Raw genomic sequence first — 922746 nt, forward strand, 5'->3', positions numbered from 1 at the left:
TTACCGAATATGATAAGCAAGGTAATCAGGTGGATGGATTCGACCCTGCGTGGGATGTTGTATTGCCTGAGTCCGATCTTAGCTGGAACTGGGAAGTCATCCCATCGTCTGAATCAGCAGTAGGAACTTCTCAAGTCAACCAAGTTGGCGTTTCCATTTTGTCTTGAAGAATCAATAATCTTTGAGAAACTCTTGAAATTTTCTTTTGATAAATGAATCGATTTGTTTGAAAGCAAATTAAATCAAAGTCTGATTGGAAATATCAGGGTTTTGTATTCTTCAAAATAAAAATAATTGATTAGTCTTTTCACTTATTGGGCTTAAACTGGCTCTTGATTTATATCAACTAATAATAATTTTTTAATACAGTGAGAGAGAGGATTCAGTGGAAAAAACTTCATGGCTTAATCTGCCTAGTTTGTCGTTTCCTGTTAAGACCTTGTTTACAGGGTATTTAATGGTGACTGGCTTGGGATTGTTGATGGCGGGCGCACAAATTATGCTAACGCATGGCATGGCAGACGGTAAGTTTGGTTTGTCGGTTAATGATATTGTTTATAGTTATTATGGTAATCGAACAGGAACGACCCTAGAGGCGAAGCTTAATGGTTCGATGAAAGTAAATGCGCCACCGCAAGCGAGATTTACCTTAATACAATGGGCTCGAGATGGCGCGCCGAAATCTGAGTGGGAGCCAAAGATTCAACCCATTGTTGATAAGTACTGCGCTAAATGTCATGGCAAGCTTGCCGGAATTCCTGATATCCCAAAGTATGATGTAATTAAAATATTTGCCAAAGTGGATCATGGTGCATCTGAGACTTCTATGGTTCGTGTAGCTCATATCCATCTGTTCGGAATTTCCTTTATCTTCTTTTTTGTGGGATTGATCTTTTCCATGACGGTGGGTTGGAATCGTTGGGTAAAAGGAACGCTCATTTTTATTCCGTTTGCTTTCTTGGTGGTGGATGTGGCGTCTTGGTGGTTAACTAAGTGGAACCCTGAGTTTGCATGGCTGGTTATTATTGGAGGGTTTGGTTATAGCCTGGCATCCAGTATTATGATTTTCACATCACTGTATCAGATGTGGATTATGCCTTGGCGAGGGAAGTCTTCTGATGAGAATACTTGGCATGTTGATGCTGCGTAATAAGGCTACATAAGGTTTGTTAGCCCTGTCTATCATGCTTTATTAAAATCTACCATGCTGTGGGGGTATGTGAAAATACCCAGCCTGGCAGATTTTAATTTTCTAACTACTCATGCTGAAATCAAAAAAAGCTTAAGAAGTAATTTTGATTTTGGAATGAGATTGGAAAGTAAGCTATAAAAAAGCCCGCATAAGCGGGCTTTTTTTGTTCGTAAGCAGTTTTTTAAAGTGCTTCTGGCCCGGTTTCACCAGTACGAATACGAATAGTTTGTTCGATTGGAGTAACGAAGATTTTTCCATCACCGATTTTACCGGTTTGTGCAGTGGTGGTAATTGCTTCAATCACTTGATCTACTTTATCGCTAGCTACAGCAATCTCTAGTTTCAATTTAGGTAGAAAGTCGACAACATATTCTGCACCTCTGTACATTTCTGTATGGCCTTTTTGACGACCATAACCTTTGACGTCAATGACTGTCATACCGTGTACGCCAATATCGTGTAGTGCTTCACGGACATCGTCAAGTTTGAAAGGTTTGATAATCGCAGTCACCATTTTCATTGTTCAGAATCCTTTTGAGTAAATTTCGGTTTCAATACTATTGTCATATTTTCTTAAAAAATAGATTTTGAATAGTTTGCCAGATGTTGTCCCATTTTAACAGGCGTATTTTCGGGAATTTTGCCCAAATCAGGCATTTGGCCTTCTGGCGTTAACAAAACGACAGTTGAACCCATGTTGAATCGACCGATTTCTTCACCTTTTGCAAAAGAGATAAGTTTATCCGAATAATCCCAATGCTCAATTGTTGGGCGATAGTCAGGTGTAATTTTCCCCTGCCAAACCGTTTCCATGCTGCCCACGAAAATTGCACCGACCATAATCAAACAAAATGGACCGTGTCCATTTTCAAAACGCAGTACTAAGCGTTCGTTTCTGGCAAATAATCCTTCTACCGTACGAACAGTGGATGGATTAACTGCAAATAAATCGCCTGGTACATAAGTCATAGATTGTAGAGTGGCGTTAGTTGGGCAGTGGATACGGTGGTAATCTTTAGGTGAAAGATAGATGACAGCAGAATCGCCGTTTTGGAATTGTTTGGCATATTCTATGTCGCCACCAACTAAAGCTTCTAACGTGTATTCATGGCATTTTGCTTGCACCAAACGGTTACCGTTAACTGGCATGGATTGGCTAACGAGGCCGTCGACTGGGCTACACCAAGCATCGGCGGTCGTATCTATTGGGCGAGCGCTTGGTTTGAGTGCACGGGTAAAGAAAGCATTAAAGTTAGCATAGTAGTCCAAGTCTTCATACTCGGCTTCTTCGACATTAATGTTGAATGCCTTAATCATTAGTTTAGTGATGTTGGTTTTGATCCAAGGCTGTTCAATTTGCATAAACCAATGCATGGCTTTGGAGGCTAAATGTTGCGGCAAAATATATTGCGGTGAGACTTTAATAAAATCGATTAAACTCATTTGTTATCTTTGCTTTATGTGGCTAGGTTGTTGAGAAAGTAAACTGATTTTAATGTATAATTCGCGCGTTTAACAGCTATAGATTTCAGGGGAAAACAAAATGTCGCAAGTTAAAAAAGTGGTTTTAGCTTATTCAGGTGGTTTGGATACGTCAATTATCGCTAAGTGGTTACAAGATGAGTATCAGTGTGAAGTTGTTACTTTTACCGCTGATATTGGGCAAGGAGAGGAGGTTGAGCCTGCTCGTGCCAAAGCTGAAGCGATGGGTATCAAAGAAATCTACATTGAAGATTTGCGTGAAGAATTCGCAAGTGATTTTGTTTTCCCAATGATGCGTGCCAATGCCATTTATGAAGGTGAGTACCGTTTAGGAACTTCGATTGCACGTCCTTTGATTTCAAAACGTTTGGTAGAAATTGCTCAGGAAACAGGTGCGGATGCCATCTCTCATGGTGCAACGGGTAAAGGAAACGACCAAGTACGTTTTGAGCTAAATGCTTATGCATTAATGCCGGATGTTAAGGTCATCGCACCTTGGCGTGAATGGGATTTGTTATCTCGCGAAAAGTTGATGGCTTACGCTGAGAAACACAACATTTCGATTGAAAAGAAAAAAGGCAAGAAGTCTCCTTATTCAATGGATGCAAACCTACTTCATATTTCTTATGAAGGTGGCATCATCGAAAACCCTGAAAATGAACCAGAAGAAGATATGTGGTTGTGGACGGTTTCGCCAGAAAGTGCGCCTGATGAACCAACTTATCTGAATATCGAATTCGAAAAAGGTGACATCGTCGCAATCAATGGTGAAAAAATGTCACCAGCAACGGTAATGGAATATTTGAACAAAGTTGGTGGTGAAAACGGTATCGGTCGCGATGACATCGTTGAAAACCGTTTTGTTGGTATGAAAGCACGTGGTTGCTATGAAACACCAGCTGGAACCATTATGTTGAAAGCACACCGAGCAATGGAGTCTTTGACACTGGATCGTAATGCCGCGCATTTGAAAGATGAATTGATGCCTAAATATGCAGAGATGATTTATAACGGTTTCTGGTTTGCACCAGAGCGTGAAATGCTACAAGCATTGATCGATCAGTCGCAAACTTATGTGACTGGTGAAGTGCGTTTGAAGCTTTATAAAGGTAATGTGATTATCGTCGGACGCAGCTCTGAATACAGCTTGTTTGATGAAGCGATTGCGACCTTTGAAGAAGATGGTGGTGCTTATAACCATAAAGACGCAGAAGGCTTTATTAAGCTGAATGCACTACGTTTGAAAACGGCTGCCAAAAGACGTTCAAAATAATTGTAATGATTGCGAAACCGCTCAGTTAAATCCGACAGGGTTTTGAGCGGTTTTTTTGTATAAACTTTTCGGATTTTGATGATGCGCACACCTAGCTTTGAAGACTTACTGAAACACCCCATTCTGTTTTTGGGGTTTGGGCTGGGATCAGGTCTTTCGCCCAAAGCGCCCGGAACCGTTGGCACTCTGTTTGGCGGGGTGATTTTTTTACCGCTATTGCTGTGGAATCCTCCTTTAGCATGGGTTTTGACGCTTGTAGGTCTAGTCTTCGGTAGTCGTATTTGCGGCCAATCAGCGGATTGGTCAGGCGTGCATGACCACGGTGGTATTGTATGGGATGAGTTTGTTGCGATCTGGTTGGTTTTGCTGTGTTTGCCTCAACAAACATGGTTCTATTGGCTGTTTGCGTTTGTCGCGTTTCGTTTTTTCGATATTATCAAGCCTTGGCCTATCGGCTGGGTGGACAAACGTGTGCAAGGCGGCTTTGGCATTATGCTGGATGACATAATTGCTGCTTGTTACAGCATAATGATTATTTGGGGTGCTTCCGCTAGTTTTTTGTAGGCGGATAAGAGATAATTCTGAAAATATGAAAAAAGAAAATATAAGACAATTCTAGGTTGGAGAAGTAAAAATGTTCATTTCGTGTGAAGATGCAAAAAAACTCATTAAAGAAAAAAATGCACAATTTGTTGATGTAAGAACGCCAGAAGAATTTTCAATGAGCAAATTACCTGGTGCGGTAAACATTCCTTTACAAGATATTGATCAAGTCGGTAACAGTATGTTGGATAAAGATATGCCTGTTGTTGTTTTTTGTCGTTCTGGTCAACGTTCTCACATGGCAATGCAAATTTTATTGTCATTAGGCTTTGACGAAGTCTATAACATGGGCCCTTACCAAGCTTGGTATCAATGTCCTGATCTTTAAGCAAAGCGTTAGCCACAGAACTTTAAAGTTTATTGTGCTATTGTTTACCAATTAGAAAAGTACCTTAGGGTACTTTTTTTTTGAACGACCTAATCATTTCGGAGAAGAGTATGAAAATCGCGCTTCATTGGCAGATTCTAATTGCGCTGATATTGGCGGCCTTGTTGGGAAGTTGGGCCGGCACAGATAAAGCTGTGTTTGGTGTGCAATGGCTGTCAGTATTCACTTTTATTGGAACGCTATTTTTAAATGCACTGAAAATGATCGTGGTGCCTTTGGTGGTTTCAGCTATTATTTCCGGGGTGGCAAACGTAGGTAGTCAAGGTGGTTTTGGGCGCTTGGGGATGAAAACTATTGGTTATTATCTTATGACCTCGACAATCGCAATTGTAGTGGGGTTGACACTGGTAAATTTGATTCATCCAGGTGTGTCAGATAATGGCGTACCGGTTTTGCATGCAAGTGCTGAAGTCACACAAGCAGTGCAAGGAAAAACTGCCGGAGATATTGTTGAAGTCTTTCTTCGAATGATTCCTGTCAATGTTGTTGATGCTGCGGCAACAGGCCAGATGCTAGGGCTTATATTCTTTAGTCTTTTGTTTGGGTATTTTATGACCAAAATCCAGCCGGATTTCAAAACAACACTCTCGCGTTTTTGGAGTGGAATATTTGAAGTTATGATGTTGATGACCGGGTGGGTGATGAAGTTTGCTCCAATTGGTGTGTTTGGTTTGGTTGCCGCATCTATTGCCAAAACCGGGTTCGATCAATTTGAAAACTTGGCGATGTTCTTTATGACAGTAACTTTAGCACTGGCAACTCATTTGCTGATTGTGATGCCAATTTTGCTTAGAACATTGGGTAAAGTATCCAACCCTTGGCTGCATTTTCAGGCGATGGCGCCCGTGCTACTAACGGCATTTTCAACAAGCTCTTCTTCTTCGACTCTGCCGGTCACGATTGCATCTGTTGAAAAAAGAGCAGGGGTATCCAACCGAATTTCGAGTTTTGTATTGCCACTAGGCGCTACCGTTAATATGGATGGTACTGCGCTTTATGAATGTGTTGCCGCTATCTTTATCGCACAAATGTTTGGTATTCCATTGGATTGGTCTACTCAGTTACTGATAGTTGTGGTTGCTTTGACAACGTCTATCGGCGTGGCAGGTATTCCTTCTGCGAGCTTGGTAGCGATCAGTATTATTCTGGTTGCAGTTGGCTTGCCGGCTGAAGCTATTGGTTTATTGTTGGTGGTTGATCGCCTATTGGATATGATGCGCACTGCGGTGAATGTATTTAGTGATTCTGTTGGTGCGGTTATTATTGCCCGTTCAGAAGGTGAGACAGACGTTTTAACTGAAAAACGTTTTTGATTGTTATAAATTGATTCGTTGGTACTCTGCTGAAAATCTACCAGGCTGGGTACCCGCGCGCTATTTTTAATGCAATTCAAGCTTAAAAACCTTAGAATAGAGCGCTAATTAAAATTAAAAACGTCCTTCCAATAAAGTTAAACGCTTGCTGAAGAAAAAGATGGTTTAAGCCGTGTTTTTAAGCACTTTAAGTAGTTGGAAATTGTTAAATACGTCGTCACAAGATTAAATACAGATAGTATTAGAGCGCAGAATGAATTTACACGAATACCAAGCAAAATCCCTGTTTTCCGATTACAAGATTCCTATCCCTCAAGGCGTCATGATTTCAAGTATGTCACAGCTTGATGCCGCTTTAACAGAAATTGAAGGCGATAAATGGGTTGTTAAAGCTCAGATTCATGCGGGTGCTAGAGGTAAGGCTGGCGGTGTCAAACTGGTTTCCTCTCGTGATGAGGCTCATCAAGTTGCAGAACAGTTACTTGGCAGTTCTTTAGCAACGATTCAAACAGCAGGTAAAGCACTTCCTATTCACTCGCTATTGATTGAGCAAACGCTAAATATTCAAACTGAATTGTATTTAAGTTTGCTGGTGGATCGTGTTACCAAAACCCACACATTTATTATCTCTGAAGCGGGCGGTATGGATATTGAAGCCGTTGCAGAAGCGACGCCAGACAAAATCCTAACCGTACATGTTGATCCTACTGTCGGACTTATGCCTTACCAATGCCGAGAAATCGGTTTTGCTTTAGAGTTGAAAGGCACAGCGTTTAAACAGTTAATGGGTGTGATGCAAGGTCTGTATCGTTTAGCGCTGGATAAAGATATTTCTTTATTGGAAATCAATCCATTGATTGTTACAGCTGATAATGAATTGATTGCATTGGATGCAAAAATCAATATTGATTCTAATGCGCTTTATCGCCAGCCAGCGTTGGTGGCAATGCGTGATGCAACGCAAGAAGATGAACGCGAAGCTAAAGCAGCCGACCATCAGTTGAACTATATTGCACTGGATGGTGACATCGGTTGTATGGTTAATGGCGCAGGCTTGGCAATGGCTACGATGGACTTAATTAAGCTTAATGGCGGTGAGCCAGCTAACTTCCTAGATGTGGGGGGCGGTGCTACACCGGAGCGAGTATCTGAAGCATTTAAATTGATTTTATCTTCTCCAGATGTGAAATCGATTTTGGTTAATATTTTTGGTGGTATCGTCCGTTGTGACCTGATTGCAGACGGTATTATTCAAGCAGTGCAGGAAGTAGGTTTGACCATTCCTGTGGTTGTGCGTTTGGAAGGAACAAATGTGGAGCTGGGGAAAGAAAAATTGGCACAAAGCGGTTTGGCGATTATCACAGCGGATGGTTTGGCAGATGCCGCACAAAAAGTTGTTGCTGTAGCGAATGAGAGCACAACCAATGGAGGTGCTATCTAATGAGTATTTTGATTGATAGCAACACCAAGGTGATTTGCCAGGGCTTTACTGGAAAACAAGGCTCTTTCCATTCTGAGCAAGCCATAGCTTACGGAACCAAAATGGTAGGCGGTGTAACACCAGGAAAAGGTGGTACCATGCACCTTGATCTACCCGTTTTTAATACGGTCAAAGAAGCGGTAGAGCAAACGGGGGCTGAAGCCTCAATGATTTACGTGCCACCAGCTTTTGCTGCCGACTCTATTATCGAAGCTATCAACGCTGGAATTAAAGTGATTACCTGTATTACCGAAGGGATTCCGGTTAACGATATGCTAAAAGTTCGTGCCGTATTGGATAAATCGGATGCTTATTTAATTGGGCCGAATTGTCCAGGGTTAATTACACCGGGCAATGATGGTGATGGTTGTAAAATTGGTATTATGCCAGGCCACATTCACCAACCAGGTAAGATTGGTATTGTGTCTCGTTCTGGAACTTTGACTTATGAAGCAGTGCATCAAACTACGCAGAACGGTTTAGGTCAATCAACTTGTGTTGGTATTGGCGGAGACCCGATTCAAGGTATGAACTTTATTGATTGTTTACGTTTGTTTGAGCAAGATCCACAAACCGAAGGAATTATTTTGGTAGGGGAAATTGGTGGTCAGGCAGAGGAAGATGCAGCGCAATTTATTCAGCAACATGTGACTAAGCCTGTTGTTGCTTATATTGCCGGCGTTACCGCACCCGCTGGCAAACGTATGGGACATGCCGGCGCTATTGTTAGCGGTGGTAAAGGGACGGCTGAAGCTAAGTTTGCCGCATTGGAAGCAGCAGGTGTGACGGTAGTGCGATCGCCAGCGGATTTGGGTGTTGCCATCCAGAAACGTTTAGCTTAATAATAAATATGAAAAAACATTGAGGTTAATGGGACAAGGTTATGTCTGAACAAATAAAAATTGTCATGGCTCAAATTAACCCCGTAGTAGGGGATATCAATGGCAATGTTCAGCTAATCATTGACTCAGCCCATCAAGCCAAACAACAAGAGGGTGCTGATATTGTTGTTTTTCCTGAAATGACGATTACAGGTTACCCACCAGAAGATTTACTTTTCCGAGAAGAACTTTACGTCCAAGTCGACCAGGCGCTTTCACTCATATGCAATACTGTCAAAGACGTTGCTGTGGTGATTGGTTATCCCATGATGGATGATTTGGGTGAACGCTTTAATATGGCTGCCTGGATTGAAGGCGGGCAAATTCAAGCCAGTTATATCAAACAAAACCTGCCAAATTACAGTGTATTTGATGAAAAACGCTATTTTGAATCGGGTGATCAACCTTGTGTGGTTAACTTCAAAGGCGTTTCATTTGGTTTGCTCGTTTGTGAAGATATTTGGAAAATCTCACCAGCCAGTCAGGCTGTTGCAGCCGGTGCTCAGGCCTTACTGATTTTAAATTCTTCTCCCTTTTTCGCTGAAAAACATCAAGACAGAATCGATGTCGTTAAACGTCGTATTTCGGAAGTTTCTGTGCCTGTTATTTACGTCAATCAGATTGGTGGGCAAGATGAACTAGTGTTTGATGGTGGTTCTTTTGCCACCTGTTCTGAAGGTGAGGTTCAAGTTCAAGCGCCAGAGTTTAAAGAATGCTTAATGCCTGTCACCTTGTTAAAGCAAGGTAACTCAGTAGCCATTATGCCAGGCGAACAAGCCGAACTCTATGAAGATGAAGCTCGTGTGTACCAAGCGTTGGTGATGGGTGTTAAAGACTATATTCAAAAAAATGGTTTTAACGGTGCGTTATTAGGTTTGTCTGGAGGCATTGATTCTGCATTAACTTTGGCGATAGCTGTCGATGCACTGGGGGCAGATAAAGTTGAAGCGGTGATGATGCCGTTCCGTTATACCGCGGACATTAGTATTGAAGATGCTAAACTAGAAGCGGATATTTTGGGTGTCCATTACCATTCCATTCCAATTGAGACTATGTATGCAGCTTTTGAATCGGCATTAGTGCCTAGGTTTGAAGGTTATGAACACGATTTAACAGAAGAAAACCTGCAAGCGCGTATTCGAGGCACTTTGTTGATGGCAATTTCCAACAAAGTTGGTAAACTAGTTTTAGCAACCAGTAATAAATCGGAAGTGGCTGTGGGGTATTCCACGCTTTATGGTGATATGGTTGGTGGATTTTCGCCTCTAAAGGATGTGCCTAAAACTTTGGTGTATCGTTTGGCGAAATATCGAAATAGCTTATCTGTTGTGATTCCTGAAAGAGTGATTATTCGTCCGCCGTCGGCAGAGTTGCGACCAGACCAGAAAGACCAAGACACATTACCAGATTATGATGTACTTGATGTTGTTATTGAGAACTATGTAAAATGCGATAAATCACCTAAAAAAATTGCGGAAGAATTTGGCTTTGATCAACAGCAAGTTGAATCCGTGGTGAAGATGATTGATAGAAGCGAATACAAAAGGCGCCAAGCTGCACCGGGTATTAAGATTACCAAAAGAGCATTTGGCAGAGATCGACGTTATCCAATTACTAATAAGTATCGGGAGTAAAACGAGTTATGGTTGATCAAATGGTTTCTAAGAGTTTTATTCAACTTCCTGAAGATCCGCTATGCCCGACTGACCCTTCCGACTCCCTTTCTCTTGAACAAATTGAGCTTTTACTTCAGCTTCAGCGAGATGTATTAGAAGACATTGTCTTTTCTACAGATGCCAATGGTGTAGTTGAAAAAATCTGTTATTTAGCAGAAGAATTATTACCAAACTCTGTTGCTTCAGTCATGTTGCTAAAAGATAACAAGCTAGATGTTTATTGTGCTCCAAGTATTTCAAAAGAAGGTATTGAGCGTTTAAATGGATTGCAGCCAGGTCCCAATGCTGGCTCTTGCGGTAATGTTTGTTTTAAGAAAACCCCCGCTTTTGTCTCCGATACGTTTACCGATGACCGTTGGAAGGACCTTATGCCAATTGCTGAGGACTTTAACTTGAGGGCTTGTTGGTCTGTGCCTGTTAGGACGGAGGTTGATGAACTGGTAGGGACTTTTGCTCTAACCAGCTTTGAAACACGTGCACCTTCACTATTTCATCGTCGCCTTTTGGATACCTGCGGTTTCTTGATTGGTATTGTTCTTAAACGTGAAAAGTTAGAAAAGCGTTTGGTTGATGCTGCCTATTATGATTCACTTACGCAATTGTCAAATCGTAAAAAACTGCAACTCGATTTACAGGGCTATATCGAAGAAGGTCGAGAGTTTGTTCTTGCTTTTATAGGGTTGGATAGATTCAAGTCTGTGAATGATACCTATGGTCACGAGACAGGGGATTATGTTTTATCCCAAGTGGCAAAACGATTATCTTCAGGCTGTGGCATTGCATTGGGTGTGTATCGCATTACTGGGGATGAGTTTGCTGTTGTTATTGAAAGCCCTCAATTTACGGATGCGTTTATTGCTTTGGCAGCGCAAATAGAAACGGTTTTGGCCCCTTCATTTAGTTTTAATGATGCTGAATTCTTTATTCGTGCTTGTGTTGGTTTTACCTATCCACTGGACGAGCTTGATTCGGTTGCAGAACTGATGAAGCGTGCTGACACGGCTATGTATGCTGCCAAAGCATCGAATGAGCAAAATTTTGCGGTGTTTTCACCAGCAATGGCCGACAAGGTGCAAGAAGAATTGCAACTTGAAAGAGACTTACATCATGCGATAAATAATCAGGAGTTTGAAGTCTTTTATCAGCCAATTATGGACGCTGATGGCAAGGTCGTTCATTCATTAGAGGCATTGATTCGTTGGCATCATCCCGAAAAAGGTATGATTTCGCCGTTAGTTTTTATTCCGCTTGCAGAGGAAGCAGGACTCATTCCTAAAGTTTCAACTTTTGTGGTTGGGCAGGTCATATCTTTTCTTAATGAATTGAAAGTCGCTAATATACCTTTGTGTCGTGTGTCAATTAACTTATCAGGACGAGAATTTAATCCTAAACATATCAATGAGTTGATGTCTGTTATTGAAGAGCATGACTTAATGCATTGTTTTGAGTTTGAATTATTAGAAAGCTATTTAATGGAAAATGCGGAAGAGGTTATTTCATTATTGAACTCAATTAGAAAACGCGGCATTAGTATTGCGATTGATGATTTTGGTACGGGTTATTCATCATTGAGTTATCTGAAAAAATTTCCGGTAGATAAAATTAAAATCGACCAGTCTTTGATTAAGGATGTTGTATTTGATGCCAATGATTTGGCAATCACAAAGGCGGTTGTTGCCATGGCAAGAAGTCTAAATTTGAAAGTAGTTGCTGAGGGGGTTGAGACAGGCTCACATAGCGAGTTGCTTTCTGAGTTGGGAGTGGATTATTTACAAGGCTTTGTTTTCTCTAAGCCTGTAACATCGGCCGAAGTAACCACTTATATTGAAAAAAGCTTTAGTTAAGAAAAATATAATGAATCATTCAGAAGGTTGGGAAGGGTTCTTAGCTTCTGATTTTTTATTGAATTCAATGACTTTCTGAACGTCATTAGCATTACCTTTCATACCAAGCTTTTGGTAGCTGTCACGCATTAACTCCAGAGCATCTAAATTCACAACAGAACGCGGATAGTGTTTAATGACTTCTTTAGCGCGGTTTGCAGCGGCAAGGTAGGCTTTGCGTTTGAAATAGTATTCAGCAACCTGATATTCATGACGCGCCAACCGGTTACGTAAAATAATAAGGCGTTTGCGTGAAGCTTCTGCATACTTACTGGCAGGAAAGCGAGTAACCAGAGTTAAATAATCATTATAGGCATCTTTAGTGGAAGCCATATCTCGATAAGCCGGATCAGTTAACCAACTGTCAAACCAGCTTTTATTAATAGAATCTGCGGCTAGTGCTTTCAAATATAAGGCATAAGGAATGGCGCGATGCTTAGGATAAAGTCGAATAAACTCTGCAAGCTCACGTTTGGCCGATTCAGGTTCATCATATTTGTAGTAAGCATAAGCTAACTCTAGGTAAGATTGTTCTGCATATTTACCATAAGGAAAGTAAGACTGAAGTTTTTCATAGTACTTAATTGCAGTTTCCCATTGTTCACTGCTATAAGCTTCTTTTGCGTGGTCGTAGAACTCTTTAACAGTCCATTTTGACTCGTCTTTTTCAATCAAAGAAGAACAGCCAGCTAAAACAAAAACAGAAAGTAATAAAAGAAAGGTTAAGAGTGATTTCAGCGGTTTAGGACAACGCATCGATAATGAGTTCATTTAGTCTAGTTGGTTAGAATTCGGTTAGAATATACAAAGTGCGAATTATAGCACATGCCGAAATTTCTAAACTATTATTCGGCTCTTCTCAATAAGTTTGTCATACATTGAAAGTTTAATCAGCTAAGGAGCAATTTTGACGCATCAGGAACTGACTACCATTATTCCGTTAGATAAAATTTCAGCTAGGCTAGATGCTGTATTAGCGGAGATTTACTCAGATTATTCTCGTAATAGAATCCAAGATTGGATCAAAGCGGGTAATGTGACTTTGGATGGTGTTGTTCAACGCAAACCTAATTTTAAAGTATTAGGCGGCGAGAAAGTTGTTTTACAGGCAGAGTTGGCTGATGACGTTGTTTATGAAGCACAGGAAATAGAATTGGATATCGTTTATGAAGATGAACATATTCTTGTCATTAACAAGCCAGTTGGTTTGGTCGTTCACCCTGGTGCAGGCAATCCTGATGGTACCCTGTTAAACGGTCTGTTATTTTATTCGGAAAAATTACGTGAAGTACCAAGAGCAGGTATCGTACATCGTTTAGATAAAGACACTTCTGGCCTTATGGTTGTGGCTAAAACTGTGCCGGCACAAACGCATTTGGTAGAGCAGTTGCAGCGCCATGCGGTGGAACGTGTTTATGATGCTGTTGTGGTTGGAAAAATGATTTCAGGTGGTTCGGTTAAGAAAAATATTGGTCGCCACCCAACAGATCGTAAACGTATGGCGGCTTTGAAGATTGGCGGGAAACCCGCAGTTTCTCATTATCGTGTTCTTGAGCGTTTTCGTGAGCACACACATGTGCGTGTTCAATTAGAAACGGGTCGCACGCATCAAATTCGTGTACATATGTCTTCTATAGATTATCCATTGGTGGGTGATCCAGTTTATGGCGGTAGACTTCGTATTCCTAAGAAGATGATGCCGGAATTTGTAGATTACATTAGAGAGTTTAAACGACAAGCATTGCATGCGGGTTCGTTAAGCTTAACGCATCCAGTCACGGGTAAAACCATGAAGTGGAAAGCGCCTATGCCGGATGATATGTTGGAATTGATTGATATGCTTCGAGATGATATGGACGATTTCCAAGCACAATATAATGGTTATGATGATTATGATTATGACCATGACAACGGTGTGGAAGTAGAGTGGGTGACGGATGCCGATATCTCAGATTGATGACTTAACATTAATCCGGCCGGATTGGCCTGTATCATCAAAAGTAAAGGCTTTTACGACAACCCGACAATCCGGTATAAGCAAAGGTGTTTACGATTCTTTTAATCTCGCCACTCATGTGAAAGATGATTCTAATGCAGTTGTTTCTAATCGCAAAAAGTTGCAACAGTCTTTACAGCTACCTACTGAACCTTTTTGGCTCAACCAACAACATACCAGTCAAGCAGTAGCCTTTTCTCCGGCATTAAATGTGCCGGTTGCAGATGCAGCTTGGACCCAAACCCCAGGGCAAGTTTTAACCGTCATGACAGCGGATTGCTTGCCTATTATCCTTGTCGATAACGCAGAAACCATGGTAGCTGTGATCCATGCCGGTTGGCGTGGGTTAGCGGACGGTATTATCGAAAACATTTTAAAGCAGTTGCCAATAACGGCTGACCAATTACAGGCTTGGATAGGCCCTGCAATATCTCAGCAGTATTTTGAGGTGGGTGGTGAAGTGTTGGATGCGTTTGTCGAGAAACGTGTGCAATTGCTTGATTGCTTTAAGCAGTCCGAGGCAGATGCAACAAAGTATTTTGCTGACCTACCCAGCCTGGCAGATTTTATCTTAAAAGAAAGCGGAGTGAATCGCGTGACCTTAAGTAGTTTGTGTAGTTACGCACAACCAGAACTTTTTTATTCTTATCGTAGAGACGGTGAAACAGGTCGTATGGCAACCTTGATTTGGTTGGATGCTAATAATTAGTTCTACAGAAAACCGCTATTAATAAAGCCTTCACATTGCTCAATATCTTCTGGTAACCCCTGAATAATTAAATCATCATCAACGCGTATTTTTGTTTTTGGATCAGGGTCATCACCGCGAACATGACCACGTTTAACAGATTTTACGATGACATTAAATTGTTCTGTATACAGTTCTTCCAGCGTTTTACCAACGGCATAAGAGGATTCATTGATGTGGACAGGCTGGATGATTTGCCCACTTTGCGATTGATCAAAGGGGATGATGTCTGTGTCACCAGGATATAGACCATCTAACAAGCCATAACGGTTTTTACGCGCTTCTCGCGTTTGTCTGATTACTTGACTAGGCGGATGCCCCAGCATCAGCAATAAATGAGACGCGAACATAATGCTTGATTCAAAAGTGTCTGGTATAACTTCGGTGGCACCCTCAGCAAGCAACTCCTGTAAATTGGTATCGTCTTGTGTTCTGACCAATACTGGTAGCTCAGGCGCAACACGTTTAAGGGTTTTTAAAGTTTTAAGTACCGAGTGATAGTCATGGAAACTGATAATCGCAACTTTAGCATTGTGAATATTAGTTGCTTTCAACACACTTTCTTTTGCAGAATCGCCAAAATAAACGGGTTCACCACTTTGTGCAGCTTCTTGTACACGACGTATGTCCATATCTAATGCTACGAAGGCTTGGTGGGACTTTTCTAAAAATTTGGCAGTTGTTTGTCCGACACGACCAAACCCTAAAATCACCACATGATCTTTTAAGAACTTGGAGTCTTCTTCAATGGTTTTTTCGATTTCCACAAAGTTCGAGGTGTAGCTTTCTTTGCAAATGGTTTTGGCAATGCTACCGTTGAATTTGATAATGAAAGGAGAAGCTATCATGCTGAGTACAGCAGAGGTTAAGATGAGCTGACTCAGTTCCAAGCTCAGCAAATTGTTGGAGAGGGCGAGAGTAATCAGAACTAGGCCGAATTCACCGACTTGACCAAGCGAAAGCGCCGTTCTTAGAGCAACCCCTTCCGGGTGTTTTGAAACTTTCATGATAAAGAAAATCGAAGCAATTTTTAGCAGGATAATGCCTAGGGTAATCAACAGAACGGACATGAAGTGATCTATCACCAATTGCGGAGAGATAATCATCCCAACCGTGATAAAAAACAACCCTAATAAAATATCTTGAAACGGACGAATATCCGCTTCAACTTGGTGTTTATATTCCGTTTCACCTAACATCATCCCCGCCATAAAAGCACCAAGCGTCATGGATATACCCATTTCTTCAGTAAAGGCTGCGGCAGCCAAAACCATGGTGAGAACCGTAAGTGTGAAAAGTTCTTGCGACTTGGATGAGGCAACTTCCTGAAAAATCGGTCGCAAGACATAACGTCCAGCCAACAAAATTACAGCGACGACAACCAAACCTTTTAATAAAGCCAAGCCTAATTCAGCCGCCAAGCCATCTCCCGTAGCGCTAGCCAATGCAGGAATAAGGATTAGGAGTGGAATCGCCATGATATCCTGGAAAATCAGAATACCGACAGCTGCTCGGCCATGACGTGTTTGAATTTCTGATTGTTCGGTGAGTTGCTTAATCACAATCGCAGTGGAGGATAGCGCAAAGGCGCTTGCAATGACAAAGCTGGTTTCAAAGTTAAGCCCAAAACCAAATTTAGAAACTAGGTAGACCACCAACCCCGTTATGAAAACCTGCACCGAACCCAAGCCAAACACGGCTTTACGCATAGCAATCATTTGTGAAAGTGAAAATTCAAGCCCTATGGCAAACAGGAGGAAGACGATGCCAAACTCAGCGAGGAATTTAACGTTCTCTTCACTCTGAATAAGTGCAAAGCCAAAAGGACCGACCAAAACCCCTACGGCAATATAGTTCAGGATAGCTGGGACATGCGCTCTACGAGAAATAGAAATCAGTAAGACTGTTAAAATCAGGATGGAGACAATTTTAACGAACATATGGTGGTCGGCCATCAATACAACTTTCCTGTTAATGGGGTTGGTAGTAAATAGTATAAATTTGTTTCTAACTTTATCATTTAATGTATTGATTATTAATGATAATGTCAAAGATTACAGGCTGCTTTTCCGTGCTTTGCCTGTGTTTTGTTAAGTTAGATCGTTGTGAATGAATTCAAGCAAATTCAAATCTCATGGATAAATCAATGGCGCGAATGTGTTTGGTAATAGCACCTGTTGAAATATAGTCTACTTGTGTTACCGCTAAAATCGCTAACTGATCTAATTCCACATTACCCGAGACTTCTAATTTTGCTAGTTTATTGTTGAGAGCAACGGCTTCGTGAATCATTTCCAGATTGAAGTTATCGAGCATAATAATATCTGCACCGGCGCTAAGTGCTTGATTCACTTCATCCAGTGTTTCGGTTTCAACCTCAACCATGATTTCAGGATAATGTTGCTTAGCAGAAGTCACTGCATTGTGAATACCGCCAGCAGCCATAATGTGATTTTCTTTCAATAAAATAGCGTCATACAAGCCTATACGATGGTTTTTACCACCACCGCAATGTACAGCATACTTTTGTGCCAAACGTAGACCTGGTAGGGTTTTTCTGGTGTCTAGCAATTGTGTGTGAGAGTTTTTTAACTGCGTGACATAGCTTGCTGTTTCAGTTGCTGTTGCTGACAGTGTTTGCAAAAAGTTCAACGCACTTCGTTCGCCGGAGAGTAGGGTTTTTGCATTGCCGTTCAACTCGCATAGCAAACTACCCGCTTTTACTTGGTCGCCTTCATTGCAGTGCCAGGTTATTTCAATCGCTGAATCAAGATGATTAAAAACAGCATCGAACCAAGGTCTGCCGCAAATAACGGCATCTTCTTTGGTAATGATGCGAGCCTTAGCTTGTTGATTGTCTGCAATTAATGAAGCGCTTAAATCACCAGAACCAATGTCTTCTTCTAAAGCAGCTTGTACGTTTTTTTCTAGGTCTTTGAAATAATCTAGAGTCGGCATATTCAGTCGTTTTTGTAATAGTTTTATAGGGTGCTGTATTTATTTTTAGCACGGATTGATTGCTATTTAGTTTAGCTTAAAAGCCGATTAACGTTGTGAAATATTTGGAAGCAAATTAAAAGATTTTTACCAATTATCTAGCTTTTCTTATTACAAAAAAATGCTAAATATAGGCAGAATCATTTAATAAGTTACGGCTTGTGATTATACTTGTTGTCTATGACTCAACAGTTTAAAAAATCATTCACCAGACCTTACGCCGTTAATCTTCAAACACATTTGTTGAACGGTGTGCGTTATGTGCAAAGTGAAAATTGTGACGAGCGCCCTCAAGACGGTGAGATTGAATTGGTTGTTATACATGGCATTAGCCTGCCACCAGGCAAGTTCGGTGGTCAAGGTGTCGAACAACTCTTTACCAACCAGCTCAACCCGAAAGAAGATCCTTATTACGAAACCATTGCGCACTTGAAAGTGTCTGCACATCTTTTTATTAACAGAAGAGGGGAAGTTACCCAATTTGTTCCTTTTAATAAAAGAGCTTGGCATGCTGGGGTTTCGCGTTACCAAGGGCGTGATAAATGCAACGATTTTTCTATAGGCATAGAGCTCGAAGGCACGGATTTTACGCCTTATACTGCGTCTCAATATGAATCTTTGAAGCATGTTATTCAAGCGCTTTTTAACGCTTATCCAACGATTTCAAAAGACGCGGTAACGGGGCATGAGCATATTGCACCTGGTAGAAAAAATGATCCAGGCCCTTATTTTATGTGGTCAGCGATTCGTGCTATAACGAATAAAGTATAAAAACCGTTTTGAAAAAAACGAGTTACTCTGTCTTAAAGACTAGGCAATCCAACCGTCATTATTTTTTTTGTTTCGGGAGGAAGTAGTTGGTTCATCTGTTTTTGGAGAGAACTTCATGCAAGGTTCGCCTGATGCTTCAAACACAACAACACTTGGTAAGCGTTGGGTTTTAAAACCAAATGCACGGCACCCTTTAGGGTTGGCATCATCCCAAGTAATATAAAAATGTTTACACTTGAAGCAATCTATTGGCTCAAAGTTGGATTCTGAATTAACCTTACTCATCTTAGGGTATAAATTTTTTTTAAATCCCAATTAATAGTTGTTATGCTAATATTCTGCAAAAATACTAAGAAATGCTTTTAAATAAATTCTAAAACAAACTATTCGATAGTGTGAACTTTCGTGATAAGTTTTGAATTTAAATTTTAAATAACCTTAACAAAGGGATTGATTATGGCTCAAGTCGGTCTTTTCTACGGAACAGATACAGGGAACACCGAGCGTGTTGCCGATATGATTAAAGATAAAATCGGTGCAGATATCGTTGATGTTTATGATATTGCTTCTGCAAGTGCTGCGGATTTTGCCAAATATGACAAGATTATTTTGGGACAGCCGACTTGGTACTATGGTGAACTTCAAAGCAGCTGGGATGATTTTTGGGATGAATTCAAGGGTATTGATTTCACCGATAAACAAGTTGCATGTTTTGGATTGGGAGACCAAGCGGACTATGCCGAATATTTCTTAGATGCAATGGGTTTGATGCATGACATTGCGCTTGAAAATGGTTCTATTCCAGTTGGCTATTGGTCAACAGATGGTTACCAGTTTGATGAGTCTAAGGCAGTCACCGAAGATGGAGAATTCTTTGTTGGTTTGGCGATTGATGAGGATCAACAGCCAGAAATGACCGCTGAGCGCGTTGACCAATGGGTGGACCAAGTTAAAGAAGAAATGTCTCTTTAAATTTCTTTGATTAGCCTATTTGCTAAAATCTGCCAGGCTGGGTCTGGCAGATATGTTCAAACCTGTAATTCTTTACACTATCTCCTTGTTTTTTCTTAAAAACCAGCTGTTTTCGCTTGTTATTTCAATAAAAAACCGTATAATTCCGCTCTTTCAGAGCATATTTATCTGAATTTCCTTGCTTCACTGACTGAATCCACATTGATTCATGAGTTGGGAGGCTTTTTTATTAATCCATAAGGAGATCCATAAATGCGTCATTATGAAGTCGTATTTTTAGTGCACCCAGATCAAAGTGAACAGGTGCCAGCAATGATCGAACGTTACCGTGGTCTAATCGAAGAAAAGGGTGGTTCAATTCACCGTTTGGAAGATTGGGGTCGTCGTCAACTAGCTTACCTTATTAACAAAGTCCACAAAGCTCATTACATTCTAATGAACATCGAGTGTGATCAAGAAACTCTAAATGAATTAGAGAACTTGTTCTACTACAACGATGCCGTTCTTCGTAATATGTTTGTTAAACGTAACGAAGCAGTTACAGAACCTTCTGTAATGGCTAACTACAAAGAAGATAAGCGTAGAGGAGCTGAGAACAATGGCTAGAAATTTTGGAAGAAAAAAATTCTGTCGTTTTACTGCAGAAGGCGTTAAAGAAATCGATTACAAAGATTTAGATACTTTAAAAAGCTACATCACTGAAACAGGTAAAATCGTTCCAAGTCGTATCACTGGAACGAGCGCAAGATACCAACGTCAGCTAGCAACAGCTATCAAGCGTGCTCGTTACCTTGCGTTATTACCTTATACAGATCAGCATAAATAAGTTTGGCTGAAAAGAAACGATAAGGAACGCCCATGCTATTTGTTGCGAACTATGTCATGAAGGGTCAAATTCAGGCCTACATAGCCACAGCACTTCTAGCATTATTGACCGTTTGGTTCGGTCCACTTGGTATGTTGTTAGGTGCAGTTATTGCCCTAATTACGTTGCGAGTAGATACTGCCGAAGGGTTTAAACTTTTAATCGCAGCGATAGCGATTAATCTGGTAGCTACACAAGTCTTTATGGGCAGTATGCTACCAGCGTGGGTTGCTATTGCAGAATACATGTTGCCGGTTTGGCTAATGGCTTGGGTACTGAGACGTACCAACTCCTTAGCTTCGGCATTAAGTTTAGGCATGTTAATGACCGGTGCTGTAGTCATTGTTTTCCACTTTATTGTGGGCGATGCTTCAGCTTGGTGGTCGAAGATGATGAATACGGCATTGCTGCCATTTATTCAAGAAGCTGGAGTGCAAGCTCCTGTAAAGCTGATTGAAACCATGTCAGATGTAGCAACCATGTTACTTGCCATGTTTATGGTGGTGTTATGGTTTTCTATTCTGTTATTGGGTAGATGGTGGCAAGGGAGACTGTTCAATCCAGGACAGTTTCAGCAGGATTTTTATCAAATTCGACTGCCAAAGAATCTTGCTTACTTAGCAATTGTTCTGGCTATTGTCGGATTGTTGATTAAGACTGGCTTGATTCAAGACTTGTCTGGCGTGATGATGGCTGGCCTGATGTTTCCAGGGTTGGCAATTGCACACCATGCCGTAGCGATAAAAAAGATGGGTAGTGGCTGGTTAATCGGTCTGTACATTTTATTGTTTCTGTTTCCGCAAACGATATTGATTTTAGCGACAATTGGCTTAATTGATACTTGGTTAGATATTAGAAGCCGTTGGTCACAAGATAGTTAAAGATAAATTAGAGGTTTGAGCGATGAACGTTATTCTGCTTGAAAAAGTACAAAACCTAGGTGGCTTGGGCGATCAAGTTGCTGTTAAATCTGGTTATGCACGTAACTTCCTAATTCCAAAAGGGAAGGCAAAACCAGCAACTAAAGAAAATATTGCTGAGTTCGAAGCAATTCGTGTTGAGCTTGAAAAGCAAGCTGCAGAAGCTTTGGCTGCTGCACAAGCAATTTTCGAAAAAATGAATGGAACAGTTGTTTCTATCGAATCTGTTGCAGGTGACGAAGGGAAATTGTTCGGTTCTGTTGGAACTGCGGATATTGCAGATGCACTTAAAGCTGCTGGTTTCGAAACTGAGCGTAAAGCTGTTCGTATGCCAGAAGGTGCTCTACGTCATGTAGGTACTTTTGAAATTGATGTTGAGCTACACTCTGATGTAGTTGCGTCAATCACAGTTGAAGTTAAAGCTTCTGAAGCTTAATTAAATACTAAGCTGTAAAAAAGCGAGGCATTGCCTCGCTTTTTTTATGTCCAAAATTCATCAAAATCTACCAGGCTGGGGGTAACAGTCTGTAGGTTAAAAAATACAATAAACTTACAATCGTCACACTTTTTTAAACGGTTATAATACACTTTCGTTTAGCGTTAACTACGTTGATAAGTCCCATAAATTTCATAAAAATTCATAGAGTAAATGACTGAAGAAGCCTTATTTAAAACGCCTCCGCATTCCATAGAATCTGAACAGTCGGTTATCGGCGGTTTAATGCTGGATAATGAGAAGTTTGAAGACGTTGCCATAAAACTCAATGAGCAGGATTTTTATACCCAGCAGCATCAAATTATTTTCTCTGCGATAGCACAATTGCATCAAAGCAGTAAGCCGTTTGATTTGGTGACCGTGCTGGAAAAACTTCAATCAACGGGCAAGTTGCAAGATGCCGGCGACAAACAATATCTTATGGATTTGGTCACCAATACGCCCGGTGCCGTCAATATCCAATTTTATGCAGATATTGTGCGAGAAAAAGCCATTCTTCGCTCATTGATTCATGCCTCAAATGAAATTTCTGAAGCCAGTTACTTTCCTCAAGGAAAAGATGTTCGCGAAATTCTAGACTTGTCCGAACGCAAAATCATGGGCATTGCTGAACATGGTGCAGGCGAGCAACGCGAATATCACACTCTTTCGACACTTCTGGGTTCTGCAGTTAACACCATTGACGAGCGTTTTAATTCTGATGGTTCTATTACCGGTCTCGAAACTCACTTATCTGAATTTGATGGCGTTACCTCCGGTTTGCAAAATGGTGACTTGATTATCGTTGCCGGTCGTCCATCGATGGGTAAAACCACTTTTTCGATGAACATAGCCGAAAACGCGGCAGTCAAAAGCCAAGCACCCGTTGCAGTCTTCAGTATGGAGATGCCGGCTGAGCAGTTGGTCTTAAGAATGATCAGTTCGATCGGTCATATCGATGCTGAGAGAATTCGTAAAGGTAACTTTGAACAAGAAGACTTCACCAGTTTGAATCGTGCCGTAACGGTTTTGTCGCAGGCTAAGATGTACATCGATGATACGCCAGCCTTGATGATTACAGACTTAAGAGCACGTGCGCGACGTATCGATAAAGACATACGAGACGAGCAATTTAAACAAGCTGTTGCGGATGGCAAAGAAAACCCAGAGGCGCATGTAACCGGTTTAGGATTGATTGTTATCGACTACCTTCAATTGATGCGAGGTTCAACCAACACAGATAACCGTGTAAATGAGATTTCTGAAATTTCTCGTGGCTTAAAAACCATCGCAAAAGAACTGAATGCGCCAGTTATCGCACTGTCACAGTTAAGTCGTAACTTGGAAAACCGTCCAGACAAACGTCCTAAAATGGCGGATTTGAGGGAGTCGGGTGCAATCGAGCAGGATGCGGATTTAATCATCTTCATCTATCGTGATGAAGTCTATAACCCTGATACACAAGATAAGGGCACGGCGGAAATTATCCTCGGCAAACACCGTAATGGTGCTTTGGCAAACGTTCGTCTTGCGTTCCTTGGTAAGTACACCAAATTTGAGAACTTTGCTCATATGGATACGGGTGATGACCCTTATTAGTAAAAACTCAAAAACTCCACTCCTTAACGTCTGCAAAGGTAAAAGCTGATGACTCTCTATCGTCCAGTACAAGCTATTATCAAACTTGCAGCACTCAAGCATAATCTTCAGCAAGTGAGAAAACTTGCTCCTAAATCAAAAGCGATGGCGGTTATCAAAGCAAATGGATATGGTCATGGCATTCAACGTGTTGCCAATGCACTTTCAGCTTGTGATGCTTATGGTGTTGCCTCTATTGATGAAGCCATTGCTCTAAGGCAGTCTGGTCTTTTACACCGAATTGTCTTATTGGAAGGATTGTTTTCAGAAGCCGAATTGCCCTTGGCAATAAACCATCGCCTTGATTTTGTTGTTCATGCTTTCCACCAGTTTGATTGGCTCGATTCTTTGAGCGGTACTCAACATGTTACGCTCTGGTTGAAGTTTGATACGGGTATGCATCGATTGGGCTTTGATCTTTCTGATGTTGATAAGGTTGCAAAACGCCTTTCCAAATTGAAATGCACGGCTCAAGTACATTTGATGTCGCATTTTTCTTGTGCGGATACCGATGAGGCTTACACCTTAACGCAATTGCAGCATTTACTAGATGTTGATAAAACCTTTCAAGCACCAAAGAGCATTGCTAATTCTGCGGCTATTCAACGTTATCCTCAAGCCCATTTGGATTGGGTTCGTCCAGGCATTATGCTGTATGGTGCCAGTGCAGGGCTTCCCGAATTTGAAGCCGAATCTATAGCATTAAAGCCAGCAATGGTGCTTAAGTCCAAAGTCACCAGTTTAAAGTGGGTAGAAGCTGGCGAAGCGGTAGGTTATGGTGGTATTTGGCAGGCAGAAAAACCGACGCTTCTGGCTGTAGTTGCTGTTGGTTATGGTGACGGTTATCCTCGACATGCACCAGCGGGAACACCTGTTTGGATTCATCATCGAAAAGTGCCTTTAGCGGGACGAGTGTCAATGGATATGATTACGGTTGATGTTACCGAACTAGCCGATGATATTCGTATTGGAGATGAAGCCGTTCTTTGGGGTGAAGGCGTAACCGTTGATGAAGTAGCCGAAAAATGCGGCACAATAGGTTATGAGCTTTTATGTCAGGTCACTCCACGTGTGCCTCGTATAGAAATTGAAGAGTAAGTGAAGTATGACAAAGCAACTTGAACTGATTTCCGAAAGTCGTCATTTTGACGGCTTTTTCAAAATAGATGAGATTACCTTTCGTCATACACTTTATCGTGGTGGCTGGTCATCGGAAATTAAGCGTGAGTTATTTGGTCGCGGTGAAGCCGTTATTGTTTTGCTTTATGATTCCAAAGCCGAAAAGGTTGTATTGATTGAGCAATGCAGAGCAGGCGCTTTGGGACGAGCAGGTTTAGGCAGGGATGCACAAAAAGCACATACCGCTTGGTTGATAGAACCAGTCGCCGGCATGATAGATGAAGGTGAGTCTGCTCTTGATGCTTGCCAAAGAGAAGCGGATGAAGAAGCCGGCGTTAAGTCGGCAAAGTTTGAGTTTGTTTGTCGCTTCTATCCTAGCCCGGGTGGCAGTGATGAAATACTACATCTTTATGCCGCAGATATAGATGCCAGTCAATTGCCTGAATATGCAGGTTTAGAGCATGAGGGCGAAGACATTCGCATTATTCAATATACGTTTGAAGAAGTTAAGCTAAAGCTTAAAAATGCTGAATTCAATGTCGCCAGTACCATTATCGCTTTGCAATGGTTGTTTTTTCAAAAGTTAAATCCATTGTTCTAACCCATTAAGGATAAACCCATTCCATGTTTTGTTTATTTCGTAACTCCAAAATAGCTTATCCACTTAATCTTTGGGTTTTGTTTATCAGCATTGCGCCTGTGTTTTACTGGTTGTACTTTACGTTGGTTGAAAAAGATTTTTTGCACAACTTCGTTAATGGCAAAACGTTATTTGTTGATTTATTACTTGGTTTGCCTGTCGTGCTTATTTTTGCGGTTGTGATTTATGCAATGGTCTTTTGGGTTTTAAAGCTGATCGTGATTTTACTTTGGCCAAGTCAAATAGTACCACTTAAACCACTGGAGCCAGAAGATGGTGAGCTAGATCCAGAGCTGGGTGAAGACTATTGGATGAAAGCTCCTGAATCATCAGAGCTTTTGGACGAAGAGCAAAGCCAAACCGCTTCAGAGCAAGACAAGAAAAAAACACAAGCACAAGACACACCGAAAACTCATGACTAAGCGTACTGGTTTCCCCCTTTTAAAATCATGATTTTTTCCCACTTTTCTTTCAGTGACTTTTCTCATGAAGTTAAGCGTTTAATCGTTATCGCTTTTCCTATTTTGATTGCTCAGCTCGCTGTTGCCGGGCTAGGTGTCGTAGATACCATTATGTCTGGTCGTGTGGGCACAGATGATTTGGCAGCCATTGGTTTGGGCAGTAGTATTTTATTTCCCGTCATGATTTTAGCACTTGGTATTTTGATGCCATTAACGCCTATCGTTGCCAAAATCGACTCTAAAGGTGAACATCAGTCTCTGGCTATGCACCTTTCTCAAGGGCTATGGTTGGCTCTGCCGCTTGGTGTGTTGATGTGGTTTTTATTAACCTCAGCAGATTATGTCTTAGACTACTTGCCTCTTACGCCTAAAGTCTTTCATTTAACCGATGATTATTTAGACTACATTGCCTGGGGATTGCCTGGGTTAGGGTTGTATTTCGTGTATCGTTTTTTCTGGGAAGGGTTAAGTCTTACCTTGCCAACGATGATCATCAGTCTTGCGGCTCTAATTTTAAACATTCCCTTAAACGCCATTTTTATTTATGGATGGGGCCCTATCCAAGCGCATGGTGCAGCTGGCTGTGGCATCGCATCAACCCTAGTGATGTGGGGTATGTTATTTGCCGGCATGTGGTATATCTACTTTAAGTTAAATAAACAACAAATAGGTTTAAACCTAAGACTTTTACATAAACCAAAATGGATAGGGGGGATCAAGCCTCTATTAGCACTAGGCATTCCTAATACATTGGCACAGTTGTTTGAGGTCAGTTTATTCAGTTTGATAGCTCTTTTAATTGCGCAGCTCGGAACTGTGGTTATAGCTGCGCATCAAGTTACATTAAGCTTTTCCTCATTGATTTTTATGGTGCCTTTGAGTATTTCATTAGCTGTAGCGATACGAAGTGGTCAGGCCTTAGGTAAAGGCAATCGTCAAGAGCTAGTCACCAAAGCTTATTCCGCAATCATTTTTGCAGCCTCAGTGGGATTACTGACGATGGTTCTAACGTTGGTGTTTCGCCATGAGATTGTGAGCCTCTATAATGAAAACCCTCAGGTTATTCAGCTGACAAGTGTATTGCTGGTTATAGCGGCGCTTTATCAAGTGTTTGATGCCATTCAAGTTACAACTGCAGGTGCTTTGCGTGGATTACACTCAACCCAAGTCACTATGTGGATAACGTTGGTTAGCTATTGGGGCATCGGCTTAGGTGGTGGTTATATGCTAACATTTGGTTCACCGTGGAATGAACCGCTTGGCGTAGCCGGTTTTTGGATCGGCATCCTATCAGGTCTTGTTTTTGCGGCCATAGCCTTACAGTTAAAATTAGTACACCTTATCCGCAAGCTTGAACGAAGAGGGGAGCTTGTATGACAGACAAACAAGTAAAACTTTGCCCATGTGGTTCAGGTTTAAATTATGCAGATTGTTGCCAACCCTATCATCTATATCAAACTTGGCCAGCAACGGCAGAGCAGCTCATGCGTTCTCGCTTTGTTGCCTTTGCGCTGGGTTTAGAAAGCTATTTACAAACCACCTGGGCAAAATCTACCAGGCTGGGGTCTTTGGACTTAGAAGATAATTTGGTCTGGAATCGTTTAGAGATCATTGCAACTGAACAAGGTATGCCTTTTGATGATACCGGAAAAGTTCATTTCAAGGCTCATTACCAACTGAAAGAGGGCGGTAAGGTTTTAGAGTCGGGTGTAATGGAAGAAGTTAGCCAATTTATACGAGATGAAAATCAGCATTGGGTGTATTTAACCGGCGATGTTAAGAGCTAAGTGATAAAAGCTTGAGCGATCTGTAAATGACCGCTAAGCATTAGACAGTAAGGTGACTAGTCCTTTTGTGGCTCACTCGTTAAGTTGTCTTGAGCCTCATTAGTATTGACGTCATCCTTATTTCTAAAAACTCGGTATAGCCACCATACAGAGCCACCAACGATAACAATAGAAGCTGCAAGTAAACCGAAAGTAATTACCAAAGCTGAACCGACGTCATTCATTCCTATACTATGCACAAAGCACCTCTTTAATTGTCTGATGAAAAGGTTCGAAACAAATCAGAATTCTCAATTAAATTTTCTAACGAGAATGAAACCTGAATAAATCGCAAAGAATACGTTTCTACTATTTCCATTGCTTAAAATCTTTGGTACATTCTACAATAGTTGCATTTAATTCATTATAGAAGTTTTGAACATCAATGGCCCAAACCATCTCTGAGCTCGAGAAAGAAAGAGCGGAATTGCTTCAAGCAATTGAAAACCAAGCACAGACCATGTCTTCCTCTCGATCAGGAGAACAGGAACCCCAAGAACATACATTGCAAGATTGGTTAAACGCCGCCGAGGAAGTTATGCCTAATAATCCAAAAACCCGTAGCTCACAATCACAGCAATCAGCTGCTTCTAGACCAAGTAAAGACAAATCAGCTAAGAGCAATAAAGCCTCATTTTTTGGTGTCATCATTATGCTCGCCTTATTACTGACAATCTTGGGTGTGCTTTATATCGCCTATACAAGCATTCATAATGAGCTCAAAACCGTTATGGCAACAAAAGGCGGGGCGGTTAAAGAAATAAAAGAACTTAAAGCTTCTGTTGAAAAATTACAAACAGACGCAGCAGCAAACGGTAAAGGTAAATTATTTGAAGACTTGCAGAACCGTGTTGCAGCGCTAGAAAAAGAAGTAAAAGCACTCAAAGCACAACGTGCGAACTTATCTGTTGTTGGCGCATCTCAACTACCAAACAATGTTGTTACCACAGAAGTATTGGACTCTAAGTTAAAAGAATACACCAAAGGTATTGATGCCAAGCTAGAAAAGATTCTAAAACATTTGAACCTTACTATGGATGCTGCTACAGCAACTACACCTAAGCCAGCAGCCAAAGCTGAAACCCAATCAAAGGTAACTGTCAGCAAAGAAGAACCAGATGAGCAAATTGCAGAGCCTAAGGCACCCAATGTTAAGCCAATGGATCAGCCACTAGTGCGTTTAGTTCAAAAAGCACCAGCACCAACCAAACCGAGTGCGCCAACTAAGCCCGAGTCGCCAAAGCCAGCTAAAGCTCCTTTAAAAGATTATACGCAAGGTGTTAAATGGCTTATGTCTCAACCCGCATATAACTACACCTTACAGCTTGCCAGTATGTCTGACCGTGCCTCGGTACAAAAGATGGTCGATAGCAAAAACCTTCATGGTACAAAAATCATTCCTCAAGAACGCGGTGGAGAAGTCAATTACGTTCTTGTGTCCGGTAGTTATAAGACGCGTCAGCAAGCTGAAAATGCAGCAACGACCTATAAATCTAAACTCCAAATTTCACCTTGGATTCGGAAAATCAAAGACTTAAGCTCAAGAGTTAAATAAATCCCATCAAAACCCGAATAGAACGCTAATAATCGTTTGACTTCGGGTCTTATACTCTCTATAATTCGCTCCATTCTTTACATGCCAGTGTGATGAAATTGGTAGACATGTCGGATTCAAAATCCGATGGTGGTGACACCGTGGCGGTTCGAGTCCGCCCACTGGTACCATTATTTTTCCCCTCTATACGACCGTAGCTCAGTTGGTTAGAGCACCACCTTGACATGGTGGGGGTCGGTGGTTCGAATCCACTCGGTCGTACCAATTTTTTTCCTTAAAAATCAATAAATTACTTTATTTTTCCTGTAGTTTTTAATTAACTAAAAAATTTGCGAGGAAACCTATAGGAAATTTATTAGTATAAAGTATTCAATGTTATACTCTGGTTTAATATTTGTAACCAATTGATTTTAAAGTATTATTTTTTTTAGCATTCAAGTTTAAACTTCACCATATCTCTTAAAAGAATGGGGTCACTGCCCTAATTATCTTTATATATCAATATCTTGTTCGAATAGGAAATGGAGTAATTTTGTCCATATAGTATTGGCGATCTGAACGATTTCATATATAAGTAATGCTTTGAGGATTGTTAATATCTTTCTTGCCGGGAGTTTTGAATGAAAAATATCGAATTTTACTTTAAATTTGGTGGTAATGAGACATTTAGACTATTTCTTCCTATGAGTGTTGTCGAAGAGTTTCTTCAATGCTTTGAGATGGAAGTTGTTAGTAGCGATCATAAAGAGTATTCAGTTCAAAGTTTCCAAAAGGCATCAGTAGGTATAAAAACAAAGCTTAGTAGCTTCGTTAATCAATATTCGAATGTTAGACCTGAATTAAATCGATTAAATACTCAAGTAAAAAACCTTTCTGATAATCAATATTTTGTACTTTTACCCTCCGAACCTAATGGATCAAAACTAAAATTATATTTTGAGATTTACTTAGATTATCTGAATAAAGGATACGATAAAGAAGAAGCCCTGATTCTTGTAGAGAAAGAAGTGTCTAGAATGTGGGACGGAAAGAAAGTTTTACAAAAGTATGATTTTTACATACCTAGAACTGATAAAAGAGTTGTGCTTGGAAATAGAAATAAAGATGCTAGGTGCTGCAGGTTTTGCAAAAAAGGTTTAAGCGAAGGTGTTATGTTTACAAAAATAGCACATGCTATTCCAGAAGCATTAGGAAATAAGACGTTAATTTTGGGTGATGAATGCGATGAATGCAATCGCTATTTTGGCGATGAAATAGAACCTGCATTAGTTCAATATTTAGATTTATATAGAGCTACTAATGGCATAAAAGGAAAAAAAGGACACCCTAAAGTAGTATTTGATAATTGTCATATTCAGTATACAGAGAATGGAACATTTATTATTGTTAATGATGAGACTGCTTTAAAAAAGGCTGGAGATGAGTTTACACTGGTCTTAAAAAAACAACAAAATATCTCTCCAAAAAAAATATATAAAGCACTTTGTAAAATTACATTATCAACTCTTCATGAAGAGGATATTTCTAGTCTGACAGATACTGTCCGTTGGCTTAGGTTTAATGAGTTTAGCTTTGCTACTTTACCTAAAATTATGATTGGCGTTACTGAGAATGAGTTTTTTGAAGAGCCAAGAATTACAAATTATATAAGAATAGAAGAATGTTGCGATTTGCCTTTCATAGCTTCTGAATTAAGAGTGGGTAGTTTGATATTTTTATATATGATTCCGTTTAGCGATAGGGATGTAAACAGTTTTTCAGATGATGAAGAATATCAAGTTTTTTTAGATGTATTTGACTCATTAAATCGTCTTGATGGAAAGTTTCTTAGTTTCGTAGAAATTACAGAAGAATACAATATCAAAGAACGTGTTTTGAACCTTAAGAAGAGATAAAAAGATTAAAAATGAATTCTCGTTGGAGACGTTTGCGAATCTCCACTAATTTCACGGCACTATTTAGCCATTTTAGTGGTATCGAGGAAACGTATAGGAAACCAAATACAACACAAATTTAAACAAATAGACACTTGTTTAAACAATTTAAAACAAACATTGAAGTGTGTAACCTGTTGAATATTCGTGTTTATTTGTTTTAAATCGTTTTAATGTGTTTCTAACTGTTTGATTCTGTTTTTCTTTTTTGTACGTTGACATGGTGGGGGTCGGTGGTTCGAATCCACTCGGTCGTACCAATTAAATCAATCATTTTCACAACTCTCTTTTAAGCTTTTCAAACGAATCGAGAAAAAACGGTTTGAGATCAATTTAAAGAAAACTAAGATTCGCGAATCTCCTGAGCGCACCTCTACTTTAAGCATTCTAAGTTGCAAAAGAACTATATCGCCTTGCTATTTATTTGGTGCAATTAGCTTTTTTTCTGCGATTGGTATTATTCAGTATAATAAATTTATAAGACTTAAATTTATTGATGGATATGATGAAAACTTCACCTGCTGTGCCGACAAAACTTTTCCTAATGAAGCAATTTGCTGTTATTTATGCTTTGTTGTTGGCTATGATGCTGACCCTTATTGTTGGTTGGTATTTGTTTTCGGTTGAGCAAGAGTATAAAAGCCAAAAACAGAAAGAGCATTTATTGCTGCATGTGCATAAAAAAGCTGTTGTAGATGAATATCGATCTGTTTTATCAGATCTAATTAATTTAGCCTCTTTGCCTGTTCATATAGATAAAGGATCTTCGCCATTTAATTTCAAACATGTAAAACCAGAATTGGCGAAAACCTATATAAGCTATGCAAAAACACGCGGTCGATACGATCAAATTCGTTATTTGGATACTCAAGGGCATGAGCGTGTGCGAGTTAATGACTACGATGGGAACCCTCAAGTTGTGCCCGACTCTGAATTACAGAACAAGTCTTCCCGGTATTATGTCAAAACCATGTCGCATCTTAAGCCAAATCAAATCTATATTTCTAAGCTAGACTTAAATATTGAGCATGGAAAAATTGAGCAGCCACCGAAACCTGTTATACGGATGGGGATCGGTCTCTATGACAAAAATGGGAAAGAGCAAGGCATGGTTATATTGAACTATTTGGGGAATTGGTTGTTTGATTCTATGAAAAATAGTCATCGCGTTTATGAACAGCTATCGTTTTTATACTTGGTTGACCAAGATGGTTATTGGCTGAAAGGACCAAGTCAAGATAAAGAATTTGGTTTTATGTATCCTAACAAGCAGAACCATACTTTGGCTAATGAATCCCCAAAACTTTGGCAGGCAATTCAACACGAACCTGAGGGACAGGTGTTGACGGATAAAGGGCTGTATAGTTATACAGTTTTAAATCCGTTAAATCCAAAATTTACTTCACCCAGGGGACGTTACAATTTTGCGGATAAGCAATTTATCAGTGATGATAGTAAGCAATATGAATGGGTGTTGATCTCTTTTTTGCCTAAAAACAGATTTTCGGTCATAACGAATATGCAATTGAAAAGAGGGCTTGCTTACGTTGCAATGGCAATGACAATGATGGCATTTTTAGCCTTTATACTCGCCGGTTATCGTGTAGACCAGACTTATCTGCGCAATAGAATCAAACATATGGCATACCATGATGAATTGACTGGGTTGTTGAATCGACATTCTTTGACCAGTAAGGAAAGTAAGGTTTTCTTTAAACAGACAGAAGATCAGCGGCCCTATGCTGTTTTCTTTTTGGATTTAGACGGGTTTAAGCCGATTAACGATAAGCACGGTCATCATGTAGGCGATGAAGTACTAAAAATTGTAGCGAAAAGAATTGTGGGTAGTGTTCGTTCTGAAGACGTTGTGGTTCGCGTTGGTGGTGATGAGTTTGCCGTGATAGCTTGCGATACAATGGCTAAAGTAGGAGCTGAGCATTTAGCTCAGAAACTCATAGAGAAAATTGGGGAAACAATCCACGTAGGGGATAAGCAACTTCAAGTGGGTGCCAGTATCGGTATTGCGTGTTATTCTGAAACTTGCTCAGAAATTAATCAATTAATTGATGCGGCAGATCATGCAATGTACCATGCAAAAAAAGCAGGAAAAGGACAGTATTTCTTTGCAACTTAATGTCGTTAAGAGTTTACTGTTGTTTTCATGTTTTGCTGCTAGCTTAACAAGTTAAAGATATGGTCATAATTATTTCAAAAATAACTGTTATCTTATGCCTTTTATAGGCTGATGAGTTTTTTGAAATGTCGCTGGATGCATTGATTTCACACTATGGCTATTGGGCCATTCTGATAGGTACTTTTTTTGAAGGGGAAACCATTCTTGTTTTGGGTGGTTTAGCGGCACATAGTGGTTATCTGAGTTTACCCTGGTTGATAACAATAGCGTTTATCGGCTCCTTAAGCGGAGACCAGTTGTATTTTTATATCGGTCGAGCAAAGGGCATGGACTTTATCGAAAAACGTCCACGTTGGCATAAGCCTGCAAAAAAAGTATTTGATCTGTTGCACCGTCACCAAACCCCGTTAATTTTAGGGTTCCGATTTCTCTATGGTTTAAGAAGTGTGACGCCATTTGCGATAGGTGCGAGTGGTATTTCACCTATCCGTTTTTTGATTTTAAATGTTATTGGCGCTTTGGTTTGGGCGATTACCGTTGGCGTGCTTGGTTACATGTTTGGTCAGGTGTTTGAAAGCGTGATGGGCGAAATCAAACACTATGAAATCTGGTTTTTAGTTGCACTTGCCGTATTGGCGATAGTGGCTTGGCTAGCGCGTTATATTTGGACGGGAAAACAGGCCAAACGAGAGGCTGAAATGGTTGCCATAGAAGATCAAGTGACAGAAAACGAACTAAATAAATAAAGTATCTTTAAATCTGATGCTGTTCAAACATTTGCGGTGCGTAACGGTTAACCAAGCTTGAAAAGTTTTTGTGAATAATACGGCGATGCCAAGGCAAATGATGGCAATAAAAAGCGGTATATTCCAAAGTTGGTTCACCACCGCGAGCACGTTTAAAACTCCCCGCACCAGAACTCAAATTCATCGGTTGTTTGCGCTCATAAGTTAGACGCAGTAAAACAGCCATCAAAAGTCGATAAAGTCCCAATTCCTGCGGTAAGCTGGTGTCGTAGCCGACAATAGGTGTGGTGATGGTGTTTTGCTGGGTGAATAGTCCAATTGAAGCCACGATGCGACCCGTTTCATCGGTAAAACTATGGAATTCGACTAACGCATTATCATGTAATGCTTTCAAAAAACTTTCAGTAAACTGAGGGTTGTAGCGAGAGTGCTTTTCAATAAACAGTTGATTAAAGCATTGTTGAATCTCAGCAAAATGATGCGTTTCTAGCGCTTCTGGCTTTAACCATTTAAGCGTTGTTTTTCCTGCCTCAACTTTTCTTAATAGTGACTGGTCTTTTTTGGTGTGATTGCGTTTCCACCACGTTTGATTCGTGTCGAATAAATAGACTTGTCTTGCAGGGATTAACAACCAACCTTGATCGGATAGGGTTTGCATTAGTTCAGCGTTATGTTCGGCATTGAGTGAGCGAATGCTTAAAGAGTGAGAAGGGTATTCTCGGATTAGCTTTTGAGTAGTTTTCTGCAGTTCATACGGATTGAATTTTGGTAAGAGATTGGTTGATACCAGCCAGTTGTTTACCGAGATAGTACGATTTATCTGGCCAAGCTTTAAAAATCTGCCAGCCAGGGTCATACTTGCAGAAAGCAACTTTTCCAATAAAGGGCGTTTCAATAAGCCCAATTCATCCTTGGCATAGCTGATATAAGCGGTATAAGGCGAGCAGACGTAGCTGTTTTCATATTCAGCACTGTTGATGCTCATAGGTAAAGTCGTATTGCCAATACTGACTGTTCTATATAAGGTTTCAATATTGTTTATGACAGGCTGCTGGGAAGTGTTTGCATTATGAATGAGTTCAACAAACTTTTCAGCCTGCAGGTTAGAAAGTTGTTCTAGTAAAGATGCGTCGTGATAATGACTAGAGCTAACCTTGTTGGAGGTTAACTCTATATCGTATTTATCATTTAGTACGGGGTGTTTACTGGTGATAGTAGACATGAACACCGCCGTAGATAGCTGAACGGTCTTTCAATGTCCAAGCACGGTTTTCTTCAACATCGGTTTTCCAAGGATCAAGAATTTGTGTAGGCAACTTATCTTCCAGAGGAGAGGTTTCCCCAGCGGTTCTAAACACCACTCGCGCACCCGGCATTGCCGTACGATTCACTTCTTGCCAAAGTTCAGTCAGTTGAGCTTCATCCATCCAATCTTGTGCATCAAGGAACAGATATGCGTTCAAGCTGTTGTCCGGCATCGCCTTTAAACGATCCGTCATTGATTGATGGAATACTTCCACTTTATCTAAATTTTGTTGCAGTGTGGCGTAATGCTCGGCCATTAAATATCTTGGTACGGCAAGGCGGCGTTTGACATCATAGCTACGGTTAAAAGCTTGCCATGCGAAATAGTTGGTTTCTAATGGAAAGTCACAGGCTAGGCGTCGTGCACGCTCTTTCATTAACTCGTGCATACCCAATTTCATTTGTTTAGATTCTTTATCCATTTCATCAAACTGAGCGGGAGGGATGCCCAAGCTATACATAACCACCGAACGGCTGCATAAGAACTTTAATAAGCGTGTGTCGAAAACGGGCGCGACATGCTCGTTAAAGAGGGACTGTTGTTCTTCTTGCGTACGTGCAAGCATGACTTTGCTGATGTCATAACCATAAAGTTTACATACCCAGTGTATTGCCCCGATAAAGCGTCCAAGAAGACCATGGCGATAAAAACCATCAGTGAAATAATGAATGCGAGGTTTAGACCAGAAGTTTTCTTTGCTCTCCCAATACTGGCGTGTTTTTTCATCTAGATGCTGAGACAGTTTTCCGTAGTAGGTGTCTAAATTTTTAGTGAGGTTCGCTCGACCAAATAAGTCAAAGAAAGCTTCTTTTTCCAAATGCTTGATGGCCGCTAACTTTAGGTTAATCAAAGCAATGTGTGCTTCGTTTAAATCAACCACAGTGATGGACTCAGGTTTAACAGTTAGATAATTTAATGCATTACAACCGCCAGACGAGATGGTGAAAACATGAGACTGCTCATTTAAATCTAGCGCTTGAATATCAACTTCAGGATCTTCCCAAATTTGAGGGTAAACCAAACGATCAAACCATTTAGTGAATAGACGGTCTAGCAGCCCCTTACGGCTGAAAATGGAGGTGTTATTGACAGCGGATTTTAATAACTCTTTCGTCTCAGGGGTTTGCTCGTTGTTGCGATCTGTTTCTAAAGTCGGATTGACTAGGGTCATGGCTTTGTCTTCATCTAAATTGCATTAGACAATAACTTAACCGTCAAATGTGAAGAAACCATGAACAAAACAAAGCAGTTATATGACGAATTTGTGATGGGTATATGACAGGCCACCTATTACATACTTGATGGCCAATATTGCGCGGTAGTGCTCAGTTAGATGGAGGCTGTTTTACAGGACATTATTCCAATCAATATAACTAAGATGGCTAAGGAATTGATCTGCCGCTTCATTCCAAGTTAGCCCGGAAATTGATTCAGAAACTTGGCTGCGATCTAGTGTTAAACACTTATTCACAGCGACTTTTAAATCCTCATCCATCCAACCATTGAGGCCTTGAGTAATAATGTCTTTCGGTCCTGTGACAGGGAAGGCCGCCACCGGTAAACCACAAGCAATAGCCTCGATATTCACCACACCGTAAGTGTCCGTCAAGGAAGGGAAAACAAAAACATCTGCACTGGCATAGTAAGCTGCGAGTTCTTTACCGAATTTCGCGCCAACAAAAACAGCATCGGGATAACGTTCTTGCAACTCTTCTTGCGATGGGCCTTTACCAACGACGACTTTTGTGCCGGGTAAATCCATATCCAAAAATGCCTCTAAATTTTTCTCTGGTGCGACTCGACCAACAGATAAATAAATCGGGCGAGGTAGGTCTAAGTCAATCTTACGCTCTGGATTGAAGGTCTCAGTATCGACACCTCGCGTTACCACTGTTAGAGATTTAAAACCATGTTCTTTGAGTTCTTGTAAAGTTGAATCAGAAGGAACATAGGTCATTTTCCCTCTGTTATGAAAGCGTCTTAACAGCGCATAAACCCAGCTTGCAGGAATAGGTAATCTTTGGTGAATATATTCTGGATATTTAGTGTGGTAGCCCGTGGTAAAAGGCAATTTATATTTTAGGCAGATGTTGCGTGCGCGCCAGCCCAAACCGCCTTCGGTAGCGATGTGAATCGCATCGGGTAAAAAGTCGAGTAGTCGTTGTTCTAGATTTTCAGCAGACCAGACAACGGGAATTTCCGGGTAGGTCGGCATGGGAAAATGTTTGTAGTCATTAGGCTGAAAGACCTCAACGGTAATCTCTTTTGCTTCAAGCTCTTTGACCATTTGAGTGAGGGTGGTGACGACACCGTTAACCTGTGGTGTCCAAGCATCGGTGATTAAGGCAAACTTACGAATGGGGGATTCAACCTGCATGTTTATGATTCTTTTTCTGTTGTAAATGAGTTGGTAGATAAGTTAGACGAAAAAAAAGTGTTTGAAATGAAACATTTGTGAAACAAAACCTAGAAGTGCTTCGCTTGTCATCTAACCGACACGTAACTGTGATTTAAATGAAACTTTCTCTGGTTAGACTGACGAAAATAATTGAGGAAGTGTGGATATGCAAGACCAACAAAAGCTCGATACTATGCCTGATTGGATGGCTTCTATTGCCAATGATGATTTGATTGTTGCGGAAAACACCCATCAACATCAGCACTACAAGTCTATTTTTATTTCGGATGTCCATCTCGGTTCTAAAGGGGCTAAAGCCCAATTTTTAGCAGATTTTCTTAAATACAATCACTGCGACAACCTTTATTTGGTGGGCGATATTATTGACGGTTGGCGTTTGAGAAAACGTATCTTTTGGCCACAAGAACACACCAACGTGATTCGTCGTATTTTGACGAAAGCCAAGCGTGGCACCAAAGTGGTTTTTGTCACAGGCAACCATGATGAATTTTTACGTCGCTATTCCGGTATCGATTTCGGTAATATTCTATTAACGGATCAAACCGAACATATTTGTGTAAATGGTGACCGTTTGCTCGTGGTTCATGGCGACAAATATGACAGCGTTGTACAAACGCGTAAGTGGCTGGCAGTATTGGGTGACTGGGGTTATGAGACGTTGGTGCGATTCAACACGCATTTCAATAAAGTCCGTCAGTTGTTCGGTATGCGTTATTGGTCACTATCTTCGTATGTTAAGCAAAAGGTTAAGTCGGCAGTATCCTTTATTACCGCTTATGAAGAAGCCGTGGTGAAAGACTGTCAATTGCATGGTTATCGTGGCGTAGTTTGTGGGCATATTCATCATCCTGAAATTCGTGATATAGATGGCATAGATTATTACAACTGTGGTGATTGGGTAGAAAGTTGCACGGCTATCGTTGAAACAACGGATGGCAAAATGAAGTTGCTACGTTGGGTGGATATTGATCACGTTACTCAGAAGGCATTCTCTTCTCAAGCAAATGATAAAGCCGAAGAAAAGGCTGAAGATGAGAAAAGCATTTCGGTTTAGTCTTTCATAAACTATTCTGTTTTCTTTGGATTTATGGCAGCTTTTCAGTATGATGCTCTCATCTTTTAAGAGCTAGAGTGTATTTTATGAAACTCCATTGCGCGCAATTGGCCGGAGAAACGGATGTTTTGCTTTCCTCTTCAGAACAAACGGAATATCTTGCATCACTACTCAATAAACTGAAATCCTGCATCACCTATCAGTTAGCAGAAATGGACAAATCCAAGCTTGAAGCTGAGATGGTTCAAGACATGTCGCATATCAGCCAAGCCGCAGTTTACGCGGGCAATTTGACTGTAGATAATATCGACTGGGTTAAAGACAATCTATTCCGCTGTGATTACTCGTACGATTGGCAAATCGGCTGGACTTGTTCCGGTACGCAAGAAGAAGGGCGGGTAAATGAGAAGGTTCGGTTCTCTCTAGAACCAGATGGCAGTTTGAAGTTTAAATTTTTAAAGCTGGAGTTTTAATCAAGATAAACCCACTCAATCAACGGTTGAGTATCAGGTTGCTCGCTGATTTTAACTAGCTGCGTTTGCGGACGCCAATCGCCCAATGTCCAACGGTGCTTCATTTCACCATTCACTTCAAAAGATTGCTCGCCAGGGCGATGTGTATGTCCGTGAATCAAGTGGTTGCAAGTAGGGTAGCGTGACATCATTGCCGCAATCGCTTGTTGGTTCACATCCATAATATTTTCCGCTTTGTTTTGGCTATATTGCTGAGATTTCTTTCGCATGCCTTCGCCAATGGATAGGCGTTTGGATTTCGGTAAATGCAAAAACAGCCATTGAATGATTGGGTTGCGAAACCAACGTCGCATTTTTTGGTATTCATGGTCATCAGTGCACAAGCTGTCGCCATGACTGAGCAGTATTTGCTCACTATAAAAATCTACCAGGCTGGGGTCGGCTAATGGTTGTATGCCTGTTGCTTGCCAAAAGGCGGATTTCATTAAAAAATCACGGTTGCCAAACATCAAGTAAACGCGAGTACCTTTTTTAACCAAGTCTGAAAGCAGTTGTATCGCTTTTGGATAGGTTTCCAGCCCAATATCATCACCCACCCACATTTCAAAAATATCGCCAATTAAATACAAAGCTTCGGCTTGTGGTGCGTCTTCTTGCAGAAAACGATAAAACGCCTGATTGATCGGATGATTCTCGTCCGGTTGTAAATGAATATCAGCAGTAATGAGAGAAAAGGGCATCGAAGTGTTTTAATTTAATAAGTTCTAGGCATTCTAACTTGAACCACGAGAAAAGTTAAGGTGAAGCTTCTAAATGGCTTTGCCCCCTTTATTGTTACAGGTGCGTAACAATCTTTTGTTTAATTTCGGTCACTTCATTCTCCTTTGACGGCTAACGTTTGAGTGTAGGGTGCTGAGCGCTTCAGCGCGAAGCGTCCAAACGAGCGATTTGTCAGGGACTTTTGTGGTGATGAAGCAGTTCAAGGGTCATCGCGTGCGATAACTATAATGGCATGCTACGCATGAGCTGGTTATTTTCTGAAGGGCACTATATGCACTCTTTATGTCACCTTGTTTAGCAATTTTCGAAAACTCTGATGCCGCATCATGCATACCCCATCCCAATTTTCGCATTTCAAGGGGCATAAACCTGCCTGGCCCCATACCGGTGCCGCGGTGTTTCCCCATTGAAGTTCTGCCCATTCTGGTTTCTGCAACATCTGCTGCGGCATCAAGCTTGTTTTCAGCTAGGTAACCAATGATTTCGTTCAAGGCAGATAGGTGGTCCAACATGTCTTTACGCATAAATTCGCGTGCTTGATCAGGCATTGATACTAATTGACGGAGATCTCCACCAGAAGGTGTTATTTCCTCGCTGTATGCAGGTTGAACCGCAAATAAAAGTACTGACGTAGATAGTAAAAATATTATTCTATTCATGAGAATGCTCTCTATTGAAAATATAATTATCGTTAATACTGTATGTTTAAATCAGGAAACCCCTAACGTTTGGCATAAGAGGCGGCGTTTTTTGCCGTCGGCCTTAATGACGTTGTTCCCCGATCAGTGAGACTCGTTTATTTCTCCGGAAATTGCGCTCAGATGACCCTCTCCAGCATTCTGCATGGGCGCCATAGTAGAATCCCATATACAACTACAATTGCGCCCGGCCTTCTTGGCTGCATACAATGCAGTATCCGCACGATTAATCGACTCCTCAACGTTTAAGCTCGGATCAAGTGTCGCGATCCCGAACGAGGCTGTGACCACAATGGATTTTGTTTCACCTCCTTCGATGGTAATTTCAGGCATTCCATTACGTAAGCGCTCAATTAGTTCCTTTACGCTCTGTTGACCATTACCAGGAAAGGACAGTAGAAATTCCTCGCCTCCATAACGGTATATTCTGTCGTACTTTCTCAGGTTTTTTCTGATGTAATTGACCCAAGCCACGAGTACCTGATCGCCAGCAGCATGGCCATAGGTATCATTGACCTTCTTAAAATAATCCAGATCCATGATCGCAATACTACTGTCCTGAATACCGCGCTTGCTCAACTCATTTAGCTCGCGCAAGCGGGAAAGCATGTTGAAACGGTTCTCAGCACCCGTCAATGGATCGCGAGTATTGAGTGATTCCTCGATTTCATGCTTGAACGAATAAATCTCCAGACGCAGACGCTCTGTAGCACTCACAAAGTTGTCATAGTCCAGTGGATTAACTGACCCTTTACTTGCAGATTCAAGAAGCAACTGCGCCGTAACTTGGTGCATACGACGATGTTCGGTTCCAATCGCCTTGAATGCAGGGTGTTCGAGAAATGCTTGCGGCGGAGCACCGTAATACCACTGCCCGAAGCGGCAATGGTGATGGGCATCATCAGCGATGTCTCGGTTGTCGTAGGGCAATCGACAGATCATCGAACGGATGAGATCTTTGGACCACTGGTCATGGTTGTAAATAGCCTGGTTCAGTTGCTGTAATGTATCTTGTAATTCTTGTTTGCTAACAGAATGCATAGATGTCCCTCCAATGACAGCAACTATAATTATAATATCTTAACTTAATATATTACGTACGATGATAAATTCTAAAATTAGAATTTCTTACTATAAATTTAGTGATTTAATTTTATATATTTTTATTTATTAATTAACAACTTAAAAAGTTTTTATTAAGAGATGATTCTCAAGAAAAAGCTTATTAAAAAGGGCTTTGACCCCTTTATTTTGGTAAATGCAAAAACAGCCATTGAATGATTGGGTTACGAAACCAACGATGCATTTTTTGGTATTCATGGTCATCCGTACACAAGCTTCCGCTTGCGAGGCATCTTCTTGTAGAAAACGATAAAACGCCTGATTGATCGGATGATTCTCGTCGGGTTGTAAATGAATATCAGAGGTAATAAGAGAAAAGGGCATGAATGATTGTTTCAATTAATTGTTTTAAGAAAATATAAGTGCCAGTGCAGCGACAACAAGAGAGGCTAGTGCAGTAATCCACGGTGCAATACTTAAGATTTTATTAGCTCTTTCCTCGGCTGCTTTCGCAATCACAAAATCAAGAAGTTTTATGAGAATTTCTGACTCAAGAGGAGGCTTTTTATCATTTTCGTTTTCTTCCTCATTTTCATCTAACCACTGTTTAGCATATCGAATTTGCAAGGTATAGAAGGGGTCATCTGTTTTTTTCGATTTTTTATTTGATTTACGAAAAAGTCCCTTAAAGTCCTCCAGAACAATTTTTATTTCATTCACATCAATTGAAAGCGCTTTAGAAAGGTTAGTTGGCGTTCTCATTGACCAGTCAGTCATGGCTAAGTGAGTGACTAAAGCAATTAGTGTTTCTTGATGTTCTGAATATTTCGGATTTTGGCTCATAATTTTCCTTGGGGCTAAGTAAGGATAAATAATCATAGAGACTAAGCGGTTGAAGAAAATTAGGGTTAAGGCCTAGTGGTTTTTAGTTTACCTGAGCCCAATTTGTTTATTTATGTTCTAGGCATTCTAGCCTGAACCATTGGAAAAGTGAAAGTAGAAATAATGAATATCGAATTGAGAGTGAGAGTGAGAGAGGGGGAGGTTAAAAAGCACTCAGCGCGTTACTGAATGCTTTTGAGTGAAATGATTAATCGTCTTCTTTAACGATGGTTTTTTCGATTACAATATCTTCAACAGGTACGTCTTGGTGACCACGTCGACTAGTTGTTTCAACTTTTGCCATTGCGTCAAGTACATCCATACCTTCAATGATGTTTCCGAATACAGCATAACCCCAACCGTTAGTGTCTTTTGATCTGTGGTCAAGGAAAGCGTTATCCACAAGGTTCATAAAGAACTGAGTGGTTGCTGAGTTTGGATCCATGGTACGGGCATAAGAAAGAGCCCCACGAACGTTTTTCAAGCCATTGTCAGCTTCATTTTCAATAGGGTCACCAGCAGGTTTTTCTTCCATACCAGGGAGCATGCCGCCACCTTGCACCATAAAGCCAGGAATAATGCGGTGGAAGATGGTTCCGTTATAGAAACCTTCCATTGCGTAGTGAACAAAGTTCTCTGCGCCGATAGGTGCGTTTTCGTAGTCGACTTCGACAGTGATGTCGCCCATATTGGTTTTAAAGGTGACTTGAGTCATGCTGTTTTCCTTCTTAATTAAAATTAAATTCTAAAGATAAATAGGGGTGTTTCCGCTTTTTTCAAGCGGAAAGTTAAAATCTACCAGGCTGGGGGTGACTTCACTTGCTATTTAAAGCAGGTGAAGTAAGCAATTATTGTATTTGCGTTGCTTTAATAATCACTACTGGTTGAAGTGGTACATCGCCCATGCCGTTTTTAAAGCCTGTTTTGACTAGTCGAATGTGATTAACGACTTTCATGCCTTTGATAACGCGACCAAATACGGCATAGCCCCATGCACGAGCCGTTTTTTCACGGAAATCTAAAAAGGTGTTTTGCGCGACATTAATAAAAAACTGTGCGGTTGCAGAGTTAGGATCATTGGTTCTTGCCATTGCAACGGTGCCGATGCGGTTGCGTAAGCCATTGTCCGCTTCATTTGGGATTGGTGCATGAGTTGGCTTTTTTTGTAAATCTGGTGTGAATCCACCACCTTGAATCATAAAGCTTGGGATAACACGGTGAAAAATTGTGCCGTCGTAAAAGTGTTCATTCACATAGCGTAAAAAGTTGGCAACGCTTTTCGGAGCCTTGTCAGGGTAAAGCTCTAGCGTAATATCACCATAGTTGGTTTTAATAAGCACTTGTGGGTTGGCTTTTGTATTGTCCGTTGAGCTGGCGTTAGCATTTGAGAAGGGGGAGAACATTAACCCCAAGGTCGCTAGCACAAGTAAAGCTGAAAATAGGCTGGTTAATAAGAATCGTTTGTTAAGCAATGTTGTATTTTGGTTCATAAATTTTCTCACGGTGATTGTTCGCAAGTGAAGTCTTCGAGTTAGGTTATTGTGCATGAAACTTCATTAATGAGTCATTGAGAATTAATGAATGACGATGAAGTGGCAGTGAAGCACAAAATTGTAGTGATTCTAACATGAATTCCCCGCTTTGCCGGAGCCGATAATGCTATAATTTTGCGATTAAATATCTATTCTAGATTTGTTCAAAAGGATTGGAGTAAAGGGTTTTTGCATAATGAGTCAAAACGAAGCAATTGATAAACCGACCAACTTTATTCGTCATATTATCGACGAAGATTTAGCCAGTCATAAACACACGCAAGTTCACACACGTTTTCCGCCAGAACCAAACGGTTATTTGCATATTGGGCATGCAAAGTCTATTTGTTTGAATTTTGGTTTGGCTGAAGATTATAAGGGGGCATGCAACCTGCGTTTTGACGACACCAATCCAGCAAAAGAAGACATGGAGTATGTTGACTCTATCAAGCGTGATGTTGCTTGGCTTGGATTTGATTGGGATGGAGAACCTCGTTATTCATCCAACTATTTCCAGCAGTTTCATGACTATGCGGTTGAGTTGATTCAAAAAGGATTGGCCTATGTGGATTTCTCATCACCGGAAGAAATGCGTGAAGCCCGCGGTACTCTGAAAGAGCCTGGAACAAACACGCCTTACCGTGATACTTCTGTTGAAGAGAACTTACAGCTTTTCGCTAAAATGCGAGAAGGTGGTTTTAAAGAAGGTGAGTGTGTATTAAGAGCCAAAATCGATATGGCATCGAGCTTTATGTGTATGCGCGACCCAACACTTTACCGCATTCGTTTTGAAACGCATCACCAAACCGGTGATGCCTGGTGCATTTACCCTATGTACGATTTTGCACACTGTATTTCAGATGCGATTGAAGGTATTACGCACTCACTTTGTACACTGGAATTCCAAGATAACCGTCGTCTTTACGATTGGGTATTGGATAACTTGGATGACTTCAATAAGCCGGATCGCCCACACCAGTATGAATTTTCGAGATTAAACCTAGCCTATACGGTGATGTCTAAGCGTAAGCTACATCAGTTAGTGGACGATAAGCTGGTTTCTGGTTGGGATGACCCTCGTATGCCGACTGTTTCCGGTATGCGTCGTCGTGGTTATACGCCTGCGGCTTTGCGTGATTTTGCAGAGCGCATTGGTATTTCCAAAGTGGATAGCATGACCGAAATGAGTATTTTGGAAGCGTCAATTCGTGATGATTTAAATGTGGTTGCGCCAAGAACGATGGGCATTATCGACCCAATTAAATTGGTCATTGAAAACTACCCGGAAGGCCAAGTTGAGTCCATTCAGGCACCTGTTCATCCTCAAAATGAAGAGATGGGTAAACGCGAGATTTTCTTTAGCCGTGAGCTTTATATTGACCGTGCCGACTTCATTGAAGAAGCACCAAACAAGAAATGGCAACGATTAGCCATTGATAAAGAAGTTCGCTTACGTAATGCTTATATTGTTAAAGCTGAGCGTTTTGAAACGGATGCCGATGGTAACTTTACGACGATTTATTGCTCTTACGACCCTGAAACATTGGGTAAAAACCCAGCAGACGGTCGCAAGGTAAAAGGCGTGATTCATTTTGTAGAAGCGACGAAAGCCGTACCGGCTGAGTTCCGTTTGTATGACCGTTTGTTCACGGTTGAAAATCCTGCTAAAGAAGAAGATTTTGAAGCAGTATTGAACGCAGATTCTTTAAAAACCATGCAAGGTTTTGTTGAACCCAGCCTGGTAGATTCTGTGCCTGAAGTGGCCTATCAGTTTGAGCGAGAAGGGTATTTCTGTCGCGATAGCAAAGCCAAAGGCTTGGTGTTTAATAAAACGGTTGGATTGCGTGATACCTGGAACCAATCCAAATAATCATTTCAAAATTGTACGCACGCTCTTGTGCGTACGAAACTTTCAGAATTAAAACAGAGAACTGAGAATGTCCTTACAGATTTACAACACAGAGACGCGTCAAAAAGAAATCTTCAAACCGATTCATGAAAATAAGGTCGGTATGTATGTCTGTGGTGTAACCGTTTACGATTATTGCCATATCGGTCATGCACGAGTGATGGTGGTGTTTGATACTGTTGTTCGCCATTTAAGATCCCTTGGCTACGATGTGAACTATGTGAGAAACATTACCGATATTGACGACAAAATCATTAAGCGTGCGTTAGAAAACGGTGAAAGCATTCAGTCACTAACAAGTCGCTTTATTGATGCTATGCATGAAGATGAAGCGGCAATGAATGTATTGCGACCTGATAGTGAGCCTTTGGCAACGGAACATATGTCGGACATTGAAAGCATGATTTCGACCTTAATTGAAAAAGGACATGCGTATCCGGCAGAAAATGGCGATGTATATTTCAATGTGAAATCCGATGAAGATTACGGTCGTTTGTCGGGTAAGAATATTGATGACCTTGAATCCGGTGCGCGTGTTGAAGTCAATGACGTGAAAAAAGATCCTTTGGATTTCGTGTTGTGGAAAGCTTCCAAAGAAAATGAACCGGCATGGAGCTCTCCTTGGGGAGAAGGGCGTCCCGGTTGGCATATCGAATGTTCCGCAATGTCCACCAAGTGCCTAGGTAATCATTTTGATATTCACGGTGGCGGTATGGACTTAAGCTTTCCTCATCACGAAAACGAAATTGCGCAATCAGAATGTGCGACAGGTGAGCATTATGTGAACACTTGGATGCATTGTGGTTTTGTTCGTATTGATGATGAAAAGATGTCTAAATCACTAGGTAACTTCTTTACCATTCGTGAAGTGTTGAAGTTATACCATCCAGAAGTGATTCGTTACTTCTTGTTGGCGAGCCATTACCGCAGCCCTGTGAATTATTCTGAAGACAATTTGGAAGTAGCTAAATCAAGTGTTTCTCGTTTGTATTCGGCATTGGAAGGGTTTGATGTTGAACAACTTACGACAGCGGAACAGAATACGTCTTTTGAAACAGAATTTACCAGTGTGATGAATGACGATTTTAATACCCCTCAGGCGATGGCAGTATTGTTTGAGCTGGCAAAAGAAGTCAATAAAACTAAATCTGAAACGCTTGCTGGTTTATTGAAAAAACTAGCAAATCAAATTGGATTGTTAGAGCAGGACGCAGAAGTTTTCTTTAAATCTCAGCCTTCACAATCTGATTTGACTGATGAAATGATTCAAGGTCTGATCGATGAGCGCGCAGAAGCCAGAAAAAACAAAGATTTTGCTCGTTCCGATCAAATTCGTGATGAATTATTGGAGCAAGGAATTGAGTTATTGGACTCTGCTCAAGGAACAACTTGGCGAAAAGTTTGAGTTTTGTAACAAAAAATTGATAAATAATTAAAAAAATTTATAAATAAAGGGCTGTTGAAAAGCCCATTTTATAAGTGTTAGCAGACAAAAACCTTTTAAAAAATATGGAATTATATTCGTTAAGTTTATAATTTTTAATAACTTTTTTCATATTAATGTTTGACAATATAAGAAAAGACTCATATAATTTGCGCATTCATGTTTCTTCATGAGTATCCTCCTCTGATTATTTCTTAATAATCCAAGAAATAATTTTATTTAAGCCCTGGTTTGTCCCTAGGGCTTTTTTTTCGCCTAAAATTTCTTTCTTATGAATCTAAGTATTTGCTGAATAGTGGATAGCGCTATTTACTGGCGACAACTTTGGTGTCACCGCCAATCGGTTTCATGAAGTTTTCCAGTCTATCGTAGTGCTTACTGAGTACCGACTTGAAAATGGTTGTATATTCCATAACGGCTTTGACGTAGTCTCGCGTTTCTGTAAATGGAATCGTATCTATCCATTGATCGGCAGACATTTTTGAGTTCTTAGGAATCCAGGTATCAACTCTGTCTGGCCCTGCATTGTAAGCAGCTGTTGCTAAGATGCGATTACCATCATATTTATCGTCTAAATAATTTAAGTAGGCGCTGCCCAGCTGAATATTGGATTCTGCATTGGTTAACTGTGTATATTGTTTGCGTTTAAAGCCCAGTTTACGTCCAATATAACGCGCAGTATTGGGCAGAATCTGCATCAACCCTACTGCACCAGCATGAGAGCTAATTGTTGGTGAAAAAGCACTCTCACGACGCATAACGCCATATACCCAGGCAGGATCTATCGTATGTTTTTTAGCGGCATTTAAAACCGGTTTTTTATAGGGGGTTGGGAAGCGGAGGTCAAGATCATCCCACATTTTGGCTTTAGCAATGGTTTGAATGGCAAGGTGGTGTTGTTGTCCTTCAGACATATAGTTTGCAACCGCTTCAATATCATCCGGCTCAATCCGTTTTAATAAGTGATACCACGCTCGTCGGAGGCTTAAACTCCAATGGATGGCAATGAGTTCTTTGATGGCGCTCAGTTGAGGGTATTTTTTTATTAGTTTATCCATATTAAATGATTTATCTGGCGCAGGATTAAATTGATAGGGTTGGTGTAGTTTGTCAGCAGACATAAACCCATAGAAATTGCGTTCTTTTGCCAAGTTTTGATAAATAGGTTTAGCTTGTTTGAATTCGTTTAGTGCTTCATAAGACCGTGCTTTCCAATATAACCAACGATTCTGTTGTTGCATGTCATTTGGCAGTAAATCATATAGATCAAGGTAGTTAACCCAGTTTGACTCGCGTATGGCAAGTTGTAAACGCCAGTTCATAACTTTCTCGCTTTGCACTGCTTGGTCGAGGTTTTTCAAGTAATCCTGTGCCTCGGGTAAATACTTATAAGCAAAGCGTAGAGAGATTTGGCGTGATAATTTTTGCTTTTCCAAATGATTGAGACCATATTGGTCTGCACGTAGTTTTAATGTACTAAGAGCCAGTTTTGGATTTGAATAAGAAATACGTCTGACACCTTGTTTAAAAATGGGTTTTCTAATGACAGCAGGTACATAGCTCGGCATTTTTCTGTTGATAAGCTGAGGTTTTCTGTAGGTTTTTACCCAGAAGTTTAATGTCTTTCGACCTTGGGGAGAAAGCTCTCGTGAAAGTCTTTTCGCTTGTTTAAGATGCCCTTTACGCATGTTGAGCTCTATTCGTTGCCAAACCATAGACCCTGTAATGCGTTTTTTACTATGTAAGGTTTTGTTTAGTAAACGGCAAGCACGAGGAAGGCTCTCCTGAGATTCCCAAAACTGTGCGCCTTTGTCCAGAATAGCATCGGTTTGTCCTAGACGAATTCGTGCATCAAAGTAGTAGCATTGGAGTTCGGTTGAACTTTGTTTGCGTATATTGAAATATTTTAGATAGCGCCTTGATTGATGTGTGCTTCCTAAGTATTCGAGATAATGTTTGATTAAGAAAGGGGTGAGTGTATGGTCAGGGTAGCTTCGGATAAATTGAGCAATTTGGGATTCGGGTGTGGACTTGAAATGGTATCTAAAATCTAGATAAGACAAGTAAGGGTAAAGGATGTAGTTTTGAAGTTCTTTTTTATAGACAGCAATAAGAGGGCGATCATTTGCCTTAATAGCTTCGTAAGCATTTAGAAACTTCCGCTGATCTGGTGTGAGTTTTGTTCGATCAAGAGGGGTATTTGGATTATATGCTGCGCTACTTGAAATAGGGAAAATAGATAGGATGATGGCTGCACAGAGTAAAGAAACAAAGAGTAGGGTCGAAAGAAACGTTGATTGAATGATTGAATGAATGATTCTTTTAAAAATCACGCTAACTCTTTACCCAGACATCAAGTTTTGTACCAGGTTGAACAATCTGTGATTTCCGGATTCCATTCCAATTGCAAAGTTCGGTTGTGGTGACAGAATACTTCTGTGCCACGATCCATAAACTTTCCCCTTTTTTGAGTGTATAGGTGAACTTCTTACCGTATTTATTGGAACGAATTTCAAGTTTCTGTCCCTTGCGTAAAGGAGAGCGAATACTAATGCGGTTCCACTCGCATAGGGTACGCGTAGATACATTATAGTAGCGGGCGATTGTCCATAGGCTTTCACCAGGGCGTACGGTGTGATAGTACTTGCGGCCTCTATAGGCTTTTTTGGTTCGTTCAGCTAAACGTACAGCCTTGATTTGATTTTTAGGGATAGGGATTAATAAGGTTTTCCCGGCTCGAATAAGGTTGTTATGTAGGCCGTTCAACTTCTTAATCTCATGTGCTGAGGTATGGTATCTGTGTGCAATCAATAATATGCTTTCACCTGGTTTGATAATATGTCTAGCCCAGTTAACTTTGAATTTATTAGGGTTTTTCTCATATTGTTCACGGAAGTCATTGGCAATATCCGCAGGTAATAACAAACGATGTTTGGAGTTTGGTGGTGTTGCAGCGCGTAAGAAACCAGGGTTTAGAACTTTGATGAGTTTTAAATCGGTTTGTGTCGCTTTTGCCACATTTCTCAAGTTGATTTGTTGAGTCAGTTTTAAATCATCAAAATAGGGTGCGTTCTCGATAGGCTCTAAGTGGATGTTGTATTCTGTCTGGTGATCAATCAAGTAAGCAACAGCAAGCAATTGTGGAACATAACGCTTGGTCTCTTGCGGCAGGTAGCGACGGATATTCCAAAAATTTGGATTACCATTTGGATGCTTTCTTAAATATTTTCTTTGAGCTTTAAGTACATTGCCCAGCCCTGCATTATAGGATGCCAAGGCCAATAGCCAATCATAGTCATTCATGACATAAAGCTGTTGTAGATAATCTAGCGCGGCTATAGTGCTTTTATAGATGTCTTGGCGACCGTCGTACCACCAGTTATGTTGTAGACCATATAAGTGACCTGTTGAGGGCATAAATTGCCATAGTCCTGAAGCACTTACATAAGAGCGGGCAAATGGATAGTAACCACTTTCAATGACTGGCAAGAGTGCAATTTCATAAGGCATTTTGCGCTTTTTGATTTCTTGCATGATGTAGTACAAATAGGGTTTTGCACGAATAGAAACGCGTTTTAAGTATTTACGGCGTTTGAGATAGTAGTTGATATAGGATTTATATTCTTCAGCGTGAGCTGGCGCAAGAAAAAAGTTGTGGCTAAGTACTTCCCATAGATTGTCTGTTTCATAGGCGCTTGGCGCATGGACAAAGTTTTTGAGGTGCTGAGTATCAGCCTCTGCAACATCGTATTTTTCAAAGGTGGCTTTTTGAATGGTTTGCTCGAAGCTTAAGCTCTCAGCATCATCCATTTCAGAAGGCATGGTGATAGGGAGTTTGGGATTGGATTCGTTATCCGTACTCGTGGTGGCATCATCAATGCTGTTGCTTAGCTGAGAACTTTGTTTGTTTGAGCTTTGATCTGCTTTGGTAGGCATGAGCTCACAACCATTCAATAATAACGGTAGGAGAAAGCAGCTAATAAGAAAAAAGTATTTTTGCACAAAGCTCATAATTTAAAAGTCAATCAGTATAGATTCTTGTGGCCTGTTAACACTAACACGCATTTGTTAAATAGATTTAACAGACTCTAAAATACCAGTTTTATCTAACGAATCTTTCCAACTTCTTAACGTAGCATAAAGATTAGCATTTGAATCCAATTGGAAATTATAGAAGGATTGGTGACGTTTGATAAGTATTTCTTTTAAATTTTCTGTATCAAAGCGTAAAAAAGGGTTGGTTTGTTTTTCCACGCCAAGCTTTTCTGGCACGCACGGTATGCCCGCTAGTGTTTTTTGCGTAACTTCTTGTTGTCTTTTGAGTACGGCTTCATTATCTGGTTCTGCAATCGCAGCAAAATTGATGTTCGCCATAGTGTATTCGTGACCACAATACACCATGCAATCGTCATTTAGGGCTCTCAATTTAAGTAGGGATTCCGCCATAGGTTTTGGAGACATGGTCCAAGTTTTGCCGCAACCAGCGGTAAAGAGAACGTCACCGGAAAATAGTGCTTTTGGGTGGTAGAAGACGATATGCTCATGGGTGTGACCGGGCACTTCAAGTATTTCAAAAACTTCGTCAAGCACCTGAACCTTGTCGCCTTCTAAAACGGGATATGTGACATGCTTATAGGGACCGCGAGGATTACTGACAACCGGTGTGTCACCAAGAGCGTTTAATACTTCCTGAATACCGTCTGTATGGTCGTAATGATGATGCGTGAGTAAAATACCTGCTAGTTTTAGCTGGTTTTCCTGAAAGTAAGGAATGACGCGTTTACTTTCACCAGGATCAACCACCCAAGCATCATGAATAGCTGGGTCTTCTGATTGTATAATCCAAATATAATTGTCGTAATCAGTTGGTAAACCAATGATTTTCATGCGCCATCCTGAGAATTGTTATAATCGTTGAAATTCTAACAAATCTGATGACACTATTTCATGCGGAATCTGCCTTTCCAAACATTTTTGTCACACTTTTATCAAACGCCGAAAGGCTTGTCTTTATTGAATGACGAAAAACTGTTGATAGAACGTAGTTTAGATAAGGTATTTGGTTATTATCTTGTGCAGATGGGTATGACCTGCGAAGCAGATTTAACTCAGAAATGCCGCGTTAGCCATAAAGTTTTTACCGATTTAGCCTTACCCAAGAATGTTTCTCCAGAACAGGCTCAAGAATTCGTGGTAGCGGATTTGAATTATTTGCCTTTTAAAGATGATTCGATAGATGCCGCCGTTATGCCTCACACGCTCGAATCGGTTTCTGATCCATATCATTTGCTAAGGCAGGTTGATAAAATGCTTGTGCCAGAAGGACATATTCTCATTACGGGGTTTAATCCCTTTGGTTGTCAGATTATTCGCCAGAAAATGGGTGAAAATCGTCAAAGTTTTAATCGAGCCAACTTGGTTAAAGAGAGTAGGGTGGTTGATTGGTTAAATGTGTTGGGGTACGAGATCCAAAAAGTTAGCTTTAGTACTTTAAGCTGTGCCACAAAGGATGTAGAAACTTATCAGCCGAGTCGATTTTTATTATCTTTAGAGTATTGGATGGATAAAGTTGGGTTGGATTTGGGTAATGTGTATTGTGTGTTAGCTAAGAAAAAAGTCGGTTCACCTACGCCTGTTGGTCTTAACTGGCGTTTAGCACCTTGGCAAACTGTTAAAAAAGGGCGGGTAATCGCTAACTCAGAAGTACATCAGTCCAGAGCGGTTGATTCAAGTAATAAATAGAAACAAGAGAGATTGATGAAAGAAGTAGAAATATTTACCGATGGTGGTTGTCGTGGAAACCCAGGTGTTGGCGGCTGGGGTGCTTTGCTAAGAATGGGTGGGCATGAAAAAGAGCTTAAAGGTTCAGAACCTGATACCACTAATAATCGCATGGAGTTAACGGCTGCTATACAAGCGTTAAAAGCCTTGAAATTCCCTTGCAAAGTGATACTGACAACGGACTCTCAATATGTTAAAAATGGTATTACGCAATGGATGCCAAACTGGAAAAAAAATCAATGGCGTACCGCAGCCAAAAAGCCAGTAAAGAATCAGGACTTATGGCAGCAACTTGATGAAGCTATTCAGCAACATAACATAGAGTGGAAATGGGTTAAAGGTCATGCGGGTCACGACGAAAATGAACGCGTAGATGAATTAGCCAATCAAGCAATGGATGAACTGTTAAATGTATAAAAAGTTATTAGCCAATTTAGTGAAACCCGTATTGATAGCTGGGTTGTTTGTATCTCAATCTCTTTATGCTCAAACCCCAATTGTTCAAGTTGAAAAGGGTGTTTTAGAGCAGGGTGGGTTTGTTGTTCTGAAGGTGGCCCCGGGGTTTGATGTGAGTTATAAACATCATATGTTGAAGCCAGACGGTGAAGGTCGTGTGTTAATTGGATTTTCACGTAATGATCGTGCAAAACAAACGATTACACTGCTAGAAAATAACGGTAAAAAATTCAAGAAAACACTCAAAATTACCAAGCGTAGTTATACAGTTCAACGTATTAATGGCTTACCAAAAAATAAAGTTTCACCTGATAAGGCGACGCTAAAACTGATTTACCATGATATTGCTGAAGCGAAAAAAGCACGAAAAATTAATTTACCCAACCCGTATTTTGATAGCGGTTTCGATTGGCCGACAAAGGGGATTATCAGCGGTATTTACGGTAGCCAACGTATTTTAAATGGCAAACCGCGTGCACCGCATTTAGGCGTTGATATTGCAGCACCTCAGGGAACGCCTTTACATGCCCCTGCGGATGGAAAAATTACGCTGAATGAAAGTATGGTTCTAAGTGGTAATACTGTGATGATCGACCATGGCTATGGTTTGCGTTCAACCGTAATGCACCTACATAAAGTATTTGTTAAACAGGGTGAGTTGGTAAAAAAAGGGCAAGTTATTGGTGAAGTGGGGCAAACAGGGCGAGCAACTGGGCCGCACGTTCATTGGGGGATGAGCTGGTTCAATGTTCGTCTTGACCCTTCTTTACTGTTAAAACGTAACTTAAAACCGGGGGATAGAGTATCGCCTTCGGCAATGGTATTAAGTGAAAAAGAGCCTTTAGAAAAAGAAGTTGCACTTAAAGCCAACGCTAAATAAACGTTGGATTTACCAGCTTAGAGGTTCCCCGAATTTTTCGCTGATTGCCTCCAATTTCTTTTGGTGGCGTTCAAGCTCTTCAGGTGTAGCTTTTAATACTTTCAATTTTTGTCGGTTGATGTCCAGTTTAACCACATGATTTTCTCCATCGTTTTCAAAAGAATCATGCAGCATTAAGTCGGTTTGACCGCCTGTCATCGCCAAATAAACATCCGCAAGGATCTCGGAATCGAGTAAGGCGCCATGGAGCGTTCGGCTTGAATTGTCTATACCAAATCGTTTACACAAGGCATCCAACGTATTTCGTTGCCCAGGAAATGATTTGCGAGCCATTTTTAAACTATCAGTAATAGTGCAGTGGTCTTCAATTTTGCCCCAACGGTTATTTTTCAATTGAGATAACTCATGGTTGATAAAACCGACATCGAAAGGGGCGTTATGAATAATTAGTTCCGCACCGGAAACGTACTCCATAAAATCATCAATCACATCGGCAAAAATTGGCTTACCTTCCAAAAATTCATTAGTAATACCATGAACCGCTATCGCATCTTCCGGTACGTCTCGTTCTGGTTGAATATATTGATGATAATTATTGTGTGTGAGCTTTCGTTTAACCATTTCGACAGCACCAATTTCGATAACTTTGTCGCCGCTTTTCGGGTCAAGCCCTGTGGTTTCAGTATCCATAATGATTTGACGCATTTCTGATAGACTCATTGCTTGTTTCGGTTAAAATATGCGCTATTGTAACCCAACCCTTGCTTTGTGAGGGAAAGTAAAAGCAGGACGTGTACCGTAATTTTGGCGATACGTTGGTGATAAAAAGGACAGATTGATGAGAATTAAAAAAGGTAGTGAAGTCACTTTTCATTATGAATTACGCGACGATTCGGGTGAGTTACTTGATTCAACGTATGGTGGAGAGCCGGTACATTACGTTCATGGAGAAGGCGAGATTATTGATGGTTTGGAAGAGCTGTTAGAAGGTGAAGAGCCAGGTTTTGAAGCTAAAGCTGAAATTCCGCCAGAAAAAGGTTACGGAGTCACAAGTCAGGATTTGATTGTCTATGCGTCACCAGAAAATTTTGACGATAACGTAGAAATCAAAATTGGCGAAGTTGTAGAGACTGAAGACCCTAATGGTGACATCATTGCATTCCGCATTGTGGAAGTTGATGAAGATAAGGTTTACTTAGATGGTAACCATCCGTTGGCAGATAAAACACTGCACTACAAAGTTGAAGTTGTTGAAGTTGCTTAATTAAGTTGTTTTTACGGCAATAAAAAAGCCCCGCATGCGGGGCTTTTTTTGTTTGTGAATCTGACAAAATCTGCCAGGCTGGGGTAAGGGGTTAAGCCACGTTACCACACTGCATATTGCCCGGAACGGCAATGTCGATTTTACGTGGTCTTGGAAGGTTAAGATTATCCATGATCACTGAAAAATCTTCAAAAGACTTGCCTTTTCCAACTCTTGAGTTGTATTCCACTTCTTCACCGATAGTAGATTGAGAGAATCCTTTGTAATCATGTGCTGGGAATACAAGTGTTTCAGCAGGCAGTTTAAATAGCTTTTCGGTTAAAGATTCATACATGGCTTCATTGCTGCCCAGTTGAAAGTCAGTACGACCACAATCTCTTACCAACAAGGTATCACCCGTAAATACAGCACCATCAATTTGATATGTGATGTCATTGTCGGTGTGACCAGGTGTGTGAAGCACGCGAATTGATTGTTGCCCCAACATAAAGCTATCACCTTCTTCCGCTAAAATATCCGCACACTCTGAACCAGAGTTTTTATGCACAACAATTTTTGCGCCGGTATGTTTGCGAATCGGTCCTGCACCAGTAATATGGTCTGCATGAATATGAGTTTCCAATAAGTATTTAACCTTCAAACCAAGCTCTTCGATATGCTGTATATCACGTTCAACTTGCTCTGCAACCGTATCTATCACTGCGGCTTCTTTGGTGTCTTCATCCCAAAGCAAGTAAGTGTAAGTCCAGGTTTCATAGTCAAAAAGTTGTCGAATTTTCATATTTTCCTCCATTGGAATTCACGCTCTAATTTCAGGAACGACCGTATTTCTTAGAGTGATTGATTGGATTAATCAAGTTTTTTTATTATCGCATTAGTAAAGCGGATAAGTAAACGCTCATACAAGGCCAAGTTTGAATTATTTAGTAAAAACAAATGCTTGGTTGTTTGTGTAAGCAGTTTAAGTGATGCTAAAGTAATGCAAATTGTCCATAATTGTTTAGATATGTTGTTAATTGCCAACTTTGTCAAAAAAGAAAGAACAATTGAAATTATGTTGAGAAATCACTCTATTATTTTCGCGCAGTAACCCAAATTAGGTGATAACCAAATTGTGTTTTAACTGGCCCTTGAGCTTCATTCAGTGGTGCTGAAAAAACGACTTCATCGAATTCGGATACCATTACGCCTTTTCCAAAAATACCCAGATCGCCGCCAATCTTGCTAGATGGACACTGAGAGTGTTCTTTCGCCAATGCTTCAAAGTCTCCAAATGAATGAATCTGTTCCTTGAGTGCTAAACATTCTTCTTGTGTTGCAACCAAAATATGACGTGCTTTGGCTTTAGTGTGTTGGCCCATATTGTTTCCTTTTTTTGATCTGATAGCATTCTACACAAAAGAAAGCAGAGTTCTAATTCTACTGGGTGATAAAACCTAGCGCGAAGTTGGCGCTTAAGCGCCATCTAACGTAAAATGCGCGTTTAGATTAATAAATGCTTTCTACTCAATTTTTTATGCCCGATAACGCCTTACCATTATTTGATATTCACGCACTTGCCTCGAAAAATTGGGATGAGGTATTAGGCAATGTATTGTCTAAAGATCGTTATGTTTTGCAACGTCAAGTGTCTGATTTTAAGTTGCTCCGTTTGTCTGAGCAGGAAAGAGAGGCTTTGGCTCAAACCCCAGCCTGGCAGAAATTTATTCAAAAGTTGGAGCGTTCATTCTCTCAAGTTGAGGCTAACCGTCAAACAGTCCCTAAAATTGAGTTTGATGATAAATTACCTGTTTCTAAACGTAGAGACGAACTGAAAGCTCTGATTGAGCAGCATCAGGTGGTTGTTATTGCAGGGGAAACAGGCTCTGGTAAGACCACGCAGATTCCAAAAATATGTCTTGAAGCGGGTAGAGGTGTTTTAGGTCGTATTGGTTGTACTCAGCCGAGACGATTAGCGGCAAGAAGTGTTGCCGAGCGTATTGCGGAAGAATTGGGGTCATCTATTGGTCAACTTGTTGGTTATCAAGTGCGTTTTCATGACCAAGTTCACCAGCAAAGTTTAATTAAGGTGATGACAGACGGGATTCTGCTGGCAGAAATTCAAAAAGATTCATTTTTAAATCAATATGACACCATCATTATCGATGAAGCGCATGAGCGTTCTATCAATATTGACTTTTTGCTTGGCATTCTAAAAAAACTTTTGCCGAAACGGCCTGATCTAAAACTCATTATTACGTCTGCAACCATTGATACTCAAAGGTTCGCTGATTATTTCTCTGGAGCACCTATTGTAGAAGTCAGTGGTCGAACGTATCCAGTAGAAATTCGTTATCGACCATTAGTGAAGTTAGAAGACGACGATGGCAATGAGTTTGAGAAAGATATTCCTCTGGCGATTGCTCATGCGTTAGATGAGTTAGCGCAAGAAGATCCGTTTGGCGATGTGTTGGTGTTTCAAGTCGGTGAGCGTGACATCAAGGAAACTGCCGAAGTACTGCGCAAACAAAATCTGAAAAACACAGAAATCGTTCCACTTTATGCCCGCTTGTCATTGGCAGAGCAAAATAAGGTATTTCAAACCTCACAAAAACGCCGAGTGATCCTTTCCACTAATGTGGCGGAAACGTCTTTAACCGTGCCGGGGATTAAGTTTGTGATCGACCCTGGGCAGGTGCGTATCAGTCGTTATAGTGTTCGTTCCAAGGTGCAGCGTTTGCCTATAGAAAAGATTTCACAGGCCTCTGCTAACCAAAGAGCAGGGCGTTGTGGTCGTGTGTCATCCGGTATTTGTGTGCGCTTGTATGAAGAAGCCGACTTTCAATCCAGACCAGAATTTACCGCACCGGAAATCCATCGCACCTCCCTAGCATCGGTTATTTTGCAGATGTCGATGTTACGTCTAGGCTCGGTGAAACACTTCCCTTTTATTGAACCGCCAGAAGATAAAGCGGTAAATGATGGGTTCCGCCAGTTACAAGAAATCGGTGCATTGGATGAGCAGCGTAAATTGACTGATTCCGGGCGCAAGCTGGCAAGTCTACCGCTTGATCCTCGCATGGCAAAAATGGTGTTGGAAGGGCAGAAAAACAATGTGTTGGCAGAAGTGTTGATTATCGCTTCCGCACTGAGTATTCAAGACCCGCGTGATATGAATGAATCTACACGTCAAGCGGCAAATCAAGCACATAAACGCTTTGAAGATGAACGATCGGACTTTTTGTTTTTCCTTAATCTCTGGCGTTTTTATGAAGAACAGCGCCGTCATTTAAGCCAAAACAAGCTGCGTAAGCTTTGTAAAACCAATTATCTGTCTTATCTGCGCATGAAAGAGTGGCACGACCTCTTTTTCCAATTAGAAGTCAGTTTAAAGCGCATCGGTATGTCAGTTGGTGAGCTGCATCTTTATGAAGAAATTTCCCAGCATGGCAAGGTGATTGGAGAGCGTTTGTCTGATTTGCATTCTATTGCTGTGCATCGTTCACTTATGACAGGGTTACTCGGTAACGTCGCTATGCGTGATGAAGAAAATACTTATCTGGGCGCACGCAGTACCAAGTTGTTTATTCACCCGAGTTCCGTGTTGTTTAAACGTAAACCCAAATGGATGTTATCCGGTGAATTGGTAGAAACCACCAAGCTTTATGCGCGTAATAATGCGGCAATCGATGTGCGTTGGGTTGAAAGCTTGGCTTCACATTTGATTAAGCATAGCTATGCGGATCCGCACTGGCAGAAGAAATCCGGTCAAGTAGGAGCTTATGAGTCCGTTACCCTCTATGGTTTGCCGATAGTGAACCGTCGTCCTTGTAATTATGGACCGCTTAATCCAAAAGAGTCGCATAAAATCTTTCTTCGCCATGCCTTGGTAGAGGGCGATATGCGAAGCCGAGTTGAATTTTTTGTTCACAACCAAAAGTTGATTGAAGATATTCAGCAAATTGAATCCAAGCTGCGTCGGCCAGACTTTTTGGTAGATGATGAGGTGTTGTACGACTTTTATGCTGATAAGATTCCTGAGCATATATACAGCCAACCAGCATTTGAAAAGTGGGCACAAAAGACCAAAGAAAAACAACCGGAATTGATTGAATCTCTATATTTAACAAGAGAATTTTTACTCAAGCAATCTATCGATGAAAGTTTGGAAGTAGCGTTTCCGGATCAAATTGCGTTGCAAAACCGACTTCAGCTAGAAGTGGATTACCGTTTTGAACCCGGCAAAAAACAAGATGGAATGGTGGTGCATATTCCTTTATCTAATCTGAACTTGGTTCAAACCGACGACTTTGAATGGCTAACGCCAGGTTTGCTTAAAGAAAAGATAGCATGTTATATAAAAGCCTTACCGAAAGGTCTTCGTAAGCAATTTATTCCTGCGCCCAATTACGCTGATTTAGCACTAGAAGATATGTCGAAAGATAAGCGGTATAAGGGCAGTTCTGCTCCAGAACCGTTTATCAATCAGTTGGTTTGGTCATTGAATCGTCGTGCTTCAGATAAAGTTTCCGTTAACGATTTTCAGGATGTTACTTTACCAGAGCACCTTATTCCTTATTACTTGCTGGAAGATGAAAAAGGCAAGCTATTGGCTGAAGGCACGGATTTAGACAAGATAAAATCTGAGTACCTGCATTTAGTCGATAAGTTGATAGAGAAGCATCAAGAGAAAGTTGGGCAGGCATCTCAAAACGAAAACAAGAAAGTTGATAGTTGGGATTTTGGAGACTTGGCAGAAACTGAATGGCTTCGTACTGGTAAGTCTGGTGCGAAAATGGTGGTTTATCCTGCATTGCAAGAAACAAAAGAAGGCTTTGAAATTGCGCTAATCGGTGATGAAGCTACAGCACAACAAGTGCATGGTGAAGCCGTACTGGCACTGGTTAAATATCAATTGATGGATAAACAAAAATATCTTTTCAAGAAACTACCGTTACAAAAAGCTTGCTTGTGCTACGCACCTTACGGTACTTGCCAGGATTTAACGCAACAGATTATCGATCGCGCTCTGAATCAATTAGTACCGAAACCTGAAACGATTCGTAAACAGGTAGATTTTGAGCAAACATTAGAGTTGGTACGCAGCCAGTGGATTGAAAAGGCGCAAAAGATTGCCAAACAAGTCAGTGAGATTTTGATTGGACATCAAAAGATTGCCAAGCAAGTAAAAGGAAGAGTGAATCCTCGTTGGCTTGCTTCTATTGCCGATATTCAACATCAGTTGGATGGGTTGATTTCTAAAGATTTTGTGCGTGATACACCAGAAACTTGGTTGCTTCAATTACCGAGATATTTGCAAGGGTTGGAAAAACGTTTAGAAAAATTGGATTTAGATCCGGCAAAGGATCAAGTGGCGATCCGTCAGCTCCAGCCTTTGTTGGCAGACTATAACAAATTGGCAAGAGAGCCTGCTTATGCTAATGACCCCAGCCTGGCAGATTTTCGCTGGATGTTGGAAGAGCTCCGCATTTCACTGTTTGCTCAGCCGATGAAAACGCTTAAACCGGTTTCTATTCAACGTCTAGAAAAACAATTGAAAGCACTTTAGGTTATTGCAGGCATAAAAAAAGCGAGCATATGCTCGCTTTTTTATTACAGTGAACTTCGTGCGAATTATAGCGCTACGATGTTCTCAGCTTGAGGACCTTTAGGACCTTGAGCAACTGTAAATTCCACTTTTTGACCTTCAGCTAAGGTTTTGAAACCTGAACCAGAGATTGCACTGAAATGTGCGAAAAGATCTGGACCAGACTCTTGCTGAATAAAACCAAAACCTTTAGATTCGTTGAACCACTTAACGGTACCTGTTTGTGTAGACATAGTCATTCCTATTATGAAGATGTTAAATATTTACCCGAAGAAACTTCTTAGGGCTTAAAGGAAAAAATTTTTGATACTTTACGAAACTACTTCTGAACGGAGGATTATGACTAACACAACGATGACGATAGATTAAACGATGTAAACAAATGGAATTTCTTCCTATGAGGGTGAGTATATAGCATAAAAAACATAAGTCAAACAAAATCAATTATTTATTTGTTATTTTTGTTTGAGAGGTAATGAACTAGAAATAAACCTTTTTAGAATCAATAGGTTTGTATCGGAATGCCCACTGTTTTAAGTCGTTTGGACGTCCAATAATACATTTGTTTGGCAGCAGAACCACAGCCACTGTTGCAACCGCCAGTCGAACAGCTTCCCCCTTCGCTAGAGACGGATTGAATATGGCCTTGCTGAATAAGTGGCGCAAGAATGCCTTCAAGCGCGCTATCATCAAGATCAAACCGATTTTTTAAATCATCGGCACTGACTTGTTGATGATCGCGAATGTAACGTTTTATGTCTAATAAAATCATAGTTACACTCCTTTTCGTTTTCCGATATTGTTAACGCAATACTGGCTTTTTGTGAGCAGGTATTTTTTGTTTTCCTGCACGCTTTAAAATCCAGTATAAGGTAATGAACGCTAAAACGATAGTTGCCAGCCAAACACCTGAATATAGTGGATGTTGGCTAAATGTCATGGTCTGGTAAAAGGCAACAGCCACGCTATATCCTAAGAATAAACTCCAACTGCCACTCATCAAGGCCCATTTCCATCCCAGTTCCTTTTTAATGGCGCCAACAGTTGCCACACAAGGAAAATAGAGCAGAATTAATAGCAAATAAGCATAGGCTGCAACGGCTCCGCCAAAATGGTGTTGCATTTTTTGTAGCGTGGAGACATTTACGTCTAATTCTTGGGCCGCTTCTTCGCTGTTTTCTACATGTTTCAAAGCTTCAAGCCCTAGTGGGTCGTCAAGGTTGGTGAAAATGCCTGTGATATTGGCAGGAATGGTTTTAATTGCACTTTCTAGTGCGCCGATAAAATCATAACTTTCTTCTTTTGATGAAACGGGCGTTTGTTTGCTTTGATAAAGTGCATCCAACGAACCAACAACCACTTCTTTTGCCAGTATCCCTGTAATTAAACCAACCGTTGCTGGCCAGTTGTCTTGGCTAACACCAAGCGGCTCAAAAATAGGCGTGGTTACTTTAGCTACTTCGCTGAGAACAGAGTTGTTTTGATTTTCATGACCAAAAGTGCCGTCGGTGCCAAGGCTGTTGAAAAAGTTAATTAGTAACACGACGATCACAATGATTTTTCCGGCATCCGTAATGAAGCCTTTAAGTTTATTACGAGAGTTTAGCAGTACGTTAATAAAAGCTGGTCTGTGGTAAATGGGCAATTCCATCAACAAACTAGGTGCTTCACCGGGCAATAGCGTTTTCTTTAATACTAGCGCTGTTAACACGGCTGCAGCAATCCCTGTTAAATACAGCGAGAAAACAAGCAAGGTTGCGTGGTCTGAGAAGAAAGCCGTTGCAAATAATACGTAAACGGTTAAACGCGCACTACATGACATAAAAGGGGTCATCATGATGGTCATGATTCGATCTCGCTCGTCCGGGAGCACGCGGCTTGCCATAACACCAGGAATATTACATCCAAAGCCAACAACCAGAGGGATAAAGGCTTGACCGGATAGGCCAATACGTCTCATGGAACGGTCCATAATTAAGGCAGCGCGCTGCATATAGCCTGTTTCTTCCAGTAGGGATAGTAATAAGAATAAAGAACCGATAACCGGAATGAAAGTGGCTACGACCTGAATCCCGCCGCCAATACCTGTTGCCAATAGAGTAATTAACCAATCTGGTGCGGAGATGCTTTGTAATAAATGCGTTGGACCATCAACGAATAGGGCTTGTGCACCTTGATCGAAAAAGTCTAAAAAAGCATTACCAATCGTAATGGAGAAGGCGAATACCAAATACATAATCGTTAGAAAGATAGGCATGCCCCAGAAAGGATGGAGCGCCCAACGATCTAAAATATCCGTGGTGTTCCGTGTGAACTGATCGGTGTGTGTAAGGCTTGCATGAGTGGCGTCATGAGCAAATTGGAAGTAGAGATCCGTCGCGACAATGGCTAGATCTTCTTCGTAATGTTCTTCCAGTTTTTTCTTAGAGGCGATGGCATAGCTACGCAGTTCTAAAGGCGCTTGTTCTGGTTTTATGAGTGTTTGCAGTGTTTTCCAGCAAGACTCGTTGCTCTGAGGTTGAAGATCCCGTATTTCATGAACACACTCATGCAACATGTCTGGTAAATCAAAGTGCAAATTGGAGCGTTTATTTAGTAAATCAGGAATTTTTTCTTTTAATTCGTCAATACCTTGATTAAAGTAGGCAGAAACCGGAATAACAGGGCAGCCTAGTTTTTTAGACAGCTTGTCAATGTCGATAGATAAATGACGTTCAGGTAATAAATCCATACGATTCAGTACAACAACAACCGGCAACCCCATGTGTAGCAATTGGGCAGTAAGAAAGAGTTGGCGTTCAATACTGGTGGCATCAACAATATTTAAAATCAGTTCGGCAGGTTGGCATTGTAGAAAGTCACGGGCAACTTTTTCATCCAAGCCTGAACGTGAAGAGTTTTCTAGACTGTAAACACCTGGCAAATCTATCAATTTGTACTTATCTGTGCCGAGAGTGAACTGTCCGGTTTTTTGTTCAACAGTCACACCAGGCCAGTTACCTGTGGTTTGTTGCGAACCAGTTAGGCGATTAAATAGAGTTGTTTTGCCGCAATTCGGGTTTCCGATAAGTGCAACTTGATGGCGAAAACCTTTGTTTGATTGAGCAGTAGGTAGGTCTGTAACAGTCATGACAACGGGTGAACCTTAATAAAATGAGCGATTTTCTTATCTATAGCAAAACGGCTACCGTCTACACACACAATGAAGCTATCACCGCGAACCAATGAAACCTTAATATGACTATTGGTATGAAAGCCCAAGTTTACTAAGTGTAATTTTGTCTCTAAGTCACCAGTAAGCGCTGAAATGCTACAGGTTTGGTGTTGGTGGCATTCATCCAGTCGAATGACAGTGTTGTCCGGCATAATTGTTTCCATTCCTTTTTTAGATAGCCAAGCTATAGAAAGGTAAAGTAAATAATAATAATTATCGTTTATAGTATCATGTGAGCATTATTTGTCAATTGTGCTTTCATAATTTCAATAAGAAAATAGGTTAAATTTATTTTGTAATTATTGAAAGCTTGAAAAAAAATTCCCTTCGTGACTAAATGTGACTGTAGCTTAATTAAGCGATTCAAGCTTTGGGCTTATTGTTGAAAGTGGTTTTTGTAAAAAATAAATTAAAGGAAAAGATAGATGCAATTGAGACCTTTTTTGTTAGCGGCAGTTGTGTGTTGTTCACCCTTATTGTTAAGTGCTTGTGGTCAATCTTCTGAATCGGCCTCTTCATCAAAAGCACCAGAAACAAAGCTATCTAGTCAGGCTGATCAAAACCTGATGCCACCGACTGAAAACCAAACATCTACCGTAGATGTTAAAACCAAGAATTTAGTAGCGGATCAGCCTAAAAAGCCTGAAGGTGACGAAGCCTCGACAGAAGTTGAAAAGGCAGAACCTGAAAAAACAGCCATTGAAAATGAACCTAAACTGCCCGCAAAAACTGGGCAAGAACTCTATGCTACTTGCTCTGCATGTCATGGCGATCATGGACAAGGTGGTGTAGGGCCGAAGTTGCAAGGGCAGAGCAAAGAAACGATTATTAAAAAGTTAATAGATTTTAAAGCAGGTAAACAAGCTGGGCCAATGAGCGCAATGATGATACCGAATGCGCAGCAATTGAGTGATGAAGATATTAAGGTTGTAGCTGCATATATTGCTTCTTTCTAAATGCGTAAAAAAAGTTAAGTTAATTCCTGTTTAGTCAGAAAACTTAGCCTCCACTAGGTTGAGGAAAAAGAAATGCGATGGTTTCGCTAATTTCTTGTTCCTCAATCATTAATTCTTTATTGGCATTCTGCCGCATCATTTCGACTTCTTCTGAGTAATAATCTGCCATTTCGTGCTGAATAATACAAGCTTCACTTAATTGAATTAACGCAACCAGAGCACGTATTTGGTCATCCTCAATATCGCTTAACTGTTTTTTATGTGATTGGTAGATGACGTGCCCCATAAACTTTCCTAACTGCCATTTTTTGACTAATAGCAATCCTGCAACATGGCGACAAACTGTATAGCGTTTGTTTTCGATGAGTTTATTGTGAAAAGGAGAGGAAAGGGTTTCCATAAAGGCATCATCATAGTCTTTAAATTTGGTTGCCATTAAAATGGCTCCAGAGTTATAAAATAAGCCTGCTAGATAAGCTTGATCTGGGTTTACATTCATAACATTGGGGCTCAAAAAACTGCACATGGCCGCTGTATTTAAACTTAATTGGTTGATTTCAGCTCTGGCTCTCCCCAAATATTCCATGCTGTAATAGATTCCCATAACCAGTGACTTGAGACTTTTTAGGCCAATAACATCAACGGCATCACGTATGCTTGAGACATTTGTAGCTCTGTTTTTTGAGAAGACGGGGTAGTTCGCCGTTTTAATAAGTTCTGCGGTTAAATTCATATTTTGTGAAATGAGTTTAACGACTTCACTAGTTTCAGGCATTTCAAGTTGGGAAAGAAGGCTATTCAACTTAAGGATTTCTTTAGGAATAGCAGAAATCTTATTCATGTCGAAAAGTGTTTGAGCGTGTTCAATTCGGTGTTTAAGGGGGAGCATTATGCATCCTATTTTGCCTGAAAATTTAAACAAAAGCAGTTTAGCTAAGAAGCTATGATTAATCTGGTTTAGGGAAGAATTTTACCCTTTTTTTGTGTCGCATTGCGTAGGTTTTGTATTGAAAAATGGTGTGGCATTTTATCGTTATTAAAAATCAATTAGTTAGCTGGTAGGCTAATTTTTTTGTATCAAAATAAGTAAGAGGAAGCTTTATTGAGAATAAAGTTTTTATCGGCCCTGTAGACCACCAGAGTGGTAGAGGATAACGTTTGATCCTGGGGGGAAGCGATCCTGTTTTAGTTCTGAAAGAAATGCATAAATCATTTTTTGTGTATAAATAGGATCAAGTAAAAGATCAAATTTTTTTTCAAACCACGCTTGTGTTGTTCTCATTTCTGCTGTGGATTTTGCATAGCCGCCCCCGTGATAGTTTTGGAGAAGTTGCCATGAGTTATAGCGTTGAGAAGTGTTTGAACTGCACAACCAAGTCTCAATATCCTCTTTCAGGTACTCAGCATTTTTTAAAGTTGAAATGCCTAAAATTTCTCGATTTTGTTGAAAATCTGTATTGCTAATAAAACCTGTTAGGGTGCCACCAGTGCCAACGGCTGTTAATAAATGTGTCCAGTTAGGGCATTGATTTTCTAAGTCATTACATAATTCAGCGAACCCTTTTATGGCTAATTCATTAGTGCCACCTTCTGGCAAAATATAAGCATTAGGGTGCAGACTTGTTAATGAAGTTAAAAATTCAGAGCTGTGTTTTTGGCGGTAAGCTTCACGTGATAAAAAATGTAATTGCATTCCGTTTTGCTGAGCATCAATTAATGTCGAGCTCCAGTTTTCAGAATGGTTTTCTAATTCGTCGCCTCTCACGTAACCATTCGTTTCAAATCCGTAAGCCTTGCCTGCGGCCGCAGTAGCAGCAAGATGATTAGAGTAGGCGCCACCGAAAGTTACGAGAGTGGTTCTGTTCTTTCGTTTAGCAGCTTCTAGATTAAGTTTGAGCTTATGCCACTTGTTGCCTTGTATCGCTGGATGATTGAGATCGTCGCGCTTTATCCAAACGTCAATTTTCTTCTCTGTAAACAGAGGGTGCTCAAGTTGCGATAAAAGGGTTTGATGATGCATTAATATTTTCTGAGTCAAATTTGAACCTTTTAAGCCTAGGACTTGATAAAATGCGCCCTTTATCCAAATTCTATTCGATTCAACGAGGAGTTCGTGTGGAACATTTAACTACAAGTTTAGATGTCTTATTCATTCTTTTAGGGGCTATTTTAGTCTTGTTCATGCATGCCGGTTTTGCTTTTTTAGAAGTAGGAACGGTGCAACATAAAAACCAAGTCAATGCTTTGGTTAAGATCATGTCTGATTTGGGCGTATCGACGGTTGCATACTTCTTTGTCGGCTATGGTATTGCTTACGGCGTGTTTCTAGGGTTTAACTTTGATGGCTCATTGACTAAAGCCATGACCGAAAAATCTGGATATGAGTTGGTTAAATTCTTTTTCTTGATGACGTTTGCAGCAGCTATTCCTGCGATTGTTTCCGGTGGTATTGCTGAGCGTGCGAAGTTTTATCCAATTTTGTTATCCACTTTCTTTATTGTTGCTTTTATTTACCCATTTTTTGAAGGTATTGCTTGGAATGATAACTTTGGTATTCAAGACTGGTTGAAGTCTAGCTTTGGCGCAACTTTTCATGATTTTGCAGGGTCGATTGTAGTTCATGCCGTAGGGGGATGGATTGCATTGACAGCGATTTTGGTACTAGGTGCTCGACATGGTCGTTATGGTCGAGATGGTAATATCAAACAAGTATACCCACCATCAAGCATTCCTTTTCTAGCTTTAGGTTCTTGGATACTAACCGTTGGCTGGTTTGGTTTTAACGTGATGTCTGCTCAGCAAATCGAAGGGGTTCAGGGGTTGGTTGCCATGAACTCTTTGATGGCGATGGTCGGTGGAATTTTGGCAGCAACCTTTATGAGTGATAAAGATCCTGGTTTTGTGCATAACGGTCCATTGGCTGGTTTGGTCGCAATTTGTGCCGGTTCAGACGTCGTGAGCCCATTGGGTGCATTGGTGATAGGATTGATAGCGGGTGCGTTGTTTGTTAAAGCCTTTGTTTGGACACAAAAAACATTAAAAATAGACGATGTACTTGGTGTTTGGCCTTTGCATGGTTTGTGTGGTGTTTGGGGCGCAATTGCAGCGGGTATTTTTGGGTCTTCCGCGTTAGGTGGATTGGGCGGCGTATCCTTTATGTCTCAGTTGATCGGAACTTTGATTGGTTTAGCAGTGGCTTTAGTTGGCGGTTATATCGTTTATAAATTGATTGATATGTTCTTTGGTATCCGTATGGACGATGAAGAGCAACATTTAGGTGCGGATTTGAGTATTCATAAAATTCATGCAAACCCACCTAGAGAAGAGTATTAATAAGGTAACTTATTGATTTTATTAATTCGTTTTAAGTGCTTTATCAAGTCGTTATATCAAAACGAATTTAGTTAGACGAATTAAAAAATAACCCGCTTTCTCCAAGCGGGTTTTTTTATGCTATTCTTGTAGCCAAATTTTTGGAAAAATGAACTAACTATGCGCAAACTTTCTGCTGACCAACTCTACCGTTACACTCATATCAACCCGAATAAATTTGAAGAGCAAGAGACGACTGTTAATGCTTTTATGAAGCGTTTTCATCCGAGAGCTTATCAATCGCTGAATTTTGGCTTACACCTGAAGCGTAACCAAAATCATATCTTTATTATGGGAGAGCCGGGCGTAGGTCGTATCGGTATGACCAAGTCAGTGTTACGAGACGCCGCGACGCGAAGAGATATTCCTAGTGATGTCGTATTGGTTTCAGATTTTAGTGAAGCCAATAAGACGCGATATTTATATTTTAAAGCAGGTCATGGTCATGCATTTAAGCAAGCAATGGAAGAGCTTATTACGCAGCTTAAAACGCAATTGCCAGTGGTATTTGATGGCCATGTCTATCAGTTGAAGAATCAGCAGCTTGAGAATGATTTGGCGCAAAAGCAAGAAGAAGCTTTAACACCAGCATTTGATTTGGCTGAGTCTTTAAGCATCGAAATTCAACAGAATGAAAATAATTTCGTGCTGCTTGCGGTGGTTGATGGTGAGCGTCTGCGTATGTCGGAGCTAAAACATCTTGAAGAACCTTTGCAAAAGCATTTTTTGGATGCTTTGGATCAGGTTGAAGAAGAACTCAATAAAGGCTTAACTCGTTTTCCATTTTTGCAGCATGAATACATGGACGCGGGTAAAAAACTTAATACGCGTTTTGCTAATGAACATTTATCACCATTGATTGATTCTTTGAAAATGGAGTTTGGTGAAACGGACTCTATTAAGCAGTATTTAGAATCTTTGAAAGATGCTGTTATTTCCAAGTTACACCTATTCTGGGATCAGTCTGCAGACAGTGTTACAACAAACACACAAAGCTCGATGGAAGAGCTACTTGCCGAACAGCATGGTTTTTCTATCTTTGAAGTCAATCTACTGGTCGATCATTCTGGATTGAAGCATGCCCCGGTTATCTATGAGCAAAATGCGACTATGCCGAAACTGTTTGGCTATACCATCAATTCTGCCAGCGCAAATGCGACGGATACCTTGACCTTGGCGATGAACCATCAAGCTGGTTTGCTGCAAAAAGCCAATGGTGGTTTCTTGATGTTGAACGTGGAGTCATTATTAAAAGAACCAGAAATTTGGTCGAACCTAAAAGCTGCTTTATTGAGTAAACGCCTGACTTTTGAAATTCCTTCAGCAAGTAGCGTGGTGCCTTATCATTTGCCGGACTATCCACTAAACGTTACCTTGGTATTGTTAGGACGTGCTGTTCATTTTTATGCTTTGCAAGAAATTGATGGTCAGTTCAGTCGTTTGTTTAAAGTACAGGTAGAGTTCGAAAGTGAACTGGAACGTACTGAAGAGCACGAGTTGGTTTTGGCTAAGCAGTTGGAAAATGAAATTCGTGAATGGGATGACCTACCTGTTTCCGTATCTGCTTATGAACGCCTAATTGAATATGCATCACGTTTGGCGGAGTCTGAGAGTCGTCTTTATACCAATAAAGCGATTTTGCGTGATGTGCTGGCAGAGGCTAATGCTTATGCCAGAGCCAATGACGAAAGCGAGATTACGCGTAAAACGATTGAGGCAACAATCCTACAGCGAGATTTTCATACCGGATTAATGGAAGACTATTTCCATAGAGCGATTATTGAAGAACAGGTTTTGATTTCGGTTACCGATACGCATATTGGTCAGGTCAATGGTTTGACTGTGTTGACAGTGGGGCGTCAGTCTTTCGGTCAGCCGGTTAGAATTACAGCACAGGCTTCTTCTGGTGATGAAGGTGTAGTGGATATTGAGCGCGAAATTGAGATGGCAGGCCCAATTCACTCCAAAGGGATGTTGATTTTGTCTGGCTACTTGCGCGGTCGATACATGAGGTTCAAGGCATGGGGCTTTAGTGCTTCTATTGTTATGGAGCAGACTTATGATGGTGTTGAGGGGGACAGTGCTTCTTCTGCAGAGTTACTGGCATTGATTTCTTCAATTTCACAAGTACCTTTGCGCCAAGATTTAGCCGTGACAGGATCGGTAAATCAGTTTGGTGAAATTCAACCAATTGGCGGAGTAAACGAGAAAATTGAAGGCTTTTTCAAGGTATGTAAAGCAAGAGGATTAACCGGGACACAAGGCGCGGTTATTCCAGAAGCAAATACCAAGCATTTAATGCTGAATGCAGAAGTCCGCGAGGCGGTAGAGTCGGGGCAATTCCATATTTATGCAATGAGTCACATTGATGATGCATTGGGCTTATTTAGCAATATGGCGGTTGGCAAAGAAAATGAAGAGGGTGAGTTTCCTGAAGGAAGCGTAAATGATAAAGTCGTTAAAGCCTTAGTCAAAATGAATGCCAAAGATGAAGAAGAACATTCGCATTGATTTTTGTACTCAGGCATAAGCCTGAGCATGCTTGCTACACACTTTTTTATGCAGAAACCATTCGTTATTCATTTAGAGTAGCGGATGGTTTTTTAATTTTATGGTTTTATTTGGCTACTTTTCAGTGGAACGTTTTTGTTGGCGTTTTTTCCAAGAATGCGCGACATGCCAGCGCCAAAAAATATGAATACCAAAGTAGCTGATAACTGCTAATACAATTCCCACAACCGCGCTACCTAAGTAGAGTGGTAACCAGATCTGATCTAATGTATTTAACAGACTGTCAAAAGACAAATGAAAATGTTTAGAAGATTGAGCTTTATCGCCTAAAAGCCAAGAGCCGACTAAATAGTTGAAATAAAAGATTGGAGGCATGGTTATTGGATTGCTAATCCATACTAAGGCCACGCTAATAGGCAAGTTGGCGCGAAAAATAATTGCGGTAATTGCCGAAGTTAACATTTGTGAAGGAATAGGAATCGACATCCAAAACAAGCCACTTGCAAAAGCTTTTGCCGTATTATGTCGATGAACATGCCATAGGTTTGGATCTGCAATCCATTTGGCTAGAAAACCAATTCCTTTTATTTCTCGTATTTTTTCAGGATTAGGTGCGTATTTTTTGATGAGTTTTCTCGGCATAACTATCCGTATATGTTTCGTTATTTTGTTTTAGGCTATATCAGCGCATTAGTTGGTCTTTACCACGTTTCAGAAACGCCGTGGTATTTGGGTGCTTCCCCCAATCTTTTTACCAATTTGGTTTTTTGGCTAGTTGTGTCCGCGCTGTTGATTTCCATTTTGGTCGTCATCAAATCTCGCTTGTATCAAACAATCCAGCTAATCCGAATTATTATACAAATTATTCTGGGCGCACTTATTGCATTTTTATTGAGCTTTTTGGTCGAAAATATGCAAGGCAAGCTGCCTGAATCGGCTTTTAACCATAAAGTATGGGTGGAAGGTGAAATAGTCGGGTTAACGACCGAAAAACCTTCTGGATTTGGCAAACAAAAAGTGCAATTTACACTGGCTGTTGATAAGTTGAATCACCATGAAACCGCCCCAACCTGGCAGATTTTTGCACCCAAAGTTCGTTTGTCTTGGTATTTAGATAAAAGATCATCAGTAAAGACTAAAGACTTACCTAAAGCCGGAGAGACGCGGCGTTTTTATATTAAGTTAAAACCCAATCACTACAGTTTAAACCCCGGTGCATTTGATTACGAAACCTACTTGTTTCAACAGCATATTCAGGCACATGGTTATATTTTAAACGCAAAAAAACACCATTTGAATTCAACAACGCCTCAAATTCATGCCTTGCGTTTAGCCCCTTCATCCCAGACGAGTTTACAGCAAACGGTTAGGCAACAGCTTGCACCTTGGTTTCAAAAAAGTTCCTTCGGCGGTGTATTCTCGGCGCTGCTTTATGGTGATAAATCTAATATCAACGCCGAACAATGGCAGCTTTTTCGCCAAACGGGAACCATTCACTTGATGGCAATTTCTGGCTTGCATATCGGTATCATGGCGACAATTGGTTTTTGGTTATTTGGTTTTCTATGGCGAGGAGCGATACTTTATTTTCCTTACAAACCATTAAGGGAGAAGTTGTCATTTACACCAAAAATGATTTGGAGCAGCAGTGGTGCGGCCATGTTTGCTTTTGTATATATGGAACTGGCTGGATTTGCGATTCCAACTGTTCGAGCAGGCTTAATGGTTTTGGTGGTTCTAGTCTTCATTGTTTTTCGTCGTCGTTTTCATGTTTGGTCGGCACTTGCTCTGGCGGCATTCTTAATCGTGTTACTGGATTCAAGGGCTGTTCTCAGTCAAGGATTTTGGCTGTCTTTTTCCGCAGTAGCGATTATCTATACAGTGATCGCTTCTCCCGGATTTTCTGAACGTAGAACTTGGCAGCAACTGCTTTGGTTACAGCTTGCACTGACGATAGGCATGATGCCTGTTTTGGCTTGGTTTTATGGTCAGATTCCCATAGTTAGTTTTTTTGCAAACTTGATAGCTGTACCCGTCGTGACCCTGTTGGCGTTACCATTGTTAATGGCAACGGCAGTTTTTATTTTGCTGTTTGGTCATCTCTTTCCATCTATTGGATCAAACCTTATTGGTCTCAATGATGAAATATGGCAGGTGCTTTGGTTTGTATTGAACGAATTAGAAACGTTTGCCCACCATTTCATTACATCTGGCTATTGGCAAAACGGACAGGTATCTGCATTAGGGTTGATTTTTGTTTATGCAGCATTAGCGTTTTGGCTGAATATGAAATGGCCGCAAACATTTAAGTTGAATGGAAAGAAATATCCTTGGCGCGAGAGTTACCGATGGTTGGGAGCCGTTGGGTTGGTAGCTTTGTTCTTCATTTTTTCCTTTTTACATACTGCAGTACAAAAATCATTAGCGCCAGGTCAGGTTAAATTGACCTTATTGGATGTGGGGCAGGGACAAGCAATGGTGTTTGAAACGGCAGCTCATACAGTCGTCTACGATACCGGCCCAAAGTTCAGTGATGCGCTCGATGGTGCCAGTATGGCCGTGTTACCTTACTTGACGGTTGAAAGGCGTAACAAGCTTGACCTGTTGGTGGTCAGTCATTCAGATATGGATCATGCAGGTGGCACCAACACCTTGTTGCAAAATATTTCTGTGCATCAAGCTATTTCCGGTCAAGCAAATATTTTGAATCATCGTTTAAAGAACCAAAATACAATGCATTTCAGCCCTTGCTATGCAGGACAAAGTTGGACGTTTGATCAGGTGCATTTTGAAGTATTGTCTCCGACAAAAGGCGCTAAGTTTGAAAATGATAATGACACGTCTTGCGTACTTAGAGTGTCTACGGGCAGTCAGGCAATGATGGTGATGGGGGATGCTTCAAAACACATAGAGCAAAACCTTATCCAATTGAAAAAGGCTCAAGGTCAAGCTGAAAAATTATACTCACAAATTCTTATCGCAGGGCATCATGGCAGCCACACAGCAACTTCAGAGGCTTGGTTAAAAGCACTAGACCCTAAATTGGTATTATTTTCAGCTGGCTATTTAAACCGCTATCATTTTCCTAATGAGTCGGTTGTGCAACATGTACACAAGCTTGGTATTTCTATGTTGAATACGGCTTGTAGTGGTGCGATACAGTTAGAGATGACACCAAATAGCTTTCAAGTAACAAATCGTCAACGCATTGATCACAAAAATTGGTATCATCATCAATGTTACCTGTCGCAAACGCAGTAATGATAAAGGCTTATAGCCTGTTTTATTCCTACTTAATTACTGAGCAATGAGGATCCCATGAGTTGGCCTAGTTTCTGGTTGAGAGCCGATCACAATAAAATCGCTTGGCAGAGTCGTTTATTGCAGCCGCTTTCTTGGTTGGTCTGTAGAACTGCTCGACGTCGTTTGCAAGCTTATGAAACTCAGCATCCGCCAAAGGCCACTCAAGCAAAAGTCATTGTTGTAGGTAATGTTGTTGTCGGCGGTTCGGGTAAAACACCTTTCATTATGTGGCTGGTAGAACATTTACAGCAACAAGGCTTGGCTTGTGGCCTTGTGAGTCGAGGTTATGGTGGTAAAGCCAAACATTGGCCTCAATTGGTTACGCAAGATTCTGATCCTAAGTTAGTAGGTGATGAGCCAGTGATGTTGGTTAAACAGCTTAAAATTCCCATGGCAGTGTCACCTAATCGCGTTGAAGCCATTCAATATTTAGAAACTATGGCTAAGGAGCAAGGGCAAGCATTAGACATTATTATTTCGGATGACGGACTTCAACATTATGCGATGGCGAGAGACATGGAAATCGCCATGGTTGATGGTGAAAGAGGGTTGGGGAATGGAATGTGCATGCCGTCCGGTCCTTTGAGAGAGCCTAAACGTCGTTTAAAGAAAGTCGATTTTGTGGTTAGCAATGGTACGCTTCGTTATCCCAACGCAATTGCAGATAACATTGAAGTGATGCGTTTAGAGCCTGTTGGTTTTCGTAATTTAAAACATCCAGACCAAACCCTGCCGATTGATGCATTAAAAAATAAAGCCGTTTTTGCCATAGCGGGTATTGGTAATCCTGCACGCTTCTATCGGACACTAAAGCGGCTCGGTGCAATTGTTGAATCAAAAGATTTTGCAGACCATAAGGATTATCAGCCAAAAGATTTTTTGTGGCTAAAAGAGCAAAAGGAAGCAATTCCATTACTGATGACCGAGAAAGATGCGGTAAAATGTCAGTCGTTTGCTGAAGATGATTGGTGGTATTTGGAAGTCAAACCCAAATGCAGTGATGTCTTCGCCGAAAAAATTATAAAGAAATTGAAGAAGGCTTAAGTTGCCTTAAGTTCGTCTTAAAGCTGTTGAATCGATAAGTTCATGCAACTGAGGAAGAGTGGTTACTCATGGATCCAAAACTATTGGACATACTCGTCTGTCCCGTTACAAAAACATCTCTAGTATTTGATAAGGAAAAGCAGGAGCTTATTTCTACTGCGGCTAATTTAGCTTATCCTGTTCGTGACGGTATTCCAATCATGCTTGAAAACGAAGCGCGTGAATTAACGCTTGAGGAAGTAGAAGCTTACCGCAAGAAAAAAGGGCAGCACGCATAATAATGGGCTTTGTTGTTATTATTCCAGCTCGATATGAGTCAAGCCGCCTCCATGGCAAACCGCTCATGGATATTGCCGGTAAACCAATGATTCAATGGACTTGGCAACAAGCCAAGCAGTCTGGTGCTAGCCGTATTGTTATTGCGACAGAATCTGAAGCTGTTAAACAAGCTTGTGAGGCTTTCGGTGCGGAAGTTTGTATGACGTCTTCATCTCACCAATCCGGTACAGAGCGCATAGCGGAAGTGGTTGAAACACTAGGGTTGGGCGACGATGAAATTATCGTTAATGTGCAGGGTGATGAACCTATGCTACCGCCAGCATTAATTGTCCAGGTCGCCGATGGTTTATCTACACATGAAACCGTGCAAATGGCAACCTTGTGCGAACCGATTGAAGACGTTGAAACCGTATTTGATCCTCATGCAGTGAAAGTCATTCGTAATCAACAAGATTTTGCACTTAACTTCACTCGTGCGCCAATGCCTTGGTCACGAGATACCTTTTCCAATGAATCTGCTACCTTACCGCATAATTGGCACTATAAACGTCATATCGGTCTTTATGCCTATCGTGCCGGTTTCGTTAAGCGATATGTTGCCTGGCCGGAATGTGACTTGGAACATGTAGAGCGTTTGGAGCAACTTCGTGTTCTTTGGCATGGAGAAGATATTTTGGTATTGGATGCCTTATGTGACGCGGGTATTGGTGTTGATACCCAAAAAGATTTAGATAAAGTTCGTCAGTTAATTTCACAGAAAGCCTAGCCATAAGCAAAACCTTTTAACCCCAGCCTGGTAGATTTTGGTAAAACATATAAAACTTACATGTCTAAACTTTTAAATTTCTTAACTCTTGTCGGATTAATCGCTTTTGCTTACTGGATGATTAAACGCTATTTCCGTGAACGTAAATTACGTCAGGAAGGCATTGTGATTGAACAAAAAGGGTTACGTCCGATTACAGTTTTCAGTATCGTGTTACTGTCTATTTACGGCATCTATCTGGTTGTTCATTTTTGGAACATGGCTTAACGATCAGAGCGTTGTTTGGCGTAAACCTTTCTTGCCGTATTCACTTGGGCGCATAGCTGCGGCAAAGCTTCGATGAAACGTTCAGTAGGGCGTTGATATAAATCACTGTTCCCCCCAATAATTTGATGATTTTTTACAGCCTGTAGCATTGGAAAAGCTTGCCAATCTTTACGCCAAATCTTCTGATTGTGCTTAGGCCCTCCCATCAAAATCATTTGCGGATTTTTCATCAAAATACTTTCCATATTGACTTGTGGGGCGATTGGCGCCAAATCTTCAAAAACGTTCTGGGCACCGCATAAAGCCAACCCTTGGCTAATAAACTGTTGTCGATTGATGGTAATTAGAGGTTGATTCCATACTTCATAAAAAACGGTGACAGGTTTTTTATCTGAATACTTCTGTCGTAAAAAATTCAATCGATGACGTAATGCTTGTGCAGTGGAAAAGGCATGTTGCTGTGTTCCTGCTCGGCGGCCAATTTCCTCAATATTATTGGGAATGTCATTGAGTGTTTGAATGCTGGAAACAAATACGCTTAACCCAAGATCTTTTAAACGTTTTAAATCTTGGGGTTTGATCGATGCTTGCCAAGCTAAAATTAAGTTTGGTTTTAAAGCGATAATTTGCTCAAAATTCAAATGGAAGGCATCCCCCACTTTAGGGAGTTGTTTTACCTGAGAAGGGTAGTTGGAATAGGTATCGACGCCCACTAAATCTTTACCAGCGCCAGCAGAAAAAACCATTTCAGTTAAATGTGGTGATAGGGAGATAATGCGAAAGGCTTTGTCTTCAGCATGAGATAGTCCGCCAAAGCTTAGTAAGTACACTAAAGCCAAAGATCGAACAAAGCTTCGCAAAGAAATCATCTTTAGTAATCCACGCCAACTTGCGCTTTAACACCGCTTTTATAAGCATGTTTTTCATCATGAATATCGGAAACCGTATCGGCTATTTCTTTGAGTTCTGCGGCAGCAGAGCGCCCAGTAACGACGACATGCTGCATTGCTGGTCGATTTTGCAGAGCTTTTAATACACGGTCTTTATCAATATAGTCGTAGCTCAAAAGGTAAGTGAGCTCATCTAAGACAACCAAGTCAAAGCTAGGGTCAGAAAGCATGCGTTCTGCAATCTGCCAACCACGCTCTGAGGTTGCAATATCTTGTTCACGGTTTTGTGTGTCCCAGGTAAAACCATCGCCTAGCACGTGCCATTCACAATTCTTTTGTGCGCTGAAAAAAGCTTCTTCCCCAGTATCGGTTCGGTTTTTAATAAACTGGCAAACACCGACTTTTAAACCGTGACCGAGTGCACGAGCTACCATACCGAAAGCAGAGGTGGACTTGCCCTTGCCATTACCGGTAATCACCAACAAAATACCTTTTTCTATTGTTGCTTTGGCAATAGAGGCATCGATTTGCGTTTTCTTGCGCTCCATTTTTACCTTGTGGTAGGCGGTTTGTTTATCGGTCATTATTAACTCCCAGTATTTTAAATAGTTTGCCTAGGTCTAAATTAGATTCGATTGTATCAGCCAATCTATCTAATTGTGAGAGGCGTTGTTGATCAGCGTCAAAAGAGTGGACAGTGTCATCTACAAACCAATCATGGTTTTGATTTTGTGTTGCCCACGCCATCAAGTGATTCAGCGATTCAGGCTGGTCGAAGATACCGTGTAAATAGCTGACGAAAATTTGATTGTCTTGACTGAAACCGCCTTCGACTTTGCCATCACTTAGCTGAATGGCCGGCTTCAGCATATCGAGTTCAGTTTGACCACAATGGATTTCATAGCCCGCAACGCTTGCTGCGTTTTCACCCATAAAATGCCCCGTTTGTTTTTGTAGAACCTTTTCTTTCATTAAGGTGGTTTCATAATCTAATAAGCCAAATCCTTGTTGACTCAAGTTGTCGGATTCTATGCGATGAGGGTCGTGAATGGCTTTGCCCAGCATTTGAAGGCCGCCACAAATACCGATGACTTTGCCGCCATAACGAAGGTGGTGATTGATATGGTTTTCCCAGCCTTGATCTTTTAGCCACTGCATGTCAAAAGCGACATTCTTGCTGCCCGGCAGAATAATCAAATCAGCAGACGGAATGGCCTCATTATGCTTCACCCATTGAAAGTGAATGTTTGGATGCAATATCAAAGGGTCAAAATCAGTGTGGTTGCTGATGTGAGGCAACAAAGGCGCGATGACATTGATTGAGGTTGCTTGCTTTTCGGGGGCAGCAAAGTCAATGGCGTCTTCCGCATCTAGATGCAAGCCGTGTAAATAGGGCAGTACCCCCAAAACGGGCTTGCCTGTTTTGGCTTCAAGCCAGTCCAATCCGTCTTGTAGCAGGCTTAAATCCCCACGGAATTTATTGATGATAAAGCCTTTGATGCGGTTTTGTTCCGACTCGGATAAGCAGGCCAAAGTGCCGATAATATGAGCGAATACACCGCCTTTATCAATGTCTGCCACAAGCACGACAGGGCAATCGACCCTTTCGGCAAAGCCCATATTGGCGATATCGCCTTGGCGAAGGTTGATTTCGGCAGGGCTGCCTGCGCCTTCAGTCAGAATCCAGTCGTATTGGCTTTGTAGTACTTGAAAAGAATCTTGTACGGCTTTTGCCGCTGTTGGTTTGTATTGATGATAATTCAATGCATTGTAATTGCCGATGCTATGGCCTTGAATGATGACCTGAGCACCGACATCGGAATTGGGTTTGAGAAGCACGGGGTTCATGTGTACACTGGTTTGCACGCCAGCGGCAAAGGCTTGTAGTGCTTGCGCACGTCCAATCTCACCGCCATCATCCGTTACTGCACTGTTCAATGCCATGTTTTGCGGCTTGAACGGAGCAACGGATAAACCTTGTCGAGCCAAAGCCCGACAAAGCCCTGCCACCAATGTACTTTTCCCTACATCAGACGTACAGCCTTGAATCATTAAGCAACGAGAAGGGTTGCTCGTATTTGATGAGGCTGCCGTCATGCGCTTCTCCTGATGGGGTTACAGCTTGCCTCTAACACCAACGAACCAAAGAGTTCCACCGTTGTTATAGACGTATTTAGGTGTGACATTATCGCTTTCGTAGCTAGCAACGGCAGGCGTGTAGTCTTCATTGAACAGATTTTGGACTTTACCGTAAACAGAAAGATGTTTATTGACTTGGTAGTCAGCAACCAAATCCGTCACACTATAGTTTCCAATATTGGCGCCTTTCTGATTAGCTTTGTCATACATGGTGCCGATGTATTTGGTTTGCACACCAATATGCGTTTGACTCAAACCGAAGTAATCAAAAGTTAAATCACCTTGTTGTTCTGGGCGACGAGCTAGCCATTTGCCGTCTTTGTCTTTTGCCGTTTGTTGGGTGAAGTTTAGAGTGAAATCACTGTTAATCGCATTAATGCTACGCTTATAGCTTGCTTCTACACCATCATATTTAGAAGTACCATTTTGGTTGTAGTATTTATAGCTACTGTCTGTTACCAACTCGTCTTTGATTTCATTGTTAAAGTAAGTCAACGTCAATCCAAATAGCCTTAAAGTCGCATCGTAACCTGTTGACGATTCGGGCTTTAGCTTGCTGGTTTGAGTTGATAGGTTGGTTAACTGATACAAAGATGGCGCGTTATAGCCGGTTCCGACATTGGCAGAAATGAAGACTTTTGGCATAAGGTGGTATTTTGTACCAATTTTGCCTGTGGTCTTATTATCGAACTGATTATATTCGTCATGGCGTAAAGCCTCAGTCACAGTCCAACGTTCGCCAAACAACTGGTTGGTGTTGTTCAAAGATGCAGCTTGATTGTAATAGCTGTTACTTTTCTGCAAATCTTCCAGTTGCTTAGACGTTAAAGAAAAATTTGCTTGCTGTTTATCTGCGTAGTGCCAATCGGCTTGTGCGCCAAACTGATTAACCTTACCTTCATAGACAGAAGAATAAGCGGGATAGCCGCGACGAATATGACTGTCTTGTGCATACAACTTAGTACTCAAATCACCCAATGTCGCTAGATATTGAATTTGACGTAGGGTACTTTCATAAGTACTAGAAGATGAAGTGTTGGGGGTGCTGTAATCACTTTCCGAGTTGCCTGAACCGTGTTTGATAAAGGCTTCTAAACGTTGTTGTTTTGTTAGGTTGATACCAAGATTAAAAGACGCTTCCTGCTGCGCAAACGGATCTTTTTCATCACCCGCACCGGAGGTCTTATATTTTTTGATAGCCGTAAAACCGTCAGTAGATAAATCACTAAAGTTGAATGTGAAATCCACTTTATCGTTTCCTGCACCTAAAGTTGCAGCTAATTTTTTACGGTTGTTGCTGCCGACTTCAAAATTAACACTGGCTCGTTTTCCGCCTTTTTTGGTAATGATGTTGATGACACCAGCAGAAGCATTGGCACCCCAAACGCCGGATTGAGGGCCTTTGATGATTTCAATACGCTCAACATCATCCAACATAATATTGGCAAAGTTAGTCGTGCCGTCCGTTAAAGTCGGGTCATTCAACTGCATACCGTTTTGCAGTACCAGAATGTTTTTTCCACCCATACCGCGCATAAACAGGCTGGTTGTCGTTCCCAAACCACCATTGGAATAAGTCGTTAAACCGGGGACTTGTCTCATAGCATCTTGCAGCGTTTGGTACTGGTGACTTTCAATGTCTTCTGCGGTAATCACTGTTGTATTGGAGGTAACGCTTTTTAAGCTTTGAGGCGCGTTATTTGCAGTAACAATCACCGAATCTAAATTGGTCTTTGCTGAGTCAGCCGCGTGTGCTGTTGAAAGCACGGAGAATATAGCTAAAGCTATAGGTGTTTTTTTAAGGTTCATAATATTCCTTCGTAAAATATCTACGAAGGCAACAACGGATCGAAGTGAATACTTCGAACTAAAAAGAGGAAATGGGCGCCAATTAATAAGCGTCAAAAAATCTCTTTTTCCGTATTGCCCACCGCAATCGGTCAAAAATGGGTTTCAATTTAATTGAAACCTTTCTTTCTGGCCGGTATCCGGGCTGAAGAACAATTTCCTAACCCCTTCTCGGAAGCTTATGTGAGCATCTCCAATGGGTTTCTATTAGGTCTTTTCTATCACCGTTGCGGGGGCAGCACTCGACTAGATGCCTATTTCAACATCGCACGAGTTTCCCGTTTAACTTGTTGGATGTTACCAAGCAAGCACCAGAAAACGGCTATTCTACTAAAGATCAGTGCGAGGTAAAGAGGCAAATCGGCAAAATTGATTGAATTGATGAAAATCCGCCAGGCTGGGGTATAGAGGTTTGAACCCCAGCCTGGCAGATTTTGAAAGGAAGGTTAAGCTTGTTTGTCGTTGTTGTTATCAGGGGCAGAATCTTCTTCTGCTTGACGTTCGGCTTCGTATTTTGCACGGATTTTATGGGTGTAGTTGTAGGTAACCCACAAAATCGGAAAAACAACTACGATGGTATAAATCATAGACATAATGCTGGCAGCAACCGTCGTGCCTTGTAAGTGCACAGAGATACCGACAACAAACATAATCAAAAGCGCATTTCGCAAAGCGCGTTTAAAGGGTGATTGCATCATCCTTAGTTCCTTAACTTATTTTAGAGCAGGCAGTCGCTTACGCTTGCTTACCCTGTTTAACTGGTAGTGTAATGTCTGCTTCCCATTCTTGCATGGAGCCATCGTAAAGTTTTACGTTTTTATAGCCTTGGCTTTCAAATAACGTAAACAAACGTGCTGCCCTGTGCCCTGTATGACAGTAAACAATAATTTCATCATTTTTATTGGTTAAACCAAGTTTTGTGAATATGTTTTTAAGCTGTGCAGTGCTGCGTTGTTTAAACTTGTTTTCAGGGTTTACTGAAGCTTGCCAAGGAAAGAATATTGCCGAAGGAATATGTCCACTACGAGCGACTTTTTTCGACCCTAGATATTCTTGTTCTGAACGAGCATCCAACAAATGAATTTTTGGGTTCTTAATCGCGGCAAGTACATCTTTTTTGGTAGCTGTATAGGTAGCTTCATAGTTTTTCTTTGGAAGAGGGTAGTTGGTTTTGACAGGTTTAACCATTTTCTGTGTAACAGGGTAACCGTCTAAAATCCAAGCAACAGAGCCTCCGTCTAGTAAAGATACTTTTTTGTGACCTAATTTTTTTAGCTCCCAATAAAGACGGCTAGACTCCAACTCACCAATATCATCGTAGATCACAACATCGTCTTTAGGAGAGATACCCAGTTCCGACAAAGCTTTGACCATATACTTTGCACCGCCACTCATTTCCATTCGGCGTTTACCTTGAGGGCGAATCAACCAGCCATAGTTGACCATGATTGCTCCCGGCAGGTGATACTTTTGGTATTGCTGGCTTAAGTCGACAAATTTAACTTGTTTACGATGATCGTAAGCCCACTTTGGCGATACAAAAACGGGTGTTTGTGTTGCGGCAAAAACACTGGCAGACATAAAAAATAAGCCAATGGCTAAAAATGCTGATTTAAGTAAGCGAGTCATAAGGTCTCCTATTCCGAAAATTTATAGAACTAGCTATTCTCTTTTAAAAGTGCTTGCAAACACTTGAGATAGGCTTGCTCATCCGGCTCGGTTTGGTCTCGTTGAGCTTGCCACATGGCTTCGCCAAGGCAATCCATCATGGCATGTTCAGTTTCGTGCACGTCTCTAAGTTTTTCACCGAGTTTTTTATAGACGTCTTGAATACCTGCCGGGCGATCCATCGACACTTGTTCTTGTAAACCAAGGTGCATCCCCATGTGTAAGAACGGATTGGTTTCACCCATCTCAGGATGATATTCGTTTCCCAAGTGTTGACTATTGGAAAGCATTGCATGATATTCAGGATGCAGTTCAATCACGCGGGCAACTAAAGTTTCCATCGCATCCATTGGTTGGTTGGAGCGGGCTTTCTGCCAGGTATCTACATAAAATTGACGTAGACGATCTCTTTCGGTGGTGTAAATCATAGGTCTCTAATCTTTATTCTTAACGCGCTCTATTTTAACGAATTTAAAAGCGTCAAAATCAATAAACATACTCAAACTTAAGCTGGTAAAATCTTAATTTGTAGGATGTTTATTCAACATCGGACAAGTCAACGAACTGGAGAAAGCTCTTGTCACCACTATTTTCATCATTGTTTAAAACACTTCACGCTATTTTTTCTGTGCGAGTACCTCATGTTTTGACTTTGGTAGCATTGGTGTTAAGTCTTGTCTCCGCGCCATCATTTTCCGATGAAGTTTTAGAACATCATGCAACGGGCATCAGTCCCGAGGTACAAGCCGAGTTAAGCAATGAAGCTTTACACACTCGATTGATTGTAACAGCCATCAAATACGACACCTTTAACCAACGATGCAGAGGGGTGAGCGCGGCCTATAATACGTCCAAGGTAAATCGATTATTTCTACGAAAATTCGGTATTACCTTAAATGACTATATGATGAACTACATGTCTAAAGATGCGAATGACCCAAGAGATGTAAAACAGAAAATCGTCAATAAAGTGAACCAAACTATTGCCAAGATGGGCGGCTGTCAACCAGCTCGTAAAAAAGGCCTAGAGCAAAGCTATAAAGATGATTATCGTAACCTCTATCATAAGGTTGAAAAATCTACTTGGTTTCCCAGCGTCAATAACGACTAAATTCGGCTAGTTCATCCTAAGCGGCCACATTTTATAATGAGATCTTGTGCAAGAGAACTCATGTTCAAACACTTGTCGTAAGACCGATCTTAAAGGCATCGTTTATGAAAATTTTAATCGCTCCCGATTCATTCAAAGGCAGTTTAGAAGCTGTTACCTTCTGCGAAGTCGCTACTCAAGCCATCCATAGCGTTTACCCGCAAGCCGAAGTCATTAGCCAGCCCATGGCAGATGGTGGTGAAGGTATGGTTGATACCTTATCCAGCTTAAACGGTGCCGAAAAAATTGCGGTAAAAGTACAAAACCCTATCGGTGAAACTGTTACGGCAAACTATGCTTATCTAGCCGACAGTGATACCGCCATTATCGAGATGGCTGCGGCATCTGGCTTGCCACTTCTAAAACCAGAACAACGCAAAGCCATGAAAACCTCCACTTATGGTACGGGGGAGTTGATTCAAGATGCACTTGCCAAGGGCGCTAAGCACTTTATTCTCGGTTTAGGCGGCAGTGCCACTACTGATGCGGGTATTGGATGTCTGGCAGCACTTGGTTTTCAATTTTTGAATGCCAATAAAGAATCTGTTTCTCTAGATGGAGAAGGGTTACTTGCATTAGACACCATTATCCCACCTGAAAACTTCGATTTAGACAGCATTAGTGTGCAAGTGGCCTGTGATATTTCCAATCCTCTCTATGGTGAAACTGGTGCCGCACATATGTTTGGCCCACAAAAGGGCGCAACGTCTGAAGAAGTTGCATTGCTAGATCAAGGGTTAAAAAACTTCGCTCGCGTGGTGCAAAAAGACTTGGGAATGGATATTGCCAATATCCCCGGCGCAGGCGCTGCCGGCGGTATGGGGGCGGGGCTGGTTTTACTGGGTGGACAACTCGCCTCCGGCTTTCAAATTGTGTCTGAACTGCTAGAGCTAGAACAACAATTTCAAAAACATCAATTTGATTTAGTCATTACCGGAGAAGGGCAATTTAATGAACAAAGCCAATATGGCAAAGTTCCGGTAGAAGTGGCTAAACTCGCCAAGAAATATGATGTATTTGTCGTCGGCATTGTCGGCGGAATTGATTTCCCAATAACCGATATTCACAAACTCGGTATTGATGCCATATTCAGCATCACCGACCGACCTCTGGCGCTTGAAGATTGTTTTAAAGAAGCCAAACCCTTGTTATTCAACCTTGTGCAGAATATTGTTCGTTTGGCTTTTTATTTGAAATGAAAAATGTTTTTTGTTTAACCTTTAGGTGGATGAGGGTCATTTCCATGACTATCTTTCTGACTTATTTTTCCATCTTTGTTGTGTATTACTAATTCAGTTTTTTGGTTTTTACTAATTTCCCGAGCTCGTTCTTCTGCTTCTTTTTTGGTATCAAAGTGGCCAGAAGATCGTTCACCATTCGATTGCTTAATATCCCAACCACCCTTTTGTTTATTGGGAACTACATGAGTACTTTTTGCCATAAGCTATTTCCTATTCTGGTTAATTTCTGATACTTATGTATCAAAAGTTTCATATAGTCAGAAAATTCCTTTTCAAGGAATTTAGGTAAAGAAAACAAATGCTTATTTAAAAATAATGTCAATGCGGTGAAAACTGCTCACTAACAATTCTACCCACCTGTTCAATCACATGATTTTTAATTTCATAAGGCTCTTTACTGCCAGTATAGTAGACCGCGATGAGAATAGGGTTGTCGGCATCCGGCCATACAATCGCAATGTCGCTAGTGGCGCCATTATCACCAGACCCGGTTTTATCGCCAATAGGCCAGTGTGTAGGAATACCTGCACGAAGTTTGTTTGTGCCGGTTGTATTGTTGAGCATCCATTGTGTTAGTTGATTTCTTGATGCAGGGGATAGGGCATTGCCAATCAGAATTTTTTTCATACTTGTTAGCATGGCATTGGGCGTGGTGGTATCTCTGTCATCATTTGGAAGGTTGGTGTTGAGGTAGGGTTCGGTTCTGTCAATACGAGTGACTGTGTCACCAATGCTTCTCATAAAGGTGGTAAGCCCCATCGGCCCTCTGGCAGGTTCGAATAAAAGGTTAGCAGCGGTATTGTCACTATACTCCATTGCGGCGGCGGCAAGTTGGGCAATGGTCATTTTGCCTTCATTGCCTTGCATATGTTTGCGAGTAACGGGTGCATACTCCAATAAACTGGATTTGGAATAGGTGACTACACGATTTAGTTTTTCGTCTTTAGAGTCTACTTTAGCCAAAACGGCAGCAGTGAGCAGAAATTTAAAGGTACTGCATAGCGCAAAGCGTTCATTGCCTCGGTGGTGTAATTGGGTGCCTGTGTTGGCATCCCAAACGGCAACACCAAGTTTGCCACCGTAGTTTTTTTCCAGTTCAGATATTTGCTGAGAAAAATATGTTTGTGCATTTTGAGCATTATCAGCTTGGGTGAATGCAGAATAACAAGCCAGCCATAAAGTTAAGAAGGCTACTATCGTTCCTTTGATAGTTCGTATCGATTCCATGAAACCTTACCTCCAACAACGCGTATTTGCGAAGTTAATTTAATATTATTTTGTGAGTGCTACTTCTTTGCAATGAAGTTTGTAACCGCAGCCATACCCGTATGAAGTGAGCCTTCTGTGACATCTCTTACGGTTTCCTGCGTCATTAAAAAGTTTAAGCCCTGGATTTCAGTATTTAGATTATCTAGGCTGATGGTCATTTCTGCAACCTGCGGACCACCTGTTTTATATTCAAGCTGCTCTGGACGATAAGATTCCAACAAAAATACTCCATTTGGCTTTAAGGCTTTTGGAATCTGTGCATGAATGCGTTGGCGTAAAGCTGGTGGCAGATGACAGAAGATGGATACTATGCCATCCCATTGAGATTCACCTAAATCAAATTCGCCTAAATCAGCAACAATGTTTTCTACTTTTACACCCCGCTGTTCGGCAAGTTGTTTAGCTTTTTCAACCGCAAAAGGTGAACCATCCACAGCGGTAACTTCATATCCATTTTCAGCAAGAAAAACGGAATTACGGCCTTCGCCATCAGCCAAACAAAGTATTTTTCCTTTAGGAAGTTCATGGAAATGAGCCTTTAAAAAGTCATTAGGCTCTGTACCGTAGATATATTCTTCCGTGTTGTAACGTTCATCCCACATAAAGAATCCTTTTTATTCTGTTTTATCTTTGTATTCGCAAAGATCATAAATACAACAAGCACCACATCTTGGCTTGCGTGCGGTACAAGTATAACGTCCATGTAAGATCAGTAAATGATGCGCTGGAATAAGATATTCCTTAGGGACGAATTTTAGGAGGTTTTTTTCTACCTCTAATACGTTTTTACCGGGTGCAAGTTTGGTGCGGTTAGACACACGGAAAATATGTGTGTCCACCGCCATGGTTGGGTGTCCAAAGGCAGTATTTAATACGACATTGGCCGTTTTACGGCCAACACCGGGTAGAGCTTCCAGATCTTCTCTGTTTTCAGGAATCTGTGAGTTGTGTAGCTCTATCAACATTTTGCAAGTTTTGATGATATTGGCAGCTTTGCTGTTAAAGAGTCCGATGGTTTTTATGTATTCTTTTAGGCCATCCTCACCAAGCGCATAAATAGCTTCCGGTGTGTTAGCAACAGGAAAGAGTTTTGCCGTTGCGATATTCACGCCTTTATCCGTTGCTTGCGCAGAGAGTATAACGGCTATGAGCAGCTCAAAAGAATTTGAGTAGTTCAGCTCGGTTTCCGGGTTGGGAATAGCTTCTGACAGGCGTTGGAAGATTTCAAGGCGCTTTTGTTTGTTCATAATCTTTATCTAGCGATCTTAGGACTGATTGACCGCTACTTGAATACCCAATGCATTGGTTTTCTTTTCCAGCTTTCTTTGTTCGATAGCGTTTTTCAACGCGACCAAAAGCCCTAAACCGATAAAGGCACCAGGAGGAAGAATCGCAAGCAATACAGGATGAAAATCAGAAGGCATATAAAGCGTTAAGTTTTTCGCAGCATCACCAAACATCAAGTTCATTTGGTCGAAAAGGGTACCGTTACCGATGATTTCACGCATAGCGCCCAACACTACCAATACTGCCGTAAAACCTAGCCCCATAAAAATGGCGTCCACTAGCGATTTATCGACCGTATTTTTAGACGCAAAGGCTTCTGCACGCCCTAAGATGGCACAATTGGTTACGATTAAAGGAATGAAGATACCGAGAATACCATGTAGGGTGTGCAGGTAAGCATCCATCATCATATCGATAATGGTTACGGCAGACGCGATAATGGCAATGAATATGGGAATACGGATTTCCGGTGAAACATGATTACGAATTAGGGAAACCAGTACGTTAGAAACGATTAAAACAGCCATAGTCGCAAGCCCAAGACCTAAACCGTTTACCGTATTGTTGGTGACAGCAAGGAGTGGGCAAAGCCCCAGCATGGCAACAAGTGCTTGGTTGTTGTCCCAAATACCGCTACGAGCAATTTTGCCGTATTCTGCTAGTTTGCTTGGTTTGGTTGTGTCAGTCATAGAGTTTGTCTCCTTTCTGATTGACGAATTCCATTGCTTTTCTCACCGCTTTAACTACGGCACGAGGTGTGATAGTCGCACCAGTAAATTGGTCGAAAATACCGCCGTCTTTTTTTACGCGCCAGTTAGCGGCATTGTCATCACGTAATTTCATGCCATTAAAAGAAAGAATCCAATTGGATTTTCTGAGTTCAATTTTATCACCTAACCCTGGTGTTTCTTTGTGGTGTAAAACACGAACACCGGAAATACGACCATCAGGGAAAACACCGAGTAGGATTTTAATTTTACCGCTATAACCATCAGGTGCAATGGCTTCAAAGATAACGCCGACGGGTTTGCCATCTTTGCGTGCACGGTAGAAGGTAACTGGTGTTTCTGAACCAAGTAAAGCTTCGTTAGTAAACTGCTTAGTGTCTTTTAATGGATCATTATCGTATTTAGAAGCCGGAAGTACTTCGTTGAAAGCCGCCAATTTATTTGATTTTTCGGCATCATCAATCATTTCTTGCGTGACAAGTTTTACAATCAATAGTAAACCGACACCTAAAATGACATAAAAACTCAGTACACGAGCAGAACGCAACATTTGTTGAATCAGCGAGCGCTTTTCAGGCGCGGCATTTTCGTTTTCTGGCAAGTTTTCTTTTGTATCTGTCATAGCGAAAACCTTATTTTTTATGTCCTAGTACGCGTGGAGTGGTGTATTGGTCTATCAAAGGGACAAACATATTCAGAATTAAAACCCCGAAGGCAATACCATCCGGGAAAGCGCCCCAGTTACGAATGATATACACCATAATACCGATGCCTATCGCGTAAACCAGTCGGCCTCGAGGGGTGGTGCATGAGGTTACAGGGTCGGTAATGATAAAGAAGGCTGCTAGCATAACGCCGCCTGATAATAGGTGATAGCTGACTGGTGCGTAGGTGCTTGGGTCGATTTCGTGGAAAATAAACGCCATGGCTGCTAAAGCGCCTAAGAAACCAACTGGGTACTGCCAGCGGATGGTGCGTTTATAGAGTAACCATAAACCACCTAATAAAAATGCTAGATTGACTTCACCCCACCCAATAGGGAAAGCGTCTTTACCGAAAGTATGACTATTGAGTGTTGCTCCAACGGGCACGCCTGTAGATAAAGCTGTTTTGACCTCACCTAATGGGGTTGCACCGGTGATTTGGTCCAGTCCAAAGTTAGGCGTATGACCAAAGAAAATGATTGAAGCAGAATCCATAAAACTGAGGTGTTGACCTAATACTTCTGCTGGAAGCGTCCATTGAGTTACTTGCGCGGGGAAAGAAATCAATAGAAATGCATAGCCCAACATAGCGGGGTTAAAAGGGTTGTAACCCAAACCACCGTACAGATGTTTGCCGAATACCAGTGCAAAGGTCACGCCAGTAACCACAACCCACCAAGGCGCTTCAGGTGGAATACAAAAGACAATACCTGTAATCGTAATCAATCCGCTTAAATCAGCAAGATAGGGAATTACAGGTCGATTGCGTAGTTTTAATAGAGCGGTTTCAACAACCAAAAGGGTAATGACTGCTAATGCCCACTGAATGGTAATACCATAGCCAAAGAAGTATATATGCGCTAATAGTGCAGGGAAGGCCGCATATTGCACTTGAATCATGGTTTTACGCACGGAAACAACGTCGTGTGTAAAAGGAGATGTTGCGGTATTAAATAAAGAGTTATCGCTCATGCATCACTTCCGTCTTCATGATTTGTTTTTTTACGTGCAGCAGCACGCTTTCGTGCTGCTTCCATTGCTGCTTTGCGTTTATCAACGACTGTGTTTTCAGGGGCATTTTTTTCTGTTGTAGCAGACGGTGTTGTTTCAGTTTCACTATCTGATTTAGCTGTTTTATTTATCGCGTCGCTATCAATTTCGTTATTAGTTTCGTTATCTTTTGCACGACGTTTTGCTGCTGCCGCTGCTTGTGCTCGTTTTTGCGCAGCTTGGCGTGCACGTGTTTTGGCATCTATTTCAGGTGCATCAGTTGTTGGCTCGGTTTTATTTGACTGGCTTTCAGCTTCAACGGCATCTTCTTTGTTTGCTTTTTGAGCAGCGGATTGCGCACGTTTTTTGGCGGCTGCAATCGCTTTTTCTCTGGCAGATATAGGTGCGGCTTCAGTATTTGTTTCTGAAGGCGCTGATGATTGCGTTTTTTCAGGTTTATTTGCAGCAGCTTGCGCACGCTTTTTGGCTGCTGCGATGGCCTTTTCTCTAGCCGACATTGGAGCAGATGTAGGCGTTTGTTCTTGTGACGTTTCGGCTATTTCGTTTTCTGTTGTAGTGTTTTTTTGAGCCGCTTTTTTACGGGCAGCAGCTGCACGAGCGGCGGCTGCCGCTGCGGAAGATGGTGCTTTTTTCTCTTCAGGCTGTTCAGTTTCAGATGCTGCTTTACGTTTAACCGCTTCTTTTTTCGCTTTTAACTTAGCTTCACGCTCTTGTTTGATGCGTGCTTCACGAGCTAACTTCGCTTCATGGCGTTCTTTAGCATGCTGTGTCGCAAACGCTTCTTGCTTGTTCTTTTTCACTTCACCTTTGGCAAAACGATAGTACTGAACAAGTGGAATATGGCTTGGGCAAACGAAGCTGCAACAACCACATTCAATACAATCAAACAGGTTGAGTTTTTCTGCTTTTTCAAACTCATGGCTGCGAGAATGCCAGTAAAGTTGTTGTGGCAGAAGATTGATTGGACAGGCATCCATACATTCACCACAGCGAATACAAGGCATCACCATTTCTGATGGTTCTGGTGGGTTTGCTAGAATACAGTTAGTGGTTTTAATCACAGGCACATGATTATTGGGCATTTCAAAGCCCATCATTGGGCCTCCCTGAATAAGAGGGAAGTCGAGTTTTGCTTTTGGTTCCGCGAGCTCAACTAAAGCATCGAAAGAGGTTCCGATAAGTGCTTCTATATTGTATGGCTGGTTCAGCCCTAAACCTGAAACGGTAACATAGCGCGAAGTTAAAGGTTTACCATGACGTACCGCATGATGGATGGCGGCAAAAGTAGCAACATTCATCATTAATAAGCCGATATCCACCGCATGAGCATGTGCAGGAACTTCTATGCCTGTCAGTTGTTGTGTTAGCTGTTTTTGTCCACCCATTGGGTAAACCGTTGGTACAGGTTGAATTTCTACCAGGCTGGGGTTGTCAAGCTCTTCAACGGCCGATTGCATGCATTCGATCGCTTCTGGTTTATTGTCTTCTATTCCACAAATAATGCGTTCACAGCCGAGCGACTCTGCAACGATCAAGGCACCCTGAATAATGTCTTTTGGATTGGTTTGCATCAGAATATCGTCACAAGTGATAAATGGCTCACACTCGGCACCATTGACTAATAGCGTATGGATTTTGCCTTTTTCATCAGGAATCTTGGCAAAAGTGGGGAAACCAGCGCCTCCCATTCCAACGATACCAGCACGGTAAACGATTTCTTTAAGCTCTTTTGGAGTAGCAGGCGTATTGCCATCGACTTTTAAAATGTTATCAATAGCTTCGTCTTTAAAGTCAGGCTTTAGCACGATACAAAGTCCGCTCAAACCGGAAGGGTGAGGTAGCGTACGGTTTTCTATAGCTATAATTTCACCAGAAGTGGGTGCATGAACAGGCGCACTTAGACCTTTTTTACTTTCTGCAAGGCATTGGTTTTTTAGAACTTTGTCTCCGACTTGTACTTTAGGTTCTGTTTCAACTCCTACGTGTTGATGCAGTGGCAGAATAAGTTCATCAGGGATAAAAGTTTTATGTACAGGATGTTGTTTTGAAAGACTTTTGTTGTAGCGCGGGAAAACACCACCACTAAAACGGTATAACCCTCGTTTAGCCATAGGGTAAATGTTGGCGATAAATTTAAGCAAACTTATCTTCATGAAAACTTCTCTATTAACGGTTTTGCACTTTCAGTAGGGTCGGGTTCCGCCCAGGTCCAACTTTGCAAAGTCGGTTCGACAGGTACCATTTCAATACAGTCAACAGGGCAAACCGGTATACATTTTTCGCAACCTGTACATTCCGATTCAATAACAGTATGCATCAATTTGGTCGCACCGACGATGGCATCAACAGGGCAAGCCTTGATGCAGTGTACGCAACCAATACAAATGTCTTCGTCGATAACAGCAATGATTTTGCCTTCTGGGACATCTGGAACTTCTTCCATTTCTTTGGGTTCACGGCCAGTGATTTCAGCGATTTGCAACATGACTTCGTGCCCGCCAGGAACGCAGAGGTTAACTTCTGTTTCATCGTTGGCAAGTGCATCTGCATAAGGGCGACAGCCTGGGAATCCACATTGTCCGCATTGCGTTTGCGGTAAAACGTTATCGATTTGATCAGCCATCGGGTTGCCTTCGACTTTGAATCGAATAGAGGCGTAACCGAGTAGCAGACCGAAAACGAGTGCCAAACCTAAGAAAACGAGAAGTGCGGATAACATTTGTCTTTGTTTTCCTTTACTTGACGAGGCCGCCAAAGCCCATAAACGCAATGGACATGAGTCCGGCGGTAATCAATGCAATTGGAACCCCTTGGAAGGGTTTAGGAACATCGGCATATTCCACACGCTCACGAATGGAGGCAAACAATACCATCACCAACGAAAAACCGACCGCGGCACCAAAGCCGTAAAGAGCAGATTCGACAAAGTTGTGGCGTTCGCCCACATTCAATAGGGCAACACCCAATACGGCACAGTTGGTTGTGATAAGCGGAATATAAATACCAAGCACTTGGTAAAGCACGGGGCTGGTTTTATGAATAGCCATTTCGGTAAAGCCGACCACTGCTGCAATCGCTAGGATAAAACCGATGGTTTGCAGAAACTCTAAATGGAACGGCACCAATAGATAGGTGTTGATCAGATAGCTTAAGACAGAAGACAGTGTCATAACAAAGGTTGTTGCCAAGCCCATGCCGACCGCGGCATCGGTTTTCTTGGAAACCCCCATGAATGGGCAAAGTCCTAGGAATTTAACCAATACGAAATTATTGACTAATATGGTACTGATTAATATTAAAAAATACTCTGTCATAGCATTCCGTCGTTATGTGCCTTCGTATGAAGGATTGTCTTATTAATAAAGCCGGTCAAACGATACAGTATAGTGAAAAACAACCTTTAAGGCAGCAGAGATTTTTAACGCTGCCCTATAAAGAAAGGTTATTGAAACGATGACCTTATTTTACGCGCATACCTGGTTGGGCGCCCTCATCAGGGTTAAGAATAAATAGATCTTTACCACCTGGTCCTGCGGCCAGTACCATGCCTTCAGACATGCCGAAGCGCATTTTTCTTGGCGCAAGGTTCGCCACCATTACTGTTAATTTGCCAACCAACTCTTCAGGTTGGTAGGCAGACTTTATACCTGCAAATACTTGACGTTCACCTAGGCCAATATCAAGTGTTAGTTTCAATAACTTATTTGCTTCGGGTACGGCTTCTGCATTGACGATTTTGGCAATACGGAAATCCAATTTTGCAAAATCATCAAAACTGATTTCAGGCGCAATTGGTTCGATATCTGAGTTTGCACTGACTTCAGTTTGTGGTTGTGCGCTTGGCATATTTTGTTTGGAATCTTCAATCATTTTTTCAACTGCATCCATCTCAACACGAGTCATTAGTGGTTTGAATTTCTGGATTTCATGGTCCATTAAAGGGACTTCAATCGCTTGCCAACTTAGTTCATTCAGTTGTAGAAAACCACGTGCTTTTTCAGCTGTTTCAGGTAGAACTGGTGTCAGGTAAGTTAGAAGTACGCGGAATAGGTTGATACCTACACTGACGGATTCGTGAAGCTCAGCTTCTTTACCTTCTTGTTTAGCCAGTACCCAAGGTGCGGTTTCATCAATGTATTCGTTGGCTTTATCAGCTAAAGCCATGATTTCACGCATCGCATGCCCGTATTCACGGTTTTCATACAGAGAAGCAATGTTTTCGGATTGGGCAATGAATGTATCATAAAGTTTGCTGGCGTCGTCACCCCAGTTTGATGCTAGTTTGCCATCAAACTTTTTCACTACGAAACCTGCACAGCGGCTGGCGATATTGACGACTTTACCCACTAGGTCAGAGTTGACACGCTGGACGAAGTCTTCCATGTTCAAATCCAGATCATCAATGCGGCTGCTAAGCTTGGCAGCGAAGTAGTAGCGTAAATATTCTGGGTTTAGATGGTCTAGATAAGTCTTCGCCATAATGAATGTACCGCGAGACTTGGACATTTTCTGACCATCAACCGTTAGGAATCCGTGCGCGAAAATCGCGTCAGGCGTTCTAAAGCCTGCACCAGATAACATTGCAGGCCAGAAAAGGGCATGGAAGTAGATGATGTCTTTTCCGATAAAGTGATAAAGCTCAGCATCACTATCCGCTTTCCAGAAATCGTCGAAGTTTAGACCTGTCTTGTCACACAATGCCTTGAAGCTTGCCATATAACCGACTGGTGCATCTAGCCACACATAAAAGAATTTGTCTTTTTCGCCAGGAATTTCAAAACCAAAATAAGGGGCATCACGTGAAATATCCCAGCCACGTAAGCCTGACTCAAACCACTCATCCAGTTTGTTAGCGATTTGTGTTTGCAAATGTCCCTTATGAGTCCAGTCTTTTAACATGTCGCCGAAATGTTCCAACTCAAAGAATAAGTGTTCAGTTTCTTTTTCAACAGGCGTTGCACCAGAAACCACGGATGTTGGGTTTATCAGTTCAGTTGGGCTGTAGGTAGCACCACAGACTTCACAATTGTCACCATACTGGTCTTCAGCTTTACACTTAGGGCAAGTACCCTTGATAAAACGATCAGGCAAGAACATTTGTTTTTCAGGGTCATAAAACTGGGTAATTGTTTTACGTGAAATATGACCTTTTTCTTTTAACTGTTCATAAATGTAGCCGGCAAACTCACGGTTTTCTGGTGAGTGAGTAGAGTGATAATGATCGAAAGCAATGTTAAACCCTGCAAAATCCTGTTGATGTTCTTTAGAAACGCGGGCGATAAGCTCTTCTGGTGTAATGCCTTCTGTTTGAGCTCGCAACATAATTGGCGTGCCGTGTGCGTCATCTGCACAAACATAGTAACACTCGTTGCCACGCATTTTTTGAAAGCGAGACCAAATGTCGGTTTGGATGTATTCAACCAAATGCCCTAGGTGTATTGGACCATTTGCATAAGGAAGTGCACTTGTAATCAGGATTTTTCGGCTTGCTTTTTTTGTCATTGTTTTCTGAATCAGTTATCTAAAAATTAGGAGAGACATTATATGCTTTTTGCAGATATTTTTTTGCCAAAAGAATGAGAAAAACAGGCTGTTTTGTAGGATTTTAGTGTTTGAGATAACAATTAAAAAATCTATTAGCGAACAAAAAGGTTTTGTTTAAGTTTTAATTGCAGTCCATCGGAGTCTGATTTAATATGACATAAAACGACAATTTTATTATTTTGGCTCGAAATGAAAACTGTTACAGCCTAAAAACGAATGCTTTTTGTGTTGGAATGAGTGTGATGGGGTTGGCCTAAAATAGGGGGCGTAATAATGGGTGTAAAGACACAAGTGAATGATGGTGTAGTGAATATCTACATTAAAGGGAATTTTGATATCAGTTGTTATGATGACTTCAACAAGACGTTGAATGAGCACTTGGATTCGGCATCTAAATTTGTTATTAACTTGTCAGAAACCACTTATATGGATAGTTCTGCACTAGGTATGCTTTTGTTACTTAGAGAGAAAACGGGTGGAAATCCTAATAAAGTTGAGTTCTCGCATGTAACCCCTGAAGTGATGAATATACTGAAGGTGGCAAAATTTGATCAATTATTCACAATTGTTTGAATGCAACTAAGGGAAGTCTATGAGAATTCTCGTAGTAGACCCTTCAGAAACCAACCGCTTTTATTTAAAACAGATTCTTGAAAAAAACGGTTACCAAGTTCTTTTTGCATCCAATGGGTTGGATGCCTATCAAATTTTTGAAACTGAATCCTTCGATTTAGTTATTTCTGAAATTACGTTACCTTTCATGTCAGCTTATGATTTGGTTAAAAAAATCAAATCACATTCATTGCAGCAGATGATTCCTGTTTTTATCGTTACTGATGAAGTCAGCTCTGAAGTAATTCAAAATGTGCTGGAAGTCGGTGCAGACGATTTTTTGCAAAAACCCTATTCTGAGCAACTGTTTCTGGCAAAAATTCGTTCTTTGATAAGAATGAAACGCCTGACATCAGAGCTATATGAATCACATCAAACCATTTCTTTATTGCACAAAAACCTTGAACTAGAGCATCGTTCAGCAGAACGCATCTTCGAAAAGTTCGTTCATGGGCCAGGTAAGTTAGTACCAGGACTGGAAACTCATGTAACCCCGGCTTCAATTTTCAATGGTGATGTCTTTCTGTCAACGGTGATGCCATCTGGCAGTGTACTCGTTTTGTTAGGAGATTTTACCGGTCATGGTTTACCTGCTGCAATAGGGGCAATTCCTGTAGCAGAAGTATTTTATTCCATGGTAAAAAGGGGGCGAACACCAGGAGAGGTGTTGAATGTTATCAATAGCAAATTAAAAGATATTTTGCCGATACATATTTTTTTCGGGTGTATCATGATGAAAATCCAGCCAAACAGACGTACGGTATCTGTCTTTAATGCTGGAATGCAGCCTATTATTCAGTTAACTAGCGACACTCGCGAAACACGACAATTTAAATCAACTTCACCTCCTTTGGGTATTTTAGATAACAAAGATATGACGTTTGACTTTACGAGCGTCAATGTCTCATCAAATGACAGTTTCTTTCTCTATACAGATGGCATTATTGAAGTCTTGGATAATCAACGAGAAATGTTTGGGGTTGAGCGATTAGTTGAAGTTATGACCTCCTACGAGAATCCTGGCATTCCTGACCTGGTTGATGCAGCAAAAGAGTTCAGTAAAGACTCTCTATTTGAAGATGATGTTTCTATTATCAAACTGTCCATGAAAGCCATTCTGAAAGAGACGCAACAACAACTGCTTCAGGCTTCTAATACAGATATTAAGCCAGCCTCACAATGGCGTTTGACGTTTGAATTTTGCCATAGGAATATCAAAATTAATGGGAATCCAACAGAGGGTATCGTAGATGCCATTATGGCGATGCAGCCGCTGATTTCCTTTAAAGAAGATTTGTATTTAGTGATTTCAGAGCTTTATATCAATGCAGTTGAACATGGGTTGTTGAATTTAGATTCAAGCCTTAAGGATGAAGAAGACGGCTTCCAAAAATTTAATCAGCAAAAAAGAGATCGTTTGTCTCTGTTAGAGGAGGGCAAGGTGACAATTTGTATTAACCAAACCCCAACATCAAACTATGCTGGTAATATCAAAATTAAAGTCTTTCATGAGGGACAACAATTTACTTCTAAAATGGGCAAAATTCCTGAACCCATTGATGAGAGTGATCATGCATTTTCTGGCAGGGGGTTGTTTTTGGTTCAGAGTCTATGCCAATCACTTGAGTTAGACGTTGTGCAAGCGTGCGCAACAGCTGTCTATACGTGGCAACAACCTGAGGTGATGAATGAAATCTAAGGTTTTGTTATTGGGGAGCGCCACAAAAAATATCGGCATTTCATGCTGCGTTGTTCTGAAACGATAGAAAAAGTGCATGGCAACTTTTCAATTACCAGTGAAGGGTTGGAAAACAGGGGGAACCGTTAAGTTGGTACTCCCCTTATCGATGCATTTTGTATACGTTTGACTTAGCTGTTTTCGACCACAATATTCGGGAATACCGAGGCATAGCTTTTACGTTGTAATGCAATATCACTTCCAATAGTCCAAACCATTTCACGATAACGACTGGCAATTTCTCCAGAAGGCTGCTCAACCAGTGTCGGTTTTCCTTGGTCCATCGCTAGTCTAATTTTACCGTCCAAAGGCAGTTTGCCAAGTAACTTTGTGTTAGATTCGGACGCTAGTTTTTCTCCACCATGTTCACCGAAAATAGCCTCTTCATGTCCACATTGGCTACAGATATGTGTACTCATGTTTTCAATAATACCCAGAATAGGAATATTTACTTTTTCAAACATTTTTAGGCCTTTGCGCGCATCAATTAAGGCTATTTCCTGAGGTGTAGTAACGACAACAGCGCCAGTTACGGGTATTTGTTGTGATAAAGTCAGTTGAACGTCCCCAGTTCCTGGTGGTAGGTCAATAACAAGATAATCTAAGTCTGACCAGTTGGTTTCGTTTAGCAATTGCATCAGGGTTTGTGTCACAATCGGACCACGCCAAATCATAGGTTCGGCAGGGTCGATTAAGAAGCCGATAGACATGAGTTTAAGTCCATGTGCGATAAGTGGCTCCATGCTTTTGCCATCAAGCGTTTGCGGTTTTTCATGAATGCCCAGCATGGTTGGAATACTAGGCCCATAAATATCTGCATCCAAAATACCAACGCGAGCGCCTTCTTGCTGCAAAGCCAGCGCTAAATTAACACTGGTCGTTGATTTACCAACCCCGCCTTTACCTGAGGCAACGGCAATAATGTTTTTTACACCTTCCAGAGGTTGTGCTTGGTTGTGTGTTTGGTGAGCAATGATTTCAGTATTCCACTCAAACTTAACTTCATTAACATCCTCAGTTTGCTGTAATGAGTGGTTTAGTTGTTGTTCAAGTGCAGGCCATAGTGAGCGGGCAGCAAAAGGTAAGCAAAGTTTAAGCGTTAAAACGCCTTTCTTAAAGGTTGCATCGGTGACGATTTTGTCTTGGAATACTGCGGCATCAATACCCTCTATGGATAGGGTGTTAATTGCTTTTTCTAAAGCTTGTTGTAGGTTTTCAGGTAAAGCACTGGAAAAGATTTTTTTTAAAAAACTCATGATAACGTCCTTCAAACATTGACGGTTTCGTTTTGTATTTAGGTAGTAAGCAAATACGGTATAGGTATTTGCTTAAAATTCGTTTGTACCCAGCCTGGTAGATTTTAGCTGAGCAGGTCTAGTTGACGTTCGTCTTTGCTATTATTTTGATCTTGTGTGATACGGCTGGCAGTAGGGCCTTTTTGATCGCGATATTTCGCATCAGCACGTTTGTTGTAGGGTTTGATAGCTGCGCTGGATAGCGTTTCAAAGTTGATTGCGCAAATTTCCATGCCAGGTCTCAAGGCGAGTGGTAGTTTGCCGCTATTGAAGATTTCTAGTACGATTTGTCCATTCCAGCCAGGGTCAATTCGATGCGCTGTGACGTGTACCATTAAGCCTAGGCGAGCCAAGCTTGAACGCCCATCCAACCAGCCTACCAAATCATCTGGAATGGAGACGGACTCAAAAGTCGCAGCCAGTGCAAGTTCACCAGGATGTAAGAAAAAAGCATCACCTTCTTTAATGATGATCTCATCTCCCATAATGGTATCCATGATCTTTTGCATTTGATCACTTGGCCCACTAAGGTCAATGTAGGGAGCGGTATGGTCGTTAAATACACGGAATTTGTTATCAAGTCTTAAATCGACACTAATCCCTTTGATTTTGCTTTGATCCGGTTGTGGTTCAATGCCGATTTTACCGATTTTTAAATGCTGAATAATGTCTCTGTCGCTTAGCTTCATAATTGGATTTTCATGTATCAGTTGGAGAAGTCCGGCACCCGGTTTAATTCAAGGGTAATCGTACGTTTTTCTATTTTATTTTCTACTTGAATTTGTCCAGGAAAATAAGCCATTTCAGGGACAAGCCATAATTTAATGCTCATTTTATCATTATGGAACTCGAAACGCTTTGTTTGTAGCTCATCCTTAAAGTCTAAATCAATTTCATCTGACTTATTCTGGGTTGAAAAAATGATTTTTTGTTGAACTTTATCATCTTGCAGATAGAGGTTGTTCAGCGGCAAGTGATTAAGTATTCGGTATTGAATTGCGTAGGCGATAGAAATGGGGTCATAAACCAAGTTGCGTAATGGCCAGTTTTTATTTTCTTCTACGTAATGAATATGTTTATGCGTTTCATCTCTAACCAGTGTATAGGTTTTATGTTCAGTGCGATCGTCATAACGGCGCGTTAAAAACTTTTTGTATTTCAACCATTTGAATTCGTGGTCATTTTGAATCAAATGAATTTGTTCTTTGGCTGATTCGTTAATAAAACGTTGCGCCCACCTTGGTGGAGAAGCTTCGCTGGTCAACAAGCAGTTTTGTTGTCGGCAAGAAAGCGATTGGCGTGCTTCACCAACATTAAAACCAAATACACGAACATTGAAGGTGGCTTTAAAAGGTAAAAGTGTTTCTGCAAATACTGAAGACGAAAATATAGAGATTCCGGCGAATAATGATAACAATAGACGGTTGGAGAATCTTTTTTGAGAAGTCATCATTACACTTGCCATATTAAAGCCTAAGACTTGTTGACCAATGCTTGGTCGAAGTCGATAGGTGATTTCAGTAGATGATTATTAAACCACACCTGATTGTCTTTTAATTCAACCTTACTGGAAGCCAGCCAATCAGCCACAAGAGGGTAAGCTTGATGCTCAAGAGCATGGATTTTCTGTTTAAGTGATTCTACATTATCGTTAGCATCAACAGAAACCTTAGCTTGAAGGATGACTGGGCCACCATCTAGTTCAGCGGTCACAAAGTGAATGCTCAAACCGTGCTCTTTATCTCCAGCATCAAGTGCTTTTTGATGGGTGTCGAGGCCTGGGTATTTGGGTAAAAGAGAAGGGTGGATATTGAGCATTCGCCCTAAAAAGTGGCTAGTGAATTCTGGTGTCAGAATTCTCATAAAGCCAGCCAAAATAACGGCTTTTATGTGTTTGCTGTCTAAAGCTTCAATCATAGCGAGGTCAAATGCTTCGCGTGAATCATAAGCCTTGTGGTCTAGCACGAGTGTGCTAATGCCAGCGTTTTGAGCGCGCTCTATGCCTTTTACTGAGGGGCGGTTTGAAATCACCAGTTTGATTTCGTAGTTGGCCGTTGGTTGGGCATCTATCAACGCTTGAAGGTTACTGCCATTTCCCGAAATTAAAACGGCAATGGGCATTTTATTTGAGTTTTTTGTCATACCCGGTAGTCATCGCCATTAAGAAACAAATGGCGATATATGTCGTTAAGTTTATGCAAAAAGTGGTTGGCGTTAAACCAATTCCACATGAGGTTCAGCTTGATTTGAAGCTTCAACTCTACCAATCTCAACTACGGTTTCCCCTAGTTTGCTTAGGGTATCAATTGCTTTGTCTTTTTCTGCTGCATCAACAACGATGACAAGACCAATACCACAGTTCAAAGTACGGTGCATTTCATGAAACTCTACGTTTCCAGCTTGTTGAATCCAATCAAATACCGCAGGACGTTTCCAACTAGAGGTGTCAATTTTCGCTAGTGTATTTTCTGGCATAACGCGCGGTAGGTTTTCAAGTAAGCCGCCACCGGTAATGTGAGAAATAGCGTGAATATCGACTTGTTTCATTAGCTCTAAAACGGATTTAACGTAAATGCGAGTAGGCGCCATAAGGGCATCGATCAGTGGTTGACCATCACAATCAGATTGAAGATCAACACCGCTTACTTCGATGATTTTACGAATCAAAGAATAACCATTTGAGTGAGGGCCGGAAGATGCTAAGCCAAGCATGACATCGCCTTCTTTCACTTTAGTGCCGTCAATCAGGTCAGCCTTTTCAACAATACCAACACAGAAACCAGCTAAGTCGTAGTCACCGTCAGGATACATGCCTGGCATTTCAGCGGTTTCACCACCAATCAAAGCACAACCTGATTGCAAACAGCCTTCACCAATACCTGAAACGACATCCTTGGCAACAGAGATATCTAGCTTGCCTGTCGCGTAGTAGTCTAAAAAGAAAAGAGGTTCAGCGCCTTGAACGATTAGGTCGTTAACGCACATAGCAACTAAGTCAATACCGACTTGGTCATGTTTACCACTTTCAATGGCTAATCTTAGCTTGGTGCCGACACCGTCTGTACCTGAAACCAATAATGGGTTTTTGTATTTGTCCATTGGTAGTTCGAACAAAGCACCAAAGCCGCCCAATGAAGCCGAAACTTCAGGTCTGCGTGTTGCTTTTGCAATAGGTTTAATTGCTTCTACTAAGGCATTACCTGCGTCAATATCAACACCGGCGTCTTTATAACTGATTGATTGGCTTTCTGTTGTCATAGTGGATATGTTTCTTGTTGTTTTGCGCTTATTCGAGAGTTACCGAGTTTTGGTTTTAAAACAGGTACGGAATAAAGCGTTTATTAATTTTTAGGTTTATTAATTTTTGGTCAAAAAATCGGATAACATATTGTAACTAAAATTTAAGTTATAAGCAGGAAACTTTGATGCGCGGAAACGGGCAAAGCATTCAAATTGGAACTCAAAAAACAGTCACTCAAAAACTCATCACCATGTTTTTTGTTTTTGGGATGTTATTTTTTGCCGCAGTAGCACATGCGGATGATGTGCTGTTTGACGTGACAATTCCACTTTCTGACTCTGAAACAAACCTGTCAAAACAGCAACAGATCGATAAAGCGTTAACTGAAGCATCTCGTGTTGAGCTTATGCGTTTAACCGGGCGTTTGGATGTTAATGATGATGACGAGTTTCAGGAACTATTGAAAAACCCGAAAGAATGGCTAAGTCGTTATAGCTATCAGCCTATTTTGCAAGAAGGCGTTGCGGTTGGTACGCAAATCGAATTCAATTTCGATCAAAAACATATCTATCAATATTTTCAAAAACATAACCTAGTTTTGTGGCCTTACAGTAGTCGACCTAAAACGTTAGTATTGGGTTCTCAAAAACTTGGTAATGATACGACAAACCTGACAGCCGATGCTTTAGGTGACAACCCATCGTTGGATTACCGAAAGCCAGCAGAAAGATTGGGCGTTCCTGTTTTAGAACCTTCTGCAGACATGAGTTCCTCTTTGTGGATTTATCCGCTGCAAAATGCATTGCCTGAACAAATTGCATTTTTAGAGTCTCAAGCCAAAGCCAATTACCTAATGACTTATCAGGAAGAACTCACCGAGACTGGGGAGAAAACTTTTCATTGGGAGTTGTTCGATAAGACAGGCAACAAAGTATTAGATGGTCAGGCCGATAACACCTTGGCGATGGATAATCTAAAAGATATTTTTGCACGTTTATTGGATTACTATTCGCAGGGTTATCGTGCACAAGCGGATGTTTTGGGGTCGTTGACACTGACGCTGGATAATATGACGCAAGTTGATAACCTAACATCTATTGAAAATGTGTTGAATAATATGAAGCCAATGGTGCACTCGGTTAGATTGCATTCATTGCAAAACTATCAAGCCAACTTTGAAATCATTTACCAAGGGTTCTATACCAATTTATTGGCAAAAATTCAGAAGATTCCTCATGTGTTGGTTACGGATAATGATGCCGTAATTGGTGTTGTGCAGGCCAAGTGGTCTGATGAAGTAATGCCTGTTACCAATTCAACAGATGATTCGTCCGCCAGCCAGTCAGCAATACCACCTGCTGGCAATGATGATCAACCATCTCAAGCACCGGCTACACAAGAATCATTGGATTCAGCAACCAACCCCTTTACTTCTCAGACAAATGATTCGACTAGTCAGGTAGAAAAAAGTGCTGGTGTGCAAACTGAAGGTGCTGTGATTGAAACCATGCCGCAAGGAACGTCTATTGCACCTTAGGTGTGATGTCTTCAAGTTTTGATTCACGACTATCAACCTATGCAACACTTTTCTTAAGAGTAACAATGCAATGATGTACGCTCAATTGCCTTTAAAAATCGGCCTAAAAGATGAAGCGCGCTTTTCCACTTATGCTTGTGAAAGTGATGCGTTAAAGCAAACGCTAGATGCTTTACAGTTGGCCTTAAAAGGCCAAACGAACACAGAGCTGTCAAAAGGGAATCAGACGCTTTTATCAACAAAAGCTTGTTGTTTTATTGGTGATTTTGGTTCGGGTAAGACGCATTTATTGCAAGCAGCTTGTCGCTTTCAATTGGAATCACAATCAGACGTTGCCTCTCAATCAAATCCACAATCTACTGGTGCAGGTGTTTATTTACCATTAGGTGATGTAACTTTGCCTTTCATTCCTATGGTTCTAGAGGGGATGGAGCAGGTTGATTTAGTCTGTGTTGACGATATTGACTTGGTGATTGGTCAAGAAGACTGGGAAAAAGCATTAGCTAACTTATTAATGAAATCCAAAAATATGGGACATGCTGTTTTTCTTGCTGCCAGTCAGCCGATGCATGAATGGAAGCTGGTTACAAAAGAATTGGCTTCGGCGATGGTCAATGTTTTGCCGATTCCACTAGAACGAATCAAGAGTGAAAAGGTTTTAGTTCAGGCATTACAGAAACATGCCGAAATGTTGGGGTTTCATTTGTCTCTGGATGTTTGTAATTATCTTATCAAGCAGTACTCAAATAACTTACAGGAACTGCTTGCTGTTTTAGGCTTGCTAGCCGAAGCATCAATAGTACAAAAAAGGCGTGTTACCTTGCCTTTTGCCAAACAAATTTTGATGCCTAAATTCGACTAATCAAGCGTCAAGTATCTGTTTCATGTAAAGACGCTAAGGTCAGACTTTATTCAAGAGTTGATTGGTTGTCTGAGTTAAAATATCGAAAATAATCAGTTTTAAATTAAAAATTAAATTCAAAAGGAATGGTAATGCTTGATCAGGTTTCGGTTGGATCATTGAAATCCCCGTTAGAATCTTCGAAAAAAATCTTGGCTTTTTTGTTGTTGGCTTTAGTCGTGATGTTTGTGCTGCAAACGAATGCAGTTGCAGCGGATTCAAGTGATGATCCTGTGTTTGTCACTCTAGATGGCAAAAACGTTAAATTATCGGACTTCAAAGGGAAGTGGGTCATTGTCAACTATTGGGCGACTTGGTGTCCACCGTGTAGAATGGAAATACCAGAGCTTGAAATGTTTTATGAAAAGCACAAAGATAAAGACGCTGTTGTTCTAGGTGTAAACTATGAAACGGGTGATGTTAAACACGTGAAGGACTTTGCACGCCAACAAATGGTGTCTTATCCGATTGTTCGTGAGAAAGGCGGCGCAAATGGTCGGTCTACCGTTTTTGGTCCATTGAAAGGTCTGCCAACGACTTATATGGTTACCCCAACAGGAGATTTGGTTGCCGCTAGAACAGGTATGGTTGATCAAAATATGTTGGAATCCTTTATGGAAAAGTACGACAGCATGTATTCAGGTAAACAAAAAAATAGCAAATAGTTGAACAGATTTTTATGAACAAAGCACAACTGACATTTGGATTGAAGTACTGGCGCTTAGCCATTCACTTGATTTTCAAAACCAAACATTTTGGTGTAAATAACCTTTGGTGGGCACAACAACCTTCCGCAATCGGTTGGCATTGGTATGAAATTTGTTGGGGTATTTTGACCATCATGCCGATTTGGCGTAACTATCAATCTTTAAGAGTGAGAAGTTGCCTTGGCTGGATGCCGCAAGCTGATTGCGAAGCGTTGGGTTATGATAAAGTGGTTCACCGCGATTTGTAACTTTGGCATTGAGTAACACTCTTTAAACTTAAGCAGGGTACGCCCATGATTCAAATGGATTTAGAGCAAAGACAGTCACATCGTTTTTCTCGTCCCTTTTTAGTAACAGATCATGAAGACACTGACTTTGAACAACCGTTTGAAGGCTTTGATGTCAACCTGACGGGCGTCGGTTTTTTGGTGGACTCAAGTGATTGGTTTTTACCTGAGCAGGAAATCAGTTTAAGAGTTAAAAATACCCAAACAGATGAAGTTTATTGCCTAGAAGGGGTTGAAGTTGTTCACCTGCATCCCTTCGAAGAAGGAACGGAAGAAGAAAAGGGCAAGTTTATCTGCGGTTGTCACATTTCTAAAGTAACAAGTGGTCAGTTATTGGCGCACCATCGTTTGGTGATGACCGATGCGCAAACCGCAATTGTATCTATGCAAACCTCAAAGTTATCTGAGTTCAACTTTGTTGAAGATGGTTCTGAACTGTCCAAAGATGAAGCTGACTTCCAAGAGGCCAGCCTGGCATTAAATCTAGCAGTCTCTCAATCCGAACGTAATCAGCATGAAATTGAACGCTTTATTGTTGATGTAGAGTCTATTATGCGTGTTGATGCCAGAGCAGACGTTAAACTTGCCGATTTACAAAAAGAGTTTGATGCTTTTAAAAGTCACCTCGGACAAATGAATGAAAGCACCATCGCTTTTGCCACACTGGCAAAATTGTTAGCACATACGCCAAATAAAGAACAACATCGTTTAGCATGGAAAACTTTAATTTCAGATTTTGAAACCCGTTTTCTGACAGAGGGGCAGCAAATTGCCTATGACTTTATGCACCAAGGTTTGAGTGCGGAGGAAGCAATTAAACTGGCGGATGAATATATGCTGTCAGAGAATTCCTCAAAAGAGAATCACTAACTTTTACCAAGCCAATCGGATTGATTACTCTGCAACCAATTGTTTAATTCTATAAACGCCTTCATTGCCTGCCAGTGTTTTCGCTAAGAACGGCAAGGCCTTTTCCATAGCAGCATAAAGCGTCCAAGGTGGGTTAATGACCAGCATACCACTGGATGTCATGCCTCGCGCACCATTGTCAGGCATTAAGCCTAATTCAAACAATTGAATATTGCTAATACCGCTTTTGATAAAGGCTTTTTCAAGTTGAGTGATGCGTTGGCGTTCCACCACCGGATACCAGAGTGCATAAGTGCCGGTTGCGAACTTCTTGTGTGCTTTGACAATACTCTCAACCACCAGCTTGTAATCATCTTTGACCTCATAAGGCGGATCCATCAGGATAAAACCACGTTTTTCTTTTGGTGGTAGTTGACTCAAACAGGCTTGGAAGCCGTTTGAGTTCGAAATATGAAGGCGACGATTTTGTTTGAAGTTATGGCAAAGTGTTTTGTATTCGCGTGGATGCAGTTCAAACAAAGATAACCTGTCATGATCCCGCAGTAAGTGCTCAGCAAACCAAGGCGAACCAGGGTAGTGTGTTAAATCTTCACCTGGATTGAAGTCAGATACTACATCTAAATAAATCTGAACTGAATCAGGTAGCTCGGCCTTATTAAGAGACCAGAGTTTACCGATCCCATTCTCATATTCGCGGTTTTTTTGTGCTTCACTATTGTCGAGTTGAAACGCGCCTGCACCGGAGTGAGTGTCTAAATAAAAAATAGGTTTGTCTTTTTGAGTCATGTAACCCAAGGTATGAACACAAATCATGTGTTTCAGTACATCGGCAAAATTGCCGGCGTGAAAAGAGTGGAGATAACTCAGCATAGGATAAGCTCTTAATTGTTTTAGCGATTACGATTACGCTTGTTCTTTTTTTGTCTTTTGGCTTCTTCGCGAGCCAGTTTTTTGGCTTCTTTTTCAGCGCGCAGAATTTCGACTTCTTTAAGCTCTGCTTCCATCATGCTAGGCATTTCAAAAGTAAGATTTCCTAGGCTTCCATCACGGATTTCAGTAATCAAAATACGAGAAACCTTGTCCATATCAACACGACCGCCGCCCACTAAACAGCCTCGTAGGCGACCAATGCCCTCCAATAGTTCAACATCCGCATAAGGGTTGTCCAATGATGGCAGTTCTTTGAGTTGATAGCGTTCCATCAACCTTTCAGGGTAGTGCTTGAGCAAGTATTCGGCGGCATAGCTAGCAACATCAGGCAGTTCAAAAGCTGTTTCTTTGATACCGCCAGTAATGGCAAGCCGGTAACCGGAATGTATATTTTCAATGTTTGCCCAAAGCATACCGGGGGTATCGAACAGTGTGATATTGTCTTCAAGCTTAATACGTTGCAGCATTTTGGTGACAGCAGGTTCATTGCCTGTTTTGGCAATAGGGCGATTGGCAAGGGAGTTAATCAATGTTGATTTCCCAACATTCGGAATCCCTAAGATCAATGCATGAATTACCTTAATAGAGTTTTCTTCTCGTGGGAACATTCTATGAATAAGGTCGAAAATCTGCGTTTTTCGATCACCCTGTTGAGAGTTTAATGCCAATGTTTTGATGTTTTTGTGTTGTTCAAAATAGTCTTGCCAGAGCTGCGTTTTTTCTTCATCTGCCAAATCTGACTTGTTAAAAATTTTGATCGTAGGTTTATCACCGCGTAGTTCGGCAATCATTGGGTTTTCGCTGCTGTAGGGAATGCGTGCATCCAGGACTTCTATAATTAAATCCACTTGGGGCAGGATTTCGCGCACTTCTTTTTGCGCTTTGTGCATGTGACCTGGATACCATTGGATTTGCATGTTGTTGTCCTGAAATGTAGTTTAGTGTCTAGTAATTTTAAGCCGCATTATACCAGTCTTTAACAGGTGTTTAGCGCGAGAAAAACCCTTTAACAAAACGGACAAATAATACCAAGGCTGAAATCATCCAAAGATAGACAAACCATTTAAAGACAGCGTAGAAAGATTGAAGTTGTCCTGCCATGGGTTTCAAACTCTCTGCTGTGAGCACACCGTTTTCGGCATGTCCCAACATCATGATTGCCACCATCAGCATTACCGCACCGATTGCGGCACCACCATAAAGAAAAAGCTTTGTCCAGATATCCATTTATCTACCCTTGTGGATTAAATTCATTGTTTCAAAAGTGTAAGTGAGAAAGCATTAAAAACCAAGCCCGTTTACCAAAATCTAATAGATGTTTAACTATCAGAGAAATAGATAATTCAAATATTGGAACATTAAATGCTGTGGTAATTTAGTAGCAGATTCGGTTGGTTTTTTCGGGGGAAGCCTGATATTGAATCTCTTTTTGTCGATTTTGTTCGTCAATTCAAGGAGATAACTATGCCATACGCAAGAAAACCTGACACCAGGTTAAAACCTGTTTATAAGCGCAACACTGCACCAACAAAGCGTGAAGTTGCACACAATGACAGCAAGTCTAATAAAGTTGTGGCTTTTAAGCCTAGAGAAGTGAATATGATGCCCGGTGACTGGGCAGAGGTAGGTAACCCTACTCATTATGAGCTTGCAACCACCATTCAAACTTGTAAGCGCCTATGGCACTTGAACAAACAAGCGTTAAACTATCCCGAGTGTAATCGCGAGGCAACGGAGTACAACATTCTTGTGCTCGAAAAACTCTATATCAACTTGATGGATTATCTGGTTGAGTAATATAGATAACTCAAAAACAGATATGAGATAGCAACGCGAGCCTGACCCAGCCTGGTAGATTTTAATAAAAAAGTCGTACAATTTATTGTGCTGGGTTCAGTTTATCTATTAAGATGATGGTAAGTGCTTTTTAGTAGGAGAAAGCTATGCGCGTGGTTTCCTTGGTTAACGGGTCTTTATTGTCGGAAGCTGCCAGCTTTTATGCTATTGCCTACGCCAAATCAGTTAAGCTGCCATTGAGCTTTTTGTTTATAGACAATGGTAAAGAATCGCTTGAACGGTTGGAATCATCTATTGCCACCCTTCAAGAAATTGCAGAAGCCCATGATGTCGAAACAGAAGCGGTTATCTTAGAAGGCGGCGTGCTTTCTCAGTTGCAACATTACGCCAAACTTTATTCTATTGATACCTTATTTTGCGCGACTCGAAAACTCTCCAATTCACATTCGTTCAGTGACACCATTGTTAAGGCTGGTTTGGAAACTGATATTGCTGTCGTAAAAGTCAAAAACGTATCTCAAGTCCGGTCTTATCGTCGTTCATTATTGGTTTCAGGTGTGCATATCAACCCTCATGCGTATTTGTTATGGCTGGGGCTGCTCATCGGTAACGAAGCCAGTGGAAAGCTTTATCTGCAAAACAGTCATTCAGCAAAGCATGCTTCAACAAAATCTGGTTTTAAATATGAATCAGCGCCCTTTATGCAAATCGCCAATATGTTGAATCAAGATGTTGATGTTGTACAAGTTTTACAGCCGATGAGTACGGAGCGCATTAATAATTATTTAGTGGAAAATGATTTCGACTTGGCTGTTTACAACGCGTCGGACTATTCAAAAAAACTGTTGGATGAGGTCACGGATGAATCCAGTACCAATAGTATTTTGTTTTATCCTTGGATGATATAAAGCTGAGGAGCTTAGACGCAATGCTATTTCAACAAACAAAAGAACAAATCCTCAAAACGTTACAAACCAGCGAATCAGGGTTAGATAAAACCGAAGTATCAAGACGCCTCCAGTCTTTTGGTTTGAATCAGATCAGTCAAAAAAAGAAAAAAGACTATCGAATCGAGTATTTGAAAGAATACATTTCTTTTTTTCCAATCTTGCTTGAAATAGCTGGTGTATTGGCACTGGTAGCAGACCATTTTCAGCCTGGTGAAGGCAATAGCATTCTAGCCTATGCGATTTTTACAGCCGTTTTTCTAAATGCCACTTTTACTTTCTGGCAAAAATTTAAGGCAGATAAGGCAATGGAAGCCTTACTCAAATTAATTAAATCTGAAGCCAATGTTCTGCGCGATGGTGAATGGCAAGTCATTGATGCGGTAGAAGTGGTACCCGGTGATATTTTGCGTTTAGAAGAAGGGGAGAAGGTTGCTGCCGATGCCATTTTACTTGATGCAAATGACCTTTATTTAAACCTGTCTGTATTAAATGGTGAATCCACTCCTTCTGAACGCACAATAGAAGCGGGTGATGCCAAACGCGAACTTGAAGCTAAAAACATGGTGTTTGCCGGTTCATCTGTCAGTAATGGGAATGGTTTGGCGGTGGTTACTGCCACTGGTGATGCAACTGAGTTCGGTAAAATTGCTCGTATGACGGCAGAAGTTGCTATTACCGTCACGCCTATCGAAAAAGAAATCAAACACATGACCACTATTTTGACTCTATTGGCTTTGGCTGCGGGTGTCGTGTTCTTTGTTTTGGGTTGGTTTTCGGATAGAGGGCTATTGATTTCCGCCATTTTCGCCTTATCTTTGATTGTTGCGAACGTACCGGAAGGGTTGTTGCCGACGATTACGCTATCACTATCACTCGCATCGCAGCGCATGGCAAAACGTCATGCATTGATCAAAAACCTCAACTCAGTAGAAACACTGGGTTCTGCAACGGTTATTTGTACCGACAAAACCGGTACGCTGACACAAAATGAGATGACAGTAAAAACCATCTATTTGGCAGATGGAAGTGAAGTATCCGTATCGGGTAACGGTTATTTCCAGCCGGGTGAAATTACATTTGAGAATAGAGCTTCAACAGACTGCGAGCAACATCTTCAACAATTGCTTACCGCAGCAGCTATTAATACGCATGCTTCTGTCAATGTTGCACAACACAGTGCCATTGGAGACCCAACCGAATTGGCATTGGTTGTAGCCGCTACAAAAGTAGTCGAGCTGCCTGAGATAGAAAAAGTTAAGGAATATGCTTTTTCGTCCGACCGAAAAATGATGTCCACCTTGGTTGATAACAACGGTGAACAGCAGCTGTTTGTGAAAGGTGCAGTAGAGAATGTTTTGCCCTTGTGTCAGTATGAGCAAGATGGTGAGGTGATTCCGTTAACGCAAGAAACCATTGATCGTATCCATGCGAAAAACAACCTGTTAGCTGAGCAATCCTATCGTGTATTGGCAATAGCGATGAAATCTGGGGATGGCGAAGAAGACCTTATATTCTTAGGCCTAGTCGGTATTATTGACCCACCTCGTATAGGGGTAAAAGAAGCGATAGCCCAATGCTACTCCGCCAGAATCCGTATTATGATGATTACTGGTGATAACCCTGTTACCGCCAGTGCCATAGCGGGCCGAATCGGTTTGAAGGTGGATGAAGTCATTACGGGGCCTGAGCTAGAGCATTTGTCGAATAAAGCGTTGCAACAAAAACTGTTGGATAAACACTTGTTGTTTGCGCGTATGGCGTCAGCGCAAAAGCTGCGTATTGCCGAGCTACTTCAAGCAAATGGTGAAGTGGTTGCCATGACTGGAGATGGGGTTAATGATTCTCCTGCGCTCAAACAAGCCGACATCGGTATTGCAATGGGCTCAGGAACGGATGTAGCGAAAGAGGCTGGCGATATGATTCTGCTAGATGATAATTTCAAATCCATCGTTTCCGCAGTGGAAGAAGGGCGCACAGTCTATTTCAATATCAAAAAGCTCACCACTTATATTCTCAGCTCCAACGTGCCGGAAATCGTGCCTTACGTATTGCAGTTTTTCCTCAAGATTCCAATGCCATTATCGGTGATTCAAATTCTATTAATCGACTTGGGTACGGATCAGTTACCAGGTTTGGGGCTAGGGGCGGAAAAGCCGGAAAAACACATTATGCAGCGTCCGCCAATTGGGCGTAACGAGAAAATTCTGGATTGGGAAGTCTTTAAACGCGGTTATTTCATGTCAGGGGTGTTTGAAGGTTCGGCAGCCATGTTCGCATTCCTTGGGTTTCTATTTCTCAACGGCTGGACTTATGGCGATTTGAGTATCGATAACGAATTTCATCGTCAGGCGATGACCATGACGCTGTTAGGGGCAATTACCTGTCAGATGGCGAACGTGTTCACGCTACGCTCTTGGGAAGACTCTATGTGGAATCTGACACGTACCAATAAGATGATTTGGTTCGGGGTGGCAATGGAGGCTGTGTTTATCGCATTGATACTTTATGTGCCGGCTGTGCAAACTGTGTTCAATACTGCGACCGTTCCATTGGAAGACTTATGGTTATTGATTCCTTTCCCAATCTTGTTATTGCTCAATCACGAATGGTATAAAGCACGTCAAAAAGCTAAGTGGCAACGACGTTATCAAGATTGGAATGATACCTCTCTCGCCTAGTAGATTTTAAGTGGGGATACTATAAGATTCAGTCCGATATGGTGAACTCATTGTTGGCGAATAATTCTAAACAAGCCTCTACGACGTCAGCATCGTAAAATCTACCTTTCCCTTGTTGGATTTCTTCTAGTGCAAGTTCAATTCCTAGTGCCGCGCGATAGGGGCGGTGAGAAGATATGGCATCAACGACATCTGCGACTGCAATGATTTTCGATTCGAGTAGTATTTGATCTCCTTTTAGCCCTTGTGGATAACCTGAACCGTCGATCCTTTCATGATGTTGTAGGATGATCTCCGCAATAGGCCAAGGGAAATCGATATCTTTTACAATATCATGGCCAGCTTGTGCATGGTTTTGCACAAGTTGGTATTCAATTTCGGTGAGTTTTCCTGGCTTTGATAGAATTTCTGCCGGAATTTGAATTTTTCCAAGATCATGAATGATTGCAGCAAACTCAATTCCTTGAGTTTGATCTGGCGGCAACCCCATTTTCTGGGCGATTGCCACAGACAGTTCACTAACACGTCTTTGATGACCCGCAGTATAAGGATCACGTATCTCTACAGTAGTGGCAATAGCTTGTATTGTTTGTTCCAAACTTTTTTTCAATAATAGGGCTTGTTGTTCACGTTCTTCTCTAGCTCTCAAGGTAATGATGCCATAAGCTAAATCACCGGTTAATTCTTCCAATAATGTCACTTCATCTTTATCAAAAACGTTAGAGGTTGAGGTGTAAATGCTTAAAGCCCCTAAAATGTTATCTTCATTACACAGTGGTAGTGCTATATTTGATACGTAACCACGTGCTAAAGCTGCTTCTCGCCAAGGTTCGTATTTTGATTCAGTAGCGATGTTTCGACGAATGGAGGTTTTACCATCACGAATCGCTTGTGAAATAGGGAGCTGGCCTTGTTCGTTATCTTCCCAACTAGGGTGGCCTTCCCAAAAATAACTATTTTTTTCTCCGGACCAGGCCTTCGGTGTGAGAGACTTTTCTGCATTGTCTTCAGCATAACAAACCATCGCCATACTATATCCACCTGTAGCCACGATAATATCGGTTACGGTCTTTAAGAATGTATCTTCATTTTTCGCTTGAATCAGGGCTATATTGACTGAAGATAGGGTTTGAAGTGCACGATTAGCCCGTTTCAGTGCATTTTCGGATTGCTTTCGATCCGTAATATCTCTGACGATACCAAAGATATAGGGTTGGCCTAATTCAATGTAGGAGGTACTGATTTCCACCGGAAACTCAGTCCCGTCTTTACGGCGATGGACACTTTCAATAGTTATACCGCCCGATTTTTTAGTCATTTCTTTGATGGAATTTGCAGATGCTTTGTTGTACTCAGCGTCAATATCAAAGGCTTTCATATTGAGCAATTCTTCTCGACTATAGCCTAGCGAACTACATTCGGCTTCATTGACGTCTAAAATACGAAGTGTTGAAGGATCAATCACTTCAATGGCATCATTTGAGTGATCCAACAGCATTCGTAGGATGCCGGTGCGTTCCTCTGCCTCTTTCCGTTCTGTAATGTCTCTCGCAATTGATATGAAATAGGGTTTTTCAAGATTGACCAGTGACAAACTGACCTCGACCGGAAAGGTGGAGCCGTCTTTACGTTGATGGTGGGACTCGAAATGGATGTTCCCAGTTTGTTTAACTTGAGCTATGAGTTGCTTGTATTCGCCAGAGTTTTGTATGGTCATTGGATCAACATCAAAAATGCTCATTGAAAGCAACTCTTCACGAGAATAGCCGAGTTGGACGCAACTGGTTTCATTGACATCCAAAAATGCCATGTTTGAAGGGTCAAGCACTTCAATGGCATCACCCGAATGGTCGAGTAGCTTACGGAATAGTTTTAAGTGTTCTTGGGTTTGCTTATGATCGGTAATGTCCTCAAGAATATTTACTATGTATGAGGTCGTTCTTTCTTCATCATGAGTTATGTAGGCGCGTGAACGAAAACATTTGTCATCTATGTGTATTTCTTGTTCTTTGGGTGTAAGTGTTTTCAGTGACGCAGTGTAAGCGTGAAGTGGTTCATCAAGTTTAGGAAAAACTTCAAAATAACGTTTTCCGATAATTTCCTTAAACTTTAGTTTCGCGAGTTGTTGGTAAGCCTTATTACATAGAAGAATATGGAAATCATTATCGTAGATGATAATGGGGTCTGTAACGGAATCTAGTGCAGAAACCCAGTAATGAAGAGGGTTTATGCCCTTGAAATCTATCGGCTTGCTCATTGAGAATGCCTCATGAATGTAGGGGGGATTTTATTCATCATATATGCTGAACTCTATTCACCATAGTCCATAGAGTTAATATTATCAAATAATATCTAATTATGTCGTTGAGGTAATAATTGATAAGCCAATGTCTTAGTAGGCTTTGTTCATGGCTGAATATTTGATAGAGACGAGCTGATAGTGATAGGTGGTGATAATACGTACACTAGAAGAGCAAGCTTTAAGAGGGTGAGACGGATTTTAATGATGCTTTTCGGTGTTGGTTTCTTCCTATCAGCACCAACGCTAAACCACCCAACATCAGTATTGCAGCCAGCCAGAAACGTAAGGTCAAAGGTTCAGCAATCAACCAGGCTGCACCGAAGGCGGCGATTAAAGGCATTAATAATTGTGAGCCGGAAGCTAGGCTGGATGAAAGATGCGGTAAAGCGGTGTACCAAAGTATATAGCCTAAACCTGAAGTGACTGCACCGGAAATGACTGCTAAGAGTACGCCGTATTCTGTTAGGTGAATATGGTCTTCAAACAGCATTGCCAGCAAGCTGGCAATGGCAATCATCGGCAGGGTACGATAGAAATTATAAGCCGTGTCAAACATAGGGTTTTTAGACTTGCGGCCATTCAAGCTATACAACGCCCAGCTATAGGCGGAAATAAACACCATCACCAATCCCCACCAAGAAGGCGTAGTGAGTTTCGGGTACATCAAGTAAGCCAATCCCGCGAGAGCCAAGGCGACACCAATCCACTCGGCTTTGTGGAGTTTGTCTCCAGCGCGTACTGCATAGCCTAGCATCGTAAGTTGAACGATAACGGCAAGGATCAAAGAGCCTGTCGCAGTGCTAATAGTGACATAGCTAAATGAAAAGGTAATGGCATAGAAAAATAGCATGAGTGCCGCTTTCCAGCTGCCTTTTGATATGGGGTCATTCGATGCATCCACCGCGGATAAATGTTTTTTTCGCCAAGCAAACCAACTCATGACGATAAACAACATGACCGCCCCTGAACCTAATCGTAGACTGGTGAAGCTAACGGGATCAATGAAACCATCACTCAAAGCCCAGCGACAAATGATGGCGTTGGCAGCGAAAGCTGTAATAGATAGCAGAGTCAAAATTGTTGTCTGAATCAATAAGAATCGAGTCATAAGTAACCAGAAAAATTGGGTTGGAAATGTTGGCTATTCTAATCGGGATGGACTTGAGAACAAATTGTTTTAAAGCATTTTTATTAATGTATCACTTGCTTTACCCCATGAAACTGCTGAAAATAGCGCAAATTTATTTTAAGCCGTTATTCCAAATATAAAGGATTCAAGGTCATGCCTAAAATTAGTGAACTTAAGAAGGGCAGTGTTGTCGAAATTGATGGTGCTCCGCATATTGTAAAGACTTACGATGTCCGTAACCCTTCTTCTCGTGGTGCTTCCACTATGTACAAGGTACGTTTCTATAACTTAAGAACTGGCCAAAAAGTGGATGAAACTTTTAAGGGCGAAGATATGCTTAAAGAAGTGGATACCGCTAAAGTTTCAGTAATGTTTTCGTATATCGACGGCGATAGCTATGTATTCATGAATAATGAAGACTTCAGCCAATATTTATTGGATGGAGATGTTTTGGAAGAAGAGAAAAGATATCTAACCGAAGGTTTGACGGGTATTACGGCACTATTGTATGAAGACCAAATATTAAGCATTGAACTGCCAACGAATGTTGATTTGGAAGTCACTGAAACCAATCCTGGTAGTAAAGCGAGTGGAGCGGGCAGAACTAAGCCTGCAGTATTATCGACAGGTTATGAAATTCAAGTACCTGAATTCATTGAACCCAATGAAAAAGTTAAAGTCAGCACGCTAACAGGCAAGTTTATTTCTAGAGCCTAGTGCTTTACTTTGTTAATGAGCGAATGGGCAAGCGTAAGTGTTTAGCATTCTGTAATGCTTACGGCTAAACCACCTAGTGAGGTTTCTTTGTATTTGTGAGACATTTCCAATCCGGTTTGTTTCATTGCAGAAATACAGTTATCCAGATGCATAATATGTTGTCCGCCACCACGCAATGCTAAAGAGGCTGCGGCGTAAGCTTTGATAGCGCCAAATCCATTACGCTCAATACAGGGTACTTGTACCAACCCTTTAACTGGATCGCACGTCATTCCTAGATGGTGTTCCAAAGCAATTTCGGCAGCATTTTCAATCTGCTCTGGCGTGCCTCCTTTTACTGCACAAAGTCCCGCGGCAGCCATTGCTGAAGCAGAACCAACCTCACCCTGGCATCCAACTTCTGCACCGGAAATCGAGCTGAGATGTTTAATCAATCCACCAATAGCACTGGCAGTGAGTAAGAACTCTCGCACTTGCTCAAGAGAGCCATTTTCATGTTTTGTATAGTAATAAATGACCGCAGGAATAACGCCTGCCGCGCCATTTGTCGGCGCAGTCACGACCATGTGACCATCGGCATTTTCTTCATTCACCGCCATGGCATAGGCACAAAGCCAGTCGTTTAGATTTGCGTCATGCGGGGCTTCAACAAGTTGCTCAAAAAGATGTTTGGCGCGTCGTTGTACATTCAAGCCGCCCGGTAAAATTCCTTGAGCATTCAGGCCTGAAACCGTGCAGTGACACATACTTTTCCAAACCTTGTCTAAGCCCTCGTTTAATTCACTTTCATTCATATGTGCGAGTTCATTTTCACGTTTCATCTGTGCGATGGTTAAGCCACTTTCTTCAGCCATAGAAAGCATGGTTTTTGCGGAATCAAAAGGGTAGGGACAAGAAGCTCGTGTTCCTATTTTGAGTGGAGCAGTGAGCTTATTGATGTCTGAAGCGGTGCTGATAAAACCGCCGCCAATAGAGAAATAGGTTTCGCTAAAGAGTAACTTGCCATCTGAAGTGACAACTTCAAAAATCATCCCATTAGGATGTTCAGGTAAAGGGTCGCCGAAATCGAAAATAATATTCTCTTTGGGGGAGAAGTGAATTGCTCTACCCTCGGTTAATTCGATAGAACTTTTTGATCTTAGTTCGTCATGCAGTTTATTTAGGTTGATGCCCGTTAACGCATAAGGTTTGTAACCGTGTAACCCTAAAGCGACCGCTCGGTCAGTTGCATGTCCTTTACCGGTAAAAGCCAAAGACCCTTTTAAAGTACAGCGTATAAAACTGTTTTCAGGTAGGTCTTTTTCGGATAAATAATTTGATGCTTCAGACAAAAACTGATTGGCAGCAGCCATTGGGCCGACGGTATGAGAGCTTGAAGGGCCTATGCCGATTTTGAATAATTCCAATACGCTGATAAACATAAATTCTTCCAACAAACCGACTTCATTTAGTCTAAAAGAACCTTTTCAACTATTCAACTTACAGAAAATAGGGGAAATAGAAGTAATAAATTGCTACGCCATTACCCCCCAGCCTGGTAGATTTTGTGTAGGATTACGGTAAACTGCGATAAATTTTGATAGTGATTAGACTGAGTAAAGGATAAAGAATGGCAGCAGGACTTTTGGTTTTATTAGATGACATCGCCAGTTTAATGGATGATGTTGCAGCCTATTCCAAAATAGCGGCTAAAAAAACAGCCGGTGTATTAGGGGATGATCTGGCGGTAAACGCCCAACAAGTTTCTGGTGTGGCGGCAGAGCGAGAGCTGCCGATTATCTGGGCTGTGGCAAAAGGTTCATTGCTCAATAAAGTGATTTTGGTGCCTTCTGCTTTGATTCTAAGTGCTTTGATGCCGTGGTTAATCCCCATTGTTTTGATGATAGGGGGCGCTTACCTTTGTTACGAAGGGTTTGAGAAACTACTTCATGATTGGCAGCATCGCAAAGACAAACCTAAAGATGAACAGCAAGAATCCATGCTGCCAAAGCTATCCAAAAAATCCTCTGCTGAACTGGAAAAAACAAAAATTCGTGGCGCTATTCGTACCGATTTTATTTTATCCATAGAAATCATTGTCATCGCTTTAGGCACGGTGCAAGATGTCAGTTTCTTATACCAAGCATTGGTGGTTGCTTTGATTGCTTTTGCAGTGACGCTTGGTGTTTATGCAGTGGTTGCGTTGATTGTTCGGTTGGATGACATTGGCTTTATGATGCTACAGTCTGAAGGAAAGGGCAGCTTCCAGAAAGTATGGCGCATGGTTGGTCGCGGGTTGGTAATGGCAGCACCAAAGTTGATTAAATCACTTGGCGTGATCGGCATGGTAGCAATGTTTTTAGTGGGTGGCGGTATCTTGATTCATCACCTACCATTTTTACACCATTGGTATGAAGTGACGGCTGTAAACAACCATTTAATGACAATGGTTTATGAACTCTTGTTTACCTTGGGGATTGGTCTGGTGTTAGGCGCTTTAGTTGTTGCTGTTGTTAAAGCTGTGACTCCAGTCTTTAAGCCCAAATCGCAATAAGTGCCATCAAACTGAAACCGCTGGCAATCAAGAAAACTTTGCTCCATTCGAACTTTGGTTTCTTGAATACGTCTTCCATAATATCAACCACCGCAATGTACAAAAACGTACCTGATGCTAGAGCATCAAATAAAGCTTCATAAGCGTAAGCGTTTTTGTCTGTTAGTGCTTGTGAAAACGCAGTTCCTAAAGCTAAACCTATGGGCGTCATAATTGCAAAAGTAGCAATCATTATTAGATGGCGATAAGCTGAAAAGTCATTTTCTCTCAAACTCACACCTAGTGAAAAAGCAGCGGCTCCTTTGTGCGCGATTATGGCAATAAACAATGCCATTGCTGATAGTAAAGTGGTTTCTAGACCAAGAGAAATCCCCGCGATGATGGAATGAATCGACAAGATAAATGACAAAATAATGGGATAAACGATACGTTGCTTCGATATGCTGGCAACATCTTCCTCTTTCACATTTAAAGCTGCTTTTTCTAACAATAAAATGAGGATAAAACCTAAGCCTGCAACCAATGTCGGGAAGGGAAAGTCTACATCACCAGCGTAAGCGGTAAAGTTTTCTTGTGCATCGGGAAGAAGGTGTAACAATGCCGCCCCTAAAAATACCCCACCTGAAAAAGCATTACTTAAAGTGAGCTGTTTTATACCTGCTTCGGTTAAACCGATACGTCTTGGTATAACGCCAGCCACAAAACCTGTAATAAAAATGATGACAAGAAAAAAGGTTTTAAACCAAATAATATCCATTTATGTTTGAGTCCAGTAGGGTGGTGTATTAACAAGATACATTTTCTGCATCAGAAACGACGATTCACTGCCGAATTCGCCATTTTTGATGAAGGTTGTTATTTTAAGTTCATAGTAATGTTATGAATATCTTGCTGTTTTGTTGGATCCATAGGGGTATGGACAATAGTGTTAGGGACAAACTTAACTTTATTGAGATCAACTTCCTGCACTCTACGATTGTACTGAGTATGGAAAAAGAGAACTCGATGTTTAAGATCCCAAGCTGTCGTCCATTGTGTTGAGCTTCGCATGCCTGTTACATTTTTTTCTTTGTTATCCGAACCTTCTGCGGATTTCAACGGCACATCAAAGTTATCAAGAATTCGGAACAGTTCGTAAACGGCATCGTTAGAGTTTTTCAATGGCTGGTCAGTGTGTGACCAGACTGCGGCACGAACAAATCGAGACGTCGAAGTGAAATCTCCCGGCAGACCAACCATACCGCTTCCGCCACTTAGTGGCGTAAATTCTATGCCTGCTATTTTTCTGTTAGGGGCGGGGTTGATGCTAAGGTTTAAGTAATTACGCAGGTTGGTCATTTGCCAGTCGTAGGTTGGGTTGTTGGTAATTACACCCAATGGGTTTTTATAGAGTTTCAGTTTGCCGTCTATATATTCAATAACGATGGATTTTCCAGAAGCTTCTGTGACCATCCAGTGTGCGTAGGCTGGAATTCCAAGAGAAGCTTCTTTAACCGCTACAACGCGTACGTGTTTCACAGCCTTTTCAACTTCATCGACATTTTTGAATTGAGACAGAAGATAAGAAACCATATCTGTTGCAGTGATAGTGTTGCGAGCTTTTTTCTTATCGTATTTCATATAGTGGGCAAACCCTTTGTGGTAGAAGAATCCCACAGCAAGTCCTTTTTCGTTCATACCATCAATGAATACGTCTTTGCCGATGGCATCAAGCCCTAAAAAATTATATTTTCCAGTCCACTTTTTACCATTGTTACCATCTGGTGTTAATCCTCTAAAGTGATATCCACTCGGAACTGCAGCTACTCTTGAGTTGAGGTCAAAGGCACCCCATTCATTGGTTCTACCATAAACGGTTGAACCATCTTCTGTGGTAAGGCGAATGCCTGTGCAGGCTTGAACAGAGGTGGTAAGGGCACTGAGTAATAACAGTGTTCCCATTAAAGTGTGAATGAACTTTTTTATTTGCATTCTATAGCCCCCTCATTCGAGATTGAGTATCAGTAATGGTTGCTAGTCATGTTAGATGGGTTAAAAGACGTAGTCAATCAAGATTTACCTAATAATATGATTATTAAGGGGATTTACCCAGACGGTAGTTTTCTTAGTGATTTGATAAAAAAATATTTTAGTGTTTGCTGATATAGCATTGGTGGACTAAGTGTAACGTATGCTACACTATCTTTAACGGTATGCTTGATTCAGGCTGAAATGCTTGTTTTATAGCGGTTTAAGCCGCCACTTTAATCCCAAAGAAGGGTTTCTATTTATGTCTTCCTCGCAAGTTTCTTTTCGTCCTGCAATTGCTTTGTTAGTACTCGGTTTGATTTGGGGGTACAACTGGGTTGTTATGAAAGGCGGTTTGCCTGATATAGCGCCTTTATGGTTTGGTGCGATACGAACCATAGTGCCTGCCATTTTGCTGATTCTATTATTGCCTTTACTCGGAAAACCCATGGCATCGCCACCACTAAAGTTTGTGGTGCCATTGGGCATACTGCAAACCGCTGGATTTGTTGGTTTTATGATGTGGGCACTTGAAAATGGAGCGGCTGGGGAAACAGCAGTTTTAGTCTTTACCATGCCGATTTGGTTAACGTTAATGGCGCACTTATTTTTGCATGAGCACTTGTCTCGGTTGCAATGGTGGGCGTTAGGTGTTGCAGCGGTAGGTTTGTTTTTATTGATAGCACCCTGGGAAGGCCACTTGGCAATGGCTGCAAGTATCTTTGCGGTTATGTCAGGTTTGACTTGGGCGAGCGGTTCTATTTGGCAGAAAAAGTATGGTCATCTATACAAGTTGGAAATGATTAATCTTACCGCCTGGCAAATGCTTTACGGTGGTATTGCCATATTAATAGCAGCGATATTGTTTGATAAATGGCACTTCAATTGGAATGCAAATTTAGGTTGGGTGCTTTTCTATAACCTTATTCCTGCGGGTGCGTTAGGTTGGTTGTTATGGTTTTATGCGCTACACAATTTACCAACTAAAGTAGCCGGGTTTGGATCGCTTTTGATTCCAACAGTAGGTGTTTTGGGTGCTTGGATTCAGCTTGGAGAGCGACCGAACGAATTTGAGGCGTTAGGGATTCTGTTCATCATGGCTGCTTTGGTGATGATACTTTGGCCGAAGAAAATAAATTCTTGACAGTAACATACCGATTGGTATGTAATGAAAACCATGAAACAAAATACACCAGATGACAGTCGTTCTAAATTACTCGGAAGCGCTTTTCAAGAAATCTATAAGCGAGGCTTTCAGTCGGCAAGCCTTTCAGCAATTTTATCTGAAACCGGTTTGACAAAAGGGGCGCTATATCATCACTTTCCGAATAAAAAAGACTTGGGTTTAGCTGTTATTGATGAGGTGATTTACGAGACGTTAGATGAAAGGTTTTTCAGTCCTTTGAGAAACAGTAAAGCACCATTGCAAGCATTGCTTGATACCATTGAGCAAACCAAAGAACGTAGTCTGATTAGAGTCGAGTTGGGGTGTCCACTCAATAACCTGATTCAGGAAATGAGCCCTTTGGACGAGCAGTTTAAAGATCATTTGGCAAGAGTCGTATCCACTTGGCAAGGAGTTGTTGAAGATGCATTGGTTCGTAGCCAGCAACTTGGTGAGATTCGTAACGATGTAAATTGCAAAGATACGGCACTGTTTATTTTCGCGGCTTTCGAGGGATGTATCGGTGCTGCAAAGAATATGCAATCAGCCGAAGTATTGGCTAGTTGTATTGATCGGTTGCATGATTATGTAGCCAGCTTGAAAAACGACCAGTAATTTTGGTCGAAAAAGTGATGGCGAGCGTTCGCCATTTTTTTGAAATTAAATACATACCGGACGGTCGGTATCCTATTTAATGTTTCGTCTTTAAGGAGAGAAAAATGTCTTTATTAAGTTTGGTCACACCTGAAAATGCAACAGGTAGAGTCGCTGAAATCTATGATGAAATCACTTGGACTTTCGGCAGCGTTCCAACCGGCTTTCAGCTTCACAGTGTTAGCCCGGAATTGTTTGATGATAACTGGCGAAATATCAGTTACTTCATGGAACACAAATCACTGAGTTTTCCGTTATTGGCATTGATTCGGATGCTTGTTTCGCAAGACAATCAATGTGATTACTGCATAGGTTTAAATGAAGCCTTATTGATTAACAAGGCGGGTTATACCATTGAGCAAATCCAAGGCATTAAAGCCGACCCGTCAACTGCACCGCTCAGTGATAAAGAGAAAGCGATGTTGTTGTTTGTGTTGAAAGCGACTCAGAACTCCAAAAGTATTACTGCTGAAGACATAGTGGCCTTAAAAACGCTTGGTTGGACGGATAAGGATATATACGATGGCTTAGCGCATGGTGCTCGTAATATGGCGATGGATGTTATTTTTAATGCATTCCAGGTTGATGGCTAAACAGCACTGAATTTTTTAACTAAAAAAACCGCCAAATGGCGGTTTTTGTCTAATAAACTATACACTAGGTTTCAAACAAATGTTTTGGGGCGTGGTGTGTTTTCTGAATTAGATAAGAGAAAAGATTTTGGCTAAAAGTTTCAAGGCAAATAGGGGGCGAAATATTTCATCTGAGCTGACTTACTATCGCAGTATGTTGCTGTTTTTGTCTGTTATCTGGTTGGCAACTTTATCTTGGTTTTCGCTATATCTAAAAATTAACTTTTCAGTGTTGGCCGTTGGCTTTTGGTTTGGTTCCATTTTACTAACACTAGGGCTAAGTTACTTCTTACCCAATATTCCCGTTCTACAAAACAGAACACATAACAAATTCAATCTGACTTGGTTGGCATTGTTGCTGTGGATCATGCTGCTCAATACCGGGCTTCTTTACGAAACCGGAGGCACTATTAACCCGATGATGAATCTATTGCTCTTGCCATTAGCATTGGGTATGTTGATTCTCTCGCCGGGTTACTTTATGAGCTTGGCGATTATCGTTGCGTTGTTCTATTTATTTTTAAGCAGCTACTATGTGCCTATCATGTCGATGAAGGTACAAAGTTTACAAGCTTTCTTTGCTTGGTATTTGCATGGTTCCGTGCTGGTATTTATGTTGTTGGTACTGTTTCTGGCATTGTTTATTTTGCCATTGAAACATCGGCTGGAAAGACAAAAAGAAATTTTGGAGCGCCACAAAAATCTAGCTGTTCAAAACGAATATTTTATGTCTATGGCAGGTTTAGCTTTGTCATCTGTGCATCAACTCAGTACACCACTCAATACGATGGCGCTACTTAATGATTTATTAAAAAACGAAGTGAACACAAAAGAAGGCAAAGAGTACCTAGAGACATTTGCTGAGCAACTCAAAGTATGTAATCAAGCGCTGGATACCCTTAGAAATCGTGCCGATTATGCACAACAAAGCCAAAGCAGGCCAGTATCCTTGTCAAAATTCTTATCGGAATTAAAGCAAGAGTTTGCACTGATTCAACAACAAAGCACGCTTGATCTAAAAATAGATGAACAACTCAAACCAACTGAAAATTTCGTTTTGCAAACAGATCCTAATTTTAAATTGGCTCTGTTGAACCTGTTGGATAACGCCGCGCGTTACAGCCCAGATTTTATTCAGGTAGCATGGCAGTTGGATGAACAAGCACTCAAAGTTACGATTAAAGATTTTGGTGGTGGTATGTTAGAATCAGAGCTATCCGTATTAGGGACGCAACCTCGTGAACACAGTCATGGCCTAGGTATGGGCGTTTTTCTCAGCCGTATGATTATCGAACGGCTGCATGGAAAATTGCATTTCTCTAATCATAAAGGTCAACTTAAAGGCGAAGATAAAAAAGGACTTTTAGCCGAAATATGGCTACCGACCGAATTGATTCGCCCTCAAGAAATTAGTGCAGAGGCAATAGGGAACAAATGAGCAATTCAATTAACTCACCAATTTTAATTGTTGATGATGACGAGACATTTTTAAGGGTTTTAAAACAAACGCTTATCAATCATCAGCTAACCGTTGTAACCGCATCTACACCTGAAGAAGCTTTGGGGTTAATCGATAAAGAAGAATTTGGTTTTGCGATTTTGGATTTGAACCTTGATGGACAAAGTGGTTTAAACCTAATGAAAGAACTGCTGCAATTACGCCCTGACTGCAAAGTGTTGATTTTGACAGGCTATGCCAGCGTCGCAACAGCGGTAGAAGCCATGCGATTAGGCGCGATGGACTACCTTTGCAAACCAGCAACTGTGGCGGACATTTTAAAAGCACTACAACCAGAAACCTCAGACACTACCGATGAAGAGCCAAAAGAAATGAGTGAAGAAGAGGTTGAAGATGATTTTCAACCTATGTCTGTGAAACGCCTTGAGTGGGAGCATATCCAAAAAGTATTGGTTGAGCACGACGGTAATATCAGCGCCACTGCGCAAGCACTCAATATGCACCGCCGTACCCTGCAAAGAAAACTGCAAAAACGCCCGGTAGAAAAGTAGCGGTGAAAGCCTAAAAATCTACCAGGCTGGGGTCGTTGGGTTATAGCATGCCAAGCAGTTTCCACCAGAAGTAATCTAGTGGTAGCAGCAACAGAACCGTTGCTATAGCCAAAATCAGTACCAGCTTCATGCCGTGAATCATCTTTTCACCTGCTAACTGCATTCCAATTACCAATGGTGGTACTTGGTAGATGAAAATCGGTGTGGAAAACCCCAGCACCTGAGTCATCAATACGCTGTTCAAAGGCAAGCCAGCGGCCTGTGCCAGTTGTTGCGCCAGAGGCGTCAATACAGCGGGTACTCCGGGCGTTGTGGTGGCAATCGATGTTGTCATTGCCATAAATGCCAGAGACATAAAGTTCATGAAATCGTGTCCGGCAGACAAGGGTAATATCTGCGTCAGTTGCTTGGCAATGACGGCACTTAATCCTGAGCTGGACAGCAAAGCTCCCAATCCCAATATCCCGGCAACAATCAGAAAGGGCGGGAGTTTGATGTCATCATTAAACTGTTTGCTGCTCACTAAGCCAAACCCGGGGAGCAATAACAAAAAGGCCGCGCCTACCGCAATCCATGCTGGAGAAATATGGTGTATGAAATCTGTTAACCATAGGCCGACGGTAAGCACCAGAATCACCGACATTTTGAACTGTGCATTGGTGAAAGGCGGTTTGGTTTCATGGGGTGATACATAAGGTTTGGGTGTGTCCGGGAATTGCCACAAGATCAATCCCCAAATTATCAAGGCTTTCAACAATCCCAATACTGGAAAATGTAGCATGAGGTATTCACCGTATAGTGGTTCGATTTTATAAAGGGTTTCGATACTTCCCACCAAAACCATATTGGGTACGTTGTTCGGAAGCACCGAAAAGGTCGGGAAAAAAGTGCCGAAAATGGCGGCCAGCACTAACCCGGTTCTGCCCTTTGAACCGCTGTGAAAGCCAAAGCCTTCTGCCATGACAATAATGATGGGAATCAGCAAGGCAATGCGTGCAGTTGCCGACGGCATGACAAAGCCCAATAAAATGCCCACTACGATGACACCTAACACCAGCCGTGCATAGCTGCCGTTCAATTTGTCTGCGACACTGTGAACGATGCGGTCGCTTAACCCGGTATTTTTTACTGCGGATGCAATCACCAAACCACCAAAAACCATCCAGAAAGCCGAAGAGGCAAAGCCTGAAAAAATTACCGAAGGCGCGCCCAGACTCATCAACATCGCGACGAGGAAAAACAACACGGCTGTTAAATGCTCGGGGAGTTTTGCCGTCGCCCAAAGGCTGATGATAATAATGCCCAGCCCAGCGACATGCCGTTGTTCTGCCGGTAAATTCAAGATAGGGAAAAACATGATTACGATGCCGGAGATGGCAGCAAACAAAGCCACTAAGCTTGAAAAAGACAAGTAAGCAGGTTTGTGTTGAGTGATGGATGACATGGCTTGCTCCAAAAATAATCGGTTATGAGTATTTTCTTGAAAATTACGGGGGCTGTCTTGCTACAATTTGACAATGAATATCGAAAAAGTGACAAGTGAATCACAGGCAATCGAGCCGCCATCTCCAGCTTCTTACTATCTGGATGAAAACCGGCCGGTGCTGGCTCGCGCTGTGGAAATGCAAAAAGCGAGACAAACGCGGTTTCATAACCATCCCAGAGCGCAATTGATTTACGCCATTAATGGCGTAGTGAGAGTGTTGACTGATGAAGGTACTTGGCTGGTGCCGCCCTCTCAGGCGGTGTGGATTCCATCCGGTGTCATGCATGAGACTTTGGCGGTCAATAAGGTGTCGGTGCGCAATCTGTTTATTGATCCTACGGCAACAGCAGACTTACCCAAAAACGTTTGTGTTTTTAATGTTTCCACTTTGCTGCGGGAGTTGATTTTAAAAGCCGTTTCAATCGGAAATGAATATCAACCGGATTCCAGTGAATACCGAATCATGCAGGTGATTCTGGACACGCTCAAAGAAGCACAGCCAACAATCTTGCACCTACCAATGGGAAAAGATCCGAAACTAAACAAAGTGATCGGTGAACTGCTACAAACCCCTGATAACAGCCTAACTCTGGAAGAGTGGGCATCCTATGTCGGAGCCAGTAGTCGAACTTTGGCAAGACTATTCAACAAGGAAACCGGCATGAATTTCGGGCAATGGCGCAATCAGTTACGCTTGATTGAAGCGATAGATCGACTAGGGCAAGGGCAATCGGTGACTAACGTTGCGATTGACTTGGGCTATAACAGCCCCAGCGCGTTTATCGCCATGTTCCGCAAAAAACTAGGCAAGTCACCGGCAGCTTATTTTCGAGATATTTCTGAAGGGTAAGTTTCTAAAATCTACCAGGCTGGGGTCATCGCTTTGATTTGTTTAATGTCCGCTTTTTGCTGCGCGTTGCTTGAAGGCGAATAGGAAGAAAATAATCAAGAACAATAGTGTGGCGGTTGCTGAAAATCTGCTCAATTCCAAGCCACCGTTTGCCACTGGTTTATCTAGGAAATCACCGACAACCGCACCCAGTGGACGCGTCAAAATAAACGCCAACCAGAACAGCACCACGTGCGAAATTTTGGTTTTGTAGTAGGCGATAGCAATCAAGGCCAGCGCACCGCCAAAGATAAATATACTCGCTTCATAGCCCAAACCTTGCGTATCCGCAACCCAATCGCCTAAAGCCGTCCCCAACGTTTGCGAGAACATAATCGTCAGCCAGTAAAAAGCTTCGGATTTCGGTGAACTGACCGAGTTAATGGAAACCGTTCCCAGTGTCTTGCGCCAGATGAATAGTGAACTCAAAAGCAGCAGCAACAAAATAGTCGAGCCACCCGCATACCCTATACCCAAAGAACGGTCAGTAAAGTCCGCCATGGTCGTGCCGACAGTGGTGGTGGCAATAATCGTTGTCCAGTAAATCACCGGGTGAAATGCTTTGGCAAACATTTGGGCGGCAACTGCTATGACGAAAACTGCGGCAAAAATATAAGTGCTTTCGAGATAGCCCAGCCCCAAAGACATGGAAACGGCATCCCCACCGGTTTCGCCTAAAGTGGTTGCGAAGATTTTGATGATCCAATATACGAGGGTGACTTCGGGGACTTTGCTGAGGATTTCTTTCTGCGTTGAGTTCATTCTGCTTTCCATACTTCGGTGTTATGAGTGCTTATCTTAACGCGTCTAGTTGGGCAGAAATCTTTCAATATTGTGAATTTGTATGCTGGAATAAAAAAACTGGTCGTAACCTTATTCGCCAATAAACGCTTCAAAGCCGGGTTGCATTCTGCTTGGTATGAATTCGATCACGTCATAATCAGCAAGGTTTTCTCTTTTGAAAGGGTCAAGCGCCAGAATACTTTCCAACTCGTCTTTTTCTACGCCTGACGCAAGGATAACACCGCCAACTCTTGGATTTCTTCTGCCGGAGGCGACAAATACGCCTGCATCATATTGTTTGGTTAAAAACTCGACGTGTTCCGCGTGGTATTTTTCAACATCTTCAATTGGGCATTTATAAGTGATAACAACGGCAAACATTGGGTTTCCTTTTAGAGTAATTAGCAGTTCAAATGATGGTTAATCATTTGTTGGATGTTTTTTGTCAAGTAGTCTATCGACTGAGTTTCTTCGCTACCACCGGGTAGATGCAAGCGTAAGGCGTTGGATTGAAAGTGAAAAAATAGCAATGACATCAAACTGGTCGTCAAAAAATGCGGGTCACAATCGGGATTGATGTCAACAAACACCTTTTGCAAAGCAAGGCAATTATCCAACATCACTTCATTAGCCAAAAACTTCAATCTATCCTCATCTTGCCCAAGCAGTTCGCGAATGAACAGTTGGCGGAAGATAAAACTGCCTGCCATCTGGCGGCAAGCCAAGGCAATAAAATCATCCAGTTTTTGTTGTGCAGGCAAGTCTGATTGAAGGCACGCCATCAGCGCATCGCCTTCACGCGTGAAGACAAATCTCAATGTCGCCAAATAGAGTTGCTGCTTGTCTTTGAAATGATTGTAGAGCGAGGGCGCTTTGATATTGCAGGCTGTGGCAATATCACGCATCGTCAACGCATCATAGCCTTTGTTGGCAAAAAGTGCCGCAGCGGTTTCTAAGATGCGTTGTTGTGTGTTGTTTGTTGTCATGTCGCTTCGTGTTTACGTTTGATTGCGTCCCAGTCGATATTATTGCAAGCGTAACAGGGTTCTTTGATCACGCCCATCCAAACCAATAGGCTATGTATTTTACAACCTAAACAGAAACCAAGTACAGCTTCAAACCACATTAGTGCGATACACACCCAAACCAAGTTCACCGGAAACCAATAGGGAATATAGTTATAGGTTGTCGGTAACGTATTCGCACCCAAGAGTGCATTGACCCAGTTCGCAACCGTATCAGGGTTGAAAAACACCAAGCACAAAGTCACCAAACTTATCCCCAAACTCCAGGCGAAGCGTTTTGGTGTCAGCGGTTTCCACTCTGGGCGTTTGTTGCGCGCAAGGTAAGTGGATAGATGAATGGTTGGCGATAAACGAGACGTCCACACAAACATGCCCGCAAACAACTCAAACAAACCGTAGAGCAACAAGGTCGTTTGCACCGTGTAGTCATAAGTACGGCGTGTCATTTCACCCGAATAGATGATTTGCGAGGCATCATTCACCTCGTAAGTGTCTTCAATGCTATTCGGGTTCACAATCCAAGGTGAAGTGTAAGCCACATCAAATAAGGTCAACGCCATAAACAGCGGAATCGACAGCATCATCCCTGCACGGATGCGCACCGCTGTATCATTGATAAAAAGAATTTCTTCCTTAGGGTCTCTAAACCAAGTGTTTTTTAACCAAGACATCTTTGCCTCCTTATTGATGATAGGCTTAAACTTTTTGAACCGAGCCAGTAACAGGCTTGCTGAAAAAAGTGCGGAAAATCATTGAAAGTGAATAGCGTTCAGCGTGATTCCACGGCATAAGCGACATAAAACGCGCCAAGAAACAGTAGTCAAACAGTACCATTGCGGTTGTACCTAGAATCACGAAATACAACACCCAATACATAGGCGCCCAGAAAGCGATGAGCAGCAAGAGGGTATAAGCGATGCGAACCTGGACCGGAAAGGCCGTGATGGACTTGCTCTCCGCATAAAAATGAAAGATTTGTACCACCGTCAAAGCCGTTGCCAAAGGCAAACCATAGTGCCAACCGCTCACATCCAATATCAATAAAATATCGGTGATAAACCAATAACCCCAAACCTTGTTCATAATTCTATCCATGTTTGCCTATCCTTAATTTAGCTAACTAACGTTTGTTAGTTTAAATAAACCGTTTAATTTAAACAAGCAAAACTTACGAAGAGCGTTATTGAAAAATATCGTTTGAGAATAAAGGTTTTTAAATCAGGTACTCAATCGGAGCGTTGATTGATAGGGTAAAATACTGCCATTAATTTTATAGAGATGGGTAATGACTATGGCAGGATCGTTATTTGATCAGCTGAAAAAAGCCGGTTTGGTGGATGAGAAAAAAGCCAAAAAAGCCAAGCAAGAAAAGTATCAGCAAACCAAGAAAAACAAAGGCAAAAAGGGCGAGGTGCAACAAAGCGAAGCCGCTAAGCTGGCTGCCGAGGCCGCACAACAAAAAGCCGAACGTGATCGCCAGTTGAATTTAGAGCGTCAACAACAGCAAGCCAAGAAAGCTTTGCAGGCTGAGCTACGCCAAGTCATCGAATCCAACCGCTTAAAAAACACCAATGGCGACATCGCCTACAACTTTGCCGATGACAGTAAAGTTAAAACACTCTACGTTAATGCAGAGATTCATAAACGATTGGTTGCCGATAAAATCCGCATTGCCCGTTTTAATGGTGATTATGCCCTGGTGCCGGACACGGCGGTTGAAAAGATTGAACAACGCGATAAAGACGTGCTGATTCCACTTGCAGGCGTGGACAAATCCCTTTCAAAAGAAGATCAAGATTATTACGCTCAGTTTGAGATACCAGACGATTTGGTTTGGTAAAAGAGCTCGGTGAGTTGATTAGAACTGAATTGTGCCCAGCCATAGTTTAGAGCTAAAAAACTCTAAAATCTGCCAGGCTGGGGTAGCTGCTAAAGAGGGTGGTCAGACGCTTTATTCGTCATCAGCCTCATCAATCTCTTCAATAGTCTCATCACTGTATGAAGCTTGACCTCGTACCGCAGGTTTGGCAAGTATTTCCAAATAAAAGCTTTCCAGTTTATCCGCTTCCGCTTGATTGATGTACTGGTCAATTTCTTTGACGTGAATCACTTGGCTATCTGCCGCAGTGGCGCCGAATTTGCAATCAAAATCCCAATAGTCCGCATCCACAGGCAGGGCACGTCTGCGTTCACGTTTCAAGTATTTACGCACTTCATTTTTAATGGCTTCAACCAATCTGGCAGGGGCAATTTTTTCGTCGGTTAATTTAAAGGTTTTTTTCATTTAAGGTCTCTAAGCGTCGGGAAATATCATTATGATTTATGGCAAGGTCAAAAAGTCTTACGCTTGCACTATGCGCTAGACGGATTGATAAGAAAGGTCAGCGCGGGTTTGTTTGTTGTTTAGCTTGGTAGTTGAGCTTGAAAAGCCAAATCAATCGGTTAAACAAGGAAGAATGCAAGTTTACGCTTTTCACTTTGGAGAGTAAATGTGTAAATCATCGAAAGCCCAAAAATCTGCCAGGCTGGGGTCGTTAGCCAGTCGAGTTTTTTCGGTAAGTGTGAAACAATAACAACATCGAGTGTCATCTATTTTTGAGAAAGAGGTTATTTTGACAGCCATTATAGAAGTGAAAGCCTTGAGAAAAGAGTATCCCAAACTAACTGCGGTGGATGGTGTTGATTTTGCCATTGAAGAAGGCAGTTGTTTTGGTTTGCTCGGGCCAAACGGTGCAGGGAAATCGACCACCATTGAAATGATTGAAGGCCTGAAAAAACCGACTTCAGGCGAAATCTTATTTCGCGGCCAGCCCATGACTGCGGACTTCAAAAAAGTGGCTGGCATTCAGTTTCAAAGCACCGCCTTACAAGACTTTTTAAGCGTGTCGGACAATTTAGCGTTATTCCGCAGTTTTTATGATCGGCATACCGATTTGCAGGACTTGATTTTGGATTGCGACTTAACCGCCTTTTTGGCGCAAGACGCCTCGAAATTATCCGGTGGGCAACGTCAGCGGTTATTGCTGGCACTGGCATTGGTTCATGATCCCGAAGTCATTTTTCTGGACGAACCGACGACTGGCTTAGATCCGCAAGCGCGTCGCCAGTTTTGGTCGCTGATTCAAAAAATCAAAGCGCAAAACAAAACCATTATCCTCACCACGCATTACATGGAAGAAGCCTATTTGCTATGCGATGAAATCGCCATTATGGCGCACGGCAAGTTGATTGCCCAAGGTACGCCTGACAACCTGTTGACCCAGCATTTTGGCGACAATATTTTGGAACTGCCCACAAAAGTTTTAGGGGATTATCAACCGACAGAAGTTCATTTTCATCAGGGTGAAAAAACCGAGATTTTTACCCGCACCATGAATCAAACCCTGCACAATTTGATAGATGCAGGTATCGACCTAACCGATTTGAAAATCCGCTCTCGCACCTTGGACGATTTGTTTTTAGAGTTGACGGCTAAAGATTCAAGTGGATTAAAGACCCAACAAGAGAACGAACAAGCACACGCTGGAGAGTCGCATGTTTAAAAGAATACTTATCCTGATTCATGCCCGTAACCTAGAGTTCTTTCGAGACAAGGCTTCACTCGGTTGGAGTGTGGCAATGCCTTTCTTTTTGGTATTCGCCTTGGCGTTGGCTTTTTACGGTGACAACAAGCCGTTGTTTAAAGTGGCGGTTTATCAACCTGCTGGTGAGATGAATGCGCAATTAAACCCGATTTTTTCATTAAAGCACGTGCATTTTTATGCGGTCGATAATCTACAAACCGCGATTAACAAAGTGGCGCGTCACCAAACCGATTTACTCATCAACTTAAATCCCAGCACGCCAAAAGCTGAACAAGGCTATTGGGTGAATGACGATTCTCCCAATGGCTATATGATGGAGAAATTGCTGAAAAGTCTGGATGCCCATCTCAAACGTCACGATACCGAAAACCACCCGATTAAATATATCGACTGGGTGATTCCTGGGGTGCTCGGCATGAACATCATGTTCGGAGCCTTGTTTGGTGTGGGGTTTGTGATTGTCCGCTATCGTCGTAGTGGCTATCTCAAACGACTGAATGCAACGCCTCTAAAACCCGTTGAGTTTATTTTGGCTCAATTGATTTCAAGGCTGTTTATCGTCGTGTTTATCTCGGCGGTTATCTTTATGGTGTCCAAAGCGATTTTAGGCTTCGCGATGAATGGTAGTTATTGGGCATTATTGTTTGTGACCGTTTTGGGCAGTATGTCGATGATCGCCATGAGTTTGATGGTCACCGCACGGGTCAGCTCCGAAGAGTTGGCAGGCGGGTTGTTGAACCTGTTGACTTGGCCGATGATGCTATTGTCAGGTGTATGGTTTTCGTTGGACGGCAGTTATCCGCCCTTAAAGTATTTTGCGCAATTGTTTCCACTAACGCACATGTTAGAAGCCGTTCGCGCCATTACCATTGATGGCAAAGGCTTGGTTGACTTAACGCAACCAATCATTGTTTTAAGTGTGATGACAGCCTTGTTTATCGCCATTGGCGCCTACTTTTTTAAATGGTCGGATGATTGATTGCACCGATGTTTCGGGCTAAAAATCTGCCAGGCTGGGTCAAAAGTGTAGGCGGATGAACAAAGGTTAGGTATTTATGAATGGGGCAAAATAACGTTACTTTGCCCCGTTTATTTTGAATTAGGAGTGTTGTTTATCGATTTGATTGCTTTTTTTAACCCAGGCAATCGCTTCGCCAGCAAGGGCTCCGCCACCTTGGCCACCATATCTTAAAACATCCTTAGCCCAGCTTTCAAAACCGGCACCCGTGGCGGAACTAGGGGTCGGAAATTTAAACGAGCTTAGGTTATTACCTGCAAAAGCAGTCGTGCTAAAGGCTGCTGCCAACAATATTCCAATCAGTTGTGTTTTCATACGTCACCTCTGAATTTTCATAGCATTAAAAGAGAAAAAGTAACCCGAGTAAGTTTTTCACTCAATTTCACTATACGCCGAATGAAAGTTTAAAAAACAGGGTGACTTGCATCTTCAGGAATCAGTCATTTTTTCATCAAATATATATCAAACCTTTATGAGGTTAATGAAGGAATATTGGTGCAAATAATGGGTTTGAATAGAAAAATCAAAGCCAAATTAATGGAGACAGATTAGTCTGATAAAAAAGGGCGAAAAGGGTGTGAAAATCTACCAGGCTGGGGTAGCGAATGATGTGTGTGATTAAGGGTAGGTTTATAAATAAAAACACGCCTACCATGAGAAATGGCGACGTGTTTCGTGTGTTAAATTTATTGCGCGTTGTCAAACTCAATCAGTTGATTAAAAGCATGCCAGCTAGCATAGCCCAGTAGCGGCATGATGATAAGCATTGCAAAGCCAAGCGTCACCAAACCAATGGTTAGAAGTACTGCAATGGTCAATGCCCATGCAGCCATCACCAATTTGTTTTCCATCACCACCTTAAAGCTCAAGATCATGGCATTAATCACGCCAACTTTTGGGGTTTTCAACAACATTGGCAGGGTGATGACACTGATGCTAAATACAAATGCCGACACAATGGAGGCGCCAATCATAAAGAACACCATGAATTTCAGCCCGGCTTCAGATTTCAAAAAGCCCAAAACCCCTTCATCAGGGTTTACGATCAAAAGACTACCAGCTTGAGAGAGGGCAGCGATAAGCGGGGTTGCCAACGACCAAGCTGCCGTAATCAACCCAAGCGCCAAAGCGAAAGAGCAAATTTCAGAGGTGTTGTTACACCAAGCAAGCATAGAGGCACGCAAAGAAGGCTGTTTTCCCTGCTCCAATTGCTGTGCAATGTAATACAGGCCAGTGGCGAGGAAAGGAGAAAGCATCACAAAAAAAGTCGATAACTTAAAAATCCAAACCGGCTCTTGGTGAAACAGCAGGAAAACACTCAATATCGCAAACCACATCATAAAACCGTAGAACAAAGATACTCCCGGTGCATTGGGAATGTCGTCCCAGGCTTTTTTCAACCAAATCCCGATATCTGAAACTTTCGCATCATGTGAAATCAGGTGTTCACCGTTTTCCAGATAGTGATCGTGTAAATGAGAGTCATGTAAGTTTGAAGATGAAATTGCTTGTGGCATATGTTCTCCTTTATTTGCATCCTGCAAATTTAGAGGCTTTGACTTCTGCAAAGGCTCCTTAGTGGTAACTCAATTAGTTGTCTTATTTATTATTTCCTACTATTCAGGTAGGTTATTAATAACTATACACAATATTAATCAGGCATTTATTGAATTAATTTATGCTGTATATGTTTGTTATATAAAAGAAAATAATAATATTATTGAATTCTGAATAATGATTTTAGAGAGCCTAAAAGGAGTTGATGAAATGGTTGTGATTTACAGTCAATAACATCAGTAGGTTTTGTCTTTTTACATATGTTGAAAGGGTGGGTAATTCACAAGTATATTTGTCGTTGTAGAGAATAATTTTGCTAAAATCGAATTGTCTTTGAGGTGACGAAGTTTGCTCATGATTAAGTGTTAATAACGGGTGTATTAATTTGGAGTTTTGTTATGAGTGTTAAAGTTTTTAATAAAAAGAAAGTGTTTGCAACATTAGGGTTTTTATTTGCAGGTACTGTTTTATTGTCTTCTGTTTTAACAACGGCTTCTGCAGCGGATATTGTTGTAAAAGACGTAGGCTTTCAAACGCCGGAGTCGGTTGAATACAATCCTCAAGGTGATTCGTATTTGGTTTCCAATATTAATGGAAGCCCATTTGATAAAGACAATAATGGTTTTATCTCTAAGCTTAGTCCAGAAGGTAAAGTACTGGATTTAAAATGGATTGCGGGGGGTAAGAAAGGGGTAACCCTAAATGCACCCAAAGGCATGGTCGCTGATGGAAATACCTTATACGTTGCCGATATCGACACCATTCGTACCTTTAACTTGACCACGGGCAAACCGATTGCCAATTATCCTATTGCAGGCAGCTCATTTTTAAATGGCATGACGCCTTCATCAAAAGGCGGCGTGTGGGTCACTGACAGTGGGGTGGCACCTGGCTTCAAGCCAGCCGGTACGGATGCGATTTATCATGTGTCAGCCAAGCGGAAAATCAAAACCCTGACCAAAGGCAAAGACTTAGGTCGTCCAAACGGTATTTTGGAAAAAGACGGTCAGTTGATTGTGGTGACCATCGCCAGCGGTCAAGTGCATCATTTCGACTTAAACGGTGAATGGTTAGGGGCTGAAGCCTTTCCTTATAACAAGCTGGACGGTTTGATTATGGACAACAAGGGCAATGTGATTTTCTCTAGCTGGAAAGCGCAAGCGATCAAGGAAATTCAACCCGACGCCAACCCGAAAACCCTCTTTACAGGGCTGAAATCACCAGCGGACTTAGGGTATGACACGAAACGAAACCGATTGCTGATTCCTTCGTTCCTAACCAATAAGGTATGGATTAAGTCCTTACCAACAGACTAAATAGCCATGTTTCGAAATATTAAAGCCAGACAGTATCTGGCTTTTTTGTCTTGTTATGATTTAGTTTTATCTGACACGAATCAATGGAGTCTGCCCCCATTGATTTCTTGAATTAATTGCTGTAGATAATTACTTGAGAACTTTTTGGTTGAGCACTTTTATGAATTCCTGTGTTTATAGCAGCTAAAATGCAAACAACTAGGAACAAAGAACCTAAGTAAAAATAGTATTTTTTGAAATAGGTTGCGCTTGCTTCTTTCATGAGGTTATCAAAACTAGGTTTAGGCATTAAAGGTATAAATGTTGGTAAAGTCATGAATATAGGCAAGAGTATCAGAAAAATAATGTTCAACAATGCGTGAATCTTTGGTTCAAAAAGTCCAAACCATATCCAAAGACCCGACACCGTCACACCCCCTATTATCCACAGAGAAAGAAGTTGCGGTTTATCATTTGAGTCATATTTTCGATTCATGCTTTCCAACGTAGATTTTTGTGCGCGAATTTCAGTTATCATGCAAATCGATGATACAGTGGCGACATGGATTTCAACTGGTCGGTATGAAAGTCCTATCATGCCTGAAAAGCTTCTGATGGTATTAACGTAATAAAAATTGTAAAAATTCAGTGCATCCAGTATGAAACCCTTCCATTCAACTATTGAGTTAGAAATTGAGGTTAATGAGCTGAAGCTGAGAAAGAATCCAAGTACAGAAATTATTTTGAATAATATACTGCTCTTCTGAAAGTTAGCTTTAACTTCGGTAAATTCCTTAAGTATATTCATTGACCTTCCTGTGTAACTCAATCAAAAGTCAATGGGGTCTGACCCCATTGATTTGCATTGCTTACTCTTGTGGTTACCAGAATTTCGATTTTCATTTCATCATTCAGCAATATTTATTTTTAAGCTTCAAGCACTTCTTCCTGATGTTGTTCTTTGATTATTTTAAAACTCATAGCCATTAACATGCAGTTAAAGGCATAAAATAATAAATTAACTACGCTTGATGTAATCTCCCCCGCGGGAGTTGATTTAAAAAAGCTACTAAATAGGGGAACTGAGTTTATCAATATTTCAAAGGGAAGGGTTACAAGGTATGGGAATAGAAGCATAATTATTGCAATACTCAATGTGTATCCTTTTGATATTTTCCAAGCTTCTCTTCTGCTAGCTTTGTCATCTATTGCTATGGCTGGAAATATAAAATATAGTCTTGCTGATAACACCACAATTATAAAAAAGCCAATAAATATGCCGATAATAGGGATTAACAGGCAAGTTATGATGACTAATGTAAAAATAAAAAACAAAACAAGAGAATATAAGAAAAACAGAAACTCCCTTTTTCGGGGCGTAGAGATTCCAAAGCTTGGCACGGATTCATTTCCTAGGATGGTGAACCGACAAATATTGATTGTGAATGATATATAGAGAATTAGGACAATTAAGATATAGATAATGTTTTGGCTCAACAATTGTTCGATGAGGTGTATTCCTACTAGCGATGGAGTTTTATGCATAGCAAGATTGATTTTTTTCTCTATTATCATATTAAGAACAGTAATGAAGGCAATCGGTAAGGTAAATGTGCTTATGATGCCTAGTTTTTCATTCTTAATTAAATGGAGAGTTTTTGTAAAAACACTCATAATTAACATCCTGTTAACTAATAACATTTGACTCTTTCACTCCTAGAATAGTATTTCTGTGTGGTTTTTCATTTCTTAAATATAGCGATTTAGAAAAATTGAGACAGTTTTTTGCAATAAAAAGCGGCTAAAAAGCCGCTCTTAATCTTAGTTGTTGCTTAGTTTTCCAAGCAAGAAATCCATAAACTCGGTTTCTGGAATATCCTGCGCCTTTTCATCACGGCGATATTTATATTCAATCTCGCCTTTGTCCAATCCGCGTTCACCGATAACGATGCGGTGTGGAATACCGATTAACTCCATATCGTTAAACATGACGCCCGGGCGTTCGTTACGGTCGTCAAACAACACTTCAATGCCTTTGGCTTTAAGGTCGTTGTACATTTTGATAGCGGCTTCTGCTACGCGTGGTGATTTGTGCATTTGCATTGGCACAATACACACCTGGAAAGGTGCTAGTGCTTCTGGCCAGATAATGCCTTTGTCGTCATGGTTTTGCTCGATGGCAGCGGCAACCACACGGGTGATACCGATACCGTAACAACCCATTTCCAATACTTGCGCACGACTGTTTTCATTCAACACAGTTGCATTCAAAGCAGTGGAATATTTGTTACCCAACTGGAAGATATGACCGACTTCAATCCCACGACGGATTTCGATTTTACCTTGTCCACATGGGCTTGGGTCGCCTTTGACCACGTTGCGAATGTCTGCAACCAAAGTCGGGGTAGCGTCTCTGTCCCAGTTTGCACCTGTGAAATGGAAGCCATCTTCATTGGCACCACAAACGAAGTCCGCAGCGTGTGCGGCTGTGCGGTCAACAATCACAGGAATATTCAAGCCCACAGGGCCAATAGAACCCGCACCGCAACCTGCGGCGGCTTTGATTTCTTCATCCGTCGCCATCTCGAAAGGTTCTGCAACCAATTCCAATTTCTCGGCTTTTATTTCATTCAGTTCGTGATCGCCACGCACAACCAATGCAACCACAGGTGCGGCTTCGGTAGCGCCTTTCACCAACAAAGTTTTGAGGACTTTCTTTTTCTTAAGTTGTAGGAAGTCACACACTTCTTCGATGCTGTGTTTGTTTGGTGTTTCTACTTTTGTGAGTTCTTCACTTGGTGCGGCACGTTCACCTTTTGGCGCTAGGGCTTCTGCCAGCTCAACGTTTGCCGCGAAGTCTGATTCGGTAGAGAAGGCGATGTCGTCTTCACCTGAGTCTGCCAATACGTGGAACTCATGCGAACCGTCGCCACCGATAGAGCCTGTGTCGGCTTGTACTGGGCGGAAGTTTAGCCCTAGGCGAGTGAAGATGCGGTTATAGGCATCGTACATTTCTTCGTAGGTTTCTTGCAGGCTGTCGCGATCCATATGGAAAGAGTAGGCGTCTTTCATAATGAATTCACGTGAACGCATCACACCGAAACGTGGACGGATTTCGTCACGGAATTTGGTTTGGATTTGGTAGAAGTTGATAGGCAGTTGTTTGTAGCTGCGGATTTCTTTGCGAACCAAATCGGTAATGATTTCTTCATGCGTTGGGCCGAGGGCGAAGTCACGTTGATGGCGATCTTTGAAGCGCAATAGTTCTGGGCCGTAGTCTTGCGCACGACCGGATTCTTCCCATAGCTCAAGTGGCTGGACGACAGGCATCAACAACTCTTGGGCGTTGGAACGGTTCATTTCTTCACGAACGATTTGTTCTACTTTACGCAGCACTTTCAACCCAAGCGGTAGCCAGTTGTAAAGACCGCCTGCAAGTGGGCGAATCAGTCCTGCGCGGAGCATCAATTGATGGCTGATAACAACGGCATCGGCTGGAGTTTCTCGGGTAGTGGCTAGTAATAGATTAGAGGTTTTCATTTCGTGGACAAGACTCTTTAAATTTGGGTGTTAACGATGAAATATCAGTTGAATTAAGTGTAACGTTAAAAGTCGATATTTTAGCATGTCGAAAAGCGTATTTTGAAAAACTATGTGGTTGAAGCGTGTGGTTTGAGGTGGGTTTGGCTGAAGGGAAAATAAACGCTTATCTGACGTAGACAATAATAGCGATAAAGTGACTAAAGGAACCAAGCAATACAAACAGGTGCCAAATGCCGTGGGCGTGTTTGAGTAGGTTTTTGTCATCCAATACATAGAAAATAATACCGATGGTATAGGCAAGACCCCCTGCGGTTAGCCAGTAAAGCCCGGCAGCGGGTAGGGCGGCTTTTAGGGCTGCGAAATCGAAAACGACGAGCCAACCCATAATGAGGTAGATGCCGAGTTGTAACCATTCGATACGTTTTTTGATGGCCAGCTCAAGGGTGATGCCAACGATGGCAAGTGACCAGATGGCAATGAGCATCCAGAGACCACCATTACCCATCAAGGTAACTAGGGTGAATGGGGTATAGGTTCCGGCAATGAGTAGGTAGATAGCAATATGGTCTAGCTTTTGAAAAATGCGTTTGACCAATGGGTGTTTGAAACTGTGGTAAAGCGTGGAAAAACTATAGAGCAAAACCAGTGTGATGCCAAAAATAACGAAGCCGATAAATAATGGGATACTTTGTTGCTGTATGCCGACGGTGATTAAAGACCCGAATGCCATGACGGCGAGTACGGTGCCGACAAGGTGGGAGATACTGTTGAATTTTTCTGAGTGGTACATTTTAAGTGCGTTTTAAGTAGTGATAAAAGTGCAGAGGGTTAGTTGTTGTATTTTTCTTTGCATCTTTTAATGGCGGCCCAATAGGCGTCGTTTTTGTGAGGATCGCCACCTTTGGTGTTGTCCCAAAGGGCACTGGCTCTGTCTTTACATGCTGTGTATTCTGCACTTTCACAACCACTTAGCATGGGTAGTGTTAGCGCTAAAGTTAAGAAAGTTAATAGACCTAATACTGCTGTTTTCATGGGGAAATCTCCTATGTCCATCATGAAGTGCGTTATCTGATTTGAACTTTGCTTTTTATTTTTTGTCTGTAAAGCTTAGCATTATTTAAACATTCTTTGACCCAGCCTGGCAGATTTTTATGGCTTTTTCAAAAAAAATATAGACTGAAAACCAGCGCCTAAGGGGCTGAAAAGTCTGAATATATTGGTGAATGGGTCGAAATTGGTTATGATGGTCGCAAAATATATCTACCATAAATGCCTATTGCGACAAGCGTTTGAGATAAAAGGAAGATTCGTGACGATTTCTGCACAAGAACAAGAGTTTGATTGGACACAACGTTATACCGACTATTTGGAGAGCAAAGAATCGCGTCCTTCGCGTATTGTTTACCAGCGAGATAGAGCGCGGGTTATTCACTCAGCGGCGTTTCGTCGTTTGCAGGCGAAAACGCAGATTTTCGGATTGAATGAATCGGACTTTTATCGCACGCGTTTAACGCATTCAATGGAAGTGGCGCAAATCGGTTCTGGTTTGGTGGAGCAGTTGATTACGGTGGGCGATGGTAAAGATTATATGGATTGGTTGCCGTCGTTTTATCTGATAGAAGCGATTTGTTTGGCGCATGATCTGGGGCATCCGCCTTATGGCCATGGCGGCGAAGTGGCACTGAACTATATGATGCGTAAGCATGGTGGTTTTGAAGGCAATGCGCAAACGTTGCGTATTCTTTCTCGGTTGGGAGAGTACACGCCAAAAAATGGTATTGATTTGTCTCGCCGTGCAACCTTGGGTGTGCTGAAGTATCCGTCGATTTACGATGAGGTGGTGGCGCAGAGTTCGGATTATCAAGCGCGCATTCATCAACAAGATGCCTTTGACTTCCGTACTTTGGATATGAGCCGCTGGTATCCGCCTAAAGCGAGCGTTTATATGGAAGAACGTGAGCAGTTTGATTGGGTGTTGGATATGTTCTCCGATCAAGATAAAGAATTGTTTACTAAGTTGTTAGCAAGCGAAAAGCCTGATGACAAACAAGGCTACTTCCATAAAACGCAATATAAAGCGTTTGATACGACCATTATGGAATTGGCAGACGACATTGCCTACGGTATTCACGATCTTGAAGATGCAGTGGCGATGGGAATGGTGCAACGTGACCTTTGGCAAGAAGAAGTCATGAATAATGAGGTGTTTAAACACTATCCACTTTGGGGTAGTGAAATGACTGATATGTTGTTCAGCTCTCGCTCAAAAGATCGCAAGCATGCCATTAGTAAAATGGTCGGCATTATGGTGGAAAGTGTTTTTGTGGATGAGAATCCGCTTTTTGAACATCCACTATTGCGCTATCAAGCGAAGCTGGGTGAATCGGAAATGGCAGTGTTGGAGCTGCTGAAAACATTTGTTTATGTGCACGTGATTACCTTGCCGGAAGTAAAAGGTATGGAGTACAAAGGGCAGTTGATTGTGTTGGATTTGTTTAAATCACTACGCGCTAACCCAGAAGCTTTGTTGCCACGCAATACGTATCATAAATATGAACGCGCTGAATCCGAGCGAGTACAACAACGCATTATTTCTGACTATATTTCAGGTATGACCAATACCTATGCTTCTCGTTTGTATGAGAAGTTCTTTACAGCATCTCAAGGGTCTATTTTTGATAGATTGTAGAGCCTAGTTAGTTTGCTTGCTTTTAGGTAGGTAGTATTTCGGTGCAACAGCAGGTTTGCCAGGTGTTGGGAATGCCCCCAGCCTGGTAGATTTTGTTAGTTTTTGCTGTTGCTGTTCAATCGCCCAATCACAATGTTCTTTGACGAGTGCTGAACCCGTTTGTAGGTTTGATAATGCAGATAGATTTTCAGGACGGTATTCGTCATTGCCAATAGCAATGCATAGATTGCGTTGCCAAAGCTCAAAGCCAATCCTTCTGATTGGCGAACCTTCCATTTGTTTTAAAAACTGGTCTTCATCCCAAGCCAAAAGTTCGAGTAATGAAGTTTTATCTAAATGTGCGCGAGATTGTTTTGCTTGAAAGGCGCTTTCTTGAGTTGGTTCGGTGAATTTATTCCACGGACAAACCAACTGGCAGTCATCACAACCGTAAATACGGTTTCCAATCAATGGGCGTAACTCTTCGTTAATAGAACCATGGTACTCAATAGTGAGATAAGAAATACAGCGCCGAGAATCCACTTGGTTGTTAGGTAAAATCGCTTGTGTCGGGCACTCATCTATACATGCAGTGCAAGGGCCACAACCTTGTTTTTCAAAGGGTGAATCATTTGGCAAATCAAGGTTGCAGTATAGTTCACCTAGAAAAAACCAAGAACCTGCGCGGGGGTGAATGATTAAGCTGTTTTTACCGATAAACCCAAGCCCAGATTGTTGGGCGAGGGGTCTCTCGAGTACGGGTGCGGAGTCTGAAAAAGCGCGATAGCTGAAGTCTGGTATTTTTTCTTGAATTTTAGCGGCCAGTTGTTGCAGGCGTTTGCGCATGAGTTTGTGATAGTCCTTATGTAAGGCATAACGCGAAACATAGGCTTGGTTTGGCTGTTGTAATTCTTCAATGGCGGATTGTGCATCACCATCAAAATAATTCATGCGAACACTGATGACGGATTGCGTGCCGGGCACGAGTTCATTTGGGCGTGTACGTTTGATGCCATGGGTTTCCATGTATGTCATGTCGCCATGATAGTTTTCGCCAATCCAGTTGAAGTAATCTGCTTCATAAGCAGAAAGGTCTATAGAAGCAATACCAATATCGGCAAAACCGAGTTCTCGGCCCCAGTTTTTGATGTCTTTAACAAGTTGTTGGCGAGATTCTACGTTCAATGGATTTCTTTTAGTCTGTAAAAATGGATGCACTCATTTTATCCGCTTCTTAAAACAGAGTGGCGTTATGCGCTGAGATTTTGGAAAAAATATTCAAAAGATTGTGCGAAATAAGCATGTTTTTTTGTAGTAAAAAATCCACAGTTGCAAATTTTGTTGATTTTAGGGTTTCTTTTTTATCTAATTTCTATAGAATGATAGCTAATTAGTTGAAATATATATCAAATACAGTAATTTTTTTGGAGCTAAATTGCTTCTACTTTGTTGTATTTATTATATTTTTTCTGTGTTGAGATGGCTTTAAAGGCTTTTGTAATGGCCATTTGAAGCAAAGTAGGCTTTATTGGCAAACAAAAAATAAAATCAATAAATTGCTAGTTGATAGCGGATATTTTTAACAAAAGACGATGCAGACAACACAAACAAATATTAACGGTAAGTTGGCAGATGAGTCGGCAACCGAAGCTTTAGCAAAATTATTGGCGCAAGCGTTAAGCCAGTTGGCAGATGAGCACGAAAGAGAGCATAAAAATCTGCCAGGCTGGGGTAGCGATAACAAACTAGATAACGGGCTGGTTATTTATTTAGAAGGTAACCTCGGTGCGGGGAAGTCCTTTTTTACTAGAGCGTTAATTCAGAGTTTTTTACCAGGACAAAAGGTAAAAAGCCCAACCTATACGTTGGTTGAAACTTATGAAGGCCCTTTGGGTGAGATACATCATTTTGATTTATATCGATTGTGTGATCCTGAAGAGTTAGAGTTTTTAGGTATACGAGATTTGTTAAAAACGCATTTTTTATCTTTGGTGGAATGGCCATCTAAAGGTGAAGGCGTTTTACAGGGAGCAGACCTTGTGATTCATTTGCAATATGCGAGTGAGTTGGGGGAAGGAGAAGGTCGCTCTTTTACAATAACCCCCGTTACGGATACAGGTGGTCGTCTTGCCAAAAAACTGTCAGAGTTGGTTAAAAACTCTGGCATGGAATTTGGTTCACAAGATGTATAAATGAAGAACTTGGAAAAGCGATGGGTAATGCCATGACTAGAAAAATGCATACAACCGGAAAGTCCTCTTTTATCTCGATGCTGATAATGTTTTTGGCGTTGATTTATACGTCTAATGCAATGGCTTCGGCAACCTTGTCGAAAATTCGTGTAGGTCAAACCAATGAAAAAACTCGCATTGTGTTCGATATCAAGCATAACCACTATTTCAAAGTACGAAAACTAAATAACCCTTCTCGAATTGTTGTTGATTTCTATAAAGCGAAAAACGATGTTTCCTTCAAGAAAATGAAGTTTCTTGATCCAAGGTTAAGCAGAATTCGTTTGTACAGCCAAAAAGCTAGAACACGTGTGGTTTTGGATTTAAGAAAAAATTATGATTTCCGTTATTTCACTTTGGCAAAAAACAAGTTTGGTGCGGAGCGAGTAGTGGTGGACATTACCAAGCGTTTGCCAAGTGTTAAGCCTAAAACCATTGCGAAGAAGGTTTCAAAACCGAAACCAAAGATTATTGCTAAAGCAAAACCAGTTATTAAAAAAGTGGCTAAGCCTCCTGTTAAAAAGGTAGCGGTTAAAACAAGCGCGAAACCTAAAGTTGTCAAGGTTAAGCTTGCGGATGCTGGTTCAAAGAAAGCAGTAGCCAGTGTTAAACACGTAAAAAAATTCACTAAAGATATTGCGGATGAGCAAAGTACGCGAGATGTGATGAATGCTGGAAGCTCAGTGTTCTATCCAGAGAATAAAGATTTAATTGTGGCGATTGATCCAGGGCACGGTGGTAAAGATACTGGTGCAATCGGGGTACACGGCATTTATGAAAAAAATGTTGTGTTGGCAATGGCGAAAAAACTGAAAAAGTACATTGATGCCCAACCGGGTATGCATGCCGTTCTGACGCGTGATCGTGATGTTTTTATTCCTTTAGGGAAGCGTGTGCGTTTAGCGCATAAGATGAATGCGGATATATTTATTTCAATTCATGCAGATTCCTTCCCAGACAGAAGTGCGCGAGGTGGTTCTGTTTATGTATTGTCAACTCGTGGTGCAAGTTCTGTTATGGCGCGCATTTTAGCCAAGTCTGAAAATGCTTCTTTGAACGATATTAAATTGAAAGGCCGTGATTCGGATGTGGCATTTGTGTTGTCTGATTTGTCTCGCGAGGCAAATATTCGTGCGAGTCGTAAGCTTGCTAGAACAGTCTTGGGATCAATGGGGCGTTCGGTAACACTGCATAAGCGTAGTGTACAAGCTGCTAATTTTGCGGTGTTAAAGTCAATTGATATGCCGTCTATGTTGATTGAAACTGCGTTTGTGTCGAATCCTAAGGAAGCACGCAAACTGAAGAATAGCTTTTTCCAGGATAGAATGGCGAAGTCGATTGCTTTGGGTGTAACAAAGTTTGTCCGTAATAACGCTGATGAGCCTAGATGGGGTGAAAAACTGTATTTGCATTATCGCGTACAAAGTGGCGATACGCTTTCGGAGATAGCTGCCAATTATAAAATCTCAACGCGAACGCTAAAACGCATTAACCATATTAAGAAAGCTGACCGTCTTTATGTTGGCAAAAAACTACGCATTCCGGTATCCGATAGTGTCGTAGCATCGCTTTAATGAACTACTCCTAAGTATTTAAAGGCCTTCATTGGCCTTTTTTTTCGTCTTGAATTTATGTGTTGTTTGCTGTGTTTGAGTTGATTGCCGTGTGAATTGCAGTTTGGAATCTGTATAATCGTTAGCCATTAATTCAAGTCTTTAAATGTGTGGTTTAAATCGTTTTGCAAACAGAAACTTCCAGTCTTTCAGATATGCCCGAACCTACCGAAATGAATGTGTCTAACTCCTTTGATAAGGAAATTGCATTATTACCCAATTATTTAGCGGATCAGATTGCCGCTGGTGAAGTGGTGGAGAGACCTGCATCTGTTGTGAAAGAGTTGTTGGAAAATGCCTTGGATTCTGGCGCAACGCAAGTAGATATTTATATTGAAGAAGGCGGTGAAAAACGCATTACGGTGGTAGATAACGGTTGTGGTATTCGCAAAGAGCAAATGATGTTAGCTGTGAGCCGTCATGCAACCAGTAAAATTGCAAGTTATGATGATCTAACAGCGGTTTCAACACTGGGCTTTCGTGGAGAGGCATTGGCAAGTATTAGCTCCGTTTCTAGATTTACGTTAACCAGTTGTCATCACCAAAGTAAGCACGCGTGGAAATTGAGTGGAGAAGGTGAGTCTGGTTGGCAAGAGGTGCAACCTACGGCGCATCCTCAGGGCACATGTATAGAAGTGTGTGATCTCTTTTTTAACACACCAGCACGCAAAAAGTTTTTACGCTCTGCACGCACAGAGTTCTCTCATATCGACCAATTGGTTAAACGTGTGATGTTAAGTCGCCCAGATGTTTCGATGAAGCTGGTGCATAACAATAGCGTGGTGCGTCAAGTGCAGGTTGCACAGGACTTGGCCGCATTAAAAGTACGTCTAAAGCATTTAATGGGAGCGCCTTTTGTCGACCAGAGCTTTAGTGTCGATTTTGAAGCGCAAGATATTCGATTGAGTGGTTGGGCAGGTTATCCAACGTTTAACCGTGCACAAACCGATATGCAGTATTTGTTTGTGAATGGTCGTATTGTTCGTGATCGTTTACTGTCTTATGCTGTTAAGCAAGCCTATGCAGATGTTTTGTACCATGGTCGTCACCCAGCTTATTTACTGTTTATTGAAATGCCATTTGATTTAGTGGATGTGAATGTTCATCCTGCCAAGTATGAGGTACGTTTCGCTAATGGTCGTTGGGTTTATGATTTTTTGAGACGTTCTGTTCGTGAAATTGTGACTAAACCTGTCGGTAATGTAGGTGGTGCTAGTTCACCCGGTAAGTCGTTAAATATTGCCGGAGATATGAATCATAACGAACAGGCTTATCAAGCATCGATGGCATTTCAAAGTTATGATAATGCATCAGATAGCCAATCCAATATGACTGTTTCGGAGCCAGGTCTTTCTTACGGCCAAACGGTTGATGTTTCTAAGTTGCAGCCCAGTTATGATGCATTTGAAAAAATTGAGCAGGATGCGCGGTCATCAAGCTCACCGGTATTGGGTTATGCCAAAGCACAAATTAAAGGCGTGTTTATTTTGGCAGAAAATGAACAAGGTTTGGTATTGGTGGATATGCACGCAGCGCATGAGCGTATTGTGTATGAGCGTATGAAGACACAATGGCAAAAGGATCGACTTATTTCACAACCGCTATTGGTGCCGATTGTTATTGCGATGGAAACATCACAATTAAAAACATGGCAGAGTTTTGAACCTGAATTTCAGCGTTTGGGCTTTGAAATGGAACCTTTTGGCCCTGAGCAGTTAAAAGTGACAGCGGTGCCTGCGCTTTTGGCAAAATCCGATGTAACCAATCTTATTCATGACATGATTGCAGATTTTGCAGTGGTTGGCGAATCTCAAGCGGTTGAAGAAAAAATCAATGCTATTTTATCTACCATGGCATGCCATGGATCAGTGCGAGCACACCGTCAGCTAACACTAGAAGAAATGAATGCTTTGTTGCGCGACATGGAGGCAACGGATGCCTCTTCACAATGTAATCATGGCCGTCCAACATGGGTGCAGTTATCAATGGAACAGCTGGATGGGCTGTTTATGAGAGGGCAATAACTTGCAAGACAACTTGAAATTCTCTAACGATGAGATTGAAAAATTAATCGAACAAAAACAATGTCTGGCGATTATGGGACCGACGGCATCCGGTAAAAGCCGCTTATCGATGGCGGTTGCAGAGTGCTTGCCAGTAGAAATAATTAGTGTCGATTCTGCATTGATTTATAAAGGAATGGATATAGGGACTGCTAAGCCTTCGGAAGAGGAAATGCAGCAAGTGCCGCATCATCTGATTTCTATTTTAGAGCCGACAGAGAGTTACTCGGCGGCCGATTTTGTTGATGACGTACATAGACTGGTGCCGGAGATTTTTGCACGAGGTCGTATCCCGCTTTTGGTAGGTGGGACAATGATGTACTTCAATGCTTTGCAAAAGGGAATGGCGAAATTACCGTCGGCAGATGAGGCTTTGCGTGAAAAGCTGTTTGCTGCATGGCAGGCAAACCCGAAAGAAGTGCATGCCAGGCTCGCGGAAGTGGATCCTGAAGCGGCGGATAGAATCCATGCTAATGATTCACAGCGCTTAACGAGAGCCTTAGAGGTTTATGAACTGACGGGCAGGCCCTTGAGTGAGTTGCAAAAAGCGGAACAAGGTGAGGGGTTGACTGAATTTAAATTGGCGAAGGTCGCTTTGATGGCAGAAGATCGCGCCAAGTTGCATGAACAGATTGCAGTTCGTTTTCAACACATGATTGACCAGGGTTTTTTGGCGGAGGCGGGTTGTTTGTTTCAGACGCCAGCGATTCATCCGGATTTACCTTCAGTAAGAAGCGTTGGTTATCGACAGGCTTGGCCTTTCTACCGTGGGGAGTATGGCTTTCAAACGTTTGTTGAGAAAGGAATTGTGGCGACACGACAGTTGGCTAAACGACAAATTACTTGGTTACGAAAGGAAGCGGTGGATTTGGTTATAGACCCTTTTGAAACAAGTTTAGATCAACAAGTCGCAGAGACCTGTGGCCTTTTGAAAGGCGATCTTTAGTTTACTTTTGATTGCTGTTTACGTTTGTGATTGCGTTATGGTATTATTTTGCTATCTGCGTGTATCAGAAATAGACAGACAGTTACGCAGAACATAAAAATACAAATACAACATACAACGCAAGAAAACTCTTAGAACAAGGAATAATCATGGAGAATAAGAAAGTGACCAAAGCTTTGCCGATTCAGGACCCGTATTTGAACGCGCTTAGAAAAGAAAAAATCAGCGTAGCCATTTATTTGGTAAACGGGGTTAAGTTGCAAGGCCGAATCGATTCTTTCGATCAGTTTGTCGTACTGTTGCGCAGCAACGTAACACAAATGGTTTACAAACATGCAATTTCAACTATCGTTCCTGCTCGTGATCCTAAAGCTTACGAATTTGAATCTACAGACTCTTCTGACGCATAATTCCTTGTTGAAACAAAATTTTCCTATCAAGCGTGAGTCTTTCAAGTAACCATGGAGTTATTTGGAAGGCTTGAGCAGCGTGAACTTGAAAAAGCCGTTTTGGTTCATGTTGATTTCTACCAAGAAGCAGACCGTGAGATTCTCGAAGAGTTCTATGAACTTGTTGATTCAGCAGGTGCTGAAATCGCAGAGTTGATCACGACAAAACGTCAATCTCCTGACCCTAAATATTTTGTTGGTAAAGGCAAAGCCGAAGAAATTAAAGATGCCGTTGAGTTGCATGAAGCAGATGTGGTGATTGTTAATCATGCTTTATCGCCTGCTCAAGAACGCAACCTGAGTCAGTATTTGGAATGTCAGGTACTTGATCGTGTGGGGCTGATTCTCGACATCTTTGCGCAGCGTGCGCGTTCACATGAAGGGAAATTGCAGGTTGAATTGGCACAGCTTAAACGCATGGCAACACGTCTTGTAAAAGGATGGTCGCATTTAGATCGTCAGGGTGGTATTGGTGCGAGAGGGCCAGGGGAAACCCAGCTTGAAACGGACAGACGTTTGATTCAAGGTAAAATCAAACAGCTCGAATCCCGTATTGAAAAAGTACGTCATCAACGTCAACTCGGGAGACGTTCGCGCAAAAAATCAGACATGTTAACTGTAACGATTGTTGGTTACACTAACGCTGGGAAATCTACTTTATTTAATCAGATGACGCAGGCTGGTGTTTATGCAGAGGATCGACTCTTTGCAACCTTGGATGCGACGCTTCGTAAGGTTCGTTTGCCTGGCGCTGGTTCGGTTATTTTTGCGGATACAGTAGGATTTATCAGACATATTCCACATGATTTGGTGGCGGCATTTCGTTCAACCTTAGAAGAAACCAGTGAAGCCAATTTGTTGATTCATTTGGTGGATGCGTCTGACCCTCACAGAGAAGAAAAAATTGCTGATGTGCAAGAAGTGATTAAAGAAGTCGGTGCAGAAGAGGTTCCGCAGTTATTGGTATATAACAAGATCGACTTGCTTGATCCACCTGTACAGCCTCACGTTGATTTGAATGATCAGCAACTGCCAGAGCGAGTATGGGTTTCTGCAAAAGACCAGCAAGGCATAGAATTGATGTTAGACTCTGTTGCTAGCTATTTTAGAGGTAAGTTTATAACGGTGAAACTGACGCTAGATGTTTCTGCCGGAAAGCAACGTGCCGAACTTTATACGCTAGGAACGATTTTAAATGAAGGGTTTGATGAGCAAGGTAATAGTGAATTTACCATGTGTTTGACTGAGCAGGAATGGGCAAGCATTCAAAACTGGCCGGAAATAATCCAAACTGAGTTGCAAGCTTGATAAGCAGGATAGCTTGCTAATAAGAATAATTGATGACTTTTGTGGTCATTAAAACTAAAATATCGAATCTATTTCAATTTCTGGAGAAAAGAATGGCGTGGAACGAGCCGGGTAAACCAGGACAAGATCCATGGGGCAATAACTCTAACGGTCCTAATAAACCAAAGGGTCAGAAACCTGATCCTGATTTGGATGAACTGTTAAAAAAATTGCAGAGCTTTTTAGGTGGCGGCGGCAGTAGCGGTGGCTTTAGTGCTAAAGGTGCTGGTGTTGCGGTGATTGTTGCAATTATCGTATGGCTATTAAGCGGTATTTATACCGTTGATTCTCCAGAAAGAGGAGTTGTGAAACGCTTTGGTGCTTATGCTGAACAGACAACAGCTGGTTTGCATTGGCATTTGCCTTGGCCGATTGAATCAGTCACGTTGGTGAATGTTGATCGTATCCGTACAGCAGAAATTGGTTATCGTTCAGACTCGCGTAATAAGGGCAGTAATGTTCCTTCTGAGTCATTGATGCTGTCTAAGGACGAAAACATCGTTGATATTAAAATCGCGGTACAGTACAAAGTTAGCGATGCTAAGAAATATCTTTATGATGTCTCCGATCCTGATATGACACTTCGTGCTTTAACTGAAAGCGCGCTACGTGAAGTTGTTGGACAAAATACAATGGATTTCGTTTTGACAGAAGGTCGTGACGAAGTTGTTAACAAAGTTAAAATCATTACACAAAAGAACTTGGATAAGTATGAAACAGGCTTGTTCATTACTTCTCTAAACTTGCAAGATGCTCAGCCACCTGAGCAGGTGCAGGATGCTTTTGCTGATGTGGTAAAAGCCCGTGAAGATAGAGAACGTTTAATTAACGAAGCGGAAGCTTATTCAAACGATATTTTGCCGAAAGCAAGAGGTAATGCGGCAAGACAAATTGAAGATGCGCGAGCTTACCATGACTCAGTTATTGCAAGAGCAACAGGTCAAGCGAGTCGATTTGACAGTATTGTAGCTGAGTATAAAAAAGCACCTAAAGTTACGCGTGAGCGTTTGTATATTGATGCGATTACTAATGTATTGGAATCTACGTCTAAGATTTTCGTAGGGTCTAGCAGCAGTAATAATCTGTTGTATTTGCCTTTAGATAAAATGATTGGTAATAATGCGCCAAAAGTTCCTTTCAAGTCAGCAGATAAGCAAGGGGGGGGCTTGAATACAAATACATCTTCTCAACCAGTGAAAAGCTCGAATCCACGGAGCAATATTCGCGAACTGTTAAGAACTAGGGAGCTGCGTTAAGATGAGAGCAATTTTATTAGTTATCGCTGCTGCGGCAGTTCTGCTGGGTGTTAGTTCTGTGTATACCGTACAACAAGGACAAACAGGCCTTTTATTCCGCTTTGGTGAGATTGTTAGTAGTAATATCAAGCCCGGGCTGCATTTTAAAATGCCATTCGTGAACAATGTGCGTACTTTTGATGCGCGTTTACAAACATTGGACGCTGCACCTGAACGTTATTTAACCAGTGAAAAGAAAAACCTGATTGTGGATTCTTTTGTTAAATGGCGTATTGCTGATGCGAAGCGCTTTTATACCACGATGAATGGTGATATTCGTTTGGCGAATATGCGCCTTGCTCAGATTATCAAAGACGGCTTAAGAGCTGAATTTGGTAGCCGTACTGTTCAAGAAGTTATTTCACAAGATAGAAAACTGATTGTAAGTGATATTCGTAAGAAGACAGCGCAGGCTGTAACTTCTTTCGGTATTGACTTAGTTGATGTTCAAATCAAGCGCGTTGATCTACCACAGAATGTCAGTGAATCGGTTTACAGAAGAATGGAAGCTGAGCGAAATCGTGTGGCTAAAGACTTACGTTCTCAAGGTGCTGAAGCGGCAGAGAAAATTCGTGCTGATGCAGACAGACAACGTACGATTATTTCAGCAGATGCCTACCGTGATGCTGAGAGCATCCGCGGGGAAGGGGACGCTAAGGCAGCAGGCATTTATGCTAAGGCATACAACAAAGATGATGAGTTTTATGCTTTTTATCAAAGCTTAAATGCTTACCAGCAAGCGTTTAAAGACAAGTCTGATGTGATGGTTGTTGATCCTAAGTCGGAATTCTTTAAATACTTTAATCAACAGAAAAAATAAACCCTTAGGTTTTAAAATGAAGAAGGTGGCATTGACCACCTTTTTTATGGAAATAAATTATGTTGGATAATATATTAATTAGTGCGATTGCTTTAGTCTTTATATTTGAAGGTTTGATGCCTTTCGTATTTCCGCACTTTTGGCAAAAAATGATGTCAGAAGCTGTAAAAATGGAAGAGAAAAAGATTAGGTTAATGGGTTTGATTAGCTTGGTAGTCGGCATGGTTATTTTGTTTTTAATGGCCTAATTATCCTTCGGTCACTTTTGGCTAAACTAGACAAATTTTATTTTAGAAAACGATAGAAAGAGTTTTAATGCAACAGAATATTTGGTTCACCCCTGACGGTATTGAAGATTTGCTTCCTGAAGAAGCAAAGAAGCTTGAATATTACCGACGCCAGCTTTTGGATGGTTTTGAGTCATCAGGATATGATTTAGTTTTACCGCCAATTGCAGAATATACAGACTCACTTTTAACGGGTACTGCACGACATCTAGCAACCGATACTTGTCGCTTTCCAGACCAAGAATCTGGTCGTATGATGGGGGTAAGAGCTGATATGACCCCTCAAGTTGCCCGTATTGCGGTGAATCGCTTGAAAAACAAAGGTCAAATTACTCGTCTTTGTTATGTTGGTGAAGTACTGAAAACTCGAAACAATAAGGCTAAAGGATCACGTAGCCCTATCCAAGTTGGCGCAGAGCTTTTTGGTCACCAAGGTGTTGAAAGTGATATTGAAGTCATTGCGTTAATGCTAAGCTCTATTCGAGCTTTGGGTTTGAATGACTTAACCTTGAGCTTGGGTCATGTTTCTGTTGTTGAAGAGTTAATGCGATTGGCTCAGTTGAATAAAAAGCAAACACAGCAGTTGGTTGATATTCTGATGCGAAAGTCAGTGCCAGAATACAATGAGTTTGTTGCTAGTTTATCTTTAAACGGTTCTTTAAAAACAGCCTTTGAAAGTTTGTTGTCGTTATGCGGTGATGCGGATGAAGCCTTGACCAAGGCACAAACTGTTTTGACAGGGTTGTCCGCAGAAATGGACGAATGTATCGAACGTTTAAAACAAGTCATGTCTTATTTTCAAGCGGCCTCTAAATTACAGGGGATTCATTTGGATTTAGCTGATTTACGTGGTTTTCAATATCATACCGGTATTATTTTTGGATGTTATGCGGCAGGCCAAAAGCTTTATATGATTGCCAAGGGTGGTCGTTATGATGAAATCGGTTCGGATTTTGGTTCAGCCCAACCAGCGACAGGGTTTAGTTTGGATTTGAGAAGTACGCTAGATTTGCTTGCTTGTCCGCCGACTCCAGAAAAGAAAGTGATTTATGCGCCTATTGAGGCCGATCCAGAGTTGGTTCAAGAAATTTTAAATTTGAAAAAAAGTGCGGTTGTTAAACGCTATTACGAATTGTCTGAAGTTCCTACAGGTAGTGAGTATTTAAGTAAGCAAAATGACATCTGGCAGTGTGTTCAAAAATAGTTCCTTTGAGTAAAGAAGAAAGAAATGGCAAAAAAGAATATCGTTGTAGTCGGTACCCAGTGGGGCGATGAAGGTAAAGGTAAAATAGTCGATTTGTTAACAGATCGTGTAGCAGCAGTGGTTCGCTTTCAAGGCGGGCATAACGCCGGACATACCTTGGTCATTGATGGTAAAAAAACCGTATTGCATTTGATTCCGTCTGGAATCTTAAGAGAAGAAGTAGAGTGTTTTATCGGTAACGGCGTGGTTTTGTGTCCGCAGGCATTAGCCAAAGAAGTTTCGGAGCTAGAGGCTTCGGGACTTTCTGTTAGAAGTCGTTTGAAAATCAGTGAAGCCTGCCCATTGATCTTGGATTATCACGTTGCTTTAGATCAAGCTCGTGAAAGAGAAAGAGGTTCTAAGGCAATTGGAACTACAGGGCGCGGTATTGGGCCAGCTTATGAAGATAAGGTTGCTCGTCGTGGTTTGCGAGCAGGTGATCTAAAAGATATGGCATCGTTAAAAGAAAAGTTAGCATCGACTTTGGAATATCACAATTATATGCTGACAAACTACTATAAAACGGATCCAGTTGATTTTGATGCTCAATGGGCAAAATGCCTAGACTATGAAAAAATGATTTTGCCGATGTTGGCCGATATTCCAAACTTAATTGACCAATATAACCGTGCTGGCAAAAACTTGATGTTTGAAGGTGCTCAGGGAACGTTATTGGATATTGACCAAGGAACTTACCCTTATGTGACTTCGTCAAACACCACAGCAGGTGGTGCAGCGGCAGGTAGTGGTGTTGGCCCTTGTCAGATTGATTATGTATTGGGCATTACTAAGGCTTATGCAACACGTGTCGGTGCAGGACCTTTCCCAACAGAACTTGTTTATGATGTTGCCAATGATGAAGGTGATGAAATAGGCAAGACTCTAGGCACACGTGGACAAGAGTTCGGTGCAACGACAGGTCGTCAAAGACGTTGTGGTTGGTTTGATGCAGTTGCGTTGCGTCGCTCTGCTCAAGTTAACAGTTTAACGGGGGTCTGTTTGACGAAATTGGACGTATTGGATACGTTGGATGAAATCAAGGTCTGTACACATTATTTGCGTGATGGTGAGACTTTGTCTTTGCCGCCATATAGTGCAGATGAATATGAAGAAGTGGAGCCTCAGTTTCATACGTTAAAAGGTTGGAAAACTTCAACTGTTGGTATTGCGTCATGGGATGCCTTGCCTGAAGAAGCGAAAACCTATATTCGATTCTTAGAAGAGCAAATGGGAGTTCCTGTTTCGATTCTTTCAACAGGTCCAGACCGTGCAGAAACGTTAATTTTACAAGACCCTTTTTCGTCTTAAGATAAAAGAAGTGTTTGTAATAAAAAAACCGCCAACAGGCGGTTTTTTTATAATTGATGTTTTTAGTTGGGCTATGGTTATACCCCAGCCTGGCAGATATTTGTTATAGAACTTTTCGGATAATGGCTGGGAGTTTTGCAGGGTCGAAAGGCTTAACAATCCAGCCCGTTGCGCCCAATTTTTTCCCTTGGTCTTTCATTTCGCGACTGGCTTCAGTTGTCATCATCAAAACTGGAATAAATTTATAGTTTTCAATGGCACGAACGTTTTCTAAAAACTCTAAACCATTCATTACCGGCATATTGATGTCGGAAATAATGACATCGTATTGTGACTGCTGGGCAGCATCTAATCCTTCTTGCCCGTTAGATGCCAGTGTAATGTCAAATTCTGGACTTAAAACCATTTCTACCAGCTTTCTCATGGAGGGAGCATCATCGACATAAAGTATTTTGTTCATGGCCTGTTTTCTCTTATATTTTTGTACGCAATTCTATCATAGCTCTTGGTTAAATATCCTAGAAGCAGGGCTAGGTGAAATTAATATGAAACCCATGCAATAGCCTGATAAAATACCGACTTTAAATTTAAATTTCATTAGAAAATAGGTTGTCGGTAATGTTACAAAGCATTAGAGAACACGCGCAAGGATGGATTGCGTGGATTATCGTAGGTTTGATTATTATCACTTTTGCACTTTTCGGTATTCAGCAATATGCTCAAGGCGAGAAAAAGACCGCAGTAGCAGAAGTAAATGGTAAAGATATTACAGCAACAGATTTTCTGAAGCTTTATCATCGTCAAAAAGCACGTCTTAAACAGCAATTTGGCGACATGTACGACCAGGTAGTGAAAGACGACCAGCTTAGAGACCAAGTTCTTGATGCGTTAATTGAATCATCAGTTATTGAGCAATGGGCGAAATCTCATAATATGGCGATTACTAATGCTGAATTATCAATGGTGATTCAGTCTGCAAAAGTTTTCCAAAAAAACGGTAAGTTTGATCAACAAACCTATGAAAACCTATTGGCACGTAATGGCTTAACGGTTGGAGGCTTTGAGCAGGAGCAACGTGACTTCTTATTGGAAACGCAAACCCGTCAACTCACTTCAGCTTCAGAAGTGGCACCAAACAGTTTGTTTAAACATTTAGTTGATTTGCAATATCAACAACGCAAAATGAATGTTTTAAAAATTGATCAAACTCCATTAATGAAAATGGCGGTTATTTCACAAGACGAGATGCAAGATTATTACGACAAGCATAAAGCTAAATTTGTCATTCCAGAGCAAGTTAGCATTGATTATGTTTTGTTGTCTGAAGATGAGTTAGCAAAAAAAGTTAAAGTTACTGATGATGAATTGAAAGCTTATTATCAAGATAACAAGGATCAATTCACTGAGTCAGAGCAAAGACAAGCTAGCCATATTTTGATTCGTATTGATGGTAAAACCGATGCAAAGCAGGCATTAAAGAAAATTCAGGATATTCGTAAGCAGCTTGTAGCTGGTGCGAAGTTTTCGGATTTAGCTAAGAAATACTCTCAAGATCCTGGCTCAGCTAAACTGGGTGGTGATTTAGGTTTGTTCCAGCAGGGTATGATGGTGCCAGCTTTTGATAAAGCGGTTTTCTCAATGAAGTTAAATGAAATCAGTGAACCAGTTAAGACCAACTTTGGGTATCACTTAATTAAGCTGACGAAAATTGAACCTAAACGTACTAAGAGTTTTGCGGAAGTGAAATCGGATGTTGAAGGCATGTACCGTAAAAAACAGGCTGAGAAACAGTATTTTGATTTACTTGATAAGCTGAGCTCTGTTGCTTATGAACAGCCAGATACTTTAGAGCCTGCCGCTGATGTTGCAGGTATTGATGTTAAAACCTCAGAACCATTCTCTAAAGCAGGTGGTGATGATGAGTTAACGCAAAATTCAAAAGTGATTAAGGCTGCATTCTCGGAAGATGTTATGAAGGGGAATAATAGTTCTTCAATTGAATTATCGCCTACGTCATCTGTTGTTATTCGTATTCATAAAATGATTCCTGAAAAACAACAAGCATTTGACGAAGTAAAAGACGAAGTTGAGCAGGCTCTAAGAAAAGATGCAGGCGTTCAAGCTTCTGCTGACTTGGCTAAAGGTATTTTGGCTAAAGTTAAAGCGGGGGCAGATCTGAAGTCTATGGTGCGCAATGGCGTCACTTATCAGCAAACTGACTGGCTTGATCGTCAGAATAGAAAAGTCTTACCACAGCTGATAGCTGCGTTGTTTAAAGCGCCTAAGCCAAAAAATGGTAAACCTTCATATTCAACTTATAAGTTGCCTTCAGGCGATTCTGTTGTGATTGAAGTGACAGGCGTGCGCGAAGGCAAGTTGCCTGGTGATAAAGAAGAGTTAAAGCAGCTTAAAGATTCAGTTGCTGGTGTACTAGGTGATGCAGAAGTGCATGCACGCATTAAGGCATTGTTAGCCGCTGCAAAAGTCGTTAAGAAGCCAATTTATAAAAAGATTAAATAAGTTGGAATTAACCAGTACAAAAAAAGCGCCTTTTAGGCGCTTTTTTTTATGTTTAAAGAAAAATGAATTTTATTTAAATTGATAGTGCTTTTTGACTGGTGAGTGAATAGTCCACTCACAACTTAAGCCTTGTGGGAAGGTTACCAAGTCCCCTTTACCAAATTCAAATGTTTGTCCATTGGCGGTAACGGTTACTTTACCTTCAAGTAGGTAACACACTTCTTCCGTATCATAGTGCCAAGGAAAGTTGGATGCTTCTTTTTCCCATATTGGCCAGTTAAAAACACCAAGCTTGTTTAAGCTGTCTTCGGCTGGTTGATTTTGTATTTTGACATCTGCCATAGTTACTCCGTTGCAATTGATAACGAAATTGAGAAATTTAATCTTGATTGAAATAAGACGAATCTGATGGCGGTGGTGTGCGCGACAGTGTTTGTGCATCTCTTAAGTATCTTTTTCTTGACCAGAGAAGCCCCCAACGACTACCTCCCACTTGACGCCATAACATAGATGCGCGGATACCTGCTAGAAGCAGGCTGCGAATTTTGTTGGCGATTAATGGGTTTTGCAGATGACCATGTGCACCATTGACCATAATGCGTGGCGATAGCGAACTAATGTTTTCGGTATAAGCTCTAGCCAATGAGGCAATGACGTTTTCGTGAAAATCACCAAAGTGTTCACGGCTGGAACGAGCTGACTCTATCACGCTAAAAATTTTGTTAAGTGCTTCAGGAGAGTCGGATACCTTCTTCTCAAGAATCATTAAGTTCAGTACGTACTTGGTGACCTCAATATTGCGTATTTGAGCAGCTTGGCTTGAATTCATTTGTCCTAATAGGGTAGTGACGCCTTTTTGGATGTTCATGACATCGCCACCAAAAACATCCAGCGTATCTTTCGGATTGTCACAAAACAAAGAGTTGATGCTGGTTTCATAGGCAAGCGTATCTGTTTTACCTGTTGTAGCGAGTTCAAAAACCTGTTGAGCAACTTGGTAAATACCAATGAGTGCAATGGTTTTATCTTGATCAGTATAGTTTTGATTCATACACATTCCACTTTGCTTGATGACAGTTTGTCTGAACAGTATTCAGGGATGTTTTCTAGCTCATGATAACGCTGAGAAATAATGGCGCCCCCTAAACAATCTTCTCCTTGATAGAAAACAATTGATTGCCCAGGGGTAATCGCTGTTTGAGGTTCGTCAAAAGCAACGATAATGGTATCGTCGTTTTGCATGACGATTATACAAGGTTGTTCAGGTTGTCGATAACGCACTTTAGCCTTTAAAGCAACGCCGACTTCAGGTGCATGGCCTGCTGCCCAATCGCAAGTGTCTGCCACCAAGTAACGGTGGTTGAGCAAAGGGTGGTCGGCACCTTGAACGGCGATTAATTGATTTTTTTCTAGATCTTTATCAGCCGAAAACCAAGGTAGTCCAGAGTCGCCATGACCACCACCAATTCCTAAACCTTTGCGTTGCCCTAACGTAAGGTACATAAGGCCATCATGCTTACCTATGATGTTGCCACTTGTATCGACAATGTCGCCAGGTTTGGCAGGCAAAAACTGCTGCAAAAAGTCTTTGAACTTGCGTTCACCAATAAAGCAAATACCTGTGCTGTCTTTTTTATCGTGCGTGATTAAATCGGCTTCTTCTGCCAATTGACGCACATAAGGTTTTTCAAGCTCACCAATCGGAAAGAGTGATTTTGCCAACTGGTTTTGTTGCAAAGTATAAAGAAAGTAGGTTTGATCCTTATTGTTATCCAAGCCTTTCAGTAGGTGGAATTTCCCTTTTTCATCTTGATGAATGCGTGCATAGTGACCGGTTGCAATATAGTCGGCCCCCAGTGTCATGGCGTGATCAAGAAAAGCTTTGAATTTGACTTCTTTATTACAAAGAATGTCTGGGTTAGGGGTTCTGCCGGCAGCATATTCGGTTAAAAAATGCTCAAATACGCGATCCCAATATTCTTTGGAGAAATTTTCGACATGTAGAGGAATGTCTAGCTTTTCGCAAATTGCCAAAACATCTTTTAAGTCTTCGGCAGCAGGGCAGTAGTCTTCCGTATCGTCACCTTCCCAGTTTTTCATGAAAAGTCCCTCCACTTGATAACCTTGTTGCTTAAGTAACAAAGCTGTGACGGACGAGTCTACACCACCAGATAAGCCTACGATAACTTTGGTGTCTGTTTTGGGTTTTGATGCTGAGGTGTCAGCAAATGATAATGTTTCTTTCATAAAGTTATTTTATCATGAAATTTCTTGCATGATGGATTCGCCCGACGGTAGATTTTTTAGTTGGTAAGGGCCAATTTTTATGCGGATTAAGCGTAACGTTGGGAAGCCTACGGCAGCCGTCATACGGCGGACTTGGCGGTTTTTCCCCTCAGTAATTGTTAGTTCAACCCAAGAAGTAGGAATGTTTTTACGCTCTCGAATGGGTGGATTGCGTGGCCAAAGCCACTTAGGCTCGTTAACTTTTTTAGCTTGAGCCGGGCGAGTAGTACCATCTTTGAGCACAACACCTGTTTTTAGCTGGCTGATTGCATTAGAAGAAATGTCGCCTTCGACCTGAACCAAGTAAGTTTTAGGGAGTTTGTGTTTTGGGTCAGCAATTTGATTTTGCAGCTGTCCGTCATTGGTGAGAAGCAATAGACCTTCGGAATCTCTGTCTAGGCGGCCAGCGGCATAGAAACCAGGGCAGTCAATATAGTCTGCCAGAGTTTGACGTTGCTCTCGATATTGAGGTTCATCTGTAAACTGACATAAGACATTAAAAGGTTTGTTGAATAATAATATTTGTCGCATGGTATTTTTGATTTGTGGCATTCAATGATGCGAAGAATAAAGCTTACAATCACAGGGCTTGAAGTTATGCAAAGCACGCCAGAGTAAGTTAAAATAATGCGTATTTTAACACTTTCTTTTAATGTTGATGCATTTGGCAAAGAAGTTCTGCGACTGCAGTTCTTTAATAGTCAACTCACCGATGCTCGAAATTAGGATTTCATTTCATGACTGCAAAGATTATTTATACCTTAACTGACGAAGCGCCAGCTCTGGCAACCTTTTCATTTTTACCGATTGTTGAAGCTTTTACAAAGGCGGCAGGGGTTTCGGTTGAAACTAGAGATATTTCGTTGGCGGGTCGTATTTTGGCGAACTTCCCTGAAAAACTATCTTCTGAGCAACGCATTGGTGATGCTTTGGCTGAATTAGGCGAGTTGGCAAAAACACCTGATGCAAACATTATTAAGTTACCAAATATCAGTGCTTCTATCCCGCAATTAAACGCAGCAATCAAAGAGTTGCAAGAAAAAGGTTATAACATACCTGATTACCCTGCTAATCCAGCAAACGCAGAAGAAGAAAAAGTTAAAGCAACTTATGCGAAGGTTTTAGGAAGCGCAGTTAACCCTGTATTGAGAGAAGGGAATTCAGATCGCCGCGCACCTCTTTCCGTTAAAAACTATGCAAAGAAACACCCGCATTCAATGGGGGCTTGGTCAGCCGATTCCAAAACAAAAGTTGCACATATGTCTAATGGTGATTTTTATGGTTCTGAAAAGTCGGTGACTTTGTCAGAAGCAACTGAGTTTAAAATTGAATTTGTTTCCGATAAGGGTGAAATTAAAGAATTAAAAGGTTATGCACCATTGCAAGCTGGTGAAATTATTGATGCAGCCGTGATGAGCCAAAAGGCACTTCATGCGTTTTTGCAAGAGGCGGTTGCCGAAGCAAAAGTCGAAGGGCTGTTGTTTTCCGTACACCTTAAAGCAACCATGATGAAAGTCTCAGACCCGATTATTTTTGGTCAAGCTGTTTCGGCGTACTTTGCTGAAGTATTTGAGAAATATGCAGATGAATTCAAAGCGTCCGGTGTTAACCCCAATAATGGCTTGGGAGATGTGTTTGCCAAAATCAAAACCTTGCCAGAAGCAAAACAACAAGCGATAGAGTCAGATATTCAAGCGACGATTGATGCGAAAGCAGATATCGCAATGGTTGATTCCGATAAAGGGATTACAAACTTACATGTTCCTTCGGATGTGATTGTTGATGCTTCTATGCCGGCGATGATTCGTACCTCTGGTCAAATGTGGAATAAAGACGGTAAGCAGCAAGACACCTTGGCTGTGATTCCGGATCGCTGTTATGCAGGTGTTTATCAAGAAACAATTAATTTCTGTAAACACCATGGAGCTTTTGATCCAACGACAATGGGAACAGTGCCTAATGTTGGTTTGATGGCGCAAAAAGCTGAAGAGTATGGGTCACATGATAAAACTTTCCAAATGACAGGAGCAGGTGTTGTACGTGCATTGGATAAAAATGGAAACGTTTTATTAGAACAGCCTGTAGAGGATGGCGATGTGTTCCGTATGTGCCAAGTCAAAGATGCGCCAATTCAAGATTGGGTGAAGCTAGCAGTAACTCGCGCCCGTGCAGCTAATATACCAGCAGTGTTTTGGTTGGATCCAAATCGTGCACATGATCATCAGGTTATTGAAAAAGTGAATCACTACCTGCTTGACCATGATACGACTGGTTTAGAAATTCATATCATGTCTCCTGAAGAAGCGACACGCTTCACTTTGCGTCATATTAAAGAGGGTAAAGATGTTATCTCGGTGACGGGTAATGTTTTACGTGATTACTTGACTGACCTATTTCCAATTTTGGAATTGGGGACTTCAGCCAAAATGTTGTCGATTGTGCCTTTGATGAATGGCGGTGGGTTGTTTGAAACTGGCGCGGGTGGTTCTGCACCTAAACATGTACAGCAACTGTTGTCTGAAAACCATTTACGTTGGGATTCGTTGGGTGAGTTTTTGGCTTTGGCAGTGTCTCTCGAGCACTTGGCAAGTCATTTTAACAACCCTAAAGCAAAAGTTTTGTCCGAAACACTAGATAAAGCGACAGGTCGTTTCTTGGAGAACAATAAATCACCTTCTCGTAAGGTGGGTGAGATTGATAACCGAGGCAGTCATTTTTATTTGGCAATGTATTGGGCGCAAGAGTTAGCTGCACAAGCTAGTGATGCTGATTTGAAAGCGACTTTCCAGGCAGTTGCAGATGCAATGACACAAGATGAAGCATCAATTATAGATGAGTTGAATAAGGTACAAGGCCAGGCAGTTGATATTGGTGGTTACTACAAGTTAGATCTTGGGTTGGTTAATCAAGTTATGCGACCTAGTCAAAAGTTGAATGATATTGTGACCAACATCTAAGTCTTTAAAGCCCGCTTTGTGTGATGCTATTCTGCGGGCTTTTTAGAGAACTTTAAACAGGGGTAAATGAAAGTCATGTTATATGAATGGATCTTTATGAGTCTCTGTTTCAGCTCAAAAGGTTAAAACAGTTTATGAATGTTTTGATTGTAGACCCGTCATCGAGTTATCGTGAAATTGTTAAGCAAATTCTACTAGCTGAAGATGTCAATGCGCTCGAGTATGTCAATGGTGCTGAAGCACTTGCCTATCTTGAAAAGAACAAACCCGATGCGATCAGTATTTCCCATGAATTGGGTGATATGGATAGTTTTGCATTTCTAAAAAAAATAAAAGAAAACAGTAAGTTGGATAATATTCCAAGCTTTCTTCTAACTTCAAATACTACTCAGGAATTTAAGCGTAAAGCCTATGATGCAGGTTTTACTGAAGTGTTTATCAAATCTGATTTTGCAACGTTGAAGCGTGCACTACGAAGCCTTGTGCTTTATGCAACAACCAATATTGCGGCAAAGGTTCTGTATATAGAAGATGCGCAAAGTACGGCTGACTATACAACCTATATTATGAAAACTGCTGGTTGGGAAGTGGTGCATGTTAAAAGTGGTGAAGAGGCTGCTGAGCTATTAGATGAAGAGCATCATTTTGATTTGGTTGTGACTGACTTGGTGCTGGAAGGGCGTATTAGTGGTATTGGTTTGATAAACCTGATTCGTCAGGGAAATGAGTCCATTCGCGGTATTCCGATTTTAGCAGTATCAGGCTGGAATGATTTGTTGCGACAGTTTTATGTGCTCAAACATGGGGCTGGAGATTTCATTGCCAAGCCTTTTCATGAGACAGATTTTTTAGCTAGAGCAATTAATCTGATACTAAATAAGAAGAAGTTGGATAAGGTTAAAGAAACGCAAAAGGCCTTGTATGAAAAAGCCAATATAGATGCCGTAACAGGTCTGAATAATCGGCATTTTATGGAAGAATTCGGTTCTAAGATTGTTAGTGATGCAATTGAAAATAATGAGGGAGTTGCACTGGCCTTGTTGGATATTGATCGCTTTAAAGAAATTAATGATGGAAGTGGTCATGCTTGCGGTGATGAAGTGTTGCGTCAGGTGGCTTCTTTAGTTAAGAGCTTGAGGCATTCTGGAGATGTTGTTGCTCGATTTGGTGGCGATGAAATCGTTTTGCTTATGCCTGGCTGTGAACCTCATGTTGTTGAAGAGCGTATGGAGGAAGTTAGAGCGGGTATTGAGAAGTTGTCTCCAATGGGAGTTGGCGTAACAGCTAGTATAGGTGTTGCTTGTCATGATAAAAGAGTGATTTCAAGATTGGTCGCTTTATTAGACAGTGCAGAACAAACGTGTCATGATGATTTGAAAGTGGACTTTGATACTTTATTTAACGCTGCAGACCATGCTTTATACGCAGCGAAAAGAGATGGCAGGAATCGGGTTTGCGTCAGTGACTTACTCGATCATGTGGAAGTTTAAGAAATTCAACGGTAGAAATAAAAAACTCTCCTATAAGGAGAGTTTTTTATAGGCGGTTTGGTTTGTTTAAGCTTTCTTTAAAAAAGCTGCAACCAATACGATCTGGGTTCCGTTAACCTTACCTTCAATGTGTAGAGGGTTATCAGTCAAGTGAATGCTTTTCACAAGCGTTCCACGTTTGGCTGTAAAGCCCGCGCCTTTAACGTCTAGGTCTTTAATTAGTGTGACATCATCACCTTCATTTAAGATGGTTCCGTTGCTGTCTTTTGTTGGTGTTGTGTCATCATCTTCGCTAGGCATGCCTGCTTCAGCCCATTGACGTACATCATCTGCTAAGTACATCATGTCTAGCAAGTCCTGTGGCCAGCCTTCGCCTCTCAATAGATTCAACTGTCTGTAAGCCATAACTTGAACAGCTGGCACTTGGCTCCACATGCTATCGTTTAAACAACGCCAGTGGTTTGCATCCATAGTTTCTGGGTTTTCGATTTGGCTAGCACAGGTTTCGCAAACAAGAATTGACTGATCAGCAGAACCATCACTAGGCGCTACTTCATAAACGCGTAAATTGTCTTCTGATCCACAAAGTTCACATTTATGTCCACTTCTTTCCTGTAAAGTTTGTTCTACACTCATTATTGATATCCCTTTTAATTCGAGAGGGTATTATCCTTTATTCGAAGTGCTTTTTGGAAAAAATCTACCAGGCTGGGTAGGTCGTTTTTGTTTTGTTATTTGCTTTGTTTTTCCCCATAAACACGTTAGAATAAAAATCGATTTTAAGAAGTTATATCAGGTTTTTATAGGCGCTCCCCATACTCTAGAATGCTTAATTCTCCCTTTGATGTCACAAAAGATTATTTTGCTATATTAGGCATACATCATCTTGCTTGTGATAAGACCATTAAACAAGCCTACCGCAAAATGGCGAGGCGGTATCATCCTGATGTCTCCAAAATTCATAATGCGACGCAAAAGTTTCAGGAAGTTTCTGAGGCGTTTGAAATTTTAATCAAGCATAAAGACTCATATTGGACGGCTTTTTGTCGTTACCACAATCGTTCAACTGAGACTGGGGATAAAAAGCCAGGTCAGCAATCGTCACAGCAGACAAACGGTGCAAAATCAGATTACTGGCGTTATACGCAATCAAGAAAGCCTGTTCGAGGAAAGGATAAAGTGATTACTTATCCTTTGACTTTGCGTTATGCGATTCGTTTGCTAAAGATAGGTTATTTCTATATACCCGGATTAAAAATTCGGATGAAATTTTCGCGATTAGCTTTTCAGGGAAAAACGTTTCGAATTAAAAATAGAGGGTACCCTGGGTTATTCGGTGGTGAAAATGGCGATTATCTAGTGAAATTCAGTTTAAAAATGACTGGGTTGAAATGGGAATTGAAAGGGTCTGATTTATATGGTGAGATAGAAGTGCCAAGCCCTATGCTGATGTCAGGAAATCAAATTGAGTTGGAATCACCTGTTGGGCCGCTTAAATTGATCGTTCCAAATAATTATTCGTCAAAGCAATATATCAAAGTTGAAAATATGGGACTGCCAGGAGATGAGCTTCATTCCCCTGGGCACCTTTTTGCAAAACTGATTGCGGCGTGATTGTTGCTAGTTAGCGTTTGTTAGCAAGAATTTTGGCGTATCAAATAAAATCGTGCTTGATTACCGTTTGTTTGCCCATATATTATGATTAGGAAGAAATGCATAAATGGATTGGTTTTCCGCTTTGCATAAATGCAGATTTTATAGGATATTAAATGGCAACTAGGCCTTATGATGATGACGGCGCAATTTTAGAAGCGGTAAAAATTCCGGTAAAGCCACCGAGACGTTATCAAGTTGTATTGTTAAATGATGATTTTACACCGATGGATTTTGTAGTAGAGGTGCTGATGCGTTTTTTTGGTATGGACGAAGCAAAAGCCGTTGCGGTTATGATGTCAGTACATTCTCAAGGAAAAGGCGTGTGTGGCGTGTATAGTAAAGAAGTCGCTGAAATGAAAGTAATGCAAGTAAATCATTATTCAAGAGAAAATCAGCATCCCTTGCAGTGCCAAATGGAGATTGTTTAATGTTAAGTAAAGAATTGCAATTAACTCTGAGCAATGCCTTCAGTTTGGCGAGTGAGTACGAGCATGAATATGTCACGTTAGAGCATTTGCTGCTAGAGTTGCTTGGACTACCGTCAGTAAGAGAGGTGGTTGAGGCATGTGGTGCTTCTGTTCAAAAAATTGAATCGGAGCTTGAAGCTTATCTTGAGACTGAAACCGCCTCGGTAAAACCAGAAGAACTTTTGCCTACCATGGCTTTTCAGCGTGTTATTGAACGTGCCATTTATCTAGTGCAGTCTAATGGATATAACGAAGTTACCGGTTTACACGCACTGGCCTCTATTTTCTCTGAGCAGGATTCTCAAGCCGTTTACGTGCTTGAATCTTGTGGTGTGCATCGTGTGGATGTATTGAGTTACATTTCTCATGGTGTGATCGCGCAGCAACAAGAAGATTTTTTAAATACCAGTTCAACACAAGAAACCAAAGAAGAAGTTACGGGTGAGCAAGAAAGTGATCCTCTAACAAGCTTCAGTCTGAACCTTAATGAGTCAGTTAAAAAAGGGCAAATAGACCCTATTATTGGTCGAGATTGGGAGTTGAATCGTACGCTAGAAGTCCTGTCGCGTCGTCGTAAAAATAATCCGTTATTGGTTGGTGAACCTGGCGTGGGTAAAACTGCAGTGGCAGAAGGCTTGGCTTATAAAATTGTTCATAACGATATTCCAGAGCAGCTTCAAGATGCTGTCGTTTATAGTTTAGATATGGGAGCTTTGCTTGCAGGAACGCGTTATCGTGGTGATTTTGAGAAGCGTTTTAAAGCACTTCTAAAAGCATTGGAAGAACAACCGCATTCAATATTGTTTATAGATGAAATTCATACCATTATTGGTGCCGGTTCTGTTCAAGGTGGAGCAATGGATGCCTCTAACTTGATGAAGCCTGCTTTGGCTTCTGGTAAGTTACGTTGTATCGGTGCGACAACCTATGAAGAGTATCGTGGTATTTTCGAAAAAGACCGTGCTTTGGCAAGACGTTTCCAAAAAGTTGATGTGCGTGAACCAACACAGCAGGAAGCGTTTGAAATTCTAAAAGGATTGAAGACCCAGTTTGAAGAACATCATGGTGTTAAATACACCTTGCCAGCTCTGCGTACGGCGGTAGATTTGTCAGCACGTTATATTAATGACCGCCATTTGCCGGATAAAGCGATTGATGTCATTGATGAAGCAGGTGCAAAACAAGCGTTGATGCCAAAGAGTAAACGACGTAAACAGATTTCTGTGAATGAAATTCAGCAAATCGTTGCCAATATTGCGCGTATTCCAGTATCGCAAATCACGCAAAAAGAGCGTGATAAGCTGCATACGCTAGAAGAAAGTTTGAGACGCGTTGTATTTGGGCAGGATGAAGCAGTTGCTCAAGTCGTGTCTGCAATTAAGCTTGCTCGTTCAGGTTTGAATGAGCCTGATAGACCAACGGCTTCTTTCTTATTTACAGGTCCGACAGGGGTTGGTAAAACAGAATTAACCAAACAGTTGGCACACCATCTAGGTATTGAGATGGTTCGTTTTGATATGTCTGAATACATGGAAGCTCATTCCGTTTCTCGTTTGATTGGTGCACCGCCTGGCTATGTTGGTTTTGACCAAGGTGGTTTATTGACTGAGGCGGTAAACAAGCATCCTCATTCAGTTGTCTTGTTAGATGAAATAGAGAAGGCGCATCCAGACGTGTTCAATCTGTTGCTACAGGTGATGGATAATGGAACGCTGACGGATAATAATGGACGCAAAGCAGACTTTAGAAACGTGGTGTTGATAATGACCTCAAACGTTGGTGCAACTTATGCCTCACGTTCTTCTATGGGCTTTTTAGAGCAAGATCATTCATTTGATGTGGATGGTGAGTTGAAGAAAGTGTTTACGCCTGAGTTTCGTAATCGTTTAGATGCCGTTATTCAGTTTAAACGATTGTCATCTGAGGTTATGCATTCTGTTGTTAACAAGTTTATCTATGGGCTTGAAGCAAGCTTGGCAGATAAAAAGGTTGAAATTTCTCTTACCAAAACAGCACAAGACTGGTTGGCTGAGAAAGGTTATGACCCATTAATGGGGGCTAGACCGATGGCAAGATTGATTCAAAATGCCATCAAGAAACCTTTAGCAGATAAATTGCTCTTTTCATCGTTGAAAGATGGTGGAAAAGTAGTTGTGGATCTGGAAAAAGACAAGCTTGTTTTACTGGTAGATGAACCCGCAGAGGTTTAGTTTTAATCGCAGTTAAAATCTGCCAGGCTGGGTAGTTCTAGTTTTGGCGTTTAACTGTATGTTTCCCATAAACTAAAAAGCCCCATCAGATTTCTGATGGGGCTTTTTGCTATTCATTCTTTTTTAATGGGAAAAATTATGAAAAGACGGTGTTTTATTTTCCGCGGTAGGTAATGCGACCTTTTGTTAGGTCGTAAGGCGTCAATTCTACTTTTACCTTATCACCAGCCAAGATGCGGATGTAATTTTTACGCATACGACCAGAGATGTGAGCAAGAATTTCATGTCCGTTTTCTAAACGAACTTTAAACATAGTGTTTGGAAGTGTTTCTAACACTTCACCATCGAATTCAATAACGTCTTGTTTTGACATAGTTTATTAGCTTTATTAGCCCCATTAAAAAAGAGAAGCGGGGATTATACCAGTTCCTTCAGAGATGTTCAATTTATGGGTAATAATCTTTTAATGGTGTCTTAAGAAATAGGGTGTTTTTTATTTATGTTGTTTCTAGGTGTGTTTTTTAAATGATTGAAATACTAGGTTAAATGTGTTGATTTTTACTTTGTGTAAATTCAAGTTGCCAATCGCTATCAAGCTGCCATTTTTGTGCTGGAAAAGGCTTTTGAGAGTCGAGAATAAGCTGCTTTTCAAATTCTACGCGAGGGATTTCTGTTGCGCCAAGAGAAAGCATATGCTCTGAAGTCACTTGCGCATCAATCATATTAAAGCCCCAGGATTTTAGCTGTTTGCACAAAGCAACCAATGCAACCTTTGATGCATCCGTTTGTTTGGAAAACATTGACTCTCCAAAAAATACTTTACCTATGGCAACCCCATACAGTCCACCAACCAGTTCGTCGTCGTGCCAAACTTCAACTGAATGGGCATGTCCTTTTTCGTGTAAGACTGTATAGGCTGTAAGCATGTCGTCGGTAATCCATGTGCCATCCTGACCCTCTCTAGGTGCTTGCGCACAAGCGCGCATAACCTTTTCAAAAGCGGTGTCCATGGTTACTTTGAAATGACTTTTACGGATGGTTTTTTTAAGGCTTCTTCTGACCTTTAAGTGCTCAATCATCAAAACTGCTCTTGGGTCTGGTGTCCACCATAGAATAGGGTCATCTTCACTAAACCAGGGAAATAAACCTTTGCTGTAGGCGAGTAACAACCATTCTGGTGTGAGTTCGCCGCCGACTGCCAGTAATCCATTAGGCTCCGTCATTGCGATGTTGGTTGGAGGAAACATGACTGGGAAGGGATCTAGCCAAAAAGGCTGGGTAATTGGTTTGGGTTGAAAAGAGGTTTGTTGTTCGTCCATAAAAAATCGCAGGAAATATTAGCTGTCGCTAGGGTTAAATTCGCTTAAAATAGGTAGCGGCTGAAGTCGTGATTTTTAAATCATAACGTATTTATGAAGTCATTGTTAAGCCTATCTAAACCTAAATAATAAAGTTTTGTCGAAGTACTTAATGTCTCAATTTATCCACCTACATGTCCATTCTGAATATTCCGTTGTCGATGCTACGCTGAGAGTTAAGCAAGCGATTTCGTTGGCTAAAAAACATAATCAACCCGCAATGGCGTTGACAGATCAAAGCAATATGTTTGCTTTGGTTAAGTTTTACAGTAGTGCGATAGGCGAAGGAATTAAGCCTATTATCGGTGCTGATATTGATGTTGAAGCGGAAGATGGCAATGTCTTTAAGATTGTTTGTTTATGTCAGGATGAACAAGGTTATTTAAATCTATCCCACTTAATCTCCATGAGTTATCTGAAAAACCAGAAGATAGTGGGAAATGAAATGAAGGCGTTGGTCAAGCAGGATTGGTTGGCAGAACGCAATAAAGGGTTGATTGTTTTATCTGGTGGGCTTTACGGTGATATTGGACAGGCCTTGTTGGCAGAAAAACCAAATTTAGCTGCAGCACGTACTAACTGGTGGCAAACACACTTCCCGGATCGATTTTACCTTGAGTTGGTGCGTACTGGTCGCAATCAAGAAGAACAATATATTGCTGCAGCAGTAGAAGTAGCTCAGTGCTACGAGTTGCCAGTCGTTGCAACTAATGATGTGCGTTTTGAGTCACCCGATGATTTTGATGCGCATGAAGTCCGAGTCTGTATCCATGGCGGGTATGTGTTGGATGATCCTAACCGACCTAAGCCTTATTCTGAACAACAGTATTTCCGTAGTAGTGAAGAAATGGTGGCATTGTTTCAGGATATTCCTGAAGCCATAGAGAATACAGTTGAAATTGCCAAGCGTTGTAACCTTGATTTAACGCTTGGTACTTATTTCCTTCCAGATTTTCCTGTGCCGGAAGGTATGACGATGGATGAATACTTTATTCACTCATCACAACAAGGCCTTGAAGAACGCCTGAATTTTCTATTTGGACATTTATCAGAAGCTGAGTTTTTAGAAACACGTAAGGAATATGATGAACGTCTCAAATTTGAGTTAGATATCATCCTTCAAATGGGATTCCCTGGTTATTTCTTTATCGTTGCTGACTTTATTCAATGGGGTAAAAATCATCAAGTACCGGTAGGGCCAGGTCGTGGGTCGGGTGCCGGGTCTTTGGTGGCTTACGCTTTAAAAATCACGGATCTTGATCCGCTTGAATATGATCTTCTATTCGAACGTTTTCTTAACCCAGAAAGGGTTTCCATGCCTGACTTTGACGTCGACTTCTGTATGGATCGACGTGATGAAGTGATTGACTATGTATCTCGACAATATGGAAAGGATCACGTTTCTCAGATAGTGACCTTTGGTACCATGGCTGCGAAAGCGGTGGTTCGAGATGTCGGTCGTGTATTAGGGCTTGGTTATGGGGTGGTTGATGGCATTGCCAAGCTCATTCCAAACGATTTAGGAATTAAATTATCCGCCGCTCTCGAGCAAGAAGAAATGCTTCAAAGTCGCTACGATGAAGAAGAAGATGTTCAGCAGTTGCTTGATTTAGCATTGAAGCTCGAAGGTACGGTGCGTAATACAGGAAAGCACGCGGGTGGGGTTGTTATTGGTCCGAAACCATTAGATGAGTTTTGCCCAATATTGTGTGAACCAGATGGAACAAGTGTGGTTACACAGCTCGACAAAAACGATGTTGAAACTGCCGGGCTGGTTAAGTTTGACTTTTTGGGGTTAAGAACCCTCACCATTATCGACTGGGCACTACAATCCATTAATGAAGGTAAGCAGAAAGGTGACGAAGGTTTTATTGAAATCGAACGGATACCTTTAGATGATGCTGAAACGTTTAGGCTAATTAAAACAGGGAAAACAACAGGGGTTTTCCAGCTTGAATCTTCAGGAATGCAGAACCTGATTGTGCGCTTGAGACCTGATTGCTTTGAAGATATTATCGCCTTGGTGGCATTGTTCCGTCCCGGTCCTTTGGAATCTGGAATGGTTGATAACTTTATTGCTCGTAAACATGGTAAAGAAAAAGTTTCTTATCCTGATGCACAATATCAACACATGTCTCTACAGCCTATTCTTGAACCCACTTATGGGGTTATTCTTTACCAAGAACAGGTTATGCAAATTGCTCAGGTGTTAGCTGGATATACGCTAGGTGGCGCAGATATGTTGCGTCGAGCTATGGGTAAAAAGAAACCAGAAGAAATGGCCAAGCAGCGATCGGTTTTTAAAGAAGGATCGATTCGTATTGGGGTGGATGGCGACCTATCCATGAAAATCTTCGATTTGGTGGAAAAATTTGCAGGTTACGGTTTCAATAAATCTCACTCAGCGGCTTATGCTTTAGTTTCTTATCAATCTGCCTGGTTGAAAACGCATTATCCTGCCGACTTCATGGCGGCACAGATTTCCTCTGATATGGACAATACCGATAAAGTGGTTCATATGATTAATGAGTGTTATCAAATGGGCTTGGAGGTTGATGCACCTGATATTAATCTCGGTCAAATTCACTTTAAGGCTGTAAAAGGTGAGAAGCGCCTTCGTTACGGGCTTGGCGCTATTAAAGGTGTTGGTGAGTCTGCTTTGGAAGGAATTATTCAAGAAAGAGAACAGAACGGTCCATTTAAGGATTTGTTTGATTTCTGTATGCGCGCCAATAAAAAAGCCAATAAGCGTGTTATTGAAGCGCTCGTCGTGTCGGGTGCCTTTGATCACTTGCATGACAATCGTAATGCTGTATTGGCATCTATTGGTACAGCGTTGCAAAAGGCTGAGCAAAAACAAAAAGATGATGAGGCCGGTCAAAGTGATTTATTTGGCGATAGCGATGCTTTCGAAAGTGAAAATGCATCAGAACTCGTACAAGTGCCGGAAATGCCTGAGAAGCAAAAGCTTAAAGCTGAAAAAGATGTTTTAGGCTTGTACTTGTCGGGGCACCCAATTGCAGCTTATCGTGATGAATTATCCAGACTTGTGGATAGCCAACTGGTGGATTTAAAACCAGAAAAATGGGCTAAGAAGTGGGTAGCAGGCTTAATTGTTGAAGCTCGAGCCAAGGTTACTAAGAGTGGTAATAAAATGGGGTTCGTGTCTTTAGATGACCAAACCTCGCGATTGGAAGTAGTTTTAAGACCAGCAGTTTTTGAGTCTTGTCGTGAACTTCTTGAGCCAGACAATATTGTAATGGTTTATGGCGAGGTGGCAGAAGATACGTTTAATGGCGGTATTAAGCTTGATGCGGAGCAAGTGGTAACGCTTGCGGAATCACGTATTGAAAGAGCAAGGGCTATCAAAATTCTTGTGCATAAGCCTATGGCGTTGTCGGATATTCATGAGTTGCAGAATATTATGCTGACCTCTCGTTCCGAACAAGGATTGCCTTTGGTAATCGATTATCAAAATTCGAATGCACGCGCACAATTGATTACTCAAGAGGGATTTATCTTCTATCCCGATGATGCTTTGTTGGAAGCGTTAAAATCGAATGGTTGGCAGGCAGAAATAGTGCTTTAAGCGAAAAAAATGACTACAATAAGCGCATTTTATGGCTGCCTAAAGGTTGAATGGGTTGTTTAGTATAGTCTATTACTTAATAACGGCAGTTTAAGTATGGTTTTAAGTGATAAAGAATTTTAATTTCTAAAGTTTGGCTAACCGTGTAGTATGGCTCAAACTAAAAAATAGAATGCCAAGTGATATCTGGTAGAAAAAAGGGAGAAGAGATGTCCAACAATATTGAATCCATTTTGCATGAAACGCGTGTGTTTAATCCTACAGAATCATTCAAAGCGCAAGCGAACGTTAACGATGAAACTTACGCAGCGTTGATGAAAAAAGCAGATGATGATTATGAAGGTTTTTGGGCAGAACTAGCGAGAGAAAAATTAACTTGGTCAAAACCTTTCACCAAAACACTTGATGACTCTAATGCTCCTTTTTATAAATGGTTTTCTGACGGTGAACTTAACGTTTCCTATAACTGTATCGATCGCCACCTTGCTGAAAAGCAAGATAAGCTAGCAATCATTTTTGAAACGGATGATGGTCGAGTTGAACAATATACCTATAAAGAATTACATGACGAAGTCAGCCGTTTTGCAAACGCTTTAACCGCTCAAGGCATTGAGGCGGGCGATAGAGTTGTTATCTATATGCCAATGATTCCTCAAGCGGTATTTGCTATGCAAGCTTGCGCTCGTATTGGTGCTATTCATTCAGTCGTATTTGGTGGTTTTTCTGCAGAAGCGTTGAAAGATCGCATTGAAGATGCTTCTGCTCGTATGGTTATTACTGCAAACGTGAGTGTCCGTGGTGGCAAGACTATCCCTCTAAAGACTTCAGTGGATGAAGCGTTAGAAAAAGGTGGAGACTCAATTCGTAAGGTTATTGTGTATCACCGTACTAACGATGCTGTCACTATGAAAGAAGGGCGTGATATTACATGGCATGATGCCATTGCAGGCATGAGCAATTATCATGATCCTTTGATGGTTAATGCGGAACATCCACTATTTCTTCTTTATACTTCTGGTTCAACAGGTAAACCTAAAGGAATTCAGCATAGCTCCGCTGGTTATTTACTAAACGCCCACCTTACCAATGAGTGGGTATTTGACTTAAAAGACAATGATGTATTTTGGTGTACTGCGGATGTAGGTTGGATTACAGGGCATACTTATGTTGCTTATGGCCCATTGTCTGTTGGTGCAACGATAGTAATGTTTGAAGGTGTGCCTACATACCCTGATGCAGGGCGTTTCTGGCAAGTGTGCCAAGACCATGCGGTGACTGTTTTCTATACGGCACCAACGGCAATTCGTGCACTGATGAAGTTTGGTGATGATCTACCAAAACAATACGATTTATCTAAGCTACGTCTTTTAGGTACGGTAGGTGAGCCTATTAACCCTGAAGCTTGGATGTGGTATCACACGATTATCGGTCGAGAAGAGTGTCCTATTGTGGATACTTGGTGGCAAACTGAAACAGGTGCCAACATGATTGCACCATTACCAGGTGTTACGCCTTTGAAACCAGGTTCTTGTACTAAGCCGTTACCAGGTATTGATGCCAAGATCGTTGATGAAGAAGGTAACCCTCTTACACATGGTGAAGGTGGGTATCTGGTTGTCGAGAAGCCATGGCCTTCAATGTTGAGAACTATCTGGCATGATGATGAACGTTTTGTTGATACCTATTTTGCGATGTTTAAAAATAAGTACTACGTTGTTGGTGATAGTGCTCACTTGGACAATGACGGAAACTTCTGGATTATGGGGCGTATTGATGATGTCTTGAATGTTTCTGGACACCGTTTAGGAACGATGGAGATTGAGTCTGCATTGGTATCTCATGAAAACGTTGCTGAAGCGGCGGTGGTTGGAAAACCACATGATGTGAAAGGTGAGTCGGTATTTGCATTTGTGGTCTTGAATATTGATATCCCAGATGGTGAGTTGCGTAACGAGTTGATTCAGGAACTTCGTAATCACGTAGCAAAAGAAATTGGGCCTATAGCAAAACCGGATGATATTCGTTTTGGTTCCAACTTACCAAAAACGCGTTCAGGAAAAATTATGCGTCGTTTACTGAGAACGATTGCTAAAGGTGAAGAAATTACTTCGGATACATCTACTTTAGAAGATCCAAGCATTCTTGATCAGTTCATGCAGCAAAATAAATAAAAGAAACTTCTGCATATCATTAATGTAAGAAGTTCAAAGAATAGATGTAAAAAGAAAATCTACCAGGCTGGGGCTAATAACAATAACTTAGCCTAGTAGGTTTAATGTAGTTGTTCTATTAAACCAAAGGAGGAACGGATGGAACAATCCAAAGTAGAGAAGATTAAAAGTCTTCCGCAATATCACCAATTGGTGAAGGAACGTTCTAGCTTGGCGTGGAAACTCTCTATCGCAATGCTAGTCGTTTATTATGGTTATATTTTGTTGCTGGCATTTGACCCAGCATTTTTTACAACTATTGTAAGCGGTCAGTACGTTTCGATAGGATTTCCAGTCGGGGTGGCAATCATTATTTTTTCTTTCTTATTGACGGGTTATTACGTTAAAAAAGCGAATAGCGATTTTGATAAATTAACTGCTGAAATTAAAAAAGAGGTGGAGTAATGACGATGATTAAATGGAACAAAATCTTCGGATTAGCTGCACTATTATTAATGCCAACAATTGCATTTGCTGCTGGCGATATGCAAACAGACGGAACCAAGTCTGAAACAAATTTCTCTGCGATTGCGATGTTTGTTGTGTTTGTTGGTTTAACGCTTTATATCACTTATTGGGCTGCAAAGCGCACTAAGTCAGCAAAAGATTTTTATGCTGCTGGTGGTGGTATTACAGGTCTTCAGAACGGTTTGGCGATTGCGGGAGACTATATGTCTGCGGCGTCATTCCTGGGTATTACTGGGATGGTTTATCTAAAAGGTTATGATGGTTTGATTTTTGCCATCGGTTTCCTTGTTGGTTGGCCTATTATCCTGTTCTTGATGTCAGAGCGCTTGAGAAACCTAGGTAAGTACACCTTTACGGATGTAGCTGCTTATCGTTTTAAACAAAAGCCTATTCGTATTCTTGCTGCTTTCGGTGGGATTGCTGTTGTTATCCTATATCTTATTGCGCAGATGGTTGGTGCGGGTAAATTGATTGAATTGCTATTCGGTCTAGACTTTGCCTATGCTGTTGTGATGGTTGGTGTTTTGATTATTGCATACGTTTCATTTGGTGGAATGTTGGCAACTACCTGGGTACAAATCATTAAAGCCGTCTTGCTGCTTGGTGGTGCGACCTTTATTGCCTTAATGGTAATGGTTAATATGGGCTTTAGTTTTGAAACCTTGTTTAAAACTGCAGTCGAAAACCGTGGTAATAATATGAATATCCTGTTCTCAGGTGGGTTTGTTTCTGACCCTGTGAATGCGATTTCTCTTGGTATCGCCTTGATGTTTGGTACAGCTGGTTTGCCACATATCCTAATGCGATTCTTCACTGTTCCTGATGCAAAAGAAGCTCGTAAGTCTGTTTTCTTTGCTACAGGTTTCATCGGTTACTTCTATATTCTTGCATTCATTATCGGTTTTGGCGCAATTGCGTTGATTACAGCTGATATGTATATGCATGCTGGTAAGTTGATCGGTGGTAACAACATGGCGGCGATTCACTTGTCACATGTGTTAGGTGGTGATGCATTCCTTGGTTTCATCTCTGCGGTAGCTTTTGCAACGATTCTTGCAGTAGTTTCAGGGTTGACCTTGGCTGGTGCGTCTGCAATTTCACATGATATTTATGCGAATGTTATTAACCCTAACGCAACAGAAGAGCAAGAAACCAAAGTAGCGAAAAAAGCGACGTTTGTTATTGGTGCTTTGGCGATTATTTTCGGTATCGGCTTTAAAGATCAAAACATCGCTTTCGTGGTAGCACTTGCATTTACGATTGCTGCATCTGCTAACTTCCCAGTTCTGATTATGTCTATGTTCTGGGATAAAATGACTACACGTGGTGCAGTTATCGGTGGTTGGCTAGGGCTAATTTCGGCTGTTGTAGCTGTTGTGCTTGGGCCTGTTGTTTGGACGCAAATCCTACATATGGGTGAAGCAATTGTTCCTTACAAATTCCCTGCCTTGTTTACGGTAGCGATTGCATTTATCGGTATTTGGTTCTTCTCAATTACTGATAAATCAGAAAGAGCAAAAATTGACAGAGAAGGATTTGAAGCGCAGTTCATTCGTTCTCAAACAGGTATTGGTGCTGAAGGTGCTTCAGACCACTAAATGTTATTTGTCAGTTATATGATGATGTAATAAAAAGGGGGCTTATGCCTCCTTTTTTGTCTTGAAATCCTTGTAAAACTGATACAAGATGAACGAAACAATAAAGTCAGTCTTATATGCATAATAGTCCGGTAATAAACTTACTTCACCAGTTAGAGCCTTTTTCTAATTTACCTGAACAATCGCTACAAGAGCTAGCTGCTTCAATGGATGTGGTTTATTTTCCTCAGGGTTCAAAATTCGCACTACAGTTACATGAAAATCCTGAGGAAAATGCATCACTTTATATTTTGATTAAAGGTCGTATTGCAGAGTTCGATAATGAAGGTCGTCAAACAGCTTTGTATCTTCACCATACGTTCTTTGGCGAGTCGGTTTTATTGAAGAAACTCAATGAAAGCAACTATGAGGTTAAAGAAGAGGCTATAGCTTATCGTTTGCCAGGGGGTAAGTTTCTGGAATGGGTAAAGATGCCTGAGTTGGCAAACTACTTCTTTAATTCCATTACGGATAAGCTGGATCAGCTACACAAAAGCCGGCAAATGGCGTCATCAAGTGAAGCCTTGATGGAGTTGGTTGTGGATGCTCCAGTAAAACCGCTTAATATCCTAAGTGCACAAGCAACGGTTGCATCGGCCATAAGTCAGATGGCAACAACGCAAGTGGATGCTTGTTTGGTTAAATTGGACAGGGCATCACACGAAGTCCAAGACGTTATGAGTGAGTATGGCATTTTGACGGCGATGGATTTGTTAAAAGCCATTTCTCATGATCCAAACGTGCTGAATCAAGCCGTTGATCCATTTGCTCAATCTCCGGTAATAAGTGTTCACCGACATGACTATTTGTTCAACGCATTGCTTAAAATGACTCGCCACTATGTGAATCGTTTGGTTATTAGAGGTGACAACGAACCCGTTGGCTTTCTTTATCAAAAAGATTTAATGGGGCACTTTGCTACCCAGTCTGGTTTAGGGATGTTGAGCTTAGAACAGGTAACAAGTAGAGAAGAAATTGAGCCTGTCTTAAGGCAGGTGGATGATCTGATTACAAATTTAAATGCGCGTGGCGTGAAAACACACTATATCGCCAAATTGGCAACAGAGGTTTACCGGAAGGTTTTTCAAAAAGTATTTGACTTGCTAGAGCCAGATGCAGTGCTGCAATCAGGGTGTTTTATTGTAATGGGAAGTGAAGGTCGTGCTGAACAGGTTATGAGAACCGATCAGGACAATGCTTTTATCTTGCCTGAAATGGATGAGCAAACGTTTGAAACACTAAAGCCATTTGCAGAGCGTTTGACTCAATCCCTTATTGATTTGGGTTTTCCGCGTTGTCCTGGTGAAGTTATGGTCTGCAACCCATTGTGGTTTCAGCCAATTAATAGTTTTAAGCAACAGCTTAAATCTTGGATGAATACACAAGATGAAACGGGTTTTATGAATGTGTCTATTTTTCTTGATGCCGAAGTTGTGTTTGGTGATGAAGCGCTTTTAAAAGATTGTAAACAGTTGGTTTCGGACTGGGTAAAAAATTACCCTCAATTTTTAAGGCATTTTGCCAAACCTGTTTTTCAGTTTGAAACACCGGTCAATTTCTTTGGTCGTTTGGTGTCTGAAAAGCAAGATCAACAAGATCTTTTGGATTTAAAGAAAGGCGGTATTTTTGCCATTGTTCACGGCGTGCGTTGCTTGGCACTGGAGTTTGGTATTTCCCAAACCAATACTCATTGGCGTATAAAAGCACTAATGGAAAGTGGTTTTTTCTCTGAATCTTTTGGTCATGAATTAGGGGAAAGTTTGAACTTTTTTAATACGCTACGTTTAGAAAATATGATTGATTTAAAACAATCTGGCGTTAATGCATCTGAATTCGAGTCTAAGCAAAATAAGATACAAGTAACGAATTTAACTACGATTCAACAAGATTTATTAAAAGATGCTTTTGATGTGGTTAAGCGGTTTAAGAAAATGCTTAATCACCACTATAAACTCGATACTTTGCTTTAAGGGGACCCTGTGGTTGGGTTAAAAAAATTTAAGCATGCAATTTTTCATATTTGGCAGAAATATTGGCTCAAAGAGCCTGAGTATCAATTTTTGTTTGAGCAGGCACCAGAAGATGAGTATGTGTGTTTTGACTGCGAAACAACTGGATTAAACCCCAAAAAAGACAAGATATTAACGCTCTCAGCAGTCAGGATAAAAGGCAATCAAATCCTTGCAGGACAATCTTTGGATATTACAGTAAGGCATGCCGGTCAAATTCATGAGAACAGTATAAAAGTACACCAGTTGAGATATTTAGATTTAGTAGAAGGTATTGGTGAAAAAGAAGCTATACGGCAATTTTTATACTTTATTGGCAGTCGTCCGCTAGTGGGGTACTACCTAGAGTTTGATGTTGAACTTGTTAATAGAGTGCTTAAACCTTGGTTGAATATAGTGCTTCCAAACCTTCAGGTAGAAGTGTCTGAGCTTTTTTATGATTATAAGTTGAAGTCGAAATATCAGTCTGTTTACCTGCCTAATATAGACTTGTCGTTTGAGCACATTCTTGAACAATTGGCGCTACCCAATCTTGGACAGCATAACGCTCGGAATGATGCGATGATGACGGCATTGGTTTTCCTTAAATTGAAATCTTTGATGAATGTCAGATAGAAAGGTAAACAAAAATAAGGTTTTGCATTGAAAATTAGCGGTAAAGTCCTTATAATGACGCCAGTTTTTTAAATCTGTTTAACAGAAGATATTCAGAAACTAGGGTTTGGTCACGATGACTTTTTGTCCGATTTATCGGCAAGCTTCTGAATACTCTATGCTGATACCATTTAAAAACCCCGTTTTACGGGGTTTTTTGTTTTTAGAAATAAGGAAAGTGCGTGACATTAGAGGATAAAATCGAGCAGTTGCTAAAACCCACTGTTGAATCAATGGGATTTGACCTTTGGGGGTGTGAATATTTACCTGCGGGAAAACACTCTACCCTAAGAGTTTATATTGAAAAGCCAGAAGGCGTCACTGTTAGCGACTGTGGTTCTGTAAGCCGTCAGGCAAGCGCGATTTTAGATGTCGAAGATCCTATTTCCAATGCGTATATGCTGGAAGTTTCTTCCCCTGGTATGGATCGTCCGTTAATGAGACCTGAACAATTTAAAGCGTATGAAAATGCTTTGGTTCAGGTTAGAACGGCAGTTGACGTTATGGGGCGTAAGCGTTTTAAGGGCAAGATGGTTCAAGTCAGTGAAGAAGGTATTGAAGTGGAAGTCGATAATGAAATTTATCCGATTGCCTTCAGCATGATAGAAAAAGCCAATGTCGTTCCAGAGTTTTAATTCACACTCTGTACAACACTAAACTATTTATATTGAATTCTTTTAAGGTTAAGTATTAACTCCTATTTTTGAGGAAAGTTGAAATGAGCAAGGAAGTATTAGCCGTTGTTGAAATCATGTCTAATGAAAAAGGCGTGGAAAAAGAAATTATCTTCGATGCAATCGAAGCTGCACTAGCAACCGCCACTCGTAAAAGTCATAATGATGAGTTAGATGCTCGCGTTTCAATTGACCGTCAAACAGGAGAGTATGAAACTTTTCGTCGTTGGGAAGTGATCGAAGATGATGTTCAGATCGAAGAAAATGTTGGTTGGTATATGCGTCATATGGATGCAGTGGATATTGATCCTCATATAGAACCAGGGCAATTTATTGAAGAGCCAATGGAATCTATTGAATTCGGTCGCATTGGAGCACAAACAGCGAAGCAAGTTATTATTCAAAAAGTGCGTGAAGCTGAGCGCAAGAAAGTTGTTGAAGAGTACACTAAACGTGTTGGTGAGATTCTGACAGGTCAAGTGAAGAGAATAGATCGTGGTGATGTTATCCTAGATTTAGGTGATAACGTTGACGCAGTTATTCCTCGTGCTGAACTGATTAATCGTGAAACCTTTAAAATGGGTGATCGTGTTCGTGCTTATGTGCAAGAAGTTGGCTATCGTCCACGTGGTCCTCAAATCATCATGTCACGTTCAGCGAAAGAAATGTTGATGGAGCTGTTCAAGATTGAAGTGCCTGAGATTGGCGATGACCTGATTGATATCATGTCAGCAGCACGAGATGTTGGTTTGCGAGCGAAAGTAGCTGTGCGAGCAAATGATCCACGTTTAGACCCAATTGGTGCTTGTGTCGGAATGCGTGGTGGGCGTGTTCAAGCGGTCACTAATGAATTGAACGGTGAACGTATTGATATTATCCTTTGGGATCCGAATGATGCGCAATTCGTTATCAATGCTATGGCGCCTGCTGAAGTCACTTCAATCATGGTTGATGAAGACAGACATGTTATGGACCTAGCGGTAGAAGACGAACAGTTGTCTCAGGCAATTGGTAAAAATGGACAAAATATCCGTTTAGCGACAGAACTTACTGGTTGGGAATTAAATGTTATGACCCAGTCTGATATGGCTACTAAGCATGAGACTGAGTCTAAAGATCAGATTGAACTTTTCATTAACGGACTGGATGTTGATGAAGAATTAGCTGAAGTTTTGGTTGCTGAAGGTTTCACGTCGCTTGAAGAAGTCGCTTATGTGCCAGCAGCAGAGATGTTGGACATCGAAGGTTTTGATGAAGATATCGTAACGGCTCTAAAAGATAGAGCAAAAGACGCACTGTTAACTCAAGCAATTGCTAACGAAGAAAAAGCTGCGCTTGCTGAGCCGGATGAAGATCTAAAAAGCTTGGAAGGCATGACGCTAGATATGGCGAAAGCTTTAGCTTCTAAAGGCATTAAGTCTCAAGAAGACTTGGCCGAGCTTGGCACAGATGAATTAATGGAAATGATTGAGATTGACGAAGTGGCCGCTGGAGAATTGATTCTCAAAGCTCGCGCCCCTTGGTTCGAATAAACTCCGGGAGACAAATAATAGATGTCGCAAGTATCCATAACAAAATTTGCAGAAACACTGAACCTTTCAGTAGAGAAGCTGCTATCTCAGCTGGAAACAGCGGGAGTTTCCGGTAAAAAGGCGTCGGACTCACTTTCTGAAGAAGAAAAAATGACATTGCTGGCTTATTTAAAAGGTTTGCATGGTGATTCTGCCGATGCACCAGAGAAAGTCACGTTGAAGCGTAAAAAGGTACAAACTCTGAACCTTTCATCAGGTTCGGGCAAACGTACTGTAAATGTTGAAGTGCGTAAAAAACGAACTTATGTCAAAAAACCAGACTCTAATGAAGAGTCGGTTGAAGAAATCGTCGAAGATGTACCGGTTGTTGACGAGGTGATTGAAGAAACGTCTGTTCAAGAAGTCGCATCTACTGAGCCAGTAGAAACACCTGTTGTTGAAGAAGTAGTCATTCCAGTTGAACCAGTTGTTGAAGAGCCTGTCGTTGACAAAAAAGCTAAGCAAGATAAAAAGCATAAACATGCTGAGCCTCACAAAAAATCAGACAATGCAGAAGATTTAAAACACAAAGGCAAGCCTAAGGTTAAAGAAAAGCAACCTAAGAAAAGCCTAGCCTTTTCTGGTGATGATCGTGTGTTTGGTCGTAGACGTCATAAAGGACATCACAAGAAAGCACAACAAGATAATGAGCATGGTTTCCAAAAACCAGTTGAGAAGCGTGTGCATGAAGTTGCTATTGGAGAATCTATTAAGGTATCCGAGCTTGCCGATAAGATGGCAATCAAAGCGACTGAAGTTATCAAGTTTATGATGACAATGGGTTCAATGGTTACCATTAACCAAGTTTTGGATCAAGAAACAGCACAACTGATCGTCGAAGAAATGGGGCATACAGCCGTATTGGTTAATGAAAACCAAATCGAAGACGATGTTATGAACCAAGTGTTGAGTAGTGACACGATTAAACGTTCACCAGTAGTTACAATCATGGGGCATGTTGACCATGGTAAAACATCGTTATTGGATTACATCCGTAAAGCGAAAGTAGCTCACGGTGAGTCAGGTGGGATCACTCAGCATATTGGTGCTTATCATGTAGAAACTGGACATGGTGGGATTACCTTTATCGATACTCCAGGTCATGAGGCCTTTACAGCGATGCGTGCCCGTGGTGCGAAAGTAACTGATGTGGTTGTTATTGTTGTGGCAGCTGATGATGGTGTGATGCCTCAAACAAAAGAAGCGATTCAGCATGCAAAAGCAGCTGGCCTGACAATGGTTGTTGCAATTAACAAGATCGATAAAGAGGGTGCAAACCCGGATCGTGTTATGCAAGAACTAGTATCTGAAGAAGTTGTTCCTGAAGAATGGGGTGGTGACGTACAGTTCATGCGCGTATCTGCCAAAACAGGACAAGGGGTTGATGAGCTGTTAGATGCAATCCTATTGTCTTCTGAAATTCTTGAGCTAGAAGCGCCTGTTGATGGCCCTGCTAAAGGGGTTGTTGTTGAGTCTCGTCTAGATAAAGGACGTGGTCCAGTTGCAACGGTATTGGTACAGGCTGGAACTTTAAGAAAAGGCGATATTGCCCTTTGTGGTATGGAATATGGTCGCGTTCGTGCACTTGTAAACGAAAATGGTGATCCTGTTGAAAGTGCTGGACCATCTATGCCAGTTGAGCTTCTTGGTTTATCTGCGGTACCAGTTGCGGGTGATGATATGATTACGGTTGAATCTGAGCGTAAAGCGCGTGAAGTCGCGATGTTCAGACAATCTAAGAACAAAGAGAAGAAAATTGCACGTCAGCAAAAATCTAAGTTGGACAATATGTTCAACAGAATGGCTGAAGGTGAAGTGCAGAACGTTAACATTATCCTTAAAGCGGATGTACAAGGGTCGATTGAAGCAATCGTTGATGCTTTGTTGAAGCTATCTAATGATGAAGTTAAAGTCGGTGTTGTTTCTTCAGGCGTAGGTGGTATTACCGAAACGGATGCTAACTTGGCGCTAGCTTCTGATGCTCTGCTCTTTGGTTTTAATGTTCGTGCTGACGCTAAAGCAAAACGTATTATTGATAACGAAGGTGTATTCTTGAAGTACTACAGCGTTATTTATGAGATCGTTGATGAAGTTAAACGTGCAATTGAAGGTAAACTAGCTCCTGAATTTAAAGAAGAAATTATTGGTGTTGCAGATGTTCGTGATGTCTTTAAAGCACCTAAAATTGGCGCAATTGCAGGTTGTATGGTTACTGAAGGGGTTGTTAAGCGTAATAATCCTATCCGTGTATTGAGAGAAAACGTCGTTATCTATCAAGGTGCTCTTGAATCACTTAGACGTTTTAAAGATGATGTAAACGATGTACGTCAAGGCATGGAATGTGGTATCGGTGTGAAAGATTACAACGATGTCAAAGTTGGTGACCAAATTGAGGTTTACGAGCGCATTCAAATAAAACGTACTATTGATTAAATATCGTTAAACTTTGATTGATAGACCTCCGTTTTTAGAAGATTGATTCTAGAAATGGGGGTTTTTCTGTTTATAGAACAACAGTTTTAATTCATATTTAGTGCTTAGTTGTAAAAGGAATATAAATGAATCCAGAAGTCAGTCGTACCAAAAGAATTGCGCTTGAGATTCGTAAAACATTATCGGAAATTCTACACCGAGATACGAAAGATCCTCGCTTAGCTAAAGTAAATATTACCGAATGTAAGATTTCAAAGGATTTGGGTGTGGTGACGGTTTATTTCACTATTATCGGTCAGAATGAATCAGATCAAGCCGCTCAAGATGCGATCAAAGCTTTGGAAAAAGCCAAAGGTTTTTTCCGTACCGAAATAGGTAAGCGTATGAATCTGCGTATCACACCAGAAGTTCGCTTTTTTTATGATACGGTAGCAGAGAAAGCTAGTCATATCGAAGAGTTGATTTTTCAAGCGTTGCACAAAAAAGACGAATATAAATAATCTTCATAATGCCGAGGTTCATTCGGCATTTTACAGTTGTATATCTAATGGCTAAAAAACAGTGGCAAAAAGTGGATGGTATTGTTTTGGTGGATAAACCAGAAGGCATAACATCCAATGATTTATTACAAAAGATTCGTCGCGTTTATCAAGCAAAAAAAGCCGGTCATACCGGAGCTTTAGATCCTTTTGCTACAGGGTTGTTGCCAATCTGCTTAGGGGAAGCCACAAAGGTCTCAGGGCTCTTGTTGGATTCTGATAAACGTTATCAAGCAACGCTTAAGTTAGGTGAGGCAACAGACACAGGGGATAAAGATGGGCAGGTTGCTTTAACCCAAGCCATTCCAGATTTAACAGAGGAAGCAATTCGCTCTGTTTTCGACAGTTTTACAGGTGAAGTCTCACAGATTCCGCCGATGTACTCTGCACTGAAGTTTCAAGGAAAGCCGCTTTATGAATATGCCAGAAAAGGCATTGAAATTGAGCGTCCAGCAAGAAAAATACATGTCTTTGAATTACAGTTAATTGACTTTCAACCTGACGAAATTCGTTTTGAAGTTTATTGCTCCAAAGGGACCTATGTGCGAACGTTGGGGGAAGACATCGCTAAAGTGTTGGGTACAGTTGGTCATTTGACAGCCTTACGCCGTACCCAAACCGGTTCTCTAACGTCAAGTGACATGCATACACTTGAAGAAATTTCACAAGATGCTGAATCCTTTTTGAAGCCATTAGATTTGCCTTTAGCACATTTGCAGGCGATTCACTTAAACGCTGAAGATACGAATTGCATTCAACATGGTGGTAAGCTCGCTGTAGAAAAGCCACAAACCGACTTAGTGCGTTTTTATGATCCTGAAGGGCGCTTTTTTGGTGTAGGAGAGTGGCAGTTAGAAAAGCAACTGCTTAAGCCAAAGCGATTGTTTAACCTATCTGAATAACGGTTCTGAGATGTTTGATAGCAATTTACCACTTCTAGATTTGCGTCAAACAGATGACTATCAAAAAGAGCATGTGGTTGGCTCTACCCATCTTCCTTGGCCCAGTTTGCTTGAAAGATTGAATGAATTGCCAGCAAGACCCGCTCAATTACAAATTGTGGCTGAAGCTTCTGTTTTGGGCGCCGCTTCTCGCTTTTTGGTAGAAAAAGGTTATGAGGTCGTATTGCAGGTGTCCTCAAATGATCTAACACTGTTCTTAAATCAATTCCCTAAAATCTGCCAGGCTGGGTCTAGCTCTCGGGCTCTATGGCAGCCTTGCGCTTTGCTCAAAAACTATATAGAAAAACTAGATGGCAGTTGTGGCCAGGCTTTAGATATTGGCTGCGGCGGCGGGCGAGATGCAGTTTATTTATCACAACAAGGTTGGCAGGTTACAGCTATAGACAAGCAAGACGCTGTCTTACAGCGGGCAAAACAGCTAGCAGACTATAACCATCAATCTATTAATTTTCGTGGTTGTGACCTATCTGAGTTAACTTGTTTGCCCGACAAAACTTTTGACTTGATTGTGATGGTTCGTTATTTGAATCGCTCGCTTTATGATTGGTTAAGAGCTCACCTTAATCCTGGTGGGGTTTTAATAATGCAAACCTTTACGGAAGGCGTTGAAAAATTTTCATCGCCAAAAAATCCAAATTTTATTTTGCAGACAGGTGAGCTAGCGAAAACATTTTCGGATTTTGAAATAATTATTGATAGAATAGAGCAACTCAAAGATGGGCGCCCGATTGCGTCCTTTATCGCGAAGAAGAAGGAAGAGTAAGAATCATGTTAGAAATGACACCAGCGGAATTATTTGACTACTTTCAACAAAGTAAAATTTGTGAGTCTCTGAAGCGAGATGACGTTGAAGTCTTGGCTCAGTTTTTACAGGAAAAGACTTTAAAACAAGGTGAAGTTATTTCGGATATGGGTGATGTTGGTGATTCCATGTACTTTATCGTTGATGGAAAAGTTTCTTTTACAACGACAGATGGCCAGGATGAAGCCGAGGTCGGTCGTCAAGGGCCTGGTAATTTAATTGGGGAAATGTCTTTCTTTGATAAAGTACCTAGAATGATGAGAATGTCGGCATATTCTAAAAAAGTTAAATTGCTGCAGCTTACTCAACCTATGTATCAGCGTTTAAAAGTAGAGCATCCTTATATCGCGGTAAATATTATTGAAAATGCTGTGGTCAGTTTGGATCACTTAATTCGTGCGTTGAGTAGTGATATTTCTCAATTTGAACATTATATGAAAGGGTTTGGTCGTCATTAACACGACTTTGCGATAAAAATATATGGAATTTTCTGTTAAGTCTTGTTTTTAAAGCAAAACTCAGTATAATTCCGTTTTTATTTCTGTCATCGGTTACGGAAATAAAAAATTGTATTAAAACCGATTATCAAAGGATAAAACTATGCTAACAGCTCAAGATAAAGCTGCAATCGTTGCTGAATATGCTACTTCAGAAGGCGATACTGGTTCTCCAGAAGTTCAAGTTGCGTTGATGACTCACCGCATTCAATACTTAACAGAACACTTTAAATCTCACAAGCAAGACAACCATTCTCGTACTGGTTTGTTGCGTTTGGTTAGCCGTCGTCGTAAGTTATTAGATTACTTACACAAAAAAGAAGCTGAAAGATACTTCACGCTTATCAAGAAACTTGGCTTACGTAAGTAAGACTCGTCTTTTGACTTTAAAAAAGCCCGCAAATTTGCGGGCTTTTTTGTTTGAAAAAAATAATTTTCCCGTGTTGTTAAACGGCATCTTTGATGTAAAATGGATGCGTTTTACTGACGGTTTTTAACGATATAGACTTTAACTGGAAACCCAGGTTAAGCCTGAATCCCAAGTACTCGATAAGAAAATGATTAAAGTCGGATACTTGGGATTCAGGTTTCGGTTAAAGCGAAATTTGAAAAAGGAAATTACATGGCAAAGTACATAAAAACTTTCCAATATGGTAAGCATCAAGTTACTTTTGAAACAGGTGAAATTGCACGCCAGGCAGATGGTGCAGTCATGGTTTCAATGGGTGATACGCAACTTTTGGTCACTGTTGTTGGTGCTAAGAGTGCAAAAGAAGGGCAAGACTTTTTCCCTTTAACGGTCCAATATCAAGAGAAAGCTTATGCAGCGGGTAAAATCCCTGGCGGTTTTTTAAAGCGTGAAGGGCGTCCTTCTGAAAAAGAAACGTTAACCTCTCGTTTGATTGACCGTCCAATTCGTCCTTTGTTCCCTAAAGGCTTCATGAATGAAGTACAAATCATTGCGACAGTTGTATCGCTAGATGAATCAGTTGGAACAGAAGTGCCAGCGATGCTAGGTACATCCGCAGCTTTGGCAATCTCAGGTATTCCATTCGATGGACCAATCGGTGCAGCGGTTGTTGGTTATAACGATGAAGTGGGTTATATGTTGAACCCATCTGAGTTGGAACTAGAAGAATCTGACCTAGAGTTGAGCGTTGCGGGTACGTCTGAAGCCGTATTGATGGTTGAGTCTGAAGCGGCAGAACTCTCTGAAGAAGTCATGTTGGGTGCTGTGATGTTTGGTCACGAGCAATTCCAAGTTGCAATTAACGCCATCACCGAATTAAAAGCAGAAGCAGGAAAGCCTGCTTGGGATTGGCAGCCAGCAACTGAAAATACTGAGCTAAAAGATCAAGTTTACGCAGCGGTTCGATCAGATGTTGAAGCAGCTTACAACATCGCAGATAAGATGGAACGTTATGCAGCGAATGATGCCGCAAAAGCAAAAGTAATGGCTTCTCTAGCAGCATCAGAAGAAAATCCTGATGGTGCAGATGCAGGCGAAATCGAAAAATTATTTGGTAAGCTACAAAAAGACATCGTTCGTGGACGCATTATTGCAGGTGAGCCGCGTATTGATGGCCGTGATACCAAAACCATTCGTCCAATTGAATGTAAAGTAGGTGTGTTACCAAAAGTTCATGGTTCTGCATTGTTTACACGTGGTGAAACGCAGGCTTTGGTTGTGACAACACTTGGTACTGAAAAAGACGCCAAAATTGTTGATCAACTGACGGGCTCATATCATGACCGCTTTATGTTGCATTACAACTTCCCTCCGTACTCAGTTGGTGAGTGTGGTCGTGTTGGTTCTCCTGGTCGTCGTGAAATCGGTCACGGAATGTTAGCGCGCCGTGGTGTATCTGCATTGTTACCAACTGCGGAAGAATTCCCATATACCATTCGTGTTGTTTCTGAAATTACAGAATCAAATGGTTCCTCTTCAATGGCAACGGTTTGCGGAACCTCTATGTCATTGATGCACGCAGGTGTACCAATCGCTGCACCAATCGCTGGTATTGCAATGGGCTTGGTTAAAGAAGAATCTGGTTTTGCTGTTCTTTCTGACATTTTGGGTGATGAAGATCATCTAGGTGACATGGACTTTAAAGTTGCCGGTACTGATCAAGGTATAACGGCTCTTCAAATGGATATTAAGATTTCTGGTATCACTGAAGAGATTATGAAAGTTGCTTTGGGGCAAGCGAAAGATGGTCGTCTACACATTTTGAAAGAAATGTCTGGTGCAATTGATCATTCTAATCAAGATGTTGCCAGTACTGCACCTCGTTTTACTATGATTAAAGTGAAACCTGAAAAAGTACGTGAAATCATTGGTAAAGGCGGCGCAACTATTCGTGCGTTGACTGAAGAAACTGGAACCGTCATTGAAATTGATGATGATGGTAACGTCAAAATTGCTGCCACTAACCAGGAAGCAGCAGACTTGGCTAAAGCCAGAATTGCAGAAATCGTTGTTGAACCAGAAATCGGAAAAACTTACGATGCAACAGTCGTTAAGTTGGTTGATTTCGGTGCTTTCGTTAGTTATATGCCTAATAGAGAAGGTTTGGTTCACGTTTCTCAAATTGCAGAAGAGCGTGTTGAGAATGTTGCTGATTACCTATCTGAAGGCCAGCAAATCCGTGTTAAGTTGACGGATATCGACAAGCAAGGACGTGTTAAATTATCAATGAAAGACGCTGATAAATAGTAAGCTGATTTTTATTAAGATAATTTAATCTTCTTGTCAGGTTTCGTCCCCGTAAAAAGGGCGAAACTTGCTATAATGAAACGGTCTAAATGACCGTTTTTTTGTATTCAAAATTTATGTTGTTGTGAGGTGATTAAAATCCACAGCAACTCAGTCTAATCACTAATAAGAGAGCACTATGTCGAAAACCACCGAATGTCATTCTGCGTTTGAATTTATTCGTCAGCATCCGATTGAGTCTTTAAATATTAATGTTCAGCACTTTAAGCACAAAGTAACAGGTGCAGAGCATTATCATCTTGCTGCAGATGATCCTCAGAATGTATTTATGGTTGCTTTACGTACTGTACCAATGGACTCTACAGGTGTGGCACACATTCTTGAGCATACGGTGTTGTGTGGTAGTGAAAATTATCCGGTTCGAGATCCTTTCTTTATGATGATTCGCCGTTCTCTGAATACCTTTATGAACGCTTTTACCTCTAGTGACTGGACGGCTTACCCCTTTGCGACTGAAAACCGAAAAGACTTTCAAAACCTATTGCAAGTCTATATGGATGCTGTGTTCTTTCCGAGTTTGGATGTGTTGGATTTTGCGCAAGAAGGGCACCGCTTTGAATTTGAGGAACCGGAAAATCCACAATCGGATTTAACCTATAAAGGTGTTGTTTTTAATGAGATGAAAGGGGCGATGAGTTCGCCAATTTCTACCTTATGGCAAACGTTCACGACGGAGCTTTATCCTACTTCAACTTATCACTATAACAGTGGTGGTGAGCCGGCAGATATTCCAGATTTAACACACCAGCAGTTGCTTGATTTCCACAAGTTGCATTATCACCCATCTAACTCAGTGTTTATGACTTACGGTGATATTAGTGCGTTAGAACACCAAACTCAGTTTGAGACACTTGGCTTGTCTCGTTTTAAAGAAAAAGTGGATGTTATTAAAGTTCCTAGTGAGCAGCGATTAACTAAACCGAAAAAAGTTTTAGAACACTATGCTCTAGATGAAGAATCTCTTGAAAAGAAAACGCATATTGTTTTGGGTTGGTTGCTAGGGGAAAACAAAAATGAGCTAGATGTTCTGAAAGGGCATTTGCTGTCAGCTGTACTGTTGGATAACAGTGCATCACCATTGCGAAAAGTGTTGGAAGAAACAGAATTGGCGTCAGCACCTTCTCCGCTTTGTGGGTTGGAAGATTCAAACAAAGAAATGGTTTTTGCCGTTGGTGTGCAAGGCAGTGAAGCGGAACATGCAGATGCAATTGAAGAGCTGGTTTTAAATGAGTTACAACGCATTGCAAAAGAAGGGGTGGATGCCGACCAAGTTGATGCCATGCTGCATCAATTAGAATTGTCTCAGCGCGAAATTGGTGGAGACAGTTACCCTTATGGACTGCAACTCATTCTTCAATCGCTTGCCGGAGCGATGCATGATGGTGATCCTATCGCGTTACTAGATACGGATAAAGCTTTGTTAACCTTAGGTAAAGCGATTAAACAACCAGAGTTTATTCCGAATCTGGTACAGGAATGGTTGTTGGATAACCCTCACAGAGTATGTTTGACCTTAGTGCCTGATACCGAGTTGGCGCAGAAAAAAGATGATGCAGAAAAAGCCAAATTAGCACAAATCAAAGCCGGCTTAAGCAAAGACGAAGCACAAGCAATTGTTGACTTGGCAGCCGCTTTAAAAGAACGTCAAGACCAAGAAGATGACGCTTCTATTTTGCCGGAAGTGACTAAAGATGATGTGCCTGCGGACATTAAGATTATTCCGGCAAAGGTATCGGCAACGAAAAAGTCACCTTACAGCGTCTATGAGGCAGGTACAAACGGCATTGTTTATGAACAATTGTTAATTGATTTACCAGATTTATCAGAAGAAGAAAAAGCTGTTTTGCCGCTGTTTCACAGTTGTTTGCCTGAATTGGGCTCTGGTGGAAGAGATTATTTGCAAACTCAGTCACTGCAAGCCGCGGTAACAGGCGGTTTAAGTGCTAAATCTTCTATTCGTGCAAATGTCCATGATGTAGATAAGTATCACAGTCATACAATCTTGTCTGGTAAGGCATTGAGTCGCAACCAGGCCAGCCTGGCAGATTTAATGCAAGAAACTTTACAGACAGCACGTTTTGATGAAACGGACCGTATTAAAGATCTAATTGATCAAATTCGCAGTTCTATTGATCATGGCGTGACAGGTAGTGGTCACAGCCATGCAATGAGAGCAGCCATGCAAAACTTCTCTCCAGTTGCCAAATGGCAATTTGACCGTACAGGGTTTGAAGGGATTAAGGCCATTAAATCTATACATAAATCTCTAGAGGAAGATGCGGGGCTTGATAAGATGGTTTCGCACTTTACGTCTATTCGAGACAAGTTGTTGAATGCACCAAAACAAGCTTTATTGGTTGCAGATGATTCAGTGGTTGATGACGCTTATCAAACCATGCAGTCTTCATGGAATGGTTTGATAAGTAGTAATACAAATGCAGGTTTTAAACTGACGGCATCACATAATCCAATCAAGCAAGCATGGTTAACCAGTACGCAAGTTAACTTCTGTGCAAAAGCTTACCCTGCGGTAACTTCTGCTCATCCTGATGCACCTAAGCTATCGGTATTGGGTGCTTGCTTGCGCAACGGTTTCTTACATTCTGCAGTGCGTGAAAAGGGTGGTGCTTACGGTGGAGGTGCTTCGTTTAATGCAGAAACAGCCTCTTTCTGTTTCTATTCATATCGTGACCCAAGATTGCTGGAAACCTATGAAGACTTTGACAGGGCTTTAGGTTGGCTAATGTCGAGTGATGCGACACAAGCGCAGGTAGAAGAAGCTATTTTGAATGTTATCAGTGCGATGGATAAGCCAGGTTCACCAGCTGGAGAAGCGAAGAAAGCTTTCTATCAACACTTGTATGGCAGAGAACACAATATGCTGATGCAATATCGAGAAGGTGTTTTATCGACGACATTGGCGGATTTACGCGAAGTCGCTCAGAAATATATTGTGCCTGAGCGTGGTTCTTTTGCTGTTTTGACGTCTGAAGCGAAAAAAGAGCTGCTAGAAGAACATGCATTTGAAACTTTCAGACTGTAAGAGTATTTAATATGAATCGTAGAACTTTAATCAAAGCAATGCTCGGGTTAGGCACGGTTGGCGCATTATTGAATTTGTCGGCCTGTGGTGAACAATTAATTCGTCCAGACGATAAACAAGTATTGGCTATGTTGCAGTTTGAAATGCCGGATTATGAGCCAACGAATGAAAGTGTACTTAAAAAGGTACAGCAATGGATGAACAATCAAGCTAACAAGGGTGAAGACACATTAACCTTTGTATCTGCTAAAGAGAACGCTTTGAAAGCCAAGGGGATAGTTTCTATCCACATCAAAAACAAAGTGTTGAAAGTTGCGTTTATTGCCGATATTAGTGTCGTTAATGCTAACTTGATTCGCTTTAACGCATCGCATTTTAGAGATTTGCCGGGGCAACTAGAAGGTGAGTCGGATAAAGCCGCTGTGTTCTATGATCAAGTCAAAGATCAGGTACTAACATTGTGTGATCGCTTGGAAAATTACCTCGGCGAGGATGTGGCAAGTCCTTTAGCGAATTTTCAGAAAAAGGACTTGATTTAAAACCGATTACTCTGCGTCTAGGATTTCAAAAAACTGTAGCTGCCATAAGTCAGCTAGCAGTTTTTGATTACCTGCGTGATCTAGATGCGGTGTTAGATCTTCTTGTAGGATGCGACGTTGGTTGGCAAGCAGCTGCAGAAATTCTGGTGTTGCATCAAAATCCTGCCAAATCGCACTGTTGATATAAAGCGTTACATTCCGGTCTTCATTCAGGTAGGCAAAACGACAAACCGGATCACGCACAATGCCTTCAGCTTCACGTAATACATCAATCAAAGTTTCTATGTCAGATTGTTCGTCCTCTGATAAAGGTTCTGGTAATTGCTGCGCTGCTCCTTGATCTAATTGCGTTGCAAAGCGTCCAAACCAACGTTTTAGAGTGTCTTCGTCCTGCAAAGCAGATTGTAAAAGTGATTTAGCTTGTTGCCAGCTGCCTTCGGTGATTTCACCTGATGCTGAGTCTTGCCAGTTTGGGTCTTGGTAAAGTGTTTGGAAGGCATTGTTTTCGGCAAGATAGTCACCAAAACTATCCCAAAGCTCCAAGCCTTTGTAAGTACGATACCCAATCGACCAAGTCATACAATCATCCGTTAAACTTACACCATGATGTCCCCATTTTGGCGGTACATAGAGCAGATCACCCGTTTCACAGATGTAGTCGTCTTCAACAACAAAGCGTTCCATAAGGCGTAAATCAACGCCTTCAATGTAGTTTGAGAGCTCGCAATCTTGAGAAGTAAGTTTCCAATTACGTTTACCTGCAGCTTGCAGTAGAAATACATCGTAGTGATCGAAGTGAGGCCCAACATTGCCGCCAGTAGTGGCATAACTGATCATAATGTCATCAAGACGCCACTGGGGAATGAAATCGAATTGTTCAAGCAAAGTACCAACGTCGGGAATTAGGCGATCCATCCCCTGAACCAGAAGTGTCCAGTTTTGTTCGGGAAGGGTGCCGTAAAAGTTTTCGTCAAAAGGACCAGATTTGAGTTCGTAGTCTTGATTGCCTTTCTGAATAACGATGCGGCTTTCGACTTCGTCTTCCAAAGATAAACCAGCCAGCTCTTCAGCAGAAATTGGCGAAACAAAATTCGGAAAAGCGTTTTTAATCAGAAGGGGCTTTTTCTGCCAGTAATCTTTTAAAAAAACGTCTAGGGTAATGTTGCCAAAGTTCAGCATGGTTTTTCCTGTCTATAAAATGAAAAAATCTGCCAGGCTGGGTCAAGATAAAAGCGACCCCAGCCTGGCAGATTTTTATTATTTACTGTTTGAGTTGGCCTAGCGACCTTTTAACATCGTCAAAGCCAATTCAATATTCGCAGCTTGTTGTTTAGCGTTACCGATGTAAGAAGCAGGCGTCATTTCTTTCAATGCTTGTTTAGCTTCTTCAGGTAGCTCTAGTGTATCAACAAAGTCTTGCATGATTTGCTTGTTAACACGACGACCACGCGTTAACTCTTTCAATTTTTCATAAGGTTTTTCAATGCCGTAACGACGCATTACAGTTTGAATGGCTTCGGCCAAAACTTCCCAGTTATTATCTAGGTCATCAGCCATTGCTTCGGCATTCACTTCCAATTTGTTTAGGCCTTTCAACGTTGCTTGTAGCGAGATCATGGTGTGTGCAACACCAACACCCAAGTTACGCAATACGGTTGAGTCAGTTAGGTCACGCTGCCAGCGAGAAATCGGTAGTTTTTGACCTAGGTGATCGAAAATCGCATTTGCAATCCCCAAGTTACCTTCGGAGTTTTCAAAGTCAATTGGGTTAACTTTATGTGGCATGGTTGAAGAACCAATTTCACCCGCAACAGTTTTTTGCTTGAAGAAGCCGATAGAAATATAGCTCCAAACATCTCGATCAAAGTCGATTAAGATCGTGTTGAAACGCTGCATCGCATGGAAGTATTCTGCAATGTAGTCATGAGGTTCGATTTGGATGGTATAAGGGTTCCAAGCTAAGCCTAGGCTTTGAACAAACTGTTCAGACAATTCATACCAATTGATCGCAGGGTAGGCAGCCAAGTGCGCATTATAGTTACCAGTTGCGCCATTGATCTTACCCATAATCTGTACGTTCATTAATTGCTTAACTTGACGTTGTAGGCGATAAGCAACGTTGGCGAACTCTTTACCAGCAGTTGTCGGAGAAGCAGGTTGACCATGTGTACGTGACATCATTGGGATATCAGCCATATCGTTTGCCATCTCAGCAATTTTATCAATAGTGGTCTGCATTTCTGGCACGATAACATTGGCTCGTGCATCTTTCAGCATCAAAGCATAAGCTAGGTTATTGATGTCTTCTGAAGTACAAGCAAAGTGAACAAACTCACCAATGGCATTAAGCTCTGAATTATCACCAAAATGTTCTTTGATTAAATACTCAACCGCTTTAACATCATGGTTAGTCGTACGTTCAATTTCTTTAACGCGCTGAGCCATGTCTAAAGTGAACTCATCAACCAATTTCATCAAGTGGTTTTCTGCTTCAGAGCTTAGTGCAGGTACTTCAGGAATGCCAGGGTGATTCGCCAACATTCTCAACCAGGAAACTTCAACCTTAACACGGTTTTTGATTAAACCGTATTCACTGAAAATTTCTTTTAGGTTTGACAAACGAGCGCCGTAGCGTCCGTCAACAGGAGAGATAGCGGTCAATTCCGAAAGTTGCATGCTTTAGTTCCTTAATTCAATCAATTTAATGCCGCGTATTATAGCGTAAAACGTTGAAATTTTTCGAAGAAGCGTCGGTGTTTTTGTTTGATGTCGAAAGGGGAATGGTTGGGGAATGAAAGCATGAGAATGTACTCAATTACATACATCCTCACGAGTTTAAGCTGTAGGTTTAGGTTATATCAAAATGCGTATCTTAGTCCTAATCCAATAAACTGAATTCTAGCAGCCTGAATTTTAATATCTGGAACAGTTGTTGAACCACTGGTGCTACTTTGTTGGTGGGTGTGATCACCTGTTGCGAAGTATCGATAACTGAAGCTAACATCCATTTTAGGTTTCACTTTCCAGTTTACACCTGCCATTGCTTGATAACCCCATACCCAAGAGTAGTGATCCGATGTCAGCGTTCCTGTCGTTGCTAGAGGTTTATAGGAAACATTGTTATGTACATCAACAGCACCTAAACCAGCACCAAGATACGGAGTGAAATTAGTGGTGTTTTTAAAATCCATTAGACCATTTACCATCAGGCTGTAATACTCTTCATGACCTGACTCATCAGTCTGTTGACCGTAGTGTCCAATAATCTCGTTAATAGTGGATTTCGCATAACCAAATTCACCTTCCAATCTATATTGCCCATAATGTTTTCCATAAGCGAACTTAAACGCAGTCGGAGAGTGGTAACTAATGTTTGACGTATACTTAGGTGTTGATCTTTTTGAATCCTGTTGCTGTCCTGTTTCCAGTTGCATAGAAACATAACTATCACTTCCAGCATAAGCTGATGTAGCCGTGAAAAACAATGCACCACTTGTTATTAACGCAACCCCTAAGGCTTTGTAAGCTGCTTTGTGATTTTTTATTGTCATATCACCTCCTTCAACCTTTTTTTAGCGATCAATCATTACTATCTCTAATTTTATTTTATACCCGTAATAACAAGGTGTTAAGTGAATTGACCGTTCGATGTTTCTACGCATGGCTTTATTGGTTATTTTTTGATGTAAAGCAAGAACCACCTTGGCAGTCGCTATTTATTTAAATAGAAAAATACCGTCATTGATGATAAAAAACTAGGTGAATAAATAAGGAAAATTTGATATAGTTTATCCAAAAGTTAGTCAAGACTAATTATTTAATCATTCTAGTCAAATCTAAAAAATAAAGATAAATAAATCATGAGTCATTCTGTTCAAACAACTCTGGATACGAAAAAATCGTTTTGGTTTTTTATAGGTCCGGCATTTCTGGTTTCCGTAGGGTATATGGATCCAGGTAACTGGGCGACCTCAATTGAAGCAGGTTCTCGTTATGGTTATGACCTTTTATGGGTCATCACACTGGCATCGTTGATTGCCATCTTGATGCAACTGTTGAGTGCGAAGTTGGGGATAGCAACGGGTAAAAATTTAGCGCAATTAATACGAACCGAAAATCCTGGTAAGGGTGGTACATTTCTATTGTCGACAGCAGCGCTTGCCATGGTCGCAACAGACCTAGCAGAGTTTTTAGGGGTCGCAGTCGCCCTAAACCTATTGTTTGATATTCCTTTGGTCTTCGCGATTTTCTTAACCATTTTTGATGTTTTGCTCATCTTATGGCTTGAACGTTTTGGTTTCCGTTGGGTTGAAATGACCATTCTGGCATTTGTCGCAACCATTGGGTTGGGGTATGTGGTTGAGTTGTGGCTGGCACAGCCGCAATGGGCTGATGTCGCTCAGGCAATGATTATCCCAAATGCGACGATTATGAATACCACGGCACTGTTTATTGCCATGGGGATTTTGGGTGCAACGGTTATGCCGCACAATTTGTATTTGCATTCTCATCAAGTGATGACGCGCCAAGAGGTTGCGGGTAATGCGGAAAACTCGCGCAAAAGATTCTACAAGATGATGAAGTGGGATACGGTACTGGCATTGGTTGCTGCGTGGTTGGTGAACTCAGCGATCTTGATTATGGCATCTGCAGCTTTCCATGAGAAAGGGTTGTTGATTACGGATATTGATGAAGCTTACAAAACGCTTGGGCCTTTATTGGGTGAAGCGGCTGCGTTGACTTTCGCCATTGCACTATTAGCATCGGGGATTGCAAGTTCTACAACGGGAACACTGGCTGGGCAAATCGTTTTTGAATCCTTTTTCAAAAAACGTCGAATCAACATCTTCAAGATTCGTGTTTATATTCGTTTGGCGACGATGATACCTGCGGCCATTGCAATTATGTTGAGTGCCAAGCCTTTAAGTCTACTGGTACTTTCTCAGGTTATTTTATCTATGCAACTGCCCTTTGCGGTGATTCCTTTGGTACGCATGACATCCAATCCAATGCTAATGGGGGATTTGGTGAACGATGCGAAAACCAAAATAACAGCTTGGGCGGCAACCTCCATTATTGTTGCTTTGAACATATGGCTGTTGGTTATGTTGGCGATAGATGCGTTTAAGTAACTTGCGATAGGTTTTTTAGTCTTTTGAAACCGATTAACCTAGCCTGGTAGATTTTCATCAAAATCTGCCAGGCTGGGTTTTTTTATTGTCTGACATCAGCTATTAATGCGTCTTGGCTGTCGTCATGACAGATGACTGTGGTAAAATAAGCCAACTTTATTTTTGAGGAAACTACTATGCCACAATCCATGTTAGAAGCCTATCGTCAGCACGTGTCCGAGCGTGAAACTCAAGGAATTCCACCATTACCACTAGATGCAAAACAAACAGCGGAATTGGTCGAGTTAATTAAAAACCCTCCGGCTGGTGAAGAAGACTTTGTAGTGGATTTGCTGACAAATCGTGTGCCACCAGGCGTAGACGAAGCTTCTTATGTGAAAGCAAGTTTCTTGGCTGATGTGGCTAAGGGCACTGTTAAAGTAGATTTGATTTCTGCTAAAGAAGCTACTTTCCTATTAGGAACAATGCTGGGGGGATATAACGTCCTACCATTGATTGAACTTCTTGATTCTGACAATGTCGAAGTAGTGGAAGAAGCCGTTGCTGCACTTTCTAAAACCTTGCTGGTTTATGATGCGTATCACGATGTAGTAGAAAAATCTAAAACCAATGATTATGCAATGCAGGTTGTAAAAGCTTGGGCAGATGCAGAGTGGTTTAACGCTAAGCCAAAAATGCCAGAAAGCATTACCGTTACCGTCTTTAAAGTGGAAGGGGAAACCAATACGGATGATCTTTCGCCTGCGACAGCAGCTTGGTCTCGTCCAGATATTCCATTGCACGCTAAAGAAATGCTAGTAGCTCGTATGGATGATGTTGATGGCACTATTGAGAGTCTAAAAGCAAAAGGGCATCCAGTTGCTTACGTAGGGGATGTCGTAGGTACAGGGTCTTCTCGTAAGTCTGCAATGAACTCTGTTATGTGGTATTTCGGTGACGATATTCCTTATGTACCTAACAAGCGCCAAGGTGGTGTGGTACTAGGCGGTAAGATTGCGCCAATCTTCTTCAATACCGCAGAAGACTCTGGTTCACTGCCAATCGAATGTGATGTGGACCAAATGAATATGGGTGATGTGATTACTATTTATCCATACGAAGGTAAAATCACCAATGAAGCTGGTGAAACCATTTCAACTTTTGAATTGGCACCAGATACTATGCCGGACGAAGTCCGTGCTGGCGGTCGTGTTCCACTGATTATCGGTCGTGGATTAACGGATAAGGCACGTCGTGCATTAGGTATGAAACCTTCTGATGTATTCATTCGCCCGCAAGATAAATCGCAAGCGGCACATGGTTATTCTTTAGCACAAAAAATGGTTGGAAAAGCTTGTGGTATTGAAGGTGTTCGCCCAGGTATGTACTGTGAACCACACATGACAACCGTGGGATCGCAAGATACCACCGGTGCAATGACACGTGATGAAATGAAAGAATTAGCGTGTCTTGGTTTTTCTGCGGATTTGGTCATGCAGTCTTTCTGTCATACAGCAGCGTATCCGAAACCAGTTGATGTTAAGTTACAACATTCCTTGCCAGAGTTTATGACGAGCCGTGGTGGTGTTGCGTTACGCCCTGGTGACGGTGTTATTCACTCTTGGTTGAACCGTTTATTGCTACCAGATACAGTCGGTACAGGTGGTGATTCCCATACGCGTTTCCCAATTGGAATTTCTTTTCCTGCGGGTTCAGGCTTGGTTGCTTTTGGTGCGACTTTAGGGGTTATGCCTTTGAATATGCCTGAATCGGTATTGGTTCGTTTTAAAGGGGAAATGCAGCCAGGTATCACACTTCGTGACTTGGTAAATGCAATTCCTTACCAAGCTATTCAAGAAGGACTGTTGACGGTTGAGAAAAAAGGTAAGAAAAATATTTTCAACGGTCGTGTTTTGGAAATCGAAGGTCTGGAGCATTTGAAAGTAGAGCAAGCATTTGAGTTGTCTGATGCATCTGCTGAGCGTTCTGCAAACGGTTGTGTGGTGAAGCTGTCTGAAGAACCTATCATTGAATACTTGAAATCAAACATGGCATTGATCGATTGGATGGTTGAAAACGGTTATCAAGATGCGCGTACGCTATTGCGCCGTCGTGATGAAATGCAGGCTTGGATCGACAGTCCAGAGTTGTTGGAAGCAGATGCCGATGCAGACTATGCCGCGGTAATCGAGATTGATTTGAACACCATTAAAGAACCAATTGTTGCTTGTCCTAACGATCCGGATGATGTGAAGTTATTGACACAGGTAACCGGTGAAAAGATTGATGAAGTCTTTATCGGTTCTTGTATGACGAACATTGGTCATTACCGTGCCGCTGGTAAAGTACTGGAAGGTATGAATAATGTACCAACGCGTTTGTGGATTGCGCCACCAACGAAGATGGATGAGCGTCAGTTGATCGAAGAAGGCTATTACAGCACTTACGGTAAAGTAGGGGCGCGTACAGAAATGCCAGGTTGTTCGTTGTGTATGGGTAACCAAGCGCGAGTCGCAGACGGCGCGACCGTTTTCTCAACTTCAACGCGTAACTTCCCGAACCGTTTGGGTAATGGTGCAAACGTTTATCTTGGCTCGGCAGAGCTTGCAGCGGTTTGTGCAGCAGAAGGGCGTATTCCAACGCTTGAAGAATACCTTGAAGCGGTGGCGATGTTGGATACCATGGCTGACGATGTTTATCGTTATCTGCAATTCGATGAAATGGCAGATTATGAAGTTGAGTCACCTAAAAAGTTGTCTGATATTGGGGTTGCTGTAGCCTAAGGGGCTATCGTAATACCCGCTAAAAAAGCCCGCTTTTTGCGGGCTTTTTTATTATGGGGCGTCAGTAGGTTTTTCAGGTGGCATTTCTGTCGATAGGCAGTAGAAAACCTGATCGCCACCTCGTTTTTTAGCCTGATACATTGCTTTATCTGCCAAACGCAACAAACCGCTCACATCTAGCGCTTGTTTTGGTGCTTCTGAAACACCAATACTGGCTTGTGGATAGATAATTTTGTCTGCGACCTCAAGAGGTTGATGTATTTTACTAAGTAAAGCATTTGCTGTGTTTTCAATATCAAAATCCTTATCCAGCACAACATAACTGATAATAAATTCATCTCCCCCCAATCGAGCTGCTTCAGCAACTTGACCTTGCTCATATAGATTATTTTCATTAAAGCTTTCAACAGAATGACGTAAGCAATTCGCTATGTGCTTCAAGACCATATCGCCTGTTTCGTGTCCGTAATGATCGTTTATGTGTTTAAACTTATCGGAATCCACCAGAAAAAAGAAGAGTCGAGCTTTTTTGTGATAAATGGCCTCTAGTGCCAGCTCGGAAGAAACTGTGAAGTAGCGTCGATTGTTCAATTCTGTGAGTGGGTCAAGGTAAGCCAAGTTTTCAAGCTGAACTTGTCTGTTTTTAAGGGCTTGAACCAACGACTCATTTTCCAAGTTGGTGAGGTAGCTTTTTTTGATGCGGTTGTGAAACCTTAACGAGGTGCTGTAGACCAGAAAAGTGTAGATCAGCGTCATGACCACAAAGTTTAAAGACAAATCCGGTGTTTCAAATAGGGCCCAGTAGTTCAATGCAATGATTGAGGGGAATGAGAAAAACAGGAAAGACATCAATAAATGACTGTGCGTCGATAAAGAGACAATTGGCATTCCACCTAAAACCATTAGCAACATAAGCTGCATAACCAGTGGTTGGTCTAGGTTGTAAAAAAATATTAAACTTGCCCATACTAAACCAGCGGCCAAAGTAAGCATGTAGTTATATATTTTCAGGCTAGGCATTTTGTACTTTTTGCTACGGTATAAATACAAAATATAAAAACGTAATGCAGCTATCCCTAGATTAACGAACAACCATGCAAACACCCATGCTGTAGGAGCAACATGAAGTAATGCATGAACAATCAAGAAAGCGGTAAAAACGCCAAACACAAGCGTCACCAACATGCCACTCATCAACTCGTCAAACATGCGCTCGTTTACTTGTAAATCCAAGCGAGGTTCAGACGTTCCATTTGCCATAGTCACTCCTTTTTTCTTTAGTATAGAACGCAAAAAAATAAGGAAAAATGGCTTTTAGATTAGATTTTGATATAAAGCAATTTACAAATGAATTGATTATAAAAGGGAAGAAAAAGCCTCTTATTTATTTGGCATAAGAGGCTGGTAGGCGTAATATTGAGAAATGAGTTTTAATAAAGTTGACTTAAGTACAAAGACAACTTACTGGCCGTTTCAGTCGAAATATCGCCCATCATTTGCTCTATTAATGATTTATGCCCTTCATAGGTTTTCTCATTGGTGTTTTTGATAATATTTCTTTCAACATAACCTGTATCGCCAAGCCCATCAATTAAGCCATTTTTAACGGCATCATCACCCAGCCAAACCAAACCAGTGAAAGTGTCCTTATTGATTTTTAAGCGATCTCCTCGGCCTTTTTTCACTGTCTCAATAAACTGTTCATGTGTGCGATCCAAAATATTTTTTTGGAAAAATTCGCGACCAGATTTATCTTTTGCTGAGAAGGGGTCAATAAATGTTTTGTGGTCACCAGAGTGCATAGAACGATTTTCGATGCCTAACTTATCCATCAAGCCAGTAAAGCCAAAGGTATCCATGCGCACACCAATAGAGCCGATAATAGACCCTTTGTTGGCGAAGATTTTGTCGCCAGCAACGGCAATGTAATAGCAACCGGAAGCGCAAAGGTCTTGCACGACAACGTACACAGGCTTTTTATATTTATTTTTTAAACGCGTGATTTCATCATTAATCATTGCTGCTTGTACCGGGCTACCACCAGGTGAGTTGGCTTTAATGATGACTGCTTGTGTTTTAGGGTCAGAAAAAGCATTTCGTAACAAAGGGTTGATGCTATCCGCGCTGGTTTTAGAGCCAGGCATAATTGCACCTTGTAAACTAACAATACCAACGTGCTTGCCAGATGACGATTCTTCTCCAGGCGTGACTTGGTTAACCAGCATACCGAGTGAAACCAAAATGTATAAAACAATAATGATTTTTAGAAGGTTGCTCCAGCGACGACTCCAACGCTCTTGTTTAATAAAATTTTCTGCTGCGGTGGCGAGTCTGTCAAATGCCTTGTTTTGTTCCATAGTAAAATTCCTGTCCGCTAAATTTCGATATAATAAAGCCCAATTAATTAACCGACTATTCTACTGGAAACATGGCACAAAACGAAAACTTTGACCTGACACGCTTTTTGAAAAACCTCACCGAACGTCCTGGGGTTTATCAAATGCTGAATAATGATGGGGATATTATTTATGTCGGTAAAGCTAAAAACCTTAAACGCCGCGTTTCCAGCTATTTCAATAAAAATCATCAAGAGATTAAAACGCGTGCAATGGTTGAGCAGGTTGCACGTATCGAAGTCACTTTGACCGATACCGAATCGGAAGCGTTGATACTTGAAAATACGCTGATTAAACGTTACAAACCTCGCTACAACATCCTGTTTCGTGATGACAAATCTTATCCCTATATTTTTGTATCTACGACAAAAAAATTTCCATCACTTAGTTATCACCGTGGTGCAAAGCGAAGAGTAGGGCGTTATTTTGGGCCTTTTCCCAATGCATCAGCCGTGCATCAAACACTCGATAGCTTGCAAAAGATCTTTCCAGTTCGCCAGTGCAATGAATCTGTATTTAACCATCGCTCAAGACCTTGCTTGCAATATCAAATAAAACGCTGCACAGGCCCTTGTGTTGAAGGTTTGGTGACTAAAGAAGAGTATGATGAGGACGTACAACATACCATTGCCTTTTTGGAGGGTAAAAGCTTTGAGTTGATAGACGAATTGGCCGATAAAATGCAACACGCCGCAGAAGAGTTGGAATTTGAAAAAGCCGGTACTTATCGAGATAGAATTTCTTCATTACGTGCGATACAAAGTCAGCATTTGATAAGTCAGCCGGGAAGCCAAGATTCTGATGTGATTGCAATAGAGCGTCAGTTAAATCAAACCTGCGTGTCCTTGATGATGTATCGAGGCGGTAATCTTTGGGGGAGTCAGAACCATTTCCCTAAAATGGATGCAGATTCCACCGAAGACGAAATTTTGGCCGCTTTTATTAGCCAGCACTATTTGGACTTGCCTTTACCTAAAGTAATTTTGTTAGAACACAAATTATCCGATCAGGCCAGCCTGGCAGATTTATTGTCCCAGCAAGGTATGGGTAGGGTAGAAATTAAACAGCCAGCAAACAAAGTCACTAAAGGACTCATGTCTTTAGCCAAAACCAATGCCGTTTCTGGGCTTAAACAGCACATTACGCAAAAAGCTTCGCAGATGGATCGTGTAAAAGCCTTGCAAGAAGTATTGTTGTTAGCTCATTTGCCAAATCATATTGAGTGTTTTGATATTAGCCACACGCAAGGTAACTTAACAGTAGCCAGCTGCGTTGTGTTTGATGAAGGCGTGCCCAACACGCATGCTTATCGCAAGTTTAATATTGAAGGTATACAGCCTGGTGATGACTACGCCGCCATGCGACAAGTTATCAATCGTCGTTATAGTCGCTTGAAAAAAGAAAACAAACCTTTGCCTGATTTAGTGTTGGTTGATGGCGGTAAAGGTCAACTGAATCAAGCCATTGAAGTCTTTAAAGAGCTCGATTTAGAAAGTGTGCCGCTTACTTCCGTAGCAAAAGGAGAGGGACGTAAAGCCGGATTAGAAATACTTTATACCCCAGAAAACTTTGAAGGCATTGATCTGGAAGCTGACGACATTGCATTACACCTTGTTAATCATGTCAGAGATGAAGCGCATCGATTTGCAATAACCAGCCATAGATCACGTCGTCAAAAAGCACAGACACATTCTCGTATTGAAGATATACCGGGTGTAGGCGCCAAGACACGACAGAAGTTGCTACTTCATTTTGGCGGTATTGCGGATGTTAAAAACGCAGCTGTTTCAGAGTTACAAAAAGTGCCTGGGATTAGTCAAAACATAGCACAAACCATCTATGACTTTTTTCACGGAGATGTTTAGGTTTATCAAGTATTGAATTTATATAGGTTATTTTATTAAGTTTCCCACCAGAAAAGGGCTTGAACTATGGTAAGATTTCTTAAAATTTAACATTCACTAATCTAAAAACGACATAAATAATGCGATATTTACGATCACTTCCCATGCTAATGACCTGGACGCGAGTAGCCTTAATTCCAGTATTTTTAATTTGCTATTTTTCACCTATTGACGATGCTCGTTTCTGGGCTGGGCTTGCTTTCATGATTGCCGCTATTACAGACTGGTTTGATGGTTTTTTTGCCAGAAAGCTTAACGTTAGCAGTAAGTTGGGCGCATTTCTTGACCCTGTTGCTGATAAATTAATCGTTTCTGCGGCATTGATTGTTGTTGCGGTAGAATACCAAAACCTATGGGTTACGCTTTCAGCGGTCGTTATTATGATGCGTGAAATCAGCATTTCAGCCTTAAGAGAATGGATGGCTGAAAATAACGCACGTGAGGTTGTTGCCGTTTCCAGCCTTGGTAAAATAAAAACTGCTTCACAACTAGCCGCTTTGACCTGGCTGGTTTATGGCGGTAGTCTATGGGGAATAAACTGGGGTGAGCTAGGCTTTCCAATGCTTTATTTTGCTGCTATTTTAACCCTGATTACCTGGTGGCAATATTCTGTTGCAGCACTGCCTGTTCTACGAGAAGCTGCAAAAGAAGAAAAGTAGTCTAAGTTCTCTACCGAACTTGCTGTGTCATCCAGTAAAATTCGGTGGAAAAACCCAGTCAAAATTTCTTAAAAAAAGCTTGTAATTTTCCTGACACATCCTATAATACGCCCACATTACGAAGCGGGAATAGCTCAGCGGTAGAGCACAACCTTGCCAAGGTTGGGGTCGCGAGTTCGATCCTCGTTTCCCGCTCCAAAACGGCGGAATGGCAGAATGGCTATGCAGCGGATTGCAAATCCGTGGACCTCGGTTCGACTCCGGGTTCCGCCTCCATTTTTTATAATCTTTTATAAAAATGCCAATCGTTATTCGTAATTAAATCCAACGCTTCGGCGACCCACCTAAAGCCCAGGTGGCGAAATTGGTAGACGCAAGGGACTTAAAATCCCTCGGTGGCAACACCGTGCCGGTTCGATTCCGGCCCTGGGCACCATTTATATTCTTTAACTTCCTTTATTATTGTTACAGTTTCTTTTCAAGATCTTGCTATTTGAGTATGAATTTTAGGTATTAGCATTTTTTGAATACTGTAATGTAGGCGCCTATACATTGATTACAGGAAAGCCTATAGTTGAATTCGATTGAAAAGTATTCGTGTTCATCTCAGTGCAATATATTGGGGTTGAAACAAAGAACTTCGATAGTTATCGTTAATCCAACTTAATAATCTTATGAGGTGGGCTATGTGTGAAAGTGGTCATACATTTAATTCTTTAGAAGAAGCCATGATGCGAAGAGCAATTCAGTTATCGGCTGAAAAAATGGCGTCTGGTTTTGGCGGTCCTTTTGGTGCTGTTGTCGTTAAGGATGGTGCGGTAATTTCTGAGGGATTTAACCAAGTTACATCTACTAATGACCCAACCGCACATGCGGAAGTGGATGCCATTCGAAAAGCCTGCCAGAAATTGGAAACATTCGATTTGTCAGGGTGTGAGATCTATACGAGCTGTGAACCTTGTCCGATGTGTTTAAGTGCCATTTATTGGGCAAGGTTGGATAAGATTTATTATGCAAATTCACGTAATGATGCAGCAGACATTGGGTTTGATGATGAAATGTTATACAGGGAAGTTCTCAAGCCTGTTGATCAAAGAATAATACCGACTTTAAGACTTTTGGCTGATGAAGCAATTAAACCATTTGAGGCTTGGAAAAATAAAGCCGATAAGGTTTCTTATTAAATTTTGGGAAGGTGTGTTGGCTGAGCTTGCAACAGCAATTTAATTACTTACTTTGATTCATTAAGTTGTAAACTGTATAGGACTTCGTGAATAAAGCAAAATACGATGCTAGTACAAAATAATTTCATAAAAAAGTACATCAAAAATAAATTTCAGCGTACCAATATTTGGTTTGTCTTCTTATTACTATTCCTAATGGTACCAATTTTGGCGGTTACGATTATTAAAAATCATGGCCCTAAAATGGAGATGCAAACGTTTAACAATCTCTCATCAATTGCCGAACTGAAGGCATATCAAATTCAAAGCTGGTTGAATGAGCAAGATAAAGTTGCTCATGTTGTTTCAAGCAATAAAGTTCTAATGGACAATGTCCAAAAACTATTAAATAAGCGCGGTAATGTTGCTTATAAAGACAATATCTCAGAATTATTGGGCGCGTTAAAAGAGTTTTATGGGTATGAATCTGTTGAGCTTATCTCTCCTGAGAGAGAAACTCTTGTTAGGCTGGGAAAATCTCATAATTTAAGCAACCCTGCATTAAAGTTGATGATTGAAAAAAGTGTTAAATATCATTCAGTGGAAAGAAGTGATATCGTTTTTCATAATGAATCTGCCTCCGATATAGCCGTTATTACACCTTTGAGCGATTCAGTAAACGGTGTTAAGCATGTCCTTGCACTTGTTGTGACTTACTCAAATCTCTCAGAACAAATATTTCCTTATATAAGAAGGTGGCCAACAACCAGCGCGTCCAGTGAAAGTATATTGGTTCGTGAAGTCGCGGGAAAAGTTGAATACTTCTCACCATTACGGTTTGGCAATGACTCAGCTCATCCATTGAATAATTATTCAGTTCGTAATAAAGACCTTGTTTCGGCAGTTGCTTTACGTAAAGGGACTATCGGTATAGTAACTGGCGTTGATTATCGTGGCGTGAAAGTAATGGCTTCCTATCGTCCCATCAAGGGAACGAAATGGATGGTAGTATCAAAAATCGATGCTACAGAAGCAGTTGCCTCGTTGCATGATCTCATTTTATTGATTAGTTTGGTTTCGCTGATCGCACTAGTGTTTATTGCGTTAGCATTTTGGATTGTGCTCAATAATCAAAAAGATCTTGATAGGTATCGACTGTTATCTGAAAGAACAGAAAGTGAAAGAGTTTTGCAGCAGTTCTATGAATTACCTTTTATTGGAATGGCTATTTTAAATTCTGATGCTTCTCATTGGGCTCGATTTAATGAACGGTTTAGGGTGATGCTTGGTTATTCAGAAGATGAGTTGAAAAATATGACATTTTTTGACCTTCTTCCGTACAGTGAGCAAGAGTTGTTCAAGCAACGTTTTGCCGATTTAGCATCACAACAGAAAGACGGTTTTACTCAAGAAACTCGCCTCGTCGGTTCAGATCAAGAGCTGGTTTATGTAATAGCAAGTATTCAATGTACAAGAAGAACAAGTGGTGATGTGAAACAGTATTTGTTGACTGTTCAAGATACTACAGAGTTGAAGCAGTTGGGCGAACGCTATATTGAATACCAAAACCATTTAAACCTTTTGATTAATACTATACCTGACCTTATTTGGTTAAAAGACGTAAATGGGATCTATTTAAGTTGTAACCCTAGATTTGAGTCACTATTTGGAGCAAAAGAAAAAGATATAGTCGGTAAAACTGATTATGACTTTGTGGATGTTGAAGTGGCGGATTTCTTTAGAGCACATGATGTTAATGCCATGGAGGCGGATGTGCCTACCGAAAATGAAGAGTGGTTAACGTTTGCTGAAAATGGATACAAAGGTTTGTTTTCCACCGTTAAAACACCGATGAAAGACAAAAGAGGAAATGTTATTGGTGTGTTAGGGGTTGCCCGTGATATTACCAAACGTAAAGAAGATCAGGCAAAACTTGAACGGTTGACCAAGATTTATTCAGCATTAAGTCAAACCAATGAAGCAATTATCCAATGCTCTTCTGAAGAAGAACTCTATAACAAAGTCTGCGAAATTACGGTCAAATATGCTGAGATGAAAATGGCATGGGTAGGGAGTTTAGACGAACAATCTGGCAAAGTTATTCCTATCGCTAGAGAAGGGGTAAACTCTGCTTACCTTCAAGGGTTGGAGATTTCAATAGATGAGGATAGTCCAACAGGTCAAGGTCCTACTGCAATAGCAATGCGTAGCAACTCTCCTTATTGGTGCCAGGATTTTCAAAAAGATCCCCATACGATGCACTGGCATGAACGTGCAAGTAAGTATGGATGGAGATCGTCTGCATCCATTCCCTTAGTTAAAAAGTCCAAAGTAGTTGGCGCCTTAAATATGTATTCTGATGTTGTAAATGCATTTGATACTGGTGTACAGAATCTTTTGTTGGAAATGGCTGCTGATATAAGTTTTGCACTTACGTCTTATGAAGCTGAACAAGTGCGTGAATCGATTGAATTTCAAAGAAAAGAAGCTTTGGAAAGATTGCAGAAAATAGCAGGGCGCTTACCAGGCATGATTTATCAGTTTCAACTGTTTCCAGATGGACGCAGCTGTTTTCCGTTTTCAAGTGAAGCTATGGAAAGTATTTATCACTTGAAGCCTGAAGAAGTTGTTGAAGATGCCAGAGCTATTTTTGATGTTGTTCATCCAGATGACTTAGAGATGGTCAACCTGAGCATACAGGAGTCGGCTGAAAATTTATCGCCTTGGAAGCAAGAGTTTAGGGTCGTTTTTGATGACAATGAGGTTAGGTGGTTATCTGCTAATGCTATTCCCCAGAGGGAAGATGACGGCTCTGTTTTGTGGTATGGGTTTACTACAGATATTACAGAAAGTAAAAAGACAGAAGAGCAAATACAGTTGGCATCAAAGGTGTTCGAACAAAGCCGTGAAGGTATTATGATTACGGATTCAGATTTAAATTTGTTAATGGTGAATGATGCTTTCACAGATATTACCGGTTATGAGCGTGAGGAAGTTCTAGGCAAGAGTCCATCACTTTTGTCATCCGGTAAGCACCCTAAAGAGTTTTATCTTCAGATGTGGGAACAAATTGAAAAAGAAGGGTATTGGCAGGGCGAAATCTGGAACCGTCATAAATCAGGAAAATTCTATCCCGAATGGCTATCTATTAGCCAAGGAAAAAATTCATTTGGCGAAGTTTCGCAATACATTGGAGTCTTTACCGATATTTCAAGGTTGAAAGAATCTGAGGAACAAATTCATCGCCTAGTTCATTTTGACTCACTGACAAGTTTAGCTAACAGAGAAACGCTTGTGAAGCGCTTGAAACAAAATATTACGTCTGCTGAGCAAAGCCATAATCAAGTAGCACTTTTATTTATCGATTTGGATCATTTTAAGAATATTAACGATACGCTTGGCCACTATGTTGGCGATCAACTATTGATGGAAGTGGGTCATCGTATTGCTGAACTTTTGAGTCCGGATTACCTTTTGGCAAGACAAGGTGGAGATGAATTTATTGTAGCGATGCCAAATGCTAATGAGAATGAAGTAGCGCATTTGGCTGAGAGTATTTTGAAGTCTGTATCTTCTGAAATGTTGTTGGAAAACTTGAATTTGCAGATTACACCGTCTATAGGGATTTCTATTTTTCCTCAGGATGGAACGGATGCGGATAGCTTGCTAAAAAATGCAGATACAGCTATGTATCAAGCTAAAAGGGATGGACGTAATACTTATCGTTTCTTTGCTGCTGAAATGCAAGAAAATGCTGCTCAGATTATGAGTGTGGAAAGTGCACTCAGAACAGCACTGGTTCGAAACGAGTTTGAACTTTATTATCAACCCCAAATCTCTGTTGAAACGAATACTGTTATTGGTGCAGAAGCATTAATTCGTTGGAACAATCCAGGCTTAGGTAGAGTGTCTCCGGCTGAATTTATCCCAATCGCAGAACAAAGTGGCCAAATCTTGGAAATTGGTAATTGGGTTCTTCAGACGGCAGTTGAGCAAATCAAAGAATGGAAAGATAAAGAACTACCGATTGTGAATATAGCGGTGAACTTGTCCGCAGCACAATTCCGTGATGAGTCTTTACCCAATCAAATCATTGAATTATTGAGTCAAAATAAAGTTGATCCATCTTATTTAACCGTCGAGTTAACTGAGACTCTGGCGATGTCTAACCCATATTCAGCGGTGCAAATCATGGATCAGTTAACTTCACACGGTATAAAAATTGCAATTGATGACTTTGGTACAGGTTATTCATCATTGAATTATTTGAAAAAATTCAAGGCAACTAAACTTAAGCTGGATCAGTCTTTTGTTCAAGATGTTGTAGATGATCTTGACGATAGATCAATTATAGAAGGGATGATCAGTTTGGCTAGAAGTCTTGGGCTTAAAACTATTGCTGAAGGTGTGGAAACTAAAGAGCAGCTTGCGTTCTTAACCGAAAAAGGCTGTGATGAAATTCAAGGCTTTTATTTTAGTAAACCTTTGCCTGCCGATGAGTTTGGACAGTTTATTTCCAACTATAAAAGCTAGTCAGTTTGGTCTGGTTGACCTTTAATCTGTTAAACACTCTATTAATCGGCAAACTTGGCGCTTGCAGCACCCATTGCCATCTGAGGCATAGGTTTGACTTCTAACCATTTCCAAAGTTGTTGCGCCCGATTCTATCGTCTCAAGGATTTTACGTTTAGAGACTTCATTGCATACACAAAGGTTCTCATCCAAATCTCGTTGTAAAATTTCAGGTAATTTATTTAATGTTTCAGGGTTCATTCAGATATTTTAACGTACACTTGAAACAATAATGAACAGAACATTTATGAGAACAGAGAATATGAGTGAAAACAAAAGAATTATGCATCCTGAGATTGAATTGACCTTTGCGTTGTCTCCGGTAACTAATGAGCCTGTATTCCTTCACCCCGCAATCAAACCTTTAAAGCATGAGCATAATGGCCTTTATGTACGAAACCAGTTTGGCCAGTTAGTGTGGTTACATGATAGAGAAGCTTATATCTCTGATGATAATGGCCAAACTTGGAAAACTTATTCTATTTTTCACCATGAAGGTTTTCGCGTAAATGATTGTCACTGTTTGGCTCTTTCTCACAGCAATACACTGGTCGTATCATTTATTTATGACAATTATTTCAATTGGCACAGGAAGTCGAATAAACCAACAAAAAACACGCATGCTCACCAATGGGTTATCCGTAGCTCTGATGGCGGTAAAACATGGACGGATCCCCAATTGATTCAAAAGGGTTATGCTGCTGAAACCATGAGCATGGTGTCGTTACCATCTGGCAGATTGGTATTTTCTACACAAAACTTGGATTATGATGCCGCACGTCATTACAGCCTGTCCTTTTATTCAGATGATGATGGCATAACTTGGCATGCAAGTAACAGGGTAGATATTGGTGGAAGAGGGCATCATGGAGGTTGTTTTGAAGGCTGTTTGCTGCCATTAAAAGATGGACGTTTATGGTTTTGTATTCGTACCAATCGAGATTGGTTTTGGAATGCCTATTCAGATGATGATGGCACCAGCTGGACGCAAATGGAAAAAGGTTTGCCTGCCAGTAGCTCTCCGGCAACGATAAAACGTTTGGCTAGTGGTCGTCTGTGTATGGTTTATAACCAATTATATCGAGAAGGTGAAAACACCATTGAACGAAGAGCAGGGCTCTTTTCAGAGGTAGCCGCATCTTGGCAGCGAGAAGAGTTGTCGATTCGTTTTTCTGAAGATGATGGCGTTAGTTGGGGAAAGCCAACCGTTATAGCCAGTTGTAAAGGAGCGTGGTTGGCATATCCATTTATGTTTGAGCCTGTTCCTGGCAAAATTTGGATTACGACAATTCAATCAGAATTACGTTTGTCATTGGACGAACTGGATTTTAGTTAAAACGGCAGTAGCCTTTTTTAAAGATTAAGGCGTTGGTTTTGTTGTTAACCCAAGCGATTCAGCTATAGATTTGTGACTCAGTTGTTGTTTAAAGTCGTTTTGCAAATTAATGCTAGCCTGATTTTGGTTTAACCCCTGACCTTTAAGCGTAAATTGATTACTGCCTTGCAGGTTATGGTTTTCGTAGAGTTCTACTGACGCTTGACTGCGAACAACCGTAAAACCATAAGCTTGTGTCGTTTTCTCAGTAGCATTTATTTTAATGATATCAGTAGCTGAACTCTCAGTATCAACTAAAGAAAAACCTGAAACGGTAATCATATGTTTCAATGCTAATTGAAGCTGCTGCGCAGTGTCGGATTGTGCTTTTATAAAAAACTTTGTATGCGTTTTTGCAGTGTTATATTTTTGATTAACGTCATTTAAGTAACTTTTATAAAGGGTTGTATTTTCACGCTTTTTTAGTGTTTGTAGGATTGCTAGTTTTCGTTTAAAAGAGGGGAGTTTGTTGTTTTCATTGCTATAAAACTGCCAAGTTAAATATCCCGTCTGATGTATCTTTAGAAAGCTTTTTTCAGAGCGTAAAAAGGTTTCAACTTGTTGTTCTAAGTTATTTCGAATAGCAAAAGCTAAAGCGTTTTTATCAGTTTTAACCAGCACATAAAATTGGTCATAACCAGTTTGTTCGGTTTTAACCACCTGATATTGGTTTAGGGTCGTGGTTTGCACTTCAGTTAAAATTTTCTGATCAGTAGTCTCTTCATCAAACGCATAAGCGCTGTTGGTGCTTTTGTGTTGCAATTGGAATTGAGAGCTGACTTCTACTCCTAACTTTGATGCCAAATCATTAAGAGCTGCTTGCACGGCTTTTTCTCGGGATTTTCCTGCTCCTGCGCCATATAAATCTAATGGCGTATCTTTGGGTGGCGTTAAATACCAAGCGGGTGGTTTGGTAATAGGTAGAGGCTTTGTTGGAGCCTGGCTACAAGATGCTAAGATTAAAACAGCTAGAAAAACAATAAGAGGGCGAATGCTTATGCTGAATATTTTCATGGTTGCTCGATTTGCTGCGTTGCTTTTTGGTGCTGTGCAATCACTTCTTTGATACGGTTCATAGCTTTATTAATTGCATCAACAGGTTCTTTTTGTAAATTGTCAGCAAGCGTATAGAGCTTTTTTGCTTCATCATAGTCGCCAGTTGCTTCCTTTACCACACCAAGGTTGTAGGCAGCGACATAAGATAGAGATTGTGTTTGGAAAACCAGTTGGCTAAAGAGTTGATCTGCTTTATCCATTCTATGTGCTTCAACAAAAGCAATGCCACCTTTTAAGAGCTGCTTTTCATTATCGTTATAGTTGATATCTGGATCATCTAGTAATTCGATATTTTTATATACGTAATGTGGAGCGAGTTTACTGACAAAGTCGGCAGCAATCTGGTTTGCCTGACGTTGCCAAACTGTCTCTGCAGATGGTAAAGATCTAGCTTGATCTACACAAGTAGACCAGTGACCCGCTGGTGTGTAGCTGTTGCTGTAAACCACGCTAGAGGTTTGAATGTCGATAATTTTGACATTGGCACTCATTGAAACTGTGCGTTTTCTACACGGTACTACGTAGGTTCTCATTTTGTCGCATTTCTTATCTAAGCATTCGTAGCGTTCAGCCAGGTAGCGTGAGTCTTGTGATGAGGTTGAAGTAACTTCTCCCGTTATGAAAGCTTGGGCACCAATTAATTCGCCTACCTTAACCACATCTTTTTCGTTAGTAAGCCCGGAGTATTGCAGTTTTTGTTCTTTAAGAATTTTATCGAAGTCCTGACGATTTAAAACAGTGAAATAAGCTTTATTCTCTAGGTTTTTTTGACTTAATTTGGTTTCAATTTTACCACCGAGGCCAACACTATCATTTTTAAAGGCATTAACGGCAACACGTTTATATTTAGCGGCTTGTTCTACTTGGGCGGGTTCTAAATATTGAATACGTGTTGTTGTCGCGCAACCACTTAATTCGGCAATGGCTAAAGTAGCAATAAAAAAAGAAAGTGCCTTAAGTTTAAGAGCGCATAAAAAGCAAGAATGAGGCTTTGTTTGAATTTTCATTTAAATTATAGGTTCAAGTGGTTACGAATTTTATGATTATTGTATGTGCAATATTAATAGAAAATGAAGGTGGCGTAAAACATCTAAACAAGAAAGTTCATATTCATTTAATCTTGTTTTTTAGTGTTAAATATAAACTATAGTAAAATTTCAGTTTATTATATTGATGTATAGCTAATATATAAGGACGCAAAAAAGGAAGGTTGCATGAGAAACAATATTGATACAGCACTCAGTACTTTAAAAAAACAAAGAAAAAATATCCTTAACCTTGCATTGTTTACAGCTGCGGTAAGCTTGGTAGGTTGTTCGAGTTCACCTTCTAAAACCGATATTGCTGAAGAGCAAGCAAAGGTAGAAAAAATTCAACAAGACGCAGCTCAAGAGCAAGCAGAGCATAGACAAGAGCTGATGGAACAAGAAATGAAAAATCTGCCAGGCTGGGTGTTGGACCCACCGAAAACAGATGGTTCAGGTTTCTATGGAGTGGGGATTGGTTCAGACCGTGATTTAGTGAATTCTATGAGAAAAGCTAAGTTACAAGCTTCTTATGAATTGGCCAAAACCATGAAGTCAGAGTTGTCCGGTGAAGACACCATGACAGGATCTGGTGAAGGTGAATATCGCTATGTTATCAATAACTTTGTCGATAAAGTGAACTTGTCAGGTGCACAGGTTGTGAAGCAAAAAGTTGAGCCGGTTAATGGCATGTACAAGTCTTATGTGTTGATGAAGTATCCATATAATGATTTTAATCAGGTATTAAAAGACTCTCAAGCAACTGAAGCGAACAAAAAAACGCTAGAAGATGCCTATCAACGTCTAATGAAGAAAATAGGTCGAGACTAAAAACGACTCATTTAAGTATCTGCGCCGGCTAGTGTTCTTTATGCTATTTGCCGGCGTTTTTGTTTTGACTCTATAGCCAGTCTCAAGTAAGATTCTCAGCAGTTTTAGTAAACAAATCTTAATAAACATATCCTCCAAAGGTTTTGCAAAATCGCGCAAAAAACCTTGGCTAACGGTAACGGGCATAAACCTGATTAAAACCCTAATATGAGTAAAATTATTGAGCTAAAAGGCTCCATCCTTTCTTTAACTGTTTTGCGAGTGTATTCGGCTGATATTGAGCAGACCAAAGCTGCTATCGCCGAAAAAATAGATCAAGCGCCTGACTTTTTTGTCGGTATCCCTGTGGTTATTGAGTTTAAAGTACCTCCTGAAGATCCGATGTTTTTGGCGCTTCTAGTCGAATTTTTACATCAAAAGCAACTCATTCCAACAGGCGTTCGTACTGACGATGAATCTGTACAAGAGCAGGCTTCTTATGCTGGTTTAGCGGTATTTCCTGAAGAAACGAAAAAGAAACGGAAGCAAGAACAAAAAGAAACCGAAACCACCTTGGAAAACGATACGCCACAGGCAACAACTGCTATGGTTGTGCAAGGTACGGTGCGCTCAGGGCAGCAAATTTATGCCAAAGGTCGTGACTTAATGGTGATGGGTTCTGTAAACCCTGGTGCTGAAGTCGTAGCAGATGGCCATGTGCATGTATTTGGTAAAGTGATGGGAAAAGTGTTTGCAGGTTCTTCCGGTATGACGGATGCGCGCATTTTTGCCAAACAACTAAATCCTGAACTGGTTTGTATTGCAGGCTTATATTTGTTAGCTGAAGATATGTCGGCAGAATACAAAAAAGGCTTTGTTGAAGTTGTTCTTGAGGATGATAAACTCGTCTTCAAAAGACCTCTGGATGAATAAATCTGGATGAATACTTTTTAATGATGAATGTGAATAAAATGACATTCATCATTGCACCCCTATTTTTATTTAACGCCTGAGTTTTTCAGGAAAATCTATAGACGATTAGGAGACAAGCGTGTCAAGAGTGATTGTTGTGACCTCCGGAAAGGGTGGGGTCGGTAAAACCACAACGAGTGCCAGTATTTCTACCGGTTTGGCTTTAAAAGGTTATAAGGTAGCTGTTATTGACTTTGATGTGGGGTTGCGTAACCTTGATTTGATTATGGGCTGTGAGCGTCGTGTCGTGTACGACTTTGTTAATGTTGTACAAGGCGAAGCAACCTTGAAACAGGCGTTAATTAAAGATAAACGTGTTGATAATTTATACATCTTAGCGGCATCTCAAACACGTGATAAAGATGCCTTAACGCAAGAAGGTGTTGGAAAAGTTATTGAAGAGTTAAAAGAAGATGGTTTCGATTTCATTATCTGTGATTCACCTGCGGGAATTGAAAAGGGTGCGCAACTGGCATTGTACTTTGCTGACGAAGCTATTGTCGTAACCAACCCTGAAGTGTCTTCAGTAAGAGATTCCGATAGAATTTTAGGTATTCTTCAAGCCAAATCTAAACGTGCTGAAGCAGGTGAGTCTGCAATTGTCGAACACTTGGTTTTGACACGTTACAACCCGGAACGTGTAGAGTCGGGTGAAATGCTTTCAGTTGAAGATGTTATCGATTTGCTAAGTGTTAAGCTTTTGGGGGTTGTTCCTGAATCAGAGCAAGTTTTGAATGCATCCAACTCTGGTATGCCAGTTATTATGGGTGAAAACTCAGATGCCGCGCAAGCATACACAGATATCGTTGATCGTTTCTTGGGCGAAGAAAAAGAGCATCGCTTCTTGACGGCTGAGAAAAAAGGATTGCTCAAAAAACTCTTTGGGAAATAACTATGGCATTATTAGATTACCTTCTTGGACAAAAGAAAAAGAAATCCGCTGGTGTTGCCAAAGATCGTTTACAGATTTTATTGGCGCATGAGCGTTCTGAACGCAATGCACCAGAATACTTACCAAAAATGCGTGAAGAGATTCTTCAGGTGATTGCCAAATACGTAAAAATTGACCAGGATCAGTTACAGATTTCCGTTGATGAAGCCAATGGTTATGAAGTACTAGAGTTAAACTTGGTTTTACCTGAAAAATAAAACATTTCATTGTAAAGGTAAGTTCTTTCAAGGACTTACCTTTATGTCTTTTCCTTGATTGAATCAATTGATGAGCTTTCAAGCTTCTAAGTAAGATACCCAGCCTGGCAGATTTTTATAATTTGATTATGTTATTGATTGGCGGGTAAATCAGTTGAATTTAAGTTGTCGTTATTCGTTCCTGTATCATTATTTGAATCTTCAGGCGTGCTTTCAGCAGGCAGTTCAGGTTCAATAATACCGCTGCCAGATGTAAAGTTTGGTAGGTATTTGATCTCAACTAAAGCGCCGAAAATAGGGTGATCCAAATAGTGGATTTGCCCCGTTTTGATTTTACGGGATTCTTTTAATTGAAAGCGCCAAAACTCAGGAAGCAAGTCTTCTTGCATATTTTGGTTTTTAGCAAAGTCTGGTCGAATCACCAACGGGATTTTACGCTCCAACTCTAGATTGGCTTCAATATGCGGGTAGCGAGATTTATAGAAGCGTAGAGTTCCTTCTAAGCGAGATTTATAGTCTTCATCCGGCAAGGCACTGATATAAATAGGTTTTGCATCTTTTTCTGGTAGCGCATCGACTACCCATGCTTGATGGAAAAGGATGTTATATCCCATTCGACGCGTCATTTTAGAGACTTCATCGTTTAAAAGAAAATACTCGGGCTTTATTCTTGGTGGTGAGATGGTGTCATCTTCACCAAAATCAAAAATAGGTAAGTTATCTCGCCAAAATTCTTCCGTCCAACCTTTCAATGCTAAGGTTTCAAAAACGACAATTTCGACTTCAAATTTAGGCGGAGCTTTATCGTCTGTTTGTGCAATGGATGGGCTTGCAAACGTCATAGCCAACGTTGCGAGTGAGAAAATGGATAGGGCTTGGACAGAGTTGAAGAAGGTCGACAGGAATCGGTTGTTCATCTTTGTTTCTGCATCCTTATGCGTGACATTGAAGGTTTGAATGTTTTGTTTTAGCAAAAATTAATTCGCCTTAATAGAGGCGATAATCAGCTCTATTGCTTGAATTCTTTGCACTGTTTCAGGCATTGTATCGAAATATTTCAATTCCGTTTGTCCTTTTAGCTGATAATTTTTTGGCTGTCTTTGAATTAATTGAATCAGCTTGAGCGGATCAATATTTGGTGAAGAACCAAACTGAATACGAATCACCGAATCATGTGCTTCAACTTTAACTAAATTGAGCGGTTCTACCAAAAGTTTAACTGAAGTGGCGGCAAATAAGTTTTTGACTTGGTCTGGCAATAGGCCAAAACGGTCAATCATTTCCACCTCAAGCTCACGCAGACTTTGTGTATCTTTTGCGCCAGCTATGCGTTTATAAAATACCAAACGAGTATGAATGTCTGGCAGGTAGTCTTCTGGTATTAAAGACGGCACACCAAGTTCAACTTCAGTGCCATGGTGTAGGCTGGTATCCAACTCTGGTTGTTTGCCGGATTTAAGGGCTCTTACGGCGCGATCAAGTAGTTCAGTATAAAGTCCGAAACCAATTTCCTGGATTTGACCGGATTGCCCATCACCAAGCAACTCACCGGCACCACGTATTTCAAGGTCGTGGCTTGCCAGCATGAAACCAGCGCCTAGCGTATCGTGCTTGGCAATGGCTGCAAGTCGCTTTTCAGCATCTTTGGTCATAAGAGATTTACCAGCGGTAAACAAGTAGGCATAGGCTTTATGGTGCGAGCGACCTACACGACCACGTAGCTGGTGCAATTGCGCTAAACCGAATTTATCAGCACGATGAATCAAAATCGTATTGGCCGTTGGAATGTCGATACCTGTTTCAATTATCGTAGTACACACCAAAATATTGAAGCGGCGGTGGTAGAAATCCTGCATGACATGCTCAAGCTCGCGCTCATTCATTTGACCGTGTGCAGAACGTACACTGGCTTCTGGCAGTAACGCTTGCATTTCTTCAACCATATGATCGATTTTCTCAACATTGTTGAAGAGTAGATAAATTTGACCGCCACGGCGAATCTCACGCAAACAAGCTTCTTTAACCACATCAGGGTTCCAGTCCTGTACAAATGTTTGTACTGCTAGGCGTTTTTCAGGTGCGGTGGCAATGATCGACAAGTCACGTAAATCGTTCATAGCCATATTTAAAGTACGAGGAATAGGGGTGGCCGTCATGGTCATAACGTCCACTTCGGTGCGCATTTTTTTGAGCTGTTCTTTTTGACGAACACCAAATCGATGCTCTTCATCAATAATGATTAAGCCCAAGTTATTAAATTTCATGTCATTTTGTATAAGCTTGTGCGTGCCAATGATAATGTCGACATCGCCATTTTTTACATTCTCAAGTATGCGCTGTGTGTCTTTTGCTGATTGAAAGCGTGACAGGCCTTCGATTTTAATTGGCCAATCAGCAAAGCGATTTTGAAAGTTTTCCAAATGCTGCTGTGAAAGTAGGGTAGTAGGAACCAAAATGGCAACTTGTTTTCCAGAGTAGGCAGCGATAAATGCGGCTCGCATAGCGACTTCGGTTTTACCAAAGCCTACATCACCACAAACCAAGCGATCCATCGGTCTTGGCGAGAGCATATCCGCCAGTACGGCTTCAATTGCCGCTTCTTGGTCTGGAGTCTCTTCAAATGGGAATCCAGCACAAAAACGCGCGTAGGCTTGCTCATCTGTTTCAAAGGCAAAGCCGGGTCTTGCTTCTCGTTGTGCATAAATATCGAGAAGCTCGGCGGCAACATCATGTACTTTTTCAGCCGCTTTTTTCTTAGCTTTTTTCCAGCGATCAGAGCCAATTTTATGCAAAGGCGCGTTTTCTGCGCTGGCGCCTGTGTAGCGGCTAATTAGGTGAAGTGATGTGACTGGCACGTAAAGTTTGGCTTCATCTGCGTATTCTATACAGAGCAGCTCATGGTCTTCACCTTGAATGTTCATGGTGATAAGACCTTGATAACGCCCAACACCATGGTCGATATGGACAATGGGATTGCCAATTTCCAGTTCAATCAGGTTAGAGATAGAGCTGTCGAAATCACTGTGTTTTTGTTTTCGTCGGCGTCTTTGAACGACTGTTTCACCAAAAATTTGTGCTTCGGAAATAATGCAGATGTCATTAATACCCGAAGTATCATTTTCGGTGATATAAAAGCTATCTTCCAGAGGTCCGACGACGATGGAGCATTGCGCGTTGCTATTGGCAAACTCTTGCCAGGAGTCAATAATGGTTGGCGATGGTAGCTTAAGATTCTTTTCTTTTTTTAATAAGGTAAGAAGCGTTTCTCGACGACCTGTTGATTCCGCGCAATAAAGTAAACGTGTTTGTTTAGTCGTTTGGCTATCAAAGATTCGATCAATAAATGCATTCAGTTTGGCCAAAGGATAGTCTGCATTGTTTTGAATGCTTAGATCCGGCATTGGCATGTTTGCCAAGCTAGCATTGGTTTTGTCAGAAACGGCTGTTTCAAAAGTAATACGGTGAAACTGCTTTAGTTTGCCAAGTGTGTCTGATTCATTGCTGATTAAAGTGGCTGGCGGTAAGACCGGGTAATCAGGGTTGTGTTGTGCAATTTGATAACGTTCTTGATAGTCGTTCCAAGTGGCTTGAATGCTTTCGCCAATATTACCACTATCAAAAAACAAACTGTCTTCGGGTAGATAGTCAAACAGAGTTGCTAAAGTCTCGTGAAACAAAGGAAGGTAGTATTCGAGGCCATCCATCGTTTGTTGTTCGCTGACGGCTTTATAAAGCATCGCGTGACGCGCATCTTCACCAAATTGGTTGCGGAAGTTTTGGCGGAATAGATGAATACCGGATTCGCTTAAATCATATTCCTTCGCGGGTAAAAGTTCGATTTGTTCAATCGTTTCTAATGTACGCTGATTTTCAGGATCAAAACTACGGATAGATTCAATCTCGTCATCAAACAGATCCAGCCTGAAAGGGGTTTTGCTCCCCATAGGGAAAACATCTATCAGTGAACCACGTACTGCAAACTCACCCGGTTCGACCACTTGATTAACACGTTGATAACCACCTGTTTCAAGTTGTTGATTAAAGGCTTCTACATTAACAGTGTCTTGCGTCTTGAGAAAAAAAGTGTATTTATCAATAAATTGGTGTGGAACCACTTTTTGTAACAGTGTAGAAACAGGTAGAATGAGCAAGCCTTGTGTAACACTTGGCAGTTGATGCAGTGTTTTTAAACGCTGAGATATGATGTCTTGATGAGGTGAAAACTGGTCGTAAGGAAGTGTTTCCCAGTCCGGAAAATTAAGGATTGGAAAATCATCACCGGCAAAAAAGGTTACCGCTTCTTCAAGGCTATTGGCTTCTCGCGTGCTGGCGGTTAAAAAAACTGCCAGGCTGGGGGTAGTCTTGATTTTCTCACTAAGCGCCCAAGCAGTTTCTGCAAGGTTAGAAACTTGCCAATAAGAGCGCTGTCCTTTTAAAGGAAGGTTAATTAGCGCATTAAGGGATAGGCTTGGTGTTTTTTTAGAAGCGTTTTTGGACATCAATAATCTAAGGTTTGTTTATCAAATCATAAAAACGCTGTATTTTAGCAGATGCAGAAATGAAATAAGATGATGAATCTTGCAAAATCAGCTTTGCACTCAATATGAAGTGAAGGCGTTATAACAAAAAAATGATAAAAGGATATGCATGAGATCGCAATGGGCCTATAGCTGGGTTATGAGGTTGTCGCACGCCAAGCGAGCAGCACTGTTTTTCTTAACATGTATTTCAATGATTAATCTGGTTGGACTGTTGTGGGTCAAGCTACCGGAAATGACATTGGGGCTGGTCAGTCTAGTTTTAATATCTCTTGTGGGTATGAAGTTATTGGATTCCGTTAAGTCTGGTATCTTACTGTTGGGTTTTAGTTTGTATGTCGTGTTGATGACGCTTGGGCTATTAGGCTGGGTTGGTGTTGAGCCCGACAATGCGTCAGTGTTAGCTTGGGTGGTTGTGATGACAATGATGATGAGTCATCTCATTCATTTTATGGCCGCTTTGTTAAGAGCCATGGCTAGAGGAAGTTTTCAACATGATGCGATTGCCGAAACCTTAACGCAGACGCATCAACCGATTCTATTATCATCCGTCACAACGGTTATCGGTTTTGCCGTTGCTGCATTTTTCAATGCTGAGTATAGCAATATGGCTTTAATAGTTGGCGTGGGTGTGTTGTTTTCATATTTGGTTGTGCTGATTTGGTTACCGTGGGTGTTATTGAATTGGCTGCTGGAATTTCGCGTGGGTCAATATGAAGACCGTCATGGCTTAGTGCATATTTCAAGCTTTTTGGATAGCAATCCATTGGTAAGACGCTTGCTGGCTTTAGCTACATTGGTTTTAATTGTTTGGGCATTGGTGCAACTCTTTACGCAGTTTGAAGCTATGGAGGCGGTTTTAACCATGGTTTTAGCTAGTTTTGTTTTGTTGCTGTTGGTATGGCAAAACTTTCGAGTAGCGTTAGTAGCTACTCTGATTGGTTGCTTGTCCGTCATTGTAATTATGTCTCCTATGCATTGGTTGCATGCTATTTCCGGTTTTTCAGCTTTAGTGTTGGTGGTGCCAATGGGGATAGTATTAGATGATGTCGTGCATTTTTTCTCACGCTACCTTAAAGCAGAGCAATCATTTTTTTCTAAACGTGAAGATAAAATCCGTTTTGCGCTCGCAAGCGTAGGGCGCTCAATTTGGCTAACCAGTCAGTTATTAATCGTTGGTTTATTGGTGTTGCTGTTTAGCGATAATGACTGGGTGCGTCAGGCAAGTTTGATGACCATCTTATCTATTTTGTTGGTTTCTTTTTTGTTACTAACTGTTATGCCTGCTATAGCCTCATCTAAAGCGGATTTGGGGCAAAAAAATAAGTCATAAAAGATAGTGATTGGGTATAAGTAAAATTATATATGCCGCCATTAAATATGACTATTTCCTAATATAATGAAATTTAATTTCTATTTTGAAACCTTATGCTCCATGATAAGTCACACTTATTTAGTCATTTATACTTAAGTGGCTGTTCAAGACGCTTAGTTTCTGCAATGCGATCGAGGTTGATGCTTTCCAGAAGCGAGTAAATCATAATAAAAAACATGAGTTAAGAGGATGTAATCGATATGGCAACTATCGTTGTAGTCGGATCAAGTACCGGTGGATTACCAATGGCTTACGATATTCGTAAGACATTAGGCAAAGAGCATACAATCAAAGTCGTGAATGCGGTTGATGAATTTTCGTTCGTACCTTCAAACCCATGGGTTGCTGTAGGTTGGCGTAAAGCTGAAGATATTTCATTCAAGCTTGAACCACATTTAGTACGTAAGGGTATTGAGTTTTACCATCAGACGGTAACTAAACTGGATCCTGATGCGAAAAAGTTGACACTAAGTGATGATTCAGAAATGGATTACGATTACCTAGTCTTGGCAACTGGTCCAAGTTTGGCATTTGATGAAGTCGAAGGTTTTGGTCCTAAGTCGCACGGTGGTAATACGGTTTCTGTTTGTACAACACCTCACTCAGTTGAAGCGTTTGATGAGTGGGAAGAGTTCTGTAAGAAACCTGGTCCTATCGTTGTAGGTGCTGTTCAGGGCGCTTCTTGTTTTGGTCCTGCGTACGAGTTTGCCATGATTATGGAAACGGAATTGCGTAAGCGTAAGATCCGTAATCAAGTGCCGATTACATTTGTTACAGCTGAACCTTATATTGGTCATTTAGGGCTTGGTGGTGTTGGTGATTCTAAAGGTTTGCTAGAGTCTGAAATGCGTAACCGTCATATCAATTGGATTTGTAACGCTAAGGTTACCAAAATCGAAGACGGAAAAATGTATGTTGACGAGCACAACAATCGTGGTGACGTAATCGATCAACACGAGTTGCCATTTGGTTACTCTATGATGCTTCCTGCATTTAAAGGGTCTAAGTTCCTAGTTGACTTGGTTCAACCAGAAAATATGGGTGGTCCTTTGGTAAACCCTAGAGGTTTTGTTAAGGTTGATCAGTTAAGCCGTAACCCAACTTATCATAATATTTATGCATTGGGTGTAGGGATTGCAATCCCTCCAGTTGATGGGTCTTGCCCAGTACCTTGCGGTACACCAAAAACGGGTCTGATGATTGAGTCAATGGTTACAGCGATTTGTCATAACATCGAAGATGAATTGTCAGGTAAGGAACCTTCTTCTGAACCAACTTGGAATACAGTTTGTTTGGCAGATATGGGTGACACTGGAGCAGCGTTTGTAGCACTACCTCAGATTCCACCTCGTAACCTAACCTGGGCTAAGAAAGGTAAGTGGGTTCACTTGGCAAAAATTGCGTTTGAGAAATACTTCATCCGTAATATGAAGTCTGGTAATTCTGAGCCAATTTACCAAAAATATATTATGAAAATGCTTGGTATTAACCGTCTGAAAGCGGATAAATAAGTCGTTATCATAATGTAAGCAAAGCGCCCTCTTAATGAGGGCGTTTTTGTTTGTACTTTTCAGATGCTTTTATAAAGACAAAATTCAATATTTAGAAAGTTTCTAAGTATTGTTTTCTCTTATAATAGCCGCCATGACAATATTGCAATCTCTTTATTATCTTGATCTGTTTGGGACGGTCGTTTTTGCCGTTACTGGACTATTAGCTGCAAGTGGAAAGCAACTGGACTTGTTCGGAGCGCTTTTTATCGCACTGGTTACTGCCGTAGGGGGTGGGACTTTTAGAGATTTATTGCTGGGCCAACCCGTATTTTGGGTTCAGCATAATATCTATATTTATCTTGTGCTTGCAACAACCTTGTTTGTCTATTTCTATTCAAAACGCTTCCGTTTACCCATTCCGTTTTTACTTTATCTTGATGCACTTGGTTTAGCGGTGTTTACCGTTTTGGGGGCTCAAAAAAGTTTGTCACTAGGGTTTTCAGTGCCAATCGTTGTAATGACGGCGGTAATGACAGGTGTGCTAGGTGGTGTGATTCGTGATGTTTTGGTGGGAGAGGTTCCGTTGATCTTCCGTAAAGAAATTTACGCGACAGCTTCATTTCTAGGTGCTATTCTCTACGTCATTGGGCATCACTTACCTATATCGACGGATTTGCTGATCGTTATTTCAGTAGGATTCATTTTTATATACCGAGTTTGGGCAGTTCGGTACAACCAGAGTTTGCCTGCATTTGATGCTGAAACACGCAGTTAACCCGGAAGAGCCATAAAATTATGTTTAAACAACCTTTTGAACTACTGTTAGGGTTTCGTTATACCAAAGCCAAACGAAGAAACGGCTTTATTTCTTTCATTTCCTTATCATCTATTATTGGCCTCACGTTAGGTGTTTTTGCTTTGATTACCGTATTGTCGGTTATGAATGGTTTTCAACAAGAGCTACGAGATCGTATTTTGGGCATGACGTCGCACATGACGCTGTCTGAGCAGTATGAACGCTTAGGTGACTGGCAGGGACTTTATGATAAAGTCATTCATTTAGATCACGTTAAAGGTGCGGCACCTAATGTCATGGGGCAGGGAATGCTTGCTCATGGTGACAAGGTAAAAGCAACTATTGTTAGAGGTATCGCGCCAAAGTATGAACCTCAAGTGGCCGACATTGATTCTAAAATGAAATTTGGCAAAATTGCGGATTTGAAGTCAAAAGGCTACGGCATTATTTTGGGTTCTGAATTGGCAAATGGCTTAGGTGTATCGGTTGGCGACAAAGTGACTATGGTTGCACCAGAAGGAACAGTTTCGCCAATGGGGGTTATACCTCGTGTTAAACGCTTTACTGTTGTGGGCATATTTGAAGCAGGTATGTATGAATATGACAATGGCTTAGCATTGGTGAATATCACCGATGCACAAAGAGTTTTCAAAATGCACAATAAGGTTTCAGGCTTGCAATTAAAGCTTGATGACATGTTTAAAACGAGCATAGTACGTAAAGAGATAAGCCAGCATGTAGATAGAGTGCTTTATGTTCGTGATTGGACACAAGAGCATGCAAACTTCTTTAAAGCCATTCAAATGGAAAAACGTATGGTCTTTATTTTCTTAACGCTGATCATTATGGTGGCTGCGTTTAATATTGTTTCAACCATGGTAATGGTGGTAACGGATAAGGAAAAAGACATTGCTGTTTTACGGACTATTGGCGCAAGTCCTGGCAGTATCCAATCTATTTTTATTATTCAAGGGTTAATTATTGGTACGGTCGGCTCTGTTGTCGGAGCTATTTTAGGCGTAATCACTTCTTTAAACATTGGAACAATCGTGCCGTTTATAGAAAACCTATTTGGCTTTAAGTTCTTCCCGGCAGATATTTATTATATTAGTGAGATTCCATCCGATCTGCATTGGTCAGATGTTTGGACAGTGTCAATTATTGCGTTTGTTATGACCTTACTGGCAACACTTTACCCTGCAAGAAGAGCGTCCAAAACACAACCAGCGGAGGCTTTGCGTTATGAGTAAGTTAATTTTAGAAGCGCAAGACCTGCATAAAACCTATAAAGATGGAAAGCTAAAAACGCCTGTTATAAATGGTGTTGATTTCCAGTTGTATCCCGATGAAACCGTCGCGATTATCGGTAGTTCAGGGTCTGGTAAAAGTACGCTGCTTCATTTGCTGGGTGGGTTGGATACGCCGACACAAGGTCGAGTAAGTTTAATGGGGCAGGATTTTTCCGGCCTTTCAACGGTTAAACGCGGTAATTTAAGAAATCTTCATATGGGATTTATTTATCAGTTTCATTTTTTATTGCCAGAATTAACGGCAATAGAGAATGTGATGTTACCGCTTCGAGTTCGTCGAGAAGCACCTAAGGTTGCAGAAAAACATGCTGCGGAGCTTTTGGATAGAGTTGGCTTGTCACACCGTTCACATCACAAGCCATCTGAGTTATCAGGAGGAGAACGCCAAAGGGTTGCTATTGCTCGTGCATTGATTACAAAGCCCGCTTGCGTATTGGCTGATGAACCTACTGGAAATTTGGATGAGGGTTCTGCAAACCAGGTGTTTGATTTGATGTTGGAGTTAAACCGTGAAATGCATACTTCCATTGTGATGGTGACCCACGATTTAAGGCTAGCTTCACGCATGGATCGTCAAATGCATATTTCAGATGGAATATTTGTTGATACGCCAGCGTTATAATTCTCAGTTATGTTAAGTATCCAATCTATTGATTTGATGGCCGGTAAGCAGTTATTGCTTCAAGGTGCGTCATTAACAATCCACCCAGGGCAAAAGATTGGTTTAATCGGGCAGAACGGCGCAGGTAAATCGACCTTATTAAAGGCCATTTTGGGAGAGGTGTCGTTGGATGCTGGCAGTATTAATATGCCGCAAAGTTGGTTAATAGGTTGTGTTCAACAAGAGTTGGCAACAACAGATGTGAGCGCACTCGACTTTGTCGTTTCTGGCGACGAACTTTTTGCAGAAGTACAACGAGATATAATGCAAGCTGAAAAAGATAATCAGCAAGCTCGTTTGGTTGCGGCCTATGATCGGTTAGACCATATCTCTGGTTATTTAGTTCCTCAGAAAGCCAAGCAGCTGCTATTTGGCTTGGGATTTGAAGAAGATGCTTTTACAAAATCTTTATCACAATTTTCGGGTGGTTGGCAGGTTAGACTGAAGTTAGCCAGAGCTTTGATGCAGCGCTCGGATCTTTTGTTGTTGGATGAGCCGACAAACCATCTGGATATTGAAGCAGTATCCTGGCTGGTGCAATGGCTAAAAAGTTATGAGGGCGCCGTTATTGTTATTTCTCATGACCGTTTTTTTCTTGACGAAGTTGTGTCTGGCATTGCGCAAATTGAACAGCAGAAAATACACTTTTTTACGGGTAATTTTGAATCGTTTGAGCGGCAAAAAAATGCTCAGCTAATGCAACAACAAGCGCTGCATGAAACGCAGAAGCTAAAAATGCAGCAGCTTAAGTCCTTCATTTCTCGTTTCAAAGCCAAGGCTTCAAAAGCGAAGCAGGCACAAAGCAGAGTGAAGGCGTTAGAAAGAATGGAAGAGGTTGCCGCTGTACAGGCAATGAACCCTTTTAAATTCACGCTTTTTCAACCAGTGCATTTACCTGATCCGATGCTGAGAGTTGAATCTCTTGATTTCGGCTATGACAAACCGATTATTGAAAATGCCAGTCTAGTCCTAAGAGCCGGCGATAGAATAGGTTTAGTCGGTGTGAATGGTTCTGGGAAGTCCACGCTCCTAAAGCTTCTTATTCATGACCTATCTCCTCAGAAAGGCAAGGTCATACATGCTAAAGGCCTAAAAATAGGTTATTTTGCCCAGCATCAGCTTGAATCCTTAACGTTAGATTGGTCACCTTTAAACCACCTTGTTCAATTAGATAAGACTATTCAAGAAAATGACGGTGTACCGATTACTGATCAAGAAGCGAGAAGTTTTCTTGGGCGCTTTGGTTTTACTAATGAAAAAGCTCTTGAGACAGTTAAGCATTTTTCAGGTGGCGAAAAAGCCCGATTATCTTTAGCTTTAATGGTGTTTCAAAAGCCAAACTTGATTGTACTGGATGAGCCAACCAACCATTTGGATATGGAAACGCGTGATGCCTTGGATATGGCGTTACAAGAATTTAGTGGTGCGCTTATTTTAGTAACGCATGATCGTCATTTACTTTCTAGTATTGCTGATCAATATTGGTGGGTGCATGCCGGCCAAGTAGAAGCGTATTTTGGTTCCCTTGATGAGTATCTGAATCAAAGATTGCAGTGGATTAAAACTCAAAAAGCAGATGAACAAGAATCTAAGCTGGGTGATCAAGGTAATACAAAAAAAGAAAAACGTCAGGCAGGGGCACAGATTAGAAAACGCATTCAACAAGCCACTCGCACACAATCCAGTCGACTTAAGCAAGTTGAAAAGCTACTTGAACAGACTCAAACAGAAATACAGCAGTTGCATCTACAGCTTGAAGATAGCGCTTTGTATCAAACTGAAAACTCGGACAAATTGACGGAAATTCTAAAGAAAGAAGCGGAAGGTAAAAGGTTGCTAGAAAGTTTAGAAGAAGAGTGGTTGATGCTTGAAGAAGAAATTGCGGTAATTACGGAACAGTTATCAGAAGAAGATAGTTGAGCTTGGATATTTAAATATCCAAGCTCATTACGACATGCCTTATTGAGCGCAGCCTCTAAATGCACAGCCGTGTTGAAAACCAAGTTTACGAAGAATAGCTACCATTGGGCAGAAACCTGTAAATGCTGATATTAATAGGTTTACGCCAATAAATGCAGTTAGTAGTAACCAAGTTGCCGAAACATAGAAACCAAGACCTACACTGACTAAAATCATGGTCCCTACAACCATCATCATGATTTTTTCGATTTTCATTTTGTTGCTTCCTTAATAAATTAAATAGATTTATAACGATTAATTATATAAGAAAATGCTTATATGTCAATCTTCGTATATTTTTATAAGGTTTGGCGCTTGAAGCGCCAATGAATGTTTATAGTTTAGGTCAGTAATTAGATGCCTTTATATTTATCAATAAATTCAGTATAATCCTCCGATTGTTTTAAAGAGATACTGCAGGTTTAACTTAGTTTTGCCTGTGTAAGTACAAACCGAATTTTAATTTTGAGATAGTGACATCATGCAAGTAACAGTTGAAAAGCCGCAATCTGGTTTAGAGCATAAAATTACCGTTGTAATGCCTTCGGGTGATTTAGATTCAAAAGTTGAGAAGCGTTTAAATGAAATGCGTCGCAACGTCAAAATGGATGGTTTCCGTCCAGGTAAAGTACCGATGAGCGTTGTTAAAAAACGCTATGCTGATCAAGTTCGTCAAGAATTGATTGGTGATACTGTTCAACAGTCTTTTTACGAAGCAATCAAAAAAGAGAGCCTGAATGTTGCAGGTTATCCTATGTTTGATAGTCTTGATGAAAAAGACGGGTCTATCGAGTTTACGGCTAGATTTGATGTGTTTCCAGAAGTCGAACTACCTGACTTCTCTAAGTTGAAAGTTGAGAAGATTGTTGCAGAAGTGACTGATAAAGATGTCGATGGCATGATCAACAAGCTTCGCGAGCAAAAAATGGCTTGGAAGCCTTCTAAGAGTGCTGCTAAAAAAGCTAAGAAAGACGAACAAGTTATTATCGACTTTGTTGGTAAAAAAGATGGTGTTGAATTTGAACGTGGTAGCGCAGAAAACGTACCTTTAGTCTTAGGTAGTGGTCAAATGATCCCTGGCTTTGAAGATGGCATTATCGGTATGAAGAAGGGAGAAGAAAAAGTTATTGAAGTGACTTTCCCTGAAGACTATCAATCAGAAGAATTAAAAGGCCAAACAGTTACTTTTGATATTACTGTTCACTCTATTCAAACTAAAGTGCTACCTGATTTGGATGAAGAGTTTATTAAGTCATTTGGTATTGATGAAGGGACTGAAGAAGCTCTAAAAGCTGAAATCCGTTCTAACATGGAATCAGAATTAGCAAGAACAGTTGATAGTAAAAACCGTACAGCAATTTTTGATGCTTTATCAGAAGCGGTGAAAATTGATTTACCTAAGGCAGCGGTTGAACAAGAAGCTTCTGCATTGATGCAGCGTCAAGCTCAAAGTTTCCAAGAGCAAGGCATTAAGCCAGAAGATGTTGGCTTGACTATTGATGCGTTCATGCCTGATGCTGAAACGCGCGTTAAGCTTGGTTTAGTTCTTGGTGATATTATCAAGGAAAACAAAATCGAAGCGACAGATGCTGACAGAAAAGCATATATTGAAGAGCAAGCTTCTTCTTATGAAGATCCTCAGCAAGTTATCGACTGGTATGCAAAAAATCCTGATGCGCAACGCGAGATTGATTCTTTGCTAGTTGAAAAGCAAGTTGCGAACTTGATTTCTGAAAAAGCAAAATCTAAGGAAGTAAAAAAATCATTTGATGATGTAGTTAGTCAAGCTGGCTAATTTTTTACGTTCTAACCATAAAAACTTAATCTTGCCGTAAATTGTGATGATTTATTGGCATGGTTAAGTTTTTTTTTGTCCAATAAACAGCTAATATAGAAATCAAACGAATAATAAATAAAGAAGGTTGTATTGAATGTACTCAAGTGAAATTCAAAATGCACTAGTTCCAATGGTAATTGAACAAACGAGCAGAGGGGAAAGATCGTTTGACATTTATTCGCGCCTATTAAAAGAAAGAGTTATTTTCTTGGTGGGTCAAGTTGAAGACCATATGGCGAATCTTATTGTTGCTCAGTTACTGTTTTTGGAATCTGAAAACCCAGATAAAGATATTCACTTGTACATCAACTCTCCTGGCGGCAGTGTGACAGCCGGTATGGCAATTTATGACACTATGCGCTTTATTAAGCCTGACGTGAGCACCATGTGTATTGGTCAAGCTGCAAGTATGGGATCTTTTTTGTTGTCAGCAGGGGCAAAAGGCAAGCGTTTTGCTTTACCTAACTCACGTGTGATGATTCATCAACCTTTAGGTGGTTTTCAAGGTCAAGCATCTGACATTGAAATTCATGCCAAAGAAATTTTACAAATTAGAGACAAGTTGAATCGTGCGCTTTCTGATCATACTGGACAACCTATTGAACGTATCGAGCAGGATACTGATAGAGACAATTTTATGAGTGCAGAGCAAGCTTGTGAGTATGGTTTGGTTGATAAAGTATTAAGCAATCGATGATAGGCGGGTGAACTTATGAGTGAGAAAACATTGTATTGCTCGTTTTGTGGTAAAGCTCAAGATGAAGTAAAAAAATTAATTGCCGGCCCCTCTGTTTATATTTGTGATGAATGTGTTGAGCTTTGTAATGACATTTTAAAAGAAGAGTTTGGTGAAGAAGAGTTAAGCACATTTGAGCTAGAAAACTTACCGACACCACATGAAATTAGCGCGATTTTGGATGATTATGTCATTGGACAGAAACCAGCTAAAAAAGTACTGTCGGTTGCTGTTTACAATCACTACAAACGTTTGCAAAGTGGTCATGCAAAAGATGATGTTGAACTTAACAAAAGTAATATTTTGCTAATTGGTCCGACGGGTTCAGGGAAAACATTACTGGCTCAAACAATGGCAAGATTACTTGATGTGCCTTTTGCAATTGCCGATGCGACTACTTTGACAGAAGCTGGTTATGTTGGTGAAGACGTTGAAAGTATCGTTCTTAAGCTTTTACAGAAATGTGATAACGATCCAGAGAAAGCCGAAAGAGGGATTATTTATATCGATGAGATCGATAAGATAACTCGTAAATCGGAAAACCCATCTATTACGCGTGACGTTTCTGGTGAAGGCGTTCAGCAAGCGTTGCTTAAACTTATTGAAGGAACTGTGGCAAACATTCCTCCGCAAGGCGGCAGAAAACACCCTAATCAAGATATGATTCAGGTTGATACGTCTAAGATTCTGTTTATCGTTGGTGGTGCATTTGAAGGGCTTGATAAGATCGTCGAGCAAAGAACCGAAAAAAATGTAGGTATTGGTTTCTCAGCACAAGTGAAGTCACAAGATGAGAAAACCTCTTTAACTCAGAAGTTTAAAGATATAGAACCAGAAGACTTAATTAAGTTTGGTTTGATTCCTGAATTTGTCGGTCGATTGCCGGTTATTGCCGCTTTAGCGGAACTAGATGAAGATGCTTTGATTCAAATTTTGACCGAACCTAAAAATGCTTTGGTAAAACAATTCCAAAAAATGTTTGAACTGGAAGGTGCTGAACTCCAGTTTAGAAAGGATGCGTTGAGCGAAATTGCCAAAATGGCAATTGAAAGAAAAACCGGTGCACGTGGTTTACGTTCAATTTTGGAGCATACTTTGCTAGATACGATGTATGACTTGCCGAGTATGGATGACGTCGAAAAAGTCGTGATAAATAAAGCAGTGATAAAGGGGCAGAAAAAACCTTTACTCATGTATAAAGAAAGTGCTGAGAAAGTTTCAAGCTGATTACCCAGCCAGCACTCATTTCGTTAAAATTTTGAATAAATAAGCCAGTAGAAATACTGGCTTATTTTTCTCAGGTCAAATGGTTACTGTATGGACATAGATCAAATCGATTTTAAAACCAATGTTTTTGTACTTGCCTTAAGAGATGTAGTGGTTTTTCCTGGCATGGTCGTACCGCTGTTTGTCGGCCGTGAAAAGTCGATGAATGCATTAAATGCTGCGATGCAGGAAGATAAACAGATTTTTTTGGTTACCCAAAAGAACGCCACTCAAGAAGCGCCAACAATTGATAGTCTCTACCAAATTGGCGTGATGGCTAATATTCTCCAGTTGTTGAAACTGCCTGATGGCACTTTAAAAGTGTTAGTTGAAGGGGTAAAGCGTTTTGAGCTGATTGATCTGAATGATCAAGACCAATATCTAACGGGTGATATCCAACAAGTTGAAATTAATGAGTCTCTTGGTATTGAAGAGCAAGCATTAGTACGTTCTATTCAAAAAAGCTTTCAACGTTATGCTGATTTGAAAAAGAAAGTGCCTTCAGAAGTGCAGAAGAGTGTTCAGAAAACCGATGACCCAAATCAGTTGGTTGATACCATTTCAGCAAATTTAAAGCTGAGTATTGAAGACAAGCAAAGCTTGCTGGAAATGCTATCAATGAATGACCGTTTGGAAAAAATTCTAGCGACAATTGAATCTGAAATTGACTTGTTAGAATCTGAAACGCGTATTAACCAACGCGTTAAGAAGAAAATGGATCAAACACAACGCAATTTCTATTTGAATACAAAGTTGCAAGCCATTCATGAAGAGCTTGGCGAAGGTACTGAAGACAATGTTAGTGAATTCAATCGCTTAAAAGAGCAGATTGAAGCGGCTGGTATGACAGCAGATGCACAGAAAGTAGCTGAAGATGAATTAAAGAAACTGAAGCAAATGTCACCGCAGTCTCCAGAGGGCAATATTGTCCGTACCTATATTGAATGGTTGATAAATATTCCTTGGAAAAAGCGCTCTAGAGTTTCTAAGGATTTAAATAAAGCACAGCATATTTTAGATATACAACATTACGGCCTAGAAAAGGTTAAAGAACGTATTGTCGAGTACTTAGCGGTTCAAAAACGTATTAACAAGCTTAAAGGCCCAATATTATGTTTAGTCGGTCCGCCAGGTGTAGGGAAGACTTCTTTGGCTCGTTCTATTGCTGAGGCCACAAATCGTAAATATGTGCGTATGTCGCTGGGTGGCGTTAGAGATGAAGCGGAAATTCGTGGGCATCGAAAAACTTACCTAGGTGCCTTGCCAGGTAGAATTATTCAAAAAATGAAAGTTGCGGGTACTCGTAACCCATTATTCTTATTGGATGAAATCGATAAAATGGCTCGTGATCAAAGAGGTGACCCTGCCAGTGCATTGCTGGAGGTTTTGGATCCTGAGCAAAATAAAGCATTCAACGATCACTATTTGGAAGTTGATTATGATTTATCTGATGTGATGTTTATCGCTACCTCAAACTCAATGGATATTCCAGAGCCGTTATTGGACAGAATGGAAATTATTGATTTATCTGGTTATACAGAAAATGAGAAGCTTAATATTGCTATCAAACACCTGTTGCCAAAAGAAATCAAAAATCATGGTTTGAAGCCAGGCGAGTTAGAGGTAGATGAAAGCGTTATTTTGAAAATAATCCAAGTTTATACTCGCGAAGCAGGTGTACGTTTACTGAACCAGCAACTATCAAAGCTATGTCGTAAAGCAGTTAAGCGATTGGTTACAGATGACTCGATCAAGTCTATTCATATTCAAGTTGATGATCTAGAAGAGTATTTAGGTGTTGCAAGATACCGTTTTGGCTTGGCTGATGAAAGAAATCAGATTGGTCAGGTTGCAGGACTTGCATGGACGCGTGTAGGCGGTGATTTGTTGCGAATAGAAGCTACAGCAATGCCTGGTAAAGGGAAAAACACCTCTACCGGACAGTTAGGTAGTGTGATGCAAGAATCAACTCAGGCAGCCATGAGCGTCATTAGAAGTCGAACAAAAGAGTTAGGTTTGTCAGATGATTTCTATGAAAAACAGGATGTTCACCTTCACTTTCCAGAAGGCGCAACCAAAAAAGATGGGCCAAGTGCAGGTATTGCAATTTGCACGGCTATAGCATCTGTTTTGACACAAATTCCTGTAAGAGCCGATGTTGCTATGACTGGAGAAATTACACTTCGTGGAGAAGTGCTTCCAATTGGTGGGCTAAAAGAAAAATTATTGGCGGCTTCAAGAGGCGGCATCAAAACAGTATTAATTCCTTACGATAATATACGTGATTTGTCTGAGATTCCTGATGAAGTGAAAAAGGATTTGGACATCCATCCTGTTCAATGGATAGATGAAGTCTTTAAAATTGCACTGGAATTTATGCCTGAAAAAACAGAATCAGCCATAAACGTGAATGATGAAGTAATAGAAAAAATTGTGGCAAATGAGACTGTAAAAGCCAAAAATCTTAAAAAAGAACACAAAAGACACTAATTTAATGAAAAAATGCTATAACATGGCTTGACAGTAAATATTGTTCGTTGATATAACTTACCCCAAGCCATGAAACTGGTTTATAAGACATTAAATACTTATGGAGAAACTCAAACATGAACAAGACTGAATTAGTTGCTGCAATTGCTGAAGAAGCTGGTTTAACGAAAGCTGATGCTGCTCGCGCATTAGATGCTACTGTTTCAACTGTTACTAAAGCACTAAGCTCTGGTGACTCTGTTGCAATTATCGGCTTTGGTACATTTAAAGTTGGTGAACGTTCTGCGCGTACAGGTCGCAACCCTCAAACTGGTGCAGAAATGCAAATCCCAGCAGCAAAAGTTCCAAAATTCTCTGCTGGTAAAGCCCTTAAAGAAGCAGTTAACTAATAAGAGTTTTTCTTCTTCTAGAAAAAACCTCCTTTTTGGAGGTTTTTTTTATGTCTAAATTTCTTCAATTTTAGAATAAGTTTTCTTCTTATCTTTTTGATATAAAAGAATTTCTAACAGTAAGTGTTATTCAATTTTTTTGTTTCCTTCTTCTTTTAACCAACTGTCTAGGTGAAAGAATGCATATTTCAGTGCTTCATTAAGTTAGGAAACAGCCGAAGATAGACGGTTGTTTATCCCTTGCGGTGTATTTATAAGTTTCTTGATGGTCTGCTTGACAGGGGGCTTTCAAGGCATATCAATCATTTACATAAGCCCTAGGCATAAAATAGTAAAAAATGATGAAATTGGTTTGACAATGGTTGCCGAGTCTTTATAATACGCCCATCAGTTAAGGGGCAGCATAATTTGCTAAATTTCTGCCACTTAATCGGTTATATATAAAGTCAAAGTTGGGTGATTAGCTCAGTTGGGAGAGCATCGCCCTTACAAGGCGAGGGTCACTGGTTCGAGCCCAGTATCACCCACCAATTTTGATTACGGAGTGGTAGTTCAGCTGGTTAGAATACCTGCCTGTCACGCAGGGGGTCGCGGGTTCGAATCCCGTCCACTCCGCCATTTTATAACACGAATTATTTCTTAATTCGGGTGATTAGCTCAGTTGGGAGAGCATCGCCCTTACAAGGCGAGGGTCACTGGTTCGAGCCCAGTATCACCCACCATTATTTTTGTACCCTATACGGAGTGGTAGTTCAGCTGGTTAGAATACCTGCCTGTCACGCAGGGGGTCGCGGGTTCGAATCCCGTCCACTCCGCCATTTTTCTTTCTTATATTTTCCTTTTTAATACGCTTCCATTCTAATCTCGTAATGAGATAACTGATGTTTGCTGGTTTATACCTTATTTTGGGTATAAAAAATCCCCAGTGAAGGGGATTCTGTAGACGTGATCGATATGTTTATTAGTTTGATGAAGCGATATTGTATCCGCCATCAACATAAGTGATCTCACCTGTAATGCCTGATGCTAAATCAGAGCATAGGAATGCCGCTGTATTTCCAACTTCTTCAATGGTTACATTACGACGTAATGGTGTTGCAGCAGCAGCCTTGTCTAGCATGGTACGGAAATCTTTGATACCAGATGCAGCAAGAGTACGAATAGGGCCAGCAGAGACCGCATTTACACGAATACCATCTTGCCCTAGGTCAGCGGCTAAATAGCGTACAGTCGCTTCTAATGAAGCTTTAGCAATTCCCATAACGTTATAGTTAGGAACCGCACGTTCTGCGCCCAAGTAAGAAACGGTCATAACAGAACCATTATTCGCTTTTAACATATCGTATCCAGCTTTTGTTAGAGCAGTTAAGCTGTAAGCAGAGATGTCATGTGCAACAGAGAAGCCATCACGAGTTGAAGCATCGATCATGCGACCTTCTAGTTCTTCACGTGGTGCGAAAGCAACAGAGTGAACCAATACGTCCAGACCATCCCAAGATTTTTTCAATTCAGAAAAAACGCTGTCAATTTGCTCGTCAGAAGTCACGTCTAAAGGTAGGACAATTTTACAACCTAGCTCTTCAGCGATTTTTTCGACACGACTTTTTAATTTTTCAGTTTGATAGGTTAACGCAATTTCAGCACCTTGCTCATGCATTTGCTTGGCGATACCATAAGCAATAGATTTGTTGTTGGCTACGCCGACAATAAGTGCTTTTTTACCTGCTAGGAAGCCCATTTCAACTCCTTGTTAAGTTTTAGTTTTGCTTTTTAGTTTTGTTACGTGGGAAATTTCAGTCATTATAACGTAAATGATTCTGTCGCATAAGTTTGTCGCTAAACCCTAACGACGAATGTTTCTGGTGTAAATGGTTCGTAGCGCTATAATAGAAAATGTTTTGTCTAGCATGGAAGGTTAGGGCGGTATTTTGCTAAAACACACGATTGTATTCGCGTTAGTGATAATGGGGCTAAGTAGCTGTAAAAACTCAATGTGGAATAGTCCTTATCCCACTGATCAAACCAAGCAAAATATTTTATATACTTCCTTTTCATCGCCCCCGAAGCATTTAGACCCAGTTGTTTCCTACAATGCTAATGAATGGTCGATTATCAGTCAGGTTTACGAACCGCCTCTGCAATATCAGTATTTTAAACGCCCTTATACCTTGGAACCCTTAACCTTGCTTAAAATGCCCGATGTTTCGTATTTAGATAAAGCAGGGCATCCCGTTCCCGAAAAATCTGCCAGGCTGGCCTATACGGAATACAGCTTTGAATTAAAGCCGGAGATCTTTTTCCAGCCACATCCTGCATTTGTAAAGGATGCTTCAGGAAAGTTGGTTTATGGACACCTTAAAACTGAAGACCTAAAAAACATTCAAAGCCCGAGTGATTTCAAACTGCAAGACACGCGTAAACTGACCGCTGTAGACTATGTTTATGCCATTCAACGAATGGCAATCACACAAAATCATTCGCCTATTTTGGGCACTATGGAGCAATATATCGTCGGGCTAAAAGACTATTCCGACAAGGCATCTAAGCAAGTGGCAACCAATCCGAATTTTGAATTTCGTTATTTAAATATATCCGGTGTTAAAGTCGTTTCTGATACAAAATTCACAATTAGAATCAAAGGCTTGTATCCACAATTTCTATATTGGATGAGCATGAATTTCTTTGCGCCAGTGCCTTGGGAAGCTGTGCAGTTTTATCACCAAAAAGTTTTAAAACAGAAGAATATTTCGTTAGATACATTTCCTGTCGGGACAGGGCCTTATATGCTGGTGGAAAACAATCCCAACAAACGTATGCGGTTGTTGAAGAATCCGAATTTTGATCACGAAGTTTATCCCTCGAAAGGCTTGCCTAAAACTGCTCCACACTCGTTGTTAAAAGATGCAGGCAAAGCGTTACCTTTCATTAAAGAAGTGGTCTTCACTTTAGAAAAGGAAAGCGTGCCTTTGTGGAATAAGTTTTTACAGGGCTATTATGATGCCTCCGGTGTCTCTTCGGACAGTTTTGATCAAGCCATATCCGTAGGCGCTAATGGTTCCATGGCGCTGACACAAGAGATGAAAAATAAAGGGATTCACTTTCTAAATCAAGTAGAACCAACCGTTTTCTATTTTGCATTCAATATGGTTGATCCCGTTGTGGGTGGTTATAGCGAAAAGCAGCGCAAGCTCAGACAAGCTATTAGTATCGCAATCAATATGGAAGACTATATTTCCATTTTTCTAAACGGCCGTGGTTTGGTTGCACAAAGCCCAATCCCGCCTGGTGTTGCAGGGCATCAATCAGGAAAAGAGGGGATAGACCCTTATGTCTATGATTGGGTGAATGGTCAGCCTAAGCGGAAATCCATTACCTATGCCAAAAAACTTCTGGCTGAAGCAGGTTATCCAAACGGTCGTAAACCCGACGGCACACCTTTAGTGCTTAACTATGATACCGCTGCCACTGGGCCAGACAGTAAAGCCATGTTGAACTGGTATCGCAAGCAGTTCGCCAAATTGGGCATTCAGCTTTCGGTACGCGCTACGGACTACAACCGCTTTCAAGATAAGGTGCGTGAATCCAAGGTGCAAATGTTCTCTTGGGGTTGGAATGCAGATTACCCCGATGCGGAGAATTTCCTCTTTTTGTTAGCTGGTGTCAATGCGCCCATTCATACCAATGGGCAGGGTGTGAATGGTGCGAACTATGATGACCCACAATACAACGATTGGTTCAATAAGATTAAAACCCTGCCAAACTCACCGGAGCGTTTAGCCTTAATCCATAAAATGGTTCGAAAACTACAAAAAGACGCCCCCTGGGTATGGGGCTTTAATCCTAAAACGCTGGTGCTTTATCACGATTGGTATCAAAACGCTTGGGCAAACCCATTGGCGAACAATACCCTGAAATACAAGCGTATCGATAGCCTTAAACGTTATCAAGAGCAACAAGCATGGAATCGTCCAGTGATTTGGCCATTTATTTTAGTTTTGCTAGTTGTAGTAGGTTCAATTTATCCTTTGCGCAAAGCTTATCGCTCGCGTCAGCAACAAAAGATTTCGGCAAAAACTGAAGGGGAGCAAAACTAATGTTGGCTTATATTGTTCGCCGTTTGCTGTTTGCCATCCCAATTCTGATTGGGGTTAACCTCATTACCTTTGCGCTGTTTTTTATGGTGAATACACCTGATGATATGGCACGAGCACAACTTGGCGCCAAACAAAATACACCATCGTTGATTCAAGCTTGGAAAGTCAGCCACGGTTATGACAAACCTTTATTCTTCAATGACAAGGCAGATGGACTGAGTAAGATTTCAGATACCTTGTTTACTCAAGAATCCTTAAAGCTATTCATGTTCGATTTCGGTGAGTCGGATGCTGGGCGGCAAATTTCCAGTGATATTCTGCAACGCATGGTGCCGAGTTTGTCTATTGCTTTACCAACCTTTGTAGTTGGTTTGATTACCAATATCGCCTTGGCATTGTTGATTGTATTGTTTAGAGGCTCTGTTCTGGATTCCGCAACCATGGTTATCGCGGTGGCGATTATGTCTATTTCAGGGCTTTTCTATATTATTGCCGGCCAGGTGTTGTTCAGCAAAATGCTGCATTGGGTGCCTATCTCCGGTTATGCCACAGGGTTGGAAGGCATTAAGTTCGTTATCCTGCCTATTTTGATTGGTGTTGTAGCCGGTATGGGCGCTGGTGTGCGCTGGTATCGTAGCTTGTTTCTGGAAGAGATCAATAAAGACTACGTGCGTACCGCCAAGGCGAAAGGCTTGTCGGAAATTGCCGTGCTGTTCAAACACGTATTGCAAAATGGTTTATTGCCTATTCTGACAGGCGTGGTGGTCGTGATTCCTACCCTGTTTATGGGGAGTCTGATTATGGAATCCTTCTTTGGTATTCCTGGGTTGGGTAGCTATACCATTGACGCCATTAACTCACAAGATTTCGGCATCGTTAAAGCCATGGTGTTTTTGGGTTCTGTGCTTTATATCGTCGGCCTGATTTTAACCGATATCTCCTATACCTTCTTTGATCCAAGAGTGAGGTTGAACGGATGATTCCTTTGTTTGGCGGCATCTCTATTTCCTTCTTCTGGACAGATATTATGATCTGGGGGCTGCTTGCCTGTATTGTGATTTGGGCAAAAATCGTTGGTCGATCCGCTCAGGTCAAAGCGCAATGGCATCGTGTATTTGAATCCAATACCGCGATGATTGCCGCAATCGTTCTGATGGTTTATTTTACGATAGCACTACTGGATTCCGTGCAAATCCATATTGCAGGTGCCAATACCCAGCCTGGCAGTTTTTTGGATATTTTATTATCACATCTGATTGCCGCAACCGAGCGTACTTACTCCGCGCCTTTTGCGTTAACCGAGTTTAATAAATCCACCAAGTTATCGGCTAGTGGCGAAGTAGAGCAGGTGTATTTGCCCCTGCAACATATTCATGCGCAAGCCTCTATCATGCTTCAGTCAGTAAAAGGGTTTGGTTTGGGCTTGGTCATTAGTGCCGTGCTTATCTGTGCTCATTGCCTTTATTTGGCAAGCCGCCAGCAATCAAGCTTTAAGGATATGGTTGTGGCCGTCTGGCAAAAGCAAACCAAGCTGCCTTGGCGCACTGCTTATTTCACTATTACACTGATTACTATCATCATGGCATGGCTGTTTGTGCTGAGTTTTTCTTTTCATGTATTGGGTACAGACAAAGTCGGTATTGATGTTTTTTACGAAACGCTCAAGAGTATCCGCACCGGTGTGTTGATTGGTGTGCTCACCACGTTGGTTATGTTGCCCATTGCCCTAACGCTCGGTATTACAGCCGGGTTGTTTAGAGGCTGGGTGGATGATGTCATTCAATACATTTACACCACGCTAAACTCCATTCCCGGTGTATTGTTGATTGCCGCCGCGGTGCTCGTTATGCAAGTGATGATTAACAATCATCCAAGCTGGATGAACTCTACAGCCGAGCGTGCAGATTTACGACTCTTGTTTTTGGTTCTGATATTGGGTGTCACCAGTTGGACAGGTCTGTGTCGTTTACTGCGTGCCGAAACCTTAAAAATCAGCCAAATGGAATTTGTCGTTGCTGCACGCGCGTTTGGCGTGAGCCGAGCCAAAGTCATTTCGCGACATATTTTGCCAAATGTCATGCATATTGTATTAATATCGGTCGTATTGGATTTTAGTAGTCTGGTGCTGGCTGAGGCGGTATTGTCCTATGTTGGAGTCGGGGTTGACCCGACCATGAACAGCTGGGGGAACATGATTAACCAAGCACGTTTAGAGATGGCAAGAGACCCTATGGTATGGTGGTCGCTGTTTTCTGCCTTTGTGTTTATGTTTATTCTGGTACTCGCGGCAAACCTGTTTTCAGACAGAGTGCAAACCGTGTTAAACCCACGAGAAGCGAATAACTAATAGCCAAATTTTAAATGATGAGTTTAGAAGAAATGAATTCAAGCAAGCCCGTATTACAAGTTGAAAACCTATGTGTCGTGTTGGATAAGAACCAACAGAGCTTGATTTCCAATGTCAGCTTCGAGATTACTGCGGGTGAGATTTTCGCGCTAGTGGGCGAGTCGGGGAGTGGTAAATCCTTAACCTCCTTGGCAATTATGCGCTTGTTGCCAGAAGCTTTACAGGTTTCTTCCGGCAGTATCCATCTAAACCATCAAGACCTGTTTAGTTTGCCGGAATATCAAATGCAAAAAGTGCGCGGCAGACAAGTCGCCATGATATTCCAAGAACCCATGACCTCCCTTAACCCGGTAATGAAAGTTGGTGATCAAGTTGCCGAAGTGCTCAAGATTCACCTAGGGTTAAACCGAAAAGCCGCCAGAAACAAGGTGGTGAGTTTGTTTAACGAAGTCGGCATTCCAGAGCCAGAAGACCGTTATGATTGGTATCCACATCAATTGTCCGGTGGACAGAAACAACGCGTGATGATAGCCATGGCATTGGCCTGTGAACCGGATTTGTTGATTGCCGATGAGCCGACCACCGCATTGGATGTCACCATTCAAGCGCAAGTATTGAATCTACTGAAAAAAATCCGTGATGACCGTGGGTTAGCTATTTTGTTCATTACGCATGATATGGGCGTGGTCAATGAAATTGCCGACCATGTTGCCGTTATGAAAGAAGGCGAGATAGTCGAGCAAGCGGAGACAGAACACTTCTTCACCAACCCGCAACATCCTTATACGCAAAAGCTATTGTTGGATGCCATACCCAAGCGCGAGATTTTTGCAGAGCAAGATAAAAACTCCGTGCAAAGTTTGTTGCAAGTTACTGATTTAAAAGTTTATTTTCCTATTAAAAAAGGCATCTTTCAACGCACGGTCGGTCATATAAAAGCGGTAGATGGCGTCAGCCTGAGCATTCCAAAAGGGCAAACCTTAGCCTTGGTTGGTGAGTCTGGTAGTGGCAAAACCACCATTGGTCAGGCGATTTTAAAACTGGTTGATGCCACCGCAGGGCAAGTGAATTTCACACTCAATCAAGCTGATGCGGCTACGAATCTGATCGACTTATCTGAAAAAGCGATGAAGCCGTTTCGCAAGAAAGTACAGGTTATTTTCCAAGACCCTTTTTCCGCACTCAATCCGCGTATGACCATCAATGAGATTATTCGCGAAGGCATGAACAGTCTGCGAGTAGGGCCTACAACCAGAGCGGGGCAGGATGAACGCATCGAATCTCTTTTGCTACAGGTCGGTTTGCTACCGGAGCACAAATACCGCTATCCTCATGAATTCTCCGGTGGGCAACGTCAGCGTATCGGTATTGCGCGCGCTTTGGCGGTAGAGCCTGAATTGATTATCTGTGATGAACCGACTAGCGCGTTGGACGTTTCCGTTCGCGCGCAAGTGTTGGCACTGCTGAAAGACCTGCAACAAACCTACCAAATGTCTTATCTGTTTATCACTCATGACCTATCTATTGTGCCCAGCATTGCGCATCACGTCGCAGTGATGCAAGCTGGTAAAATCGTGGAGCAAGGTTTAGTGGAAGATGTTATGCAAAACCCGCAACACGACTATACGCAAAGACTGTTGGCCTCTGCACCAAGTTTGGTTAGAAAAGCCCTTAATCAAGCGTAAAACTATTCGGGAAAAAGATGCATGCAAAATTATCAATTGGTACTTACTGAACATCTGAATCATTATGGTTTTTTATTCGGAGGCACTTTATTGAAATGGGTTGATGAGTCGGCCTATATTTGTGCTCGCTTAGATTATCCCGGCAAGAGTTTCGTGACAGTCGGTATGGATAAGGTCAGCTACAAAAAGCGCGTTGAGCTGGGAACCATTCTTCGTTTCAATGTCGATAAAATTAAAACAGGAACCACTTCCGTAACTTACAAAGTAACCGCGAGTGTTGCCAGTGCGTTTAAGGATGATTGTTCGGAAATTTTTTCAACGATGGTCACGTTTGTTTGTATTGATGAAAACGGGAATAAGCGACCGTTAGAATAAAAAACTGCCAGGCTGGGGTAAACCATTCCATCACCAGTTTCTATATTTTCCAACCTTTACCAGTCATTAATTTCCAAGCATTGCGATAGCCAATATTCTTTTGTGCTTCAATCGGCAGTTGATTCATTACTTTTCTTAAATACTGCACTCTTTCTCGCATGTGAAAGGGTAAATCCGGTCTATGTCCGCCATAGTCCATGCCGCAAACAAACCGAGTAGAGTAGTCGGTGAGTAGTTTTTTGTACTCTGGTTGGATTTGGTTGGTTTGTCTGCCTGAGCTGTCTTTTTGCCAAAACACGGTATCACCGGATAAGCCGGTACATTTATAAGTTCGATTGGGTTCGCCTGCGGAAATGTCGAAATAGATATTCGGATGCTTTTCAAACAAGGCACGTACATAATCGGCATTAAATCGCGTTTGTTGTTTGGGGTGGCGGAGTTGTCCGAAATGAGCCCAAATCACCTTGGCCTTGGGATATTGCGAGAGCATTTTGTCCAAGCCATCCAATAACCGATCTTCCGGCTCTAAATGAATCACAAAAGGCACACCCGTTTGTTCTGAAAGTTGGAATAAACGATGCACGTTTTCACTGGTTATACCAATATCGACATCACGGTCGGTGCGTCCTCGTTGGCATTGACCATTAGACAGGTAGTGGCGAATCTCCAGCTCACCCATGCTGGCGTATTGCCCCGTTTGGATTTCCTTTTCCATCTGGTCGATAAAGTGTTTGGGCTTGCCGCTTTTACCTTGCGTCCAGTTTTTGTTGCTGCCGCCATTGGCAGTGGGAATAAAGTAGTTGGGGTAGGCTTTGACCAAGCTGTTGACATAGTAACTCCAGCGATAGCCTTTGCGACCATCTTTAGGTGCCTGGTAGCCATCGTAGGAAATAAGGGCAACACCAAGTTCATCTATTTCTGGAATAATGCCGGGAATGAATTCGTCCATCTGGTCTTTGGTGATGCTGGATTCCATATCGATAATCGGCACTTTGCCAGTGGCTTCAACCTGTAGAATACGGTTGCGCCAATAGGGTTCCAAGTCTGATATGGATTGGTAGGAAATGTTTTTGGCCGGAATAACGGGGTTGGACTGGCAACCGGAAAATGAAAAAGGGATTAGGCCAATTGCCAAAAGTTTGAGTAGTTGATTCAACGTTTTGCTCATTTGATAATCCCTTTTTATTCAGAGAGTTAACGATTTAACTTCTTTTCCAGCTCAAGGATAACTTGCGTGGTTTTGAGCATGGAATCAGGGTTTAAACTAATGGAGTCTGTGCCCAGTTCAACCATGAACTCTGCCATCTCTGGGTAATCCGATGGTGCTTGACCGCAGATGCCTGAATGAAGTCCGTTGCGTTTCGCCCCTTCAATCGCCCATTTAATCATGGTTTTAACGCCTTGATCTCGCTCGTCGTAGTCGAATGCAACAAGCTCGGAATCTCTATCGACCCCTAAGACCAATTGCGTCAAATCATTGGACCCAATTGAAATGCCGTCAAACAGCGGTGCGAAATGGTCGATTTCAATAACGTTGTTTGGAATCTCACACATCATGTAAACCTTGAGGCCGTTTTCAGTGCGCTTGAGGCCATTTTTCTCCATGACTTTTAGCACTTGTTCGGCTTCTTTTACACGTCTTACGAAGGGAATCATGACAATCAAATTGTTCAGTCCCATTTTTTCACGCACGGTTTTGATGGCTTGGCATTCGAGTTCAAATGCGGGTTTAAACTCGTCCGAAATATAGCGTGAAGCTCCGCGGAAACCAATCATCGGATTTTCTTCTTTGGGTTCAAATGCACTGCCGCCCAATAGGCTGGCGTATTCATTGGACTTGAAGTCGGACATACGTACGACGACGGGTTTTGGATAAAAAGCTGCGGCAATGGTGCCTATACCTTCGGATAATTCATGAAGGAAGAAATCTTTGCCGGAAGCATGACCGTCAATGAGCGTTTGAATCTGTTTGCGCTCTTGTTCACTCTCGATTTTATCGACATTCAACAGTGCGAGAGGGTGCGCTTTGATGGATTCGTTAATAATGAATTCCATACGCGCCAAGCCGACACCTTGGTTAGGTAGAAAACTGGTTTTGAATGCCATATCGGGATTGGCGATATTGATCATCATTTCCGTTTTTGGAGTGCCCAAGTCGGATAGATCGGTCTTTTCGATGTCAAAAGGTACTTTGCCGGCATAGACGTGACCGGTATCGCCTTCTGCACAAGAAACAGTTACTTTTGGATTGGATTCCAGCACCTCGGTGGCATCTTCACAACCGACGATGGCGGGGATGCCTAATTCTCTTGCGATAATGGCTGCATGACAGGTGCGCCCACCTCGGTTGGTGATAATGGCGGAAGCGATTTTCATCACCGGTTCCCAGTCGGGCGTGGTGATGTCTGAAACCAATATTTCACCTGGCTTGAATTCATGCATGAAAGAAGCATCACGAATTACATGAGCTTTGCCGTAGGCGACTTTACTACCAACTGCTCGGCCTGTGACAAGCGTTTGAGTTTTTTCATCATTGTGCACGTGATAGGTTTCAAGTAGGTTGGCTTTGGTTTGTGAAGCAACCGTTTCTGGGCGCGCTTGTACGATGTAGAGCGTGTTGTCTAATCCGTCTTTGGCCCACTCCATATCCATCGGTTTGTGATAACCGGCTTTGTCACTGTAATGCTTCTCGATTTTGATGGCGTATTCCGCCAGCTTCAACACTTCCTGATCGGTGATACAGAAAGAGTTTTGTTCGCTTTTTGAAGTAGGGATATTGCGCACAGGCGATTTGGTAATGTCTGGCGAATAGACCATCTTAATGCCTTTAGAGCCTCTATGGCGGCGCAGGATATGACGGTAGCCTTGCTCATAGGTCGGTTTATGGACATAAAACTCGTCTGGATCAACAGCACCTTGCACGACGTTTTCACCCAAACCAAAGGCACCGGTAATAAAGACGGTATCACGGAAACCACTTTCGGTATCTAATGAGAACATAACCCCAGAGGCTGATAAGTCAGAACGTACCATCTTTTGCACACCGATAGACAAGCCAACATCAAAATGGTCAAAGCCTTTTTCTACACGGTAGTGAATGGCTCGGTCAGTAAACAAGCTGGCAAAACAACGTTTACAGGCATCTAGTAATGACCCTTTACCGTGAATGTTTAGGTAGGTGTCTTGTTGCCCTGCAAAACTGGCGGTGACCAAGTCTTCTGCGGTGGCAGAACTTCGCACGGCCAAACTGATATTTTCGTCAAATTGGTCTTTTAGGATTTCATAAGCTTCGATGATTTCAAGCTCAAGCGCTTTGGGTAGCGGTGCATGGTAAATGAGGTCTCTGGCGTGATGGCCTCGTTCTGCCAAGTCTCGGACGTCTGTTATATCCAATGGATCGATGATGCGATGAAGTTCGTTCCAAACCTGTCCTTCATTCAGCAGTAGGCGATAGGCTTCGGAAGTAATGGCGAAACCGTTAGGAACGGGAACCCCTTTAGGCGTCAACGCTTGATACATTTCTCCCAAGGAAGCATTTTTACCGCCCACTAGTGGGATGTCTTCAATCCCGATTTCGTCAAAGAACTTGATATAAGCAAAACGTGACATAACATCCTCCTGAAGAAAGTAGTACCCAAGTGTTAAAAAGCATAACAGAGTTTTTGGTGGAAAATCACCTTGAAAAGTGAGGAAATAATGAAAAAGGGTAAGTTGACTACTTACCCCAGCCTGGCAGATTTTTGTGGTTTTAAGCCAAGTCGTTTAGTTTGGCAATATCTTCTGCATGTAAGCCTTCCAGTACGATTTGTAGAAGGTGATTCGCCATGGTATCAGCAGTTGGCAGTTGAGTAGGATCTTCACTCGGGAATTGTCTGCTACGCGTTGCTGATTGAAACGGTGAAAGCTTGGCATTGTAGAAATCTATGGTTTCCGATGGGTTTTCAACTGCTGTGGTAATCATCAATTGTTCTAAACCGGCTTTAGCGACGCCATAGGCACCATAGTAAGCAGGGTGGTCTTCAATGCTTTGATCTAATATGGCAACCAACTTACTTTGTGTTTCACCGGCTTTTAACAAAGGAAGACATTGTTGGATCAAGTGAAAGTTTGCATTTAGGTTGGTGTGAAGCACTTCATACCATTGCTTATAGTCAAAATACTCAATGGGCGTAAAGGCTGGCAAGGTAACCGCATTCAGAAACACACCGTCAAGATGACCATATTCTTTGGAAAGGGTTTCCTGTAATTGTCCGTAGTGATCGATATTTGCCCCTAATAAATCCATAGGGAAAAGTGCGGGTTCACAGTTTCCAGCAGCAACAAGTTCATCATAAATTAGATTTAAAGCTTCAAGGTCTTTATCCAGTAAAATCAAATTGTTATTGTCACCTGCTAAACCTAAAGCGAGCGAGCGACCAAGTCCTTGTGCGGCGCCAGTAATTAGATAGTTGCTCATGATTCTTATGCTGTCCTTGTTTACTTTAATTGATTGATGAACTCACTGATTTCAAATGGCGTGTCAAAGAAATAGTCTGCCGGCCAGGCGGAGTCATCTGAAGATTCTGGTAAATAACCGAATAAGGCTGCACCTGTTTTCATTTGTGCATTGATGCCTGCTTCTATGTCACGAGGGTGGTCGCCAATATAAATACAGTTTTCTGGCGAAATGCCACATTCTTCAGCGGCCTTATACATCGGTTCAGGGTGAGGTTTTCTGACATTCAGCGTGTCACCGGCAATAACTGATAGTGGTGTAGAAGGGAACGCAATATTGGAAAGTAGTTTTTCCGTTAGCCAGCCCGGTTTATTGGTGACAATTCCCCAAGGTAGTTTCTTTTCTTTAATGAGGTTTAAGCCTCTTTCTAAACCAGGGAAAACGCGAGTATGGTGATCGATATTATCGAAATAGACTTTAAGAAAAAACTGACGTTTTTCTTCTAGTTCATCACCTTGCAAATCAGGAAAGGCAAGCTGTGTCATTGCTAAACCACCTTGAGAAACGGTTTTGCGAATATCCTGATAACGTAAATGTGGCGCGTTAAAGTGTTTGCATGTTTTGTTTAATGCGTAGGCAAAATCATATGAGGTATCAAGTAGGGTACCGTCTAGATCGAAAAGAATGCAGTCGATGCTCATAAAGGCCTTGTAAATAAATGAAGTTTAAATATTTTTTATAGTTTTTGGTATGCCAATAGATAATTGACATCTAGCTTGTCTGAAAGACCGTATTGGTTGAGAACAGGGTTGAAATCAATACCTGCTCCTTCAACCAAGTGTAAACCCGCTTGGCGAGCCATTTGATCTAGCTCGGCAGGCTTAATGAATTTATCATAAGTATGCGTACCTTTTGGAACCAGATTCATTATATTTTCGGCCGCAAATATGCCTAACAAGTAGGCTTTGTAATTGCGGTTTAGTGTTGAAAAGAATACCCAGCCGCCCGGTTTGACGCAATCTGCAGCGGCTTGAATAATAGATGCAGGATCAGGCACGTGCTCAAGCATTTCCATACAAGTAACGACATCATAGTGTCCCGCAAATTCTTTTGCATGAGATTCAGCGGAAATACACTGGTAGTTAATGCTTAACTCTGATTCCAAGCTGTGTAGTTTGGCAATTGTTAAAACTTCTTCGGCTAAGTCGATACCAGTGGTTTGTGCACCAGCTTTTGCTAGAGACTCTGACAAAATGCCACCGCCGCAGCCAATATCCAATGCTTGTGTACCTTTTAGAGAGATAAAGGTTTTGATAAATTCCAAGCGAAAAGGGTTGATGGTGTGCAAGGCGCCAAACTCACCTGATTCATCCCACCATGTATGGGCAAATTGATTGAAATTGTTTAGCTCTGAAAGATCAGCATTTGAATGTGCGGACATAGTTGTTGTGACATTGAATTTAATTGCTTTGAATTATAAACAACTTCTAAGGCCTTTTGAGATGACTTTGAAAACGAAGCCTGTTTTATTGTAATCTTGCCATAAATTGGTAGCTAAAATTTCCACTAAATAAAGGCCGGAGAAAGGTTGTAGAAATTGATTGTGTTACAAAATTCACTAAAACGTAACAAAACCCACTCCAAACGCGATTTTTTCGTTATAATCTTTGGCTAATTTCAACTCAATAAAAGACGATTTTTTATATGTCAGATTTTGCAAGAGAAATACTTCCCATCTCACTTGAAGATGAGATGAAGCAATCCTACTTGAGTTATGCCATGAGCGTCATCATCGGGCGTGCATTACCAGACGTCCGTGACGGTTTAAAACCGGTTCATAGGCGAGTTCTTTATGCGATGAACGAACTGGGCAATGGCTGGAATAAATCATATAAAAAATCCGCACGTATCGTCGGTGATGTGATCGGTAAATACCATCCACACGGTGATACAGCAGTCTACGACACGATTGTTCGTATGGCTCAACCTTTCTCATTACGCTATATGCTGGTGGACGGTCAGGGGAACTTCGGTTCGATTGACGGTGATGCACCTGCTGCAATGCGTTATACCGAAGTGCGTATGGCAAAAATCGCCCATGAACTTCTGGCTGACCTAGATAAAGAAACTGTTGATTTCACGCCGAACTATGATGGCTCTGAGTTTGAACCAAACGTATTGCCAACGCGTATCCCGAACTTATTGGTGAATGGTTCTTCTGGGATTGCGGTGGGTATGGCGACGAATATCCCGCCACACAACCTTACTGAAACGGTTAATGCGTGTGTTGCATTGATTGATAACCCTGATTTGACTATCGATGACTTGATGGGGTACTTGCCGGGCCCAGATTTCCCTACGCAAGGGATTATTAACGGCAATAAAGGGATTCGAGAAGCTTACGAGACGGGTCGTGGTCGAGTACAAATTCGTGCGAAAACGGCTATTGAAACGGATAAGTCAGGTAAGACTTCTATCATTGTTAATGAAATTCCTTATCAAGTTAACAAAGCGAAGTTAATTGAACGTATCGCTGAGTTGGTTAAAGAAAAGAAAATCGAAGGGATTACAGGATTGCGCGATGAGTCTGATAAAGACGGCATGCGCATCGTAATCGAGATTCGTAGAAACGAAGTGCCTGAAGTTATTATCAATAACTTGTACAAACAAACTGCAATGCAAACAGTGTTTGGTATCAATATGGTTGCTTTGATTGATGGGCAACCTAAGTTGTTGAACCTTCGTCAAATCCTTGATGCATTTATCAAGCACCGTAGAGAAGTGGTGACGCGTCGTACTATTTACGATTTGCGCAAGGCAAGAGAAAAAGCACATTTGTTAGAAGGTTTGACCGTTGCGTTGAACAATATCGATGAAATGATCGAGTTGATTAAATCTTCGGCAAACCCTGCTCTTGCAAAAGAGCGTATGCTTGAGCGTGATTGGCCTGTAGGAAGTGTTGAGCAATTACTTGAAAAGGTAGATTTGAGTGATGTTCGCCCTGAAGACCTAGAAGAAGGTTACGGCGCTGAAAACGGTATTTATAAACTGTCACCAGTACAGGCGCAAGCTATCCTAGAAATGCGTTTACATCGCTTAACAGGATTAGAGCAAGACAAGATTATTGCTGAGTATCGTGAGTTAGTCGAAAAAATTGCAGGGTTCTTAGATATTTTAAGAAACTCTGATCGTTTGACTGAAGTGGTTCGTACTGAATTGCTAGAAGTCATTGATAGTTTCGGAGATGAACGTCGTACTGAGATTGATCACAATTATCAAGATTTGGATGCGGAAGATCTAATTGCTGTTGAAGATAGAATTGTAACGCTGTCTCAAGATGGTTATATCAAAACGCAGCCTGTGTCTGATTACCAGGCACAAAAACGTGGTGGTCGAGGTAAGTCTGCGACTCAGATGAAAGAAGATGATGAAGTTGGTCAACTGTTGGTTGCTAGTACGCACGATATGCTGCTGTGCTTCTCTAACCGCGGTAAGTTATATTGGCAGAAAACGTGGCAATTACCTTTGGCTAGCCGAGGCTCTAAAGGTAAGCCAATCGTAAATGTCTTCCCTCTTGAAGGTGGCGAGTACATTACTTCGATTTTGCCAGTTTCTGAGTTTGTAGAAGACAAGTATGTCTTTATGGCGACGAAAAACTCTGTTGTTAAGCGTGTTTCTTTGACAGACTTCTCTCGTCCTCGTGCTAACGGTATTATCGCTGTTGATTTGACTGAAGGTGATGAATTGGTTGGTACTGCGCTTACTGATGGCTCACACGAAATTATGTTGTTTAGCAATATCGGTAAAGCCATTCGTTTCGATGAGAATGATGTGCGTGTCATGGGGCGTCAAGCACGTGGTGTACGTGGTATGAAGCTCAAAGATGACATGCAAGTTATTAGCATGCAAGTAGCTGAGCCAGACACATTAATTCTAACGGCTACCGAGAATGGTTTCGGTAAGTGTACGCCTGTTGATGATTATTCAACCATCAATAGAGGTGGGCAGGGTGTTATTTCAATCAAGACATCTGAACGTAATGGTAAGGTGGTCTCAGCATTGTCTGTAACGCCGGAACAAGAAGTTGTGTTGATTACTAACAAGGGTACGTTAGTGCGTACACGTGTTTCAGAAATTTCCGTTGTCGGTCGTAATACTCAAGGTGTCAAGCTTATCAATGTAGGTAAGGGTGAACTTGTTGTTGGCCTAGCTGTGGTTGATGTTAAAGAAGAATTGATTGATGAAGAAGGTCTGGAAACAGAAGAGCTTACATCAGCAAGTGATGTGCAGACTGAAGCTACCGATACACCTGAAAGCGAATAACAATAAAACCTAACAGACAGGTGCTTAAGAAGTTTTCTTACGCACCTGTTTTTAATTAGGTATCTGAATACTTTAACTCAACACTTTGTACGTTTTGATTTTCAGATTTTTTATAGGACGAACAAGAAAAAATGAGAGCATTTAATTTTAGTGCTGGCCCAGCAATGATGCCTGAAGAAGTGATGCGTAAAGCACAAGCCGAGTTTTTGGACTGGCAAAATACAGGCATGTCGGTGATGGAAGTTAGTCATCGAAGTAAAGAGTTTATGGCGCTTGCTCATAAAACGGAACGTGATTTACGAGATATTATGCATATCCCGGATAATTACAAAGTTTTGTTTGTGCATGGTGGGGCATCACTTCAGTTTGCTTCAATTCCAATGAATCTTTCGAATGAGAATGACACGGTTGATTATGTCAATACGGGTGTTTGGTCAACTAAAGCGATCAAAGAAGCTTCTCGTTATGTGAATGTGAATGTAGTTTCTACATCTGAAACATCTATTCCGGATTATGCTGAGATGAATTTCAGTCCCGATGCTAAATATATTCATATTTGCCAAAATGAAACTATTACTGGCGTTGAATTTCAGAATTTACCGAAAACCGATAAAATCATTGTTTCGGATTTTTCTTCTACCATTCTTTCTCGTCCTATTCGGGTTGAAGATTATGGTGTGATCTATGCCGGCGCACAAAAGAATATCGGCCCTGCAGGCTTGGCGATTGTAATTGTTCGTGAAGATTTGATTGGTCATGCTCGACCTGATACGCCAACACTGATGAACTGGCAAACTTACAATGATAATGAATCCATGTTCAATACTCCTTCTACCTATGCATGGTACTTAGCAAGCTTGGTGTTTGAATGGATTAAAGAGAAGGGTGGCGTTGAAAAAATAGCTGAAATCAACAAACGTAAGGCCAGCAAACTTTATGATTTGATTGATGCATCTGATTTTTACTACAACGAAATAGAACCTTCTGTCCGTTCTTGGATGAATGTTACCTTTAAGCTTAAAAATACTGACTTGGATGCGGCATTTTTGGAAGAGTCAAAGGCTGCGGGCCTATTGAGCCTTAAAGGACATAAAGTCTATGGCGGCATGAGAGCAAGCATTTACAATGCTATGCCAGAGGAAGGAATTGATGCATTGGTCGCTTTCATGAAAGCTTTTGAACAAAAATACGCTTAGGCAATTGTTAATAGATTTATGAATATTTCACAGGCAGAAAAGGAAAAATTACTCGAAATCCGCAATGAAATTGACTCGATTGATGCGGAAATTCAAACTTTGATTGCAAGGCGTGCTGAATGTGCTCAACAAGTTGCACATGCAAAAACGCAAGGCGGTAAAGTTGAGGTTGTGTTTTATCGTCCTGAGCGTGAGGCTCAAGTGTTACGCGCAGTAAAAGAACGCAACAAAAGTTTAATTTCTGACGATGACATGATGCGCTTATTTCGCGAGATTATGTCTGTTTGCTTGGCACTAGAACAGCCAGTTAAAATTGCTTACTTGGGGCCTGAAGGAAGTTACTCTCATGCAAGTGTCATTAAGCAGTTTGGTACATCTGCCCATACCTTAGCTGTCTCTTCTATCGAAGAAGTGTTCAATGTCGTTGAAAGAGGCGAAGCCAATTATGGTTTGGTTCCTGTTGAAAATTCATCTGAAGGGGCTGTTAAACAAACTCAGCAAGCCTTAATGAAAACTTCTCTTAAGGTGACTGGTGAAATTGACCTAGTCATTCATCATTGCATGATGTCGCAAAGTGATAATCTTGAAAGTATTAAAAAAGTTGTTGCTCACGCCCAAGCGCTTGGACAATGTGAGCAATGGTTAAAAAATAATATGCCGTGGGTTGAGATTGAGGCAGTCGCTTCAAATGCTTTGGCTGCTCAAATGGCAACACAAGACAATACGTTAGGTGCAATTGCTTCAGAGCAAGCTGCGCAGCTATATGGTTTACGTGTATTGGAATCTCATATTGAAGATAGCCATGAAAATACGACCAAGTTTTGGGCCGTTGGATCAGAAGCAACCGAAGCAAGTGGTGATGATAAAACTGCAATGATAGTTTCCATGCCCAATAAGGCTGGCGCCTTATTGGATGTACTGTCTAGTTTCGCTGGCCGACAAATTTCTATGACGAGAATTATTTCGGTTCCATCAACAGATACCAAGTGGGACTATTTGTTCTTTATTGATATTCTTGGTCACAAGGATAATGCATCTGTTTCAGAGGCTATTGATGAAGTAAAACAAAAGACTTCATATTTTAAACTGCTAGGTTCTTTCCCAACTTCTCCTTTTAATTGACAGTTGTTTGACGCACATGACTAAATCTTTTGAAAAACAGATACAACCCCAAATTTCTGGTATTCAACCTTACGTTCCAGGAAAACCTATTTCTGAACTTCAGCGTGAATTCAACCTTTCTCGTATTTCCAAATTAGCATCCAATGAAAATCCGTTGGGAGCTAGTCCAAAAGTGCTTCAAGCTATTCGCGATCAGTTGGTTGATATCGCCAGATACCCAGACGGTAGTGCTTATTATCTAAACCTGGAAATGGCTAAATTCCTGGGTCGTGAAATTGATGAAGTTGCATTCGGTAATGGTTCAAATGAGTTATTAGAGTTGGTTGCTAGGATTTTTGCTGCTGAAGGTGATGAGATTGTTTACTCTCAATATGCTTTTGCGATTTATGGTATTAGTGCACAAATAGTAGGTGCGACAGGCGTTGAAGTGCCTGCTAAGGGTTGGAGTCATGATTTGCCAGCCATGTTAGCTGCGATTACCCCTAAAACAAAAATCGTTTACTTAGCGAATCCTAACAACCCAACAGGCACATTGTTTACAAAAGAAGAGTGGGATGTGTTTATCTCTAAAGTGCCGTCTAATGTTATTGTGGTTTTGGATGAAGCCTACTATGAATATGTAGATAATTCTGAATATGCGAACGGATTGGATTATATAGACGAGTATCCAAACCTGTTAGTTTCCAGAACCTTTTCAAAAGCTTACGGGCTCGCTTCACTGCGCCTGGGTTATATGGTTGGAAATAAAGAGTTAATTAGTTATATCAATCGCTTACGCGCGCCATTCAATGTTAATCATTATGCGCAAATTGCAGCCGTTGCCGCCATTAAAGACCAAAATTTTGTGAAGAAAACGATTGAGTTTAATCGACAAGGAATGGCTCAATTTTTAGCGGTATTCGAGAAGTTGAAACTGGATTACATTCCATCTTACGGTAACTTTATTTGTGTTTCTTTTGGCGACAAAACTGAAGAAGTGAATAAGGCTTTGCTCGAAAAGGGTGTAATTGTGCGGCCTATGGGTGGATATGATATGGCGGAATATCTGCGTGTATCTATCGGTAGTTCAACAGAAAATCAGCATTTTATTAATGTTGTTACGTCATTAATGAAATAAGTGCGATGAATATAAAAAAAATTACGGTTGTTGGTGTCGGTTTAATTGGCGGTTCTTTTGCAAAAGGATTAAAGGCAAAAGGGTCGGGCGACCGCTATGAAATTACTGGCTATGACCCTAGTATTGAAAGTATGGATAAGGCGGTTGAACTTAACGTTATTGACCGTTACGAAACTACTTTATCTCAAGCCGTAAAGAGCGCAGACCTTATTTTGTTGGCTGTTCCTTTGGGGTCAATGGCACAAGTTTTAAGAGATATTGAGCCTTGTATCAAGCCTTCTACAATTATTACAGATGTTGGTAGCGCCAAGATGAGTGTTATTAACGCGGTTAAAGAGGTGTTTGGAGAAGTCTTACCAAGCTTCGTTGCAGGACATCCAATAGCAGGAAAAGAAAAAAGTGGCGTTGAAGCAGCTTGTGTTGATTTGTTTGTTGATCATAGAGTCGTTTTAGCACCAACAAAAGAAACCTCGGTTGATGCGTTATCGGAAGTTAGAAAGCTATGGGAAAGCCTTGGTGCTTGTATTACGGAAATGGCACCTGACTTTCACGATGAAGTGTTTGCGGCAACCAGCCACCTTCCACACCTTTTAGCGTTTAGTTTGGTTGATCTGCTTAATGAACATGAAGAGCTTGGCAATGTGTTTCAGTACACAGCGGGAGGTTTTAGAGATTTTACCCGTATTGCTTCAAGTGATGCGACCATGTGGCGTGACATATCAATGAATAACGCTTCTGCGATTGTTAAGTGGTTGAGAAATTATCAGGCTGAAATTGACAACCTAGTTGGTTTAATCGAAAACAAAGAGTCGGATGCACTATTTAATTTGTTTCATAATGCAAAAACTGCACGCGACAAGCATATCGTCAAAGATACGCTTTGAGTAAAAAAGATTACTCAACATCAGAATTTCAAGTTTAAGGTTTTAAAAATGTCTAAAAATGTACAGTTTAATGTAAAGCCGGGTGGCACTCTTAAAGGAAGGATTCGTGTTCCTGGAGACAAGTCAGTTTCTCACCGAAGCATTATGCTTGGCTCTATTGCCGAAGGTACGACACATGTCACAGGTTTTCTAGAGGGTGATGATAGTCTAGCTACTTTACAAGCGTTTAAAGATATGGGCGTTCAGATAGAAGGTCCTAACGAAGGTAAGGTAACTATTCACGGAGTAGGCCTAAGAGGGCTAAAAAAGCCTTTAAACCCTTTGGATATGGGCAATTCTGGTACAGCGATGCGCTTAATGGCTGGTATCTTGGCTGGCCAAAATTTTGAATGTACTTTAATAGGTGATGCCTCTCTTTCTAAGCGTCCTATGAAACGTGTAACAGACCCTCTTAGACAGATGGGAGCGGATATTTATACTGCAGATGGTGGTATGCCGCCGCTAAATATAAAACCAACGGTTTCAGGTTTAAAATCAATTGATTACACATTGCCAATGGCGAGTGCTCAGGTTAAGTCTTGTGTATTGCTGGCAGGGCTTTATGCTGATGGTGAAACGAAAGTTGTCGAGCCTGCGCCTACGCGAGACCATACAGAACGAATGCTACAAGGATTTGGCTATCAAGTCGAAAGTACAAAGCTTGATGGTATGCAGACGCAAGTGACGCTTGTTGGTGGTGGAAGCTTAAAGGCAATGGATATTGATGTACCATCTGATATATCATCGGCAGCTTTTTTTATGGTAGCAGCCTCCATTGCACCAGAAGCTGATTTAGTCATTGAGCATGTTGGCATCAATCCTACAAGAACAGGTGTGATTGATATTTTAAAGTTGATGGGTGCAGATATAACACTTGAAAATGAATCAATTGTTGGCGGGGAACCTGTCGCAGACATTCATGTAAAGTCTTCTAAATTGAAGGGAGTTAAGATTCCAGAAAACTTGGTTCCTTTGGCGATAGATGAATTTCCTGTTCTATTTGTGGCAGCTTCAGCAGCTGAAGGAAAAACTGTTTTGACTGGAGCTGAAGAGCTTAGAGTTAAAGAGTCTGACCGTATTCAGGTCATGGCAGACGCCCTTAAAGCTGTTGGTGTTGATGCTCAGCCAACCCCTGACGGCATGATTATTAATGGTGGTGTGCAAAAGCCGCAATCTACAGTAATTGAAAGTCATCATGACCATAGAATTTCCATGGCCATGACAATTGCAGGCTTAAATGCCGTAGATGACGTTCTGATTGATGACTGTGCCAATGTAAACACATCTTTCCCAACCTTTGTTGACCTAGTAAATCAGATTGGCATGACGGTTAGCGTCATTAAGGAGAATGGATAATGTCATCCCCAATTATCGCAATTGATGGGCCTAGTGGTGTCGGAAAGGGTACTTTAGCGCAATGGCTGTGTTGTAAAACTGGATTTCATCTTTTAGATAGCGGAGCAATTTACCGAGCCTTGGCTTATGGCGTTTCTAAAGCTGGTATTGACCTTGCAGACGTTGATAATTTGGTTAACTTAGCGGAAGTACTTCCTGTTGAATTTAAAGCAACCAGTGTTATCTATGATGGAGAAGATGTTACTTCTACAATTCGCACAGAAGAGGTGGCTGCTATCGCATCAAAAGTGGCTGCAATTCCAGAGGTGAGAACATCACTTCTTAAGCGTCAAAAAGACTTTGCACAAGCGCCTGGATTGGTTGCTGATGGCCGAGATATGGGAACAGTCGTGTTCCCAAATGCGAATGTTAAGCTGTTTTTAACCGCTTCAGCTGAAGAAAGAGCAAAAAGACGTGTTAACCAGTTGAAAAATCAAGGGGTTAGTGCTAACATTGCGCGAATTACTCAAGACATCATGGAAAGAGACGAACGTGATCGTACTCGTTCATCCTCTCCATTGGTGCCAGCTGAAGACGCTTTAATCATAGATACAACGGATTTAAGCATTCAAGAAGTCTGCGAAAAAGCGCAAAATGCGTTAAGCGAAGCTGGCATTTAAAAATTGATTAATAATTAATAACATATTGTTATTTAAAAAGAATTCGATCTTTATTCGAACATTCGAGTAAAGATTTTTTTGCTTTTGTAATTTTAAATTAGAAATTACAAAATTTATTTTGTTGGGTATTTGGGAACCTGGCGATTAACATAACTGACCCGATTATATCTTTTAGACCCCAATAGGAAGACATAAACGGCTTTTTTAATTTTGGTATAACCCCATGAGTGAATTATCTTTCGCTGAATTATTTGAACAATCCTTACAAGAAGACAAATTCCAAACTGGTTCTCTAATCATAGGAACCGTTGTTGCTATCGACAAAGAAGCAGTCCTAGTTGATGCAGGTATGAAATCTGAGTCTGCAATCCCTAGATATCAATTCGAAACTGCTAACGGTGAACTAGAAGTTGCCGTAGGTGATGAAGTTGAAGTTTATCTAGAAACACTAGAAGATGGCTTTGGTGAAACTCGTTTGTCACGTGAAAAAGCTAAGCGCGCTAAGACTTGGGACCGTTTGGAAACTGCCCTTGAAGAGAATGAAACAGTTACTGGTCTTGTTACTGGTAAAGTTAAAGGTGGTTTAACCGTTGATGTAGAAGGTGTTCGCGGTTTCTTACCTGGTTCACTTGTGGATGTTCGTCCTATTCGTGATTTCGGTTTCCTTGAAGGTAAAGAAGTTGAAATGAAACTTGTTAAGCTTGATCGTAAGCGTAACAACGTTGTTGTTTCTCGTCGTGCTGTTATCGAAGCTGAAAACTCTGTTGAAAGAGAAGCATTGCTTGCTAACATGGAAGAAGGTTCAACACTTAAAGGTATCGTTAAAAACCTTACTGATTACGGTGCATTTATCGACCTTGGTGGTATTGATGGTCTTCTACATATCACAGATATGGCATGGCGTCGTGTTAACCACCCATCTGAAGTTATTCAGGTTGGTGATGAGATCGAAGTTAAAGTATTGAAGTTCGACAGAGAGAAAAACCGTGTTTCTCTAGGTATGAAGCAACTTCAAGAAGATCCTTGGTCAGATATGGTTGCTCGTTACCCAATCGGTGCGGAAATCATGGGTAAAGTTGCCAACATTACTGATTACGGTGCTTTCATCGAAATCGAAGATGGTATTGAAGGTTTGGTTCACACATCTGAATTGGATTGGACTAACCGTAACATTCACCCATCTAAAGTAGTTCACCTAGGTCAAGAGCTTAAAGTTAAGATCCTAGATGTTGATCAAGAGCGTCGTCGTATCTCATTGTCTATCAAGCAATGTACTGTTAACCCTTGGGAAGCATTCTCTGCAACTCATACTAAAGGTGACAAAATTGCTGGTAACATTAAATCAATCACTGATTTCGGTATCTTTATTGGTTTAGAAGGCAATATCGATGGCCTTGTTCACCTAACTGACATTTCTTGGTCTCAAGCTGGTGAAGAAGCGGTTCGTGACTTCAAAAAAGGTGATGAGCTAGAAACAGTTATCCTTTCAATCGACCCAGAACGTGAAAGAATTTCACTTGGTCTTAAGCAATTAGAACAAGATCCTTTTGGTGAGTTTGTTGCTGAAAACGGAAAAAATAGCATCGTAACTGGTACTGTTAAGTCTGTTGATGAGAAAGGTGCAGTAATTGATCTAGCTGATGATGTTGAAGGTTATTTACGAGCTTCTGAACTAGCTGAAGATACTCGTGATGCTAGCTCAGTTCTTAAAGTTGGTGATACTGTCGAAGCTAAGGTGATGAACGTTGATCGCAAAAACCGTTCGCTTTCTTTATCTGTAAAAGGTAAAGATGCTCAGGAAGAAGCGAATGCGGTTAAGGACTACTCTTCATCACAGCCTAAAGCTGCAAGTACTCTTGGTGACCTATTAAAAGGTCAACTTTCTGGTGACGAATAAGATCTAACCTAAGAGCCGCTAGTAATAGCGGTTCTTAAATTCCTTTGTTATTTAAAAAGGACAGGTTGAAGGTGTTTATTTATATGCCTAAACAGATTTTACTCTTGTCAGAAGAGACTTCTATAAAAGAGACAGTAAAGAATGACTAAGTCAGAATTGATCGAATTGATTGCAAGACGTCAAACTCAATTTAGTCAAAAAGACGTTGAGTTAGCAGTGAATGAAATTATTGACTCCATGATAGAAAGCCTATCAGAAGGGGATAGAATTGAAATTCGCGGCTTTGGAAGTTTTAGTCTTCATCATCGCCAAGCACGTGTTGGGAGAAACCCCAAAACTGGTGAAAATGTTGAGTTAGGTGAAAAGCGAGTTCCTCACTTTAAGCCTGGAAAGTCATTAAGAGACAGTGTGGACGAGTCTAAGGACATGTACGACATTATTTCTTAACAGTAAAAACTCACATTCTATTTTTGAAAAGGGTACAATATTTTTAAAATATTGTGCCCTTTTTTTATGCTTAAAACTATCTCAATCATCATTACACTGCTTTTCTTATCACTCGGCATTTTTTTAGGAGTGTTGAATCCCAGCATAGTTAAATTTGACCTAATTTATAAAGTGGTTGAATTGCCACTATCTATATTATTAGCGATTACTTTTTCTCTTGGAATGTTACTATCTGGTTTTTATTTCTCTTTTGTGTTGATTGGTAAGCAATGGGAGATAAGAAAAAATAGCAAGAAAAACAACAAGTTATCTAGTGAAGTTGTTGAATTAAATAAACAGCTTTCTGAAGTGAAAAATCAATTATCACAACAATCATTACCTAACAAAACAAACGAAATCACCTCCTTATAAAGAAACACACAAAGAGAAGTACTTATATGCATAAAAGAACAGGACTTCCTGATCCAAAAGTTGTTATCGCATTAGATTTTCCTTCTGTATCAAGAGCAAATTCTTTTATCCATCAAATGGATCCAAGTATTTGTCGGTTAAAGATAGGAAAAGAATTATTTGCTATTGGTGGCCCAGCTTTTGTTGAGAGCTGCATTGATAAGGGTTTTGATGTTTTTTTAGATTTAAAGTATCACGACATTCCAAATACGGTAGCAAAAGCTTGTCAGGCTGCCGCTAAGATGGGTGTGTGGATGTTAAATGTTCATGCGCTTGGTGGTCGTAGAATGATGGAAGCGGCAAAAGAGGGTGTCTTACAAAGTTCTCACCAACCTATTTTAATTGCTGTTACGATCTTGACCAGTATGGAAGAGGGGGATCTACGAGATATTGGTCTACAAGGAACACCTCATGACAATGTGATGCGCTTAGCAAAATTAGCTGCTGATTCAGGCTTGGATGGTGTTGTATGTTCTGCACAAGAAGCCTCAGACATTCGTGCCGAAATTGATAGAAATTTTTGCTTGGTTACACCAGGAATTAGACCTCGTGATGCGGATGTTAATGATCAAAAGCGCATTATGACGCCAGATGAAGCGTTGAAAGCCGGATCTAGTTATCTAGTGATTGGTCGTCCAATTACTCAGGCTAAAGATCCAATTCAAGCATTAATAGATATTAACGAATCTATTAAAGGTATGTAAATTAAGCTTTCAATACTGGCAGGATAATTTTAACAACGACACCAATGGGCTTTCCATTCAAGTCCATGTAATTAAATGCCTCTGCTTTACCATTGTGAAAATCTGCTATTAACTTAACGATATAAAGCCCTAAGCCCAAGTGTGCTTGATTATCAGCATTTGTTTCTCGAATTGATGTCATACCGTCAAAAATTTGTTTCTCAATAGTTTTAGGAAGAGGTTTTCCTGTATTTTGTACAAGAATTTCGACTTCATTTTGTCCGTTAAGTACAACACTAATCGTTATAGGTTCTTTAGCATCATCAAAATCTTTCGCATTACTAATCAATTTATCCATTAATTGCTCAATCATAAAGCCATCCCCAACGACCTGAGTTTCTTCAGGAATATTCAGCTGAGTTCTAAATTTATGTTCGGGGTTGAGTATGACAATATTTTCCAGATAGTGTTTAAGCATCTCCTGAATTGCGAAAGGTTCAGGCTCTTGCATGGATAAACTCTCTTCTATGCTGTTAGCTTCTGAAAGTGAACTAATAATTTGCTTTAGCTGCTCTAATGCATGTTTTGAATACCGTACTTGTTTGTGATCCACGTCTTGCTCAAGTAATGAAAGTGACATGGATAAACGATTCATAGGGTTATGGAGTTCGTGCCGCAGAGTTTTAGGTAGTTGCTTTAGATAACGCTCGTAAGATGACAATTGGCTTAACATGTCATGAATATGATGACGTAAATCAGAGATTTCATCGTAGTAATGCCTTGGCATACTGTCAGGGAAGTTCATCTTATTAACTTTGCCATAGGCATCAAAGGTATTTCTAACATCATAATCTAGTCGAGCAATACGTTTGGACAGAGACGCTATGTAGAATACTGCGCCAAAAAAAACGACAAAAAAGATGAGTGCTCCCATACCGATAAGACGATAAAAACGTTTTAGGGAGTCGGTCAATAAGCTATTCATCGTTTGCTCAAGAACAATCGCCCCTATGATGTGCCCTTGAAGCTTTAAAGGCGTAGCTGACATTAAAGAAATAGGAGTGTTTTTATACATTCTATACTGCTGGAAAGTATGACCAGAAATTGCCTGACGAATCAGCGCAACCTCGGGGTTAGTGCTTTGGGGGTAGGGGTAAGGTAATGTAAAAGGGATGACATTCGATAATGTTTTGATTAAAAAATAACCAATTTTTGCGAATAAATCCTTATCAAGAGCGGTAGCTTGCTGAGATAAACGACCAACCACATAAGTTACCTGCCCAAACTCATTAACAATCCAGAGTACCGATTTATCTAAATTGAGGTGGCTGAGTTGATTTGTTGGGCGGCCGGATAAAATCTGCTGAGCCCATAGGTCTGTGCGGTTTTCAAGTACGTAGGAGAGGTTGATAACCGTTTGTTGTTGAATCACTGCTTGGTTTTCAAGCAGCATTCTGTGTAGGTCAATCGCAAATCGGTAAGCGAGAGCGGGGAGCAGGGTTAACATCAAGAGTAAGATATAAAACCTTGATCTGATGGTTAACCTCATTTTAAAAGAAGGCTTCATTTTTGTCGCCAGCTGTATCCTCGGCCGTATTCGTTATGAATCAAATCAAAACCTTGATCGACCTTTTTGAAGGCGTTTCGAATTCTACATATATGCGTATTGATCGTATTTCTTTCAACAACACCTTGTGTAGATTCTTGTAATTTATCATAGGTGACGACACCTTTTTCACCCGTCAAGGCAAACTGTTTGAGCATTTCAAACTCTGTTGCCGTTAAATCCAGAACTTGATCGTGCCAGTAAGCCTTAAATTCGTTATTGGCTAGGTTAAGACCATTAATCAATGATTTACCGCCATCATCACTGACCTGTATCGAACCTGTGATGCGCAATAGGTTTTTAACTTTTGCTGTCAAGACGCCTAAACTGATTGGTTTTGGTAAGTAATCAATTGCGCCTAGTGCATGGCCTGTATAAATATCAAACTCCGACTGCCTTTCTGAAAGAAAGATAACTGGGATAGCTGTTTCAAATGATAAAAGATGTTTTGCTAGCTCAAAGCCGCCATCAATCTCATTCCCTAAAATAATATCCGAAATCACTAGATCCGGCAGGGCTTCATCAAAACTAGCTTCTGCCGTAGCTCGGTCAGTAAAAGCTTTGATTTTAAAGCCTTGTTCAGAAAGTGCGGTCGCTAAATTTTCCAGTTGTAGAGGGTCATCTTCTACAATTGTAATGGTGTAATCGTTATTCAACATTGCCATAAACTTTTCCTGTAAGAGCAAAATACTATAGAGCCCATTTTACACAGCTTAACGGATGTACTGGAAGTCTAAAACCTGCATATTCATAATTAATCCAGCATCTTGAATTGGTAAGACAATTGCATCCTCACCTGAATGGTTATGATGAGAGTGCCACCAACCTGGAGGTGTAACAAAAACTGCTCCTGGTTCCCACATTGCTTTAATGGGGTTTACTAATTCACCATTTTCATCAACTTCTTCACTTATGAGTGTGTAGGTGTCTGGCCCAGCCGCAACACAATAATCAATGGCCACAGAATTATGTCTGTGTGGTTTTTGCACAACGCCTGCGGGTAGGGCGTTATATAGTGACCACAAAGTATGCGTGAGCGTCATGGTTTTCGGGAAGTTTGGGTTCGACAAAAGAATTCCTGTTCTATTTCTTCCTTCACCTTCTTGTCTAACCTTTTCTAATTCATGGTCTAAGTGCTCTTTTGTATAAAGCACAGGTGTAAAGCGTTTCTCAGCGGGCTGAACACCTAAGTATTTCAATAGAGGGGAGTCATTTACCCAGTAAATTGAAGTATCCTCGGTTGCTGAATGCAATGCACTTTCAACAGAAGGGAGTGTAAAAAGATCACCAGTTTTCCACTCAATAGTACCTTCCGACATCTGGGTTTTACCTTGCCCATTGATGACATAAAACATCTGAGAGGTCACTTTGGCTGAAGTTTTTAAAGACTCACCTTTGCATATGCGCACGAAGTTAGCCATAAGGTTAGGTGAGGTAGCTGGGTACTCGATATCTAAAGCTTTCGATAAATCAAATGGGATAACGCGCGTTGCCCCGGATTGATGCAAAGAAGCAGGAAAGCTTTCAACATCAATTTTGGGCATAGGAGGGTTAACAGCCGACATATATTCTTTAACGTCAGCTTGAGCTTGCCATTGTTGTTGCGAAACTTCTTGGCGTAGTTCAACACTATGATTTGGAATCATGTTTAATACTCTCATTAAAATTTTTAGGAAACTATTTGAATTTGTTGAGTTTTTTTCGATCGCTTGAGGAGGGGATTCCCATGGATTCTCGGTATTTAGCGATTGTACGTCGAGCAACGTTAATTTCTTTCTCTTCAAGTAAAGACATCAACTTGTTGTCACTTAACGGTTTGTTTGGGTCTTCTGCATCAATGAGCTGTCTAATGTGAGATTTGATGGCAATAGCAGACTGATCTTCGCTGCCATATTGTGATACACCAGTTGAAAAAAAGTATTTCAACTCAAAGGTACCGCGAGGTGTTTGCATATACTTTTGGTTTGTTGCTCTGGAGATAGTAGATTCATGCAATTCTAATGACTCTGCTACATCTCTAAGAACCATAGGTTGCATGGCTTGTTCACCTTCATCAAAAAAGCGAGCTTGTTTTTCGATAATGTATTTACCAACACGCAATAGGGTTTCACCACGGCTTTGAACGCTCTTAATCAGTCCTTTTGCCTCAATTAATTGCTCTTTTATTTTTTTAGACTCATCAGAGCTTCCTGATAAGCCTGAAGCCATATTAAGGTAGGTCGAGTTAATGGTTAGCCTAGGGAAAGCATCCTGGTTTAATTCGATCATAAAACCATTTTTAGTGCGCGTTAAAATAAGATCTGGTGTAATTAATTCACCTTGTGAGGAGGAGTAGGCACGTCCCGGACGAGGATTAAGCGACTGAATAACTTGAATAACTTGATGCAATTCTTCGTCATCCAGAAAATAGATTTTCTTTAGTCTCTTGTAATCTCTAACCGTTAACAGCTCAAAGTTTTCTTCAATGATTTTAGTTGCCGTAACAACATAAGGGTTTTGCTGTAGCGATTTTAGTTGCAGAATCAAGGTTTCAGATAGGTCTCTAGCAGCAACACCGGTAGGCTCAAAATCCTGAATAATCAATAAAACTTCTTCAACATCAGCAAGATTGACATCGATATCAGGCTCTTTAGCTAAAAGGTCATCTAAAATTTCTTGTATAGATACTAATAAGAAGCCCTCATCATTGATTTCATCAATAACATAAGAGGCGATTAATTCTTGATAATCTTTCCATGGGTAAATGTCTGACTGCCAATAAAGTTTATCTTTTAAAGTTAGTTCGGCTGATGTATAGCTTTCAGGGGAGTTATAATCATCAAGGGATTGTGCCTTAGAAGACAGCTGTGAAGCGCCATAGTCGGTATAAACTTCTTCCCATTCGCAATCAATTTCCATATTATCGGAAATGGCGTCAGCCTTCTCAATATCGAGATCAGACTCGGAAGTGTCCTTTGTGTCTTTAGAAGTATCCTCAAGATCTGGACTCAATTCTTCCATTTCATCTTGCGCATCAGACTCTTCTACTTCCAACATAAAGTTGCTTTCTAAGGTTGTGGCAATGGTTTGTTGGACTTCAAGAGCAGAGTACTGCAATATTTTGATGGACTGCTGCAGTTGAGGTGTTAACTTAAGTTGCTGACCAATATTGAGTTGTAATCCAGGCATTAATGCCATTAGACGTTTCTCCTTGAAACCTGAAATTCGCTTTTAAATCTTATTTAACACTATAATAATCGAAAATCCTTAAAATCGGTATGTTTCTTGTTAGAGTTTTTTGCATATAATGTGACACAGAAACACTACTATGTAATGTGAAATAAAGAAGATAATGGAATAACTGGAGGGTTATCGTGTCAATTAAAGAAGATGCAATAAAGCTTGTTGAACAGCTTCCTGAAAAAGCTACCTGGAATGATTTAGTTAAGAGCTTGATTCGTGAAAGAAAAGTTACTCTAGGACTAACGGATATTGAAGTTGTTCAAGATCACTTAACAGAAGAAGAATTATCAGCGGTTATTGCAAGGCTTGAATCTGCGAGCTCAGCTCATGATGACATGAGAAACACCCGTAAATACAATCCAGATAATGCACTAACAACTAGCTGGATAATGGTTTCGCTAGCGCCATTATTATTTATTTCTATTTTGATTGCACCGGCAGCTTATTTATTGTCTGCACTGGGTATTGTTTTTGGTTTCAAGGCCTGTATGTCAAAAGTAAAAGGTGCATGGCTACCAACAGTTGTTGGTGTTATTGAGCTAATCTTGTTTGTGGCATTGCCTTCGAGTGTAGGCTAACTAACTTGTCATAATGACAAACCCAGCCTGGTAGATTTCGTCAGGCACTTAAGAAGCGGCAATAAGCTGCTTTTTTATTGTCTGTAGATTTTGTTGAAACTATATTTAACTTCGCATAATGTATATTATGTTAAATTGGATAAAATTCATACAAAGTGTCCTTTAAAATATAGAATCCAGAAATTATTATTCTGGAGAATTTTTTCAGGAAGTTTAAAGGTTGTTGGTTTAGTTAATCATCTGCTTGTGCAGACTGATCATTACGAAAGTAATTTCTAAATGCGTTTTCCAAATGCAATTGGTAGTCCAATGAAATGTGTCCTTTCTGAAAAGGTTCATCAGGTTTAAGGTTTCTGAAGTAATGCATTTTTTCAGCTTCAGTTTTTCCCTTTGGAATTTTCGCTAAGGGTTTTGGCCATTGAGCCATACTATGACAACCTAAACATGAAAACCCGTAAAAATCTAATGGGCCGTTAAGACGACTACCGTAACCAAGACGTCGTCGCGCATAGTCCGGGATTTTACCCATAATGACACTTTCTTTTAGTTTGGTACCGTTTTTCACCATAGTTGGCGTAATGGTTGGGTCATTTCCCCATTGAACACCCAAAGGTACCATTTTGTCCCAAATGCCGTTTTTACCTTGTTTGGCATTGCTGTCATAGACAAATGCCCCCATAATCCAACTTGTTGTGCTGTCAGCACGTTTATCTCTTATTGAGAAATCGATTTGTACTAATCTAACAGGTAAAACTTTTTTAGGACTTTTACGGTCAATTGTTTCATTAATATTCGCCAGCACTGTTGGTGCACCTTTCATGAAAGGTAATTGTTTATCTGTGCCAGTTATAAAAACAAACTTCGCTATAAAACTTCCTTCAGGAAATTCAGTTTTGGTTAGGTCTGGCTCGCCTACCTTTAAGCCTGTTTTGCCCTTATGGCACCATATTTGGCCAATCTGATATGCGGCGTAATTGTTGTAAAAACTCAGCTCCCACTTTTGCTGAGGTTTCGATTGTGTAGGGGCTAGCTCGTAGGGCTTTGTGTCTGCATTTCTATTAAGCCCCCTCACCCCTTCTCTAGCGCGTCTTCCCATTGTTACCCACGGCATGTGGTACCAGTGATGCACTTTATTTTGCCCTGGGCGCCAATCAGCTTCTTTCATGCCCGCAAAAATATAAGCTTTTATCTTATTAAGGTAGGCTTGAGGATCACTTTTAAAGTTCCAGTTTTCCCAAGGTTTAGATGTATTTGGAAACTCTTTGGGATAATGATCGCTGAGCTGAAACAGCTGTCCTTGGTAGTTACTGCTTATTGTGTCTTGATAGCTAGGAAAGCCGCAGTTATCGCCCGTTTTGTTTGCTGCATCTGCAGCAGAAATGCTGAGAATACTTATGCTTATACCTAAACAAAAGCTGAATTTCTTAGATATTTGAGATGATAAAAGTGAATAAGGCATGAAGTAACTTATATAAGGTAATTTAACTGAGATTATTCAACAATGCTTCTACATTCTCAGGTGGGCGACCAATGACAAAGTTTTTGTCAATTTGCACAATAGGTCGCTCTATCAGCTTGGGATTGCTATGTAATATTTCAAGCCATTCTTTACGGGATTTCTGATCGTCAACTGACAACCCTAAATCTTTAAACAACTGCTCTTTAGTGCGAATAATTTGCTGAGGTTCAATGCCCAATCCCGTACAAATACCATCAATTTTTTCAACGCTAAGCGGTGTTTTTTGATAATCCACAACATCTATTTCGATATTGTGATTTTCTAGAATTTGTAGTGTCTGTCGGCTTTTAGAACATCTAGGGTTGTGATAAATGGTGGCTTTCATTTTTTATGCGTCTTCGTCAGTATCTTCAACTTTATCTAAACGTTTATTCAACGCGGTTTCTACAGCTTCAATACGAGACTGGCAAAGTGTATAAGCCCTAGTCGCCTCATCAACCATTGGCACCAATTCGTCAATATCAACATTGTCTGACTGAGATAGCTTTTGCGCTATTTCTTGAAGTTTTTCATAGTTTTTCTGGTAACTATTTTCTGTAGTTTGAGCCATCTTTTAACTCCGTTTGTTTAAGACCTTGGTAAAGGTTTATTTCACATCTTTTAAAACTGTAACATCAACTGAGCCATCTGAAAATTGAACCTCAAAGGCGTCTTGTGTCAGTGCTTGCTTTTTAGTTGTAATAGGTTTGTGGTCAGTTTTGCTTTTAGCCATAGCAAAACCTCGGTTTAATTGTGTTTTAGGCCCGGAACTTAAAATAAATGCAATCAGCTGTTGGGTTGTTTGTTTAGCAGAATCAAGTATTTTGACAGGGCGATTATTTAGTACTTCTCTATATTGTGACAAGGCTTGCTTTTGTAACTGTACTTGGTTGCTAGCTTGATGAAAAATGGCGTCCACACATTGTTCTAGTAAGTGTTGCTGTTGATTCAAAGTACGCATGCTTTGCTGCTGAATATGCATTATTAGAGGCGTTAAGTTTTGTTTATTTAAATGCAGAAGCTGCAGGCTTTTAGTTTGAATGCGAGACTCCATTTCATTTAGCTGCTGCTTTTGTCTTTGAACAAACAATTGGCTCGCCTTTTCAATAAACAACCAGTTTTGCTTAGCTGTTTGAGCTGCCGTGAAAATGGTGCGTTGCAATGCGGCTATCACTTTACTGGGCGTATCAAATCTCACAGCACTCACCTCATCCAATAAAGTGTTGTCACGCTCATGCCCTATCCCTGTTAGTACGGGTAGCTCCATATTGGCCACTGCTTTAGCCAGTTCGTAGTTATTTAAATACTGTAAATCAAGTTTTGCACCGCCACCTCGGATAATAATGAGTGCATCAAAATGATTCGACTGGTGTAATGCTAAAAACGCATCAAAAGCCCCCAGCATTTCTTTCTCGACATTATCCCCCTGAAAGGTGGAATAAAAATATTTAAACTCACAAAGTTTACTCTTAACCAGCAAATCAGCATCCGCTCGAAAGTCTCCTAAACCGGCAGCTGAAGGCGGTGCAATGACCGCGACACGGTAAAAGTCTTTAGGCATGGAATAGAACTTGTTTTTATCGTAAAGCTTTTCAGTAATTAACTGCTTACGTACTGCTTGAAGCGAGGCTTCCAGTTCGCCGAGTGTAAAACTTGGATCGATATCTTGAATGACTAAAGAAAATCCAAATTTTTCATGAAAGGTGGGCTCGACCATCAAAAGAACTTTTTGCCCTGCTGCCAGTTTAGAGCCTGTTTCAGACTCAAACTTAGTCAACAAGCGTTCTGCTTGACTCTGCCAAATCATTGCACGGCAGCTCGCTAGCTGAATATTGTCTTCTGTGTTTTCGGTCAATTCAAAATACCAGTGCCCTCTTCTTTCATTGATGTTGGCGACTTCCGCCATTATCCAAACTGCACCGGTAAACTGTTTACGAATAGCCGTTTGCACTTGTTGCATTAACTGACTAAGCGGAATTCCTTTTTCTTTTTCATTGGAAGAGGTAGCGCTATTGCTACCGGGTAATACAATTTGTTGAGGCGAATTATCGTTATCTTGAGGTAACCAACGCTCAAATGGTGTGAGGTCAGTTTCCAAGTCACCTGGAACATACCATTTCTTCTCAACAGGGTTCCAACGAGCCCCTACTGATTTTGCTAAATCTTTTTCTGCGAAAGGTACTTCCAGCAAAATCATGAAGCTTGCTCCATTCGATAAATTTCATCATTTACCTTTTGCAAAGCTGTTTCTACCACTTCAAGTCCAGCACCTTCTTTAAAGGCATTTTCAGAAAGATAACGTCGCCATAGACGACCACCAGGCATACCGTGGAATAAACCCAAAATATGGCGTGATACTTGATGTAATTTACCACCGTCTTGCAAATGAGATTCTATATAAGGATAAAGAGATTCAAGGACTTGTTGTCTGCTTGGTATAGGAGCATTATCTTGATAATAGAGGTTATCGACACTCGACAACAAATAAGGATTTTCATAAGCAGCACGCCCTAGCATCACACCGTCTAAAGCTGGTAGGTCCTGCTCATTCTTAAGAAAATCTAATCCAGATTCTGGCGTGGCGATGCCGCCATTGATGGCAATCGAAAAGTCTGGAAACGTTTGTTTGATACGTCTGACCCAGTCATATCTCAATGGAGGCACTTCACGGTTTTCTTTAGGTGAAAGTCCTTGCAGCCAAGCGTTTCGTGCATGGAGGATAACACCATTTCCACCAGCTTCAATAATGCCGCCAACGAAATCAACTAGCTTATTGAAATCCTCGTTGTCATCCAGTCCGATTCTGGATTTAACGGTGACAGGAATAGAAACCTTTTGCTTCATAGCATCCACCCCTTCAGAAACTATCTTGGGATGATCCATTAAACAAGCACCAATCATGTTGTTTTGAACTCTGTCTGATGGACAACCAACATTTAAGTTGATTTCGTTGTAGCCCCACTCTTCGCCAAGCTTTGCGCAGTGCGCTAATTCAAGGGCATCGGCTCCGCCAAGTTGCAACACTACAGGTTCATCAAATTCGTGACCCAAAAAGCGTGGCAGATTGTTTCCGTAAATAATCGCACCGGTTGTAACCATTTCACTGTACAACCATGCATGACGTGTTAACTTTCGATGAAACACTCTACAATGTCTGTCGGTCCAATCCAGCATGGGGGCTACTGAAAAACCATGTGCGCTATTTTTGTATTCAATTAATGACATTTTTTAAAGGTTCTTGTCTCGTAAAATAGAAGCGGTCATAGCACCGCATTATCGCATTTTCTAATTTCAAATACAGTTTTTCACTGCGATTATTCTGGTTTCCTGAGTATAAATAAGTAAACTACACGGTTATACGAAATAAATACAAAAATAACTCTAGAGAAGAGCAATACGACAGCAATGACAACTCATGAACTCTATCAGCAGGTTTTTCATAAAAAAATCGAAACCACAGATGAAGATACGCTAGGCCTAAAAGCCTGTGAACTCGCAATAGAGGCTTATAACTCAACGTCAAACAGCATTGTTAGAAGTGCTGAAGTTGCCATTGTTTTGGCCGAATTAAAACTGGATAGAGACACACTAATAGCGACGCTTTTGAGTGATGGAAACCTCGAGCCAGCCTATTCATTAGACAAGCTTAAATCTATCTTCTCCAGCAACATCATTCAGATGGTTAAAGAGATTAGACGATTAAATGCCATTAAAGATTTTAGCGTAGCATCCGCAACTAATGAAGTTCAAACTGAACGCCTAAGGCAGATGCTGTTGGCGATGACCTCAGATATTCGCATTATGATTGTTAAGTTGGCTTATCGAGTGGTTCGTCTACGAAATTTAAAAAACGAAGCAGATCATGTTAAGCAACAGATTTCTAATGAAACGCAATTGATTTTTGCACCGCTAGCTAATCGTTTAGGTATTGCTCAACTTAAGTGGGAACTGGAAGACCTTTCGTTTCGTTACCTACAGCCGGATGTTTACAAGTCCATCGCACAACAGCTTGATTCAAAGCGTGCGGGTCGAGAAGCATTTATTAATAATGTTATTGATACCTTAAAAAACATGTTTGACGATAAAGCCATGGATTTTAAGATTTCGGGTCGCCCTAAACACATCTATAGCATCTGGAAAAAGATGACTAAGAAAAATCTGCCGATTGATGAGCTTTACGACCTTCGTGCCGTTCGTATTTATGTAGATACTATAGAGCAATGCTATGAAGTATTGGGGATGATCCATAGTCGCTGGAACTATATTAAAGATGAGTTTGATGACTATATTGCAACCCCTAAAGAGAATGGGTATCAATCAATTCATACAGTCATAATCGGCGCCGAAAATAAAACGGTTGAGATTCAAATTCGTACATATGAAATGCACCGACATGCTGAATATGGGGTGGCGGCACATTGGCGTTACAAAGAAGGTGGTAAAAAGCTCGATGCAAGGCTTGAACAAAGCATTAATCTTGTTCGTCAAATGCTTGAGTACAATGACAACCCGGATCTATTGAATGAAATCAGTACAGAGCTTCTTTCAGAGCATATTTATGCAATGACGCCTACTGATGAGATTATTACCCTGAGCAAAGGATCAACAGCACTAGACTTTGCCTACTATATTCATACTGAATTAGGGCATCGTTGCCGTGGTGCCAAGGTCAATGGTCGAATAGTACCGCTCACCTATCAACTCAAAACAGGTGATAAAGTTGAAGTTCTAACGGTTAAATCAGGTGAACCCAGCCGTAACTGGCTAAATCCCAACTTAGGTTATTTGGGAAGCAGCCGTTCTAGAACCAAAGTTCGTCACTGGTTTAACCATCAAAACAAAGAAGCCAACCGAGATGCTGGTGAAGCCATATTCAATAAAGAAGTGCGTCGACTACATGCGCACGAGATTAAACTCGAGCAATTAGTTAAGTATTTCAAATGTGAAACTACGGCTGAATTCTATGAAGCATTAGGTAAAGGTCAAATCAATGACCGTCAGCTAAATAGCGCTATTCAGAAACAAGTTAAGCCACAGCAACCACGAGTAGCGCCACAGGATCCTGACAAAACCAAAGTTACCGATTCCATTCATTTAACGGATAACTTAAATGAACCAGCAAGAGCCTATGTCGTAGGTTCACCACAGTTAAAAACACAGCTTGCCCCCTGCTGCCACCCGACCGAAAATAATGAAATCATCGGTTATGTCACACGAGGCAGAGGGATTACGGTTCATAAAAAAGACTGTAACAACATTCTTAACCTAAGCTATGAAGAGCAAAAACGATTAATTACCGTTTCGTGGACAAGACATCAAACAGAGTTAGTTGAAACCTATGAAGCTGAATTGAGTGTGCTGTGTTTTGACCGTAAGGGCTTGTTGCGTGACATTATGACGCTTTTAGCTATGCAGGACATCAATATTATTAAATCTGATACTCAATCCGATAAGACTGATGGTACGGTTACCATGCAGTTTGTTATAGAGCTGGATTCACATACAAGTGCAGGTAATTTGCTCGATCAGCTTGAACAAGTTGATAATGTTGAGAGCGCATCGATAAACTTAAATAAACAATAAAAATCTGCCAGGCTGGGTAAGAGGAATTATGTCAATAATTCAACAACTTAAAGAAAAATATTAAAAGCTAACTTAAGCCAGACCAGTGTTGTCTGATAAAACATCAGAACTTAAATAAGTTAGAGTTTTCTTCAAACCATAAACATTGGCAACAGGAAGGTTTTCCCCTTTTAACCACTGTTGCACTGCATCGTGTTTAGATTTTCCAGTAATAAGCTTAATAACGGCTTGGCTATTACAGAGTGTTTCAAAAGACAAGCTTAAGCGTTCGCTTGGGGGTTTTGGTGATTGATACTCTAAAACTGTATATTGGTTTTCAATATAAAAATGCCCTGGAAACAAACTGGCAGTATGGCCATCCTCTCCCATCCCAAGTAAACATAAGTCAAAACATTCACCTGATGAAAACAAGCTTTCAACCACCATGTTGTATTCCTTAGCAGAAGCCTCTAACCCTAGCTCCGTGGACATAAAGTGAATTTGTGTTTGAGGAATAGAGGTTTGCTTTGATAGCCAGTGGGTTTGCAAAGCAACGCTATTTCGTTCAGAGTGATCTGCGGGGTAACAACGTTCATCCCCCATATAGAGATGCCAGTTTTGCCAGTCGGATTTTTGTGTCGCCAACAATTCATAACAGCGGTTTGGCGTACTACCGCCTGCTGTTACCAGGTGAAAACTTCCTTTTTCCGAAATGGCTTTATCAGCAGTTTGAAGAATATGGGTTGTAACAGCTTGTGCAACATCCTCTGCTGTTTGCAGTTCAATCCAATTTTCGGGAAGCGTCCTGTTCATTTTTGTCTCAATAACCCTAAACCATGATACTACTGATTTGCACACTCAGGGTTGATATGCAAACGCCAGCCTTGGTCCGGTTGGTCAAAAAGTTTTTCTGCCCCTTTTGGCCCCCAAGAACCAGACGCATAGGTATCAATATAACTAGTGTCCGATGCCCATACTTCAAGAACGGGATCCACCACTTTCCAAGCAGCTTTCACTTCATCATAGCGAAGGAAAAGAGAGCGATCCCCTTTTATGACATCTAGTAATAATTCTTCGTAAGCATCAATGGAATCAGCATCATCAAGCTTCATTGCGGCATCAAGGCTAATCTGCTGAGTATTAATTTCCAACCCAGGTTCCTTGGCGGTCATCTCTATTTTGATGGACTCCCTTGGCTGAATACCAAACACAATCCAGTTTGGGTCCATTTTCTTAACTTGAGACTCTCTGAAAAACTGCTTCGGTGGATGTTTAAAACAAATAGATACCAAAGTCTTGGATGCAGCCATGTTTTTTCCGGTTTGAATGTAGAAAGGCACGCCTGCCCAGCGCCAATTGTCGATATAAAGTTTAAGCGCAGCATAGGTTTCAGTCACACTGTCTTCTGCGACATCCGGTTCTTCAAGATAGCTTGGCACCTGTTTATCATTAACCTTTCCTGCAGCATATTGGGCACGGTAAGCTTGTGACTTAACATTGTTTTTTGAAATCAATCGGATTGATTTTAGTAGTTTAACTTTTTCATCACGCAGTTCTTCAGCATCCATTGATGCAGGTGGCTCCATAGCAACCAAGGCCAACAACTGCAATAAGTGGCTTTGAATCATATCTCGCATAGCGCCACTTGTATCGTAATAACCGGCACGACTTCCAATAGGCCGGTCTTCTGCATGGGTAATCTGAATATGATCGATGTAATTGCGATTCCAAAGCGGTTCCATTAAAAGGTTGGCAAAACGGAATACCATGATATTTTGTACCATTCCTTTACCTAAGTAATGGTCAATGCGATAGGTTTGCGATTCATCTAAATATTTATTTAATTCCAATTGCAATGCTTTTGCACTAGATGAATCATAGCCAAACGGCTTTTCAAGAACAACACGACGCCATCCTTTAGATTCATCCAGCATGCCAGCTTTATTAAGGTTTCTAACGACTTTGGCAAAGTGATCAGGGCCTAGAGATAAATAAAATGCTATGTTGGAAGGCATGTTTTCTGCACAGAGCAAATCAGACAGTTGATGGTAAGAGTCTATTTGGTCAGCATCCATTGCAAAGTACTGCATCCGTTTGGCAAACCGCTCAAAAACATCAGTTTTCAAACCCCCTCGCGCTTTTGGAGACACAGCCTCTTTAATAATGGCTAACCACTCTTCCTGTGAGTATTTCTTTCGCCCTAGTGTGATTAGACGCATTCCGTCTGTTAAACGATTCATTTCATCTAGGTGATAAAAAGCAGGCATTAATTTGGTTAGTGATAAGTTACCTGTTGCGCCAAATACGACAAATGTACAATCTTGCGGCATCAATTAAACCTCATAAGTTGTTGAGCTGACATTTCCGCCAGATTTGATCCAGTCTGTATGAAAGAACTCACCGCGGGCTTTATCGACACGCTCATAGGTATGTGCGCCGAAATAATCTCTTTGTGCTTGTAACAAGTTAGCAGGCAAGGTTTCGCTGCGATAGCCATCAAAGAATGCCAATGCGGAGCTTAATGCTGGCGTTGGTATTTGGTTTTGAATACCAAAAATAATTGCCTGGCGCCAGTTGGCTTCAGCCCCTTTAATGGCTGATTCAAAGAAGTCGGCATGAAGCAGGTTTTGCAAATCGGGTTGCTTATCGTAAGCGGCTTTAATTTCACCTAAAAACTTACTGCGAATAATACAGCCACCACGCCACATAAGAGCAATACCACCATAATTAAGCTCCCAGCCAAACTCATTAGCAGCTTCTGACATCAGCATGTAGCCTTGAGTGTAGGAAATAATTTTCGAGGCATAAAGTGCATCATGAATTGCTGCTAAGGCTTCTTGTTTGTCTACAGTCAAATTACTTTTTTGTTTAGGGAATATTTTCGCTGCAGTCTGTCTTTCTGTTTTGAATGACGATAAACAGCGACTATAGACAGATTCGGTAATTAAGGTCAATGGAATACCAAGATCAAGTGAACTGATACCAGTCCATTTTCCGGTACCCTTTTGCCCTGCAGCGTCCAGGATCTTATCAACCAAAGGTTCACCATCGGTATCTTTAAAAGAAAGAATGTTAGCTGTAATTTCAATTAAATAGGAATCAAGAACCCCTTGGTTCCATTCTGCAAAAATTTTCTGACATTCATCTGCGGTTAAACCGAGACCTTCACGCATAAGTTGGTAGGCTTCAGTAATTAATTGCATATCACCATACTCAATGCCGTTATGAACCATTTTTACATAATGTCCAGCACCACCTTGCCCTACCCAGTCACAACAAGCTTCCCCATGGCTTTTAGCGGCTATGTCTTGAAAAATAGGTTTAACAGCTGCCCATGCACTAGGATTGCCTCCAGGCATAATTGATGGTCCAGAGCGAGCGCCTTCTTCTCCACCTGATACCCCTGTTCCAATAAACAAAATGCCTTTTTCAGCTAAAGATTTTGTTCTGCGGTCAGAATCAGTATAAAGAGAGTTACCGCCATCAATAATAATGTCGCCTTTATCAAGAAGTGGAAGCAGAAGGTCAATAAAGTGGTCTACGACCTCGCCTGCTTTAACCATTAACATGATTTTTCTAGGTGCACTTAAGCTTTCAACAAGCTCTTCCAAAGAGTAGGCACCAATAATCGGACGCGCTTCAACACGCTGCTGTAAAAAGGTTTCTGTTTTGTCGGCAGAACGATTGTAAACTGTCACGCGATATCCGTGATCAGCCATATTTAAAACAAGGTTTTGTCCCATCACAGCCAAACCAATTAAGCCGATATCCGATTTTGCCATAGCCACTCCTTAGTGAAATACATTTTTATAGTATTGAACGCCATTTCAATCAGCGTACTTTAAAAACGTAAATTGAATGTGAAATAAATTTTAAGAAAAGAAACTATAAGAGTCGCACGACGGTGTGCTGCTTTGGATTTAGTTTATCAGGAAAAACTTGTCCGAGAAAGACAAAAAAATAAGATATAAAAAAACCCACTACAAAATAAATTGTAGCAGGTTCTTTCAGAAAGTGGCGTCCCGTAGGGGAGTCGAACCCCTGTTACCGCCGTGAAAGGGCGGTGTCCTAGGCCTCTAGACGAACGGGACAAAAGTGAGCGTCCGCTCAAGTACTTGTATTTCAACAAGCGATAAATTGAAAGGTTTTGTGTACGGACCTAGACGTACCCTATTCAATCTACCTAAAAATGGAGCGGGAAACGAGGATCGAACTCGCGACCCCAACCTTGGCAAGGTTGTGCTCTACCGCTGAGCTATTCCCGCATAGTGGCGTCCCGTAGGGGAGTCGAACCCCTGTTACCGCCGTGAAAGGGCGGTGTCCTAGGCCTCTAGACGAACGGGACACTTTGAAAACTGTCATACAAACTATGACGCGATTATGGCCTAGTATAATCGGTTATCAGTTAAAATTGGTGGAGCTAAGCGGGATCGAACCGCTGACCTCAACACTGCCAGTGTTGCGCTCTCCCAGCTGAGCTATAGCCCCATGTTTCCACTCTATCGATAAGATTGTGAAGTCTTAGTCAGGAGCCATGTAACTGATAGGCGCGTATTATAAAGATATGCCGCCTTGGGTCAAGGCATTTTTTCATAAAACGGTAAATATTTTTTTAACAATCAATATTTACTAAACGCTAACATTATCTACCCAAAAAACAAACGGACAAACTTGATATCAAGTTGTCCGTTTATTCTTAATAAAAACAATCTAGTAGGTTGTTCAGGCGTTTTTAATGCGTTCTTGAATATACTCAATGGCCATAGAAATTCTATCCAAACAACGTTGTTGACCAATCAATTCAGCAGTGCCATCAATAGAAGGTGACTGCCCTCCTCCAGTAATTGCAACACGTAAAGGCATGCCTACTTTACCCATACCGATTTCTAATTCATCAGCGGCTTCCTGAATGGCATGGTGAATCGCTTCTTTACTCCAGTCTGACAAAGCTGCAAATTTTTCCTGAACTTTTTGCAATGGTTCTTCAGCAACCCCTCGTAAATGCTTTTTCGCTGCGCCTTCTTCAAAAGATTTAAAATCTTGATAAAAATAAACCGCACCATCTGCCATCTCGATAAGAGTTTTAGCACGCTCACGAAGTAAGTCCGCAACTAAAGCCAGATCAGGTCCTTGTGTGGCATCAAGATCTTTTGCTTGCATAAATGGCGCTAAGTTTTTAACTAGGTTTTCAATATCAGTATTTTGAATATGCTGTTGGTTAATCCACAGCAATTTTTCAGTATTGAATGTTGATGGTGCAGAATTGACTGTTTCTAAATCGAAATGCTCAATCATTTCTTGAATCGAAAAAATTTCTTGATCCTTATAAGACCACCCTAGACGTACCAAATAATTCAATAAAGCTTCAGGTAAGAAACCTTCTTCTTTGTACTGTAAAACAGAAACCGCACCATGACGTTTTGATAAACGGCTTCCATCAGGGCCTAGAACCATCGGGATATGTGCAAACTTGGGTAAAGATGCACCCAATGCATGGTAAAGATTGATTTGTCTTGGTGTGTTGTTTAGGTGGTCATCCCCTCTAATAACATGAGTGACCTTCATATCCCAGTCATCCACAACAACCGTTAAGTTATAAGTTGGTGTGCCATCAGAACGCGCAATAATTAGGTCATCCAGTTCTTTATTGGAAACGGTTACTTTGCCCTTCACGATATCGTCAATCACTACATCACCATCTAATGGGTTTTTAAAGCGAATAACTGGCTTAACACCTTCTGGTGGTGTACCTGTAAAGTTACGATAACGACCGTCATAACGTGGTTTCTCACCGCGTTCACGTTGTTGTTCACGCATATCGTCCAGTTCTTCTGATGTCGCATAACAATAGTAAGCCAAGTCGTTATCCATCAATTGTTGGATAACGGCTTTATAACGATCAAATCTTTGCGTTTGATAATAAGGCCCTTCTGTATGCTCAAGACCTAGCCATTCCATGCCTTCCATAATGGCATCAACAGACTCTTGAGTAGAGCGTTCAAGATCCGTATCTTCGATTCGTAAAATAAAGTCGCCGCCCTTTTGCTTGGCGTATAACCAAGAATAAAGTGCTGTTCTAACACCACCTATATGTAAATAACCTGTTGGACTGGGTGCAAAGCGAGTTTTTACCACGAAATTCTCCTAAAAAATGAGTCTGAAAGTGCGCTTATTATAAAGCATCTTAACGGCTGGGTGATGACACATCGTCACTCAAAATTATTCTTCAACAACGGTTCTGGTCAATAGAGTTCGAACCATGTGATATAGCAAAATACAGGACAATACGATATTGGTTACCATCACAACAAAAGCCAAGCTTAATATCAATGGATTATTCGTTAAATGATAGATGACCTGTAAAGACACGTCATATGATGCAAGCGGATAAATAAAGGCCCAACCAATCATCGTTAAGCGAATTTTGCGAAAAAACCTTTGCATCAAAAACCACATTCCAAAAAAGAAAGTCGCAAAACTGAATAACACCCACGTCACGGCAGACATTTGCGTTGCATGAGACAAGAGCGCATAAGCAATTAAGCCCAATGATGGCGGCGAAAGAACAATAAATAAACTAGGTCGTAAAGTATCTTGAATGCTTACCTCAAAAATCAGCCTATAAAACAAAATAAAGACGAAGGTAAACCATAAAAATAAACTGACCGAAAAGTAAAACCAAAGAAACTCGTCATAGATCTTGGGGAGATAAAAATCACCAACAATCACGACCATAAAGTTACCAGACAATAAAATAAAGAAAGTTGGCCGGATATCTTGTAGTTTTAGATTGTTGTCATGAAGCCAACGTGTCAGTATTTCGATATTAAAATAGGTGTGAGTAATAACGATCATGCCAAAGACAGCTAACCACCCCACCTCCTTTTGGCTAAAATCCTCAAGTGAGAGTAATAAGAGCAAGGCCGTTAAAGTCAAAATAGGGAAATCAAGCAGGCTTATTGAATTTTGCCACTGTAATTTTAGGAATTGGCGCCCTTCTGTTTTTAGTAACTTAACCAAAGAAAATATTGCCATTATGGCAAGAAGAGTCCACGCAAACTGCAAAACCCATGAGCTAAAATCATCTGGTAAAGCCGAAATTTTTTCAAAATGGTGTGCTTCGATACCTAACCCAAGCAGACCCATTGGCATTGAGAAGTAACTTACAGGCAGTTTAAAAAAATCTTGTTTTTCAAACATGAGGCTTTTTTGCATTTGTCTTTGTTGTTCCATATATTAGCCATAAAATGAATAGCTTATTTTAAGAATAGTTCATTATAGAAAGTGAAAGGTTCATTTGTTAGAAAACGACCTTAGTAAAGTTATTAACTTTCCAATCAAGTCATTATAATAGCCATTAGTTTATCAATCTCTTTCATATATTGAGTTCTTTATTGGCACACGAGGGTACTATGACAGATCAGCAAACACCTGCAGCAGACAACACACCAAATCGCATGGCATTCTTCCCTATTACTTTATTTGGTGCCATTATGGGCTATGCGGGTTTAACCATCGGTTTCAACAATGCACATAACATTTTAGAAATGTCGTCTAAAATTGGGCTCATTTTGACAGTGCTAACGACTTTTTTCTTTATTTTAATTGCTTTAGCTTACGGCTTTAAATTATTGAAATACAAGAACGCTGTTACTAAAGAAATCAATCACCCCATTGCCGTTAACTTCTTTCCTGCTGTCAGCATCAGTCTAATGCTAATGTCTATCTTATATAAAGATATTAGCCCGATTTTATCTGAAGGCATGTTTTATATCGGTGCCATTGCACAACTTTTGCTGACTTTTTATGTGGTTCAATCATGGATTTTGCACGAAAAGTGGCAAATAAACCAAATGACACCAGCTTGGTTTATCCCTATTGTGGGGAATATTGTTGCACCACTTCCTGCTATGCTGTTTGGTTATCATGAAATTGCTTGGTTCTATTTTAGTATCGGGTTGATTTTCTGGCTAGTGCTCTTAGCAATTGTTATGTATCGCTTGTTCTTTCACCCACCAATGTTAAAAATGCTTGAGCCAACGTTATTTATTTTGATAGCACCACCTGCCATGGGTTTTTTATCCTACTTAGCTCTTCAACAAGGTCAGCCAATTGATAATTTTGGTCGCGTGCTTTACTACACAGGCTTGTTTTTTACTTTACTCATGTTTTCACAAGCTTGGCGTTTTATTAAAGTCCCTTTTTCACTGTCTTGGTGGGCCTACACCTTCCCTATTTCTGCCATAGCTAACGCCAGCTTTATGATGTATGAACAGTTACATATGAACGCATTCGGTTTCTTTGCGGCTTTCTTTTTGTCTGTACTGTCCGCTTTGGTTTTGCATTTAACGTTAAAAACATTCGTTGCAATTAAAAATAAAAAACTTTGCGTGCCACCGCCAGCAGAACCTAAGCCTGAAGTAGAAGCCTCACAAAGATAATATTAAATGACCATACATTACACAGTTACCCTTCAGAATGCTCATGCCCATTTAATCGATGTTCGCTTGCGTATCAATAACATTAAAGAATCCACCTTAAATCTAAGTTTGCCAAATTGGATCCCTGGCAGTTACTTAATTAGAGACTTTGCTAAAAACCTAATCGGTATGGAAGCACAGGATAAACAAGGGACATTCTTAGCTATTGCGCCGCTAGACAAATCTCACTGGCAGATTTCCAGTGAAAGCCCCCTTGAATCGGTTGAAATAACTTATCAGGTTTATGCTTGGGACTTGTCTGTACGTACTGCACACTTTGATCAAACTCACGCGTTTTTTAATGGCACATCTATCTTTTTAAAAATTGATAACTTTCTGGATACGCCTTATCAAGTATCCTTACCAAAAACCGATGTCACAGAACGACATGGCTGGAAAGTGGCTACAACTATGCCTAGTACAGACATAGATTCTTCAGGTTTTGGAGAGTATCAAGCCGAAAATTATCGCGATTTAATTGAATACCCAATTGAAGTCAGCGATTTCACTTCTATCGAATTTGTTGCCAATAATATTCCACACCGTGTTGCTTTTACCGGAAATTTTGAAAGACAGAAGCTGGATAAATCACAACTTATCAAAGACTTAATTGCCATTTGTGAGACCGAGTTAAACTTATTTGGCGAGCCTTATCCGTTTGAGGAATATCTATTTCAAGTAATGGTAACTGACAATGGTTATGGTGGGTTGGAACATACCAATTCTACTGCCCTTTTGTGCTCTAGAAGTGATTTACCTTATACCACTGACGATAAACGAACTGATGGCTACATACAGTTTTTGGAACTTTGCGCCCATGAGCACTTTCATAGTTGGAATGTTAAACGTATTCAGCCGGATGTTTATCAAAAATCTGACCTTTCGCAACCTGTTTATACCAACCAGCTTTGGTGGTTTGAAGGTATTACGTCCTACTTTGACGGTTTGTTTTTGAATATGGCAGGCTTAGTTGATTCTGAAACCTACTTGAAGCGTCTAGCAAAAGAAATGACACGTGTATATCGTATGCCCGGGCGCTTTAATCAATCTGTTGCTGAGTCCAGCCTAATGACTTGGACTAAGTTTTATCAACAAGATGAAAATGCTCCTAATGCAATTATCAGTTACTACTCCAAAGGTAGCTTAATTGGTTTGGGACTTGATCTATTGATTCGACAACAAACTGATAATCAAAAAGAGTTGGTTGAAGTTTTAAAAGCACTTTGGCAAAGAAACGGTGTGACTCGTATAGGTTTACAAGAAGGCGAAATAGAACAAGTTTGCTCTGAAGTTTCAGGCATAGATTTAACCGAATTTTTCCAACAATATCTGTTTGGCACTGAAGATCTGCCTTTTGAATCCTTATTTACCCCGTTTGGCGTTGACTTCACTTTGCGTCCAGCTACCGGCATAAAAGACACCGGCGGTGCAACAGAGGAAACTAACTTCCCAGTACAACTAGGTGCCAACCTACAAACAACAGAGCATCAAACTGTTCGAGTAACTCATGTTTGGAATGACCAACCGCTTTATTCTGCTGGCGTTAGTGCTTCTGATGAAATTATCGCACTTAACGGTTATAAGATGTCATCCGTAGAGACACTAGAGAACTTTTTGAAAGGATGTGAACTTGGAGAAAAACTTACTTGCCACTACTTTAGACGTGACGAGTTAATGCAGGCAGAAATTCATCTTAACACGCTCATTTCAGATCGTGTCGTACTGGAAAAAAACAATCAATATCAGGATGCTTTACCATGGCTAACGAACTAGAACCTCGTGTTTCCGAGTTGGAAGAAAAGATTCTTCATCTGGAAATTCACCAAGCCTATCAAGATGAAACCGCCGATCAGTTAAATCATCTGGTGGCAAAGCAGCAACAAGACATTAACGAGCTCAAGCACCAATTAAAAGTACTCTCAGAATTTTTAAGAAACATGAAATCTGAAGCGGGCAGTCAAATTAAACTACCAAGCGAAGAAACGCCTCCACCCCATTATTAAACGATTCTTTTAGTCTTTATCTGGTCGCCAAACTGCGGCCAGCATAGAGCCGGATAAATTGTGCCAAATGCTGAATAAAGCACCCGGCAAAGCACTCAATGGACTAAAGTATTTCAGTGCTAAAGCAACGCTCAAACCTGAGTTTTGCATCCCTACTTCGATAGCAACCGTTCTACATGTTTGCTTGTCATACCCCAGTAAACGCGTCAAACTATAACCAGACACCAGACCAATGGCATTGTGAAGTATGACTGCTGCAATAACAGCTAGGCCCACTGTGGTTATTTTGTCGTGATTCAATGCGACCACAATAGCAATAATCAACACAATTGCTGCCATTGAAATTAAAGGTAAATACGGCTGCACAGTTAGAAGCTTTTCTTTAAGAAAATGCATCACCAGCATGCCGAAAGTAACTGGCAAAAGCACGATCATAACTAGGCTTGATAGCATTTGACCTATCGGCACGACAATCATCTGGTTTAAATAGAGCCAAGTCAAAAGAGGCATTAAACCCACAGCTAAAAGTGTCGCAACGAGCGTCATACTAATTGATAAGGCAACGCGCCCACCAATCAAATACACAATCACATTAGATGCCGTTCCACCAGCCGTGGTACCAACAAGCATCATTCCTATTGTTAATTCTGGAGAAAACCCCATTGTCTTGGAAATGATAAATGCAGCTAGAGGCATGACTACAAACTGAATGCCAACACCCAACATGACTAAACGTTTCTCAGACAAAACACGCTGAAAATCCTGCCAATGAAGTGTTAAGCCCATGCTGAACATAATGAGCGCTAATAAAGATGTGATCCACGGCTTTAAAGCAACAAAATCGGCAGGCTGTTGATATGCCCAAAATCCTGCTAAAAAAACCCAAAGTGGAAAAAATCTAGTTAATAATCCGAGCATAGTTGAATTGTGACCTTACCCAGCCTGGTAGATTTTTAATAAGTGAAAGTGTTTAAACAACCTGTGAAATAAATGCAGATGCCAAACCGATAAGGCCGCCAAATACACCACCCCAAACGACTAACCAGCCCAAGTGTTCTTTAATGATTTGCTGAACCATCTGTTTAACGAGTTGTGGTGTAAGCTCTGCCAAACGCGATTCAATAATAGATTCAACTTGTTGACGAATTTCAGCAATGACGCTAGGTTGATCGATTTCCGTTTGAAGTAACGCCGTAAATTCTTCTTTTTGTGTTATTTCAATTAACGCTTCTTTCATATTGATAATAAAAGGATTTTTTAATGGCGTTAGCGCATCAGCGCCACCAAACATACCCAGCATACTACCAAAACTGGAATGCATAATGACATCGACCAATTTGTCGAATGCCGGTGTCAAATCAACTTGTTCAATAACCGGTGCTAATTTTAATTGAGGAGACTTGGTTTCGGCTTGAACGAAACGGTCAATGTTTTCTTGTGTAAAAAACTGCTCCATCATTAAGTTTTTGATAGCAGATTTAAATTCCTCGAATTGGTTAGGGATTACACCTGAACCAACCAAACCGGGTACACGCTCAAACAACATGTAAATTGCCAACCAATTCGTTAAAGCACCGGATAACGCAAAAGCCCCCATCATCATTATCCAATGATTTTGGAAAGCGATACCTACTAAAACAATAATTAGACTGATGACATTCGTCAGTAAGTTTTTATCTAACATAATCGTAACTTTATTTAATAACTTAAAATCTGCCAGGCTGGGGTATACACTCCCCTTTACTTCAATTAAAGCTTAGTCTCTCCGGCGCCCTTTGTACGGACTTGAAGATGTGCGTTTAGATTGAGGTCGATCACCTGTAGGCTTTCTCGAACTCTTGTCACTTCTAGGACTCTTCTCTTGAGCTTTAGGTGTTAAATCCGGTCTTGGCTCTGCTGATAAATCAACACTTTTTAACAACTGATTAACTTGCTTCCAGGTTAAAGGTTCCGTCTTGCCGCGACGTAAGTTTCTAGGCAGACTAAATTCACCATAGCGCGTACGAATCAAACGGCTTACTTTTACACCTTGAGATTCCCACATACGTCGAACTTCGCGGTTTTTACCTTCTTTAAGAACAACACGATACCATTGATTAACAGAGTCTTCTTCTTGCATTTGCAGACGATCAACTTTATCGAATTTAGCCACACCATCTTCTAGTTTGACGCCTTTTTTCAAAGTTTTAATGATCTCATCTGTTACTTCACCAAATACTCTGACCGAATACTCACGTTCAATTTCATAGGACGGATGCATCATGCGATTAGCCAACTCACCGTTGTTGGTAAAAATGAGTAAACCAGATGTGTTTAAATCAAGACGACCTATACTCACCCAACGACCATTAATAATGCGTGGCAAGTGTAAATAAACCGTGTCTCTTCCTTTTTCATCTTTGCGAGAGCAAACTTGACCTTCAGGCTTGTTATACAGAATAACTTGAGTAGCCTGCTTAGCAAGACGCGTTTCTTTTACTGCCTGGTCTCTGACTTTAATATTGTCATCAGGCATTGCTCTGTCACCCAAAGTGGCTACTTTGTTATTAACCTTAACCAAGCCAGATTCAATGAGGCGCTCAACTTCTCTTCGCGAACCAAAACCAGCACGAGCCAGAATCTTTTGTAGTTTTTCACCAGATGGGTTAGCTGTAGGTTGTGAAGGTGAGGATTTATTCGAAGTTTTATTCATTTAAGCTAAGCCAACCATTTGATAAATTAATTGCTGAAATGCTTGATAAGGTCCGGCGATAATTGGACCAAGGAAGCCAAGCAACATTAAACCTAATAGGATAAAGAAACCATAAGGTTCTATTCGATTATAAGTATAGGCCAGTCGAGGCGATAAGAATGCTGACAACACTCGACTACCATCCAGAGGTGGAATTGGAATCAAGTTTAGCACCATTAGCACCAGGTTGATAGCAACACCGGCCGCACCGGTATAAGCCATAAACTGACCGATACCTGGTTGAGTGTCCAACCCATAACCAATACGGGCGATTATCGCCCAGAAAATTGCCATGACCAAGTTTGATACAGGGCCCGCTACCGCAACCCAAGCCATATCTCGGCGAGGGTTTTTAAAGTTCCCCGGGTTCACAGGAACGGCTTTTGCCCAACCAAAAATAAAGCCTCCCATCACTAGTAGCGCAATAGGCACAATAATCGTTCCTATCGGGTCGATATGCTTAAGCGGATTGGCTGTAAGGCGCCCTTGAAGTTGGGCTGTTCTATCACCGAACTTCATCGCAACCCATCCGTGTGCCACTTCATGCAGCGTAATTGCAAAAATAACGGGGATCGACCAAACCGCAATTTTTTGCATAATCGTTAATTCATCCATTCGGAATCCTTTTTAGTTGAGTGTCATGAATATATGACACAAACTTTTATTCGTTAAACTCACCTTGGCCTTGACGAATCAATTGAGGGACATCTTCGGTAAGATCAATAACAGTTGTTGGCTCAAAGCCACTAAATCCGCCATCAAGTACCGCATCCAAAACATGCGCTAGCTGTTCTTGTATAAACCAACCATCAGTCATCGGCAGTTCTTCATCAGGTAATATCAGTGATACAGAAATCAACGGCTTGTCGAAATATTCTAGCAAGTGATTCGTGACAATGTTTGGAGTAACCCTTAAACCTATGGTTTTCTTTTTTGGTACTTGCAATCGTCTAGGAACTTCTCGGCTGGCTGGTAGAATAAAAGTATAAGGTCCTGGTAAATGCGATTTAAGGTAACGAAACTGAATATTTCCAACTTTAGCATACTCAGATAAGTTACTAAGATCCTTGCACATTAAAGTAAATGGATGCTTTTCATCAAGACGTCTTATTGCACGAATACGGTCCGCCCCGTCTTTGTTATCAAGCAAACAACCCAATGCATAACCCGATTCTGTCGGATAGGCGATAACGCCATTTCGATTAAGAATCTCGACGACGTGTTTTAGTTGCCGCTCTTGAGGATTATCAGGATGAACTGAAATGTATTGAGAGTCTTTTCGCACAGCTTCTACCAGTGATATTTAGATGCTGCGTATTATATGAAAAACCGACGTGAAATGTGCAGAACTATTGAGATAGATTTGAGTTGGTTACACAGTTTGTTTAAAGTGATTCCAAACAGGATCAACACCCTCAGGCATTTGAGATAACCAGCCCAAACCACGCCATGTATGTTCAGGTTTATGAAAGTCACTTCCCAATGACGCATAAAGGTTAAAACGTTTTGCGCGTTCAGCCATGCCAATTTGTTCTGAGCAAACTCTCGGCTGATTCACCACTTCAATCGCTTCTCCACCTGCATCCTTAAAAGTTTCAATCATTTTATTTAGCTTGTTTGCACTCATCTTATAGATGTGAGGATGTGCAATAACCGCAATTCCACCTGCGCTAACAATCCAATCAACAACTTCCGTAATATCAGGCCAATTAACAGGTACATACAAAGAGCGCCCTTGCTTCAAAAAACGATCAAATGCTTTTTGTTGGTCTGGAACAATACCTTTTTCAATTAATGCTTGCGCAAAATGGTTGCGCCCAATCATCCCTGACTCTAATTTTGGCAATATTGAAGTCAATAAACTTGGAAAACGTTTTTGCGCTTTAATATCCATTTCAAATGCTCTTAACCAGCGTTTGATTCTGTTAATTTTTAAACCAGACTGCAGCTTTTGGTTTTCTACATCTACATCCAGCCCAACTACATGAATGGTATGCCCTTGCCATTGGCAAGAAATTTCAGTACCAGAAATTAGATTAATACCTCGCTTCTCCGCAAAAGGTTGTGCGAGCTCGTAGCCCAAAGTTGTATCGTGGTCCGTAATGGCTAAATGCGTAATCTGCTGTTCTGCGGCCAGATCAATTAATGCCTCCGGAGACAATGTTCCGTCTGAAATATGAGTGTGGCAATGAAAGTCTGCTTTAAAATCAGTCATGAGTGCTTAGGCTTTGTTTATTAGGGTTTAGGGTACTTAATCGTCAAGTTTCCACTTTATCTAAAGCATTTTAACTTTATTTAGTGGGGTAACCCAGATAAAATGCCAGAACTATAAAAAACTAACTCTAACGAGACGCCTTACCAACTCTTATGAAACTATTATTCGATTTTTTTCCTATCCTTCTATTTTTTATCGCATTTAAGCTGTTTGGCATTTATGTCGCCACCGCCGTTGCGATTGCCGCTTCTGTGCTTCAAGTAGCCTATGTGTACCTAAAAAACAAACGCATTGAAAATATGCATTTAGTTACCTTGGCATTGATCGTTATCCTAGGGGGTGCCACGCTTATTTTTCATGATGAAACTTTCATTAAATGGAAGCCTTCAATTGTTAACTGGGGGTTTGCGCTTGCATTCTTAGGTAGCCATTTCATAGGTAAAAAACCAATCGTCCGTCGATTGATGGATCAAGCTCTCTATTTACCTGATAAAGTCTGGAATCGACTAAGTTATATGTGGGTAGTCTTTTTCATCCTCTCTGGTATTGCCAATATTTATGTTGCCTATCATTACGATACGGACACTTGGGTCAACTTCAAATTATTCGGTCTCATGGGGCTTACACTAGCGTTTATCTTGGTTCAGGGGCTTTATATTTCCAGATATATTCAAGATGACAAAGTGACCAATGAGGTAAATGAAAAAGCGATGGAAGCCCTTGCTGATGTAGAGATGGATTCTGTTGTCGTTGCGCCTCACTCATCAGAAAATAAAGATGACCAAAAAACAACTTCAACCGATACAAAATAAATATTTACGATTAGGAATACTACCCTATGTATTACTCAATTTTTGCTTATGACGTTCCAAATAGCCTACCCTTGCGTGCATCAGCACGACCAGACCACATTGCCCGATTAAAAGCGCTTTCAGAAAGCGGTCGACTACTTGTTGCGGGCCCTAACCCTGCTATTGACACTGAAGAACCTGGTGAAGCTGGTTTTACAGGCAGTTTGATTGTTGCAGAATTCGATTCTTTGGACGCTGCACAAACATGGGCAAATGCTGATCCTTACCTTGCGGCAGGCGTTTATGAGAAGGTTGACGTCAAGCCTTTTAAAAAAGTGTTACCTTAATCAACTCTAATCGTTAGAATAGAAGACTATTGGGCAAACGAGAACCTGAGGTGTGCAATGTCGAATGTGGCTTATCTGATTCCAAAACGTAATCAAAAACTTCAACTGGCTGAAGTAGCCCCCCTTGAAATGGTTGATGTAGATTTCGTAAAAATTCCATTACTTGGTTGGACATCAGCCGGACAGCCTATTCAAATGGAAATGGATTACGACACCGTCTCCGTTCCCACAACCATGGTTAAAAAAGAAACTTTTGCATTGCGTGTAAAAGGAAATTCGATGATTGAAGAAAACATCGAAGATGGTGATATCGTTATTATTGAACGCCGCTCTACAGCTGAAAATGGTGAATCCGTTGTTGTTCGTATCAACAATGAAGAAGTGACCATGAAAAAGTTCTATATCGAAAAGAACGGTATACGTTTGCAGCCTGCTAACAGCGAAATGGAACCTATCTACATCACTAACGAACAAATTGAAATTTTAGGTATTGTAACGGGAATCCTTCGGCAGCCATGAATGAACAGCCTCCCTCATCCATTGCAACAAATAATGAAAGCTTACTGCTACTGGTAACGGGTGGCACGCTAGATAAAAACTACGATGCGATTTCTGGCGAGCTTAACTTTTCAACTACTCACCTTCCCCAAATTCTATCTCAGGCTAACATCACCCTTGATTTGTCTATTGAGACGTTAATGCTAAAAGACAGTCTTGAAATGACGCAGACTGATCGTGAATACATTGCGGAAACCTGTGTCAAAGCTGCCCAAACTCGCATTCTGATTACGCATGGTACAGATACCATGACAGAAACAGCCGATTATTTAAGCTCTATTGGCCAACTATCGGGAAAAACGCTTGTTCTTACCGGCGCTATGAGACCTTTTATGCTGGGGGATTCTGATGCCAGCTTTAACCTTGGCGCTGCAATCATGGCTGCCAACTTATCTTCAAATGGTGTCTATATCGTAATGAACGGTATGCGCTTTGATGCCAACAATGTTCGCAAAAACAAATTGCTTGGTGAGTTCGAACGACTTCGACGCTAAACAAAACACGAGCACTTTTCAACTCCCCTTATTCACCCCTTAAAAGACTTAACGACCCGAGCATGAATGTATCTATCGCCTATTTTTTAGTAATCCTTATTTGGTCTACAACACCTCTAGCTATCCAGTGGAGCGGACATCAAGACTGGTTTTTTGGTATTGCGGCACGGATTCTAATCAGTGCTATTATCGTGATTCCATTGGTTTTTATTTTTGGTAAAGCAAAGTTTTCCTTAAAACCCTCTGCTCTAAAAGTGTATGCAGCGGCTAGCTTGGGCATGCTGGGGGGGATGACGCCTATTTATTATGCGGCGCAAACCATGCCTTCTGGCTGGATTTCTATTATTTTTGGTCTAACGCCTATTCTAATGGGCATATTTTCTTATTTTTTATTGAAAAACTTTACTTTAACTTCAAACAAGATTTTAGGCATTATTATCAGCTTTGCAGGCCTGATTGTTATCTTCAGTCCACATTTGAACTGGCAGTCATCGTTGGCATTACAGGGTTTATTGTTTGCTTTATTGGGAACTAGCTTTCATTCTCTAAGCACGGTCTTAGTGAAGCGTTTAAATCATGAAGTGCCTCATTCGCATGTTGTTGCAGGAACGGTATGGATAAGTGCGGTAGTTTATACATTATTTCATCCAAGCTACATTATGGAATTTCCAGGAATGGATATCAAAGCGCTCGGTGCTATCTTTTATTTAGGCAGTATCGGTTCAGTATTTGGCTTTATTCTTTATTACTATATTTTGAAGCGCTTGGATGCGGTGAGAATAGGTCTTATCACACTGATTACCCCCATAGTGGCGGTATTATTAGGGCACTTCTTAAATAATGAACCATTGGATGCGATTATATTGCTGGGCGTTTTATTGGTTATCTCTGGATTGGTGGTTTACGAGTTCGGCCATAAAATTCGCAAACCAAAACATTGATACTAGGCCTCTCAATAAACTACCACTCAAGGCCTCTTAGATACTTAAAAATAGCTCTTGATGACTTAGGTGGTTTATTTTGCTCTGCTTCTTTTTGGGCGTTACGAATGGCTTGTCTCAAAAAGCTTCTATCAACCTGAGGATAAACTTCAATGAACTCATTTAGTGCATCATCACCCTCCTCTACTAAACGATCGCGCCATTTTTCTAAACGTTGAAAATGTGCGTTCTGTTGTTGCGCCTTCAACTCTTCTTCCATAAGTTTTTCTTTAATATCAACAATTAAATATTCATTCTTACGAAGAAACTTACCCACAAAAGCTTTTTGTCTCTTTACTGCTGGGCCTTTATCCAAACGCTTTAATAAAAGAATCGCGTTAAGCAGCTCATCCGGAAGATTAAGTGTTCTGATTTTTGATTCAGTCATTTCCGCCAGCTTTTCACCTAGGTCTGTCACCGCTTGGGCTGCTTTTTTGATGTCTGTACGGCTTTCAAACTCTTCCTGTTCCCAATCTGGAACGGTTTTAGGAGCCTTAGTCCGATTTACATTACGAGGTCTAACCATTTTTTATCCTTCTGTCTTTTGCAGAGATTATAACTCAGGCATCATTTCAAGCCATTGCTGTTCGTTTAGTATCGTTATACCCAAAGATTCTGCCTTAGTTAACTTTGAGCCAGCTTTTTCGCCTGCCAGTAAAAAATCAGTTTTAACCGAAATACTTCCTGTCACTTTAGCGCCTGCTGCTTCCAATAAGTTTTTAGCATCGGTTCTACCCATAGATTCCAACGTACCTGTAATTACGACAACTTTATTCATAAATGGACTATTCTGTTGAACAACGATTTCTTGAGGTTCAGGCCAATCCACCCCAGCATCGAACAACCCTTGAATAACTTCTAGATTATGCGGTTGTTGAAAGAAATGCTCTAAATGATTAGCAACGACTTCCCCTACATCATCCACCAGAATAAATTCATCTACGCTTGCAGACAATAACGCATCATAAGTTTTAAAGTGCTGGGCTAAATTATTTGCCGTCACCTCTCCCACTTCGGGAATACCTAAACTATAGATGAAACGTCCGAAAGTGGTGAATAGTGATCCCTGTATCGAGTCAACTACATTTTGTGCTGACTTGGTCGCCATACGTTCCAAGCCAGCTATGGTTTCAGTGTCCAAGCGATAGAGATCATCCGGGTGGTGAACCAATTCTTTTTCAACAAGCTGATCAATTAACCGTGTACCAAGCCCCTGAATATCCATCGCTTTTCTAGAAACAAAATGTTCCAGTGCACGTTTCCGTTGGGCAGGACAATACAAACCTCCTGAACAAAGATAAACTGCCTTATCTGGCTCTTTCACAATTTCTGAACCACACTCAGGGCAGTGTTCAGGCATGTGAAATAAGACTGTATTGTCTGGACGCTTAGATAAAACAGGTCCAACCACTTCAGGAATAACATCACCCGCTCTACGCACAATCACCGTGTCACCAATGCGAACGTCTTTACGTTGTATTTCATCCATATTATGCAAGGTGGCATTTGAAACCATTACCCCACCGACATTAACAGGCTGTAATCTTGCAACAGGTGTGATCGCACCAGTTCGGCCAACTTGCACATCAATATCCAGCAACTCTGTCCAGACTTCTTCGGCAGGAAATTTTCGAGCAATCGCCCACCGGGGTGCTCGTGCCGTAAACCCGAGTTGGGTTTGCAAAGAAATGTCATTTAACTTATACACAATACCGTCAATTTCATAGGGTAATGTAGGTCGAAGTTGCAACAATCGTTCATAGTAATCAGACATCCCCTCAATCCCTTCTACAAGGCTAGCATGAGGATTTATAGGCAATGTCCACTGTTCAAACAAATGCATCATATCGCTGTATTTTTTAGGCAGCGTCCAATTATCAGAGACTTCACCCCAGCCATAAACATAAAAACTAAGGTGTCGTTGCGCTACAACCTTGGAATCTAACTGTCTTAGGGTTCCTGCTGCCGCATTTCTAGGGTTGGCAAAAGGTTTTTCACCCTTGTCTAACTGCTGTTGATTCAACTTTTCAAAAGTTGACTTCAACATAAAAACCTCACCTCTCACCTCTAAAACATCAGGAAAATGATCACCTTGCAGCTTCAAAGGAATAGACTGAATAGTCTTAACGTTTTGTGTAACGTTTTCGCCAACTTTTCCATCACCACGAGTGGTTGCCTGAACAAAATAGCCTTGCTCATATCGAAGATTAATCGCCAACCCATCCATCTTAGGTTCAGCTGAAAATACAAAAGCATCATCAGAGAAACGGTCAGCGATACGTTGGTAGAAATCGCTCATATCCTCATTATTGAAGGCATTATCGAGGGAGTACATGGCAACACGATGGGTAACAGACTCAAAGTGACTAAGCGGTTGATCTCCAACCCGTGTCGAAGGAGAATCTTTAACCACCCAACCAGGGTGTTTTGCTTCTGTTATTAGAAGTTTTTGGAAAAGTTCATCATATTGTCTATCGCTGATTTCTGGCGCATCCAGTACATAATATTGATAGCTATGATGTTTTAAGTCTGCAATCAGTTGGGAATAACAGTCTTCTGTTTCGCAAGCAACGATGTTCATAAGGTAGGCGCTATTTAATAGCTTGAGACTCATAGGCAACTGCGGTATCTCGCATTTGTTGCAGGTCTGACTCTTTAATAAGGTGGCGCTCAGCATTGTAAAGTCGACCATTCAATCGCTGAGAAATTTTTCTCGCCATCATAATCATGTCATGCATGACTGCTGGTGCTTTAACAGTTGTTGGTAGCTCAAGGATTAAAACAACGCCAGGTGTTTTATAGTCATTATTAGCGGGTTCTTCTATCGGAAAAGAACCAGGTTCTAATAAATTGGCGACACGAATAATTTCATTGCCCATAGAATCGTTTTTAACGAAAATCTGACTTCCATTTGTAACCAACCCGACTCCTTGAAGTGTTTGGTTAACTTTAGGCCATAAAAAGTCTTCCGTCCCCATCACGATCAAGGCAAAAACCTGAGGTTCAGTTTTCTCAACATTGGTCTTTTGCTGTGCAATTTCAGCTGCAGAAGATGAAGGTTCAGTCGGTACGCCAAAATCAGGTACATCAACACTGTCTGGCTGAAAACCATCAACCGGGACCATGTTCTCATCTTTTATAACGATATGTTTTGGTTTCTTTTCATTTTGGGCTTCATCTGTCTCTTGTTCTGAAATTGATTCAGTAGACTCAACCTTAACTTCAAGGGAGGTTTCTCCAGCATTTTCTTTTTTAGGCGGTTCAAAGCCTTCACCAAAAGATAGTCCTAGTTGATTTTCAGGAACATCTTCTTCATCAACATGTAATCTATGCTGGGTCTGTGCAGAAACTGGAATATGCGCTTCACCCAGTTCATTCAATGCTTTCCCTGCTTGATCTTTGACTGCAGGCGAACTACTTTCATCGGCATTTGTTTTAGCCGTCTGTGAACTGGAAGCTTTAGATGATGCGTTTTTTTTCTTTTGTAGAAAATAAAGCCCTACAATGACAATAATTGCAAAAATAATTAAAACCTGTTGCAATTCATTCATTTAACTTTATCCTCTGATTATTCTTGGCCTGAGCAGGGTTTGATCTTTTAAGTCAACGCGTAGAGTTTACACCAATAGTATTTCGTAAAAATGAAGAAACCTATGATTCACCCTTCAGTGAAGTTCGTTCGACTTATCCGATCAAATTTTACTTGAAATCCAAGCCAATGAAAAGGCAAGATACAAAACCTCTTAAGAGAAATAACATCAAAGGAAATAAATGGCTTTAAACACTAAGCTAGAAGGCAATATTCTCGGAATAGATTTAGGTACATCAGGTATTCGTGCCGTCATCGTTTCTCTACAAAACACCTTGCTACATGAAATACAGGTGGCTATGCCATTTCCTAAAAGAGATAACAATACTAGCCAACAAGATATTACTATCTGGCACACCGCACTAGATAACTTATTAACTAGACTCAATGAAGTAGCTGACCTCAGCACTGTTCGGCATATCGTAGCCGATGCAACTTCATCAACAGTTTTACTCATCGATAACAAACTTGCACCGCTAACACCTGCATTAATGTACGACGACAGCAGAGCAACAAAGCAAGCAGATCAAATCAAAACTTACGCAACAACTAGCACTGCGGCGCAAGGAGCATCTTCAACCCTAGCCAAAGTTATGTGGCTTGAAGGATCACGTCCCTTTGAAGAAGGCCAAACAGTACAATACTTTATTTGCCATCAAATCGATTGGTTAAACAGCTTTTTTACCCAAAAAATAGTTCCTACCGATGCCAACAATGCATTAAAGCTTGGTTATGATGTAATAAACCGCTGTTGGCCAGACTGGGTAAAGAATTGCATTAAAACGTCTTTACCGAAGGTCGTTATGCCTGGTGCAGCCATTGATACTATAGCTGCTGCTATAGCTGACAAATACCACTTTCATCCTGAAACAAAAATTCATGCGGGAACAACAGATTCCATTGCCGCCTTTTTAGCATCTGGCGCAAACCAAATTGGTGATGCAACAACATCTCTTGGTTCAACACTAAGTTTAAAACTTTTATCTGATAAGCCGATTTTTAGTCCGACACATGGTATCTACAGTCATATCCTTGGTGACTTATGGCTAATAGGAGGGGCATCTAATTGCGGTGGTGCTGTATTGTTGAAATACTTCTCATTGGATCAGATAATCACATTGCTCAGTGAAATAAACATTCATAAACCAACTGGACTTAATTACTATCCACTCATTACAAAGGGCGAGCGCTTTCCAATCGCTGATAGCCATTTAGAACCTAAAGTTTCGCCAAGACCCAAGTTAGACAGTGAGTTTTTACACACTTTGATTGAAGGACTGGTCTCTGTCGAAAAACTCGCTTATGAAACATTAGAGAATTTAGGTGCGACCAATGTTAAACAAGTTTACGCCGTTGGTGGCGGCACGAAAAACCCCATTTGGATGACATTAAGAGAACAAAACCTAGGCTATAAAACAAAAAAAGCGGCTCATATAGATGCCGCTTTTGGTGTAACGCAATTGCTTATAAAAGCGTTATAATCACTAATATTATGCATTCGCGATTTTATGAACCAAATCTAGGTTCAGGTAGTCTTGACCAAAAGTATCACCCGACAATAGTGTGAATGATTGTTCAGGTTCACCCATATGATCTAACACAACAACTGCATCAGAAAAATCATCATCTTTTGTGTATTCATTAATTGTAACGATAGTTTTTAGATTCGCAGCAGACGAAGATTTAATACCATTTGAAGAGTCTTCAAAAGCAATGGCTTCTTCTGGTGTTAAATCCATTTGCTCTAACGCCCAGTCATAAATATCCGGTGCTGGTTTTTTGGCCGGTACAATATCGCCAGCAGCAATAACTTCAAACCAAGACTCTGAATCAGGACCTAAAGTACTTTCTAAAAGTGCCGTCACATTTGCAGGAGTTGTTGTTGTAACAACAGCCATACGCATACCCGCTTCTTTTGCCTCTTTAATCAAACGTTCAACCCCTGTTCGCAAAGGGATTTTCCCTTCAGCCATTAACTGAGTGTAGAAATTTGTTTTTGACTCGTGCAGTCCTTTTACAAAGTCATCAAAATTCGCTGGCTTTTCAAAACCAGTATTAAACTCATCAAGATAAAAACGAATACGTTCTTTTCCACCGGTAACGGCTAGTAAATCACCATAAAGCGCTTCATCCCAATTCCAGTCTAGTCCAGCATCTTTAAATGCCATATTAAATGCGACACGATGACCGTCTCTTTCTGTATCCGCTAAAGTGCCATCAACATCAAACAACAGTGCCTTCAATTTTGACATACTTCTCTCCAAAGTTATTTCAATACAAAATGTATTGTTTTTTAATTCAATTAGTTAGCGCGACATTATCCTTTGTTTATCAATTTTTTCAATCTTTAACCGAAATAATTTATGGCAATTTAGCCATTAAATATTGTGTAGTCTGTTTTTTATATGGTATAAATCCCGGTTAGTAAATTTTTTCACTAAAAGAAGATAAAAAAATGAACATTGAAACAGATTTCATTGAAGACTACCCAGTATATAAAGCGGCTCCGAACGAAGATTATATGAGCCCTCAAATGCTTGAGCATTTCAAAAACAAATTGCTTGCTTGGAAAAAGCAATTGATAGAAGAAGCTTCAACAACTGTTAGTCATCTAAAGTCGGACTCAAGTACACCTGCGGACCCTAATGACCGTGCTTCTCAGGAAGAAGAATTTGCTCTTGAACTTCGTACTCGCGATCGCGAAAGAAAGCTGATTGCAAAAATCGATAAATCACTGAAAGATATTGAAACGGGTGAATATGGTTATTGCAAAATGTCTGGCGAAGAAATTGGTCTTGCTAGAATGGAAGCACGCCCTACAGCAACATTAACTGTTGAAATGAAAACCAAACAAGAAATGCGTGAAAAACAAGGTATTGCCTAATCAATACTTTACTTCTCACCATCGTGGAATGTTCGGTTGATACTTTTACAAATCAGCTGAACAGTTTACTTGTAACGCTTTAACTTCTCTCTGACTCAATGGATTTAACTACCCTCATTGATCAGCTTTCCTGTAGTGATATCTACCCACATCCAGTGGAAGTAATTACAACTATTGAAACACATATTTCTATTGTTTTTCTGACTGGCCAATATGCCTATAAACTGAAAAAGCCTGTTAATTTTGGCTTCTTAGACTTTTCAACACTTGAACAAAGAAAAAAGTTCTGTCACCTTGAATTACATCTAAACAAAAGAACCTCACCTGAAATTTATTTAGAGGTCTGCCCTCTTTATATTCAAAAAGGAAATCTTTCTTTTTTTCCTGACAATGAACATGATGAACCTATAGAGTATCTGGTCAAAATGAATCAGTTTGATCCAAATTTTGTTTTGGGTCGTTTTTTACGTGAACACACTCTTAGCATTAAACAAGTTGAAAATCTTTCAACACAGATAGCCATGTTTCACCAACAAGCAGAAACATGCCCCCAGGGCTTGATCTACGGCCACCCGGATGATGCTGTACATCCTATGCTTGAAAACTTTCCCTCATTAATGCAAACCTTTGATGACCCTGAAACCAGTTATCGTTTAAGACAACTGGCTCAATGGACACACTTCAAACAAAAGCAACTTTATCCCGTATTAGAAAACCGAAAACAGGATGGTTTTGTAAAAGCTTGTCATGGCGATATGCACTTAGACAACATCACACTAATTGATGATAAACCGACTCTGTTTGATGGTATTGAATTCAACGACCAGTTTCGTTGGATTGATACCATTAATGACTTAGCATTTCTATTGATTGATCTCGGTTATAGGAAGCAAACGACTTTAAGACGCCAGCTACTTTCACTATATATGAATCAAACTTCCGACTATAAGGCTTTGGAATTATTAAGGTTTTATCAAACCTACCGAGCTATGGTTCGTGCCAAAATTACAGCATTACGCTACCATCAACTGGATAAAAACAGCCATGAAGCCGAAGAATGTTGGCAAACAGCTTTAGACTATATAAAGCAAGCTGAAGGTTACGCTTATGAAGTTCCTGAAACCAAGATTATCTTAATGCAAGGTGTTGCAGGCTCCGGTAAAAGTCACTACGCCAAACAACTTCTATGCGAACTCGACGCTATTATTATCAGCTCGGATATTGAACGAAAACGCCTCTATGGCATTTCGCCACTTCATCGAGTTTCAGAAAAAGAAAAGCAGTTACTTTATTCTGCTGAAATGAATCAAAAAACCTATGAAACACTTTACGACCTTACTGAAACCATTATAAAAGCTGGTTATAGTGTAATTGTTGATGCCACATTCCTAAAATATCAACACCGCGAAGTTTTTATAGAATTGGCCGAAAAATTAAATGCTGATTATCGCGTGGTTTATATTGAACCAGATATTGAGCTTATACAGCAGAACATTAAGATACGTGAACAAAATAACGACAACCCTTCCGATGCGACAGTTGATATTATGCATCGTCATGTCCAGCAGCTTGAACCACCTACAAGACAAGAAGATGTATTTAGGTTAAATCCCCATGAAAACATCTGCCAGGAAACTTTCAAGTCTTGGTTAAGTCGGCCGATATAAACAGATATCCCAGTAAGATAACTTAATATTTGGTCAGTGTTTTTATGAAAAAATGGCTCGCAATCCCACTATTGGTACTCTGCGCCTTACCTCAAACGGTCAACGCTGCTGACAACCAAAAACCAACCAAACCTAAATTTAAGGCTCCGCCACCGCCGCCAAAGGGAACTCAAGGAACGCCTGATGGCATTACTTTGTTTGGTGTTGCTTTGAACGGTGCAGAAAGAGATTTAATTAATACTCAACTGAAAGATATTGAGGGGTTTTCCGAAGCCCGATCAACTCAAAAAGAGCACACCTTTGATAAATACTTTCCGACTTTTAGAAAACGTGAACTTTATTATGTAGAGTTCCACTACACACCAGATGGTCAGCTTTATTCGGCCAAAGAAGTTTACCGTCCTGTTTCCACGCGTTTTGAAAATAAGCTTTCCCCTATCCAAACGCATGAAGTTGCATTGAAACTATCAGAAAAAATCGGACAACCTAGTCGAATAGAGCGAAAATCTGCCGATGGCACACCAAGCTACAGAGCCTATGTTTGGGATGGTAAGAATGTCACTGTGACGGTTGATAGAGTTGGTAGCGAAATCTATGGAGATGTATTTGTACTCTATCAAATGAAAATTAACCCCTATTTGGTTGCTTCAAGATAATACCGGCGTTATGATTGTTAGAAAGAACAAGAGGTTAAGCTAATGGAAGTTTCAGGCTCAGCATCACAATACTCAATTCAAGGCATGCAAAAAGGTTTTAATCAACTCGACCAAGCCAGCAAAGATATTGCAAACCCAAACCAAACAGATAAGGCACCGGATTTAATTCAAACCAAGCAAAGTGAAAATCAAGTTGAAGCTTCTGCAAAAAGCTTTAAAGCGGCTAATGATCGTATTGGAACTCTTCTCGACATCATGGCTTAATCAATTAGTGATTAACCACTAGTCTTAAATCCTTCAACAAAAGTTTTCACATTCTGCCAAGCATCTTCTAAATGCTGAAAAGCATGGTCTCCGCCTTCAAATGCAAGAGTCTTTGATTGTTGTACATTTTGATATTTTTGATAGGCAAATTCGTAGGGAACGGTTTCATCTTCCTTATCCAGTAGCAGCCTACTTGGTGCACTAACAGGATTTTGCGTAATCAGCTTTTCTATCGCCTCAATAAAGTCATCATCAATAACGAACCTCTCCCCTGTTATAGGGTGCTCATATTCACCATAATGTTGTTTAAAAATAGAGACAGGATTAAGTGCGGGATTAATCATTACCAATGGCACGCCATATAGTTCAGATAAATACTCCCCATAAAAGCCCCCCATAGAAGATCCAAAAATCTGCCAGGCTGGGGTCGCTCCAAGTTTTAATATATCTTCTTCGATAACGCTCTTTAAATAGGCAATCGTTTTTTCTGGCGAAGCCAGAGGGTAAGTCGGCGTCAAAACCTCTATGCCAAGCTCAGCAAAAGCTTTTTTGAACCACTGTGCTTTATAACTTTTGCCTGTACTTAAAAAACCATGCAAATAAAGAATCATGCTAAAATTTATAACCTATGTTAATGAATGCTAAAGCCTCGTCCCACAAACCATTTGAACTGCAACAACCTGAAATTGTTGAGCGCCCCTTTTCACAAAAAGTTTTTGATGCTGCAAATCAACTCGGATTAACCCAGCTTCAAGCTCGCTTGGTCGCCATGCGTTTGTCTGATGAAGATTTTGAAAACCATGATAATAACATGTCAGAAATGCTGGAAAAAATCGTTTTTCCCAAGCTTCGTCATCTGCAACATCCTCAAAACCTTAAAAATGCCGACCAAGCAGCCAAACATATTGCCGATGCGATTCTTTCAGATGGACAAATTGTCTTAGCAACGGATTACGATACCGATGGTGTCACTTCTGCTTGGGTTGCGACAAGGGCTCTAATTGATTATTTCCATGTTCCTGAAGAACGCATCACTCATGTACTTGGTGATCGAAAATCAGGCTATGGTATAACGGACAAAGTTGTTGAACGCATTCTAGCTATTGATAAAAAAATTGATTTAGTCATCTCCGCGGACCAAGGTTCTAGCGATGAATTGAGAATTAAAAAGTTGGCTGATAAGGGGATTCCTGTCTGCGTAACAGACCACCATCAAATCCCAGCTAATGGCATCCCTGAAAGCGCAATCTGTACCGTCAATCCACAACAAGAGAACTGCCAATACGATAAAACTGTTGCAGGCTGTTTTGTGATTTTTCTGGTAATGGGACAAACAAGAAATGAACTTATTCATAGAGGCGTATTAGATGCCTCAGCCCCATCGCTAAAAGATTTGGTAATGAATGTATCTCTAGGCACAGTCGCCGACAGTGTTAGCCTAAAAGGTGTTAATAATCGCGCAGTGGTGCAAGCTGGTTTGACGATGATGAATGAACTCAAGCACCCTAGCTGGCAGGCGATGCATGCATTAAATGATAATAACAACCGGCCTTTTAATGCTGAATACCTAGGTTTTCAAGTTGCTACACGCATTAATGCAGCAAGTCGTGTCAGTGATGTAACCACAGCCTTTCGTTTTTTAAATGCTGAAGATTTTTACCAAGCACAGCAAATGCTTGATCAACTTGAAGCCGATAACCTAAATAGGCGTGAACAACAAGAGAGCATGCTCTTACAGGCAAAACAAACTGCTGAATCCATTTATCACCCTGGGAAATTCACACTAGTTATTAAAATGCAGGGTAATGCGGGTATTCAGGGCATTATTGCATCCCGTGTTGGTGAACAATATGGGTTACCAACAATTGCTATGACTGACTTACAGGACGGATTCTTAGCAGGAAGTGGTCGAGGCATTATTTCGAATATTGACTTGAGAGAAGCGTTTCAATGGATGTCTGAACAAGACAGAGAACTTTTTGAATCGATGGGTGGGCACAAAGGTGCTGCAGGATGCATGATTCCCATTGATAAGTTTGACTCTTTTTCAGAGCTGTTTGAGCAAGCCATTCGTGAGCAACTTGACAATAAAGTTCCCAGACTACAAATTGAAACCGATGGTGAGCTTGAGCCTTGGCAATTAACACCAGCGTTAATTGATGAAATTAATCTACTTGAACCCTATGGAAGAGATTGGCCTAAACCATTGTTTCATGGAAAGTTTTCCTTGAAAAGTTATCGTGTTGTAGGTCAAACCCAAACACATTTATCATTCAATCTAGCGACACAAGACGGTCGCCATCTTTCAGCAATCTTTTTTAATGCGCTAGACTCAGAAGGTGATCCTATCCCCTACCAAGCAGGACAAGAAATACTGTGTGTTTATCAACCTGCATTGAATCACTATATGGGAAACACCAACCTGCAAATCAGACTGGTGCATGCTGAAGCAGTTTAAGCTAAGAACTTTAAGATTTCGCTCTCAATGTCTTGCTTATCAATTACTGTTGATTGCGCAATAGGCTTTGAGAAAAGAGCTTCAATTTGACTTGGAATTGAAATCCCAGCTTTTTCCGCGATCATTTGCAAAGCTTCATGATCATGCTCATAATTTTTACCAGTTAACGCTTTAGCAATAACAGGTGAAAACTTCGTCCATTCTGCAGTTGAGTAAGCTATGGTTTTCAAAGACTTATCTTCACGACAAGAATCATAAGCTTTAAAACATGTTGCTGTGTGCGGACACATCAAATAACCAACAGTGAAAGCTTGTTTAATATACGCCAGCCCCTCTTCATCCGTACAGAAATCCGCAGCAAAAATAGTTTGTATTTGCGCAAGCTCATCTTCAGACAATTGATAGAACTTGTTTTTATCAAGTTCAAACATCAACTCTTTGGTACGCTCAGCGCCAAATAAATCAAACAATATACGTTCAATATTTGAAGATTTTAAAATATCCATTGCAGGCGAAGTGGTTGGAATAACAGAGATGTCTCGCAAGTCATAACGTCCAGTTGTAATAAACTTTGTCAAAACGTTATTCATATTGGACGCAATGTGGATTTGCTTAACCGGCAAGCCCATTTTCAAAGCATAGTACCCACCTAAAGCATTACCAAAATTTCCACTCGGTACATTTAGGTAAACCTGCTCACCCATTTCAATAACACTTTGACGAACCAACTCTAAATAGCTGTAAATGTGATAAATAGTTTGGAAAATAATGCGCCCGAAATTAACTGAGTTCGCAGCTGAAAGCGAAATATTATGTGCTTGTAATGCATCACGAAACTTATCGGATACCAATAGGTTTTTTAGCGCTGTTTGTGCATCATCAAAATCACCGTGAATCCCAATAACTTTTAAGTTAGCTGCATCTTCAGTCACCATTTGCAAACGCTGAACGTCAGAAGTACCGCCATCTGGATACAAACACGCTACCTGTACATTGTCACGATTTTTAAAAGTTTCTAACGCTGCTGGCCCTGTATCGCCACTGGTCGCAGCCAAAATTAAATACTTTTCATTTCGTGCTTGGGCGATAGCAGACAAAACCTTACCGAAAGGTTGTAGCGCCATATCTTTAAAAGCACGTGTTGGTCCGTGATACAGCTCACTTACATAAAGATCATCATAGACCTTAACCACTGGAACAGGGTTGCTAGGATCATCAAATTCATCATAGAGTGCTAACGCTTCATCAATAATCTGCTCTTCGATATCAATCTCAAAGGCCTTAAGTACGCCTTTAGCTAACGTCTTATAGCCGGAATTAACGTGAGACTTGAAAAAAACTTCATCAAACGTAGGCAAAGATTCTGGCGAGTAAATACCGCCAAATGAAGACATAGGGCTTAAAATAGCCTGCGCAAAAGAAATATGTGTTGGACGTTGGCCGTCATTGCCACGTGTTTCTATAAATTTCATATTATCCCTATTGATAAATTCGCTATCGATAATCCAATCAATAAACGGTGGATATTCAATTATTTAACTAACGGCGAATTATACAGAAAACTAAGATTTTTTTCGCCGCGAAATCCTGTTTTAGTCAAGCATTTATCTTCTTAAATACAGTTTAAACAGTGTACATACTAAGTGGCTTTTTCCAGCGCCAGAATTTTTTAAGGTGTTTGGGTGTCAGGTAGTAACGGTGAGACATACCCAAATCCAGTAACAGCGAATGAATTTGGCCACTTTTCAGTTGTTCTAACATTGGTGCAAACCAATCTTTCTCCATTCGCTGTAAAAGGACTAGCCATTCCTCCTCAGTCATTTCAGACAAGGCATCATCAAGTACCACCATCTGTTCATTGCACCCAGTATCAACCATTAAAATCTGCCAGGCTGGGTAAGACTCTGGGGCTTCAAAAAAGCTGGATTGACTCAATTTAGCAAGGCCTTTTAAATAAGCGAGATTACCTGCCAACGCTGCATCTTGTCGTACATAAACATCATCTGCTTTATACTGCCCTTCTCCCCAAACCCAAACACCATTAATTTCTGGCAAGCCATTTGAGCGCCTTGCTTCATTAACAGGATGGGTAAAAAACAACATCTGCACTTCATTCATTAACTGACGCCAATAGGCAGATGCATTACCTTGTGGCATCGCATCCTGAATGGAGTAATAACTCATTGTTTCTAAAGAATGTGTCTGTACATCAATCGGTTGCAAAATACGAATATACCAACGCAAAGTATCGCCCATTTCCAACTCAACTCTGTCTTGTGCAAAATGCTGGTTAAAGGCATCAACTAGAGCTCTAGCTTCATCTTCACCAATACCTAGAGACTCTCCTGGAATTAAAACTAAAGTATCTCGATCTGGAATCATTTGCACTGGATCAACTCGTAGCCAAAAGTAAGAAGCATCGAAATTTTCTAAATCAAAAACGGCAGTTGTTGGCGCAACAGGCAACGTATTTTTTTGGTGGAACAAGTAACTGGCATTGGATGCAATCGAGTCTTTGTGTCTATTATCTTTGGGTAATTTATCGGCCTTTGCCAATAATGTTTCAAGTGCAGGGCAGGATAGACTTTCAGCTCCGACATCGGTCTCGGCAATATTCTCTGGCGCCAAAAGATTTGGTATCCATAATGTTAAAGCAGATGAAGCCATTCCCTTCCCTTAAATGAAATAAACATTGTTTTGTAAGCTATTGATACTTAATAAAAAGCCTTCTAAACAGAAGGCTTCTAAATCGTCGATAATAACAAGAAGTGTTAAAGGTTATTTAAAGTCAGCAACACGAATACGCATTATTTTTTCATCGATTTCTGGCATATTTTCCAATGCTGAAATTGCCTGATTCAAATCAGACTCTAGTACTTTATTGGTAATCATTACTAAAGTCGCATCATCTTCATTGCCTACATAGGGTTCTTGATGCAATAACTCAATACTGATTTGAGACTCAGCTAACACAGCAGAAACTTTTGCCAAAACCCCTGCGTGATCCTTGGCGTAAAACCTTAAGTAATAAGCCGATTGTATGTCATCAATAGCAACAATCGGTGCCGAGGTTAGTTGACTCAAAGCAAAACCAAGTGCCGGAACACGGTCTTCTTTAGGTTGGTGAAGTGCACGAATTACATCAATAATATCTGCAACCACTGCACTGGCGGTTGGTCCAGCACCAGCACCAGGTCCATAATAAAGTGTTTGTCCAACATGATCGCCTGAAACCATGACCGCATTCATAACATCGTTCACATTAGCTATCAAAACGGAGTCCGCTACCAAAGTGGGATGAACTCGCATCGAGAATCCATTATCAGTTCGGCTGGCAATCCCTAAATGCTTGATTTCATAACCTAGGTTTTGAGCAAATTGAATGTCTTCAGCCGTAACCTTTGAAATCCCTTCGGTATAAACCTTGTCAAACTGTAGTTCAATACCAAATGCAATTGATGCCATGATTGTCAGCTTATGCGCTGCATCTATCCCTTCTACATCAAAGGTAGGATCAGCTTCTGCATAGCCTAATTCCTGTGCTGTTTTTAATACTTTCGCAAAGTCAGCACCCGGCTTTTTCATCTCAGTCAGGATGTAATTACCCGTGCCATTGATAATACCAGCCAACCATTCAATTTGGTTACCAGCCAAACCTTCTCTCAAAGCCTTGATAATTGGAATACCACCAGCCACTGCAGACTCGTAAGCAACCATAACGCCTTGCGCTTCTGCCGCTTTAAACAACTCATTTCCATGTTCAGCAATCAGTGCTTTGTTTGCAGTCACAATATGTTTTTTGTTTTGAATAGCTTGTTCAAGGCAGGTTTTCGCTAAAGTTGTGCCTCCCATCAGTTCAACAACAATATCAACATTAGGGTTATTCACTACCGCTAAAGGATCCGTTGTTAAATCAATACCAGTGGTATCAGCAGTTCTTGAACGATTTAGGTCTCTAACAGCTATTTGCTCGACTTTTATGGATACTTTCCCTCCCAATCGTCTTTGAATTTCGGTCTGAGTGGTATTCAAAATATTAACCGTTCCACCACCAACAGTACCTAACCCTAGAAGACCCAATCTTATTTCTTTCACGAAAACTCCAATTCCTTGCTTAATTCTTTAATTCAATAAATCTTTTTGTCAATTTTTAGGATTTAATCAATCCATCTTTGCGGAACATATCACGAATACCGCGAATTGCCTGACGCGTACGATGTTCATTTTCAATCAAGCCAAAACGAACATGATCATCGCCATAATCACCAAACCCAATTCCTGGTGCTACTGCGACTTTAGCATCCGTTAGCAGCTTTTTAGAGAACTCTAACGACCCCATATCACGGTATTCTTCTGGGATTGGTGCCCATACAAACATGGTTGCTTTTGGTGGTTCAACCTTCCAACCAATAGAGTTTAACCCTTGACACAGAACATCACGACGAGATTTGTACATATCACTGATTTCTTGCACACAGTCTTGTGGTCCTTCCAAAGCAGCGATCGCAGCCACTTGAATCGGTGTAAAGGTGCCGTAATCCAAGTAAGACTTCATTCGCTTCAAAGCTTGAACTAATACAGGGTTACCAACCATAAAACCAACACGCCAACCGGGCATGTTATAGCTTTTAGATAGTGTATAGAACTCGACCGCAATATCTTTCGCCCCTTCTACTTGCATAATCGAAGGTGCTTTATAACCATCAAATGCAATGTCAGCATACGCAAGGTCATGAATAACCCAAATATTGTGTTCTTTTGCAATGGCAACCACTTTTTCAAAAAAGTGTAAATCAACGGTTTGAGTTGTTGGGTTCCCCGGAAAGTTCAGTACCAGCATTTTTGGCTTTGGCCATGATTCTTTTATCGCTTTTTCCAGCTCGTCAAAGAAGTCAACATCTGGAGTCATACGCACATGACGAATATCGGCACCAGCAATCACAAACCCATAGGGATGAATAGGATAAGCTGGGTTTGGTACAAGGACAGTGTCGCCTTTTTCAACGGTTGCCAAGGCTAGGTGAGCCAAACCTTCTTTTGATCCGATAGTGACGACGGCTTCCGTCTCATAATCTAAATCCACATCGAACTTGGTTTTATACCAATTACAAATAGCGCGTCTTAATCGTGGAATACCTTGCGATACCGAATAGCGATGTGTTCCTTCACGCTGAACAACTTCAATCAATTTATCGACAATATGTTTAGGGGTATCCTGATCAGGATTTCCCATACCAAAGTCGATGATATCCTCGCCTCTGCGACGCGCTTCGGCTTTTAATTCGCCGGTTATATTGAACACATAAGGAGGAAGTCTTTTTATTCTTTCAAAGTCGCCAGTCACAGAAATGAACCTTTAAAAAATCGCACGAAATTGTGCAAATGCAGTGAGATAAAATTAAGCTGTTAATGATATACAGAAATGCCCAATTCCGTCAATGTAATTTACGCTATAATTACTGATAAATAGCCATTAATAAGACATTTCAGAGAGTTGCCCATGAAGTTTACTGAACACAGAGATTCCAATATTTTAACTGTGAAAAACTACCAGGCTGGGTCTGTAAAAGTCAATGACAAATTGATTAGTCACAGCTGTTATCTTAATCAAAAAAATCTGGTAAGTGATTGGCAATGCAATAATCTGGCTGAACTCAATGAAGATCGCTTAGATGAACTCTTTTTAATGCAACCTGAAATCATCATTCTAGGAACAGGTGAAAACCAGCAGTTTCCTCACCCAAAATATTTCGCTTATTGTGCACAAAGAGGTATTGGACTTGAGGTTATGGATAATGCAGCAGCTTGCAGAACCTACAATGTATTAACAACTGAAGAACGCGAAGTGGTTTTAGCTCTTATTATCTAAAACCATTTCTAATGAATAAACTTCTGGTGAAAAAGCGGTTTCGCATCCACTTTTCGTCCATGATAACGCGCTTCAAAAAAGAGTTGCGGGGCTTTAACATCACCAGTAGCACCTACAGTCGCAATCAAATCACCCTTCTTAACTTCCTGCCCCTCTTTCACCAACAGACTGTCATTGTGCGCATAAATGGTTAAATAACCATCATCATGCTTAAGAATAATTAATCGGCCATAGTGTTCAATACCACTACCTGAATAAACAACTTCACCTTGCTCTACCGCATAAATAGCTTCCCCAACGGGAGCCTTTATTATCAAAGCATTGTTACCTGCGGAATCCCTAACAAACTGATAGTCATAGGGCTTGCTTAATGGCCATTGAAAGCCGTTAGCAGAACCGGTTTTATGTTGAATATGTTGCGCTACTTGATGGTGTGAAGACGCAGAAGAAGATATTCTGTGAGGAATCGTTAACTCTTGCTTAATATACAAGGTGTAAGGAGGACCAAGATGATTAGCTGCTGCAAGCTTTTGCATATCAACGTTACATCTATCTGCAACCAAGCTTAATGTATCGCCTGATCGAACAATATAAGGAGAAGTACATCGAGATGAACCAGAAGTTTTACTGGGTTCAACACGATCTCCTTTGCTAAAGCGGTTGTCCTGGTCGTTAAAGTATTGGTCACCACCATCCCAACCACGATATTTAGCTGGTGCACACGCATAAAGAGATGTACATAAAGCTAATAAAACCAAGTTTCTAGTCAGACGAAGGCTGGCTCTTTTCATGAGTAAAAGTGTTTGATTAACAGGTACCCTAATACTAACACAATTGTTCCATAGCCTAAATAATCAACTGAACGGCGAATTTGAGCTTCATATTTTTCACCGCCCTTCTTCATTAAATAAGCAACCAAAAAGAAGCGTCCACCTCGCCCTACAAAAGACGCGATAATAAAAGGTAAAATCGCTAAATGCATTGCGCCAGATGCAATGGTGAATAGTTTGTAAGGAATTGGACTGAATCCAGCCAAAAACACCACCCAAAAACCGTAATCATTGAAAAAACCTTCGACCTGATGATATTTATCTAGATAGTTCATGGATTCAAGAATTGGCAATACCGCATCTAGCATCCAATAACCAATTAAATAACCAAAAATCCCTCCTACTAAAGAGCCCATTGTAGCTATAAATGCGAAACGGTAAGCTTTTTCGGGTTGTGATAATGCCATTGGCATCAACATAACATCAGGTGGAATGGGAAAAAAGGATGATTCAGCGAAACTCATTACAGCCAAATACCACGGTGCTTTAGGATGCTTAGACCAACTAATTGCTTTATCGTAAAGTTTTGTAAAAACTCTCATTGCTTACTCTTTTGATTATTTGTTTTTGATTATTCGGCTTCCGTAACCAAACCTGTTTTCATTGGTACAAACAACACCTCTCCCAAGCACTCTTCTTTTATGCCTGTCGAAGTCTTGATGAACCCGAACAAATACTGGGTATCTTCCCCTATCGGCATAATTAAGCGGCCATTTTCGGCAAGCTGTTCCAATAGCTCTTCAGGTACTTTCGCTGGAGATGCAGCCGAAATCATACCATCAAAAGGCTGGTGTTTTGGCCAACCCCAGTGACCATCCGACAAGGTAAAATCAACATTGTTTAATTGCAACCTACCTAGAACATTTTGTGCGCGCTGTAAAAGCGGTTCAATCCTTTCAACGCTATAAACATGCTTCGCCAATAAAGACAGAATAGAGGTTTGGTAGCCAGAACCCGTGCCGATTTCAAGAACCTTGTACAGTGGACCATTTTGAAATAACCAAGAACTCATCTTAGCTACGACCCATGGCTGAGAAATAGTTTGGCCATAACCTATAGGTAAAGCTGTATCCTCATACGCACGAGTCGCCATAGCTTCATCTAAAAACAAGTGTCTTGGCGTCACTCTTATAGCATTTAAAACTTCAGAGTCATTAATGCCATTATCAATGAGTCGCTGCACCAATCGGTTGCGTGTTCTTTGAGAGGTCATACCCAGACCTTGGTTGTCTCTATAGGCTTCGTTGGGGTAGATAACGGGGTGCTGGGTATAAGTGCTGAGTTCGGAGAAGTCGAGTTTCATCTTCGTTTAATTAAACCATCCAGAAAGTTTATTGAGCATATCATAATGCGTTAAATCTATTTTTAACGGCGTAACGGATGCATAGCCATTTTCCACAGCATAAAAGTCTGTTCCTTCGCTAGCATCTTCCGCATCCCCTGCCGGACCAATCCAATATATATTGTTACCCCGTGGATCTTTATTTTTTACGACTCTTTCTGAACAATGTCGCTTACCCAGCCTGGTCATTTTTATCCCTTTAAGTTCAGTAAGCGGGATGTCTGGTACATTAATATTCAAAATGGTTTCCGAATCTAAAGGCATGTGATGAAAATCTTTTAGAAACAACTTTAAGACTTCACTGGCTGTATCAAAATGCCGATCACCACACAAAGAAATGGCTATAGAAGGTTTACCAAGAAAACGTCCCTCAGTTGCAGCAGCAACTGTTCCTGAATAAAGCACATCATCCCCCATATTTGCACCAGCATTAATGCCAGAAATCACCATATCAGGTTGATAATCCAAAGCACCATTTACAGCCAAGTGAACGCAATCAGTAGGCGTACCATTTACACAAAATATATGAGGGTCATCTTGCTGACTCATTCGCAAGGGTTCGGTAAGTGTCAAAGAATTACTTGCTGCGCTTCTATTACGATCAGGAGCAACAATAATCATCTCTGAATGAAAGTCAGTGGTATTTAAACATTCGTATAACGCTCTAATACCGGGCGCGTTATAACCATCATCATTCGAAAGCAGGATTTTCATGTGTTTGTTTGATATTTTTTTGTCAAAACTCTAAAAAGGTTAAGCACTTTATAGTACTAATAATCATTTTTAAACCGCTTACATTCTACACCATTCGTTTTACTATGCCGCTAAAATACTCATAAGAATAATTTGTAAATTAAGTAATGATAATGAAAGACATAACGGATGAAGAAAAAAATCTATTTGCAGAGGCCATGAATGATGTCACACCTCTTCAACCGACCGTAGAGAAAATTTCAGTTGAACAGCAGCGACAAAAGCCAAAGTTCGTTCGAATAAATAGACACCCTCTTGAAATAAATAGTCCTAAAAGCGAGCTTTACGAAACACCAGCAGAACGAGTATCAGCCCATGAATCTCTGTTTTTTCAACGCTACTCTATGAATAAGACTGATCTTAAAGCTTTAAAAAGTGGTAGTTTCCATTATCATTGGTCTATCGACCTTCATGGTTACTCTGAGTCAGAGGCCGAGAAACAACTCCTCAACTTTCTTGAAGATGCACGAAACAACCAGCAAAAACATATCCTCGTTGTACATGGTAAAGGCTATCACTCAGATACGGACGCTCCTATTCTAAAAAATCTTGTCAATCAAATATTAAGATCCTGGCCACATATTATTGCTTTTTGCAGCGCAAAACCAAAAGATGGCGGAACAGGCGCCACTTATGTTTTTTTAAAACTTAAATAAATGCGTATAAATTAATGAGAAGGCGTTGATTTGGCAACATTAGATGAGTTTGTCATCTTCATGCTATTTAAATCAGATTTTTTAGCAGGTACTTTTAAGTCAGAAGGCTTTGCTTCGGGTTGAAGTTCAATTACTTTTACAAAAGCTTCATCTTTACCAATCATCCCAAGCTTTTGCCTAGCAATGGTTTCAATGGACTTATTATTTGATTGCAGAACATAAACATCTTTTTTCAGTTCTGAATTTCGAGATTCAAGCTGTTGGACTTTAACTTCTAAATCATCCAGCTTTTTTTGCAGGGAAAGGTAATCGCTTATGCCACCGTTTGATGACAATAAGCGAATAGAAAGCAAAAAAACAATCGCTCCTAAAACAACATAAACTGTTCTCAAAGAACGATTCCTTTTCTGTTATTTCAAGTTATAAAAAGCGTCGTTTCCAGGGTAGATCGCCTGATCTCCTAACGCTTCTTCAATACGAATCAATTGATTATATTTTGCAATTCGATCTGTACGAGACATAGAACCTGTCTTGATTTGACCAGCACCTGTTGCAACAGCAATATCAGCAATAACCGTATCTTCTGTTTCACCTGAACGGTGAGAAACAACAGCGGTATAACCCGCTTCTTTTGCCATTCGAATCGCTTCGAAAGTCTCAGTAAGCGTTCCGATTTGGTTGATTTTAATCAGAATCGAATTACCAATTCCTTTATCAATCCCCTCTTTAAGGATTTTAGGGTTAGTTACAAACAAGTCATCACCAACAATTTGTAAACGGTCACCGTATTTCTCAGTTTGTAATTTAAAACCATCCCAGTCAGACTCATCCAAACCATCTTCAATAGAAATGATTGGGTACTTTTCAACCCAGGCTCCTAAGAAATCAACCATTTCAGCAGACGTCAGTGTTTTGTCTTCTGATGCAAGGTAGTAGTTACCGTCTTTGTACAACTCAGAAGAAGCTGCATCCATTGCAATCATAATGTCTTTACCAGCAACATAACCTGCAATCTCAATAGCTTCTAAAATAACTTGAATAGCTTCTTCATTAGATTTTAAATCCGGTGCAAAACCACCTTCATCACCAACCGCAGTGTTGTAACCTTTATCATGCAATACTTTTTTCAAAGCATGAAAAACTTCTGCGCCATAACGGATCGCTTCAGTAACACTTGGCGCACCAACAGGCATAATCATGAATTCTTGGAAATCCACTGAGTTATCAGCATGCTCACCACCATTAATGATATTCATCATTGGCACAGGCATTTTATAATCATCTGTTTTCAAGTAAGCATAAAGAGGTAGGCCTTTAGACTTAGCCGCAGCTTGAGCTGTAGCAATAGACACTGCAAGAATAGCATTTGCACCTAAACGAGCTTTGTTATCCGTTCCGTCCAATTCAATCATCAAATTATCAATCATTGATTGATTTGTCGCATCTTTACCAATTAATGCAGCTTTAATTTCAGTATTAATGTTACTTACAGCGTTTAAAACGCCTTTGCCACCAAACTTAGACTTATCACCATCTCTTAATTCGATAGCTTCACGAGAACCCGTTGAAGCACCGGAAGGTGAAATACCGCGCCCCATAGAACCATCTTCTAAAATAACATCTGCTTCAACCGTTGGATTTCCACGGGAGTCAATTACTTGACGAGCTTTAATATCTTTAATCAATGACATTAATCGTTCTTCCTATTTTCGTTAATACTTTTAAATTTCAATAATTGTAGCCAACCAATATGTCACGAAAGTGACAAGGGGTTATTACAGTAATTCGTTTTCAATGAAGCCTTGTTCTTTAACCACATCATCAAGACGTTTCATTGTTTCCAATAAAGGCTTCAATCGTCCAAGAGGCCACATGTTTGGCCCATCAGACAAGGCATTTTCAGGGTCAGGATGTGTTTCCATGAACACGCCGGAAATTCCAGCTGCAATAGCAGCACGCGCTAGAACTGGTACCATCTCTCTTTGCCCGCCAGAAGTTGTGCCTTGTCCACCTGGTTGCTGTACAGAGTGTGTCGCATCAAATACAACAGGACAGCCAGTCTGACGCATAGAGGCCAAGCCTCTCATATCAGAAATAAGTGTGTTATACCCAAAAGATGTACCACGATCACAAACCATAATTTGTTCGTTACCCACTTCTCTTGCCTTGGCTACAACTTGGTCCATATCCCAAGGTGCTTGGAACTGGCCTTTTTTAATATTCACCGGAATTCCTTGACGACAAACATTTTGAATAAAGTTCGTTTGTCTAACTAAGAAAGCTGGCGTTTGCATAACGTCAACAACCGAAGCAACCTCATCAAGTGGTGTATCTTCATGCACATCCGTTAATACAGGTACACCAACTTCATCTTTTACTTTTTGAAGTATTCTCAAACCCTCTTCAATCCCTAGACCTCTAAAGCTTTTTGTAGATGATCGATTTGCTTTATCGTAAGAAGATTTAAAAATGAAAGGCATCCCCAAAGATTCAGTCATTTCTTTTAGCTGACCTGCAGTATCAATAGCCAATTGTTCAGATTCAATAACACAAGGACCAGCAATGATAAATAAGGGTTGTTCTATTCCAACTTCAAAACCACATAAATTCATTTATTTGCCCTCTCGCAACTTGTGTTCATTAGCAGCTTCAACAAATGCTCTAAACAATGGATGTCCACTTCTTGGTGTTGAAGTAAATTCTGGGTGGAACTGGCAAGCCACAAACCAAGGGTGATCAGCAATTTCAATTGTTTCAACAAGGTTACCATCTTCTGAACGACCAGAAATAATAAGCCCTGCTTCTTCAAGACGAGAGACATATCCATCATTCACTTCATAGCGATGACGATGACGCTCACGGATAATATCTTCCCCATAAATAGAACGTATTTTACTGTCTTCAGTCAAAATGCAGTTTTGCCCGCCTAAACGCATGGTGCCACCTAAATCGGTAGACTCATCACGCTGGATAGTATTCCCATCCTCATCAGTCCATTCAGTAATCAACGCCACAACTGGGTATGGTGTTTCAGCATTCAACTCTGTACTGTGCGCATTAGTTAAACCCGCAACATTACGTGCATACTCAACAACTGCCATTTGCATCCCCAAGCAAATTCCTAAATAAGGAATCTTATTTTCTCGAGCATATTTTATAGCCGAAATTTTCCCTTCAACTCCACGTTCACCAAAACCACCAGGAACCAAAATTGCATCCATATTTTTAATGGATTCCGTTCCCTTTAGTTCGATTTCTTCTGAATCAATATAGTGAATATTGACTTGAGTTTTTAACTGAATGCCGCCGTGCGTTAATGCTTCAATTAGAGACTTATAGGCTTCCGTCAAATCCACATACTTACCGACCATCGCTATTTCAACAGACTTCACTGGATTTAACTGGGCATCAACTACATTATCCCAATCAGATAAATCTACAAGTGGTACATCTAAGCGGAAACGATTCACGACGATATCATCAAGACCTTGCTCGTGAAGCATTCTTGGCACTTCATAAATCGTACGAGCATCAAGTGAATTGATAACTGCTTTTTCTTCTACATTCGTAAACAATGCAATCTTTCGTTTTTCAGATTCTTCAAGAGGTCTTTCTGAACGACAAATTAAAACATCAGGTTGAATACCAATTGAGCGAAGTTCTTTCACCGAGTGCTGAGTTGGTTTAGTTTTTACCTCTCCCGCAACAGCGATATAAGGCAACAACGTTAAATGCATGAATAACGCATTATCACGACCTACTTCAACACCCAATTGTCGAATAGCTTCTAAGAAGGGCAAAGACTCTATATCCCCTACTGTTCCACCAACTTCAACCAATGCTACATCTGAACCCTCAGCAGCCTTTACAATACGACTCTTGATTTCATCCGTAATATGCGGAATAACCTGAACGGTTCCGCCTAAATAATCACCGCGTCTTTCCTTACGAATAACTTTTTCGTAAACCTGACCGGTTGAAAAGCTATTTCTTTTAGTAAAGTGACGAGGAACAAACCGTTCATAGTGCCCCAAATCCAAATCTGTTTCTGCACCATCATCAGTGACGAAAACTTCACCATGTTGAAAAGGACTCATCGTTCCAGGGTCCACATTGATATATGGATCCATTTTTAGCATGCTGACACGCAAGCCTCTTGCTTCAAGAAGAGACCCTAAAGAAGCCGCTGCAATACCCTTTCCTAAGGAAGAAACCACACCGCCAGTAACAAAAATAAATTTAGTCATGAAATCACTTTTGACGTTAAAAAACTGAGTTTTGAGACAAGAGAACTTGCCCACTAGAATGGAAGCAAATTATAGCCTAAATCGCTATTTACAGCAAACTATTAGACAAAATTTGATTCTAAATTTTCAACTAATGCTTAAACTTATCACTCGTAAAATATCCAAGCACCGCAGCGACTTCTCCATTAATTTCAACAACTGGCCATCGAGAACGATTCCAATAAACGACTCTCTTCTCTTTTAGCCATTTTTTTAGTCCTGGAAAATTCTCAAAATCTTCTTTTTTTACAGAACGAAAAATAACACTCTCATGCATCCAATGATTAGCAACAGCATGAGAAAGAAGCTCGCGCTCATCAAAATGAATTACTTCGAAGCTGTGCGGAAAGCTTCGCATTAAAAAATTACTTTGAAAATCATTCAAAATATAAATTTTAGTGCCTTCAATTCTTATCTGACTCGTTTGAGAAAGTTTTCTAGAAGGGTGTGCGTTGCTATTATTTAGATGCATGTTTTCTTTTAACCAGTCATAAAGTACCTGATTTAACTCAAAACCTTCTACATAACGGCTTACCCAATACCGAATAAGGTTTTTTTGTCGAGACCAATCTAAATTCACCACACTTGCCAAGTCGATACTAAAGCTACTGCTTTCAACTTGAGCAAAATCTTGCTCAGCTAACTCATCCAACAAGGTTAATGCTTCGGAAACTGTGTTTGACATTCGCCATAAAGCAATGTCAAATTTAGGCCATTTTTGGGTAACTAGGGGTAGTAAAGCGTTACGAATAAAGTTGCGACTAAATCGCTCATCTTCGTTGCTTTCATCTTCAATCCAATTTAACTGATACTGATGTAAATATTCGACTATCTCAGGAAGACGCACAGATAACAATGGTCGACAGTGTAAGAGAATCTTATTATCGAATAATCGTTTTTTTTGAAAACGCATGGCACTTAAACCTGCCAAGCCAGTTCCTCGAAACAAATTAAATAAGATGGTTTCTGCTTGATCTTGTAAATGATGTGCAGTAACTAAGACGCCATCTTCTGGAACTGAAGCCAACAATGCGTGATAACGCTTCTCTCTTGCGACTGCTTCAACCCCCTTTCGACTTGTATCTTTGATATCAATCCGTTTTTCTTCAAATCGAACTTTATGTTCTTCGCAAAACTTACGACAAAAAACACCCCAACTATCTGAATTAGATTGAAGTTGATGATTAATATAAACCGCGTTTAAACGAGAAGAATTTATTTTTTGGAGAAGACAGTGCAATAACACCGTAGAATCTTTACCACCACTAAATGCAACGGTAATTTTTTTGTGAGCCCCTAACTCCGCTAAAAAAAAGTCTATTGCTTTTTCTACAGAGTTAGATGGCATGATTATCAGCTACTATGCTAATTCAAAGTTACCGTATTTCATGTAACGTTGATAACGAGAATCGACTAATTGATCAAGCGCACGATTTTCCATCAAATCCAACTGATCAATTAAAGCTTGTTTTAGGGTTAAAGCTGCTTGTTGAGGGTTTCTATGTGCACCACCTAGTGGCTCTGAAACGATAATATCGATCAAGCCTAGTTCTTTCAATCTTTCAGAAGTGATACCTAAAGCCGACGCTGCATCTGCAGCATTAGCTGCATCTTTCCATAAAATGGAAGCGCACCCTTCTGGTGAAATAACTGAATAGGTACTGTATTGCATCATCATAGTGACATCACCAACACCGATTGCTAAAGCCCCACCTGAACCACCTTCACCAATAACCGTACAGATCACTGGCACTTTCAATTCTGACATTTCAATCAAGTTTCTTGCGATCGCTTCAGACTGGCCACGCTCCTCAGCATTGATCCCAGGGTAAGCACCCGGAGTGTCGATAAAAGTCAAAATTGGCAACCCAAAACGTTCTGCCATCTTCATCAGTCTAAGTGCTTTACGATAACCTTCAGGTCTAGGCATACCAAAATTACGATAAATCTTATCTTTAGTATCACGCCCTTTTTCTTGACCGATAACCATAACGGCTCTACCATCAATACGAGCCAAGCCACCGACTATAGCTGCATCGTCAGCAAAAGCACGGTCACCATGAAGCTCCGTGAAGTCTGTAAAAACTTCTTTAATGTAGTCCAATAACAGTGGACGCTGAGGATGTCTGGCGATCTGAGCAATCTGAACATCAGTCAATTTACTAAAAATAGACTCCGTTAGACTCTTACTTTTTTCTTCCAACGCCGTTACCTCATGAATTAAATTCATATCTTTACCATCAAGGTGACGCAATTCATCAATTTTGGCTTCAAGCTCAGCAATCGGTTGTTCAAAATCCAAAAAATCTAACTTCATTCTTTTTCCAAGGTGTCTTTTGAGTTCAAATAGAATCCGCGTATTTTAACAAACATTTTTCATTTTTAACGGAATTTCTCTTTATTAGCATTAGTAACTTACTTCAACCTTTTTCACTTCCTGAATCTTTTGATAGATCATTAAAAGTGTTTGATGACTTTTACTCTCTTCAAATGCTTTTGTTCCAATGGCTAAATCACCAATAAAAGCTTTTCCTTGTACGTAACGCCAAACTCTTTCTATCAAATCATTACCAAAAAGTTTCTTTTGCATCTCAAAGTTGTAAAAATCTAGGTCATCGTTTAAAACAATTTCCAGCGCAAATGATAATGCCTTGTACAAGAGTTGCATTTCATCATCATCTACAAAATAGAAACAGTCTTGCAACCGCTCATGCGCTTGTTCATAGTCTTGTATTGCCAGCAAACACCACATTTCCAACTCGACTACTTTAAACTTCTTCCAGTAACTATCACCATCAGGAAGCAGTCCGATAAGATTAGCAACACCTTGATGATCTGAAAAACCAAGCTGGTGTAAACTATCCAACATTTTTTCAAATTGCTTAGAACACATATTAGCTCCAAGTTCATCCAAGGCTTCTCTTAGCTCTCTACCTCTATTTTGGTTATTATCAACCAGCTCTTGCAAAGGAAATACTTCTGACATACCCGGTACGATAATGCGACTTGCTGGAACACCAAAGTGATCATAAGAAGCGAAGTAAACATCACTCCCTTCGCTTTGAACGGTTTTAACTAGAAAATCAAATTGCTCTTGTGTTGTGCCGTTAAAATCCCAATCCACAAACTCAAAGTCATATTGATCTGAAATGAATTTGGCATGAATTAACCCACTTGAATCAATAAAGTGGTTTTCAATATTTTCATCATCAGCGACCAGTTGTTCATCAAACACAGGTGTTTGAAACCCATCCAAATTAGATAAAGTGCGTCCCTGCAAAGATTCTGTCAATGTTCTTTCTAGAGCTACCTCAAAAATTGGATGTGCGCCAAAAGAAGCAAAACACTGCCCTGTTTTTTGCTCAAAAAGCGTGACATTCATTACCGGATAATGCCCACCAAGTGAAGCATCTCTAATCGACACCTCAACCCCTTGCTCAACAAGCTTCTTTCTGGCTTCCACAATCTGTGGGTAACGCTGAATAATCACTTCAGGAACTTCAGGTAAGCATATGTTTTCTAAAAGAATTATTCTTTTAACCCAACGTTCAAACACTTCTGATAAACCTTGAACCTGAGCTTCAATATGGGTATTGCCTGCACAAAGACCATTACTTGCATAGAGGTTACTAAATAGATTCATGGGGAAATAAATTGTTTGACCTGAAGAAACTTGGGTCATTGGTAAGCATCTTATTTTTTGTGAACTATCATTTAGACTTAGGAAGTCTTCACCAGTCATTTCTGAATAAGGATCATAAATTTGCCATAATTCACTCGTTAAACAGCTCTTAAAATCTGCTACATCAACACTCTTTTCATTTGGAAAATACAGCCAGACATCAGATTTCTGGTGCGAAGGTTCCAAGTAAAAATCAGAAAAAAAGTAATTGGTTTCTAAGCGTTCAAAAAACTCTCCTAATGCACTCGCTAAACAGGCTTTTCTACTAGCCCCTTTTCCATTGGTAAACAAGGCTGGACAATTTTTATCCCTTATATGTAAAGAATATATATTCGGAACAGGGTTCAACCAAGACGCCTCTTCTATCTCAAAACCTGTCTTCTCCAATAATTGGTGCATTTTTAAAATAGAATCTTCAAGACAGGCATCTTTGCCCTTTATATAAGTTTGTTCAACCATGACACTTCCTACAAAACCAATTGATAATATAAGCTTTTCTTATCTAACAAATAAAAAAAAAGAAATAGAGCACTCTAAAAAACCAAGTAAACTGGTATGGAATCTATTATTACCTTGTGAGGTGCTCCATGTGGAAAATAATAACAACTCTTCTTGTCTGTTGCTTGAGCTTACCAGTCCAATCTAATGAAAGCATTATGACAGGAAAAAAGCTACATGATGAAGCGAATTGCATGAAGTGTCATGCACGACTTGGCTACAATACAGACAAAACAATTCGAATGAATATTCACTCAATTAAAGATTTAAAACGTGCTGTTAAGTTTTGTAATGCAAACCTTAATGTAGGATGGTTTGATGATGAAGTTGATGACGTGGTTCAATACTTAGATCAAACCTACTATAAATTGCCGAATTAATCTACATAGACCGCTCTATCAAGAAAATGTGCAGCCAAATAATGGCTGCACAAGTAGATAATAGATTAGGTTTAAAACTTTACTAAATCTTTACTCCCAAACCATGAAGTTGTGACTCCAACTTTTTCAATTGTTTCGGGTCGGCGTTTCCAGTGTCTTCTGATAAGCACCCTTTTGCATTAGAAACTGCTTCATCAATCGCATCCACTAAAAAGTAAATTTTCATTGATGAATTAATTTTCTTCCAGTCTCTATGTTTCGCTCGCCACAACTTATTCAGTTGAGGGTCTTGCTTTAACTGCTGACCAACATAATCAAACAGTTTGATTAGATGAGGAATTGACTGTTCAGGCTGATAGGGTATACCAGTAACTTTATCGTAATAACTTTGTCTATCAAGAATTGCGACTTCTAAAGCAGGAATCATGGGAGATATTCCAGCCATCTTTGCATCGTTTTCAGCAGTTTTTATGCGATCAATAGATAAAACCGGTGCATTCGACTTCCAGCGAGAATAAAGGACATAGACATTATATCGATCGATAAAGTTTAACTGACCTGCATGTAAAGCCATGACTCTTTTGGCTGGTACAACATAGTCCAAACCTTGAGTGCGAAGCTTGGTATGATCTTTACCCCAAATTTGCCACCCGGACTGCCCTGTGTCCAGTCCCTTGTCATTAACAGCGATTGGTTGACAGGAAATTCCGTAATCATGACCTTGAACAAAATCCTGGACAGCTATTTGATAATTCCCATTCGGCGTTATTTTCCGTACAACACCCACGATATAAGCATCGTCTTTAATATTGTTTGCAGGGAATGCCACTAAGATAGTGTCGTTTGGCTTAAAGCGTTGGGCATAAGCCGAAGAAACGGCCGTCAACAACGCTGTCAACAAGCCGAATAATATAAACTTTTTCATAATTTTCTTCTTATATTTAAGTAACGTCTGCATTTGTTAAGTTCAGCTCCACATCAGGAGCTGAACTAAATAAATATATTATAAATTAAGCCATAAACCAAAGTATGGACAAACCTGCGAGATAATTTAAACACACTAAACGAAAAAGTCATTTTGACTTTTTGGCTATATTATTTCTAAGGTATACAGGTGTAGGAACAACCTCCAAAACACTTTTAGCTTGTGCAATTCTTTGTGAAGCAATGATTGCAACATTTTCCGCACTTGGTACCCCGCCCTGCCATTGATTAAAAATTGAAACCAGTTCTGGAAATTCTTTTTCTATATCACCTGTTGCCATATCTATACCCTTCTTTTTGCATAGCGTAATAGCATCTGGCTCAGATAGTAGTTGAGGGGGTTCTGACGTCAGCACGCCATTCTGTACAAGACATACTTGAATATAAAGTTCATTCATTCGAGCATCTAAACAAGCCACGACAGGTGAAGAACTCACCTCTTTTGCCATTGGCCAAGCCAGAGCCTCTAAAGTTGAAATGGAAATAACAGGTTTATTCCAACCAAACGCAAGCCCCTGAACAACACCTGCAGCAATTCTAACTCCTGTAAAAGCGCCAGGTCCTTCGCTTAAGGCCAAATAATCAACATCAACACCTGAGAGTTTTGCTTTAGACAAAGCCTTATCCACCATCGACAAAACATGATTTGCATGTGTTTGTGGTGTTAGCGCAAATTCGGTAATACTGTTTTCACCAATTTTTAGGCTCACTGAGCAGGCTTGTGTTGACGTATCAACGGCTAATATTTTCAGCTCTTTTACATCTGTCATTTGTTTTCCAACATGCTGTTCAATAATTGTTTAGCTTCACTTGGTTCATACACCCATTTAAAACCAGGCAAACTGTTTATTATCGTTTTTCCATAAGATTTTGTCATGATTCTTGGGTCACATAAAACCAGCACCCCTTTATCTTCAGTCGAGCGAATCAAACGCCCCGTTCCCTGTTTGAGCGCTATTATGGCTTCTGGAATCTGAAACGCATAAAAGGCATTTAAACCCTTTTGTTTTAGCGCAGACTCTCTCGCTTGTACCACTGGGTCATCAGGAGGAATAAAAGGAATACGGTCTATCATGACAAGTTTTAGGTCATTCCCCTTTACATCCACTCCTTCCCAAAAACTACTGGTACCCAACAGAACAGCTTGATCTGCTTCTCGAAACTGGTTCAGCAATTCATGTTTAGGGGCATCTCCTTGAACAAACAATTGACCATGCCAATGATCCTTCAAAATGGTGCTCGCTTCTAATAAAGCTCTATGACTTGTAAAAAGAAGAAATGCACTTCCTTGGCTCACTTGCAGCAGAGGCCAAATAGCACGCAGACAGATTTTAATATAGTCTGGAGATTTAGGTTCCGGCAAACCAACAGGATGATATACCAGGCCTTGTTGTAAATAATCGAAGGGACTATCCCATTGCTTAGCATGGCAGTCTTCTAAGCCAAGACGCTGAGCGAAATAGTCAAATTGATTATTCACACTTAAAGTTGCCGAGGTAAATATCCAGGCGCCACCCAAAAGATCTCTTTGTTTGCTAAACGGTTCAGCAACACTCATCGGAGTAAAGTTAAGCCTAAATCTTGCCTGAGATGAATCCACCCAACGAACCTCATTTTGAGACTGTGACATTAACCAACGTTTGAGTTGTGCCGCAATATCATGGGCTCTTTTTTGAACAGCTGCAATGGACTTTCCTCTATCAACAAATGGTTTCAAACCTTCTTCTAACTTTTGCAGGCTGGTTAGCACTAAATCTAGCGCATCCATCGATTTTGATTGTGATGAAAAAGCTTCCCAGTTCCAGCGTTTTTCCCATTTACCAAGTGTCTTGTTAAAGTTTTGCACTTCTAGCTCTAATTGTTTTACCGCATCAATTAAATCTGCAGATTCTTTTGCTTCCTGAGTTATCGCATTTCGAATATCTCGAGCCAATTCATCCAATTGCCCTCGACTCAGCGTAAAACCTAGAAACTGTGCGGCAATGTCTGGTAATTGGTGTGCTTCATCAAAGATATAGACATCTGCTTCCGGCAACACTTCACCAAAGCCATTTTCTCTTAGTGCTAAATCAGCACAAAAAAGATGGTGGTTAACAACCAATACATCTGACTCAACTGCATCCTGTTTTACTTTCGGATAAAAGCAGTCAGAATCGGCATGACAACCATTGGCCTGACAAAATTCCAAACGAGCACACACCTTATGCCAAATAGGATCATTTTCATCAAGAGACTTCAGTTCCGACTTATCCCCAACATGGGTTTTATCCATCCAATCGTGAATTTGAGACAGTTTTTGCCAAACCGATCGAGAGTTTTGTTCTGTTGTTTCAGCAATGTCCAGCCGTTGAGGGCAGATATAATTTTCTCGTCCCTTCAGAAGTTTTATTTTCCCTTTAAAGCCGCAGAGTTTTTTGATTAAAGGTAGGTCTTTTGAAAGTAGCTGTTCCTGTAAGTTTTTTGTCGCCGTCGAAATGATAATTTTTTTACCCGATAGCAACGCGGGGATTAAGTAGGCAAAAGTTTTACCTGTTCCCGTTCCAGCCTCGGCTAATAATACCTCTTTATCTTCGATGCACTGCGCAATCGCCAATGACATGTCCAGTTGAGAAGATCGCACTTCAAAATCATCAATTAATTTTTTGAGTTTTGTATCATTTGTTAGCAGTTCTTGTGTTTCGGTTACTAAGGACAAGGGATAACTCTTGAGTTGAATGAAGTGTTAATTTTTACGATATCATAGTAAAAGATGACTTTTTACAGATAAACGTATACTTTTTGCCGGATTCTAATCAAAATCCAATGATAAAACTAGACATTTCCGCCAAAATCCGTAAAATTCGCACTTTCAAATTTGAAAGTCTTAGCATTAAGACATTAAACTATTAGTATTGGATATCTAGCTATGAAAATTTTATCATCATTAAAATCAGCAAAAACACGTCATAAAGACTGCCAAATTGTTAGACGTCGCGGGAAAGTTTATGTTATCAACAAAACAAACCCTCGTTTTAAAGCGCGTCAACGTTAAGACAACAGCTTAAAACTGTTACAAAAAAGGCACCTGATCAGTGCCTTTTTTTATACCTACTACCCCCAGCCTGGCAGATTTTAACTATAGTATTTTTCTTCCACTTTCTTGATTGTTTCAACAATCAAAGAGGTATCGACTTTACCTACAAAAAAGTCCGCTCCCATTGCAATGACTTCACGACTGTTATTTTCACTGGTCATTGATGTATGTACAATAATTGGCAATCCACTGGTTTTCTTATGCGACCTTATTTCTTTTATAACAGTATGCCCTGAAGCAACAGGCATTTCTAAGTCTGTAAAAATGATAGACACATCACTAACATCTTCAAGCTCATCTAAGTAGTTCAACAACAAACGTCCATTATCAAAAGCTTGATACTTCAGTCCCAACTGATCAAAAACCATTCCCATATATTTTTGTATCGCCTTACTGTCTTCAGCAAACAAAATAGTTCCATTTTTAACTTTTTCACAAAAATTATACGAGCTTTCTCCAACTGACTTAGCTGAAGAGAATATTTTCTCAGCCATACTTGGCATGGCTTCAATCAACAACTTCTCAATGTCTAAAATAAAGCAAAGTTGCTCGCTATTTTCTAAGTAGGTGTGATTAATAACCTGGTTGGTATTAACATTAACATTGTAGTTAGATGCTGGCTTAATATCTGACCAATTCTTTTCTTCCACACCATGAATGTGGGCGACTCTCAAGCCGACAAAGTTATGACTAAAATCAGATACGATAATGATAGACTTCTGCTTTTCTTCTTCCGTCATATCAAAGCCCATCCATTTAGGCAAATCTACTACAGGCAGATATACACCACGAAGCTCAATCATCCCTTCGATCAATGGGTTTGCATCTGGCATTTCAGATACTTCAAATGCTCTAGCTTCCAGAACTTCCCTGACTTTAAAAACATTCATACCATAATAGGGTGGTTCGTAGTCTTGCTTGGGAAACTGAACTTGAAAAATCATTAAACTAAGCTGATTGTTTTTACTTAGTTGTGCTGTTTTTTCAACCTGTTCTAATGTTGTAGTCATCTTATCCACCCTTGGAGTTTATGAAGAAGCATGTTATTAGATTAACAAAAAATGCGTAGGAAGCAAGCAGGTAAAAATTAGCTTCTTTCACTGATAAGTCTTACAGGTTTAAACGAGTATCGATACCCGTCTATTAAACCAAACATTTCGATTGCTTGTAAGTGTGCTTTAGTTGGATAGCCTTTATGTCTGGCATAACCATATTGAGGATAAACTTTATCTAACGCAATCATTTCCTCATCTCTGGCAACTTTTGCCAATATTGAGGCGGCACTGATACAAGAAACTTTTGCATCCCCTTTTACAACAGCTTCACATTCATGAGATATATTTGGACACCGATTTCCATCTACCAAAACTTTTTCAAAGTGCTTATGAATACCATCAACGGCTCTTTTCATGGCCAGCATTGTTGCATGAAGGATGTTTAGTTCATCTATTTCTTCAGGTGTCGCAAACCCAATTGAGTAATCAATAGCAACCAACTTAATCTCTTCGGATAATTCTTTAAGTTTTTTTTCAGACAATTTTTTAGAGTCCATCAGAGGAATATCGCAGTCTTCAGGTAAGATAACCGCAGCTGCAACTACATTTCCAACCAAAGGTCCTCTCCCAACCTCATCAACACCTACCAATCGTTCCAAAGGTCTATCTAAAACAAAGTCCTTGAAAGCATCCATCACCTTTCTCTCTGTAAACCAGACCATTCTTCTATAGCATCGGCTGCAAGTTCTGATGCGTTTTGTTTGAGTTGTATATACTGCTGTTCAAATGCCTGTATTTGCTTTTTTCTTAAACTTGGCGTTGAAATTAAAGCACCTAAAGCTTGTGCAATATTTTCAGGTATTGCTTGCTCTTGGATAAGTTCAGGAACAAGCGTTTCCTTTGCCAGAATATTCGGTAAACCTATCCATTGCGTAGTAGCGAGAGCCTTCATTATCCAATACGAGATTGGATGAACTTTTATAGATAAAACAAGTGGCTTCTTATAAAGAGCAACTTCTAACGTCGCTGTACCTGAAGTAACAATCAATTGATCTGAAGCTTCGATAACCTTATCTGCTTGACGGTCAAATAAATAAACCTTTAGCCCCTCTCCAAACGCACTCACTGCCTGTTGCATTCTTTGCTTGGCTCTGTCATGAACACAAGGAACTACAAAAATCATCTCAGGATAAATTTGCGCAAGAATAGTCGCCGCTTGAATATATACATCTGCCATAGCATTAATTTCAGCCATTCTAGAGCCTGGCATCAATCCTGTAATAGATGCATCAACAGGAAGACCTAACTGAGCTCTAACATGAGTTTTATTCGGCTTTTCAGGAATTTTATTGGCTAAAGGATGACCTACAAATTTTACAGGTATGTCATATTTGTCGTAATAAGGTGTTTCAAAAGGAAATAAAACCAACACGCCATCCACTTGCTGTTTGATTTTATTTAAACGCTTCTCTCGCCACGCCCAAACGGATGGTCCTACATAATGGATAGTTTTAATACTATGCTTCTTAAGAACTTCTTCAACTTTAAAGTTAAAATCAGGAGCATCAATACCGATAAAAGCATCTGGCTTAATTTTTAACAAGCTATTAATAACTTTCTTTCGTATCTTCAATAGTTCTGGTAAATGCTTAATTACCTCAAAAATACCCATAACAGATAGCTTTTCCATAGGAAACAAGGTTTCAAACCCTTCAGAAATCATCTTAGGGCCACCTATACCTACAAATTTAGCATTAGGATAACGATATTTAAGCGATTTGATAAGATCTGCAGCGAGCAGATCTCCAGAAGCTTCTCCTGCTATCATTGCGAAGACAGGAGGAGTATTGTGAAATTTATCTAACGATACCACGGGATGAGTTTTTCAAAAATTGAATTAAAGATAAAAGCGTATTTTTGTCATCATTAATGCATTCAATTTCCTTAATGGCTTCCTCAAGTCTATATCCTGTACGATATAAAGCACGGTATGCTTTCTTAACCAGGTTAACTTGTTCGCGAGAAAAACCTCTACGCTTTAAACCTTCAACATTGAGACCTCTAGGCCCGGCAAGGTTTCCAGAAACAGTAACAAAATTAGGTACATCCTGATTAACAACACTGCCCATACCACAAAAGCTATGTTCGCCAATATGACAAAATTGATGTACAAGCGTATAACCACCCAGAATCGCCCAGTCATTTACAGTTACATGACCAGCCAATGCCGAAGCATTTGCAAGAATTATATTGTTACCGACAATACAATCATGCGCTATATGAACACCAGCCATCACCCAATTATCATTACCAATGCTAGTCTCACCACGATCCTGAATCGTGCCTCGATTCACTGTTACATTTTCTCGAAAGGTATTGTTATCCCCTATCGTCAACTTGGTTGGTTCATTGTTATATTTTTTATCTTGGGGGGCTGCACCAATCGAACAAAATTGAAAGAAATGATTACCCTCACCAATCTTTGTTGGTCCGGATATAACAACATGGGGTTCAATAACAGTGTTTTTACCGATAAAAACATCCCCCTGGATGACGGCGTAAGCCCCCACAGAAACACCTTCTTCAATGGTTACTGTTTCATCGATAATTGCAGTTGGGTGAATCAAAATCTACTTCCTTAAATGTCAAACTTTTCTTTCAGCACACAACATGTCACAAGAGGCAATAATTTTGCCGTCTACAAAAGTTTTACATTCAAACTTCCAAATGCCTTTTTTGTTATTAACAGTTTTGACTTCAAATTCTAATTTATCACCTGGTACAGCTGGTTTTCTGAAACGACAGTTATCGACAGCAGCTAAGTAATACATAGATGTACCGTCAGGCTTAACTTCTTGCGTTTTAAATGCCAAGATACCCGTACATTGAGCCATCGCTTCAATAATCATAACGCCAGGCATAATTGGGTTGTCTGGGAAATGTCCAGTAAACTGAGGTTCATTGTAAGTGACGTTTTTATATCCCTTCAAATAATCACCAGATTCAAACTCTGTAACACGATCAACAAGCAAAAATGGGTAACGATGAGGTAAATACTCAAAAATTTCTTTAACGTCTAATAACATGGTTAATCTTCCAATTGTTTTTTTATACTTTCCAGTTCTTTTTCTAACAGCTTAATTTTTTGCGACATCTTTTCCAAATTTCTCAACCTGACAGTCGTTTTTTGCCAGTCAGCAGTTTCAACTGCAGGGAAACCAGAATAACTACCTGGTTTTTTGATTGAATGAGTTATACCTGCCTTCGCCCCAAACTGACTCTTATCTGAAACGGTGATGTGTCCATTAATACCCACTTGACCCGCAAACATACAGTACTCACCTACTTTAGTACTGCCTGCAAATCCAACTTGGCCAGCAATAGCTGTCCCTTGTCCAATTTCAACATTATGAGCCATATGAATAAGGTTATCCAAAATACAATTATCACCTATAACAGTATCTTCTATAGTTCCTCTATCAATCGCGCAATTGTTACCAACCCAGCAATTGTTTCCGATAACAACTCGACCAATTTGAGGAATTCTTAACCACTTTCCTTTTTGATTGGCAAAGCCAAACCCCTGGCCGCCGATCACGGTGCCTGATTCAATAGTAACGTGATTACCTAAGACACAATTATGCATTATTGTAACATTGGGATAGATATGACAGTTATCACCTAATACAGAGTGTGCTTCTATGACTGAACCAGAATCTATAACACACTCCTCACCCAATACAACATTTTCTCCAATATAGACACCAAAACCAATTCGACAAGTATTTGGTACAACAGCTGTTTCAGCAATAAACGTATTTGAATTTATATGGGGTTGGTGAGGTATTTCATCTAATTTTTGTGCGACATAAGCATAGGCAACATAAGGGTCGTTAACAATAATTTTATTAACAGAGGTAAAGCTTGCCATTTCTTCAGTTAGTAAAACAACAGTAGCTTGAGTTCTTTCGAGTTCAGCTATACGTCTCTTATCTGAAAAAAAAGTAATACTGCCTTGCCGAGCATCCAAAAGACTTGCAACCTGACAAACCTCTTCTATCTCACTACCTACGAGGTGCGCATCAACTCCATTTTCAATCAACAGAGCAACTATTTCAGAAAGTTTCAACCATCAAATCCTTTTGTTATTTGTTAAAACCTGTTCTTTGCTTTTTGTCTTCTTCTCTCAAGTAATCCAAAACTTTTTGTGTGACATCTAAGCTTTTATTGGTGTAAGCGATCCCTTCATACAAAATTAGATCAAAGCCTTCTTTCTTACCTATCGCTTTAATCCCTTGATTAACCATTTTCTGCAATTTTGCAAGCTCTTCATTTCTGCGAATATTCACTAATTCTTGAATATCATTACGTTTTCTTTGGATATCACGCGTCATTAAACTAATTTCGCGCTCAGAAGCACCCTTTTGAGCATCAGAAAGAATTAACTTATTTTTTTGATATTCTTTCTGTTTAGTCTCAAGTTTTTTTGCTAATTTGGTTAGTTCGGCTTGCTGTGGTCCAAACTCCTTTGCCAAATTTTTACTAGCATTCTGCGCTTGCGGCGCCTTTTCTAATAGTAAGCCAACATTTACCACACCCAACTTAACTTCTTTAGCCTGAACATAAGCAGAGACAGTAAGTAGCATAACGCTCACTAAAGCCACAAGTAGACGACGCATATCAGTTCCTTATTCTATTAAGTTAAACGAATTAATTGTAAACGATTTTTTTTAGAATTTTCTAGCTTTCTATAATTGGTATTACAAAGGCACCCCAAGGTTAAACTGGAATACTTGAGTTTTATCACCTGGTTGATCATTAAGTGCTTTTGACAAGCTAAATGCTAAAGGTCCAACTGGCGTAATCCATGCCATGGATAAACCTGTTGAAGCGCGAAACTCTTTCATTTTCACAGAATCCACGCCATTAAATACATTCCCTGCATCAAGGAAGAGACTCATTCTAATATTGCTAGAATCCTCAATAAAAGGCATTGGGAAAATAACCTCCGAACTAGCAACCAATTTAACACTTCCACCTATAGGTCTGTTTGAACCTTGTGTTGCGAGGTCATAAGCTGGCCCTAAAGAATTGGGTTCATACCCTCTGACAGTCCCCATGCCACCTGCATAGAAGTTCTCATAAAAAGGCAGTCCTTTATAATTACCCAACCCATCACCATAAGCAGCACTACCTTTGACCTTAAATGTAAAGTCATTTGATAGCGGAATATAAGCACTTTCATCCAAATAGACTTTATAAAAAGAAACATCTGAGCTTGTTGGAATAGTGATTTCACCACTTAAACTGCTAGATTGACCACTTGAAGGGAAGTAAAATGCATTTTTCGTATCATAGCTCCACCCCATTGAATAGCGGACCGAATTAAAGTGACTACCATAGGATGCTGTATATGCCTTACACACTGTAAACGTATCAATACAGACCAATTTTTGATCGTCAAACTTTAAACCATAACTTAAATTACTATTCTCACTGGTCGGATAGCCCAAGTTAAACCTTGCGCCATAGTTATTAGTCGTATAGTCTGAAACACCCAACTGAGCTGCATCGATTTCTCTAGCATAAAGACCGCCTCCTAAAGAAACGCCATCCGGCGTAAAGTAAGGGTTGGTAACCCCCATATCCAAGGACTTGGTAGAACTGCTATAGGTACTATTAATATTAGCCTTATAACCACTTCCTATAACGTTTCGCTCAGTTACACCTATCGTAAAATTAACACCATCAACTTGAGAATAACCAATTCCTGCATTAAAAGACCCTGTGGACTGTTCTTTAGCATTAACTACTAAATCAACTTGATCTTGTGAAATGCGCTTGGTATCAATTTTGACCTTCTTAAAGTACCCTAAGCGATTCAAACGAGTATTTGATCGTCTCACCCCCTTTAAAGAATAAGGAGCACTTTCAAACTGCCGAAGCTCTCGGCGAATCACATAATCTCTTGTGCGAGTATTGCCTTTGATAATAATACGTCTAACATAAACCCTGTCTTTTGGATCAACCCTAAAGTCCAAGCTGACTAAACGGTTATTTTTATCCAAAACCGTGATCGGCTCTACCTTAGCAAAGGCATAACCTTCTTCACTTAACCTATCCCTTAAAGCATTAACTGTAGCTATAATTTTGCTACGTGAAAAAAGGTCACCTTCATGTATTTTTAGCAACCGTTTTAATTCTTTTTTCTTAAGGATCGTTTCACCAGAGAATTTAATTTTAGAAATGCTGTATTGAGGCCCTTCCTTCATATTAATCGTAATAAAAACTTGCGTCTTATCAAGTGAAAGACTGACTTGTGTTGACTCAAGCTTGTATTCAGCAAACCCCCTATCCATGTAAAATGAACGTAGCGATTCTTCATCAGATTGTAATTTTGGCTTTGAATATTTGTCATTATCACCAATGACTACCGATTCGGATAAAATCATTGTGCCTTTTAATCGTTTATCACTATAAGTTTTATTCCCAACTAGTGTAATCCGACCAATGTTAGCAGGCTGCCCTTCCGCCACTTTCACTTTTAAGGTCACGCGATTTCTAGGTAGCTTTTTAACATCAATTTTGACATCTGCAGCGTAATAGCCCTGATTTTGATACTGGCGACGCAAATCGACAATGATTTTAACTAACTGATTTTTATTAAAAATACGCCCTTTTTTTACACCAAGCCCGCCTAACGCTTGCTTTAAATCATCTGTTTTTATCAGCTCATTGCCTTCAAAAGTTATATCTGAAATAGATGGACGTTCTTTAACTACAACTTTTAAAACGCCTTCAGGTAAATGATATAAAGCAATGTCTTGGAAAAATTTCGTCGCATACAGCTGTTTTAAGCTCTCACGGGTCAATTCTGGTGTTAGATCATCTCCTATATCTACAGGCAAATAGCTTCTAACCGTTTCAAAACTAATTCTATGATTGCCCTCTACCTCAATTTTTTTTATTTTAAAATCATCTGCATAAGCAGCAGTAGAAACAAAGCAAGTGAACAAGCAAAACAGTAAAGCAATACGTTTAATCATCTGAAATTCGAACCAAATCATTTATTAAAGCAAAGAGAGTTAAACCAACAATAATCATAAATCCAAGTTTTTGAACAAACAATTCAGCCACGTTATTGATAGGCGAGCCTTTTATAATTTCAACTATATAAAGAGTTAAGTGTCCACCATCCAACATAGGAATGGGCAATAGATTGAGTAACCCAAGACTTAAACTCAACAGCCCAAGCAAACTGAAAAAGCTAATCCATCCCATTTCAAGTGCCTTACCTGAATAATCAGCAATTGCAATTGGTCCCGATAAGTTACTTGGGGAAACTTCGTTTTGAAACATTTTACGAATCATATCAAAACTGATTTCAATTAAACTGACTGAATGATTAAGTCCTACATGCATAGCCTGAATAAAAGGATATGAAACAATTGTTTGGTATTTTTTCATTTGAGCTGCATTTACTTGGATCGCAGCGCCAAAAACTCCAACATCATGACCTCTTTGTTGCTTTGAGGCTAAAGTTAATTGAACATCATAAACATGTCCATCTCGCTCAAAGCTTATATTTACTTGCTTGTTAGGATTCTCTTTTACTAGAGTCGCAAAATCTGACCAGCTATGCATTAACTTACCATTAAAAGCAATCACTCGATCACCCGGTTTAAAGCCATTTTTATCTGCGACTGACCCTTGTACCACCTTTGATAAGATTGGTGGGATTTTAGGAAAAAAAGGCACAAACCCAAGACTGGCTAGCCAGTCTTGCCTTGTATTATTCAAGTCCAATGTTTTCAATGAAAGTTGAATATTCTTATAAACAGAATCCGACTCACCTTCCTTTTCAGAAAAGGCGCCCAAAGCAACGTCTACACTTTCTTTTCCTGCTAATTTATCTGCAAGAAACTTTTGATGCACTGACTGCCATGTTTGAGTCGTTTGATGTCCTACGGACATTACCTGCCAAATCGTATTAGTTTTAGCAGACAATGCCTGGGATAAAGAAGAGTTTGGAACGACATCTTGAAACAAAGGTTTTATTCCAGGAACCCCCCAAAAATACAACCATGAAAAAACAACCCAAGCAAAAACAAGATTGATAAAAGGGCCTGCTAAAACGATTGCGAAACGCTTAAAAACTGTTTGCCTATTAAACGCCCGTGTTAAATCTTCATTTAATTCAATCGTGTCATCGTTTCTTTCATCTAAAAACTTAACATACCCCCCTAACGGGATTAACGCCAATCGATACTCTGTTTCTCCAATTTGCTTGTGTAGAAGCGGCTTTCCAAAGCCGATAGAGAATATTAGTACTTTAACTTTGAAAAACTTTGCAACAATAAAGTGCCCCCACTCATGTATTGTAACCAAAAGCCCCATAGCCAAAATAAAGCCGAGTAAAGACCAAAGTACAGTAGTCAATTAACTTACCCACAACCAAAAAATATAAAAAACAGGCATTGCAATCATTAAACTGTCAACACGATCTAACAATCCACCATGACCTGGTAGCAAAGCACCACTATCTTTAATATTTGCTTGTCGTTTAAGGACGCTTTCAAATAAATCTCCATATACAGATAAAGCACCAATCAGACAAAGTAGCAATGCCGATTGCCAAATCGTAAACGTCATATAAGGTTTAAGTAAAAACAGTCCTATATAGGAAACCATAAATGCTACAACAACGCCTCCAACGACACCTTCCCATGTTTTTCCAGGGCTAACATATACTGCAAGCTTATGTTTTCCAAAACGCTTCCCCGAAAAAAAGGCACCTACATCTACAGCCCATATCACAAAAAAACATAACAAAAGAAGCGCTGGTGAAAAAACTTCTCTAAAAAGCATCAGCGATATAAAAAAAGGCACTAGGGCAACCAGGCCAAATAACAAAATCACACCATCTGACCTAACAAGGTGTTCTCCCCTTCTTCTCTGGAATAGAAAAACAGAAAACAACATCATCAAAATGCTAAACGGAGCTAAGACAAATATAAGAAAATCATTTAGATAGAGGTATGAAAAGTAAACTAATACACTAAAAATGAAAGCTAGAAAGAATCGCGCAACTTTTGACTTAAGAGATGTAAACCCAACCCATTCCCAAGCAGCCCAAAACGTTCCCAATAAAATAAAGCCAACCCAACCTAAGGTTTCAGCTTTAAAAAGAACTACCCCTAGAACAATAGCCATAACAAGAGCTGTAATCGTTCTAGTGAGAATCATGCGTCACCTGCTCGCTTGTTTTTCCAAAACGTCGTTCGCGATTGGAAAAAGATGCTATGGCCTTATCAATAGAATTCTCATCAAAATCTGGCCACAATTCATCAGAAAAGTAAAATTCTGCATAAGCCATTTGCCAGACCAAGAAGTTACTAATTCTTTGCTCTCCACCAGTTCTAATCAATAAATCCGGTTCGCTTTGTTCTGCAAGACATACATTCATTGAAATATCTGCTTCAGTGAGTTCAGTAATAGGTTTATCTGGATTCTTATTACTCCAATCTTTCACTGCTTGCACTACGTCCCAGCGCCCACCGTAATTTGCTGCAATATTTAATTGCAACCCTGAATTATTTTCAGTTAAATGCTCTGCTTGGAGAATATGCTGTTGTATTTCATCAGTGAATAGCGTTCTATCACCTATGATATTTAATCTAACGTTGTTTTTATGAAGCTTACTAACTTCATTTTGAAGCGCAGAAAGGAAAAGCCCCATTAACTTTGACACTTCATCTTTAGGGCGCTTCCAATTTTCTGTACTGAATGCAAATAAAGTAAGAGATTCCACACCAATTTCTGCACAATGAGAAACAACTTTTTTAACCGCTCGCAACCCTTTTTGGTGTCCAACGAAACGAGGCAGAAAACGTTTTTTTGCCCATCTTCCGTTTCCATCCATAATAATGGCTATATGCTTAGGCTGAGTCATGTGTGTGTTTTTAGATAGATTTAGGTTTAAACAAAATAAAACGGCCTACCAAATTATGTAGGCCGTCAATACGGCATAGCGAACCATTATGCCGTAAACGCATGTAAAATTCAGCTTATATTTCCATCAAACTCGCTTCTTTTTCAGCTAATATCTTATCAATCTGTGCAACAAAACCATCAGTCGTCTTCTGGACAGTCTCCTCAGCACGTCTCAATTCATCATCTGTGATTTCTTTATCTTTATTCAAATCTTTAAAATCAGAATTTGCATCTCGTCGAACATTTCTAATCGCAACTCTTGCTGCCTCAGCTTCAGTTCTAGCTAGACGAATAAACTCCTTGCGACGTTCCTCAGTCAATGGCGGCATAGGAATTCTTAACATATTACCGTGTGACACAGGGTTTACACCCAAATCAGACTGCATAATTGCTTTTTCAATTGGAGCGACCATCGTTTGCTCCCAAGGCTGAACAGCAAGTGTTCTCGCATCTTCAATATTAATATTAGCAACCTGGCTAATTGGCACTTCAGAACCGTAATAGTCTACAGTGACCGCGTCTAAAATACTCGGATGAGCTCGTCCAGTACGGATTTTAGCAAAATTGGACTCTAAGTTCTCAACCGACTTTGCCATACGACTCTTCGCATCGTCATGAATCTCATTTATCATATTTATCTCCATTAATTAAGAACGAACTAAGGTGCCTTCATCTTCACCCTTAACAATTCTTACCACAGCGTCATCTTTAAACATATCAAACACACGAATAGGCATATTGTGATCTCTACACAAAACAAATGCTGTCATATCCATTACTTGTAAATTTTTAGAAATCACTTCATCGAAAGTTAGTTCAGAATAACGCTGAGCAGATGAATCTTTCATTGGATCAGCTGTATAAATACCGTCTACCTTAGTCGCCTTCATCACCAATTGAGCATCAATTTCAATACCTCTTAATGCTGCTGCGGTATCAGTCGTAAAGAAAGGGCTTCCTGTTCCTGCTGCAAAAATAACAATCTTTCCTTGCTTTAAATCCTTTCGAACATGATTTGCATGAAAACCGTGGGAAACACCTTCTATAGACATAGCCGAATAAACAACTGCATCCATATCCATATCTTCAACGACATCTCTTAAAGCCAATGCATTTATTACAGTAGCCATCATACCCATCTGGTCACCGGTTGTTCTTTGAATTCCAGAACCTGCTATTTGCGCTCCGCGGAAAATATTTCCACCACCAACAACAATTCCAACCTCAACCCCTAAATCACTTAGTGCTTTCACTTGTCCCACTACTTGACGTAGAGTCGTCGCATCCAGACCAAAATCACTGGCACCCATTAAAGCTTCGCCACTAAATTTCAACAATACTCTCGAGTATTTCAACGACATAATTTTCTCTACCCCATTCAACCCTAGAAAAAAGTATTTTTAAACCAAAGAATCTTATCTTTTTTGTTTAAAAATACCTTTCACGCACAAAAAAAGCCACAACACGAAATACGCATTGTGACTTCTACAAAAGTATTTTAACCTTTAACTGCGGCCGCTGCTGCAGCTACTTCGTCAGCAAAGTTTGTTTGCTCAATTTCAATACCTTCACCTACTTCCAAGCGAACAAATGCTTTTACATCAGCATTGTTTGATTTAAGCAATTTTTCAACAGTTTGATCAGGGTCTTTTACAAACGCCTGACCTAGCAAAGTAATCTCCTCAAGATACTTGCGCATACGCCCTTCAATCATCTTCTCAATGATTTCCATTGGCTTGCCTGAGCTTTTCGCTTGTTCAATTTGGAAGTTACGCTCTTTCTCCAACATTTCAGCATCAACATCAGCAGCAGATATTGCAGAAGGCTTTGATGCAGCAACATGCATAGCCACATCACGAATCAAAGAGTCTTCACCACCTTCCATCGCAACCACTACACCGATCTTCTCACCATGCTGATACTGACCGATTTGACCGCTGGTTTCAACCAATTCAACACGACGAACCCCCATGTTTTCACCAATTTTCGCGATTAGCTCACGACGGGTTACATCAATTGTTTTGCCATTTGCCATGGTTTGATCCATTAGTGCAACAGGATCAGTAACACCTGACTTCAAAACGATATTAGCGATTTCATCTGCAAAAGCTTTGAATTCATCACCTTTAGCAACAAAGTCTGTTTCACAGTTAACTTCAACGATAGCCGCTTTTTTCTTATCGTCAGAAATAGCAATTGCAATAACACCTTCCGCAGCAGTACGCCCTGCTTTCTTATCTGCACCGGCCATACCTTTTTTACGAAGGTGCTCGATTGCTGCTTCCATATCACCATCTGTTTCAGACAAAGCTTTTTTACAATCCATCATTCCTGCGCCAGTAACTTCGCGCAGCTCTTTAACCATAGAAGCTGTAACTGCCATTTTCATTTCCTCAAATTAGGTTTAAAAACAAGAAAGCCCAGCAAACGCCAGGCTTTGAAAAAGTGATTCTAGATTATTCTGCGTCTGCTTTTTCTTCGACGAAGTCGTCGCCTTCAACCGCAGTGGTGATAGTAGCTTTACCTTCACCAATAGCATCAGCTGCTGCAGCCAAATACAAAGAAACTGCTCTTACAGCATCATCATTTCCAGGAATAACGTAATCAATTTCGCTTGGATCATTATTCGTATCCACAACACCAACAACCGGAATACCTAGGTTTCTAGCTTCCTGAATAGCAATCTTTTCATTACCAGTATCGATGATGAAAATTGCATCTGGCATAGCACGCATATCTTTAATTCCGCCCAAAGACAATTCTAGCTTCTCTTTTTGGCGCGTACGCATAAGAGCTTCTTTTTTGGTAATTTTTTCAAAAGTACCATCTTGTTCTTGAGCTTCTAAATCTTTCAAACGCTTTATAGACTGTTTGATTGTTTTGAAGTTGGTAAGCATTCCACCCAACCAACGGTGGTTTACATAAGGCATCCCACAACGTTGTGCTTCTTGTTTAACTAAATCACCTGCGGCTCTTTTAGTACCAACAAAAAGAACACTTCCTTTTTTTGCAGCAACGCCACCTAGGAAGTTTAGAGCATCGTTAAACATTGGTAAGGTTTTTTCCAAGTTTACGATATGAATTTTGTTTCGAGCACCGAAAATGTACTCACCCATTTTAGGGTTCCAATAACGAGTCTGATGTCCAAAATGAACACCCGCTTCAAGCATTTGGCGCATAGTAACTTTTGCCATGTTTTTCTCCATTTCTTGGGTTAAGCCTCCGCATTTCCCATCATTTGAACCCTTTTACTGGATATCTATTGACCCAGCTTACTTAACAACTTAAAGTAATTAGGCACCCCAAACGATGTGTTGGAAAGCGTGTGGTTTTTTCTGTTAGAATTGCCATCAACTTAGATAGCGGCGCATTTATACCATAATGACACGCTCATTTCAATTTAAACCTTGGAATTTCATAAAGATTTAAAACAGTCCGTTTCTTTAGAAACCATTCTGTAAAATAGTCGATCAATCCGAAGCGATTCCAATATATTAACCCTTAACAAAGGTGGTTTTTAATTAATGGCAATAAAAATAAAAACCCAAGAAGAAATTGCAAAACTTCGCATTGCGGGAAAACTTGCAGCAGATGTCCTTGAGATGCTAACACCTCATGTTGTTCCTGGTGTCTCAACAGGTGAACTCAACAGAATCGCTCATGATTATATGGTCAATACTCAACAAACCATACCAGCCACATTAAATTACCATGGTTTTCCTGCTTCAACCTGCATATCCATTAACCATGTAGTCTGTCACGGTATCCCTGATGACAACAAAAAACTTAAAAAAGGCGACATAGTTAATATAGACGTTACCGTCATTAAAGATAAATATCATGGTGATACAAGCATGATGTTTGAAGTTGGCGAAGTTAAGCCATTTGCAAGCCGTCTTTGCCGTGTTGCAAGGGAGTGTATGTGGTTAGGAATCGAGCAAGTAAAACCAGAAGCTTCATTGTATGACGTTGCAGCAGCCATTGAAGACCATGCTCATAAGAACAACTTCAGTGTAGTGAAAGAATACTGCGGGCACGGAATTGGCTCTGAATTTCACGAAGAACCTCAAGTATTGCACTATAGATCACCGGAATTAAAAAACATCATTTTTAAACCTGGCATGGTATTTACAATTGAACCCATGATTAATCTGGGTAAAGCAGATATTCGCTTACTTGGTGATAACTGGACAGTCGTAACCAAAGACAAAAAGCTTTCCGCACAATGGGAACACACAATCTTAGTTACCGAGACTGGCTATGAAGCACTTACACTCAGACAAAATGAAGAACCATTTCTTCCAGAATAAACTTATTTAAATTGAGCCTTTTTCATGTCAGACACACCTGTTTTGCCAAACTTTATATCAAGCCTTCAACATGATGAGCGAAAAGTTTCTTTGCAAAATGGGCGTCTACTTTTAGAACAGTTCAACCAACAACAATTTGAAAAATTTGACAATAATAGTTCAATCGAAAGCTTGCTAAAGGAACGCACTTCTTTTGTTGATCAGCTCATCATTAAAATATGGCATCACTTCTTATCAAAAGAAGAACAGGAAAACATTTCTTTAGTCGCTGTTGGTGGCTACGGACGACAAGAACTTCAACCCTATTCAGATATTGACCTTCTCATTCTTGGTGATAATTGCACTCAATTTAAAGACCCTATTTCAGACTTTATTACCTATTTATGGGACCTAGGCTTTCAAGTTGGTCATTCTGTTCGAAGTATTGCAGAATGCATCGCTGATGCAAAAGAAGATCTTTCAACAGCAACCAGTCTAATTGAATCTCGCTGGCTCGCTGGCGACTACGAAATTTCACAAAAACTACAAAAAATTTGGCTCAACAAAACCTTCTGGCCCAGCATTCAGTTTTTTGAAGCAAAACTGGAAGAGCAGCAAGTACGTCATAAACGCTTTCAAGATACATTTTATCAATTAGAACCAAACGTAAAAGAAAGTCCAGGTGGTTTAAGAGACCTACAAACCATATTCTGGATAGCCAAGCGTCACTTTGGTGCACACTCATTTCAAGGGTTGCTTGAACATGACTTTATCTCTCTTAGAGAGTTTCAAGAAATTCAAAAAGCTTACTGGTATCTGAACAAAATTCGTTTTGGCCTTCATCGACTCAAAAAACGCCATGAAGACAGGCTTCTTTTTGAATATCAACAACAGTTAGCCGAGTTATTTGGTTTTCATGACGACGACACCAATAAGATGGTTGAAAGCTTTATGAAGCCCTACTATCAAAATGTCAGTGCTGTTGCTCGATTGAATGAAATTTTAATCCAGCATTTTAAAGAAGAAATCTTCAAACCAGAGCAAGAGTCGATTGAACATATCAATCCTAGGTTTCAAATGATTAACAATTACCTAGATGTTAAACATGATGACCTTTTTGAAAAAAACCCAACGGCATTACTAGAAATTTTTATTATTCTAGAAAATTACAAGCAATCTATACAAGGGATTCGCTCTAGAACCATTCGACTTATTCGAAACAACCTACATTTAATCAATAAAGAATTCCGTTCTGACCCAATAAACAAAGCCCTTTTTATTGAGATATTTCGCCAACCAAAAGGTGTAAATGCCTCACTAAAACGTATGCACGCTTATGGTATTCTTGGTGCTTACCTACCTGTTTTCCAAAAAATATCAGGACTAATGCAATTCAATATATTTCATGCTTATACAGTTGATGAACACACCCTCTTAGTTATACGAAATATTCGACGATTCTTTGTAGATGATCATGCTTATGAATTCCCTACAGCGCATCAGATTGCGAAAAACATATGCAAACCTGAAATACTACTTTTAGCGGGCTTGTTTCATGATATTGCTAAAGGAAGAGACGGTGCACATGAAGAACTCGGTGCGATTGATGCCAAAAACTTTAGCTTCCGACACAACCTTTCGGAAAACGACAGTACGCTTTTAAGTTGGCTAGTTCTAAAACACCTTGAGTTTTCATATATTGCACAGAAAAAGGATTTATCTGACCCTCAAGTTATTACACAGTTTGCAAAAACTGTCGATAACCAAGAACGATTGGATTACCTGTACTTGTTAACTTTAGCAGACGTATTAGCTACATCCCAAGATGTTTGGAATGACTGGAAAAACCAGCTTTTCTTGCAGCTTTATCACAGAACAACTCAGGCTTTAGACAACTCATCCGCTTTACCAAGAGACAAAACAAAGCAAGCAATCCTGAATAAAGAACGCGCTCGAGAGCTATTGAAAAAAAGAGAAATCCATACGTCTGACTATCAAGAGTTTTGGGCTGCATTTGATAAAACTGAACTCTTCAATCAACAAACCACAGCAGAAATATCTCGCATCACCAAACAGCTCTACAATGCGGATAAGCAAAACATTCTGATAAACCTAGAAGGTAAAACACAGCGAGGTGCAACAGAGCTGATTCTTTACATGCCTGACCGCAACTACCTGTTCGCACAAATTACCAATATCATTGATAAACTAGGCTTAAACATTGTCGAGGCCAAGATATACTCCGGTTCAAACGGTCAAACACTTGTCATTATTTACTTACTTGATAGAGAAAACAATTGCATCGATGACAAGGAAAAACTATATCAAATCACTGAAACCTTGCATTATGAGCTAAGTTTATCTAGCCCCTCTCCTCAATCACAACAGCCTCAACCTCGAAGAATTCGTGTATTCGAGACTCCTACCGAAATAAAATTCAATGAGGTGAGCGACCAGTTTACAGAACTCACGATTCACACAAAAGACATCCCTGGATTGCTAGCACGTATAGGTCTAGCATTCAAACAATGTGAAATTCGCGTACATGGTGCAAGAATCAACACTGTAGGTGAAAAAGCAGAAGATGTTTTCCTAATCAGTTCAGCACATCAAATTTCGCTAAAACAAGATGACCTAAAAGAAAAACTAACTGCAACCTTACTCGAATATATTGAATAAACGCTCTAACTTCGACTTACAAGACTAAGTAACTGGGGATTCAAACAATTCGAACGCATTCTCATCCAAGTCGCGAACAAAAAGTGCTTTTCTACCCGATCGGCTAGCTGTATATGCGATTCCCATCGACTCTAATTTACGCTTAAACTCTTCAATAGCACTGACTCTTAACGCAAAGTGATAGTCCCTACCACCATGCTCAGGGCGTTCTACATTAGCATTCGGGTTATCTAACTCCATAAGATGTATGCTCTGCCCTTGTTGCAAATCAAGCCAATAGCCGGGGAAACCTAAATTTGGGCGTTCCAGAATATCCAACCCAAGCAAATTCTGATAAAACTTAAGCGATGCATCCGCATCCTTAACAAGGATACTGACATGATCGAATCCCAAACATTTAGACATATTAATGCCCCTCAAGAATTTAAAACAATGTGATTATACCAAAGTGCATAAAACTCAACGTCAGGTCAAATGAGGCAAGAACAAGAAATAAGAAGAATTTCATGTACTCTTTAGAAAAACCAAGAGTAAAAACAACAGGTTTGGAATTAAGTTATATAACCATTTAATGTTTAAAAAGATAGGAAAGAAAGTGAAAATTACTCGACCAGCATAGCCGAGTAATTCAATATATTGCTCTACAATGATTGATAAACAATATGATTATTTAGTCGTTATTGTGCAGAACACTATTTAGCCCGCCCCAAAGCGTTCCATCAGTCATAACAGCTTGCACTTCACCAGTTTGGCTATGGCGACGGAATAGCAGTTTCGATTGTCCAGACAAATCACGAGCTGACACAATAGAACCATCTGGCATTTTTACCTTAGTCCCTGCTGTCAAGTAAAGACCTGATTCAACAATACAGTCATCACCCAGAGAAATGCCAAGACCTGCGTTAGCGCCTAGTAGATTGCGCTGCCCCATAGAGATAACTTGTTTACCACCACCAGAAAGCGTACCCATAATTGAAGCACCGCCACCGATGTCAGTATGATCACCTACCACTACACCAGCAGAAATTCGCCCTTCAACCATTGATTGTCCCAATGTACCTGCATTGAAGTTAACAAAACCTTCATGCATGATCGTTGTCCCAGAAGCCAAGTGAGCACCAAGTCGAACGCGGTCTGCATCACCAATACGAACACCTTCAGGAATCACATAATCCACCATACGTGGGAACTTATCGATAGATGTAATGGTTAACTGGATAGGCTGATCAGAGATTGCTTCACGTAAGTTTTCAACCTCAGACGGAAGGACAGGTCCCGCACTGGTCCAAGCAACATTAGCCAATAGGCCAAATACACCATCCAAGTTAATTTCGTGTGGCTTGTAAGCGCACTCTGACAACAAGTGTAGACGTAAATAGGCCTCTTCTGCCGACTTAGGCGCGTCATCAATTGAGTCAATTTCAACCGTTACAAAATCGGCTTTGATTACACCTGCCTGTAACGCCAAACAGTTACGGGCGATTTCTTTATTAGAACGAGGAAACCATACATCCAAAGTCGTTCCGGTTTTAGCATCGCAATAACGGTGTCCAATTCGCTTGATTGTCATATCTCTTGTCTCTTCAAAATCAAAAATAAATAAACGATAAAGTATACCTTCTTGGCAATATAGATACAAAATTACATCTACGAAAAGCGAGGATTTAATGGCTTTTTTATCCCTTTTAAGGAAATGAGAGTAGATAAGCTATATAATCACTCGCTTTCAAACAATTGACTTCTAAGCAACAAGTATGAATAACATGAAAATGTATGGCATCCCAAATTGCGATACCGTTCGTAGAGCACGTAAATTCTTGGAAACGCACGGCACAGATTATGAATTCCATGATTTCAAAAAGCTGGGGTTGAGTATTGAGACCATCGAATCATGGGTAAGCAAACAGCCGTTGGATGTTCTGGTTAATAAAAGAAGCACCAGTTGGAAACAATTAACGGATGATCAAAAATCCACGCTAATTTCTGGCTCCGATTTGTCTGTTTTAACCGAAATGCCAACCTTAATAAAACGTCCTGTATTGGAAGTCAATGGCGATTTACTTATCGGCTTCAAACAGGCAGAATACGAAGATCTCTTGAAATAAATTTCAACCTATACAAAAGCATCCAATATGAGTGAAACAATCCAACTCGCACAGCAATTAATTCGAATTGACTCTGTCACACCTAATGACAAGGGGTGTCAAAACCTGATCACTGATTTTCTTGCACCTCTAGGCTTCAAAATCGAGCAAATGAATTTTGGCGAAGTATCAAATCTTTGGGCACGCTATGGTACAAAAGGTCCATTCATTGTATTTGCGGGACATACAGATGTTGTGCCAACAGGTCCTGTTGAACGTTGGACACACCCTCCGTTTGAAGCCAAAATAGATAATGGCATGTTGGTTGGACGTGGTTCTGCTGACATGAAAAGTAGTATTGCTTGCTTCATGATCGCAACCCAGCAGTTTTTATCAAACCACCCAAACACCAATGGTTCCATTGGCTTTTTAATCACTAGTGATGAAGAAGGTCCAGCCATTGACGGCACAGTGAAAGTGGTTGAAACGCTTGAAGCCAGAAATGAAAAGTTTGACTACTGTCTTGTAGGAGAACCTTCCAGCTCAAAAAAATTAGGCGACTCCATCAAAAATGGACGCCGAGGTTCACTTAGTGGAAAACTTCGTATAAAAGGTATCCAAGGGCATATTGCCTATCCAGAACTTGCGCGTAACCCCATACATACATTTGCACCAGCACTACTTAATTTAACTGAAAAAGTGTGGGATAACGGAAACGAATACTTCCCCCCTACTTCTTTCCAAGTATCCAACATTCACTCTGGTACAGGTACAACCAACGTTATTCCTGGTGATTGTATAGTTGATTTCAATTTCCGTTTTTCCACAGAGCAAACACCTGAAAAGCTAAAAGATGCCGTACACGGCATATTAGATGATAATCAACTAGAGTACGATCTTGATTGGAACCTTTCTGGCATGCCTTTTATTACGCCTGCCGATGGCAAGCTCATACAAGCGGTTAAAAAAGCAGTCGAGGCTGAACTGGGTTATGAGCCCCAACTTTCTACCGGTGGTGGCACATCTGATGGTCGTTTTATTGCAACTACTGGTGCTCAAGTCATTGAGTTGGGTCCATTAAACGATACCATTCATAAAATCGATGAACAAGTAAGTACAGCAGACCTGGAAAAATTGACTCAAATTTATTATCAAACACTGGTTAATCTGCTGGTAAACTAACGCTATGTATACCGTCATCGAACTTCTAGTCTTAGCATTATTCATTGTCATTATCTGGCCAAATTTGAAAAATGAAGAGTGGAAGGCGAAATTTATCGACAATAAGCTAGCTCGATCAATTCTAATTGTTTTCGTAGCCGTTTTATTGTTTTCGCTAGCTATCGGACTATTTTTTGACATTTTCTTTCCAGTCGAACGACTGGATGTGATCCATAAATAAGGAGACACTCAATTATGGGGAAAGCTGATGTACAACTTATCTCTCAATCCGTTCTCGGTAGCGACCTTGTTCAAGAAGATTGTGAAATCTTATCTGACATTGTCAAACATAAAAAATTAGCTCAAAACGAAATTTTATTTGATGCCGGAACGGTTGATGCCAGCTTATATATCTTAATTAACGGTAAACTCGATATATTAAAAGCGATAGGCCCAGACAAAGAACTTAGTATCAATTCTTTGAAACCAGGTTCTGTCATTGGAGAGCTAAGCTTTATAGATGGTGATGCTCACACTATGAGACTAAAAGCACGTATTGACTCTGAAGTTCTTGTTCTGCACCGTGATGACTTTGAGCAACTTGCTGAAAAAAATAACCGTGTCGTTTTTAACGTCATGAAATCTATTTTGAGATATTCGCACAACCTTCAACGCAAAATGCTTCAAGAAAACCTTGAAATGCATCGTATGGTACTAAACGAGTATACAACTCAGTATTAATTTTTGTAGTAATCAAACACGCCTATTATCAAGTCGATTCGCATAGACCAAACCTAAAAACTAGGTTTCAATCTAAGCGGCGGCTTATTTCGATTCCGTACTTCACAAAAGATTGTAAATAAACACGATAAGAATTGCTGTTGGCGTAATGAACTTCAATACGTTGCGGTAAAAATCTTTCCACGGTGAAGGCATTTCCATCTCATCATCACGCTGTTGCTGAGTCATTACCCAAGCAACAAAAACTGCCATTAGTAACCCGCCTAACGGCAGCATAATATTAGTTGTTAAAAAATCTAGTGAATCAAATAAAGTTCTGTCACCAATGAAATGCACGCTTTTCCATTCATTAAATGAAAGTACAGTCCCCAAGCCTAAAACCCATGTTAATAACCCAAGAATTACGGTGGCCTTAAGGCGCTTAATACCCCAGTTTTGTTCTAGCCAGCTAGCTGCAGGTTCTATTAATGAAATTGCTGAACTTAATGCCGCCAATACAACAAGGGCAAAAAACAGGGTCCCAAAAAACCAGCCACCTGACATTTTTCCAAATGCTACCGGTAACGTTTGGAAAAGCAAACCAGGCCCAGAACCTGCGTGTAAATGGTTCGCAAAAACAACAGAAAAGATAACCAATCCTGCAATTAATGCCACTAGAGTATCAATTAGCGCTATCCAAAGACCTGCTCGTGGAATTGAATAGTCTTTTGATAAATAAGAACCATAAACCATCATGGTGCCCATGCCCACGCTTAATGTAAAAAAAGCATGTCCCATTGCGACCAAAACACCCTGCCACGTCAGTTTAGAAAAATCAGGATAAAATAGAAAATGAAAGCTCTCGGCAAATGCATCTGTCGAAGCTGCATAACCTAACAAGATAAGTAAAATAATAAACAACCCAGGCATCATGATGTTTACTGCCTTTTCCAGCCCACCTTTTACACCTTTTGACACAATATAAACGGTAATGAGCATTGCAACTGTATGCCAAAAAGCCAATTGCCAAGGGTTGGCTATCAGGCTAGAAAAGTTTGTACTAACGGATTTTGCCGAAATATTAATAAAATCACCGGATAGACTTTCGAAAAAGTAAGCAACACCCCAGCCTGCAATCACGGTATAAAAGGATAGAATCAAACAGCCAGCCAAAAGACCATTCAATCCCAATAGCCACCACCATTTGGACGCTTTAGATTCTTTCGCTAAGTTAGATAAAGCTTGCGGTGGATTAGCTCCACCTCTTCTACCTAAAGTAATTTCAGCAATTAAAACGGGGAGACCAATAAGTAAAACACACAACAAATACACCAACACGAAGGCACCACCACCATTCTCCCCTGTTATGTACGGAAATTTCCATAAATTTCCTAGCCCAACAGCCGAACCGGTAGCAGCCATGATAAATGCTGTTTGAGTTGTCCAAGAAGTGGTGGAAAGTTTTAACCGAGACATGATGTTTCCTTTATAATCCCTATATGTCTAAATTTTCAAAAAATTATAACAGATATGCGTATTCAGGCTAATTATTCACTAAAGAACCACAATACCTTCCATATTGATGTCAAAGCACACTACTTGGTTGAAATTGAAAAACAATCTGATATCACAACATTACGTTCTGACCTTAAGCTTGCCGCCTTACCCTGGATGATTATTGGAGGAGGTAGCAACCTCCTTTTCACTCACGACTTAGAAAAGGTCGTCGTTTCTTGTCGCTTTAAAAAAATCAAAGTTGTAAAAGAAGACGAAGACAACATTTGGCTATCAGTTGGCGCAGGTTTAGACTGGCATACATTTGTAGAATACACCGTTGACCATGGTTACTGGGGATTAGAAAACCTTGCTCTGATTCCTGGAACGGTTGGCGCTGCACCTGTACAAAATATCGGCGCTTATGGTGCCGAAGCAGAAGATACTATTACTCGCGTACAAACCCTAAACCTTTTCAACGGAGAACGGCGCGAATTTAGACACTCTGACTGTCAGTTTGGTTATCGCCAAAGCATATTCAAAACTGAATACGAAAACTCTTTACTGGTTCACCGAGTGACCTTTAGGTTAAGAAAAGCTCATGCTGGCCACCCTAACCTCTATTATGAACCGTTAAAAGAGGCGCTTAATGATCGCGACAAAACAGAGTTAACTTCGCGAGACGTATTTGACGCGATCGTAGAAATCCGACAAAAGCGTCTTCCAGATCCTCGTATCTATGGCAATGCCGGTAGCTTTTTCAAAAACCCTATTGTTTCTGAAGAGTATTTCCAAAAACTTGTCGAAAAGCATGGCGACATTCCCTACCACAAAATGCTTGATAACCAATACAAGATTCCGGCAGCCTGGCTAATAGAACAAGCAGGATGGAAAGGTAAAAAATGCCTTAATAAGACAGTTGGCGTATCAGAAAAACACGCTTTGTTCTTGGTGAATTATGGCGGCGCAAATGGTGAAGACATTGTGATGCTTTCACAAAGAATTCGTGAAGACATTGATCATATGTTCGGCATCCACTTAGAACGTGAAGTAATCGTCCTAAAATAACCTTTTTAATCAAAGCTTTCCTTCATTTTAAAGCCTCGGCACTTGTTGACTTTGTTGTAACCTCTTCAAGCTTTACTGAATCTTCTATGTAAAGTGTTCTGGTCGGGAAGGCTATTTCCGCACCATGGCTTTCGATAATTTCCGCAATCTTAAGCAGAACCCTTTCTTTCACTTCATGAAATTCAACCCAAACAGTGGTTTTGGTAAAGGTATAAACGAGCATATCCAATGATGAGGCGCCAAAACCATTGAAACTAACTATCAATGTCTGGTTGCTATCAATATCAGGATGAGAAAGCAACATTGCTTTAACTTCGCTGGTTATTTTTGCCACTTGATCAATATCACAGTAACGAACACCAATGGTCTCTTTAATACGTCGATTGGTCATGCGTGACGGGTTCTCTATCGAAATGGTGGCAAACATCCCATTTGGAATATAAAGAGGACGCTTATCAAAAGTTCTTACGATGGTCATTCGCCAACCAATACTTTCTACCGTACCCTCTATTTCCTTATCTGGTGAGCGAATCCAATCTCCCGTTACAAAAGGTTTATCCATATAGAGCATCAAACCACCTAGCACATTACTCACCAAGTCCTTAGCGGCAAAACCGACTGCAACCCCACCAATACCACCAAATGCTATTAATCCTGTGAGGTTAACACCAAAAGCACTTAGTACCACAATACCTGTAATAATAAATACCGTGAGTTTAAAAATCTTTGCCAGAGCCTCAAGACTGACAGGATCCCACTTGCTACTTGAACGCTCCAGTTTTTTTAGATAGCCTTCGATTTTTTGCACCCAACGAATCGAAAACCATGCCAAGGCAATCAACGCCAAAGAAGACTTAAAACCATTAATATAAGGAACAAGGTCGGTAAAGACTTTAAAGGTTAGCAGCAAAGTATTTAATGCAAATACGGTCCCTGACAACCAGATATAAAAAGAAATGGGGGCTTTTAATGCGACAAAGAACGTTCTAGAAAATTCCTTCTTATGACGTTGCAAATAGCGCGCAAAGCGGACTAGCACTAAACGAATGACAAAATCTGCAATAAACGTAAAGCCCAAAATAACCAACAGCAGCAACAGCCAAATATAATTGCCAAATATGTGTGTCAATGCAAGCCAAGTATCTGGAAACATTCTGATTAGCTCAGAAAAACCAGTGAAGGTCAGATCTTCAAATAAAGTTGGTGAGTGATGAACGACGGGTTCCGTCACTAAATCAATTGTCGATGGATCTTGTACTTTACTCATATACCTTGCTTACCCTAACAATTCCTGTTGGTTAACTTCATTCAAAAAATGGTTTACTGCATAAGATTTAGATTGCCACTGTGGATCTTTGTGCAATTGAGAATAATGCAGTTGTGGCTTTCCATGCAAGCGGATTAGTCGAGCGTGAGACAAAGCATCGGCATCCCATCTTACATTTGCCAACACATCATCCGCCGCGGTCGAATCGTTACAGACTAAAACCAAATCACACCCTGCTTCCAGTGCCATAGTTACTCGCTTCGCTGGCGTACCAAATACCTCTGCCGCTTTCATTGACAGATCATCACTGATAATTGCGCCTTCAAAATGACATTGCTTTCTTAAAACATCCTGTAGCCAATGTTTCGAGAAACCCGCAGGCAATGAATCCATTTTCGGATAAATCACATGTGCAGGCATAATCGCTTCAACTTGATTTTCTATGAGGCGTAAGAAAGGCTGTAAATCTTGCTGTGAAATTTCATTAAAACTACGTTCATCGACAGCTATTTCATAATGCGTGTCGGCTTGGATATAGCCATGCCCGGGGAAATGCTTAGCCACAGATGCCATCCCGGCTTTATGCATGCCATCCATCAAATGCCATGTCAAATCAGCCACAACCTGCGGGTTAGAATGAAAAGAACGATCCCCAATCACTCGGCTTCCACCAAAGTTCAAGTCTGCAACGGGTGCAAAACTGAAATCAACGCCCACAGACAAAAGTTCCGTTGCCATAAGCCAACCAACATCAGCTGCCATTTCCTTGGCTTTTTCAGGTGACTTATCGTACATTTGCCCAATCAAACGCATTGCCGGCAAACGGCTAAAGCCTTCTTTAAAGCGTTGTACTCTTCCCCCCTCATGATCAACTGCTATCAACAATTTTGGGTGGCGAAGATAATGAATTTCATCTGTCAACTTCTGAAGCTGCTCAACGGACTCAAAATGTCTGGAAAATAAAATTACGCCTGCAACCAAAGGGTTTAACAGTCGTTCTCGATCGGTTTCCGTTAAACGCGTACCTTCAATGTCAATCATGACACAACCAAGTGACATGGCTTTTCCGTGAGCGACTTTCTCCATAAGCTTCGGTTATTTTCTCTTGTTATTTTCAGTCATTATAATTAGGTTTAAACCAAAAGGCTAAATAGGTGAATCAGACTAATCTCTGCGTGACTTCGACTTAACATCCAAATAGTCTCGCCACTGATCCCCCAAAAGATTCACCGCCAGCACAACCAGCATTAAGGCAATACCTGGAGCTAAGACTAGATGCGGTGCAACCAAGAGGTAACGCGTACCTTCTCTGATCATACTACCCCAAGAAGCATCCGGTGCTTGAACTCCTAATCCTAGAAATGAAAGCCCTGCTTCGGAAATAACCGCACCCGCAATGCCAAACGTTGCCTCAACCCCTAAAGGTGCCAGTATCAACGGCAATAAGTGGCGCCATAAAATCAAATAGGTTGGTACACCAAAAGCTTTTGCGGCCTGAATATGTTCTCGGTTACGCAAGCTCAATGTCTGAGCCCGTGCTAAACGAGCATAACTAACCCAGCCAACCGTCACCAATGCAAAAACCACGTTTTCAATGCCCGGCCCCAAAATACCAGCCAAAGCTATTGCCAACAACAATCCCGGAAAAGCTAAAAAAACATCAATTATTTTCAGAATAATTTTATCTGTCCAACCACCGACATAGGCACTGTACACACCAATGGTTGTGCCAATCATTGAAGAAAAAACCACCACGCCTAGAGCTACCAAAAAGGATGTCTGTGCTCCCATGAGCAACCTATCCCAAACGGGGCGCCCCAACTCATCGTACCCAAGCAAGCTTTGATCAATGCCAAATGCCAGAAGCTTACTTAAATCAATATTTGTCGCTTCTACACCAACAAACCCACCAGCAAGCGCCATCACGGACCAACAAACCACAACCCATAACGGCAGTGATTTAAAACCAGAAAGATAGGATGTTGCTGCTTGTATTTGTACTCGAGTAATCATTTTGCTAAACGTATCCTTGGATCCAACCAAGCATAAACCACTTCAGTCAAACCATTTACCAAAATATAAGCCATACTGATAATCAAGATACAGGCCTGTACCACAGGGTAATCACGACGTTGAATGGATTCAACCAGCAATTGCCCCAATCCAGGCCAATCAAAAACCACTTCGGTAATCACCGCACCACCAAGCAAAGTACCAAGCTGAAGCCCCAACACCGTGATAACTGGCAACATAGCATTCATCAAGGCATGGCGACCATAAACCGCCGTGCTCGACAATCCTTTCGCTCTAGCGGTACGAATAAAATCCTCATGATAAATTTCAAGCAACGAAGCACGTAACATTCTTGCTAGAATCGCCGCCAATGCCGTACCTAAGGTGATGGATGGCAATACCCAAGAAAAAGGCTGTTCTGCCCCGCTTACGGGGAGTAAAGATAATCCAATGGAAAACGCTAAAATCAACATCGGTCCCAACCAAAAGTTTGGAACGGAAACCCCAACCAAAGAAACTGTCATTGCAAGATGATCCGGCCATTTTCCTGCACGCATAGATGCCCAAATGCCTAATGGGAAAGCGATCAATATTGCAATCATCAAGGATAAAACTGCAAGCTGTAACGTATAAGGGAAACGATTGGCAATGAGTTCTGAAACGGGTTGTTGGTAAAAAAGTGACTGTCCAAAATCACCTTGCACTAGGCCAAACAAATAATGAATATACTGCTGAAATAAAGGTAAATCCAAACCTAGCTGATGGCGCAAAGCATCCGCATCCGCAGGGCTGGCCCAATCTCCTAACATCACCTCAACTGGGTCGCCAGGCACAAGATGAATCAACAAAAATACCAAAGTCCCAACTACCCAAGAAATAAAAATGAGAGAACCAATCAGTCGAACAAGATACTGAATCATCTTTGAGAGCAGCTCCAATGGTAGTTAGGCATTAATAATCTCCACTTCACATCCTAAAGGTACGCTATCAAACAACGCTATCACATCCTCATTACGCATACGAATACAGCCATGAGATTTCGGAATCCCCATAGGTTCTGAGTCAGGCGTACCGTGAATATAAATATAGCGCTGCATGGTATCTTGATTACCCAACCGATTAATGCCTTTTTCTAAACCAGAAAGCCAAAGAATACGTGTCAAAACCCAATCACGATTCGGGTAGGTTTGGGCCAAGTCTTCATTATAAATTTCTCCAGTCGGTCTGCGTCCGACCAACACACTATTCTTTGGCAAATCACCGCCAATCTTAGCGCGAATCTTGTGTTTACCTAAAGGTGTTTGTCCTGAATTTTTTTCATTTCCCACTCCCGCTAGTGCTGTGCTAACGGAATAACTTTTGACCACTTGATTCTCTTTTATCAAGCTCAAAGTTTGCTGCGGAATGGAAACAATCAATTTCAAAATAAACTATCCAAAAGAGTAAAAATCTACCAGGCTGGGGTAATTAAGTTTTTAACAAAGTGGCCTAATTGTTTGAAAAACAACGTAATTGAGTATTATGCATTTTTGTCAAAAACAGCAGTCCAATCACGCCACCGATTAAAGCAAACAACATATCTGTTTGCGTATCCCACTCATATCCCTGAGTACCAAGAAAAGCTTCAGCCCCCGTTTTCGAAATCATGGCTGCACTCCATTCTATCAATTCATAGCTGGCACTCAAAGCAAGAACAAAACAGATAATAAAAAAGTTCATCCAGGCACAACTCTTAAACACCTTTTTCCTTAATAACAATTCACGAGCAATCATAGCAGGAACCAACCCTTGTATAAAATGACCCGCCTTATCGTAATTATTTCTTGCTTGACTCAACCACTGCTCCATATCCGAAAACAAAGGAACTTCAGCATAGGTGTAATGTGCGCCAATCAATAGCACAGTACAGTGCAACAAGACCAACCAATAAACAAGTGAAGTCACCCCTATTTTAGAGCGATAATATAAGACCAAGGGGGCGCCAATCAGTGCAGGTAAGGCTTCCATCCACCAAGTAGGCCAATCTTTAGGCTCAGAAGCAGACCAAAACAACAACATCAAAAAGATACCTAACCACAAAGCTAGCTTATTTTTCTGAGACTTCAAGCTAGGATAACTGGACATCAGATTGTCTTCTTAACCTTTAACAAGCCATCAAAACGACCATCAGAATAAAGTTGATACCCTTCTATACCTTTTCTCATCACAGCATATTGGTTTTCATACCACAAAGGCATAGCCGCTAGTGTAGTCTCTAAATGACGTTGTAACTGTCGATAAAGTTTTGCTTCTTCTGTCAATGACTGGGTTTTCCCTGCTTCACGAATAAGAGCATCTGCTTCTGCATCACGATAACGTCCACGATTTGCACCTCTTGGCGGAATCGCATTCGAATCGAATACATATTGAAATATATCAGGGCTTTTAATTCCCACCCATGCCAAGCTATAGAGTTGGAAGCGCCCTTTTTTAATATCGCTATAAAAGGTTCCCCAATCATAACTTTGAATATCCAGCGCTATACCAATCTTTTTCAACTCTGCTTGATAGATGGTCGCCAGACGAATACGCGTTGGATCAGACGATGTTTTATAGCTCAGTTGAATTTCACCCTTTTCATTCAAATAAGGCTTAATCAAATCTGTTTGTTTTCTTAATTCATTCAATAAAGCACGTGATTTATCTGGATCATAATCAAAACCATTTAAATCTGGCACACCGCACCAATGCTCTGGCACCAACAATCCACCCGCTAAACGCGCTTCACCCGCAAACAAAGTCTTAATAATCGATGGACGATTAATGCCATGTGCTAATGCCTGCCTCATTTCTAACCGAGACAACAAGGGATCTTCGAAGTTAAAGCCAATATAGGCAAAGCTGGTACCGAAGTGAGACTCAACAACAAGGTCATCTCTGTGATGACAATAGTTCAGCAACTCCGGTGATAGATCGTTTTGAATAACATCCAACTCACCTTTTCGAAGCTTTAATACGCGAACCGTTGCATCCTTAACCGGTATAAACTCTAAAGTTGTTTTATCTGGACGTTGCAACACCAATCTCTGTTCATCCATAGAGATAAAGCTGCAGGCGCCACACCCAATGGGTTCAGACAAAAAAGAGTTCTTTTGATCAATCAAGTCCTTAGGCAAAATACCAATCACCAAACGACCAACAAATAACGTATCAGGATGCGCCAAATAAAAATCAAATTGTGCATCGTTAATGGCTTTGACAGAAATGATATGCTTTAAAGATCCCCTTAAAGGAGACCCTTCTTTGGGATCCAAAATAGAATTGAATGTTGCCACTACATCATCTGCATCCAATTGTTTACCATGATGGAATTGAGGGCGTTCTTGAAGGGTAAAACGATACTGAGTCGGCGACAGCTTCTCCCAAGAAGCTAAGTCAGGAACGGGCTCAAAGGATTCGTTGAAATCTATTAGTTGACGATAAATTAAACGATTAAGACGGCTAGATAACGCATCAGTTGCCTGTCTAGGGTCGAGAACACGCGTTCGAGAAGTGACACCAACCAAAATTTGATTCGCATTCGCCTGCGTTTTGCAGCCGGACAACAAGCTTACCGCAGGCAACAACGTAAAGCCCGTCAGCCCAACTGAAGACCGTTTAAAAAAAGTTCGCCTATCCATCGCCTGCAACTTCATAAAAAGCAACTCTTGCAGGTTAATAAATCCATTATTGCTTCTTATACTCGTCAGGTACTACAGGCGCATTTGCATCATCTACAGGGTCAGACAAAATACTGTCGTATTTTTGCAGGTTATCCGCATTCAAGGTTCCGACAGCTGCATCCAGTTTTAATCGGCTTAGGACAACATTTTGTAATGACTGCGCCAAGTTTCGTCTTGCTTGAAATTTATTGGTACGTGCAGTTAACACTTCCAGCAAATCTTTTAGCCCGACTTTATAGCCTTCTTCTGCTGCCTCAAGGAATGCATCGTTAGATTGAACTGCAGCTCGGTTAGCTGCAACCAACTCAACCCCTCTTTCGACATTGCGCACTTGCACTCGAGCGTTTAGTTTTGCACTTTCTTTTGCATCTCTCACGCCAATTTCAGCCGCTTCATAATTTGATCTAGCTTGTGCCACGAGTGCAGTAGTTCCGCCACCAGAATACAAAGGAAGTGACGCAACAATACTGGCACTTAGGTTGTCCGGATATTTTGAGCTGTATGAATACGGGTTAGATGGTGAGCTTTTGGTATGCGCATATTGTGCCTGCAAACTCACATTAAACCAGTTACCTGATTTCTGAACTTGGACTTCTTCATTAGCAACATTTGCTTGCTCTTCTGCTTGTAAGACCGTTAAGTTACTATCCTGAGCTTCTTGTTCATAAGTAGCAATATTCAGCTTTGGTTGCGGCAATTTCACGTTTAACGCAATCACTTTTAACTCTTTAACCGTTTTTCCCGTCAACTTAGTTAACTCTTCATAAGCCACATCAAGGTTATTTTCGGCAGAAATACGATCAGACTTCGATAAGTCATAGCTCGACTTAGCTTGCAGCACATCCGTTTTGCTTGCCAAGCCAACCTCAGCAGAGGCTTTGGCTCGATCCCATTGTGTTTTATTCGCTTTCTCTTTTGCTTTCGCTAGCTTCACGTCTTCTTGTGCTAGCAACACTTTGAAATAAGCATCAGCAACACGAACAATAATGTCTTGCTGTGCACTTTTTATCGTGTACTCAGCTTTTTTCAAAGTGTATTTTGCTTGGCTGTATTTCGCCCAAGAATCATGCTTATAAAGAGACTGTTTAAGGGTAATATCTCCGCTTGTCGTACTGATAGGGCCCACCGCATTCTCATTCAGGTAACTGTCCGAATAAGATGCATTAGCTGATACTTGAGGTAATAAAGAAGCTCTAGCAATTTTGACCGACTGCTGACTGGCTTGATAAGTTGCCTGCGCTTGCGCCAAGGTTGCATCATGAGCAACAGCCATTTGATAAATGTCGAAAAGACTATAGGCTGCATTTACCTGAAATGAAGTTAAGGTTGTCCCAGCCATTAGACCAGACACTATCAATGACAACGCAGACTTCTTGAACCCACTTTTGCCCGTAAGACTTGCCTTATTCAAAACTGTTTTTTTCATCTTCACTCCAGGTTGTGTATGGCTTTTGAGTCAGGCTGATATTGTAATAACGAACAATGTTCGTCACTTCATGCCCAATCCATTCTGGTAATTCCGGCAAGTCATCTTCACTGACCAATTCCACTTCAGCAACGATTAATCCGTCATTATCCCCTAAAAATTCGTCAATTTCCCAAGTGTGCTGTCCAACATCGACCAAATAACGCACCTTCTCAATTACAGGGCCTACAGCTAGTGTTTTCAGCATTTTTTCAGCATCATCAGCATCAACCGGATATTCATACTCATCTCGGCTAAGACCAATTTCCAGACTTTTGATATTGATTGTTGCTTCATCGCCTTCTAAGCGAATGCGAATCGAGCTTTTGCTACCAGGTTGTTGAATGTCGTTTAAATAACCTTGAGCCATGTGCGTGCTTTTCTTCGCAAGCTGCTTCCAGTCATGATTTTTAACCAGAAACTTTCTTTCTATTTCTCTTGCCATCTTATTTTTTATTCTTATATGTAATTAGTTTTTAAGGTCAAACACACCTGTGGAAAGGTAACGGTCACCTCTATCGCAAACAATTGTCACTATCAGCGCATTATCCACTTCATTTGCTATTTGCAGTGCCGCAGCCATTGCCCCACCAGAAGATACGCCTGCAAAAATACCTTCTTCTTTGGCCATACGAATCATAGTGTCTTCCGCCAATGACTGAGACATATCAATAGTACGATCAACACGAGAATCATCATAAATAGTCGGTAGATATTCTTTTGGCCAACGGCGAATACCTGGAATAGAAGAACCTTCTGTTGGCTGTACACCGACCACTTGGACATCAGGATTTTGTTCTTTCAAATACATTGATGTTCCCATGATGGTTCCAGTTGTCCCCATAGCACTGACAAAGTGTGTAATTTTACCTTCAGTATCGTGCCAAATTTCTGGGCCAGTAGTGAAATAGTGTGACAAAGGATTATCCGGGTTAGCAAATTGATCCAACACCATGCCTTGCCCTTCTGTTTGCATTTTCTGCGCTAAATCACGAGCGCCTTCCATGCCCTCTTCTTTAGACACCAGAATCAACTCAGCGCCGTAAGCTGCCATAGAAGCCTTACGCTCCATCGACATATTGTCAGGCATAATCAACTTCATCTTATAGCCCAACATCGCAGCTACCATTGCTAGTGCAATTCCGGTATTTCCACTGGTTGCTTCAATCAAAGTATCGCCAGGTTTGATTTCCCCGCGTAACTCAGCTTGCTTAATCATGTTCAAGGCAGGTCTATCTTTAACGGAGCCGGCAGGATTATTGCCTTCAAGTTTCGCCAAAATCACACTATTGGTTTTAGGGTTAACCAAACGCTGAACTTTTATCAGAGGGGTATTTCCAACCACATCCATTAAGGTTTTCATAGAAGTACTGCTCTCAAATTCTGTTATCTCGGTCATTCATATTAGCGACACATAAACGCCAACTGCAATCGCAATAGGCAGCAATATGGTTACGCCAACATTCATAGCCATTACGGTATTAAGTTGATCTCTCCAAGTAGCTGAAACATTCGTCATTAGCTGCTCTTCAGATGAGTCGTTTTTTGTTGATAGCAGGTATTTTACCTTAAGCACAATAGGCGCAAACAACAATAGCAACAAAAAGCCGAGGCTCGCGGCCACTGGTAAAACACCAGTTGCGATCAATGCTGACAGTACGACAAAAGTCAAAACACCCTGCAAAACAAATAATTTCAAACCAAAAGACACGCCGTATTGATGCCAAAGGTTAAATCGACCAATACGCTCATCAGCATCTTTATCAGGTAGCTGGTTAATCAATAGAAGATTATTTACCAATAAAAACGGTATTAAAGAAACGAAAGCCACTTGCCAGGAAAATTCTCCGAATAGCACATAGTAACCGCCCAACATAATCAATGGCCCAAAACCCAAGCCAGATGCAGCAAAGCATAACCAAGGAAAACGGGTTAACAAAGACGTATAGGTTAGGATGACAAAAACGCCTAAAAGACCTATGGGAAGCAATCCCCAGCCTCTTAAGTAAATAAAATACACCCCTAAACTTATAATTAAACCTATTAAAGTATAGGCAATCGCAGCGACCCACTCTTGAGCACCCGCATCAGTCTGTAAAGCACCACTACCACCACTAAAGGGGGTTCTGTCGGTAAGGTCATCCAGACCTGATTGATAGTCCTCGTATTCATTAAGCATGTTCACACTGATATGCGCAGCCAAAGCGCCAATAAACACCAAGACAAACAAACCAAATGAAAAATGAAAAATTCGCAAGCCCGCTTCCTGAACTGCTATAGCAAGAAGCAACAACATGATCGACAAGGTTAAAACCAAAAACGGTGGACGCATTGTCATAAAAACAGTTTTTAGCTTTAAAGACGTATCGTTCATAGCGTTCTCGTTTACAAAGGTTTTGTTGTTAGCTTAAGGTAAGAATCCAAGCGATGATACCAGCCTGCCAACCATTTTTGTTCAATGTCACGCTGTTTTTGTGTCGGTGCATGCATGGCTCGACGCTTTAACAAATCCTTGGCGGTTGCAACAAACACCTCTAATCGTGAGTGCTTAGACACCGAAGGCATTGCCATCAATACATCTAGCAACCCCCAGCCTTTGCCTTCATATTGTTCTTTAGAATTGTTACCTAAGCCTTTGAAATTAAAGTAATCAAGCAATGCATAGGTACTCACTTTATGCGCAGCCATTAACTCTACCGTTTCTTTCACTTTCCACTGATCTGTAATGGATAGCTTCGCTAATGCTTCGTTTAACTTCAACTGAAATCTATGCAAAATAAACGCAGCTTGATCATCTTTGGTTTCCAATAACCAATGCCTAAGTGCTTTCATTTTGTTTGAGTTTTGTTCCTTTTCAAAGGATTCTCTGTTGACCCAAGGAGGCATCATCGGCTTTAAAGAACTAAGCCAATTCGGTGCAGGCACTGTCTTTGATACAAACTTCACCATTTGCGGAAAAGTTTGCTCATAAGGAACTTTAACGCCTTTTGGAATCCAAATAAAATGGCCGATACCAAAAGAAGGAAAGAGTTCTTTAGCATTCCAGAAAGTCAGGTTTTCAGGTTTATTTGCCGTTTCATTAAAAGTGATACGCTCTGCTATCCAATGCAGGTCTGCACCACTTAAATGAAACTGTATTTTTGGCGAGTCCGCCAGAGTTGCAATCGAAACACTCAACAAACTTAAGGCCAAGACCAACTGTTGAATGCCTTTTATCATTCCATTTAAATACTTCATATAAACAATAAATTAAGAGGCTAGCGAGGCTAAATAACCTTCCATTTTTTGCAGTGCGCCAGCGTAGAGTTGCGGCAACTCTTCTACGACAGACTCTTTCACACATGGCATTTCCAATAAAGTATCCGCCCAACGTTTAATTTTTGGCAAACTGTCCAAGAAAGTCACGCCACAGAGTTTTTCAAAAATCTCTAATCGCATCAGCAAAGGCGCATAAGCCGCATCAATCAATGCAAACTCTTCACCATTGAAATAAGTACCCGAGGAATGAATCACTTCCAAGCGGGACAGCTTATCAATCAACCCGGCTTTAGCTTCTTCAAAAGCCTCTACACTCTTTGCTTGCATCATTTGCGGTACATACATCATCATCTCACCACCAAATGCAATCCAAGCACGGTTCTTAGCTTTAAGCAAAGGATCAGAAGGCATCAATGCTGGCGGCGTGATTTCATCCAAATACTCCTGAATCACGGACGACTCAAACAAGACTTCGCCATCCACTTTCAATATCGGCACTTTGCCCAGCGGCGAAATCGTTTTGAACCAATCTGGTGGATCACTCAAGTCGATATAAGTTACATCAAACTCTACCTGCTTATAGTTCAAAATAATGACCGCTCTCTGCACAAAAGGACACAGCTTAAAACTGATAAGTTCGAGTTTTTCCGGCATAGAAAATCACCTCTGGTTGGATTAGCAAATTTGAATTTGGCATTAAAGGATAAATCAATACCAATGCTTTTGTCATCATACAAAGAATAAAGGCGAGGTCAACCGTTGCACGACTAGATTCATACAGATTTAAGAATCATTGAGGGATAGTTGATTTACTTCAAATATTGATCTGGATGATCAAATAAATCACTACGTTGTTGTTTATTAAGCTTTCGAATCGTCACAACCTTGTAACCAAAGGCTTTATAGTCGTTCAACTGTGCCATGCCCGAAGCTGAAAAATTGACATACTCAGGGAAGTCTTCTTGCGTCAGTTTTTTCAACCCTGCAACAGCACCACACACATGCACACTCACACCTTCATCTTTAGCCAATTGATTAAACAGATTATGCAAATTCTTATTTTTTCTTGCCTCTTTTTTCTGCAAGGCAAACTCTTCTGCACCGTGGGTTACAACGGCAATAACAACCTTTGGGAACTTCTGTCGAATCAATTCAATTTGATTACGAACATAAGGCATATATTCCGACAAAGCGTTTTTATCAAGGGTTTCAATATCGAAGACCACACCATCAGGCTGCTCTTGCAAAGCAAGGATTTTGGCAACATCTGGCGCCACATTTGGCAAAGATTTATCCTGACCGTAAGTGTTAAACGAATAAAACATCAATATTAGGCCAAGCGCACTTACCAACCATGTAAAACGTCTCATCACAACCTCCTATTCAGCTCTGGAAATCTTATTGATTTTATTAAATTTATTCTAAACCTATGGGGATTGCTAAGCGAATACATTAAGATAAACTTATGTATTCACAAATCGAGGATAAAGCATGCCTAAACATATATTTACCTATGGCTCTTTAATGTATCCCGAAGTTTGGCAACAGCTTGTCAAAGGCAACTACGATTCTTGCCAGGCGAACTTGAGCGGCTATCACAGAAAAAGCATTCACCAACAAGACTATCCTGCGGTTTTTCAAGATGAAATGTCCAAGAACAAACAAGTATTGGGCAGAGTCTATTTTGATGTTTCTCCAGATGACCAAGTCACTTTAGATACTTTTGAAGGCGAAGAATACGACCGCTTGACCGAACGACTTTTCATTCCTGATCTGGGCGAAATTGAAGTAGAAGTCTATGTCTTTAAACCTGACTACCTGCACCGTGTCACAGATGAGGATTGGGATGTAGAAGCATTTGAAGCAGAAGGTCTGCAACGCTTTTTAAATCAATACAAAGGCTTTCAATAATCAAGCGCGAGAAATGAAAAAATCTGCCAGGCTGGGGTAAAACATAACGACCCCAGCCTGGCAGATTTTCGATAGAAATAGCGAACTTTAGATTTTGTCCGTCAAAACCAAATGTTCGAATTTTTTTAACAACGTATCTTTGTCTTCGACACGCTCAGGGTCTGTGATTATGCAATCCACAGGGCACACACTCACGCAAGTCGGTGTATCGTAATACCCCACACACTCAGTGCATAAATCAGGATTGATCTCATAGATCTTCTCACCATAATAAATGGCCTGATTTGGGCATTCCGGCTCACACATATCGCAATTTGTGCAGCCTTCAAGAATTTTTAACGCCATTCAATTACCCTAAGTTATGCCTGTGCCGCAGCTTGCTTAGCTTTTAGCTCTTTTTGTTCCTTAGCGGCAGCATCACGTTTCGCATCACCACCCCAAGCTTCATTACGCATAATCAAACCGAATTTTAATGTTTCAAGATCAAGGTCTTTAAATGGATTCGGAATACGCGCTATCCAACCGGAACCAAGTGCAGCTTCAATATCTTTATCATGCTGATCGCGCATTTCAGGCAACACCAAAGTTACATTGCCCGCTGGCGTCATGATTTCGATTGAATCACCCACGCAGAATTTGTTTTTAACATCAATTTCTAAATAGCTCTTACCATCACGTTCAAGCACATCGATCACTTCACCCACAAAACGCTGGCGATCAGACTTTGACACACCATATTCGTAGTTTTGATACTCGGAATGCACATGACGACGCAAGAAGCCTTCGGTATAACCACGGCTTGCCAAACTTTCTAAATCTGCCAACAAATTATTATCGAAAGGTTTACCTTCAGATGCATCATCAATCGCCTTGCGATACACTTGAGCAGTACGTGCCACATAGTAGTGAGACTTGGTGCGCCCTTCGATTTTCAACGAATCCACGCCCATTTCAACCAATTCAGGAATCAATTCCACCGCACGCAAATCTTTCGAATTCATGATGTAAGTACCATGCTCATCTTCAAATGCAGGCATATACTCACCCGGACGACCTTCTTCTTCCAGCAACATCACCGTATCAGTCGTTTCACCCAACCCTAGTGTTGGCTCATTGAAGTCTTCTGACTCATGCGAAGCAATCGCATCACCCGTCAAGTCCGTGATATTGGCAATCTTCTCAACAGGAATACCGACAACATCACCTGTTTCGTCTTCTTTACCTTCGTAGGTGTTGTAGTTCCAACGACACGCATTGGTGCAAGTCCCTTGGTTGGCATCACGTTTATTGATGTAACCTGAAAGCAAACAACGCCCAGAGTAAGCGATACACAAAGCGCCATGAACAAATACTTCCAGCTCCATGCCCGGTACTGCTTCACCTATCTCACGAATTTCTTGCATCGACAACTCACGCGACAACACCACACGGCTAATGCCTTGGTCATGCCAGAACTTTACGGTTGCCCAGTTCACTGCATTGGACTGTACTGATAAATGAATTTCTTGCTCGGGAAATTCCGCACGCACCATCGCAATCAAACCCGGGTCAGACATAATCAATGCATCTGGCTTCATGGCGATAATCGGTGCGATGTCGCGCATATAGGTTTTGATTTTTGAGTTATGCGCTGCGATGTTACTGACCACATAAAACTTCTTACCCAACTCATGCGCACGCTTGATGCCCTTATCTAAAGTGGCTTCATCAAATTCGTTGTTGCGAACACGCAGGCTATAACGTGGCTGACCGGCATACACCGCATCCGCACCGTAGGCAAACGCATATTCCATGTTTTTATAAGTGCCGGCTGGCGACAAAAGTTCAGGCTTAAAGTTTTCTGCTTTCAAGGCAAAGTCCTTCAATAAATAGGTAAGAAAATGTGACGAGAATAATTCCCGACTGAATAACCGGGTATTTTACTTTATTTAGAAAGGACTTGCTTAAGTGTTTCGTGCCACAAAACCCTTTTGTTTTCAAAGGTTAATTGTGCATTGGCGGGGCTGGTTGAGGGTAATGAATAGAAAACCAAATCGTCAGGCAAATTTTGCTTTTTGACCACCTGTTTTTCAAACAGATTCATCGCAGCTTTACCATTGAAAACAATGGATTTTAAGTCAGGGTATTGCTGAAAAAGCGATGCGAAATCATTCGCTTCGGGTTGTTTGATGGCAGAATCCAAGCTCCCCTGGCGTTCACAACTTGAGAGCACATCCCAAAGCAAAATGCCGCTTTGTTTGCAAAGTGCGATTTTTTGATTGACCGTTTCAATCGGCTGCTTAAAGTAATCGGATAGTATTGGCCAAAAGGCATTGCGCGGATGCGCGTAGTAAAAAGACTCTTCCAAAGAAGCGACACTCGGCATAGTACCCAAAATTAGACATTTTGGATTTTTAGGAATAATAGGGTCAAAACCTATACAATTTTCTGAGAATGAAAAAGTCACTGTTAATGGAGTATATTCAAACAATATTTATTCTTAAATATGAAAGGATCGTCATGTTTACCCTAAGAAACTTATTAATAACTGCAGTCATTATATTGCTTCTAATCACCGCAGGGTGTTTAGATTTTTACTTTAGAAATGATATGTCCGAAACAATTAAAGTAGTCAGTTCTTTTGCATTAACATTAAGTATGATAATTGCACTCAACCTATTTGTAAGCACTTCAAATAGGCATTATGCCGAAGACAATAGAAACACTTCCAAAAAGTTTTTAGATGAATCTATCGCGTTATTAGAGAGAATTTACGAGACATTTACAAAAAGTAACTTGCCTGACATAAACATAAATAACTCTTTGCCTGATAATGATAGGTATTTGTGGTTAACTGTGGCAAGAATGATTCTTAGGTATGAAAAAATTAAAGCCCAAATTACAGACAAGTACGACAAAATCATCATTCAAGAACATGAAGAATATTGCAGATTTCGGCTATACAATATTTTTAATCAACACCAAAACTTGCCAAGTCATTACTTCGAAAGAGGCAACGAATCAGGTGAAAACTTGGAACCTCACTCTATACTCGTAATTTTTGATTTCATGAAATGGAAAGAAGGCATCGAAGATCCAATTAGCTCTGTCAACGCTTTGGAACTGTTTAATCAACGAGCTATACCTCTAGACCAATTCGATGCTGAACGCTATGTGGAAAAACTAATAAATAAGGCTCAAAATCAAAAAGTTACTGAATAGTCATCAAGAAATCTTCTAAAGACAATTTGCTTGGAAAGGTCTTCGTCTCAACAATCTTTAGGTTCTCTAGCTTGTAGACAGAAACGGTATCTTCTTTTTCCGGCCAGTTTTGAGTATTCACTTCATCGTCAGATAAGGCAATTGGGAAATCATATTTACGCATTTTTGGAAGTGCGAAGATTTTGGTAATCAAGCTTGGCATACCTGAAATATCCGCAACATAAAGCCAATGACGTTCTTCCAGGTTTTTGACACCCAATTCATTTAGTGCATCTCTAACCCACTCATTACCCGCTTTGTGGTGCGAGAAAATCAACCATTTTACTGACGCATCCAAAGGATTAGGCTTGCCCCACTGATCTTTAAAGGCATAAGGCGTGAGTTGCATCTTGTCAGATTGCCCTGCATGAGCCAGATTTAAAAAACCAACACTAAGAACGAGAAAAAGAAAGAATTTGAAAATCGGACGTTGAAACATAATAGATCTCCTAAAAGAAAAAGCCGCCATGTATTATGCATGACGGCCACGCTTTAAAGCATTGATGAAGTGGTTAGATTGATTTCTTACAGAAGTAGAAATCAACACACTCATATTCACCCGATGCCATTCTGGCTTTGGCTTCTTCAGCAGTCGCCGCTGGTGGAACAATGACCTTATCACCTGGCTGCCAACCTTCAGGAGTCGCCACACCATGCTCATCGGAAGTTTGCATGGCTTTGACAAGACGCACAAACTCATCCATAGAGCGACCATTGCTCATTGGGTAATACATCATTGCGCGCAACACACCTTTATCATCAATAATGAATGTTGCACGAACTGCTGAGGTATCGGCTGCACCTGGGTGAATCATGCCGTAAGTTGTCGCAACCTTCATATCTAGGTCGGCAATGATCGGGAACTCAATTTCCACACCGAATTTTTCTTTGATGTTCAATTCCCATGCGATGTGAGAGTGATGAGAGTCGATCGAAAGACCCAAAAGTTCACAGTTCAAAGCATCGAACTGAGGCTTGCGTGCTTGGAACGCCATGAATTCAGTTGTACAAACCGGTGTAAAGTCTGCTGGGTGAGAGAAAAGGATTAACCACTTGCCTTTGTAGTCTTCAAGAGATTTACGGCCATGAGTGGTCACCGCATCAAATGCAGGTGCTTTTTCATTCAAACGAGGTAGAGCGATAACTTGAGATTGGTTTTCCATTTTGTAGACTCCTGTTTTTAAGTCGTATTAATCACCACTAATAAAAGTTATTTATCCATGCATTCGTTTTGTTAATGCATGAATGTACTATAGCGACCTAAAAACAAGGAATCCAATTGTATGTTTTTGAGATTTTAATAGTTAAAAACTATCAACAATTCTTTTATATTAAAAAACCAGTATTACTTAAGTTCATTAACCCAACTCAATAAAAGAGGTTTCCTGCGGCACAAACTCCCCGATAGGGTTTGCCCATAAATCGTATTCGTCTGCTGCGAACACCTCTACCTCAACAAACTCGCCAGGGTTTAAGTGATGCCCTTCAGGAATAAAGACCAATCCGTCGATTTCTGGGGCATCGGCTCTTGAGCGAGCAATAGCGCCCTCTTCATCAACCTCATCCACCAACACTTGAATACGCTTGCCGATTTTGGCCTGCATTTTCTCCGCACTGATTTGCTGTTGTAGCTGCATAAAGCGATCAAAACGATCTTGTTTGATATCGTCCGGCACTTGTTCGGCAATATCGTTTGCCACAGCACCTTCAACTGGCGAATACTGGAAACAACCAACACGATCCAACCTGGCTTCGGCAATGAAATCCAACAGGGTTTGAAACTCTTCTTCTGTTTCCCCCGGGAAACCGACAATAAAGGTTGAGCGAATGGTTAAATCCGGCACTTGTTCACGCCATTTTTGAATACGCTCCAAAGTCTTTTCAACATTACCCGGGCGTTTCATGGCTTTTAGCACACGAGGATGCGCATGCTGTAACGGCATATCCAAATACGGCAGAATCTTGCCTTCTGCCATCAATGGAATCACATCATCGACATTCGGGTAAGGATAAACATAATGCAATCTCACCCAGAAATTATCGACACCACCCAGTTCGCCTAACGCTTCAGATAAACCGACCATAGAGGTTTTGGTTGGGCGACCATCGGCAAATTCGGTTTTGTATTTAACATCTACACCATAAGCAGCAGTGTCTTGCGACACAACCAACAACTCTTTTACACCAGCTTCTTTCAAACGCTTAGCTTCGGCAATAACATCAGCTACCGGGCGGCTCACCAAATCACCACGCATGGACGGGATAATGCAGAAAGTACAGCGGTGGTTACAGCCTTCGGAGATTTTGAGATAAGCATAATGCTTGGGCGTCAGCTTAATGCCTTGCGGTGGTACTAAATCAACATAGGGATTATGTTGTGGTGGTGGCACAGCTTTATGCACAGCCATCAATACTTCTTCATAAGCCGCAGGGCCAGATACCGCCAACACTTTTGGGTGATTTTTTTTGATTTGGTTGTCGTCTTTTCCGCCCAAACAACCAGTAACGATCACTTTGCCGTTTTCTTCCAGTGCTTCACCAATAGTATCCAAAGACTCTTGAACAGCACTATCGATAAAACCACAGGTATTGACGATAACGGTATCCGCTTCTTCATAGCTATTGGTTAGGTGATACCCTTCCGCTTTCAATTGCGTCAAGATGCGCTCTGAATCAACTGTTGCCTTTGGGCAGCCTAAACTCACGATACCGACTGTAGGTTGTGATTGCGACATAAAACTCTCTTCTAATTCTGCAAAACGCTCCTTTCATAAGAAGCGTATTAAATAAATAACTCCGCATATTTTACTCGATTTGGCACCAGAATATGCTCGATTGATAATAAGTGATTTCAATTGTTTTTCAATAAAAATACCTTTTGCTCACCAGCAATTAACCCTACAATTTATAATTAATTTTTTTAAACTTAAAAATTGAGCATTGTGAGATTTCATATACAAACAACTCTTGCATGCCATTCATTTTCAAAATACAATGATTCTCATTTATAAATAAGCGAAACTCTCTTTAATGGACATTTTAAAAAATTACCTAGATATTAGCGTCTTCTCGATACTTGGACTGATGCTGTTTATTGCGACTTGGTTCGTTATCGAACGATTACTGTTTTTCAAACAGGTCAAAGTTACCGATTACTCTCACTTTGATTTACTGACAATCGACCTAACCAAAAACCTAACCTATATCTCCACTGTTGGTGCCAATGCTCCTTATGTTGGACTACTTGGTACAGTATTGGGTATTTTGATTACTTTCTTTGATTTGGGTACAACAAAAACCATTGATACTGGGCAGATCATGGTCGGCTTAGCACTTGCATTGAAGGCCACTGCTGGCGGTATTGCATTAGCTATTCCAAGTATTGTCGCCTATAACGCCTTAATGAGAAAGGTTGAAGTGCAACAGGCCAAATTCAGAGCACATCAAGACTTACATCAAAATTCTATCTCTGGAAAAAACGATCAATGAAGAAATTTGATTCCATCAATGTCATTCCGCTGATAGATGTCATGTTGGTATTACTGGCAATCGTACTCACGACCGCCAGTTTTATCGTGCACGATGCATTAAAGCTTGACCTACCCGATACGCAAAGCACATCAAGCTACCAACCAACAAACGACCCTACAAAGCATTTGGCGATTGATGCTAAAGGCACATTATTCCTTGAAGACAAGCCAATCAGCTATGCAAACTTTAAAGCTCTAGCTGCCAAAATTGACCCTAAGACAGATATCGTGATCAAAGTGGATCGCCATACCGTTTTTGGAAAAGTCGTCGCCTTAGTGGATATTTTGAAAGCCAACAAGCTAAATAAATTAACATTTTTAACTGATAAGGCTACAACGCCTGAATCATGACAGCTTACTTCGCGCCAATGAACAGCAGTAATACATCTTTTGTATTCTCTCGCAGCCAAAAAGCTTTTTTGCTGACATTGGTACTGTACTTGTGCCTTGCTGGCGTTGGCTACCTGTCTCTTAATCATTTTCACAACAACAAACAAACGACAAATAACCTAAAGCAAGTTGCTATTAGTGCAAGTATGTTTTCAGTACCTACGCCAAAAAAAATAGAACCCAAAGTTAAGCCAAAAGCTGAACCCGTAAAACCACCTGTAAAAAAACCTCACCTCAAAAAAGTGGTTAAGCCAATCAAGAAACCGGTCAAAAAACCAATTAAGAAAATCGTTGAAAAACCTAAGCCAATTAAAAAGGTGGTGACGCCAACGCCGGTTAAACCCGTTAAGCAAGAAAAAGTCGTTAAACCTGAAATACAAAAAACTGAAGTAAAACCCGTAACAGAACCGGTAGCAAAAGCACCAGTTACTGAACCCAAAACAAAGCCAACCGCCAAGCCACACGTTGCTACCATATCTCAAGCAGCGCAGGCTCGTGCAGAAGCATCCTATACATCAGAGCTACAAGATGCTTTAACGCAATATGCACAAAACACTTACCCATTTATGGCCAAACGTAGAAACTGGGAAGGAAAAGTGCAAATAAGTTTCACCATACATCGAAACGGTGACATAACCAATGTAAGAGTTACCGAACCTGATATGCGTAATATTTTCAATGAAGCTGCTATGAGCATTTTCACAGAAGAGATGCAAATGCATTTCAAACCCTTTCCTAAAGAAATCACTCGTGACACTTGGGAACTAAGCGTCCCTATCAGCTACTTCCTTCGTTAAAAGTCTTTTTAAAACAACCTATTCAGTATTAAAATTATGAAAATGAAAACAACTCAAAAACAATCTTACCCACAAATGAACAAGATTCTCAATTGCACTAAGATTCGTATTAACAACCACATTCATAGCCTACGCCTGCTCATAGCAGTTATCTTGGTAATGACGAGTCATTCCGCAAATGCGAATATGCATGCCTCCCCTTTTGAGTTTCACTTTAATGCTACTGGGATTTATCAAAACCCTTATGAGAAAGGAATTGATGATGACACCAATATTTCTGCAGACCTCTATGGACGCTACTACGGAAGTGGATATACGTTAAACGCGCATATTGAGGCCAATTCAACACCAAGAGAAAAAGGCATGGCATCAGCTATCAGTCAAAGTAATGCCGATGCAAGAACAGCTCTATCTAGTAATAACAAAGGGCGACTACAAATATCTGAGTTTTTCTTAAGTACTGGCTTAACAAATTCCACTGTCTTTCACATTGGTTTACTGGATTCCACTGCTTTTTTTGATTCCAGCAATATTTCTAACAATGAAAACACACAATTTATTGCTTCGGATTTTGTAAACAATCCTGTCATAGATTTTCCCGACTATTCATTGGCCGGCATAATTGAACACCGATTTTCCAACACGAATATAACCAAGCTGATGATTTCTTCTACCAATGGCTTGGCTGACAATCCTAGCCGAGATTACAGCAGCCTATTTGAAATAAATGATGACAAAAAAGGTATCTTTTCAATCCTGGAGTCTAAGTGGCAATCTGGCCGAGAGTTTTTTGAAGTCGGCGTTTGGTCACACAATGGGGCTCACCAAGCATTGGATAATGCAACTCAAACCAATTTAAAAAACTATGGTGCCTATTTAACAGCCGGAACAGGATTTGGCGCGCAATCTTTTGAGCTACGTTCAGGCTATGCAAACGAGAAAGTTTCAACAGCAACTGGCTTCGCTTCTATAGCTTATGAACTAAGTATGAGACGTTGGGTTTTTGGTACAGCTTACGGTTACACTAAAATATCGAAATACATTACTGGTCGTAAGCACTCGGTTCAAGAAGTAGAAGTTTACGGACGCAGAATGATTGGCAGAAAATTCTCAATCACCCCTTCTATTCAATACTTCAAAAACCCTCTTCACGATACAAATATCGTCCCCAATATTTCAGATGAAATCTGGGCTGCTAACGTTAGATTCAATATTGAATTTTAGACACAAAAAAACCTAACATATTTTGTTAGGTTTTTATCTTAATTCTTTGTTTTTAATCTATTTATCAGAAAGGTTTTATCACTACTAAAATCAAAATACCAATGGTTAAAAACAAAGGAATTTCATTCGCCCATCGGTAATAAACACCAGAGTGATCTAGGTGACCTTGTTGCATCTCTTTAACACGACGACCAGCCCAAAAATGATAAACGAGCATCAAAACAACCAACGTTACTTTTGCATGAATCCAACCACCTGTATGCAAGAAATAACCGAACCACAACCAAAGCCCTGTTCCTATCGCTAGCACCATCATTATGTTCATAAAGCGATATAACTTGTGCCCCATAATCGCTAAACGTGTGACTTGCTCACCAGCTGCCTGCCCCTCAACAAAATGCACAAAAATACGCGGCAAGTAAAAAATACCCGCCATCCAAGACATGACAAACAAAATATGGAAGGTTTTTAGCCACAGCATCAGTTTTCTCCTAATTCGTTTTTGAATTTTGTATGATACCTATTTTAAAAAAGCAAAACAGGAATCTGTCATGAAAATTGAAAAAAACAAAGTCGGCCTTTTCAACTACACCCTTACGGATAAAGATGGAAATGTAATCGACCAATCGAACGGCCAACCTCTTGCATACTTGCACGGCCATTCAAACTTGATTCCTGGTTTAGAAAATGAATTAGAAGGCAAAACAGTTGGTGACAAGTTCACTACAACAATCAAAGCGGCTGAAGCCTATGGTGAGATCGAACCACACTTAATTCAGTCAGAAGTACCAAGATCCATGTTTCAAGGTGTTGAAAACCTAGAAGTAGGCATGCGTTTTGAAGCCCAATCTGAACAAGGTGTACATTCAGTGGTGATTACTGAAGTATCTGACGAGCACGTTACAGTTGACGGCAACCACCCACTAGCAGGCCAAGACCTTACTTTTGAAGTTGAGATTACTGGCGTTCGCGATGCGACTGATGAAGAAATGGAACATGGTCATGCACACGGCGATGGCGGTCATCACCACTAATTTCACTTCTTATATTCACACCCTCAGTTCTCGAGGGTGTGGTGACACTTATACTTTTCTATGAAACTTCTACTGATTGAAGACGAGCTTTGGCTGTTAAACAACCTGCAATCTCAGCTGGAACAAGCTGGATTCATCGTTGATACTGCGCCTGATGGCGAACAAGCGGCTTACTTAATCAATGAGTACAAGTATGATCTCATTGTGCTAGATTTAGGACTACCTAAAAAGCCCGGCTTAGTATTACTTGAAGAAATTCGTGAATCAAAAAATGCCACGCCCGTTCTCATCTTAACCGCACGAAATTCCTGGCAAGAACGTGTTGAAGGTTTAAAAAAAGGTGCAGATGATTATCTTGGGAAACCCTTTCATTTTGAAGAGCTACTCGCTCGCATTGAAGTTTTACTCAAACGCCCTCGCACCCGAGTAGACGATATTCTCCAAGTGGGCTCCTTTACGTTGGATCTCAATACAAGAGAGTTAACAACGGATAATGCGGTTCATAAACTCACTAAAACCGAATTTGGTTTGGCACGACTAATGATGAGCGAACCCAATAAGGTTTTCGCTAAAGATACCTTGCTACAACAGGTAACAGATCAGAACTATGATCGAGAAAGTAATGTCATTGAGGTTTATATCAGCAAGTTAAGACAATACTTTGGTAAGTCATCAATCGAAACACTCAGAGGTCAGGGTTATCGACTTGTGGCACCCAAATCGAAAGGTGACACAGAATGAGATCCATTGAAAAGAGTCTAAACATTTCCCTTTTCATCGGCTTGTCAGTGATTTTTATTGTCTTTTGGCTGATCTCTGTTTTTAGTCTGCACCACCTTACTGAAAACTATGTTGTCACGCGCTTACACCATGATAACGATTCCATTATTGAGCACCTTAAAATTGAGCCCGATCGCCTAAAAATCAACCTGAATAATATCAACCCGATTTATTCACGCCTTTTTTCCGGTCACTATTTCGTGGCTAAAGCAGAACAACGGCTATTAAAATCACCGTCTCTAGATGGTTATCCTCTTTATTTAAAACCAATACATCATAACCCTGAAGTTTACGAAACCCTAGGTCCTGACAATCAAACCGTGTTGATTAGAGGCTACCGCACACAAATCCAGAATGAAAGTGTCACGCTTTATGTTGCAGAAGACCACAGCCCTATTCGACATACCATTCACATATTTGATGCTGTTATCGCTGCGCTGACCTTTATCAGCTTAATCGCGCTTTATTTTTTACAGCGCTACCTACTCCAAAAAGGATTTAACAGATTAACGCCAATTAACTCTGCTTTAGCTGCGCTACACAAAGGTAAGGCTGTTACGCTTAACCCTCAAGACTACCCGACAGAAGTAACGGGGTTAATCGAAAGCCTCAACCAAGCGGTAGACAGTGCTTCTACTTTGTTAGAAAAATCACGTCAATCAAATGCAAACTTAGCTCACAGCTTAAAAACACCACTCAATATTATTTTTCAGATTGCCGACAGTCCGACAGTAAAAGATTACCCGGAAATACAACAAACCCTTTCTGAACAATCGCAAAAAATATTGCGACTGATTGAACGAGAACTAAAATCTGCCAGGCTGGCCTCAGGCATTGTTTCTATGACGCCTTTTTCTCTACGTGCCAAAGTCAATGGAACAATTAAAAACCCAAGTGATTTAGAAGATTTGATTTCATCTTTTCAACAACTTTATCCCAATAAAACCATTAACGTTAAAAACACCAGCACACAGCTGCAGTTGCCTATTGAAAAAGAAGATGGCTTTGAGTTACTTGGCAACCTTATTGACAATGCTTGCAAATACGGTCAGTCACAAATCAATATAGAACTTTCGCAAACAGCGACTCACTTTGTTGTTCACATTGAAGACGATGGTAAAGGTGTACCTGATGAAGCACTTGAACAAATTCAACAACGCGGTTTCCGCTTAGACGAAAACATTCCTGGGCATGGTATTGGACTGTCTATCGTCAAACAAATCGTATCTGCCTACCACGGAGACATCACCTTTTCACCTTCAGAACTTGGCGGTTTAAGCGTAGAAATACAACTACCGCAATCCTCCAATCAATAAAAACCTACTCACTAACTCAGTTTTTTAAGGTTCTATTCAGTTTACTTTTGTAAACTTTGCTACAAGTATGAAAAAAGCCTATGCTTAAAAATAAATCTTGTAGGAAAACTATGAAAAAGCAACTTATTCTGACAAGTGTGTGTGCTACCGCATTAATCAGCTCTCTAGCTCATGCAGCACCAAATATGCAAAGTTCGACTACTGGAAATTCAGTGGTTAGTTCGAGCATTAACTCAACCTCTTCACCAAATGTTCAGCAACTTGTTGATCATTTGCTCGCAACCTTACCTGAGCGTGAAAAATCTCAGGCACTCACTGACTTGACACAATCAACCAGTAACGCAGGTCATTCATGGATTGCCGGTGATGTTGATCTGGTTGTAAAACATGAAAACGACAGTATGACGGGTAACCAAGGGTATCAATCTTGGGAAGTCGGCGCTGCTTTTCCTTTGTGGCTGCCAGGACAAAGTGATGCCAAACTCCAACTTTCCTCTAACTACCATAGTTTGCAAAATGCACAAGCGTCTCGCCTAAAGCTAATGGCGTCCAACAAACTACGCAGTTTGATTTGGCAGCTTAAAAAAGCAGATGCAACACTGACTTATCGCAAGAAAAATCACGATCAAGCCGTTGCTTTAGAACGATTGGTTAAACAACGTGTGGAAGCTGGTGAGAACCCAAGAATGGACTTATTGATGGCTCAACAGGCATCTCTTAACGCAATGAAGCTACAAACGATTGCACAGCAAAATTATCAAATTGCTTTAAATAGTTATGCTACTTGGACAGGCAGCAAACAACTTCCTGCACAATTTTCAGAAACCAAGCAGTCATTACCGCTTGAAGAGCATCCAGACATCGCCTTTTTGCAAAGCCTGCAATCTATTGAGTCTGAAAAACTGAAATTGACTAAATTCAGTCAAAAACAGAACCCTAATTTATACCTTGGTACAAAAACAGACAAGAGTCATCAAACATCGAATAACACCATGTTGGTGGCACAAATCAGTTTCCCCTTGGGCATAAACAAACAAAGCGCTGTCGCGGTTTCAGAACAAAATCAAAATATGATTAATGCTGACATTGCTTTGGCTAAGGCAAAACAACAGATTTCGATTAATCGCCAAAATGCTGAAACGCGTTTAGTGCAAGCACAGCAAACAGAAAAGCTTGCCAAAACTCAGCTTACCCTTTCAACGGAAAGTGTTGCTCTGGCAAAACAAGCTTACCAACAGGGTGAAACTTCAATCCAGATTCTGTTGCAAGCAACGCAGCAACTCTATGACAACCAGCTGAATTTTAAAATCAGCCAATTAAACACCCAACAATCGATTTCAGACTATAACCAAACACAGGGAGTCAGCCTAAAATGAGCGCGCTTCAAACAACACAAGTAAAAACTATACATATGAAAACCACAAATCTACGCAGACATACGCTAGGTGCTGCAATGTTGTTGATGACAGCAAGCATGACAACGCTATTCACAAGCACACCTACCCAAGCTAACGAGCCTTTGGTTTTTTCTAGCCAACAGATTACGGCTCTAGGTATTGCCACAACACCAGTGAAAAAAATCACTCATTACCCAAGTGAAACCTACCCTGCTGAAGCAGTGGTGCCTTTGAGCCAAACACACTTGGTGACAACGCCTATTTCTGGACTGATTACTAAAATCGATCATGTGCATGGCCCAATCAAAAAAGGCGAAGTCATTGCCGAGATATTGAGCCCGGATTTACTTAATGCGCAGAAAAACTATCTAAATACTTTGTCAGACCTTTCTACAGCAAAGGCTAGCCTTGCTCGTGCCTTAAAGCTAACTCAGAACGGTGTTGTATCAGTTAAGAACAAACAGAAAGCGCAATCAGACGTAAATAAACTGTCGCAAATCAAACGCCAACAAAGACAAGACTTGGTCATGATGGGCATGTCAGAATCTTCTATTCAAAAGTTGGAAAAAACACAAAAACAACAGCCTGCTATTATTCATGTGGTGGCGCCGGTAACGGGTGAACTGTTTAACCTGCAAGCTAAAGTTGGGCAGCGTTTAATGGCTAACCAAGCTTTGATTTCAATCGGTATTGTTAATCCGATCGTTGTTGATATGAGGCTACCGGTTTCTAAACTACAAAGCGTTGATGAAGGAATGCAAACACTGCTACTCACGCCTGACAATCAAATTGTTTCTAAAGGTGTGATTGCGCATATCTCAAGCTTTGTTGATCCTATGACACAGGCGGTTGAGATCCATAATAAATTCGATAATTCAGATAGCAAAATCCACCCTGGACAACTGTTCCAAGTTGAATTCGTTCATCAAGTTGGTGCTGATGAAAACGTTTATCAGGTTCCTGCTTCTGCCATTGGCAACTTTGACGAACGTGATGTCGTATTTTTAATGCGCCAACGTCAAATCACGGTTCAGCCAATTAAAATCTTGCTACAGCAAGAAGGCGTCATGGTTTTCAAAACAACGAATCCTATTGATGAGTCACAGCAAGTCGTTACACAAAGTACCTCTGCTGTTAAAGCGGCTTTACTGGCTTCGTCTGAAGCACCTGCTGGAGAGTAATCATGTTATCTAGAATGATTCAATTTTTCTTAACCCAGCGCATGATGGTCGTGTTGATTATCTTCGCTCTCTCGGCTGGTGGCTGGGTTGCATTTAAAAACACACCTATCGATGCTTTTCCTGACGTGTCCCCTACACAGGTGAAAATGATTTTTAAAGCACCGGGGATGACACCTTCAGAAGTAGAGCAACGCATTATTGCGCCGATTGAGATGGAAATGCTCGGCTTGCCAAACCAAAAGCTATTGCGCTCTTTGGCGAAGTATTCGATTGCTGACATTACTATCGACTTTAAAGAAGGCACCGATATTTATTGGGCGCGCCAACAAGTTGCGGAAAAGCTTAATGGCATAGACCTACCGCAAGGCGTTACTGGTGGCATTTCTCCGCTATCGACACCATTAAGTGACATTTTCATGTTCACCATTGATGGCAATACATTGAACAATCAGCAGAAACGTAGCTTATTGGATTGGGTGATTCGCCCTGCTCTACGCTCTGTACAAGGCGTTGCCGATGTTAACTCATTAGGTGGTGAGGTTAAGGTTTACAGTGTTGAACCTAACTTTATGAAATTGCAAACTTACCATATTTCGTTAGAAAAACTGATTCAAGCCGTAAAAGCCAACAACCGTAATGATGGTGCTGGCCGCTTAAATCAAGGAGAAGAAGTCTTGTTGGTAAGAACGCAAGGTAATCTAACCTCTGTTAAAGACATCGAAAATACGGTTGTCAGCTATCAAAATGGATATCCAGTGCGCGTCAAAGACGTGGCTAACGTAAAAGTAGATTCGCTTTACCGCAATGGTGCCGTAACCGATAGTGGTAAACACGAAGCTGTTGAAGGTTTGGTTATTGCCCTACGCGGTGCAAATGCTAAGCAGGTTGTTGAATCTGTTCAGAAACGTTTAGATGAGCTAAAACCAGCATTGCCAAAAGGCATTTCTCTGAGTGTATTCTATAACCGTAGTGCTTTGGTAGACAAAGCGATTTCTACTGTGTCTAGTGCATTAACCGAGGCTGTTGTTCTGGTTGTATTGGTACTAGTAGTCTTCCTTGGTAATTTAAGAGCGGCGATCACCGTCTCCTTAATCTTACCGTTGGCCGCATTGATGACCTTTATTCTGATGAACGCTTTTGGTTTATCTGCCAACCTAATGTCATTAGGAGGTTTGGCAATTGCCGTCGGTATGCTGGTAGATGCTGCCGTGGTGGTGGTTGAAAATATTGTCACCATGCAAGAAAAAGACAAAGCGAACCTACCAAAATTACACTTAATCTACCGTGCCTTGCAGGAAGTCTCTATTCCTGTGGTATCAGGTATATTGATTATTATGACGGTATTCTTACCTTTGCTAACCTTAACGGGGCTTGAAGGTAAGTTATTTGTACCTGTCGCACTAACGATTATCTTTGCCCTAGGTAGCTCATTGATTTTGTCTTTGACCGTTATTCCTACTCTGGCGTCCTTTATCTTAGGGAAACCTTCGCATAAAGAACCTTGGTTGATTCGTAAGCTGTCAAACGTTTACCGCCCTGTTTTAGAGTGGAGTTTGATTCATGATCGTATCATTATCGGTTCTGCTATTGGTGCCTTGGTTATTGCCGGTATCGTCTATACCCAAGTGGGTAAAACGTTTATGCCAACCATGGATGAAGGTGGCATTATCCTTCAGGTGGAGAAAATCCCATCTATAGGATTGAAAGAAACCGTCAAACTGGATTTACGTATTCAACAAGAAATCATGAAACAAGTACCGGAAGTAAAACGTATTGTTGGTCGTGTGGGCTCTGATGAACTCGGTCTTGACCCTATGGGCTTAAACGATACTGATACTTTCTTGGTGCTGAAACCAAAGTCTGAATGGCGAGTGAAGAGTAAAGAAGCTTTGATTGAAGAAATCCGTCGCGTGATGGAAGAAAACTTCCCAGGCTTTAACTTTGCCTTTACACAACCGATTCAAATGCGTGTTGATGAAATGCTCACGGGGGCACGTGGTGACCTTGCCATCAAGATATTTGGTGACGACACCCAAGCACTTAACAGTGCAGCTGAACAGTTGGTGGATTTGGTTAAGAAAATACCTGGCGCAACGGATGTTTATACACCACAAAACAACGGGTTACGTTATTTAAAACTGACGGTTAACCGCGTTATGGCAGGTCGTCTAGGATTAACGGTGGAACAGGTTCAAGATATTCTTCGTGTGCAGGTCAACGGCTTACCGGTTGGCATTATCTACGAAGGTATTAGACAAATTCCATTGCTTATTCGTGGTCCTAATAGCTACAAAGCCTCTAAACAGGAAATGTTAAAGCAACCTATTGCCTTACCAAATGGTGAAAGTGTGCAATTAGGTCAGTTGGTCAATGCAGAAGAAGTTGAAGGCCCTGTTTCGATTAAACGTGAGCAAAGCAAACGTTTTTCAACAGTGGTTGCAAACGTGACTGGACGTGACTTGGTCGGTTTTGTAGAAGAAGCCAAACAAGCTGCTAAACAAGTTCATATGCCTGCCGGTTATTATTTCGAGTGGGGTGGTCAGTTTGAAAACCAACAACGTGCTGCGGCTAAGTTAGCTGTGGTTGTGCCGATTGCTTTGGTACTGATCTTTATTATTCTGTTCAGTACCTTCCAATCCATTTCACAAGCAGTCATGGTATTAACCAACGTACCTTTTGCTTTGATTGGTGGTATTTTGGCACTGTGGATGACTGGACAATATCTATCCGTTCCTGCATCAGTTGGGTTTATCGCCCTACTGGGTATTGCAGTACTTAACGGTGTGGTAATGATTACTTATTTCAATCAATTGGCTGCCAAGACGACTGACATCCAAGAAGTGGTTGTACAAGGTGCATTAAGACGTTTACGTCCGGTATTGATGACAGCCTCTATTGCAGCACTAGGGCTTGTACCTTTGGTATTTGCAACAGGCCCTGGGTCTGAAATCCAAAAACCTTTGGCAATCGTGGTCATTGGTGGGTTGATTTCTTCTACGATGTTGACGCTGTTGATCCTACCGATTATCTACAAACGTTTTGGCTTAAAATCACTTTCAAGCCAACCTGTTTCAACTAAAGCTAACGAGGAATAAGCCATGACATCTCATTATCTATTACAGTTAATTGTCGATGAAAAGGTCGTTCATGAAGTGATCGACCAACTCCTCACATACAAAACACCATTGAAATTTAACGTTGAAGCAATCAATGCCTATCACTCTTCGCAACGTCTCAGCTCAACTAGCGAACAGGTCTCTGGACATGTGAAGAGAACCAAAATAGAAGTTCAGGTTGAAGGTGACTATCGTGCAGTAATTGAGCACGCTAAAGCCCCTCTTTCCTTTTCAGAAATGGAATATTTAGCCTTACCTGTAACCGAAGTTGGAATAGCTTAGTAAATTAGTAGGACTTTCACTTGAGGCTTAGCGACATTTATCTATAATGTCGCTAAGCCTTAAAGTAAATCCCCCTATTTGGAGAAGAACATGAAATATGTAGTCACATCTGACAAGTCAGTCGATGAAGTGTGTAGTGCAATGGAAAAGGCTGTTCCCGAACATAAATTTGGTATTGTCGGAGAGCATGACTTAAAAGCGACTATGGCGAAAAAAGGTGTGGAATTCCACAACGAAGTTCGTGTATTTGAAATCTGTAACCCAATGAAAGCCAAGAGCGTTTTGAGTGTAGATATGGACTTAGCATCTGCTCTACCTTGTCGTATTTCTGTTTATTCAGACAATGGCGTAACAAAAATTAGCATGATAAAACCAACGGACATGCTAAAGGCATTGAATGATGATCCATCTTTGCTTGCTGTCGCAGAAGAAGTGGAAGCGATTTCTATCAGTATTATCAACGCTGTTAAATAATTCATCGCCGAAACCTTAAAAATCTGCTAGGCTGGGTCTAAAGTAAATAACCCCAGCCTGGCAGTTTTTTTATCTGAAACCAGTTATGGCTTATCAATAACGAAGTCTTCGTAATCTTCAATTTCATCTGAATCAACTACCAATAGCGGGATTGCTAATAACCCAACCCCTGCCATCTTCAATGATTCTTTCTTACCTGAATTCAATGGATGCCAATCAGCTAACTTATCACCTCGATAAATTACACGATACGCACATGAATCCGGTAACCAATCAAACTCAACAACACGGTCTAAAGTCAAAGGCACACAGGTCGGCACATTGGTTGAACGATTGACATAATCTCCACACTGCCCTGTTTTCGTATCTGAGTAACGGCAAACAACAGAGGTATAAACGATTTCATCAGTATCTTCGTCCTGTAGTTTCGTCAGACAACACAAACCGCATCCATCACATAAAGACTCCCACTCTTCCGGTGTCATTTCTTCAAGCGTTTTGGTGTCCCAATAACGTTCTGCCACTTCTATCTTTCCTTTTTTGTCGATAAAAAAACGCCTCTTATTAAGAGGCGTTTAATGTTTTTTAACTGGTTAAAACCAGCAAAGCTGCTAACCTACATCAAGTGGTGTCAGCTTCCATATATCGTCATTATACTCGGTCATCGTTCTGTCAGTTGAAAAGGAACCACTACGGGCTGAGTTAATGATACTCATGGTATTCCAGTGTTCATGATCCTGAAAAGCCAACCCTATCTCATGCTGCGCATTAATATAGCTTCTAAAATCTGCCAAGGTCATCCAAGGATCCTGTGGTGATTTCATCGAGTTGATAATCTCGTTGAAGATATTGGGTTCAAATTGGTTGAAGTGACCCGATTCTAATAACCCCATCACCGCACGCAAGTCTTCATCACTATCAATAAAGTGTTGCGGATTATAGTGATGTTTCATTTCTTCAACTTCAGGTGTTTTCAATCCGAATAAGTAGAAGTTATCTTCACCAACTGCTTCAAGAATTTCCACATTGGCACCATCAAGTGTTCCGATGGTTACTGCACCGTTCATCATAAACTTCATGTTACCAGTACCTGAAGCTTCCTTACCGGCAGTAGAAATTTGTTCAGAAACGTCTGTACCAGGACAAATGATTTCCATTGCTGATACACGGTAGTTAGGAATAAATGCTACTTTCAATTTATCGCCAACCTCAGGATCATCATTGATAATTTCCGCAACATTGTTGATCAGCTTAATAATGTTCTTCGCCATTGCATAGCCAGGCGCCGCTTTACCACCAATAATCACACAACGATTTGTCCATTTATCCGTATCGCCACGTTTGATTTTGGAGTACAGGTGAATGACATGTAATATATTCAATAACTGTCGTTTGTATTCATGGATACGCTTCACCTGTACATCAAACAAAGAATCAACTTTAAACTCAACACCGGTTGTTTCCTTCACCAACTGAGCTAGACGCGCTTTGTTTTCACGTTTAACCTTCATCCAAGCTTGCCTAAATGGCTTATCATGAACAAAGTCTTCAATTTTACTCAGTTGCGTTAAATCGGTAATCCAATCCTCACCTATTTTTTCTTTTAGTAGCGCTCTTAGGCCAGGATTACAAGCAGCCATCCAGCGTCGTTGCGTAACACCATTGGTTTTGTTATTGAAACGATTAGGCCAAAGCTGGTAGAAGTCGTTAAACAGTCCGTCTTTTAACAACTGTGAATGCAGTGCAGCCACACCGTTAATTGAGAAGCTACCTACAATGGCTAAATAAGCCATACAAACATTGTTATGCTCGTCAATAATCGACATACGACGGAAACGAGCCGTATCCCCAGGCCACCTCATAGCAACCTGCTTCAGGAAGCGTCTATTGATTTCATAAATAATGTCTAATGGTCGAGGTAAAAGTCTTTGGAATAAAGGGACTGGCCACCTTTCCAAAGCTTCTGGCAACAAAGTGTGGTTGGTATAAGCCATACAACTGGAAACGATATGCCAAGCCTCATCCCACTCCATAGCGTAATCATCGAGGAAAATACGCATGAGCTCGGCAACAGCAAGACTAGGATGGGTATCGTTTAATTGGAAGACGTTATTATCTGCAAAATCCGTAAAATTGCCGCCATGTTTTTTATCCCACTGGCAAACTACATCTTGCAAAGAAGCTGATACTAGGAAGTATTGCTGTTTTAAACGTAGTTCTTTACCGTTCTCACTCGAATCATTTGGGTACAACACCATTGTGATGTTTTCAGCTTCCGATTTTTGTGCCACAGCTTCAAAATAAGAGCCTGCGTTAAACTCACTCAGGTTAAAGTCCTCTTCTGCACAAGCTGACCACAAGCGTAAAGTATTGACCGTGTTATTCTTAAAGCCTGGGATTGGCACATCAAAAGGAACCGCGATCACATCATCTGTTTCTTCCCACAAAGTAGTCAATTTTCCAGTATGTGGATCTTTAAACAAATGCGTCATACCACCGAATTTTACTGTTCGAGCATATTCTGTACGCTGAAGTTCCCATGGATAGAATCCAAACCCAAGCCAGTGATCCGGGTCTTCTATTTGATAACCATTCTGGATGCGTTGTTTGAACATCCCGTATTCATAACGTAGGCCGTACCCCATAACTGGCAGCTGCAGTGTTGCACAAGAATCCATAAAACAGGCAGCTAAACGTCCCAAACCACCATTACCCAAACCGGCATCTTTTTCAGCTTCTTCGATTTCTTCCAATGACAAGCCCAGCTCATACATGGCCTTTTCGGTTTCGGTTTCAACCCCAAGGTTTAAAAGGTTGTTGGTTAAAGAGCGGCCAATCAAAAACTCCATCGAAAGATAATAGGCTTTTTTGTGCTCTGACTTGTTATTGGCATTCCAAGTTTGCTTCCAAAAGCCCATTAAACGGTCACGAACCGTGTAAGACAAGGCACGAAATTGATATTCCACATCAGCATCAACATTACGCCCAAGCATGTTGTATAGGTAATGCACAAATCCGTTTTCAAAATCCTGAGTTTTCATCCCGAGGTCTTGTTGAATCTTGGCAAGTTTTTTAGCGGTTTCGGTTTTTTTTGCAGCAGACATGTCTAGCTCCTAAAATTCAATCACATTGGGAAATCGCTTCTTTGCAACTTCAGCTTAAATACAAAATTGCTATTAGAGACTTTTGCAAGAGTAGGATGCTAAAGTCTCTATTCCTTATTTTTCTTATCCGTTTTCTTAAACAAATCAAGGTATTGCTTGGCACTTTTTTTCCAGCCAAAATCTACTGACATGCCTGTTTTTTGAATTTTTTGCCAAGTACGTGTTTTGGTATAAAGAAACAGCGCATGCAAAAGCGTTGATTTCAAAGCATGACTACTTGGATCATAAAACATAAACCCTGTAGCAGTACCCTCTTTAATATTTTCTTCAGTCGCATTTACGACGGTATCTGCCAAGCCACCGGTATGGTGCACTATCGGCAAAGTGCCATAGGCCAAACTATACATTTGGTTTAAACCACAAGGTTCAAAACGAGATGGCATCAAGAACATATCTGCCCCTGCCTCAACCTTATGAGCCAGTGCTTCGGAGTAGCCAATATACACCATGACTCTGTTAGGGTATTGGTGAGCTAATTCACTTAAAGCATATTCATAATTGGCACTACCGCTGCCCACAAATACAAAGCGTGCATCAGTCTGTTCAAGTACATCATGAATCACTTCCAATACCAAATCTATGCCTTTTTGGGGTACTAAACGACCCACAAAACCAACAACAGGAGTGGGTGACTCGATCACTTCTTCCGGTAAATCCCAAAAACGAAGTAAGTCTTTTTTGTTTTCTTTTTTCGCAGCAACTCGACCTTTTTCAGAATCATAATGACGCCTGATATAGTGATCTTTTTTAGGGTTCCAAACATCTTGATCTATGCCGTTGAGAATACCGACCAAACGCCCTTCATCCTGACGTTGTTGCAAAACACCCTCCATGCCATAAGCATATTCTGGAAAGCAAATTTCTTTTGCATAGGTTGGACTTACGGTATTTACCCAATCCGACATCAAAATACCGGCTTTAAGCATCGACATATTGCCATAGAACTCTATACCTTCTGGCGTCCACCAATGCCATGGTAACTGTAGGCTTTCAAATAGCGATTTCGGGAACAGTCCAGCATAAGCCATGTTGTGAATGGTAAACAAGGTTTGTGGGCGCTTAGGCTCCAATGTTAATAACGCAGGAACCAATCCTGTTTGCCAATCATTGGTATGGACGACATCTGGTTGCCAATCCAAACCAACACGATTCATCGCAATTTCAACGACTGCTTTAGAAAATACAGCGTAACGTTCACCGTTATCCCACCAATCATCGCCTTCTGGAGACAGATATGGATTGCCGGGACGATTAAACAAATCTGGTACATCCACCAACCAAACTGGCGTTTGTAAACCTTCGGCTTTGGCTTTAAACACTCGCACATGCACATCACGGTTACAGCCACCAACCATAAAGTCGGTTAACTCTCGAACAACCGTCACTTTTTCCCAAATATCACCATAAGCAGGTAAAACCAACTTAACATGGTTTTTTAGCTTAGTGTAAGCGCTCGGCAAGCTACCGGATACATCCGCCAGCCCACCAGTTTTTATTAATGGATGTGCCTCCGAAGTGGCAAATAAAATCTTCACTTTTATTTCTCTTTAAAAACTCAATCAGTTTGTTTTTTTGAACACTACGACAGACAACGCCGGTAATGTCAGTACTGCGGAATAGGGTTGATTCATCCAAGCAAGTTCTTGTGTATCAACGCCACCATTATTCCCCATATTTCCGCCACCATAAATTTCAGCGTCGGAGTTTAACAATTCTTGATAATAGCCAGCTTCAGGTAAACCAATACGATAATTTTCTCTTGGCACTGGCGTAAAGTTGCACACGCAAATCAACTTCTCACTCTCAGAAATACGCATAAAACTAAGTATGGATTGTTCATAATCATGACAATCAATCCATTCAAACCCGCTAGAGTCAAAGTCACGTTGGTGCAATGCAGTATGCGTTTGGTATAAATGATTCATATCTCGCAAACAAAGCTGAACACCACGGTTCATGGGTTGATCGCACAAGTACCAGTCCAATGCTCTTTCTTCAGACCATTCACCAAATTGCGCAAACTCACTACCCATAAACAATAATTTCTTACCCGGGTTCATTAACTGATAACCGAGTAATAAACGCAAGTTCGCCATCTTTTGCCAAAGATCACCCGGCATTTTACTGACCAGTGAATTTTTCATATGAACCACTTCATCATGCGACAACGGCAAAATAAAGTTTTCAGAGTAGGCATACATCTGGCTGAATGTCAGATCATTGTGATGATAAGGTCGGAAAACACAATCCTTCTCAAAATAACTTAGGGTATCGTTCATCCACCCCATATTCCATTTCATGGAAAAACCTAAACCACCCATCCAAGTTGGGCGAGACACCATCGGCCACGAAGTTGATTCTTCAGCCATCACGACAGTACCTGGGCATTGTGCGTGCACTTCTGCATTCATCGTTTGTAAAAACTCAATTGCCCCTAGGTTTTCACGCCCACCGTATTTGTTTGGCACCCACTGCCCTTCTTCACGCGAATAATCCAGATACAACATGGAAGCCACTGCATCCACGCGTAAACCATCAATATGGAATTCTTTTAGCCAATAAAGCGCGTTGGCAATCAAAAAATTTCGTACTTCATTGCGATCGAAATTGAAAATATATGTGCCCCAGTCCTGATGCTCCCCTTGTCTTGGATCTTCGTGCTCATAAAGTGCAGAACCATCAAATCTTGCCAAGGCAAATTCATCTTTTGGAAAGTGTGCCGGCACCCAGTCTAAATACACGCCAATGCCGTTCTGGTGGCAGTGGTCGATAAAGTAACGGAAATCATCTGGCGAGCCAAAGCGTGAGGTTGGTGCAAAATAACCTGTGGTTTGATAACCCCAAGACTGATCCAATGGATGCTCAGTAATCGGCAATAACTCGATATGTGTAAAGCCCATCCATTTAACGTACTCAACCATACGATGTGCAATTTCTCGATAACTGAGAAAGTTACCATTATCATCTCGTTGCCAAGAACCTAAGTGTACTTCATAAATATTAATAGGAGATGACGCCCACTTATCTTCTGCCCTTTGCATCATCCAAGCATCGTCTTGCCATTCATATTCTGTGCTGTAAACCACGCTTCCGGTTTTAGGGCGTACTTCCATCCATTTTGCATAAGGATCAGTTTTAGTGAAACATTGACCTGTGCGATTGTTACGAATTTCAAACTTATAAATATCACTAGGATGCAAACCTGGAATAAAAATTTCCCACACACCACCGCCGATAGTTCTCATTGGGTGACGTAAGCCGTGCCATCCGTTAAAGTCCCCGACTACCGACACTCGGTTTGCAGCAGGCGCCCAAACAGCAAATTGCACACCCGAAACACCATCGATTGTCTTATAGTGCGCACCCAGCATATTGTAAATCTGCCAGTGTCTGCCTTGCTGAAACAAGTGCAAATCCAAGTCACCAATAGTCGGTAAGAAGGTATAAGGCGACACAACTTCATGCTGTGAACCATCCGCTTCAGTCCACTGCACTTTAAAATGTTGAGGTAATGTTTTTTTGGCTGTTTTGGTGATTTTGGCTACAAATAGATCCGTTCCGTCAATACGAGTGAGTTCATGCTTATTTTCTACGGTTGCTTTTTCTGCTGTGGGCAACCACACGCGAATCATCCAATGCTTTTCTACTTCATGACAACCCAACAGCTGAAAAGGATCATGATGCGTGCCTGAGTGTAATCGAGCAATATCTTGCTCGATTCTTTTCAACTCATCTTCCGCTATCACTGAAACAGGTTTTGATGCTTTAGTTGGTTTGGTTACTTTCGTCATAATCTCTCTTTTTAGCACTCAGGTTTAAATAAACAGCCTATCAAACCATTCGTCCGTATTTTTCGATTAACATCTTTATTCTTTCCGACAAATCATCTGGCACATCCTGCCAGTTAAATTGCCAAGCCCAGTTACCATCACAGGTGCCAGGAATATTCATGCGTGCTTCTGTACCTAAACTAAGGTAATCCTGCAAAGGTGCAATCATTGTTATGGCCGGTGAAGACATAGCTGCAGCAATCATAGGCCAAGGCATTTCCCCTGCAAATTGATAGTCTGCCAACTGCGAAGTAATCCAATAGCGCGTATTGTCATCCAAGCTATTCCACCAACCTAACGTAGTATCGTTATCGTGAGTACCAGTATAGACAATTGAGTTCTCCACTTGTTCATTTAAACAATGCGGATTGTCCGGCAAACCATTAAACCCAAATTGCAACACTGACATACCCGGTAAGTGGAATGCTTCTTTTAAAGCAACCACTTCCGGCGTAATAACACCTAAATCTTCTGCCACTAAATTCATATCTGGGTAGGATTTATGTAAATCAGCCAAAAGCTTGTCACCCGGCACCTTACGCCAGGTTCCGTTAATAGCAGTTTCTTCTTTCGCATCAATCTCCCAACTGGCTTCCAAGCCACGGAAGTGATCAATGCGAACCATATCAAACTGTGAAATGGCTTGTTCAATTCGTTTATGCCACCAATCAAAACCATCTTCCAACATGACATCCCAATCATAATGAGGGTTTCCCCAATGCTGTCCGTCTTCCGAAAAGTAATCTGGCGGTACGCCTGCTACCACTTTTGGTTTTAACTGATCATCCAGCTTAAATTGGTCTGGATGAGCCCAAACATCAGCACTGTCATAAGCGACAAAAATAGGCATATCGCCAAACAAAAGTATGCCTTTTTGGTTAGCATCATCTTTCAGCTTTTGCCAAATAGTTGCCAGCACAAACTGCTCTTTCTTTAAGTGAATAATTTGTTCTTGATGCTCGTTAGCAAAGTTGCCCAACGCTAATAAATCTCTCTGTCGATAAGACTCTGGCCAGTTTGTCCAAGGTTGAAAATCAAATTTCTCTCTCAGCGTAATAAAGAGCGCATAATCATCCAGCCAATGCGGCGGATATAGCAAAAACTCATCAAAAGCTTGAGCATCAAATTGATCTTGCCAATCATCAGGTAATAACGCGGGGTTCATCGCAAACGCAGAAACACTTTGATACGGAGATAGCCCCTGAACCGGCTGTGTTAAAGGCAGCATTTGCCAAACAGCTAAACCCGCTGCTTCCACCCAGTCTAAAAACTGCCAGGCTGCCCTATCCAATTTGCCATGCGAGTGTTCATTAGGTAAAGAAGTTGGATGCAGTAACACCCCAGCGCGTCTAACTGTCATCATTAAGTAATCCCTCTTTGCATCACACCACCGTTATCCATATCACCGCCACCTTGCGATAAAGGAATTTGCAGCTGTTCTGGTGGGCGTTGCCCTAACAATTGATACAGTTTTTCTAAATGACGACGATAGAGTTGGTCAAAATCTTTAACACTTCCAGATGGGTTGTAATCTCCAAACCACCAAAACCAATCCGAACCCTCACACACAGCCAATTGTTCCGTTGCGACCACTTTTTGGCTGGTGCTTAAAGAGTCTCCCGCCATCACCCTGTCGAAAGTTTGTTTCGCTTCTACCAATAAATCCCAACCTGCGTTTTTATCGTGGTCACCAATCCAGGTAGAAAAAGAACCATACACCCAACTACCCGCTTTTAAGAGCGGTAAATGTCTAATCGGGATATCTTCATCCAAGGCATCCGAAAAGGTGGTCATTTGAATGCGTTTGTCTTTTGCCAACTTGTCATAAAGTGTTCGTAAAAAGTAATAGGCATTCTCTGGGTAATATTCCCAAGCATTTTCGCCATCTAAAACCACTGAGACAACGTGTTCTTCAACTTTATCGCCTAAGAAATCCGCAATATTATGCAAGTTATGCACAAAATTGTTGGCAGCATCTTCCGGCTTCCAATCCTTATATTGAAAACCAATTAAATCGGATAATCCATCATCGCGGAAAAACATCGCGCATTTTTGCGAAGCATGTTGCAAAGGCTGATATAACGCTCGCTTCGAGGCAATATCATGATGGTCGAGGTGTGAAGCTTCGCAAGAGTGGCGCCAGACCCCTTCACCAGATGCTGTCCACTGAATACCGTAATAATCTAGCAATCCAATAGAAGCACTACTGATAGCGCCTTCTGACAGCCAAACCCCATTAGGCTTGCCGCCAAAATAGCGGTCATAAACTTCAAAGCCTTTTTCCATATGCCATTTTGCTCGCTCATAACCATCAGGATAGGCTTCACTTAAAGGCATTGGAGAATGTGGCTGTGCATCCTTCATTGAGTTGAAATCAATCAATAAGGGGACTATCGGGTGCCCATAAGGTGTCATGGAAATTTCAATGCGTCCCGCTTCCTTCAATTTACGATAGCGAGGAATAATGCTTTCGATTGCATCCGCCATGATTTCAATCAAAGTTCTTTGATCTTCTACCGAGAAATGCTTACCTAAATTTCCCTTCTTGATTAAGTCCTTTACTCGATTGTCTTTTACACGCAAGCTGGTTCCCATCCAAGCCAAGTGATACCACATCAGCAAATCAATAAAGAATTGGTCATTGAAATAGGAAAGCCCTTTAGATTCTTCAAAAGGCGTATTCTCATCACATTGCGCCATCATAATGAGACTTTTAAACGCCGGGTAAGGATCAATCATAGTTGGGGCAAAAGCTTTTTGGCAGTCTTGAACTATTTGATATCTTTGCTCTAAGTCTTTTGAAATGGCAGTATGCCCCGACACCCAATTAAGCAGAGGATCACACATGACTTCATCCGATGCCATCCAACTGCGCATTTGCTTGGCATAGTCATCCAATTGTTCTAGTAATACCGGCGCAAAGTTGACAACTACTCTAGCCTTAGGACAGTCTTCTAAATGCGCAATCATGTCGGTATAGTCTTTAATGCCATGAAGGTAAACCCATGGCAAACGATACAAACCATCCAAACCGTCACGATAATGCGGCTGATGCATATGCCAGCAAATTACCAGTTTGAGCTTTTTGTTTTCCATGTTTGCGCCTTTATTTAATTCAATGTCTAACGTGTTATATGAAGTCTTTGACCCAACATATCCGGTGTTACCAATACAATGCCTGAACTGGGCTCTACATAGAAACGCTCCGCATCGGCAACAGGATCCTCTCCTATGATCATGCCATCAGGAATGACGGTTCCCTTATCGATTACTGCATTTTGAATGCGACAATGCCTACCAACCTCTACTCTTGGTAACAAGACAGAATCTTTAATTAGGCTATAACTATGCACTCGCCCACCACTTGAAATAACAGAGCGCTTGATTCTGGCACCTGAAATAATGCACCCCCCAGCAATCATGGAGTCAATGGCCTCGCCTCGGCGACCATCATCATCAAAAGTGAACTTGGCAGGTGGCATTTGGGCTTGATAAGTCCATATCGGCCAGTCTTGATCATACAAATTTAATTCCGGCGAGATACTGCAAAAATCTAAATTTGCCTTCCAGAATGACTCTATGGTACCTACATCACGCCAATAAACCGGTTTTTCATCATCATCCACAAATGGAAAAGCCTTAACTCGCCAATCTTCAATTACTGATGGAATTATGTCTTTTCCAAAGTCATGACTTGAATTAAGGTTGTCATAATCTTCAATCAGCTTTTGGAATAAAAACTCTCTTGAGAATACATAAATCCCCATAGAAGCAAGCGCAGTATCCGGCTTACCCGGAAGGGTATCTGGTTCAGCTGGTTTTTCGGTAAATTTAGTAATGGTTAAATTACGGTCAACCGACATGACCCCGAATCCTTTCGCCTCTTCAACGGGTACCTCAATACAGCCAATGGTCACATCCGCTGCCGAAGCAACATGTGCCATCAGCATTTTGCTGTAATCCATAGAGTAAATATGATCACCACCAAGTACTAAAACATACTCTGGCGTGTGGCGACGCATGATATCAAGATTCTGAAACAAAGCATCTGCCGTACCCTTATACCAGTCTTTATCAACACGTTGTTGTGCGGGTAAAAGTTCAACAAACTCCCCCACTTCATAACGCATAAAAGACCAAGCACGTTGTACATGGCGTATTAATGAATGTGATTTATATTGGGTCAACACACCAATTTTACGAATCCCTGAGTTCACACAATTAGATAACACAAAATCGATAATGCGATATTTTCCTCCAAATGGAACTGCCGGCTTAGCACGCCATTTCGTTAAGTCTTTTAGGCGGCTTCCTTCTCCACCAGCCAAAACCAATGCTAAAGTATTTTTCGTTAAATCGGTTTCAGTCTTGGTATCACAATAATACTTCATGGATGTTTCCTCTTCTCTGTCTGTCTTGTTCTATCTATATATTTTTTTGATTAAGCATGGTGTATCTTTTTTTGGCCAAATACTTCATTCCTAAGAGGCCGATTTGATCATTTACTACCAGATAAACGGGGATTTCTCTAATCAAATTCGACATACGACCTTTTGCGGCCATGCTTTCTATAAAACGAGATTGCTGCATCCAGTCTCTTATTTTAGGCCCTATGCCGCCGGCAATATAAACACCTGCCTTGGCTTGCCACAATAATGAGACATTACCAATATAAGCGCCATAAACTTCGACAAAGGTATTAAGTGTTTTTTGTGCTATAGGCTCTCCATCCATTGCAAACTGATGTACTTGTTCAGCAGAACAAATGGGGGTGAGATTATGGTGACTATGACCATGGTTTTCAGCGTTGAAAAAGGAATAAAGAATCTCAATCCCTTCACCAGATAGAATACGCTCATATGACACATGCGTCCATTTTTTATGCAACCAATTTAATAACTTCAACTGGATGTCATCTGTGGGTGCAAAATCCATGTGCCCGCCCTCTGATCCTTGAGGAATAAACTCACCATCACAGTTTTTAATTGGCGCAATACCGAGACCAGTTCCCGCACCAACAATCAAGCGATTCCCCTCGGCATCATAGTCACCTGTTTGCAAACATAAAATATCTTCTTCAGACAGTTCATTAATGCCCAGTGCCGCTGCCGTAAAGTCATTCATTATTTCAACATGATCAATATAACAGTCTTGAGCCAATGCATCGGCATCAACTATCCAAGGTAGGTTCGTCAGGTGTACTTGCCTTGCAGAAACAGGGCCAGCCAAACCTAAACAAGCTGCATCAAAATGGGGTAAAGAGAATTCGTCTTGAAACGTTAGAATGAGTTTAGAAAGGGAAATAAAGTCTGAGCTGAGATAACGTTTTTCCGCGAGCGTATCATCCGTTTCGGCATCAAATGCAGACACTAAAACCTTGGTTGCACCAACATCGACAGCAAGCAACTTGCCCATAAGTCCTACCTCAATTTTTAACACTTTGCAGATATAAAGGAGTGTTTTGTAGAGTGCGCTATACCCAGTAAAAATTCTAGCAAGGCATATGGGGGCAATTATGACGACTGCATGAAAGTAAAAAGACGACACCATGAAGGTCTGTCGAATTTCTTATACGAGTCATGGTTATTGTTTTATTTGAATAACCCCACTGAAAACAAGAATACTATAATTTACTTATCTGTCAGAAAACTTTTTTCACTTTTTGCTGTAAATATTACATGTATCACGGCGTAATTAGCTTTTTGATTCTAAAATCATCCAAGGTTCTCGCCAAAGTTTCATTTGTTCAATGCAAGTGCCTGAAACAAATCGTTCTCCGATAGAAGGTAACAAACTGAAAGCATAGTCTTCACCCAAAAGTGTAAAACGTAAAGCAAAGGCATGCAAGTACCCCCTATCTTCTAGCTTGGCTTGCTCAAGCTTCTGATAACGTTCATCTCCAGCGATAGGCGCTCCCAAACTCTTTAATGCTACACGTATCTGATGCGTCTTTCCGGTAAGCGGCTTGACCAAAAACAAACGTTGGTTTGCACCAATGCTTACACTGATGAATCTTGTAACCGCTGGATTCTCTTGCGTGGTCACCAACTTCCAACTGCCGCGTCTGGCTGGTTGCATATCGCCTTTCACCCACCCTTGTTTCTTTTTTGGTTTTTCGGTTGAGATAGCCAAATAAAACTTATCCAAACCACGGTTTTCAAACATCTTCTGAAAGGCTTTTGCGGCTTCTTTGGTAAGAGCAAACAGCACTAAACCCGACGTCATCTTATCCAACCGATGTACAGGGTAAAGCTCTAGATCTTTGTTGTCACCTGCCTGCAATTGTTGTTTGACCACGACTGCCAGCCCCGCTTCATCTTCGCTGTGGAAATTCATACCTGCGGGTTTATCTACCAAGACAAAATGTTCGTTTTGATAAATGATTTGCACATAGGGTTCATTCTTCTTATGGGGCATGGTTTCACTTCTAATCGTTGGGGAGTTCTATTCTATCGAATTCGGCTTTTGCCAAGCGTCAATTTATGGTCATTTTCACTTTGGCACAGTTTTTGGAATACCTAATGCAAAAAGGGCTTTCAAACCCTAAAACCGTCATTTTTTTGACTATCGCAATGAATAAACCAATAAAGACATGACGTCACACAGGAAATAAGGGGATCAGATAATGAAACAAAAGCTTATGACAACCGATGAAAAAGTTCATTCTTGTTTAGAGTACATCGATGGGCGATTGGAAAACACTTCCGAGCAAACACTTCACATTGCCGAAACTATTATTGATGACATCAAATCCCTCTCCAGTAGCTATAAAGATGCGATTGCGTCACACCGCCTACGCGAGCACGCAGACAAGGTGCACAACACACAAATGAAATGGGTAAATCAGTTGCATGACATTATTTTGGATCAAAGCAATAACGAAATGAACAGCCAAGTCATTCAAGCTTTGCAAAACTTCGTCAATAACCTAAACAAAAAACAAATGAAGCATTTGGATTTTGATCTGCCAAAGGATGTTGGTTATCAATTCAAGAATGGTAAAACACCTTTGAAGACACCTTCAATACCGTTTAAAAACTTAATGAATACACCAAATAACAATACAACAAAACATTAAGCTTACCCCAGCCTGGTAGATTTTTTCTCCCCTGCTTTAAAACGAAAATCTGCCAGACTGGATATTTTTACTTTTCCTCACTTCTCGCGTGACAAGCATACGCCTTACTGCATACAATAGAATTCATTCACAACTGTATGGCCTATGAACGCAACCGAATCACTTACTCAACAACTGCTATCGCAGATTGAAATCAAATCCTTTTCGACTATTGATCAAATCCCTGCCGATCAATGGAATGCTCTGGCGCCGAATCAATACCCGTTCATTCTCCACGAATACCTTAATGCCCTAGAAACCCATGAGTGTGTCGGTGAAAAATACGGTTGGATTCCTTGTCATATTGGTGTTTTTCATCAAGACCAACTCATTGCCGCTTTGCCTCTGTACGAAAAGTACAACAACTATGGCGAGTTTGTTTTTGACCAAGCTTGGGAAAGTGCCTGGAAACAAGTGGGATTGGATTATTACCCAAAACTGGTTAGTGCTATGCCGTACACACCAGCAAGAGGCCCGCGCTTTTTAACCACAGAAAATCACCCACATATTGATAACGCACAACAACAAATGCTATTGCTCAATGCCATAAAATCTCTGTGCAATGAATACCAACTGAGCGGCGCACATATTTTGTTTGCCGATGCTAAGCAACAAAGCTGGCTGGAATCTTTACCAGAAGAAAACAACCTGCTTTTCCGTCACGACACTCAATTTCATTGGTTCAATCAAGACTATGAAACTTTTGATGATTTCTTAGCAAAACTCACGAGCAAAAAACGAAAAAACATCAAGCAAGAGCGTCGCGCACTAAAAGAGTCAGGCATTACCTTCCGAATATTAGATGGCCACACCGCAACAAAAACGGACTGGGCAAATTTCAGCTACTTCTACGACAAAACCTTTATCGAGAAATGGAGCACCCCCACGCTCAATAAAGACTTCTTTATCGAAGTCGCACAAAAGCTACCTGACAGCATCGTACTGGTGTTGGCTGACCTTGACGATCAATGTATTGCAGGCGCACTCATGTTTCGCTCTGAAGACACACTTTACGGTCGTCACTGGGGCGCGATTAAAGACGTGAAACACCTACACTTTGAAACCTGTTTTTATCAAGGCATTGAATACGCCATACAACAAGGCATTAAAATCTTTGAGCCAGGTGCAGGGGGCGAACACAAAATCGCACGCGGGTTTATCCCCGTACCCATACATTCAACACACTGGCTAAGGGTTAATCCGTTTGAAGAAGGTATCGATCATTTTATCGAACAAGAAAAGGCAGCCGTCAACGGCTATATGGATGAATGTGAAGATATGAGTCCTTATAAAGTCCCTGTAAAGAACCTATCATAATACCCAAATAATTTATCTGAATTGAGCAGAGGAAAACCATGCAAATCGAACAACCAGAACTCTACCCTATTTGCGAACTAGGCAAAGGCAAGCTGTTTATGATGCCCAAGCCACGAAATGAAAGCCTTGAAGCCGATATTACCTTCTATAAAGAAAACGGTGTCACCAAGGTCGTTAGCCTGCTTTGTGCGCCAGAAATCGAAGTGCTTGAAATGGCTGCCGAACCTGATGTTTGCGACAACTTTGATATAGCCTTTGAAAACTTTCAAATCAAAGACCTCGAAACCCCCAGCCTGGCAGATTTACAAACCTTAAACCAACGCCTTAAACAAGAGATGGAACAAGGCCATAGCTTGGCGGTACATTGTCATGGTGGTCGTGGGCGTAGCAGTATCGTTGCAATTACCCTAATGGTAGAGTTTGGATTGGATGTTGAAACCGCCAGAGATATGGCGTCTGAAGCAAGGGGCTGTGCTGTGCCGGTAAATGATTTGCAACTCGATTTTGTAAGAGCTTACAAACCGACAACTGAAAATTAAGATACCCAGCCTGGTAGATTTTAAAATCTGCCAGGCTGGGCTGCTATCAAAAGCACAAACCTAAACTATGGCTTACACTTATAGATTGCGAAAGTCATGGTTCCATCCTGCAATGGGCTAGTCGCCACAATAGAGTCTCCCCCCATTTTCGCAGCAGTATTCTTCGCCAACGTCGCTAACTCCTTCTGAATGGTTTCAGGATCACGTTTGATAATACCGATCTTATCAGCCACATTGGTCGTGGTTGAACCAAGCTTTTTACAATCTTTCACATTGTAGTCCTTGACCAGAACCACATTCTCACCACCTGCTGTCGGCTTTACCCAAGTACACGCAGAAAGCGACATCGCTGTCGCAATAGCGACAGAAAACAACAATTTATTCTTCATACACATTCTCCAAAATTTATAACTGAGACCTACATTTAAAATCTATTCAGGACGTTTACCATTAGGGTTTGGCCGCATCGTCAAAAGCTCTTCCACTTCGTGCTGATTATAACCGCGTTCAAAAGCAAACTGCGCTAAGGCACTTGCCCTTTGCTGCAAATCTTCAATCTCCACACCATTTTCAATCGCCTCTTCCAGCCACTCGGACAATAAATCTATCGTCCCCGCTTCCGACTCATTACCACTCTCATCCACACCCTCTTCTTTCAGGCGTTTCAAATTCTGGTCAAACGCATCCAACAACTGCTTAGCCTTCAAGCGATATTTGATATTTAACACTTCACTCATGCCGACGCCTCCGTCTTCTATCTTTACGAAGCTAAGAACTCGACACCCGAAAGGAAAGTCGAGACGCGTCTTACCTCTATGCCCTGAAAAAGGACATGACCTAAGTTTGTCTCAAAACCGCTTTCGGTTCAATAGGCATTTTTAATACATCACCCATTGTGCATTGGTTTATGCATAGCCTATCATTAACAGATGACAATTAATTTAAGTTATATGCCATGTCACACCATCAAGAACACATCAACATTCTAGAAAACGTAAAAGCCATCTTTCTTGACCTAAGTGGCGTGCTTTACGAAGGGCATCGGCTGATAGAAGGTGCCGTGCAAACCGTACAATGGTTGCGTGGCCAAGGCTATGTACTGCGTTTTGTCACCAATACCGCCACTAAATCGCACCACATGATTCTGCAAGAGCTTTTAGACATGGGCTTTAGCTTAGAAGAATCCGAGCTGTTTACCGCGCCCCAAGCCGCGAAAAACTATATTGTTTCACACCAGCTCAAACCCTACTGTATTCTGCACCCTAACCTCATGCCCGAGTTTTCGGAACTGCAATCAGACCAACCCAATTGCGTACTGCTTGGCGATGCGCAAGACGAACTCAACTACAACAACCTCAACCAAGCCTTTCGCTTGATAGAAGACGGCTGCCCACTTATCGGCATAGGCAAAAACAAATACTTTATGAGTCACGACGGATTAAAACTCGATGCAGGCGTGTTTATTCATGCATTGGAATGGGCGAGCGGCACCGAAGCCATTATCATGGGCAAACCTGACCACCACTTTTTTCACGAAGTGGTCGCTTCCACCGGCTTTCAGCCAGAAGAATGCCTAATGATTGGTGATGATGTGATTGGTGATGTTAAAGGTGCGATTGATGCGGGGTTAAAAGCCTGCTTGGTTAAGACGGGGAAATTTAAAGAAGTGGATTTAAACCTATTACCCCAAAAAGCTTACGTTATTTACTCTATTCAAGGTTTAAAGTGATATCGAATCACTTTTACCTTATTTAGTTTCGTTATAATAAATTTCAAATATCAACTTAGAGTACCTTTTTCATGAAATCCTTTTTTACCAAAATATTCGCCCCACTCCTAAACCTATTTGAAAAAGGAGAAGAGCCTGAACACTTCCAGCCATCTCATCGAAAAATCCTATTGATTATGGGATTCTTGTTTTTGATTTTGGGGGGCGTGTCTTTGTACTTTGGTATTCGCGTCGATCAAATGGCGGCACTGTTGCCCACCTTGATTTTTGCCGCTATTGGCTTTGTCTGCATCGTCGTTGGTGCATTGGGTAGCGACAAGGCGGTTTCAAATATCTGGCGTAGTGCTCGATAAAATTACATTGGCTTAACCGATTAAGCCAAATAGACGTCATCTCCAACCTGTATGTTACCGCCATGGCTGATATCACCATAAATACCGAGGTTTTGGTCTGCCTCTTTGATGATGGTACGCAGCATTGATTTGTCGGCATCAAGCCCTTGCTGCTGACGTGTCACAGCACCACAACGCGGTGCTGGTGACGAGCAATCAATACTGATACCCCCTACCTTCAGTTGTTTGCCAATCCAATCTTGCTCCTGCAAACCAAGTTCACCGTCTACGGGTTCAATCACAATATTGGGACGAAAGCGTCTTATATCCCAATCCGCATTAGGCTGAAGATTTTTAAGGTGTGCTATTGATGCGGTTGTAATGATGTGAAAGGGTGAAACAAGAAAAAAAGTACCCAGTTGCGTGACATAATCTATAAAGTCTTGTGGCAGATCGGTAAAGTCTGGCAAGGGTTCACCCGGCTCTCGCACAAAGGTAGCTTTCAATTCATCCAACCAAGTATAGTCGTCTTTTTTATATCGCTTGTAGAACTCCGTTTCATTAGCAGGTCTCAGCGACTCTAGTGTGGATGCATGCCCCAGTAATGCTGAGATTTTATCGTTCATCTCTTCGGAATCTGACGCTAATGCTGTTCCATCTGGAAAGCGGATCGTGAAGCTTTTATCGCTTAATGCGTCGTTAGCGTTTGTATAGCTGGCTATACATTGAAGTAAGTTCGGCCTGAACTTACAGCTTTGTATTTCTTTTCTGTCGGTATCACGAACCGCAAAAAGATGGTCACCTCGTAAACCGAAAGCGTCCATAAAACAGCTATTAATCTTTTCGCCCGCCATTCCTTTAACCGGGTAACGCCAAATTTCCTTGATAGTGCCAACCTTTTTCATAACCTTCCTTTTGGAACATGAATTGCCTACCTTCAATTGACACGACAGCAGGGATTAGCCAATAAATGCACGAATCCAATGGGTGTTGTGCCCAAGATCAGGTAATAACATAGATAGGGGGCGGATAATCCGATCATCTTCGGCCAGACTACGCCAACGAATTGTGGGGGGTAAGGTTTCTACCGCGAGCTTTGAGACCAAGGCAATGCCTAAACCCACCCTAACCGCTTCTTTGATAGACTCGGTACTGTATAGTTCTATCACGGGTTCTATTTCAAGGTCAAGGCGTTGTTTAAATGCCAGCTCAATCATTTCACGTGTACCGGAGCCTTGCTCGCGCATAATCAATGGATATTCATAAACCGACGCTAAGGTAATTTCTTCAATCTCTGCCAATGGATGCCTTTCAGGCATAATCAAAATCAGCTCATCCTGCTTCCAGGCCGTTGGAAAGTAGCCGGTGTTTTTGATGCCATGCACACGCCCTTCTACAAAAGCTGCATCAAGCGAGGTCAAGTTATTGAGAATCTTTTGTGTGTTACCCACCAATACATCGACTTTAATCATCGGGTAGGCTTTGTGAAACCTCGCGATGAGCGTAGGTAAAGCATAGTTAGCAATCGTGGTTGAAGCGCCGACCTTAAGCGTCACCACTTGATCGTATTCCATTTGTAGCCGAAAGGTCTCGGCATCAATCAACAATTTGGCTTGCCGTTGTGCATAGGGCAATAGCGATTTCCCCAACTCGGTTAACTCGATGCCCATCCCTTTTCGTTCGTATAAGGGATGAGTAAATGATTCTTGCAAGGACTTCAGTTGCCCAGAAACCGCAGGTTGGGAGCGGTGTAGCGCTTCTGCTGCCAGTGATATGTTTTTCAACTCGGCAACTTTGGCAAAGGTAAGTAGATAGCTGGCCTTAATCATCAGAATTTCCGATAGTAAATATAAATTAATAAGATTTAATTATATATAGACTTTTCTAAAATGACAGTTGAAATCAATCCCCCGTCAATCTATCTATCAAGAGAGGTCATTATGTTAGCTATTGCAGCCCAAAGGGGACATGTCTTAAACGGCATTTTACTGGTCGCATTGTTTGCGATTGCAGCCCACACCATTGCCCAAACCGGATTCATCACGCATTTGGGCTTAAGTCCGTTGATTGTCGGCATTCTACTCGGTGCCATCTACGGCAATACGTTACACCAACACATTCCACAGGAGTGGCATGCGGGGATTCATTTCTCGGCACGCAAAATCCTGCGCTTGGCGATTGTACTCTATGGTTTTGCCATTACCTTGCAAGAAATCGCTTCTATCGGCTGGCAAGGTATTTTATTGGCGACAACAGTGGTGACGACGATTTTGACTGTCGGTTATTTTATCGGGACTAAAATCCTGAAAATGGAACCTGAAACCGCATTACTGACTTCTGCGGGCAGCGGTATTTGTGGTGCGGCTGCTGTATTGGCGATGGAGCCTGTTACCAAAGCACAAGGCCATCAAACCGCAGTTGCAGTTGCAACGGTTGTGGTATTTGGAACTCTGTCGATGTTTTTGTATCCAGTATTGGATGGTTTGCACCTATTCCAATTGGGCGATGAAGCTAAAGGGTTGTATTTCGGTAGCACGATTCATGAAGTGGCTCAGGTGGTCGGTGCATCCAGCATTTTACCGAGCGATGCGCAAGACTATGCCGTTATCGAGAAAATGACACGCGTTTTGATGATCGTGCCAGCCATCTTGGTGGTCGGTTGGTTAATGTCTCGCAAAAAATCAACAAGCCAGACTGGCGGCTCTTCGTTGGTGTCATCCATTCCTTGGTTTGCCGTCGGATTCTTGGCGGTAGCGGCATTTAACTCGCTAAATCTATTGCCACACGAGATGGTGTCATCCATCCATGAATTAGATACCTTTCTGTTAACCATGGCAATGGTGGCACTGGGTATGGAAACGCAAGTAAGTAAAATGAAACAGGTTGGTTCAAGCGCTTTTATTTTGGCGGGTATCTTGTTTTTCATTCTATTGATTGGTGGTTATTTTCTAGTGAAGGTTTTAGCCATCTAAGTAACCACGAATACCATGACAAAGCTAACTGAGGTGATAGGTTATCCTCTATCACCTTATTGATTGATTAACTTAACTAACTACTTATCTGAAACTTTTATAATCGTATTGATGCTTACAGCCTGAGCATCAAAAACCAATTCAACAGGTTTATTGTCTTGCATTGCGCTTATATGTAAATGTGGTTCAATCGTATTACCGGAATTTCCAACTTCGGCCAAAGCTTGTCCAGTGTCTACCATTTCTCCAATGTTGACCTTAACACTGTCTTGCTTTAAATGTACCAAAAGCAATTCTGTGTTGTTACATTTCATGAGTACATAATTACCTTTTGGCTGTACAGTGTCTGTATCCCCTGGTAAGTTATCAGGCAAGTCATCACGCGTTAACAGAACTTCACCATCACATGGACTGTAAATCACGTCACCAAAAATCGCATAAGAGTCTAACTGACTAGGACTGATGCCTAACGCTCTATTACCAAAAGCGTTTAACTTAACAATATCCGTTGCTTGATTGCTATCTTCCATTGCATGGAAAGGATTGGTCACAAAATTATTTCCGCTTTGAAGCACATAATAACTCCCCGACTTAAATGGAAAAGCCACGTTCACACTGTTATCAGAAGGATACCGAGACATAATCGCAAAGGTATTCAGCGCAATGAACACCAGAAAAACGACTACGGAAACCACAGAAACTGCCTTAGTCGTTCTGTCATCTTCTTCAACTTTAGAAATACCAAGTATCATTTTAAAATACGAATAGACAACAACCACTGCAAACGCCACAAGTATCAGGTAACGCAAATAATAGCTAATGAACACCCAAGGACTGGTCAGATAAACAAAGAGAATGACACTACTCGTTGCCAGTAAAAAAGAAATCCAATTTTCCCAATAGTGGCTGTTTGCTTTATACATGCAAAAAATTGCAGCTGCCGCCAACAGCAAAGGATATAGAGCAAATATATAGGGAACAACAACATCCATGATATAACCCCTGCCTGTGCTTTTTTGAGCTGCACAGCTTAGAAATGATATTCTTATATATTACAACAATCTTTAGCAGTAATCCTATAGATACTTTTAGGTTTTAGAACCAAGTTTTGGTTTTGAAAAGAACACAAAGGGAATTGCCAAAGGCCCGAAAAAAAAGTCCCATAACAACCCAAAACAACGTATCAGCGCCTCTTTTCTCTGCAATAAAATAAAGCAAAATCATGGACACAATGGTTGCCAAAATTAATAACATCATGAAAGCGCTCCCTATCAATTTCGAGTTAAATCAAACCTTGCAGGTAACTTTTTCGCTCGGTTTCCGGAAATTTTTCAATAGCATAACGCAGCATGGTTCTCGGCATCACCTGATAGTGCTGTTTCAAGAAGGTTTTAAGTGTGGATTCGTCACGTTTCCCCACTTCTCTGAGCATCCAACCCACCGCTTTATGCATCAGGTCTTCTTTATCTTGCAGAAGCATTTCAGAGAGTTTTAGTGTGTCGTCAAATTGATTATTGCGAATAAAATGAAACGTCGCAACGATGGCAATGCGCCTTTCCCATAGGCTTGAAGAGACAACCCACTCATACAATAAACTTTTGTCTTTTTGCTGAAGATAAGCGCCCACGATATAAGGTGCAGAACTATCGACCAAATCCCAATTATTCACCCGCAAGGTATGCGCTTTGTAGAGGTTAAAAATAGCTTCTTGTTCCGTTGCACCCGCTTTTTTATAACGTTCCGCCAACAACAATAACGCAAACAAACGGACTTCATGAATGGGCGACTCTAAAAGCTGTGTGACGTCTTTCAAATCAACAGACAAGAATTGCTTCACCTGCTTACGCAATACCGGCACACGAATACCGATAAACACATCCCCTTCGCCATACTGCCCTTTTCCCGTTTTGAAAAAGCGCTGCGAATGCTCGGCAATGTCAGGATCACCAAGTGCTTCAAGCTGGTTAATAATTTCTTTGGCGCTCATATTTTGCAGCTGTATCCTACTCAAAATTCAAACCTTGACTTCAAAAGAGGTTTCTTCACAATATTTATCAACTTTGAACAACATAACAAGCCTATTTGTTCGCCCTAAGTGCCGCCTCATAACCCAACCCTGCCCAATAACACAAGGTGTCGAGGTCATCAATCACTTCTTCGGGAACCGTATAGTAGGATAAGTGGCAGGTCTTACCCTGGCGGAGGTAAGAAAATTTCTCCAATCCTTTTTCTTCAAATAGCGAACGGGTTTCATCATCGACTTTAACGTACAAGTCGCCTTTGATGATAATTGCAAACATCAAATCGCCGCAATAAATACCGTAGCCACCAAACATGGGCTTTGCTATTGCAGGGCAAAAGAATTGCAGGCTATCGACGATATGGTCAACAAAGTCATCACGTTTAGCCATAACACAACCTCACAAATACTATCGTAAACAAAATATCACCCGACCCCAGCCTGGTAGATTTTTGAAACTATTTATTCTTTGCTAGCCATTTATCAAGCTGGTTAGCAAACGCTTGGCGGTCTTTCTGGTTAAAAGTATCCGGCCCACCGGTTTGAATACCACTTGAACGCAAGGTTTCCATAAAGTCGCGCATATTGAGGCGTGCTTTAATATTACTTTCTGTGTAAAGTTGGCCACGCGGATTAAGGGCTAAAGCGCCTTTAGCAATGACTTCCGAAGCAAGCGGAATATCCTGTGTGACAACTAAATCACCTGGCTGGCACTCTTGCACTATCCAGTTATCCGCGACATCAAACCCTTGAGTGACTTGTCGAAAGTCCACCCACTGTGAAGGCGGAAGACGCATAGCATGATTAGCGACCAGCGTTGTTTGTGTTTCTGTGCGTTGTGCTGCCTTAAATAAAATTTCTTTTATCACAACCGGACAAGCGTCGGCATCTACCCAGATTTTTTTCATATCAAATTTTAATATTGAGTTTGTAGTTAACATTTAGGCTCATTGTATGCTCAAAAAACAAAAAAGCCACCGTATAGGTGGCTTTTATCTCGAAACTTTTCGATTGCTATTAATCTGGCCAAACACGGCTAGAAGGCATTCTTTTTACTGTTTCTTCTGATTTTTCAACAGCTACTTTAGGGGCAACGGTTTTTTTAGGTGCCGAACGAGTTGTTGCAGTTTTTCTCGTGGTTGTCTTCGTTCTTGTTGCAGTCGCTTTTGTTGCTTGAGTAGTGCTTGAACCACTTGCTTCATTAGTTGTTTTTGATTCATCAGTCGCATCACTAGACTGAGCGTTTTTTGCACGACGCAAACTATCCGTCAACTTTGATCCCGTTTGGTTGCTCATAGCACCTCCTCAATTACTTCATCAATTTCTTGCGCTGCGGCTTCGCCACGCTTTCCAACACAATAAACACTTGCTCCATCTACAGCAGCATTACGGTAGATTGCACGACGTCGAATCCCTGCCTGCAATGCTGGAATATCAAATTCTGCCAAAGCTTCTTTCATCGCACTCGATAATGCACTTCTAGGTTCGAGTTGATTGACCACAATATAAGGTTTCAACTTTCGGTTTTGCATCTTTGACTGTTCAATTGCTTCAACCAAGCGAATACTGGCCCATAGGTCGACAGGCGATGGTAATACCGGAATCAAAATGACATCTGACGCTTTCATTGCCAATTGCATCACGCCTGTTTCCAAAGTCGGCGGGCAATCGATCACAATAAAATCGTAATCCAGACTAAAACGTTTTACTTCCGTTGATAAATTCCCGCCCACTCGAATAACCGATACTGGAAACAATCTGTCTTCTGGTGCCAAACCACACCATTGCCCCGCTGAGCCTTGAGGATCGGCATCGATAACCAGTGCTCGCCCTCGTTTGGCTAAGCCTGCGGCAAAATTCATACTTAAGGTGGTTTTGCCAGTTCCGCCCTTCTGGTTGGCGATTGAAAAAATACGTGCGGGCATTCAGAGCTCTCGGTTTAGGTTGTTATTTAAGATTGCTCTTCGGCACAAGTGCCGAATTCGCAAGGCTAATGATTACAACCTATTATATTTTTACGAGTGAATGACTATCAGTGTTTTATCCTATAGAGAAGCGTTCTCTCATAGGCTTTGTGAATGGGTTAAACCTTTGACCCAACAAAAAAAAAACCCGCTTGCGCGGGCTTTCATAATAAAGTTTAAAACAGTAGTCTTATTATCAAGAATCAAGCGTTTCAACATAAGACTCATAGTTACCACGGTAATCTTGAATGCCGTTTTCAGACATCACCAAAATACGAGTGGCAATAGAAGATACAAACTCACGGTCATGCGAGACAAAGATCACCGTACCTGGATACTCTTCAAGCGCAATATTCAACGATTCAATGGATTCCATATCCAAGTGATTGGTTGGTTCATCCATAATCAGTACATTAGGTTTTTGCAGCATTAGCTTACCAAACAGCATTCTGCCCTGCTCTCCACCAGAAAGCACTTTGACAGACTTATCAATATCTTTTTGTGAGAACAACAAGCGACCTAAAACACCGCGAATGGCTTGTTCATCATCACCTTCTTGTTTCCATTGACTCATCCAATCAATCAGGCTCATATCTTCTTCAAAGTCTGATGCGTGATCCTGTGCGTAATAACCGATTTTAACATTGTCTGACCATTTCACTGTACCTGACGTTAATTCGGTATCGCCAACCAAACATTTAAGGAAAGTGGTTTTCCCTATACCGTTGCCCCCGATAACCGCAAGGCGCTCTTCAACTTCAAGCATCATGCTGAAGTCTTTAATCACTTCGTTATCACCGTCTTCGTCATGATAGGTCTTGCTGAGTTTTTCAATTTCCAGCGCTAGGCGGAACAGCTTTTTATCCTGTTCAAAACGAATAAACGGATTCACACGGCTAGAAGGCTTAACGTCTTCCAGTTGGATTTTATCAATCAGCTTAGCGCGAGAAGTTGCCTGTTTGGCTTTGGAAGCGTTGGCAGAAAAGCGACTAACGAATGTTTTAAGTTCGTTGATTTGAGCTTGTTTTTTAGCATTATCAGACAATAAACGATCACGAGCTTGAGTCGCAGCCACCATATACTCATCATAGTTACCTGGGTAAACACGCAGCTCGCCATAATCCAGATCCGCCATGTGTGTACAAACACTGTTTAAAAAGTGTCTATCATGAGAAATAATAATCATGGTGCTTTTACGCTCATTCAACACCTTTTCTAGCCAACGAATGGTATCAATATCCAAGTTGTTCGTTGGCTCGTCTAACAACAAGATATCTGGGTCAGCAAACAATGCCTGTGCTAGCAATACACGTAGCTTCCAACCTGGTGCTACTTCACTCATAGGGCCAAAGTGTTGCTCAACAGGAATCCCCACGCCTAGCAATAATTCACCGGCACGAGATTCCGCAGTATAACCATCCATTTCAGCAAATTGAACCTCAAGGTCAGCGACCTTCATACCATCTTCTTCAGACATTTCTGGCAAGCTGTAAATACGATCACGCTCTCGCTTCACTTCCCACAGTTCAGTTTGTCCCATAATCACCGTGTCTACCACGCTGAATGTTTCATAAGCGAACTGATCTTGTTTCAACTTACCTAAACGTTCATTCGGATCAAGGCTTACCGTACCCGCGGTTGGATCTAAATCGCCACCCAATATTTTCATTAAGGTCGATTTCCCGCAACCATTCGCTCCAATCAAACCATAGCGATTACCATCGCCAAACTTGACTGAAATGTCTTCAAAAAGTGGTTTTTCACCAAACTGCATAGTGATGTTTGCGGTCGATAACAACTTAAAATCCTTATTTAATTACGTTCAGATAAATACAAAAATGAAAGGCGATATTCTGACACAAATCAGAATAAATATGGGGAGAATACTAAGCTAGTGACAATAAAGTTAGACTTAATCAATAAAAAACCCACCGGACAAAACGCATCGGGTGGGTTCAGCTTGAAACAGTCTTATTTCTTTACCGCTTTAATCAATGCGACAAGGCTCTTTTAGCACAACAGTCATATTTTCATCCGACGGAATCGTCATAGGGTAACCAGCTTCTTGCCAACCATCCATACCACCTACCAAATTGGTGACATTAGTAAAGCCCATTTCGTTCATAATCTTAGTTGCAAGTGCCGCGCGCCCACCAGATTTACAAACGACTAACCAAGCATCATCTCTGTGGTCACGTAATGCAGGGTTAGCACCTGCATAATCCATATCTGCCGCGGGTTCCAATACACCTCTTGGTACATTGAGAGCGCCTTCTATCGCCCCAGAAAGATATTCTCCCGGCTCACGAACATCAATCACTTTAATGCCATTTTCAACCAAAGCACGTCCTTCTTCTTGAGACACTTCATTAATCACTTGCTTGGCTTCTTCAATATAGTCCATCAAACCTTTCAATTGCTTTCTCCTTAATACTTTGGCTTATGTTTTTTAAATCTTCATCTTTACTATTTTACCTCTTAAACCATCACTGCAACAAAGATTGAATTTCATAACATACTCAAAACCAGCTAAACTAAGTCATCGTAAACTTAACTTTCATCAAACCAAAACAAAGACAGTCAAACGCCATGTTAAGACATGAAACAACAAAACCTTTTGCTCAGTCTAGCGAAGAAAATAAACACGTCATCCTTCAAGCGATTCAAAGCTTTTTAAACGATCGATCATCGGTTTTGGAAATAGGAAGTGGCACAGGACAGCATGCGGTTCACTTTGCCGAACAAATGCCGCACCTAAGCTGGCAAACATCAGATTTAATTGAGTCACACAATGGCATCAAACAATGGATTAGCGACGCAAACTTGAACAACGTGCTGCCACCTCTGCTCTTGAATGTCTCAGAAAATAACTGGCCAACCACAAGTTATGACGCTATATACAGTGCCAACAGCTTTCACATCATGGCAAAACAAAACGTACAAGACTTTTTTAGTAACGTGAATAATGTCCTTAACCAAAACGGCGTTGTGATGATTTACGGGCCATTTAATTACAATGGTCAATATACTAGTGAGAGCAATGCTCGATTTGACGGTTGGTTAAAACAACGCAACCCGGCAAGTTGTATTAAAGACTTTGAATGGTGCAACCAACTGGCAGAAATGGCTGGTCTAACCTTGTTAGAAGATATTGAAATGCCACAAAACAACCGAATTTTAGTTTGGACGAAATAGTTTTAAATTAAATTCAAGACACAAAAAAGCCCGCAAATGCGGGCTTTTTATTAAGCTAAAAAGACTTATCAACTAGCCAACAATGTCTAACAATTCAACATCAAAAACCAAAGCTTGGTAAGGCCCAATCATGCCGCCTGCACCCTGCTCTCCATAAGCCAAGTGGTAAGGAATATACAAACGCCACTTAGAACCCGTAGGCATCAATTGTAAGGCTTCTGTCCAACCTGCAATCACACGGTTAACAGGAAATTCTGCTGGTTGCCCACGTTCTACTGAGCTATCGAAAACTGTTCCATCAATTAACGTACCGTGATAATGCGTTGAAACTACTGATTCCGCAGATGGTTTATCACCATTTCCTTCTTCGATAATCTCATATTGCAAACCAGACTCAAGCACCACAACATTGTCTTTCTTTGCATTTTCTGCCAAGAAAGCTTCACCTTCCGCCGCAGCTTCTTTCGCTCTTTCAGCTTGCTTAGCTTGCATTTCTTCATTGATTTGTTGGAAAGCTTTAGCAATAGTAACGGGATCAATCGGGCTTTCTACCCCTTTAAGTGCATCCATTAAGCCTTGCGCCATGGCTTCTGGGTTCAAATCATCAAAAGGGTCGGATGCAATCTGGTCACCAAACTGACGACCCAAACCATAACTAACAATATCAGGAACAGTAGTATGAGACATAATTTCAAAACTCTAAAAATTTAAAAAAACGTAGCTTAGCATAGTTTCATCTGGATTTTTATTGGATATAAAAAAACCACCAGGCTGGGGTGGTTTTATATGAACTATAACTTGAGGTTATGCGAGTTTGGTGTAGGTTTCTTTTAAGCTAATATAAAGCTCATCGCCGGAAAAGCTAGACATACGTTCGATGATTTCAAACATCACCACATTATCTTCCTTGCCATTCCACTCTTTAATGTAAGTACCTTCTTTATAACCGTGATCTTGACGGAATTTATTCAGTACATTTTTAGCCATATAGATTTGATAAAGCTGTTCAAAACTCAACTCAGCTACTTGGCAGGATTTAAAAAACGCCGCTGTCAGTGCCAACAAATAACTGTCTGTGACAGACGATTTAATCAACGCTTTTGCCATCATGGCTTCGTGAATTTCCACTTGTACGATTACAGACAAGTCACTAAGCTCTTGATCCAGACTTGATTCATAAGCCTTGGTCAGTAAATCCGCCGCTTCATTTTCCGAAAAATTTTCCAATGACAAACTCAATAGAAAATGCCAAATATCCACCAACTCAACACGCACATTTTCCATATCCGTTTTTGCATCAACACTTTTCCAGTGCTTCCAAGGGTAGCTATCAATCAACTCTGCCGTTTCCATCACAATACAACGACGCCAATCAATCACTTTTCCCAAAGCGGTTTTACCGCTGCGCCAATCTGCACCGTTGGTCATTTCATTTAACGCCGCTTGCATGGCAAGCATATCTTGAATTGAACTTTTGTTTTGCATATTCACTCTTTAAAGTTTCTGTTTTAAATTGATACTAATTAAACTAACTTTCTTGGTGCCAAGTCAACTTTTGATACACACCAAGACCAACTACCACTAAAACACCAGCAATTAATAAGAATGTTGGGTAGACCAAATTAACGATATCTTTTTTCCCAGCGTCAAAAATAAACACCAGTGCTTCCAAAGTGACCGCGATGGCGATAATGACAAGAAACTTCAATAACGTTTGTCTCTGTTTTGCGGGTGACTTTCCACCAGTAGAGTTGCGAAAGACTTCTTCCTCAAGTAAAAACCTGGAGACATCAAAAACAGCCATGCCAATGACAATCAAACCGATTGCATCAAGCAGGGCTTTCACAAGAAGATCTTTTTCGTGAACAGAAATCCAAATATCCCATAGGGCAACCACCATCATTGTGATGCTGATAACACCTAAACTGAGACTGATTAGACCATAAACAATGCGCCCCACCCAGTCAGAGACTCTTTTTCCAATCGTATTTTCTCCGATGCAAGATTAAGGGGCCAATAGTTATTGATATTGAGCTAGGCCTTCTTAACGATACTGATAAGGTATAACAAAATAATAGCACCAATAACAGCCATCACAATGGAACCTAATAACCCACCTGTTGTAATGCCGAGTAAGCCAAATATAAAACCACCGAATACTGCGCCAACAACGCCGACGATAATGTTACCTATGATGCCAAATCCACTGCCTTTCATTATATTGCCCGCAAGCCAACCGACCAACGCACCCACTGCTAAAAAAATTATTAAGTTCATGATATCCATATAACCTCCAGTGTTATTTTTTGATGTAAAAGTATATGCCAACAACAAAACTGACCGCGCCAGCAATATATAAAATCATAACTTTATCGGTATCTGATCCCGTAACAGCTTGCGTTATCTGTGAACCGACTGAGTCAGATAATTGATACCCCCATACCGCAAGTCCAAGCCCTATAATCAAAAGGATAAGACCCATAATCTTTTTTGTATATTCTGAACCCATTACCATATTGCGCTCCCAATAATATGAAAGAGATGTAATGTTTTAGTATTACAGTTAACGATTAAATAGACACTCAAAATACAAAATCATAATTAGGCCTATAGTGGTTAATACTACTCCTTTTATACAAGATTAAACATAAAACCTACCTAAAGAAAATCACCGTGAGGCTAGCTATTTATTTGATAACTTTAAAAAAAATGCATTGCCAGCTTTGCAGTAGAGTCGACGTAACTGCTCAAAACGCAATTCAACAACCTATAATCAACAGCCCTTTTTTCAATTAATACTTGTTATGTGATACGCAAACCTGTTCAATATCAGGGATAACTATTCAATCCAGTCTGATACAACCACTGTTGGGAGGACAATATGATCAAAGTTACCGTTAACGGCAGATCTGTCAACTTGGACGATGGTGCAACTTTGCTTGATGCAGCCAGAGAAGCTGACGTACATATACCAACACTTTGCTACTACCCTCGTTTGCCATCCCACGCCGTTTGCCGCTTATGCCTAGTAAATGTCAGCAGTGAAAACAAACCCCAACCAGCTTGTAAAACAAAAGCCAAAAATGGCGATATTGTCGAAACTGACACCAAAGAATTGATTGAATATCGTAAAGCCGATGCACAATGGCTCTTAGCTCGTCACCCAAACGACTGCATTCGCTGTGAAGTCAATGGTTCATGCCAATTTCAAAACCTTATAAGCGAATATCAACTTGAAGATCGCTGGGAAAAACTACCCAGAGGCTCAGAAGAACACCCAGAACACCAACTCACAGACCACACCTCTCCAAGTATCTGGCGCGATATTTCAAAATGTATCGAGTGCGGATTGTGTGCCGATGCCTGTGGCGAGCCAGGTCAACAACAAAACATTATCGGATTTGCAGAGCATGGTTCAGGACGCATCCCTGTCACCGTTTTTGACCAACCGCTTTCAGAAACAAAATGTATTTCCTGCGGACAATGTACATTGGTTTGCCCCGTTGGGGCTTTGATTGAAACACCGCACTGGCATGACGTGCTTCATACCCTTGATGCGCACAGACGCGTGTCCGCCGTACAGGTTGCTCCGGCAACACGCGTTGCCATCAGTGAAGAGTTCGGCATGAAACCCGGCACTGTCAGTACAGGGCGCATGATTAATGCCTTAAGACAAATTGGTTTTGATTATGTATTTGATACCAATTTCGCTGCCGACTTGACCATTATGGAAGAAGGTACCGAGTTTTTAACGCGTATAAAACACCAAAAGAATTTACCCTTATTTACGTCATGCTGTCCAGGCTGGGTAAACTGGGTTGAACTTAACCGACCAGACTTATTGCCACACCTGAGCACCACAAAATCACCGCAACAAATGCATGGTGCATTGACCAAACGCGGTGCCTTTGCTCGATCACTCGGTGCTGAATTTGAGTCGGGCGAAACAGAACCTTATGTTGTCAGTATCATGCCCTGCACCGCCAAAAAAGACGAAGCTGCGCGCCCTGGTGTGTCTGACGACGTCGATAGAGTTCTCACTACCCGAGAGCTTGCAAGAATGATCAAAGCCCGAGGCATTTCATTCAACGCCTTGCCCGATGATGGCGAATTCGACAACCCGCTCGGTGAAAGCACTGGTGCCGCGCAAATCTTCGGAGCATCTGGCGGGGTTATGGAAGCTGTTGTACGCACTGCAACGCACCTGATTGATAAAGAAAACACTCAGCCACTGGAATGGCAGCAGCTACGTGGCGTCAATATTGGGGTCAAATGCGCTGAGATTCCCGGCATCGGTAAAATTGCCATTTGCAACGGCATTGCCGCAGCACAACGTATGCTAGAAAATGACGACTGGCGAGATGAGTTTGTTGCCATTGAAGTGATGGCATGCGTTGGTGGTTGCTTGGGCGGTGGTGGTGAACCCAAGTCCATGGATCCGCAGATATTAGAAAAACGTATGCACGCCATTTATGAGATCGATAAAAATTCTACACGTCGACGCTCTTATGAAAATCAAGACGTTCAAAAGCTCTATGCAACTGAACTAGGCAGCCCAAACTCCGAAAAAGCACATCATTTGCTACACACACATTATGCACCTCGTAACTCTAAACGCCTTCTTCTCATGCAATTCCTAGATTGTGTGGATAGACGTGATACTGAAACAATCACCAAACTGTTTCACCCGGATGCCACCTGGTCAACAGCCTCGCCATTCGGAGACGTTCAGGGATTATCGAATATTCAGATGTTAATTAAAGAAAAACTTCCGCCACGAAAATACGGTCCTCAATACGCTCGTCATCAAATGGCATCCGCCGCAGATATTGAAGATTTAACGGTAATTACGCCTACGGGCGAACACTGTCGATTTGATGTAGAAGTAGCGACCTTATCAGCTGGAAATACATCAAAAACGGTCATAAAGAAATTGATTAGAGAAGTGCTGTAACGAACCTACAGCACTCAATGAAAATATTTAGTTGGCTAGATGCTCAGAAATCAGCGTGATGACAAACTTCTGGTTAAATTCATCATGACTGATGTCCTCAATCCAATCTGGATTGGAAAAGCCACCATAAGGATCTGGCTCATAAAAAGCGAAGCCCACTTTGTACTCTTCACTCATGCGAGCAAACATGAATACAAACTTTTTGTTGTTTTGCTTGCTCTTAATTTCGCATGTGCTATTTTCATTTTTCTGGAAAACAACTTCCACCGCACCATCTTGTTTTGAGTATTCATCCAGTGCCGATAACACTGTGTCATACAAATCTTCGTAACTTTGAATCACGCTCTATCTCCTAAATTTTCACGAGATTCTACCTTAGATGTCTTTTTCAAACGAATTGATAATTTCACTGGTTTTACTTGAATTTAATCAATAGGTGACGTCAAAAGGCACTGTTAGAACCAATCATTAAGCTGCTAGCTTACCGTTCATAAACGAGTTCGCCCTCAGCCTGGCAGATTTTTCATGTCATTTTCATTTTATGTTACTTATTAAAATTGAGCTTTCTGACATTTGTATACGCGATGCTTTATAATTGCACAGCATCTCTCCTAATTTATCATTCCAATTTCAAGCTTACCCCCTGAATTATTCTTCCCTATGAGGTTCTTATGTCATTTTCAAAACTTGGATTAGCAGACCCTATCGTCAAAGCGGTTGCCGAGCTAGGATATGACACGCCTACTGAAATCCAGCAACAGGCGATTCCGATTATTTTATCGGGCAAAGACCTTATGGCTGCGGCACAGACGGGAACAGGTAAAACCGCTAGTTTTGTTTTGCCGCTGTTGGAAAAACTGAATACAGATGGTGAGTTACGTGGTCGTTCTATCCGTGCCCTCATCCTTGCGCCCACGCGTGAACTGGCGGTGCAGGTTGAGAACAATATTGTGGATTATGCCAAACATTTAAACCTGAGTTCATTGGTAGTTTATGGCGGTACAGATTTAGAACCGCAAAAGCAACGACTGTTGCAAGGCGTTGATCTTCTTGTGGCGACACCGGGAAGACTGTTAGACTTGGCCTATCAACGTGCCCTGTTCTTTGAGGATTTAGAGTTTCTGGTTTTAGATGAAGCCGATAGAATGCTCGATATGGGCTTTGTTGATGAAATCAATAAGATTATCGACCGTCTGCCCGTTAAGCGCCAAAGCCTGTTGTTTTCCGCCACACTGACAGATGATGTGCGTTACTTGGCTGACACGGTTTCCCATAATGCGGTTGAAATATCGGTTTCACCTCAAAACAAGGCAGCCCCGAAAATACACCAATGGTTGGTTACGGTAGACAAAGATACCAAGTCCGCACTTTTGAGTCATTTGATTAACGAACAACACTGGGATCAGGCGCTGATTTTTGTTGAGAAAAAACACTCCGCTGCCAAACTGGTCGAACAGCTTGGCAAGCGCGATATCCTTGCCGATTCCATCCACAGTGGCAGAAGCCAAGCGATGCGAGAACAGGTTTTATCTGATTTCAAATCAGGAAAATTGAAATACTTGATCGCCACAGGCATTGCTGCCCGTGGAATCGACATAGACAATCTTAGCCGAGTGGTGAACTACGACCTACCTTATCCGGCTGAAGAATACATTCACCGCATCGGCCGCACAGGTAGAGCCGGTGCCTCTGGCGAAGCCATCTCTCTAGTATCGAAAGATGACTTCAAAAACCTTTGCGCCATTGAAAGCTTATTGGGGCATATCATCCAACGTATAGAAATCGAGGGCTTTCCGGTCAAAAAGACCGTACCCATCTCGATTCTGAATTACCAACCGAAAAATAAAAGATAGGTTGCATACAAATAAACAAAAGCGGCTGCATATAGCCTCCGCTGACTTTTAATTTAATATAGAGACACAATGAAATTTACTGAACTTGGCTTAAACGCCCAAATCACTCAAGCCGTTAGCAATACCGGCTATACAACACCAACTCCTATTCAGGCACAGGCGATTCCTGCGATTTTGGAAGGTCATGACCTCATGGCGGCCGCCCAAACGGGCACAGGAAAAACCGCTGCCTTCACACTACCTTTGCTAGAAAAACTTTCGCAAGGTCGTAAAGCGCAATCCAATCAAGCGCGCGCATTGATATTAACGCCAACACGAGAACTCGCACTGCAAGTCAGTGAGAGCGTTGAAACCTATGGTAAAGAACTAGCTTTAACGTCTACCGTGGTTTATGGGGGCGTCAAAATTAACCCACAAATGCAAAAGCTTCGCAAAGGTGTAGACATATTGGTTGCCACACCTGGTCGATTGCTAGACCTGTATCAACAAAATGCTGTTCGTTTCGATCACTTGGAAATCCTCGTGCTGGATGAAGCCGATCGCATGTTGGATATGGGCTTTATTCGTGACATCAAAAAAATTCTGACATTACTGCCTAAGAAACGCCAAAACCTACTATTTTCAGCCACCTTTTCTAATGACATTCGTGCCTTGGCAAAAGGCTTGGTTCATAATCCAGTAGAAATTTCAGTCACCCCAAAGAACTCAACCGCAGAAACTGTTAAACAGAAAATTTATCCTGTCGATAAATCGCAAAAAACTAATTTGCTGATTCAACTGATTAAAGATCATGCTTGGTATCAAGTGCTTGTCTTTACCCGAACCAAGCATGGTGCTAACCGGCTTGCCACGCAATTAGAAAAAAACGGCATTAAAGCCGCCGCCATTCATGGAAATAAAACTCAAAGCGCGCGCGTTAGAGCACTTAATGCCTTTAAAGAAAACAGCATACAAGTACTGGTTGCCACTGATATTGCTGCACGAGGGATTGACATCGATTTGCTGCCACATGTGGTGAATTTTGATTTACCGAATGTATCAGAAGATTATGTTCACCGAATCGGGCGAACAGGTCGTGCTGGAGAAAGTGGTGAAGCCATTTCACTGGTTTGTGCTGAAGAATTCAGTGAATTAGTCGGTATTGAAAACCTGATTAATCAAATTCTACCAAGGGAAATCGTGAAAGGTTTTGAACCAAAAAATGCATTAGGAGAGTCTAAGCTTGGTCTAAAACCAAAGAAACCTAAAAAGCCTAAGAAACCAAAAGTTTGGCAAGAAAAGTCAGAGGGAAAAGTTAGTCATACTGCTGATAACAGAAATGCCAACAAAGGGTCTCAACGCCCTAACCCTAAAAACAACAATCAAAGACGAAACCGCAAACCTAAACCAGCAGCTAGTCATAACACCAACAAACAGACCTAGTTTTAATCTTTCTCGTTCCTGCGCCATGCGTAGGAACGTACTCTATTCAAAATACCTTTCCAAGCAAGTAGCTCTAAATCTCGCTACCTATACCTAAGAAACGTGTAGGATTGAATCTATATTCGTCTCTTGGCTGGCGATAAGTTATCTGCCACCACTACTTAAGCTCACTTGATGCTAGAAGCCTTTAGCGTCGCAGGCAAGCCACAATCCAAAATAGCGGGATAATTCAAGCTCTTTAACCGGCTCAACCTTATCCGGCACATTAGCACAGCCTACCTGCATCACCAGAAAACTGAACAGACCTGCCCACTTAAAAAGTCGAATCATTTTCCACTTTGAAAACCAATCAAGTCTAAATCCATTGATTCGGTTTTTCTCAAAGACTTTATCTAATGCTATCTATTGCTTCTACAAAGTCTATTGGTTCAAAAAATCCTGTACTGCGTTAAAATCACCGCTAAAGTCGATTTTGCATTGTTGCTTCTGCATCTGATAGTCATACATCGGGTCGTAGTATTCGGTCAGCAAGATATGTATCCAACCGTCATGCCCACCTAACGAGCCTTTGTTAAGCTGGGTTGTGCAAGCCTGCTCGAATTGCGACAAAACTCTTTGGTAACGTTCACCGCCCAAACGCTTACGGATGCGTTCAAAAGCCGCACGCATAAATTCAACCCAAGCTTCAAAAGATGGATATTCTGATTGAGCCTGCTCGACATATTCTTCACGGGTAATCGCAATGCGTTCTGTCAAAGGCGTTTCCAAAACAACATAACGCCCTCCTTTGAAAAAATCGAATAACGGTTTAGACAAGGACACCGAACCAATATTACGCGCCTCATCTTCCACTATCAAAGACGAATGACCTTGTGCACGAAAACGAATCATCGCCATTGATAAGGCATTTTCAAAATTAATTTGGGTAGGTTGAGGGGTAACATGGCGCCCAAAAGTCGAACCACGATGGTTTGCTAAGCCTTCTAGATCAATGGCGTTGTCCAGTGTGTAAAGCAACCGCGTTTTTCCACAACCAGTACGCCCGCCCAACGCACAAGGTTGAATCCCTTCTTGTAAAAAACGTTCCGGCATTTGTTCCATGCTATCAATCAAATAGCGACGAAACGCCTTATAACCGCCTTTTAGTCGAACAATATCAAAACCACTATCTGCCAGCCATTGTTGAGCGATTTTCGAACGCATCCCTCCGCGAAAACAGTAAAGCATCGCATCTGCATGCTCGTTCATAAAAGCTTGCCAAGCCGCAAGCCGAGGTTCGCGAACATCACCATTGACCAGTTTATGCCCCAACATTACGGCTTCATCATGCCCTTTTTGTTTATAACAAAGACCAACTTCCTGACGCTCCTCGTCATTCATCAACGGTAAATTATGGGCCATTTCAAACGCCCCTTGCGCAAACTCTACTGGCGCGCGAACATCTATCAAAGGAATATTTTCAAGTACGATACGCTCAAAATCATCACTCAGTGGTAAATTATCTTGAAAACGGGTAAGTGATTCGTTTGCCTGCATCATCAAGCAATCACCTCAACTACATGGCTCTGGCTTGAAGCTTCGACCGTTCTACCAATAGAATGCAACGCCAACCCTTCTTGCTTGGCAATGGCTTGAAATGCATCCAGTGCTTCCGGCTTGACGGCTACCAGCAGACCACCTGAAGTTTGCGGGTCACAAAGAATAGCTTGCTGATCCGGCGTTAAGGCAGAGCCAAACAGCCCAGTTGCCTTATCACCATAACTGTCGAAGTTACGTTGTGTACCGCCCGGCGTACACCCCTGCGCTAAATAATCAAGCGCATGAGGTAATAGCGGCACTTTAGATAATTCCAACTGTGCGGCAATACCACTGCCTCCGCACATTTCAATCAAATGTCCTAACAGACCAAACCCTGTGACATCGGTTAATGCGGTTACACCTTCCAGTTTTGCCAACTCGGTACCAATACTATTAAGAGTGGTCATGGCATCTATCGCCACCTGCAAATGCCCCGGCAAAATCTTCTGTTGCTTCTGTGCCGTCGTCAAAATACCAATGCCAATTGGTTTGGTCAAAAACAACTCACAACCCGCCTCTGCTGACGCATTACGCTTGAGATTTTTGTTATCTACCAATCCAGTCACAGCAAGACCAAAAATCGGCTCAGGCGCATCAATGGAGTGACCACCCGCCAAAGGAATACCCGCCGCTTCACAAGTAGCACGCCCCCCCTCAATCACCTCTCGACCCACTTCCGGTGGAAGTTTGTCTATCGGCCAGCCGAAAATCGCAATCGCCATCAACGGCTGCCCGCCCATCGCGTAAATATCACTAATGGCATTGGTTGCCGCAATCTGCCCAAATGTAAAAGGATCATCAACTATCGGCATGAAAAAATCAGTGGTACTCAACACCGATGTACCATTGCCAAGATCATAAGCTGCGGCATCATCATTAGTCGAGTTGCCCACTAGCAAATTCGGGTGCAAGGTGATGGGCGATTGCGTCGCCAATAAACTTTCTAAAATCTTTGGCGAAATCTTGCAGCCGCAACCCGCGCCATGGCTGTATTGAGTGAGTAGAATATCTTTTGCAGACGAATTTTGAACTGATTTCATGAACTGGTCTTTTGTGATGCTGTTTGATGACTGACATCAAACATCGGTTAGAAGAGCCCCCTATTCTAACGGCTGTAACCAACGACTTCCAGTAATAAGGTTTATTCCCCAGCCTGGTAGATTTTGTTTGTTTTTTTCCAAACATGAACCGGAGCCCATTTAAGTTTTAGTCTGGGCTTAAGTGTTTACGACTTATTAATTGTCGTTTTATAATTAACAATCCTGAAAATAGTCATGCTTTTTCAAGTAAAAGCATTTGTTCTTGTCTTAGGATAGGGAGATACAAATTTTTTACTGAAGCATCACATGAGGACTTATACATGCAATACCAGGCTCAAGCAGCGCGTTCAGGTGTCAAAGAAGCATTTAAAAAAGCTATTCTTTTTAGCATCCCTTTATTTATTCTCAATTTCATAATCGTTTCTCATGCTATTCAAGATATCGGTTTACCTTACTTTTTATCTCATTACAGACCTGCTTTCTATCTGCTTTTCAATATTGTCTTAGATGTTCTTATGTTCTACATTGTTTTGATGCAGTTTCATAGAATTGTGCACTACCGCACAAAGTATTAGTGTTAACCTGCTGCTACATTTATTTAATGTTTATTTAGCATAAACTCACAAAATCATACTCACCGATTTCACAAACAGGCATTCCGCAGAAAGCGGAAAAATTGCTGTTTTGTGCAATACGGCTTTCACAATCAATAAGGAGAAATGCAATGCAAACAGATACTAGTTCCCTGTTTCAGTCAGTAGAACTTGGAGACTTATCCATCCCAAACCGTTTTGTCATGGCACCTCTCACCCGTTGCCGTGCCATCAATCATCTACCCAATGACCTAATGGCAGAATACTACTCACAACGAGCCAGCGCGGGATTGATTATCACCGAGTGCACCATGGTCACCCCACAAACCTCTGCCTTTGGCAACGATCCCGGCATTTATTCACAAGAACAGATTGAAGGTTGGAAAAAAACAACCGAAGCCGTACACAAAGCAGGCGGTAAGATTTTTATGCAAATCTGGCATGCAGGGCGTGCTGCGCACCCATTACTCAATAATGGCAAAGAAGCGGTTAGCGCAAGTGCCATTGCGATTGACGACGAAACCCAAACACCAGAAGGCAAAAAACCTTATACCGTTCCTCATGAACTGACCAAAGCTGAGATTGCCAATATTGTGCAAGATTTCCGACAAGCTGCTGCAAATGCTATTGCTGCCGGCTTTGATGGCGTGGAAGTTCATGGTGCTAACGGTTACCTCATCGACCAATTTTTACGTAACAGTGCCAATCAACGTAGCGACGAATACGGTGGTTCACTGGAAAACCGTGCTCGCTTCTTAAATGAAGTTCTTGAAGCTGTGACTAATGAAATTGGTAGCGGTCGTGTTGGCTTACGCCTTTCACCACTTAACAGCTTCAACAGCATGAAAGATAGCGACCCAGTTGCTTGGATTCATTATCTATCAGAGCACCTGAACCAATTCAATTTAGCCTACTTGCATGTGATGCGAGCGGACTTCTTCGGTGTGCAACAGGCAGATGTCATTCCTATCGCTCGTGAGCACTATAAAGGGCATTTGATGGTGAACATGGGTTATACAGCTGATGAAGCCGCTGAAGTTATTAATAACAACTTGGCTGACTCAGTAGCATTCGGAACTGGTTTTCTTGCTAATCCAGACTTACCAGCACGTGTCAAAGCGGGTGCTGAGCTTAATACACCTGACCAAGACACCTTCTACACCTCTGATTCAAAAGGCTATACCGACTATCCATTTATGAAGTCTTAAAGCACAACAGCAGGCCACAACACTATTGGTGTCCTGCTTTTTCTATTCACCCTTGTTCTTCACTCCCCTCGGTCATTCTGCGGTGTATTCTGCCCAAATGAATCAAACTGACCAACTTCACCAGTGGCTTTATCAAAAACTGCGTACTCCCGACAATAAACAACCAAGTACCACTTTCCATCAAAGAGTTGTTCAAAAAGAAAAAACTGCCTATCAAGAACCAAGTTGCTATCAATAAATCATTTAATGCTCCAATCGCTTCGTAGCGTTGTTGAATAATGACATGATGATTCCATATATTGATATCAAGTTCCTGAACAGTCTGCTTCATTTATTTCTCTCTGTGCTTTATTTACAATTGCCATTACAACAAGAAGTCAGATGAGATTAAAGGATAGGACAAAAAACGTAAGAGTGAATCAATAGTAATAAGCATTTAATAAAAAAGCCGCAATCCGTGCGGCTTTTATTTTGTATATGGTTACTCGTGACTTTGGTATTTTAAGGTTTAAACCTCACTATTGTATTTGCGAACATCATCTCTTAACAAATAAGAATCAAATCCAAATACCTTTCCAGCCCAAATATACATTAGCCACACCATCAAACCGAATGGCAAGTAGCCAAAATACCCTTCCAATGGCATTTCTGAGAAGATATGAATGACGTTTACATAGGGTACGTCGTACACCCAGTAGTTAGGATTAGCAATTGGATTGGTAGGATGCGCACTGCCGTAGTTCCACATTTCCCAGAAAAAGCCATTGAACATAGCTGATAGAGCAATCAGAATCATTGGGCTCCAGTTACCTTTTGCCAGCTCACTAAGCGGTGAGGGAATATTCATCTTCACCAACACACCAGCAAAAACTAACATGGTGCCAAGCCAAATTGCCCAAAACAATGGATAAGGATAAAACACCATCACCGTCATCAAAACCAGACCGATGATTAACATCAGGTACCCGGGAAGTTTCACTTTAGGGCCATCGGAATACTTCACCGCCAGTTTCGGAAAGGTATGCAATAGGCTATACCATTCGAACACAGCCGGCCAAACGGTGGTATAAGCCACCAGATAGATGATGACAATCTCCGTATGCGATAAAGACGGAATCAACACCGTATTTGGGTAAAACCAGTTGCCCAATGCAAAGTAATCAAAATATTCGAAATAGAACCAGGCAAAGACCGACAGCACAATCGTGATAACAAAAAGCTTTGGCTTCTTACTCATGAGGGAGTAGCCACCACTTCTGGCATAGACCAAGCCGTCGATCAAAGTAATAAATCCCCACCACAACGGTGTAAACGACAAATAAACCAGCTGCATCATTCCTTCTGGCCTAGCCCACATCAAATACCAGAAAAACATCATCACGGCTAAACCTGCCCAAAACCACCAAGGTAAAGGTTTACGGTCATAGGGTGATGGTGGTTCAACGGGTTTAAAACCGAATTTTTGCGGAAAGACCAAAAAAAAGATGAGAAATAATTCTACCGCCAACAACAGCAAAAATACCGTCAGATTAAAGCCCGGAGTGGGAGGCTCAGTCACTTGCAAAGGAGGAAAAACACCAAACCCCGGTGGCAAATGATCCGCATAGGCAAACCATGAGGCGATCAGGGGAGCGATCGTTAAGATGACTATCGGAAAGATCAAGCGTCTTTTAGATAAGAACATCGCAGTTCTCCTTGTTTATGAATTTTGCTTCTTGCGTCGGAATTTATTTTCGTACATACGAATATCAGCCAGGTGTTTCAGCTCTGAAGTATTCGTTACTTCATGCATGTAGGCCGTACCGAAACTCACTCCTACATTTTCAAAACCATCTTGCTGCATTTCCCTGACTACCTTGTCTACAAGTGCCTGCACTCTCATCTCATCACCATCCCCGCAGACTGCCGCAAACTCGTCACCACCTACCCTGTAAATACAGCCTTTACCGTCCATGCCCCTTTGCATTAACGTAGCAAATTTGGTCAATAACTCATCCCCTTTTTCATGACCAAAAGTGTCGTTATAAAACTTCAGGTTGTCCATATCAATATAGGTCAATGAGGAATGATGTCCGATTGAAGTCAATCCGACTTCCAACGCATAACGGTTCGGGATTTGAGTTAGCGAATCGGTATGCGCCAGTTTCTTGTTGTGTTTGAGATGACGCAAGATATTCAGACGCTCGCGATAAAGCTCCCCTACCCGATACGTCAGCACCAGCGCAAGCAGCATAGACTCTACGACGATAGCGGACATGCCATAATGCTCGACATCAATGGTGTTCGAGCTTAACGTTGTTGGTAAGGTTGCCATACTGGCAAGCGCAACGAAAGCCGTCAACGCAACCAAGTACAACCGCGCTACCACACTGCCCTGTATGGTTCGGGTAATCCCAGCAACCATGCCATACAGCAAGAACACCCATACGCCATAACGCGCCATCTCGTTTATCCAGTGAGGTGCCATCATCCCGAATAGTGCAAATATCGCTAATAGCACCAATGCTACGCTTCCCAGCAGGAATAGTTTTTTGTTCTTTGCCGGGTGTACTTCCAGAAGCCTCATCACAAAGAGGACATAAATGAAGTTGGAAAAGAGTATCGGAAAAGAAACCAAATAAAAATTATGTAGACCCAGCAATTGCGACACAACCAAGTGCGCACTCGCGTTGAATATTAAATTGGAAAAGATAAAAAGTGCATACAGCAGCTCTGTATTACGTGAGCTCGCGAAAGACAGCGCGCCATAATAAATGCCCAAGGCAAGGAAAATACCAATACCGATCAACACAATGGCATTGCCGAGCTTAATCGCCTGCTGGTAATGGGCAAGCGTGTCAACATAAGGTACCGGCTGAGCAATAAAGTAAGGCGAAGATACTTCTGCAAGCAGCTTATACTGCCCCGTTTTCAAATCAAAGGTACGTCCATGCCTAAGGAAAAACGGGTTGAGCGCTTTGCTGCCAATACCACCACTAGCAGTGGCAATCAGCTTGTTTTGTTGATCGTAAATGTAAAAAGAAAAATGGTCTATCGTCGTTGTGTTTTTAAAATCCAACACATAATCGCCATCTTCGCCAATGTTCAGTTTGCCCGTATAAAGATAATGCCCGCCAACTAGAGATATACCATCCACTTTTTGTAGATTTTTTATCGTTTCTGGATGGTTAGGGTCAAATGGCAGGCTTCCCTCAATACTATAAAGCTGCCAAGCAATATTTTGAGTTTCGGCTTGAGCATAAGCACGGCTAGAAAAAACAAGAGAGATCAACAAGCTTGTAAATAGCAATACTTTGTATATTCGAAAATAATTAGGGGGATACATTCTTATCTCTTAAATATTGGGGAAAAGTGTTCAATTCCCACACATACCTCAGTAGAACAGTCAGCTTCAACTAACATAGTTGTCTATTTGCCCTTTTAACTAAAAAATCATGTTTTTAGGTACGGGTTTCAATATAAAGACAATTCGTAATTTTTACAATTAGTTTTTTTCTTTTCGGGACACAAGTTAACCATTAATCAAATTTTATGCATTGATTATTAAAGATAAATAGCCTCGGATATTTAAAAACAAAGCAACCCCACCCGGCAGATTTTTACGTCCATTAAGTCAAATAGATATATTGTTATACAGCTTCGGAGATTGCCACAAACCAATGGTTTACCAGGTTTCTTTTTAAACAGTCTTCTACCGATAAGAAGCTCAACCTATACTTAAAACCCTGCATTTCCCAAAATAATTCCTCTGCAAAAAGTACAAAACCTAGTTAGCGTAAATATATGTTTATAAAAAACTTTTTGTTGTATGATTGAAGTTCACTTTAAAGGAGGGATCATTTATGAGCACCACTATCGGCTATGCAATACTTGCGGATCTTGGAAACATTAAAGTCTTTTCCATCGACAAAACAGAACAAAAAACGGTTTCGCTACACACCTATCAATCTATTGAAAGCGTTGAAGGTCACGCCAAACTTGCTGAACTTTATAGCGACAAAGCAGGTGATTTCGCCAACGCTAACGCAGGAGGTAACAGTTCTTTTGAAACCAAAAGCGATATTGAAAGAACGAATCGTTTAATCGATAGCCTAAGCGAGTTTATCAATACCTTTGGTAAGCAACATGACGGCAAACTCTACTTATCCATTTCCAAAGCGATTCACGCCCAGGTCAAAGACAACTTGATGGATTCAACCCTAGCCAAAACCAAACTATTTTTGGCTAAAGACCTCACCCAACAAAACATAGAAAGCGTACTAAAAGCATTCGAGCTCTAAGTAGAAAATACAGGCTAAAGTTAATCGGGGTTCTGCTCTATCAGGCACTACCCCACTCATTGATGATTACATCACCCCAGCCTGGTAGATTTTGATTAGATTTTTGACAGTCATTTAAGCCTGACTTAAGTGATGATATCTTGCAATTTTTACAGCTTATTGATGGATACAACCTGATTACGACCATTTGCCTTGGCCTGATACAAACACGTATCCGCTGCCTCTATAAACGTTCGTATGTCAAAGTCAGAATCAGGAAGAATGGTACTAACGCCCAAACTGATCGTCAGCATCGAGTGCACTTCTGAATGTTCATGTGGCATATTTAAATTGAGGATACTTTCTCGACACTTTTCAGCCAGCTTGATTGCATCGACTAAACTTGTATTTGGTAGAAGAATCACAAACTCCTCTCCGCCATAACGCGCAAAAGTATCAGCTGCTCTCTTAACAGTTTTGGATAGCGTATTTGCGACCAATTTCAGACAATCATCTCCAGCTAAGTGCCCGTAGTTATCGTTATAAGCTTTGAAATAGTCAATATCGACAATGATTAATGACAGCTCAGACCCATCCCTCAATGCGCGTTTCCACTCTTTCTTCACTACATCATCAAAAGTACGTCTGTTAAGCGACCCCGTCAAGCCATCAACATTCGACAACACTGCCAACTTTTTATTGAGACGTTCCAGATCAGCTTCCTGCTTTTTCCTGTCGGTTATATCAATCATGTAACCACACCAGATAAAAGCGCTATTCTTCTGCCTATCTGTTGATTTGGAAGAAATACGAATCCACACCTCTCCTTTTAGTGGATGATCTATTCTGACATCTGCAATAAAAAAATTGTCATTCCGTTCATGGGTAGAAACATCTTCATCTTTTAATCGTTGTAAATCACCAGGATGAACCAAATTCCAGAAGTTATTCATATCCAACAGAAAATGTTCTTGTGGATAGCCTAAGATATCGTGGGATTGGGGACTGACATATAGAAATTCGCTAGAACCGTCATCATAAAGGACATATTCATACAAAACAGCAGGTAAAGACTCTAAAAACCCCATCATAGTGTCTGTTTCGGGAACTTTTGTTACCATTTTCATCCTTTACCATTCATTGAATGGATACAAAGTCTCACATTAGAATAATCATGATGAACTTTTATTTCACGACTTCTGTAAGACGGTAAAAATAGAAACCAATGTTTTTAGGTGTGAGTTTCAATATAAAGAGAATTCGTAATTTTTACAATTAAATATTTCTTTTCGGGGTATTAGGTGATAATCAATCTACCCTCAAACCAATAGATTATTACAGGTTAAAGCTCATCCCCCCCGAAATAAGGTTTACCCCAGACTGGCAGATTTTGATTACTTTTTGAGTCAATCAAACGAACCCAGTTTCATTGAACTTAGCGTGACCAAGCCTGTTTAAAGCTTTTACCTTTATAAATTTCTTGGGTTAACGCACACAATCCAGCGTTGTCCATGACCTTATACACATGTTTGATCCATGCGGGACGTATGTTAAAACTTCTCGGTTTTCCGCCAATGCTTTTTACAAATTTTTTCGAGACATTACAATCCAGTAAAACGCTCTTACCTTTGGTTTTAACCAATTTATCCATATCTTTTGAGGCTTTAAAAAATACCGGAACTTTTGATTTTTCGCTCACCCAGCTACTTGAAAAATCCCACATGACATGGGCATAGGCTAGCTTTAACGCTTTAGGATTTTTTTTGAAATAAAGCAGATTGTTCTTCGTCCCTGCGTAAGGCTCAGGGCGATAATCTTTCTTTAGACTAGGTGGCCTTTTTTGCCAAACCACCTGACCTTTCGGTAACTGTTTAGCCTTATTGATATCAATCATAATCTTATTTTTAACGACATTTTTCGGCAAGGTTAACGGCGGTAATTCAGGCTCTCCTTTACGTGCCCCCAAACTCATAATGTTACCGGTTATTTGCGCAACATACCCTTGCCCATAACCCGACTCCCATCCCGCTATGGCTAATATTGCTGCGGGTGGTATATTTTCTTTCAGACCAATTTTTACCGCTTCTTTAGCCGTTAAACCGTAAAACTGTTTAACATGTGGGTATTTACGTAATGAGTAAGATGAGCTGTCGGACTTTTTGGTGAGCACAGCGCTGTTAGCTTGTACATCAATAGAGATTCTTGCGATTAAAAAAACGCTAATAGCTGATAAGATTAAAATAAAGATTTTCATAGAGTCATTTCAATTAAGGATGGCGTATTTTACATTTAACTTCAATAACTTAAAATTTAATTTCACTCTAGAACCGATTATTTATTCATCTTCGGCAAGCAAAGTAACTTCGACTTCTCCATTAGGTTTATAGATAGTCAGTCTAAGAGTACATTGCTCGGGTTGTTCGCAAACAGGTGTCGGGTCGTCCGCGCAACAATCACCAGCTACAATGCCATTGTAAAACACCAAAACGGTCAACAACAAAGCCTGCTCGGTTTCTTCAGCGTTGAGCAACATAAAACTGATGTCGCTATCCGCCACACGATTACTCACCGCCAAACCTTGCTGCAAAGGGAGTTGTGATTTCTCCAACTGCTGCAATTCCGTATTCAACACATTCTTAAAATCAGGTGTGTTCCAAGCGGTGAGCACGTGCAAAAGCTTCATCATGACTTCTCCATTCTATCAGGGTGTAGCATAACATTCGAAAACGACACCCCTGCCTGACTGGTTTTGATGGTTTCTAGCGCATTATTTTTTAAAGTAGCTGGGGCCGAAATAAATCTGATAGCGGACACCATGATTATCGCTCCCTGTTCCTTGACCGGAGAAGAACACGGCATAATCATTATTGGAATTTTTTGTAGGCGAAAGGTTTAGAGAAAAATCAACCACTGTCCCCTTAGTTCCCGTCATGAATCCTCTAGCGGTCGCCGCAATCGAATCGGAGGTCGTCTTCACAGAGCCCGTTGTAAAACCCCAAGCATTTCTGACAACACCCGTCGATGAACCGCCACCAGCTAACATCACATGATATCGACCTTTAAATGCCTCATTCGTTACAGGGTTAAATGCCGTAATCTTACCGCCCTCATACTTGCTTGAAATAAATTCAACCTCGCAATTCATCTTAGTGCCATCCTTCATTGAAATCATTTCACCTGGAAACATATCTCCAATCTCAACGTGACGCGTATTTTTCGAAGCACAACCAGAAAGCGTCAACAACATTAACAACGCAACACTCCATGCAATATGACTCTTCATATCCACCCCTCCATTTTTTATTGATCTGACTATTACTAGAGATTCTTACTTATATTATTGCGGAATAATTAGGTGCGGGATAGGATTAAATTCATCCAACAAAAAACCCGCTCATAGCGGGTTTCAATATAACGGGTCATGACATTATTTACGAGAAAATTTCTCGCACCCAGCCTGGTAGATTTTAAAGGCCATGAATAATCAATAGATTTACCCCTTGGTTTATTTTGGTCACTGTCATTTTCAATGGCAAGTTTATGGCTTGATGGTCGTCAACCCAAGGGCATTCCAGGCTTGCATACCGCCTCGATACCAATGGATCTTATGCGCAGGGTACCCCATACTCACCAATGTCTTGATATTGGTTGGCGATTGTCCGCACCAAGGGCCATTACAGAAAAACACCAAATCTTTTACATTAGAAAAATTCCAAATCCCATCTGTCACGGTTGCCCCAAAGCGGTCTGTGAGAATGCTTTCCACCACCATTGGTTCAAAATTCGAAGCTTTTCGATATAGCTGTGTCCAGGGAATATTAACAGACGTAGGTATCGTTCCCTTCGCCACCCAGTCAGGCGTGCGCGAATCAATGATCAACAGCTTCGGATCTCCTTTGGATGCGCGTTTAATATAATCCAACATCTTCAATTCGCCAATCGTCTCCACGCCAGGCAGAAGGTGCATGGGTTGCACGCAAAACGGAGGGCATTGTCTTGAGGTGAGCGCGTAATCTTTAACAATGGTATTTTTCTGGTTTTGGTTACGTTGAATCACAATGGGCTTGCCATTGTGCATCACAGTGATGGAGCCGATATCTTTGGTAATTTTGACTTTAAGATCACTTTTGGAAGGTTCTGCAGACCAAGCTTGCGTTGAAAACAGCATTAGGATCGCGGTGCAAATTAATACGATTTTATGAGCCATAATTCCTCCTTTAATGAGATTCATTTAGCTATTCAATCAATACCAATCTTAACAGAGTGGTGTAAAAAAGAAATTTATATTCATTGATGTTAGAGTAAATTTATTCAGTTTTTAACTTTAAATTCAATTGGTTAAAAACCATCCTCCACTCTAATAAAGAGTGATTGTTGGTTTCTTAGTATATTCCGGGAATCAACCTGTAACGCACGCGTTGTGCATAGTCTCGATACCCCGGCAACTCTTCTTGTAAAGCCCGGTCTTCGAGCTCCATTCGCACTACTGTGATAATGGACGCCACAGCAACAGGAATCAGAGTCCACATCGAGCTTAGTGCAAGCGCCATACCAAACAGTGCCAGCATATTACCCGCATACCCCGGATGACGCACAAATCGATACGGTCCACTATCACAGACCACATGACCTTGATCTACCCGAATGCGAACCACACTGTAGAAAAATCGGTTTTCCGCAAATGCCCATGCAGCGAAAGCATACCCACCCCCAACGAGTAGAAGCCCAGTAAGGTTGACCCAAAGCGGGAACTCATGGGTCCACTGATAGCGATGATCCAACCCAGCGACAATCACTAACGGAAAACTGATACTCACCGCCATCAATGGCGCAAGCACTTTATCCCACGCTTTGGCTTTTTGGAAACTTTCCGTATCTTGCCTATCAGCGGTTAAACCCGGGTGGCGTTGTTCTCCCCAAATACGCCCACCAATCCCAGACATGAAAATCATTGCAGAATAGATCCATGCTTGCCACCAACCTAAATCTCCACCGCATACCAGTAAAATCAGCAAAATGAAGAAATACACCGAAACCAACCTAACCCAATGACGCAGGGATACGGTTTGAACTTGCTCTTTATTATCCGTCTTTATCGACATGTCACTCCCAGCCTGGTAGATTTTAAAGGGTTTGAAGAATCCATCGACTCACCTCATTGATTCAAAAACTTAGTTAGGCTCAATATGAGAAGCCAGACTTTCAGCTAACTTGATTAGTTCATCTGCATGATCGAGTCCCTCAAGAAACCGCTTAGGGATGCCACTCAAACCCACTTGAGCACCAGTAAGCGCACCGGTCAATATCGCTCGTGCCTGATTTTGCCCACCACCGTTTACAGCATGTAGCACAGCAGACTCAAAGTCATTATGAAATAAAGCAGACAGATAATAAGCTGGAGGCAGTTGATGATAAATCGCACACGGCATGCCATAAACGATTGAGACCTTCCAAGGCGGCTCAATTCGAATATCAGGATCAAAGGCAGCTTCAGCCATATAAGAAGGTGTTAGCAATGCATCAGGAGAAGCAAAACGCCCTGCGCGTGGCGGATCAGGGTCGCCTTTTTGCGGAGGCTGCAAATCATCATTCGTCACGGCATGAAAAGGCAGCGCACCGCTTTTCACCAGCTTCATAAGCTTTGCAGAGATATCCGCATCCAAGCTGTTGCCCTGAACAAGCAGCCCCAACACCGCGCCAAAAGCAACCGTCATCGAGACGACCATCTCATCACTCTGTGTCAGAATCGTGTTATGGGTAATTTCAGCGGCCAATTTATCTGGCTGGAAGGCATAACGAACCGCAATGGCAAGAATACGCTCAATCGCTTCTGTGGTATCCGCATGGCCGCCAGTTTGACCCCAAGGTAGGTTTTGCTGAACCCGTTTACGCCAGGCATCTCGGATAGATTGGCTAGTATAGTTTCCAGGTCCGCTGATAGGTGTGCCGTCAATGAGCGGAAAAAGCTCCTCATCCATTCGACGACAAAAATCTTGCTCATCGTAACCTTTGTTTTCAACTAAGGAGCGCAGTAGAAGTTCTAGAATAAACCCCGCTTGAGAGAGTTGACCTGCTTTCAAACCGTCATGATATCGACCCGGCTTTGGATTAGTGTAGTCGTCTATCCAATCACCATAGTCTCTACGCAGTTCCGTCAGGTCGTAATACCAATGAGGGCCTAGTGCAAGCGCATCGCCGATAAAAGCGCCCATAATCGCACCCGCAGCACGATCTTTTATTTCCGAAGGATTCATCATAGTACCTCCTAAATGCAGTTTGTTAGTCTGGCATTAGTTTGCGGAATAAAGCTCAACCACTCTCTTTATAACATATTGTTTTAGAAATAAAAAAGCCTCGCAATGCAAGGCTCAATAAATAATGCCTCTACCCAGCCTGGTAGATTTTGAGTCTATTGTGCTTTATCAGGAAAGAGAAGATAGCGTGATTCTTGCCGGCCAACCAATAAGCCCAGCCCGTTAGCTGACGGTGTTTGGCAAGGCATCGCATTCATTGCCTGCGCCACATGTTTCGTTGCGGGAGAAAAGTAAACAATCAGCTCACAATGAACGTCTCCGGTTGATTCATGTCGAAAGTAAATCGCCATTTCTTGTGTGTTTTTAGCTTTTTTACACTCTAATAAGAAAAGCTGCTTGATCTGCTTTAGCGACTCTTCCGCCAGCATTGGGTCACCAAGATTGCTCGAAAACCAGGTATTCATATACCTCCCAACACACTATTTAATTCATCAAGCTTAACGCCAATGACTTTAACAAATGCTCACTTACTAACGCTCTACCCCAGCCTGGCAGATTTTGCTGAACACTTAAGTTTTAAGCTGGTGCGTCCTCAAACATGACAACTTTTTCCAACTCACTATCCCACGTCGCTCTACTCGCGGTGAATATGTGAGCATTTGGTTTTATAGGTACATGACTGTCGAGGCATCCTGCGGGAACGACCAATAGTTCTCCACTCCCTTGCATATTTGGCAACGCAGAGCCGCAATGAGAACAAAAGCTCTTGATATGTTGTGTGGATGGTAAGTTAAAAGTCGTTACCAACTCTTCGCCAGAAATCCAACTTAAGCTGGCGTTGGTGGAAAATAGATTTGCTGCATGGGCTGAACCTGTATCTTTTTGGCAGTACTCACAATGACACAGATAGAAGCTTTCAAAACTCCCTTCAATTTCAAAATGAACTTTGCCACACAGGCAAGAACCATGATGTTTTGTACTCATGTGTATCACCAAAGTTTGATTGAAAAGTCTTTTTGTTTTTGTATCAACTTCAGGGTGAAAAGCTTATTTTCTTAACGGATCAAGAAGCTGCTTTAAACCATTGTGATCCAACTCCTGCATGAGTGCCAATAACTCTCCTAAATTACCAGATGGAAAGCCCTTACGCGCAAACCAATTAAGGTAATTGCCTGGCAAATCAGCAATAATCCGACCCTTGTATTTTCCGTAAGGCATGGTGACTGTAACGAGTTTTTTTAAGTTCTCTGGATTCATAAGTTATTCACATAAAAGGGCTATAATCCCTTTTCTCATATTATGTATTAATGAATAATATGAGTGTTTGTAAGTTCTATTATTTTTTTGCTTTTTCTTCAATTTCTGGATCTACGTTTTTTAGAACAAATTGTCTTACCACTAGATCAGAAGCCATAACAACACCATTAATTGAATCTATTTTTTCTAATAGTTCATCTTCATTAATAGAAATTTTTAAGTTTGGGTTATGAATCAACTGATGCCTTAAATTAAAAATATAGTTAAGATCATTTATTTCTTTAAATGTAATTTGAGTTTCTGTTGCTGGTTTATCTTTGATTCTGTAGTGTAAGGATTTGATCTCGTCTAAAAACTTGTTTTGCAAGAGAATTGAAAAATATTTATCGATGTTTTTCACACTCTGAAAATTTAAGTTTGATGCTACTAACTCCAGAGGGTGGATGCAATTTTTATACATAGCTATCAAATCATCAATTTTGTAACTTGAACCATGTAACTTTGACAAGGTTTTCTCGAACGATTCGGGTTTACAGGTTTTGAAAATAGAATCAATTAATGTTCTGTAATAAACTTCTACCGCTGTAACTGTGTTAATTACATGTGCCTTTAAGATTGTATCTTTTGTTTCAGAGGATACTGATAGTCTTTCGAGTTCATGAATGGCATTTTCTGTTTTTTCATATAAGCTTTGAAATGCATTTATAGGGATATAGTGTCTAGAATGCTTTGCATCAATATCATTAAGAATTTTGTCAATATCTAAACTCACCATCCCGTCCTTAATATTGTTTTAAAGTAACTGATACTTTGTAGAGAGCTTTAACGTCTAAACTCAGTCCCGCCGTTTTGGGGGACGGCTGGAATGCCTTGTTGAGCGGCTTTTGCTTATGATTAACCATTTCGACTACGCAAAGCTCTTGTGTTGTTAATTAGAACACTTGATTTTGCGTTTGCTTCTTCAATCTTAGAAACAAGGAAATGAGGGCCAGCGTTTAGTTCTGACCACTGCAACCACAAGGCATAATCCGAGATGATGTTGTCATGAAGTCTGTCAGGGATCGTATATTTACCCTGTTGGATTGGGTTCGTTGGAAGGTTAACACCAATAAGTCCATGATTCTTATCTAGAGTAGCTTTAATTTCCCAATCAACAAATTTACGCCATGGTGTTTGTGCACCACAAAAAACGATCGTGCATGATGTTCCAGTTATGTAATTTTCACGTATATTTCTAATGACATAATCTGTATTAGTACTCTCTATATCCCTGTCTACTGAGTTGTCTTGGATTACATCATATGTTGCCGAAAAGAATCTGCTAAATTCGTCATAATATGCTCTATCGCCAGCATGATGGTAGCTGACAAATATTCTTCTTTTTGGGATGCCTAAACCAGAAAATAATCCATTAGCCATTTAATTCATCCATTAGTAACATTTGGTTTTGATGATTCAACGCCGCTTCTTGTGTATTGAGACCAAGCACTATTTTCTTTCGAAATCAGACTTTCTATTCTTTGAACGAAAAGACCAAAAGGCTCTTCTTCGTCATATGGCTCAGTTCTGGTTAAAAAGAGATATTTTTCATGCTTCAAGGATTCGCAGGTAGTTCTATATTCAATCCAGTTTTCTTGAAATTGATTAAGGCTTAGCAAAGAAGCTAATATGGCAACAATTGCTCCGAGTATGCCTATTAAAATAATACTCCATGTTGCTCCTAGGCCAAAACCAGCAAAAAGTGGTATTGAACTTGCTGAAATTATTTCCAAAGCACGTATGCGCTTAAACCATTTCTGTGATTTTTGGCTTTTCGAGTCATACCAATTTATTTGGTCAACAACGCGTTGTTCAATATATTCTTCCGGTGTCAAGATAAATCTCCAATTAGCCTTCTATCGCTTCTCTAATCTTTTTCTCGTTTAATCCAAAAACCCATGTTGCCCCAGATGATAGAAGTGGTTTGGGTGATGCATAGTTACGCTTTTCTTTGATGGCAACTATTTTTTTGTTAAATGTTTTAGCTTGATTGATTTCCCAAGAAATCCATTCTCTCTCATGTGACTCTTTACCAACAAAAACAACAAATATGTCACATGCTTTGATTTTTTCAGATATTCTTTTTCGTATATATGTTTTATTTTCGCTTTTTATTGATACGTCAGTAGAGATATCATCAAACTCAAGCTCAAACCGTTTATTTGCACTCCAAGCATTTAATAGTCTTTTATAGTGTTTATCCTCATCATAATAATAGCTAACAAAGACTTTCTTCTTTTTATTTAATATAGCTAATGCAGCTATAGCTGCAGCAGTTCCTAGAGCGATCCGTAAAAGCACTGCCATAAAACTCCTGTTTGGTTCTTTATTACTATTACGCCCAACGTTTAGCTTGAGGGGCGCAGAGACGGCAAGCGCAACTTGCTGGCGGAGCGTCCCTCTCGAAGCGATTGTTAGGTGTGGAATGGTTGAATGAAACCATCATAAATAACCCTCGAAGGATGCCTGCTCGTCTGGAGCAGTGTTTTTCCTTTCTTGCCTTGGACTATTTCCAATATACGTTCCTGGCGTTGAACAAAGCCATTGTCCTTGCCCCAAGCAATGAGGACTATCTCTGACTCATCAATCGCCTTTTCAATTGCTTGATCATTTCTTTCGCCAATCTGATCATCAGTGCCAATAAAGTCATTGGTTTGAATAAAGGCAAATTGATTTACAACAATCAGGCGTTCGATGCCGTTGAATTCGACCAACCCCTTCTCAAAAACCACCCGCTCAAGCACCTGGACAGATTTGTCAGCAATCTCAACAGATGCATAGCTTGGGTTTTGCATAACGGCGCATACAGTTCTCGGTTTGCTTGAAGCACCATCCTTTCGTGCTTCTAGGCGATACCTGAAAATGGGAATTTCCTCCGCAGAAAAGTCCGCAGTTACCGTCAAATTTGGGCGATGCAAGTATGTTTGTTTCACAGAACACCTAACGCCCCAGCTCACTGGAGAGTGAGCGCAGTGAGTGAATCCAGTGAAGCTGATTGTTATGTTTAACTAAACCCATAAGCCAAGAAACCCATTAACGACAATAACCCCAATCACACCAAGAATAACAGCAAGAGCCTGCACAAGAAAGATTACACGCCTATCATATAGGAAGGTCTTTATTCCACCCGGTGTGTAGGTGGCCGAAAAACTTTGAATTGATCCATTATATTCATTCCTGAATACTCTTGGCCTGTTCCAGTATTGAATAAGGACTCTTTGCCAGATCAAAACGTCTAACGTCTGTCGCATCCACGTTGGGGAGTATTGGTACATCAAATACCCCCTTCCGCTATAAAGCGATTTCGTATTTCCGGGCTCTCTTCCGAACAATAGCGCAAGAAATGCATTCTTCACTGAACAGTTATCGCCATCGAGATAAATACTACCTTCAGCTCTTCGAGCTCTAAGAAAAGAACCTCCGATCAGGAAATAGATCACCACTAAATCCTTAGCATATGGCGGCAGTTTTATTTTTAATGGGAACAATATTAGATTTATTACTCCATGAAATATTCCACGATAAGTATTCAGTACAATCTCAAAAAACTCGTGTGTGCCAATGTTAAACACCGAAATAACAAAGTTCGAGGCTGATACGATTGCCGCGAATAACCCAAAGATCGCGAACCAGCTCTTTAACGACAGGTATCCTTCGCTCAAGGATTTCCGAAATTGATCAAATTTCATCTTGAAACATAACATTTAGTATAAGGCAATATCGCCAGGTTATTTTGTACTGCAATTGTTTTCATGTTTGCTTTTTGCATATCATGAGCCCTGTAATATTTGTAAGTTATACGACCTTCCAAATTAAAAGTACCATTTTTTTAAAACTAAACATCAACAAAATAAAAAACCCGCACAAAGGCGGGTTCCATTTAATTACTCAGTGAGATTTTTTCTTCTTGGGTGGCATTAGGTCCGTAATCGTCCCTTCCGCCATTTCCGCTGCGAAACAGATGGTTTCACTAAGCGTTGGATGCGGATGGATGGTTAGACCAATATCCTGCATGTCTGCGCCCATTTCGATGGCAAGCATAGCTTCTGCTATCAACTCACCGGCATTAGGCCCGACAATACCGCAACCTAATAAACGATGCGTTTCTGCACAGAATAGTGCTTTGGTCATACCTTCATCACGCCCTAAGCTTAAGCTACGGCCTGAAGCCGCCCAAGGGAAAGCACCTTTTTCGTACGCGATACCTTGATCTTTAAGCTCTTGCTCAGTTTTACCTGCCCAAGCCACTTCTGGATCGGTATAGGCAACCGATGGAATGCTCATAGGCGTAAATGCACTTGGCATACCTGAGATAACTTCTGCGGCAACTTTACCTTCGTGAACGGCTTTGTGCGCCAACATAGGTTGACCGACAATATCACCAATCGCGTAGATATGATCTACATTAGTTTTTTGACGTTCATCCACTTCAATGAAGCCCCAGTCGTCAACTGCAACACCGGCTTTTTCGGCATCTATCAGTTTACCGTTAGGCGCACGCCCTACAGCAACCAAGATACGGTCAAAGGTATCAGTTTCTGGACAATCTTTGCCTTCAAAAGTAACGACCAAGCCTTTTTTAGTGGCTTCAACATTGGTGACTTTTGATTTCAGGAAGATGTTTTCGTATTTCTTCTGAATCTTTTTCAGCAATGGTTTTGAGATATCTTTGTCGGCACCTGGAATAATGGTATCACCCAACTCAACCACGGTGATGCTTGCGCCCAGTGAGTCGTAAACTTGCGCCATCTCTAGACCGATAATACCACCACCGATAACGAGCATACGTTTTGGTATTTCTTCTAACTCTAGAGCGTCAGTTGAGTCCATAACACGTGGGTCATCATGTGGGATGAAAGGCAGCTTCACCACGCGAGAACCGGCAGCGATAATGGCTTTTTCAAATGCGATGGTTTTAGTCGTGCCATCCGCAGCTTCTACGGTAACGGTATTAGCTGAGCTGAATTTTCCGTAGCCATGAACCACTTCAACTTTACGTGCTTTTGCAAGACCTGATAGCCCACCAGTCAATTTACCGATAACGCCATCCTTGAATTCGCGCATTTTATTGATGTCGATTTTAGGCTCGGCAAAAGTAATACCGTGTGCGCCCATTTCACGTGTTTCGTTCAACACGACTGACATGTGCAACAACGCTTTTGAAGGAATACACCCTACGTTCAAACACACACCACCGATGTTCTCATAACGCTCGATCATGATGATTTTTTTGCCAAGATCGGCCGCACGGAATGCAGCGGTGTAACCACCAGGACCAGAACCTAATACCAATACTTCACACTGCATATCCGCAGGTGGAAGGTCGGCAGAAGAAACAGGAGCTGGAGTATTTTGGGGTGCTTCTTGCTTAGGTGTTTCTTGAGCTGGTTCTGCTTTTTCTGGTGCAGCAGAGGCGGCAACACTTTCTTCTACGTTTGCGGCAACAGTATCGCTACTGGCGATTTCCATTTGCCCGACAATTGAACCTTCGGAAACCTTGTCACCTACTGCGGCAGAGAAAGAAACGATCTTACCTGCGAAAGGCGCTGGAATTTCCATGGTTGCCTTGTCTGATTCCAATGTCATTAAAGAATCGTCTTGCGCAACTTCTTGCCCGGCTTCAACCAAAACTTCGATTACATCGACTTCAGCGAAATCACCAATATCAGGAATTGTAATGTCTACAACTTTACTCATCATTCACTCCCGATTACATGATCAACTGACGTAAGTCAGATAGATACTGACCAATGGTCGTTGTAAAGCGCACGCCTTCTGCACCGTCTACTGCGCGGTGGTCATAAGAGACGCTGAATGGCATCACTAAACGAGGCACGAATTCTGATCCGTTCCACACTGGCTGCATCTTGGCTTTTGACAAGCCCATAATGGCAACTTCAGGTGCGTTAACGATAGGTGTGAACTGCGTACCACCGATACCGCCAAGGCTTGAGATAGTGAAACAACCACCGGACATATCGGCTGGGCTTAACTTACCGTCACGCGCTTTGACGGAAAGCTCCATCAAGTCACGAGACAGGTCGTAGATACCTTTCTTGTCAACGTCTTTCACCACAGGCACAACCAAACCATTTGGTGTGTCTACAGCGATACCGATGTTGTAGTATTTTTTCTTGATAATGGATTGTCCGTCAGGCGACAAGGATGCATTGAAACTTGGGAAGTCTTGCAATGCTTTGACAACCGCTTTCATCACGAAAACCAATGGCGTCAATTTTACACCCTGCTTTTCGGCAGTGGCTTTCATGTCTTTACGGAATTGATCCATTTCAGTGATGTCACACTCGTCGAACTGAGTGACGTGCGGTACGTTCAACCAACTGGTGTGTAGGAACTTACCGGAAATTTTCTTGATGCGACTCAGATCTTCAGTTTCAGTTTCACCGAATTGTGAGAAATCAATAACTGGAACCGGAGGAATACCAGCACCACTTGATGCAGCGGCTGCAGCAGGTGCACTACCTTGCATAACAGATTTAATGAATGCTTCAACATCGCTTTGCGTGATACGACCTTTAGGCCCTGTACCCGAAACATGCGATAAGTCTGCACCCAATTTTCTGGCAAATGCTCTAAGTGATGGTGAAGCATGATATGCCGCGCCCATTTCTTGTGCATTAACTGGTTTTGCATTGGCAATGGCAACCGGACTTGGTTGCGCTGGTGCAGGTGCTGGTGCTGGTTCTGCTTTTGGTGCAGGTGCAGCAGCCACTTTTTCTGCTGGTGCTTCTGGTGCAGGTTTTGATTCTTGAGCCGGTGCAGAAGCTGCTGCTTCACCACTGACTTCGATATCTAAAACATAGTCGCCTTCAGAAACTTTATCGCCAACCGAGACGATAACTTTTGTTACTTTACCGGCTACCGGAGAAGGAATTTCCATCGTAGCTTTGTCGGATTCAAGCGTTAATAATGAATCATCAACCGCAACGACATCGCCTTCAGAAATTAAGACTTCAATAACATCGACGGTATCGAAATCGCCGATATCAGGAATTTTGATTTGTTCAACTGACATTGTTTGTGTCCTCAATTGTTCGTGCTATCACTATTCAGAGCTGTACTATTCCAATGCGCACAGCTCTTAGCGTCCCATCAGGCGATTAAGCGTGAGTAGGGAAAACCTTGTCGCTGTCTAGACCATATTTCTTAATGGCATCAGCAACTACTTCTGGTTTGATACTGCCTGCGTCGGCAAGTGCTTTTAATGCTTCTACCACAACGTAGTGGCGATCTACTTCAAAGAACTTACGCAGTTGTTCACGCGTGTCAGAGCGTCCGAAACCGTCAGTACCAAGGACATAGTAGTCTCCCGGAATATATTGACGAATACGCTCTGGATAGTCACGAATGTAGTCGGTAGCGACCACAAACGGCCCTTTAGCGCCCTTAAGTACTTCTGATACATAAGGAACTTTAGGCGTTTCAGTTGGGTGAAGTGTATTCCAACGAGTTGTTTCAACACCGTCACGACGTAGTAGGTTGAAACTTGGTACACCCCAGATATCCGCTGCTACTTTCCAGTCTGCTTCTAGCATTTCTGCCGCGGCAATAACTTCACGGAAAATAGTACCAGACCCCATTAATTGAACTTTTAACTTATGTTTTGCTGTTGATTTCTTGAATGGATAAATCCCTTTCAAGATACCTTCTTCTGCACCCTCTGGCATTGCCGGATGGGTGTAGTTTTCGTTCATACCAGTAATGTAGTAATAAACGTCTTCTTTGTTGTGCATCATGCGACGGATACCGTCACGAATGATGACAGCCATTTCATAAGCGAAAGTAGGATCGTAAGACAAACAGTTAGGTACGTGGTCAAACTGAATTAGGTTATGACCATCCTGGTGCTGTAGTCCTTCCCCTTCAAGGGTTGTACGACCTGCTGTACCACCGATTAGGAAACCACGAGCACGAGAGTCACCTGCCGCCCACGCCAAGTCACCAATACGTTGGAAACCGAACATTGAGTAGTAGATGTAGAAAGGAATCATGCTAACGCCATAGTTGGCATAAGCTGTTGATGCTGCAACCCAGTTCGCCATGGAACCGGCTTCGTTAATCCCTTCTTCGAATACTTGACCGCTTGCAGACTCTTTGTACCACATCAATTGGTCGGCATCCATTGGCTCATATAACTGACCTGCTGGATCGTAAATACCGACTTGACGGAACAAGCCTTCCATACCGAAAGTACGCGCTTCATCAGGAATGATTGGTACAACGCGAGGCCCTAGAGTCTTGTCACGTAACAAGATGGAGATGATACGAACGAATGCCATCGTAGTTGACATTTCACGATCACCTGTACCATCTGTTAGCATTTTGAATGCAGATAGTTCTGGTACTGGAAGAGGCTCAGCATCATCATGACGAGCTGGTAGGCTTCCACCTAACGCTTCACGACGCTCTTTCATATAGCGCATGATGTCAGAATTTTCTTCTGGACGATAAAACGGAACGTGTTGTTCTAGAGATTCATCAGAAATTGGTACTGAGAAACGGTCACGGAAATATTTCAAACCGTCAATATCCAGTTTCTTCTGTTGGTGAGCGGTGTTTGCTGCTTCACCATACTGACCCATACCGTAACCTTTGACGGTTTTCGCCAAGATAACAGTTGGTTGATCTTTGGATTCAGTAGCACGCTTATAGGCGTTGTAAATCTTACGAGGAGAGTGACCACCACGGTTTAATTTGAAAATTTCGTCATCGGTCATGTCTTCAACCAATGCACGTGTTTCAGGGTATTTACCGAAGAAGTGCTCACGAACGAAAGCACCATCTTTTGCTTTGTAAGCTTGGTATTCACCATCAACCACTTCGCCCATACGTTCGATCAGCTTACCGCTGGTATCTTTTTGTAGTAAACGATCCCAACCTGAACCCCAGATAACTTTGATTACATTCCAGCCTGCGCCACGGAACACACCTTCTAGTTCTTGGATGATCTTGTCATTACCACGAACTGGGCCGTCTAGACGTTGTAGGTTACAGTTGATAACAAAAATCAGGTTATCTAGCTTCTCGCGCTTAGCAAGCTGAATGGCACCACGTGATTCTGGTTCGTCCATCTCACCATCACCTAGGTAAGCCCAGACTTTACGACCTTCTGTTTTTGCCAAACCACGTGCATGCATATATTTCATGAAACGCGCTTGGTAGATTGCCATCAAAGGCCCTAGACCCATAGATACGGTTGGGAATTGCCAGAAGTCAGGCATCAACCATGGATGAGGATAAGAAGATAGACCGTTGCCATCTACTTCTTGACGGAAGTTGTGCAACTTGTCTTCATCTAAACGGCCTTCCATAAACGCACGAGAGTACATTCCCGGTGCTGTATGACCTTGGAAGAAAACCATGTCTGCGCCTAATTCATGCTTAGGCCCTTTAAAGAAATGGTTCATACCCACTTCATATAAAGTACAACTTGAGGCATAGGAAGCGATATGTCCACCCACACTGGTATGTTTATTCGCTTTGGAAACCATTGCCATCGCATTCCAGCGCAATAGCGCTCTCATGCGTGTTTCAAGACCTAAATCACCTGGATAGTTGTCTTGCTCTTCAGGGGCAATAGTATTGATATAGGGGGTGTTTGCAGAATAAGGAATGTCGATTCCGTGAACGCGTGCTTTTTCAATTAAGCTCGCGATTAGATGTTGAGCTTTGTCTGAACCTTCAAACTCAACTACTGCTTCTAATGCATCTATCCACTCTTGTGTTTCTTGTGGATCTTGGTCGATGAACATCTCGCTCATATTTTATTAACCTCATTGGTTGGTATTGGTTTACCAGTTTACCGTCTAACCGGGTAAGTCAGATGGTCACTCGGTTCAGTGTAGTTCATACACCGGGCCGTCCAAAAAACACCTTATTTTTCTGCTACTTAGTACTCATAAGATGCCGGAATCTCTTGGTACAAAAACCCAAGAAACGCCTTCTAATTATTAAAACTGGGGGCAATAATAACACTTTTTAAATGAGGGCGCTATTGATGAAAGCCCTTGAAAGGTAATGTAAGCGCAGGTATGTGAAACTTTTGAAGTTATTAAGAAGTGTAGAATTGGCTAGATAGAAATTTGCAAAGGTCCGTTAACTATTAAATTCGGTAGCCTCATGATCGTTTAACCAGAACTTTTGAAGGTGCTCTTCAAGCTCTGTTAGCGCTTGGTGATAGACAGCCTGTTTAAAATCGACAACATTTTGTACAGGCAACCAATACTCCACCCATTGCCAGCCTTCAAACTCTGGCGTTTCATGACAATCAAGGTTGATTTTGCCTTCATCTCCAACCATGCCAAGCAAAAACCAGATTTGCTTTTGACCAATACAAATTGGCTGGCTGTAGTGACGAATCAAATGTTTTGGTAAGTCGTAGGAAATCCAGTCTTTGGTTCTACCCAAAATACGCACATCGGAAGGGTCTAAACCGACCTCTTCTTTAAGCTCTCTAAAAACAGCTTGCTGAGGCGTTTCATGCACACGAACACCACCCTGAGGAAATTGCCACGCGTCTTGGTTAACGCGCTTTCCCCAAAAAAGTTTGCCGTCTTTATTTACGATAATGATACCGACGTTCTGCCGATAACCATCTGAATCTATCACTTTTGACCTTAAAAACATTAAATTTAATGACATTATTATGGCAGTAAAAGCCCGCGAGTTTCAAATTTTTGCTCTAAATATACGGCTATTTAAATAGAAACACTCAGCTTAAAGAATCTTGTTAATCCATTATTCCGTTAAGAAATGTCATATTAATCATTGAGAAACTGCAATACAGTTGGGTTTTCGTTACAATAGCCGCCTAATTTTTGATAACTAAATTTAAAGACGTAATTGGCGATGGCATTAGCAATTTTCGATTTAGACAATACCTTAATCAGTGGTGATAGCGACTACCTCTGGGGAAAGTTTCTGATTAAGCAGGGCTTAGTTGAAGCTGAAAACTTTGAAAAACAAAACGACCTTTTTTACGAAGATTATAAAAAAGGTACCCTTGATATTATGGCTTATCAACGTTTTTCACTAGCGCCAATTGCTCACCGACCTATGGCTGAACTTCATGCTTGGCATAAGCAATTCATGCAAGATTTCATTCAACCAATCTATCTTGAAAAAGCACAAGCATTAGTTGATGAGCATAGAGAAAAAGGCGATACCTTACTTGTTATCACCGCAACCAATAGTTTTGTAACTCGCCCTATTGCCAATCTTTATGGCATAGAAAACTTATTGGGTACTGACCCTGAAATGAAAGATGGTACGTTTACTGGTGAAGTGGATGGCACCCCTACTTTTCAACATGGCAAAGTGGAACGCTTAAATGTGTGGTTGGAACAAACTGGTGAGACGTTAAAGGGCAGCTACTTTTATTCTGACTCTCACAACGATATTCCTTTACTGGAAGAAGTCACCTACCCGACTGTGGTTGATGCTGACGATCAGCTATCAGCACATGCCAAAAACAAAGGCTGGCCAAGCATCAGCTTAAGATAGCTCTCAACCCCAGCCTGGTAGATTTTTCGTATTTTTTGAAAATGTGCCAGGCTGGGCTCACGCCCCTTCTGCACAAAAAGACTAACAACTTCAACAACTTTTGCTTTATTATAGGAAATGGAGACGTCGCTATTTGGTAACTAAGACGTCAAACTTTAATGAAGCAATTAAGGATGTATAAGTATCTTGTGGTTAGTAATAACCGCATTTCCATCAATGCCTTCCTAGCCACAAAAAGCTAGCAGAGGTTCTGTTTTTTAACCACCCAATAAGGGACTGAACATTATGTTTCAGGATTTGTTAACAAACTGGAGATATACAATGGAAGATTTAATCGCATCAACCGGTGCAATCATGATGATTGCAATTGGAATTAGCTTAGCGGTAGCGCTACGCGCCGCATTACCATAGTAAAGTACTTAACTCAAAAAGCCTGGGACATTCTCCTGGGCTTTTTTGTTTGCGGAAAATATTGCTCAAAACCTTATTCAAGAGATAAAAAAACCAGCACGAAGCTGGTTTCAATTTTCACTTAATTTTACCGATAGATTAACCGAATGAACACAATTCGGTTTTATGGCATCTAAGTCTTATTGGTAATTAGCGCATACCAGGTGGCAGCATTCCTCCACCCATTCCTGGCATCTTACCTGCCATGCCACGCATCATGTTTTTCATGCCACCTTTAGAGACTTTCTTCATCATCTTCTGCATTTGCGTAAACTGCTTCATCAGTTTATTAATATCTTGCACCTGAGTCCCTGACCCTGCAGCAATACGCTTTTTACGAGAGCCTTTGATTATTAACGGATGCGCTCTTTCTTGCGGTGTCATTGAGTAAATAATGGCTTCAAGACGCTTAAAGTCTTTTTCCATTGCCGCAGGATTGACTTGGTCTTTAATTTGAGACATGCCGGGCATCTTCCCCATCAAGCCGCCAAGGCCACCCATATTGTTAATTTGCTGCAACTGCTCTAAGAAATCTTCTAAATCAAACTGACCCGATTTTTGAATCTTTTTGGCAAACTTCTGTGCTTTTTCCTGGTCGATTTTGCTTTCAGCATCTTCTATCAGACTAAGCACATCCCCCATACCAAGAATACGGCCTGCCATACGGTCTGGATGGAAAGGTTCAAGCGCGTCGGTCTTTTCCCCCATACCCACAAACTTAATTGGTTTGCCAGTAATTTCACGAATGGACAATGCCGCACCACCGCGCGCATCCCCGTCTGTTTTGGTTAGAACCACACCTGTTAATGGTAAAGCATCATTAAAGGCTTTGGCAGTGTTTGCTGCATCTTGACCTGTCATGGAATCGACAACAAACAGTGTTTCTATCGGTTTGATCGCACCGTGCAGACGCTGAATCTCCGACATCATTTCATCGTCAATATGCAGACGACCCGCCGTATCAAGAATCAATACATCTGCAAACTTTCTACGCGCTTCCGCATGAGCATTTTTAGCAATATCAACCGGATCTTGATCGGCCGTTGAGGGAAAGAACATTGCTCCAACTTGCTCAGCAACTGTTTCCAACTGTTTGATCGCCGCTGGACGATAAACGTCGGCAGACACGACCATGACTTTTTTCTTTTCACGTTCTTGCAGCCACTTGGCAAGCTTAGCGACCGTTGTGGTTTTACCTGCACCTTGCAAACCAGCCATCATAATGACTGCTGGCGGTTCTACGTTGAAATTCAGTGGTTCAGCTGATCCGCCCATCACTTCAGTAAGCTGGTCACGAACGATTTTGATAAATGCCTGCCCAGGGTTTAGGCTTTTAGAGACTTCTTGGCCAACGGCTCTTTGCTGTACTTGGTCAATAAAAGATTTTACGACAGGCAAGGCAACGTCAGCCTCTAAAAGCGCTCTACGGACATCTCGAATAGCGTCTTTAATATTAGACTCTGTCAGCCTTCCCTGTCCGGTGATATTTTTAAATGTCTGGGCTAAACGATCTGATAAACTGTCAAACATACTTTCTTCCAATCAATAAGATTAAGATTAAATGCAACGGAAACACGCGCATTTTTTTTCAATTCGGTTTAATTTTCGCTATTATACGAGTTTACGACTTAAATATCTAAGAAGACACCAACCAAACTCGATAAGAAGAGATCAAGGATTCACTGCATGTTTACCGCTACAGTTATGTTAGCCACCGTTTCAAGTTTGATATATTTTTATACAACCTACATGCTTTGGAAACGTTTTGACACTGAAAATGCTTCTATCCAATGGTCGCGTCCAAAATTTTTAACGTTAATCGTCATTGCAGCGACTTTCCAATTTTTGTCTTTTGCTGGCAGCCTCTACTCACACGGCATGATCCTGTTTAGTTTTGGAACCTCTTTATCTCTTATCAGTTGGCTAGCCGTTTTATCTTTATTGGCTACCAACCTAAACAACACGACTGAAAACCTTGGTATCTTTATCTTCCCTATTGGGGGGATTACCGCTGTCATGCCTTTCATTTCATCGGAGATTCACCCTCTGCCTACTGAATTAGGCAGTCATGTTCTTATTTCAGTTAGCGCTTATAGCATTATGGGGTTAGCGACAGCGCAAGCGATTCTTTACTCTGCGCAAGAAAAACGTTTCCGTAAAAAAGAACTCACCACGCTTTTCAGAAACTTGCCACCACTACAAGTAATGGAAAAGATTTTGGTTCAATTGGTTATTACAGGTTTTGTGTTATTGACCTTTGCTTTATTGAGCGGTGCATTTTTTATGGAAGATATGTTCGCTCAACATCTCATCCATAAAACTTTCTTCGCTATCTTGGCGTGGTTAACTTATGGTGTCTTTTTGATAGGTCATTTCCGTTTTGGTTGGCGTGGTCAAAAAGCCGCTTACTACACTATCTGGGCATACTTCTTACTTATCCTAAGTTATATTGGAACAGAAATCGTTCTAATTAATCTTAGAGGCTATTAACACCAGACTATTACAACAATCAAAAGATTTATAAAATAGCTTGATGTGACGAGTTTGATGTCGATATAATTTCATCTCGACTAACTACATTATTACTCAAATTGAACCATCTTCCCTTATCCATACTCTTTGGCATTTTATTGCTTCTGATTATTTTATCTGCATTATTTTCCAGCTCTGAAACCAGCATGATGGCGATTAACCGATATCGCCTAAAACACAAAGTAAAAGAAGGCCATAAAGGCGCTATTAAAGTTGAGAAACTACTAGAAAGCCCAGATCGTTTATTAGGTGTCATTCTTCTCGGTAACAACTTTGTTAATATTTTTGCCTCATCTGTTGCGACGATTATTGCAATGCAGCTATTGGGTGAAGCCGGCATTGCTTTGGCAGCGGGTATATTAACCCTGATTATTCTGGTTTTTTCTGAGGTAGCACCTAAAACTTTAGCAGCTCTTTACCCTGAAAAAATTGCTTACCCTGCAGCTTATGTACTTGGCCCATTATTAAAAGTACTTTCTCCTATTGTTTGGATGGTGAACTTTTTTGCGAACAGTTTTTTACGTCTGTTTGGTGTAAAAGTGAAAGAAGAAACAACTGATGTCCACGAACTGAGCCAAGAAGAATTGCAAACCCTGATTAATGAAGCAACAGGAAAATTGCCCGCTCAATACCGCATTATGCTCAATGGCATTATGCAACTTGAAAATATTACGGTAGAAGATGTCATGATTCAAAAACAAGACATCTATGGAATTGACGTTAACGCACCTATAGAAGAAATTACAAAACGTATCGTAAAGTCTCCTTTTACCCGCATCCCGGTGTATAGAGACAATATTGACGAAGAGCTCATTGGGGTTATAAATATTAAAAAGCTGCTGCCTATTATTGCTAAAGACAGCATTACCTTAAAGGATTTGGTCAAAACGGCGCGTCCAGGCTACTTTATTCCGGAAACTACGACATTAAACATTCAACTGTCGAACTTCAATGAGAACAAACGTCAGATGGCCTTAATTGTTGATGAATATGGCAATCTGCAAGGCTTGTTAACCATGGAAGATTTACTTGAAGAAATTGTTGGAAAACTGAGCACAGATAGACGCATAAAAAGTGAACTCAAAGCCGAAGAGAACGATGATGGTTCTATAACATTTGATGCCTCGGAATTTATTCGTGACATCAACAGAACCTACAACTTTGATCTACCTATAGGAAGCCCAAAAACCCTTAACGGTCTGATTCAAGAGGAATTGGAAACCCTACCTGGTGTTGGTACCTGCTTGAAAATAGAGGGTTACTGCTTAGAAGTTGTTGAAACCTCTAAACACACCATCGAAAAAGTGAAAATTTATCTATTGGATTAAGTTATGTCAAACCACCCTTTCACCTCGCCTGAACAGTGGGAAAAGTTAAAAACCGGTATCGTTCAACTTGCAAAACAAGAGATTTTAACTCGCTTTGAAAAAATCACTGCCGAAGTTAAGCAGGATGGTTCGCTTTTAACTGAAGCAGACATTGAGATGCAAAAGAAAACAAAAGCCTTCTTGTTTGAAAACTGGCCGGAATTTTCTTTTTTGGGTGAAGAATCTAACCAGGAAGAACAAATAAAAGCACTGCAATCAAATAATGGTTGTTGGGTATTGGATCCAGTGGATGGCACCAGTAATTTTGCCAGTGGCATTCCAGTGTTTACCGTTTCTTTAGCACTTGTCGTTCAAGGCTGTGTTGTGATGGGGTTGGTTTATGACCCAAGCAGAGATGAGATGTTTGCCGCACGTAAAGGAATGGGCTCTGAATTAAACGCTAAACAGTTTAAAGCCCAGACACCTAAACAAACACTTAAACAATGCATTGGCCTGATAGACTTTAAACGCTTACCTGAAGAATTAGCCATTAAGATTATCAAAGACAACCCTTATGCTTCTCAGCGTAGTATTGGTTCTGTTGCGTTAGACTGGTGCTGGGTTGCTTATGGTCGTGGACAACTTTATTGTCATGGCGCACAAAACATTTGGGATTATGCTGCGGGCTATTTAATCCTAAATGAGGCTGGCGGTATGAGCTGTACTCTAGACGGCAAAGATGTATACGTAAACATCGTTGAAAAGCGTTCTGCGGTTGCTGCAACAACACCAGAACTATTCAAGCAATGGCAAAACTATCTTACAAAAAACTAGTAGGTCTTATTTCCCCAGGTATCAAGAACTCGGCCTAAATCAGACATATTGATGGGTTTTGTTAGATAATCATTCATACCTGACTCAAAAACTGCTTTTTCCGCGGAATCGAATGCATCTGCCGTTAAGGCTATAATAGGAATATTTGAAACCTTATCGCCCAAAGCTCTAATTGCTTTTGTCGCTTCTATACCGCCCATTTCAGGCATATTCAGATCCATCAATACCAAGTCAAAATATTGATTGCTTTGTATGATTTCAAGCGCTTCCAATCCATTATTGACGATCACAGGCTTATGACCTAACTTTTCAAGAATAGACCGAATAAGCACTTGGTTCATTTGATTATCTTCGGCAATTAAAATAGATAAGCTTTTTGCACCTATAATTTCAGAAGAATCTATACCTTCCCCTGAAGATTGAGAATCTATTTCAGTTGTATCACTAATGGGTAATGGAACCTCAAGCCAGAAAGTTGTGCCTTCTCCTACTTTACTATCAACACCGATTTTACCAGCCATCAAGTCAACTATTTTTTGACAAATCAACAACCCTAAACCTGTACCGCCGTACTTACGGTTAATTGAAGTTTCGGCTTGAACATACTCATTAAACAGTTTTTGTTTTTGCTCTTCGGTAATACCTATCCCTGTGTCACTTACCTCAAACCGAACGAACAAGTTGTCTGCTTTTTTGGCGGACGTAACCTTTAACTTAATATTACCTTTCTCTGTAAATTTGACGGCGTTATTAATAAGGTTTAATAGCACTTGTCTAAGTCTGGCAGCATCACCTAGTCTTTGAACGGCTAAATCATTCTCGACTTGAAGTTCAAAGTTTAGTCCCTTTTCTTCAACCAAGTGAGAATTCATTTTCACCACAATCTCGGCAAGCTGACGCAAATCAAATGGTATCTCTTCAAGCTCTAATTTCTGAGCTTCCATCTTACTGAAATCAAGAATGTCATTAATAAGATTGAGTAGATGAACCCCTGAGTGATGAATCATTTCAATTTGCGAGCGATATTCTTCATCAAAATCGTTCATCATCAACAACTGAGCACCACCAATTACCGTATTTAAAGGCGTTCTTATCTCATGACTCATGATCGATAAAAAATCTGCTTTTGCTTTAAGTGCTTTTTCCGCGACATCTTTTGCATCAATCAGCTTGTGTTCAGCATCTTTCTGATTGGTAATATCTACTAAGAAACCCAAAATCCAAGTTTGCTGATAATCATCCACCTGAATATTAATCGGCCCTTTACCTCGAAGAAACCACTTACAACTTTCTTCCTTATCATCTGCACATATTTTTTCTTCACTGATCATAATTTGGCCGGAATGACTGGCACTAATATCTTCATCGTGCTGTCGTTTAGCCAGTTTAGGTGACAAGAGCTCAAAATCAGTTTTTCCAATAACCTTTTTACGGCTAAACCCCAGCTCTAATTCTGCTTGCTGACTGAAAAAACGGTAGCAACCATTTTCATCTTTTACATAAATACTGATGGGTAGGCTATCCAAAATTTGAACAATTAATTGCTCACGCGTTTTCAGAGTTTGTTCAATTGTTTTCTTATCACTGATATTTTGCAATGTAGCAATCATGTGTGTCAGCTCTTCATCATCAGTGCTAGACACTGTTTTAGCCGTCATTGCTAACCAAGTATAATTTCCAAATACATTCTTAAAACGGAATTCAACATCAAAAGCCCAAGAAACATCGACATGTGATTGAACAATATCTTCGACTTTCTGTCGTTCCAAAGGATGGACTCGATCTAAAAATTGTTCAAAATCATGACCCAACGTCGAATAATCAATTGAGCAGATTTCATAAAAGTTTTGCGTATAGCTAACATGATGTGTATTTAAATCAAGCTCAAGACCACAGGTTTTAGAGGTTTCAAGCATCATTTCATGAATGGATTTATGAGAATGTTTCCTATCGGTTTCTCGAACATTTCCATAAAAAAACTGTGCCAACAAACCTTGGTTAAATTCTGTCATAACGAAGCGACAAGGCTGAACACTGTCTTTCAAATGGTGAGTAAAGGAAACTGGAGATGCGTTAGAAAAGGCTTGAATGATTTGTAATTTAAGATCGACATCCCTATTTAAATCATACTGATCCCACAAAGCATCTGCTGCCTTGTTTTGCCATATAACAGACAGATTAAGATCGTCATCTTTTTCAATATAGGCTACAGCAGTGTGAAGCGTCGAAACATCGATTATCATTCTTTCTGAAGCATTTGTCATAGGAAGATTTTTTTAAAGTGTATTTTTTCATTTTAACCGAATTAAAAGCAAAGTTTAGAACACATCACAATTAAAGCAAATCCAACACCTCTGACAATCGGCTAACCGCATGGATTTCCATATTCGGTACTTTTTCTTTTGGCGCATTAGCGGCAGGAACAATCGCTTTTTTAAACCCGTGCTTGGCGGCTTCAAAAATCCGCTCCTGCCCGCTTGAAACTGGCCGTATTTCTCCAGACAAACCAACTTCACCAAAAATAACCATATCTTCTGGCAAAGGTCTGTTCCGCAAACTAGATACAACTGCTGACAAAACTGCTAAATCAGCACCAGTTTCGTTAACCTTAACGCCACCAACCACGTTAACGTAAACATCCTGATCGGAGGCTTGAATGCCCGCATGCCGGTGTAAAACAGCAAGTAACATCGACATACGATTGTTATCAAAGCCAACCGTCACTCGCTTAGGTGATCCATAAGGAGAATCATCCACCAACACTTGGATTTCAATCAACAAAGGGCGAGACCCTTCCCAAACCACCATTACGACAGACCCAGGTGAAACAACTTCTGCTCTAGAGAGGAAAATAGCCGAAGGGTTTTTAATTTGCTTCATGCCTTTTTCAGTCATCGCAAATACACCCAGCTCATTCACTGCGCCAAAACGATTTTTAATCGCTCTAAGCGTACGGAATCGACTATCTGACTGTCCTTCTAAAAACAATACGGTATCAACAATATGTTCTAAAACTCTTGGACCAGCCACTTCACCAGATTTAGTAACATGCCCCACCAAGAAAATCATAATATTGTTTTGTTTAGCAAAGCGAGTCAAATAAGCGGCAGTCTCTCTTACCTGTGAGACACCACCAGCAGCACTAGACACTTCCGCATGCTGTAGTGTTTGAATGGAGTCAACTATCATTACTTTAGGCTTTTCTTGTGATGCAGCCTCAGCAATTAACTCGACATCTATCTCTGACAGCAACTTTAATTGATCATCCGGCAGCGCCATACGTTTTGCACGCATTGCAACTTGCTGTAAAGATTCCTCTCCCGTAACGTAGAGCACTGTCATTGCCTGACTTAAATGACAAGAAACCTGCAATAGCAGTGAAGACTTTCCTACACCAGGGTCTCCACCAACAAGTACAACCGAACCCGCAACGACACCACCACCTAAGACCCTATCCAATTCAGTGATACTAGAAGAGAAACGAGGCACTACATCTAAACTAACTTCATTGATAGCTTTGATACCAGAGCTCTGTTCTCCTGCATACCCTCGATGTCCTCGGCTGGCAGTTTTACTCAGCGAAGAACCAAGCTTTATTTCCTTAAGAGTGTTCCATTCACCACAGACAGCACATTGCCCTTGCCATTGTGAATGTTCTGCACCACAGTCAGTACAGACATAAGCTGATTTTGATTTCTTTGCCATATTTTCTTTTTCTTAAAATAAAAAAGCCCGCATCAGCGGGCTTCTTTATTAGTGTTTAATGTCTCGCCAATATTCTTTTTTCAATAAATAAGTAATGATAAAGAATATAAACAAGAACAACATAACCTTCCAACCTAGAGATTGTCTCTCCAATTTAATTGGTTCACCAACATAGTCTAAGAAGTTGGTAATATCTCGAACATCTTGATCATATTTCTCTTTAGGCGCTTGACGTTGGACATCTTCTAAGATATTCGGCATAGCTGTTCCATGCAACACCTTGTTATCCCATTTTTTAGTCTTTTCATCATACTCAAACCCTTTCAAAAAGGTATAAATATAATCAGGTCCTTTAAGACGAGCCATCAATGAAAGATCTGGCACTTTTGTACCTAAAACTTCCATAGCAACACCCGGTAACATACGAGTCATAACATCATCCACTGGCTTGGCTTGACCATAGGCCATTTTCTTGATGATTTCATCATCTGTCCAACCAAGATCTCGTGCAATACGGTTATAACGCATGTACTTGAGTGAATGACAAGCCATACAGTAATTTGAAAATAAGATAGCACCTCTTTGTAATGAAGCTTTATCTTTCAAATTAATATTTGCCTTTTCCAATTGAATACCGTGCTCAGCAGCAACAGAAATATAAGGCAGTAAAAATAATAATAATCCAAATAATTGTTTTTTCATTAGCTTACCCTCTCTGGAACTGGCTTCGTTTTCTCAGATACCGAAGTAAACGGCAAGATAATGAAGAACAAGAAATAAGTAGCTGTGAAAATTCTCGCTAATTTCGTTAGTTCAGGTGTTGCAGGTTGAGTACCTAACCAACCAAGTACTAAAAAGCTGATAACTAACATAGCTAGCAATGCTTTATATGACGCACCTCTATAACGAATAGACTTAACTTTACAACGATCTAACCATGGCATTGCAAACAGAACAGCAATAGAACCACCCATCGCAATAACACCCATTAACTTATCAGGGATCGCTCTTAAAACGGCATAGAAAGGTGTGAAATACCATACAGGAGCAATGTGATCAGGCGTTTTCAAAGGATTCGCAGGTTCAAAGTTTGGCGGTTCTAAAAAGAACCCTCCTCCCTCTGGCATATAGAAAACGACAAAAGCAAAGAAGAACATGAAAACTATAGCGCCCATGCTATCTTTAACCGTGTAATACGGATGGAAAGCAATTCCATCAAGTGGTAAACCTTTATCATTTTTATACTTTTTGATTTCAACGCCATCAGGGTTATTTGACCCCACCTGATGCAGAGCAACTATATGCATAAACACGAGGACAACCAACACTAAAGGCAACGCAATTACGTGTAATGCAAAGAAGCGGTTTAACGTAGCATCAGAGATAATAAAGTCTCCTCTTACCCAAGTTGCTAAGTCATGTCCAATAACTGGAATGGCACCGAATAAAGAAATAATTACCTGCGCACCCCAATAAGACATTTGCCCCCACGGAAGCAAATACCCCATAAACGCTTCAGCCATCAGCACCAAGAACAAGAACATTCCTAGAATCCAAACCAGTTCTCTAGGTTCTTTATAAGAACCATAAAGCAGGCCACGCATCATGTGCAAATAAATCACGATGAAAAATGCGGAGGCGCCTGTTGAGTGCATATAGCGAATCAACCAACCCCAATCAACATCACGCATAATGTATGCGACAGAATTAAATGCTTCAGCAGCACTAGGCTTATAACTCATCGTTAGCCAAATACCAGTAATAAACTGATTAACCATCACCAGTAATGCTAGAGAACCAAAAAAGTACCAAAAATTAAAATTCTTTGGCGCATAGTATTCTCCAACATGGGCATTCCATGTACTGACTAAAGGATAGCGTCTATCAAGCCAGGCTAAGAGAGAGTTCTTAGGTCTTTCATGTGTAGAGTTTGACATTAAGCAACTCCTTTCTTAGCGTTTTCACCGACTCGTACAATTGAAGCGGTTTTAAAGTAATAAGGAGGAATAACCAGATTGGTTGGCGCAGGAACACCCTGAAACACTCGGCCAGCCAAGTCAAACCTAGAACCATGACATGGACAGAAAAAACCACCTTGCCAGCCCTTCTCCATGTCTGGTGAATTCACAGCTGGACGGTATAGTGGAGAACATCCTAAATGGGTACATACGCCAACAACAACCAAGTATTCTGGGTTAATTGAACGGTATTCATTTGTGGCATATTCAGGCTGAATGGACTCTTTAGACTCAGGGTCACGAAGTTCTGAATCTTCCTCAGGAAGACGTTTCAGCATATCAGGTGTTCTTCTAACAATCCAAACAGGCTTCCCGCGCCATGCAATTGTCATCATTTGACCAGGTTGAAGATGACTAATATCTGCATTAACAGGTGCTCCTGCAGCCTTCGCTTTTTCACTTGGTTGCCATGAACTCACAAAAGGAACAGCCAAAAAAGTTGCACCCGTTGCCCCTAGCACACCCGTTGCGGCCGTTAATACTTTGCGGCGCGTTAAACTATTCTCATTATGCACATTTTGTGACATAGGGTTTTCCTCTACTCACCATTGAACGATCTCAATGTAAGGTTGCTTCAAATTAGAATTTGCGTATTTTAGCAAAGCCACTTTTGGGTTACATAACTTTATTTATATAACCTCATAAATTTTTTTATTTCATTAAACTCTAATATGTCAATAATTTGTTATAAATTTAAACAGGATTATAAATATCACAAAAAGTGACATCGATTCCAAAATGCTTGCAAACATGCTCTCCTAGCGCCTTAACCCCAACCCTCTCAGTCGCATGATGACCCGCTGCCAAATAGTGAATACTTGATTCCAACGCTTGATGCGTTGTTTGCTCTGAAACTTCACCACTAATATAGACATCAGCTTGCCAATCAATTGCTTGCTGAATGTAGTTCTGAGCGCCACCACTACACCAAGCTATTTTTTGGATTTGCTTAGGGCCACCAGGCAAATGTAAAGACTCTCTATCTAACACCTTGTCAACTCGATGCTTAAAGTCCGCCATTTTCATCGGCGATGCAAGCGTTCCCAAACGTACTAAACTTTTAACATCAGGTGTAATGTCAGTAACTTCCCACATCAAACCCAATTGAGCGTTGTTTCCAACTTCTGGATGAGCATCTAAAGGGAGGTGATAGCCAATTAAGTTAATATTGTGTTTAAGAAGTGTCTCTATACGGTTCCGCTTCATTCCTGTAATAGTAGCGGGCTCATTTTTCCAGAAATATCCATGATGTACCAAGATAGTATCAGCACCTAATTCCACAGCCTTATCAATCAAGGCTTGAGATGCTGTCACGCCTGTAACAATTTTTTTGATAGTTTCCGCACCTTCAACTTGAAGACCGTTAGGTGCATAATCTTTAAACAAGGAAACTTTCAGATAATCATCTAAATAAGCTAAGAGTTCATTTCTATTCATAAGTGAATACCACCTGATAAAAAAAATGACCCGAAATAGGCCATTTTTATTTGCTTATTTTTTATATAAACGTTTATTTTTTAACTCGATATCTCGCTGAAGCAGCATGCGCTTGCAAACCTTCTCCATCAGCTAAAACACCCGCTACCTGCCCCAAAACGTTGGCACCTTCTGCAGAACACATAATCAAACTAGAGCGTTTTTGGAAGTCATAAACACCTAGAGGGGATGAAAAACGCGCCGTTCTTGATGTAGGTAGTACATGGTTAGGACCTGCACAGTAATCACCCAAAGCTTCAGCAGTATAGCGTCCCATAAAAATCGCCCCAGCATGCTTAATTTTAGGCAACAATGCTTCTGGATCTTCGATGGATAATTCCAAGTGCTCAGGTGCGATATAGTTGATCAACTCTACTGCTTGATCTTCATTGTCCACTACGATAATCGCGCCACGGTCCTCAATAGCTTTAGTAATGATTTCTTTACGAGGCATTTCTAAGACCAGTCTATTCATACTTTCATAAACTTTTTCGGCAAACGCAGCATCTTGCGTAACCAAAATCGCTTGCGCATCTTCATCATGCTCTGCTTGAGAGAATAAATCGACCGCAATCCAATCTGGATTAGTTAGGCCGTCACAGTACACTAGAATCTCAGATGGTCCAGCAATCATATCGATTCCTACCGCACCAAACACTTCACGCTTTGCCGTTGCAACATAAATGTTACCAGGCCCAACAATCTTATCGACACAAGGAACGGTTTCCGTACCATAAGCTAAAGCTGCAACTGCTTGCGCACCACCCAGTTTAAAGACGCGATCAACATCACAAATTTCTGCTGCCGCCAAAACCATATCGTTCACTTCACCATCTGGCGTAGGCACAACCATGATCAATTCTTTTACACCCGCTACTTTTGCAGGAATGGCATTCATAATAACGGAAGATGGGTAAGCTGCTTTTCCACCAGGAACATAAAGTCCAACACTATCCAGAGGCGTAACTTGCTGACCCAACATAGTCCCATCGGCTTCTGTATAATTCCATGATTTTGTTACTTGTTTTTCGTGATAATCCTTAACACGCTTTGCAGCGAGCTCTAAACCATCTTTTTGGTCTTGTGGAATTCGATTTAACGCAGAAACCAAATCTTCTTTTGGAATCTCTAAGTCTGCGCCTTTGCTTAACGTCAAACGGTCAAATTTTGCTGTGTATTCTAATAATGCTTCATCACCACGAGTTCTTACATTACGAATCACATCTTTGACAACTGTGTTCACAGACTCGTTTGAAACCGTCTCCCAAGCAAGCAATTTTTCCAATTCGGACTTAAAACCATCTGAATTGATTGAAAGTTTTCTAATATTTAACATTGCGATGACTTCCGTTATTAAGTATTTGAGATAGCTGTTTTGAACTTCTCAACGATTTGATGTATTTGATTAAATTTTGTTTTATAAGCATGTTCATTAACAATCAGTCTGGAGCTAATATCGGCAATATGCTCTTCTGGTACCAAACCATTCGCTTTCAAAGTATTGCCCGTATCAACCAAATCAACAATCTTATCTGCCAAATCAATAAGGGGAGCGATTTCCATTGAACCATACAGTTTAATCAAATCAACTTGCTCACCCTTTTGAGCATAATAAGCTTTGGCTGAGTTAATGTATTTTGTAGCGATCTTTAAACGATGACCATGAGGCTTAGGGACTTCAGGGCCTGCTACCATCAATCGACACTTAGCTATTTGTAAGTCCAATAGCTCATACAGATTATCCGATGGTGCTTCCATTAAAACATCTTTCCCTGCAACCCCAATATCTGCTGCACCATGAGAAACATAAGTAGGGGCGTCAGTTGCTCGTACAATTAGTAAACGAACATTTTCTTGGTTTGTTGGAATAATCAGTTTACGACTCTTGCTTGGATCTTCCAAAGGCAAAATATTCGCTGCTTCAAGTAAAGGAAGCGTGTCTTTGTAAATTCGGCCTTTTGATAAGGCTATCGTCAGTTGGTTATCCATCATAAATCTTCTAATTAATTTGCTCTGTAGATGTGCGCACCTAGCTTATGAAACTTCTCTTCTATCAATTCATATCCCCTATCAATGTGGTAAATACGACTGATTACAGTTTGTCCTTTAGCTGCTAAACCAGCTAAAATCAGACTTGCAGATGCTCTTAAGTCCGTTGCCATAACTGGTGCAGCGGTTAATGTTTCAACGCCGTGAGTAACCGCAACATTTCCTGAAACTTTAATATCAGCACCCATACGAATCAACTCAGAAACGTGCATAAATCGATTTTCAAAAATCGTCTCTTCAACCTGTCCTTCGCCTTCAGCGAGAACATTCATCACAACAAACTGCGCTTGCATATCCGTTGGAAAATCTGGGTAAGGGTCTGTAACGATATTAACAGGCTTTAACTGGCGGTTACGCATATCCAATGTAATAGAGTCTTCCGTTGAGGTTACCAATGCTCCTGCTTCAGTAAACTTTTCAAGAACAGATTCCATATGAGAAGGGTTAACACTGGTTACGGTAATGCAACTATGCGTTACTGCTGCTGCTGCCAAATAAGTTCCAGCTTCAATACGATCAGGAATAACACTATAAGAAACTCCTTTTAGTGAATCCACTCCATCGATTGTCAATGTGCTCGTACCGACACCTGAAATTTTAGCGCCCATCTTATTTAGAAAGTTCGCTAAATCGGATACTTCAGGCTCTCTTGCTGCGTTTCTTAATACCGTACGTCCTTCAGCTAAAACTGCTGCCATCATCAAGTTTTCAGTTCCCGTAACGGTTACAGGATCCATAGTAATGTCTGCGCCTTTCAGCTTACCAGCTTTAGCAATGATATATCCCTGCTCAACTTTGATGTCCGCTCCCATTTTTTGCATCCCTTCAATATGAATATTGACTGGACGAGAACCGATAGCACAACCACCAGGAAGAGAGACTTTGGCTTCTCCAAAACGAGCAAGTAAAGGTCCCATCACTAGGATTGACGCTCTCATAGTTTTAACCAATTCATAAGGCGCTTCTTTAGTGACAATCTCTGAAGCATCAATTTCGATATTGAGTTGCTCATCAAACAAAACTTGAACACCCATCGTTGCCAAAAGCTGAATTGTTGTGGTTACATCTTTGAGGTGCGGAACATTCGACAATGCAACAGGTGTTTCTGCGAGCAGGCAACCCATAAGAATGGGGAGCGCAGCATTTTTAGCACCAGAAACTTGAACTTGACCCGATAAAGAACAAGGCCCATCTATTACCAATTTATCCATAATTTAGTCTTTTTTTGGCACAGCCGTCTTAATTGACAGCGCATGCAAAGCGCCGCTCTCAAATTCTTGTTTGAAGATATCATTCACCATTCTATGTCTTTGCAAAGGTGTCTTTCCTTCAAACTCAGAACTAACAACTTCTATAGCGAAGTTACAATCTTCTCCACTTGTCACAACTTGTGCGTCAAGAATAGATGTCTGAATTTTGTTTCGAATATTGTCAGGAGACATAAATCACCAATTTATAAAAATTTAATCGCGTATTTTAACGCCTTTAAACAACAAAATCAGATTAATCGACGTGATTACCAAAAAGAACGCTAGGGTTATAATCAAACTCAAACCAATCGAAACATCTGATTGAGTGAAAAAGCCATAGCGAAAACCATCCACCATATAGAAAAATGGATTTAGGTGAGAAATGTACTGCCAGATACCCGGTAACGCATGAATGGAATAAAATACGCCACTCAAAAAGGTTAAAGGCACAATAATGAAATTTTGAAATGCAGCCAATTGATCAAACTTATCAGATAAAAGCCCCGCCGTAAGCCCAACGGACCCCATAATAGCGGCGCTTAAAACTGCAAACAATAAAATCCACCACGGATGATTCATCGTTAAATCAAAACCATACATACCAATCAATAAAACACCTACCCCTACCGCCAGACCACGAATAACTGAAGCACCAACAAATGCTAGGTACAACTCAAGCGGAGAAATCGGGCTTAACATCACAAAAGTGAGGTTTCCGTGCATTTTTGACTGAATAATACTAGAAGATGTATTGGAAAATGCATTCTGTAGAATCGTCATCATAACCAACCCTGGAATCAGAAATTGACTATAAGTTAGACCCGTGAAAACCTCTATCTTTGTATCTATCACTTGACCAAAAATCAATAAATACAGTAGTGATGACACAACAGGCGCAAAAATAGTTTGGATGGCGACGGAGTAAAAACGGCGAACCTCTTTTACAAAAAGAGCCCAACACCCTACAAAATTAAAGTTCATCATTTTGCTCTCCTGTTAAGGTTATGAACACTTCTTCAAGAGTTGCATCACGACTGGTAATATCTTTGATATGTAGACCCGTAGCTGATAACCAGGCCATAATATCGTTGAGAGGTAAATCTTTCTCCACCTTAAACACTACTTCATTGACATTAAAACTATCCAATCGCTCACTCAAAGCAGCATGACTTGCTAAGAAGCTTTCTTCAAAACGTTGTGAGAGATTAACTCGTACATATCGATATGGGTGGAGTGACACTAGATCGGAAGTTGTTTCTAGGGCTTTTAGCTGACCTTTTTGCAAAATAGCCACTTTTTCACATAAAGACTCAGCTTCTTCTAAATAGTGCGTTGTTAAAATAATCGTATGGCCTTTTTGGTGTAACTCTTTAGTAAACTCCCAAAGCGTCTTCCTAAGGTCAACGTCGACACCAGCTGTAGGCTCATCCAAAACAATCACATCAGGTTTATGAACAAGCGCCATCGCAATTAGAACTCGCCTTTTCATTCCACCAGAAAGCTGATTGGTCATAGCATCAGACTTGTCTGTTAGTGCCAAACGTTCTAAAAGTTCATTAATCCATTTATCTTGCTCAGAACCAGATAAGCCAAAATAGCCCGATTGAATTTTCAATAAATCTTTAATCGAAAAAAAGGGATCAGAAATCAATTCTTGAGGAACCAAGCCTAACTGGCGGCGTGTTTGTCGATAGGATTTTTCTGTATCATATCCATTTACTAAAATATGACCGCCAGAAGGCTTTACTAAACCTGCCATAGAATTAATCAACGTGGATTTCCCGGCACCATTAGGCCCCAATAAGCCGAAAAATGAACCTTTTTCAACTTCAAATGAAACACCTTTAAGTGCTTGCAACTCTCCGTAGGCTTTACTGACATTCTGAAACGAAACTGCTGAACTCATTAATTCTCTCTTTTAAAACATTAACTCTTTGACGCTGACAATAAAGGGGCCAATTCATATAAATCAATCAAACCAGACAAGTCTTCGGGCAAAGCATACACTCTTATTTTGTTGACTGCTTTAGCCTGTAAGAAAAGAATTAATGCCAAACAACTACTGTCCGCAGACGTTACAAGTGAACAGTCAATTTCTTCAATAACACCCTCACCTACCCAAGCGTTATTTTTAAAAAGCTTGCTAATGGATTGAACCGTCAAATCGCCCGTTAAAGTTAACCTTTTGTCTTTAACAACGTAAGCCGTCTGTTGTGACATATTCACTGCTTTCACGAGGTGTTACACCTTATTTTTTTCTTTTAAAGAGGCAATCACTTGATCTATCCCCTTGGTATCAAATTCTGATGCAAATATCTTGCGATAATTTAACAACAAGCTAATCCCTTCAATCGTCACATCATAAAGCATCCACTTATGGGTATGCTTATTCAAATAAGCACGATAAATCACAGATGAAATATTACCGTCTGACTGAGTAACATCCGTCACAACTGTCGCACGACCTTCTCGTGGTTCTTCCACCCGTGTCACTTTAATTTTTGACACTTTCAATTTAATCAAACTCTGTGAATAAGAGCGTAACAAAGTATTTTTAAAAGCTTCTGAAAAGTCGTTTTGCTGCTTAGGAGTTGCAGAACGCCAATATTGCCCCATCACATAACGAGCCATTTTTGGCGTATCGACATAAGGCAAGATATATTCATCTGCAAACATCTTTACTTTTGCCGGATCCGATGCCAACTCTTTTCTTTGTAAATCAATTTGTTTTAATACGCTTTGGGAAAGCTCTTTAACCATTTCTTTAGGATCTGTCTGATTAATTTGAGCCTGGGCCTCTCCCATAGCTACTAATAAAAACAGACCAAACAAAAATATTACTTTGTTCTTAAATATCATTTTTTGTCATTCCCACTATCACTAAATTTGGTTAAAAACTGCCCTATCAGATTTTCTAGAACAAGAGCTGATTGCGCTATATCTATCTGATCACCGTTCTTCAAATATTCATCATCAGCGCCAGGTGTTAAACCAATATACTGATCACCTAAAAGTCCAGAGGTTAAAATGGCTGCTGAAGTGTCCAAAGAAAGCTTGTTGTACTCTTTATAAATATCCATCACAACTTTGGCTCTATAAGTTCTTTTATCAACAGAAATCGAATCGACACGCCCAATAACGACACCACTGATTTTTACTGGTGCTCGAACTTTCAAGCCCCCAATATTACCGAACAAAGCGCTTACCTTATAGCTAGGTTTATCTTGAAACCCTTGAAAATTACTTACTTTAATGGCAATAAAAACCAGCGCAACTAATGTCATCATGACAAATGCGCCCACCAATATTTCAACACTGGAACGACGAACCATATAAAAATTCCTTAAACAATCTTATTTTTTGTTAGTTAAACATCAAAGCCGTCAAAACGAAATCTAAGCCTAAAACGCCTAGAGAAGCATGAACTACTGTTCGAGTGGTTGCACGGCTCACGCCTTCAGAAGTAGGTATGGCATCTTGACCTTGAAACAAAGCTATCACCGATACAAGAACTGCAAACGCAACCGATTTAATCATTCCATTAACAACATCATCTTGCCAATCAACATGAGCATGCATCTGTGACCAAAAAGCACCATCATCGACACCAAGCCATCCAACTGCAACCATATAACCACCAAAAACACCCATGGCTGTAAACATGACAGAAAGCATTGGCAAGGCGATAATCGCACCAACCAGTCTAGGTACGAAAATAAATTTTAACGGGTCCACTGCCATCATCTCTAATGCTGACGTTTGCTCGGTAGAACGCATCAAACCTATTTCAGCAGTCAAAGCTGAACCTGCTCTACCAGCGAATAGTAAAGCCGTAACAACTGGGCCTAACTCTCTCAATAACGAAAGTGCAGTCATCGTACCAACCGCTTCTTCCGAATTGTAATCAACCAAAACGTTGTACCCTTGCAAACTCAAAACCATACCAACAAACAAGCCTGCGGTCAGAATAATTGGCAAAGATAGCACACCGGAAAAATAGACCTGTTTAATTAACAAATCAAACCGCTTAAAAGCGTAAGGCAAAGACGGCAGAATTGAAAAAATAAACAAGGTTCCACGACCTACTGCTGATGCTACTGACAGAGAGGTTTTTCCTATAGAGGACAGTGTCGAAAGAAAATAGTTTAACAAGACAAATCCTCTATATAGTCGGAGGCCGGATAATGAAAAGGAACAGGCCCATCAGGCAATCCTTGTAAAAACTGCTTAACATAGTCTGAACCTGAGTCTAACAATTCTTGAGGCGTACCTTGAGCAATAATCTTCCCTTCAGACAAAACGCACGCAAAGTCCGCAATCGAAAGTACCTCTTTCACATCATGCGAAACAATCACACTAGTTAATTCCAGGCTTTCATTTAATTTTTTGATTAAAGAAACCAAGACACCCATCGTAATTGGGTCTTGCCCAACAAAAGGCTCATCATAAAATACTATCTCAGGATCCAATGCAATAGCTCTAGCCAAAGCGACTCGACGAGACATTCCACCAGACAATTGAGCAGGCATTAAAGTCATAGCGCCGCGAAGACCTACCGCTTGAAGCTTCATTTTAACAATGAGCTCAATCAATGGCTCTGGCAGATCTGTATGCTCTCTAATAGGAAACGCAACATTTTCAAACACATTCAAATCAGTTAACAAAGCACCCGATTGAAACAGCATCCCCATCTTACTTCTTAATGCATAAAGTTGATTTCTAGGAAGCTTATGTACATCTTGTTCGTAGACATGAACTTGGCCGGAATCGGGCACTAACTGACCTGCAACCAGTTTCAGCAAAGTGGTTTTTCCTGTCCCACTAGGCCCCATAATGGCCGTAATCTTTCCCTTTGGAATAGTGAGGGTTACATCATCAAAGATGACCCTATCGCCACGGTGAAATTTGAGGTTTTGAATTTGAATAACGGATTCTGCTTTCATAGCCGCCCATCATAACAAAATTGCCAATACAAAAGAATCATTGCCAGCATCTCTTAATTATTAGTGACCTAAAAGTTCAAACAATAACTTCATGTCAGTTACATGCTTGGTTGATACATCTTCATCAACAGCAAAAACACATCCCCCTGGGAAGTCTTGAGGTAAAGAGTCTAAAAAAGGAGAAACCGCATCTTTTAACTGACTCATAGGATGGTCATTCATTCGAATCAAAAACATAGGTTCACCTGACAAAACACCCAGTCCTGAATCACAAGACCACCCCATAATCTGAGGTCTAGGCGCACAAGATGTTAACTTATAATCTGTATCAGCCAATTCATCTTCGAGATAATTTATTTCTGCTTGAGATAGATTCATTCCAAGAACCCCATAGGCCTTGTCTTTCAATAGGTCTTTAAGTTCTTTAATTTGATCTAGAACAACCTCACTAAAATCACTCACTTCAAAGAAAATAAAAAAAGGTTCGGGTTCATGCAAAACTTCTATTTCAGCAATATATGCAGCATCCCATTGCTTCCATACGTCCTGTGGAATCAGTAAAGCTTTAAAATATTGGTTATAATAATCCAACCGCCAATCTTCTGGCATATCGTCTGGATAAAAGTTTTTATTCCAGCTTTGATGAAGCCATCCACGTGTTCCTACTAATAGATTTTCAATTTTAGTTGCCATAAACTTTATTTATTTTAGTTATAAAAAACCCTATAATGTTCATTTTACTCAAAACAGTCGAAAAGAAAACTGTATGACAATGACGCTCATTTTACCAAGTTTGGTATTACTCGCAGGACTTGCTTTACTCGTCTGGAGTTCAGATATTTTCATTGATGGCGCTGCTGCTACAGCTGTTCACCTAAACATCTCACCACTTATTATCGGGGTTGTTGTATTAGGTTTTGGCACCTCTGCACCAGAAATTCTGGTATCCATCTTAGCGTCTTTTGATAACAGCCCCGGTCTTGCAGTTGGTAACGTCATCGGTTCAAACATCGCCAACATAGGCCTTGTACTTGGTATCACTGCAATTATTTCGCCTATTGTAGTAAAGTCCTCGCTACTAAAACGAGAATTTCCTATTTTACTCGCAGTTTCTGTTCTGGGCCTACTCTTATTACTTGACCACCAACTTGGCCGATTAGATGGAATTATTCTAATCACCATGCTCATCATCGTTATGGCATGGATGATCAAAGCAAATAAAACAATTGATCAACACGACCCCCTTGTCGAAGACACCATCGACGAAATCAATGACCTCCCCAAGCTTTCACTGAAAAAGGGACTTGTTTTTCTAGCTATCGGCCTAATTATTCTCATCGGCAGTGCAAAACTTATGGTTTGGGGCGCCGTAGAAATTGCGCAATATTTTGCCGTGCCAGATTTGATTATCGGTTTAACGATAGTTGCAATCGGTACAAGCCTACCTGAACTTGCTGCTGCGATCTCGGCAGCTAAAAAAGACGAATCTGACTTAATGATAGGCAATATTTTAGGTTCAAACCTATTCAACTTGCTTGCTGTTATGGCAATGCCCGCACTAATTGACCCATCACCTGTCGACAACTCTACGCTCATGATTGATTATCCTGTTATGCTTGGCATGACTTTAGCCATGTTAGTCGTGGCGCTTCCTAGAAAAGGAAATGCCATTATCACAAGGGGCGAAGGGACTTTACTCATCCTCAGTTATATTGGCTATTTACTTCTACTTTATTATAGAATGGTGCACCCATAATCAAACCATAGGGAAGCCAAGATGGAGTTTCAAACTGAAATATTACATAAAGCGTCTAAAATCAAATTACTCATTCTTGATATAGACGGCGTTTTATCTGATAACAAACTCTATTATGGCGACAATGGCATTGAATATAAAAGCTTTCATACCCGAGATGGCCACGGCATGGTCATGCTACAAAAAAGCGGTATAGAAATTGGCATCATAACAGGTCGAAAGTCTCCACTAATTGATAAACGCATGAAAGACTTAAAAGTTAAACATGTTTACCAAGGTGTTCCTGACAAACTTCCCACCTTTCTTAAGCTAATTGAACAAGAGCAGCTGGCTTTAGATGAAATCGCCTATATGGGAGATGACATCCTTGATCTTCCTATCTTAACTAGAGTGGGGTTGGCAGCCTGTCCAAAAAATGCAGATACAGAAGTACCGCCTCACGTGCATTATGTTTCCCGATTCAATGGTGGAGAAGGCTGTGTTAGAGAAATGTGTGAACTCATTTTAAAATCACAAAGTCTCTGGCAACAGCATATGGATTTTTACCTGCGAAAAAAGCTGTAAAATAAACATTAAGAACCGATCCCTACTAATACCAATCAATCACGAGGAATAGCACATGAAAAAACGCTTACCAATGATTTTGGTTTTTGTACTCTCTATTTCTCTATTGTTGTTAAATACTCATCAAAACTTTTTGCAAACAGGAAAAACAACAACACCTAAAGCACCTAAACTGACTTACAGCTGGCAAATATTCAACTCTACAAGTTGGCAAATCAACAAAAACACACCTAATGCAGAGCAGACGTATCTAGTTGCAAAAACCATAAATTACCAGAACCAGACAAAACAAAGTCAATTCGCGATGCCTTTTTCCATCCAAGAAAAGCCGACATCGTTGCTCATCATCCACAGCAAAAAAGGCACTAGTCAAAACGATGAAGTCATTCACTTACAAGGAAAAGTAAGAATAGATAGCATATCGCTTCCCGACCACAAAAATAAAACCCTGAAATCTGAACAAATTACTTATAATAGCCAAACTGAATTATTGGTAAGCCCCGTCTTTGCCGAACTAACAACACCTGATGTAATCGTCACAGGAGTTGGTTTTTCTGCTAACTTGAAACAAGATCAATATAAATTTGAATCGAATGTTAAAACGCTGTATCAACCTAAATAGCCATATCAACAGCCTTAGAAAACTTTCTATTGTTTTTCTTGGCGCAGTCACACCAACCCTATGCTCTACAACATGGGCAGCGACTCCTTCTCCAGATGAAACTCAACCCGTTGAGATAACGGCTGATACATTAAATGCCAAAGATAAAGAAGGCATCAGTATCTACCAAGGTAATGTTATTGTCATTCAAGGTTCAACGACAATTAAAGGCGATAAGGTCACCCTACACCACCCAAAGCGAAAAATTTCTACCGCTATTGTATTAGGCAAACCCGCTACATTTAAACGTTACCTTTCAGAAGAAAAAGGTTGGGTAACGGGGCACGCAAATAAAATCACCTACTCCACGACCAACAAGACCTTATTACTCGAAGGCAATGCGAAGGTTGTGCAAGAAGATAAAAACACCATTACGGGTCCACGCATCCTCTATGACCTGACACACAAAACATTGTCAGCAAAAGGCAAGGCAAAACAAAGAATAAAAATGATATTTACACCTCCTGAAGAGCAGGAGAAAAAGTAATGGCGCACTTTTATGCAAGAGATCTTGCCAAAAGCTACAAAAAGCGCGTTGTCGTTACCTCAGTAGATTTAGATGTTTCCAGTGGCGAGGTTGTAGGCTTACTGGGACCAAATGGCGCAGGAAAGACAACAACTTTCTATATGATGACTGGCCTTGTTAAAAATGATGGTGGCGAAATTTTTCTAAACGATAGTAATATCAGTGAACTATCAATTGACCAAAGAGCCAAACTTGGCATCGGCTACCTACCTCAGGAAGCTTCAGTGTTTCGTAAACTCACTGTTAAACAGAATATCATGGCCATTCTAGAAATGCGTGATGAGCTTCCAAAAGAGCAACAATTTCAAAAATACGAAGAATTGATCGATGACCTTCAAATTGGTCATATTACAGAACAATTAGGACAAGCATTGTCAGGAGGAGAAAGACGTCGCGTTGAAATTGCTCGCGCCTTGGCAATGGAACCAGACTTTATACTTCTTGATGAGCCCTTTGCAGGCGTTGACCCCATTTCAGTAAAAGATATTCAAAATATTATTTTGCACCTAAAACAAAAAGACATAGGTGTACTTATAACTGACCATAATGTACGTGAAACCTTAGGTGTTTGTGATCGCGCCTACATTCTTCATGCCGGTAAAATACTCGCCAGTGGAACCCCACAAGAAGTACTTGCCAATACCGATGTTAAGCGTGTCTACCTTGGCGAAAATTTTAAATAATTTTCATTTTTCCAGCGTTACCTCCCTCCACTGAACCTCCTCTTTTATGCTATACTTCAACTGAAGCAAAGTCACAATCAATGCTTACAGAACAATAAAATAAAAGTAAACTTCTCTGCTCATCGCAAACACTGGAAAAGGAGCGATATTATGCAAATCAACATTACAGGTCACCACATTGACATTACTGATGCACTTCGCGATTATGTAACTGAAAAAATGCAAAAATTAACCAGACATTTTGACCATGTCACCATTGCACACACTATCTTAACTGTCGACAAACAAGGTCAAAAAGCAGAAGCAACTGTTCACGTTTCTGGAAAAGATTTATTTGCTGAGCACACCACTGAAGACATGTATGCCTCTATTGATGGTTTGGTTGACAAGTTAGATCGCCAAGTCATTAAATACAAAGAAAAAATTGGTAGCCACCATCAAAAATCAGGTGGTGTCAAAAACATGGCTGAAGAAGCATAATTTCAGCAATGGATAAGAAGGGGCTTTTAAGCCCCTTTTTTTATAGCAAATTTCGATGAATTTACCTTATTATTCTTTGGTATTTGCTTTAGAATAATCTCGACTAACAAATTCCTCTAGGCCATGTTATGCCTCAAACAACCGATAAGCTGCAAATTACGGAACAGCTGCTACAAGCCGTAAATGATGATAACGGTGATTACGCACAACAAATACTGACCACTCTTGTTCCTGAAGAAATTGCGGAAATACTTGAAGCAACGCCACCCAAGCAGCGTTATCCACTCTGGGTACATCTAACATCAGAGGTTCAAGGGGAAGTCATTGGTCACACCAATGAAGAAGTCCGAGCCAGCCTACTACAACAACTTGATAACCAAGAAATAGTTGACCTTACTGAAGAGCTGGAAACGGATGACATCACAGATATTGTCCAGTCCCTTCCTGAAGAAGATAAACAGCATGTTCTAGACAACTTATCGGATGACGAGAGAACGGCAGTAGAAACCGCATTAAGTTACCCTGAAAATACTGCTGGGGGCTTAATGAGTACGGATATTATCACCGTACGTTCTGATGTAACTCTTGAAGTTGTTTTACGTTTACTAAGAAAAATTGGCTCTATACCTAAGGCCACCTTAGACTTAATCGTAAGAGATAGAGAAGGTTTATACGAAGGTGTTCTTAGCATTAATGATCTCATCACACATGATGAAGACACCTTAGTTAGCGAACTCATTCTGAAAAAAGATGCCATAAAAGCAACCATTTCGGACAAGGATGTAGCGCATTATTTTGAAAAAAATGACATTATTTCTGCTGCTGTAATCGATGAAAACAATCTAATCCTCGGTCGTATTACAATCGATGACGTGGTCGATATTATCCGTGAAGAAGCTGAACATGCTCAAATGGCAAGCGCAGGTTTAACGGAAGATGAAGATTTATTCTCCCCTCCTATGCGCTCAGCGAAAAGGCGTTCTTTCTGGTTGGGTATTAACTTATTAACCGCCCTATTTGCTTCAGCAGTTATTGGCATATTTGAAGCGACTATCCAACAAATAGTTGCCCTTGCGATTTTAATGCCTATTGTCGCTAGCATGGGTGGTATTGCAGGTACGCAAACGGCAACTATTGTTATTCGTGCTTTAGCAACAGGAAAGCTTGGCTCGAAAAACAGTCGTGCTTTGATAATCAAAGAAAGCTTGGTTGGAATGTTAAATGGATTGATATGGTCTGTCTTGACAGGAATAACGGCTGCTGTGTGGTTTCACCAAATGTCGCTCGGCATGATATTCGGTGCAGCCATGCTACTAAATCTTATTGCTGCAGCGGTAGCTGGCGCTTTAATACCATTATTGCTGAATAAAATGAAAATTGATCCCGCCTTAGCATCTGGACTTATGCTAACAACAGTAACAGACTCTTTGGGATTCTTTGTTTTCTTAGGATTAGCGACAGTTATTTTAGTCTAAAAGACAACATAACAACCGAAGTGAGTCATTCACAAAATGCTTCAATAAAATCAAAACATTCTAGCAAAGACATCTTCACTATAAGCGTAGGCCGTTGCTGCAGTTAGAAAAAGCGTAACCGCTAACCACTTAATCACTCTTGGTGATTTTTTGTTTTCCCGAAAAATATCTGATTTGCGTTTAACCAGTTTGATTGCCATCCTACAAATCCTTTTTAAATACAGCAACAAGGTCTAAATAAGGAAACCAAATCACGACATAACCCTCCCACAATTTGAAAGATTATTACTTTGACCGCAACCCGGCTATCTCCAAAAGACCCGTGGCTTTCCGTCCTTACTTCACAGTAAGTTTGGCTAAAACATCATTGACTTTATAATGTCATTGTGTATTTATGGCACATTTTTTTTATAAATGCAATAGAAATCATTAACTTAATGTATTTTTTTTATTTTCAGGTTTTACAAGTCGGGTTAATGTTCACGAGTCGCAACGAACTGTAAATTAGGCCATCTCTCTTCAATCAAATTTAAGTTAACCCGTGTCGGAGCGATATAAACCAGCTGATCAGCTGCATCGTAAGCAACATTATCTTTAACTTTCGCAAGGAATTTCTCAATTTCGGCTTTATCGCCAATGACCCAACGTGCCGTGTTTACATTCACCGCTTCAAATAAACAGGTAACGTTATATTCGTCCTTTAAACGTTGAGCAACCACTTCAAACTGAAGCACACCAACAGCCCCCAAAATCAGGTCATTGTTTGCTATTGGTCTGAATAGTTGCGTCGCACCTTCTTCAGAAAGTTGCGTTAAGCCTTTTTGCAAAGCTTTCATTTTCATTGGATCTTTTAATTGTGCACGACGGAAAAGTTCAGGTGCAAAATTTGGAATACCAGTAAACTTCAAATCTTCACCTTGAGTAAAGGTATCTCCAATCTTGATTGTGCCATGGTTATGCAAACCGATTATGTCGCCAGGGTAAGCCTCTTCCGCATGTTCACGCTTATTCGCTAGAAAGGTAATGGCTTTAGAAATCTTTACATCCTTACCAATACGAACATGTTTTAACTTCATGCCCGCTTCGTATTTTCCCGATACAATACGCATAAACGCCACACGATCACGATGTTGTGGATCCATATTTGCCTGGATTTTAAACACAAATCCAGTTAACTTATCTTCATCAGACTTAACTGTTCGGGTTTCAGTTTCACGACCTTTTGGCGACGGTGCATACTTAGCAAAACCATCCAGTAGCTCCTGTAAGCCAAAGTTATTTACAGCAGAACCAAAAAATACGGGCGTAAGCTTACCTTGCAAGAAATCTTCAAGATCAAACTCATGACTTGCGCCGCGAACCAGCTCAATTTCTTCGCGCAACTCTTCTGCCATACCGCCTATTTTTTCATCCAAGGCAGGGTTATTGATACCTTCAATCAACTCACCAGCAGAAGCATTTAAACCATCTGCAGATTCAAACAAACGCACCGTATCGTTATAAAGGTGGTAAATCCCTTTAAAACGCTTACCCATACCAATCGGCCATGTCATTGGCGCACAGTTAATTTTTAACACATCTTCAACTTCATCCAGCAAATCGATGGGATCCTTCCCTTCTCGGTCAAGCTTGTTGATAAATGTCAAAATAGGCGTATCACGCAGACGACAGACTTCCATCAATTTAATGGTTCTATCCTCAACCCCTTTTGCGACGTCAATAACCATCAATGCTGAATCTACTGCGGTTAGGGTACGATAAGTATCTTCTGAGAAGTCTTCGTGCCCAGGAGTATCCAACAAGTTCATCATCACATCTTTGTAAGGAAACTGCATCACAGACGAAGCAACAGAAATACCTCTTTCCTGCTCCATTTTCATCCAATCCGACGTCGCACCGCGATCGGTCTTTCGGCTTTTAACCGCTCCAGCCATCTGAATGGCACCACCGTAAAGCAACAGCTTTTCGGTTACCGTGGTTTTACCCGCATCCGGGTGGGAAATAATGGCGAATGTTCGTCTTTTATTTGTTTCTAGCTGCAATGACATAGCGTTTTAAACTCAAAGGCTGTTATTTATATTTAATTTTTAAATTCATTAAAACTAAAAAATCTGCCAGGCTGGGTAAGGATATAAACACCCAGCCTGGCAGATTTTTAGTCAATGTTTAGGCTAAAGGTCTGAAGACCAAGCCTAAACCGTTTTATTTATTTTTGTTTTGACGGGCAAGCTTTGCTTCTTTTTCCGCTTGTTCTTCTAAGAAAATACGCGTCAACTCTGCTTCCTGCTCTTTAGCACTTGCACCCTCTTTAACAGGTTTCATCAAGTCTTCTTTAGAAACACCTAATGCCAATGCAATCGCGCTGGCAATATAAGTAGAAGAATAAGTACCGACAACGATACCGACAATCAAAGCCATCGCAAAGTTATGGATAATTTCCCCACCAAAGACAAACAAGGCAAGCAATACAACCAATGTTGTAAAAGATGTCATAATCGTTCTTGCCAACATTTGGTTAACAGCAAGGTTAGTCACATCAACAGGCGTGCCTTGACGCTCGATACGGAAGTTCTCTCGCACACGGTCAAAAACAACAATGGTATCGTTCAAAGAATAACCGATAACGGCTAGTACGGCTGCTAATACGGTTAAATCAAACTGAGCTTGCGTCCAAGCGAACACACCGACGGTAATGGTCACATCATGAATCAAAGCCGCAACCGCACCGACGGAAAAGCGGAATTCGAATCGAAGTGCCACATAAATCAAAATACCAATCAATGCGTAAATTACGGCAAGAAAACCATCTTCCGTTAATTCATCACCTACCTGAGGCCCTACAAACTCAACACGTCTTAAATCGATCTTATCGTCCGTATGAGCCTTTAGAACACCCAAGATCTGATTGGACAGTTTTGAAGAGTTCACACCTTCACGTGGTGCGATACGGATCAATACATCCTCTGCAGAGCCAAAGTTCTGCACAACAGCTTGATCAAAACCATTCGCCTGTAAATTTTGACGAATTTCATCAACATCAGCTGGCTTCTCATAGGCCAACTCAATAATGGTTCCGCCCGTAAAGTCGATACCAAAATTTAAACCTTTGACTAAAATACCGACAATAGAAGCAATAATCAGCAAGGTTGAAACAACCATTGCGATCTTGCGTTGCCCCATAAAGTTAATCAATTTTTTTTCAGACATCTGCTCGTCATCCTGATTCATTTCCTTTGCCATGCTTATCTCCTAAACCGACAGTTTTTCAATCGGCTTATTGCCGTAACGCCAGTTAACGATGGCACGAGTACCCATAATGGCTGTAAACATTGACGTGATAATCCCAATACACAAAGTAATGGCAAAACCTTTAATCGGTCCTGTTCCGAAACTGAACAATACAATTGCCGCCAACAAAGTCGTGATATTCGCATCCGCAATGGTGACAAATGCTTTTTCATAACCTGCATTAATCGCCGCTTGCACAGAACCTACCCGCAATTCTTCACGAATACGTTCAAATATCAGAACGTTTGCATCAACCGCCATCCCAACGGTCAATACAATCCCTGCAATACCCGGCAAAGTTAAGGTCGCTTGCATTAACGACATAATGGCGACAATCAAAATTAAGTTCAGAGTCAAGGCAAGGTTAGCAATCATACCAAACACTTTATAGCGCCATGCCATGACAACCAACACCAACATAAAGCCAACAACAACTGACATAAATCCTTGGTCGATATTGTCTTTACCTAAGCTTGGCCCAACCGTTCTTTCTTCAACGATTTCCATTGGTGCCGCCAAAGCACCTGCTCTTAACAACAAGGCTAAATCTTGTGCTTCACGTGGTGAATCCAAACCGGTAATTTGGAAGCGGTTAGCAAACTGCCCTTGAATAACTGCAGCGTTGATAACATCTTTAGAGGTCACACGACGCTTCACTTTTTTACCGTTCACCATCACGGTGTCAATACGTGTCTCGATATAGACAACCGCCATGCGGTTACCCACGTTTTTCTTGGTTGTCGCCAACATCTTACGACCACCAACGCTATCCAAAGTCACACTTACTTCAGCTGTACCAGATTTTGATTCAATACCAGACTGAGCATTGATTACGTTGTCACCGCTCACAATAACTCTACGCTGCAATAAAATAGGACGCCCATCACGGAAGTGATACAAGCGTGCGCCATGAGGTGCATAACCGGTTTTTTCAGCTTCTTGTGGATCACCCTTTTCTTCAACCAGTCTGAATTCTAATGTTGCTGTCGCACCAAGAATCTCTTTGGCTTTAGCCGTATCCTGAACACCAGGTAACTGCACAACAATACGTCTTTCACCCTGCTGTTGAATAACTGGTTCAGACACTCCTAGTTCGTTAATACGGTTACGTAAAGTCGTGATGTTTTGCTTTAGCGCATAGGATTTAGCAGAAGCGATGGTTTTTGGTGACAGCAATAACTCTAAAGAAGGTTCTCTTCCTTCAGGCATTTGTTTAATAACAAAGTCACCATCGAATTTTTTGTTAATTTCTTCCTGTGCTTGATCTAGGTTTGTTCCCTCACGGAATTTCACCCATAAAGCTTGTTTGTCATAATCAACAGATAAATAACGAATACGCTTCTCACGCAACGAGGCTTTAATCTCATCCACATAACGGGTATACGCTTTTTGAACGGCTGTCTCCATATCAACATCCATCAAAAAGTGAACCCCTCCACGCAAATCCAGACCGAGGAACATAGGTTCAGCGCCCATGTCTCTCAAAATTTTTGGGGTAGCTGGTGCTAGGTTCAGTGCAACAACCGCTTGACGACCAAGCAAGTTTTTAATAACACTTTTAGCTTTTAACTGTTCTTCTGTTGAGTTAAATCGAATCAATAATTGCGAATCTTGACCAGGACGGAAAGACATGCTTTTGATCGGCAATTTCGCAGCTTCAAGTGCATCTGAAACTTTTTTCTCAATAGAGGCATTGAAAGTTACTGACTTAGCAGGTGAAACCTGAACAGCAGGATCATCACCAAATAGGTTAGGGGTTGCATAAATCACACCCAATAAAATCACAACTGCCAGCAATACATACTTCCAAGCCGGGTATTGGTTACTAATGACTTTTCTTTTAGAGTCAAACATGTTTAATTTTCCAAACTCAACATTAAAACAGCGCCTCGCATGCTCAGGCTTATATCTGCCTAAGGCTCGGGCTTAAAACAACAAAAGGGGCATAATGCCCCTTCTGAAAAAAGTCGTGATTATTCCGCAGTCCCTTTTAGGGTTCCTTTTGGTAATTCACGAGAAACATTTTGTCTTTCAACTTTTACGATAACGTTATTAGCGATTTCTAAATCGACAAAGTTTTCATCCATGTCACGAATCTTTCCAGCCAAACCACCGTAAGTAACGACTTCTGAACCTTTAGATAGCGCTTCAACCAATTTTTTGTGATCTTTCACTTTCTTTTGCTGAGGACGAATCAACAAGAAGTAAAAAACAATAAACAGAACGATTAAAGGCAATAACGCTTCAAAACCGCCACCTTGTGCTGCCGCACCACCATCTGCCATCGCATCAGAAATAAAAAAGCTCATTTTTGTCTCCCAAATAGGTTTATCTATAAATTTAGTCGCCGTATTTTGGCATAGTTCGATTAAAAATACCATGTAAAAACAGCCTAATTCCAGAGTTTCTCACTCATTGAGGCCATTCATCTAAAACCACCCCTGCCTGGTAGATTTTTATTAAAAACTGCCAGGCTGGGGTAGCATTAAATCATAGTGTCGGAACCACTTCTCCTCTTTGATGATAGAAGTGCTTCACATAAGTATCCAGCTGATTATTGGCAATTGCTTCACGCAACCCTTTCATCAGCAGTTGATAGTAATGCAAATTGTGAATTGTGTTCAATCTAGCGCCTAGAATTTCACCGCACTTATCTAGGTGATGCAGATAAGCACGTGTGTAATTCTTACAGGTATAACAATCACATTGAGCATCCAATGGCTCCAAACTGGTTTTATGCACCGCGTTACGAATCTTCACCACACCATCATGGGTAAATAGAAAACCATTACGTGCATTACGCGTTGGAATCACACAGTCGAACATATCAATTCCACGACGTACCGCTTCAACAATATCTTCCGGCTTACCAACGCCCATCATATAACGAGGCTTGCCTTTTGGCAGATGTGGTTCGGTAAATTCGAGTGTCGCCATCATTTCTTCTTTTGGTTCACCAACAGACAAACCGCCGATGGCATAACCGTCAAAGCCTATCTCTTTCAGGCCCTCGGCAGATTCAATTCTTAACGCTTCATACATTCCGCCTTGTACGATACCGAACAGTGCAGATGGATTATCGCCATGTGCATCTTTTGAACGCTGCGCCCAACGCAAAGATAAACGCATCGAATCAGCGGCTACTTCATAAGTGGCAGGGTAAGGCGTACACTCATCAAAAATCATCACTATATCCGAGCCAAGTTTGCGCTGCACTTCCATTGACTCTTCTGGCCCCATAAACAATTTGGAACCATTCACTGGATTACGGAAATGAACGCCTTGCTCGGTGATCTTACGCATTTTGCCAAGACTAAACACCTGAAACCCACCCGAGTCGGTCAGAATTGGCCCTTTCCAGTGGATGAAGTCATGCAAATCGCCATGTTGCTCAATCACATCGGTACCGGGACGTATCGCCAAATGAAAGGTATTACCCAAAATAATTTGTGCGCCAGTCTCTTCAATTTCTTCTGGCGTCATTCCTTTTACCGAACCATAGGTTCCTACAGGCATAAAGGCAGGCGTTTCCACCACACCACGATCAAATTTAAGGCGCCCTCTTCTGGCTCGACCATCTTGATTATCTAATTCAAATTCCATTGCTTATCTTCGTCCTACAAATTCTATTGTTCTGTTTTCTGTTGTGGGTGCACCAACATTGCATCCCCATAACTGAAAAATCGATACTTTTGCGCTACAGCATGCTGATAGGCTTGCATGGTTTTTTCATAACCTGCTAAAGCGGACACCAGCATAATCAAAGTCGATTCCGGCAAATGAAAGTTGGTCAACAACACATCTACCACTTTAAACTCATAACCAGGTGTAATAAAAATATCCGTTTCGCCCTGATAAGCTGCAAGCTGTCCGCCTTCACTCAGAGTTGCTGCACTTTCCAAGCTACGTACAGAAGTGGTTCCTATTGCAAACACCCTGCCGCCTTTTTGCTTGGTACGATGAATCAGGTCCACTGTTTCCGGCAAGACCTCAATCACTTCAGAATGCATGCGATGTTCACTTATATCATCTACTTGCACAGGCTTAAAAGTACCCGCTCCTACATGCAAGGTTACAAAACCAATTGCCGCACCTTTCTGGCGAATTTTTTCCAACAGCTTTTCGTCAAAGTGCAATCCAGCGGTTGGGGCTGCAACCGCACCTGGTTTTTCAGAGTACACAGTTTGATAGCGCGTTTTATCTTCTTCGCCATCCGCACGTTCAATATAGGGTGGCAAAGGCATGTGCCCACAAGCTTCAATGAGTGATAGTGCCGTTTCACCTGCAGGCAACTCAAATGCAACTTCAAACAAAGCGCCATCACGCCCTAACACTTCAACGTCAAATTGGTCTTCAATACGAATTTTGACACCAGGCTTGGGCGCATTACTTGAACGAATATGAGTTAAAACACGTCGATCGTCCAAGATGCGTTCAACCAAAAACTCAACTTTACCGCCACTGTGCTTTTGCCCAAACAACCTAGCAGGAATGACTTTAGTATTATTAAAGATTAAACAATCGTTCGGCTGAACATAATCTAAAAAATTAGGAAATTGCTTATCTGAAAGCTGTCCATCAGGCTCAATTACTAACAGACGGCTACCCGTACGCTCTTGAGTAGGGGCTTGTGCAATCAACTCTTCTGGTAGATCAAAATAAAAATCTTGGCGCTTCATTTTCTTAGTGGGGCGTAGGTTTTTAACGCAACTGTCTTCAAGGTTTAAAAAGCGGAAATTATACTTGATTCTGCTAACACGCGTTTTAAAACTACCCAGCCTTGCAGATTTTTAATAGAATTGCGCACTCGACTAACAAACAATGACATGCGAACCAGCGCTTTAAGTCAAACTCGGAAAGCCCTTATGTTTACAATCGAAGAGATAGATCCAAAACAGTATCGTCAAAAAACTCGTAATTCAACGTTAATTATTATGGGTATTTTTGTCGTAATCGGTATGATCTCAGCCACCGTGAGCGTTAAACTTCTGTCCCCATACAATTCAAACCCTTGGATACTGAATTTTCTAGGTGCATTTATTGGCTTAATCATCACTTTCTTCATTATTAAACAGTTTTTCATAAACAAGCCTTGGATGCGAGATGCAATGTATGGCTGGCGTCTTAAGCGCTCTTTGATGCGCATTACTAATGTCATGGAAAAGCTTAGAAAAGACGTTGATATAAACGATCACCAGGCGATGAAAACCATGCGTTTTTACCACCTTGGCTTAGAACAAATGCATCGTTTGGAAGACAATCACCATGCACTGATTGATTTATTGGCTGAAAAGAAAACCTTAGAAGAACGAATGACTGCTGCTGGCATTGATCTGAACCAAACCAGCTTTTCTCCCGCTCAGGTTGAGCGCTACCATAAAACTGAAAACTAGGATATGAAATGAAAAGTTTACTGTTACTTGTAATTGCGTTTGGCGTGTTTTTATTGGTTCGCTTCATTATGAAGCGCGTGAATGAAATCCAACAAGATGAAACAACATCAAGCCGAGATGCTCAAAATAATTATCATGACGGAAATGCAGAACGCATGATTACCTGCGCCGAATGCGGCTTACGTCTCCCTGAATCGGAAGCCATACTTTTAGATGCAACCACTTCCGTTGAAGCTAATCAACAATTAGCATTCTGTAGTCAGGAACATAAAAGACTTTACCTAGAAAAACATCCTGACGCTTAACAGAATTAAGACAACACCTTAACAATCGTTACATCAAACAAAAGCGGCTCTCCTGCCAATGGATGATTAAAATCCATAACCACTTCATCATCTTTGACTTGATAAACGGTTGCAGGGATTTCTTCTCCCGTAGGCGTATTAAACCCAATCACATGCCCTTCAGACAAAACAACTTCTTCAGGAAATTCAGATTTTTTCATGGTTTGAAAATTCATAGGGTCAGGCAACCCAAAAGCATCCTCAGGCATAAGAGAAAACTTTGCGCGCGTTCCCTCTTCCAACCCAATCAACAGCTCATCTAATTTGCTCAAAAACTGTCCATCACCAACTTGAAAAACAAAAACTTCATCGTCCTGTGTTTGTTCGACAACCGTATCATCCAACAAACTCAATTTGAATTGAATCTCTAGTTCCGACTGCTCGCCAACACGCTTTAATTTTGTTTTATCTACCATATCTCTCTACTTTACTTTTTAGCGGGTGCTTTCTTACGAGCAGCAGGTTTATCAGAAGTTTTCTTTGCGGCTTCACCATAGACTTTCACACAATTACGGCCAGCTTTTTTGGCCACATAAAGTGCTTCATCAGCTAGTTTCATCACTGCTTCAGGCGTCTGACTTCGTTCTGTTTTTTCCGCCAGACCAAAACTGACTGTTACCCGTGTTTCCGCTTTCTTACCTTTTTCCATTACCTCTAAAGGCACTTCAGAAATCTGTATACGCATCTCATCCAACACGGATTTCACTTCGTTTGCCGTTTTACTAGGGAAAACCACAGTAAACTCTTCACCACCATAACGGTATGGGTGCCCAACAGGAATACGAGCCAATTGATACGCGACCAATCTTAAAGCTTCATCCCCAACATCATGACCATAACGATCATTAAAGGATTTAAAGTGATCTATATCCATCATGGCAATGGCATATTTTCGGCCAAGACCCGTAAAACGTTCAAATAAAGCTCTACGCCCTTTCATGCCTGTCAACTGGTCTGTGTGGGCAATCTGATGCGAATCAAACACTAAAGACAAAATAATCAATCCAGAAGCAATGACTGACAACCAAGCCAACACTCCAAAAGAGACATATTGGTTCAACCCATAAGCAAGCAATATTAAGACAAAAATAACCGTGTTATCTAATACCTTAGGCGTGTTTTGAAAAGCATTTCGAATGACAATCAACAACCAAGCACCAATTGTTACCAAAAAAGGCACCATAGGTAGCGTTACACCAGAAGTACCAACAGGTTGAGCCAAAGTTAAAATAGTGCTCATCGGCAAATTATCCATCAGCCAATAAAATGCAAATCCTTGCAGAATAAACACGGTCAATAGACTGAAAACATACGGCTTTGACATTACCCCTTTTTCGGGTAATAAAATCCATAGCAAAATATTGAGTGGCAAAAAAATGGCCAATAATGGATAAAAAGCGGTAACTGTTAATACATCTGTTTTTGAAGTATTTGCAGGTAGGAAATACGCCATTGCAAAATTGAGCACAACAATGGTCAGTAATAAAAATATCGGTTGTACACGATTTAAATAAATACTGATAAATATCCCCAAAGCTGCGATTAGATAAGGGGCATATAAAAGTACGCTTTGGATGGATTTAGGCCAATGAGCAATTTGATCTACTTGCCAAAAAGCCAATACAGAAAACCCGATTAGCCAAAGATAATGTTTGCTATTAGACATAACAATTCCGTTTGTATTTTTTCAGTCAATCAAATTAGTGTTTACCAAATATTGAGAATTTATCTTTTGGTTTATCTACACACTGAATTTGCCATTCCAACATATAGTCGCAGTTCTTTCCTGACGCACACTGCTCATCGCTATAGCCAAACTCGGCAGTTTTGGCAGCGTTTTTGGATGTCACATAATAACCACTTGGACACAGGTCATCTGCTTTTGAGGATAGTGCATGGCTTGATAAATCGCCTGGTGTATCATTGTATGGGTGCGTTAAAACATAGTTGGTATCATCAACTTTCTTAACCTGAGTTTGACTACATCCTGATAATAGAACGATGCTAGCCAACAGCATAAAACTAAGCTTTTTCAAGTTTACTGTGCCTCTTCTTTAATTCCAATTTCTTCTACAACAAAACACATATTGGTATGCATTTTCTTACCGTTCACCAAAAAAGATGCGCCATTAGCGAACTTATCATCTTGGTTGAGTCGAATACTGCCTTTAATGACTTTAATCAACTTACCGGAATAACAGCTGTAAATTTCTATTTTTCGGTCTAATCCAACCCAATCGGACTGGATATTTTTAGCGGTATTTGAAACTTTTTCACAACCGTTCAAAGTCAGTAACAACATGCTTGTTGCCAGTGTTAATAAAATCTTTTTCATAAGTACCACATTCGTTTTTCTGTAAACGCTTATTGATTAATGCAGGTATTTTACCCTTTTGCCTCAAGCTTTGCTTAGTGGATTACGACTAAATCCTGACTATTCAAAATACCAAGTAGAAGCCCTACCACCGCTCTTTTCTCATAAACTTAACTTATTAAAAATAAATAATTTTTATCTAATATCAATACAAAAATTGATTCCAAACAAACCAGGTTTCTCGTTATCATAGGACAATACTCAAAATAACTAACAAGGTATCCCCCATGAACATTACCATCTTAGGAACAGGGTTTGCAGCTCTAACCGCGGTAAAGCAAACAAGAAAACAGCTCCCAGATGCTGAAATAACAGTCATTGCACCAAACAAAAAACTTGTGTATCTACCTAGCATCATCTGGATTCCAGCCAGAGAAAAACAAGGCAAATCTTTAGAAGTCGATTTAACAAAATTCTTTGCTCGACAAAATGTTAATTACATACAAGCCAGCGTGACTAACGTCACTAACAAAGGGCGTACCGTTGTTACAACCGAAGGTGAATACCAAAATGATGGTTTGATTATTGCCACAGGTGGACGCTTTATCAAAAAATTGCCAGGGATTGAGCACGCCATCACGCCTTGTGAAGGGATTGCTGCTGCAGAAGCGATAAGAGACAAGCTTGACAGTATGTCTGGCGGCACAATCGCAATCGGCTTTGGAGGCAACCCCAATGAACCTTCTGCAATGCGAGGTGGTCCTATGTTTGAATTCTTATTTGGAATCGACACCCTTCTTCGCCGCCAAGGACGTCGTGATAAATTTGAAATCATTTTCTTTAACCCTGCACCGCAGCCTGGTAAGCGCTTAGGTGATAAAGTGCCAAACGCTGTTCTAAAAATGATGGCTAAAAAAGGCATCAAAACCGAGCTCGGTCATAAAATGAAAGGGTTTGAGGCGAATAAAGTCATCACGGAAGGCACCGAATTTCATGCAGATATGATTTTATTTATGCCAGGCATGACTGGGCCAGCATGGCTACAGGATTCTGAAATAGAAAAATCTGCCGGTGGCATGATTAAAGCAAACGAACTTTGCCAAGTTGAAGGTCTTGAAAAAACTTATGTTGCTGGAGATTCTGGAAGCTACCCTGGACCAGATTGGCAAGCAAAACAAGCTCATGCAGCCGACTTACAAGCTACAACAGCCTCTCAAAATCTTGCCAGTGAACTACAAGGACGTGTGCCAACAGAAGTCATCAAACATGAATTGATTTGTATTATTGACACACTATCTCACGGGGTCTTTATTAAACGGACTGAGCAAGGTACGACTTTATTACCGCCATGTCGCTTAATGCACTTTGCGAAAAAATTCTTTGAATGGTGGTACCTGAGACAATATCGTTAAATTAGGCGTTATCCGAAAATTCAGATTCATGATTTTATGGCGAAGTACAAGCGAGTTGGCTACTTCATAACCCTCAGTAATTGACCGTTATTGTGATGCTGTCTGAGTAGCTACCTGAGCGTACGTTCTGGTGAGTAAATATTCGCCCATAGGCAGGATAGTCAGTTGTTTTTGACCCTGAATTCAATTGATAACTGTCACTCACAACCGAGGTACTCGCCGTTCCATCTCCCCAAATCGTTGTATGCGATGAATTAGTATAAAGATTATAAGTTAAAACATTACTAGTCGTACCATGAAGCATTTGGCGTGAAGCATAAGCGCCAGTACCAGAACTCATCAAAATGCTATATGAGACTAACCCTCCACCTCCTTGAGCTGTACACCTTACTCTTACCCCACCCACACCATCAAGCGGTGCCGCACTTCCTGGGTCATAGACTCCAAAACTAAGGGGTGGATTAGCTGACACAGTACAAGTTGCAGAAAAAACTTTCCACGGCATAACCATTAAAGTAGAGATTATTGTTAGTCTAAAAACGTCATGTTGAATTTTTATTTTCATGGCTGAATCTCTTTACAATAAAAGTTACCTAAATCTGGCAGTACCACTTTCTTAGTAGGGTAGTTAACTGTAAATTCACACTTTTGCCCAAGCCAGTTTACTTGTATTCGGTTATGCGATCTAAGCCCAGTTAAATAAACTTTGCCGTCAAACCCTACAGGGAAAGTCTCTTTATTACCCGAAATACGAACACCAGCACTGGTGGGTAAAACATGACCACCAGCAATAACAATACGAATCAGTGCACCATGAGAAGGACGCACTGGAAATTTAATATGCACACCACTGCGCCACGCTGGAATAACGGTAAGTTGAGAGGCATCAATCTGAGCATCTAATGGAAGGTCATTGACATCAATTCTAATTGGATTCTTCTCATAGGGTCGTAAATTTGGGACTAAAGCATCACCTTTCAAATCTGTTTGCGTTACCAATTGATTATCCGCATACACACCAACTTCAGCATAACCGGGAACTGAAACCAAAGCGAAACTTGTATCGATATAACGTGCCGGAATGAAGTGTTTATCCAACAACGCTAAACTTCCGCGCGCCCCCAGACGAACACCCGTACTTGATGAACTCGTTTGACGTGCCGCTTCAAAAGAATAGGTTCCAACATCATTTTGCAATGAAACGCCTACATCACCACCAGATGAATTTCCGCTATTTGCGCGCACCCGATAGCCCATCCCATTACCTGGAGGCAAATTATGCTGATATTCTACAAATGATTGAGAGTGTTCTTGTATCGATGAAGAGACACTTAACGTATCTCGAGATGAGAAAGGTCTCGTAATTGTTGCAAAAAAAGCATTTGATGACGCCCCTACATTTCGACTGCCAGAGAAGTTGAGTGCCCAATGATAAGCGAGTTGTTGGTTATAGTTTATTGTTAGCAATTCAAGAGGAGCTTGGTCATAAAAATGTTCATTAACATACCCTATTCCCACTGAAGCCTTTGCTTGCAACAATGACCTCGACAAAAATATTTGATCCGTTCGTTTGACCGGCAACTGCCCCGAAGGTAAGCCTAATTGTCTAAAATCATGACTAATTACCTTGGATGAGAGACGAAACCCAATGAGACGACCAGCATGCTTAAAGCCAATTCCCATCAAGTTTCCTTGACTATGATCAGTCCGACTGGCAGCCACAGACACACTTAAAACACCAATAGGTTGCAATAGTACAGAACCACTTGCTCCAGCTGTTTGTTGAGTACGCAAAAATTCTGCATGCCCCTCACCTGTCAACCAACGATTAAAGCCATATCGATGTGTCAAAGAAGCAAATAAATCTCCGTACTGATTACTTTCTAAACCGAAGTTCTCACGGACTGTGCCTAACTCATAACTATAATCATGCAACCCTTTTCTCAAAATCGATGGCGAAGCATAATAAGACTGCGTAAATACTCTCTGTCGACCAAGCATGTCATGGACAACGACTTGGAGCTGCCCTGATCCGGTAACAACTGGTGGCCCATAAATCTCAAAAGGTCCTGCCGGCACCTGACGACGCATCATTAATGCATTATTAACATAAAGATCGACCATTGAAGGTAATGCTGTTTCACCTGTTGGCATTGGCAACTCAAATGGCACAAAACCTGGTTGCGTTGAGAAATTGGTTCCCCATTGCACACCACCAAAACGAACAGAACGTCCCCAATCACCGGATCGACTTATAGCATCACCAAAACGCAAGGTCGACATAGTGTTTGAATGATCCCAACGCCAACTGCTCTCTAAGCGAATAAAGTTAGGGGCTTTGTGTAATCTTTGCCCAAGAAAGCTTGAGGTTAATGAGCCGTTACCAAAAAGCCCAAGTTCAAAAATCCCATCAACATTACGAACTTCGTCGACCCGTTGAGCATTAATATCATAATTTAAAAACAAGCCTGACGTCGAACCCATAGAGGGGGAATTTAGCTCACTTTTAACTGATAGGCGAGTTGTCTCAAATGACTGGGGAGGGGCAGTAATGAATAAAGTGGAATGATGTAGATCAACAATATAATGAACACCTGGCATTGTCAAAAGAACATAACGGTAACCATCATGGATAACTTCATTTGATTTCGGTAATAAGAAATGCCACCTTTGCAAGTCTTCAGTACGCAACCAAGGCCGCCCCTTTTCATCTAATAATACATGCACAATTTCTTGCTGTGCATCACCATTAATATCGACTGAAAAGAGGTTTTCGCTGGTTGTTTCCGCAGAAAAAGGAAAGTCAGCCGCCTGCGACTGGCTCGCTATAACCAGCATCAAGAGCAGGTAATAGCAAGTAATTGCGCGGATTTACATTCCCTCTATCGGTAACTCGATTTTTTGTTCCTTCTGACCTGAAGTAACAAATAGTTGCAATTTTTTTTGAGATAAAGGAGCTGTTACGCCAGACTTAATATTCCAATGCCGAGATTGATTGGGCAAAAGATACAATGCGCCACCAGCAATGAATTTTGGCTTACTCCCTTTATTTTCAGAAAACCTTAAATCGTTCAACTGAACATGAGCATTTCCACTATTTTTCACCTCTAGCTGTAGATTTCCTTTATCCAGTTTTCGTACATGCCAATGTAATTTAGGAGAAATCTTTGTACTAGGCTCTACAAAAACAGGGATACCTATACGAAGTGCAACCTGAACCCCCTGAGTACCAGGCTGTGGCGTTGGAGGGACCTCACGAATATATAGGCGATAAGCAACTTCCTTAGCTTTAGGAACCGCATTATGCAAACCGATACGAACAATACGAGTTTCACCAACCTTTAACTTGAAAATTGGAGGTGTTATCAAGAGATTTTTAGTAGGTTCATAAACATCCTTTCCATTTTGTTGTCGCCAAGCTACTGCTTCAAGCTGTATAGTGCTCGTTTGATCCCAGTTGGCAGTAATAGACATGACAGCAGTTTTTTGGTTAGGCGTCAATTTCAAATGCACTGGCGTCACTTGGAATGAGCCAGCATTCACAAACAAAGGAAATAATGCTGTCACAAACAATAGCAAAAATTTAATTATTGAATTCATCAGTAGGTCACCGTCGCTGTAATTGTGTCACTATAAGTATCTACAGAAACATTTTGTTGTGCCGTTATACGGCCATATACAGTCTGAGACACCGCTACGAGAGGACCTGTTCCTGTACCCGGAACGGTAGCTGTCACCCCCGTACCATCGCCCCAAACCGTAGTATGTGCCGCATCCGTATAAAGATTGTAACCAAGCGTATCAGCATTGGTCGCCCCAAGCATCAGTCGTGAAAGGTAATCTCCACCTGTAGTCGTTCCCACATCAAGTGCCGTCGTAAATGCAGTACCTGTTGTACAAAAAACTGAAATGGTCGTCGTAGAATCGGTAGGAGAAGCACTATTTGTGTCGTAAGCGCCAAAAGAAAGTGCTGGTACCGTTATCGTGCAGCTTGACGCTACATTTGAAGTCACCTGAAAGGTTGTTGTTGCTTGTGCCCCCATCACTTGTCCATAAGTCAAGCCGGCTATCATTGCAACTACTAATCTTACCCATTGAATATGATTCGCCATAATGCACCTCATAGTTAGATTAAGTATCAAATACTTTGTATATCTGGGTAGATACGTCTCAAGTATAATACACATTAACCACTTAATACAAAATTAAAAACACGAGTATTTTCAACAATATATAATAAAAATCTGATATCTATTTTATTAAATTTATATTAGATTATATTACTAGCACTTGTTGATAAATAGGCAGGCATTAAAAAAGGCGCTAATTGCGCCTTTTTTATAATGGAAATGTAAATGCAATAGGATTTATTTAATTTCGTCCAACTTCACTTTTAACAACCCGATATGACTTGCATAGTTCACTAGCTCTGCCGATGAACTCATACCTAGCTTAGTCATAATATTTTCGCGATGTTTGGAGACTGTTCTATCGGAAATATCCAACATATCAGCGACATCCTTGGTTTTATAACCTTCGGCAACAAGCTTGATCACCTGCTTTTCTCGGACGGACAATTTCTTCGGTTTTTTAACGTCTGTTTCAATCGACTTGGATTGCTCTAGCGTTTCTAAATACGAATTTAAATCAGGTTCAATTTCAGAATGAACAAATACCTGACCAGCTAGAACTAGCTCGATACCAGAAACCAATTCACTCTGCGAAACAGATTTAAGCGCAACACCATCAACACCAAGATCTAACACTTCTTTCCATACATTCGGCGCTTCAGCAGCAGTTAATACAATAATCTTTACTGGATTTTTGCGTTTTTTCAGCTGTGTCACAACCGCTATGCCGCTCAACTTCGGCATGGACAAATCAATTAATAATAAATCCGGTTTTTTGTCTTCTGTCAGAGCGAGAGTTGATTCACCATCCTTGGCTTCAGCAATCACCGACACTGTACCGTCCGACTCCAAAATCGACTTAAATCCAGCTCTCACTAGGTCATGATCTTCAGAAATCAAAACTGTAGGTTTGGCACGTGCCATAATTTTTTTAAATCCTTTTAGTTAAATTTATCAAGAAGTTAAACAAGTAACTTTTTACTTTATGCATATATAACCTTTAATTATAGCTGTTTTTTTAAACTTAATACAAGCTATGATAAATTTCATCCATCTCCGATAACAATGTCTCTATCGCCCCTGAATCCTCAGTAAATGATAAGTTTTCTATTTTTTTAACTACACTTAAGATTTGCTTGACCTCAAACAACATTAAATTTCCTTTCAGGCTATGACAAACTTGCCTGAAAGTTGTTTCATCTTGTTCAGATAAAAGGCTATGCATACGCTTTAAATCTGCCGATGTGGACTCGACAAACTGTGGCAATAAATGAACTAAAGATTCGGGAACCAAATCAATTAAAGGTGCTTTCGCCAACTCTTCTCTTACAATCAACTCTTTATAAAGTGCACCAAATACCTTGTCTTGGGATATCGGCTTTTCAATCCAATCATCAAACAGGCTCCTATCAACCACAATGCCCATATTTGATATTTCATCTTCGGTATGTGCAGCTGTTAATGCATAAACGCCTTTAAGTTTAGGTTTCAAACCATGATCTAACGTTCGTATCTTACGACAGACTTCCATACCATCCATTTCTGGCATTTGTATATCAAGGAAGACGATATCAAAATCCTGCTCTAAAAACTTTTGCCAAGCTTCTTTTCCATTTTCTGCATGCTCAACAACACAGTTAATTTCATGTAAAAATAATTCCAACACTTTTCGATTAATTACTGAATCATCAGCAATCAGTACACTCAATGGTTCACTCAACTCTATCAGTTTTTGTTTATGCTCAGTATGAACAGTCTGCTCAGCATCTAAATCATCTTCATACAATTCTCGAGAGTGCAAACCAACGGGCAATTCAACTGTAAACTTTGTCCCCACGCCTTTCACAGATTCTACTTCAATAGTCCCACCCAAAAGCTCAACCAGCCTTTTTACTATCGGCAATCCTAGTCCAGAGCCAAAATACTGCTGACTCCCTTTTGATTTCAACTGTTTAAAGGGTTCAAATATTCGCTCCAACTGTTCTTTTTCAATCCCCTCACCTGAGTCCGTAATAGAAAACAGCAAACCAACAGAGGTTTCTTCTATTTCTACGAAAACACCACCTTTATGGGTAAACTTAATCGCATTAACTATAAGGTTAACCAAGATTTGAGAGATACGAAGTAAATCACCATAGAACCATTCGCTATGCGTCTTCTGAGTAACAGAAACAGTCATGCCTTTATCATTAGAAATCGATTTTGTCAGGTGCGTGACATACTCTGACATTTCATCAATCGTAAAGGAGCTTGGGTTAATTTGAATATGTTCGGATTCAGTTTGAGAGTAGGTCAGAATATCGTTAATCAAAAAGTTCAACTGATCAACAGTCAACTTCATAATACGTAATGGATCTTCTATAGAGCGCCCATTTTCTTGATTATGTTTAACGACATTGATTAGGCTATTCATCCCCATCAAAGGGGTTCTCAGCTCGTGACTTAACATCGCTAAAAACTTGGTCTGGCTCTTGTATAGCTCATGCAACAATGTATTTTCTTCTTGTGAGCGCTTTTCTTTCTCTTGCAGTTGTTCAATGATTAAATCACTATGGGATGCGATTAGCCGTTCCTCAAGCTTATACATATGAGTAATATCAATACACGTCGCGCAGATTACCTCATTATCACCTTGTTTTTGATGATAAAGCTCATTAATCAACCAAACCAATTCGCCATCGATATTAAGCCCCATCAAAAACTGGCTTTTATCAGTTTTCTTCTCCAAAAGTGCTTGTGTATGTGTCATAAAGTGATGAATCGATTCAGGCACCATATAACTCATAAAGTCATCACTTGTTAAAACCGCTGCGCCTAAACGAGATTCAAAAGCCTCTGAAAGAGAAATCATGGCAAACTTTTCATCATAGTGCAGGCACCACCAGAGCGCCTTCTGAGAGAAAAATTTGGAAATATCAGTTACAACTGGTTTCATGAATTTAATCACTTTCAATAAAAGAGTTTTTTTCAGACACTTATCTGGATGAGATAGAATACCAATAATTTAATTTTTTTTCTTCAGATGAAGAATTTTTAGCCTGATCAGATGAGATTTACCCTATGACACAGTCATTTCGTATCGAAAAAGACAGTATGGGAACACTTGAGGTTCCTACAGATGCTCTTTATGGTGCTCAAACCCAAAGAGCCATTAACAACTTCCCAATTAGCCACACGCCTATGCCAAAAAAATTCATTCAGGCATTGGGATATGTAAAGTTTGCCTGCTCTGAAAGCAACCTTGAGCTAGGACTTTTATCTCAAGAAAAAGCAACCGCGATCCAAGCTGCTGCAAAGGAACTCATTGATGGAAAATATTACGAACACTTCCCTATTGATGTTTTTCAAACAGGCTCTGGCACTAGTACCAACATGAATGCGAATGAGGTCATTTCTCACCTAATAAAACAAATGACCGGTACGGATGTGCATCCTAATGACGATGTCAATATGAGCCAGAGCTCAAATGATGTGATCCCAACCACTATTCACATTGCAGCAGCCATTGAATTAGAAGAACATTTACTACCTGCATTAAATCACCTCATTAGCGCTCTCAAAGATAAGGAACAAGAAGTTGGTCACATAGTTAAAACCGGGCGTACACATTTAATGGATGCAACACCTGTGACGCTTGGTCAAGAAATCTCAGCATGGCGTCAGTTGATTGAAGACAACATTGACCGCTTGAAAGACACTCAAAAACGTCTGCACAAACTACCACAGGGGGGTACAGCTGTTGGTACAGGCATCAACGCTGAACCTGAATTCAGCAGTTTGGTTTGCGCCAACCTTTCAACGATTACCGCAATTCCATTTGAACCCATGCCCAACTTTTTTGTTGGTCTAAGCTCCCAAGATACTGCTTTAGAGTTAAGTGGACAACTTAACGTGCTGGCCGCCAGCTTAATGAAAATTGCAAACGATTTACGCTGGATGAACTCCGGCCCTTTAGCAGGGTTAGGCGAAATTCAACTGCCCGCTCTGCAACCCGGTAGTTCTATTATGCCAGGCAAAGTAAACCCGGTTATTCCTGAAGCCGTTTGTATGGTAGCAGCGCAAATGATGGGAAATCACACCGCTATTACCGTTGGTGCACAATCTGGTAACTTCCAATTAAATGTCATGCTTCCCATGATTGCCACTAACCTACTACAAAGCTTAGAAATTGCAGCCAATGCTTCTGTGCAATTAGCTGATCAGGCCATTCAAGGTTTTACAGTCAATGAAGCAAAATTGAATGAAGCTTTAGAGATCAATCCGATCCTAGTAACCGCCCTCAACTCTGTGGTAGGCTATGAAACTGGTGCAAAAATAGCCAAAACAGCGTATCAAACGGGACGACCAGTATTTGAGGTTGCAAAAGAAATGTCCGATTTAGATGACGAAACTTTAAGACGTTACCTTGATCCTTTGCTATTGACTCGAGGCGGCAACCCAAGCGTTTAAAGCACCCCGACACAAGCCCATAAACTTAAAAACAGGAGCGAACATGGCAACAGTAAACCTTACTACGGAAGAATTTGAAAAAACAATCACTGACAACGATATCGTTGTTTTAGATTTCTGGGCAGAATGGTGTGGCCCATGCAAACAATTTTCACCAATTTTCGAATCTGTTTCCGAAAAACATCCAGATATCGTTTTTGCTAAGGTAAATGTTGAAGAGCAGCAAGAATTAGCAGGTTTATTCCAAGTTCGTTCAATTCCAACACTTGTTTTTATGCGTGAAAAAATTGTTGTTTTCTCAAACCCTGGTTTATTGCCGGAAGCAAACTTAGAAGAAGGTCTAAAGAGCTTAAAAGAGCTAGATATGGAACAAGTTCGTAAAGACCTTGAAGAATCGCAAAACAACAACGCTTAAATCAAAAGCTAAAAATAGCTTTTAATAAAGCCGCTTAATTTTCTCTAAAGTTATGCGGCTTTTTTATGCATAAACAGTTAATGGTGGCTCTTCTGCCAAACGTTTAACCAAATCTGAAAGCGTCACTATACCTAGCAGTTGCTTTTCTTCACTCATAATAACCACACTACCAATTTGATATTGAGCCATCACCTGAGCTACTTTTCGGATATCTGTTTTTTTAAGAGTTGTAATAACTTCTTTATGCATCCATTGTGCAACCGTTTCTTGCCGAATTTCTTCAATCTGTCCGTCATGACTTACAATAGCTCTCTGTAAAATTTCATGATAAGAAATCATTCCAACCAACACTTCTGCATCGTTTAATACAGGTAAATGATGAATATTGTGTTGTGTCATTAACTCCCATGCATCCAACAAACTGTCAGATTCAGCAATAATGAAAACTGGGGAAGACATTATTTCCCCGACTCGGGCAACGACATGCCGAGCATCCCCCTCTTTTACGGTTTGATATTGATGAATAGCTTCATGAGATTTTTTGTTTTTTTCCGATTCTTCCGGGCTCATGTGCATTTCTTCAAACTCAGAGTCTGACACAGGAGACACTCTAGCTACTGGATCTACTTTTAATTCTGGATGAACTTGAGCCGCGCCAATATAACTCTGACCTTCTGGACTGTAAACAATAAACATAACCTTACCTTAAGAAGCAAACCGTTTAAAATATCGACCAACTCAATGTTTTCTAAAGAAAAACACCTAAATAGCCTGAAGTTTTATAAGGACTTTTATCATTAAAAACCCATAAAATACGACTTTCAATATCAACTTAAATGACTATACTATTGCAGATTAAGTTTAACAACTATAAGGAAATACGTTATGTCAGTATTAGTAACAAAAGCTGCTCCAGACTTTACATCAGCGGCTGTTTTAGCCGACGGTACGATTGTTGATGATTTCAACCTGAAAACTCATATTAAGGGTAAGTATGCGATTGTTTTCTTCTACCCACTAGATTTCACTTTCGTTTGCCCATCTGAAATTTTGGCATTCGACCACCGTGTTGATACTTTCAAAGCTTTGAACACAGAAGTTGTCGGTATTTCCGTTGACTCACAATTCACGCATAACGCTTGGCGTAACACCCCTATTGAACAAGGCGGCTTGGGTAAAGTTAAATTCCCACTAGTTGCTGACCTTGGTGGTTCTATCATGGAAGCTTACGGTATTGTTCACCCTGGCAACGTAGCGCTTCGTGGTGCTTTCTTAGTTGATGACCAAGGTATTGTTCGTCACCAAGTGGTTAACGACCTTCCATTGGGCCGTAACGTTGATGAGTTGGTTCGCATGGTTGAAGCCCTTCAATTCCATGAAGAGTACGGTGAAGTTTGCCCAGCTGGCTGGAACAAAGGCGATTCAGGTATGAAAGATACCCCAGAAGGTGTTGCTGATTACCTATCTAAAAATGCAGACAAACTGTAATTTAGGTTTTAAAAACTGCAAAAGGCTGTCTCAATGACAGCCTTTTTTATTTATCCACTTTACTCTTGAGTTTTAAACAGATGAAAAATCAATTAACTCTTTATCAACAAAGGGTTTGCAACAAACTGGAAACTTTTTTACAAGAGTATCAACCTGAACCCTTAAAGCTCACTAAAGCTATCCATTACGCCACACTTAACAATGGTAAACGTCTAAGACCTGCTCTGGTTTATGCCACAGGGGAAGCTCTCAAAATTCCTTTAGAGAAACTTGATTCTGCTGCTGCTGCCATAGAACTTATTCATAGTTACTCTCTCGTTCACGACGATCTGCCAGCAATGGATGATGATGATCTACGTCGTGGCCAACCAACCTGTCACGTGAAATTTGGAGAATCAACTGCAATTTTGGTGGGAGATGCACAACAAACATTAGCTTTTGACTGCATAGCGAAAGACACTTTTGTTTCAAGTCATCATAAAATTCAAATGATTCAAATGCTCTGCCATGCCTCGGGAACTGAAGGTATGATTGGTGGCCAATTTATCGATATAGAATCTGAAGGAAAAACGCCCTCGCTTTCATCTCTACAACAAATGCACAAGATGAAAACCGGTGCACTGATTCAAGCCGCTTTGCTACTTGGCGCTTGTCAATCTAAAGACTACGAGACACTCAAACCCAGCCTGGTAGATTTTGGTGCTAAAATTGGACTGGCATTCCAGATTCAAGATGATATTCTCGATATTGAATCTAACACTGAAACGTTAGGAAAACCTCAGGGAAGTGACTTAGATACCGACAAAGCAACTTACCCGAAACTCATGGGGCTAAGTGAATCCAAAACATTACGAAACCAGCTTATTTCAGATGCCAAAGCACTCCTCATAAATATGAAATTAAATAATCAATTTTTAACGGAATTGGTCGATTATATTGCTGATCGTAGTCACTAATAACAAACCCACCCTTAAAGAGTATGCCCCGTTTAGTATATTTGCTATAATTCCTCATTATTTTCATCAACATATTCGGCTAAATAATGGCACAACAGTTTGTTCTAAAAACTTTATTGGATTTTGCATCTGCGCATAGCCTAAGAGGTTATCCTGGCGACTGTGCAAACTTGCATGGCCATAACTGGAAAATCGAAGTTGAAATCATCGGCCAACAACTTAATGACATTGGCATGGTGATTGACTTCAAACAGATTAAAAAGCATGCTAAAGAAGTTGTGGCAGAATTAGATCACAAATTTTTGAATGATATTGAGCACTTCAAAACTGTCAATCCAACCGCAGAAAATATCGCACAGTATTTATTTAGACAAATCCAGCAACGCATCGAATCCCCTAGCGTCAACATGCATCAGATTACTGTTTGGGAAAATGATCGCAACTGCGTTATTTACAGCGAACCTTCAGTTAACTGAAGTTTAAAGAGATAGAGTTCACATTATGATTACACATGAACTTAAAGATCAATCCCTATGGATACACGTGATTGATAACTTCAGCATAGATGATTTTAATGCGTTTCAGGCCGCACATCAGATCAGCAATTTTGATCAAATCGTGATCGATTTTTCAAATGCTACTCACATTGATAGCGGTGGATTAGGCATGCTACTTCAGCTGCGGTCTCAATTGGGTGAAGATGCAGACCAGATCATCTTACATTCCGCTTCAGAACATATACTGAAAATTTTTGAAGTCGTGAACTTCGACAAACTTTTCAAAATCACCTAATTCACTGAATGCTTGAGATTTCACCAACTGCCCAACTGCTACTAATTACCTTTTTTGGTCTGTTACTCGGCAGCTTTATCTCAATGCTAACTTGGCGTTTGCCTCGTATGATGGAGTGGGAAGGTGAAACCCAACTCAAACATATCTCTTTTTCCCGTTCAGAATGTCCGAAATGCCAAACACCTCTTTCATGGAAAGAACTCATTCCTATTTTTAGCTGGCTTGCCTTTAAAGGACGATGCCATAGCTGCCAACAGCCAATTTCCGCTCGCTATCCACTTATTGAGCTCACAACCATGTTTTTAACCTGGTTGGTAGCTTCACATTTTGGCTTAGATTCAAAAGGCTGGATGGCACTGATATTTACTTGGGTATTAATCGCTATTACGGTTATCGATCTTGAACATCAATTGATTCTAGACATTCTCAGCCTACCGCTTTTATGGCTCGGCTTGATAATTAACACTCAATCCTACTTTGTCTCACCTAACGAAGCTATCTGGGGAGCGGTTGTAGGTTATCTGCTATTGTGGACACTCTTCTATCTCTTTAAATTTCTAACAGGGAAAGAAGGCATGGGATTTGGAGATTTTAAATTATTAGCCGCTCTAGGGGCTTGGTTTGGTATTAATGCCATACCGCAAATCATCTTAATTGCTTCTTTGAGTAGTTTAATCACGGTTCTTGCTTTAAGCTTATTTAAGAAACGTAATCTACAAGAACCCGTAGCATTCGGCCCTTTTCTAGCAGTAGGCGGTCTTTTGACTTTATTGTTAGGAGATATGTTTATAGTGTCTTTAATGTAAGACAATAAACTCAAAGAGATTAAACTGAGAGATGTTACAAAGACTGAGTTAGCTTCCTAACCCAGACTCCATATCTTCACAAACTTGCGTCATTTTAAGATTATTATTTTTAGCAAAATCCATGACGTATTCGAACATCCCTGGATTCACTTCTTCAAGTTGCGTATCGATAATAAGACACTTTTGGCCTTGATAAAGTTCAGGATGAAGTAAGTCAGAAAAGACAAGACGATGAGAAGTACCGTAGGAAGCCATCATAGAAGCGATGCGATCAATCCAATCGCTTGGCCGAAACTTTCTACCGTCTTCGGTATAACCTTCAATGATGTAACGACAGTGAACCATAAATCTCCCACTTACTGTCCAGCGAACAACAGAAACCACTTATGTACGATTTCTAAAACTAGTCGCGAATTTTAGCACACTAATCTCTACGAATAAATCAGACTTTTGCACGATGACCGCTAAATTCAAGGGGAATCCATCAAGATCTTTGATTAAAATAATAAATTCAAATATTTTTAACCCCATAAAACCGACAAATAATGGCATAATATCCGTCTTTTTAGACACGTACGATAGAAAAGTTAACGAGAAAACCGAAATGAGCCATTTTCAAACAGATGACCTGCGTATCAAAGCCATCACAGAAGTAAGCGCCCCAGAAAAGTTACATGAAAAATACCCCATTTCAGAGGCTGCTGCTCAAACGGTCTATCGTACACGTGAAGCCATCAAAAAGATTTTGAATGGTGATGACGACCGAATGTTAGTCGTTATTGGCCCTTGCTCGATACATGATCCACAAGCAGCACGTGATTATGCCAAACGCCTTAAAGCATTAATTGATAAACATGCTGATGATTTACTTATTGTTATGCGAGTCTATTTTGAAAAACCTCGTACAACCGTTGGTTGGAAAGGTCTAATCAACGACCCTAGCCTAGATGAGTCTTTCGAAATCAATAGGGGCTTGGAGCTTGCTCGTTCACTATTACTCGACATTAACAGTTCAGGCGTACCAAGTGCTACGGAGTTTTTGGATTTAATCTCTCCACAGTATGTTGCTGACTTGATTTCATGGGGAGCTATTGGTGCCCGCACAACCGAAAGCCAAGGTCACCGAGAACTTGCATCAGGGATTTCTTGCCCTATTGGATTTAAAAATGGTACTGATGGTGGTTTTAAAATTGCCGTAGACGCTATTCGTGCAGCAAACAATCCCCATATTTTCTTATCTCTTACGAAACAAGGTCATTCTGCAATTTTTTCAACAACTGGAAATCCAGACTGTCATGTCATCTTAAGAGGTGGCAATGATGGTCCAAATTATGATGCGCCTCATGTTGCCGAAGCCGTTCAAGCTTTAGAAAGCGCTCACGTACAAAGCCGACTAATGGTTGACTGTAGCCATGCTAACAGTAGTAAACAGCATAAAAATCAATTAGTCGTTGCTGAGTCCATAAGAGATCAACTTTCTGCTGGCGAAGCTAATATCATGGGAGCCATGATTGAAAGTCATATAGAAGAAGGTCGTCAAGACGTTGTTGAAGGCAAAGCACTAACCTATGGTCAAAGTATTACAGACGCTTGTATTGGCTGGGATGACAGCATCACTGCACTAGAACTGCTGGCGGAAGGCGTTAGAAACCGCAGAAAAGTAAACGGTTAAAACCACTCCTTTTTACTTAGAAATGCTCATAGCCTTTAACTAAAGGTTCTGAGCATTCCTTATCCGCCAAAGGTCTATTCAACCAGACTACAGGTTGCTCTTGCTTCTCGATCACTTTTCCAATACAACTTATCGAGACACCTAATAACCCAGATTTAGCCTTATCTTCCAAAATAGTAGCCTCGGCATCTGATAAGGTAAAACACAATTCATAATCATCGCCACCTGTTATCGGCAACCATGCATCTCCGGTTACCCCAATGTACTTCTCCACTGAAGATGAAAACGGAATGCGTTTATAGTCAATTTCAGCACTTACATTAGATGAATCCAGTAAGTGGCTTAGGTCAGCAACCAAGCCATCTGAAATATCTATCGCGGCATTTGCTACCTTTTTTAATTCTAACCCTAACTCAACACGAGGCATAGGACGGTAGAACTTTTCAAAAACAAGATCATCTACCCCGGAAACAGGGTAATTACCCAAAACTGCTTGTAAAGCCAGAGCGCCATCACCAATCTTTCCTGTGACATAAATTTTATCACCAACACTAGCATTACTTCGACGAAGAACATGAGAGGGTTCAACCCAGCCATGGGCTGTAACTGTTAAAGTTAAACGATCACTTTTAGTCGTATCACCACCAACCAATGGAACATCAAAAATAGATGATAAACCTTTTAAGCCCTTCGAAAAGCTGGATAAGAATGCTTCATTTGCGCAGGATTGTGGCAAACTGAGTCCAAGCGAATAAAATGCAGGTTGTGCGCCCATTGCAGCCAAATCACTAAGGTTAACAGCCAGCGCCTTCCAAGCAATATCATAAGGCTGTGTTTCTAGAGGAAAATGAACACCTTCAACTAAAGTATCTGTAACAATAACAAGCTGCATGCCTTTTGGACAGGTCATGACTGCACCATCATCACCAATGCCAATATCCGCAGAACTAGGGTGCAACAAGCTCCCAAACTTTCCTAGCGGTTTAAAGAATTCATCAATGATTGAAAACTCTGACATAGATTACCGGATGACAAGGTTGATTTTTAAGAGAGTGGATTGAGAAAGTTTCCCGTAAACCATTTTAAGAAACGGCTACGGAAACACAACTGATACTAAGAAGATGTATTGCTCAAGGCTGAAACTTCAAGAGAACGCAGCTCTTGAGCCGCTTTATCCAAAATACCATTAATGTATTTATGACTGTCTTCGGCACCAAAACGTTTAGCCAGTTCTACCGCTTCATTCAATATCACTTTGTATGGAATTTCAGGTTTATGCTTCAACTCATAAACCCCAATACGTAAAATGATTTTTTCAACAGGGTCAATCATCGCAACACTTCGATCCAGAAACTGTCCGTAAAGTGCATCATACTCATCCACTTCACTTACAACGGTGTGAACAATATCTTGAAATAGTGGAACATCGATTCCGGTCAAACGCCCCTCTTCATTGAACTGCTTCATAATATCTGTCAAGTCAGAAGTATTCAGCTGCCATTGATAAAGCGCCTGAAGCGCAACCGCTCTCGATAATGAACGTGGCGTTAGTTTAGACTCGTCTTCAGCGATTTCTTCACCTTGACCCGGTTTAAAATTGGAAATATTCATATATGTTGGCAGTCTTACAATTGTTTTAAAACATTAGCGGTTTCAATCGCTGCAAGAGTACACTCTTCACCTTTATTACCTGCTTTCGTTCCAGCACGTTCAATCGCTTGTTCAATGGTATCAACGGTTAAGACGCCAAAAGATACCGGCGTACCTGTTTGCAAAGATACAACACCCAAACCCTTAACACATTCACCAGCAACATAGTCAAAATGAGGTGTTCCACCGCGAATAACTGCACCTAAAGCAACAATCGCATCATACTTACCAGATTCAGCCATTTTCTTAGCAACGACAGGAATTTCAAATGCGCCAGGAACCAGCACTTGGTCGATATTATCTTCAGAACCACCATGTCTGATAATTGTATCTACCGCGCCTTTCACTAAACTATCTACGATAAAACTGTTAAAACGCCCTACTACCAAGCCGATTTTTAAACCCTGAGCCGTCAAGTGGCCTTCAACTGTTTTCATAGTTTTTCCTTTATATTTTTGTATCTTAATTTCGTCTTAGTAACTAACTACTAATAAACGACTTCTTGAATAGTCGCTTATTTTAACGCTACCTCAAAAGAAATCTTCAATTTTTTCTTGTTATCGACTTTAAGAGCGGTTCACTTAAACTTTCTTGTCAAGGTGACCAACAATTTCCAGGCCAAACCCACTTAGTGCGTTCATACGCCATGCTGAGCCAATAACCTGCAACTTCGTTAAACCTAAATCCGAAAGAATCTGCGCTCCCAAACCATAAGTCTTAGCATCATCTTCAACCTTTGCTTCCGGCTGGTTAATGCCTCTGTCTTTCATTTGGAACTGCTGAATTTTATCCAGTAATTCAGTGCCTTCTTCATGCTTTCTGAGCACAACAATAACACCTTTACCTTCTGAAACAATCTGTTTCATTGCCGCTCGCAATGACCAAGTACAATCTTCACGTTTTGCAGAGAACAAATCACATAAGGTATCAGCCATATGAACTCTCACAGGAATAGGCTCTTCAGAAGAGATATCACCAAAAGTTAGCGCAAAATGTGCTCTGTGATCTAATGCATCTTCATAACCGATTAACGTAAAATCACCAAATTCTGTTGGTAAATGGCATTGCGACACACGTTCAATGGTTTTTTCGTTTTTCAGTCGATACTGAATTAAGTCCGCAACTGTTCCAAGTTTAATGTCGTGCTCAACCGCAAACTTTTCCAAGTCATCACGACGAGCCATGGTGCCATCTTCATTCATGATCTCAACGATAACAGAAGCAGGCTCAAAACCAGCCATTGCCGCCAAATCACATCCAGATTCAGTATGCCCAGCTCTTTCCAATACCCCGCCAGCACGCGCCATAATAGGAAAAACATGACCCGGCGTAACAATATCACTTGGTAAGGCATCTTCTTTAACCGCTGCATGAATAGTGGTTGCTCTATCTGCAGCCGAAATACCAGTTGTTACATCTTTAGCCGCTTCAATAGAAACGGTAAAATTTGTGCCTAAAGAATCTTGGTTGTTGCGAGTCATCAATGGCAAATGCAGCTGCAAGCAACGCTCTTTGGTAAGCGTTAAACAAATCAGTCCTCGACCAAACTTCGCCATAAAGTTGATATCATCAGCAGTCACCGCACTGGCAGGCATCATTAAATCACCTTCATTCTCACGGTCTTCATCATCCATGAGGATAATCATCTTGCCTTGCTTGTAATCTTCAATAAGTTCTTCGATTGTATTTAACTGCATGTTTTCGCTCTTTAAAATTACTATAACAAGCTTTTCTGAAAATACTGGTTAAAGAAAACCGTTTTCAGCTAAAAGCTCTTTGGTCACACTGCTTTGCGTTTCATCCTGCGGCGCACTCAGCATTCTTTCTAAATATCGTGCCAGTAAATCCACTTCAAGGTTGACCTTGGAGCCAATCTGTAAATCCTTAATCGTTGTTTCCTGACGAGTATGAGGCACGATATTAATATCAAAATTCACACCATCCACTTTATTAACCGTCAAACTAATACCATTTAAACAAATAGAGCCTTTGGCTGCGATATATTTCGCCAATGCAATGGGGGCTTGAATCTGATAGCGCCATGAACGTGCATCTTGCTGGATAGATATAATCTCACCCACACCATCCACATGACCGCTTACCAAATGCCCACCTAAACGATCTTGTAAACGCAACGCTTTTTCCAAGTTAACAGAAGAACCTAACGACAAACCACCTAAAGTCGTAACACTCAGAGTTTCACCGGAAACGTCTGCAACATAAGACTGAGAACCCAACTCTATCGCCGTTAAACAAACACCATTACAAGCGATACTGTCGCCAATTTTCACATCAGATAAATCCAGTTTTCCTGTATCAATTGTAAAACGAGCATCGCCGTTTACAGATTCGATTTTGGAAATAGAACCAATCGATTCAATAATGCCAGTAAACATGGTCTTCTCCTAGTTTGAAGGTTTGAGTACCAAGTGCAAATCTTTGCCGATTCGCTTAACAGAATCAAAATCAAAGCACACTTTATCCGACATGCTTTGCACGTTTGGTAAAGCAAACATCGGTTTCGCATGATTTCCCATTAAAACAGGTGCCATAAAGGCATGAATCTCATTAACAAACCCAGATTCAATAAAAGCACCGGCAACGACTGCTCCAGCCTCAACCATGACATCTCGAACCTGCTCAACTTCATACAAATATTGCAATACAGATTCAATATCCAAACGATCTTCCTCTGCCGAAACGGCTACGACCTCACCCCCAGCCTGGTAGATTTTCTCTACCAATACCGGATTTTGATCGGCTGTTTGCTTGGATGTCATCAAAAGCGTTTTACCGTTTAGAGATAACATCTTCGCATCCAAAGGCATGCTCAGATTGGCATCCAATACCACTCGAATGGGGTTAGCTTCTTCCTCATTCAAGTTCATATCTTTCAGTACAGCTTCATCCAAACGAACATTGAGGCTTGGATCATCAGCAAGAACCGTCCCTATACCCGTAATGACAGCACCATGTCTTGCCCTCATTTTATGGACTTCAAGCCTAGCCTCATCACCGGTAATCCATTGGCTTTCACCATCACTCATTGCCGTTCGTCCATCAAGGCTACTGGCAATCTTTAAACGAACATAAGGACGCGCTTTTGTCATAGTGTAAATAAACCCTTCATTCAACTGTTCAGCTTCGAACTGCAATAGCCCTACATCAACTTTGATGCCAGCCAGCCTTAAGCGCTCGATACCCTGTCCACTGACTTGTGGGTTTGGGTCTTGCATTGCCACCACAACCCTAGACACTTTAGCGTCAACCAAAGCATCAGCGCATGGCGGTGTTTTCCCAAAATGAGAACAAGGCTCTAATGTCACATAGACTGTTGCATCTTCAACAGGCTCTTCAGCTTGTGCCAAAGCAACACGCTCAGCATGAGGTTGCCCAGCTTTTTGATGCCAACCTGTCGCAATAATACGATTTTCTTGAGTAATGACACAACCTACCGCAGGATTCGGTTTGGTTGAATAGATACCTTTTTCAGCCAAAGCAATTGCATGACGCATCATTTCAATATCAAAATCAGAAAACGTCACCCATCACCTCATTTAAAAATACTATTTGGAAGTGGTTGCCTTAACCAACTTTTCAATCTCTTCTCTAAAGGCATTCACATCTTGAAACGAGCGATAAACAGAAGCAAAACGGACATAAGCTACTTGATCTATTTCACTTAACGCATCCATCACCAATTGACCAATTTGTGATGAAGGGATTTCTTTAACCCCTTCTGCCATCAATTGTTTGGTGATTTTATTGGCTACTTGATCAATCGCTTCACTTTCAACTGGACGTTTTTCAAGTGCTTTAATCAAACCACTACGAATTTTATCTTCATTAAAACGTTCACGATTGCCATCAGATTTAATCACTCTAGGCAATGTCAATTCTGCTGTTTCATAAGTGGTAAAACGTTCAAGACACTGAATACATTCGCGACGACGTCTCACCTGCGCACCTTCAGTTGCCAGGCGAGAATCGATTACACGCGTATCAGGCGCATTACAAAAAGGACATTGCATAAATCAACAATACTTTTTTATAACTGCATAAAGTCAGTTGCATTCGTGTAAACAGGACGTTTAGCACAAAGCGTTTCTACTTTTTGACGAACTTGATCCACTACTGCTTCATCCCATGTACCGGCTTCTTGATTACAAGAATCAATCACGTCACACATCCAGTTCGCAAGATTAATAGAATCTTCTTCAGTAAAACCACGAGTTGTTGATGCTGCTGTACCAACACGGATACCACTTGTTACAAATGGAGACATAGGGTCATTTGGTACAGAGTTTTTATTTACAGTGATATGTGCGGAATCCAACGCTGCATCCACCAACTTACCTGTTAAACCTTGCTCAATGAAACTTACAAGGAACAAATGGTTTTCAGTTCCTTTAGAAACAACATCGTAACCACGGTCCATAAATACTTTCGCCATTGCTTTAGCGTTGGTTTTTACGTTTTGAATGTAGGTTTTGAATTCTGGTTCCATCGCTTCTTTGAACGCAACCGCTTTAGCCGCAATGACATGCATCAAAGGACCACCCTGAGCACCAGGGAAAATTGCAGAGTTAAGTTTCTTTTCAATCTCTGGGTTAGCTTTAGCTAAGATCAAACCTGAACGAGGACCACGCAATGTTTTATGTGTCGTTGTTGTCGTAACATCAGCGATTTGTACCGGATTAGGGTACTCACCAACCGCAACCAAACCAGCAACGTGCGCCATATCGACCATCAAATAAGCACCCACTGCATCCGCAATATCTCTAAAACGCTGCCAATCAACTACTTGAGAGTACGCAGAAAAACCGGCAATGATCATTTTTGGTTTATGCTCTTGTGCCAAACGCTCAACTTCTTCATAGTCGATAACTCCTGTTTCTGGATTCAAACCATACTGCACCGCATGATAAATTTTTCCAGAGAAACTTACGTGAGAACCATGCGTTAAGTGACCACCATGTGCCAAACTCATTCCCAAAACCGTGTCGCCTGGTTCCAACAACGCCATATAAACAGGTGCATTCGCTTGTGAACCAGAGTGAGGTTGAACGTTTGCATAGTCAGCACCAAACAATTCTTTTGCTCTATCGATGGCTAACTGTTCAACAACATCAACATACTCACAACCACCGTAATAGCGTTTTCCTGGATAACCTTCAGCATATTTGTTCGTCAAAACGCTGCCTTGCGCTTCCATCACTCTTGGACTGGTGTAGTTTTCTGACGCGATCAACTCAATATGATCTTCCTGACGTTGCGCTTCTGATTTGATTGCATCTGCCAATACATCATCGTAACCTGCAATCGTCATTGACTTATCAAACATGCTGTTTTCTCCACACTAAGATTAACTTTTTAAAATAAAGGAGAATTTTACCAATTATCACCGCCTGAAACTACTTTTATGCACTCGGAATGAAAACCAATTTCCTATTCCCCTATATTTACTTCTATAATTCAGTCTGATATTTTCTTTATACTTTATTAAATAGATGATTTTCGGTACAGTTACCGATAAATTTATGGCACGTAAAAACAAGAGTTAGCAATGGCACAATTTGTCTACACCATGAACCGCGTTGGAAAAGTGGTTCCACCTTCAAAATATATCTTAAAAGATATCTCCCTTTCTTTCTTCCCAGGCGCCAAGATTGGTGTACTCGGGTTAAATGGTGCTGGTAAATCCACGCTTTTAAGAATTATGGCGGGTATCGATACCGACATCGTTGGTGAGGCTAGACCTCAGCCAGGTATTAAGGTTGGCTATCTTCCTCAAGAGCCACAACTTGATCCTACAAAAGATGTTCGTGGTAATGTCGAAGAAGCTGTAAAAGAAGTCAAAGACGCTTTAGCACAGTTAGATCAAATTTATGCAGCCTATGCTGAGCCAGATGCAGACTTTGATGCGCTTGCCAAAAAACAAGCAGAAGTCGAAGACTTGATCCAAGCCATGGATGGACACAACCTAGACCGCCACTTGGAAATTGCTGCTGATGCCCTGCGCTTACCGCCTTGGGATGCAGATGTCACCAAACTTTCTGGTGGTGAACGTCGTCGTGTAGCACTTTGTAAGCTACTGCTTGAAAAGCCAGACATGCTTTTGCTTGATGAACCGACTAACCACTTGGATGCCGAATCTATTGCATGGCTTGAACGCTTCTTGCTTGAGTTCAGCGGTACTGTTGTCGCTATCACGCATGACCGTTACTTCCTTGATAACGCTGCTGAATGGATTCTAGAGCTAGACCGTGGTCAAGGTATCCCTTACCAAGGCAACTACTCTTCTTGGCTTGAGCAAAAAGAAAAACGCCTAGAAGCAGAAGCCAAACAAGAAGACGCTCGAATGAAAACCATCCAAAACGAATTGGAGTGGGTACGTTCTAATGCTAAAGGTCGTCACGCAAAATCAAAAGCACGTCTTGCACGCTTTGAAGAATTAAGCAGCCAAGAGTCGCAAAAGCGTAATGAAACCAAAGAAATCTTTATTCCTGTTGCTGAGCGATTAGGGGAAAAAGTTATTGAGGTTAAAGACTTAACGAAAAGCTTTGACGACAGATTATTAATTGAAGATTTAACCTTCAACCTACCACAAGGTGGTATTGTCGGCATTATCGGACCAAACGGTGCAGGTAAATCAACTTTATTCAAAATGTTAACAGGGCAAGAACAACCGGATTCCGGTGAAATCAATTTCGGTGAAACGGTTCAACTCTCGTACGTTGATCAGAGTCGTGACGCTTTGGACGACAATAAAACGGTTTATGAAGAAATTTCTGAGGGTAATGAAATCTTTACCGTTGGTAATATCGAAATCAACGCCCGTGCTTATGTAGGGCGCTTCAACTTCAAAGGAACGGACCAACAAAAACGTATTGGCGAGCTATCAGGTGGTGAACGTAACCGTGTACATCTAGCGAAAACTTTAAGAAGCGGTGGTAACCTGTTACTTTTAGATGAACCAACCAATGACTTAGATGTTGAAACATTACGTGCACTAGAAGAGGCCCTTCTTGATTTTGCAGGCTGTGCAGTTGTTATTTCGCATGATCGCTGGTTCTTGGATCGTATCGCTACGCACATGCTAGCTTTTGAAGGTGATTCACACGTTGAATGGTTTGAGGGTAACTTCTCAGATTATGAAGAAGACTTAAAACGTCGTAAAGGTGCTGACGCAGCCCAGCCACACCGTATAAAATACAAGCCCATTATGAAAGGCTAATTCACAATAACTTAGCATTATGGTTTTTAATTTTCTGACTTTATTTATAGGAAAAAGTTATGTCTGAACAATTTGATCGAATTCATTCGCACATTGAAGCGATTGCTAATGCTATGCCCGACCCAATTTTTGTAATGGGGCAAGATGGCACTTACCTCGATGTTATTGGTGGAAGTGACCGATCGCTTTATGCAGACGCTCATCCTCTTATCGGTAAAAAATATCACGATGTTCTGCCAGAAAAAATGGCTGAACGTTTTCTCAAAGTGGTTAGAAAGTCGATTGCCAGCAATTACCTTCAAGAAATTGAATATCAACTGGCGGATGAGGAAGTTGACGGCATTGAGTCAGAACGTGCCTCAGAAGGTCAATGGTATGAAGCAAGAGTTTACCCACTAAACTCTGATGTATATGACCAACCCGCTGTTATCTGGCTTGCAATCAATATCACCAGCCGTAAACACATGGAAGAACAAATCGAACATTTATCTTCCAACGACCCTCTAACCAATCTATATAACCGCGATTACTTCCTTAACATTGTCGATGAAGAAGTCAATAAAGCACAATTAAACAACCGCCCTCTTTCCATGGCAAAAATCAACCTAGACTGTTTCAAGCGTATAACAGATGCTTTTGGACACGAAATGGGTGACAAAGCTATTTTAATGGCCTCTCACGCGATTAAAAACGTGGTTGGTGATCTTGGATATATTGGCCGCCTAAGCTGTGACCAATTTATGTTTGTATTACCTGATGTAAAATCAGTTGATGCTTTCCGCATCACCAAACTTGCACAAGAAACCATTTCTGCACAAAGAATCAAACTGGATGATGGCGAAACTACTTGTTTAACCAGTCATGCAGGTGTCACTGAGATGCGCGCGGAGACTGAAAACAGCCAAATCCTATTTAAACGTGTTAACAAAGCGATTAAAGCACTAGAAGGGACAAGGGAAATTACAAAAACCATGTAATTACACCTTTAATTACAGACAAAAAAGCCCCGTTTTGATTCTCACAAAACGGGGCTTTTTTATTTCAAGGTAAAAGGTAAGAGTTATTCTTTCAGAGTACCGTAAATTACCAAAGAGTGACTGGCCAGCTCATAACCTTTTTCTTTTGCAATTTCTTGAATACGTTCTTCAATGACCGGGTCAACAAATTCTTTTACTCTACCCGTCTTAATGCAAACTAAATGATCGTGGTTATCTCCAGTATCTAACTCAAACACTGAAATATTGTTTTCAAAATTTAAACGTCTAACAATGCCAGCCTGTTCAAACTGAGTCAATACGCGGTAAACCGTTGCTAAACCAACTTCTTCACCCTGCTCAATCAATATCTTATAAACGTCTTCAGCAGTTAAGTGGTGTTGTTCGCTTTGTGTTTCAAGAATTTCCAAAACCTTCAAGCGCGGAAGCGTAACTTTTAACCCAACTTTTTTTAACTCTGCACTACTCATAAGACTAATCTACCTTAATCATATTTAATTCACTCATTAAAGCGGTATAATAAACGAAATTCACTTTTAAGATAAACAAAGATGCGAATCATTTGCAAAAAAAACCTTTTTAAATCTGCCTTTCGTCAGCTCATACTAGTAAGTGCAATAGCTTCAGTGCTAAGTGGCTGCTCAGTATTTAAACCATACAAAGCGCCAATTACACAAGGTACGGTTATCAACCAAGAAGCCATGAACTTACTTCAGCCAGGCTTAACCATGGGGCAAGTTCAACAACTTCTAGGGCCACCACTTGGTCAGGATCCTTACAACCCAAGACATTGGGAATATGTTTTCTATACTACAGATAAAACATTTCAACCAGATGCTGTAAAACACCTTATCGTTAACTTTGATAGTGACGCTTATCTGGAAAACTGGAAGGTTGTTAAAAAGTCCGCCAAAAAAGGATAAAACTCCAGATTTAGCTCAAGAGCGAGTTTTTGACTCGCTTCTTTCCTCTTGCACTTTTTGTCTACGTCTATCTCTTGGGTCAGCCTTTAGTGGACGATAAACCTCTATCCTATCGCCATCTTTCAATACAGTTTCCATCGTCACAAGTTGTGCAAAAATGCCCACTTTATCAATTGATAGACTAGGAACTTCTTTTAGAAGCTTCGATTGTTGCAATGCTTGCTCTACGGTTGTACCCTCTTCGACCTCTTGAGCGAAAAGATACTGTTTTTCCGGTAACGCGTAAGCAACTTCTATTTTCATAATCTCTATCCGTAAATCTGTTTAGCACGTTCGCAAAAAGACTGCACCATCGTTGAAGCTATTTGTTCAAAAACCGCACCCAACGCTGCTTTTAACAATGGGTGACTTACTTCAAACGCCAATTCAAACGTAATTTTGCACGCACGCTCGTCTAATACTTTAAATACCCACTCACCTGCCAAATGGCTAAATGGGCCTTCAACCAATTGCATCTTAATACTTTCACCGGGTTTCAATGTATTCTGAGTCACAAATGTCTGTTTTAATCCAGCTTTAGCAATGGTCACGCTTGCTACCATCATCGTTTCATTCGACTCAATTACTTCAGAGCCACCGCACCAGGGTAAAAATTCTGGGTAGGCTGCCACATCATTGACGATATTGTAGACTTCTAGCGCTGAATAAGGGAGCAACGCAGAACGGATAATTTTTTTCATTGTTAAGGCACAAGATTCGCTATAATTCGCAGATTATGGCAAAAAAGAAGAAGCAAAACAATTCCAACTCCATTACCGTCAACAAAAAGGCGCGTTTTGAGTACTTTATCGAAGAAGAGCACGAAGCTGGCTTGGCACTGGAAGGTTGGGAAGTTAAAAGTCTGAGACAAGGCAAAGTCCAAATAAACGAAAGCTATATTCTACTAAAGAATAACGAAGCTTGGTTGTTTGGTGCGTTAATTACACCACTTATTACCGCCTCAACTCACACTACTCATGACCCACTGCGATTAAGAAAGCTATTAATGCATCGTCGTGAGATAGACCGCTTGATAGGATTAATTGACCAAAAAGGCTTTACGCTAATTCCATTAAACCTGCACTGGTCTAAAGGAAAGGTAAAAATTTCCATTGGGCTGGCTAAAGGTAAAAAACTTCACGACAAACGGGCAACCGAAAAAGAGCGTGATTGGAACAGAGAAAAACAACGCCTCTTGAAAGTTCATATTTAGTCCCTATATACCTTCTGAAAAGATAAACAACGCGCTATTGAGCGTAATGATATAATTAAGACCTTATTTTAAACACTTCTGCTACGAAGGACTAATACCCAGCCTGGCAGATTTTGACACCGTTTAATCATATAACCAAATTCGGGGATGCACTGGTTTCGACGGGGAGTACAAAGTTTAAAATGCATGCCGTGCCTGAATGATGCACGTAAATCTTAGTTCAATTTGTTATAGTTGCAAACGACGATAACTACGCTCTAGCGGCTTAATCCCGCTAGTGCAGCCTAGGCCAGTTGTTCGTGGCCCCTAGTGCTGTATCGACTTACACGGAACCGCTGTTGGTATGTGTTTGGATATTAACAGTTAAACTTTACAAACTCGCTTGACGTGATCCCTGCTGGTCGGGCAACGTTTAGGTTAAATTAGTAGACCAAATAAGCATGTAGATTTTTAGATGGAGGCTTTACGGACGGCGGTTCGACTCCGCCCATCTCCACCAACACCAAAGCGGCTAACGGTAATGACTGTTAGCCGCTTTTTTTATACCTTCCCAATAAATACAAATAAATATCGAACTTCAGCACTGGAAAAAACTGTCATATTTCTGGTGGTATATAAGGGTTAACCGCAAACTTATGATCAAACCTTCCAACTGTTTTCCTTCTCACAAATAAAATGCTTGGTGCAATAATTAGTGAAACCGCTGCAACCATAAATGCCCATTGGCTACCAAAATGTTCAGCTATTAAAGGAGCAGAAAAAGGCGCGATAACACCTGAAAACCAACGCACAAAATTATAGCCAGCTGAAGCTACATGTTTTTCTACACCTGAAACTTCTAATGCCATTTCTGTGTAAACCGTATTACAAATACCAATGAGGGCACCTGAAAGAATCACGGCAACAATAATGTCTGTTTTGCTTCCAAATGCAATTACCAACAACAGAACACTAAATACGGCCAAAACAGTAAACAAAATTTGCAGTCCACTAAAACGTATTTGTAATTTAGGAGCAATAATGACAGAAAACACCGCCAGCAAAAGACCCCAACCAAAAAAGATCATCCCTACTGAGTGGGCAGACATGTCCAACACAAAAGGTACAAATGCCAAAACGGTAAAAAAAGCATAGTTGTAGAAAAATGCGCTAGAAGCAGTTGTCAATAAACCCGCATGTCCTAATGCTCTTATCGGGTCTAGAACCGATGTTTTCTTTACTGGGATAGGTTGTTTGGGCAACCATAGCCAAATGGCGACAAATCCAATCGTCATCAAAATAGCTGTGCCAAAAAAAGGGTAACGCCAAGAATGAGCTCCTAAAAATGCGCCTAATAAAGGACCTGCAGAAATGCCAAGACCTAATGCGGATTCGTACATCAAAATAGCGGCAACGGTTCCACCGCGAGACGCGGCAACAATCACTGACAAAGCGGTAACCACAAACAATGCATTACCAAAGCCCCACCCCGCTCTAAAGCTAACCAACTCAGCAACACTAGAAGACAGCCCTGACAGCGCGGAAAAGACAATAATAAAAAATGCGCCCAGTAATAATGTCTTCCTGCCTCCTAAGCGGCTGGATATAAACCCTGTAAAAATCATCATGACCGAGGTAACAAAGAAGTAGCTGGTAAACAATAATGAAACTTGAGTAAGTGTTGCGCTTAATCCTTTAGAAATTGACGTGAGAATGGGATCAACTAAGCCGATAGACATGAAACCAACTACTGCGGCAAATGCAGTTGCCCAAACCGCTTTGGGTTGATCAAGAAAATTAGGAGTATGAAAAGCTTTTGAAGTTGAAGAATTTTGTGACATATCATTTTGCACTATAAATAACTGTATAATACAGATTATATATTTTTAGTGTGTATTCAACAATATTATTCCGAAAAGTTTTTGGTATATTTCATCTATAATCTCAACAACCAACAACTCAAAGGAACCGTTTTGACTCCTGATAAATATTTGTCTGCTGAAAAACTTGAAAAAGAAATGGCCCTTCTTATGCGCTTGCTTGAAGCGCTGAATAGGCGCCGTAACTATCCTTTGGAGCGCTCACATTATTTACTTTTGCTACAAGTTCAAACTGAGGCAAAAAAGATCAATGACCTTGCGAATACCTTAGCGTTGGATGGGACAACGGTTACACGCCAAGTAACCGCAATGCAACAAAGTGGCTTAGTCGTAAAAAAAGCCGATCTAACTGATCGTCGTATTACTTGGGTGTCTGCTACAGATAAAGGGATAAAGCTCGCAACAGAAATGCGCGAGATACGTATTCAACGAATTGATGAAATGCTTAAAGATTGGACAACAGAAGAAAAAGAGGCATTTTCCGGTATGTTAAACCGTTGCAACCAGTCTTTGTACAATCGTCTGGCTGAAATATAGTTCACCCCAGACTGGCAGATTTTAATGGTTTGGTTTAGATAATAAAAAAGCGGCAAATGCCGCTTTTTTGAGAAGATTGCTTAGAGTTACTTAAGCTTTTTGATACGTTCTTGTGGACTTACTACGTCTGTTAAACGAACACCAAACTTATCATTAATCACCACAACTTCACCATGAGCAATCAAAGTTCCGTTCACTAATAAATCCAACGGTTCACCAGCTAGGCGATCCATTTCAATAACAGAACCCTGCGTATAGGACAGCAAGTTACGAATAGATACTTTGGCACGACCGATTTCTAGTTGTAATGTTACAGGAATATCCAGTAAAACATCTAAATCAACTTTCTCTCCGCCTTCTCCACGCCCTTTCTCAAGCGCATCAAAAGAAGCTGCGTCAATATCACCTTGCGCACTTGCATCAACTTCTGCTTGCTCAGCTAAAGCACTTCCCCAAGGATCATCTTCAGCAGATGAGGTTTCACCAGTCGATGAACCTTCAGCGTCAGCTTGTTCTGATAGCGCATCACCCCATGCGCTCATATCATCTTCTTCACTCATCGTACCATTCCTTCATGTTTTCTATCATTTTCTCCGAATAAGCAGGGTGACGAAGAATTTCTTCCACTTTCACCGCTTTTTTATCATTGCTTTCACCCAGTTTTCCTTTTAGAAAAGCAATACCCTCGGCTTTAACAGCGACTCTTTCCGGCATTTCAATCGGAATGATGTCTCCTTTTTCCATCTTCATCAGATCATCCATGTTCATCTTCAGCTCAGCCAAACTAACCGAAATATCAATTTCGATGTTTTTCGCTTCTTCCTTAAGCGTACGAGACCAACGGTTATCTGATTCACCTTGCAGGTTAGACATCCCTTCTTCAAGTTTGTCTCTAACCGGCTCCAGCATGGCATAAGGCATGACAATATCGACACGACCTTCAACACCTTCAAAGCGAACATTAATCGGACTTACTACGATCATGTCTGTCGCTTCAACAATACTGGCAAACTTCGGATTCATTTCTGAGTGCATGTAATCGATTTCGATATCCATTACAGGCCCCCAGGCCTTACGCAAGTTTTCGGAAGAAATATCCAAGATACTTCTAACCATACTCATCTCAACAGGGGTATATTCACGCCCTTCGATCTTAAATGGTAAAAGCCCTGTACCACCAAAATAGATATCCACCGCGGTAAAAATCAATTTCGAATCGAGCGTGAACAGAGACACGCCGTTCAAAGGATTGATACGGTAAATGTTCAGACTGGTCGGTACAAAAAGGTTTCGAAGATAATCAATCATTTTGATGATTTTCACTTCACCAGCCGTCACCTCAACGCTCGACATAATCATCTCGTTAAAATGACGCTGAAACCCTCTCGCAAACCGTTCATTGATAATATCCAATGCCGGCAAACGACCACGAACAATTCTTTCTTGGTTGGTAAAGTCATAGACTTTGGCAGACGTCGCTTCGGAAGCATCATCATCTTCCGTATCAATGTCGCCACCGCCCATACCCCTTAATAGGGCATCGACTTCGTCTTGACTTAATATATCTTCCATTTCTTTAATCCAGTTCTATCTATTACTGCATTACAAAACGATCAAAATAAACTGCTTCTAGCAAATCGGGGAAAATATTATTTTTTCCTAAATCAGCTTTTGCGATCTTTAAAATTTTATCACCTAAAACCTGTTGACCATTATCTTGGTTCAACTCTGTATAGGTCTGAATTCTCAGCAGAGCAGTAATGTCATTTCGTAACATAGGACGATAATTTTCTAAATCTTTAACCAACTGCGGATAATGCGTCATAAACTTAATCGTCACGGCTAAGAATTTAGCTTGTCCTTGTCCTTTAAAATTCACTACGAAAGGCTGCATCGCGAAATATTGCGGTGGAGAACCTGGCTCTGGTGGATCATACTGTTTATATTTAGGATCGTAATTTCGTACAACTCCATCCTTAACTTCTTCAGTTTTGCCATTACCGTGCTCAGCAGAAGCATGCTGTTCTTCAGCTTGACTACCACCCTCATGATTTTTTGATGTCAAAAGAAAAAAGGTTAGTACACCTATACCAATAATCAGCAAGATCATTACCACTAACAAAATGATAATAATGCCTTTACCACTACTTTTCTTTTCAGCTGCGCCTTCATTTGCTTCTTCAGCCATAGTGCTTTCCCCTAAAAGTTAATATTTCAACCTAAATTAATGAGACGGTTGTACCTCTGATGCCACAGGCGGCGAAATAGGTCCCGGCATTGTAACCGGATCAGATCTCGAACCACCTGTTGTGTTCGTTGTTGGCGATTTGTCTAACTCTTTTGACAAGTCTTCAACTCCTGGCGCATCGCTCAAGCTTTTTAGCCTATCTTCCGCCTCTTTATTCAACACGACGATGCTAATTCGTCTATTCCGAGGATTATACGGGTTTTCCTTATCAAATGGCACCGTATCAGCCAAACCAACCACCTGAGCTATTTTCTTTGAATTTACGCCGCCTTTAATTAACAATCTTCTGGCAGCATTCGCTCTATCTGCAGATAATTCCCAGTTAGTATAATCTGCATTAGAATGATAGCCTGATGAATCCGTATGACCTGCTATGCTAATTCTATTAGTCGTTTTTGATAAAACTTGCCCAACTTCTTCTAACAGCTTTGCGGCATAACTCTTCGGTAAATCCACCCCGGTTTCAAACATAGGTTTTTTACGGTCATCCAATACCTGTATCTGCAGTCCATTTGGCGTAAGATCAATTTTAAGCTGATTTTTTAATTCTTTTAACGTTGGATTATTTTCAATCTTTTGATCAATTTGTTGTTTCAAATCCAACATTTGCGCTGTTTCAGCTTTCTTTTCAACAGCATCAATATTTTTACCATCATCCGTTGAATGCTGCGGCGAATCTTTAAACCCCCCCATATCAATCACAGAATTCGAGCTTCGACCAGCTTCTTTTGACTTCACCAATACATTAGGAGAAGCTTCAATAACACTCGGATCCCGGAAGTATTCGGCCATTGCCTTCATTTCTTCATCATTGACTCCGCTCAATACCCATAACATTAAAAAGAACGCCATAGTTGCGGTCATAAAGTCAGCAAACGCAACTTTCCATGCCCCACCATGAGCACAGTGAGGACATTTTGTGAGTCGTTTTATAATTATGGACTGTTCATCAGCCATATCCGGCATCCCAATTACTGTTATGACCTAAACAACCAGGCCACCACTATTTTAATGTTTGTAAAAATTCATCCACTTCTTGAAAATTCGGGCGCGATGATCCAGGGATAGCCTTACGACCAAATTCAATTGCGATTTGTGGTGCATAACCATTTAAGTTAGCCATCAAACAAGCTTTAATCGTCCCAAAAAAAGCTCCCTCTTCATTTGCTCTGTTAGCAATATCGGAAGAAATAGGTGCTACAACACCATAGGCGGCTAGAATACCCAAAAATGTTCCTACCAATGCTACAGACATATGGTGAGCGATTTCCAAAGGCCCTGCATCCAAATAACCCATTGTAATGATAATCCCCATAACAGCGGCGACAATACCGAAACCAGGCAAACCTTCAGCAACCTTGCCTACTGCCTCTGACGGAGCTAAAGCTTCATGATGATGAGTGTCTAACTCCAAAATCATCAAATCTTCCAGTTGATAAGGGTTACTTGCACCTGAAATCATCAATCTCAAGTAGTCACTAATAAAATCCACAACATGATGATTAGCCATGATCTTAGGCGCAGTTCCAAACAGTTCACTTGAATGTGGATCTTCTACATCGGCTTCTATTGCCATCAGACCTTCACGTCTTGCCTTGTTAAACAAACGGAACATCAACCCTAACAATTCCATATAAGTTTCTTTGCTGTAAGGAGATGATTTTGCTAAGCCTAACGCGCCAGAAAAACTCTTTTTGATCACCCAGCCTGGATTCGCGATAATAAAAGCACCGAAGGCTCCACCACATATAATCACTACTTCCAACGGTTGAATCAGAATATCAATACTTCCGTGAGGTAAGTATCCCCCTAGAAGACAACCGAAGACTACCAGTGTACCTACAATCGCTCTCATTTATCTAATATCCCGTTTAAACTCAAACCCAACAGCTAAATCTTCGAAACAGCTTCTTCTAAAGCTAACTGAACCGTTTTCAATTTGCCTAGCTGTTGGTTAATATCACCTAGAAGGTCATTCACATTCGTTGCTTGAGAACGTGTCAACTCAACCTTATCTTTACCATGACTCATCACTTCGACAGCATTTTGTGCACGCTGTTGTAATTCTTCAATAATGCCCTGAATTTCAGTGGTTGCTTGTTGTGTTTTTCCCGCCAAAAGACGCACCTCATCAGCAACGACGGCAAACCCTCGTCCATGTTCACCAGCACGCGCTGCTTCAATTGCGGCATTTAGTGCTAAAAGATTTGTTTGCTCTGCAATATCACGAATCAAAACCAACACAGTACCAATATTATTACTATCTTCTTCTAGCTTTATAATCACACTAGAAGCTTCATTAACTTCATCCGTTAAACCACCCACTTCAGTAATAACTTGTGAAGCTGACTCCATTCCAGTATGAGTTCCTTCACCCATTTTTAAAACGGCTTCTGAAAACGCACCTGATAATTCAACCAATTTGGCACCTATTTCAGGCTCTAAACAAGGTTTAGCTTCTAAATCCTGATTTTGTTGCTGACAAAATGCCAAAGTATCATTCAAAGATTCAATATTTGATTGTAGACTTGCAATTTCTGACTGAGCCTCATCTAATGCTGCATCCTTCTCGCTTACTTGAGATTGCAGCTTTAGCACCAAATCGTTTATTGAAGATAGCAACTTAGGGTCAGAAGATGTAGACGTTAACTGTGAAGAGTAATCATCCTCTGAAATGGCTTTATTAATATTGGCAACAAGTTCTGATTGATCACATACTCCAGCGCGTTTACACCAGAACAAATAAACCAGTGCGCCTGCAATTACTGCCGCAACAATAACAGCAATAACAATAATTCCTACTGTTGATTGCCCTAACATGTCAACACTTCCTGCATAAGCTGTTGTCGGTAAAGATGCTGCAACAAACAGACTAAAACAAATTTTCATTAAATCTTTCATGTTTAAATTCCTTAGTGATTGACTCTAGGCATAGTAATCAATCAAACTGTCCGTTTGCTTAACAACAATGGGCTGAACTTCTTGATCCGCTTGTTTTCCATCAAATGATTGACCAAGCGTACCGCCCTTTTCTTGGCCGTCTTTTTCATTATTTTGTTGTGGCGCGTCAAATTGATTATCTCTATTAACATCAATTGAACCTAAGTCCACCCCTGCCGAATCTAACATTTCTCTTAACTTAGGAACAGCTGCTTCCATCGTTTCCTTTGTCATATGATGATGAGCTGACATAGAAACATGAAGTTGCTGATTTTTATCCATATGTAACTTTATTTGAACAGGACCTAACTTTTCTGGGTTTAATGTAATTTTTGCTTCCTGAATTTTGTTAGAAGCCATATAAACGACACGTTGACCTAACGCCTGATTCCATTGTGGAGACCTTAATGAGTAGGCAATTCCTTGAAGTCCTGGTGGTAGTTGAGTTTTACTATCCAAACCTAAGTTACCTAACAACTTTGAAGTATCCGAGCTTGCAGTATCAGCCATAGACAAATCGTTAAACTTCTTAACTGCCGCTTGTTGAGCTGCTGCTTGCTGTGCTTGAATCATTTGATTCATAAGATGATTTTGCGAAAATGGATTATTTCCTTGTCCATTTTGAGAAAACCCTTGCTGCCCGCTGCTATTTGATTGCCCTGATTGTGACGATAACGTACTTGTATCAACTGCTGAGCTTGTTGTTGTCGAGCCAGCGGAAGAATTAGAAGTCGAATTAGAAGTACTATTCGCAACAGAACCATTGCCTGAAAACTGAGATGCCACATCTGATTGAGCCTTCGTTGTAGCAACGTTGTTGGCAACATTAGTAGCAGTATTTTGTCCATTTGCTAACAAACTATTATTACTATTAACAGAGTCATTATTTTGCTGTACATCTAATGCATTTTGATCAACAACTTCTTGTGCCGTCTGATCTGGAGAAGTTACATGTGTTTGTTTATCAGACTTCTGTCCAGCAAGTTTTGTATGAAAATCAACAGCACCTAGTTCTTGCGTACTTGTCATTTGACCTTGAGAAACTTGCTTTGAAGTGTCAATGACTTGATCTACTGTTTTAGAAGAAACAGGATTATTCGTACTTAGCACTTCATTAGCTGGTTTCAGCGTTTTTTCAGCATCTACACCAGGTATATTTGCTTTGCCCGCACTCAAATCAGAAGATACATGTACCTCTTCAGCACCACCTGTTTGCTCTGCAGTTCCAGCAATTGCATTCGTATTACTATTACTCGAAGAGGACGTTAACGGATTAGAATCTACAGAGTCTGTATTTAACACTTTATCCGAACTTGTTAGTGATTCAGAAGGTAGTGAGGATGTTGGCAGATTAGAATCTACAGAATCCGTATTTAACACTTTATCCGAACTTGATAAAGTTTCGGAAGGTAGTGATTCAGAAGGCAATGAAGACACTGTTTGACTCAAGCTGTCTACTGTTTGCAATGTTCCACTACTGGAAACAGAGGTATCCTGTGATACTGCAGCATCAGCTCCAGAAGACGTTGGTAAAAGCCCGTTTGAAAGTGTTGCACTATCCGGCAAGCTATTTGTATCAGAGGACACAGCATCCAATGACTCAGAAGCCGTTTCTTTAGTTACTTTTAACGGTAAATTCTTTATAGAAAGTTGAGGCATAACATCATTCAGAGCATTTTCGCTCTGTTTTTCAGATTTATTAACACCTGTAGAAGAAGCTTCAGTAGCACTAACATCCTGGCCTTCAGTGTTATTATCTTTTTTCACAGAGCTCGTGGTTGAATCACTAGGATTCACTTTACTAAACACACTTTTGCTATCAACCTTAATGTTCGAATCTTTACTGGAGGAGTGAGATGCTTGGTTTCCAGCCATTAATAAGGCAAATGCATTCGATCTCTTAGGCAAAGATTGCCGCTCAACGACCGCAGGTTGATTATCTTTCTCTTTTATGGCATTTAATAAACTGATTTGTCCACTCATAACATGCTCTTTGCTATTAGGTTTTTGATTTTATTCATGACAAAGCAACTAGCAAGCCAACTCTAAAAAAGGTTTTAGAAAACACTTAATCATCGGATTGATTGCTGAAAAAAAATTGTCTCCCACTAAGATCATCTAGCATTTTTTGTTCTACCTTATCCATCTTAGTGTTATGATTTTTTTGAATTTTCTCGTACAACTTCACTAAAGACTGCTCTCGTGATTTAAATTCTATCCAAGACTGTTCAGCTTCATTTGCAACATGATTTAAACGAACCACTTCCTCTGTTTGCTGATCTATTGCAACGTTAAGTTTATTCAAAAAAGCCTGCTTAGTATTCAGTTGTTGTAGAGTTGTTGATTCTTTACTGCTAAGTTGCTGAATATAGTCGGATTGATAAGACTGAAGAGAATCTATTTGTTCTTGATGCATCGAAATCTGTTGCTGAATACTTCTAAGTAACATTGAAGCTTTTTCAAGGTCATCTTGTGCTAATTCAACCAATTTTTTCATTCTTTCAAGACGTTTCAGCATTGGATATCACTTTAATTCACAACGGCTTTCAAAGATTCAACACTTTGCTCGATGTTAAATTTTTCATAAATATCTTGAGAGAGAAAGTGATTGAAACTCGGTTGCTTAGCAATAGCCAAATCAATTTCGCTATCACTGCCCTGACGATAAGCACCAACGTTAATTAAATCAATATTCTTTTGATAGTTTGAATAGATTTGTTTAAAACGTCTGGCCATGCTAATTTGCTCTTTAGGTACTATATCAATCATCAAGCGACTAATAGAAGACTCTATATCTATAGCAGGATAACGTCCCGCATCAGCAATATCTCGTGAGAGCAAGATATGACCATCTAAAACCCCTCTCGCAGAATCTACAACAGGATCAGTATGATCATCTCCTTCTGCTAAAACAGTATAGATTGCAGTGATCGACCCTCCATTTGCCAAACCATTACCTGCTCTTTCAACCAATTGAGGCAACTTTGCAAATACTGAAGGTGGGTATCCTTTACTTGCTGGAGGCTCACCTACAGCAAGCGCTATTTCACGTTGGGCTTGAGCAAAACGGGTTAAAGAATCCATTAATAGCAAAACTTTTTTCCCTTGATCTCGAAAGTATTCTGCAATAGCTGTTGCCAGCATAGCGCCATGCATACGCATTAAAGGAGAGACATCCGCTGGTGTGGCAATCACTACCGATCTTTGCAGCCCTTCATCCCCTAAATTATTACGAACAAAATCATTCACTTCTCTTCCACGCTCACCAATCAGCCCAACAACAACAATATCGGCTTCGGTAAAACGCGTTACCATTCCCAGTAACACACTTTTCCCTACACCTGTACCAGCCATCAAACCGATACGCTGACCTTCACCCAAAGTTAGTAAAGCATTTATCGCCTTTATGCCAACATCTAAAGGTCGGTCAATTTGACTGCGATCCAGTGGATTTATTTTTTTACCTTGTAAGGGGACTTTGTGCTCGCATACCACGGGGGCTTTTCCATCTAGAGGTTTTCCTGTTCCATCTAAAACCCTACCTAGCATCGATTCACTCACCCCAACCTGAATTCCTCCAGGCACAGGTGTTACCTTGGCTCCGGGTTCTAGCCCTTGCACATCACCTATAGGCATTAAAAATAATCTATCTCCATTAAAGCCAACAACTTCAGCTTCTACAGAACCGTGTAACAACGAATGTATCTGACACCTTGAACCAATGGATGCATAAGTACCTTCCACTTCTAACGTCATGCCGACGCTTCGAGTAAGACGACCTTCTATTGTTAACGGAGGTATCTCTGGAATTTTTTTAATTAATTCAGAAGTTTTATGAGATAAATATTGATTAAAGAGTTGTTTCAGCATAACACCTTACCTTTTAAAGATTTTAGGTTGGAGACGTTTCTGCTGCATCTTGATCAGGAGAAATAGCGCTTGTTTCGGTATCGGTTTGTAGTTCTTGAGACTTATCAGCATTGTCACCTGAAGAGGGTTCAGATAACTTCTCAGCGACGGCATAAGTCTGCTCAACAATTGTCGTCAATTGTTCACGCCAATCATTTACCAATGTCGATGCATTTTGTTTAACTTTACAGCTGCCAGGCAGAATTCTATCATCAGCAACCAACACCCAATTTGTTCGTTTTTCTGTTGCGTAGGCATCAACAACTTCTTTATCTAATGGGTTAAGATGAACCTCTATAGGTTCAACCTCATTAGGCAGTCTTTCCACAGATTTCTTCACTGCCTCTAAAACCCATGTTTTATGTAAATCTAATTCTTTTTCAACAACTTTTTGTGCTATTTCGATAGATAAGGATGCTAACTGCACAAATACTTGCTCTGATATGCGCTGGTAAGGTGTAACCATGAACTCTGCGAGTTCTTGTAAAGATTTTACTTGAGGTGCTAAACGCTCATCGGCCTCTTTTTGTGCGCTACTTTTACCCTCAAGACGACCAGCTTTAACACCCTGTTGAAAGCCTTCGTCATATCCTTTTTTTTGAGCCTCTTCAAATGCTTGTCTTTTGATAAGCGTTGTTTGTTCTCTTATTTGGGGCTCAACTTCTTTTCGAAGCGTTTCAATCACATCGTCACGAATTTTCTGTTCTTTTTGATGTGCTTGTTTTTCTAAATTAACATACTGCCACGCTTTAATATCAGGTTCCCGAAACTCATCCGAGCTGATAACTGTTGCTTGAGGAAGATCTTCTTGTTCATCAATGCTTGATGAAACATCTCCATTTTCAGTCTCGCCTGACATAAATTACACAAACTCCTCACCACCGCCAGGCATAACAATCTTATCTTCATCTGCAAGACGTCTGACCGTTTGAATAATAGATCTTTGCGCATCTTCCACATCGCTGAGTTTGACTGGGCCACTCATCTCTAATTCTTCTCTGAGCATCTCTGCTTGTCGTTTAGACATATTACCTAAGAATAGATCGATCATATCCTGATCAGCTCCCTTCAGAGCGACTTTCAGCACATCATTTGGAACTTCTGCCAAGATAGTCTGAACACCACGGGGTTCAATACCACTGATATCTTCAAAGACAAACATTTTATCTTGAATCGCCTTACTAACATCTTCATGTTCAACAGCAATATCATCCAATACACGAGAATCAACACCGCCACCAACAAAGTTAAGGATTTCGGCAGCTTTTTTCTCACCACCAATTGTGGCTAATTTGCCACCTTCACCATCACTTGAAGCGTTTTGAATAACATCATTCAAATCAAATAACGCTCTCGGCTGAATTGTTGTCAATGTTGCAATACGATAAACGATTTCAGATTGAAAGCGCTCAGGAAGCCCTCTCAAAATTTCCGCTGATAAATCCGGTTCAAAGTAAGACAAAACAATGGCTGTAACCTGAGGATGCTCATTACGAAGCATATTCGAAATAGTTGAAGGGTGCATCCATTTCAAAGCTTCTAGACCCTTAATCTGATCGCCCAACATGGCGGCATCCATCAAACCACCACCACCTTCACCGAGAGCATCAACCATAAGCGATTGCGCATATTCAGTTGGGTTCACACCAAGTGCATCTTCACCCAACTCAGACATGAAGTCATGCATAACATAATGAATGTCACTATGAGAAACATCAGAAACTCCAGTCATTGCCGTACCAATTTGCTGAACTTCTCTAGGGTTCAAATGGGCCAATACTTTTGATGCTGTATCCTTGCCAAGCGCCAACAAAAGAATAGAGGCCTTCTCTAAACCTGTTAATTCTTTTTCTTCGACCTCTTCAATATTTGATTTAGCCATGACTATTTACCTTTCTCACTCGGTCTCATCCATTGCTTAATAATATGAGAAGCGACTTTTGGGTTAGCTGCAACAATAGCTTTAACCTTTTCAATAATTTCTTTTTCTTCTTGCGATTCTTCTTGAACTTCTTCCGCAGTCGCTTTGACTTCTTCATTCATTTGTTCAAGTGCTTTTGAAATTTCATCTGCATTTTCAAGCTCTTCATCTTCTAGAGCCACATCCTCAAGATAGTCAGAATAAACTTCTTCTTGCTTAGACAAATCTCTTAACATTGGGCGAATCACACCAAAGATAATAATGAGTACAGCCAAGCCAGCAAGCACTTGTTTAACCAAGTTCCAGAACCAAGATTGTTCCCATATCTTCGGTACTTCATAAGGCTGTTGAACTTCAGGTGCAAATGAAGCATTAACAATACTTAAAGTGTCTCCACGTGTTTCATCCAAACCTACTGCATCACTAACCAACTGACGATAACGCTTCAATTCATCTTCTGTGAGAGGTTTTTTACTGGTTTTTCCATCTGCACCAATATCTGTTTTGTCATCAATAACAACAGCAACAGACAATCTTTGTATAGAACCAACTGCATTTTTAATATGAGAAACAGTTCGATCTAATTCATAATTTTTTGTACTTTTTTCTTTTGAACTTTGTACATTACCTGCAGCTCCTGATTTCTTATAACCTGTCTCAGGTGCAACACCCGCTCTTGGCGGTTGATTGGTTAATGCACCTGGAATACCGCCGGGACTAGGTTTATTGTTAATTTCTTTAACTTCTTGCTCAGAACGGATGGCTTCTGGATCGGGTTGATAGTTTTCTCTGGTCTGTTCTTGTTGGGTAAAGTCCATCTCAGCAGTTACTTGAGCACGCACTTTGTGATTTCCACCCACAATTGGTGATAACAACTGAATTATTCGACGTGACAAGGTATCTTCAATCTGACGAGTATAAGCTAGCTGCTTGAGACTGCTACTCATACCACCAATCTGCTGGTCACTCGTCAACAAATTACCTTGTTGATCCACAACCGTTACATTTTTGGGTTGTAAGTTAGGAACACTGGATGACACTAAATAAACAATTGCATTCACTTGTTCATCATTTAGCCCTCTTCCAGGATAAAGCGATACAACAACAGAAGCTGTCGCTTCACGCTGCTTTCTGACAAATACAGAACGTTTCGGCAAACCAAGCATGACTCTCGCTGTTTTAACCGAGTTAATACTTTCAACAGACTTTGCTAACTCGCCTTCCAAGGCTCGATGATATTGTGTGGTTTCTTTAAACTGGGAAATTCCATAGCCCTGTTCTTGATCCAAAATTTGATAACCTGTTGGCGCTTGTTTTGGATAGCCTTGTGCGGCGAGCTTCAAACGGAGAGAATGGACAACATCATCTGGTACAAGAATCGCACCAGAACCTTCATCTAATTTGTAGGGAACTTTTTGCTGATCTAAGGTTTGGACAACTTCAGTTAAATCCTTAGCATCCATACTGCCAAACAGTAACGTATAGTTTTTTTCTTGAGACCATAAAACAATACCGACCGCTAAAGAAACAGCCGCTGCTAACGCGATGACTAAACTCACCTGTTTAGCCACGGACAAAGAAGTGAGGTTTTTAACTAGGGTCGATGCTGCTGACGGCTTAACCGTATTCAAATTTGAATCCATTGCAGATTGTTCAGCCATCGACTACAGAATCCTTGTATTAAATTGGCATATTCTTAATGTCTTTATAAGCTTCCACAAGTTTGTTTCGAACTTGTGTCATTGCTTGAAAAGACAAACTAGCCTTCTGAGCTTGAATCATTACTTCTGTTAAATCAACTTTATCGCCACGCTCAAAAGCATTCTTTAATTCGGAAGATTTATTTTGCTGTTCAGCTACAGCATTAACTGATTGAGATAAAAGGTCGGCAAAATTTTCCGCACCTTTGGCACCCGATGTTTGCTCAACTGGCGGAGCAGACTTTGATGCAGCTTCAGCAGAAAGTGCTCTCATTTGCATCATCAGACTTTGTGTATCAATTGTTTGGCTCATTCTTCAACCGCTCCTGCACTTACAACCTGTTTAAGTAGTCATTCTATCTCAAATTAACAGATCATCAATTTCTTTCAATTATGACACAAATCAGCAATTGACATGCCAAAAAAGCGTCAATTTTCTGACTTTAAAATCTACCAGGCTGGGCAACCTGATTGATAGTCATTATATAACCTCTAAACCTTGCTCTTTAAACCTAGCTAACTTGTATCTGAGAGTTCTAGGACTAATATTCAAGGCTTCGGCTGTTTTTTGTCTATGGCCGCCATTTGCTCTTAGTGTATCTAAAATCAGCTGAACTTCTCTCTCTTTTAAGTCCACTGAAGGGGACTCTTGATTAGCTAATAGAGATTCCGAACTTTCTTCTTTATTTTCAAACGATTGAGGCAAATCATATACTTGTGAATTTGAAACATGTTCAATAGCCATATCGCCATCTAGCAAAATATCCGTTTCTTGAATTGTATTACCCGACATCACAACCAGTGCGCGTTGAATGACATTATCTAATTCTCGAATATTACCCGGCCATGGATATTGCAACAATGCCCTCATTGCCGGTGCCGACATCATAGGCTCAACACGACTATTACCGCAATGTCTTTGTAGCAATTTTTCAGCTATTGCTGCTATATCTTTGGGTCTATCACGCAATGCAGGCAACTTCATCGGAAACACGTTTAAACGATAAAACAGGTCTTCTCGAAAATTGCCTGAAGAGATGGCCTTTTTCATATCAATATTGGTTGCGCTTAAAACGCGAACATCCAGATCAACTGCTTTGAGCCCACCGATACGTTCGACTTCTTTTTCTTGTAACACTCGAAGCAACTTAGCTTGCAAGTCCGCTTTCATTTCCCCAATCTCATCCAAGAAAATGGTACCGCCTTGAGCTTGTTCAAACTTACCAGGCATGGACTTCAGAGCTCCCGTAAAAGAGCCTTTCTCGTAACCAAACAAAGTGGCTTCAAGCATATTCTCAGGAATAGCTGCACAGTTGATAGCGACGAATGGCTGGTCTTTGCGTTTTGAGTTATTGTGAATAAAGCGAGCTAAAACTTCTTTACCAGTACCACTTTCTCCGGAGATCATCACACTGGTCTCACTATCGGCGACCTTTTGTGCCATCGTCTTGAGTTGAATCATCGATGGCTCAGCTGTAACAAAGTCTTCATTGCTAGACGCGTCTCGATAAAAATAAGCCTTAGCTTTTTCTACTAGCACATCAGCTTCAAAAGGCTTCAAAACATAATCAACTGCACCCGACTTCATCGCTTCAACAGCTTGTTCTACAGTACCGTAAGCAGTCATAAGCACAATTGGTAAATAAGGTTTTATGGCTCTAATACGTTTCATCAACTCATAGCCATCCATAGAGCCATCCATACGAATATCCGAAAACACCATCGCAATTTCATCATCTAAAGCGACCAACGCATCTTGTGCAGAGCTAACAGCCACCACTTCAAATTTATTCAATTCAAGCGTATCAACTAATGCTTCTTGAAGCTTGCTGTCATCTTCGACAATCAGTATTTTTGCAATAGTCATCCAGCCTCCTCCGTTTGAATCAGCGGCAATCGAATACCAAAAGTGGTACTTTTCCCAGGAACAGACATCACCCAGGCTTCACCATCATGGGCTTCTGCTACTGCTCTAACGACCGCCAATCCTAAGCCTGTGCCTTGTGCACGGCTTGTATAAAAAGGTTCGAAAATTTTATTCACCAACGCCTCATCTATGCCCGGTCCTTGATCCGATACCCTAATATCAACCATATCTCTATGGCTTTCCGTTATCTTTTTTACATTCACTGTAATATACGCATTTTTGTGAACAACATCTATGGCATTTATCACCAAGTTTTGCAATGCTGTCAATAGAGCATCTGCATCACCGACAATTTGCAACTCTTCAGTCAAGTGCCCATAATGTATTTCACTTGCTGATTGCTCTATGCGGCTTTCTACTGCATGCTTAAGGTTTTCAATCAACTGAGCAACCTGTATTTTTTTATCATGAACACGCCCACCCTTTGCATACTGAAGCATGTCTTTTATTAAGTTTTCAAGGTGATGTAAACTTTTAACCGACTTATCGACAAACTTTTGTCGCTTTTTCTCATCCAAGTCACCAGACCCTAACTGAGAAACATAAAGTAATGCCGAGGCTAGTGGCGTTCTAATCTGGTGCGCGAGAGAGGCTGCCATCTCACCCATTGAACTTAAACGTTGATAACGGCTAACATGCTGTTGTAAGTTACGAGCATCGGTTACATCTTGGATTAAAAGTATTTTTCCGACGGACTGTGAAGAACTTCCATCATCCTCAGAAAAAGTAAGCTGTGACTCAGACAGTTGATAAGCCATTCGATTATGCGTTAACAAAGTACCAGCATCATCTTGTGCTAAGAAAACATTGCGAACAACAACATCCCAACTGCGGCCAATGGCATCTCTTCCTAATATCTCAATAGCAGCTGGATTTAAGTCAATAATCTTTTGATCTAAATCCAGAACAATAACACCTGCTGGCAAAAGCTTTAGAAGCTGCTCAAGTCTTTCACCAACCTTTTGTTTTTCTCGATCACTTTCCGCAAGCTTTGCTTGTAAGTCTTCTACTTGGTACTGCAACGATTCATAAGCTTGCGTTAACTGCGTAGAGGTTTGATTAAACAGCTCAAACGCGGCTTCCAGTTCAACTAAACGTTTTTGTTCAAGCTCTGAGGTTTCTGTCATAAGATTTACAGTAATTAGCTCAAATTGAATTTACGAATTTTTTCAACCAATGTCGTTCGATTGGTTTGTAATAGCTTAGCTGCCTGAGAGACATTACCATCAGTTTGCGCCAAAGCCTTTTGTATTAACTGTACTTCCATCTCAACCAAATAAGACTTCAAATCCAAACCTGTTTCCAAATCCGGCATTGGCCCAAAACCATTTACAGAATTTACCTCTGACTCAACAACAGAATCATCATTCAGTTCCTGACCCTGTTGATCAGAACCCATTAAAACGGACGCACTGGTTTCGTGTGCAGTCTCTTTCTCTATCAAAGCCGAATTATCAACTTTTATAAGAGCAGCATCATCAAGAAGTTCTACCTGATATTTTTCAGGCAAGTCCTCATAGTCAACCGAAATCCCAGGAAAAAGAATTGACAACCTTTCTGCCAAGTTACCTAACTCTCTAACATTTCCCGGCCAAGCATAATGCTGGAGTGCAATCATCGCCTTTTCAGAAACTATAGGAATTTCACGGTTCATACCTTTGATTTTTTGGAACATAAAATCAAACAAATCAGGTATATCTTCAGGACGTTCTCTTAGAGCAGGCATTTCAATAGGAAAAACATTTAATCGATAGAATAAATCTTCCCTGAACTTACCTTCAGAAATATTGTCTTCTAAATTACGGTGAGTGGCTGCAATAACACGAACATCACATTCAAGACTTTTACTCCCACCAACACGTTCATAAATTCTTTCTTGCAAAACCCTTAAAAGCTTAACCTGCATAGGTAACGGCATATCACCAATTTCATCTAGAAAAATAGTGCCCTTCTCCGCCATTTCAAAACGCCCTTTTCTAGCCGTAATTGCACCGGTAAACGCACCCTTTTCATGACCAAATAATTCGGACTCTAAGAGTTCGCCAGGAATTGCCCCACAGTTAATGGGAATAAAAGGTTTATCTGCTCGCGCTGAAACGGAGTGTAGTGCTTGTGCTACTACTTCCTTTCCTGTACCAGATTCTCCGAGAATAAGAACTGTGGCATCTGTTTTAGCCACTTGTAGAATAAGTTTTTTGACTTGTTGCATGGCTGGACCATTGCCAACCAGTGAGGATAAAAGATCTTGAGACATCTAGCCGCCATTCTTTTTCGAGTTTTGTCTACTTTATAGCGGTTTTTTAATGGGATGTCAAAATTTTGGCACGATTTTTAAATTAAAAAAATAATCTTTAGAAGATGAGGGTTATTTTAGATAGCCATCCATAGCTTTTTTTTGCTGTATAGCTTGAGAAAATTCGTCTTCAATCTGAGTCATTCTTCCTCTAACAAGATCACGAATCTTATCAATATCATCGATCAATTCAGCAAGAACTTTTTTCAAGCTTTCCGCATCGGATTGAGGTGGACTGACAATTAAGCAGTCATTAATTTCTGCTTCCCAAGCTGGGTATAGTGAAATAAATGCATCCCATTCCTCAGCTTGCACATGCATAAGCATAAGTTTGGAATGGTGCAAACATTGAACAACTTGATTATCCATGGTTAGCTATTAACTTTTACTTTTTTAAGGTTGTCTAGTTGCTCTTTAGATGCCATCTTCATATTATTAGGCATTAAATCCCAACTCTCTCGAAGCTCTCTAACTAGCCCAGCTAGCTGATTCAAGACTTCCAAATCATTTTTCAAGCTGACCTGAAGTAACTGTTGATTAATATAGCTGTAAATATCTGCATAATTCTTTGCAACATCACCACCGTTTTCCATATCAAGCCCAACACGCAATGCACCAACAAGCGTAATTGCCTTATTAATCTTGTCCGCTTTCATACGGAAATCTTTTCGCTCTATGGCGCCTTTCACCAATGCTAAAGCATCAACGACACCATCATATAGCAATACTACCAATTTATGCGGAGTCGCATTCTCCATCCCCGTTTCAATTGACGTTTGCTGATATTGATTTAGAAACTTCTGTTTCATCATTGGGTTCATAATTGAATTCCCTTATTGAGTTCCCTTGTTAAATTACGTCGAACACGCTTATTTTTTTAAAAATTTAACTTACTACGGCTACTTTGTTAATCCCGCAAGTGAAGCGGTAAGAGACTGTTTTGTTGTATCCATTTTACTTAACAAAGATTGCAATGCTCCAAACTGCATTTGGTAGCGTGCTAGGATTCGGTTGTAACGATCATCCACCTGTGTTTGCTTTTGTTTAATATCATCTAGTTTTGTCTGTATATTCGAAATACGTGTCCCAATCAAACCTGATGTAGAATCAGTAAGGTCAGAAAAGAGCTTAGTCAATTTATCCGCATATCCACGGTTAAAGTCAACTGTTCCTCTTGCCCCTGTTTGTGAACCTGCAATATTAAGCTCCAACCCTTTTGGCGAGCCCGCTAAAATACTGTTGATGATTACGTGCTGGCCATCTCCCATAAAAGTATAGGAAGTACCATTTTGGTCTAATGACCCCTGCACATCCTGACCTGTAACTTGCGATGTCACAGCTAATCCAGCCGCTCCTGTAGTCAGTAAAGTTCCCGCATCCAACGAAAGCGTAGAAGACGAACCATACTTTGCTGAATTGACTGTAAACGCTTGTGTTGCAGTATCATACTGCACCGCAACTGAACTTCCTCCAGATTTAATCGTAGGATCATTGTTAATTGCTTGCGTCATCAAGGTTGCAAAGTCATTAGGCGTGTAAGTACCCGATGCCAAAGTCAATGTCGCCGAACTACTACCATCTACACTTACTTGCAAAGTATTATTTGTATTATCAATAGTAATATTACCGCCAGCTGTTGCAGCTCCTGTTATAGCTGCTTGAGAGGCTGCCACATTGACAGTTAGATTATAGGATCCTTCTACTGTATCAGCAGTTGAACCTTTATATGTAACCAAACTGTCAGTGGATGTTGCATTTGCCGCAAACAACTTACCAACTGCATCAGGGTTAGATGCCAAAGCATCTGACAATGCTGTTTTATCAAGACTCAAAGTTCCATCTAGATTAGTCTTGATACCAATATCTGCCAATGATTGAATTGATCCCGTTAAACCTGGAAGCGAGTTAAACAGAGATTCTCTAATCTGACTCTGTATATCCCTTAATGCCGAATCACCTTTTAATGCACCTGTTTGATCCCCTTGTACAGGGTTACCACTGGCATCAGTCTTCGGTGCGCTATAAGATCCAAGCGTTCCTAAAACACTTTGAAGTGAGTTATAAAGATCCACAAAATCTGAAATATTTTTGTCTAAACCGCTTGTATCAGAACCAATTTGCAACGTATTTGTTACACCCAAGGCTGCTGATTTTAAGTTCAACGTCACGCCAGGAATCACTCCAGCAGCATCATTAGTTGCACTATTGACGGTAAGACCATTAACAACCATCGTTGCATCTTGAGCGGGAATCGTCTGATTCATATTGGCGTTAATTAACTGTGATAATCCTAATGCATCTGTATTATTTCCATCAGTATCTCCCGTTACAGAAACGGTCATTTGGTTACTGGCACCAGTTTCTTTTGATGAAAAAACTAACTTATATCCAGTTCCTACATTTACAACACTAGCGCTTACACCAATATTGGCAGCATTTACTGCATTCTGAATGCCTGTAAGAGTATTGTTTGATGAATCAATAGTGATATTATTCGTTGTGCCAGCAACTGTAAAACTGAGCGTTCCCTGACCAATTACAGAATTTGTTGATGAAAATGCTGTTGGAGTTGCAAGGGTCTGAGCTGTCGCTAAGTTTTGCACTTCCACTTGAACACTAGAATTAGCAGGAGTCCCTGTTACTGTGGCATCAATAACACTAGGGTCTGAAGATGTAACTGATTTTTGTTGAAAACTCGTCAAAGATGTCAATGCAGAAATTTGAGAAGAAAACCCTTGTAACGCTTGCTGTAAAGTATCAAAACCACTCAACTGCGTTGTGTATTTGGTATTTTCACTATCTAAATTTGACTGCTGCGGAGCAACATATGCCTTAGCTAACGTTGTAGACATCAACTTTACGTCAAACTTGTTTGCACCGAGTGAATTTAATATTGTGGCGCCAAGATCGCTATTCGTTGTCATGATTTTTCTCCAGTCTCAATATATTAAGCCTCTAACAACTTAACCGAGCTTTAGTTTTTTTATTATAGCCCTTATGTCTATAATCGGCCAAGCTGTGTAAAACTTTAGTTGCTATAAAAAGACTCCAAGCTTTATTCCGTTCAAAAAATAGAAAACTTACAAACAAGTTCTGAGCCAACTCATAAAAAAACCCCAAAAGGGGCTTTTCTACTTCAATAAACTGAGCACATTCTGTTGGGACTGATTTGCCTGAGACAACATACTCATACCAGCTTGTTGCAAGATTTGTGTTCTTGCCAAGTTCGCACTTTCTGCCGCAAAGTCAGCATCTTGAACCTGACTTCTTGCCGCCATAATGTTTTCGTTCACGTTCTGCAAGTTCGAAACCGTATAATCTAATCGGTTTTGTACAGCACCAAATCTCGAACGAACCTTCGTTATAACACTCAATGCTTTAGTCACTTGAGACATCGTACTTAACGCTGCGGCCTGAGTAAGAATGTTCCCGGATACACCTAATGTTGAAGCATCCATACCACTTACAGAAATTTTAATCGCATTTCCTGAATTGGTTTCCCAACCAACCCACAACGAAATCGTTTTGGTTGATGCCATCAAACTTACACCGTTAAATTTGGTGGTACTGGCAATACGGTTAATTTCTAATTTAAGCTGAGACACTTCTCCGTTCATCTGGCTACGTTGAGCTGATGAATAGGTTCCGTTTGTTGACTGTACCGCTAACTCTCGAATACGCTGTAGCATATTCACTGTTTCTTCAGCTGCACCATCAATGGTTTGAACCAGAGCAATACCGTCATTAGCGTTTCGAATCGCTTGACTCGTTCCTCTGATCTGAGTAGTCATTTGAGTTGCAACCGCTTTACCAGCTGCGTCATCGGCTGTTTTATTAATACGCAAACCAGACGTCAAACGCTCCATAGAGGTATTCATCTGAGCTTGAGATTTACTTAACAAACGTACTGCATTTTCTGCAGATATATTAGTATTGATCACTAACATGGTGATTCTCCTTGCGTGTGTGTGTGTATTTTTTTATATATTTATTTGAGGCACTCTTTGTTGCCTTCAATTTAATTTATCGGCAGAAATTGAAATGCTTTAATGTTTTTTACAAAAAAAATAGATTATTTTTCAATAACTTAGAGATTAATTAAAAAATATTGAATTCAAGACCTACTTTTCAGTGGTTTTAGAAGAATGAAAAATCTTAAAACGGCAAATTCTGCCGGACATAGAAAAAGAATATATTTACGACTTGGATTAAGACGAGACCCACCAAAAAAATGTAAAAAAAAACGGCATGTCATTTCTGAGCAATGCCGTTAACACACAAGGAAAACTTCCTAGACTATTATGATATAACCTTCGTTATTATTTACAAAGTGTTTTCTCTCATTTCCTATCAATGCTAAACATTTAGTTTTATAGATCTTAACTAAAACTTTCAACATTGATGTATCAAATCTCTAAACCTCTAGAGCTTCTTAAAATTTGATACATCAACCCTCAAAGTGACAACCAGGTTGATTGCCGGAATACTGACTATTAAACAGCATTCCGACTTTTAGGTTAAAGCTACTTCAATAAACTGAGCACATTCTGTTGGGACTGATTTGCCTGAGACAACATACTCATACCAGCTTGTTGCAAGATTTGTGTTCTTGCCAAGTTCGCACTTTCTGCCGCAAAGTCAGCATCTTGAACCTGACTTCTTGCCGCCATAATGTTTTCGTTCACGTTCTGCAAGTTCGAAACCGTATAATCTAATCGGTTTTGTACAGCACCAAATCTCGAACGAACCTTCGTTATAACACTCAATGCTTTAGTCACTTGAGACATCGTACTTAACGCTGCGGCCTGAGTAAGAATGTTCCCGGATACACCTAATGTTGAAGCATCCATACCACTTACAGAAATTTTAATCGCATTTCCTGAATTGGTTTCCCAACCAACCCACAACGAAATCGTTTTGGTTGATGCCATCAAACTTACACCGTTAAATTTGGTGGTACTGGCAATACGGTTAATTTCTAATTTAAGCTGAGACACTTCTCCGTTCATCTGGCTACGTTGAGCTGATGAATAGGTTCCGTTTGTTGACTGTACCGCTAACTCTCGAATACGCTGTAGCATATTCACTGTTTCTTCAGCTGCACCATCAATGGTTTGAACCAGAGCAATACCGTCATTAGCGTTTCGAATCGCTTGACTCGTTCCTCTGATCTGAGTAGTCATTTGAGTTGCAACCGCTTTACCAGCTGCGTCATCGGCTGTTTTATTAATACGCAAACCAGACGTCAAACGCTCCATAGAGGTATTCATCTGAGCTTGAGATTTACTTAACAAACGTACTGCATTTTCTGCAGATATATTAGTATTGATCACTAACATGGTGATTCTCCTTGTGTGTGTTGTGTGTATCTTTTTATATATATTTATAATTTGAGGCACTCTTTGTTGCCTTCAATTCAATTTATCGGCAGCAACTGAAATGCTTTAATGTTTTTTTACAAAAAAATAGATTAATTTTCAGCTGTATAGAAATGACTGAAGAAATATTGAACTCTAGACCTACGTCTCAGTGGTTTTAGAAGAATGAAGAATCTTAAAACGGCAAATTCTGCCGGACATAGAAAAAGAATATCTTTACGACTTGGATTAAGACAAAATCTGCAAAAAAATGTAAAAAAAACGGCATGTCATTTCTGAGCAATACCGTTAACACACAAGGGAAACTTTAAAATCTTGTATTAAAAAATAAAATCTTATTTTTTATTAAATCTTTCTTATTAATTTTTAATTCATTAATTAGTGATTGAAATACATTAAATACACTATTTGTCTTGGTTTTTATTGTTAAAAACAAACACAAATAGGGTTTAACAAAATTGATATCAAATCAAAGAGAGAATTAGTCTGCCGGAGTCGCCTCCGGCTTTGACTAACTTTAGTACTTATCTTAATAGACTGAGTACGTTTTGCTGAGATTGATTTGCCTGAGACAACATACTCATACCAGCTTGTTGCAAGATTTGTGTTCTTGCCAAGTTCGCACTTTCTGCCGCAAAGTTCGCATCTTGAATCTGACTTCTCGCAGCAGTGATGTTTTGGTTAACATTCTGCAAGTTTGAAATCGTGTAGTCTAGACGGTTTTGTGCCGCACCGAATTTAGAACGGATTTTCGTCACATAACTGATCGCAACTTTTGCTTGTGAAGCCAGTGCCAGCGCGCCTGACTGAGTTCTAACATTTCCTGATACCTTCAATTGAGAAGCATTCATCCCACTCAAAGAAATCTTAATCATATTTCCAGAGCCTGTTTCCCAACCAGCCCAAATAGAAATCGTTTTGGTTGATGCCATCAAACTTACACCGTTAAATTTGGTGGTACTGGCAACACGATTAATTTCCGCTTTAAGCTGAGAAACTTCCGTATCCATTTGACTACGCTGAGCAGAGGTATAAGTACCGTTTGTTGATTGGATTGCCAGCTCTCGAACGCGTTGTAACATGTTAACTGTTTCTTCAGCAGCCCCATCAACAGTTTGAATCAAAGAGATACCATCATTAGCGTTTCTAACCGCTTGAGTTGTCCCTCTAATTTGCTCTGTCATTTGAGTTGCAACAGCTTTACCAGCTGCGTCATCGGCTGTTTTGTTGATACGTAAACCAGATGTCAAACGTTCCATAGAGGTAGACATTTGAGCTTGTGATTTATTCAATAGACGTACTGCATTATCAGCACTCAGATTTGTGTTAATTACCAAAGCCATAATACTTACTCCCAAGTGGTTACTTATATATAGCTAAACTTTCTAGGTTTTAGACACTTCACGCTAATTCAGTATTTATAACCTTTTCCTTTCAACTAAGTTATCGGGAGATCAACTGAAAACTTGAACAGAATTGTTAAAAAATAAATAAAAAATGCAAAAAAAAAACGGCATGTCATTTCTGAGCAATACCGTTAACACACAAGGGAAACTTTAAAATCTTGTATTAAAAAATAAAATCTTATTTTTTATTAAATCTTTCTTATTAATTTTTAATTCATTAATTAGTGATTGAAATACATTAAATACACTATTTGTCTTGGTTTTTATTGTTAAAAACAAACACAAATAGGGTTTAACAAAATTGATATCAAATCAAAGAGAGAATTAGTCTGCCGGAGTCGCCTCCGGCTTTGACTAACTTTAGTACTTATCTTAATAGACTGAGTACGTTTTGCTGAGATTGATTTGCCTGAGACAACATACTCATACCAGCTTGTTGCAAGATTTGTGTTCTTGCCAAGTTCGCACTTTCTGCCGCAAAGTTCGCATCTTGAATCTGACTTCTCGCAGCAGTGATGTTTTGGTTAACATTCTGCAAGTTTGAAATCGTGTAGTCTAGACGGTTTTGTGCCGCACCGAATTTAGAACGGATTTTCGTCACATAACTGATCGCAACTTTTGCTTGTGAAGCAAGCTTCAAAGCTCCTGACTGAGTTGCAACATTCCCCGATACCTTCAATTGAGAAGCATTCATCCCACTCAAAGAAATCTTAATCATATTTCCAGAACCTGTTTCCCAACCAGCCCAAATAGAAATCGTTTTGGTTGATGCCATCAAACTTACACCGTTAAATTTGGTGGTACTGGCAACACGATTAATTTCCGCTTTAAGCTGAGAAACTTCCGTATCCATTTGACTACGCTGAGCAGAGGTATAAGTACCGTTTGTTGATTGGATTGCCAACTCTCGAATACGCTGTAACATGTTAACTGTTTCTTCAGCGGCCCCATCAACAGTTTGAATCAAAGAGATACCATCATTAGCGTTTCTAACCGCTTGAGTTGTCCCTCTAATTTGCTCTGTCATTTGAGTTGCAACAGCTTTACCAGCTGCGTCATCGGCTGTTTTGTTGATACGTAAACCAGATGTCAAACGTTCCATAGAGGTAGACATTTGAGCTTGTGATTTATTCAATAGACGTACTGCATTATCAGCACTCAGATTTGTGTTAATTACCAAAGCCATAATACTTACTCCCAAGTGGTTACTTAATATAGCTAAACTTTCTAGGTTCTAGACACTTCACGCTAATTCAGTATTTATAACCTTTTCCTTTCAACTAAGTTATCGGGAGATCAACTGAAAACTTGAATAGAAATATTAAAAATATAAAAAACTATAACTTTACTTAATAAAAACAACGGCTTAAAAAGTTAGACTATCAATCTAAACAGCTGATAATTTACAGTTCAATCAAGTCAAAATAAAATATTTGCATAACTAAAGGTGCTTTAGCCAAACTTATAAAATAGAAAATGAGATAGGAATGTAGAAATAAAAAAGCGCAAAATACCTTCCAAGTAATTTGCGCTTTAAAAAATTAATCTAGTACAACGTACTTTTCATTTAAAAGAACTATTAAACAGTTTGGCTAATAATATTCCCTACACTACTTCCAGAGGTATTGTTTGCCAAATCTATTCCCTGTTTTTGATTAGCCAAAACTCTATCCAAGTATTCACCCAGACGCTTCGACATATTCAAAAACTCTTCAGAGGGGTACTGCTTAATCACTTTATGCGTTGACGAATCTACCAGTTCAAAAACGCTAAGTCCCGTGCCTTTATCTTTTTTGAACATCATATAGTCACTATTCAACTGAGATAACTTTTTGTTCAAAACGTCTAATGCTTTCTGCTCTCTATCAGAACCAGTTGACGTACTCGTAGCTTTAGCCGCAGAATTTGCAGGCACACTAACTTGAGCAGCTTTACTATTATCCGCTAACACAGACCCTTTCTGCGTCGCTCCAGAGTCAACAGTTTTATATTGACTGTCTATGGAGATTGAGTTTTGTATAGTATTCATAACAATAGCCTACAATCAAAATAGAATTCATATTTAGTTTCCTACACTTATAGTCGTAAGGTCAACTTTTTTCGTTAAAATTCAATTTATTTTTAACTTCTATAAAGTTGTTTTCCAATTCCAAACTAAACATATCGTGTAAAACACTAGAGAACAACTTCTCAAACTCTGTAACGGCAGGCTTAACTATATCTTTAGAAAAAAATTTAGTTTTTTTTAATTTTTTTTTGGCATACTTTCTGTTACTGCTTTTAAAGCCTTTAAATATAAGGTCTTCTTGCAAAATTAAATGCTCATAAATAACTAGAAGAATTCTATGAAAAGTATCGACACTACCAACATCTATTCAAACGCTTTTGGCGACCAGTATTTTCAACAAATTAATCATACTGCTTTCGATAACGTAGGCTCCAGCGCTACCTTCAATCGAATCTTTAATGAAATGTTAGACCAAGAAAAGACGTTGTACATTATTGTTGGTTCTGATTCAGGTCTGCTAATTCCTTACATACAAAAATACCATGCAGATAAAGGTCGTCATTATCTTTTCTTAGAAACACCTGAAATGATTGAGTACATTGAAGACAATATAGAGGTTGATTCGGACCTAATTGATGTTGAAGCTTATGATGCACCGCTACATGAGATTCTAGACAAACATATTCACTACACTACCCACCAACGTTACAAACTATTGCGTTCTTTAGGGGTAATTGATGGGTATTGCGATATCTATAAAGAGATTTGGGAAGATATAAACGAACGTTTTACACTTTACAACCAAAGCGAAATTGGAGTTTTTGTAAATAATATTTTCGTTGACAGTCAACTTAGAAACGTTGCGCTCAATTATCTACCAACCGCCAACATAAAAAATTACTTAAAAAGCTATACGTCTATTATCCTTGGTGGTGGTCCAACTCTTGATGATAATATTGACTGGATACGAGACAACCAAGAATACTTAATCATCTTTGCAGCTGCGCGAATAGCCAATCGTCTTAGAAAAGAAAAAATACAACCAGACTTCTTTGTCAGCGTTGACCCAAACGATGTCAGTTATGACAACAGTAAAGGAATTCTAGAAAACACTGAAAACGCAATTTTGGTTAATGCAAACAATGTTAATTCAAAAATATTAGCTGAATGGCCTGGAAAATCCGCTTATCTAGGAAACACTTATCCTTGGATGGATAGTAATCACTTTCAAAAAGACAATTTAAATATTTTTGGTCCAACTGTAACAAACACAATGACCTCTGTTGCTGCTTATTTAGGTTCAAAACAAGTTATATTTTCAGGAGTTGATTTCTGCCATAGTGCATCAGGGAAAACACACGAGTCAAGCAGTCTTGAATCGCAGTCAGGTAAATTTACGCGAGAAGCAAATATTCGTGTAGAAACATACTCCGGCCGAATTGCAGGAACAACACCAGCATTTGCTAACGCTAAAAGCGCGATGGAAAACTTAGTAGAAGTTGCTGAACAAACTTTTGGTAACACTTTTTTTTCCATTGGCCTTGAATCAGCGAAACTTGACAGAGTTTCCTATCAACAAGTAGAAAATATAGAACTTCCCAAACAAACTAAACTGAAAGTAATGGATTCTATTCACCAAACGCTTGAGTTTGATATGAATAAATACAAAAAGCATCTAAAGTTGGCTAAAGGCTATTGCCAGGAGATACGTAATATTTGTCGAGATGCGACTAAACTTTCCAAGGAAGGCAAGAAGTACGCTAAAAAACTCTTTAAAGACCTTAGTGAAACTGATTATCTCACCCAGAAACTTATTAATATTAAAGATGAGCTTGACCAAACACTAGGTGAACACGCAGAGTTTGTTTTCAATTACTCCATAAAATCCTATAAAGACTTTATGGACCCTTCTATTGATAACGAAGATATGGATAAAGATGAAATTAAATCATCATTCATTCATTATTTCGATGGCATGATTCAATCCAGTACCCCACTAAAACAATCTATTGAAGACGCTATTCGACGCATCAATCATCGCATGGAAGAAACAAAGGGGACAAAATCCTTCAACAAATTGATTGAGGGCTGGAACGCTTTCGATGAACCTGGACGCACACGTGTTTGGTTAGCTATGAATGGATTAACACTTGATGATCTAAATCCAGAGCAAAGAAATGAAGTCAATAACTTACTCGATACATTCCAGAAAGAACTCGCTCGCACAGAAACCAAGCTCAGCGCTGACATCAAATCTAGTGGCTCTAACCCTAGATTTTTATACAATCAATTGCTCCAATTCTTTAGAGAACAACGCGAAACCGAGCTTGCTGAACTCGTCAATTACATAAAAGAAAAAAGTGATGAAGAAGAACTCAAGCTTCAGTCCGAGCCTGAAGAGGCCTCTAAAGAAAATCCAGGTGATTCTGACAATCAATTTAAACACCTGCACTTCTTAGGAAGTGGCTTTTTGTATGAAATGCAAGGTATGCCCGATGAAGCACTAGATGCCTATGTACAAGTTAACGACAAACGCATCCTTGTTACAGCATTAGGGCAAATTGTTAATATCACCTTATCGAAAAAAGATTACGAAAATGCCTTAAACGCACTAGAGGTGCTCACGCATTTCTCTGATGAATACTACATCGCCTATGCTGATATTATGGCTGCCATCAATCAAGGTGCTGATGCCGTTGCCATTTACTCACACTACCTTGAAAAACATGAAGATGATACGGCTGCGTGGATCAAGTTAGCTAAACTACTAATACATCTTAATATTTTAGATGAAGCGCTCAAAATCATTGATAAAATTAAAGAATTAGAACCCGATAATACTATCGCTAATGAGCTTATATCTCTAATAAACAATAAGCAATAACATCAAAAAAACTTGATGTTAAAGTAGGTGTTGGTGGGTTACAAAATACTCCGCGTATTGAAAATCCGCCAATTCGTCAATATCCACAGCATATTTGCGTTCCATAACATAAGCATAGACATCCTTCTGCTGTGGTAAGACTTGATCAGCAAAGAAAGTCTTTGTTTTATGAATGACCAATGCCCCGTTTAAACGATATCGTGTTGGTAGATCCTGACTGCGCGTTTTTAAGGCTTCTGCATTTTCTTGAAAGAAGTTATCTAGTTTCAGATCATCCTCCAAGGTCATTGTCCATTCAATAGGGTGCTCCAGCTCTGATACAGAAGTCACCGACTCCGCATCCTTGTCAAGAAACAACGCAAAAGCTTCATCTATGTGGAAAGATTGACGTAAAGGAGAAGTTGGTTGAAGTAATATCAAACAATCATACTCTTGTCCCATCTCTTTTAAAGTTTTCAATGCATGCGTAATGGCATCTTTGGTTGAGGCCGTATCAGAAGCCAGTTCATCCGGGCGAAGAAAAGGAACCTTTGCACCATGTTCACGAGCAATGTCAGCAATTTCTTCCGAATCAGTTGAAACAAACACATCCATCATACGGTCTTTCACCAGATCAGAAGCCAGTGCTGCTTCAATCGTCCAAGCAATCAAAGGCTTACCTGCAAGCATTTTAATATTCTTATTTGGCAAACGTTTACTACCTTGCCTTGCTGGAATCAGTGCTAAAACCTTCATACTCTTATCTCTTATAATTTTTATGATTAAAGAACTACACCGTTAGGTCGGTCTTGATCCCCATCCGCCTTACATTGCCTGAAGTGCTGATCAGTTTTATCCGATACACAATAAACAGGCACGCTCTTCTTCAACAAAGGTTCAAAAAAATTCGGCACAATCCATTCTTCTGAATCGAAATCTAAGGATTTCATTCCGCCCTGCTTCATTAGATCTTCATCAAAGCCTTCACAGATAAAGTCTAAATATTCATCACCCGCTTCAATTATTTTCTGTTCTAGCGCTTTCATAATATCAGGCACTAAAGCTTCTTCACCATAAAAATCAACTATACGATAAGCGCTGGCTTTTAAAGAACTCTCATTATCTTCATCTACTCTTGCCACGGCTCTGCGACACACCACAAGATTTTCAACCGGATTTTCAGCATCAAAATCTACCAGGCTGGGGTCATCATCTCTTTTGCGTTGTACTAGGTATACATCATAGTCGTAAAAAGGGTAATCGAAAAAACGTCTCTGCACATAAGATTGATCTTTAAATGGCACTATATGAGAATATGCTGAAAAATCAAATAACGAAAGTTGTTCCGCTGCTGTTTCCTGTTGAACTAGGGTCAAAGTTACGTTAACTGAGGATTCGGCTTGAAGAGGTAATTTTTTTAGATGTTCGGACGTCACTAAATGATAATCGTATAACGTTGGATTTACATAGAAGAACTGCTGCATACGATGCCAGTTCATACGAATTACCTGATAAATGGTTTGCGTTTGTAAGCCTGCGCCCGGTGCGGCAAAAAAACGATGGGGAATGGTTTTAATAACAAAATTACGTAACTGAATTCCCAACATTGGATATTGCTTTTGCGCCTCGTCAGTAATTTTCCACAAAGAACCCGCCATATCCGGTAGCTCAGATTGGTTATAAAGCATAAAACCAAATAACCCTAAAAGTTCGCCTTGAGAATCTTTTACCAACCCGATATTTAATTGATTTGGATTTTGCTCATCCTGAAAATCTTTTAACAACAATTCTCGGCTCCAGGACAACACATGCCCTTTCCGCCAATGCGCATCCATAAACTGCATAATTGCTGGCGCATCATGAATACGAGCAATGGAAAAAGATAGGGTCGACATTGCTATTGCTCCTTTAAGCCACGTTGACCGCAGTTTGCGCCATCGCATCACCTAGAGAATCAATACTGGTTGCACCAGAACAAAATAGTTCACTTTGATCGAATTCGACATCAAACTCTGATTCAACATCAAATATCAATCTGAACAACCCCAATGAATCAAGGTAGCCAGCTTGAAACATATGTTCATCTTTATCTAATGCTTCAATATCCAGCCCCTTATGTTCAGCTATCCAGTTCTTAATAAACTCAACAACTTGTTCTTTTGCAATCTTTTCTGACATGCTTTTTCCCAACTTTTTTCCGTATTCTTTTTATCTTATTCTTCTAATTCAACCCAGCGCTTTTCATCATCCGATTTTCTAGCTTGGTGAAAAAGTTTCAGTCCGAACTCCGCATGTTCCAAACCGTAAACATAAGGATTCTCGATTTTTCCTGTTTCTTTCCATTGTGCCAGTGCCTCAGCAAAGTCATGGTACAGGTTAGCAAAAGCCTCTATAAACCCAGACGGATGCCCCACTTTCATACGATTATAACGACCCTCGGAAGACACTCCGTACTTACTGCCACGGTCGATTTTAGTGTGAATACCGTTGATATTAGAAAACGACAATTCTTCCGGTAATATCTGTACCCATTCAGCCGTGCCTTTATCGCCATAAACACGAAGCTTCAAACCGTTTCGGCTACCAATTGCTGTTTTACTCATCCAAAAACTGGCAGATTTACCACTATCGAATTTCATCCACATTTTGACATTATCGATGATGGTTGCATAAGGAGAATAATGATCAAACTCTGACATCAACTCTTTCGGCTCTTCATGAATCATAAAGGTCATTAGATGATGTAAATGAACCCCCAGATCCAAACATATTGTCGGGATAATGCCATCTTGCAATCGCCAACTTTGTGGTGGCGCAGATTTTCCGGCAATATCCGGTGGTCGTACGAAACCTTCTTGAGGCATTTCCAAGTGTATTTGCTGCACATTACCCAACTCACCCTTCTGGATTTTTTCCTGCAACTCACGCACCATTGGGTAACCGCTGTAATTAAATGTGACCAGTAAAAAATGGCGTTTAGGATCATAAAACTTTTTCACTTCATTCAACTGTTCTAACGAAGATACCAAAGCTTTTTCACAAATAATCGGAATATCTCTTCTCAACAATTCGCACAAAATTTCAGTATGGTTAGGCGTTGGTGTCAACACCACAACCGCATCCAGATTATCCTGTTCGGCTTCGACAAAATCCAACCAATGGTCATACACGCGCTCTGGATCAATATGCCATGCTTCTGCGGTTTGTTGGTTGATATCATGGTGACGGCTAAAAGCGCCCGCTACTAAATCCCAGTGCCCATCCAAACGGCTGGCACTATAATGCGTTTGCCCAATAGCAGATGATAATCCACCACCAATAAAACCGATTTTGAATGCGGCCATTCTAGCTAACTCCCTCGTTTGTAACTGCCTATTTTATTGTCTTAGGTAGACAGTAAAGCACAGTACTTAATCCCATATGTCCGTGAACACGAATAGACATGTCGTAACTTGGTTCAATCGAATGAACCAACAACGGTAACTCCCATAAATCTTCCGGTTTATGGTAGATGCAAATCGCCAATGCAGGACGATAGGTTTGAATCATTTTTTTGGCACCTAAAATTGCATTTTCTTCCGCACCTTCAATATCCATCTTAATATAGTTTGGCGCAGCACCGAACAAAACGGAATCCAACGAATTAACAGCAATGGAAATATCTGATTGAGTGCTTTCCGTTGTAATGCTGCTTGAACTGTTGCCTTCATTGGAAAAGGTCAATATAGAATTTTCAGACCAGACACCGCTGGTATAGACAAAATATTTTGCTTCAGGAGACAGTTCTTTTTGTCGTTCTATTTCATCTGACAATCTCTCAATATTTTCCAAATCCGGTTCAAATGAAGCGATGTAATCAATTGGCTTACCAGTTTGTCTGAAAACCGTCGAAGCCGATGCAACTGTATCACCGATATAAGCACCTGCGTCTACAAAACGCAAAGAATCAAGCGCATCCAGTACAGGTACATCTTCAGGAAAATATTCCTCTTGCCCATCAGGTCTGATGTAATCTTTTGCATCAAAGCTTTTGCGGAAAGCAACAATACGTTTTAGCAAATCACGGCTGGTTTCGTCAGATAACACCCCTTCCAGTTTTTTGATTTCCGCTTCATTGACCATACGGGAAACATCATCATGCATCCAAAGTAGTCTTTGCTCAGGAAAATGTGATAGAACATCTGGAATTTGTAATAGAGCATCAGAAAAATCATAAACTTCTTTAAAACCCGAGCTCACCAGTTGCTGACGTATCTTCGTACCGAACGATTCACCCATTTCATTTTTTTCTTCATTCAATGCAACTGAAATATAGACACAAGTTTCAGACTTATTTTCAACTGCTTCAATTCTTTTAACCGGTAGTCCTTCTATAGATTCAGCCATAGAAAACTGATCAATAAAAAAATCCGGCTTGACCGCCTTATCTTTATTTATTTCTAGTGCAGCTTTAAATAGACGCCCATAGAGCCCCGCTCCATATATAGCTATTTGCATAACACCTCCTTACTGGTCTATACGACCCTCAAAAAACACTCGTTTTTTGAGGAATATTTTTTATATTTTTTATATTTTTTATATTTTTTATATTTTTTATATTTTTTTTTCTAACAACTGGCGTAAAGCCTTAGTTGCATCATAGTCAGCAAACTGTTTCTGCAATTCATGCTTCATCAGTTTACCCATTGCATTTCTGGGTAAAGAATCCACCACTTCATAAGCCATAGGTTGCTGAAAATCTGCCAGGCTGGCCATACATGAACGTTTAGCGTCACGAATGACTTGACGCTGTTCACCATCTAAGACCAACACGGCAAGCACCGCTTCTCCAAAGTAAGCATCCTCTACGCCAATTACCGCAACTTCTTTCACACCGTCCACTTGATCAATGACGGACTCAATATCTTTCGGATACACATTGGTGCCGCCAACTATAATCAACTCTTTCTTGCGTCCATGCAAATATAGAAAGCCCAACTCATCCATTCGTCCTAAATCTCCGGTATAAAAATTACCGTCAATTACACTCTCAGCAGTTGCTTCAGGGCGTTTGTAATAACGAGAAAATGCCGTTGTCGTTTCACAGACTATTTCGCCGACAGTGCCAACCGGCACTTCATTTTTTTGATCATCAACAATTTTCAATCGCACATAAGGCAAGGCTTTACCAACTGTGCTCAACAAATCAGGATGTTCATTAATATCTTCCTGGCTCAAATTGGTCACAATCCCTACCTCAGAAGCACCATAGCACTCATGAAAATCACACTTAAACGTTTCAATACATTGTGCCTTAATTTCAGTATGCAACAACGAGGATGAAGAGACCAAACAGCGCAATGATGACAAGTTATATTCAGGGGCATCTTGCACCTTCATCAACAACAGCAATTGCTCCAAATGACTTGATACCGCTAACGTAAAAGTCACGCCATGCGTTTCCACTGCTTCAAGCCAAGTTTTTGGCGTAAAATTCGGCAAGATAACTACTGTACCGCCTGTCATTAAAGGCAACAAGACCAAACGTTGTGCAAGCGAATGATACATGGGAGAAGCCGCGATGATGACTTCCTGCCCACCGAGTTGATATAAATCTTTTGCGCCATCAAAGCTACGATGCACCTTGGTTTTTTGCGTTAAAACAATTGGTTTAGGCTGCCCAGTTGAACCGGATGTCATCGTCAAAATAAAGTCACTATCGTAACTACCCGTGTTTTGACCCAATACATAGTCACATTGATAATCATTAAATATATGATTTAAATCGTTTTCAAAATTCGATTCAGCTCCTGCTGAAGAAAAGGCAAAACACTTGTCTTTCTCTAATTGGCAAGCTTCACTTGCAAGATATTTTTGCAAGATATGCGGCATAGCAATCAAATAACACGAATCAGTGCTGTCTATCGCAGTTTGGATTGCTACAGGTGTCAAACTGGATGCTACTGGCGCCACAACCAAGTTCAATTCTGCAGCCGCTAAGAACAATAATGCAAACTCTATCGAGTTATTGAGCATAACTACACAATGATCACCAGGCTGAAATCCCGCTTGTTTTAACTGATCACTGAGTTTTGCAGTTAAGCCTGCAACCTGTTGGTAGCTAAGCGATTGATAATTTTCCTCGCCCGTTTTACCTTGTTGACGAAAATGAATTGCAGGGCGCTGCGGATGCTGTTGCACCTGTGTTAAGAAATAATGAATAATACTTGGTTGAGCACCATCGACAGAATCAACCAACTCAGGAATACCCAGTGTTTTTTCGACCTGCTTTGCATCAATTCTAGGAATGACATAGCCTTGTCCATTCCAAACTGCATTTTCTGAGTACAGCAGACCTTGATACCCTCTTTCAGTCAGAGGTAGCTCCAAACTTTCAACTGTCGCACCATACTTAGGCTTCATCGGCAAAGTAAAATAGCCACTATGCTCTAACCCAGCCTGGCAGATTTCTTGTTCCGACAAATCTATTTCGTCCGCCAAATAACCATCTATATCCAAGCCCATTGCTTGATGACTTGTGGTATGCACGCCAACTTCGGCATACTGAAATTGTTTATAGTAATCCGGTTTTTCAAAACGTTGCTCTAGCAACAGCTTCTCTTGTGCAGTCAGTTCACCGATAAGCTCAAAAGCTTCGTTGGCGTCCAACACCAGATTACACGCGCCTTTAATAACACGACGCGTATCTGAGCTTTCATAGGCGTAAATGCGCTGAATATAATCAATTTGATCTTGCGTTAAGCCGTCTAACAAACGGCTGGCCAATTGGGACAAAGCATTTTCATCACGGCAAGCTAAAATAACTTGCACGACATGTGCTAAAGGATAGATAGGCGTTTGGTGCCAAGGCCCGGTAATAACACCAGTATGGGTATAAATTTTTTGAGACTCACACCAAGGTAAGACATTACGCGTCCAGTCAACCGTGCCATCATCTCCGGTAATAAATAACCATTTTTCGCCTGATTTTGGCGTTTTGGATAAATAACTAGTGGGCTTGGACTCATACCCTAAGTCCAGTGCAGAACGAATTTGATATTGAAAGCGTGCTAATGAAATGGGAAAACTGCCTAAAACCCCCGGTTGAAACTCACTGCTGACCGAATGGTACATAATGATGAGTTTTTCAGGAAGCGCTAATGCAGTTTGATGTATTGAATTGTAAGTTACGTTCAAAATAGTTGCCGAGAGTTTCTAATTTTTCATCAAAGTTTCAATATGCACCCTTAAGAAAGCTTACGTTTTTGAAAGTGTACTTCATAATCGGCTTGTGCTTGGTAGTAATCCGGCATTTGACCGATGTCCATCCAGTATTCTGTAATTGGGAAGCCACCCACCTTTTGAGATTTAGCCAAAGTATCATCAATCAAAGACGGCATATCGTAAAAGGTTTCTTTCGGTACAAAATCTAAAGATTCGGGTGATAACGCATAAATACCACCATTAACGAAATAGCGATAAACAGGCTTTTCAACCAATTGACAAACTTCGTGACCATTCAATTCCATTACGCCGTAAGGCACTTGCTGTGAATATTCTCTAACACAAGCTGTAACGGCATTCTCATTTTCACTATGAAAATCAATTAATGCTCGTAAATCCACTTTTGTCAGTAAATCACCGTTCATCACAATAAAAGGTTTTTTAGGTAGCTCTGGTAACAGGCTTAACGCGCCTGCGGTCCCCATGCGTTCTTTTTCTTCAATATAGTGAATGCGAATGCCAAGTGATTCACCATTACCAAAGTAATCACGAATCTGATCACCTAAATAATTGATACAAAAGTAGAACTCTTCAAAACCTTGTTCAGCAATGTGCTTAACGATAGTTTCTAGAATCGGCTGATCACCGACTGTTAGCATAGGTTTCGGAATATTTTCGGTTAAAGGTCTTAAACGTGTTCCCATACCACCCAGCATTAAAACAACAGGATTGGATATTGGTTCAACACTTTTCTTTTGGAAGAATAGTCCGACTATTTTTTGTTGATTATCGACAATCGGCAAATGGCGGAACTGATGTTTGTTCATACGTTTTACCCAGAGCATTTCATTCTCATGGGTATGACCAACAACTGGACGGGCATTCATTGCTTGTTCAATAGGTGTATGCAAAGTTGCACCCGCTAAAAGCGAACGACGAATATCTCCATCCGTCACCGTTCCAAGCAGGTTATCTGCTTCAGAGATCACTAAGGCAATTTGTAGTGCCGTTTTATCCATCACCTCCAACGTGTCTTTGACAGAGCTGGTTGGTGATACTGCAATCTTTTTCCAATCATGCATGTGCATATCTTTCATTTTTTCGCACCTAATTATGACACCGTTCGCTATTCATCAGCTTCTAAAGCATTTAGCACTAAAGCGACTGCTTGTCTTGCTGATGGAAGTTTTTCCCTTGCGTTTTGCCAAAGCCTTCTACGAGAGTCTTCGTGTAAACCCGCTTCTAAAACTTCCATCAATCTATTACTATTATCAACGGCCAGAACCAGATTTTCTTTAACCAAATGTAAGTCCTTTGTATCAGAACATTTGGTCGCCCAATGAATTAGATCCTTATTAAACCATAAAAAAACTGAGGCATTGAAAGGCTTATCTTCTAATTCATTCAAATACAGACCATCAAACCCACATGTTGAAAAAGCACTAATAACCAAATCAACACAGCACAAACTTGTGGTTACAGCCTGAAAAGGGTCAAGAATCACGTCTGGAAAATGATGTTTTAACAACTGCCAAGTCGGATTACTTTCTAGATTAACCGCTTCTTTAGGATGAGGGCGATAAAGCAATTTGAATGGCCTCTTCCATTTTTTCAATTCCTGGCAAAAAGTCTCAACAGTTTGTTGATAACACTCCAAGTTGCCAAGAGGCTGACCATAGAATCCCAGCAAAACATGTTCCATATCATCCATAAACCTCACACGATGCAAATCTCTAATACCGCTGGGAGACAATTCTGCAAACTTTGCGTGCTGTAAAGAACCTATTGCAATAGATTTCATCTGAGGATAACGCTGTTTATTGATGTCGACTGCAGCTTCATCTAATACAAAAGCAACCTTGGGCATCACTCCTGTTTCGTGGTTAATACTCCCCCAAGAACTCTGGATAGAGAATGTAGGGATATTCAAATGATTGGCAGCTGCTAACATCATTTCATCAACACCAAAACCAGGACCAGAAATACCTGTCAGAACAGCTATAACTTTATTTTCAATTTTACTTTGAGTCCATTTCTTAGTTTTCAGCCAACTTAAAGCTTCCAAGGTTCCTTGGTCAAAGTCTTTAATAATAGGGAATGCAATTGCCAAATTTCCAACACTGGTTAATTCGTCTGATAATAAGCTCAATGCTGGCTCTTGTAGAATAGCGACCAAATCGTATGCTTGATTTAAAGAAGGGATAAGCGGTAGAAGAGCATGAGCGCTAGCTGGATCGCGTGCGGTGACAATTAAAAGTGGCTTTTCGTTCATTATCACCCTAAATCTTATTCCGGTAAATTATCGAGTGAAAAGCTAATATCGAAAAACCGCTTCGGCAATAACTGATTAAAATCCGTTTTCTCTAGTATCTCGACGATACTTTTAGCCGTATTACCTTGACCATAAATACTGGTAATTTGTGAGCGGTCTTTATTCAATGCGTTTTTGATTGATAAAACAATGGTTTCAGTGCTTTCTTCAGATTGAATAATCGAATCTGCCATCAACCGTCCTTTTTGACGCTCACCGATATTCACTGTAGGCACCCCCTGTGCAGGCGCTTCAATAACACCACTAGAGGAATTACCGACGACAACATCGCACAGTTTCATCAAACTTAAATAACGTTGTGATCCGAGTGAAGTCACAAATTCTGCATTAATTTCTGTTTCCACCACCCATTGTTGAATTCGGTTGTTTAACTCATGCCCCCCCACATCTGTATTCGCTGCCGTCCAAATCACGGACATATTGGGGTAATCGATACTTAGTGCTTCAAATGCTTGAAATAAGTTCTCCAAAGCTTGTTCACCTTGGGTTTCTCCCCAGGAAACGGGATGATAGGTGACTAAAAATAGTGGTGATGAGAGCGACATTTCCAAAAAAGCTTCTAGTTCTTTCAGTGAAAGCATCTGTATTTGTTGAATAACATCCAATCCCGGCGCCCCGACATTGAATACCGTAACAGGCTGCTCGCCCATTTGAATAACACGTTGGCGATAAGGTTCTGCCGCCACAAAATGCAAAGACGCCATTTTGGTGACGGCATGACGAATTGCATCATCCACCGCACCTTCGGTCACTTCTCCACCATGCAAATGAAAGATCGGGATATTTGCCAATAAGGCTGCCGAACAAATACCAAGCAATTCATAGCGATCACCCAATACAAAAACGGCATGAGGACGATGTTTTGCAAACGCTTCGGCAAAGCCCTCTAAGGCTTTAGCGGTAGTTTGAGAAATAGCCAGTTCCGTGTCGGCATCTTTTTTGTGGGATAAAATGGGAATTTCTTCAGTAATCAGGTGACCATCTTGGCGAATAGTTTCGACGGTATAACCTTGCTCATCGGACAAGTGTCCACCGGTGACATAGAGTTGCAAATCAAAGTCAGGATGATCTTCTAGCAGTCGAATCAACCTCGATAACAAGCCATACTCTGCACGAGTTGCCGTTACCACCGCAATATTTCGTTTTATTTGATTAGTCGTCATCGAGCTCAATGCCATCATCCACTTGATAGTCCAGCTGTGCTATTTGTCCGATAATTCTATCCCACTCTGTTGCCAACGCGCCATTTTCAGAGCGCTTGAGTGTAACATTGTCTTCGCTCAATATCATGCCTGCTTCTATAGGTTCTTTAGCGACAATTCGCTTGCGCACTAAAGATTTATGCTCACTTTCAGAAGCAGAAACAACTTTTTCACCCGATCCCAGCGCCAGTTCTATATGCCTTATTGCTGTTACCATTGCTGCCAATTCATTAGGTTCAAGACTGGCTTGATGATCTGGTCCAGGCAGCGTTTTATCCAACGTAAAATGCTTTTCAATTACGGATGCGCCTAACGCTGTCGCCGCAATCGGCACTTCAATACCCAAAGAGTGATCAGATAAACCGACCGCTACTTGAAAGTTTTCCTCTAACGTCAGCATGGCTTTTAGGTTTACATCTGCATAAGGCGTTGGGTAAGCGGTATTGGCGTGCAAAATCGTCAGATTTTTTTTACTTAATCCTGCCTTTAACAAGGTATCAACGGCTAACGTTACTTCGGCTATATTCCCCATACCGGTGGAAAGAATGGTTGGTTCGTCAAACGCAGCTATCTTGCGGAGATAAGGAATTGACAAGAGTTCACCTGATGGAATCTTCCAGCGACGCACACCAAGTGCTTTCAAAAAATCGATACTGTCATCATCAAACGGTGTGGACATAAATTCAATGTCATGGACGTTACAGTAATCAAACACCTTTTGGTGATCTGCTTCTGAAAGCTCTAACGATTTAAGCAATTCATACTGAGTTTGGGTGTTTCCGGTATTTTTTTCTTGGTAAGCCGCTTGAGCCAGCTTCTTTGATACTAAGTTACCTGCCTTAAAGGTTTGAAACTTAACCGCATCTGCACCAGCATCTACCGCTGCATCTACCAATGCTAAGGCTCTATCCAAATCTCCATTATGGTTCACACCAGCTTCAGCAATAACAAAGACAGGAGACATTAGACATCTTCCTCTTGATATGGATTTTCGTCTCGATAGTCCACACGGGATTTTTTTAGCACTGCAGGACAACCGACATAAACGCCTGGTTTCGATAAATGATGTGTTACCACCGCACCCGCACCAATTAATGAGTTTTCGGCCACCCTCACACCTTGGATTAATACGGAACCGCTACCAAGAAAACAACCCTCACCCACTTGAGCATCACCATTAATTGTTGCATTGGTTGAGATATGACAGTTCCTGCCAATGACAGAACCGTGCTCAACCAGTGCCTTATGGTTAATGATTGTATTATCACCAATGCGAGCAAAATGGTTCACAATGGCATGATGCATCACCACCACGCCTTCATTCAGCACAGCACTTCTCGCCACTCTCGCTAGAGGAGAGATAATGGTTGGTAACTTACCACCGAGTTTTTTAACCTTCGCAAAAAGCGATTTCCTAATGATTGCATGTTGAATTTGCCCTACAGTAATTACGCAGTTCGGCGTCGATTTAAGCAACTCTTGTAAATTGTCATCTGTACCGATGACAGAATAGCCTAAAAGTGATTTTTCATCTGAACCTGGCGCTTCGACAATACCGACAATTTCATAATCACCCGTAGCTTCAATGACATCAATGACTGATGCGCAATGACCGCCCCCACCAATAAGAAGTAATGGCGTTTTCATTACGCCTCCTCTACTGACTTGTTGCAAACAATACCGCTTGGCACATTCACAATTCGCCCTGCAAAAAACTCTGTATGCTTCATCTCACCACGCAGTTCGTTTTGATATATTTCTAATTGATGCATCGGTGTCCAAAGCGGCCGAGTTTGTAGGTTACGTGAGTTGAATTCAGACAAAAATTCATCTCTTTCAACTTGCGAATCCAAAACACAGGCATTCAGCCAATAATTAGGTTGATTGTTTGGAAAGGTTTGACGGTACGACTCGCCAAAATCTACCAGACTGGGGTACAAAGGTGTTTGAACTTCCGAAATCCAACTTTGATACTTCAACGCCAATTGATGTTTTTCCGATAGAAAATCTGGCAGCTTTTTCATCTGAGCCACGCCTAAAGCTGCATTCAGGTTTGGCATTCTTAAGTTGTAACCAATTTCATCATGCTCAAACAGCCATTGGTGAGGTATTTTGGCCGTTGTGCTTAAATGCTTGGCATGTGATGCATAAGTGTCGTTTTGAGTGATCAACATACCACCACCGCCTGTAGTGATGACTTTGTTGCCATTAAAACTAAACACGCCTACATCACCAAACGTGCCTGTATGTTGACCATCAACAAATGAGCCAAGGCTTTCTGCGGCATCTTCAACCACCTTAATGCCATATTGATGGCAAAGCGAAACTATGCGCTTGATTTCAAGCGGAAAACCAAGCGTGTGCATCGGCACACAAGCGCTGATTTTTCTATGGGTAGATTGATGAAAACATTCACCATTTCTTTGGTAAGTTTGTGTGGTTAAAAAGCTTTCCAAAGCCTCGGCACTTAACCCCATGGTTTGAGAAGAAACATCTAGAAAAACAGGATCAGCACCCAGCATTTTGATCGCATTCGCGGTGGCAACAAATGTCAGGGACTGCGTCAACACCAAGTCTTTTGATTCAACACCGACCACTTTCAACCCTAAGAATAACCCCATGGTTCCATTCACAATGGCTACGGCGTGATTTGCGCCAGTAAAGTCAGCTATCTGGTTTTCAAACTCACTAACATACTCACCTACCGATGAAACAAATGTTGAATCAATACAGGCATTAAGCAACTGTTTTTCCGTGTTATCAAAACAAGGTGCATGTAAAGGAATAAAATCATTTTCGGAGGCGTGATAATGCGAACGAATGGCATCAGCAAGCAATTGCCAGCTATGGTTTTTTGTAGATGTAACGCTATTCAAACCTTGAGCCGTCATCTTTGTGGTCGCATCCTTTGGTCTATTGGTTCGACATCACAACTTACACGTTGTAAATGTCAGCTTTATAGCGTTTTAAGTTGCTTGGGTCAGTAAACCAGTCAATAGTTTGTTGCAACCCTGCACGAATATCTGTTTGTGGCTCAAAACCAGTCAGCTCACAAATTCTCGTGTTATCGCACCACAAGCGAAACACTTCAGAGTCTTTAGGGCGAATACGCTGTTCATCTTGCACAAACACAACATCACTACTCATCAGTTCTTTAATCAGCTCCAAGGTATCCTGCACGGATATTTCAAAATTAGAACCAATATTAACGGTTTCGCCAATGGTTTTCTCCGATTGAGCAATCGCCATCATGCCCCTACAAGTATCAGCCACGTAATTGAAATCACGGGTTGGCGAAGTATCTCCTAGCTTGATTTCTTTCATACCATTAGCTATCTGCGTGATGATAGTTGGAATCACTGCTCGTGCTGATTGACGCGGGCCATAGGTGTTAAAAGGCCGAGCAATAGATACCGGAAACTCAAATGCATTGAAATAAGACATCACCATTGCATCCGCACCGATTTTACTCGCACTATAAGGTGACTGAGGCTGTAATGGGTGTTTTTCATCGATAGGTACATACTGCGCAGTACCGTACACTTCGGAAGTGGAGGTATGCATAAAACGCTGCACACCATTGTCCATAGAAGCCTGTACCATGTTCAACGAGCCGTTTACATTGGTTTCCACGTAGGAATTAGGTGCTACATAAGAATATGGAATCGCAATCAATGCTGCCAAATGAAAAACTGTATGACAATCTTTGGTAATTTGTTTGCAAAGAAACGGGTCACGAACATCGCCACTGACGACTTCTATTTGATCTAAAACAGAAGACTGCTCCAACCAACCCCAGTCATTGAAAGAGTTATATAAAGCCAGTGCTCTGACTTTAGCTCCAGCTTCTACCAGAGATTCAACCAAGTGAGAACCGATAAAACCATCCGCTCCCGTTACCAAAACCTGTTTGCCCTGCCAATATGGCTGCATTTTCAATTCCTTTTTTCTTCTCAACAACTTCGGCAAAGGATGTTAAGCATCATCCAATAATGCCTGATATCGACTTTCGGCGCGCAACACTTTGTCCAAATAACGACGCGTCTCATCCGACTGGTGCTGATAACGCAACGTGCGGTAAACCTGATGAGGGCTGAGTCTATTTAAGCGCGAAATTGCTTTTCCTGGCGTAGTGCCAAACAACCCTAATACCGTTTTAATGCCCCCATTATAAGAAGAAATGGTGACCATTTGCTTGATTTTATCGTTGTGAATATCAGATAGATAGTCATGTTTTAATAGACTTAAATACGCAACACCCATGCGAATGTTTTTTTCCGAATCAAACAAATCGCCTTTAGAGGGTTGTCCAGATTTCTGATCAACATATTGGTAAACATCTTTACCTGCTGTATCCGGTTTAAGCTGCATCAGTCCAATTGCGTTTGATGAACTCACAGCTTTAGGGTTAAAACCGCTTTCAGTTTCCATTACTGCATAAACTAATGCTGGATTGATATCGAACTTATTGGCATAGTTATTCACCCAGGCTTGATATGTTTTTGCAGGGCCTTTCAAGCCACTTTCATGCAATGGAATATGAATCTCTATAAACTCTCCATCACCATCTTTAACCTCTTCAACCGCATTATTCATTAAATAATTAACGTAATCATAAGCTTGTTTCGGATAACGTATTGGCTGTTTATTTTCATCTAAAACCTTTCGATAAAAATAGGGACGGTTTTGATAATTCAATCGATCAGTTGATAATAAATTTCCATCACGCACCAAATGATGAGATAACAAAAGTCGGGTCACGGCTTTTTTGATGTTTTGTGTCGTCGCAATGTCCTTAGGAAACTCCACTACCAATTCATCTTCATAAATCACAAAGGACGGTTCATGAGACGTTGTTTTTGTATGTTTAGCAGTCGTTGGTAAAGCTTGCTGTTGACGATACACTGCAGGCATTGCTGAAAATGCTTTTGAATCTGTCTGAGAAGCTTGCGAGCTTTTTTCTGATTGTGTCGTTTCAAATTCTTGTTGCGCTACAGGTGGCGAATCAAAATGATCGAAAACTCGGTTTGGCATACTGGATACACGAGTAGAAACATTAGTCGTGACTTGTGTTTTAACATTTGAAGGTGATTTTGAAACCTTATTTTCTTTTTCCCAACGGGTGCTCAACATAATGCGTTGCGTCGTTGAACTAGCAAACGAGGTTGTAGATTGGCTGTTTTCTGGTTTTGAGCTCGGCAACATGGCTTCAACTGCCGTCAAGGTTGATGAAGAGTCATTAATGACCCAATGCTGAAGAGACATAAACAGGCTGCCACTCACCACCATCAACATGGATGAAGCTATTATCAAATATACCCAAACTCTGCTCTGTAACATGGCTTACTCTGTCAAAATTCCATCATTATTTATCAAACGAAAAGCTATACAAAACCAATTAGCAATATGGAAGCCATATCGAATACTATTGAGGATTTTATTACGAAAGCTTACACAAAAGTAGTTTAAGAAAAAAGCCCACTCTCCGATACAAGAGAATGGGCTTACAGAATAAAAATTAATTTTTGATTAGTGGTAATTATTGGCTATTTAATATAGTCAAATAATGACATTCCTTGCACCTTAGCAAAAACTTGTTGTGCTATTTGCAAAGAGTTTTGTTTGGTCGTCAGATCGGTAATACCTTTCACCATATCCATATCTTGTAAGTTAGATAACCTCTGCTTTAAAGCAATACTAAAAGAATCCCCCGCTGTTCTTTGTGCATCTATACGGTTTTGACGTCCACCAATTTCCGCCAATGCTCGTGACATCTTTTTAATACCTGCGTCTAAATCTGTCGCAATACTAGCAGCAGGAGCTTGTCCACTATCCAAAGTATCTTTTAATTTAACAAGGAGGTTTAACATATTAGGGTCAACACCTGGTGGAAATGTTGTCTGTACACTTCCAGAAGGGAGATCGAAAATAGTGCCGTTATCGGTAATACGTACACGACTATAGTCACCCTTGTCATTCGCATTTAATTTATTATCTGAATCAAAGCTAATCTGCAAAAAACGTGAGCCATAATTTGCTTGAGGGTCTTGAGAAGCGCCCGCAGTCGCACTACCAATGTAGCCATAGTACTTATTGCCGTTTGCTGTGGCAGGGTTGTTATCCGCCACAAAAGCTGCTGGTTTATCGACACTATTCCCGGCAAACATCAACTCTCCTTGAGAGTTCTTAGAGTTCAACAAGCTTTTCATTTGATCAACAAGCTGACCAATTTCTTTGGAGGTCGCTTGTCTATCGCTTGGTGAATAGGTGCCGTTCCCCATTTGAATCGTAAGCTCACGCGCTCTTTGCATTACATTAACGACAGAATTCAATTGTGTTTCTTCCACCGCTAACTGCGAAGACGCAAATTGCCCATTTTTCTTGTATTGATCCAAGTTGCTAATCGTTTTGTTCAATAAATTGATTTGCGTAGTAACCGTCGGATCATCACTCGGCTTATTAACCCTTTTACCGGATGCAATCTTATCTTGTAAATCCAACACTGCATTTTGGTTATTTTGAATAGCTGAATAACTTTGCATATAAAACTGTGTTGTTGAAACCCGCATAACTTTCCCCTTTACCTATCGAATTGCGCCGATTAAGGTGTCAAACATCGTTTTTGACGCTTGGATAATTTGTGCTGAGGCTTGATAAGCCTGCTGGAATTTCACCAAATTAGAGGCTTCTTCATCCAAATTTACGCCAGATAAGCTTTCACGTCGATCCGAGATTTGTTTTAACACATTAGTTTGTGCTATAGATTGCGACTGTGATGCCTGAACATAGTTACCTATATGGGTTGCCATTAAAGAATAACCTCCCAAAATAGTTTGATCAGCTTTTCCATTAGCATCATTTAAAAGCAGTTTCTTATCTGATAAGTTCGCCAAATTGGCAATATTGGTATTGTCACCAATTGCAGCTGCTGCTGGTACTTCATCACCAAGGTTACCATCGTTATTGGTATCTATTGGGCTTTGTCCTCTAGTGGCTAACTTATTTGTATCATTAATCACTGTTTGAAAATTATCAACGATTGCTTGTTGCGGCTGAACCAAAAAAGAATCGCCCGTTTGCACGGTTCCAGCACCGACAGCACTAAAGTCAAAATTCAACCCATCAACTTCTCCAGAACCTCCTGAAGGAACAGTACCTAAAACTGTTGAAGGGTTTGCACGATCATAAACATCAAAATTACCACCCGAGTTAACTTTAATGACATATTCTCTTGCTTTTAAATCACCGATTGATTGATTCGCTTTATTTAAAATCGCTTCTTTGTCAGCCATTGTTGAGGGCTGCGTTGCAGGAGTATAAGGTGGTGAACCATTGTAACCAGTCATGGTTGCTATATTAGGTGAAAAAGAGACCTTAATATTTGTTCCATCTTCAGCACCTGGAATGCTTGCATTCTTTGAGCTCGCATCAGCTGTCGTTGACATAGGTTGGAAAATGTTTCCACCCGCATCACCGTTATTATCATAACCTTGATAATGTTGCCAGTTAACGCCTGCGACCAAACCATTAAGCGTCAACCCTAATTCACTAGTGGTTTTATCAAGCATATTTTTACGGAAATTAAGCACAGCACCTAACTGGCCTTGCTGAATTTGGTCAGAAATCATGGTCTTCTGACCACTAATATCCATATACACTTCTGTACGATTTTCATCGGTAAACTCGGATTTATCAGCTTTCAAATGATTCACCGTGTTACTCGACACTAAAGGGTATTTTCCATTACCTGTGTAAACAACCATCTCGCCGTCTGACTGCTTAAATGTTTTTATATCCATATACTTACTCAACTCCATGATAGCTTGATCACGTTGGTCTAGTAAGTCATTTGGCATCTGACCACCACTATTCGTAGCAATTGAAACTTGGTGATTGATTTGATAAATAGAGTCAAGCTGAGTATTGATCTTCTCTGTCAAACTGGTAATTTGATCATTAGCCTGATTTTTTGTGTCTGTCAATACAGTCGATAAATTACCCGCCATTGTTTGCAAATTGTCTGCCTGGTTAATAACTTCCTGACGACTACTGGCACTTGTCGGGTTATTTGCAAGATCCTGAAAAGAGTTCAACATATTTTGTAAGAAAGTTTGCACACCACCATCATTACTCGCCACAACACCTTCTACCTGCTGAGCAAGAGAAAGTTGCTCATCATAACGAGACTTCATGCTATTAGTGTTTACTAACTGATTTTGAATATAACTGGCATAAATACGTTGAACAGATTGAACGGTTGAACCTCCACCAGTGTACCCTGCCGAAACCATGCCCGCTGAATTACTGACAATATCAGCTCTCTGACGGTTGTATCCATCTGTTGATACGTTGGCAACGTTGTTACTGGTAACTTCAATCGCTCTTTGAAACGCACTTGTCGCACTTGAACCGATACTAAGTAAATCCGCCATGATCTATTTCCTTTCTGGTCTTAATCAGCACTAACGTTATTTTTATTGCCTGGTCTTAATGCCAGATTATTAGCTGTCGTCATTGTTTTGACAGCTTGGCCATCATTATTCCCTTGAACTCTAGAGGAAGCTTCTTGATGAAAATTCGCCTTAAGATTCGTTGGATGTAATGAAGGATTCTTAGGTGTTAGTTGCTTTACTATCATATCGGCCAATCCAAGGCTTCCTTTAGAAGAAAGATCCTGAGCCAACTGCTGGTTATACCAATCTTTATAAAAATCCATTTGCTTACCATCAAGCCAGCCATTATCAAACTTAACTTTATTAGCTTCTTTCAATATTTGCGATAAAAACAGCGCTTCAAATTGCTGTGCAACAGGCTTTAGTGCCGCTTGCTGGTTTGTCTTCGCTTCTTGTTTCAGTTCATTCAAGTTATTTGGACTCGAATAAATCTGCTGATAAGCTTTCAAATCTGTAGAAGGTGCAATTAAATCTGACATACTGCTTTCCTCACAATTCTGGTAAATTAAATGACCATCAAGTCAGCTTGTAATGCACCGGCTTGCTTCAAAGCTTCTAAAATCGCTATAAGATCACCTGGTGCTGCGCCTACTTTATTCACCGCTTGAACAATATCATCCAACGTAACGCCTTTTGGAAACTTCATCATTTGATTTGTTCCCAAGTTTTGAATACTTAATTGTGATGACGGTGTCACTTGTGTTGTACCGCCAGCAAGGGCATTCGGTTGAGAAACTTTCGGCGCTTCAGATACTTTAACCACCAAGTTACCGTGTGTGACTGCTGCTGCAGAAACTTTAACATCAGCACCAATCACCACTGTTCCTGTACGCGAATTAATAATGACACGAGCAGCTTCAACACCTGGTTTGACTTGAATATTCTCAATCATTGATAAAAATGCAACGCGTTGATTAGGCATTCTTGGCGCCATCACCTCAACAGAGTCACCATCTACCGCTGAAGCCGTACCTGGCCCCAACTTACTATTGATTGCATTGACCAGATTAGTCGCCGTTGTGAAATCAGAGTTTTTAAGATTCAATGTAATGGTATTGCCTAAGTCAAAACCGGTATTTACTGTCTTCTCAACCATCGCACCGTTTGGAATACGCCCAACACTTGGAATATTAATGGTAATTTTTGAACCGTCTGCACCAGTAGCATTTAAACCGCCAACAACCAAACTACCTTGTGCCAAGGCATAAACATTACCATCCACCCCTTTTAATGGCGTTAATAGAAGTGTTCCACCGCGAAGACTTTTAGCATTCCCCAAAGAAGAAACAGTCACATCTATTTTTTGGCCCGATTTAGAAAAGGCTGGTAAATCTGCATGTACCGCAACGGCTGCAATATTTTTTGAGTTGGTTTTTGTACCCGAAGGTAAGTTAATACCAAATTTATTCAACATACTCATCAAGCTTTGATCTGCATAGGCAGTCTTATCACCTGTGCCATCTAAACCGACAACCAAGCCATAACCTATCAACTGGTTACTTCGCACACCAGCGATATTTGCCAAATCTTTGACTCGAGCTGCTTGTGCAAAGCTACTCCAAATCATTAAAGCCGTCATAATAATGGCTATTTTTCTGGTTAACATGGTCTAACTCCTGTTTTTCAAGGTTATATTCTTATATATAGAAGTTACAAAGCATCAGATATGCCACAACACCATTTTTTTGCGAAAAAAATTAAAGATATGTAATTAATTGCCGATAAAGATATGTTTTTATTTTTTGAGAATAAAAAAATGGGGCGCAAAACGCCCCCAAAGACCAGAAAAAAACCGGTAGAAATTCTAGAGACCTATGTCTAGGCCATGAAAATATTTTTTAAAAATCTGTCAGGCTGGGGTTACCCCCAACTAGACAGTGAGACACTAACTAATTTAAAAGAATAAAATAATTGTTTCAGATTAAAGTGGCCAATATTTATGCAACCACTGTGTCACCGCACTTGGTTTAGTCATATCACCGGCTATTCCCGTATCTTTATAAATCAAACGCACATCAGCGACTTTAGTTGAATCAATGGTGTTATCAGGTCGAATATCTTGAGGGCGAATAATCCCTGCAAAACGAATCACTTCTTCACCATCGTGAATGGTTAACCATTTTTCACCACGAATGACCAAGTTACCATTTGGAATGACCTCTACAACCGTTACCGCAATCGCCCCCGTTAAACTGGAGTTTTGCTTAACATCAGATTTACCGTTAAATGAGCCATCCGAACCATAACCAATACCGACACCACTGCCGCCGCCCAATCCAGGAGGAGAGACTTTACTACCAAAAATAGTAGCACTACTTCCTGCTGTTGCTGAGCCGTTTAAGCCAAAATTTTGTTTATTGGTTTTGTTGTATTTAGCTTCATCTTTTTTCTTGGCATCAAACTTTTCGTCCAACTGAATAGTAATAATATCTCCGACTTTATGTGCTCGAGAATCGTCAAACAGAGACATGCTATCCCCAGTTTGATAAAGTGAACCATTTGTCGGGATATTTTTAGTCGGAATATTCGTTGGAAAATTAGGTTCATAACTGAACTTATCCATACGCTCTGGCGTAGCAGAACAGCCAGTCAAAACAGCTGGAACAACAGCCGCTGCAACAGCTAATTTTGCTAAGCTTTTTAAATTTATTTTTATTTTGTATGTTTTTCTGGTCATATTCATACCCTCCTTTTTAGGAGATGAATTTTTTATTTAAACTTAAACATTATTATTCAGGTACTTCATCATGCCGTCAGCCGCGCTCACAACCTTAGAGTTCATCTCATAAGTACGTTGTGCTTCGATCATACTAACCAGCTGTTCAACCGTATTAACGTTTGACGCTTCTAAAGAACCTTGCAAAATACTTCCCGCTTCATCGGTTTCTGGGTTTTTATCTTGTGGCGTACCACTGGCAAGCGTCTCTTTATAGAAGTTTTGTCCTACAGATTCCAAACCGGCAGGGTTAATAAAAGTAGACAACTCAAGCTGTCCTAAAACCGTAGGTGCAATATTCCCAGGCTGTTTCCCTGATACTTGCCCATCACTAGAAATGGTCACCTCTGTGACGTTTTGAGGAATATTAATATTTGGGTCAATCAAATAACCTGACGATGTCACCAAGTCACCATTTTGGTTAACTTGCAAAGAACCATCTCGCGTATAAAGCACGTTACCGTTTTGATCTAACGCTCTCAAAAAACCTTTACCTTGAATCATGACATCCAATTGGTTATTGGTAATCATGGCGTTACCTTGGGTAAAAATCTTTTGAACGCCTATGGCCTTTGTTCCTGTACCTAACTGCAACCCAGATGGAAGCGTATTTTCTTCGTTCTGAGTGGCTTGCGCACCTGGTTGACGAACATTTTGATACATCAAATCTTCAAATTCAGCACGCCCAGATTTAAATCCATAAGTATTAGCATTGGCAATATTGTTAGAAATAGCAGCTAACCGGAATGATTGGCCTTCTAACCCTGTTTTGGCTACGTAAAGTGCTCTTTCCATTGTTTTCTCCTATTTCTAGTTCAAGCTCAACAAGCTATCAGATTTTTGAGCGTGTGCTTTTGAGGTGCTCATCATTTTGATTTGCATTTCGTATTTTCTAGATAATTCGATCATATTTGTTAGCGCTTCGACCGTATTAACGTTACTAGACTCAAGCGCACCACTAGTCACTTTGATATTTGCTTGATCTAAATTCGCACCCGTATTACGGACATAGCCATCCAAGCCTTTTTGCAAGTTTTTAATGTCCGGTTCCACCAACCTCAATTGGTCTAAAGTGACCATGATGTTAGTTTTTGAATCAGCCGGTAAAAATGAAATCGTACCATCTGAACCTATAGCAACTGACTTGGCCGGTGGAATATTGACAGGTGATCCTCCCTCATTAAGGATAGGATCACCTTTGGTATCAACTAAATCACCTTGAGGCGTAATATGCAGCGAAGCAGAGCGAGTTAACGCTTCGGAACCATCAGGAGCTCGAACAGCAAAAAAACCATTCTCTTTTGTCACTACATCAAGATCACGACCTGTAACCTTAATAGGACCAGGAGTAAAGTCTGTACCTGAACGTTCATCCAGAGCATAAGCTCTTGAATTCCAACCAGGGCCTTCAACATGCATTGCACGAAATTCGTTGAAATCTTGTTTGAACCCATCTGTATTGGCGTTAGCCAGATTGTTTGCGTTGTTGGCTTGTGAAAGAGCTACCTCTTTCGCACCACTCATCGCAATATATAACATACGGTCCATCTGACAGTTCCTTGCATTTCTTATCTAGTCAAAAAAATTAGAACTAAGACCGGATCATTCTGACCTTGGTCTTAGCCTAAAGATGAAACACTTATAAATTGACTCTAACGGTCTCGGTTTCATTTCCTTGTGTGTTAACGTTCTATTGCCAAAAAGCTGACGTCTTCTTTTAACAACTTAGTACTAGCATTCTGTATGCCAACATTAGATAAAAAAACAATTAAAGCTTTTAGAAAACGGCCGATAACTTGTTTAGCGGCAGAAGAAACAAAAAAGCCGGCAATTTTTGCCGGCTTTTTGCAGTCTTAATGTTTAATAAATTATAGTTGAAGGATCTTTTGCATCAAGGTTTGTGATGTAGACAATACTTGAGCACTCGCCTGATAGGTTCTTTGCGTTTGAATCATCTTCACTAGCTCTCCCGCTGTATCCACGTTTGAGTATTCTAGAGAACCGGCATTTACTGTCCCAAAGCCGTTATTGTTTGCAGTTCCCACCTGAACGGTACCTGAACCAAACGACTCCGCATAAGTTTGTCCACCAAGCTTAGTCAATGCATTTTTATCGGTAAAGTTACCCAAAGCAACTTGCGCAACAGGTACTGCTCGCCCGTTTGAGTAGTTGGCTTCGATAACACCATCTAGACCCGTTTTTAGACCAACCAAATCACCGATTTTATAACCGTTTTGCGAAACCCCGCGCAAGTTGTTAGAACCAGAGAATTGTGTCATATCAGTAAAATCAACATTGATGTTTACAGCAGAGCTCGTAGGGTTTCCTAAAGGATCATTAGAACCCGTTAGAGGTGAATCAACTACCCAGTTTAATGATGCACTCTTATTGTTTGCGGTTGGCGTCCAATTTAAAGGTCCATTCGGAGTATTGGTCCCTACTGGAGCGTTCAAATTAGTTGTTGCATTAAGAGGGTTTGGCTGCAATACATTAATCAGATTACCATTTGTGTCAAAACGCAACTCAAAGACTTGCCCGTCCAACAGGTCACTACCACTCGTGTCAGGCACTTGATTACTTACAAGATTCCCTGTCGCAGGGTCAATACCCAATACATTACCAGCGTTGGTCGGATCACCCACATGCCCGCTTGTTATCCAGTTGCCGTTCGCATCTTGGTCTTCCATCGTATATTGTACAATCCAACTGGTATACTTGGTATCACCTGAACCTGTAGCGCCGACGGTGTAAGAACCATCACTATTTTTTGTCATATCAGAGTTTGCCACTGAAACAACATCTCGCTTATAGTAGTTTGCCGTTAAACGGTGCTCTCCACCTAGTGAGTCATAAACACTTTTCGTGGTAGAAAAATCTGGTGATCCGGAATAAGGGTCCTTAGAACCGCCAGCTACATTATTAAAATCAACCAAACGTTCAAGGTTTGTTCTCGGATTATTTGAACCCGTAGGATACCCCGATGTTCCAGTTCCCGTTGCTGTACCTACGCTGCCTCCGTTCTGATCAACACTATTGCTAGTATCACCATTCAGGTTAACGTTATAGGTCATTTGATCGGTAGCTTTTGGCGTTTTATTAAGCTCGTTTAAGTTAATAGAATCCAAAGTTGTTTGAAACACAGGAGTTGTTTCAGTTGAAAGCGTTGTATTTAAAGCATACCCTTGCAACTTATTACCATTTTGATCTGTAATAAAACCATTCTGATCCAATTTAAATGAACCGTTTCGAGTGTAAATATTCGGATATTTACCCGTTTGGTCATCCAAAACAAAGAAGCCTTCACCATCAACAGCCATATCCAAATCTCTACCGGTACTGTTTAAGGTACCCTGTGTAAAGTCTTGTGTGATTTCATTAACACGTGCACCACTACCTGGCGAAGTTTGAGCACCAGTAAATAGATCAGCAAACTCAGCACGAGAGGATTTAAACCCTACGGTTTCGGAGTTTGCCAGGTTGTTAGAAATAACTGACAAGCCAGTTGATGAAGCATTAATTCCACTTAATGCATTTAAATCATAAGATGACATAATCCTACCCTCTCCTATTGACTAATTTCACGCACTGCATCCATAGAGACTTGTTCTCCGGTTGCAAGAGTCAGTTTCATCGTTCCATCATTAGCGATGGCTACGCTATTTACTTTAGTACCTACTACTGTGTTTATCTGCTTAATATCCCCATTAGAATCTGTTCCATAAGCAGTCAATTTATAAGTACCATCACCAAGTGTCGTACCACTATCATCGGTTCCATTCCAATTCAAGGTTTTATCACCAGACAAATCCCCGACTGAAATGTTTTTGACAACACCACCATCATTAGAAATAACGACTTTTACATCTGTTAAATTTTGGCCTGCTTGTGGTGACAACCGGAACTGAGAATCCTGTCCCTGAGTAAAGGTCACATCTTGACCATTCGCTTGAACAGACTTACCAATAATTCCCGCAGCTTGTAATGTTTGCAACCCTTGAAAGCCCGTCACCATTGATTGCATTGACGTATTCAGGTTATTGGTTGATTGCAATTGACTCATCTGAGTCAAATTAGTGACAAAATCTTTTGGATCAACCGGCTTATTCGGATCTTGATTCTGTAACTGCGTTGTTAGCAAACGCAAAAAATCTGCCTGCCCCATTTGCTTATTAGGCGCCGATGCAGACGGGTTAGATGCTTGCTGTAGCGCCTTAACATAGTCATTTGAAGTCGATGCTGAAACAGTCATAGCCTACTCCTTATTTACCCAGTTGAATCGTTTTAAGCAACAATTGCTTAGACGTGTTCATGACTTGGATATTAGTTTCATAAGAACGAGAGGCATCCAACATGTTAGCCATCTCTTCCACCGGATTGACATTAGGACGGAAAATATATCCGTCTTTATTAGCCATCGGGTTATTTGGTGCATATTCCATTTTCAAAGGAGCTTTACTCTCGACTATCTTGTCGATCTTAACGCCGCCTTCCGGTAACCCTGTTTGATTATCCATAATCGTTTTAAAAACAGGCTGTTTAGAACGATAAGTTTCAGCTGCATTTGAGCTAATACTGTCGACGTTTGCCATGTTAGACGCAATCGTATTTAAACGAATTGTCTGAGCACTCATCCCTGTTGCGGAAATATCTAAAGTCGGAAACATTGACATCTCTTATCCCCTTAGTTACCTGTTAAAGCGGCACGAATGCCGGAAATTCTGCCATTAATAAACTCAAGTGAAGCTTGGTACTGAATTGCATTCTCCATGAACTTCGCCTTCTCAACATGAGCCTCTACCGTATTACCATCCAGAGACGGCTGAGAGGGAACGCGATACTTCAAATAATCATCCGTAGATAAATCAGCAAAAGCTTCGATATGACGACTATTTGTCATTTCCAAATCAGGTTTAAATTTTTTGGCATCCATCTGATCTTGAGCATGTTTAATTTCTTTTCGCCAATCCAAATCTCTAGCTTTAAAATTCGGCGTGTCCGCATTAGCAAGGTTATTTGCCAAAACACTTTCACGTTCTTTGCGAATCAACAAAGCCTGTTCATGTATTCCAAAAATAGAGTCCATAGCCTTATTCCTTAATTTATCTGGTCTTGACGATTTGATCTAAGTGTCAATTTTTTATATATATTTTTTCGTCACTAGGCATTTAGCAACTAAGATGCCAAAATTTACAAAAAACGCTAAAGTTGTCGAAAAGCGGACGTATATCGGCAGATAAAAGAAAAGCTTTAATCAAAAAACAATAAAAAATTGTAAAAAATTGTAAAAAAAATCAAACTTCGGCAAATTTTGCCTATGTTAAAAACGAGAGAGAAAAGAAATTAAAATCTACCAGGTTGGGTAGTCAGTAAAAGAAGATTAAAAGCCGTTTGAATCCAACGGCTTTTTAAGAGTTACCAAGAGCGGACTTCATCCCCAACTTGAATCAAGTCTTTTTTAGCAGAAACTTTCGCTACTGCAAATTTGGATTGGATTCGCTCTATTTTCAAGAAACCGGCCGGTACCGAATCAAACCCTAGATTCCGACCTTGATATTGCACGCTGCTGCCAAACTGGTGATAAACGGCAAGTTCATCTCCGACTTTCGCTCCTGACTCTTCAGACAAGTACAAAATATATTCACCATTACGAATATCAATAATGCGTGTTTTCAAAGGTTGGCAGTGCAAATATTGGTAGGCATCACGCGTTTGTTGTTGCAACATCGCATGAAATGCCATTCCTGTATTGGTTGCAAAGAAAGCATTCGTTCCAAAAGGACGATCACGACCAACTGTCACATCCCCCTTAATGTCAAAACCATAACGCTTTTGAAAAACAATTTGAAAAGTCGTTAAATCAATTACATAAGAATCCGCTTCGATATAACGTGCGTTAGGCTTCACTTCGTTATTATAAAAACGTTTGATTTTATTCCAAGCACTTGGATCCGTGTTATGACGAGACAATGAACGCAACACCGTCATTAACATATATTGGGCACCCGTTGTTTCTCGTATAGGAGCTAATACCTCTCTTGACATATTCGGTGCAACTGTACTGGCCGATTGAGTCAATTGACTACCTGTTTCCAGCATCTTCTCATTTAAATATCCCAAATTACGCAATCGTCGATTTAACTCCAACTGATAACCGGATAATAAATTAGAAATATCGGATGCGCCATAACTGTCTGTTGTCACCACTTGAGCTATGGCCAACTTAGGTTGATATTGATTACCTGGATAAGTAGTACAAGCCAAAGGATCTTCTGTTAAACAGACTTTTAATTTTACTTGATAGGTTTTGGACTTAGCGTCCTTTAGAGGTTTACCTTTTTTATCAAACTGGTCATCAAAAGGTAGTTCTTTATACCCCTCCGTCAAAACCTTGAAACCAGAAACTCTGGAGTGTGTCGTAAAACGGGTAACATCGTTTGAAAGCGTGTAATCTTTAACTTCTTGAGCACTCGAAACCTGAAGATTACTTTGCATACTTGCCAGCTTTAAGGCATCTCTAATCGCCATTTTTCGGGCATAAGCTTCGGTAACACCTTCTGTAGAAGCCGAACCAGTAACAGTCACGCACTTAGAAGGGTAAGAATTAGATGCTGAGGTTTGAGGAGCCTGCTGCGATAAACTACGCTGCTGAAATGCTGGGTCTGCAAAAGTTTGAAGCGATACAATCAAACCTAACCCTAATAACAAATACTTCACTACAGAAGCAAACGCTGTATTCTGCAAAATAAACCCGCCTTTACCTACAACAATAATTAAGCTGAAATATATACTGCTTTTTCTTAAGCAGACTTTTCAATCTCATTTTTCACTTCATCGATTCGATCAATAATCGCTTGCGCCAACTCTTCAGGGTGCCATTTCGACATAAACTTATTCGCGCCAACTTTTTCAGTCAACGACGCATTAAAGCCACCACTCAATGATGAGCTCAAGACAACATAAAGATCACTCATTCTAGGGTCTTTACGAATGTTAGTCGTCAAGGTATAACCATCCATCTCTGGCATTTCAATATCAGAAATAACCATCAAAACACGTTGTCCTACAGGAGAAGAAATACCCTTATCTGCATCATCAGCCCACTTTTTCAAGAAATCCAGCGCAATACGGCCATTCGTAACAATTTTATTCGCGATGCCCAACTTATCCAGCGTCACTTTCAGCTGATTACGCGCTACAGTCGAATCATCAGCACCCAATACAAAGAAATCATGCCCTTCAGTTTTACCCTGATTGGCTTGCAAGAATTCATCAGACATTTCTTCTTGACGCCCAGACACTTCGGCTAGCACTTTTTCGACATCGACAATTTCAACGATTCGATCTTGAGCACGAGTAATCCCTGTCAGATAATTGACGTTCTGTAATGAATCCGGCGGCGGCAGAATATCTTCCCATCGCAAATGCACAATACGATCAACATCTTCAACTAAAAACCCTTGAACAGAACTGTTAAATTCCGTCACGATGGTTAAGCTATCGCTATATTTATCAGCAGGAATAGAAGGAAGATCCAATGCTTTTGCCAAATCAATCATCGGCATGGTTTGCCCACGAATATCTGCGACCCCTACCACTCGAGGATCAGATTTTGGAACAGGGGAAACAAAAGGTGTTCGAATCACCTCGCGAACTTTAAATACGTTTATTCCAAATAACTGTTCACCCTGAATTTTAAACAACAGCAACTCCATGCGGTTCATTCCCGCTAGAGATGTTCTTTGGTCAACCCCTTTTAGAAAACTAGACATTTAAAGCCACCTTTTTTCATCTGCTAAAATACAATTCTCTTAACATTAACACGCCGTTTCTTGCGCAAGAACGAAAAGCGAGAAAATTGATTTCAATTCAGTTAATATAACTGAAAAATTCAGTGCAATCAAAGCAAAACCCAAGACCAACTCAGAGCCTATTTTGATAACACGAAAAATCCTTTCTTATCCATTCCAGTTTTTTAACTTAATTCCTGCTTTTTGCCGTTTACTGCAAGTACCGCTATTTTCATTAATACTTGCTACAACCCTTCCTGTTAACGCTTTTGCGTCTGAAGAAGTTCCTCACTATCAATCGTCAGAAAGTCTGGAAAAACTGGTACACGACTTCGTAAAGCAAAAAGTTGACCAACATTTAAAGAACCCGCAAATAGCGATTAACCCCATTAGTAATAGATTACAGCTGGGAAAATGCCTAACACCTATTGATCTAGAAGATAAAACGCCTGACAAATTTGCAGGCAGAATGAGTTTTAAACTCAGCTGTAGCAATCCTGAGTGGAAACTCTACGTAACGGCAAATATTGATGGCGAGGTGCCGGTTATTATTGCCGTTCGAGGCATCATCAGAGGAGCAACAATCAAATCCTCGGAAGTACAACTTACTTACGTTCCTTTCAAACAAGCTAGACGGGGTTCAATGAAACACCTTAAAGGCGTTATTGGCATGCGATCAAAAAGAGGAATTGCACCAAACTCCATTATTACTGTAAAAATGTTACAACCGCCCTATTTAGTTTTTAAAAATCAGCCGATAAAGATTGTAACCTATGCTGGCACTGTTAAAGTTGAAACAGAAGGCGTTGCACTCGAAAGCGGAACGAATCAACAACAAATTCCCGTTCGCAACACATCTTCTAAAAAAATCATAAAAGGCATAGTTATTGCTCCCAACACAGTTTGGGTGCCATAAAGCTTAAAAAAACAATGTTTTTACTAAAGTTATTCTAAGTCTGCCGATAAAAAGACTAGAAAACTAAATATGTCTCATTTAAAATGGATTCAACTCGGTAGGGAAAAAGCTATGGATATTAAAAGATTAGCAGCCGGTGGACTAAGCGGTCGTTTGACTGAAACTTCATCTGGTAATGCAGACAAAACAGCTACAAACAATGCGAAATCGGCACCCAAATCTGCTGATACAGTTACTTTATCGACTTTAAAAGATATTAAAGCGCTTGAACAGCAAGCGAAATCATCTTCTGTTGACAATAGTGCACGAATTGCTGAGCTTAAACAAAAAATTAAAGACGGTACTTTTCGTGTCAACCCAGATCAAGTTGCAGCCAAGTTGATTGAAACAGAAGTATTGCTAGGAAATAGTAATAAAGCCTAAACATGACAGGTAAATTTAAATGACATTTAAGACAGTTGATTTAGAAGTCCTTTCCCTACAACTAAATCATCTGTCTAAGTCATTGACTGACTTTGAATCTGTTCTAGACCAAGAAACTGAAACCCTTAAATCTACCGACATTTCCCCCCTTACCGACATTGTTAAGCAAAAACATAAACTATCCGAGCTCGTTTCTGAACAATTCAACACTTTAACTTCATTACTTTCTGATGACCACATGTCTATTAAAGAACTTATGATGTTGGATAGCTTCAGCACCCTACCAAAAGCTTTGCAAGAACAATTTGAAACTCTAGATCAACAAATAATTACCTGCAATGATAAAAATACAGTCAATGGCTTAAGTGTCCAGGCGCTAAATTCACTCAATGAAACACTTATACAAATTTTTAAAGGTCAGGATTTAGAAAATAAAACCTATAATGCCTCAGGAAATGCCTCAACCCCGCCGACACCAACCAAACCTATTGGCAAAGCATAAGCTCCCATCACTTTTAAAACGTCTATAAAAAAACCTTTTGGCGTAATTAATGCTTTCATTTAAGTAATTAATTTGTAAACTTATTACAACCATTTGAATAGAGATTGAATTATGAGTTCTCAAAACAACCGTTCCTTTTTTAGAATTGATGTCATGCTACCTTGTAGCTATCACATCATTTCTGAAGAAGAGAGTATCGAAAGTCCACTTCCTATATCTCCGGATGCGACTTATATTGAAAAATATTTCATGCAAGATCTGCAAGGATTGGACGAACAAATTGCGGAAATTATTGAGCAAATCAACCAAAAGAGTAATTTGCTGGCTAAAGCATTAACTGCAATGAACAGTAAAATTAACTTCGTTTTACAAACCATAGACCAGAAACAACTTACTCGAACCATTCCTCATCGAATGGTCAATATTAGTGCTGGTGGATTGGCTTTTAAAGTAGAAGGACCAGTGAGCGAAACAGATAAAGTTGACGTGCTAATCCAACCTCTACCAGAAGAACCGCCTGTCTTAGCAAGATGTAACATTGTAAAAGTCATTCCTGAATCAGATGGGACTTTTACTGTTGCTTTAGAATACCAAGGGCTGAATGAAGACGATCGACGTAAACTGGTCTACTTCATCCAAACCAAGGAAATAGAGGCTGCCAATCAGCAACGCGGTACTGCTAAAACCAAGAATGCATAACCACTATAACCATCTCTCTATCAAAGCAGAGAGATGGTTGAGGTCACTACCCCCCAAATCACCACATCAGACTCTTCACGAATTAATATCGGTGGATAATGATCATTTTCTGGCACTAACCAAGTACCCGTAGACTTAATTGAAAGACGTTTAACCGTCAACTCTCCATCCACGGCAGCAATAACGATTTTACCGTCTGTTGGCGTCAAACTCTTATCTACGACTAAAATATCACCATCTTTGATGCCGATTTTTTTCATAGACTCGCCCTGAACGGTTAATAAAAAAGTGGCTGCCTTGTTTCGCACCAATTTCTCATTAAGATCCAGTACCATTTCAACATAGTCGTCAGCTGGGCTAGGAAAGCCTGCAACAACTTTATGGCTATACAAAGGTAAAGGCACCGGTTCGCTTGCTGAAGGAATCTGAACACTCGCTGTACCTTTTGCTGCATCTTGGAACGCTGAAAGCACTTCCATCTGCTGCTCGCTATCCGTCAAACCTTCCAGCCAGTCTTTAATCAAACTGACTTTAGACTCCGGCACCCGCATCACCTTGGTGGCTTCACCATAAACGCCACTACCCTTTTTACGCCCTGCACCTTCTCTAGCTCCGCCATGCGTATTTTTAGAAGAATCACTTGTGGTCGCTTTTTGGTTTTTTGTAGATTTAGGAGTACGTGTTGCCATATCTAGTCCTTTGATGAGACCAATTATTATTATTTTTTTAAATTATTTGCGCTTAAACAACTTCAATTTTTTAAAATAGTGTAACATCTTTCAAGTTACTCTTTTTTAAATTTTTATGAAACCCTACTTAGTTGTTAATCCTTATGTCGATGTTTGCACTAATTGATGGCAATAATTTTTATGCGTCTTGTGAAATGGCGTTTAATCCGTCTTTATGGAAGCGTCCCGTCGTCGTACTATCTAACAACGACGGTTGTATCGTGTCGGCCAATGCACAAGCAAAGCAAATTGATTTTTCCACTTACGCTCATCACCAAGGTCTAGGTGTTCATGGCTTTCGAGCTGCTAAGCCTAATAGCATGATGTTCCAACCTTACTTTAAAGTAAAAGACCTATTAGAAAAATATCATACTGCGGTTTTTAGCTCAAATTATGAACTTTATGCGGATATGTCAAACCGCATGCATGCGGTCACTGCACAATTCGCACCTCAACAAGAAATATACTCCATCGACGAGAGTTTCTTAAATCTCTCAGGCATGGATTCCTCCCATCTCACTGAACTGGCGCACGACATTAAACACACCGTCTTTCAATGGTTACATCTCCCCGTTGCCGTCGGTATAGCACCAACAAAAACACTCGCCAAACTAACAAATCACTGGGCTAAACAATATACCTATTATCGAGGCGTATTAAACCTGTCTGACCTATCTGAAAGCACACAACGCCATCTATGCCAAAAAACCGATATTGGCAAAGTATGGGGTATTGGTAGTCGACTAACAAGCCAGCTAAAAAACAAAGGATTTCATACCGTCGAAGATTTAAGAAACATGCCATTACACCATGCTAGAAAAGCCTTTTCCATCACATTAGAACGTACCATCAGAGAGCTCAATGGTGAGTCATGCTTAAAAACCCGCGAAACAGACAGTAAAAAACAGATTATTTCTTCTCGTTCTTTCGGGCAACTGGTCACTAACCGAAAAGACATGGAGCAAGCATTGATTTCTCATGTTGCCATCGCATCACGTAAGCTACGCAAGCAACAGTCTGCCAGCCAACTTCTAACCATTTATTTTAAGACCAGCCCCTTTAATAAACAGGCACAATCTTATTGTCCATCCATCACCCTACCTCTTGACTACCCAACCAACAATACCATTTTGCTGGCAAAAGCAGCAAAAGCAGGGTTACAAAAAATATGGCGCCCCGGATATGCTTACCATAAAGCAGGAACCATCCTCTCGGAAATCACAAACAACCTTTCTTATCAGGCTGATTTATTCTTGCCTCAGATCGACACAGAATACCGACAAAAAATCACCAAAATGGTCACGCTCTCGGATGAACTCAATCAAAAATTAGGCAAAACAAGCCTCTATCTACTCTCCGAAGGCATTAAAAACAAAACCACTTGGCAAATGAAGCGTCAACAGATGTCTTCGCGCTATACTACCCATTGGAATGAGCTTTTAACCCTATATGTCTAATGTTTTGCCCATGGTTGTGACAAATTAAAGATAATGAACTTTAAAGTCTTGATTTTTCGCCACCGGTTGTTTAATTTAAAGGTGAATATGTTTATTAGCTAGCTTATTCGGCACAATAACATTGTGATGACAACAAGATTTCACAAAGTTCAGCGCTATCCCATGATCATACCAACGAAGATGGTTAAATTAATATGAAAGTAGAACCTCCCGCTCGCCAAACTTATATCGAAAACCTTTGTTTCATTCAGCCTTTATCACCTTTACGCAGCACACCAAACGTCCAGTTCTTTAGCATCGACAATATATTAGATGGCTTATCGGGTATAGACCTTGTGGTACATGGCCCAAATGGTCGAAGCCCACTCATTGATGGCGATGATACCTGGTATTGGTACATGCACACCGACCAAGAGGATAAACTGGTCGTCCACAATGGCAGGCGCCTTGTTGAGCTCTACTCACTCAAACACGGCCAAGTTGAAAAGTTTGAAGTCACAGCAAACGCCATTTACCACGATGGACAGAAAATATACGATGGTGCCGCCATTCTTGGCTGGGATCCATACGTTTTTCACCGTGTTCACTCACCGGAAGGCAGTGTTTCAACCAACTATGCCAGCCGCACGAAAGACTTTGATTTAGATACCAACTTCAATATCTATCAATTAGATACGGAAACAGGTAGTTATGAAGTTGCTCGTATAGGCGCACTTGATCAGCCGCAGACATCATAATCCTCCTCGCTAGACTAGACGCGACATTCTAGTTGCACTAAACTGGCGACTTCTTTTCTCCCAGAAAGCTTGCTGGGCTGCCTGCCCATAACTCAGGAACATTAACTTAGGAAACGCTGAATGTCGCATCTGACCGCAAAATACTTGGCACCACGTTTAGGTGCTTTGGTCGCATTAACCCCCTTCTCGGTCGACACCTACTTACCCGCTATGCCCGCTATCGCTAGCCAAATGACAGCAACATTGAATGAAGTCAGCATAACCGTTCCATTGTTCTTGATCGGCTTTGCACTTGGGCAACTTATCGGCGGCCCTTTATCTGATCGATTTGGCAGAAAACCAATTGCCGTGATTGGTCTAAGCGTGTTTTTTATCGCCTCACTCTTAATGACTTTTGCCAATCATATAGACCAACTCTATTGGATTCGCGCCATGCAAGCCCTTGGTGGAGGTTTCGCCACCGTAGTCGCCTCCGCCATGGTTCGAGACTTGTTCTCAGGAAAAGACAGCGCACGAGTATTTTCAATGATTGCGCTCGTGATGCTCATCGCTCCTTTGATAGCCCCCGGCATAGGTTCTCTTATTCTGCATTTTAGCCAGTGGCACAGCATATTCTTATTCTTGGCGTTTTATGCCGCCCTACTATTTTTTCTAGTGAAAATTACATTACCCGAAACCGTTAGCAACGAGCGCAAACAAGCCAATAAACAACAACCTTGGAACACCCTGCTAAGCAACTATAAAATCGTGCTCACCCATAAACGCGGTATCGGTTTTTTGCTAGCGCAAGGCTTCGCGAGCAGCATACTCTTCATCTATATTTCCGAGTCCCCATTCATCTATATGGAATTGTTCGACGTACGCCCTGAAGCTTTTCCGTTCTATTTCGGCTTGGTCGTTTTAGGGGTTATCTTCTTCAACCGAGTGAATATCGGCCTACTCAAACGCTATGAACCCAGACAAATCGTTTTAGGCGTTATCATTGCCCAATCAATTTTTTCATTGATCTTAATTGGTTATGAATCAGTGTTCACGCCGAATGTTTTTGTCGTTCTACTGTTAATGTTTTTCGTTATTGGTTTGCTGGGCGCCATCACGCCGAATATTCTGGCAAGCTACATGGACTTCTTTCCTCATGTATCCGGCACGGCAAATGGATTGATCAGCTCCAGCATCTTTGGATTCGGCGGCATTATGGGTGTGGTCATGAGTGAATTGCATAACGGCACCTTACAAAGAATCTCAAGCTTTACGCTGTTGATGAGCTTAATCAGCTTATTCAGCCTATTGTTGCTGGCAAAAGTTCGGGAACCGATAAAGATTCCAGACTAAGCCAAGTCCGATGGACTATTTAGATTCAAAAAACTGGAGGTTTGATCGTCACTCAACCCAGACAGTGACGAAACAAAATCTGTTTGTTGTGAGCGTGGTGTTAACCAACCCTTAATAGAACGATTACCAAAATTCAAATATTGCGTTATTTCCGGCAATACGCCAGATGGCAATGATAGGTTAACAAAGTGTGACCGACTGCCTGCTCGCCAAACACCGAACCTATCACTTTTGACCAATGCCATTCTCTCAAGGTAGTCTTGCGGAACGATTGGTGAGTCAACCGGGTAAGTTATCCAACGATCAATCTTTAGTGCTCGAACCTGCCCTGCATTGAAAACAGACTCTATGCCGGACAAAGGGCCACAAAACCCTGGTCGTTTGTCGGAAATCACAGGGTAGTCCAACGCCTGATAATCCGACAGATTTCGATTAGCACTAATAAAAAATGGGCGGCTAGCATCTTCGCCATACAAGGATTGATATTGCGTTTCCAAAGCGCCCAACACTTGGACAATCATCGGTGTTTCTTGATATAAGCACCAGCCCTTATCAACACCGCCCATACGCTTACCTTCTCCACCCGCAAGAATGATGATACCTATATTGGGTAAACTACTCGGCACAACCGTACCCCCAGTAATCCACCCATACGCCTTCCCGATAATCAATCTCTGGTTGTAATCGCACAAACCCAGTTGCACCGGATAAAACGGCTAACTGACTCGCAGAGACATTAGGGATTGGCACAACGCCATCTGGGGTTTTAACAACCTGAATCCACCTAACTCTATCTTTATCCGAAAACAAGGGGGACAACAACCTAACCTTTGACGGACTGTGCGCCCAACTCGCTTGCCCTGAATGCTTTTTGATGACACCCAAAACAAATAGATGAAAACTCATAAACGCGGCCAGCGGATTTCCTGGCAATGCCAATACCCAAGCCGAATTTGAACTTTTACGAGCCATGGCAAATGGCTTTGCCGGTTTCATCGCCAGTTTCCAAAACCAAGATTCATCATAAGATGACAACACCGTTTTAATAAAATCCTTCTGCCCAGCGGATGCACCGCCTAACGTTAAGACAATATCCACTTGCTCAGACCAATGCGACAAGGCCTGGGCAACCGTTTCAATATCGTCGGATACCCTGTCACAAGCAACCACCTCAACGGGCAGAGTCGAACACAGAGCCGAAATTTGATCACTATTGGCATCGTAGGTTTTGCCCAAACTATATGGCTGGCCTGGTAGCAGCAATTCATCACCCGATGTCAGTATCGCGACTTTGAGCTTACGCACCACCTTCGCCTCGGTAAGACCGATCGAAGCCATCAAACCTATATCTCTCGCGGTGATTCTATGCCCTTTTTTCAGTAAAGCCTGGCCGAACTGAACATCCGAACCAACTGGCTTGACGTGTCGTCCTACCTTCAAATGCTCGGGTCTTAAAAGCTGATCCATTCCCTTATCGGTTTGGAGCATCGCTTCTTCAAAGGGAATGACCGTATCCAAGCCTTCGGGTAGTAATGCACCCGTCATAATTCTTACTGCGTTATTGGGAGAAACCATCTTAGGTTCTTGGCCGGCATAGAGGCAATCCACTACTGGCAACAAACAGCTATCAGCAAGGCTTGAGAAAGCATATCCATCCATTGCGCTTTGCGGCCAGCTAGGCAAGTTAAGCGGTGAAACCAATTCTTCAGCCAACACCCTGCCTACCAAAGCATGTAATGGCACTGCCTCACTTTGTTGAAGCGGTAAAATTTTGGAAAGCACCAATGTTTTCACCTCATCATAGGCACTCAAGCTATTCGGGTTTTTCTGCAACATAACGCCACCTCACTTTCTTCCACCCCGCCAAAAATCTGCCAGGCTGGGGTATTTATCTTGTTAATTCTGTCGGTTAAGCCAAAACACACGGGCTTGTGCAACCGCATCTTCAATCGGTAAATCCTTCATCAACATCAATGCCGATGCCGTCGTGGCAATCACCGCGCCTTCGCCATAAATATCCTTGCCTTCACCACGCCATAGACGCATCACATCGCTCGGTTCCCAGCTTTTCGGTCTGGTTTGACGTTCGATAATGCCTTTGAAGGCAATAGATTCAGGCGCTTCAGTAGGTTGAGCATCTCGCGAAACAAACAAATTCGTCAAGGCATCCGGGCGGATTTCCGCTTCACCCCCTTCCCCCTTAAACACAAGGTTCTTCGGTGTTCCCAGTGCCAGCGCTGCCGAATGATGAAGGTTCTCAACGCCCTTGTGAAAAATACCTTGTATCGCACAAGGCGCGTTCAACGGATTCAACAGTTTCACTGCTGTGTTAAATACGGTACGTACCCCCAACTCCGACTTTAAATGAAGAATATCCCGCAACTGAGGGGCATAGGCCGTCAACGGCAAGTACACCATCTCGCCATTAGCAAGATGTTGTTTGGCGGCATGAAGTGTCTTGGCTTCATAAGCCCCGAGATCCTCCAAAAAGGATTGCGCATAATGGCGATTATTAAACTGTCCATCATCACCATGTAAACAGATACGGAAGCCGTTCTGCACCAACAGTTTGACGCTCAATAGATAATAAGGTGGATAACGCCATTTGCCCGCATAGGAGGACCAGTCGAGATCGACGCTCATGTCCTCCGTAGATTCCAACCCCAAGGTTTTACGTAGACCTTTAACAAAACCAATCAACTCCGACGGGGTTTCACCATTGGCTCGCATCAGCAAAAGAAACGCGCCCAATTGTTTATCCGTCACATCTCCAGCCAAAATCATCGACAACGCATCCGAAGCTTCTTCCTCGGTCAAAGGACGACGGCTTTTCGGTCCCTTGCCCAAAATACGCAGATAGTGGCTGAATGGATGATCTGAAACGCTCATGTTTTAAACCGCCACTTTTCGCAATGACAGGGTTTGCTCTGCTTGCTGAACAAATTGTTTGGCGTTTTGGATGCGTTCACGCACCTTTATCACTTCACCCACCACCAATAATGCCGGTGGCTTAATCGCTTGCTTAGCGATGGTTTCGGTCAGTTTACCAAGCGAACTCACCGTCACTTTCTGGTCGGCACAAGTTCCTCGCTCGATAATGGCCGCAGGCGTATGCGGATTCATGCCATGAGCAATCAACCCCGCTTGGATTTTCGGTGCATTCTTGATTCCCATATAGAAAACCATCGTATCACCAGAGTGCGCCAATCGACCATAGTCTATCGCTTGTCCACCCTCTTGCTGATGCCCTGTCACCAATGCAACAGACTGAGAAAACTCACGATGCGTCAACGGGAAATCGGCATAAGCTGCACACCCAGCTGCAGCAGTAATGCCGGGCACCACTTGATAGGCGACCCCTTCTTTTGCCAAAGCTTCAATCTCCTCTCCACCTCGCCCGAAGATATAAGGGTCTCCTCCCTTCAAACGCGCCACTTTTTTACCTTGCTTAGCATAAACGATCATCATGCGACAAATGTCTTCTTGCGGTACTGCGTGGTGTTTGGATTTTTTGCCGACATAAACGCGTTCGGCTTCACGACGCGCCAATTCGACAATCTCTGGCGACACCAAACGGTCGTACAACACCACATCTGCTTGTTGTAATAAACGTTGTGCCTTAAAAGTCATCAATTCTGGATCACCTGGCCCTGCGCCTATCACATAAACCTCGCCCGCCACCTCTTCTTCAAACGCACTATCTTGAGTCAGCTTCTTATCCAATAAAGCCTCTGCCTCACCCGCTGCACCATGTACGGCCTTGTCGATAAACAAGCCATCCAACAAGCTTTCCCAAAATGCCTTACGACCTTCAATGGAGGATATTGTTGCTTTGACCTTATCGCGATAACGCCCAACCAAATCCGTCAAGCGACCGAAACCATGCGGAATCATCGTTTCCAATTTCGCTTTCATCACTCTCGCCAACACAGGAGAACGACCTCCGGTTGAAATCGCAATCGTCATTGGTGCTCTATCAACAATCGCTGGCAGAATAAAATCGCAATACTCGGTTTGGTCTGCCACATTCACTGGAATACCGGTCAACTGACAATATTCATACACCGCAATATTCACCGCCTGATTGTCCGTTGCGGAAATCACCAGCTTCGGCAACTGCTCACCGAAAACTTCTGCCACCACCTTTGGGCTGAACACCCCTTGATGCCAAGTCACTTTGTCTTGTTTCAAAAAAGATTGCATCTCGGACTTTAAGGCTGGCGCTATCACCGTCACCTGTGCACCGGATTGAATAAACAAATCCGCTTTACGTGCAGCAACCACACCACCGCCAACAATCAGGCAAGGTTGCTGTTTGATATTCATGAAAATCGGTAAGTAATCCATATCACACCTCCAAATCGTTCAGTCCACCAACTCGGTGACTTGAGTCAAAATTTCTTGTAGTTCCGGTACGCAACTGCCGCAATTGGTACCCGCTTTAAGTGCCTGACCAATGGCTTCCACCGATGTCAGGTTATTGGTTTGAATCGCCTCGACAATGGTATTGAAGCCGACACTGAAACAAGAACAAATCATCTTGCCGACATCCTTGGCGCCACTTGCTTTGCCTGCCAACAAACTACGTCTTTCCATACCAAGCACTTCATTTTGGTCAAACATCATGCCCAACCAATCACGGCTTAATAAAGGCCAGGGCTTGCCATCCATTGCCGTTTTGTCTTCTGGCGTTGGCGCAATAAACATCACAGCCTGTAAGCGATTGTCGGACAGACATGCCAAACGGATTTGCTTGCGGTTTGCATCTTCATATTCCATCCAGTCCAAATCGTTTGTTTGCTTATCGCTGCTGAGTTCGGATTGCATCAACAGTGTTTGAAACGCCTGTAAATTATTTTGAAGCCCAAAACTGCCCGCCAATTCATAGCGAAAAAAACCTTGCCCCTTAATTTTCACCCAATAAAGCTCATCGGTGGTTTGGGTTCCAGCCATCAGCTGTGAACTGACTTGCGACATATCCAATGCCGTGCGGCTCAAAACCACTGCTTGCCAGCGCGACTCAAACGCTTCCACCTTCACCACCGAATGTTTGGACTCAGGCTGACCTGAAAAAGGGTCAACATTTGGCGCAACCAAAATATCGACTTTACCGTGGCTGGTGTATTGATTCGTCCAGTGCATTGGCGCAAAGACTTCTTTTCGTCTTTGTGCGTCCGTTATTTCGACACGACCGATAAACACACCCAGTTCATTTGAAACCCTAACCAGTCCACCTGTTTGCAAACCAAGCGCTTCGGCATCTGCGGGGTGTAAAGACAAATAGGGTTCGTCACGGTGCGCCATCAATTTACCGGTCTTGGCGGTACGCGTCATGGTGTGCCATTGGTCACGGATTCGCCCCGTGTTAAAAACAAAAGGTTTCTCTGTCGTCGGCTGAGTTTTAGGCGGCATTGGCGTTATCGGAATAAATCGCGCTTTTCGATTTGGGGTAAAAAACAGCCCGTCCTCAAACATTCTTTTGGTGCCTTGAGGGTTGCCTTGCGCATCTTTCATTACCACAGGCCATTGAATAGGTTTCAGATTAAGGTAATCCTGCTCGGCCAACCCTATCAATGCAGATAAGTTAAAATCACGTAATGCTTGGTCAGGACTTGTACCATTTTCAAAAGCCGATAAACGCGCATGCTCATCAAAAATTTCTGCTACAGAGGCATAATCGAATGCTGACGCAAACCCCATTCGTTTCGCCACTTCACAAATCAGCCACCAGTCCGCTCTTGCCATTTCTGGTCCTTGCATGAATTGTCGTTGAAGCGAAATCGTACGATCGGAATTGGTAACCGAACCGGTCGTTTCCCCCCAAGTGAGCGCAGGCAGCAAAATATCCGCAACCTCGGTGGTATCGGTACTTTGCATACAGTCAGAAACCACCACACATTCACACGCCTGTAGCGCAGCTTTGACCGCATCGGCATCAGGCATGGAAACCGCAGGATTGGTGTTCATAATCCAAATCGCTTTGATCTTGCCGTCTGCAACATCTTGAAACATATCAACTGCTTTCAAGCCTTCATGCTGAGCCATGTTTGATGCCTGCCAAAAGCGCTTAACCCGTTCGATATTCTCAGGCTGCGTAAAATCCATGTGCGCTGCCAACTGATTTGCCAGGCCGCCGACTTCACGCCCTCCCATCGCATTGGGTTGCCCGGTGATGGAAAAAGGACCTGCACCTTCATAACCGATTTTGCCTCCGGCCAAATGGCAGTTGATAATTGCATTGGATTTATCCACACCGCTGCTAGATTGATTCACCCCTTGCGAATAGAGCGTCACCACTTTAGCTTGCTCTGCAAACCAGGCAAACCATTGTGCTAAATCGTCTTCGCTCACATCACATTGTTCAGCGACAGACTTGATGCTGTTTTGCCCGTCTGTCGCAGCCAAAGCATCCTCGAACCCTTCGGTAAACTGTTCGATATAGTCAGAATCCATCGCGTTGTTTGAGACCAAATGCTTCAACAAGCCATTAAACAAAGCCGCATCCATACCTGGACGCAATGCCAAATGAATATCGGCAAGATCGCAGGTTGCTGTGCGTCGTGGGTCAATGACCACCACTTTCATATTTGGACGCGCTTTTTTTGCCGCAGCTATGCGCTGATAGACAATCGGGTGTGCCCAAGCGGCATTGGAGCCGACCAACGTAATCAAATCGGCTTGTTCTAAGTCCTCATAGCTGCAAGGCACGGTATCTGAACCGAACGCGCGCTTGTAACCCACCACCGCAGAAGCCATACACAAACGTGAGTTGGTATCGATATTCGCTGTGCCGATAAACCCTTTGATCAACTTGTTGGCAACATAGTAGTCTTCGGTCAACAACTGCCCTGAAACATAAAACGCCACGCTATCCGGCCCATGTTCGGCAATCGTTTGCTGAAAACGTTGCGCGACTTCTGTCAGCGCTGTTTCCCAATCCACCTGCTCACCGTTGATTTGTGGTGCCAACATCCTGCCCTCAAAATCAAGTGTCTCTCCGGTAGCCGAGCCTTTTACACACAGGCGCCCAAAGTTAGCCGGATGTGACTTATCACCGGCAACTTTCACTCTTACTTGTGCCGCACTATCACCATTGCTAGGCGTCACATCGATACCGCAACCCACACCACAATAGGGGCAAGTTGTTTTAACTGTGCTAGGTTGATTCACCTGTTCAATTGCTTGTCTGAGTGACATACTTTGTCCTTTTACAGCGCCTTAAAACGCAAAAAGGCCCACCTAGCCTTACGACTAAGTGAGCCTCATAACTCTTAACTTAAACTTTCTACTAATAGAGCTGGTTTTATTCCAACACTGGAAATTCCTATTTATTTCAATTAAATAGGTTATTTTTCAGCCCAAAAAACAGTCTCTTAGTGAACACAAAAATTCACCAAAATACAGCTTTTGCACCAAGTCAGCACCATTTTGGAAACACCCTAATCAAGTGCCACTTCAACCTTTTCACCGACAACGCGTGCTGGATATACCGGCAGAGAAATACCCTCTTTATCCAAACAGTCTCCGCTAATCAAGCTGTAATGCTCTTTATACAATGGAGAGGCAACCGTCAATACTCCCTGTCTGTCTCCAGTCATGCCTCGCGACATCACATTCGCCTTTCCTATTGGATCGAAGTTATCCGTGGCATACACCTGTCCGTCAATATAAAACAATGCGATTTGCTTGTTATTGACCAAAGCAGCGACCCCAGCATCTTTGACAAGATCACTCACTAAACACACCTGTAAAAACTCACTCATTGTCTTTTCCTACATTTAATTCCTTACCCAGCCTGGCAGATTTTTAAAATCTGCCAGGCTGGGTATCACGTTAAACCAGTTCTTTAACCTCTACAGCTATGCCGCTAAGTTTTTCAGACTCATTCGCAGGGCGAACCTGCCCACGTTCCAATACAAATAACTGCTCTGCTTTCTCTTCACTGTTGACGAAAGAACGGAAGCGTTTGCGATACTCATCCGACTCAATGGCACGTTTCCAGTCACACTCATAGGTATCTCTAATGCCTGCCATTTGCGCTTCCAAGGCATCGCCAATACCCAACGAGTCTTCTATCACGATTTGACGCAAGTAATCCAAACCACCTTCCAGGTTTTCCATCCAGACAGAGGTACGTTGCAGTTTGTCCGCAGTTTTGACGTAGAACATCAACAAACGGTCGACATACTTAAAGACTTGATCTTTGGTCAAATCGGTAGCAAGCAAATCCGCATGGCGAGGTTTCATGCCACCGTTACCACACACATAAAGGTTCCAACCATTTTCGGTGGCAATTACGCCTATGTCTTTCGCTTGCGCCTCGGCGCACTCGCGCGTACAACCTGAAACGCCCATTTTGATTTTGTGCGGTGAGCGTAATCCCTTGTATCGGTTTTCCATATCAATCGCCATGGTGACAGAATCATCCACACCGAAACGACACCAAGTCGAACCGACACAGGACTTCACCGTACGCAAGGCTTTTGCATAGGCTTGCCCAGACTCAAACCCTGCATCAATCAGGGTTTTCCAAATATCCGGTAAATCATTCATCTGCGCACCGAACAACACGATGCGTTGACCACCGTTGACCTTGGTGTAAAGCTTGTATTGCTTCGCAACTTCTCCCAAGACAATCAACTTGTCCGGTGTGATTTCCCCACCCGGCACACGAGGAATAACGGAATAGGTGCCGTCTTTCTGCATATTGCCCAGATAGTTGTCATTGGTGTCTTGCAAAGGAATCTTGTCAGACTCCAACGCGTAGCTATTCCATAAAGAAGCGAAAACACTACCGGCTGCCTGTTTACAAACGGCACAACCATGACCTTTGCCATGCTTAGCCAACAAGGTATCGAAACTATGGATTTCTTCGACCTGACACAAGTGGTAAAGTTCCTGACGGGTAAAAGAGAAATGTTCACAGATGTCAGTATTGACCTCAACACCACGCTTGATCAGCTCACTATTCAAAACATTCGTCACCAATTGCGTACAGCCACCGCATCCGGTACAGGCTTGCGTTTCCGACTTAATATCTGCCAAGGTCTGGCATCCGGCATCAACCGCCTGAATCACATCGCCTTTGCTGACATCGTAACAAGAGCATAATTGAGCGGTATCCGGCAAGGCATCAGGGCCGAACAATTCAGAGGCGCTGCCATCTCGATTCGGTAGAATCAAAGCATCAGGATGTTCCGGCAACGTCATATCATTCAACATCAATTGCAGCAGATTACCGAAGTCGTCGGCATCGCCTACCAAGACTGCACCCAATAGTTTTTTGCCATCGGGCGAGACAACGATTTTCTTGTAGATTTCTTCAGGGCCGTTTTCATAAACGTAAGACAAAGCGTTTTCATCATTGCCATGTGGGTCGCCAATCGAGGCGACATCCACGCCCATTAATTTCAATTTGGTGCTCATGTCAGCACCCGTAAAGGCATTTTGTTTGAGGTTCAATTGGTCGACCACCACTTGCGCCATGGCATAGCCCGGTGCCACCAATCCGTAAATCATGCCTTCATGCAACGCACACTCACCGATTGCATAAATCAACGGGTCAGACGTCTGGCAAAGGTCATTGATGACAATCCCACCACGCGCGCCCATTTCCAAGCCACATTGCTGCGCCAATTCATCACGCGGACGAATTCCAGCAGAAAACAAGACAATGTCCGTTTCTAAAGATTCGCCATCGGCAAACTCCATGCGATTGAGATGTGTGTCGCCTTGGACAATACGCTGTGTTGCCTTATGCGTGTGCACCTTAACGCCAAGATTCTCTATCTTTCTTTTCAAAAGTGCGGCACCGCCTTCGTCCAATTGCACCGGCATCAATCGTGGCGCAAATTCGACGACGTGGGTTTGCAACCCTAAATCTTTAAGTGCCTTGGCCGCTTCCAAGCCAAGCAAGCCACCACCAACCACCACGCCTGAACGGCTATTGGCCGCCATTGACTGAATCGCGTCTAAATCTTCAATGGTTCGATAGACTAAGCAGCCGTCGCGATCATTGCCTTCCATCGGTGGCACAAACGGATAGGAACCCGTTGCCAACACCAAGCGATCATAAGACAAGGTTTCCCCTTTTTCCGACGTGACCGTTTGATTTGCTCGGTCAATGCTAACCACTTTATCGCCCAGAATGATGCGCACACCGTTGTCTTCATAAAACCCTGGCGGCACTAAACACAAGTCTTCGGCCGTTTTGCCTGAAAAGTAGGAAGACAAATACACACGGTCATAGGCCAAACGGCTTTCTTCGCCAAAAACAGTGACATCATAACTCTGGTAAGCTTCACTCTTGACCAGTTTCTCAATAAAACTATGTCCAACCATGCCGTTACCAACCACAATAACCTTGGGTTTGTGAGCATTCATTTTATCTGCGTCCATTTGACTGTCCTCATTCATAGCCCTGACCGAAAATCAGGGTATCTCTTAAATTGCTAATATCCACTTGGGCTTTAAGTTTGTCGAATAACCAGTTGGCGTCGGTGACATCACCAAATAGCAACGCCCCAATCAGCTTGTTGTTCTGCAACACCAGTTTTCGGTAGATTTGCTGCGCCCTATCTCGAAAAACGATAATTTCTTTTTCGCCTTCTCGGCTTGGCTCAGGGCTTCCCTTAAAATCACCAGCCGAAAACAGGTTGATGCCTGTCACTTTCAACATGGTTGATGTCAGAGAACCTTGATAATCTGAATCGAACCCCATCAGCACTTTGGCAAGCACCTGAGCTTGTTCATAAAGCGGTGCAACCAATCCGTAGGTTTCTCCTCGGTGTTCCGTGCACTCTCCTAACGCATAGACATTAGGATTCGAAGTCTGTAATTGATCGTTGACGAGAATCCCTCTGTTTACGTCCAATCCTGCATCGCTGCCTAATTGGGTATTAGGGCGAATGCCCACCGACATCACCACCAAATCCGCGGGGATTTGAGTGCCATCATCAAATCGAATGGCCTCAACTTGATCTTGCCCAACAATAGCGACCGTATTCACCCCCATCTTGAAACGCATGGCAGGTATTTCATCATTACCAGCTTCCAATTTGCGCTTCAGCAACTGCCCTGCTTCTTCGTCCATCTGCATGTTCATCAGCACATTACTACGATGTACTACCGTGACTTTCATGCCGCGTTTCAACAGTCCATAGGCGGCTTCCAACCCTAATAAACCACCTCCTATCACCACGGCCTGCTGCTGTGTTTTGGCCGCAGAAATCATCGTTTCCACATCTCGCGTATCGCGAAAACTCACCACGCCAGGTAAATCCCCTCCAGGAATCGGCAAGATGAATGGTTTTGACCCTGTGGCAATCACAAGCTTGTCGTAAAAATAGGTTTCACCGCAAAAAGTAGTTAAGCGTTTCGCTTTCACATCAATGCTAGAAATCTGCTTCCCAATATGAATATGAATGCCATGCCGTTCAAACCAAGCTTCATCATGAGTCATGATATCGGACAACGTTTTTTCACCTGCCAACACGGGTGACAACATAATGCGGTTATAACCACCGACTGGCTCTTGATTAAACACTTCAATTTCATAGGCTGGTGCATCAGGAAAGCGTCCATCGATGGATGCCTCCTGTTCCAACTTGAGTAGGTGTTCAAGGAAACGCGTTCCCGCCATACCTGCTCCGATTAAAATTAATTTCTGTGTCATGGTTTTAACCTTAATTTCCCAGCTTTGGTGAACTAAGCTATTGGCACTTTTTTCTTAATGCTCTACTTTGCGTTGTTTTTCATACAAGAATCGAAGCACTTCCGAACGATAGTGGTTATATTGAGGATCATCCGCTAAGGCCAAACGATCACGAGGGTGATCCAACTCAACTTTCAAAATCTCACCAATTGTCGCCGCAGGACCATTGGTCATCATGATGATACGATCAGAGAGTAGAACCGCCTCATCTACATCGTGCGTAATCATAATCACCGTATTATTCAGGTCTTTCTGAATTTCCATCAAAGAGTCTTGAAGGTGCGCACGAGTTAATGCATCCAAAGCACCGAAGGGCTCATCCATCAGCATGATCTTTGGCTGCATCGCCAACGCGCGCGCAATCCCAACACGTTGCTTCATCCCACCAGAAATTTCATCTGGGCGCTTGTGCATCGCATGATCCATATGCACCAACTTCAGGTTATGCTCTATCCACTCTTTCTTTTCTGCTGAGCTTTTGCTCCTTTTAAACACTTGATCCACTGCCAATTCAACATTTTCATAAGCCGTTAACCAAGGTAATAAGGAATGGTTTTGAAACACCACCGCTCTTTCTGGCCCTGGGGAATTCACCTCTTTACCATCCAACAGCACTCCGCCCTCGGTGGCCTCATACAAACCAGCGACAATATTCATTACGGTAGATTTACCACAACCTGAGTGACCGATAAGTGAGATAAACTCTCCCTGTTCAATTTTTAGGTTTACGCCTTGCAGGGCTCTAAATGCCCCTTTAGGCGTGGGAAACTCTATTCCTACATTGGTGAGTTCTAAGTGAACTTCTGACATATTTTTTCTCCTTTAAACTCAATTCAATTTAGCGCTTAGCGAAGTGCAACCGACTTATCCCACGAGACTGCTCGTTGTAACATCAACATGCCTCTATCAAGAATAAAACCGACAATACCGATGACAATCACTGCCACCATAATGCGCCCCAAGGAGTTACTACTGCCATTTTGGAATTCATCCCAAACAAACTTGCCTAGGCCTGGGTTTTGCGCCAACATTTCTGCGGCAATCAATACCATCCAAGCAATCCCTAAAGAAATACGTAGCCCAGTAAACATCATAGGAATTGAACAAGGTAAAACGATCTTGCGAACGTGCGTCCACCAACTCAGCTGCAATACCTGACTAACGTTTTTCAAGTCTTGCGTGACTGTTGCCACACCTGCTGCTGTATTGATAATGGTTGGCCATAGACAACAGAGCAAAACGGTAAACATAGAGTTCAAAAATGCTTTGTCGAACATAGGATCATCGGAAGTATAAACTGCAGATACCACCATCGTTACCAAAGGCAACCATGCCAGCGGAGAGACAGGTTTAAAAATTTGAATCAATGGGTTCATCGCAGAGTAAGCGTTTGAGCTCAGCCCTATAACAATACCAATTGGAATCGCGATCAACGAGGCCAAAATAAAACCACTCATGACCGTAATCAAACTGCGACCGATTTGTTCGAAAAAGGTCGGTGGCCCAACATATTCTCTAATGCGTACTTTGGCATCAGGATTCTTCTCCAAACGTTTTTCATTACGAACTTCTTGTCGCTTGTAAAAAGCCTGTTCCTTTTTTGCTGCAACCTTGGCTTCATCTTGCAAAGCTTCGAACTGCTGAAAAGTTTGAACCGGCCCGGGAAATTGACCTAAAGAGGTGTGAATGTGAGAAGAGGCTCCTTGCCAAATCAACAAGAAAATTAAAATACCGGCGAGAGGCAAACCGATACTACGAATCATCGCATTGATTTGTCCCTTGCGATCCTCTCCGATAATGAGCTTGTAAACCGGCTCAATAAAAGACCATTTAAGTGGATTCATATGCATTCACCTTTGAATAAGTTAATAAAAAAGACATTGTTCGGTCTAACACATCAAGAAGATTGTCCGATAGTAGTAGCGAGTCATCGGTTACCTATCTGTTAAGGAAGCTTAGGTGTTTTCGCAATGCTTCCGAACAATGTCAAAACTGAGTACCTTGTTAAGTAAAAAATAGAGATTAAGGTTTTTGTTTATCTTTCAAACCAATCTTCAAACTGTCGATATAAGCATTTGGTTTTTTCGCATCGTATGGGATGTGATCCATAAAGTCGTTACGAACACCTCGATAGCCATCCGTCTTAAACACAGCTGGATCGAAGTCAGACTTCTTCATCTCACCATCTGCAATCAAAGATTCAACAGCTTTTTTATAGATGTCTGGACGATAAACCTTTTTCGCCATATCTTGATACCAACTATCTGGCTTATACTCTGGAATTTGTCCCCAGCGACGCATCTGCGTCATATACCAAATGGCATCTGAATAATAAGGGTAGGTTGCGTTGTAACGGAAGAAGACGTTGAAGTCAGGCTCTGAACGCTTGTCTCCTTTCTCATACTCGAATGTGCCGGTCATCGAGTTGGCAATGACTTTGTAATCCGCACCAACATAGTTCGGCTGAGACAAGATTTTTACTGCTGCTGGGCGGTTTTTGTTGTTATTTTCATCCAACCAATAGGCTGCACGAATCATTGCTTTAACGATACGAATGGTGGTGTTTGGATATTTTTCATAAAAATCTTCTCTTAGACCAAAGACCTTTTCCGGGTTATTGGTTTCAATAGAGTTATCTGAAATCACAGGCACCCCAATGCCCTTGAATACGGCTTGTTGGTTCCATGGTTCTCCCACACAGTATCCTTCAATCGTGCCGGCTTCCATGGTAGCTGGCATTTGAGGCGGAGGCGTGACCGATAGCAAAACGTCCGCGCCGATGGTTCCTGAGGTATCCCCTTTTTGAGGTGCATACAGACCAGGGTTCAAGCCACCGGCTGCCAACCAATAACGCAACTCGTAGTTATGCGTCGAGACAGGGAATACCATCCCCATTTTGAAAGGTTTACCGGCATCTTTATAGGACTTCACCACAGGCTTCAACGCACTGGCGCTGATTGGGTGAACCGGCTTACCATCTTTCATTGGCACATGCTTTTTCATTGCTGCCCAGGTTTTGTTGGAAACTGTGATTGCATTACCATTCAAATCCATTGAGATAGGCGTAATAATATGCGCTTTCGTACCATAACCGATGGTTGCCGCAATGGGTTGACCTGCCAACATGTGTGCACCGTCCAACTCACCATCAATAACGCGATCTAGCAGTACTTTCCAGTTGGCTTGCGCCTCTAAACTGACATATAGACCTTCATCTTCAAAATAACCTTTCTCGTAGGCGATTGCTAAAGGTGCCATATCCGTTAGCTTGATGAAGCCGAACTTCAAATCTTCTTTTTCTGGTGGCCCTACTTTATCCGCAGCATAAGAAAGCGGTGCATATGCGATGCTAGATAAAGACATTGCTGCAGCGACAGCTAGAGTCGTTTTCTTAAAAAAGTTTCTGCGACTCAACATTTTCGATGTCATGTTCATTTTTGCCATTTCCATTTCCTTTTGAGGTTGTTCCACATGTCTTGCCTGATTCGCCTATAAGACTTCGCTGCCTTTACGCTCGTCTAGTGATCGATTAATCCAGAGCAACAATCACTGAAAAAAAACCAAAAAAAAACGCCCACAGAATCCGTCCGTTTTTCATGACGAGATTCTGTGAGCGTCTATACTCTAAATTAATTTTGATATTTAATAAGAAATCTCTAGGCCAAACTAAATATATACAATATTTACAACAACTTAATAAAATTTAGCTCTAAAATCCTGTGCACTTTTCTTACCATATTTCAGCAATTGCACTCAAATGTGCACCATAATAAATCACTGTTATTGAATTAAATAAGGGCAATTGATTACTTTGCTAATAAAAACAGCACTAATAAAAGCAATATTAATGAAATACTTTTCCAGAATAAAACAGGGTTGCGATCTATTAAGGGGGCTTGTGTCTTATTCAAATATGCTTGGTTGGGGTGACGTAGGTCATAGATAAATTCAGATATTTCTCTGTATCTTTTTTGCGGCTCAGGCTGTAATGCTTTTCTCAAAGCTTCATCTATCCAGATAGGTGAATCCCGGTCTTCTTCAACAACTGAACGGTAGCGCAACTTTCGTTGGTCGGCTTTGGTGCGGGCTTTTGCAACCTGAATGCCATAAGGCAAACGGCCTGATAGCAATTGATAAGTAATCACCGCCAAAGAAAATTGATCGGAACGCGTGCTACCGACATCGCCCAAAAAATATTCTGGCGCAGTGTATTGAGCCGTACCTAACAAATCAGGTTGATTCAGCGGGCTGGTTATTTCTGCTAAGCCAGCGACCCTAGTTGAACCAAAATCAATAATTTTTACCGTGCCTTGCCGGTCGATCATAATATTATTCGGTCGAATGTCTTGATGCAGCATCTCCAAACGATGGAACGCGCGTAGCCCTTTTGCGATCTGCTCAACAATCTTTCTCACTGTTTCAACATCTGGTTTTGGGTTATCCAGCATCCACTGCGCTAAAGTTTGACCTTCGATATATTCCGTCGTGATATAGAGATAATTTCTCTTTCGAGTCTGCACAATTGGTTTTAAAACATTTGCATGTTCAATACGCCGAGCAATCCATTCTTCTAATAAAAATCTTTCCAGGTAGGCGGCATCATCACGTAAATCTATCGACGGTACTTTCAATATAACCTGCTGTTTGCTCTCCAAGTCTCTGGCCAGGAAAACATGGCTGCGACTGCTGTTATGAATATCTCGTAAAATTTCATAACCGTCAAACTGCATTCTTGCCTCTAATTGAGGTGGAAAAGGTAATGCCGTCATTTGCTGGTAGGCTTCACTCTCGTCATAATCGGGCAGATTATCTACCCGAACAATTTGAACAGTGAGGTTGTCATCACTCCCTTTTTGATACGCCTCATCGACAATCTTTTTTGCCGCAATATCCAAATCAACCTCATGCTGTCCAATCAGTTCAACCATTCGCTCATCACTTAAAAACTCATAAACGCCATCAGTGGTGAGAATGAATACGTCTCCTTTATCGAGTACATGAGTTTGATAGTCGATTTCCAACTGATCGTTCACCCCCAAAGCCCGGCTTAAAAAACTCTCTTCGCTTGACAGCCAAGTACGGTGATCTTCAGTTAATTGTTCAAGGGTATTTTGAGTAGCAGCAATACGATAGATACGGCTATCCCCGGCATGGAATAGATGTGCTGTGGTCGATTTGAACACCACACTGCTAAAGGTACAAACAAAGCCTTTGTCCTTGTTATAACGATACTGGCTACGACGTGTTTGTGAAAATAGCCAGGAATTGATGGCTAGCAACACACTTTGTGCCGATGTCTTCACACGCCAGGCTTCTGACGTGCTGAAATAATCCATTAGAAAACCTTTTACGGCTGTTTCACTCGCTATCTGACTGACCTGACTGCTACTGATACCATCCGCCAAAGCGATAACGATGCCTTTGGAACTTAATAAGGGTTCTTCAGGAATAAGACTTCCATAAAAATCCTGATTAAGTGCCTTCCGACCTTTGTCCGAATATTGCCCGATTGAGACGTTGAGTTGCTTTGTCATACAAATAAATAGACCACTCCATAGATGGAGTGGTCATTTAAGCGCTAAACGCTTAGCCTAGATTACGTTCTGGGCTAGTTTTAACGTGCGTGTAGTACAAAGGAAGTGCTACAAACAAGAAACCACCAACCAAATTACCCAGTGCTGTTGGCAACTCGTTCCATAACAAGTAATCCGTTACTGTGAATCCACCGCCCATGATCATTGAGAAAGGGAACAAGAACATGTTTACGATTGAGTGCTCGAAACCCATGAAGAAGAACAGCATGATTGGCATCCACATCGCAATAATCTTACTGGTTGCAGAAGTCGAGATCATCGCGGCAACGACACCCATTGAAACCATCCAGTTACACAACATTCCTCTGATGAATATCGTCAACCAACCTTCTAAACCATGCTCTTTATAACCTAGGGTTCTAGCTTCACCGATATGCCCTACCTTTTGCCCAATTGCACCTGGATCAGTGCTGTAGCCATAGGTCAGAATAAAAGACATCATGAAAGCAACGGTCAAGGCACCACCAAGGTTACCTAAAAACACCAGCCCCCAGTTACGCAACAATTGTTGCATATCAGCACCGGGTCTTTTGTCCAATACCGCCAAAGGCACCAGCATAAATACGCCAGTCAAAAGGTCAAACTTCATCAAATACAGCATGATAAAACCGACCGGGAAAAGCAAAGCACCGACCAATGGCGAGCCGGTTTTCATAGCAACGGTAATGGCGAACATCGCGGCCAATGCCAAAATGGCGCCCGCCATAAAGGCACGGATCAATGTATCTTTTGTCGACATGAAAATTTTTGACTCTCCCGAATCAACCATTTTCGTTACAAACTCATTTGGTTCTAAATAAGACATAGCAAGCTCCTCAGTAAACTATGTAATCATGAAATACACCTCAGCCTTGGGGATTGGCTTCCTTACCTCACCCCTGACTTGGCTTAATCATTAGCTCTAAAATTGGAAGTCATCAAAAAATTCCAAAAAAAAACGCCCACAGAATCACCTCGAAAAAACTCGAGGTATTCTGTGAGCGTCTACACTCAAAACTAATTTAAAAGTATTAAGAAACTATTAAGCCAACGAATATTTACATTGATATTTCATTAACTTAGCACTTCCTCCAACCCCAGCCTGGCAGATTTTTGCGCTGTAGCAGAGCAACTTCCCTTTAATTCTGCACCAAAATAAAACGATCTTCCCCGATTTCTACACCATCCAATAACCAGGGTTCTGCATGCACGCCTTCTTCTTTTCTATTCACCGAAGGGAGCTGAACACCTTGCTTTGACAGCACTGAACGATAAACATCCGTCAAATACACTTCCTGTGCCGTCTTTTCAATATCTACGTCTTCTGGAATCTGATGCCAGCGCTTCATCTGAGAAAGTATCCACTCGGCATGTGATTGCCAAGGAAAATTCGCCAGATGCTTAAAGGGCGAAAAGAAATTCGGGATGTTTCGACAAGTGGAACAACTTGGGTTACAGACTTCACCATAAAAAGCATTTTTAATCGATTCTCTCGGTGCACCGACATATTGTGGTGAAGACAAATAATCACTGAGTGTTTCTCTATTTTCAACCTTATCGATCCATTCGCTGGCACGATAAAGTGCCAAAATGAGTTTTTCATGAATTTCTGGGTTTTGTTCCGCCCAATCCTTGCGCACCCCCAGCACTTTGTCCGGTGCGTTGTTCCAAATCTCATACCCGGTGATCAAGGTCACTCCCACTTTGCGCTTCACCGCATGCGTATTCCAAGGTTCACCCACACAATAGGCATCAATCAGATTTTCTTCCAGTGCTTGTACCATGCTTGGCGGTGGTACAACGGTGAGATGCACATCCTTATCGGCATCTATCCCCCCTTCCGCCAGCCAATAACGCAACAAATACTGATGCATGGAAAATGGAAACACGACTGCAAAACGTAACTTGGGCAAGCCTTGTTCTGCTCTGGCATCAATCACCTTCTTCAGTACACAAGCGCTCTTCTCGGGTTTCAAGACCAGTTGAGATTCGTATTCGCTCATTTCTTCATAGAGTGCATTCGACACGCTGATGGCATTACCATTAACCGCAAATGAATAAGCTGTTACCAATGGCCTTTTGATACCGCCAAGCCCTAGTGTAGAAGACATCAACATAGGTGCTAGCATATGCGCCGCTTCATAAGCACCAAATACCAGTTTGTCGCGAATATTGGACCAGGACACTTCACGGTGAAGTTCTACATTCAGCCCTTGCTCTTCAAAAAAACCCTGCTCTTTTGCAACAATCAATGAGGCACAATCGTTAAGGGGTATAAACCCGATATTAACTTTATCCATTCTTCTTCCTCATCATTTTTACTCCAGTACGCTGATAATCGTTTCAGCCACTTCATACAACTTCTGATTACTGTCCATAGAACGCTTACGGATAGCCTCGTACGCTTCCTGTTCACTAACACCCTTTTGTGCCATCAATAAGCGCTTGGCTTTCTCGATCAGTCTATTCTGATCCAGTTCTGACTTGGTCTGTTTCAACTCGTCTTTCAAAGCCTGATATTCTCTGAAACGTGCAATTGCCACACTCATAATCGGCTTTACGCGTTCCATATCCACACCCTTAACAATATAACCGCTCACGCCTGATTTTATGGCTTCCTGAATCACGGTTTCGTTATCTTCGTCTGCAAACATCACTACGGGCAGCGGATTATGCTCATTCAACAAGTACATACTTTCAAGAATATCTCGATCCGGTGATTCTGTATCAATCACAATCATATCCGGCATAATTTGCGCTACCTTCGCCAACAAGTTCGGCCCAGGTTCTACACGTGAAATCACTTCATAGCCATGATCCAACAACGCCTGCGACAAAATAGCAGAACGCCCGGAATCATTATCCACTAGCATGACTTTTATGGTTTCGTACTTGGTCTTAGACATTCCCTTGTCGCCTGTTTAAGTCACTCACATTCATGTTCAACTCGTCTTATTGGTTTACGTTTGGCTTACCAAAAACAAAAAATGCTCATCCCTTTCCTCAATATACAAGGAAACGGTATGAGCATTTCTATACTTATTTCATATTTACCTTTGATAATAGAAACAACCAAACCAACTTCAAATTTATGTTTCAAAAACAATAGATTAAAATAAGAACTGCATTTTTTAACTTTTTTCTATTGCCTTTTATCATCCCATCTTGTCTCATCTTGGTGCAACCTGCCCTTTCCTGCTCAAATGATTTGGCAAACAAATTAACCACCACTTATATAAGCACTTGATTTGTATATGGTTAACCTTCTCTGGTTTAGATATTTCTTATCTGGTGTTTATAGTTTGAGTAAAGACGCTCACAGAAATTCGTTTGATACTAAATTCAAATGAAAACTTTGTGGGCGTTTTTTATTGGCGCAGCAAAAGCAGAAAGGGGTTTCAAACGTTATGGAAACGCTAGAACAAGAAAAAGATTTTGAACATCTCGGCACACTGGTTATAAAAATGGACGCTTCAGGTGCATTACTCGAAATGAACGATGCATTTATAGAAGCCTGCGAATACGATCGCTCTGCACTTTCAGCAAATAACTTCTCCCAACTTATACATCAAGATACGCCCAAACGCTTAATAACAGATATCTGGCAAACACTCAAAGAAGGAAAACCATGGGTTCAGGTCTTAAAAATACAATGCCACAACGACAAATATATTTGGACAGAAGCCAATATCGCGCCAGTATTAGAAAATAACAAAATCGTTGCAGCCCTTGCCGTACTCAAACCTTTATCCGATCAAACTTTTGTCCGCACAACTGAACAAGCCACATCACTTTATAAGAAAATACGCCATGGTCACATTAAAAACGGTGTGCTCCTTACCCCCATGCAAAACCTGTGCTTATTCCATAAACTTCATCCCATTAACCTAATGGTAAGCAGCATTGCCCTGCTCGGTATAGTCGGCACACTGGTGCAACTGAACATCATAAATCTACCAGTCTGGGGTATTCCGGCACTCAATGCATTTCTCTTTATTTATGCTTTAGCGGGTAGAAAATACGCCTTTAATCGTTTGGGGAAAGCCAAAGTCCTTATCGATAAAATGCGTCAAGCCGATTTTAATGGCCAGGTGGATTACTATGGTAACCACTCTTTGAGCAAACTGGTTTCTGCGGTCAAAATGATGCAAGTTCAGCTCGGTGCAACGGTTGAAAACGCCAAGGCGGAGCTTAACCACAGCACACGCATCAAATCTGCTTTAGACAGTGCCTCTGCCAATCTCATGATGATCAACAATAAAGGCAAAGTGCTGTACTACAACAACGAATCCAAGAACTTTTTTCTACGCCATGCAGCAGCATTCAAACAAGCTTACCCAGACTTTAATCTCGAAAACTTAATCGGCCAATCCTTAGCAGGTGTATTCAAAACCGATATGTTTAACAAGCTAAGCAATAGCACGGAAGAAGTCGAAATCGAACAATCTTTTGCCAACCTATTGCTCCACCTTAAAATCAAACCCGTTTTCGATGCACAGCAGCAAATCATTGGCTCCGTCGTGCAATGGGAAGACCTCACCCAACAACGCAAGATAGAAGAAAACCTCAAGTCCACGTTACAAATGGCCTCGTTAGGCCATACCGCTTTAACAATAGATACACAAGATCTATCCGGTTTCTTCTTGGACACATCCAACAATATCAATGCGCTACTGAGTGAACTGAATCAAATTATCGAAAGCATGGTCTTTGTGATGACCAAACTCGCCACGGGTGATTTGCAAGGCCGCATAGAGAAAAGCTTGCAAGGATCTCTTGCTGCGATGAAAGGCTCTACACACGTTTCATTGGATAACCTAAGTGCCATTGTTTATTACATCAAACAATCCGCTGAAATGGTCAGCACAGCCGCAAGCGAATCTGCAAGCACTTCTCTTGATTTGTCCGATAGAACACAAAAAGCAGCCGCAGCACTAGAGCAAATCAACACCACCATGCAAACCGTACACAGTCAGCAAACTGAAAATACGCAAGAACTGATGCAAATCAATCAACTTGCAACCCAGACACTTGAGAAAAACGCTTTTGCCAAATCGGCACTCGAATCGACCGTTACCGCTATTGACGATATGCAATCCACCTCGGAAAGAATAGCCAACATTATCGGCATGATTGACGGCATAGCTTTTCAAACCAACTTGTTAGCATTAAATGCTGCCGTTGAAGCTGCCCGCGCAGGAGAACATGGCCGAGGATTTGCCGTGGTAGCAGGAGAAGTACGCACCCTTGCTCAAAAATCTGCTTCTGCTTCTGCCGAAATCCGTCAACTCATTGAAGAGTCCATTGACAAGGTTCACCAAGGCGTCAACAAAGTTCAAGAAACTAACCAAGCATTTGACGAAGTTAACCAAAGTGTTTCCACCATCGGTAACTCTTTATCAGAAGTGGTTTCATCTATTGAACAACAGCAAACAGCCGTTGCCAGAATCGCCGAATCCATCAACTCTTTGGATGACAATCTACAAAGTAACGCGGCATTGGTAGAAGAAACTTCCGCTGCAGCCGAATCACTAAAAGATCAAGCCGTGCTACTTAGACGAGAAACCGACAAGTTCACCATAGACACACAAAGAGCCAAAGAGCTGATTCAAACCACACCAGATATTTCAGGCATACGCATCTCAGATGTGCGCCAATCCATGCGCATCTGGAAAGCCAATACCCAAGCCTATCTGAACGGTGTCAATGTGCCTATCGACCTGGAACACATCTCCGACCACAAAGCCTCTGCCGTCGGCAAGGCCATGGCACAACTACTGCATTTCCAACCCAGTATCGCCAGTATGGTCGAATATCAGAAAATGGATAAACTACACGTGCATCAACATCAACTGATAGCTGAAATTCTTAAATTGATGGATCACAACAACGATGCCGAAAACCTCAAGCAAAAAGACGCTCTGCTCGATGAGTTCGTCGATACTTCCGATGCATTGGATGCCGCGTTAAAAGAGTTGGATTTAGGCATCGCACATAACGCAGACGCTATACCCGTGCCCGCCCAACTCAGCGCATAAAACCCGCATCACTTTCGCTTGTCATTTTGTTAAGATGACAAGCAAGCAAACCTTGTGATGACGGCAACCATGTTTCTTTATCTCAGCTCAGCTATTTGTCAAAAACACAACAATAGCTGGGGGCACCCAGAAAGTCCCGAACGCATTGTTCATATCGAACAAGCCCTTCAAGATAGCGGCATGATGCAATATGCCATTGCCCAACCTTTCTCTCCTGCTACTGATACCGATGTGTTGCGCGTGCACCACCCTAAAGTTTGGCAAACGCTCAAAGACAACCTGCCACAAAACGGCTTTGTCAAAATAGATGAAGATACCGGCATGAATCCATACAGCTTGGATGCCGCGCTGATGGCCAGTGGTGCTATGCTCGCTGCCATTGATGGCGTGATGAACAATCAAGCCAAAACTGCCTTCTGCAATATCCGACCACCTGGTCATCATGCAGAAATCAAACGGCCAATGGGGTTTTGCCTTATCAACCACATTGCCATCGGAGCCGCCTATGCTTTAGACAAATACAATCTAGAGCGCATTGCCATTGTCGACTTTGATGTCCATCATGGTAACGGTACAGAAGACTACATCCGACAAGAACCCAGAGTCAGTTTCGTTTCCAGCTTTCAAGAAAATATCTTTCCCTTCACCAATCCGATTTCCGACATAGACAACATGCTCAAACTCCCTCTAAAAACGCAGAGCGATGGCAAAGTGTTTATGAATGGATGGCAAGAAGGCTTTGAATTTGTCAGAAACTTTAAACCGCAACTTATCCTCGTTTCAGCAGGTTTCGATGCTCACCAAAAAGACCCTCTCGCCAGTCTCAATCTAACTGAAGACGACTTCTATCATTGGACACAACAGCTTGTAGAAATTGCAGATAATGTTTGTGAGGGCAAAATCGTTTCAACACTTGAAGGCGGCTATGATTTAGAAGCTTTAGCCAATTCAGCTACTGCACACGTCAAAGCCCTTTTAAAACAGTAAAATCTACCAGACTGGGTTCAGCCTAAAACAACTAAAGCTTTTGATTCTCTAATCCAAATCCGATTAATTGAATCTTTATCCCTCACCCCAGCCTGGCAGATTTTAGTGTAATTTAACTCTGACCCAATTATTGTATTAACCTTCTACTTTACTTTCAGGCAATTCCAAGGCGACATCTTTGAACGAGGCTAAGGCGGCTTCTAGGTGCTCAATAATTTCTTGTTGTAAAACATCTGGAGGAGGTAAGTTATCCAGGTTATCCAAACTATCATCTTTAAGCCAAAATACATCAAGGCTTGCCTTGTCGCGATTGATTAATTCATCATAACTATAGTATTTGAATCGTTCCGTTTCTTCTCTTACATGACGATTTTGAGGGTTATAGCACTGAATAAAATCTTTAAGATCACTTAGCGTCATTGGGCGTTGCTTTAATGTAAAGTGCTTGTTAGTTCTTAGGTCGTAGAACCAAATACCTTTGGTGTGTACTTTTTCATCACGAGCGGCATTGTCAAAAAACACAACATTGGCTTTAACACCATTAGCATAAAAAATACCTGTAGGCAGTCTCAAAATAGTGTGAACATCGCAGTTATTTAACCATTTACGGCGAATACGCTCACCTGCCCCGCCTTCAAATAAAACATTGTCTGGCAATACAACGGCTGCTTTACCTGTGTCTTTTAAGCTTGCAACAATATGTTGTAAAAAATTAAGCTGTTTGTTTGTTGTTGTCGCCCAAAAATCTTGGCGTTCATAGGTTAATGCTTCTTTATCCTCTCCTCCATCAGCATTAGTAATCGTCATGCTGCTTTTCTTACCAAATGGAGGATTTGCTAAAACATAATCGACTTTTTCTGTTGGCTTATTTAGAAGTGCATCGGCTCTTTCTACTTCAGGCTCACCGTCGATACTACCGATATTATGTAAGAACAAGTTCATCAAGCACATACGGCGAGTGGAAGGAACGATTTCATTACCCCGAAATGTTTCGTCACGCAAAAACTTAACTTGGTCTTTGTTTAATTTCGATTTTGCGATGATGTTTTCATCATGCTTAGATGGATTCCAATGGCTCATGCCTTTTTCAATCCATTGCTCATCACCGTATGTAATCCAATCACTTGCCGTTAAGAAAAATCCTCCCGTCCCGCATGCTGGGTCAGCAATCGTCTTTTTCGGTTCAGGGCGAACACATGCGAGCATTGCATCGATTAGTGCGCGAGGTGTGAAGTACTGGCCGGCTCCACTTTTAGTGTCTTCCGCATTCTTTTGCAGCAAACCTTCGTATAAATCACCTTTAGCGTCAGAATCTAAACTAATCCAGTTTTCTTCATCAATCATTTTAACAATACGTGCTAACTTTGCAGGATCAGGTATTTTGTTTTCAGATTTATAGAAAATAGCGCCAATCATGCCGCTTTCTTTAGCTAGGCTCTTTAAAACCTTTCTGTATTGTTCTTCTAGCTTCTCACCCGTTAAGCCTTGCAAAGTTTCCCAGTTATAATCGGTAGGAACTTTAGTGTCTCTAGAGTATGGTGGTTGAGCATATTCATATGCCATTTTTAAAAACAATAGATAAGTCAACTGCTCTAAGTAGTCGCCATAACCCACACCATCATCACGTAATGTATGACAGTAATTCCAAACTTTTTGTACTAACGCTGGTGCGTTCATAATTTATCCATCAAATATACTATATTGTTTAATTTATAGTGACTTATGCGCATTCTAAGATGTCTTCAACCCACTCTCTATTTTGATAGCCTTTTACCATTTTTTTGGCGAACACCGAAAATGGAGCATCAGCGACAATTAACCTTGCTAAAGAATCTACAACCGTTTCAAAACTTTTCCCTACTGAATCAATTCCAGAATTGAGGTCAGGGTATAATTCATCACCGGTTTCAATCAAATCCCTAATCTCTAAAGCCAACAACCTTCTTTCTTCATTTAAATCAGGGTGATCTAAATGATAATAACTTATTGAATCAATAACTCTTTGATTCTTAGTTTTTTCGTTAGGGTATTTAGGTCTTGGACGCCCATCATCACAAAAATCTAATAAACTAGCATCTGTTGCTTTACATGGGTCCAGCAAAACAAAAGCCTCTGTATTTCTTTGAATGCGATTTGTTGCTCTACTACCTGAAAGTAAAGGAAAATGATCTCCTTTACCCTCGCTTTCTCCTGTTTCAGGATTCGTTCTAATACTGTTACAAAAGGTACAAGCGAATCTGAAGTTTTCATAATCTAGAGCAAACCACGGGTAAATGCTTTTAGGTCGAAAGTGGTCGACCGTATTGTCTGACCTATCTTCTCTTGATTCACAATACCAACACTTGTTATTAGATAACTTTTTTAACGCTGGCTTCAACTCAGACCAAATAGACTGGCCCGTTTTAGCCTCACAAACTCCTTCATCAATATCTCTTTGTTTGATCTGCGCCTTTGTTCTCCAGCTTTGTGAAGGGTTTAGTTTACGAATATCAATCCATCTCATTCTGCCCTCCTTCTTGCTTTAACTTCAACATAACTTTCTTAATCAGATTTTTACTAGCCGCTCGCTTCTCTTCAGAAGGTAACGAGTCCATTTGTTGATTATCTTCAGCTTGTGAATCAAATTCATATCGAGCACGCAGATATTCTTCAAATACTCTGTCACGGTTAGAAAACCTGAAACCTAGATTATCAAGCTCTAAGTTAATTTCGTTCAGTTTTGATTTCTCAATACTAGTTAATGCTTCATCTTTAGCCGTTATTTGTCTCTTACTTTCAAGCAGCTCCTCAGTATAACTATCTACTGAAGAGGCCAAACCAAACATATCGCTGGTAATAATTCCCGCATAGCCCATACCTCTTGGATCAAAACTGGGTTTATGTGATTCAATTATCCTTGTTTCTTCATCCCTACTCAAGATTTGGACTTGATCACGGTTTAATTCAGCTATCGCGATAGGGTTATGAGTCGTTAGTACTATGTGGCTATTGTTCTCACCTTCTGAACCAGAAGTAACAAATTTATTAAGATAACCAATATAATCAACGCTCCATTTAGGGTTTAAATGAGTGTCTGGTTCATCTAATAAAAATAAACTTTCTTCCTCTGCGGTAAATCTTAATAGCCCTAAAACTGTGAGTAACTGCTGCTCTCCTTCACTTAACTCACGGAAAGTAACGGTACCATCATTTTTTTTAAGCTTTACGCGAATGCGAACTTCACTGATTAACTCAGATACATAGGTACTTTCAAGGTCACGGAAAAAGTCTCTAGGCTCTTGATCTCCGACTAACTCATTCAGTTTGCCGATATCTTTGATAAACATGTAAAGGTATTCACGCTCTTTTTTATTCCATAAAGTCGCTTCATCTTTTCGTTTAATTTTGATGGGAGCCGTAGATACTTCATGAACTCGGTCTAAAAAACCACGAACAACACCTTCTGCCCCCCAAAATATATCAGGCTTATCTTTACATGCGCCATGCATCCCTCTGGGAGTTTTACTCTTATTTAGATTCCATGACGGTTCATTGAGTTCAAGTAAAACAGAATCAATACTTTCAGCATTTTCATCAGTCTCCAACCCTAATTGCGTATCAAGAAACTGTCTGACTAAATCATCTTGTTTAAGAACAAACGCCAATAGAACAAATTGGCTATGGACAGGTAGGGCGTAAAACAGACGTCTTAAACCTGGGTCTTCAGATTTAGCATTACGTAATTTACTATCATATTGCTGTAGATACGGGCGAAAAACAGATTCCATTCTGTCGCTATGACCAGAATAATAGCCGAAAATATATTTTGGTAAAAAGTTATCTTTGCGCTTTTTAAAGTCAGAAAATTTCATTGCTGATAATTCAGGATTCTCTGTTAATACACTCAGCAAGTCAGCTTGCACAGCTTGTTCAGCTTTATTTTCTCCCAAATCTTTATAGCTAATTTTATACGCATCTTTTAAACGATCAGGGTCGGCATCAATTTCAATTTCTTTTTCATGGCAATAATAGCGAAGTGTATAAGCAAATGAAGGCTTATCACTTTCTTTTTTGTCGTTCTTACCCATAATTAAATCACGAAATAGTAAGGCCAACGCCTCAAGTACGTTTGATTTACCCGTTCCATTCCAACCAATGACTAAGGTGATCCACTCTTCTTCTTCAAAGTCGATAGTGACGTTTTTCAGGTTTTTAAACCTTTGACGTTCACCTTCTCGCTCTGAACCTATGGTAAATGAGGCTAACCGCATTAGTCTTCCTTAACATCGTTCTTAATAAGTTTTAATTGATCAAAACCACCGGTACGCTCAATTTTGATTTTTCCTTCTTTTTCTAGCTGTCTTAATTCTGTATAAACTTCTTCTATGCGATCAGTTGATGTGCCATCAACTACGCCACATTTTTTAAAGGCTTCTTGCGCATCAATCCATCTATCTTCAGACGTTAAAACTTCTAATAAAGTATCCATTACATTAACTTTTTTTTTAGTTTGACGAGACTTTCTTGGTTTAACCTTTTTGGCTAACTCAACTCGTTCTTTTTTAATTTTTTCAAGTAACACTGATGCGTGCTCATCATTTGGGTTTTGTGGTACAAGCTGACCTGAAAAAGCTGATTTAAGAATATTCTTACGTTGAGCATCCGACTGCTTCAAACCAAACGATGCAGCTTTGTCTTGCCTATCGACAGCATCCAATTCATTGGCCACTCTTTCTATCAATGCTTTTTGCTCGCCCAAAGAGGGAAGAGGGACCGCTAATGCACCCAATTTTGTCCCATTTACATTCGCTTGCCCTGCTGTTTGATTCATTACTTCAGCAATCCATTTTTTACCCAAAACGGAATTGATGTAATGAGCAGCAATTTCAGGTAAAAAGTGTTCCGTAAATGTTACAGCGATCAGATAAGATGCATATGAAACAGGCTTACCAATATCTCTGTAAATAGCCGTCTTACCTACAAGTTCAGCACTATTGGTTCGATTAAACAATAAATCTCCGTCATTCAGCAATAAACTTGGAAACTCATTATGGTCAACAGGCAAAAATTTTAGCTGATCATAATCTAGCTCTCCATTCTGAATATTCCCCATGCGCAACACTGGAACACCTGAGCTATCATCATTAGTTTTTGATGAAGAACCATAACGCTTATTCACAGCCAATTGATCTATTGTCGCCCAAACCCAACCGTCAGGTAAAATAGGTAACCCTTTAGTGTCTGGTTTTACTGGTTCAGGATATTTCTCTTTCCAGCCTTTAGTTGGTTTTTTTTCTTTGGCTTTAAATTCTTCCAGCTTTTGTTGTTCCCATAGTGCGCGACGTTCTTTTAGAATTCGCTCTAAGAGTTTTGGGCCAGTTTCTTCAGTTTTATCGGAATTTGCTTCTCGCCATTGCTGAGTAAGAGTACCTTCAACAGCACTTTTTAACAATGATTGACGGTATTGTGTGAGCTTGAGTTGTGCAACTTTTAACTCAGAAATCCCTGAATCTAAGTCAGAAAATAACTCTTCAATTTTTTCAAAAATCCTTCCTTGTTCCTTCAGAGGAGGTATAAATGTTTTATGGGCTAAAAAAGGGCCTCTATTAATATGCTTCATAGTACTACCATGCAAGTGTTCTGTATCAAGCATTTGTTTAATTGCAATTTTCATCCAATAGTAAAGTAAACCCGGATGAAATAGTCTAGTATCAGGAATGACTTTAAAAATATGTTGATTTAACCACGCCCTTTCACCACGCCAAATAAAAGCGTCTAGGGTAGCGGACCAACTAACAAGTAGATCCCCACTATTAACTTTATATACTTCAGGAAAGTCCATTTTGGTGTAATTAAATGGCTTATTTTGATTAGTTAAATTTTGAATCCTAATAATTGGAGTTCCAGCCTCACTTCTATGAGCAGGTTTGAAAGCAAATCCATTAATGTATTCAGCTAAATCTCCTATGCTCGCCTCAACCCAACCCTTCGGTAAATATTCAATTTCACTCACGCAATTAATTCCTGATTCATTTCAGTCAAAAGACTGTCTAATTCATATTCAAACAAGCCCCACGCTTTTTGTAGTCCACCATTATCTGAAAATGGGCTATAGTCAAAATCGTCTCGTTCAATAGAGCAGCTGGCAGCAATATGATCTTTAATTAATCTTAACCATTGGGTTTGTTGCTCTGAGAAAGCGGTTGAACGTTGGGCATTATGGCGAAAAATCCATTTTTTAAATTTAGCATCAACCTGTTCAGCAAAGGGCTTTAATTCAGCATCAAGACCGATCGCAAATCGAACGAGCGAGATTATATCGGCTATCTGCCTTTGATTGTTACTACTTTTACTATTTGTAGCGTTAATGCGCTCGTATGCATTCCACAATTTTTCTGTCGTCAATAGCAGAGGAGGTTTATTAAGCACTTGGTGCAGCTCCTCAACCATTTCGAATGTTAAACCTCTGCGTTGATATGGCTGCTGATAAAAAAAGCTTAATGCTTGAATATCGTCTTTATGTTGTTCGATAAAGTCTTTAAAACTCTTAATCACTTGCTCAGCATTATCTGCCGCATGGCTGCTATAACCAGAATAGGTTACCGTATCTAAATTGATATGATCAATAAGCTGCTCACGCTCTCGACGTGCAGATTCAATCGTCTCCCGTGTTTCAGGGTTATCAAAGCATTCGCAAGCTTTATCAATCAGCTGTACTTTAGCAGTATCGCGCTCTTGGTCTGTTAAGGTTTCTTCTGTACGATCAACACCCAAATTTTTAGCATTATCGATGGCTTGCTTATTAATGGTGTCTGGATCTATCGCCATAAGCAGCTCTCTTGCTAATTGAGGTAAAGGCTTACCAGCTAGCTTTGCTACTTTGTCTAAACCGCGCTTATCTAACTGCTTGCTTAAACGAGTGAGTCTATTGGCTAAACTTTGAATTGTATCGTCATCTCTATGACCCATTGCTACGCCTTGCAATAGATCCTTCATTGCAAGATTAGGATTTCGCTCTAATGGACGACTTTCAGTTTTGAGAGATTTTTCTACGCCTACTGCATCAATCAGAACAAAGCGATCTTTATCGCATGTGGCGCTTTTACTGACATTATGAAGGTCTTCGTAACTTAAGCTTCTAACACCACGACCCTTCATTTGCTCATAATAACCTTTGCTTCGAACATCTCGCATGAATAACAGGATTTCTAATGGTTTAACGTCGGTACCTGTTGCGATCATATCTACGGTCACGGTAATACGTGGGAAAAAGTCATTGCGAAAATCATTAAGAATGCCATCAGGATCTTTTGCACTGTAGGTAACTTTTTTACAGAACTCATTACCTTGCCCGTATTCTTCTCTCACTATTTGAATAATGTCATCAGCATGGCTGTCTGTTTTGGCAAAAATCAACGTTTTAGGAACTTCTTTACGAGTAGGAAAGATTTCTGTTTCGACTGCTTTTTTCATTGCACGAATGACTTGTCGAATTTGACTGATATTTACAACTGATCGATCAAGTTCTTTGCTGGTATAAGCACTGTCTTCTTCAGCCTGCGCCCAGCGCTTTTTGCGTGTAAGTTTATCTCTATGATCTAACCACTCTTTGGCTTTAAGCTCTGCACCTTTATCACCAATTTCAGTTTCAATCTCATACACATCATATCCAACGTTTACCCCATCAAGCACAGAATCCTCATAACTATACTCAGCGACTATATTTTCATTAAAAAAACCAAATGTACGTTTATCAGGTGTTGCAGTTAAGCCTATAGTGAAAGCATCAAAATAATCTAACACTTGTTTCCATAGGTTATAGATAGAACGATGACATTCATCAACAATAATAAAATCGAATGTTTCTATTGGAACTGCCGGGTTATATTGGACAAACTTAGCTTGCTGTTGATTTTGCTTAACTTCATGCAAGGAAGTATCCTCGGCACTTTCGTCAATAGGACTACCGCTTAGGATCGAATACATACGCTGGATAGTACAAATACAAACCTCAGCAGCACTATCTACGGTGTTACTACTTAACCGTTGCACGATATGGTTTTCATGAAAAAACGTTTGTTTACCCTGAGGCTTGAAAGCGTGAAACTCTTGCTGTGCTTGTTTTCCAAGATTACGCGTATCCACTAAAAACAAGATGCGCTTAGCTCCCCCATGATTAAGTAATCGATAAACTGCATTGATCGCAGTAAAGGTTTTACCAGCCCCAGTGGCCATATGAATTAGTGAACGGGAACGATTTTCTGATAATGATTTTTCTAGGCCAGTTATAGCACTGACTTGGCATTCACGTAAATTTGCCTTTGGTAGGCTTGGCATATTCTCTTTTAAACGTGTGCGCAGAGTTGATTCTTGTTTAAACCACTCCTGTAGGGTTTCTGGTTTATAAAAGTGAAATATCTCTCGGGCTCTTGGAGCGGGATCTCTTAGATCGGTAAAATGAATAACTTGGCTAGTTGCTTCAAATAGAAAAGGAAGAGGCTCTTTATCTTTACGATATTTAATATTGCTTGTTGCATATCTGAGAGTCTGCTCTTCAACTTGATTTAAGATAGTTTGGTCTTTCTTTGCCTCGATAACACCAACTGCTGTACGATTTATGAATAAAAGGTAATCTGCAGGACCTGTATCTGTAGGATACTCTCGTACAACTACGCCCAAACCTTCGCCGAGGTTAACTTTAGGCCATGTTTGAACTTTCCAGCCAGCGAGATTAAGCTGCTCATCAATTAATACGCGTGCTTGAGTTTCTGGTTTTAAACCATAGATATCCATTCAGTTAGCCCAGCTTTTTACATATAGAAATTACTTATTAATTTATTCAGATTTTGAAATTGTTGATTATCAAATACCAACAGTTATATTAATGGCTAGAGAAATCGTTTTCTAGTTAATTTCTGCTTTATCTACCCCCTTTAAAAAGCTGCTTTCACACATAGCACTAAATCAGCACACGTAGATTTATAGAGTGTTCAGAGAGTTGATACTTGTTAAGAGTCCTTCCATAACTCTGAGAATATTCTGATTATAGTTAAGTGTTACGGACATTTAACCATCAAAATTACAACGATATGCAAATGTGAACCCAACTGCCAACTCTACAATGGAGAATTTTAGACATAAAAAAACCAGACATAAGTCTGGTTTTTTGTATTTGGTAGCGGGGGCTGGATTTGAACCAACGACCTTCGGGTTATGAGCCCGACGAGCTACCAAGCTGCTCCACCCCGCGTTAATGTTGTGCGTATTATAGGGTGTTACAGAATTATTGCAAGTCGAATTTGGGATTAATTCAAAAAGAGCGTATTACGCGCTCTTTTTTGAAGAATGAATAAACTGTTTGAGGTTGTATCTGTAGATAAAACCAGGAAAAGCGAAGATGGCGAACATAAACAAAGTGACTACATAAAACTGCCAATCTTGCTCTTTGACATGCCCCATTACTTTATTTTGTAGCAGGTAACTAAATCCACCCATTACAAGAAAGTAAAGGAACCATTCTGCTAGGTTAATCCAAACACTTTTGGTTGGTACTGTGATAAACACAAATAGCTTGTTTTGCAAAATCCATGGGACATTTGCTAATACGATAGCTGTAGAAAGTAGAATCCAAACAGCAGCATCTAATGACATATTTTTTACCCTTTTAACAAAAAGCCCTAAGGTTAGTTAGGGCTTTTGGAATCTTATAAGCTGTTATAGCAAAGCGAAATCAGCGATGAAGGCATTAAACCTAGTATCAACAGCGCAATAGAGAAAAAGCTTACTGCCCAATTTAATTGGTTACTAACTGGTTCTGCCTTAGCGTTGTCATCTGGTTCATCAAAATACATAGTTTTGACAACTTTCAGATAGTAAAACGCACTGATAACCGCGGTAACAACAGCGTAAACCGCTAGCCAAACAAAGCCTGACTTAACAGCCTCTTCAACAACGGTTACTTTTGCATAGAAACCGATAAACGGTGGAATCCCTGCCATAGAGAACATAACAAACAACATCATTAGCGCTAGCCAAGGATTTCGTTTATTCATGCCTTTGAAGTCAGAAACTTTATCAAAGGCATTGCCTGTTCTAGCAAGTGCTACGATCATACCGAAACCAGCAACACCAGTAATCGCATAAACAATGATGTAGAACATTGCTGCTGAATAACCATCAGGTGTTGCAGCAATGATCCCTAACAACATGAATCCCACGTGCCCGATACCAGAGTATGCCAGAAGACGTTTTAAATTGTCTTGAACAAGTGTGACGATTGCACCAACTGCCAAAGATAAAACGGAAATCATGACGATAAGCGTTTGCCAGTCGTGAACTAACCCTGGAAGCCCTTCTATCAAAATACGATATAGCATGGCAAAACCAGCAAGCTTAGGTGCTGTACCCATAAATAAGGTTACGGCTGTCGGTGCTCCATGGTAAACGTCTGGCACCCACATGTGGAATGGGACGGCACCCAGCTTGAATGCTAAACCAATCACAACAAAAACAACACCGAACGAAAGCACAACATCGTCTGCTTTGCCTGATGCGATGACTTCTGCCATTTTTGAGAACTGGATTTCGCCAGTAGCACCGTAAACCATCGAGAAGCCGTATAGCAACATACCTGTTGCCAAAGCACCTAGTACGAAGTATTTCATCGCGGCTTCTAGTGCAAACTGATTGTCTTTACGCATGGCAACCATTGCATAGATAGCCAAGGACATAATTTCCAAACCTAAATACATGGTAATTAGGTTGTAGGCAGAAACCATAACAAACATACCTAGCACACCAAATAGACCCAGTGTGAAGTACTCGCCTTTATAGAATTTCTTTTGTAGTAAGTATTCTCTAGAGAAGAGGAAAACCCCTATCGAGATTAAAACAATAAACAGTTTTAACACATCACCAAAAGTGTCTCTTACAAAGCTTCCACTAAAGGTGATGATTTGTTCGGTTGCAAAGCTCTCTATGATGAGATAACCAACAACCACCAAAATAACTTGAGTTGCATAGTAGGTTGCGAACTCATAACGTTTTGACCAAATCGTATCGGCAACGAGAAGCAATGACGCCAAAACCAGTAGTACGATTTCCGGCATTGCGGGTGCGAAACTTGGGATTACAAAATTCATCTGATTCACTCACCTATCTTTTATAGTTTTGACGTTGTCGCTTGAATCAATAGATTCTCGACAGAAGTATGCATTACATCAATGACTGGCGCTGGGTAAATACCTAGCAATATGACTGCAACAGCTAAAGTTGCCATGATTGCGAACTCGCGTGAGTTCAAATCATTCAATTTAGCAACGTTATCATTTGACACTGGACCAAAGAAGACACGTTTTACCATCCAGAGCGTATATGCCGCACCGATAATTAAGGTGGAAGCCGCGATAATACCGTACCAAGCGTTGGCCTTAAAGGATGACAGGATAACCATGAATTCACCAACGAATCCTGATGTCCCTGGCAGACCTGCGTTTGCCATTGCAAACAGCACGGCAAAGAAACCAAACCAAGGCATTTTGTTAACAACACCACCATAAGCACTGATTTCACGCGTATGCATACGGTCATAAAGCACACCAATCATCAAGAACATGGCGCCAGAGATGAAACCATGCGAAATCATCTGAATCATCGCACCTTCCATACCAATCATAGAACCTTGCGTTGATTGCGTGTTTTGTAGGATGTCAAACACTAGGAACATCCCCAATGTAACAAAGCCCATGTGTGAAATCGATGAGTAAGCAACCAGCTTTTTCATGTCCTTCTGAACCATTGCCACCAAGCCGATATAGAAGATGGCGATTAATGATAAGGTGATGACCAACCAATCTAATTCCATAGACGCATCAGGCGTAATCGGCAAGCTGAAACGCACAAAACCGTAACCACCCATCTTCAACATAATGGCAGCCAGTACAACAGAACCTGCTGTTGGAGCTTGAACGTGCGCATCTGGCAGCCAAGTATGAACAGGGAACATTGGCACTTTAACTGCAAAGGCAATCAAGAACGCCAAGAAAATCAAGGTTTGCGCTGTCATGCCTAGATGCATACCTTGGAAATCTAGGATTGAGAAGCTACCTGATTGGAAATACATATATAGGAAACCAACCAACATGAATACCGATCCAAAGAAGGTATACAAGAAGAACTTGATGGTTGCATAAACACGTTGTGGTCCACCCCATTTACCAATAACGATAAACATTGGGATCAACAATGCTTCCCAGAAAACGTAGAACAAAATCCCATCTAGTGCTACGAAAACACCAATCATGAGACCTTGCATAATCATGAAGGCACCCATGTATTGTTCAACACGTTCTTTAATAATTTCCCACGCAGAAGCAATCACTAAAATCTGAGTAAAAGTCGTCAACAACACCAACGGCATTGAAAGACCATCCACTCCTAGATAGTACTGAATGTTAAATTGCGGAATCCAACTGGATCTTTCAACAAACTGCATTGCTGCGGTTGTTTTATCAAATTCCATCCAAAGTGGTAAAGATGCAAGAAAAGTCAGTACCGAAACGATTAATGCGATCCATTTTGCCAACTGGTCTCTGTCGCGACCGACAAACAAAACAATCAACCCACCAATTATAGGTAACCAAATCAGGGTACTTAAAATAGGAAAACCAAATATCATCTAAAAAATTCCCTTATCTTCTTATTTTTACCACAATACCCAAACGAGCATGCCTAGTAGGCCAAAAATCATTACAAAAGCGTAATGGTACATATATCCAGTTTGTGCTGTTCTTAAAGAAGCAGCCATCCCTGCAATTGATGTAAATGTATTAGTCACAATACCTGTATCAATTGTTTTAACGTCAATTCCCTTCCAGAAGAATTCACCCAACTTACGCGCACCGCCAACAAAAACGATTTCGTTGAAACGGTCGAACCCATAAGCATGTCGCAAAACATAGGCGCCACGGAAACAGACAACTTTTAGTTTGTCGGTTAATCCCGGTGCTTTTAGGTATAAGAACCAAGCTAGTAGGACACCAGACATAGCTAAAACAACAGGTAAAGTCGTCAAAGCATGAATAATCATGTCAAATGGTCCATGATAATGATGCGCATAGATTTCGCCCAAAACATCATGTTGTGGTAACACTTGAATTGCATCTGCAAAATAGCTGCCTGAAAGTACGCCTCCAACCAACGGGAAACCAATCAACATAGCAGGTATCGCCAACATAATTAATGGCAAAGTCACCACCCAAGGAGATTCTTTAATTTCATGTGTTTTCACATACTCAGATTCTTCACCATGGAAAACCAGGAAGAACATTCTAAAGCTGTAGAACGCAGTAACGAATACACCGACATAAAGTAGCACTTGCGCATAACCAGCTCCGAATATGTGAGAGTCACCTACAGCCATTAAGATGCTGTCTTTCGAGAAGAAACCAGAGAATCCAGGGAAACCAATCAATGCTAGGTTACCAATCAATAACGCAATATAGGTAATTGGCATATATTTACGCAGCCCACCCATTTGACGAATATCTTGAATATGGTGCATGGCAATAATCACCGAACCCGCTGCCAAGAACAACAATGCTTTGAAGAAAGCGTGTGTCAAAACATGGAACATACCTGCCGCATAAGCAGACACACCCAAAGCGGCTGTCATATAACCCAACTGAGAGAGTGTTGAGTAAGCAACGACACGTTTGATGTCATTTTGAACCATACCCAATAGCCCCATCATAAAGGCTGTGGTCGCACCAATAATGAGTATAAAACTCAACGCAACTTCAGATAGCTCATAAGCTGGCGATAAACGCGCAACCATAAAGATACCAGCTGTAACCATTGTTGCCGCGTGAATCAATGCGGAAATAGGTGTTGGACCTTCCATTGATTCTGGTAGCCATACGTGCAAAGGCATCTGTGCAGATTTACCCATCGCACCAATAAACAACAGAATCGTCATCACCGTAATCATTGACCACTCAGTGCCCGGGAACAGACTCATCGTAGTATCTTTATGAGCTGCTAATCCATTGAAGAATTCGTTGTAATCCAAGGTATTGAAATACATCACGACAACAGCAATACCCAAGATGAAACCAAAGTCACCAACACGGTTAACCAAGAAAGCTTTTAAATTGGCTTGAATTGCAGACTCTCGTTTCATGTAGAAACCGATCAGAAGGTAAGAAACCAAACCTACCGCTTCCCAACCGAAGAACAACTGAAGGAAGTTGTTTGCCATTACCAATGACAACATTGAGAAGGTGAACAACGAAATATAACTAAAGAAACGCTGATAATATGGATTTTTGTGATCGTAGTCTTCGTCATGATCCATGTAACCAATGGTGTAAATGTGAACCATTAAAGATACAAAAGTAACAACCAACATCATGGTTGCAGAAAGACTATCAATCATATAACCAGCTTCAAAACGAATGCCATCCGAAACTAGCCAGGTGTATAACGTGTCGTTATAAACTGCATGCCCCTGCCAAACAAATAGGTAGAAAACATAGAACGATAAAATCGTTGAAACAGCAACACTGAAAATCGTTACCGTATGGGCACCACGACGCCCAATGCGACGGCCGAATAAACCAGCCATCAAGCCACCAAACAGCGGTGACAATAGAATAAGAGTTAAAATAAATTTTAATGCCATCTTTTAAATTATCCCTTCATTGAGCCGAGATCATCAACATTGATGCTCTTACGGTTACGGAAGACCAACACAATAATCGCTAAACCAATTGCGGCTTCAGCTGCAGCTACCGTCATAATGAAAAATACAAAAATTTGCCCAGTGACATCATTCAAATAGTGAGAGAAGGCTACCAGGTTGGTATTAACCGCCAATAGCAATAACTCGATAGACATCAATAAAATAATGACGTTTTTTCGGTTAAGGAAAATACCTGCCATGCTAATCATGAACAAGATGGCCCCAAAAATTAAGTAATCTGAAAGCGCTATCATTCGTCCTTCCCCTCTTGTTTTTTCACGTCTGCTTCAACAACCGCATCCATTTTAACCATGTGGAAGCGATCTTCAGCACGCACTTTAACTTGCTTATCAATATCCTGATACAAAACTTCAGTTGTTGGACGATGGCGTAACGCTAGCGTAATCGCAGCAACAATACCGACCAACAACAAAACCGCTGCAAGGATAAATGCATAAGCATGCGTAGTATATAGAGGCACAGCAATCGCTTTTGTATTGCTATAGTTCTCTGCAAATTCTTTTGGTGATGGATAGTGTGATAATCCAAACCTATCAGGGCCAAGCACTAAATACATTAAGGCAAAAATAGCGATGGACACTAAAACACCTAGTGGTAAATAGCGAGTAAAGCCTTCCTTAACCTGTGCAATATTGACATCCAACATCATCACCACGAATAAGAAAAGAACCATTACGGCACCTACATAAACCAAGATAAGCACTAACCCTAAAAACTCAGCTTGAGCCGTTATCCAAACACCCGCCGTAGAGATAAATGCCAACACCAGCCATAACGCTGCTTTAACAGGGTTTTTGACACTGATCATCATCAGCCCTGAAATCGCTGCAATACCAGCTAGCACATAAAAAATAAATTGTAAAAATGTCATCTAATGTCTCTCTTGGTTTTCATTAACGATACTTAGCGTCGGCTGCTCTATCGGCAGCAATTTGCGCTTCGTGCTTATCACCAAAAGCCAACAGCTTTTCTTTTGTCATAATATGAGGCCCTCTTTCGTGGAACTCATACTCAAAAACACGTGTTTCAACAACCGCATCTACAGGGCATGCTTCTTCACAGAAACCACAGTAAATACACTTAAACATATCAATGTCATATTGCGTTGTACGACGTGAACCATCTTCTCTTTCTTCCGATTCGATGGTAATGGCGTTTGCAGGACAAACCGCCTCACACAATTTACAGGCAATACAACGTTCTTCACCATTCTCGTAACGACGTAATGCATGGTGACCTCTAAAACGAGGAGAAAGCGGTGTTTTTTCTTCAGGGTAACGAACGGTAATTTTCTTCTTAAACAAGTATTTACCTGTTACCGCAAGACCTTTGAATAATTCAATTAATCCAAAGGTTTTAACTTGATGTTTCAAAAATGCAATCATGATGAACCTCTATTAATTGAACCATGGGCCAAGTTTGACGTATTCCATGATCATCACCACGAACACCCATACGATGGTTACTGGAATAAGCACTTTCCAGCCTAAACGCATGATTTGGTCATAACGATAACGTGGGAAGGTCGCACGGAACCACAAGAACAAGAATAGTAAGAAAGCTACCTTAGCAAATAACCAAATAAAGCCAGGAACCCAACCGAATACCGTTTCTAACCCTGGAATGCCATCAAATGGAGATAACCAACCACCCATGAACATAATCGCAGTCATGAATGAAATCAGAATCATCATTGAGTATTCAGCTAGGAAGAAAACTGCAAATGCCATCCCTGAATATTCAACATGGAAACCGGCAACGATTTCAGACTCCCCTTCCGCGACATCAAATGGCGCACGGTTGGTTTCAGCTAAACCTGAAATAAAGTAAACAAAGAACATTGGTAGTAATGGGATCCAATACCAGTGCCAGAAGCCACCTTTTTGCCCATTCACAATATCCGTTAGGTTCATGCTGTCAGCAACCATCAATACGGTTACCAGCGCAAAGCCCATTGCAATTTCATAAGAAATTTTCTGTGCAGACGCACGAAGCGCGCCTAAGAATGCATATTTAGAGTTGGATGCCCAACCAGAAATAACAATACCGTACACACCAATGGAGGCTACAGCCAATACATAAAGTACACCCGCATTGATATTCGCAACCACAACACCGTTTGCATCAAATGGAATAACAGCCCAAGCAGCAACCGCAGGTGCAATAGCCAAAACTGGTGCAATGATAAACAAGTACTTGTTTGACTGGCTAGGAATAACCACTTCTTTGGTCATCGCTTTAACTGCGTCAGCAATTGGTTGTAGCCAACCACCAGGTCCAACACGGTTAGGCCCCATACGAACTTGCATATAACCGATAACTTTACGCTCAGCATAAGTCAACCATGCCACCGTAATCATAACAGGCATGATAACGACAACAGCTTGAACCAGTAGAGTGATAAGTACGGCTAACCAGTCGAAAAGGAAAGAAGACAGCCAAGCTTGTAATGAATCAAACATAATGACAAATCTCCTTAGTAAGCAACAGTTGCATCAGGCGTCGCTTGCAAAGATGCAGAACGACGCACGAGTGCATCTACCGAATAAATTGAAACTAACGGTGCTGAAATTAAGTCTTGAGACTTATCAGCATCCAATGATATATCTGCATAGTTAGCAGCAGGTGTTTCTGAATCCAGCACTTCAGCAAGCACTTGGTTAGAATGTGTTTGTTCAAACCCTTCTAGCTCAAACATATTGCCCAGTACACGGAAAATCTTCCACGCTGCTTTAGCGTCACCTTGAGGTTCAACAGCCATTTTAAAAGACTGTTTCAGACCTGTTGCATTAACATAAGTTCCGGCAGTCTCAGCAAACGTTGCGATAGGCAGCATAACATCAGCATAGTTGCGTTGTGCTTCTGTATCGAAGGCTGTCAAGTTAATGACTAAACCTGCTGCTTGCATCGCCTGCAAGGCAAGGCTGCCATCTTGAACATCATGCTCAGGCTCAATACCCAAGTTAATGAACGCTTTCAAATTGCTTGATAACATTTCTACCGTATTCAAACCACCCTCTTTTGGAACAAAGCTTGCCAGCTGTGCACCAACATCATTTGCAGCAAGAGGTAGAACACTGAACGTAGCTTGTGTGGCGTTCGCAATATCATCACACAACTTAACAAGCTGCGAATAGTTTGGATCCATTTGCGCAATCTGCCCCAGCATGATTGCTGATGGGCTGTTATTTAAATGGGTTGCAATCTCTTTATGCATATCTGTTGCTTCAACAGCAGCCAAATACTCAGGAACATTACCCTTCATTGATGTTGCTGCTTTAGCAATTCCTTTCAACTCTTCAACAAGGTTCGTATTCACCAAAGCTTCAACGTCATAATTGAATTTAAAATCATAAGGGTTAACAGCAAAAACCTTAGCGCCTGCCAACTGTGCTTTGCGCACACGATGGTTTAGCATAGGTAATTCTTTTCTTAGATAACTACCAACAAAAAGAACAGATTTTAGCGACTCAACTTCTTCTAAGCTGTGATTGAGCTTAGGCCCAGCCTGGCAGATTTTATCCATTGAGAAATCAACTTGGCGCAAACGGTGATCCAAGTTTTGAATACCAAGACCACGTGCCAGTTTTTGCAATAAATGCAATTCTTCTAAAGTAGAAGATGGCGAAGCCAATACACCAATTTCATTTGGTTCTGTCAACTGTGCTTTTAAAGACTTAACGACAAATTCAAGTGCTGTTTCCCAATCAACCGTTTTCCATTGACCATTTTCTTTGATCATTGGAGCTGTCAAACGATCTTCACTGTTAATCCCTTCGTAAGAAAAACGATCGCGATCAGAAATCCATACTTCATTAATGGCTTCGTTTTCATCAGGGACGACACGAAGCACTTTGTCATTTTTTGTATGGATAATAATGTTTGAACCAATACTATCGTGAGGTGCGATAGATTTATGAGATTTGAGTTCCCAAGGGCGTGCTGAATAACGGAAAGGCTTAGATGTCAAAGCGCCTACGGGACATAGATCGATCATGTTACCAGACATCTCAGATGAAATTGACTTATCAATGTAAGTACCGATTTCCATCCATTCACTACGGCCTGTCGCACCAAGTTCCATAATCCCGCCGACTTCCTGGCCAAAACGTACACAACGTGTACAGTGAATACAACGAGTCATATCCGTATGAATCAAAGAACCGATGTTTTTATCACCCAGAATACGTTTGGCTTCAGAGTACTTGGATACATCATCACCATATTCCATGGCAACGTCTTGCAGCTCACACTCACCACCTTGGTCACAAATTGGACAATCTAGTGGGTGATTGATGAGCAAGAATTCCATCACTGATTTCTGTGCAGCAACGGCTTTAGAGGATTTAGTAAAAACTTTCATCCCATCCGTCACAGGTGTTGCACAAGCAGGCAATGCCTTTGGTGCACCTTCAACTTCAACCAAACACATACGACAGTTTGCCGCAATGGATAGCTTCTTGTGATAACAAAAACGCGGAATCGAAATTTGAGCATCATCAGCGACATCAATTAACATATCGCCTTCACGTGCTTCAACAACTTTTCCGTTTATCTCAATTTTAACCATAATTAAAACCTAAATTGGGAACCTGTAAGTAGGAGTCCTGTCACTGGTTGGCTTAAGCTCTATCAAAGATGCTGCAACCGTGCTCAATATAATGACGGAACTCATGTTCATAATGATCTAAGAAGCTGCCAACTGGTATCGCAGCGGCATCACCTAAACCACAAATTACGCGTCCCATAATTTTTCCTGAAACATCTTTTAACAATTCGATGTCTTCTGGTCTGCCTTTTCCTTGTCTAATACGGTGAACCACACGATACATCCAACCCGTACCTTCACGACAAGGCGTACATTGTCCACATGACTCTTCATAGTAGAACCATGTCAAACGCTCCAATGCTTGAACCATATCAGTCTGATCATCCATAATGATGACTGAACCAGCACCTAAGAAGGAACCAGCTTTAGCAATAGAGTCATAATCCATATTCATTTCCAACGCTTTCTCGGCTGGAAGAACTGATGTAGATGATCCGCCAGGAATAACCGCTTTAAGCTTACGATCTTTCCAAACGCCACCAGCAAGTTCTAATAAGTCTTTAAATGGTGTTCCCATTCTGACTTCAAAGTTACCTGGGTTATTCACATGCCCAGAAACTGAATAACATTTCGTACCACCTGCATTAGGTGCACCTATGTCTGCGAACCAATCTCCACCTTTTGCCAAAATCATTGGGATAGAGGCAAGGGTTTCCGTGTTGTTAATCGTTGTAGGCTTGCCATATAAACCATAGCTTGCAGGGAAAGGCGGTTTAAAACGTGGCTGCCCTTTCTTACCTTCAATAGACTCGACCAAAGCGGTTTCTTCACCACAAATATACGCGCCAGCGCCTAGGTGAGTGTACAAATCAAAGTCGAAACCAGAACCTAGAATATTTTTACCTAACAATCCAGCTTCTCTTGCTTGGTTAATTGCGTTGTCAAAACGCTTATATGGCTCCCAAAACTCGCCACGGATATAGTTGTAACCAGCACAAGCACCGATAACATAACCAGCAATCATCATCCCTTCAACCAACTGGTGAGGGTTGTAACGCATAATGTCACGATCTTTAAACGTTCCAGGTTCACCTTCATCCGAGTTACATAGAATGTACTTAGGACCTGGTGCATTGCGGTTCATAAAGCTCCACTTCAAGCCAGTTGGGAAACCTGCGCCTCCACGACCACGAATATTGGATGTCTTTACTTCATCAATAATTTCCTGCGGTGAGATTTCACCTGCAAGCACTTTTTTCCAAACCTCATACCCACCATTAGCAACGTAGGTATCAATATCCCATGAGTTTTCTAAATGATTTAAACGGTAACAACATTCATTCTGTGGAATCATCATTTACTCCAATCCGTCTAAAATTTCATCGATAGATTCTTCGGTAAGATTTTCATAATATTCTTTTCCGAGCATCATCATTGGAGCGCCTCCACAGGCACCTAAACACTCAACTTTTTTAATTGAGAATTTTCCGTCGGGTGTAACCTCACCAACACCAACACCTAATTTTTTCTCTAGGTGTTCAAGAATTTCATCACTTCCTCGTAGCATGCAGGAAATATTGGTACACAAACAAATCTTATGTTTACCAACAGGTTTGTGCTCATACATAGAGTAGAAAGTAGCCACTTCATAAACCGCAATTGGCGTCATCTCTAAGTAATCAGCAACCTGATCCATTAATTCATTAGTCAGGCTTCCCCCACTAACTTCTTGAACAATTCTTAGTGCAGGCATGACTGCCGACTGTTTTTGATCCTCTGGGTAATGAGAAATCCAGCGATCAATACGCTGCTTCACATCACCTTGAATAATATTAAGGTTCATTGTCGAACTCATCGGTCAATCTCCCCAAATACGATATCCTGTGTTCCGATTATAGAAACAACGTCTGCAATCATGTGTCCTTTTGCCATCTCATCAAGTGATGCCAAATGTGAAAATCCTGGTGCTCTTACTTTTAAGCGATAAGGCTTATTCGCACCATCAGAAACCATATAAATTCCAAACTCACCTTTCGGATGCTCTACTGCAGTATAACTTTCGCCAGCAGGGACGGTATATCCCTCAGTAAAGAGCTTGAAGTGGTGAATCAATGCTTCCATATTAGACTTAGCATCTTCTCTAGAAGGTGGTGCTACTTTATGATCATCTGACATGACCGGGCCTGGATTTTGTTTCAACCAGTCCACACATTGTTTAATGATCTTGTTTGACTCGCGCATTTCAGCAACACGAACCAAATAACGGTCATAACAATCTCCCGTTACACCAACCGGAATATCAAATTCCATTTTGTCATAGACTTCATACGGCTGCTTCTTTCTCAAATCCCAGGCAATACCTGACCCGCGAAGCATTGGACCAGTAAATCCTAGCTGCAAAGCTCTCTCTGGAGAAACAATACCGATATCAACGGTTCTTTGTTTCCAGATACGGTTATCTGTCAACAGCGTTTCATATTCATCAATATAACCAGGAAAACGTTCGGTGAAAGCTTCAATGAAGTCTAGTAATGACCCTTCACGAGTTTCATTCAACTTATCTAGCTTCTTACCAGAGTGCCACTTTGACTCTTCATATTTAGCCATAGTCTCAGGCAAGTCACGATAAACACCACCTGGACGATAGTAAGTTGCGTGCATACGGGCACCTGAAACTGCTTCATAACAGTCCATTAAGTCTTCACGTTCACGGAATGCATAAAGGAAAACTGTCATAGCACCTATATCAAGTGCATGCGCGCCCAACCACATTAAATGATTCAAAACACGGGTAATTTCATCAAACATGACACGGATATATTGAGCTCGCTCAGGCACTTCTACGCCCAGCATTTTCTCGATTGCCATTACATAGGCATGCTCGTTGGACATCATAGAAACATAGTCCAAGCGATCCATATAACCAATCGACTGGTTATAGGGTTTATATTCAATCAGCTTTTCTGTTCCACGATGCAACAACCCAATATGTGGATCTGAACGCACGATTGTTTCACCGTCAAGCTCAAGCACCAAGCGCAACACACCATGAGCTGATGGATGCTGTGGACCAAAGTTAAGCGTATAATTTCGAATTTCAGACATAATGCTTCCCTAAATTTCCTTAAGCCGTCTTATCTTCGCGAATTACGCGTGGAACGTTAACACGGTTTTCAATTTGAACTGGTTCATAAACGACACGACCTTTTTCGGCGTCATAACGCATTTCAACATAACCAGTAAGTGGGAAGTCTTTTCTCAACGGATGTCCCACAAAACCATAGTCGGTCAAAATACGTCTCAAGTCTGGATGTCCACTAAAAATGATCCCAAATAAATCAAAAGCTTCTCTTTCAAACCAATCCGCAGCTTTCCAAACAGAAACAACTGATTCAACAATTGGCATTTGTGTATCTTCCGGGAATACTTTGACTCTAACTCTACGATTATGCTCAACAGACAACAGGTGGTAAACCACTGCAAAACGTCGTTCCATAAATTGATCCTGTGAAGACTCATCTTCGTCAAAATCAAATACACCACGACTAAACCCTTTATTAGGTGCAGCCAGAGTTTCCCAGTTTGCATCACCATAATGTAGGTAATCCACTGCAGTAACATCTATCAGTTCGTCAAAACCCAGTTCATTTTTCAAAGTGATAAACGACTCAAGTGCTTTTGTTGGCGACAACTCAACTGTTAGTTCATTAAACTGAATATGCGATTCAACAACCGCACCTGCTAACACCTTGTCAATTTGAGCTTGTAAATCCAGTACCGACTGTTTCATAAAAATTCTACTCTTTCAATTAGGTGTCAAAATTAACGAGCAATCGTATTTGTTCGTTTAATTTTCGCTTGGAGCTGGATGATACCGTAAAGAAGGGCTTCAGCTGTTGGCGGGCAGCCAGGCACGTAAACATCAACAGGCACAATTCGGTCACAGCCTCGAACGACAGAATAAGAATAATGATAATAACCACCACCATTAGCACAAGAACCCATTGATATTACCCAACGAGGCTCTGCCATCTGGTCATAGACCTTTCTCAAGGCTGGCGCCATTTTATTTACCAAAGTCCCGGCAACAATCATGACATCCGACTGTCTTGGACTTGGTCTAAAAATAATGCCAAATCTATCTAAGTCGTAACGTGAAGCACCTGCATGCATCATTTCAACTGCACAGCAAGCTAGGCCAAAAGTCATTGGCCACAAAGAACCTGTACGCGCCCAGTTGATTAATTTATCAGCAGAAGTTGTAACAACACCTTCTTTTAAAACGCCTTCTATTCCCATTCCAGCGCTCCTTTTTTCCATTCATAAATAAAGCCAACAACCAGTAATGATAGAAAACCAGCCATAGCTAATAGTCCAAATGTACCGATTTCTTTTAATACAACGGCCCAAGGAAACAGAAACGCAATTTCCAAATCAAAAATAATGAAAAGGATAGCTACAAGATAAAAACGCACATCAAACTTCATACGTGAGTCTTCGAATGCCTCAAAACCACACTCATATGGTGAAAGTTTTTCAGCATCAGGACGGTTTGGTCCAAGTAAATATCCCAACAGGATTGGTCCAACACCAAATAGTACGCCTAGCACGACAAAAACAATGATAGGTAAATAGTTTTCAAGCATATTAAACCCTTTTAACTTAGAACTCTAAGCTTCTGGTCACTTTAAAATGGTGCCGATGGCCGGACTTGAACCGGCACGGCTTACGCCACTACCCCCTCAAGGTAGCGTGTCTACCAATTCCACCACATCGGCTAATTTGTTTTACTCTGGCACAACCGGAGCTTTTGTATCGTTATTATTCTTTTTCTCAGTTGTGGTAACAGGATGTTGTACCACACTCTGATAGCCTTTTTCCTGCTTCGCACCCAAATAAGCCAACGTCAAACTCGTCACAAAGAAAATTGCTGCAACAACTGATGTTACCTTTAATAAAAAGTTGCTCGACCCACCACCGCCAAAAACGGATTGGGATGAACCACCACCAAAATTTGCACCCGCATCAGCACCTTTACCGTGCTGCACAAGCACAAGCACTATCAAAATAAATGCAACTACCAAATGAATGGTTAGCACAATTGAAAACATGTTTACTCTCCTGCGGCCTCACAAATGGCCATAAAATCTTCTGCTACCAGAGAAGCTCCACCAATCAGACCACCGTCAATATCTGGCTGACTAAATAGCTCTTTTGCATTAGCTGGTTTAACACTTCCGCCATATTGAATAATGACGCCATTTGCTATATCCGTATCGTAATCTGCTAATAACCCACGAATAAACGCATGAACTTCTTGTGCTTGAGCTGATGTAGCAGTTTTACCTGTTCCAATTGCCCAAACAGGTTCGTAAGCAATAACAATCTTTTTAAATCCATTAATACCCACTTTTTCTACAACTGCATTAATCTGTGTAGAAATAACACTTTCTAACTCACCAGCTTCACGCTCTTCTAAAGTCTCACCAACACATAAAATTGGTGTCAAACCCGCTTTAATCGCAGTATCAACTTTATTGGCAATTTCAAAGTCAGATTCTTTATAAATAGCACGTCGCTCAGAGTGTCCCAGAATGACGAATTGACATCCAAGATCCTTTACCATCTCAGCAGAAATTTCCCCTGTATAAGCACCTTGTACAGGCTCTTCCGCAATATTCTGTACACCCAACTCAATATTCGATGCAGACAAAGAACGACTAACATAATCTACGTATAATGCTGGCGGACATATCGCTACTTTAGCGTTTCCTGCACGACTAGACAGAGCATTCAACCCTGTTACAAGGCTTTTTATTTCTGCCTTACTACCATGCATTTTCCAGTTACCTGCGACAAACATTTGTCTCATTTCTTCAGTCTCCGACACAAAATTCCGCCTATATTAGCGATTTCTTTTTGGAATTACAATCTTGACAATTTTATGAAAATTCGGTTTGAACTACCTTTACAAGCGTTTCCACTTCAGTTTCAACCATATTCATATGCTGACCCTCCACCATAACACGAATCAAAGGTTCCGTGCCTGAAGCCCTTATTAAAACTCTCCCCTTACCAGCCATACGCATTTCAGAGTCAGCAATCGCATTTTGTAAAACTTTGTTTGTGCCTAAATCTACTTTTTCTTTTACACGAATATTCTTCAAAACTTGCGGCATTTTTTGCATACCAGAAGCCAGTGCTTGAAGTGACTTACCTGTATTCATCATAATAGACATCACTTGCAGCGCCGCAACAATACCATCACCCGTAGATGTTTTATCTAAACACAACACATGACCAGAACCTTCAGCACCATACTGCCATCCTTTTTGACGCAATGCTTCCATAACGTAGCGATCACCCACTTTTGTACGGATAAACTCGATACCTAGTTCTTTTAGCGCTATCTCTAGCCCTAAATTACTCATAAGCGTGCCCACTACACCCTCAACAGGCTTATCAGAATGAGCAGCAAGAATATAGAGAATCTGGTCACCATCAATTACTTCACCAGTATGATCGACCATCATGACCCGATCACCATCACCATCAAAAGCGATACCAACATGCGCTGATTCTGACAATACTTTCTGTTTTAACGCATCTAAATCGGTTGCACCGCAATTTAGGTTAATATTAATGCCATCTGGGTTCGTACCAATTGAAACAACTTCAGCACCAAGCTCTTCAAATACAGCTGGCGCAATATGATAGGTAGCGCCATTAGCGCAATCAAGCACTACCTTTACACCATCCAATTTACAGCTTGCTTCATAGGTACTTTTACAAAACTCAGTGTAACGCCCTGCTGCATCGTCGATACGCTTGGCTCGACCCAATGCATCAGAACCAACTGTTTCAAGTGGAAGATCAAAGGCTGACTCAACTTCTAACTCAACCTGGTCAGAAACCTTTTGTCCTTGAGAAGAAAAGAATTTAATACCGTTATCATAATGAGGGTTATGGGATGCACTGATAACGATACCTGTATCAGCATGAAAAGTACGCGTTAAGTAAGCAACCGCTGGCGTGGGCATTGGCCCTAACAAGAGCACATCAACACCCGCGGCAATAAAACCAGCTTCAAGTGCTGACTCAAACATATAGCCAGAAATGCGTGTATCTTTTCCAATCATCACGGTTTTTTCTCCATGATCACGCATAACTTTACCCGTTGCCCAACCTAATTTCAGAATACTGTCAGGACAAATCAACCCTTTCCCGACATGATTACGGATACCATCCGTTCCAAAATATTTTTTTTCTTGCGACATTGCAAACTTACCTATTTTTTTAAAGTAATGCGTACATTACTTTTAATGCTTGGATCGTTTCTTCATAATCATGAACACGCACGACTCTTGCGCCTTTCATAGCCGCCACAACAGCTGCTGAAACACTACCAACCATTCGTTTTTCAACAGGCAAACCACCAAGCAATTCACCAATCATTTTTTTGCGAGAAACCCCTACTAAAATGGGGTATTTTAAAACAGAAAACTGTTCAAGTTGTTCGAACAATTTTACATTATGCTCTAAGGTTTTACCAAACCCAAAGCCCGGATCGATCAGAATATTGGCAGATGAGACACCTGAGTTTTCACAGCTTTTCACTCGTTCGGACAAAAACTCAAACACCTCCAAAAAAACATCATTATACGAAGGGTTTTCCTGCATATTTGCAGGCTCTCCCTGCTTATGCATCAAACATACCATCACATCTGATTTCGCTATTAAGGATTCAGCCCCTTCAGCTTGGAGCGCATTCACATCATTGATTAAATCCACATCGAGATTAATAGCTTCTCTCATAACCTGTGTCTTATAAGTATCAACCGAAACCGACAAATCAGACATTTCTTTGATTAGCTCCACAACAGGCAATACACGATCAAGCTCTTCTTGCAGGGTAACTATTGCAGCACCTGGCCGAGTTGACTCGCCACCAACATCAACAATATCAACGCCAGATTTCTGCATTTGCTCTATTGCATATTTAACTTGATCTAGAGATGCGTACTGACCACCATCAGAAAAAGAGTCCGGCGTCACATTCAATATCCCCATCACCAAAGGGATTTCAAGCTCTGGGTCACGCACTCTATCAAAGAATTTCATACACTACTCCATAAAAAAACCCCTAAATTTAGGGGTTTTCATGAGCCATTCAACTACTCCTTTTTAGTGTAGCTTTGGCTCCGCATCTTTAACTGAATCATCATGATTATCTGAAAGATCTGATTTCGTCGTTTCTTTAGAATCTTTCGATGCTACAGAGGCACCACCATCTTTATCTTTACTATCATCACTTTCTTGCCAATCTTTTGGCTCACCAGGCTCTTTACCTTCCATAAGATTCTTTACCTGATCCGCATCAATGGTTTCATACTTCATCAATGCATCTGCCATAGCATGTAGAATCGAAATATTATCGGTCAGGAGTTTTTCTGAACGCTCATAATTTCGATCAATGAATTTACGGATTTCTAAATCGATTTCCTTAGAAATCTCACCGGAAACATTAGCATTTCTGGATGTACCCATCAACGAGCCATTATCCTCTTCTTCATACATAAGAGGACCCAACTTATCAGACAAGCCCCATTTCGTAACCATGTTTCTAGCAATTTGAGTCGCACGCATAATATCATTGCTTGCGCCAGTGGTTACAGCTTCTGATCCAAAGATCATTTCTTCAGCTATTCGACCACCATATAAACTTGATAACTGGCTTTCAAGCTTACGCTTAGAGTAGCTATAAGAGTCTTCTTCCGGTAAATACATGGTAACACCCAGTGCTCGACCACGAGGCATAATACTTACTTTATAAACTGGGTCATGTTCAGGCACTAAATAACCAACGATAGCATGTCCAGCTTCATGGTAAGCAGTGAGTTTTTTCTCTTCTTCACTCATAACCATGCTCTTACGCTCAACACCCATCAGAATTTTATCTTTTGCCTTTTCGAAATGTGACTGAGTGACCAGTCTTTCATTTCCTCGAGCGGCAAAAAGCGCTGCTTCATTCACAAGGTTAGCCAAATCTGCACCAGAAAACCCTGGCGTACCACGTGCAATTAAAGCGGGTTTAACGTCATCAGACAAAGGTACTTTACGCATATGAACTTTCAAAATTTGTTCGCGCCCTCTAACATCAGGCAAACCAACTGTCACCTGACGGTCAAAACGACCTGGTCTCAACAAGGCTGGATCCAATACATCCGCACGGTTAGTTGCAGCTATAACGATAACACCTTCGTTGCCTTCAAAACCATCCATCTCAACAAGCATTTGATTAAGCGTTTGCTCACGCTCATCATTACCACCGCCCATTCCAGCACCACGGCTGCGGCCTACTGCATCAATCTCATCAATGAAAATAATACAGGGTGCATGAGCCTTAGCTTGCTCAAACATATCGCGCACACGGGAGGCACCAACCCCAACAAACATTTCTACAAAGTCTGAACCAGAAATACTAAAGAAAGGTACTTTTGCTTCCCCAGCAATAGCTTTAGCCAACAAGGTTTTACCCGTACCAGGAGGCCCTACCATCAGGACACCACGAGGGATATTCCCACCTAAATTTTGATATTTCCCAGGGTCTCTTAAGAAGTCAACGATTTCACCTACTTCTTCTTTAGCTTCATCTGCACCAGCAACATCATCTAAAGTTACTTTAACTTGGTCATCTGTCATCATGCGTGCTTTCGATTTCCCAAAAGACATTGGGCCACCCTTGCCACCCATTCCACCGCCCATTGAGCGCATGAAGAAAATCCAGATTCCAATTAACAGCAACATCGGGAACCAAGAAATAAAGATTTGCATTAATACACTTTGTTTTTCAGGCAAGTGCGCAGTAACCTTAACATGATAAGCCAATAGATCACCCATCAACCCAACATCACCGGGGTTAACAGTAGTAAACGCTTTTCCATCAGTATAAACACCGTGGATAGTCTGACCATCAATAGATACCTGACTAACTTGGCCACCATGAACTTGATCTATGAAATCAGAATAGGCAAGTTGCGAGCTTCTCCCCATCATTTGTTGACCACTAAAGTGGTTGAATATCGACAGCATAATCGTCGCCACTACGGTCCATATCAGGATATTTTTCAACATATCATTTTTCATAATTCACCTGTGAACTTGCCAAATCTCTTCATTTTAGATTTCAAATACGAACAACTTTACCACATATTTTCATAAGTATTATTTATATTATTTATGAAAAAACTAATTAACCATTAATAAACTCTTGGCTTGAAATTTATTTTTTTCCTCGAGCCAATAAGTAAACTTCTTTACTACGCGGACGAGATGCCTTGGGCTTACGAGTCAAAACTTTCTGATAATTTTGCTTCAAGGTATTGAGCAACTGATCATACCCTTCACCCTGAAAAACTTTCATCAGCAAATCACCACCAGGCTTCAATACCTGATCAGCCAATTCAACACAAAGCTCAACCAAATACATGGATTTGGGAATATCTACACCTTTATTACCTGTCATATTTGGTGCCATATCCGACATAACCAAATCAACATCTCGACCCTCAAGCGCATCTAACAAGCCTTGATAAACTTCATCTTCTCGAAAATCACCCTGAATAAAGGTCACACCAGCAAAGGGTTCAACAGGCAAAATATCCAAAGCGTAAACACGCCCTTCTTCGCCTATTTGATTAGATGTCCATTGCGACCACCCACCTGGTGCAGCACCCAAATCAACAACCGTCATCCCTTTTTTAAAAAGTTGATCTTTTTCATCAATTTCTTGGAGCTTATAAATAGCTCTTGAACGCCAGCCTTCTTGCTTTGCTTTATTAACGTAATAATCGTCAAAATGTTCTTTTAACCAGTCATTACTGGATTTACTTCTTGCCATCGAGGTTTTTCTTATAAAATACTAAATTAATCGTTTGCTAGTTTAATAATAATTAAAATTGGGAATTCAATGTCAAAAACCAAAAAACTTTCAATCCAACAAACCAAATTCTTGCGAGGGATCGCTCACGGCCTAAACCCTGTCGTCACTATTGGTATTAACGGTGTTACAGAATCACTAATGGAAGAAGTTGAAACTTCTTTAGCACATCACGAGTTATTGAAAATCAAACTTGCTGGTGTCGAAAAAGAAGATCGAAAAACTGTTATCGACCATATCGTAGAACAAACACATTCAGAACTGGTTCAATCAATTGGAAAGATTTTTGTCATTTTCCGAGCAAAAGAAAAAAGCGAAATCATCCTACCAAAGTAACTTTTCTATAAAACAAACACCACAACCAATTCTTTTGATCGTGGTGTTTCATTTAAACCAACTTATCCAAGCCTCTGGCCAAATCTGCTTTTAAATCTTCAATAGACTCTAGGCCAACTGATACCCGCAATAAGTTATCAGTAATCCCTGTTGCCAACCTTTCGTCTTCTGGTACACGACAATGCGTTGTTGTCGCAGGATGCGTAATACTGGTCTTAACATCACCAAGATTTGCAGTAATTGAAACCATCTTTGTATTATCTATCACAGACCAAGCTTCTGAACGCCCACCTTTAACTCTAAAAGTAACCAAACCGCCTGCACCCTTTTGCTGCTTCTGAGCCAAATCATACTGTGGATGCGTTTTTAGACCAGGATAGAAAACCGTTTCAACCGCTGGATGCTGATCTAACCAATTCGCAAGCGCCATTGCCCTTTGGCAATGTGCCTCCATCCGAATGGACAAGGTTTCAAGACCTTTCAAAAATATCCAAGCATTAAATGGACTCATTGAAGGCCCAGCAGTACGTAAGAACCCTCTTACTTCTTCGCCAACTAAAGCTTCAGAACCGACAACCGCACCGCCAATAGCTCTTCCTTGACCATCCAAGAATTTAGTTGCTGAGTGAATCACAATATCAGCACCTAGAGACAAAGGTTGCTGTAACACTGGAGTACAAAAACAGTTATCTACAATCAATACAGCATCATTTTCTTTTGCGAGCTGACTCAATGCTGAAATATCAGCAATATGTGTCAAAGGGTTTGAAGGACTTTCCAAAAAAAGTGCTTTTGTATTTGGCTTAACCGCATTTTTCCATTCATCTACATCAGTTTGAGAAACAAAAGTTACGTCCAAACCAAATTTTTTCAGGTATTTATTAAACAAAACCTTAGTTGTACCAAAAATACTGCTAGACGAAACAACATGGTCGCCCGATTCACACAATGCCATAAATGTAGACAAAATAGCAGACATGCCTGAAGCAGTTCCTACACAAGCCTCACCGCCTTCTAATGCCGCCAAACGATTTTCAAAGGTTCTAACAGTTGGGTTAGAAAAACGAGAATAAACATTGCCTTTTTCGGCACCACTAAACCGATCAGCCGCTTGTTGAGCAGATTGATAACGAAAGCTAGAGGTTGGAAAAATCGCCTCACTGTTTTCTTGCTCCGCTGTCTGATCGTAACCAGCACGAATAGCCAAAGTTTCTAAATCAAACTCTTTATCCATTTATTCACCCTGCCCATTATGAAGTCCTACAGGTTCTTGCCCAACTTCTTTACGGTTAGATTGTGCCGAGTCGTTCCGAGCAAGCCCAAGCGACTGCAAATATTCTTCAGTAATATCACCCGTCACATAGCAACCACTAAAACAAGATGTATCAAACTCTTTAATATTCTTATTACCTTGCCAAACCGCTTCAATCAAGTCATCCAAATCTTGATAGAACAGACGGTCAGCGCCTATGTATGCTGCAATTTCTTCAGTTGTTCGGTTGCTTGCTACCAACTCATCCGATGTTGGCATATCAATCCCGTAAACATATGGATAACGCACAGCAGGTGCCGCAGAAGCAAAATAAACTTTTTTCGCACCGGCATCACGCGCCATCTGAACAATCTCACCAGAAGTTGTTCCCCGAACAATAGAATCATCAACCAAAAGTATATTTTTGCCTTCAAACTCTAAAGGAATTGCATTTAGTTTTTGACGAACCGATTTTTTACGAAGTTTTTGTCCTGGCATGATGAAAGTACGGCCAATATATCGGTTTTTAATAAAGCCTTCACGATACGGTTTACCAAGTACTTCTGCCAATTGGAGTGCGGAAGTTCGGCTCGTATCAGGGATCGGCATAACAACATCTATATCGTTATCAGGCCAAACTCTTGCTATTTGTTCAGCTAGCTTTTCACCCATTCTCAAACGAGATTTATAAACCGAAATATCATCTATCATTGAATCTGGGCGTGCAAAATATACAAACTCGAAAATACATGGACTATATTGCGGATTTTCTGCACATTGTTTGAACTCAATATCACCAGCTTCGGTAATAACAACCGCCTCACCTGGTGCTAAATCCTTAACTATCTGAAAACCAGCAGCACCTAATGCCACGCTTTCAGAGGCAATCATATAGGCAGTACCGCTACCACTGACACGTTTACCTACCACAATAGGTCTTAAAGCAAAGGGATCGCGAAAGCCAATTAGACCTACACTTGGAATAACACCCACTGCAGCATAACCGCCACGTGCACGCTTATGCACTCCTTCAATCGCTTTAAAAACATCTTGAGCATCAATAAACAGCTTCTTTTGCTGCATCAACTCATGTGCAAAAATGTTCAACAATACTTCTGAATCAGAATTGGTATTTAAGTGTCGTAAATCTTGCTCATAAAGCTCTTTACCTAACTGTTCAGCATTGGTTAAGTTACCGTTATGAGCCATTGCAATTCCATATGGCGAGTTCACATAAAATGGCTGTGCTTCAGCACTAGAGGATGAACCGGCTGTTGGATAACGCACATGTCCAATCCCGATATTGCCATGCAAATCACGCATATGACGGGTTCTAAAAACATCTTTTACCATGCCATTGTCTTTTCGTTGGAACAGACGTCCATCCTGACAGGTCATAATCCCTGCCGCATCTTGTCCACGGTGCTGCAAAACTGTTAGCGCATCGTAGATTTCTTGGTTGACAGGTGAATTAGAAACAATTCCAACTATGCCACACATGGTGTTTTCTCCAGTTAACTTTATCTTTTAACGTTTTAATTTGTTTTAGCCAATACAGAATGAATTCGTAACACACGGTTTAAATCCACCTGGTCTTTCATTGCTAGCCGCTTATCTGTATAAGGCCCAATACGGACAGAATAATAACGGCTTTTCGGGAAATATTTCACAAAAACGTCATAATCATATTTTAAATGTTCACGAAGTAAATTTGCTTTTTCTTTTGATCGATATGCAGCAACACGAATAATCCACTTACCATCTGTATGCGATTGACTACTAGGCACAGTATTCTGAATCACTTTACTTTTTTTCGTAGAAGTTTGAACTTGCGTTTTTGACTCTGCTACCTTCTGAGGCTCTGATGTTTTATTCTCTAACTTATTATCCCCTTCATCATTAGATCCTTGAGCACTGTTTTTTGCTCCAGGTAATACGAAAGGTTTATCAACAACAACTTGATCTCCCTGCTTCTTAGCCTCATCTACGACTAAGTCAGGAGAGAAGTTTACAGGGTGACTATACCAGACAGGCACAATAATAATGAGCAACAACAACCAAACTAAAGCCCCCGTCATTCGGAATTTAAGAGACAAATCCTGAGTATTTGCTTCCATTTTGATTCCTACCTACCTCTCAAATTATTGAGTTTTTCCATACACTGGGAAACGGTATAAAAAGAGCCCCAGCATAAAATATTGGATTCTGATTTCGCTATATTTTTTTCATACGCCTGACTAGCAGCAGAATGGATGTCACTACATACAATAATCGAGCCTTCATCTACACCAGAGTCTATCATCGTTTGTTTAAGCTGTGAAACACCAGCAGCTCTTGGCACTTTCAAGTCAGCAATATACCAATGATTTATAAAAGGACAGATTTGACGAATCATTTTTGAGTAATCTTTATCTTCCAACACTGAAAAAACAGCATCTCCTTTAAAACTTTTTTGCGTCAAATAACCTGCCAAAACTTCTGCTGATTGTGGATTGTGCGCCACATCAATTAACCATGAAACATTGCCATAAACTAATGTCTGCAAGCGCCCTGGATGTTTAACTTGTAACAACCCTTGAACAATTGATGCTTTATCTACTGGCAAATGATCGTCACTTTGTTGCACAACCGCAATTACGCCCGATGCATTTTGTAATTGAAAACTACCTTGCAACGCCGGATAAGGCAAATTATCAAGGCTCACCAAGTTTTTGTTTGCTGATAACTCTGGCGAAACTAAAAACTGCCAGGCTGGGGTACTGTCATAATCATGAGACTCGCTTTCACAAGCCTTTGATATATATTGAAATGCATCACCCAAACAGATTAAATCTACATTTTGATCTTCCGCGTAACCTAAAAGCTTTTTAGGAATATCAGCATCCGAGCAAACAGATGGTTTACCAGAACGCATAATACCGGCTTTTTCTAAAGCAATCAGTTCACGGTCATTTCCAAGCCAATCGCTATGATCAACATCAATAGCGGTAATCAAAGCAATATCAGCATCAGCCGCATTAACGGCATCCAATCGCCCACCAAGACCAACTTCTAAAACCCAAACATCAAGCTGCTCTTGTTGAAAGATAACCCATGCTGCAAGCGTCGAAAATTCAAAATAGGTAAGCTTGACATCACCTCTTGCGGCTTCAATCGAAGAAAATGCCGCAACAATTGTTTCATCTGAAACAGGCGTCTGGTTAACTTGAATGCGTTCATTAAAATTGAGTATATGAGGGGAAGTATAACTACCAACACTATAACCGGCAGCTTGATAAATAGAACATAACATGGCAACACTGGAACCTTTACCATTGGTTCCAGCCACCGAAATAATATACGGCGTATCATTCAACACGCCAAGCTTATGGGCAACTTTAGAAATACGATCCAAACCTAGATCTATTTCCTGAGCATGTAAAGCTAATAACCAGTCTAGCCATTCATTTAATGAAGCGGAAATACCGGGGTTAGCAGAATCCATATAAATCGTGTTAAGCAGGCTTTTTCAAAAGCATACTGCAAATACTTGCGATCTCTTTTGTCAAATGATGGCGATGAATAATACGGTCAATCGCACCATGCTCTAACAAGAATTCAGCTCGCTGGAAACCTTCAGGTAATTTTTCACGAACAGTTTGTTCAATAACACGAGGACCCGCAAAGCCTATTAAAGCCTTAGGTTCTGCAATATTTAAATCACCAAGCATTGCAAAACTTGCCGAAACACCACCCATAGTTGGGTCAGTTAGAACAGAGATAAACGGCAACCCTTTTGCGCGAAGTCTACCAAGTGCCGCACTGGTTTTTGCCATTTGCATTAAAGAAAACAATGCTTCTTGCATACGAGCACCGCCCGATGCCGAAAAGACGATTAAGGGCATGTGGTTTTCAATAGCAAAATCTACTGCACGCACAAATTTTTCACCCATGACGGACCCCATCGATCCTCCCATGAAACGGAAGTCAAATGCACCCGCAACCACATCTAGACCATCGATCTTACCACTCATGGTAATGAAAGTATCTTTCTCGCCTGTTGCTTTCTGGGCTTGAGCTAAACGTGCTTTATAGGTTTTTAAATCCTTGAACTTAAGTGCATCAACAGGAGAAACATTAGCTGAAATCTCAACCCCTGTAGCATCATCAAAAAAAGCTTCTAAACGACCACGCCCACCCAAACGCATATGATGGTCACATTTAGGACACACCTCTTGATTACGCTTTACTTCTGAGCGATAAAGTGTGCTTTCACACTTAGGGCACTTAGTCCACAAGCCTTCCGGAACATTTTTCTTACGCTCGGTAACTTGCTTGATACTCGGCAAAATCTTTTCAAACCAACTCATTTCTTACTCCAAATGCTTTGAAAGCTGTCGCATTATTTATGCGCGCATTATACAGATATTGACGCTTAGAATATACAGAGAACTTACCCGTCTCTGGTTATTCTTTTTCAGAATCCGCTTGATCTATGCCTCTTCTAAACTCGCACATTTTTTCGGAAATCGCATCCATGATGACAACTTCGTCTGCCGATGCATTTTGCTCTATTAGAGAAACCAGTGCCGATCCAACAATAATTGCATCACCCACTTTAGCCATTTCATAAGCTACGTCACCATTGCGAATACCAAACCCGATACCTACAGGAAGCCCTAAAATTGTTTTAAGATGATTCACCTGATGCGTCACTTCTTCTGCATTCAATGTACTAGAGCCAGTAACCCCTTTCAAAGAAACATAATAAACAAACCCACTTCCTTGCTCATTAACTGCTTGTAAACGAGAATCAGGTGTTGTTGGTGAAACCAAGAAAATGCGGTCCAATTCAGCAGATTTCATAACCTCTAAATAACCTGCCGTTTCTTCCGGGGGCATATCCACCGTCAGAACAGCATCAACACCTACAGCTTTTGCTGCTTCTGCAAACACTTGATATCCCATTGCCTCGATCGGGTTTAAATACCCCATCAGAATAACTGGTGTCTTTTCATCTTTTTGTCTAAATTGCTCAACCATTTTGAGCACATCAGTCAAACTAACATTATGCTCTAAAGCACGTTCTACAGCTTTTTGAATAACAGGACCATCAGCCATAGGGTCTGAAAAAGGTACGCCCAGCTCTAAAATGTCTGCCCCTTCTTCTACCAAGGCATGCATTAAGTTAACAGTCATGTCAGGATGCGGGTCTCCCGCAGTGATATAGGGAATCAAAGCCGTCTTACCTTGAGACTTTAAATCTAATAATAGGTTTGTAATTCTGCTCATAACTTAAAACTCAAATCCTTCGATTTTTGCAATGGTGTTCATGTCTTTGTCACCACGCCCAGATAAGTTAACAATAATCACCTGATCTTTTGACATAGTTGGCGCAAGCTTGGTTACATAAGCAAGAGCATGGCTCGATTCTAATGCAGGCAAGATGCCTTCATAACGCGTTAGGTCTCTAAAGCCTTGTAATGCTTCTTGGTCATCTACTGCCACATAATCAACACGCCCAATGTCTTTCAACCAAGCATGCTCTGGCCCAACACCAGGATAGTCTAAACCAGCGGAAATAGAATGAGTCCCCATAATCTGACCGTTATCATCTTCCAACAGGTAAGTACGGTTACCATGCAAGACCCCAGGCTTACCTTTGCACAAGGAAGCAGCGTGTCTACCTGTTTCCAAGCCATCACCGGCTGGCTCAACACCAAATATTTTTACTGACTCATCCCCAAGAAACTCATGGAACAAACCAATCGCATTTGACCCACCGCCAACACATGCAACCAGGGCATCAGGCAATTTATTTTCTTTCTGCAAAATTTGTTGCTTGGCTTCACGACCAATAATCGCTTGAAAATCTCTTACCATCGCAGGATAAGGGTGCGGTCCAGCTACGGTTCCAATAATATAAAAAGTATTATCTACATTTGTAACCCAGTCACGCATGGCTTCATTCAAAGCATCCTTTAGCGTTCGCGTACCAGATTCAACTGCAACAACTTCGGCACCTAGCATTTTCATGCGAGTCACATTGGGTGCTTGACGAACGACATCATCTGCCCCCATATAAACCACACATTCCAAACCAAGTCGCGCTGCAACTGTTGCACTGGCAACACCATGTTGACCAGCACCTGTTTCAGCAATAATACGTGTTTTCCCCAAGCGCTTTGCAAGTAAAGCCTGGCCGATTGTATTATTGATTTTGTGAGCACCAGTATGATTTAAATCCTCTCGCTTGAGATAAATTTTGGCACCGCCCAAAGCATCCGACCAGCGTTCAGCGAAATAGAGCGCACTGGGACGACCTACATAATCCTGATAATCTTTAGTTAATTCGTCCAAGAAAACTGGATCATTTTTAACGGATTCATACTGTTGATTCAGCTCTTCCAGAGCAGCCATCAAGGTTTCTGGCGCAAAGATACCACCATAAACGCCAAAATGGCCGTGCTTATCTGGAAACTGAGAAAAATCAATTGCCATTTTATCTCCTGATTTTTTCATCGACAGTTTTAATAAACTGCTTAATTTTCGTTTCTGATTTCTTACCAGGCATTAGCTCTACACCACCGCTAACATCAACCGCCCATGGCTCAACCGCTTCAATTGCCCGACCAACATTTTCTGCATGTAAACCACCTGCCAATATAATTGGCAATGGCAGACCGTCCTGCTTATCTTTTGCAACCCAATCCCAATTAAAGGTTTCACCTGTTCCGCCAGGTACACCTTTCACATAGGTATCCAACAACATCCCTTTGGCAGAACTATAACGGATTGCCAATTCTCGAAGGTTCGTATCGTGCTTCATGCGAAGAGCTTTTATATAGGGACGAGAAAAGTTATTACAAAAGCCTTCAGGTTCACCACCATGAAATTGCAACAAATCGATCTTTGTCTCGGCGATAACATGCTCAACTTCTTCAGCATCAGGATCAACAAACAAAGCGGTTGCCGTAACAAATGCTGGCAACACTTCCATAATGCGCCTTGCCTGTTCGATAGTCACACAACGTGGGCTTTTATGGTAAAACACCAAACCGATTGAATCAGCACCATTTTCAACAGCAACTAACGCATCTTCATGATTGGTAATGCCACATATTTTTACACGCGTACGTCTAAAGTCTTTCATTATGCCTACTCTTGCCACAACACTGCATCAAGCGGTGTTCTGGGCAACTCAAATTCTTCAGGATAAAGCGCATTTACAAAATACAAACCTTCTGCTGGTGCAGTAATACCCGCCTGCGTTCTATCTTGCTTTTCTAACAAACTTTTTACCCACTCTTCAGGTTTTTCACCTCGCCCTATTTCCAGCAAGGTGCCTACAATATTTCGTACCATATGGTGTAAAAAGGCATTAGCTTGAATATCAACAAATACAAAATCATCGTGACGAGTCACCTGAATAGACTGCACTTCTCGAATAGCATGATTAGCTTGGCAGCCAGATGCGCGAAAAGATGAAAAATCATACTCACCAATCAATGCTTGTGCTGCATTATGCATTGCATGCTCATTCAAACATTGGCGCTCCCAAGTCACTCTGCCAGATAATACAGCTGAATGTACCGCACGATTAAATATGACATAACGGTACTGACGGGCTTTTGCCGAGAAACGTGCATGAAAGTCTTCAGAAACGGGTTTTGCCCAAGCAACTCTTATATCATACGGTAACTGAGTATTGGTACCCTGCACCCATGCCCGACCCAGCCTGGCAGATTTTGTGTCAAAGTGAACAACTTGTCCAATCGCGTGAACCCCTGCATCGGTTCTGCCGGCACAATGAACTTCTATTTTTTCATCAGCAATAAAACTGAGCGCAGACTGTAAGTTTTTCTGCACTGAATCACAATGTTCTTGATACTGCCAACCACAATAGGCAGTACCAAGATATTCAATTCCTAGTGCAACTCGCATTCAAGTTTATAAATAATCTTTAATCAACAACTCTGCAATCTGTACCGTATTGGTTGCAGCACCTTTACGAACATTATCCGCAACCACCCATAGATCCAGACCTTTTTCGCAAGAAATATCTTCCCTAACACGGCCAACATACACAGGGTTGGTATCTACTGCATCCGTAACAGCTGTTGGATAACCACCATCCACATGTTCATCAACCAACACAATACCGTCAGCTTTTCCAAAAATCTCTTTTGCCTGCTTTGCGGTAATCTTTTCTTTGGTCTCGATATGAACCGCTTCACTATGCCCAAAAAACACAGGGACACGAACCGCAGTAGGGTTTACAAGAATAGCGTCATCACCCATGATTTTCTTGGTTTCCCAAACCATTTTCATTTCTTCTTTTGTGTAACCGTTGTCTTGGAAAACATCAATTTGAGGGATACAGTTGAACGCAATTTGTTTTGGGTAAACATTGGTTTCTACAGGCTTTAAATTCAAAATATTTGCTGTTTGTTTTGCTAACTCTTCAATAGCTTCTTTACCTGAACCTGAAACGGCCTGATAAGTACAAACATTGATACGCGAGATACCAACTGCATCATAAATTGGCTTTAAAGCAACCAACATTTGGATAGTTGAACAATTTGGGTTAGCAATAATGCCACGATTTTTATAACCAGCTACTGCTTGTGGGTTCACTTCAGGAACAACTAGAGGAATATCATCGTCATAACGAAACTCAGATGTATTATCTACAACCACACAACCTGCCGCAGCAGCTTTAGGTGCATATTCTCTGGAAATAGATGCGCCAGGAGAGAACAATCCGATTTGAACCTTTGAAAAATCAAAAGTCGCCAAGTCTTCAATTTCTACCCAGGAACCACGAAACTCAAGTTTCTTCCCCGCTGAACGACTACTCGCCAATGGATAGAGTTTACCTACTGGAAAATTTCTTTCCTCCAGTACTTTTAAAATAGTTTCACCTACTGCGCCTGTTGCACCAACGACGGCAATATCATATTTTTTTGTCATCTAAATTCTCTTGTATAGCTTCTACTGATTGTTTAGCGGGAAATTATTAAACGTCTTCTTTTTTAGTGTTTGCTTGGTCAGGCTCAGACTTACTGTCTTCAATTTTTGCCTCGGCTTGTTTCTGGTTTCCCGTCAGCTTCTCACCACTAGTAGCAAACTGATTTGCTAACTGATTCGCCAAGCGCATGCGTTCCGCTTCTGGGAAGCTTACAATCAAACCACCTTCTGTAAGCTCACGGCTTTCACCAATAAATTTACCGCCAGATTCAATCATTAAATCACCGCAAATAACCTCACCCAACAACTTCCCTGTTGACAACACATCTATCGTTTCACAAGCCACCTTACCTTCAAGGACACCGCTCACGACGACATTTTTAGCCTTAACCAACCCTTTTAAAATGCCTTTATCGCCAATTGAAACATCATGTTCCGTTTCAACAATTCCATCGATACGACCATCTATGTGCAAAGGGCCATCAAGATCTTTGATTTCGCCGCTTATTTTACATCCCGTAGCGATAATTGTTTTTCCACTTCCTGTACGCGTTTTTGCACCGCCTGACTTAAAGATCCCCATGGTACTCCCTTCACACGTTTAAAAATAAGATCATAATTTTGCAATCTCCAGTCCACAAAAGACGCTGGATTCAATTTTCTTTGAACAAACGACACTTCATAATGCAAGTGAGGACCGGATGACAGACCTGTCGAACCGATTTTGCCAATGCGCTCACCTTTATATACATATTCGCCTGTTTTGACCAACAACTTACTCATATGACCATAAAGAGTTCTAAAACCATCCTTATGATCTAAAATAATTAAATTACCGTAGCCGCTTTTCTTATGAAAACCAGCATACTCAACCATACCATTAGCTGTTGCTATGACAGGGTCTCCAATCTTGCCTCGATAATCTATTCCTCTATGAAATTCTCGCTTCCCGGTAACAGGATGAATTCGCCACCCATAAGAACTGGAAACGCCTTGAAACTTTCCAACAGGACGTCCATTTGGAATATCTTGAAGCATAACCTTTTTTTCTAGTGTCGTTAACTGAACAATTTTGACTCTATCTTGAACAGGTAACTCTTCATCTGGTTTAACACCTATTAAGTCTTCCAACCCTTGCAAAGTCTGATCTAAAAATTGAACCTGCTTCGATTTATTATCCAAACTATTTTGTAAGCGATGTTTTTCAGACTCCAGCAAAGCATAATCTTGTTTACTCTTATCAAGCATAGACAAATACTTATCCTGTGCGTGAATACGTCTCTGCTCAATATTGACAGTCTCTTGGTTTAACCACCAAATAACTGTTGCACCACCAGCCAGCAATAGCACAATAAATAGGATAAAAAAGAGCGCAAATTTTCGGACTAACTGATTAAAGGAAAAATTACGGGAACCATGAACATCACTTATCGTTATCGTAAACTGATCTTTCATCCTTGAACGTTCCTTAATTTCTTCTTAGTTCTAAACATTAAAGCCCCTCTTTTTGAGCTCTCGCAAGCGTAAAAGCAGCGTATTCAAAGTGCTGCTACAACAGCATCTCCCATTTCGGAAGTAGACACCTTCTTCATACCTTCAGACCAGATATCACCAGTACGCAAACCTTGATCCAATACTTTACTTACTGCTGCTTCAATCTTAACAGCCAAATCTTCGCGACCTAAACTATAACGCAACATCATAGCCGCTGACAAAATTGTTGCCAATGGATTTGCAATATTTTGCCCTGCGATATCAGGTGCAGAACCATGACTAGGTTCGTACATACCTTTATTATTTGCATCCAATGATGCTGATGCCAGCATACCAATTGAACCCGTCAACATTGAAGCTTCATCTGACAAAATATCACCAAACATATTACCAGTAACCATGACATCAAATTGCTTTGGATTTAACACCAACTGCATAGCGGCATTATCAACATACATGTGGTTAACAGTTACTTCTGGATACTCTTTTGCCACATCATCAACAATTTCTCGCCACAATTCAGTTACTTCTAAAACGTTTGCCTTATCAACTGATGTCAGTTTTTTGTCACGTTTCATTGCAGCTTGGAAAGCAACATGCGCAATACGCTTAATTTCAGATTCTGAATAAACATAAGTATTAAACCCTTGTCTTTCGCCATTCTCAAGGGTTCTAATCCCGCGAGGTTGTCCAAAGTAAATACCACCAGTTAACTCACGAACAATCAAAATATCCAAACCAGCAACGACTTCCGGTTTTAATGTAGAAGCATCTGCTAACTGCTCAAACAAATATGCAGGACGCAAATTTGCAAACAGTTCCATCTCTGAGCGCAAACGAAGCAACCCCTTCTCTGGGCGAACAGATATATCAAGTGATTCCCACTTATACCCACCTACAGCACCCAATAAAACAGCATCTGCATTTTTTGCTTTCGCCATAGTTTCATCAGCCAACGGTACGCCATGCACATCATAAGCAGCACCACCAACTAAATCTTCCGTCATGGCAATATCCAAATCATCAGACTTTTTAAGTGCTTCCAATACTTTTACCGCTTCAGCAGTAATTTCTGGGCCAATACCGTCACCAGGCAGAATCAATACTTCTTTTGTCATTCTTTTTCTCTTAAATACTTTGTTTTAACATTAATCTTTACGAAAACAACCAAGGATTATTTTCTTTATAGTTTTGTTCAAAAGCTTTTATGTCAGCTTGGTGCTGCAGAGTCAAACCGATGTCATCCAACCCATTTAACAAACAATGACGTCTAAACTCATCAACTTCAAAAGAAATTTCTTCACCATTTGGTCGAACAATCTTTTGCGCAACTAAATCAACTATCAGCTGATACCCTTCATTTGCATCCGTCTCTTTAAACAATACATCCACTACTTTCTCATCTAAGACAATCGGTAGAATACCGTTTTTAAAACTGTTATTAAAAAATATGTCCGCGAAACTTGGCGCAATAACAACATCAAAACCATAATCTTTTAACGCCCATGGTGCATGCTCACGACTTGAACCACAACCAAAATTTTCTCTTGCTAGCAAAATTTTAGCACCTTGGTATCTAGGCTGATTCAGTACAAAATCTTTTCTTAATGGACGGTTCGAGTTATCGACTCCTGGCTCGCCAACATCTTCATAGCGCCATTCATCAAACAAGTTTGGACCGAAACCTGTACGCTTAATCGATTTTAAAAACTGCTTTGGAATAATTGCATCCGTATCGACATTAGCACGATCCATTGGTGCAACTATGGCTTTTAACTGACTAAATTTATCCATATTATGCTCCTGCTTCCAATAGAGTTCTTACATCAACAAAATGCCCAGCCACTGCCGCTGCCGCTGCCATCTCTGGACTAACTAGGTGCGTACGCCCACCAGCACCTTGTCGACCTTCAAAATTACGGTTTGAGGTTGATGCACAATGCTTGCCAGAAGGTAGTCTATCAGCATTCATCGCCAAACACATGGAACATCCAGGGTTGCGCCACTCAAAACCAGCTTCAATAAAAATTTTATCTAGCCCTTCTTCTTCTGCCTGTTTTTTCACCAAGCCTGATCCAGGAACAATCAACGCCTGTTCAACATTAGATGCAACTTTTCGACCTTTTAACACCTGAGCAGCAGCACGAATATCTTCAATACGAGAGTTAGTACAAGAACCGATAAAAACATAATCAACAGGAATATCAGTAATACTCATCCCTGCATCCAACCCCATATAGTCTAATGCACGACGAATACCACCAGCCTTAACTTCATCACCTTCCATGTCCGGATCAGGAACCTTTCCATTTATATCCGTTACCATTTCAGGAGAAGTCCCCCAAGACACTTGAGGTTCAATATCGGAACCTTCCATTTCGACAACCGTATCAAACACAGCATCGTCATCTGAATGTAGACTAGACCAGGCTTGAACAGCCTTATCCCAATCTTCACCCTTTGGCGAATAAGGACGACCTTTGACATACTCTATGGTTTTCTCATCAACAGCGACCATTCCTACACGAGCACCTGCCTCAATCGCCATATTACAAACTGTCATTCTTCCTTCAACAGACATGTCTTCAAATACCTGACCACCAAATTCGATAGCATGCCCATTTCCACCAGCAGTACCAATTTTTCCGATAATCGCTAAAATCACGTCTTTCGGCGTCACACCTGGACGAAGCTGACCATTAACTTTGATCAACATGTTTTTCATTTTCTTTTGCAACAAGCACTGAGTCGCTAAAACATGTTCAACTTCAGAAGTCCCAACACCGTGAGCTAAAGCACCCAAAGCACCATGCGTTGCCGTATGTGAGTCACCACAAACCAAAGTCATTCCTGGTAATGTAACGCCTTCTTCCGGCCCAACAACATGAACAATTCCCTGACGCATATCCCCAATACCAAATTCAGTAATACCGAAGTATTTAGTATTAGCCCCCAATGTCTGAACTTGAATACGCGAAATTGGATCTTTAATATCCTCAACAGAACTATAGTCAGTGGTAGGCACATTATGATCTGGCGTGGCAATGTTCGCCTCAATCCGCCAAGGCTTACGTCCTGCCATCCTAAGCCCTTCAAAAGCCTGCGGCGACGTTACTTCGTGTAGCAACTGTCGATCGATATAAATTAACGCCGTACCATCTTGTTCCTGACGTACAACATGACTGTCCCATAATTTATCGTATAAAGTCTTGCCCATTGCTTCACCAGACATTGTTATAATCTCGCCCTACGAAAATGTTAAAAATAGTGGCAAATTATAGCACTTTACACCCAGTCTAAGAACAAAAATCACGAGACATAAGACAAGAGATTCGATCATTATGAGCTATAGAATTAAAGAGGCGTTTTACTCTTTACAAGGTGAAGGATTTCACACGGGAAGACCCGCTATTTTCTGCCGTTTCAGTCATTGCAACCTTTGGACAGGAAAAGAGGCTGATAGAGCTACCGCAGTATGTCAGTTTTGCGATACAGATTTTATCGGTGAAGACGGGCAAAATGGCGGTCGTTTTGAAGATGCTAAAGCACTACTTAATCACCTACTCGCACTATGGCCAAAAAACACAAATACACACCCTTTTTTTGTATTAACAGGTGGCGAACCTTTATTACAAGTAGACCAACAACTTATCGACATTTTCCATAAAAACAAAGTAGAAATTGCCGTCGAAACCAATGGCACCCTAAAAGCACCACAAGGTTTAGATTGGGTATGCGTCAGCCCAAAAGCAAATGCTCCTATTATTCAAGACAGCGGTAATGAACTGAAACTGGTATTTCCTCAAAAAGAAAGGCAACCAGAAGACGTTGAACACCTAGAATTTGAACATTTTTACTTGCAGCCAATGGCGGACTCAAACCCCGCCATCACTCAACACAACATTCAGGTAGCTGTCGAATATTGCCTAAAACACCCTAAATGGAAACTAAGCTTGCAGACTCACAAAATACTTAATATTGACTAGCTGGGCAAGCATTCGAATTTCATCAAACTTTTTTGCTAAAATAACGCATTATATTCTCAAAAAACACTCATATTTCATCCCAGTTTAGGTTAGGTCATTATGCAAGTTCAAGACATGGAAAAATTCTCTCAAATCCTTAGCTGGGTTTTTGCATATTACGAAAAAGAATTGACCGATTTAACTCTAGACATGTACTGGAACGGTTTAAAAGATTATTCCATTGAAGAAGTTCAGGCGGCTTTTAATGCTCACCTTCAACACCCTGAAGATGGTAAATGGTGGCCAAAAGTTTCCGATGTTATCAAAAACTGTAAAGGTAGCACTCAAGACAACGCTTTGCGTGCTTGGAGTGAAGTTGAAACTGCCATTCGCAGAGTTGGCGGCTACCAAGATGTTGTTTTTCATGACCCTTTAATCCACCAAATCATTCATAAGATGGGTGGGTGGATTTCTCTATGCGACATCCCCGATGAAAAGTCATTGGTTTTCAAAGCAAACGAATTCAAAAATGCTTATCGTGCACTCTATGCGACGCCACAGCAATTACAACCGCCTGTTGAATTAACCGGCATCATCAATGCACAAAACGCAAAAATCAAAGGGGCAAAAAAGCAACCTCCAGTTTTGATTGGCGATCCAGAACGAGCTAAAGAAGTACTAAGCCAACTACAAGCTCCTGAAAACCTTATCACCATTAGCCGTGCAGCAGCCAAAGCTGCCGAAGCCTTAACCAACAAACATGAAAGGCCTGCTTAATAATGGATATACGATTTAGTACACAGGTAGCAAGCAGACTAGGCTTACATGAAGCTATTTTTCTGGGATGGCTTGTGCATGATTACGATCACACACCGACAAAAACAGAAAGCCTTATTAACATCTTTAGTTTTTGGACAGATGAAGTCCTGTATCAATGTTTAGCAGGATTAGAATCACAAAAATTGATTCAAGTCCAAAGAACCACTGACGGCAACTGTGTTTTTGCACTCAATCAGTCGCAATTAAAGGTGCAATTTGATATTGAACTGCAATCACCCTCTAACCTTCCAAATACAGTTGTAACAGACACCAACCTTAAAAAACACTTACAAAGATTTCAATCAAGCGACAGCTTACTTAATAAAAAGCTAACGCAACTTATTCAACAAAACACGCAAGAACTGATTGATTACGCTATCTCAGAAGGCCTCGCTCCTGAAATAGCCTCTGCAACTTATGACAAATTTTTGCATTATATTTCAGCAAATCCTGACAGGTTTTGGAATACCGATTTAATTTCTTATTGGCGATTTTGGATAAGTAATTCAAAAGAAAAAAACGGGCAAGGTAGTCTTAATGCAGCAGGACAAGGAAAACGTTCAGCTATTGAAAAAAACAATAACCACGCGACTTCAAATTGGCTAGAGAAAAAAGCACAATCTCCTCACCAAACACACTCTACTACTCAAATATCAAGATCTCAAAATTCAGACATAAAAAAACCGACTTAAAGTAAACTTTAAGCCGGGATCTTTTTGAATAAAACAGTTTGTTACCTAATAGACCCTTAGGGAAAAGAGTAGCGATTACTCGGATCTATTTGCTGACTCTTGTGCTTACTAGCACTATCCTGCATGAATTTTTCAACTTTTCTCTTGAGCGTATGAATTTCATGCAAACCACGATCTAACTTCGCTGACTGAGCCGCATTTTCTTTTTGTTGTTGACGAACTTCTTTACCCAACTTATAAGTTTTACTTTCCAGAATACGAACCCTTGTACTAATACTGGCCGCTTCGGCAACTCCTTGAAAGGCAAGGAATCCTATCAACAACAATACAGATATGGTTAATCTTTTCATGCAAGTCTCTCCTGGTTTCTTAGCGCCAATTCGCATACCAGCTCTTATTTTCCGTCAACAGATTGACACTTATAACCATTGCCGCAAAGGTCGCTTGCCTCAACTGGATTAATGTTACAGTTCCCACCAGGGCAGGCTGTATAAACAAAATGGTTGTTGAAGAATGCTTTATCAACATAAACTTCCAAAACCGTTTCATAGTTATTATCAGGCATTGGCGTTACGCTAACAACTCTTGCACCTTTTACAATCGAATTCACTCTTGCGCGGAAGTTATCACTTCTTGCGGTTAAGGTAGAAAGCTGTGTATTACTGTCAATTTTTACCCCATTTAATTGCTCTGCAAGCGAACGATATGCATCTAGCTTCGAAGCTCTAATTGCCATTAAACGTTTTTGACCGATTGTATAACCCTCATAAGAACTCATAGAACCAAATCCTGTTCCTGTAATCTTGATGAGTTCAGGCTCAGCAGATCTAGTTCTTACTCTCTCAGTAGTTTTCTGTGCCTGTGGAGCAGCAGCCTGTACTTGTTGCGGAGCAACCTGCGCTTGTTGTGGAGCAGCAGTCTGCGCAGCTTGCGCCGCTGTTGCTTGTGTAGCTATTTGTGCCATAGCTGGCTGTGAGGTATCTTGTATCGTAGGTTGACTAGAACACCCTGATAACAAAAGTGCACCAATCAATCCTACAACAAATAACATCTGTTTTTTCATGATCATTTCTCCGTTCTATTCAAAAAGATATTGTTTTTTATACTTTCTATGCGTCACCCAACCATTATTAGCTTTTAATCTTGCTTGGCGTTGCAACGCATCCTGCTTATGTTTTGTCTCATTTGCTTTTGACTCTCGATATAACTTCTCTTTCGGCAAGAGATAACTTCTTCTTAAGTCCTTAATTTTATAAACCTCTCCCACCTTGTAATGATAGGGGACAGTTTTAGTCTCATAATAATCTGGCACCCGATAAGTCGTAGGCGCCAAGCTACACCCTGATTCAAAAATCAGCGCCAAACTTCCGAACACACCTATGAACCATTTCATAACCTGCCCTCATCAGTAGGAATAAGCACCTCCCATAGAACCATAAGGTACTTCATGAGGTGTACCCGGTTGTGCCTCTTTAGAGTTAGAATGCCCTTGTGTCACATGCCCAGGAACAGTCAAATTACTAGACGCACTACCTTTTTCCGTTTTAACAGATGGTTTTTCTACTTTCTCTTCAATCAACTGTTTTTCTACATTTTTAATACTTTTCAACAGCTGATAATATACTGACTGTAAACGCTTAACCCGCTTGTTCACTTCATAAATTCGTCTTTGTGCGCTTGTCATTTGAGTTCCAATACGATTCAACTTAGCTGTTAACTCTGGCGCGGCTTCAGATATAGTCTTTGCTTTATCACTTGGTTTAACAACTGGGGGCTGAGTTTTATCACTACTCTGCTCTGCGACAATCTTTTTAGCTCCATTGGTTTCAATTTTTGCAATATCACTATTCAACTGCTCCAACTGGAAGCTCAATGCATCAAGTTTTTTATCCAAGGTTTGCAATGTTTTTTCAGATGTATTGGTATGCATTAATGACTGAGTTGAATTGGACTCAATACCATCAATTTTATCCAACGTCTCTTTACTCAACCCAGGCCCTGAAGATAATGCCCCCCAAATACCAATACCAATTGCCGCAATCACCAGAGTTATGATGACTGAACTAAAGATAACAATCAGTTTTTTTATCGCATCCATGTCAGAACCTTTAATTGCATTATTTGCTTTTTGCGCTTGGGCACGCTTTTCAAGAATATCCTCTGCCTTGTCTTCCATCGCTTTTTGCGAGGCATCGGGTTGTTGCATCATACCCAACCCTACATCGGGCTCAGAAGGCTCACCCTTTGATTCTTCTGCCGGTGAAGGTGTGGGCTCAGGAGCAGCTGTTTCTTCTGCCTCTATGCCTGACGACTCTACATTTTCACCAAGCTCACTCAATAAATCTTCTGTAGAATCTTCCGAAGCTTCTGTGTCTGCCCATTCTTCAGGAACATCATCCACCCCTCCTGCAGGCTCAGGTGTAGCTGCTTCTACTTGAGTAACTTCGGGCTCTTCTGCAATAGACTCCTGCTCTGCCTCATCAAGTAATGCATCAATACTGTCCAAATCATTCGGATCAACTGTATTGTTTATTTGTGCCACTCGCCAAACCTCTGAGCTTTATAAATTACTTACCCATTTAAGGTAACTGAATTAGAGATATGCGCCCTTTGTTCAACCAATACTCTTCTGGTAATAAAGTTGGCTCTCTCCGTTCATTCAACACAACCCTTCCTAATGAAGAAGATTGTTGAACGCTTAAATCATTTGCACTTTCAGCAACTTTTGCCGCCAACAAACCAAAAGCATGAAAAATGCCAACTTGGTTATCATCAGCCTCTCCTGACTTAATAGTTTGAATAACCGCATTAGCAAAATACTTTGGTAGAAGTGCATAAGTGCTGCGCCAAAACCCTATACCTTTTTTAAAATTTTTCACTGTGGGTAGTTCACTCGGAAGCCAAAAATGCTGCACACTTCCAAGATGAAAGAACTTCAATAAAGGCGGTACTTGTATGGCTTGACGTTGTGAAACCAATGAAATAACAACATCCAAATCTTGCCTAGAACGTTCATTGAAATAGAGCTTGTGCTTAATATTTTTTTGTAACCAATTCTTTCTAATGTCTGAGCGGTTAGCATTCACCAAGTGGTTAACCGTAGAGTCCATTCTTTTATCAAACTTCTGAACACTGATTCTAAAGCCCTTAACGTCATCTGGATGAGCCAAGCTGTATTGCGCCCAGTTTTCCTGAAATGCTTTTAACATGTCTTGCGAAGCTTTAGTGTTATCCACAATTAAAGAAATGCCTTTTAACTGATGCTCTACCAGCTGCTGAATTAAAGGACGAACATGCTTATCACGATTCAAACTAATACTTCGAACATAGCTTTTTGGGGAGTTCACTTCATTCAATAATAAAGTTGGAATTCGAGTATCAAAGTCATTTAAAACCTGTGCCTTACCTTGTCTTAAAGGTCCAATAATAAATGTCGGCTGACTAAGTTTTATGAGGTTCCAAAGTTCAAGCATCGAATCAAAGACTTCTGTGTCATAAAATTTCAATTTAACATTCGCAAACTCTTCCTTTAACCCTTTCTTTATCGCGCGTCCTATTTGAGCATAGTCACCAGTTAACGGAAGTAAAACAACAACTTCTTTAGGATTAAAAACATAGTCTAACTTATCAGACTCCTCTACCTTGTCAGATGATGTCTGTTGAAGATAAGCTTCCAATCTTTGAATACGCAATTGCATCACAGGTGACAGCAAACTTTTATCAACAGCTTTTAATGAATCAAGATAGGCTTTGACATGAGTTGGCTCACCATTCTTTCTTGATAGCTCAGCTTTCAATAATAAAATTTCAGCATCAATGCTTTTGATTTGACGATCTAAAGGCTGTTTAGGCTGAGACGACTCGTCATGACCATCAGAGTCCTGCTGCTTTGAAACAATTGATTTTAAATCTGCATTGGAAGTTGATGGTGTTTCAGATTCAATACCTGGTACAAGATGACCAGTATCGCTATAAATACGAACTTGAGGGTTGGCAAAAGTTGCCGCTGAGAAAAAAATAGCTACCATATAACCCAACCATCTTATAGTTAAGTTATATGGCCTAGAAGGCTTTATGCTGTATGCCTTTTCATTTTCAAATAACACCAATACTCTTCACTCGTTATTTGTTTAATGACTTAGAAACAATCTCAAAAACGTCTTTTGACAACTGAGAACTGTTCATTAACCTTTCTAGCTGAGCTTTCATCATTGTCTGGCGTTTCATATCGTATAACTTCCATTGCGTAAAGGGCGCCACAATTCTAGCTGCAACTTGTGGATTGATCTTATCCAGCTTCAGCACTTCTGATGCCAAAAATTCATAACCTTCACCTGAAACATGATGAAACCCTCTCATATTCAAACGTCCAAAAACCCCTAATACGCTTCTGACTCGGTTAGGGTTAGTATAATGAAAATCAGGGTGTTCTACTAAACGCTTAACCTGCTCTACTGCTTTATCCGATTGATCAGACGCCTGAAGCATAAACCACTTATCCAACACCAAATCATCTGTTTGCCATTGATTATAAAAATCTGCCAGGCTGGCTTCTTTCTGATTTGTGTTATAAGGCTTCATCGCATCTAATGCAGCAAACACATCCGTCATATTTGATTGAAGACTAAATTGACGATATACAAGCTCTTCTTGCTCGTGCAATTTCGCCAAATAATTCAAGCAACGATTTTTTAACATTCTGCTCGCAATGGCTTCCTTACCATAATGATAAACTTCAGGCTGCCCCATCTTTTCATATAGTGCTCGAAGTACACTTTCAAAAGATTCTGCTATTGATTTTTTCATATAATCATAAACAGCAACAACACTATCTGTATCGATCAACAACCCTTTATTAGATAAAGTTTCGAGCAAATAACTTTCGTCAGGCAACGTAATGGCAAGTGATTTCAATGCCAAATCAAGCGATTCATCCAATAAATTGGCTTCGAGTGCTTTTACATAAGCATCCGACAAATGCATCGGTAGTCCATTACCCGCAACTTCAACATTATCTACCAGATTCTCCAATGCTAATGTTTGAATAGACTCCCAACGAACAAAACTGTCTGAGTCATAACAAGCTAAGGCTACCAACTCATCTTTTGTGCATTCATAATCCACTAGGACTGGTGCCGAAAAGCCTCTAAACAAAGACAAATACCCATCTTGCTCTATATTGTGCAATACCAAGGTTTCGCTAAGCTCAGAAAACTCAAACAACCATCCAGCATCAGCTGGATAACAACGCACTTTATCGGCCTCATCAACAGAAAAAAGCAACTCTTTCCCTTGTTGACTCGAATCTGCTGACAATACATTGAACACAACTGGTATTAACAAAGGGTGGTGGTGCTTCCCATTAACCGTTTGATCAAAGGTAAGTGAAAGTGTTTTACTTTCACTATCATAATGTTTTGAAATGGTTACTTTTGGCGTGCCTGATTGAATATACCATTGGTGCATCTGAGATAAATCACGTTGATTCGCATCGGCCATCGCATTACGGAAATCCTCTACCGTTACTGCTTGACCATCAAAACGATTAAAGTACAAGACCATCCCTTTTCTAAAGCCATCTTTGCCAAGGAGAGTCTGATAAAGACGAACGACTTCAGCGCCTTTTTCATAGACAGTCATAGTGTAAAAGTTATTCATTTCTATATAAGACTGTGGCTGAATGGGGTGTGACATGGGCCCAGCATCTTCTGGAAACTGAACGCTACGTAACCGTTTAACATCTTCAATTCGCTTTACGGCTGGAGACAACATGTCAGCGGTAAATTCTTGATCTCGAAAAACCGTTAAACCTTCTTTTAAAGTTAACTGAAACCAATCACGACAAGTTACTCGATTTCCTGTCCAGTTATGAAAATACTCATGCGCTATAACTGACTCAATTCCTTCAAAATCAACATCTGTTGCCGTTTCTGGTTTTGCCAGCACAAACTTGGAGTTAAAAACATTCAGGCCTTTATTTTCCATTGCGCCCATATTAAAGTCGTCAACCGCGACAATCATATAAACATCCAAGTCATAAATTAGACCAAAGCGGTCTTCATCCCATTTCATCGATTTTTTCAGTGATGCCATTGCATGGTCACATTTATCCAAATTTTTAGCTTGTACATAAAGCCGCAAATCAACTCTACGCCCATCTTTTGTTTCAAAATGGTCTTCGACAACTTCTAAATTACCCGCCACCAACGCAAACAAATAACAAGGCTTTTTATGAGGATCCTCCCAAGTAGCGAAATGTCTACCATCTTCTAGATCCCCAAATTCAACTAAATTGCCATTAGACAGTAAAACCTTATTCTCATGTGGATAAGCAATGATCTTCGTTGTGAAATAACTCAAACAATCTGGACGGTCTAAATAATAGGTAATGTTTCTAAAGCCCTCAGCCTCACATTGCGTGCAATAATTACCACTTGAACGATATAAACCTTCTAAACGTGTATTAGATTCAGGGTCAACTTTTGTCCGAACAACCAACTCAAAACTTTCTTCAGGACAATTCAACACCAACGCATGAGCAGACAACTGATAATCACTAGGCTTAAGTTCTTTTCCATCCTTCTCTACAGAAAGCAACTCTAGGTGTTCACCATCAAGTTTCAGAAGTGTGCTCTCAGACTGACGAACAAATTTCATTCTATTCGTAACCAGCGTTTCCGACGCATTAAGTTCAAACGTCAAATCAACTGAGTCGATCTTAAAATCTAAAGGCAAATAGTCTTTTAAAAATATTTCTTTGGGTTGTTCGCTTGGCATCATGACAATAAATTACTCATTTTAAATCTTACAAAAAAAAAGCCTCTCTACTGCCACGCAGTAGAAAGGCTTTTATCAAGCTTAAGCTTATATTCAATTAATATGAAAAAACAGCTCTACGATTTTTTGACCATGCTGCTTCAGTATGACCTGGATCAATAGGGTTTTCTTCACCATAACTAATCACATTAATACGGCTAGGACTAACACCCTGTGCAATTAATGCATTCTTAACAGCATCAGCACGTCTTTCACCAAGCGCTAAGTTATATTCCGGCGTACCACGTTCATCACAATATCCTTTAATAGTAACCTTAGCGTTAGTATCTAAAGACATATAATCAGCATTCATTTTAATAATGTCATAGAACTCAGGCTTGATTTCTGAACGATCGAAATCAAAGTGAACCATTTGACCTTGCAAAGCTGCTAATAGCTGAGAAGCAGTTTTACCGTCAACAGTAGGCTCAGCAGATGCTTCTTGAGCTGCCCCACCAGTTGCTTGATCTTGACCAGATGCGGCTGCACCATCGCCAGACGCTGTTGTTGCATTTGATTGAGCCGCTGACTCATCTTTAGAAGGTGTAGAAGAACACCCTACCAAAGTTAAGCCTAAAAATGCTACCAAAAACAATTGTTTAAGTGATGATACAGACATTGATCTTCCTCTCTAGAATTTGAATAAAACGCGCTAATACTATAGGTATTAGCTATCTTACCCAAAAAACAATGGGTTTAACAAGAAATTACTTACAAATTTAAGACTTTCTTGCTAAACAAAAGGAAAATTCTTTATTTTTTGCTTCCGTAGTTCTCGTAACTAGGATTACTTCCAGAAATATCAGCATTGGATACATCACCGGAAGATGGGCCATAAATCACATGTTTTTGCTGTGAATCAGCTGATGCTGGTTTGGTTTGTGCATTTGAACAACCAACCAAAGACGCGGTTAAAAACAAAGAAGCCAAACTCACTTTTAGAATAGAACGTAACATAAAACAATCTCCTTATTGTTAAGCAATGATAAAAAGCAGTTTTATGTTAACGCCACCCAGAACAGGTAACATTAAGATAAGTTCAATAAAATCTTGAGAAACTCTGTGACAAAGAAGTACCTACTCCGTGCAGATGGTGCCATCTTCACCTGCAAACTCTTTTAAACGAGCTTCATCTAATATACTGATTTCTTTCTTTTTCCAGCTGAGCACATTCAAATTATTAAGTTTTGCCAAGATTCTAGATACCGTTTCCGGTGTCAAATTCAAATAACTTGCGACATCTCTATGCAAAATATTTAAACGGAATCTCGTGTGTAAGTAGCCACGAGATTGGTATTTTAATGACATTGACCAAATAAAATAGGCCAAACGTTGCTCGGCAGTTTTTTGCGTTAAAAGAGACGTATACATTCTTGTACCGACTATTTCTTGACTCATCAAATTGAAAATTTGAACATAAAGATTCGGCACTTGTGTCGCTAGGCTCGAAAGCTGGTCATAAGGAATTTCACAAACTGTAGTGACATCAAGCGCAACTGCATAGAATTGATAATCTTGATAAGCAATAGAGTCCATACCGACAATATCACCAGGCAAGTAAAAACCATGAATTACTTCAATATTGTTATGGTCGTATGAAAACAACTTAATCGCACCCGCCCTAACAGCAAACAGCGATGTAAATTTTTCACCCGCTTTAAACAGATACTCTCCCTTAGTAAGGGATGGCTTGCGATTAACCAATTCGTCTAATTGAGACAGATCAGTATCGTGCAACCCATTAGCAAAACAGATTTTCTGCAATCCACAGTTTGCACAACTCGCAGTGTAATGTATGGCAATATTTCCCATATACAAAATTCTTAACCTAAATCAACTTTTAAATTTTTTGCTATTTTAACAAAATACTCATTCCCCACATTATTAATTACACAAAACATCATTAGCATAAAAGTAAGAAGGTATTTAGTAACAATTGAGTTTATTTTTGTGCACCATTTTTGCAGCAATAAAACTTAATTTTCACATCAAAAAATTTAATACAAAAATACATTTCTTCAACATTTTTTAGCCTTTAAATTTTTAGTGATTAATTTTTAATCACTTTAAAAAAGATTAACTATTTTTAGGCACTTACCTCTAGGTTGCATTATTTTAACCACAAAGTTATCCACAGCTTCTGTGGATTAACTTTTTACTGCAATTAATAGAATAACCCCTAATACAAACAAGGTAAATACATTTAATTTCAACAACTTATAGTTTTTTTCTAGAATACAATAGCAATAAAAAAACTAATTTTTAAATTCTGCTGTCAAGATTTTTTTTAAATTTATTCACCGCTTCGTTTTGGTGCGCAATCTCGTTCGTAAAAATTCGGTTTATGTTAAAATTCGTGCCAATTTGAAAGTTTCTGAGGTAGTTATGGCTAAAATTTTAGGGATCGGCAATGCAATCCTAGACGTCATCTTGACGACATCGCATTACCCAAAGGAAGATGAGGAGCTTCGTGCTGAAAATCGTCAGTTCCAAGTTGGTGGAAATGTTTGCAATTCACTTTATGTCTTAAGTCAACTCGGACACGAAGCTACCATTGCAACCACTATCGCGAGTGACGATGCTTCAAAACAGCTTTTGAACGGTCTAAAGACCCGACAAATCAATACTGAGCATACTCAACGCTTCATTCAAGGACAGACCCCTACATCTTACGTTATCCTCAACCAAGAAACAGGTAGTCGAACCATTACTCACTTTCGGGATTTACCAGAACTAAGCTTTGACTTCTTTGCAAAAATTGAAGTTGAAGACTATGACTGGCTTCATTTTGAAGGACGTAATTTAGAACACTTATCGGGCATGATGAATATTGCCAAGACATTTTTGACACACCAGCCGATTTCTCTTGAAGTAGAAAAAGCTCGCGATGGTATTGAAGAACTTTTCCCGCAAGCCAATCTATTGATTTTTTCACACCACTATGCCCGGCAAAAAGGCTACAGCGATGCCTCTGCTTTATTGAAAGCAATTAAGTCACAAGCGCCAAACAGTCACTTAGTATGTACTTGGGGGAAAGAAGGTGCTTGGTTCTGCACTGCCGGCGGTGAAATTATGCACCAACCCATTCATGAAATTCCACAAACGATTGATACACTTGGAGCTGGTGACACGTTTAATGCGGCACTCATTAACGCGCTGATTCAAAAACATGACCTAGCCAGTGCTGTTAATGAAGCATCCAAACTTGCTGCCAGAAAGTGCCAACAAATTGGCTTTAACAACCTATTAACAGAAATCAAAGAAAAACAACCTCTTGCAAACGTTAATCAAGTGAACAATTCAAAAGTGCTTATCGTACCTTGTGCGGACTTACCCCACTCTGTCATTTTGATTAAGCATGAGGATCAAGTAAAAGCCTACCAAAACAACTGTCCTCATCAGGATGTGCCTTTAAACGAAGCTTATAAAGTTGATGTTAATCCGTTTGAAAAGACCATGAAGTGCTCTGTGCATGATGCTTTTTTCTCAATTGAAGATGGTGTCTGTATTGAAGGACCATGTATCAATGACGAATTAGAAATCGTCTCTATTGAAATAGATGAAAAGAGTGATATTTATCTAGCCTAATCAGCATAAGGTAAGACAATAAATCTTTGTCTTACCCCAGCCTGGTAGATTTTGAATATTTAATAATTGAAGATTGCGGCAAAATATAAAAACGATTGTTTTTATGATTACAGATTTCTCTGACGATAAACTTCATACAGGGTGACGCCTGTAGCGACAGAAACATTCAGGCTCTCAACACTACCCTTCATCGGGATAGCCGCAAGATGATCACAGTTTTCACGTGTAAGCTTGCGCAAACCCGTTCCTTCTGCGCCCATCACCAAACCAATAGATCCTTTAAAATCCATATCATAAATGGTCTGATCCGTTTCACCTGCAAGCCCGGTCATCCACATACCTTTCTGCTGTAAATCTTTTAAAGTACGCGTGAGATTAGATACCACGACAAGCTTCACGGTTTCTGCAGCACCACAAGCGACCTTTCTAACAGTTGCATTCATGCCCACAGAGTTATGCTTAGGAATGACAACAGCATCAACACCTGTAGCATCTGCTGTACGCAAAATGGCACCTAAATTATGAGGATCTTGAACTTCATCTAAAAATAAAAAGAGAGGGTTATCAATTTCGTCAACCAGTTTAACCAAATCAGATTCGGTTAAATCGGCTTGTTTAGCCACTAAAGCAACGACACCTTGATGCACACCATCCACATTATTAAAAAAAGACTTAGGTTCACCTCTAACAGTGACACCCAATCGATGTGCTTGGTCAACTAAGGACTGCACCCGCTTGTTTAACGGGCCCTTTTGTATCGACAATGCATAAATAAGATGAGGTGATTGCTTTAGCAACTTTTCAATTGCATGAATACCAAATAATTGCTCTTGCTTCATTCAGCGAACCTCGCAAGCATTACGCATTAGTGCTCGGCTTTTTAGCAGTTTTCTTGCGGTAGTAACGCTTTTTCTTACGTTTTTTTGGTTGTTCTTGTTCTTCACCTGACTCATCATCAGAAACCTTTTCTGACTGATTCTCAGACAAACTTTCAATAAAACGTAAATCCACCTTTCGATCATCCAGATTCACTTGCGCGACCTGAACACGAATACGATCACCTAAGCTATATACTTTACCTGTGCGTTCACCTTTCAAACAATGGCGAGATGCATCGTAATGGAAATAGTCTTCACCTAACTCAGTGATATGAACAAGGCCTTCTACATACAAAGAATCCAACTCAACAAACAAACCAAAGTTAGTTGCTGCAGAAACTATTGCTTCATATTCCTCACCCAAGCGATGAGACAAGAACTCACACTTCAAGAAAGTCACTGCATCACGAGTCGCTTCATCCGCTCTTCTTTCCGTACCGGAACAGTGCTCACCGAAAGTTTTCATATCAGCTTCAGAATAAGCAAATTCTTCTACTGGCTTTTTCTGCCACGCAAAACGAATAGCACGGTGAATTAACAAATCCGGATAACGACGAATTGGAGAAGTAAAGTGCGCGTAATGTTCATAATTCAAACCAAAGTGACCCTGATTATCAGGTTGATACACAGCTTGATTCATACTACGTAACAGCACTGTTTGAACAATGTGACTATAAGGCTGTCCCTGAACTTTTTCAGCAACTTCAGCAAAATCTTCAGCCGTTGGATCATCTCCCCCTTCAAGGGACAAACCAAAGTCAGATAAAAAGGTTCTAAGGTTTGCAAGCTTCTCTTCAGAAGGCTTTTCATGCACACGATAAAGAATCGGAATTTTATGCCATTTTAGGTAACGAGCAGTTGCCACGTTGGCCATCAACATACATTCTTCAATTAATTTGTGCGCTTCGTTACGCTGAACAGGAACAATCTCTTTAATCTTACGGTCATCATCAAACACAATACGTGTTTCAACCGTATCAAATTCAAGTGCGCCACGTTCTGCTCGCGCAGATTTAAGTGCCAAATACAACTCATTCAAGTCTTCAATATTTGGCAGTAAATCTTTATATGTCTTGCGATGCTCGCTATCCGAGTTGGTTAGCATGTCATTAACTTGGTTATAAGTCAGACGAGCCTTTGAATGCATGACCGCATCGTAGAATTGAGTACGCTCCAACTTACCATGTTCATCAATCGACATATCGCAAACCATACATAGACGATCCACTTTAGGATTTAGAGAGCACATTTCATTGGAAAGCTTCTCTGGCAACATCGGTATTACTTTTTGAGGGAAATAAACCGAATTACCACGTTCAAATGCTTCTTTATCAAGCGCTGAACCAGACGTTACATAATGAGAAACATCAGCAATCGCAACAACTAAGCGCCAACCTTTTTTGCGTCTTTTAGCAAAAACAGCATCATCGAAGTCTTTTGAGTCTTCACCATCAATTGTCACTAATGGCAAGTTACGTAGATCTTTTCTACCTTCTATTTCAGCTTCAGTTACTTCATTCGGAATTGAATCCAACTCTGCAAGTAATTCATCAGACCACTCATTTGGAATACCATGCGCATAAATCGCCGAGTCTATTTCCATGCCTGGTGCCATATAGTCACCAACCACTTCTATGATCTTACCAATAGCACTTGACCGCTTAGTCGGCTGGTGGATAATTTCCACCATAACAATCTGACCTTCTTCGGCATCAATCAAACCATCTTTTGGAATAAAAACATCCTGTGCGATTTTGCTATTAGTCGGTTGTACCCAAGCCAGACCATCTTCATAATGAAGACGCCCTAATACCTTTTCATTATTATGCTGAACGACCTCAACAACCATTCCTTCACGACGCCCTTTACGGTCAACACCAATGACCGAAGCAATAACGATGTCGCCATGAAAAACTTTATGCATTTCTTTTTCTGACAAGAACAGATCAGAACCGCCATCTTCTGGTTCTACAAAACCGAAACCATTTGGATGCCCTAAAACTTTACCTTTAATCAAATCCATTTTCTGAATCAAACCAAATGCACCACGTCGATTTCTCAAAAGCTGCCCGTCTCGCACCATTGCTTTTAGGCGTCTGGAAAGCGCTTCAAATCTTTCGTCATCTTCAATTTCAAGGCTGTCGGCAATTTGTTTGATGCGCATTGGCTTTTGCTCATTTTCAAGCATCTCAACAATAAATTCACGACTAGGGATAGGGTTTTCGTATTTAGACGCTTCGCGATCTGCGTGCGGGTCAACTGTTGTGTTGTTTTCAGATGTTTCTGCTATAGTTTCTTTCACTACTGCCTGCTTATTTTCTTCTTGCTGCATATTTGAAGATTCCTCTGAAGAAAGCTCCACGGCGTTTTGTTTTGTTTCTGACACTCTTACTCAACTTTTACTCGTTAGAAGCCATATCGTTAAACAACATAACCATTCCAATCGTTGCTTTTCTACATCTTGCTGATGCGCATTTCAATCCGAATGACTTCTAGTTAAAAAAAAGCCTAGCAGTCAGCTAGGCCGCGCCTATTATATAACAATTTGTTTTAATTGTAATCTTGATGATTTTTAAACATTTTTGACAATGATAATTTCAGCTCAACTCAGGCATCACCGACAGCTCTTCTTGAGTGTATAACTGTTTTGCCAGAATGCTTAGTGCTGACTCTACGGCTTCTTCTAAGACAGGGTGATAAAACGGCATGTCCAACAACTCTTTCACTGTTAATTGTTGAGCGACTGCCCATGTCAATAAATGTGTTAGATGTTCCGCATTATGCATAACCAGTTCGCCACCCAAAAGTTGACGAGAATTCTTATCTGCATAAAGAACAATAAGACCTTTATCTTCTTCCATAACAATGGCACGACCATTATTTTTCTCTAAATCAAACTTCGCCATAACACTTGAAGCCATATTTAAATCAGAAAATGAAGTGCCGAACACTCCCACTTGTGGATCAGTGAAGGCAACACCTAAAGGCGTTTTCCTTGCAAATCTCACCACTTCAGGATAAGTAATTGCATTGCTAGCCGCAATCGCACCTTCATGTCCTGCTTCATGCAAGATTGGACGATAGGTATTCACATCACCAGCTATAAAAATTGGTTTATCTCCAACTTGCGTTGTGAACACATCAAATAGCGGCATCCCTCTTTCATCCAATTCTACGCCAATATTTTCTATACCAATTTGATCAATATTTGGTCGTCTACCTAACGATGCGACAACCGCATCAACTTCAAGTTTTTTATTTCCTAACAAAACTTGAACACCTGTATCAGTGTTTTCCATCTGGGCGGCTTGCCCCAAATAAATCGGAAACTCTTTCGACATAAGTTCATTCAACTTACTGGCTGCTTGCGGAGACCTAACACAAGTTAATGAGGAAGCCATTTCAATACCCACCACTTCTACACCTAGCCTGGACAAAGCTTGGCCAATCTCTAGACCGATAATCCCTAAACCAATAACAGCCACTTTCTGAGGCAGTGCTTCCAACTCAAACAAGGTGTCACTTGTGAGTAATTTATCACCTAATGCAGTCCATGGCTGCGGTATAACTGGCCTTGAACCTGTAGCAATAATAATACGCTCTGCCTGAATCGTTTCTCCATTCACTTCGACCTTATCGTCAGCAATAAATTTGGCATAACCTTTTATTAACTGTTCAGGTTTAAGCGTATCTGTACTACTAGTAATAACACCACCAGTAAAACGATCTCTAAAAGCTCTCACTCGCTTCAATACAGCCGCGTCATCAACTGAAAGTGCTTCGGCACCTTGAATACCAAACGCCTTAAACTTCTTTCTAGCGTAAAAATGGTCCGCACAATGAATCATTGCTTTTGAAGGCATACAACCAACTCTGGCACAGGTTGTTCCAAAATGGCCGCCATTGACCATAATGAAGTCATCCGTTTCCTTTCGGATTTTGCCAAGCGCGGTTAACCCAGCCGAACCCGCACCTAAAATTAAATATTTTACCTGCCTCATGAGCTAAACCTCTGATTCATCAATTTGCCTTAACAAAAATAGTTAGTAAGCCATTCATTTACTACAAAGATACTAGAAAACGTATTTCATCATATCAATTAGGGTTATTTTGTTCATTGCATTTTTATGATTTTTAGTAAGATGTTAACTGTTGCGTCACTATGAGACAAAAAAGCTTTTATGCAATCAACGTTCAGGCCGTACTATTTGGTTTTTAATATTCGTCGGCTGTTCCATATTCTTTTTTTTAGCAAGCCTAAGCTTGTCGTGTCTTTATGCATAGCGCTAACACTACTCATCGCTCAAACCACCCCCATTCAAGCTAACAGCGGTTCCTCTAATTCAAAAACCATTGCGCCTAAATCATCCATTATTGACCGAATACAAAAACCCTTTACCGGAGACCTAGATGCCATACGAAAACGCCGCATCATTAGAGTTCTGGTTAGTCATACCCGTACTAATTTTTTCTTAACTTCTAAAGGGTTTAGAGGTCTTGAGCATGATTTACTAAAGGCTTACGAGGCTTATCTAAATCGAGGGCCACGAAAACAACGCTATGAAACCCATCTCACTTTCATCCCTCTACCTTTCAGTGAAATACTTACCAAACTACAACAAGGATATGGAGACATTGCCGCCTCAGGAATAACTATCACACCAGAGCGTCAGAAATCAGTAGACTTTACCTCACCCTACATTACAAATATTGAAGAAATATTGGTATCCAACAAACAATCCCCACCGATTAAACGCTTACAAGATTTATCAGGAAAACAAGTCATTGTCGTTGGTGATAGCAGCTATATCATTCATTTAGAAAAGCTAAATCAAACACTCGGTGTTATGGGGTTAGCTCCTATTGAAATTGTACGTGCTGACCCTTTGCTAGAAGCTGAAGATTTATTGGAGCTGGTTAATGAACATATTTATGACTACACTGTCGTCGATAGTCATATCGGAGAAATCTGGAGCAAAGTCTTAGATAATATAAAATTACACACTGATTTTGTTCTTTATCACAATGGCAAAATTGCCTGGGCGATCCAAAAAAACCACCCAAAACTAAAATCATCACTTAATCATTTCATTCAAGCTTACGCAAAGCCTGGTCGCTTTTTGGGCAATGCTGTTTATAAAAAATACTTTGAAGACACCTATTGGATCAAAAAACCTTTAACGCACGACTTGTTAAAAAAAGTGAAATGCTTGCAGTATTACTTTGCACTTTATGCAGAATTTTATGGCTTTGATTGGAGATTGATTGCTGCCTTAGCCTATCAAGAGTCCCGCTTTAATCAACGCAAGAAAAGTAACATGGGGGCTATCGGCATTATGCAAATAAAACCCTCAACATCGAGAGATAAAAACGTTGATATACCTCATATCAACAAACTTGAAAACAACATCGAAGCCGGTGTGAAGTATCTGGCATTTTTACGAGACAGATATTTTTCTGATCCTCGTTACTCTCCTGAAGATAGAAACAATTTTGCATTAGCTGCATACAATGCTGGGCCTGCCAGAATCCAACAATTACAACAAGATGCAAGAATACATGGGTTAAACCCCTATAAATGGTTCTACAACGTTGAAACACTTGCTAGAAATGAAATAGGCCGTGAAACCGTAAACTACGTGACCAGTATTCAGAAAATGAGAATATTTTTGACAGCTTCACGTAGATTGGAAGAGAACAAACGGCTACTTTTAGATAAAACAACGCAAAGTCAAAACAATACCCAAGGCGAACCACAGGCAGCTAAAAACTTAACTGCTAGACTGGGCGATACACCTTAACGTTATCAAAACCATTATCTTTAAGGTATTGAGCATGCAACTGGCTCATCACACCCTTTTCACAATAAAGCAGGTAGTTTTGTGATTGGTCCAATTGCTTAAATTTCTGGTTCAGTTCAAAAAATGGAATCGTCATTACATTGGTTAATACTAAAGGGCTTGCTTCAATTTCATCAGGACGACGAATATCTATAAGCGTTTCATCCTGAACTTGATTGACTATTTCTACATTTGCCTGCGCATTTACATCAGCAACAATTTCATGCACAGGTAAAAAAACAGCGTCTGAAATCGCCTGTTCAAGCACACTTTCATCAAACTTAAACTGCTCTCTTTCTATACGCTTGAACGAACCATGTATAACAGGGTTTTTTGAGATAACACCGCAATACTCAGGCATACTTTCGGCAAAGTGCCGAGTTCCAATATCATCAGCTATTCTCATAATATCAGGCTTATCCATCACTGCTAAAGGACGAATCACCAGCTTATCCGTCGCCTGATCAATTAAAGCCAAATTTCTTAACGTTTGACTAGAAACCTGAGCAACACTTTCTCCTGTTACCAAAGCATCTATTTTCATTTGATCAGCTATCTTTTCAGAGGCTTGCAACATCAATCGTTTAAGCATTACCCCCATATAACTCTCATGATTAGCACGAAAAATTTCAGCGACAACCGCTTCGAATGGCACTGAAATAAACTGCACACGATGTGAGGAGCCATATTGACTCCACAAATAGAGTGCGACCTGCTTAACACCAATTTCATGCGCGGCACCACCTAAATTAAAAAAGATAAAGTGAGTTTTTATGCCGCGTTTTATCGTCAAATAACTAGCTACGGTTGAGTCAAAACCACCAGACATCAATGATAAGAGCTCTCCTTGACTACCTATTGGAAAACCGCCCATTCCTCTGTGGCGAGCACTAATGACATTTACTTGATTTTGCTGATATTCCAACTCAACTTTATAGTCAGGAGTATGCAAGTTAACGCCTTTAGCGTTACCATGTTTTAACAGGTAACCACCAATATAGCGCTCCATATCAAATGATGAAAACTCATGGGTTCCACTTCGTTTCACACGCACCACAAAAGTTTTATCGTCTATTTTCGGCAAAGCAAACTCAGCAACTTTTTGTGCGATTTCTTCCAACGTTTCAGCTTCCGATTGTGCGACTTCCAATACTTGTTCAACACCAGGTGTTTGCGTTAGCGTTTTTAATACTTCAGTCCGTTTAGAGTCTGGCGAAAAAACTTCTATTTTGTCCCAAAACCGCTTTAAAGTAATCGAGTCATCTACACGTAACAGCTGTGTACGCAAATTATCATGAAGCTGACTAACCATCTTTTTCTTGACAGAAGTACCTTTAACCATGATTTCAGGAAATAATTTGATAATAAATTTCATAATTTAATAATTGTTTATACTCTTGGTTGATTTGAAGCTAAACCAAACTGTTGCTCATCAAAGCAATACGAATTTCACTAATCACATCGTCTTCAATTAGCAATTCTTCTTGCGCTGTGGCACGCATTTTTTTGATTTCTTCACCATGATATTGATCAAAACTGGATTCACTTACAATTGCATTAGCTAGCTGAATAATAGCAACTAAGGTTTTGGCTTTAGGGTCTTTAACAATCTCAAAGTTCATCTGGTGATGCATCAACATCACCTGAGCATACATAGAAGCCAGTTGCCATTTTTTGGCAACCAATAAACCAAATACACCATGATGAGCTCCATAGACACTTACTTCTTTATGAGAGCCAGAATAACAGTTCGTTAAAGTGTTAAAGAAAAACTGAGGATAATCATCAAACTTCATCGCCATAATAATCGCACCCGCATTATGAAACAGGCCAGCCATATAAGCCTCTTCCGGTACAACACCTTCTACCCAACGACTTAGTTCAGCCGAAACATTAGAAACATCCATCGTATGCTCTATTAGTTCATCAAAAACTTTGTCTGAAACTAACGTCTTAAATGCCAGTCCAAAAATAACCGTACGAAGTCGCAATAAACCCAAAGACTCTATTGCTGTGCGAATAGTCGTAATTTCATCTGCATCTTTTCGTTTAAATTGCGCCTGATTTGCCAAAAGAATCAACTCACCAGACAACACCGTATTACGAGCAATGATATCAGCAATCTCAGCTGTATCAGGAAACTCAGTTTTTTGAAATAAAGTCTGCAACTGCATCACCTCTGCTGGCATGGCAGGAATTTCAAAACCCTCAAGTTGTTGCGCAGCAATTTTTAGCTGACTTTTTAGACCCATTTTATTTTTTCCGTCCTAGAATAAATGGTTAAGTTCATGTCCTATTAACTCCGCTATATTCTACTTTAATCTTCTATCTGGCTAAAAATTTATCGAGCAAAGTTTTTTTGATAGGATTTTTCACTTTATCTCAACACAGACCCAAAAGACTTAAAACACCATAACCACATGAAATCGCTTAATATTTAGTCAACTTAAACGTACAAATTCATCTTCTTCTTCAGAGACTAAAACTTGAATTTTAGCCCTGTCACTGTTATGCTTACGCGAATTTTTAAACCTTAAGAGAGAACCTCCATGATAAGACTTCATGAAATTCTAGTTAGAGACGGTGTTGATCGTGAACTACGTCAAGTACTAGGCCACACTATGATTGCTTGTAAAGAAATTGCTCACAAGCTTAGCCAAGGTGAATTGGCAGGTATTCTTGGCTCAACTGAAGAAGAAAATGTTCAGGGTGAGACACAAAAAATGTTGGACGTAATTTCAAACGATGTTTTGAAAAAAATCCTAACAGAAGATGAATATGTCCGTGGTATTGGTTCTGAAGAAGAAGATTACACAGTCGCTGGTAGCAAAGACGGTAAGTTCTTAGTTACTTTCGATCCTTTAGATGGTTCTTCAAACATTGATGTCAACCTATCAGTTGGTACTATCTTCTCTATTCTTGAAGCGCCTGCTCAAGGTTCTGGTGATGACCAATCAATCTTCTTGCAAGAAGGCCGCAAGCAAGTTGCTGCAGGTTACGTACTTTACGGTCCATCAGCATTATTGGTACTAACAACTGGTAAAGGGGTTAACTTCTTTACTCTTGACCGTCACATTGGTGAATTTGTTCTAACCAAAGAACAAGTTAAAATCCCTGAAGAGACTAAAGAGTTTGCAATCAACATGTCTAACCAACGTTTCTGGGAACCTGGTATGCAACAATACATTGCAGACTGCCTACAAGGTGAAGAAGGTCCTCTAGGTAAGCGTTACAACATGCGTTGGGTTGCTTCTATGGTTGCTGAAGTTCACCGTATCTTGGTTCGTGGTGGTATCTTCATGTACCCATGGGATAACCGTGAGCCAGGTAAGCCAGGTAAACTACGTTTGATGTACGAAGGAAACCCTATGTCAATGCTTGTTGAACAAGCTGGCGGTCTTTCTACAACTGGACGTGAAAACATTATGGATGTGAAGCCAGAAGGTATTCACCAACGTGTACCAGTTGTTCTTGGCTCTAAAAAAGAAGTTGAGAAAGTGATGGGATATCACAAAGACTAAGTTAAGCACTTAGCCAGACTTAGAAGTTATGCACCCGCAAATGCGGGTGTTTTCATTTTGTGTTTTAGTGTTATACAAACATTTCTAAAGTAAGGAAAATCAAAATGGGTTACGCTCAAGTTTCAGCGGGTAAAGATGTACCGAATGATGTTAACGTCATTATCGAAATCCCAGCATTTGCACCACCAATCAAATATGAAGTCGATAAAGACACTGATTTGGTTTGGGTAGATCGCCTACAAGGTGCCACCATGCAATATCCGGCTAACTATGGTTACATTAACGATACATTATCTGATGATGGCGATCCGGTTGATGTGTTGGTCGTTACACCACACCCGCTTATGATTGGGTCAGTTATTCGTTGTCGCCCTATCGGTATTTTTAAAATGACTGATGACGGTGGTGAAGATGCTAAAGTCATCGCTGTTCCTGTAGACAAGCTAAGTACTATCTACTCTGCTATTGAAAAAGTGGAAGACATTCCTTTATTGAAGGAACAAGTCGAACACTTCTTTAGCCACTACAAAGACCTTGAACCTGGTAAATGGGTTAAAGTTGAAGGTTGGGGCGATGTAGAAGCTGCACGCCAAGAAATCTTAAACGGTGTAAAACAATACAACGAAAAGTAATCCGTCATTGGGCTTAGTGTAAAACTACCCCAGCCTGGCAGATTTTCATAAAAAAGCGTCCATTTTTGGGCGCTTTTTTTGTTTGTATTCAAACAGCTTATTTGTCGTTTTCCTAATATCTGTTTTTAATAATTTGTTAAATTCCCCGCCTACTCTCCGCAATGAAATATATTGCAAAAATTTTGCTCAATTTTTACGCAGAAAGTCTGAAGACTTTCTATAAGAAAGTTTGATTTAACTTTCATATTGTCTAAAAAATTTTGCGTTAGAATGAAATTCCAATCATGAAGGCGAGGTGAATATCATGTCTTTTATGCTCACATTTTTAAGCGTTGCATTTTTTGCGATTGCACTAGGGTTTATCACACAGAGACTAAAGACTCACAACCAGCGTCGCGCCAAAAGAACGTTGAACCCCATGGCATCTTATATCTCGGAAACTACGCAGTTATCCGACCATTTGAAGTAATCATTCAATCCTCCCCCTATCCGACTTCAATCGTTTCTTCGGAATCGAAAGGGGTCGGAGTTTTTTATCGATACAGCCTTTGATAAGTTCCGCCAGCGACCACGAGATCTTCATGACTACCGGACTCGATAATATGACCATCCTCAAACACCAGAATACGATCTGCTTGCTTGATAGAGCTCAGACGATGCGCCACAATCAAAGTCGTTCGACCTTTCAAGAAAGGAGCAAGGTCTTCGTATAGCTTTCTTTCGGTTTCCATATCCAGAGCTGAAGTCGCCTCATCCATAATGACGACTTTTGGATCTTGTAAAATCATCCGAGCAATCGCCAACCTCTGTCGCTGGCCACCAGATAATTTAATACCATTACGCCCAACTACTGCATCTAACTGTTCATCCAACGCTTCTATCGTTTCTTTCAATTGCGCCTGCTTAAGTGCTTGCCAAAGCATTTCATCAGTCAAATCACGCCCTAAAGATAAATTAAAGCGTACGCTGTGATTAAATAGAACAGGATGCTGCAAGACGGTAGCGACTTGCTCTCGCACCAAATCTTGTCCAATTTGTTCAATTGGAATACCGTTATAACAAACCACCCCAGAGTCTTGCTGGTAAAAACCCAATAATAGTTGCACGAGCGTTGTCTTTCCGCCGCCACTGGCGCCAACAAATGCCAGTTTTTCACCCGGCTTAATTTCAAAACTCAAGTTATGCAATACAGGTTCGTTTTTTCCAGGATACGTAAAAAATAGATTTTTTACTTCCAACGACACCTGATCTTCTTCAAATGGATTTGGTCCGGATAATTTATAAACAGGCTCTTGTTTTAAATCCAACACTTGATTGATACGTTGTAACGCACCACTTCCCGCACTGTAGCTATATTGAATTGCTAAAATCTCTTGGACTGGCCCCATCATGAACCATAAATAGCCAAATACCGCCATCATTTCACCAATGGTCAATCCAGAAAACAACACCATCAACATACTGACACCACGGAAGATATCGAAGCCAACTAGGAAAATTAGAAATGAAATTCGACTTGCTGCATCCGAACGCCAAGTAAAGGCTTCTGAATGACTTTTTATATCTAAAGCTTTACCGCGAATACGATCGAAAAAAGGTCTATCTTGGTTGGCTGCACGCACTTGTTGCAGCGCATCCAACGTTTCTGACAATGACTGCTGAAACGCATCAATCGCCGTATTTTCGTCTTTTTTCAGTCGTTTGACGTGATGTCCCATTCTCATGGTGAAATACACCACTAACGGATTCAAAAATAAAATAAACAAGGCCAACTGCCAATTCAGCCACAATAGTACAAAGGTGGTGCCTATCAACGAAAAAATGGCAATAATCAACTTACCAACAGTGGTGCCTAAAAAAGTATCTAAGGTATTAACATCATTCACCATAGTTGAGGTGACACTGCCACTCCCCATGGTTTCGTATTGCGTCATTGCCACACCTTGAACACGTGCAAGCAAATCCTGACGAATACGGTAAGTCACATCTTTGGCAATAACCGTAAACTGCTGAACCTGCCAAACACCAAACACCACACCAAGAAAACGTAATAGGATGGTGACAAGAGAGACGATTAAAATATAACCAACCGCAGTCTGCCAACCTTGGGGAATAATGGTATTTAGTCCATTCACAATCATGCCAGGCTTATGCAAAAGCACTTCATCCACGAGTAACGGTAACAGCAAAGGCAAAGGGACAGTCGCCAACATCGCAAACAATGCAATAACATGCGCTTTAATAAGGTTAGGCTTGTGTGCGAACACTAAATCGGCAATACGTTGCCAAGTATATTCACCCTTAACTTTATTCACAGAATATTTTTCTTTCTTCACCACTGAAGAAGGCTGGACAGAAGATTGGGAATTAGATGTCATAGCTGAAACAGTCGCTTGAAGTTATCTGTTGTGGTTTGAGCCATTTCTTCAAAGCTAACCTCTCGCAATTTTGCCAACTCTTCGACGACATAACGAGTAAAGCCAGGTTGATTGGTTTTTCCTCGATAAGGCACAGGGGCAAGGTAAGGAGAATCTGTTTCCACCAAAATACGATCTGCCGGAATGGCTTTTGCCACTTTTTTTAATTCCAGTGCATTTTTAAACGTAACAATACCGGAAAACGAAATATAAAAGCCTAACTCCATTGCGCGCTTAGCAGTTTCCAAGTCTTCTACAAAGCAGTGCATAATGCCGCCCACTTCTTGTGCGCCTTCTTCTGCCAAAATACGCAAGCAATCTGGTGTAGAGTTTCGTGTATGAATAATTAGAGGTTTTGACAATTGCTTAGCCAAACGAATCATTTGTCTAAAGCGATCCTGCTGCCAAGTCATGTCCTGTTCTTCTGCATCAAAGTGAAAATAATCCAACCCCACTTCACCGATGGCAATAACTTTTGGATGACTGGCCGCTGCAATCAATGCATCGTCACTAACAAACACCTCTTTTTCTTCACAAGGATGAATGCCAATAGCTGCATAAACTTCTTCATACTGGTCAGCAATGCCCAATATGTCTTGCCACTGATCTGGATGAATGGCGATGCACAGCATTTTATCCACAGACAACTCATGAGCTGTTTTAATAACCTGATCAAGATTCCCGACTTTTTCTTCAGGCAAAATATTGAGATGACAATGTGAATCAATAATCATAATTTTTGTTTAAAACCTTGTTATTGCTTGATTTGAGAGGGAAATTACACCCATTGACCACGAATCCAGTCACCTTTCATAACAGAAAATAATGGCTGATTCGGATCGAAATCTGGTTTTTGATGTGCTAACCACGCTAGGCACAGACTTTCCAGTAATAGCTCTTTGTTAGCATTTTGTCGCCATGTTTGCTTGGCTTGTAATACCCATTTCTGAAATAACACCCAGTTAGGATTAAAATCCAACTTGTTTTGATATGACGCAGAACGTATTGCATCCACCGTCCACAAATAGAACCAATCAAACACCTGCTCAGGGTGCTCAAACTTAACCCATTTTTCTACAACTTGAGAAACGGCTAATTTACCATTTCTCAGTGCTTTCATATCGGATTGCCATTCCGATTCCAACTCAAAACCTTTATCTTCAATCCATTGTTTTGCATTAAGAGGCGCACCCCAATTAACCTTTAAGGCTCTTTTTAACAGGGCATCATCTGCTTGAGGCACACTTTGAGACAACCAAGCATAAGCTTGGTCAAAAGCTGGCGTAGAAAATCGCAGTTGACGGCAACGGCTAACAATCGTCGCGGGCAAACGCCCTGCATGATGGGTTGTTAACAATAAGACAGTGCGAGCTGGTGGTTCTTCAAGTGTTTTGAGCAAAGCGTTAAATGCGGAACGATTTAAATGCTCTACCGCTTCTATTAAGGCAACCTTATAACCACCTTGATGAGATGTACTGAATATTTTGTCACTTAGTTGGCGAATTTGATCGACAGAAATTTCTTTTTTATCTTCGGGTATGCTTACTCGGAAAAAATCGGGATGTGTAAGCTGCGTAAACTGGTGGCATTGTGCGCACTGCCCACAAGCCTCTAGCCCTGGTTGTTGGCACAGAATACCTTGTGCAACTTGCTCAGCAAACCCCGTCATACCAATCCCATCAGTACCCGCCAATAAGTAGGCGTGACCTATACCATAGTCCTGGGCATTAGGTTGCGACTGTGCAGTTTGGGCTAACCATTCCTGCCAAAGAGATTCTAACCAAGGTAATACCAAAATATTTCTATTCCTTTGCCTAAATTAGGCAACGACTTTTTTGCCTGCTGACAAGCAAAGTTGCTTAAGCTTTTGCTCAACCTGCGCCTGAACCTGCACCAATGGCAAGCCGGCATCAATCACTTCATAGCGTTGTGGTGCTTGCTTCGCTCGATTTAAATATGCTGAGCGCACTTTTTCAAAGAAATCATGCTCTTCTTCTTCAAAACGATCAGTTTGCCCACGTGACTTCACGCGCTTCATTCCTTCTTCGATCGACAGATCAAAAACAAACGTCATATTTGGATAAAAGCCTTGTTGAACCCACTGCTCCAACTCCAAAATACGACCATAGGAAATACCGCGCGCGGCACCTTGATAAGCATAAGAAGCATCCGTAAAACGATCCGAGATAACCCACTTCCCGGCTTCTAGTGCAGGAATAATTTTTTCTTGAAGATGCTGGTTACGTGCGGCAAACATCAGCAACAACTCGGTTTCTGCTGTCATTGCGGTATTGTTATTATCAAGCAAAATGGCTCGTACAGCTTCACTGATATCAGTCCCCCCAGGCTCACGGGTGGTAATCACTTCTATATCCTGAGCCTTGAGCCAGCTTTCCATAAACTTGAGATTGGTTGACTTACCGGCACCTTCAGTACCTTCAAGCGTAATAAATTTACCTAAATATTTGTGTTTCATTCAACAAACAATGACCTTTAACGACACCCCAGCCTGGTAGATTTTTACAAAAATCACCAACCTGAAGTTAATAAACTATTTGGATTTAACCGGATTTACAGCTGACTTTCCGGCTTCTTTTTCTTTAATCAAATAAGCTCTCACGGCACGATTATGCTCTGCAAGCGTATTTGAGAAACGATGCTGACCATCTCCATTGGCAACAAAATACAATGCTTTTGTTTCAGCCGGATGAAATACAGCTTTGATGGCATCTGCGCTGGCCAACGCAATCGGTGTTGGCGGCAGTCCGTTTATACGATAAGTATTATAAGGGGTTTTGGTTAACAAATCTTTTTTACGAATATCACCGTCATACTTTGCTCCTATCCCATAAATTACAGTAGGATCAGACTGTAGGCGCATATGCTTCTTCAGACGATTAATAAACACTGCTGCGATTTTAGGACGCTCAGGCCCATAACCCGTTTCTTTTTCGACAATGGAAGCCAAAATCAAAGCTTGATAAGCTGTCTTAAAAGGTAAGTCTGATGAACGAGCTTGCCATTCTTTATCCAGTAAGGTTTGCAAATCATGATGTGCGCGCTTAAGAACAGACAAATCCGTATCACCCGCCGTGTACAAATAAGTCTCAGGCAAAATCATCCCTTCCAAAGCCCCGGAAACACCGAGTTCTGTTTGTAATGATTGTTGATTAAAATTCGTATGCTTCATTTTGGGCATGGCTGCCAGCTTTTGTAACGACTGCTGAAAGGTTTCGCCTGCAATGAACGTCATTGGGTAAGCGACATTCTTTCCTTCAGTCAGTTGCTTAACTAACTGCTCTACCGTCCAACTAGGTTGAATTTCAAACTCCCCTGTCTGAATCTTTTGCGATTTTCCTACGATTTTTAAATACCAACGCAGCCAGTGAGGGTGTCGAATCAATCTTTCTTTGTGTAAAAGGTTCGCCACCGACTTACCGGAAGCCCCTTTCGGAATATCAATCACTTTCGCTTGGCTTAAAGATGAAATAGGTGCGGTTAAAAACTGTTTGAATGTCCAACCTTCAACTGACAGCCAGATAACAGCGAAACAGATAGCAATAACTTTTAATAAAAAAATACTTTTTTTCATAGCGTTTTAGATGGTGTAAATAACTCTTGATAATGCGTGCGATTTTCGGCTGCCCATTTCATCCAATCATAGGCTAATTGAAGTGTTTTTTCAGTGCTGAATTGTCTCTCTAGTGTTTTATTTATAAATTTAGTCACTGGCATAACACCTCTTAAAGCATTACATAACAAAATTTCGTCCGCTTGATTCAGTACATTTAAATGAAAACGGTCAACCTGTACCTGATAACCTTGTGACTTAGCCAAGTCTAAAATAACGGGCAAAGTTGTGCCACTTACACCGCAAGACGTCAATTCAGGCGTATAAACCGTATTTTCGCAAATCCACAATAAATTAGACTGGGTTGCGGAAACACACTCTCCTGACAAACTACACATAACCGCTTCATCGAATGATGACTCCATCAATGCTTGGCGAGCCAAAACATTTTCTAAGCGATTCAAATGCTTTAAACCTGCTAACAAAGGTTGTTGTCCATAACAGACATCACTCACCGTTAACTTTTGTGGAAAAATCTGCCAGGCTGGGTGTTCGTCATCAAATGAAAATGTATCCTTAGATTCGATTAACGCTTCAAAAGCAACGCCGCCAACACTTGGATAAGGCATCGCTTGAAAGATCCAGTTCGTACTTCCCTGACCTTTCTCTGGTGGTTGATAACCCTTCCCCCCAAACCCGCGCGTAACCAAAATTTTCAGCGCCATACGTTCAGGCACTACTTCATCCGAATCAACTAATGATTCTACAAAACAAGAAAAGTCTTCAATCAGTTTTGTAAGATTCAAATCCTGAAACTTAAGACGCTCTGCACTTTGTTGAATGCGTTTAAGGTGCGCTGACCAATTAACCAGACCACCGTCTAATAAAAGTATCGTGGTGAAAAAACCATCACCATACTGCAAACCTCTGTCCAGCAAGCCATGATTAAAACTCAATTGATCGTCTTGAAGTGGCTGTCCGTTATACCAGGTGGTCATAAACTCGCTCCAGCTTCCAAAGCGCGAATCAACCCCTTCGCTTTATGTCGGGATTCCATCAGCTCTCGTTCTGCAATTGAGTCTGCTACGATTCCTGCTCCCGCTCTGAATTGAATGTCCGAACCTTGTTTTAACATGGTTCTGATCAGAATATTAAAGTCCAAACTGCCATCACGATTGATATAACCTAAAGAGCCAGTGTAGGCCAAGCGAGGCATTTGCTCTAACTCACCAATAATTTCCATACAGCGCACTTTGGGACAACCGGTAATGGTTCCCCCTGGAAAAGTCGCATGAATCACTTCCAGTGGAGAAACGCCTTCTTTTAAGTGACCGCGAACATTTGATACGATGTGATGCACATGCTCATAAGTCTCAATCACCATCAGTTCATTGACTTCAACCGACCCAGCCTGGCAGATTCTACCCAAGTCATTACGCTCCAAATCAATCAACATTATATGCTCGGCAATTTCTTTTGGGTGCTGGCGAAGTTCTTCAACTAACGCACAATCTTTTGCCAGATCTTCACTACGACGACGCGTACCGGCAATAGGTCTCGTTTCTACCCGAGGTGCTTGATAGCGTACTAAACGTTCTGGAGAAGAGCTTATTATCTGCCAATCTCCAAAATCCACTAAAGCAGCAAAAGGTGCTGGATTATTATTTCTTAAAGATTCATAAACGGAAACGGCATCATCAGTCGAAAGTGAAACTGACCATTGACGAGATAAATTCACTTGGAAAATATCGCCTGACAAAATATATTCCTTAATGTCCGCTATCCCATCAAGGTATTTATCTTCCGGCTCTTCAGATTGAGACAAAATATCGAAGGGGCTGATTTTTAGTACTGCTTTACGACACTTCTCAAAAGCCTCTCTCATTAAATCAAAATGAGATTCAAAGCCAACTTCCGTGACCATATAAAGCGCCTCATTGCTCTTATCATAAATAAAAGCCGAAGGCACTCGCACTATAGATGCTAAGGGTAGAGAGGATTCTGTCTGTTGAGGCAGCTGTAATGTCGGCTCTATGACTTCTGCATAGTCATAACTAAAATAGGAAAACCAACCGCCACTAAAGGGTAAATCTAGGCAACTTTGCTCGTCAGACTCAACTTTAAGCGAAGAAAAGTCGTGTTCAAACTTTTGAACGAACTGTTCAGCTTCAATTGGGTTGTTCAAACAAAGAGTTTCTTGCGGAAAAGCAAAGAGAATATCGAATTGATTGGCATCACTTGAAGTACTAGCCCCAGAAATGTTCTGGGACTGTGCAACGCTTTCAAGCAAAAAAGGATAAGCGGTTGAGTCTAACTGGTGTAGCTTCAGTAAATCAAATACACCATCAAACAGTTTTTCTACCAGATAGTAACTGTTTGACGAAAGCACTGACTCTGAAGCCGATTTACCCGCTATCAAATGCAGCCCTAGATTTTTGCGAAGACCAAAGTTGCGTTGGTACCACCAAAACCTAGAGAGTTAGACACAGCATAGTCAATTTTAGACTGTCTTGCTTCACCTGAAACAAAGTCTAAATCACAACCTTCATCAGGATTTTCTAAATTCATCGTAGGAGGTAATACCTGCTCTTCAATCGCTTTGGCTACAAAAACTGCTTCCATTGCACCTGCTGCACCCAATGCATGACCGGTTACAGACTTGGTCGAACTCATCGTTAGGTTATAGGCATGTTGTCCAAATACAGACTTAACAGCACCGACTTCACATACATCACCTGCTGGCGTAGAAGTTCCATGAGCATTGATATAATCAACTTGGTCAGGATTCAGTTTTGCGTTGTTGATAGCATTTTGGATAGCACGTGCACCGCCTGCACCACCTTCAGCAGGTTTAGTCATATGGTAGGCGTCACCGCTCATACCAAAACCAATGACTTCACAGTAAATTTTTGCACCACGCGCTTTAGCGTGCTCATATTCTTCCAATACAACCACACCCGAACCATCACTTAGAACAAAACCATCGCGATCTTTATCCCATGGACGACTTGCCGTCTTAGGATCATCATTTCGAGTGGAAAGCGCTTTAGCAGCTGCAAATCCTGCCAAACCAAGAGGTGTCGCTGCATGCTCTGCTCCACCTGCAAGCATAACGTCCGCATCACCCATTTGAATCATTCTAAAAGAATCTCCAATTGAGTGTGTGCCTGTTGCACAAGCGGTTGCGATTGCCATGTTTGGACCTTTAAGGCCGTGCATAATCGAAAAGTTACCAGAAACCATATTCACAATGGCACTCGGTACAAAAAAAGGTGAAACACGACGTGGGCCAGAAGCACTTAATACGCTATGTTGCTTTTCAATAGCGCCAATCCCACCGATACCAGAACCGATTGATACACCGATTCTAAAATCATTTTCTTCAGTTACGACTAGACCTGAATCTTTTAGCGCTTCTGTTCCAGCCATTAAACCGTAATGAATAAAAGGATCCATTTTTTTGGCGTCCTTTGCCGAAATTACTTGAGTGACATCAAATCCTTTTACTTCACCACCAAATGTAACTGCAAAGCCTTCAGTATCAAAAGAAGATAGATAATCAATTCCGCTTCTTCCTGCCAAAACAGCATCCCATGAATCCGCAGTATTGTTTCCCATTGGTGTTACGCATCCAACACCTGTAATTACAACTCGACGCATCTAATGTATTTTCCTTGTTATTCTTTACGACTCGGTCTCATAAAAACAAAAAAAGCCGTAAAAACGGCCTTTTTTTTATAGAAAAGCTTATTACTTAGTCTAAGTTAGCTTCAATATAAGACGTAGCTTGTGCCAAAGTAGCGATTTTTTCAGCTTCTTCGTCTGGAATTTCACAATCAAACTCTTCTTCTAGAGCCATTACCAACTCAACTGTGTCTAGAGAGTCTGCGCCCAAATCATCGATGAATGAAGCATCAGGAGTAACTTGACCTTCTTCAACACCTAGTTGTTCAACAACGATTTTCTTTACGCGCTCTTCAATACTGCTCATGGAATATTCTCCGGTTTTTGTTTAAGTTAAATTAAATGCCGCCATTTTCGCCTTAACCCACTCATTTTTCAAGCTTTTTATTACATCTATTTTGAAAAATTGAGGAAAATCAAAGGTTAATTAAATCATGTACATACCACCATTCACGTTTAGTGTTTGACCAGTAATGTAACTACCACCCTCTGAAGCCAAGAAAGTCACTGACTTGGCAATGTCTTCAGGAGAACCTAAACGTTTTAATGGAATTTGTTGTGTTAAGGAATCGCGTTGTTCTTGAGGAAGCGCGCGAGTCATATCGGTATCGATAAATCCTGGTGCAACGGTATTAACGGTAATATTTTTAGAACCAACTTCTCTTGCAAGAGATTTACTAAAACCAATTATTCCAGCTTTAGCTGCTGCATAGTTAGTTTGCCCGGCATTACCCATCACACCAACCACAGATGCAATATTAATGATTGCACCACCTTTTGCTTTCATCATACCGCGCAAACAAGCTTTTGACATACGATAAACAGAACTCAGGTTTGTTTGGATAATATCATCCCACTCATCATCCTTCATGCGCATTAATAAATTATCACGGGTAATACCAGCGTTATTAACCAAAATCGTTGGCACACCAAACTTTTCGGTCGTTTCCGCCAAAACTGCAGCAATCATTTCAGCTTGAGTCACGTCTAAACACATGCCTGTACCGGTCGCACCAGCTTCTTTCAAATATTCTGAAATCGCGTTAGCACCTGATTCAGAGGTTGCCGTTCCTATAACAGTGGCACCGTTCGCTGCCAAATCTAGTGCAATGGCTTTACCGATACCGCGACTGGCGCCCGTTACAAAAGCAATCTTTCCTGTTAACATATTCCTTCCTCAGCTCAAATTTGATATCGTAATTTTAAATGATTGAAATCAAAATGAATTAAATTTTTGTTGGTTTATTTTTTACAAGCCTTCTAAAGCTTTTGCGACAGAACCTGCATCGTATACAGCTGTCATACCCATTTTTTTATCGATACGACGGTTTAGACCCATCAACACCTTACCAGGCCCAAGCTCAAATAACTTTTCAACGCCTTGGGCTTTCATGGACTCAACAGTTTTCACCCATTGCACAGGCATATAAAGCTGCTCTACCAATGCTTGCTTAATCGCTGATGCATCTGAAAACGACTGTACGCTGGCATTATGTATAACTGGAATTGTCGGCACATTAAACTCAATTGATGCCAGAGTCTCACTTAAAGCTTCTGCAGCTGGTTTCATTAAAGAACAGTGCGAAGGCACACTAACTGCCAAAGGTACAACTCGCTTAGCACCAGCTTCTTCAAATAACAGTAACGAAGCATCCACTGCTGCTTTTGCGCCAGCAATCACAACTTGGCCTGGTGAGTTAAAATTTACAGCCTCAACCACACCATCTACTTGTGCACAAATATCAATAATCTGCTGATCTTCCAGCCCAAGAATAGCTGCCATTGCACCCTCACCTGCTGGTACAGCTGTCTGCATTAAACGACCACGCGTTTCAACCAATTTAACACCTTGAGCAAGATCCATAACGCCAGAGGCAACCAATGCAGTATATTCACCTAATGAGTGTCCAGCCAAATAAGCAGGAGACAATGTTTTTTCTGCTGCCAACACACGATAAGTTGCGATACCTGCTGTCAACATTGCTGGCTGAGTCACATCTGTTTGGTTCAACTTTTCTTCAGGACCGTCTTGAGTTACTTGCCACAAATCATAACCAAGGGCATCAGACGCCTCTTCAAAGGTTGATTTTACAACTGAGTATTGATCGGCCATATCAGCCATCATTCCAATAGATTGAGAACCTTGCCCGGGAAAAACAAATGCATATGACATAACTGGAAAAACCTTTAATCTTTAAATTAGTTTAGCGTGAAATTAATACTTGATGAGCGCCGAACCCCAAGTAAAGCCACCACCAAATGCTTCTAACAAAAGTGTCTGTCCACGCTGAATGCGTCCATCTCTGACAGCTTCATTTAAAGCCAAAGGAATTGACGCACCTGAAGTGTTTGCATGCTTATTGACTGTAATAACTGTTTGTTCGTCGCTCAAACTAAGCTTTTTAGCGGTCGCTTTTATAATACGGAGATTGGCTTGATGTGGAACTAGCCAGTCCAAATCAGCTTTTGTAAGATTATTTTCTTCAAGCGTTTCTTTAGCAATGCTACTCAAGGTATTAACTGCGATCTTAAAGACCTCATTCCCTTTCATTTGCATTGTACGCTCTGCAACATCGTCTGAAGAAGGTCGTTTAGATGGTCCTGATGGCACATGAAGCAACTCTTCATATTGACCATCTGCATGAATGTGTGTGGAAAGAATACCTGGCTGACTTGATGCCTCTAATACAACCGCACCAGCACCATCACCAAACAACACGCAAGTGTTACGGTCTTCCCAGTTTGTTATACGAGATAAGGTTTCTGCGCCAACAATCAATGCTTTTTTAGCCATACCGGTTTGCATAAATTGATCCGCAACACTCAAGGCATAAACAAATCCCGTACAGACTGCCTGAATATCAAACGCAGGCGCACCGTGATTATTAAGGCGTTGCTGTAAAAGAGTTGCTGTACTTGGAAAAATTTTATCAGGGGTTGTGGTTGCGACAATAATCAGATCAAGATCAGAACCTTGAACGCCTGCCATTTCTAGTGCTTGTATAGAAGCTTCATAAGCAAGATCACAGGTCGTTTGATTATCCGCTGCAATACGGCGCTGCTCAATACCTGTACGCTCACGAATCCATTCATCAGTGGTATCAACCATCTTCTCCAAATCTGAATTCGTCATTACTTTTTCAGGAAGATACCCTCCCGTTCCAATAATACGACTATAGATTCTTTGACTCATTGATACCTGCTTTGGCTACTTAGCCCTACTGAATATGGTTAAACTTACGCCTGCTCCGCGCTGGCTTGAGGCGAGTCTTCTGACAAGACTTCTTTTGTTTCTAAAAGTGCTTTTACTTCATGAGCAATCAAATCAGGAACATTTTTAATCACTTCAAGCCTAGCTTCCGCAATCGCATGATAAAAAGAAAATGCATCCGCGCCACCATGACTTTTAATAACGATTTTGCGCAACCCTAAAAATGATGCGCCATTATAACGCCTTGGATCGACTTTTTCTTTAAAAGCTTTCAGTACTGGATAGGAAATTAACGCAACTAATTTGGTGAGTAAATTTTTACTAAATGCTTCTTTTAAATAGAAGGAAATCATTTTCGCAACTCCTTCACTCGACTTCAAAGCAACATTTCCATCAAAGCCATCACAAGAAACCACATCTACATCGCCCTTAAAGATCTCATCACCCTCAACATAACCAACATAATTGATCTGGGTATTTTTGAGAATCTCATTGGCATCTTTAATGCGCTGATGTCCTTTAATTTCTTCTTCGCCAATATTTAACAAGCCAACTCTTGGACTAGGGTTATTATCCACAGCTTTCGTCAACACCGACCCCATAACGGCAAATTGCGCTAAACTCTCACCGTCAGCACCAACATTTGCTCCCAAATCCAAGACATGGACATGACCTTTAATTGTCGGCATTGATGTACAAATTGCAGGACGATCTATTCCAGGAAGAGTTTTTAATACGAACTTAGAAACAGCCATTAAAGCACCGGTATTACCTGCACTCACACAAGCATTGGCTTCATCATCTTTCACCAGATTCAATGCCAACCTCATAGAGGACTTACGCTTATTCCTAAGCGCCTTTGAAGGCAAGTCATCCATCTCTACCACTTGTTCAGCATGATGTACATTAATGCGACTCGCATCATACTGGTGTTTGGCTAGTTCTTTTTCAATCAGCTCTTGCTGACCTACTAGCACAATAGAAATATCGGAAAATTTGGATAGGGCTTTCAATGAAGCAGGTACAGTCACCGACACTCCATGGTCGCCACCCATCGCATCTACTGCAATTGAAATAGTCAAGATAGTTTTCCTAAACTCGTTAAGTCAGATTTAAAACGGGAAGATACTTAGAAAGAAAAACCCCAAGCATAGCTCAGGGTTTTTTTGATAGCATTAAAGACAAGATTACTTATCTTGAATAACTTTTTTACCTTTGTAGTAACCATCAGCAGTCACATGATGACGGCGATGTACTTCACCAGTTGTTTGATCAACTGTCAAAGTAGTTGCGTCTAGCGCGTCATGTGAACGACGCATACCACGTCTTGATGGTGTTTTACGACTTTTTTGAACAGCCATTGTAGTACTCCTAAAATCAACAATCTAATTCGGATCTTTTTGCAAACCTTTTAAGAGTGCAAAAGGGTTTTCTTTATTCTTTAATTCATCAGAAGCCTGTGCTTCGACTTCTGGAGGATTTTCATATGCCATTTTTGCGTTCTCATCAATAGGTGATAATGGCACACAAAGCAACACTTCTTCTTCAATCAATTCAATCAACGACAACTTGTCTTCAGGAAGTTCGTAAACTTCTATATCATTTGGTAACTCAGCTGCTAGTGACATTGACTCAACAAAAACACCTGTCACATCAGCACGCACCTGATAATCAAATGGGCTCAATGAACGCTGACACCTTAAGTTCAAAACAGTCTCTAAATGCATATCAAATGCAACCAGCTTATGCACTGGGTGCCGATAAAATTGCACATCGACTGTTATATCATGTTTAGGCTCTACCAAACGCTCGACTAAGCGCGGAAATTTCCGCTGATTGACTCTAGCAGTAAATCGTTTATGATGTTGTGCAGAGTAAATCGGATCAATTAAATCTGGAAGCTTGTCAAACATGGCGCGAATCATACTCCCATTGAACCCCAAAGTCAAAAAGAATATCAACATCTTTCTATCTTAGAATTCAATAATAAAATTCAATTAAAACAACGACTAAACGCAACCACTACTTATGAGCAAGCAATACCAATCCGACTTACCCAACATTACCCTTGCATCCACTTCAATTTTTCGCAAGCAACTCTTAGAAAAACTAGGGCTCACGTTTACCACAGCTAAACCTAACATTAACGAAACACCCTTGCCGAACGAACCCGTTACGGACATGGTAAAGCGCTTGTCTCTAGCTAAGGCTGAAGAAGTTGCAAAAGGCACAAACAACAGCATCATCATCGCCTCGGATCAAAGCGCGATCTTTAATCACCAACCCATTGGCAAACCCCTCTCATATGACAAAGCTTTTCAACAGCTAAGCAACTTCAGCGGCAAAACAATTGAATTCCTTACAGGGCTTGTTGTAATAGATCAAATCCACCAAGAGACCTATCAAGCTCTTGACACAACAAAAGTATTCTTCAGAAATTTGAGTAATGAAGACATTCATAACTACCTAACACTAGAAGAGCCATTTGAATGTGCAGGCAGCTTCAAATCTGAAGGACTAGGCATCACTCTATTTGAAAAAATTGAATCGACCGATCCAAATGCCTTAATTGGACTACCTTTAATTCAATTGACCAGCTTTTTAAAAGCTTGTGGTATTCAACTACCTTACTTGGCAAAATAATTTAAACACTTATAAGCTTAAGCAGACTGAAATGGTTTTATATGATGTTGCAACCAATCTGTCATAGAATGTAAATCATCAAAATATGAAACGGGCTCATAGGTTTTCAATACATCCAGATCATGAACCCCATGACTTAAGGCAATAACATCCATATTAATGTTTTGAGCCATTTGCATATCAAATTCAGTATCCCCCACCATCACAGCTTCCGCAGCCGCTAAACCAAACTCATCAATTATTTGCTGCAACATTAATGGACTAGGCTTCGACTCCGCTTCAACTGGTGTTCGCGTCATATCAAAATAAGATTCAAACCCAACTTCTGATAACACTTGATCCAACCCTCTACGACTCTTTCCTGTCGCAATTGCCGTTTTCACGCCAGCTTTTTTCAACATTTGTAGAAGCGCTTCAGCCCCATCAAAAGGCTTCATGTCAACATCAGCATGGTTCAAGAAGTATTCTGTATAACCTTTTGCCATAGCTGCAATACCCGCTTCAGTCGCATCAGGATAAAGCGTATAAATGGCTTTTTCTAAACTCAAACCGATAATGCTTTTAGAAACATCATAAGGCAAGACTGGGTAACCTGCATGCTTTGCTGCATATTGAATAGAAGCAACAATCCTCGCCTCAGAATCCATTAAAGTACCATCCCAATCAAAGATGACACATTGGTATTTTTTCGTCATTTTAAAATCCTAAACCACTGTACTGCTATTCATTATCAGCAGATGATAAATATTGAATAATCCCTTCAAAATCGTGATGCAAAGGCGCTTCAATTTTTATTACTGCATCATCACCTTCTTTACCTGGGTGGGTAAAGGTTAAAAACTGAGCATGCAAAGCCAAACGCTTCATACCTAACTTAGCAAATGACTTATTAATAGATTTATCTCCGTACTTATCATCCCCAACAATGGGACAACCCTGAGACTGTGCATGAACACGTATTTGATGTGTGCGCCCTGTTTTCAAACGAACATTCACCAAATCAACCTCTTTGAAAGATTGCTCCACCTTAAAAAAACTTACTGAAGGCTTACCAGACTGATCTACCACAACCATTCTTTCGCCTGATTGAAGCGTGTTCTTTAGCAGAGGCAAGTCTATTTTTTGCTTGCCTTTAGGCCAATGTGCCGATAGTAAAGCCAAATACTCTTTAACCATTTTGTCTTCACGAATTTGTTCATGAAGCGCTTTCAATATAGATGCTTTTTTGGCCAATAAAATACACCCTGAAGTTTCTCTATCAAGGCGATGTACCAACTCCATACGTTTTGCCAAGGGGCGTAGCTCTCGCATTACTTCTATTAAACCAAACTGAACCCCGCTACCACCATGAACTGCAACACCTGAAGGCTTATTAATTACCATCAAATCAGCATCTTCATACAAAATCGCTTGTTCTATTCGCTCTAGCTGACCGGCTGGTATTTTAACTTCCATTTTTTCAGGCGTTCTAATTGGTGGAATACGAATTAAATCCCCTTCCTGAATTCGGGTCGTCTGCTTTACCCGCCCTTTATTAACGCGAACCTCACCTTTTCTTATAATTCGGTAAATAAGTGTTTTAGGGACATTGCGATAATGGCGCATTAAAAAGTTATCGACTCTCTGACCAGCATCTTCGGAGCCAGCCGTAATAAACTTTACAGACATATTCTTTCTCTTTAACGTAATTTGCGCTAGTTTACAAGATAATATGCATGGATGCATTGCATCCCTGAAAAATGAATGATATATTTAGCCGGAGCTTAGAATTTCTATATAAAACAGAAACTAAGTGATACAGAATTTTTTAGAGTTCTGAAGCCACTCGGTTTTAGAATAGTTTTAAAAGAACCACGAGAAATAGATAAAACAGACGAAAAAATAGAAAAAAGTTACAGATCGCAACCGCCAAAAAAGCGAAGAACGTAAGACGATACTGCAACCATACGGGATGATTTCTACCAAGAAAAATACCGAGTAACAAAATAAAACAGATGTTTCTTTCGAAGTATTAAATTAAAACATCTGATTTGGCTAAGAGCTTTTATGGCACATAAAATAAAAGCTCGAAAACAACGCGAGATGCTTTTACTCAAGTCTCTATGTAGCTTTCGAAATAATCGAAACTGCAACCAAAGATTAAAAATAAGAAAATAAAAGGAGTAAAAGCCGTCATTGATGGTATTTAACGCTATTTAAGCGTGTATAACATTCAACAAAAAACTCCGCAAAGATGCCTTACTCACCTTCCGTTTTTCATCTTCTCAACCCTGTTTTTATCCGTTTCTCTTTAACATAATTAAAAAGAGAATCGCATGAAAAGAATGCTGATTAACGCGACGCAACCAGAAGAGGTCCGCATCGCATTAGTCGATGGGCAAAAGCTCTACGACTTGGACGTCGAAACCCCACATCATCAAAAGAAAAAAGCCAACATTTACAAAGGTGTCATCACCCGCATCGAACCTAGCCTAGAGGCTGCGTTTATCGATTACGGTTCTGAAAGACATGGCTTCCTCCCCTTCAAAGAAGTTGCTGAAGAGTATTATCCAGAGAACTTTGCTGGAGATAAATTGACAATTAAAGACGTTCTAAAAGAAGGTCAAGAAATTATTGTTCAGGTACAGAAAGAAGAACGAGGCAACAAAGGGGCTGCCCTTTCTACACAAATTACTTTGGCTGGCCCTTATGTCGTTATGATGCCAAACAATCCTAAAGCAGGCGGCATCTCTCGTCGTATTGAAGGTGAAGATCGCACAGATACTCGTGATGCACTTCGTGACATTGATATTCCTGAAGGCATGGGACTCATCATCCGAACAGCAGGTGTTGGTAAATCCACTGAAGAACTACAGTGGGGAATTAACTACCTAGTACAGCTATGGGAAGCAATCCAGAATTCAGCTACTGAAAAAACAGCTCCTTTCTTAATCCACCAAGAATCAGATATCGTTATCCTGGCAATTCGTGATTACTTACGCCAAGACATTGGTGAAATTATCATCGATGATATGGAAACCTTCCATAAAGCGCGTGATTTCATACAACACGTTATGCCTCACCAAGTGTACAAGGTAAAACCTTATCAGGACAGCATCCCACTATTCACTCGCTTCCAAGTAGAGTCTCAAATTGAATCTGCTTACATGCGAGAAGTAAAATTGCCTTCTGGTGGTGAAATCGTTATCGATATTACCGAAGCAATGACTTCGATTGACATTAACTCCAGCCGTTCGACTAAGGGTGGAGACATTGAAGAAACTGCTTATCACACTAACTTGGAAGCAGCTTGTGAAATTGCTCGCCAACTCCGTTTAAGAGATATTGGTGGACTGGTTGTAATCGACTTTATCGATATGCATTCAAACCGCCACCAAAGAGATGTTGAAAACAAAATGCGAGAAGCGGTTAAATCCGACAGAGCTCGTGTTCAAATTGGCAAAATCTCACGTTTTGGTCTATTAGAAATGTCTCGCCAACGCCTAAGACCTTCTATTGAAGAGTCCACGCAAATGGTATGCCCTCGTTGTAAGGGTGTCGGCGTAATTCGAGGTGTTGAATCTTTGGCATTATCTATTCTTCGTTTAATCGAAGAAGAAGCAATGAAAGAAAATACACGACGTATTACGGTTCAAATCCCTGTCGATGTTGCAACTTTCTTACTCAATGAAAAACGTCATCAAATCATCCACATTGAAGATCATCATAAATTACATGTCTTAATCATTCCAAATGAGCACCTTGTAACACCTCATTACCAAATGGAACGTACAAAACATGGTGAAGAGCTCTCTAATGATTCAAGCTATAAAATCAAAGATGTAACCTCTCATCAAAATATGGATGATTTTATTGAGCCTCCTAAAGTTGTTAAGGAAGAGCCAGCAATCAAAAATATGCAGCCGAGTGCACCTCCAGCACCAACACCTGCACCAAAAGCTACTGAAGAAACCAAGCCTGGTTTGTTTAACCGCTTATGGAAAGCTTTATTTGCTGCTGCACCAGAAGAACAGGAAGAGGAAAAACCACAACCTAGACGTCGTCAAAACAACCGAAATGGTAACAACCGTAACCGTAACAACAACCGTAACCGTAACAACAGACGTCGTCAATCTGGTGACAATAACTCAACTACTGTAGATAATGCCGCTACCGCTGCATTGGAAATGCCTGTTAATGCATCTGAAAACAACTCAGATAAAAGCGACGAGAAGCAGTCAACAGGTAAAGGTCGTGAGAACCGTCGTGGCGGCCGTAACCGCAATCGTCGTCGTAAACAGGAAACTGACGGTACTGAAACGCAAGAAACAATCACTAGTAATACAAGTAATGCTTCTAGCGAAACAGAAACGACCAATACTAAGCCTACAAGCTCTGATGTCACTGAAACTGATAATGCAGAACAATCCTCTCCTCGTCCAAAAAGAGGTAGAAGAACGCGTAACCAGAAAAAACCGACTGAAGGCTTATCTTCAACAAATGAAGAAAATGCTGACGTTTCTGAAACAGCTAATGCTCAAAACGAAAATGAATCTTCTGAACGCCGACCAAGACGTCGTAGCCGCTATAACACACGCAGCTACAACGGTCGACGTCGTAAGCCAGAAGGTGCAGAATCACTTTCTATCCACTCTCCTGCTCCAGGATCTGAACCTACTAATACTCCTCAAACGGAAACTTCAGTAGAAAAACAACCTGAACCAGCAACAGAGTCGTCAGAAGGAAAATAAATCAAATGATTTATGTATAAAAAAAGCGCCTAAATGGCGCTTTTTTTATTCTCTTTCTTAGATAAATTTATTTATCCAACATAACCTTATTCCATATACGCCTAACATTTTCCCTTTCGAAATGAAACTCGGTCACAGACACAATAGCTTTAACATTCTGTAAAGCCAAACGGTGATAAGTTTTTCTATACTCTCTGTAAATATCTTCCAACAATTGAACATCGGCATCATCCAGGATTCCTGCTGCTTTGACCGCATCTAATAGCCTAATATTATCAGACCAAACAGAAAGTTCCTCATGCTGATTTGCAAACCCTAACACCAAGTACTGAACCATAAATTCGATGTCAACAATACCACCTTGCCCTTGTTTCAAATCAAACTCTGTTTCAGATGACTTATCAAGCGACTGCTGCATTTTTTGACGCATATCCACAACTTCAGCTTTCAGAGAATTAAGTTCCCTTGCCTCAGAAATAAACTCTCTTTTAAAAACTTCAAACGCATGTTTTGCTGCTTCGGAACCAACCACTGCTCGTGCTCGTACAAGTGCTTGATGCTCCCAAACCCAAGCTTTGGATTTTTCATAGTTAACAAAGTTATCAAATGAGGCAACTAACAAACCACTTGCGCCATCAGGGCGTAAACGTGTATCAACTTCATAAAGCGTTCCTGTAGGCATAAGGGTTGTCATAACAGAAACAATTTTCTGCCCCATACGGATAAAGTAAACATTATTTTCGAGAGGTCGCTCGCCGTCAGACCGGGCAGACGACTCCAAACCATGGTATAAAAAAACAATATCCAGGTCAGATCCATAACCTAGTTCAATACCGCCAAGCTTCCCATAACCAAGAATCAAAAAAGGCATGCCCGAAGAAACATCATATCCACCAGGTAAGCCATTACGTTTTTGCATATGTCGCCAAGCATACTCGGTAACGACTTCCAGTACAGCTTCAGCTATCCAGGTTAGATAGTCACTCACGTTCATCACAGGTACCTGCCCTGTCACATCAGCTGCCGCAACACGAAAAACTTTTTCATGTCGCCACTGACGAATTTGATTCATGAACATCTCTTCATCATCTTGTGACTGCTCCAACAAGTGGTTTGCTTCTTTTTTGAGGTCAACCAATTCAAGTGGCTCATACAGTATTCGTGAGTCCAATAGTTGATCCAATAATGCAGGATAACGTGCCAGCATATCCGTCATCCACTCACTTAATGAGCAAAGCTTAAGCAAATCATCAATAACACTTAAGTTTTCTTTTAGAAGAACCAAATAAACGCTACGCTTCATCACGCTTTCAATAACTTTAAGCACTCTTTCTAACGTAACTTCTGGGTTATCAACCTGTTGAAGTCCATTCAATATTCTTGGCAGTACTGCTTGAAACCTTTGCACAGATTCATTACTAGCATGAATATATGATCGCTCTTTCTTAAACTGCTCCAGCAAGCTCGATAACCCTTCACTCTCCTCCTGATTATTAGATGCCTCAAGAACCTGCTGTTTTGCATTAATCACACCTTCTTGCTGATCTTGTTCGGCAAACAGTAGATCGAATTCTTGCTGCACAAAATTCTGATGAATGCTTAATTCTGACAACAAACTTGCATAGTTTTCATAACCCATAGATTGAGCCAGGCACAATTGCTGCCCTTCATCTTGTGGCAGGTCATGAGTTTGCTGATCACTCCACTCCTGCAATCTGTTTTCGGTTTTTCTCAGAAATAAATAGGCAGTTTTCAATTGATCAGCAATTTCTTGCTCTAAAAATAATTCGCTCTCAAGACGGTTTAACATAAACAGCAACTCTCGACCTTGAAGGTCTAAGTTTTTGCCGCCATGCACTAATTGAAAAGCTTGCACAATAAACTCTACTTCTCGAATACCGCCTCGTCCCAATTTAATATTCTGCTGCTTGTCCTTCTTTTGTACCTCGGCATTAATCATCGCTTTCAGTTCACGAAGTGACTCTATCGCTGTAAAGTCGACATATTTTCGAAAAACAAAAGGTCTCAAAATATCAAATAACTCCTCCCCTTTTGTTTGGTCGCCGGCAATCACACGAGCCTTCACTAGTGCATAACGCTCCCATGCGCGCCCATGAATTTCATAATAATTTTCTAACTCATTAAAACTGACCGCTAAAGGTCCAGAATCACCAAAAGGTCTTAAGCGCATATCAACGCGGTACACCATACCCAAGTCCGTATACTCGGTTAAAGATTTATTTAATGCCTGTCCTAGCCTAGTAAAAAATTGATCATTAGGCGTTTCTTTTCCTCTTTCATTTACAGCCATACCTTTTTCTGGGTAAGCAAAGATTAAATCAATATCTGAAGAAAAATTTAGCTCTCGACCACCCAGTTTACCCATGCCAATTACCAGCATCTTTTGAGGATCTCCAGAAAGCTGCCCCATAGGAGAACCATATTTCTGACAAGCATCTTCGTAATGCCAATCCAACGCCCCTGAAACCAAACCATCTGCCAATGAAGATAAATCCTGCAAAGTTTCTTCTACAGAAGCCAAACCTGCTAAATCGCGTACAGCGATCCGTACCATTTCTTGCAGACGGCATTGTCTTAGCAATTGATTAAGATGACTTAAGTCCTCACATGCAACCAAGCCTCGGTGCAACTTTAACTTAAGTGAATCACCTTGATAAGCGTGTTCAAAATCCACTGCCTCTATCCATTCCGGAAAACGAGACAGCGTTCTCTCAACAAATGGACTCCATTCTTTCACTTGAGAAATCATTTCTTGTTTATTTTGAACATTCGGCCGTGTCATTCACCCTCCTCGATACAGTAGCCTGGGATTAATACAGAGCCCAGCCTGGCAGATTTTAGTATGTAATATTTATTGAATATGATAAAGATATAGCTTGGTCTTTCGAGAATCACTCAACTCCCAAACTTCTGATGGCTCAACATCTGGCACAGCAAAACTATTGGAAATAAACACCGATCCAGAAACCATTTCATTCGATACTTTTTGCCAAAGTTTTTCCATCGGTTCGGGCGACAAAAAGGCATAAACTACATCGTAATATTCCAACTTGGTATTCCATATATCCATTGCATAAATATGCCCTCCACGAAGCAACGTAAAAAATCGTGCAAGCAAATAAGGGATAGGAGCAGTTTCCACACCATCCGATCGCATTACATTAGGCAATTGAGACATGAAAACAACATTACCACCAAGACCGGCACCCAAATCCAAAAAACGAACCTTTCGACGTCTTTTTACCAATTTTTTTAGAGCTTCTCTTGTGGTGCTATTAGTCAAATAGAGTGGTACCCGTTCTTTTATAGCATTGAAAAATACCAACCAAAGCACAATAAAAATTCCCAAAGCCCACCAAGAGTTAACCTTATAGGTCAACCCAAAATATAGCCCTACAGGTAATGCAATCTGAATTATTCGCCACCAGCAAGGTAACCCCATCCGACAGCTAATAAACGCTGCCAAGAAACCTTGAACCAATACCAAAAGCCATAATGGATATGGAGGCGCAATAAAAAAACTGGCCACAAGCACTAAAGCAGCCAATAAAACTAATGCGAAAGCCTGAGCTATCAAGGCAACCGCAATTTTAGGAAAACGACTAAAAAATGACTTCATTCAACATTGCACCATAAAAAACAAAACTGCACCAAACATAACAAATAGCAACTTTTATTAATAGCAATTTTACACCTATGTCATTGTTATATATATAAATTCAATAGATGGCACGCCAAAAGCTTTAACAGAGACCGAGATGCTCTTTTTTTATTCATTACAAATCAGAGGTTAGTATGAAACTAGTAGTAGCAATTATCAAACCTTTTAAGCTTGATGATGTACGCGAATCCCTGCATGAAATTGATGTGCATGGTATGACTGTCACAGAAGCAAAAGGTTTTGGACGCCAAAAGGGTCACACGGAAATTTACCGTGGGGCTGAATATGCAATTGAATTTCTTCCAAAAGTTCGCCTAGAAATCGCAGTAGCAGACGACAAGGTTGACAGCGTGATTGAAGCAATCGGAAATGCCGCCAGAACTGGAAAAATCGGTGATGGAAAAATTTTCGTCAGCCCATTAGAAAACGCAGTGCGAATTCGTACTGAAGAAACCGGGGATATTGCCCTTTAAATAGTTCTTTTATTCATTAAGAAATGAAATCACAAAGGATACTCATTCAAATATTGATTTCAATTTAATCTTGATAACAAACTATTTGAAACTTAGTCATAAGGAAATTAGGTATGGAACAATTACTTCAAACAAATTATGCATTGGATACCTTCTACTTTTTGGTAACTGGTGCATTGGTAATGTGGATGGCAGCAGGTTTTGCCATGCTCGAAGCCGGTCTTGTTCGTTCAAAGAACACGACTGAAATTCTAGCGAAGAACGTTGGTCTTTTCGCTATCGCATGTATCATGTACATGCTGGTTGGTTACAACATCATGTATCCAAGTGATGCTGTTAACAGCTTTATCCCTGGTATCAGCTTCTTGTTGAGCCCAGATCACACTGTTGCTGATGTATTGAAAGGTGGTGACGGGGCGCCTTACTACTCTGGTATGTCAGATTTCTTCTTCCAAGTTGTGTTTGTTGCAACTGCAATGTCTGTTGTGTCTGGTGCAGTAGCTGAACGTATGAAGCTTATGTCTTTCTTCGTATTTGCTATCGTATTCACAGCAGTTATCTACCCAATGGAAGGCTACTGGAAATGGGGTGGTGGATTCTTAGATGGTCTAGGTTTCCTTGACTTCGCTGGTTCTGGTATCGTTCACATGGCTGGTGCTGCTGCAGCTCTAGCAGGTGTACTACTACTAGGTGCACGTAAAGGTAAATATACTGCTGACGGTGAATCAAAAGCGATTCCTGGTGCAAACCTACCTCTAGCAACTCTAGGTACATTTATCCTATGGTTAGGTTGGTTCGGCTTTAACGGTGGTTCTGAGCTTAAAGTATCTAACGTTGATGAAGCTAACGCTGTAGCAATGGTTTTCGTTAACACACTAATGGCTGCGGCTGGTGGTGTTATCGGTTCACTTATCGCTTCTAAATTGAAGTTCGGTAAAGCTGACTTAACGATGATGTTGAACGGTGCCCTAGCTGGTCTGGTTGCAATTACTGCAGAACCTCTAACACCAACAGCACTAGAGTCTACTTTAATCGGTCTTGTAGGTGGTATCATCGTAGTATTCGCAATCATCATTATGGATACTAAGTTCAAAATTGATGATCCTGTAGGTGCGATCTCTGTTCACGGTATCGTAGGTATCTTCGGTCTAATCGCTGTTACCTTCACTAACCCTGATGCAACTATCGTAGCTCAGCTAACTGGTATTGCCGTAATCTTCGCTTGGGTATTCATTTCAAGCTTGATTGTATGGTCAATCATCAAAGCAGTTATGGGGATTCGAGTCTCTGAAGAAGAAGAGTTCGAAGGTGTTGACCAATCCGAATGTGGAATGGAAGCTTACCCAGAGTTCACTAAGTAATCTTAGTCAACGACTCAAACAAAAAACCCCGCTTAAGCGGGGTTTTTTTATACCTCTTAAAAAGAGTATCTATAAGGTACGAATTCTATAAAGCCAAGACCGTAAAACATCCTTAAATGTTTTAGGCACTTCAATAATTTGGCTAAAAACCAAAACCACAGACGTTGTATCAGGGTTATAAAGCGGATGATCTTGCCAGTGCATCAATTCACCAATCTCAATCCCACTGTCAAACGCAATCAACTCCCAAGGTAAAACCCGGTCATATTCTAAAGGCGTAGGTCCATCACCAGAAAATAACAATTTTATCTTCTCTTCAATCAGGACTACACGAGTCTTACCATTTTCCATCCAGATACGAACCGTTTCACCTTTTGACAATAAAGTACCATAAGGTAAAAACAAATATTTCGCCTGTAGATTAGAAACAGGGACATCCACTAAAGGAGGGCCTTCGGGAAAGTTAAAATTACAGTAACCTGATGAACAACAAGACATTTTTATGGATTTATTTAACAAAATTTAAAAAAAGCGTATAATGAATTTACCTAAAAAGGTAATAAGGAGTTTAGCATGTCTATTGAATCTATATCCAATTACAATGCAACTACCTACGCAAGCCTTCAACAAAGCTTAACGTCTGGTAGCCGTATCAATCAAACAGCAAATGATGCTGCAGGGCAAGCAATTGTCACAGCGTTGACAACGCAAATTAACCAACAAGACGTTGCCACTCGTAACGCTAATGATGGCATCTCGGCACTACAGATTGCAGACGGCACTGGAGAAAGTATTTCCAATCAATTGCAACGTTTAGGTCAACTTGCGGTGCAAGCTCAGAACGGAACTTATAGCTCCGCTCAACGTGATGCAATGAACCAAGAGTTTCAACAAGGTTTAGCGTCGATTAACCAATTCGTTGGTCAAGCAAACTTTAATGGCACAAACCTTTTGGATGGTTCACAAAGCTCATTAAGTATTGGCTTAGGAGACTCTACTAGTACCTTAAACCTTCCTGACTTGACAACGAGTGGGCAAGGCTTAAACGGGTTAGATATTTCTTCAGCTGCTAATGCGAATAGTGCTTACTCTACGATCACTACAGCTCTTGAAAATCTTTCTACAAGCCGCAGTCAACTGGGCGCTCAGCAAAATGGACTATCAAGCGCAATTGATAACCTAGCGACTCAGAATATAAACTCACTAAAAAGCCGAAGTCAAATCAATGACACAGACTATGCTAAAGCTTTAACAGAACTTAGTCGCCAGCAAGTTTTACAACAAAGTAGTATTTCAATGCAAGCGCAGAGCAACCATAACAGCTCAAATGTTCTACAACTATTACAATCTTAATTGATAGTTACCTCCAGCCCTTACATTCAAAAAAATGTAAGGGCTTATAAATCAATAGATTATTCTTTTTTATTTCTCTGTTCATTTACTTTAATACGCTCTTGGGTAAATTTAATTCTCGAAATCACACACGCAAACCTTTGAAGCCTAAACTTTCATAAGTGTAAATGCTATAATTCGACCTATTTTTTAGAAACACTACAGCGTTTAATTAAAGGCAACAATGGAAAAGCATTTCGACCCCGCATCAATTGAAAAAAAATGGTACTCTCACTGGGAAGATCAAGGGTTCTTTAAACCTCAAAGTAGCACAACTGGTGACAACTATAGCATCATGATCCCCCCACCGAACGTCACCGGTAGCTTGCACATGGGACATGCTTTCCAAGACACCATCATGGACACCCTTATTCGATACCATAGAATGAAAGGTGACTCTACTTTATGGCAGCCTGGTACAGATCATGCGGGGATTGCCACACAAATGGTTGTTGAACGTCAATTAGCAGCTAAAGGCTTGAGTCGTCACGATGTTGGTCGCGATAATTTCATTGAAAAAATCTGGGAATGGAAAGGCGAATCGGGTGGCACGATCACCAAGCAACTTAGACGCCTAGGTGCTTCGCCTGACTGGAGCCGTGAACGCTTCACTATGGATGATGGCTTATCAGACGCTGTAAAAGAAGTTTTTGTTCGTCTTTATGAAGAAGGACTTATTTATCGTGGTAAGCGCCTAGTTAACTGGGATCCTGTTCTTCACACTGCTGTTTCTGACTTAGAAGTTATCTCCGAAGAAGAACAAGGCAACCTTTGGCACATGCGTTACCCGTTAACGGACGGCTCAGGTCACTTGGTCGTTGCCACCACCCGCCCTGAAACGCTATTTGGTGACCAGGCAGTTGCCGTTCATCCTGATGACGAACGTTATCAGAAGCTGATAGGCAAGACAATCACCCTTCCATTAGTTGGTCGTGAAATCCCAATCATCTCAGATGATTATGTGGATATGGAATTCGGTACGGGATGTGTAAAAATCACACCTGCCCACGACTTCAACGACTATGAAATGGGCAAACGTCACAACTTACCAATATTGAACGTCATGACCATTGACGCCACCATGAACGAAGAAGTTCCAGAAAAATATCAGGGACTTGATCGCTATGAAGCACGTCGTCAAGCTATTACCGACCTTGAAGCTCAAGATTTAATAGAAGACATTAAGCCTCATAAGTTAATGGTTCCAAGAGGCGATCGCTCCCATGCTGTTATCGAACCATACCTGACTGACCAATGGTATGTTGCAGTAGAAAGTTTGGCCAAACCTGCAATTGACGCAGTTAAAAACGGTGATATTGAATTCGTCCCAAAAAATTGGGAAAACACTTATTTTGAATGGATGAATAATATTCAAGACTGGTGTATCTCACGTCAAATCTGGTGGGGACACCGTATTCCAGCTTGGTATGACGAAGATGGTAAGGTTTATGTCGGTCGCACAGAAGAAGAAGTTCGCAGCCAATACAAGCTTGAAGCCTCTGTAGCACTATCTCAAGACGAAGATGTCTTAGATACCTGGTTCAGCTCCGCGCTTTGGACTTTTTCCACATTAGGCTGGCCAGAACAAACACCAGAACTGGAAAAATTCCACCCAACTTCTGTATTGGTTACAGGGTTTGACATCATCTTCTTCTGGGTTGCCAGAATGATTATGATGTCCTTGAAATTCACAGACCAAGTACCGTTCAAGCAAGTTTATGTACACGGCTTGGTACGTGATGGTGAAGGACAAAAAATGTCTAAATCCAAAGGTAACGTGCTAGATCCGATTGACTTGATTGATGGTATCAATTTAGAAAGCCTAGTGCAAAAACGTACTTATGGCATGATGCAACCGGAAAAAGCTGCCAAAATAGAAAAATCTACTCGCAAGCAGTTTGCAGATGGCATTGATGCTTACGGAACAGATGCCCTGCGCTTTACCTTTGCTTCATTAGCTTCAACAGGTCGAGACATTCGCTTTGACCTTAACCGTTGTGAAGGTTACCGCAACTTCTGCAATAAGCTTTGGAATGCAGCACGTTATGTCCTAATGAACACTGAAGGTTTTGACACAGGTGTTGATAAAAACGCACCTTATGAGCTGTCATTAGCAGATAAGTGGATTGTCTCTCGCTTACAAGAAGTTGAAGCAGAAGTTGCTAAGCATATCGAATCCTATCGTTTTGACTTAGCCTCAACAGCACTTTATGAATTTACTTGGAACGAATATTGTGACTGGTACTTAGAGTTATCAAAACCTATTCTAAACAGCGATAACAGCACTGATGAAGCTAAGAGAGGAACACGTCGTACTTTGGTTCGTGTCTTAGAAACGCTGCTTCGTATGCTACATCCAATTATTCCATTTATTACCGAAGAGATTTGGCAAACAGTTGCTCCTCTTGCCGCTAAAGATGGCCAAACAATTATGCTTCAACCCTATCCTTCGAGTGATAGCAGCAAGATTGATTCAAAAGCCATTGCTGAACTGGAATGGGTAAAACACTTCATTATGGGTGTTCGTCGCATACGCTCAGAAATGAACATAGCACCGAGTAAACAACTACCCGTTATACTGGATAAATTAAGCTCAAATGATGAAATTTGGTTAGAAAACAACCGTCTTTACCTTTCAACACTTGCGAAATTAGAATCAATCACGGTATTATCTGATAATGAAGAAGCACCAGAATCAGCTGTTGCATTGGTTGGGGAAATGAACATTCTCATCCCGATGGCTGGTTTGATTGACAAAAAAGAAGAGCTGGAGCGCCTTGCCAAAGAAATGGGTCGTTTAGAAAATGACATTCAACGTATTGATGGAAAACTTTCCAATGAAAGTTTTGTCGCCAAAGCACCAGAATCGGTTGTTGCCAAGGAAAGGCAGAAACTTGAGGAACATAAAATCGCACTCAAAAACCTGAAGGATCAACATGAAAAAATCAGTCAAATCTAATTTGCGCCTTATTTCATCTTTAGCACTAGTTGCTGGACTGTCTTTCAGTCAGTCCTCTATGGCTCAAGAAACTCAGTCAGAACAACCTCAAACGGATTACACGCATTATGTAACAGACTCTGTTCAAATCCCTTTGAGAACTCAACCTGGCTATAAATATAAAATACTGCGACTTCTTAAATCTGGTACACCTGTGTCAATTCTGGAAGTAAATGACGATGGCTGGACTAAGCTTTCATACAACTATAAAGGTGAAGACATCATCGGTTGGATGCCGTCAAGTGTATTACTAAACCAACCAATCGCACGTGTTCGACTAGCGAAACAGATTGAAAAAACTTCCCATATAGAGAAAAAACTCAATCAAGCACTCCAAGAGAAATCAACTTTAAACTCTCGCTTTAATGATGTTAATAATGAGTTAAAGAAGACCAAAGAAAGTAATTTCAAGCTGCAAAAACAATTAACTGAAATACAATCTATCTCAGGCAAAACGATTGAACTACATGAACAAAACCAACAGTTCATGCAGGATATTAGCAAGCTGAAATCCGACAATGCCATCCTAAAAGAGCAAATTAGCCAGGCTGGTGATGTCGTTCAACGCCAATGGTTTTTAACTGGTGGTGGCGTTTTACTACTTGGTTTATTAATAGGTCGTTTCTTACGCTTGCCAAACAGACGTAACAAATGGGGCTCTTTATAATTCAAAATTGATTGAGACTACCGACATAAAAAACGCGCCTTATTGGCGCGTTTTTTTTATTTTCAAAACTTTTCTTGATCAACCAGCGCTACTACCAACCAATTTTTGAATCAAATCCTTAGGTGAAATGTAACCAGGAATCATTTCTCCATCATCTAACAAGATATTAGGGGTTCCATTAATTCTCAGCAATTCAACTAACTTCAAATCATCTATTACAGGATTTGGACAAGTTTTCATCGGAATTTTTTTGCCCATCATCACCTTGTCTAAAGACTCTCGTCGATCACTAGAACACCAGACAGCGACAGACTTTTTATAGGATTCAGAGCCTACGCCTGCTCGAGGAAAAGACAAGTAACGAACTTTAATTCCTGCTGACGTCAGTTTAGGAATATCATCATGAAGTTTACGGCAGTAAGGGCAATCAATATCAGAGAAAACCGTAATTGTATGCTTGGCTTTTCCCTTAGCAGGATAAACAATCATTTTAGATTCATCCAAACCATTTAAAACTGCTTTTCGTTGCGCATTCTCGACAGCATTCGTAATATTCTTACGTGTTTTTAAATCAATCAAATCACCTGAAAACACATAACGCCCACTATCATCCATAAACAACACACGCGTTCCCAAAACCACTTGATAAAGACCAGGAACAACACTTGGCGAAATTTTCGCTTGTGCTGCATTCGGGGTTATATGCTGCAGTGTATTACGTATGGTATTTTCATCTGCATAGGCATTGGTAACGACTGTTGCCGTTGTAACCAACATCGCCAGTAGTGAACGCTTAAAATACATGTTTTTATCTCAACTCTTTATTAATTGTTTATCTAATTAGAATTGTAATAGATTCCATTTAAATTAACAGATTAAACCCTGAATGAAAGGTTAATAATCAGCTTAAGCCCTAGGATGATGTTGCTGATGGAGTTTCTGCAACCTCTCCTTTGCAACATGAGTATAGATTTGCGTCGTTGATAAATCAGAGTGACCGAGCAGCAACTGAACAGTTCTTAAGTCTGCGCCGTGGTTAATTAAATGCGTTGCAAAAGCATGACGCAATCCATGGGGAGATAGCTTCACATGAATATCGGCTTCAAATGCCAAGTTTTTGATTCTGTGCCACAATGTTTGTCTTGTCATAGGCCTTCCCAAACGAGAAACAAACAAAGTATCGACCCACTTTTTACCCGCCAGTACCGGTCTTGATGATTCTAGGTAGCTTTTCAAAGCATCAATGGCTAACTCACCTATTGGGACAATACGCTCTTTATTCCCTTTACCAACTACTCGGACGAGTCCTGCAGACAAATTCAACTGCTCATAAGGCAAGGTCACGACTTCTGATACTCGAAGACCTGAAGCATACATTAACTCCAAAATTGCTTTATCTCTTAAACCTAAGGGGGTCGTTATATCTGGTGCTAAAAGAAAACGTTCCACTTGGCTCTCTGACAAAACCTTGGGAATTGATCGGGTAATTTTGGGGGATTTGAGTTTAGCGGTAGGATCAATCTCAATTACTTTTTGCGCAAGTAAATAGAGCGCAAAACGTTTTAAAGAGGAAATGAGCCTTGCAATAGATTTTGCACTTTTACCTTGCTCAAACTGACCATAAATAAAATCTTCCAACTGCTGAGAAGAAACAGTTTTAAAGTCATCGAACTCTACCCCAGCCTGGCAGATTTTTATATCACGACGATAAGCAGCAAGTGTGTTTTCACTTAACCCCTCATTAAACCTGAGAAATTGAAGAAAGGTAGTTAACTGTATTTTGAAAGGAGAATCTGAAGCCATAGTCTGTATTAAAACACAAAGCTACAAATAAAAAAGGCACTCAATTGAGTGCCTTTATGAAAAAAGTAATTAAACTTTTTCTTTGATTCTTGCTGCTCTACCAGATAGGTTACGAAGATAGTAAAGCTTAGCACGACGAACCGCACCACGACGCTTAACTTCAACAGAATCAACCAATGGGCTGTAAGTTTGGAACGTACGCTCAACACCTACACCATGAGAAATCTTACGAACTGTAAATGAAGAGTTCAAACCACGGTTTTTCTTCGCGATAACAACACCTTCATAAGCCTGAAGACGTTCGTTAGTTCCTTCTTTTACTTTTACTTGTACAACAATTGTGTCACCCGCAGAAAACTTTGGAAGTTCTTTGCTCATTTGTTCCGCTTCAATACGCGCAATAATTGGGTTTTTCATTTTTATGCTCTCTTATTTATCAAAGTCTTCATTAAAACTTTGAAATGTACTTTATCCAACAATACACAGACCAGCTGCCAGAGGTTGAATCCAAATTGTTATACGACTATCTATTGTCTTGTTGTTTCAACAAATAAGTCGCATATAGGTCCGGACGCTTTTGCGCCGTCCTTTCGAGTTTTTGCGCCATTCGCCATGCATCAATCTTAGCATGGTTACCCTGTTGCAAAACCTCTGGCACTTTCATACCATCGACCTCTACAGGTCTTGTGTAATGCGGACAATCTAATAAACCATCCGAAAACGAATCTTGCTCGGCTGACTGGCTATGGCCTAATGCGCCAGGCAATAAACGAATCAATCCATCCATAAGCATCATGGCTGGTAACTCACCGCCACTGACAACGAAATCTCCTACACAGATTTCCTCATCAACTTCTGCATGAATAAAACGCTCATCAACCCCTTCATAACGACCACAAACTAAGGTTAAATTTGGTTTTTCAACCAAAGCTTCAAGCTTAGCTTGTGTCAAAGGCGTTCCCTGAGGTGAGAGATAAACCACATAAGGCTTTACACCAATTGATGCTTTAATCGCATCAACCGAGTCCTTCAGAGGTTGATATTTCATCAACATCCCCGGACCGCCACCATAAGGTCTATCATCAACAGTTTGATGAACATCCGTCGTAAACTGACGGGGGTTCCAACCATTAAAGCTATAAAGGCCTTGTTGCAACGCTCTACTAGAAACACCAGAAGCATTGATTGCTTCAAACATTTCTGGAAAAAGCGTAATGACATCAAAGCGCATAGCTCACTCCATACAAGGGATTAGGCTTCGCTATCATCCCAGTCAACTTGGATATGTTTGCTTTCAACATCCACATCCAAAATAAAAGTTCCTTCGACAAACGGAATCAAGGTTGAATGGTCATCTTGTTCAATACGCAGAACATCATGTGCACCAGTCTCAACCAAGGAAGTCACAACACCAAGTGTTTTGCCTTCTTGATTCGTAACCGTACAGCCAATCAACTCGCGCCAATAATAACCATCATCCGCATCAGGAAGCTGCTCAGGCTCAATCGCGATTTCACACCCCATATAGAGGCGAGCTTCATCACGATCATCAACGCCATTTAGCTTAGCCGCTAAGGCTTTCCCCCCCTGAAGGAGTTGCCCATCTTCTACGTCGAAAGTTCGCCACACACCTTGATACTTTATTAGCCAAGGTGAATAGCTAAAAATATTTTCGCGCGGTTCAGTATCGGAAAAAATCTTAACCCAACCTTTTACGCCAAAAATCCCACTGATTTTTCCTACAATGAGTTTTTCGCCTGACACCGCGCTCATTAACGTCAAAGTTTTCTAATTACTTAGCGTCTTTTACTAGTTTTTGAACTCTAGGGCTCATTTGAGCGCCTTGAGCAACCCAGTGATCAATTCTCGCAGTATCAAGACGAAGAACTTCTTCTGATCCTTTAGCAGTAGGGTTATAAAAACCTACTTGCTCAATGAAACGACCTGTTGCTTTGTGACGTTGGTCAGCAACCATAAGACGGTAATAAGGGTTCTTTTTTGCTCCACCACGTGCTAAACGAATAACGACCATGAATTTTCTCCTAATATCTTGATCTGCGAAGGCAGGAAATCCTACCCACAATTTCTTCTATATTTATGCACCTAAGTTATTGATACATAAAATCTTGTTTAATTCCATTTCGGAAATCGGGGATTATAAGTATTTTCTCAATCAAAATCAAACACTTTACTCACCAAAAACCTTTTAACTGCAACATAAATTCATTTGTTTCTATGGAAACTCTGTTTGCTACAGATTATTACTAGCAAAATACCCTATACAATAAATGAGGTTTGTTAGAATGAATTATGCATATCGAAAGGAAATACGATGGCGCTTATCCTGATGGTTGATGATTCTAATGTCACGCGTTCTCTTGTCAAGTTGACACTGGAAACATTACACAACGTACAAGTAGATACTGCAGAAAATGCTGAACAGGCTCTATCTCTCTGTAAAAAGACAGACTATGACATTCTGATTTTGGATTACGTAATGCCAAACCAAACAGGCCTTGACTTAATCACATCACTAAACCAGTTAAACCTACAAAAACAAACGCCTATTTTTATCCTATCGTCAGAAACGGATAGTGTTCTCAGAAAACGTGCTCAGAGCCAACAGGTAATAGCTTGGCTGAAAAAACCTTTTCGCCCTCAAACATTATTGGAATTGATTAGCAAAACCTTACCAAAACAATCAAAGTAACGATAATACCTTACTCTTGCGTAGAGCCCAATAACGGATCACCTTCTGCTTCATCCAATAAATGATTAGGCAGTTCTTTCTTGGTTTTACCCGCCAACTCTTTTAGCATTTGCGCTTGTCTAATCAAATTACCATTACCCTCAACCATTTGGTTACGTGCTTTATCGTAACTTGCCATAGCCAAACCTAACTGCTTTCCAACTTTTTCGAAAGTATCAATAAAGCCTACAAATTTGTCATGCACATCTGCTGCTTTTTTTATCAAGCTGGACGTGTGCTCTGAATGCCGTTCGTAACGCCATAACTGCTCAATGGTTTTTAATGTGGTAAATAAAGTTGTTGGCGTAACGACAGCAATGTTTTTCTCAAATGCGGATTCAAACAGAGCTGGATTTTGCTCAATCGCCATCAAATAGGCTCCCTCAATTGGAATGAACATCAGTACGAAGTCAGGAGCATTAAGAGTTTCAATATGGTCGTATCTTTTAGTACTTAGAGCCTCAACATGCTTCTGTAAGCTAACTAGATGAGACTTTATATGTTCTTGACGCAACTTCTCATCTTCAGAGTTTAAAGCTGCTTCATAGGCATTTAACGAAACCTTAGAGTCGATAATAATGTGTTTGTTATCCGGCAAATTAATAATAACATCAGGTCGTAATCTTTTATTTGTATCAGAGTGAAGTGATTTTTCCCTTTCATACTCTATTCCCAACCTCAAACCGGAACTTTCGAGCATTTTCTCCAGTATCATCTCACCCCAATTACCTTGAAGTTTTTTGTCGCCTTTCAGAGCCTGAGTTAAACTTTTAGCCTCATGTGACATTGTTTGATTGAGTTCTTTAAGCTGCTTCAACTGCTCAACCAAAGTTGCGCGCCCTTCTATATCTGCTTTATGAGTTTGATCCATTTTGGATTTAAACTCCGCCAAGCTTTGTTGCAGCGGGCTCAACATTGCACCCAATGCTTCTTTATTTTGATGGTTAATTTGAGCTTGCTTCTCTTCTAAAATCTGGCTGGATAAACTTTTAAATTCTTGCGATAACGATTGCTTAGCGTTTTCCAACAAACTGAGCTTTTCTTCAAACACAGTCTTATCTGCTGTTTGCTGCGTTTCAAGCCTTGTAATTTGTGCAACATAATCCTTTTCGTTTTCAAGCAACTTATCAAGTTTTCCTTGCAAAGTATTTAAGCTGCTTTCTGTAGAGGATAATAGCTGCTCAGCTTGAGCATGGCGTGTATTGAGAACTTGATAGTCTTGCTGTAACTGTCGATAATTTGTTTCAATCTCAGCCTTTTCCTGTATGGCAGCTTCAAAACTTTGTACCTGCTGCTCTAACTGCCGAGACTTTTCACGTGTTTTAGAGAGTGCTTGAAAAGCTACAAACCACGAAATAAAACTCCCCAGTGCTACCGCAACTAATAACCAAACCATATAGTTTGTTTCCACAGCTAACATATTTATTTCGCCGCCTGAGTTAAACGCTGTAGCGTTTTAAGTTCAGCACTGAGATCAAGTCGTTTTTCATCTTCCGTTAAAGCGGAAACTGCGGAAGGAGTATTCAATTTGAGCTTTTCCTTTTGTTTTATGGGGGTAACAACATAGGTTTTTTCCACTTTGCCTTTTACAGGTACATAAGTCTCCCCAACTTTTAGCCGGATAACTTTACCGTGTAATGAGACCTTCGTAGAACTTGTATTTGTTTGCCCTTGATGCACTTTATAACCCGCTTTCGAGCTTTTGACATATTGTCCATTTAAACGAAAACTTTGGCCTTCCGGTGTCGTAATAATAGATGACAAAGAAAGGTCAGGGGCCAGCCTGGCAGATTTTGTTTTTTTTGCAATCGGCTTTTTATCCGTTTCTGTCTGCGTTTTCACCTGCTGCTTTTGTAAATAAGCTTTTCGCTGCTGCTCTATTAATGCTCGTTGCTGAGGAGATAGAAAAATCTTACCCAAACTTTCTGCGGCATAAACAGGCGGCCTCACAAGAAAAAGTGCTACAAAAAAAATTGTCTTATATAAGCCTAGTTTCAAAAATGTTTCCCGCATAAATTAATTTTCTTCCAAACGAAATGGTTTTGGTTTAGCTTGAAACAATATCAAAGTACATTTTGCATCAAATAAAGAAGTATTTGGAGTGAATTTTGGCTTTTGCAACACTTCATTATGTGCAATTATTTCACATCCTTTAACCAAGAATAACGGTGTAATATGCTTATGAATCCGCTCCAGAACCCTTAGCAGATCTAGATCCGACACCAACCCCATCGTTAAATGCAATTGCGTATAATAAAAAATATTTTTATTCAATTTAAGATGAGCAACATCGCTCTTTACCAACTGCCTTTCAGCATCAAACTGAAAGTTGAACGGCACTAGATTTAATTGCGTTTTAATTTTCAATAACTCATCTGTCCATTTAACTCTATCTTGCTGATAAACCAATCCTTCATTTAAGAATGTCTGATATTTCTCACCATAGCTATGGAACAATTGCGCCTGAGATCTTAAAAACTTAATTTGTTTAAGCAAGTTTTTAAGATGCCGTTCACTCAAATTATTATCATGCTGCAACCCCTTCTGATATTGGAATAGGCCATAATTTAACCCACCAAATCCTAACAATAAAATAAGCAAAATAAATGCTGGCTTTTGCACATATTGTCGAAATAAGTTATCAGCAAGGTTTAACTTCATTACCTTCTCCCAATCACTAGAGTCATTTGAAAGGGTAACGCATTCATAGCTTTATCTGCAGCACCTGAAATTAATAATGTCTTCTTCAAACTACGATCTAAAGGTTCTTTCGTTAAAGTGACGCTTTTAACTTCTGGTTGAGAATTAAAGTCTTTCACCAATTCATCAACCCACTTAACGGGCATCTCATAAGCATCATGAAAAGGAAATACCCAGCCTTTAAGAGTGATGGAAATCAATGGCGAGTCAAAAGTATTGACTTTTTTCCATCTCAATACAGAAAGCGCGATATGGCTGTGACGGCTTAACACATTACTAAGCAATGACATATCAAAGCCAGCTATATTGTGGAGTTTAAGCTTTAAAAGTGATTCTGAAAATTCTACCGATGCTTTAATATCTTCCGCATCATATTGCAGATCAACAGAGTTTTGTAACCGGTTTCTTTCTTGATGATTCTGTTCAATTTGAGCATCCATTTGCTGACGCTTATGATTTAATAAATAGCCATTAATACCCAAGGTCACGGCATAGTAACTGGATAATAAAAACACCAAAACAGATAGTCCTAACAACCAGTTTTTAAGTTTGCACAAGAATAAAATTTTATCGACTAACCGGTTTCTATAAAATGATTTTGGTCGTGATTTTTGTAAATAAATCGCCAAAAAATCCAACGTGCTATATAAAGAGTCGTCCCAACGACGTGTGTTAGTAATAGCGTAAATATCTGAAGCGACAATAAAGAAATTACTTGGCTCCCACTTAGTTAAAGCGACCTTTTCCAAATACTCATTCGTCACATCTTCTTCATCATGACCATGTGAATTGATATAAACAAAGCTAACTTCAGAATTAAGAGGAATAATTTTCTGGTTATATAAATATTTAACAGCAATTTGCGCCTCATGAATCAAGGCTGTATTAATAGCCTGGTCACCTTCCAACTCTTCATCTAGTTCAATACGTCGGCTAATATTCAATCGTGCAAAGTTGAAGAATATCTGCCTGAAATTAACCCGAGATTCGCGAAAAACCAACATCATCGGTTTCTCTAAATCTTGTTTAGACAAATCCAACGCAGGAACGAGCTTTGTTAAAAAGAAACTTTCTAATAAAAAAGAATACGAATAAAGTGCTTTAACCGAAATTTCTGCTTCTTCAAACAGATTAAACAAAGCCTCAATCTGAACATTCCCAAACACACTGGAAATCATTAATGCTTGCTCTTCACGCCCTTCTTCACTTTGTCGATAGAAAGAAAGCCAGCTTAAACGAACTAACATCGCTCCTTCTGAATACGCTTTGCTCTCGAGCCTTTTTTCATAAGCCCGCTTCTCCCATGGCAGAAGCTTGGCAACCCAATGTAATTGATGCGCATCATCAACAAAATCAAATATAACACCGACACTTTGTTGCGATGGCAAAGCGCCCACTAATGTTTCAATTCTGTCCCAATCATGCCATGCAAGATTTACCGCTCCATCTTGATGCCGCAAAGTCTTGTGAACATCAATTAGCGTAAGACCACTTTCATTTATATATAAAAGTTTATCCATTATTGCACCCTGGAGATGGTGTCATAAACAGGCCCAAGAACTGCCATCATTACCCAGCCAACCATAAATGCCATAATAACGGTTAAGATAGGTTCTATTGATGGCTCGATTTTCTCAATCGTTTCCTTCGCCTCAGCATCATAAAAATCACTAACATTTTTTAATGCCTGATCCATATTTCCACTCAACTCACCGACTTTTACCATACGTATTGCCATAGGCGGAAACACTTGAGCTAGAGTAAAGGCTTCATTGATTGGCACACCATCTTCAATCAAGCGAATAGCTCTTTCCATTTTTTGCGCCAAGTAAGTATTTCCAGCTACATTTGCCGACATTCGCATACTATCTGTAAAGCTCATTCCAGCAGCATACATAATCGCTAATGAATTCGCTATACGTGCAATTTTTAACTTATAAATTACTGGGCCTATGACTTTAATTTTAAAAATCATTGCATCAAGTTTTAATCTAAAAGATGGCGACTTTTTCAACAAATAACGCATACCTAGCCATATAAAAAAAGGAAGCAACAAAATAGCAATAATATTGTCATTAACAAAACTGGAAGTTGCTAACAGTGATTTAGTGGCAAAACCAAGCTCTCCTCCCATTTCTTTTACAAAACCAAGCACTTCTGGAACAACGAACACCATCATCAACATCAAGACGCCGAGTACAACAGTACCCACAATAGAAGGATAAATCATGACTTTTTTTGCTTTAGAGCTTAAGTTCTCTTCCCATTTCAACATGTCTTCCAAGTTACTCAAAATGAGCTCCAGCTGCCCAGTCTGTTCACCAATTGCAACCAATGCGATATAAACCTTACCAAACTCTTTTTCATAAGCTGATAGAGCTTCTGAAAAACTCTCTCCCCCCTCCATCGCCTCATAAATTGAAGACAACATTTCTTTTACAGCATCATTTTCGTATGACTTTCTTAAGTCATCAATAATGTCCATTAAAGGAACACCAGCTTTTAAAAGTTGGCGAAATTGCATCGTGATTATAATCACGTCTCGACGCTGTATACGCTTTCTCACAACCTTAGAAAAAAATCCTTTAGACGGAATGCTGTAAGAAATAAGTTCAATTTTGGAAAGCTTTAGTCTTTGCTCTAGATCTTGAGGGTTTGCCGCTTGCATATCACCACCAACGCGCTTCCCAAAACGGTTCACCCCGCTATAACGATAATCTTGCATAAGTTAAACCAACTCCGTCAAATCAACAACACGGCTAATTTCTTCTAAAGTTGTGTCTCCAGAAAGCACCCATTTAAGTGAATTTTGCAATAAAGGACGAAAACCTTGGGAAATGGCTGTTTCAAGAATCTGATGCTGAGAAGCTCTCTGCAAAACTAACTCATCTAACGCATCATTAAATCGCAATGTTTCTGTAATCGCAATTCGCCCCTTATATCCCATTCCTCCGCAGCTATCACAACCTTGAGAGTGATACAGCACAACTTCTTCATCGGGTTTTAGGCCAAGAATTTCTTTTTCAAACAGTTCTGGTTGGTAGGGTGTTTTACAATTTGGGCAAAGTTTTCGAACGAGACGCTGCCCCAATATTCCAATAAGGTTACCTGATAGAATTGATGGTTTAACACCAATGTCAAACAAACGGGGTATAGCACCGATCGCAGAGTTCGTATGTAAGGTTGCAAAAACCTGATGCCCTGTCATCGCAGCTCTAAGAGCCATCTCAGCGGTTTCAGCATCACGTATCTCACCGATAAGAATAATATCTGGATCTTGCCTTAACAAGGCTCGCACACCTGCTGCGAATGTCATCCCGATATCTTCATTGATAGAGGTTTGCCGGATCATCGCCATTGGGTATTCAACAGGGTCCTCCAGCGTCATTGTATTCACGCCTTCGTGGTTAATCTCATTCAACATGGAATAGAGCGTTGTGGTTTTACCCGATCCTGTTGGCCCTGTAACCAACATAATCCCAGTCGGCCTCGACATCATCAACTTTAAATCTTGATAGCTAGCTGAGTCTAGACCTAGGCTATCTAGAGGCACAATCCCCTTTTCTCTATCTAGAATCCTTAGTACAAAATTTTCTCCATCTGTACCAGGTAAAGACGATACCCTGAAATCAATCTTACGACCATGCACGACCAAATCCATATGACCATCTTGCGGCATTCTCTGGTCTGTTAAATCCAACTTGGCCATGACCTTTAAACGAACAACCAAGCTTGACCAGATTGATTTATGAAAAAGCCTGATGGTCGTTAATACACCATCAATACGATAACGAACCCGAATGTAATGTTGCTCTGGTTCAAAATGAATATCTGAAGCACTTCTTTTCACCGCATCCGTTAAGATCGCGTCAACCAATCTAACCATTGGCTGAGAGTATTCATCCTTTTGAGCAACCGAATAAACGTCTACTTGACCAGTTTCCAGTTCTCTAAGAATCCCATCAATTGACAGTTCATAGCCATAATAATGGTCAATTGCATGCTGAATATCCGTTTCAGAAACAAGCACTGGTGTAATACGAATATCGCTTTTTATGTGACGCTTAAGCTTATCCATCAACAAAATGTCATCCGGACTTGCCATTGCAATTTTTAATCGATCATCAGTAACACTAACTGGCATAACCATATGACTACGCGCGAAAGACTCAGATACCAATGTCAATGCATGAGAATCAGGAACCACCCCCTTTAACGTCATTGAGGTGTAACCAACTACTTCACCAAGAATATCTCGCGACTCTTCTTCAGTCAAAAAGCCTAGCTCGATCAAAACTTCACCAAGCTTTCTTCCAGTCAATTTTTGTTCAGTCAGCGCAATACGCAACTGGTCTGAAGAAATCACACCATCAAGAACAAGTTTGTCACCTAAGCGTACCTGTTGTGCCAAAGATCACTTCTCCTTACTGAGAAACTGTTTTATAACCAATACACGTTTTTTAACACTGTCTGTATCGAACAACGGCGAATTTACAGGCGACTTTACAAGTGCCTCCTTGTAATACCGCTTGGCTAAGCGATACTCTCCAAGTTGGTCAAGACTCACTGCCAAATTGAGTGCATAAATCGCCTGATTAGGTTGATGTTGATAAGCCTTAAAATAATAGGACTGTGCAGATACCCAGTCTTTCCGCTTTGCATAAATATTACCCAAAGCAAAAGTGACAGTAGAATCTTCAGGGTTGATTTCAGCCATTTGCTTCAAGTCATCTAATGTTTGTTGTCCTGCATTTTCTGCTGACTTTATACCAAGTATCGCCTTTTGCGCTAATTGATTATTAGGTTCTAATTTTAGTACTTGCTGATAATAAGCTAAGGCTCTATTTTTCTCACCTTGCTTAATGGACACTGCTCCCAACCCGAAAAGGGCAGCAACATTACCCGGTTCTTCTTTATAGGCTTGCTGATAATAGGTCTCAGCCTTACGCCAATCATTTTTCTGGTATGCTTTATATGCTAAAGAAACCTTACTTACTTGCGTTTGGCTCGCTATCTTCAAGTTTTTAGTCTGGGCTGAAGCAATGTTTTTTGCTCTAGTATGATGTTCAGATGTTTCAGCCTTTGGTATTTTTGTCGTTTTTTGCTTAATGACTTTTTTAGTATCAACCTCATTATTCATTGCCTTTGGCTTCAAAGCTTCATTTTGCTCTGCTGTAGAAGAATCAACCACCTCTGTTTTCGGCTCTTGTGATTGCTCTTCTTTCTTTTCAGCCAAGATTTCTTTTTCTGAAGACACCAAAAATGAGGGCTCTGATTGGTTCGATGTTTGATAATGTTGCATATCCTTATCAATAGCCGCTGCCTGCTGATCAAAATAGATCATTGCATAATAGGCAAACCCAAGGATGACCAAAACACTACCCATAAGATATAGACGCCATTTTTTAGGGGACTGTGTCTTTTTATGAGAAAAATGGGGCAAGATCAAACGCGTTTTTTCTTGTTGTGTCTTTGTAACACCGTAATTTTGATACCCAGGAATTTGCTCTAAGCTCCAATCATTTTCTTCTTGGAAAGCCTCTTTTTTTTCTGCTAGTGCTGCTGTTTCTGGCGCCTCATCCTCAACCGGAGGTGTCGCTTGCACTTCATCAAACACAACTGATTCCGGCTTTTTCTCTGATGATGCTACTTCTGGCACATCCATACTGGAAACTGCCAGTCGCGTTTCCAAGTCATCCACTGTCAAGGGAGCTGCTTGAGCACTATCTTCCAGACGTAATTCGTTCTTATCCTCATCTTGCGAATCATCAATAACATTTGATACATCTTTCTGTTCTTGGCTTTTATCTTGAAAATCGTTTGTGCGTGTTTCCTCTGCAATTGCTCCCTCTTCAACGATTAACGGTTTTGGAAAAGAACCAGCAACCGATGGCGTTTCATTTTCTGTTTGAACTAGAGGTACTATAGGAGCTTCAGGTTTGGCATCAATAGATTTTGAAGTACTCTCAACAACATATTCTTCAACAGCTGGCGGTTCGAGTAAGGTGTTTTGATCGACTTTGTCAGAAACGAGCGCCTCCACACGTGAAAGCGCTTTATCTTGAGGAGCGTTTTCTTCAACATTTAATTCTCCCGCCTGTTTTTTCTTTTCTTCGGCGGCTTTTTTTAAGGCCTCAAGTAATACACTCATCTCTAATTTTTCTTAGTCCGAAGAAAATTTCTCACAGACTTTAAATCGCCATTGTCAATATCTGGGTTATCAATAATAATCGGGCGAATAAAAATAATTAACTCTGTCTTTTTAACTGTATCATCACGATAAGTAAAAAGGTCTCCCACCCAAGGAATAGCACTCAAAAAAGGAACACCTTGTCTTTGGTTGTCATGTGTATCCTGAATCAAACCACCAATAATCGCAGTTTGTTTATTTCGCAGTTTTAGAACGGAATCCATCTCTCTTTCTTGAACAACGGGTATTTTGCTTGTAACAGAAGCGTTTGCTAAATTAGGGTTTGGATCGTTCACATAGTCAACAATTCTTGATAATGTCGGTCTTATATTAATAGAGATTTTGCCGTCATCCGAAATAAATGGCGTCATATTCATCATAAAGCCAACGGGAACGGTATGTACCGTAGTAGTAAAAGTAGTACTTCCTGGACCAGAACTGGTCAATGTGGTATTTGATTCAACCGTAAAATACACTTGGTTCTTAACAACTTTCAACATAGCCGACTGGTTATTCATTGCCATTATTTTAGGACTAGAAAGAACCTTTGTTTTCCCAAACTGCTGCAACATCCGAAGATTAAATGCCCCACTGCCTAAGTTCAGGGTTAATGCTTGCACAGGATTAGGCGCGATAAAGTTTGTTCCTATAGTTGTTTGACTAGCCGTGTTATTACCCGCAACTGCAGACCAGTCTACCCCAGCCTGATACTGATCATTCAACTCCACTTCAACAACTGTCGCTTCTATCAACACTTGTTTTGATGTGCGATGAACTACGCCATCAAGATAGTGTGCTATTTTTCTGTGTCTGGCACGAGTGGTATAAACCGAAACCAATCCCGCCTCCTTATTAACGACGACATTTGCAGGCGCTTTTAACTGAATATCCATCCTAGAACTTGTATTGGCTCCAGAAGTATTGGCTGAAGTATTAGCAGCACTATTATTAGTACTAAGTCTTTGTGACTGGGAATTATTGCTGCCGTTTTGTATATGAACACTCTTAGTCACCTCTGCCCCTAACTGAGCCATAGACGTAATATTGTTAACTAGTGTCCCCCAAAAATCGTTATCAGAAGTGACATTCATTTTGAATTCACTGACTTGTGCATTATTAGTGTTCGTACCATTGCCAATATCACCAACAGACATTTTCATCACAGTCGAATCCCTGACCTGTTTGCTGACATTAACGTAATTGACCTTATAAGTGTGCCAATAAGGTAAATCAGCCCGAATACTAATCATCCCATCTTTCAAATCATAAACTGCACCAACCTGCTGTGTTACACGCTGCAAAATTGCTTTCAATGGCTGCTTAACCGCATTAATTGTGACCAAGCCTGTGACATCGTTCGAAAGATCAAGTTGCATTTTGGCATCAACAGACAAGTGATAGAGTAAATCAGCAACAGGCACCTGAATTGCCGATACGCTATATAAACGTTTCACTTCGCCAGTGTCTGGATTAACATTAATGGCTTGCACCCCAACCAAACTGGGGATTGGAGCTGATTCAGCTTGTTTTTTTACCACATCATCCAAAGTATCTTTAGGTGTTAAATGTCCCTTCAAATCGAAATCTTTCGAAACAGGAGGAGCAATCGGTTCTCTTTTTACACTTTGTGATGAAGTGCAGGCCTGCAAACCAAATAATAAAAACAAAAGCGTAAATAACTTAATTTTCATAATTCATTTCTTTTATATAGTTTATTAACTGTCTAATAGATAATAAACGCGGTTGTAACTGAGGCAAATTCTGCGAAACCAATGTTTTCAATTCTACTAATGCCGAGTCAGATAAAGAAGATGCATCATAAAATGTTAGTACCTCAAAACGATTAATTTGAGGCTTTAGGTTTAACAACACGTAAACCTTGTTTTTCTGCTCAGCCCCTAATAATGACATAACCTTAGTATAAAGGAACGGAAACTGATTTAAGCTAGTACGAGAAAAAAGTAATAATCTTTGACTAGACTGCTGTCCTTGAACAAACGAAACAGCCGTCATATTCAACCGATAAAGCTGCTTGATAACTTTCAAGTCCGCGTGCGTTTTTTCGGATAGTTCCAGTTTTGTCATAGACTTTGATGCTGGCGGTGGTGCTATAGTCTTCGAGACAGAATTTAGATTATCTTTAGAATAAAGGTCCTTGTACAAAATAGAACCGACTCCACCCAAAACAACCATCAAGGTGACCACCACAACCATGAACTTAAATATGGCTAGAACATTGTTTACTGCTGACTCCGAAGAACCGTAGCCAATCATTTTGAAATGTTTTTTCTTAACCTTATTCTCTCCATGACTGAAAGCAGACATCAACAATTTATCTGCCAATAGATTAATCGCTCTAGGAAAGCCACCCGTAATTTGCCAAACTCGTTTTGCCACTGAAGAATCAAATACATCCTGCTCCAGCCTACCGGCAACACGCATTCGATAGTTTAGGTACATCAGCACCTCTGCTGGATTCAGCGCAGGTAACATCAACTCACTCGCTATGCGATCTTTAAGAGGCTTTATTCTGACATCATTTAACGTCGCATCCAATTCAGGCTGACCAAATAACACTATTTGCAACAACTTGTCAGTTTCAGTTTCCAAATTCCCTAGCAAACGTACCTCTTCCAAGACATCTAGCGTCATAGCCTGCGCTTCATCCACCAACATCACCACACGCTGACCTTTAGAGTAAACCTCTATTAAGTGCGTTTGAAGTCGTTTTACCAAATCGTGTTTGGTATCTGTTGAATCATAGGAAATTTGTAGTTCGCTACAAATGAATTTCAAAAAATCGATTGGAGATAAATTTGGAGAAGATATATAGATTTTCTGATAGTGAGCAGGAAGCTTTTCGGCAAGCATTCGCAAAATCATTGTTTTGCCAATACCAACGTCACCCACAACTTTTACAATACCATCGCCACGAAGAATTGAGTACAACAAGGCGTCAGTTATTTCTTCTCTAGAGGCTTGCTTGTAAAAATAAGACAAATCCGGTGAGATTTTAAAAGGAAGTTCTTTCAGGCCAAAAAAAGATCGATACATGCGTCCATTACAACTTAAGAAAGAGATATTATGGCCAGATAAAATCAAACCCATAATAGTTATATTTTATACGCCAATTTACCCTAAACTGGATAGGCTTTCAATCCTTCTTTCTATCTGAACCAAATTAACTTAGCTTTAGAAGCTTTAGGTATAAAAAAACCGCCATAAGGCGGTTTTAACAATACTCTTAAAACAAAAAAAGTATTGATTAGTTCTTATCCTGATCAACGATTTTGTTCGCTGCAATCCAAGGCATCATACCACGTAGTTTATTACCAACTACTTCGATACCATGTTCAGCATTCAAACGACGTTGCGCAGTCATAGAAGGATAGTTTGATTGACCTTCTAGAATGAACTTCTTAGCGTACTCACCAGTTTGAATATCTTTTAGTGCTGCACGCATCGCTGCACGAGACTCATCATTGATTACACGAGGACCTGTAACATACTCACCATACTCAGCGTTATTAGAGATAGAGTAATTCATGTTCGCGATACCACCTTCGAACATCAAGTCAACGATCAACTTCAACTCGTGCAAACACTCAAAGTAAGCCATCTCAGGCGCATAACCAGCTTCAACCAAAGTATCGAAGCCAGCTTTAACTAGCTCAACTGCACCACCACATAGAACGGCTTGCTCACCAAACAAATCAGTTTCACACTCATCACGGAAAGTAGTTTCGATAATACCAGTACGACCACCACCAACACCGCTAGCATATGAAAGCGCGATATCTTTTGCACGGCCTGAAGCATCTTGCTCAACAGCGATCAAATCTGGAATACCACCACCACGAACAAACTCAGAACGCACAGTGTGGCCTGGTGCTTTAGGTGCAATCATAATTACATCTAAATCTTTACGTGGCTCAATTTGGTTATAGATGATTGCAAAACCATGAGCAAAAGCTAAAACAGCACCCTGCTTGATGTTCGGCTCAATTTCTTCTTTATAAAGAACTGACTGAAACTCATCTGGCGTCAAAATCATAACGACATCAGCATTTGCAACTGCTGTTGCAACATCAGCAGTTTTTAAACCATAACCTTCTGCTTTTTTGACTGATGAAGATCCAGCACGTAAACCAACGGTTACGTCAACACCAGAATCTTTCAAGTTAGCTGCGTGTGCATGACCTTGTGAACCAAAACCAATAATCGCAACTTTCATACCTTGGATAATCGACAAATCACAATCTTTATCGTAATAAACTTGCATTGTTTTTCCTTAACTTACTAAATATTAAAATTTTATAAATGATGGTAAATCTTACAGGTGTAAAGACTTCTCACCACGCATCAGACCAACTACACCGGAACGTACCGTTTCAACGATAATATCTTGTTCCAACGCTTCGATAAACGCGTCTAATTTCTGACTTTCACCAACCAACTGAACTGAATAAATATTGGCCGTAACATCAACAATTGTGCCACGGAAAATATCAGCCAACCGCTTAACCTCTTCTCGCATAGCGCCGGTCGCTTTGACTTTCACCAACATTAATTCACGTTCAATATGAGATCCTTCGGTAATATCAACAACCTTGATCACATCAACCAAACGGTTTAAATGCTTAACAATTTGTTCAATCTGATAGTCATTACCGTAGGAAACCAACGTCAAACGAGAAATAGAACCATCTTCAGTTGGTGCAACTGTTAGTGTTTGAATATTGTAACCACGAGCAGAAAACAAACCTGCAACACGAGATAGCGCACCAGATTCATTTTCCATCAACATTGAAATAATATGTTTCATTTTATCACCCCTATACCAAGATCATTTCATCTAGTCCGGCACCAGCAGGAACCATTGGGTAAACGTTTTCCTGCTGGTCGGTGATAATATCTACAAATACCAATTTATCTTTGTACTTGTCTGAGAAAACTTCTTCAAGCTGTGACCTCATGGTTTCTGGATTATCGATACGAACACCAGCATGCCCATAAGCTTCTGACAGTTTGACAAAATCTGGCAACGAATCCATATATGACATCGAATAACGTCTGTCATAGAAGAACTCTTGCCACTGTCTAACCATTCCCAAGAAACCATTATTCAAACAAATAATTTTAATTGGCAAACCATATTGCAAACAGGTAGAAAGCTCTTGAATGTTCATCTGAACAGACCCTTCACCCGTTACACAAACAACTGTCGCATCAGGATATGCAGCCTGCACACCCATTGCTGCTGGCAAACCAAATCCCATCGTGCCCAGACCTCCAGAATTAATCCAGCGTCTAGGTTTATTGAAACGATAGTATTGTGCCGCAAACATTTGGTGTTGACCAACATCAGAGGTAACGTAAGCATCTCCATTAGTCACTTCCCAAACGGCTTGCATTGCTGCCTGAGGTTTAATCTTATTACCAGTTTGCTCATAGCGTAAACAATCCGTCGCACGCCATTCATTGATTTGCGCCCACCAAGCCGCTATGGCTTCAGCGTTAGCTTCACCAATATTGTTCTTACTCAGTAAGTTCAGCATTTCACTAAGAACTTGCTTTACTGGGCCAACAATTGGAATATCTACTGCGACATTTTTTGAAATAGACGCTGGATCGATATCAATGTGAATGACTTTTGCATCAGGACAGAACTTCTCAAGGTTGCCCGTAACACGGTCATCAAAACGAGAGCCAATTGCAATAATCAAATCAGAGTTATGCATCGCCAAGTTAGCTTCATAGGTACCGTGCATTCCCAGCATTCCAACAAATTGAGAATCATTGGCTGGATAAGCACCCAACCCCATCAAAGTATTGGTTACCGGAAAGTTCAACTTACGAGCGAGGTCTGTTAGCTCCTGAGAAGCATTCCCTAAAACAACACCACCACCGGTATATAAAATCGGTCTTTCTGCCGCCGCCATCATTTCAATGGCTTTTTTAATCTGTCCACTATGGCCTTTCGTTACAGGTACGTAGGAGCGCAAACTAACTTCTTGTGGATATTCATAGGTGCTTTTGGCGTTTTGTACATCTTTCGGAATATCAACGACAACAGGCCCTGGTCGACCTGTCGTGGCGATGTAAAATGCTTTTTTGAGCGTCATCGCTAGATCATTGACATCCTTGACCAAGAAGTTGTGTTTGACGATAGGTCTTGTAATCCCAACAGTATCGATTTCCTGGAACGCATCCAGGCCAATCAAAGCTGTAGGAACCTGTCCGGTAATAACAACCATAGGAATTGAATCCATAAATGCCGTCGCGATTCCCGTAACGGTATTGGTTGCACCCGGACCAGAAGTTACAAGCGTCACTCCTGGTTTACCTGTAGAACGAGCATAGCCATCCGCAGCATGTACGGCAGCCTGTTCATGACGCACCAAAACATGTTTCAGTTTTTTTGCATCAGTATCAAGAGCATCATAGATAGGCAAAGCTGCACCACCAGGATACCCCCAAATAAGTTCTACACCCTCATCTTCTAGATAATGTACTAGAATCTGAGCACCAGTTAATTCCACAACAACGGTCCTCCATAATAAAAAGCATCCCTACCTACTTTTAATGCAGGTTATGCAAAGTTAAGCAAGGCACTTTTTAACTAAAAAATTTTTCGAATTAATTCTTACAAGATTTTGTGTAAGAAAAGTACAAGATTATATAACAAAATCTTATAACAAGAAACGCCAAATTAGGCGGGGATATTCTCGACTAGGTATTTTAGTCGATTAACATTATTAGCAACTCAAAGTACTTAACCAACCCATACACCAAAATGCATTCGATACATGAGTAACGTGTGTAAGAAACCAACCTAGCAGCGAGCTTTACTCTACAGGTTGTGCATCTTCAACAAACATGTGTTTACGGTAATGCTTCAACTCATCGATAGACTCGTAAATATCATCTAACGCTAAATGTGCACCTTTCTTTTTATGAGAAGAATACACTTTCGGCACCCATCGTCTCGCCAACTCCTTCAGAGTAGAAACATCTAAATTACGATAATGAAAAAACGCTTCCAATAATGGCATTTGCTCAATCATAAAGCGACGATCCTGACAAATACTATTACCACACATTGGTGACTTTCCTTTAGGAAGCCAGTCTTTCAGAAAATCCAATGTCATCTGTTCTGCTTGCGCCATAGAAATTGTACTTTCTTGCACACGCTTGGTTAAGCCTGAATTACCGTGATGAGTTGTACACCATTCATCCATGCCATCTAAATAACGCTGTTCTGTTTGAATAGCAATCACAGGCCCTTCAGCCAACACATTTAATTCTGCATCCGTCACAACCGATGCTATTTCCAAAATTTGGTCTGTCTTGTGATCTAGACCTGTCATTTCTAAATCTACCCATATCAGGTTATTTTCAGACTTCATGTTCTACCATCCATTTTCTGGCTTCATCTTGTTTGAGGTAATTTTTCCACTCAAACCCGGCTTTTACTCTAAAATAATGTGAAATATTAAACGCTCTTGTGCTTTCTCTCAAGAAACCATTTGGTTTTATTTCAAATAGAATTTTTACCAAATTAAGTTTTGTTACTTGAAAAACCCTTATTTAAGCACTACACAAAAAAGAACATTTGCTAACAACAACCATTTTCTTAAAACCTCAAATTATAAAAAACACACATTATGACAACCTGGATTACAATCGCTTTTCTCGCCACCTTAGCCACCAATTTTTTGATTGAGCTATGGCTAAATATCAAAAACCAATTCCACATTTCTGCCCATAGCGACACAGTTCCTCAAGAATTCAATGAAGTTGTTAACCTAAAAGCCCACCAAAAAGCTGCGCGCTACTCTAGAGCAAAACTACAACTCAGCCGCTTTATTCTCTTCTTCGATGCCGCAGTACTGTTATTTATGACATTAGGTGGTGGCTTCCAAGAAATATACAACTACTGGCTTAATACCGAGCTAACGCCCATTTGGCGAGACACAGCTTTCTTACTTTCTACTTTTTGGTTTTTATCACTACTTCATTTACCTTTCAGCTGGATTTCTACTTTCAAAATAGAGCAAGAATTCGGTTTTAATAAAATGACACCAATCAAATTCGTTAGCGACTTACTAAAGCAATGGGTATTAATGCTGGCACTAGGCATTCCACTTATCTGGATTGTATTAACAGTAATGACCGCTTACTTTGATGAAGCTTGGTGGCTGTATACTTGGGTCATCTGGATGCTGTTCAACCTAACATTAATGTGGGCCTACCCAAAATGGATTGCGCCTATTTTTAACAAATTCACACCGCTAGAAGAAGGTGAAATGAAACAGCGTATTGAAGCCTTGTTACAAAAAACCGGCTTTGAATCCAATGGCATCTTCGTGATGGACGGTTCTTCCCGTTCCGGCCACGGTAATGCTTATTTCACTGGGTTTGGTAAAAACAAACGTATTGTTTTCTTTGATACACTCTTAGAAAAACTATCCCCTGAGGAAGTCGAAGCTGTACTTGCGCACGAGCTAGGTCATTTCAAACACGGCCATATTAAAAAAATGATGGCAGAGTCTTTCATTTTGAGTCTGGCTGGACTCGCATTATTAGGTTGGCTGGCACACCTACCTGCATTTTATAGCGGACTAGGCATGACATCACAAACCCCTGCTGCAGCGTTATTGCTATTTGCAACTGTTGTGCCGACTCTATTTTTCTTCTTAGGCCCTATCAGTGCTATTCGAAGCAGAAAAAATGAATTTGAAGCTGATGCCTTTGCCGCACAATATGTTGGTGCCGAGCATCTTATTTCTGCACTACTAAAAATGTATCGTGACAACGCCAGTAGCTTAACACCTGACCCAAGTTTTTCGGCTTATCACGACAGCCATCCGCCGGCTAAAATCCGTATTGACCATTTAAAATCACTACTAAAATAAATTTAGGACAGGAAAACGAAATGCAAAACGATACTCCACTAAAAGATCAATCATGTGAATCTATTGCACCTGGAAGCAAAGCAATGATTATCCCGACTATTGAAGGCCTTGTAGCACAAATGGATGGTTGGGAAGTACCCTTAAACTACATCACACTAGAAAAAACGTTTAAGTTCAAAAACTATCACCAAACTGTTTCATTTGTAAACGCCGTCTCATGGATAGCTCATAAAGAAGACCACCACCCAGAAGTCTGCTTTGGTTACAATGAATGTAAAATCGTACTTACCACTCATAGCGTAAAAGGGCTGACACAAAACGACTTTATCGTTGCAGCCAAAATTGACGCACTACTGGATTAAACCACTTGTCAAAACGTAAACTGACCAAACAACAACAAAAACGCGTCAATGAAAAACGCATTGACTCGCCTAATGAAAAAGCATCACCAAGTGAAGAAAAGAATTTACTTGGTGCACCTGAACAAGGTCTGGTCATTACAAACTTTGGCAAACGTATTCTTGTTGAAAGCACTGAAGGCAAGCTGATTAAGTGTGCAGTTCGCCAACATCTCGGTAAACCCGTTGCGGGAGATATCGTTACTTGGCAAACCGATATTGAAGACAATACAGGTGTTGTCACCTCCGTTGCGCCTCGCAAACAAGAGTTGAGTCGTCCGGGGTTTAGGGGACAAACAAGAATGGTGGCAGCAAACATAGACCTTCTTGTTATTGTTGCTCCAATCACACCGGGCATTCATCCCGACATGATAGACCGCTATCTCGTCGTTGCCCATCAGTTGCAATTACCTACTATTCTGGTTATCAATAAAACCGATCTTATTCAATCTGATGAGCAATGGGAGTTGATTGCAGAAGCACTTATTCCCTATGACGAGTTAGACATTGAAATCTACCCTACTTCCAGTGAATCACAGGACGGACTAGACGATTTACGAGAAGCGTTAACCGCAAAAAACAGTGTTTTTGTCGGTCCTTCTGGTGCAGGCAAGTCTTCTCTGATTAAGGCATTAATTCCAGATATTGAGATTAAAATCAACACTCTATCGGAATCAACCGGACTAGGTAAACACACCACAACCAATAGCATCCTTTACCACCTACCTCAAACAGATGATACTCAAAATGCAGGGAATATTATCGACTCACCTGGCGTTAGACTCTTTAGCCCTGCGCCTTGCGATTTACACGAACTTGAGCAAGCCTACCCTGATTTCGAACCATTTTTAGGCCAATGCAAATTCAGTAACTGCACACATCAAAGCGAACCTCAATGTGCGATTCGCGATGCTGTTGAAAAAGGCGAGATTCATTACAGTCGATACCACAGTTTTGAGCGTTTACTGGAAGAATTCTCAAACACCGATAAAGTCCATTAAAGACACCCTCAAAAGGTTTTATAGCCTTAAAAGTTATTTAAATTAGCGACCAATATAGAAACACCGTAAAAGGCTGCCACAAGGCCTAAAACCCCTAAAAACCAGGAAATAAGCACCCATCCGAAGCGAACATCTTTTCCCTGCATTTTAAAAACCACCCAGGTTATTAATGACAAAACCAACGTTAGTACTAAAAACCTAAAAACCATCATCTTGCCTCCCCTTTACTTATGGGTATAATCAAGCTTTTCATAATATTCTTTCTTACTAATAAATACACAAAGAATATACTTTTTAACTTAAAAGGACTTTTAGCATGATCCAAAAAGGCGAATATACTTGGCTCAAAGGCGGGCTTGCCCTAGCGCTTGTTGCCGCAATTGCGACCATATTGGTCAAACCAATCGGCGTTTCGACTCAATTCGTAGTAACAGACACCATTATTTGGAAAACACTTGATAGTAATGTTGTTCAAGTAACCGAAAAAGACGGTAAAAAAGTATATTCTAGTCCCAATGATTATATTAACAAGGCTAGAGCAAGCTATGCACATAGTGCAAGCAACCCTATTAACTATAGCTATGTTTTCGTCCTATCAATGATGCTGGGCGCAATGCTTTCATCCATGTTCGGCGGCCCTAAGGCTTCTGCAGAGGAAAAGCAAGTGCCTGAGGCTTTCCGTAGACGCTACGGTTTCAACCCTAAAAAACGTTATTTCTTTGCTTTTCTTGGCGGTATCTTCACCCTATTTGGTGCACGCTTAGCAGGTGGTTGTACTTCTGGTCATATGATTAGTGGAATGCTACAAACAGCTGTCAGTGGCTACGTATTCGCATTCGGTGTTTTCTTGGTTGCCATTCCAACAGCACTTTTGGTTTATGGCATTAAACGCAAGCAAGCATAATAAGGAGAAAACATGGAAATTGTACTAGCGATTATTTTAGGTGGTGCCTTTGGTATGGTGTTACAACGTATCGGAGCAACAAACCCTAACCACATTATTGACATGTTGAAGTTAACTGACCTTAAACTTGCCAAAACTATTTTAATGGCAATTGGTGTATCTTCAATTGTAGTCTTTATCTTCAATTCTTTTGCACCAGAAAGCGTTCACTTTAGTGTGAAAGCAGCCTATTTAGGCGTACTTATTGGTGGCATGATTTTTGGTATTGGGTTTGCCGTTGGTGGTTTATGCCCTGGAACATCCCTAGCCTCAGCTGCAGAAGGTCGTAAAGATGCTATATTCTTTGTATTAGGTGGTTTAGTTGGATCATGGTTATTTGCTATCGCCTATGAACATCTAAAAACATCTGCGCTATACACCACAAGTTTGGGTGGAAAATCTACCTTGGCAGAAGGTGTTTACAGACATGGTCATGAGTACAGCTCAATTATCGGATTTGTGTCAGGAACCGTTACCGCAGTCATCATAGGAATTATAATGATTGTTCTCGCTTCTAAATTGCCTCAAGCTATTAGAAAAGAAGACTAAAAGCACATCCCTTCGAGCTCATATCTTTTATATGAGCTCGCAACTATATACATCAAAAAGACCCTCACCATAGCTTACACAACGCTTTTTTCAAGATTACTTAATACTTCAAGCTTGACTAAAATTAGCATTTCGTATGTAATGGCGCTCAGGGTTTGACCCGAATATTTTATTAGTGCTTTAGGAGAGTACAATTATGAAAAAACTATTAGTTGCTTTAGCTACTACTGGTGTAGTATTTTTCGGTGCCACTGCACAAGCTGCAGGTAACGCTTCAGCTGGTCAAGGTACTTTCGGAACTTGTGCTGGTTGTCACGGTGCTGACGCTCACGGTGGTGTTGGTCCAAAACTAGCTGGTTTGAAAGCTGGTGAAATCGTTAAATTGCTTCACAAATACAAGTCTGGTGAGCAAATGGGTCCTATGACTTCTATGATGGCTCCTATGGCTGCAGGTCTTTCTGACGCAGACATCGAAAACGTAGCTGCTTACATCGCAACTCTAAAATAATTTTTAGGTTGAGATGCTACGAAAAAGCCGCTTTTTAGCGGCTTTTTTGTTATCTCCCTCATACACTCTCATAACAAACAGGAGTTTTCCAATGCTTCAAAAGCTTGCACACCCTGTTACCTCTTATAGCTTAGTTGCTGTTCAATTTGCCTGCATAGCAGTTCTATTATGGTTTGAACCATGGCTTAACTTTACTACTTGGCTTATACCGCAACTCTTGGGCATTACACTGGGTCTTTGGGCTGTCGCCACCATGCATCTCGGGCATTTCAACATTGTTCCAGATCCTATGCCAGACTCCAAACTTGTTACAACCGGCCCTTATCGTTGGATTCGACATCCAATGTACTCCTCGCTTCTCTTATTTTTCCTACCCACTTTAGTGCACAGTGAATCTCCGTTTATTTGGGTTTGCTATGGCATTTTGGTTATTGATCTAATTGTTAAACTTCAGTACGAAGAAAAGCTTTTAAACAAAGCATTTCACGATTATCACCTCTACCAGTCACGTACCAAAAGACTCATTCCATACCTTTTCTGAGTCTATTAATTCTTTACTTGTCATCAATTGCTAGTCTTTCAAAAAACCTATAAACATGAGAAAATAGCCGCTTTATTTTTGTAGCATTTAAACCCACACAACAGAGAGACAACTGCAATGAGCAAACCCATTTTATTTAGTGGAATTCAGCCTTCTGGCGACTTAATGATCGGTAATTACATCGGTTCCATTAAAAACTGGGTAAAAATGCAGGACGACTACAACTGCCTTTTCTCTCTGGTTAACATGCACGCCATTACGGTTGAACAAGATCCTGCTGCGTTGGCAAAACGTACGCTAGACTTTGTTGCGCTTTACTTAGCTTCCGGTATTGATCCCAATAAAAGCACTGTTTTCATCCAATCACATGTTCCAGAACATGCCGAACTTGCCTGGGTACTTAACTGCTCAACCTATATGGGTGAATTGAACCGTATGACACAGTTCAAAGACAAGTCTCAAAAACATGCGCAAAATATCAATGTAGGATTGTTTGACTACCCTGTCTTAATGGCTGCGGATATCCTGCTTTATCAAGCTGAGATGGTTCCTGTTGGCGCAGATCAAAAACAACACCTAGAGCTGACGCGTGATTTGGCAGTACGCTATAACAACCGTTTTGACAAAGAAATCTTTAAAGTCCCTGAGCCTTTCATTCCACCAACAACTTCCGGTGGACGCATTATGAGCTTACAAGACCCGACATCCAAAATGTCTAAGTCAGATGAAAACAAAAACAACTTTATTGCTTTGTTGGATGACTCGAAAACTATTATTAAGAAGTTCAAAAAAGCGCAAACAGACTCAGGAACAGAAATTACCTACGATGTTGAAAATAAACCTGGTGTTTCAAACCTGCTTACTATCTACTCCGTTATCAGTGACAAGTCGATTGATGAAGTTGTAAAACACTTTGACGGCAAAATGTACGGCCACCTAAAAGTGGAACTAGGTGAGCTAGTTGCCGAATATCTAAAGCCTATCCAAGATGAGTTCTATCATCTTCGCAACCATGAAGATGAATTAAGAAACATTCTGAAAAAAGGTGCAGAGCAAGCTCGTGAGCAAGCGCAAGCGACGCTAAAAGATGTACATGAAGCAATCGGCTTCGTACTTCCATAAGTTTTTATCTCAGTCAATTGATAGCAAACAAAATCTACCAGGCTGGGGTAATGGCTATACACAGTAACAGGAGTCAATAATGGGCTGGTCTTCATGGGCATTAGATCATCTGGGCTTGGTTGCTGGCGGTAGCCTTGCTATCAGCCTAGCTCTACACTTTGTTATTGTTTGGGCATTCAAACGCTCTGGCGTGAAACAGACTGTAGACAAATAAAAAAAGCGGGCAATGCCCGCTTTTTTTGTACCAACAAAACACTGCTCTAATGCAGCATTCTCTTATTTACCAAGTGATACATGGTAATGAGGATCTTCCGAAACATTCACTTCAACCAAATCCTTCGCATCCGATAACAGCTCCTGACATTCAGGACTCAAGTGTCTTAACACTATCTTCTTATCTAGAGCTTTATAGCGCTTAGTCAACGTATCTATAGCTTCAACACCTGTATGGTCGTATACACGTGAGTGTTGGAAATCAATTATCACGCATTCCGGATCATTCTTTAAATCAAACATATCCAGGAAGTTCTGAGCTGATGCAAAAAACAATGGTCCATTCACTTTATAAACTTTTGCAGTCTTACCATCCTTCTCAACAGTAGAAGTCTCAAGCAATACTCTTTGCGCATGCTGCCAAGCAAATACCAATGCAGAGACGATCACACCCGCAATAACCGCAACAGCTAAATCAAAGATAACGGTTAGTGCAGTTACCAAGACCATAATGAAAGCATCTGTTTTCGTCATGCCACGCATGATATTCCAGCTAGACCAGTTAAAGGTCGCTATAACTACAAAGAACATCAAACCAACCAAGGCACCAATCGGTACATCCTCAATCAACGGGGAGGCAATCAAGACGATAGTTAATAAGCCTACTGCCGCAGAGATACCGGATAAACGCCCTATTCCGCCTGAATTGACGTTAATCATAGATTGACCAATCAATGCACAGCCACCCATGGTTCCAAACGCACCGGCGGTACAATTCGCCGCACCAAGCGCAATACATTCTTTATTGCCTTTGCCACGTGTTTGGGTAATATCGTCAATCAACGTCATGGTCAACAAAGATTCGGTAGTTCCGACAATGGTTAAGATAATGGCGTAAGGCAAAATAATCCAAAGCGTATGAAAGCTAAAGAAATCTGCTGGCAATAACCCCCACCAGCTTGCCCCTTGGAAACCACCTTCTAAACCATCACCAAAAATGAGTGATTCTATCGTGCCGTGAACTGATGCACGATCCCCTACTGTCACAGCATGAATATCAAATATCATGACCACAGCGGAGACTAAGATAATCGCTGCAAGTGCCGATGGAACCGCTTTAGTGAATCGAGGCAAAATATAAATAATCGCCATGGTTGCAGCAATAATACCAATCATCGCGTACAGAGCATCTCCAGCCAACCAGCTTCCAGATGCATCTTTAAATTGGGTAAACTGCGCCATTAAAATGATCAGAGCAAGACCATTAACGAAACCAAGCATGACGGGACTAGGTACCATACGAATAAATCGCCCCCACTTCATCGCTCCGATAAATATCTGGAACATCCCCATCAGTATGACGGCGGCAAATAAATAATGCACCCCATGCTCCATCACCAAATGCATCATCACCACAGCTAAAGAGCCCGCTGCAGCAGAGATCATACCTGGTCGACCACCGAACATAGAGGTAATAAACCCTACAATAATCGCAGCAAATAAACCCACCAGTGGGTGAACACCCGCGACAAAAGAAAAAGCAACGGCCTCTGGCACCAATGCCAAAGAAACCGTGATACCCGATAAGGTATCAGCTTTATATTTACGCCAGTCAAATCCAGTTGCTGGAGAAGAGTCCATGAAGTTCATCCTTTATTTAAATCTTGATTTTGTAAATTTTATGGCTGCAAATTCTAACAGAAAGCGTTTAGACTAGCTAATCAAGAAGCTGATTAGCTCAATTGCTTGTAGTGGTTACACTCAATCCCTAAATAGGATGTAGATAAAATATGGAACATATTAATGAAATTATGATGGGTGTTTTTGTATTGCTCATCGCCGCACACTTTGGCTTACATTTTTACCTTAAAGCGGTTAAAAAAAGACAAGACAAACAACGAGCACAAAAAAAGAAAGATGCCGCGGAAACAGCTGCACAAGAAAACGAAGATGACCAAGCAAAAAATTAAGTACCCAGCCTGGCAGATTTTCAATATTCTAAATGCCAAATAAAAAAGGCAAACCGAAGTTTGCCTTTTTAACTAAACGAAGTTCTGCGCTTACAAATAAGAACAGCAGTAATCCGCAACTGTTTTGATTTTAATACCAAACTTTGAGTTTGCAGGAACTTCAAAAGTCTCTCCTGCAGAAACTGCTTTCCACTCAGTTTCACCCGGCAATAACACTTCAACTTCACCTGCCAACATTTCCATAACTTCAGCGGCTTCTGTACCAAACTCATAATCACCCGGCATCATAATACCTAGTGTTTTGTGGCTTCCATCAGGAAACAATACTGTGCGGCTGGTGACTTTACCGTCATAATAAATATTTGCTGCTTTTACCACAGTGACATTTTCAAACTGACTCATGATACTTCCTTAATACGATTACTTGAATTGCCGCGAATTATAGCCGAATCAGGAATCTCCAGCCATAAAGATTTCCCGCAGAAACAAAAACAACGAAACGATTAGGCACAACATTGCCAGAACGAACAAAATGGCAATCAGCAGACCACCACTAAACGAGAACATGGTGTTGAGAAACATCACCATAATCACCAACGCCACCAAAAGCCCTGTCAGAGTACAAAACAGAATGGCAAGATTGACATTACGGGCACGGTGACGTAAATTTTGCTGCTTTCCCCTGACATCTTCCGAGCGTCGATCGATAGGACTTTCCGATCGGTGTGTTGCCAGAAAATTTTCCAGCGCTTCGACTTTATCCTTGATTCGATTCAATCGATTGACCAATACACCCAGCAAACCGCTGACCCCAGCCAGTAAAAACACCGGTGCGACAGAAAGTTGTATGAAGTGCGAGACCGTGTTGACCGAATCGCCGGATGCTAATTGCTGAATCATACTAGCTGCTCCTGTCTAGCTGATTATTGTCTGTCGTGATCTTCACCTATAAATTCGATCTGGTAACCATCCGGATCTTCAATAAAAGCGATAATCGTTGTACCTGCATTCATTGGCCCCGCTTCACGAAGCACTTTACCACCTGCTGCCTTAACTGCTTCTGTCGTTTTGTAGACATCCGGCACCTCAATTGCAATATGCCCATAACCCGAGCCTAAGTCATAAGACTCAACACCCCAATTATAGGTTAACTCTAACACGGTGTTTTCATCTTCATTACCGTAGCCTAAAAATGCCAAAGTAAACTCACCAGCAGGATAATCCTTTTGGCGTAACAATTTCATTCCTAACACTTGCGTATAAAAATCGATCGATTTCTGTAGGTTTCCTACTCGTAGCATCGTATGTAAAAGTCTCATCATTTACTCCTTGTTATTTAAGTCATTCGTGATTAGATTGTACCCACTTTTGTGCAATAAAAAGTGCAAAAACAATTGCAATCGCACTGATACCAAATGCCAACATTGCTCCACCACCTTGCCAAGCATAACCTGCTACCAACATACCCAAGCCACCACCAAAACCATGGCTTGCTGAAGCATAAATGGCCTGCCCTCTACCTTGATTGACTCCATGAAAATGCTCATCAATTAAATGGATCGCTGCCGCATGAAATAATCCATAACTGGCGGCATGAAAAACTTGCGCAAGAACCAACAAACTAAGCCAATCCGCAACCCAGGGAATCATCAACCAACGCAACAATGTCAAAACCAAACTCAATAATAATAACAACTTCACACTAAAAGAGCGAAACAACCACGGCATAAAAAAGAACACAAAAATCTCTGCTATAACGCCAATTGACCAAAGCCAGGCAATGGCTGTTTGGTCATAGCCATGTGCTTTAAGGAAAATACTGTAAAAACTGTAATAGGCACCATGTGAAAACTGAACCAACACACTTACCAGTAACAAACTGATTACCCAAGGACGACGTACAATCGATAGAAAACTTAACGGACTAGCATTATTTACAGACACATCCTGTTGTTGCGTGACGACATCCTTTACCCAAAACATCGTAAAGAACACCACCATCGAAATTATCCATAATATATACGGATAAATTTGATAAGCATCATCCCCTGAAACCTGAAGTTGCCAACCAACACCCAACACTGCAGCGATAAATCCAATTGATCCCCAAAGCCTAATCTGACCATATCGCTCTTTAAAGCCAGCTAAAGTCAGAAATGTGTAAGACTCAAATAGAGGCAGCGCAGCATGAAAGAAAAAACTAAAAAAGAAGACCGTAAGCAATAAACCGGAAAAGCTATTCCAAAAGATAAATCCCGTTGCTGAAACCAAGGTTAAAAACCCCATCCAGCGCAGCCAATAAACCGTTTTACCCGTTTTATCTGCCAACCAACCAAGTAAATTTGGCGCCACTATTTTGGTACCGACAAAGACAGCCATCAACTGGCCGATCTGAATGGCACCCATCCCTAAAGACTGGTAATAAAGGCTAATATAAGGAATGACTGCACCAAACAAGGTGAAGTAAAAAAAATAGAATCCTGAAAGTTTTGGGTAAGCTTGTCGGTATGCGACTTGAGGCATAATTTTGGCCTGATAAAGTTAAAGATTAGGCACTAAATATATGGTGTTCGAGCCGCATAGTCTTAATTCACCTTGCCGACTCGATAAACACTACGCTTGGATATATGCTTAGATGATTAAGACTGTCCAGCCTTAGCTAAATCCATAATTGGTGGCACCACATCACCATTTTGCGCACGGTTACGCATAAAGTGATCCATCAGCACCAACGCTATTTTTGCTTCTGCAATCGGTGTAGCACGGATACCCACACAAGGGTCATGACGACCTTTCGTCACCATTTCTGTTGCTTCACCATCTCGGTTAATGCTCTTGCCTGGCGTCATAATGCTTGAAGTTGGCTTTAGAGCAATATGCGCAACGATGTCTTGCCCTGTAGAAATTCCGCCTAAAATCCCGCCAGAATGATTCGCCAAAAACCCTTCTGGAGACATTTCATCACGATGTTCGGTTCCACGTTGTGCGGCTACGGCAAAACCGTCACCAATTTCCACACCTTTTACCGCATTGATACTCATTAAGGCATGTGCCAAATCCGCATCCAAACGATCAAACACAGGCTCACCAAGTCCAACAGGAACATTCTTCGCAACGATTGTGATTTTGGCGCCAACCGAATCTTTTTGTTTCAGAAGGTTATCCATATACTCACGAATTTCTTCGCGTTTTTCTGGGCTTGGGCAAAAATATTCATTGTCGTTATCAAATGGCCAGGTGACACCTTCAACAGTAATTGGACCTAGCTGAGACAAATACCCTTTGATTTCGATTCCTAAACGTTCTTTCAGATACTTTTTTGCAATTGCTCCTGCGGCAACGCGCATAGCGGTTTCACGAGCAGAAGAACGGCCACCGCCACGATAATCACGAATGCCGTATTTTTGAGTATAGGTATAGTCAGCATGAGATGGACGGAATGTTTCCGCGACTTTCGCATAATCTTTCGAACGCTGATCGGTATTGTGAATAATCAAACCAATTGGCGTACCCGTAGTTTTGCCTTCAAAAACGCCAGATAAAATTTGTACCTTGTCATCTTCACGTCGTGCCGTTGCATGCTTTGAAGTACCCGGTTTACGGCGATCCAACTCTACCTGAATATCTTCTTCCGATAACGCCATACCAGGAGGACAACCATCGATAATCGCACCCAATGCGATACCATGACTTTCTCCAAAAGTGGTGACACGAAAATTCTGCCCTAAAGTGTTTCCCGACATACTGCTTCTCAAAATTCTATTGTAAATTCCGCCCATTATACTAGAGCGCTTCACTGTGCGCGACTTGAAATTCCTATAGTGTGGTTGTTAGAATGAAAATAAGATTTCATTCTTTAAACTATAAAAATCAAAAGGAAACCCATGTCTTGTACGACAGACAAACTGTCTAAAAATACGCACTCATACCTGCATAATACACTTTTAACCCTCACGCTCTGCTCTCTATTTTCCCCTTCAATATCAAATGCTTCGACCAATTTATCGGGTGGTGTCTGGTTTAACTACAACCAAAACTTAACCTCAGGCGCTCAAAACTCAAATGGCGGAAATATTGGCGACGAAGCCCTTGTACTTTATGCTGACGGTAAAGCTAAACCTGGTGAAGGCAACTGGTCATACTCTGCGGAATGGCGCATGGGACCAGGGAGTTTTACTGACCCAAAGCATAACTCTACCGGCGACCAATCCACTCTTCATAAAGCCTGGATTGGGTTCAATTTAAACAAAAACAACATATTACGCATCGGTAAAAGTCAGGTTCCTTTTGGTTGGAAAACTTATAACTTCTGGCCAGGCGATATGCTGCTGGGCGCTTACGGTGATGAGATGGATGTAGGTGCAAAACTCAGCGGCACTAAGAGTAAATGGCATTACGATGTGGCCTACTTCCATCAAGATGATTGGGGTAGCACCAGCACCGATACCACAGATGACAATGGTCATTGGGGGTCAACTGCTGGTGGCGCATCACAATACCGCAAAGTACAAACTTTTGTTGGAAACGCCGGTTATGAGTTTCTACCTGGGCAAACCTTCGGTGTTTCACTACAAAGCGGTAAGCTACAAGACTTACTAGCAACCAATAAACCGCTGAGTGGCGATCACTATGCTGGCGTGGTGTACTATAAGGGTAAATTTGACAAGGCCTTTGTCAATGCGCAAATTCTAGACACTCACAGAAACCTACCAACAGGATTTGCCACAACAAATGGATTGGAAAGAAAAACCGCAACCAACCGTTATGCATTGGAGTTAGGTCAAAGCCATAACAAGTGGACTTATTATATTGATGCTAACTGGGCTAAAAGTAAAACCAGCGGTGTCAATCACGACATGGTCGCTGCGTATGCACCTGGTATTAAATACAAATACGGCCCAGGTTGGATCTATGCCGAATACCTAACACAAAATGGTTATATCACTATGAACGGTGATGTACGTAAAGGCGATTTCTCCGCTGTTTACTTAACCATGGACTATTACTTCTGATTTTCCCATAAGCTCTATCGTCGACACTGACACACGTTTTAAACCAGTACTTCAGTGTTCGACCACCTCAGGAAAGTTTTTACTATGACGTAACGAAGATATTTAAAATTTAAACAATTAAAGGTTCTACTATGCAGAAACCCGATACGCCAGAAACGGCCAAACTCAACCCGCCGGTATTTTTTACCTCGGCCGGTCTTATCATCGCTTTGTTGATTTTTGCAGTCATCAGTCCACAAACGGCAGACTCATCATTCAAAGCTCTTCAAAACGCTATCGTCGACAACTTCAGCTGGTTTTATGTACTTGCGGTCGCCATCATGCTAATCACCGTACTCTTTCTCGGTCTATCCCGATATGGTGACATCAAGCTCGGTCCAGACCATGCCACTCCGGATTATTCAAAACTTACCTGGTTTTCCATGTTGTTTTCCGCCGGGATGGGGATTGGGCTAATGTTTTTCGGCGTGGCCGAACCGGTCATGCATTATGTAAACCCACCTACAGGTGATCCTGAAACTATCGCTGCAGCAAAAGAAGCAATGAACATTACCTTCTTCCACTGGGGCTTACATGCCTGGGGGATTTATGCCATTGTCGCATTGATTCTGGCTTTCTTCAGTTATCGCCACGGCTTGCCATTAACTTTGCGCTCGGCACTCTACCCGATTATTGGTGAACGCATCTATGGCCCTATCGGTCACGCGGTCGATGTTTTCGCGGTAATTGGTACCGTATTTGGGGTCGCCACCTCTTTGGGTTATGGTGTATTACAGGTCAATTCAGGACTTAATTACATGTTTGGCACCCCTGTCGGTGTCACCACACAGATCGTACTGATTATCTTTGTCAGTGCATTGGCTGTCATCTCTGTCACAACTGGGCTAGATAAAGGGATTCGTCGCCTTTCAGAGCTCAATATGGGGCTAGCGATTATCCTATTATTACTTGTCTTGGCATTAGGACCAACCGTTTATCTACTGCAAGACTTCGTGCAAAATGTCGGGGCATACGCTTCTGGTCTTGTACAAAAAACCTTTAACCTCTATGCCTACAAAAAGACTGACTGGATAGGCGGTTGGACAATTTTCTACTGGGGTTGGTGGATTGCCTGGGCACCTTTTGTTGGGCTATTTATTGCACGTATTTCACGTGGTAGAACTATCCGTGACTTTACAATGGGGGTTTTATTAGTTCCTGCTGGGTTCACACTGATGTGGATGAGCTTCTTTGGTAACTCTGCCTTGCATATGATTATCAACGAACACATGACCAGCCTGACACAGGCCGTTTCTAATGATGCTTCTACTGCGTTATTTGCCTTCTTGCAGCACTTCCCAATGAGTGGTTTGCTGTCAATTCTTGCCATGGTGATGGTGGTAATCTTCTTCGTTACCTCAGCAGACTCAGGTGCTATGGTGGTTGATATGCTTTGTTCAAACGGTAACAACAACACACCATTATGGCAACGTGTTTTCTGGGCAAGTGGTGTTGGTGTCGTTGCAGCCGTCCTATTGCTTGCTGGAGGCTTAAAGGCACTACAAACCATGACCATTGCCAGCGCTTTACCTTTTTCCATGATACTCCTCGTTGCAACCTATGGTTTAATCAAAGCACTCCGTGTCGATTTGGTTAAACGTGATAGCCTACAAATCAATGTTGCGCCTACCCCTCCTGCCATCAACAACACTGGCTGGAAAGACAGGCTGAACAATATTGTGGATTACCCAAGTGAAAATGTGGTTAACCGCTTTATCGAAAAAACGGCTAAACCCGCTTTTGACGAAGTGTGCGAGGAATTGCAAAACCACAATTTGCAAACACATGTGGAAGAAATCGACAATGAGCGTATTCGATTGGTGGTCGAGCATGGTGAAGAGATTGATTTCATGTACGAAATCCGTAATCGTTCTCATGTGAAACCGGAATTCATCAACCCTGAAGAATCAACCGATGAAGTTGGTGAAGAAATGCGCTACCACCGTGCTGAGGTGCATCTAACTGAAGGTGGTCAAGATTATGATGTTATGGGATGGTCTAAAGAGGCTCTAATCCATGATATTATCGACCACTACCACAAACACATGCACTTCCTGCATGTATTAAGATAGGCGCTTTAAAACATGACTGAAAAGTTACCAAGCTGGTCGTTCCCAACGCCTTTTATCCTTGAACACAAGGTTAAGGCAGAAGAAATTGACTTCCTAGACCATGTAAACAATAAGGTTTACCTGGGGTGGATGGAACACATCGCTTGGCAGCACAGTCTATCCGTCGGGATCGACTATGCAAAACAACAGGAAGAAAACAAAATCATGGTGGTACGCCAACATGAACTCAACTACCTACGCGCTTGCGTGTTAGGAGATGAGTTACTGATTGGTACTTGGCTTGGTGAGCGCATTGGCTGCTGCCAACGAAAACGTCACTATGAAATCTTCCGAAAATCGGATGGTAAAAAAGTCTTTGATGGCCATACCATCTGGATTTGCATGGATATGAAAACACAGCGAGCCTGTAAAATCCCAGACGCTTTTATCAAAGCCTATCAATAATAAAATCTGCCAGGCTGGGGTAAGCTTATCCTACCCCAGCCTGGCAGATTTTCCATCAAACTCAATCAACCTTATTTGTGATGTGGATGTTCCACAGCACGAATCAACTTATTGACAATACGTCTAACCATTGGCGCCACAAACAGCACAATCGGAAATGCGATCACAAAAGCTGTCCACCAAGCATGAAACCAAATCATGACAAAGTTTTCCGGCAAACCGACATTCATATAGCTGATAACGGCTGACATCAAAAACGACATAAAAAGCGCCATAAAGAATGCAAACAAAATATTTTGGTGTCTTGGATGAAACATAAAATTCCTTACTTAAAAATTAAACAACCAATGATTCTGGCTTCGCTTAAGGCGAAGGAATGGTGTATTGTGCATGAATACGCTCAATTTGGAAGAGTACTTCTTCATCCAGATTTACATTAATCGAATCAATATTCTCTTTAAGCTGTTCCATCGTTGTTGCACCAATAATATTCGCCGAAACGAAAGGACGAGAGTTTACAAATGCCAATGCCAATTGCGTCGGTGTCAGTCCATTGCCTTTCGCCAACGCCGTATAAAGTTCCGTTGCTTTGACCGCATTGTTACTCAAATAACGGTCATAGCTGGGAAACAACGTCAGACGAGCATTTTCAGGTCTTTGATTATTTAAATACTTACCGGAAAGCGCACCGAATCCCAAAGGTGAATACGCCAATAAACCCACTCCTTCATGACGAGAAACTTCAGACAAACCAACTTCATAAGAACGGTTCAACAGACTGTATGGATTCTGAATCGTTACGATTTTTTGCAAGCCTTTTGCTTCTGCAATTTGCAGAAACTTCATTGCACCCCAAGCCGTTTCGTTGGATAAACCAATTTGACGTATTTTGCCTTGCCTGACAAACTCTGTCAGCACTTCCAAAGTCTCTTCAAAATCGGTTAAATCATTCGGCTCTTGTTGCCACTCATAACCCAATTTACCGAAGTAGTTGGTGGGTCTTTCTGGCCAATGCAACTGATACAAATCCAAATAATCCGTTTGTAAACGTTTTAAAGATGCTTCCAATGCTTGCGTGATTTGTTCACGATTGAAACGCCCTTTACCATCTCGGATATGAGATGCTGGCCCCATAGGCCCTGCAATTTTTGATGCTAGAACAACATCCGACCGACGACCATTTTTAGCAAACCAGTTGCCTATCATCGTTTCGGTTGCACCATAGGTTTCAGCACGCGGAGGTACGGAATACAACTCTGCGGTATCCCAAAAGTTCACCCCCTGTTCCAAAGCATAATCCATTTGCTTAAAGGCTTCGTCTTGAGTGTTCTGTTCACCCCAAGTCATGGTCCCCAAACAAATGCGACTAACTTGAATATCTGAATTTCCTAGATTGTTATAAATCATATACATTCCTTTTAAATACTGACTTTAAACCGTTATAAGGGTTCATCAACAACATTTTTTAATTCTGTTTGCTTCCACTTTCTCAATTGGCTATGAATATAAATAATCAACCCGAAAAAGACTGCTGAAATACCCCCTAAAATTAATAGGGTTCCATTTTCGTCAGGTATTGTATCCAGCAAAATCAGCTTTCGAATCACAACCACAAAAGCAATTTCTAGAAACGTGAGTGCATACTCAAAACTGCTTTTAATAAACATTGCCTTTACAATCGCCAGCACGATTAGGGTAAACAACGCATCCGTCAGCAGGATTTTCATTGAAGGGAAGTTTAGTGCGCCTTGATGCATCAAAAACTCGAATAACTTATTCGAAATACTGAACAAACATGCGGCCAAATAAACAACCATGAAGATAACCAAAATAACTCTCAACAGTTTCACAGAACTAATGAGCTTTTCTTCCAAAACCGAGTCAATGAAATACGCGATTTTTTTAGAAAGATTATCGGGAGCGGACATAAAACATCACACCTTTAGAATAAGTGAAAAAAATTAATAACACATGTAATCAAGCTACACCCAGCCTGGTAGATTTTTGATATTTATTGGTAGGTTTGCCCTACTCTATATTTAGAAAATTTTGCTAGTCTTTAGGCAGTGATTTCAGCCCCATTTTGAAATGACTAAATGCCTGTTGCAATACTCTAGGAGGCACTGCAAGATTCATACGCATAAAGCAACTACCTGCATTGGGTCTGTTGCTTTTTACATCAAAAGACTCGCCATCATTCAAGCCAAGCTTGGCTTCATTGACAACCCAATCTTTTAAAGTTTCGTGCTTGGTACACATGGTAGAAAAATCCAACCAAACCAAATAAGAAGCTTCTGGTCGCATCACTTTTACTTGCGGAAAATGCGTTTGGAAAAAGGCTTCTGTTTTGTCGATATTCTGCTGCAAAAACTGGTTGAGTTCCTGCACATATCGCCTGCCTTTTTCACTATAGGCAATCTTAATCGCCACAGCGGCAAACAGATTCAATTCTTTGATACTAACTGACTGCGCCACTTTTAAATAAGCTGCTTTCAGCTTAGCATTGGCAATAATAGCATAACCTATTTGCAAGCCGCCAAGATTAAAGATTTTGCCCGGAGAACTGAGCGTGATAGTGAGTTGTTTAATCTCATCAGATAACGATGCTAATGGAATATGTCTGCCAACAAACACCATGTCGGAATGAATTTCATCCGACACAATAACCACTTGATGTTCAATACAAATCTTCGCTAACTTTTCAAGTTCGTCTTGCTGCCAAACTCGGCCAGAAGGGTTGTGGGGATGACAAAACAAAATCAACTTTACTTTGTTTTCGACAATCTTTTTTTGTAGCGCTTCAAAGTCGATTTCATAACGCCCAGCCTCTAAAACCAGAGGCGCTGTCACCAGTTTTCGGTCATTGATTTCGGGTGCTGTCAAAAATGGTGGATAAACTGGCGGCATAACCAATACAGCTTCTTTTGGCTTTGTAAAAGCTTGCACCGCCATAAAGAAACCATTGGCAACATTATGGGTAAATAGGATATGCTCTGGCTTCACCTCATAGTCATGATAGGCTTGCCAGTCGATAATACATTTATACACCGAATCCGACATATGGGTATAACCCAAGATAGGGTGCTCCAAACGTGTTTTAATGGCTTGCATGATAAAGTCAGGTGTGGGCAGATCCATATCTGCAACCCACATAGGTAAAACATCATCACGTCCAAACAAGGTTTTGCGCAATTCGTATTTCTCTGCGTCTGACCCTTCCCTAGGGAACACTCGGTTAAAATCTGCCATACATTGCTCGCTTTAAAATCTTCCTGATAATTTAACGTTTCTTCCACAAAGTCACTTGGGACAAGGTGTGTTGAAATTTTCGTTGCGTTTCACGAATTACAAATGGTACATCGAAAGGTTCACGAATCAATTCAAATTCTGCATCAAGCAAAGCTGTGATACCTTCCAGCGTGGTGACGTTTTCACCTGTCTGATCATCCTTGTAACCACCCAACCAATTGGCTTTTTCAGTAAAGTCTTCTAGCCAAGTATAAGGCGATGCCAACATTAATAAACCGCCTTCATTTAAGCGGTGTGACAAATCCTTCAAAAACTTGGCTGGATCATACAAGCGGTCAATTAGGTTGACCGCTACTATCATGTCATAACCAGTAAAAATTGGTTTCAAGTTGCTGGCATCTTGCTGCAAAAACTCACAACGATGTGCAACATCTGCCAGACCATACTCCGCAAGTGTTCTTTCTTTAAAATCGACAATCTCACCTTCTATTGGCAAGGTATAGAGAACTGAACCAGAAGTTTTTAACTGATTCGCTACCTGAATAAACCTTGCTGAGAAATCAAGCCCCATGACTTTTTCAAAGCCGAGCGCTAACTCGAAGCTTGAACGTCCTACCGAACACCCAACTTCCAATACGGATAAGTCATCTCGTCCGGCAAAGTCCTTATCCGCACGGATGGCTTCTATGGCAATACGCGCATAGTGCTGAGCAAAGTTTTCAACATCGAAATAACTTTCTCCATAATGAAACTCACAGTACTGTGCCACTGCGGCATCGGTTTCATAAGTTGAAAACTGTGTTTGAACTTCATTTTCTGACTCAATATAACGAAAACCTGCATGCTGGAAAAAATGACGACGAAACGCATAACGTGAATATCCGTTAATTTCATTTCCGGTCGAAATCCAACATCCTCCACTAAAAATATTGTGCTGGTTATCAAAAGTCGGCGTGGTGAAATCATCGTATATAGGATGAACTTTAAACCCTTCAAATGGATAAATCGGGGTTTGTGTCCATTGCCAGACATTACCGATCACATCAAAAAAATCACCGGTTTCATTCCAAGTCACAGGGGTTGAAGAAGCAAAACGTTCTAAATTAATATTTGCCTGTCCAGGATTTTTCTCATGATGTTTTAACGCTTGGGTATGGTCTCTTAAACGCAAATACTCATCTTCACTCGGCAAACGAATTGGCTTACCTGTTTCGTGGCTTTTCCAACGACAAAATGCACTGGCTTCGAGGTGATTTACTTCTACTGGCCAATCCCAAGGCATCGGTATTTCATCTGTCATACAGCGCAACCACCAGTCACTTCCCTTTTTCACCCAAAAAGTTGGATGCTTATCTGGTGTAAATTGACGCCAGCGATTGCCTTCTTCATCCCAATAGGCTGGGTTTTCATAACCACCCGCTTCAATAAACGCTAAATACTCTTTGTTCGTACACAAAAATGCCGCCGCTTTAAACGCTGCCACTTCTGCTTTGTGGTAACCATATTCGTTGTCCCAGCCATAAAACTCGGCTGGATCTTGGTGATCTATCACCACTTCACCTGCAGGCACGGAAAAAAGAACATTTTCTGGCGCATCATCACTTTCAGTGCAAACAGGAAATAAGGGATGTGGCTTAACTTGATCTATTGGCAGTTGACGAATCAATACAGACGAGGTTTCCAAGTGAATACGTTCATGTTCGATTCCCATCATGACTGGCCACATTGGGCTTTGCCAATCAATCGGAATATGAAAATCCATCGTATCAATCAGCTGGTTAACCGATTCTCGAACCTGGTCTCGATATTCGCGCACTTCTGCAACACTTGGCCAATCATAATGGGCATCATCCAAATCATCCCAAGACATTTCATCCACGCCAATCGCGCACATGGATTCGATTTTGGCGTTAATGCGCTGAGGTAGAAGCTTTGCCAAAACCAATTTATTGGTAAAAAAAGTCGCTGTATGACCAAAATAAAAAATCAAAGGATGACGCAAAGAGCACGGTCTTAAATAAAACGCATCGTCCGAAACCAACGTTTCAAACAGCGTCTCATACAAACTGTAGGTTTGATTAAAGTAAGCTTTGATTTCAGCACGCTTAACTTCTACTTCACCAGTATTTAACACAATGTTATGTGACACGATACTTTCTAACCCTTGCATTACTTCCCTCTTTCTCAATCTACATATTTTAAGTAGTCGACACTAAATATATTATCTCAGCTACATGGACAAAGACACGCCTGTCACAGTTTCTTGTTGCAGCTCAGGGTGGCAGGTTGTTAAGCGAATCGGCGCTATCCCACCTTTTTCAACCAACCAATCTTTGACCAATCTTTGTCTGGCTTTTGCCAAATCATATAACCGTTGTTTCAATACAGCTTGTTGTTCTTCATCTAACGGTGCTGTCTGTTTATCTTCGACTTTTTCTTCAGCCGATTGAATGGCTTTAGTTAGGCTATCTATATCCTGTTGAGTGTAATAACCACACACCTTTAAGCTAATCTGTGGTTTTTGTTTTAACAATTTACCCATTTTATCTAGGTACTCTGGCATTCCCGGTGACAATTCATTTTTACCTGAGACAAAAGCAACCGATTGGAATTGAATTTGATTAATCTTGTCATAGGCATAACTTGTTACCATCGCAATCGCACCATAGGGTTGCAGTGCCAATGTAAGCGCTAATTTGGTTCCACCCGTCAATGCATTTTTCAAAGCAGCATTCACAGCACTTGATGCATCAAATCCAGGGTCGGCTAAGTTACCTTCAACAGGTAAGTTGAGGTCTATGTTGTCATGACTGTCTCTCAGCATATCCAAACCAAATTTCAATGCTGAAGCACTCATCAAACCTGATGCTGTGCTGCTCGTTTCTGTAACAACATTTTGTTTTGGTTTTTCTCTGTCATTCGCTTCCATCTCAAAGCCAATCAATACCACGTGGTTTTTAGAGGTAAGCATGTCATCTTTCACTTTGACATCTGACGTTAAGTTTAACGAACCACTTTGAATTCGATAGCCCATATCTCGTCTAATAAGCGGTGAAAAAGAATACAAATCCATATCATCGATTTGTGTCTTAGCTTCTATATTCACCTTAGGAGTGAGTGGTTTCACCTTGCCTTCAACAGACAGTTTAGTGTACTTATCGACGGTGGCCTTCAACTTAAACGGCGTAGAATATTTTGGCCGTGCTTCATTAACCTTACCAAACGAAAGCTCTTTGATCAGAATGTTTTTATGCATGCTCGGCTGAGTGGCATGAGTTAATAATTCAATCGTATTTTTACCTGTCAGCTGCAACCCTTCAAAATTCCACTTCAAGTCGTTTTTTGTTGCTGAATGCTTTGGCGCTTTTTTACTAGGCTTAGGTTTTGCCCCACTTGCTTGCGGTTTTGGTAGTGATGCTTTCAAATATTGAACCTGATGTATCTTATGATCTTCATCAAAGTCTAAACTGACATTCATATTATTCAGCGTAACTTTTCCAACTGACAATTGATTTGCATTTGGTGAGTTAAAACGGCTCAACGACAAAGCATTTATAAACACCAGAGGATGTTTCTCTCGCTTAGTTTTTGCCTGATTTAATTGCGCTAAGGTGATTTTGTTTAATTGCAGGTTTTTCAAAGAAACTGCTTGTGGGGAATGGAATCTGAGCTGAGTAGCAAGCGTTTTAAAACTTGCCATTGTCAATTTCTGTTTTGTGTTGGAAAGTATCCAATCAGCCAAATTCAACTGCCCGTTGGTATCAATAACCACAGAGCCTTTACGACTAGCTGCTTTAGATACTTGTGTGTTACCTTTCCATTGCAACTGCTCACCAGATAAAACCAGTGCTTGTTGCATCAACTTCAAACCACTTAGCTGCAATTGACCGTTTACATCAAGCTTGGCAGCCTGTTCATTTGTTGATTGATTCTTCGGTGGCATTAACTGGCTTGCTAACTTGCCCTTCCAAGAAACATTCTTAAGGTTTAATTGTTGGTCTTTTTGTTTCAGATTGGCATTATGGACAGTCAAAGCATCTTCAGAATCAAAAGTAAGACCTTTGTTTTTCAAGGCCATCTGATGCTGACTGTTCAGCGTCACTTCCCCTACTTCTAACTGAAGACCTGCGTTATCTAACGCTGCTTGTTCAACGGTTAAATTCACATTATTTTTTAAAACAACATTACTGGAATGTATCGTAATATCCGACTGCCCATTTAAGGCAGCATTTTGAACTGAAGCTTGAAGTTTTGCAGTTTGTACAGCACCACCCTCCACAGACAAGTTGCTACTTAACTGTGCCTGAATATCGCCAAAATGATTAGATGCCGTCACATCCACCGTACCTTCCACTTTCGCTGCAAGCTGCTTTACTTCAGGCGGCAAAAGTTTTTGATAAGCTTGTAACAACAAATTATCAACGGTAATTTTCCCAATGATTTTTTGCGTATCGGAAAAGGCATTTATCTTTAAATGTCCCTTAAAACCTCCATAAACATTCTTTTCACCCACGGCTACTTTAAACGTGATATCTGCTGGATTGTCTGGCGCCCAGTTTTGTAATCGGTTCAATGCCACTTCGTTAAAACGAATATTCTTATCTATATTAGGCGCAATAACATTCACAACCGAATTTCGTAGCACCAAGCTGTTTAACCCCAGCTTCCAGGTTAAGGGGGCAGATTCTGGAGAATCAGGCTTCTCTGTTTGATTGAGAGGAATGGATATTCCCGCGACATCAATAAATTCGTTTGGTTTGTAATGGATAAAAAGGTGGGTATTAAGCAAAATGACTTTATCAATCACCAAGTGCTTTGCAAATAACGAAGGCCAGTCAAAATCTATAAAAAATTCACCCAGCGTCAGTGGCGCTTTGCCCGCCTTTTTTAAAGTCATGTTTTCAACTTTAAAACGGCCAGTAAACAAATTGAACGAAACATCCTGAATTTGTACAGATTCTAAGCCTTGCTTCAGTAAGGCTTGCTTCATACCCAACTTAATACCGTAGGGCAAAGCCGTTAAAAATATCCCAAATAACAATAGAGATATAAGCAGTATTTTCATTTTTAACGAAAAAGATTGCCAATAAGAATACAAGGATACTAAACGCGATTTTAATGCCACTGCTACACCTGTCTGTATAAGAGACTCATATTTACAAATTTAACTATCGGGAACTGACTAGAATAAGTCAAGTGCGCTTAGATGACAATAACATCATCGTTTGATGAACATCGACTAAAAATCGATTTATAAGAAATAAATCTTAGAAAACAAAAAAGCGCCTTCATGTGAAGACGCTTTTTTAACTCATTACTGTTTTAGTAAAACTAGTAGAACTGATAATAACGGTTATCTTGGCCGTTTTGCTTAGGATCATTCCAAGACTTGAGTAATGAACGTGCATTAAGGTTTTGTACAGGACGTGCATTTGAGCCCATAAGTTCATTCATTTTTTCAAGCTGTTCAGCAGAAGCTTCAACTGGTTGCTGGAATACCATCCAATAAACACCTTCACTACAAGGTGGCGTTGTTAAAGAACCGCTATATTTAAAGAATTTTTTACTCTCTGGAAAAAAGACATTTGGGTTAAATGTCACACCACTAAAAATTTCTTGTTTACCTTTTTTCTTAGGTAAATGATCCAAGATGGTCTGCAATGCATCGTTCTCTTTACCTTCTCGGAACAAAATACCAATGACAATATAATGCCCTCTACCATCTCTGTGAACCAAATGTAATTCCATCGGATAATTAAAGCCATTTAACTGATGCTCTGATGGCGTATGAAAATGGTATTGCATCAACTCATAACGATGATTATTGATTTTGATATAACTACCAAGCGGCACATTGACTTGTAATGTATGACCGTTATTAATCACTTTGAGGACTGTATCACGGTAATGCACATCAAACCCTGGTAAAGAAGTTGTACCGACAGCAGCATCCGTCATTAGATTAACAGGAGATTGATTTTTACCTGTTTTACACAATGCATAATCAGGCGATAAATCCCCCCAGTAATCCGGCCCTTCTTTCCCCATATAAGACCAATGAGGATTATGGACAACTTTCTTTTCCGGTTCTTTTGGTTTTTTAGCCTTTGCAACCGATGTTGAAGTCGTAGTCTGAGACTCCATAGTTGGAGCGCTTGGCGAGCTACTGTTGCCTGCATGGCCTTTTACCTCTGACCCCAAATCAAGGAGAGGAGCATTCGAATGCTGAATGCCAGCAGACCATCCTTCTGGCGTTACAAAGAAAATACCAGCTGAAATAAATGCTATAAACAACGTTTTTAACGTTTTCATAAAAGTTTTCCCGAGGTTTCTAACTACTCTCCAATCTTCTTTAGTCTAACTGGATGAGTGACTGTCAAAAATCAGACTTTTTTCTGACTTTAATAGTGTTTTTACTGCTCTACCGTCATTATTACGGCCAAACAAGAAACAATAAGCAAATAACCAACCAACTTTTAGGTTAACTATCTCTTCACACCGTACATCACCGTCCAAATGCCCGCTCAAATCTATTTTAAAGCTGCATTAAAGACTTCCTGATAGACATCAAGCTCAGACTTTTGAATAGCGAAAACACCCTCTCCACCATTTTCAAATTCAAACCAATAAAAAGGCACTTCGGGATAGACCTGTTCCAAATAATATTGAGATACACCAACTTCTACAATGAGCGTGCCATCATCATTTAAATACTCAGATGCTTGAGCCAATATCTTACGCACCAAGTCCAAACCGTCATCACCAGCAGCCAAGCCTAAAGCAGGCTCTTGCTTAAATTCTTCCGGCAATGCTTCCATTTCGATCTTATCGACATAAGGTGGATTAGAAACGATTAAATCGTATTTCTCTCCCGCTAGACTATCGAATAAATCTGACTGTATCGTTTTCACCGTGTCCTGCAAATCATAAACTGCAATATTTTGATCTGCTATTTCCAACGCAGCAGTCGAAATATCGACTAAATCAACCGAAGCATTAGGACAAGCCTGCAAGCTGGCGATACCAATACAACCTGACCCCGTACACATGTCTAAAATACGCTCAACGGCTTCCGGCTCGACCCAAGGGCGATATTCTTTTTGAATTAACTCTGCGATAGGCGAACGTGGCACTAAAGTCGATTCATTAACAATAAATCTCAATCCAGCAAACCAAGCCTCACCAGTCAGATAAGCAGAAGGCTTACGCGTTTCGATTCTTTGTCGAAACAACTCAGTAACCACCTGTTTTTCGGCATGAGTCAAACGAGACTCCAAATAAAGACTTGGTAATTCCCAAGGCAATTTCAGCGCATAAAACACCAAGAACTTAGCATCATCAAAAGCGTTGTCCGTACCATGACCGTAAAACAGCTCTGCTTTTTGAAATAGCGTCCCTCCCCAGCGAATAAAATCTTTTACGTTTTCTAATCCATCATACTGATAACTAAAATTGCTCATAATGCTGCCTTTGGTTTAAGAGTCAAAATTTAAGATTTTCGTACTGCATGTTTTGGACGAAAAGCTTTAATAAAATCCTCATTTGTTTCTAAATAAGGCCCCTCAATCAAGTCAACGCAATAAGGCACTGCCGGAAATACAGCTTCCAAACACTCACTAATAGCTGAAGGTTTACCTGGTAGGTTAATCATTAAACAACTGCCACGCGTGCCCGCAATCTGGCGAGACAAAATTGCCGTTGGTACATATTGCAAAGACACTGCACGCATCTGTTCGGCAAAGCCATCCAGAATCTTGTCACAAACGGCTTCCGTTGCTTCTGGCGTAACATCTCGTTTCGCAGGGCCTGTCCCGCCCGTTGTCACCACCAAACAACAATCTTCATCATCAGCCAATTCTTTCAAGGTAGCTTCAATAACGGGTTGTTCGTCTTCAATCAAACGAACTACCGGCTCCCATTCAGAGCTGAGGGCTTGAGTCATCCATTCACGCATTGCTGGCCCACCAAAATCTTCATATTCTCCTCGGCTAGCTCTATCTGAAACGGTGACAAATCCTATTTTAATTTTTTGCATTTTTTCACTCTCAAATCTTGAATTTCACTAAAACAATCCCCATATGATAACTCAAAGTAGTCCAAAAAATTACCCAACCAAGAGCGATAAATGAGCGACAAAACAGAATCAGACGACATCACACAAACACTTGAGAACGAGAACTCAAAGACAAAACAAGCCGAACATACAACGGAGAATGGCGTTCAACCTGAAAATAATGATGATATTGAATTTGTTGAATTTGAAGATCATATCGATGAATATGCGGATCAATCAAGCCAACACCCTGAAGATAATGCCACAGAAGATGCGAATGAAGAGTTTATTCTCGAGCACGGTGAACTCATCACTGACGAAGACATTGATCTGTCAGAAGTAGAAGATGCTGTCAAAAAAGCCACTAAAGGTTTTTCTAACCTAATCAAAGTGAACACCAGCAAACCAAATCATCTTTTTCTATTGCCTGTTAAAGAACGTCCTTTTTTCCCGGGTCAAACCTTGCCTTTGTTGTTAAACAAAGATTTATGGAAAAAGACCATTGAACGGGTTATCGATGATAAACAACGCTATATCGGTATTATTTTTGTCGATAACGACGAGCACAACAAAGCCAAACCTGAAGAGTTTGCTAAAACCGGTACACTGATTCGCATTCACGATCCCAAAGTGAAGGAAGACTATATTCAGTTGGTCGCCGAGGGTGTTTGTCGTTTTCAAATCAGTGAATGGATTTCTACTGAAGAACCTTATCACGCCAGCGTGTTCTACCCAAAAGACATCAAAGAAGGCTCTGAAACCGAATTAAAAGCTTATGGCTTGGCTATTATGAATGCCTTCAAAGAGCTATTGCCACTCAACCCGCTTTATAGCGAAGAGTTAAAATACTTCCTTAACCGTTATAGCGTTTCTGACTCCGCTCAGCTTGCAGATTTTGCGGCAAGCATGACCTCCGCAAGTAACGACAAATTACAAGGCATATTAGATACGCTGAACTTGGTTGAACGTTTAGAAAAAGTACAAACCCTGTTCAAGCACGAAATTGAAGTCACCAAATTACAGTTCAATATCCGTGAGCGAGTGGAAGAAAACATTACTGAACAACAACGTGATTTCTTCTTGCGCCAACAGTTGAAAGAGATTCAAAAAGAACTTGGTATGGTCAAAGACGACCGTGATGCCGATGCCGACCTGTTCCTCGACCGTATCGAAAAACTCTCTTTAACCGAAGAGGCCGAACAGAAAGCCGATGAAGAGCTCAACAAAATCACCACGCTTGACCCTCAATCAGCGGAATACGGTGTGTCTCGTAACTGGTTGGATTGGTTAACCCAACTGCCTTGGGGTCAACACTCCAAAGACATTCTCGACCTGAAACGTGCTCAGAAAATTCTCGATAAAGGGCACGATGGGCTAGATGATGTTAAAGACCGTATTCTAGAGTTTTTAGCTGTCGGTGCGCTCAAAGGCGAAGTCTCCGGTTCCATTATCTGCCTAGTCGGTCCTCCTGGGGTTGGGAAAACCTCGATTGGTCGTTCCATTGCCGACACCCTAGGACGTAAATTCTATCGTTTCTCGGTCGGTGGCATGCGTGACGAAGCCGAAATCAAAGGCCATAGACGTACTTACATTGGTGCGATGCCGGGTAAATTCATCCAGGCATTAAAAGACTGTGGTACTTCCAACCCAGTAATTATGCTAGATGAAATCGACAAGATTGGCTCTTCCTACCAAGGTGACCCTGCGTCTGCTTTGCTAGAAGTGCTTGACCCAGAACAAAACCACGAGTTCATGGATCACTACATGGATGTACGCTTTGATTTATCCAAAGCCGTATTCATTTGTACCGCCAATACACTCGACACCATTCCAGGGCCTTTGCTAGATCGTATGGAGGTGATTCGTCTTTCCGGTTATATCACTGAAGAGAAAATGCAAATCGCCAAACATCATCTATGGCCTGCCTTGCTTGAAGAAGCCGGTATGAATAAAAAACAGGTGCAAATCACTTTGCCTGCCATTCGACACGTCATTGACGGCTATGCGCGTGAAGCTGGTGTGCGTAACCTGAAAAAACAACTGGCAAAAATCGTCCGTAAGCTTGCCATTCGTTTCGTACGAGAAGACATTAATCAAAAAAACATTCACGTACAAGACTTAGAAGAAATGCTAGGTCAACCGCGCTTTACGCCTGAAAAAACCAATCTGCAAACCGGAACCGTAACAGGCCTTGCCTGGACATCCATGGGGGGTGCAACCCTGACCATCGAAGCCAGCCGTGTGCATACGCATAACCGAGGGTTCAAACTTTCAGGGCAACTTGGTGAAGTCATGCAAGAATCCGCTGGCATCGCCTACAGCTATATCTCTTCTAATCTAGAGAAATACAAGGCTGATCCTGAGTTTTTCGACAAAGCTTTTGTTCACTTACACGTACCGGATGGTGCCACACCAAAAGATGGCCCAAGTGCCGGTGTCACCATGGCAACTGCACTACTATCTTTGGCTCGTAATGAACCGATTAAAACACCGTTGGCCATGACTGGTGAATTGAGTCTTACAGGCTTGGTATTGCCGGTTGGTGGTATTCGCGAGAAAGTCATCGCCGCAAAACGTATTGGTATTAAAACCCTTATTTTGCCGGATGAAAACCGCAAAGACTTTAACGAACTGCCGGATTATCTAAAAGAAGGTATGGAGATTCATTTTGCTAAACACTTCGATGAAGTCGCAAAACTGACATTTAATGTACGAACCAAATCAAAAGCATTAAAAGACTATCTTGATCGTCAGGTCACAAACATCGGCGACGCTAACCTCAATCAATAAAATCTACCAGGCTGGGTATTCAATGCGCCTACCCCAGCCTGGCAGATTTTTCTCCTTCATCCCCGCAATTCGCTTTATAACGTATATTTCATTCTCATTCTTTGCTATGCTAATGACACTCAATCCTATGTAAGGATGTCTATGAAGTCCAACAGTCTATTCATTGCTTCTCGTGAGCGTCACGCTGGAAGTCTAGCGATTTCTTTCGGCTTAATGACTTTGCTCCATCAGCAGTTTGAAAAAGTGGCTTTTTTCTGCCCTGTAGTCGAAACGTCGAAAGACCCGGATTGCTTGTTTATGCAATCTGTTTTTGATCTCCCCCAATCCATACATGAAATGACAGGTTTCACACTCGATAAAGTCATTTCTCTGCTCAGTGAAGGCCGCAAACACGAACTTTACGAACAACTCATTGCTCAATATCAAGAGTTATTACAGCAATACGACTTTGTGTTGGTACAGGGTATGGAATTGAGTCGTTCTGCATCGACTATCGACTTTGATTTAAACCTGAACCTTGCCAAACATTTTGATGCGGCTTTTGTTCCGGTTTTAAATGCAAAAGACAAAACCCAAGATGACGTTAATAAAGACATCGAGATGGAGCTTCATTCTGCAAATGATGAAGGAATAAAGCCATTTGCCGTTTTTGCAAACCAGGCTCAGTTTCCGATTGATGACAGTACACAAATTCACACCGTTAAAGACTCTCTCATTTTTTACCTGCCTTATTTACCAGACTTGAATACCCCAACGGTTAAAGAAACCTATGAAGCTCTGAGTGGCCGTTTACTATTAAATGATCAAGTACCATTAACTCGGCTGGTTAAACGCCCGGTGGTGGCGGCCATGACGACAGAAAATTATCTAGGCCGCGTTCAGGAAGGTGATTTAATTATCGTACCGGGGGATCGCACCGATATTTTGACCGCGTCAGTGATGAGTCTTTACTCACGCCATCTACCGAATATTTCCGGCATTATGCTCACGGGTGGTTTGGTGCCGTCTCCCATTATTATGGCTTTACTTTCAGGTTACCAAGGATTAGAAATTCCTTTAATTTCGGTGATGACTGACACCTACCCTACTGCAATGAAAGCACACGAAGTACGCGCACAACTCTTCTCGGATAATGAACAAAAAAATCATCTGGTGCTGAGCTTGTTTGACCAATATGTTCATAAAGAATGTTTGTTAGAAAAATTGGTTCAACCAAAAGCAGAAGTCACCACGCCGATGATGTTTGAATATCGCCTATTTGAAAAGGCCAAACAATCTCTCCAAACCATCGTGTTACCTGAAGCCAATGATGAGCGTATTTTAAAAGCCTGCGAAATCTTGCTACAGCGCAAGGTGGTTCGCCCGATTTTACTAGGTAAACCAGAAGAAATCGCTTATCGTTGTAATCTACTCGGCATTAAACTCGATGGTGTCGAGATTATCGACCATGAAGAAAGTGAGTGGAAAGCTGAGTTTATTCAAAGCTTTTATGAATTGCGTAAACACAAAGGGATGACCCTTGATTTGGCAAGGGACTCCATTAGCCATGTCAGTTACTTTGCAACCATGATGGTGCATCTGGGCTATGCGGATGGCATGGTTTCAGGGGCAACCCACACTACAGCCGATACAGTACGCCCGGCGCTACAAGTCATCAAAACCAGCCCCGGAACCAAGCTGGTCTCAAGCGTATTTTTTATGTGTTTTGATACACGTGTACTGATTTATGGTGATTGTGCAGTGAACCAGCATCCAGATGCGGAACAATTGTCGGAAATCGCCATCAGCTCTGCGGATACGGCTATGCACTTTGGCATTCAACCTAAAGTAGCGATGCTTTCCTATTCCACTGGTGATTCAGGGCATGGCGATGAAGTCGATAAAGTGCGCCAAGCTGCGCAAATGGCTAAACAGCGCCGACCTGATTTAACGATTGAAGGCCCGCTTCAATATGATGCGGCGATTGATGCCGAAGTGGCGCGCCAGAAAATGCCAAACAGCGATGTCGCGGGACAAGCAACAGTATTTATTTTCCCTGACCTGAACACAGGTAACAACACATACAAAGCGGTACAACGTGCCTCTGGTGCCATTGCCATTGGCCCGGTATTACAAGGTTTGAACAAACCCGTTAACGACCTTAGTCGTGGTTGCACGGTTGACGATGTAGTCAATACCGTTGCTATCACCGCTATACAGGCTCAACAAATGCAAGCACAACAACAGGAGTCCGCTTCATGAAAATTTTGGTGCTTAATGCTGGCAGTTCATCGCTTAAATACAGCCTTTATATCGGTGCAGATTCACATTTAGCACTACATGGAAATATAGACAACCTCACCGAAGACCCGCAAGAGGAACCGGACAAGAAAACGCACGAAGATGCACTCTTAGAAGTTGAAGCTAAGCTCAAGGCGGCAGGGTTAGCCTCACATCTGGGTGACTGCGATGCGATTGGACATAGAGTCGTGCAAGGAGGCGAAGCATTTCACGAAGCAACCATTATTGATGATGAAGTCATCGGTACACTGGAAGACCTTTCGCAACTAGCACCTTTGCACAACCCAATCAACCTGATTCCAATCTACCACATTACCGAACGCTACCCCAATATGACGCAGGTAGCGGTTTTTGACACTTCATACCATCTCACTATGCCGGATTATGCATTTCGCTATGCGATTCCAAACGACTTATATCATGAACACCATATTCGCCGTTATGGCTTTCATGGCACGTCTCATCTTCATATCGCCAAAAAGCTGGCCGATACTCTGGAAATGGATTTAGAAGAAGTATGCCTGATCTCAATGCACCTAGGTAATGGCGCAAGTGCCTGCGCAATTGAATACGGTGAAAGCATTGACACCAGCATGGGCTTTACGCCACTGGAAGGTCTTATTATGGGAACACGTTCGGGCAATTGCGACCCGGCGATTCCTCTCTATTTGATTCGTGAGCTAGGCTACTCGGCTGACGAAGCTGATTTTTTGCTTAATCACGAAAGCGGTCTAAAAGGTTTATGCGGCATTAGTGATATGAAAAACTTGGTCGAAGCTGTCGAGCAAGTAGACCATGAAGCAGAAGTCGCTCTAGATATGTATACCTACCGAGTCAATCAAGTGGTTGGTAGCTATTTGGCTGTTATGGATGAAGTCGATGCCTTGGTATTCACCGGCGGTGTTGGCGAACACTCAGCATTGGTTCGCGAGCGTATATTAGAAGGCTTCTCTACTCGCTTTGGCATAGAAATCGACTATGCCGAAAACAATGATGCTGACGGATTGACATGCATCACGACGGAAAATAGTGAAATTGCTGCTTGGGTTATTCCAACAGATGAAGAACTGGAAATAGCGCAGCAAGTTTTACATAAACTTATACCTGACATCATTGATTAGCTTGCACAGTTGATTTGCCTTCACACAGAATCATCTTGCTCAATGGTTCTGATAACCTATTGTTTTGACTAACTGATTGATATGAAACTGGTAAACATTATCCAGACTTTTTCGTTCATCAAAAACTTCATGATGATTATCCACAACAATAAAAAATGATAAAACCAATTGCCCTGTACTGAGACTTGGTAGAAGTTGGGTTAAGTTTTGTACATCTGCTTGCGTTAAAAAAACTTCGGCTTGAATGTCTTTTGTTTCCGTATTCATCTGACCGCTTCCCAGCACGTCTGACCGACTATTTTTTATTCTAATTGATAAGCGAAAATGCTCTATTTCAGTAAAACGCTCTTCTGGCGAAACGACTCGACCTTCAAATTCAAGTATCCTTTCTACTCCCAAACTATCATAGGTTTCAAAAAACTGCCCTGCGTCTACCACCAATTCTAAACGTAGCATCCTTACCTCTCTTTATAATTCCTAATGGCTACAAAATAAAAGCATCTCGATAAAGTTAAAGTCTCGACAAGTATATTAACGAAAAGCACCTTTTCTTGTCTGCCCTCTTTTTTTTACTTTTTTGAGCACGATTTTTAACCGCATAGCTTTATTCTATATCACTCCAAAATGCTTCATAAGCCTCTACATAATATCGTTCACATTGCATGGTACCACTCCAATGCGACATACCTGCTTTTAACATCAAGCTGTCTACAAATGCTTCTTTGTCAGGCAACTGCTTCCAAACAGAAGGCAAATAAGTCGCTCTATGACGCTCATCCGATAGAACCAATCCATCTTCAAAAGGCACTAACTGCTCTAATAATGCTTGTTTACTCTCACATCCCATCATCGGTTCTGGCGTGGTTAGAATAGAAATTTCAATATCCAACTCCTCTGATTCGTCTTCAGTCAAAGGGGGAAATCTTGGGTCTTGGAAAGCTGCTTTAAAAGCATTATTTGCAATGTCTTGAATTAAAGGTTCATGCGCCTGTAAGCTACCTATACATCCCCTTAACTGTTTATTGAGCGTCAAAGTCACAAAACAAGCTCCCGGCTGATTTAATGCTTCATCATCGCTCGTCACCTCTAACGGAGGTTCGCCGCTAAGTCCATATAAAATGGTTTGTTTGACCAGAGAAAAAACTTCGTTTTTTTGATCAGCATTCAACTTCATAGTGCACCTCCGTCACTAAATCTATTGCAACTCATAAACAGCCCACGTGCCATAACCAACAACTCGATCTTTTGAACCAGCCGTATCACCTGAGTTAATCAATCCAAGCTGCTCAATCATCATAGGATGCTCATACATGATCCCCAGCAGCCCCTGAATTCCTTTATATCCACAAGCCATTTCACCATTTAGTACTTGCCAATTACCATGACGAATCGCTTCCGCTGTTTCACCATCAATGCGCTGTGCATCTCCATAGGTGTGAAAGTGACTCAAATCACTACTAATCACAAAATAAACACCCTCTTCACGCCATAGACGTTGCATCACAGCCATCACATCATGCGCAGACACTTGCCCATTTAATAGGGGCAATACCTTTGCATCAGGCAACACATTTTTAATAAAAGGAAAGTGAACTTCTAAGCTGTGCTCAGGTGCATTGGCGATATCTGAAATACCAACTTGAGGACAGTCAGATAGAATCACATCTCTCAACTCGGTATCAACTTGTAAATTCCCCAAGGGAGTTTCTACCTCATCAACACTGATGGTTGTAATGCCCTCGAAAGGTACTCTATGAGCTGGCCCCATAACGACTATTGTTTTTATTTGAGAGGCAGCATCTCGCCACAGTTGATAACCCTTTGCTGCGGCTTCTCCAGAATATATGTAGCCAGCATGAGGCACAATTAAAGCTCTAGGGATAGGTTTTTCAAGGACGGAAGTTTCAGAGCGTTCAGGCATCCAATGGGAAAAAGCTGACAAAATTACTTGAGGGTCATCAGGATAAAATGCCCCTGCTACCGCCGCTGGTCTGACATTACTCATATCATCGCCCTCTTGCCATTTAGACTTTTATCTAGAAAATTCAACGCTTTATAACTTGAATCTTTCTTCTTTATCCCTATATAAATACATATAGATAAAGTTTCAAGGTCAAAAATGAAAAACGTAAATTTAAATGATGCCTCAGTCATTCCTGTTGATTTTTGGCATCAACTCGACAATGGTTTAATCCAGTGTGATTTATGTCCACGAGAATGTCAACTCAATGAAGGGCAACGAGGATTTTGCTTTGTGCGAGGTCGTGCGGATGACAAAATGTGGCTGACGTCTTATGGGCGCTCCAGCGGATTTTGCATCGACCCTATTGAGAAAAAACCCCTAAACCATTTTTTACCTGGATCTGCCGTGTTGTCCTTTGGAACAGCAGGTTGTAATTTGGCCTGTAAGTTCTGCCAAAACTGGGATATGTCAAAAGCCAGAGACATGGATAGGCTACTAGACCAAGCAGCACCAGAAGCTTTGGCACAAGCCGCCAAACAAAACGGCTGCGCGTCTGTTGCTTATACCTATAACGATCCGGTTATTTTCTATGAATATGCGGTTGATACCGCTCAGGCTTGCCATGAGCAAGGCATTAAGAATGTGGCAGTGACGGCTGGCTATATCAGTCCAAAACCACGTGAAACTTTTTTCCAACACATGGATGCCGCCAATATTGATTTGAAAGCCTTTAATGAACGTTTTTATAAGAAACTGACGGGTTCATCACTCGCGCCCGTATTGGAAACCATCGATTATGCAGTGAACGAAGCTAACACCTGGGTGGAATTGACGACCTTGTTGATTCCTGGTGAAAACGATTCTGAAAAAGAAATCACGGAAATGTCAGAGTGGGTTTTAGAACACTGCGGCCCGGATGTGCCCTTGCACTTCACCAAATACCATCCAGACTATCGCATGATGAACAATCCGGCAACCCCACAACAAACGCTGGAAACAGCGCGAGACATCGCAATGAAAACTGGGTTGAACTATGTCTATACAGGTAATGTAATTCATCCTGAAGGACAAGCAACTTATTGCCCTCATTGCGGCAAGAAAGTGATCGGTCGTGCTTATTACGAAATCACCGACTGGCATTTAAATGAAGGATGCTGTGAAGGTTGCGGCACGCCAGTTGCCGGCATTTTTGAGGCCGACCATGGTACTTGGGGAAACAATCGTCAACCTGTTAGATTAAACGGCGCGATTTAAGAATATAGCTCGCCCCCCAGCCTGGCAGATTTTCATCACTCATGCTTGCCTAGCAACAGACAGCTAGGCAGTTCACCGCTCAACTAAGGCTGTGCTTTGTCAGACGATACTGTAAATAAAGCAAAACAAAGGCAAGTATCGGTAAAAAGATATCTGTCCAAAACACCACGCCCGCATTACCGGGGGCGAAGTTGTGGTTTACAACCATTTGATACACATGCCCACCGGCCGCACCCCAAGTAAAAAACGCTGGCCCTGTAATCGCTGCGGCTCTAAATGCCAACCCTTGCTTAAAAGCCAACACGCCGACAATACCAAACCCTAGGCTGGCAAACCCAACTTCATATTGGAAAGGACTATTGGCCCAACCAATAAAATGCGCGGCCATCTCCGCAAAAAATACATGTATCACAAAATTATAGAGATAGGCGATCCCGACAGCGAAAAGCATAAAATAGGCAAACAACTTCTCTATGATAATCACCTGTGTCAAAGGTTGAACGCGCGCGATTCTAGCTAAAGAAATTCCCGCACCAATCAAGCCCAATATCAATGCCGTTAAAGAAAAATTACTTAAAGCCAACCCAATAAATTCATCCATATTTCACCTAGCTTAGTTTTTGTATGTTTACAAATAGTTACCAGCCTCTCCGGGCTTTCTGAGTGATTTGTTTTTTGTTTCTGAATCTGGTTTGGGCTTAATTGCAGGCGGCTTCACATTTTGTTTCGCATAGCTGCGCATCATTTTTATCGCTTGCTTTGAGCCAAGTAAACTGAAGTGAACGACTTTAAACTTTCCATTTCGTAAGGCAATGGCAAAGCCTATGTCTTGATTGTGAGTCACTAGATTATCTATCGAATGGAAAGGTTTGATAATCAACGCATTGGAATCATGAAGGTGACGACCACACACCAAATCAAACTTGCGTGATCCCGCATTAGTATTGATCAAAGCAGGAAAAGTGTCCGACTTTTTACAGGTAATACCTAAATCAACAATATAAGCGCATAGACCCGTTTTGTAATAACAAAACTGCCCAAAAATACGTTTCTGTTCATTATTAGTCGCAGCAAAAGCATAGTCTTGCTCTACCGACCAAACCCAATCTTGCGAAATCTGTTCTGCGCTTGCTGAATTTGGTAGCAGCCAAAGCATAGAGAATAGTGTCAAAAGTGAGTAGCCAAATGTTCTTTGCATAAACGTATCTCTTATTTTATGGCAACTATGATATGCGAAAAAACACCTCTCGTCATCTTGGCTTTTCTATGAGCTACCTATCAGCCAAATCTATCTCATCAATCACTCAGAAAATTTAACATAGGCATAACCTTGCATCTGTAAGTCGATAATGCGCGTGTAAGCATCATAAACAATCTTCACTTCCGGCAAGATATCTTCTGGTTTCCAATGATGTGCCTTCATGGTGACATGGCAAATTTCGACACTTACGCCATGGTCTACTAACTCACGAACCACCTTATCATTAGGGTTCACATCAAACGGATTCCCAACATAATCCTGGTATTTCGGGTCTTTCAGCAACCAATAGCCTGCCGCACCATGCACCACAACACTTATATGCAATTGCTTCATTGGAATACCCTGCCCTTTATAGGCTTCCAACAAACCACGAACATAATACAAAGCCTGACCAATACCCGCTTCCATATTGCTTTGATTGACATCGTAAACCACTTTGATGTCGTGTTTGTGTTGAACCGAGAGGATTGTCGGGGCAGCGGCGGAAGCACTGGTGATAAAGCTGAATGTGAACAGACAAGCAATGAACCATTTATAGAATATTCTAAACATGATGTCCTCCTGAAATTAATCATGAATATCACCCTAGAAATTTCATCATACGCTCATTTTGGATAAATCACATTCTTACCAAATGTTGATATGCATATTCCACGCATAAAAAAAGCGCCTATCAAAGGCGCTTTTTCTTATCTAGATTAACAATATCTTAGCGAAGATTTAATACATCCTGCATATCGTATAGACCATTTTCTTTTTCAGCGAGCCACAGACAAGAGCGTGCAGCACCCTTGGCAAAGGTCATGCGGCTAGATGCTTTATGTGTAATTTCAACACGCTCACCTTCAGTCGCAAACAATACAGTATGGTCACCAACAATATCTCCAGCACGAACGGTCGCAAAACCGATGGTATTTGGATCACGTGCGCCAGTAATGCCTTCACGACCATAAACTGCACATTCTTTTAAATCACGTCCAAGCGTATCGGCAACCACTTCTCCCATACGCAATGCAGTTCCTGAAGGCGCATCAACTTTATGACGATGATGACCTTCTATGATCTCGATATCATAACCTTCGTTCAACACTTCTGCTGCTTGCTTCAACAGCTTCAAACAAAGATTTACACCAACACTAAAATTAGCCGCAAAGACAATACCCGTGCGCTCAGCTGCTTCTTTAATTAATGCCAAGCCAGCGTCATCAAAACCAGTCGTGCCAATGACCATTTTCTTATTATTCGCAAGACATACCTTAATGTTATGAAGCGTTGCTTCAGGCGTGGTGAAATCGATAATCACATCAAAATCATTGACAACTTTCTCGATTTGATCAACAACCTTCACGCCAAGTGTACCGATTCCGGCAAGCTCTCCGGCATCAGCACCAACTAAAGACGAGTTAGGACGAGCAATGGCAGCTGATACACATAAACCTTCGGCTTGATGCACGGCATCAATCAAATTTTTACCCATTCGGCCTGCTGCACCGGTAATTGCTACTCTTAACTGCTTGTCCATACTGCTATCCTTTTATCCTAGTTCCAAGGGCCGTCTTTATCTTTTTTATCGGAATCATCATCGCTCGTAAAGAAAGATTTTACCGAGTCAAAGAAGCTATGTTCTTTAGGACTGTGTTGCTTATGATGTTTACCTTTCAAGCTAGCATCAAGTTGCGTCAGCAAATCTTTTTGTTCTTGCGTCAACTTCACTGGCGTTTCGATGTGAATTTGCACAATCATATCACCCGTTTGAGATGAACGAACTGATTTAACCCCTTTACCAGACAACTTAAATCTTTGCCCTGACTGAGTTCCCGCAGGAATCTTCAAACTGGCTTTACCATTCAAGGTAGGTACATCAATCGCCCCACCCAAAGCGGCAGTTGCGAACGACAAAGGTAGCTCGCAGAATAAAGTGTTGCCATCACGCTGGAAAATCTTGTGATCTTTCACGCGAATGCGTACATACAAATCACCATGCGGTGCACCACGCTCACCCGCTTCACCTTCGCCTTGTATACGAATGCGGTCGCCATTATCCACCCCAGAAGGGATTTTAACGTTAAGTGTTTTGTGACTATGTTTGTAGCCTTCGCCACGGCAAGACTTACAAGGAGACTTAATAATTTTGCCTGAACCATGACAAGTTGGACAAGAACGAGACACTGCAAAGAAACCTTGTTGTACACGCACTTGACCACTACCGTGACAGGTCGGGCAAGTATCCACTTCAGTTCCTGGTTCTGCTCCCGTACCATCACAAACTTCACAAAAATCTTTGGTTGGAATACGAATATCAACAGTCGTGCCAGCAACCGCTTCTTCTAAAGAAATTTCCAACTCATATTGCAAATCATTACCTGGCTGTGGCCCTGATTGACGGAACCCGCCACCGAAGATATCGCCAAAGATATCACCGAAATCAGCGAAACCGCCACCACCGAAGCCGCCAAATCCACCACCAGCACTACCATCAACACCAGCATGACCAAATTGATCATAAGCTTGACGTTTTTGCGGATCGGAAAGAATTTCATAAGCTTCAGAGGCTTCTTTAAACTTATCTTCTGCTTCTTTATTATCGGGATTGCGATCAGGGTGATAACGCATCGCTAACTTACGATACGCTTTTTTGATTTCTCCATCAGAAGAGGTTTTTGTCACTTCTAGGATTTCGTAGTAATCTCTTTTGCTCATAATTCAGTTGTTAAATTCTTTTTAGTTTTCATTCAAAAACTGCCAGGCTGGGGTAGGAAACCTCTGGCTGATCCTGGCATTTTTCAAATAAAAACTGGGGTTAAAATAATAAAACGGGCAATTGTTAAAATCGCCCGAATTATACAGAAGTTTCTGCTTTCAAGTTTGAATCCTTAGACCCTAACCTGAAAGAGGTCTCGATGAGTGCGCGAGTTCAAGGCGGAGAAATGTGAGCTTACGACTAGTAAGTGACCATTTCCCAACGCAGAAATCGCGTGCTCAACGAGGCCGAACAGAATTACTTCTTATCGTCGTTTACTTCTTCAAACTCCGCATCAACGATATCGTCATCTGCTGCTGAAGAACCTTGCTGGCTTGCACCTGCATCCGCACCTTCAGGAGCTTGCTGAGCGTAAGCTTTTTCAGCTAGCTTCTGACTTGCAGTTGCCAAAGCTTGTGACTTCTCGTCAATCGCTTCTTTGCTGTCGCCTTTGATCGCTTCTTCCAAATCTGCAACCGCTTTTTCAATTGCTTCTTTTTCTGCTGCTTCAACTGCTTCACCTTGCTCTTCAAGCAATTTCTTCGTACCGTGAATCATTGCATCCGCTTGGTTACGTGACTCAACAAGTTCTTTCAGCTTAGCGTCTTCTGCCGCATGTGCTTCAGCATCTTTCACCATTGCTTCGACTTCTTCTTCAGATAGACCAGAAGATGCCTGTATCGTGATGTGTTGCTCTTTGTTAGTTGCTTTATCTTTCGCAGAAACGTTCAAGATACCGTTAGCATCGATATCGAAAGTTACTTCAATTTGAGGTGTACCACGTTGTGCTGGTGGGATTTCATCCAAGTTGAACTGACCTAGAGATTTGTTCCCAGATGCCATTTCACGCTCACCTTGCAATACATGGATAGTTACCGCTGCTTGGTTATCTTCTGCTGTTGAGAAAGTTTGCGACTTACGTGTTGGGATAGTCGTATTTTTCTCGATCAACTTAGTCATAACACCACCCATTGTCTCAATACCTAGAGATAGAGGCGTTACGTCAAGTAATAGTACGTCGTTTACGTCACCAGAAAGTACACCACCTTGAATCGCAGCACCCATTGCTACCGCTTCATCAGGGTTAACGTCTTTACGTGGCTCTTTACCGAAGAATTCTTTAACCTTCGCTTGAACCATTGGTACACGAGTTGAACCACCAACCAAGATAACATCGTCGATTTCAGAAGCAGACAGACCAGCATCTTGCAATGCGATCTTACATGGCTCGATAGAACGAGCAACTAGCTTCTCAATCAAAGACTCAAACTTAGCACGAGTGATTTTCATGTTCAAATGCTTAGGACCAGTCGCATCCGCAGTCACGTAAGGCAAGTTGATGTCAGTTTGCTCACGAGAAGACAATTCAATCTTCGCTTTTTCTGCCGCTTCACGAACACGTTGTAGTGCTAGCTTGTCTAGTTTCAAATCAACGTTTTGGTCTTTTTTGAATTCTTCAGCGATGTAATCAACGATTACGTTATCGAAGTCTTCACCACCTAAGAAAGTGTCACCGTTAGTAGACAATACTTCTACTTGCTTCTCACCGTCTAGGTCAGCAACTTCGATGATAGAGATATCGAAAGTACCACCACCTAAGTCATAAACTGCGATTTTGCTGTCGCTTTTAACTTTGTCCATACCATAAGCCAAAGCCGCAGCAGTTGGCTCGTTGATGATACGCTTAACTTCAAGACCGGCAATCTTACCCGCATCTTTCGTTGCTTGACGTTGCGCATCGTTAAAGTAAGCAGGAACAGTTACAACCGCTTCCTTGATTTCATAGCCTAGGTAATCTTCTGCTGTTTTCTTCATTTTCATCAAAGTACGTGCAGATACTTCTTGAGGAGACAGTTTTTTACCATCTACTTCTACCCAAGCATCACCATTGTCAGCTGCAACGATTTTGTAAGGCACCATGTCTTTATCTTTAGCCACAACTGCATCATCAGCACGACGACCAATCAAACGCTTGATAGCGAACAAAGTGTTTTCTGGGTTAGTGACCGCTTGACGCTTTGCAGAATCCCCTACCAATACTTCACCGTCTTGCGTATAAGCAACGATAGATGGTGTTGTACGTGCGCCTTCAGCGTTAGGAATAACTTTGATGTCTTTCCCTTCCATGACTGCCACACAAGAGTTAGTGGTTCCTAAGTCAATCCCGATAATTTTAGCCATAATGTTTCTCCAAATTTGAGTTCCGAATCCAATTCAGAACACATAATGTTTAATTCTAAGTTTTAAAGCTTTTTGTAAGTTAACCTGTATATAAGGTGGGGTTTTTCGTTTTCAAGGTAACAATGCAAAAAATGTTTATTTTCTTTGCATATTTCTTAAAAACTTTTCAATCCTAAAACCTTATTGCGCAACGATTACACGTGCCGGGCGTACCAAACGCTCGTTCAATACATACCCTTTCTGGATAACATCCATCACCGTGTTTGACTCATGCTCTGGTGAAGGCACCATCGTCATGGCTTCATGATGTTGCGGGTTGAATTTTTCACCTTTTGGATCCAAACGCTCAACACTGAAAGAACCTAAAACATCCAACGTTTGCTTAAGGGTCATTTCAAGTCCTTCGCGAATCGTGTCCAATGTTGCCTCTTCTTTGTTCGAAGCTTCTAGTCCCATTTCCATAGAATCCAATACTGGAATCAAAGCATTGACGAATTTTTCCAATGCAAACTTGTGCGCGTTTTCCACGTCGATACGAGTACGGCGCTTTAGGTTTTCCATATCGGCCAAGGTTCTTATCGCCAAGTCTTTTTGCGCTTCAACTTCTTTTTGTGCTTCTTGAAGCATGGCATTCAAATCATTTGAAACCGCCTGCTCGGCATCTTGTGTTTCTTCAGACATTTCTGAATCAACTGTTGGAATTTGTTCTTCTGCTGCTTGAGCCTGTTCTTTCTTAGACATGCATATCTCCGCAATACAATAATTCGTTTAAATCTGCAGATTTATGGGGGCGGTTTTTTAGCTTTCAAGCCCTAAAATGATTTTTTTTGAAAAAAGATGAAAAATCTACCAGGCTGGGGGTAGATACAAATGAGATTAACGATTGCCCTTTAAAAGCGAGCTGAGAATTTTTGCCGTCATATCAACACGTGGTACGACATGATCGTAATGCATGCGTGAAGGCCCTACTACGCCAAGCACGCCGACCACTTCACCGTCCACGTCATAAGGCGTAGTGATAATACTGCAGTTTTGATAGATTTCATGACCGCACTCATTGCCAATAAAAACCTGCACGCCTTTGGCTTGCATGGATTTATCCAATAAATTTAACATATCAGAGTGCTGTTCAAATGACTGGAACAGCGCTTTGAGTTTGTCGGTATCGGCCAACTCTTGATAATTAAGCAGATTGGTTTTACCGGAAATAAAGTAAGGCGCATTCGTTTGTGTTTTGGTATCAATCACCTGATCGGCTGCATCCATAATAATGCGCATCAGTTGGTTCATATCCAAACGAATTTCATCCATTTGGTTCACCAACTTTTCTTTCACTTCTCGTAACGAGTGCCCAACAAAATGTTTGTTGAGGTAGTTAGCCACTTCTAGCAGCTCAGATTCACTGGCAGGTTCTTCCAACTCGATAATACGATTCTGCACGTCATTATCATTGAGCACCAAAACCACTAATAAACGCTTTTCGCCCAAACGAACAAAATCAATATGACGCAACACTTCTTGCTCTTTGTTTGGCAACATCACCAAACTCGCCATACCCGTTAGGCTCGATAAAATATTAGACGCTGAACCAATGAGTTCATCTTGGGTTTGTGCTCGGTGAAACCCTTGTTGAATATTGTCTTGATCCACTTGATTTAAAGGCTCTACAGTCAAAATCGTATCGACAAAAACACGAAAACCCAAATCGGTAGGAATACGGCCGGCAGAAGTATGCGGCGAATGTATCAACCCCATGCGCTCCAAGTCGGCCATCACATTTCGAACGGTCGCTGAACTCACCCCCACTTCTGGTAATTTTGCCAAAGCAGTTGAACCGACAGGTTTACCGTCATTCAAATACATCGACATCAATTTTTTAAACAAAAGCTCGGATCGTTCGTTAAAGTTCATAGGGTTACAAATGTTTTTTTGCGTTAATTAGCTATATTATGGAAGCGATTTTTTCATTTTCAAGATAAAATCATGCAAATCATAACTGAAAAACAAACAACTAAATCCAACAAAATGAATTTTTCTGGTTGGGTTTATATGCGAAACACAAAGACTCGGACTAACATTTATGTTTAGTAAAATCGGCATTTTCGGCAAATACAGCGGCATTCAATCTTGGGAATTGATCGATAAGTTGATCCAATATTTTCAAGACAAAGATAAACGTATTATTCTCGATGCATACAGCTGCAAGGACTTTCCTGTAGAACGCTATGGCATCGAAAAGCTAGAACGTGATGAATTATTAAAAGAAATCGACTTTGCCATCGTCGTCGGTGGTGACGGTACATTTCTTGATGTCGCTCGCACCATCGTTGATTATGAAGTGCCTATTCTAGGTATTAACTTAGGCCGCCTAGGTTTCTTGACCGATGTTTCACCAAACTTGATGATTGATACGCTAGACGAAGTGCTTGAAGATAACTACCAATGCGAAGAGCGTAATCTGCTTCATGTCAAAATTCGTTTAAAAAATAAACTGGTTTTTGAACAAATCGCCTTTAATGATGTAGTGCTTCATAAAAACGATTCGCCTCGCATGGTCGAATTCGAAACCTTTGTTGATGACCGTTTTTTAAGTAGCCAGCGTTCAGACGGCTTGATTATTGCCACCCCAACAGGTTCAACCGCTTACGCCTTATCTGCCGGCGGCCCAATTATCGATCCGGATTTGGATGTCATGACATTGGTCTCCATTAACCCTCACACCATGAGTCACCGCCCCCTTGTGGTTGCGGGCAAAAGCTGTGTTCGCATCAAGCCACACGACAACTGTAGCGGTACGGCCTCTATCATTTGTGATGGGCAAATTTCTTTCCAAATCGGCGCTAAACACGAAATACTGGTGACACGCCATCCTAAGTTCATTAAGATGGTGCATCCAAAAGATCATGATCACTATGAACTGCTACGTGCTAAATTGAACTGGGGACAGAAATTGTAATCACGCAGTTTCCTAAGAATTTTATTGAACACTTAACCTTGTTGACTTAACGATTTATGCTGCAAACACTGACCATCCAAAACCTCGCCTTAATTGAAAAACTATCGCTCGATTTTCACTCAGGGTTTACCACTCTCACGGGTGAAACGGGTGCGGGTAAATCCATCTTGCTTGATGCCCTTGGGTTAGCGTTAGGTGAGCGAGCAGATAGTGGATTGGTGCGCCATGGCACAGCAAGAGCCGATATTACCGCCGACTTTGACATCAACGGTCTCGCCCAAGTGCAAACTTGGCTAACAGAAAATGAATTTGATGACCAAGAAGATGACGCTTATAGCTGTTTACTTAGACGCACCATCACTTCCGAAGGTCGATCAAAGGCTTATATCAATGGTCTACCAGCTTCTATTTCCCAGTTAAAAGCACTGAGTGACCTGTTGATTGATATTCACGGTCAGCACGAGCATCAATCGCTTTTACACAGCAACAAACAACTTGAATTACTGGATGCCTATGCCAATCATCCAGCGCAACTACAAAGCGTACGCGAAGCCTATCAGCAATGGCAAAGCCTTAAAAAACGTCATCAAGAACTGCTCGAACAACAAACCGACCGCCAAAGTCAGCTAGACCTATTGAGCTTTCAACTACAAGAGTTCGACAAGGTCATGCCCGTTGCCGATGAATATGACGGCTTGGCAGAAGAACAAAACAGCTTGGCGCACGCCAATGAAATCAAACAAGCGGTATTCAATGCCTATGATTTAATTGAAGGTGATGGTGGCGTCAGCGAAAAACTTAACAGCGCCATTCATGCATTAGAATCTGTCACCGAATACAGTCCTGCTTTAGCGTCCGTTGCCGAACAACTCAACTCGCTGTTGATAGACGCACAAGAAGCCGCCAACGATATTCAAGCACAAGACCATCATATTGATCTTGACCCTGTGCGCTTACAAGCCGTAGATGATCGTCTGTCTGAACTCTTTGGCTTGGCAAAACGCTATACCCTTGAGCCGCAAGACTTAGTTGAAAAACACCAACAAATTCGCGAGTCGCTTGCCGAACTGCAAGACTCCGATGCGTCTTTAGAACAACTCAAACAAGAAATTGATCTGGCCGAAACCGCTTATCAAAAAGCAGCAACCGCGCTAACCAAATCTCGCCAAACATCCGGCAAAAAACTCAGCGATACGGTTACCGATGCAATGAAAACGCTGGGTATGGAAAACGGTCAATTCAAAATCGACATTTCGCCTGCGGACAAACCGAGTGCCACAGGGTCAGATGCCGTCAGTTTCCAAGTCACCGCCAACAAAGGTCAACCTTTGCAGCCATTGGCAAAAGTCGCTTCCGGTGGGGAACTCTCACGCATCAGCTTAGCGATTCAGGTGGCGAGCGCGGAGGTTGCCAGCCTACCGACCTTGATTTTCGACGAAGTGGATGTCGGTATCGGTGGCGGTATTGCCGAAGTCGTCGGGCAGAAGATGCAACAATTAGGGCAGCACCGACAAATCTTTTCAATTACCCATTTGGCGCAGGTCGCGGCTTATGGACAACACCATCTAAATATTGCCAAAGCCACCGTCGGCGAACAAACCCTAACGCAAGTAACGACACTTAATGAAGCCGAGCGCGTTGAAGAACTCGCTAGAATGCTAGGCGGCATGACCATTACCGAAAATACGCGTAATCATGCTAAGGAAATGTTGGCGACTGCTCAGAAAGGGTGAAATCTACTAGGCTGGGTTATTTAATTTAACTCTGCCCCTAATTATTTCTCCTTTAGTTTAGCCTTTGCATCAACGGCTAAATCAATTTCATTTTGATGCAGTCTTTCAATAACTTTTTCTTTTCTTATTGTCCTAAATTTTCCACCCACATCAATATATTTGAGTTCTTCACTCTCTTCAAGCTGTAGCTCTCGCCCTGCAAAATCACATAAATTCTGAAAAAATCCTTTGGCATACCTATATGCAGCAACAGCTTCATCGGTTGTTTTCCCAACGGTTAAAAGCTCCATTTCTTCTGTTTCACCATCTAACATCACTGGAACTAATGTACTTTTTTGTGCAAGTTCAACATTAATTTCTGGCAGCCCAAGCTTGCTACCTAGTCGATAAATAGTGCTACAAAAATTAGCAATATAGAAGTTATAGGTCATCTTTGGGTTCACATCGCGAATAACCGCATCAAGCTGCCATCTTGCAGACCTTAATTCATCTTCAATATCCTTAAATAAATCTTCATTTATAAGAGGAGTTCCATCCTCAGGTCTACCTATAAAATATCCTTTATGAACTCCTGGATGAACTTTAAATTTACCATTCAAACATTCCAGATACTCAACTTCACCTATTTGGCTAAAATAGCTAAATAGTTCTTTTCTATGGGAATGAAAAAGATCAATATTGTTTTTCTGCTGTGTAATGCTAATCTGTCTTGCAGTTTGCTTCGTTGCATGCAGACGAGAGACTAGAACTGATAATGGTAGAGAAAGAGATAAAGCCCCCAAAGGCAACGCACTGATTGAAACAAAAGTCTTTAAGCCTTCACCTGTGAGTGATATAGAATGCCCGCTCCATGAAATTGAGCCCAGTGCGAAAAAGTATAGTAACGGTGATAGGATTGAAATCCATAAAAGCCCTTGTTCACCTAATCCTTTTTCTTCATGCAAAGTTAGTGTGGTCTTTAATCGTTCGAGAACCCAATTTCCTGTACCTAAAACACATGCGACAAACAATATTGCAATGAAAATCGGTAAGAATATAAGAGCCAAAAGATAGGCTATATCAGTCAAGAAAATTCTCCATAAGTGAAAATAAAATTTGTCTTACCGATTCTAGGGAAAGAATAGTAATTAATCAATTTGTATTCTACAGGCTTATAAAATCTACCAGTCTGGGTGATGTCTATCGGATAGGCTTAACGGTCACAGACTTTTTCACGCCAGTGGTTTTACCTGCTTCCACAAAGTCATAAACCACATTATTCAAAGGCTCAATATGTGCATCTCGCCCTTTTGCAAAACTCTGCTCATCGACAATCACTTTATAGGCTTTATTGAGTTGCATGGCGCGTTGTTGGCTGGGCCAAAGCAAATAGGTAATATCTTTTTCTAAATGTTTTTTAGCTTGCGGTTTAAGCTGACCGTTCTTGTCGAAAAACTTGGCTTCTACTTCGTTATTGTCTCGGAACTCATTACCGGAATGGTTTTGTAGCAGATAATTGGCAAACTCGCCTATCTGCTTACCATTCACTTCAACCAACCTATCTTCAACACCTTTCAAACTGTGTTGCGAGGCATGAAACCAACCTTGTTGGAAGTGAGTTTCACCCAGCTTTCTTGGAAATGCAAAACTGCTATCAGTGGTCGCGCCAATACCTGAATGGCAGCCGATACAAGACAAGGTTTCTTGATAAGTTTGCGGACGCAATGCGCCCTGCTTGTCTTCAATAAACCCTTGGTATACCCAACCTTGTCCGTTGTATAACCCGGTTTCTTCATTGCCTTGCACACGACGCAAACGCTCAGGAAAATCATCCGCCTCTTTCACTTCTGACATGGCGGCATTGCGCAGTTGAAAGTAAGTATTCCACGCGACTTTACGGGCATAGCGCACTTCTTTCATTCTGGGAGATAAGACGACATTGCCTTTTGTATCGAATGAAATATAACGCACGGTATGCAAAAACTCAGTGCCTTCAGGATACAAACCTGCCGCCAAATGCACTCTACCCGACTGCTGTAATGCTTTGGCTTGCCCGACATAAGACATATTTTGACCTTTGAGCGGTGCCCAGCGATAAACCACTTTGTCGGCAATATCTAGCTTGCCATTACGGTTTAAATCAACACCATATAAGGTTTCATCTACGGGAGAAATCGGAACATCTCGACGTTGAATCAATGCCTCGACAATCGCCAGATTCAGCTTGTAAATAGCTAAACTGAATTGTCCTTTTTCATTAGTCTGAAAAGGTTTGGATAAACGTATCAAAGTATCATCGGTACTGCCATTGGTTGGCCAAAACGCCCCCATAAAAGGTCGATAACCAAAAGCGCGCCACCCGGTTAACTGACCGTTTGGCGCATGATCAAACCCTTGGTTATCGAAACGAAAATAGGCATCGGGTACATAACCATTCCAATGACCATCTTGATTGATATCCCAAGCCTTGGGAATATTGGATGCCAGCTTGGTTGATAACAGTAACTTGCCTTGCGACTGATAGTTGCTTTGCGCTATATAACGTTCAATCTGCTGGTCAGAAATCTTGGCAATATCAGGACGAAAATCTTTAAACAGATTCGACCATGGGTTTCGCAACATGGACGAGGGAAAACTATAGGCTAATTGTAAAACTGCATCATCTTTGAAATTGGGTGCTAGACTTTTGGTATGACAAGCAAAACAAGGATTGTGTACGCGAACGCTTTGCCCGGTTTTAACTTTAACTTCTTCGGTTTTGGTATAGCACTGCGGCGGGATATAGCGCCCTAAAACTTGTACTGGGACTTGAACCCGTGGTTCGGAGGCCGAAGCTACACCTACCATCAGAATCCCGAAACACATGAATGGAAAAGCAAAAAAGCCAGCCTTCATACGAAGACTGGCTTTTAAGCTAAATAGTGAAATAAATTGCATTATCTAGGTTGGTAACACTACTTAGATTTCACGCCAAACTTAAATGGCCCGATATAACCTGCTTCAGTTTTGCTATCGACACCAGCTGGACGTACATAACCTTTTTTCACTTCACCAAATGGGTGCTGAGTAGTCATCGTCAAATAACCAAAACCATTGATGTCTTTGTACCAGTAAGGCGATGTGGTTTCCGCGCCGAAAGGCACGGTGAAGATGCGTTGCATCTCATCCGACTTGGTGTGATAAGCCCAAACCATATCGTTAGGATGTTTGCTTGTGTCTTCACCCACAACCAACAAATGCGCGCCCGGTAGGTAAGTCAGGTTATCTGGGTTGGCAACACCGTTGATGTCACACTTGTTACCTTCGTACTCAGTGCCTTTATAGCTCTTAGGCGTGCCTTCCAACAAACCAACCATGTTTTTCACCACATAGTCAGAACCGATTTTTTCGTCTTTAGCGACATCTAACTGATAAACACCACCACAGAAGTTATAGTCCAAACGAATATCGTTCGGTCCACCAATATCGTATTTGTCTTTCGACTTACCTTTTTTGGCGTAGTTTTCCATGCCTTCACGTACTTTGGACATAGCGACATACAATTTGTTGTCGTCTGGGTTGAAAGTGATACCTTCTTCCTTATTGAACTCGACTGTCGCACCTTTATAAGCAGCGAAACGACGCGTTTCCAAGCGGCTGGCAATAGCTTCGTCAGCAGCATCGACTTTGCCGTCTTTGTTGACGTCCATCAGCTTCAAACACTCGTGTCCAGCGGATGCATTGATAGATTGGAATCCGGTCGGGCAAGAATCACCTTGCGGATTTGCTGTCTCGAAGATGTCATCAAAATGAGGCTTGGTGGCAACGAAATCTTTCACGGTTTTGTTATCCGCATGCCCTAATGAAATCCATTCGATTTGTGCAGCACCTAGCCCTTTTGACCAGGTTTGATGCCACTTGGCGGCATAAAGTGTTCCCGCGCTTAAATCCTGTGCCTTGTCGGCAACGAACATGAAGAAACCAACGTTCGCACCGTCATCAGACAAATAAACCGTACGGTTGTCTGGCATGACATACGCCAACTCATGCGCGAAACGCCCCATGCTGTAATGTTTGGTGTACTGAGGTTGCCCCTTGTCATTAATAGAGACTTCAGGCGTCCAACCGTAGAAATATGGATTGTTTTTCAGAATGTCACCATGCCAGTAGAACTCACCGACTGACTGATAATAACGGTTACTTTGATAAGGCTTTGGCGCTTTTGGATTGGCATCCGGCTCATATTCTTCCGATCCCAAATGTGACTGCCAAGGTGTGGTGACGCCGGCACAATGTACCCAACCACCAAAATCTTCTTTTTGGCTAATGAATTGCAAGGTGTCCGGTTTCAAATGCAAGTCGCCATCTGGCGTCTGCACAAGTTGGTTGACATACATTGCACCCGGCCCACATTCGAATTGAGACACCATATAAAGCTTGTCATTCTTTTGTAGGATAGACACGTGATCCAAACCAGAACCTTCGCCAGTATCCGTGCCGTTACACAAGTAAGCTGAACCATCAGCTTCGCGAATAACCTTGTCCTGATAATCCTTCACCACACCGAAAGTTTCACCATTGTCTTTCTGTCCAGTTTGCATCAAACGGTAGTAGTCGATGTTTTGTACCTGACCATTAACCGTGACTTGTTTAACTGAACGAATTTCATCCTTTTCTTGCTGAGTAACGGCTGGTGCAATCGGCTGGAACGCTACTGATAATTTGGCAGGTTTTGTTGTACTTGGCTTGGTTGGCTGCTGACTACAAGCGCCTAAGCTTCCTAAAACAACAACAGATAAAATAGAACGATAAAGCAATGAGGTTTTCACGGTACATCCTTAGCATGGTCAAAATAAATATGTCCGTGAAGTGTAAAGATGAAGTGTGAAAACTAAATGACAGGAAAATAAAACTTCTGCGACAAGACACAAAAATCAATCAAGTTTGACCGCTATTGGCTAACAATTAGGCTCTTTCGGTGAGGCACTCATAACCGCCCATTTCAAACTCACGGCAGATCAATGGGCGGTTTTCATAAATACGACAGAGCATCGTAGATCGATCTAGAGCAGCACACCATCCATCATCTAGACGAGCCATGGTCATTCCACCCCAATCATCGACCGCAACATACTCTTCAGGCACGCCTGTATCGGTAATAAGCATGACCTCTAAGCGGCAACAATTTGCCTTGCAAGTCGAGCAGGTTACCTCTTCGTCAGGCAGACTGATGACATCAATTTTCATTTTTATTGCGACCCCATTTTAGAGTTCATTGTATTGATCCATCATTCGAATGATGCCATTCTTTGAGGCTGAGTCACATACGCCTACCCCAGCCTGGTAGATTTTACTTAATTATCGCGATGCAATACGGTAGGACTTCGCTGTGCAGTCGGCATCATCAAAACCTGTTGAATATTGACATGCGCTGGTGCATTCAACACATAGACAATCAGGTCTGCAATGTCTTCCGCACTTAGAGGTTGAAAGCCTTCATAAACCGCGTCTGCTTGTGAGTCATTGCCATCAAAACGAACTTTGGAAAACTCGGTTTCAGCGGCACCTGGGGCAATATTAGAAACACGAATCTCGGTGCCAACCAAGTCTAAGTTCATCGCTTCGCTGAGCGTATGCACCGCAGATTTTGACGCGCAATAAACATTACCACCTGGATAGGTAATACCGCCCGCCATACTACCGATATTGATAATATGCCCTGAGTTTTGCTCACGCATTTTTGGGATGACGGCACGGCTAACGTAAAGCAGACCTTTGATATTGGTGTCGATCATCTGTTCCCATTGCTCGATACGTCCTTCATCGATGTTGCCCAGCCCTAGCGCCAAACCAGCATTGTTAATCAATATATCGACTTGGTGTTTAGCATAAACGTCTGCAAAAACTTGGTTGACCTTGTCGAGCTCCCTTACGTCTAAAACATAGGTATCGACGTCTACTGAATATTGACTCAATGCCGCTTTAAGGTCTGCCAACCTTTCTTCACGACGTGCCATCAAAATCAAATTCACCCCCTGCTCTGCCAAAGCATAGGCACAGGCTTGACCAATACCGGAAGTAGCACCGGTAACAACCGCGGTTTTGTTTTTGATTCGATTAGTGTTAGCCATACTTTTATCTTTTCCCATTTTCTTTTCTATAAGAACTTAAAACGAATACCATAAGTTTAAACCAAATAGTTTTTCACAATCTTGTTCATCTCGCCTTATAAATTTGAGTAATATAGAAAAATAACCTTTTTTAAATTACCGTTATTTTTACATGAATAGATTGAGTTTACCTACCCTTTACCGCGTGCTTGTAGTGGTTATTACCCTGCTGATATCCAATATAGCGATGGCTCAAACCGTTTCTATAGGGGTTCTCAATCAACATCATGATAATAAAGAGGATGCTTTCTGGTCGCAAACTGCTCAATATCTCTCTAAAAAGATTCCCGGTTATAACTTTAATATCAAGCTAATGGGATTGGAGTGTTTAGGTCAAGCGATTGAAAAGCAACAACTGGCTTTTGTTATAACCAACCCCGCACATATCGTTGCACTACAAAAAACAGCTGATGCTCGCCCAATTGCCACTTTGCAAACCCGCTATCAAAATCAGGTGTCTAGCTATTTAGGCGGCGTACTGATTGTTCATTCGGATAGAGCCAAGCTTAAACGACTGTCTGACCTTAGAAATCAGAGTGTGATGGCAGTATCTCCTACTGAGTTTGACGGTTATCAAATCATTGAACGAGAGTTGTTACAAGCTGATTTATCTCCTGAAAAAGATTTTTTCGAAATGTTGTTTACCAATGGTTCGCAAAAAAACATTGTTAAAGCGATTCTAAATGACGAAGCGGACATTGGCATTATCCGCTCTGGTGTTTTGGAAAACATGATTGCCCACAATGAACTGAAACCGGGGCAAATCAAAATTATTCACCCACAAATAACCAGTAATTATTCACCTTTACACAGTAGCAGCATACTGTACCCCAACTGGTCTTTAGCAAAATTAAATCATACCGATATCGCTTTGGCGCGCCAAGTAGCTATCACACTGAAAAACATGCCTAAGCATGAAACCAACTTATCATTTGATGCTCATTATGGCTGGACACAACCGGCAGACTTAACAACCGTTAATGGCTTACTACAGGCATTGAAGCTCCCGCCTTACCAACCTTCGAAAGAAGTGAGTCTTAAACAAATTCTGCAAGAACATGGGTCTGTTGCATTATTGGTAATCACATTTATATTGGTGCTCACGATATTTACTATTCGCTTGAGTCACGTAAACCGTAAATTAGAAACTTCTCAATCAGAGCTCGCAAAAAACAGAGATAATCTTGAGCAACAAGTCATCGAAAGAACCAAGGAACTTTCCTCGGTTAACAACACTTTGGAAGAAGATATTCTTGCTCGTGAAGCCATAGAAGAAACCTTACGCCGAAGCCGCTCAGCACTGCAAGGCTTCTACGAAATATCGGTTAACCCAGAGTTGACTCAGCATGAAAAACTGACCGATCTCATTAAACTCGCGCGTAATCATTTTGGAATGGAAGCGGCTTTTCTATACAAAATCCCGCCGACAGAAGCAGAACCGGAGCAACAGCAACTTAATCTATGCGTTGCAGACGGCGCCACGTTTATGGAAAAAGATATTCTGGCGAATATCCCAACACATTTTGATAAAAATGAATCCGGGGAAATTAAGTGCGTTAAAAACGAACAGGACAACAAATGTTACATCAGCCTGTATGTCATGGTGGAAAACACACCGCATTGTTTGCTGGCTTTTGTTGGCAATAGCAAGTTGAACCCCAATATTGCTCAAGTTGACCAAGACCTATTGCGCCTGTTATCTCAATGGATTGGGTCCAGTATAGAAAGGCAGTCTATTGAAGATGAGCGTGAAAAATATCGCACCCAATTAGGGAAAGTCACCCGCTTATTTACCGTGGGTGAAATCGCGTCGGGGCTGGCACATGAAATCAATCAGCCCTTAACGGCCTCTATCAACTACATTAGCGGTTCACTGCGAAGACTGGAAGATACGTCAGACTCACACATCAAAACCGGTCTGGAACGCTCTCTGGAGAGCTTAAACCAAGCAACCCAGATCATCCGCCGTATGAGAGACTTTGTGCAAATGGGGATCCACCGTGAAGACACCTTTGATTTGGTGCCTTTAATCAAACGGGTTTTAGATCTTCTGGAAACCGAGTCTGGACAGCAACCTATCTCTCTAAAATCCAAAGGAACGGATTCTCCGGTTTTTGTCATAGGCGACCCAGTGCAAATTGAACAAGTAATCCTTAATTTAGTGCGTAATGCCATTGAGGCAACACTACTTCAGCCATCAGAACCGAAAGAAGTCGTGGTCTCCTTAAAAACAATTGGCGACCAAGTTGAAATTTCCGTTTCCGACAATGGACCTGGAATTGATGACAATGAGTTGGAACACATTTTTGATGCATTCCACTCAACCAAAGCAGATGGTATGGGGCTTGGGCTAGCGATTTGCCGAAGCATTATCGAAACACACAATAGCCGTTTGGATGCGCGCAACACAGACAAGGGTGCCGAGTTCTTCTTTAAACTCCCCCATGTTTCAACGCCACCAATATCCGTAACAAAATAAAGGAAGACATGATGAGCCAAACGCCTTGCGTTTATATCGTGGATGACGATCAACAAGTACGAGAATCCTTGGAATGGTTACTGGAAACCATTAACCTGCCAACAAAACTATATTCAAATGGTCAGGATTTTTTGGATGATTTTACGACGGGGCTTCCGGGCTGTGTGATTCTGGACGTGCGTATGCCAAAGATGAACGGCATGGAATTGCATCTGGCGATAAAACAGATAGACCCTAATTTTCCGGTCATTATCGTGACAGGACATGCCGATGTGCCTATGGCGCTTCGCGCGATGAAAGAAGGCGCTTTTGATTTTATTGAGAAACCATACAACGACCAGCACATGCTGGAACGCATTCAAGCGGCGATTGATGAATACAGTAGTTTGCAAGAAAATCATCAGCGCTCGCAAGCTTTGCAAAAACGTTTTGACTCTCTGTCGAAACGTGAACAACAAGTACTTCAAGGCATTCTTCAGGGTAAACCGAATAAATTGATTGCCGACGAGCTCTTTATCAGCATCAAAACCGTTGAAGTTCACCGCTCGAACCTGATGTCGAAGCTGGAAGTGAAGACGGTCACAGACTTAGTTCGCCTAGCGATTGAAGCCAAAAAAGACGGTGTAACCCCTTAATATTTAAGGGGCTTAGGGTTCTCCCTAGTTTATTTCGGGATATTCCCAATTTCCTTTTTCTCTCTCACTTTCTAAACTACTCATCAAATAAACGGCACGGGCAAAAAACAAAACAACAGCCTGATGTTAAGAATGAACAGAGGAGTTTAAAAATGAGCCTAAATCGACGTGAATTTCTTCACATGATGTCTATGGCAGCAGCGGCAGGTATGTTACCTACCTCAAGTTTCGCCATGTCTAAAAAGATGGATTCTTCATCGGAATTGAATGCGTCTATGTACCAAGTCCCGATGAAAGGTAATGTTCGTATCCTTCACTTAACGGACACGCATGCACAGCTGAATCCAATTCACTTCAGAGAACCTAACGTAAACTTAGGTGTAGGCCCTGCTTATAACAAACTGCCACACATTGTCGGTCACAAGTTGTTAAAAGAGCTGAACATTGAACCTAACACGCCTTTAGCACATGCCTTTACTTTCCTAAACTTTCAGGATGCCGCTGAGCAGTACGGTAAAGTTGGTGGGTTTGCACACATCAAAACATTACTGGATAAATTACGCGATCAAGCCGGTGGTCAGCAAAACACCATCACAATGGATGGTGGTGACTTATGGCACGGATCGGCAACGGCACTTTGGACACGTGGACAAGACATGGTAGACGCTTCAAATCTACTTGGCGTGGACATTATGACCGGACATTGGGAATTTACTTACCACGAAGATGAAGTGCTCAGCAACATCAAGCGTTTTAAGGGGGAGTTTCTTGCGCAAAACATGCGTATCAAAGAAGATTCTTTGTTTGGTGATGCCTATCGTAATATGACGGAAAAACACGGCGGTATCGGTCTTTATGATGAAGATAACAGCTTGCCGTTCAAGCCTTACTCTATTAAAGAAATTAACGGCGAACGCGTTGCCATTATCGGTCAAGCCTTCCCTAGAACCGCTAACGCCAACCCAAGAGCGAACTTCCCTGACTGGTCATTCGGCTTGCGTGAAGCGTCTTTACAAAAGAATGTTGATCATATTCGCCAAAATGAAAAAGTTGCCGCCGTTGTCATGATCTCGCATAACGGTATGGACGTTGACATTAAAATGGCGTCTCGCGTAAACGGTATTGATGCCATATTTGGCGGTCATACGCATGATGGTATTCCAAAAACCATTAATATCAAAACACCTGAAGGTGGCGTGTGTTATGTGACCAATGCAGGATCAAATGGTAAGTTCGTCGGTTGTATGGATTTAGACATCCAAAACGGCAAGCTTAAAGGCGTGAACTATACCTTATTGCCTGTTTTCTCAAATCTACTCGCTGCGGATACAACGACCGATTCGTTTATCAAACAACTAAGACAAACCAAATACACTGATTCAATCATTGAATCCCGCAACCCTAAATATGCTCACAATGCAGATCGTTTAGGCAAAACTTACGACCAGATATTGCAAGAAGAGTTAGCGGTTGCGCATGATCCTTTATACCGCCGTGGTAACTTCATTGGTACCTGGGATCAAATCATCGTCAATGCGCTGCGTGAAGAGCATGACACGCAAATTGCATTATCGGCTGGTGTGAGATGGGGTTCTTCAGTACTCAGTGGAGAGAACATCACTATGGAACGTGTGATGGATGTCACATCCATGACTTATGGTGAAACCTATAAATCTGAAATGACAGGTGCACAAATCAAAGATACGCTTGAAGGTGTTTGCGAAAACATTTTCCAAAAAGACCCGTATCTGCAGTCTGGTGGCGACATGGTTCGCGTGGGTGGCTTGGACTATACCTGTGAACCGAATGCCACATTGGGTAAACGCATCAGCAACATACAGTTGGATGATGGTACGGCTATTCAAGCCAATAAAACCTACACTGTTTCAGGTTGGGGGCAAGTCGAAACCATGGGCGCGGGTCGTCCGGTTTGGGACGTGGTTGCCGACTACGTGAGACAACAGAAATCTGGTGTCAAATTAAGCAAGGTGAACCACCCTGCTTTAAAAGGCGTTAAGACCAATCCGGGAATCGAAAGCTACCAAGGGAAATCAATTTAACCTTAGCTAAGAGTCGCACTACACAAATTTCTACCTTATTTAATGTCTTCTGCAATAAGTTGTCTGTCGAAGAAGGTTTGCCTTACCCAAGAAACTGGGTGAGGCTTTTTTATTTGTGGTTTTACTTTATTTTCGGCTTTAAAAACAAACTTATGCCCTGTTTTTCGGCACTACTTAGGGTTAACCCTAATTTATTTGGGGATTCTCCCAATTTTCTTTTTCACGTCAGGCTCTTAAACTGATACTCAAGTCGGGAAATAACTATAAAAAAATAATATACGCACCTTCCCGAAGAACTAAGGAGCATGAAGGAACCTGCAATAACCTCTGATACAAATGGTTTCTTCATAATATATATACATTACAAAATTTGATCTCTTAAACGAAGAATGAACATGTTTAAAAGATTTATAGAATCCGGAAATCTAGGCTACCGGGGGGATTGGTTATATTTAACTTAGCTTAGGTTTCCGACCTTATTTAGTCGATACTGAACAGCCATTTGATTGATAAATGTGCTCTTTCTTATCCACTATAGATGTCTTCTGCAATGAGTTGTCTGTCGAAGAAGGTTTACTTCACCCAATAAATTGGGTGAAGCTTTTTTTGCTCCAAATCCTATTTTACTCAACACCTCTGTTTTCAACACACGTTTCATATTGTGCGATTAAAGCATCCATAACTTTTAATAACGCCTGATACTTATCGGTTCTCTCTAATTGCTCTAGTAACAACATAGTGGCTTCAAGCGTAGACAAGCTTTGTGCATTCTTTTGCTTGCGTATTTTGTAGTTAGAAGGCAAATCAGGATTAATCACAATACGTGGCAGTTTTGCCAATGCGGGATTAAGAAACAGCATCTTTTTGGTTTTCTTCCAAGTACCATCCAAAATCAAAACACGGCAATCTGGTAATGAAAACTCATTAGGAAAGCTCTCTGCTTGATAAGTGGTCACATCCTCTTCTTGCGTTGCTGGGTATAACAAGAAAGTGCGTTTATTCGAGCGAAGAATATCATCTAAGGTGGCTTTTGGAAATTGCTCTCCCACCTCAAAGCGAGTATTTTTCAAGCTAGCATGTGTGAGCCAAGCTGTACCCTTAATATGCTTGGTTTCCAATGGGTGTTGTAAAAAAAACACCTCTACTTGATTATCAAGCTCAGGCAATACAGAGCATAAACATAAACTTTCCAATCGATGGCATTTTGTACAATAGACTCTGGCCATAATGTTAAGCACCTTTAAGTTGATTGGAAAAACCTGATATGACAAGTCCGATGGCACCGATACACTGCCAACAAGCTAAAGACAGCACTTTTTTACTCGGCAACCGGTTTCTAAAACAGCATGGGCAAGCGACAGCAGGTAGAGCGGATTTGCTTTTCACCATCCACTTCGAGCAAACCTTAATCGGCGCAACTTGGTTGCGCCCACTTGATAACTATTTATGGCTGCGCAGTCTTTTTATTATTCCAGAATACCGTCACCAAGGCTTTGCATCAGCATTGCTGAAACATATACAACAATCACTTGGACAAACTCAAAAATCGTCAGGCATTGTCTGCTTGGTAAAACCTGATCTATCAGATTTTTATCAACACAATAGTTACCTTATAGCTGAACTTGCCTCTTTACCCAAAGCAGTTCAAACCACCTTTGAGCCCTATTTAAGACAACACCCAGCCTGGCAGATTTTTATATACGAAACCAGTTTATAAGTGGTTTGCTCGAATATCATCAAGCAGGCCTTTTGATGCGGCGGTTACCAAATCAAAGACATGATCAAAGCCAGCGGGCCCGCCATAGTATGGGTCAGGCACTTCTGTCTCATCGTACTCCGGTGCAAAATCAAGGAACATACGAATTTTTTCACGATGCTCAGGCAAGGCCAGTTCCATTAAATCCATATAGTTTGAACGATCCATTGCCAAGATATAATCGAACTGAATAATATCCCCTAGATCAACCTTCCTAGCGCGTAAATCCGCCATAGGAATCCCACGCGATTCAGCCACTTGCGTAGAGCGAGCATCTGGCTGTTTCCCCACATGATAAGCCGCTGTTCCAGCAGAATCGATCAAAACAAGATCTGACAACGCAGCTTCATCAACCATACGTCTGAACACCGCATGCGCTGTTGGCGAACGGCAAATATTGCCTAAGCAAACAAAAAGAACCCTTACCTTTTCTTTATTTTTCATATACTTACATCCAATCACAAACTAGATTTATGTGAAAAAACTGAGTTTTTTATTAAAAAACTCAATAACTTAAAAAATGTTTTGGGGAAAACTAATCTCAACTACCTTAAAAAGTAAACTCTAAAAATATACTCTGATAGTGATTCAATAATCCGCCTCTAAATTTAGAGCATATTAAATTCAATAAACTTTATTGTGATATATGGTAGAGTTTTTAGTATTTTTTACCACTATTTGACAGATTATGTCTTTATTTCAGAATTTCAAATATTATTGAATGGGGATTATTCATGGCTAACTTTGAATACAAACAACTATCGGAAATTAATTTAGAACAAGAGTTTTTTGATTCATTAAAAGAAGCTTATCCTGAATTTCCGATATGGTATCAAAGAAAGGCCTCAGAAGGCGAATGTGCATATGTTTTATTTAATAAACATCAGCAATTAGATGCTTTCTTATATTTAAAATGTGAAGGACTAGATGAAAATTACTCTGATATAGACCCCCCATTTGAACGGGGAATCAGAGTTAAAGTTGGGACTTTAAAAGCTATTTCTAGGGGAACCCGACTTGGAGAAAGGATAATTAAAAAAATCATTGATTATGCTTCTGAATCTGAAATCTCTGAAGTATATGTAACCGTTTTTGATGAACATGATCACTTAATCGAATTACTGAAAAAATTTGGCTTCATGCATTGGGGGAAAAAGACGAGCACAAGAGAAAATGTTTTAGTCAAAAGACTCGACTTTCACTTTGATGACCAAAACGGCAACTTTGATATTTATAAAAGTTATCCCCTCGTTAATACATCAAATGTAAATTATTGGGTTTTGGGAATTTATCCGGAATTCCATACTAGAATGTTTCCTGATTCCATCTTAACCAATGAGTCATATGAGCTAATTCAGGATGTATCTGAAACCAATACCATTTCTAAAATTTATCTCACAAAACTAGAATGTATATCTCAGATGAAAAGAGGTGACATAATTTTAATTTATAGAACTGGAGATGGCCTATCTGCTGCGAGATATAGAGCGGTAGTTACATCCATTTGCATTGTTGACGAGATAAAAAGTATTTTCGATTTTCAACACGAACTCGACTTTATGAACTACTGTGAAAAAGGAAGCGTATTTACAACAGAAGAATTATCCTATTTTTACCGTTCTAAAAAATACCCAAAGATAATAAAGTTAACCTATAACATTGCCTTACGTCATCGCGTGACAAATGGTGACCTGATTGACCATGTTCACTTGCATCCTCGCTATTGGGGATGCTTCCCTCTTACTAAAGATCAATTTGGACACATTTTTAAAATGGGCCAAGCGAACAGCAACTTATTAGTTCATGTTTGAGGGATAAAAATAATGAATACATCAAGCAAAAACTCACTAGCTGTATGGATTGACGGGACACAAGAATATTACACTTACTCTCTGGATGTAAACCTAAAAATCACAGGGCCTACAACGGAACGCTTTATAGAAATTGGATTAACAGTTCATGAAGTAGAAGGTGCAAAAAAAATAAACTTATTTTGCCCATTTCAAATTGATAGTTCATGCATAGAAAATTTAGGAGAAACGTTAACTAAGAAACCTGACACTCTTGGAGCTATGTTCAACTCCACAGTGTCTGTCAGCTCAGATCCTACGAATGCATCATCAGAAGTCACATTGAACGGTACAAAAAAACTACATATATGTACATTAGGTTCAGATATTTTTGATGTCACACCTTGTGAAAACGATAGTTCATTAATATCTATTAATTTCGATAACTGTATTTCCAAAAAAACTAATAACGGCAGTTATTACTTTCGTTTTAGATTAAATAAACTCCAAGGTCTACATGAAGAAGAGTCCGGCACTCCCTATTGGTTTGCAGGAAAAAAAGAAGAATATTCTTACTTAGATTTTAGAGTCAATATGCCTAGAAGCCTACCAAACAGTATTGCCGTTAAAGCTTTCAAAGATAAGCTATTACGGATTCATGTTTTTCTGCTGGTTGATACAAGTCAAAAAATCGTATTTGGTACAAAATCACCTAAGGACACTAGGTTATTAGAAAAAGATGACTGGAAAGGGTATTTCCCTAAAAAAAATAAGGCTTTTTCTTTTCTTCATACCGAGGAAGATAAGGCTAAAATCGTCGCCTACCATTGGAAGAAAGAGTACTCATATGAAAACGATGCTAATAATGACTATGATTTATTTGTAAAACTAATAACAGAAAAAAGTAATAAAAAAATAATTCTGACTGCAGCTATTTTCACTCTAATATTTGGTTCTGCTTCCGGTGTCCTCGGGAATTATGCATTTAAAGCATTAGAGGACACCACTTATCCTGATGCATTATCTAAGCCTAACCAGGTTAAAAAAGCAGAGAATCCTGCATATGACAAAAAGACTCAAATAAAGCTATCTACTCAGCCAAATAGCAAAAAGACTGTGGTGGGACCTTAATTCCAAGCTTTTTTAAGTCAAAAGGTTTTTCATATTCTTGTGGTGAAGATATTTTCAATGCAAAGGCTGTTTCTCTGCCCAAAAAATATTGATCAAAATAATCTTTCTCAATCCCTGAATATTTAAATGTTTTGCACCACAAATCCTCCGGTGGCATTGATAGTATAGCTTGGACATCAAATTCACCAACGACCTTCTGGACTGGACTCGAAGCATAAATCACTACAGAACGTACATTCTGATTTTTAAACACTACTTTTCTAAATTCAAAGCGCTTCTGCCCTGATAAAATCTTTTCCGCGAACTCAGGTTTGATTGACAGTAATACTCTCACTCACAATGCCCTTTTATTTCTAATCGTTATGCCAAATTTAAAAATGTATTTTGCACTATATAAACATCAATTTGGATATTTTTTCTGTGGTAAGGCACCTGTTTTTTAACAAAACTTATAGCTACTAAAGACAAGTTTGTTAGTAACTTTGATAATTTTAAGATAGGTAATACTTCTGATATCTGCGCTAAAATTCTTCGCAAAAACGTCGGATATTTGACCAATTAATGCAAGATTAATTTGTTAAAACATGGCACTCATAAAAGCTAACAAAATTGTTAGCTCTCTAGCATTTTGGGAGATAATTACCCATCCAGAGGCAAAACTTGCCTACAACTGAAAGTCATACTTCCAGTTTGTTTTAGGGATAATTTGAAAAATGATATTAATCTCTTTAAAATCAATGTATTACAATAAACCCCTCTTATTGCCTAAGCAAACAAAAATAACAGATACCTTATGACTCATAACTCTCTCAAATTTATTATTAAAATCGCTAAAATAGCCACATTCTAACCAAAACTCAAAACTCAAAACTCAAACCTCAATAAAGATAAGCAAATTTATTCGTATCAACTTCATGAACAAATCAGCCAGTAAAAACACCAAAACCGGTGGCAGAACCTCTGCCAAACCACCTATTTTACTGATTCCCTTTGCGGAAGATTGGCTGGTGTATGAAGATGCTGATGTAATTGTCGTTAACAAACCATCCGGGCTATTATCTGTACCAGGACGAGATGCCGATCCTTTAGCAAGCTTAATAGGGCAGGTTCAAACCCGCACGCCAGAAGCATTGATTGTTCATCGGTTGGACATGGATACCTCTGGCCTAATGGTGCTAGCCAAAAATGCGGAGGCGCATCGAAACCTAAGCCGTCAATTTGAAATGCGTGAAACGGCCAAACAATATCAAGCCATCTGCTTTGGGTGCCCTTCTCAATCTGGTGGTCAAGTCTGCCAACCAATGCGGTGTGATTGGGAAAACCGCCCGCTACAAATGATAGATTTTAAATATGGTAAGTTCGCACAAACCCTGTGGCAGCAGGAACAACAACTTGAAAACAGTTTCAAAGTACTGCTCACCCCTATTACAGGCCGTTCTCACCAACTTCGCCTTCATATGAAACAACTCGGGCATCCTATGCTAGGCGACAACTTATATGCCGACCAACCTAATCAACAAGCATTTAAACGACTGCATTTACACGCGTTTCAATTAGGCTTTAAACACCCAACAACTCAAAAACACATGGCTTTCAATCAAATAGCAGATTTCTGGTAGCTTTGCGAGCCAACATCAAATGGCATAAAAACTGCTATGGAAGTTGGCAATTGAATTCATTGGAAGCTGAAAAGCCCGCCTAACAACTTTGAAAGTTAGCATTTTGGGCGTAAAGTAACCCTTTAAAGACGCTCACATTGCAAGTGTTTAGCTCAGGAAGGACAGAGTTATGTCAGAAGTAGATTTGGAAAAAGATGACCAAGCCACAAAAGAAATGCTTGAAATGATGGGAGAAATCCCTGAAGAAAACATTTATAAGGACGGGACGGGCGTGTCTCGACAGGCGGAAGAAATGATGGACAAACTACGTGATACCGACACTTTGAAAGAAGGCAATGATGCTTCAGCAGATGATCTTCTCGATGTACTAAGTGAACTCGATACTGAAAATGAAGATGTTGTTGAAGTACCAGAACCATCAGAGATCGAAGTGCCAGAACCTATTACAAATGAAGTAGCTTCGGATAGCTCGGACGAGGAGCTTGAAAGTACCACAGATGATGTCGAATCCGCTGCTGACGCAGAAATGATGGCCATGCTTGACGACGTAGAGAATCAAACCGATGAGGCAGAGTTAGTCGCAGAAATGCCGGAGGCTGAAACAACAACTGAAGATGCAGCCGAGCCAGTTACGGAAGAGCCTGTTGCAGAAGAGCCTGCTATCGAAGAACCAGTTTTAGAAGACACTGTTGAAGACACTGTTGAAGACGCTATGCCTAGTGAAGACATGCCTGAAGATTCAACCGATGATTTATTGGATGAAGTGGCAAGCCTAACAGAAGATGAAACGGCTCCATCTGTTGAAACCAGTGCAGAAGATATCGCGGAGCTTGAAGACATCATGGGCGATATTCCAGAAGCTGTTGAAACCGAAATGGCAACAGCATTAGAAGACGATGATTTGACAAAAGAATTAGAACCAGAAGCAGAAGGTGCACAGGTCAATGACATCCTAGATCAAGTAGAAGCTGAAACGTCTACTGAAGATGAAGAACCTTCCGCTGAAGACGATTCAGCAGAAACCGTAGCTGTTGATGATGAAGCGACTGTTGAAGAAAATGAAGAACCAATGATCGCAGACGAACCTGCCGAGCTAGATGATCTGGAAGATGAGATTGAGCCTAGTGCTGTAACCGAAGAACCCGTTGTCATGGAAGAAGCGGTAACTGAAGATGAGGCATCGCCAATATCCACCAATCAAGCAAATGAGTCTGTTGAGATCATGGAGCAAGCTGTCACTTTGGATGAAGAAATTCAAGAACTGGCCGACAAAGTTTCTAAAACAGCGAAAGAAGCCACGTTAATGGCGATTGAAGTGAGCAAAAAAGCACATGATGCAGCTGACCGCACACAACAAGCGATAGAAGAAACTTTTAAAGCGACCGAAAGAGCATTTGAAGCGGCTAAAAAAGCTAACTATCAAATTGAATCGGCACAATTAAACTATGAAGCTTCAGGCCAGGATATTAGTGCTATTTTGAATGAGTTGCGTTCCAAAAATGATAATTTGCTTCAGCACAATGAACAGCTCAAACAAAAAATAAACGACCTGACAAAATAATAAATGCAATTGTAAAAAGGCATACGCCATGAGTGAAACTGATATGACCGCTGACAACAACTCAATCACGGACGATCTTCTAGATGAACTGGATAAGCTGGAAACCAGCACAAACACCATGGAATCGGAAGTAGAACGCGTGACTGAAAATCAGGAAACGCTTGCTAAAACAGATAGCCCAAACGCTATTGAAGCGGCAACCATTTCTTTAGAGTCGGCAAAAACTGCCCAACAGGCAGCTGAGCAATGTCAGTCAGCCACCGAAACAGCCGTTCAACTTTCTCAGGAACAAAAACGACAAGCCATGGAGCTTGCGGACTCTAATGTTGCTTGGCGTCAGTCTGTTAGAAACGTTAATAAAGAACTAGAATCAAATAAAAGTGCTACCACCATTGTACTGGTGATCGCTATTGTCGTCAGTGTTCTCTCAACGAGTATTATGGGCTTTTTGTTTTACAGCGTTCAGAAGAAAAACGAATCCCTCAAGGGTGAAGTGACCGATATCATTTCTACCCAGACAGAACTGCTCAATAAGAAAATGACATTAAAAACTGATCAAATGGCATCACTGGTTGAATCCATTGTTGCGAGCAATCAGCATAGAGCAACCAAAATGCAAGAGGCACCGGCTCCAGTTACGCCTAAACCTCAAGCTACTCCTCAACCAGTACCAAAAGCACTACCTGAAGCTCAAGCACCAGCTGCTCCAGCAACAACCGTAACAGCTGAAATGGATGCTGAGCTGAAGAAACAAATTGCACACTTGTCGCAAATTCAGCAGCAACAAATGAGTAAATTGGATGACATGATTGCTGAGTTGACTAAACAGCAAAAAACTGAAGATAAAAAGTTATCTAAAGCGACAGATACCACTGCAATCAAAACCGCACCGATTGAAGTTACCTCTATGGGCTTAACTGAATCACAGGTTAAAAAATTAAACGCTATTCTTTGGCGGGTGAGCAACTTAGGAAAACAAATGAAGTCAGTAAAAGCATCACTGGCTCAACTTAAAAAATCGCCTACTGCTAAAAAAGCTACAGCAAAAGATAAAACTGCGGCTCAAGAAAATTTATCATCTATCCAGTCATCTTTAAAGTCTCTTTCTGAGCAGCTACAAGAGGTTAAAACACAGCAAAACGACTTGAAGATACAACTTGAAGCAATAAAAGAAAGTAATAAAAAAACTGAGGTACCAGCTGGCAGCTACGAATTTAAAGCTCGGTAACAACAATAAGCCTACATAAAAAAGGCTAGGTATTGACCTAGCCTTTTTCTATTTAAATGATTGTTCGAGCACTACCCCAGCCTGGCAGATTTTTCTTTTCTTAATCAATCGCCTGCAAACATTAAATCGTAAGGGCGCTGACAATCATCTAACAATTTACTCAAGCTAAAGCTTCTAATCTCTTCGACAAACTTTTGGCCACCAAAATAGACTTGAACAACCGGTAAGGTGAAAATACTTTGTTGAGAGCAAATACCTGTTGTTAGATGACAATCAATATAGACCATTTCAATCTTCGGGAAACGTTCTGAGAACATCTCGATTAATTTTGGTTTGATTGCATGGCATACATTGCACTCCTGCCCCCCAAAAAGCACCAACAAGGCATCTTTTTCTGCTTTTAGGGTATCTAGTACTTCTAATTCTTTTATTGTCTGCATGTGGCTTCTTCTATCTTCTTTGTAAAGAAACGCTAATTATACTCTGTTCATAATAAAAACCTGTCGTAACCGAACCATGATATTCGTTGGTTCAATGCGTATAATGATTCTAAACAGACACAAATCATAAGGAAGGCTTGAAGTGTCAAACTCAAATACATTCTTCGCAAAACTCGTTTTACTTCTAGTTGCCTTACTATTAAACGGATGTACTCTCTCTCATAAACCGACATTGGAGCAAATCAACCAAGACTCTACACAATTCTTTAATAATGAATTTCAAGGCATTTTCTTGGCATCTCAAGTCACAAAAGAAAATGGTTACAATGAAAACGACAACCATTATGTAGCAGAAATGTCTATTGTTGCGACAGCTCAAATCACCTTGGAGAACTATCTCTTAACTCTAAAAGATAATGACAGCTATACACCAATGGAAAAAGCTCACCTTGCATTACAGATTGGATTATTAAAGCTCACGTTACCAGAGTTTCAAGCAGGTGATCAGTTGACGTTTAAAAGACGCTTTCTATTTATTAAAACCGATAATGGATGGCAATTACGTAAGCAGTTAAAAAACGCTGAGCAACATCCGGTTTTATAAAAAGCCGAACAAGTTACTTTAAGGCTTAGTTAACCAAGCTGCACCTCTGACGCCACTTGAGTCACCCCATTGGGCTTTTTGTAACTGTGTTACAACTTGGTCGCTGAATACCCATTCTTCCCAGATTTGTGGTACACGCTGGTAAAGGTAATCAATATTAGACATGCCTCCACCCAACACAATCACATCCGGGTCAAAAATATTGATTACCGAAGCCAATCCTTTTGCCAACCAAACACAATAGTGCTCTAAAGCCTGAGCGGCATCTGTTGAAAGTTCATCTTGATTAAACTGTGCGCTGGCGACAATTTCTTGAGCGGTTAACAATTTACCAGATGTTTGCTCAAAATGTTTGGCAAAACCTGGGCCGGATAAAAATGTCTCAATACAACCTGACTTGCCACAATAGCATGGCATACGAGTTTCATCATCTCCCAACCAAGGTAAGGGGTTATGCCCCCACTCACCGGCAATCAGGTTGGCACCATCTAATACTTGGTTTTTGATAACCAAACCGCCACCACAACCCGTGCCTATTATGACGCCAAAAACTGTTTGAGCACCTTTCCCAGCACCATCAATCGCTTCAGACAATGCAAAGCAGTTTGCATCATTAGATAGACGTACAGGGCAATTCAAACGATCCATCAGGTCATTTTTTAAGTCTTTATCGATCAAACAAACCGAGTTTGCATTTTTAATGCGACCAGTCTTTTGAGAGATAGCACCAGGAATACCGATACCCAGTGCAGAGAGTTTACCTACAGCCTGTTCGGCTTGTGTAAACAATGAAACGATAGTATCCAATGTTTTTTGATAATGACCTTGTGGCGTAGCCACACGTTGGCGAAACAGTATTTCATTGTTATCTGATAACACAATGATTTCAATTTTAGTTCCGCCTAAATCAACGCCACAAAACATCATACTTAGCCTTAATCGTTACTTGCGTAAGAACACGGTGAAATCATTAGGCAGATAATCCATTTTGACTTCAACATGAGAACAAAAAGTCTGACAAAACCTTTTTACTTTTTGTGGATCAAAGCTCATTAGGTCTGCGCATTGAAAAGTCCATTCATGAGTTTGGTTCAATAAATTGAATGCTACACCTTGCTTTGAGAGCTCATACATTTTTCGGATAACACCAAAAGCATATTCTCCCGAATCATCAATGACTTCATTAAGCGCACCTGACATAAACACCCAATCAAAAGACTCATTTTCTAGTTCAAAATCATATATTTCACCATTTAAAAACTTGAGATCAGGGTAGATATTTTGTGATGCAAAAATCATATCTGGAGAGACATCTAAGCCAACATAATTCACAGCCAACCCATGATGAGTAAAGTATTTATAAAGATCAGCAAAACCACAGCCGACATCTAATACTTTAGGCTGCCCTGCTAGCTTTGGTTGCGCCTCCATCCAATCCAAAAATTGAGCGAAGCGCAACTCTTGAACGTATTTGTCTTTCCAAAACAAAGCAGCAGGTTTATAACCATAACGCTCTATAGAGGCTTTATGACGTGTAACAATTCTTAGCCGGTGTTTTTCTGTAAGCTTTGGCATTTACTGTCCGGATTCAATTGACTTCAACCAGTGAATTTCTTCTTCAGAAAAACCAGCTTCTTGTCTTGCTTCAAAATTAAACGGGCCTCTTAAATCACCATGAAAATAGCTTTCGATGATATTCACAAATTCTTTAAATGGATTTAAGCCAGCTTCTTTGCACAAGTAACGGAACCATCTTGTTCCCACCTCTACATGCCCTATTTCATCATTCAGAAGGATCTTTAAAATTTCTACCCCACGCTTATCGCCAATGGCACGTAACTTCTTTATCATAGGAGGCGTGACATCAAGACCTCTTGCTTCAAGTGTTCTAGGGACTAGTGCCATTCTAACAATAGGATCATGATCCGTTTCAAAAGTTGTTACCCATAAACCGTTATGAGCTTTGAAGTCACCATATTCATACCCCAAATGATAAAGATGTTCACGAATCATCTGAAAATGATAAGACTCTTCTGTCGCGACTCTTAACCAGTCTTGGTAGTAAGCTTTTGGTAAAGTCTGAAAACGATACAAAGCATCTAAAGCTAAATTAATCGCATTGAACTCGATATGAGCAATTGAGTGAATAAGCGCAGCATGCCCCTCTGGCGTTCCCAATCTTCTTTTGGGTAAACTTTTAGGTGGCACAAGTTCCGGCAATGCAGGTCTACCTGCATCAGACACACGATAAATCATCTGTGTCGGATTGAAGTTGTATATTCCTTTTTCCCAGCCCTGTTGTAACTGATCGACCAATGAAATTTTTCGGTCAAGATCCTTCTCAATCAAACAAGCATAAGCGGATTCAAAAAAGTTATGTTCTGTCATTTTTACACGATACCCATAAACAAAAAAAGCCGGTAAAAACCGGCTTTTTTTAACTGCTACCTAAAGCGTATTAGTGCTTACGGTAGTAAACACCCATTAGGTATTCAACACCACGGTATTGTTTTGCATCAATAGCTGCAAACAACTTAGCCCATTGAAGCTTCTCAGCACCAGTCATGTAGTATGAAGGGTTGTGAGTTTCTACTGCAACTTTGCTACCAGCTCTTTTTTGAATATCTGGCGCTTGCTCAAGCTTATCTAGTGCTGCAAAACATTGTGCAACTGTAGTTTTTTGCTTGTAAGCTTTAGCAGCCTTAGCACCTTGTTCCTTACCAAGTTTAATAACCATGTTACCATCAGCAACACATTGGTCATAAGTTGATTCAGCAGCTTGAACGTTCATTGAAAGTGCTGCTACAGCAGAAATAAAGAGTGCTTTTAGTGTTAAGTGTTTCATTTAACTACTCCAGAATATTAGGGTACGATTATATTTAACGAAGCTATTGTGAATGTTTTAACAGTAAATTGCAACTGTAAATCCTGAAATCCAGACTAAAAAAAATTAGCACGGTATAAGGCAATTTTATGTCGCTAAACCTTTACGGAACCCTTGAGAAAAAGCTGCTTTGAATAGGCATAAGCCCAAAGTGCAAAACAGACTAATGTCAATAAAAAAACCAACTGAGAAATGCCATGCCATTGTGCAAACGATAGCTGCATGACGTGACCTGTCATATCATGGATTTTTAACCATTCCATCTTGGGTGAAATGAACCACTGATTCACGGCAACCATAATGGCAGTAATCACTAACCACATTTCTCTTTTCATTCTGCATGCTTGGGTCAGCATCAATCCAAATAAGATAAACAGTATGATAGCCAGATCAAAAAAATAAAGTCCATTCAACAAAACAGACATCACTTGACCTGCTTGTACCTTATCTAACAAACTAAACAATACAGGTGCAACGACATAACCTATTGTGATATTTACCGTTAACCAAACTGCAGAAAGAAAGATGAGCTTTAGCATTAGATATACTGAATCTCAACGATTTCGTAGTCGATATTACCACTCGGTGCTGCAACTACAACTTCTTCGCCTTCTTCTTTACCAATAAGCGCACGCGCAATTGGAGAATTGACAGAGATTTTTCCTTGATTAATATCAGCTTCTTCATGACCAACAATCTTATAGGTCATTTCTTCATCAGTATCGATATTCAATACCGTTACTGTAGCACCAAAAACAACTTTTCCATTTGGTTTTAGCTTGCTGACATCGATAATTTGAACTGTTCCCAAAATATGCTCGATTTTAGCAATGCGAGCTTCAATCAAACCTTGTTGTTCACGAGCTGCATGGTATTCAGCATTTTCTTTCAAATCTCCATGCTCACGCGCTACGGCAATAGCTGTAGAAATAGCGGGACGATCTTCTTTTTTAAGCTTGTTTAGCTCAACTTGCAGTGCATCTGCACCTTCTTTTGTCATTGGATGTCTTTGCATACCTATACCTCAAAACAAAAACGCCAAGTCCAAAGACTTGGCGCTACAAAAGTTACTTAATCAAATTATCGAATATTTTGTAAACGCGTTACTTTCTGGTTATCCAAATATTCCATAGATGCAACCATCGCCAAAGCACCTGCCATTGTAGTTGTATAGCAGATTTTGTGCATTAACGCTTCACGACGAATGCTTGAAGAGTCTTTAATACTAACAGATCCATCAGAAGTGTTAACAATCAAATCAACATCTTCATTTACAATCGAGTCAACAATATTCGGGCGGCCTTCTGTTACTTTATTAACCGCTTCACATTCAATGCCAGCTTCTTGCAATGTTTTCGCTGTACCTCGAGTAGCCAAAAGCGTAAAGCCTTTTTCTACCAACTGACGAGCCAAATCAATCACCTTAACTCTATCAGCTTGACGTACACTTAAAAATGCTTTCCCAGAAGTTGGTAGCACCGTACCACCAGCCAATTGTGCTTTCTGATAAGCTTCGGCAAAAGTATCACCTACGCCCATTACTTCCCCAGTTGATTTCATTTCAGGCCCAAGAATAGGGTCTACACCTAGGAATTTAATGAATGGGAAAACCGCTTCTTTAACAGAGAAATGCTCTGGACGAATTTCTTTCGTAAACTCTTGCTCAGATAGTTTTTGTCCTACCATACAGCGTGCTGCAATTTTTGCCAGAGGCTTACCAATTGCTTTCGATACAAATGGTACTGTACGAGAAGCGCGAGGATTAACTTCTAAAACGTAGATATCTTCACCCTTAACGGCAAACTGCGTATTCATTAAACCGACAACATTCAAAGCTTTTGCCATCTTAGCAACTTGAACACGAATTTCATCTTGAATGTGCATTGGAATACTATAAGGAGGCAATGAACATGCTGAGTCACCTGAGTGAATCCCTGCTTGTTCAATATGCTCCATGACACCACCGATAACAACTTGCTCACCATCACAAATCGCATCGACGTCAAGCTCGACAGCATCATCCAAGAATCGATCTAGCAGTACTGGTGAATCATTCGATACCTTTACAGCCTCAGTCATATAACGAGTCAAGTCTGTATCGTTATAAACGATTTCCATTGCTCGCCCACCTAAAACATAAGAAGGACGCACTACCAATGGGTAACCGATTTCATTTGCCAAAGCCAAGGCTTGATCTTCGCTTCTAGCTGTTCTATTTGGTGGCTGCTTCAACTCTAAACTATGTAATAACTGTTGAAAACGCTCACGATCTTCTGCAAGGTCGATTGACTCAGGTGACGTACCAATAATCGGCACACCAGCCTCTTCCAAGTCCTCTGCAAGTTTCAATGGCGTTTGACCACCATATTGAACGATAACCCCTTTTGGCTTCTCTACTTCAACAATTTCTAACACATCTTCAAGCGTTAGCGGCTCAAAGTACAGTCTGTCAGAGGTGTCATAATCTGTTGAAACCGTTTCAGGGTTACAGTTAACCATAATCGTTTCATAACCATCTTCGCGCATAGCCATAGCCGCGTGAACACAGCAATAATCAAACTCTATTCCCTGACCGATACGGTTCGGACCACCACCCAACACCATGATCTTGTCTTTGTCTGTTGGGCATGCCTCACACTCTTCTTCATAGGTCGAGTACATATATGCCGTACTTGTTTCAAACTCTGCTGCACAAGTATCTACACGTTTAAATACTGGGCGGACATTCAATGTATGTCTAAACTTACGAATAAATGCAGCATCCGTATTCAACAGTTTTGCCAAACGGTTGTCAGAGAAGCCTTTACGTTTCAAATTACGCAAATAATTTTCGTCTAACGCATCCAAACCACGTTGTTTTAAATCATCTTCTATTAAAACAAGCTCTTGAATTTGCGATAGGAACCAAGGATCAATTTTTGAAATATCAAAAACGGTTTCTAAATCCCAACCCGCTCTAAATGCATCAGCAACATACCATAATCTTTCTGGACCAGGTGTTCTTAACTCCTGACGTAAAATATCCTTGATATTCTTTTCTTCAAGCTGCGCTAGAGGCATGATTTCATCAAAACCATCCTTGCCCGTTTCCAGTCCACGTAAAGCTTTTTGAATTGACTCCTGGAAAGAGCGGCCAATTGCCATGACTTCACCAACTGACTTCATTTGTGTCGTCAATCGTGCTTGTGCTTGAGGGAACTTTTCAAAGGTAAAACGAGGGACTTTTGTCACAACATAGTCAATGGTCGGTTCGAATGAAGCTGGTGTTGCACCATCTGTAATATCATTTTTTAATTCATCAAGCGTATAGCCAACCGCTAATTTTGCGGCAACTTTTGCGATAGGGAAACCTGTTGCTTTAGACGCAAGAGCAGAAGAACGAGAAACACGAGGGTTCATCTCGATAATAATCATACGCCCCGTATCAGGGTTAATTGAGAATTGTACGTTTGACCCACCCGTTTCAACACCAATCTCTCGCAATACTGCTAAAGAAGCATTACGCATAATTTGATATTCTTTGTCCGTCAATGTTTGTGCTGGCGCAACAGTAATAGAGTCACCAGTATGAACACCCATTGGGTCTAGGTTTTCGATAGAACAAACTATAATGGCATTGTCGTTCTTGTCTCGAACCACTTCCATTTCATATTCTTTCCAACCAAGGATTGACTCTTCAATCAATAGCTCATTCGTTGGTGACAAATCCAAACCGAACTTACAAATTTCTTCAAATTCCTGCTTGTTGTAGGCAATACCACCACCAGAACCACCCAAAGTAAATGATGGACGGATAACAGTTGGAAAACCAACTTTTTCTTGTACAACCCAAGCTTCTTCCATATTATGTGCAACAGCAGAAACTGGCATATCAAGACCAATTTTTTCCATTGCTTGGCGGAAACGTTCACGGTTTTCAGCTTTATCTATCGCATCTGCATTCGCACCGATAAGCTCTACACCAAACTCTTCCAAAACACCTTTGTCATGCAGTTCTAACGCACAGTTCAGTGCAGTTTGACCACCCATCGTCGGTAAAATAGCATCCGGACGTTCTTTTTCAATAATATTACGAACGGTTTTCCACTCAATCGGCTCAATATAAGTAGCGTCAGCCATTTCAGGGTCTGTCATAATCGTCGCTGGATTAGAATTCACCAGAATGACACGATAACCTTCTTCTCTTAAAGCCTTACATGCTTGTACACCGGAATAGTCGAACTCACAGGCTTGTCCGATAATAATAGGGCCTGCACCAATGATTAAAATACTTTTTATATCTGTTCTTTTTGGCATCGAATCTTCCCTATTACTTCTTCGATTTAAATTGCTTCATATTTTCAATAAACTGATCAAACAGCGGCGCAACATCATGCGGACCTGGGCTTGCTTCAGGATGACCTTGGAAACTAAACGCGGACTTATCTGTTCTTTGGATACCTTGTAAAGAACCATCAAACAACGAATAGTGCGTCGCTTCTATGTTGTCAGGCAATGTATCTGAATCTACCGCAAAACCGTGGTTTTGTGAGGTAATCATCACTTTTTTCGTTTTAATATCCTGAACAGGATGATTCGCACCATGATGACCAAATTTCATTTTTACCGTTTTTGCACCAGATGCTAATGCCAATAACTGATGCCCTAAGCAAATACCGAAAACTGGAATATCCGTTTCAAGCACTTTCTGAATTGCTTCAATTGCATAATCACACGGTTCTGGATCCCCTGGTCCATTTGATAAGAACACGCCATCAGGATTCATTGCTAAAACATCTTCTGCTGGTGTTTTTGCCGGTACTACAATCAGTTCGCAGCCTCTTTCAACCAACATACGTAAAATATTGCGTTTAACACCATAATCAAAAGCGACAACCTTATACATCGGCTTTTCATTTGGAATTGGATGACCCTCACCCAACTTCCAAGTACCTTCTGTCCACTGATAGCTTTCGGCAGTTGTAACTTCTTTTGCCAAGTCCAACCCTTTCAAACCGGAAAATGCTTTTGCATCGGCAACGGCTGCATCAGCATCGATATCATCACCAGTTACAACAACACCTGACTGCGCACCTTTAGCTCTTAGCAAACGGGTTAATTTTCGCGTATCAATATCCGTAATCGCTACAACATTTTGTTCTTTAAGGTACTCAGGAAGTGACTTTTCAGCTCTAAAGTTACTCATTAAAGCAGGACAATCTTTCACAATTAAGCCCTGAGCCATAATAGCTGGAGATTCTTCGTCTTCTCTATTAACGCCTACATTCCCAATGTGTGGATAAGTCAAAGTAACAATTTGTTTGAAATAGGAAGGATCCGTAAGGATTTCTTGGTAACCAGTCAAAGAAGTATTAAAAACCACTTCTCCAACGGTTTTTCCTTCTGCACCGAGAGAGGTGCCCCAGAAAAGAGTGCCATCTTCTAAAGCCAGTAAAGCTTGTGTCATATTTTTTTCCGCCGCCAGTAAAAGGTTATGCACCAAAAATTAACGTTTAGCGTTGTGAACTGCACATATAAAAAAACGGAGCCAGTCCCTTATGGAACTCACTCCGTTTCTTAATGGATAAATGACACTTGCACGCCATCTTCAATATTCACCCCGTAAAACTGCTAAAGCGTTAATTTTAGCTATAAATTTGATTGGGTGAATTTTACTTGATTAAAGATTGGGTGTCTAGACACAACTGAACGATGTTTGAAAGTTTTTCTCGTTTTTCAATAACATAGAAACAAAAAAGCCACACTAAAAATTAGTGTGGCTTTGAGATATGGTGCCGACATCAAGACTTGAACTTGAAACCTACTGATTACAAATCAGTTGCACTACCAATTGTGCTATGTCGGCTGATGCGGCGTATTATAAGTTCAAAATGCGTGATGTCAACAATTTTTTAGAAACTTTCGGCAACTTTCAACATTCCAATTAATGTCAAGTCTTCTACGTAAGAAAACGACTTATCTAACAAAGGTTCAATACTTAAAAAATCACCGCCAGTGCCAATACAATCGAACTTACGACCTGTTTCATTTTCAAGATCTCTAATCACTGCATTGATATAACTTCCAGCCATATACAAAGTGCCACCTAAAATCGCATTCTCTGTATTAGTCGCCATGAGTTTTAGTTCTTTTTGTTCAGTTGGCTCATCATAGCAATCCAATCCAGCGGTGTTTAATGATAGAGAACGGCGCATTAAAGATAACCCCGGCACAATAAAGCCACCTAAATGCTTTGTATCAATCACAGCGTCAATTGTCATTGCTGTACCAACACTAACAATCATGACTGGGTTTGAAGCATCTATGCTTGCACCCAAAATAGACATCCAGCGATCAACACCAAGAAGGTTAAATTGGTCATAACCGCTTTTAATACCACAGCAACTTGGCTGAGATGTAAGTTCTGTTGGGTAACACTTAAACGATTGTTTAATCTGCTCAATTAATAAAGCAGTTTTATCTGCAGATGCCACAGAACAAAAATAGATATTTGTAACTTGTTCTAAATTATTTAGCTGTAGAACTTCTAGGAATTGTCCATCTTCAATTAAGGATTTATCTACTGCACCTAAAAATTCATAACTATTATTAACAACACAAGCTGCCTTGAGCCTAGAGTTTCCTAATTCAAAAAAGATTTTCATATTATTTTTCTTATTGATACTTGTCCGGTCATGAAAGACTTTAGTTCACCATCAATCTGAACCTGAGGTTGAAAAAAATTATTAAGCCCATAATACCGACCTTTCACATGTTCACCCTTATCTTCAACAATGACTAATTCACCTGGAGAAAAGTAATCAACATCCCGCCAATCACTAATAATTTTTTTAGCTACTTCTGTTTCTTCAGACATAAAAAAAGTGATTAGTTCATTGCCGAATTCAGTTAAAAAATGATAAATATCAAGCTCTTTTACAAAGCCATACAATGAATCATTTGGGGCGCTTAAGTTTATACCAAGCCCGAAGACGACATACATTCTTTTATCTGCTTTTACTAATTCTATCAAGCACCCTGCGGCCTTCAGTCCATTAGCATAGATATCGTTAGGCCATTTTACTTGATAATTGCCTTGTGAATACTTTGACAGCAACCGATGGAGAATCAATGCTACAGGTACACTTTTCAGCAACAACTTATCCAATGGATAATCAACTGAAAAGGTAAACGAACAAGTTAAAGGAGAAAGAGCTTTATCAGCATTCCAACTACGTTCACGTTGCCCATAGCCTGCTGTCTGCTCATCGGCGATACAAAATGTAGGTTTCTTAATTTTTCCTTGAGTAATTTCATCCTTTAAATATCGACTTGTCGAATCAATCGATGAAAAATGAAAGACATCAAAAGGGAATTCTGTGCCTAAGGCATTTGGATCAAAATGCATAAATAAACCCGAAATCACTGTATCAGTAATACTTTGACATGCTTGGACAAAAAGTTACAAGCAAAAAAAAACCACTCATAAGAGTGGTTTTCAGAATATAAGCTTGGAGATGACCTACTCTCACATGGCACCTGCCACACTACCATCGGCGCTGAGACGTTTCACTACTGAGTTCGGAATGGGATCAGGTGGTTCCATCTCGCTATGGTCCCCAAGCAATTTGGTTATGTAAGCTGATGTTTTACCATCAACTCACTGAATTTGGATCAATCTTTATTAAGAGCATATTGTTCTACAACACATGTATCTTTCATTGCGTCATTTCTCTAGCTACTCAAGCTCAAACATGCCTTCAAAAGTCACTTTTGAGTTGTATAGTTAAGCCTCACGGGTAATTAGTACTGGTTAGCTTCATACATTACTGCACTTCCACATCCAGCCTATCAACGTCATAGTCTTTAACGGCCCTTTAGAAGACTTAAAGTCTAGGGAGAACTTATCTTGAGGCGGGTTTCCCGCTTAGATGCTTTCAGCGGTTATCCCTTCCGATCATAGCTACCCTGCAATGCCTCTGGCGAGACAACAGGAACACCAGCGGATCGTCCACTCCGGTCCTCTCGTACTAGGAGCAGCCCCTCTCAATTCTCCAACGCCCACGGCAGATAGGGACCGAACTGTCTCACGACGTTCTAAACCCAGCTCGCGTACCACTTTAAATGGCGAACAGCCATACCCTTGGGACCGACTTCAGCCCCAGGATGTGATGAGCCGACATCGAGGTGCCAAACACCGCCGTCGATATGAACTCTTGGGCGGTATCAGCCTGTTATCCCCGGAGTACCTTTTATCCGTTGAGCGATGGCCCTTCCACACAGAACCACCGGATCACTAGAACCTGCTTTCGCACCTGCTCGACGTGTCAGTCTCGCAGTCAAGCACCCTTTTACTCTTGCGCTCATTGCACGATGTCCGACCGTGCTGAGGGTACCTTCGCGCTCCTCCGTTACTCTTTAGGAGGAGACCGCCCCAGTCAAACTACCCACCATACACTGTCCCTGACCAGGATTCACTGGCCTAGGTTAGAACCTCAATAATATCAGGGTGGTATTTCAAGATTGGCTCCACAATAACTGGCGTTACTGCTTCAAAGCCTCCCACCTATCCTACACAGATAGTATCAAAGTCCAGTGCAAAGCTATAGTAAAGGTTCACGGGGTCTTTCCGTCTAGCCGCGGGTACGCAGCATCTTAACTGCGAGTTCAATTTCGCTGAGTCTCGGGTGGAGACAGTGTGGCCATCATTACGCCATTCGTGCAGGTCGGAACTTACCCGACAAGGAATTTCGCTACCTTAGGACCGTTATAGTTACGGCCGCCGTTTACCGGGGCTTCGATCAAGAGCTTCGCATAAGCTAACCCCATCAATTAACCTTCCGGCACCGGGCAGGCGTCACACCGTATACGTCATCTTTCGATTTTGCACAGTGCTATGTTTTTAGTAAACAGTTGCAGCCACCTAGTCTCTGCGGCCCACTCGCGTGGGCATACCTTCTCCCGAAGTTACGGTATCATTTTGCCTAGTTCCTTCACCCGAGTTCTCTCAAGCGCCTTGGAATTCTCATCCTGACCACCTGTGTTGGTTTGGGGTACGATTCTTTATTACCTGAAGCTTAGAAGCTTTTCTTGGAAGCATGGCATCAACAACTTCGTCCAAAAGAGGACTCCTCATCACGCCTCAGCATTAAGATCCCGGATTTGCCTAAGATCTCTGCCTAAACGCTTGAACTTGCAACCATCAGCAAGCTTGCCTAGCCTTCTCCGTCCCTCCATCGCAGTAATAAAAAGTATAGGAATATTAACCTATTTCCCATCGACTACGCCTCTCGGCCTCGCCTTAGGGGTCGACTAACCCTACGTCGATTAACGTTGCGTAGGAACCCTTGGTCTTTCGGCGAGGGAGCTTTTCACTCCCTTTATCGCTACTCATGTCAGCATTCGCACTCGTGATACCTCCAGGACACTTTACAATGCCCCTTCGCAGGCTTACACGACGCTCCTCTACCATGCCTTACGGCATCCGCAGCTTCGGTACACTATTTAGCCCCGTTAAATCTTCGGCGCAGGCCGACTCGATCAGTGAGCTATTACGCTTTCTTTAAAGGGTGGCTGCTTCTAAGCCAACCTCCTGACTGTCTAAGCCTTCCCACATCCTTTCCCACTTAATAGTGTTTAGGGACCTTAGCTGGCGGTCTGGGTTGTTTCCCTCTTGACAACGGACGTTAGCACCCGCAGTCTGTCTCCCATGATTGCACTTGTTGGTATTCGGAGTTTGCAATGGGCTGCTAAGCCTTGACGGCCCGCTAGACCATAACAGTGCTCTACCCCCAACAGTGATACATGAGGCTCTACCTAAATAGATTTCGAGGAGAACCAGCTATCTCCGGGCTTGATTAGCCTTTCACTCCGATCCACAGCTCATCCCTGCATTTTTCAACATACGTGGGTTCGGTCCTCCAGTTGGTGTTACCCAACCTTCAACCTGGCCATGGATAGATCGCCCGGTTTCGGGTCTACGCCATGCTACTAATCGCCCATTTAAGACTCGGTTTCCCTTCGGCTCCCCTATTCGGTTAACCTTGCAACATAACGTAAGTCGCTGACCCATTATACAAAAGGTACGCGGTCACACCACGAAGGTGCTCCCACTGCTTGTACGTACACGGTTTCAGGTTCTATTTCACTCCCCTTCCGGGGTTCTTTTCGCCTTTCCCTCACGGTACTGGTTCACTATCGGTCGGTAGAGAGTATTTAGCCTTGGAGGGTGGTCCCCCCATGTTCAGACAGAATTTCACGTGTTCCGTCCTACTCGAATAACACTTAATAAGATTTTGCATACAGGACTATCACCTTGTATCGTCACACTTTCCAGAGTGTTCTGCTATCTTAATAAATGCTTTAGGGCTGGTCCCCGTTCGCTCGCCGCTACTTAGGGAATCTCGGTTGATTTCTTTTCCTCTGGGTACTTAGATGTTTCAGTTCTCCAGGTTTGCCTCCCATAAAGGGATACTCATAAAATGAGTGGGTTTTCCCATTCGGAAATCCACGGATCAAAGCTTGTTTACTAACTCCCCGTGGCTTATCGCAAGTTACTACGTCCTTCATCGCCTTCTACCGCCTAGGCATCCACCGTGTACGCTTAGTCACTTAACTATACAACTCAAAAATAACCTTGACCTTTTGTGTTGCGCCCATCCCTTCAACTCTCTAATAACTTGCTAAAGTTATTAAAAATCCAGAACTTCTTCAATCAAAGCCTAATGAATTGCTTGTAACTAAAAGTTTTTCGCTGACATGTTCTCGCTTGAGTAAACTTTCAAAATTGACTCAATGTAAGATACATTGTTACCTAGATGCCAATGGCTTACGCCATTGACGTCTATTACTATGTATAAATGAGTTGGAGACTCATTTATACTGTTTATGACATGTCGGTGTCATAAACTTCTCTTTGCTTAATATTGAGAATCCGATTACTTTATTGGCAATGCCTTTAAAGCTTTCTTTTTCTCTCAATTAATTTGAGATTGATCCAAATTGTTAAAGAACTTCTTCAGTTATATCGTTACCAATATCACTGCTAATAACTTCTGTTTTTTTAAATTAAAAACAAAAACCATTCACCGGAATATTGGTGGAGCTATGCGGGATCGAACCGCAGACCTCCTGCGTGCAAGGCAGGCGCTCTCCCAGCTGAGCTATAGCCCCAAAGTCATGGTGGGTCTGGGTGGATTTGAACCACCGACCTCACCCTTATCAGGGGTGCGCTCTAACCAACTGAGCTACAGACCCAGGTCTTTTTCTTCTAGTAATACAGAGACAATTTATGTGGAAGCTAACTTAAGCTCGCGGTCACTTTTTTCTTAAAGGAGGTGATCCAGCCGCAGGTTCCCCTACGGCTACCTTGTTACGACTTCACCCCAGTCATGAATCACAAAGTGGTAAGCGCCCTCCCGAAGGTTAGACTACCTACTTCTTTTGCAACCCACTCCCATGGTGTGACGGGCGGTGTGTACAAGGCCCGGGAACGTATTCACCGTGACATTCTGATTCACGATTACTAGCGATTCCGACTTCACGGAGTCGAGTTGCAGACTCCGATCCGGACTACGAAGGGTTTTCTGAGATTTGCGCACTGTCGCCAGTTGGCTGCTCTTTGTACCCCCCATTGTAGCACGTGTGTAGCCCATCCCATAAGGGCCATGATGACTTGACGTCGTCCCCGCCTTCCTCCGGTTTATCACCGGCAGTCTCATTAGAGTTCTCAACTAAATGGTAGCAACTAATGATAAGGGTTGCGCTCGTTGCGGGACTTAACCCAACATCTCACGACACGAGCTGACGACAGCCATGCAGCACCTGTGTTAGAGTTCCCGAAGGCACCAATCTATCTCTAGAAAGTTCTCTACATGTCAAGGGATGGTAAGGTTCTTCGCGTTGCATCGAATTAAACCACATGCTCCACCGCTTGTGCGGGCCCCCGTCAATTCCTTTGAGTTTTAATCTTGCGACCGTACTCCCCAGGCGGTCAACTTATCGCGTTAGCTACGCTACTAATCTTTTTAATAAGACCAACAGCTAGTTGACATCGTTTACGGCGTGGACTACCGGGGTATCTAATCCCGTTCGCTACCCACGCTTTCGCACCTCAGCGTCAGTTTTAAGCCAGGAAGGCGCCTTCGCCACTGATGTTCCTCCAGATATCTACGCATTTCACTGCTACACCTGGAATTCCCCTTCCCTCTCTTAAACTCTAGATTGCCAGTATCGGATGCAATTCCTAGGTTGAGCCCAGGGCTTTCACAACCGACTTAACAGTCCGCCTACGCGCGCTTTACGCCCAGTAATTCCGAATAACGCTTGCACCCTCTGTATTACCGCGGCTGCTGGCACAGAGTTAGCCGGTGCTTCTTCTAATGCTAACGTCACACTAAGCAGTTATTAGCTACTTAGCTTTCCTCACAATTGAAAGTGCTTTACAACCCTCGGGCCTTCTTCACACACGCGGCATGGCTGCATCAAGGTTTCCCTCATTGTGCAATATTCCCCACTGCTGCCTCCCGTAGGAGTCTGGGCCGTGTCTCAGTCCCAGTGTGGCTGATCATCCTCTCAAACCAGCTATAGATCGTCGCCTTGGTAGGCCTTTACCCTACCAACTAGCTAATCTAACTTGGGCTCATCCTTTAGCGATACCTTCCAAGGAGAGGGCACCTTTAATCCGTAGATCACATTCGGTATTAGCATACGTTTCCATATGTTGTCCCCAACTAAAGGGCAGATTCCCAAGCATTACTCACCCGTCCGCCACTCGTCAGCAAGAAAGCAAGCTTTCTTCTGTTACCGTTCGACTTGCATGTGTTAAGCCTGCCGCCAGCGTTCATTCTGAGCCAGGATCAAACTCTTCAGTTTAATCTCTTGACTTGTTTTTTGGTTTGCTTTTCTGCAAATACAAATTAAACACTCGAAATTAACAAGGTACATGTATTATTAAATACCTAAGTATTCAATAATTAACCATATACATAGTTATCGAGATATTTATGATTTTAGTCACCACTTACTTAAGCAGCTCCCACATAAATTATCTCTGTATTACCTGATTTTTAAAGAACTAAGTCTTGCAAAAATATCTTGGACATCCTTGCTAACTTCCGAAGAAAACCTGAGTTGTTGTTCGAAAGAGATGCGTATTTTAAACATTCCCACTGGTTTTGCAAGCCTAATTTTAGAAAAAAGTTATTTTTTTCTACACATTCCAATCCAGAAACTCCAACCTGTTGTTTTTACTGGCTTTCCAACAATGGGTTTTCTTGTGTTGAAGATTGACCTTTTAACTTAATCAAATCAAGATTGAGTCCTTTATCTTTAATAAGAGGTTTATCAAAGCCCCCCGTCACTTCATAACGATAGGTCACCAAGTCTTGATTAACAATCGGCACTGCTTTAAGTAAAGCATAGGCTGCTAAACCTGCAAGAGGCGTTGCAAAACCACTTAACGCGACTAGTGCAGGAATACTTTCACCAATTGCTGGCGTAATTTCGGCCTTAAGAGACATATCTTTTTGAATAAGATTGATTTGTCCAAACACACTTGCTGATGCGGCAGGTGCCTTTAAATGAAGTTTTCGAAGATCAAAGACTCCTCTATCAAATTCTCCTTCACCCGATATAGAGTCATAAACAAGACCTTTATCAGTGACATCTGTCATATCAAGCTTTAACCTTCGTGCTAAAGATTGAAAACTTAGCAACCCAAGTACACGCGCTATACCAGGTTCAGCATTAACAATAACGCCATCCTTTAACGAGAAATCAACCTTGCCTTTTATACTAATTGGTGAATAACAGTCATAAGCACCTGACCAACTCAAGTTCATATTTAAGCGACCATCTTTTCCTTTAAAACCTTTGTGAACACCCAAAAGTTCGGATAACTGCTCTACATTACTAGCTTGAATACCGCCATCTAAATAACTTAAATTCTTTTGTTTATCGTATCGGTACTTGCCGGTTAAAGATGCATGTAATCGGGAAAACTTGGCATTGAGGTCTGATAACACGATCTCTTTATCACTGTCTGACAGTTTAAAACTCAGCTTTGAAATACGCCGCCCATCCAATTGAATATTATTTCCGGTAAAATGGATTTTTGGTAGATTGATAGGATTTTCATGGGCTGCGCAGGTTGGCTCCACATCACTTTTTGACTTAATCTCAGCAGGTGCTTTCTTCTTTAAAACAACAACACTCTTAGGCTTTTCTTTTTTTGCATCACCTAGCTTTAAAAAGGAGAGATTGACATTAAACGCATCCGAATCAGATTTTGTCAAAACTAAAGATGTCTCATCAGCCTTGAGCTTAAAGGCTAAATACCTTTCCTTTTGGCTTGGCCTTTTTACAGAATCCCAGTTCATGAAGACATGATTAAATACATGACCGCCAAGCTTTAGCTTTCCAACATTTAAACTAGATGCTTTCCACAAAACTTTGTCGGAAGGCTTTTCAGAATGTACGGTTTGCGCCAACAAATGATTCCAACCATCAACATCAAACATGTCCACTTGCCCTTGAACACTATAGCCCTTAAAGGGCAATGGAAACCCTTCTGTTTTATCTCCCAAGATCAGTTTCAAATTTTTAGGCGTGGACTTATCCGTATTCCAGTCAGTATAAAAATTTGCGAGCCCACCAATACTCCCTCTAGCCTGCACATTATTTTTTTGAACATTCATATCTAAAATAAAATTAGATTTATGTTTGGAGTCTAATACAAATTGATCAAATGGCGCTGGCATTCGGCTTTTGACATTTGCCATATCACTTCCAATCGCTATTTTTACCGGCTGCTCTTTCTTCAAAGGCACGTTAACTTGTATATGCCAAGGAAAATCCCCTTGCATATATTGATTATCAGGCTGTGCATTCCCACTCGATGAAATAATTACTTGATGCTGATTTGTTTGCACCTCTGCACTCAAGTCACCTGATAAAAAATGGCCTGTAATTGGCTTTTTAGAAGAAACTTTTTTCTCGTTGAATACCAGTTCACCATTCAACTTATTCAACGCTAATTGATCAAATAACGTAGCGTCTACATTATTTAACTGCACCGTTCCATTTACGGACTCAGATTTTTTTGCATAACCGTAAACTGGCACCCAAATCTTTTTTAGATCTACAGAAACATTTCCATGGCTCACTAACTGCGACCCTAAAAACTGTTTTACCCCCAGTTTGGTTGCTAAAGGTGTTTGCTGGATAAAATTAAGAACATCCTGAGCATCGGACTGTGCTTTACCTGCAATGTTCACAGCTATATTTTTGGTGTCAAGCTGATTAATATCAACCCTTATATCAGAAACACCTACATTCATTAGCTGCGCTTTGGGTGAAGATATTTTTAGGTCATAAGGAGTAAATTCAAGCTTTGCGGCAAAATTCTTTACCGCAGGCCAATTCGGTTGGAATTTTAGCTCCGTATTTTTTACGTAAGCCTCTGCTTTAAAGAAACCTGCCCCGTTTTTAAAAGGAAAATCTTTAAACTTGCCTTTAAAGTGAGCAGTACCATGAACATCATCACCCGCTACTAAAGCTTCTTTCAGCCACTTTTCTAAAGGTTTTGACATAATGGAATAGGGTAAATAAGCCTTAACTTTTTTAACCGTACCCGGAACAATGGTTAAATTTGCATCGACGCCACCACCCGACAAACCAGATGCCAATATTGTTGCTGGCATATCATCAACCGTAAATTTAGTTTTTGTTAATTTCCAAACTTTCTCAACACCTACTTTTGTCTCTAAATGAATCGTATTTGGAAAGACAAAACGGATTGGTTCAGATTTAATATATTTGGAGGTTAGTTCAATTGGATCGGCAACCCGGATCTGAACCCTATTTTTTTCTTTATTAAAGCTAAGTCCTTTTATCATTAACCCTGGAATAGCTTCTTGAGGTTCAAGCCTAAAGCTTGGCAATTGGAAGGTTAGTTTAGAGAGAGAGACTTCTTTTAAGTTAAAAACGCCTGCAACTTTCTGAAGTTCCAATTCTTTAAGCTCTTTACCAACTCCTTGATACTCAACGCTATGTAACGCAACATCAAATAAGGGTTTTATTTCATGTAATTTAAACTTTTGCGCACTAAAGGATAAATTTTGGTTTTTTGTTAGACTTAAATAAATAGGAGAAATAGTTTGAATATATTGGTCGTCAAAACGCAATTTTTCGAGCTCAAACATCCAGTCTGCATAACTTCTACCAAAAGAGCTATTGCGTGATTTTAACTTCAAGGTTAAGCCAATACTTTTCGGTAGCAACCGATCATGGGCAGGCCATACTAAATCTTGTACCGTTGCATAAGTTCTTAAATGAGTAAGCTTTCCTTGTTTTAATCTAAAACGTACATCACCAATAAGCTCGCCCGTAGGCAATCTCGCCACAACTTTATCTGATAAAAAATGATAAATATCATGCAAACGAACGGGCTTTAAGATAGAAACAGAACCACTACCTGATTCAGGCAAGCTCCACAAGTTCGTCGCAAAATCGCCTTTGATTTGAAGTTGATTTTCAATTTCTTCATCAGTGACAACCTCAACCAAACCAACAAACGTCCATTTGAGACCAAAAAAAGATTGAAACAACTTAATACCAACACTAAAAGGCTTGGCTTGGTGAAAGGTTAATTTTGTGTCATCAATCTTGATGGACTTCCAGAGCTTTTGTAAGTGCCAATCCTTAACTCTGTCAGAAAAATTTGTGAAATCTTCAGATTGAAGACTAGGCGTTGTCTGGCTTTTTAAATCAGCGGTCAGGCCTGAAATTTCAAGCCTTTGTCCATATTTAAGCTGAGGAACCCAGGGAGAAAACAGGTTAAAATCTCCACTTAGTTTTTGCAACACTAAACGATTAGAGCCATCATCGTACTGCACATCCCTAACATCAAAGTTTACCCCCAGCCAAGTTTGATTTGCACGGATAGAACCTACATGAATTTTAGAATGTGTAACCGACTCTACAAAAGAAATCGCTGTATTAGGCGCATACTGAACCCAGGTAATAAAACCTCTAAAAACAATTAAATAGGCAACAAATATCCCAACTACAAGGAGAGATATTCTGTAAAACCAATCACGCATCTAAAACTACCTACTCATGGTGAGCTAAGACATCACCACATCAAACTGTTCGACAAAATATCCGCTTTCGGCTTGAAAACGAATACTTTTTTGCAAAAAACTTTCAAGCTCTGCCACTCGGGTTGACGCTTCATCCAAAATATAAGACACCACAGACTCCGCTGCAATGACGCGGTATTTTTCAGCATCAAACTGCTTTGCCATACGGGTTATTTCACGGAAGATTTCAAATGAAATCGTCTCAGCCGTTTTAACAGACCCTCTTCCATGACAGACAGCACAAGGTTCACACAAAGTTCGTTCCAAACTCTCTCGGGTGCGCTTACGCGTCATTTCAATCAAACCAAGAGAAGAAATCTCACTCATTGAGGTTTTGACCCGATCTTTCGACAACTCTTTCTGCAAAGAGGCATAAACAGCTTTTTTATGCTCTTCAACATCCATATCAATCAAATCAAGGATAATAATACCGCCCAAATTTCTAAGGCGTAACTGTCTAGCAATGGCTTGCGTTGCCTCTAAATTAGTTCTGAAAATAGTTTCTTCAAGATTTTTATGTCCTACAAAACCACCTGTATTGACATCAATAGTCGTCATGGCTTCTGTCTGATCAATAATCAAATAACCACCTGACTTTAAGTTCACACGCTTTTCTAATGCCTGCTGAACCTCGTCTTCAATACTATAAACATCTAGAATCGGACGCTCACCCTGATAGTGATAGAGTTTATTGGACAGCTCCATCACATAAGATTCCGCAAATTCCTTCATCTTTTTGAAAGTCTCCAAGGAATCGACTCTGATTTCTTCTATGCGTTCACTCGGAATATCTCTTAACAAATGAAGATACAAAGGCAAATCTTCATATACCAATGCAGATACTCTAACTTTTTTTGCTTTTTCTTGAATGACACCCCAGAGTTTTTGCAGATAGATCAAATCTGCGCGCATTTCATGAAAGTCGACACCTTCCGCAACGGTACGAACGATAAAACCACCTTCAGATTCCGTTGTTTCCGGCATAGACTTAATCAATTCTCTTAAACGCTCTCGTTCCTCAGAATCTTCTATTTTTTGCGATACGCCAACCATCTTTTCACTTGGCATATATACAAGCATTCTTGATGGTATAGTAACATTCATGGTCAAGCGTGCGCCTTTAGAACTAATAGGGTCTTTGACCACCTGCACCATCACTTTCTGCCCAGCGTGTAGAAACTTGGTTATGTCTTCACAATCAGGTTCAACCGTTTTCCCTATTGCACTGGGGCAAACATCTGACACATGTAAAAATGCCGTACGCTCAAGCCCTATATTCACAAACGCTGCTTGCATACCAGGTAATACACGGTCTACCTTACCAATATAAATATTACCAACTAACCCTTTCTTATTGGCTCGTTCAACCCAGACTTCTTGTAAAACGCCATTTTCAACCCAAGCCACTCGCGTTTCGTAGGGTGTCACGTTAACCAAAATCTTTTCTTCATTTGACATAATGGTTTTAACTGTATGGTTTTTTATCATCGATTAATCAACTTATTTGCTTGGTTGGTAAAAACTAGATTCCATCAATAACTGATCCAATTCATATAATGGCAACCCCATCACCGCGGAATAACTGCCCTCTATACTTTTGATAAAACGCGCACCCATACCTTGAATGGCATAAGCACCCGCTTTGTCGACAGGTTCACCTGTTTGCCAATAGGCCTGGATTTCAGCATCACTTAACGCCCTAAAAGTAACTTGAGTCTTACTTACATCGGAAAATACGGCACCATCATGCATCACTGCTACGGCCGAAAAGACTTGATGCGTATTATTTGAGAGCTTTCGCAACATTCTATAAGAATCGGTCTCATTTCTTGGCTTTTCAAGCACTTTGCCTTCAAAATAGATGAGCGTATCGCCACCAATGACCCATATATCATCACCCGCTAGCTTATTGTAGCCAGATATGGCTTTTTCTACTGCCATTCTTAATACATAAGATTCTGCAGGTTCACCAGGTAAACCTACCTCTTCAACTGGCGCATTAACTACTTCACAAGTAAGTCCCAGCTGCTTGATAAGCTCAAGTCGCCTTGGCGAATTAGATGACAAAAACAGTTTGTTATGATTTGGTACGATTGAACTCATAAAAACCTTTCCAATAGGAAGCCACCCCACACCCCGATTGCGATAACAAAACTCAATAGTACTGCTGCGGAAGCCTGATCTTTTGCTCGACCAGAAAGCTCATTGTATTCTTCACCTATTCTATCAACCGCCGTTTCTAAAGCTGAATTAAGTAGCTCCACCAGCATAACAAAAACCAGAACACCGAGCAGTATTGCAATATCCCATGCAGTTTTACCTAACCAGAAAGCAACTGGTGTTAACGCAACAAACAACCAAACTTCCTGCCTAAAAGCTTCTTCTTCACGATACGTAGAAACCAAACCATTCAAAGAGTTTTTGCCCGCAAACAAAATTCGTTTGATACCTTTATAAGGGGATTTCACAAAAGAATCCTTTTTACAATTTTCATTAAAGCCAGTAAGATGCGAAATGTCATCTATTCTACCTGTTATAGATGACAAAAAATCGGAGAAAGCATTAATTTACGCAACTCAATTGGCATACTTCATGGACATAATCATTCAAGATCACTCACCTCAGAACCTAGAACACTTATATGAAAATAAATTTCTCTACCAAACGGAAAACTATTCTCTGATGTGTGAGGAAACTGACATTCCCTGGCTGCAATTTATTCCCAATCGCAGTTTGACAGATGTCGATTACGCTGCGAACCTCTATGCTGAAATCTATCGCGTGGCAGAATATCTAAAATCAAAAGGGCTTGCAGAACATTTTAATGTGGCAAAGATAGGTAACAAATTGCCCTATTACCACATCCACTTAGTTTTTAGAAAACCTCAAGACGAGGCTTGGCCTGAAGCCATTTGGTGTAAGGAGAATTTAACGCGCAATTCTGATATGCCACACAAGCTTAAAGAGTTACTTGCCGACTTTTACGCTTAGACCAAACCACCCCAGCCTGGCAGATTTTCACAATTTGTCAGTGTCCTGACTAACTTAACGCTTTTAAAAACACCTGTGCCGAGTGCAGACTCTGCTTGGTGGAAAAATCATCCAGCTGATGACGACAGCTGGTTCCTGTCGCAACAATCAAAGCATCGTCTTGCATCTCTACTGCCGGCAATAAACCCTGCTCCGCAATCTTTTTGGACACGTCATAATGACGATAACCAAACTCACCAGACATGCCGCAACATCCTGAAGCAATACGCTCAACCTCAAGACCCGGAATCAACTGCAATGCTTTAGCAACATCGGCTTCTTTCGCCAAGGATTTTTGATGACAATGCGTATGAACTTTCACCTTTTCCGTCAATGAATGAAAAGGGAGTTCCATTTTTTCGCCCAGTTTTAAAATCGCTTCCTCGAATAATAAAATCTGCCAGGCTGGGGTTGCGCCTTTCAATAAAGCTGGCGCTTCATCCCGCCAAACCAATACTTCTGAAGGCTCAATACCGACCACCCAGTCGTTTTCAGATATTTGTGCTAACTGCCGCTGAATTTTGGTTAACGCCTGCCGAGCTTCATCCAATAGCCCTTGACTAATTAACGCTCTGGGCGAAGCGTCTAAGAAAATCGGTTGCACATCACAGCCTAGCTTTTGCAAAGTAAGAATCGCTGCCTGCCCAACTTCGGCTTCTTGGTATCGACTGTACACATCACACAGTAGCCAAATGCGTTGTTTATTACCTTGAGAAGGATTTAAAGTCTTATACCAGCGACCAAGCTCCATGCTAGACAACTTGGGAAGCTGCCTGCGAATATCCACGTTCATTGACCGCTTTAGCCAACCAAAACGTTGAATCCGGTTATAGAAGCTTGGCAACAGACTGCCGAGTTGCATCAATCGACCATAGTGCTTTAACGCAAAACGTGACAAACTCGCTTTCCCTGTTTGATACAAAACCTCAGCTTTTAGTCGTGCCATATCGACATTGGCCGGGCACTCAGAATGGCAAGCCTTACAGCCAAGACACATTTCCAGCGCATCTTGCAGCTCTTGATTGGATAAGGCTTCTGTTGGGTTCGGTTCGGTCAATGCAAAACGTAATAAATTGCTACGCCCGCGCGTTGAGTAATTTTCTTCTCGAGTCGCTTGATAAGAGGGGCACATGGTTCCTGTCGATTTACGACAAGCGGCTGCACCATTACATTTTTCCACCGCATCCATCAGCGACAAATCCTTAGACCAATCAAAACCTGTTAACAACTGTTGTTGCGGCTGACGATCTGCACGCAAGTTTTGCGTAATCGGCATATCGCCAATAATCACGCCAGGATTGAGCAAGTTATTTGGGTCAAACAAATGCTTTAAATCAACCAAACATTGATAAACCGTTTCACCGACCTGTTCTTTGATATAAGGAGCGCGAATACGCCCATCGCCATGCTCACCGGAAATGGCGCCACGATAAGTTTTAACCAACTTGGCATTGCGAACGGCAATCTCCTGAAAGAGCTGTTTACCCTTTTCCGTCGCCAAATCCAACTCGGGGCGAATATGAATCAAACCAACAGACGCATGACCGTAATAGATGCAACTCACCCCCAAGTCCGCCATCATCAGCTCTACATCTCGATAATAATCTGGCAGTTTATTAACGGGTACAGAAGCATCTTCAATCACCGCAACCGCTTTTTGACGGGTTACTTTCCCCATCAACAGACCTAAACCTGCTTTACGAATACTCCAAACCTTATCACTGTCGTCCGCATCGATAACCGGGGCAGCATAAGCGCCTTTGTCTGCCAACCAAGCCTGACAAATGCGTAAACGAGCGATTAAACTTTCGTGCGAGTCATCAAACAACTCGACTACCAATACGGCCGCAGGGTCATCTTGAATCCAAAAACGATTGGACTGTAATGCTTTGTTGTCTAAAGTGCCTTCCAATGTTGGACGATCAATCAATTCAATTGCCGCAGGATGAAACTGTAAAAACTCGGGCACTACCTGCAAAGCTTCTTGCACCGAATGATAATGCGCACAAATCAACTGCCGATACTTGGGAGCTTCTACCAACCCCAGCCTGGCAGATTTTACAACCGCAAGCGTTCCCTCACTTCCGCAAATAAGGGGGGTTAAATTAAAGGGTTTACCCTGCGGATTAAAAGGTTGGTGGTGTCGGTACAATTCATCTAACGCATAACCGGTATTACGGCGTTTAATACTCGCGTCAGGAAAATTCTCAAGAATAGCATCGCCATGATCTTCAAGCATGGACACAACACCCCGATAAATTTCACCTTCCAAATTATCCAGCGTTTGTTTATGCGCCAACTCCTCTAATGGTAAATCTTCAAACACAGTCTCGGTGCCATCGGACAGAATCACTTCAACCGACTTCACATGTTCACGGGTCGTACCATAAAAAATAGAATAAGAGCCGCAGGAGTTATTGCCAATCATCCCACCAATCATGGCACGATTGGAAGTTGAAGTATCGGGAGCAAAACGAAGACCGTCGGCTTTTACGAAAGCATTCAAATCATCTTGAATCACACCGGGTTCAACAACAATTTCTTTTCTTTCAGGTCGGTAGTCTAGAATTTGCGTTAGGTGTTTGGAAACGTCGATTAAAACTTCTGAACCAATGGCTTGCCCACCGAGAGATGTTCCGCCAGCACGCATGGTCATGGACTGATTACTTGAAAATGCTTGACGACATGCATGAACCAGCTCAGGCAATGATTTAGGCGACAGCCATTTTGTTAGAGGAAATTCAAAGACAGAAGCATCCGTCACTAACTTTGCTGCAGTGTTTTTTTGAGAGGGCATATTCCGGTGATTCAATCGTTACCAAATAAATCACGAGTATACACTTTTTCCACTACATCTTGAATCTCGTCGGCCAGTCTATTGGCGACAATCACATCACTCATTTGTTTGAACTCATTAAGATCAGAGATAACCTTTGAGTTAAAGAAATGCGAGTCTTTCAATACCGGCTCATAGACAACGACCTCAATCCCTTTTGCCTTAATTCGCTTCATCACACCTTGAATCGAAGAGGCACGAAAGTTATCAGACCCTTGCTTCATCACCAACCGATAAATACCGACGACCTTTGGCTGGTTTTTAATAATGTCATAGGCCACAAAATCTTTACGAGTCGTGTTTGCGTCAACAATCGCGTTGATTAAATTGTTCGGCACATATTGATAGTTGGCTAAGAGTTGCTTGGTATCTTTTGGCAGACAATAACCACCATAACCGAATGAAGGGTTATTGTAATGATTGCCAATCCGAGGATCCAAACTCACACCATCGATGATTTGTCTTGAATCCAAACCATGGCTAATCGCAAAAGTATCCAATTCATTGAAGTAAGCAACGCGCATTGCCAAATAGGTATTGGAAAACAGTTTAATCGCTTCAGCTTCTGTCGATGCGGTATATAAAACAGGAATATCGTCTTTAATCGCACCTTGCACAAGCAAACCGGCAAATTGCTGCGCTCGTTCGGAGTCTTCACCGACAATAATCCTTGAAGGATAAAGGTTATCGTAAAGTGCTTTGCCTTCTCTTAAAAATTCTGGAGAAAAGATAATATTGTGCGTCAGGAATTTTTGTTTAATGCGTTCGGTATAACCAACAGGAACCGTGGATTTGATCACCATTACCGCATCAGGATTGATCGCCACAACATCGGCTATAACGCTTTCAACAGAGCTGGTATTGAAAAAATTGGTTTCAGTATCGTAATCGGTCGGGGTAGCGATAATCACATAATCAGCGTTTAAATAGGCCTCTTGCTGATTCAATGTCGCTTGAAAGTTTAATTCTTTTGTGGCGAGAAAGTGCTCGATTTCTTTATCTTCAATCGGGCTTTGTTTGTTATTAAGCATTTGGACTTTTTCAGCCACCACATCCAAAGCCACGACTTCATTGTGCTGCGCCAATAATAACGCATTGGCCAGACCAACATAGCCCGTACCCGCCACCGCAATTTTCATAATCTTCTCAAAATCTACTTAGATATAGAAATACTAAGTCGTCATCATGAAAATTGAATGTTAATTAGATGAAGGAATTATGTCAGTTTAACTAAAGAAAAGTGGTCTATTGCCTGCAAAACTTTTTCAGCTTTTAGAGAAGTCATGCACTTCAATTCATTTGGACAAACATCTTTTGCTTTATAAAGATAGCATGGACAACAATCCAACTGGTCCTCAATCAGTGCAATGTGATCGTGGTTATGGATTGGAAAACATGATATAGGTGGAACCACATTAAACAAACCTATAACATGCGGCTTATTAACAGCTAATGCCATATGGATAAAGCCTGAGTCTGGACCAACGACAAAATCAACATAATGCAAAATCGCTGCCGTTTGAGTCACACTATGTGATTCAACCTCAATATTCGGTAATTGCCAAGACGAAAGAAATACTTTCCCTTGCTCTACTTCGTTTTTACCGACCAGCATAATAGGCTTGATTCCACGAGCAATAACCTGCTTTAACGTTTCTTTCCAGCCTTCGTCTGTCCATTGCCGTTTTGGGTCCGTTGAGAAGGGATTAAACACAAAGAGTTTTTGTTCCGAGTTATGAGATTCAAACCAAGATACGGCATACTGTTTATCTTCTTCAGAAACCCAAACTTCACGATCATAAACGCCCTGTGGAGAAATACCGATAGCTCTTAAATAATCAAACATGTTTTCTGGACGATAACGAGAATGGAATTCTTGATGCATTTGCACCGTCAAAAACCGGCCCGTACCATCATTATCAAATCCAACGCGATTAGGGATACCCGCCAAATAAGCAATCAATGCAGACCTCAAGTTTCCCGTTGCCAAAAATGCTAAGTCAAACCCAGCAGCTTTGATTTTTTTCATTGTCGCCCAACTTTCCGATTTATTGAAAAGCCAAACCTCATCCACATAAGGACAATTCTGCATAATTGGGTAAGTCAGAGAGCCAACCATATTAACAATATAAGCATTTGGAAAGGCACGACGCAGCTCTCTAAAAAATGGCGAACTAAACATCAAACCACCCAGCTGGTCTATGCCATGCACAAAAACCTTAGACACCTGATCAACATCAAAATGACGTTTAATTTTTAACCTCTGATGCGGTTCAAAAAAATCTAAACTTGGCTTAATCACAGACATACATTTCTCTTTACTCATTACACCATGCACTTTTAACCCAGGGAGCATGACGATATTTATCAAATGGTCCGTCCATTACATCTTCAGGGTCAGGCTTGCCATGAAACAAAACTATTGCGGTATCTTCTGGATATTCGACTTGACCTTTAGGCAATAGAAAAGGCATTTTTTTTCTTAAAAACCTTCCAACTTTCCCAAAAGAAAATGGCGTTTTACTATCCAAATCAATTTTGAAGGATTTAATCAGTTTTTTCGGGTAGATAACTGCATTTTGATAAACATATTGAATCCAATCTTGATCGCCATGCATTTGTTTAACAATTGCTTCTTTTTGCGCATCAAAAGCCTCCCAAATAAAACTAAATTTGGGAGGGTAAAAACACATGACAGAACTGTTATATTGATGCTCAGTATCATCTGCCGAAATACAAAAATCATCACTATAAGTAACAATGGAATCCAATGAATTTAAAATCACGACATCCAAGTCCAAAAAAAGCACTTTTTCATTATCTGAAACACCAAGAAAACCCGGTTTGAAAATTAAAAGTTTATACCACCACCCTTTCAAACCAAGATCCGGCAAGGATTTTATTTCTATTTCAGAATCTAGTCCTTCAGAGTCTTCAGTAATACACATAAATGAGAACGGTACAGTCATATGAGTTTTAACCATTCTGTACAATCGATTAACATATTCTGGGCTGTACTTCGTCCCCCATTTTAAACAGACAACTTTAACCATGCTTTCTACCTAAATCATCTCGATAAAACAAAATCATAGCGCCTACTGTCATGACATACAAAATGGTTGTATAGGTATAGGTAAAAATCGCGCCGAACAATAAAATAAACCATAAACCAGCCATAAACCCTATTCCAAAAACAGCTTCTTCTCTCCTACCTGATCGAAACAAACGCCAAAACAGTTTGACTGGATAGCCAATAAACATAATCAAAGAAACAAAACCTGCAACACCTGATAATACAATATCCATCAGAAACTGATTGTGTAAATGCGTAAAGGTCGGAATAGTTTCTTTAACTATTTCAGAGTAATTGGTGGTTGTTACATAAGCTCTTAAGTCAGCTTTATATGAATTAGGACCAACGCCAAATAGGAAATATTTCTCTGCCATTTCACTGCCAACCTTAAACATCGCAACTCTCAAACCAAGCGATGAATAATAATTGTTTTGCTCTGCCAGCTTATAGTCATGCATAGTCTCATCTAGCTTGCCTTTTGCCAAATACATTGAAACTGCAATCACCGTAACAGAAGACACTAGAATTCCCGTTTTCTTTATACCGCTTAAATTTTTAGAACTAAAAAGGAAGTAGATGACGGTAACAGCTAACGGAAGTGTTACCATAGCTAAAGCAGTTCTGGACATTACCAAACCTGAGAGCAGAAATGCTAGCAAGTACAAAGCTAGATATTGCTTTTTCCTTTCCTTTAAAAAAAGAATGCCAAATAAGAAAGCCGTTAAGGGCAAATAAAACCCTGTTTTCCCAAAGTCAGCCAGAACATTTCCATAACGATATCCTGTAAACCAGCCGCCTGAAATATATAGCTCTGCAACAAGTAAAATAACCGCAAATATAATTGATGAAAAAGCGACAGATTTAATCACAAAACTTCCAAGCTGCAATTTAATACCGACCCAAAACCAGGCCAACAGCAATAAAATAAAACCTGGTGAAGACAAACGCCAAATACCATCATCAGTATAAGGCGGGCGAAGTAAGAAGCTAATAACAAATACCAGTGCATAAATAGCACTTGCCCAAACCCAGCCTTTTTCAGCTTTAGATGAACTTATATCTCTATAACTTATGGATACTATTGAAAGAAGAATCAGCAATATTAAAAAGACCGCACCAGCTATCCCTGCCGTATTTTCAAAATACAATGGAACAATAGCTGCTGCTGTCATCAAAACAAACAACCTTTTTTGCCATACTTCGTTCATATTCTTAATACCCGTCAACATTCCTTAGTTACTCTTTTCTATAATTTCAATTTTAAATTTCTTCAACACATCCAGAATCTGTAGCTGATAAAGATCATTCATATTGATATTAGCAGTTACCTGCAAGTCTGAACGCAACATTTTTGATGTCAACATCACCGTGGTAAAGTCACCCACAACTTTGGCATGAGCTTTCAACACCGGCAATAAAAATTCAAATGCCAAATTGCTTGGAACAAGCATTGCTCCAGAAGAACCTAAATTAAACTCATCAACCTCTGTGAAACGCGGATGATATTTCACGGCTATTTTCTGACCTTTTTCTATACTGGTTTTAATGGAATCATTTAGCTGCAGAACATAGCCGGGCATTTTTTTCACATCATTTGGATGTGGAAGAATAAAAAACACATCAATTTCAGAGATTTGAGACACGTTGCAATTAAATGCATTCAGTAATTTTTCTGTCCATTCTGTAAGAACTGCAGAGCTTAGCAAAGAGAAATCAATGGTAATAACATCTCGGCTTTTTAAAGAATCCAATGCCAAACGTGCATCCATCAAAATCGAGCGCGATACATATTTTGAAGTTCCAGGCGTTCTAGGCTCATGCCACCACAAACCATAAATGATCTTTTTTACTATGGCATTCAAAAAATGTTCATAAAAAGGCCTTTTCCATGTCAGGTAGGTATAAAGTCCATCATCCAAGTAACTTCCAGTTACATCATTATTAGTTTCTTGTATTAGATGCATGACATATTGAAATTCTATTCGTCGATCACTACCAGTTATCACTTCACTAAAATCATAACGGTCTAGCAACGCACTTAGTGCTTTAAAGTTTTGACGCCTCTCATCAAGCTTTTCTTTGCCTGTTGCTGCCCCATACAGCACAAAGACTTCACAAAAAGGGGAACTTTGCAATGACAACAAACTATCCAGATAAGGGCTCATTGCTTTTTGATCAATATAAACCAAAACATTGTCTCCACCACGAGACAATGCATCTAAAAAGCTCAGTAATAAATTAAATGGCGTAGAAGGTAAGTATAATCGCATGCCTTCAGTCATCAGAAACTAACCCGTTAAGTGCTTTTAGTACTGAATCGACATCCAGCCCTATTAATGACGAAGTCTCTTGCTCAGTATTTTTAAAAGATTTTAAATAATTTTTGGCTTCAGGAGAAACCAAATGCGTCACTAGTCGACCTTGTGCCCCTATTTTTTCAGGGTCCGTCACTCGATACAAAACAACCATTGGAACATCCAGTGCCGCTGCTACATGAGACAAGCCAGTATCGACAGAAACAATTCCAGAAGCGAACTTTAATAGCCGAGCCATTTCATTTAACGTTAACTTATTTTTAGGGACGACAATATTCTGCCCAGACATTTGAACAGCACTATCAACTTGTTTTTTTATTTCTAGTGATCTGTTTTGCTCTTCTTCAGTACCCCAAGGCAACACAACACTTCTACCCCGCTGAACCAACTCTGAAGCTAGTGCTACCCATTTTGAAATAGGCCAAAACTTAGTATCCCATGTCGTTCCATGCAAAAAAACATAATATTCAGCTTCATCAGCAAGCTTGATTTTTTGCCAATCAACGGTATTCAAATCATAAGATACTGGCGCAGTAGAAAAATCGTAACCTAGCGCTTTGGAAAACAAAATTCTCAGCCGCTCTATGGCATGCAAAGTCTTATCCACTGAAACTTTTTTATTGTAAAACAAAGAAGCTAAAGGCTCTCTAACTGACGACCAGTCCATTCCAACAATAGGCGCATGTACTTTTTTTGCCACCCACACACTTTTTAAAAGGCCTTGAGCGTCCAACACTAGGTCATAATGTGTTTCATTGATCTGTTGAAAGAAATGACGTATTTCATGCCTAGAAGCTATAGGATGCTTTCGCCACTCTCTCAAACGAATAGGAAATACTTTATCAACGGCCGGATGCCATACAGGAATTTCAGAAAAGGATTGCTCAACAACCCAATCCACTTTTAAATCGGGCAGCGCATTCATTGCATCCGTCAGTGCAGGAAAAGTATGAAAAACATCGCCCAAAGAGGACATTTTGACAAGCAAAACTCGCATGAATGTTTATTAATTAAAGTTCAAAGTCGTTGGATTCTCCGACAGCCAAGACAAGTACTTTTGAACCCCTTCAGCCACAGTATGAAAAGATTCAGAATACCCTGCTTCACGCAAAAGCGTATTGTCCGCCTGAGTATAACTTTGGTAAGCACCTTTTAAATGCTCAGGAAAAGGAATATATTCAGTCTCGCCTTTACCATGAAAATCAATAACCGCTTCGGCAATATTTTTAAATGGTTCTGCTGCTGATGGTCCTAGGTTAAAAATACCAGACTTATCGGGGTTGTCTTTAAACCACAAGTTAACTTTTACAACATCTTCAACATAAACAAAATCTCGAGTCTGCATACCTGCATCATAGCCATCATAAGGCCCAAAAAGCTTGAGCTTTTCGCCTTTTAAAACTTGATTATGAAGTTTGAATGCGACACTTGCCATATCACCTTTGTGTTGCTCTCTAGGCCCGTAGACATTAAAGTACCTAAAACCAACAACTTGGCTTTCAGCATATGGCAAAACTCGACGCACATATTGATCAAATTGAAACTTGGAAAAACCATAAACATTAAGCGGCTTCTCATACTCACGTTTTTCAATAAAAGTCGGACCATCACCATAGACAGAAGCTGAAGAAGCATAAAGAAAGGGAATCTTTCGATTCAAACAAAAGTTTAATAAATCTTTAGAATACTCATAATTGTTGTCCATCATAAACTTACCATCCCATTCAGTCGTTGCTGAACAAGCACCTTCATGGAACACACATTCAATTTCTGGCAAGCCTTCTTCGGCAAAAATACGCGTTTGGAAATCTTCTTTATCCAAATAATCCGCAAAGTCACAATCTGCCAAGTTAATGAACTTTTTACCGTTTTTTAGATTATCAACCACCAAAATATCAGTAATGCCTTGTTCATTAAGTGCTTTTACAATATTTGATCCGATAAACCCGGCACCACCTGTCACTACAATCATGAATAACCCTAAATAAATTAACTGATTTGCACAATTTCTGAATTTTAACACTTATTTATTACAGAATTAACCAAGTTTTAGCTTAGATAGTTTCCAAACACTTGCCGCAAATAGTAAAATAGCGCCTACTTTTTCAAAGACATTCGCAATCTAAATGCATCAATTAAATACTAAATGGGGTAGGTTTGTAGCTTACTTTGAAGCTTGGATAGTCGACCACGAAATCCTACGCATCTTCTATCGAAATTTTCACACAGTTGGGAAAGATGCATATCGTAGCAACCACCCATCTCCAAGTTTTGTCAAAAAATTAGCGCAAGAGCATCAGATTAAAACCATCCTTAATATCAGAGGAAACAATCGTTCCAGCTTTAATGGCGATGATTTTTCTGGTCAATACAAACTCGAATTAGAAGCTTGCGAAAAATATGGCATTCAACTGCTTACAACTCGATTTTCTTCCCGAGATGCGCCTCGTGTTGACGAAGTGCTATCTTTAAAAAAACTGTTAACTGAAATTACGTACCCTGTACTGTTTCACTGTAAATCTGGTGCCGACCGTGCAGGTCTTGTCAGCACTCTCTACCTATATTTCCATGAAAATGTACCAATTGAATCCGCTGTTAATGAGCTTTCCATTTGGAAAGGTCATGTTAAATGGGCTGAAACAGGCATCCTAGATTTCTTTTTTGAAACCTATATAGATTTTCACAAGAACCACCCTGATATTGACTTTGAAACCTGGCTGACTGAATTTTATGATTACGAACAGCTCACAAAATCTTTCAGAGCGAACAAGTTCGGGAAATTTATCGTCAATAAAATTTTACGCCGTGAATAAAAGTGCACTATGAAACAAACAGCTACAGTTCAACTTTACAAACGCCTATTAGGTTTTATCAAACCCTATTGGAAAACCATCCTTCCAATGCTACTAGCGCTAGTCGTAGCTGCTGGAATGGAACCTCTTATGCCTGCACTATTGAAGCCGCTTGTTGATGACACTCTTATTGCCAAAGACCCCCAGTCCATAACACAAATTCCATTACTTTTACTTTTGGTTTTCATTATCAAAGGTTTTGCAGAATATGCTAGTAAAGTGTTAAGTGAATGGATTGCTCATAAAGCTATTGTTGATATTCGTTATGCCATGTTTCAAAAGTTAAACTTAATGCCTCTTGCAACTTACCAAAAATACAGCTCTGGAAAGTTAACCTCCAAAATCACATACGATGTGCTTCAAGTTGGTAACACCCTAAGTGAAGCCTGGATTATTGTCATAAGAGACACCTTAATTATTTTAGGTCTACTTAGCTACCTGTTCTACATTTCTTGGCAACTAACCTTAATGATTCTTTTAATTGGCCCTATCATTGGAATCATCATTGATAGAGCAAGCAAGCTCATGCGCGGTTCAAGCTCTGAAATGCAAAACAGCATGGGCAATATGACACAAGCTTTGGAAGAAGGCATCCTCGCTCATAAAGATATTAAAATTTATGGTGCAGAAACCTATGAAGAAAATAAGTTTCATAAAGTAGCAGACAACTTAAGAAAACATACCATGTCTGTTATAAAAGTTTCTGCTGCAAATGTCCCTTTAGTTCAAGTCTTAGCTGCAGCAGCACTCGCAGCCGTGCTCTATGTCATTTCATTAATGTCAGCTCAAAACCTTTTCACCCCTGGCGAACTTATCGCCTTTATTGCAGCAATGGCAATGATTTTCGAACCTATTCGACGTTTAACCAATATCAATGAAACCATTCAAAAGGGCATGGCTGCTGCTGAAAGCATTTTCGAAATCCTGGACCTTCCAAATGAAGTGGATTCAGGCGAAAAAGCCTTAACCAACATTACAGACAATATTCGTTTCGAAAACGTGAGCTTCCGTTACAACACTAGATCAAAGCCGGTCATCAGCAACCTTTCAATTGAATTTCCTATAAACAAAACCACTGCATTAGTTGGTGAGTCTGGATCAGGAAAAACAACTATCGCTAACTTATTAGCGCGTTTTTTCACCGTTACAGACGGCTGCATTATCATCAACCAAAACAATATCAACGACTACTCACTATCTTCTTTAAGAGAACATATTGCCTTTGTCAGCCAGGATGTTGTTTTATTCAATGACACTGTTAGAGCCAATATTGCCTATGGACTTCCAAACGTCAGTGACGAAGAAATTATTAACGCAGCCAAGGCATCACATGCTTGGGAATTTATCCGGTCATTACCTGAAGAGTTAGATACTATAATTGGTGACAAAGGATCAAACCTTTCTGGTGGACAAAAGCAACGTATTGCTATAGCACGTGCATTTTTAAAAAATGCTCCTATTTTAATTATGGACGAGGCTACTTCCGCCCTTGATAACCAGTCCGAATCAATGATTCAGCAAGCTATTGAAAAATTACGTCAGAACAGAACGGTAATTATCATTGCTCACCGCTTATCGACTATTGAAAGCGCCGATCAAATCATTGTCTTAGAAAAAGGCCAGCTTAAAGAGAAAGGTTCACACAAAGAGCTCATAAAGCTTGAAGGTATCTATTCAAACCTATATCAAAAAGGGTCATTAGATGAGCTCACCAAGTGAACATGAAATTGAGTTCAAACTTTCTTTTTTGCTCCCAAAATACTGGGGAATTTGGCTTGGCTATGGATTGCTCCGATTAATAGGCTTTCTGCCTTATGCCACAAAAATTCATTTTGGTGAAGCATTAGGCAAATTTTTATATCTAATTGCCGGTAGTAGAAAGCAAACTGCTAAACAAAACATCGAAATTGCCTTTCCTGAAAAAAACCTAAAGGAAATCAACTCTCTAGTTTTTGAACACTTCAAATCACTTGGTGTTGGTTTAATTGAAATCACTATTACGGCGTGGGGAAAACATCGGCACTCCGATACAAATAATGAAATGAATTATTTCACCTATTATGGCGTGGAGAATATTAAGTTAAATAAAGACCATGGAACTCTATTACTCGTTCCTCACTTCGCCAGCATGGAGATGTCTGGCCTTATGTTATCTTTCATTACTGACTATATGCCCATCTACCGCAAACATGACAACCCATTATTAGAATATCTACTTACAAAATCTCGAACAATACTTCCGACCCCCCCCAAAAAGAACACTGTCACCCCTTTACCCAATACTGATACAAAAACAATGCTTAAAGCACTTCGAAACCACCAAGTATTATGGATAGCACCTGATCAGAAATATAACGGACAAGGTAGCATCAATGTTCCATTTTTTAATAAGCCTGCACCAACAAACCCTGGCATCAACAAACTAGCCAAACTGGGTAAAGCAAAAGTCATTCCCTGCTTTACCAAGAGAAAAGGGCTGCATTATGAAATGCACATCCTGCCACCGCTAGAAAATTTTCCTTCTGGTGACGACTACGAAGACACCTTAAGACTTCACAAACTCTATGAAGAAGAAATTCGGCAAAACCCCGCTCAGTACCTTTGGGTTCACAACCGCTGGAGCTTATAGCCATTCTAACTGATAGGCAAAGTCCTCCATAAAAGGACAGAATAAGGTATAATTTTTTTCAATGATTTCAATTTTATTTTTAATAGGATAACTATGGCAAAGGAACTTCGAGATAAGCAACTCAGATCGCGCGTCAAACTACTTGGCTCACTTTTAGGTGAAGTCATCGAGACACAAGTAGGTAAAGACATCCTGAATGCTGTTGAGAAATTGCGTAAAGGTTACATTAAGCTTCACGACCAAGAAGACCCACAATTAAGAGCAGAACTTAAAGCTTTTATTGAAGAGCAATCACCTGATGATCTTATTCTAATTATTCGTGCTTTTAACCTTTATTTCAGCCTCGTTAACTTAGCAGAAGAAGAACACCAATTCCACGAACGTCAAAGCCAATTAAAATCCGATGGCCCTTTATGGATGGGATCGGTTTTAAACACAATTGATGAGTTTAAAAAGGAAGGTTTTACTGCTGAAGAAGTACATAAATTAATCAGTAAATTAAATTACGTTCCTGTTTTCACCGCTCACCCAACGGAATCAAAACGACGTGCTGTAATGGATAATTTACGTCGCATTTTCCTTACTCTTGGCGAGCTAAATGAAGCTGAAAACTATCAAAATCCTTATGCTCAAGAAGATGTTATCAAAAAACTTCAGTACCAAATTCAAGTACTCTGGCGAACAGATGAAGTAAGACGTGTAAAGCCAACTGTAGAAGACGAAATACGCAATGGTATTTATTACTTCAGACAATCGCTATTTTCGGCTGTTCCAACTGTTTACCGTTATATGGAACGTGCTCTTGCTAGACACTATCCTAACGACAATATCCCAACACCGAACTTCTTAACTTTTGGTTCATGGATCGGTGGCGACCGTGATGGAAACCCTTTTGTTACTCACAAAACAACTGTCAACGCACTATTGATGCAATCCCGTGCTGTTCTTTATGAATATGAAAAACGTCTATTCCAATTAAGCAGCCAACTAACGCAGTCGCGCTATCTAACTGACATCAAACAAGAGATCCTTAATAAGGCAACTATTATTGATGCTGACTTATTAGAACTTGTTTTCCATAAACGCTCATCTCGCTTTATGGACGAACCTTACCGCCGTTTCTTGTATTTGATGCGTGGACGTTTACAACAAAATATCGCCTATGTTGAAGCACAGATAAATGGATCTCCGATTGAAAAATCTCCTTTCTGTTATAACAACGAAGAAGAGTTCATTGACGACTTAGAGTTAATTTACGAATCACTATGTGGACATGGTGACCAAGAAGTTGCTGATGCGGATCTAAAAGACTTAATCCGCCTTGGACAAACCTTTGGTTTCTATCTAATGCGCTTGGACATTCGTCAAGAATCAACTGTTCACACGAATGCGGTATCAGATCTACTTTCACACTTGGGAATCAACTACGAACAGCTGTCAGAGGCTGAACGAATTGACTTGCTTTCTAAGCATATTTCTTCACCAACGATTATTGATACCCAGCACTTAGCGTTAGACAAAATGACGAAGGAAGTACTTGAAGTATTTCACGTTATTCGAAAAATGCGCCAGGAAATTAGCCCGAAAGCCTTTAATAACTATGTTATTTCAATGACACATGAAGCCAGCCATGTAATGGAAGTGCTCTTCCTTGCTCACCAAGCAGGTTTGGCTGGATATAACGCTGGAGAACCCTACTGTAGCATTCGTATTTCCCCATTATTTGAAACCATTCAAGACTTGGAACATATCGTACCTGTTACAACTGCATTATTCGACAACCCGACATACCATGCACTATTGAAAGTTTCAGGTAATCTCCAAGAAATCATGCTTGGTTATTCAGATTCTGCAAAAGACGGTGGAAATCTCTCTTCAGCATGGACCCTTTATCAGGCTCAAGAACAAATTCTTAAGCTTGCGGATGAATATGATATTGAATGTCGCTTATTCCATGGACGTGGCGGAACTGTTGGACGCGGTGGCGGACCGACGCACAATGCGATTCTGTCACAACCAACAGGAACTGTTCGAGGTCAAATCAAATTTACCGAGCAAGGTGAAGTTTTATCGTTCAAATACAGCAACGCTGAAACCGCAATGTATGAAATTTCATTAGGGGTAACAGGCCTAATGAAAGCAAGTAAATGTCTCGTCAGAGAAACACCTGAAGATAACCCAGAGCATCTTGCTATCATGCAGCAACTTGCTAAAGAAGGTGAGCATTCATTTAGAGAATTAACTGACCATACTGATGGTTTCTTTAAGTTTTTCTATGAAGTCACTCCTGTTACGGAAATCGGCCTATTAAACATTGGTTCTAGACCGTCTCACCGTAAAAAAGGAAACCTTTCTAAGTCTTCTATCCGAGCTATCCCTTGGATTTTCGGCTGGGCTCAGGCTAGGTTAACTTTCCCAGCATGGTATGGAACAGGATCAGCCCTGGCTAACTGGATCAAGAACCAAAGCGATGATGAGCTTAAAGCCATGTATGAAAACTGGCCTTTCTTTAGAGGTTTAGTCAGTAATATTCAAATGGCGCTCTTCAAAACCGATTTGGTTATAGGTAAAAGTTATAGTGAACTTGGCTCCGATAAAGAAACTGCACAGAAAATCTACCAAATGATTGCTGAAGAACATGTTCGTGCTGTTGATGCAAACTTGCAGATTAGTGGCAATGAATATTTGATGGCTGATACACCCCAAATTGCACTTTCTTTAGCAAGAAGAACCCCTTACTTGGAACCGTTAAACAATATCCAAGTTGCTATTCTAAAACGATATAAGAATCCAGACTTATCTGATGAAGAACGTGAAGTTTGGGTCACACCGTTATTGAACAGCATTAATGCAATTGCTGCTGGCATGAGAAATACCGGTTAAAATCAATCAGCATGACATGTCTTCCGAAGGCTTTAGTAACTAAAGCTTTCGGTCATTCATTTATATAATTCAAACTGAATATTCTAGCTTATTAACTTTAGTACAAATTTTCAGTATAATTAGCCACCTGTTATTTTTTACTCATCATCAAAATGGTTTGAATATGCAAATTACCCTGCTTAAATCAAAATTACACAGAGTCACTACGACACACTCAGAGCTAGACTATGAAGGCTCTTGTGCCATTGATTCGCACTTTCTTGATATTGCAGGCATTCGTGAATATGAGCAAATTCAGATTTATAATGTCAATAATGGTGAGCGTTTTACAACCTATGCTATTCGCGCAGAAAGCCATTCAGGCATTATCTCAGTAAACGGTGCCGCAGCACATAAAGCTGAACCTGGTGATTTATTGATTATTGCTACTTATGCAACTATGGATGAAAAAGAAGCTGACGACTTTAAACCGATTATGGTGTATTTTGATAAAGAAAATAACATTACCCACACTCGGAACAGCATTCCTGTCCAAATGCAACAGCACTCAGCTTAAGGTAGTTATTAACTATTTTTTTGGAATAATAAGAATTTCAACCCTGCGGTTTTTTGCAAAACCAGCTTCTGTCTCTTCCTTACTAATAGGCTGCGTATCAGCAACCCCGATAGCTTCTACTTGAATGGGCTTTACTATCTTATCTTCAATAAGCCTTTCTACCACTGCCGCTGCCCTTGCACTAGAAAGCTCCCAGTTACTTCTAAAACGACCGCCAGTGACAGCACGCTTATCAGTATGACCAATTACCTTAATCTTTACACGATCACTAATATAAGGTCTTAACTTATCCAACTCAGAAAAACTTTCTGACTTAAGATCTGCCCTTCCTGGAGAAAAAGAAATCGTCTCTGGCAGCAAAACCTTAATCTGTAGTTTCTGTAAGTCGATACTGACATCAATTTTTTTCTCTGGGCTATCTAGTTTATTTCCCGAGGCGAAGGTCTTGATCAAACTCTCATATAAAGGATTCAACTCATCGATAACTGGCTGATTTGTTTGCTTAGGCGACCCATCTAAGGTCTTCTTTGTAGAATTAAAATAATGCACCTGAGCAGGAGAAAGGCCACTACCGAAGCCTAATGAATTAGTGAGAGACTCAACCAAAGACTCATATTTTTTTGCATTGACCGTTGACATTGAAAACAACAAAACAAATACTGCCATCAGCAATGACATCATATCTGCAAAAGTAGCCATCCACTCAGGACAAGGTTTTTGTTTTTTGGCCATCAAACTTCCTCTGCATTTTCATTCTGAGGCTTTTTATCCAAATAAGGTGCTAACACATCTTGCAACATACTATGATGCAATCCTTTTGCAATAAAGTCGACAGCTTCAATAATCATATGCTGTCTAGTGGATTCTTCTTGCCCCCATACAGCGACCTTATCAGCCATTGGCAAGGCAAATAAGTTTGCAATCATTGCGCCATAAAGCGTTGTCAACATGGCAACGGCCATTGCAGGACCAATTGACGACGGGTCAGACAAATTTGCAAGCATTTGAACCAAACCAACCAACGTCCCAATCATCCCAAATGCCGGAGCAGATGCACCAACGGCACTAAAAACAGCTGCGCTCGTTTCAGCACGTTCTACCAGCAGATGATTTTCTTCCTGTAACGTCTGACGAACTAAATCACTTGGGTAATTATCCACCAGCATTCTCACGCCATACTGGAAAAATTCATTATTGATTTCAATTTTTTCTAATGAAACAATCCCATTTTGTCGCGCCGACCTAACAAGTTGATCTGTCAACTCAACTAGCTCTTCTTTATTCCTAATATCATTTGATGGCAGCAAAATTTTAAAGGACATGCGAAGTGCATAGATTGATTCACGCAATGAATAGCGTATCATCGTGGCAGCAATCGTGCCGCCAACAACAATCATCAAACCTGGGATATTGAAAAATATGAGAATAGACGAACCCATAGACATTGCCCAAAGAACAATTACTATCCCAACAATCAGGCCTATAAACGTGGAAAAATTCATAATTTTCTACACAATATCCTAAGGTTCATTAATCAATATGCTTAAAGTCGTCGATACAAATATTATCTAATAGGCGTGTTGAGCCAAGCCTAGCCACCGCCATCACCACCAATTTAGCTTCCTGCTCTTGCGTTGGTTTTAATGTATCTTGACTGACAATCTTAATATAATCAACTTCATCAAAACCATGTGCTAATAGTTGCTTCTTCGCAATGTCTTCCAGGTTCACAAACAGCTCATTCCCAGACTTAATTGCCGCAACTATATCTTGAAGCACAACAAACAACTTAGGCGCAATTTTTCGCTGGCTTTCAGATAAATATTGATTCCGCGAACTTAAAGCCAGGCCATCTTTGTCACGTTCAATCGGTGCCTTTATGATCGTTATCGGCAGACACAAATCATATGTCATTTTTCGTATGATACGCCATTGTTGAAAATCTTTTTGACCAAAAACAGCGACATTCGGCTGAACGATATTGAAAAGTTTGGTGACAACTGTCGTTACACCATCAAAATGGCCTGGTCGCTCTGCGCCTTCCCATAGAGAATTCAAAGCTTCTGGTGCCTTTACTGTCGTATTCATTCCATCTTGTGAATACATTTCACCTACCGATGGCAAAAACACTAAATCGACTTTTTGTTTTTCAAGTTTTTCACAATCTTGATCTAATGTACGAGGATAACGCTCAAAATCTTCATCAGGCCCAAATTGCAAAGGGTTTACAAAAATACTAACAACAACCTTATCAGTTTGTTTCTTAGCATTCGTAACAAGACTTAAATGCCCTTCATGTAAATTCCCCATAGTCGGGACAAAACCAACAGTTAAACCTTGCTTTTTCCATGCAGCAACTTGATCTCGTACTTCTTGAACGGTCTCAACTTTTAACATTCTGATACTACTCTCTAGCTTTCTAATGGGAAATGCCCATTACGTACGTCGAATGCATACTGTTCAATTGCTTCTTGAATAGAATTTTTATCCTGCAAGAAATTTTTAGCAAACCTTGGAGCACCACCTAAGGAGGTTCCTAAAATATCATTTAAAACCAATACCTGACCATCAGACTCTTTACCTGATCCTATGCCGATAACTGGGATATTTAAATTCTCAGAAATTCTTTTTGCTGTATCTGAAGGCACACATTCCAACACCAACATTTCCGCTCCGGCCTGTTCTAGAGCTACAGCCTCTTCTTCCAAGACTCTGGCAGAAGCATCATCTTGCCCTGCTCTGCGATAACCATTTTTTTCGACCAATTGAGGCAACAAGCCAATGTGCCCGCAAACAGGAACACCTAACTCTGACAATTGTTCAACTATTGACAGAATTCTCTTACTAGCCCCTTCGAGCTTTACCATATTTGCACGAGCTTGTTTCATCAGAGCAGCGGCCGCTTCCATGGCTTTATCAATAGAACCATCTGACATGAACGGCATATCTGCAACACACCAAGCTGACTTATTACCTCGTTGTACCATTTGAGTGTGATAGACCATATCTGCCAACGTCACAGGCAAGGTTGTTTCATGGCCTTGAACAACCATTCCTAAAGTATCGCCAACCAAAATCACATTCACTCCTGCTTGATCTACCCAATGCGCCATAGCTGCATCATAAGCAGTCAAACAAACAATTTTCTGACCATCTCTTTTCATCTTTTTCAGACGAGTTAAGGTCATTCTTTTTTGTGTATTCATACCAAGCACTCTTTAAATTTAGTTACAAACTAGCTCATCACTGGTTATTTAATGGGTAAACATAGGTTTCATCTAAAGCATCAATCAAATTAGAAACGTTACCCAATAAAGGTAACTCTAAAACCAATTCACTTAATGGTAATAAAACAAAATCACGATAAGGTATTTCTGGGTGCGGGATAGTTAAAGTTGTGGTTTGGATTGTGACTGAGCCATACAACAAAATATCCAAATCGATGACCCTTTCACCCCAATGTCGTTTTTTGACTTTGCCTTGTTCTTTTTCCAGGGTCTGCAAGCTGGCCAGTAATGAGGTTGCTGACAATTGGGTCTTTATTTTTGCCACCGCATTCACAAAGTCAGGTTGATCTTGCGGTCCTTGTGGTTTAGAAGCATATAAAGATGAGGCCGACATTAACGTCATACCAGGCAATATTTTTAAGGATTCTATGGCGCTTTGAACCTGATATATTGGATCAGAAAGGTTACTGCCAATACCAATATAAGCCTCAACCAAGATAACTACTCCGCCGGGTTAGAACTCGAGCGTTTACGATAAGGATTGCGACCTCTTCTCGGTTTTCTCGTTTTTTTTGCCTCGGAACGTACATCATTAGCAAAAGCAACTTGATCTATCGCATCCTTCTTCTGATATTCCGTCCACCAATCAAACAACTCTTGATCTGATGATTCGCCCACAGCAACTCTTAAACCTAAGAAGTCATATGCCGCTCTAAATCTTGGATGCTCAAACAATCTCTGAGCTCTTGCACCCGCGCGTCTAGGCAACCTAAACTGAAGGCTCCAAATCTCGCGAATTTGCGTAGAAAATCGCTTAGGAATCGATGTTGAACTGATTTGCTGTTCAATAACATCATTAGCAGCAGCATATAGCGCATCTTGATGGGTAAGACCTTCAGCGAGATGTTGCTCGCGTCTTTGTAGCATGGGCTCCCACAACATAGCCGCAAACAGGAATGATGGATTTACCCCCTTACCTGACTGAATGCGTTCATCAGTGCTTTTCAGGGCTTCAACTACTAACATTCTAGGAAAACCTTGTTCTTCTTCAGACAAGACATGATGAGTTTGAGGGAAAAGATAGGTAAATAGACCGAAATGGCGTAATTTTTCAAACACATCAATCGCAACACCACTGTGAAAAAGTTTCAACACTTCTTCAAACATACGTGCGTTAGACACATCTTTCAGCAAATGTCCCATTTCATACAAAGGCTTTTTGGTTTTGGCTTCAATATCAAAACCAAGTTTTGCAGCAAAACGTATAGCACGAATCATTCTGACAGGATCTTCACGATAACGAGTTTCTGGATCACCAATTAAGCGCATCTGACCCTTCTTAATATCTTCAAGAGCACCAGAATAATCGATAATAGAAAAATCGCGAATATTGTAATAAAGACTATTAACCGTGAAGTCACGGCGCCAAATATCTTCATCAATAGAGCCGTAAACATTATCTCTCACCAAACGACCAGAAGCATCTACAGCTCTAGAATGGCTGGTTTTCTTTCTCGCAACCGGTAACTTAGCAGCATCGCCAGCACCACGGAAAGTAGCAACCTCAATAACTGACCTACCAAAATGTACATGAGCCAAACGAAAACGTCGGCCAATTAAACGACAGCGTTGACGAAAAACTGCCTTTATCTGCTCTGGCTCAGCATTGGTAACTATATCGAAGTCTTTTGGTTCTAATCCAAGCAGTAGATCTCTAACTGCGCCACCGACCAAATAAGCTTCATAGCCTGCTCGCTTTAAACCGTAGAGTACATCTAATGCAGCCTTGTCGATTTGACCACGAGAAATATTATGTTTATTTCTCGGAACAACTTTAGGTTCTGAATTAAATATTGGTGATTGGCCTTGGCCTTTGACAAAAAACGAAGCGACTTTTCGAATCAAACGTTGCATAAAATAAAATTACAGAACCATTAAAAAGAGTAGGAAATTGCGTTATTTTACTCTGTTTTACAACATGAAACAAAATTAGAGTGGAAGAAAAGAAAATTAAAACATTATTCACAGAAATCGTACATGCAAACCGCCCCCAGACTGGCAGATTTTGTCAGATAAAATCTGCCAGTCTGGGGTGGTTGTCAAACAGTCAGTCAATCGGCTTGAGAAACAAGTCGTACCCAATATTTTCTTGCTCGAAATCGTATGGATACCCTAAGCTCTTCAAATAACATTCAAATGCTTCATGCTGTTCTGGCGGCACTTGAACACCAATTAAAACTCGACCATATGCTGCACCATGATTTCGATAATGAAATAAACTAATATTCCACTCTTCCGACATCTGAATCAAAAACTGTAACAGTGCACCGGGACGTTCCGGAAATTGAAAGCGATAAAGAATTTCATTTTGAATACCTGGCGCATGACCACCCACCATATAACGTAAGTGTAGTTTTGCCATTTCGTTATCACTCATATCTTCAAACTGATAACCCGCTTCCAACATTTGCTTTTTAAGCTGTTCTTTTTCAGCATAACCACCTTCTGTTCGCACACCAACAAAAACAACAGCTCTTCTTTCGTCTGCAAACCGATAGTTAAACTCAGTGATCGCTCGTCTATCACCTAAAAACTCACAGAACTTTTTGAAACTACCTGGTGTTTCAGGAATGGTCACGGCAAAAATGGCTTCACGTTTTTCACCAATTTCGGTTCTCTCCGAAATATGGCGTAAACGATCGAAATTCATATTTGCTCCACTCATTATCGCAATCATCTTGCGATCCGAAACACCTTTTTCTTCAACAAACTTCTTCATTCCAGCCAATGCCAAAGCACCGGCAGGCTCTGCAATTGCACGTGTATCTTCAAAAATATCTTTCACCGCAGCACAAATTTCATCCGTTTTCACGGTAATCATTTCGTCCACGCATTCCTGTGCAATACGGAAAGGTATTTCACCAACTTGGGCCACTGCGACACCATCGGCAAAAATTCCAACGGAATCTAACACAACACGTTCACCAGCCTTTAGAGCTTCTGTCATACAAGCTGCATCTTCCGGCTCAACCCCTACAACTCTAGTTTTCGGTGAAACCTGTTTAATAACAGCGCTCACACCGGCAATCAATCCACCGCCACCCACTGGTACAAAAATGACATCGACATCTTTGCTTTGGCGTAAAAGCTCTAACGCGATGGTTCCTTGACCGGCAATAACATGCTCATCATCATAAGGTGCTATATAAGTTAACTGCTCTTTTTCACAGAGTTCTTTAGCATGCTTAGCCGCTTCATCGTAAGTATCACCGCACAAGATGACATTACCACCCCAGTTTCGAACAGAGTTCACTTTAATCGCTGGAGTTGTTTGTGGCATCACAATCGTTGCTTTAATACCCATTTTGGTAGCAGACATAGCCACACCTTGCGCATGATTTCCAGCTGATGCAGCTATCACCCCGCGCTCTTTTTCTTCTTCTGACAAGTGCAAAAGGCGGTTATAGGCACCACGTAATTTAAAAGAAAATACCGGTTGCAAATCTTCACGTTTAAGCCACACCTGATTTCTTAGCCTTTGTGAAATAAGCGGTGCTTTTTCTAAAGGCGTTTGTTCCGCAATTTCATAAACAGGGACAGACAAAACTTGTCTCAAAATTTTTTCAGGCATATATCTCTCAATAGATTCAAATCGAATTTAAACGGAAAATACCGTTTTCAACGGTGATTTTGCATACAGTTTTTGCATTATAACAAAAGCCTCTCTAACCACAATCACATACACTCAATGTCAAACTGCCTATTTAACTGCCTTGTTAAGGGGTGCGACAATTTGTCACATTGATTCATACAGTGAGCTTACTTAAGATTCTCTCAAACAAAAAGATACTTTTAGAGGTCTTTGAACGAGAACACTGTCACCAAAAACCTATCCCTCAGGTTTAGTCAAAGTCCATGTGCAATAGTATGCTCCTCCTATTGCTGTTTTACGGAAAATGCCCTAATCAATCATTTTCACTCGATAGTGTTCTCGTTCAAGGGCCTCTACCTCTATTTAACCTTTCATGTTAATGATCTAAACATAGAAGTAAGGGCACTTTAAATGAAAAAAACCTCGATTTGGCTGGCAATCAACAGTGTTATTGCCGTTTCAACCCCACATTTGGCATTTGCAGAAACAACTCAATTAGCACCTATCCCTGTTACGGCTTCAAAAGAAGCATCGCAATCGAAGACTTTTTCTAAACAAGAATTAGAAAATACAGGTAATACAGAAACAGGAAGTGTTTTGCGTCAAGTAAACGGCGTTGACGCTATTCGCATGGGTGGACATGGATTGGATCCCGTTGTTCGTGGTCAAACACAATCTCAGCTAAACATTTTATTAGATGGTGCCAAAATCGAAGGTGGTTGTCCTAACCGCATGGATCCGCCAACCTCTTATTCCGAGGTTTCCAGTTACGACAAGGTTACCGTCATCAAAGGTGTAAATTCCTTAGAATATGGTGCTGGCGGAACGGGGGGAACGATTTTATTCGAGCGTGAAGCGCCTAAATACAACCCAAACAAAAGTGTCTCTGGTGAAATTTCTGCCATGAAATCAAGCATCATTAATTATGATGTCAATGCGCAAGTGCAAGCTGTTGGCAAAACTGGTTATGTCGTATTACAAGGCAATAAAAAAGATGCCAATAACTATCAAGATGGTAATGGCAATACCGTGCCTTCTAGCTACAACTCTCAGCAAGGCCACATCGATTTAGGTTGGACACCAAACGACCATCACGAACTCAAACTGTCTTTGGAAAAATCTAACACCTTTGACGCTCTATACCCTGGTGCAAAAATGGATGCGCCTAAAACAGAAGGTAATATTGCTCGCTTGCAATACAAAGGTAAAAAGCTTTCTAACGGCTTAACAAATGGTCAACTGGATGCTGTTCAAATTGATGTTTATAACTCAACAGTTGATCACGTCATGAATAACTTCGATCTACGCACATATGATCCGACTAAAAAAATGGAAACGTTAACGGACACGACTGCGAAAGGTGCAAAAATCAAGTTAACCAACTTAATCGGTAAAACAGAACTTGATTATGGTCTACAACTACAGGCTGTAAATAAAAACGCTGCTTCATACAACCGATCCGCAGGCATGATGCTTAATAAATCTATGTATCTAATGTGGCCAGATGCAAATACAGACCAAAATGGTGTATTTGTACAAGCTAAAACAAAACTGTCCAACACACAAAAACTGGTTTATGGTGCTCGTGTCGATCAAGTGACTGCAGAAGCTAAAAAAGCTAAACAGGCTTCTGATATGAATATGACGGCCTATTCACTTTATTCCAAATACAATACTTACTCAGGCAAAACCAAAATCAATGAAACCAATTGGAATGGTCTGCTACGTTATGAACAAAGCTTGTCTAAAGGCCTAAGTTGGTTTGCGGATGCAAGCTTAACTACGCGCACAGCAAATGAAACTGAACGCTTTATGGCAACTAAATCTGGCACTATGTTCTGGATTGGTAACCCAGATTTAAAACCCGAAAAACATACTCAAGTTGATATTGGGATCGCTCAAGACACTCACACCTTCTCTTGGAGTGCTAATGCTTATTACGACCAAGTTAAAGACTATATCCTACGTGACTATGCTAAAAACCAAACTGGCGTTACAACGCTAACTGGAATGGATAATATCTACGTCAATAAAGACGCAACATTACTAGGTGCCGAGCTGGAAGGTACTTACCGCCTAACCCCTGCTATTGATATTGGCGGACAAGTGAGTGCTATTCAAGGACGCAACACCACTGACAAGCGCAACCTAAGCAATATTGCACCAGTCAGCGGAAACCTAAATGCAAAATACACCGCTAGCAATTGGTATGCTGGTACGCGTTTTAACTTTGCATCAGAACAATCTACTGTCAATACTGAATATGGCGAAAAAACGACCTCTGCATGGAGCACTGTTGATCTATTTGCTGGCTATAGCATGAATAAAACCTTACAACTGCAAGCAGGTGTAGACAATGCGTTTGACCATGCTTATTATAATTACCTAAATCGAACTGATGCTTTAACAGGAACTAGCTACAAAGTAATGGAACCTGGCCGCAATATTTGGGCGCGTATTTCAGCAAAGTTTTAAACATTAAAGGGTAGTTATGTCTCAACGATTACGTTTGAGTTTTATCCTAATAGGGCTAGTCATCTTATTGATGGCTGGCCTTATGTCTTTTGGATGGCTTAATAAACTTAATACACACCCGTCTCAGTCAGCAATCGCACCAGCGCCCGTTGGCGGAGACTTTACTGCGATTTCATCTAAGGGCAACGTGTCTTTATCTGACTTTAAAGGTAAATGGGTATACCTTTACTTCGGCTATACTTTTTGTCCAGACATCTGTCCAACCAATTTAGGCAATATGTCCGGTGCCTACCAGCAACTAACGCCAGAAGAAAAAAAACAGGTTCAGTTTATTTTCTTCTCGGTGGATCCTAAAAGAGACACCCCCAAGCGCATGCAAGAATACAGTAACTACTTTGATATGAATCTACTTGGCGTAACCGCTAAAAAAGCAGTTATTGATGACGTAACAAAGCGTTATGGTGCCGTTTATTCTATTCACCATGAAAAAGGGGATGGTAACAACTACTCTGTTGACCACTCTGCATTTACCTATGTGATCTCACCAACGGGAAAATTAATGGAACAAATCCCTCATGGCACAGACTCACAAGGTTTTTTAAACAATATTCGTAAACATTTACACCAAACCACTGCTCATTAAGGAGTTCATTATGCAAAAAAGTTCACAAGCGTCTTTTTTCCAAAACAAAAGTTATGCTGCCGCCATCATCCTGTTGAGTAGCTTATTCATCAGCACCATGGCCAGCGCAATGTCTAAGGAAGAGGCATCACAAATTCAAGTCTCCAACCCTTATGCCAGAGAAGTTCCTCCAGGAGCTATGGCCAGTGCTAGCTTCATGACACTAAAAAACACCAGTGCACATGACATCTACTTGATTCAAGCAGAGTCTAAAGTGGCTAAAAAAGTAGAGCTTCATACACATATTCATGACAACGGTGTCATGCGCATGCGTCAAGTGCAAGATATTAAAATCCCAGCACACGGCATGACCATGCTTCAACCTGGCGGTTTTCATATCATGCTAATCGGCTTACAGCAAAAGTTGGTGAAAGGTGAACAGATTCAAGTTCAACTAACTTTTAAAGATGGCAGCCACAAAACTGTCAAAATGCCAGTTAAAGCCATAAAAGGTATGGGCGGCATGATGAAAATGCACAATATGTAACCACTTCTTTCCGAACCCAAGCATCCTATTTACACTTCTAAAGCTTGGGTTCAGCTCCCTCTCAAAATTCATTTCTTTTCAATTTAAAAACTATCTTTTCAAGGTGTATTCATTCTTTTAGCTTGAAAAAAACAGCCAATCCTCTATATTAGCCAATCGAAAATCTTAAACAGACAACTGATGAAAACCTTATGAAATATCTATCAAAACAAAAACTTTTTAAAATACTCATGCTATCAATGATTAGCAGCTTAAGCTTTACCTTGTCACAAGTTGCTGCTGCCGCAGAGACAACTAAAGCAGCGCCAACCAACAAACCGCATTCAATTTATCCATTAGATAAGGCTCGTAACATTGATTTATGTACAGCCTACTCAACCTTAAAAACTGAAAAAGAAAAAAAAGCGGTTCTTAAAGAGTTGGATAAACGCACGCAACTTAGTGAAAAAGACCATGAGAATCTGAAAAAAAATCTAGTCATGCCTGGAAACACAACTTGCGGCATGTACATGATGCTAGGCAAGCCTTTACAGGAAAAAGGTGTTTGGCTAAGACCTATGGTATATAAAGTCGTTCACGTTTACCCTAAACATTACTTTGTAACTGAAATGGGTATGGTCATGAAAAAATATGAGCGTAAGCCAGGGCAAATGCCACCAAAACTAATTAATAAAGCGCCTAAAACTCAAGGGCCTCCAGTTGTATTTGAAGCACCAGGCGGCAGACCAATGCACCCGGGTATGGAACCTCAAAAGTAATCTTGCCAATTTAGAGCACAGATTAACTCTTAGCTTTTGCCACTTTTCTGTGCGCAAAAGCTAAACTATTCTCCTTATTATCAGACATCCCCTTAAATAAAACATCCTCACATCTCTTGATGTTTCCGCTTTTACTGGATAAACCAATCAAGACTGATTAAAATAACGCCATTCATTTTTAACCTATGCAATTTTGCATACTAAATAGAGAAAACTGCGATGACTCAAGACGAACTAAAGCAACAAGTAGCTAAAGCTGCTATCGAACACGTTGTTCCAGGGACTATTATTGGCGTAGGAACAGGCTCAACTGCTAACTTTTTCATTGATGAATTAGCGAAAATCAAAGGACAAATCGAAGGTACCGTTGCCAGTTCTGAAGCATCCGCTGAGCGTCTAAAAGGCCACGGAATTCCAGTATTTGATTTGAATTCAGTTTCTGAAATTTCTGTTTATATCGATGGCGCTGATGAAGCCGATCCTGCTCTACACCTAGTAAAAGGTGGTGGCGGTGCTTTAACACGTGAGAAAATCGTATTGGCTGTTGCAGATAAATTCGTTTGCATTGCCGACGATAGTAAAAAAGTCGACCTTCTTGGTAAGTTCCCTCTTCCGGTTGAAGTCATTCCTATGGCTCGTAGCTATGTCGCACGTGAAATCGTTAAACGTTTTGGCGGTGAACCAGTACTACGTGACGGATTTATCACGGACAACGGCAATATTATTTTAGATATTCATGGCCTACAGATCGTTGATCCTGTTGCAATGGAAACAGAATTAAACAGCATTGTTGGTGTTGTGACTAATGGTTTGTTTGCTGCAAGAAAAGCGGATGTTTTCCTTTGCGGAACGGCAAACGGCGTTGAAGTTATTGAAGCATAATTGAAATAAGCTTTTAGCCCTACAGCTTCAATTTAAAAGCTTATACACTAAAGCTTTTTTGCCACAACAAAAAGGAGAACCATTTCTCCTTTTTTATTCTAAAGAGAGCAACACAACATGAATTCCATTGGAAGCAAACTTTTTAGCCTATTGGTCATAGTTTTATTAGGAACTTTGGTTTACGTGACTGTTTTTTCTGGTAATGGTCAAGCACCAGACATCCGGATTAAAACAGCCGATAATCAATCGTTAAATCTTAGCAAGCCAATGAAACCCGTATTGGTTAACTTTTGGGCAACAACTTGTCCAGGCTGTGTTTCCGAAATGCCCCACTTGGCAGAGATGAAGAAAAAGTTTGGTGACAAATTCGAATTGGTAGCGGTATCTATGGACTACGATCCAGAAGATCAGGTTAAAAAGTTCATGGAAAAACACAACTATGCATTTTCCTACATCATGGACAAAACAGGCTCCATGGCTAAAGCCTTTGGTGGTGTGATGCTAACACCTACCAGCTTTTTAATCGCACCAAACGGTAATATCGTTTATCAAAAGGTTGGCGAGATAGACTATGCAACTGTCACCAAAAAACTAGAAGAAATGACACCGGATTTATAATTTAGACCCTGCACAACTAAGGAAACAACATGTCGAACTCACACGATTTATTTATCGCCGCGCAAAAGCACATTCCAGGTGGAGTAAACTCTCCAGTAAGAGCCTTTAAAGGTGTTGGCGGTGATCCTGTCTTTTTCAAGTCGGCAAAAGGCGCCTACTTAACAGATGCGGATAATAAAACCTATATCGACTATGTTGCTTCTTGGGGACCTGCTATCTTAGGGCATGCTCATCCAGAGGTTATTTCCGTTGTGCAAAAGCAAGCAGAACAAGGTCTAAGTTTCGGTGCGCCAACTGAAATCGAAACCCAAATGGCCGACTTGGTTTGTGATCTTATTCCTTCAATGGATATGGTTCGCATGGTTAGCTCTGGAACTGAAGCGACGATGACAGCTATTCGTTTGGCTCGCGGCTATACTGGTAGAGATAAAATCGTTAAATTTGAAGGGTGCTACCATGGTCACTCTGATTCTTTGTTGGTAAAAGCCGGTTCAGGCGCGTTAACCCTAGGCGTGCCGTCTTCTCCTGGTGTACCCGCTGCATTGGCTGAAGAAACCCTAACACTTACACACAATGATTCAGATGAAGTCCGCAAGGTCTTTGCTGAAATCGGTGATCAAATCGCTTGTATTATCGTCGAGCCAGTTGCCGGTAACATGAACTGTATTCCACCAGAAGAAGGATTCTTAGAAACCTTGCGTGAAGTATGCGACCAATCTGGTGCGGTACTGATTTTTGACGAAGTCATGTGTGGTTTCCGAGTTGGCTTGCAAGGTGCACAAGGTCGTTTTGGCATTACGCCTGATTTAACCACTTTCGGTAAAGTTATTGGTGGCGGTATGCCAGTAGGTGCTTTTGGTGGTAAGCGAGAAGTCATGGAAAAAATCGCACCGCTTGGTCCTGTCTATCAAGCAGGAACCCTTTCAGGCAACCCGATTGCAATGGCTGCCGGTTTGAAAACACTAGAACTCATTAGCAAACCTGGTTTCTTTGATGAACTTGAAGCAAAAACTACTCGATTAGTCACAGGTCTGCAAGCCGCTGCGGATGAAGCAGGTATTGCTTTCACCACCAACCAAGTGGGCGCAATGTTTGGTCTTTTCTTCAACACAGAGAAAAACATTCGTCGTTTTGCACAAGTGGCGCAAGGTGATATGGAGCGCTTCAAGAAGTTCTATCATGGTATGTTGGATGAAGGCGTTTATCTGGCACCTTCTGCATTTGAAGCTGGCTTTGTTTCTTCTGCTCATACGGATGAAGACATCGACAACACTATTGCCGCAGCTCGTAAAGTCATGCAAACACTATAATCATGAAAATCTACCAGGCTGGGGTAGTCGGTAAGTAGACCACCCAGCCTGGTAGATTTTTACCTTCTCGCTTTTCTGAAATGCCCTCTCAAAACAAACACAATATTCACGACCTAATAGAGCTCTTTAACGAACGCTTTCTACCCTTGCACAACACAGAGTTAGTTTGTTGTGAAGATGAACCTATTTATCGCCCTGCAAATGAGCACAACCCACACCACCGCATTATCTTTGCGCATGGTTTTTTCGCATCGGCTTTGCATGAGATAGCGCATTGGTGTATTGCGGGTAAAGAAAGGCGATTATTGGAAGACTTTGGTTACTGGTATCAGCCGGATGGCAGAACTCAAGAACAGCAAAGTTTGTTTGAATCCGTTGAGGTTAAACCACAGGCATTAGAGTGGATTTTTTCGGTATCGGCCGGTTTTCCTTTTGTATTCAGTGCGGACAATTTGAATGGAAGCGCAGGCGTTTCAGAAGCATTTAAACAGAAGGTTTATGAGCAGGTTTTACAATATCTACACCAAGGCATGCCATCAGATGCTATGACTTGGTCAGAAACCCTAATTACACATTACAAATCGAAAACGCCACTTAGAAAAGAAGCATTTGAACTAAACGATGGTTTGTAGTTAGGACTTAGGCTTAGAGAAAATCGCCCAAACGACTAACAAGACAATGAAAAGAATAACACCGATTTCAAGCAATGCCCACATTTACCGGACATGCCTATTATTGGTCAATTTTTACTAAAGAAGAACGTTTACCATTGCCATCATTCTTAATGAGTTTCAGGGCATGATTAATCTTATCTTCAATGGTACGAGTATCGTCATACACAAGCACTTTAATAATCGCGGCATTCAGCGTCACATTCTGAATATCATCTTCTCTGTTCTTAACTTTTAACTTCTTAGAACCTACCGCGTCTTGTATCTCTTTGATATATGCCGGAATTTCATGTACTGGGAAGTTTTCAGGTGGCAATACCACAATTTCATCATCCTGAAGGCGCATAATTGGCCAAGATTTATCCGTTAAATCCTGAATCATCTTAACCATTAAGCGAATGATACTATCACCAACAAGCCAGGAGAGTTTTTTGTTGTAAGCCTCTAGCTGCTGAATATCAAACACAATAAAATAACGCTTAGTCACCACACCGGATAAAGAGTCTGACAGCATCTCAGTCATGGTTTTCTGGAAATAACCATAATCAGGCAACCCCGTAAGGAAATCTCGATTCATCGCCTGCTCTATCTCAAGCACATCTTGATTCACTTTAGCCAAATGCTGCGCGCCTTTTTCCACTTTCAACGTGGTTTCTACTGACTCTGTTTCAACTTCTTTAAGCTGCAACATGGCTTCTGACAAAATCACTTCAATGGCATCTTTGGTCTCGGCAATTGACAAGCTATTACGCATGTCACCAATCGAAGATTGATGACCACGAATCGATTCAACAAATTCGCCAATTTTTGATTTTAAGTCATTCGCTCTATCAATGATTTGGCTTGTGGTGCGGTTAAGACCAAGAGACTCTTTGAAATAGGCTTTTAAGACATAAGTTTCATAAAGTTTCTGGTAGGCTTCATCGGAAATAGATTGTCCGGTAGACAATAAGGATTTCATACGTGAAATAAAAGTTCTGTTCTCGCCTCGGAAATATAAATACCAAATACTTAAAGTGACAGGTGTCGGTTTGATACCTTCTTTAGTCAGGTATTCCAGTACTTTTCTGGCAACAACATGTTCATTCATGCATATCTTCCTTAATCACGCTTACCACTCCAAACAACTTCATTTCTAGCGCACTAAACATCTATGTTTAATCGCTTATTTTCTGTAATGCCGACAGTAAATTTTGGTGTAGATTTCCAAAACTGCCATTTGACATAATGACTACTCTATCCGAAGGGCGAAGTTCTTTCAACAATCCATCTAAAAGAGATGGGTAGCTATCATACACAAAAACAGGCTTCTCAAAAGCTTCTGTCGGCAATTTCCACTGCCAATTTGGGTCAATAAAAGCAAACACTTCATCAGCATCAACAAACGCATTAGGCAACGTTTGACGGTGCACGCCCATTCTCATGGTATTAGATCTAGGTTCAAATACGGCAATAATACGCCCTGTATCCTTGCCGTCTTCATTAACCTCCAGACTTTTTTGTGCCTTCAAGCCCTGCAACGTGGTTTTAATTGCTGTCGGATGGTGCGCAAAATCATCATAAATAACAATATTGTTTACTTCACCAACTTTGGTCATACGGCGCTTCACGCCTTTAAAATGACATAAAGCTTCAATCGCAACTTCCAGTGGCACGCCACAATGTCTTGCCGCGGCAATCGCACTCAATCCATTTCTTACCGAGTGCAATCCCGTCATCGGCCAATTAACTTTCCCTTGCGTGCTTCCATCTAACAAAACTTCAAATTCAGAACCATCTTGTCGCAGCAATTTAAAAGACCAATTAGATAAGTTATCGACCTCACCTTGCATTTCTTTAGGCGTCCAACATCCCATCTCCAGCACTGACGATAAATTTTCATCGTCGCTCGGGCAAACAATTAACCCATTACCGGGAATGGTGCGTACCAAATGATGAAACTGTTTTTGGATTGCGGCTAAATCGTCAAAGATATCCGCATGATCAAATTCTAGGTTATTCATTACGCAGGTTCTTGGGTGGTAATGAACGAACTTAGAACGCTTATCAAAAAAGGCTGTATCGTACTCATCCGCCTCTACCACAAAAAATGGCGAGCACCCCAGCCTGGCAGATTTTCCAAAGTTTTCTGGTACACCGCCAATCAAAAAACCAGGTTCTAACTTAGCGTATTCTAAAATCCACGCCACCATAGAGGCTGTAGTGGTTTTACCATGCGTACCAGCAACGGCTACCACCCAACGATCTTGCAAAATATTTTCTGCTAACCATTGCGGTCCTGATGTGTAAGATTGCTGACGGTTTAACACCTCTTCAACCAGCGGATGACCTCGGCTCAACGCATTACCGATAACAACTTGTTCTGGCAAATTAGACAAAACATCATCTTCAGCATAAGCCGTGACGGCTATACCAGCTTGTTCAAGCTGCGTACTCATCGGTGGGTAGATAGCCTGATCGGAACCTGTGACCTCAAACCCTTTTTCTTTTGCTAACTGAGCAATGCCACCCATAAAGGTACCTGCAATGCCTAAAATGTGAATATGATTTTTTGCCGTCACGCGAACCTCTTTAATCCTAAACTATCTGTTTTCTTGTCTTGCTCTGAGCGGGTTATGCCCTTAAACTTCAATATATGCCATATCAATACATTACCCAACCAGACGACTTATCTTTATTTTGCGCTTCTCTCTCAAATCAAACTGAGTGGATTGCGATTGATACCGAGTTTGTTCGAACGGATACCTATTACCCTGAGCTAAGCTTAATCCAAGTGCAATCCGACTCTGGAATAGCCGCGATTATCGACCCGATTTCAATTAATGATCTTGAACCACTCTGGACTATTTTGGACAACCCAAAAATTCTCAAGGTATTCCACTCTGCCCGTCAAGACCTGGAAGTATTGTATCAAGTTGCTGGACGCTTGCCTCAGTCAATTTTCGACACCCAAATCGCAGCTGTTTTTTTAGGTTACGGTGACCTAGTCGGTCTAGCAAAAGCTGTCGAATATGAACTAGACGTACAATTACCAAAAGACCAAACTCGCACCAACTGGAGTCAGCGCCCTTTGAGCGATGAACAGCTCGCCTATGCTTTTGATGACGTCAGATACTTAGCGCCACTTTATGAAAAAATTCGTGAGCGATTATCACAAGAACAACTTCAAGCGCTTGAAGACGACTTTAGCGCGTTACTGAACGTAAACCTTTACCATATTCTGCCTGAAAAAGCGGGAGACAAACTTAAAGCTGCTAAACACTTAAAAACCAAAAACCTGGCTATTTGCTATGCCCTTGCAGAATGGCGCGAACTTTATGCACAACACAACAATAAACCAAAGCGATGGGTACTCTCTGACGACTCATTGATTGCTATTGCCAAACGCCCGCCCAAAACAGTCCAAGCACTTTATAAAGTACCAAACATAAAAGCTTCTAGTGTAAAAACCTATGGGGAAGAATGGATTACCATTATCGATGAAATCTTTGCCAGCCCAGATACCTGGCCAGAAAGCCCTCAAAAAGCGCAACCACCATCACCCCAAGAAGAGGTATTACTTTCGTTAGCCTTAGCACTTTGCCAACAGGTTGCGCTTGACTACAATATTCAATTACCCAATCTAGCATCCAAGGCACAACTTCTTGAACAAATTCGAAGCCCTGAAAAACAACACTTTATTGGGTGGCGCCATTTACTGATTGAAGTACCCTTGCAAAAAATCTTTAATACTGAAAGCTGCCTGAAAGTGAACAATGGACACTTAAGCTATAACTAACCTACTTTTAAAAAGCATTTAAAAGAGAAATGACCATGTCGAAAAATGTTCTTTATGCTCAAGCCGGTGGTATTACAGCCGTAATCAATGCCAGTGCTGCTGCCGTATTCGAAACAGCTCAACAACACCCGGAAACTTTTGGCAAAGTCTATGCAGCCATCAACGGCATAGTCGGCGTACTGGAAGAAAGACTTGTTGATATGTCACTACTGACAGATGAGCAAATCCAACAACTCAAAACACACCCTGGTGCTGCTTTTGAAGCCTGCCGTTTTGATTTAGATCCATTAGATGACAATCCAGAGCAATATGAACGTGTATTAACTGTATTTCGCCACTACGACATAGGTTATTTTTTTTATAACGGTGGCAATGGTTCTATGGTCACAGCGCAAAAAGTCGCTGACTACTGCACCAAGCAAGGCCATCCCGTTACCTGTATTGGCGTGGCCAAAACCATCGACAACGACTTGGACATTTCTCATTGCAGCCCTGGGTTTGGTAGTGCAGCTAAATTCATTGCCTCTAGCCTGCTAGAAGTAAACATGGATCTTAAGTCCATGCACAACACCTCTACTAAGTTTCTCGCATTTGAAGCCATGGGCAGAAATACTGGTTGGCTCACCATTGCAGGAGGGTTAATCAAGAATGCTATTCCTGATATTCCGATTCTTATACTGCCCGCTGAAAAACCCTTCAATAAAGAAAAATTCTTAACCCGTGTTAAAGAATTGTTTGAGACAAAGGGCTACTGCCTTTGTGTGGTTTCAGAGGGTCTGCAAGATGAACAAGGCCGCTATGTTTCCATTGCGAATATCGAGCACACCCATTTACAAGACTATACACAGTTAGGCGGTGTTGCCCATAGCCTCTCACACATGGTTGCACAAGAAACAGGCGTTAAAACACACAGCATCACACCTGATTACCTACAACGTTCAGCAAGTCACTTTGTCTCTAAAACTGATTGGGAAATGGCTTATGAAGCTGGAAAAGCAGCGGTACTTGCTGCCATAAATGGTGAGCACGGCGTACTACCGATTATTGAACTTATTTCTGAAACACCCTTTGAGTGGCATTTTAAGAGTGTTGATCTAATGACGGTTGCCGATTTAGAAAAAACCGTCCCAGACCACTTTTTAACCCCTGATGGCATGGACATTACTCAAGCGGCACTTGATTACTTAACACCACTCATTCACGGTGAAATACCGTTGCTTTTTTCAAAAGGATTACCTGCTATTCGACCTTTTGATTATGCACTTTTACCTCAACAACTTGATGCCTACAAAGCTGTCAAATAACCTTTAGTATCGGAGCTTATACCCAATATGATTTTTGACAATCTGACTAACCACCTCGATATGCACACTTTGTGGGACACTTACATTATCCCATGGGGAACCCACATTATATTTGCCGCTCTTATATTTTTTGTCGGTAAAGCCCTGACCAACTTCCTAGTCAAGTTACTGAGAAAGCTTTTACAAAAAGCACGTATTGATCCGATGCTGACAAACTTTGTCGTATCAGTATCCAAAACCCTTCTGCTTCTACTGGTAGTCATTGCCACTTTAAGTCAACTTGGTGTCAACACAGCGTCCTTAATAGCGCTTATCGGTGCCGCAGGCTTAGCTATTGGTTTGGCATTGCAAAATTCTCTACAAAACTTCGCAGCAGGTGTCTTATTGCTTACCTTCAAGCACTTTAAAGTCGGTGATGTTGTTGAAATAGGAGGCAAAATTGGAACCGTTGAAGCAGTTGGTATCTTCAGTACGACACTTCGCACAGGAGACAACAAAACACTCATTATGCCTAATGGAGCAATTTACTCCGGCAGCATCACAAATTTCTCAACCAAACCCACGCGCCGAGTGGATATGACTTTTGGAATTGGGTATGATGACGACCTCAAAAAGGCCAAGTCGATCTTAGAACAACTGGTTCAAGAAGACGAGCGTGTCTTAAAAGATCCTCAGCCGACTATTGCCCTTTCCGAACTTGGAGACTCGAGCATAAACTTTATTGTTCGCCCATGGGTAAATTCATCTGATTACTGGGCCGTGTATTGGGATATGAATGAAAAAGTGAAGCTGTCTTTTGATGACGCTGGCATTAGCATCCCTTATCCTCAGATGGATGTACATCTTCATAACGATACAAAAACAGACAAGCAATAAAACTCTAACAAGGAGTAAAAGTGAAATTTACAGCAAAACGCACACTGTTAATTAGCCTTATATTGGCTTCAACCTCTGCTGTTGCGGACACAAAGAAATATGGTACAAGCGGCTCCGGAGAAGCAGGTTACTCTGGGAGCACTGGAAATACTGTCGAAGAATCTATCTCCGCGGCAATTAAGCTCAAATACCTACAAAAATACTATGAAATTAACGGGTTATTAGAAGCAAATAATAAAACGGAAAGCCACATCAAAACCCAAGAACGGTATGTCGGCGATATACAAAGTAACTTTTTCTTTTCTAACTATCAAAAAGCCTATAGCTTTGCCCAAGGGCGCTGGGAAAATGACCGCTTCGCTAATATCGACCTCAACAGCTACTACATTGCCGGTCTAGGTTACAACCTTTATAAAGAGAAGGATTTAGCACTCTCATTCGAAGGCGGTTTGGGTTATCAAAACATGAACTACACGCCAGGTAGCACCACTAAAGATTTTGACCAGAAAATTGGAAAATTCTCGACAAAATTTGAATATGGTTTCAATCCAAATGTTCGCTTTCTACAAGACCTCTCGGAGTTCTATGGGGAAAGACAGGCAAACTTCGAATCTAATAGCGCCATCAAGGTAAAACTCAATGGTCATCTCAGGCTGAAAATAGCCTATAAATACCGTTACAACACCAATCCAGACGCAGGCAAGGTCAAAACCGACACTCAAACGCTAGCAAGCATCGTTTACGACTTTTAAACACCAACATCAAAAAAAACCGGCATCAGACCGGTTTTTTTATGCTCAATTGCTCAGCAACTGAAGCTTCAATAGCCTAAACATTTTAAGAAGAAACAAAGAGAGAAAAATAACTCAGTAGCCAGTGAACAACATGAAGTTGTACACACTTTTTCTACTTTCTTTACTAAGAAAAAAATTGCAACAAATTTAAGAGCTGACTAAAGAAGGTTCAAGCTACCTCCTACCTTTACCTTTTAGTTTTATCCTTTGTTGTCCTTCCACAGAAATTCGAAGGCTAGATGCTAGTTTTTGCTGATCTTTCCAGTTTACAGGAAACATATAAATATATTGAACAACCATCTCTTTCATAATTCTCATACATACAGGGTTGTGGCTTAATTGATTTTTGGCTGCTTCTATTGACTTCATATCCAAAACCCTTTTATGTTGTAATTCAATTGCTAACCTAATTAAAAGATAAGCAGGGCTGTCTTTCTCTTTTTCGAGAGATTCATAAATAACCATTGCATCTTTCGAGCCTATTGAGGATGCTATTTTTTTGATGATTCCATTAATAACCCCATATGTCATATAAAGATAAGCTGATTTTGCATACTTCTGAAGCTCTTTATCTGTTAATGCGGGGTGCTCTTCTAATTTTTTTTCAATATGCCTTACAATCTCTAACTTTGCATAATCAGAAATTTCGATAAAATAATCTAAACACCGCAATCCCGCATTTGCACCGCTTTCTGCAAGAGACAATAAATTTTCTTTGTTTAGGTTTGCGTATCTATTCCTTATAATTTGCCCAGCAATTTCCATGCTTTTAAAAGTTTTGTTTATATTAGCTAGCGTATCAAACTCTTCAAATTCTTCACTCTCATCAGATTCATCTTCTTGTTCATTACGCTCAATGTCGTCCAATCTACGATTATGGTTATCCCTTTCTTTGACAACCTCGCGTTTTTCTATAACTAACTCAGGAATCTCACTTACAAACTCACTCATAAATGAAAGCTGTTCTAAGGTTAAACTTGCTGGGTCATTTTCATCAAAAACTTGGTCTAAAGACACCTTTATTTTGTCAAGCACCCACTTATTTTTTGTATGGTGAGTTATAAAAATTAAAATGTTCGCAGAATCTTCTCTATGCAACGTTTGTAGTAGTTTTTCTACTTGTTCCTGGACAAAACTGGAATCTATATATGACTCGGCCATTTTTTTGCCTACAAAAAAATAATATATGTATGGGTACTTAAACCTCAACTCATCAGAACTATCTTTTAAAATAGAATGTCTAACTAACCTACTAAGTACTGCTTTATGGTCTACTGGCAAAAAATTGGCTTCATACTTTGTAAAAAACTCTTCTACATCTATTGTCTTAAGAGCTAATCCGCCATTTAAATGAATTTCCCAAGCTATTTCAGTTAAAACATTTAAATACATATCAAATTCATTCTTCTTGATCCCCGCATTATCAAAAGAATTGTATATAAGCTGTTGATAACAATGACCGTATGACGTTAACTCAAGATTTTGATTTGCATATGCTTCAAACATTTGAAGCAGAAGTAAGACGTAAAGCGGTTTAGGGGGAACTATATTTTTCTTTATTATTGTATTTAACTGAACTTTTAATTCGTCGCATGAACTATAAAGATCTTGTTCATTAATTGATTCTTCAACTTCTAATGAAACCCAACGAACAATCATTTCTTCTCGTTTCGCATGACCAAAACCTAGTAATTCGTAGATTTTATATTCACTCAACGCCAAATTCTCAGTTGACACCAAGCCAAAAGAATCATGTGCAGTTACCACTACATAGTTGAAAAGATCATTTACACGTTCAATAAAAACGGTTTGATACCTTTCATTTAGTTTAATCTGGTCGATATTATCAATGAAGATAACCCTGTCCGGACTAACAATAAACGTTTCATATTCTAAGTTTTCATATTGAGACCTTAACGCCTTTCTGACTAAGTCTTCTATCTTAGAATTAGAAATTGTCTTTGCATCTAGATAAATAGGGTATTTTCCTTGATTAACTAATTCTGTGAACATGTATTTCAATAACGCAGTTTTCCCTTGCTGCTCGTCGCCTAAGAGCAAATATCTTTCTGGTTTAAACAAAACGCCATGGCTGCTAACATAATCAATTCTTTTTGTATCATCATCATTATGATCTCTGAGGTCTGGCCAAATAAAAATGTCACGAAGCATAACTCTATCAACCATTCTGTGGGTTAATACAACTTCCGTATCATCTAGCCACGCACTAAATTCTGTCTTTAAAACCTTTTCTGGTTGAGTTTGAATATGTAAAGGCAATTTTTTTTGATTTTGATTAAAAGTTGAAATCACTTTTTTTAATCCATCTACCACGTCATACCACGCAGCGTGAACATCATCCCACGAACTTGATGTAACTGGATTTGCATCTTTAGGAAGTGCCTGGAGTTCTGACAGAGGACTATCCTGCCAATGACACTTATGTAAAATTATCGATACTACTTTTGCTGAACCATTTGATTCAAGTTGAAGTGCCTTTTCTACCTCAACATCATTGCAATAATCTGAGCCTAGAAATGAAGGGCTAATTAAAAATAAAATAATATCTGCAGATTCCAAATTTTCGTCTATATCCCCTTTCCAACCCTCCCCTGGAATAATTTTTCGATCATGCCAAATATCAATAACTTTATTTCGTCTTAATAACGACAAGTGATCCTCGAGCTCACTTCTATACTTTTCATCTTTATGTGAATAACTAATAAATACTTTTTTGGTCATAATCAATCCCTGAAAAACTTTCCACTAATCTACTTTATTCATTACACTTAAAACTAAGTTAATAGAAGTTAATCGTTTTTTCTACAAAAATTTCAAAAAATATAATTCAATAATTTCATTTTCAAAACACTCTACTGAGAATAGTTATTCAGATCGTGAAAATAGATCGCTTCCCTGATATCACCAACCTAATCTACGACACTATAATTTGTTGACTTACTTCATAGACACAACTTAGAAGCAATATTGAACATGCCCCATAAAAACGAGCGCACTTTAAATATTGTGCCCGCCTTTACGTCTTTTTAGCTATGTCTCTCAGTGTGAGAGTTGATACCTTCCCGAGATAACATATACAGATAAAACAGTCCAAATCTGATACCTTAAAAGGGATTGTAAAATATTATTTTGTAATATAAGAAAATGATGGAAAAGTGGGTGAATCTACATCACTCGTGGATGCAAGTTTAGATTCGACCCCATTTGTTGTGCGCTTGGATTGGACAGCATGCAACACAAAAGACTGCTTTAGACAGCTAAGTTATTGATTTTACGTTATTGTAGGTATAAAAAAACCCGCATCAGACGCGAGTGTTTTAGAAAATGGCGGTGAAAGAGGGATTCGAACCCTCGATAGGGGATAAACCCTATACTCCCTTAGCAGGGGAGCGCCTTCAGCCTCTCGGCCATTTCACCGTATAGAAATAGAACTACCATCGACTGAGAAGTCGTCGATGGCGCGTATATTAACGTTTCTTAGAAATTTTGTAAACCGCAATTATGAAGTTTCTTATGAAATTGAATCTTTATTTTCTAAACTAGTTTTCTTCTGTAGTTGATGTATCGTCTTCTGATGTTTTATCTTGCTTCAGAAGTAGCTCTTCACGTTGAATCTGAACCTCTTTAGGTGCGTCGATTCCAACTCTAACTTGTCCACTTTTTACACCAACAATAGTCAATTTCACATTATCGCCGATGATAAGGGTTTCACCCACTCTCCGTGTCAATACCAACATCAATGAAATCCTTTTTTATAAGACTAACTACTTATTATATATTTTATGACTACCTAAATCTATTTTATATTAAACGTCTACACAAAAAAATGAATAAAAAAGGGCTCTTATATAGAGCCCTTTTAACTTTAGCAGCAGTTTTATTTATCTAATTCAAACGCTTGATGCAGTGCTTGCACTGCTGTTTCTAGGTATTGCTCATCAATCACAACTGAGATTTTAATTTCTGTCGTACCAATCATTTGGATATTGATACTGTTATCTGCCAATGTCTTAAACATAGTACTGGCAATCCCTGAATGAGATTTCATACCAACACCGACCATTGAAATTTTAACAATCGTATCATCACAAATTGTTTCTCTCGCACCCAATTCGGCAGCAATTTTCTTGATAATCTCTTTTGCCATATTCAAATCATTACGAGCGACTGTAAACGTAAAGTCTGTTGTACCGTCGACACCTTGGTTTTGAATAATCATATCGATTTCAATATTGGCATCAGAAATTGGCCCAAGAATCTGGAAAGCCACACCCGGCTTATCCGGTACACCTAAAATCATTAACTTAGCTTCATCACGGCTAAACGCAATACCGGAAATTAAAGGTTTTTCCATTTCCAAATCCTCAAAATCTTCTTCTGAAATCAATAGCGTACCGCCCCCTTCTTGCAAGGAAGACAATACTCTTAAAGGTACTTTATATTTACTGGCAAATTCCACAGAGCGGATTTGCAATACTTTTGCGCCTAGACTGGCTAGCTCAAGCATTTCATCATAAGTAACAACATCCAAACGCTTTGCTTCTGGCACAACACGTGGATCTGTTGTGTAAACACCATCTACGTCCGTATAAATTTGGCATTCATCAGCTTTTAATGCCGCAGCCAGTGCCACAGCTGTTGTATCAGAACCGCCTCGCCCTAGCGTTGTAATATCACCTTCCGGCGTTACACCTTGAAATCCAGCAACAACAACAACTTTGCCTTGGTTAAGCTGGGTGCGCATCTTATCCGCATCAATATCTTCAATACGCGCTTTAAAGTGCACATTGTTGGTATGGATCGGGACTTGCCAACCTGTGTAGGAAATGGCGTCATACCCTCTTTGCTGTAGCGCCATACTTAACAGTGCGATGGTAACTTGCTCACCCGTCGTTAAAAGAACATCTAGCTCTCTTCTTGATGGTTCTTCCTGCATTTCTTTAGCTAAGGACATCAAGCGATTGGTTTCGCCACTCATAGCTGAAACGGCAACCACTACTTGGTGACCTTCATCAACAAACTTAGCGACTTTGTTTGCTACGTTTTGTATTCTCTCGACGCTACCTACCGAGGTGCCGCCATATTTTTGGACAATCAATGCCATCTGTTTTTATGCTTCCTATTTACTCTCTACCCATGCCTGAACTGAAGCTAAAGCTTCATCAAGCTTACTTGGATCATTTCCGCCTGCTTGAGCCATATCTGGGCGTCCACCACCTTTACCACCAACCTGTGAGGCAACATGATTAATCAACTCACCGGCTTTATACGTTTGCGTAATTGACTTACTAACCCCTGAAACCAAAGATACTTTGCCATCAGTGGCCGCAGCCAAAACAATAATCGCTGGTTCCAGCTTATCTTTTAGTGAATCAAGCGTTTCACGAAGCGTGTTAACATCCGCGCCTTCTAATTTGGCAGCTAAGACATTGACATCACCGACTTTCACTACAGAACTCGCTAAGTCACTTCCTTGAGAAGATGCTAGCTTAGACTGCAATTGCTTAATCAATTTTTCTTGTTCACGTTGTTCTGCAACCACTTGAAACACTTTGTTTTCAACTTGCTGCTTGTCAGATTTCACCGCTGCTGCGATATTAATAAGCGTTTGCTCGTTTTTATAAATTGCTTCCCAAGCACCTTCACCGGTGACAGCTTCAATACGGCGAACACCAGAAGCAATACCTGTTTCCGACAAAATACGGAAAGGACCAATGTCACCAGTAGAATTAACATGGGTTCCACCGCAAAGTTCGATTGAGAAGGTTCCCATATCAACCACACGAACAACATCACCATATTTCTCACCAAACAGTGCCATTGCGCCCTTGGTCTTGGCAGCTTCAATATTCATTTCTTCGGTGCAAACAGGCGTGTTTAGCATGACGTTGTGGTTTACTAGCTTTTCAATCTCTAATAACTTCTCAGCGGAAATCGGCTCGAAATGTGCAAAGTCAAAACGCAATCTTTCAGGCTGTACCAATGATCCTTTTTGCTGTACATGCGTACCTAGGATTTCTCTTAATGCCGCATGCAATAAATGCGTTGCCGAATGATTTTTCTCTGATGCGCGACGTGCTGGCACATCAACCTGAGCATGAAGCGTTTGGCCTACTTTTAACTGTCCTGCCGTCACGCGACCGATATGCAAAAAAGCGTTACCTTGTTTCTGACAGTCATTCACATGGAAGCTGTTCATGCCTTCCGTCAAACTACCAGAATCACCTGCTTGACCACCCGACTCACCATAGAAAGGCGTTTGATCCAATATAACGATTGCCTCTTGACCTTCAACAGCGGTATCTACCGATGCCTCATCAACGAAAATAGCTTGAACCACACCATCAGCAGCATCTTGGTGATAACCCAAAAATTGAGTTTGACCATCAAAATTGATCTTGCCTTTTGATTGCGCAGAGAAATTACTTGCAGAACGCGCACGCTCACGCTGGGCTTCCATTTCTTTTTCGAAGCCAACTTCATCAACAGTCAAGCCTCTTTCACGAGCAACATCCGCAGTTAAATCCAATGGAAAACCGTAGGTATCGTAAAGCTTAAATGCCGTTGTGCCACTGATAACGTTAGACTTCAAAGAGGCAATATCCTCTTCCAAAATCTTCATACCATTTTCTAACGTCTCTGCAAAACGCTCTTCTTCAAGCTTTAAAGCCCTTTCAACATTCGCTTGTTCTTTGACCAACTCGGGGTAGGCTTCACCCATCTGTTCAACCAATACTGGCACCAATTTATGGAAGAATACCTGTGTTTGACCTAATTTGTATCCATGACGAATTGCTCGACGGATAATACGTCTCAACACATAACCTCGACCTTCGTTCGATGGCAATACACCATCGACGATCATGAACGAGCAAGAACGAATATGATCGGCAATCACGCGTAAAGAGCTGTTTGCCAAGTCTTTTTCGCCTGTCAGCTCAGACGCTTGCATCACAATCGCTTTGAACAAATCAATGTCATAGTTGTTGTGCACATTTTGCATAACTGCAGCTAAACGTTCCAAGCCCATCCCAGTATCAACTGAAGGCTTCGGTAATGGCGTAAGCGTACCGTCTGAAGAGCGGTCGAACTGCATAAACACCAAGTTCCAGATTTCGATATAACGATCACCGTCTTCATCAGGCGAACCTGGAGGACCACCAGCAACACTTTCGCCATGGTCGTAGAAAATCTCACTACAAGGACCACAAGGACCCGTGTCACCCATCGACCAGAAATTATCTTTCGCACCACAACGCGAAAAACGCGTAGCATCGACTTTCATTTCTTTTAACCAGATGTCTTCGGCTTCTTGATCTTCTTCAAATACAGTAATCCAAAGCTTTTCTTCCGGAAGCCCCAATTCCTTCGTCAAAAAATCCCAAGCGAACTGAATCGCTTCACGCTTGAAATAATCGCCGAAGCTGAAATTACCCAACATTTCAAAGAATGTATGGTGACGCGCGGTATAACCGACATTTTCCAGGTCATTGTGTTTACCACCAGCTCGAATACAACGCTGCACACTGGTTGCACGCGTGTAATCACGCGTTTCTTGACCCAAAAAGGTTTCTTTAAACTGAACCATCCCTGCATTGGTAAAAAGAAGGGTTGGATCGTTTGCCGGCACAACTGGGCTAGAATGCACAGCCGTATGGCCTTGCTTTACAAAAAAGTCTAAATACGCTTTTCTGATTTCTGCACTGGTCATAGGGTTAATTTCCTAGAGTTTTACTCGTTAAATTCAAATTCTGTATTTGGCTTCTCACTTGAAGCATCATCTTTAGCGCATGGCCTTCCAGATTTGTGACTGGCTAAAGCCGCGGCTTTGCAAAAAACGCATTCTGCGTGCTTGCTCTTTCATTTCTTTTGGCTTATTCGCATCGCCATACTTCTTTTCCAACGCTTCTTTGGCGATGTCCGCCCAATCCGAATCGTCCATCGCAAGATACGCTTCAATCAAGTCAGAAGCATCCGTTCGCTGTTGCAACGTTTGACGAATCTTATAAGGGCCATGCCCCTTTTCAATACCATGCCTAACACTCACTTCAACAAAGCGTTCATCCGACAACCAACCGTTTTTCTGGCACGTCTTAATGACAAAATCGACCAGGCTGGGTCGATTTTCGGTTTCGGAGAATTTCTCCAACAGTTTTCGCTTGAGTTCTTTAGAACCGTGCTCTCGCATAGACAACAAGTAAACCGACCTCGCTTCCAGTTGTTTGACCAACTCTCTTTCTTCTGGCGTAGCGGTTTCTAGCGAAAACAAGGTGACAAAATCTTCTCAGCTTAATGAATCTGCTTAAGCTTCGTTGCTAACTTCGGCGTCGGCAGCGCGTTTTTTTACAGGCATCAAGTTTTCTTTAATTTGCTTCTGCAAGGTCTCGCTGATCTCAGGGTTTTCTTTTAAGAATTGACGAACATTGTCTTTACCCTGACCAATTTTTTGCCCTTGATAGCTGTACCAAGCACCGGCTTTTTCGATCAATTTTTCTTTCACACCCAAGTCAATGATTTCCCCTTCACGTGAAATCCCTTCACCGTACAGAATATCAAACTCAACTTGTTTAAATGGCGGTGCAACCTTATTTTTAACGACCTTAACGCGGGTTTCGTTACCAAGAATTTCTTCACCCTTCTTGATGGCACCTATACGACGAATATCTAAACGCACCGAAGAATAAAACTTCAACGCATTACCACCAGTTGTGGTTTCAGGATTACCAAACATCACACCAATTTTCATACGAATCTGGTTGATGAAAATAACCAACGTATTGGTACGCTTGATATTCGCAGTCAGCTTACGCAAAGCTTGCGACATCAAACGAGCTTGAAGACCCATATGAGAATCGCCCATATCGCCTTCAATTTCAGCTTTCGGTGTCAAAGCGGCAACAGAGTCAACCACGACAACATCCACCGCGCCTGAGCGCACTAGTGAATCGGTAATTTCAAGTGCTTGCTCTCCAGCATCTGGCTGAGAAACTAAAAGGTTATCTAAATCTACACCTAGCTTTTCCGCATAAATAGGGTCCAACGCATGCTCGGCATCGACAAACGCAGCTGTACCACCTGTCTTTTGAACTTCGGCAATCACATGCAAAGTCAAAGTGGTTTTACCGGAAGATTCTGGGCCATAAATTTCAACAATACGACCACGCGGTAAACCGCCGATACCTAATGCAATATCCAAACCTAGAGAACCAGTAGAAACCGCTTCAATATCATGAGAGATACTCTTATCTCCCATCCTCATGATTGAGCCTTTACCAAATTGCTTCTCAATTTGACCTAAGGCCGCTTCAAGCGCTTTCTTTTTGTTTTCGTCCATTGAACTTTCCCTACTTTTGTTGGTTAGCATTTCGGAGATTGCATTAGGCATTTTGCCCAAACTGACATCGACAAAATGCAAGCAAATTTTAGCGAAAAATTATCCCATAATTTAAGGATTTAAGCACTTAATTTTTACTGACTGGCGCGGTTTTTTTATGCTCTTATCATAAAACCACGTATAGAGAAAAATACTCACCATAGAACAATGAGTATTAAATATAGAATAAAGTGAAATTTTAGGGTAAATGGTACTGAAATATTTCTGAGTCGATTTCTGCTAAACCTAACTCAGAAACTATTCATTAAGAAGGCTTAAAACACCTTTTAGAGCTTCAATTGTGCATTGACTACGAACAGCATCACGATCACCGTCAAAATGAAATTCTTTTGACTCCAATTTGTCATGACCTTGCATCGCCCAAGAAATCCAAACCGTTCCAACTGGCTTATCCGGCGTACCACCGCCAGGCCCTGCAATACCACTACAAGCAACTGCCACTTTAGCATGAGACTGTTGCAGCGCACCGAGCACCATTTCTTCAACGCACTCTTTGCTAACGGCGCCCTTTTTCATAATCGTTATTTCTTTCACGCCCAGCATTTCTCTTTTAGCTTCATAGCTATAAGTAACATAGGCACGATCAAACCATGCCGTACTGCCGGCAATGGACGTCAAGGCTTCGGCAATCAGACCACCGGTACAAGACTCCGCAGTCACAATCATTTTTTCGTGGCTTTTTAAGGCTTCCCCTACCTCTGAAACCAAACTAAATAATTGAGAACGATCACTCATTGAAAGAAGCTCCTTTTTATTTGATGCATTCGAATCCTTATCGCACTTTGATTCTGAAAAGACATAAGGACTCAAGTTTGACTAGGATACCTTTTTTTGCATTTTTTTGACAGATTCATCAAAATCAAAACACCTCAAAACTGCAAAAAAACCTCTAAAACGGTAAAATCTTTCTTTTTAACCTAAAGATTCGAATCTTACACAGTCGATTTGTAGCCGAAACCAGCCAAAACTTATGAGCAAACCAGCCAAACAAACCAACGCTAGCACCGCAAAACACACCCCAATGATGCAACAATATTTGGCTGTTAAAACAGAACACCCAAGTTATTTGCTCTTCTATCGCATGGGAGACTTCTACGAACTCTTTTTTGAAGATGCAAAAAAAGCGTCCGAGTTGCTAGGCATCACCTTAACCGCGCGTGGTAAATCTGGCGGCGAGCCAATTCCGATGGCGGGCATTCCGCACCACTCAGCAGACGGCTATCTGGCTAAACTGGTGAAACTGGGAGAGTCGGTTGCCATTTGTGAACAGATTGGTGACCCTGCGACATCCAAAGGGCCGGTTGAGCGTAAAGTGGTGCGAATCATAACGCCTGGCACCTTGGTTGAAGACACCCTGCTGGAAGATAAAACAGAAAACTTGTTATGCGCCATTGTCGCCGACAATAATGATACCTCAGACACACAACAATACGGTTTAGCCTATTTGGATGTTGCCAGTGGCCGCTTTGAAGGCACAGTGATTGCCGATCAAGATGCTCTGAGTGCAGAAATAGAACGCTTAAAGCCGGCTGAAATTATCCTGCCCGATGATGCATTGTTCAAACAAAACCTACCTGAATCCGTTAAAAACAGACCCAGCCTGGTAGATTATCCTTCTTGGCATTTTGAACCGGAAAGCGCTCGTCAACGCCTTTTAAAACAATTCGGCACCAAAGATTTGGTTGCCTTCGGTTGCGACAAACTACCCGCTATGACCTCGGCCGCGGGCGGTATTATTCACTATGCCCAGGCCATGTTACAAAACAACCTAGAGCATGTGCAAAGCCTACATACCTACCAGCAAGACGACACCTTGGTTTTGGATGCAAACAGCCGCCGTAACCTTGAGTTGGACACCAATCTCACTGGTGGATCAAACAACACGCTATTCGCCATTCTCGATAGAACTTCAACCGCAATGGGAAGTCGCTTACTTAGACGCTGGATAAACCAACCGCTCAGAGACCAAGACAAACTAAATGCTAGGTTGGATGCAATTGAATCGCTACTGGCCAGCTATCAAATTGATGCCTTTCGTGACCAATTAAAACCGATTGGCGACTTAGAACGCATTCTGAGCCGTGTTTCTCTTTATTCCGCACGCCCTAGAGATTTATTGCATCTTGGACGCTCACTTCTTCAAGCGCCAGAGTTGCAAAACTTACTCTCTCAACAAACAGCCGAAAAGTGGCAAGCGCTTGCTCAGCAACTTGGTTACTATCCAGACTTGGCAGACACCCTCGATAAGGCACTGGTGGAATCGCCACCAATGCTTATCCGAGACGGTGGCGTCTTTGCCGAAGGCTACGATGCCGAACTCGATGAATTACGCAACCTTAAAACCCAAGCGGGTGATTACTTATTGGCGTTAGAGGAACGGGAAAAAGAGCGCACAGGCATCTCGACACTTAAGGTTGGTTACAACCGTGTTCATGGCTATTACATTGAAGTCAGTAAATTACAATCCGACAAAGTGCCTTTGGACTACCAACGTCGCCAAACGTTGAAAGGTCAAGAACGTTACATCACCCCCGAACTCAAAACGTTTGAAGACAAGGTGTTGAGTGCCAATGAAAAAGCCTTGGCGCGTGAAAAATGGCTTTATCAACAATTACTAGAAGCCATCAATGTCGAGCTTAGACCATTACAAGCCACCGCTGCTGCTTTGGCGGAAATTGACGTCTTGGTCAACCTGGCGCTGCAAGCCAATGCACTGAACCTGAATCGTCCGCAGCTGACACAATCCCCGGAGATCAGCATTATCAAAGGTCGTCATTTAACGGTTGAAGCGCTGTCATCACAACCCTTCATTGCCAATGACACCCATTTTGACGAACAGAGACAACTACAAATTATCACTGGGCCGAATATGGGCGGTAAATCGACCTTTATGCGTCAAACCGCACTCATTGCGATTTTGGCCTATATGGGTTCTTATGTACCCGCAGAATCTGCCAGGCTGGGTCCGATTGACCGAATCTTTACGCGTATCGGTGCATCAGATGACCTAACCTCTGGGCGCTCAACCTTTATGGTGGAAATGACGGAAACCGCCAACATTCTGCATCATGCTACTGAAAATTCATTGATATTAATGGATGAAGTTGGACGCGGAACCTCTACCTTTGATGGTTTGGCGCTGGCATGGGCAATTGCTGAGCAAATGGCTGGCAAGATCAAAGGTTATTGCTTGTTCGCTACCCACTATTTTGAATTAACGACCCTTAACGAACAGTACGATAACGTTATCAATATCCACTTAGATGCCGTGGAATACCAAGATAAAATCGTATTTTTACATCAAGTACAGGATGGCCCTGCCTCGCAAAGCTATGGTTTACAGGTAGCCGCACTCGCTGGTGTACCGAAAACTGTTATCGACAATGCCAAACAGCAACTGGCTCGCTTAGAAAATCAAACCTTAATCAATTCACCCGCGACTCAGAATACCAATACCGCTGAACCTCAGACACAAGTGGATATGTTTGCTTATGCACAAAACCCAGCGCTGGAAAAAATAGCGAATTCATTAAAACAACTTAAACCGGATGAAATGACGCCCAAAATGGCTTTGGATGCACTTTATGAGTTGAAAACCCTCACCAAAGACCTTACCTAACAAACGTCCAAAAAAACATAATAAGGATTTTTCCATGCAACCGATGATTATCGACGTTACGCAAGAAAACTTTGAACAAATGGTTCTCCAAAATTCCATGCACCTTCCCGTTCTGGTGGATTTTTGGGCACCTTGGTGCGGCCCATGCAAACAAACCATGCCCATGCTGGAAAAACTGGCGCATGACTTAGCCGGACGTTTTATTCTGGCAAAAATCAATACTGAGGAAGAAACCCAGCTTGCAGAAGCATTCCAAATTCGCAGTATTCCGACCTTTAAGATTTACCATCAAGGAGAAGTTGTTGAAACACTGCAAGGCGCACAAGCTTCCAGCGCCTTTCGTGACGCACTGGAACCCTACTTAAAACCTGATCCATCAGAAGAGTTGCGCTTGCAAGCAAACGACGCATTTGTGCAAGGTCAGTATGACCAGGCAACGCAATTACTTGGCGAGGCTGCAAAGGCAAATCCAAATAACTTCCGAGTCCATTTAGATTTAACAAAAATGTACTTCCAAAGCGGGCATTTAGAAGAAGCTCAGAATCTTTTGAACAAACTGCCTGATGAAGCCAAACAATCTCCTGAGGGTAAATCACTTCTGGCTCTGTTTAAATTCACTCAAATCGTTTCAGAGGTAGGCAGTATAGAAGAAATACAGGCACGCTTAGCAACTGACCAAAATGATTGTGAAGCGCTATATGGGCTTTCTGGCTATTTGATGCTGAACAACCACCCTGAAAAAGCCATGCAAACCCTACTCAAACTTTTCATGGTTGATAGAAGCTATGGCGAAAACCTAGCACAAAAGACTTTAGTTGAAATCTTTGAACTGCTACAAGAAGATCATCCGGATTTGGTCAAAAACTACCGCCGCAAACTACAAAATTTAATGTTTTAACCTCAAGTGACTCAATCATGCAATTAACCACAGAAGAACTCAAAAAATATCCCGTATTCGGCATTGCCGGCAACTTTGCAGAGCATTTATCTCAAGCAGGAGAAGATGCTGACTTTGTTAACGTAAAAACAAAAGAAGCAGATGCCCCAAAAGGCATGTTTCCTATTTACCTACCAGGATTCGATAACTTTTTAAGCACCTTTCCGCTCTCTTCAGAAACCATTCAAGCAGAGTTCACCGACACTTTAAATTTACATTTAGAACCTGAAGTTTGTTTGCTATTGCATGTGGATTATGAAGAAAACCAAGTGCGCAAACTGACGCCAAAAGCTTTTACCGCTTTTAACGACTGCTCTATTCGCCGCCCAAATGCACGCAAAATCAGTGAAAAGAAAAACTGGGGGGAAGCTTCAACCGGCATTGGTCAAGACTGGATTAAAGTAGATTCACTTTCTTCTGGAGACAAACTTGATGACTACCACATCATCTCTATGATTCGCCGAAATAATGATGTGCTTGCCTATGGCATGGACAGCCCTGTTGTTGGGTATCAATACTTTCATGAAAAACTACTGAACTGGATGATTGAGACGTTTAATGAACAACAAGATTTTGGTCCACTAGAGCCTTTGCATAACTATTTGGCGCAAATAGGTTATCCATCGGAAGTTATTGTCACACTCGGTGCAACGCGCTACACCGCATTTGGTGAAACAGGTTTTTTACAGCCTGGAGATGAGCTGGGCGTGTATGTTTATGATGCCACTCAAACGAATGCTGAAGACGTAACGGCACACTTTTCAAACAATGCATCTCAACCGTTTAACGCTGGTTGCTTTCTGCACCAAAGAGTAAGCGCCATAAAAAACACATAAAATCTACCAGGCTGGGGTAAGCTTTCAAGTCTCTATTTAGGCTTTCAGACGGCTACCCCAGCCTGGCAGATTTTCAATGCAAAGTATTCACCAGCTTAGTCACCGCAAGCTAATAAATATTCCAAGATCGGGTTCGGTAAAACACCCATATCTTTTTGTAGATACATCGGCAAATGGGTTGGCTCAGCAGCCATACCTCTTTCAATCATTTCTTGAATAGTCTTGAGATAATGAAAGCTGGTTTTTCCAACATACAGCGGTGTTAAATTGTGGTTTTTGTAAAAACGTAGAGCGTCTTTCAGACCGCGTAGATACAAGAAATCTTTGGTAAAGCCACCACCACGATAAACACGGGCAGTCAATCGGAAAGCTTCATCTTTATCCACCCCGTAGTCATCCATCAGCGCTTTAAAGGTGTAAGAAAAATCATAATGCTTCACCATCATGTTGACAGCTATCACACGTAACGCCAAAGTCTGTAATCTTGGTAAATTTAAATTACCGGTCATAAACTCTGCCAGAATCGCCAAGCCTTCTTGCGTATAGGTATTACCCGGCAAACCAAGCTTGAATACTTTGAGCTGTTGTTTGTTGGCGTTATAAGTGGTGACCATATGCACACCTAACTCATGATGAATCAACGCATTCAATTCCATATCATTCATCTGCATGGATTTGTTGATCAAAATGGTTTTTTTACCATTATCAACCATGGCTGAGGCAATGATTTTATCCGTCACTTCAACCTTACAATGAATGTTATATTGATCTAGCGCGTGTAGAAAACGCTCTTTTGCTTGCTTGGCATCAATACGACGCTCAGCAAACTCTTCAAAAGGTTTAGCATAAAGTAAGAAGTGTGCAAACTCGATATCTTCATCACTCGGTTCACCATAATAACGCAAAGAGTTATAAAGAAACTTGTCAGTGCCTACTGTTGTCAGCAAGTCGATTTTTGTTGCATAAGCATCAATCACATCCCGATACATTTGTTGGATGGAAATATCTTTGACCGATGACTCGGGTAGCTTATACAACTTTTCACGAAACTCGAAAGGGTTAATTTCAAGCTGACGATAAGTGAAATCCGGTTCGTAATTAAAGCCTTTTGCAAAGAAACGTCTTTTCTCGCGCACAATGTTTTTAGGGTTAATGTACGCGAGTGTCTCTATTCCTTTACATAACTTATGAAGCTTTGCATCCAACTTTAAGACCGTAGGATCAACTTCAGAAGAAAGCATCTGTGTTTTTCTTGTTGGCGTTTTAGGTCTGTGTTGCTTGGCAAAAAATAGCGCTGTATTCAAAAAGCGCTCTTTCAACTCAGCTTTAAGCGTATTCAAAACCAATGGGTATGGCTCGCCAGACTGTTCGTCCATAAAGACTTTTTTCACTTCTGTTGGCAGTGCCAGTGTGTTCGTAAAATTATTTTTGACGAAAGTCGCCAAATAACCGCGCCCCCAGAAAACTTCATTTATCGCAGAACGTGACGCCATGTTTTGCAATTCAATTGAATTAAGCGAGGCATTCCAGTACTGAACCACCCTATCCCATCGACCTAGATCTAGCTGCTCAGTACCGATATTAAACACAGGCGGTACGGCATCCGTCATACGCAAATAATTATAGGAGTGCATGTCATACACTAAACAGTTGCCGTGCAGCTTCTCTATTTTTTTAATCAATGCCCCGAGAATGCGATAAAACAAAGCGTGCTTGTCTAAGCTACGTTGTTTCTTTTCAGACGATAAGGGTTCTTTCCACACCTGCTTGCCCCATGCTTCTTCATAAACACAGGTTTCTGGTGCACGGTTTAGATCATATTCATACCGAGAATCGAGACCGATCAATGTGATTGGCATAGAAGCAATCATATCGCCGGTAAAAGGGTCTTCTTCGTATAGGCGCTCGGATTCATCCAACGCACACAGCTCTAGCAGTTCTTCTCTAAGTTGATGCCCATCATGAATAGCCGTACAAACGAAAAAGCCATAATCTTCAACTTTGATTTCAAGACTTTGCTCAACACGAGCATGAAAAATCCGCCCTTTTTGAATGGCTTTCAAACAGTCCTTTTCAGACCAATCAAACATCGTCCATAGCCTCTAAAAACTCCGCTTTTCGCGCTGAAATATTACGCTTACGTTTGGCAACACTTTCAACAAAGTCGATCACTTTTGTTTGTAGTTTGACGCGGTTAAGTTTGTTGATACGCATAATCCCGCCTGGGCTCAATACATTCACTTCAATCAGCTTGCCGTTAATGACATCAATACCCACAAAATACAAGCCATCGCGCACCAATTTTGGCCCTATCAGTCGGCATAATTCTTTTTCAGTAGGTGTTAGATGATGCTTTTGTACTGAACCACCAGCATGCACATTGGAGCGTAAATCCCCCGTCGCGGGTACACGTTTCATGGCACCAATTGGCTCACCATTCAACATCAAAATTCTTACATCCCCTTGATCTGCACCCTCAACATACTCTTGCAAGATAACGTAATTGCCCTTTTCATTGCCGTTGATATAAAAATCCAACAGAGATGAGAAACTCGCTATCGCTTGCTTTTCGACCATAATCACACCATGGCCACCATAGCCGTCTAAAGGCTTCATAATCATCTTGCCTGACTCAGACTCTCTTAATACAGACTCTAAATATTCCGGTGTTTTAGACACATAAGTTTTGGGGATAAAGCGATTATCAGGATCATCAAATGAACTGGTATAGAGTTTATTATTGGCCACACGCAAGCCATCGATATCATTCATGATAAAGACATCATCTCGAACTGAGTCTAAGAAGTTTAATGCGGTCACATTTAATGGCGGATCAGAGCGCATAATAATGGCGTCAAAACCAGCTAAAGGCAGTTTTACCTTACGAAATTTAGCCTTTTTATAAAAAGTAGTGATTTTTGCAGAAACAGGGTCTTGCTTTACAAACACCTGACAAAACGCCATGGCTGTTGATTCACGCATGGTTAAGTTATGCACTGTTGCTAAGGCGACCGTATGCTTTCTAGACACACATTCATGTATCATTCGAATCGTAGAATCAGTTTCTGGTTCTACTCTATCCCAAGGATACATAATAAATAGAATATTCACGTGGCACGGCCTCCAAGACTTAACCTATATTGACTGCAAGCCCCTAGATTTATAGGAGCATATTTTCGGCGATATTACCTGAAACTAGACAATAACGTAAGAGAAATTTCTTAATTTCACGTCATTTTTTCTTTCATAAAATCGTAACAAATTGTACTGAGGATAAATGACTAGAAAATACAAAATATTTTATATAGATTTAAAAACCAACATCAACTCTACGCATCCATAAAATTGATATTTGCTAAATGTTTTATCACTGTAATTAACTTTCACTATACTACTGATAAGAGCGCGATAACAAATAAAAAATGGTCATCAACCTTTTGCCAGCTTCCATATTTATACAAGAGAAACCACTCTAGGAATCTATCATGAATGCACCTTCTGTGCTAAAAATTTCTTCACAACAACGCAAAGGAGAGTTTTTTGCATTAGGTCTCACTTTAATTGAAGCCTGGTTTCCAATTTTTGCAAGTTTCACCGTTTCAACCTTGGGACCACTTCATGCCTATACCTATAGCTTGGTAGTTGCCTCAAGTATCTTGCTCGGTTTATGGTTGTACCGAAAACGCACTGCAGAAATTCTAAAGCGTGAAGCTTACTTTTCACTCCTTATGGTTAGTCTGCTTATCTCTAGCGTATTTGCACTGGTCTTTTTAGGACTTAACTACACTTCAGCTAACAATGTCGCCATCATTCTATTTTTGCAGATTCTGTTTGCTTATCTGTTTCTGGGACGCAAGCAAGGAGAAACCTTAAACCTCCCCCACACACTTGGCGTGATCTTAATGACCCTCGGTGCGGTATTGGTGCTCTTCCCCAAAAACTTTTCATTGCACATAGGAGACGGTTTAGTGTTACTAGCCGCGATTATTGCGCCCATTGCCAATCTCTATCAAAAACGAGCTCGACAACACGTTTCTAGCGAAACCATACTCTTAGTCAGGAGCTTGTTGGCACTGCCAGTGCTGTATCTGTTAGCGCTTTATTTTGAACCTACACCAAGCTGGCACATGATCCAAACGCAATGGATTTGGTTACTGCTAACTGGCGGTTTGGTATTTGTGGTTTCCAAAATATTTTGGGTAGAAGCACTCCATTTACTCCCCATCACCAAGGTCAACGCTCTGTTTGCACTCGCGCCTTTACTCACAATCGGGCTTTCGTACTGGATATTAAATCAAGCACCAACCCTGTCACAATTAGCAGGCGCATTGCCTATTTTGTTTGGTGGTTATTTGATTACTAGAAGAGTGAATTAACAAACAAAGAAAAACGACCCAGCCTGGCAGATTTTAGTCATAGTATTCGATCAAACCAATAAGCTACAATAGAAACAGTTATATTGATGAGAATTATTCAAAATGAAAACACATGCTATTCGTACCCTTATTACTCTTGGATTCATCACAATACTTCTCAGCCTTAACGGCTGCTCAACCATTCAAGTAAGCCAAGATTACGACCAGCAAGCTAATTTCAACAACCTTCACAGCTACCAATGGCTACCAGCGGATATGCAAACCAAGCCTAAAGCCAGTGACTTTCAGAAAAATAATCCTTTGATTGCCAAACGCATTGAAACAGCTCTTGTTCATGAGCTGAGTTTGAAAGGACAATCAATCGTCACCCAAAATGCAGATGCTTATATCACTTATCATATTTCCTCTGCACAAAAAATACGCTCCGCACCTGTCACCACATCTATCGGTTTTGGTACTGGCGGTAGAGGTATCTATACTGGTTTTGGTTTTCAAACCGGTGGTGATATACAGCAATACGAAGAAGGTCAATTGGTCGTTGATATTTTGAACTTGAAAGGAAAACTATTATGGCGCGGTACAAGTTCTACACCATTAGAAGAACACTCAACACCTGAAGAAACCACTAAGTTGATTAACGACGTGATTAAAAAACTAATGGCGCAATATCCGCCTAAAAAATAACACGCCTTACTCTTAAATAAAAGAAGTGAGTAATCCCAAAACAGCACTTAGCAAAATCACAGGAATAAAACCCCATTGTTTTTTAAACAATAGCCACATTGCCAAACCCGTTATAAACAGTGAGGTGAGATCTATAGCTAGCCAAGCATCTAGCCCTTGGTTTAAGTTTGGGGGATGCGGCCAAAAAACATGAAAACCAAAGAACACCGCCAAATTCAACATCACACCAACAAGTGCTGCACTAATCACCGTCAAAAGCCCTTTCAGCTTGCCATTTTCTCGACCTGCTTCAACCAATGGTGCACCGGCAAGAATCAACAAAAACGATGGTAAAAAACTAAAAAACGTCACCACACTGGCTGCCAGAAATCCATTTACAAACGGTGAAGCATCTGACACCGCCATCTGCCCCCAGCCAGCAACAAACCCAATAAAGGTCACTATCATTATCAGGGGCCCAGGTGTCGTTTCACCTAGTGCTAAGCCATCAATCATTTGTGGCGCAGTTAGCCAATGAAAATGCTCAACCGCACCCTGATAAACATAAGGCAAAACAGCATAAGCACCACCAAAGGTTAACCAAGCTGCTTTTGTAAAAAACCAGGCCATTTGAACCAATGGAGAATCAGCGCCCCCCGTCAAGGCAACTAATGACAACATAGCGGCTAACCAAATAAACACGCCAAGCAAAACCACCTTAATCAACTTATGCCAAGCAAAGCGAGTATGCTCTAACACCGTATCATCACCAATCAAAGCTGATTCTTTACTGTCATTCACGGTTTGGACGGACGCCGAACCCGATAAAACCTGTGGCGCTACATGACTGAATATCAACCCTATAATCAATGCCGATATCATAATAAGCGGAAAAGGCCAATTAAAAACAGCTATAGCTACAAAAGCCCCTACTGCCAACCACCACAAAGCAGCATGGTGTAAAACGCGACTGGCTAAGCGATAAACCGCCACCACCACAATAGCGAGTACCGCGGGCTTAATGCCATAAAAAACAGCGGCAACCCAAGAAACCTGACCAAACGTCAAATACAACCAACTCAAGAACATCAACAGGAAAAAGGCTGGCAAAATAAACAAGAGCCCTGCGGCTAAACCGCCTTTTGTACCATGCATTAACCAGCCCATATAAGTCGCTAATTGCTGTGCTTCTGGACCGGGCAATAGCATCGTGTAATTCAACGCATTCAAAAAACGCTTCTCGGAAATCCAGCGACGTTTTTCTACTAACTCTTGATGCATCAGGCTAATTTGCCCTGCAGGACCACCAAAGCTAATAAACCCAAGTTTAAGCCAATAAATTAGGGCTTGTACAAAGGAAATATCAACGTTAGGTGTTGATGCTTTTTCTGTCTTTAAAGTGTCTGTCATGTTTTAAAGCAATGCTGTTCTTATGTAAGAAAGGGCTATTTTAAAATAAAAAGATGACGCGGCTATGACGTTAATAATGGTAGTCCTCGACAAAATAAAAATCTACCAGGCTGGGTCTTATCTAACCTAGGTATCGAAACAAAATCAAAGCTGGGCTTAACAATCAAAAATTGCTTTAATAGAAGTTACCAAGAATCGTTGGATTGGAGACACCTATGAGATTGGCTTTTTTTAGCGCAACAAAAACCGATAAACGACTATTTGATTCCGCTAAACAAAATTATGGCATCGAAATCGACTACTTCGAACACCATCTGTCAGCAAAAACCGTCGCCTTAGCAGAAGACTATAATGCAGTGTGCGTATTCGTGAACGATGATATTTCGGCTAGCGTCATCGAAAAACTGCATGATTTTGGTATACGACTTATTCTTTTACGCTGTGCGGGTTTTAATCAAGTCGATTTACCTGCGGCAAATCAATACGGCATGACAGTGCTTCGTGTACCCAACTATTCACCGATGGCCGTTGCTGAACATGCTCTTGCAATGATGATGAGCTTAAACCGTAAAACCTACAAAGCCTATAACCGTGTGCGTGATGGCAATTTCTCACTAGAAGGCTTTTTGGGGTTTGATATGTTTGGCAAAACAGCAGCCGTAGTGGGAACTGGTCATATCGGTTATGAAATGGCAAGGATTCTAAAAGGACTTGGATTACATGTCTTGGCCTATGACGTCAAACAAAATCCAGATGTTTTGGCACTGGGCATAGAATACGCTAACTTAGATACGCTCTATGAACAATCAGACATCATTTCACTTCACGTGCCTTTATTCAATGAAACGCACCATCTGATTAATAAAACCAGCATTGCCAAAATGAAACCCGGTGTCATGATTATCAACACCAGTCGCGGTGGTATTTTGGATGCCTCCGCGGTGATTGACGCCTTAAAGACCGGACAAATCGGTTATCTAGGTATTGATGTTTATGAACAAGAAGCCGATTTGTTTTTTGAAGATCGCTCTGAACAAATTATTCAAGATGATATTTTTGAACGCCTATTGTCTTTCCCCAATGTTTTGGTTACAGCGCATCAAGGTTTTTATACAAAAGAAGCCTTGTGTCATATCGTTGATACAACGTTGCAAAATATGCAACACTTTGGAACAAAGCTGGCATTAGAAGAAAATAGAGTGAAATAAAAAAAGGGGCTTAAAAACCCCTTTCTTAAACAAATAGACCCACTCTTAGATCACTTCTGACAATAGGCTATTCATACGTTTAATAAAGTCAGCAGGACGCTCCAACTGATCACCTTCAGCCAGCTGTGCTTGCTCAAGTAAGAACAAAGACCATTCTTTCACTTTGCCTTCTTCATCCAACTGCTCTAGTTTTTTCACAAGAGGATGTGTTGGGTTTAGCTCAAGCACAGGCTTTTGCTTAGGCATGGCTTGCCCCATCTGTTCCATCATTCGCGCCATGTGTGCAGACATATCGCCTTCTGCACTCACCACACACGCTGGAGAGTCAGTCAGACGGTGTGTAATACGAACATCAGAAACTAAATCCTCAATCGCTGCCTTCACTTTTTCAGTAATAGCTTCACGTGCTTTTTTGTCTTCTTCAGTCAACTCAGCTTCTTCTTCCGCTTCAAACTCTTTTAGATCAGCAGAAGCAACGGACTTCAATTGTTTACCATCAAATTCAGTCAAGTGTGAAACCAGCCATTCATCAATACGATCCGTCAGTAATAGCACCTCGATGCCTTTTTTACGGAACATTTCCAAATGCGGGCTACCAGATGCCGCGGCATAACTATCACCTGTTATAAAGTAAATCGACTGCTGATCTTCTGACATGCGATCAACATAGGTTTCAAGTGACACACGCTGCTCTTGTGTTGAAGATTGGTGAGTAGTCGTGAAACGCAACAACTTGGCAATTTTCTCTTTGTTTGCAAAGTCTTCAATCATCCCCTCTTTCATCACATTACCAAACTGGTCCCAGAAGGTGTTGTAATCGGTTTGATCTTCCGACTTAGACATTTTTGCCAAACTGTCCAGAATACGCTTAACAGAAGCAGAACGAACCTTATCAACCACTTTGTTACTTTGCAGGATTTCACGCGATACATTCAATGGTAGATCGTTAGAGTCAATCACCCCACGAACAAAGCGTAGATAAGCAGGCAATAAGTTTTCTGCATCATCCATGATGAATACACGTTTTACATAAAGCTTTAAGCCATAACGACGGTCACGGTCATACAGATCAAATGGGGCACGTTTTGGCACATAAAGCAGTGAGGTATACTCTAAAGTCCCCTCAACTTTATTATGTAGCGTTACCAGAGGATTTTCGAAATCATGTGATAACGTTTGATAAAAGTTATTGTATTCTTCGTCTGTTAACTCCGATTTTGGTTGCGTCCAAAGGGCTGTTGCTTTATTGACTTGCTCAAGGACTTTCTTGCCATTTGGCTTACCTTCATCATCCAGCTCTTCTTTCCACATCATGATAGGAAAGTTAATGTGATCTGAATAGGTCGTAATGATATTTCTTAGACGGAAATCGTCAAGGAACTCATCCATATCTTCTTTCAAGTGAAGAACAATTTCTGTCCCTTTAGAGTCTTTTTCGACCGTTTCTAGCGTGTACTCACCTTCACCTGCCGATTCCCAACAAGTAGCATTAGCTTTTTCATCACCCGCTTTGCGCGTCGTCAAAGTAACTTTATCGGCAACAATAAAGGATGCATAGAAGCCCACCCCGAACTGACCAATCAAATGACTGTCTTTAGCTTGGTCACCTGAAAGATTTTCTAAGAACTTTTTGGTACCAGAATTGGCAATCGTTCCGATATTTGCAATAACTTCATCGCGAGTCATCCCGATACCATTGTCGATAATCGTCACAGTACGCGCTTCTTTATCAAATGCAACGCCAATTGACAGTTCTGATTCACCTTCTGTTAAGGCATCATTTGAAACTGACTCAAACCTCAGCTTATCTAGAGCATCCGAAGCATTGGATACTAACTCTCTCAAAAAGATTTCTTTATTACTGTAAAGGGCATGAATCATCAGTTTTAGTAACTGATTAACTTCTGTTTGAAAGGCATGAGTTTCTGTGTGACTCATTCTGTTCTTCTCCTAGTTTTTCGGTTGAATCTAATAAGTATTAAACTCATAGGTTATTGGGGACAGCAAAGTATTTTTCAAGAGGCAAAAACAAAAAAAGCGCAGAAACTGCGCTTTTTTATCACCCTAAACAAAGGTAATTATTTTTCTGTAACTTTGTCCAAAGCATCAGTGATTTCATCTGGTGCATTAGCAATAGACATAAAGCTACCTGAACCCATCATTGACAATGAAGGCCAGTTAATTGCAATACGGAATTTTCCGTTTAGGGCAATCGCTTTTTTACCTACAACAAGAATCTCATAAGGTAGGTGCGCTGCATGCGAATGTCCACTAGTATCAATTTGCTTCAATATATTTTTATCAGCCCCTTCACCTTTAGAAATGGCAACACCAAATACAGTTGAATTAGCATTTGGTAGATCAATACGGTATACCTTGGTTACACCAGCTTTTCCAGCAGCTAACGCTTTTTCGATAGTGTCTACAGCTTGTTGATGTGAATCATAATCTTCTAACTCATCTACATCACCAAAATAAGGCATCATGAATTTATAGTGATAGTCACGCAGGTCATCAGCACTCAATGCTTCTTCTGCACCAAATTCAGATTGTTTGCCAAGCGCTTTTTCCATCGCAGACTGAACTGGGGTAATGTCACCTTTCATTTTATAGACATTCCACATGTACACTGGATTTGTGTATGAAACCTCTGTATTTGCACCACGTTTAACAATGGAAACTCTTTCCATCGCACCAAAACCACCGTTTTCAGATTGTGCGGCAAGAGACTTAAGTGCATCATTCGTAACAATGATAACTTGCGTGTCTGTAGTAGGGCTGTATGAACCGACCACTTGGAAACCGTTAGAAGTTAGGGCAGACTTTGCTTTGTCAGCAGTTGCAGCAACAGAATCAGTTGTTGTCGAACCTAAAATAAACGGCATATAAGATGCTGCCATAGCTGTAGTAGAACTAACAAGTAGTACTACCGAAACAGCCATTGCTGACCATAGAGATTTCAATTTCATGTTTACCAATCCAATATATTTATAGTTTTTTAAAAGGAAGCTTTATTTTGAGGAATCGCCCAGTAAATTTAAAATTCAATTTATTTATGTGTAAATAAGCTCCCATTGGGCTAACACGAACTTTAAACGTTGATCCGTAAATAAACCAGTTATAAAAAAACCGCATTTCTGCGGTTTTTAAAATAGATTAAAAGAATTCGATCTCTTCTTCGTCTTCTTCTTCGGCATGCATCCTATCTCGCATACGCTCTTTCATTTGGTTAATTGCCTCATCTGCAGGCAACCCTTTATCGAAAATAAGTTCAAACAACTCTTCTTCTTCTCGCATAGTGGTGCCTTTGCGCACTGTTTCTTTGAATGCCTGCCATTGCGCTTCATCTTGCGCATGCATTTCATGAGAAACAATATCCGCTAAACCAGACAACCCTTGAGACACATGATCTAATCGTTGGCTTAATTTGTCATAAAATTGGAACGCTATAATCGCTTGTTGCATCTTCATTGCCAATTCATTAGTTTGCAATAGCAAAGATGCATTATGTTCTTCCAAACCTTCAACATCTTCCGCCATTTCCGCAATCAACTTACTTGATGCTTCAATGCCTTCAATATGCTTACTCATAAAAGAAAAGGAATCAATCAATGTATTAACCGAATTATCCCCATCGGTAATAGACAATTCAATCTGTGCAACAGATAAGTTCAAAACCATGATGGTCTCTTGAACTTCTTTTGCCCCTAGTGCATACGACATAAATATCTCTTTATTTATTTTTTATATTCATACAAACCAAGATTACACTCTCTAAAGTGCAAATTTGTTAAGCTGCATTATGCTGTAAACCGCTTCCTTTATGTGAACTCAGTGTTTCAGAAATATCTAAAATCAGAGAAACCGTACCGTCCCCAAGAATAGTTGCCCCTGCTATACTGTTCACCTTCATGTAGTTGTTTTCAAGCGATTTAATAACAACTTGTTGCTGACCTAACAAGTCATCAACAAATATTCCGGCTCTTTCACCATTGTCTTCAACAACCACTAGCAGTCCCGATTCTAAATCAGTTCTGGCATCTTTAATACCCAACTTTTCGTGAAGACGAATAACGGGAATATACTGATCTCTTAACTTATAGAGTTCTGCCTGACCCGCAATTCCTTTCACTAAACTTTTATCTACCTGGATAGATTCCACAATTGAAACCAATGGGAACACATAAGTTTCGGAACCAACCTTAGCTAGCTGTCCATCCAAAATTGCAAGTGTTAGTGGCAAGCGTATCGTGAAGACACTACCTTTCCCTTGCTCCGTTTTTACTTCAACAGAACCACCTAACCCTCGAATATTTCGTCGAACCACATCCATGCCTACACCACGACCGGAAATGTCACTTACAACATCCGCTGTAGAAAAACCTGGATGGAAAATCAAATCTACGATTTCCTGCTCAGACATATGCTGCCCTTCTTCGACAACACCTTTCTCAACTGCTTTTTGATAAACTCTTTCAGAGTTGATTCCCGCACCATCATCGGTAATCTGGATCAAAATATTTCCACCTTGATGGAAAGCTGCCATTTTAACTCTGCCAGTTCGAGGTTTGCCTGCCGCTTCACGGACATCTGGCGCTTCAATACCATGATCAATCGAGTTTCTCACGATATGCACCAATGGATCGGTCAGAGCTTCCAACATTGTTTTATCTAATTCGGTACCTTCGCCTTCCATAACCAAATCAATGGACTTACCTAACTTTTGACTCACATCATGCACAATTCGAGGCATACGATTAAATGCAAAGCTAACTGGTAGCATACGGATATTCATTACACTTTCTTGGAGATCTCTCGTATGACGCTCAAGATGAGTTAAGCCTTCTTTTAGCTTATCAATCCAATCCGTATTATCACCACCTTGTTCAGCTTGTTCGCCAAACTGACTTAGCATTGATTGTGTGATGACTAGCTCACCGACCAAATTCACCATCTGATCAATTTTGCTCAAATCAACACGAATCGAACTATCTTGTTTCGGTGCAGCAGCCTTGGCAGCTACCGCTTTTTTGACTGGCGCAGGCTTCGCTGGAGGTTCAACAGCAGGGGCTTCCGTTTTTGTAACGGGCTCTGAAACAGATTCCATTGCTGGTGCTTCTGATTGCTCTACAGAAGGTGGGTGATATATTATTTGGGCACCATCACCATCAATCCATTCAAACACTTCTCGAATATCGTCTTCCTGAATATTGTCACCGGACAATTCAAGATTCCACTTTAAATAAAGTTTCTCAGGATCTAATGCATCTAAGTCAGGCAACTCTGAATCGTCTACAATCGCATTTAAAGAGCCTAGGGTTTCCAGCTCTCTGAATATACGGATAGGTTCATTCCCAGTCTGCAAAAGTTCTGGTTCGGGTAGTAGTTCAATTTTCCACGTACCACCAACTTGTACCTGAGGTTCAACTGTAGATTCTGCTTCGACAACCTCTTCTGCTTCTGAAGAAGCTTCCTCATCTGAACTCGATCCTAAAATCCTTTCCAAATCTGCTTGCACTTCAGCCGCACGTTCTTCATCAATGGGTTCATGGTTTTGCAATCGGGTCATCATGTCTCTTAAAACATCTACCGCTTGAAGCATGACATCATTTGCTTCTTGAGTGACTAAACGACGACCATCACGCATCTCATCCAATAAGGTTTCAAGAACATGGGTAAAATCTATAATCTCCGTAAAGCCAAAGGTTCCACTCCCGCCTTTAATGGAGTGGGCGGCACGAAAGATTTCGTTGATTTTTTCGTTATCAGGCTCTCCTGGAGGTAATTCAAGCAAGCCCGCTTCCATTACATCCAACCCTTCAAAACTTTCTTCTAGATAAGTTTGACGAAATGTCTCCATCATATCCATAGTTATCTTCCTTAGAACAGTTCCACGTCACCTTCAACAGGTTTCGAACCAATATTACTAATATAACGACTTTCTTCTGCTGCCAACGTTTGATTATGCATAGCATTCAATCTTCTGACTCTAACACGACCTGTCGTCGGGTAATACAAAATTTTTCTCGGATACACATCACCTATATCTTGAGAAACAATTTTAAATCCTTCCGTATAAATATAGTCAAATGCAAAGCCTATGTTATACCAACCAATGTTTGTTTTAGAGCTCATAATACGGCCACCGCCAAAGAGCTTAAATTCCAATCTTTCACGCCTTGCGCCAACGTTCAGTAACGCATTGACCAAGTTCTCCATCGCATAGTTGCCATAACGGTTTGCATCTGACAACTCCGAAGCGCCTGAAGCATTCTTATCCATTGGCAACATGAAGTGATTCATACCACCAACGCCTGTTACTGGATCCCTTACACACGCAGAAATACAAGAACCCAATACCGTCTCAATGCGTTCATTCTCTTTGGTAACGTAAAACTCTCCAGGAAGAATTTTATAGGTTGTTATCCCTTCTGCTGGATCAACACTTTTTTGCATAGAATTTTGTGACTATCTTGTCGTAGAAAAAAGTTTAAAAAATTATAAGACAATACTCGCATTAATTGGCATCTCTGGCAAGTCTTTGTTACAACCCTAGTCTTTTTTAGCAGCTTTCTTTTTTTCTGTTTTTGCTGCCGTTCGCTTTTGCTTGAAAAAATGCTTGATGAGCTCACTAGATTCTTGCCTAAGAATACCGAATTCGACATTAATTCGATGATTCAACTCTGGATGTTGCGCCAAATTCATTAAACTACCGACAGCTCCAGTTCTTGGATCTTCAGTCGCAATAACCAGACGAGAAATACGACTATGGACGAGTGCGCCTGCGCACATAGGGCAAGGTTCCAGAGTGACATAAAGCGTCAACCCAGGCATTCGATAATTTTCAATTACTTGCCCAGCATTGCGTAATGCAACCACTTCTGCATGAGCTGTTGGATCATGATTTTGTATGGTTTGATTCCACCCTTCGGCAACGAGTCCGTTATCATCAACCAAAACAGCGCCCACAGGCACTTCTCCTTGAGATTCTGCTATCTTAGCCAGCTCTAAAGCACGCTGCATCCAAAAAATGTCTTGCTCCAAATATTTTTCCAACGGATTAAAGCCTTTTTAGATGAAAAAAAAGGATGTCATAAACATCCTTTTTATTTTTATTCCCACTCAATCGTTGCAGGTGGCTTACTCGAAATATCGTAAGTCACCCGGGTGATACGAGGAATTTCATTGATGATACGATTCGATACAGTTTCCAAAAAATCATAAGGTAAATGCGCCCATCTCGCAGTCATGAAATCAATCGTCTCCACAGCTCTTAATGCAACAACATAGTCATACCGTCTGGCATCACCCACAACCCCAACCGATTTTACCGGTAAAAACACAGTGAAAGCTTGTGAGGTTTTATCATACAAATCAGCTGCACGAAGTTCTTCGATAAAAATATGATCTGCTAAACGTAAAATATCGGCGTACTCTTTTTTAACTTCACCCAAAATACGAACACCTAGACCAGGACCTGGGAAAGGATGACGATAAACCATATCGTGCGGTAAACCTAAAGCTACACCTAGCTTTCTCACTTCATCTTTAAACAACTCTCTCAGAGGCTCTAGAAGCTCTAACTTCATATCTTCAGGTAAACCACCGACATTATGATGAGACTTAATTACTTTTGCCTTACCGGTTTTCGAACCCGCTGATTCAATGACATCAGGATAAATAGTACCTTGCGCCAGCCATTTTACTGAATTCAGTTTCCCGGCTTCTTGATCAAACACTTCAATAAACGCGTGACCAATAATTTTTCGTTTTGCTTCTGGATCAGCCTCTCCCGCCAACTGCCCCATAAAATAATCTTCAGCATCAACACGAATGACGCGAATACCCATATTTTCAGCAAACATCGCCATGACCTGGTCACCTTCTTGATGGCGAAGCAGGCCATGATCAACAAATACACAAGTCAACTGATCACCAATTGCCTTATGTAACAAAGCCGCGACAACCGAAGAGTCAACTCCACCAGACAATCCTAGCAAAACCTCATCATCACCAACTTGTTCGTGAATACGCGCAATACTGTCTTCAATAATATTTGTCGTTGTCCATAACTTCTCACAACCACACAGCTCAACAACAAAACGCTCAAGCATTCGCGATCCCTGCTTAGTGTGAGTCACTTCTGGATGGAACTGGATACCGTAAAAATTCTTTTCTTCATTCGCCATCCCCGCAATAGGACAGTTGTCTGTTGATGCCATCAACACAAAACCTTCCGGCATCTGATCAACTCTATCGCCATGAGACATCCAAACGTCTAACATGCCATACCCTTCAGGAGTCACATGATCTTCAACGTCTTTTAACAACTTTGTATGGCCACGAGCACGAACCTGAGCATAACCATACTCATGTTCATCAGCATGAATCACCTGCCCCCCCAGTTGCTCGGCCATGGTTTGCATGCCGTAACAAATACCCAATACAGGTACACCAAGGTTAAAAACAACTTCCGGTGATTTCGGTGCGTCATCACCTATGACCGTTTCTGGGCCACCAGACAAGATAATACCTTTGGCATTAAAATTGGTAACTGCTTCCTCATCAATATCCCAAGGTTCAACTTCACAATAGACGCCAATTTCGCGAATTCGACGAGCAATTAATTGCGTATATTGCGAACCGAAGTCCAAGATAAGGATGCGATCTGCGTGAATATTCTGTTCAGTCATAAATGATGAATTCCATTAAAAAGGTACAACAAAAAGTGGGGTTGAGAGAGCGGCATTCGATAACAGATGCCGCTATATTTTAAACGCGATAGTTTGGCGCTTCTTTAGTAATTGTCACATCATGAACATGGCTTTCTGCCATCCCCGCGCCAGTGACACGTACAAATTGAGGCTTAGTATTGAACTCAACAATATCTTTACAGCCGGTATAACCCATACTAGAACGGATACCACCCACCAATTGATGGATAATAGGCGCTAAAGGTCCTTTATAAGCAACACGACCTTCAATCCCTTCAGGAACTAATTTATCTGCTGCATTTGACGACTGGAAGTAACGATCCGATGAACCTTGTTTCTGAGACATCGCCCCTAAAGATCCCATACCACGATATGACTTGTACGCTCGTCCCTGATAATATTCAACTTCCCCAGGAGATTCTTCTGTACCGGCGAACATACTACCTAACATCACAGCTGATGCACCGGCTACCAATGCTTTAGCAACATCCCCAGAAAAACGAATACCGCCATCAGCAATCAAAGGTACACCAGTTCCGTTTAAAGCTTTAGCTACATTTGAGATTGCGCTTAATTGCGGCACACCAACACCAGCAACGATACGTGTCGTACAAATAGAACCTGGACCAATACCAACTTTAACGCCATCTGCACCAGCTTTGACCAAATCTAAAGCCGCTTCTGCCGTTGCAATATTTCCACCGATAACATCAACTTGAGGGTAGTTTTCCTTAACCCACTTAACACGATCCAGCACACCTTGAGAGTGTCCGTGAGCAGTATCTACAATGATAGCGTCCACACCCGCCTTCACAAGTGCCGCCACTCTATCCGCTGTATCAGCACCGGTTCCAACTGCAGCACCGACACGCAAACGCCCATTGGAATCTTTGCTAGCATTTGGGTGCTCTGTAGATTTCGCCATATCTTTAACGGTAATCATACCTTTTAGCTTGAAATTATCATCAACAACCAAAACGCGTTCCAAGCGGTGTTTATGGAGCAATCCTAACACCACTTCTCTTTCTTCTTTTGCTTTAACTGTCACCAAACGGTCTTTAGTCGTCATAATTTCTGAAACAGGTTTTTGCAAATCAGTTACATAACGTAAATCACGACTGGTTACGATTCCGACCAAATCATTTCCATCCATAACAGGGGCGCTGGAAACACGATTCTCTTTGGTTTTTTGCATCACCTGCTCAACCGTGTCCGTCACTTGAACAGTTATCGGCTCTAAAATAACGCCGTGCTCATATTTTTTCACTTTAGTGACAACATGCGCTTGCTCTTCAACTGTCATGTTTTTATGAACAATACCAATACCACCTTCTTGAGCCATAGAAATAGCCAATCTAGCTTCTGTAACAGTATCCATTGCAGCCGAAACAAATGGAATGTTCAGTTCGATATTTTTCGTTAACTTTGTTCTGAGACTTACATCCGAAGGCAATACCGTTGAATGAGCTGGAACCAATAGAACATCGTCAAATGTTAAAGCTTCTTGCAGAATACGCATACCTATTTTCACCTTACTCTTAAAATTGATGTGCTGCTTTGCAATGTTTCTACCAACCTTCAATAAAAATTAAAAGCACTCAAAACAAACAGAAGCACAACTTGTCATCGAACCTATTTATAAACTTAAGCCGTAAATTTGATAGTCATTTCATGAGCGTTTAAAGAAACACTTACACTCTGATTTATCAAAAAATGCTGTAAAAACGGTGCAAAAACACTACTAAATAAAAAATAGTGTACATTATAATGGGTTGACACCCCATGGGTAAACTGAATAAGTTATTAGATTCATTTATTTCTTAAAAAATGTTTTATGGGCAATTTTCGTGTTTTTTCCTTTTAATCATGAAAATTTATGATTAGAATAAGAGCGGCTTAAAACTTTTTAAAAATAAATAAGCTATTTATCTTGGAGGATTCGGAATGAAAAAACTATTTGTTGGTGCAGCAATCATCACAACTTTAACTCTAGGCGCATGTTCGAGCATGCCGTCAAAATCAATGTCATATGACGATGTTGTGGCGCAAGCTACTGCACAGCATGCTAAAGCTAAAAAGCTTGGTGATGTTTGGCAACAAAAGAAAATGAAAAAACCTTATGTTGACACTTACCTAGACCAAGCCGCTGCCGCGAAGAAAAAAGGTGATGACGCAACTGCAATGAAATTTGCTCAAGAAGCATTGAAAACTGCAAATGCGGAAGTAAATCAGATGGAAAAATACGCTGACTTACAACCTGCATGGATTCCTACTAAATAATTTTTTTAGGATCTAATTAAAAAAGCCGGCTTTTGCCGGCTTTTTTATTTGCCCTTCAAAAACTCATCATCATCAAAACAACTCACCCACTGCGGTTTCAAAACCACCAATGCCAAAACCACCATGCCATTAGCAAACGCCTCCGGAATAACCATTAACGGAATATACGGCAAGAAAGACTGAGTTAACTTTTCTGTTTCATGCAAACCACCCAACCACATAACACCCGCAGCAATTAACAATGATACAAATGTACTCACCGCTGCCGCAAAAAAACCATTAAAAAGCACAAACACAAAAAAGTGTCGCTCAAGGTAGCGATAAGCAAACAAAGTCATCAGCCAAACAATGAAAATAGGAATAACAGCCATCAACACAGCATTCATTCCGAACATCAACACACCTGATTGCCCCATCGCAGTAACACCTACCAAAGCCAATATCGCTGAAAAAAGTGCAAATTGTGGCCCAAACATTAAGGTTACAGAAGCCATTAATAAAATATGAAAACTTAAACCGCCACCAATAGAAGCCGCTCCTGCCCAGATAAAAGACAAAAGGACACTGGTACCAATAAAGACGTTAAAAGCCTCAGAGTCACCTTTGATCTTATGCCACGGCGCTGTTTTTATACTCCAAACTAGCGCAAGAACCAAAAGCAACCAGCCAAGACCAATCCAAAACAAAGAAAAATGATCATCAGGTAAATTCAATTAGACCCCCTCAAAGCTTAATTCAATCTAAATTTAATTTATGTATTTCGCATATCTTACTGAGATTTAGCGCAAAATAGATTATTATTTGCCTTCTCAAAAAGCAAAAATAAACCTGCACACATGTTATCAATCAAAATATTATTTGCATTTTTCTACGACCTTCTACTGCTTTGTGCTGTTTGGTTTGTAGCTGCAATTCCATTTGTAGTTTGGCAAGGCGAAAAGCTCCAGAACTCTTCTACTGCAATACTTGGATTTCAAGTTTATTTACTTGCTATCACCTATATTTATCTTACCTATTTCTGGACACAAGCTGGACAAACCCCAGGGTTAAGAACCTGGAAACTCAGATTATCAACCCTCGACAATCGACTTTTGACAAGAAATGAGGCCAACTTACGTTTTCTAACAGGCATTTTTCTATGGCCTATCGGCTGGATCGGACTTTTTCTGCCTACAAACTACCAAACCTTGCAAGACAGGCTTGCCAAAACACAAATCTCTTCCATTCAAGATACTTGATAAAATAATTACAAACAGGCTTTATCCATGTTAATCATTCACTCCAATCAATTAACTAAACCTCAACTACAACAAATTGAAACTGCACTTAATACTACGCTTCACCCTGTCGCAAATCATTACCAAGCAAATATTTCGTGCCCAGACATGACTTTAGTTAAGAAGCTTTCTGAAGATTTCAAAATAGACATAAACCCACTGCCAAAATCATTTGCTCCAGCCAATACTAAATTAGTTATTAGTGACATGGATTCAACCCTAATTGGCATAGAGTGTGTAGATGAAATTGCCGACATGATGAACCTTAAACCTCAAGTTTCTGCCATTACCGAAGCCGCTATGCGAGGTGAATTAAACTTTGAAAGCTCTCTTAATCAACGCGTTGCTTTATTAGAAGGTCTTTCAGAATCTGCACTACAAAAGGTCTACGATGAACGCTTGTTTCTAAATCCAGGCGCTGAAGAATGGCTGGCTGGACTAAAAAGCAAGTCTATACCTTTCGCCTTAGTATCTGGCGGATTCACTTATTTTACAGACAGACTAAAGCAGCAACTAAGTATAGAGTTTTCCCGCTCAAACCAGCTTGAAATAAACAATGGCGTACTAACAGGCAAAATCGTAGGTGACATTATAGGTGCGGAAGCCAAAGCATACTTCCTACAAGAACTTTGTGACGTGCTTGGAATTGAACTAAATCAAGCCATCGCAATAGGTGATGGTGCCAATGACTTACTCATGATGAATGAAGCAGGCCTAAGCATTGCTTATCATGCGAAACCTGCCGTTCAGGAAAAAGCAGCTACCAGCTTGAATTTTAGTGGGTTAGATAAGGTTTTAGATTTTATCAACGCTGAAATCTAGCACAACACCTACAACAAAAAAAGCCCGCAATTGCGGGCTCAATAGCACATTTTTTTCCAGTTGTTTAACCGAACTTACCTGTAATGTAATTATTGGTTTGCTGTTCTTTAGGGTTCGTAAACATAATATCGGTATCGTTAAACTCTACTAAATCGCCAAGATACATAAATGCCGTGTAATCTGAAATACGAGACGCCTGCTGCATGTTATGTGTAACAATCGCGATACTGTATTTCTCTTTTAGCCCTAAAATCATTTCTTCGATTGCCAATGTTGAAATAGGATCTAATGCTGATGTTGGTTCGTCAAACAACATTAAATCAGGTTTTAGCGCAACAACACGGGTAATACATAAACGTTGTTGTTGTCCGCCAGATAAACCGCGTGCATCTTGATGCAATCTATCCTTCACCTCATTCCAAAGCGCAGCATCCTGCAACGACTTAACAATAATCTCTTCAAGATCATTTTTGTTTTTAACGCCAGCAATACGCAGTCCATAGGCAATATTTTCATAAATACTCATTGGAAATGGCGTCGGCTTTTGGAAAATCATTCCAACACGTTGACGCAAGGCGATAAAGTCATTTTCTTTTTTAATATCTAAAGTATTGCCAATAGACCCATCTCTATTTTTCAATTGAATAGCGCCATCATAGACACACCCTGGATACAAATCATGAATTCTATTCATGGCTCTTAGCAAAGTAGACTTACCACAACCACTTGGACCAATTAAGGCCGTGATATGATTTTCTTTAATTGGTAAATTAATGTTTTTTAAAGAAGGGTTTTCAGCCTTTGGGTAGGTAAAACTGAAATCCTGTATTTCCATAATATTGGCAATATCTTTCACGCTAAAAACCTTTTAATGATGCTTTTCACGAATAATGTATCGACCAAGTAAATTTAGAATCAATACAAAGAATGTTAAAACTAAAGCTGCAGCCCAAGCCAAATCTACCATTTTGTCATCTGGCATGGTTGCTAAATTATAAATTGATACAGTGATGGAAGGGAAAGTATCGGACAAATCGGTAGACCAATACACACTTGAACCACTTGTATACAAGAGTGGGGCTGTCTCTCCAACAACGCGCGCGAAAGCTAGAATTAAGCCTGTCACGATACCAACTTTAGCCGCTCTAAGAATAATATTTACAATCACATGATACTTGGATGCACCAATAGCCATACCGGCTTCTCTAAGCTCCGTTGGAACCAAACTAAGCATGTCATCAGTTGCACGCACTACAATTGGAAGCATCATAACAAACAAAGCAAATACACCTGCCCACCCGGTAGTATGTCCTGTTGGCATAACCACAACCGCATAAACAAAAGTACCAATAACAATTGAAGGTGCTGACATCATTACATCTGATAAGTCACGGATAAAGTCTGCATATTTACTACCGTTGCTGTATTCTTGCAGGTAAATACCCGCCATAATTCCGATAGGAATACCTATTACCGTTGCCAGGCCAGCTAAAACAAACTGCCCAAACAACAAGTTACGAATACCATTATTAATCAAATCATGAGTAAAAATATAAGGTGACAAGGCTTGAGAACCTTTGATAATCAAGGTAATCAAAATCCAACCCAGAAAAACCAAACCAACGACAGCCGCCAAAGTAGAAAGCCCGAGTATAATTTTATTTATTAATAATCTCATGGCTATTTACCTCTTCTCAAGAAGTAGTGTTTCGCTGTAAAAATCACCACAAAACTCACTACAAATAGAACTAATGACAAGTAGAACAATGACGCCAAACTCAGACCGCTAGACTCTGAGAAGTTATTCGCCAATACCACAGGAATAGAGTTTGTTGGGTCTGTAATCGACTTGGCATACTCGAACACACCACCGATAACAAATGCGACAGCCATCGTTTCCCCTAATGCGCGCCCCAATGAAATAATAATAGAACCTATAATTCCTGCTTTTGCATAAGGAAAAACGACATCTTTAATCACTTCAAATTTAGTTGCGCCTACCGCATAAGCAGCTTCTTTCAAAACATCAGGAGTTGTATTAATCGCATCACGACTCAGTGCTGCCATAAAAGGAATAACCATAACCCCTAAAACCAAACCTGCCACGAGCAAAGATACTGAGTGACCACCAAAAATTGAAGCTATAAATGGACCGAAATAGAACAGACCCCACATCCCGTAAATGATACTTGGAATAGCAGCCAACAACTCTATCGCAACACCCACAGGTCTTGAAATACTTGGCGGTGCAATTTCAGATAAGAATATTGCGATCCCCATTGCCAAAGGGATAGAAAAAAGTAAGGCAATAATGGTTGAGAAAACTGTACCAACTATCGCAACAGCACCACCATAAACTACTTTATGAGGCGCATCACTAATTTCAGAAGAAGCATCATCATCACCAACATTAATGTCGTCGTCGCCAACATTCACGCCGTCATCGTCGCCAACATTCACACCATCATCTAAATGGGCATCAGACGCAGAAGAAGAGGTAGCTTTAGGTGTTGCTTGCTTATCTGGTGAAGTAGGAACATCAACTGGTACATCCACCCCCCAGCGAGAATCTATTAAAAACTTAGCGCCAAACTCTTCAATAGCAGGCTTTGCAGAAATATACAGTGTCACTAAGGTTCCAACCAACACGACAAAGACCAGACTTGCACTCATCTGGGAGAGTTTCGCAAATAATTTTTCCATACCTGCCCTAATTAATCATTCATGGCTTATTAAAAGTGTTTAAATTCTAGAGGATAAACTGGCTATGTCAACTTCCAAGAGCGGCAAAACATCCTTGATGCGCGGAAAGGTTTCCCAGGTATTCATTTAGAACCCTTATAAAAGGAGCTATAGAGCCTCTTTTATAAAAATTCTAAGTGCAGTATCTTTTCAGACACCACACTTAAAATTAACAGTGATTATTTAACGCCTTTAGCAGACCAGTAACCACGGATTTTTTCTTTTACGCTTTCAGGTAAAGGAACATAACCTAGGTCAGCTGCTGCTTTATCACCATGCTTGTAAGAATAATCGAAGAAGTCAGCAACTTCTTTGTTTTTCTTAGAGTCATTAGGCAACAAGATGAAAGTTGCTGCAACCATTGGGTATGCACTTTTTGGATAAGCAATGATTGAGTAAAAATCTTTCTTAGGATCTAAGCTAGCGTGACCTGCAGCAGCAATAAAGTTTGCTTTAGTAGGTGCATAGAATTTACCACCTTGACCTTGAACTGTAGCCATTTCTAAACCGTTTTTCTTCGCATCAGCATAATCTACATAACCGATAGAGTAAGCATTAGTCTTGATTGCAGTTGAAACACCGAAGTTACCTTTACCAGCAACGCGGTTTTCCATAGGCCAGTTGATTGCTTTTTTAGCACCAAACTTTTTGTTCCAAGTTTTGTTCATTTTTGATAGGTAATAAGTGAAGTTGAACGTTGTACCTGACTTATCAGAACGGTGAACAAAAAGGATTTTCTTGTGTGGCAAGTTAACGCCAGCATTATCATGCTTCAATGAAGCGTCATCCCAATATGTGATTTTCCCCATTACGATTCCTGAAATAGACTTTTCAGAAAGCTTTAGGTTATTAACACCTGGAACGTTATATGAGAAAGTGATTGCCCCTACAACTGTTGGGAACATATAAAGACCGCTCTTATGAAGAACAGAAGGCTTCAAAGGCTTATCAGAACCACCAAAATCAACATGGCGAGCAGAAATTTCTTTAATACCTGTACCAGAACCTGTTGGTGAATAGTTCACCTTGTTACCAGTAGCATTGTAATAAGAAGAAATCCATGCTTTGTAAACTGGATATGGGAAAGAAGCTCCTGTACCTTCAATAGTAGATGCAAAAGCTGATGTTGTCATACTTGCAGCTAATGCCGCAGTCGCTAATAGTTTTCTCACGATCGTCTCCTAAAAGAGTTGGTTTTAAATGCTTGCTAACCTGACACGCTAACAAACTTAACGGAGGGAATATTAGCAAACGCCCCTTTGAAAAATTACTACACTTTTATGACATTTTCTTTGCCTAAAAATGAATACCACCCTCTTCTTTGACAATAAAAGCTCCCCCGCAAGTTTTGCCTAACTTACAAGAAACTCCTTAACACTAAATACCAAACATGCACATACCATAGTACTAGCACTGAAGCACCAATCAAGAAGCATAACTATCACTGCGATCTTAAACAGAACAGCGAACGTCGCGCAACTTTATATACCTTATTTACTTCCTAGAACTCTATCTATTTTTTATTTGTTTTTATCACTTCATTTCAGTTAACAACAATAAAACATCTTTGATCATTTTTTAAATCAAACTTATTTATTTTTCAAGCAAGAATCATTGGTAAACAATATGAGCACAACATTAAAATATCCGTTTTGATAGAATACCAATTTTGAAATTCAACCTTATTAAGCCATATGAACTATCAACCAGCAGAAAAAACCATCGCTGACGTACAAGCGGATTTGGTCAAGCGCTTCACTCATTTTGACAACTGGAAAGACCGCTACAAATATCTAATTGATATGGGAAAAACACTGCAAGGTTTGCCTGACGAATTTAAAACTGAGGAAAACCGCATTCACGGTTGCCAGTCGCAAGTCTGGATTTATATTGAGGAGCATGATGGATACTTGTTTATGCAAGCTACATCCGATGCTGCGATCGTTGCTGGGTTAATTGCACTCTTACTCAAGGTTTATCAAGGCAGAACACCTAAAGAAATCTCAGAAGCACCGCTAAATTTTCTAGCGGAAATCGGTCTAATCCAACACCTATCGGCTAACCGTTCTACTGGCTTGTATCACATGATCAAACGTATACAGTCTGAAGCACAGGCTAGAATCTAGAACTTCAACGTTTCATTTAAATATAAAAAAACCGGCTTACGCCGGGTTTTTTTAGCAATCACTCACATTATTAAGCAATCTTTAACTGCTCTTGAGTTGTACTTTCAAGTGCCGCAATTCGCTCTTCCAATGGTGGATGAGACATGAATAGCTTACCAAACTTAGATCCGCCTGCTGAGATACCAAATGCAGCCATCTGATCTGGCAACTCACCTGGATGCATCGTTTGCAATCTACGCAATGCAGCAATCATATTCTCTTTACCAGCCAAATAAGCTCCGCCATTGTCCGCATGAAACTCTCGAACACGCGAGAACCACATTGCAACAATACTTGCCAAAATACCGAATAGAATTTGCGCAACGAAATCAACGGCAATAAATGTCCAGCTCATGCCCTCTTCTTCGTTTTTAAGAATGACACGATCAACAATGTAAGCCACTACTTTTGCAAAGAAGATAACAAAGGTATTCAATACACCTTGCAACAATGCCATGGTCACCATATCACCATTTGCAACGTGAGCAACTTCATGACCTAATACAGCTTCTACTTCGTTCTTACGCATATTGCGCAACAAACCTGTCGAGACAGCAACCATTGAAGAGTTTTTTGTCATTCCTGTCGCGAATGCGTTAGGTTCTGGCGAATCATAAATCGCAACTTCTGGCATACCGATGTTTGCTTTTTGTGCAAAGCCGCGAATCGTTTCAACCAACCATTGCTCATCAGCATTACGTGGTTGTTCAATTACTTGTGCACCAACTGACATTTTTGCTAGCCACTTTGACATTGCCAAAGAAATAAATGAACCGGCAAAACCAAACACCAAAGCAAAAATAAATAGATTCTTTAAATCCAATCCCTGGCTACTCATATAGCCTTTTACACCCAACAAATTGAGTGTAATCATTGCGACAGCAATCACAGCAATGTTCATTAATAAAAACAAGCCAATACGTTTCATTGAAACCTCCGTTAGACAATGAATGTTCATCTTAATTTAATTGATGAACTTATTATTTAAAGCATAGTTAATGGCTAATATAAGCTTTTTTTATAAGCTTTCAAGTAGAAATATGTGAAGAGTCAGACTTTTTTAAGAATTAGCGCCTAAGCTTTATCCAAAGGCGCCAAATTGCCCAACCCAAACAAAATCTGCCAGGCTGGGGTAAACTGAGATTCCAGATTAACTCGACAATTTTAGTTTTAAAACGTCATTAACCTGTGCAGGATTTGCCTGCCCTTTTGAAGCTTTCATTACCTGACCAACGAAGAAACCAAACATCTTCTCTTGACCATTGCGATAAGCTTCAACTTGAGCAGTGTTTGCTGCTAAAACTTCATCCACCAAAGCTTCAATTGCGGAAGAATCCGTAATTTGTTTTAAGCCTTTGGCTTCAATGACTTCATCTGCAGAACCTTCTTGGTTCCACATGCCGTCAAATACTTGCTTAGCAATCTTGCCAGAAATCGTGTTATCTTGAATTCTTGCCAACAAACCAGCAAAGGCTTCAGCAGAAACAGGAGAGGACTCAATCCCAATCGACTGTTGATTAAGTGATTTAGATAATTCACCCATTACCCAGTTTGCAGTCAGTTTTGCATCTTTAGTTTTTGCAACCACAGCTTCAAAATATTCTGCCATAGCACGAGAACCTGTTAAAAAGCTTGCATCGTAATCAGACAAACTTAAATCGGACACATAACGCTTGCGTTTTGCATCAGGCATTTCTGGCATTTCCGCACGAATTGCTTCAATATCTTCATCTGTTACCACAACAGGCAATAAATCAGGACAAGGGAAATAACGGTAATCATTCGCCTCTTCCTTGGCACGCATTGAACGAGTTTCATTTTTCTCAGAATCATACAAACGTGTTTCTTGAACAACCTTACCGCCCGATTCAACAATCTCTATCTGACGAGCAATCTCAAACTCAATCGCTTGCTCAATAAACTTAAACGAGTTAATGTTCTTCAACTCTGCACGCGTACCAAATGGTGTGCCTGGTTTATGAATGGAAACGTTCGAGTCAACACGGAACGACCCCTCCTGCATATTGCCATCACAAATTCCCAGATACTGAACCAACTCATGCATTTTTTTTGCATAGGCAACTGCCTCTTGAGCAGAGCGCATGTCCGGCTCAGAAACGATCTCCAACAGAGGTGTTCCTGCACGGTTCAAGTCAATCCCAGTCTGCCCTGGGAAAGCATCATGCACAGACTTACCAGCATCTTCTTCCAAGTGAGCACGGGTAATACCAATTTTTTTGGTTTCGCCATCAACTTCAATTTCCAGATACCCGCCCTTATCAACAATTGGGTAACTGAATTGTGATGTTTGATACCCTTTTGGTAAATCAGGATAAAAATAATTCTTTCGGTCAAAAATAGATTTACGACCAATTTCCGCTCCCACAGCCAAACCAAGACTGATCGCTTTCGGCAAAACAGCTTTATTCAAAACGGGCAATTGTCCCGGCATTCCCAAATCCAATAGGTTTGCCTGAGTATTCGGTTCAGCACCATACTCTACCGACGAACCGGAAAATATTTTTGTCTTCGTATTGAGCTGCGCATGAATCTCAAGACCGATAACCACTTCCCAAGTCATGTACTACTCCTATTGATAGACTTCCGGCATTTGTTCATGCCAGGAAGTCACTTGTTGAAATTGATGTGCAACATTAAGCAATTTTGCTTCGCTATGATAGGTACCGATTAAGTGCAACCCTACAGGCATACCTTCTGCGAACCCTGCTGGGACAGACATAGCAGGCAAACCAGCCAAGTTAACCGGAATCGTATATAAATCTTCTAAATACATACTGATCGGATCATCTGATTTTTCACCAATATTGAAAGCAGTTGTCGGTGCCACAGGCCCAACGATGACATCACATTTCTCAAAAGCTTTAACAAAGTCATCACGAACCATACGACGTAATTTTTGTGCCTTTAAGTAATAAGCGTCGTAATACCCTTCCGACAAAGCGTAAGCTCCGACCATAATACGTCGCTTCACTTCAGTACCAAATCCTTCAGAACGGGAACGCATATATAAGTCACTCAAGTCTTGCGGGTTTTCACAACGGTAACCATAACGCACACCATCAAAACGAGACAGATTGGAAGAAGCTTCCGCTGGCGCCAAAACATAATAAGCAGGCACCGCTAAATCTTTATTTGGCAAACTTACTTCTACTATTTCTGCGCCCTGCTGACGTAAAACCTCAACCGCTTCTTTTACAGCAGAGGAAACAGAACCTGAAAGCCCCTCTCCAAAATATTCTTTTGGCACACCAACTTTCAAACCCTGTAAAGAGTCGTCTAAATGCGCCAAATAATTCAGCTTTTCTTGCTCAAGGCTAGTTGAATCTTTTTTATCAAAGCCTGCCATTGCATCCAACAACCATGCTGCATCTTCTGCACTGCGAGTCATAGGACCACCTTGATCAAAGCTAGAAGCATAAGCAATCATGCCATAACGGGAAACTGCACCATAGGTTGGTTTTATCCCAGTAATACCGCAAAAAGAAGCCGGTTGACGAATCGAACCACCTGTATCGGTTCCAGTCGCCAAAGGCGCCAGGCCTGCGGCGATAACCGATGCGGAGCCACCAGATGAACCACCAGGAACCGCATTCAGATTCCAAGGATTCTTAGTCGGCCCATAATAACTACTCTCAGAGGATGACCCCATTGCAAACTCATCCATATTGGTTTTGCCTAAGATCGGCATACCAACAGCTTTAAGTTTTTCTACAACCGTAGCATCATAAGGCGCAACAAAATTATGCAACATCTTAGAACCACAAGAAGTCTTCACACCATCAACACAAAATATATCTTTGTGCGCTACAGGAACCCCCGTCAAAAAAGAGCCTTCACCCTTATCTAACATCTCATCCGCTTTTTTAGCCATCTCAATGGCTAGTTCAGGCGTTACAGAAATATAAGCATTCAGTTCGCTATCGTATTTCTCAATACGGTCTAAGTAGTGCTGCGTTAAAGCAACACTGGTAATTTCTCTAGAATGGAGCTTTTCGCTCATTTGTCTAATGGAAAGTCTATGCATGATTTTACTCTATCACCTGTGGCACTAAATACATTCCCCCTTCAGCTGACGGGGCAATTTTCTGGAACTTTTCGCGCTGATTGGTTTCCGTCACCACATCTTCACGCAAACGTTGCACTTGATCCAAGGGATGAGACATTGGTTCAACACCATCTGTATCAACCGCCTGCATTTGCGCAAAAAGATCGAGAATACTACTTAATTTATCAGCAACTTGACTGACTTCATCCTCAGACACGGAAATAGCCGCTAGACGAGAGATTTTATTAACGTCTTCATTCCCTATGGACACTTCCAAACTCCTTAAAAAATTAAGCGTTGATCCCTAAGAACCCAAGCCTAAAAAATTCAATGACAAAAATTCCTATTAAAGTACCACATTTCGACTTTTCTAAAAAGAGAGCTTCTCTTTTTTATACAAAAAAAATCATGGATAAAATGGTGACTTTTTCGACCGAGTTTGTTATAAAATGGCTCAATCTTGTTTACAGGAGAACTGGGCAGGATTACCAGTTAATTAGGGCAGATATAAAAGTACTTAATGCACTAACTCCCTCCGTTTCTAGCTTAAGGAATTGCAATACATGTTACGCAAAATCATCGGACTTTTTTCTAACGACTTATCTATTGATTTAGGCACGGCAAACACTCTCATCTATGTTCGAGGCAAAGGAATGGTTCTAAATGAACCTTCGGTTGTTGCTATCCGAACTAACCGCCAAAATGGAAATTCACGTTCTATCGTTGCGGTCGGAGAAGGCGCCAAGCAAATGCTAGGAAAGGAAAACCAAAACATCGAAACGGTTCGTCCACTAAAAGACGGCGTTATTGCTGACTTTGAAGTAACCGAAAAAATGCTACAAGCCTTTATTCGAAAAGTTCATGAAGCACGTTTCTTTCAACCAAGCCCACGAGTCCTAGTTTGTGTACCTTGCGGTTCTACACAAGTAGAACGACGAGCTATTCGTGAATCAGCGGCAGGTGCCGGTGCGCGTGAAGTTTACTTAATTGAAGAGCCAATGGCTGCTGCTATCGGTGCTGGTATGCCAGTAAGTGAAGCAACAGGTTCTATGGTTGTTGATATTGGTGGTGGTACAACTGAGGTTGCAACCTTATCACTAAACGGTATCGTTTGGTCTGATTCGGTTAAAGTGGGTGGTGACCGTTTTGACGACGCCATCATCAAATATGTTCGCCGCAACTACGGCATGATTATCGGTGAAGCAACTGCGGAAAAAATCAAAAAAGAAATCGGGACGGCTTATCATGAAATCGACCCTGACACTTTAGAAGTTCACGGCAGCAATATTGCAGAAGCTGTTCCTCGTCGCTTCACTCTAAACAGTAATGAAGTACTTGAAGCGCTTCAAGAACCACTTGCAGCGATTGTGAGTGCAGTTCGTACTGCTTTAGAACATACACCGCCAGAACTTGGTGCAGACATTGCCGAGCATGGGATTGTACTAACAGGTGGTGGCGCGTTACTGCGTAATCTAAACACTCTATTATCAGAAGAAACTGGTGTACCGGTTATCATTGCTGACGACCCATTAACGTGTGTTGCTCGTGGTGGTGGTCGTGCTCTTGAGCTAATGGATGAAAAAGGTATTGACGTATTTTCTTTTGACTAATCGTCAATGATTAAAAAGGTCTGACTCTATGATTTTGTTCACTTTAAATCACTACGATTTAACTCAACAATAGAAGGAGTTAGACCATCAACCTCGGCGCTACCTCTCCTCAAAAAGAAGGGTCTCAGTTTCTTTTATTTTTTGTGCTGTGCATCGCATTTATGGTGATGGACCACTATAGTCATGTTCTAATAAACTTTAGAGCCTTATTGCTTACCACGATAGATCCTATCGAACGTACCGCAACACTCCCTCTTAACACCTACCAATACTTTCAACAAGACTTTAAAACTGTTGATGAACTTAAAAGACGTAATCAGCAGCTGGCAACTGAAAATTTGCTTTTAAAAGCAAAACAGCAACAGTTAAATAAACTGCAACACGAAATATCTCGTTTGAACCTTTTATTAGGCACAGCAAGTCAAATGTCCACTTCGGATGTACAAATCGCTAGTGTAAAGTATTACAACCTGTCTCCTTTATCTCAATTCTTCACCCTTGATAAGGGAAGTCTTGACGGGGTGAAACTACATCAGGCCGTCATTGATGCTAAAGGCTTGATTGGGCAAATAACAACTGTTACACCAGCAACTTCTCGCGTACAACTCATTACAGATTCAGACATTCAGATTCCAGTGCGCATTCAACGCACAGGGCAACGCGGTATATTGACAGGCATGGGACAAAGCCAACTTTCCTTACAATTCATCCCCAACACAAGCTCAATTAAAGTTGGAGATATTATCGAGACGTCAGGGTTAGGCAATGTTTATCCAAATGGCTACCCCGTCGCCACTGTTAGCAGTATCAGTATTCTAAAAGACCAACCTTATTACGAAATCATGGCTTCCCCTGTTGCAGACATCAACCTCGCAGAAAAAGTTCTCATTCTTTCTCCAGCCAAAAACTCAATGATTGATGTTCACATCGACACCAAACTTAATGGAGCATCAGATGACAGATAAGGTTTTTTCCCTTGGTTTCTCAGATGTAAAATGGTTATTACTATTCAGCTATTTAGGTGGTCTAGTTATTGATAGTGCATTGAACTTTAGTTTTGCCTTGCACTACGCTCCACCCATTACATTGCTACTGTTACTCTTTTGGAGTTCTCAAATACTTAACCAAACACACCTATTTACTGCTGTTGTTTTAGGGCTGCTCAATGATGCTTCTTTAAACACTCTATTAGGTGCGCATGCAATATTATTTTTAACAGTAACGTTTTTCATGCTCCGCATTCGTTTGAGATTTAAAGGCTATCCAATGTGGCAACAGTCCATTGTCGTAGCCTTCTATGTTTTATTTTTTCAAGTAGCTGGCTGGTTTATTTTCCACCCAGCGCTTGATAACCAAACAATCTATTATTACTGGCTTGAACCAGTTTTTGCCATTGCATTATGGCCTTTAGTCTCCAACATTATGCAGTCGCTTACCCAGAGGGCTCTTTTCAGGTAAGCATCCATGCAACAAAAACACTATAAATACCAATCCGAAACGGAAGTCATTCAACAAAAAAAGCTTTTCAGAGGTAGGCTTTATTTTGCCCTCGCTTTTTCTATTGTCTTTTTCCTGATATTGTTCGGCAGAATGGCCTATTTACAATGGATAAACTACGACCATTACCATGCAATGTCGGAAGGCAACCGCATTTCGGTTGAAGCTATCCCTCCGGTTAGAGGTAAAATTTATGACCGTAACAATGTCTTATTAGCCGACAACCATCCTGTATTCGCACTTAAATTCTCTAAAGACAAAATTCAGAACATTGATGCAACTTTCAACAAACTAAAAAAGCTATTGCCAAAAATACCTGATAGTAAATTTGAAAAGTTCTACAAACGACTCAAAGTCGCTAATAAATACCGCCCTACTTATCTTCCTTACAGCTTGAGCGAAACTGAAGCAGCTGTTTTTGCAGCAAATAGTTATCAGTTTTCTGGCGTGACACTTTCAGGAAAATTAAAACGCGTTTACCCTTTTGGAAAAATTGCCGTACACGCCATTGGTTACGTTGGAAAAATCAACCAATCTGAACTTAAAAACCTCAATGCATCAGATTATCAAGGAACTGATGTTATTGGAAAAATAGGCATTGAGAGTACTTATGAATCACTTCTCCATGGAAAGCCAGGCTTGCAACAGGTTGAAACCAATGCACGTGGTAAGGTTATCCGAAAGTTGGAATCACAACCTGCTATCCCTGGCAAAGATATTCAATTAACCATTGATATTCGACTACAAAAATTTATTGAAGAATATCTTGGCGACAAAAAAGCTGCTGTAGTGGTCATTGAACCTAAAACAGGCGAAATTCTTGCTTATGTTAGTTCGCCTGGCTATGATCCAAACCTGTTTGTTGACGGCATTAGCAGCAAAAACTATTCAGCACTACTCCATAATCCTTACAGACCACTCATTAACCGTGTTATTAATGGACAATATCCTCCAGGCTCAACCATAAAACCCTTTGTTGCCCTATCAGCCATTGAGAACGGAGTCATCTCTCCCTATAAGAAAATTTCCGATCCAGGGTACTTTGACTTTAAAAATCATCGCTACCGTGATTGGAAGCGTGGTGGTCATGGCTTAGTAGATATGAACAAAGCAATCACAGAGTCGTGCGATACCTACTTTTATGAACTAGGGCTAAAAATGGGAATTCAAATGATCCATGATGATCTATACCCTTTTGGATTTGGCCATACAACTGGGATTGACCTTCATGGCGAGTCGTCAGGGATTCTCCCATCTAAAGAATGGAAACGAGAGACCAAAAATAAACCTTGGTTTAAAGGTGAAACGGTTATTGCTGCTATTGGGCAAGGCTATTTCCTTGCCACACCAATCCAATTAGCCAAAGCTGTTGCTATTATGGCAAACCGAGGCAAAATCATCACACCACACCTAATGAAAGAAAAAGAAATTGCCCAACAGGAACAAATCCCAATTGAAAAAATATCAAACTGGGAAAAAGTGATTAAAAGCATGATGAATGTTATGCAAAGTTATCATGGTACGGCTTACCGCTATGCAAGAGGCCTACCTTTCACCATGGCAGGAAAAACAGGAACAGCTCAGGTTTTTAGCCTCGGTAAAGATGAGGACTATGACGCCAAAACCGTCAAAAAGAACCTGCGTGACCACTCGCTATTCATTGGTTTCGCACCGGTGAAAAAGCCCAAAATCGCAATCAGTGTTATTATTGAAAACTCAAGTGTTAAAGCGGCTCCAGTAGCTGTTGATATTGCCCGTTACTATCTAACGGAGCTCCACAAAGACGAATCCTATGAAAATTGAACTAGACGTAAAAGAAAAAGTTTATCGTCGAAATAATGGAGGATTAGAATCTCTCCATCTGGATGGCTGGCTTTTAGCTGGAATTTTCTTACTCATGTTTATCAGTAGCATGATTGTATACAGTGCTTCAGGTGGTGACGTAGGCGTATTGCATCGACACTTAGTGCGAGATGGTTTCGCATTTTTACTCATGTTGTTATTTGCTCAAATCCCGCCAAATTTAATACGAGTTTACACGCCATGGCTGTTCTTGGTCGGTATCATTATGCTGATAAGCGTCTTACTTTTTGGCGAAATTGGGAAAGGTGCTCGACGCTGGTTAGATATAGGTTTTTTTCGTTTTCAGCCTTCCGAACTGATAAAACTTGTACTTCCCCTAACCATTGCCTGGTTATTTGCTCAAGACACTCTGCCGCCACCCAATAGAAAAATGTTGCTTGGCATCATGATGGTTATGTTTACCGCAGGACTTATCATCGTTGAACCTGATTTGGGAACATCAATTCTCATTGCAATGAGTGGACTCTTTGTTATTTTCTTTGCCGGCTTATCTTGGCGGTTGATTTTATCTGCTATCGGTCTGGTTGCCGCCAGCTTACCAATCGTTTGGCACTTTTATATGTATGATTATCAAAAACAACGAGTCATGACTTTCTTAAACCCTGAATCCGATCCTCTTGGCAGCGGTTACCACATCATTCAATCCAAAATAGCTATTGGCTCTGGTGGATTAGAAGGTAAAGGTTTTATGGGAAGCACTCAAGCCCATTTGGATTTTTTACCCGAATCTACCACAGATTTCATCTTTTCTGTTTTTGCCGAAGAATTCGGTCTAGTTGGGGTAACTTCACTACTTATTTTATACACACTCATTATTGGCCGGGGATTGTACATCGCCTCGCAAGCACAAGATAATTTTGCTCGATTGGCTGCTTCAAGTTTAGTGATGACGCTATTTGTTTATGTGTTCGTTAATATCGGCATGGTAAGCGGCTTATTGCCTGTAGTTGGGCTACCGTTACCATTAATTAGTTATGGCGGCAGCTCGCTTGTAACCATCATGATCAGTTTCGGTATTTTGATGTCTATACATACTCACAAAAAATTACTAACCTCGTAAACAGAGGCCAAACTTGAAATAACTAAATACTTCAGGTTATTTCAAACCTCCTAAGCTTTCAGGTAAGGCTTTTTTGTGTTAAATTATTGCCTCAAATTACCACTATGACTTTTTTTCATATTCAACGTAAAAGAACCCCCATGACAAAGCTTTTTAGTATTTTTATTGCACTCTTCTTGGTTACAACTAACGCTTGGTCGGATACACCTGTACCTCAGCCAGGCACTTCTGTATCGCCACCAATGCCTTACGTCATTCCTTCACCGCCAAAACTAGATGCTAAAGCCTACTTAGTTGTGGACTTCAATAGTGGTGCTGTCTTAGCAGACTTCAATGCAAACCAACGCATTGAACCTGCCAGCTTGACAAAAATCATGTCTGGCTACGTCATTCTCAGTGAATTAAAAAATGGCAATATGTCGCTGAATGACATGGTCACCATTTCACCAAAGGCATGGAAAATGCCTGGCTCAAAAATGTTTATTGAAGTCGGTCAAAAGGTATCCGTCAGCAACTTAATCAAAGGCATGGTTGTTCAATCAGGAAATGACGCAACAGTTGCGCTTGCTGAACATGTTGCTGGAAGCGAAGGCACATTTGTTGAAATGATGAATAAATATGCGCAAGTACTCGGCATGACAGGAACTCACTTTGCCAATGCGACAGGTCTACCAAATCCTGACCACTACAGCACAGCTGTAGACTTAGCTAAAGTTGCCAAAGCTTTAATCCAAAAATTCCCTGACGACTACAAATGGTACGATCAGAAGAAATTTACCTTTAATGGCATTACCCAATACAACCGCAACAAACTGCTATGGCAAGACCCATCGGTTGACGGATTAAAAACAGGTCACACTGAATCTGCGGGTTACTGCCTAGTTTCTTCTGCTCATCGCAACGGTATGCGAATCGTCACCGTTGTTGTTGGTACCCCTTCTGCCGCAAAACGTGTTTCTGAAAGCCAAAAACTCATCAACTATGCTTTCCGCTTTTTTGAAACTCATAAACTTTACACTGCGGACCAGCGTTTGCATGATGCACGTGTTTGGGAAGGCAAGCAAAACACGGTTGGTCTAAGCTTAGCAAAAGATCTATATATCACCATTCCTCGTGGTCAATATAAGAACTTGAAAATTGAAACTACGATTAAATCTGACATTCGCGCACCTATTACAAAAGGACAACAACTAGGAGACCTTCATGTATCTCTAAACGGCAAGGTTATTGCCGAGCGTCCTTTGGTTGCAACAAGCGAAGTAGAAGAAGGTTCTTTCTTCAAAAAAATCATTGATCAAATCAAGTTACTTTTCCAATCCCTGTTGAATTTTATTGGGCTGTAAATGTCAGAGCAAATCGCCTATTTAAATGGTGATTTTTTGCCTCTTACTGAGGCAAAGGTTTCGGCACAAGATCGTGGTTTTTTATTTGGGGATGGCATTTATGAAGTCATTCCCGTTTTCCAAAAAAAACTATTTCAGCTCAATGCTCACCTTGACAGATTGCGCAACAGCTTAAATGCAGTTTCTATTCAAGACCCTTACACTGATACCCAATGGGAAACCCTGTTAAACGACTTGATTCAGAAACACCCTTGGGATAACCAGTTTGTTTATTTGCACGTGACTCGAGGAGTTCAACTTGTTCGAGACCACTTACCAGAAAATAACCTTAAACCAACCGTGTACGCCTATACCAACCCGCTTAAACCTGTAGCAGACCATATCCTCAAACATGGTATCAAAGCGGTAACACTAGAAGATATTCGTTGGCTTAGATGTGATATTAAAGCCACCACACTTCTCCCCAACGTAATGATGAAACTTGCTGCGAAACAACAAGGGGCTGATGACGCCATCCTCATTGGTCGCGACCAAACTATTTCTGAAGGCACCGCCAGCAATGTCTTTATCGTGAAAGATGGTGTTTTGCATACACCTCCCTTAAGTAACCGCATTTTGCCAGGCATTACACGCATGATGATCGAGAAAATCGCTTTAGACCACAATATTCCATTGCTTGAACAACAACTCTTCTTAGCCGATTTAGAAACAGCAGATGAAATCTGGTTAACCAGCTCAACAAAAGATGCTTTACCTGTCTGCTCACTCAATAACAACACTATTGGAAGTGGAAAACCCGGCCCGATTTGGCGTAAAATGCAAGCCTATTTTGAACAAACCAAACAAGCATTAATGGCAGCTGAAGATTAAGCCGCTGAAAATAAGGATTGCATCATGACGGTAGATTTACATACACCCGACAACCAAAGTCTCATAGATTTTCCTTGCGATTACAAACTTAAAGCCATGGGGCATGCCACAGACAGCTTTATCGATACGGTATTTGAAATCACCAAAAAACATGCGCCAGACGTGACTCGTGACAACATTCACTTAAAAGACTCTAAAGCCCAACGTTTTCTTTCTGTCAATATTACCTTTAACGCAACCAGCTTAGAGCAACTTCATGCGATTTATGGTGAGCTTAAAAAACACCCTGAAGTGTTAATGACGCTTTAATCTTTTTTATCAAATGTCATTTATCGTCAAGCACCTTGGTTTGCAACCCTATGATAAAACATGGGAAGCCATGCAATCCTTCACCATCAATAGAACGCCTGAAACAGAAGATGAACTTTGGGTGGTGCAACACCCCCCTGTCTTTACTCAAGGACTTAATGGTCAAGCAGAACACCTGCTAAAAACACACCCAAACATACCACTTGTTCAAACAGACCGCGGTGGACAAGTCACCTATCATGCGCCCGGACAAGTCATCGTCTATGTTTTGATGGACTTAAAACGAGCTAAGCTTGGTGCCAAAGAGTTTGTGCACCGCATTGAAAACGCCCTAATTGATTTACTGAAAGAAGACTATCGACTAACAGCAGAGGCTAAAGCAGACGCACCTGGTGTTTATCTTGAAGGTAAAAAAATCGCATCTCTAGGCCTTAAGATTAAGCACTTCCGCTCTTATCATGGTTTGGCGCTCAATGTTGATATGGACTTAGAACCCTTTCAGTGGATTAACCCTTGCGGGCTTATCGGCATGCAAATGACACAACTCAAAGATCATATTGAGCACTTTAGTTACAACCTTGTTGAACAACAAACCATCCAAAAGCTTTTAAAACACCTAGCAACCAACTAATACAGCCCGACGATCATTCATTGTATAATAGCCAAAAATTAACACAGAGCTGAGCTTATGAGCGCACCTAATTTTCAAGAAATTCCCGTCAACCAAATTACTGGTCTCAGTAAATCTTCTGCTGATTTAAAGCAGCGCCGTGAAGACATGTCTAAAGGGGAATACAAAACCAAATCTCTAAAGCACAAGCCTGACCCTAACGCACCTAGACTTAAAAAACCGAGCTGGATTAAAGCAAAATTACCCGCAGCTAAACATATTGGGCGCGTAAAAGAACTCAAAGGCATTCTTCGTCAACAAGGCCTAAATACCGTTTGTGAAGAAGCTTCTTGTCCAAACTTAGGCGAATGTTTTGGTCACGGTACAGCAACCTTTATGATTATGGGACATATTTGTACCCGTAAGTGCCCTTTCTGTGACGTAACTCATGGTCGCCCAAATCCTTTAGATCAAAACGAACCACAACACATGGCAGAAACGATTGAAGCCATGAAGCTTAATTATGTTGTTATCACCTCCGTAGACCGTGATGATTTAAGAGATGGCGGTGCTGCGCACTTCCGTGACTGCATTACTGAAATTCGTCAACGCACTCCTGAAGTCAAAATCGAAACTCTTGTTCCAGACTTCCGCGGAAGACTCACCACCGCACTTGAAACTCTCAGCACACAAGCGCCTGACGTACTTAACCACAACCTTGAGACCGTTCCTCGTCTTTACGAGGAAGCGCGTCCTGGTGCAGACTACCAAGCATCACTGGATCTACTCAAACGTTTTAAAGAAATGAAACCAGAGACCACCACCAAATCTGGGTTAATGGTTGGTTTAGGCGAAACCATGGAAGAGTTGTTGGCCGTTATGCAAGACCTACGCGACCACCAAGTTGAAATGCTGACCGTTGGACAATATTTACAACCCTCCAACTTCCACTTAGCTGTCAAAAAATATTGGACGCCAGAAGAGTTCAAAACAATTGAAGACGCTGGCCATGAAATGGGCTTTACTCACGTTGCTTCTGGCCCGATGGTGCGCTCTTCATACCACGCAGACCTACAAGCCCAAGGTAAGTTTAATTAAAAATTTTAGGATTTTATGAATACGATTAAACGCTTTTTATTTAAAGACCTAGACATTCGAGGTCAGCACATACAGTTAGACGACGTATGGCAGCAAATGATTGAAGATCGTCACTACACACCTGCTTTAACCGAAGTATTAGGTGAACTTACCGCGCTAACGGTGATGATGGCAAATGGACTCAAACACCCAGGCAAAGTTGTTATTCAAATACAGGGAGAAGGTCCTGTTAACCTATTAGTGGTTGAAGCAAGTCATGATTTGCAAATTCGCGGCGTTGCTAAAACAAACAGAGCATTATCCAATGAGACGACTTTGGATGAACTGCTAGGTAATGGCCAAATTTTAATGACGCTTGAAAACACGCTAACAGACTCTCTATTTCAATCCTATGTTGATAGAGAAGGCCTTACAGTAACAGAAGCCTTTGAAACCTTTTTGACTCAATCTGAACAACTGCCATCCAAACTTTGGTTAGCCGCAAGCGAAAAAGGAATCGGAGGAGTTCTAGTCCAACAAATGCCTGCTTCAGCTGATAAAGATGAAGCTGACATTGACGGAGATGCTTGGAACCGAGTCACCACCTTAGCTGACACATTAAAATCTGAAGAGCTAGTTTCTCTGGATTCTGAAACACTTTTACACCGCCTATTTCATGAAGAAGTTATCGAACTCTTTGAGGCTAAAGCCGTTGAGTACAACTGCCCTAAAGACCCTGCCCGTATTGAAGATATGATTCGTTCACTTGGCGAAGAAGAAGCCAGAAAGCTTCTTGAAGAACAAGGTGAAATTGTCGTACACAACGAAATGTGTAACTTTCATCTTAGACTCAATAAAGAAGATATCGATCGCATCTTCGACAAAACACAACATTAATCCCTTACCCCAGCCTGGCAGATTTTATAAAAATCTGCCAGGCTGGGTATCTCACCGACCAACCATTACTCTTTACTTCATGTTCTCATTAGCCCTCTTGAACTATAATGACTTCAATGAAACGTTATTTACATCTAAAAGTCGTACAAATCGGGCGCAAAGTCAAACGCTCCGTTTTCCTTAACAAGTATTTTCCCAACTTTAAAGATCCTGTTTACTGGGCTGGTAACCGTATGTCTTTTGCCAGGGCTGGTTTTATCGGCATGCTTAGCATGATGCTACCTGTCCCCTTTCAGATGCTTTTAGGCTCTATTCTTGCCTATTACCTTCGTGCAAACATTCCTTTAGCAACTGCACTGGCTTGGATTACCAACCCACTTACTATGGGGCCTATATGGTATGGCGGCTATCGATTTGGCACTTGGCTATTAAACACGCCCTCTTCTGAAGAAGTCATGACCCATGCACAAAATATTCCATTGGCTTCAGCACAATGGTTTAGCGAAATTTTTCCAACTATCTGGCAACCATTCTTTTTAGGCAACTTAATCCTAGGTATTATTTTTGGTTCCATTCTCTACGTTTTAATTGGCTACTTTCCATACATTAAACGCTTTTTTGCTTGGCTATTCGTTCATCACCAGCAACCCTAGGCACACGATTTCTTAAGCAAATCGCGACACACTTCTTTCATTTTTAGACAAAACAATCTAAAATGAAGTTAACGCACACGGAGAAAGTCGATCATGGCCTTAACCTTTTCAGCTCCTACAACAAAACTTTCATTAAAGCTCCTAGAGTCTTACGGTATTGATTCGTCTGATATTCTAAAAAAACTTAATATCGACCCTAAAAGACTCAACGATCCTCATGCTCGTATACCCTATACAACGGCTGATGATATCTGGGCTGAAGCTGCTGATCGCATTGATGATCCTGCATTTGGACTTAAAGCTGTAGATTGCTGGCACCCATCACAAATGGGGGCATTAGGTTATGCCTGGCTATCAAGTGAAAATCTAAAAAATGCACTGACTCGGTTCCAACGCTACTCTCGCGTTGTCACAGAGGGAGCTTTTTTTGAAGTTGAAGAAACGCCCAAATATTTCAGTTTGATTTTGCATTACAGAAGTGTATCTAGACAGCTTCCTTATCGTACCGACGCCTTTATGGCGATTATGCTCGCCATGTGTAAGGCAAACTTCGGCAAACACTTTATCCCTGCCGAAATACACTTCAAGCACGGTGCGCCAAAAGATTCGAAAGCTTATACAGACCTATTCCAATGTCCTGTGTTCTTCAATGCCAAAGACAACCGTTTTATTATCCACATGCAAGACGCACTTACCACGTCCGAAGGCGCACACTCACAACTGGCAAAGCTACACGATCAAATCATGATCGAGTATTTAGCCAAGATGGATCGCAAAAATATTGTCGAACAAGTTAAGTCTGAAATTATTAAACAATTACCGAATGGTAATGTAACCGATACAACTGTTGGGCAAGCACTCCATATTAACGATAGAACACTACAAAGACGTCTCAAAGAACAAAACACCACTTTCAAAACATTAATGAACGAAGTTCGAGAAGACTTGGCTGCGACCTATATTAAAGATACCAACCTCTCCCTAAGCGAGATTTCATTTTTACTTGGTTTTGGGAATATCAGCTCATTTTCTAGAGCCTATAAACGGTGGACTGGCCAACCACCAAGTCATTTACGTACTGGCGGATAGTTATCCGTGCAGAGAACAAAAGCTTGATAATTTTTAGCCCGCCCCTATAATACAGATTCAATTTTCGGGGCATGGCTCAGCCTGGTAGAGCACCGTCATGGGGTGGCGGGGGTCGTAGGTTCAAATCCTACTGTCCCGACCAATAAAATCAACAAGTTACACAAAACCAACCCCTTCATATTTTATCTTCAAAATAAAAAAGTCGCCAAAAAGTCACCATGATTTGACCTTCTCTTATTTCATATCAGTGCGATATTGAAAGCATAACTACCAAAATTTCTATATTGATTAAAACCCCTAAGCCAAAGAATAAATACAATAATTTAGAATTTTTTTGAGAAGCTAACAGAATTGCATTCATTTTTGATACCAAAAGCCCACTCTGTTTCTCCAGGCTTTTTTTAGATTCAAGAAGTATTACAGTATTTAAATGGATTTCCTTTAGTAATTCTTGCGTAGATCTATGATTTTTATTTTGTTTATTTGAAAAATAATCAGCTTGATAAATTTGTGTTAATAGATGCAAAAATAATGGGTTATTTTTATCC

General features: G+C 40.9%; 860 protein-coding genes, 20 tRNA genes, 3 rRNA genes, 1 other RNA gene, 1 pseudogene and 2 riboswitches (2 of these 887 cut by a window edge). Of the genes and pseudogenes, 330 read left to right on the top strand and 555 right to left on the bottom strand.

Translation table 11 applies throughout. The features are described from left to right. Both N745_RS0104020 and N745_RS0104025 read left to right on the top strand, forming a co-directional pair. Positions 1 to 167: the 3' portion of a hypothetical protein gene (locus N745_RS0104020; RefSeq protein WP_157833743.1), read on the top strand. It extends 550 nt beyond the left edge of the window; the window shows 167 of its 717 coding nt (coding positions 551–717); its start codon lies off the left edge, out of view; it ends in the stop codon at positions 165 to 167. A 218-nt stretch (positions 168 to 385) separates the two neighbouring features. Continuing rightward, complete coding sequence (locus N745_RS0104025) at positions 386 to 1150, top strand: hypothetical protein (RefSeq protein WP_024850851.1); 765 nt, start codon at positions 386 to 388, stop codon at positions 1148 to 1150. 223 nt (positions 1151 to 1373) lie between these two features. Here N745_RS0104025 and N745_RS0104030 read toward each other — a convergent pair whose 3' ends face one another. Together N745_RS0104030 and asd are read right to left on the bottom strand one after the other, a co-directional pair. Beyond that, positions 1374 to 1712 carry a P-II family nitrogen regulator gene (locus N745_RS0104030; protein ID WP_024850852.1) on the bottom strand — a complete coding sequence of 113 codons (339 nt, stop codon included), beginning with the start codon at positions 1710 to 1712 and terminating at the stop codon, positions 1374 to 1376. Positions 1713 to 1765: 53 nt separating this feature from the next. Beyond that, positions 1766 to 2635, bottom strand: coding sequence for an archaetidylserine decarboxylase (asd, locus tag N745_RS0104035; protein ID WP_024850853.1), 870 nt, complete (start codon positions 2633 to 2635; stop codon positions 1766 to 1768). 100 nt (positions 2636 to 2735) lie between these two features. Here asd and N745_RS0104040 point away from each other — a divergent pair, with 100 nt between their 5' ends. From N745_RS0104040 to N745_RS0104075, 8 genes are all read left to right on the top strand, one after another. Then, the gene (locus N745_RS0104040) at positions 2736 to 3947 is read left to right on the top strand and encodes an argininosuccinate synthase (protein WP_024850854.1); all 1212 of its coding nucleotides are present in this window, start codon (positions 2736 to 2738) and stop codon (positions 3945 to 3947) included. 78 nt (positions 3948 to 4025) lie between these two features. Continuing rightward, complete coding sequence (locus N745_RS0104045) at positions 4026 to 4511, top strand: phosphatidylglycerophosphatase A family protein (RefSeq protein ID WP_051453370.1); 486 nt, start codon at positions 4026 to 4028, stop codon at positions 4509 to 4511. Positions 4512 to 4581: 70 nt separating this feature from the next. Beyond that, positions 4582 to 4878: a rhodanese-like domain-containing protein gene (locus N745_RS0104050; RefSeq protein ID WP_024850856.1), complete on the top strand. Its 297-nt coding sequence runs from the start codon at positions 4582 to 4584 to the stop codon at positions 4876 to 4878. Between the two features lie 110 nt (positions 4879 to 4988). After that, positions 4989 to 6251: a dicarboxylate/amino acid:cation symporter gene (locus N745_RS0104055; protein WP_024850857.1), complete on the top strand. Its 1263-nt coding sequence runs from the start codon at positions 4989 to 4991 to the stop codon at positions 6249 to 6251. 253 nt (positions 6252 to 6504) lie between these two features. Then, entirely contained in the window at positions 6505 to 7692 is a 1188-nt protein-coding gene (gene sucC / locus N745_RS0104060) for an ADP-forming succinate--CoA ligase subunit beta (protein WP_024850858.1), read from the top strand. After that, positions 7692 to 8573 carry a succinate--CoA ligase subunit alpha gene (gene sucD / locus N745_RS0104065; RefSeq protein ID WP_024850859.1) on the top strand — a complete coding sequence of 294 codons (882 nt, stop codon included), beginning with the start codon at positions 7692 to 7694 and terminating at the stop codon, positions 8571 to 8573. Before sucC ends, sucD begins: the two co-directional genes overlap by 1 nt. A gap of 41 nt (positions 8574 to 8614) precedes the next feature. Continuing rightward, complete coding sequence (locus N745_RS0104070; RefSeq protein ID WP_024850860.1) at positions 8615 to 10246, top strand: NAD+ synthase; 1632 nt, start codon at positions 8615 to 8617, stop codon at positions 10244 to 10246. 8 nt (positions 10247 to 10254) lie between these two features. Continuing rightward, on the top strand, positions 10255 to 12132 hold the full coding sequence (locus N745_RS0104075) for a bifunctional diguanylate cyclase/phosphodiesterase (protein WP_024850861.1): 1878 nt from the start codon (positions 10255 to 10257) through the stop codon (positions 12130 to 12132). A gap of 15 nt (positions 12133 to 12147) precedes the next feature. Here the strand turns inward: N745_RS0104075 and N745_RS0104080 are convergent, their stop codons facing one another. Then, positions 12148 to 12942: an outer membrane protein assembly factor BamD gene (locus N745_RS0104080; protein WP_245595660.1), complete on the bottom strand. Its 795-nt coding sequence runs from the start codon at positions 12940 to 12942 to the stop codon at positions 12148 to 12150. 136 nt (positions 12943 to 13078) lie between these two features. Here N745_RS0104080 and rluD point away from each other — a divergent pair, with 136 nt between their 5' ends. Further along, entirely contained in the window at positions 13079 to 14128 is a 1050-nt protein-coding gene (gene rluD / locus N745_RS0104085; RefSeq protein ID WP_024850863.1) for a 23S rRNA pseudouridine(1911/1915/1917) synthase RluD, read from the top strand. Then, positions 14109 to 14876, top strand: coding sequence for a peptidoglycan editing factor PgeF (gene pgeF, locus N745_RS0104090; RefSeq protein WP_024850864.1), 768 nt, complete (start codon positions 14109 to 14111; stop codon positions 14874 to 14876). The genes rluD and pgeF overlap by 20 nt, the downstream gene beginning before the upstream one ends. 2 nt (positions 14877 to 14878) lie before the next feature. Here pgeF and N745_RS0104095 read toward each other — a convergent pair whose 3' ends face one another. Both N745_RS0104095 and nadC read right to left on the bottom strand, forming a co-directional pair. Further along, positions 14879 to 16870, bottom strand: coding sequence for a monovalent cation:proton antiporter family protein (locus N745_RS0104095; RefSeq protein WP_024850865.1), 1992 nt, complete (start codon positions 16868 to 16870; stop codon positions 14879 to 14881). A 160-nt stretch (positions 16871 to 17030) separates the two neighbouring features. Continuing rightward, entirely contained in the window at positions 17031 to 17873 is an 843-nt protein-coding gene (gene nadC / locus N745_RS0104100; RefSeq protein ID WP_024850866.1) for a carboxylating nicotinate-nucleotide diphosphorylase, read from the bottom strand. Positions 17874 to 18092: 219 nt separating this feature from the next. Between nadC and ampD the strand changes: the two genes are divergently transcribed. After that, positions 18093 to 18683 carry a 1,6-anhydro-N-acetylmuramyl-L-alanine amidase AmpD gene (ampD, locus tag N745_RS0104105; protein WP_024850867.1) on the top strand — a complete coding sequence of 197 codons (591 nt, stop codon included), beginning with the start codon at positions 18093 to 18095 and terminating at the stop codon, positions 18681 to 18683. 39 nt (positions 18684 to 18722) lie between these two features. Here ampD and N745_RS12225 read toward each other — a convergent pair whose 3' ends face one another. Continuing rightward, the gene (locus tag N745_RS12225; RefSeq protein ID WP_024850868.1) at positions 18723 to 18968 is read right to left on the bottom strand and encodes a hypothetical protein; all 246 of its coding nucleotides are present in this window, start codon (positions 18966 to 18968) and stop codon (positions 18723 to 18725) included. Between the two features lie 171 nt (positions 18969 to 19139). On the opposite strand from N745_RS12225, the gene fldA reads away from it, so the two are divergent. The 11 genes from fldA (at position 19140) to N745_RS0104165 (ending at position 27560) form a co-directional block, all read left to right on the top strand. Further along, positions 19140 to 19655 carry a flavodoxin FldA gene (gene fldA / locus N745_RS0104115; RefSeq protein WP_024850869.1) on the top strand — a complete coding sequence of 172 codons (516 nt, stop codon included), beginning with the start codon at positions 19140 to 19142 and terminating at the stop codon, positions 19653 to 19655. A gap of 252 nt (positions 19656 to 19907) precedes the next feature. Next, positions 19908 to 20261, top strand: coding sequence for a 30S ribosomal protein S6 (gene rpsF / locus N745_RS0104120; protein WP_024850870.1), 354 nt, complete (start codon positions 19908 to 19910; stop codon positions 20259 to 20261). Continuing rightward, positions 20254 to 20481: a 30S ribosomal protein S18 gene (rpsR, locus tag N745_RS0104125; protein ID WP_024850871.1), complete on the top strand. Its 228-nt coding sequence runs from the start codon at positions 20254 to 20256 to the stop codon at positions 20479 to 20481. Before rpsF ends, rpsR begins: the two co-directional genes overlap by 8 nt. A 32-nt stretch (positions 20482 to 20513) precedes the next feature. Then, positions 20514 to 21401, top strand: a complete 888-nt coding sequence (locus N745_RS0104130; protein WP_024850872.1) for a DUF2232 domain-containing protein — start codon at positions 20514 to 20516, stop codon at positions 21399 to 21401. Positions 21402 to 21423: 22 nt separating this feature from the next. Next, on the top strand, positions 21424 to 21876 hold the full coding sequence (gene rplI, locus N745_RS0104135; protein ID WP_024850873.1) for a 50S ribosomal protein L9: 453 nt from the start codon (positions 21424 to 21426) through the stop codon (positions 21874 to 21876). Positions 21877 to 22089: 213 nt separating this feature from the next. Beyond that, positions 22090 to 23514: a replicative DNA helicase gene (gene dnaB, locus N745_RS0104140; RefSeq protein WP_024850874.1), complete on the top strand. Its 1425-nt coding sequence runs from the start codon at positions 22090 to 22092 to the stop codon at positions 23512 to 23514. Positions 23515 to 23562: 48 nt separating this feature from the next. Further along, positions 23563 to 24651 carry an alanine racemase gene (alr, locus tag N745_RS0104145; protein WP_024850875.1) on the top strand — a complete coding sequence of 363 codons (1089 nt, stop codon included), beginning with the start codon at positions 23563 to 23565 and terminating at the stop codon, positions 24649 to 24651. Positions 24652 to 24658: 7 nt separating this feature from the next. After that, the gene (locus tag N745_RS0104150) at positions 24659 to 25273 is read left to right on the top strand and encodes an NUDIX domain-containing protein (RefSeq protein ID WP_024850876.1); all 615 of its coding nucleotides are present in this window, start codon (positions 24659 to 24661) and stop codon (positions 25271 to 25273) included. Between the two features lie 23 nt (positions 25274 to 25296). Beyond that, positions 25297 to 25734, top strand: coding sequence for a hypothetical protein (locus N745_RS0104155; protein WP_024850877.1), 438 nt, complete (start codon positions 25297 to 25299; stop codon positions 25732 to 25734). Between the two features lie 27 nt (positions 25735 to 25761). Continuing rightward, positions 25762 to 27150, top strand: coding sequence for an MATE family efflux transporter (locus N745_RS0104160; RefSeq protein ID WP_024850878.1), 1389 nt, complete (start codon positions 25762 to 25764; stop codon positions 27148 to 27150). Then, positions 27147 to 27560, top strand: coding sequence for a YchJ family protein (locus tag N745_RS0104165; RefSeq protein ID WP_024850879.1), 414 nt, complete (start codon positions 27147 to 27149; stop codon positions 27558 to 27560). Before N745_RS0104160 ends, N745_RS0104165 begins: the two co-directional genes overlap by 4 nt. Positions 27561 to 27616: 56 nt before the next feature. Here the strand turns inward: N745_RS0104165 and N745_RS12640 are convergent, their stop codons facing one another. Beyond that, complete coding sequence (locus N745_RS12640; protein ID WP_157833744.1) at positions 27617 to 27799, bottom strand: hypothetical protein; 183 nt, start codon at positions 27797 to 27799, stop codon at positions 27617 to 27619. A 185-nt stretch (positions 27800 to 27984) separates the two neighbouring features. On the opposite strand from N745_RS12640, the gene N745_RS0104175 reads away from it, so the two are divergent. The 6 genes from N745_RS0104175 (at position 27985) to N745_RS0104200 (ending at position 33968) form a co-directional block, all read left to right on the top strand. Beyond that, complete coding sequence (locus N745_RS0104175) at positions 27985 to 29154, top strand: SPOR domain-containing protein (RefSeq protein ID WP_024850880.1); 1170 nt, start codon at positions 27985 to 27987, stop codon at positions 29152 to 29154. 83 nt (positions 29155 to 29237) lie between these two features. Next, positions 29238 to 29324 (top strand) — tRNA-Leu (locus N745_RS0104180). A gap of 17 nt (positions 29325 to 29341) precedes the next feature. Then, a tRNA-Val gene (locus tag N745_RS0104185) sits at positions 29342 to 29418 on the top strand. A gap of 356 nt (positions 29419 to 29774) precedes the next feature. Continuing rightward, on the top strand, positions 29775 to 31049 hold the full coding sequence (locus tag N745_RS0104190; RefSeq protein WP_024850881.1) for an HNH endonuclease: 1275 nt from the start codon (positions 29775 to 29777) through the stop codon (positions 31047 to 31049). Positions 31050 to 31584: 535 nt separating this feature from the next. Beyond that, on the top strand, positions 31585 to 33222 hold the full coding sequence (locus N745_RS0104195; RefSeq protein WP_024850882.1) for a sensor domain-containing diguanylate cyclase: 1638 nt from the start codon (positions 31585 to 31587) through the stop codon (positions 33220 to 33222). 125 nt (positions 33223 to 33347) lie between these two features. Next, a complete protein-coding gene (locus N745_RS0104200; RefSeq protein ID WP_024850883.1) occupies positions 33348 to 33968 on the top strand; it encodes a DedA family protein in 621 nt (206 codons plus the stop codon). A gap of 7 nt (positions 33969 to 33975) precedes the next feature. Here the strand turns inward: N745_RS0104200 and N745_RS0104205 are convergent, their stop codons facing one another. The 3 genes from N745_RS0104205 to N745_RS0104215 form a co-directional block, all read right to left on the bottom strand. Continuing rightward, positions 33976 to 35190 (bottom strand): GNAT family N-acetyltransferase, encoded by a 1215-nt coding sequence (locus tag N745_RS0104205; RefSeq protein ID WP_024850884.1) that lies wholly within the window; start codon positions 35188 to 35190, stop codon positions 33976 to 33978. After that, positions 35171 to 36445 carry a DUF3419 family protein gene (locus N745_RS0104210; protein WP_024850885.1) on the bottom strand — a complete coding sequence of 425 codons (1275 nt, stop codon included), beginning with the start codon at positions 36443 to 36445 and terminating at the stop codon, positions 35171 to 35173. The genes N745_RS0104205 and N745_RS0104210 overlap by 20 nt, the downstream gene beginning before the upstream one ends. A 174-nt stretch (positions 36446 to 36619) precedes the next feature. Then, a complete protein-coding gene (locus N745_RS0104215; RefSeq protein WP_051453373.1) occupies positions 36620 to 37651 on the bottom strand; it encodes a glycosyltransferase family 4 protein in 1032 nt (343 codons plus the stop codon). A 187-nt stretch (positions 37652 to 37838) separates the two neighbouring features. On the opposite strand from N745_RS0104215, the gene N745_RS0104220 reads away from it, so the two are divergent. Both N745_RS0104220 and N745_RS0104225 read left to right on the top strand, forming a co-directional pair. Continuing rightward, positions 37839 to 38747: a UDP-2,3-diacylglucosamine diphosphatase gene (locus N745_RS0104220; RefSeq protein WP_024850887.1), complete on the top strand. Its 909-nt coding sequence runs from the start codon at positions 37839 to 37841 to the stop codon at positions 38745 to 38747. An 86-nt stretch (positions 38748 to 38833) separates the two neighbouring features. Then, positions 38834 to 39220 carry a hypothetical protein gene (locus tag N745_RS0104225; protein ID WP_024850888.1) on the top strand — a complete coding sequence of 129 codons (387 nt, stop codon included), beginning with the start codon at positions 38834 to 38836 and terminating at the stop codon, positions 39218 to 39220. Here N745_RS0104225 and N745_RS0104230 read toward each other — a convergent pair. From N745_RS0104230 to N745_RS0104260, 6 genes are all read right to left on the bottom strand, one after another. Next, on the bottom strand, positions 39217 to 39960 hold the full coding sequence (locus tag N745_RS0104230) for a UDP-2,3-diacylglucosamine diphosphatase (protein ID WP_024850889.1): 744 nt from the start codon (positions 39958 to 39960) through the stop codon (positions 39217 to 39219). The two genes, N745_RS0104225 and N745_RS0104230, sit on opposite strands and share 4 nt — an antisense overlap. A gap of 246 nt (positions 39961 to 40206) precedes the next feature. Beyond that, a complete protein-coding gene (locus N745_RS11680) occupies positions 40207 to 40659 on the bottom strand; it encodes a cytochrome c (RefSeq protein ID WP_038070612.1) in 453 nt (150 codons plus the stop codon). Between the two features lie 123 nt (positions 40660 to 40782). After that, positions 40783 to 41739: a diguanylate cyclase gene (locus N745_RS0104240; protein WP_024850891.1), complete on the bottom strand. Its 957-nt coding sequence runs from the start codon at positions 41737 to 41739 to the stop codon at positions 40783 to 40785. 429 nt (positions 41740 to 42168) lie between these two features. Continuing rightward, positions 42169 to 42603 carry a hypothetical protein gene (locus N745_RS0104250; protein WP_024850893.1) on the bottom strand — a complete coding sequence of 145 codons (435 nt, stop codon included), beginning with the start codon at positions 42601 to 42603 and terminating at the stop codon, positions 42169 to 42171. A gap of 247 nt (positions 42604 to 42850) precedes the next feature. Next, positions 42851 to 43357, bottom strand: a complete 507-nt coding sequence (locus N745_RS0104255; RefSeq protein WP_024850894.1) for a peptidylprolyl isomerase — start codon at positions 43355 to 43357, stop codon at positions 42851 to 42853. Positions 43358 to 43490: 133 nt separating this feature from the next. Beyond that, positions 43491 to 44045 carry a peptidylprolyl isomerase gene (locus tag N745_RS0104260; protein ID WP_084657390.1) on the bottom strand — a complete coding sequence of 185 codons (555 nt, stop codon included), beginning with the start codon at positions 44043 to 44045 and terminating at the stop codon, positions 43491 to 43493. Between the two features lie 325 nt (positions 44046 to 44370). Between N745_RS0104260 and N745_RS0104265 the strand changes: the two genes are divergently transcribed. After that, positions 44371 to 46044: a glutamine--tRNA ligase/YqeY domain fusion protein gene (locus tag N745_RS0104265; protein WP_024850896.1), complete on the top strand. Its 1674-nt coding sequence runs from the start codon at positions 44371 to 44373 to the stop codon at positions 46042 to 46044. A 67-nt stretch (positions 46045 to 46111) separates the two neighbouring features. Continuing rightward, positions 46112 to 47488: a cysteine--tRNA ligase gene (gene cysS, locus N745_RS0104270; protein ID WP_024850897.1), complete on the top strand. Its 1377-nt coding sequence runs from the start codon at positions 46112 to 46114 to the stop codon at positions 47486 to 47488. Between the two features lie 344 nt (positions 47489 to 47832). On the opposite strand, the gene N745_RS0104280 is transcribed toward cysS, so the two are convergent. The 3 genes from N745_RS0104280 to gloB all read right to left on the bottom strand — a co-directional run bounded on the left by N745_RS0104280 (position 47833) and on the right by gloB (position 52414). Beyond that, positions 47833 to 49860 (bottom strand): transglycosylase SLT domain-containing protein, encoded by a 2028-nt coding sequence (locus N745_RS0104280; RefSeq protein ID WP_024850898.1) that lies wholly within the window; start codon positions 49858 to 49860, stop codon positions 47833 to 47835. Position 49861: 1 nt separating this feature from the next. After that, positions 49862 to 51463, bottom strand: coding sequence for a lytic transglycosylase (locus tag N745_RS0104285; protein ID WP_084657394.1), 1602 nt, complete (start codon positions 51461 to 51463; stop codon positions 49862 to 49864). Between the two features lie 132 nt (positions 51464 to 51595). After that, entirely contained in the window at positions 51596 to 52414 is an 819-nt protein-coding gene (gene gloB / locus N745_RS0104290; protein ID WP_024850900.1) for a hydroxyacylglutathione hydrolase, read from the bottom strand. Positions 52415 to 52474: 60 nt separating this feature from the next. On the opposite strand from gloB, the gene N745_RS0104295 reads away from it, so the two are divergent. Genes N745_RS0104295 through N745_RS0104305 form a run of 3 tightly spaced genes read left to right on the top strand, consistent with a single transcriptional unit; the run spans position 52475 to position 54644 of the window. Then, on the top strand, positions 52475 to 53269 hold the full coding sequence (locus tag N745_RS0104295) for a class I SAM-dependent methyltransferase (protein ID WP_024850901.1): 795 nt from the start codon (positions 52475 to 52477) through the stop codon (positions 53267 to 53269). A 15-nt stretch (positions 53270 to 53284) separates the two neighbouring features. Next, complete coding sequence (gene rnhA, locus N745_RS0104300) at positions 53285 to 53725, top strand: ribonuclease HI (RefSeq protein WP_024850902.1); 441 nt, start codon at positions 53285 to 53287, stop codon at positions 53723 to 53725. Further along, positions 53718 to 54644, top strand: a complete 927-nt coding sequence (locus N745_RS0104305; protein WP_024850903.1) for a M23 family metallopeptidase — start codon at positions 53718 to 53720, stop codon at positions 54642 to 54644. Before rnhA ends, N745_RS0104305 begins: the two co-directional genes overlap by 8 nt. Before the next feature lie 9 nt (positions 54645 to 54653). Here the strand turns inward: N745_RS0104305 and dnaQ are convergent, their stop codons facing one another. Continuing rightward, on the bottom strand, positions 54654 to 55349 hold the full coding sequence (dnaQ, locus tag N745_RS0104310) for a DNA polymerase III subunit epsilon (protein WP_024850904.1): 696 nt from the start codon (positions 55347 to 55349) through the stop codon (positions 54654 to 54656). A gap of 133 nt (positions 55350 to 55482) precedes the next feature. Here dnaQ and N745_RS0104315 point away from each other — a divergent pair, with 133 nt between their 5' ends. Further along, entirely contained in the window at positions 55483 to 55908 is a 426-nt protein-coding gene (locus N745_RS0104315; protein WP_024850905.1) for an FKBP-type peptidyl-prolyl cis-trans isomerase, read from the top strand. A gap of 91 nt (positions 55909 to 55999) precedes the next feature. Here N745_RS0104315 and N745_RS0104320 read toward each other — a convergent pair whose 3' ends face one another. After that, a complete protein-coding gene (locus tag N745_RS0104320; protein WP_024850906.1) occupies positions 56000 to 56689 on the bottom strand; it encodes an MBL fold metallo-hydrolase in 690 nt (229 codons plus the stop codon). A 292-nt stretch (positions 56690 to 56981) separates the two neighbouring features. Beyond that, positions 56982 to 57269: a peptidylprolyl isomerase gene (locus N745_RS0104330; RefSeq protein ID WP_024850907.1), complete on the bottom strand. Its 288-nt coding sequence runs from the start codon at positions 57267 to 57269 to the stop codon at positions 56982 to 56984. Between the two features lie 134 nt (positions 57270 to 57403). Between N745_RS0104330 and hrpA the strand changes: the two genes are divergently transcribed. Further along, positions 57404 to 61456 carry an ATP-dependent RNA helicase HrpA gene (hrpA, locus tag N745_RS0104335; protein ID WP_245595661.1) on the top strand — a complete coding sequence of 1351 codons (4053 nt, stop codon included), beginning with the start codon at positions 57404 to 57406 and terminating at the stop codon, positions 61454 to 61456. A gap of 65 nt (positions 61457 to 61521) precedes the next feature. Here the strand turns inward: hrpA and N745_RS0104340 are convergent, their stop codons facing one another. The 4 genes from N745_RS0104340 to N745_RS0104355 all read right to left on the bottom strand — a co-directional run bounded on the left by N745_RS0104340 (position 61522) and on the right by N745_RS0104355 (position 64861). Next, the gene (locus N745_RS0104340; RefSeq protein WP_024850909.1) at positions 61522 to 61728 is read right to left on the bottom strand and encodes a cold-shock protein; all 207 of its coding nucleotides are present in this window, start codon (positions 61726 to 61728) and stop codon (positions 61522 to 61524) included. Between the two features lie 269 nt (positions 61729 to 61997). Continuing rightward, positions 61998 to 62267 (bottom strand): FeoC-like transcriptional regulator, encoded by a 270-nt coding sequence (locus tag N745_RS0104345; protein ID WP_024850910.1) that lies wholly within the window; start codon positions 62265 to 62267, stop codon positions 61998 to 62000. 30 nt (positions 62268 to 62297) lie between these two features. After that, positions 62298 to 64625, bottom strand: a complete 2328-nt coding sequence (gene feoB / locus N745_RS0104350; protein WP_024850911.1) for a Fe(2+) transporter permease subunit FeoB — start codon at positions 64623 to 64625, stop codon at positions 62298 to 62300. Next, positions 64622 to 64861, bottom strand: coding sequence for a FeoA family protein (locus tag N745_RS0104355; RefSeq protein WP_024850912.1), 240 nt, complete (start codon positions 64859 to 64861; stop codon positions 64622 to 64624). Before N745_RS0104355 ends, feoB begins: the two co-directional genes overlap by 4 nt. 273 nt (positions 64862 to 65134) lie before the next feature. Between N745_RS0104355 and N745_RS12495 the strand changes: the two genes are divergently transcribed. After that, a complete protein-coding gene (locus N745_RS12495) occupies positions 65135 to 65665 on the top strand; it encodes a c-type cytochrome (RefSeq protein ID WP_024850913.1) in 531 nt (176 codons plus the stop codon). A 43-nt stretch (positions 65666 to 65708) separates the two neighbouring features. Here N745_RS12495 and N745_RS0104365 read toward each other — a convergent pair whose 3' ends face one another. Both N745_RS0104365 and N745_RS0104370 read right to left on the bottom strand, forming a co-directional pair. After that, the gene (locus N745_RS0104365; protein WP_024850914.1) at positions 65709 to 66554 is read right to left on the bottom strand and encodes an HDOD domain-containing protein; all 846 of its coding nucleotides are present in this window, start codon (positions 66552 to 66554) and stop codon (positions 65709 to 65711) included. A gap of 228 nt (positions 66555 to 66782) precedes the next feature. Continuing rightward, positions 66783 to 67685, bottom strand: coding sequence for a 1-aminocyclopropane-1-carboxylate deaminase/D-cysteine desulfhydrase (locus tag N745_RS0104370; RefSeq protein ID WP_024850915.1), 903 nt, complete (start codon positions 67683 to 67685; stop codon positions 66783 to 66785). A gap of 95 nt (positions 67686 to 67780) precedes the next feature. Here N745_RS0104370 and N745_RS0104375 point away from each other — a divergent pair, with 95 nt between their 5' ends. Next, entirely contained in the window at positions 67781 to 68998 is a 1218-nt protein-coding gene (locus tag N745_RS0104375; RefSeq protein WP_024850916.1) for an ammonium transporter, read from the top strand. A 159-nt stretch (positions 68999 to 69157) separates the two neighbouring features. Continuing rightward, on the top strand, positions 69158 to 71548 hold the full coding sequence (locus N745_RS0104380; RefSeq protein WP_024850917.1) for an AAA family ATPase: 2391 nt from the start codon (positions 69158 to 69160) through the stop codon (positions 71546 to 71548). A gap of 114 nt (positions 71549 to 71662) precedes the next feature. On the opposite strand, the gene N745_RS0104385 is transcribed toward N745_RS0104380, so the two are convergent. Further along, positions 71663 to 72190: a DUF2062 domain-containing protein gene (locus N745_RS0104385; RefSeq protein WP_024850918.1), complete on the bottom strand. Its 528-nt coding sequence runs from the start codon at positions 72188 to 72190 to the stop codon at positions 71663 to 71665. Between the two features lie 12 nt (positions 72191 to 72202). On the opposite strand from N745_RS0104385, the gene N745_RS0104390 reads away from it, so the two are divergent. The 5 genes from N745_RS0104390 (at position 72203) to N745_RS0104410 (ending at position 77207) form a co-directional block, all read left to right on the top strand. Further along, complete coding sequence (locus N745_RS0104390; protein WP_024850919.1) at positions 72203 to 74809, top strand: DNA internalization-related competence protein ComEC/Rec2; 2607 nt, start codon at positions 72203 to 72205, stop codon at positions 74807 to 74809. A gap of 57 nt (positions 74810 to 74866) precedes the next feature. Beyond that, positions 74867 to 75895 carry a tetraacyldisaccharide 4'-kinase gene (lpxK, locus tag N745_RS0104395; RefSeq protein ID WP_024850920.1) on the top strand — a complete coding sequence of 343 codons (1029 nt, stop codon included), beginning with the start codon at positions 74867 to 74869 and terminating at the stop codon, positions 75893 to 75895. Positions 75896 to 75963: 68 nt separating this feature from the next. Next, positions 75964 to 76173 (top strand): Trm112 family protein, encoded by a 210-nt coding sequence (locus N745_RS0104400; RefSeq protein ID WP_024850921.1) that lies wholly within the window; start codon positions 75964 to 75966, stop codon positions 76171 to 76173. 2 nt (positions 76174 to 76175) lie between these two features. Further along, on the top strand, positions 76176 to 76940 hold the full coding sequence (gene kdsB / locus N745_RS0104405) for a 3-deoxy-manno-octulosonate cytidylyltransferase (RefSeq protein ID WP_024850922.1): 765 nt from the start codon (positions 76176 to 76178) through the stop codon (positions 76938 to 76940). A 60-nt stretch (positions 76941 to 77000) separates the two neighbouring features. After that, on the top strand, positions 77001 to 77207 hold the full coding sequence (locus N745_RS0104410; protein WP_024850923.1) for a hypothetical protein: 207 nt from the start codon (positions 77001 to 77003) through the stop codon (positions 77205 to 77207). On the opposite strand, the gene N745_RS0104415 is transcribed toward N745_RS0104410, so the two are convergent. The 7 genes from N745_RS0104415 to N745_RS0104445 all read right to left on the bottom strand — a co-directional run bounded on the left by N745_RS0104415 (position 77204) and on the right by N745_RS0104445 (position 84180). Continuing rightward, positions 77204 to 78076 (bottom strand): cobalamin-binding protein, encoded by an 873-nt coding sequence (locus tag N745_RS0104415; RefSeq protein ID WP_024850924.1) that lies wholly within the window; start codon positions 78074 to 78076, stop codon positions 77204 to 77206. The two genes, N745_RS0104410 and N745_RS0104415, sit on opposite strands and share 4 nt — an antisense overlap. 2 nt (positions 78077 to 78078) lie before the next feature. Further along, positions 78079 to 78681 (bottom strand): cob(I)yrinic acid a,c-diamide adenosyltransferase, encoded by a 603-nt coding sequence (gene cobO, locus N745_RS0104420; protein ID WP_038070613.1) that lies wholly within the window; start codon positions 78679 to 78681, stop codon positions 78079 to 78081. Then, the gene (locus tag N745_RS0104425) at positions 78671 to 80194 is read right to left on the bottom strand and encodes a cobyric acid synthase (protein ID WP_024850926.1); all 1524 of its coding nucleotides are present in this window, start codon (positions 80192 to 80194) and stop codon (positions 78671 to 78673) included. The genes cobO and N745_RS0104425 overlap by 11 nt, the downstream gene beginning before the upstream one ends. An 18-nt stretch (positions 80195 to 80212) precedes the next feature. Further along, entirely contained in the window at positions 80213 to 82045 is a 1833-nt protein-coding gene (locus tag N745_RS0104430; RefSeq protein ID WP_024850927.1) for a TonB-dependent receptor plug domain-containing protein, read from the bottom strand. Positions 82046 to 82198: 153 nt separating this feature from the next. After that, positions 82199 to 82415, bottom strand: a riboswitch (cobalamin riboswitch). A gap of 115 nt (positions 82416 to 82530) precedes the next feature. Beyond that, complete coding sequence (locus N745_RS0104435; protein ID WP_024850928.1) at positions 82531 to 82782, bottom strand: hypothetical protein; 252 nt, start codon at positions 82780 to 82782, stop codon at positions 82531 to 82533. Between the two features lie 37 nt (positions 82783 to 82819). Next, a complete protein-coding gene (locus N745_RS0104440; protein WP_024850929.1) occupies positions 82820 to 83713 on the bottom strand; it encodes a sulfurtransferase in 894 nt (297 codons plus the stop codon). Positions 83714 to 83742: 29 nt separating this feature from the next. Beyond that, positions 83743 to 84180: a DUF1841 family protein gene (locus N745_RS0104445; RefSeq protein WP_038070614.1), complete on the bottom strand. Its 438-nt coding sequence runs from the start codon at positions 84178 to 84180 to the stop codon at positions 83743 to 83745. Positions 84181 to 84329: 149 nt separating this feature from the next. Here N745_RS0104445 and N745_RS0104450 point away from each other — a divergent pair, with 149 nt between their 5' ends. Together N745_RS0104450 and N745_RS0104455 are read left to right on the top strand one after the other, a co-directional pair. Beyond that, positions 84330 to 84863: a hypothetical protein gene (locus tag N745_RS0104450; RefSeq protein ID WP_024850931.1), complete on the top strand. Its 534-nt coding sequence runs from the start codon at positions 84330 to 84332 to the stop codon at positions 84861 to 84863. Between the two features lie 104 nt (positions 84864 to 84967). Further along, positions 84968 to 86101 carry a glycerate kinase gene (locus N745_RS0104455; RefSeq protein ID WP_024850932.1) on the top strand — a complete coding sequence of 378 codons (1134 nt, stop codon included), beginning with the start codon at positions 84968 to 84970 and terminating at the stop codon, positions 86099 to 86101. Positions 86102 to 86115: 14 nt separating this feature from the next. Here N745_RS0104455 and N745_RS0104460 read toward each other — a convergent pair whose 3' ends face one another. The 11 genes from N745_RS0104460 to metG all read right to left on the bottom strand — a co-directional run bounded on the left by N745_RS0104460 (position 86116) and on the right by metG (position 96644). Next, positions 86116 to 86343 carry a DUF2188 domain-containing protein gene (locus N745_RS0104460; RefSeq protein WP_024850933.1) on the bottom strand — a complete coding sequence of 76 codons (228 nt, stop codon included), beginning with the start codon at positions 86341 to 86343 and terminating at the stop codon, positions 86116 to 86118. A 118-nt stretch (positions 86344 to 86461) separates the two neighbouring features. Next, positions 86462 to 87370, bottom strand: a complete 909-nt coding sequence (gene bla / locus N745_RS0104465) for a class A beta-lactamase (protein ID WP_024850934.1) — start codon at positions 87368 to 87370, stop codon at positions 86462 to 86464. Positions 87371 to 87429: 59 nt separating this feature from the next. Beyond that, entirely contained in the window at positions 87430 to 88014 is a 585-nt protein-coding gene (locus N745_RS0104470) for a class I SAM-dependent methyltransferase (protein WP_024850935.1), read from the bottom strand. 12 nt (positions 88015 to 88026) lie between these two features. Beyond that, positions 88027 to 88659, bottom strand: coding sequence for an endonuclease III (nth, locus tag N745_RS0104475; protein WP_024850936.1), 633 nt, complete (start codon positions 88657 to 88659; stop codon positions 88027 to 88029). Positions 88660 to 88677: 18 nt separating this feature from the next. Beyond that, positions 88678 to 89388: an electron transport complex subunit E gene (locus N745_RS0104480; protein ID WP_024850937.1), complete on the bottom strand. Its 711-nt coding sequence runs from the start codon at positions 89386 to 89388 to the stop codon at positions 88678 to 88680. After that, on the bottom strand, positions 89381 to 90049 hold the full coding sequence (rsxG, locus tag N745_RS0104485; protein WP_084657301.1) for an electron transport complex subunit RsxG: 669 nt from the start codon (positions 90047 to 90049) through the stop codon (positions 89381 to 89383). The genes N745_RS0104480 and rsxG overlap by 8 nt, the downstream gene beginning before the upstream one ends. Before the next feature lie 10 nt (positions 90050 to 90059). Then, positions 90060 to 91103, bottom strand: a complete 1044-nt coding sequence (locus tag N745_RS0104490) for an RnfABCDGE type electron transport complex subunit D (protein WP_024850939.1) — start codon at positions 91101 to 91103, stop codon at positions 90060 to 90062. Further along, entirely contained in the window at positions 91100 to 93295 is a 2196-nt protein-coding gene (gene rsxC / locus N745_RS0104495; protein WP_024850940.1) for an electron transport complex subunit RsxC, read from the bottom strand. The genes N745_RS0104490 and rsxC overlap by 4 nt, the downstream gene beginning before the upstream one ends. Beyond that, a complete protein-coding gene (rsxB, locus tag N745_RS0104500) occupies positions 93292 to 93861 on the bottom strand; it encodes an electron transport complex subunit RsxB (protein WP_024850941.1) in 570 nt (189 codons plus the stop codon). Before rsxB ends, rsxC begins: the two co-directional genes overlap by 4 nt. A 16-nt stretch (positions 93862 to 93877) precedes the next feature. Next, a complete protein-coding gene (gene rsxA / locus N745_RS0104505) occupies positions 93878 to 94456 on the bottom strand; it encodes an electron transport complex subunit RsxA (RefSeq protein WP_024850942.1) in 579 nt (192 codons plus the stop codon). A 145-nt stretch (positions 94457 to 94601) separates the two neighbouring features. Then, on the bottom strand, positions 94602 to 96644 hold the full coding sequence (gene metG, locus N745_RS0104510) for a methionine--tRNA ligase (protein ID WP_024850943.1): 2043 nt from the start codon (positions 96642 to 96644) through the stop codon (positions 94602 to 94604). Positions 96645 to 96959: 315 nt separating this feature from the next. On the opposite strand from metG, the gene N745_RS0104515 reads away from it, so the two are divergent. Both N745_RS0104515 and N745_RS0104520 read left to right on the top strand, forming a co-directional pair. Continuing rightward, positions 96960 to 97259: an STAS domain-containing protein gene (locus tag N745_RS0104515; protein ID WP_024850944.1), complete on the top strand. Its 300-nt coding sequence runs from the start codon at positions 96960 to 96962 to the stop codon at positions 97257 to 97259. A 19-nt stretch (positions 97260 to 97278) separates the two neighbouring features. Then, positions 97279 to 98997 (top strand): fused response regulator/phosphatase, encoded by a 1719-nt coding sequence (locus tag N745_RS0104520; RefSeq protein ID WP_024850945.1) that lies wholly within the window; start codon positions 97279 to 97281, stop codon positions 98995 to 98997. Positions 98998 to 99167: 170 nt separating this feature from the next. On the opposite strand, the gene apbC is transcribed toward N745_RS0104520, so the two are convergent. The 5 genes from apbC to purM all read right to left on the bottom strand — a co-directional run bounded on the left by apbC (position 99168) and on the right by purM (position 103589). Continuing rightward, entirely contained in the window at positions 99168 to 100292 is a 1125-nt protein-coding gene (apbC, locus tag N745_RS0104525) for an iron-sulfur cluster carrier protein ApbC (protein ID WP_024850946.1), read from the bottom strand. A gap of 104 nt (positions 100293 to 100396) precedes the next feature. Then, entirely contained in the window at positions 100397 to 101020 is a 624-nt protein-coding gene (gene dcd / locus N745_RS0104530) for a dCTP deaminase (RefSeq protein ID WP_024850947.1), read from the bottom strand. Positions 101021 to 101037: 17 nt separating this feature from the next. Continuing rightward, positions 101038 to 101796 carry a DUF3108 domain-containing protein gene (locus tag N745_RS0104535; RefSeq protein WP_084657303.1) on the bottom strand — a complete coding sequence of 253 codons (759 nt, stop codon included), beginning with the start codon at positions 101794 to 101796 and terminating at the stop codon, positions 101038 to 101040. 8 nt (positions 101797 to 101804) lie between these two features. Next, positions 101805 to 102473: a phosphoribosylglycinamide formyltransferase gene (gene purN, locus N745_RS0104540; RefSeq protein ID WP_024850949.1), complete on the bottom strand. Its 669-nt coding sequence runs from the start codon at positions 102471 to 102473 to the stop codon at positions 101805 to 101807. Positions 102474 to 102545: 72 nt separating this feature from the next. Then, the gene (purM, locus tag N745_RS0104545) at positions 102546 to 103589 is read right to left on the bottom strand and encodes a phosphoribosylformylglycinamidine cyclo-ligase (RefSeq protein WP_024850950.1); all 1044 of its coding nucleotides are present in this window, start codon (positions 103587 to 103589) and stop codon (positions 102546 to 102548) included. A 167-nt stretch (positions 103590 to 103756) separates the two neighbouring features. Between purM and N745_RS0104550 the strand changes: the two genes are divergently transcribed. The 5 genes from N745_RS0104550 to N745_RS0104570 all read left to right on the top strand — a co-directional run bounded on the left by N745_RS0104550 (position 103757) and on the right by N745_RS0104570 (position 107874). Further along, positions 103757 to 105109 carry a DUF2066 domain-containing protein gene (locus N745_RS0104550; protein ID WP_024850951.1) on the top strand — a complete coding sequence of 451 codons (1353 nt, stop codon included), beginning with the start codon at positions 103757 to 103759 and terminating at the stop codon, positions 105107 to 105109. A 70-nt stretch (positions 105110 to 105179) separates the two neighbouring features. Then, entirely contained in the window at positions 105180 to 105971 is a 792-nt protein-coding gene (locus N745_RS0104555) for an HdaA/DnaA family protein (protein ID WP_051453374.1), read from the top strand. A 131-nt stretch (positions 105972 to 106102) separates the two neighbouring features. Then, positions 106103 to 106675 (top strand): TlpA disulfide reductase family protein, encoded by a 573-nt coding sequence (locus N745_RS11690; RefSeq protein WP_024850953.1) that lies wholly within the window; start codon positions 106103 to 106105, stop codon positions 106673 to 106675. Between the two features lie 14 nt (positions 106676 to 106689). Beyond that, positions 106690 to 106965: a hypothetical protein gene (locus N745_RS0104565; protein ID WP_024850954.1), complete on the top strand. Its 276-nt coding sequence runs from the start codon at positions 106690 to 106692 to the stop codon at positions 106963 to 106965. Between the two features lie 45 nt (positions 106966 to 107010). Next, the gene (locus tag N745_RS0104570; RefSeq protein WP_024850955.1) at positions 107011 to 107874 is read left to right on the top strand and encodes a hypothetical protein; all 864 of its coding nucleotides are present in this window, start codon (positions 107011 to 107013) and stop codon (positions 107872 to 107874) included. Between the two features lie 24 nt (positions 107875 to 107898). On the opposite strand, the gene N745_RS0104575 is transcribed toward N745_RS0104570, so the two are convergent. The 3 genes from N745_RS0104575 to N745_RS0104585 all read right to left on the bottom strand — a co-directional run bounded on the left by N745_RS0104575 (position 107899) and on the right by N745_RS0104585 (position 110031). Beyond that, positions 107899 to 108744, bottom strand: a complete 846-nt coding sequence (locus N745_RS0104575; RefSeq protein WP_024850956.1) for a 23S rRNA (adenine(2030)-N(6))-methyltransferase RlmJ — start codon at positions 108742 to 108744, stop codon at positions 107899 to 107901. A gap of 20 nt (positions 108745 to 108764) precedes the next feature. Further along, the gene (ylqF, locus tag N745_RS0104580) at positions 108765 to 109721 is read right to left on the bottom strand and encodes a ribosome biogenesis GTPase YlqF (RefSeq protein ID WP_024850957.1); all 957 of its coding nucleotides are present in this window, start codon (positions 109719 to 109721) and stop codon (positions 108765 to 108767) included. Between the two features lie 70 nt (positions 109722 to 109791). Beyond that, positions 109792 to 110031, bottom strand: coding sequence for a hypothetical protein (locus N745_RS0104585; RefSeq protein ID WP_024850958.1), 240 nt, complete (start codon positions 110029 to 110031; stop codon positions 109792 to 109794). A gap of 237 nt (positions 110032 to 110268) precedes the next feature. Between N745_RS0104585 and N745_RS0104590 the strand changes: the two genes are divergently transcribed. The 3 genes from N745_RS0104590 (at position 110269) to N745_RS0104600 (ending at position 114229) form a co-directional block, all read left to right on the top strand. Then, a complete protein-coding gene (locus tag N745_RS0104590) occupies positions 110269 to 110601 on the top strand; it encodes a hypothetical protein (RefSeq protein WP_024850959.1) in 333 nt (110 codons plus the stop codon). A 146-nt stretch (positions 110602 to 110747) separates the two neighbouring features. Beyond that, positions 110748 to 111509, top strand: a complete 762-nt coding sequence (locus N745_RS0104595; RefSeq protein ID WP_024850960.1) for a universal stress protein — start codon at positions 110748 to 110750, stop codon at positions 111507 to 111509. Between the two features lie 20 nt (positions 111510 to 111529). Continuing rightward, the gene (locus tag N745_RS0104600) at positions 111530 to 114229 is read left to right on the top strand and encodes a cation-translocating P-type ATPase (protein ID WP_024850961.1); all 2700 of its coding nucleotides are present in this window, start codon (positions 111530 to 111532) and stop codon (positions 114227 to 114229) included. Positions 114230 to 114257: 28 nt separating this feature from the next. Here the strand turns inward: N745_RS0104600 and N745_RS11695 are convergent, their stop codons facing one another. Both N745_RS11695 and N745_RS0104610 read right to left on the bottom strand, forming a co-directional pair. Next, positions 114258 to 116486, bottom strand: a complete 2229-nt coding sequence (locus N745_RS11695) for a PAS domain S-box protein (RefSeq protein ID WP_024850962.1) — start codon at positions 116484 to 116486, stop codon at positions 114258 to 114260. A gap of 223 nt (positions 116487 to 116709) precedes the next feature. Then, the gene (locus tag N745_RS0104610) at positions 116710 to 117639 is read right to left on the bottom strand and encodes a DMT family transporter (protein ID WP_024850963.1); all 930 of its coding nucleotides are present in this window, start codon (positions 117637 to 117639) and stop codon (positions 116710 to 116712) included. A gap of 174 nt (positions 117640 to 117813) precedes the next feature. Here N745_RS0104610 and efpL point away from each other — a divergent pair, with 174 nt between their 5' ends. After that, the gene (gene efpL, locus N745_RS0104615; RefSeq protein ID WP_024850964.1) at positions 117814 to 118377 is read left to right on the top strand and encodes an elongation factor P-like protein EfpL; all 564 of its coding nucleotides are present in this window, start codon (positions 117814 to 117816) and stop codon (positions 118375 to 118377) included. Positions 118378 to 118418: 41 nt separating this feature from the next. Here efpL and N745_RS0104620 read toward each other — a convergent pair whose 3' ends face one another. After that, on the bottom strand, positions 118419 to 119798 hold the full coding sequence (locus tag N745_RS0104620; RefSeq protein ID WP_024850965.1) for an L-serine ammonia-lyase: 1380 nt from the start codon (positions 119796 to 119798) through the stop codon (positions 118419 to 118421). 188 nt (positions 119799 to 119986) lie between these two features. Between N745_RS0104620 and N745_RS0104625 the strand changes: the two genes are divergently transcribed. Beyond that, positions 119987 to 120910 carry a DUF808 domain-containing protein gene (locus N745_RS0104625; RefSeq protein ID WP_024850966.1) on the top strand — a complete coding sequence of 308 codons (924 nt, stop codon included), beginning with the start codon at positions 119987 to 119989 and terminating at the stop codon, positions 120908 to 120910. On the opposite strand, the gene N745_RS0104630 is transcribed toward N745_RS0104625, so the two are convergent. Further along, positions 120891 to 121667 (bottom strand): ZIP family transporter, encoded by a 777-nt coding sequence (locus N745_RS0104630; protein WP_024850967.1) that lies wholly within the window; start codon positions 121665 to 121667, stop codon positions 120891 to 120893. The two genes, N745_RS0104625 and N745_RS0104630, sit on opposite strands and share 20 nt — an antisense overlap. A gap of 98 nt (positions 121668 to 121765) precedes the next feature. Beyond that, the gene (locus tag N745_RS0104635) at positions 121766 to 122881 is read right to left on the bottom strand and encodes a linear amide C-N hydrolase (RefSeq protein WP_024850968.1); all 1116 of its coding nucleotides are present in this window, start codon (positions 122879 to 122881) and stop codon (positions 121766 to 121768) included. A gap of 298 nt (positions 122882 to 123179) precedes the next feature. Between N745_RS0104635 and N745_RS0104640 the strand changes: the two genes are divergently transcribed. The 5 genes from N745_RS0104640 (at position 123180) to N745_RS0104660 (ending at position 127378) form a co-directional block, all read left to right on the top strand. Then, positions 123180 to 124061: a DMT family transporter gene (locus N745_RS0104640; protein WP_024850969.1), complete on the top strand. Its 882-nt coding sequence runs from the start codon at positions 123180 to 123182 to the stop codon at positions 124059 to 124061. 33 nt (positions 124062 to 124094) lie between these two features. Continuing rightward, positions 124095 to 124697, top strand: a complete 603-nt coding sequence (locus N745_RS0104645; RefSeq protein WP_084657305.1) for a TetR/AcrR family transcriptional regulator — start codon at positions 124095 to 124097, stop codon at positions 124695 to 124697. A gap of 104 nt (positions 124698 to 124801) precedes the next feature. After that, a complete protein-coding gene (locus N745_RS0104650) occupies positions 124802 to 125329 on the top strand; it encodes a carboxymuconolactone decarboxylase family protein (protein ID WP_024850971.1) in 528 nt (175 codons plus the stop codon). A 127-nt stretch (positions 125330 to 125456) separates the two neighbouring features. After that, positions 125457 to 126806: a sensor histidine kinase gene (locus N745_RS0104655; RefSeq protein WP_024850972.1), complete on the top strand. Its 1350-nt coding sequence runs from the start codon at positions 125457 to 125459 to the stop codon at positions 126804 to 126806. Further along, positions 126803 to 127378 carry a response regulator transcription factor gene (locus N745_RS0104660; protein ID WP_024850973.1) on the top strand — a complete coding sequence of 192 codons (576 nt, stop codon included), beginning with the start codon at positions 126803 to 126805 and terminating at the stop codon, positions 127376 to 127378. The genes N745_RS0104655 and N745_RS0104660 overlap by 4 nt, the downstream gene beginning before the upstream one ends. 40 nt (positions 127379 to 127418) lie before the next feature. On the opposite strand, the gene N745_RS0104665 is transcribed toward N745_RS0104660, so the two are convergent. Next, positions 127419 to 128822, bottom strand: coding sequence for an SLC13 family permease (locus N745_RS0104665; protein ID WP_024850974.1), 1404 nt, complete (start codon positions 128820 to 128822; stop codon positions 127419 to 127421). A 73-nt stretch (positions 128823 to 128895) separates the two neighbouring features. On the opposite strand from N745_RS0104665, the gene N745_RS0104670 reads away from it, so the two are divergent. After that, positions 128896 to 129714, top strand: a complete 819-nt coding sequence (locus N745_RS0104670) for an AraC family transcriptional regulator (protein WP_024850975.1) — start codon at positions 128896 to 128898, stop codon at positions 129712 to 129714. Positions 129715 to 129756: 42 nt separating this feature from the next. On the opposite strand, the gene N745_RS0104675 is transcribed toward N745_RS0104670, so the two are convergent. From N745_RS0104675 to N745_RS0104695, 5 genes are all read right to left on the bottom strand, one after another. Next, positions 129757 to 130515 (bottom strand): COG4705 family protein, encoded by a 759-nt coding sequence (locus N745_RS0104675; RefSeq protein ID WP_024850976.1) that lies wholly within the window; start codon positions 130513 to 130515, stop codon positions 129757 to 129759. A gap of 111 nt (positions 130516 to 130626) precedes the next feature. After that, a complete protein-coding gene (locus N745_RS0104680) occupies positions 130627 to 130917 on the bottom strand; it encodes a YciI family protein (protein ID WP_024850977.1) in 291 nt (96 codons plus the stop codon). 20 nt (positions 130918 to 130937) lie between these two features. After that, positions 130938 to 131522: a TetR/AcrR family transcriptional regulator gene (locus tag N745_RS12230; RefSeq protein WP_051453375.1), complete on the bottom strand. Its 585-nt coding sequence runs from the start codon at positions 131520 to 131522 to the stop codon at positions 130938 to 130940. Further along, positions 131519 to 132232 (bottom strand): DUF4395 domain-containing protein, encoded by a 714-nt coding sequence (locus tag N745_RS11705; protein WP_038070620.1) that lies wholly within the window; start codon positions 132230 to 132232, stop codon positions 131519 to 131521. The genes N745_RS12230 and N745_RS11705 overlap by 4 nt, the downstream gene beginning before the upstream one ends. A 25-nt stretch (positions 132233 to 132257) precedes the next feature. Continuing rightward, positions 132258 to 132656 (bottom strand): hypothetical protein, encoded by a 399-nt coding sequence (locus N745_RS0104695; protein WP_024850979.1) that lies wholly within the window; start codon positions 132654 to 132656, stop codon positions 132258 to 132260. A 196-nt stretch (positions 132657 to 132852) separates the two neighbouring features. On the opposite strand from N745_RS0104695, the gene N745_RS0104700 reads away from it, so the two are divergent. Continuing rightward, positions 132853 to 133401, top strand: coding sequence for a DUF2058 domain-containing protein (locus N745_RS0104700; RefSeq protein ID WP_024850980.1), 549 nt, complete (start codon positions 132853 to 132855; stop codon positions 133399 to 133401). A gap of 111 nt (positions 133402 to 133512) precedes the next feature. Here N745_RS0104700 and N745_RS0104705 read toward each other — a convergent pair whose 3' ends face one another. Further along, entirely contained in the window at positions 133513 to 133845 is a 333-nt protein-coding gene (locus N745_RS0104705; protein WP_024850981.1) for a DUF6172 family protein, read from the bottom strand. Positions 133846 to 134173: 328 nt separating this feature from the next. Between N745_RS0104705 and N745_RS0104710 the strand changes: the two genes are divergently transcribed. After that, entirely contained in the window at positions 134174 to 135103 is a 930-nt protein-coding gene (locus N745_RS0104710; RefSeq protein WP_024850982.1) for an ABC transporter ATP-binding protein, read from the top strand. Next, complete coding sequence (locus N745_RS0104715) at positions 135096 to 136124, top strand: ABC transporter permease (RefSeq protein WP_024850983.1); 1029 nt, start codon at positions 135096 to 135098, stop codon at positions 136122 to 136124. The genes N745_RS0104710 and N745_RS0104715 overlap by 8 nt, the downstream gene beginning before the upstream one ends. A 120-nt stretch (positions 136125 to 136244) precedes the next feature. Here N745_RS0104715 and N745_RS0104720 read toward each other — a convergent pair whose 3' ends face one another. After that, entirely contained in the window at positions 136245 to 136478 is a 234-nt protein-coding gene (locus tag N745_RS0104720) for a hypothetical protein (protein ID WP_024850984.1), read from the bottom strand. A gap of 371 nt (positions 136479 to 136849) precedes the next feature. Next, a complete protein-coding gene (locus N745_RS0104725; protein ID WP_024850985.1) occupies positions 136850 to 137680 on the bottom strand; it encodes a DUF2189 domain-containing protein in 831 nt (276 codons plus the stop codon). 438 nt (positions 137681 to 138118) lie between these two features. On the opposite strand from N745_RS0104725, the gene N745_RS0104730 reads away from it, so the two are divergent. After that, entirely contained in the window at positions 138119 to 139036 is a 918-nt protein-coding gene (locus N745_RS0104730) for an SMP-30/gluconolactonase/LRE family protein (RefSeq protein ID WP_024850986.1), read from the top strand. A 112-nt stretch (positions 139037 to 139148) separates the two neighbouring features. Here N745_RS0104730 and N745_RS0104735 read toward each other — a convergent pair whose 3' ends face one another. The 5 genes from N745_RS0104735 to N745_RS0104755 all read right to left on the bottom strand — a co-directional run bounded on the left by N745_RS0104735 (position 139149) and on the right by N745_RS0104755 (position 143590). After that, positions 139149 to 139823, bottom strand: coding sequence for a hypothetical protein (locus N745_RS0104735; protein ID WP_024850987.1), 675 nt, complete (start codon positions 139821 to 139823; stop codon positions 139149 to 139151). Between the two features lie 119 nt (positions 139824 to 139942). Then, entirely contained in the window at positions 139943 to 140689 is a 747-nt protein-coding gene (locus tag N745_RS0104740; protein ID WP_157833745.1) for a hypothetical protein, read from the bottom strand. A gap of 147 nt (positions 140690 to 140836) precedes the next feature. Beyond that, positions 140837 to 142555 carry a proline--tRNA ligase gene (locus N745_RS0104745; protein ID WP_024850989.1) on the bottom strand — a complete coding sequence of 573 codons (1719 nt, stop codon included), beginning with the start codon at positions 142553 to 142555 and terminating at the stop codon, positions 140837 to 140839. Between the two features lie 166 nt (positions 142556 to 142721). Further along, positions 142722 to 143348 carry a PAQR family membrane homeostasis protein TrhA gene (gene trhA / locus N745_RS0104750; RefSeq protein WP_024850990.1) on the bottom strand — a complete coding sequence of 209 codons (627 nt, stop codon included), beginning with the start codon at positions 143346 to 143348 and terminating at the stop codon, positions 142722 to 142724. Between the two features lie 38 nt (positions 143349 to 143386). Further along, positions 143387 to 143590 carry a hypothetical protein gene (locus N745_RS0104755; RefSeq protein ID WP_024850991.1) on the bottom strand — a complete coding sequence of 68 codons (204 nt, stop codon included), beginning with the start codon at positions 143588 to 143590 and terminating at the stop codon, positions 143387 to 143389. Positions 143591 to 143867: 277 nt separating this feature from the next. On the opposite strand from N745_RS0104755, the gene N745_RS0104760 reads away from it, so the two are divergent. Beyond that, on the top strand, positions 143868 to 145247 hold the full coding sequence (locus N745_RS0104760) for an anti-phage deoxyguanosine triphosphatase (protein WP_024850992.1): 1380 nt from the start codon (positions 143868 to 143870) through the stop codon (positions 145245 to 145247). A gap of 3 nt (positions 145248 to 145250) precedes the next feature. Here N745_RS0104760 and queG read toward each other — a convergent pair whose 3' ends face one another. Beyond that, positions 145251 to 146411, bottom strand: a complete 1161-nt coding sequence (gene queG, locus N745_RS0104765; RefSeq protein ID WP_024850993.1) for a tRNA epoxyqueuosine(34) reductase QueG — start codon at positions 146409 to 146411, stop codon at positions 145251 to 145253. Between the two features lie 407 nt (positions 146412 to 146818). Here queG and tsaE point away from each other — a divergent pair, with 407 nt between their 5' ends. The 11 genes from tsaE to N745_RS0104820 all read left to right on the top strand — a co-directional run bounded on the left by tsaE (position 146819) and on the right by N745_RS0104820 (position 158828). Then, positions 146819 to 147418 (top strand): tRNA (adenosine(37)-N6)-threonylcarbamoyltransferase complex ATPase subunit type 1 TsaE, encoded by a 600-nt coding sequence (gene tsaE / locus N745_RS0104770; protein WP_024850994.1) that lies wholly within the window; start codon positions 146819 to 146821, stop codon positions 147416 to 147418. A gap of 32 nt (positions 147419 to 147450) precedes the next feature. Then, entirely contained in the window at positions 147451 to 149031 is a 1581-nt protein-coding gene (locus N745_RS0104775) for an N-acetylmuramoyl-L-alanine amidase (protein ID WP_024850995.1), read from the top strand. 164 nt (positions 149032 to 149195) lie between these two features. Further along, positions 149196 to 151094: a DNA mismatch repair endonuclease MutL gene (gene mutL, locus N745_RS0104780; protein ID WP_322785928.1), complete on the top strand. Its 1899-nt coding sequence runs from the start codon at positions 149196 to 149198 to the stop codon at positions 151092 to 151094. 1 nt (position 151095) lies between these two features. Further along, positions 151096 to 152079, top strand: coding sequence for a tRNA (adenosine(37)-N6)-dimethylallyltransferase MiaA (gene miaA, locus N745_RS0104785; RefSeq protein WP_024850997.1), 984 nt, complete (start codon positions 151096 to 151098; stop codon positions 152077 to 152079). 149 nt (positions 152080 to 152228) lie between these two features. Beyond that, a complete protein-coding gene (hfq, locus tag N745_RS0104790) occupies positions 152229 to 152489 on the top strand; it encodes an RNA chaperone Hfq (RefSeq protein WP_024850998.1) in 261 nt (86 codons plus the stop codon). 51 nt (positions 152490 to 152540) lie between these two features. Next, positions 152541 to 153836 carry a ribosome rescue GTPase HflX gene (gene hflX / locus N745_RS0104795; protein ID WP_024850999.1) on the top strand — a complete coding sequence of 432 codons (1296 nt, stop codon included), beginning with the start codon at positions 152541 to 152543 and terminating at the stop codon, positions 153834 to 153836. 92 nt (positions 153837 to 153928) lie between these two features. Further along, positions 153929 to 155131 (top strand): FtsH protease activity modulator HflK, encoded by a 1203-nt coding sequence (hflK, locus tag N745_RS0104800; protein WP_024851000.1) that lies wholly within the window; start codon positions 153929 to 153931, stop codon positions 155129 to 155131. A gap of 1 nt (position 155132) precedes the next feature. After that, positions 155133 to 155990 carry a protease modulator HflC gene (gene hflC, locus N745_RS0104805; protein WP_024851001.1) on the top strand — a complete coding sequence of 286 codons (858 nt, stop codon included), beginning with the start codon at positions 155133 to 155135 and terminating at the stop codon, positions 155988 to 155990. A gap of 59 nt (positions 155991 to 156049) precedes the next feature. Further along, entirely contained in the window at positions 156050 to 156238 is a 189-nt protein-coding gene (locus N745_RS0104810; RefSeq protein WP_024851002.1) for a DUF2065 domain-containing protein, read from the top strand. A 67-nt stretch (positions 156239 to 156305) separates the two neighbouring features. After that, on the top strand, positions 156306 to 157481 hold the full coding sequence (locus N745_RS0104815; protein WP_024851003.1) for an ATP phosphoribosyltransferase regulatory subunit: 1176 nt from the start codon (positions 156306 to 156308) through the stop codon (positions 157479 to 157481). A 24-nt stretch (positions 157482 to 157505) separates the two neighbouring features. Then, positions 157506 to 158828: an adenylosuccinate synthase gene (locus tag N745_RS0104820; RefSeq protein WP_024851004.1), complete on the top strand. Its 1323-nt coding sequence runs from the start codon at positions 157506 to 157508 to the stop codon at positions 158826 to 158828. A gap of 103 nt (positions 158829 to 158931) precedes the next feature. Here N745_RS0104820 and N745_RS0104825 read toward each other — a convergent pair whose 3' ends face one another. Next, positions 158932 to 159288: a response regulator gene (locus tag N745_RS0104825; protein ID WP_024851005.1), complete on the bottom strand. Its 357-nt coding sequence runs from the start codon at positions 159286 to 159288 to the stop codon at positions 158932 to 158934. 158 nt (positions 159289 to 159446) lie between these two features. Here N745_RS0104825 and N745_RS0104830 point away from each other — a divergent pair, with 158 nt between their 5' ends. Continuing rightward, positions 159447 to 161348: a SurA N-terminal domain-containing protein gene (locus N745_RS0104830; protein ID WP_024851006.1), complete on the top strand. Its 1902-nt coding sequence runs from the start codon at positions 159447 to 159449 to the stop codon at positions 161346 to 161348. 69 nt (positions 161349 to 161417) lie between these two features. Here N745_RS0104830 and N745_RS0104835 read toward each other — a convergent pair whose 3' ends face one another. From N745_RS0104835 to N745_RS0104850, 4 genes are read right to left on the bottom strand one after another with little or no spacing between them, the layout of a single operon-like run. Continuing rightward, the gene (locus tag N745_RS0104835; RefSeq protein ID WP_024851007.1) at positions 161418 to 161690 is read right to left on the bottom strand and encodes a cupin domain-containing protein; all 273 of its coding nucleotides are present in this window, start codon (positions 161688 to 161690) and stop codon (positions 161418 to 161420) included. Between the two features lie 37 nt (positions 161691 to 161727). Beyond that, the gene (gene hflD, locus N745_RS0104840) at positions 161728 to 162399 is read right to left on the bottom strand and encodes a high frequency lysogenization protein HflD (protein ID WP_024851008.1); all 672 of its coding nucleotides are present in this window, start codon (positions 162397 to 162399) and stop codon (positions 161728 to 161730) included. Next, positions 162396 to 163595 carry a tRNA 2-thiouridine(34) synthase MnmA gene (gene mnmA, locus N745_RS0104845; protein WP_024851009.1) on the bottom strand — a complete coding sequence of 400 codons (1200 nt, stop codon included), beginning with the start codon at positions 163593 to 163595 and terminating at the stop codon, positions 162396 to 162398. Before mnmA ends, hflD begins: the two co-directional genes overlap by 4 nt. A gap of 12 nt (positions 163596 to 163607) precedes the next feature. Next, positions 163608 to 164165 (bottom strand): rRNA large subunit pseudouridine synthase E, encoded by a 558-nt coding sequence (locus N745_RS0104850; RefSeq protein WP_038071038.1) that lies wholly within the window; start codon positions 164163 to 164165, stop codon positions 163608 to 163610. Between the two features lie 206 nt (positions 164166 to 164371). Between N745_RS0104850 and N745_RS0104855 the strand changes: the two genes are divergently transcribed. Next, positions 164372 to 166591 carry an NADP-dependent isocitrate dehydrogenase gene (locus tag N745_RS0104855; RefSeq protein WP_024851011.1) on the top strand — a complete coding sequence of 740 codons (2220 nt, stop codon included), beginning with the start codon at positions 164372 to 164374 and terminating at the stop codon, positions 166589 to 166591. Positions 166592 to 166725: 134 nt separating this feature from the next. Continuing rightward, positions 166726 to 168081 carry a response regulator gene (locus N745_RS0104860; protein ID WP_024851012.1) on the top strand — a complete coding sequence of 452 codons (1356 nt, stop codon included), beginning with the start codon at positions 166726 to 166728 and terminating at the stop codon, positions 168079 to 168081. A 66-nt stretch (positions 168082 to 168147) separates the two neighbouring features. On the opposite strand, the gene N745_RS0104865 is transcribed toward N745_RS0104860, so the two are convergent. Further along, positions 168148 to 168717, bottom strand: a complete 570-nt coding sequence (locus N745_RS0104865; protein ID WP_024851013.1) for a PhnA domain-containing protein — start codon at positions 168715 to 168717, stop codon at positions 168148 to 168150. A gap of 189 nt (positions 168718 to 168906) precedes the next feature. On the opposite strand from N745_RS0104865, the gene N745_RS0104870 reads away from it, so the two are divergent. The 3 genes from N745_RS0104870 to clpA all read left to right on the top strand — a co-directional run bounded on the left by N745_RS0104870 (position 168907) and on the right by clpA (position 172414). Next, positions 168907 to 169695, top strand: a complete 789-nt coding sequence (locus N745_RS0104870; RefSeq protein WP_024851014.1) for a DnaJ domain-containing protein — start codon at positions 168907 to 168909, stop codon at positions 169693 to 169695. Positions 169696 to 169850: 155 nt separating this feature from the next. After that, positions 169851 to 170165 carry an ATP-dependent Clp protease adapter ClpS gene (gene clpS / locus N745_RS0104875; protein WP_024851015.1) on the top strand — a complete coding sequence of 105 codons (315 nt, stop codon included), beginning with the start codon at positions 169851 to 169853 and terminating at the stop codon, positions 170163 to 170165. Further along, a complete protein-coding gene (gene clpA, locus N745_RS0104880; protein WP_024851016.1) occupies positions 170165 to 172414 on the top strand; it encodes an ATP-dependent Clp protease ATP-binding subunit ClpA in 2250 nt (749 codons plus the stop codon). Before clpS ends, clpA begins: the two co-directional genes overlap by 1 nt. A gap of 154 nt (positions 172415 to 172568) precedes the next feature. On the opposite strand, the gene infA is transcribed toward clpA, so the two are convergent. Both infA and aat read right to left on the bottom strand, forming a co-directional pair. Then, positions 172569 to 172787: a translation initiation factor IF-1 gene (gene infA, locus N745_RS0104885; protein ID WP_024851017.1), complete on the bottom strand. Its 219-nt coding sequence runs from the start codon at positions 172785 to 172787 to the stop codon at positions 172569 to 172571. 169 nt (positions 172788 to 172956) lie between these two features. Beyond that, positions 172957 to 173733, bottom strand: coding sequence for a leucyl/phenylalanyl-tRNA--protein transferase (gene aat / locus N745_RS0104890; RefSeq protein WP_084657307.1), 777 nt, complete (start codon positions 173731 to 173733; stop codon positions 172957 to 172959). Between the two features lie 151 nt (positions 173734 to 173884). Here aat and dnaE point away from each other — a divergent pair, with 151 nt between their 5' ends. The 17 genes from dnaE (at position 173885) to N745_RS0104975 (ending at position 198175) form a co-directional block, all read left to right on the top strand. After that, complete coding sequence (gene dnaE / locus N745_RS0104895; protein WP_024851019.1) at positions 173885 to 177361, top strand: DNA polymerase III subunit alpha; 3477 nt, start codon at positions 173885 to 173887, stop codon at positions 177359 to 177361. Between the two features lie 209 nt (positions 177362 to 177570). Then, a complete protein-coding gene (gene acs, locus N745_RS0104900; protein WP_024851020.1) occupies positions 177571 to 179532 on the top strand; it encodes an acetate--CoA ligase in 1962 nt (653 codons plus the stop codon). Positions 179533 to 179670: 138 nt separating this feature from the next. After that, positions 179671 to 179976, top strand: a complete 306-nt coding sequence (locus N745_RS0104905) for a DUF485 domain-containing protein (protein WP_024851021.1) — start codon at positions 179671 to 179673, stop codon at positions 179974 to 179976. Continuing rightward, positions 179976 to 181637: a cation acetate symporter gene (locus N745_RS0104910; protein WP_024851022.1), complete on the top strand. Its 1662-nt coding sequence runs from the start codon at positions 179976 to 179978 to the stop codon at positions 181635 to 181637. The genes N745_RS0104905 and N745_RS0104910 overlap by 1 nt, the downstream gene beginning before the upstream one ends. A gap of 116 nt (positions 181638 to 181753) precedes the next feature. Further along, positions 181754 to 183646 (top strand): putative nucleotidyltransferase substrate binding domain-containing protein, encoded by a 1893-nt coding sequence (locus N745_RS0104915; protein ID WP_024851023.1) that lies wholly within the window; start codon positions 181754 to 181756, stop codon positions 183644 to 183646. Between the two features lie 9 nt (positions 183647 to 183655). Then, on the top strand, positions 183656 to 184300 hold the full coding sequence (locus N745_RS0104920; protein WP_024851024.1) for a 3'-5' exonuclease: 645 nt from the start codon (positions 183656 to 183658) through the stop codon (positions 184298 to 184300). Positions 184301 to 184521: 221 nt separating this feature from the next. Then, the gene (gene rimP / locus N745_RS0104925) at positions 184522 to 184974 is read left to right on the top strand and encodes a ribosome maturation factor RimP (RefSeq protein ID WP_024851025.1); all 453 of its coding nucleotides are present in this window, start codon (positions 184522 to 184524) and stop codon (positions 184972 to 184974) included. Positions 184975 to 185057: 83 nt separating this feature from the next. After that, the gene (gene nusA / locus N745_RS0104930; RefSeq protein WP_024851026.1) at positions 185058 to 186545 is read left to right on the top strand and encodes a transcription termination factor NusA; all 1488 of its coding nucleotides are present in this window, start codon (positions 185058 to 185060) and stop codon (positions 186543 to 186545) included. 21 nt (positions 186546 to 186566) lie between these two features. Further along, on the top strand, positions 186567 to 189017 hold the full coding sequence (infB, locus tag N745_RS0104935) for a translation initiation factor IF-2 (RefSeq protein ID WP_024851027.1): 2451 nt from the start codon (positions 186567 to 186569) through the stop codon (positions 189015 to 189017). A gap of 125 nt (positions 189018 to 189142) precedes the next feature. After that, positions 189143 to 189517, top strand: coding sequence for a 30S ribosome-binding factor RbfA (rbfA, locus tag N745_RS0104940; RefSeq protein ID WP_024851028.1), 375 nt, complete (start codon positions 189143 to 189145; stop codon positions 189515 to 189517). A gap of 47 nt (positions 189518 to 189564) precedes the next feature. Further along, the gene (truB, locus tag N745_RS0104945) at positions 189565 to 190458 is read left to right on the top strand and encodes a tRNA pseudouridine(55) synthase TruB (protein ID WP_024851029.1); all 894 of its coding nucleotides are present in this window, start codon (positions 189565 to 189567) and stop codon (positions 190456 to 190458) included. A 10-nt stretch (positions 190459 to 190468) separates the two neighbouring features. After that, the gene (locus tag N745_RS12235; protein WP_024851030.1) at positions 190469 to 191281 is read left to right on the top strand and encodes a methyltransferase domain-containing protein; all 813 of its coding nucleotides are present in this window, start codon (positions 190469 to 190471) and stop codon (positions 191279 to 191281) included. Positions 191282 to 191286: 5 nt separating this feature from the next. After that, positions 191287 to 191778, top strand: coding sequence for a Crp/Fnr family transcriptional regulator (locus N745_RS0104955; protein WP_051453377.1), 492 nt, complete (start codon positions 191287 to 191289; stop codon positions 191776 to 191778). Positions 191779 to 191920: 142 nt separating this feature from the next. Beyond that, positions 191921 to 192187 carry a 30S ribosomal protein S15 gene (gene rpsO / locus N745_RS0104960; RefSeq protein ID WP_024851032.1) on the top strand — a complete coding sequence of 89 codons (267 nt, stop codon included), beginning with the start codon at positions 191921 to 191923 and terminating at the stop codon, positions 192185 to 192187. Between the two features lie 252 nt (positions 192188 to 192439). Further along, positions 192440 to 194533, top strand: coding sequence for a polyribonucleotide nucleotidyltransferase (gene pnp, locus N745_RS0104965; protein WP_024851033.1), 2094 nt, complete (start codon positions 192440 to 192442; stop codon positions 194531 to 194533). Positions 194534 to 194711: 178 nt separating this feature from the next. Continuing rightward, complete coding sequence (locus N745_RS0104970; RefSeq protein WP_024851034.1) at positions 194712 to 197636, top strand: insulinase family protein; 2925 nt, start codon at positions 194712 to 194714, stop codon at positions 197634 to 197636. Positions 197637 to 197647: 11 nt separating this feature from the next. Further along, positions 197648 to 198175 (top strand): hypothetical protein, encoded by a 528-nt coding sequence (locus tag N745_RS0104975; RefSeq protein WP_024851035.1) that lies wholly within the window; start codon positions 197648 to 197650, stop codon positions 198173 to 198175. 6 nt (positions 198176 to 198181) lie between these two features. Here the strand turns inward: N745_RS0104975 and N745_RS0104980 are convergent, their stop codons facing one another. From N745_RS0104980 to N745_RS0104995, 3 genes are all read right to left on the bottom strand, one after another. Next, complete coding sequence (locus N745_RS0104980; RefSeq protein ID WP_024851036.1) at positions 198182 to 199354, bottom strand: JmjC domain-containing protein; 1173 nt, start codon at positions 199352 to 199354, stop codon at positions 198182 to 198184. Positions 199355 to 199453: 99 nt separating this feature from the next. Continuing rightward, positions 199454 to 200851 (bottom strand): adenylosuccinate lyase, encoded by a 1398-nt coding sequence (gene purB / locus N745_RS0104990; protein ID WP_024851037.1) that lies wholly within the window; start codon positions 200849 to 200851, stop codon positions 199454 to 199456. 182 nt (positions 200852 to 201033) lie between these two features. Beyond that, complete coding sequence (locus N745_RS0104995; protein ID WP_024851038.1) at positions 201034 to 201726, bottom strand: outer membrane protein; 693 nt, start codon at positions 201724 to 201726, stop codon at positions 201034 to 201036. A gap of 309 nt (positions 201727 to 202035) precedes the next feature. Here N745_RS0104995 and N745_RS0105000 point away from each other — a divergent pair, with 309 nt between their 5' ends. Then, positions 202036 to 203307, top strand: coding sequence for an Nramp family divalent metal transporter (locus tag N745_RS0105000; protein WP_024851039.1), 1272 nt, complete (start codon positions 202036 to 202038; stop codon positions 203305 to 203307). Positions 203308 to 203495: 188 nt separating this feature from the next. Next, positions 203496 to 206069: a bifunctional aconitate hydratase 2/2-methylisocitrate dehydratase gene (acnB, locus tag N745_RS0105005; RefSeq protein ID WP_024851040.1), complete on the top strand. Its 2574-nt coding sequence runs from the start codon at positions 203496 to 203498 to the stop codon at positions 206067 to 206069. Positions 206070 to 206120: 51 nt separating this feature from the next. Here acnB and N745_RS12240 read toward each other — a convergent pair whose 3' ends face one another. Further along, the gene (locus tag N745_RS12240; RefSeq protein WP_024851041.1) at positions 206121 to 207329 is read right to left on the bottom strand and encodes a GGDEF domain-containing protein; all 1209 of its coding nucleotides are present in this window, start codon (positions 207327 to 207329) and stop codon (positions 206121 to 206123) included. Between the two features lie 170 nt (positions 207330 to 207499). Then, positions 207500 to 208426: a S49 family peptidase gene (locus tag N745_RS0105020; RefSeq protein WP_024851042.1), complete on the bottom strand. Its 927-nt coding sequence runs from the start codon at positions 208424 to 208426 to the stop codon at positions 207500 to 207502. Positions 208427 to 208497: 71 nt separating this feature from the next. Here N745_RS0105020 and uvrC point away from each other — a divergent pair, with 71 nt between their 5' ends. The 7 genes from uvrC to N745_RS12245 all read left to right on the top strand — a co-directional run bounded on the left by uvrC (position 208498) and on the right by N745_RS12245 (position 216724). Further along, on the top strand, positions 208498 to 210330 hold the full coding sequence (gene uvrC, locus N745_RS0105025; protein WP_024851043.1) for an excinuclease ABC subunit UvrC: 1833 nt from the start codon (positions 208498 to 208500) through the stop codon (positions 210328 to 210330). Between the two features lie 143 nt (positions 210331 to 210473). Beyond that, a complete protein-coding gene (gene pgsA, locus N745_RS0105030) occupies positions 210474 to 211028 on the top strand; it encodes a CDP-diacylglycerol--glycerol-3-phosphate 3-phosphatidyltransferase (protein WP_024851044.1) in 555 nt (184 codons plus the stop codon). A 123-nt stretch (positions 211029 to 211151) separates the two neighbouring features. Next, positions 211152 to 211226: transfer RNA gene (locus tag N745_RS0105035), tRNA-Gly, on the top strand. Between the two features lie 4 nt (positions 211227 to 211230). Further along, a tRNA-Cys gene (locus N745_RS0105040) sits at positions 211231 to 211304 on the top strand. A 73-nt stretch (positions 211305 to 211377) separates the two neighbouring features. Then, positions 211378 to 211464 (top strand) — tRNA-Leu (locus N745_RS0105045). A 250-nt stretch (positions 211465 to 211714) separates the two neighbouring features. Continuing rightward, entirely contained in the window at positions 211715 to 212212 is a 498-nt protein-coding gene (locus tag N745_RS0105050; protein WP_024851045.1) for a nucleoside deaminase, read from the top strand. Positions 212213 to 212317: 105 nt separating this feature from the next. Then, entirely contained in the window at positions 212318 to 216724 is a 4407-nt protein-coding gene (locus N745_RS12245) for an EAL domain-containing protein (protein WP_024851046.1), read from the top strand. Between the two features lie 21 nt (positions 216725 to 216745). Here the strand turns inward: N745_RS12245 and N745_RS12500 are convergent, their stop codons facing one another. Next, a complete protein-coding gene (locus N745_RS12500) occupies positions 216746 to 216964 on the bottom strand; it encodes a (2Fe-2S)-binding protein (protein WP_084657309.1) in 219 nt (72 codons plus the stop codon). A 61-nt stretch (positions 216965 to 217025) separates the two neighbouring features. Here N745_RS12500 and N745_RS0105060 point away from each other — a divergent pair, with 61 nt between their 5' ends. Next, positions 217026 to 218099: a sialidase family protein gene (locus N745_RS0105060; protein ID WP_024851047.1), complete on the top strand. Its 1074-nt coding sequence runs from the start codon at positions 217026 to 217028 to the stop codon at positions 218097 to 218099. A gap of 24 nt (positions 218100 to 218123) precedes the next feature. Here the strand turns inward: N745_RS0105060 and N745_RS0105065 are convergent, their stop codons facing one another. After that, complete coding sequence (locus tag N745_RS0105065; protein WP_024851048.1) at positions 218124 to 219152, bottom strand: LPP20 family lipoprotein; 1029 nt, start codon at positions 219150 to 219152, stop codon at positions 218124 to 218126. After that, positions 219149 to 220201, bottom strand: coding sequence for a CsgG/HfaB family protein (locus N745_RS0105070; RefSeq protein WP_024851049.1), 1053 nt, complete (start codon positions 220199 to 220201; stop codon positions 219149 to 219151). Before N745_RS0105070 ends, N745_RS0105065 begins: the two co-directional genes overlap by 4 nt. A gap of 207 nt (positions 220202 to 220408) precedes the next feature. On the opposite strand from N745_RS0105070, the gene N745_RS0105075 reads away from it, so the two are divergent. The 4 genes from N745_RS0105075 (at position 220409) to minE (ending at position 223150) form a co-directional block, all read left to right on the top strand. Next, the gene (locus N745_RS0105075; RefSeq protein WP_024851050.1) at positions 220409 to 221050 is read left to right on the top strand and encodes a hypothetical protein; all 642 of its coding nucleotides are present in this window, start codon (positions 220409 to 220411) and stop codon (positions 221048 to 221050) included. A 207-nt stretch (positions 221051 to 221257) separates the two neighbouring features. Beyond that, entirely contained in the window at positions 221258 to 221962 is a 705-nt protein-coding gene (gene minC, locus N745_RS0105080; RefSeq protein WP_024851051.1) for a septum site-determining protein MinC, read from the top strand. Between the two features lie 118 nt (positions 221963 to 222080). After that, positions 222081 to 222893: a septum site-determining protein MinD gene (gene minD, locus N745_RS0105085; RefSeq protein ID WP_024851052.1), complete on the top strand. Its 813-nt coding sequence runs from the start codon at positions 222081 to 222083 to the stop codon at positions 222891 to 222893. Between the two features lie 2 nt (positions 222894 to 222895). Then, positions 222896 to 223150: a cell division topological specificity factor MinE gene (minE, locus tag N745_RS0105090; RefSeq protein ID WP_024851053.1), complete on the top strand. Its 255-nt coding sequence runs from the start codon at positions 222896 to 222898 to the stop codon at positions 223148 to 223150. Between the two features lie 131 nt (positions 223151 to 223281). Here the strand turns inward: minE and N745_RS11725 are convergent, their stop codons facing one another. Together N745_RS11725 and mfd are read right to left on the bottom strand one after the other, a co-directional pair. Then, positions 223282 to 224124: a CsiV family protein gene (locus N745_RS11725; protein ID WP_024851054.1), complete on the bottom strand. Its 843-nt coding sequence runs from the start codon at positions 224122 to 224124 to the stop codon at positions 223282 to 223284. Between the two features lie 3 nt (positions 224125 to 224127). Next, positions 224128 to 227649, bottom strand: a complete 3522-nt coding sequence (gene mfd / locus N745_RS0105100; RefSeq protein WP_024851055.1) for a transcription-repair coupling factor — start codon at positions 227647 to 227649, stop codon at positions 224128 to 224130. Between the two features lie 148 nt (positions 227650 to 227797). On the opposite strand from mfd, the gene N745_RS0105105 reads away from it, so the two are divergent. The 6 genes from N745_RS0105105 (at position 227798) to N745_RS0105130 (ending at position 235243) form a co-directional block, all read left to right on the top strand. Next, positions 227798 to 229021: an RND transporter family protein gene (locus N745_RS0105105; RefSeq protein WP_024851056.1), complete on the top strand. Its 1224-nt coding sequence runs from the start codon at positions 227798 to 227800 to the stop codon at positions 229019 to 229021. 242 nt (positions 229022 to 229263) lie between these two features. Next, positions 229264 to 230574 (top strand): NAD(P)/FAD-dependent oxidoreductase, encoded by a 1311-nt coding sequence (locus N745_RS0105110; RefSeq protein ID WP_024851057.1) that lies wholly within the window; start codon positions 229264 to 229266, stop codon positions 230572 to 230574. 133 nt (positions 230575 to 230707) lie between these two features. Next, on the top strand, positions 230708 to 231331 hold the full coding sequence (locus N745_RS0105115; protein ID WP_024851058.1) for a trimeric intracellular cation channel family protein: 624 nt from the start codon (positions 230708 to 230710) through the stop codon (positions 231329 to 231331). A 20-nt stretch (positions 231332 to 231351) separates the two neighbouring features. Next, entirely contained in the window at positions 231352 to 232602 is a 1251-nt protein-coding gene (locus N745_RS0105120) for a lipoprotein-releasing ABC transporter permease subunit (protein WP_024851059.1), read from the top strand. After that, positions 232595 to 233284, top strand: a complete 690-nt coding sequence (gene lolD / locus N745_RS0105125; RefSeq protein WP_024851060.1) for a lipoprotein-releasing ABC transporter ATP-binding protein LolD — start codon at positions 232595 to 232597, stop codon at positions 233282 to 233284. Before N745_RS0105120 ends, lolD begins: the two co-directional genes overlap by 8 nt. A gap of 9 nt (positions 233285 to 233293) precedes the next feature. Next, on the top strand, positions 233294 to 235243 hold the full coding sequence (locus tag N745_RS0105130; RefSeq protein ID WP_024851061.1) for an ABC-F family ATP-binding cassette domain-containing protein: 1950 nt from the start codon (positions 233294 to 233296) through the stop codon (positions 235241 to 235243). A 39-nt stretch (positions 235244 to 235282) separates the two neighbouring features. On the opposite strand, the gene N745_RS0105135 is transcribed toward N745_RS0105130, so the two are convergent. After that, entirely contained in the window at positions 235283 to 235498 is a 216-nt protein-coding gene (locus N745_RS0105135; protein ID WP_024851062.1) for a YgaP family membrane protein, read from the bottom strand. Between the two features lie 265 nt (positions 235499 to 235763). On the opposite strand from N745_RS0105135, the gene tig reads away from it, so the two are divergent. The 9 genes from tig (at position 235764) to N745_RS0105180 (ending at position 242818) form a co-directional block, all read left to right on the top strand. Further along, positions 235764 to 237077 carry a trigger factor gene (tig, locus tag N745_RS0105140; protein WP_024851063.1) on the top strand — a complete coding sequence of 438 codons (1314 nt, stop codon included), beginning with the start codon at positions 235764 to 235766 and terminating at the stop codon, positions 237075 to 237077. A 136-nt stretch (positions 237078 to 237213) separates the two neighbouring features. After that, complete coding sequence (clpP, locus tag N745_RS0105145; RefSeq protein WP_024851064.1) at positions 237214 to 237816, top strand: ATP-dependent Clp endopeptidase proteolytic subunit ClpP; 603 nt, start codon at positions 237214 to 237216, stop codon at positions 237814 to 237816. Between the two features lie 15 nt (positions 237817 to 237831). Next, the gene (gene clpX / locus N745_RS0105150; RefSeq protein ID WP_024851065.1) at positions 237832 to 239082 is read left to right on the top strand and encodes an ATP-dependent Clp protease ATP-binding subunit ClpX; all 1251 of its coding nucleotides are present in this window, start codon (positions 237832 to 237834) and stop codon (positions 239080 to 239082) included. Positions 239083 to 239172: 90 nt separating this feature from the next. Next, the gene (lon, locus tag N745_RS0105155; protein ID WP_024851066.1) at positions 239173 to 241611 is read left to right on the top strand and encodes an endopeptidase La; all 2439 of its coding nucleotides are present in this window, start codon (positions 239173 to 239175) and stop codon (positions 241609 to 241611) included. 116 nt (positions 241612 to 241727) lie between these two features. After that, complete coding sequence (locus N745_RS0105160) at positions 241728 to 242000, top strand: HU family DNA-binding protein (protein WP_024851067.1); 273 nt, start codon at positions 241728 to 241730, stop codon at positions 241998 to 242000. A 454-nt stretch (positions 242001 to 242454) separates the two neighbouring features. Beyond that, positions 242455 to 242530 (top strand) — tRNA-Val (locus N745_RS0105165). Between the two features lie 11 nt (positions 242531 to 242541). Then, positions 242542 to 242618 (top strand) — tRNA-Asp (locus tag N745_RS0105170). A 28-nt stretch (positions 242619 to 242646) separates the two neighbouring features. Beyond that, positions 242647 to 242722 (top strand) — tRNA-Val (locus N745_RS0105175). A gap of 19 nt (positions 242723 to 242741) precedes the next feature. Then, positions 242742 to 242818: transfer RNA gene (locus tag N745_RS0105180), tRNA-Asp, on the top strand. Positions 242819 to 242961: 143 nt separating this feature from the next. Here the strand turns inward: N745_RS0105180 and N745_RS0105185 are convergent. Next, entirely contained in the window at positions 242962 to 243738 is a 777-nt protein-coding gene (locus N745_RS0105185; RefSeq protein ID WP_024851068.1) for an enoyl-ACP reductase FabI, read from the bottom strand. Between the two features lie 253 nt (positions 243739 to 243991). Between N745_RS0105185 and N745_RS0105190 the strand changes: the two genes are divergently transcribed. The 5 genes from N745_RS0105190 to N745_RS0105210 are packed head-to-tail and all read left to right on the top strand — an operon-like array spanning position 243992 to position 250501. Beyond that, positions 243992 to 246094 (top strand): ABC transporter substrate-binding protein, encoded by a 2103-nt coding sequence (locus N745_RS0105190; RefSeq protein WP_024851069.1) that lies wholly within the window; start codon positions 243992 to 243994, stop codon positions 246092 to 246094. Beyond that, complete coding sequence (locus N745_RS0105195; protein WP_024851070.1) at positions 246094 to 247074, top strand: ABC transporter permease; 981 nt, start codon at positions 246094 to 246096, stop codon at positions 247072 to 247074. Before N745_RS0105190 ends, N745_RS0105195 begins: the two co-directional genes overlap by 1 nt. Beyond that, entirely contained in the window at positions 247071 to 248441 is a 1371-nt protein-coding gene (locus tag N745_RS0105200; RefSeq protein WP_038070627.1) for an ABC transporter permease, read from the top strand. The genes N745_RS0105195 and N745_RS0105200 overlap by 4 nt, the downstream gene beginning before the upstream one ends. A gap of 14 nt (positions 248442 to 248455) precedes the next feature. After that, complete coding sequence (locus N745_RS0105205; protein WP_051453378.1) at positions 248456 to 250126, top strand: ABC transporter ATP-binding protein; 1671 nt, start codon at positions 248456 to 248458, stop codon at positions 250124 to 250126. A gap of 21 nt (positions 250127 to 250147) precedes the next feature. Next, positions 250148 to 250501, top strand: a complete 354-nt coding sequence (locus N745_RS0105210) for an acyl-CoA thioesterase (RefSeq protein ID WP_024851073.1) — start codon at positions 250148 to 250150, stop codon at positions 250499 to 250501. 40 nt (positions 250502 to 250541) lie between these two features. On the opposite strand, the gene N745_RS0105215 is transcribed toward N745_RS0105210, so the two are convergent. The 5 genes from N745_RS0105215 to ubiG all read right to left on the bottom strand — a co-directional run bounded on the left by N745_RS0105215 (position 250542) and on the right by ubiG (position 256377). Then, complete coding sequence (locus tag N745_RS0105215; protein ID WP_024851074.1) at positions 250542 to 251669, bottom strand: amidohydrolase family protein; 1128 nt, start codon at positions 251667 to 251669, stop codon at positions 250542 to 250544. A 26-nt stretch (positions 251670 to 251695) separates the two neighbouring features. After that, positions 251696 to 254110 carry a phosphoenolpyruvate synthase gene (gene ppsA / locus N745_RS0105220; protein WP_024851075.1) on the bottom strand — a complete coding sequence of 805 codons (2415 nt, stop codon included), beginning with the start codon at positions 254108 to 254110 and terminating at the stop codon, positions 251696 to 251698. Positions 254111 to 254249: 139 nt separating this feature from the next. Next, a complete protein-coding gene (locus tag N745_RS0105225) occupies positions 254250 to 254957 on the bottom strand; it encodes an SDR family NAD(P)-dependent oxidoreductase (RefSeq protein WP_024851076.1) in 708 nt (235 codons plus the stop codon). Positions 254958 to 254977: 20 nt separating this feature from the next. Further along, entirely contained in the window at positions 254978 to 255637 is a 660-nt protein-coding gene (locus N745_RS0105230; RefSeq protein WP_024851077.1) for an HAD family hydrolase, read from the bottom strand. A gap of 35 nt (positions 255638 to 255672) precedes the next feature. Beyond that, positions 255673 to 256377 (bottom strand): bifunctional 2-polyprenyl-6-hydroxyphenol methylase/3-demethylubiquinol 3-O-methyltransferase UbiG, encoded by a 705-nt coding sequence (gene ubiG / locus N745_RS0105235; RefSeq protein ID WP_024851078.1) that lies wholly within the window; start codon positions 256375 to 256377, stop codon positions 255673 to 255675. 263 nt (positions 256378 to 256640) lie between these two features. On the opposite strand from ubiG, the gene gyrA reads away from it, so the two are divergent. The 11 genes from gyrA to pyrF all read left to right on the top strand — a co-directional run bounded on the left by gyrA (position 256641) and on the right by pyrF (position 269130). Beyond that, positions 256641 to 259259 carry a DNA gyrase subunit A gene (gyrA, locus tag N745_RS0105240; protein WP_024851079.1) on the top strand — a complete coding sequence of 873 codons (2619 nt, stop codon included), beginning with the start codon at positions 256641 to 256643 and terminating at the stop codon, positions 259257 to 259259. 131 nt (positions 259260 to 259390) lie between these two features. After that, positions 259391 to 260455, top strand: a complete 1065-nt coding sequence (serC, locus tag N745_RS0105245; RefSeq protein ID WP_024851080.1) for a 3-phosphoserine/phosphohydroxythreonine transaminase — start codon at positions 259391 to 259393, stop codon at positions 260453 to 260455. Between the two features lie 18 nt (positions 260456 to 260473). Then, positions 260474 to 261577: a prephenate dehydratase gene (pheA, locus tag N745_RS0105250; protein WP_038070629.1), complete on the top strand. Its 1104-nt coding sequence runs from the start codon at positions 260474 to 260476 to the stop codon at positions 261575 to 261577. Positions 261578 to 261593: 16 nt separating this feature from the next. After that, positions 261594 to 262694, top strand: coding sequence for a histidinol-phosphate transaminase (gene hisC, locus N745_RS0105255; RefSeq protein ID WP_024851082.1), 1101 nt, complete (start codon positions 261594 to 261596; stop codon positions 262692 to 262694). Between the two features lie 5 nt (positions 262695 to 262699). Beyond that, a complete protein-coding gene (locus N745_RS0105260) occupies positions 262700 to 263578 on the top strand; it encodes a prephenate dehydrogenase (protein WP_024851083.1) in 879 nt (292 codons plus the stop codon). Between the two features lie 48 nt (positions 263579 to 263626). Continuing rightward, on the top strand, positions 263627 to 264973 hold the full coding sequence (gene aroA, locus N745_RS0105265; RefSeq protein ID WP_024851084.1) for a 3-phosphoshikimate 1-carboxyvinyltransferase: 1347 nt from the start codon (positions 263627 to 263629) through the stop codon (positions 264971 to 264973). Then, a complete protein-coding gene (gene cmk / locus N745_RS0105270) occupies positions 264973 to 265632 on the top strand; it encodes a (d)CMP kinase (RefSeq protein WP_038070630.1) in 660 nt (219 codons plus the stop codon). The genes aroA and cmk overlap by 1 nt, the downstream gene beginning before the upstream one ends. Before the next feature lie 223 nt (positions 265633 to 265855). After that, the gene (rpsA, locus tag N745_RS0105275; protein WP_024851086.1) at positions 265856 to 267529 is read left to right on the top strand and encodes a 30S ribosomal protein S1; all 1674 of its coding nucleotides are present in this window, start codon (positions 265856 to 265858) and stop codon (positions 267527 to 267529) included. Between the two features lie 141 nt (positions 267530 to 267670). Beyond that, positions 267671 to 267976, top strand: a complete 306-nt coding sequence (locus tag N745_RS0105280) for an integration host factor subunit beta (protein WP_024851087.1) — start codon at positions 267671 to 267673, stop codon at positions 267974 to 267976. A gap of 66 nt (positions 267977 to 268042) precedes the next feature. Beyond that, a complete protein-coding gene (locus N745_RS0105285; protein ID WP_024851088.1) occupies positions 268043 to 268387 on the top strand; it encodes a lipopolysaccharide assembly protein LapA domain-containing protein in 345 nt (114 codons plus the stop codon). A gap of 26 nt (positions 268388 to 268413) precedes the next feature. Then, positions 268414 to 269130: an orotidine-5'-phosphate decarboxylase gene (pyrF, locus tag N745_RS0105290; RefSeq protein WP_024851089.1), complete on the top strand. Its 717-nt coding sequence runs from the start codon at positions 268414 to 268416 to the stop codon at positions 269128 to 269130. 1 nt (position 269131) lies between these two features. Here the strand turns inward: pyrF and N745_RS0105295 are convergent, their stop codons facing one another. From N745_RS0105295 to N745_RS0105310, 4 genes are read right to left on the bottom strand one after another with little or no spacing between them, the layout of a single operon-like run. Further along, entirely contained in the window at positions 269132 to 270676 is a 1545-nt protein-coding gene (locus N745_RS0105295; RefSeq protein ID WP_024851090.1) for an ATP-binding protein, read from the bottom strand. Then, positions 270673 to 271380 carry a response regulator transcription factor gene (locus N745_RS0105300; protein ID WP_245595662.1) on the bottom strand — a complete coding sequence of 236 codons (708 nt, stop codon included), beginning with the start codon at positions 271378 to 271380 and terminating at the stop codon, positions 270673 to 270675. Before N745_RS0105300 ends, N745_RS0105295 begins: the two co-directional genes overlap by 4 nt. 48 nt (positions 271381 to 271428) lie before the next feature. Beyond that, complete coding sequence (locus tag N745_RS0105305; RefSeq protein WP_024851092.1) at positions 271429 to 272361, bottom strand: cupin domain-containing protein; 933 nt, start codon at positions 272359 to 272361, stop codon at positions 271429 to 271431. Between the two features lie 31 nt (positions 272362 to 272392). Beyond that, the gene (locus N745_RS0105310; RefSeq protein WP_024851093.1) at positions 272393 to 273892 is read right to left on the bottom strand and encodes an RNA polymerase factor sigma-54; all 1500 of its coding nucleotides are present in this window, start codon (positions 273890 to 273892) and stop codon (positions 272393 to 272395) included. A gap of 176 nt (positions 273893 to 274068) precedes the next feature. Between N745_RS0105310 and N745_RS0105315 the strand changes: the two genes are divergently transcribed. Further along, on the top strand, positions 274069 to 274515 hold the full coding sequence (locus N745_RS0105315; RefSeq protein ID WP_024851094.1) for a hypothetical protein: 447 nt from the start codon (positions 274069 to 274071) through the stop codon (positions 274513 to 274515). A 232-nt stretch (positions 274516 to 274747) separates the two neighbouring features. On the opposite strand, the gene N745_RS0105320 is transcribed toward N745_RS0105315, so the two are convergent. From N745_RS0105320 to dusA, 5 genes are read right to left on the bottom strand one after another with little or no spacing between them, the layout of a single operon-like run. After that, positions 274748 to 275974 carry a hypothetical protein gene (locus N745_RS0105320; RefSeq protein WP_024851095.1) on the bottom strand — a complete coding sequence of 409 codons (1227 nt, stop codon included), beginning with the start codon at positions 275972 to 275974 and terminating at the stop codon, positions 274748 to 274750. Positions 275975 to 275996: 22 nt separating this feature from the next. Continuing rightward, entirely contained in the window at positions 275997 to 276359 is a 363-nt protein-coding gene (gene arsC, locus N745_RS0105325) for an arsenate reductase (glutaredoxin) (RefSeq protein ID WP_024851096.1), read from the bottom strand. Positions 276360 to 276362: 3 nt separating this feature from the next. Further along, positions 276363 to 276584 (bottom strand): exodeoxyribonuclease VII small subunit, encoded by a 222-nt coding sequence (gene xseB, locus N745_RS0105330; protein WP_024851097.1) that lies wholly within the window; start codon positions 276582 to 276584, stop codon positions 276363 to 276365. Between the two features lie 36 nt (positions 276585 to 276620). Beyond that, on the bottom strand, positions 276621 to 278210 hold the full coding sequence (gene xseA / locus N745_RS0105335; protein ID WP_024851098.1) for an exodeoxyribonuclease VII large subunit: 1590 nt from the start codon (positions 278208 to 278210) through the stop codon (positions 276621 to 276623). Further along, entirely contained in the window at positions 278207 to 279238 is a 1032-nt protein-coding gene (gene dusA, locus N745_RS0105340; RefSeq protein ID WP_051453379.1) for a tRNA dihydrouridine(20/20a) synthase DusA, read from the bottom strand. The genes xseA and dusA overlap by 4 nt, the downstream gene beginning before the upstream one ends. A gap of 180 nt (positions 279239 to 279418) precedes the next feature. Here dusA and N745_RS0105345 point away from each other — a divergent pair, with 180 nt between their 5' ends. Next, positions 279419 to 281596 (top strand): RelA/SpoT family protein, encoded by a 2178-nt coding sequence (locus N745_RS0105345; protein ID WP_024851100.1) that lies wholly within the window; start codon positions 279419 to 279421, stop codon positions 281594 to 281596. Between the two features lie 72 nt (positions 281597 to 281668). On the opposite strand, the gene pgl is transcribed toward N745_RS0105345, so the two are convergent. From pgl to N745_RS0105390, 9 genes are all read right to left on the bottom strand, one after another. Next, positions 281669 to 282388, bottom strand: a complete 720-nt coding sequence (gene pgl / locus N745_RS0105350; RefSeq protein ID WP_024851101.1) for a 6-phosphogluconolactonase — start codon at positions 282386 to 282388, stop codon at positions 281669 to 281671. 29 nt (positions 282389 to 282417) lie between these two features. Next, positions 282418 to 283905, bottom strand: a complete 1488-nt coding sequence (gene zwf / locus N745_RS0105355) for a glucose-6-phosphate dehydrogenase (protein WP_024851102.1) — start codon at positions 283903 to 283905, stop codon at positions 282418 to 282420. Positions 283906 to 283908: 3 nt separating this feature from the next. Next, positions 283909 to 285357, bottom strand: a complete 1449-nt coding sequence (gene gnd, locus N745_RS0105360) for a decarboxylating NADP(+)-dependent phosphogluconate dehydrogenase (RefSeq protein ID WP_024851103.1) — start codon at positions 285355 to 285357, stop codon at positions 283909 to 283911. Positions 285358 to 285590: 233 nt separating this feature from the next. After that, positions 285591 to 285666 (bottom strand) — tRNA-Glu (locus N745_RS0105365). 99 nt (positions 285667 to 285765) lie between these two features. Then, positions 285766 to 285840: transfer RNA gene (locus tag N745_RS0105370), tRNA-Gly, on the bottom strand. A gap of 4 nt (positions 285841 to 285844) precedes the next feature. Continuing rightward, a tRNA-Glu gene (locus N745_RS0105375) sits at positions 285845 to 285920 on the bottom strand. Between the two features lie 67 nt (positions 285921 to 285987). Then, positions 285988 to 286063 (bottom strand) — tRNA-Ala (locus N745_RS0105380). Between the two features lie 234 nt (positions 286064 to 286297). After that, positions 286298 to 287710, bottom strand: a complete 1413-nt coding sequence (gene gltX, locus N745_RS0105385) for a glutamate--tRNA ligase (protein WP_024851104.1) — start codon at positions 287708 to 287710, stop codon at positions 286298 to 286300. An 84-nt stretch (positions 287711 to 287794) separates the two neighbouring features. Then, positions 287795 to 288808, bottom strand: coding sequence for an SLAC1 family transporter (locus N745_RS0105390; protein ID WP_024851105.1), 1014 nt, complete (start codon positions 288806 to 288808; stop codon positions 287795 to 287797). A gap of 179 nt (positions 288809 to 288987) precedes the next feature. Here N745_RS0105390 and N745_RS0105395 point away from each other — a divergent pair, with 179 nt between their 5' ends. The 3 genes from N745_RS0105395 to N745_RS0105405 are packed head-to-tail and all read left to right on the top strand — an operon-like array spanning position 288988 to position 292058. After that, entirely contained in the window at positions 288988 to 290016 is a 1029-nt protein-coding gene (locus N745_RS0105395) for an SLAC1 anion channel family protein (protein ID WP_024851106.1), read from the top strand. Between the two features lie 6 nt (positions 290017 to 290022). Beyond that, positions 290023 to 291828 (top strand): M61 family metallopeptidase, encoded by a 1806-nt coding sequence (locus tag N745_RS0105400; protein WP_024851107.1) that lies wholly within the window; start codon positions 290023 to 290025, stop codon positions 291826 to 291828. After that, positions 291813 to 292058, top strand: a complete 246-nt coding sequence (locus tag N745_RS0105405; RefSeq protein ID WP_024851108.1) for a SlyX family protein — start codon at positions 291813 to 291815, stop codon at positions 292056 to 292058. Before N745_RS0105400 ends, N745_RS0105405 begins: the two co-directional genes overlap by 16 nt. Positions 292059 to 292067: 9 nt before the next feature. Here the strand turns inward: N745_RS0105405 and N745_RS0105410 are convergent, their stop codons facing one another. From N745_RS0105410 to N745_RS0105435, 6 genes are all read right to left on the bottom strand, one after another. Then, positions 292068 to 292976, bottom strand: a complete 909-nt coding sequence (locus N745_RS0105410) for a bile acid:sodium symporter family protein (protein ID WP_024851109.1) — start codon at positions 292974 to 292976, stop codon at positions 292068 to 292070. 52 nt (positions 292977 to 293028) lie between these two features. Next, positions 293029 to 293742, bottom strand: coding sequence for a hypothetical protein (locus N745_RS0105415; protein WP_024851110.1), 714 nt, complete (start codon positions 293740 to 293742; stop codon positions 293029 to 293031). A 72-nt stretch (positions 293743 to 293814) separates the two neighbouring features. Further along, on the bottom strand, positions 293815 to 294750 hold the full coding sequence (gene rluB, locus N745_RS0105420; protein WP_024851111.1) for a 23S rRNA pseudouridine(2605) synthase RluB: 936 nt from the start codon (positions 294748 to 294750) through the stop codon (positions 293815 to 293817). Next, the gene (locus tag N745_RS0105425; RefSeq protein ID WP_024851112.1) at positions 294751 to 295404 is read right to left on the bottom strand and encodes a site-2 protease family protein; all 654 of its coding nucleotides are present in this window, start codon (positions 295402 to 295404) and stop codon (positions 294751 to 294753) included. Positions 295405 to 295450: 46 nt separating this feature from the next. Continuing rightward, positions 295451 to 296074 carry an L-threonylcarbamoyladenylate synthase gene (locus N745_RS0105430; protein ID WP_024851113.1) on the bottom strand — a complete coding sequence of 208 codons (624 nt, stop codon included), beginning with the start codon at positions 296072 to 296074 and terminating at the stop codon, positions 295451 to 295453. A gap of 87 nt (positions 296075 to 296161) precedes the next feature. After that, positions 296162 to 297004: a PHP domain-containing protein gene (locus tag N745_RS0105435; protein WP_024851114.1), complete on the bottom strand. Its 843-nt coding sequence runs from the start codon at positions 297002 to 297004 to the stop codon at positions 296162 to 296164. A gap of 152 nt (positions 297005 to 297156) precedes the next feature. Here N745_RS0105435 and N745_RS0105440 point away from each other — a divergent pair, with 152 nt between their 5' ends. The 5 genes from N745_RS0105440 (at position 297157) to N745_RS0105460 (ending at position 300135) form a co-directional block, all read left to right on the top strand. Beyond that, a complete protein-coding gene (locus tag N745_RS0105440) occupies positions 297157 to 297816 on the top strand; it encodes a septation protein A (RefSeq protein WP_024851115.1) in 660 nt (219 codons plus the stop codon). Positions 297817 to 297842: 26 nt separating this feature from the next. Then, entirely contained in the window at positions 297843 to 298142 is a 300-nt protein-coding gene (locus tag N745_RS0105445) for a YciI family protein (protein ID WP_024851116.1), read from the top strand. A 57-nt stretch (positions 298143 to 298199) separates the two neighbouring features. Beyond that, positions 298200 to 298661 carry a transcriptional repressor LexA gene (lexA, locus tag N745_RS0105450; RefSeq protein WP_024851117.1) on the top strand — a complete coding sequence of 154 codons (462 nt, stop codon included), beginning with the start codon at positions 298200 to 298202 and terminating at the stop codon, positions 298659 to 298661. Then, the gene (locus N745_RS0105455) at positions 298658 to 299194 is read left to right on the top strand and encodes an asparaginase domain-containing protein (RefSeq protein WP_024851118.1); all 537 of its coding nucleotides are present in this window, start codon (positions 298658 to 298660) and stop codon (positions 299192 to 299194) included. Before lexA ends, N745_RS0105455 begins: the two co-directional genes overlap by 4 nt. A 62-nt stretch (positions 299195 to 299256) precedes the next feature. Next, a complete protein-coding gene (locus tag N745_RS0105460; RefSeq protein WP_024851119.1) occupies positions 299257 to 300135 on the top strand; it encodes a DMT family transporter in 879 nt (292 codons plus the stop codon). 19 nt (positions 300136 to 300154) lie between these two features. Here the strand turns inward: N745_RS0105460 and yjgA are convergent, their stop codons facing one another. The 3 genes from yjgA to N745_RS0105475 are packed head-to-tail and all read right to left on the bottom strand — an operon-like array spanning position 300155 to position 303725. Beyond that, positions 300155 to 300700: a ribosome biogenesis factor YjgA gene (gene yjgA, locus N745_RS0105465; RefSeq protein WP_024851120.1), complete on the bottom strand. Its 546-nt coding sequence runs from the start codon at positions 300698 to 300700 to the stop codon at positions 300155 to 300157. Between the two features lie 27 nt (positions 300701 to 300727). Next, on the bottom strand, positions 300728 to 302788 hold the full coding sequence (gene ligA, locus N745_RS0105470) for an NAD-dependent DNA ligase LigA (protein ID WP_407636466.1): 2061 nt from the start codon (positions 302786 to 302788) through the stop codon (positions 300728 to 300730). Next, positions 302766 to 303725, bottom strand: a complete 960-nt coding sequence (locus N745_RS0105475; RefSeq protein WP_024851122.1) for a cell division protein ZipA C-terminal FtsZ-binding domain-containing protein — start codon at positions 303723 to 303725, stop codon at positions 302766 to 302768. The genes ligA and N745_RS0105475 overlap by 23 nt, the downstream gene beginning before the upstream one ends. 220 nt (positions 303726 to 303945) lie before the next feature. Between N745_RS0105475 and N745_RS0105480 the strand changes: the two genes are divergently transcribed. After that, positions 303946 to 305244, top strand: coding sequence for an FGGY-family carbohydrate kinase (locus N745_RS0105480; protein WP_024851123.1), 1299 nt, complete (start codon positions 303946 to 303948; stop codon positions 305242 to 305244). Between the two features lie 9 nt (positions 305245 to 305253). Here N745_RS0105480 and N745_RS0105485 read toward each other — a convergent pair whose 3' ends face one another. Further along, positions 305254 to 306015 (bottom strand): HAD family hydrolase, encoded by a 762-nt coding sequence (locus N745_RS0105485; RefSeq protein WP_024851124.1) that lies wholly within the window; start codon positions 306013 to 306015, stop codon positions 305254 to 305256. A gap of 203 nt (positions 306016 to 306218) precedes the next feature. On the opposite strand from N745_RS0105485, the gene dksA reads away from it, so the two are divergent. From dksA to N745_RS0105505, 4 genes are all read left to right on the top strand, one after another. Beyond that, on the top strand, positions 306219 to 306647 hold the full coding sequence (gene dksA / locus N745_RS0105490) for an RNA polymerase-binding protein DksA (RefSeq protein ID WP_024851125.1): 429 nt from the start codon (positions 306219 to 306221) through the stop codon (positions 306645 to 306647). A 98-nt stretch (positions 306648 to 306745) separates the two neighbouring features. After that, complete coding sequence (locus tag N745_RS0105495) at positions 306746 to 308314, top strand: bifunctional aminoglycoside phosphotransferase/ATP-binding protein (RefSeq protein WP_024851126.1); 1569 nt, start codon at positions 306746 to 306748, stop codon at positions 308312 to 308314. Positions 308315 to 308358: 44 nt separating this feature from the next. Further along, positions 308359 to 308970 carry a hypothetical protein gene (locus N745_RS11730; protein WP_024851127.1) on the top strand — a complete coding sequence of 204 codons (612 nt, stop codon included), beginning with the start codon at positions 308359 to 308361 and terminating at the stop codon, positions 308968 to 308970. Between the two features lie 42 nt (positions 308971 to 309012). After that, entirely contained in the window at positions 309013 to 309234 is a 222-nt protein-coding gene (locus N745_RS0105505) for a hypothetical protein (protein ID WP_024851128.1), read from the top strand. 11 nt (positions 309235 to 309245) lie between these two features. On the opposite strand, the gene N745_RS0105510 is transcribed toward N745_RS0105505, so the two are convergent. Beyond that, complete coding sequence (locus N745_RS0105510) at positions 309246 to 309845, bottom strand: YqiA/YcfP family alpha/beta fold hydrolase (protein WP_024851129.1); 600 nt, start codon at positions 309843 to 309845, stop codon at positions 309246 to 309248. A gap of 17 nt (positions 309846 to 309862) precedes the next feature. On the opposite strand from N745_RS0105510, the gene N745_RS0105515 reads away from it, so the two are divergent. Beyond that, positions 309863 to 311692: a single-stranded-DNA-specific exonuclease RecJ gene (locus tag N745_RS0105515; RefSeq protein WP_024851130.1), complete on the top strand. Its 1830-nt coding sequence runs from the start codon at positions 309863 to 309865 to the stop codon at positions 311690 to 311692. Here N745_RS0105515 and thrC read toward each other — a convergent pair. The 4 genes from thrC to alaC form a co-directional block, all read right to left on the bottom strand. Continuing rightward, positions 311689 to 313164, bottom strand: coding sequence for a threonine synthase (gene thrC / locus N745_RS0105520; protein ID WP_024851131.1), 1476 nt, complete (start codon positions 313162 to 313164; stop codon positions 311689 to 311691). The two genes, N745_RS0105515 and thrC, sit on opposite strands and share 4 nt — an antisense overlap. A gap of 151 nt (positions 313165 to 313315) precedes the next feature. After that, a complete protein-coding gene (locus N745_RS0105525; RefSeq protein ID WP_024851132.1) occupies positions 313316 to 314359 on the bottom strand; it encodes a hypothetical protein in 1044 nt (347 codons plus the stop codon). A 111-nt stretch (positions 314360 to 314470) separates the two neighbouring features. Continuing rightward, positions 314471 to 315787: a homoserine dehydrogenase gene (locus N745_RS0105530; RefSeq protein WP_024851133.1), complete on the bottom strand. Its 1317-nt coding sequence runs from the start codon at positions 315785 to 315787 to the stop codon at positions 314471 to 314473. A gap of 55 nt (positions 315788 to 315842) precedes the next feature. Continuing rightward, entirely contained in the window at positions 315843 to 317036 is a 1194-nt protein-coding gene (gene alaC, locus N745_RS0105535) for an alanine transaminase (protein WP_024851134.1), read from the bottom strand. 156 nt (positions 317037 to 317192) lie between these two features. Between alaC and N745_RS0105540 the strand changes: the two genes are divergently transcribed. Continuing rightward, positions 317193 to 317561: an Mth938-like domain-containing protein gene (locus N745_RS0105540; RefSeq protein WP_024851135.1), complete on the top strand. Its 369-nt coding sequence runs from the start codon at positions 317193 to 317195 to the stop codon at positions 317559 to 317561. A gap of 8 nt (positions 317562 to 317569) precedes the next feature. Here the strand turns inward: N745_RS0105540 and N745_RS0105545 are convergent, their stop codons facing one another. Genes N745_RS0105545 through surE form a run of 4 tightly spaced genes read right to left on the bottom strand, consistent with a single transcriptional unit; the run spans position 317570 to position 320447 of the window. Next, entirely contained in the window at positions 317570 to 318352 is a 783-nt protein-coding gene (locus N745_RS0105545; RefSeq protein WP_024851136.1) for a M23 family metallopeptidase, read from the bottom strand. Further along, entirely contained in the window at positions 318349 to 318933 is a 585-nt protein-coding gene (locus N745_RS0105550; RefSeq protein ID WP_024851137.1) for a YqaA family protein, read from the bottom strand. Before N745_RS0105550 ends, N745_RS0105545 begins: the two co-directional genes overlap by 4 nt. 29 nt (positions 318934 to 318962) lie before the next feature. Further along, positions 318963 to 319694: a protein-L-isoaspartate(D-aspartate) O-methyltransferase gene (locus N745_RS0105555; RefSeq protein WP_024851138.1), complete on the bottom strand. Its 732-nt coding sequence runs from the start codon at positions 319692 to 319694 to the stop codon at positions 318963 to 318965. 6 nt (positions 319695 to 319700) lie between these two features. Next, positions 319701 to 320447, bottom strand: a complete 747-nt coding sequence (gene surE, locus N745_RS0105560; RefSeq protein ID WP_024851139.1) for a 5'/3'-nucleotidase SurE — start codon at positions 320445 to 320447, stop codon at positions 319701 to 319703. 152 nt (positions 320448 to 320599) lie between these two features. Here surE and N745_RS12250 point away from each other — a divergent pair, with 152 nt between their 5' ends. Continuing rightward, complete coding sequence (locus N745_RS12250) at positions 320600 to 321142, top strand: Smr/MutS family protein (RefSeq protein WP_024851140.1); 543 nt, start codon at positions 320600 to 320602, stop codon at positions 321140 to 321142. 11 nt (positions 321143 to 321153) lie between these two features. Here N745_RS12250 and N745_RS11740 read toward each other — a convergent pair whose 3' ends face one another. The 7 genes from N745_RS11740 to ycaO form a co-directional block, all read right to left on the bottom strand. Next, positions 321154 to 321534, bottom strand: a complete 381-nt coding sequence (locus N745_RS11740) for an FtsB family cell division protein (RefSeq protein WP_024851141.1) — start codon at positions 321532 to 321534, stop codon at positions 321154 to 321156. Between the two features lie 18 nt (positions 321535 to 321552). Continuing rightward, on the bottom strand, positions 321553 to 322833 hold the full coding sequence (gene eno / locus N745_RS0105575) for a phosphopyruvate hydratase (RefSeq protein ID WP_024851142.1): 1281 nt from the start codon (positions 322831 to 322833) through the stop codon (positions 321553 to 321555). An 84-nt stretch (positions 322834 to 322917) separates the two neighbouring features. After that, positions 322918 to 323754, bottom strand: a complete 837-nt coding sequence (gene kdsA / locus N745_RS0105580) for a 3-deoxy-8-phosphooctulonate synthase (RefSeq protein WP_024851143.1) — start codon at positions 323752 to 323754, stop codon at positions 322918 to 322920. Next, positions 323755 to 325389 (bottom strand): CTP synthase, encoded by a 1635-nt coding sequence (locus N745_RS0105585; protein ID WP_024851144.1) that lies wholly within the window; start codon positions 325387 to 325389, stop codon positions 323755 to 323757. It abuts the gene before it with no gap. Positions 325390 to 325519: 130 nt separating this feature from the next. Further along, positions 325520 to 326776: a tRNA lysidine(34) synthetase TilS gene (gene tilS, locus N745_RS12255; protein ID WP_024851145.1), complete on the bottom strand. Its 1257-nt coding sequence runs from the start codon at positions 326774 to 326776 to the stop codon at positions 325520 to 325522. A 12-nt stretch (positions 326777 to 326788) separates the two neighbouring features. Next, the gene (locus tag N745_RS0105595; RefSeq protein WP_024851146.1) at positions 326789 to 327745 is read right to left on the bottom strand and encodes an acetyl-CoA carboxylase carboxyltransferase subunit alpha; all 957 of its coding nucleotides are present in this window, start codon (positions 327743 to 327745) and stop codon (positions 326789 to 326791) included. A gap of 90 nt (positions 327746 to 327835) precedes the next feature. Next, positions 327836 to 329569 carry a 30S ribosomal protein S12 methylthiotransferase accessory factor YcaO gene (ycaO, locus tag N745_RS0105600; RefSeq protein ID WP_024851147.1) on the bottom strand — a complete coding sequence of 578 codons (1734 nt, stop codon included), beginning with the start codon at positions 329567 to 329569 and terminating at the stop codon, positions 327836 to 327838. Positions 329570 to 329766: 197 nt separating this feature from the next. Between ycaO and N745_RS11750 the strand changes: the two genes are divergently transcribed. Then, entirely contained in the window at positions 329767 to 329988 is a 222-nt protein-coding gene (locus tag N745_RS11750; RefSeq protein WP_024851148.1) for a hypothetical protein, read from the top strand. 82 nt (positions 329989 to 330070) lie between these two features. On the opposite strand, the gene N745_RS0105610 is transcribed toward N745_RS11750, so the two are convergent. From N745_RS0105610 to N745_RS0105620, 3 genes are all read right to left on the bottom strand, one after another. Continuing rightward, positions 330071 to 330913, bottom strand: a complete 843-nt coding sequence (locus tag N745_RS0105610) for a hypothetical protein (protein ID WP_024851149.1) — start codon at positions 330911 to 330913, stop codon at positions 330071 to 330073. Between the two features lie 148 nt (positions 330914 to 331061). Continuing rightward, on the bottom strand, positions 331062 to 331742 hold the full coding sequence (gene tsaB / locus N745_RS0105615; protein WP_024851150.1) for a tRNA (adenosine(37)-N6)-threonylcarbamoyltransferase complex dimerization subunit type 1 TsaB: 681 nt from the start codon (positions 331740 to 331742) through the stop codon (positions 331062 to 331064). Beyond that, positions 331739 to 333667 (bottom strand): ATP-dependent DNA helicase, encoded by a 1929-nt coding sequence (locus N745_RS0105620; RefSeq protein WP_024851151.1) that lies wholly within the window; start codon positions 333665 to 333667, stop codon positions 331739 to 331741. Before N745_RS0105620 ends, tsaB begins: the two co-directional genes overlap by 4 nt. A 210-nt stretch (positions 333668 to 333877) precedes the next feature. Between N745_RS0105620 and ykgO the strand changes: the two genes are divergently transcribed. Next, a complete protein-coding gene (ykgO, locus tag N745_RS0105625; RefSeq protein WP_012823010.1) occupies positions 333878 to 334003 on the top strand; it encodes a type B 50S ribosomal protein L36 in 126 nt (41 codons plus the stop codon). Between the two features lie 80 nt (positions 334004 to 334083). Here ykgO and N745_RS0105630 read toward each other — a convergent pair whose 3' ends face one another. From N745_RS0105630 to rpsB, 15 genes are all read right to left on the bottom strand, one after another. Continuing rightward, the gene (locus tag N745_RS0105630; protein WP_024851152.1) at positions 334084 to 335055 is read right to left on the bottom strand and encodes a chemotaxis protein CheV; all 972 of its coding nucleotides are present in this window, start codon (positions 335053 to 335055) and stop codon (positions 334084 to 334086) included. 77 nt (positions 335056 to 335132) lie between these two features. Next, entirely contained in the window at positions 335133 to 335735 is a 603-nt protein-coding gene (rnhB, locus tag N745_RS0105635; protein WP_024851153.1) for a ribonuclease HII, read from the bottom strand. Beyond that, positions 335735 to 336868, bottom strand: coding sequence for a lipid-A-disaccharide synthase (gene lpxB, locus N745_RS0105640; RefSeq protein ID WP_024851154.1), 1134 nt, complete (start codon positions 336866 to 336868; stop codon positions 335735 to 335737). Before lpxB ends, rnhB begins: the two co-directional genes overlap by 1 nt. 28 nt (positions 336869 to 336896) lie before the next feature. Beyond that, the gene (lpxA, locus tag N745_RS0105645) at positions 336897 to 337667 is read right to left on the bottom strand and encodes an acyl-ACP--UDP-N-acetylglucosamine O-acyltransferase (RefSeq protein WP_024851155.1); all 771 of its coding nucleotides are present in this window, start codon (positions 337665 to 337667) and stop codon (positions 336897 to 336899) included. Positions 337668 to 337685: 18 nt separating this feature from the next. Further along, complete coding sequence (gene fabZ / locus N745_RS0105650) at positions 337686 to 338126, bottom strand: 3-hydroxyacyl-ACP dehydratase FabZ (RefSeq protein WP_024851156.1); 441 nt, start codon at positions 338124 to 338126, stop codon at positions 337686 to 337688. Between the two features lie 2 nt (positions 338127 to 338128). Then, a complete protein-coding gene (gene lpxD / locus N745_RS0105655; RefSeq protein WP_024851157.1) occupies positions 338129 to 339169 on the bottom strand; it encodes a UDP-3-O-(3-hydroxymyristoyl)glucosamine N-acyltransferase in 1041 nt (346 codons plus the stop codon). A gap of 16 nt (positions 339170 to 339185) precedes the next feature. Then, positions 339186 to 339719 (bottom strand): OmpH family outer membrane protein, encoded by a 534-nt coding sequence (locus tag N745_RS0105660; protein WP_024851158.1) that lies wholly within the window; start codon positions 339717 to 339719, stop codon positions 339186 to 339188. 81 nt (positions 339720 to 339800) lie between these two features. Further along, a complete protein-coding gene (gene bamA / locus N745_RS0105665) occupies positions 339801 to 342107 on the bottom strand; it encodes an outer membrane protein assembly factor BamA (RefSeq protein WP_051453381.1) in 2307 nt (768 codons plus the stop codon). Next, positions 342079 to 343479 (bottom strand): RIP metalloprotease RseP, encoded by a 1401-nt coding sequence (rseP, locus tag N745_RS0105670; protein WP_024851160.1) that lies wholly within the window; start codon positions 343477 to 343479, stop codon positions 342079 to 342081. Before rseP ends, bamA begins: the two co-directional genes overlap by 29 nt. Next, positions 343480 to 344286 carry a phosphatidate cytidylyltransferase gene (locus N745_RS0105675; RefSeq protein ID WP_024851161.1) on the bottom strand — a complete coding sequence of 269 codons (807 nt, stop codon included), beginning with the start codon at positions 344284 to 344286 and terminating at the stop codon, positions 343480 to 343482. After that, positions 344273 to 344992, bottom strand: coding sequence for an isoprenyl transferase (locus N745_RS0105680; RefSeq protein WP_024851162.1), 720 nt, complete (start codon positions 344990 to 344992; stop codon positions 344273 to 344275). Before N745_RS0105680 ends, N745_RS0105675 begins: the two co-directional genes overlap by 14 nt. A 115-nt stretch (positions 344993 to 345107) precedes the next feature. Next, the gene (gene frr / locus N745_RS0105685) at positions 345108 to 345665 is read right to left on the bottom strand and encodes a ribosome recycling factor (protein ID WP_024851163.1); all 558 of its coding nucleotides are present in this window, start codon (positions 345663 to 345665) and stop codon (positions 345108 to 345110) included. A gap of 15 nt (positions 345666 to 345680) precedes the next feature. Further along, the gene (gene pyrH / locus N745_RS0105690; protein ID WP_024851164.1) at positions 345681 to 346394 is read right to left on the bottom strand and encodes a UMP kinase; all 714 of its coding nucleotides are present in this window, start codon (positions 346392 to 346394) and stop codon (positions 345681 to 345683) included. 137 nt (positions 346395 to 346531) lie between these two features. Further along, positions 346532 to 347416, bottom strand: a complete 885-nt coding sequence (gene tsf / locus N745_RS0105695) for a translation elongation factor Ts (protein WP_024851165.1) — start codon at positions 347414 to 347416, stop codon at positions 346532 to 346534. A 73-nt stretch (positions 347417 to 347489) separates the two neighbouring features. After that, positions 347490 to 348227, bottom strand: a complete 738-nt coding sequence (gene rpsB / locus N745_RS0105700; protein WP_024851166.1) for a 30S ribosomal protein S2 — start codon at positions 348225 to 348227, stop codon at positions 347490 to 347492. 330 nt (positions 348228 to 348557) lie between these two features. On the opposite strand from rpsB, the gene map reads away from it, so the two are divergent. Both map and glnD read left to right on the top strand, forming a co-directional pair. Further along, positions 348558 to 349343, top strand: a complete 786-nt coding sequence (gene map / locus N745_RS0105705; protein WP_024851167.1) for a type I methionyl aminopeptidase — start codon at positions 348558 to 348560, stop codon at positions 349341 to 349343. 24 nt (positions 349344 to 349367) lie between these two features. Continuing rightward, on the top strand, positions 349368 to 352001 hold the full coding sequence (gene glnD, locus N745_RS0105710) for a [protein-PII] uridylyltransferase (RefSeq protein WP_024851168.1): 2634 nt from the start codon (positions 349368 to 349370) through the stop codon (positions 351999 to 352001). A gap of 24 nt (positions 352002 to 352025) precedes the next feature. Here glnD and N745_RS0105715 read toward each other — a convergent pair whose 3' ends face one another. Both N745_RS0105715 and N745_RS0105720 read right to left on the bottom strand, forming a co-directional pair. Next, the gene (locus N745_RS0105715; protein WP_024851169.1) at positions 352026 to 352406 is read right to left on the bottom strand and encodes a VOC family protein; all 381 of its coding nucleotides are present in this window, start codon (positions 352404 to 352406) and stop codon (positions 352026 to 352028) included. Positions 352407 to 352671: 265 nt separating this feature from the next. Beyond that, complete coding sequence (locus N745_RS0105720; RefSeq protein WP_024851170.1) at positions 352672 to 353571, bottom strand: DapH/DapD/GlmU-related protein; 900 nt, start codon at positions 353569 to 353571, stop codon at positions 352672 to 352674. Positions 353572 to 353755: 184 nt separating this feature from the next. Here N745_RS0105720 and N745_RS0105725 point away from each other — a divergent pair, with 184 nt between their 5' ends. From N745_RS0105725 to N745_RS0105740, 3 genes are all read left to right on the top strand, one after another. After that, positions 353756 to 354106, top strand: a complete 351-nt coding sequence (locus tag N745_RS0105725; RefSeq protein ID WP_038070634.1) for an arsenate reductase — start codon at positions 353756 to 353758, stop codon at positions 354104 to 354106. A gap of 27 nt (positions 354107 to 354133) precedes the next feature. Then, positions 354134 to 355267, top strand: a complete 1134-nt coding sequence (gene dapE / locus N745_RS0105730; RefSeq protein ID WP_024851172.1) for a succinyl-diaminopimelate desuccinylase — start codon at positions 354134 to 354136, stop codon at positions 355265 to 355267. A gap of 234 nt (positions 355268 to 355501) precedes the next feature. Continuing rightward, on the top strand, positions 355502 to 355987 hold the full coding sequence (locus tag N745_RS0105740; RefSeq protein ID WP_024851174.1) for a Crp/Fnr family transcriptional regulator: 486 nt from the start codon (positions 355502 to 355504) through the stop codon (positions 355985 to 355987). Between the two features lie 102 nt (positions 355988 to 356089). On the opposite strand, the gene N745_RS0105745 is transcribed toward N745_RS0105740, so the two are convergent. After that, on the bottom strand, positions 356090 to 357442 hold the full coding sequence (locus tag N745_RS0105745) for a sodium-dependent transporter (protein WP_024851175.1): 1353 nt from the start codon (positions 357440 to 357442) through the stop codon (positions 356090 to 356092). 45 nt (positions 357443 to 357487) lie between these two features. Between N745_RS0105745 and murB the strand changes: the two genes are divergently transcribed. Then, a complete protein-coding gene (gene murB, locus N745_RS0105750) occupies positions 357488 to 358528 on the top strand; it encodes a UDP-N-acetylmuramate dehydrogenase (RefSeq protein WP_281171888.1) in 1041 nt (346 codons plus the stop codon). A gap of 22 nt (positions 358529 to 358550) precedes the next feature. Here the strand turns inward: murB and N745_RS0105755 are convergent, their stop codons facing one another. The 14 genes from N745_RS0105755 to N745_RS0105820 form a co-directional block, all read right to left on the bottom strand. Then, positions 358551 to 359795, bottom strand: coding sequence for a mechanosensitive ion channel family protein (locus tag N745_RS0105755; RefSeq protein WP_084657315.1), 1245 nt, complete (start codon positions 359793 to 359795; stop codon positions 358551 to 358553). 9 nt (positions 359796 to 359804) lie between these two features. Then, complete coding sequence (gene nagZ / locus N745_RS0105760; RefSeq protein ID WP_024851178.1) at positions 359805 to 360854, bottom strand: beta-N-acetylhexosaminidase; 1050 nt, start codon at positions 360852 to 360854, stop codon at positions 359805 to 359807. A 105-nt stretch (positions 360855 to 360959) separates the two neighbouring features. Continuing rightward, a complete protein-coding gene (locus N745_RS0105765) occupies positions 360960 to 361808 on the bottom strand; it encodes an ABC transporter permease (RefSeq protein WP_024851179.1) in 849 nt (282 codons plus the stop codon). Then, positions 361805 to 362728, bottom strand: coding sequence for a nickel ABC transporter permease (gene nikB, locus N745_RS0105770; protein ID WP_024851180.1), 924 nt, complete (start codon positions 362726 to 362728; stop codon positions 361805 to 361807). The genes N745_RS0105765 and nikB overlap by 4 nt, the downstream gene beginning before the upstream one ends. A 24-nt stretch (positions 362729 to 362752) precedes the next feature. Further along, a complete protein-coding gene (locus tag N745_RS0105775) occupies positions 362753 to 363232 on the bottom strand; it encodes a L,D-transpeptidase (RefSeq protein WP_038070635.1) in 480 nt (159 codons plus the stop codon). 64 nt (positions 363233 to 363296) lie between these two features. Then, entirely contained in the window at positions 363297 to 363932 is a 636-nt protein-coding gene (locus N745_RS0105780; RefSeq protein WP_024851182.1) for a DUF2238 domain-containing protein, read from the bottom strand. Beyond that, the gene (locus N745_RS0105785) at positions 363932 to 365482 is read right to left on the bottom strand and encodes an ABC transporter substrate-binding protein (RefSeq protein ID WP_245595663.1); all 1551 of its coding nucleotides are present in this window, start codon (positions 365480 to 365482) and stop codon (positions 363932 to 363934) included. The genes N745_RS0105780 and N745_RS0105785 overlap by 1 nt, the downstream gene beginning before the upstream one ends. Positions 365483 to 365513: 31 nt before the next feature. Beyond that, on the bottom strand, positions 365514 to 366935 hold the full coding sequence (locus N745_RS0105790; RefSeq protein ID WP_024851184.1) for a TolC family outer membrane protein: 1422 nt from the start codon (positions 366933 to 366935) through the stop codon (positions 365514 to 365516). Beyond that, on the bottom strand, positions 366913 to 367419 hold the full coding sequence (locus tag N745_RS0105795) for a CYTH domain-containing protein (protein ID WP_024851185.1): 507 nt from the start codon (positions 367417 to 367419) through the stop codon (positions 366913 to 366915). The genes N745_RS0105790 and N745_RS0105795 overlap by 23 nt, the downstream gene beginning before the upstream one ends. Before the next feature lie 24 nt (positions 367420 to 367443). Beyond that, positions 367444 to 368337 (bottom strand): cysteine synthase CysM, encoded by an 894-nt coding sequence (cysM, locus tag N745_RS0105800; RefSeq protein ID WP_211239097.1) that lies wholly within the window; start codon positions 368335 to 368337, stop codon positions 367444 to 367446. 36 nt (positions 368338 to 368373) lie between these two features. Next, positions 368374 to 369348, bottom strand: a complete 975-nt coding sequence (locus tag N745_RS0105805; RefSeq protein WP_024851187.1) for a prenyltransferase — start codon at positions 369346 to 369348, stop codon at positions 368374 to 368376. A gap of 11 nt (positions 369349 to 369359) precedes the next feature. Further along, positions 369360 to 370193 (bottom strand): hypothetical protein, encoded by an 834-nt coding sequence (locus tag N745_RS0105810; RefSeq protein ID WP_024851188.1) that lies wholly within the window; start codon positions 370191 to 370193, stop codon positions 369360 to 369362. A 30-nt stretch (positions 370194 to 370223) separates the two neighbouring features. Further along, a complete protein-coding gene (locus N745_RS0105815) occupies positions 370224 to 370886 on the bottom strand; it encodes a glutathione S-transferase family protein (RefSeq protein WP_024851189.1) in 663 nt (220 codons plus the stop codon). Between the two features lie 155 nt (positions 370887 to 371041). Further along, the gene (locus tag N745_RS0105820; protein WP_024851190.1) at positions 371042 to 371602 is read right to left on the bottom strand and encodes a DsrE family protein; all 561 of its coding nucleotides are present in this window, start codon (positions 371600 to 371602) and stop codon (positions 371042 to 371044) included. Positions 371603 to 371723: 121 nt separating this feature from the next. Between N745_RS0105820 and N745_RS0105825 the strand changes: the two genes are divergently transcribed. Next, positions 371724 to 372143, top strand: a complete 420-nt coding sequence (locus N745_RS0105825; RefSeq protein ID WP_024851191.1) for a gamma-glutamylcyclotransferase family protein — start codon at positions 371724 to 371726, stop codon at positions 372141 to 372143. 87 nt (positions 372144 to 372230) lie between these two features. Here the strand turns inward: N745_RS0105825 and N745_RS0105830 are convergent, their stop codons facing one another. From N745_RS0105830 to N745_RS0105840, 3 genes are all read right to left on the bottom strand, one after another. Continuing rightward, entirely contained in the window at positions 372231 to 372488 is a 258-nt protein-coding gene (locus N745_RS0105830) for a YfhL family 4Fe-4S dicluster ferredoxin (protein WP_024851192.1), read from the bottom strand. A gap of 14 nt (positions 372489 to 372502) precedes the next feature. Then, positions 372503 to 373993 (bottom strand): prephenate-dependent tRNA uridine(34) hydroxylase TrhP, encoded by a 1491-nt coding sequence (trhP, locus tag N745_RS0105835; RefSeq protein ID WP_024851193.1) that lies wholly within the window; start codon positions 373991 to 373993, stop codon positions 372503 to 372505. 74 nt (positions 373994 to 374067) lie between these two features. Further along, positions 374068 to 374589 (bottom strand): DNA-deoxyinosine glycosylase, encoded by a 522-nt coding sequence (locus N745_RS0105840; protein WP_024851194.1) that lies wholly within the window; start codon positions 374587 to 374589, stop codon positions 374068 to 374070. Between the two features lie 143 nt (positions 374590 to 374732). Here N745_RS0105840 and N745_RS0105845 point away from each other — a divergent pair, with 143 nt between their 5' ends. Next, positions 374733 to 375344, top strand: coding sequence for a hypothetical protein (locus N745_RS0105845; RefSeq protein WP_157833746.1), 612 nt, complete (start codon positions 374733 to 374735; stop codon positions 375342 to 375344). Here N745_RS0105845 and N745_RS11755 read toward each other — a convergent pair. From N745_RS11755 to rimO, 3 genes are all read right to left on the bottom strand, one after another. Further along, positions 375334 to 375822 (bottom strand): hypothetical protein, encoded by a 489-nt coding sequence (locus N745_RS11755; protein ID WP_024851196.1) that lies wholly within the window; start codon positions 375820 to 375822, stop codon positions 375334 to 375336. The genes N745_RS0105845 and N745_RS11755 overlap by 11 nt on opposite strands. 73 nt (positions 375823 to 375895) lie before the next feature. Continuing rightward, positions 375896 to 376546: a peroxiredoxin gene (locus N745_RS0105855; protein WP_024851197.1), complete on the bottom strand. Its 651-nt coding sequence runs from the start codon at positions 376544 to 376546 to the stop codon at positions 375896 to 375898. A 195-nt stretch (positions 376547 to 376741) separates the two neighbouring features. Further along, a complete protein-coding gene (gene rimO, locus N745_RS0105860; RefSeq protein WP_024851198.1) occupies positions 376742 to 378118 on the bottom strand; it encodes a 30S ribosomal protein S12 methylthiotransferase RimO in 1377 nt (458 codons plus the stop codon). Between the two features lie 295 nt (positions 378119 to 378413). Here rimO and exbB point away from each other — a divergent pair, with 295 nt between their 5' ends. Genes exbB through N745_RS0105880 form a run of 4 tightly spaced genes read left to right on the top strand, consistent with a single transcriptional unit; the run spans position 378414 to position 381324 of the window. Further along, positions 378414 to 378872 (top strand): TonB-system energizer ExbB, encoded by a 459-nt coding sequence (gene exbB / locus N745_RS0105865; protein WP_024851199.1) that lies wholly within the window; start codon positions 378414 to 378416, stop codon positions 378870 to 378872. Then, positions 378869 to 379264 carry an ExbD/TolR family protein gene (locus tag N745_RS0105870; protein WP_024851200.1) on the top strand — a complete coding sequence of 132 codons (396 nt, stop codon included), beginning with the start codon at positions 378869 to 378871 and terminating at the stop codon, positions 379262 to 379264. Before exbB ends, N745_RS0105870 begins: the two co-directional genes overlap by 4 nt. Beyond that, positions 379261 to 380100, top strand: a complete 840-nt coding sequence (locus tag N745_RS12260; protein WP_024851201.1) for an energy transducer TonB — start codon at positions 379261 to 379263, stop codon at positions 380098 to 380100. The genes N745_RS0105870 and N745_RS12260 overlap by 4 nt, the downstream gene beginning before the upstream one ends. A 36-nt stretch (positions 380101 to 380136) precedes the next feature. Then, positions 380137 to 381324 carry a hypothetical protein gene (locus N745_RS0105880; RefSeq protein WP_024851202.1) on the top strand — a complete coding sequence of 396 codons (1188 nt, stop codon included), beginning with the start codon at positions 380137 to 380139 and terminating at the stop codon, positions 381322 to 381324. Positions 381325 to 381388: 64 nt separating this feature from the next. Here N745_RS0105880 and N745_RS0105885 read toward each other — a convergent pair whose 3' ends face one another. Continuing rightward, positions 381389 to 381805: a CopD family protein gene (locus N745_RS0105885; protein ID WP_024851203.1), complete on the bottom strand. Its 417-nt coding sequence runs from the start codon at positions 381803 to 381805 to the stop codon at positions 381389 to 381391. A gap of 70 nt (positions 381806 to 381875) precedes the next feature. Between N745_RS0105885 and N745_RS0105890 the strand changes: the two genes are divergently transcribed. From N745_RS0105890 to N745_RS0105925, 8 genes are all read left to right on the top strand, one after another. After that, complete coding sequence (locus tag N745_RS0105890; RefSeq protein ID WP_024851204.1) at positions 381876 to 382358, top strand: FKBP-type peptidyl-prolyl cis-trans isomerase; 483 nt, start codon at positions 381876 to 381878, stop codon at positions 382356 to 382358. 60 nt (positions 382359 to 382418) lie between these two features. Further along, entirely contained in the window at positions 382419 to 383099 is a 681-nt protein-coding gene (locus tag N745_RS0105895; RefSeq protein ID WP_024851205.1) for a response regulator transcription factor, read from the top strand. Beyond that, complete coding sequence (locus N745_RS0105900) at positions 383096 to 384454, top strand: sensor histidine kinase (protein WP_024851206.1); 1359 nt, start codon at positions 383096 to 383098, stop codon at positions 384452 to 384454. The genes N745_RS0105895 and N745_RS0105900 overlap by 4 nt, the downstream gene beginning before the upstream one ends. 110 nt (positions 384455 to 384564) lie before the next feature. Next, the gene (locus N745_RS0105905) at positions 384565 to 385830 is read left to right on the top strand and encodes a TolC family protein (RefSeq protein WP_024851207.1); all 1266 of its coding nucleotides are present in this window, start codon (positions 384565 to 384567) and stop codon (positions 385828 to 385830) included. Further along, entirely contained in the window at positions 385827 to 387032 is a 1206-nt protein-coding gene (locus tag N745_RS0105910) for an efflux RND transporter periplasmic adaptor subunit (protein ID WP_024851208.1), read from the top strand. Before N745_RS0105905 ends, N745_RS0105910 begins: the two co-directional genes overlap by 4 nt. A gap of 2 nt (positions 387033 to 387034) precedes the next feature. Next, a complete protein-coding gene (locus N745_RS0105915) occupies positions 387035 to 390127 on the top strand; it encodes an efflux RND transporter permease subunit (protein ID WP_024851209.1) in 3093 nt (1030 codons plus the stop codon). 3 nt (positions 390128 to 390130) lie between these two features. Then, on the top strand, positions 390131 to 390430 hold the full coding sequence (locus N745_RS0105920; protein WP_024851210.1) for a DUF3240 family protein: 300 nt from the start codon (positions 390131 to 390133) through the stop codon (positions 390428 to 390430). A 90-nt stretch (positions 390431 to 390520) separates the two neighbouring features. Next, on the top strand, positions 390521 to 390904 hold the full coding sequence (locus N745_RS0105925) for a DUF302 domain-containing protein (protein WP_024851211.1): 384 nt from the start codon (positions 390521 to 390523) through the stop codon (positions 390902 to 390904). A gap of 83 nt (positions 390905 to 390987) precedes the next feature. Here N745_RS0105925 and N745_RS0105930 read toward each other — a convergent pair whose 3' ends face one another. The 9 genes from N745_RS0105930 to N745_RS0105970 form a co-directional block, all read right to left on the bottom strand. Then, positions 390988 to 391428, bottom strand: coding sequence for a YcgN family cysteine cluster protein (locus tag N745_RS0105930; protein ID WP_024851212.1), 441 nt, complete (start codon positions 391426 to 391428; stop codon positions 390988 to 390990). Positions 391429 to 391515: 87 nt separating this feature from the next. Continuing rightward, positions 391516 to 394008 (bottom strand): glycogen/starch/alpha-glucan phosphorylase, encoded by a 2493-nt coding sequence (locus tag N745_RS0105935; RefSeq protein ID WP_024851213.1) that lies wholly within the window; start codon positions 394006 to 394008, stop codon positions 391516 to 391518. Positions 394009 to 394115: 107 nt separating this feature from the next. Further along, positions 394116 to 395603, bottom strand: coding sequence for a glycogen synthase GlgA (gene glgA / locus N745_RS0105940; RefSeq protein WP_024851214.1), 1488 nt, complete (start codon positions 395601 to 395603; stop codon positions 394116 to 394118). Between the two features lie 24 nt (positions 395604 to 395627). Then, on the bottom strand, positions 395628 to 397859 hold the full coding sequence (gene glgB, locus N745_RS0105945; RefSeq protein ID WP_024851215.1) for a 1,4-alpha-glucan branching protein GlgB: 2232 nt from the start codon (positions 397857 to 397859) through the stop codon (positions 395628 to 395630). A 40-nt stretch (positions 397860 to 397899) separates the two neighbouring features. After that, positions 397900 to 399261, bottom strand: a complete 1362-nt coding sequence (gene malQ, locus N745_RS0105950; RefSeq protein ID WP_322785929.1) for a 4-alpha-glucanotransferase — start codon at positions 399259 to 399261, stop codon at positions 397900 to 397902. Next, entirely contained in the window at positions 399261 to 400994 is a 1734-nt protein-coding gene (locus N745_RS0105955; protein ID WP_024851217.1) for a glycoside hydrolase family 57 protein, read from the bottom strand. Before N745_RS0105955 ends, malQ begins: the two co-directional genes overlap by 1 nt. Before the next feature lie 26 nt (positions 400995 to 401020). Beyond that, entirely contained in the window at positions 401021 to 402289 is a 1269-nt protein-coding gene (gene glgC, locus N745_RS0105960; protein WP_024851218.1) for a glucose-1-phosphate adenylyltransferase, read from the bottom strand. A gap of 34 nt (positions 402290 to 402323) precedes the next feature. Then, a complete protein-coding gene (gene glk / locus N745_RS0105965) occupies positions 402324 to 403313 on the bottom strand; it encodes a glucokinase (RefSeq protein WP_024851219.1) in 990 nt (329 codons plus the stop codon). A 279-nt stretch (positions 403314 to 403592) separates the two neighbouring features. After that, entirely contained in the window at positions 403593 to 404315 is a 723-nt protein-coding gene (locus tag N745_RS0105970) for a TIGR01621 family pseudouridine synthase (protein ID WP_038070637.1), read from the bottom strand. A 208-nt stretch (positions 404316 to 404523) separates the two neighbouring features. Between N745_RS0105970 and N745_RS11765 the strand changes: the two genes are divergently transcribed. The 3 genes from N745_RS11765 to N745_RS0105990 all read left to right on the top strand — a co-directional run bounded on the left by N745_RS11765 (position 404524) and on the right by N745_RS0105990 (position 406871). Then, complete coding sequence (locus tag N745_RS11765) at positions 404524 to 404976, top strand: hypothetical protein (RefSeq protein WP_024851221.1); 453 nt, start codon at positions 404524 to 404526, stop codon at positions 404974 to 404976. A 144-nt stretch (positions 404977 to 405120) separates the two neighbouring features. After that, positions 405121 to 406332, top strand: coding sequence for a GNAT family N-acetyltransferase (locus N745_RS0105985; RefSeq protein WP_084657319.1), 1212 nt, complete (start codon positions 405121 to 405123; stop codon positions 406330 to 406332). Positions 406333 to 406370: 38 nt separating this feature from the next. Beyond that, positions 406371 to 406871, top strand: a complete 501-nt coding sequence (locus N745_RS0105990) for a protein-tyrosine phosphatase family protein (protein WP_024851223.1) — start codon at positions 406371 to 406373, stop codon at positions 406869 to 406871. Between the two features lie 65 nt (positions 406872 to 406936). On the opposite strand, the gene N745_RS0105995 is transcribed toward N745_RS0105990, so the two are convergent. After that, complete coding sequence (locus N745_RS0105995; RefSeq protein ID WP_024851224.1) at positions 406937 to 407260, bottom strand: DUF4156 domain-containing protein; 324 nt, start codon at positions 407258 to 407260, stop codon at positions 406937 to 406939. Positions 407261 to 407302: 42 nt separating this feature from the next. Further along, positions 407303 to 407608, bottom strand: coding sequence for a hypothetical protein (locus N745_RS0106000; protein WP_024851225.1), 306 nt, complete (start codon positions 407606 to 407608; stop codon positions 407303 to 407305). Positions 407609 to 407826: 218 nt separating this feature from the next. On the opposite strand from N745_RS0106000, the gene N745_RS0106005 reads away from it, so the two are divergent. Beyond that, positions 407827 to 408600 carry a TIGR01458 family HAD-type hydrolase gene (locus tag N745_RS0106005; RefSeq protein ID WP_024851226.1) on the top strand — a complete coding sequence of 258 codons (774 nt, stop codon included), beginning with the start codon at positions 407827 to 407829 and terminating at the stop codon, positions 408598 to 408600. 71 nt (positions 408601 to 408671) lie between these two features. After that, positions 408672 to 408953: a hypothetical protein gene (locus N745_RS0106010; protein ID WP_024851227.1), complete on the top strand. Its 282-nt coding sequence runs from the start codon at positions 408672 to 408674 to the stop codon at positions 408951 to 408953. Between the two features lie 20 nt (positions 408954 to 408973). Here the strand turns inward: N745_RS0106010 and N745_RS0106015 are convergent, their stop codons facing one another. Together N745_RS0106015 and N745_RS0106020 are read right to left on the bottom strand one after the other, a co-directional pair. Then, on the bottom strand, positions 408974 to 409837 hold the full coding sequence (locus N745_RS0106015; RefSeq protein WP_024851228.1) for an MOSC domain-containing protein: 864 nt from the start codon (positions 409835 to 409837) through the stop codon (positions 408974 to 408976). A 54-nt stretch (positions 409838 to 409891) separates the two neighbouring features. Beyond that, positions 409892 to 410761, bottom strand: a complete 870-nt coding sequence (locus N745_RS0106020; protein ID WP_024851229.1) for a LysR substrate-binding domain-containing protein — start codon at positions 410759 to 410761, stop codon at positions 409892 to 409894. A gap of 111 nt (positions 410762 to 410872) precedes the next feature. On the opposite strand from N745_RS0106020, the gene N745_RS0106025 reads away from it, so the two are divergent. Beyond that, on the top strand, positions 410873 to 411904 hold the full coding sequence (locus N745_RS0106025) for a YeiH family protein (protein WP_024851230.1): 1032 nt from the start codon (positions 410873 to 410875) through the stop codon (positions 411902 to 411904). An 80-nt stretch (positions 411905 to 411984) separates the two neighbouring features. Here the strand turns inward: N745_RS0106025 and N745_RS0106030 are convergent, their stop codons facing one another. The 9 genes from N745_RS0106030 to N745_RS0106070 form a co-directional block, all read right to left on the bottom strand. Then, entirely contained in the window at positions 411985 to 412896 is a 912-nt protein-coding gene (locus N745_RS0106030) for a M23 family metallopeptidase (protein WP_024851231.1), read from the bottom strand. A 103-nt stretch (positions 412897 to 412999) separates the two neighbouring features. Then, positions 413000 to 413161, bottom strand: a complete 162-nt coding sequence (locus tag N745_RS12645; protein WP_157833747.1) for a hypothetical protein — start codon at positions 413159 to 413161, stop codon at positions 413000 to 413002. A gap of 25 nt (positions 413162 to 413186) precedes the next feature. Then, a complete protein-coding gene (locus N745_RS0106040; protein ID WP_024851232.1) occupies positions 413187 to 413891 on the bottom strand; it encodes a DNA alkylation repair protein in 705 nt (234 codons plus the stop codon). Between the two features lie 91 nt (positions 413892 to 413982). Continuing rightward, on the bottom strand, positions 413983 to 414315 hold the full coding sequence (locus N745_RS0106045; protein ID WP_024851233.1) for a TfoX/Sxy family protein: 333 nt from the start codon (positions 414313 to 414315) through the stop codon (positions 413983 to 413985). A 67-nt stretch (positions 414316 to 414382) separates the two neighbouring features. Further along, the gene (locus N745_RS0106050) at positions 414383 to 414865 is read right to left on the bottom strand and encodes a YaiI/YqxD family protein (protein WP_245595665.1); all 483 of its coding nucleotides are present in this window, start codon (positions 414863 to 414865) and stop codon (positions 414383 to 414385) included. A 76-nt stretch (positions 414866 to 414941) separates the two neighbouring features. Beyond that, positions 414942 to 415220, bottom strand: coding sequence for a hypothetical protein (locus N745_RS0106055; protein ID WP_024851235.1), 279 nt, complete (start codon positions 415218 to 415220; stop codon positions 414942 to 414944). Beyond that, positions 415217 to 415849 (bottom strand): ParA family partition ATPase, encoded by a 633-nt coding sequence (parA, locus tag N745_RS0106060; protein ID WP_024851236.1) that lies wholly within the window; start codon positions 415847 to 415849, stop codon positions 415217 to 415219. The genes N745_RS0106055 and parA overlap by 4 nt, the downstream gene beginning before the upstream one ends. Before the next feature lie 235 nt (positions 415850 to 416084). Further along, entirely contained in the window at positions 416085 to 417686 is a 1602-nt protein-coding gene (locus tag N745_RS0106065; protein ID WP_024851237.1) for an ABC-F family ATPase, read from the bottom strand. Positions 417687 to 417875: 189 nt separating this feature from the next. Further along, the gene (locus N745_RS0106070) at positions 417876 to 418304 is read right to left on the bottom strand and encodes a rhodanese-like domain-containing protein (protein ID WP_024851238.1); all 429 of its coding nucleotides are present in this window, start codon (positions 418302 to 418304) and stop codon (positions 417876 to 417878) included. A 173-nt stretch (positions 418305 to 418477) separates the two neighbouring features. On the opposite strand from N745_RS0106070, the gene N745_RS0106075 reads away from it, so the two are divergent. After that, a complete protein-coding gene (locus tag N745_RS0106075; protein WP_024851239.1) occupies positions 418478 to 419083 on the top strand; it encodes a DUF938 domain-containing protein in 606 nt (201 codons plus the stop codon). Positions 419084 to 419155: 72 nt separating this feature from the next. Here N745_RS0106075 and N745_RS0106080 read toward each other — a convergent pair whose 3' ends face one another. The 5 genes from N745_RS0106080 to N745_RS0106100 all read right to left on the bottom strand — a co-directional run bounded on the left by N745_RS0106080 (position 419156) and on the right by N745_RS0106100 (position 421598). Then, a complete protein-coding gene (locus N745_RS0106080) occupies positions 419156 to 419770 on the bottom strand; it encodes an FKBP-type peptidyl-prolyl cis-trans isomerase (protein WP_024851240.1) in 615 nt (204 codons plus the stop codon). A 117-nt stretch (positions 419771 to 419887) separates the two neighbouring features. Then, a complete protein-coding gene (locus N745_RS0106085) occupies positions 419888 to 420568 on the bottom strand; it encodes a dUTP diphosphatase (protein ID WP_024851241.1) in 681 nt (226 codons plus the stop codon). Positions 420569 to 420611: 43 nt separating this feature from the next. Next, the gene (locus tag N745_RS12700; protein WP_211239098.1) at positions 420612 to 421043 is read right to left on the bottom strand and encodes a hypothetical protein; all 432 of its coding nucleotides are present in this window, start codon (positions 421041 to 421043) and stop codon (positions 420612 to 420614) included. 74 nt (positions 421044 to 421117) lie between these two features. Further along, positions 421118 to 421369 carry a GlsB/YeaQ/YmgE family stress response membrane protein gene (locus tag N745_RS0106095; RefSeq protein WP_024851243.1) on the bottom strand — a complete coding sequence of 84 codons (252 nt, stop codon included), beginning with the start codon at positions 421367 to 421369 and terminating at the stop codon, positions 421118 to 421120. Positions 421370 to 421382: 13 nt separating this feature from the next. Further along, positions 421383 to 421598 carry a DUF3185 family protein gene (locus N745_RS0106100; RefSeq protein WP_024851244.1) on the bottom strand — a complete coding sequence of 72 codons (216 nt, stop codon included), beginning with the start codon at positions 421596 to 421598 and terminating at the stop codon, positions 421383 to 421385. Between the two features lie 366 nt (positions 421599 to 421964). Between N745_RS0106100 and N745_RS0106105 the strand changes: the two genes are divergently transcribed. Next, the gene (locus tag N745_RS0106105; protein ID WP_024851245.1) at positions 421965 to 424037 is read left to right on the top strand and encodes a [FeFe] hydrogenase, group A; all 2073 of its coding nucleotides are present in this window, start codon (positions 421965 to 421967) and stop codon (positions 424035 to 424037) included. Positions 424038 to 424064: 27 nt separating this feature from the next. Here the strand turns inward: N745_RS0106105 and N745_RS0106110 are convergent, their stop codons facing one another. After that, positions 424065 to 424379: a hypothetical protein gene (locus N745_RS0106110; protein WP_024851246.1), complete on the bottom strand. Its 315-nt coding sequence runs from the start codon at positions 424377 to 424379 to the stop codon at positions 424065 to 424067. A 329-nt stretch (positions 424380 to 424708) separates the two neighbouring features. On the opposite strand from N745_RS0106110, the gene N745_RS0106115 reads away from it, so the two are divergent. Next, on the top strand, positions 424709 to 425890 hold the full coding sequence (locus tag N745_RS0106115; protein WP_024851247.1) for a DEAD/DEAH box helicase: 1182 nt from the start codon (positions 424709 to 424711) through the stop codon (positions 425888 to 425890). Positions 425891 to 425959: 69 nt separating this feature from the next. Further along, positions 425960 to 427312, top strand: a complete 1353-nt coding sequence (locus N745_RS0106120) for a DEAD/DEAH box helicase (RefSeq protein WP_024851248.1) — start codon at positions 425960 to 425962, stop codon at positions 427310 to 427312. A 177-nt stretch (positions 427313 to 427489) separates the two neighbouring features. Here the strand turns inward: N745_RS0106120 and N745_RS12650 are convergent, their stop codons facing one another. The 3 genes from N745_RS12650 to selD form a co-directional block, all read right to left on the bottom strand. Then, positions 427490 to 427642, bottom strand: coding sequence for a hypothetical protein (locus N745_RS12650; RefSeq protein WP_157833748.1), 153 nt, complete (start codon positions 427640 to 427642; stop codon positions 427490 to 427492). Positions 427643 to 427732: 90 nt separating this feature from the next. Further along, positions 427733 to 428851: a tRNA 2-selenouridine(34) synthase MnmH gene (gene mnmH / locus N745_RS11770; protein WP_051453382.1), complete on the bottom strand. Its 1119-nt coding sequence runs from the start codon at positions 428849 to 428851 to the stop codon at positions 427733 to 427735. Next, the gene (gene selD, locus N745_RS0106135) at positions 428851 to 429930 is read right to left on the bottom strand and encodes a selenide, water dikinase SelD (protein WP_024851249.1); all 1080 of its coding nucleotides are present in this window, start codon (positions 429928 to 429930) and stop codon (positions 428851 to 428853) included. Before selD ends, mnmH begins: the two co-directional genes overlap by 1 nt. Positions 429931 to 430250: 320 nt before the next feature. Here selD and N745_RS0106140 point away from each other — a divergent pair, with 320 nt between their 5' ends. The 3 genes from N745_RS0106140 (at position 430251) to N745_RS12810 (ending at position 431842) form a co-directional block, all read left to right on the top strand. Beyond that, complete coding sequence (locus tag N745_RS0106140; protein ID WP_024851250.1) at positions 430251 to 430505, top strand: hypothetical protein; 255 nt, start codon at positions 430251 to 430253, stop codon at positions 430503 to 430505. Between the two features lie 149 nt (positions 430506 to 430654). Then, positions 430655 to 431731, top strand: coding sequence for an alkene reductase (locus N745_RS0106145; protein ID WP_024851251.1), 1077 nt, complete (start codon positions 430655 to 430657; stop codon positions 431729 to 431731). A gap of 33 nt (positions 431732 to 431764) precedes the next feature. Further along, on the top strand, positions 431765 to 431842 hold the full coding sequence (locus tag N745_RS12810) for a hypothetical protein (protein ID WP_407636471.1): 78 nt from the start codon (positions 431765 to 431767) through the stop codon (positions 431840 to 431842). 7 nt (positions 431843 to 431849) lie between these two features. Here N745_RS12810 and N745_RS0106150 read toward each other — a convergent pair. The 3 genes and pseudogenes from N745_RS0106150 to N745_RS0106160 all read right to left on the bottom strand — a co-directional run. Then, positions 431850 to 432062: pseudogene (locus tag N745_RS0106150) on the bottom strand (YrhK family protein); the annotation flags it as partial. 177 nt (positions 432063 to 432239) lie between these two features. Next, complete coding sequence (locus N745_RS0106155; RefSeq protein ID WP_024851253.1) at positions 432240 to 433415, bottom strand: hypothetical protein; 1176 nt, start codon at positions 433413 to 433415, stop codon at positions 432240 to 432242. 15 nt (positions 433416 to 433430) lie between these two features. Then, positions 433431 to 435056 carry a sensor domain-containing diguanylate cyclase gene (locus tag N745_RS0106160; RefSeq protein ID WP_024851254.1) on the bottom strand — a complete coding sequence of 542 codons (1626 nt, stop codon included), beginning with the start codon at positions 435054 to 435056 and terminating at the stop codon, positions 433431 to 433433. A 517-nt stretch (positions 435057 to 435573) separates the two neighbouring features. Between N745_RS0106160 and N745_RS0106165 the strand changes: the two genes are divergently transcribed. Continuing rightward, a complete protein-coding gene (locus N745_RS0106165) occupies positions 435574 to 436011 on the top strand; it encodes a host attachment protein (protein ID WP_024851255.1) in 438 nt (145 codons plus the stop codon). Positions 436012 to 436160: 149 nt separating this feature from the next. On the opposite strand, the gene N745_RS0106170 is transcribed toward N745_RS0106165, so the two are convergent. The 20 genes from N745_RS0106170 to N745_RS0106265 all read right to left on the bottom strand — a co-directional run bounded on the left by N745_RS0106170 (position 436161) and on the right by N745_RS0106265 (position 454169). After that, positions 436161 to 437111, bottom strand: coding sequence for a sensor domain-containing diguanylate cyclase (locus N745_RS0106170; protein ID WP_169729906.1), 951 nt, complete (start codon positions 437109 to 437111; stop codon positions 436161 to 436163). A 314-nt stretch (positions 437112 to 437425) separates the two neighbouring features. Further along, complete coding sequence (locus N745_RS0106175; protein WP_024851257.1) at positions 437426 to 438244, bottom strand: glucosaminidase domain-containing protein; 819 nt, start codon at positions 438242 to 438244, stop codon at positions 437426 to 437428. An 81-nt stretch (positions 438245 to 438325) separates the two neighbouring features. Then, the gene (locus N745_RS0106180; RefSeq protein ID WP_024851258.1) at positions 438326 to 438676 is read right to left on the bottom strand and encodes a hypothetical protein; all 351 of its coding nucleotides are present in this window, start codon (positions 438674 to 438676) and stop codon (positions 438326 to 438328) included. A gap of 81 nt (positions 438677 to 438757) precedes the next feature. Further along, positions 438758 to 439273, bottom strand: a complete 516-nt coding sequence (locus N745_RS0106185; protein ID WP_024851259.1) for a hypothetical protein — start codon at positions 439271 to 439273, stop codon at positions 438758 to 438760. Positions 439274 to 439528: 255 nt separating this feature from the next. Next, positions 439529 to 440197, bottom strand: coding sequence for a rhodanese-like domain-containing protein (locus N745_RS0106190; RefSeq protein ID WP_024851260.1), 669 nt, complete (start codon positions 440195 to 440197; stop codon positions 439529 to 439531). Positions 440198 to 440372: 175 nt separating this feature from the next. Beyond that, positions 440373 to 441092: a methyltransferase family protein gene (locus tag N745_RS0106195; protein WP_024851261.1), complete on the bottom strand. Its 720-nt coding sequence runs from the start codon at positions 441090 to 441092 to the stop codon at positions 440373 to 440375. Between the two features lie 69 nt (positions 441093 to 441161). Then, positions 441162 to 442247: an ADP-ribosylglycohydrolase family protein gene (locus N745_RS0106200; protein WP_211239099.1), complete on the bottom strand. Its 1086-nt coding sequence runs from the start codon at positions 442245 to 442247 to the stop codon at positions 441162 to 441164. A gap of 152 nt (positions 442248 to 442399) precedes the next feature. After that, positions 442400 to 442708: a hypothetical protein gene (locus N745_RS0106205; protein WP_024851263.1), complete on the bottom strand. Its 309-nt coding sequence runs from the start codon at positions 442706 to 442708 to the stop codon at positions 442400 to 442402. Positions 442709 to 442820: 112 nt separating this feature from the next. Next, positions 442821 to 443228, bottom strand: a complete 408-nt coding sequence (locus N745_RS0106210; RefSeq protein ID WP_024851264.1) for a GFA family protein — start codon at positions 443226 to 443228, stop codon at positions 442821 to 442823. A 63-nt stretch (positions 443229 to 443291) separates the two neighbouring features. Further along, positions 443292 to 443501 (bottom strand): DUF3820 family protein, encoded by a 210-nt coding sequence (locus N745_RS0106215; protein WP_024851265.1) that lies wholly within the window; start codon positions 443499 to 443501, stop codon positions 443292 to 443294. Positions 443502 to 443580: 79 nt separating this feature from the next. Next, positions 443581 to 444276, bottom strand: coding sequence for a HEPN domain-containing protein (locus N745_RS0106220; RefSeq protein WP_024851266.1), 696 nt, complete (start codon positions 444274 to 444276; stop codon positions 443581 to 443583). 119 nt (positions 444277 to 444395) lie between these two features. Further along, the gene (locus N745_RS11775; protein WP_024851267.1) at positions 444396 to 444920 is read right to left on the bottom strand and encodes a TIR domain-containing protein; all 525 of its coding nucleotides are present in this window, start codon (positions 444918 to 444920) and stop codon (positions 444396 to 444398) included. 5 nt (positions 444921 to 444925) lie between these two features. Beyond that, positions 444926 to 445375 (bottom strand): DUF4231 domain-containing protein, encoded by a 450-nt coding sequence (locus N745_RS0106230; protein WP_024851268.1) that lies wholly within the window; start codon positions 445373 to 445375, stop codon positions 444926 to 444928. A gap of 13 nt (positions 445376 to 445388) precedes the next feature. Further along, complete coding sequence (locus tag N745_RS11780; protein WP_084657322.1) at positions 445389 to 445847, bottom strand: TIR domain-containing protein; 459 nt, start codon at positions 445845 to 445847, stop codon at positions 445389 to 445391. Positions 445848 to 445954: 107 nt separating this feature from the next. Further along, positions 445955 to 446473 carry a DUF1643 domain-containing protein gene (locus tag N745_RS0106240; protein WP_024851269.1) on the bottom strand — a complete coding sequence of 173 codons (519 nt, stop codon included), beginning with the start codon at positions 446471 to 446473 and terminating at the stop codon, positions 445955 to 445957. 75 nt (positions 446474 to 446548) lie between these two features. Then, positions 446549 to 447202: a hypothetical protein gene (locus N745_RS0106245; RefSeq protein WP_157833749.1), complete on the bottom strand. Its 654-nt coding sequence runs from the start codon at positions 447200 to 447202 to the stop codon at positions 446549 to 446551. Between the two features lie 226 nt (positions 447203 to 447428). Beyond that, complete coding sequence (gene lpdA / locus N745_RS0106250) at positions 447429 to 449237, bottom strand: dihydrolipoyl dehydrogenase (protein ID WP_024851271.1); 1809 nt, start codon at positions 449235 to 449237, stop codon at positions 447429 to 447431. 13 nt (positions 449238 to 449250) lie between these two features. Then, positions 449251 to 450576, bottom strand: a complete 1326-nt coding sequence (gene aceF, locus N745_RS0106255; RefSeq protein ID WP_024851272.1) for a dihydrolipoyllysine-residue acetyltransferase — start codon at positions 450574 to 450576, stop codon at positions 449251 to 449253. An 85-nt stretch (positions 450577 to 450661) separates the two neighbouring features. After that, positions 450662 to 453322, bottom strand: coding sequence for a pyruvate dehydrogenase (acetyl-transferring), homodimeric type (aceE, locus tag N745_RS0106260; RefSeq protein WP_024851273.1), 2661 nt, complete (start codon positions 453320 to 453322; stop codon positions 450662 to 450664). Between the two features lie 334 nt (positions 453323 to 453656). Beyond that, complete coding sequence (locus N745_RS0106265) at positions 453657 to 454169, bottom strand: RNA pyrophosphohydrolase (protein WP_024851274.1); 513 nt, start codon at positions 454167 to 454169, stop codon at positions 453657 to 453659. A gap of 240 nt (positions 454170 to 454409) precedes the next feature. On the opposite strand from N745_RS0106265, the gene N745_RS0106270 reads away from it, so the two are divergent. Next, positions 454410 to 455063, top strand: coding sequence for a histidinol-phosphatase (locus N745_RS0106270; protein WP_024851275.1), 654 nt, complete (start codon positions 454410 to 454412; stop codon positions 455061 to 455063). Between the two features lie 600 nt (positions 455064 to 455663). Here the strand turns inward: N745_RS0106270 and ffh are convergent. After that, complete coding sequence (gene ffh, locus N745_RS0106280) at positions 455664 to 457043, bottom strand: signal recognition particle protein (RefSeq protein WP_024851276.1); 1380 nt, start codon at positions 457041 to 457043, stop codon at positions 455664 to 455666. A gap of 156 nt (positions 457044 to 457199) precedes the next feature. Here ffh and N745_RS0106285 point away from each other — a divergent pair, with 156 nt between their 5' ends. From N745_RS0106285 to N745_RS0106295, 3 genes are all read left to right on the top strand, one after another. Then, positions 457200 to 458003 (top strand): cytochrome C assembly family protein, encoded by an 804-nt coding sequence (locus N745_RS0106285; RefSeq protein WP_024851277.1) that lies wholly within the window; start codon positions 457200 to 457202, stop codon positions 458001 to 458003. A gap of 140 nt (positions 458004 to 458143) precedes the next feature. Continuing rightward, on the top strand, positions 458144 to 459373 hold the full coding sequence (locus tag N745_RS0106290; RefSeq protein ID WP_245595666.1) for an HlyC/CorC family transporter: 1230 nt from the start codon (positions 458144 to 458146) through the stop codon (positions 459371 to 459373). Between the two features lie 3 nt (positions 459374 to 459376). Beyond that, a complete protein-coding gene (locus tag N745_RS0106295) occupies positions 459377 to 460186 on the top strand; it encodes an inositol monophosphatase family protein (protein ID WP_024851279.1) in 810 nt (269 codons plus the stop codon). Here N745_RS0106295 and N745_RS12265 read toward each other — a convergent pair. From N745_RS12265 to N745_RS0106380, 18 genes are all read right to left on the bottom strand, one after another. Then, positions 460183 to 462450: a PAS domain-containing hybrid sensor histidine kinase/response regulator gene (locus N745_RS12265; protein WP_024851280.1), complete on the bottom strand. Its 2268-nt coding sequence runs from the start codon at positions 462448 to 462450 to the stop codon at positions 460183 to 460185. The genes N745_RS0106295 and N745_RS12265 overlap by 4 nt on opposite strands. A 70-nt stretch (positions 462451 to 462520) precedes the next feature. Continuing rightward, positions 462521 to 463891, bottom strand: a complete 1371-nt coding sequence (radA, locus tag N745_RS0106305) for a DNA repair protein RadA (RefSeq protein ID WP_024851281.1) — start codon at positions 463889 to 463891, stop codon at positions 462521 to 462523. Positions 463892 to 463939: 48 nt separating this feature from the next. Continuing rightward, positions 463940 to 464593 carry a cytochrome c1 gene (locus N745_RS0106310; protein ID WP_024851282.1) on the bottom strand — a complete coding sequence of 218 codons (654 nt, stop codon included), beginning with the start codon at positions 464591 to 464593 and terminating at the stop codon, positions 463940 to 463942. Then, positions 464593 to 465828, bottom strand: coding sequence for a cytochrome b (locus N745_RS0106315; RefSeq protein ID WP_024851283.1), 1236 nt, complete (start codon positions 465826 to 465828; stop codon positions 464593 to 464595). Before N745_RS0106315 ends, N745_RS0106310 begins: the two co-directional genes overlap by 1 nt. After that, positions 465828 to 466436, bottom strand: a complete 609-nt coding sequence (gene petA, locus N745_RS0106320; protein ID WP_024851284.1) for a ubiquinol-cytochrome c reductase iron-sulfur subunit — start codon at positions 466434 to 466436, stop codon at positions 465828 to 465830. The genes N745_RS0106315 and petA overlap by 1 nt, the downstream gene beginning before the upstream one ends. Before the next feature lie 166 nt (positions 466437 to 466602). Next, positions 466603 to 467346, bottom strand: a complete 744-nt coding sequence (locus tag N745_RS0106325) for a Nif3-like dinuclear metal center hexameric protein (RefSeq protein WP_024851285.1) — start codon at positions 467344 to 467346, stop codon at positions 466603 to 466605. 73 nt (positions 467347 to 467419) lie between these two features. Further along, positions 467420 to 468721: a histidinol dehydrogenase gene (gene hisD / locus N745_RS0106330; protein ID WP_024851286.1), complete on the bottom strand. Its 1302-nt coding sequence runs from the start codon at positions 468719 to 468721 to the stop codon at positions 467420 to 467422. A 17-nt stretch (positions 468722 to 468738) separates the two neighbouring features. Further along, the gene (hisG, locus tag N745_RS0106335; protein ID WP_024851287.1) at positions 468739 to 469374 is read right to left on the bottom strand and encodes an ATP phosphoribosyltransferase; all 636 of its coding nucleotides are present in this window, start codon (positions 469372 to 469374) and stop codon (positions 468739 to 468741) included. 14 nt (positions 469375 to 469388) lie between these two features. Beyond that, positions 469389 to 470645 (bottom strand): UDP-N-acetylglucosamine 1-carboxyvinyltransferase, encoded by a 1257-nt coding sequence (gene murA, locus N745_RS0106340; protein WP_024851288.1) that lies wholly within the window; start codon positions 470643 to 470645, stop codon positions 469389 to 469391. Positions 470646 to 470648: 3 nt separating this feature from the next. Next, the gene (locus N745_RS0106345) at positions 470649 to 470876 is read right to left on the bottom strand and encodes a BolA family protein (protein WP_024851289.1); all 228 of its coding nucleotides are present in this window, start codon (positions 470874 to 470876) and stop codon (positions 470649 to 470651) included. Positions 470877 to 470897: 21 nt separating this feature from the next. Next, positions 470898 to 471668, bottom strand: coding sequence for an ABC transporter permease (locus N745_RS0106350; protein ID WP_024851290.1), 771 nt, complete (start codon positions 471666 to 471668; stop codon positions 470898 to 470900). Continuing rightward, complete coding sequence (locus N745_RS0106355) at positions 471655 to 472590, bottom strand: ABC transporter ATP-binding protein (protein WP_024851291.1); 936 nt, start codon at positions 472588 to 472590, stop codon at positions 471655 to 471657. Before N745_RS0106355 ends, N745_RS0106350 begins: the two co-directional genes overlap by 14 nt. Positions 472591 to 472610: 20 nt before the next feature. Further along, the gene (locus N745_RS11790) at positions 472611 to 472904 is read right to left on the bottom strand and encodes an STAS domain-containing protein (RefSeq protein ID WP_038070656.1); all 294 of its coding nucleotides are present in this window, start codon (positions 472902 to 472904) and stop codon (positions 472611 to 472613) included. 21 nt (positions 472905 to 472925) lie between these two features. Continuing rightward, positions 472926 to 473543 (bottom strand): MlaC/ttg2D family ABC transporter substrate-binding protein, encoded by a 618-nt coding sequence (locus N745_RS11795; protein ID WP_051453383.1) that lies wholly within the window; start codon positions 473541 to 473543, stop codon positions 472926 to 472928. Then, complete coding sequence (gene mlaD / locus N745_RS0106365) at positions 473540 to 474016, bottom strand: outer membrane lipid asymmetry maintenance protein MlaD (protein WP_024851292.1); 477 nt, start codon at positions 474014 to 474016, stop codon at positions 473540 to 473542. Before mlaD ends, N745_RS11795 begins: the two co-directional genes overlap by 4 nt. Before the next feature lie 31 nt (positions 474017 to 474047). Beyond that, positions 474048 to 474836, bottom strand: coding sequence for a lipid asymmetry maintenance ABC transporter permease subunit MlaE (gene mlaE / locus N745_RS0106370; RefSeq protein ID WP_024851293.1), 789 nt, complete (start codon positions 474834 to 474836; stop codon positions 474048 to 474050). Next, complete coding sequence (locus N745_RS0106375; RefSeq protein ID WP_024851294.1) at positions 474830 to 475627, bottom strand: ATP-binding cassette domain-containing protein; 798 nt, start codon at positions 475625 to 475627, stop codon at positions 474830 to 474832. Before N745_RS0106375 ends, mlaE begins: the two co-directional genes overlap by 7 nt. A gap of 60 nt (positions 475628 to 475687) precedes the next feature. After that, a complete protein-coding gene (locus N745_RS0106380) occupies positions 475688 to 476320 on the bottom strand; it encodes a hypothetical protein (protein ID WP_024851295.1) in 633 nt (210 codons plus the stop codon). 73 nt (positions 476321 to 476393) lie between these two features. Here N745_RS0106380 and N745_RS0106385 point away from each other — a divergent pair, with 73 nt between their 5' ends. The 7 genes from N745_RS0106385 (at position 476394) to mgtE (ending at position 481772) form a co-directional block, all read left to right on the top strand. After that, on the top strand, positions 476394 to 477383 hold the full coding sequence (locus N745_RS0106385; RefSeq protein ID WP_024851296.1) for a calcium/sodium antiporter: 990 nt from the start codon (positions 476394 to 476396) through the stop codon (positions 477381 to 477383). Positions 477384 to 477404: 21 nt separating this feature from the next. After that, entirely contained in the window at positions 477405 to 477947 is a 543-nt protein-coding gene (locus N745_RS0106390) for a KdsC family phosphatase (protein ID WP_024851297.1), read from the top strand. 55 nt (positions 477948 to 478002) lie between these two features. Then, a complete protein-coding gene (gene lptC / locus N745_RS0106395) occupies positions 478003 to 478569 on the top strand; it encodes an LPS export ABC transporter periplasmic protein LptC (RefSeq protein WP_024851298.1) in 567 nt (188 codons plus the stop codon). Beyond that, a complete protein-coding gene (lptA, locus tag N745_RS0106400; RefSeq protein WP_024851299.1) occupies positions 478541 to 479095 on the top strand; it encodes a lipopolysaccharide transport periplasmic protein LptA in 555 nt (184 codons plus the stop codon). The genes lptC and lptA overlap by 29 nt, the downstream gene beginning before the upstream one ends. Further along, positions 479095 to 479817 (top strand): LPS export ABC transporter ATP-binding protein, encoded by a 723-nt coding sequence (gene lptB / locus N745_RS0106405; protein WP_024851300.1) that lies wholly within the window; start codon positions 479095 to 479097, stop codon positions 479815 to 479817. The genes lptA and lptB overlap by 1 nt, the downstream gene beginning before the upstream one ends. Before the next feature lie 150 nt (positions 479818 to 479967). Continuing rightward, positions 479968 to 480297 carry a ribosome hibernation-promoting factor, HPF/YfiA family gene (gene hpf, locus N745_RS0106410; protein ID WP_024851301.1) on the top strand — a complete coding sequence of 110 codons (330 nt, stop codon included), beginning with the start codon at positions 479968 to 479970 and terminating at the stop codon, positions 480295 to 480297. Between the two features lie 128 nt (positions 480298 to 480425). Beyond that, a complete protein-coding gene (mgtE, locus tag N745_RS0106415) occupies positions 480426 to 481772 on the top strand; it encodes a magnesium transporter (protein ID WP_024851302.1) in 1347 nt (448 codons plus the stop codon). 50 nt (positions 481773 to 481822) lie between these two features. Here mgtE and N745_RS12655 read toward each other — a convergent pair whose 3' ends face one another. From N745_RS12655 to queA, 7 genes are all read right to left on the bottom strand, one after another. Then, entirely contained in the window at positions 481823 to 481972 is a 150-nt protein-coding gene (locus tag N745_RS12655) for a hypothetical protein (protein ID WP_157833750.1), read from the bottom strand. A gap of 92 nt (positions 481973 to 482064) precedes the next feature. After that, a riboswitch (cyclic di-GMP riboswitch) is annotated at positions 482065 to 482139 on the bottom strand. Between the two features lie 106 nt (positions 482140 to 482245). Continuing rightward, positions 482246 to 483820 (bottom strand): peptide chain release factor 3, encoded by a 1575-nt coding sequence (locus N745_RS0106425; RefSeq protein ID WP_024851303.1) that lies wholly within the window; start codon positions 483818 to 483820, stop codon positions 482246 to 482248. A gap of 154 nt (positions 483821 to 483974) precedes the next feature. Further along, positions 483975 to 485012, bottom strand: coding sequence for a protein translocase subunit SecF (gene secF, locus N745_RS0106430; protein ID WP_407636467.1), 1038 nt, complete (start codon positions 485010 to 485012; stop codon positions 483975 to 483977). Between the two features lie 9 nt (positions 485013 to 485021). Then, positions 485022 to 486914 (bottom strand): protein translocase subunit SecD, encoded by a 1893-nt coding sequence (secD, locus tag N745_RS0106435; RefSeq protein WP_038070658.1) that lies wholly within the window; start codon positions 486912 to 486914, stop codon positions 485022 to 485024. A gap of 119 nt (positions 486915 to 487033) precedes the next feature. Continuing rightward, a complete protein-coding gene (yajC, locus tag N745_RS0106440) occupies positions 487034 to 487369 on the bottom strand; it encodes a preprotein translocase subunit YajC (protein ID WP_024851306.1) in 336 nt (111 codons plus the stop codon). Positions 487370 to 487550: 181 nt separating this feature from the next. After that, on the bottom strand, positions 487551 to 488663 hold the full coding sequence (gene tgt, locus N745_RS0106445; protein ID WP_024851307.1) for a tRNA guanosine(34) transglycosylase Tgt: 1113 nt from the start codon (positions 488661 to 488663) through the stop codon (positions 487551 to 487553). Between the two features lie 23 nt (positions 488664 to 488686). Further along, positions 488687 to 489739 carry a tRNA preQ1(34) S-adenosylmethionine ribosyltransferase-isomerase QueA gene (gene queA, locus N745_RS0106450; protein ID WP_024851308.1) on the bottom strand — a complete coding sequence of 351 codons (1053 nt, stop codon included), beginning with the start codon at positions 489737 to 489739 and terminating at the stop codon, positions 488687 to 488689. Positions 489740 to 489925: 186 nt separating this feature from the next. On the opposite strand from queA, the gene N745_RS0106455 reads away from it, so the two are divergent. Both N745_RS0106455 and N745_RS0106460 read left to right on the top strand, forming a co-directional pair. Then, entirely contained in the window at positions 489926 to 490453 is a 528-nt protein-coding gene (locus tag N745_RS0106455) for a DUF3087 family protein (RefSeq protein WP_024851309.1), read from the top strand. 8 nt (positions 490454 to 490461) lie between these two features. Further along, the gene (locus N745_RS0106460; protein WP_024851310.1) at positions 490462 to 490758 is read left to right on the top strand and encodes a PP0621 family protein; all 297 of its coding nucleotides are present in this window, start codon (positions 490462 to 490464) and stop codon (positions 490756 to 490758) included. A gap of 5 nt (positions 490759 to 490763) precedes the next feature. Here N745_RS0106460 and N745_RS0106465 read toward each other — a convergent pair whose 3' ends face one another. From N745_RS0106465 to N745_RS0106480, 4 genes are read right to left on the bottom strand one after another with little or no spacing between them, the layout of a single operon-like run. After that, positions 490764 to 491213, bottom strand: a complete 450-nt coding sequence (locus tag N745_RS0106465) for an FKBP-type peptidyl-prolyl cis-trans isomerase (RefSeq protein WP_024851311.1) — start codon at positions 491211 to 491213, stop codon at positions 490764 to 490766. Between the two features lie 11 nt (positions 491214 to 491224). After that, entirely contained in the window at positions 491225 to 492463 is a 1239-nt protein-coding gene (locus N745_RS0106470) for a GGDEF domain-containing protein (RefSeq protein WP_024851312.1), read from the bottom strand. Positions 492464 to 492497: 34 nt separating this feature from the next. Then, positions 492498 to 492833, bottom strand: coding sequence for a hypothetical protein (locus tag N745_RS0106475; RefSeq protein ID WP_038070659.1), 336 nt, complete (start codon positions 492831 to 492833; stop codon positions 492498 to 492500). Between the two features lie 2 nt (positions 492834 to 492835). Then, the gene (locus N745_RS0106480; RefSeq protein WP_024851314.1) at positions 492836 to 493132 is read right to left on the bottom strand and encodes a DUF5052 family protein; all 297 of its coding nucleotides are present in this window, start codon (positions 493130 to 493132) and stop codon (positions 492836 to 492838) included. Positions 493133 to 493398: 266 nt separating this feature from the next. Here N745_RS0106480 and N745_RS0106485 point away from each other — a divergent pair, with 266 nt between their 5' ends. Continuing rightward, complete coding sequence (locus N745_RS0106485) at positions 493399 to 494523, top strand: NAD(P)/FAD-dependent oxidoreductase (RefSeq protein WP_024851315.1); 1125 nt, start codon at positions 493399 to 493401, stop codon at positions 494521 to 494523. 73 nt (positions 494524 to 494596) lie between these two features. Here N745_RS0106485 and N745_RS0106490 read toward each other — a convergent pair whose 3' ends face one another. From N745_RS0106490 to N745_RS0106515, 6 genes are all read right to left on the bottom strand, one after another. After that, entirely contained in the window at positions 494597 to 495088 is a 492-nt protein-coding gene (locus tag N745_RS0106490) for a Csu type fimbrial protein (RefSeq protein WP_024851316.1), read from the bottom strand. Then, positions 495085 to 497361 carry a fimbria/pilus outer membrane usher protein gene (locus tag N745_RS0106495; RefSeq protein ID WP_051453384.1) on the bottom strand — a complete coding sequence of 759 codons (2277 nt, stop codon included), beginning with the start codon at positions 497359 to 497361 and terminating at the stop codon, positions 495085 to 495087. The genes N745_RS0106490 and N745_RS0106495 overlap by 4 nt, the downstream gene beginning before the upstream one ends. Positions 497362 to 497394: 33 nt before the next feature. After that, positions 497395 to 498123 (bottom strand): fimbrial biogenesis chaperone, encoded by a 729-nt coding sequence (locus tag N745_RS11800; RefSeq protein WP_024851318.1) that lies wholly within the window; start codon positions 498121 to 498123, stop codon positions 497395 to 497397. Further along, entirely contained in the window at positions 498123 to 498635 is a 513-nt protein-coding gene (locus N745_RS0106505; protein WP_024851319.1) for a Csu type fimbrial protein, read from the bottom strand. The genes N745_RS11800 and N745_RS0106505 overlap by 1 nt, the downstream gene beginning before the upstream one ends. A gap of 255 nt (positions 498636 to 498890) precedes the next feature. Beyond that, entirely contained in the window at positions 498891 to 499577 is a 687-nt protein-coding gene (locus N745_RS0106510) for a response regulator (protein WP_024851320.1), read from the bottom strand. Positions 499578 to 499677: 100 nt separating this feature from the next. Further along, a complete protein-coding gene (locus N745_RS0106515) occupies positions 499678 to 501588 on the bottom strand; it encodes a hybrid sensor histidine kinase/response regulator (protein ID WP_024851321.1) in 1911 nt (636 codons plus the stop codon). Between the two features lie 125 nt (positions 501589 to 501713). Here N745_RS0106515 and N745_RS0106520 point away from each other — a divergent pair, with 125 nt between their 5' ends. Both N745_RS0106520 and trxA (N745_RS0106525) read left to right on the top strand, forming a co-directional pair. Further along, positions 501714 to 503102 (top strand): class II fumarate hydratase, encoded by a 1389-nt coding sequence (locus tag N745_RS0106520; RefSeq protein WP_024851322.1) that lies wholly within the window; start codon positions 501714 to 501716, stop codon positions 503100 to 503102. A 43-nt stretch (positions 503103 to 503145) separates the two neighbouring features. Then, positions 503146 to 503517 (top strand): thioredoxin, encoded by a 372-nt coding sequence (trxA, locus tag N745_RS0106525; RefSeq protein ID WP_024851323.1) that lies wholly within the window; start codon positions 503146 to 503148, stop codon positions 503515 to 503517. Positions 503518 to 503580: 63 nt separating this feature from the next. Here the strand turns inward: trxA (N745_RS0106525) and N745_RS0106530 are convergent, their stop codons facing one another. Beyond that, complete coding sequence (locus N745_RS0106530) at positions 503581 to 504213, bottom strand: CBS domain-containing protein (protein ID WP_024851324.1); 633 nt, start codon at positions 504211 to 504213, stop codon at positions 503581 to 503583. Between the two features lie 189 nt (positions 504214 to 504402). On the opposite strand from N745_RS0106530, the gene N745_RS0106535 reads away from it, so the two are divergent. From N745_RS0106535 to N745_RS0106555, 5 genes are all read left to right on the top strand, one after another. Beyond that, positions 504403 to 505005: a peroxiredoxin gene (locus N745_RS0106535; RefSeq protein WP_024851325.1), complete on the top strand. Its 603-nt coding sequence runs from the start codon at positions 504403 to 504405 to the stop codon at positions 505003 to 505005. An 80-nt stretch (positions 505006 to 505085) separates the two neighbouring features. Further along, positions 505086 to 505961, top strand: coding sequence for a polyprenyl synthetase family protein (locus N745_RS0106540; RefSeq protein WP_024851326.1), 876 nt, complete (start codon positions 505086 to 505088; stop codon positions 505959 to 505961). Positions 505962 to 506047: 86 nt separating this feature from the next. Continuing rightward, a complete protein-coding gene (gene queD / locus N745_RS0106545; protein WP_024851327.1) occupies positions 506048 to 506437 on the top strand; it encodes a 6-carboxytetrahydropterin synthase QueD in 390 nt (129 codons plus the stop codon). Positions 506438 to 506462: 25 nt separating this feature from the next. Further along, entirely contained in the window at positions 506463 to 506753 is a 291-nt protein-coding gene (locus N745_RS0106550; protein ID WP_024851328.1) for an STAS domain-containing protein, read from the top strand. 8 nt (positions 506754 to 506761) lie between these two features. Continuing rightward, positions 506762 to 507559, top strand: coding sequence for a prepilin peptidase (locus N745_RS0106555; RefSeq protein ID WP_024851329.1), 798 nt, complete (start codon positions 506762 to 506764; stop codon positions 507557 to 507559). 48 nt (positions 507560 to 507607) lie between these two features. Here the strand turns inward: N745_RS0106555 and N745_RS0106560 are convergent, their stop codons facing one another. Continuing rightward, the gene (locus tag N745_RS0106560) at positions 507608 to 507904 is read right to left on the bottom strand and encodes a DUF3579 domain-containing protein (protein WP_024851330.1); all 297 of its coding nucleotides are present in this window, start codon (positions 507902 to 507904) and stop codon (positions 507608 to 507610) included. Between the two features lie 259 nt (positions 507905 to 508163). On the opposite strand from N745_RS0106560, the gene N745_RS0106570 reads away from it, so the two are divergent. Continuing rightward, complete coding sequence (locus tag N745_RS0106570) at positions 508164 to 509231, top strand: 3-deoxy-7-phosphoheptulonate synthase (protein ID WP_024851331.1); 1068 nt, start codon at positions 508164 to 508166, stop codon at positions 509229 to 509231. 16 nt (positions 509232 to 509247) lie between these two features. Here N745_RS0106570 and thiL read toward each other — a convergent pair whose 3' ends face one another. The 8 genes from thiL to glyA form a co-directional block, all read right to left on the bottom strand. Next, positions 509248 to 510249 carry a thiamine-phosphate kinase gene (gene thiL, locus N745_RS0106575; protein WP_024851332.1) on the bottom strand — a complete coding sequence of 334 codons (1002 nt, stop codon included), beginning with the start codon at positions 510247 to 510249 and terminating at the stop codon, positions 509248 to 509250. 95 nt (positions 510250 to 510344) lie between these two features. Continuing rightward, complete coding sequence (nusB, locus tag N745_RS0106580) at positions 510345 to 510842, bottom strand: transcription antitermination factor NusB (protein ID WP_024851333.1); 498 nt, start codon at positions 510840 to 510842, stop codon at positions 510345 to 510347. A gap of 14 nt (positions 510843 to 510856) precedes the next feature. Further along, a complete protein-coding gene (ribH, locus tag N745_RS0106585) occupies positions 510857 to 511318 on the bottom strand; it encodes a 6,7-dimethyl-8-ribityllumazine synthase (RefSeq protein ID WP_024851334.1) in 462 nt (153 codons plus the stop codon). Positions 511319 to 511462: 144 nt separating this feature from the next. Then, positions 511463 to 512578 (bottom strand): bifunctional 3,4-dihydroxy-2-butanone-4-phosphate synthase/GTP cyclohydrolase II, encoded by a 1116-nt coding sequence (gene ribBA, locus N745_RS0106590; protein WP_024851335.1) that lies wholly within the window; start codon positions 512576 to 512578, stop codon positions 511463 to 511465. A gap of 48 nt (positions 512579 to 512626) precedes the next feature. Beyond that, complete coding sequence (locus N745_RS0106595) at positions 512627 to 513277, bottom strand: riboflavin synthase (protein WP_024851336.1); 651 nt, start codon at positions 513275 to 513277, stop codon at positions 512627 to 512629. 9 nt (positions 513278 to 513286) lie between these two features. After that, positions 513287 to 514426, bottom strand: coding sequence for a bifunctional diaminohydroxyphosphoribosylaminopyrimidine deaminase/5-amino-6-(5-phosphoribosylamino)uracil reductase RibD (gene ribD / locus N745_RS0106600; RefSeq protein WP_024851337.1), 1140 nt, complete (start codon positions 514424 to 514426; stop codon positions 513287 to 513289). 21 nt (positions 514427 to 514447) lie between these two features. After that, on the bottom strand, positions 514448 to 514912 hold the full coding sequence (gene nrdR, locus N745_RS0106605) for a transcriptional regulator NrdR (RefSeq protein ID WP_024851338.1): 465 nt from the start codon (positions 514910 to 514912) through the stop codon (positions 514448 to 514450). A 17-nt stretch (positions 514913 to 514929) separates the two neighbouring features. Then, the gene (gene glyA, locus N745_RS0106610; RefSeq protein ID WP_024851339.1) at positions 514930 to 516225 is read right to left on the bottom strand and encodes a serine hydroxymethyltransferase; all 1296 of its coding nucleotides are present in this window, start codon (positions 516223 to 516225) and stop codon (positions 514930 to 514932) included. A gap of 222 nt (positions 516226 to 516447) precedes the next feature. Here glyA and ettA point away from each other — a divergent pair, with 222 nt between their 5' ends. Beyond that, entirely contained in the window at positions 516448 to 518118 is a 1671-nt protein-coding gene (ettA, locus tag N745_RS0106615) for an energy-dependent translational throttle protein EttA (RefSeq protein WP_024851340.1), read from the top strand. A gap of 59 nt (positions 518119 to 518177) precedes the next feature. Further along, on the top strand, positions 518178 to 519095 hold the full coding sequence (locus N745_RS0106620) for a sensor domain-containing diguanylate cyclase (protein ID WP_024851341.1): 918 nt from the start codon (positions 518178 to 518180) through the stop codon (positions 519093 to 519095). Positions 519096 to 519178: 83 nt separating this feature from the next. Here the strand turns inward: N745_RS0106620 and fur are convergent, their stop codons facing one another. Next, the gene (fur, locus tag N745_RS0106625) at positions 519179 to 519583 is read right to left on the bottom strand and encodes a ferric iron uptake transcriptional regulator (protein WP_024851342.1); all 405 of its coding nucleotides are present in this window, start codon (positions 519581 to 519583) and stop codon (positions 519179 to 519181) included. 81 nt (positions 519584 to 519664) lie between these two features. Between fur and N745_RS0106630 the strand changes: the two genes are divergently transcribed. Then, a complete protein-coding gene (locus N745_RS0106630; protein ID WP_024851343.1) occupies positions 519665 to 520036 on the top strand; it encodes an outer membrane protein assembly factor BamE in 372 nt (123 codons plus the stop codon). Positions 520037 to 520051: 15 nt separating this feature from the next. Here N745_RS0106630 and N745_RS0106635 read toward each other — a convergent pair whose 3' ends face one another. Further along, positions 520052 to 520339 carry an RnfH family protein gene (locus N745_RS0106635; protein WP_038070660.1) on the bottom strand — a complete coding sequence of 96 codons (288 nt, stop codon included), beginning with the start codon at positions 520337 to 520339 and terminating at the stop codon, positions 520052 to 520054. A 5-nt stretch (positions 520340 to 520344) separates the two neighbouring features. Further along, positions 520345 to 520776, bottom strand: coding sequence for a type II toxin-antitoxin system RatA family toxin (locus N745_RS0106640; RefSeq protein ID WP_024851345.1), 432 nt, complete (start codon positions 520774 to 520776; stop codon positions 520345 to 520347). 35 nt (positions 520777 to 520811) lie between these two features. On the opposite strand from N745_RS0106640, the gene smpB reads away from it, so the two are divergent. Next, complete coding sequence (gene smpB / locus N745_RS0106645) at positions 520812 to 521288, top strand: SsrA-binding protein SmpB (RefSeq protein WP_024851346.1); 477 nt, start codon at positions 520812 to 520814, stop codon at positions 521286 to 521288. 143 nt (positions 521289 to 521431) lie between these two features. Beyond that, positions 521432 to 521787: a transfer-messenger RNA gene (ssrA, locus tag N745_RS12505) on the top strand. A 97-nt stretch (positions 521788 to 521884) separates the two neighbouring features. Here ssrA and N745_RS11805 read toward each other — a convergent pair. Continuing rightward, a complete protein-coding gene (locus N745_RS11805) occupies positions 521885 to 523108 on the bottom strand; it encodes an MFS transporter (protein WP_084657325.1) in 1224 nt (407 codons plus the stop codon). Between the two features lie 132 nt (positions 523109 to 523240). Between N745_RS11805 and N745_RS0106655 the strand changes: the two genes are divergently transcribed. Continuing rightward, positions 523241 to 523684 (top strand): MarR family winged helix-turn-helix transcriptional regulator, encoded by a 444-nt coding sequence (locus N745_RS0106655; RefSeq protein ID WP_038070661.1) that lies wholly within the window; start codon positions 523241 to 523243, stop codon positions 523682 to 523684. Between the two features lie 86 nt (positions 523685 to 523770). Here N745_RS0106655 and fliN read toward each other — a convergent pair whose 3' ends face one another. From fliN to N745_RS0106780, 25 genes are all read right to left on the bottom strand, one after another. Further along, complete coding sequence (fliN, locus tag N745_RS0106660; RefSeq protein ID WP_024851348.1) at positions 523771 to 524244, bottom strand: flagellar motor switch protein FliN; 474 nt, start codon at positions 524242 to 524244, stop codon at positions 523771 to 523773. Next, positions 524237 to 525256: a flagellar motor switch protein FliM gene (gene fliM, locus N745_RS0106665; protein WP_038070662.1), complete on the bottom strand. Its 1020-nt coding sequence runs from the start codon at positions 525254 to 525256 to the stop codon at positions 524237 to 524239. The genes fliN and fliM overlap by 8 nt, the downstream gene beginning before the upstream one ends. Before the next feature lie 22 nt (positions 525257 to 525278). After that, complete coding sequence (locus N745_RS0106670; protein ID WP_024851350.1) at positions 525279 to 525872, bottom strand: flagellar basal body-associated FliL family protein; 594 nt, start codon at positions 525870 to 525872, stop codon at positions 525279 to 525281. 36 nt (positions 525873 to 525908) lie between these two features. Beyond that, entirely contained in the window at positions 525909 to 526889 is a 981-nt protein-coding gene (gene motB / locus N745_RS0106675) for a flagellar motor protein MotB (protein WP_024851351.1), read from the bottom strand. A gap of 46 nt (positions 526890 to 526935) precedes the next feature. Then, the gene (motA, locus tag N745_RS0106680; protein WP_024851352.1) at positions 526936 to 527787 is read right to left on the bottom strand and encodes a flagellar motor stator protein MotA; all 852 of its coding nucleotides are present in this window, start codon (positions 527785 to 527787) and stop codon (positions 526936 to 526938) included. 35 nt (positions 527788 to 527822) lie between these two features. Further along, positions 527823 to 528833 carry a methyl-accepting chemotaxis protein gene (locus tag N745_RS12790; protein ID WP_024851353.1) on the bottom strand — a complete coding sequence of 337 codons (1011 nt, stop codon included), beginning with the start codon at positions 528831 to 528833 and terminating at the stop codon, positions 527823 to 527825. Positions 528834 to 528857: 24 nt separating this feature from the next. Then, positions 528858 to 530855: a flagellar hook-length control protein FliK gene (locus N745_RS0106690; RefSeq protein WP_024851354.1), complete on the bottom strand. Its 1998-nt coding sequence runs from the start codon at positions 530853 to 530855 to the stop codon at positions 528858 to 528860. Positions 530856 to 530940: 85 nt separating this feature from the next. Next, positions 530941 to 531390, bottom strand: a complete 450-nt coding sequence (gene fliJ / locus N745_RS0106695) for a flagellar export protein FliJ (RefSeq protein ID WP_024851355.1) — start codon at positions 531388 to 531390, stop codon at positions 530941 to 530943. 11 nt (positions 531391 to 531401) lie between these two features. Beyond that, the gene (fliI, locus tag N745_RS0106700) at positions 531402 to 532742 is read right to left on the bottom strand and encodes a flagellar protein export ATPase FliI (protein WP_024851356.1); all 1341 of its coding nucleotides are present in this window, start codon (positions 532740 to 532742) and stop codon (positions 531402 to 531404) included. A 22-nt stretch (positions 532743 to 532764) separates the two neighbouring features. Then, the gene (locus N745_RS0106705; RefSeq protein WP_024851357.1) at positions 532765 to 533640 is read right to left on the bottom strand and encodes a FliH/SctL family protein; all 876 of its coding nucleotides are present in this window, start codon (positions 533638 to 533640) and stop codon (positions 532765 to 532767) included. A 3-nt stretch (positions 533641 to 533643) separates the two neighbouring features. Next, positions 533644 to 534663, bottom strand: a complete 1020-nt coding sequence (fliG, locus tag N745_RS0106710; RefSeq protein ID WP_024851358.1) for a flagellar motor switch protein FliG — start codon at positions 534661 to 534663, stop codon at positions 533644 to 533646. Positions 534664 to 534665: 2 nt separating this feature from the next. Continuing rightward, entirely contained in the window at positions 534666 to 536363 is a 1698-nt protein-coding gene (gene fliF, locus N745_RS0106715) for a flagellar basal-body MS-ring/collar protein FliF (protein ID WP_024851359.1), read from the bottom strand. Between the two features lie 19 nt (positions 536364 to 536382). Further along, positions 536383 to 536715: a flagellar hook-basal body complex protein FliE gene (gene fliE / locus N745_RS0106720; RefSeq protein WP_024851360.1), complete on the bottom strand. Its 333-nt coding sequence runs from the start codon at positions 536713 to 536715 to the stop codon at positions 536383 to 536385. 168 nt (positions 536716 to 536883) lie between these two features. Further along, the gene (locus tag N745_RS0106725) at positions 536884 to 538269 is read right to left on the bottom strand and encodes a sigma-54-dependent transcriptional regulator (RefSeq protein ID WP_024851361.1); all 1386 of its coding nucleotides are present in this window, start codon (positions 538267 to 538269) and stop codon (positions 536884 to 536886) included. Further along, complete coding sequence (locus tag N745_RS0106730) at positions 538266 to 539456, bottom strand: sensor histidine kinase (protein WP_024851362.1); 1191 nt, start codon at positions 539454 to 539456, stop codon at positions 538266 to 538268. The genes N745_RS0106725 and N745_RS0106730 overlap by 4 nt, the downstream gene beginning before the upstream one ends. A gap of 14 nt (positions 539457 to 539470) precedes the next feature. Continuing rightward, the gene (locus N745_RS0106735) at positions 539471 to 540583 is read right to left on the bottom strand and encodes a sigma-54 interaction domain-containing protein (protein ID WP_024851363.1); all 1113 of its coding nucleotides are present in this window, start codon (positions 540581 to 540583) and stop codon (positions 539471 to 539473) included. Positions 540584 to 540694: 111 nt separating this feature from the next. Continuing rightward, on the bottom strand, positions 540695 to 540991 hold the full coding sequence (locus tag N745_RS0106740; protein ID WP_024851364.1) for a flagellar protein FliT: 297 nt from the start codon (positions 540989 to 540991) through the stop codon (positions 540695 to 540697). 2 nt (positions 540992 to 540993) lie between these two features. After that, a complete protein-coding gene (gene fliS, locus N745_RS0106745; RefSeq protein ID WP_024851365.1) occupies positions 540994 to 541443 on the bottom strand; it encodes a flagellar export chaperone FliS in 450 nt (149 codons plus the stop codon). Between the two features lie 78 nt (positions 541444 to 541521). Further along, positions 541522 to 543546, bottom strand: a complete 2025-nt coding sequence (gene fliD / locus N745_RS0106750) for a flagellar filament capping protein FliD (RefSeq protein ID WP_024851366.1) — start codon at positions 543544 to 543546, stop codon at positions 541522 to 541524. A gap of 207 nt (positions 543547 to 543753) precedes the next feature. Next, the gene (locus N745_RS0106755) at positions 543754 to 544569 is read right to left on the bottom strand and encodes a flagellin N-terminal helical domain-containing protein (RefSeq protein ID WP_024851367.1); all 816 of its coding nucleotides are present in this window, start codon (positions 544567 to 544569) and stop codon (positions 543754 to 543756) included. 576 nt (positions 544570 to 545145) lie between these two features. After that, positions 545146 to 545961: a flagellin N-terminal helical domain-containing protein gene (locus N745_RS0106760; protein WP_024851367.1), complete on the bottom strand. Its 816-nt coding sequence runs from the start codon at positions 545959 to 545961 to the stop codon at positions 545146 to 545148. 563 nt (positions 545962 to 546524) lie between these two features. Further along, positions 546525 to 547343, bottom strand: coding sequence for a flagellin N-terminal helical domain-containing protein (locus tag N745_RS0106765; RefSeq protein ID WP_024851368.1), 819 nt, complete (start codon positions 547341 to 547343; stop codon positions 546525 to 546527). Positions 547344 to 547773: 430 nt separating this feature from the next. After that, a complete protein-coding gene (locus N745_RS0106770; RefSeq protein WP_024851369.1) occupies positions 547774 to 548592 on the bottom strand; it encodes a flagellin N-terminal helical domain-containing protein in 819 nt (272 codons plus the stop codon). 393 nt (positions 548593 to 548985) lie between these two features. Continuing rightward, a complete protein-coding gene (locus tag N745_RS0106775) occupies positions 548986 to 549435 on the bottom strand; it encodes a flagellar protein FlaG (protein WP_024851370.1) in 450 nt (149 codons plus the stop codon). Positions 549436 to 549496: 61 nt separating this feature from the next. Beyond that, the gene (locus N745_RS0106780) at positions 549497 to 549718 is read right to left on the bottom strand and encodes a hypothetical protein (RefSeq protein WP_024851371.1); all 222 of its coding nucleotides are present in this window, start codon (positions 549716 to 549718) and stop codon (positions 549497 to 549499) included. A 33-nt stretch (positions 549719 to 549751) separates the two neighbouring features. Between N745_RS0106780 and N745_RS0106785 the strand changes: the two genes are divergently transcribed. Further along, positions 549752 to 552298, top strand: coding sequence for a 6-hydroxymethylpterin diphosphokinase MptE-like protein (locus N745_RS0106785; protein WP_024851372.1), 2547 nt, complete (start codon positions 549752 to 549754; stop codon positions 552296 to 552298). Between the two features lie 18 nt (positions 552299 to 552316). Here N745_RS0106785 and N745_RS0106790 read toward each other — a convergent pair whose 3' ends face one another. From N745_RS0106790 to N745_RS0106930, 27 genes are all read right to left on the bottom strand, one after another. Continuing rightward, positions 552317 to 553033, bottom strand: a complete 717-nt coding sequence (locus N745_RS0106790; RefSeq protein ID WP_038070666.1) for an acylneuraminate cytidylyltransferase family protein — start codon at positions 553031 to 553033, stop codon at positions 552317 to 552319. Between the two features lie 26 nt (positions 553034 to 553059). Beyond that, a complete protein-coding gene (locus N745_RS0106795; protein WP_024851374.1) occupies positions 553060 to 554172 on the bottom strand; it encodes a hypothetical protein in 1113 nt (370 codons plus the stop codon). 13 nt (positions 554173 to 554185) lie between these two features. Continuing rightward, a complete protein-coding gene (locus tag N745_RS0106800) occupies positions 554186 to 554455 on the bottom strand; it encodes an acyl carrier protein (protein WP_024851375.1) in 270 nt (89 codons plus the stop codon). A 35-nt stretch (positions 554456 to 554490) separates the two neighbouring features. After that, positions 554491 to 555621 (bottom strand): Gfo/Idh/MocA family protein, encoded by a 1131-nt coding sequence (locus N745_RS0106805; protein ID WP_024851376.1) that lies wholly within the window; start codon positions 555619 to 555621, stop codon positions 554491 to 554493. 28 nt (positions 555622 to 555649) lie between these two features. Then, positions 555650 to 556774 carry an FkbM family methyltransferase gene (locus N745_RS0106810; protein ID WP_024851377.1) on the bottom strand — a complete coding sequence of 375 codons (1125 nt, stop codon included), beginning with the start codon at positions 556772 to 556774 and terminating at the stop codon, positions 555650 to 555652. A 96-nt stretch (positions 556775 to 556870) separates the two neighbouring features. Beyond that, complete coding sequence (locus N745_RS12270; RefSeq protein ID WP_024851378.1) at positions 556871 to 559453, bottom strand: class I adenylate-forming enzyme family protein; 2583 nt, start codon at positions 559451 to 559453, stop codon at positions 556871 to 556873. 50 nt (positions 559454 to 559503) lie between these two features. Further along, positions 559504 to 560577, bottom strand: coding sequence for a nucleotidyltransferase family protein (locus tag N745_RS0106820; RefSeq protein ID WP_245595668.1), 1074 nt, complete (start codon positions 560575 to 560577; stop codon positions 559504 to 559506). A 29-nt stretch (positions 560578 to 560606) separates the two neighbouring features. Continuing rightward, positions 560607 to 561752: a hypothetical protein gene (locus N745_RS0106825; protein ID WP_024851380.1), complete on the bottom strand. Its 1146-nt coding sequence runs from the start codon at positions 561750 to 561752 to the stop codon at positions 560607 to 560609. A gap of 14 nt (positions 561753 to 561766) precedes the next feature. Then, positions 561767 to 562993, bottom strand: coding sequence for a UDP-N-acetylglucosamine 2-epimerase (gene neuC, locus N745_RS0106830; RefSeq protein ID WP_084657326.1), 1227 nt, complete (start codon positions 562991 to 562993; stop codon positions 561767 to 561769). After that, complete coding sequence (gene neuB / locus N745_RS0106835) at positions 562965 to 563978, bottom strand: N-acetylneuraminate synthase (RefSeq protein ID WP_024851382.1); 1014 nt, start codon at positions 563976 to 563978, stop codon at positions 562965 to 562967. The genes neuC and neuB overlap by 29 nt, the downstream gene beginning before the upstream one ends. Then, the gene (locus N745_RS0106840) at positions 563978 to 564661 is read right to left on the bottom strand and encodes an acetyltransferase (RefSeq protein WP_024851383.1); all 684 of its coding nucleotides are present in this window, start codon (positions 564659 to 564661) and stop codon (positions 563978 to 563980) included. The genes neuB and N745_RS0106840 overlap by 1 nt, the downstream gene beginning before the upstream one ends. Beyond that, the gene (locus N745_RS0106845) at positions 564661 to 565905 is read right to left on the bottom strand and encodes a LegC family aminotransferase (protein WP_024851384.1); all 1245 of its coding nucleotides are present in this window, start codon (positions 565903 to 565905) and stop codon (positions 564661 to 564663) included. The genes N745_RS0106840 and N745_RS0106845 overlap by 1 nt, the downstream gene beginning before the upstream one ends. A 43-nt stretch (positions 565906 to 565948) precedes the next feature. Beyond that, positions 565949 to 566947, bottom strand: coding sequence for an NAD-dependent 4,6-dehydratase LegB (locus N745_RS0106850; RefSeq protein ID WP_024851385.1), 999 nt, complete (start codon positions 566945 to 566947; stop codon positions 565949 to 565951). A 42-nt stretch (positions 566948 to 566989) separates the two neighbouring features. Further along, entirely contained in the window at positions 566990 to 568354 is a 1365-nt protein-coding gene (locus tag N745_RS12275; RefSeq protein ID WP_084657327.1) for a murein transglycosylase domain-containing protein, read from the bottom strand. Between the two features lie 206 nt (positions 568355 to 568560). Further along, positions 568561 to 569583 (bottom strand): flagellar hook-associated protein FlgL, encoded by a 1023-nt coding sequence (flgL, locus tag N745_RS0106865; RefSeq protein ID WP_024851387.1) that lies wholly within the window; start codon positions 569581 to 569583, stop codon positions 568561 to 568563. Between the two features lie 15 nt (positions 569584 to 569598). Then, entirely contained in the window at positions 569599 to 571446 is a 1848-nt protein-coding gene (gene flgK, locus N745_RS0106870) for a flagellar hook-associated protein FlgK (RefSeq protein ID WP_024851388.1), read from the bottom strand. 20 nt (positions 571447 to 571466) lie between these two features. Beyond that, the gene (locus N745_RS11820; protein WP_024851389.1) at positions 571467 to 571946 is read right to left on the bottom strand and encodes a rod-binding protein; all 480 of its coding nucleotides are present in this window, start codon (positions 571944 to 571946) and stop codon (positions 571467 to 571469) included. Between the two features lie 26 nt (positions 571947 to 571972). Then, the gene (locus tag N745_RS0106880; protein ID WP_024851390.1) at positions 571973 to 573073 is read right to left on the bottom strand and encodes a flagellar basal body P-ring protein FlgI; all 1101 of its coding nucleotides are present in this window, start codon (positions 573071 to 573073) and stop codon (positions 571973 to 571975) included. Between the two features lie 315 nt (positions 573074 to 573388). Then, a complete protein-coding gene (locus tag N745_RS0106885; protein ID WP_051453385.1) occupies positions 573389 to 574144 on the bottom strand; it encodes a flagellar basal body L-ring protein FlgH in 756 nt (251 codons plus the stop codon). A 42-nt stretch (positions 574145 to 574186) separates the two neighbouring features. Next, positions 574187 to 574978 carry a flagellar basal-body rod protein FlgG gene (gene flgG / locus N745_RS0106890; protein WP_024851392.1) on the bottom strand — a complete coding sequence of 264 codons (792 nt, stop codon included), beginning with the start codon at positions 574976 to 574978 and terminating at the stop codon, positions 574187 to 574189. Between the two features lie 15 nt (positions 574979 to 574993). Next, positions 574994 to 575731 (bottom strand): flagellar basal body rod protein FlgF, encoded by a 738-nt coding sequence (locus N745_RS0106895; RefSeq protein WP_024851393.1) that lies wholly within the window; start codon positions 575729 to 575731, stop codon positions 574994 to 574996. A gap of 320 nt (positions 575732 to 576051) precedes the next feature. Continuing rightward, on the bottom strand, positions 576052 to 577734 hold the full coding sequence (locus tag N745_RS0106905; RefSeq protein WP_038070670.1) for a flagellar hook protein FlgE: 1683 nt from the start codon (positions 577732 to 577734) through the stop codon (positions 576052 to 576054). Positions 577735 to 577748: 14 nt separating this feature from the next. Beyond that, positions 577749 to 578432, bottom strand: a complete 684-nt coding sequence (locus tag N745_RS0106910; RefSeq protein WP_024851395.1) for a flagellar hook assembly protein FlgD — start codon at positions 578430 to 578432, stop codon at positions 577749 to 577751. Between the two features lie 10 nt (positions 578433 to 578442). Continuing rightward, entirely contained in the window at positions 578443 to 578853 is a 411-nt protein-coding gene (gene flgC, locus N745_RS0106915; protein WP_024851396.1) for a flagellar basal body rod protein FlgC, read from the bottom strand. A gap of 11 nt (positions 578854 to 578864) precedes the next feature. Further along, positions 578865 to 579266: a flagellar basal body rod protein FlgB gene (flgB, locus tag N745_RS0106920; protein ID WP_024851397.1), complete on the bottom strand. Its 402-nt coding sequence runs from the start codon at positions 579264 to 579266 to the stop codon at positions 578865 to 578867. A gap of 329 nt (positions 579267 to 579595) precedes the next feature. Further along, complete coding sequence (locus tag N745_RS0106925) at positions 579596 to 580924, bottom strand: hypothetical protein (RefSeq protein WP_024851398.1); 1329 nt, start codon at positions 580922 to 580924, stop codon at positions 579596 to 579598. Between the two features lie 56 nt (positions 580925 to 580980). Then, entirely contained in the window at positions 580981 to 581952 is a 972-nt protein-coding gene (locus N745_RS0106930; protein ID WP_024851399.1) for a chemotaxis protein, read from the bottom strand. A gap of 163 nt (positions 581953 to 582115) precedes the next feature. Between N745_RS0106930 and flgA the strand changes: the two genes are divergently transcribed. The 4 genes from flgA (at position 582116) to N745_RS0106950 (ending at position 584510) form a co-directional block, all read left to right on the top strand. Continuing rightward, positions 582116 to 582886 carry a flagellar basal body P-ring formation chaperone FlgA gene (flgA, locus tag N745_RS0106935; RefSeq protein WP_024851400.1) on the top strand — a complete coding sequence of 257 codons (771 nt, stop codon included), beginning with the start codon at positions 582116 to 582118 and terminating at the stop codon, positions 582884 to 582886. Positions 582887 to 582997: 111 nt separating this feature from the next. Further along, entirely contained in the window at positions 582998 to 583309 is a 312-nt protein-coding gene (flgM, locus tag N745_RS0106940; RefSeq protein ID WP_038071171.1) for a flagellar biosynthesis anti-sigma factor FlgM, read from the top strand. A 19-nt stretch (positions 583310 to 583328) separates the two neighbouring features. Next, the gene (locus tag N745_RS0106945) at positions 583329 to 583811 is read left to right on the top strand and encodes a flagella synthesis protein FlgN (protein WP_024851402.1); all 483 of its coding nucleotides are present in this window, start codon (positions 583329 to 583331) and stop codon (positions 583809 to 583811) included. Between the two features lie 111 nt (positions 583812 to 583922). After that, on the top strand, positions 583923 to 584510 hold the full coding sequence (locus N745_RS0106950) for a PilZ domain-containing protein (protein ID WP_024851403.1): 588 nt from the start codon (positions 583923 to 583925) through the stop codon (positions 584508 to 584510). Positions 584511 to 584530: 20 nt separating this feature from the next. On the opposite strand, the gene N745_RS0106955 is transcribed toward N745_RS0106950, so the two are convergent. Then, positions 584531 to 585199 (bottom strand): LexA family protein, encoded by a 669-nt coding sequence (locus tag N745_RS0106955; protein ID WP_024851404.1) that lies wholly within the window; start codon positions 585197 to 585199, stop codon positions 584531 to 584533. A gap of 143 nt (positions 585200 to 585342) precedes the next feature. Between N745_RS0106955 and N745_RS0106960 the strand changes: the two genes are divergently transcribed. From N745_RS0106960 to N745_RS0106970, 3 genes are all read left to right on the top strand, one after another. Then, entirely contained in the window at positions 585343 to 586695 is a 1353-nt protein-coding gene (locus N745_RS0106960; protein WP_024851405.1) for a Y-family DNA polymerase, read from the top strand. Positions 586696 to 586889: 194 nt separating this feature from the next. Next, a complete protein-coding gene (locus tag N745_RS0106965; protein WP_024851406.1) occupies positions 586890 to 587432 on the top strand; it encodes a hypothetical protein in 543 nt (180 codons plus the stop codon). A gap of 120 nt (positions 587433 to 587552) precedes the next feature. Further along, on the top strand, positions 587553 to 588764 hold the full coding sequence (locus N745_RS0106970) for a multidrug effflux MFS transporter (protein WP_024851407.1): 1212 nt from the start codon (positions 587553 to 587555) through the stop codon (positions 588762 to 588764). Here N745_RS0106970 and N745_RS12280 read toward each other — a convergent pair. The 15 genes from N745_RS12280 to N745_RS0107045 form a co-directional block, all read right to left on the bottom strand. Beyond that, positions 588761 to 589390 (bottom strand): NTP transferase domain-containing protein, encoded by a 630-nt coding sequence (locus N745_RS12280; RefSeq protein WP_024851408.1) that lies wholly within the window; start codon positions 589388 to 589390, stop codon positions 588761 to 588763. The genes N745_RS0106970 and N745_RS12280 overlap by 4 nt on opposite strands. After that, a complete protein-coding gene (locus N745_RS0106980; RefSeq protein ID WP_024851409.1) occupies positions 589380 to 590600 on the bottom strand; it encodes a molybdopterin molybdotransferase MoeA in 1221 nt (406 codons plus the stop codon). Before N745_RS0106980 ends, N745_RS12280 begins: the two co-directional genes overlap by 11 nt. Positions 590601 to 590660: 60 nt before the next feature. Beyond that, positions 590661 to 591653: a glycosyl transferase family protein gene (locus N745_RS0106985; protein WP_024851410.1), complete on the bottom strand. Its 993-nt coding sequence runs from the start codon at positions 591651 to 591653 to the stop codon at positions 590661 to 590663. A 3-nt stretch (positions 591654 to 591656) separates the two neighbouring features. Further along, positions 591657 to 593111, bottom strand: coding sequence for a siroheme synthase CysG (cysG, locus tag N745_RS0106990; protein WP_024851411.1), 1455 nt, complete (start codon positions 593109 to 593111; stop codon positions 591657 to 591659). A gap of 18 nt (positions 593112 to 593129) precedes the next feature. Beyond that, entirely contained in the window at positions 593130 to 595961 is a 2832-nt protein-coding gene (locus N745_RS0106995; protein ID WP_051453387.1) for a nitrate reductase, read from the bottom strand. 242 nt (positions 595962 to 596203) lie between these two features. Then, positions 596204 to 596527, bottom strand: coding sequence for a nitrite reductase small subunit NirD (nirD, locus tag N745_RS0107000; protein WP_024851413.1), 324 nt, complete (start codon positions 596525 to 596527; stop codon positions 596204 to 596206). A gap of 70 nt (positions 596528 to 596597) precedes the next feature. Further along, positions 596598 to 599162, bottom strand: a complete 2565-nt coding sequence (gene nirB, locus N745_RS11830; RefSeq protein ID WP_245595670.1) for a nitrite reductase large subunit NirB — start codon at positions 599160 to 599162, stop codon at positions 596598 to 596600. Between the two features lie 10 nt (positions 599163 to 599172). Next, positions 599173 to 600438: an NAD(P)/FAD-dependent oxidoreductase gene (locus N745_RS11835; protein WP_051453388.1), complete on the bottom strand. Its 1266-nt coding sequence runs from the start codon at positions 600436 to 600438 to the stop codon at positions 599173 to 599175. Between the two features lie 54 nt (positions 600439 to 600492). Further along, positions 600493 to 601287, bottom strand: coding sequence for an ABC transporter ATP-binding protein (locus N745_RS0107015; protein ID WP_024851414.1), 795 nt, complete (start codon positions 601285 to 601287; stop codon positions 600493 to 600495). Positions 601288 to 601322: 35 nt separating this feature from the next. Continuing rightward, positions 601323 to 602321, bottom strand: a complete 999-nt coding sequence (locus N745_RS0107020; RefSeq protein WP_024851415.1) for an ABC transporter permease — start codon at positions 602319 to 602321, stop codon at positions 601323 to 601325. Positions 602322 to 602499: 178 nt separating this feature from the next. Then, the gene (locus N745_RS0107025; protein WP_407636472.1) at positions 602500 to 603912 is read right to left on the bottom strand and encodes an ABC transporter substrate-binding protein; all 1413 of its coding nucleotides are present in this window, start codon (positions 603910 to 603912) and stop codon (positions 602500 to 602502) included. Positions 603913 to 604283: 371 nt separating this feature from the next. Continuing rightward, complete coding sequence (locus tag N745_RS0107030) at positions 604284 to 606011, bottom strand: bifunctional protein-serine/threonine kinase/phosphatase (RefSeq protein ID WP_024851417.1); 1728 nt, start codon at positions 606009 to 606011, stop codon at positions 604284 to 604286. Positions 606012 to 606063: 52 nt separating this feature from the next. After that, the gene (locus N745_RS0107035; protein ID WP_024851418.1) at positions 606064 to 606876 is read right to left on the bottom strand and encodes a formate/nitrite transporter family protein; all 813 of its coding nucleotides are present in this window, start codon (positions 606874 to 606876) and stop codon (positions 606064 to 606066) included. Between the two features lie 313 nt (positions 606877 to 607189). Next, positions 607190 to 608350: a CmpA/NrtA family ABC transporter substrate-binding protein gene (locus N745_RS0107040; RefSeq protein ID WP_024851419.1), complete on the bottom strand. Its 1161-nt coding sequence runs from the start codon at positions 608348 to 608350 to the stop codon at positions 607190 to 607192. 18 nt (positions 608351 to 608368) lie between these two features. After that, positions 608369 to 608956: an ANTAR domain-containing response regulator gene (locus N745_RS0107045; RefSeq protein WP_024851420.1), complete on the bottom strand. Its 588-nt coding sequence runs from the start codon at positions 608954 to 608956 to the stop codon at positions 608369 to 608371. A gap of 465 nt (positions 608957 to 609421) precedes the next feature. Here N745_RS0107045 and N745_RS0107050 point away from each other — a divergent pair, with 465 nt between their 5' ends. Beyond that, positions 609422 to 612088 (top strand): methyl-accepting chemotaxis protein, encoded by a 2667-nt coding sequence (locus N745_RS0107050; protein ID WP_024851421.1) that lies wholly within the window; start codon positions 609422 to 609424, stop codon positions 612086 to 612088. A 57-nt stretch (positions 612089 to 612145) separates the two neighbouring features. Then, positions 612146 to 613075: a histone deacetylase family protein gene (locus N745_RS0107055; RefSeq protein WP_024851422.1), complete on the top strand. Its 930-nt coding sequence runs from the start codon at positions 612146 to 612148 to the stop codon at positions 613073 to 613075. 135 nt (positions 613076 to 613210) lie between these two features. Here the strand turns inward: N745_RS0107055 and N745_RS0107060 are convergent, their stop codons facing one another. The 28 genes from N745_RS0107060 to rlmE form a co-directional block, all read right to left on the bottom strand. Continuing rightward, a complete protein-coding gene (locus N745_RS0107060; RefSeq protein WP_024851423.1) occupies positions 613211 to 614752 on the bottom strand; it encodes a class I SAM-dependent DNA methyltransferase in 1542 nt (513 codons plus the stop codon). Positions 614753 to 614795: 43 nt separating this feature from the next. Then, a complete protein-coding gene (locus tag N745_RS0107065) occupies positions 614796 to 615578 on the bottom strand; it encodes an HNH endonuclease (protein ID WP_024851424.1) in 783 nt (260 codons plus the stop codon). Then, entirely contained in the window at positions 615565 to 617325 is a 1761-nt protein-coding gene (locus N745_RS0107070) for an AAA family ATPase (protein ID WP_024851425.1), read from the bottom strand. Before N745_RS0107070 ends, N745_RS0107065 begins: the two co-directional genes overlap by 14 nt. Next, positions 617325 to 619067 (bottom strand): restriction endonuclease subunit S, encoded by a 1743-nt coding sequence (locus N745_RS0107075; RefSeq protein WP_024851426.1) that lies wholly within the window; start codon positions 619065 to 619067, stop codon positions 617325 to 617327. Before N745_RS0107075 ends, N745_RS0107070 begins: the two co-directional genes overlap by 1 nt. Further along, positions 619064 to 621847, bottom strand: a complete 2784-nt coding sequence (locus N745_RS0107080; protein ID WP_024851427.1) for a type I restriction endonuclease subunit R — start codon at positions 621845 to 621847, stop codon at positions 619064 to 619066. The genes N745_RS0107075 and N745_RS0107080 overlap by 4 nt, the downstream gene beginning before the upstream one ends. A 380-nt stretch (positions 621848 to 622227) precedes the next feature. Further along, positions 622228 to 622304, bottom strand: a tRNA-Met gene (locus N745_RS0107085). 74 nt (positions 622305 to 622378) lie between these two features. Continuing rightward, positions 622379 to 622705, bottom strand: coding sequence for a DUF2818 family protein (locus tag N745_RS0107090; protein WP_024851428.1), 327 nt, complete (start codon positions 622703 to 622705; stop codon positions 622379 to 622381). 53 nt (positions 622706 to 622758) lie between these two features. Further along, on the bottom strand, positions 622759 to 624195 hold the full coding sequence (gene nuoN / locus N745_RS0107095) for an NADH-quinone oxidoreductase subunit NuoN (RefSeq protein ID WP_024851429.1): 1437 nt from the start codon (positions 624193 to 624195) through the stop codon (positions 622759 to 622761). Positions 624196 to 624215: 20 nt separating this feature from the next. After that, complete coding sequence (locus N745_RS0107100; protein ID WP_024851430.1) at positions 624216 to 625730, bottom strand: NADH-quinone oxidoreductase subunit M; 1515 nt, start codon at positions 625728 to 625730, stop codon at positions 624216 to 624218. Between the two features lie 27 nt (positions 625731 to 625757). Next, positions 625758 to 627734 carry an NADH-quinone oxidoreductase subunit L gene (gene nuoL, locus N745_RS0107105; RefSeq protein ID WP_024851431.1) on the bottom strand — a complete coding sequence of 659 codons (1977 nt, stop codon included), beginning with the start codon at positions 627732 to 627734 and terminating at the stop codon, positions 625758 to 625760. 8 nt (positions 627735 to 627742) lie between these two features. Then, positions 627743 to 628048, bottom strand: coding sequence for an NADH-quinone oxidoreductase subunit NuoK (nuoK, locus tag N745_RS0107110; RefSeq protein WP_024851432.1), 306 nt, complete (start codon positions 628046 to 628048; stop codon positions 627743 to 627745). Next, positions 628045 to 628686 carry an NADH-quinone oxidoreductase subunit J gene (locus N745_RS0107115; protein WP_024851433.1) on the bottom strand — a complete coding sequence of 214 codons (642 nt, stop codon included), beginning with the start codon at positions 628684 to 628686 and terminating at the stop codon, positions 628045 to 628047. The genes nuoK and N745_RS0107115 overlap by 4 nt, the downstream gene beginning before the upstream one ends. A gap of 22 nt (positions 628687 to 628708) precedes the next feature. Next, positions 628709 to 629200, bottom strand: a complete 492-nt coding sequence (gene nuoI / locus N745_RS0107120; protein ID WP_024851434.1) for an NADH-quinone oxidoreductase subunit NuoI — start codon at positions 629198 to 629200, stop codon at positions 628709 to 628711. A gap of 12 nt (positions 629201 to 629212) precedes the next feature. Further along, positions 629213 to 630277: an NADH-quinone oxidoreductase subunit NuoH gene (nuoH, locus tag N745_RS0107125; protein ID WP_024851435.1), complete on the bottom strand. Its 1065-nt coding sequence runs from the start codon at positions 630275 to 630277 to the stop codon at positions 629213 to 629215. Between the two features lie 14 nt (positions 630278 to 630291). Continuing rightward, a complete protein-coding gene (gene nuoG / locus N745_RS0107130) occupies positions 630292 to 632385 on the bottom strand; it encodes an NADH-quinone oxidoreductase subunit NuoG (protein WP_024851436.1) in 2094 nt (697 codons plus the stop codon). Between the two features lie 52 nt (positions 632386 to 632437). Next, positions 632438 to 633718: an NADH-quinone oxidoreductase subunit NuoF gene (gene nuoF, locus N745_RS0107135; protein WP_024851437.1), complete on the bottom strand. Its 1281-nt coding sequence runs from the start codon at positions 633716 to 633718 to the stop codon at positions 632438 to 632440. A 3-nt stretch (positions 633719 to 633721) separates the two neighbouring features. Then, positions 633722 to 634219: an NADH-quinone oxidoreductase subunit NuoE family protein gene (locus N745_RS0107140; protein ID WP_024851438.1), complete on the bottom strand. Its 498-nt coding sequence runs from the start codon at positions 634217 to 634219 to the stop codon at positions 633722 to 633724. Continuing rightward, on the bottom strand, positions 634216 to 635469 hold the full coding sequence (locus N745_RS0107145; RefSeq protein ID WP_024851439.1) for an NADH-quinone oxidoreductase subunit D: 1254 nt from the start codon (positions 635467 to 635469) through the stop codon (positions 634216 to 634218). Before N745_RS0107145 ends, N745_RS0107140 begins: the two co-directional genes overlap by 4 nt. A gap of 19 nt (positions 635470 to 635488) precedes the next feature. After that, positions 635489 to 636154 carry an NADH-quinone oxidoreductase subunit C gene (locus N745_RS0107150; RefSeq protein WP_024851440.1) on the bottom strand — a complete coding sequence of 222 codons (666 nt, stop codon included), beginning with the start codon at positions 636152 to 636154 and terminating at the stop codon, positions 635489 to 635491. Positions 636155 to 636186: 32 nt separating this feature from the next. Continuing rightward, the gene (locus N745_RS0107155) at positions 636187 to 636663 is read right to left on the bottom strand and encodes a NuoB/complex I 20 kDa subunit family protein (RefSeq protein WP_024851441.1); all 477 of its coding nucleotides are present in this window, start codon (positions 636661 to 636663) and stop codon (positions 636187 to 636189) included. Then, a complete protein-coding gene (locus tag N745_RS0107160) occupies positions 636654 to 637010 on the bottom strand; it encodes an NADH-quinone oxidoreductase subunit A (RefSeq protein WP_024851442.1) in 357 nt (118 codons plus the stop codon). Before N745_RS0107160 ends, N745_RS0107155 begins: the two co-directional genes overlap by 10 nt. A gap of 47 nt (positions 637011 to 637057) precedes the next feature. Further along, positions 637058 to 637142, bottom strand: a tRNA-Leu gene (locus N745_RS0107165). A 9-nt stretch (positions 637143 to 637151) separates the two neighbouring features. Beyond that, entirely contained in the window at positions 637152 to 637475 is a 324-nt protein-coding gene (secG, locus tag N745_RS0107170; protein ID WP_024851443.1) for a preprotein translocase subunit SecG, read from the bottom strand. Positions 637476 to 637477: 2 nt separating this feature from the next. Continuing rightward, a complete protein-coding gene (gene tpiA / locus N745_RS0107175; protein WP_024851444.1) occupies positions 637478 to 638236 on the bottom strand; it encodes a triose-phosphate isomerase in 759 nt (252 codons plus the stop codon). 70 nt (positions 638237 to 638306) lie between these two features. Continuing rightward, positions 638307 to 639641 (bottom strand): phosphoglucosamine mutase, encoded by a 1335-nt coding sequence (glmM, locus tag N745_RS0107180; RefSeq protein WP_024851445.1) that lies wholly within the window; start codon positions 639639 to 639641, stop codon positions 638307 to 638309. A 19-nt stretch (positions 639642 to 639660) separates the two neighbouring features. Then, on the bottom strand, positions 639661 to 640485 hold the full coding sequence (gene folP, locus N745_RS0107185; RefSeq protein WP_024851446.1) for a dihydropteroate synthase: 825 nt from the start codon (positions 640483 to 640485) through the stop codon (positions 639661 to 639663). A gap of 63 nt (positions 640486 to 640548) precedes the next feature. Continuing rightward, on the bottom strand, positions 640549 to 642510 hold the full coding sequence (gene ftsH, locus N745_RS0107190; protein WP_024851447.1) for an ATP-dependent zinc metalloprotease FtsH: 1962 nt from the start codon (positions 642508 to 642510) through the stop codon (positions 640549 to 640551). Between the two features lie 136 nt (positions 642511 to 642646). Further along, positions 642647 to 643264, bottom strand: coding sequence for a 23S rRNA (uridine(2552)-2'-O)-methyltransferase RlmE (gene rlmE, locus N745_RS0107195; RefSeq protein WP_024851448.1), 618 nt, complete (start codon positions 643262 to 643264; stop codon positions 642647 to 642649). A gap of 69 nt (positions 643265 to 643333) precedes the next feature. Between rlmE and yhbY the strand changes: the two genes are divergently transcribed. Further along, positions 643334 to 643639 (top strand): ribosome assembly RNA-binding protein YhbY, encoded by a 306-nt coding sequence (gene yhbY / locus N745_RS0107200; RefSeq protein ID WP_024851449.1) that lies wholly within the window; start codon positions 643334 to 643336, stop codon positions 643637 to 643639. Between the two features lie 52 nt (positions 643640 to 643691). On the opposite strand, the gene N745_RS0107205 is transcribed toward yhbY, so the two are convergent. The 15 genes from N745_RS0107205 to leuC form a co-directional block, all read right to left on the bottom strand. After that, positions 643692 to 644873 carry an O-succinylhomoserine sulfhydrylase gene (locus tag N745_RS0107205; protein ID WP_024851450.1) on the bottom strand — a complete coding sequence of 394 codons (1182 nt, stop codon included), beginning with the start codon at positions 644871 to 644873 and terminating at the stop codon, positions 643692 to 643694. Then, positions 644874 to 646391 (bottom strand): amidophosphoribosyltransferase, encoded by a 1518-nt coding sequence (gene purF, locus N745_RS0107210; RefSeq protein ID WP_024851451.1) that lies wholly within the window; start codon positions 646389 to 646391, stop codon positions 644874 to 644876. It lies immediately after the preceding gene. Positions 646392 to 646426: 35 nt separating this feature from the next. Then, a complete protein-coding gene (locus N745_RS0107215) occupies positions 646427 to 647008 on the bottom strand; it encodes an SPOR domain-containing protein (protein WP_024851452.1) in 582 nt (193 codons plus the stop codon). An 8-nt stretch (positions 647009 to 647016) separates the two neighbouring features. After that, positions 647017 to 648375 carry a bifunctional folylpolyglutamate synthase/dihydrofolate synthase gene (locus tag N745_RS0107220; RefSeq protein ID WP_024851453.1) on the bottom strand — a complete coding sequence of 453 codons (1359 nt, stop codon included), beginning with the start codon at positions 648373 to 648375 and terminating at the stop codon, positions 647017 to 647019. A gap of 10 nt (positions 648376 to 648385) precedes the next feature. Continuing rightward, positions 648386 to 649240, bottom strand: a complete 855-nt coding sequence (gene accD / locus N745_RS0107225; protein ID WP_024851454.1) for an acetyl-CoA carboxylase, carboxyltransferase subunit beta — start codon at positions 649238 to 649240, stop codon at positions 648386 to 648388. A 97-nt stretch (positions 649241 to 649337) separates the two neighbouring features. Further along, positions 649338 to 650162, bottom strand: a complete 825-nt coding sequence (gene trpA / locus N745_RS0107230) for a tryptophan synthase subunit alpha (RefSeq protein WP_024851455.1) — start codon at positions 650160 to 650162, stop codon at positions 649338 to 649340. A gap of 3 nt (positions 650163 to 650165) precedes the next feature. Further along, positions 650166 to 651371, bottom strand: coding sequence for a tryptophan synthase subunit beta (gene trpB, locus N745_RS0107235; RefSeq protein ID WP_024851456.1), 1206 nt, complete (start codon positions 651369 to 651371; stop codon positions 650166 to 650168). A gap of 1 nt (position 651372) precedes the next feature. Next, positions 651373 to 652023, bottom strand: coding sequence for a phosphoribosylanthranilate isomerase (locus tag N745_RS0107240; protein WP_024851457.1), 651 nt, complete (start codon positions 652021 to 652023; stop codon positions 651373 to 651375). Between the two features lie 5 nt (positions 652024 to 652028). Then, complete coding sequence (gene truA, locus N745_RS0107245) at positions 652029 to 652814, bottom strand: tRNA pseudouridine(38-40) synthase TruA (protein ID WP_024851458.1); 786 nt, start codon at positions 652812 to 652814, stop codon at positions 652029 to 652031. Between the two features lie 6 nt (positions 652815 to 652820). Further along, positions 652821 to 653843 carry an aspartate-semialdehyde dehydrogenase gene (locus N745_RS0107250; RefSeq protein ID WP_024851459.1) on the bottom strand — a complete coding sequence of 341 codons (1023 nt, stop codon included), beginning with the start codon at positions 653841 to 653843 and terminating at the stop codon, positions 652821 to 652823. Positions 653844 to 653889: 46 nt separating this feature from the next. Then, a complete protein-coding gene (locus N745_RS0107255; protein WP_024851460.1) occupies positions 653890 to 654423 on the bottom strand; it encodes a bactofilin family protein in 534 nt (177 codons plus the stop codon). Next, a complete protein-coding gene (locus N745_RS0107260) occupies positions 654345 to 655295 on the bottom strand; it encodes a M23 family metallopeptidase (RefSeq protein ID WP_024851461.1) in 951 nt (316 codons plus the stop codon). The genes N745_RS0107255 and N745_RS0107260 overlap by 79 nt, the downstream gene beginning before the upstream one ends. An 83-nt stretch (positions 655296 to 655378) precedes the next feature. Next, a complete protein-coding gene (leuB, locus tag N745_RS0107265) occupies positions 655379 to 656452 on the bottom strand; it encodes a 3-isopropylmalate dehydrogenase (RefSeq protein WP_024851462.1) in 1074 nt (357 codons plus the stop codon). Between the two features lie 37 nt (positions 656453 to 656489). Further along, a complete protein-coding gene (gene leuD, locus N745_RS0107270; RefSeq protein WP_024851463.1) occupies positions 656490 to 657128 on the bottom strand; it encodes a 3-isopropylmalate dehydratase small subunit in 639 nt (212 codons plus the stop codon). A 1-nt stretch (position 657129) separates the two neighbouring features. Next, complete coding sequence (gene leuC / locus N745_RS0107275; protein ID WP_038071183.1) at positions 657130 to 658551, bottom strand: 3-isopropylmalate dehydratase large subunit; 1422 nt, start codon at positions 658549 to 658551, stop codon at positions 657130 to 657132. A gap of 124 nt (positions 658552 to 658675) precedes the next feature. Here leuC and queE point away from each other — a divergent pair, with 124 nt between their 5' ends. The 3 genes from queE to N745_RS0107290 all read left to right on the top strand — a co-directional run bounded on the left by queE (position 658676) and on the right by N745_RS0107290 (position 660810). After that, entirely contained in the window at positions 658676 to 659320 is a 645-nt protein-coding gene (gene queE, locus N745_RS0107280; protein ID WP_024851465.1) for a 7-carboxy-7-deazaguanine synthase, read from the top strand. A 99-nt stretch (positions 659321 to 659419) separates the two neighbouring features. Continuing rightward, the gene (locus N745_RS0107285) at positions 659420 to 660076 is read left to right on the top strand and encodes a DUF6475 domain-containing protein (protein ID WP_024851466.1); all 657 of its coding nucleotides are present in this window, start codon (positions 659420 to 659422) and stop codon (positions 660074 to 660076) included. Positions 660077 to 660078: 2 nt separating this feature from the next. Further along, positions 660079 to 660810: a hypothetical protein gene (locus N745_RS0107290; RefSeq protein ID WP_024851467.1), complete on the top strand. Its 732-nt coding sequence runs from the start codon at positions 660079 to 660081 to the stop codon at positions 660808 to 660810. Positions 660811 to 660866: 56 nt separating this feature from the next. Here N745_RS0107290 and N745_RS0107295 read toward each other — a convergent pair whose 3' ends face one another. The 9 genes from N745_RS0107295 to N745_RS0107335 form a co-directional block, all read right to left on the bottom strand. Next, a complete protein-coding gene (locus N745_RS0107295; RefSeq protein WP_024851468.1) occupies positions 660867 to 661160 on the bottom strand; it encodes a hypothetical protein in 294 nt (97 codons plus the stop codon). A gap of 44 nt (positions 661161 to 661204) precedes the next feature. Continuing rightward, positions 661205 to 661873, bottom strand: a complete 669-nt coding sequence (locus N745_RS0107300) for an LPP20 family lipoprotein (protein ID WP_024851469.1) — start codon at positions 661871 to 661873, stop codon at positions 661205 to 661207. A 15-nt stretch (positions 661874 to 661888) separates the two neighbouring features. Beyond that, the gene (locus N745_RS0107305) at positions 661889 to 662203 is read right to left on the bottom strand and encodes a hypothetical protein (RefSeq protein ID WP_024851470.1); all 315 of its coding nucleotides are present in this window, start codon (positions 662201 to 662203) and stop codon (positions 661889 to 661891) included. A gap of 12 nt (positions 662204 to 662215) precedes the next feature. After that, a complete protein-coding gene (locus N745_RS0107310; protein WP_024851471.1) occupies positions 662216 to 663352 on the bottom strand; it encodes a hypothetical protein in 1137 nt (378 codons plus the stop codon). 37 nt (positions 663353 to 663389) lie between these two features. Further along, a complete protein-coding gene (locus N745_RS0107315) occupies positions 663390 to 664838 on the bottom strand; it encodes a penicillin-binding protein activator (RefSeq protein WP_024851472.1) in 1449 nt (482 codons plus the stop codon). Between the two features lie 94 nt (positions 664839 to 664932). Then, on the bottom strand, positions 664933 to 667590 hold the full coding sequence (gene pepN, locus N745_RS0107320; RefSeq protein WP_169729907.1) for an aminopeptidase N: 2658 nt from the start codon (positions 667588 to 667590) through the stop codon (positions 664933 to 664935). Positions 667591 to 667684: 94 nt separating this feature from the next. Continuing rightward, entirely contained in the window at positions 667685 to 668245 is a 561-nt protein-coding gene (gene pal / locus N745_RS0107325) for a peptidoglycan-associated lipoprotein Pal (RefSeq protein ID WP_024851474.1), read from the bottom strand. 134 nt (positions 668246 to 668379) lie between these two features. Further along, positions 668380 to 668583, bottom strand: a complete 204-nt coding sequence (locus tag N745_RS0107330; protein WP_024851475.1) for a hypothetical protein — start codon at positions 668581 to 668583, stop codon at positions 668380 to 668382. A gap of 120 nt (positions 668584 to 668703) precedes the next feature. Continuing rightward, entirely contained in the window at positions 668704 to 669438 is a 735-nt protein-coding gene (locus tag N745_RS0107335; protein ID WP_024851476.1) for a helix-turn-helix domain-containing protein, read from the bottom strand. Positions 669439 to 670011: 573 nt separating this feature from the next. On the opposite strand from N745_RS0107335, the gene N745_RS0107340 reads away from it, so the two are divergent. Continuing rightward, on the top strand, positions 670012 to 671214 hold the full coding sequence (locus tag N745_RS0107340; protein WP_024851477.1) for a PfkB family carbohydrate kinase: 1203 nt from the start codon (positions 670012 to 670014) through the stop codon (positions 671212 to 671214). Between the two features lie 107 nt (positions 671215 to 671321). Here N745_RS0107340 and rlmB read toward each other — a convergent pair whose 3' ends face one another. The 3 genes from rlmB to N745_RS0107355 form a co-directional block, all read right to left on the bottom strand. Continuing rightward, complete coding sequence (gene rlmB, locus N745_RS0107345) at positions 671322 to 672053, bottom strand: 23S rRNA (guanosine(2251)-2'-O)-methyltransferase RlmB (protein WP_024851478.1); 732 nt, start codon at positions 672051 to 672053, stop codon at positions 671322 to 671324. Between the two features lie 19 nt (positions 672054 to 672072). After that, positions 672073 to 674424, bottom strand: coding sequence for a ribonuclease R (rnr, locus tag N745_RS0107350; RefSeq protein ID WP_024851479.1), 2352 nt, complete (start codon positions 674422 to 674424; stop codon positions 672073 to 672075). A gap of 265 nt (positions 674425 to 674689) precedes the next feature. Then, a complete protein-coding gene (locus N745_RS0107355; protein WP_024851480.1) occupies positions 674690 to 676093 on the bottom strand; it encodes a dihydrolipoyl dehydrogenase in 1404 nt (467 codons plus the stop codon). A 267-nt stretch (positions 676094 to 676360) separates the two neighbouring features. Between N745_RS0107355 and N745_RS11840 the strand changes: the two genes are divergently transcribed. After that, positions 676361 to 677893 carry an MltF family protein gene (locus N745_RS11840; protein ID WP_245595671.1) on the top strand — a complete coding sequence of 511 codons (1533 nt, stop codon included), beginning with the start codon at positions 676361 to 676363 and terminating at the stop codon, positions 677891 to 677893. Here the strand turns inward: N745_RS11840 and thiI are convergent. Together thiI and N745_RS0107370 are read right to left on the bottom strand one after the other, a co-directional pair. Further along, complete coding sequence (thiI, locus tag N745_RS0107365) at positions 677871 to 679307, bottom strand: tRNA uracil 4-sulfurtransferase ThiI (protein ID WP_024851482.1); 1437 nt, start codon at positions 679305 to 679307, stop codon at positions 677871 to 677873. The two genes, N745_RS11840 and thiI, sit on opposite strands and share 23 nt — an antisense overlap. 37 nt (positions 679308 to 679344) lie before the next feature. Beyond that, positions 679345 to 680184, bottom strand: a complete 840-nt coding sequence (locus N745_RS0107370; protein WP_024851483.1) for an HDOD domain-containing protein — start codon at positions 680182 to 680184, stop codon at positions 679345 to 679347. Positions 680185 to 680481: 297 nt separating this feature from the next. Here N745_RS0107370 and N745_RS0107375 point away from each other — a divergent pair, with 297 nt between their 5' ends. Then, entirely contained in the window at positions 680482 to 681453 is a 972-nt protein-coding gene (locus N745_RS0107375) for a class 1 fructose-bisphosphatase (protein WP_024851484.1), read from the top strand. A 104-nt stretch (positions 681454 to 681557) separates the two neighbouring features. Further along, on the top strand, positions 681558 to 682085 hold the full coding sequence (gene ppa, locus N745_RS0107380; RefSeq protein WP_024851485.1) for an inorganic diphosphatase: 528 nt from the start codon (positions 681558 to 681560) through the stop codon (positions 682083 to 682085). Between the two features lie 533 nt (positions 682086 to 682618). On the opposite strand, the gene N745_RS0107390 is transcribed toward ppa, so the two are convergent. From N745_RS0107390 to N745_RS0107460, 15 genes are all read right to left on the bottom strand, one after another. Further along, positions 682619 to 684400, bottom strand: a complete 1782-nt coding sequence (locus N745_RS0107390; RefSeq protein ID WP_051453436.1) for an ABC transporter ATP-binding protein — start codon at positions 684398 to 684400, stop codon at positions 682619 to 682621. 59 nt (positions 684401 to 684459) lie between these two features. Further along, a complete protein-coding gene (locus N745_RS0107395; protein WP_024851487.1) occupies positions 684460 to 685236 on the bottom strand; it encodes a TatD family hydrolase in 777 nt (258 codons plus the stop codon). A gap of 44 nt (positions 685237 to 685280) precedes the next feature. After that, the gene (gene holB, locus N745_RS0107400) at positions 685281 to 686297 is read right to left on the bottom strand and encodes a DNA polymerase III subunit delta' (protein WP_024851488.1); all 1017 of its coding nucleotides are present in this window, start codon (positions 686295 to 686297) and stop codon (positions 685281 to 685283) included. Positions 686298 to 686321: 24 nt separating this feature from the next. Continuing rightward, positions 686322 to 686978, bottom strand: coding sequence for a dTMP kinase (tmk, locus tag N745_RS0107405; RefSeq protein WP_024851489.1), 657 nt, complete (start codon positions 686976 to 686978; stop codon positions 686322 to 686324). A gap of 75 nt (positions 686979 to 687053) precedes the next feature. After that, positions 687054 to 688094, bottom strand: a complete 1041-nt coding sequence (mltG, locus tag N745_RS0107410; protein WP_024851490.1) for an endolytic transglycosylase MltG — start codon at positions 688092 to 688094, stop codon at positions 687054 to 687056. Next, entirely contained in the window at positions 688091 to 689071 is a 981-nt protein-coding gene (gene pabC, locus N745_RS0107415) for an aminodeoxychorismate lyase (protein ID WP_024851491.1), read from the bottom strand. The genes mltG and pabC overlap by 4 nt, the downstream gene beginning before the upstream one ends. Beyond that, positions 689068 to 690492: an aminodeoxychorismate synthase component I gene (locus N745_RS0107420; RefSeq protein WP_024851492.1), complete on the bottom strand. Its 1425-nt coding sequence runs from the start codon at positions 690490 to 690492 to the stop codon at positions 689068 to 689070. The genes pabC and N745_RS0107420 overlap by 4 nt, the downstream gene beginning before the upstream one ends. Before the next feature lie 8 nt (positions 690493 to 690500). Beyond that, positions 690501 to 691733, bottom strand: a complete 1233-nt coding sequence (gene fabF, locus N745_RS0107425; protein ID WP_024851493.1) for a beta-ketoacyl-ACP synthase II — start codon at positions 691731 to 691733, stop codon at positions 690501 to 690503. Between the two features lie 94 nt (positions 691734 to 691827). Beyond that, positions 691828 to 692064, bottom strand: a complete 237-nt coding sequence (gene acpP, locus N745_RS0107430; protein WP_024851494.1) for an acyl carrier protein — start codon at positions 692062 to 692064, stop codon at positions 691828 to 691830. Positions 692065 to 692184: 120 nt separating this feature from the next. Further along, positions 692185 to 692925 carry a 3-oxoacyl-ACP reductase FabG gene (gene fabG, locus N745_RS0107435; RefSeq protein ID WP_024851495.1) on the bottom strand — a complete coding sequence of 247 codons (741 nt, stop codon included), beginning with the start codon at positions 692923 to 692925 and terminating at the stop codon, positions 692185 to 692187. Positions 692926 to 693006: 81 nt separating this feature from the next. Beyond that, positions 693007 to 693930, bottom strand: coding sequence for an ACP S-malonyltransferase (gene fabD, locus N745_RS0107440; RefSeq protein WP_024851496.1), 924 nt, complete (start codon positions 693928 to 693930; stop codon positions 693007 to 693009). Positions 693931 to 693972: 42 nt separating this feature from the next. Next, positions 693973 to 694950 carry a beta-ketoacyl-ACP synthase III gene (locus N745_RS0107445; RefSeq protein ID WP_024851497.1) on the bottom strand — a complete coding sequence of 326 codons (978 nt, stop codon included), beginning with the start codon at positions 694948 to 694950 and terminating at the stop codon, positions 693973 to 693975. A gap of 44 nt (positions 694951 to 694994) precedes the next feature. After that, complete coding sequence (plsX, locus tag N745_RS0107450) at positions 694995 to 696050, bottom strand: phosphate acyltransferase PlsX (RefSeq protein ID WP_024851498.1); 1056 nt, start codon at positions 696048 to 696050, stop codon at positions 694995 to 694997. Positions 696051 to 696155: 105 nt separating this feature from the next. Continuing rightward, positions 696156 to 696329 (bottom strand): 50S ribosomal protein L32, encoded by a 174-nt coding sequence (gene rpmF / locus N745_RS0107455; RefSeq protein WP_024851499.1) that lies wholly within the window; start codon positions 696327 to 696329, stop codon positions 696156 to 696158. A 24-nt stretch (positions 696330 to 696353) separates the two neighbouring features. Then, positions 696354 to 696881 carry a YceD family protein gene (locus N745_RS0107460; RefSeq protein WP_024851500.1) on the bottom strand — a complete coding sequence of 176 codons (528 nt, stop codon included), beginning with the start codon at positions 696879 to 696881 and terminating at the stop codon, positions 696354 to 696356. Positions 696882 to 696996: 115 nt separating this feature from the next. Here N745_RS0107460 and N745_RS0107465 point away from each other — a divergent pair, with 115 nt between their 5' ends. Further along, positions 696997 to 697611, top strand: a complete 615-nt coding sequence (locus tag N745_RS0107465) for a Maf family protein (protein ID WP_024851501.1) — start codon at positions 696997 to 696999, stop codon at positions 697609 to 697611. Positions 697612 to 697628: 17 nt separating this feature from the next. Here N745_RS0107465 and N745_RS0107470 read toward each other — a convergent pair whose 3' ends face one another. After that, the gene (locus N745_RS0107470) at positions 697629 to 698306 is read right to left on the bottom strand and encodes an HAD family hydrolase (RefSeq protein WP_024851502.1); all 678 of its coding nucleotides are present in this window, start codon (positions 698304 to 698306) and stop codon (positions 697629 to 697631) included. A 25-nt stretch (positions 698307 to 698331) separates the two neighbouring features. Beyond that, the gene (rluC, locus tag N745_RS0107475) at positions 698332 to 699279 is read right to left on the bottom strand and encodes a 23S rRNA pseudouridine(955/2504/2580) synthase RluC (protein WP_024851503.1); all 948 of its coding nucleotides are present in this window, start codon (positions 699277 to 699279) and stop codon (positions 698332 to 698334) included. A 647-nt stretch (positions 699280 to 699926) separates the two neighbouring features. Here rluC and N745_RS0107480 point away from each other — a divergent pair. After that, on the top strand, positions 699927 to 702341 hold the full coding sequence (locus N745_RS0107480; RefSeq protein ID WP_024851504.1) for an Rne/Rng family ribonuclease: 2415 nt from the start codon (positions 699927 to 699929) through the stop codon (positions 702339 to 702341). A 67-nt stretch (positions 702342 to 702408) separates the two neighbouring features. On the opposite strand, the gene glnE is transcribed toward N745_RS0107480, so the two are convergent. After that, on the bottom strand, positions 702409 to 705144 hold the full coding sequence (glnE, locus tag N745_RS0107485) for a bifunctional [glutamate--ammonia ligase]-adenylyl-L-tyrosine phosphorylase/[glutamate--ammonia-ligase] adenylyltransferase (RefSeq protein WP_024851505.1): 2736 nt from the start codon (positions 705142 to 705144) through the stop codon (positions 702409 to 702411). A gap of 69 nt (positions 705145 to 705213) precedes the next feature. Further along, positions 705214 to 705981 carry a hypothetical protein gene (locus tag N745_RS0107490; RefSeq protein ID WP_024851506.1) on the bottom strand — a complete coding sequence of 256 codons (768 nt, stop codon included), beginning with the start codon at positions 705979 to 705981 and terminating at the stop codon, positions 705214 to 705216. 176 nt (positions 705982 to 706157) lie between these two features. On the opposite strand from N745_RS0107490, the gene N745_RS0107495 reads away from it, so the two are divergent. After that, positions 706158 to 706496 carry a P-II family nitrogen regulator gene (locus N745_RS0107495; protein WP_024851507.1) on the top strand — a complete coding sequence of 113 codons (339 nt, stop codon included), beginning with the start codon at positions 706158 to 706160 and terminating at the stop codon, positions 706494 to 706496. A 113-nt stretch (positions 706497 to 706609) separates the two neighbouring features. After that, positions 706610 to 707857: an ammonium transporter gene (locus N745_RS0107500; RefSeq protein ID WP_024851508.1), complete on the top strand. Its 1248-nt coding sequence runs from the start codon at positions 706610 to 706612 to the stop codon at positions 707855 to 707857. Positions 707858 to 707926: 69 nt separating this feature from the next. On the opposite strand, the gene N745_RS0107505 is transcribed toward N745_RS0107500, so the two are convergent. Then, the gene (locus N745_RS0107505) at positions 707927 to 708298 is read right to left on the bottom strand and encodes a hypothetical protein (protein ID WP_245595672.1); all 372 of its coding nucleotides are present in this window, start codon (positions 708296 to 708298) and stop codon (positions 707927 to 707929) included. Positions 708299 to 708430: 132 nt separating this feature from the next. Between N745_RS0107505 and N745_RS0107510 the strand changes: the two genes are divergently transcribed. From N745_RS0107510 to N745_RS0107520, 3 genes are all read left to right on the top strand, one after another. Next, on the top strand, positions 708431 to 709210 hold the full coding sequence (locus N745_RS0107510; RefSeq protein WP_024851510.1) for a flagellin N-terminal helical domain-containing protein: 780 nt from the start codon (positions 708431 to 708433) through the stop codon (positions 709208 to 709210). Positions 709211 to 709433: 223 nt separating this feature from the next. After that, the gene (locus N745_RS0107515; protein WP_024851511.1) at positions 709434 to 712208 is read left to right on the top strand and encodes a valine--tRNA ligase; all 2775 of its coding nucleotides are present in this window, start codon (positions 709434 to 709436) and stop codon (positions 712206 to 712208) included. Continuing rightward, a complete protein-coding gene (locus N745_RS0107520; protein ID WP_024851512.1) occupies positions 712186 to 712914 on the top strand; it encodes a TIGR04211 family SH3 domain-containing protein in 729 nt (242 codons plus the stop codon). The genes N745_RS0107515 and N745_RS0107520 overlap by 23 nt, the downstream gene beginning before the upstream one ends. Before the next feature lie 78 nt (positions 712915 to 712992). Here N745_RS0107520 and N745_RS0107525 read toward each other — a convergent pair whose 3' ends face one another. The 6 genes from N745_RS0107525 to rpsP all read right to left on the bottom strand — a co-directional run bounded on the left by N745_RS0107525 (position 712993) and on the right by rpsP (position 716749). Beyond that, the gene (locus tag N745_RS0107525) at positions 712993 to 713718 is read right to left on the bottom strand and encodes a DsbC family protein (protein ID WP_024851513.1); all 726 of its coding nucleotides are present in this window, start codon (positions 713716 to 713718) and stop codon (positions 712993 to 712995) included. 102 nt (positions 713719 to 713820) lie between these two features. Further along, complete coding sequence (gene xerD / locus N745_RS0107530) at positions 713821 to 714717, bottom strand: site-specific tyrosine recombinase XerD (protein ID WP_024851514.1); 897 nt, start codon at positions 714715 to 714717, stop codon at positions 713821 to 713823. 69 nt (positions 714718 to 714786) lie between these two features. Beyond that, complete coding sequence (gene rplS / locus N745_RS0107535; protein WP_024851515.1) at positions 714787 to 715134, bottom strand: 50S ribosomal protein L19; 348 nt, start codon at positions 715132 to 715134, stop codon at positions 714787 to 714789. Positions 715135 to 715240: 106 nt separating this feature from the next. Then, complete coding sequence (trmD, locus tag N745_RS0107540; RefSeq protein ID WP_024851516.1) at positions 715241 to 715948, bottom strand: tRNA (guanosine(37)-N1)-methyltransferase TrmD; 708 nt, start codon at positions 715946 to 715948, stop codon at positions 715241 to 715243. A 20-nt stretch (positions 715949 to 715968) separates the two neighbouring features. Next, positions 715969 to 716490: a ribosome maturation factor RimM gene (rimM, locus tag N745_RS0107545; RefSeq protein ID WP_038070680.1), complete on the bottom strand. Its 522-nt coding sequence runs from the start codon at positions 716488 to 716490 to the stop codon at positions 715969 to 715971. Between the two features lie 19 nt (positions 716491 to 716509). After that, positions 716510 to 716749, bottom strand: coding sequence for a 30S ribosomal protein S16 (gene rpsP / locus N745_RS0107550; protein WP_024851518.1), 240 nt, complete (start codon positions 716747 to 716749; stop codon positions 716510 to 716512). A gap of 300 nt (positions 716750 to 717049) precedes the next feature. On the opposite strand from rpsP, the gene N745_RS0107555 reads away from it, so the two are divergent. Next, on the top strand, positions 717050 to 717427 hold the full coding sequence (locus N745_RS0107555) for a response regulator (protein WP_024851519.1): 378 nt from the start codon (positions 717050 to 717052) through the stop codon (positions 717425 to 717427). A 10-nt stretch (positions 717428 to 717437) separates the two neighbouring features. Here N745_RS0107555 and rmuC read toward each other — a convergent pair whose 3' ends face one another. The 13 genes from rmuC to orn form a co-directional block, all read right to left on the bottom strand. Next, positions 717438 to 718862, bottom strand: coding sequence for a DNA recombination protein RmuC (gene rmuC, locus N745_RS0107560; protein ID WP_038071203.1), 1425 nt, complete (start codon positions 718860 to 718862; stop codon positions 717438 to 717440). Positions 718863 to 718888: 26 nt separating this feature from the next. Then, the gene (locus tag N745_RS0107565) at positions 718889 to 719479 is read right to left on the bottom strand and encodes a hypothetical protein (protein ID WP_024851521.1); all 591 of its coding nucleotides are present in this window, start codon (positions 719477 to 719479) and stop codon (positions 718889 to 718891) included. 3 nt (positions 719480 to 719482) lie between these two features. Beyond that, positions 719483 to 720127 carry a hypothetical protein gene (locus N745_RS0107570; RefSeq protein ID WP_024851522.1) on the bottom strand — a complete coding sequence of 215 codons (645 nt, stop codon included), beginning with the start codon at positions 720125 to 720127 and terminating at the stop codon, positions 719483 to 719485. Next, entirely contained in the window at positions 720127 to 721686 is a 1560-nt protein-coding gene (locus N745_RS0107575; protein ID WP_024851523.1) for a hypothetical protein, read from the bottom strand. The genes N745_RS0107570 and N745_RS0107575 overlap by 1 nt, the downstream gene beginning before the upstream one ends. Then, a complete protein-coding gene (locus N745_RS0107580) occupies positions 721686 to 722891 on the bottom strand; it encodes a type II secretion system F family protein (protein WP_024851524.1) in 1206 nt (401 codons plus the stop codon). The genes N745_RS0107575 and N745_RS0107580 overlap by 1 nt, the downstream gene beginning before the upstream one ends. Positions 722892 to 722894: 3 nt before the next feature. Beyond that, a complete protein-coding gene (locus tag N745_RS0107585; RefSeq protein ID WP_024851525.1) occupies positions 722895 to 724577 on the bottom strand; it encodes a GspE/PulE family protein in 1683 nt (560 codons plus the stop codon). Between the two features lie 3 nt (positions 724578 to 724580). After that, positions 724581 to 726317 carry a tetratricopeptide repeat protein gene (locus tag N745_RS12285; protein WP_024851526.1) on the bottom strand — a complete coding sequence of 579 codons (1737 nt, stop codon included), beginning with the start codon at positions 726315 to 726317 and terminating at the stop codon, positions 724581 to 724583. Positions 726318 to 726319: 2 nt separating this feature from the next. Beyond that, the gene (gene mshL / locus N745_RS0107595) at positions 726320 to 728047 is read right to left on the bottom strand and encodes a pilus (MSHA type) biogenesis protein MshL (protein WP_024851527.1); all 1728 of its coding nucleotides are present in this window, start codon (positions 728045 to 728047) and stop codon (positions 726320 to 726322) included. Then, positions 728037 to 729464, bottom strand: a complete 1428-nt coding sequence (locus N745_RS12290; protein WP_051453391.1) for an ExeA family protein — start codon at positions 729462 to 729464, stop codon at positions 728037 to 728039. The genes mshL and N745_RS12290 overlap by 11 nt, the downstream gene beginning before the upstream one ends. Before the next feature lie 157 nt (positions 729465 to 729621). Continuing rightward, positions 729622 to 730638 carry a ketol-acid reductoisomerase gene (gene ilvC, locus N745_RS0107605; RefSeq protein WP_024851529.1) on the bottom strand — a complete coding sequence of 339 codons (1017 nt, stop codon included), beginning with the start codon at positions 730636 to 730638 and terminating at the stop codon, positions 729622 to 729624. Positions 730639 to 730689: 51 nt separating this feature from the next. Further along, complete coding sequence (gene ilvN, locus N745_RS0107610; protein ID WP_024851530.1) at positions 730690 to 731181, bottom strand: acetolactate synthase small subunit; 492 nt, start codon at positions 731179 to 731181, stop codon at positions 730690 to 730692. 10 nt (positions 731182 to 731191) lie between these two features. After that, a complete protein-coding gene (locus tag N745_RS0107615; protein WP_024851531.1) occupies positions 731192 to 732898 on the bottom strand; it encodes an acetolactate synthase 3 large subunit in 1707 nt (568 codons plus the stop codon). A gap of 306 nt (positions 732899 to 733204) precedes the next feature. Continuing rightward, on the bottom strand, positions 733205 to 733765 hold the full coding sequence (orn, locus tag N745_RS0107620; protein WP_024851532.1) for an oligoribonuclease: 561 nt from the start codon (positions 733763 to 733765) through the stop codon (positions 733205 to 733207). A 258-nt stretch (positions 733766 to 734023) separates the two neighbouring features. Here orn and N745_RS0107625 point away from each other — a divergent pair, with 258 nt between their 5' ends. The 9 genes from N745_RS0107625 (at position 734024) to N745_RS12795 (ending at position 740550) form a co-directional block, all read left to right on the top strand. Next, positions 734024 to 735274 carry a M48 family metallopeptidase gene (locus N745_RS0107625; protein ID WP_024851533.1) on the top strand — a complete coding sequence of 417 codons (1251 nt, stop codon included), beginning with the start codon at positions 734024 to 734026 and terminating at the stop codon, positions 735272 to 735274. 20 nt (positions 735275 to 735294) lie between these two features. Further along, positions 735295 to 735636, top strand: a complete 342-nt coding sequence (locus N745_RS0107630) for a 4a-hydroxytetrahydrobiopterin dehydratase (RefSeq protein WP_024851534.1) — start codon at positions 735295 to 735297, stop codon at positions 735634 to 735636. A 5-nt stretch (positions 735637 to 735641) separates the two neighbouring features. Continuing rightward, on the top strand, positions 735642 to 736673 hold the full coding sequence (gene rsgA, locus N745_RS0107635; protein WP_024851535.1) for a ribosome small subunit-dependent GTPase A: 1032 nt from the start codon (positions 735642 to 735644) through the stop codon (positions 736671 to 736673). Positions 736674 to 736989: 316 nt separating this feature from the next. Next, positions 736990 to 737577 carry a YeeE/YedE thiosulfate transporter family protein gene (locus tag N745_RS0107645; RefSeq protein ID WP_024851537.1) on the top strand — a complete coding sequence of 196 codons (588 nt, stop codon included), beginning with the start codon at positions 736990 to 736992 and terminating at the stop codon, positions 737575 to 737577. A 12-nt stretch (positions 737578 to 737589) separates the two neighbouring features. Beyond that, complete coding sequence (locus tag N745_RS0107650; RefSeq protein WP_024851538.1) at positions 737590 to 738165, top strand: DUF6691 family protein; 576 nt, start codon at positions 737590 to 737592, stop codon at positions 738163 to 738165. A gap of 196 nt (positions 738166 to 738361) precedes the next feature. After that, positions 738362 to 738673: a c-type cytochrome gene (locus N745_RS0107655; protein ID WP_024851539.1), complete on the top strand. Its 312-nt coding sequence runs from the start codon at positions 738362 to 738364 to the stop codon at positions 738671 to 738673. A gap of 91 nt (positions 738674 to 738764) precedes the next feature. After that, on the top strand, positions 738765 to 739214 hold the full coding sequence (locus N745_RS0107660) for a methyltransferase family protein (RefSeq protein WP_024851540.1): 450 nt from the start codon (positions 738765 to 738767) through the stop codon (positions 739212 to 739214). Positions 739215 to 739331: 117 nt separating this feature from the next. Further along, the gene (trpS, locus tag N745_RS0107665; protein WP_024851541.1) at positions 739332 to 740336 is read left to right on the top strand and encodes a tryptophan--tRNA ligase; all 1005 of its coding nucleotides are present in this window, start codon (positions 739332 to 739334) and stop codon (positions 740334 to 740336) included. Positions 740337 to 740415: 79 nt separating this feature from the next. Further along, entirely contained in the window at positions 740416 to 740550 is a 135-nt protein-coding gene (locus N745_RS12795) for a hypothetical protein (RefSeq protein WP_281171882.1), read from the top strand. 62 nt (positions 740551 to 740612) lie between these two features. Here N745_RS12795 and N745_RS0107675 read toward each other — a convergent pair whose 3' ends face one another. After that, on the bottom strand, positions 740613 to 742190 hold the full coding sequence (locus N745_RS0107675; protein WP_024851542.1) for a SulP family inorganic anion transporter: 1578 nt from the start codon (positions 742188 to 742190) through the stop codon (positions 740613 to 740615). Positions 742191 to 742339: 149 nt separating this feature from the next. Between N745_RS0107675 and N745_RS0107680 the strand changes: the two genes are divergently transcribed. Next, entirely contained in the window at positions 742340 to 742519 is a 180-nt protein-coding gene (locus N745_RS0107680) for a hypothetical protein (RefSeq protein WP_024851543.1), read from the top strand. A gap of 90 nt (positions 742520 to 742609) precedes the next feature. On the opposite strand, the gene ppnP is transcribed toward N745_RS0107680, so the two are convergent. The 5 genes from ppnP to aroC all read right to left on the bottom strand — a co-directional run bounded on the left by ppnP (position 742610) and on the right by aroC (position 746262). Next, complete coding sequence (gene ppnP / locus N745_RS0107685) at positions 742610 to 742921, bottom strand: pyrimidine/purine nucleoside phosphorylase (RefSeq protein WP_024851544.1); 312 nt, start codon at positions 742919 to 742921, stop codon at positions 742610 to 742612. A 48-nt stretch (positions 742922 to 742969) separates the two neighbouring features. Continuing rightward, positions 742970 to 743419 (bottom strand): DUF2721 domain-containing protein, encoded by a 450-nt coding sequence (locus N745_RS0107690; protein ID WP_024851545.1) that lies wholly within the window; start codon positions 743417 to 743419, stop codon positions 742970 to 742972. Positions 743420 to 743442: 23 nt separating this feature from the next. Beyond that, complete coding sequence (gene gloA, locus N745_RS0107695) at positions 743443 to 743838, bottom strand: lactoylglutathione lyase (protein WP_024851546.1); 396 nt, start codon at positions 743836 to 743838, stop codon at positions 743443 to 743445. A 22-nt stretch (positions 743839 to 743860) separates the two neighbouring features. Continuing rightward, positions 743861 to 745042: an MFS transporter gene (locus tag N745_RS0107700; protein WP_024851547.1), complete on the bottom strand. Its 1182-nt coding sequence runs from the start codon at positions 745040 to 745042 to the stop codon at positions 743861 to 743863. Positions 745043 to 745158: 116 nt separating this feature from the next. Then, positions 745159 to 746262, bottom strand: coding sequence for a chorismate synthase (gene aroC, locus N745_RS0107705; protein WP_024851548.1), 1104 nt, complete (start codon positions 746260 to 746262; stop codon positions 745159 to 745161). A gap of 141 nt (positions 746263 to 746403) precedes the next feature. Between aroC and N745_RS0107710 the strand changes: the two genes are divergently transcribed. The 3 genes from N745_RS0107710 (at position 746404) to N745_RS0107720 (ending at position 750086) form a co-directional block, all read left to right on the top strand. Further along, complete coding sequence (locus tag N745_RS0107710; protein ID WP_096761359.1) at positions 746404 to 747531, top strand: porin; 1128 nt, start codon at positions 746404 to 746406, stop codon at positions 747529 to 747531. A 131-nt stretch (positions 747532 to 747662) separates the two neighbouring features. Further along, positions 747663 to 749642 (top strand): BCCT family transporter, encoded by a 1980-nt coding sequence (locus N745_RS0107715; RefSeq protein ID WP_024851550.1) that lies wholly within the window; start codon positions 747663 to 747665, stop codon positions 749640 to 749642. Between the two features lie 12 nt (positions 749643 to 749654). Further along, positions 749655 to 750086, top strand: a complete 432-nt coding sequence (locus tag N745_RS0107720; RefSeq protein WP_024851551.1) for an acyl-CoA thioesterase — start codon at positions 749655 to 749657, stop codon at positions 750084 to 750086. A 71-nt stretch (positions 750087 to 750157) separates the two neighbouring features. Here N745_RS0107720 and N745_RS0107725 read toward each other — a convergent pair whose 3' ends face one another. From N745_RS0107725 to mog, 9 genes are all read right to left on the bottom strand, one after another. Beyond that, positions 750158 to 750403, bottom strand: coding sequence for a DUF2798 domain-containing protein (locus N745_RS0107725; RefSeq protein ID WP_024851552.1), 246 nt, complete (start codon positions 750401 to 750403; stop codon positions 750158 to 750160). 46 nt (positions 750404 to 750449) lie between these two features. After that, positions 750450 to 751493: an NADP(H)-dependent aldo-keto reductase gene (locus N745_RS0107730; RefSeq protein ID WP_024851553.1), complete on the bottom strand. Its 1044-nt coding sequence runs from the start codon at positions 751491 to 751493 to the stop codon at positions 750450 to 750452. A gap of 32 nt (positions 751494 to 751525) precedes the next feature. Further along, a complete protein-coding gene (locus N745_RS0107735) occupies positions 751526 to 752014 on the bottom strand; it encodes a hypothetical protein (RefSeq protein WP_024851554.1) in 489 nt (162 codons plus the stop codon). A 124-nt stretch (positions 752015 to 752138) separates the two neighbouring features. Continuing rightward, complete coding sequence (locus N745_RS0107740) at positions 752139 to 753335, bottom strand: PatB family C-S lyase (protein WP_024851555.1); 1197 nt, start codon at positions 753333 to 753335, stop codon at positions 752139 to 752141. A gap of 31 nt (positions 753336 to 753366) precedes the next feature. Continuing rightward, positions 753367 to 755505 (bottom strand): 5-histidylcysteine sulfoxide synthase, encoded by a 2139-nt coding sequence (gene ovoA, locus N745_RS0107745; RefSeq protein ID WP_024851556.1) that lies wholly within the window; start codon positions 755503 to 755505, stop codon positions 753367 to 753369. Between the two features lie 60 nt (positions 755506 to 755565). Continuing rightward, positions 755566 to 758460 carry a DUF748 domain-containing protein gene (locus N745_RS0107750; RefSeq protein ID WP_024851557.1) on the bottom strand — a complete coding sequence of 965 codons (2895 nt, stop codon included), beginning with the start codon at positions 758458 to 758460 and terminating at the stop codon, positions 755566 to 755568. A 206-nt stretch (positions 758461 to 758666) separates the two neighbouring features. After that, entirely contained in the window at positions 758667 to 759647 is a 981-nt protein-coding gene (locus N745_RS0107755) for a carbonic anhydrase (protein WP_024851558.1), read from the bottom strand. 218 nt (positions 759648 to 759865) lie between these two features. Further along, positions 759866 to 760795 carry a 50S ribosomal protein L3 N(5)-glutamine methyltransferase gene (prmB, locus tag N745_RS0107760; RefSeq protein WP_024851559.1) on the bottom strand — a complete coding sequence of 310 codons (930 nt, stop codon included), beginning with the start codon at positions 760793 to 760795 and terminating at the stop codon, positions 759866 to 759868. A 29-nt stretch (positions 760796 to 760824) separates the two neighbouring features. Further along, positions 760825 to 761370 (bottom strand): molybdopterin adenylyltransferase, encoded by a 546-nt coding sequence (gene mog, locus N745_RS0107765; protein ID WP_024851560.1) that lies wholly within the window; start codon positions 761368 to 761370, stop codon positions 760825 to 760827. Positions 761371 to 761460: 90 nt separating this feature from the next. Between mog and lon (N745_RS0107770) the strand changes: the two genes are divergently transcribed. From lon (N745_RS0107770) to N745_RS0107780, 3 genes are all read left to right on the top strand, one after another. Next, the gene (gene lon / locus N745_RS0107770; RefSeq protein ID WP_024851561.1) at positions 761461 to 764178 is read left to right on the top strand and encodes an endopeptidase La; all 2718 of its coding nucleotides are present in this window, start codon (positions 761461 to 761463) and stop codon (positions 764176 to 764178) included. Between the two features lie 141 nt (positions 764179 to 764319). Next, positions 764320 to 766419 carry a phosphate acetyltransferase gene (gene pta, locus N745_RS0107775; protein ID WP_024851562.1) on the top strand — a complete coding sequence of 700 codons (2100 nt, stop codon included), beginning with the start codon at positions 764320 to 764322 and terminating at the stop codon, positions 766417 to 766419. Beyond that, on the top strand, positions 766416 to 767579 hold the full coding sequence (locus N745_RS0107780; RefSeq protein ID WP_024851563.1) for an acetate/propionate family kinase: 1164 nt from the start codon (positions 766416 to 766418) through the stop codon (positions 767577 to 767579). Before pta ends, N745_RS0107780 begins: the two co-directional genes overlap by 4 nt. Positions 767580 to 767618: 39 nt before the next feature. Here N745_RS0107780 and N745_RS0107785 read toward each other — a convergent pair whose 3' ends face one another. From N745_RS0107785 to amrB, 3 genes are all read right to left on the bottom strand, one after another. Further along, positions 767619 to 768035 (bottom strand): hypothetical protein, encoded by a 417-nt coding sequence (locus tag N745_RS0107785; protein WP_024851564.1) that lies wholly within the window; start codon positions 768033 to 768035, stop codon positions 767619 to 767621. 148 nt (positions 768036 to 768183) lie between these two features. Next, on the bottom strand, positions 768184 to 768753 hold the full coding sequence (gene amrA / locus N745_RS0107790; RefSeq protein WP_024851565.1) for an AmmeMemoRadiSam system protein A: 570 nt from the start codon (positions 768751 to 768753) through the stop codon (positions 768184 to 768186). Between the two features lie 21 nt (positions 768754 to 768774). After that, complete coding sequence (gene amrB / locus N745_RS0107795; RefSeq protein ID WP_024851566.1) at positions 768775 to 769584, bottom strand: AmmeMemoRadiSam system protein B; 810 nt, start codon at positions 769582 to 769584, stop codon at positions 768775 to 768777. 114 nt (positions 769585 to 769698) lie between these two features. On the opposite strand from amrB, the gene amrS reads away from it, so the two are divergent. Next, on the top strand, positions 769699 to 770796 hold the full coding sequence (amrS, locus tag N745_RS0107800; RefSeq protein ID WP_024851567.1) for an AmmeMemoRadiSam system radical SAM enzyme: 1098 nt from the start codon (positions 769699 to 769701) through the stop codon (positions 770794 to 770796). Between the two features lie 79 nt (positions 770797 to 770875). On the opposite strand, the gene N745_RS0107805 is transcribed toward amrS, so the two are convergent. From N745_RS0107805 to hrcA, 8 genes are all read right to left on the bottom strand, one after another. Further along, on the bottom strand, positions 770876 to 771397 hold the full coding sequence (locus tag N745_RS0107805; protein ID WP_024851568.1) for a DUF6790 family protein: 522 nt from the start codon (positions 771395 to 771397) through the stop codon (positions 770876 to 770878). Positions 771398 to 771424: 27 nt separating this feature from the next. Next, a complete protein-coding gene (locus N745_RS0107810; RefSeq protein WP_024851569.1) occupies positions 771425 to 771994 on the bottom strand; it encodes a hypothetical protein in 570 nt (189 codons plus the stop codon). Between the two features lie 102 nt (positions 771995 to 772096). Beyond that, the gene (locus N745_RS0107815; protein ID WP_024851570.1) at positions 772097 to 772609 is read right to left on the bottom strand and encodes a DsrE family protein; all 513 of its coding nucleotides are present in this window, start codon (positions 772607 to 772609) and stop codon (positions 772097 to 772099) included. A 157-nt stretch (positions 772610 to 772766) separates the two neighbouring features. Then, on the bottom strand, positions 772767 to 773579 hold the full coding sequence (gene dapB / locus N745_RS0107820) for a 4-hydroxy-tetrahydrodipicolinate reductase (protein WP_024851571.1): 813 nt from the start codon (positions 773577 to 773579) through the stop codon (positions 772767 to 772769). A 17-nt stretch (positions 773580 to 773596) separates the two neighbouring features. Next, entirely contained in the window at positions 773597 to 774757 is a 1161-nt protein-coding gene (gene dnaJ / locus N745_RS0107825) for a molecular chaperone DnaJ (RefSeq protein WP_024851572.1), read from the bottom strand. Between the two features lie 298 nt (positions 774758 to 775055). Further along, positions 775056 to 776978 (bottom strand): molecular chaperone DnaK, encoded by a 1923-nt coding sequence (gene dnaK, locus N745_RS0107830; RefSeq protein WP_024851573.1) that lies wholly within the window; start codon positions 776976 to 776978, stop codon positions 775056 to 775058. 180 nt (positions 776979 to 777158) lie between these two features. Then, positions 777159 to 777719 (bottom strand): nucleotide exchange factor GrpE, encoded by a 561-nt coding sequence (gene grpE, locus N745_RS0107835; protein WP_024851574.1) that lies wholly within the window; start codon positions 777717 to 777719, stop codon positions 777159 to 777161. Positions 777720 to 777854: 135 nt separating this feature from the next. Further along, positions 777855 to 778889, bottom strand: coding sequence for a heat-inducible transcriptional repressor HrcA (gene hrcA, locus N745_RS0107840; RefSeq protein ID WP_038070681.1), 1035 nt, complete (start codon positions 778887 to 778889; stop codon positions 777855 to 777857). A gap of 169 nt (positions 778890 to 779058) precedes the next feature. Here hrcA and N745_RS0107845 point away from each other — a divergent pair, with 169 nt between their 5' ends. Further along, on the top strand, positions 779059 to 779934 hold the full coding sequence (locus tag N745_RS0107845; RefSeq protein ID WP_024851576.1) for an NAD(+) kinase: 876 nt from the start codon (positions 779059 to 779061) through the stop codon (positions 779932 to 779934). 56 nt (positions 779935 to 779990) lie between these two features. Then, entirely contained in the window at positions 779991 to 781667 is a 1677-nt protein-coding gene (gene recN / locus N745_RS0107850; protein ID WP_024851577.1) for a DNA repair protein RecN, read from the top strand. Between the two features lie 41 nt (positions 781668 to 781708). Here recN and N745_RS12295 read toward each other — a convergent pair whose 3' ends face one another. The 5 genes from N745_RS12295 to N745_RS0107875 form a co-directional block, all read right to left on the bottom strand. Then, complete coding sequence (locus N745_RS12295; RefSeq protein WP_024851578.1) at positions 781709 to 782734, bottom strand: hypothetical protein; 1026 nt, start codon at positions 782732 to 782734, stop codon at positions 781709 to 781711. A 112-nt stretch (positions 782735 to 782846) separates the two neighbouring features. Further along, complete coding sequence (locus N745_RS0107860) at positions 782847 to 784493, bottom strand: hypothetical protein (RefSeq protein ID WP_211239100.1); 1647 nt, start codon at positions 784491 to 784493, stop codon at positions 782847 to 782849. 107 nt (positions 784494 to 784600) lie between these two features. Next, a complete protein-coding gene (locus N745_RS0107865) occupies positions 784601 to 786454 on the bottom strand; it encodes an alkaline phosphatase PhoX (protein WP_024851580.1) in 1854 nt (617 codons plus the stop codon). Positions 786455 to 786590: 136 nt separating this feature from the next. After that, positions 786591 to 786872: a YkgJ family cysteine cluster protein gene (locus tag N745_RS0107870; protein WP_024851581.1), complete on the bottom strand. Its 282-nt coding sequence runs from the start codon at positions 786870 to 786872 to the stop codon at positions 786591 to 786593. 107 nt (positions 786873 to 786979) lie between these two features. Beyond that, positions 786980 to 787756, bottom strand: a complete 777-nt coding sequence (locus tag N745_RS0107875; RefSeq protein ID WP_051453439.1) for an SDR family NAD(P)-dependent oxidoreductase — start codon at positions 787754 to 787756, stop codon at positions 786980 to 786982. Between the two features lie 160 nt (positions 787757 to 787916). Between N745_RS0107875 and N745_RS12300 the strand changes: the two genes are divergently transcribed. The 3 genes from N745_RS12300 (at position 787917) to N745_RS0107895 (ending at position 792969) form a co-directional block, all read left to right on the top strand. Continuing rightward, positions 787917 to 790274 carry a sensor histidine kinase gene (locus N745_RS12300; RefSeq protein WP_169729908.1) on the top strand — a complete coding sequence of 786 codons (2358 nt, stop codon included), beginning with the start codon at positions 787917 to 787919 and terminating at the stop codon, positions 790272 to 790274. Positions 790275 to 790282: 8 nt separating this feature from the next. Beyond that, complete coding sequence (locus tag N745_RS0107885; protein WP_024851584.1) at positions 790283 to 790909, top strand: response regulator transcription factor; 627 nt, start codon at positions 790283 to 790285, stop codon at positions 790907 to 790909. A 152-nt stretch (positions 790910 to 791061) separates the two neighbouring features. Beyond that, positions 791062 to 792969 (top strand): 5'-nucleotidase C-terminal domain-containing protein, encoded by a 1908-nt coding sequence (locus N745_RS0107895; RefSeq protein WP_024851585.1) that lies wholly within the window; start codon positions 791062 to 791064, stop codon positions 792967 to 792969. A 623-nt stretch (positions 792970 to 793592) separates the two neighbouring features. Here N745_RS0107895 and N745_RS0107900 read toward each other — a convergent pair. Beyond that, positions 793593 to 794195, bottom strand: a complete 603-nt coding sequence (locus tag N745_RS0107900; protein ID WP_084657332.1) for a tRNA-uridine aminocarboxypropyltransferase — start codon at positions 794193 to 794195, stop codon at positions 793593 to 793595. Between the two features lie 38 nt (positions 794196 to 794233). On the opposite strand from N745_RS0107900, the gene N745_RS0107905 reads away from it, so the two are divergent. Beyond that, positions 794234 to 794686 (top strand): GNAT family N-acetyltransferase, encoded by a 453-nt coding sequence (locus tag N745_RS0107905; RefSeq protein ID WP_024851587.1) that lies wholly within the window; start codon positions 794234 to 794236, stop codon positions 794684 to 794686. On the opposite strand, the gene N745_RS0107910 is transcribed toward N745_RS0107905, so the two are convergent. Beyond that, complete coding sequence (locus N745_RS0107910) at positions 794681 to 795169, bottom strand: low molecular weight protein-tyrosine-phosphatase (RefSeq protein ID WP_024851588.1); 489 nt, start codon at positions 795167 to 795169, stop codon at positions 794681 to 794683. The genes N745_RS0107905 and N745_RS0107910 overlap by 6 nt on opposite strands. 290 nt (positions 795170 to 795459) lie before the next feature. Here N745_RS0107910 and N745_RS0107915 point away from each other — a divergent pair, with 290 nt between their 5' ends. Together N745_RS0107915 and N745_RS0107920 are read left to right on the top strand one after the other, a co-directional pair. Continuing rightward, positions 795460 to 796536 (top strand): GNAT family protein, encoded by a 1077-nt coding sequence (locus tag N745_RS0107915; RefSeq protein WP_024851589.1) that lies wholly within the window; start codon positions 795460 to 795462, stop codon positions 796534 to 796536. A 12-nt stretch (positions 796537 to 796548) separates the two neighbouring features. Continuing rightward, on the top strand, positions 796549 to 797646 hold the full coding sequence (locus N745_RS0107920; RefSeq protein WP_024851590.1) for a hypothetical protein: 1098 nt from the start codon (positions 796549 to 796551) through the stop codon (positions 797644 to 797646). Here the strand turns inward: N745_RS0107920 and N745_RS0107925 are convergent. Beyond that, entirely contained in the window at positions 797606 to 797980 is a 375-nt protein-coding gene (locus N745_RS0107925) for an ASCH domain-containing protein (protein WP_024851591.1), read from the bottom strand. The two genes, N745_RS0107920 and N745_RS0107925, sit on opposite strands and share 41 nt — an antisense overlap. 580 nt (positions 797981 to 798560) lie before the next feature. Between N745_RS0107925 and N745_RS0107930 the strand changes: the two genes are divergently transcribed. The 3 genes from N745_RS0107930 to N745_RS0107940 all read left to right on the top strand — a co-directional run bounded on the left by N745_RS0107930 (position 798561) and on the right by N745_RS0107940 (position 802054). After that, positions 798561 to 799265 carry an RluA family pseudouridine synthase gene (locus N745_RS0107930; protein WP_024851592.1) on the top strand — a complete coding sequence of 235 codons (705 nt, stop codon included), beginning with the start codon at positions 798561 to 798563 and terminating at the stop codon, positions 799263 to 799265. Between the two features lie 169 nt (positions 799266 to 799434). Beyond that, positions 799435 to 800826 carry a midas domain-containing protein gene (locus N745_RS0107935; RefSeq protein ID WP_024851593.1) on the top strand — a complete coding sequence of 464 codons (1392 nt, stop codon included), beginning with the start codon at positions 799435 to 799437 and terminating at the stop codon, positions 800824 to 800826. A 28-nt stretch (positions 800827 to 800854) separates the two neighbouring features. After that, on the top strand, positions 800855 to 802054 hold the full coding sequence (locus tag N745_RS0107940; RefSeq protein WP_024851594.1) for a hypothetical protein: 1200 nt from the start codon (positions 800855 to 800857) through the stop codon (positions 802052 to 802054). Positions 802055 to 802158: 104 nt separating this feature from the next. Here the strand turns inward: N745_RS0107940 and N745_RS0107945 are convergent, their stop codons facing one another. After that, positions 802159 to 802494, bottom strand: coding sequence for a thioredoxin family protein (locus tag N745_RS0107945; protein ID WP_024851595.1), 336 nt, complete (start codon positions 802492 to 802494; stop codon positions 802159 to 802161). A gap of 142 nt (positions 802495 to 802636) precedes the next feature. Here N745_RS0107945 and N745_RS0107950 point away from each other — a divergent pair, with 142 nt between their 5' ends. Then, positions 802637 to 803098, top strand: coding sequence for a hypothetical protein (locus tag N745_RS0107950; protein WP_024851596.1), 462 nt, complete (start codon positions 802637 to 802639; stop codon positions 803096 to 803098). Positions 803099 to 803116: 18 nt separating this feature from the next. Here the strand turns inward: N745_RS0107950 and N745_RS0107955 are convergent, their stop codons facing one another. The 20 genes from N745_RS0107955 to N745_RS0108050 all read right to left on the bottom strand — a co-directional run bounded on the left by N745_RS0107955 (position 803117) and on the right by N745_RS0108050 (position 825570). After that, positions 803117 to 804025, bottom strand: coding sequence for an ROK family protein (locus N745_RS0107955; RefSeq protein ID WP_245595673.1), 909 nt, complete (start codon positions 804023 to 804025; stop codon positions 803117 to 803119). 15 nt (positions 804026 to 804040) lie between these two features. Continuing rightward, on the bottom strand, positions 804041 to 804673 hold the full coding sequence (locus N745_RS0107960) for a class I SAM-dependent methyltransferase (protein WP_024851598.1): 633 nt from the start codon (positions 804671 to 804673) through the stop codon (positions 804041 to 804043). Beyond that, positions 804674 to 805486, bottom strand: a complete 813-nt coding sequence (locus N745_RS0107965) for a ferritin-like domain-containing protein (RefSeq protein WP_051453393.1) — start codon at positions 805484 to 805486, stop codon at positions 804674 to 804676. 70 nt (positions 805487 to 805556) lie between these two features. Further along, a complete protein-coding gene (locus N745_RS0107970; RefSeq protein ID WP_024851600.1) occupies positions 805557 to 805943 on the bottom strand; it encodes a hypothetical protein in 387 nt (128 codons plus the stop codon). A gap of 134 nt (positions 805944 to 806077) precedes the next feature. Then, positions 806078 to 806521 carry a DUF4149 domain-containing protein gene (locus N745_RS0107975; RefSeq protein ID WP_024851601.1) on the bottom strand — a complete coding sequence of 148 codons (444 nt, stop codon included), beginning with the start codon at positions 806519 to 806521 and terminating at the stop codon, positions 806078 to 806080. Next, entirely contained in the window at positions 806521 to 806997 is a 477-nt protein-coding gene (gene greA, locus N745_RS0107980; RefSeq protein WP_024851602.1) for a transcription elongation factor GreA, read from the bottom strand. The genes N745_RS0107975 and greA overlap by 1 nt, the downstream gene beginning before the upstream one ends. A gap of 65 nt (positions 806998 to 807062) precedes the next feature. Further along, complete coding sequence (gene carB, locus N745_RS0107985; RefSeq protein WP_024851603.1) at positions 807063 to 810278, bottom strand: carbamoyl-phosphate synthase large subunit; 3216 nt, start codon at positions 810276 to 810278, stop codon at positions 807063 to 807065. A 13-nt stretch (positions 810279 to 810291) separates the two neighbouring features. Further along, complete coding sequence (gene carA / locus N745_RS0107990; protein WP_024851604.1) at positions 810292 to 811428, bottom strand: glutamine-hydrolyzing carbamoyl-phosphate synthase small subunit; 1137 nt, start codon at positions 811426 to 811428, stop codon at positions 810292 to 810294. A 323-nt stretch (positions 811429 to 811751) separates the two neighbouring features. Beyond that, a tRNA-Thr gene (locus tag N745_RS0107995) sits at positions 811752 to 811827 on the bottom strand. A gap of 46 nt (positions 811828 to 811873) precedes the next feature. After that, positions 811874 to 812626 carry a type III pantothenate kinase gene (locus N745_RS0108000; RefSeq protein WP_024851605.1) on the bottom strand — a complete coding sequence of 251 codons (753 nt, stop codon included), beginning with the start codon at positions 812624 to 812626 and terminating at the stop codon, positions 811874 to 811876. Then, complete coding sequence (locus tag N745_RS0108005; protein WP_024851606.1) at positions 812623 to 813369, bottom strand: biotin--[acetyl-CoA-carboxylase] ligase; 747 nt, start codon at positions 813367 to 813369, stop codon at positions 812623 to 812625. Before N745_RS0108005 ends, N745_RS0108000 begins: the two co-directional genes overlap by 4 nt. 101 nt (positions 813370 to 813470) lie before the next feature. Further along, positions 813471 to 813585, bottom strand: a 5S ribosomal RNA gene (gene rrf / locus N745_RS0108010). A 158-nt stretch (positions 813586 to 813743) separates the two neighbouring features. Continuing rightward, a 23S ribosomal RNA gene (locus N745_RS0108015) occupies positions 813744 to 816578 on the bottom strand. A gap of 479 nt (positions 816579 to 817057) precedes the next feature. Beyond that, positions 817058 to 817133: transfer RNA gene (locus N745_RS0108020), tRNA-Ala, on the bottom strand. Positions 817134 to 817140: 7 nt separating this feature from the next. After that, positions 817141 to 817217 (bottom strand) — tRNA-Ile (locus tag N745_RS0108025). Positions 817218 to 817290: 73 nt separating this feature from the next. Continuing rightward, positions 817291 to 818834 (bottom strand): 16S ribosomal RNA (locus N745_RS0108030). The 16S, 23S and 5S rRNA genes sit together here with 2 tRNA genes alongside, the layout of an rRNA operon. Before the next feature lie 374 nt (positions 818835 to 819208). Then, complete coding sequence (locus tag N745_RS0108035; protein ID WP_024851607.1) at positions 819209 to 823063, bottom strand: YhdP family phospholipid transporter; 3855 nt, start codon at positions 823061 to 823063, stop codon at positions 819209 to 819211. Between the two features lie 24 nt (positions 823064 to 823087). Next, a complete protein-coding gene (gene rng, locus N745_RS0108040; protein ID WP_024851608.1) occupies positions 823088 to 824560 on the bottom strand; it encodes a ribonuclease G in 1473 nt (490 codons plus the stop codon). Positions 824561 to 824602: 42 nt separating this feature from the next. After that, positions 824603 to 825205, bottom strand: a complete 603-nt coding sequence (locus N745_RS0108045; protein WP_024851609.1) for a Maf family protein — start codon at positions 825203 to 825205, stop codon at positions 824603 to 824605. Next, positions 825202 to 825570: a diacylglycerol kinase gene (locus N745_RS0108050; protein WP_024851610.1), complete on the bottom strand. Its 369-nt coding sequence runs from the start codon at positions 825568 to 825570 to the stop codon at positions 825202 to 825204. The genes N745_RS0108045 and N745_RS0108050 overlap by 4 nt, the downstream gene beginning before the upstream one ends. Positions 825571 to 825616: 46 nt before the next feature. Between N745_RS0108050 and N745_RS0108055 the strand changes: the two genes are divergently transcribed. Further along, the gene (locus N745_RS0108055) at positions 825617 to 826093 is read left to right on the top strand and encodes a hypothetical protein (RefSeq protein ID WP_211239101.1); all 477 of its coding nucleotides are present in this window, start codon (positions 825617 to 825619) and stop codon (positions 826091 to 826093) included. 49 nt (positions 826094 to 826142) lie between these two features. On the opposite strand, the gene N745_RS0108060 is transcribed toward N745_RS0108055, so the two are convergent. From N745_RS0108060 to rfaD, 8 genes are all read right to left on the bottom strand, one after another. Further along, a complete protein-coding gene (locus N745_RS0108060; protein ID WP_024851612.1) occupies positions 826143 to 828929 on the bottom strand; it encodes an FAD-binding and (Fe-S)-binding domain-containing protein in 2787 nt (928 codons plus the stop codon). Positions 828930 to 828940: 11 nt separating this feature from the next. Further along, positions 828941 to 830107: a nucleotide sugar dehydrogenase gene (locus N745_RS0108065; protein WP_024851613.1), complete on the bottom strand. Its 1167-nt coding sequence runs from the start codon at positions 830105 to 830107 to the stop codon at positions 828941 to 828943. Positions 830108 to 830184: 77 nt separating this feature from the next. Beyond that, entirely contained in the window at positions 830185 to 831276 is a 1092-nt protein-coding gene (locus N745_RS0108070; RefSeq protein ID WP_024851614.1) for a glycosyltransferase family 9 protein, read from the bottom strand. A 10-nt stretch (positions 831277 to 831286) separates the two neighbouring features. Then, positions 831287 to 832021, bottom strand: coding sequence for a glycosyltransferase family protein (locus tag N745_RS0108075; RefSeq protein WP_024851615.1), 735 nt, complete (start codon positions 832019 to 832021; stop codon positions 831287 to 831289). After that, on the bottom strand, positions 832014 to 833189 hold the full coding sequence (locus N745_RS0108080) for an O-antigen ligase family protein (RefSeq protein WP_157833752.1): 1176 nt from the start codon (positions 833187 to 833189) through the stop codon (positions 832014 to 832016). Before N745_RS0108080 ends, N745_RS0108075 begins: the two co-directional genes overlap by 8 nt. Before the next feature lie 84 nt (positions 833190 to 833273). Further along, positions 833274 to 834323 carry a hypothetical protein gene (locus N745_RS0108085; RefSeq protein ID WP_024851617.1) on the bottom strand — a complete coding sequence of 350 codons (1050 nt, stop codon included), beginning with the start codon at positions 834321 to 834323 and terminating at the stop codon, positions 833274 to 833276. Further along, the gene (waaC, locus tag N745_RS0108090) at positions 834316 to 835353 is read right to left on the bottom strand and encodes a lipopolysaccharide heptosyltransferase I (RefSeq protein ID WP_024851618.1); all 1038 of its coding nucleotides are present in this window, start codon (positions 835351 to 835353) and stop codon (positions 834316 to 834318) included. Before waaC ends, N745_RS0108085 begins: the two co-directional genes overlap by 8 nt. A 9-nt stretch (positions 835354 to 835362) precedes the next feature. After that, on the bottom strand, positions 835363 to 836328 hold the full coding sequence (gene rfaD / locus N745_RS0108095) for an ADP-glyceromanno-heptose 6-epimerase (protein ID WP_024851619.1): 966 nt from the start codon (positions 836326 to 836328) through the stop codon (positions 835363 to 835365). 154 nt (positions 836329 to 836482) lie between these two features. Between rfaD and N745_RS0108100 the strand changes: the two genes are divergently transcribed. From N745_RS0108100 to panD, 5 genes are all read left to right on the top strand, one after another. Further along, positions 836483 to 837169: a tyrosine-protein phosphatase gene (locus tag N745_RS0108100; protein WP_024851620.1), complete on the top strand. Its 687-nt coding sequence runs from the start codon at positions 836483 to 836485 to the stop codon at positions 837167 to 837169. A 9-nt stretch (positions 837170 to 837178) separates the two neighbouring features. Next, the gene (gene msbA / locus N745_RS0108105; protein ID WP_024851621.1) at positions 837179 to 838927 is read left to right on the top strand and encodes a lipid A export permease/ATP-binding protein MsbA; all 1749 of its coding nucleotides are present in this window, start codon (positions 837179 to 837181) and stop codon (positions 838925 to 838927) included. Next, positions 838911 to 839837: a lysophospholipid acyltransferase family protein gene (locus tag N745_RS0108110; protein WP_024851622.1), complete on the top strand. Its 927-nt coding sequence runs from the start codon at positions 838911 to 838913 to the stop codon at positions 839835 to 839837. Before msbA ends, N745_RS0108110 begins: the two co-directional genes overlap by 17 nt. Positions 839838 to 839930: 93 nt before the next feature. Further along, positions 839931 to 842720 (top strand): phosphoenolpyruvate carboxylase, encoded by a 2790-nt coding sequence (ppc, locus tag N745_RS0108115; protein WP_024851623.1) that lies wholly within the window; start codon positions 839931 to 839933, stop codon positions 842718 to 842720. Between the two features lie 163 nt (positions 842721 to 842883). Further along, complete coding sequence (gene panD, locus N745_RS0108120) at positions 842884 to 843276, top strand: aspartate 1-decarboxylase (protein ID WP_024851624.1); 393 nt, start codon at positions 842884 to 842886, stop codon at positions 843274 to 843276. Positions 843277 to 843288: 12 nt separating this feature from the next. On the opposite strand, the gene N745_RS0108125 is transcribed toward panD, so the two are convergent. From N745_RS0108125 to ilvA, 7 genes are all read right to left on the bottom strand, one after another. Continuing rightward, positions 843289 to 844008, bottom strand: a complete 720-nt coding sequence (locus N745_RS0108125; protein ID WP_024851625.1) for an OmpA/MotB family protein — start codon at positions 844006 to 844008, stop codon at positions 843289 to 843291. Continuing rightward, entirely contained in the window at positions 844008 to 844715 is a 708-nt protein-coding gene (locus N745_RS0108130) for a motility protein A (protein WP_245595674.1), read from the bottom strand. The genes N745_RS0108125 and N745_RS0108130 overlap by 1 nt, the downstream gene beginning before the upstream one ends. Before the next feature lie 91 nt (positions 844716 to 844806). Next, on the bottom strand, positions 844807 to 845673 hold the full coding sequence (gene panC / locus N745_RS0108135) for a pantoate--beta-alanine ligase (RefSeq protein WP_024851627.1): 867 nt from the start codon (positions 845671 to 845673) through the stop codon (positions 844807 to 844809). 14 nt (positions 845674 to 845687) lie between these two features. After that, complete coding sequence (panB, locus tag N745_RS0108140) at positions 845688 to 846482, bottom strand: 3-methyl-2-oxobutanoate hydroxymethyltransferase (protein ID WP_245595675.1); 795 nt, start codon at positions 846480 to 846482, stop codon at positions 845688 to 845690. 37 nt (positions 846483 to 846519) lie between these two features. Continuing rightward, positions 846520 to 846999 carry a 2-amino-4-hydroxy-6-hydroxymethyldihydropteridine diphosphokinase gene (folK, locus tag N745_RS0108145; protein WP_024851629.1) on the bottom strand — a complete coding sequence of 160 codons (480 nt, stop codon included), beginning with the start codon at positions 846997 to 846999 and terminating at the stop codon, positions 846520 to 846522. Between the two features lie 5 nt (positions 847000 to 847004). After that, positions 847005 to 848417, bottom strand: a complete 1413-nt coding sequence (gene pcnB / locus N745_RS0108150) for a polynucleotide adenylyltransferase PcnB (protein ID WP_024851630.1) — start codon at positions 848415 to 848417, stop codon at positions 847005 to 847007. Between the two features lie 193 nt (positions 848418 to 848610). Next, positions 848611 to 850134: a threonine ammonia-lyase, biosynthetic gene (gene ilvA, locus N745_RS0108155; RefSeq protein ID WP_024851631.1), complete on the bottom strand. Its 1524-nt coding sequence runs from the start codon at positions 850132 to 850134 to the stop codon at positions 848611 to 848613. 432 nt (positions 850135 to 850566) lie between these two features. On the opposite strand from ilvA, the gene N745_RS0108160 reads away from it, so the two are divergent. The 8 genes from N745_RS0108160 to N745_RS0108195 all read left to right on the top strand — a co-directional run bounded on the left by N745_RS0108160 (position 850567) and on the right by N745_RS0108195 (position 857999). Then, positions 850567 to 852630 carry a TonB-dependent receptor domain-containing protein gene (locus tag N745_RS0108160; RefSeq protein WP_024851632.1) on the top strand — a complete coding sequence of 688 codons (2064 nt, stop codon included), beginning with the start codon at positions 850567 to 850569 and terminating at the stop codon, positions 852628 to 852630. A gap of 16 nt (positions 852631 to 852646) precedes the next feature. Continuing rightward, on the top strand, positions 852647 to 853273 hold the full coding sequence (locus N745_RS0108165; protein WP_024851633.1) for an SCO family protein: 627 nt from the start codon (positions 852647 to 852649) through the stop codon (positions 853271 to 853273). Between the two features lie 10 nt (positions 853274 to 853283). After that, the gene (locus N745_RS0108170) at positions 853284 to 853799 is read left to right on the top strand and encodes a copper chaperone PCu(A)C (protein WP_024851634.1); all 516 of its coding nucleotides are present in this window, start codon (positions 853284 to 853286) and stop codon (positions 853797 to 853799) included. 191 nt (positions 853800 to 853990) lie between these two features. Continuing rightward, on the top strand, positions 853991 to 854557 hold the full coding sequence (locus N745_RS11865; RefSeq protein ID WP_024851635.1) for a hypothetical protein: 567 nt from the start codon (positions 853991 to 853993) through the stop codon (positions 854555 to 854557). 219 nt (positions 854558 to 854776) lie between these two features. Continuing rightward, complete coding sequence (gene rpiA / locus N745_RS0108180) at positions 854777 to 855439, top strand: ribose-5-phosphate isomerase RpiA (protein ID WP_024851636.1); 663 nt, start codon at positions 854777 to 854779, stop codon at positions 855437 to 855439. Positions 855440 to 855556: 117 nt separating this feature from the next. Further along, positions 855557 to 856057, top strand: a complete 501-nt coding sequence (locus N745_RS0108185; protein WP_024851637.1) for a TlpA family protein disulfide reductase — start codon at positions 855557 to 855559, stop codon at positions 856055 to 856057. A gap of 29 nt (positions 856058 to 856086) precedes the next feature. Next, entirely contained in the window at positions 856087 to 857367 is a 1281-nt protein-coding gene (gene hemL, locus N745_RS0108190; protein ID WP_024851638.1) for a glutamate-1-semialdehyde 2,1-aminomutase, read from the top strand. A gap of 80 nt (positions 857368 to 857447) precedes the next feature. Beyond that, positions 857448 to 857999, top strand: a complete 552-nt coding sequence (locus N745_RS0108195; protein WP_024851639.1) for an elongation factor P hydroxylase — start codon at positions 857448 to 857450, stop codon at positions 857997 to 857999. 100 nt (positions 858000 to 858099) lie between these two features. Here the strand turns inward: N745_RS0108195 and N745_RS0108200 are convergent, their stop codons facing one another. Together N745_RS0108200 and mpl are read right to left on the bottom strand one after the other, a co-directional pair. Further along, positions 858100 to 859128: a GGDEF domain-containing protein gene (locus tag N745_RS0108200; RefSeq protein ID WP_024851640.1), complete on the bottom strand. Its 1029-nt coding sequence runs from the start codon at positions 859126 to 859128 to the stop codon at positions 858100 to 858102. 67 nt (positions 859129 to 859195) lie between these two features. Then, on the bottom strand, positions 859196 to 860599 hold the full coding sequence (gene mpl, locus N745_RS0108205) for a UDP-N-acetylmuramate:L-alanyl-gamma-D-glutamyl-meso-diaminopimelate ligase (RefSeq protein ID WP_024851641.1): 1404 nt from the start codon (positions 860597 to 860599) through the stop codon (positions 859196 to 859198). Positions 860600 to 860673: 74 nt separating this feature from the next. Between mpl and rnd the strand changes: the two genes are divergently transcribed. Genes rnd through N745_RS0108225 form a run of 4 tightly spaced genes read left to right on the top strand, consistent with a single transcriptional unit; the run spans position 860674 to position 864748 of the window. Beyond that, positions 860674 to 861816, top strand: a complete 1143-nt coding sequence (gene rnd / locus N745_RS0108210; RefSeq protein WP_024851642.1) for a ribonuclease D — start codon at positions 860674 to 860676, stop codon at positions 861814 to 861816. A 35-nt stretch (positions 861817 to 861851) separates the two neighbouring features. Further along, on the top strand, positions 861852 to 863120 hold the full coding sequence (locus tag N745_RS0108215) for a 6-phosphofructokinase (protein WP_024851643.1): 1269 nt from the start codon (positions 861852 to 861854) through the stop codon (positions 863118 to 863120). A 27-nt stretch (positions 863121 to 863147) separates the two neighbouring features. After that, positions 863148 to 863996, top strand: coding sequence for a mechanosensitive ion channel family protein (locus N745_RS0108220; RefSeq protein WP_024851644.1), 849 nt, complete (start codon positions 863148 to 863150; stop codon positions 863994 to 863996). A gap of 20 nt (positions 863997 to 864016) precedes the next feature. Then, entirely contained in the window at positions 864017 to 864748 is a 732-nt protein-coding gene (locus N745_RS0108225; RefSeq protein WP_024851645.1) for a DUF481 domain-containing protein, read from the top strand. Positions 864749 to 864964: 216 nt separating this feature from the next. Here the strand turns inward: N745_RS0108225 and N745_RS0108230 are convergent, their stop codons facing one another. The 8 genes from N745_RS0108230 to N745_RS0108265 form a co-directional block, all read right to left on the bottom strand. Further along, positions 864965 to 867532, bottom strand: a complete 2568-nt coding sequence (locus N745_RS0108230) for a toll/interleukin-1 receptor domain-containing protein (protein ID WP_024851646.1) — start codon at positions 867530 to 867532, stop codon at positions 864965 to 864967. A gap of 604 nt (positions 867533 to 868136) precedes the next feature. Next, positions 868137 to 868228, bottom strand: a tRNA-Ser gene (locus tag N745_RS0108235). 122 nt (positions 868229 to 868350) lie between these two features. Then, complete coding sequence (csrA, locus tag N745_RS0108240) at positions 868351 to 868548, bottom strand: carbon storage regulator CsrA (RefSeq protein WP_024851647.1); 198 nt, start codon at positions 868546 to 868548, stop codon at positions 868351 to 868353. Between the two features lie 140 nt (positions 868549 to 868688). After that, positions 868689 to 869915 (bottom strand): aspartate kinase, encoded by a 1227-nt coding sequence (locus N745_RS0108245; RefSeq protein WP_024851648.1) that lies wholly within the window; start codon positions 869913 to 869915, stop codon positions 868689 to 868691. 15 nt (positions 869916 to 869930) lie between these two features. Then, complete coding sequence (gene alaS, locus N745_RS0108250) at positions 869931 to 872522, bottom strand: alanine--tRNA ligase (protein WP_024851649.1); 2592 nt, start codon at positions 872520 to 872522, stop codon at positions 869931 to 869933. Positions 872523 to 872594: 72 nt separating this feature from the next. After that, a complete protein-coding gene (locus N745_RS0108255) occupies positions 872595 to 873080 on the bottom strand; it encodes a regulatory protein RecX (RefSeq protein ID WP_024851650.1) in 486 nt (161 codons plus the stop codon). A gap of 33 nt (positions 873081 to 873113) precedes the next feature. Next, positions 873114 to 874145 (bottom strand): recombinase RecA, encoded by a 1032-nt coding sequence (gene recA / locus N745_RS0108260; RefSeq protein ID WP_024851651.1) that lies wholly within the window; start codon positions 874143 to 874145, stop codon positions 873114 to 873116. A 297-nt stretch (positions 874146 to 874442) separates the two neighbouring features. Next, positions 874443 to 874940 (bottom strand): CinA family protein, encoded by a 498-nt coding sequence (locus tag N745_RS0108265; protein ID WP_024851652.1) that lies wholly within the window; start codon positions 874938 to 874940, stop codon positions 874443 to 874445. A 235-nt stretch (positions 874941 to 875175) separates the two neighbouring features. On the opposite strand from N745_RS0108265, the gene mutS reads away from it, so the two are divergent. Genes mutS through N745_RS0108280 form a run of 3 tightly spaced genes read left to right on the top strand, consistent with a single transcriptional unit; the run spans position 875176 to position 879597 of the window. After that, a complete protein-coding gene (gene mutS / locus N745_RS0108270; protein WP_024851653.1) occupies positions 875176 to 877824 on the top strand; it encodes a DNA mismatch repair protein MutS in 2649 nt (882 codons plus the stop codon). A 34-nt stretch (positions 877825 to 877858) separates the two neighbouring features. Beyond that, entirely contained in the window at positions 877859 to 878722 is an 864-nt protein-coding gene (gene trxA / locus N745_RS0108275; RefSeq protein WP_024851654.1) for a thioredoxin, read from the top strand. 17 nt (positions 878723 to 878739) lie between these two features. Further along, complete coding sequence (locus tag N745_RS0108280; protein ID WP_024851655.1) at positions 878740 to 879597, top strand: DUF5718 family protein; 858 nt, start codon at positions 878740 to 878742, stop codon at positions 879595 to 879597. Positions 879598 to 879692: 95 nt separating this feature from the next. On the opposite strand, the gene N745_RS0108285 is transcribed toward N745_RS0108280, so the two are convergent. Together N745_RS0108285 and gshB are read right to left on the bottom strand one after the other, a co-directional pair. Beyond that, positions 879693 to 881687, bottom strand: a complete 1995-nt coding sequence (locus N745_RS0108285) for a flavohemoglobin expression-modulating QEGLA motif protein (RefSeq protein WP_024851656.1) — start codon at positions 881685 to 881687, stop codon at positions 879693 to 879695. After that, positions 881680 to 882708: a glutathione synthase gene (gene gshB / locus N745_RS0108290; protein ID WP_024851657.1), complete on the bottom strand. Its 1029-nt coding sequence runs from the start codon at positions 882706 to 882708 to the stop codon at positions 881680 to 881682. Before gshB ends, N745_RS0108285 begins: the two co-directional genes overlap by 8 nt. Positions 882709 to 883082: 374 nt before the next feature. Here gshB and N745_RS0108295 point away from each other — a divergent pair, with 374 nt between their 5' ends. Both N745_RS0108295 and N745_RS0108300 read left to right on the top strand, forming a co-directional pair. Further along, positions 883083 to 883973, top strand: coding sequence for a DMT family transporter (locus tag N745_RS0108295; RefSeq protein ID WP_024851658.1), 891 nt, complete (start codon positions 883083 to 883085; stop codon positions 883971 to 883973). 102 nt (positions 883974 to 884075) lie between these two features. Then, positions 884076 to 884657, top strand: a complete 582-nt coding sequence (locus N745_RS0108300; RefSeq protein WP_024851659.1) for a DUF4136 domain-containing protein — start codon at positions 884076 to 884078, stop codon at positions 884655 to 884657. A 12-nt stretch (positions 884658 to 884669) separates the two neighbouring features. On the opposite strand, the gene chrA is transcribed toward N745_RS0108300, so the two are convergent. Further along, positions 884670 to 886046 carry a chromate efflux transporter gene (gene chrA, locus N745_RS0108305; RefSeq protein ID WP_024851660.1) on the bottom strand — a complete coding sequence of 459 codons (1377 nt, stop codon included), beginning with the start codon at positions 886044 to 886046 and terminating at the stop codon, positions 884670 to 884672. Between the two features lie 215 nt (positions 886047 to 886261). Here chrA and N745_RS0108310 point away from each other — a divergent pair, with 215 nt between their 5' ends. Continuing rightward, the gene (locus N745_RS0108310) at positions 886262 to 887254 is read left to right on the top strand and encodes a 2-hydroxyacid dehydrogenase (RefSeq protein WP_024851661.1); all 993 of its coding nucleotides are present in this window, start codon (positions 886262 to 886264) and stop codon (positions 887252 to 887254) included. 45 nt (positions 887255 to 887299) lie between these two features. On the opposite strand, the gene htpG is transcribed toward N745_RS0108310, so the two are convergent. The 8 genes from htpG to guaB form a co-directional block, all read right to left on the bottom strand. Beyond that, on the bottom strand, positions 887300 to 889192 hold the full coding sequence (gene htpG, locus N745_RS0108315; RefSeq protein WP_024851662.1) for a molecular chaperone HtpG: 1893 nt from the start codon (positions 889190 to 889192) through the stop codon (positions 887300 to 887302). Between the two features lie 140 nt (positions 889193 to 889332). Further along, positions 889333 to 890223, bottom strand: coding sequence for a hypothetical protein (locus tag N745_RS0108320; protein ID WP_024851663.1), 891 nt, complete (start codon positions 890221 to 890223; stop codon positions 889333 to 889335). A gap of 187 nt (positions 890224 to 890410) precedes the next feature. Then, entirely contained in the window at positions 890411 to 890977 is a 567-nt protein-coding gene (locus N745_RS0108325) for a hypothetical protein (protein ID WP_024851664.1), read from the bottom strand. A 67-nt stretch (positions 890978 to 891044) separates the two neighbouring features. Beyond that, positions 891045 to 893123: a chemotaxis protein CheA gene (locus N745_RS0108330; protein ID WP_084657335.1), complete on the bottom strand. Its 2079-nt coding sequence runs from the start codon at positions 893121 to 893123 to the stop codon at positions 891045 to 891047. 11 nt (positions 893124 to 893134) lie between these two features. Next, the gene (cheD, locus tag N745_RS0108335; RefSeq protein ID WP_024851666.1) at positions 893135 to 893710 is read right to left on the bottom strand and encodes a chemoreceptor glutamine deamidase CheD; all 576 of its coding nucleotides are present in this window, start codon (positions 893708 to 893710) and stop codon (positions 893135 to 893137) included. A gap of 96 nt (positions 893711 to 893806) precedes the next feature. After that, positions 893807 to 894298, bottom strand: a complete 492-nt coding sequence (gene tadA / locus N745_RS0108340) for a tRNA adenosine(34) deaminase TadA (protein WP_024851667.1) — start codon at positions 894296 to 894298, stop codon at positions 893807 to 893809. A gap of 68 nt (positions 894299 to 894366) precedes the next feature. After that, on the bottom strand, positions 894367 to 895947 hold the full coding sequence (guaA, locus tag N745_RS0108345) for a glutamine-hydrolyzing GMP synthase (RefSeq protein ID WP_024851668.1): 1581 nt from the start codon (positions 895945 to 895947) through the stop codon (positions 894367 to 894369). Between the two features lie 79 nt (positions 895948 to 896026). Continuing rightward, a complete protein-coding gene (guaB, locus tag N745_RS0108350) occupies positions 896027 to 897487 on the bottom strand; it encodes an IMP dehydrogenase (RefSeq protein ID WP_024851669.1) in 1461 nt (486 codons plus the stop codon). A 425-nt stretch (positions 897488 to 897912) separates the two neighbouring features. Between guaB and N745_RS0108355 the strand changes: the two genes are divergently transcribed. Continuing rightward, the gene (locus tag N745_RS0108355; protein ID WP_024851670.1) at positions 897913 to 898248 is read left to right on the top strand and encodes a hypothetical protein; all 336 of its coding nucleotides are present in this window, start codon (positions 897913 to 897915) and stop codon (positions 898246 to 898248) included. Positions 898249 to 898292: 44 nt separating this feature from the next. Here N745_RS0108355 and N745_RS0108360 read toward each other — a convergent pair whose 3' ends face one another. Next, positions 898293 to 898961 (bottom strand): energy-coupling factor ABC transporter permease, encoded by a 669-nt coding sequence (locus N745_RS0108360; RefSeq protein ID WP_024851671.1) that lies wholly within the window; start codon positions 898959 to 898961, stop codon positions 898293 to 898295. A 123-nt stretch (positions 898962 to 899084) separates the two neighbouring features. Between N745_RS0108360 and N745_RS0108365 the strand changes: the two genes are divergently transcribed. Continuing rightward, positions 899085 to 899486, top strand: coding sequence for an RDD family protein (locus tag N745_RS0108365; RefSeq protein ID WP_024851672.1), 402 nt, complete (start codon positions 899085 to 899087; stop codon positions 899484 to 899486). A gap of 27 nt (positions 899487 to 899513) precedes the next feature. Then, positions 899514 to 900347: a phosphoserine phosphatase SerB gene (gene serB, locus N745_RS0108370; RefSeq protein ID WP_024851673.1), complete on the top strand. Its 834-nt coding sequence runs from the start codon at positions 899514 to 899516 to the stop codon at positions 900345 to 900347. Between the two features lie 64 nt (positions 900348 to 900411). On the opposite strand, the gene pstB is transcribed toward serB, so the two are convergent. The 4 genes from pstB to pstS form a co-directional block, all read right to left on the bottom strand. Beyond that, entirely contained in the window at positions 900412 to 901203 is a 792-nt protein-coding gene (pstB, locus tag N745_RS0108375; protein WP_024851674.1) for a phosphate ABC transporter ATP-binding protein PstB, read from the bottom strand. 12 nt (positions 901204 to 901215) lie between these two features. After that, positions 901216 to 902025 (bottom strand): phosphate ABC transporter permease PstA, encoded by an 810-nt coding sequence (pstA, locus tag N745_RS0108380; RefSeq protein ID WP_024851675.1) that lies wholly within the window; start codon positions 902023 to 902025, stop codon positions 901216 to 901218. Between the two features lie 2 nt (positions 902026 to 902027). Then, positions 902028 to 903050 (bottom strand): phosphate ABC transporter permease subunit PstC, encoded by a 1023-nt coding sequence (pstC, locus tag N745_RS0108385; protein ID WP_024851676.1) that lies wholly within the window; start codon positions 903048 to 903050, stop codon positions 902028 to 902030. 218 nt (positions 903051 to 903268) lie between these two features. Further along, positions 903269 to 904261, bottom strand: coding sequence for a phosphate ABC transporter substrate-binding protein PstS (gene pstS / locus N745_RS0108390; RefSeq protein ID WP_024851677.1), 993 nt, complete (start codon positions 904259 to 904261; stop codon positions 903269 to 903271). Positions 904262 to 904783: 522 nt separating this feature from the next. On the opposite strand from pstS, the gene N745_RS0108395 reads away from it, so the two are divergent. Beyond that, the gene (locus N745_RS0108395) at positions 904784 to 905215 is read left to right on the top strand and encodes a SufE family protein (protein ID WP_024851678.1); all 432 of its coding nucleotides are present in this window, start codon (positions 904784 to 904786) and stop codon (positions 905213 to 905215) included. Between the two features lie 70 nt (positions 905216 to 905285). Here N745_RS0108395 and htpX read toward each other — a convergent pair whose 3' ends face one another. From htpX to gatC, 4 genes are all read right to left on the bottom strand, one after another. Then, entirely contained in the window at positions 905286 to 906182 is an 897-nt protein-coding gene (htpX, locus tag N745_RS0108400; RefSeq protein ID WP_024851679.1) for a protease HtpX, read from the bottom strand. Between the two features lie 222 nt (positions 906183 to 906404). Further along, positions 906405 to 907835: an Asp-tRNA(Asn)/Glu-tRNA(Gln) amidotransferase subunit GatB gene (gene gatB, locus N745_RS0108405; protein ID WP_024851680.1), complete on the bottom strand. Its 1431-nt coding sequence runs from the start codon at positions 907833 to 907835 to the stop codon at positions 906405 to 906407. Positions 907836 to 907844: 9 nt separating this feature from the next. Beyond that, positions 907845 to 909299, bottom strand: coding sequence for an Asp-tRNA(Asn)/Glu-tRNA(Gln) amidotransferase subunit GatA (gene gatA, locus N745_RS0108410; RefSeq protein WP_024851681.1), 1455 nt, complete (start codon positions 909297 to 909299; stop codon positions 907845 to 907847). 4 nt (positions 909300 to 909303) lie between these two features. Then, entirely contained in the window at positions 909304 to 909591 is a 288-nt protein-coding gene (gene gatC / locus N745_RS0108415; protein WP_024851682.1) for an Asp-tRNA(Asn)/Glu-tRNA(Gln) amidotransferase subunit GatC, read from the bottom strand. 292 nt (positions 909592 to 909883) lie between these two features. Between gatC and N745_RS0108420 the strand changes: the two genes are divergently transcribed. The 14 genes from N745_RS0108420 to N745_RS0108485 all read left to right on the top strand — a co-directional run bounded on the left by N745_RS0108420 (position 909884) and on the right by N745_RS0108485 (position 922340). After that, complete coding sequence (locus N745_RS0108420; protein WP_024851683.1) at positions 909884 to 910930, top strand: rod shape-determining protein; 1047 nt, start codon at positions 909884 to 909886, stop codon at positions 910928 to 910930. 86 nt (positions 910931 to 911016) lie between these two features. Then, positions 911017 to 911895, top strand: coding sequence for a rod shape-determining protein MreC (gene mreC, locus N745_RS0108425; RefSeq protein WP_051453395.1), 879 nt, complete (start codon positions 911017 to 911019; stop codon positions 911893 to 911895). Further along, positions 911885 to 912388, top strand: a complete 504-nt coding sequence (gene mreD / locus N745_RS0108430) for a rod shape-determining protein MreD (protein WP_024851685.1) — start codon at positions 911885 to 911887, stop codon at positions 912386 to 912388. The genes mreC and mreD overlap by 11 nt, the downstream gene beginning before the upstream one ends. A gap of 6 nt (positions 912389 to 912394) precedes the next feature. Continuing rightward, positions 912395 to 914230, top strand: coding sequence for a penicillin-binding protein 2 (gene mrdA / locus N745_RS0108435; RefSeq protein ID WP_024851686.1), 1836 nt, complete (start codon positions 912395 to 912397; stop codon positions 914228 to 914230). Next, positions 914220 to 915350, top strand: coding sequence for a rod shape-determining protein RodA (rodA, locus tag N745_RS0108440; protein WP_024851687.1), 1131 nt, complete (start codon positions 914220 to 914222; stop codon positions 915348 to 915350). Before mrdA ends, rodA begins: the two co-directional genes overlap by 11 nt. A gap of 140 nt (positions 915351 to 915490) precedes the next feature. After that, the gene (locus N745_RS0108445; protein WP_024851688.1) at positions 915491 to 916693 is read left to right on the top strand and encodes a D-alanyl-D-alanine carboxypeptidase family protein; all 1203 of its coding nucleotides are present in this window, start codon (positions 915491 to 915493) and stop codon (positions 916691 to 916693) included. Beyond that, positions 916694 to 917563, top strand: a complete 870-nt coding sequence (locus tag N745_RS0108450; protein ID WP_024851689.1) for a D-amino acid aminotransferase — start codon at positions 916694 to 916696, stop codon at positions 917561 to 917563. Positions 917564 to 917587: 24 nt separating this feature from the next. Then, positions 917588 to 917872: a YbeD family protein gene (locus N745_RS0108455; protein WP_024851690.1), complete on the top strand. Its 285-nt coding sequence runs from the start codon at positions 917588 to 917590 to the stop codon at positions 917870 to 917872. Positions 917873 to 917885: 13 nt separating this feature from the next. Next, positions 917886 to 918503 (top strand): lipoyl(octanoyl) transferase LipB, encoded by a 618-nt coding sequence (gene lipB / locus N745_RS0108460; protein ID WP_024851691.1) that lies wholly within the window; start codon positions 917886 to 917888, stop codon positions 918501 to 918503. Positions 918504 to 918560: 57 nt separating this feature from the next. Beyond that, positions 918561 to 919580, top strand: a complete 1020-nt coding sequence (lipA, locus tag N745_RS0108465) for a lipoyl synthase (RefSeq protein ID WP_024851692.1) — start codon at positions 918561 to 918563, stop codon at positions 919578 to 919580. Positions 919581 to 919595: 15 nt separating this feature from the next. Continuing rightward, positions 919596 to 920456 carry an Hsp33 family molecular chaperone HslO gene (gene hslO / locus N745_RS0108470; protein ID WP_024851693.1) on the top strand — a complete coding sequence of 287 codons (861 nt, stop codon included), beginning with the start codon at positions 919596 to 919598 and terminating at the stop codon, positions 920454 to 920456. A gap of 116 nt (positions 920457 to 920572) precedes the next feature. After that, positions 920573 to 921109 (top strand): DUF2062 domain-containing protein, encoded by a 537-nt coding sequence (locus N745_RS0108475; protein WP_024851694.1) that lies wholly within the window; start codon positions 920573 to 920575, stop codon positions 921107 to 921109. Between the two features lie 93 nt (positions 921110 to 921202). Next, positions 921203 to 922198, top strand: coding sequence for an AraC family transcriptional regulator (locus tag N745_RS0108480; protein ID WP_024851695.1), 996 nt, complete (start codon positions 921203 to 921205; stop codon positions 922196 to 922198). 65 nt (positions 922199 to 922263) lie between these two features. Continuing rightward, positions 922264 to 922340, top strand: a tRNA-Pro gene (locus tag N745_RS0108485). Between the two features lie 102 nt (positions 922341 to 922442). Here the strand turns inward: N745_RS0108485 and N745_RS0108490 are convergent. Beyond that, positions 922443 to 922746 carry the 3' portion of a hypothetical protein gene (locus tag N745_RS0108490; RefSeq protein WP_024851696.1) on the bottom strand. It continues 131 nt past the right edge of the window, so 304 of the gene's 435 nt are visible here — the last part of the coding sequence; its start codon lies off the right edge, out of view; its stop codon occupies positions 922443 to 922445.

It is taken from the genome of Hydrogenovibrio kuenenii DSM 12350 (genome assembly GCF_000526715.1).
GTDB lineage: Bacteria > Pseudomonadota > Gammaproteobacteria > Thiomicrospirales > Thiomicrospiraceae > Hydrogenovibrio > Hydrogenovibrio kuenenii.

Coding starts and splice junctions, on each gene's coding strand:
- N745_RS0104030 (WP_024850852.1), bottom strand. CDS start 1,712: ATGAAAATGGTGACTGCGATTATCAAACCTTTCAAACTTGACGATGTC.
- asd (WP_024850853.1), bottom strand. CDS start 2,635: ATGAGTTTAATCGATTTTATTAAAGTCTCACCGCAATATATTTTGCCG.
- N745_RS0104040 (WP_024850854.1), top strand. CDS start 2,736: ATGTCGCAAGTTAAAAAAGTGGTTTTAGCTTATTCAGGTGGTTTGGAT.
- N745_RS0104045 (WP_051453370.1), top strand. CDS start 4,026: ATGATGCGCACACCTAGCTTTGAAGACTTACTGAAACACCCCATTCTG.
- N745_RS0104050 (WP_024850856.1), top strand. CDS start 4,582: ATGTTCATTTCGTGTGAAGATGCAAAAAAACTCATTAAAGAAAAAAAT.
- N745_RS0104055 (WP_024850857.1), top strand. CDS start 4,989: ATGAAAATCGCGCTTCATTGGCAGATTCTAATTGCGCTGATATTGGCG.
- sucC (WP_024850858.1), top strand. CDS start 6,505: ATGAATTTACACGAATACCAAGCAAAATCCCTGTTTTCCGATTACAAG.
- sucD (WP_024850859.1), top strand. CDS start 7,692: ATGAGTATTTTGATTGATAGCAACACCAAGGTGATTTGCCAGGGCTTT.
- N745_RS0104070 (WP_024850860.1), top strand. CDS start 8,615: ATGTCTGAACAAATAAAAATTGTCATGGCTCAAATTAACCCCGTAGTA.
- N745_RS0104075 (WP_024850861.1), top strand. CDS start 10,255: ATGGTTGATCAAATGGTTTCTAAGAGTTTTATTCAACTTCCTGAAGAT.
- N745_RS0104080 (WP_245595660.1), bottom strand. CDS start 12,942: ATGAACTCATTATCGATGCGTTGTCCTAAACCGCTGAAATCACTCTTA.
- pgeF (WP_024850864.1), top strand. CDS start 14,109: ATGCCGATATCTCAGATTGATGACTTAACATTAATCCGGCCGGATTGG.
- N745_RS0104095 (WP_024850865.1), bottom strand. CDS start 16,870: ATGGCCGACCACCATATGTTCGTTAAAATTGTCTCCATCCTGATTTTA.
- nadC (WP_024850866.1), bottom strand. CDS start 17,873: ATGCCGACTCTAGATTATTTCAAAGACCTAGAAAAAAACGTACAAGCT.
- ampD (WP_024850867.1), top strand. CDS start 18,093: ATGACTCAACAGTTTAAAAAATCATTCACCAGACCTTACGCCGTTAAT.
- N745_RS12225 (WP_024850868.1), bottom strand. CDS start 18,968: ATGAGTAAGGTTAATTCAGAATCCAACTTTGAGCCAATAGATTGCTTC.
- fldA (WP_024850869.1), top strand. CDS start 19,140: ATGGCTCAAGTCGGTCTTTTCTACGGAACAGATACAGGGAACACCGAG.
- rpsF (WP_024850870.1), top strand. CDS start 19,908: ATGCGTCATTATGAAGTCGTATTTTTAGTGCACCCAGATCAAAGTGAA.
- rpsR (WP_024850871.1), top strand. CDS start 20,254: ATGGCTAGAAATTTTGGAAGAAAAAAATTCTGTCGTTTTACTGCAGAA.
- N745_RS0104130 (WP_024850872.1), top strand. CDS start 20,514: ATGCTATTTGTTGCGAACTATGTCATGAAGGGTCAAATTCAGGCCTAC.
- rplI (WP_024850873.1), top strand. CDS start 21,424: ATGAACGTTATTCTGCTTGAAAAAGTACAAAACCTAGGTGGCTTGGGC.
- dnaB (WP_024850874.1), top strand. CDS start 22,090: ATGACTGAAGAAGCCTTATTTAAAACGCCTCCGCATTCCATAGAATCT.
- alr (WP_024850875.1), top strand. CDS start 23,563: ATGACTCTCTATCGTCCAGTACAAGCTATTATCAAACTTGCAGCACTC.
- N745_RS0104150 (WP_024850876.1), top strand. CDS start 24,659: ATGACAAAGCAACTTGAACTGATTTCCGAAAGTCGTCATTTTGACGGC.
- N745_RS0104155 (WP_024850877.1), top strand. CDS start 25,297: ATGTTTTGTTTATTTCGTAACTCCAAAATAGCTTATCCACTTAATCTT.
- N745_RS0104160 (WP_024850878.1), top strand. CDS start 25,762: ATGATTTTTTCCCACTTTTCTTTCAGTGACTTTTCTCATGAAGTTAAG.
- N745_RS0104165 (WP_024850879.1), top strand. CDS start 27,147: ATGACAGACAAACAAGTAAAACTTTGCCCATGTGGTTCAGGTTTAAAT.
- N745_RS0104175 (WP_024850880.1), top strand. CDS start 27,985: ATGGCCCAAACCATCTCTGAGCTCGAGAAAGAAAGAGCGGAATTGCTT.
- N745_RS0104190 (WP_024850881.1), top strand. CDS start 29,775: ATGAAAAATATCGAATTTTACTTTAAATTTGGTGGTAATGAGACATTT.
- N745_RS0104195 (WP_024850882.1), top strand. CDS start 31,585: ATGGATATGATGAAAACTTCACCTGCTGTGCCGACAAAACTTTTCCTA.
- N745_RS0104200 (WP_024850883.1), top strand. CDS start 33,348: ATGTCGCTGGATGCATTGATTTCACACTATGGCTATTGGGCCATTCTG.
- N745_RS0104205 (WP_024850884.1), bottom strand. CDS start 35,190: ATGTCTACTATCACCAGTAAACACCCCGTACTAAATGATAAATACGAT.
- N745_RS0104210 (WP_024850885.1), bottom strand. CDS start 36,445: ATGACCCTAGTCAATCCGACTTTAGAAACAGATCGCAACAACGAGCAA.
- N745_RS0104215 (WP_051453373.1), bottom strand. CDS start 37,651: ATGCAGGTTGAATCCCCCATTCGTAAGTTTGCCTTAATCACCGATGCT.
- N745_RS0104220 (WP_024850887.1), top strand. CDS start 37,839: ATGCAAGACCAACAAAAGCTCGATACTATGCCTGATTGGATGGCTTCT.
- N745_RS0104225 (WP_024850888.1), top strand. CDS start 38,834: ATGAAACTCCATTGCGCGCAATTGGCCGGAGAAACGGATGTTTTGCTT.
- N745_RS0104230 (WP_024850889.1), bottom strand. CDS start 39,960: ATGCCCTTTTCTCTCATTACTGCTGATATTCATTTACAACCGGACGAG.
- N745_RS11680 (WP_038070612.1), bottom strand. CDS start 40,659: ATGAATAGAATAATATTTTTACTATCTACGTCAGTACTTTTATTTGCG.
- N745_RS0104240 (WP_024850891.1), bottom strand. CDS start 41,739: ATGCATTCTGTTAGCAAACAAGAATTACAAGATACATTACAGCAACTG.
- N745_RS0104250 (WP_024850893.1), bottom strand. CDS start 42,603: ATGAGCCAAAATCCGAAATATTCAGAACATCAAGAAACACTAATTGCT.
- N745_RS0104255 (WP_024850894.1), bottom strand. CDS start 43,357: ATGACTCAAGTCACCTTTAAAACCAATATGGGCGACATCACTGTCGAA.
- N745_RS0104260 (WP_084657390.1), bottom strand. CDS start 44,045: ATGTTCTCCCCCTTCTCAAATGCTAACGCCAGCTCAACGGACAATACA.
- N745_RS0104265 (WP_024850896.1), top strand. CDS start 44,371: ATGAGTCAAAACGAAGCAATTGATAAACCGACCAACTTTATTCGTCAT.
- cysS (WP_024850897.1), top strand. CDS start 46,112: ATGTCCTTACAGATTTACAACACAGAGACGCGTCAAAAAGAAATCTTC.
- N745_RS0104285 (WP_084657394.1), bottom strand. CDS start 51,463: ATGCCTACCAAAGCAGATCAAAGCTCAAACAAACAAAGTTCTCAGCTA.
- gloB (WP_024850900.1), bottom strand. CDS start 52,414: ATGAAAATCATTGGTTTACCAACTGATTACGACAATTATATTTGGATT.
- N745_RS0104295 (WP_024850901.1), top strand. CDS start 52,475: ATGCGGAATCTGCCTTTCCAAACATTTTTGTCACACTTTTATCAAACG.
- rnhA (WP_024850902.1), top strand. CDS start 53,285: ATGAAAGAAGTAGAAATATTTACCGATGGTGGTTGTCGTGGAAACCCA.
- N745_RS0104305 (WP_024850903.1), top strand. CDS start 53,718: ATGTATAAAAAGTTATTAGCCAATTTAGTGAAACCCGTATTGATAGCT.
- dnaQ (WP_024850904.1), bottom strand. CDS start 55,349: ATGCGTCAAATCATTATGGATACTGAAACCACAGGGCTTGACCCGAAA.
- N745_RS0104315 (WP_024850905.1), top strand. CDS start 55,483: ATGAGAATTAAAAAAGGTAGTGAAGTCACTTTTCATTATGAATTACGC.
- N745_RS0104320 (WP_024850906.1), bottom strand. CDS start 56,689: ATGAAAATTCGACAACTTTTTGACTATGAAACCTGGACTTACACTTAC.
- N745_RS0104330 (WP_024850907.1), bottom strand. CDS start 57,269: ATGGGCCAACACACTAAAGCCAAAGCACGTCATATTTTGGTTGCAACA.
- hrpA (WP_245595661.1), top strand. CDS start 57,404: ATGCTTTCTACTCAATTTTTTATGCCCGATAACGCCTTACCATTATTT.
- N745_RS0104340 (WP_024850909.1), bottom strand. CDS start 61,728: ATGTCTACACAAACAGGTACCGTTAAGTGGTTCAACGAATCTAAAGGT.
- N745_RS0104345 (WP_024850910.1), bottom strand. CDS start 62,267: ATGATTTTATTAGACATAAAACGTTACATTCGCGATCATCAACAAGTC.
- feoB (WP_024850911.1), bottom strand. CDS start 64,625: ATGACTGTTACAGACCTACCTACTGCTCAATCAAACAAAGGTTTTCGC.
- N745_RS0104355 (WP_024850912.1), bottom strand. CDS start 64,861: ATGCCGGACAACACTGTCATTCGACTGGATGAATGCCACCAACACCAA.
- N745_RS12495 (WP_024850913.1), top strand. CDS start 65,135: ATGCAATTGAGACCTTTTTTGTTAGCGGCAGTTGTGTGTTGTTCACCC.
- N745_RS0104365 (WP_024850914.1), bottom strand. CDS start 66,554: ATGCTCCCCCTTAAACACCGAATTGAACACGCTCAAACACTTTTCGAC.
- N745_RS0104370 (WP_024850915.1), bottom strand. CDS start 67,685: ATGCATCATCAAACCCTTTTATCGCAACTTGAGCACCCTCTGTTTACA.
- N745_RS0104380 (WP_024850917.1), top strand. CDS start 69,158: ATGCGCAAACTTTCTGCTGACCAACTCTACCGTTACACTCATATCAAC.
- N745_RS0104385 (WP_024850918.1), bottom strand. CDS start 72,190: ATGCCGAGAAAACTCATCAAAAAATACGCACCTAATCCTGAAAAAATA.
- N745_RS0104390 (WP_024850919.1), top strand. CDS start 72,203: ATGTTTCGTTATTTTGTTTTAGGCTATATCAGCGCATTAGTTGGTCTT.
- lpxK (WP_024850920.1), top strand. CDS start 74,867: ATGAGTTGGCCTAGTTTCTGGTTGAGAGCCGATCACAATAAAATCGCT.
- N745_RS0104400 (WP_024850921.1), top strand. CDS start 75,964: ATGGATCCAAAACTATTGGACATACTCGTCTGTCCCGTTACAAAAACA.
- kdsB (WP_024850922.1), top strand. CDS start 76,176: ATGGGCTTTGTTGTTATTATTCCAGCTCGATATGAGTCAAGCCGCCTC.
- N745_RS0104410 (WP_024850923.1), top strand. CDS start 77,001: ATGTCTAAACTTTTAAATTTCTTAACTCTTGTCGGATTAATCGCTTTT.
- N745_RS0104415 (WP_024850924.1), bottom strand. CDS start 78,076: ATGATTTCTTTGCGAAGCTTTGTTCGATCTTTGGCTTTAGTGTACTTA.
- cobO (WP_038070613.1), bottom strand. CDS start 78,681: ATGACCGATAAACAAACCGCCTACCACAAGGTAAAAATGGAGCGCAAG.
- N745_RS0104425 (WP_024850926.1), bottom strand. CDS start 80,194: ATGACGGCAGCCTCATCAAATACGAGCAACCCTTCTCGTTGCTTAATG.
- N745_RS0104430 (WP_024850927.1), bottom strand. CDS start 82,045: ATGAACCTTAAAAAAACACCTATAGCTTTAGCTATATTCTCCGTGCTT.
- N745_RS0104435 (WP_024850928.1), bottom strand. CDS start 82,782: ATGATGCAATCACCCTTTAAACGCGCTTTGCGAAATGCGCTTTTGATT.
- N745_RS0104440 (WP_024850929.1), bottom strand. CDS start 83,713: ATGACTCGCTTACTTAAATCAGCATTTTTAGCCATTGGCTTATTTTTT.
- N745_RS0104445 (WP_038070614.1), bottom strand. CDS start 84,180: ATGATTTACACCACCGAAAGAGATCGTCTACGTCAATTTTATGTAGAT.
- N745_RS0104455 (WP_024850932.1), top strand. CDS start 84,968: ATGAAAATTTTAATCGCTCCCGATTCATTCAAAGGCAGTTTAGAAGCT.
- N745_RS0104460 (WP_024850933.1), bottom strand. CDS start 86,343: ATGGCAAAAAGTACTCATGTAGTTCCCAATAAACAAAAGGGTGGTTGG.
- bla (WP_024850934.1), bottom strand. CDS start 87,370: ATGGAATCGATACGAACTATCAAAGGAACGATAGTAGCCTTCTTAACT.
- N745_RS0104470 (WP_024850935.1), bottom strand. CDS start 88,014: ATGTGGGATGAACGTTACAACACGGAAGAATATATCTACGGTACAGAG.
- nth (WP_024850936.1), bottom strand. CDS start 88,659: ATGAACAAACAAAAGCGCCTTGAAATCTTCCAACGCCTGTCAGAAGCT.
- N745_RS0104480 (WP_024850937.1), bottom strand. CDS start 89,388: ATGACTGACACAACCAAACCAAGCAAACTAGCAGAATACGGCAAAATT.
- rsxG (WP_084657301.1), bottom strand. CDS start 90,049: ATGACAGATACAAAAGAAAACTTGCCAGAAAACGAAAATGCCGCGCCT.
- N745_RS0104490 (WP_024850939.1), bottom strand. CDS start 91,103: ATGAGCGATAACTCTTTATTTAATACCGCAACATCTCCTTTTACACAC.
- rsxC (WP_024850940.1), bottom strand. CDS start 93,295: ATGAAGATAAGTTTGCTTAAATTTATCGCCAACATTTACCCTATGGCT.
- rsxB (WP_024850941.1), bottom strand. CDS start 93,861: ATGTTATCCGCACTTCTCGTTTTCTTAGGTTTGGCACTCGTTTTCGGT.
- rsxA (WP_024850942.1), bottom strand. CDS start 94,456: ATGACAGAGTATTTTTTAATATTAATCAGTACCATATTAGTCAATAAT.
- metG (WP_024850943.1), bottom strand. CDS start 96,644: ATGACAAAAAAAGCAAGCCGAAAAATCCTGATTACAAGTGCACTTCCT.
- N745_RS0104515 (WP_024850944.1), top strand. CDS start 96,960: ATGGGTGTAAAGACACAAGTGAATGATGGTGTAGTGAATATCTACATT.
- N745_RS0104520 (WP_024850945.1), top strand. CDS start 97,279: ATGAGAATTCTCGTAGTAGACCCTTCAGAAACCAACCGCTTTTATTTA.
- apbC (WP_024850946.1), bottom strand. CDS start 100,292: ATGAGTTTTTTAAAAAAAATCTTTTCCAGTGCTTTACCTGAAAACCTA.
- dcd (WP_024850947.1), bottom strand. CDS start 101,020: ATGAAGCTAAGCGACAGAGACATTATTCAGCATTTAAAAATCGGTAAA.
- N745_RS0104535 (WP_084657303.1), bottom strand. CDS start 101,796: ATGGCAAGTGTAATGATGACTTCTCAAAAAAGATTCTCCAACCGTCTA.
- purN (WP_024850949.1), bottom strand. CDS start 102,473: ATGACAAAAAACTCAAATAAAATGCCCATTGCCGTTTTAATTTCGGGA.
- purM (WP_024850950.1), bottom strand. CDS start 103,589: ATGACAACAGAAAGCCAATCAATCAGTTATAAAGACGCCGGTGTTGAT.
- N745_RS0104550 (WP_024850951.1), top strand. CDS start 103,757: ATGCGCGGAAACGGGCAAAGCATTCAAATTGGAACTCAAAAAACAGTC.
- N745_RS0104555 (WP_051453374.1), top strand. CDS start 105,180: ATGATGTACGCTCAATTGCCTTTAAAAATCGGCCTAAAAGATGAAGCG.
- N745_RS11690 (WP_024850953.1), top strand. CDS start 106,103: ATGCTTGATCAGGTTTCGGTTGGATCATTGAAATCCCCGTTAGAATCT.
- N745_RS0104565 (WP_024850954.1), top strand. CDS start 106,690: ATGAACAAAGCACAACTGACATTTGGATTGAAGTACTGGCGCTTAGCC.
- N745_RS0104570 (WP_024850955.1), top strand. CDS start 107,011: ATGATTCAAATGGATTTAGAGCAAAGACAGTCACATCGTTTTTCTCGT.
- N745_RS0104575 (WP_024850956.1), bottom strand. CDS start 108,744: ATGCTGAGTTATCTCCACTCTTTTCACGCCGGCAATTTTGCCGATGTA.
- ylqF (WP_024850957.1), bottom strand. CDS start 109,721: ATGCAAATCCAATGGTATCCAGGTCACATGCACAAAGCGCAAAAAGAA.
- N745_RS0104585 (WP_024850958.1), bottom strand. CDS start 110,031: ATGGATATCTGGACAAAGCTTTTTCTTTATGGTGGTGCCGCAATCGGT.
- N745_RS0104590 (WP_024850959.1), top strand. CDS start 110,269: ATGCCATACGCAAGAAAACCTGACACCAGGTTAAAACCTGTTTATAAG.
- N745_RS0104595 (WP_024850960.1), top strand. CDS start 110,748: ATGCGCGTGGTTTCCTTGGTTAACGGGTCTTTATTGTCGGAAGCTGCC.
- N745_RS0104600 (WP_024850961.1), top strand. CDS start 111,530: ATGCTATTTCAACAAACAAAAGAACAAATCCTCAAAACGTTACAAACC.
- N745_RS11695 (WP_024850962.1), bottom strand. CDS start 116,486: ATGAGCAAGCCGATAGATTTCAAGGGCATAAACCCTCTTCATTACTGG.
- N745_RS0104610 (WP_024850963.1), bottom strand. CDS start 117,639: ATGACTCGATTCTTATTGATTCAGACAACAATTTTGACTCTGCTATCT.
- efpL (WP_024850964.1), top strand. CDS start 117,814: ATGCCTAAAATTAGTGAACTTAAGAAGGGCAGTGTTGTCGAAATTGAT.
- N745_RS0104620 (WP_024850965.1), bottom strand. CDS start 119,798: ATGTTTATCAGCGTATTGGAATTATTCAAAATCGGCATAGGCCCTTCA.
- N745_RS0104625 (WP_024850966.1), top strand. CDS start 119,987: ATGGCAGCAGGACTTTTGGTTTTATTAGATGACATCGCCAGTTTAATG.
- N745_RS0104630 (WP_024850967.1), bottom strand. CDS start 121,667: ATGGATATTATTTGGTTTAAAACCTTTTTTCTTGTCATCATTTTTATT.
- N745_RS0104635 (WP_024850968.1), bottom strand. CDS start 122,881: ATGCAAATAAAAAAGTTCATTCACACTTTAATGGGAACACTGTTATTA.
- N745_RS0104640 (WP_024850969.1), top strand. CDS start 123,180: ATGTCTTCCTCGCAAGTTTCTTTTCGTCCTGCAATTGCTTTGTTAGTA.
- N745_RS0104645 (WP_084657305.1), top strand. CDS start 124,095: ATGAAACAAAATACACCAGATGACAGTCGTTCTAAATTACTCGGAAGC.
- N745_RS0104650 (WP_024850971.1), top strand. CDS start 124,802: ATGTCTTTATTAAGTTTGGTCACACCTGAAAATGCAACAGGTAGAGTC.
- N745_RS0104660 (WP_024850973.1), top strand. CDS start 126,803: ATGAGCAATTCAATTAACTCACCAATTTTAATTGTTGATGATGACGAG.
- N745_RS0104665 (WP_024850974.1), bottom strand. CDS start 128,822: ATGTCATCCATCACTCAACACAAACCTGCTTACTTGTCTTTTTCAAGC.
- N745_RS0104670 (WP_024850975.1), top strand. CDS start 128,896: ATGAATATCGAAAAAGTGACAAGTGAATCACAGGCAATCGAGCCGCCA.
- N745_RS0104675 (WP_024850976.1), bottom strand. CDS start 130,515: ATGAACTCAACGCAGAAAGAAATCCTCAGCAAAGTCCCCGAAGTCACC.
- N745_RS0104680 (WP_024850977.1), bottom strand. CDS start 130,917: ATGTTTGCCGTTGTTATCACTTATAAATGCCCAATTGAAGATGTTGAA.
- N745_RS12230 (WP_051453375.1), bottom strand. CDS start 131,522: ATGACAACAAACAACACACAACAACGCATCTTAGAAACCGCTGCGGCA.
- N745_RS11705 (WP_038070620.1), bottom strand. CDS start 132,232: ATGTCTTGGTTAAAAAACACTTGGTTTAGAGACCCTAAGGAAGAAATT.
- N745_RS0104695 (WP_024850979.1), bottom strand. CDS start 132,656: ATGGATAGAATTATGAACAAGGTTTGGGGTTATTGGTTTATCACCGAT.
- N745_RS0104700 (WP_024850980.1), top strand. CDS start 132,853: ATGGCAGGATCGTTATTTGATCAGCTGAAAAAAGCCGGTTTGGTGGAT.
- N745_RS0104705 (WP_024850981.1), bottom strand. CDS start 133,845: ATGAAAAAAACCTTTAAATTAACCGACGAAAAAATTGCCCCTGCCAGA.
- N745_RS0104715 (WP_024850983.1), top strand. CDS start 135,096: ATGTTTAAAAGAATACTTATCCTGATTCATGCCCGTAACCTAGAGTTC.
- N745_RS0104720 (WP_024850984.1), bottom strand. CDS start 136,478: ATGAAAACACAACTGATTGGAATATTGTTGGCAGCAGCCTTTAGCACG.
- N745_RS0104725 (WP_024850985.1), bottom strand. CDS start 137,680: ATGCCACAAGCAATTTCATCTTCAAACTTACATGACTCTCATTTACAC.
- N745_RS0104730 (WP_024850986.1), top strand. CDS start 138,119: ATGAGTGTTAAAGTTTTTAATAAAAAGAAAGTGTTTGCAACATTAGGG.
- N745_RS0104735 (WP_024850987.1), bottom strand. CDS start 139,823: ATGAATATACTTAAGGAATTTACCGAAGTTAAAGCTAACTTTCAGAAG.
- N745_RS0104740 (WP_157833745.1), bottom strand. CDS start 140,689: ATGAGTGTTTTTACAAAAACTCTCCATTTAATTAAGAATGAAAAACTA.
- N745_RS0104745 (WP_024850989.1), bottom strand. CDS start 142,555: ATGAAAACCTCTAATCTATTACTAGCCACTACCCGAGAAACTCCAGCC.
- trhA (WP_024850990.1), bottom strand. CDS start 143,348: ATGTACCACTCAGAAAAATTCAACAGTATCTCCCACCTTGTCGGCACC.
- N745_RS0104755 (WP_024850991.1), bottom strand. CDS start 143,590: ATGAAAACAGCAGTATTAGGTCTATTAACTTTCTTAACTTTAGCGCTA.
- tsaE (WP_024850994.1), top strand. CDS start 146,819: ATGCAGACAACACAAACAAATATTAACGGTAAGTTGGCAGATGAGTCG.
- N745_RS0104775 (WP_024850995.1), top strand. CDS start 147,451: ATGACTAGAAAAATGCATACAACCGGAAAGTCCTCTTTTATCTCGATG.
- hfq (WP_024850998.1), top strand. CDS start 152,229: ATGGAGAATAAGAAAGTGACCAAAGCTTTGCCGATTCAGGACCCGTAT.
- hflX (WP_024850999.1), top strand. CDS start 152,541: ATGGAGTTATTTGGAAGGCTTGAGCAGCGTGAACTTGAAAAAGCCGTT.
- hflK (WP_024851000.1), top strand. CDS start 153,929: ATGGCGTGGAACGAGCCGGGTAAACCAGGACAAGATCCATGGGGCAAT.
- hflC (WP_024851001.1), top strand. CDS start 155,133: ATGAGAGCAATTTTATTAGTTATCGCTGCTGCGGCAGTTCTGCTGGGT.
- N745_RS0104810 (WP_024851002.1), top strand. CDS start 156,050: ATGTTGGATAATATATTAATTAGTGCGATTGCTTTAGTCTTTATATTT.
- N745_RS0104815 (WP_024851003.1), top strand. CDS start 156,306: ATGCAACAGAATATTTGGTTCACCCCTGACGGTATTGAAGATTTGCTT.
- N745_RS0104820 (WP_024851004.1), top strand. CDS start 157,506: ATGGCAAAAAAGAATATCGTTGTAGTCGGTACCCAGTGGGGCGATGAA.
- N745_RS0104825 (WP_024851005.1), bottom strand. CDS start 159,288: ATGAACAAAATACTTTATGTCGATGATGCTCCCTCCATGAGAAAGCTG.
- N745_RS0104830 (WP_024851006.1), top strand. CDS start 159,447: ATGTTACAAAGCATTAGAGAACACGCGCAAGGATGGATTGCGTGGATT.
- N745_RS0104835 (WP_024851007.1), bottom strand. CDS start 161,690: ATGGCAGATGTCAAAATACAAAATCAACCAGCCGAAGACAGCTTAAAC.
- hflD (WP_024851008.1), bottom strand. CDS start 162,399: ATGAATCAAAACTATACTGATCAAGATAAAACCATTGCACTCATTGGT.
- mnmA (WP_024851009.1), bottom strand. CDS start 163,595: ATGAAAGAAACATTATCATTTGCTGACACCTCAGCATCAAAACCCAAA.
- N745_RS0104850 (WP_038071038.1), bottom strand. CDS start 164,165: ATGCGACAAATATTATTATTCAACAAACCTTTTAATGTCTTATGTCAG.
- N745_RS0104855 (WP_024851011.1), top strand. CDS start 164,372: ATGACTGCAAAGATTATTTATACCTTAACTGACGAAGCGCCAGCTCTG.
- N745_RS0104860 (WP_024851012.1), top strand. CDS start 166,726: ATGAATGTTTTGATTGTAGACCCGTCATCGAGTTATCGTGAAATTGTT.
- N745_RS0104865 (WP_024851013.1), bottom strand. CDS start 168,717: ATGAGTGTAGAACAAACTTTACAGGAAAGAAGTGGACATAAATGTGAA.
- N745_RS0104870 (WP_024851014.1), top strand. CDS start 168,907: ATGCTTAATTCTCCCTTTGATGTCACAAAAGATTATTTTGCTATATTA.
- clpS (WP_024851015.1), top strand. CDS start 169,851: ATGGCAACTAGGCCTTATGATGATGACGGCGCAATTTTAGAAGCGGTA.
- clpA (WP_024851016.1), top strand. CDS start 170,165: ATGTTAAGTAAAGAATTGCAATTAACTCTGAGCAATGCCTTCAGTTTG.
- infA (WP_024851017.1), bottom strand. CDS start 172,787: ATGTCAAAACAAGACGTTATTGAATTCGATGGTGAAGTGTTAGAAACA.
- aat (WP_084657307.1), bottom strand. CDS start 173,733: ATGGACGAACAACAAACCTCTTTTCAACCCAAACCAATTACCCAGCCT.
- dnaE (WP_024851019.1), top strand. CDS start 173,885: ATGTCTCAATTTATCCACCTACATGTCCATTCTGAATATTCCGTTGTC.
- acs (WP_024851020.1), top strand. CDS start 177,571: ATGTCCAACAATATTGAATCCATTTTGCATGAAACGCGTGTGTTTAAT.
- N745_RS0104905 (WP_024851021.1), top strand. CDS start 179,671: ATGGAACAATCCAAAGTAGAGAAGATTAAAAGTCTTCCGCAATATCAC.
- N745_RS0104910 (WP_024851022.1), top strand. CDS start 179,976: ATGACGATGATTAAATGGAACAAAATCTTCGGATTAGCTGCACTATTA.
- N745_RS0104915 (WP_024851023.1), top strand. CDS start 181,754: ATGCATAATAGTCCGGTAATAAACTTACTTCACCAGTTAGAGCCTTTT.
- nusA (WP_024851026.1), top strand. CDS start 185,058: ATGAGCAAGGAAGTATTAGCCGTTGTTGAAATCATGTCTAATGAAAAA.
- infB (WP_024851027.1), top strand. CDS start 186,567: ATGTCGCAAGTATCCATAACAAAATTTGCAGAAACACTGAACCTTTCA.
- rbfA (WP_024851028.1), top strand. CDS start 189,143: ATGAATCCAGAAGTCAGTCGTACCAAAAGAATTGCGCTTGAGATTCGT.
- truB (WP_024851029.1), top strand. CDS start 189,565: ATGGCTAAAAAACAGTGGCAAAAAGTGGATGGTATTGTTTTGGTGGAT.
- N745_RS12235 (WP_024851030.1), top strand. CDS start 190,469: ATGTTTGATAGCAATTTACCACTTCTAGATTTGCGTCAAACAGATGAC.
- N745_RS0104955 (WP_051453377.1), top strand. CDS start 191,287: ATGTTAGAAATGACACCAGCGGAATTATTTGACTACTTTCAACAAAGT.
- rpsO (WP_024851032.1), top strand. CDS start 191,921: ATGCTAACAGCTCAAGATAAAGCTGCAATCGTTGCTGAATATGCTACT.
- pnp (WP_024851033.1), top strand. CDS start 192,440: ATGGCAAAGTACATAAAAACTTTCCAATATGGTAAGCATCAAGTTACT.
- N745_RS0104970 (WP_024851034.1), top strand. CDS start 194,712: ATGTCGAAAACCACCGAATGTCATTCTGCGTTTGAATTTATTCGTCAG.
- N745_RS0104975 (WP_024851035.1), top strand. CDS start 197,648: ATGAATCGTAGAACTTTAATCAAAGCAATGCTCGGGTTAGGCACGGTT.
- N745_RS0104980 (WP_024851036.1), bottom strand. CDS start 199,354: ATGCTGAACTTTGGCAACATTACCCTAGACGTTTTTTTAAAAGATTAC.
- purB (WP_024851037.1), bottom strand. CDS start 200,851: ATGCAACTTTCGGAATTGACCGCTATCTCTCCTGTTGACGGACGCTAC.
- N745_RS0104995 (WP_024851038.1), bottom strand. CDS start 201,726: ATGACAATAAAAAATCACAAAGCAGCTTACAAAGCCTTAGGGGTTGCG.
- N745_RS0105000 (WP_024851039.1), top strand. CDS start 202,036: ATGAGTCATTCTGTTCAAACAACTCTGGATACGAAAAAATCGTTTTGG.
- acnB (WP_024851040.1), top strand. CDS start 203,496: ATGTTAGAAGCCTATCGTCAGCACGTGTCCGAGCGTGAAACTCAAGGA.
- N745_RS12240 (WP_024851041.1), bottom strand. CDS start 207,329: ATGGCAAATGGAACGTCTGAACCTCGCTTGGATTTACAAGTAAACGAG.
- N745_RS0105020 (WP_024851042.1), bottom strand. CDS start 208,426: ATGGAACAAAACAAGGCATTTGACAGACTCGCCACCGCAGCAGAAAAT.
- uvrC (WP_024851043.1), top strand. CDS start 208,498: ATGGCACAAAACGAAAACTTTGACCTGACACGCTTTTTGAAAAACCTC.
- pgsA (WP_024851044.1), top strand. CDS start 210,474: ATGCTAATGACCTGGACGCGAGTAGCCTTAATTCCAGTATTTTTAATT.
- N745_RS0105050 (WP_024851045.1), top strand. CDS start 211,715: ATGTGTGAAAGTGGTCATACATTTAATTCTTTAGAAGAAGCCATGATG.
- N745_RS12245 (WP_024851046.1), top strand. CDS start 212,318: ATGCTAGTACAAAATAATTTCATAAAAAAGTACATCAAAAATAAATTT.
- N745_RS12500 (WP_084657309.1), bottom strand. CDS start 216,964: ATGAACCCTGAAACATTAAATAAATTACCTGAAATTTTACAACGAGAT.
- N745_RS0105060 (WP_024851047.1), top strand. CDS start 217,026: ATGAGTGAAAACAAAAGAATTATGCATCCTGAGATTGAATTGACCTTT.
- N745_RS0105065 (WP_024851048.1), bottom strand. CDS start 219,152: ATGAAAATATTCAGCATAAGCATTCGCCCTCTTATTGTTTTTCTAGCT.
- N745_RS0105070 (WP_024851049.1), bottom strand. CDS start 220,201: ATGAAAATTCAAACAAAGCCTCATTCTTGCTTTTTATGCGCTCTTAAA.
- N745_RS0105075 (WP_024851050.1), top strand. CDS start 220,409: ATGAGAAACAATATTGATACAGCACTCAGTACTTTAAAAAAACAAAGA.
- minC (WP_024851051.1), top strand. CDS start 221,258: ATGAGTAAAATTATTGAGCTAAAAGGCTCCATCCTTTCTTTAACTGTT.
- minE (WP_024851053.1), top strand. CDS start 222,896: ATGGCATTATTAGATTACCTTCTTGGACAAAAGAAAAAGAAATCCGCT.
- mfd (WP_024851055.1), bottom strand. CDS start 227,649: ATGTCCAAAAACGCTTCTAAAAAAACACCAAGCCTATCCCTTAATGCG.
- N745_RS0105105 (WP_024851056.1), top strand. CDS start 227,798: ATGAGATCGCAATGGGCCTATAGCTGGGTTATGAGGTTGTCGCACGCC.
- N745_RS0105110 (WP_024851057.1), top strand. CDS start 229,264: ATGGCAACTATCGTTGTAGTCGGATCAAGTACCGGTGGATTACCAATG.
- N745_RS0105115 (WP_024851058.1), top strand. CDS start 230,708: ATGACAATATTGCAATCTCTTTATTATCTTGATCTGTTTGGGACGGTC.
- N745_RS0105120 (WP_024851059.1), top strand. CDS start 231,352: ATGTTTAAACAACCTTTTGAACTACTGTTAGGGTTTCGTTATACCAAA.
- lolD (WP_024851060.1), top strand. CDS start 232,595: ATGAGTAAGTTAATTTTAGAAGCGCAAGACCTGCATAAAACCTATAAA.
- N745_RS0105130 (WP_024851061.1), top strand. CDS start 233,294: ATGTTAAGTATCCAATCTATTGATTTGATGGCCGGTAAGCAGTTATTG.
- N745_RS0105135 (WP_024851062.1), bottom strand. CDS start 235,498: ATGAAAATCGAAAAAATCATGATGATGGTTGTAGGGACCATGATTTTA.
- tig (WP_024851063.1), top strand. CDS start 235,764: ATGCAAGTAACAGTTGAAAAGCCGCAATCTGGTTTAGAGCATAAAATT.
- clpP (WP_024851064.1), top strand. CDS start 237,214: ATGTACTCAAGTGAAATTCAAAATGCACTAGTTCCAATGGTAATTGAA.
- clpX (WP_024851065.1), top strand. CDS start 237,832: ATGAGTGAGAAAACATTGTATTGCTCGTTTTGTGGTAAAGCTCAAGAT.
- lon (WP_024851066.1), top strand. CDS start 239,173: ATGGACATAGATCAAATCGATTTTAAAACCAATGTTTTTGTACTTGCC.
- N745_RS0105160 (WP_024851067.1), top strand. CDS start 241,728: ATGAACAAGACTGAATTAGTTGCTGCAATTGCTGAAGAAGCTGGTTTA.
- N745_RS0105185 (WP_024851068.1), bottom strand. CDS start 243,738: ATGGGCTTCCTAGCAGGTAAAAAAGCACTTATTGTCGGCGTAGCCAAC.
- N745_RS0105190 (WP_024851069.1), top strand. CDS start 243,992: ATGTGGAATAGTCCTTATCCCACTGATCAAACCAAGCAAAATATTTTA.
- N745_RS0105195 (WP_024851070.1), top strand. CDS start 246,094: ATGTTGGCTTATATTGTTCGCCGTTTGCTGTTTGCCATCCCAATTCTG.
- N745_RS0105200 (WP_038070627.1), top strand. CDS start 247,071: ATGATTCCTTTGTTTGGCGGCATCTCTATTTCCTTCTTCTGGACAGAT.
- N745_RS0105205 (WP_051453378.1), top strand. CDS start 248,456: ATGATGAGTTTAGAAGAAATGAATTCAAGCAAGCCCGTATTACAAGTT.
- N745_RS0105210 (WP_024851073.1), top strand. CDS start 250,148: ATGCAAAATTATCAATTGGTACTTACTGAACATCTGAATCATTATGGT.
- N745_RS0105215 (WP_024851074.1), bottom strand. CDS start 251,669: ATGAGCAAAACGTTGAATCAACTACTCAAACTTTTGGCAATTGGCCTA.
- ppsA (WP_024851075.1), bottom strand. CDS start 254,110: ATGTCACGTTTTGCTTATATCAAGTTCTTTGACGAAATCGGGATTGAA.
- N745_RS0105225 (WP_024851076.1), bottom strand. CDS start 254,957: ATGAGCAACTATCTAATTACTGGCGCCGCACAAGGACTTGGTCGCTCG.
- N745_RS0105230 (WP_024851077.1), bottom strand. CDS start 255,637: ATGAGCATCGACTGCATTCTTTTCGATCTAGACGGTACCCTACTTGAT.
- ubiG (WP_024851078.1), bottom strand. CDS start 256,377: ATGTCCGCACATTCAAATGCTGATCTTTCAGAGCTAAACAATTTCAAT.
- gyrA (WP_024851079.1), top strand. CDS start 256,641: ATGTCAGATTTTGCAAGAGAAATACTTCCCATCTCACTTGAAGATGAG.
- serC (WP_024851080.1), top strand. CDS start 259,391: ATGAGAGCATTTAATTTTAGTGCTGGCCCAGCAATGATGCCTGAAGAA.
- pheA (WP_038070629.1), top strand. CDS start 260,474: ATGAATATTTCACAGGCAGAAAAGGAAAAATTACTCGAAATCCGCAAT.
- hisC (WP_024851082.1), top strand. CDS start 261,594: ATGACTAAATCTTTTGAAAAACAGATACAACCCCAAATTTCTGGTATT.
- N745_RS0105260 (WP_024851083.1), top strand. CDS start 262,700: ATGAATATAAAAAAAATTACGGTTGTTGGTGTCGGTTTAATTGGCGGT.
- aroA (WP_024851084.1), top strand. CDS start 263,627: ATGTCTAAAAATGTACAGTTTAATGTAAAGCCGGGTGGCACTCTTAAA.
- cmk (WP_038070630.1), top strand. CDS start 264,973: ATGTCATCCCCAATTATCGCAATTGATGGGCCTAGTGGTGTCGGAAAG.
- rpsA (WP_024851086.1), top strand. CDS start 265,856: ATGAGTGAATTATCTTTCGCTGAATTATTTGAACAATCCTTACAAGAA.
- N745_RS0105280 (WP_024851087.1), top strand. CDS start 267,671: ATGACTAAGTCAGAATTGATCGAATTGATTGCAAGACGTCAAACTCAA.
- N745_RS0105285 (WP_024851088.1), top strand. CDS start 268,043: ATGCTTAAAACTATCTCAATCATCATTACACTGCTTTTCTTATCACTC.
- pyrF (WP_024851089.1), top strand. CDS start 268,414: ATGCATAAAAGAACAGGACTTCCTGATCCAAAAGTTGTTATCGCATTA.
- N745_RS0105295 (WP_024851090.1), bottom strand. CDS start 270,676: ATGAAGCCTTCTTTTAAAATGAGGTTAACCATCAGATCAAGGTTTTAT.
- N745_RS0105300 (WP_245595662.1), bottom strand. CDS start 271,380: ATGGCAATGTTGAATAACGATTACACCATTACAATTGTAGAAGATGAC.
- N745_RS0105305 (WP_024851092.1), bottom strand. CDS start 272,361: ATGATTCCAAATCATAGTGTTGAACTACGCCAAGAAGTTTCGCAACAA.
- N745_RS0105310 (WP_024851093.1), bottom strand. CDS start 273,892: ATGGCATTAATGCCTGGATTACAACTCAATATTGGTCAGCAACTTAAG.
- N745_RS0105320 (WP_024851095.1), bottom strand. CDS start 275,974: ATGCCTTATTCACTTTTATCATCTCAAATATCTAAGAAATTCAGCTTT.
- arsC (WP_024851096.1), bottom strand. CDS start 276,359: ATGAAAGCCACCATTTATCACAACCCTAGATGTTCTAAAAGCCGACAG.
- xseB (WP_024851097.1), bottom strand. CDS start 276,584: ATGGCTCAAACTACAGAAAATAGTTACCAGAAAAACTATGAAAAACTT.
- xseA (WP_024851098.1), bottom strand. CDS start 278,210: ATGATTTTGCTGGAAGTACCTTTCGCAGAAAAAGATTTAGCAAAATCA.
- dusA (WP_051453379.1), bottom strand. CDS start 279,238: ATGTCATTAATTGAATACAAAAATAGCGCACATGGTTTTTCAGTAGCC.
- N745_RS0105345 (WP_024851100.1), top strand. CDS start 279,419: ATGACAACTCATGAACTCTATCAGCAGGTTTTTCATAAAAAAATCGAA.
- pgl (WP_024851101.1), bottom strand. CDS start 282,388: ATGAACAGGACGCTTCCCGAAAATTGGATTGAACTGCAAACAGCAGAG.
- zwf (WP_024851102.1), bottom strand. CDS start 283,905: ATGCCGCAAGATTGTACATTTGTCGTATTTGGCGCAACAGGTAACTTA.
- gnd (WP_024851103.1), bottom strand. CDS start 285,357: ATGGCAAAATCGGATATCGGCTTAATTGGTTTGGCTGTGATGGGACAA.
- N745_RS0105390 (WP_024851105.1), bottom strand. CDS start 288,808: ATGGAACAACAAAGACAAATGCAAAAAAGCCTCATGTTTGAAAAACAA.
- N745_RS0105395 (WP_024851106.1), top strand. CDS start 288,988: ATGACAGATCAGCAAACACCTGCAGCAGACAACACACCAAATCGCATG.
- N745_RS0105400 (WP_024851107.1), top strand. CDS start 290,023: ATGACCATACATTACACAGTTACCCTTCAGAATGCTCATGCCCATTTA.
- N745_RS0105405 (WP_024851108.1), top strand. CDS start 291,813: ATGGCTAACGAACTAGAACCTCGTGTTTCCGAGTTGGAAGAAAAGATT.
- N745_RS0105410 (WP_024851109.1), bottom strand. CDS start 292,976: ATGCTCGGATTATTAACTAGATTTTTTCCACTTTGGGTTTTTTTAGCA.
- N745_RS0105415 (WP_024851110.1), bottom strand. CDS start 293,742: ATGTTAGATAAAAACTTACTGACGAATGTCATCAGTCTAATTATTGTT.
- rluB (WP_024851111.1), bottom strand. CDS start 294,750: ATGAATAAAACTTCGAATAAATCCTCACCTTCACAACCTACAGCTAAC.
- N745_RS0105425 (WP_024851112.1), bottom strand. CDS start 295,404: ATGGATGAATTAACGATTATGCAAAAAATTGCGGTTTGGTCGATCCCC.
- N745_RS0105435 (WP_024851114.1), bottom strand. CDS start 297,004: ATGACTGATTTTAAAGCAGACTTTCATTGCCACACTCATATTTCAGAC.
- N745_RS0105440 (WP_024851115.1), top strand. CDS start 297,157: ATGAAACTATTATTCGATTTTTTTCCTATCCTTCTATTTTTTATCGCA.
- N745_RS0105445 (WP_024851116.1), top strand. CDS start 297,843: ATGTATTACTCAATTTTTGCTTATGACGTTCCAAATAGCCTACCCTTG.
- lexA (WP_024851117.1), top strand. CDS start 298,200: ATGTCGAATGTGGCTTATCTGATTCCAAAACGTAATCAAAAACTTCAA.
- N745_RS0105455 (WP_024851118.1), top strand. CDS start 298,658: ATGAATGAACAGCCTCCCTCATCCATTGCAACAAATAATGAAAGCTTA.
- N745_RS0105460 (WP_024851119.1), top strand. CDS start 299,257: ATGAATGTATCTATCGCCTATTTTTTAGTAATCCTTATTTGGTCTACA.
- yjgA (WP_024851120.1), bottom strand. CDS start 300,700: ATGGTTAGACCTCGTAATGTAAATCGGACTAAGGCTCCTAAAACCGTT.
- ligA (WP_407636466.1), bottom strand. CDS start 302,788: ATGAGTCTCAAGCTATTAAATAGCGCCTACCTTATGAACATCGTTGCT.
- N745_RS0105475 (WP_024851122.1), bottom strand. CDS start 303,725: ATGAATGAATTGCAACAGGTTTTAATTATTTTTGCAATTATTGTCATT.
- N745_RS0105480 (WP_024851123.1), top strand. CDS start 303,946: ATGGCTTTAAACACTAAGCTAGAAGGCAATATTCTCGGAATAGATTTA.
- N745_RS0105485 (WP_024851124.1), bottom strand. CDS start 306,015: ATGTCAAAATTGAAGGCACTGTTGTTTGATGTTGATGGCACTTTAGCG.
- dksA (WP_024851125.1), top strand. CDS start 306,219: ATGAACATTGAAACAGATTTCATTGAAGACTACCCAGTATATAAAGCG.
- N745_RS0105495 (WP_024851126.1), top strand. CDS start 306,746: ATGGATTTAACTACCCTCATTGATCAGCTTTCCTGTAGTGATATCTAC.
- N745_RS11730 (WP_024851127.1), top strand. CDS start 308,359: ATGAAAAAATGGCTCGCAATCCCACTATTGGTACTCTGCGCCTTACCT.
- N745_RS0105505 (WP_024851128.1), top strand. CDS start 309,013: ATGGAAGTTTCAGGCTCAGCATCACAATACTCAATTCAAGGCATGCAA.
- N745_RS0105510 (WP_024851129.1), bottom strand. CDS start 309,845: ATGATTCTTTATTTGCATGGTTTTTTAAGTACAGGCAAAAGTTATAAA.
- N745_RS0105515 (WP_024851130.1), top strand. CDS start 309,863: ATGTTAATGAATGCTAAAGCCTCGTCCCACAAACCATTTGAACTGCAA.
- thrC (WP_024851131.1), bottom strand. CDS start 313,164: ATGAAATTTATAGAAACACGTGGCAATGACGGCCAACGTCCAACACAT.
- N745_RS0105525 (WP_024851132.1), bottom strand. CDS start 314,359: ATGGCTTCATCTGCTTTAACATTATGGATACCAAATCTTTTGGCGCCA.
- N745_RS0105540 (WP_024851135.1), top strand. CDS start 317,193: ATGAAGTTTACTGAACACAGAGATTCCAATATTTTAACTGTGAAAAAC.
- N745_RS0105545 (WP_024851136.1), bottom strand. CDS start 318,352: ATGAAAAGAGCCAGCCTTCGTCTGACTAGAAACTTGGTTTTATTAGCT.
- N745_RS0105550 (WP_024851137.1), bottom strand. CDS start 318,933: ATGAGAGTTTTTACAAAACTTTACGATAAAGCAATTAGTTGGTCTAAG.
- N745_RS0105555 (WP_024851138.1), bottom strand. CDS start 319,694: ATGAAACTCGACTTCTCCGAACTCAGCACTTATACCCAGCACCCCGTT.
- surE (WP_024851139.1), bottom strand. CDS start 320,447: ATGAAAATCCTGCTTTCGAATGATGATGGTTATAACGCGCCCGGTATT.
- N745_RS12250 (WP_024851140.1), top strand. CDS start 320,600: ATGAAAGACATAACGGATGAAGAAAAAAATCTATTTGCAGAGGCCATG.
- eno (WP_024851142.1), bottom strand. CDS start 322,833: ATGTCATTGATTAAAGATATTAAAGCTCGTCAAGTAATTGACTCCCGT.
- kdsA (WP_024851143.1), bottom strand. CDS start 323,754: ATGAATTTATGTGGTTTTGAAGTTGGAATAGAACAACCCTTATTTATC.
- N745_RS0105585 (WP_024851144.1), bottom strand. CDS start 325,389: ATGACTAAATTTATTTTTGTTACTGGCGGTGTGGTTTCTTCCTTAGGA.
- tilS (WP_024851145.1), bottom strand. CDS start 326,776: ATGCCATCTAACTCTGTAGAAAAAGCAATAGACTTTTTTTTAGCGGAG.
- N745_RS0105595 (WP_024851146.1), bottom strand. CDS start 327,745: ATGAAGTTAGATTTTTTGGATTTTGAACAACCGATTGCTGAGCTTGAA.
- ycaO (WP_024851147.1), bottom strand. CDS start 329,569: ATGGTTGAACAAACTTATATAAAGGGCAAAGATGCCTGTCTTGAAGAT.
- N745_RS11750 (WP_024851148.1), top strand. CDS start 329,767: ATGACAGGAAAAAAGCTACATGATGAAGCGAATTGCATGAAGTGTCAT.
- N745_RS0105610 (WP_024851149.1), bottom strand. CDS start 330,913: ATGAAAAAGTTTATATTATTCGGCTTGTTGACAGCGTTGTTGACGGCC.
- tsaB (WP_024851150.1), bottom strand. CDS start 331,742: ATGACAGATGTAAAAGAGCTGAAAATATTAGCCGTTGATACGTCAACA.
- ykgO (WP_012823010.1), top strand. CDS start 333,878: ATGAAAATTTTATCATCATTAAAATCAGCAAAAACACGTCATAAAGAC.
- N745_RS0105630 (WP_024851152.1), bottom strand. CDS start 335,055: ATGACTACAACATTAGAACAGGTTGAAAAAACAGCACAACTAAGTAAA.
- rnhB (WP_024851153.1), bottom strand. CDS start 335,735: ATGGATGCTTTCAAGGACTTTGTTTTAGATAGACCTTTGGAACGATTG.
- lpxB (WP_024851154.1), bottom strand. CDS start 336,868: ATGATAGCAGGAGAAGCTTCTGGAGATCTGCTCGCTGCAGATCTTATC.
- fabZ (WP_024851156.1), bottom strand. CDS start 338,126: ATGTTATTAGACGTTAAAGAAATTTTTGAGTATTTACCTCATCGTTAC.
- N745_RS0105660 (WP_024851158.1), bottom strand. CDS start 339,719: ATGCGTCGTCTACTTGTGGCTTTAGTGAGCGTTATGCTACTTACTGTC.
- bamA (WP_051453381.1), bottom strand. CDS start 342,107: ATGATTTGGTTCGAATTTCAGATGATTAAACGTATTGCTTTACTGTTT.
- N745_RS0105675 (WP_024851161.1), bottom strand. CDS start 344,286: ATGATTCTCACTAGAACGATTACAGCTCTTGTTATGGCTATTGTTCTA.
- N745_RS0105680 (WP_024851162.1), bottom strand. CDS start 344,992: ATGACTCAGCCTAAGCATATAGCCATTATTATGGATGGAAACGGAAGA.
- frr (WP_024851163.1), bottom strand. CDS start 345,665: ATGATAAATGAGATTCATGACGATGCGAAGAGTCGTATGGCAAAGTCG.
- pyrH (WP_024851164.1), bottom strand. CDS start 346,394: ATGTCGTTGAAATACTCGAGAGTATTGTTGAAATTTAGTGGCGAAGCT.
- tsf (WP_024851165.1), bottom strand. CDS start 347,416: ATGGCAGTTACAGCTTCTATGGTTAAAGAGCTGCGCGAAGTTACTGGC.
- rpsB (WP_024851166.1), bottom strand. CDS start 348,227: ATGGCAAAAGTTACTATGCGCCAAATGCTTGAAGCGGGTGTTCATTTT.
- map (WP_024851167.1), top strand. CDS start 348,558: ATGGCAATAAAAATAAAAACCCAAGAAGAAATTGCAAAACTTCGCATT.
- glnD (WP_024851168.1), top strand. CDS start 349,368: ATGTCAGACACACCTGTTTTGCCAAACTTTATATCAAGCCTTCAACAT.
- N745_RS0105715 (WP_024851169.1), bottom strand. CDS start 352,406: ATGTCTAAATGTTTGGGATTCGATCATGTCAGTATCCTTGTTAAGGAT.
- N745_RS0105720 (WP_024851170.1), bottom strand. CDS start 353,571: ATGACAATCAAGCGAATTGGACACCGTTATTGCGATGCTAAAACCGGA.
- N745_RS0105725 (WP_038070634.1), top strand. CDS start 353,756: ATGAATAACATGAAAATGTATGGCATCCCAAATTGCGATACCGTTCGT.
- dapE (WP_024851172.1), top strand. CDS start 354,134: ATGAGTGAAACAATCCAACTCGCACAGCAATTAATTCGAATTGACTCT.
- N745_RS0105740 (WP_024851174.1), top strand. CDS start 355,502: ATGGGGAAAGCTGATGTACAACTTATCTCTCAATCCGTTCTCGGTAGC.
- N745_RS0105745 (WP_024851175.1), bottom strand. CDS start 357,442: ATGTCTCGGTTAAAACTTTCCACCACTTCTTGGACAACTCAAACAGCA.
- N745_RS0105755 (WP_084657315.1), bottom strand. CDS start 359,795: ATGAGTAAAGTACAAGATCCATCGACAATTGATTTAGTGACGGAACCC.
- nagZ (WP_024851178.1), bottom strand. CDS start 360,854: ATGTCACTTGGTTGTGTCATGATTGACATTGAAGGTACGCGTTTAACG.
- N745_RS0105765 (WP_024851179.1), bottom strand. CDS start 361,808: ATGATTACTCGAGTACAAATACAAGCAGCAACATCCTATCTTTCTGGT.
- nikB (WP_024851180.1), bottom strand. CDS start 362,728: ATGATTCAGTATCTTGTTCGACTGATTGGTTCTCTCATTTTTATTTCT.
- N745_RS0105780 (WP_024851182.1), bottom strand. CDS start 363,932: ATGTCCAGTTATCCTAGCTTGAAGTCTCAGAAAAATAAGCTAGCTTTG.
- N745_RS0105785 (WP_245595663.1), bottom strand. CDS start 365,482: ATGAAGTTGCAGGCGATGGATAGGCGAACTTTTTTTAAACGGTCTTCA.
- N745_RS0105790 (WP_024851184.1), bottom strand. CDS start 366,935: ATGAAAAAAACAGTTTTGAATAAGGCAAGTCTTACGGGCAAAAGTGGG.
- N745_RS0105795 (WP_024851185.1), bottom strand. CDS start 367,419: ATGGCAAGAGAAATAGAAAGAAAGTTTCTGGTTAAAAATCATGACTGG.
- cysM (WP_211239097.1), bottom strand. CDS start 368,337: ATGAAAACCTTAATGGATGTGGTTGGAAATACCCCTCTGATAAAAGTT.
- N745_RS0105805 (WP_024851187.1), bottom strand. CDS start 369,348: ATGAACGATACGTCTTTAAAGCTAAAAACTGTTTTTATGACAATGCGT.
- N745_RS0105810 (WP_024851188.1), bottom strand. CDS start 370,193: ATGATAAAAGGCATTCAACAGTTGGTCTTGGCCTTAAGTTTGTTGAGT.
- N745_RS0105815 (WP_024851189.1), bottom strand. CDS start 370,886: ATGCCGGAAAAACTCGAACTTATCAGTTTTAAGCTGTGTCCTTTTGTG.
- N745_RS0105820 (WP_024851190.1), bottom strand. CDS start 371,602: ATGAGACGTTTTACATGGTTGGTAAGTGCGCTTGGCCTAATATTGATG.
- N745_RS0105825 (WP_024851191.1), top strand. CDS start 371,724: ATGCCTAAACATATATTTACCTATGGCTCTTTAATGTATCCCGAAGTT.
- N745_RS0105830 (WP_024851192.1), bottom strand. CDS start 372,488: ATGGCGTTAAAAATTCTTGAAGGCTGCACAAATTGCGATATGTGTGAG.
- N745_RS0105845 (WP_157833746.1), top strand. CDS start 374,733: ATGTCCGAAACAATTAAAGTAGTCAGTTCTTTTGCATTAACATTAAGT.
- N745_RS11755 (WP_024851196.1), bottom strand. CDS start 375,822: ATGTTTCAACGTCCGATTTTCAAATTCTTTCTTTTTCTCGTTCTTAGT.
- N745_RS0105855 (WP_024851197.1), bottom strand. CDS start 376,546: ATGGAAAACCAATCTCAAGTTATCGCTCTACCTCGTTTGAATGAAAAA.
- rimO (WP_024851198.1), bottom strand. CDS start 378,118: ATGTCGCAATCACAACCTACAGTCGGTATCGTGAGTTTAGGCTGCCCA.
- exbB (WP_024851199.1), top strand. CDS start 378,414: ATGGACATTTTAAAAAATTACCTAGATATTAGCGTCTTCTCGATACTT.
- N745_RS0105870 (WP_024851200.1), top strand. CDS start 378,869: ATGAAGAAATTTGATTCCATCAATGTCATTCCGCTGATAGATGTCATG.
- N745_RS12260 (WP_024851201.1), top strand. CDS start 379,261: ATGACAGCTTACTTCGCGCCAATGAACAGCAGTAATACATCTTTTGTA.
- N745_RS0105880 (WP_024851202.1), top strand. CDS start 380,137: ATGAAAATGAAAACAACTCAAAAACAATCTTACCCACAAATGAACAAG.
- N745_RS0105885 (WP_024851203.1), bottom strand. CDS start 381,805: ATGCTGTGGCTAAAAACCTTCCATATTTTGTTTGTCATGTCTTGGATG.
- N745_RS0105890 (WP_024851204.1), top strand. CDS start 381,876: ATGAAAATTGAAAAAAACAAAGTCGGCCTTTTCAACTACACCCTTACG.
- N745_RS0105895 (WP_024851205.1), top strand. CDS start 382,419: ATGAAACTTCTACTGATTGAAGACGAGCTTTGGCTGTTAAACAACCTG.
- N745_RS0105900 (WP_024851206.1), top strand. CDS start 383,096: ATGAGATCCATTGAAAAGAGTCTAAACATTTCCCTTTTCATCGGCTTG.
- N745_RS0105905 (WP_024851207.1), top strand. CDS start 384,565: ATGAAAAAGCAACTTATTCTGACAAGTGTGTGTGCTACCGCATTAATC.
- N745_RS0105910 (WP_024851208.1), top strand. CDS start 385,827: ATGAGCGCGCTTCAAACAACACAAGTAAAAACTATACATATGAAAACC.
- N745_RS0105915 (WP_024851209.1), top strand. CDS start 387,035: ATGTTATCTAGAATGATTCAATTTTTCTTAACCCAGCGCATGATGGTC.
- N745_RS0105920 (WP_024851210.1), top strand. CDS start 390,131: ATGACATCTCATTATCTATTACAGTTAATTGTCGATGAAAAGGTCGTT.
- N745_RS0105925 (WP_024851211.1), top strand. CDS start 390,521: ATGAAATATGTAGTCACATCTGACAAGTCAGTCGATGAAGTGTGTAGT.
- N745_RS0105935 (WP_024851213.1), bottom strand. CDS start 394,008: ATGTCTGCTGCAAAAAAAACCGAAACCGCTAAAAAACTTGCCAAGATT.
- glgB (WP_024851215.1), bottom strand. CDS start 397,859: ATGACGAAAGTAACCAAACCAACTAAAGCATCAAAACCTGTTTCAGTG.
- malQ (WP_322785929.1), bottom strand. CDS start 399,261: ATGATGACAGTTAGACGCGCTGGGGTGTTACTGCATCCAACTTCTTTA.
- N745_RS0105955 (WP_024851217.1), bottom strand. CDS start 400,994: ATGGAAAACAAAAAGCTCAAACTGGTAATTTGCTGGCATATGCATCAG.
- glgC (WP_024851218.1), bottom strand. CDS start 402,289: ATGAAGTATTATTGTGATACCAAGACTGAAACCGATTTAACGAAAAAT.
- glk (WP_024851219.1), bottom strand. CDS start 403,313: ATGGGCAAGTTGCTTGCTGTCGATGTTGGTGCAACCAAGGTTTTAGTG.
- N745_RS0105970 (WP_038070637.1), bottom strand. CDS start 404,315: ATGCCCCATAAGAAGAATGAACCCTATGTGCAAATCATTTATCAAAAC.
- N745_RS11765 (WP_024851221.1), top strand. CDS start 404,524: ATGAAACAAAAGCTTATGACAACCGATGAAAAAGTTCATTCTTGTTTA.
- N745_RS0105985 (WP_084657319.1), top strand. CDS start 405,121: ATGAACGCAACCGAATCACTTACTCAACAACTGCTATCGCAGATTGAA.
- N745_RS0105990 (WP_024851223.1), top strand. CDS start 406,371: ATGCAAATCGAACAACCAGAACTCTACCCTATTTGCGAACTAGGCAAA.
- N745_RS0105995 (WP_024851224.1), bottom strand. CDS start 407,260: ATGAAGAATAAATTGTTGTTTTCTGTCGCTATTGCGACAGCGATGTCG.
- N745_RS0106000 (WP_024851225.1), bottom strand. CDS start 407,608: ATGAGTGAAGTGTTAAATATCAAATATCGCTTGAAGGCTAAGCAGTTG.
- N745_RS0106005 (WP_024851226.1), top strand. CDS start 407,827: ATGTCACACCATCAAGAACACATCAACATTCTAGAAAACGTAAAAGCC.
- N745_RS0106010 (WP_024851227.1), top strand. CDS start 408,672: ATGAAATCCTTTTTTACCAAAATATTCGCCCCACTCCTAAACCTATTT.
- N745_RS0106015 (WP_024851228.1), bottom strand. CDS start 409,837: ATGAAAAAGGTTGGCACTATCAAGGAAATTTGGCGTTACCCGGTTAAA.
- N745_RS0106020 (WP_024851229.1), bottom strand. CDS start 410,761: ATGATTAAGGCCAGCTATCTACTTACCTTTGCCAAAGTTGCCGAGTTG.
- N745_RS0106025 (WP_024851230.1), top strand. CDS start 410,873: ATGTTAGCTATTGCAGCCCAAAGGGGACATGTCTTAAACGGCATTTTA.
- N745_RS0106030 (WP_024851231.1), bottom strand. CDS start 412,896: ATGGATGTTGTTGTTCCCTATATATTTGCTCTATATCCTTTGCTGTTG.
- N745_RS12645 (WP_157833747.1), bottom strand. CDS start 413,161: ATGATGTTATTAATTTTGGCAACCATTGTGTCCATGATTTTGCTTTAT.
- N745_RS0106040 (WP_024851232.1), bottom strand. CDS start 413,891: ATGAGCGCCAAAGAAATTATTAACCAGCTTGAAGCACTTGGTGATCCT.
- N745_RS0106045 (WP_024851233.1), bottom strand. CDS start 414,315: ATGGCTAAACGTGATGACTTTGTTGACCATATCGTCGATAGCCTGCAA.
- N745_RS0106050 (WP_245595665.1), bottom strand. CDS start 414,865: ATGTTAACTACAAACTCAATATTAAAATTTGATATGAAAAAAATCTGG.
- N745_RS0106055 (WP_024851235.1), bottom strand. CDS start 415,220: ATGAGCAACCAAACGGGATCAAAGTTGACGGATAGTTTGCGTCGTGCA.
- parA (WP_024851236.1), bottom strand. CDS start 415,849: ATGCCCGCACGTATTTTTTCAATCGCCAACCAGAAGGGCGGAACTGGC.
- N745_RS0106075 (WP_024851239.1), top strand. CDS start 418,478: ATGTTAAGACATGAAACAACAAAACCTTTTGCTCAGTCTAGCGAAGAA.
- N745_RS0106080 (WP_024851240.1), bottom strand. CDS start 419,770: ATGTCTCATACTACTGTTCCTGATATTGTTAGTTATGGTTTGGGTCGT.
- N745_RS0106085 (WP_024851241.1), bottom strand. CDS start 420,568: ATGCAAAACAAAAGTTCAATTCAAGATATGCTTGCCATGCAAGCGGCG.
- N745_RS0106095 (WP_024851243.1), bottom strand. CDS start 421,369: ATGGATATCATGAACTTAATAATTTTTTTAGCAGTGGGTGCGTTGGTC.
- N745_RS0106100 (WP_024851244.1), bottom strand. CDS start 421,598: ATGGTAATGGGTTCAGAATATACAAAAAAGATTATGGGTCTTATCCTT.
- N745_RS0106105 (WP_024851245.1), top strand. CDS start 421,965: ATGATCAAAGTTACCGTTAACGGCAGATCTGTCAACTTGGACGATGGT.
- N745_RS0106115 (WP_024851247.1), top strand. CDS start 424,709: ATGTCATTTTCAAAACTTGGATTAGCAGACCCTATCGTCAAAGCGGTT.
- N745_RS0106120 (WP_024851248.1), top strand. CDS start 425,960: ATGAAATTTACTGAACTTGGCTTAAACGCCCAAATCACTCAAGCCGTT.
- N745_RS12650 (WP_157833748.1), bottom strand. CDS start 427,642: ATGATTCGACTTTTTAAGTGGGCAGGTCTGTTCAGTTTTCTGGTGATG.
- mnmH (WP_051453382.1), bottom strand. CDS start 428,851: ATGATGCAGGCAAACGAATCACTTACCCGTTTTCAAGATAATTTACCA.
- selD (WP_024851249.1), bottom strand. CDS start 429,930: ATGAAATCAGTTCAAAATTCGTCTGCAAAAGATATTCTACTCACTCAA.
- N745_RS0106140 (WP_024851250.1), top strand. CDS start 430,251: ATGCAATACCAGGCTCAAGCAGCGCGTTCAGGTGTCAAAGAAGCATTT.
- N745_RS0106145 (WP_024851251.1), top strand. CDS start 430,655: ATGCAAACAGATACTAGTTCCCTGTTTCAGTCAGTAGAACTTGGAGAC.
- N745_RS0106155 (WP_024851253.1), bottom strand. CDS start 433,415: ATGTTCTTATCTAAAAGACGCTTGATCTTTCCGATAGTCATCTTAACG.
- N745_RS0106160 (WP_024851254.1), bottom strand. CDS start 435,056: ATGTATCCCCCTAATTATTTTCGAATATACAAAGTATTGCTATTTACA.
- N745_RS0106165 (WP_024851255.1), top strand. CDS start 435,574: ATGAGCACCACTATCGGCTATGCAATACTTGCGGATCTTGGAAACATT.
- N745_RS0106170 (WP_169729906.1), bottom strand. CDS start 437,111: ATGGTAACAAAAGTTCCCGAAACAGACACTATGATGGGGTTTTTAGAG.
- N745_RS0106175 (WP_024851257.1), bottom strand. CDS start 438,244: ATGAAAATCTTTATTTTAATCTTATCAGCTATTAGCGTTTTTTTAATC.
- N745_RS0106180 (WP_024851258.1), bottom strand. CDS start 438,676: ATGATGAAGCTTTTGCACGTGCTCACCGCTTGGAACACACCTGATTTT.
- N745_RS0106185 (WP_024851259.1), bottom strand. CDS start 439,273: ATGAAGAGTCATATTGCATGGAGTGTTGCGTTGTTAATGTTGTTGACG.
- N745_RS0106190 (WP_024851260.1), bottom strand. CDS start 440,197: ATGGCTCATAAAATCGTATTAATTTGCACCGCGATCCTAATGCTGTTT.
- N745_RS0106195 (WP_024851261.1), bottom strand. CDS start 441,092: ATGTCGATAAAGACGGATAATAAAGAGCAAGTTCAAACCGTATCCCTG.
- N745_RS0106200 (WP_211239099.1), bottom strand. CDS start 442,247: ATGATGAATCCTTCGGAAATAAAAGATCGTGCTGCGGGTGCGATTATG.
- N745_RS0106205 (WP_024851263.1), bottom strand. CDS start 442,708: ATGAATACCTGGTTTTCGAGCAATCTTGGTGACCCAATGCTGGCGGAA.
- N745_RS0106210 (WP_024851264.1), bottom strand. CDS start 443,228: ATGAGTACAAAACATCATGGTTCTTGCCTGTGTGGCAAAGTTCATTTT.
- N745_RS0106215 (WP_024851265.1), bottom strand. CDS start 443,501: ATGAATCCAGAGAACTTAAAAAAACTCGTTACAGTCACCATGCCTTAC.
- N745_RS0106220 (WP_024851266.1), bottom strand. CDS start 444,276: ATGGTGAGTTTAGATATTGACAAAATTCTTAATGATATTGATGCAAAG.
- N745_RS11775 (WP_024851267.1), bottom strand. CDS start 444,920: ATGGCTAATGGATTATTTTCTGGTTTAGGCATCCCAAAAAGAAGAATA.
- N745_RS11780 (WP_084657322.1), bottom strand. CDS start 445,847: ATGGCAGTGCTTTTACGGATCGCTCTAGGAACTGCTGCAGCTATAGCT.
- lpdA (WP_024851271.1), bottom strand. CDS start 449,237: ATGAGTAAAGTTGTAGACATTACAATTCCTGATATTGGTGATTTCGCT.
- aceF (WP_024851272.1), bottom strand. CDS start 450,576: ATGTCAGTTGAACAAATCAAAATTCCTGATATCGGCGATTTCGATACC.
- aceE (WP_024851273.1), bottom strand. CDS start 453,322: ATGAGCGAGATGTTCATCGACCAAGATCCACAAGAAACACAAGAGTGG.
- N745_RS0106270 (WP_024851275.1), top strand. CDS start 454,410: ATGGCATTAGCAATTTTCGATTTAGACAATACCTTAATCAGTGGTGAT.
- ffh (WP_024851276.1), bottom strand. CDS start 457,043: ATGTTTGACAGTTTATCAGATCGTTTAGCCCAGACATTTAAAAATATC.
- N745_RS0106285 (WP_024851277.1), top strand. CDS start 457,200: ATGTTTACCGCTACAGTTATGTTAGCCACCGTTTCAAGTTTGATATAT.
- N745_RS0106295 (WP_024851279.1), top strand. CDS start 459,377: ATGTCAAACCACCCTTTCACCTCGCCTGAACAGTGGGAAAAGTTAAAA.
- N745_RS12265 (WP_024851280.1), bottom strand. CDS start 462,450: ATGACAAATGCTTCAGAAAGAATGATAATCGATGTTTCGACGCTTCAC.
- radA (WP_024851281.1), bottom strand. CDS start 463,891: ATGGCAAAGAAATCAAAATCAGCTTATGTCTGTACTGACTGTGGTGCA.
- N745_RS0106310 (WP_024851282.1), bottom strand. CDS start 464,593: ATGAAAAAACAATTATTTGGATTATTATTATTTTTACTGCCTTATATT.
- N745_RS0106315 (WP_024851283.1), bottom strand. CDS start 465,828: ATGTCAAACTCTACACATGAAAGACCTAAGAACTCTCTCTTAGCCTGG.
- petA (WP_024851284.1), bottom strand. CDS start 466,436: ATGTCACAAAATGTGCATAATGAGAATAGTTTAACGCGCCGCAAAGTA.
- N745_RS0106325 (WP_024851285.1), bottom strand. CDS start 467,346: ATGAATAGAAATGAACTCTTAGCTTATTTAGATGATTATCTGAAAGTT.
- hisD (WP_024851286.1), bottom strand. CDS start 468,721: ATGTTAAATATTAGAAAACTTTCAATCAATTCAGATGGTTTTAAGTCC.
- hisG (WP_024851287.1), bottom strand. CDS start 469,374: ATGGATAACCAACTGACGATAGCCTTATCAAAAGGCCGAATTTACAAA.
- murA (WP_024851288.1), bottom strand. CDS start 470,645: ATGGATAAATTGGTAATAGATGGGCCTTGTTCTTTATCGGGTCAAGTT.
- N745_RS0106345 (WP_024851289.1), bottom strand. CDS start 470,876: ATGTCTCCTGACAATATTCGAAACAAAATTCAGACATCTATTCTTGAC.
- N745_RS0106350 (WP_024851290.1), bottom strand. CDS start 471,668: ATGATGAACTTTAATTTTGTAGGGTGTTGGGCTCTTTTTGTAAAAGAG.
- N745_RS0106355 (WP_024851291.1), bottom strand. CDS start 472,590: ATGAGTTCAGCAGTTTCGTTTCAGAATGTCAGTAAAGCCTACGGAGAG.
- N745_RS11790 (WP_038070656.1), bottom strand. CDS start 472,904: ATGTCACAACAGACGGCTTACGTTGTTAAAGACAAAAGGTTAACTTTA.
- N745_RS11795 (WP_051453383.1), bottom strand. CDS start 473,543: ATGATATTTAAGAACAAAGTAATATTTTTGTTTGGTCTGTTTTTATTA.
- mlaD (WP_024851292.1), bottom strand. CDS start 474,016: ATGGTTCGTCGTTCCAGTGTTGAAATATTGGTGGGCGCATTTGTCATG.
- N745_RS0106375 (WP_024851294.1), bottom strand. CDS start 475,627: ATGAAAGCAGAATCCGTTATTCAAATTCAAAACCTCAAATTTCACCGT.
- N745_RS0106380 (WP_024851295.1), bottom strand. CDS start 476,320: ATGGCAACTAAAATTGAAAATCTATTAGTAGGAACACGTGGATGGCTT.
- N745_RS0106385 (WP_024851296.1), top strand. CDS start 476,394: ATGACAATGACGCTCATTTTACCAAGTTTGGTATTACTCGCAGGACTT.
- N745_RS0106390 (WP_024851297.1), top strand. CDS start 477,405: ATGGAGTTTCAAACTGAAATATTACATAAAGCGTCTAAAATCAAATTA.
- lptC (WP_024851298.1), top strand. CDS start 478,003: ATGAAAAAACGCTTACCAATGATTTTGGTTTTTGTACTCTCTATTTCT.
- lptA (WP_024851299.1), top strand. CDS start 478,541: ATGTTAAAACGCTGTATCAACCTAAATAGCCATATCAACAGCCTTAGA.
- lptB (WP_024851300.1), top strand. CDS start 479,095: ATGGCGCACTTTTATGCAAGAGATCTTGCCAAAAGCTACAAAAAGCGC.
- hpf (WP_024851301.1), top strand. CDS start 479,968: ATGCAAATCAACATTACAGGTCACCACATTGACATTACTGATGCACTT.
- mgtE (WP_024851302.1), top strand. CDS start 480,426: ATGCCTCAAACAACCGATAAGCTGCAAATTACGGAACAGCTGCTACAA.
- N745_RS12655 (WP_157833750.1), bottom strand. CDS start 481,972: ATGGCAATCAAACTGGTTAAACGCAAATCAGATATTTTTCGGGAAAAC.
- N745_RS0106425 (WP_024851303.1), bottom strand. CDS start 483,820: ATGTCATTGCAGCTAGAAACAAATAAAAGACGAACATTCGCCATTATT.
- secF (WP_407636467.1), bottom strand. CDS start 485,012: ATGGCAAAGGAAATGAATCAGGATGACGAGCAGATGTCTGAAAAAAAA.
- secD (WP_038070658.1), bottom strand. CDS start 486,914: ATGTTTGACTCTAAAAGAAAAGTCATTAGTAACCAATACCCGGCTTGG.
- yajC (WP_024851306.1), bottom strand. CDS start 487,369: ATGAGCTTTTTTATTTCTGATGCGATGGCAGATGGTGGTGCGGCAGCA.
- tgt (WP_024851307.1), bottom strand. CDS start 488,663: ATGGAATTTGAATTAGATAATCAAGATGGTCGAGCCAGAAGAGGGCGC.
- queA (WP_024851308.1), bottom strand. CDS start 489,739: ATGAAGCGCCAAGATTTTTATTTTGATCTACCAGAAGAGTTGATTGCA.
- N745_RS0106455 (WP_024851309.1), top strand. CDS start 489,926: ATGTTTACAATCGAAGAGATAGATCCAAAACAGTATCGTCAAAAAACT.
- N745_RS0106460 (WP_024851310.1), top strand. CDS start 490,462: ATGAAAAGTTTACTGTTACTTGTAATTGCGTTTGGCGTGTTTTTATTG.
- N745_RS0106465 (WP_024851311.1), bottom strand. CDS start 491,213: ATGGTAGATAAAACAAAATTAAAGCGTGTTGGCGAGCAGTCGGAACTA.
- N745_RS0106470 (WP_024851312.1), bottom strand. CDS start 492,463: ATGTCTAATAGCAAACATTATCTTTGGCTAATCGGGTTTTCTGTATTG.
- N745_RS0106480 (WP_024851314.1), bottom strand. CDS start 493,132: ATGAAAAAGATTTTATTAACACTGGCAACAAGCATGTTGTTACTGACT.
- N745_RS0106485 (WP_024851315.1), top strand. CDS start 493,399: ATGAACATTACCATCTTAGGAACAGGGTTTGCAGCTCTAACCGCGGTA.
- N745_RS0106490 (WP_024851316.1), bottom strand. CDS start 495,088: ATGAAAATAAAAATTCAACATGACGTTTTTAGACTAACAATAATCTCT.
- N745_RS0106495 (WP_051453384.1), bottom strand. CDS start 497,361: ATGCTGGTTATAGCGAGCCAGTCGCAGGCGGCTGACTTTCCTTTTTCT.
- N745_RS11800 (WP_024851318.1), bottom strand. CDS start 498,123: ATGAATTCAATAATTAAATTTTTGCTATTGTTTGTGACAGCATTATTT.
- N745_RS0106505 (WP_024851319.1), bottom strand. CDS start 498,635: ATGGCGAATCATATTCAATGGGTAAGATTAGTAGTTGCAATGATAGCC.
- N745_RS0106510 (WP_024851320.1), bottom strand. CDS start 499,577: ATGGCACGTGCCAAACCTACAGTTTTGATTTCTGAAGATCATGACCTA.
- N745_RS0106515 (WP_024851321.1), bottom strand. CDS start 501,588: ATGAAACCAGTTGTAACTGATATTTCCAAATTTTTCTCTCAGAAGGCG.
- N745_RS0106520 (WP_024851322.1), top strand. CDS start 501,714: ATGACACAGTCATTTCGTATCGAAAAAGACAGTATGGGAACACTTGAG.
- trxA (WP_024851323.1), top strand. CDS start 503,146: ATGGCAACAGTAAACCTTACTACGGAAGAATTTGAAAAAACAATCACT.
- N745_RS0106530 (WP_024851324.1), bottom strand. CDS start 504,213: ATGTTTATTGTTTACAGTCCAGAAGGTCAGAGTTATATTGGCGCGGCT.
- N745_RS0106535 (WP_024851325.1), top strand. CDS start 504,403: ATGTCAGTATTAGTAACAAAAGCTGCTCCAGACTTTACATCAGCGGCT.
- N745_RS0106540 (WP_024851326.1), top strand. CDS start 505,086: ATGAAAAATCAATTAACTCTTTATCAACAAAGGGTTTGCAACAAACTG.
- queD (WP_024851327.1), top strand. CDS start 506,048: ATGGCACAACAGTTTGTTCTAAAAACTTTATTGGATTTTGCATCTGCG.
- N745_RS0106550 (WP_024851328.1), top strand. CDS start 506,463: ATGATTACACATGAACTTAAAGATCAATCCCTATGGATACACGTGATT.
- N745_RS0106555 (WP_024851329.1), top strand. CDS start 506,762: ATGCTTGAGATTTCACCAACTGCCCAACTGCTACTAATTACCTTTTTT.
- N745_RS0106560 (WP_024851330.1), bottom strand. CDS start 507,904: ATGGTTCACTGTCGTTACATCATTGAAGGTTATACCGAAGACGGTAGA.
- N745_RS0106570 (WP_024851331.1), top strand. CDS start 508,164: ATGAGCCATTTTCAAACAGATGACCTGCGTATCAAAGCCATCACAGAA.
- thiL (WP_024851332.1), bottom strand. CDS start 510,249: ATGTCAGAGTTTTCAATCATTGATGAATTCTTTAAACCGCTAGGAAAG.
- nusB (WP_024851333.1), bottom strand. CDS start 510,842: ATGAATATTTCCAATTTTAAACCGGGTCAAGGTGAAGAAATCGCTGAA.
- ribH (WP_024851334.1), bottom strand. CDS start 511,318: ATGAAAACAGTTGAAGGCCACTTGACGGCTCAGGGTTTAAAAATCGGC.
- ribBA (WP_024851335.1), bottom strand. CDS start 512,578: ATGCAGTTAAATACAATCGAAGAACTTATTGAAGATTACAAGCAAGGC.
- N745_RS0106595 (WP_024851336.1), bottom strand. CDS start 513,277: ATGTTTACTGGCATTATTGAATCGATTGGTTCTATTTCCAAAATCGAA.
- nrdR (WP_024851338.1), bottom strand. CDS start 514,912: ATGCAATGTCCTTTTTGTAATGCGCCTGATACGCGTGTAATCGATTCT.
- glyA (WP_024851339.1), bottom strand. CDS start 516,225: ATGTTTGATAAGTCAATGACGATTGCAGGTTACGATGATGTATTGGCA.
- ettA (WP_024851340.1), top strand. CDS start 516,448: ATGGCACAATTTGTCTACACCATGAACCGCGTTGGAAAAGTGGTTCCA.
- N745_RS0106620 (WP_024851341.1), top strand. CDS start 518,178: ATGTCTGAACAATTTGATCGAATTCATTCGCACATTGAAGCGATTGCT.
- fur (WP_024851342.1), bottom strand. CDS start 519,583: ATGAGTAGTGCAGAGTTAAAAAAAGTTGGGTTAAAAGTTACGCTTCCG.
- N745_RS0106630 (WP_024851343.1), top strand. CDS start 519,665: ATGCGAATCATTTGCAAAAAAAACCTTTTTAAATCTGCCTTTCGTCAG.
- N745_RS0106635 (WP_038070660.1), bottom strand. CDS start 520,339: ATGAAAATAGAAGTTGCTTACGCGTTACCGGAAAAACAGTATCTTTTC.
- N745_RS0106640 (WP_024851345.1), bottom strand. CDS start 520,776: ATGAAAAAAATTATCCGTTCTGCGTTGCTCCCTTATTCAGCGCTAGAA.
- smpB (WP_024851346.1), top strand. CDS start 520,812: ATGGCAAAAAAGAAGAAGCAAAACAATTCCAACTCCATTACCGTCAAC.
- N745_RS11805 (WP_084657325.1), bottom strand. CDS start 523,108: ATGTCACAAAATTCTTCAACTTCAAAAGCTTTTCATACTCCTAATTTT.
- fliN (WP_024851348.1), bottom strand. CDS start 524,244: ATGAGTGAAGAAGATGATATGAGCGCATGGGGTGATGCGCTATCAGAA.
- fliM (WP_038070662.1), bottom strand. CDS start 525,256: ATGGAAGATATATTAAGTCAAGACGAAGTCGATGCCCTATTAAGGGGT.
- N745_RS0106670 (WP_024851350.1), bottom strand. CDS start 525,872: ATGGCTGAAGAAGCAAATGAAGGCGCAGCTGAAAAGAAAAGTAGTGGT.
- motB (WP_024851351.1), bottom strand. CDS start 526,889: ATGGCTGATGAACAGTCCATAATTATAAAACGACTCACAAAATGTCCT.
- motA (WP_024851352.1), bottom strand. CDS start 527,787: ATGAGAGCGATTGTAGGTACACTGGTAGTCTTCGGTTGTCTTCTAGGG.
- N745_RS12790 (WP_024851353.1), bottom strand. CDS start 528,833: ATGAAAGATTTAATGAAAATTTGTTTTAGTCTGTTTGTTGCAGCATCT.
- N745_RS0106690 (WP_024851354.1), bottom strand. CDS start 530,855: ATGAGTGGACAAATCAGTTTATTAAATGCCATAAAAGAGAAAGATAAT.
- fliJ (WP_024851355.1), bottom strand. CDS start 531,390: ATGCTGAAACGTCTTGAAAGAATGAAAAAATTGGTTGAATTAGCACAA.
- fliI (WP_024851356.1), bottom strand. CDS start 532,742: ATGCTGAAACAACTCTTTAATCAATATTTATCTCATAAAACTTCTGAA.
- N745_RS0106705 (WP_024851357.1), bottom strand. CDS start 533,640: ATGTCAGGCGAGACTGAAAATGGAGATGTTTCATCAAGCATTGATGAA.
- fliG (WP_024851358.1), bottom strand. CDS start 534,663: ATGGCTAAATCAAATATTGAAGAGGTCGAAGAAAAAGAATTAACAGGT.
- fliF (WP_024851359.1), bottom strand. CDS start 536,363: ATGGCTGAACAATCTGCAATGGATTCAAATTTGAATACGGTTAAGCCG.
- fliE (WP_024851360.1), bottom strand. CDS start 536,715: ATGAGCCAAACAATTGATACACAAAGTCTGATGATGCAAATGAGAGCA.
- N745_RS0106725 (WP_024851361.1), bottom strand. CDS start 538,269: ATGACTATTGCAAAAATACTGATTGTCGAAGATGACAGCAAGCTTCAA.
- N745_RS0106730 (WP_024851362.1), bottom strand. CDS start 539,456: ATGACAGAAACCTCAGAGCTTGAACAAAAACGTTTAGTTGAACTGGAA.
- N745_RS0106735 (WP_024851363.1), bottom strand. CDS start 540,583: ATGTCTCAAGATCTTTTATCCTCACTGGTTGGCAATGGTCCAGCCATG.
- N745_RS0106740 (WP_024851364.1), bottom strand. CDS start 540,991: ATGGATAATCAAGTTGTTCAATGTTTGCACCATTCCAAACTTATGCTT.
- fliS (WP_024851365.1), bottom strand. CDS start 541,443: ATGAACCCAATGATGAAACAGAAGTTTCTAAATCAATATCAGCAAACG.
- fliD (WP_024851366.1), bottom strand. CDS start 543,546: ATGACAACGAATAGCGATCTTGGCGCCACAATATTAAATTCACTCGGT.
- N745_RS0106755 (WP_024851367.1), bottom strand. CDS start 544,569: ATGTTAGTGATCAATACTAATATATCTGCAGAAAATGCAGTACGTTTG.
- N745_RS0106760 (WP_024851367.1), bottom strand. CDS start 545,961: ATGTTAGTGATCAATACTAATATATCTGCAGAAAATGCAGTACGTTTG.
- N745_RS0106765 (WP_024851368.1), bottom strand. CDS start 547,343: ATGGCTTTGGTAATTAACACAAATCTGAGTGCTGATAATGCAGTACGT.
- N745_RS0106770 (WP_024851369.1), bottom strand. CDS start 548,592: ATGGCTTTGGTAATTAACACAAATCTGAGTGCTGATAATGCAGTACGT.
- N745_RS0106775 (WP_024851370.1), bottom strand. CDS start 549,435: ATGAATACTATACAAAACTCAATCTCCATAGACAGTCAATATAAAACT.
- N745_RS0106785 (WP_024851372.1), top strand. CDS start 549,752: ATGAAAAGTATCGACACTACCAACATCTATTCAAACGCTTTTGGCGAC.
- N745_RS0106790 (WP_038070666.1), bottom strand. CDS start 553,033: ATGAAGGTTTTAGCACTGATTCCAGCAAGGCAAGGTAGTAAACGTTTG.
- N745_RS0106795 (WP_024851374.1), bottom strand. CDS start 554,172: ATGTCGACCCTATCTTTTTCCATTGCTCGTATTCATGATGCGCCAGCA.
- N745_RS0106800 (WP_024851375.1), bottom strand. CDS start 554,455: ATGTCAGAAAAGATTGCAAAAGAACAAGTTGTTGAGTTTATTAAGAAC.
- N745_RS0106805 (WP_024851376.1), bottom strand. CDS start 555,621: ATGGCCGCATTCAAAATCGGTTTTATTGGTGGTGGATTATCATCTGCT.
- N745_RS0106810 (WP_024851377.1), bottom strand. CDS start 556,774: ATGCAAATAGCTATATATGGAGCGGGGCTCTATGGGCGTCTATTTAAA.
- N745_RS0106820 (WP_245595668.1), bottom strand. CDS start 560,577: ATGAAAGATATGCACATGCATGATTGGAAAAAGATTGCAGTATCACCA.
- N745_RS0106825 (WP_024851380.1), bottom strand. CDS start 561,752: ATGAACGAAAAGCCACTTTTAATTGTCACCGCACGCGATCCAGCTAGC.
- neuC (WP_084657326.1), bottom strand. CDS start 562,993: ATGATGGCATTGAGCTCGATGACGACTAATCAAATAAAACGAAATATT.
- neuB (WP_024851382.1), bottom strand. CDS start 563,978: ATGTCTCCTGTCTTTGTTATTGCTGAAGCTGGTGTGAACCATAATGGA.
- N745_RS0106840 (WP_024851383.1), bottom strand. CDS start 564,661: ATGAAAACGCCATTACTTCTTATTGGTGGGGGCGGTCATTGCGCATCA.
- N745_RS0106845 (WP_024851384.1), bottom strand. CDS start 565,905: ATGACGGCTCAAGGTTTGAATAGCGTTACATCTACAAAAAACCATAGC.
- N745_RS0106850 (WP_024851385.1), bottom strand. CDS start 566,947: ATGCAGCCATATTGGCAGGGCAAACAGGTTTTGGTAACGGGAGCGGAT.
- N745_RS12275 (WP_084657327.1), bottom strand. CDS start 568,354: ATGTTACAGAGCAGAGTTTGGGTATATTTGATAATAGCTTCATCCATG.
- flgL (WP_024851387.1), bottom strand. CDS start 569,583: ATGCGGGTTTCAACAACACAGTTTTATATGCAAAGTTATTCAGCTATT.
- flgK (WP_024851388.1), bottom strand. CDS start 571,446: ATGGCGGATTTACTTAGTATCGGTTCAAGTGCGACAAGTGCGTTTCAA.
- N745_RS11820 (WP_024851389.1), bottom strand. CDS start 571,946: ATGTCAGATTTAATTGCACCTTCTACAGATTTGAAAGCTTATCAGCAG.
- N745_RS0106880 (WP_024851390.1), bottom strand. CDS start 573,073: ATGTTAACCAGAAAAATAGCCATTATTATGACGGCTTTAATGATTTGG.
- N745_RS0106885 (WP_051453385.1), bottom strand. CDS start 574,144: ATGACCAGAAAAACATACAAAATAAAAATAAATTTAAAAAGCTTAGCA.
- flgG (WP_024851392.1), bottom strand. CDS start 574,978: ATGGAAAGAGCACTTTACGTAGCCAAAACAGGGTTAGAAGGCCAATCA.
- N745_RS0106895 (WP_024851393.1), bottom strand. CDS start 575,731: ATGGACCGTATGTTATATATTGCGATGAGTGGTGCGAAAGAGGTAGCT.
- N745_RS0106905 (WP_038070670.1), bottom strand. CDS start 577,734: ATGTCATCTTATGATTTAAATGCATTAAGTGGAATTAATGCTTCATCA.
- N745_RS0106910 (WP_024851395.1), bottom strand. CDS start 578,432: ATGACTGTTTCAGCATCGACTTCAAATGACTATGTTAAGGCGCTACAG.
- flgC (WP_024851396.1), bottom strand. CDS start 578,853: ATGTCAATGTTTCCGACTTTAGATATTTCCGCAACAGGGATGAGTGCT.
- flgB (WP_024851397.1), bottom strand. CDS start 579,266: ATGGACTCTATTTTTGGAATACATGAACAGGCTTTGTTGATTCGCAAA.
- N745_RS0106930 (WP_024851399.1), bottom strand. CDS start 581,952: ATGTCTAGTTTTCTAAAAGGGGTTGACCAAAGAACATCTCTAGCGGGA.
- flgM (WP_038071171.1), top strand. CDS start 582,998: ATGGATATTAAAAGATTAGCAGCCGGTGGACTAAGCGGTCGTTTGACT.
- N745_RS0106945 (WP_024851402.1), top strand. CDS start 583,329: ATGACATTTAAGACAGTTGATTTAGAAGTCCTTTCCCTACAACTAAAT.
- N745_RS0106950 (WP_024851403.1), top strand. CDS start 583,923: ATGAGTTCTCAAAACAACCGTTCCTTTTTTAGAATTGATGTCATGCTA.
- N745_RS0106955 (WP_024851404.1), bottom strand. CDS start 585,199: ATGGCAACACGTACTCCTAAATCTACAAAAAACCAAAAAGCGACCACA.
- N745_RS0106960 (WP_024851405.1), top strand. CDS start 585,343: ATGTCGATGTTTGCACTAATTGATGGCAATAATTTTTATGCGTCTTGT.
- N745_RS0106965 (WP_024851406.1), top strand. CDS start 586,890: ATGAAAGTAGAACCTCCCGCTCGCCAAACTTATATCGAAAACCTTTGT.
- N745_RS0106970 (WP_024851407.1), top strand. CDS start 587,553: ATGTCGCATCTGACCGCAAAATACTTGGCACCACGTTTAGGTGCTTTG.
- N745_RS0106980 (WP_024851409.1), bottom strand. CDS start 590,600: ATGTTGCAGAAAAACCCGAATAGCTTGAGTGCCTATGATGAGGTGAAA.
- N745_RS0106985 (WP_024851410.1), bottom strand. CDS start 591,653: ATGAGCGTTTCAGATCATCCATTCAGCCACTATCTGCGTATTTTGGGC.
- cysG (WP_024851411.1), bottom strand. CDS start 593,111: ATGGATTACTTACCGATTTTCATGAATATCAAACAGCAACCTTGCCTG.
- N745_RS0106995 (WP_051453387.1), bottom strand. CDS start 595,961: ATGTCACTCAGACAAGCAATTGAACAGGTGAATCAACCTAGCACAGTT.
- nirD (WP_024851413.1), bottom strand. CDS start 596,527: ATGAGTGAGTTTTTACAGGTGTGTTTAGTGAGTGATCTTGTCAAAGAT.
- nirB (WP_245595670.1), bottom strand. CDS start 599,162: ATGGACGCAGATAAAATGAATGCTCACAAACCCAAGGTTATTGTGGTT.
- N745_RS11835 (WP_051453388.1), bottom strand. CDS start 600,438: ATGACACAGAAATTAATTTTAATCGGAGCAGGTATGGCGGGAACGCGT.
- N745_RS0107015 (WP_024851414.1), bottom strand. CDS start 601,287: ATGTCAGAAGTTCACTTAGAACTCACCAATGTAGGAATAGAGTTTCCC.
- N745_RS0107020 (WP_024851415.1), bottom strand. CDS start 602,321: ATGAATCCACTTAAATGGTCTTTTATTGAGCCGGTTTACAAGCTCATT.
- N745_RS0107025 (WP_407636472.1), bottom strand. CDS start 603,912: ATGAACATGACATCGAAAATGTTGAGTCGCAGAAACTTTTTTAAGAAA.
- N745_RS0107030 (WP_024851417.1), bottom strand. CDS start 606,011: ATGACAAAGCAACTCAACGTCTCAATCGGGCAATATTCGGACAAAGGT.
- N745_RS0107035 (WP_024851418.1), bottom strand. CDS start 606,876: ATGTCTTATTTAGAACCAAATGAGTTTGTAACGAAAATGGTTGATTCG.
- N745_RS0107040 (WP_024851419.1), bottom strand. CDS start 608,350: ATGGATAAAGTTAATATCGGGTTTATACCCCTTAACGATTGTGCCTCA.
- N745_RS0107045 (WP_024851420.1), bottom strand. CDS start 608,956: ATGTCTAAGACCAAGTACGAAACCATAAAAGTCATGCTAGTGGATAAT.
- N745_RS0107055 (WP_024851422.1), top strand. CDS start 612,146: ATGACGGCAACCATGTTTCTTTATCTCAGCTCAGCTATTTGTCAAAAA.
- N745_RS0107060 (WP_024851423.1), bottom strand. CDS start 614,752: ATGAACGCACCAGCGTTAGTACAAAAAGTTTGGAATTACTGTCATACA.
- N745_RS0107065 (WP_024851424.1), bottom strand. CDS start 615,578: ATGAGATGGATTGATATTCGTAAACTAAACCCTTCACAAAGCTGGAGA.
- N745_RS0107070 (WP_024851425.1), bottom strand. CDS start 617,325: ATGCGGTTAGCCTCATTTACCATAGGTTCAGAGCGAGAAGGTGAACGT.
- N745_RS0107080 (WP_024851427.1), bottom strand. CDS start 621,847: ATGGATATCTATGGTTTAAAACCAGAAACTCAAGCACGCGTATTAATT.
- N745_RS0107090 (WP_024851428.1), bottom strand. CDS start 622,705: ATGTCATTAGATGCTGCTGTTTGGATTCTACTTTCTACAGCTATCGTA.
- nuoN (WP_024851429.1), bottom strand. CDS start 624,195: ATGAATTTTGTAATCCCAAGTTTCGCACCCGCAATGCCGGAAATCGTA.
- N745_RS0107100 (WP_024851430.1), bottom strand. CDS start 625,730: ATGATATTTGGTTTTCCTATTTTAAGTACCCTGATTTGGTTACCTATA.
- nuoL (WP_024851431.1), bottom strand. CDS start 627,734: ATGGCATTAAAATTTATTTTAACTCTTATTCTATTGTCACCGCTGTTT.
- nuoK (WP_024851432.1), bottom strand. CDS start 628,048: ATGATAGCGCTTTCAGATTACTTAATTTTTGGGGCCATCTTGTTCATG.
- N745_RS0107115 (WP_024851433.1), bottom strand. CDS start 628,686: ATGACATTTTTACAATTTATTTTTTATGTGCTAGCTGGTATTGCAGCG.
- nuoI (WP_024851434.1), bottom strand. CDS start 629,200: ATGATTGCATTTTTGAAACATCAAGTTAAAACCTTTGGATTAATTGAA.
- nuoH (WP_024851435.1), bottom strand. CDS start 630,277: ATGTTTGATTCATTACAAGCTTGGCTGTCTTCTTTCCTTTTCGACTGG.
- nuoG (WP_024851436.1), bottom strand. CDS start 632,385: ATGGTTAAAATTGAGATAAACGGAAAAGTTGTTGAAGCACGTGAAGGC.
- nuoF (WP_024851437.1), bottom strand. CDS start 633,718: ATGATTCCACAGAATGAATGTTGTTACCGTTTAAATCATTTAGAAAAC.
- N745_RS0107140 (WP_024851438.1), bottom strand. CDS start 634,219: ATGAGTTCGACAATGAACCTTAATATTATTCAAGGTGATGTGAAGCAG.
- N745_RS0107145 (WP_024851439.1), bottom strand. CDS start 635,469: ATGTCTGAAATTCGAAATTATACGCTTAACTTTGGTCCACAGCATCCA.
- N745_RS0107150 (WP_024851440.1), bottom strand. CDS start 636,154: ATGAAACAGTCGGTACTGGATTTACAAGCTCAAATTGACAAGGTGTTA.
- N745_RS0107155 (WP_024851441.1), bottom strand. CDS start 636,663: ATGGGAATAGAAGGCGTTTTAAAAGAAGGTGTTGTTACAACTTCTGCT.
- N745_RS0107160 (WP_024851442.1), bottom strand. CDS start 637,010: ATGCTTGAAAACTATTTACCTATCATTGTTTTTGTCGTGCTAGGCGTA.
- secG (WP_024851443.1), bottom strand. CDS start 637,475: ATGTTTTCAATTGTGCTAACCATTCATTTGGTAGTTGCATTTATTTTG.
- tpiA (WP_024851444.1), bottom strand. CDS start 638,236: ATGAGACAAATGTTTGTCGCAGGTAACTGGAAAATGCATGGTAGTAAG.
- glmM (WP_024851445.1), bottom strand. CDS start 639,641: ATGTCGCAAGAAAAAAAATATTTTGGAACGGATGGTATCCGTAATCAT.
- folP (WP_024851446.1), bottom strand. CDS start 640,485: ATGAAATTCTTTGATAGAGTGCGTGACCCAGAGCTTGAAATCCCTTTG.
- ftsH (WP_024851447.1), bottom strand. CDS start 642,510: ATGAAAAATGATATGTTGAAAAATATCCTGATATGGACCGTAGTGGCG.
- rlmE (WP_024851448.1), bottom strand. CDS start 643,264: ATGGCAAGAAGTAAATCCAGTAATGACTGGTTAAAAGAACATTTTGAC.
- yhbY (WP_024851449.1), top strand. CDS start 643,334: ATGTCAAAAACCAAAAAACTTTCAATCCAACAAACCAAATTCTTGCGA.
- N745_RS0107205 (WP_024851450.1), bottom strand. CDS start 644,873: ATGGATAAAGAGTTTGATTTAGAAACTTTGGCTATTCGTGCTGGTTAC.
- purF (WP_024851451.1), bottom strand. CDS start 646,391: ATGTGTGGCATAGTTGGAATTGTTTCTAATTCACCTGTCAACCAAGAA.
- N745_RS0107215 (WP_024851452.1), bottom strand. CDS start 647,008: ATGGAAGCAAATACTCAGGATTTGTCTCTTAAATTCCGAATGACGGGG.
- N745_RS0107220 (WP_024851453.1), bottom strand. CDS start 648,375: ATGGATTCTGCTAACCCCGGTATTTCCGCTTCATTAAATGAATGGCTA.
- accD (WP_024851454.1), bottom strand. CDS start 649,240: ATGAGTTGGTTTGAAAAGATTTTGCCGAGTATCAAGCAAGTTACCGAG.
- trpA (WP_024851455.1), bottom strand. CDS start 650,162: ATGAGCAGAATTACAAACCTATTATTAGATTTAAAGTCTCAAGGTAAG.
- trpB (WP_024851456.1), bottom strand. CDS start 651,371: ATGGCAATTGATTTTTCTCAGTTTCCAGATAAGCACGGCCATTTTGGC.
- N745_RS0107240 (WP_024851457.1), bottom strand. CDS start 652,023: ATGAAAGACTTTAGACGTACGCGTGTAAAAATATGTGGCATTACCAAT.
- truA (WP_024851458.1), bottom strand. CDS start 652,814: ATGCGAGTTGCACTAGGAATTGAATATCTTGGTACTGCCTATTGTGGT.
- N745_RS0107250 (WP_024851459.1), bottom strand. CDS start 653,843: ATGACAAAAAAATATGATATTGCCGTCGTTGGTGCAACAGGCGCAGTA.
- N745_RS0107255 (WP_024851460.1), bottom strand. CDS start 654,423: ATGGGGATCTTTAAGTCAGGCGGTGCAAAAACGCGTACAGGAAGTGGA.
- N745_RS0107260 (WP_024851461.1), bottom strand. CDS start 655,295: ATGAAAGATCAGTTTACGATAACGATAAGTGATGTTCATGGTTCCCGT.
- leuB (WP_024851462.1), bottom strand. CDS start 656,452: ATGACAAAAGAAGTATTGATTCTGCCTGGTGACGGTATTGGCCCAGAA.
- leuD (WP_024851463.1), bottom strand. CDS start 657,128: ATGGATAAATTTAGTCAGTTAAAAGCCATAGTTGCACCAATGGATCGT.
- leuC (WP_038071183.1), bottom strand. CDS start 658,551: ATGGGCAAGACTTTATACGATAAATTATGGGACAGTCATGTTGTACGT.
- queE (WP_024851465.1), top strand. CDS start 658,676: ATGAGCTATAGAATTAAAGAGGCGTTTTACTCTTTACAAGGTGAAGGA.
- N745_RS0107285 (WP_024851466.1), top strand. CDS start 659,420: ATGCAAGTTCAAGACATGGAAAAATTCTCTCAAATCCTTAGCTGGGTT.
- N745_RS0107290 (WP_024851467.1), top strand. CDS start 660,079: ATGGATATACGATTTAGTACACAGGTAGCAAGCAGACTAGGCTTACAT.
- N745_RS0107295 (WP_024851468.1), bottom strand. CDS start 661,160: ATGAAAAGATTAACCATATCTGTATTGTTGTTGATAGGATTCCTTGCC.
- N745_RS0107300 (WP_024851469.1), bottom strand. CDS start 661,873: ATGAAAAAACAGATGTTATTTGTTGTAGGATTGATTGGTGCACTTTTG.
- N745_RS0107305 (WP_024851470.1), bottom strand. CDS start 662,203: ATGAAATGGTTCATAGGTGTGTTCGGAAGTTTGGCGCTGATTTTTGAA.
- N745_RS0107315 (WP_024851472.1), bottom strand. CDS start 664,838: ATGGTAGCTATTTTTTTCTCAGCGGCAACTTTTGCCAACCCTCAAGTT.
- pepN (WP_169729907.1), bottom strand. CDS start 667,590: ATGATGCCAAGCGAACAACCCAAAGAAATATTTTTAAAAGACTATTTG.
- pal (WP_024851474.1), bottom strand. CDS start 668,245: ATGTCTGTATCATCACTTAAACAATTGTTTTTGGTAGCATTTTTAGGC.
- N745_RS0107330 (WP_024851475.1), bottom strand. CDS start 668,583: ATGTTACGTTCTATTCTAAAAGTGAGTTTGGCTTCTTTGTTTTTAACC.
- N745_RS0107335 (WP_024851476.1), bottom strand. CDS start 669,438: ATGGGAAATATTGCCATACATTACACTGCGAGTTGTGCAAACTGTGGA.
- N745_RS0107340 (WP_024851477.1), top strand. CDS start 670,012: ATGGCTAAAATTTTAGGGATCGGCAATGCAATCCTAGACGTCATCTTG.
- rlmB (WP_024851478.1), bottom strand. CDS start 672,053: ATGAAGCAAGAGCAATTATTTGGTATTCATGCAATTGAAAAGTTGCTA.
- rnr (WP_024851479.1), bottom strand. CDS start 674,424: ATGCAGCAAGAAGAAAATAAGCAGGCAGTAGTGAAAGAAACTATAGCA.
- N745_RS0107355 (WP_024851480.1), bottom strand. CDS start 676,093: ATGAGGCAGGTAAAATATTTAATTTTAGGTGCGGGTTCGGCTGGGTTA.
- thiI (WP_024851482.1), bottom strand. CDS start 679,307: ATGAAATTTATTATCAAATTATTTCCTGAAATCATGGTTAAAGGTACT.
- N745_RS0107370 (WP_024851483.1), bottom strand. CDS start 680,184: ATGGGTCTAAAAAGTCAGCTAAAAATTGCTGCGCAACAACTTGAGGGT.
- N745_RS0107375 (WP_024851484.1), top strand. CDS start 680,482: ATGATAAGACTTCATGAAATTCTAGTTAGAGACGGTGTTGATCGTGAA.
- ppa (WP_024851485.1), top strand. CDS start 681,558: ATGGGTTACGCTCAAGTTTCAGCGGGTAAAGATGTACCGAATGATGTT.
- N745_RS0107395 (WP_024851487.1), bottom strand. CDS start 685,236: ATGATTATTGATTCACATTGTCATCTCAATATTTTGCCTGAAGAAAAA.
- tmk (WP_024851489.1), bottom strand. CDS start 686,978: ATGAAACACAAATATTTAGGTAAATTTATTACGCTTGAAGGTACTGAA.
- mltG (WP_024851490.1), bottom strand. CDS start 688,094: ATGAAAAAAAGTATTTTTTTATTAAAAGTTATTGCTATCTGTTTCGCT.
- pabC (WP_024851491.1), bottom strand. CDS start 689,071: ATGACCACCTGGTATAACGGACAGCCACTTCAAGACGATCAATTGAGT.
- fabF (WP_024851493.1), bottom strand. CDS start 691,733: ATGCGTCGAGTTGTAATTACAGGTGTTGGATGCGTAACACCAATGGGA.
- acpP (WP_024851494.1), bottom strand. CDS start 692,064: ATGAGCAGTATTGAAGAGCGCGTAAAGAAAATCGTTGTTGAACAACTA.
- fabG (WP_024851495.1), bottom strand. CDS start 692,925: ATGTTAACAGGAAAGATTGCTTTTGTAACGGGCGCCAGTCGCGGTATC.
- fabD (WP_024851496.1), bottom strand. CDS start 693,930: ATGTCATATGCATTTGTTTTTCCCGGGCAAGGTTCTCAATCTATTGGA.
- N745_RS0107445 (WP_024851497.1), bottom strand. CDS start 694,950: ATGAGTCAAAGAATCTATAGTCGTATTATTGGAACGGGAGGGTATCTT.
- rpmF (WP_024851499.1), bottom strand. CDS start 696,329: ATGGCTGTTCAAAAAAGTCGTAAAACACCATCAAGACGTGGTATGCGT.
- N745_RS0107460 (WP_024851500.1), bottom strand. CDS start 696,881: ATGTTTGACAAGCTTCCAGATTTAATTGATCCGATTTACTCTGCACAA.
- N745_RS0107465 (WP_024851501.1), top strand. CDS start 696,997: ATGAGCAAGCAATACCAATCCGACTTACCCAACATTACCCTTGCATCC.
- N745_RS0107470 (WP_024851502.1), bottom strand. CDS start 698,306: ATGACGAAAAAATACCAATGTGTCATCTTTGATTGGGATGGTACTTTA.
- rluC (WP_024851503.1), bottom strand. CDS start 699,279: ATGTCTGTAAAGTTTATTACGGCTGGCTCCGAAGATGCTGGTCAGAGA.
- N745_RS0107480 (WP_024851504.1), top strand. CDS start 699,927: ATGAAAAGAATGCTGATTAACGCGACGCAACCAGAAGAGGTCCGCATC.
- glnE (WP_024851505.1), bottom strand. CDS start 705,144: ATGACACGGCCGAATGTTCAAAATAAACAAGAAATGATTTCTCAAGTG.
- N745_RS0107490 (WP_024851506.1), bottom strand. CDS start 705,981: ATGAAGTCATTTTTTAGTCGTTTTCCTAAAATTGCGGTTGCCTTGATA.
- N745_RS0107495 (WP_024851507.1), top strand. CDS start 706,158: ATGAAACTAGTAGTAGCAATTATCAAACCTTTTAAGCTTGATGATGTA.
- N745_RS0107500 (WP_024851508.1), top strand. CDS start 706,610: ATGGAACAATTACTTCAAACAAATTATGCATTGGATACCTTCTACTTT.
- N745_RS0107510 (WP_024851510.1), top strand. CDS start 708,431: ATGTCTATTGAATCTATATCCAATTACAATGCAACTACCTACGCAAGC.
- N745_RS0107515 (WP_024851511.1), top strand. CDS start 709,434: ATGGAAAAGCATTTCGACCCCGCATCAATTGAAAAAAAATGGTACTCT.
- N745_RS0107520 (WP_024851512.1), top strand. CDS start 712,186: ATGAAAAAATCAGTCAAATCTAATTTGCGCCTTATTTCATCTTTAGCA.
- N745_RS0107525 (WP_024851513.1), bottom strand. CDS start 713,718: ATGTATTTTAAGCGTTCACTACTGGCGATGTTGGTTACAACGGCAACA.
- xerD (WP_024851514.1), bottom strand. CDS start 714,717: ATGGCTTCAGATTCTCCTTTCAAAATACAGTTAACTACCTTTCTTCAA.
- rplS (WP_024851515.1), bottom strand. CDS start 715,134: ATGAAAAACCCAATTATTGCGCGTATTGAAGCGGAACAAATGAGCAAA.
- trmD (WP_024851516.1), bottom strand. CDS start 715,948: ATGCGCTTTGATGTCATTACGCTTTTTCCAGAAATGTTTGAAGCAATC.
- rimM (WP_038070680.1), bottom strand. CDS start 716,490: ATGAGCGCGGTGTCAGGCGAAAAACTCATTGTAGGAAAAATCAGTGGG.
- rpsP (WP_024851518.1), bottom strand. CDS start 716,749: ATGGTCGTTATTCGTTTAGCACGTGGTGGAGCAAAAAAGAACCCTTAT.
- N745_RS0107555 (WP_024851519.1), top strand. CDS start 717,050: ATGGCGCTTATCCTGATGGTTGATGATTCTAATGTCACGCGTTCTCTT.
- rmuC (WP_038071203.1), bottom strand. CDS start 718,862: ATGGTTTGGTTATTAGTTGCGGTAGCACTGGGGAGTTTTATTTCGTGG.
- N745_RS0107565 (WP_024851521.1), bottom strand. CDS start 719,479: ATGCGGGAAACATTTTTGAAACTAGGCTTATATAAGACAATTTTTTTT.
- N745_RS0107570 (WP_024851522.1), bottom strand. CDS start 720,127: ATGAAGTTAAACCTTGCTGATAACTTATTTCGACAATATGTGCAAAAG.
- N745_RS0107575 (WP_024851523.1), bottom strand. CDS start 721,686: ATGGATAAACTTTTATATATAAATGAAAGTGGTCTTACGCTAATTGAT.
- N745_RS0107580 (WP_024851524.1), bottom strand. CDS start 722,891: ATGCAAGATTATCGTTATAGCGGGGTGAACCGTTTTGGGAAGCGCGTT.
- N745_RS12285 (WP_024851526.1), bottom strand. CDS start 726,317: ATGAGTGTATTACTTGAGGCCTTAAAAAAAGCCGCCGAAGAAAAGAAA.
- mshL (WP_024851527.1), bottom strand. CDS start 728,047: ATGAAAATTAAGTTATTTACGCTTTTGTTTTTATTATTTGGTTTGCAG.
- N745_RS12290 (WP_051453391.1), bottom strand. CDS start 729,464: ATGGGTTTGATTTTATCTGGCCATAATATCTCTTTCTTAAGTTGTAAT.
- ilvC (WP_024851529.1), bottom strand. CDS start 730,638: ATGCAAGTTTATTACGATAAAGATTGTGATTTGTCGATTATCCAAGGT.
- ilvN (WP_024851530.1), bottom strand. CDS start 731,181: ATGAAACATATTATTTCAATGTTGATGGAAAATGAATCTGGTGCGCTA.
- orn (WP_024851532.1), bottom strand. CDS start 733,765: ATGAAGTCTGAAAATAACCTGATATGGGTAGATTTAGAAATGACAGGT.
- N745_RS0107625 (WP_024851533.1), top strand. CDS start 734,024: ATGACAACCTGGATTACAATCGCTTTTCTCGCCACCTTAGCCACCAAT.
- N745_RS0107630 (WP_024851534.1), top strand. CDS start 735,295: ATGCAAAACGATACTCCACTAAAAGATCAATCATGTGAATCTATTGCA.
- N745_RS0107645 (WP_024851537.1), top strand. CDS start 736,990: ATGATCCAAAAAGGCGAATATACTTGGCTCAAAGGCGGGCTTGCCCTA.
- N745_RS0107650 (WP_024851538.1), top strand. CDS start 737,590: ATGGAAATTGTACTAGCGATTATTTTAGGTGGTGCCTTTGGTATGGTG.
- N745_RS0107655 (WP_024851539.1), top strand. CDS start 738,362: ATGAAAAAACTATTAGTTGCTTTAGCTACTACTGGTGTAGTATTTTTC.
- N745_RS0107660 (WP_024851540.1), top strand. CDS start 738,765: ATGCTTCAAAAGCTTGCACACCCTGTTACCTCTTATAGCTTAGTTGCT.
- trpS (WP_024851541.1), top strand. CDS start 739,332: ATGAGCAAACCCATTTTATTTAGTGGAATTCAGCCTTCTGGCGACTTA.
- N745_RS12795 (WP_281171882.1), top strand. CDS start 740,416: ATGGGCTGGTCTTCATGGGCATTAGATCATCTGGGCTTGGTTGCTGGC.
- N745_RS0107675 (WP_024851542.1), bottom strand. CDS start 742,190: ATGGACTCTTCTCCAGCAACTGGATTTGACTGGCGTAAATATAAAGCT.
- N745_RS0107680 (WP_024851543.1), top strand. CDS start 742,340: ATGGAACATATTAATGAAATTATGATGGGTGTTTTTGTATTGCTCATC.
- ppnP (WP_024851544.1), bottom strand. CDS start 742,921: ATGAGTCAGTTTGAAAATGTCACTGTGGTAAAAGCAGCAAATATTTAT.
- N745_RS0107690 (WP_024851545.1), bottom strand. CDS start 743,419: ATGATTCAGCAATTAGCATCCGGCGATTCGGTCAACACGGTCTCGCAC.
- gloA (WP_024851546.1), bottom strand. CDS start 743,838: ATGAGACTTTTACATACGATGCTACGAGTAGGAAACCTACAGAAATCG.
- N745_RS0107700 (WP_024851547.1), bottom strand. CDS start 745,042: ATGCCTCAAGTCGCATACCGACAAGCTTACCCAAAACTTTCAGGATTC.
- aroC (WP_024851548.1), bottom strand. CDS start 746,262: ATGTCGGGAAACACTTTAGGGCAGAATTTTCGTGTCACCACTTTTGGA.
- N745_RS0107710 (WP_096761359.1), top strand. CDS start 746,404: ATGTCTTGTACGACAGACAAACTGTCTAAAAATACGCACTCATACCTG.
- N745_RS0107715 (WP_024851550.1), top strand. CDS start 747,663: ATGCAGAAACCCGATACGCCAGAAACGGCCAAACTCAACCCGCCGGTA.
- N745_RS0107720 (WP_024851551.1), top strand. CDS start 749,655: ATGACTGAAAAGTTACCAAGCTGGTCGTTCCCAACGCCTTTTATCCTT.
- N745_RS0107725 (WP_024851552.1), bottom strand. CDS start 750,403: ATGTTTCATCCAAGACACCAAAATATTTTGTTTGCATTCTTTATGGCG.
- N745_RS0107730 (WP_024851553.1), bottom strand. CDS start 751,493: ATGATTTATAACAATCTAGGAAATTCAGATATTCAAGTTAGTCGCATT.
- N745_RS0107735 (WP_024851554.1), bottom strand. CDS start 752,014: ATGTCCGCTCCCGATAATCTTTCTAAAAAAATCGCGTATTTCATTGAC.
- N745_RS0107740 (WP_024851555.1), bottom strand. CDS start 753,335: ATGGCAGATTTTAACCGAGTGTTCCCTAGGGAAGGGTCAGACGCAGAG.
- ovoA (WP_024851556.1), bottom strand. CDS start 755,505: ATGCAAGGGTTAGAAAGTATCGTGTCACATAACATTGTGTTAAATACT.
- N745_RS0107755 (WP_024851558.1), bottom strand. CDS start 759,647: ATGAAAACGTTAAAAACGTTGTTTATAGCATTTATTTCAGCTGGTATT.
- prmB (WP_024851559.1), bottom strand. CDS start 760,795: ATGAGCAATTTTAGTTATCAGTATGATGGATTAGAAAACGTAAAAGAT.
- mog (WP_024851560.1), bottom strand. CDS start 761,370: ATGCAAAAAATTAAAATAGGATTTGTCACCGTTTCAGATAGAGCTAGC.
- lon (WP_024851561.1), top strand. CDS start 761,461: ATGAGCGACAAAACAGAATCAGACGACATCACACAAACACTTGAGAAC.
- pta (WP_024851562.1), top strand. CDS start 764,320: ATGAAGTCCAACAGTCTATTCATTGCTTCTCGTGAGCGTCACGCTGGA.
- N745_RS0107780 (WP_024851563.1), top strand. CDS start 766,416: ATGAAAATTTTGGTGCTTAATGCTGGCAGTTCATCGCTTAAATACAGC.
- N745_RS0107785 (WP_024851564.1), bottom strand. CDS start 768,035: ATGCTACGTTTAGAATTGGTGGTAGACGCAGGGCAGTTTTTTGAAACC.
- amrA (WP_024851565.1), bottom strand. CDS start 768,753: ATGAAGTTGAATGCTGATCAAAAAAACGAAGTTTTTTCTCTGGTCAAA.
- amrB (WP_024851566.1), bottom strand. CDS start 769,584: ATGAGTAATGTCAGACCAGCGGCGGTAGCAGGGGCATTTTATCCTGAT.
- amrS (WP_024851567.1), top strand. CDS start 769,699: ATGAAAAACGTAAATTTAAATGATGCCTCAGTCATTCCTGTTGATTTT.
- N745_RS0107805 (WP_024851568.1), bottom strand. CDS start 771,397: ATGGATGAATTTATTGGGTTGGCTTTAAGTAATTTTTCTTTAACGGCA.
- N745_RS0107810 (WP_024851569.1), bottom strand. CDS start 771,994: ATGCAAAGAACATTTGGCTACTCACTTTTGACACTATTCTCTATGCTT.
- N745_RS0107815 (WP_024851570.1), bottom strand. CDS start 772,609: ATGTTTAGAATATTCTATAAATGGTTCATTGCTTGTCTGTTCACATTC.
- dapB (WP_024851571.1), bottom strand. CDS start 773,579: ATGGACAAGCAGTTAAGAGTAGCAATTACCGGTGCAGCAGGCCGAATG.
- dnaJ (WP_024851572.1), bottom strand. CDS start 774,757: ATGAGCAAAAGAGATTACTACGAAATCCTAGAAGTGACAAAAACCTCT.
- dnaK (WP_024851573.1), bottom strand. CDS start 776,978: ATGGCTAAAATTATCGGGATTGACTTAGGAACCACTAACTCTTGTGTG.
- grpE (WP_024851574.1), bottom strand. CDS start 777,719: ATGTCTAAGAAAGAACAGGCTCAAGCAGCAGAAGAACAAATTCCAACA.
- hrcA (WP_038070681.1), bottom strand. CDS start 778,889: ATGAACTTTAACGAACGATCCGAGCTTTTGTTTAAAAAATTGATGTCG.
- N745_RS0107845 (WP_024851576.1), top strand. CDS start 779,059: ATGTTTAGTAAAATCGGCATTTTCGGCAAATACAGCGGCATTCAATCT.
- recN (WP_024851577.1), top strand. CDS start 779,991: ATGCTGCAAACACTGACCATCCAAAACCTCGCCTTAATTGAAAAACTA.
- N745_RS0107860 (WP_211239100.1), bottom strand. CDS start 784,493: ATGGTAGGTGTAGCTTCGGCCTCCGAACCACGGGTTCAAGTCCCAGTA.
- N745_RS0107870 (WP_024851581.1), bottom strand. CDS start 786,872: ATGAAAATTGATGTCATCAGTCTGCCTGACGAAGAGGTAACCTGCTCG.
- N745_RS0107875 (WP_051453439.1), bottom strand. CDS start 787,756: ATGGCTAACACTAATCGAATCAAAAACAAAACCGCGGTTGTTACCGGT.
- N745_RS0107885 (WP_024851584.1), top strand. CDS start 790,283: ATGATGAGCCAAACGCCTTGCGTTTATATCGTGGATGACGATCAACAA.
- N745_RS0107895 (WP_024851585.1), top strand. CDS start 791,062: ATGAGCCTAAATCGACGTGAATTTCTTCACATGATGTCTATGGCAGCA.
- N745_RS0107900 (WP_084657332.1), bottom strand. CDS start 794,195: ATGGCCAGAGTCTATTGTACAAAATGCCATCGATTGGAAAGTTTATGT.
- N745_RS0107905 (WP_024851587.1), top strand. CDS start 794,234: ATGACAAGTCCGATGGCACCGATACACTGCCAACAAGCTAAAGACAGC.
- N745_RS0107910 (WP_024851588.1), bottom strand. CDS start 795,169: ATGAAAAATAAAGAAAAGGTAAGGGTTCTTTTTGTTTGCTTAGGCAAT.
- N745_RS0107915 (WP_024851589.1), top strand. CDS start 795,460: ATGGCTAACTTTGAATACAAACAACTATCGGAAATTAATTTAGAACAA.
- N745_RS0107920 (WP_024851590.1), top strand. CDS start 796,549: ATGAATACATCAAGCAAAAACTCACTAGCTGTATGGATTGACGGGACA.
- N745_RS0107930 (WP_024851592.1), top strand. CDS start 798,561: ATGAACAAATCAGCCAGTAAAAACACCAAAACCGGTGGCAGAACCTCT.
- N745_RS0107935 (WP_024851593.1), top strand. CDS start 799,435: ATGTCAGAAGTAGATTTGGAAAAAGATGACCAAGCCACAAAAGAAATG.
- N745_RS0107940 (WP_024851594.1), top strand. CDS start 800,855: ATGAGTGAAACTGATATGACCGCTGACAACAACTCAATCACGGACGAT.
- N745_RS0107945 (WP_024851595.1), bottom strand. CDS start 802,494: ATGCAGACAATAAAAGAATTAGAAGTACTAGATACCCTAAAAGCAGAA.
- N745_RS0107955 (WP_245595673.1), bottom strand. CDS start 804,025: ATGATGTTTTGTGGCGTTGATTTAGGCGGAACTAAAATTGAAATCATT.
- N745_RS0107960 (WP_024851598.1), bottom strand. CDS start 804,673: ATGCCAAAGCTTACAGAAAAACACCGGCTAAGAATTGTTACACGTCAT.
- N745_RS0107965 (WP_051453393.1), bottom strand. CDS start 805,486: ATGACAGAACATAACTTTTTTGAATCCGCTTATGCTTGTTTGATTGAG.
- N745_RS0107970 (WP_024851600.1), bottom strand. CDS start 805,943: ATGAAACACTTAACACTAAAAGCACTCTTTATTTCTGCTGTAGCAGCA.
- N745_RS0107975 (WP_024851601.1), bottom strand. CDS start 806,521: ATGCTAAAGCTCATCTTTCTTTCTGCAGTTTGGTTAACGGTAAATATC.
- greA (WP_024851602.1), bottom strand. CDS start 806,997: ATGCAAAGACATCCAATGACAAAAGAAGGTGCAGATGCACTGCAAGTT.
- carB (WP_024851603.1), bottom strand. CDS start 810,278: ATGCCAAAAAGAACAGATATAAAAAGTATTTTAATCATTGGTGCAGGC.
- carA (WP_024851604.1), bottom strand. CDS start 811,428: ATGACACAAGCTTTACTGGCTTTAGAAGATGGCACTCTTTTCTGGGGC.
- N745_RS0108000 (WP_024851605.1), bottom strand. CDS start 812,626: ATGAAAATCTTTTTTGAATTAGGAAACTCTAGGCTCAAGGCAGCTTGT.
- N745_RS0108005 (WP_024851606.1), bottom strand. CDS start 813,369: ATGCATTTTGATCCAAATGCCTTAGGCACAGAATTCCCTTTTGATGTC.
- N745_RS0108035 (WP_024851607.1), bottom strand. CDS start 823,063: ATGCGTGATTGGTTTTACAGAATATCTCTCCTTGTAGTTGGGATATTT.
- rng (WP_024851608.1), bottom strand. CDS start 824,560: ATGTCAAATGAAGAAAAGATTTTGGTTAACGTGACACCCTACGAAACG.
- N745_RS0108045 (WP_024851609.1), bottom strand. CDS start 825,205: ATGAGTTCAATCGTACCAAATCATAACAAACTGTTTTTGTCATCTAAT.
- N745_RS0108055 (WP_211239101.1), top strand. CDS start 825,617: ATGTCATCTATTCTACCTGTTATAGATGACAAAAAATCGGAGAAAGCA.
- N745_RS0108060 (WP_024851612.1), bottom strand. CDS start 828,929: ATGCCCTCTCAAAAAAACACTGCAGCAAAGTTAGTGACGGATGCTTCT.
- N745_RS0108065 (WP_024851613.1), bottom strand. CDS start 830,107: ATGAAAATTGCGGTGGCGGGTACGGGCTATGTTGGTCTGGCCAATGCG.
- N745_RS0108070 (WP_024851614.1), bottom strand. CDS start 831,276: ATGTCTGTGATTAAGCCAAGTTTAGATTTTTTTGAACCGCATCAGAGG.
- N745_RS0108075 (WP_024851615.1), bottom strand. CDS start 832,021: ATGGTTAAAGTTGTCTGTTTAAAATGGGGGACGAAGTACAGCCCAGAA.
- N745_RS0108085 (WP_024851617.1), bottom strand. CDS start 834,323: ATGACTGAAGGCATGCGATTATACTTACCTTCTACGCCATTTAATTTA.
- waaC (WP_024851618.1), bottom strand. CDS start 835,353: ATGCGAGTTTTGCTTGTCAAAATGTCCTCTTTGGGCGATGTTTTTCAT.
- rfaD (WP_024851619.1), bottom strand. CDS start 836,328: ATGATTGTAGTGACAGGTGGTGCCGGGTTTATCGGATCAAATATTGTA.
- N745_RS0108100 (WP_024851620.1), top strand. CDS start 836,483: ATGCATCAATTAAATACTAAATGGGGTAGGTTTGTAGCTTACTTTGAA.
- msbA (WP_024851621.1), top strand. CDS start 837,179: ATGAAACAAACAGCTACAGTTCAACTTTACAAACGCCTATTAGGTTTT.
- N745_RS0108110 (WP_024851622.1), top strand. CDS start 838,911: ATGAGCTCACCAAGTGAACATGAAATTGAGTTCAAACTTTCTTTTTTG.
- ppc (WP_024851623.1), top strand. CDS start 839,931: ATGGCAAAGGAACTTCGAGATAAGCAACTCAGATCGCGCGTCAAACTA.
- panD (WP_024851624.1), top strand. CDS start 842,884: ATGCAAATTACCCTGCTTAAATCAAAATTACACAGAGTCACTACGACA.
- N745_RS0108125 (WP_024851625.1), bottom strand. CDS start 844,008: ATGGCCAAAAAACAAAAACCTTGTCCTGAGTGGATGGCTACTTTTGCA.
- N745_RS0108130 (WP_245595674.1), bottom strand. CDS start 844,715: ATGGGTTCGTCTATTCTCATATTTTTCAATATCCCAGGTTTGATGATT.
- panC (WP_024851627.1), bottom strand. CDS start 845,673: ATGTTAAAAGTTGAGACCGTTCAAGAAGTACGAGATCAAGTTGCTGCA.
- panB (WP_245595675.1), bottom strand. CDS start 846,482: ATGAATACACAAAAAAGAATGACCTTAACTCGTCTGAAAAAGATGAAA.
- pcnB (WP_024851630.1), bottom strand. CDS start 848,417: ATGCAACGTTTGATTCGAAAAGTCGCTTCGTTTTTTGTCAAAGGCCAA.
- ilvA (WP_024851631.1), bottom strand. CDS start 850,134: ATGCCTGAAAAAATTTTGAGACAAGTTTTGTCTGTCCCTGTTTATGAA.
- N745_RS0108160 (WP_024851632.1), top strand. CDS start 850,567: ATGAAAAAAACCTCGATTTGGCTGGCAATCAACAGTGTTATTGCCGTT.
- N745_RS0108165 (WP_024851633.1), top strand. CDS start 852,647: ATGTCTCAACGATTACGTTTGAGTTTTATCCTAATAGGGCTAGTCATC.
- N745_RS0108170 (WP_024851634.1), top strand. CDS start 853,284: ATGCAAAAAAGTTCACAAGCGTCTTTTTTCCAAAACAAAAGTTATGCT.
- N745_RS11865 (WP_024851635.1), top strand. CDS start 853,991: ATGAAATATCTATCAAAACAAAAACTTTTTAAAATACTCATGCTATCA.
- rpiA (WP_024851636.1), top strand. CDS start 854,777: ATGACTCAAGACGAACTAAAGCAACAAGTAGCTAAAGCTGCTATCGAA.
- N745_RS0108185 (WP_024851637.1), top strand. CDS start 855,557: ATGAATTCCATTGGAAGCAAACTTTTTAGCCTATTGGTCATAGTTTTA.
- hemL (WP_024851638.1), top strand. CDS start 856,087: ATGTCGAACTCACACGATTTATTTATCGCCGCGCAAAAGCACATTCCA.
- N745_RS0108195 (WP_024851639.1), top strand. CDS start 857,448: ATGCCCTCTCAAAACAAACACAATATTCACGACCTAATAGAGCTCTTT.
- N745_RS0108200 (WP_024851640.1), bottom strand. CDS start 859,128: ATGAATGAACATGTTGTTGCCAGAAAAGTACTGGAATACCTGACTAAA.
- rnd (WP_024851642.1), top strand. CDS start 860,674: ATGCCATATCAATACATTACCCAACCAGACGACTTATCTTTATTTTGC.
- N745_RS0108215 (WP_024851643.1), top strand. CDS start 861,852: ATGTCGAAAAATGTTCTTTATGCTCAAGCCGGTGGTATTACAGCCGTA.
- N745_RS0108220 (WP_024851644.1), top strand. CDS start 863,148: ATGATTTTTGACAATCTGACTAACCACCTCGATATGCACACTTTGTGG.
- N745_RS0108230 (WP_024851646.1), bottom strand. CDS start 867,532: ATGACCAAAAAAGTATTTATTAGTTATTCACATAAAGATGAAAAGTAT.
- csrA (WP_024851647.1), bottom strand. CDS start 868,548: ATGTTGGTATTGACACGGAGAGTGGGTGAAACCCTTATCATCGGCGAT.
- N745_RS0108245 (WP_024851648.1), bottom strand. CDS start 869,915: ATGGCATTGATTGTCCAAAAATATGGCGGCACCTCGGTAGGTAGCGTC.
- alaS (WP_024851649.1), bottom strand. CDS start 872,522: ATGACCAGTGCAGAAATCAGAAAAGCGTATTTAGACTTTTTTGTAAAG.
- recA (WP_024851651.1), bottom strand. CDS start 874,145: ATGGACGAAAACAAAAAGAAAGCGCTTGAAGCGGCCTTAGGTCAAATT.
- N745_RS0108265 (WP_024851652.1), bottom strand. CDS start 874,940: ATGAGTGATCGTTCTCAATTATTTAGTTTGGTTTCAGAGGTAGGGGAA.
- mutS (WP_024851653.1), top strand. CDS start 875,176: ATGAGCAAACCAGCCAAACAAACCAACGCTAGCACCGCAAAACACACC.
- trxA (WP_024851654.1), top strand. CDS start 877,859: ATGCAACCGATGATTATCGACGTTACGCAAGAAAACTTTGAACAAATG.
- N745_RS0108280 (WP_024851655.1), top strand. CDS start 878,740: ATGCAATTAACCACAGAAGAACTCAAAAAATATCCCGTATTCGGCATT.
- N745_RS0108285 (WP_024851656.1), bottom strand. CDS start 881,687: ATGTTTGATTGGTCTGAAAAGGACTGTTTGAAAGCCATTCAAAAAGGG.
- N745_RS0108295 (WP_024851658.1), top strand. CDS start 883,083: ATGAATGCACCTTCTGTGCTAAAAATTTCTTCACAACAACGCAAAGGA.
- N745_RS0108300 (WP_024851659.1), top strand. CDS start 884,076: ATGAAAACACATGCTATTCGTACCCTTATTACTCTTGGATTCATCACA.
- chrA (WP_024851660.1), bottom strand. CDS start 886,046: ATGACAGACACTTTAAAGACAGAAAAAGCATCAACACCTAACGTTGAT.
- N745_RS0108310 (WP_024851661.1), top strand. CDS start 886,262: ATGAGATTGGCTTTTTTTAGCGCAACAAAAACCGATAAACGACTATTT.
- htpG (WP_024851662.1), bottom strand. CDS start 889,192: ATGAGTCACACAGAAACTCATGCCTTTCAAACAGAAGTTAATCAGTTA.
- N745_RS0108320 (WP_024851663.1), bottom strand. CDS start 890,223: ATGAAATTGAAATCTCTATGGTCAGCAATGGCTGTTTCGGTAGTACTA.
- N745_RS0108325 (WP_024851664.1), bottom strand. CDS start 890,977: ATGTCGTATGCACTAGGGGCAAAAGAAGTTCAAGAGACCATCATGGTT.
- N745_RS0108330 (WP_084657335.1), bottom strand. CDS start 893,123: ATGGATATGATGGAGACATTTCGTCAAACTTATCTAGAAGAAAGTTTT.
- cheD (WP_024851666.1), bottom strand. CDS start 893,710: ATGCAAAAAAGTGTTGATCCAGCAGAAGGGATAACAACCTATAAAATT.
- guaA (WP_024851668.1), bottom strand. CDS start 895,947: ATGACTGAACAGAATATTCACGCAGATCGCATCCTTATCTTGGACTTC.
- guaB (WP_024851669.1), bottom strand. CDS start 897,487: ATGCGTATTCTGCAAGAAGCTTTAACATTTGACGATGTTCTATTGGTT.
- N745_RS0108355 (WP_024851670.1), top strand. CDS start 897,913: ATGAAAAAACTATTTGTTGGTGCAGCAATCATCACAACTTTAACTCTA.
- N745_RS0108365 (WP_024851672.1), top strand. CDS start 899,085: ATGTTATCAATCAAAATATTATTTGCATTTTTCTACGACCTTCTACTG.
- serB (WP_024851673.1), top strand. CDS start 899,514: ATGTTAATCATTCACTCCAATCAATTAACTAAACCTCAACTACAACAA.
- pstA (WP_024851675.1), bottom strand. CDS start 902,025: ATGAGATTATTAATAAATAAAATTATACTCGGGCTTTCTACTTTGGCG.
- pstC (WP_024851676.1), bottom strand. CDS start 903,050: ATGGAAAAATTATTTGCGAAACTCTCCCAGATGAGTGCAAGTCTGGTC.
- N745_RS0108395 (WP_024851678.1), top strand. CDS start 904,784: ATGAACTATCAACCAGCAGAAAAAACCATCGCTGACGTACAAGCGGAT.
- htpX (WP_024851679.1), bottom strand. CDS start 906,182: ATGAAACGTATTGGCTTGTTTTTATTAATGAACATTGCTGTGATTGCT.
- gatB (WP_024851680.1), bottom strand. CDS start 907,835: ATGACTTGGGAAGTGGTTATCGGTCTTGAGATTCATGCGCAGCTCAAT.
- gatA (WP_024851681.1), bottom strand. CDS start 909,299: ATGCATAGACTTTCCATTAGACAAATGAGCGAAAAGCTCCATTCTAGA.
- N745_RS0108420 (WP_024851683.1), top strand. CDS start 909,884: ATGTTACGCAAAATCATCGGACTTTTTTCTAACGACTTATCTATTGAT.
- mreD (WP_024851685.1), top strand. CDS start 911,885: ATGACAGATAAGGTTTTTTCCCTTGGTTTCTCAGATGTAAAATGGTTA.
- mrdA (WP_024851686.1), top strand. CDS start 912,395: ATGCAACAAAAACACTATAAATACCAATCCGAAACGGAAGTCATTCAA.
- rodA (WP_024851687.1), top strand. CDS start 914,220: ATGAAAATTGAACTAGACGTAAAAGAAAAAGTTTATCGTCGAAATAAT.
- N745_RS0108445 (WP_024851688.1), top strand. CDS start 915,491: ATGACAAAGCTTTTTAGTATTTTTATTGCACTCTTCTTGGTTACAACT.
- N745_RS0108450 (WP_024851689.1), top strand. CDS start 916,694: ATGTCAGAGCAAATCGCCTATTTAAATGGTGATTTTTTGCCTCTTACT.
- N745_RS0108455 (WP_024851690.1), top strand. CDS start 917,588: ATGACGGTAGATTTACATACACCCGACAACCAAAGTCTCATAGATTTT.
- lipB (WP_024851691.1), top strand. CDS start 917,886: ATGTCATTTATCGTCAAGCACCTTGGTTTGCAACCCTATGATAAAACA.
- lipA (WP_024851692.1), top strand. CDS start 918,561: ATGAGCGCACCTAATTTTCAAGAAATTCCCGTCAACCAAATTACTGGT.
- hslO (WP_024851693.1), top strand. CDS start 919,596: ATGAATACGATTAAACGCTTTTTATTTAAAGACCTAGACATTCGAGGT.
- N745_RS0108475 (WP_024851694.1), top strand. CDS start 920,573: ATGAAACGTTATTTACATCTAAAAGTCGTACAAATCGGGCGCAAAGTC.
- N745_RS0108480 (WP_024851695.1), top strand. CDS start 921,203: ATGGCCTTAACCTTTTCAGCTCCTACAACAAAACTTTCATTAAAGCTC.